Annotated in this window: 770 protein-coding genes, 10 tRNA genes, 2 pseudogenes and 1 riboswitch (2 of these 783 only partly in view); of the genes and pseudogenes, 412 read left to right on the top strand and 370 right to left on the bottom strand. The window is 58.0% G+C overall.

The features are described from left to right. Together GEI7407_RS17730 and GEI7407_RS17725 are read left to right on the top strand one after the other, a co-directional pair. Positions 1 to 2,645: the 3' portion of a response regulator gene (locus GEI7407_RS17730; RefSeq protein WP_015173589.1), read on the top strand. The gene continues 1,255 nt to the left of window position 1, outside the view; only the last 2,645 of its 3,900 coding nucleotides appear in the window; its start codon lies off the left edge, out of view; it ends in the stop codon at positions 2,643 to 2,645. A 22-nt stretch (positions 2,646 to 2,667) separates the two neighbouring features. Further along, complete coding sequence (locus GEI7407_RS17725; RefSeq protein ID WP_015173588.1) at positions 2,668 to 3,930, top strand: response regulator; 1,263 nt, start codon at positions 2,668 to 2,670, stop codon at positions 3,928 to 3,930. On the opposite strand, the gene GEI7407_RS17720 is transcribed toward GEI7407_RS17725, so the two are convergent. After that, the gene (locus GEI7407_RS17720; protein ID WP_015173587.1) at positions 3,927 to 5,399 is read right to left on the bottom strand and encodes a serine/threonine-protein kinase; all 1,473 of its coding nucleotides are present in this window, start codon (positions 5,397 to 5,399) and stop codon (positions 3,927 to 3,929) included. The two genes, GEI7407_RS17725 and GEI7407_RS17720, sit on opposite strands and share 4 nt — an antisense overlap. Positions 5,400 to 5,486: 87 nt before the next feature. Here GEI7407_RS17720 and GEI7407_RS21480 point away from each other — a divergent pair, with 87 nt between their 5' ends. Then, a complete protein-coding gene (locus tag GEI7407_RS21480; protein WP_190274153.1) occupies positions 5,487 to 5,627 on the top strand; it encodes a hypothetical protein in 141 nt (46 codons plus the stop codon). On the opposite strand, the gene GEI7407_RS17715 is transcribed toward GEI7407_RS21480, so the two are convergent. Beyond that, positions 5,624 to 7,759 carry a BamA/TamA family outer membrane protein gene (locus tag GEI7407_RS17715; RefSeq protein WP_015173586.1) on the bottom strand — a complete coding sequence of 712 codons (2,136 nt, stop codon included), beginning with the start codon at positions 7,757 to 7,759 and terminating at the stop codon, positions 5,624 to 5,626. The genes GEI7407_RS21480 and GEI7407_RS17715 overlap by 4 nt on opposite strands. Before the next feature lie 81 nt (positions 7,760 to 7,840). Here GEI7407_RS17715 and GEI7407_RS21190 point away from each other — a divergent pair, with 81 nt between their 5' ends. The 3 genes from GEI7407_RS21190 (at position 7,841) to GEI7407_RS17705 (ending at position 10,563) form a co-directional block, all read left to right on the top strand. Continuing rightward, complete coding sequence (locus GEI7407_RS21190) at positions 7,841 to 8,071, top strand: hypothetical protein (RefSeq protein WP_150109818.1); 231 nt, start codon at positions 7,841 to 7,843, stop codon at positions 8,069 to 8,071. 55 nt (positions 8,072 to 8,126) lie between these two features. Then, a tRNA-Leu gene (locus tag GEI7407_RS17710) sits at positions 8,127 to 8,208 on the top strand. A 1,284-nt stretch (positions 8,209 to 9,492) separates the two neighbouring features. Further along, the gene (locus GEI7407_RS17705) at positions 9,493 to 10,563 is read left to right on the top strand and encodes a RodZ family helix-turn-helix domain-containing protein (RefSeq protein WP_015173584.1); all 1,071 of its coding nucleotides are present in this window, start codon (positions 9,493 to 9,495) and stop codon (positions 10,561 to 10,563) included. A gap of 19 nt (positions 10,564 to 10,582) precedes the next feature. Here the strand turns inward: GEI7407_RS17705 and truB are convergent, their stop codons facing one another. After that, positions 10,583 to 11,488 carry a tRNA pseudouridine(55) synthase TruB gene (truB, locus tag GEI7407_RS17700; protein ID WP_015173583.1) on the bottom strand — a complete coding sequence of 302 codons (906 nt, stop codon included), beginning with the start codon at positions 11,486 to 11,488 and terminating at the stop codon, positions 10,583 to 10,585. Positions 11,489 to 11,714: 226 nt separating this feature from the next. On the opposite strand from truB, the gene GEI7407_RS17695 reads away from it, so the two are divergent. Next, the gene (locus GEI7407_RS17695; RefSeq protein WP_015173582.1) at positions 11,715 to 12,899 is read left to right on the top strand and encodes an acyltransferase; all 1,185 of its coding nucleotides are present in this window, start codon (positions 11,715 to 11,717) and stop codon (positions 12,897 to 12,899) included. A gap of 221 nt (positions 12,900 to 13,120) precedes the next feature. Next, positions 13,121 to 13,642 (top strand): hypothetical protein, encoded by a 522-nt coding sequence (locus tag GEI7407_RS17690; protein WP_015173581.1) that lies wholly within the window; start codon positions 13,121 to 13,123, stop codon positions 13,640 to 13,642. Positions 13,643 to 13,661: 19 nt separating this feature from the next. On the opposite strand, the gene lepB is transcribed toward GEI7407_RS17690, so the two are convergent. Then, complete coding sequence (lepB, locus tag GEI7407_RS17685; protein ID WP_041268519.1) at positions 13,662 to 14,711, bottom strand: signal peptidase I; 1,050 nt, start codon at positions 14,709 to 14,711, stop codon at positions 13,662 to 13,664. Between the two features lie 219 nt (positions 14,712 to 14,930). On the opposite strand from lepB, the gene GEI7407_RS17680 reads away from it, so the two are divergent. Then, positions 14,931 to 15,350: a hypothetical protein gene (locus GEI7407_RS17680; RefSeq protein ID WP_150109817.1), complete on the top strand. Its 420-nt coding sequence runs from the start codon at positions 14,931 to 14,933 to the stop codon at positions 15,348 to 15,350. 111 nt (positions 15,351 to 15,461) lie between these two features. On the opposite strand, the gene GEI7407_RS17675 is transcribed toward GEI7407_RS17680, so the two are convergent. The 6 genes from GEI7407_RS17675 to petB all read right to left on the bottom strand — a co-directional run bounded on the left by GEI7407_RS17675 (position 15,462) and on the right by petB (position 20,511). Beyond that, complete coding sequence (locus GEI7407_RS17675) at positions 15,462 to 15,842, bottom strand: hypothetical protein (RefSeq protein ID WP_015173578.1); 381 nt, start codon at positions 15,840 to 15,842, stop codon at positions 15,462 to 15,464. A 123-nt stretch (positions 15,843 to 15,965) separates the two neighbouring features. Next, positions 15,966 to 17,186, bottom strand: a complete 1,221-nt coding sequence (locus GEI7407_RS17670; protein ID WP_015173577.1) for a glycosyltransferase family 4 protein — start codon at positions 17,184 to 17,186, stop codon at positions 15,966 to 15,968. Between the two features lie 190 nt (positions 17,187 to 17,376). Next, a complete protein-coding gene (locus tag GEI7407_RS17665; RefSeq protein WP_015173576.1) occupies positions 17,377 to 18,378 on the bottom strand; it encodes a GDP-mannose 4,6-dehydratase in 1,002 nt (333 codons plus the stop codon). Positions 18,379 to 18,589: 211 nt separating this feature from the next. Beyond that, the gene (locus GEI7407_RS17660; RefSeq protein ID WP_015173575.1) at positions 18,590 to 19,030 is read right to left on the bottom strand and encodes an anti-sigma regulatory factor; all 441 of its coding nucleotides are present in this window, start codon (positions 19,028 to 19,030) and stop codon (positions 18,590 to 18,592) included. A 224-nt stretch (positions 19,031 to 19,254) separates the two neighbouring features. Further along, positions 19,255 to 19,737: a cytochrome b6-f complex subunit IV gene (gene petD / locus GEI7407_RS17655; protein WP_015173574.1), complete on the bottom strand. Its 483-nt coding sequence runs from the start codon at positions 19,735 to 19,737 to the stop codon at positions 19,255 to 19,257. A gap of 126 nt (positions 19,738 to 19,863) precedes the next feature. After that, positions 19,864 to 20,511, bottom strand: coding sequence for a cytochrome b6 (gene petB / locus GEI7407_RS17650; RefSeq protein ID WP_015173573.1), 648 nt, complete (start codon positions 20,509 to 20,511; stop codon positions 19,864 to 19,866). A gap of 433 nt (positions 20,512 to 20,944) precedes the next feature. Between petB and ctpA the strand changes: the two genes are divergently transcribed. The 3 genes from ctpA to GEI7407_RS19765 all read left to right on the top strand — a co-directional run bounded on the left by ctpA (position 20,945) and on the right by GEI7407_RS19765 (position 26,295). After that, positions 20,945 to 22,240, top strand: a complete 1,296-nt coding sequence (gene ctpA / locus GEI7407_RS17645; RefSeq protein WP_015173572.1) for a carboxyl-terminal processing protease CtpA — start codon at positions 20,945 to 20,947, stop codon at positions 22,238 to 22,240. 626 nt (positions 22,241 to 22,866) lie between these two features. After that, complete coding sequence (locus tag GEI7407_RS21185) at positions 22,867 to 23,181, top strand: hypothetical protein (protein WP_190274152.1); 315 nt, start codon at positions 22,867 to 22,869, stop codon at positions 23,179 to 23,181. Positions 23,182 to 23,349: 168 nt separating this feature from the next. Continuing rightward, positions 23,350 to 26,295 (top strand): GAF domain-containing sensor histidine kinase, encoded by a 2,946-nt coding sequence (locus GEI7407_RS19765; RefSeq protein ID WP_015173571.1) that lies wholly within the window; start codon positions 23,350 to 23,352, stop codon positions 26,293 to 26,295. On the opposite strand, the gene GEI7407_RS17635 is transcribed toward GEI7407_RS19765, so the two are convergent. Continuing rightward, positions 26,279 to 27,025: an MBL fold metallo-hydrolase gene (locus GEI7407_RS17635; RefSeq protein WP_223294449.1), complete on the bottom strand. Its 747-nt coding sequence runs from the start codon at positions 27,023 to 27,025 to the stop codon at positions 26,279 to 26,281. The genes GEI7407_RS19765 and GEI7407_RS17635 overlap by 17 nt on opposite strands. 145 nt (positions 27,026 to 27,170) lie before the next feature. Here GEI7407_RS17635 and GEI7407_RS17630 point away from each other — a divergent pair, with 145 nt between their 5' ends. Next, entirely contained in the window at positions 27,171 to 28,655 is a 1,485-nt protein-coding gene (locus GEI7407_RS17630) for a site-2 protease family protein (protein WP_015173569.1), read from the top strand. Between the two features lie 19 nt (positions 28,656 to 28,674). Continuing rightward, complete coding sequence (locus GEI7407_RS17625) at positions 28,675 to 29,286, top strand: hypothetical protein (RefSeq protein ID WP_015173568.1); 612 nt, start codon at positions 28,675 to 28,677, stop codon at positions 29,284 to 29,286. On the opposite strand, the gene thrC (GEI7407_RS17620) is transcribed toward GEI7407_RS17625, so the two are convergent. Then, positions 29,231 to 30,343: a threonine synthase gene (gene thrC / locus GEI7407_RS17620; protein WP_015173567.1), complete on the bottom strand. Its 1,113-nt coding sequence runs from the start codon at positions 30,341 to 30,343 to the stop codon at positions 29,231 to 29,233. The two genes, GEI7407_RS17625 and thrC (GEI7407_RS17620), sit on opposite strands and share 56 nt — an antisense overlap. Positions 30,344 to 30,767: 424 nt before the next feature. Between thrC (GEI7407_RS17620) and GEI7407_RS17615 the strand changes: the two genes are divergently transcribed. The 3 genes from GEI7407_RS17615 to GEI7407_RS17605 all read left to right on the top strand — a co-directional run bounded on the left by GEI7407_RS17615 (position 30,768) and on the right by GEI7407_RS17605 (position 32,617). Next, positions 30,768 to 31,028 carry a hypothetical protein gene (locus tag GEI7407_RS17615; protein ID WP_015173566.1) on the top strand — a complete coding sequence of 87 codons (261 nt, stop codon included), beginning with the start codon at positions 30,768 to 30,770 and terminating at the stop codon, positions 31,026 to 31,028. Positions 31,029 to 31,254: 226 nt separating this feature from the next. Then, complete coding sequence (locus tag GEI7407_RS17610; RefSeq protein ID WP_015173565.1) at positions 31,255 to 32,019, top strand: hypothetical protein; 765 nt, start codon at positions 31,255 to 31,257, stop codon at positions 32,017 to 32,019. Between the two features lie 67 nt (positions 32,020 to 32,086). Beyond that, positions 32,087 to 32,617 (top strand): hypothetical protein, encoded by a 531-nt coding sequence (locus tag GEI7407_RS17605; protein ID WP_015173564.1) that lies wholly within the window; start codon positions 32,087 to 32,089, stop codon positions 32,615 to 32,617. Here the strand turns inward: GEI7407_RS17605 and GEI7407_RS20810 are convergent. Further along, the gene (locus tag GEI7407_RS20810; RefSeq protein WP_015173563.1) at positions 32,614 to 33,483 is read right to left on the bottom strand and encodes an N-acetylmuramidase family protein; all 870 of its coding nucleotides are present in this window, start codon (positions 33,481 to 33,483) and stop codon (positions 32,614 to 32,616) included. The two genes, GEI7407_RS17605 and GEI7407_RS20810, sit on opposite strands and share 4 nt — an antisense overlap. A gap of 226 nt (positions 33,484 to 33,709) precedes the next feature. Here GEI7407_RS20810 and hisH point away from each other — a divergent pair, with 226 nt between their 5' ends. Both hisH and GEI7407_RS17590 read left to right on the top strand, forming a co-directional pair. Continuing rightward, positions 33,710 to 34,351 carry an imidazole glycerol phosphate synthase subunit HisH gene (gene hisH, locus GEI7407_RS17595; RefSeq protein ID WP_015173562.1) on the top strand — a complete coding sequence of 214 codons (642 nt, stop codon included), beginning with the start codon at positions 33,710 to 33,712 and terminating at the stop codon, positions 34,349 to 34,351. An 8-nt stretch (positions 34,352 to 34,359) separates the two neighbouring features. Beyond that, positions 34,360 to 35,181, top strand: coding sequence for an alpha/beta hydrolase (locus tag GEI7407_RS17590; RefSeq protein WP_015173561.1), 822 nt, complete (start codon positions 34,360 to 34,362; stop codon positions 35,179 to 35,181). A 56-nt stretch (positions 35,182 to 35,237) separates the two neighbouring features. On the opposite strand, the gene GEI7407_RS17585 is transcribed toward GEI7407_RS17590, so the two are convergent. After that, positions 35,238 to 36,650: an aspartate ammonia-lyase gene (locus GEI7407_RS17585; RefSeq protein WP_015173560.1), complete on the bottom strand. Its 1,413-nt coding sequence runs from the start codon at positions 36,648 to 36,650 to the stop codon at positions 35,238 to 35,240. Positions 36,651 to 37,177: 527 nt separating this feature from the next. On the opposite strand from GEI7407_RS17585, the gene argJ reads away from it, so the two are divergent. Continuing rightward, a complete protein-coding gene (argJ, locus tag GEI7407_RS17580) occupies positions 37,178 to 38,443 on the top strand; it encodes a bifunctional ornithine acetyltransferase/N-acetylglutamate synthase (RefSeq protein ID WP_015173559.1) in 1,266 nt (421 codons plus the stop codon). An 8-nt stretch (positions 38,444 to 38,451) separates the two neighbouring features. On the opposite strand, the gene GEI7407_RS17575 is transcribed toward argJ, so the two are convergent. Then, on the bottom strand, positions 38,452 to 40,179 hold the full coding sequence (locus GEI7407_RS17575) for a pentapeptide repeat-containing protein (RefSeq protein ID WP_015173558.1): 1,728 nt from the start codon (positions 40,177 to 40,179) through the stop codon (positions 38,452 to 38,454). Positions 40,180 to 40,458: 279 nt separating this feature from the next. Between GEI7407_RS17575 and sbcD the strand changes: the two genes are divergently transcribed. The 5 genes from sbcD (at position 40,459) to GEI7407_RS17550 (ending at position 46,743) form a co-directional block, all read left to right on the top strand. Beyond that, a complete protein-coding gene (sbcD, locus tag GEI7407_RS17570; protein ID WP_015173557.1) occupies positions 40,459 to 41,754 on the top strand; it encodes an exonuclease subunit SbcD in 1,296 nt (431 codons plus the stop codon). A gap of 78 nt (positions 41,755 to 41,832) precedes the next feature. Further along, positions 41,833 to 42,888: a YheT family hydrolase gene (locus GEI7407_RS17565; RefSeq protein ID WP_015173556.1), complete on the top strand. Its 1,056-nt coding sequence runs from the start codon at positions 41,833 to 41,835 to the stop codon at positions 42,886 to 42,888. A gap of 135 nt (positions 42,889 to 43,023) precedes the next feature. Next, positions 43,024 to 43,779, top strand: coding sequence for a response regulator transcription factor (locus GEI7407_RS17560; protein WP_015173555.1), 756 nt, complete (start codon positions 43,024 to 43,026; stop codon positions 43,777 to 43,779). Between the two features lie 412 nt (positions 43,780 to 44,191). Continuing rightward, positions 44,192 to 45,466 (top strand): hypothetical protein, encoded by a 1,275-nt coding sequence (locus GEI7407_RS17555; RefSeq protein WP_015173554.1) that lies wholly within the window; start codon positions 44,192 to 44,194, stop codon positions 45,464 to 45,466. 80 nt (positions 45,467 to 45,546) lie between these two features. After that, entirely contained in the window at positions 45,547 to 46,743 is a 1,197-nt protein-coding gene (locus GEI7407_RS17550; protein ID WP_015173553.1) for an HhoA/HhoB/HtrA family serine endopeptidase, read from the top strand. A 54-nt stretch (positions 46,744 to 46,797) separates the two neighbouring features. Here the strand turns inward: GEI7407_RS17550 and GEI7407_RS17545 are convergent, their stop codons facing one another. The 3 genes from GEI7407_RS17545 to GEI7407_RS17535 all read right to left on the bottom strand — a co-directional run bounded on the left by GEI7407_RS17545 (position 46,798) and on the right by GEI7407_RS17535 (position 48,649). After that, positions 46,798 to 47,145 carry a DUF760 domain-containing protein gene (locus GEI7407_RS17545; RefSeq protein WP_015173552.1) on the bottom strand — a complete coding sequence of 116 codons (348 nt, stop codon included), beginning with the start codon at positions 47,143 to 47,145 and terminating at the stop codon, positions 46,798 to 46,800. A gap of 152 nt (positions 47,146 to 47,297) precedes the next feature. Further along, positions 47,298 to 47,798, bottom strand: a complete 501-nt coding sequence (scpB, locus tag GEI7407_RS17540; protein WP_015173551.1) for an SMC-Scp complex subunit ScpB — start codon at positions 47,796 to 47,798, stop codon at positions 47,298 to 47,300. Continuing rightward, a complete protein-coding gene (locus GEI7407_RS17535) occupies positions 47,798 to 48,649 on the bottom strand; it encodes an ABC transporter ATP-binding protein (protein ID WP_015173550.1) in 852 nt (283 codons plus the stop codon). The genes scpB and GEI7407_RS17535 overlap by 1 nt, the downstream gene beginning before the upstream one ends. Before the next feature lie 447 nt (positions 48,650 to 49,096). Here GEI7407_RS17535 and GEI7407_RS17530 point away from each other — a divergent pair, with 447 nt between their 5' ends. Next, entirely contained in the window at positions 49,097 to 49,891 is a 795-nt protein-coding gene (locus GEI7407_RS17530; RefSeq protein WP_015173549.1) for a hypothetical protein, read from the top strand. A gap of 69 nt (positions 49,892 to 49,960) precedes the next feature. Here GEI7407_RS17530 and GEI7407_RS17525 read toward each other — a convergent pair whose 3' ends face one another. Both GEI7407_RS17525 and GEI7407_RS17520 read right to left on the bottom strand, forming a co-directional pair. Continuing rightward, a complete protein-coding gene (locus tag GEI7407_RS17525; RefSeq protein ID WP_015173548.1) occupies positions 49,961 to 50,374 on the bottom strand; it encodes a hypothetical protein in 414 nt (137 codons plus the stop codon). A gap of 513 nt (positions 50,375 to 50,887) precedes the next feature. Continuing rightward, positions 50,888 to 50,960, bottom strand: a tRNA-His gene (locus GEI7407_RS17520). Between the two features lie 136 nt (positions 50,961 to 51,096). Here GEI7407_RS17520 and GEI7407_RS17515 point away from each other — a divergent pair. The 15 genes from GEI7407_RS17515 to GEI7407_RS17445 all read left to right on the top strand — a co-directional run bounded on the left by GEI7407_RS17515 (position 51,097) and on the right by GEI7407_RS17445 (position 63,597). Continuing rightward, positions 51,097 to 51,507 carry a DUF4359 domain-containing protein gene (locus GEI7407_RS17515; protein ID WP_015173547.1) on the top strand — a complete coding sequence of 137 codons (411 nt, stop codon included), beginning with the start codon at positions 51,097 to 51,099 and terminating at the stop codon, positions 51,505 to 51,507. Positions 51,508 to 51,522: 15 nt separating this feature from the next. Next, entirely contained in the window at positions 51,523 to 52,992 is a 1,470-nt protein-coding gene (locus tag GEI7407_RS17510; protein ID WP_015173546.1) for a serine/threonine-protein kinase, read from the top strand. Positions 52,993 to 53,100: 108 nt separating this feature from the next. Further along, the gene (locus GEI7407_RS17505; RefSeq protein ID WP_015173545.1) at positions 53,101 to 53,871 is read left to right on the top strand and encodes a sirohydrochlorin chelatase; all 771 of its coding nucleotides are present in this window, start codon (positions 53,101 to 53,103) and stop codon (positions 53,869 to 53,871) included. A gap of 68 nt (positions 53,872 to 53,939) precedes the next feature. Next, positions 53,940 to 54,755, top strand: coding sequence for a uroporphyrinogen-III C-methyltransferase (gene cobA / locus GEI7407_RS17500; RefSeq protein ID WP_015173544.1), 816 nt, complete (start codon positions 53,940 to 53,942; stop codon positions 54,753 to 54,755). A 29-nt stretch (positions 54,756 to 54,784) separates the two neighbouring features. Further along, entirely contained in the window at positions 54,785 to 55,756 is a 972-nt protein-coding gene (locus GEI7407_RS17495; protein WP_015173543.1) for an RluA family pseudouridine synthase, read from the top strand. Positions 55,757 to 56,347: 591 nt separating this feature from the next. After that, positions 56,348 to 56,866: a phycocyanin subunit beta gene (locus GEI7407_RS17490; RefSeq protein WP_015173542.1), complete on the top strand. Its 519-nt coding sequence runs from the start codon at positions 56,348 to 56,350 to the stop codon at positions 56,864 to 56,866. A gap of 105 nt (positions 56,867 to 56,971) precedes the next feature. Then, on the top strand, positions 56,972 to 57,460 hold the full coding sequence (cpcA, locus tag GEI7407_RS17485) for a phycocyanin subunit alpha (RefSeq protein ID WP_015173541.1): 489 nt from the start codon (positions 56,972 to 56,974) through the stop codon (positions 57,458 to 57,460). 121 nt (positions 57,461 to 57,581) lie between these two features. Then, on the top strand, positions 57,582 to 58,457 hold the full coding sequence (locus GEI7407_RS17480; RefSeq protein ID WP_015173540.1) for a phycobilisome linker polypeptide: 876 nt from the start codon (positions 57,582 to 57,584) through the stop codon (positions 58,455 to 58,457). 111 nt (positions 58,458 to 58,568) lie between these two features. Further along, positions 58,569 to 58,799 (top strand): phycobilisome linker polypeptide, encoded by a 231-nt coding sequence (locus GEI7407_RS17475; protein ID WP_041268518.1) that lies wholly within the window; start codon positions 58,569 to 58,571, stop codon positions 58,797 to 58,799. A 106-nt stretch (positions 58,800 to 58,905) separates the two neighbouring features. Then, positions 58,906 to 59,241, top strand: coding sequence for a phycobilisome linker polypeptide (locus GEI7407_RS17470; protein ID WP_015173538.1), 336 nt, complete (start codon positions 58,906 to 58,908; stop codon positions 59,239 to 59,241). Positions 59,242 to 59,288: 47 nt separating this feature from the next. Continuing rightward, positions 59,289 to 60,128: a HEAT repeat domain-containing protein gene (locus GEI7407_RS17465; protein ID WP_015173537.1), complete on the top strand. Its 840-nt coding sequence runs from the start codon at positions 59,289 to 59,291 to the stop codon at positions 60,126 to 60,128. A 57-nt stretch (positions 60,129 to 60,185) separates the two neighbouring features. Further along, positions 60,186 to 60,875, top strand: coding sequence for a HEAT repeat domain-containing protein (locus tag GEI7407_RS17460; RefSeq protein WP_015173536.1), 690 nt, complete (start codon positions 60,186 to 60,188; stop codon positions 60,873 to 60,875). Between the two features lie 57 nt (positions 60,876 to 60,932). Then, positions 60,933 to 61,784, top strand: coding sequence for a phycobilisome rod-core linker polypeptide (locus tag GEI7407_RS17455; protein WP_015173535.1), 852 nt, complete (start codon positions 60,933 to 60,935; stop codon positions 61,782 to 61,784). Between the two features lie 117 nt (positions 61,785 to 61,901). Beyond that, positions 61,902 to 62,645 (top strand): phycobilisome rod-core linker polypeptide, encoded by a 744-nt coding sequence (locus GEI7407_RS17450; RefSeq protein ID WP_015173534.1) that lies wholly within the window; start codon positions 61,902 to 61,904, stop codon positions 62,643 to 62,645. 199 nt (positions 62,646 to 62,844) lie between these two features. Then, the gene (locus GEI7407_RS17445; RefSeq protein WP_015173533.1) at positions 62,845 to 63,597 is read left to right on the top strand and encodes a phycobilisome rod-core linker polypeptide; all 753 of its coding nucleotides are present in this window, start codon (positions 62,845 to 62,847) and stop codon (positions 63,595 to 63,597) included. 201 nt (positions 63,598 to 63,798) lie between these two features. On the opposite strand, the gene ylqF is transcribed toward GEI7407_RS17445, so the two are convergent. Together ylqF and GEI7407_RS17435 are read right to left on the bottom strand one after the other, a co-directional pair. Further along, on the bottom strand, positions 63,799 to 64,674 hold the full coding sequence (gene ylqF, locus GEI7407_RS17440; protein WP_015173532.1) for a ribosome biogenesis GTPase YlqF: 876 nt from the start codon (positions 64,672 to 64,674) through the stop codon (positions 63,799 to 63,801). A gap of 170 nt (positions 64,675 to 64,844) precedes the next feature. Then, the gene (locus tag GEI7407_RS17435) at positions 64,845 to 65,258 is read right to left on the bottom strand and encodes a universal stress protein (RefSeq protein ID WP_015173531.1); all 414 of its coding nucleotides are present in this window, start codon (positions 65,256 to 65,258) and stop codon (positions 64,845 to 64,847) included. A 170-nt stretch (positions 65,259 to 65,428) separates the two neighbouring features. Between GEI7407_RS17435 and GEI7407_RS17430 the strand changes: the two genes are divergently transcribed. Continuing rightward, entirely contained in the window at positions 65,429 to 66,634 is a 1,206-nt protein-coding gene (locus tag GEI7407_RS17430) for a phosphoglycerate kinase (RefSeq protein WP_015173530.1), read from the top strand. A 203-nt stretch (positions 66,635 to 66,837) separates the two neighbouring features. Here the strand turns inward: GEI7407_RS17430 and GEI7407_RS17425 are convergent, their stop codons facing one another. Further along, on the bottom strand, positions 66,838 to 68,133 hold the full coding sequence (locus GEI7407_RS17425) for a DUF3747 domain-containing protein (protein ID WP_015173529.1): 1,296 nt from the start codon (positions 68,131 to 68,133) through the stop codon (positions 66,838 to 66,840). 1,009 nt (positions 68,134 to 69,142) lie between these two features. Here GEI7407_RS17425 and GEI7407_RS17420 point away from each other — a divergent pair. Beyond that, complete coding sequence (locus GEI7407_RS17420; RefSeq protein ID WP_015173528.1) at positions 69,143 to 69,682, top strand: phycobiliprotein lyase; 540 nt, start codon at positions 69,143 to 69,145, stop codon at positions 69,680 to 69,682. Between the two features lie 563 nt (positions 69,683 to 70,245). After that, the gene (locus tag GEI7407_RS17415) at positions 70,246 to 71,568 is read left to right on the top strand and encodes a tetratricopeptide repeat protein (protein WP_150109815.1); all 1,323 of its coding nucleotides are present in this window, start codon (positions 70,246 to 70,248) and stop codon (positions 71,566 to 71,568) included. Positions 71,569 to 71,651: 83 nt separating this feature from the next. Here GEI7407_RS17415 and argH read toward each other — a convergent pair whose 3' ends face one another. From argH to GEI7407_RS17365, 10 genes are all read right to left on the bottom strand, one after another. Further along, complete coding sequence (gene argH, locus GEI7407_RS17410) at positions 71,652 to 73,070, bottom strand: argininosuccinate lyase (protein ID WP_015173526.1); 1,419 nt, start codon at positions 73,068 to 73,070, stop codon at positions 71,652 to 71,654. 150 nt (positions 73,071 to 73,220) lie between these two features. Next, positions 73,221 to 73,463, bottom strand: coding sequence for a hypothetical protein (locus GEI7407_RS17405; RefSeq protein ID WP_015173525.1), 243 nt, complete (start codon positions 73,461 to 73,463; stop codon positions 73,221 to 73,223). A 214-nt stretch (positions 73,464 to 73,677) separates the two neighbouring features. Beyond that, entirely contained in the window at positions 73,678 to 75,138 is a 1,461-nt protein-coding gene (locus tag GEI7407_RS17400; protein ID WP_015173524.1) for a PP2C family protein-serine/threonine phosphatase, read from the bottom strand. A gap of 543 nt (positions 75,139 to 75,681) precedes the next feature. Continuing rightward, positions 75,682 to 77,589 carry a signal recognition particle-docking protein FtsY gene (gene ftsY, locus GEI7407_RS17395; RefSeq protein WP_015173523.1) on the bottom strand — a complete coding sequence of 636 codons (1,908 nt, stop codon included), beginning with the start codon at positions 77,587 to 77,589 and terminating at the stop codon, positions 75,682 to 75,684. A 181-nt stretch (positions 77,590 to 77,770) separates the two neighbouring features. Beyond that, positions 77,771 to 78,397, bottom strand: coding sequence for a transcription antitermination factor NusB (gene nusB / locus GEI7407_RS17390; protein WP_015173522.1), 627 nt, complete (start codon positions 78,395 to 78,397; stop codon positions 77,771 to 77,773). A gap of 121 nt (positions 78,398 to 78,518) precedes the next feature. Continuing rightward, positions 78,519 to 79,274 (bottom strand): DUF502 domain-containing protein, encoded by a 756-nt coding sequence (locus tag GEI7407_RS17385; RefSeq protein ID WP_015173521.1) that lies wholly within the window; start codon positions 79,272 to 79,274, stop codon positions 78,519 to 78,521. Between the two features lie 268 nt (positions 79,275 to 79,542). Next, positions 79,543 to 80,457 (bottom strand): glycosyltransferase family 2 protein, encoded by a 915-nt coding sequence (locus tag GEI7407_RS17380; protein WP_015173520.1) that lies wholly within the window; start codon positions 80,455 to 80,457, stop codon positions 79,543 to 79,545. Between the two features lie 106 nt (positions 80,458 to 80,563). Then, entirely contained in the window at positions 80,564 to 81,334 is a 771-nt protein-coding gene (locus GEI7407_RS17375) for an HpsJ family protein (RefSeq protein ID WP_015173519.1), read from the bottom strand. A gap of 191 nt (positions 81,335 to 81,525) precedes the next feature. Beyond that, positions 81,526 to 82,257 (bottom strand): TIGR04283 family arsenosugar biosynthesis glycosyltransferase, encoded by a 732-nt coding sequence (locus GEI7407_RS17370; protein ID WP_015173518.1) that lies wholly within the window; start codon positions 82,255 to 82,257, stop codon positions 81,526 to 81,528. 19 nt (positions 82,258 to 82,276) lie between these two features. After that, positions 82,277 to 82,978, bottom strand: a complete 702-nt coding sequence (locus GEI7407_RS17365) for a TIGR04282 family arsenosugar biosynthesis glycosyltransferase (protein WP_190274151.1) — start codon at positions 82,976 to 82,978, stop codon at positions 82,277 to 82,279. 228 nt (positions 82,979 to 83,206) lie between these two features. Here GEI7407_RS17365 and pgl point away from each other — a divergent pair, with 228 nt between their 5' ends. The 10 genes from pgl (at position 83,207) to GEI7407_RS17310 (ending at position 91,773) form a co-directional block, all read left to right on the top strand. After that, positions 83,207 to 83,938 carry a 6-phosphogluconolactonase gene (gene pgl / locus GEI7407_RS17360; RefSeq protein WP_015173516.1) on the top strand — a complete coding sequence of 244 codons (732 nt, stop codon included), beginning with the start codon at positions 83,207 to 83,209 and terminating at the stop codon, positions 83,936 to 83,938. Positions 83,939 to 84,066: 128 nt separating this feature from the next. After that, the gene (locus GEI7407_RS17355) at positions 84,067 to 84,729 is read left to right on the top strand and encodes an FHA domain-containing protein (RefSeq protein ID WP_015173515.1); all 663 of its coding nucleotides are present in this window, start codon (positions 84,067 to 84,069) and stop codon (positions 84,727 to 84,729) included. Between the two features lie 490 nt (positions 84,730 to 85,219). Next, positions 85,220 to 85,654 (top strand): FHA domain-containing protein, encoded by a 435-nt coding sequence (locus GEI7407_RS17350; RefSeq protein WP_015173514.1) that lies wholly within the window; start codon positions 85,220 to 85,222, stop codon positions 85,652 to 85,654. Between the two features lie 168 nt (positions 85,655 to 85,822). Further along, positions 85,823 to 86,467 carry a hypothetical protein gene (locus tag GEI7407_RS17345; protein ID WP_015173513.1) on the top strand — a complete coding sequence of 215 codons (645 nt, stop codon included), beginning with the start codon at positions 85,823 to 85,825 and terminating at the stop codon, positions 86,465 to 86,467. Positions 86,468 to 86,484: 17 nt separating this feature from the next. Then, positions 86,485 to 87,816, top strand: a complete 1,332-nt coding sequence (locus GEI7407_RS17340; RefSeq protein WP_015173512.1) for a four-carbon acid sugar kinase family protein — start codon at positions 86,485 to 86,487, stop codon at positions 87,814 to 87,816. A gap of 123 nt (positions 87,817 to 87,939) precedes the next feature. Beyond that, positions 87,940 to 88,746 carry a septum site-determining protein MinC gene (gene minC, locus GEI7407_RS17335; RefSeq protein ID WP_015173511.1) on the top strand — a complete coding sequence of 269 codons (807 nt, stop codon included), beginning with the start codon at positions 87,940 to 87,942 and terminating at the stop codon, positions 88,744 to 88,746. 203 nt (positions 88,747 to 88,949) lie between these two features. After that, complete coding sequence (gene minD / locus GEI7407_RS17325; protein ID WP_015173510.1) at positions 88,950 to 89,756, top strand: septum site-determining protein MinD; 807 nt, start codon at positions 88,950 to 88,952, stop codon at positions 89,754 to 89,756. 164 nt (positions 89,757 to 89,920) lie between these two features. Next, on the top strand, positions 89,921 to 90,247 hold the full coding sequence (gene minE / locus GEI7407_RS17320; protein ID WP_015173509.1) for a cell division topological specificity factor MinE: 327 nt from the start codon (positions 89,921 to 89,923) through the stop codon (positions 90,245 to 90,247). 8 nt (positions 90,248 to 90,255) lie between these two features. Beyond that, positions 90,256 to 90,729 carry a ferredoxin gene (locus GEI7407_RS17315; RefSeq protein ID WP_015173508.1) on the top strand — a complete coding sequence of 158 codons (474 nt, stop codon included), beginning with the start codon at positions 90,256 to 90,258 and terminating at the stop codon, positions 90,727 to 90,729. 396 nt (positions 90,730 to 91,125) lie between these two features. Next, positions 91,126 to 91,773 carry a response regulator transcription factor gene (locus tag GEI7407_RS17310; RefSeq protein ID WP_015173507.1) on the top strand — a complete coding sequence of 216 codons (648 nt, stop codon included), beginning with the start codon at positions 91,126 to 91,128 and terminating at the stop codon, positions 91,771 to 91,773. Positions 91,774 to 91,869: 96 nt separating this feature from the next. On the opposite strand, the gene cysW is transcribed toward GEI7407_RS17310, so the two are convergent. Genes cysW through GEI7407_RS17295 form a run of 3 tightly spaced genes read right to left on the bottom strand, consistent with a single transcriptional unit; the run spans position 91,870 to position 94,702 of the window. Next, on the bottom strand, positions 91,870 to 92,760 hold the full coding sequence (gene cysW, locus GEI7407_RS17305) for a sulfate ABC transporter permease subunit CysW (protein WP_015173506.1): 891 nt from the start codon (positions 92,758 to 92,760) through the stop codon (positions 91,870 to 91,872). Beyond that, positions 92,753 to 93,595: a sulfate ABC transporter permease subunit CysT gene (gene cysT, locus GEI7407_RS17300; protein ID WP_041269197.1), complete on the bottom strand. Its 843-nt coding sequence runs from the start codon at positions 93,593 to 93,595 to the stop codon at positions 92,753 to 92,755. The genes cysW and cysT overlap by 8 nt, the downstream gene beginning before the upstream one ends. Positions 93,596 to 93,634: 39 nt before the next feature. Next, entirely contained in the window at positions 93,635 to 94,702 is a 1,068-nt protein-coding gene (locus tag GEI7407_RS17295) for a sulfate ABC transporter substrate-binding protein (protein WP_015173504.1), read from the bottom strand. A gap of 177 nt (positions 94,703 to 94,879) precedes the next feature. On the opposite strand from GEI7407_RS17295, the gene GEI7407_RS17290 reads away from it, so the two are divergent. From GEI7407_RS17290 to GEI7407_RS17260, 7 genes are all read left to right on the top strand, one after another. Next, positions 94,880 to 94,952, top strand: a tRNA-Thr gene (locus GEI7407_RS17290). A gap of 171 nt (positions 94,953 to 95,123) precedes the next feature. After that, the gene (xerC, locus tag GEI7407_RS17285) at positions 95,124 to 96,302 is read left to right on the top strand and encodes a tyrosine recombinase XerC (protein WP_015173503.1); all 1,179 of its coding nucleotides are present in this window, start codon (positions 95,124 to 95,126) and stop codon (positions 96,300 to 96,302) included. Positions 96,303 to 96,906: 604 nt separating this feature from the next. Then, positions 96,907 to 97,269, top strand: coding sequence for a hypothetical protein (locus GEI7407_RS17280; RefSeq protein WP_015173502.1), 363 nt, complete (start codon positions 96,907 to 96,909; stop codon positions 97,267 to 97,269). 332 nt (positions 97,270 to 97,601) lie between these two features. Continuing rightward, on the top strand, positions 97,602 to 100,001 hold the full coding sequence (locus GEI7407_RS19760) for a hypothetical protein (RefSeq protein ID WP_190274150.1): 2,400 nt from the start codon (positions 97,602 to 97,604) through the stop codon (positions 99,999 to 100,001). A 38-nt stretch (positions 100,002 to 100,039) separates the two neighbouring features. Continuing rightward, the gene (locus GEI7407_RS19755; RefSeq protein WP_015173500.1) at positions 100,040 to 101,044 is read left to right on the top strand and encodes a hypothetical protein; all 1,005 of its coding nucleotides are present in this window, start codon (positions 100,040 to 100,042) and stop codon (positions 101,042 to 101,044) included. A gap of 183 nt (positions 101,045 to 101,227) precedes the next feature. Continuing rightward, positions 101,228 to 101,929 carry a DUF433 domain-containing protein gene (locus GEI7407_RS17265; protein WP_015173499.1) on the top strand — a complete coding sequence of 234 codons (702 nt, stop codon included), beginning with the start codon at positions 101,228 to 101,230 and terminating at the stop codon, positions 101,927 to 101,929. Continuing rightward, a complete protein-coding gene (locus tag GEI7407_RS17260) occupies positions 101,926 to 102,372 on the top strand; it encodes a hypothetical protein (RefSeq protein ID WP_015173498.1) in 447 nt (148 codons plus the stop codon). The genes GEI7407_RS17265 and GEI7407_RS17260 overlap by 4 nt, the downstream gene beginning before the upstream one ends. A gap of 183 nt (positions 102,373 to 102,555) precedes the next feature. Here the strand turns inward: GEI7407_RS17260 and GEI7407_RS17255 are convergent, their stop codons facing one another. From GEI7407_RS17255 to hsdR, 4 genes are read right to left on the bottom strand one after another with little or no spacing between them, the layout of a single operon-like run. Further along, complete coding sequence (locus GEI7407_RS17255; RefSeq protein ID WP_015173497.1) at positions 102,556 to 103,728, bottom strand: Fic family protein; 1,173 nt, start codon at positions 103,726 to 103,728, stop codon at positions 102,556 to 102,558. A gap of 12 nt (positions 103,729 to 103,740) precedes the next feature. Beyond that, on the bottom strand, positions 103,741 to 104,931 hold the full coding sequence (locus tag GEI7407_RS20450; RefSeq protein WP_015173496.1) for a restriction endonuclease subunit S: 1,191 nt from the start codon (positions 104,929 to 104,931) through the stop codon (positions 103,741 to 103,743). Further along, positions 104,928 to 106,739: an N-6 DNA methylase gene (locus GEI7407_RS17245; RefSeq protein ID WP_015173495.1), complete on the bottom strand. Its 1,812-nt coding sequence runs from the start codon at positions 106,737 to 106,739 to the stop codon at positions 104,928 to 104,930. The genes GEI7407_RS20450 and GEI7407_RS17245 overlap by 4 nt, the downstream gene beginning before the upstream one ends. Before the next feature lie 24 nt (positions 106,740 to 106,763). Next, complete coding sequence (hsdR, locus tag GEI7407_RS17240) at positions 106,764 to 109,157, bottom strand: EcoAI/FtnUII family type I restriction enzme subunit R (RefSeq protein ID WP_015173494.1); 2,394 nt, start codon at positions 109,155 to 109,157, stop codon at positions 106,764 to 106,766. Between the two features lie 1,042 nt (positions 109,158 to 110,199). On the opposite strand from hsdR, the gene GEI7407_RS19750 reads away from it, so the two are divergent. Then, positions 110,200 to 110,871 (top strand): hypothetical protein, encoded by a 672-nt coding sequence (locus GEI7407_RS19750; protein ID WP_015173493.1) that lies wholly within the window; start codon positions 110,200 to 110,202, stop codon positions 110,869 to 110,871. Between the two features lie 46 nt (positions 110,872 to 110,917). Here GEI7407_RS19750 and GEI7407_RS17230 read toward each other — a convergent pair whose 3' ends face one another. The 3 genes from GEI7407_RS17230 to GEI7407_RS17220 form a co-directional block, all read right to left on the bottom strand. Continuing rightward, positions 110,918 to 111,970 (bottom strand): agmatinase family protein, encoded by a 1,053-nt coding sequence (locus GEI7407_RS17230; protein WP_015173492.1) that lies wholly within the window; start codon positions 111,968 to 111,970, stop codon positions 110,918 to 110,920. 13 nt (positions 111,971 to 111,983) lie between these two features. After that, positions 111,984 to 113,078 carry a redox-regulated ATPase YchF gene (gene ychF / locus GEI7407_RS17225; protein WP_015173491.1) on the bottom strand — a complete coding sequence of 365 codons (1,095 nt, stop codon included), beginning with the start codon at positions 113,076 to 113,078 and terminating at the stop codon, positions 111,984 to 111,986. A 171-nt stretch (positions 113,079 to 113,249) separates the two neighbouring features. Next, on the bottom strand, positions 113,250 to 113,819 hold the full coding sequence (locus GEI7407_RS17220; RefSeq protein WP_015173490.1) for a superoxide dismutase family protein: 570 nt from the start codon (positions 113,817 to 113,819) through the stop codon (positions 113,250 to 113,252). 205 nt (positions 113,820 to 114,024) lie between these two features. Between GEI7407_RS17220 and GEI7407_RS17215 the strand changes: the two genes are divergently transcribed. The 3 genes from GEI7407_RS17215 to GEI7407_RS17205 are packed head-to-tail and all read left to right on the top strand — an operon-like array spanning position 114,025 to position 118,077. Next, entirely contained in the window at positions 114,025 to 114,675 is a 651-nt protein-coding gene (locus GEI7407_RS17215) for a hypothetical protein (RefSeq protein WP_015173489.1), read from the top strand. 33 nt (positions 114,676 to 114,708) lie between these two features. Continuing rightward, positions 114,709 to 116,610, top strand: coding sequence for an AAA family ATPase (locus tag GEI7407_RS17210; RefSeq protein ID WP_015173488.1), 1,902 nt, complete (start codon positions 114,709 to 114,711; stop codon positions 116,608 to 116,610). Between the two features lie 15 nt (positions 116,611 to 116,625). After that, entirely contained in the window at positions 116,626 to 118,077 is a 1,452-nt protein-coding gene (locus GEI7407_RS17205; RefSeq protein WP_041268512.1) for a DUF1802 family protein, read from the top strand. 93 nt (positions 118,078 to 118,170) lie between these two features. Here the strand turns inward: GEI7407_RS17205 and GEI7407_RS20445 are convergent, their stop codons facing one another. Together GEI7407_RS20445 and GEI7407_RS17195 are read right to left on the bottom strand one after the other, a co-directional pair. Further along, positions 118,171 to 118,329 carry a YqaE/Pmp3 family membrane protein gene (locus GEI7407_RS20445; protein ID WP_015173486.1) on the bottom strand — a complete coding sequence of 53 codons (159 nt, stop codon included), beginning with the start codon at positions 118,327 to 118,329 and terminating at the stop codon, positions 118,171 to 118,173. Positions 118,330 to 118,613: 284 nt separating this feature from the next. Next, positions 118,614 to 120,992: a hypothetical protein gene (locus tag GEI7407_RS17195; RefSeq protein ID WP_015173485.1), complete on the bottom strand. Its 2,379-nt coding sequence runs from the start codon at positions 120,990 to 120,992 to the stop codon at positions 118,614 to 118,616. Positions 120,993 to 121,218: 226 nt separating this feature from the next. Between GEI7407_RS17195 and GEI7407_RS17190 the strand changes: the two genes are divergently transcribed. Continuing rightward, positions 121,219 to 121,611 carry a hypothetical protein gene (locus GEI7407_RS17190; protein WP_015173484.1) on the top strand — a complete coding sequence of 131 codons (393 nt, stop codon included), beginning with the start codon at positions 121,219 to 121,221 and terminating at the stop codon, positions 121,609 to 121,611. Positions 121,612 to 121,752: 141 nt separating this feature from the next. On the opposite strand, the gene GEI7407_RS21840 is transcribed toward GEI7407_RS17190, so the two are convergent. Continuing rightward, positions 121,753 to 121,887, bottom strand: a complete 135-nt coding sequence (locus GEI7407_RS21840; protein ID WP_255347589.1) for a hypothetical protein — start codon at positions 121,885 to 121,887, stop codon at positions 121,753 to 121,755. Between the two features lie 197 nt (positions 121,888 to 122,084). Between GEI7407_RS21840 and GEI7407_RS17180 the strand changes: the two genes are divergently transcribed. After that, entirely contained in the window at positions 122,085 to 123,194 is a 1,110-nt protein-coding gene (locus tag GEI7407_RS17180) for an S-(hydroxymethyl)glutathione dehydrogenase/class III alcohol dehydrogenase (protein WP_015173482.1), read from the top strand. Positions 123,195 to 123,213: 19 nt separating this feature from the next. On the opposite strand, the gene GEI7407_RS17175 is transcribed toward GEI7407_RS17180, so the two are convergent. After that, complete coding sequence (locus GEI7407_RS17175; protein ID WP_015173481.1) at positions 123,214 to 124,182, bottom strand: ParA family protein; 969 nt, start codon at positions 124,180 to 124,182, stop codon at positions 123,214 to 123,216. A gap of 364 nt (positions 124,183 to 124,546) precedes the next feature. Here GEI7407_RS17175 and fghA point away from each other — a divergent pair, with 364 nt between their 5' ends. Genes fghA through GEI7407_RS17160 form a run of 3 tightly spaced genes read left to right on the top strand, consistent with a single transcriptional unit; the run spans position 124,547 to position 126,520 of the window. Beyond that, positions 124,547 to 125,431, top strand: a complete 885-nt coding sequence (gene fghA, locus GEI7407_RS17170; RefSeq protein WP_015173480.1) for an S-formylglutathione hydrolase — start codon at positions 124,547 to 124,549, stop codon at positions 125,429 to 125,431. Beyond that, the gene (locus GEI7407_RS17165; protein WP_015173479.1) at positions 125,424 to 126,116 is read left to right on the top strand and encodes a glutathione S-transferase family protein; all 693 of its coding nucleotides are present in this window, start codon (positions 125,424 to 125,426) and stop codon (positions 126,114 to 126,116) included. The genes fghA and GEI7407_RS17165 overlap by 8 nt, the downstream gene beginning before the upstream one ends. Continuing rightward, positions 126,116 to 126,520 (top strand): PPC domain-containing DNA-binding protein, encoded by a 405-nt coding sequence (locus tag GEI7407_RS17160; RefSeq protein WP_015173478.1) that lies wholly within the window; start codon positions 126,116 to 126,118, stop codon positions 126,518 to 126,520. The genes GEI7407_RS17165 and GEI7407_RS17160 overlap by 1 nt, the downstream gene beginning before the upstream one ends. Here the strand turns inward: GEI7407_RS17160 and GEI7407_RS17155 are convergent. From GEI7407_RS17155 to GEI7407_RS17140, 5 genes are all read right to left on the bottom strand, one after another. Beyond that, positions 126,453 to 127,475 carry an RsmB/NOP family class I SAM-dependent RNA methyltransferase gene (locus GEI7407_RS17155; RefSeq protein WP_015173477.1) on the bottom strand — a complete coding sequence of 341 codons (1,023 nt, stop codon included), beginning with the start codon at positions 127,473 to 127,475 and terminating at the stop codon, positions 126,453 to 126,455. The two genes, GEI7407_RS17160 and GEI7407_RS17155, sit on opposite strands and share 68 nt — an antisense overlap. Continuing rightward, on the bottom strand, positions 127,423 to 128,496 hold the full coding sequence (gene mnmH, locus GEI7407_RS17150) for a tRNA 2-selenouridine(34) synthase MnmH (protein ID WP_015173476.1): 1,074 nt from the start codon (positions 128,494 to 128,496) through the stop codon (positions 127,423 to 127,425). Before mnmH ends, GEI7407_RS17155 begins: the two co-directional genes overlap by 53 nt. 35 nt (positions 128,497 to 128,531) lie before the next feature. Continuing rightward, positions 128,532 to 130,787 carry a selenide, water dikinase SelD gene (selD, locus tag GEI7407_RS17145; protein ID WP_015173475.1) on the bottom strand — a complete coding sequence of 752 codons (2,256 nt, stop codon included), beginning with the start codon at positions 130,785 to 130,787 and terminating at the stop codon, positions 128,532 to 128,534. An 87-nt stretch (positions 130,788 to 130,874) separates the two neighbouring features. Then, complete coding sequence (locus GEI7407_RS21180) at positions 130,875 to 131,897, bottom strand: SGNH/GDSL hydrolase family protein (RefSeq protein ID WP_015173474.1); 1,023 nt, start codon at positions 131,895 to 131,897, stop codon at positions 130,875 to 130,877. Next, the gene (locus tag GEI7407_RS17140) at positions 131,872 to 133,287 is read right to left on the bottom strand and encodes an MBOAT family protein (RefSeq protein ID WP_015173473.1); all 1,416 of its coding nucleotides are present in this window, start codon (positions 133,285 to 133,287) and stop codon (positions 131,872 to 131,874) included. Before GEI7407_RS17140 ends, GEI7407_RS21180 begins: the two co-directional genes overlap by 26 nt. A gap of 293 nt (positions 133,288 to 133,580) precedes the next feature. Here GEI7407_RS17140 and GEI7407_RS17135 point away from each other — a divergent pair, with 293 nt between their 5' ends. The 3 genes from GEI7407_RS17135 (at position 133,581) to frr (ending at position 135,463) form a co-directional block, all read left to right on the top strand. Continuing rightward, entirely contained in the window at positions 133,581 to 134,126 is a 546-nt protein-coding gene (locus tag GEI7407_RS17135; RefSeq protein ID WP_015173472.1) for a thioredoxin family protein, read from the top strand. A 73-nt stretch (positions 134,127 to 134,199) separates the two neighbouring features. Then, positions 134,200 to 134,928: a UMP kinase gene (gene pyrH / locus GEI7407_RS17130; protein ID WP_015173471.1), complete on the top strand. Its 729-nt coding sequence runs from the start codon at positions 134,200 to 134,202 to the stop codon at positions 134,926 to 134,928. Then, on the top strand, positions 134,915 to 135,463 hold the full coding sequence (gene frr / locus GEI7407_RS17125; protein WP_015173470.1) for a ribosome recycling factor: 549 nt from the start codon (positions 134,915 to 134,917) through the stop codon (positions 135,461 to 135,463). The genes pyrH and frr overlap by 14 nt, the downstream gene beginning before the upstream one ends. A 108-nt stretch (positions 135,464 to 135,571) precedes the next feature. On the opposite strand, the gene GEI7407_RS17120 is transcribed toward frr, so the two are convergent. Continuing rightward, entirely contained in the window at positions 135,572 to 135,757 is a 186-nt protein-coding gene (locus GEI7407_RS17120; protein WP_015173469.1) for a hypothetical protein, read from the bottom strand. A gap of 439 nt (positions 135,758 to 136,196) precedes the next feature. Here GEI7407_RS17120 and GEI7407_RS17115 point away from each other — a divergent pair, with 439 nt between their 5' ends. Further along, positions 136,197 to 137,327, top strand: a complete 1,131-nt coding sequence (locus GEI7407_RS17115) for a geranylgeranyl reductase family protein (RefSeq protein ID WP_015173468.1) — start codon at positions 136,197 to 136,199, stop codon at positions 137,325 to 137,327. A gap of 106 nt (positions 137,328 to 137,433) precedes the next feature. Here the strand turns inward: GEI7407_RS17115 and GEI7407_RS17110 are convergent, their stop codons facing one another. The 6 genes from GEI7407_RS17110 to GEI7407_RS21835 form a co-directional block, all read right to left on the bottom strand. Then, on the bottom strand, positions 137,434 to 138,201 hold the full coding sequence (locus GEI7407_RS17110) for a PEP-CTERM sorting domain-containing protein (protein WP_015173467.1): 768 nt from the start codon (positions 138,199 to 138,201) through the stop codon (positions 137,434 to 137,436). Positions 138,202 to 138,605: 404 nt separating this feature from the next. Then, positions 138,606 to 140,051: an FAD-binding domain-containing protein gene (locus GEI7407_RS17105; RefSeq protein WP_015173466.1), complete on the bottom strand. Its 1,446-nt coding sequence runs from the start codon at positions 140,049 to 140,051 to the stop codon at positions 138,606 to 138,608. 138 nt (positions 140,052 to 140,189) lie between these two features. Further along, positions 140,190 to 140,735 (bottom strand): NUDIX hydrolase, encoded by a 546-nt coding sequence (locus GEI7407_RS17100; RefSeq protein WP_015173465.1) that lies wholly within the window; start codon positions 140,733 to 140,735, stop codon positions 140,190 to 140,192. Positions 140,736 to 140,751: 16 nt separating this feature from the next. Continuing rightward, entirely contained in the window at positions 140,752 to 141,228 is a 477-nt protein-coding gene (folK, locus tag GEI7407_RS17095; RefSeq protein WP_015173464.1) for a 2-amino-4-hydroxy-6-hydroxymethyldihydropteridine diphosphokinase, read from the bottom strand. Further along, positions 141,219 to 141,437 carry a hypothetical protein gene (locus tag GEI7407_RS21175; protein ID WP_015173463.1) on the bottom strand — a complete coding sequence of 73 codons (219 nt, stop codon included), beginning with the start codon at positions 141,435 to 141,437 and terminating at the stop codon, positions 141,219 to 141,221. The genes folK and GEI7407_RS21175 overlap by 10 nt, the downstream gene beginning before the upstream one ends. Positions 141,438 to 141,455: 18 nt before the next feature. After that, positions 141,456 to 141,584, bottom strand: coding sequence for a hypothetical protein (locus tag GEI7407_RS21835; protein WP_255347588.1), 129 nt, complete (start codon positions 141,582 to 141,584; stop codon positions 141,456 to 141,458). Between GEI7407_RS21835 and GEI7407_RS17090 the strand changes: the two genes are divergently transcribed. From GEI7407_RS17090 to GEI7407_RS17075, 4 genes are all read left to right on the top strand, one after another. After that, the gene (locus GEI7407_RS17090; protein WP_015173462.1) at positions 141,583 to 142,767 is read left to right on the top strand and encodes a cysteine desulfurase family protein; all 1,185 of its coding nucleotides are present in this window, start codon (positions 141,583 to 141,585) and stop codon (positions 142,765 to 142,767) included. The two genes, GEI7407_RS21835 and GEI7407_RS17090, sit on opposite strands and share 2 nt — an antisense overlap. Before the next feature lie 781 nt (positions 142,768 to 143,548). Next, positions 143,549 to 144,724, top strand: coding sequence for a Re/Si-specific NAD(P)(+) transhydrogenase subunit alpha (locus GEI7407_RS17085; protein ID WP_015173461.1), 1,176 nt, complete (start codon positions 143,549 to 143,551; stop codon positions 144,722 to 144,724). Positions 144,725 to 144,727: 3 nt separating this feature from the next. Then, positions 144,728 to 145,021, top strand: a complete 294-nt coding sequence (locus tag GEI7407_RS17080) for an NAD(P) transhydrogenase subunit alpha (RefSeq protein WP_015173460.1) — start codon at positions 144,728 to 144,730, stop codon at positions 145,019 to 145,021. Then, on the top strand, positions 145,018 to 146,430 hold the full coding sequence (locus GEI7407_RS17075; protein ID WP_015173459.1) for an NAD(P)(+) transhydrogenase (Re/Si-specific) subunit beta: 1,413 nt from the start codon (positions 145,018 to 145,020) through the stop codon (positions 146,428 to 146,430). The genes GEI7407_RS17080 and GEI7407_RS17075 overlap by 4 nt, the downstream gene beginning before the upstream one ends. A 144-nt stretch (positions 146,431 to 146,574) precedes the next feature. On the opposite strand, the gene GEI7407_RS17070 is transcribed toward GEI7407_RS17075, so the two are convergent. Together GEI7407_RS17070 and GEI7407_RS17065 are read right to left on the bottom strand one after the other, a co-directional pair. Further along, complete coding sequence (locus GEI7407_RS17070; RefSeq protein ID WP_015173458.1) at positions 146,575 to 147,189, bottom strand: SRPBCC family protein; 615 nt, start codon at positions 147,187 to 147,189, stop codon at positions 146,575 to 146,577. Positions 147,190 to 147,248: 59 nt separating this feature from the next. After that, positions 147,249 to 149,288, bottom strand: coding sequence for an ATP-binding protein (locus GEI7407_RS17065; RefSeq protein ID WP_081587339.1), 2,040 nt, complete (start codon positions 149,286 to 149,288; stop codon positions 147,249 to 147,251). 340 nt (positions 149,289 to 149,628) lie between these two features. Here GEI7407_RS17065 and GEI7407_RS17060 point away from each other — a divergent pair, with 340 nt between their 5' ends. Then, complete coding sequence (locus tag GEI7407_RS17060) at positions 149,629 to 151,329, top strand: ATP-binding protein (RefSeq protein ID WP_015173456.1); 1,701 nt, start codon at positions 149,629 to 149,631, stop codon at positions 151,327 to 151,329. A gap of 209 nt (positions 151,330 to 151,538) precedes the next feature. Here the strand turns inward: GEI7407_RS17060 and GEI7407_RS17055 are convergent, their stop codons facing one another. After that, positions 151,539 to 151,856, bottom strand: coding sequence for an RNA-binding protein (locus tag GEI7407_RS17055; protein WP_015173455.1), 318 nt, complete (start codon positions 151,854 to 151,856; stop codon positions 151,539 to 151,541). A gap of 336 nt (positions 151,857 to 152,192) precedes the next feature. Here GEI7407_RS17055 and GEI7407_RS17050 point away from each other — a divergent pair, with 336 nt between their 5' ends. From GEI7407_RS17050 to GEI7407_RS17025, 6 genes are all read left to right on the top strand, one after another. Next, positions 152,193 to 153,350 (top strand): tetratricopeptide repeat protein, encoded by a 1,158-nt coding sequence (locus GEI7407_RS17050; protein WP_015173454.1) that lies wholly within the window; start codon positions 152,193 to 152,195, stop codon positions 153,348 to 153,350. Between the two features lie 69 nt (positions 153,351 to 153,419). Continuing rightward, positions 153,420 to 154,085 (top strand): hypothetical protein, encoded by a 666-nt coding sequence (locus GEI7407_RS19745; RefSeq protein WP_015173453.1) that lies wholly within the window; start codon positions 153,420 to 153,422, stop codon positions 154,083 to 154,085. Between the two features lie 175 nt (positions 154,086 to 154,260). Beyond that, entirely contained in the window at positions 154,261 to 155,214 is a 954-nt protein-coding gene (locus GEI7407_RS17040) for a glycerophosphodiester phosphodiesterase family protein (protein ID WP_071880925.1), read from the top strand. A 379-nt stretch (positions 155,215 to 155,593) separates the two neighbouring features. After that, the gene (locus tag GEI7407_RS17035; protein WP_015173451.1) at positions 155,594 to 157,930 is read left to right on the top strand and encodes a PP2C family serine/threonine-protein phosphatase; all 2,337 of its coding nucleotides are present in this window, start codon (positions 155,594 to 155,596) and stop codon (positions 157,928 to 157,930) included. Positions 157,931 to 157,976: 46 nt separating this feature from the next. Next, positions 157,977 to 159,656 (top strand): CHAT domain-containing protein, encoded by a 1,680-nt coding sequence (locus tag GEI7407_RS17030; RefSeq protein WP_015173450.1) that lies wholly within the window; start codon positions 157,977 to 157,979, stop codon positions 159,654 to 159,656. Positions 159,657 to 160,083: 427 nt separating this feature from the next. Next, positions 160,084 to 160,662: a hypothetical protein gene (locus tag GEI7407_RS17025; RefSeq protein WP_015173449.1), complete on the top strand. Its 579-nt coding sequence runs from the start codon at positions 160,084 to 160,086 to the stop codon at positions 160,660 to 160,662. Between the two features lie 17 nt (positions 160,663 to 160,679). Here GEI7407_RS17025 and GEI7407_RS17020 read toward each other — a convergent pair whose 3' ends face one another. The 5 genes from GEI7407_RS17020 to GEI7407_RS17000 all read right to left on the bottom strand — a co-directional run bounded on the left by GEI7407_RS17020 (position 160,680) and on the right by GEI7407_RS17000 (position 169,383). After that, the gene (locus tag GEI7407_RS17020; protein WP_015173448.1) at positions 160,680 to 161,315 is read right to left on the bottom strand and encodes a hypothetical protein; all 636 of its coding nucleotides are present in this window, start codon (positions 161,313 to 161,315) and stop codon (positions 160,680 to 160,682) included. A gap of 335 nt (positions 161,316 to 161,650) precedes the next feature. Beyond that, entirely contained in the window at positions 161,651 to 162,859 is a 1,209-nt protein-coding gene (locus tag GEI7407_RS17015; RefSeq protein WP_015173447.1) for a 4-hydroxy-3-methylbut-2-enyl diphosphate reductase, read from the bottom strand. 102 nt (positions 162,860 to 162,961) lie between these two features. Then, positions 162,962 to 163,840, bottom strand: a complete 879-nt coding sequence (locus tag GEI7407_RS17010) for a GDSL-type esterase/lipase family protein (protein WP_015173446.1) — start codon at positions 163,838 to 163,840, stop codon at positions 162,962 to 162,964. Between the two features lie 206 nt (positions 163,841 to 164,046). Then, the gene (locus tag GEI7407_RS17005) at positions 164,047 to 165,588 is read right to left on the bottom strand and encodes an ammonium transporter (RefSeq protein ID WP_015173445.1); all 1,542 of its coding nucleotides are present in this window, start codon (positions 165,586 to 165,588) and stop codon (positions 164,047 to 164,049) included. Between the two features lie 558 nt (positions 165,589 to 166,146). Further along, complete coding sequence (locus tag GEI7407_RS17000; protein ID WP_015173444.1) at positions 166,147 to 169,383, bottom strand: hypothetical protein; 3,237 nt, start codon at positions 169,381 to 169,383, stop codon at positions 166,147 to 166,149. Between the two features lie 667 nt (positions 169,384 to 170,050). On the opposite strand from GEI7407_RS17000, the gene GEI7407_RS16990 reads away from it, so the two are divergent. From GEI7407_RS16990 to GEI7407_RS21475, 17 genes are all read left to right on the top strand, one after another. After that, a complete protein-coding gene (locus tag GEI7407_RS16990) occupies positions 170,051 to 170,260 on the top strand; it encodes a hypothetical protein (protein WP_015173443.1) in 210 nt (69 codons plus the stop codon). Between the two features lie 287 nt (positions 170,261 to 170,547). Continuing rightward, the gene (ppc, locus tag GEI7407_RS16985) at positions 170,548 to 173,559 is read left to right on the top strand and encodes a phosphoenolpyruvate carboxylase (RefSeq protein WP_015173442.1); all 3,012 of its coding nucleotides are present in this window, start codon (positions 170,548 to 170,550) and stop codon (positions 173,557 to 173,559) included. 92 nt (positions 173,560 to 173,651) lie between these two features. Continuing rightward, a complete protein-coding gene (locus tag GEI7407_RS16980) occupies positions 173,652 to 173,921 on the top strand; it encodes a hypothetical protein (RefSeq protein WP_071880859.1) in 270 nt (89 codons plus the stop codon). 80 nt (positions 173,922 to 174,001) lie between these two features. Then, positions 174,002 to 175,072, top strand: a complete 1,071-nt coding sequence (locus GEI7407_RS16975) for a D-alanine--D-alanine ligase family protein (RefSeq protein ID WP_041269186.1) — start codon at positions 174,002 to 174,004, stop codon at positions 175,070 to 175,072. A 234-nt stretch (positions 175,073 to 175,306) separates the two neighbouring features. Further along, positions 175,307 to 176,008: a hypothetical protein gene (locus GEI7407_RS16970; protein WP_015173439.1), complete on the top strand. Its 702-nt coding sequence runs from the start codon at positions 175,307 to 175,309 to the stop codon at positions 176,006 to 176,008. A 9-nt stretch (positions 176,009 to 176,017) separates the two neighbouring features. Next, complete coding sequence (locus GEI7407_RS16965; protein WP_015173438.1) at positions 176,018 to 176,914, top strand: alpha/beta fold hydrolase; 897 nt, start codon at positions 176,018 to 176,020, stop codon at positions 176,912 to 176,914. 30 nt (positions 176,915 to 176,944) lie between these two features. Then, a complete protein-coding gene (locus tag GEI7407_RS16960) occupies positions 176,945 to 177,724 on the top strand; it encodes an SDR family oxidoreductase (RefSeq protein WP_015173437.1) in 780 nt (259 codons plus the stop codon). 219 nt (positions 177,725 to 177,943) lie between these two features. Continuing rightward, positions 177,944 to 178,477: a DUF2808 domain-containing protein gene (locus GEI7407_RS16955; protein ID WP_015173436.1), complete on the top strand. Its 534-nt coding sequence runs from the start codon at positions 177,944 to 177,946 to the stop codon at positions 178,475 to 178,477. 75 nt (positions 178,478 to 178,552) lie between these two features. Beyond that, entirely contained in the window at positions 178,553 to 178,690 is a 138-nt protein-coding gene (rpmH, locus tag GEI7407_RS20440; protein WP_015173435.1) for a 50S ribosomal protein L34, read from the top strand. Between the two features lie 183 nt (positions 178,691 to 178,873). Then, positions 178,874 to 179,284 (top strand): ribonuclease P protein component, encoded by a 411-nt coding sequence (gene rnpA / locus GEI7407_RS20435; protein ID WP_015173434.1) that lies wholly within the window; start codon positions 178,874 to 178,876, stop codon positions 179,282 to 179,284. Then, positions 179,274 to 179,672, top strand: a complete 399-nt coding sequence (locus GEI7407_RS16950) for a PH domain-containing protein (RefSeq protein WP_015173433.1) — start codon at positions 179,274 to 179,276, stop codon at positions 179,670 to 179,672. The genes rnpA and GEI7407_RS16950 overlap by 11 nt, the downstream gene beginning before the upstream one ends. Positions 179,673 to 179,860: 188 nt before the next feature. Then, positions 179,861 to 181,015, top strand: a complete 1,155-nt coding sequence (gene yidC / locus GEI7407_RS16945; RefSeq protein WP_015173432.1) for a membrane protein insertase YidC — start codon at positions 179,861 to 179,863, stop codon at positions 181,013 to 181,015. Positions 181,016 to 181,024: 9 nt separating this feature from the next. Continuing rightward, on the top strand, positions 181,025 to 181,525 hold the full coding sequence (locus tag GEI7407_RS16940; RefSeq protein WP_015173431.1) for a R3H domain-containing nucleic acid-binding protein: 501 nt from the start codon (positions 181,025 to 181,027) through the stop codon (positions 181,523 to 181,525). A gap of 15 nt (positions 181,526 to 181,540) precedes the next feature. Next, positions 181,541 to 182,044, top strand: a complete 504-nt coding sequence (locus GEI7407_RS16935) for a DUF177 domain-containing protein (RefSeq protein WP_015173430.1) — start codon at positions 181,541 to 181,543, stop codon at positions 182,042 to 182,044. 47 nt (positions 182,045 to 182,091) lie between these two features. Continuing rightward, positions 182,092 to 183,615: an AAA family ATPase gene (locus GEI7407_RS16930; RefSeq protein WP_015173429.1), complete on the top strand. Its 1,524-nt coding sequence runs from the start codon at positions 182,092 to 182,094 to the stop codon at positions 183,613 to 183,615. Positions 183,616 to 183,629: 14 nt separating this feature from the next. Then, positions 183,630 to 184,097 carry an SH3 domain-containing protein gene (locus GEI7407_RS16925; protein WP_015173428.1) on the top strand — a complete coding sequence of 156 codons (468 nt, stop codon included), beginning with the start codon at positions 183,630 to 183,632 and terminating at the stop codon, positions 184,095 to 184,097. Between the two features lie 180 nt (positions 184,098 to 184,277). After that, positions 184,278 to 184,448 carry a hypothetical protein gene (locus tag GEI7407_RS21475; RefSeq protein ID WP_015173427.1) on the top strand — a complete coding sequence of 57 codons (171 nt, stop codon included), beginning with the start codon at positions 184,278 to 184,280 and terminating at the stop codon, positions 184,446 to 184,448. A 226-nt stretch (positions 184,449 to 184,674) separates the two neighbouring features. Here the strand turns inward: GEI7407_RS21475 and GEI7407_RS16920 are convergent, their stop codons facing one another. The 3 genes from GEI7407_RS16920 to GEI7407_RS16910 form a co-directional block, all read right to left on the bottom strand. Further along, positions 184,675 to 185,130 (bottom strand): Fur family transcriptional regulator, encoded by a 456-nt coding sequence (locus GEI7407_RS16920; RefSeq protein WP_015173426.1) that lies wholly within the window; start codon positions 185,128 to 185,130, stop codon positions 184,675 to 184,677. Between the two features lie 336 nt (positions 185,131 to 185,466). Next, positions 185,467 to 186,711, bottom strand: a complete 1,245-nt coding sequence (gene sigC, locus GEI7407_RS16915) for an RNA polymerase sigma factor SigC (protein ID WP_015173425.1) — start codon at positions 186,709 to 186,711, stop codon at positions 185,467 to 185,469. Positions 186,712 to 187,413: 702 nt separating this feature from the next. Further along, the gene (locus tag GEI7407_RS16910; RefSeq protein WP_015173424.1) at positions 187,414 to 189,243 is read right to left on the bottom strand and encodes a mechanosensitive ion channel family protein; all 1,830 of its coding nucleotides are present in this window, start codon (positions 189,241 to 189,243) and stop codon (positions 187,414 to 187,416) included. A 184-nt stretch (positions 189,244 to 189,427) separates the two neighbouring features. Here GEI7407_RS16910 and ribD point away from each other — a divergent pair, with 184 nt between their 5' ends. Beyond that, positions 189,428 to 190,591 (top strand): bifunctional diaminohydroxyphosphoribosylaminopyrimidine deaminase/5-amino-6-(5-phosphoribosylamino)uracil reductase RibD, encoded by a 1,164-nt coding sequence (ribD, locus tag GEI7407_RS16905; RefSeq protein WP_015173423.1) that lies wholly within the window; start codon positions 189,428 to 189,430, stop codon positions 190,589 to 190,591. A 54-nt stretch (positions 190,592 to 190,645) separates the two neighbouring features. After that, positions 190,646 to 191,326 carry a hypothetical protein gene (locus tag GEI7407_RS16900; protein ID WP_015173422.1) on the top strand — a complete coding sequence of 227 codons (681 nt, stop codon included), beginning with the start codon at positions 190,646 to 190,648 and terminating at the stop codon, positions 191,324 to 191,326. Positions 191,327 to 191,381: 55 nt separating this feature from the next. Here the strand turns inward: GEI7407_RS16900 and GEI7407_RS16895 are convergent, their stop codons facing one another. From GEI7407_RS16895 to GEI7407_RS16875, 5 genes are all read right to left on the bottom strand, one after another. Further along, positions 191,382 to 192,131: an amino acid ABC transporter ATP-binding protein gene (locus tag GEI7407_RS16895; protein ID WP_015173421.1), complete on the bottom strand. Its 750-nt coding sequence runs from the start codon at positions 192,129 to 192,131 to the stop codon at positions 191,382 to 191,384. A 14-nt stretch (positions 192,132 to 192,145) separates the two neighbouring features. After that, positions 192,146 to 193,351 (bottom strand): amino acid ABC transporter permease, encoded by a 1,206-nt coding sequence (locus GEI7407_RS16890; protein ID WP_015173420.1) that lies wholly within the window; start codon positions 193,349 to 193,351, stop codon positions 192,146 to 192,148. Further along, positions 193,351 to 194,535: an amino acid ABC transporter permease gene (locus GEI7407_RS16885; RefSeq protein ID WP_015173419.1), complete on the bottom strand. Its 1,185-nt coding sequence runs from the start codon at positions 194,533 to 194,535 to the stop codon at positions 193,351 to 193,353. The genes GEI7407_RS16890 and GEI7407_RS16885 overlap by 1 nt, the downstream gene beginning before the upstream one ends. Before the next feature lie 25 nt (positions 194,536 to 194,560). Beyond that, positions 194,561 to 195,637: a transporter substrate-binding domain-containing protein gene (locus tag GEI7407_RS16880; RefSeq protein WP_015173418.1), complete on the bottom strand. Its 1,077-nt coding sequence runs from the start codon at positions 195,635 to 195,637 to the stop codon at positions 194,561 to 194,563. A 434-nt stretch (positions 195,638 to 196,071) separates the two neighbouring features. Then, the gene (locus GEI7407_RS16875; protein WP_015173417.1) at positions 196,072 to 196,296 is read right to left on the bottom strand and encodes a hypothetical protein; all 225 of its coding nucleotides are present in this window, start codon (positions 196,294 to 196,296) and stop codon (positions 196,072 to 196,074) included. Between the two features lie 460 nt (positions 196,297 to 196,756). Here GEI7407_RS16875 and GEI7407_RS16870 point away from each other — a divergent pair, with 460 nt between their 5' ends. The 6 genes from GEI7407_RS16870 (at position 196,757) to mdh (ending at position 201,273) form a co-directional block, all read left to right on the top strand. Then, positions 196,757 to 197,614 (top strand): hypothetical protein, encoded by an 858-nt coding sequence (locus GEI7407_RS16870; RefSeq protein WP_015173416.1) that lies wholly within the window; start codon positions 196,757 to 196,759, stop codon positions 197,612 to 197,614. Positions 197,615 to 197,868: 254 nt separating this feature from the next. Further along, positions 197,869 to 198,501 carry a DUF6391 domain-containing protein gene (locus GEI7407_RS16865; protein ID WP_015173415.1) on the top strand — a complete coding sequence of 211 codons (633 nt, stop codon included), beginning with the start codon at positions 197,869 to 197,871 and terminating at the stop codon, positions 198,499 to 198,501. A 162-nt stretch (positions 198,502 to 198,663) separates the two neighbouring features. Beyond that, positions 198,664 to 199,026 (top strand): photosystem I reaction center subunit IV, encoded by a 363-nt coding sequence (locus tag GEI7407_RS16860; protein ID WP_015173414.1) that lies wholly within the window; start codon positions 198,664 to 198,666, stop codon positions 199,024 to 199,026. Between the two features lie 3 nt (positions 199,027 to 199,029). Further along, the gene (locus GEI7407_RS16855) at positions 199,030 to 199,896 is read left to right on the top strand and encodes a DNA-formamidopyrimidine glycosylase (RefSeq protein ID WP_015173413.1); all 867 of its coding nucleotides are present in this window, start codon (positions 199,030 to 199,032) and stop codon (positions 199,894 to 199,896) included. A gap of 111 nt (positions 199,897 to 200,007) precedes the next feature. Beyond that, positions 200,008 to 200,229: an NAD(P)H-quinone oxidoreductase subunit O gene (locus tag GEI7407_RS16850; RefSeq protein WP_015173412.1), complete on the top strand. Its 222-nt coding sequence runs from the start codon at positions 200,008 to 200,010 to the stop codon at positions 200,227 to 200,229. A 51-nt stretch (positions 200,230 to 200,280) separates the two neighbouring features. Beyond that, the gene (gene mdh, locus GEI7407_RS16845) at positions 200,281 to 201,273 is read left to right on the top strand and encodes a malate dehydrogenase (RefSeq protein WP_015173411.1); all 993 of its coding nucleotides are present in this window, start codon (positions 200,281 to 200,283) and stop codon (positions 201,271 to 201,273) included. Here the strand turns inward: mdh and GEI7407_RS16840 are convergent. The 5 genes from GEI7407_RS16840 to GEI7407_RS16820 form a co-directional block, all read right to left on the bottom strand. Beyond that, positions 201,270 to 201,956, bottom strand: coding sequence for a J domain-containing protein (locus GEI7407_RS16840; protein ID WP_015173410.1), 687 nt, complete (start codon positions 201,954 to 201,956; stop codon positions 201,270 to 201,272). The two genes, mdh and GEI7407_RS16840, sit on opposite strands and share 4 nt — an antisense overlap. A gap of 98 nt (positions 201,957 to 202,054) precedes the next feature. Continuing rightward, positions 202,055 to 203,017 (bottom strand): cysteine synthase A, encoded by a 963-nt coding sequence (gene cysK, locus GEI7407_RS16835; protein WP_015173409.1) that lies wholly within the window; start codon positions 203,015 to 203,017, stop codon positions 202,055 to 202,057. Between the two features lie 17 nt (positions 203,018 to 203,034). Then, the gene (locus GEI7407_RS16830) at positions 203,035 to 203,472 is read right to left on the bottom strand and encodes an Rrf2 family transcriptional regulator (protein ID WP_041269184.1); all 438 of its coding nucleotides are present in this window, start codon (positions 203,470 to 203,472) and stop codon (positions 203,035 to 203,037) included. Positions 203,473 to 203,686: 214 nt separating this feature from the next. Beyond that, complete coding sequence (locus GEI7407_RS16825) at positions 203,687 to 205,339, bottom strand: iron uptake porin (protein WP_015173407.1); 1,653 nt, start codon at positions 205,337 to 205,339, stop codon at positions 203,687 to 203,689. Between the two features lie 159 nt (positions 205,340 to 205,498). Continuing rightward, the gene (locus GEI7407_RS16820; protein ID WP_223294447.1) at positions 205,499 to 207,556 is read right to left on the bottom strand and encodes a PAS domain S-box protein; all 2,058 of its coding nucleotides are present in this window, start codon (positions 207,554 to 207,556) and stop codon (positions 205,499 to 205,501) included. Positions 207,557 to 208,442: 886 nt separating this feature from the next. Here GEI7407_RS16820 and GEI7407_RS16815 point away from each other — a divergent pair. Both GEI7407_RS16815 and GEI7407_RS16810 read left to right on the top strand, forming a co-directional pair. Continuing rightward, positions 208,443 to 208,754 (top strand): hypothetical protein, encoded by a 312-nt coding sequence (locus tag GEI7407_RS16815; protein WP_015173405.1) that lies wholly within the window; start codon positions 208,443 to 208,445, stop codon positions 208,752 to 208,754. Between the two features lie 124 nt (positions 208,755 to 208,878). Further along, positions 208,879 to 210,606: a succinate dehydrogenase/fumarate reductase flavoprotein subunit gene (locus tag GEI7407_RS16810; RefSeq protein ID WP_015173404.1), complete on the top strand. Its 1,728-nt coding sequence runs from the start codon at positions 208,879 to 208,881 to the stop codon at positions 210,604 to 210,606. Positions 210,607 to 210,620: 14 nt separating this feature from the next. Here the strand turns inward: GEI7407_RS16810 and GEI7407_RS16805 are convergent, their stop codons facing one another. Then, on the bottom strand, positions 210,621 to 211,469 hold the full coding sequence (locus tag GEI7407_RS16805; RefSeq protein WP_015173403.1) for a peptidoglycan-binding protein: 849 nt from the start codon (positions 211,467 to 211,469) through the stop codon (positions 210,621 to 210,623). Positions 211,470 to 211,896: 427 nt separating this feature from the next. On the opposite strand from GEI7407_RS16805, the gene GEI7407_RS16800 reads away from it, so the two are divergent. Then, positions 211,897 to 212,514: a TMEM165/GDT1 family protein gene (locus GEI7407_RS16800; protein ID WP_015173402.1), complete on the top strand. Its 618-nt coding sequence runs from the start codon at positions 211,897 to 211,899 to the stop codon at positions 212,512 to 212,514. A gap of 104 nt (positions 212,515 to 212,618) precedes the next feature. Here GEI7407_RS16800 and GEI7407_RS16795 read toward each other — a convergent pair whose 3' ends face one another. Then, positions 212,619 to 213,494, bottom strand: a complete 876-nt coding sequence (locus tag GEI7407_RS16795; protein ID WP_015173401.1) for a lipopolysaccharide assembly protein LapB — start codon at positions 213,492 to 213,494, stop codon at positions 212,619 to 212,621. Between the two features lie 770 nt (positions 213,495 to 214,264). On the opposite strand from GEI7407_RS16795, the gene GEI7407_RS16790 reads away from it, so the two are divergent. Beyond that, positions 214,265 to 215,395 (top strand): hypothetical protein, encoded by a 1,131-nt coding sequence (locus GEI7407_RS16790; RefSeq protein WP_015173400.1) that lies wholly within the window; start codon positions 214,265 to 214,267, stop codon positions 215,393 to 215,395. A 113-nt stretch (positions 215,396 to 215,508) separates the two neighbouring features. Here GEI7407_RS16790 and GEI7407_RS16785 read toward each other — a convergent pair whose 3' ends face one another. Beyond that, on the bottom strand, positions 215,509 to 216,678 hold the full coding sequence (locus GEI7407_RS16785) for a homocysteine biosynthesis protein (RefSeq protein WP_015173399.1): 1,170 nt from the start codon (positions 216,676 to 216,678) through the stop codon (positions 215,509 to 215,511). A gap of 37 nt (positions 216,679 to 216,715) precedes the next feature. After that, the gene (locus GEI7407_RS16780; protein ID WP_015173398.1) at positions 216,716 to 216,901 is read right to left on the bottom strand and encodes a hypothetical protein; all 186 of its coding nucleotides are present in this window, start codon (positions 216,899 to 216,901) and stop codon (positions 216,716 to 216,718) included. A gap of 161 nt (positions 216,902 to 217,062) precedes the next feature. Here GEI7407_RS16780 and xth point away from each other — a divergent pair, with 161 nt between their 5' ends. After that, entirely contained in the window at positions 217,063 to 217,857 is a 795-nt protein-coding gene (gene xth, locus GEI7407_RS16775; RefSeq protein ID WP_015173397.1) for an exodeoxyribonuclease III, read from the top strand. A gap of 71 nt (positions 217,858 to 217,928) precedes the next feature. Next, complete coding sequence (locus tag GEI7407_RS16770; RefSeq protein ID WP_015173396.1) at positions 217,929 to 218,804, top strand: SDR family oxidoreductase; 876 nt, start codon at positions 217,929 to 217,931, stop codon at positions 218,802 to 218,804. Between the two features lie 6 nt (positions 218,805 to 218,810). On the opposite strand, the gene GEI7407_RS16765 is transcribed toward GEI7407_RS16770, so the two are convergent. Further along, entirely contained in the window at positions 218,811 to 219,587 is a 777-nt protein-coding gene (locus GEI7407_RS16765; protein WP_041269180.1) for a TIGR00297 family protein, read from the bottom strand. A gap of 102 nt (positions 219,588 to 219,689) precedes the next feature. Here GEI7407_RS16765 and GEI7407_RS16760 point away from each other — a divergent pair, with 102 nt between their 5' ends. Continuing rightward, entirely contained in the window at positions 219,690 to 220,127 is a 438-nt protein-coding gene (locus tag GEI7407_RS16760) for a VOC family protein (RefSeq protein ID WP_015173394.1), read from the top strand. Here GEI7407_RS16760 and GEI7407_RS16755 read toward each other — a convergent pair. Continuing rightward, positions 220,094 to 220,738, bottom strand: coding sequence for a triacylglycerol lipase (locus GEI7407_RS16755; protein WP_015173393.1), 645 nt, complete (start codon positions 220,736 to 220,738; stop codon positions 220,094 to 220,096). The genes GEI7407_RS16760 and GEI7407_RS16755 overlap by 34 nt on opposite strands. 484 nt (positions 220,739 to 221,222) lie before the next feature. On the opposite strand from GEI7407_RS16755, the gene GEI7407_RS16750 reads away from it, so the two are divergent. Continuing rightward, positions 221,223 to 221,693, top strand: a complete 471-nt coding sequence (locus GEI7407_RS16750; protein ID WP_015173392.1) for a hypothetical protein — start codon at positions 221,223 to 221,225, stop codon at positions 221,691 to 221,693. 115 nt (positions 221,694 to 221,808) lie between these two features. Here GEI7407_RS16750 and GEI7407_RS16745 read toward each other — a convergent pair whose 3' ends face one another. The 4 genes from GEI7407_RS16745 to GEI7407_RS16730 form a co-directional block, all read right to left on the bottom strand. Further along, positions 221,809 to 222,888 carry a tol-pal system YbgF family protein gene (locus GEI7407_RS16745; protein WP_015173391.1) on the bottom strand — a complete coding sequence of 360 codons (1,080 nt, stop codon included), beginning with the start codon at positions 222,886 to 222,888 and terminating at the stop codon, positions 221,809 to 221,811. A gap of 35 nt (positions 222,889 to 222,923) precedes the next feature. Continuing rightward, entirely contained in the window at positions 222,924 to 223,721 is a 798-nt protein-coding gene (locus GEI7407_RS16740; RefSeq protein WP_081587368.1) for a 16S rRNA (uracil(1498)-N(3))-methyltransferase, read from the bottom strand. 169 nt (positions 223,722 to 223,890) lie between these two features. Further along, positions 223,891 to 225,819: a sulfite reductase, ferredoxin dependent gene (gene sir, locus GEI7407_RS16735; protein ID WP_015173389.1), complete on the bottom strand. Its 1,929-nt coding sequence runs from the start codon at positions 225,817 to 225,819 to the stop codon at positions 223,891 to 223,893. Between the two features lie 454 nt (positions 225,820 to 226,273). Next, positions 226,274 to 226,798 carry an outer membrane beta-barrel protein gene (locus GEI7407_RS16730; RefSeq protein WP_015173388.1) on the bottom strand — a complete coding sequence of 175 codons (525 nt, stop codon included), beginning with the start codon at positions 226,796 to 226,798 and terminating at the stop codon, positions 226,274 to 226,276. 739 nt (positions 226,799 to 227,537) lie between these two features. On the opposite strand from GEI7407_RS16730, the gene GEI7407_RS16725 reads away from it, so the two are divergent. Further along, positions 227,538 to 227,801 carry a chlororespiratory reduction protein 7 gene (locus GEI7407_RS16725; RefSeq protein ID WP_015173387.1) on the top strand — a complete coding sequence of 88 codons (264 nt, stop codon included), beginning with the start codon at positions 227,538 to 227,540 and terminating at the stop codon, positions 227,799 to 227,801. A 33-nt stretch (positions 227,802 to 227,834) separates the two neighbouring features. On the opposite strand, the gene GEI7407_RS16720 is transcribed toward GEI7407_RS16725, so the two are convergent. Further along, positions 227,835 to 228,398 carry a DUF2854 domain-containing protein gene (locus tag GEI7407_RS16720; RefSeq protein WP_015173386.1) on the bottom strand — a complete coding sequence of 188 codons (564 nt, stop codon included), beginning with the start codon at positions 228,396 to 228,398 and terminating at the stop codon, positions 227,835 to 227,837. Positions 228,399 to 228,808: 410 nt separating this feature from the next. Here GEI7407_RS16720 and GEI7407_RS16715 point away from each other — a divergent pair, with 410 nt between their 5' ends. Together GEI7407_RS16715 and GEI7407_RS16710 are read left to right on the top strand one after the other, a co-directional pair. Then, entirely contained in the window at positions 228,809 to 229,066 is a 258-nt protein-coding gene (locus GEI7407_RS16715; protein ID WP_015173385.1) for a hypothetical protein, read from the top strand. A 106-nt stretch (positions 229,067 to 229,172) separates the two neighbouring features. Next, a complete protein-coding gene (locus GEI7407_RS16710) occupies positions 229,173 to 229,358 on the top strand; it encodes a hypothetical protein (protein WP_015173384.1) in 186 nt (61 codons plus the stop codon). Between the two features lie 145 nt (positions 229,359 to 229,503). On the opposite strand, the gene ppk1 is transcribed toward GEI7407_RS16710, so the two are convergent. From ppk1 to GEI7407_RS16695, 3 genes are all read right to left on the bottom strand, one after another. Then, positions 229,504 to 231,663, bottom strand: coding sequence for a polyphosphate kinase 1 (gene ppk1, locus GEI7407_RS16705; RefSeq protein WP_015173383.1), 2,160 nt, complete (start codon positions 231,661 to 231,663; stop codon positions 229,504 to 229,506). 145 nt (positions 231,664 to 231,808) lie between these two features. Further along, entirely contained in the window at positions 231,809 to 232,192 is a 384-nt protein-coding gene (locus GEI7407_RS16700; RefSeq protein ID WP_015173382.1) for a DUF4346 domain-containing protein, read from the bottom strand. Between the two features lie 97 nt (positions 232,193 to 232,289). Continuing rightward, positions 232,290 to 233,906 (bottom strand): succinic semialdehyde dehydrogenase, encoded by a 1,617-nt coding sequence (locus tag GEI7407_RS16695; protein ID WP_015173381.1) that lies wholly within the window; start codon positions 233,904 to 233,906, stop codon positions 232,290 to 232,292. Positions 233,907 to 234,122: 216 nt separating this feature from the next. On the opposite strand from GEI7407_RS16695, the gene mgsA reads away from it, so the two are divergent. Then, positions 234,123 to 235,388 carry a methylglyoxal synthase gene (mgsA, locus tag GEI7407_RS16690; protein ID WP_015173380.1) on the top strand — a complete coding sequence of 422 codons (1,266 nt, stop codon included), beginning with the start codon at positions 234,123 to 234,125 and terminating at the stop codon, positions 235,386 to 235,388. 348 nt (positions 235,389 to 235,736) lie between these two features. Then, a complete protein-coding gene (locus tag GEI7407_RS16685) occupies positions 235,737 to 236,210 on the top strand; it encodes a hypothetical protein (protein ID WP_015173379.1) in 474 nt (157 codons plus the stop codon). A 311-nt stretch (positions 236,211 to 236,521) separates the two neighbouring features. Here GEI7407_RS16685 and GEI7407_RS16680 read toward each other — a convergent pair whose 3' ends face one another. The 3 genes from GEI7407_RS16680 to GEI7407_RS16670 all read right to left on the bottom strand — a co-directional run bounded on the left by GEI7407_RS16680 (position 236,522) and on the right by GEI7407_RS16670 (position 240,058). Further along, entirely contained in the window at positions 236,522 to 237,568 is a 1,047-nt protein-coding gene (locus GEI7407_RS16680) for a tetratricopeptide repeat protein (protein ID WP_015173378.1), read from the bottom strand. A 90-nt stretch (positions 237,569 to 237,658) separates the two neighbouring features. Then, positions 237,659 to 238,333 carry an RNA polymerase sigma factor gene (locus GEI7407_RS16675; protein WP_015173377.1) on the bottom strand — a complete coding sequence of 225 codons (675 nt, stop codon included), beginning with the start codon at positions 238,331 to 238,333 and terminating at the stop codon, positions 237,659 to 237,661. A 153-nt stretch (positions 238,334 to 238,486) separates the two neighbouring features. Next, entirely contained in the window at positions 238,487 to 240,058 is a 1,572-nt protein-coding gene (locus GEI7407_RS16670; RefSeq protein ID WP_015173376.1) for a diguanylate cyclase, read from the bottom strand. Between the two features lie 502 nt (positions 240,059 to 240,560). On the opposite strand from GEI7407_RS16670, the gene GEI7407_RS16665 reads away from it, so the two are divergent. After that, positions 240,561 to 241,160 (top strand): hypothetical protein, encoded by a 600-nt coding sequence (locus GEI7407_RS16665; RefSeq protein ID WP_015173374.1) that lies wholly within the window; start codon positions 240,561 to 240,563, stop codon positions 241,158 to 241,160. Between the two features lie 219 nt (positions 241,161 to 241,379). On the opposite strand, the gene GEI7407_RS16660 is transcribed toward GEI7407_RS16665, so the two are convergent. From GEI7407_RS16660 to GEI7407_RS16605, 12 genes are all read right to left on the bottom strand, one after another. Beyond that, the gene (locus GEI7407_RS16660; protein ID WP_015173373.1) at positions 241,380 to 241,583 is read right to left on the bottom strand and encodes a hypothetical protein; all 204 of its coding nucleotides are present in this window, start codon (positions 241,581 to 241,583) and stop codon (positions 241,380 to 241,382) included. A 191-nt stretch (positions 241,584 to 241,774) separates the two neighbouring features. Beyond that, positions 241,775 to 242,149 carry a VOC family protein gene (locus GEI7407_RS16655; protein ID WP_015173372.1) on the bottom strand — a complete coding sequence of 125 codons (375 nt, stop codon included), beginning with the start codon at positions 242,147 to 242,149 and terminating at the stop codon, positions 241,775 to 241,777. A 467-nt stretch (positions 242,150 to 242,616) separates the two neighbouring features. After that, positions 242,617 to 242,793, bottom strand: a complete 177-nt coding sequence (locus GEI7407_RS16650; RefSeq protein ID WP_015173370.1) for an NblA/ycf18 family protein — start codon at positions 242,791 to 242,793, stop codon at positions 242,617 to 242,619. A gap of 44 nt (positions 242,794 to 242,837) precedes the next feature. Beyond that, a complete protein-coding gene (locus tag GEI7407_RS16645; protein ID WP_015173369.1) occupies positions 242,838 to 243,035 on the bottom strand; it encodes an NblA/ycf18 family protein in 198 nt (65 codons plus the stop codon). Positions 243,036 to 243,637: 602 nt separating this feature from the next. Further along, positions 243,638 to 244,372 (bottom strand): Stp1/IreP family PP2C-type Ser/Thr phosphatase, encoded by a 735-nt coding sequence (locus tag GEI7407_RS16640; protein ID WP_015173368.1) that lies wholly within the window; start codon positions 244,370 to 244,372, stop codon positions 243,638 to 243,640. A gap of 35 nt (positions 244,373 to 244,407) precedes the next feature. Continuing rightward, entirely contained in the window at positions 244,408 to 246,153 is a 1,746-nt protein-coding gene (locus tag GEI7407_RS16635) for an AarF/ABC1/UbiB kinase family protein (RefSeq protein ID WP_015173367.1), read from the bottom strand. Positions 246,154 to 246,221: 68 nt separating this feature from the next. After that, positions 246,222 to 246,548, bottom strand: a complete 327-nt coding sequence (locus GEI7407_RS16630; RefSeq protein WP_015173366.1) for a DUF6825 family protein — start codon at positions 246,546 to 246,548, stop codon at positions 246,222 to 246,224. Positions 246,549 to 246,638: 90 nt separating this feature from the next. Then, positions 246,639 to 247,526, bottom strand: coding sequence for a 4-hydroxybenzoate solanesyltransferase (locus tag GEI7407_RS16625; RefSeq protein ID WP_015173365.1), 888 nt, complete (start codon positions 247,524 to 247,526; stop codon positions 246,639 to 246,641). Positions 247,527 to 248,047: 521 nt separating this feature from the next. Beyond that, positions 248,048 to 248,527: a peptidoglycan-binding protein gene (locus GEI7407_RS16620; protein WP_015173364.1), complete on the bottom strand. Its 480-nt coding sequence runs from the start codon at positions 248,525 to 248,527 to the stop codon at positions 248,048 to 248,050. 291 nt (positions 248,528 to 248,818) lie between these two features. Then, on the bottom strand, positions 248,819 to 249,811 hold the full coding sequence (locus tag GEI7407_RS16615) for a pentapeptide repeat-containing protein (RefSeq protein WP_015173363.1): 993 nt from the start codon (positions 249,809 to 249,811) through the stop codon (positions 248,819 to 248,821). Positions 249,812 to 249,845: 34 nt separating this feature from the next. Then, a complete protein-coding gene (locus tag GEI7407_RS16610; RefSeq protein ID WP_015173362.1) occupies positions 249,846 to 251,207 on the bottom strand; it encodes a hypothetical protein in 1,362 nt (453 codons plus the stop codon). A 130-nt stretch (positions 251,208 to 251,337) separates the two neighbouring features. Beyond that, on the bottom strand, positions 251,338 to 253,404 hold the full coding sequence (locus GEI7407_RS16605; RefSeq protein ID WP_015173361.1) for a serine/threonine-protein kinase: 2,067 nt from the start codon (positions 253,402 to 253,404) through the stop codon (positions 251,338 to 251,340). A 460-nt stretch (positions 253,405 to 253,864) separates the two neighbouring features. Between GEI7407_RS16605 and GEI7407_RS16600 the strand changes: the two genes are divergently transcribed. From GEI7407_RS16600 to GEI7407_RS16590, 3 genes are read left to right on the top strand one after another with little or no spacing between them, the layout of a single operon-like run. After that, positions 253,865 to 254,743: a universal stress protein gene (locus GEI7407_RS16600; protein ID WP_015173360.1), complete on the top strand. Its 879-nt coding sequence runs from the start codon at positions 253,865 to 253,867 to the stop codon at positions 254,741 to 254,743. 57 nt (positions 254,744 to 254,800) lie between these two features. Next, the gene (locus GEI7407_RS16595) at positions 254,801 to 255,013 is read left to right on the top strand and encodes an RNA-binding S4 domain-containing protein (RefSeq protein ID WP_015173359.1); all 213 of its coding nucleotides are present in this window, start codon (positions 254,801 to 254,803) and stop codon (positions 255,011 to 255,013) included. Continuing rightward, positions 255,010 to 255,759 carry a class I SAM-dependent methyltransferase gene (locus tag GEI7407_RS16590; RefSeq protein WP_015173358.1) on the top strand — a complete coding sequence of 250 codons (750 nt, stop codon included), beginning with the start codon at positions 255,010 to 255,012 and terminating at the stop codon, positions 255,757 to 255,759. Before GEI7407_RS16595 ends, GEI7407_RS16590 begins: the two co-directional genes overlap by 4 nt. Positions 255,760 to 255,806: 47 nt before the next feature. Here GEI7407_RS16590 and GEI7407_RS16585 read toward each other — a convergent pair whose 3' ends face one another. Together GEI7407_RS16585 and rpsP are read right to left on the bottom strand one after the other, a co-directional pair. Further along, positions 255,807 to 256,199 (bottom strand): KH domain-containing protein, encoded by a 393-nt coding sequence (locus GEI7407_RS16585; protein ID WP_015173357.1) that lies wholly within the window; start codon positions 256,197 to 256,199, stop codon positions 255,807 to 255,809. Between the two features lie 13 nt (positions 256,200 to 256,212). Next, complete coding sequence (gene rpsP / locus GEI7407_RS16580; protein ID WP_015173356.1) at positions 256,213 to 256,461, bottom strand: 30S ribosomal protein S16; 249 nt, start codon at positions 256,459 to 256,461, stop codon at positions 256,213 to 256,215. Positions 256,462 to 256,896: 435 nt separating this feature from the next. Here rpsP and rpsU point away from each other — a divergent pair, with 435 nt between their 5' ends. Further along, positions 256,897 to 257,076 (top strand): 30S ribosomal protein S21, encoded by a 180-nt coding sequence (gene rpsU / locus GEI7407_RS20430; protein ID WP_015173355.1) that lies wholly within the window; start codon positions 256,897 to 256,899, stop codon positions 257,074 to 257,076. 174 nt (positions 257,077 to 257,250) lie between these two features. Beyond that, on the top strand, positions 257,251 to 258,765 hold the full coding sequence (locus tag GEI7407_RS16575) for a DUF697 domain-containing protein (RefSeq protein WP_015173354.1): 1,515 nt from the start codon (positions 257,251 to 257,253) through the stop codon (positions 258,763 to 258,765). On the opposite strand, the gene GEI7407_RS21470 is transcribed toward GEI7407_RS16575, so the two are convergent. Continuing rightward, the gene (locus GEI7407_RS21470; RefSeq protein WP_015173353.1) at positions 258,762 to 259,631 is read right to left on the bottom strand and encodes an SH3 domain-containing protein; all 870 of its coding nucleotides are present in this window, start codon (positions 259,629 to 259,631) and stop codon (positions 258,762 to 258,764) included. The two genes, GEI7407_RS16575 and GEI7407_RS21470, sit on opposite strands and share 4 nt — an antisense overlap. Positions 259,632 to 260,275: 644 nt before the next feature. On the opposite strand from GEI7407_RS21470, the gene GEI7407_RS21730 reads away from it, so the two are divergent. Both GEI7407_RS21730 and GEI7407_RS19740 read left to right on the top strand, forming a co-directional pair. Further along, on the top strand, positions 260,276 to 262,021 hold the full coding sequence (locus tag GEI7407_RS21730; RefSeq protein WP_015173352.1) for a DUF3747 domain-containing protein: 1,746 nt from the start codon (positions 260,276 to 260,278) through the stop codon (positions 262,019 to 262,021). 439 nt (positions 262,022 to 262,460) lie between these two features. Then, positions 262,461 to 263,585 carry a DUF2927 domain-containing protein gene (locus GEI7407_RS19740; RefSeq protein ID WP_051030799.1) on the top strand — a complete coding sequence of 375 codons (1,125 nt, stop codon included), beginning with the start codon at positions 262,461 to 262,463 and terminating at the stop codon, positions 263,583 to 263,585. 223 nt (positions 263,586 to 263,808) lie between these two features. On the opposite strand, the gene GEI7407_RS19735 is transcribed toward GEI7407_RS19740, so the two are convergent. The 5 genes from GEI7407_RS19735 to GEI7407_RS16530 form a co-directional block, all read right to left on the bottom strand. Beyond that, positions 263,809 to 264,636, bottom strand: a complete 828-nt coding sequence (locus GEI7407_RS19735) for a peptidoglycan-binding protein (RefSeq protein ID WP_015173350.1) — start codon at positions 264,634 to 264,636, stop codon at positions 263,809 to 263,811. A 619-nt stretch (positions 264,637 to 265,255) separates the two neighbouring features. Next, positions 265,256 to 266,191: a hypothetical protein gene (locus tag GEI7407_RS19730; RefSeq protein WP_015173349.1), complete on the bottom strand. Its 936-nt coding sequence runs from the start codon at positions 266,189 to 266,191 to the stop codon at positions 265,256 to 265,258. Positions 266,192 to 266,514: 323 nt separating this feature from the next. Beyond that, entirely contained in the window at positions 266,515 to 266,703 is a 189-nt protein-coding gene (locus GEI7407_RS16540; protein WP_015173348.1) for a hypothetical protein, read from the bottom strand. A gap of 506 nt (positions 266,704 to 267,209) precedes the next feature. After that, the gene (locus tag GEI7407_RS16535) at positions 267,210 to 267,794 is read right to left on the bottom strand and encodes a rhomboid family intramembrane serine protease (RefSeq protein ID WP_015173347.1); all 585 of its coding nucleotides are present in this window, start codon (positions 267,792 to 267,794) and stop codon (positions 267,210 to 267,212) included. Between the two features lie 34 nt (positions 267,795 to 267,828). Next, positions 267,829 to 268,245, bottom strand: coding sequence for a DoxX family protein (locus GEI7407_RS16530; protein ID WP_015173346.1), 417 nt, complete (start codon positions 268,243 to 268,245; stop codon positions 267,829 to 267,831). 326 nt (positions 268,246 to 268,571) lie between these two features. Here GEI7407_RS16530 and GEI7407_RS16520 point away from each other — a divergent pair, with 326 nt between their 5' ends. From GEI7407_RS16520 to GEI7407_RS16480, 8 genes are all read left to right on the top strand, one after another. Beyond that, positions 268,572 to 269,861 (top strand): NAD(P)/FAD-dependent oxidoreductase, encoded by a 1,290-nt coding sequence (locus GEI7407_RS16520; protein WP_015173345.1) that lies wholly within the window; start codon positions 268,572 to 268,574, stop codon positions 269,859 to 269,861. Positions 269,862 to 270,012: 151 nt separating this feature from the next. Then, complete coding sequence (locus tag GEI7407_RS16515; protein WP_015173344.1) at positions 270,013 to 270,462, top strand: hypothetical protein; 450 nt, start codon at positions 270,013 to 270,015, stop codon at positions 270,460 to 270,462. Further along, positions 270,459 to 270,842: a VOC family protein gene (locus GEI7407_RS16510; protein ID WP_015173343.1), complete on the top strand. Its 384-nt coding sequence runs from the start codon at positions 270,459 to 270,461 to the stop codon at positions 270,840 to 270,842. Before GEI7407_RS16515 ends, GEI7407_RS16510 begins: the two co-directional genes overlap by 4 nt. Positions 270,843 to 270,885: 43 nt before the next feature. After that, positions 270,886 to 271,467, top strand: a complete 582-nt coding sequence (locus tag GEI7407_RS21725; protein ID WP_015173342.1) for a hypothetical protein — start codon at positions 270,886 to 270,888, stop codon at positions 271,465 to 271,467. A 54-nt stretch (positions 271,468 to 271,521) separates the two neighbouring features. Beyond that, positions 271,522 to 271,791: a glutaredoxin family protein gene (locus GEI7407_RS16495; RefSeq protein WP_015173341.1), complete on the top strand. Its 270-nt coding sequence runs from the start codon at positions 271,522 to 271,524 to the stop codon at positions 271,789 to 271,791. Between the two features lie 82 nt (positions 271,792 to 271,873). Beyond that, on the top strand, positions 271,874 to 273,385 hold the full coding sequence (locus tag GEI7407_RS16490) for a UDP-N-acetylmuramoyl-L-alanyl-D-glutamate--2,6-diaminopimelate ligase (protein ID WP_015173340.1): 1,512 nt from the start codon (positions 271,874 to 271,876) through the stop codon (positions 273,383 to 273,385). A gap of 452 nt (positions 273,386 to 273,837) precedes the next feature. Next, positions 273,838 to 274,236: a zinc ribbon domain-containing protein gene (locus GEI7407_RS21940; RefSeq protein WP_051030797.1), complete on the top strand. Its 399-nt coding sequence runs from the start codon at positions 273,838 to 273,840 to the stop codon at positions 274,234 to 274,236. Positions 274,237 to 274,412: 176 nt separating this feature from the next. Next, positions 274,413 to 275,990 carry a DICT sensory domain-containing protein gene (locus GEI7407_RS16480; protein WP_015173339.1) on the top strand — a complete coding sequence of 526 codons (1,578 nt, stop codon included), beginning with the start codon at positions 274,413 to 274,415 and terminating at the stop codon, positions 275,988 to 275,990. A gap of 22 nt (positions 275,991 to 276,012) precedes the next feature. Here the strand turns inward: GEI7407_RS16480 and GEI7407_RS16475 are convergent, their stop codons facing one another. After that, complete coding sequence (locus tag GEI7407_RS16475) at positions 276,013 to 277,527, bottom strand: sensor histidine kinase KdpD (RefSeq protein ID WP_041268503.1); 1,515 nt, start codon at positions 277,525 to 277,527, stop codon at positions 276,013 to 276,015. A 260-nt stretch (positions 277,528 to 277,787) separates the two neighbouring features. Here GEI7407_RS16475 and GEI7407_RS16470 point away from each other — a divergent pair, with 260 nt between their 5' ends. The 4 genes from GEI7407_RS16470 (at position 277,788) to GEI7407_RS16455 (ending at position 282,353) form a co-directional block, all read left to right on the top strand. Continuing rightward, positions 277,788 to 279,191 carry a TldD/PmbA family protein gene (locus GEI7407_RS16470; protein WP_041268502.1) on the top strand — a complete coding sequence of 468 codons (1,404 nt, stop codon included), beginning with the start codon at positions 277,788 to 277,790 and terminating at the stop codon, positions 279,189 to 279,191. A gap of 28 nt (positions 279,192 to 279,219) precedes the next feature. Then, complete coding sequence (locus GEI7407_RS16465; protein ID WP_015173336.1) at positions 279,220 to 280,782, top strand: FAD-dependent oxidoreductase; 1,563 nt, start codon at positions 279,220 to 279,222, stop codon at positions 280,780 to 280,782. Positions 280,783 to 280,947: 165 nt separating this feature from the next. Continuing rightward, on the top strand, positions 280,948 to 281,493 hold the full coding sequence (locus GEI7407_RS16460; protein WP_015173335.1) for a cyclic nucleotide-binding domain-containing protein: 546 nt from the start codon (positions 280,948 to 280,950) through the stop codon (positions 281,491 to 281,493). A 29-nt stretch (positions 281,494 to 281,522) separates the two neighbouring features. Continuing rightward, entirely contained in the window at positions 281,523 to 282,353 is an 831-nt protein-coding gene (locus GEI7407_RS16455) for a SirB1 family protein (RefSeq protein ID WP_015173334.1), read from the top strand. Between the two features lie 59 nt (positions 282,354 to 282,412). Here the strand turns inward: GEI7407_RS16455 and GEI7407_RS16450 are convergent, their stop codons facing one another. Then, positions 282,413 to 282,871 (bottom strand): SRPBCC family protein, encoded by a 459-nt coding sequence (locus GEI7407_RS16450; RefSeq protein ID WP_015173333.1) that lies wholly within the window; start codon positions 282,869 to 282,871, stop codon positions 282,413 to 282,415. Positions 282,872 to 283,417: 546 nt separating this feature from the next. Here GEI7407_RS16450 and GEI7407_RS16445 point away from each other — a divergent pair. The 3 genes from GEI7407_RS16445 (at position 283,418) to pdxH (ending at position 286,874) form a co-directional block, all read left to right on the top strand. Beyond that, complete coding sequence (locus GEI7407_RS16445; RefSeq protein WP_041268501.1) at positions 283,418 to 285,160, top strand: mechanosensitive ion channel; 1,743 nt, start codon at positions 283,418 to 283,420, stop codon at positions 285,158 to 285,160. A 215-nt stretch (positions 285,161 to 285,375) separates the two neighbouring features. Beyond that, the gene (locus tag GEI7407_RS16440; RefSeq protein WP_150109812.1) at positions 285,376 to 286,071 is read left to right on the top strand and encodes a hypothetical protein; all 696 of its coding nucleotides are present in this window, start codon (positions 285,376 to 285,378) and stop codon (positions 286,069 to 286,071) included. Positions 286,072 to 286,229: 158 nt separating this feature from the next. Further along, positions 286,230 to 286,874: a pyridoxamine 5'-phosphate oxidase gene (pdxH, locus tag GEI7407_RS16435; RefSeq protein WP_015173330.1), complete on the top strand. Its 645-nt coding sequence runs from the start codon at positions 286,230 to 286,232 to the stop codon at positions 286,872 to 286,874. 37 nt (positions 286,875 to 286,911) lie between these two features. Here pdxH and nfi read toward each other — a convergent pair whose 3' ends face one another. From nfi to GEI7407_RS19725, 4 genes are all read right to left on the bottom strand, one after another. After that, positions 286,912 to 287,577 (bottom strand): deoxyribonuclease V, encoded by a 666-nt coding sequence (nfi, locus tag GEI7407_RS16430; protein WP_041269165.1) that lies wholly within the window; start codon positions 287,575 to 287,577, stop codon positions 286,912 to 286,914. 27 nt (positions 287,578 to 287,604) lie between these two features. Then, positions 287,605 to 287,910 carry a hypothetical protein gene (locus tag GEI7407_RS16425; RefSeq protein ID WP_015173328.1) on the bottom strand — a complete coding sequence of 102 codons (306 nt, stop codon included), beginning with the start codon at positions 287,908 to 287,910 and terminating at the stop codon, positions 287,605 to 287,607. Between the two features lie 402 nt (positions 287,911 to 288,312). Then, positions 288,313 to 288,915: a hypothetical protein gene (locus GEI7407_RS16420; RefSeq protein ID WP_015173327.1), complete on the bottom strand. Its 603-nt coding sequence runs from the start codon at positions 288,913 to 288,915 to the stop codon at positions 288,313 to 288,315. A 77-nt stretch (positions 288,916 to 288,992) separates the two neighbouring features. After that, positions 288,993 to 289,790: a hypothetical protein gene (locus tag GEI7407_RS19725; RefSeq protein ID WP_015173326.1), complete on the bottom strand. Its 798-nt coding sequence runs from the start codon at positions 289,788 to 289,790 to the stop codon at positions 288,993 to 288,995. A 303-nt stretch (positions 289,791 to 290,093) separates the two neighbouring features. Between GEI7407_RS19725 and GEI7407_RS16405 the strand changes: the two genes are divergently transcribed. Next, positions 290,094 to 292,295 carry an NACHT domain-containing NTPase gene (locus tag GEI7407_RS16405; RefSeq protein ID WP_015173325.1) on the top strand — a complete coding sequence of 734 codons (2,202 nt, stop codon included), beginning with the start codon at positions 290,094 to 290,096 and terminating at the stop codon, positions 292,293 to 292,295. A 137-nt stretch (positions 292,296 to 292,432) separates the two neighbouring features. Here the strand turns inward: GEI7407_RS16405 and GEI7407_RS16400 are convergent, their stop codons facing one another. Next, the gene (locus GEI7407_RS16400) at positions 292,433 to 292,933 is read right to left on the bottom strand and encodes an allophycocyanin subunit alpha-B (RefSeq protein ID WP_015173324.1); all 501 of its coding nucleotides are present in this window, start codon (positions 292,931 to 292,933) and stop codon (positions 292,433 to 292,435) included. Between the two features lie 512 nt (positions 292,934 to 293,445). Here GEI7407_RS16400 and rlmD point away from each other — a divergent pair. After that, positions 293,446 to 294,846, top strand: a complete 1,401-nt coding sequence (gene rlmD, locus GEI7407_RS16395) for a 23S rRNA (uracil(1939)-C(5))-methyltransferase RlmD (protein ID WP_015173323.1) — start codon at positions 293,446 to 293,448, stop codon at positions 294,844 to 294,846. After that, positions 294,810 to 295,655, top strand: a complete 846-nt coding sequence (modA, locus tag GEI7407_RS16390) for a molybdate ABC transporter substrate-binding protein (RefSeq protein WP_150109811.1) — start codon at positions 294,810 to 294,812, stop codon at positions 295,653 to 295,655. Before rlmD ends, modA begins: the two co-directional genes overlap by 37 nt. 12 nt (positions 295,656 to 295,667) lie before the next feature. Here the strand turns inward: modA and GEI7407_RS16385 are convergent, their stop codons facing one another. Continuing rightward, positions 295,668 to 297,020: a hemolysin family protein gene (locus GEI7407_RS16385; protein WP_015173321.1), complete on the bottom strand. Its 1,353-nt coding sequence runs from the start codon at positions 297,018 to 297,020 to the stop codon at positions 295,668 to 295,670. A 355-nt stretch (positions 297,021 to 297,375) separates the two neighbouring features. On the opposite strand from GEI7407_RS16385, the gene GEI7407_RS16380 reads away from it, so the two are divergent. Continuing rightward, a complete protein-coding gene (locus tag GEI7407_RS16380; protein ID WP_041269160.1) occupies positions 297,376 to 298,608 on the top strand; it encodes an RNA-guided endonuclease TnpB family protein in 1,233 nt (410 codons plus the stop codon). Positions 298,609 to 298,712: 104 nt separating this feature from the next. Here the strand turns inward: GEI7407_RS16380 and GEI7407_RS16375 are convergent, their stop codons facing one another. Next, positions 298,713 to 300,284, bottom strand: a complete 1,572-nt coding sequence (locus GEI7407_RS16375; RefSeq protein ID WP_015173319.1) for an MBOAT family protein — start codon at positions 300,282 to 300,284, stop codon at positions 298,713 to 298,715. Positions 300,285 to 300,557: 273 nt separating this feature from the next. Then, complete coding sequence (locus GEI7407_RS20785) at positions 300,558 to 300,863, bottom strand: Calvin cycle protein CP12 (protein WP_015173318.1); 306 nt, start codon at positions 300,861 to 300,863, stop codon at positions 300,558 to 300,560. 374 nt (positions 300,864 to 301,237) lie between these two features. On the opposite strand from GEI7407_RS20785, the gene hpsE (GEI7407_RS16365) reads away from it, so the two are divergent. The 13 genes from hpsE (GEI7407_RS16365) (at position 301,238) to GEI7407_RS16305 (ending at position 321,353) form a co-directional block, all read left to right on the top strand. Then, entirely contained in the window at positions 301,238 to 302,233 is a 996-nt protein-coding gene (gene hpsE / locus GEI7407_RS16365; RefSeq protein ID WP_015173317.1) for a hormogonium polysaccharide biosynthesis glycosyltransferase HpsE, read from the top strand. A 40-nt stretch (positions 302,234 to 302,273) separates the two neighbouring features. After that, positions 302,274 to 303,254, top strand: coding sequence for a hormogonium polysaccharide biosynthesis glycosyltransferase HpsE (gene hpsE / locus GEI7407_RS16360; RefSeq protein WP_015173316.1), 981 nt, complete (start codon positions 302,274 to 302,276; stop codon positions 303,252 to 303,254). Beyond that, on the top strand, positions 303,251 to 304,423 hold the full coding sequence (locus GEI7407_RS16355; RefSeq protein ID WP_015173315.1) for a glycosyltransferase family 4 protein: 1,173 nt from the start codon (positions 303,251 to 303,253) through the stop codon (positions 304,421 to 304,423). The genes hpsE (GEI7407_RS16360) and GEI7407_RS16355 overlap by 4 nt, the downstream gene beginning before the upstream one ends. Positions 304,424 to 304,445: 22 nt before the next feature. Further along, positions 304,446 to 305,528 (top strand): polysaccharide pyruvyl transferase family protein, encoded by a 1,083-nt coding sequence (locus tag GEI7407_RS16350; RefSeq protein WP_015173314.1) that lies wholly within the window; start codon positions 304,446 to 304,448, stop codon positions 305,526 to 305,528. Positions 305,529 to 305,587: 59 nt separating this feature from the next. Then, positions 305,588 to 306,793 carry a hypothetical protein gene (locus tag GEI7407_RS16345; RefSeq protein ID WP_015173313.1) on the top strand — a complete coding sequence of 402 codons (1,206 nt, stop codon included), beginning with the start codon at positions 305,588 to 305,590 and terminating at the stop codon, positions 306,791 to 306,793. A gap of 140 nt (positions 306,794 to 306,933) precedes the next feature. Beyond that, a complete protein-coding gene (htpG, locus tag GEI7407_RS16340; protein ID WP_015173312.1) occupies positions 306,934 to 308,925 on the top strand; it encodes a molecular chaperone HtpG in 1,992 nt (663 codons plus the stop codon). Positions 308,926 to 309,017: 92 nt separating this feature from the next. After that, positions 309,018 to 311,714 (top strand): O-antigen ligase family protein, encoded by a 2,697-nt coding sequence (locus tag GEI7407_RS16335; RefSeq protein ID WP_015173311.1) that lies wholly within the window; start codon positions 309,018 to 309,020, stop codon positions 311,712 to 311,714. 97 nt (positions 311,715 to 311,811) lie between these two features. Further along, entirely contained in the window at positions 311,812 to 312,048 is a 237-nt protein-coding gene (gene rpmB / locus GEI7407_RS16330; protein ID WP_015173310.1) for a 50S ribosomal protein L28, read from the top strand. Between the two features lie 687 nt (positions 312,049 to 312,735). Next, positions 312,736 to 318,108 (top strand): hormogonium polysaccharide biosynthesis protein HpsA, encoded by a 5,373-nt coding sequence (gene hpsA / locus GEI7407_RS16325; RefSeq protein ID WP_015173309.1) that lies wholly within the window; start codon positions 312,736 to 312,738, stop codon positions 318,106 to 318,108. A gap of 65 nt (positions 318,109 to 318,173) precedes the next feature. Beyond that, positions 318,174 to 318,860 (top strand): hormogonium polysaccharide secretion pseudopilin HpsB, encoded by a 687-nt coding sequence (gene hpsB, locus GEI7407_RS16320; RefSeq protein WP_015173308.1) that lies wholly within the window; start codon positions 318,174 to 318,176, stop codon positions 318,858 to 318,860. A 102-nt stretch (positions 318,861 to 318,962) separates the two neighbouring features. After that, positions 318,963 to 319,907 carry a hormogonium polysaccharide secretion pseudopilin HpsC gene (gene hpsC / locus GEI7407_RS16315; RefSeq protein WP_015173307.1) on the top strand — a complete coding sequence of 315 codons (945 nt, stop codon included), beginning with the start codon at positions 318,963 to 318,965 and terminating at the stop codon, positions 319,905 to 319,907. 39 nt (positions 319,908 to 319,946) lie between these two features. Next, positions 319,947 to 320,642 carry a prepilin-type N-terminal cleavage/methylation domain-containing protein gene (locus GEI7407_RS16310; protein WP_015173306.1) on the top strand — a complete coding sequence of 232 codons (696 nt, stop codon included), beginning with the start codon at positions 319,947 to 319,949 and terminating at the stop codon, positions 320,640 to 320,642. A 123-nt stretch (positions 320,643 to 320,765) separates the two neighbouring features. Beyond that, on the top strand, positions 320,766 to 321,353 hold the full coding sequence (locus GEI7407_RS16305) for a Tfp pilus assembly protein FimT/FimU (protein ID WP_015173305.1): 588 nt from the start codon (positions 320,766 to 320,768) through the stop codon (positions 321,351 to 321,353). Between the two features lie 27 nt (positions 321,354 to 321,380). On the opposite strand, the gene glgB is transcribed toward GEI7407_RS16305, so the two are convergent. Continuing rightward, positions 321,381 to 323,684, bottom strand: coding sequence for a 1,4-alpha-glucan branching protein GlgB (gene glgB, locus GEI7407_RS16300; protein ID WP_015173304.1), 2,304 nt, complete (start codon positions 323,682 to 323,684; stop codon positions 321,381 to 321,383). 258 nt (positions 323,685 to 323,942) lie between these two features. Continuing rightward, positions 323,943 to 324,230 carry a hypothetical protein gene (locus tag GEI7407_RS16295; protein WP_015173303.1) on the bottom strand — a complete coding sequence of 96 codons (288 nt, stop codon included), beginning with the start codon at positions 324,228 to 324,230 and terminating at the stop codon, positions 323,943 to 323,945. A gap of 1,061 nt (positions 324,231 to 325,291) precedes the next feature. Here GEI7407_RS16295 and GEI7407_RS16290 point away from each other — a divergent pair. Next, positions 325,292 to 327,328, top strand: a complete 2,037-nt coding sequence (locus GEI7407_RS16290) for a GAF domain-containing protein (protein ID WP_041268498.1) — start codon at positions 325,292 to 325,294, stop codon at positions 327,326 to 327,328. 17 nt (positions 327,329 to 327,345) lie between these two features. On the opposite strand, the gene argB is transcribed toward GEI7407_RS16290, so the two are convergent. Both argB and GEI7407_RS16280 read right to left on the bottom strand, forming a co-directional pair. Continuing rightward, a complete protein-coding gene (gene argB / locus GEI7407_RS16285) occupies positions 327,346 to 328,251 on the bottom strand; it encodes an acetylglutamate kinase (RefSeq protein ID WP_015173301.1) in 906 nt (301 codons plus the stop codon). A gap of 199 nt (positions 328,252 to 328,450) precedes the next feature. After that, positions 328,451 to 329,035 (bottom strand): shikimate kinase, encoded by a 585-nt coding sequence (locus tag GEI7407_RS16280; RefSeq protein ID WP_015173300.1) that lies wholly within the window; start codon positions 329,033 to 329,035, stop codon positions 328,451 to 328,453. A gap of 239 nt (positions 329,036 to 329,274) precedes the next feature. On the opposite strand from GEI7407_RS16280, the gene GEI7407_RS16275 reads away from it, so the two are divergent. From GEI7407_RS16275 to GEI7407_RS16210, 13 genes are all read left to right on the top strand, one after another. Next, the gene (locus GEI7407_RS16275; protein ID WP_396229536.1) at positions 329,275 to 329,736 is read left to right on the top strand and encodes a peroxiredoxin; all 462 of its coding nucleotides are present in this window, start codon (positions 329,275 to 329,277) and stop codon (positions 329,734 to 329,736) included. 551 nt (positions 329,737 to 330,287) lie between these two features. After that, entirely contained in the window at positions 330,288 to 331,697 is a 1,410-nt protein-coding gene (locus GEI7407_RS16265) for a cation:proton antiporter (RefSeq protein ID WP_015173298.1), read from the top strand. A 285-nt stretch (positions 331,698 to 331,982) separates the two neighbouring features. Further along, positions 331,983 to 332,339, top strand: coding sequence for an NADH-quinone oxidoreductase subunit K (locus tag GEI7407_RS16260; RefSeq protein WP_015173297.1), 357 nt, complete (start codon positions 331,983 to 331,985; stop codon positions 332,337 to 332,339). Then, a complete protein-coding gene (locus GEI7407_RS16255) occupies positions 332,336 to 333,769 on the top strand; it encodes a cation:proton antiporter (protein WP_015173296.1) in 1,434 nt (477 codons plus the stop codon). Before GEI7407_RS16260 ends, GEI7407_RS16255 begins: the two co-directional genes overlap by 4 nt. Beyond that, on the top strand, positions 333,766 to 334,155 hold the full coding sequence (locus GEI7407_RS16250; RefSeq protein ID WP_015173295.1) for a Na+/H+ antiporter subunit E: 390 nt from the start codon (positions 333,766 to 333,768) through the stop codon (positions 334,153 to 334,155). The genes GEI7407_RS16255 and GEI7407_RS16250 overlap by 4 nt, the downstream gene beginning before the upstream one ends. Continuing rightward, a complete protein-coding gene (locus tag GEI7407_RS16245) occupies positions 334,152 to 334,403 on the top strand; it encodes a hypothetical protein (protein WP_015173294.1) in 252 nt (83 codons plus the stop codon). Before GEI7407_RS16250 ends, GEI7407_RS16245 begins: the two co-directional genes overlap by 4 nt. After that, entirely contained in the window at positions 334,400 to 334,681 is a 282-nt protein-coding gene (locus GEI7407_RS16240) for a monovalent cation/H(+) antiporter subunit G (protein WP_015173293.1), read from the top strand. Before GEI7407_RS16245 ends, GEI7407_RS16240 begins: the two co-directional genes overlap by 4 nt. Further along, positions 334,668 to 335,249 (top strand): DUF4040 domain-containing protein, encoded by a 582-nt coding sequence (locus GEI7407_RS16235; protein WP_015173292.1) that lies wholly within the window; start codon positions 334,668 to 334,670, stop codon positions 335,247 to 335,249. Before GEI7407_RS16240 ends, GEI7407_RS16235 begins: the two co-directional genes overlap by 14 nt. A 12-nt stretch (positions 335,250 to 335,261) precedes the next feature. Further along, a complete protein-coding gene (locus GEI7407_RS16230; protein ID WP_015173291.1) occupies positions 335,262 to 335,924 on the top strand; it encodes a Na(+)/H(+) antiporter subunit B in 663 nt (220 codons plus the stop codon). Between the two features lie 206 nt (positions 335,925 to 336,130). Beyond that, positions 336,131 to 337,231 (top strand): hypothetical protein, encoded by a 1,101-nt coding sequence (locus GEI7407_RS16225; protein WP_150109808.1) that lies wholly within the window; start codon positions 336,131 to 336,133, stop codon positions 337,229 to 337,231. Continuing rightward, complete coding sequence (locus tag GEI7407_RS16220; RefSeq protein WP_041268496.1) at positions 337,228 to 337,614, top strand: hypothetical protein; 387 nt, start codon at positions 337,228 to 337,230, stop codon at positions 337,612 to 337,614. Before GEI7407_RS16225 ends, GEI7407_RS16220 begins: the two co-directional genes overlap by 4 nt. Positions 337,615 to 337,643: 29 nt before the next feature. Further along, on the top strand, positions 337,644 to 338,330 hold the full coding sequence (locus tag GEI7407_RS16215; RefSeq protein WP_015173288.1) for a GvpL/GvpF family gas vesicle protein: 687 nt from the start codon (positions 337,644 to 337,646) through the stop codon (positions 338,328 to 338,330). A gap of 82 nt (positions 338,331 to 338,412) precedes the next feature. Further along, entirely contained in the window at positions 338,413 to 339,840 is a 1,428-nt protein-coding gene (locus tag GEI7407_RS16210) for a phospholipase D-like domain-containing protein (RefSeq protein WP_015173287.1), read from the top strand. Here the strand turns inward: GEI7407_RS16210 and GEI7407_RS16205 are convergent. From GEI7407_RS16205 to GEI7407_RS16185, 5 genes are all read right to left on the bottom strand, one after another. After that, positions 339,826 to 340,281, bottom strand: coding sequence for an NUDIX hydrolase (locus tag GEI7407_RS16205; RefSeq protein ID WP_015173286.1), 456 nt, complete (start codon positions 340,279 to 340,281; stop codon positions 339,826 to 339,828). The genes GEI7407_RS16210 and GEI7407_RS16205 overlap by 15 nt on opposite strands. 18 nt (positions 340,282 to 340,299) lie before the next feature. After that, a complete protein-coding gene (locus GEI7407_RS16200) occupies positions 340,300 to 340,725 on the bottom strand; it encodes a hypothetical protein (protein WP_015173285.1) in 426 nt (141 codons plus the stop codon). A gap of 246 nt (positions 340,726 to 340,971) precedes the next feature. After that, positions 340,972 to 341,343, bottom strand: a complete 372-nt coding sequence (locus GEI7407_RS16195; RefSeq protein WP_015173284.1) for a hypothetical protein — start codon at positions 341,341 to 341,343, stop codon at positions 340,972 to 340,974. Between the two features lie 105 nt (positions 341,344 to 341,448). Beyond that, complete coding sequence (gene priA / locus GEI7407_RS16190; RefSeq protein WP_015173283.1) at positions 341,449 to 343,965, bottom strand: primosomal protein N'; 2,517 nt, start codon at positions 343,963 to 343,965, stop codon at positions 341,449 to 341,451. Between the two features lie 62 nt (positions 343,966 to 344,027). Next, the gene (locus GEI7407_RS16185; RefSeq protein WP_015173282.1) at positions 344,028 to 346,283 is read right to left on the bottom strand and encodes a GAF domain-containing protein; all 2,256 of its coding nucleotides are present in this window, start codon (positions 346,281 to 346,283) and stop codon (positions 344,028 to 344,030) included. A 650-nt stretch (positions 346,284 to 346,933) separates the two neighbouring features. Between GEI7407_RS16185 and ffh the strand changes: the two genes are divergently transcribed. Beyond that, positions 346,934 to 348,382 carry a signal recognition particle protein gene (gene ffh / locus GEI7407_RS16180; protein WP_015173281.1) on the top strand — a complete coding sequence of 483 codons (1,449 nt, stop codon included), beginning with the start codon at positions 346,934 to 346,936 and terminating at the stop codon, positions 348,380 to 348,382. A 90-nt stretch (positions 348,383 to 348,472) separates the two neighbouring features. Here the strand turns inward: ffh and GEI7407_RS16175 are convergent, their stop codons facing one another. Next, positions 348,473 to 349,828, bottom strand: a complete 1,356-nt coding sequence (locus tag GEI7407_RS16175) for a hypothetical protein (RefSeq protein ID WP_015173280.1) — start codon at positions 349,826 to 349,828, stop codon at positions 348,473 to 348,475. An 820-nt stretch (positions 349,829 to 350,648) separates the two neighbouring features. On the opposite strand from GEI7407_RS16175, the gene murF reads away from it, so the two are divergent. Then, positions 350,649 to 352,013 (top strand): UDP-N-acetylmuramoyl-tripeptide--D-alanyl-D-alanine ligase, encoded by a 1,365-nt coding sequence (gene murF / locus GEI7407_RS16170; protein WP_015173279.1) that lies wholly within the window; start codon positions 350,649 to 350,651, stop codon positions 352,011 to 352,013. On the opposite strand, the gene GEI7407_RS16165 is transcribed toward murF, so the two are convergent. Both GEI7407_RS16165 and GEI7407_RS16160 read right to left on the bottom strand, forming a co-directional pair. Then, on the bottom strand, positions 352,010 to 352,855 hold the full coding sequence (locus GEI7407_RS16165) for a M56 family metallopeptidase (protein WP_015173278.1): 846 nt from the start codon (positions 352,853 to 352,855) through the stop codon (positions 352,010 to 352,012). The genes murF and GEI7407_RS16165 overlap by 4 nt on opposite strands. Then, entirely contained in the window at positions 352,846 to 353,274 is a 429-nt protein-coding gene (locus tag GEI7407_RS16160) for a BlaI/MecI/CopY family transcriptional regulator (protein ID WP_015173277.1), read from the bottom strand. Before GEI7407_RS16160 ends, GEI7407_RS16165 begins: the two co-directional genes overlap by 10 nt. 202 nt (positions 353,275 to 353,476) lie before the next feature. Here GEI7407_RS16160 and petJ point away from each other — a divergent pair, with 202 nt between their 5' ends. The 5 genes from petJ (at position 353,477) to GEI7407_RS16135 (ending at position 357,380) form a co-directional block, all read left to right on the top strand. Further along, a complete protein-coding gene (gene petJ / locus GEI7407_RS16155; protein WP_015173276.1) occupies positions 353,477 to 353,809 on the top strand; it encodes a cytochrome c6 PetJ in 333 nt (110 codons plus the stop codon). Positions 353,810 to 354,023: 214 nt separating this feature from the next. After that, complete coding sequence (locus tag GEI7407_RS16150; protein WP_015173275.1) at positions 354,024 to 355,262, top strand: sulfite exporter TauE/SafE family protein; 1,239 nt, start codon at positions 354,024 to 354,026, stop codon at positions 355,260 to 355,262. After that, complete coding sequence (locus tag GEI7407_RS16145) at positions 355,228 to 355,863, top strand: hypothetical protein (protein WP_015173274.1); 636 nt, start codon at positions 355,228 to 355,230, stop codon at positions 355,861 to 355,863. The genes GEI7407_RS16150 and GEI7407_RS16145 overlap by 35 nt, the downstream gene beginning before the upstream one ends. A 125-nt stretch (positions 355,864 to 355,988) precedes the next feature. Continuing rightward, on the top strand, positions 355,989 to 357,182 hold the full coding sequence (locus GEI7407_RS16140; protein WP_015173273.1) for a M23 family metallopeptidase: 1,194 nt from the start codon (positions 355,989 to 355,991) through the stop codon (positions 357,180 to 357,182). Between the two features lie 125 nt (positions 357,183 to 357,307). Further along, positions 357,308 to 357,380 (top strand) — tRNA-Arg (locus GEI7407_RS16135). 139 nt (positions 357,381 to 357,519) lie between these two features. Here the strand turns inward: GEI7407_RS16135 and kaiC are convergent. The 3 genes from kaiC to GEI7407_RS16120 all read right to left on the bottom strand — a co-directional run bounded on the left by kaiC (position 357,520) and on the right by GEI7407_RS16120 (position 360,473). Continuing rightward, complete coding sequence (gene kaiC / locus GEI7407_RS16130) at positions 357,520 to 359,079, bottom strand: circadian clock protein KaiC (protein WP_015173272.1); 1,560 nt, start codon at positions 359,077 to 359,079, stop codon at positions 357,520 to 357,522. A 109-nt stretch (positions 359,080 to 359,188) separates the two neighbouring features. Next, positions 359,189 to 359,503, bottom strand: a complete 315-nt coding sequence (gene kaiB / locus GEI7407_RS16125; RefSeq protein ID WP_015173271.1) for a circadian clock protein KaiB — start codon at positions 359,501 to 359,503, stop codon at positions 359,189 to 359,191. 73 nt (positions 359,504 to 359,576) lie between these two features. Then, on the bottom strand, positions 359,577 to 360,473 hold the full coding sequence (locus tag GEI7407_RS16120; RefSeq protein ID WP_015173270.1) for a circadian clock protein KaiA: 897 nt from the start codon (positions 360,471 to 360,473) through the stop codon (positions 359,577 to 359,579). 591 nt (positions 360,474 to 361,064) lie between these two features. Between GEI7407_RS16120 and GEI7407_RS16115 the strand changes: the two genes are divergently transcribed. Further along, positions 361,065 to 364,133: an ATP-binding protein gene (locus GEI7407_RS16115; RefSeq protein WP_051030791.1), complete on the top strand. Its 3,069-nt coding sequence runs from the start codon at positions 361,065 to 361,067 to the stop codon at positions 364,131 to 364,133. Positions 364,134 to 364,153: 20 nt separating this feature from the next. On the opposite strand, the gene GEI7407_RS16110 is transcribed toward GEI7407_RS16115, so the two are convergent. Together GEI7407_RS16110 and ispD are read right to left on the bottom strand one after the other, a co-directional pair. After that, positions 364,154 to 365,413 (bottom strand): aspartate aminotransferase family protein, encoded by a 1,260-nt coding sequence (locus GEI7407_RS16110; protein ID WP_015173268.1) that lies wholly within the window; start codon positions 365,411 to 365,413, stop codon positions 364,154 to 364,156. Between the two features lie 146 nt (positions 365,414 to 365,559). Continuing rightward, positions 365,560 to 366,255: a 2-C-methyl-D-erythritol 4-phosphate cytidylyltransferase gene (gene ispD, locus GEI7407_RS16105; protein WP_015173267.1), complete on the bottom strand. Its 696-nt coding sequence runs from the start codon at positions 366,253 to 366,255 to the stop codon at positions 365,560 to 365,562. A 169-nt stretch (positions 366,256 to 366,424) separates the two neighbouring features. Here ispD and GEI7407_RS16100 point away from each other — a divergent pair, with 169 nt between their 5' ends. Continuing rightward, positions 366,425 to 367,384, top strand: coding sequence for a glycosyltransferase family 9 protein (locus tag GEI7407_RS16100; protein ID WP_015173266.1), 960 nt, complete (start codon positions 366,425 to 366,427; stop codon positions 367,382 to 367,384). Further along, positions 367,377 to 367,970, top strand: a complete 594-nt coding sequence (locus tag GEI7407_RS16095; protein WP_015173265.1) for an HAD-IIIA family hydrolase — start codon at positions 367,377 to 367,379, stop codon at positions 367,968 to 367,970. Before GEI7407_RS16100 ends, GEI7407_RS16095 begins: the two co-directional genes overlap by 8 nt. 112 nt (positions 367,971 to 368,082) lie before the next feature. On the opposite strand, the gene ftsH is transcribed toward GEI7407_RS16095, so the two are convergent. Then, positions 368,083 to 369,960: an ATP-dependent zinc metalloprotease FtsH gene (gene ftsH / locus GEI7407_RS16090; RefSeq protein ID WP_041268495.1), complete on the bottom strand. Its 1,878-nt coding sequence runs from the start codon at positions 369,958 to 369,960 to the stop codon at positions 368,083 to 368,085. A gap of 541 nt (positions 369,961 to 370,501) precedes the next feature. On the opposite strand from ftsH, the gene GEI7407_RS16085 reads away from it, so the two are divergent. Then, positions 370,502 to 371,053 (top strand): NADPH-dependent FMN reductase, encoded by a 552-nt coding sequence (locus tag GEI7407_RS16085; protein WP_015173263.1) that lies wholly within the window; start codon positions 370,502 to 370,504, stop codon positions 371,051 to 371,053. 164 nt (positions 371,054 to 371,217) lie between these two features. On the opposite strand, the gene GEI7407_RS16080 is transcribed toward GEI7407_RS16085, so the two are convergent. Together GEI7407_RS16080 and GEI7407_RS19715 are read right to left on the bottom strand one after the other, a co-directional pair. Beyond that, on the bottom strand, positions 371,218 to 372,405 hold the full coding sequence (locus GEI7407_RS16080; protein ID WP_015173262.1) for a ferrochelatase: 1,188 nt from the start codon (positions 372,403 to 372,405) through the stop codon (positions 371,218 to 371,220). Positions 372,406 to 372,778: 373 nt separating this feature from the next. Beyond that, entirely contained in the window at positions 372,779 to 374,896 is a 2,118-nt protein-coding gene (locus tag GEI7407_RS19715) for a diguanylate cyclase (protein ID WP_015173261.1), read from the bottom strand. Between the two features lie 323 nt (positions 374,897 to 375,219). Between GEI7407_RS19715 and GEI7407_RS16070 the strand changes: the two genes are divergently transcribed. From GEI7407_RS16070 to GEI7407_RS16045, 6 genes are all read left to right on the top strand, one after another. After that, on the top strand, positions 375,220 to 375,783 hold the full coding sequence (locus GEI7407_RS16070; protein ID WP_015173260.1) for a hypothetical protein: 564 nt from the start codon (positions 375,220 to 375,222) through the stop codon (positions 375,781 to 375,783). Positions 375,784 to 375,847: 64 nt separating this feature from the next. Beyond that, positions 375,848 to 377,188, top strand: a complete 1,341-nt coding sequence (locus tag GEI7407_RS16065; protein WP_015173259.1) for an MFS transporter — start codon at positions 375,848 to 375,850, stop codon at positions 377,186 to 377,188. 316 nt (positions 377,189 to 377,504) lie between these two features. Beyond that, positions 377,505 to 379,334, top strand: coding sequence for a biosynthetic-type acetolactate synthase large subunit (ilvB, locus tag GEI7407_RS16060; protein WP_015173258.1), 1,830 nt, complete (start codon positions 377,505 to 377,507; stop codon positions 379,332 to 379,334). 227 nt (positions 379,335 to 379,561) lie between these two features. Continuing rightward, positions 379,562 to 380,452: an Hpt domain-containing protein gene (locus GEI7407_RS16055; protein WP_015173257.1), complete on the top strand. Its 891-nt coding sequence runs from the start codon at positions 379,562 to 379,564 to the stop codon at positions 380,450 to 380,452. Between the two features lie 107 nt (positions 380,453 to 380,559). After that, entirely contained in the window at positions 380,560 to 381,084 is a 525-nt protein-coding gene (locus tag GEI7407_RS16050) for a DUF1499 domain-containing protein (RefSeq protein WP_015173256.1), read from the top strand. Between the two features lie 564 nt (positions 381,085 to 381,648). Next, positions 381,649 to 381,996 (top strand): hypothetical protein, encoded by a 348-nt coding sequence (locus tag GEI7407_RS16045; protein ID WP_015173254.1) that lies wholly within the window; start codon positions 381,649 to 381,651, stop codon positions 381,994 to 381,996. Here the strand turns inward: GEI7407_RS16045 and sfsA are convergent. Continuing rightward, positions 381,970 to 382,728, bottom strand: a complete 759-nt coding sequence (sfsA, locus tag GEI7407_RS16040) for a DNA/RNA nuclease SfsA (protein WP_015173253.1) — start codon at positions 382,726 to 382,728, stop codon at positions 381,970 to 381,972. The two genes, GEI7407_RS16045 and sfsA, sit on opposite strands and share 27 nt — an antisense overlap. A gap of 97 nt (positions 382,729 to 382,825) precedes the next feature. On the opposite strand from sfsA, the gene murJ reads away from it, so the two are divergent. Then, a complete protein-coding gene (gene murJ, locus GEI7407_RS16035; RefSeq protein ID WP_015173252.1) occupies positions 382,826 to 384,484 on the top strand; it encodes a murein biosynthesis integral membrane protein MurJ in 1,659 nt (552 codons plus the stop codon). A gap of 148 nt (positions 384,485 to 384,632) precedes the next feature. Here the strand turns inward: murJ and GEI7407_RS16030 are convergent, their stop codons facing one another. Beyond that, a complete protein-coding gene (locus GEI7407_RS16030) occupies positions 384,633 to 384,938 on the bottom strand; it encodes a DUF3181 family protein (protein WP_015173251.1) in 306 nt (101 codons plus the stop codon). A gap of 116 nt (positions 384,939 to 385,054) precedes the next feature. After that, complete coding sequence (locus GEI7407_RS16025; RefSeq protein ID WP_015173250.1) at positions 385,055 to 385,369, bottom strand: 2TM domain-containing protein; 315 nt, start codon at positions 385,367 to 385,369, stop codon at positions 385,055 to 385,057. A gap of 316 nt (positions 385,370 to 385,685) precedes the next feature. Between GEI7407_RS16025 and GEI7407_RS16020 the strand changes: the two genes are divergently transcribed. Continuing rightward, positions 385,686 to 386,216 carry a hypothetical protein gene (locus GEI7407_RS16020; protein ID WP_015173249.1) on the top strand — a complete coding sequence of 177 codons (531 nt, stop codon included), beginning with the start codon at positions 385,686 to 385,688 and terminating at the stop codon, positions 386,214 to 386,216. Between the two features lie 6 nt (positions 386,217 to 386,222). Here the strand turns inward: GEI7407_RS16020 and moaC are convergent, their stop codons facing one another. After that, on the bottom strand, positions 386,223 to 386,714 hold the full coding sequence (moaC, locus tag GEI7407_RS16015) for a cyclic pyranopterin monophosphate synthase MoaC (RefSeq protein WP_015173248.1): 492 nt from the start codon (positions 386,712 to 386,714) through the stop codon (positions 386,223 to 386,225). Positions 386,715 to 386,777: 63 nt separating this feature from the next. Between moaC and GEI7407_RS16010 the strand changes: the two genes are divergently transcribed. Beyond that, positions 386,778 to 386,851 (top strand) — tRNA-Arg (locus GEI7407_RS16010). A gap of 189 nt (positions 386,852 to 387,040) precedes the next feature. Here GEI7407_RS16010 and GEI7407_RS16005 read toward each other — a convergent pair. From GEI7407_RS16005 to GEI7407_RS15990, 4 genes are all read right to left on the bottom strand, one after another. Continuing rightward, on the bottom strand, positions 387,041 to 388,294 hold the full coding sequence (locus tag GEI7407_RS16005; RefSeq protein WP_015173247.1) for an MFS transporter: 1,254 nt from the start codon (positions 388,292 to 388,294) through the stop codon (positions 387,041 to 387,043). A gap of 417 nt (positions 388,295 to 388,711) precedes the next feature. Beyond that, complete coding sequence (locus tag GEI7407_RS16000; RefSeq protein ID WP_015173246.1) at positions 388,712 to 388,918, bottom strand: hypothetical protein; 207 nt, start codon at positions 388,916 to 388,918, stop codon at positions 388,712 to 388,714. Between the two features lie 171 nt (positions 388,919 to 389,089). Then, positions 389,090 to 389,857 (bottom strand): circadian clock KaiB family protein, encoded by a 768-nt coding sequence (locus GEI7407_RS15995; protein ID WP_015173245.1) that lies wholly within the window; start codon positions 389,855 to 389,857, stop codon positions 389,090 to 389,092. 302 nt (positions 389,858 to 390,159) lie between these two features. Next, the gene (locus tag GEI7407_RS15990; protein ID WP_051030877.1) at positions 390,160 to 391,530 is read right to left on the bottom strand and encodes a type IV pilus twitching motility protein PilT; all 1,371 of its coding nucleotides are present in this window, start codon (positions 391,528 to 391,530) and stop codon (positions 390,160 to 390,162) included. 595 nt (positions 391,531 to 392,125) lie between these two features. On the opposite strand from GEI7407_RS15990, the gene GEI7407_RS21830 reads away from it, so the two are divergent. From GEI7407_RS21830 to wecB, 3 genes are all read left to right on the top strand, one after another. Continuing rightward, positions 392,126 to 392,248: a hypothetical protein gene (locus GEI7407_RS21830; RefSeq protein ID WP_255347585.1), complete on the top strand. Its 123-nt coding sequence runs from the start codon at positions 392,126 to 392,128 to the stop codon at positions 392,246 to 392,248. A gap of 499 nt (positions 392,249 to 392,747) precedes the next feature. Next, a complete protein-coding gene (locus GEI7407_RS15985; RefSeq protein ID WP_015173243.1) occupies positions 392,748 to 393,122 on the top strand; it encodes a hypothetical protein in 375 nt (124 codons plus the stop codon). A 169-nt stretch (positions 393,123 to 393,291) separates the two neighbouring features. Beyond that, positions 393,292 to 394,404 (top strand): non-hydrolyzing UDP-N-acetylglucosamine 2-epimerase, encoded by a 1,113-nt coding sequence (gene wecB, locus GEI7407_RS15980; protein ID WP_015173242.1) that lies wholly within the window; start codon positions 393,292 to 393,294, stop codon positions 394,402 to 394,404. A 4-nt stretch (positions 394,405 to 394,408) separates the two neighbouring features. Here wecB and GEI7407_RS15975 read toward each other — a convergent pair whose 3' ends face one another. The 3 genes from GEI7407_RS15975 to GEI7407_RS15965 all read right to left on the bottom strand — a co-directional run bounded on the left by GEI7407_RS15975 (position 394,409) and on the right by GEI7407_RS15965 (position 396,186). Continuing rightward, the gene (locus GEI7407_RS15975) at positions 394,409 to 394,675 is read right to left on the bottom strand and encodes a hypothetical protein (RefSeq protein WP_015173241.1); all 267 of its coding nucleotides are present in this window, start codon (positions 394,673 to 394,675) and stop codon (positions 394,409 to 394,411) included. Between the two features lie 297 nt (positions 394,676 to 394,972). Next, positions 394,973 to 395,542, bottom strand: coding sequence for a hypothetical protein (locus GEI7407_RS15970; protein ID WP_015173240.1), 570 nt, complete (start codon positions 395,540 to 395,542; stop codon positions 394,973 to 394,975). A 113-nt stretch (positions 395,543 to 395,655) separates the two neighbouring features. Continuing rightward, positions 395,656 to 396,186: a TIGR00725 family protein gene (locus tag GEI7407_RS15965; RefSeq protein ID WP_015173239.1), complete on the bottom strand. Its 531-nt coding sequence runs from the start codon at positions 396,184 to 396,186 to the stop codon at positions 395,656 to 395,658. Positions 396,187 to 396,248: 62 nt separating this feature from the next. On the opposite strand from GEI7407_RS15965, the gene GEI7407_RS15960 reads away from it, so the two are divergent. After that, on the top strand, positions 396,249 to 397,232 hold the full coding sequence (locus GEI7407_RS15960; protein WP_015173238.1) for a glycosyltransferase family 2 protein: 984 nt from the start codon (positions 396,249 to 396,251) through the stop codon (positions 397,230 to 397,232). Between the two features lie 72 nt (positions 397,233 to 397,304). Next, positions 397,305 to 397,997, top strand: a complete 693-nt coding sequence (locus GEI7407_RS15955) for a response regulator transcription factor (RefSeq protein ID WP_015173237.1) — start codon at positions 397,305 to 397,307, stop codon at positions 397,995 to 397,997. A gap of 775 nt (positions 397,998 to 398,772) precedes the next feature. On the opposite strand, the gene GEI7407_RS15950 is transcribed toward GEI7407_RS15955, so the two are convergent. Continuing rightward, entirely contained in the window at positions 398,773 to 399,486 is a 714-nt protein-coding gene (locus GEI7407_RS15950; protein ID WP_015173236.1) for a PHP domain-containing protein, read from the bottom strand. Positions 399,487 to 399,726: 240 nt separating this feature from the next. Beyond that, the gene (locus GEI7407_RS21465) at positions 399,727 to 401,931 is read right to left on the bottom strand and encodes a DUF6130 family protein (protein ID WP_190274149.1); all 2,205 of its coding nucleotides are present in this window, start codon (positions 401,929 to 401,931) and stop codon (positions 399,727 to 399,729) included. A gap of 961 nt (positions 401,932 to 402,892) precedes the next feature. Between GEI7407_RS21465 and psaA the strand changes: the two genes are divergently transcribed. Continuing rightward, on the top strand, positions 402,893 to 405,148 hold the full coding sequence (psaA, locus tag GEI7407_RS15940) for a photosystem I core protein PsaA (RefSeq protein ID WP_015173234.1): 2,256 nt from the start codon (positions 402,893 to 402,895) through the stop codon (positions 405,146 to 405,148). A 26-nt stretch (positions 405,149 to 405,174) separates the two neighbouring features. Further along, on the top strand, positions 405,175 to 407,391 hold the full coding sequence (gene psaB / locus GEI7407_RS15935; RefSeq protein WP_015173233.1) for a photosystem I core protein PsaB: 2,217 nt from the start codon (positions 405,175 to 405,177) through the stop codon (positions 407,389 to 407,391). 96 nt (positions 407,392 to 407,487) lie between these two features. Here the strand turns inward: psaB and GEI7407_RS15930 are convergent, their stop codons facing one another. Next, positions 407,488 to 409,125, bottom strand: a complete 1,638-nt coding sequence (locus GEI7407_RS15930) for an FAD-dependent oxidoreductase (protein WP_015173232.1) — start codon at positions 409,123 to 409,125, stop codon at positions 407,488 to 407,490. A 287-nt stretch (positions 409,126 to 409,412) separates the two neighbouring features. Here GEI7407_RS15930 and GEI7407_RS15925 point away from each other — a divergent pair, with 287 nt between their 5' ends. Then, the gene (locus GEI7407_RS15925; protein ID WP_015173231.1) at positions 409,413 to 410,312 is read left to right on the top strand and encodes a HEAT repeat domain-containing protein; all 900 of its coding nucleotides are present in this window, start codon (positions 409,413 to 409,415) and stop codon (positions 410,310 to 410,312) included. 22 nt (positions 410,313 to 410,334) lie between these two features. Here the strand turns inward: GEI7407_RS15925 and GEI7407_RS15920 are convergent, their stop codons facing one another. Then, a complete protein-coding gene (locus GEI7407_RS15920; RefSeq protein WP_015173230.1) occupies positions 410,335 to 412,260 on the bottom strand; it encodes a GTPase family protein in 1,926 nt (641 codons plus the stop codon). A gap of 277 nt (positions 412,261 to 412,537) precedes the next feature. Between GEI7407_RS15920 and GEI7407_RS15915 the strand changes: the two genes are divergently transcribed. Continuing rightward, positions 412,538 to 414,157: a histidine kinase N-terminal 7TM domain-containing protein gene (locus GEI7407_RS15915; protein WP_015173229.1), complete on the top strand. Its 1,620-nt coding sequence runs from the start codon at positions 412,538 to 412,540 to the stop codon at positions 414,155 to 414,157. A 59-nt stretch (positions 414,158 to 414,216) separates the two neighbouring features. Next, positions 414,217 to 414,684, top strand: a complete 468-nt coding sequence (locus GEI7407_RS15910; RefSeq protein ID WP_015173228.1) for a GNAT family N-acetyltransferase — start codon at positions 414,217 to 414,219, stop codon at positions 414,682 to 414,684. 21 nt (positions 414,685 to 414,705) lie between these two features. On the opposite strand, the gene GEI7407_RS15905 is transcribed toward GEI7407_RS15910, so the two are convergent. Next, positions 414,706 to 415,068, bottom strand: coding sequence for a DUF1622 domain-containing protein (locus GEI7407_RS15905; protein ID WP_015173227.1), 363 nt, complete (start codon positions 415,066 to 415,068; stop codon positions 414,706 to 414,708). 169 nt (positions 415,069 to 415,237) lie between these two features. Between GEI7407_RS15905 and GEI7407_RS15900 the strand changes: the two genes are divergently transcribed. Continuing rightward, positions 415,238 to 416,524 (top strand): YcjF family protein, encoded by a 1,287-nt coding sequence (locus tag GEI7407_RS15900; protein WP_071880923.1) that lies wholly within the window; start codon positions 415,238 to 415,240, stop codon positions 416,522 to 416,524. Between the two features lie 189 nt (positions 416,525 to 416,713). Further along, on the top strand, positions 416,714 to 422,104 hold the full coding sequence (locus tag GEI7407_RS15895) for an ATP-binding sensor histidine kinase (RefSeq protein ID WP_015173225.1): 5,391 nt from the start codon (positions 416,714 to 416,716) through the stop codon (positions 422,102 to 422,104). 145 nt (positions 422,105 to 422,249) lie between these two features. Here GEI7407_RS15895 and GEI7407_RS15890 read toward each other — a convergent pair whose 3' ends face one another. Beyond that, on the bottom strand, positions 422,250 to 422,831 hold the full coding sequence (locus tag GEI7407_RS15890) for a hypothetical protein (RefSeq protein WP_015173224.1): 582 nt from the start codon (positions 422,829 to 422,831) through the stop codon (positions 422,250 to 422,252). Positions 422,832 to 423,139: 308 nt separating this feature from the next. Here GEI7407_RS15890 and ilvA point away from each other — a divergent pair, with 308 nt between their 5' ends. After that, complete coding sequence (gene ilvA, locus GEI7407_RS15885) at positions 423,140 to 424,654, top strand: threonine ammonia-lyase, biosynthetic (RefSeq protein ID WP_015173223.1); 1,515 nt, start codon at positions 423,140 to 423,142, stop codon at positions 424,652 to 424,654. A 9-nt stretch (positions 424,655 to 424,663) separates the two neighbouring features. Here the strand turns inward: ilvA and GEI7407_RS15880 are convergent, their stop codons facing one another. Continuing rightward, complete coding sequence (locus tag GEI7407_RS15880; protein ID WP_015173222.1) at positions 424,664 to 425,644, bottom strand: aldo/keto reductase; 981 nt, start codon at positions 425,642 to 425,644, stop codon at positions 424,664 to 424,666. Positions 425,645 to 425,884: 240 nt separating this feature from the next. Between GEI7407_RS15880 and GEI7407_RS15875 the strand changes: the two genes are divergently transcribed. Further along, the gene (locus GEI7407_RS15875; RefSeq protein ID WP_015173221.1) at positions 425,885 to 426,445 is read left to right on the top strand and encodes a sugar O-acetyltransferase; all 561 of its coding nucleotides are present in this window, start codon (positions 425,885 to 425,887) and stop codon (positions 426,443 to 426,445) included. 10 nt (positions 426,446 to 426,455) lie between these two features. Here GEI7407_RS15875 and GEI7407_RS15870 read toward each other — a convergent pair whose 3' ends face one another. The 5 genes from GEI7407_RS15870 to GEI7407_RS15850 form a co-directional block, all read right to left on the bottom strand. Continuing rightward, a complete protein-coding gene (locus tag GEI7407_RS15870) occupies positions 426,456 to 427,133 on the bottom strand; it encodes a VOC family protein (protein ID WP_015173220.1) in 678 nt (225 codons plus the stop codon). Positions 427,134 to 427,206: 73 nt separating this feature from the next. After that, positions 427,207 to 427,827, bottom strand: coding sequence for a hypothetical protein (locus tag GEI7407_RS15865; protein WP_015173219.1), 621 nt, complete (start codon positions 427,825 to 427,827; stop codon positions 427,207 to 427,209). A gap of 23 nt (positions 427,828 to 427,850) precedes the next feature. Further along, positions 427,851 to 428,978 (bottom strand): hypothetical protein, encoded by a 1,128-nt coding sequence (locus tag GEI7407_RS15860; protein WP_015173218.1) that lies wholly within the window; start codon positions 428,976 to 428,978, stop codon positions 427,851 to 427,853. A gap of 73 nt (positions 428,979 to 429,051) precedes the next feature. Continuing rightward, a complete protein-coding gene (locus tag GEI7407_RS15855) occupies positions 429,052 to 430,092 on the bottom strand; it encodes a DUF4268 domain-containing protein (RefSeq protein WP_015173217.1) in 1,041 nt (346 codons plus the stop codon). A gap of 432 nt (positions 430,093 to 430,524) precedes the next feature. Beyond that, positions 430,525 to 430,596: transfer RNA gene (locus GEI7407_RS15850), tRNA-Gly, on the bottom strand. Between the two features lie 292 nt (positions 430,597 to 430,888). Between GEI7407_RS15850 and GEI7407_RS15845 the strand changes: the two genes are divergently transcribed. From GEI7407_RS15845 to GEI7407_RS15835, 3 genes are all read left to right on the top strand, one after another. Next, a complete protein-coding gene (locus tag GEI7407_RS15845; RefSeq protein WP_015173216.1) occupies positions 430,889 to 431,737 on the top strand; it encodes an Npun_R2479 family HD domain-containing metalloprotein in 849 nt (282 codons plus the stop codon). A 32-nt stretch (positions 431,738 to 431,769) separates the two neighbouring features. After that, positions 431,770 to 432,891, top strand: a complete 1,122-nt coding sequence (locus GEI7407_RS15840) for an AI-2E family transporter (RefSeq protein WP_015173215.1) — start codon at positions 431,770 to 431,772, stop codon at positions 432,889 to 432,891. 68 nt (positions 432,892 to 432,959) lie between these two features. Beyond that, a complete protein-coding gene (locus tag GEI7407_RS15835; protein WP_015173214.1) occupies positions 432,960 to 434,027 on the top strand; it encodes an ABC transporter permease in 1,068 nt (355 codons plus the stop codon). Here the strand turns inward: GEI7407_RS15835 and tsaB are convergent. The 5 genes from tsaB to GEI7407_RS15810 all read right to left on the bottom strand — a co-directional run bounded on the left by tsaB (position 434,024) and on the right by GEI7407_RS15810 (position 437,991). Beyond that, positions 434,024 to 434,674, bottom strand: a complete 651-nt coding sequence (gene tsaB, locus GEI7407_RS15830; RefSeq protein WP_015173213.1) for a tRNA (adenosine(37)-N6)-threonylcarbamoyltransferase complex dimerization subunit type 1 TsaB — start codon at positions 434,672 to 434,674, stop codon at positions 434,024 to 434,026. The two genes, GEI7407_RS15835 and tsaB, sit on opposite strands and share 4 nt — an antisense overlap. A gap of 78 nt (positions 434,675 to 434,752) precedes the next feature. Beyond that, complete coding sequence (locus tag GEI7407_RS15825) at positions 434,753 to 435,688, bottom strand: NAD-dependent epimerase/dehydratase family protein (protein WP_015173212.1); 936 nt, start codon at positions 435,686 to 435,688, stop codon at positions 434,753 to 434,755. Positions 435,689 to 435,786: 98 nt separating this feature from the next. Next, positions 435,787 to 436,467, bottom strand: a complete 681-nt coding sequence (gene surE / locus GEI7407_RS15820; protein WP_015173211.1) for a 5'/3'-nucleotidase SurE — start codon at positions 436,465 to 436,467, stop codon at positions 435,787 to 435,789. Between the two features lie 104 nt (positions 436,468 to 436,571). Beyond that, on the bottom strand, positions 436,572 to 436,886 hold the full coding sequence (locus GEI7407_RS15815) for a hypothetical protein (protein ID WP_015173210.1): 315 nt from the start codon (positions 436,884 to 436,886) through the stop codon (positions 436,572 to 436,574). A gap of 37 nt (positions 436,887 to 436,923) precedes the next feature. Then, positions 436,924 to 437,991: an LOG family protein gene (locus tag GEI7407_RS15810; RefSeq protein ID WP_015173209.1), complete on the bottom strand. Its 1,068-nt coding sequence runs from the start codon at positions 437,989 to 437,991 to the stop codon at positions 436,924 to 436,926. A gap of 238 nt (positions 437,992 to 438,229) precedes the next feature. On the opposite strand from GEI7407_RS15810, the gene GEI7407_RS15805 reads away from it, so the two are divergent. Then, positions 438,230 to 438,865 carry a hypothetical protein gene (locus GEI7407_RS15805; protein ID WP_015173208.1) on the top strand — a complete coding sequence of 212 codons (636 nt, stop codon included), beginning with the start codon at positions 438,230 to 438,232 and terminating at the stop codon, positions 438,863 to 438,865. Here GEI7407_RS15805 and GEI7407_RS15800 read toward each other — a convergent pair. After that, positions 438,862 to 439,725 (bottom strand): shikimate dehydrogenase, encoded by an 864-nt coding sequence (locus tag GEI7407_RS15800; protein ID WP_015173207.1) that lies wholly within the window; start codon positions 439,723 to 439,725, stop codon positions 438,862 to 438,864. The two genes, GEI7407_RS15805 and GEI7407_RS15800, sit on opposite strands and share 4 nt — an antisense overlap. Positions 439,726 to 440,001: 276 nt before the next feature. On the opposite strand from GEI7407_RS15800, the gene GEI7407_RS19710 reads away from it, so the two are divergent. Together GEI7407_RS19710 and GEI7407_RS15790 are read left to right on the top strand one after the other, a co-directional pair. Then, on the top strand, positions 440,002 to 441,567 hold the full coding sequence (locus GEI7407_RS19710) for a serine/threonine-protein kinase (protein ID WP_015173206.1): 1,566 nt from the start codon (positions 440,002 to 440,004) through the stop codon (positions 441,565 to 441,567). A 129-nt stretch (positions 441,568 to 441,696) separates the two neighbouring features. After that, on the top strand, positions 441,697 to 442,317 hold the full coding sequence (locus GEI7407_RS15790; RefSeq protein WP_015173205.1) for a bifunctional 2-polyprenyl-6-hydroxyphenol methylase/3-demethylubiquinol 3-O-methyltransferase UbiG: 621 nt from the start codon (positions 441,697 to 441,699) through the stop codon (positions 442,315 to 442,317). A 160-nt stretch (positions 442,318 to 442,477) separates the two neighbouring features. Here GEI7407_RS15790 and psbA read toward each other — a convergent pair whose 3' ends face one another. Next, positions 442,478 to 443,560 carry a photosystem II q(b) protein gene (gene psbA, locus GEI7407_RS15785; RefSeq protein WP_015171126.1) on the bottom strand — a complete coding sequence of 361 codons (1,083 nt, stop codon included), beginning with the start codon at positions 443,558 to 443,560 and terminating at the stop codon, positions 442,478 to 442,480. 151 nt (positions 443,561 to 443,711) lie between these two features. Further along, positions 443,712 to 444,053: a histidine triad nucleotide-binding protein gene (locus tag GEI7407_RS15780; RefSeq protein WP_015173203.1), complete on the bottom strand. Its 342-nt coding sequence runs from the start codon at positions 444,051 to 444,053 to the stop codon at positions 443,712 to 443,714. Between the two features lie 207 nt (positions 444,054 to 444,260). Here GEI7407_RS15780 and GEI7407_RS15775 point away from each other — a divergent pair, with 207 nt between their 5' ends. The 4 genes from GEI7407_RS15775 to GEI7407_RS15760 all read left to right on the top strand — a co-directional run bounded on the left by GEI7407_RS15775 (position 444,261) and on the right by GEI7407_RS15760 (position 450,407). After that, complete coding sequence (locus tag GEI7407_RS15775) at positions 444,261 to 445,790, top strand: YifB family Mg chelatase-like AAA ATPase (protein ID WP_015173202.1); 1,530 nt, start codon at positions 444,261 to 444,263, stop codon at positions 445,788 to 445,790. Between the two features lie 130 nt (positions 445,791 to 445,920). Beyond that, entirely contained in the window at positions 445,921 to 446,934 is a 1,014-nt protein-coding gene (locus GEI7407_RS15770; protein WP_015173201.1) for a BMP family protein, read from the top strand. Positions 446,935 to 447,061: 127 nt separating this feature from the next. Beyond that, positions 447,062 to 449,854, top strand: coding sequence for a PAS domain S-box protein (locus GEI7407_RS15765; RefSeq protein ID WP_015173200.1), 2,793 nt, complete (start codon positions 447,062 to 447,064; stop codon positions 449,852 to 449,854). 115 nt (positions 449,855 to 449,969) lie between these two features. Continuing rightward, positions 449,970 to 450,407 carry a hypothetical protein gene (locus tag GEI7407_RS15760; RefSeq protein WP_015173199.1) on the top strand — a complete coding sequence of 146 codons (438 nt, stop codon included), beginning with the start codon at positions 449,970 to 449,972 and terminating at the stop codon, positions 450,405 to 450,407. 75 nt (positions 450,408 to 450,482) lie between these two features. Here GEI7407_RS15760 and GEI7407_RS15755 read toward each other — a convergent pair whose 3' ends face one another. The 3 genes from GEI7407_RS15755 to upp all read right to left on the bottom strand — a co-directional run bounded on the left by GEI7407_RS15755 (position 450,483) and on the right by upp (position 452,014). Next, entirely contained in the window at positions 450,483 to 450,770 is a 288-nt protein-coding gene (locus GEI7407_RS15755; protein WP_015173198.1) for a YggT family protein, read from the bottom strand. Between the two features lie 161 nt (positions 450,771 to 450,931). Then, positions 450,932 to 451,276 (bottom strand): hypothetical protein, encoded by a 345-nt coding sequence (locus GEI7407_RS15750; protein ID WP_015173197.1) that lies wholly within the window; start codon positions 451,274 to 451,276, stop codon positions 450,932 to 450,934. An 87-nt stretch (positions 451,277 to 451,363) separates the two neighbouring features. Further along, the gene (gene upp, locus GEI7407_RS15745) at positions 451,364 to 452,014 is read right to left on the bottom strand and encodes a uracil phosphoribosyltransferase (protein ID WP_015173196.1); all 651 of its coding nucleotides are present in this window, start codon (positions 452,012 to 452,014) and stop codon (positions 451,364 to 451,366) included. A gap of 661 nt (positions 452,015 to 452,675) precedes the next feature. Here upp and lexA point away from each other — a divergent pair. The 4 genes from lexA (at position 452,676) to GEI7407_RS15725 (ending at position 456,049) form a co-directional block, all read left to right on the top strand. Then, positions 452,676 to 453,287 (top strand): transcriptional repressor LexA, encoded by a 612-nt coding sequence (gene lexA, locus GEI7407_RS15740; protein WP_015173195.1) that lies wholly within the window; start codon positions 452,676 to 452,678, stop codon positions 453,285 to 453,287. Between the two features lie 87 nt (positions 453,288 to 453,374). Then, positions 453,375 to 455,183, top strand: a complete 1,809-nt coding sequence (locus GEI7407_RS15735; RefSeq protein WP_015173194.1) for a sodium:solute symporter family protein — start codon at positions 453,375 to 453,377, stop codon at positions 455,181 to 455,183. An 80-nt stretch (positions 455,184 to 455,263) separates the two neighbouring features. After that, positions 455,264 to 455,509, top strand: coding sequence for a hypothetical protein (locus GEI7407_RS15730; RefSeq protein ID WP_015173193.1), 246 nt, complete (start codon positions 455,264 to 455,266; stop codon positions 455,507 to 455,509). 45 nt (positions 455,510 to 455,554) lie between these two features. Beyond that, on the top strand, positions 455,555 to 456,049 hold the full coding sequence (locus GEI7407_RS15725; RefSeq protein WP_015173192.1) for an N-acetyltransferase: 495 nt from the start codon (positions 455,555 to 455,557) through the stop codon (positions 456,047 to 456,049). 12 nt (positions 456,050 to 456,061) lie between these two features. Here GEI7407_RS15725 and GEI7407_RS15720 read toward each other — a convergent pair whose 3' ends face one another. Further along, a complete protein-coding gene (locus GEI7407_RS15720; protein WP_015173191.1) occupies positions 456,062 to 457,540 on the bottom strand; it encodes an ankyrin repeat domain-containing protein in 1,479 nt (492 codons plus the stop codon). A 169-nt stretch (positions 457,541 to 457,709) separates the two neighbouring features. Here GEI7407_RS15720 and GEI7407_RS15715 point away from each other — a divergent pair, with 169 nt between their 5' ends. Next, entirely contained in the window at positions 457,710 to 458,174 is a 465-nt protein-coding gene (locus GEI7407_RS15715) for a DUF4079 domain-containing protein (RefSeq protein WP_015173190.1), read from the top strand. Positions 458,175 to 458,181: 7 nt separating this feature from the next. On the opposite strand, the gene GEI7407_RS15710 is transcribed toward GEI7407_RS15715, so the two are convergent. Further along, positions 458,182 to 459,414 (bottom strand): RNA-guided endonuclease TnpB family protein, encoded by a 1,233-nt coding sequence (locus tag GEI7407_RS15710; protein ID WP_015173189.1) that lies wholly within the window; start codon positions 459,412 to 459,414, stop codon positions 458,182 to 458,184. A gap of 362 nt (positions 459,415 to 459,776) precedes the next feature. Then, positions 459,777 to 460,490 carry a DUF1997 domain-containing protein gene (locus GEI7407_RS15705; protein WP_015173188.1) on the bottom strand — a complete coding sequence of 238 codons (714 nt, stop codon included), beginning with the start codon at positions 460,488 to 460,490 and terminating at the stop codon, positions 459,777 to 459,779. Between the two features lie 489 nt (positions 460,491 to 460,979). On the opposite strand from GEI7407_RS15705, the gene GEI7407_RS15700 reads away from it, so the two are divergent. Then, positions 460,980 to 461,639: an SDR family oxidoreductase gene (locus GEI7407_RS15700; protein WP_015173187.1), complete on the top strand. Its 660-nt coding sequence runs from the start codon at positions 460,980 to 460,982 to the stop codon at positions 461,637 to 461,639. Positions 461,640 to 461,687: 48 nt separating this feature from the next. Continuing rightward, positions 461,688 to 462,446 (top strand): glycoside hydrolase family protein, encoded by a 759-nt coding sequence (locus GEI7407_RS15695; RefSeq protein ID WP_015173186.1) that lies wholly within the window; start codon positions 461,688 to 461,690, stop codon positions 462,444 to 462,446. A gap of 111 nt (positions 462,447 to 462,557) precedes the next feature. On the opposite strand, the gene GEI7407_RS15690 is transcribed toward GEI7407_RS15695, so the two are convergent. The 8 genes from GEI7407_RS15690 to GEI7407_RS15655 all read right to left on the bottom strand — a co-directional run bounded on the left by GEI7407_RS15690 (position 462,558) and on the right by GEI7407_RS15655 (position 472,272). Further along, a complete protein-coding gene (locus GEI7407_RS15690) occupies positions 462,558 to 463,418 on the bottom strand; it encodes a DUF6816 family protein (RefSeq protein ID WP_015173185.1) in 861 nt (286 codons plus the stop codon). Between the two features lie 59 nt (positions 463,419 to 463,477). Next, on the bottom strand, positions 463,478 to 465,637 hold the full coding sequence (locus GEI7407_RS15685; RefSeq protein WP_015173184.1) for a tyrosine-protein kinase domain-containing protein: 2,160 nt from the start codon (positions 465,635 to 465,637) through the stop codon (positions 463,478 to 463,480). Positions 465,638 to 465,741: 104 nt separating this feature from the next. Further along, entirely contained in the window at positions 465,742 to 467,031 is a 1,290-nt protein-coding gene (locus GEI7407_RS15680; protein WP_015173183.1) for a polysaccharide biosynthesis/export family protein, read from the bottom strand. A 218-nt stretch (positions 467,032 to 467,249) separates the two neighbouring features. Next, a complete protein-coding gene (locus tag GEI7407_RS15675; RefSeq protein WP_015173182.1) occupies positions 467,250 to 467,984 on the bottom strand; it encodes a cyanoexosortase B system-associated protein in 735 nt (244 codons plus the stop codon). Then, positions 467,981 to 468,886 (bottom strand): cyanoexosortase B, encoded by a 906-nt coding sequence (gene crtB / locus GEI7407_RS15670; protein WP_015173181.1) that lies wholly within the window; start codon positions 468,884 to 468,886, stop codon positions 467,981 to 467,983. The genes GEI7407_RS15675 and crtB overlap by 4 nt, the downstream gene beginning before the upstream one ends. A 12-nt stretch (positions 468,887 to 468,898) precedes the next feature. Next, positions 468,899 to 470,065, bottom strand: coding sequence for a DegT/DnrJ/EryC1/StrS aminotransferase family protein (locus GEI7407_RS15665; RefSeq protein ID WP_015173180.1), 1,167 nt, complete (start codon positions 470,063 to 470,065; stop codon positions 468,899 to 468,901). A 342-nt stretch (positions 470,066 to 470,407) separates the two neighbouring features. Continuing rightward, positions 470,408 to 470,998: a hypothetical protein gene (locus tag GEI7407_RS15660; RefSeq protein ID WP_015173179.1), complete on the bottom strand. Its 591-nt coding sequence runs from the start codon at positions 470,996 to 470,998 to the stop codon at positions 470,408 to 470,410. Between the two features lie 242 nt (positions 470,999 to 471,240). After that, a complete protein-coding gene (locus GEI7407_RS15655; protein WP_041269137.1) occupies positions 471,241 to 472,272 on the bottom strand; it encodes a zinc-binding dehydrogenase in 1,032 nt (343 codons plus the stop codon). A gap of 117 nt (positions 472,273 to 472,389) precedes the next feature. Between GEI7407_RS15655 and psb28 the strand changes: the two genes are divergently transcribed. Continuing rightward, the gene (psb28, locus tag GEI7407_RS15650; protein WP_190274209.1) at positions 472,390 to 472,728 is read left to right on the top strand and encodes a photosystem II reaction center protein Psb28; all 339 of its coding nucleotides are present in this window, start codon (positions 472,390 to 472,392) and stop codon (positions 472,726 to 472,728) included. A gap of 118 nt (positions 472,729 to 472,846) precedes the next feature. Next, positions 472,847 to 473,350, top strand: a complete 504-nt coding sequence (locus GEI7407_RS15645) for a molybdenum cofactor biosynthesis protein B (protein ID WP_015173176.1) — start codon at positions 472,847 to 472,849, stop codon at positions 473,348 to 473,350. 6 nt (positions 473,351 to 473,356) lie between these two features. On the opposite strand, the gene GEI7407_RS15640 is transcribed toward GEI7407_RS15645, so the two are convergent. From GEI7407_RS15640 to GEI7407_RS15630, 3 genes are all read right to left on the bottom strand, one after another. Next, positions 473,357 to 473,788 carry an NUDIX hydrolase gene (locus tag GEI7407_RS15640; RefSeq protein ID WP_015173175.1) on the bottom strand — a complete coding sequence of 144 codons (432 nt, stop codon included), beginning with the start codon at positions 473,786 to 473,788 and terminating at the stop codon, positions 473,357 to 473,359. Between the two features lie 63 nt (positions 473,789 to 473,851). Beyond that, positions 473,852 to 474,301 (bottom strand): DUF3531 family protein, encoded by a 450-nt coding sequence (locus GEI7407_RS15635; RefSeq protein WP_015173174.1) that lies wholly within the window; start codon positions 474,299 to 474,301, stop codon positions 473,852 to 473,854. 140 nt (positions 474,302 to 474,441) lie between these two features. Beyond that, on the bottom strand, positions 474,442 to 475,368 hold the full coding sequence (locus GEI7407_RS15630; protein ID WP_015173173.1) for a Sll0314/Alr1548 family TPR repeat-containing protein: 927 nt from the start codon (positions 475,366 to 475,368) through the stop codon (positions 474,442 to 474,444). A 285-nt stretch (positions 475,369 to 475,653) separates the two neighbouring features. Here GEI7407_RS15630 and GEI7407_RS15625 point away from each other — a divergent pair, with 285 nt between their 5' ends. From GEI7407_RS15625 to GEI7407_RS15615, 3 genes are all read left to right on the top strand, one after another. After that, positions 475,654 to 476,337 carry an ABC transporter ATP-binding protein gene (locus GEI7407_RS15625; protein ID WP_015173172.1) on the top strand — a complete coding sequence of 228 codons (684 nt, stop codon included), beginning with the start codon at positions 475,654 to 475,656 and terminating at the stop codon, positions 476,335 to 476,337. Beyond that, the gene (gene rsmG, locus GEI7407_RS15620) at positions 476,334 to 477,101 is read left to right on the top strand and encodes a 16S rRNA (guanine(527)-N(7))-methyltransferase RsmG (RefSeq protein ID WP_015173171.1); all 768 of its coding nucleotides are present in this window, start codon (positions 476,334 to 476,336) and stop codon (positions 477,099 to 477,101) included. Before GEI7407_RS15625 ends, rsmG begins: the two co-directional genes overlap by 4 nt. 97 nt (positions 477,102 to 477,198) lie before the next feature. After that, a complete protein-coding gene (locus GEI7407_RS15615) occupies positions 477,199 to 478,167 on the top strand; it encodes a lysylphosphatidylglycerol synthase transmembrane domain-containing protein (RefSeq protein WP_015173170.1) in 969 nt (322 codons plus the stop codon). A gap of 4 nt (positions 478,168 to 478,171) precedes the next feature. Here the strand turns inward: GEI7407_RS15615 and GEI7407_RS15610 are convergent, their stop codons facing one another. Together GEI7407_RS15610 and rpiA are read right to left on the bottom strand one after the other, a co-directional pair. Continuing rightward, positions 478,172 to 479,353 (bottom strand): aldo/keto reductase, encoded by a 1,182-nt coding sequence (locus GEI7407_RS15610; protein ID WP_015173169.1) that lies wholly within the window; start codon positions 479,351 to 479,353, stop codon positions 478,172 to 478,174. 176 nt (positions 479,354 to 479,529) lie between these two features. Further along, a complete protein-coding gene (gene rpiA, locus GEI7407_RS15605; protein ID WP_015173168.1) occupies positions 479,530 to 480,237 on the bottom strand; it encodes a ribose-5-phosphate isomerase RpiA in 708 nt (235 codons plus the stop codon). Between the two features lie 762 nt (positions 480,238 to 480,999). Between rpiA and GEI7407_RS15600 the strand changes: the two genes are divergently transcribed. Beyond that, positions 481,000 to 482,184, top strand: coding sequence for an RtcB family protein (locus tag GEI7407_RS15600; protein ID WP_015173167.1), 1,185 nt, complete (start codon positions 481,000 to 481,002; stop codon positions 482,182 to 482,184). Positions 482,185 to 482,247: 63 nt separating this feature from the next. Here GEI7407_RS15600 and GEI7407_RS15595 read toward each other — a convergent pair whose 3' ends face one another. Together GEI7407_RS15595 and GEI7407_RS15590 are read right to left on the bottom strand one after the other, a co-directional pair. Beyond that, positions 482,248 to 482,766, bottom strand: coding sequence for a GNAT family N-acetyltransferase (locus GEI7407_RS15595; protein ID WP_015173166.1), 519 nt, complete (start codon positions 482,764 to 482,766; stop codon positions 482,248 to 482,250). Between the two features lie 16 nt (positions 482,767 to 482,782). After that, positions 482,783 to 483,916 (bottom strand): cob(I)yrinic acid a,c-diamide adenosyltransferase, encoded by a 1,134-nt coding sequence (locus GEI7407_RS15590; RefSeq protein ID WP_015173165.1) that lies wholly within the window; start codon positions 483,914 to 483,916, stop codon positions 482,783 to 482,785. 153 nt (positions 483,917 to 484,069) lie between these two features. Between GEI7407_RS15590 and fraC the strand changes: the two genes are divergently transcribed. The 3 genes from fraC to GEI7407_RS15575 are packed head-to-tail and all read left to right on the top strand — an operon-like array spanning position 484,070 to position 486,425. After that, positions 484,070 to 484,618 carry a filament integrity protein FraC gene (gene fraC, locus GEI7407_RS15585; RefSeq protein ID WP_015173164.1) on the top strand — a complete coding sequence of 183 codons (549 nt, stop codon included), beginning with the start codon at positions 484,070 to 484,072 and terminating at the stop codon, positions 484,616 to 484,618. A 26-nt stretch (positions 484,619 to 484,644) separates the two neighbouring features. Then, complete coding sequence (locus GEI7407_RS19705; protein WP_015173163.1) at positions 484,645 to 485,655, top strand: DUF5357 family protein; 1,011 nt, start codon at positions 484,645 to 484,647, stop codon at positions 485,653 to 485,655. Beyond that, complete coding sequence (locus GEI7407_RS15575; protein WP_015173162.1) at positions 485,652 to 486,425, top strand: ABC transporter permease; 774 nt, start codon at positions 485,652 to 485,654, stop codon at positions 486,423 to 486,425. The genes GEI7407_RS19705 and GEI7407_RS15575 overlap by 4 nt, the downstream gene beginning before the upstream one ends. Before the next feature lie 75 nt (positions 486,426 to 486,500). Here GEI7407_RS15575 and argF read toward each other — a convergent pair whose 3' ends face one another. Further along, on the bottom strand, positions 486,501 to 487,424 hold the full coding sequence (argF, locus tag GEI7407_RS15570) for an ornithine carbamoyltransferase (protein ID WP_015173161.1): 924 nt from the start codon (positions 487,422 to 487,424) through the stop codon (positions 486,501 to 486,503). Positions 487,425 to 487,655: 231 nt separating this feature from the next. On the opposite strand from argF, the gene GEI7407_RS19700 reads away from it, so the two are divergent. The 4 genes from GEI7407_RS19700 to GEI7407_RS15550 all read left to right on the top strand — a co-directional run bounded on the left by GEI7407_RS19700 (position 487,656) and on the right by GEI7407_RS15550 (position 492,670). Further along, entirely contained in the window at positions 487,656 to 490,007 is a 2,352-nt protein-coding gene (locus tag GEI7407_RS19700) for a PAS domain S-box protein (RefSeq protein WP_015173160.1), read from the top strand. A 198-nt stretch (positions 490,008 to 490,205) separates the two neighbouring features. Next, positions 490,206 to 490,496: a DUF2470 domain-containing protein gene (locus GEI7407_RS15560; RefSeq protein WP_015173158.1), complete on the top strand. Its 291-nt coding sequence runs from the start codon at positions 490,206 to 490,208 to the stop codon at positions 490,494 to 490,496. A gap of 64 nt (positions 490,497 to 490,560) precedes the next feature. Further along, a riboswitch (TPP riboswitch) is annotated at positions 490,561 to 490,661 on the top strand. A gap of 7 nt (positions 490,662 to 490,668) precedes the next feature. Further along, the gene (gene thiC, locus GEI7407_RS15555) at positions 490,669 to 492,048 is read left to right on the top strand and encodes a phosphomethylpyrimidine synthase (protein ID WP_041268492.1); all 1,380 of its coding nucleotides are present in this window, start codon (positions 490,669 to 490,671) and stop codon (positions 492,046 to 492,048) included. A gap of 154 nt (positions 492,049 to 492,202) precedes the next feature. Continuing rightward, complete coding sequence (locus tag GEI7407_RS15550; RefSeq protein WP_015173156.1) at positions 492,203 to 492,670, top strand: nuclear transport factor 2 family protein; 468 nt, start codon at positions 492,203 to 492,205, stop codon at positions 492,668 to 492,670. 11 nt (positions 492,671 to 492,681) lie between these two features. On the opposite strand, the gene pyrE is transcribed toward GEI7407_RS15550, so the two are convergent. After that, on the bottom strand, positions 492,682 to 493,260 hold the full coding sequence (pyrE, locus tag GEI7407_RS15545; protein WP_315863851.1) for an orotate phosphoribosyltransferase: 579 nt from the start codon (positions 493,258 to 493,260) through the stop codon (positions 492,682 to 492,684). Between the two features lie 359 nt (positions 493,261 to 493,619). On the opposite strand from pyrE, the gene GEI7407_RS15540 reads away from it, so the two are divergent. Further along, positions 493,620 to 493,982 (top strand): hypothetical protein, encoded by a 363-nt coding sequence (locus GEI7407_RS15540; protein ID WP_051030789.1) that lies wholly within the window; start codon positions 493,620 to 493,622, stop codon positions 493,980 to 493,982. 185 nt (positions 493,983 to 494,167) lie between these two features. Here the strand turns inward: GEI7407_RS15540 and GEI7407_RS15535 are convergent. Then, positions 494,168 to 494,240, bottom strand: a tRNA-Ile gene (locus GEI7407_RS15535). 191 nt (positions 494,241 to 494,431) lie between these two features. On the opposite strand from GEI7407_RS15535, the gene GEI7407_RS15530 reads away from it, so the two are divergent. Together GEI7407_RS15530 and GEI7407_RS15525 are read left to right on the top strand one after the other, a co-directional pair. Next, complete coding sequence (locus GEI7407_RS15530; protein WP_015173153.1) at positions 494,432 to 495,142, top strand: hypothetical protein; 711 nt, start codon at positions 494,432 to 494,434, stop codon at positions 495,140 to 495,142. A gap of 62 nt (positions 495,143 to 495,204) precedes the next feature. Continuing rightward, positions 495,205 to 496,773, top strand: a complete 1,569-nt coding sequence (locus tag GEI7407_RS15525; protein ID WP_015173152.1) for a hemolysin family protein — start codon at positions 495,205 to 495,207, stop codon at positions 496,771 to 496,773. On the opposite strand, the gene GEI7407_RS15520 is transcribed toward GEI7407_RS15525, so the two are convergent. The 3 genes from GEI7407_RS15520 to GEI7407_RS15510 form a co-directional block, all read right to left on the bottom strand. Beyond that, positions 496,770 to 497,732 (bottom strand): ankyrin repeat domain-containing protein, encoded by a 963-nt coding sequence (locus GEI7407_RS15520; protein ID WP_015173151.1) that lies wholly within the window; start codon positions 497,730 to 497,732, stop codon positions 496,770 to 496,772. The two genes, GEI7407_RS15525 and GEI7407_RS15520, sit on opposite strands and share 4 nt — an antisense overlap. A 186-nt stretch (positions 497,733 to 497,918) precedes the next feature. Then, positions 497,919 to 498,617: a 7-cyano-7-deazaguanine synthase QueC gene (gene queC / locus GEI7407_RS15515; protein ID WP_015173150.1), complete on the bottom strand. Its 699-nt coding sequence runs from the start codon at positions 498,615 to 498,617 to the stop codon at positions 497,919 to 497,921. After that, a complete protein-coding gene (locus tag GEI7407_RS15510; protein WP_015173149.1) occupies positions 498,614 to 500,026 on the bottom strand; it encodes a hypothetical protein in 1,413 nt (470 codons plus the stop codon). The genes queC (GEI7407_RS15515) and GEI7407_RS15510 overlap by 4 nt, the downstream gene beginning before the upstream one ends. A gap of 488 nt (positions 500,027 to 500,514) precedes the next feature. On the opposite strand from GEI7407_RS15510, the gene GEI7407_RS15505 reads away from it, so the two are divergent. Continuing rightward, positions 500,515 to 501,582 (top strand): Gfo/Idh/MocA family protein, encoded by a 1,068-nt coding sequence (locus tag GEI7407_RS15505; protein ID WP_041268491.1) that lies wholly within the window; start codon positions 500,515 to 500,517, stop codon positions 501,580 to 501,582. On the opposite strand, the gene GEI7407_RS15500 is transcribed toward GEI7407_RS15505, so the two are convergent. Next, positions 501,575 to 502,543 (bottom strand): SGNH/GDSL hydrolase family protein, encoded by a 969-nt coding sequence (locus tag GEI7407_RS15500; protein ID WP_015173147.1) that lies wholly within the window; start codon positions 502,541 to 502,543, stop codon positions 501,575 to 501,577. The genes GEI7407_RS15505 and GEI7407_RS15500 overlap by 8 nt on opposite strands. Before the next feature lie 512 nt (positions 502,544 to 503,055). Between GEI7407_RS15500 and GEI7407_RS15495 the strand changes: the two genes are divergently transcribed. The 4 genes from GEI7407_RS15495 to GEI7407_RS15480 all read left to right on the top strand — a co-directional run bounded on the left by GEI7407_RS15495 (position 503,056) and on the right by GEI7407_RS15480 (position 506,830). Further along, positions 503,056 to 504,870: an ABC transporter ATP-binding protein gene (locus GEI7407_RS15495; protein ID WP_015173145.1), complete on the top strand. Its 1,815-nt coding sequence runs from the start codon at positions 503,056 to 503,058 to the stop codon at positions 504,868 to 504,870. Positions 504,871 to 505,319: 449 nt separating this feature from the next. Further along, positions 505,320 to 506,513, top strand: coding sequence for a hemolysin family protein (locus GEI7407_RS15490; protein ID WP_015173144.1), 1,194 nt, complete (start codon positions 505,320 to 505,322; stop codon positions 506,511 to 506,513). A 140-nt stretch (positions 506,514 to 506,653) separates the two neighbouring features. Then, positions 506,654 to 506,738 (top strand) — tRNA-Tyr (locus tag GEI7407_RS15485). A gap of 20 nt (positions 506,739 to 506,758) precedes the next feature. Then, positions 506,759 to 506,830: transfer RNA gene (locus tag GEI7407_RS15480), tRNA-Thr, on the top strand. Between the two features lie 122 nt (positions 506,831 to 506,952). Here GEI7407_RS15480 and GEI7407_RS15475 read toward each other — a convergent pair. Continuing rightward, positions 506,953 to 507,147 carry a hypothetical protein gene (locus GEI7407_RS15475; protein WP_015173143.1) on the bottom strand — a complete coding sequence of 65 codons (195 nt, stop codon included), beginning with the start codon at positions 507,145 to 507,147 and terminating at the stop codon, positions 506,953 to 506,955. A 114-nt stretch (positions 507,148 to 507,261) separates the two neighbouring features. After that, positions 507,262 to 507,335 (bottom strand) — tRNA-Arg (locus GEI7407_RS15470). 407 nt (positions 507,336 to 507,742) lie between these two features. On the opposite strand from GEI7407_RS15470, the gene GEI7407_RS15465 reads away from it, so the two are divergent. The 3 genes from GEI7407_RS15465 to GEI7407_RS21460 all read left to right on the top strand — a co-directional run bounded on the left by GEI7407_RS15465 (position 507,743) and on the right by GEI7407_RS21460 (position 511,007). Further along, positions 507,743 to 508,411, top strand: a complete 669-nt coding sequence (locus GEI7407_RS15465; protein WP_015173142.1) for an Npun_F0813 family protein — start codon at positions 507,743 to 507,745, stop codon at positions 508,409 to 508,411. A gap of 137 nt (positions 508,412 to 508,548) precedes the next feature. Then, positions 508,549 to 509,577, top strand: a complete 1,029-nt coding sequence (locus tag GEI7407_RS15460; RefSeq protein ID WP_015173141.1) for a hypothetical protein — start codon at positions 508,549 to 508,551, stop codon at positions 509,575 to 509,577. Between the two features lie 275 nt (positions 509,578 to 509,852). Beyond that, the gene (locus GEI7407_RS21460; RefSeq protein WP_015173140.1) at positions 509,853 to 511,007 is read left to right on the top strand and encodes a helix-turn-helix domain-containing protein; all 1,155 of its coding nucleotides are present in this window, start codon (positions 509,853 to 509,855) and stop codon (positions 511,005 to 511,007) included. 72 nt (positions 511,008 to 511,079) lie between these two features. Here the strand turns inward: GEI7407_RS21460 and GEI7407_RS15450 are convergent, their stop codons facing one another. The 3 genes from GEI7407_RS15450 to rsmI form a co-directional block, all read right to left on the bottom strand. Then, on the bottom strand, positions 511,080 to 511,301 hold the full coding sequence (locus tag GEI7407_RS15450; protein ID WP_015173139.1) for a lipopolysaccharide assembly protein LapA domain-containing protein: 222 nt from the start codon (positions 511,299 to 511,301) through the stop codon (positions 511,080 to 511,082). A 119-nt stretch (positions 511,302 to 511,420) separates the two neighbouring features. Continuing rightward, positions 511,421 to 512,860 (bottom strand): phosphoglucomutase/phosphomannomutase family protein, encoded by a 1,440-nt coding sequence (locus GEI7407_RS15445; protein WP_015173138.1) that lies wholly within the window; start codon positions 512,858 to 512,860, stop codon positions 511,421 to 511,423. A 314-nt stretch (positions 512,861 to 513,174) separates the two neighbouring features. After that, positions 513,175 to 514,041 (bottom strand): 16S rRNA (cytidine(1402)-2'-O)-methyltransferase, encoded by an 867-nt coding sequence (gene rsmI, locus GEI7407_RS15440; protein WP_015173137.1) that lies wholly within the window; start codon positions 514,039 to 514,041, stop codon positions 513,175 to 513,177. A gap of 14 nt (positions 514,042 to 514,055) precedes the next feature. Between rsmI and GEI7407_RS15435 the strand changes: the two genes are divergently transcribed. Continuing rightward, a complete protein-coding gene (locus GEI7407_RS15435) occupies positions 514,056 to 514,943 on the top strand; it encodes a PfkB family carbohydrate kinase (RefSeq protein WP_015173136.1) in 888 nt (295 codons plus the stop codon). A 22-nt stretch (positions 514,944 to 514,965) separates the two neighbouring features. On the opposite strand, the gene GEI7407_RS15430 is transcribed toward GEI7407_RS15435, so the two are convergent. The 12 genes from GEI7407_RS15430 to GEI7407_RS15375 form a co-directional block, all read right to left on the bottom strand. After that, positions 514,966 to 516,594 (bottom strand): hypothetical protein, encoded by a 1,629-nt coding sequence (locus GEI7407_RS15430; RefSeq protein WP_015173135.1) that lies wholly within the window; start codon positions 516,592 to 516,594, stop codon positions 514,966 to 514,968. A gap of 80 nt (positions 516,595 to 516,674) precedes the next feature. Then, positions 516,675 to 518,540: a GtrA family protein gene (locus tag GEI7407_RS15425; RefSeq protein WP_015173134.1), complete on the bottom strand. Its 1,866-nt coding sequence runs from the start codon at positions 518,538 to 518,540 to the stop codon at positions 516,675 to 516,677. Between the two features lie 242 nt (positions 518,541 to 518,782). Continuing rightward, entirely contained in the window at positions 518,783 to 520,177 is a 1,395-nt protein-coding gene (locus GEI7407_RS15420; RefSeq protein ID WP_015173133.1) for a DUF2142 domain-containing protein, read from the bottom strand. 35 nt (positions 520,178 to 520,212) lie between these two features. Beyond that, positions 520,213 to 520,902, bottom strand: a complete 690-nt coding sequence (locus GEI7407_RS15415) for a glycosyltransferase family 2 protein (protein WP_015173132.1) — start codon at positions 520,900 to 520,902, stop codon at positions 520,213 to 520,215. Positions 520,903 to 520,905: 3 nt separating this feature from the next. Continuing rightward, positions 520,906 to 521,418, bottom strand: a complete 513-nt coding sequence (locus GEI7407_RS15410; RefSeq protein WP_315863828.1) for a class I SAM-dependent methyltransferase — start codon at positions 521,416 to 521,418, stop codon at positions 520,906 to 520,908. 299 nt (positions 521,419 to 521,717) lie between these two features. Further along, on the bottom strand, positions 521,718 to 523,112 hold the full coding sequence (locus GEI7407_RS15405; RefSeq protein WP_015173130.1) for an amidohydrolase family protein: 1,395 nt from the start codon (positions 523,110 to 523,112) through the stop codon (positions 521,718 to 521,720). 256 nt (positions 523,113 to 523,368) lie between these two features. Further along, complete coding sequence (locus GEI7407_RS15400) at positions 523,369 to 523,686, bottom strand: Mpo1-like protein (RefSeq protein ID WP_015173129.1); 318 nt, start codon at positions 523,684 to 523,686, stop codon at positions 523,369 to 523,371. A gap of 89 nt (positions 523,687 to 523,775) precedes the next feature. Continuing rightward, positions 523,776 to 524,279, bottom strand: a complete 504-nt coding sequence (locus GEI7407_RS15395) for a sterol desaturase family protein (RefSeq protein ID WP_041268490.1) — start codon at positions 524,277 to 524,279, stop codon at positions 523,776 to 523,778. Positions 524,280 to 524,410: 131 nt separating this feature from the next. Continuing rightward, positions 524,411 to 525,679 carry a hypothetical protein gene (locus GEI7407_RS15390; RefSeq protein ID WP_015173128.1) on the bottom strand — a complete coding sequence of 423 codons (1,269 nt, stop codon included), beginning with the start codon at positions 525,677 to 525,679 and terminating at the stop codon, positions 524,411 to 524,413. A gap of 175 nt (positions 525,680 to 525,854) precedes the next feature. Then, positions 525,855 to 526,742 carry a hypothetical protein gene (locus GEI7407_RS15385; protein ID WP_015173127.1) on the bottom strand — a complete coding sequence of 296 codons (888 nt, stop codon included), beginning with the start codon at positions 526,740 to 526,742 and terminating at the stop codon, positions 525,855 to 525,857. A 75-nt stretch (positions 526,743 to 526,817) separates the two neighbouring features. Beyond that, a complete protein-coding gene (locus GEI7407_RS15380) occupies positions 526,818 to 527,321 on the bottom strand; it encodes a hypothetical protein (RefSeq protein WP_015173126.1) in 504 nt (167 codons plus the stop codon). 201 nt (positions 527,322 to 527,522) lie between these two features. Further along, complete coding sequence (locus tag GEI7407_RS15375; RefSeq protein WP_015173125.1) at positions 527,523 to 528,176, bottom strand: methyltransferase domain-containing protein; 654 nt, start codon at positions 528,174 to 528,176, stop codon at positions 527,523 to 527,525. 180 nt (positions 528,177 to 528,356) lie between these two features. Between GEI7407_RS15375 and GEI7407_RS21720 the strand changes: the two genes are divergently transcribed. From GEI7407_RS21720 to GEI7407_RS15335, 8 genes are all read left to right on the top strand, one after another. Beyond that, positions 528,357 to 528,827: a GtrA family protein gene (locus GEI7407_RS21720; RefSeq protein WP_223294440.1), complete on the top strand. Its 471-nt coding sequence runs from the start codon at positions 528,357 to 528,359 to the stop codon at positions 528,825 to 528,827. Continuing rightward, positions 528,808 to 529,269, top strand: coding sequence for a cupin domain-containing protein (locus tag GEI7407_RS15365; RefSeq protein WP_015173123.1), 462 nt, complete (start codon positions 528,808 to 528,810; stop codon positions 529,267 to 529,269). The genes GEI7407_RS21720 and GEI7407_RS15365 overlap by 20 nt, the downstream gene beginning before the upstream one ends. Before the next feature lie 69 nt (positions 529,270 to 529,338). Continuing rightward, on the top strand, positions 529,339 to 531,270 hold the full coding sequence (gene mnmG, locus GEI7407_RS15360; RefSeq protein ID WP_015173122.1) for a tRNA uridine-5-carboxymethylaminomethyl(34) synthesis enzyme MnmG: 1,932 nt from the start codon (positions 529,339 to 529,341) through the stop codon (positions 531,268 to 531,270). 400 nt (positions 531,271 to 531,670) lie between these two features. After that, positions 531,671 to 532,729 carry a hypothetical protein gene (locus GEI7407_RS21455; RefSeq protein ID WP_015173121.1) on the top strand — a complete coding sequence of 353 codons (1,059 nt, stop codon included), beginning with the start codon at positions 531,671 to 531,673 and terminating at the stop codon, positions 532,727 to 532,729. A gap of 162 nt (positions 532,730 to 532,891) precedes the next feature. Further along, the gene (locus tag GEI7407_RS15350; protein WP_015173120.1) at positions 532,892 to 533,476 is read left to right on the top strand and encodes a TIGR04376 family protein; all 585 of its coding nucleotides are present in this window, start codon (positions 532,892 to 532,894) and stop codon (positions 533,474 to 533,476) included. A gap of 148 nt (positions 533,477 to 533,624) precedes the next feature. Continuing rightward, positions 533,625 to 535,595, top strand: a complete 1,971-nt coding sequence (acs, locus tag GEI7407_RS15345; protein WP_015173119.1) for an acetate--CoA ligase — start codon at positions 533,625 to 533,627, stop codon at positions 535,593 to 535,595. A gap of 196 nt (positions 535,596 to 535,791) precedes the next feature. Next, entirely contained in the window at positions 535,792 to 536,391 is a 600-nt protein-coding gene (locus GEI7407_RS15340; protein WP_015173118.1) for a DUF1517 domain-containing protein, read from the top strand. A gap of 125 nt (positions 536,392 to 536,516) precedes the next feature. After that, complete coding sequence (locus GEI7407_RS15335; RefSeq protein ID WP_015173117.1) at positions 536,517 to 537,614, top strand: hypothetical protein; 1,098 nt, start codon at positions 536,517 to 536,519, stop codon at positions 537,612 to 537,614. A gap of 60 nt (positions 537,615 to 537,674) precedes the next feature. Here GEI7407_RS15335 and GEI7407_RS21155 read toward each other — a convergent pair whose 3' ends face one another. From GEI7407_RS21155 to GEI7407_RS15325, 3 genes are all read right to left on the bottom strand, one after another. After that, a complete protein-coding gene (locus GEI7407_RS21155) occupies positions 537,675 to 537,950 on the bottom strand; it encodes a hypothetical protein (protein WP_015173116.1) in 276 nt (91 codons plus the stop codon). 371 nt (positions 537,951 to 538,321) lie between these two features. Next, on the bottom strand, positions 538,322 to 541,666 hold the full coding sequence (locus tag GEI7407_RS15330; RefSeq protein ID WP_190274148.1) for a CHASE domain-containing protein: 3,345 nt from the start codon (positions 541,664 to 541,666) through the stop codon (positions 538,322 to 538,324). A gap of 501 nt (positions 541,667 to 542,167) precedes the next feature. Beyond that, complete coding sequence (locus GEI7407_RS15325; protein WP_015173114.1) at positions 542,168 to 542,572, bottom strand: metal-sensitive transcriptional regulator; 405 nt, start codon at positions 542,570 to 542,572, stop codon at positions 542,168 to 542,170. Between the two features lie 355 nt (positions 542,573 to 542,927). Between GEI7407_RS15325 and GEI7407_RS15320 the strand changes: the two genes are divergently transcribed. Together GEI7407_RS15320 and GEI7407_RS15315 are read left to right on the top strand one after the other, a co-directional pair. Further along, positions 542,928 to 544,085 (top strand): HhoA/HhoB/HtrA family serine endopeptidase, encoded by a 1,158-nt coding sequence (locus tag GEI7407_RS15320; RefSeq protein WP_015173113.1) that lies wholly within the window; start codon positions 542,928 to 542,930, stop codon positions 544,083 to 544,085. 526 nt (positions 544,086 to 544,611) lie between these two features. Then, positions 544,612 to 546,300: a GH3 auxin-responsive promoter family protein gene (locus tag GEI7407_RS15315; protein ID WP_015173112.1), complete on the top strand. Its 1,689-nt coding sequence runs from the start codon at positions 544,612 to 544,614 to the stop codon at positions 546,298 to 546,300. 219 nt (positions 546,301 to 546,519) lie between these two features. Here GEI7407_RS15315 and GEI7407_RS15310 read toward each other — a convergent pair whose 3' ends face one another. Beyond that, positions 546,520 to 547,683 carry an MFS transporter gene (locus GEI7407_RS15310; protein WP_015173111.1) on the bottom strand — a complete coding sequence of 388 codons (1,164 nt, stop codon included), beginning with the start codon at positions 547,681 to 547,683 and terminating at the stop codon, positions 546,520 to 546,522. A 299-nt stretch (positions 547,684 to 547,982) separates the two neighbouring features. Between GEI7407_RS15310 and GEI7407_RS15305 the strand changes: the two genes are divergently transcribed. The 4 genes from GEI7407_RS15305 to GEI7407_RS15290 all read left to right on the top strand — a co-directional run bounded on the left by GEI7407_RS15305 (position 547,983) and on the right by GEI7407_RS15290 (position 552,780). Beyond that, complete coding sequence (locus GEI7407_RS15305) at positions 547,983 to 549,080, top strand: aromatic ring-hydroxylating dioxygenase subunit alpha (RefSeq protein ID WP_015173110.1); 1,098 nt, start codon at positions 547,983 to 547,985, stop codon at positions 549,078 to 549,080. Between the two features lie 189 nt (positions 549,081 to 549,269). Next, positions 549,270 to 550,550: an aminotransferase class I/II-fold pyridoxal phosphate-dependent enzyme gene (locus GEI7407_RS15300; RefSeq protein ID WP_015173109.1), complete on the top strand. Its 1,281-nt coding sequence runs from the start codon at positions 549,270 to 549,272 to the stop codon at positions 550,548 to 550,550. 66 nt (positions 550,551 to 550,616) lie between these two features. Then, positions 550,617 to 551,765, top strand: a complete 1,149-nt coding sequence (locus tag GEI7407_RS15295) for a hypothetical protein (protein WP_015173108.1) — start codon at positions 550,617 to 550,619, stop codon at positions 551,763 to 551,765. A 37-nt stretch (positions 551,766 to 551,802) separates the two neighbouring features. After that, positions 551,803 to 552,780 (top strand): NAD-dependent epimerase/dehydratase family protein, encoded by a 978-nt coding sequence (locus GEI7407_RS15290; protein WP_015173107.1) that lies wholly within the window; start codon positions 551,803 to 551,805, stop codon positions 552,778 to 552,780. Here GEI7407_RS15290 and GEI7407_RS15285 read toward each other — a convergent pair. After that, positions 552,777 to 553,445, bottom strand: coding sequence for a Fe2+-dependent dioxygenase (locus GEI7407_RS15285; protein WP_015173106.1), 669 nt, complete (start codon positions 553,443 to 553,445; stop codon positions 552,777 to 552,779). The two genes, GEI7407_RS15290 and GEI7407_RS15285, sit on opposite strands and share 4 nt — an antisense overlap. Before the next feature lie 131 nt (positions 553,446 to 553,576). Here GEI7407_RS15285 and GEI7407_RS15280 point away from each other — a divergent pair. Together GEI7407_RS15280 and GEI7407_RS21715 are read left to right on the top strand one after the other, a co-directional pair. Next, positions 553,577 to 554,749: pseudogene (locus tag GEI7407_RS15280) on the top strand (RNA-guided endonuclease InsQ/TnpB family protein). A gap of 441 nt (positions 554,750 to 555,190) precedes the next feature. Continuing rightward, positions 555,191 to 555,430, top strand: coding sequence for a hypothetical protein (locus tag GEI7407_RS21715; RefSeq protein WP_015173105.1), 240 nt, complete (start codon positions 555,191 to 555,193; stop codon positions 555,428 to 555,430). Positions 555,431 to 555,560: 130 nt separating this feature from the next. Here the strand turns inward: GEI7407_RS21715 and GEI7407_RS15270 are convergent, their stop codons facing one another. Then, the gene (locus tag GEI7407_RS15270; protein WP_015173104.1) at positions 555,561 to 555,887 is read right to left on the bottom strand and encodes a hypothetical protein; all 327 of its coding nucleotides are present in this window, start codon (positions 555,885 to 555,887) and stop codon (positions 555,561 to 555,563) included. 183 nt (positions 555,888 to 556,070) lie between these two features. On the opposite strand from GEI7407_RS15270, the gene GEI7407_RS15265 reads away from it, so the two are divergent. From GEI7407_RS15265 to GEI7407_RS15250, 4 genes are all read left to right on the top strand, one after another. Beyond that, positions 556,071 to 557,243 carry an RNA-guided endonuclease TnpB family protein gene (locus GEI7407_RS15265; protein WP_015173103.1) on the top strand — a complete coding sequence of 391 codons (1,173 nt, stop codon included), beginning with the start codon at positions 556,071 to 556,073 and terminating at the stop codon, positions 557,241 to 557,243. 256 nt (positions 557,244 to 557,499) lie between these two features. Then, on the top strand, positions 557,500 to 558,138 hold the full coding sequence (locus tag GEI7407_RS15260) for a peroxiredoxin (RefSeq protein WP_015173102.1): 639 nt from the start codon (positions 557,500 to 557,502) through the stop codon (positions 558,136 to 558,138). A gap of 178 nt (positions 558,139 to 558,316) precedes the next feature. Further along, the gene (locus GEI7407_RS15255) at positions 558,317 to 559,303 is read left to right on the top strand and encodes a cysteine synthase A (protein WP_015173101.1); all 987 of its coding nucleotides are present in this window, start codon (positions 558,317 to 558,319) and stop codon (positions 559,301 to 559,303) included. 138 nt (positions 559,304 to 559,441) lie between these two features. Further along, positions 559,442 to 560,446 carry an NAD(P)-dependent alcohol dehydrogenase gene (locus tag GEI7407_RS15250; RefSeq protein WP_015173100.1) on the top strand — a complete coding sequence of 335 codons (1,005 nt, stop codon included), beginning with the start codon at positions 559,442 to 559,444 and terminating at the stop codon, positions 560,444 to 560,446. Positions 560,447 to 560,479: 33 nt separating this feature from the next. Here the strand turns inward: GEI7407_RS15250 and GEI7407_RS15245 are convergent, their stop codons facing one another. After that, positions 560,480 to 561,532 (bottom strand): folate-binding protein YgfZ, encoded by a 1,053-nt coding sequence (locus tag GEI7407_RS15245; RefSeq protein WP_015173099.1) that lies wholly within the window; start codon positions 561,530 to 561,532, stop codon positions 560,480 to 560,482. 87 nt (positions 561,533 to 561,619) lie between these two features. Next, the gene (locus tag GEI7407_RS15240; RefSeq protein WP_015173098.1) at positions 561,620 to 562,120 is read right to left on the bottom strand and encodes a hypothetical protein; all 501 of its coding nucleotides are present in this window, start codon (positions 562,118 to 562,120) and stop codon (positions 561,620 to 561,622) included. A gap of 628 nt (positions 562,121 to 562,748) precedes the next feature. Here GEI7407_RS15240 and GEI7407_RS15235 point away from each other — a divergent pair. The 3 genes from GEI7407_RS15235 to GEI7407_RS15225 all read left to right on the top strand — a co-directional run bounded on the left by GEI7407_RS15235 (position 562,749) and on the right by GEI7407_RS15225 (position 566,061). After that, the gene (locus GEI7407_RS15235) at positions 562,749 to 563,987 is read left to right on the top strand and encodes an FtsX-like permease family protein (protein WP_015173097.1); all 1,239 of its coding nucleotides are present in this window, start codon (positions 562,749 to 562,751) and stop codon (positions 563,985 to 563,987) included. Between the two features lie 438 nt (positions 563,988 to 564,425). Then, the gene (locus GEI7407_RS15230) at positions 564,426 to 565,082 is read left to right on the top strand and encodes an ABC transporter ATP-binding protein (RefSeq protein ID WP_396229522.1); all 657 of its coding nucleotides are present in this window, start codon (positions 564,426 to 564,428) and stop codon (positions 565,080 to 565,082) included. Positions 565,083 to 565,221: 139 nt separating this feature from the next. Then, complete coding sequence (locus tag GEI7407_RS15225) at positions 565,222 to 566,061, top strand: hypothetical protein (RefSeq protein WP_015173094.1); 840 nt, start codon at positions 565,222 to 565,224, stop codon at positions 566,059 to 566,061. A 36-nt stretch (positions 566,062 to 566,097) separates the two neighbouring features. Here GEI7407_RS15225 and GEI7407_RS15220 read toward each other — a convergent pair whose 3' ends face one another. The 4 genes from GEI7407_RS15220 to rimO all read right to left on the bottom strand — a co-directional run bounded on the left by GEI7407_RS15220 (position 566,098) and on the right by rimO (position 571,650). Continuing rightward, on the bottom strand, positions 566,098 to 566,910 hold the full coding sequence (locus tag GEI7407_RS15220; RefSeq protein WP_015173093.1) for an inositol monophosphatase family protein: 813 nt from the start codon (positions 566,908 to 566,910) through the stop codon (positions 566,098 to 566,100). Further along, positions 566,910 to 568,355 carry a BCD family MFS transporter gene (locus GEI7407_RS15215; protein WP_015173092.1) on the bottom strand — a complete coding sequence of 482 codons (1,446 nt, stop codon included), beginning with the start codon at positions 568,353 to 568,355 and terminating at the stop codon, positions 566,910 to 566,912. Before GEI7407_RS15215 ends, GEI7407_RS15220 begins: the two co-directional genes overlap by 1 nt. Positions 568,356 to 568,628: 273 nt before the next feature. After that, the gene (locus GEI7407_RS15210; protein WP_015173091.1) at positions 568,629 to 570,053 is read right to left on the bottom strand and encodes a DEAD/DEAH box helicase; all 1,425 of its coding nucleotides are present in this window, start codon (positions 570,051 to 570,053) and stop codon (positions 568,629 to 568,631) included. 241 nt (positions 570,054 to 570,294) lie between these two features. Beyond that, the gene (gene rimO / locus GEI7407_RS15205; RefSeq protein WP_015173090.1) at positions 570,295 to 571,650 is read right to left on the bottom strand and encodes a 30S ribosomal protein S12 methylthiotransferase RimO; all 1,356 of its coding nucleotides are present in this window, start codon (positions 571,648 to 571,650) and stop codon (positions 570,295 to 570,297) included. Positions 571,651 to 572,141: 491 nt separating this feature from the next. Here rimO and btpA point away from each other — a divergent pair, with 491 nt between their 5' ends. The 4 genes from btpA to GEI7407_RS15185 all read left to right on the top strand — a co-directional run bounded on the left by btpA (position 572,142) and on the right by GEI7407_RS15185 (position 576,868). Further along, on the top strand, positions 572,142 to 572,999 hold the full coding sequence (btpA, locus tag GEI7407_RS15200) for a photosystem I biogenesis protein BtpA (protein WP_041268488.1): 858 nt from the start codon (positions 572,142 to 572,144) through the stop codon (positions 572,997 to 572,999). Between the two features lie 129 nt (positions 573,000 to 573,128). After that, complete coding sequence (locus GEI7407_RS15195; RefSeq protein WP_015173088.1) at positions 573,129 to 574,052, top strand: vitamin K epoxide reductase family protein; 924 nt, start codon at positions 573,129 to 573,131, stop codon at positions 574,050 to 574,052. Between the two features lie 253 nt (positions 574,053 to 574,305). Continuing rightward, a complete protein-coding gene (locus GEI7407_RS21450; protein ID WP_190274147.1) occupies positions 574,306 to 574,482 on the top strand; it encodes a hypothetical protein in 177 nt (58 codons plus the stop codon). Between the two features lie 187 nt (positions 574,483 to 574,669). Then, positions 574,670 to 576,868, top strand: coding sequence for a CHASE2 domain-containing protein (locus GEI7407_RS15185; protein ID WP_015173087.1), 2,199 nt, complete (start codon positions 574,670 to 574,672; stop codon positions 576,866 to 576,868). Here GEI7407_RS15185 and mfd read toward each other — a convergent pair. The 5 genes from mfd to GEI7407_RS15160 form a co-directional block, all read right to left on the bottom strand. Then, complete coding sequence (mfd, locus tag GEI7407_RS15180) at positions 576,860 to 580,339, bottom strand: transcription-repair coupling factor (RefSeq protein WP_015173086.1); 3,480 nt, start codon at positions 580,337 to 580,339, stop codon at positions 576,860 to 576,862. The two genes, GEI7407_RS15185 and mfd, sit on opposite strands and share 9 nt — an antisense overlap. A 220-nt stretch (positions 580,340 to 580,559) precedes the next feature. After that, positions 580,560 to 581,633 carry an acyl-CoA dehydrogenase family protein gene (locus GEI7407_RS15175; protein WP_015173085.1) on the bottom strand — a complete coding sequence of 358 codons (1,074 nt, stop codon included), beginning with the start codon at positions 581,631 to 581,633 and terminating at the stop codon, positions 580,560 to 580,562. Positions 581,634 to 581,648: 15 nt separating this feature from the next. Next, entirely contained in the window at positions 581,649 to 582,239 is a 591-nt protein-coding gene (gene hemJ / locus GEI7407_RS15170; protein WP_015173084.1) for a protoporphyrinogen oxidase HemJ, read from the bottom strand. Between the two features lie 207 nt (positions 582,240 to 582,446). Next, positions 582,447 to 582,647: a DUF2811 domain-containing protein gene (locus GEI7407_RS15165; protein WP_015173083.1), complete on the bottom strand. Its 201-nt coding sequence runs from the start codon at positions 582,645 to 582,647 to the stop codon at positions 582,447 to 582,449. Positions 582,648 to 583,185: 538 nt separating this feature from the next. Then, positions 583,186 to 584,715: a cryptochrome/photolyase family protein gene (locus GEI7407_RS15160; RefSeq protein ID WP_015173082.1), complete on the bottom strand. Its 1,530-nt coding sequence runs from the start codon at positions 584,713 to 584,715 to the stop codon at positions 583,186 to 583,188. Between the two features lie 329 nt (positions 584,716 to 585,044). Here GEI7407_RS15160 and GEI7407_RS15155 point away from each other — a divergent pair, with 329 nt between their 5' ends. Then, complete coding sequence (locus GEI7407_RS15155) at positions 585,045 to 585,521, top strand: hypothetical protein (RefSeq protein ID WP_015173081.1); 477 nt, start codon at positions 585,045 to 585,047, stop codon at positions 585,519 to 585,521. Here the strand turns inward: GEI7407_RS15155 and GEI7407_RS15150 are convergent. Genes GEI7407_RS15150 through rsmA form a run of 3 tightly spaced genes read right to left on the bottom strand, consistent with a single transcriptional unit; the run spans position 585,518 to position 587,653 of the window. Continuing rightward, on the bottom strand, positions 585,518 to 585,844 hold the full coding sequence (locus GEI7407_RS15150) for a DUF3082 domain-containing protein (RefSeq protein ID WP_015173080.1): 327 nt from the start codon (positions 585,842 to 585,844) through the stop codon (positions 585,518 to 585,520). The two genes, GEI7407_RS15155 and GEI7407_RS15150, sit on opposite strands and share 4 nt — an antisense overlap. Positions 585,845 to 585,890: 46 nt before the next feature. Beyond that, complete coding sequence (gene ispE, locus GEI7407_RS15145; RefSeq protein ID WP_015173079.1) at positions 585,891 to 586,838, bottom strand: 4-(cytidine 5'-diphospho)-2-C-methyl-D-erythritol kinase; 948 nt, start codon at positions 586,836 to 586,838, stop codon at positions 585,891 to 585,893. Continuing rightward, the gene (gene rsmA / locus GEI7407_RS15140; protein ID WP_015173078.1) at positions 586,820 to 587,653 is read right to left on the bottom strand and encodes a 16S rRNA (adenine(1518)-N(6)/adenine(1519)-N(6))-dimethyltransferase RsmA; all 834 of its coding nucleotides are present in this window, start codon (positions 587,651 to 587,653) and stop codon (positions 586,820 to 586,822) included. Before rsmA ends, ispE begins: the two co-directional genes overlap by 19 nt. Positions 587,654 to 587,893: 240 nt before the next feature. Between rsmA and GEI7407_RS15135 the strand changes: the two genes are divergently transcribed. From GEI7407_RS15135 to GEI7407_RS15120, 4 genes are all read left to right on the top strand, one after another. Next, positions 587,894 to 588,316, top strand: a complete 423-nt coding sequence (locus tag GEI7407_RS15135) for a hypothetical protein (protein ID WP_015173077.1) — start codon at positions 587,894 to 587,896, stop codon at positions 588,314 to 588,316. 33 nt (positions 588,317 to 588,349) lie between these two features. Further along, entirely contained in the window at positions 588,350 to 590,368 is a 2,019-nt protein-coding gene (recJ, locus tag GEI7407_RS15130; RefSeq protein ID WP_015173076.1) for a single-stranded-DNA-specific exonuclease RecJ, read from the top strand. A 263-nt stretch (positions 590,369 to 590,631) separates the two neighbouring features. Then, positions 590,632 to 591,324: a PEP-CTERM sorting domain-containing protein gene (locus tag GEI7407_RS15125; protein ID WP_015173075.1), complete on the top strand. Its 693-nt coding sequence runs from the start codon at positions 590,632 to 590,634 to the stop codon at positions 591,322 to 591,324. 304 nt (positions 591,325 to 591,628) lie between these two features. Next, the gene (locus tag GEI7407_RS15120) at positions 591,629 to 592,456 is read left to right on the top strand and encodes a DUF1194 domain-containing protein (RefSeq protein ID WP_015173074.1); all 828 of its coding nucleotides are present in this window, start codon (positions 591,629 to 591,631) and stop codon (positions 592,454 to 592,456) included. 10 nt (positions 592,457 to 592,466) lie between these two features. Here the strand turns inward: GEI7407_RS15120 and rfbB are convergent, their stop codons facing one another. From rfbB to tnpA (GEI7407_RS15070), 10 genes are all read right to left on the bottom strand, one after another. Next, entirely contained in the window at positions 592,467 to 593,543 is a 1,077-nt protein-coding gene (gene rfbB, locus GEI7407_RS15115; protein WP_015173073.1) for a dTDP-glucose 4,6-dehydratase, read from the bottom strand. After that, positions 593,540 to 594,577: a bifunctional heptose 7-phosphate kinase/heptose 1-phosphate adenyltransferase gene (locus GEI7407_RS15110; RefSeq protein ID WP_015173072.1), complete on the bottom strand. Its 1,038-nt coding sequence runs from the start codon at positions 594,575 to 594,577 to the stop codon at positions 593,540 to 593,542. The genes rfbB and GEI7407_RS15110 overlap by 4 nt, the downstream gene beginning before the upstream one ends. 83 nt (positions 594,578 to 594,660) lie before the next feature. Further along, positions 594,661 to 595,965, bottom strand: a complete 1,305-nt coding sequence (locus GEI7407_RS15105; protein ID WP_150109803.1) for a TonB family protein — start codon at positions 595,963 to 595,965, stop codon at positions 594,661 to 594,663. A 116-nt stretch (positions 595,966 to 596,081) separates the two neighbouring features. Beyond that, positions 596,082 to 596,876 (bottom strand): precorrin-2 C(20)-methyltransferase, encoded by a 795-nt coding sequence (locus tag GEI7407_RS15100; protein WP_051030786.1) that lies wholly within the window; start codon positions 596,874 to 596,876, stop codon positions 596,082 to 596,084. Between the two features lie 86 nt (positions 596,877 to 596,962). Next, positions 596,963 to 598,888 carry a sodium:proton antiporter gene (locus GEI7407_RS15095; RefSeq protein WP_015173069.1) on the bottom strand — a complete coding sequence of 642 codons (1,926 nt, stop codon included), beginning with the start codon at positions 598,886 to 598,888 and terminating at the stop codon, positions 596,963 to 596,965. Positions 598,889 to 599,220: 332 nt separating this feature from the next. Continuing rightward, complete coding sequence (locus GEI7407_RS15090; RefSeq protein WP_015173068.1) at positions 599,221 to 600,375, bottom strand: murein transglycosylase A; 1,155 nt, start codon at positions 600,373 to 600,375, stop codon at positions 599,221 to 599,223. A 20-nt stretch (positions 600,376 to 600,395) separates the two neighbouring features. Next, positions 600,396 to 600,650, bottom strand: coding sequence for a hypothetical protein (locus GEI7407_RS15085; RefSeq protein ID WP_015173067.1), 255 nt, complete (start codon positions 600,648 to 600,650; stop codon positions 600,396 to 600,398). A gap of 104 nt (positions 600,651 to 600,754) precedes the next feature. Continuing rightward, entirely contained in the window at positions 600,755 to 601,516 is a 762-nt protein-coding gene (locus tag GEI7407_RS15080; RefSeq protein WP_015173066.1) for a hypothetical protein, read from the bottom strand. A gap of 1,112 nt (positions 601,517 to 602,628) precedes the next feature. Beyond that, the gene (locus tag GEI7407_RS15075) at positions 602,629 to 602,892 is read right to left on the bottom strand and encodes a Mo-dependent nitrogenase C-terminal domain-containing protein (RefSeq protein ID WP_315863827.1); all 264 of its coding nucleotides are present in this window, start codon (positions 602,890 to 602,892) and stop codon (positions 602,629 to 602,631) included. A gap of 470 nt (positions 602,893 to 603,362) precedes the next feature. Next, positions 603,363 to 603,773, bottom strand: coding sequence for an IS200/IS605 family transposase (tnpA, locus tag GEI7407_RS15070; RefSeq protein WP_015173064.1), 411 nt, complete (start codon positions 603,771 to 603,773; stop codon positions 603,363 to 603,365). A gap of 28 nt (positions 603,774 to 603,801) precedes the next feature. Here tnpA (GEI7407_RS15070) and GEI7407_RS15065 point away from each other — a divergent pair, with 28 nt between their 5' ends. After that, positions 603,802 to 605,040 (top strand): RNA-guided endonuclease TnpB family protein, encoded by a 1,239-nt coding sequence (locus tag GEI7407_RS15065; RefSeq protein WP_015173063.1) that lies wholly within the window; start codon positions 603,802 to 603,804, stop codon positions 605,038 to 605,040. A 106-nt stretch (positions 605,041 to 605,146) separates the two neighbouring features. Beyond that, a complete protein-coding gene (locus tag GEI7407_RS15060) occupies positions 605,147 to 605,851 on the top strand; it encodes a M23 family metallopeptidase (protein ID WP_015173062.1) in 705 nt (234 codons plus the stop codon). On the opposite strand, the gene GEI7407_RS15055 is transcribed toward GEI7407_RS15060, so the two are convergent. Further along, positions 605,828 to 606,304 (bottom strand): CRR6 family NdhI maturation factor, encoded by a 477-nt coding sequence (locus GEI7407_RS15055; RefSeq protein ID WP_015173061.1) that lies wholly within the window; start codon positions 606,302 to 606,304, stop codon positions 605,828 to 605,830. The two genes, GEI7407_RS15060 and GEI7407_RS15055, sit on opposite strands and share 24 nt — an antisense overlap. A gap of 366 nt (positions 606,305 to 606,670) precedes the next feature. On the opposite strand from GEI7407_RS15055, the gene GEI7407_RS15050 reads away from it, so the two are divergent. Then, a complete protein-coding gene (locus GEI7407_RS15050) occupies positions 606,671 to 607,144 on the top strand; it encodes a Fur family transcriptional regulator (RefSeq protein ID WP_015173059.1) in 474 nt (157 codons plus the stop codon). Here the strand turns inward: GEI7407_RS15050 and GEI7407_RS15045 are convergent. The 4 genes from GEI7407_RS15045 to GEI7407_RS15030 form a co-directional block, all read right to left on the bottom strand. After that, positions 607,128 to 608,789, bottom strand: coding sequence for a YcjF family protein (locus GEI7407_RS15045; RefSeq protein ID WP_015173058.1), 1,662 nt, complete (start codon positions 608,787 to 608,789; stop codon positions 607,128 to 607,130). The genes GEI7407_RS15050 and GEI7407_RS15045 overlap by 17 nt on opposite strands. A gap of 458 nt (positions 608,790 to 609,247) precedes the next feature. After that, on the bottom strand, positions 609,248 to 609,544 hold the full coding sequence (locus tag GEI7407_RS15040; protein ID WP_015173057.1) for an RNA-binding protein: 297 nt from the start codon (positions 609,542 to 609,544) through the stop codon (positions 609,248 to 609,250). Between the two features lie 602 nt (positions 609,545 to 610,146). Then, on the bottom strand, positions 610,147 to 612,405 hold the full coding sequence (locus GEI7407_RS15035; RefSeq protein WP_015173056.1) for a PBP1A family penicillin-binding protein: 2,259 nt from the start codon (positions 612,403 to 612,405) through the stop codon (positions 610,147 to 610,149). Between the two features lie 233 nt (positions 612,406 to 612,638). Then, positions 612,639 to 613,070 carry a hypothetical protein gene (locus tag GEI7407_RS15030; protein WP_041269117.1) on the bottom strand — a complete coding sequence of 144 codons (432 nt, stop codon included), beginning with the start codon at positions 613,068 to 613,070 and terminating at the stop codon, positions 612,639 to 612,641. A gap of 139 nt (positions 613,071 to 613,209) precedes the next feature. On the opposite strand from GEI7407_RS15030, the gene GEI7407_RS15025 reads away from it, so the two are divergent. The 6 genes from GEI7407_RS15025 to GEI7407_RS15000 all read left to right on the top strand — a co-directional run bounded on the left by GEI7407_RS15025 (position 613,210) and on the right by GEI7407_RS15000 (position 619,249). Further along, on the top strand, positions 613,210 to 614,043 hold the full coding sequence (locus tag GEI7407_RS15025; RefSeq protein ID WP_015173054.1) for a hypothetical protein: 834 nt from the start codon (positions 613,210 to 613,212) through the stop codon (positions 614,041 to 614,043). Positions 614,044 to 614,226: 183 nt separating this feature from the next. Then, positions 614,227 to 615,051, top strand: a complete 825-nt coding sequence (locus tag GEI7407_RS15020; RefSeq protein ID WP_015173053.1) for an aminotransferase class IV — start codon at positions 614,227 to 614,229, stop codon at positions 615,049 to 615,051. Positions 615,052 to 615,244: 193 nt separating this feature from the next. After that, complete coding sequence (locus GEI7407_RS15015; RefSeq protein WP_015173052.1) at positions 615,245 to 615,646, top strand: ATP-dependent metallopeptidase FtsH/Yme1/Tma family protein; 402 nt, start codon at positions 615,245 to 615,247, stop codon at positions 615,644 to 615,646. Positions 615,647 to 615,884: 238 nt separating this feature from the next. Beyond that, positions 615,885 to 617,726, top strand: coding sequence for an ATP-dependent zinc metalloprotease FtsH3 (ftsH3, locus tag GEI7407_RS15010; protein WP_015173051.1), 1,842 nt, complete (start codon positions 615,885 to 615,887; stop codon positions 617,724 to 617,726). A gap of 120 nt (positions 617,727 to 617,846) precedes the next feature. Further along, the gene (locus tag GEI7407_RS15005) at positions 617,847 to 618,512 is read left to right on the top strand and encodes a bifunctional 4-hydroxy-2-oxoglutarate aldolase/2-dehydro-3-deoxy-phosphogluconate aldolase (RefSeq protein ID WP_015173050.1); all 666 of its coding nucleotides are present in this window, start codon (positions 617,847 to 617,849) and stop codon (positions 618,510 to 618,512) included. A 227-nt stretch (positions 618,513 to 618,739) separates the two neighbouring features. After that, on the top strand, positions 618,740 to 619,249 hold the full coding sequence (locus GEI7407_RS15000; protein WP_015173049.1) for a L,D-transpeptidase: 510 nt from the start codon (positions 618,740 to 618,742) through the stop codon (positions 619,247 to 619,249). Between the two features lie 35 nt (positions 619,250 to 619,284). Here the strand turns inward: GEI7407_RS15000 and GEI7407_RS14995 are convergent, their stop codons facing one another. Next, positions 619,285 to 620,883: an Hsp70 family protein gene (locus GEI7407_RS14995; protein ID WP_015173048.1), complete on the bottom strand. Its 1,599-nt coding sequence runs from the start codon at positions 620,881 to 620,883 to the stop codon at positions 619,285 to 619,287. A gap of 254 nt (positions 620,884 to 621,137) precedes the next feature. Between GEI7407_RS14995 and GEI7407_RS14990 the strand changes: the two genes are divergently transcribed. Then, the gene (locus GEI7407_RS14990; RefSeq protein WP_015173047.1) at positions 621,138 to 621,875 is read left to right on the top strand and encodes a TerC family protein; all 738 of its coding nucleotides are present in this window, start codon (positions 621,138 to 621,140) and stop codon (positions 621,873 to 621,875) included. Between the two features lie 124 nt (positions 621,876 to 621,999). Here the strand turns inward: GEI7407_RS14990 and ndk are convergent, their stop codons facing one another. Next, positions 622,000 to 622,449, bottom strand: coding sequence for a nucleoside-diphosphate kinase (gene ndk / locus GEI7407_RS14985; RefSeq protein ID WP_015173046.1), 450 nt, complete (start codon positions 622,447 to 622,449; stop codon positions 622,000 to 622,002). Between the two features lie 330 nt (positions 622,450 to 622,779). On the opposite strand from ndk, the gene speA reads away from it, so the two are divergent. Then, positions 622,780 to 624,696 carry a biosynthetic arginine decarboxylase gene (gene speA, locus GEI7407_RS14980; RefSeq protein ID WP_051030785.1) on the top strand — a complete coding sequence of 639 codons (1,917 nt, stop codon included), beginning with the start codon at positions 622,780 to 622,782 and terminating at the stop codon, positions 624,694 to 624,696. 19 nt (positions 624,697 to 624,715) lie between these two features. Here the strand turns inward: speA and crtL are convergent, their stop codons facing one another. From crtL to trpS, 3 genes are all read right to left on the bottom strand, one after another. Beyond that, positions 624,716 to 625,948, bottom strand: coding sequence for a lycopene beta cyclase (gene crtL / locus GEI7407_RS14975; RefSeq protein WP_015173044.1), 1,233 nt, complete (start codon positions 625,946 to 625,948; stop codon positions 624,716 to 624,718). A 185-nt stretch (positions 625,949 to 626,133) separates the two neighbouring features. Next, positions 626,134 to 627,048, bottom strand: coding sequence for a methylenetetrahydrofolate reductase (locus GEI7407_RS14970; protein ID WP_015173043.1), 915 nt, complete (start codon positions 627,046 to 627,048; stop codon positions 626,134 to 626,136). Positions 627,049 to 627,063: 15 nt separating this feature from the next. Further along, positions 627,064 to 628,077, bottom strand: a complete 1,014-nt coding sequence (gene trpS / locus GEI7407_RS14965; RefSeq protein WP_015173042.1) for a tryptophan--tRNA ligase — start codon at positions 628,075 to 628,077, stop codon at positions 627,064 to 627,066. Between the two features lie 187 nt (positions 628,078 to 628,264). On the opposite strand from trpS, the gene GEI7407_RS14960 reads away from it, so the two are divergent. Further along, on the top strand, positions 628,265 to 628,567 hold the full coding sequence (locus GEI7407_RS14960) for a hypothetical protein (protein ID WP_015173041.1): 303 nt from the start codon (positions 628,265 to 628,267) through the stop codon (positions 628,565 to 628,567). Between the two features lie 163 nt (positions 628,568 to 628,730). Next, the gene (locus tag GEI7407_RS14955; protein WP_015173040.1) at positions 628,731 to 629,459 is read left to right on the top strand and encodes a DUF429 domain-containing protein; all 729 of its coding nucleotides are present in this window, start codon (positions 628,731 to 628,733) and stop codon (positions 629,457 to 629,459) included. Here GEI7407_RS14955 and glgP read toward each other — a convergent pair. The 3 genes from glgP to GEI7407_RS21445 form a co-directional block, all read right to left on the bottom strand. Next, a complete protein-coding gene (glgP, locus tag GEI7407_RS14950) occupies positions 629,456 to 632,065 on the bottom strand; it encodes an alpha-glucan family phosphorylase (RefSeq protein ID WP_015173039.1) in 2,610 nt (869 codons plus the stop codon). The genes GEI7407_RS14955 and glgP overlap by 4 nt on opposite strands. A gap of 326 nt (positions 632,066 to 632,391) precedes the next feature. Further along, positions 632,392 to 632,841, bottom strand: a complete 450-nt coding sequence (locus GEI7407_RS14945) for a surface-adhesin E family protein (protein WP_015173038.1) — start codon at positions 632,839 to 632,841, stop codon at positions 632,392 to 632,394. Positions 632,842 to 632,883: 42 nt separating this feature from the next. After that, complete coding sequence (locus GEI7407_RS21445; RefSeq protein ID WP_015173037.1) at positions 632,884 to 633,762, bottom strand: hypothetical protein; 879 nt, start codon at positions 633,760 to 633,762, stop codon at positions 632,884 to 632,886. A 489-nt stretch (positions 633,763 to 634,251) separates the two neighbouring features. Between GEI7407_RS21445 and GEI7407_RS14935 the strand changes: the two genes are divergently transcribed. Further along, positions 634,252 to 634,599, top strand: a complete 348-nt coding sequence (locus GEI7407_RS14935) for a hypothetical protein (protein WP_015173036.1) — start codon at positions 634,252 to 634,254, stop codon at positions 634,597 to 634,599. 116 nt (positions 634,600 to 634,715) lie between these two features. On the opposite strand, the gene GEI7407_RS14930 is transcribed toward GEI7407_RS14935, so the two are convergent. Beyond that, on the bottom strand, positions 634,716 to 636,503 hold the full coding sequence (locus GEI7407_RS14930) for a TolC family protein (RefSeq protein WP_015173035.1): 1,788 nt from the start codon (positions 636,501 to 636,503) through the stop codon (positions 634,716 to 634,718). A 1,023-nt stretch (positions 636,504 to 637,526) separates the two neighbouring features. Between GEI7407_RS14930 and GEI7407_RS14925 the strand changes: the two genes are divergently transcribed. Further along, positions 637,527 to 637,727 carry a hypothetical protein gene (locus GEI7407_RS14925; RefSeq protein WP_041269113.1) on the top strand — a complete coding sequence of 67 codons (201 nt, stop codon included), beginning with the start codon at positions 637,527 to 637,529 and terminating at the stop codon, positions 637,725 to 637,727. Positions 637,728 to 637,739: 12 nt separating this feature from the next. Here GEI7407_RS14925 and GEI7407_RS14920 read toward each other — a convergent pair whose 3' ends face one another. Then, positions 637,740 to 639,110 carry a TIGR03279 family radical SAM protein gene (locus GEI7407_RS14920; protein ID WP_015173033.1) on the bottom strand — a complete coding sequence of 457 codons (1,371 nt, stop codon included), beginning with the start codon at positions 639,108 to 639,110 and terminating at the stop codon, positions 637,740 to 637,742. A gap of 187 nt (positions 639,111 to 639,297) precedes the next feature. Beyond that, positions 639,298 to 640,260 carry an undecaprenyl-diphosphate phosphatase gene (locus tag GEI7407_RS14915; protein ID WP_015173032.1) on the bottom strand — a complete coding sequence of 321 codons (963 nt, stop codon included), beginning with the start codon at positions 640,258 to 640,260 and terminating at the stop codon, positions 639,298 to 639,300. 355 nt (positions 640,261 to 640,615) lie between these two features. Between GEI7407_RS14915 and GEI7407_RS14910 the strand changes: the two genes are divergently transcribed. The 5 genes from GEI7407_RS14910 to psb32 all read left to right on the top strand — a co-directional run bounded on the left by GEI7407_RS14910 (position 640,616) and on the right by psb32 (position 646,657). Beyond that, positions 640,616 to 641,338, top strand: coding sequence for a DUF3120 domain-containing protein (locus tag GEI7407_RS14910; protein WP_071880852.1), 723 nt, complete (start codon positions 640,616 to 640,618; stop codon positions 641,336 to 641,338). A gap of 184 nt (positions 641,339 to 641,522) precedes the next feature. Further along, positions 641,523 to 642,533, top strand: a complete 1,011-nt coding sequence (locus GEI7407_RS14905) for an adenylate/guanylate cyclase domain-containing protein (RefSeq protein WP_015173030.1) — start codon at positions 641,523 to 641,525, stop codon at positions 642,531 to 642,533. A gap of 219 nt (positions 642,534 to 642,752) precedes the next feature. After that, the gene (gene psbU / locus GEI7407_RS14900; protein ID WP_015173029.1) at positions 642,753 to 643,190 is read left to right on the top strand and encodes a photosystem II complex extrinsic protein PsbU; all 438 of its coding nucleotides are present in this window, start codon (positions 642,753 to 642,755) and stop codon (positions 643,188 to 643,190) included. Positions 643,191 to 643,386: 196 nt separating this feature from the next. Beyond that, the gene (gene nadB / locus GEI7407_RS14895) at positions 643,387 to 645,084 is read left to right on the top strand and encodes an L-aspartate oxidase (protein ID WP_015173028.1); all 1,698 of its coding nucleotides are present in this window, start codon (positions 643,387 to 643,389) and stop codon (positions 645,082 to 645,084) included. An 838-nt stretch (positions 645,085 to 645,922) separates the two neighbouring features. After that, positions 645,923 to 646,657: a photosystem II repair protein Psb32 gene (psb32, locus tag GEI7407_RS14890; protein ID WP_015173027.1), complete on the top strand. Its 735-nt coding sequence runs from the start codon at positions 645,923 to 645,925 to the stop codon at positions 646,655 to 646,657. Between the two features lie 88 nt (positions 646,658 to 646,745). Here psb32 and GEI7407_RS14885 read toward each other — a convergent pair whose 3' ends face one another. Beyond that, positions 646,746 to 646,955 carry a hypothetical protein gene (locus GEI7407_RS14885; RefSeq protein WP_015173026.1) on the bottom strand — a complete coding sequence of 70 codons (210 nt, stop codon included), beginning with the start codon at positions 646,953 to 646,955 and terminating at the stop codon, positions 646,746 to 646,748. A gap of 131 nt (positions 646,956 to 647,086) precedes the next feature. Next, on the bottom strand, positions 647,087 to 647,695 hold the full coding sequence (locus GEI7407_RS14880) for a superoxide dismutase (RefSeq protein ID WP_015173025.1): 609 nt from the start codon (positions 647,693 to 647,695) through the stop codon (positions 647,087 to 647,089). A gap of 408 nt (positions 647,696 to 648,103) precedes the next feature. Between GEI7407_RS14880 and GEI7407_RS14875 the strand changes: the two genes are divergently transcribed. After that, positions 648,104 to 648,529 carry a hypothetical protein gene (locus tag GEI7407_RS14875; RefSeq protein ID WP_015173023.1) on the top strand — a complete coding sequence of 142 codons (426 nt, stop codon included), beginning with the start codon at positions 648,104 to 648,106 and terminating at the stop codon, positions 648,527 to 648,529. Between the two features lie 86 nt (positions 648,530 to 648,615). On the opposite strand, the gene crtH is transcribed toward GEI7407_RS14875, so the two are convergent. After that, positions 648,616 to 650,166, bottom strand: coding sequence for a carotenoid isomerase (gene crtH / locus GEI7407_RS14870; protein ID WP_015173022.1), 1,551 nt, complete (start codon positions 650,164 to 650,166; stop codon positions 648,616 to 648,618). Between the two features lie 350 nt (positions 650,167 to 650,516). Between crtH and GEI7407_RS19695 the strand changes: the two genes are divergently transcribed. From GEI7407_RS19695 to GEI7407_RS14845, 3 genes are all read left to right on the top strand, one after another. Further along, positions 650,517 to 655,037, top strand: coding sequence for a PAS domain S-box protein (locus GEI7407_RS19695; RefSeq protein ID WP_071880850.1), 4,521 nt, complete (start codon positions 650,517 to 650,519; stop codon positions 655,035 to 655,037). A 564-nt stretch (positions 655,038 to 655,601) separates the two neighbouring features. Further along, positions 655,602 to 659,630, top strand: a complete 4,029-nt coding sequence (locus GEI7407_RS19690; protein ID WP_015173020.1) for an adenylate/guanylate cyclase domain-containing protein — start codon at positions 655,602 to 655,604, stop codon at positions 659,628 to 659,630. A gap of 195 nt (positions 659,631 to 659,825) precedes the next feature. Continuing rightward, positions 659,826 to 660,551: a DUF3891 family protein gene (locus GEI7407_RS14845; protein ID WP_015173019.1), complete on the top strand. Its 726-nt coding sequence runs from the start codon at positions 659,826 to 659,828 to the stop codon at positions 660,549 to 660,551. 151 nt (positions 660,552 to 660,702) lie between these two features. Here GEI7407_RS14845 and dnaK read toward each other — a convergent pair whose 3' ends face one another. Both dnaK and GEI7407_RS14835 read right to left on the bottom strand, forming a co-directional pair. After that, positions 660,703 to 662,643: a molecular chaperone DnaK gene (gene dnaK, locus GEI7407_RS14840; protein WP_015173018.1), complete on the bottom strand. Its 1,941-nt coding sequence runs from the start codon at positions 662,641 to 662,643 to the stop codon at positions 660,703 to 660,705. Positions 662,644 to 662,862: 219 nt separating this feature from the next. Continuing rightward, on the bottom strand, positions 662,863 to 663,435 hold the full coding sequence (locus tag GEI7407_RS14835) for an Hsp20/alpha crystallin family protein (RefSeq protein ID WP_015173017.1): 573 nt from the start codon (positions 663,433 to 663,435) through the stop codon (positions 662,863 to 662,865). Positions 663,436 to 663,881: 446 nt separating this feature from the next. Between GEI7407_RS14835 and GEI7407_RS14830 the strand changes: the two genes are divergently transcribed. Then, on the top strand, positions 663,882 to 665,633 hold the full coding sequence (locus GEI7407_RS14830; RefSeq protein WP_015173016.1) for an iron uptake porin: 1,752 nt from the start codon (positions 663,882 to 663,884) through the stop codon (positions 665,631 to 665,633). 102 nt (positions 665,634 to 665,735) lie between these two features. Here GEI7407_RS14830 and GEI7407_RS14825 read toward each other — a convergent pair whose 3' ends face one another. Next, on the bottom strand, positions 665,736 to 666,350 hold the full coding sequence (locus GEI7407_RS14825; RefSeq protein ID WP_015173015.1) for a TetR/AcrR family transcriptional regulator: 615 nt from the start codon (positions 666,348 to 666,350) through the stop codon (positions 665,736 to 665,738). 322 nt (positions 666,351 to 666,672) lie between these two features. Here GEI7407_RS14825 and GEI7407_RS14820 point away from each other — a divergent pair, with 322 nt between their 5' ends. Continuing rightward, positions 666,673 to 667,737 (top strand): class I SAM-dependent methyltransferase, encoded by a 1,065-nt coding sequence (locus GEI7407_RS14820; protein ID WP_015173014.1) that lies wholly within the window; start codon positions 666,673 to 666,675, stop codon positions 667,735 to 667,737. A gap of 70 nt (positions 667,738 to 667,807) precedes the next feature. On the opposite strand, the gene tnpA (GEI7407_RS14815) is transcribed toward GEI7407_RS14820, so the two are convergent. Next, positions 667,808 to 668,218 carry an IS200/IS605 family transposase gene (tnpA, locus tag GEI7407_RS14815; protein WP_015173013.1) on the bottom strand — a complete coding sequence of 137 codons (411 nt, stop codon included), beginning with the start codon at positions 668,216 to 668,218 and terminating at the stop codon, positions 667,808 to 667,810. A gap of 28 nt (positions 668,219 to 668,246) precedes the next feature. On the opposite strand from tnpA (GEI7407_RS14815), the gene GEI7407_RS14810 reads away from it, so the two are divergent. Beyond that, positions 668,247 to 669,485: an RNA-guided endonuclease TnpB family protein gene (locus GEI7407_RS14810; RefSeq protein WP_015173012.1), complete on the top strand. Its 1,239-nt coding sequence runs from the start codon at positions 668,247 to 668,249 to the stop codon at positions 669,483 to 669,485. A gap of 195 nt (positions 669,486 to 669,680) precedes the next feature. Here the strand turns inward: GEI7407_RS14810 and GEI7407_RS14805 are convergent, their stop codons facing one another. From GEI7407_RS14805 to GEI7407_RS14760, 9 genes are all read right to left on the bottom strand, one after another. After that, entirely contained in the window at positions 669,681 to 669,923 is a 243-nt protein-coding gene (locus GEI7407_RS14805) for a hypothetical protein (RefSeq protein WP_015173011.1), read from the bottom strand. A gap of 348 nt (positions 669,924 to 670,271) precedes the next feature. Continuing rightward, positions 670,272 to 672,278: a transketolase gene (gene tkt / locus GEI7407_RS14800; protein ID WP_015173010.1), complete on the bottom strand. Its 2,007-nt coding sequence runs from the start codon at positions 672,276 to 672,278 to the stop codon at positions 670,272 to 670,274. Positions 672,279 to 672,497: 219 nt separating this feature from the next. Further along, on the bottom strand, positions 672,498 to 673,751 hold the full coding sequence (gene fabF, locus GEI7407_RS14795; protein WP_015173009.1) for a beta-ketoacyl-ACP synthase II: 1,254 nt from the start codon (positions 673,749 to 673,751) through the stop codon (positions 672,498 to 672,500). Between the two features lie 59 nt (positions 673,752 to 673,810). After that, the gene (acpP, locus tag GEI7407_RS14790; protein ID WP_015173008.1) at positions 673,811 to 674,062 is read right to left on the bottom strand and encodes an acyl carrier protein; all 252 of its coding nucleotides are present in this window, start codon (positions 674,060 to 674,062) and stop codon (positions 673,811 to 673,813) included. 215 nt (positions 674,063 to 674,277) lie between these two features. Beyond that, positions 674,278 to 674,751 carry a VOC family protein gene (locus tag GEI7407_RS14785; RefSeq protein WP_015173007.1) on the bottom strand — a complete coding sequence of 158 codons (474 nt, stop codon included), beginning with the start codon at positions 674,749 to 674,751 and terminating at the stop codon, positions 674,278 to 674,280. 13 nt (positions 674,752 to 674,764) lie between these two features. Then, positions 674,765 to 675,976, bottom strand: coding sequence for a M20 family metallopeptidase (locus tag GEI7407_RS14780; RefSeq protein WP_015173006.1), 1,212 nt, complete (start codon positions 675,974 to 675,976; stop codon positions 674,765 to 674,767). A gap of 156 nt (positions 675,977 to 676,132) precedes the next feature. Beyond that, the gene (bioD, locus tag GEI7407_RS14775; RefSeq protein ID WP_015173005.1) at positions 676,133 to 676,816 is read right to left on the bottom strand and encodes a dethiobiotin synthase; all 684 of its coding nucleotides are present in this window, start codon (positions 676,814 to 676,816) and stop codon (positions 676,133 to 676,135) included. Positions 676,817 to 676,899: 83 nt separating this feature from the next. Then, positions 676,900 to 678,891: a serine/threonine-protein kinase gene (locus GEI7407_RS14770; protein WP_015173004.1), complete on the bottom strand. Its 1,992-nt coding sequence runs from the start codon at positions 678,889 to 678,891 to the stop codon at positions 676,900 to 676,902. 287 nt (positions 678,892 to 679,178) lie between these two features. Further along, entirely contained in the window at positions 679,179 to 679,637 is a 459-nt protein-coding gene (locus GEI7407_RS14760; RefSeq protein ID WP_015173003.1) for a GatB/YqeY domain-containing protein, read from the bottom strand. A 449-nt stretch (positions 679,638 to 680,086) separates the two neighbouring features. Here GEI7407_RS14760 and GEI7407_RS14755 point away from each other — a divergent pair, with 449 nt between their 5' ends. From GEI7407_RS14755 to GEI7407_RS14740, 4 genes are all read left to right on the top strand, one after another. Continuing rightward, entirely contained in the window at positions 680,087 to 681,106 is a 1,020-nt protein-coding gene (locus GEI7407_RS14755) for a ribose-phosphate pyrophosphokinase (protein ID WP_015173002.1), read from the top strand. A 193-nt stretch (positions 681,107 to 681,299) separates the two neighbouring features. Further along, positions 681,300 to 683,207: an excinuclease ABC subunit UvrC gene (uvrC, locus tag GEI7407_RS14750; protein ID WP_015173001.1), complete on the top strand. Its 1,908-nt coding sequence runs from the start codon at positions 681,300 to 681,302 to the stop codon at positions 683,205 to 683,207. A gap of 13 nt (positions 683,208 to 683,220) precedes the next feature. Then, positions 683,221 to 684,423: a chromophore lyase CpcT/CpeT gene (locus GEI7407_RS19685; RefSeq protein ID WP_015173000.1), complete on the top strand. Its 1,203-nt coding sequence runs from the start codon at positions 683,221 to 683,223 to the stop codon at positions 684,421 to 684,423. Between the two features lie 309 nt (positions 684,424 to 684,732). After that, on the top strand, positions 684,733 to 685,164 hold the full coding sequence (locus tag GEI7407_RS14740; protein ID WP_015172999.1) for a response regulator: 432 nt from the start codon (positions 684,733 to 684,735) through the stop codon (positions 685,162 to 685,164). 86 nt (positions 685,165 to 685,250) lie between these two features. On the opposite strand, the gene GEI7407_RS14735 is transcribed toward GEI7407_RS14740, so the two are convergent. Together GEI7407_RS14735 and GEI7407_RS14730 are read right to left on the bottom strand one after the other, a co-directional pair. Next, on the bottom strand, positions 685,251 to 685,646 hold the full coding sequence (locus GEI7407_RS14735; protein ID WP_015172998.1) for a DUF2294 domain-containing protein: 396 nt from the start codon (positions 685,644 to 685,646) through the stop codon (positions 685,251 to 685,253). A 1,197-nt stretch (positions 685,647 to 686,843) separates the two neighbouring features. Further along, complete coding sequence (locus GEI7407_RS14730) at positions 686,844 to 687,743, bottom strand: CoB--CoM heterodisulfide reductase iron-sulfur subunit B family protein (RefSeq protein WP_015172996.1); 900 nt, start codon at positions 687,741 to 687,743, stop codon at positions 686,844 to 686,846. Between the two features lie 554 nt (positions 687,744 to 688,297). Between GEI7407_RS14730 and GEI7407_RS14725 the strand changes: the two genes are divergently transcribed. From GEI7407_RS14725 to GEI7407_RS14685, 9 genes are all read left to right on the top strand, one after another. Next, positions 688,298 to 688,975, top strand: coding sequence for a V4R domain-containing protein (locus GEI7407_RS14725; protein WP_015172995.1), 678 nt, complete (start codon positions 688,298 to 688,300; stop codon positions 688,973 to 688,975). 2 nt (positions 688,976 to 688,977) lie between these two features. Next, complete coding sequence (locus GEI7407_RS14720; RefSeq protein ID WP_015172994.1) at positions 688,978 to 689,289, top strand: hypothetical protein; 312 nt, start codon at positions 688,978 to 688,980, stop codon at positions 689,287 to 689,289. Between the two features lie 56 nt (positions 689,290 to 689,345). Next, positions 689,346 to 689,807, top strand: coding sequence for a hypothetical protein (locus tag GEI7407_RS14715; RefSeq protein WP_015172993.1), 462 nt, complete (start codon positions 689,346 to 689,348; stop codon positions 689,805 to 689,807). A 27-nt stretch (positions 689,808 to 689,834) separates the two neighbouring features. Beyond that, a complete protein-coding gene (locus GEI7407_RS14710; protein ID WP_015172992.1) occupies positions 689,835 to 690,497 on the top strand; it encodes a V4R domain-containing protein in 663 nt (220 codons plus the stop codon). Next, positions 690,482 to 692,341, top strand: coding sequence for a serine/threonine-protein kinase (locus GEI7407_RS14705; RefSeq protein WP_190274146.1), 1,860 nt, complete (start codon positions 690,482 to 690,484; stop codon positions 692,339 to 692,341). The genes GEI7407_RS14710 and GEI7407_RS14705 overlap by 16 nt, the downstream gene beginning before the upstream one ends. Before the next feature lie 24 nt (positions 692,342 to 692,365). After that, the gene (locus tag GEI7407_RS14700; protein ID WP_015172990.1) at positions 692,366 to 693,076 is read left to right on the top strand and encodes an NnrU family protein; all 711 of its coding nucleotides are present in this window, start codon (positions 692,366 to 692,368) and stop codon (positions 693,074 to 693,076) included. A 42-nt stretch (positions 693,077 to 693,118) separates the two neighbouring features. Next, positions 693,119 to 693,463 (top strand): co-chaperone YbbN, encoded by a 345-nt coding sequence (locus GEI7407_RS14695; protein WP_015172989.1) that lies wholly within the window; start codon positions 693,119 to 693,121, stop codon positions 693,461 to 693,463. Positions 693,464 to 694,001: 538 nt separating this feature from the next. Next, positions 694,002 to 696,074: an NAD(P)H-quinone oxidoreductase subunit 5 gene (locus GEI7407_RS14690; protein WP_015172988.1), complete on the top strand. Its 2,073-nt coding sequence runs from the start codon at positions 694,002 to 694,004 to the stop codon at positions 696,072 to 696,074. A 66-nt stretch (positions 696,075 to 696,140) separates the two neighbouring features. Then, positions 696,141 to 697,730 carry an NAD(P)H-quinone oxidoreductase subunit 4 gene (locus tag GEI7407_RS14685; protein ID WP_015172987.1) on the top strand — a complete coding sequence of 530 codons (1,590 nt, stop codon included), beginning with the start codon at positions 696,141 to 696,143 and terminating at the stop codon, positions 697,728 to 697,730. A 133-nt stretch (positions 697,731 to 697,863) separates the two neighbouring features. On the opposite strand, the gene GEI7407_RS14680 is transcribed toward GEI7407_RS14685, so the two are convergent. From GEI7407_RS14680 to GEI7407_RS14670, 3 genes are all read right to left on the bottom strand, one after another. Next, positions 697,864 to 698,331 (bottom strand): phycobilisome protein, encoded by a 468-nt coding sequence (locus GEI7407_RS14680; protein ID WP_223294437.1) that lies wholly within the window; start codon positions 698,329 to 698,331, stop codon positions 697,864 to 697,866. A gap of 169 nt (positions 698,332 to 698,500) precedes the next feature. Next, on the bottom strand, positions 698,501 to 698,983 hold the full coding sequence (locus GEI7407_RS14675; protein WP_015172985.1) for a 2Fe-2S iron-sulfur cluster-binding protein: 483 nt from the start codon (positions 698,981 to 698,983) through the stop codon (positions 698,501 to 698,503). A gap of 66 nt (positions 698,984 to 699,049) precedes the next feature. Further along, entirely contained in the window at positions 699,050 to 699,913 is an 864-nt protein-coding gene (locus tag GEI7407_RS14670) for a hypothetical protein (RefSeq protein ID WP_015172984.1), read from the bottom strand. Between the two features lie 209 nt (positions 699,914 to 700,122). Between GEI7407_RS14670 and GEI7407_RS14665 the strand changes: the two genes are divergently transcribed. Together GEI7407_RS14665 and GEI7407_RS14660 are read left to right on the top strand one after the other, a co-directional pair. Further along, entirely contained in the window at positions 700,123 to 701,190 is a 1,068-nt protein-coding gene (locus tag GEI7407_RS14665) for a LysR family transcriptional regulator (RefSeq protein WP_015172983.1), read from the top strand. 96 nt (positions 701,191 to 701,286) lie between these two features. Next, positions 701,287 to 702,759: a serine/threonine-protein kinase gene (locus tag GEI7407_RS14660; protein ID WP_015172982.1), complete on the top strand. Its 1,473-nt coding sequence runs from the start codon at positions 701,287 to 701,289 to the stop codon at positions 702,757 to 702,759. Positions 702,760 to 702,860: 101 nt separating this feature from the next. Here GEI7407_RS14660 and GEI7407_RS14655 read toward each other — a convergent pair whose 3' ends face one another. Beyond that, positions 702,861 to 703,553, bottom strand: a complete 693-nt coding sequence (locus tag GEI7407_RS14655) for a Crp/Fnr family transcriptional regulator (protein ID WP_015172981.1) — start codon at positions 703,551 to 703,553, stop codon at positions 702,861 to 702,863. An 811-nt stretch (positions 703,554 to 704,364) separates the two neighbouring features. Here GEI7407_RS14655 and GEI7407_RS21440 point away from each other — a divergent pair. Beyond that, entirely contained in the window at positions 704,365 to 704,784 is a 420-nt protein-coding gene (locus GEI7407_RS21440; RefSeq protein WP_190274145.1) for a DALR anticodon-binding domain-containing protein, read from the top strand. Between the two features lie 169 nt (positions 704,785 to 704,953). Here GEI7407_RS21440 and GEI7407_RS14645 read toward each other — a convergent pair whose 3' ends face one another. Continuing rightward, positions 704,954 to 705,778, bottom strand: coding sequence for a Cof-type HAD-IIB family hydrolase (locus GEI7407_RS14645; protein ID WP_015172979.1), 825 nt, complete (start codon positions 705,776 to 705,778; stop codon positions 704,954 to 704,956). Positions 705,779 to 706,519: 741 nt separating this feature from the next. Between GEI7407_RS14645 and GEI7407_RS14640 the strand changes: the two genes are divergently transcribed. Beyond that, complete coding sequence (locus GEI7407_RS14640; protein ID WP_051030781.1) at positions 706,520 to 707,395, top strand: cation diffusion facilitator family transporter; 876 nt, start codon at positions 706,520 to 706,522, stop codon at positions 707,393 to 707,395. A 32-nt stretch (positions 707,396 to 707,427) separates the two neighbouring features. Here the strand turns inward: GEI7407_RS14640 and GEI7407_RS14635 are convergent, their stop codons facing one another. Together GEI7407_RS14635 and GEI7407_RS14630 are read right to left on the bottom strand one after the other, a co-directional pair. Then, positions 707,428 to 709,152, bottom strand: a complete 1,725-nt coding sequence (locus tag GEI7407_RS14635) for a diflavin flavoprotein (RefSeq protein ID WP_015172977.1) — start codon at positions 709,150 to 709,152, stop codon at positions 707,428 to 707,430. 161 nt (positions 709,153 to 709,313) lie between these two features. Further along, complete coding sequence (locus tag GEI7407_RS14630) at positions 709,314 to 711,041, bottom strand: diflavin flavoprotein (protein ID WP_015172976.1); 1,728 nt, start codon at positions 711,039 to 711,041, stop codon at positions 709,314 to 709,316. A 106-nt stretch (positions 711,042 to 711,147) separates the two neighbouring features. Here GEI7407_RS14630 and GEI7407_RS14625 point away from each other — a divergent pair, with 106 nt between their 5' ends. Then, positions 711,148 to 711,978, top strand: coding sequence for a pantothenate kinase (locus GEI7407_RS14625; RefSeq protein WP_015172975.1), 831 nt, complete (start codon positions 711,148 to 711,150; stop codon positions 711,976 to 711,978). Here GEI7407_RS14625 and GEI7407_RS14620 read toward each other — a convergent pair. From GEI7407_RS14620 to pilM, 9 genes are all read right to left on the bottom strand, one after another. Next, on the bottom strand, positions 711,964 to 712,779 hold the full coding sequence (locus GEI7407_RS14620; protein ID WP_015172974.1) for an alpha/beta fold hydrolase: 816 nt from the start codon (positions 712,777 to 712,779) through the stop codon (positions 711,964 to 711,966). The two genes, GEI7407_RS14625 and GEI7407_RS14620, sit on opposite strands and share 15 nt — an antisense overlap. Before the next feature lie 404 nt (positions 712,780 to 713,183). Further along, positions 713,184 to 713,630, bottom strand: coding sequence for an NUDIX hydrolase (locus GEI7407_RS14615; protein ID WP_015172973.1), 447 nt, complete (start codon positions 713,628 to 713,630; stop codon positions 713,184 to 713,186). Positions 713,631 to 713,783: 153 nt separating this feature from the next. Beyond that, entirely contained in the window at positions 713,784 to 714,257 is a 474-nt protein-coding gene (gene bcp / locus GEI7407_RS14610; protein WP_015172972.1) for a thioredoxin-dependent thiol peroxidase, read from the bottom strand. Between the two features lie 50 nt (positions 714,258 to 714,307). Next, entirely contained in the window at positions 714,308 to 715,411 is a 1,104-nt protein-coding gene (gene cobD / locus GEI7407_RS14605; RefSeq protein ID WP_015172971.1) for a threonine-phosphate decarboxylase CobD, read from the bottom strand. 26 nt (positions 715,412 to 715,437) lie between these two features. After that, positions 715,438 to 715,719 (bottom strand): HU family DNA-binding protein, encoded by a 282-nt coding sequence (locus tag GEI7407_RS14600; RefSeq protein WP_015172970.1) that lies wholly within the window; start codon positions 715,717 to 715,719, stop codon positions 715,438 to 715,440. Positions 715,720 to 716,044: 325 nt separating this feature from the next. Further along, positions 716,045 to 718,468 (bottom strand): type IV pilus secretin family protein, encoded by a 2,424-nt coding sequence (locus GEI7407_RS14595; protein ID WP_015172969.1) that lies wholly within the window; start codon positions 718,466 to 718,468, stop codon positions 716,045 to 716,047. A 113-nt stretch (positions 718,469 to 718,581) separates the two neighbouring features. Beyond that, a complete protein-coding gene (locus GEI7407_RS14590) occupies positions 718,582 to 719,322 on the bottom strand; it encodes a hypothetical protein (protein ID WP_015172968.1) in 741 nt (246 codons plus the stop codon). A 2-nt stretch (positions 719,323 to 719,324) separates the two neighbouring features. After that, entirely contained in the window at positions 719,325 to 720,077 is a 753-nt protein-coding gene (locus GEI7407_RS14585) for a PilN domain-containing protein (protein ID WP_015172967.1), read from the bottom strand. Positions 720,078 to 720,084: 7 nt separating this feature from the next. Beyond that, positions 720,085 to 721,188 carry a type IV pilus assembly protein PilM gene (pilM, locus tag GEI7407_RS14580; protein WP_015172966.1) on the bottom strand — a complete coding sequence of 368 codons (1,104 nt, stop codon included), beginning with the start codon at positions 721,186 to 721,188 and terminating at the stop codon, positions 720,085 to 720,087. A gap of 549 nt (positions 721,189 to 721,737) precedes the next feature. On the opposite strand from pilM, the gene purT reads away from it, so the two are divergent. From purT to GEI7407_RS14560, 4 genes are all read left to right on the top strand, one after another. Further along, positions 721,738 to 722,973 carry a formate-dependent phosphoribosylglycinamide formyltransferase gene (gene purT / locus GEI7407_RS14575; protein ID WP_015172965.1) on the top strand — a complete coding sequence of 412 codons (1,236 nt, stop codon included), beginning with the start codon at positions 721,738 to 721,740 and terminating at the stop codon, positions 722,971 to 722,973. A gap of 107 nt (positions 722,974 to 723,080) precedes the next feature. After that, a complete protein-coding gene (locus tag GEI7407_RS14570) occupies positions 723,081 to 723,500 on the top strand; it encodes a peptidylprolyl isomerase (RefSeq protein WP_015172964.1) in 420 nt (139 codons plus the stop codon). Positions 723,501 to 723,908: 408 nt separating this feature from the next. Beyond that, positions 723,909 to 725,135, top strand: coding sequence for a transposase (locus GEI7407_RS14565; RefSeq protein WP_315863826.1), 1,227 nt, complete (start codon positions 723,909 to 723,911; stop codon positions 725,133 to 725,135). Between the two features lie 55 nt (positions 725,136 to 725,190). Beyond that, complete coding sequence (locus GEI7407_RS14560) at positions 725,191 to 726,489, top strand: sugar ABC transporter substrate-binding protein (RefSeq protein ID WP_015172962.1); 1,299 nt, start codon at positions 725,191 to 725,193, stop codon at positions 726,487 to 726,489. A gap of 69 nt (positions 726,490 to 726,558) precedes the next feature. On the opposite strand, the gene GEI7407_RS14555 is transcribed toward GEI7407_RS14560, so the two are convergent. Next, the gene (locus GEI7407_RS14555; protein WP_015172961.1) at positions 726,559 to 727,875 is read right to left on the bottom strand and encodes a folylpolyglutamate synthase/dihydrofolate synthase family protein; all 1,317 of its coding nucleotides are present in this window, start codon (positions 727,873 to 727,875) and stop codon (positions 726,559 to 726,561) included. 211 nt (positions 727,876 to 728,086) lie between these two features. Between GEI7407_RS14555 and GEI7407_RS14550 the strand changes: the two genes are divergently transcribed. The 3 genes from GEI7407_RS14550 (at position 728,087) to GEI7407_RS14540 (ending at position 729,476) form a co-directional block, all read left to right on the top strand. Continuing rightward, positions 728,087 to 728,605 carry a hypothetical protein gene (locus GEI7407_RS14550; RefSeq protein ID WP_015172960.1) on the top strand — a complete coding sequence of 173 codons (519 nt, stop codon included), beginning with the start codon at positions 728,087 to 728,089 and terminating at the stop codon, positions 728,603 to 728,605. Positions 728,606 to 728,731: 126 nt separating this feature from the next. Continuing rightward, the gene (locus GEI7407_RS14545) at positions 728,732 to 729,046 is read left to right on the top strand and encodes a hypothetical protein (RefSeq protein WP_150109802.1); all 315 of its coding nucleotides are present in this window, start codon (positions 728,732 to 728,734) and stop codon (positions 729,044 to 729,046) included. Between the two features lie 13 nt (positions 729,047 to 729,059). After that, the gene (locus GEI7407_RS14540) at positions 729,060 to 729,476 is read left to right on the top strand and encodes a secondary thiamine-phosphate synthase enzyme YjbQ (protein ID WP_015172958.1); all 417 of its coding nucleotides are present in this window, start codon (positions 729,060 to 729,062) and stop codon (positions 729,474 to 729,476) included. Here the strand turns inward: GEI7407_RS14540 and GEI7407_RS14535 are convergent. Continuing rightward, complete coding sequence (locus tag GEI7407_RS14535; protein WP_015172957.1) at positions 729,458 to 729,787, bottom strand: hypothetical protein; 330 nt, start codon at positions 729,785 to 729,787, stop codon at positions 729,458 to 729,460. The two genes, GEI7407_RS14540 and GEI7407_RS14535, sit on opposite strands and share 19 nt — an antisense overlap. A 399-nt stretch (positions 729,788 to 730,186) precedes the next feature. On the opposite strand from GEI7407_RS14535, the gene GEI7407_RS14530 reads away from it, so the two are divergent. Together GEI7407_RS14530 and GEI7407_RS14525 are read left to right on the top strand one after the other, a co-directional pair. Continuing rightward, on the top strand, positions 730,187 to 731,893 hold the full coding sequence (locus tag GEI7407_RS14530; protein ID WP_015172956.1) for an alpha/beta hydrolase: 1,707 nt from the start codon (positions 730,187 to 730,189) through the stop codon (positions 731,891 to 731,893). A 178-nt stretch (positions 731,894 to 732,071) separates the two neighbouring features. Then, positions 732,072 to 732,935: an SPFH domain-containing protein gene (locus GEI7407_RS14525; protein ID WP_015172955.1), complete on the top strand. Its 864-nt coding sequence runs from the start codon at positions 732,072 to 732,074 to the stop codon at positions 732,933 to 732,935. Positions 732,936 to 732,939: 4 nt separating this feature from the next. On the opposite strand, the gene folP is transcribed toward GEI7407_RS14525, so the two are convergent. From folP to GEI7407_RS14490, 7 genes are all read right to left on the bottom strand, one after another. Beyond that, complete coding sequence (gene folP / locus GEI7407_RS14520; protein WP_015172954.1) at positions 732,940 to 733,824, bottom strand: dihydropteroate synthase; 885 nt, start codon at positions 733,822 to 733,824, stop codon at positions 732,940 to 732,942. A gap of 177 nt (positions 733,825 to 734,001) precedes the next feature. Continuing rightward, positions 734,002 to 734,727: a triose-phosphate isomerase gene (gene tpiA / locus GEI7407_RS14515; protein WP_015172953.1), complete on the bottom strand. Its 726-nt coding sequence runs from the start codon at positions 734,725 to 734,727 to the stop codon at positions 734,002 to 734,004. A gap of 343 nt (positions 734,728 to 735,070) precedes the next feature. Next, complete coding sequence (locus tag GEI7407_RS14510) at positions 735,071 to 737,218, bottom strand: polyribonucleotide nucleotidyltransferase (RefSeq protein ID WP_015172952.1); 2,148 nt, start codon at positions 737,216 to 737,218, stop codon at positions 735,071 to 735,073. Positions 737,219 to 737,340: 122 nt separating this feature from the next. Next, positions 737,341 to 737,835, bottom strand: a complete 495-nt coding sequence (gene ruvC, locus GEI7407_RS14505) for a crossover junction endodeoxyribonuclease RuvC (RefSeq protein WP_015172951.1) — start codon at positions 737,833 to 737,835, stop codon at positions 737,341 to 737,343. A gap of 3 nt (positions 737,836 to 737,838) precedes the next feature. After that, the gene (gene bchI, locus GEI7407_RS14500) at positions 737,839 to 738,966 is read right to left on the bottom strand and encodes a magnesium chelatase ATPase subunit I (protein WP_015172950.1); all 1,128 of its coding nucleotides are present in this window, start codon (positions 738,964 to 738,966) and stop codon (positions 737,839 to 737,841) included. A 139-nt stretch (positions 738,967 to 739,105) separates the two neighbouring features. Further along, a complete protein-coding gene (locus tag GEI7407_RS21700) occupies positions 739,106 to 741,583 on the bottom strand; it encodes a CHASE2 domain-containing serine/threonine-protein kinase (RefSeq protein WP_015172949.1) in 2,478 nt (825 codons plus the stop codon). Between the two features lie 128 nt (positions 741,584 to 741,711). Continuing rightward, complete coding sequence (locus tag GEI7407_RS14490; RefSeq protein ID WP_015172948.1) at positions 741,712 to 744,162, bottom strand: EAL domain-containing protein; 2,451 nt, start codon at positions 744,160 to 744,162, stop codon at positions 741,712 to 741,714. An 811-nt stretch (positions 744,163 to 744,973) separates the two neighbouring features. Between GEI7407_RS14490 and GEI7407_RS20400 the strand changes: the two are divergent. Further along, positions 744,974 to 745,369 (top strand): annotated as a pseudogene (locus GEI7407_RS20400) (RNA-guided endonuclease InsQ/TnpB family protein); the annotation flags it as partial. A gap of 55 nt (positions 745,370 to 745,424) precedes the next feature. Then, complete coding sequence (gene dapB, locus GEI7407_RS14485; RefSeq protein WP_015172947.1) at positions 745,425 to 746,252, top strand: 4-hydroxy-tetrahydrodipicolinate reductase; 828 nt, start codon at positions 745,425 to 745,427, stop codon at positions 746,250 to 746,252. Positions 746,253 to 746,350: 98 nt separating this feature from the next. Here the strand turns inward: dapB and GEI7407_RS14480 are convergent, their stop codons facing one another. The 5 genes from GEI7407_RS14480 to rpsT all read right to left on the bottom strand — a co-directional run bounded on the left by GEI7407_RS14480 (position 746,351) and on the right by rpsT (position 757,388). Beyond that, positions 746,351 to 750,322, bottom strand: a complete 3,972-nt coding sequence (locus tag GEI7407_RS14480) for a DNA-directed RNA polymerase subunit beta' (RefSeq protein ID WP_015172946.1) — start codon at positions 750,320 to 750,322, stop codon at positions 746,351 to 746,353. A gap of 87 nt (positions 750,323 to 750,409) precedes the next feature. After that, entirely contained in the window at positions 750,410 to 752,302 is a 1,893-nt protein-coding gene (locus tag GEI7407_RS14475; RefSeq protein WP_015172945.1) for a DNA-directed RNA polymerase subunit gamma, read from the bottom strand. 199 nt (positions 752,303 to 752,501) lie between these two features. Next, the gene (rpoB, locus tag GEI7407_RS14470; protein WP_015172944.1) at positions 752,502 to 755,822 is read right to left on the bottom strand and encodes a DNA-directed RNA polymerase subunit beta; all 3,321 of its coding nucleotides are present in this window, start codon (positions 755,820 to 755,822) and stop codon (positions 752,502 to 752,504) included. Positions 755,823 to 756,184: 362 nt separating this feature from the next. After that, entirely contained in the window at positions 756,185 to 756,982 is a 798-nt protein-coding gene (locus GEI7407_RS14465) for a TatD family hydrolase (RefSeq protein ID WP_015172943.1), read from the bottom strand. A 100-nt stretch (positions 756,983 to 757,082) separates the two neighbouring features. Beyond that, positions 757,083 to 757,388: a 30S ribosomal protein S20 gene (gene rpsT, locus GEI7407_RS14460; RefSeq protein ID WP_015172942.1), complete on the bottom strand. Its 306-nt coding sequence runs from the start codon at positions 757,386 to 757,388 to the stop codon at positions 757,083 to 757,085. A gap of 215 nt (positions 757,389 to 757,603) precedes the next feature. Between rpsT and hisD the strand changes: the two genes are divergently transcribed. Then, positions 757,604 to 758,935, top strand: a complete 1,332-nt coding sequence (hisD, locus tag GEI7407_RS14455; RefSeq protein WP_015172941.1) for a histidinol dehydrogenase — start codon at positions 757,604 to 757,606, stop codon at positions 758,933 to 758,935. Between the two features lie 126 nt (positions 758,936 to 759,061). Then, complete coding sequence (locus tag GEI7407_RS14450) at positions 759,062 to 759,487, top strand: universal stress protein (RefSeq protein WP_015172940.1); 426 nt, start codon at positions 759,062 to 759,064, stop codon at positions 759,485 to 759,487. A 64-nt stretch (positions 759,488 to 759,551) separates the two neighbouring features. On the opposite strand, the gene GEI7407_RS14445 is transcribed toward GEI7407_RS14450, so the two are convergent. Further along, complete coding sequence (locus tag GEI7407_RS14445; protein ID WP_015172939.1) at positions 759,552 to 759,938, bottom strand: hypothetical protein; 387 nt, start codon at positions 759,936 to 759,938, stop codon at positions 759,552 to 759,554. 802 nt (positions 759,939 to 760,740) lie between these two features. On the opposite strand from GEI7407_RS14445, the gene hslO reads away from it, so the two are divergent. Then, positions 760,741 to 761,643, top strand: coding sequence for an Hsp33 family molecular chaperone HslO (hslO, locus tag GEI7407_RS14435; protein ID WP_015172937.1), 903 nt, complete (start codon positions 760,741 to 760,743; stop codon positions 761,641 to 761,643). 78 nt (positions 761,644 to 761,721) lie between these two features. Then, a complete protein-coding gene (locus GEI7407_RS14430; protein WP_150109801.1) occupies positions 761,722 to 763,821 on the top strand; it encodes a chromosome segregation ATPase in 2,100 nt (699 codons plus the stop codon). Here the strand turns inward: GEI7407_RS14430 and GEI7407_RS14425 are convergent. Then, positions 763,818 to 766,121 (bottom strand): tetratricopeptide repeat protein, encoded by a 2,304-nt coding sequence (locus GEI7407_RS14425; RefSeq protein ID WP_015172935.1) that lies wholly within the window; start codon positions 766,119 to 766,121, stop codon positions 763,818 to 763,820. The genes GEI7407_RS14430 and GEI7407_RS14425 overlap by 4 nt on opposite strands. 20 nt (positions 766,122 to 766,141) lie before the next feature. Then, positions 766,142 to 767,656, bottom strand: a complete 1,515-nt coding sequence (gene crtD, locus GEI7407_RS14420; protein WP_015172934.1) for a C-3',4' desaturase CrtD — start codon at positions 767,654 to 767,656, stop codon at positions 766,142 to 766,144. A gap of 403 nt (positions 767,657 to 768,059) precedes the next feature. Between crtD and GEI7407_RS14415 the strand changes: the two genes are divergently transcribed. Together GEI7407_RS14415 and GEI7407_RS14410 are read left to right on the top strand one after the other, a co-directional pair. Continuing rightward, positions 768,060 to 769,361 carry a pitrilysin family protein gene (locus GEI7407_RS14415; RefSeq protein ID WP_015172933.1) on the top strand — a complete coding sequence of 434 codons (1,302 nt, stop codon included), beginning with the start codon at positions 768,060 to 768,062 and terminating at the stop codon, positions 769,359 to 769,361. Positions 769,362 to 769,407: 46 nt separating this feature from the next. Then, positions 769,408 to 770,286, top strand: coding sequence for a fructosamine kinase family protein (locus tag GEI7407_RS14410; RefSeq protein WP_015172932.1), 879 nt, complete (start codon positions 769,408 to 769,410; stop codon positions 770,284 to 770,286). On the opposite strand, the gene GEI7407_RS14405 is transcribed toward GEI7407_RS14410, so the two are convergent. Continuing rightward, positions 770,283 to 770,834: a DUF3611 family protein gene (locus GEI7407_RS14405; protein ID WP_015172931.1), complete on the bottom strand. Its 552-nt coding sequence runs from the start codon at positions 770,832 to 770,834 to the stop codon at positions 770,283 to 770,285. The genes GEI7407_RS14410 and GEI7407_RS14405 overlap by 4 nt on opposite strands. A gap of 970 nt (positions 770,835 to 771,804) precedes the next feature. On the opposite strand from GEI7407_RS14405, the gene GEI7407_RS14395 reads away from it, so the two are divergent. After that, positions 771,805 to 772,152, top strand: a complete 348-nt coding sequence (locus GEI7407_RS14395; protein WP_041268478.1) for a PadR family transcriptional regulator — start codon at positions 771,805 to 771,807, stop codon at positions 772,150 to 772,152. A 647-nt stretch (positions 772,153 to 772,799) separates the two neighbouring features. Beyond that, the gene (locus GEI7407_RS14390; RefSeq protein ID WP_015172929.1) at positions 772,800 to 773,339 is read left to right on the top strand and encodes a cofactor assembly of complex C subunit B; all 540 of its coding nucleotides are present in this window, start codon (positions 772,800 to 772,802) and stop codon (positions 773,337 to 773,339) included. 438 nt (positions 773,340 to 773,777) lie between these two features. On the opposite strand, the gene GEI7407_RS14385 is transcribed toward GEI7407_RS14390, so the two are convergent. Continuing rightward, the gene (locus GEI7407_RS14385) at positions 773,778 to 774,101 is read right to left on the bottom strand and encodes a DUF3155 domain-containing protein (RefSeq protein WP_015172928.1); all 324 of its coding nucleotides are present in this window, start codon (positions 774,099 to 774,101) and stop codon (positions 773,778 to 773,780) included. Positions 774,102 to 774,553: 452 nt separating this feature from the next. On the opposite strand from GEI7407_RS14385, the gene GEI7407_RS21695 reads away from it, so the two are divergent. Both GEI7407_RS21695 and GEI7407_RS14375 read left to right on the top strand, forming a co-directional pair. Next, positions 774,554 to 774,811, top strand: coding sequence for a hypothetical protein (locus tag GEI7407_RS21695; protein WP_223294434.1), 258 nt, complete (start codon positions 774,554 to 774,556; stop codon positions 774,809 to 774,811). Positions 774,812 to 774,937: 126 nt separating this feature from the next. Beyond that, the gene (locus GEI7407_RS14375) at positions 774,938 to 776,362 is read left to right on the top strand and encodes a sensor histidine kinase KdpD (protein WP_015172926.1); all 1,425 of its coding nucleotides are present in this window, start codon (positions 774,938 to 774,940) and stop codon (positions 776,360 to 776,362) included. A 92-nt stretch (positions 776,363 to 776,454) separates the two neighbouring features. Here GEI7407_RS14375 and GEI7407_RS14370 read toward each other — a convergent pair whose 3' ends face one another. Beyond that, a complete protein-coding gene (locus GEI7407_RS14370) occupies positions 776,455 to 777,687 on the bottom strand; it encodes an S-layer homology domain-containing protein (protein WP_015172925.1) in 1,233 nt (410 codons plus the stop codon). A 1,201-nt stretch (positions 777,688 to 778,888) separates the two neighbouring features. On the opposite strand from GEI7407_RS14370, the gene GEI7407_RS21150 reads away from it, so the two are divergent. Continuing rightward, a complete protein-coding gene (locus GEI7407_RS21150) occupies positions 778,889 to 779,068 on the top strand; it encodes a hypothetical protein (protein ID WP_150109800.1) in 180 nt (59 codons plus the stop codon). Positions 779,069 to 779,165: 97 nt separating this feature from the next. Here the strand turns inward: GEI7407_RS21150 and GEI7407_RS14365 are convergent, their stop codons facing one another. Continuing rightward, a complete protein-coding gene (locus GEI7407_RS14365) occupies positions 779,166 to 779,834 on the bottom strand; it encodes a hypothetical protein (RefSeq protein WP_015172924.1) in 669 nt (222 codons plus the stop codon). 347 nt (positions 779,835 to 780,181) lie between these two features. Here GEI7407_RS14365 and groES point away from each other — a divergent pair, with 347 nt between their 5' ends. Together groES and groL are read left to right on the top strand one after the other, a co-directional pair. Further along, positions 780,182 to 780,493, top strand: coding sequence for a co-chaperone GroES (groES, locus tag GEI7407_RS14360; RefSeq protein WP_015172923.1), 312 nt, complete (start codon positions 780,182 to 780,184; stop codon positions 780,491 to 780,493). A 277-nt stretch (positions 780,494 to 780,770) separates the two neighbouring features. Beyond that, positions 780,771 to 782,408 (top strand): chaperonin GroEL, encoded by a 1,638-nt coding sequence (gene groL / locus GEI7407_RS14355; protein ID WP_015172922.1) that lies wholly within the window; start codon positions 780,771 to 780,773, stop codon positions 782,406 to 782,408. A 113-nt stretch (positions 782,409 to 782,521) separates the two neighbouring features. On the opposite strand, the gene GEI7407_RS14350 is transcribed toward groL, so the two are convergent. Further along, the gene (locus tag GEI7407_RS14350) at positions 782,522 to 782,695 is read right to left on the bottom strand and encodes a PCP reductase family protein (protein WP_015172921.1); all 174 of its coding nucleotides are present in this window, start codon (positions 782,693 to 782,695) and stop codon (positions 782,522 to 782,524) included. Positions 782,696 to 782,926: 231 nt separating this feature from the next. Here GEI7407_RS14350 and GEI7407_RS14345 point away from each other — a divergent pair, with 231 nt between their 5' ends. Then, a complete protein-coding gene (locus GEI7407_RS14345) occupies positions 782,927 to 784,030 on the top strand; it encodes a calcium/sodium antiporter (protein WP_041268477.1) in 1,104 nt (367 codons plus the stop codon). Positions 784,031 to 784,109: 79 nt separating this feature from the next. On the opposite strand, the gene GEI7407_RS14340 is transcribed toward GEI7407_RS14345, so the two are convergent. Then, positions 784,110 to 784,829: a hypothetical protein gene (locus tag GEI7407_RS14340; RefSeq protein ID WP_015172919.1), complete on the bottom strand. Its 720-nt coding sequence runs from the start codon at positions 784,827 to 784,829 to the stop codon at positions 784,110 to 784,112. Positions 784,830 to 784,956: 127 nt separating this feature from the next. Continuing rightward, the gene (gene acsF, locus GEI7407_RS14335; protein WP_015172918.1) at positions 784,957 to 786,033 is read right to left on the bottom strand and encodes a magnesium-protoporphyrin IX monomethyl ester (oxidative) cyclase; all 1,077 of its coding nucleotides are present in this window, start codon (positions 786,031 to 786,033) and stop codon (positions 784,957 to 784,959) included. Positions 786,034 to 786,495: 462 nt separating this feature from the next. Here acsF and GEI7407_RS14330 point away from each other — a divergent pair, with 462 nt between their 5' ends. Continuing rightward, positions 786,496 to 787,005 carry a TM2 domain-containing protein gene (locus tag GEI7407_RS14330; protein ID WP_015172917.1) on the top strand — a complete coding sequence of 170 codons (510 nt, stop codon included), beginning with the start codon at positions 786,496 to 786,498 and terminating at the stop codon, positions 787,003 to 787,005. Between the two features lie 59 nt (positions 787,006 to 787,064). On the opposite strand, the gene GEI7407_RS14325 is transcribed toward GEI7407_RS14330, so the two are convergent. From GEI7407_RS14325 to GEI7407_RS14265, 13 genes are all read right to left on the bottom strand, one after another. Continuing rightward, positions 787,065 to 789,017, bottom strand: a complete 1,953-nt coding sequence (locus GEI7407_RS14325) for a M48 family metalloprotease (protein WP_015172916.1) — start codon at positions 789,015 to 789,017, stop codon at positions 787,065 to 787,067. Positions 789,018 to 789,163: 146 nt separating this feature from the next. Further along, the gene (locus tag GEI7407_RS14320; RefSeq protein ID WP_223294433.1) at positions 789,164 to 789,871 is read right to left on the bottom strand and encodes a DUF2996 domain-containing protein; all 708 of its coding nucleotides are present in this window, start codon (positions 789,869 to 789,871) and stop codon (positions 789,164 to 789,166) included. Between the two features lie 126 nt (positions 789,872 to 789,997). Next, positions 789,998 to 790,273 (bottom strand): MoaD/ThiS family protein, encoded by a 276-nt coding sequence (locus tag GEI7407_RS14315; RefSeq protein WP_015172914.1) that lies wholly within the window; start codon positions 790,271 to 790,273, stop codon positions 789,998 to 790,000. Positions 790,274 to 790,333: 60 nt separating this feature from the next. Continuing rightward, on the bottom strand, positions 790,334 to 791,638 hold the full coding sequence (gene thrC, locus GEI7407_RS14310; RefSeq protein WP_015172913.1) for a threonine synthase: 1,305 nt from the start codon (positions 791,636 to 791,638) through the stop codon (positions 790,334 to 790,336). A 341-nt stretch (positions 791,639 to 791,979) separates the two neighbouring features. Then, positions 791,980 to 795,639: a calcium-binding protein gene (locus GEI7407_RS21145; protein ID WP_015172912.1), complete on the bottom strand. Its 3,660-nt coding sequence runs from the start codon at positions 795,637 to 795,639 to the stop codon at positions 791,980 to 791,982. Between the two features lie 338 nt (positions 795,640 to 795,977). Further along, positions 795,978 to 798,521, bottom strand: coding sequence for a calcium-binding protein (locus tag GEI7407_RS14300; RefSeq protein ID WP_015172911.1), 2,544 nt, complete (start codon positions 798,519 to 798,521; stop codon positions 795,978 to 795,980). A 397-nt stretch (positions 798,522 to 798,918) separates the two neighbouring features. Next, positions 798,919 to 799,179, bottom strand: a complete 261-nt coding sequence (locus GEI7407_RS14295; RefSeq protein WP_015172910.1) for a MoaD/ThiS family protein — start codon at positions 799,177 to 799,179, stop codon at positions 798,919 to 798,921. A 241-nt stretch (positions 799,180 to 799,420) separates the two neighbouring features. Beyond that, positions 799,421 to 801,139, bottom strand: coding sequence for a GGDEF domain-containing response regulator (locus tag GEI7407_RS14290; RefSeq protein WP_015172909.1), 1,719 nt, complete (start codon positions 801,137 to 801,139; stop codon positions 799,421 to 799,423). 650 nt (positions 801,140 to 801,789) lie between these two features. Further along, positions 801,790 to 803,526, bottom strand: a complete 1,737-nt coding sequence (locus GEI7407_RS14285; RefSeq protein ID WP_015172908.1) for an NAD+ synthase — start codon at positions 803,524 to 803,526, stop codon at positions 801,790 to 801,792. Positions 803,527 to 803,569: 43 nt separating this feature from the next. Then, entirely contained in the window at positions 803,570 to 804,316 is a 747-nt protein-coding gene (locus tag GEI7407_RS14280) for an NrtR DNA-binding winged helix domain-containing protein (protein ID WP_015172907.1), read from the bottom strand. Next, entirely contained in the window at positions 804,280 to 804,879 is a 600-nt protein-coding gene (locus GEI7407_RS14275; protein WP_015172906.1) for a nicotinate-nucleotide adenylyltransferase, read from the bottom strand. Before GEI7407_RS14275 ends, GEI7407_RS14280 begins: the two co-directional genes overlap by 37 nt. Positions 804,880 to 804,934: 55 nt before the next feature. After that, positions 804,935 to 806,302: a nicotinate phosphoribosyltransferase gene (locus GEI7407_RS14270; protein WP_015172905.1), complete on the bottom strand. Its 1,368-nt coding sequence runs from the start codon at positions 806,300 to 806,302 to the stop codon at positions 804,935 to 804,937. 383 nt (positions 806,303 to 806,685) lie between these two features. Next, on the bottom strand, positions 806,686 to 808,377 hold the full coding sequence (locus GEI7407_RS14265) for a metallophosphoesterase (protein ID WP_015172904.1): 1,692 nt from the start codon (positions 808,375 to 808,377) through the stop codon (positions 806,686 to 806,688). A gap of 696 nt (positions 808,378 to 809,073) precedes the next feature. Between GEI7407_RS14265 and GEI7407_RS14260 the strand changes: the two genes are divergently transcribed. The 3 genes from GEI7407_RS14260 to GEI7407_RS14255 all read left to right on the top strand — a co-directional run bounded on the left by GEI7407_RS14260 (position 809,074) and on the right by GEI7407_RS14255 (position 811,731). Next, on the top strand, positions 809,074 to 809,547 hold the full coding sequence (locus tag GEI7407_RS14260; RefSeq protein ID WP_015172903.1) for a pentapeptide repeat-containing protein: 474 nt from the start codon (positions 809,074 to 809,076) through the stop codon (positions 809,545 to 809,547). A gap of 163 nt (positions 809,548 to 809,710) precedes the next feature. Further along, positions 809,711 to 809,899, top strand: coding sequence for a hypothetical protein (locus GEI7407_RS21140; RefSeq protein WP_150109798.1), 189 nt, complete (start codon positions 809,711 to 809,713; stop codon positions 809,897 to 809,899). A 62-nt stretch (positions 809,900 to 809,961) separates the two neighbouring features. After that, positions 809,962 to 811,731 (top strand): bifunctional diguanylate cyclase/phosphodiesterase, encoded by a 1,770-nt coding sequence (locus GEI7407_RS14255; protein WP_015172902.1) that lies wholly within the window; start codon positions 809,962 to 809,964, stop codon positions 811,729 to 811,731. Positions 811,732 to 811,869: 138 nt separating this feature from the next. Here GEI7407_RS14255 and gndA read toward each other — a convergent pair whose 3' ends face one another. Beyond that, positions 811,870 to 813,279 (bottom strand): NADP-dependent phosphogluconate dehydrogenase, encoded by a 1,410-nt coding sequence (gene gndA, locus GEI7407_RS14250; protein WP_015172901.1) that lies wholly within the window; start codon positions 813,277 to 813,279, stop codon positions 811,870 to 811,872. Between the two features lie 365 nt (positions 813,280 to 813,644). On the opposite strand from gndA, the gene GEI7407_RS20395 reads away from it, so the two are divergent. Beyond that, complete coding sequence (locus tag GEI7407_RS20395; protein ID WP_015172900.1) at positions 813,645 to 814,973, top strand: Ycf66 family protein; 1,329 nt, start codon at positions 813,645 to 813,647, stop codon at positions 814,971 to 814,973. 599 nt (positions 814,974 to 815,572) lie between these two features. Continuing rightward, positions 815,573 to 818,452: an isoleucine--tRNA ligase gene (gene ileS / locus GEI7407_RS14240; protein WP_015172899.1), complete on the top strand. Its 2,880-nt coding sequence runs from the start codon at positions 815,573 to 815,575 to the stop codon at positions 818,450 to 818,452. A 66-nt stretch (positions 818,453 to 818,518) separates the two neighbouring features. Here ileS and GEI7407_RS14235 read toward each other — a convergent pair whose 3' ends face one another. Next, positions 818,519 to 818,812 (bottom strand): DUF4090 family protein, encoded by a 294-nt coding sequence (locus GEI7407_RS14235; RefSeq protein ID WP_015172898.1) that lies wholly within the window; start codon positions 818,810 to 818,812, stop codon positions 818,519 to 818,521. Positions 818,813 to 818,920: 108 nt separating this feature from the next. Between GEI7407_RS14235 and GEI7407_RS14230 the strand changes: the two genes are divergently transcribed. The 5 genes from GEI7407_RS14230 to GEI7407_RS14210 all read left to right on the top strand — a co-directional run bounded on the left by GEI7407_RS14230 (position 818,921) and on the right by GEI7407_RS14210 (position 823,777). After that, entirely contained in the window at positions 818,921 to 819,358 is a 438-nt protein-coding gene (locus GEI7407_RS14230) for an HHL1-like protein (RefSeq protein WP_015172897.1), read from the top strand. Between the two features lie 463 nt (positions 819,359 to 819,821). Further along, positions 819,822 to 821,231, top strand: coding sequence for an AAA family ATPase (locus tag GEI7407_RS14225; RefSeq protein ID WP_041269088.1), 1,410 nt, complete (start codon positions 819,822 to 819,824; stop codon positions 821,229 to 821,231). 4 nt (positions 821,232 to 821,235) lie between these two features. Beyond that, positions 821,236 to 821,955 carry a hypothetical protein gene (locus GEI7407_RS14220; protein WP_015172895.1) on the top strand — a complete coding sequence of 240 codons (720 nt, stop codon included), beginning with the start codon at positions 821,236 to 821,238 and terminating at the stop codon, positions 821,953 to 821,955. A gap of 82 nt (positions 821,956 to 822,037) precedes the next feature. Next, positions 822,038 to 822,901, top strand: coding sequence for an SDH family Clp fold serine proteinase (locus tag GEI7407_RS14215; RefSeq protein ID WP_015172894.1), 864 nt, complete (start codon positions 822,038 to 822,040; stop codon positions 822,899 to 822,901). 537 nt (positions 822,902 to 823,438) lie between these two features. Further along, entirely contained in the window at positions 823,439 to 823,777 is a 339-nt protein-coding gene (locus tag GEI7407_RS14210; RefSeq protein WP_015172893.1) for a hypothetical protein, read from the top strand. Between the two features lie 1,144 nt (positions 823,778 to 824,921). On the opposite strand, the gene mrdA is transcribed toward GEI7407_RS14210, so the two are convergent. Continuing rightward, positions 824,922 to 826,718 carry a penicillin-binding protein 2 gene (gene mrdA, locus GEI7407_RS14205; protein WP_015172891.1) on the bottom strand — a complete coding sequence of 599 codons (1,797 nt, stop codon included), beginning with the start codon at positions 826,716 to 826,718 and terminating at the stop codon, positions 824,922 to 824,924. A 932-nt stretch (positions 826,719 to 827,650) separates the two neighbouring features. Between mrdA and GEI7407_RS14200 the strand changes: the two genes are divergently transcribed. From GEI7407_RS14200 to GEI7407_RS14185, 4 genes are all read left to right on the top strand, one after another. Then, entirely contained in the window at positions 827,651 to 828,775 is a 1,125-nt protein-coding gene (locus tag GEI7407_RS14200; RefSeq protein WP_015172890.1) for an ABC transporter ATP-binding protein, read from the top strand. A gap of 45 nt (positions 828,776 to 828,820) precedes the next feature. Further along, entirely contained in the window at positions 828,821 to 829,951 is a 1,131-nt protein-coding gene (locus GEI7407_RS14195) for a PotD/PotF family extracellular solute-binding protein (RefSeq protein WP_015172889.1), read from the top strand. Between the two features lie 87 nt (positions 829,952 to 830,038). Then, entirely contained in the window at positions 830,039 to 830,902 is an 864-nt protein-coding gene (locus GEI7407_RS14190; protein ID WP_223294554.1) for an ABC transporter permease, read from the top strand. Positions 830,903 to 830,943: 41 nt separating this feature from the next. After that, complete coding sequence (locus GEI7407_RS14185) at positions 830,944 to 831,756, top strand: ABC transporter permease (RefSeq protein WP_015172887.1); 813 nt, start codon at positions 830,944 to 830,946, stop codon at positions 831,754 to 831,756. A 3-nt stretch (positions 831,757 to 831,759) separates the two neighbouring features. Here GEI7407_RS14185 and GEI7407_RS14180 read toward each other — a convergent pair whose 3' ends face one another. Both GEI7407_RS14180 and GEI7407_RS14175 read right to left on the bottom strand, forming a co-directional pair. Beyond that, on the bottom strand, positions 831,760 to 832,197 hold the full coding sequence (locus tag GEI7407_RS14180; RefSeq protein ID WP_041268476.1) for a DUF4079 domain-containing protein: 438 nt from the start codon (positions 832,195 to 832,197) through the stop codon (positions 831,760 to 831,762). A gap of 362 nt (positions 832,198 to 832,559) precedes the next feature. Beyond that, entirely contained in the window at positions 832,560 to 832,925 is a 366-nt protein-coding gene (locus GEI7407_RS14175; protein WP_015172885.1) for a DUF1830 domain-containing protein, read from the bottom strand. Positions 832,926 to 833,347: 422 nt separating this feature from the next. Between GEI7407_RS14175 and GEI7407_RS14170 the strand changes: the two genes are divergently transcribed. The 3 genes from GEI7407_RS14170 to GEI7407_RS14160 all read left to right on the top strand — a co-directional run bounded on the left by GEI7407_RS14170 (position 833,348) and on the right by GEI7407_RS14160 (position 837,138). Then, positions 833,348 to 834,916 (top strand): photosystem II high light acclimation radical SAM protein, encoded by a 1,569-nt coding sequence (locus GEI7407_RS14170; protein ID WP_041268475.1) that lies wholly within the window; start codon positions 833,348 to 833,350, stop codon positions 834,914 to 834,916. 151 nt (positions 834,917 to 835,067) lie between these two features. Then, the gene (locus GEI7407_RS14165; protein ID WP_015172883.1) at positions 835,068 to 836,507 is read left to right on the top strand and encodes a DICT sensory domain-containing protein; all 1,440 of its coding nucleotides are present in this window, start codon (positions 835,068 to 835,070) and stop codon (positions 836,505 to 836,507) included. Beyond that, the gene (locus GEI7407_RS14160; protein ID WP_015172882.1) at positions 836,497 to 837,138 is read left to right on the top strand and encodes a pentapeptide repeat-containing protein; all 642 of its coding nucleotides are present in this window, start codon (positions 836,497 to 836,499) and stop codon (positions 837,136 to 837,138) included. The genes GEI7407_RS14165 and GEI7407_RS14160 overlap by 11 nt, the downstream gene beginning before the upstream one ends. Before the next feature lie 25 nt (positions 837,139 to 837,163). Here the strand turns inward: GEI7407_RS14160 and GEI7407_RS14155 are convergent, their stop codons facing one another. Beyond that, a complete protein-coding gene (locus GEI7407_RS14155) occupies positions 837,164 to 838,000 on the bottom strand; it encodes a CPBP family intramembrane glutamic endopeptidase (protein ID WP_041268474.1) in 837 nt (278 codons plus the stop codon). 35 nt (positions 838,001 to 838,035) lie between these two features. Next, entirely contained in the window at positions 838,036 to 838,317 is a 282-nt protein-coding gene (gene clpS, locus GEI7407_RS14150; RefSeq protein WP_015172880.1) for an ATP-dependent Clp protease adapter ClpS, read from the bottom strand. Between the two features lie 342 nt (positions 838,318 to 838,659). Here clpS and GEI7407_RS14145 point away from each other — a divergent pair, with 342 nt between their 5' ends. Further along, the gene (locus GEI7407_RS14145; RefSeq protein ID WP_015172879.1) at positions 838,660 to 839,034 is read left to right on the top strand and encodes a hypothetical protein; all 375 of its coding nucleotides are present in this window, start codon (positions 838,660 to 838,662) and stop codon (positions 839,032 to 839,034) included. 100 nt (positions 839,035 to 839,134) lie between these two features. Here the strand turns inward: GEI7407_RS14145 and GEI7407_RS14140 are convergent, their stop codons facing one another. After that, positions 839,135 to 839,329: a hypothetical protein gene (locus GEI7407_RS14140; protein ID WP_015172878.1), complete on the bottom strand. Its 195-nt coding sequence runs from the start codon at positions 839,327 to 839,329 to the stop codon at positions 839,135 to 839,137. A gap of 353 nt (positions 839,330 to 839,682) precedes the next feature. Here GEI7407_RS14140 and GEI7407_RS14135 point away from each other — a divergent pair, with 353 nt between their 5' ends. From GEI7407_RS14135 to GEI7407_RS14120, 4 genes are all read left to right on the top strand, one after another. Continuing rightward, positions 839,683 to 840,078: an STAS domain-containing protein gene (locus GEI7407_RS14135; RefSeq protein ID WP_015172877.1), complete on the top strand. Its 396-nt coding sequence runs from the start codon at positions 839,683 to 839,685 to the stop codon at positions 840,076 to 840,078. A 206-nt stretch (positions 840,079 to 840,284) separates the two neighbouring features. Beyond that, complete coding sequence (locus GEI7407_RS14130) at positions 840,285 to 842,996, top strand: TIGR03960 family B12-binding radical SAM protein (RefSeq protein ID WP_015172876.1); 2,712 nt, start codon at positions 840,285 to 840,287, stop codon at positions 842,994 to 842,996. 690 nt (positions 842,997 to 843,686) lie between these two features. Further along, positions 843,687 to 845,765: an Rne/Rng family ribonuclease gene (locus GEI7407_RS14125; protein ID WP_015172875.1), complete on the top strand. Its 2,079-nt coding sequence runs from the start codon at positions 843,687 to 843,689 to the stop codon at positions 845,763 to 845,765. Positions 845,766 to 845,811: 46 nt separating this feature from the next. Continuing rightward, positions 845,812 to 846,525: a ribonuclease HII gene (locus tag GEI7407_RS14120; protein WP_015172874.1), complete on the top strand. Its 714-nt coding sequence runs from the start codon at positions 845,812 to 845,814 to the stop codon at positions 846,523 to 846,525. Here GEI7407_RS14120 and GEI7407_RS14115 read toward each other — a convergent pair. After that, a complete protein-coding gene (locus tag GEI7407_RS14115; protein WP_015172873.1) occupies positions 846,499 to 847,089 on the bottom strand; it encodes a DUF1997 domain-containing protein in 591 nt (196 codons plus the stop codon). The genes GEI7407_RS14120 and GEI7407_RS14115 overlap by 27 nt on opposite strands. A 196-nt stretch (positions 847,090 to 847,285) precedes the next feature. On the opposite strand from GEI7407_RS14115, the gene pheA reads away from it, so the two are divergent. Then, positions 847,286 to 848,137: a prephenate dehydratase gene (pheA, locus tag GEI7407_RS14110; RefSeq protein WP_015172872.1), complete on the top strand. Its 852-nt coding sequence runs from the start codon at positions 847,286 to 847,288 to the stop codon at positions 848,135 to 848,137. A gap of 98 nt (positions 848,138 to 848,235) precedes the next feature. On the opposite strand, the gene GEI7407_RS14105 is transcribed toward pheA, so the two are convergent. The 9 genes from GEI7407_RS14105 to GEI7407_RS14065 form a co-directional block, all read right to left on the bottom strand. Then, positions 848,236 to 848,886 carry an LON peptidase substrate-binding domain-containing protein gene (locus GEI7407_RS14105; RefSeq protein WP_015172871.1) on the bottom strand — a complete coding sequence of 217 codons (651 nt, stop codon included), beginning with the start codon at positions 848,884 to 848,886 and terminating at the stop codon, positions 848,236 to 848,238. 185 nt (positions 848,887 to 849,071) lie between these two features. Continuing rightward, positions 849,072 to 849,389: a 30S ribosomal protein S10 gene (gene rpsJ / locus GEI7407_RS14100; RefSeq protein WP_015172870.1), complete on the bottom strand. Its 318-nt coding sequence runs from the start codon at positions 849,387 to 849,389 to the stop codon at positions 849,072 to 849,074. Between the two features lie 193 nt (positions 849,390 to 849,582). Next, a complete protein-coding gene (gene tuf, locus GEI7407_RS14095; protein WP_015172869.1) occupies positions 849,583 to 850,812 on the bottom strand; it encodes an elongation factor Tu in 1,230 nt (409 codons plus the stop codon). A 23-nt stretch (positions 850,813 to 850,835) separates the two neighbouring features. Continuing rightward, positions 850,836 to 852,911, bottom strand: coding sequence for an elongation factor G (gene fusA, locus GEI7407_RS14090; RefSeq protein ID WP_015172868.1), 2,076 nt, complete (start codon positions 852,909 to 852,911; stop codon positions 850,836 to 850,838). 117 nt (positions 852,912 to 853,028) lie between these two features. Further along, complete coding sequence (rpsG, locus tag GEI7407_RS14085; protein ID WP_015172867.1) at positions 853,029 to 853,499, bottom strand: 30S ribosomal protein S7; 471 nt, start codon at positions 853,497 to 853,499, stop codon at positions 853,029 to 853,031. 253 nt (positions 853,500 to 853,752) lie between these two features. After that, the gene (rpsL, locus tag GEI7407_RS14080; RefSeq protein ID WP_015172866.1) at positions 853,753 to 854,127 is read right to left on the bottom strand and encodes a 30S ribosomal protein S12; all 375 of its coding nucleotides are present in this window, start codon (positions 854,125 to 854,127) and stop codon (positions 853,753 to 853,755) included. Between the two features lie 76 nt (positions 854,128 to 854,203). Further along, complete coding sequence (locus GEI7407_RS14075) at positions 854,204 to 854,557, bottom strand: iron-sulfur cluster assembly accessory protein (RefSeq protein WP_015172865.1); 354 nt, start codon at positions 854,555 to 854,557, stop codon at positions 854,204 to 854,206. A 279-nt stretch (positions 854,558 to 854,836) separates the two neighbouring features. Then, positions 854,837 to 855,238 carry a phosphomannose isomerase type II C-terminal cupin domain gene (locus GEI7407_RS14070; protein ID WP_223294553.1) on the bottom strand — a complete coding sequence of 134 codons (402 nt, stop codon included), beginning with the start codon at positions 855,236 to 855,238 and terminating at the stop codon, positions 854,837 to 854,839. A gap of 246 nt (positions 855,239 to 855,484) precedes the next feature. Further along, positions 855,485 to 857,437 (bottom strand): phosphodiester glycosidase family protein, encoded by a 1,953-nt coding sequence (locus tag GEI7407_RS14065; protein ID WP_015172863.1) that lies wholly within the window; start codon positions 857,435 to 857,437, stop codon positions 855,485 to 855,487. A gap of 810 nt (positions 857,438 to 858,247) precedes the next feature. On the opposite strand from GEI7407_RS14065, the gene gltB reads away from it, so the two are divergent. Beyond that, positions 858,248 to 862,900, top strand: coding sequence for a glutamate synthase large subunit (gene gltB, locus GEI7407_RS14060; RefSeq protein ID WP_041268472.1), 4,653 nt, complete (start codon positions 858,248 to 858,250; stop codon positions 862,898 to 862,900). Between the two features lie 123 nt (positions 862,901 to 863,023). On the opposite strand, the gene GEI7407_RS14055 is transcribed toward gltB, so the two are convergent. Next, positions 863,024 to 864,661: a bifunctional pantoate--beta-alanine ligase/(d)CMP kinase gene (locus tag GEI7407_RS14055; RefSeq protein ID WP_041269084.1), complete on the bottom strand. Its 1,638-nt coding sequence runs from the start codon at positions 864,659 to 864,661 to the stop codon at positions 863,024 to 863,026. 571 nt (positions 864,662 to 865,232) lie between these two features. Next, complete coding sequence (locus tag GEI7407_RS14050; protein WP_015172860.1) at positions 865,233 to 866,300, bottom strand: septal ring lytic transglycosylase RlpA family protein; 1,068 nt, start codon at positions 866,298 to 866,300, stop codon at positions 865,233 to 865,235. A gap of 567 nt (positions 866,301 to 866,867) precedes the next feature. Here GEI7407_RS14050 and purM point away from each other — a divergent pair. Beyond that, the gene (gene purM / locus GEI7407_RS14045) at positions 866,868 to 867,899 is read left to right on the top strand and encodes a phosphoribosylformylglycinamidine cyclo-ligase (RefSeq protein ID WP_015172859.1); all 1,032 of its coding nucleotides are present in this window, start codon (positions 866,868 to 866,870) and stop codon (positions 867,897 to 867,899) included. Positions 867,900 to 868,424: 525 nt separating this feature from the next. Here the strand turns inward: purM and GEI7407_RS20390 are convergent. Both GEI7407_RS20390 and GEI7407_RS14035 read right to left on the bottom strand, forming a co-directional pair. Continuing rightward, a complete protein-coding gene (locus GEI7407_RS20390; protein WP_071880845.1) occupies positions 868,425 to 868,697 on the bottom strand; it encodes a KGK domain-containing protein in 273 nt (90 codons plus the stop codon). 42 nt (positions 868,698 to 868,739) lie between these two features. Then, entirely contained in the window at positions 868,740 to 869,006 is a 267-nt protein-coding gene (locus tag GEI7407_RS14035) for a hypothetical protein (RefSeq protein ID WP_015172858.1), read from the bottom strand. A 546-nt stretch (positions 869,007 to 869,552) separates the two neighbouring features. On the opposite strand from GEI7407_RS14035, the gene GEI7407_RS20385 reads away from it, so the two are divergent. The 6 genes from GEI7407_RS20385 to GEI7407_RS14005 all read left to right on the top strand — a co-directional run bounded on the left by GEI7407_RS20385 (position 869,553) and on the right by GEI7407_RS14005 (position 876,209). Further along, positions 869,553 to 871,601 (top strand): Mu transposase C-terminal domain-containing protein, encoded by a 2,049-nt coding sequence (locus GEI7407_RS20385; RefSeq protein WP_190274143.1) that lies wholly within the window; start codon positions 869,553 to 869,555, stop codon positions 871,599 to 871,601. A gap of 932 nt (positions 871,602 to 872,533) precedes the next feature. Then, positions 872,534 to 873,463: a TniB family NTP-binding protein gene (locus GEI7407_RS20380; protein ID WP_015172856.1), complete on the top strand. Its 930-nt coding sequence runs from the start codon at positions 872,534 to 872,536 to the stop codon at positions 873,461 to 873,463. A 48-nt stretch (positions 873,464 to 873,511) separates the two neighbouring features. Further along, a complete protein-coding gene (locus tag GEI7407_RS21935; protein ID WP_015172855.1) occupies positions 873,512 to 874,039 on the top strand; it encodes a TniQ family protein in 528 nt (175 codons plus the stop codon). 182 nt (positions 874,040 to 874,221) lie between these two features. Next, positions 874,222 to 875,082 carry a Mu transposase C-terminal domain-containing protein gene (locus GEI7407_RS20370; RefSeq protein ID WP_190274142.1) on the top strand — a complete coding sequence of 287 codons (861 nt, stop codon included), beginning with the start codon at positions 874,222 to 874,224 and terminating at the stop codon, positions 875,080 to 875,082. Between the two features lie 91 nt (positions 875,083 to 875,173). Further along, positions 875,174 to 875,362, top strand: a complete 189-nt coding sequence (locus GEI7407_RS21430) for a hypothetical protein (protein ID WP_041268465.1) — start codon at positions 875,174 to 875,176, stop codon at positions 875,360 to 875,362. A gap of 343 nt (positions 875,363 to 875,705) precedes the next feature. Beyond that, entirely contained in the window at positions 875,706 to 876,209 is a 504-nt protein-coding gene (locus GEI7407_RS14005; protein ID WP_041268464.1) for a Mu transposase C-terminal domain-containing protein, read from the top strand. 30 nt (positions 876,210 to 876,239) lie between these two features. On the opposite strand, the gene GEI7407_RS14000 is transcribed toward GEI7407_RS14005, so the two are convergent. Next, positions 876,240 to 877,271, bottom strand: a complete 1,032-nt coding sequence (locus GEI7407_RS14000) for a tyrosine-type recombinase/integrase (RefSeq protein ID WP_015172853.1) — start codon at positions 877,269 to 877,271, stop codon at positions 876,240 to 876,242. A gap of 236 nt (positions 877,272 to 877,507) precedes the next feature. On the opposite strand from GEI7407_RS14000, the gene GEI7407_RS21425 reads away from it, so the two are divergent. From GEI7407_RS21425 to dpdD, 24 genes are all read left to right on the top strand, one after another. Next, positions 877,508 to 877,726 carry a hypothetical protein gene (locus GEI7407_RS21425; protein ID WP_041268463.1) on the top strand — a complete coding sequence of 73 codons (219 nt, stop codon included), beginning with the start codon at positions 877,508 to 877,510 and terminating at the stop codon, positions 877,724 to 877,726. Between the two features lie 217 nt (positions 877,727 to 877,943). Further along, positions 877,944 to 878,636: a hypothetical protein gene (locus tag GEI7407_RS13990; RefSeq protein WP_015172851.1), complete on the top strand. Its 693-nt coding sequence runs from the start codon at positions 877,944 to 877,946 to the stop codon at positions 878,634 to 878,636. Between the two features lie 318 nt (positions 878,637 to 878,954). Then, positions 878,955 to 879,344 (top strand): 6-carboxytetrahydropterin synthase, encoded by a 390-nt coding sequence (locus GEI7407_RS13985; protein ID WP_015172850.1) that lies wholly within the window; start codon positions 878,955 to 878,957, stop codon positions 879,342 to 879,344. 35 nt (positions 879,345 to 879,379) lie between these two features. After that, entirely contained in the window at positions 879,380 to 880,018 is a 639-nt protein-coding gene (locus GEI7407_RS20360) for a 7-carboxy-7-deazaguanine synthase QueE (RefSeq protein WP_223294432.1), read from the top strand. A gap of 14 nt (positions 880,019 to 880,032) precedes the next feature. Beyond that, positions 880,033 to 880,263 (top strand): hypothetical protein, encoded by a 231-nt coding sequence (locus GEI7407_RS13980; protein WP_041268462.1) that lies wholly within the window; start codon positions 880,033 to 880,035, stop codon positions 880,261 to 880,263. A gap of 24 nt (positions 880,264 to 880,287) precedes the next feature. After that, positions 880,288 to 881,010: a 7-cyano-7-deazaguanine synthase QueC gene (queC, locus tag GEI7407_RS13975; RefSeq protein ID WP_015172848.1), complete on the top strand. Its 723-nt coding sequence runs from the start codon at positions 880,288 to 880,290 to the stop codon at positions 881,008 to 881,010. Continuing rightward, positions 880,989 to 883,124 (top strand): tRNA-guanine transglycosylase DpdA, encoded by a 2,136-nt coding sequence (dpdA, locus tag GEI7407_RS13970; RefSeq protein WP_015172847.1) that lies wholly within the window; start codon positions 880,989 to 880,991, stop codon positions 883,122 to 883,124. The genes queC (GEI7407_RS13975) and dpdA overlap by 22 nt, the downstream gene beginning before the upstream one ends. A 136-nt stretch (positions 883,125 to 883,260) precedes the next feature. Continuing rightward, entirely contained in the window at positions 883,261 to 886,551 is a 3,291-nt protein-coding gene (gene dpdE, locus GEI7407_RS13965) for a protein DpdE (protein ID WP_015172846.1), read from the top strand. Next, positions 886,548 to 889,082 (top strand): protein DpdF, encoded by a 2,535-nt coding sequence (gene dpdF, locus GEI7407_RS20355; RefSeq protein ID WP_015172845.1) that lies wholly within the window; start codon positions 886,548 to 886,550, stop codon positions 889,080 to 889,082. Before dpdE ends, dpdF begins: the two co-directional genes overlap by 4 nt. After that, the gene (gene dpdG / locus GEI7407_RS13955) at positions 889,079 to 889,993 is read left to right on the top strand and encodes a protein DpdG (protein WP_015172844.1); all 915 of its coding nucleotides are present in this window, start codon (positions 889,079 to 889,081) and stop codon (positions 889,991 to 889,993) included. Before dpdF ends, dpdG begins: the two co-directional genes overlap by 4 nt. Beyond that, positions 889,990 to 893,088, top strand: coding sequence for a protein DpdH (dpdH, locus tag GEI7407_RS13950; RefSeq protein ID WP_015172843.1), 3,099 nt, complete (start codon positions 889,990 to 889,992; stop codon positions 893,086 to 893,088). Before dpdG ends, dpdH begins: the two co-directional genes overlap by 4 nt. Next, on the top strand, positions 893,079 to 893,780 hold the full coding sequence (locus GEI7407_RS13945; protein WP_015172842.1) for a hypothetical protein: 702 nt from the start codon (positions 893,079 to 893,081) through the stop codon (positions 893,778 to 893,780). Before dpdH ends, GEI7407_RS13945 begins: the two co-directional genes overlap by 10 nt. Before the next feature lie 20 nt (positions 893,781 to 893,800). Continuing rightward, entirely contained in the window at positions 893,801 to 898,369 is a 4,569-nt protein-coding gene (dpdJ, locus tag GEI7407_RS13940) for a protein DpdJ (RefSeq protein WP_015172841.1), read from the top strand. 276 nt (positions 898,370 to 898,645) lie between these two features. Next, on the top strand, positions 898,646 to 899,071 hold the full coding sequence (locus GEI7407_RS13935) for a DUF1304 domain-containing protein (protein WP_223294431.1): 426 nt from the start codon (positions 898,646 to 898,648) through the stop codon (positions 899,069 to 899,071). 80 nt (positions 899,072 to 899,151) lie between these two features. Next, the gene (locus GEI7407_RS13930) at positions 899,152 to 899,916 is read left to right on the top strand and encodes an alpha/beta fold hydrolase (RefSeq protein WP_015172838.1); all 765 of its coding nucleotides are present in this window, start codon (positions 899,152 to 899,154) and stop codon (positions 899,914 to 899,916) included. Between the two features lie 19 nt (positions 899,917 to 899,935). Continuing rightward, positions 899,936 to 900,493 carry a hypothetical protein gene (locus tag GEI7407_RS13925; RefSeq protein ID WP_015172837.1) on the top strand — a complete coding sequence of 186 codons (558 nt, stop codon included), beginning with the start codon at positions 899,936 to 899,938 and terminating at the stop codon, positions 900,491 to 900,493. Positions 900,494 to 900,641: 148 nt separating this feature from the next. Continuing rightward, positions 900,642 to 907,076, top strand: coding sequence for a hypothetical protein (locus GEI7407_RS13920; RefSeq protein ID WP_015172836.1), 6,435 nt, complete (start codon positions 900,642 to 900,644; stop codon positions 907,074 to 907,076). 18 nt (positions 907,077 to 907,094) lie between these two features. Next, positions 907,095 to 907,910 carry a hypothetical protein gene (locus tag GEI7407_RS21135; protein WP_015172835.1) on the top strand — a complete coding sequence of 272 codons (816 nt, stop codon included), beginning with the start codon at positions 907,095 to 907,097 and terminating at the stop codon, positions 907,908 to 907,910. A 45-nt stretch (positions 907,911 to 907,955) separates the two neighbouring features. Next, on the top strand, positions 907,956 to 909,188 hold the full coding sequence (locus GEI7407_RS13910; protein WP_015172834.1) for a radical SAM protein: 1,233 nt from the start codon (positions 907,956 to 907,958) through the stop codon (positions 909,186 to 909,188). A 58-nt stretch (positions 909,189 to 909,246) separates the two neighbouring features. Continuing rightward, positions 909,247 to 910,146 (top strand): hypothetical protein, encoded by a 900-nt coding sequence (locus GEI7407_RS21130; protein ID WP_015172833.1) that lies wholly within the window; start codon positions 909,247 to 909,249, stop codon positions 910,144 to 910,146. Between the two features lie 70 nt (positions 910,147 to 910,216). Beyond that, the gene (locus GEI7407_RS13905; protein WP_041268454.1) at positions 910,217 to 910,810 is read left to right on the top strand and encodes a hypothetical protein; all 594 of its coding nucleotides are present in this window, start codon (positions 910,217 to 910,219) and stop codon (positions 910,808 to 910,810) included. Positions 910,811 to 911,078: 268 nt separating this feature from the next. Further along, positions 911,079 to 911,489 carry a hypothetical protein gene (locus GEI7407_RS21125; RefSeq protein ID WP_150109797.1) on the top strand — a complete coding sequence of 137 codons (411 nt, stop codon included), beginning with the start codon at positions 911,079 to 911,081 and terminating at the stop codon, positions 911,487 to 911,489. Positions 911,490 to 911,585: 96 nt separating this feature from the next. Then, complete coding sequence (gene dpdK, locus GEI7407_RS13900; protein WP_015172832.1) at positions 911,586 to 912,101, top strand: phospholipase D-like domain-containing protein DpdK; 516 nt, start codon at positions 911,586 to 911,588, stop codon at positions 912,099 to 912,101. Then, positions 912,098 to 914,365 (top strand): protein DpdD, encoded by a 2,268-nt coding sequence (gene dpdD, locus GEI7407_RS13895; RefSeq protein WP_015172831.1) that lies wholly within the window; start codon positions 912,098 to 912,100, stop codon positions 914,363 to 914,365. The genes dpdK and dpdD overlap by 4 nt, the downstream gene beginning before the upstream one ends. A gap of 37 nt (positions 914,366 to 914,402) precedes the next feature. Here dpdD and GEI7407_RS20350 read toward each other — a convergent pair whose 3' ends face one another. Beyond that, a complete protein-coding gene (locus tag GEI7407_RS20350; protein WP_015172830.1) occupies positions 914,403 to 915,572 on the bottom strand; it encodes a PD-(D/E)XK nuclease family protein in 1,170 nt (389 codons plus the stop codon). A gap of 3 nt (positions 915,573 to 915,575) precedes the next feature. Next, positions 915,576 to 917,954, bottom strand: coding sequence for a UvrD-helicase domain-containing protein (locus tag GEI7407_RS20345; protein WP_015172829.1), 2,379 nt, complete (start codon positions 917,952 to 917,954; stop codon positions 915,576 to 915,578). A 432-nt stretch (positions 917,955 to 918,386) separates the two neighbouring features. Here GEI7407_RS20345 and GEI7407_RS20340 point away from each other — a divergent pair, with 432 nt between their 5' ends. After that, a complete protein-coding gene (locus GEI7407_RS20340; protein ID WP_015172828.1) occupies positions 918,387 to 919,256 on the top strand; it encodes a hypothetical protein in 870 nt (289 codons plus the stop codon). Here the strand turns inward: GEI7407_RS20340 and GEI7407_RS13885 are convergent. The 5 genes from GEI7407_RS13885 to GEI7407_RS13870 form a co-directional block, all read right to left on the bottom strand. Next, complete coding sequence (locus GEI7407_RS13885; RefSeq protein WP_015172827.1) at positions 919,212 to 920,303, bottom strand: DNA sulfur modification protein DndB; 1,092 nt, start codon at positions 920,301 to 920,303, stop codon at positions 919,212 to 919,214. The genes GEI7407_RS20340 and GEI7407_RS13885 overlap by 45 nt on opposite strands. A gap of 91 nt (positions 920,304 to 920,394) precedes the next feature. Next, a complete protein-coding gene (locus GEI7407_RS13880) occupies positions 920,395 to 920,613 on the bottom strand; it encodes a hypothetical protein (RefSeq protein ID WP_150109796.1) in 219 nt (72 codons plus the stop codon). A gap of 396 nt (positions 920,614 to 921,009) precedes the next feature. Then, positions 921,010 to 921,399 carry a hypothetical protein gene (locus GEI7407_RS21120; RefSeq protein ID WP_015172825.1) on the bottom strand — a complete coding sequence of 130 codons (390 nt, stop codon included), beginning with the start codon at positions 921,397 to 921,399 and terminating at the stop codon, positions 921,010 to 921,012. 45 nt (positions 921,400 to 921,444) lie between these two features. Continuing rightward, a complete protein-coding gene (locus tag GEI7407_RS21115; protein WP_150109795.1) occupies positions 921,445 to 921,846 on the bottom strand; it encodes a hypothetical protein in 402 nt (133 codons plus the stop codon). A gap of 32 nt (positions 921,847 to 921,878) precedes the next feature. Further along, positions 921,879 to 922,746, bottom strand: the end of a protein-coding gene (locus GEI7407_RS13870) for a DUF262 domain-containing protein (RefSeq protein WP_015172824.1). 950 nt of this gene lie beyond the right edge of the window; only the last 868 of its 1,818 coding nucleotides appear in the window; its start codon lies beyond the right edge, outside the window; the stop codon is at positions 921,879 to 921,881.

Here is a 922,746-nt window from a genome sequence, read left to right as displayed (position 1 = left end):
TGCGTGCCTTCCAGGGTGAGTCTGTTCGTGGTGCCGAAATGGTCATCGCCGCCGCTAACCAGCCCCTGCGCTACATCCTCGCCAACGGCGACCCCTTGTGCGACAGTGAAGGCCGCAAAATCGGTGCCGTCGGCGTCATGCACGACATCACCCAGCGCAAACTCGCCGAAATCGCCCTCCAGCGAGAACGCCAGCAGCTGCGCGCCATCATCTCCAGCGCCCCAGTGGCCATGGCCATGTTCGACACCGACATGCGCTACATCGCCTACAGCCAAAAGTGGCTCACAGACTATGGCCTAGAAGAAACTGACCTGATTGGCCGCAGCCACTACGACCTGTTTCCCCATCATCCCGACGCTTGGCTTGCCATTCATCAGCGCGCCCTCGCGGGCGAAATCATTCGCAGTAGCGAAGACACGATGATTTATCCCGATGGCTCGAAGCACTACACGCGCTGGGCCATTCATCCGTGGGAAGGACCAGAGGGCGCTATCGGCGGCATTATCCTGGCGGTCGACTGCATCGATGAACTGGTAAAGGCGCGCGAAGCTGCCTTCGAGCACGCCCGCCTCAAGTCTCAGTTCTTGGCCAACATGAGCCACGAGATTCGCACCCCCATGAATGGCGTGCTGGGCATGGCCGGCCTTTTGCGCAAAACGGACCTCACCCCCAAGCAGCAGGACTTTGTGCAGGCGATCTGCACCAGCGCCGAGCATCTGCTGGCCATCATCAATGACATCCTGGATTTCTCCAAGCTCGAAGCTGGGGAAATGCAGCTGGACAAGCTGGATTTTGATCTCGATGACTGCCTGGAAATGGTGGTTAATTTGCTGTCGACTCAGGCCGCCGAGAAGCGCCTGGAAATCGCCATTTTGGTGGACCAGGCGGTGCCTCGCCAGATCCAGGGCGATCCGGGCCGATTGCGCCAGGTCCTGCTCAACTTGATGAGCAACGCGATCAAGTTCACCTCCCAAGGGGATGTGGTCTTGCGGGTGAATCTGGAGGCTACCTGGCCCCAGCAGGCGGTTCTGCGCTTTAGCGTGACGGATACGGGGATCGGAATCTCACCGGAAGGTCAGCAGCGACTGTTTCAGTCCTTTTCCCAGGTGGATGCGTCCCTCACGCGCCCCTTTGAGGGGACCGGTCTGGGGCTGGCGATTTCTCAGCAGCTGGTGCAGCTGATGGGGGGAGAAATTGGGGTGGAAAGCGAGCTGGGCCAGGGGTCGACGTTCTGGTTCAGCGCGACCTTTGGTCGACCGGTGACGCTGCCCCCGGTGACGCGTCTGCCCCGGGGCCTGACGGATTTGCGGCTGCTGATTGCGGATGGAAGCGCGGTGGTCCGCCAGTCGATTCGCTACCTGACCCAGGCTTGGGGGATGGAGATCGGGGAGGTGGAGACGGGAGCGGAGGCGCTGCAAACGCTGCGGCAGGCGGTGGAGGCGGGAACTCCCTACGATGCGCTGATTGTGGATCATCAGCTGCTGGCGGGGGAGGGGGATTTGCTGGTGGAGACGATTCGCCAAGAGGAGGCGCTGGCGGAGACGAAGGTGGTGCTGATGACGTCGATCTATCAGCGCGATCGCGCGGAGCAGCTGCTATTGGAGGGCATTTCGAGCTTTTTGATCAAGCCGGTGCGGCCCTCGCGGCTGTTTGATAGTTTGCTGACGGCGGTGGCGCGCCGCATTACGGATGATTTGGCGGGGCAGCGCTGCGATGTGCCGGTGCCGGTGGTGTCGCCGGTGGCGGTGGAGCGATCGGACCTGAAGATTTTGCTGGTGGAGGACCACCCGATCAATCAGCAGGTGATTTTGCATCAGCTGGAGGAGTTTGGCTATAGCCCGGCGGTGGTGAGCCACGGCCAGGAGGCGCTGGAGTATCTGGAAAAAGAGACCTGCGATTTGATTTTGATGGACTGCCAGATGCCGGTCTTGGATGGCTACGCCACGACTCGGCTACTGCGGGAGCGGGAGGGAGATCAGCGCCGGATGGTGGTGATCGCGCTGACGGCTCACGCGATGCCGACGGACCGCGAAAAGTGTCTGGCGGCGGGGATGGATGACTATATCAGTAAGCCGGTGGACCAGGCGGATCTGGCGCGGCTGCTGCAGTACTGGGGGACTCGCGTTCGCCAGCGCGCTGCAAATAATCTGTGGATCGGTCCCTCGGAGGAGGTGTATCGGTCCAGAGGGGTGAAAACTCAGAATGGAGCCAATTCTCGGAAAGCGATCGCGCTGTCGGATCGCTCTGAGCCGCTGGAGGAGGCGCGATCGCCCGAGCTGCCAGAGGCAGCGCATCCAGAGGAGCCGACTGGGGTGATCAATCTCCAGCGGTTGCGATCGGTCTCCAAGGGACGAGCGGAGTTTGAGCGCAAGCTGCTGACGGCTTTTTTGGCGAAGTCTCTGGAGGAGCTGCCGCTGCTGCGCCAGGCGATCGCCGAGGCCAATTTTGAGCAGGTGGCGCAGTACGCCCACCGGATCAAGGGCTCGAGCGCCAATGTCGGAATGACGGAGCTGGCGGCGATCGCCCGCGACTTGGAGATCTGCGTGCGCGATCGCCAGAGTGCAGGCACGGCTGAGCTTCTGGCGCGCATCGAATCCCAGCTAGCAGCCCTAGAGTCTTGGATTCAAACCCATTTACCATCCTGAGCAGGAGCAACAACCCGTCGGTATGTCCAAAGTTTTAGTTGTCGATGATGACATCACCACTCAAATGATTTTGCAGAGCGCCCTCGAAGAAGATGGGCACTGCGTGCGAGTTGTGAGTGATGGACAAGAAGGTTTTGCCACCGCTCTGCAGTGGCAGCCCGATCTTGTGATCTCCGACTGGGTGATGCCGGAAATGGACGGGTTGTCTCTGTGCCATGCCCTAAAGTGCGAGCCTCAGCTCTCGGCGACGTTCTTTATCCTGCTCACGGCCCGCGAGCAGCTCGACGATCGCATTCAGGGCTTAGACGCCGGGGCGGACGACTTCTTGGCCAAACCGGTCGAAATTCAGGAGCTGCTGGCGCGGGTGCGGGCGGGCTTGCGCCTGAGCCAGGCCAACCAGCGGTTGAACCAAGCCCTTCAGGACTTGCAGCAAACCCAGGCCCGCCTGGTCCAAACCGAGAAAATGTCGAGCCTCGGGCAGATGGTGGCCGGCATCGCCCACGAAATCAACAATCCCATCACGTTTATCTTGGGCAATCTGCCCCACCTACGGGGCTACGTTGAAGACTTGATCGAGCTGCTGACTCTATATCAGGCCGAAGTTCCCCAGCCAGGGCCTCAGCTTCAGCGGAAGCTCCAGGACTTTGATCCGACCTTTGTGCAGCAAGACGCCGTGCGCTTGATGACCTCTATGCATTCCGGCGCGACTCGGGTGCAGGACATTGTGCAGTCGCTGCGTCGGTTTTCGCTCCTAGATGAAGCGGACCTCAAGCCCGTTAATCTCAATGACAGTATCGAAACGACGCTGCTGATGTTGCAGCATCGCTTTCAGGCCAATGGCCGCCCTGCGATCGCCCTCCATCGGGACTACAGCGCCCTACCCCTCGTCGAGTGCTACGCCAAAGATCTCAACCAGGTCTTTTTGAATGTGCTCACGAACGCCATTGACGCCTTGGAGGAGCGCTGCAAAAAGGACGCGAATTTCCGGGAGCCGCAAATCTGGATCTCGACCTCCCTGCGCGACAGCCCAAGGGGCGATCGCTACGCCACCCTCTGCATCGGCAACAATGGCCCGCTGCCCCCCCAGCAGGTCCAGGCCCACATGTTTGATCCCTTCTTCACCACCAAACCGGTGGGCCAAGGGGTGGGGATGGGGCTGGCCATCAGCTACCAAATCGTGGTCCAGCAGCACCAAGGCGTGATTCGCTGTCAGACCACGCCGCCCAGCACCACCGAGTTTGTGATCCAGATTCCCCTTGGCCAGGCTGCCACGTCAGCAGCCTAGACCGGCGGCTGGGGCTCAGCGGGAGGAGGTGCTGGCTCTACCGGTTCGGGATTGACTACCTCAGGGGGCACTGGTTCGGGCTCGGGCGGCACTGGCTCGACGGGCGGTTCGGGGCTGGGCTCGGGCGCAGGACTTTCCTCGACGGGCTCGGGGGACGGCGAAACCGTGGGCTCTGGACTGGGGGAGGCGGTTGGTTCGGGACTCGGTGAAGGAGACTCGCTGGGTTCCGGCGAAGGGGGTGAGGGCTCGGGCGGTACGCTGGGCTCAGGGCTTGGAGACTCGCTGGGCTCGGGCGGCGCCAAATCGATCGGCGGCGCGATCGACGGGCTGGGCTCGCTGCTGGGAGTCTCGGGGGCGGGTGAGGGCGAGGGTGCTGAGGGGCGATCGCGCTGAATCTGGAACGCGGCGATCGCCGATCCAATGATCACCGCCAGGGCAATCAGGCCAAACAGCGCCATGGGAAACGACGCCGGATCGCCCGTGCGGCGCGGCGCGGCAGGCGAGGGCGATCGCCGGGGCGGCGCAGCCGTGCGAGGCTTCGGTGCGGCGGCGCGGGTCGCTGCGGGCGATCGCGGCGGCGCTGGCCGGCGCGGCATCACCGGCACCGTGGCCGCCGTCTGAGTGCGGGTTTCCCCTTTCATCGCGCCCGCTGCCACGCCGGTCGCTGGCAGCAGCGCCAGCCACGCATCCATCGTGGGCGGGCGCTGGTCTACCTCCATCGCCATTCCCCGCAAGATCGCCTGCTCCAGGGCCGGGCTCAGCTGGGGATTGATGCTGCGGGGCATTGCCAGGGGCTGGCGATCGCGCAGGATCGACGCCACTGGCACTTGGGCCGTCACCAGCGCATACAGCGTCGCCGCCAGCCCATACACATCACTGGCAGGCGTATACTTCGCCTTCGTCAGATACTGCTCGATGGGCGCATAGCCCGCCGACACCATGCTCGTGTGCACCTGGGTCACATTGGGCGAAAACTCCCGCGCGATGCCAAAGTCAATCAGCACCACATCCTGAGTGCCCTCCCGCAAAATCACGTTTTGCGGCTTCACATCCCGATGGAGCAAGCCATTTTGGTGAACGGCCTGGAGCGCCGCCCCGATCTGGCGGCTGTAGTGGACTGCCAGCGCCTCGGGCAGCGGATTATTGGGAAAAACCAGCTTGTCGAGGGTGGGGCCTGGAATATAGTCCATCACCATGTAGGGCAGGCCGCCTTCGATAAAGAAGTCGCTCACCCGCACGATATTGGGATGGCTACAGGCCGCTAGGCGTCGCGCCTCGTCCTGAAACTTTTGTTCTGACGCCTGAAAATCAGGGTGGTTGTGCATCCCTTCATTGAGGGTTTTGATCACCACCCACTGACCCAAATAATGGTGGGTTGCCTTGTACGTCACGCCAAAGCCACCACGCCCGATTTCTTCCTGGAGCGTGTACTTGCCGTTTTGCAGGGTTTGACCGACCAAAGAGTTCATCGCGCACTCTCCCAGGACACGGGATGCCGGGACGAGCAGTCATGCCCGCGATCGCCCGCCATCGCAAAAGTTCTTCACAACAATACAATGCTACTGACTTCCACAGCGCCTGTAGATCGAGTAGCCAAAGCGGCGATCGCCCGCATCCTCAGAACTTCAGCGGCGACAGCCCCCGTTTCCCAAAAACTTGCTGACTCTTTGGGGATCAGCGAAACCATCCGCTCCTAGAACTTCTGGCCAATGCCCACGTGCAGACGGCCTTCCCCATCGTCATTGAAGCCGTAGTCCGCGCGGATCAGGCCCACCGGCGACTTCACCCGCACGCCGAAGCCGTAGCCAACGCCACTTCCCGGCTTGCCGCGCACCTCCGCCGGTTCTCCGGGCACCGTATCTCCCGAGCCCAAGTCGCTGGCAAAGTCCAGAAACACCACCGCCCCCACCGGATCAAACACCGGGAAGCGATACTCTGCGGAGCCCAGGATATAGCTGCGGCCGCTGCCCACATCCCCCGAGCCGTAGCCCCGCACCGAGTTTGTCCCGCCCAGGTTGAAGGCTTGGTAGGGCGGCAGATCGCCGAGGGTCGTTCCCCCCTGCAAGTTGAAGGCCAAGACCTCGCGATCGTCTTCGTCCCCCGAGTCCAGCCAGGTCACCGGCAAATAGTATGAGTAGTCGGCCCGGACGCGATTCATCAAAATATTGCCCTCACCCAGGGGGATCGACTGCTCCGTACTGAGGGTCAGCGCTGAGCCAGAGGTCGGGTTGCGCGGATTGTCGCGATCGTCACGGGAGGCCGAGAGAGAGACCGTCGTCAGATCGTCGATGCCGTTCTCGCTAAAGCTCAGGCGGTTGCCCAGCTCATCAAAGGGGGCCAGCTCGCCGTCCGAATCGCGAATGCTGGTGCGGGTGTAGTTGAGGCCCAGGGTGCCGCGCCAGCCGTCGCCAATGGGCTTAGTCAGGTTGACGCCGCCGCCGTAGCGACCCTCGCGGGGATCATCTCCATTGGGCAAATCCACCTCGTCGTTGAACGTGGAAGAAACCGTGCGGCGACGGAAGGCATTGACGCTGTAGCCCGGGCGATCGGGGTTGCTTTCTCGGTAGGGGCTAGAGAAGCGGCCGTCAAACTGAAAATCGCGGGTGCCAATCAAGACATTGGTGTTGAGCTGCTGGCCGGTGCCGCTCACGTTGCGATCGTTATAAGTAATGGTCCCGTAGACCCCCGTGTTGGAGTCATAGCCACCGCCGAAATTCACTGCCCGAGAAGGCGTTTCGGACACGTTGTAGGTAACGATGACGTTGCTGGCGTTGCCGTCGAGGGAGACATTGGCATCCGAGAAGAGCCCCAGCTCATAGAGTCGTCGCAGATCCTCTTGGGCAGCCTTCGTCCGGAAGACTTGGCCCGGCTGAAGCTGAATCTCGCGCCGAATAAATTCTTCGTCCGTCCGACCTTCCACCGGATCGCCATTTTCGTCTACGGGGCTGCCCTCCTCATCTACGAAGCGGAGGCGGACTTCGCCCACGACGCCCTCGGCCACCTCTAGGGTGACCACGCCGCTGGTGGAGGGCCGGACTGCCAAGACGCGAGCCAGGGTGTAGCCATTGTCGGCGTACCAGCGGCCGACGCCCTGGATCCCGCGCCGCAGCAGGGCCGGATCAACGGTTTGGCCGATTTGGGCCTGAAACTGCTGAGCGGCGATCGCATCCGTGAGGACCGTCGCCCCTTCGACTCGCACGCTTTGCACCGTGATCGGGTCCACCTGGAACACCACAATCAGCCCTTCATTGGTGTCGCGGCTGGACGCTTCGACCGAGCGAAAAAGACCAGTGTTGCGCAGGGCCTGGATATCCGCCTGGATCTGCTCCTGGCTCGTTTCGCCGCCGGGCCGCGTCTGCACCGTGTCCCGCACCAAAGACGCTAGCTCGCCCTCGGCGCCCACGACTTCGACGCTGACAGTCAGCAAGGCCAAATCAGTGCCGTCCGCTGCGGCCGCTTGTGCTGCCGCCGGTTCTGCTGCTGGTTCTGGCCGTGGAAAGGCGTTGGCGGGCGTTTGAGAAGTTTCGGCGGTGGTGGGGACTGTGGTTGTCGGGGTGTTTTGGGAAAGAGACGTCCCAGATTCAGGCGCTGCGCTTTGATAGGTGCCGTAGACCTGCGCAACGACGGTCGGAGCCGCAAATTCTTGCACGGCTAGGGTCTCGGGCTCGGCGATCGCCGTCGAAATTGCTGGCGAAATCGGTGATGGCGAGACAGCCTGAGCTGGGGCTGTATCCAAAGCCGCGAGCGTCGCAGGGCTGGCCTCCGCTGGCGTGGCCAAGCAGCCAGCAGCAGCGGTCATCGTCAAAAGAGCGGCGGTGGAAACGCGCATAGCGAGAGCCTCTAGAATACGCGGAGATGAGCCGCGATCGCGCCTGAGAAACGGTTTGAGTCGCGCCGGAGCAGTGCCTGAATGGAGCAGCAGGACCGTCCGATCGGCCTAAAAACAAAACGCGATCGCCCAAAAAGAGAGCAGCGACGGAAAGACAGCCTGACAGATGATTTTTCGGCAATCATAGCCGATTCGAGGCCCCGCCAATCGGCGATCGCCCGACTTTTCTCTATCAGTGTGCAAAACGCTGCGTTCCGTCCAGTTTCAAGCTTTTCTGACCGCAGCCTTTACAAAATGTTCCACAATTCCTGAAGCAAGGGTGTGTCGCGCCCGGAGAGCTTTGCTATGATGGTTTGGCTAATGACCTGCGGACGTGGCGGAATTGGTAGACGCGCTAGATTTAGGTTCTAGTGCCGCAAGGCGTGAAGGTTCAAGTCCTTTCGTCCGCATCTAAGTAATACAAAGCGAAAAAGGCATTCCTGAAGCGAGGGAATGCCTTTTTCGTTTGCAAGGGCTACTCAAACTGCTCACCGGCCTGCCAAAGCGCGATCGCGCCAGAAGTCTGGAGCGCAATCAGGGGGCAAACCGCAGCGAAATCAAGGCTGAGGCTGCTCCCTCTTTGGGTAGAGAAGCAGAGACTCACTTTGCCTCTTCAAACAGATGTCACTCTCCTGCGAAATCCGGCTCAATAAAGCTGAATCCTCGAACAAGCTGCTCTAGCGAGTCCAAGAAGCCGATGACGCGCGATCGCCGCGCTTCTCACCCGATTGAGCTGCTAACGAGCCCGCTCGTCAAGAAGCATTGCCCTCTGTGCCTTGCCGTTTCTGTCTAAATTGTCGTTCCAGTAGGTAACAGACTTGTTACCAAACCAGAGAATCTCTTGCCGCGCTTTGTTAAGGTTATATGACTCAAATCAAGCCAAACTTCACACTGGTTTTTAGTTCGTTTCATAGGGCGCGATCGCCCCAAAACCAGCCCAAACGCGAGATTTTTGACCGAATTGTGCCTGTCAGTTGAAAAGCGCGCTGGGAAGAATTTCGAAAGTTCCCGGATGCGAATAGATTTCAGCAATAAAAATTGTCAAGGGTTCCGTGATCCTGACTAACGCAACCCTCGAAGATTTTGGCAAATTAGAGTGAACAGACAACAGGCCAGAAAGTCTAATTGCTGAGGGATTGGTTGTCTGTAGCACTCGATACATTTCATTCCAAGCGTTCCACCCATGGATCCCAAACATAGCAGCCTCCGCTTTCCCCTCTGGAAGTATCTCAATCAGCCCCTTTTTGATAACTCCAGTCCTCTGATTATGAGTCCCAAACGTTTTTGGTCACTGTATCAAGTTCAGTTTCTAGAGCGATGCCTGGCGCGGGACTGCGAGTCCGAAAGCCGCCCTTACTGACAGGGCCTCGCTGGCAGGGCCACAGAGTTGCTCTTGCCTAAGTGGCTTGGTTTCTTGGGAGTATAGTCTCGTCTCGATGCACTGCAATCACGTTGATTCAAGCCGGCCTGCTGCCCAGCGGGCCGGCTTGGTTTTGGTAGCTGAGGCTGGGCGGGCCAAAGCCAGCGGTTGTCTAGATTGTCCGGAGAGGCAGGAAAGGCTCTGAATAGAGGGGGTAGGCCAATTTTCAGTCCGGAAGCTGGCTTGGTGGTGAGGTGGAGCCTGGGGACTGTTTCCGCCTGCCGCGATTCCTTTGCAAGTCCTGTTCAGTCGGTAGTGTGGAGGCCGTGCAATCGTGGTTTTGAAGCCTATTTATTCCTTGGATAGCGCAAGTAGCCCAGCCGTTGAGATTTCTCAAGAGTATTTGCAGTCACTGGTGGGCCAAATCGAGGCGGAGTTTCAGCAAAGCGATGTCTATGGGCGATCGCTGGCAGGTTTGCAAGTCTTGCTGGGAGAAGCGGCGGAAAGCGCCCAAGTTTTGGTCAAAACCGTGGGCCGAGAAGCCATTCGGCTGGCTTGTCGCTATCTGACCCAGTCGATGGCGATCGCCCAGACGAGTGCTCCGCCCGTCAGCGGCACCACTGCGGCAGCCGGTCGGCCTGTGCCGCCGCCTGCTCCCCCGCCATCGCCCCATCTGCTCCAGATCTCCGCGACGGCGCTGACGCCTGAGGTAGACACCACGGTGGACACCCAGGCCGAAGCTTTGGATCAGGATGTGCCCACGCCCTTCTTCCGGCCTGCTAACAAGCCGAAAAAACGGCTCAGCGCCGTCGAACAAGAACAACTGTTAGAAGCCAGCCGAGAAACAGCCCTCAAGGAAATTGGCCAAACCCTGCGCCAGGCTCGAGAGGCGGCCTCGCTCTCGGTCACGCAGCTCCACAATCAAACGCTGGTGCCGATGCATCTGATCAAGGCGCTGGAGGATGGCAACATGGGCCTGCTGCCGGAGGACGTGTATGTGCGCGGGTTTATCCGCCGCATCGGCAACGCCCTCAAACTCGATGGCGGCGTTCTGGCGGCTTCCCTGCCAGCTCCTGACCCAGTGAAGTCCGTTATTCCATCGTGGTATCACCCGGAAACAACTGGCCAAAACTCCAGCAGCGGTGGCATGGAAGGCCTGGGCTCGGCGCATCTGTACCTGGGGTATGCTGCCCTGATGGCGGGCGCAGTGGGCGGCCTATTCTGGATTTCTCAGCAGTCTGCGCCAGACACGTCGTCCCATCCGCTCAATGATCCGGTTACGCCTTCGGATCAATCTTCGTCCCTGAGCGACCCGGCCCCGATCAGTACGCCGGGACTCCAGTCTTCTCGGGGTGGTGTGTCGGTGGGCGGAGACATTGCTCCGCCGGAAGCGATGAATTTCTAGGCGATCGCCTGCTTCAGCCTCAGTTAAAAACCAGCTTGGGCACAAGCAGCGCTGGCTCAGCGTCGAGGGCGATCGCGGCAATGCCCAGGAACGTACCCGCTGGGTCCTGGATGCGCACGCTCGGAGCGGTGGCTATCCCAGGCTCGAGGTCTCCCAGCTCTGCTAGGGGCAGGCGACGACCGTTGAGCCACAGGGCCACGAGGGGCTCGGATAGCTGAATCGTCGGCAGGTGCCGCAAGGCGTCGTTGGGCTCGGTGAGCGGCAGGCGATCGCCCTCTAGGGCCGCTGCCAGCTCCTCCAGGCTCAGGCTGTCCTGGAGGCGAAACCCGCAGCTTGCGGTGCGCTGGAGCTGGGCTAGCGCCGCGCCGGTGCCTGCGGCGGCGCCCAGGTCTCGCGCGATCGAGCGAATATAGGTGCCGGGGCCGCAGGCGATCTCCAGATCCAGCTCGGGATACGCCTGCGATCGCCACTCCAGAACCCGAATATCGTAGACCTCGACCGTCCGTGCTGGGACCTCAAAGTCTTCGCCCGCCCGCGCGCGGTCATAGAGTCGCTTGCCGTCGACCTGGATGGCGCTGTAGCGGGGCGGAATTTGGTTAATGGTGCCCAAAAACTGCGTCAGGAGGGGGGCGATCGCCTCAAGCGTCAAGTCGGGCGCTGCCTGCTGGGAGAGCACATCGCCCTCTAGGTCATCGGTTGCTGTCGTCACCCCAAAGCGTACTGTTGCCCGGTAAGCCTTGTCCTCCGGCAAATATTGCAGCAGGCGCGTGGCTTTGCCCACCGCAATGGGCAGCACGCCCGTAGCTGCTGGGTCCAGGGTGCCCCCGTGGCCTACTCGCTTGGTGCGCAACAGCTTGCGGACCTTGGCCACGCAGTCATGGGATGTCCAGCCAGCTGGCTTGTTGAGATTGACGAAACCTTGCACAAATCCTCCTGCAACTTTCTCCTGTGGCGAAGGCTGCGCGCCGAAATCGGCTCCTCCGGTGCCAGGGCTCGAGAAATAGACGAAGCTTCAGTTTACTCTGGTGTCCGCTGCCTCAGCCGTGCTGCTTCTGCCCACAAAGTCTGTTTCGAAGATCTGCCTAACTGTAGAGCTAGTCTGCTTCATCGTGCCGTAAAATCTTCGTTCCTGTTGTGCCAAGCGATCGCCCATGACCTCCAACGCCCTCCTCTCGACGATCCAGGCTCCCCCAACAGCAGACATCCAAAAATACGCGTTCATTGACGCCCTGCGAGGTCTTGCCTGTCTAGGAGTGATTGCCATCCACATCCTGGATTATGTGGGCCCGACCTGGGAGCCTGTCCGGCTGGTTGCAGCCTTTGGCGACAAGGGGGTACAGCTTTTTTATCTCCTGAGCGCGTTCACGCTGTTTCTGTCCTATCAGCAGCGATCGCGCACAGACGATCGCCCCATTCTTTTCTTTTGGATCCGGCGTTTTTTTCGAATCGCGCCACTCTTTTATGCCGTCTTGATCGTTAATTTTCTTTGGCGCGGAATGAGTCCGAGAACCTGGGCCCCTGACGGCATTGGCTGGGATGATATTGGACTTGCCATCACGTTTCTGAATGCTTGGAAACCCGACGCCATTACCTCCGTTGTAGATGGTGGCTGGTCCATTGCGATTGAAATGAGTTTTTATTGCCTCATTCCCTTTCTTTTTTGCAAAATCACCAATCTCTCAAAGGCACTAAACTTTACCTGCTTGGCCTACATGGGCGGCTTGATTTTGAGCGAAATGGGCCTGGCGATCGCTATGCCCCAAGCAGATGAAAGATATCATCGACTTCTAGATCACTACTTCAATGTATTTTGGCTGCCTCGAGAACTGTTTGTTTTTGGATTGGGAATCTGCCTCTTTTTCCTATTCCAAAAGCTGTTGAGTGTACCGATTAGCCCGGGGCAAAAACGCCAATTTTCGCGATCGCTGCTTTGGATTGCCGCCATGCTAATGCTGGCAGCTATGCGGCGCTTTGGTGATGTGCTTTTGCTTTTTTCTCTCGCTTGGCTTGCCTTCACCTTCTCCCTGGCGCTTCAGTCCAGGATCTGGCTGGTCAATCCCCTCTTGATCCGGCTCGGCAAAGTCTCTTACAGCATCTATCTTCTGCACTTTTTGGTGCTGCGTCTCCTGGGACCGCAGCTAGCAGCCACGCCTTGGATTCAGCAAAATGCGGACCCTTTCTTTAGTACCCTCAAGATTCTTTTTGCTTTTTCCTTGACGACCGCTGTGACCTATCTTTTGGCTGAAATCACCTTTCACAGCATCGAGCAGCCCGGTCTGCGCTTGGGCAAGCAACTGATCGCCCGCCTGACCCGCAGCCCTCAGTCTGCCGCTTAGCAGGTATCAGCTAGGAAGCGCTCATTTCCTGCCGGAGAGTGTCAAAATAGATAACAATCTACGGGCAATAAATTGTCAATTTGATTGAATAGAGCCGTGGTTGTCGTTAAGTTGCACGGAGCAAGCCGCGATGAGCGTTCGTCGCAGCGGCAAGCTAGGCCGTGAACTGGGCAAACCCGGCCCGCAGGCTGAATTTCACAAACAGTGAGGAGTTGATAACGATGCGTCCCCAGAATCAGCGACTCGGTTTTAGCGCAGCCCTGGTCAGCAGCGTGGCCCTCGCTACGGGGTTGGTGCTAGGTGTCCAGGCTCCCAGTCACGCCCAGGCAGCCTACGGTAGCTATGTCGGCGTTGGCCCTTCGGTGGGCTTGACTGAGGGTGACGGCGTGGAGGAAGATCGAGAAATCGCTGGGGTGATCGCGCTGCGCTACCGCCTCCTGGAAGCGCCGGTGTCTCTGCGAACCCAGGCCATCATTGGGGACGGGACGGCGATCGTGCCGACGGTTTCCTACGATCTGCCCCTGAACTGGCAAACCACGGCCTATCTGGGCGCTGGCGTTGCCTTTGTCAGCGGCAATACTCCGGTGGGCAATCGCGATAGCTTTGCGCTGCAGCCGGGCATTGACTATGTGGTCCCCAACAGCAACACCGTGATTTTTGGAAATGCCATCATTGGCTTCAATGGCTTCCGGGAAGGGGGCAGCGCCGTCTCCCTTCAGGGTGGCGTGGGCCTCCGGTTCTAGGGAGCTGCGATCGCGACTGTCAGCGGTCCTCGGGCAGCAGCGATTGGCTCCGGTCGAGGGGCCAATAGATTTTGTAAGCTTGGCCGACAATGACGGATTGATTCATCGGCCCCCAGACATGGGAGTCGTAGCTGTTGTTGCGGTTGTCCCCCAGGACGAAGTATTGATCAGGGCCGAGGGTCACGGGGGCGAGACGATAGCGCGGTGCTTCGGTGAGGTAGGGTTCGTCGATCGCCTGGCCGTTGAGGTAGACTTGCCCTCCCTGCACCTCGATCGTTTGGCCCGGTGTGCCGATCACGCGTTTGACAAAGAAGGTTTCTGATTGATTGTTTCTGCTGCTCTGCGGGGCGCTGCTACGAGCTGCGCGGGGCGATCGAAACACAATGAGATCGCCCAGCTGAGGACGGTAGGCGGCGCTTTTGCGAACAAACATGCGATCGCCCACTTGCAGGGTCGGCTGCATGGATCCGCTCGGCACCACAAATCGCTCAAGCTGCGCATTCAGGGCCAGGGGCAAAGATGCCACGCCAAGGCGCACCACCAACAGCAAAATCACGATCGCTGTGATGAGAGTTTTGCTGCGAGAGCGGGGCGACGTGTTGACCTGATAGGCGCTACAGCAGGCGATCGCCGCAATGGTCGGCGGCACTGCGATCCAGAGCGCTGACTGACTGGCTATATTACTGGCAACAATCATCGCCACCATCAGCACCGCACCCAGCCCCAGCCGCTGGAGATAGAGGTGACCGAGGCCAGGCAGCACCTGGGACAAAAAGACAGCAAACCAGCGATCGCGCGATCGCGGAAAGGCGGGCGGCGCTCCTTCTGAGAGACAGTAGTACGCGTCCAGCAGACAGCTCGCGTAGACCACCACCGCCGCCCCCGCAAAAAACAGCCCCACCGCTGTATTTCCCTCTGCCGCAAAGACGCATCGCAGCGCCAGCAGCGCGCAGCCGAGCGTCCCCAGGAACCACGCCCCGGCCTTGGGATACTGGGCAGCGTAGATGTGGCCCAGCCCAGGCAGGCAGACTGAAAGATTCACGGCGATCCATGGGTTTGATTGGGACATGGCAGTGGGACGAGCTCTCTGAAAGCAGTCTAGCGAGAGACCCCTGCCCCAGTGGAACCGATCTCGCGTTTTGGCGGGTGATATGTGACACTCAGGGATCTGAACCCTGGGCTCCCCAAACCCCAAAGAGCGACCCTAGGATGAAATTAAGGACGAGAGTATTCCTAAATCTGCTTGATTTTGGGTCTCGTCAAGCTTTTTCGGCAATGGGGGAGGGTAATGATGAAATTCCGTCACGTGTGGACGATGGTTCCGGCCGCGATCGCCAGCTTAGCGATCGCCACGAGCGCAAAAGCTGAAACCCTCAACATTACAGAAAATTCCGCCAATCCGCTGGTTGTCGAAAGCACCGTCAGCGCCACGGAGAGCAGCCCGTGCGGCAGCATTGCGATCGCTCCTAGCCACGTTGTCACCCTAGCCGACGACTTTGACAACCTGCGCTTCACCGTTGAGGGCGAAGGGCAGCCGACCCTAATGATCCAAGAAGCCGGTGGCCGCACAACCTGCGTCCAAGCCGACGGCTTCTCGGGGGGTGTTGTCGAGGTGCCTGGCTTCTGGGCCAAGGGCTCCTACACCCTCTTCATCGGCAACCGCAGCCCGGGCCAGTACAGCTACAAGCTCTCTATCTCCCACCTTTAATCTTTCGCCGATTCATTTTTTGCCGACGCGACATCTAGGATGACCGCCCAGGCTGCTCACTTTCCGCTGGGTTCGCCCCAGCCCAGATGGGGAGCGCTGGGCGGGTCGATCCTAGTCTTCTAGCAGCTTGGTCGGCACCTCGATCGCTTCGACGTCCACCGTTCCGGGTGGCGTGGGGCGCTCGATGTGGCCGTGGGTGACCGTCAAGGCTTCGCCGCAGGAGGGACACTGCAGCGCTGCTTGGTTGAAGCCCGCCAGGGGATAGTTGCAGACGGGGCAGTTTTCCTGGACCAGATTGCGCTTGAGCCACCAGCGAAAGGCGAAAAACCCCACAATAGGCGCCAAAATCAGCAGGCCCATCAAGACGAAAAGGGACTTCACTAGCCAGCCAGCACCGATGGTGATGAGGAGCCAAATGAGGGCGATCGCGGTTAGGGAGCAGCCAAAATTGGACAAATTAAGTTGAAACGATTTGGGGCCGTCTAGGTTCACGCTCGCCTCCTCTGCGCATCCAAACGATCTGCAATCGATCGCTCGCAGGGGTCTATGGGGTTAGACGAGCGACCTATTTTCTATCCTACTCGCGATTGCCCGAGCGTTGCTTCCCCCGCGGGTCTAGGGGCGATCGCCCGACGACGCCGATCGGGAGGACACTGCCTCGATCGGTGATCGGTTCTTGGGGTCAGCTGCTGGCGGGATCGGCTCGAGCAGCCGCACCACGCAGCGCCGAAAGGCTTCTTTGCCAAAGACTTTGAGCGCTTCTTGGCGAAGCCACGGCCCATCACAGCGCCGATCCTGCCCCGCCAAGATTTCGCAGCAGGCAGCAGCGACGGCTTCCGGATCGCGATGGGGGACTGGCCAGCCCAGGCGGCCGTCCTGGAGCGGGTCGGCAGAGCCGTCATCATCGCCGGCCAGCACCGGCACTCCGCAGGCCAGTGCTTCGAGGTAAACAATGCCAAAGCCCTCCTGGGAGGGCATGACGTAGGCGTCAGCCAGGCGATAGTGGTCAACGAGGGCCTCGGTGGGCACAAATCCAGCAAAAATCACCCGGTCGGCAACGCCCATCTCGGCGGCCAAGCGAGCCAGACGCGGCTGATCGTCCCCGCGCCCGATCACCAAATACTTTACGTCGGGAAAGGCGCGCAGGATCGCGGGCAGCGCCCGGATCGTCACGTCAACGCCTTTGTAAATATCGCCGGACCACAGGCGAGCAACGGTCATCAGGACGCGCGCGTTGGCTAGGCCGTAGCGGGCCACCAGCTCGGCAGATTTGGGGCCGGGGGTAAAGAGAGCGCCATCGACGGCGCAGGGCACCATCCGAAACTGCGCTGGATCCAGGTGATTGGCGCGGCAGGCGCGATCGCGGCTGTAGCGGCTAATGGTCCACACGGTGTCTGCTTGCTGCAAGGCTTGCTGCGATCGCGGCGGGAGAGGCTCCCAGACTTCTTTGCCGTAGGTGAGGACCGTGTAGGGGGTGCCGGTGAGCTGACACAGCGATCGCACCAGCGGCGCCAGCTTGATGTGGCCGCAAAACACGCGCGCAGGGCGGCGCAGCAGCAGGACCCTCAGCAGGGCGATCGCCAGACGCCCTCGTCCCAACTGCGGCAAGGACGACTTGAGGTAGTGAAACCGAAACGCTGGGCTGGTAGCCCAGGGATTGGGGCAGTCGGGGCCGTCTCGCAGCAGCAAAACGTCAGCCTGAGATTGCTGCGAGCCCTCAGCCGTTACTGCCTCATCGTAGGCCCGCAAAATGTCTTTGACATAGGACTGAATGCCGCCCTCGCAGGAAAAAATTTCTAAGAAAACAAAGACATGTCGAACGGACGGTTGCGGCATGGGTTTCACCACGGTTTGCTTGTCTTCGCGCCGGTGACAGCTCAAGGGGCCGAGCCTGCGCCCGTGCCCGGTGACGTTGCTGTCATGATCGGTTCAGCAGACTGCTTCTAAGGTTCCCGGAAGAAACCCGGTTGATACCAGGTAAACGTTAGGACTTGGCCGAGGTAGGCGATCGCCCCGCCGCGATCGCCTACCTCGGCAGCTCCACGCTTCCGCTTTGCAGCCGCTCTATATCTTTCCTCACCATCTTCCCCAGCAGTTCCTCAAAAGTGAGGGTTGGCTGCCAGCCCAAATTTTGGTGAGCCTTGCGCGGATCGGCGACCAAGTGGAAATGCTCATCGGGCCGAAACAGCGCGGTATCGACGCTCACGTAGCGCTCCCAGTCGAGGTCGGCACACTGAAACGCCGTCGCCACCAAGTCGCGCACACTGTGCAGGTGCCCTGTCCCGATGACGTAGTCCTCAGGGGTCTCGGTTTGCAGCATGCGCCACATTGCCTCGACATGATCCCCTGCATAGCCCCAGTCGCGCTTGGCTTCTAGGTTGCCGATTGGTAGGCGATCGCGCAGTCCCAGCTTGATAGCCGCCACCGTCAGGGTCACCTTTCGGGTCACAAAATTTGGTGGCCGCAGCGGCGACTCATGGTTGTACAGGATGCCGCTGCAGGCAAACAAGCTGTAGCGCTGGCGGTGGTGGACCATGGTCCAGTGGGCGTGCACCTTGGCCGCAGCGTAGGGGTTCATGGGCCGAAACGGCGTGTTTTCGTCCTGGGGAGAGCGATCGACCGCCCCAAACATCTCCGAGCTGCTGGCCTGGTAGAAGCGCGTTTTTAGCCCCACCTGCCGCACGGCCGCCAGCAGCCGCGTTGCGGTACCCGTCACCAGGTCCAGCGTCCCCAGGGGATCGTCCCAGGAGCTCGGCACAAAGCTGGGGGCCGCCAAGTTGTAAATCTCGTCTGGGCGCAGCTGCTCCACGGCGGCCAGGAGGCCCGAAGCGTCCGTCAAATGGACAGGATAAATCTCAACGCGATCGGCGATATCGCCGAGTTTGGCAACGCTGGCCCGGCGCTCCGGCGGCACTAGGCCCACGACGCGATAGCCCTTCGAGAGCAGCAGCTGACTCAGATAGTAGCCATCCTGGCCGGTAATGCCTGTAATGAGCGCGGTCCGTCTCTCTGAATGGCTTTGCTCCACGGTGCCTCCTCCCTTGCTGCGCGATCGCCAGTTTCGCTAGTCTAGCCCACCGTCTCTGATTGCCTGCCCAGACTCGAGTCAGGGAGTGGCTAGACCGCGTCAACCTGGTTTGAGAGTGCCCCAATTTGGGCTCTCGTCACCGAATCGACGAAATTGCAGAAGATCTGGGCAAAGGCTTTGCCGCTCAGGGCGATCGCGCCCCGAAGACGCTTTAATCCGCTAGCTGCGCTTGCAGGCTGTATTTGACGATGACCAAGCAATTTCGGCGATCGCCCGTCCGCTCATAGGTCACGCGGTCAGCTAGGCGCCGCAGCAAAAACCAGCCGTATCCCCCTTCTCGTAGGGTTCCTGGCTCCGGCTCCGGCAGTAAATCTGGATTAAAGGGCTGGCCTTGGTCCCAGATGCGCAGCTCAATGCGATCGCCCCATGCACTCGCCTCGATCTCGATCGCCGTCTCTGGCGGCAAGCCATGATGGGCGTGGCGCACCGCGTTTGTGAACCCCTCCGCCAGCGCCAAATTTAGGGAATAAATCTGGTTTTCTGACCAGCTCTTGCCTGAAGCGTGATGCAGACAGAACTGCTCAAACCAGTTCTGGACCTTCGTCAAGACCGTCAGGTCACTGTTCACGGTGAGATGGTCGCGCTGCACCATGACTCGGCTTGGCCACTAGAGAAACAAAAAGTTTAAGACGCACAAGGGCGATCGCAGGTTCAGAGCAGCCAGAGCAGGGACCTCAAGAATGGTGCACCTCAGACATCCCAGCCCCATCGCGATTCTCCGACCCCCGACAGCCTGAACGCCCGCATACTCTCCGCCAAAACCTTAGCACAGCAGAGAAATATACAGGCGTTCAGAGTCAAGCTTGCCGAGGCGCTCTAGAACAGGCCCAAGGTCAGAGACTTGTCGATGGGGAACGTTGCACCCACACCCAGCCACAGGGTAACCACCGTACCAAACAGGAACAGCGTGGTTGCCACAGGGCGACGGAAGGGGTTTTGGAACTTGTTGACGCTCTCGATGAAGGGAATCAGCATCAGGCCCAGAGGAATCGAGGTCATGCCAGCGATACCGAGGAGCTTGTTAGGCAGAATCCGCAGAATTTGGAACGCGGGGTAGAGATACCACTCCGGCAAAATTTCCAGCGGCGTTGCGAAGGGATTCGCAGCCTCACCCACCAGCGCGGGGTCCAGCACGGCTAGGCTCACGCAGCAGGCAATGGTGCCCAGGATAACTACCGGGAAAACGTAAAGCAGGTCATTGGGCCAAGCAGGCTCACCGTAGTAGTTGTGGCCCATGCCCTTGGCAAGCTTGGCACGCAGTTGAGGATCGCTAAGATCCGGCTTTTTTAGAATTGACATGATTATGTGCTCTCTCTATGACTCTGTTAAGGCCAGCAGGGCGAGGCTAAACCAGCCTGCAAGCAACGAGTATCGAAGTCTTTGGCGTGCCAAAGGCCTTGGCCTTCGGCACAGCCCAAAGGCGACTTACAAGGGACCGGAAATGCCTTGCTTCCGGATCATCAGGAAGTGCAGCAGCATGAAGACTGCAATCAGCCAGGGCAGCACGAAGGTGTGCAGGCTGTAGAAACGGGTCAAGGTTGCTTGACCAACGCTATCGCCGCCTCGGATGAGTTCCACGATCAAGGAGCCCACAACAGGGATGGCCTCAGGAACGCCAGAGACGATCTTGACTGCCCAGTAACCGACTTGGTCCCAAGGCAGAGAGTAGCCCGTCACGCCGAAGGAGACGGTGATCACGGCGAGGATCACGCCGGTCACCCAGGTCAGCTCGCGGGGCTTTTTGAAGCCGCCGGTGAGGTACACCCGGAAGACGTGGAGGATCATCATCAGCACCATCATGCTGGCGGACCAGCGGTGGATGGAGCGAATCAGCCAGCCGAAGTTGACGTCGGTCATCAGATATTGCACTGATGAGAAGGCCTCAGCCACGGTCGGCTTATAGTAGAACGTCATTGCAAATCCAGTCGCAAACTGGATCAAAAAGCAAGTTAGCGTAATTCCGCCCAGGCAGTAGAAGATGTTGACGTGGGGAGGTACATACTTGCTGGTAACGTCTTCGGCGATCGCCTGGATCTCTAGACGTTCCTCAAACCAGTCGTACACGTTCGCCATAAAGCCGAAATTCCTAAAGATGTATTGCGTGTTGTCAAAGGTCTGGGGCGTCTGATTTCGACCCCGAGGCTAAACAGCGCTCGACTCAGGTCAACTGCTGACTTAGCAGTTTTAGGGCAGGCTTCTAATCTGGGGGATCAGAGGGAACCTTGCTCAAACCATTGTGCAGTTGCAGCCCCTGAACTAGGCATGACAACAATAACCCAGCTTCAGACACTTATTGAAATGTTACACTTCTGGCATCGCAAACTGGAAATCCCAGAGATTTTTGAAGGAATTTTTAACATAACCTCAGAGGCGCGATCGCCCTTGAGACGGGCGATTCTCGCTGCAAGACTGGGAATCTGGGGATGACCAGGGCGACCAAGTTTTGAGGGAGTCTGCTAGGTTAGGGGTCCCTCGATGGGCATCGATTGAAGCAATGGCACCGACTATGGGCAAACGCTTTTGGCTAGCTGGATTTTTAATTTTCTCGCAAATTATTTTTACATTTGTCATCTGGGTGGCTCCGGCCTATGCCCTGACGGATGAGCAAAAACTTTTTAACGAGGCGTGGCGGATTGTCAATCGCGCTTACGTCGACGAAACTTTTAATGACCAAAACTGGTGGATGATTCGCCAGAAGACGCTTCAGAAGCCGCTGCGATCGCGCGAGGAGACCTACACGGCGATTCAGTCGATGCTGGCATCTCTGGACGATCCGTTTACGCGCTTTTTGCGGCCGAGCCAGTACCGCAGTTTGCAGGTGAGTACGGCGGGGGAGCTGACGGGGATTGGCTTACAGATTGCTCTGGATGCTGAAACCGGAAGTCTTCAGGTGATCGCGCCCATTGAAGGGTCGCCAGCAGATAAAGCGGGAATTTTGCCGCGCGATCGCATCGTGAGCATTGACGGGACGCCCAGTGAGGCTCTGACGCTGGACGAGGCGGCGACTCGGATGCGCGGGCCAGCGGGCAGCAAGGTGGTGCTGACGATCGAGCGGGACGGAAAGTCGCCGCGATCGCTGACGATTGTGCGCGATCGCATCGAGCTCAATCCCGTGGTGGCCAAGCTCGATCGTACTTCGGCAGCGGTTCCTGTGGGCTACATTCGCCTCACCCAGTTCAACGCCAACGCCACCACCGAGCTGGCCGAAGCGGTGCGCGATCTGGAGCGCCAGGGAGCCCAGGAGTTTGTGCTGGACCTGCGCAACAACTCCGGCGGACTGCTCCAGGCCGGCATTGAAATTGCGCGGCTGTGGCTGGATGAGGGCACGATCGTCTATACGGTCAACCGCCAGAGCGTTTTGGATAGCTATGAGTCCACAGGGTCAGCGCTGACCCGAGCGCCGCTGGTGGTGCTGGTCAATCGCGGCACGGCGAGCGCCAGCGAAATTTTGGCGGGTGCGCTCCAGGACAATGGCCGGGCGCAGCTGGTGGGTGAAACAACCTTTGGTAAGGGGCTGATTCAGTCGCTGTTTGAGCTCTCGGACGGGTCGGGTCTGGCGGTGACGGTGGCGAAGTACGAGACGCCCAATCACCACGACATCAATAAGCTAGGCATTCAGCCGGATGTGCCGGTGGCCCTAGAGCAACTGGAGCGCGAGCAGGTGGCGACGTCGGATGACCCGCAGTACCAAGCGGCGATCGCCCTGCTGGATCAGGCCACAGTGCTGGCTGGCGCCCCTGATCAAGCTGCCTGGAGCAAGCAAACTGCGCCCAAGCGTCGCTTGCCTTTCCTGTCCCGCTGATCTGGTTGGGGGTCGGCCCTAGCCTCTGTCTAGAAGCTAGACTGGCCTCAACCCTAAAATGTGATTAATCCCTCAGGAGCTTGCGGGCGATCGCCCAAGGCTTCAATGCCCTACTGCCGATCCTTGGATTTCTCAGGGATGACGTTTCTGGATTCCTGGCTGATCTGGTTCTAGGGCGATTCCAGACTGAGTGGGTTGCCCGTGACATACTCCTACGCTGATACTGACGTATGCAGCGTAGGCTTCTCAGTGACCCCTGGTATCCCATCGGGCGTTTCCTGAGCTTTATTGACGATACGGGATGCCCCACCGCACCGGAACAATACAAAGAGTGTTGTTCTCTCCTTGGTACTGCTGGAATTTTACCTGCCCACAGATGCGACGACGAATCGTCTGTTTCTAGGCAGAACCCCATATTCCAGGTTGTTAAGGTTCAAGTTTCAGGGCGGCGATTAGCTCAAACCCTTACCCTGAGTGTATCAAACCCGTTTTGCATCATGAGAGATTTGCTCGTTTCCTCCCTCTCCCCTTCTCACGCCTGCGGCATAGGTCAGAGGAGTGTCGTTCGCTCGCTCGCATTCATCTCAACGCCAAATCAAAGATGATGGCGTGAGGCTTCTGCTGCTTTGGCTAAGATTTTGATCTTGGGTGTTAGGTCTCCCCTTCGTCTGGATCTTTCAGGTAAAACATTGGTGTCTCCTGTACCATGCCTCGTGTCTAATTCCTGGCGTTTTGGAGGTTTTCTGCATTCGCTTCCATGCTGCATCATTCCTGACCAATGCGCCAAAAATCGCCATATAGCCTTGTTTAAGCGCTACCAAGGCGATTTAGAGGATGCTTTTGTCAGCGCGCTTGCTGCTGCTAAATTTTGCACTGAGTTTATCTTGCTGTTTTGTCCGGTCAGCATGGGCATTCTTGTTGGCATAGCCCAATCTGTGTGAGATAGGTTCTACGGTCCTTTTTCGGAGAGTTTGGGGTTTATTTGACGGATTTTTGAGGGGCTTAGTTTGGTCCCTTGTTCGCTCGAGATTCAGCTTGTGTGGCAATCGCTGTCATGCCCCATCGAGGACCCACGCTGAGGTACAACCCACATCCTGCGGCCATCCCTTATGCTCCAATTTTCTGATCGCGGCAAATACTCAGCTCGCCCAGGAGCCCTCAAGGCCATCATTCAGTCCTTGGCCGCCCAGTTTTCTGTCTTGCCTGACACCCGCATGCTGTGGATCGCCTCGGACGATCCTGTGCTGGATTTACCGACGCTGTGTGACCAGATTCAAGTTTTTTCGCAGACGCAGTCGAGCGATCGCGCCAATAGTTATTTTGGGCTGCCTGCGGACGTCAGCGACATGCCGCTAGATACCTATGCGTTCTGTACGCATCTGTGTGAGCTGCCGCTCCAAGATTGGCGGACGGAGGCTCAGCCAGCGTCGCCCGTTCTGGTGGCGGTGGGGCTGAGCGATCGCCTGAATGTGGTGCTGCAAGCCTATCTTGCTGATCCTGAGAGTACGCCCCTGCGAGAGCGCGCCTACTGGCTGCATCTGTCCTTCGATCCTCAGATCTGCACTGAGGTGCAGCGATGGGTGGCCCAGCAGCTTGGCGCGACAGGTGAGCAAACGCTGCTGCCGCTGATGACTCAAAGCTTGCGGCACTGGCCCGCGACTGCCAATGACGCTGGTCTCCAAAGTGAGATGACGCTTCAGTGGCTCTCGGCTTTGAGCGATGCTGAGCACTTTTCTGAGCGCATCGAGGATGGGTTGCCGACGAGTGGCGAGTCGCTGAGCGAGGAAGAGAGCCTGCGCACGTTTCATCAGCGGCCCTGGCTCCAGCAAGAGCGCCTGCTCCAGGAGCTGCTTCATATTGACGGGGCCATTTTGGGGCCGCAGGTGATTATTCGGCGATCGGCGGAGGTGATTCGGGCGATTTTTGGGGTGAGCCGCTGCCAGATCGTGTTTTTCAGCGCAGAGGACTATCACGTTGGCTGGGGGGCGATCGCCCATGCCCCCGAGTTTCTGGCCTACAACAACTACCCAAGCTACCCCGACTGGCAAACGGTCCAAGGCATCATTCAGCGCCACCGCCAGGCCAGCACCTGGGTGACGGCGGAGCCCCTGCCGCGGCCCCTGCGCGATCGCCCCATTGACATCCCCCTCGCCAAAGCCGTCCTTTCCAGCTGGACCCAGCCCGACACCCAGGGCAAAAAAAAGTGGATCGCCGGTTTTTTGTCCATCGAGCAGTGGGACCGGCCCCGGATTTGGCAGCCAGAGGAAATGTACCTGCTGCATACCGCGATTCATCAAGTCGAGCAAGGCGCCTATCAGGCCCTGCTCTACCAGCAGGTCGAAGAGCGAGCCCAGCGCACTGCCCTGCTCAACCAGCTGATTGCTCAAATGCGGGCCTCCCTGGACCTAGACCAGATCTTTGAAACCGTTACCAGCGCTCTGGGGCAGCTCGTGATCATTGACCAGTGCTGCATCATCCAGTTCAACTCGGATCAGTGTTGGCAGCCCCTGGTTGAGTATCGCCTCACCGCCGATATTCCCTCGGCCCTGGGCCGCATCATTGCCGATAGCGAGAATCCCTATTCGCCCCAGCTTCGCCTCTTTGAAGCTGTGCAGGTCAGCGACACCCGCCACATCGACGATCCAGATGCGCGGGCCTTTGCCGAGCAGCACGGCAGCGCCTGGCTCGCGGTGCCGATCCACCGAGGCCAAGAGCTCTGGGGCTTCATTTCCTTTAGCCAATACAACTACCCGCGCTACTGGCACGAGTCAGAGGTCGAGTTTTTGACCATCGTCGCCGATCACCTGGCGATCGCCATTCACCAGGCCACCCTCTACCAGCAAATCCAGGACCAAAAGCAGACCCTCGAGCTCCAGGTAGCCCAGCGCACCGCCGAGCTAGAGAGCTTCTTTGACGCTCACCCCGACTACATCTTTGTCCTCGAGCGCAACACCCATCGCTTGCCCTTCTGCAACCACGCCTTCGCCCACAGCGTCGGCTTCGAGAATCGGCAGCAGGTCCAGGGCAAGTCCGTCCGCGACTGCCTCGCGCCCGCCAGCGCCGAGACCTTCTTGCAGCGCAACCAGCAGGTCTTCAACACCGGGCAGATCCTGCACGAACAAGAAGCCATCACCCTCAGCGACGGCGTTCACTACTTTGACACCTTCAAAGTCCCCTTGTGCAACCCCAACGGCGAAATCTACGCCCTCCTGGGCACCGCCCGGGACATCACAGAACTGATCAACACCCGCGAAGCCCTCGCAGAGCGCACGACTCAGCTCCAGGACGCCCTCACCGCAGCCCAGGCGGCCAGCCAAGCAAAGAGCGAGTTCTTGGCCACCATGAGCCACGAGCTGCGCACGCCGCTGACGTCGGTGATCGGCATGTCCTCGGCGCTGCTCAAGCAGTTTTTGGGCACCCTCAACCCCAAGCAGGCCGAGTATCTCCAGCTGATCCACAGCAGCGGCGCCCACCTGCTGAACCTCATCAACGACATTCTGGACTTGGCCAAAATCGAGGCGGGCAAGGCGTCTTTGCAGGTCAGCCAGTTCTCGCTGCGGCGCATTGCCGATGAGAGCATTGACTGGCTCTCAGAAAAAGCGCGCCGCCAAGAGGTGACGCTGCTCAAAGAATTTAATGATCTCCCCGATGAGGAGTTCTTTTGGGGCGATGAGCGGCGGGTGAAGCAGATTTTGCTGAACCTGCTGTCTAATGCTGTGAAGTTCACGCCGACGGGGGGGAAGATCTGGCTACGAATTATCTACGACGAGGGGCTGGCCCAGATCGAAGTCGAAGATACGGGAATCGGCATTCCAGACGACAAGCAGCACCTGCTGTTTGAGGCGTTTCAGCAAATTGACAGCTCTCTCAATCGCCAGCATGAGGGAACCGGCTTGGGCTTGGCTCTGACGCGCCAGCTGACGGAGATGCACGGGGGCACGATTCAGTTTCGCTCGGTGGTGGGGCAAGGAACGATTTTCATCGTGCGCTTGCCCAGCCAACGGCATCACGCCAAGACGGTGGCGGCGGGGGCTGACGCTATAGAAGAGGGATAGCGCCTTGGAGGGCGTCTAGGTCGATCGCGGCGAGTTTTTCGTAGGCGTGGTCGATGTAGCCTTGGCCGCGTAGGGAGCCGGTGCTGGCGCCAGGGCAGATGTAGCGCAGGGTCTCGGGGCTAAAGCGCGATCGCAGGCCGGCGGTGTTGCGGAGCTGCCGGGGCCAGTGAAAGGTCTTGGAGGTGCGCAGGGGGGCGGGGTTGCCGTCGCGATCGGGCAGCAGATGACGACCGGTAAAGAGGACGCCGCCGGGCTGGTAGTAGAGGCAGGCCGAGCCGGGGGAGTGGCCAGAGGTCCACAGAGCCTGCGCCGAGGGCGAAAGCTGGCACTCTCGGTGAAAGGTGGTGACGGTGATCTCGGGCAGCAGGTAGGCTTCTTGCTCTTGGATAAGGACGTCACACTGTAGCTGCTGCTGCCACTGGACGGTCTTGCCGAGGCCACCGCGATGGGTGATCAGAAACCAGCGCACCGCGTGCTCCTGCAAAAAGCGCTGGTTCACATCGTTCCACGCTGGGCAGTCGATGAGGATTCCTTCCCCGTTTTCTACAATGAAGTAAGCGGTCCCGCCCAAGGTGTCTCGATTGGGTGCAAAGGCGTAAATCGATCGGCCGTTGCCCAGGTGAGTGGAGTCCAGGATCAGACGAGGCGGTTTGGCAGTACTGCTGGGCTGAGCGTCGAGAGGCGTGGCCACAGGGGAGGCGACGCCGGATGGCTGGGAATCTGGATACACTGTTCTAGTTGGTAATGCTGGGCAAGACGGTGGTTTTGGCCAGACGAGAATTCTGGAGGCGGACGCTGGGTCGATGGGCCGAAGCGAGGTGCCGCTGATGGGAGATTATCCCCAGCGTTGGGGCGGATGAGTTGAGATAGAGTTCATGATTTTTTGGTTCTGGCTACTATTGTTGGGACTCATCACCTACTTCATTGTGCAACGAAGTGTTGCCAGTATGACGCGCACTCCGGTCTGGCTATTGTGGTTGGTCATGATGATGCCAGCGTTTATTTGGGCGCTGTGGGGACTGGCCTTCGGCCCGAGTCGGCCCATTCCGCTGGTGCTGATCGTGGGGCCGTTTGTGGCCTGTCCGCTGCTGTACTGGATGCTGCTGCAGTGGGGGCGACTGTCGCCGGAGGAGGCGCAGATGGCGCAGGAGGAGGCGATCGCGGCGGCCAAGCGACCGCCCCTGCGCCCCATCGAGAAAGAAGAGGAAGCCACGCTGCAAAACTGCTTTCCGTGGACGGTGTTTTATCTTCAAAACATTGAGTATCGCCCCCAGGCGGTGATCTGTCGCGGTCAGCTGCGCACCAATCCAGAAGCGGCCTACGCGACGGTGCGGGACAACGTGGTGTCGCACTTTGGCGATCGCTTCTTGGTGGTGTTTCAGGAAAGCTTGCAGGGAAAGCCGTTTTTTGCTCTGGTGCCCAATCCTCAAGCAATGGCTAGCCGCCTTAGCACTGAGCCCTTGGTGCGGCCGGGACTGGCTCTGGGCCTGCTCGGGGTGACCCTGCTGACGACAACCTGGGTGGGCATGGGCCTAAATCTGGGGGCCGCGTCGGAGCAGACGCTGACCCTCGAGCAGCTCCTGACTTCGCCAAATCTGTGGCTGCGGGGCCTGCCCTACGCGATCGCCCTGATGGGGATTCTGGGCATTCACGAGCTGGGCCACTACCTGGCTGCTCGTTTCTACAAAATTCGCACAACGCTGCCCTATTTCATTCCGGTGCCGCTCTTTTTGGGCACTTTTGGCGCGTTTATTCAGATTCGCTCCCCCGTGCCTAACCGCAAGGCCCTCTTTGACGTGGGGATCGCGGGGCCTTTGGCGGGGCTGGTGGTGACGCTGCCGGTGCTGCTGTGGGGCTTGGCCCATTCCACGGTGGTGACCCAGGTGCCCGAGGCCAGCATTCTCCAGTTTGATGCGCTCAACCCCCACTCGTCTCTGCTGCTCAGCGTGTTGAGCCACATTGCCCTGGGGGATAGCCTCACGGCGACGGCGGCCCTCAAGCTGCACCCAGTGGCGATCGCAGGGTACATTGGCTTGCTGGTCACTGCCCTAAATCTGATGCCCGTGGGTCAGCTCGATGGCGGCCACATCGTCCACGCCATGTTTGGTCAGCGCACCGGAGCCGCCATCGGCCAAGTTGCTCGGCTTTTGGTCTTGCTGCTGTCTTTTGTGCGGCCCGAGCTGCTGATGTGGGCGATTTTGCTCTTTTTCATTCCCGTGATTGACGAGCCAGCCCTCAACGACGTCAGCGAACTGGACGATCGCCGGGATCTTTGGGGACTGCTGGCGCTGGTGCTGCTGGTGATGATCGTGCTGCCAGCACCGAAGATGTTGATAGAACTGCTCAGCGCAATGACGTGAGGTTTGGGAGGTCAGGGCGATGAATCACGAAGTGAGCCAATGGCTGGCAGAAATCCAGTCTCTGAAGGTCCAGCTTGCCCAGGCGCTGCGGGAGCGAGAGGATGCTCAAGCGAGCGAGGGCAACTGGCGACAGCTCTACGAAACGGAGGCCAAACAGCGGCGCACAGAAGCGCGGATGTACGAGCGCAGCCTCGGTGAGCTAGAGGCCAAGGTGCGCCAGATGGAGGGCCGCCTGCCCCTCGATGAAGAGGGCGAGCAGGACCAGGAAGCGGCGATCGCCGCCGTGGTCCACAGCGAGCTCAGCCAGCTCCAAGATCCAGCGGCGATCGCCGCCAAGCTGCGCCAAGTCCTGCTCGAAAACACGCGTCTCCGCAGCGAGGTCCACCGCCTGAGCCAGCTCCTCCAGGCCGAGCAGGCCAGCCACGAGCAAACCCGGCGCAGCCTCACGACAGCCCTAGGCGACACCATCGACAGCCTCGCCCGAGAGCGGGCCAGCCGCAAACACGAACCGCCCACCCCCGAGGGGCAGGCGGCTCATGAAGGACTGTCTGATTTTGAAGATCAAAACCGAGAGTCTAGAAACCCATCGCCTGAGCTACCGCCCCTAGGTCAGGCGCAATTCCCTGCTTGAACTGGTTGCCGCTAAACTTGATTGCCGAGTCGGGGTCCTTCAGGCCATTGCCGGTCAGCACGCACACGATCGTCGCGCCCGTGGGCACCTGATCTTTGTGCTTGAGCAGGCCGGCCACTGAGGCCGCGCTGGCTGGCTCGCAGAAGACCCCTTCCTCGGAAGCCAGAATACGATAGGCCTCTAGGATCTCGTCGTCGGTTACCGCGTCAAACTGTCCCTGACTGGCATCCCGCACGGCGATCGCGCGATCGCGGTTGGCTGGGTTGCCGATGCGAATGGCCGTGGCCACCGTCTCGGGATGCTCCACCACCGAGCCCGCCACCAAGGGCGCTGAGCCCGCCGCCTGGAAGCCCATCATGCGGGGCAAGCGCGTGCAGCGATTTTCTTGGTGGTACTGGCAAAAGCCCATCCAGTAGGCCGTGATGTTGCCCGCGTTGCCCACCGGAATGCACAGCCAATCGGGTGCATCTCCCAGCACGTCCACCACCTCAAAGGCTGCCGTTTTCTGGCCTTCTAGACGATAGGGATTGACCGAGTTCACCAGCGTGATGGGATAGCTCTCGGCCATGCCGCGCACGATCTCCAGCGCCCGGTCAAAGTTGCCCTGGATCGCCAGAACCTCGGCTCCGTAGAGCAGCGCCTGGGCCAGTTTCCCCAGCGCCACGTAGCCATCGGGGATCAGTACAAAGGCGCGCAGGCCGCCCCGCCGGGCATAAGCCGCTGCCGCCGCCGACGTGTTGCCCGTGCTCGCACAGATGACAGCCTCAGCGCCTGCTTCCTTGGCCTTGGAAATCGCCATGGTCATCCCCCGGTCTTTGAAGCTGCCGGTGGGATTGAGGCCGTCGTATTTGACATACACCTTCACCTGGCGACCAATGCGATCGGCGATCGCAGGGGCAGGGATCAGCGGCGTGCTGCCTTCGAGCAGCGTGATCACGGGCGTCTGGTCGCTCACCGGCAAATAGGGACGATACGCTTCGATGAGTCCCGGCCAGTTTTGAGCCCGGAGCGGAGCACTGGAAGATTGGGAGTTGGCAGTTGACAGGCTTAGAGTCACAGTGGCGGCTAGGTTCAGTAAATAAGCGACAAGTGCATCTGAGGACCGTCAAAGCAGAAGCTCGCACACAATTGTTGAGGATCTCAGCGCTTTTGGCAGCTGGGACACTCTCTGCTTTCCCTCAGCGATCTCTAGATCGTATCAATTAGTTTACCCTCTCTGGGAGGTCCGGATTCAGGGGGTCCACGGGGGAAAGAGTGGTTCTAGGCCCATGGACCTGGTTTTGAGGCGATCGCCCGCATCTAGCCCGTGGGGGTGTGTCTTTCAAAAAGCGATCGCCGCCGGTATGCTAAACCCTCAATCTAGGGAGCAATTCGCCCGCACAAACCACTTCAAAAACCGCCACATCGCATACAATCCTCCCTGGGCAGCCCGCTAGAATAGCGAGGTAGCCTACGCTAAGTACAAATTACTACTTTCACCAATGGCTGATTACCTATCTCGTACCTCTGCCACCGCTACGGCTGTGCACGATGGGAATTCCAGCAGCGATGTGATCCCTGTCTCCTCCCCCGCTACAACCTCGGAGAAGGTCACCTCCCTCTATCGTGCCGATCAGCAAGCAGAGCTGTTGGACCTTCAGCACCAAGCTGACAACCTGCTAGAACAGCTCCGTACCCTCAAGCGCCAGCGCATCGCAAATACCGCCCTTGCCCCTATTCACTGCCAGGAATCTCTGGCGTGATCCCTTCGCCACCCATGCCGCTCGGGTATGGGTGGAAGTTCTCAACTTTTGAAAGCGAAATTTGGGAGAGCGCGATCGCCCGAAAGCCTCGCCCACTCAGGCCTTTTCCTCACCTCTAGCGATCAAGCTAGAAAATCTCCAATTTTCTTCTTGCCATATGGGCGATCAAGGGTGTTGCTTCCGGATCAAGAGGGGCTATCCTAAGGGGAAAATTTGGGGAGTGTCCATGAACCAACGTCAGTGGCTCTGCAGCGCCAGTGCTGTAATGCTGCTGCTTACGGCATGCAGCAGCGAACCGGAGGCCGAAACTCCGGCCCCGTCACCCGCCGCCCAAGCCCCGGCAGCACCCGCAGCGCCCACCGCTGCCCAGAAGAAGCCCGCGAATTTTTCACAGCCCATGGTTGCAACGGCCCAAGGCGGCGCGCCGGGTCTGCTCCAGTCCACCAATCCCACCGCCCGACTGCCCCAGGTGTCCGTCGGCCGCACCGATCCCTTCGCTATGGTGCCCACGACCCCAGTCGTCATCCCGGGTAAAGTCACTCCGCCTGCTGGCACCGCTGCGGGCCGGGTGCCCAAAATGCCGCCCGTTCCTGAGGCCCAGGACAAGCCCAAGGCAGGAACGCCGCTGCCGGCCATTTCGACCACCAGCGTGCCAAACCTGTCGCCTGGCGCAGCTAGCGCCCCCGTGAATGGCCTAACGGTGCCCGCAGCGCCAGTCAAGCCCGCCCTGCCCGAGTCGCCGACGAGCATCGCTAGCGCGGTAGAAGTCAGCGGTATCTTGGAGGCGAGCGGCAGAGTCAGCGCCATTGTGAAGGTGCCCAACGAAACCTCGAGCCGGTATGTCTCGGCTGGCGACTCGCTGGCTGATGGCAAAGTGCGGGTCAAGCGCATCGAAATGCGATCGGGCGGGGAGCCAGTCGTTATCCTAGAGCAGGGTGGTATTGAGGTGGTTCGGCCCGTGGGCAGCGATCGCACGATCGCTAGCCGCTAGCCCCTGACCTCGGTAGTGTCTTTGCACGGCTGCCCTTGGTTCGCAAGAGGTTTGCAGGAACACTCCCATGCCCAGAGACTTTGCGTCAGACGCACGCGATCTCCAAGGGCGATCGCCCGAAAAAGCGATCGCCCGTCCCCTAGATCTAAACGACACCTATCTGTGTCCCATGTGTCGTCATGGCGAGCTGTCTGCTCTCGCCCTCATGGAAGCCTACAGCTGTAACTTCTGCCGGCACATTTTCACGGCCAACCTCCGCGAGCAAACGCTTCAGGTGGCAGACAGCTCTCAGCGTCTAGCCTGGCGCTGGGATGGCCGCCAGTGGCGGAGCGCTCGTCAGGGACCTTGGGATACGACGATTTTGCTGTTTGGCGTAGGAATCACGCTGACGGTTTTGCCCACGGCGCTGGTGCTGCTGTCGGGCTACATGTTTCCGCCCCTGCCAGGGAGTCGGGGGGCGTGGCTACCCCTGGCCTGGGCAGGCCTGACATTTTGTTTTCATCTGGGACTGGTGGCCTGGCTGGTGGCCGAACACTGCCAGTTTCCCCTCTACGTCACGTCCAAGGTCCGGCTTCAGCAGTACTTCAGCCGCGCCTAGACAACAGGCGCTCCCAAGGCGATGTCTTCGGCCAAATAAGCGGAGTAGGCGCTGGCGAGCTTATGGTCGTAGGCCAGCGTGGCGTAGCTCGGCCCGTTGTAGTGATAAGCAAATCCGGCCCAGTCTCGATTGCGCAAGTACTTGCTGAGGCCCTGGTTTTCGATGAAGGCGACGAAGGCGCGCAGCTGATGGCCTTCGCTGCGCTGCATGTCGGTGACGTAGTCCTCGATGTTGGCGTAGCCGCACAGGGGATGGTTGAAGCCCATGATCTGAAACAGTCCCCAGCTAGCGGACTTCAGAGCAGATTTGGGAGAGAGGGCGATCGCGGCATTGAGGCGGCGCCATTCGGCCAGTCCTCCTTTGTAGAGGGAGCGGTCCCACTTGGCGCTGGACAGGTTGCTGTGAAGGTGATCGTAGCGGCTTTCGGTGAAGTGGCTAAACCAGGTGGCCTCAAACAAGATTTTGGGACGGCCATCGCTGAGGAAGCCAGCGCCGCTACTCTCGACTTGGACCACGGCTTTGATCACGGCGACCTCGACGCTCAGTCGTACGGCCACTTCGGCGTAGTCCTGCTCCTGGAGACGGCGGGGCGGCTGTCCCAGCGTGAAGGGATTGGGGAGGGACTTGGCTTCGATGAGGTGCTTGGCAGTCCAGCGATCGATGAAGTAGGGGCTCAGGCCGAAGGCTCGGTTGAAGGCTTGGAGACCGGAGGCGGTGCGGGGGCCGTAGATGCCATCAATGCTAGCGGGGGGCAAGAGCTCTAGGGCCGAAAGACGAATTTGGATTTGACGGACGAGGTGCGGATAGGAGGGGAGGCGATCCAGGTGGAGAGGCTGCCCTGAGGCGTAGATATCTTGGAGACGCATGGCCAACAATGACGATTTTCGTGGACTCACGAAATATCTACAGAGCAGCTGTGCGGGATCTCGGAGATCTCCGCAAAAATCCTGAGACCGGCCTCCGGGTGTCCCTATGCTAGAAGGTGACGAAGCCTTGGCAGGAGGCCTCTCGAGGAGCTGAGCGATCGAGCCCATAGGGCGATCGCGCTATAGTTTCAGAGGAAGATTGACTCAAAATATTCAGGACAAGGCCATGGCTGTGATCGCCGTGATTGACTACGACATGGGCAACCTTCACTCCGTCTGCAAGGGGCTGGAGAATGCGGGAGCAACGCCTGTTGTCACGGATTCTGCGAGCGAAATTGCCCGTGCAGAGGGGATTGTGCTGCCGGGGGTAGGAGCCTTTGATCCGGCGGTAGACCATTTGCGATCGCGGCAGCTCGAGGAGCCGATTCGGGCGGCGATCGCGAGCGGCAAGCCTTTCCTGGGGATCTGCCTGGGGCTCCAGATTTTGTTTGAGTCGAGCGAAGAGGGCCGGGAACCAGGCTTGGGCATTGTGCCCGGGACGGTGAAGCGCTTTCGGTCCGAGCCGGGAATGACCATTCCGCACATGGGCTGGAATCAGCTCCAGCTCACCCAGCCCGCGTCGCCCCTGTGGCAAGACCTGCCCGCAGATCCCTGGGTATATTTTGTGCACTCCTACTATGTGGAGCCGCGCGATCCGCAGGTGCGCGCCGCGACGGTGAGCCACGGCAACCAGACCGTGACGGCGGCGATCGCCCGCGACAACCTGATGGCCGTGCAGTTTCACCCCGAGAAGTCCTCGGACGCGGGCCTGAAGATCCTGGCCAACTTTGTGCAGATGGTTAGCCGCCAGCCGTCGCTGACCCGCTAAAAGGCTTTATGCTCCAGCATCCTGTGTGGTCCAAGCTGATTGGCCCTTTGACTTGGGGACGCTTGGGGCGATCGCTCCTGTTTATCTATGGGGCGATCGCGCTGTATGCCTTCTTTTTCTCCGACCGGCTGATCTTTCAGCCGCCGCCTGCCAGCTACGTCGCCAATGCCAACTTGATCAAGATTCCCAGTGCTGAGGGCGTGGCGATCGCGGCGACCTACCTGCGCAATCCCCAGGCCCGCTACACCCTGCTCTACAGCCACGGCAACGCGGAAGATCTGGGATACATTTACCCGATCCTGCAAGATCTCCAGGCGGCGGGCTTTTCGGTTTTTGCCTACGACTATCGGAGCTACGGCCTGAGCGAGGGCCGCGCCACCGAGGGCAACGCCTATCGGGACATTCGCGCGGCCTACCGCTACCTGACGGAAACCCTCAAGGTGCCGCCGGAGCAGATCATTTTGCACGGGCGATCGGTGGGCTCAGGGCCTAGCGTGGATTTGGCGCGCGAAGTTCCTGTGGCGGGCTTGATCCTTGAAAGCGCCTTTACCTCGGCCTTCGTGGTGATGACCCAGGTGCCGCTATTTCCCTTTGACAAGTTTTCGAATTTGGCGAAAATTCGTCGCGTCGAGTGTCCGGTGCTGGTGATTCACGGGACCGAGGACGAGCTGATCCCCCTGAGGCACGGCGAGCGGCTGCTGGCCAAGGCTCCCGGCCCGACGCAGTTTTTGTGGGTGGAGGGCGCTGGCCACAATGACTTGGTGGCGGTGGCGGGCGATCGCTACTGGAAAGCGATTCAGGCCTTCGCGGCGACCCTGCCGACTCCCTAGGACTGGGCGAGACGGGGCGATCGCTCTCTAAAAGGCGATCGCCCCAAATGCCTAAACTAGGCTTGATTCGGCGGCATTTGGCTCATTTCGGCCAGATTCAAGACTTCGGCTAATGTTGCCTCGTCCATTAGGCCCTTTTCGAGCACGATCTGGCGCAGAGACTTGCCGGTTTCCAGAGATTCCTTGGCGACGGCCGCAGCGTTGAGATAGCCAATGTGGGTGTTGAGGGCGGTCACCAGGGCCAGACTGCCCTCGGCGTAGGCCAAGCAGCGCTCCTCGCTGGCGGTGATGCCCTTGAGACAGCGCTCGGTCAGGGCGGCGATGGTGTTGCCCAAAATCTCGATGCTCTGAATCAAGTTGTAGGCGATCAGCGGCATCATCACGTTGAGCTCGAGCTGGCCAGCCTGGGCGGCAAGGGCGATCGCGGCGTCGTAGCCCATCACCTGGAAGCACACCATGGAGGTCATTTCCGCCATCACGGGGTTGTATTTCCCGGGCATGATGGACGAACCGGGCTGCACGGGCGGCAGCTGGATTTCTTTAAAGCCGGTTTTGGGGCCGGAGTCCATCAGACGCAGGTCATGGGAAATCTTGGCCAGGTCCTGGGCCAGGTTGCGCAGGGTGCCGGACACCGCCACAAAGGGCCCCATGCTCTGCATCGCGGCCATTAGGTGGGGGGCGGGCTTGAGGGGCTGGTCGATCAGCTCTCCCAGGATCTCAGCGACGCGAAAGCGGTACTGGGGATGGGTGTTGAGGCCGGTGCCCGCCGCGCTGCCGCCCAGACCCAGCAGGGTCAGGTCAGTGGCCGCCGTTTCGATGCGCACTAGGTGGTCCATCAGGATCTGAGCCCAGGCCCGGAAGGACTCGCCCAGGCGAACGGGCACGGCATCCTGGAGGTGGGTGCGGCCAGATTTAATGATGTTCTGGAATTCGTCGGCCTTGGCGTCGAGGGCGGTGATGGCCTCGGTAAGCGCCGGAATCAGGGTCCGCTCAAGGGCCAGCAGGCCGCCCACCCGGATCGCCGTGGGAATCACGTCGTTGGTGGACTGGCCGTAGTTCACGTGGTCGTTGGGGCTGACGCGCCCGTAGTTGCCCTTTTGGTCTCCCAGCAGCTCTAGCGCCCGGTTGGCCAAGACTTCGTTGACGTTCATGTGGTGGGAGGTGCCGGCCCCTGCCTGGTAAACGTCCACCACAAACTGCTCTCGCAGGCTGCCCGCCAGGACTTCGTCTGCGGCTTGGACGATCGCCTGGGCCATCTCCGCCGAAATGCAGCCGAGCTGTCCGTTGGCGATCGCCGCGGCTTTCTTGATCAGCACGCAGGCCTCGACGTAGGTCGGCAGCGGCTTGAGGCCACTGATGGGGAAGTTCTCGGTCGCCCGCAGCGTTTGAATGCCATAGTAGGCACTCTCAGGAATCTGCCGCTCTCCCATAGAGTCTTTTTCGATGCGGTAGGCGCTCGGCTCAGTCATGGCTTTCTCGTGAAGGAAATTCCCAGGGGCGTCCCGGCGGGACTTGGACGAATACCATCGAAGCACGATCTGGTTGACACGCCAAGGGCCTCAAAGCGCTTCGGAGGGCGATCGCGCTGCCTCTGGGTTTGGGCGCGATCGAGTGCTGTTCAGCTCCCAAAGGGCCAGCCCCCGGCCCTGCTGCGGTTGGGGGTTGCTCCGGCGATCTTCTATATCTTCGCAATTGACCCTTGGCTGGGCAGCGCTAGAACCTTTGGCCGGTGAGGGTTTGGGCCAAATGTTTGGATGTCTGAGAATCCAGATCTTTTGGCGGCGAACTTAAAAGTTAGATAAAGGGGGTATCACCCCTCACCCCCTCAATGGCATACTGTGATAAGTAGATGCACCCTGATGTAAGGGGAGGTTCGCTTTGGCGGGGCTCCCCTTTTCCTTTTGTGGGGGTTTGCGTCCCGGCTGCGCTGGCACAAGCGATCGCTCAAAGGCTGATATAATCCGCTCTCAAGCAATCTGACGGTGAAGGAGAAACCATGGCGGATTGGCAGGAAATTCCGGGGGGCGTGACGGCTCCCAAGGGGTACCAGGCAGCGGGCATCACGGCGGGACTCAAGCCTTCGGGAGCACCGGACTTGGCCTTGATCTATTCAGAAGTGGATGCGATCGCGGCGGGTGTCTTCACGACGAGCCAGGTTCGCGCTGCCTGTGTGGACTACTGCCGTCAGCGATTGCAAGCTAAGCTTAGCGCGCGAGCCATTTTGTGTAATGCCGGTCAGGCAAATGCAGGCACCGGCGAGCAGGGCTGGCGAGACGCCCTCGAAAGCGCCGAGCTGCTGGCCCAGGCCCTGAAGATTCCAGCAGACACGGTGCTGGTGGCTTCGACGGGGGTGATCGGCCAGCGCATCAAGATGGACGCGATGCGATCGGGCATTCCGGCGCTGGTCGAAGCGGCTTCTAGCACCGGATCGGACCAGGCTTCCCAGGCCATCATCACCACGGATCTGGTGACGAAGGCGATCGCCCTTGAGACCCACCTGCCGGTCCGCAGCACCGCTGCCAAGGAAAGCCGCCCCGTGCGCATCGGCGGCATCGCCAAGGGCTCGGGCATGATCCATCCCAACATGGCGACGATGCTCGCTTTTGTGACCTGCGACGCCTCGGTCGCGCCTCACCTGTGGCAGCAGATGGTCAGCCGAGCGGCGGAGCGCAGCTTTAACCAAATCACGGTGGACGGGGACACCAGCACCAATGATTCTCTGATTGCCTTGGCCAATGGCCAGTCCCGGACTCCGGCGATCACCGAGATGGGGCCGGAGGCGGAGCGCCTAGAGGCGATGCTGACGGCGGTGTGTATTCACCTGGCCAAGGCGATCGCCCGCGACGGCGAGGGCGCAACCTGCCTGGTCGAGGTCCAGGTGAGCGGCGCTCCGGACGATGTCTCGGCTCGCAAGGTGGCCCGCACCATTGCCGGATCGTCTCTGGTGAAGTCGGCGATTTTTGGCCGCGACCCAAACTGGGGCCGGATCGCGGCGGCGGCGGGCCGAGCCGATGTGCCCTTCGATCAAGACGAGCTGCAAATCAAGCTGGGTGACTTTTTGCTGATGGACCGGGGCCAGCCTCTGGCCTTTGACCGGGCGGCGGCCAGCGACTATCTCAAGCAGGCGGCCCAGGGGGTCTATCTGCAAGGAGATACCGTGGCGATCGCCGTCAAGATCGGTGCTGGACCCGGTCAGGGGACGGCTTGGGGCTGCGATCTCAGCTACGACTACGTGCGCATCAACGCCGAGTACACCACCTAGGAATCGCCCTAGGGGCTTGGGGCAGTCGTCGGCACGGTGCGGTTGGGAACTGTGCCTGGACCCTGGACCTGGTCGAGCAGCGCTTGGACGATGTCCTGCTGCTCGATGTTGCTTTGCCGCTCGTAGAGGGCGATCGCCTGCTGCCAGTCGGCGATTGCCTGGGGCATTTTCTTGAGCTGCTGGTAGGCCAAGCCCCGGTGGTGGTAAGCGGCGGCGTAGCTGGGGTCGCGGCTGAGGACGCGATCGTAGTCCTTGACTGCGTCCTCGTATTTTTCGCGATCGAAGCGGGCGAGGCCCCGGTAATAGTAGGCGTCCACCATGCCTTCATTCAGCTCGATAGCGCGATCGAGGTCTTTGGTCGCTTCTCGCGGGTCGCCCAGGCGCAGGCGGGCGCGACCCCGGTTAAAGAAGGCGTCGGCGTACCCGTCCGAGGAGTCAATGGCGCGGTGGCCGTCTTCGAGGGCGCCCTGGTAGTCTCCTTTTTCGAAGCGGGCGAGGCTGCGCACGTTGTAGGCCGCAGCGTACTTACCGTTGATGCGAATCGCCTGGGACGCATCGGCGATCACCTGCTCGTAGTTGCGCTGGGCGGCGTAGGCATAGGCCCGGTTGTTGTAGGCCTCGGCGTAGCTGGGGTCTGCCTCGATGGCGCGGCCATATTCGGCGATCGCCCCTTCTAGGTTGTTTTGGTAGCGATAGACCAGGCCGCGGTTGTTGTAGGCCGGGGCGTAGTTGCTGTTGATGGCGATCGCCCGCTCGTAGTCCGCCAGGGCTCCCGGATAGTCCCGCATGGCGCGCAGAGCGTTGCCCCGGCTGACGATCACGGCGACATTGTTGGGCTCCAGGCTCAAGGCGCGCTCGTAAAAGGCGATCGCCCCCCGCTGGTCCCCGCGCCGAAACAGGCTCTCGCCCCACCGGCTAAAGTCACTGGCCTCCGCCTGAAAATTCCCCGTGGGCACACTGCGAAAGTCCACGTCGGCCCCCCGCAGATCAGCGCCATTCAGGTTCGCCCCGTCAATGTTGGTGCCCCGCAGATTGGCCCCGCGCAGATTTGCGCCCGCCAGGTTTGCCCCGCTGAGGTCTGCATTGCTCAGATCGACGCCATTGAGATTGAAGTTACTCAGGTTGGCCCCCCGCAGGTTGACCCCGCTTAGGCGAGCCGATCGCAGCGTGTACTCCGACAAGTAAGCATTGCTCAGGTTGGCCCCTTCCAGGCGCGCCCCATTGAGAGAAATATTGCTCAGATTGGTGCGATCGAAGTTGGCCTGGAAAAGATTCGCGCCCCAAAAGTTGGCGCCGTCTAGGTCGCTGCCCGACAGGTCGGCATAGCTCAGATCGCTATTGCTCAAGTTGGCATAGCTCAAGTCGCTGTTGCTCAGGTCTGCCCCGTTGAGAATGGCGCTTTGAAAGTCCGCCCGCTCTAGGTCCGCCCGCTCCAGGTCGGCCCGCCGCAGGTTCGCGCTGCTAAAGTCGGTGCGTTGCAGGTCGGCGCTCTCGAAGTCGGCGTTCTCGAGGTTGCTGTTGCTCAGGTCAAAGCCGCTGAGGTTCGCCCGCCCATAGTCGCCGTTGCTGAGGTCGCAGCTGATGCAGCGTCGGGTTTCCAGGAGCTGCTTGCGGTGTTCGGGCTTTTCGGCCAGGGCTGCGTCTGTCCCGACCATGGGGGCCACAACCAGGGCAAGGGCCGCCAGCGATCGCCAAGGGCTGCCAGAGCGGCTATCAAAACGCTTGCGCTTGCTCATAACGATTCCAGTGCAGTAAACGACATAAATTCAAGGGCCAGAGAGGCGTTGGCTGAGAAAGGCCGCGTTTGAAAGACTCTCTGGGGCTCCATGGGGCTATGTCAAAAGATACAGACCCTCTCCGCTTTGATACAGATGAAACCCCAGATTCGTGCCAAGTCCTTGGGCTGGGGCGATGTAGAATCCCGCGATCGCCCGGTCGCGCGCTCGTTTCCTTTGCTAGCGTGGTAGGCGACATCCGCAGACCCCCGCTTGGGCCAGGCCCGAGGCTTCATCGCCATGATCAAAGTCCTCCATCTCTCCGATATTCATATGGGCAGCGGCTTTGCCCACGGCCGCATCAATCCCGAAACGGGCCTAAACACGCGCCTGGAAGACTTTGTCACGACCCTGCGCCTCTGTATCGATCGCGCCATCAAGGAACCCGTGGACCTGGTGCTGTTTGGCGGGGATGCCTTCCCGGATGCCACGCCGCCGCCCTACGTCCAAGAGGCCTTTGCCAGCCAGTTTCGCCGCCTAGTCGATGCCCAGATTCCCACGGTGCTGCTGGTGGGCAACCACGACCAGCACTCCCAGGGCCAGGGCGGCGCGAGCCTGTGCATTTATCGCACCCTGGGGGTGCCGGGCTTTGTGGTGGGCGATCGCCTCACGACCCATCGCCTCGAAACCCGCCAAGGCCCGGTTCAGGTGATCACCCTGCCCTGGGTGACCCGCTCGACCCTGCTGACCCGCCCCGAAACCGAAGGCATGTCCCTAGCCGACGTCAGCCAGCTTTTGATCGATCGGCTAGGCGTGGCCCTCGAAGGAGAAATTCGCCAGCTCGATCCGGCGGTGCCGACGGTTCTGCTTGCACACTTGATGACGGATACAGCGCGCTTTGGTGCCGAGCGATTTTTGGCGGTGGGCAAGGGTTTCACGATTCCTTTGGCGCTGCTGACGCGGCCCTGTTTTGACTATGTGGCCCTGGGTCATGTGCATCGCCATCAGGTGCTGTGCGAGTCGCCGCCGGTGGTCTATCCCGGCAGTCTGGAGCGGGTGGACTTTAGCGAAGAGGACGAAGAGAAGGGCTATGTGCTGGTGAACTTGGCGCGGGGCGAGACGACGATGGCGTTTTGTCCGGTGCCAGCGCGACCTTTTCGCACGCTCCGGGTCGATGTGTCCACCCAGGACGAGCCCCAGGAGGTCCTGCTCAAGGCGATCGCCAAAGCCCCGATCGCCGAGGCCGTGATTCGGCTGATTTACCAGGTCCGCTCCGAGCAGCTCGACCAAATCGACAACCAAGTCCTGCACCAAGCCCTCAAAGCGGCCCACAGCTATACCATTCAGCCCGAGCTGATCAGCCAGTTGGCCCGACCTCGGCTGCCCGAGCTGGCCGCCGAAGCCAGCCTAGATCCCCTGCGTGCCCTGCAAACCTACCTCACCAGCCGCGAAGATCTGCAAGATATCGAGGCTGACTTGCTGGAGGCGGCCCAGCAGCTGCTGGAGGTGACGGACGAGGAAGACGCGCTCACCGATGAGGCGATCGCCCCTTTGGCGGTTCGCTCTGACGGCAACACCCAGCTGCGCCTGCTCTAGGAAGGACTGCGGCCTGGGCGTTTTCTGCGGCGATCGCCCTTTGTCGTTAACAATAGAACCAGTCAGTCACAAAACTTCATGGAATCCTTCGCCTTTTCGCCGCCCTGGTTTTTGCGCAGCGGGCTGGCCATGACCCTGTACACCGCCCTGTGGAATGACCAGCACTGGGAGCCCCACACCCTCGAGCCCGAGCCGCCCTATCAGGAAGCCTACTTTACCGGTGCTGGCGACGTTCCGCTCTTTGGCTGGGTGGCCATCCCAGAGCATCCGAAGGCCACCATCGTCGGCACCTACGGCATCACCGGCACCCTCGAAAACCAGTGGTTTCTGCGGATTTTGGGCCGCAAGGCCTACGCCCAAGGCTTTGCCGTGGTCCTCTTTGACTGGCGCGCCCACGGCAAAAGCGCAGAGCTATCCCCGGTCTTGACCTCCGACGGCCTCTACGAAGGCGAAGACTTCGTGCGCATCGCCGCCCAGGCCAAGGCCCTGGGCTGTCCCGCGCCGCTGTGGTTTACCGGCTACTCCCTGGGCGGCCAGCTCGCCCTGTGGGGCGTCAAAGCGGCTCAGGTCATGGAGCCCCTGCCCGCCCTGGGCCTGGAGTCTGGGGATATTGGCGGCGGAGCGGTGATCTGCCCAAACCTCGACTCCAACCGCTCTTTGACCTATTTGGTTCGGCATCCCCTGGGCCGCTACCTCGAGCAGGCGATCGCCAAAGGACTCAAAAAACTGGCGTGGCAGCTCCATGATCAGCATCCCGGCCACTTCGATCCAGCAGCCATCGAGCGAGCCAACAGCATTCGGGGCTTCGATCACGAACTGGTCATTGAGCGACTAGGATTTGCATCGGTAGAGGAATACTACGACGCTTCTAGTCCTTTGCCCATCTTGCCCGTTTTAAACAAGTCAACCTTGATTTTGTATGCGGCAGATGATCCCCTATTTGATCCGTCCGTTGCAGCGGATCTAAAAGCTGCGTGCGCAGGCAATTCAGCAATTACCCTAGCCCTCACCCAATATGGCGGTCATGTGGGCTACTTCAGTAGCCGTCGCTGCCAGCAACAATATGGCGATCGCGATCCTTGGTGGGCCTGGAATCGAGTCCTTGACTGGATCCGCCCGAAAATAGGTTATTAAAAGTGATGAAGTGTCGTCTGCGGCTCACCGTCGCCTTCAAAAGATCTGCTTATAATCTGTACAGGATTCTTAGTATCCCTGTGATGGTTCTTAGCGAGCCGTAATAATAAACAGCTGTTTCATTCTTAATTAGTGATGCCTCGAATACTCGTCATCGATGATGACCCCGCCATTTCCGAATTGGTCGCAATCAACTTAGAAATGGCTGGCTACGAAGTGACTCAAGCCGAGGATGGCATCAAAGGTCAGGCCCTCGCCGTGCAGCTAGCGCCCGATCTGATCATGCTGGATCTCATGCTGCCCCGCGTGGACGGCTTTACGGTGTGCCAGCGGCTCCGACGCGATGAGCGTACCTCTGACATTCCCGTATTGATGCTGACGGCTCTCGGCCAAACCCAGGATAAGGTTGAAGGGTTCAATGCTGGGGCCGATGACTATCTCACCAAGCCCTTTGAAGTCGAAGAAATGCTGGCTCGGGTGCGGGCGCTGCTGCGTCGGACCGATCGCATTCCCCAAGCAGCCAAGCACAGCGAGATCCTCAACTATGGCCCGTTGACGCTGATTCCGGAGCGCTTTGAGGCTATCTGGTTTTCCCAAACGGTGAAGCTGACTCATTTGGAGTTTGAGCTGCTGCACTGCTTGCTCCAGCGCCACGGCCAAACGGTGTCGCCGAGTGAAATCCTCAAGGAGGTGTGGGGTTACGATCCGGATGATGATATCGAAACGATTCGGGTGCACATCCGCCACCTGCGCACAAAGCTAGAGCCCGATCCTCGCCATCCTCGCTATATCAAGACGGTCTATGGTGCCGGGTACTGCCTGGAGTTGCCCAATAGTGGCCAAACCTATGTGGAGACCGACGAAACGGCGAATGAGCAGGCGGCCAGCTAATCGCTGAAGCTAAGAGCATTGGAGCGACTCTCGAGCGAATTCGGGAAGGCTGGCGACGAAGGTCAGAGGCGATCGCTCCTGTGCTGGGACAGGGCTGCAAAACTGTCCACTCGGTCAGCGATCGCAAAAAGGGCGAGTGTTATATTGTCGGATGGCATCGTCAAGCCAACAGCTCTGACCGTTGTTCCAATGTCTGTTGCTGCTGACAAGTTCCCTTATATCCACCGTGCACCTGTGCGCCCCTGTTAGTCTTGGCGCTAACCTGTAGCATTGTCCAAAAAGCTCTACTGGGAGCTTTTGCCGGGGGTTAGTACGTCTAGGCGTCTTTTGTGATGATTTGGTCTAAAGCTTGCTGCGCGCACGTTCCCGCTCAGAAGCATGGGTGCTTAGGCACTCGCGGAGGTAATACCCGGTGATACCACACGACTATGGCCGCCCAACGAGTCCTGAGGAGCAGCTGTATAGCCACTGGATCGAGTTAGTGGCGCAAGAGTCTCCTCAGCAGATGATTGAGCGTTTTCGATGCCTGTTTGTAGAGGGCATCGGTTACCCCGATCGCGAGGTGTGGCACCTACTCTGCCAAATTGTGTCTTCGCCCTTGGCGGAGCAGCGCTTCCGCTTTGTGCTCAACCGCTGCTGCTATATCCTAATCAACCGCTGGCAAACCCAAATCCGCTTTCAACCGGCGATCGCAGACCTAGTCGATCTTTTTGAGCAGACTCCCACGAGCCAAATCCGCACAGCCATCACCAAGCGCCTGCGTGAGCTCATTCGGCAATTTATCAAAACAGAGCAGTATCTGGCCCTGCGCCGCCTCGCCCAGGTGCTCGTACAGCAAAATGCCGCGTCCCCAGAGAGCCTCAACACCCAGCCCCTCGGCATTTTGATTCCGCGCTATCCCTACCTTTATCGGCACTGCCTGCTGAGCGAGGACGAAGGCATCGAGCAGCGCCACGCTATTCAGCAAATCCAGACCCAGGCTCAGCGCAAGTTTGACGTTGATTTGTCGCGCTACATCACCTACCAGCAGCGGCGATCGCACGATCGCGCGAGCGGCCTACTTGTACCTCAGCCTGAGCGCATTATTCACTCCGTCACCAATCCCACGCTCCTGACAGACTACGAGCTCAACACTGCTCTGCGAGAGTTTATGGAGCCCGTGGCCCAAGGGCGAACCTGCCGGGACCTGGCCCAAAACTTTGTGGTCTACAGCAGCCAAGCCCGCAACTATCGGACCTTCAAAGACGATCTGTATGAGTATCTAACGGCCTCAGTGGATACAGACTACGGCAGTCACCAGTTCAACCAAAAACTGCGATCGCACCTCAGCGCTTGCTTAGCTCAGTCTGAGTTTGAGCCGCCCAACGAACTTTTGCGTGTTCGGACCGTGCGCCGCCTGCTCGACTTTTTGGTGGCCAGCCCTCAAAAGCCCCACCACCTAGTTTTCCTGGACCTGACGACCAACCTAGGAGCGACTGCAACGGTCAGCCTGCTGCTCAAGCTGCTGCTGATCTGCCGACAGGCTAAGCCCTATCTCGAGCGCCGCTTTTCGCTCCTGTTCAAGCATTACGAAACCTGTACGCATGCCACGGTAGAGTGGCTTGTCAAAACCCTCGAAAACCTGAATGTCGCCTTCAGTACTCACTTTAGCCCCAGCTTTGGTATGACTGGACGTTTCGTGTTTTGAAGACGACCCAAGCCACAAATTTTTTTGATTACATTGGAAAAGCGGTTCACTGCCGCAGCTATGGGTTAGGAAGTTAGACCATGAGCGTTTCGGCAAAGCAGTTAGGAATTTATTTGGCTCTGTTGGCGCTGGGGGGCGGTGCAGGACTGGTGGGAAGCCGCTACTGGAGCAGTCCGCAGCCAAGTGCTTCTGTGGTGCCGGTAGTGCTCAATCGGCGATCGCAGCAGGAGACGGCGGCTCGAGTGCCGGCCCAAGGGGGCAACCCCAACTTCATTGCCCAGGCGGTGGAGCGAGTAGGTCCAGCAGTGGTCCGCATCGACGCCTCGCGCACCGTCAGCAACAACCTGACCGGCGCTCTGCAAGATCCGCTGCTCAAGCGCTTTTTTGGTAATGCAATCCCGGAGCCTCAAGAACGCGTCGAGCGCGGCACGGGCTCTGGGTTTATTCTCTCAGAGGATGGCCGACTGATTACCAATGCCCACGTGGTCTCGGGCACAGATGTTGTCAAGGTGACGCTCAAGGACGGGCGGCAGCTGGACGGGCGGGTGGTCGGGACCGATCCGGTGACGGATGTGGCCGTGATCAAGATTTCGGCGTCGGATTTGCCGACGGTGTCCATTGGCCGGTCGAATAGTTTGATGCCAGGACAATGGGCGATCGCCATTGGCAATCCCCTGGGCCTCGACAATACCGTCACTGCTGGCATCATTAGCGCCATTGGCCGCTCGAGCTCCCAGGTGGGCGTGCCGGACAAGCGCGTGAGCTTCATTCAGACCGATGCGGCTATCAACCCCGGCAACTCCGGCGGCCCCCTCCTCAACGATCGCGGGGAAGTGGTCGGGATCAACACCGCGATTCGGGCCGACGCTCAGGGCCTGGGGTTTGCAATTCCTATTGAGACGGCACTGCGGATTGCCGATCAGCTGGTCACGAAGGGACGGGCAGAGCATCCCTTCTTGGGCATTCAGATGATGAGCTTGACCGCAGACCTGCGCAAAGACTTCAACGAAACGGGCGAGCTGCCGATCAATATTGCCCGTGATCAGGGCGTGCTGATTGTGCGGGTGCTTGAGGGTTCGCCGGCGGCCCAGGCGGATTTGCAGCCCGGAGACGTGATTGTGAAAGTCAATGGCAAGACGGTTAACAATGCCTCAGAGGTCCAGGTGATCGTCGAGTCTAGCGAAATTGGCAAAGATCTGAAGCTGGAGATCAATCGCGCTGGCCAGGCTGTGGCGATCGCAGTACGACCGGGTCAGTTTCCAGTAGAAGGCAACTGATGCGTAATCTTTTCTAGGGGGCTCGGGACTTCCTGTTCAGACACTCCTTGGAGCCTAAGCGTCATCCTTGCCGTCTTTGGACAAAGAGAACGAGCCCGTTAGGCTAGCTTCTAGCTGCATGCGCTGCTCCATTTGGCTCAGAAAATAGCCCGTCATCATGGCAGAGGCGAGTAGACCGGCCAGATTTTCTCGGTCGGTGGTGATTTGAACGTTGAAGTGCTCCGAGGGCAGCATCCCGACCAAACCCTGGACATTCTGAGAGATGATTTGCTTGATTTCTGGACTGGCAGAGCGCGCCACCCGAGCCAGCACCTCTGGAGACTGGTGCTGAAGATACTTCAGGAGGGGGTTGGCTTGGCCTTCTTCGCTGTGGGTACCGAGAAAGTCAGGGTTAAACACCATATAAGGTCTCTTAATCGCTCAGCTCATTTTCTACTCTAAACTATTGCTCTGCTCATCGACAGTGGTGGCTTTTGGGGAAAGCCGATGCTGCTTTGGAGAAAGAACCGAAGGTTAAGGGGAGATTAGTGGGGTAAGGGCGATCGCCTGAGGGCCTAGACACTTTCTGAAGACGCTTTGCTGACCAGCTTGGGCAGCTGCTCGATCTGAAAATATTGGTAAAACTTATCGGTGACCTGGAGCCAAAAGGAGCGCCCGTCCGACTGGCGACGCTTGCGCACGAAGCCCTGCTCGACGAGAGTCTGGACGTGCTGATAGGCGCCGGAGCCGCGCAGCTCAACTAGATCAGTTTGGCTGATGGGGCCGCGCAGGGCGATCGCCGCCAAAGTGCGCAGCGCCCCCACCCCTAAGTCCACCGGAACCAGGGTCTGGACCAGTTCGTGAAAGGCCTCTCGCAGCTGCAAGCTGTAGCCCTTGGGCGTTTCTACCACTTCTAGGGCGCTGTCGCGGTGGGCGTAGTCTGTGATCAAGGTGATCAGGCCTTCTTCGGCGCTCGAGCGATCGCACCCGGCAAACTGAGCAATCTCGGCCAGGGTCAGCGGCTGCCCCTTCAGATACAGAATCGCCTCGATTTTGGCTGCTAGTGACACTGCCATCAATCCAGTTTGTGCCCCGTCAGCTCAACAAAAATGTCTTCCAGATTGGACTCCCGAACCATCAGGCCGGTCTTGTCGGTCTGGGTGTCGAGGTAGTGGTTGGCCTCTGCCTTGGTCGGGAAGAACTGGTACTCCCAGCGATCGCCCGTTTGCTTGATCACGAGGCCCTCACCGTGCTTTTGGCGGAAATCCTGGAGCGTGCCCAGCTCGATCAGGCGGCCCCCATCCATGATACCGATGCGATCGCAGAGATACTCCACTTCCTCCATATAGTGAGTCGTCAAGAGCATCGTCATGCCCTGCTGATTGAGCTCCCGAATAATTTCCCAGATGCGGCGGCGCGTCTGGGGATCCAGCCCCACGGTTGGCTCATCGAGAAACAGAATTTTGGGCTCATGGAGCAGGGCGCGCGCGATTTGGAGCCGCCGCTTCATGCCGCCAGAGAGCGTCTTCACCAAGTCGTCTCGGCGATCGCTCAGCTCCACATACTCCAGCCACCGATTGATTTCTTGGCGGCGCTTGGGATTGGGAATGTGGTGGAGCCGGCCATGAAACTCCATGTTTTCCCACACCGACAGATCGCCGTCGACGCTGGTCTGCTGAAGCACGACCCCCAGAGACTGCTTGACCTGGCGCGCTTCCCGAACCACGTCGTAGCCTGCCACCTCGATGCGGCCCTTGCTCGGCCGAGTCAAGGTCGTCACCATCCGAATCGTGGTCGATTTCCCGGCACCATTGGGCCCCAGCAGCCCAAACATTTCCCCCGGCGCGATCGTAAAGGACAGATCGTTCACCACGGGGCGCTGATTGTAAGTCTTGCAAACGTTCTCAAGGACAACGGCGGCGGTCATAGGGTCGCGGGAGCACAAAAAGATTCAGTCTCTTAACTTACCGTCAAAACCTCTTCTCTGGCGTGCGATCGCTCCCTACACGTCCAGCGATGGATGACTCCGTAGGATTGCGGCCAAGGTTCTACGGAAAAAACGCATAAAGATTTGGTAAAGACACCAAGATTACGGAAAAAGGAGCGTTCACGCCCCTAGAGATTTTGATTTCAAGATCAAAAAACACCTGGAAAACATTTTCTGGCTTGAGGACTGCTGCTGGGCGGTCTGCTTCAAAGAGGCTTTAGAAACAGTTTGGCAACCTTGAATTAACCTAAGGTTAATCTCATTAACCCAGGCTTAATTCAAGCCTAGAGCAACCATAGCGCGCAGGTGATGAAAACCTGGTTTATCTCCGCGTGCAGCCCCTGAACACCTGCTTTCTGCTCTTTTGAACTGTTAAAAGGACAATCCATGCAGCCTACGATTGCCATTGCTCCCAAGACGATCGCGCGCGTGTTGTTGTGGGTCGTTGGTGTGATTATGTTGCTGAGCCTCTTGGGGCAAATCGCGAATCACGTTTTTGGCTACGGTCGCCTCATGGGGTATGTACCGCTGACGGATGTGAACGGAGAAGCCAATATTCCGGCGTGGTTTTCGTCAGCAATGCTGCTGACCTGCGGGGCACTGCTGGGGGCGATCGCGCTCCTCAATCGCACAAAGGGCGATCGCTTTACCCGGCACTGGGGTGCTTTGAGCCTGGTGTTTTGCCTGCTGTCCCTGGACGAAACGGCTGAGCTCCACGAGCGCCTGATTGCCCCCCTGCGGACCGGCCTAAACGCAACAGGTTTCCTTTATTCCACCTGGATTTTGGTTGGGGGCGCTCTAGTGGGCCTGTTGGCGCTGTCTTACTTCCGCTTTCTCAAGAATCTGCCGTCCCGCAGCCGCAATCTTTTCTTGATCTCGGCGGGGATCTACATCGGGGGCGCGATCGCTGTCGAGGCGCTTCACGGCTACTATCTCTATGCCCACGGCCGCGACCTCGGCTACGCCGTGATCGCCATGGTCGAAGAATCCATGGAAATGTTTGGCCTGATCGCCTTTATCTATACGCTGCTGACCCACTTGGCGTGGATGGGGGCTGGACAAATTCAGCTGGCGATCCAAGTGCCCCAGGCTGCGGGCGATCGCCCTGTTTCCGCCACTGAGGCTGCCTACCTGCCCGTCTCCCAGTCCCCGACCCAGCAGGGCCTCGACTCCCGTTCCTAGCGACCCACGGTCTCCGACCTTATCTCTTGCCCCATCAAGCCCTTCCCGGCCGGGAAGGGTTTTTGTTGCTCAGGCGAGGGTGCTCATCCATCCCACATCGACCGAGCAGCACAGCAGCAACTGCCGCAAGCCTTCGCGCACCTGGGCATAGCGCCAGCCGATCACCTCACCGCTCTCGTAGGGCGACTGCACCAAAAAAGGATCGCTCAGGCCAAAGGGAGCTTCCAAGCGATGGGAGCGAAAGCGAATTCGCCCATCCAAAAAACCCAGCCAGAAATCCGCTGCCGTAGGCAAAGGGTGAACCACGATTTCATACTCATCAAAGGCGGCAACCAGCCACTGGATAGCTTCTTGGAAGGTTTGACACTGCTTGAGCCAGGTGGCGACGTTGTAGGGCGTGACGATCTCCGGGGCATCGGGGTCAACGAGCTCCACCAGCGTGTCCCAGTCGAGATAGCCAAATTGGAGCTGAGCAGGGACCAAGGACGAAGCGGTCCAGAGAATATCTGCCAGGCCCTCGGTTGCAGTAGCAAATTGTTCCCAGCTGTCGTGTAAGACTCTCAGTGATTCTCTCAAGCGATTAAGCCGACGATCTGCCCATCGACTGTTCATACGATCGCCCCGACACCTCAATAGAAGCCATTGTTTACGAAGGGGGCGATCGCAATCAATTTTGGAATCATAGATTGCCTCTATCTCCCTTCTTCTGTGCCCGCTAGCCTCCTCAAAGGCTGTGCCAGCAAGACAGCCTACAAAACCAGTCTCAGCGTTTACTCGCCGTTGCCGCCCCAAAGCGCGGTTCTGGATCTAGGCCTGACCTGTGAGCAAGATCAACCATACCCTGTCTTGGCGGACGGAGTATCGTTTTTGACGATTGCTTGATGGTAGTCCTAGTACTTGAGAGAGCCTGCTGAGGCTTCTCATTGCTTGGTCGAAACCTGAGCTCTACGAAATTTAGAGCTTCCCAGGAAACACTAGCTTAGACTTGAAATCTAGGGCGAACGAGGGGACTCGAACCCCCGAATGGCGGAACCACAATCCGCTGCCTTAACCACTTGGCTACGCTCGCCATTAATGCGTCTTTGATTATAGCAACTGATCCCAGGATTTTCTACCCCCTAGGCGAGTTTTTTTGAATGGGGACCCAAAGTTAGGTCTTGTGGTTCTAGGGAGAGAGCTCTTAGGCTACCTTTAGCAATCTGTTGATGTTTATGAAACCCTTGAGAATTGCTCTATCCCTTGGTGCGCTGGCGATCGCGGGGGTGGGTGTGACGATGGCCGTGACGAATCCTTCGCCTGAGGAGTACGAAGCCTATGCCCTAGAGCAGCTTTCCACATACTTACGAGACGAAGGGTGTCCACAGATACCTGAGCTTTTTGGCCTAATGTCTCAGGACCGCTGTGTCGCTTTGATAGAGTCTAATCAGGGGGAGCTCCAAAAAATCATTGCTGAAAACACGATTCGTCAGAACTTTGTTGTATTCAGTCTTTATCGAACAGAGCTGTCGCTCAATCGATATTTGCCGTTTCTGCCTGGAGGGTTGGTGCCGTCCTACGAGTTTGAAACGGTCGGAGCTGTAGAAACTTTTTATACCTACTCTGCTCAAGAGCAGTAGCATCACTGATTTGTCGTGAGCATCTATTGCCTCAATCCCACCTGTCCCAAACCTCTCAACCCGGATGACGGCAAATTCTGCCAGGGTTGCGGGAAGCTGCTGGGATTGCGCGATCGCTATCGCCCGCTGCGTCCGCTGGGACAGGGGGGATTTGGGCGGACGTTTTTGGCGCTGGATCTAGATGTGCCGTCGCGGCCTCCTTGCGTGATCAAGCAGTTTGCGTTCCCGGAGCAAAACCGCTCGGCCTGGCAAAAGGCGATCGCGCTGTTTCGGCAAGAGGCGATCCGCCTAGATGACCTGGGCGGTCATCCCCAGATTCCCAAGCTGATGGCGTATTTCGAGCAGGATCAGCGGCTGTACTTGGTTCAGGAGTTTGTGGAGGGGCCGACGCTGCTGGAGGAGCTCGCGACGGAAGGGGTCTTCAGCGAGGAAAAGGTGTGGGCCGTTTTGAAGGATATGCTGCCGGTGCTGCAGTTTATTCATGAACGGAATATTATTCACCGGGATGTTAAACCCCAGAATGTAATTCGCCGCAACTCTGATGGCCGGCTGGTGCTGATTGATTTTGGGGTGGCGAAGCTGGTGTCGGAAACGGGGCTCTATCAGGTGGGCACGGTGATTGGCAGCCCGGAGTATATGGCGCCGGAGCAGCTGCGGGGCCAGTCGTTTCCGGCAAGTGATTTGTACTGTTTGGGGGCGATGTGCGCTCATCTGCTGACTCAGGTGCCGCCCCTTCAGATGATGGATCTAGAGAGCGATCGCTGGGTTTGGCGAGACTTCTTGCTGCCGGGTCAGCGGGTGAGTCACCACTTGGGCCAGGTGCTCGACAAGCTGCTCCAGAGCGCGGTGAGTCGGCGCTATCCCTCGGCGGTGGCGGTCCTGGAGGCGATCGCCCGCCCCCCGGCTGGCGTGGCTCCTGCGCCACCCCCTGCGCCAGCGATCGCGGCGGGCTTGGCTTTGGCGCCGCTGCCGCCTTCGGCTCCCTTGCCGCAGCGACTGGCGCAGTGGTTTGCGCGATCGGCGCCGGCTCGCCGCCAGTTTCCGCCTTTGGTGTCGGAGACGGGGGTGGACTATGGTCAGCTGGTGCAGCTGCTCTACGGGGGTCGCTGGCAGGCGGCGGATGAGGAAACCTGGCGGCTGATGTGCCAGTCCCTGGGGCAGCCAAAAACCTATTTGATGGCGGAGGATGTGAGTCAGCTGCCCTGCGAAGATTTGCAGCTCATGGATGCGCTGTGGCGCGAGGCAAGCGGCGATCGCTTTGGCTGGAGCATTCAGGTGCAGATTTATCGTCAGGAAGGCGAAGATTACGGCAATTTTTGTCGCCGGGTGGGCTGGCCTGCTCACCAAGGCAGCCTGGCTCTGTTTCGGTTTCAGTCGTCGGCTCCCCGGGGACACTTGCCTGCGCGCCAGTGGGTGGGTGGGCCGTACTGGTGGCGGCATATGGCTTGGCTGAGCGATCGCTGGACGGCTTGCGGACTAGGCTAGAAGAGGTGGGCGATCGCCCCGCGATGGCGTCCCCAAGATTTGCATCGAGCGATACAGATTTTCTTAAGCTTCGGCGATACTTTACAAATCTGCAAAGGCCCAGCATCTATGTTTGCCCCAACCCATTCTGCTTATCTGCTGGTGTCTCACGGCAGCCGCGATCCGCGTCCCCAGCAAGCCATGAATTCCCTGGCGGATCTGTTTCGCCAGTGCCTAGGGTCCCGAAACCACGTGTGGCGATCGCCGTTTTCGGCTGCGGCAGATCAGGTGGGGGTGATGACGGCTACCCTCGAACTCGGCCCACTGCCTCTGGCTCAGCAAATCGTGCAGGCTGGGGAGCAGGCTGCCCAGCAGGGGTATCGTCAGCTCCAGGTAGTGCCGCTGTTTTTGCTGCCGGGGACCCACGTGATGGACGACATTCCCCAAGAGGTGGCGATCGCCCAGACGCGTTTGGGCAGCTCCATTCAGGTGGTGTTGACGCCCCATTTGGGAGCCCATCCGGGGATGGTGCGCTGCGTGCGATCGCGCCTAGCCCGCTTTCCCCAGGCGGCGTGGATTTTGCTGGCCCACGGCAGTCGCCGCTCGGGAGCCAATGCACCTATCGAGACTCTCGCGACCCAGGTCGGGGCGATCGCGGCCTACTGGATGACGCCGCCCCAGCTTGAAGCCCAGGTGCAGCGTCTGATAGAAGCCGGACATTCGCGATTGGGCGTGGTGCCGTACTTTCTGTTTGAGGGGACGACCACTGACGCGATCGCCGACAAAGTTCAAGCCTTGGCGCAGCATTATCCAACCCTCGCCCTGCACCTAGCGGCTCCCCTGGGGCCAGATCCGGATCTGGCAGATTTACTGATGGATCTGGCCCTCGTTCCGGCCTAGGTTGACGAATCTAGACCGCGTCTCCCGTTTTGTCCCTGTGTTTTGCTGATTGCTCCTTCCTGGCCTCCATGACCGAATCTTCCGTCGAAACTCGTGCTGCTTTGGGCAAAGTCTATCTCGTGGGTGCAGGACCCGGCGATCCGGGCCTGATGACGGTGAAAGGCAAGACGCTGCTGGAGTGTGCCGACGTCGTTGTCTATGACGCGCTGGTGAGTCCGGCCATTTTGGCCATGGTCCATCCCGCTGCTGAGCTCATCGACGCCGGTAAGCGGCGCGGGCGCCACTCCCGCTTGCAAGAAGAAACCACCCGCTTGCTGATCGAGCAAGCCCAGCGCCACGCTGTGGTCGTTCGCCTGAAAGGAGGCGATCCCTTCATCTTTGGACGGGGCGGCGAGGAGATGGAAGATTTGGTAGCGGCTGGGGTGCCGGTCGAAGTGGTGCCGGGAATTACGGCGGGGATTGCTGCTTCGGCCTATGCCGGAATTCCCCTCACCCATCGCTCTCACAGCTCTTCGGTGACCTTTGTGACGGGGCACGAGTCGGCGGGCAAGTACCGGCCGGCGGTGAACTGGCAGGCGATCGCCCACGGCTCCGAAACCATCGTTGTCTACATGGGCATCCACAACCTGCCCTACATCGTCGCAGAGCTGCTCACGGCCCAGATGCCGCCCGAAACGCCCATCGCCCTGGTCCGCTGGGGCACGCGCCCCGAGCAAGAAGAGCTCATCGGCACCTTGGCCACCATCGTGTCCCAGGTCGAAGCCACCGGATTTAGCGCCCCGGCGATCGCCGTCATTGGCAGCGTCGTAGACCTCCACAGCACCCTTGCCCACTGCCGACCCCAGATTTTGCTGGGGGCTCCCGCCGAAGATTGGGTAGAGTAGAGAGTCTCCCGTTTGCTCTCTGGCTTGCCATGGTGCCCACCTCCCCAGACTTCGCTGCTGACTCGTCCGAAAACTTCCGGATTCTAGTCGTCGACGGCGTCAGCTCGACTCCGCGCCTCGACAGCTGGCTCGCCGAGCAGGTGCCCGATCTGTCGCGATCGCGCATCCAAAAGCTAATCGCCCAAGGCCAAGTCTCGGTCAACGGCGCAGTTTGCTCCAGCAAAAAAGCCGTCCTGCAAGCAGGCGATCGCATCGAAATCGTCATTCCGGCCCCAGAGCCCCTTGATTTGCAGCCCGAGGCCATTCCCCTCGACATCCTTTACGAAGACGACAGCCTGCTCATCCTCAACAAACCCGCCGGCATGGTCGTTCATCCCGCCCCGGGCCACAGCGAAGGCACCCTTGTCCACGCCCTCCTGGCCCACTGCGACTCCCTCGCCGGCATTGGCGGCGTTCAGCGCCCCGGCATCGTTCACCGCCTCGACAAAGAAACCACCGGCGCCTTGGTCATCGCCAAAACGGACCTCGCCTATCAGCACCTGCAAGCCCAGATCCAGGCCAAAACCGCCCGCCGCGAGTATCTGGCCGTGGTCTATGGCGCGCCGCGCGAAGAATCAGGCACCGTAGACCAGCCCATTGGCCGCCACCCCGTCGATCGCAAGAAAATGGCCATCCTGCCCATCGAGCAAGGAGGACGGCGGGCCGTCACTCACTGGCGCATCCGGGAACGTCTGGGCAACTACACCCTGATTGATTTCGAATTAGAGACCGGTCGCACGCACCAGATCCGGGTACACAGCACTTTTTTGGGGCATCCCATTGTCGGAGATCCGCTGTACGGCTCGGGCCGATCCGTCGGCGTCAACCTCCCGGGCCAAGCGCTCCACGCCTGGCGTCTGCGAATCCAGCATCCCCTTACAGAGCAATGGATTGAGGCGATCGCCCCCCTGCCAGACACCTTCACAACCCTCGTAGAAGTCCTGCGCCGACGCCAAGCTTAACCAAACTTAAATCTTCAAAATCTCAGCGAAAACTTAACACTTCTCAACAAACTCCCATGAAACCCTGGGGGAACTACGGATAAACCAACCACTGATTCCCGAACGGTTTTGGCAAAAATTAAAAGACTATTAACTTCATGTTTATTTTAGAAGATGGGTATAAATACTTCTGTAATTGTAACGAACTGTTGTTGATTTTTTCGCCTAAAACCCTTGCTGCACAAGGCTTTGAGTCTCCTGGCGTATCACCTTGATGCAACTTAACAACTTGTAACAAATAATCATCCGACAGCGTTGTATAAAAAACCTGGAGGGTACAAACAGCAGGCAAAGTTTAAGCAAGACATAGGTTTAAGGCTTTTTGCGGTCTCTCATACAAATCAGAAATTTTCTCAGATTTCTTAGATTTCTTAATCATTGCTCTCGTGACTTGCCCTCGGGGCTGGCAATGAGTAGAGAACAGAAAAAGTCAACGGTAGCCTATGGGTTGTGGCCTGAAGTTTACCTCCAAGCTTCTGAACAGCTTTCGCTGCTCAGGCAACAGCCTTCAACTCGAAGTCACGCACAACCAAGTAACTAGGAGAAGATTCCATGCTAGATGCATTCGCCAAGGTCGTCTCTCAGGCTGATGCAAAGGGTGAATTCCTGAGCGATGCTCAGTTCGATGCCCTGGCCAACATGGTCAAAGAAGGCAACAAGCGTCTGGATACCGTTAACCGCATCACCGGCAACGCTTCCAAGATCGTTGCTGACGCTGCTCGCGCACTCTTCGAAGAGCAGCCCCAACTGATCCAGCCCGGTGGCAACGCTTACACCAGCCGCCGCATGGCTGCTTGCCTCCGCGACATGGAAATCATCCTGCGCTACGTCACCTACGCCACCATGGCTGGCGACTCCAGCGTTCTGGATGATCGTTGCCTCAACGGCCTGCGCGAAACCTATCAAGCTCTGGGCGTCCCCGGTGGTTCTGTGGCTGCTGGCGTTCAGAAAATGAAGGAGGCTGCTATTGCTGTGGCTAACGATTCTGCCGGTATCACCCCTGGTGATTGCAGCGCCCTGATGTCGGAGCTGGCTGGCTACTTCGATCGCGCTGCTTCTGCGGTTGCATAGTTCTAACCCCCTCAATACTTCATGGATGGCGCGTTAGCGCTGGTCCATTAAAAGATTGCAGTTCAATAACTCGCAGAACAAACATTTTAGGGAGATAGTTCGACAATGAAGACCCCGATTACCGAAGCAATCGCTGCTGCTGATACCCAAGGTCGTTTCCTCAGCAACGCTGAGATGCACCAAGTGTTTGGTCGCTACGAGCGTGCCGCTGCTGCTATGGAAGCTGCTCGCGCTCTGACCAAGAACTCTCAGAAGCTGATCGACGGCGCTGCTCAGGCAGTCTATCAGAAGTTCCCCTACACCACTCAGCAACAAGGCGCCAACATGGCTGCTGATGCTCGTGGTAAGGCGAAGTGCGCTCGTGACATCGGTTACTACCTGCGCATCGTGACCTACTGCCTGGTTGCTGGCGGTACCGGTCCCCTCGACGAGTTCCTCCTCGCTGGTCTCGACGAGCTGAACCGTGCTTTCGACCTGTCTCCTAGCTGGTACGTTGAAGCTCTGCGCCACATCCGCGCTAACCATGGCGTCACCGGCCAAGCAGCTGTGGAAGCTAACGCTTACCTCGACTACGCTATCAACGCCCTGAGCTAAGCTCTTGTGCGCTGCCCGGAAGAATCAGTGAGTGTTGGCTTAATGGCTAGCAGTTACTAATTTTTCCGGGCATTGTTTTTAGGGGGAAACCCCGTTGGCAAGTTGTGTTGGGAGAGCAAACATGAGCGCTTTAATAGCATCCACGCTGGTGCAAGCCAGAAGCTTAGGCATCTCCTCCTTCGATGAGTCGGGCCGGGTTGAACTTCGCCCTGACTGGACCGAGGATGATCTCCAGGCTGTGTTCCGAGCCGCCTATCGCCAAGTGCTCGGCAATGACTATGTGATGGCCTTTGAGCGCTTGACGGCGGCTGAATCTCAGCTACGTCAAGGCAATATTACGGTGCGGGAATTTGTCCGCGCGATCGCGACGTCGGATCTGTACAAGCAGAAGTTCTTGTACAGCAACTCCAATACTCGCTTTATCGAGCTGAACTACAAGCATCTCTTGGGCCGGGCTCCCTATACCGAGGATGAGATCAATCACCATCTCAACCTCTACAACGAAAAAGGCTATGACGCGGAGATTAACTCCTACATCGATAGCCCCGAATATGAAAACAGTTTTGGTAACAACGTTGTTCCATACTACCGTGGATTTTCCGTCGATGCGGGGGTGAGAACAACCGGTTTTACGCGGATGTTCCGCCTGTATCGCGGCTATGCCAATAGCGATCGCGCTCAGGTTGCTGGCAAGAGCCCCCACCTGTTCCGCGAGCTGGCTCAAAACCGCGCTTCTTCTATTTTGAAGCCAGCTGGCGAGGGCGGCTGGAGCTACCGTACGAGCGGTGGCGATGTGACGCCGTCTAAGGCGCTCGGGGGGACTTGGGGCGAAAGCGGCCGTGTCTACTGCCTTGAGGTGGCTGGCATCCGCAATCCTGGCTATCCCAAGGTGCGTCGCAGCAATACGACGTACTTGGTGCCGGTTGAGCAGATGCTGCCGAAGATGCAGCAAATCCATCGGATGGGCGGTCGCATCGTGAGTGTTTCTCCGGCGTGATGTTCATCTGAAGCAGATGCGTTAGCCGTGGAGGTGTTTGCCATCATCCACGGCTATCTGCCGCTGTTTATCTATTGTTGTGTGTTGAAGTTTTCAAGGAGCGATCGCCGCATGTTTGGTCAAACAATGTTGGGCAGAGCGAACCTGAGCGACTCTGCAAACCGGATTTTTTCCATTGAAGTTGAGGGCCTGCGCCAGTCTGATGCGTCGGATCGCTTGAGCTACTCCATTCGCAATAGCGGCACGACTTCGATTCGGGTTCCCTACAGCCGTCTCAATGAAGAGATGCAGCGGATTAATCGTCTCGGCGGCAAGATTGTTGGCGTGAAAGCGGCTTCTTAGTCTTGCTGCTGCAAGGAGTGCAGACTCTAGAGGGAGGGTGCTTGTGCGCGTGCTTTCGAGAGTTTGCTGACGTGAGCCCATTGGACGTTAAGGAGTCATCAGGACGATGTTTGGTCAAACTGGTCTAGGCAGCAATACGAGCCTCAATAGCGCAGCCAGCCGGATGTTTCGGGTCGAGGTGCAGGGTCTGCGCCAAACCTATCAGTCGGACAAGCTTAGCTATCCGATCCGCCAGAGCGGCAGTGTGTTTATCTCGGTTCCCTACAGCCGGATGAACGAGGAAATGCAGCGAATCAACCGCTTGGGCGGCAAGATCGTGAGCATTCAGCCGCTGGTGGTGGCGGAGAGCGCGTCTCCGGCGAAGGAGGAGGCAACGGCGGCCAATCAGCCGGCAAAGACGAGCACGCGCAAGAGCTCTTCGTCGAAGTCTGCTAAGTCCTAAGGGGCTGGCAGGGGTATTTTGAGTTGTCATTTTCTTCTGAGAGGGTCATGACGGAGGCAAACTCTCCGCCGTCGAGTCCTTCGCTGGTGGATAGCAGCGGGGAGGCGTTGACGGTTGATCAAGCGATCGCAAATTTGAAGCATCCTGACCTCAGCTTGCGTTACTACGCGGCGTGGTGGCTTGGGAAGTTTTCGGAGGGGGATCCCCAGGTGGTGGATGCCCTCATTGCTGCGCTTGAGGATGAGGATGATCAAACGGAGCTCGGAGGATATCCGCTCCGGCGCAATGCGGCGAGGGCGCTGGGCAAGCTGGGCGATCGCCGAGCGGTGCTGCCTCTGGTTCGCTGCCTAGACTGCACGGATTTTTATGTGCAGGAGGCGGCGGCCCAATCCCTGGGAATGCTAGGCGATCCGGTCTGCGTGCCGGATCTGCTGCGCTTTCTTGAGGGGGGCGTGGCGGCGGCTTTGCAGGTGCCGGGTCGTCCCCACCTGGCGCGGCCAGTGGAGGGGGTGATTGAGGCGCTAGAGGCGCTGGATGCCCGGGATGCGGTGCCCTTGGTGCGGCCGTTTTTGGATCATCCGGTGGAGCGGGTGGCCTGTATGGCGGCGCGCGCGATGTATGCCCTGACGCAGGAAGCCCCCTATGGCGATCGCCTGGTGCAGGCGCTGGGGTGTGATGATGTCAAGCTGCGGCGAATCATTTTGATGGACCTTGGCACCAGTGGCTATTTGGCGGGGGCGGAGGCGATCGCGTCTGCCTCGGTGGAAAGTAGCTTCAAAATCATTGCGCTCAAAAGCTTGCTGGACAACCACTTCAAGCGTTCCCAGTCCGTTGTGCTTTCGGAGGCTGCCTGTCAGGTGATGGCGCTCATGGATGCCCTGCTCTAGGGGGCGTTCACGGCTTGCCAACCCCTTCGAACCCACCAGTGAGTTCTCGATAAGAAAATGACCGTGACCCATTCTGCCCAAACGATGGATCTGATTCAGGCGGTAGAACAAGCGGACTCGCCAGAGCGCTTGGTCGCCGCTGTTCGAGCGTTGGTGGCGTCCCAAGACGAGGCCAATATTCCGACGTTGATCAAGGTGCTGGGATACAACAACCCTGCGGCTGCGGTCTTGGCGGTGGATGGGCTAGTGGCTTGGGGCCAGCGGGCGATCGCTCCCACCCTTGAGCAGCTCGACGACTATAACTATGGCGCACGGGCCTATTCCTTTCGGGCGCTGTCGGCGATCGCCGATCCCCAGGCCCTCGATGCCCTGCTGAGCGCCGCCGCCACAGACTTTGCGCCGAGCGTCCGGCGGGCGGCCGCCAAAGGGCTCGGTCAGCTGCGATGGTCTTGTCTGTCTTCTCAAGAGCGCAGCGCTCGGCAGACCCAAACGCTGCAAGTGCTCGAGAGCTTGCTTCAGGATTCTGACTGGTCCATTCGCTACGCTGCCATTGTTGGTTTGCAGGGACTCATGATGCCTGAGGCGCAGCCCAGCGCCGATCTGCGCGAGCAAATTCAGGCGATGTTTGAGCGCTTGCTCGCCACCGATGGCGAGGGGGCCGTGAAAGCCCGTGTTTTGCTGGCTCAGCGCCAGCTCACAGCAGCCTGGGCTGCTGATCTGGATGCGGCGACTGTGGAGCAGGGCTAGATATCCCCTGTTTGCGATCGCCGATTGTGATGAACCTACCGAGTGATTTAAGTTCCTATGGCTATTCCCTTACTCAAAGTCACGCCCAAAACCCAAAACCAGCGGGTTGACGGCTACGAAATTCGCAACGAAGACGCGCCCGTTATGTATCGCTTGACCTCCAGCGCTTCTGCGGCGGACGTCGATCAAGTGATCTGGGCCGCCTACCGCCAGATCTTTGGCGAGCACATGATCCTGGAGAGCTATCGCCAGCGCGCCCTCGAATCCCAGCTGCGCAATCGCCTGATCTCCGTGCAAGAGTTTATTCGGGGCCTTGGCAAGTCCGATGTCTATCGCAGCCAAGTTGCGGAGCTCAACTCCAACTATCGCTTGGTGGATGTCACCTTCAAGCGGTTCCTCGGTCGGGCGACCTACGGTCAGGATGAGCAAATCGCCTGGTCCATCGTGATTGCGACGCGCGGCCTCCACGGCTTCATCGATGCGGTGATCGAGAGCGACGAGTATCAGCAAAACTTTGGCGGCACCATTGTTCCCTACCAGCGCCGCCGCTACGATGGCCGCCCCTTCAACCTGGTGACGCCGCGCTACAACGACTACTGGCGGGGCCGCATGATTGGCATTGCGGTGGGCGGTAGCGCCATGGCAACGGGCCGCTCCTACCAGAAGGGCGATCGCGATCTCAAGGTGGTGCGCCAGGGCATTCCGGCGACCTTCTTCAACATGACGCGCACCATCGTGGTGCCCGAGCGCAACTACCAGCGGGATGCTGATCGCGCCAGCGCGATCGCTCGCTCCGTCGAAATTCCCGACATGACCCGCGATATCCAAACGCCCCAGGTAGCGGTGGGTCGCACAGAAGTAGCGCTGCCTTATCGCTACATTCCGGCTCCGGCCAAGACCAAGGCCTAAGCCGCCTGAGCGATCGCCCTTGGCGAGGGGCCTGTGGGTCCCTGCGTTCCTAGGAGTGCTCTGGTCAGCGGCGATCGCCCCTTTGATGTTTCATGGACCCTTCATTGGCGAAAGTCTATGGCAATTCCCCTTCTTGACTACCGGCCCTCGACCCAAAATCAGCGCGTTGCTGGCTTTGAAATCCCCAGCGAGGAGTCTCCCCGGCCCTATCGCATCGAAAACGCCACCTCCGATGGCGAATTTCAGGCCTTGGTCTGGGCGGCCTATCGTCAGGTGTTCAGCGAGCATGAGACCCTGCGCAGCCACCGCCAGGTCACCCTGGAAACCCAGCTCAAGAACCGCTCCATCACGGTGCGGGACTTCATTCGGGGCTTGGCCAAATCCGACGTCTATCGCAAGCTAGTCGTCGAAACCAACTCCAACTATCGCATCGTCGAGCTGACCCTCAAGCGCTTGCTGGGCCGGGCTCCCTATAGCAAAGACGAAGAAATTTCTTGGTCGATCAAAATCGCCACCCACGGATTTGATGCCTTTATTGATGCCCTGATCAATAGCGGCGAATACCAAGAAAACTTTGGCGAAAACATCGTGCCGTTCCAGCGTCGGCGCTATAAAGATCGCCCCTTCAACCTGGTAACGCCGCGCTACGCCGACTACTGGCGCGATCGCCTCGAAGACCAGCGCTACAAGTGGGGCGACATCAACAACTTCCGGGCCATGGCTCGCGAAGTGCGCGTCACCCCCATGAATTTCGTGTCTGTGAACACCGCCAACATTCGCATTCCAGACATGACGCGCGATGCCCAAGTGACGGGAACTCCTGCCTCCATCAGCCCCTCGGCCAGCTTCCCCGTGCGCTAGGTCCATCGCCCTTGCCAAAGTTTGGGGCCTTGGGGAGTCAAATCGCCCATGGAAGGCAGTTCTGAGGGACAAGACACGGGATAATAGACCCAAAGCGCGTCAACTCAGCATCACCCCTGCGTCCATTGGTCTGTTTTGACCGCCAGTTTGTAGCTCCACTTTTTGACCATCTAGATAGTTACGGAAGGGAGATCTCAGCATGGCACTGCCCTTGCTTGCTTATAAACCATCAACTCAGAATCACCGGGTTTCCAGCTTCGGAAAACTCGATCAAAACGAAGATACGCCTTACATCTATCGGGTCGAAGATGTTTCTTCTGCCATGGAGATGAAGGCTCTTGTTTGGGCAGCCTACCGCCAAATTTTCAGCGAGCATGAAACGCTGCGCTTCAACCGTCAGGTGACCCTGGAAACCCAGCTCGCCAACGGTTCGATCTCGGTGCGCGACTTCATCCGCGGCCTGCTCAAGTCTGAGCGTTTCTACAAGCTGGTTGTGGGCGTCAACGATAACTACCGTTTGGTTGAGCTCTGCCTGCGCCGTGTCTTGGGACGCGATGCGTACAACCAAGAGGAGAAAATCTCTTGGTCCATCAAGATCGGCACCGCAGGCTTCCACGGCTTTGTGGATGCGCTGGTGGACAGCGAAGAATACAACCAGGCCTTTGGCGACTGGACGGTGCCTTACCAGCGTCGTCGGATGGAGGCTCGCCCCTTCAACCTGGTGACGCCTCGCTACGGCGTGGACTACCAGGAAGTGGCCGGTACGGCGAAGACCGACTGGCGGATCACCCTGGAGAAGTTCTACACCCGCAAGTTCCAGGACCGTCGTCTGGCCGAGGGCGATCCTCGCAAGTTCCGGGCTGTGGCAGCGGCGATCGCGCCCAAGGGCAACTACGCTCAGCGCTTCTCCGCCTTTGATGTGGACTATCTGAACAAGGTGCCTCGTCGATAGGTCCAGGCTGCGGACGATTTTTTGCCATTAAGGCAATTGGGGCCTAGATCTTGAAAACTCAATGGCGCTGGGGCGATCGCCCTTGGTGTGGTTGAGATTCAAGCGCTAGGCCCACTTTTGTGTCCAAAGACGCCCAATAGATCCCAAATTGCTGACGCCTTGTCTTAAAGCGCTGTATCAACGCGCCGATCTGCTAGTCCATCAGGGGTCTACTGCTGGCGGAACTTCGAGGGCGATCGCGCCCATCAGCCCCTTGCGAAAATCGTGCAGAACCTGCCGCGCCACGCGCTCGACATCGTTCTGGAATCGAGCCTGCTCCGCCACCCGCGCCAGATAATCTTCGCCAGTGCACGAGTTCGGATCAAGGCTGTAGCGCTCCTGTAAAGGCGACCCGCTCACAAACTTGGGCGCTGACTGCTGCAACTCCTTCAGCATCTCGATCAGGGCCGCTGCAACCCGCTGATTGTCGTAGGACGCCTCGCCAATGTCGTCGCAGATCGCCAGCTTGAGGGCTGCTGCTTGGTCATTGAGCCGCGAGGGCAGCACCCCCGGCGCGTCCAGCAACTCAATTTGATCGGAAATGCGCACCCAGCGCAGCTGCCGCGTCACCCCCGGTCGGCGGGCGCTTTCCACCACCCGCTTCTTGAGCAAGCGGTTGATCAGCGCCGACTTGCCCACATTGGGAAAGCCGATCACCACGGCCCGGATGGGCCGCGGCAACATTCCGCGATCGCGACGACGCTCATTGACGTGCGCCCCCACCTCCTGCACCGCTTGGGAGACTGCTTGGATTCCCTTGCCCTGCTGAGCATTCGTAAAACAAGGCACCTCCCCCGCCGCCGTGAACCAGTCCGTCCAGGCCTGCTGCGCCACCGGCGGAATCATATCCTCACGATTGAGCACCAGGACGCGCCCCTTTGAGCCGACCCACTGAGGAACCTGGGGGTGATGGGTCGAGAGCGGAATCCGCGCGTCGCGCACCTCCAGCACCACATCCACCCGCTTGAGCTGTTCGGTGAGGGCCTTTTCGGCCTTGGCAATGTGGCCGGGGTACCACTGAATCGGGGGGGAAGTCATGACGGTTACGAATGGGAGTAGAGAAGAAAGGCGGCGGTACTGAGATGCTGCGGCGTTCTGCCAAGCCTTGGAGTGACATCACCGCATCAAACCACAGAAGCTGAGCTCCAGGGCTCAGCAGAAGAGCCCACGCTGGCGTGCGGCTGGAGTCTCAGCGCAGTGGGAAGGGGTTACGGAACGATCAAAACAGGGCAGGGAGAGAGATTAATCACCCGGTTGGTGACGCTCTCCGCAGCGCCATCTTCGGTCAGGCCCAGTCCCCGACACCCCATCACGATCAAGTTGGCATTGAGCTCGTCGGCGACATCGCAGATCACAAACGCCGGTTTGCCCTGGCGCTCCAGGGCATCGGCCTGAATACCCTCCGCCGCAAAGTTGGCCTGCACGGCTTGCAAGAGAGCCGCGATCGCCTCAGCCGAAGTCGCAGCCTCGGGAGAGCCGACCTCAATCTCATCGGGGGGCGCTTCTACCACCGACAGCAGCACCAGCCGACTCTCGTAAGTTTTCACAATATGAGCAACGGTCGTCGCTGCTTCTTGAGACTCGCGACTCCCATCAATGGGAAACAAAACAGTCTTAAACATAGCGGCTTCTCCGGTACACAGACTCCGGTAGAATGTGGACGGCGCAGAGTATCAAAATTAAGGATTACTCTATTCGGCGGGCTTCTCTATCTCTGTCTAGAGCGTAGATCGGAGCTCCATACATCTGGCGAAAAGTAGACAAAAAGACGCAATTTCAGGAGGTTTACGCAATGCCCAAAAGAACTGTAGCAGACTTGTCCGCCTCAGACTTGACTGGAAAGCGCGTCTTGATGCGGGCCGACTTCAATGTCCCCCTCGATGATCAGGGCAACATCACCGACGATACCCGGATTCGGGCTGCGCTGCCAACCATCCAAGAGCTGACCTCCAAGGGGGCTAAGGTCGTTCTGTGCAGCCACTTTGGTCGTCCCAAGGGTAAGGTCAACGAGGGCATGCGTCTAACGCCAGTTGCGAAGCGTCTGTCGGAACTCCTCGGTCAAGAAGTCAAGAAAACCGATGACTGCATTGGCGAAGGAGCCGCAGCAACGGTGGCTGCCATGGAAAACGGCCAAGTCGTGCTCCTCGAAAATGTGCGCTTCCACGCTGAGGAAGAGGCCAATGATCCTGAATTTGCGAAGCAGCTTGCGTCTCTTGCTGACCTGTACGTCAACGATGCCTTCGGGACTGCCCACCGGGCCCACGCTTCGACGGAAGGGGTCACCCACTACCTGACGCCTTCGGTGGCGGGCTTCTTGATCGACAAGGAGCTGAAGTATCTCCAAGCGGCGATCGAAAATCCCCAGCGTCCTCTGGCCGCCATCGTGGGTGGTTCCAAGGTCTCCAGCAAGATCGGCGTGATCGAAACCCTGCTCGACAAGGTGGACAAGCTGCTGATTGGCGGCGGCATGATCTTCACCTTCTACAAGGCGCGCGGTCTGAGCGTCGGTAAGTCTCTGGTCGAGGAAGACAAGCTGGAACTGGCGAAGGCCCTCGAAGTCAAGGCGAAGGAGAAGGGCGTTGATCTGCTGCTGCCGACCGATGTGGTGGTGGCTGATAACTTCGCAGCTGACGCTGCGGCCCAAACCGTCAGCATCGAGAATATTCCCGATGGCTGGATGGGTCTGGATATCGGACCTGACTCTGTCGAGGTCTTCAAGCAGGCGCTGTCTGAGTGCCGCTCGGTGATCTGGAATGGTCCGATGGGCGTGTTCGAGTTCGATAAGTTTGCGGTGGGTACCGAGGCGATCGCCCGCACCCTGGCAGACCTCACCGGCACCGGCGTCACGACCATCATCGGCGGTGGCGACTCCGTGGCAGCGGTCGAGAAGGTCGGCGTGGCAGAAAAGATGAGCCACATTTCTACCGGTGGTGGCGCTAGCCTCGAGCTGCTCGAAGGCAAAGAACTGCCTGGTATCGCAGCGCTCAACGATGCCTAGGACGTGCTTGTCTAGCACGGGTCTAGCTGCACAAGCGAGATAAAAACGTGAAAGAGCGATCGCCCATTACAGGCGATCGCTCTTTCGCATTAGCGCCTAAATTTCCAGACAAAGAAAAGGGACGGTCTTTGATTGAAGACCGTCCCTGATGGCACTCAGGAGCAGGCGAAACCCGAATTCAACTAGTGAGCAGGTTGCTCACCCTACTTTTGCGCGCACTTCATGGTTCGCAGAGTGGCAGCCGCTGCGTAGTTGCGCTGGGCTGGCGTGTCCGGGAAGAAAGCGGTTCCCTTTTCATTGAAGGGAGAAGCAACCTCACAGTAAGCGCCCATTTCATCAATCAAAGAAGAAGCCCAGTGACCCTTGGTGTCCGAGAACAGGGACTTGTTCGCTTGGACCGAGGGAGCCTGAGGGCTGATTCCTTGGCTGGTCCGGGAAAATTCAGCGGCGCGGCGCATCACCGCCATCATCTCGGCGCGGGTCACGGCCTGAGCCGGCCGGAAGGAGCCGTCACCATAACCACTGACAATCTTGTTCGCTTTCGCAAACTGAATCTTGGCGGCGCTCCAGCGACCCACCTCAACATCGCCGTAGGGCTTGGTCACCGCTTGGGCGGGCAGCACGACTTTGGAGTTGGGCTGCTTGGCGAGGGCCTCGATCACCATCGACACCAGCTGCTCCCGGGTGAGGGTGCCGTTGGGGCGGAAGGTGTCGTCTTGGAATCCGGCCACAAAGCCAGTTTTGACGGCTTCCTCGATTTCGGCCCGATAGATGTCGTTGGCGATGTCGCGGAATGCGAGGGGCTGAGTAACCGGGGGCGTGATGGGCGGCGTCACCGGGGGCAGAGGCGTCGTCGGGGTGGTGGGATTGCTGGTGCCGGGGTTGGTGGTAGGCGTCGTTGGGTTCGGCGTGCTCGGCTGGCTGCCAGTGACCTGAGCCAGGGTGAGGTCGTTGGTCAGATAAACGTGACCGGTTGCTTTGTCGTTGTAGACGCGCTTGGTCAGGCGCCAACCAGAGTTGAGGTTGATCTTGGCAAAGCCGCTGGTCTTGCCGCCAGCCCGACCGATCTCAACCTGGGGAGCGCTGCGATCGCGGTCATTCACGCCCACCAGCACAATGTCATTGTTGCGGTGCACCATGCGCAGGCTGTAGGACAGCCCCAGGTCTTGGCCCGCCATCCGGATCGAGTAGCCGTTGCTGTCGGTGCTGCGGCCGCAGATGCCTGCGAAGTTGAAGGTCAGCAGCAGCGGATCGATCGTGGTGGGGCTGTTGCCGGACTCGCTCCAGCAGGCCTTGGCATCCGAAACCTGCTCCAAAATCAGCAGCTGGTGGGCTGTGCCCGTGGTGCCTCGGGGGGCTGCCACCACCGCGAACTTGTCTTGAGTAACTTCTCGTTGGCCAAAAGCAGCAGCGTTGACCGGAGCGATCGCCCCTACCGCACTCACAGCGCTTACAGCAGCGGTAGCCAGAGCAGCGAATTTGACGAAGGTAGTTTTCATGGTGGTGGCGTGTAGATGTGGACAGAGCGACAAAGCAGTGAATTGGCAGAGCGTGCTGTGAGCGCTTTGGTAAAGCTCCCTGACGAACGCTCAAACTAGGTCAAAACTGAGGACGAAACCGAAACCAGGGCAGGCGAAACCGAGCGGCCAAGGCCAAAAGCCTCAGGCAACAACCAAAACAAGCGGATTGAGAGAGTCGAAAGCTAAAACGATGTCGAAACGATAAAGAATCGAAACCGCGTTAATCGGAAATCAAAGGGCTGGGGAAATCTGAAGGATAAGGCACCAAACCGATCGAGGACAGATGCTGGAGGCGGGCGATCGCGATCTAGAAAGTTCGTCGAGCGGGCCAACCTCGCCCACTTCGCAACCTAGCCCAGGAGGATAATCACCAGCAAAAACGTAACAAGGGTCAGACCGGATTCGAGCCAGAGGTCAAGGCAGAAATTGGGTGACATTGGGTACCTCTCTCGGAACTAGGGGGGAATTAGAGTGGGAAGGTGGGCGGTCGAAACCGCTTTCCGTCGATAAGTTCATTGTGGGATGGGGCCTGGGGGAAAAGACTGGCGCTTGTTCGAGTTGTGCAACTGTCTCCCAATCGCTCAGCCAGCTATCCCCAACAGATCACCCGCTTTTCCTGATGACGGTTACTTTTGCGACGATCCGCTGCGGGAGATTGCTCAATGATGGGGCGGTGGTTCTTGGGGCGATCGCTCAACTGTCCACCCAACTGTCCACCTAACTGCCCTTCGATTGGTCATCTCCCACAGCCTCAAGGGCGTCAGACCTCGGTCTACAACCGGCGATCGCCCCTCCATCAAACCTCATGCCCATGCTTGACAAATGACGCCCAAGTTTCCTGAAAGTTCTGTGAATTGCAAGACTGTAATAGTTACCGGTATGATGGCTGTATTAAATCAAGAAAAGTAACGATAATTTGCGTTAATGTCTCTCATCTGATAGACAGGCGCGCACGAAAACTACGCTCCAAGAGAGAGGTACGCGCCCCGTGACAACCCTAGCTAATCTCACCCAAACCTCCGGAGAGTCCCTCATTGCCGAATTTTTTCGTCAATCAGAAGGACGGTGGCGCTCAGAGCGTCGCTACTACACCTTGCCCGAGGGCAATACCCAAGAAGTTGTCAGCCTGATTGAGATTGAGTTTTTGCCCCAGGGCCACGACGCCCTGCAAGAGCTCGCCCAGCGCCACGAGCTACCGGCAGATCAGGTCCTAGTGTGCGGCGCAAAAGTAATCTGGGAAAGCACTAACTCCGTATCTGGCCGGACCCAGTCCGAGGGCTCCACGATCTTTGGGGTGCGCGGCGAGATTTTGTACCGCGATCGCGGCTTTGCCACCCCCAAGCCCGTCACCGCCCAGTTCCAGTTCACCAATCCCCACACTCTCTGCCTGCGCACGGAGTACAGCGGCTCTGTCTTCGAAGAAGAGCTCAAGCTAGTGGGCCACAAATACCGCACGCGCCAAACCATTATTTCTCGAGCAGGCGAGCAGCAAATGATCGGCCAGTATCTAGAAAAGCGACTTGCCTAGAAGCCTAGATAGTCGCCCAGCTTTACTCGCTATTTTTTGAATAAACTCTGCAAAAACAGAAAAGCAGATCCTGAGGATCTGCTTTTCTGTTTTTGCAGAAGATTTTGCGGAGACAACCTAGACAAGCGAACTATCGGGCTCAAAGTCAAATGTCATGAATAGAGGCTTAAATCTGACAATTTTGATTGGAAATCGAGGAGTGGAACTGTAATAATGCTGAAAAATATGAGACGAAAATCGCCTCTTTTTCTAAGTGTATATACTTAAATTTTTATTAATGTTTTTCAACGATTGGCGGTGATTTTCATCACAACTGAGCGTGAGGCGTGGCAGTGGCCTGACGGGTTTTCTTCGTCACACTAAGGAAGGGCATTAGTGAGCGAAAGTCTGTGAAGTGCGAGGTGACTGCTCAGGGACTGGGACGGCCTGGGGAGTGGATGCAGAAGGGAGATTATTGTTGTTGCGGTGGTTACAGAGGGTGATGGGTGGCGATCGCGACTGCCTGTGGCCCCTGTGGGTCTTCGTTTTCTCGGTGGGGTTTTAATCGCGTGCTCCAGTGCAAGATGATCCTGAATCGTGACTCTCAAGCGTGGTACGGCCTGGGTAACGCTCTGTTTGAGGCAGGGCGCTACGAAGAGGCGATCGCTCGCTATGACAAAGCTCTCGAGATCCAGCCGACTTCGGCAGAGATTTGGGGCCGGCGCGGCGCGAGTTTGGGCCAGCTTCGACGCGATGATGAGGCGATCGCCAACTTTGACCGGGCGATCGCCCTCCAGCCTGACTTGGCGACGGCTTGGTATGGTCGCGGCTTGGTCCTAGAGCGCCAGGGTCAAGACGACGAGGCGCTCAAAAGCTTTGAGACCGCCCTGGAGCATCACCCGGAATACTACGAAGCGTGGACGTTTCGTAGCTATATGCTGCAAAAGCTGGGCCGCTATGAAGAAGTGGTGGCGGGCTACGAAACAGCGCTCAAACTCCAGCCGGGAGACTACAAAACTTGGTATAACCTGGGCAAGGCGCTGGTCCATCTCGATCGCCGGGAAGAGGCGATCGCCAGTTTAGACACGGCTTTGGCGCTGCATCCTCGCCACTATCGCGCGTGGTACAACCGGGGAGCGACGCTGGTGGAGCTGGGGCGGCCCGAAGAGGCGATCGCCAGCTTTGACCGAGCGATCGCCCTCAAGCCAGACTGCGACTATGCCTGGAAGCATCGCGGCCTAGCCTGGGAGCAGCTGGGCAACTACGCCGAAGCCGTGACGAGCTTTGAGCGGGCTTTGGCTGTCGCCCCCAAGGACTGTGACGCCTGGAAGCACTACAGCTACGCGCTCCAGCGGGTGGGCCGCTACGAAGAGGCGATCGCCAGCCTCGATCAGGTGGTCAGCCTGCAGCCCGACGACCCGCGCAACTGGTATCAGCGCGGCGTCAGTCTGGGCAAGCTCAACCGCTACGAAGAAGCCGTCGATAGCTACGATCGGGCGATCGCCCTCAACCCCCATGACCCCAAAAGCTGGTACAACCGGGGCGTTGCCCTAGAGCACATGGGCTGCCCAGAAGCCGCCCTGATGAACATCAATCGCTCCCTAGAGCTGCATCCCCGCAACCACTATGCTTGGCTGGTGCGGGGACTGCTGCTTTGGCAACTCCGCCAACCCGAAGAAGCCATGGCCAGCCTCGACGAATCCCTGCGCCTCCAGCCCAACAACCCCAGCGCCTGGTACAGCAAAGCGGCCTGGTGCATTGCCCAAAAGCAGCTCGGCCAGACCTTTTTGTATCTGCAAAAGGCCATCATGCTCAACCCCGGCATCTACCGGGCCATGGCCAAAATGGACACAGAATTTGAGCCCGTGCGCAATGACCCGCGCTTTGTGGCTCTGGTCAACCATTGATCTAGGAAGCTAGGAACCAGTGCGGCACGCCTGCGCGCTGAGTCTCAGGCGCAGGCGTATTTCTCACGCAAATCAGGCAGCGATCACGCCGTGGCCTCTGCTGCACCCAGGCGATCGTGGGCGCGGGCGATCGCCTGACGGACCTGCTCAAAGCCAGTGCCACCGTAGCTGTTGCGAGCAGCCACCACCTGCTTGGGCGCGATCGCCTCATAGATATCCGCCGCAAACTGCGGATGTAGCGCCTGCCACTCCTCCAGGCTCAGATCCTTGAGCAGCTTCCCTTGGCTGAGGCAGGTTTTCACCACCTTGCCCACCAGGTTGTAGGCCTCTCGGAAGGGCACCCCCTTGGCGGCCAGATAGTCTGCCACATCCGTCGCATTGGAAAAGTCCTCTGCCACCGCCGCTCCCAGCCGAGCAGGCTGAAACTCCAGACCCTGATCGAACAAGATGGTCATGGCTTCTAGGCAAGCCTCCACTGTTTTCACGCCGTCAAACAGGGCCTCTTTGTCTTCCTGGAGATCCTTGTTGTAGGCCAGGGGCAGGCCCTTCATCATCACTAGCAGCGCCTGCAAGTGCCCGAAAACGCGACCGGTTTTGCCGCGCACCAGTTCAGGCACGTCGGGGTTCTTCTTTTGGGGCATGATGCTGGAGCCGGTGGAGCAGCTGTCGCGGAGGGTGACAAAGCGAAACTCTTCCGACGCCCAGAAAATGACTTCTTCTGAGAGGCGGCTCAGGTGCACCATGATCAGGCTGGCCCCGCAGAGAAACTCGATGGCAAAATCGCGATCGCTCACCCCGTCGAGGCTGTTGCTGTAGACGCTGTCGAAGTGCAAAAGCTCGGCGCTGTAGTGACGATCGATGGGAAACGTCGTCCCCGCCAGCGCGCCGCAGCCCAGGGGCGACACGTTCACGCGCTTGGCCACATCACCTAGGCGCTCCCAGTCTCGCTGGAGCATCTCAAAGTAGGCCAGCAGGTGATGGGCCAAGCTGAGGGGCTGGGCACGCTGAAGGTGGGTATAGCCCGGAATCAAGGTCTCGACGTGCTGCTCAGCGAGACGCAGCAGCACCCCCTGCAAGGTCCGAATTCGCTGGCGAATGTGCCGAATATGGTCGCGCAGATACAGCCGGGTGTCCGTGCCGACCTGGTCATTGCGCGATCGCGCCGTGTGTAGTTTTTTGCCCACATCCCCGATCAGCTCCGTCAGGCGGCGCTCCACCGCAAAGTGCACATCCTCCGCCTCAACTCCCGGCTGAAACTGGCCCTGGCGGTATTCTTGCCGGACCTGCTCGAGGCCCTGGACCAGGGTTTCGCCTTCTTCGGGGGTGATGATGCCAGTGTGAGCGAGCATCCGGGCATGGGCTTGGGACCCCGTGATGTCGTACTCGATCAGCTCGATATCAAACCCGATGCTGGCATTGAACTGGGCGATCGCCGGATGGAGCGCCGACTCAAACCGCTGGCTCCACGTTGCAGATTGGGGAGAAGGAGATGCTGTGCTCAAAGTTTCGTTGTCCTAAACCGTTGCTGGATCAAGGCTACCCTAGCGATCGCCCCGCAAACCGACAAGCTCGCTCCCATCTGGGATAGCCATGACAATCGGCCCAAGAACGCGATCGCCCCTGACCTGGTGTCGTCACTTCCGTTCGCCGTCTTAGTACGCCGTCAAGCTCCGGAACATATAGCCCAGGACCATGCCGATGAGCAGCGCCCAAACCTGGCCGGATTCGATAAAATTCCGAAATCCCTTTTGCATGTCGGCCATAATATCCACCTGGATATTTTGAGCCAGCATCGTCCCGTCCAGAGACGCGTGCCAAATCCACCCTTGGGCCACGCTGTCCCACAGGCTGCCATCGAGGGCCCAACCCACCGAGCTCACCCAAAGATCGCTCATTTTCATCACTCCTTACTTTGGTTCACGCTTGCTGCTTGGCCGCCCGTCCGAACCCCAACCTTTGACACAGCGGCATTGTCAGTAGGAGTTTACAGCAATTTGCCGAGACCTTCACGGCAACCCGCCAAGAACCGCTTCAGCGCAGCCCGAGCCTCAAGTGGTCTGGAATTTGTGGGCTCATGCTGCGCTCCAAACAGGTGCCTTGGGGCGATCGCTAGGGGCTTTCCTCCCCAGACTCGCTGTCTTCTGTCTCCTCCGGCGCCTCCTCCACAGGGTCTTGGACCCGCAGAATAATCAGCGTCATATCGTCCCCGTTGCGGCGATCGGGCCCAATAAACTGCTGCACTTGGCCAAAGAGATAATCCAAGATCTCCTGGGGGTCGTGGTACTGACGGCAGGCCCACTGGAACGCCCGGCTCAGGTTTTCCTCATCAAAGCGATCGCCCCCCTGATTGGCCGCATCCGTGAAGCCATCGGTGTAGTACATCAGCGTATCGCCCGCCTGGAGCTGAATCTGCGCACTCTGATAGCGCGTATCAATGTCCAAGCCAATCAGCATCCCCAGCGTATCGAGGCGCCGCACCGTCTGGGTGGCCGCCTGCCACAGCAGCGGCGGATTGTGGGCCGCATTGCTGTAGGACAAGACCCGCGTGCGGGGGTCATACTCCGAATAAAAGAGCGTGACAAAGCGATTGGAGTTTTCCAGGTCCGTGTACATCACCTGGTTGAGATGCTGCAAAATGCGCGCCGGCGCGTGGCCGTTGAGCACCTCCGCCCGCAGCATCCCCCGCAGCATCGTCATAATCAGGCCAGCGGGCACGCCCTTGCCCATCACATCGCCGATGGCAATGCTCCAGCGGCCAAGCTCGCTGTTGCTCTGCTGGTTGGGGCGCATCTGGCCATAGCTCGCCGGGATGAAATCGTAGTAGTCGCCTCCCACCCGGCTGGCCGTCTGGCAGCGGGCCGCCAAGGAAATGCCGTGAATTTTGGGGCACTGGCGAGGCAGCAGCTGTAGCTGAATTTCAGCGCCGATTTCCAGCTCGCGATCGAGGCGTTCCCGCTTGCGCAGCTCCATCGACAGCTCGTCATTGTCGATCGCCACTGCTGTCTGGTCTGCCACCAGGCGCACAAGCTTCTGGCGCGTCTCTGTCCAGGCATAGCTGGGGTCGTGGCTAAAGACGTACAGGCGGCCCCGCTCGATGTTTTTCACCAAAATGGCGGTGCCGAACAGCTGGACCTGCGGCCCGAGATAGCGACTGACCTGGTGGTCCAGGGCTGCGGTGATCGGAGCGAGGGTCGTAGTGGTGCTGTGGGAGTCGGCGATTTGGCGCGTGGCGCTTTCGAGGGCCTGGCGAATACTCGAGCACTGATGACGGTTTTGGCAGTGCAGCCGCTCAAGACGAGGCGTCCCGTGTTTCAGCAGGATCAGGGCGCCGCCGTCTGCGTCGGTTACGCGGCTGGCAATCAGGGGAATGAGCTCTAGAAATTGATTGAGATTGTTGAAACTGCGCAGGGCAAAGCCCAGGGAGCTTAACAAGTCTTGGGTTTTGTTTTGCTCGCGGTGCAGGCGAGAGACCAGCTCCTTGAGGGCAAACACGGGCGTTCCATCGGGTGTGGAGCCACCAGACCTGTCAGAGGGTTGAGAAGGCTGTTTTGGAACAGGCACAGTCGTCATTCGAGCAAGAATAAGCAGGCCTTTTAAGCGAAAGCGTTGAAAATAGGTTTTTTAAACAGGCAAAAAGCCCAAAAACAGAGCGGGAATAGCTCTCGCAGGGTAAATCCGATGCGGTAAGAGAGCGCTCCCGCAGGGCGGGAATAGAGCCAAAATCCAGCGATCGCGACTAAAAAAGCCTCGTTCTACCAAAGGATTGGCATAGATTCTAGCGGATGCAAGGAACGTGGGAAGAAAACCTGTGAGCTTTTTGGGCAATTTGGCCGAAGTCCTTGAAACGGGTCAGGGCGATCGCCCTTTCCAGTTCTCAGAAGCTCGTCTCCATGCTGGACAGCGCTGCCGCAGAAAGGGTCTGGAGAGGGCGCTGAAGCCCTGGCAGTATCAACCTCCAAGGCTACGAGCAGGCCTTGTGCTGACAAGAATCTCGAAGGAAGTGGCTTGATTGTACACCCGAAGGGTCTGAAACGGCGGGTGATAAACCGAACCTCTCCGCAACAGGCACTGTTGGGAGAGGTTCGAGGGCCTGCACAGAAGGTAGGCCGGGAGTTAACCGTTGAGTAGGGCTTCGACAAATTCGTAGCTGGAGAAGGGCCGCAGGTCCTCGATGCCTTCGCCAGCACCGATAAACCGGATGGGCAACCCGAGCTGCTGGACGACGGCCAAGGCAATGCCCCCCTTGGCGGTGCCGTCTAGCTTGGTGAGGACAACGCCGCTGAGCTGGGCGGCTTCAGCGAAGACCTCTGCTTGGCGGAGGCCGTTCTGGCCGAGGGTGGCATCGAGAACCAAGAGCGATTCAATTTTGGCGTCGGGAGCCTTTTTATCGACAATGCGGCGGATTTTCGCGAGCTCCTCCATAAGGTTTTTCTTGTTTTGGAGGCGGCCGGCGGTGTCGACGAGCAGGAGCTCGATGTCGCGGGACTGGGCAGCAGCGATCGCGTCATAGACGACGGCGGCGGGGTCGGTGTTTTTGCCAGGGTTGGCGATGACCTCGACGCTGCTGCGATCGCCCCATACCTTCACCTGCTGGACGGCGGCGGCCCGGAAGGTGTCCGCCGCCGCGATCAGGCACTTGTAGTCGGACTTGCTGGCGAGGTGGGCCAGCTTGCCGATGGTGGTGGTTTTGCCCGCACCGTTGACGCCGGTCATCAGCCAGATGTTTAGGGTGTCCGGCTCGGGCGCAAAGGCGTAGTTGGCGGTGTTGTTGAGGGGGGTGTCGAGGAGTTCGCGCAGAATCTGCTTGAGGTAGGCGATCGCCTCTTCGGGCGGCAGGGTTTCCTCGCGCAGCTTGCTTTGCAAGGCGGTGATGATGTGGTCGGTTGCCTCATAGCCCACGTCGGCCTGGAGCAGCAGCGCCTCGATCTCCAGCACGGCGTCTTGGTTGAGCGGGCCTTGCCCCACAATGGCCTTGAGCTGGTTGATCAGGCCACGCCGAGTCTTGTCGAGACCTTGGCGCAGACGCTTGAGCCAGGTGATTTCTTCGATGGACACCTGGTCTGGGCGGCGACCCTGGGCCGCCAAAATTTCAGCTGACCACAGGAAGCCTTCGTCGAAGTCGATGGGCAGCACAAACTCTTCGGTCGCAGCGCTGCTCGGGGTGCTGACCTCTGGCTCGGGCTCCTCCATGGCGGTGGCTCGCAGGCGCTCCATCCGCTCCTGGCGATCGGCTTCGGCCTGGGCCCAGAAGGGAAGGGGAGCGGCCTCGACAACCTCTTCTGGGGCATCAGCGGGCGCTTCTGCCTCGGGGGTCGGGGGCTCTTCGGCGATCGCGGGCGCTGCGGGTTCAGCAGCGCTGGCTGCGACGACGGGTGGTTCGGGCTCGACTGCCTCCGGCTCGGCCTCCTCGGGGGCCGCTGGCTCAGCGGCCTCAGCGACGGGCTCGGGTTCAGGGACTTCTGGTTCGGCAGCTTCTGCCTCTGGGCGTTCGGTTTCGGGTTCTGGAGGCGCGATCGCCTCAGGGGCTGTCTCGGCTGCTACGGTCTCCGGCTCAGCTTCCGGCGCTGGGACTTCTGCTGCTGCGACCGGCTCGGCCTCTTCTGGCTCGATGACTTCTGGTTCGGGTTCAGGGACCTCTGGCTCGGCAACCGCTAACTCGGCGATCGCTGGTTCGGCGACCTCCGGTGCAGCCACTTCAGGCTCTGGTTCCGCGACTTCAGGCTCTGGCTCTGCCTCAGGCTCTGGCTCTGGAATAGGTTCAGGCTCAGCTTCTGCCACCGGTTCTTCTGGTGCTGCCGGTTCTTCCAGTTCGTCAGGTTCCTGGGTTTCCTGCTGCTTCTTGATATTCTGGTAAGCCGCCTTGGCCCACTCTAGATAGTCGTCGGCTGCTTGCGCTTCACCAGATTCCTCGCCTTCTGCCGCTGATTCCTCAGCAACCTCGGGCGCTTCTTCCTGCGTGGGTTGTTGCTCTTGAGCCTCTTCCGGGCGACTAAACTGGCGACGAAACCAATTGAATACCATAACTGTTTCCTAACACGACGAGCAGTCAGAACCCCTCACCTGACTCATGAACCGCCTGGCAGTGGGCAAGGCACCAGCGCCCAGAGTCCTGGCTGATGTAACAATTTCTTTCAACTCAAACCTACAGCAATTTGTCCTGCCATGAACCAAGGATTGCGGTCGGAGGTTTGGTTTTGGTGACCTATTTTGCGGCCTTGGTTTTCAGATAGTCCATCACTCGGCGCAGGACTCCGTTGATAAAGCGGCGGCCGTCATCGTCGCTGTAGCGTTTGGCGAGCTCCACGGCCTCGTCAATGGCGACCTGGGCGGGGGTGCCGAGATACATGATTTCGCTGACGGCGATGCGCAGGATATCCCGGTCGACCTTGGGCAAGCGCGAGAGCTGCCAGTTCACCATCGACTCGTTCAAGACCGTGTCGATTTCGGTGCGGTTGCTGGCGGTGGTCTGGGCGAGCTGGAGGGCGTAGGTGCGGACCTCGGTCTGGTTGGTCAGCTGGATCAGCTCCGGAAAATCGATGGCTTGACCAATCCGGTTGATGGCGACCTGGGTGAGCTCGATGGCTTCTTGCACCATCCGGCGAGCGCTGGCCAGGTCGGCAGCCCGAGTTTCGCTGGTCAGGAGGCGATCGCTGCCTCGCTGGAGCTCAGCGGAGGCCGTCTCGAGGGTGTCTTGGGCTTCGGCGGTGAGGGTCCGGACGGCCGATACCAAGAGATTTTGCAGTTGCTGTTTGTCTAGCTGCTCTGGCTTGGTCGGCATTTGGCTCATGCTCAGCAGCGCAAGTTCACGGGCGATTCGACGGGCTTGCATAGCGGCTCTCTTCAGTTGCGGAGGTTCAAACGTTAATAATCTTAACAAGCCTAGGATTCCCGAACCGATGGGGATATTTCGGGATCCCTAGGCTTGCTGAAGGTCAAAAAATGTGTTCGCTCTAGGCGGGCTCTTCTTCCTCGACGGTGATGGATTGGCCCTGGGGATTGACCAAGAGGGGCGTCATTTTGCGATCGCCGGTTACCCGGCTATTGATGCGATCGCTGACCCCTTCGGGCAGGTTCGCCAGCGTCGCCGGGGTGACGATCCCGCCGGAGATCACCACCTTGAAGGCGTCTTCGACCGGCATGCCCAGATCGATCGCGTCGCGAGCCGGCACAATAGCGTACCACCCCGTCGTCGGGTTGGGCGTCGTGGGAATAAACACGCTGAGCATCGGCTCTGGGAAAGCCGCCCCAAAGTCTCCGCCGACATTGCCCGTCACAAAGGCGATCGCCCACATCCCGCGTCGCGGGTACTCCACCAAAATCACCCGCCGAAACTTGCCGCTCGAATCTTTGAGCACTGTTTCCAGCAGCTGTTTGAGCGTTTTGTAGATCGAGCCTGCAAAGGGAATCGCCTGCAAGATCCGCTCGCCCAAATCCAGCAGCCATTGCCCGGCGATGTTGCGGGCCATCAGGCCAATGATCAGGATGCACATCAAGGGCACCGCTAGCCCCACCGCCAAGTTGATCAAGTTGATCACAAACGGATCGAGATCATTAATGGGGTTGAGCTGCTTGGGGACACGGGTCAAAAAATTGACGACCCAGTTTGCCACCGTGATGGTCAGCCAGATGGTTGTGGCTAGCGGAATAACCACAAGAAGACCTGCAATCAGATCGTTCTTTAAGTCCTGTTTGAAGCGTTGGAGCACAGGTAATCCACTCTCCTTATCACTGGCTAATCAAAGGGGGTCCCTCTGGACCGCAAAACCCGGGGAGCGCAAGACTCGGCCTACTACTAATAGTAGTAGAGCCCGTAAAGATTTGTTGCAATATCTCTGAAGACCTCTCACCTTGACCCACCTACCAGATTATCTCAGGGCGATAGATCTCATGCGCCTCCGTATCACAATTTACATTCTTGTGGCGATCGCGCTGACTTTTCAACCAAAAGTCCTCGCTTTTGATTGATCCCCCGGCCTATGGGGCGTTTATCTCCTGAGATGGGGCCGCTGAGGCCTCCGAAAGGCCTGTTTTTCTCGCGGTTGACTGGGGCATCCCCTGCTCATCGAGGGTGGGCACCGGCATGTGCTGAAGCTCCCAAACCTTGAGCACAATCAAGTACTCGTAAAATGCCTGAAGGGTGCACCAGGCAAAGCCTGCTCGCCCATCGAGGATGCCGCCCAGCAGAAAATACATGTAGAAAAAGCGCACCAGCGGCCGAAAGGGGAGGCGCAGGGACAGATCCTTGAGGGCGCGCCGCCGCTCTACCTCGGTTTTGCCCCGGAAAAGCTGCTGCCAGCTCACCTGCCCCTGCTCGAGCTGACGCAGCGTTTCGATCGCCTCGTCGCTGGAGTAGCGATTGTGCTTGTCGATCCAGCGGCTCATGCCCTTGCCGCTGGTGTAGTGGGGATAGGTTTCTTTGAGAAAATCGGTGGGGCCGTCGCAGATTTCCCGCTCGGTGTGGCCATAGTCGCCAAACCAAACCTTGCCGCGCTGGAGCAGCCGCAGCTGGTAGCGCGGATACTGGGTGCTGTGGCGGATCCAGCTGCCCATAAACATCACGCGCTCGGCGACGTAGTAGCCCACCGCCTGGGGGTTGGCGATCGCCTCAAGACACTCCTGGAAAAGCTCGGGCGTCATGCGCTCGTCGGCTTCGAGGATGTAAGCCCACTCGTGCTTGGCCTCGACGGTCTCGAGCATCCAGGTCCGCTGCTTGCCGTGGCTCTCGAAGGCGTGCTGAACAACGCGGACGGGGTAGCGCTGGGCGATCTCAACCGTGCGATCGCTGCTGAGGGAATCCACCACAATCACATCGTCGGACAGCAACGCTGACTCGATGCACGCTGCGATGTCGAGCTCTTCGTTGTAGGTCAGGATAAAAATTGAAAACATGACGATTTTTTTGCTTGAGAGGGAGCGGGCACGGGGCCTTGGAGATATCCTCAGCGTGCCCACCCAGCTTTCGGCAATCCCAGACCTGCTGAAATGCGCGATCGCCCTAGCGCGAACCGAAATTGCGCAGCCCTGTCCAGCCAATAAAGATGTAGCCAGCGGCCAGCAGCAAGCTGCTAATGCCTGTCCGCAGGCCCGACTTGATGGCCTGGTTGCGAGTTTGCTTTTCGGCGGCCAGCTTGCGCGTGCCAATCTCCGTCTTGATCCGAGTGCGAATCTCCTGGGACTGCTTGTCGAGGAACGCGTTCAGGGCCTGGGGATCGTTGCGGAACTGGCGCAGCAAAGACTGCTGCTCTTGGGGAATCTGGCCACTGTTGATGGCTTCATTGAGGCGCTGCTCGTCCTGGACCAGCTCCGTGATCTGGCTGCGCTGGCGCTCGACCTCTTGGCCCAGCCGCGAATCAATCTGGCCCTCAGCGGCCCGTGCTTCTTCGCTGATCTGCTCTAGGGATTGCTTGCTCTCGAGGCGGACGTTGTTAAGGTGCAGGGGGACCGCCAACAGATAAATCAGGCCCAGCAAGCTCGCGAACAGCAGCGTCCAAAATTCGACGGCTTGGCCTGCGCTTTGAGGAGGGGTAGCGCCGCTTGTCCGATCAATCCAGTCTGCAACGAAGATAAAAGAGATGCCGACTAGCGGAATCACGCCGCGATCAACCACCTGAGTAATGAAGTTGATCTGCCATTCTGGACTGAGGAAGTTAGCAGGAATGAGCAGGGTAATCAGGTCTAAAACAAAGGACACTACCAAGATAATGCCAACAACTTTGAGAGCCCGAGAGGCAAAGGGCGCGTAAGATCGGCTGCTAGTCGCTTTCATCGTAGTTTGACTGTGAGTTGGCCTAGAGAATTTTGTGTGGATGAGGAGTCTTCTCAAGCTTACTGGATTGATTAAAAGACTCCAGCCAAATTTCTAAAGACGTCCACAGTCATCGCAAACCCGTGAATGTCACAAAAGTTAGGGCGGGATGGCGATCGCTCAGCGCGAAATTCTGGGCCTCGATGTGGCGGCTAAGAGGAGACGCGCGATCGCCCCTGGCTGGGATGGCGGCTGGGGTGATACCACCGGTAGAGCCGCTCTGGCGAGACGCCGAGAGAGTAGAGGGTGAGCAAGGTCCAGTTGCGCAGGGTGCAGTAGAGGATGCCTTCGCGCTCCCAGCGGCGGGCCGAGACCCGGACGCGATCGCGCAAAAAGATCGGGCGATCGCCCCGGCCCTTGAGCGCTTCCATGAGGGCCACGTCTTCCATCAGGGGCTGTGGGGGGTAGCCGCCGACCTCCCAGAAGGTGCTGCGCCGCAAAAACAGGGCCTGATCGCCGTAGGGAATCCGGGTCAAGCGCGATCGCCAGGAAGCGCACCGAGCCAACATTCGCAGCGATCGCCGGGGGGAGTCAATGGCTAGGTCAAAGGCCCCCGCCACTCCGCGCCCCTGGCGAATGACCGCCAGCGCCTGGGCCAGACCCTGGGGCGGCAGCTCAGCATCGGCGTGCAAAAACAGCAGCACCTCCCCCTGGGCCGCTTGGGCGCCCGCATTCATCTGGCTGCCCCGGCCCTTTGGCGCGGTGATGCCCCGCACTGGCACCCCGCAGTCGGCGATGTGCTGGAGCGTGGAGCCGTCGCGATCGCCGTCCACCACAATCACTTCGAAGGTCAGGCCTCCCTGCTGAGCGGCCAGGCGCTCCAGGGCCGCCTGGATGGCGGGGCCTTCTTTCAGAACCGGAATGATCACGGATACATCGACCATAGTGGGCAACACAAGGAGGTTAGGGTCGACCCGGGAGGGCGGCCAAGGACATCAGGGCCAACAGATCCGGGTGAGCCTGTAAATACTGAACAGTGCGCAGATGGTCTTGGTCGTGGTTGCGCTGGTAGTAGGCCTGCAGGTCTTCGAGGGTGTCGATGTCTGACCAAAGGGGAAGCTGGTGAACCGTGCGATCGCAGCCCGCAAAGCGAGCCAGGGTCGTTTCAAGCACGGTGCTGGTGCTCCAAGCAATCTGCTCGAAGACCACCGTCGTGAAGTGCTGTACCGAAAAGCCCAGGGTATAGTACCCGCCGTCCTCGGTAGGCCCGAGGACCCCATGGCACCACTCCAGCGCGGCAAAGCCTTCTTGCAAGATGTCGAGGGGTAGATCGGGGCTGTCGCTCCCGACCACGAGCGATCGCCGGTAGCCCTGGCGAAACGCTATCTGAAAGGCTGCTGCCATTCGCTGGCCCAGATCCCCTTCGCTCTGGGGGTAGTAGCGCTCCTCAGGGCCGAGCCATGCCGCCACGTCGGCCCCCGCAGGCGCGTAAAACACCAGTCGATCCGCCGGTAGCTGGCGCAGGCGATCGAGCCAGTCCGCCACAAAGCAGCGATACAGCGCCGTGGCGTGGGTTTCGCCCACCGTGCGCGCCAGTCGAGACTTGACTGGGCTCGTCCCCGGCACTTTTACAAAGATCAAAATGCAGTCGCTCGAAATCGCCATAGACATCGAAGAAGAGACTCTCCCAGGCACATCTGGCAGGGCGATCGCCCGTTTCCATTCTCTCAGCTTCCTCGAAGCAGCCCCCAATCTCTACCGAGGGACACAAACCAAAATCACTCTGGAAAAGCTTCGGAAGGGGCAAAAACCCGCGCTACACTTGCGGCAACTCTGGCGCTGCGGACGAGCCCTCCGTCATTGCCAGACCGCCGTTATGGAGACCCGAATCCCATGAAGCCCTCCGTTGAAGTGCTGCCTGACAAGGCGGCGTTGATCGAGCGATCGCTGGTTGTGGTCGTCGAGCGCCTAGAATCCGCGATCGCGGCTCGGGGCCAATGCACCATCGCCCTCTCGGGGGGAGGCACGCCCCGACCCCTCTACGAGGCCCTCGCCCAGCAGCCTCTGCCCTGGGACAAGGTTCACGTCTTTTGGGGAGACGAGCGCTACGTGCCCGCCGACCACCCCGACAGCAACGAGGGGATGGCCCGCCAAGCCTGGCTCGATCACGTCCCTCTGCCCCCCGAAAACATTCATCCCATGCCGACGGACGAGGCCGACCCCGCCGTGGCCGCCGCCAAACATGCCGCCCAGCTGCAAGACTTTTTTGGGACGGCGCCGGGAGAATTTCCGCAATTTGATGTTATTTTGCTGGGAATTGGAGATGATGGCCATACAGCTTCTCTTTTCCCTCACACCCAGGCTCTTCAGGTGTGCGATCGCCTGGTGACGGTTGGTAATAAAGACGGTCAGCCCCGAATTACCTTTACAGTCCCGCTGCTCAACTGTGCTCGGTCTGTTGTATTTATGGTTGCGGGTGCGAGCAAGCAGGCGGCCTTGGACCATATTTTTGCCCCCACCGACGACGACAACCTCTATCCCGCTCGGCTAGTTCGCCCCCAGCAAGAGTGTCTGTGGCTGCTCGATAGCGCCGCTGGCGCAAAACTGTCACACGAGGTGGCCTAGAGCCTGGGCGATCGCGCCACAATCACGATGAATCCTGGTGGGCGATCGCCCGCGTTCCCTGTTATCCTCACTGCCCCACTTCCCTTCACACCGCGCTCCGCCGTGAGCGGCCTGATCCCATACCGACTATGATTGTCTGCCCAAACTGCAATCACCCCAACCCCGATGGTGCGGTTCAATGCGAAGCCTGCTATACGCCTTTGCCAGCCACCGAAGCCTGCCCCAACTGCGGCACCACCGTGCAGACGGACGCCCTCTTTTGTGGTCAGTGCGGCTTTAATCTCAAAGCGGCCCAGCCCCTTCCTGGGGCAGCGCCACCGCTGCCGCCTCTGCCAGATCTAGGGAGTGTGCCCCAGCCCGCCCTCGATCTGCCCGCTGAGCCGATCCTGCCCCCGGCCCCTCTGCCGATGATGGAGCCAGCTGCTGCGCGCGCGACAGAAGGCTCCCAGACCCAGCTTCAGCAAATCTCAGCTCGCCTGCTCCACATCCAGACCAACACGCAGATCGAGCTGCCTCTTCATCTCAGCGTGATTCACATCGGCAAGCCCAATGATCGGATTCCGCCGGATGTGGATGTGTCGGGTTTCCCCAGCTCAGACATCGTGTCCCGCATCCACGCCGACATTCGCTTGGAGGGAGACGCCTATTTTATTGAAGATGTGGGCAGCGCCAACGGCACCTATATCAATCATCAATCTCTGCTGCCCGGCAATCGCCATCGCCTGCGATCGGGCGATCGCATTTCCCTGGGCAAAGGCGATCTGGTGACGTTCCTGTTCCAAGCATCCTGAGCGCCCCGCCTGCCAAAACGGTGGTTGTGGAATACCCTGGGCCGACTGCGAGGGCGATCGCCTCTGATGGGAAGCGTTGCCCCGGATGCGGCCAGTTCTGAAGGGCCAGTCCTGCCTGCTAGGCACCCAAATCGTGAAGTTTAGGAATCACCATGGCTTTGGCTGGCTGTGGATGTCAAAATTAAACTCTTCGAGTATTCTGAAAGTCACCCCTAGTCGTCTTGCTTTTATAGCGTTTTGGCCGTGTGTATAGGGCTGACTCTCCACCCTAGCTCTCTCCGGATGAGCCAAGCTCAGGGGTTTCTGACGTCGTCCTTGTTTCTTGCGAAAATGCGATCGCTGCTGGTGGCAGGCTGAACTGGCTCCCTAGCCGAGCAGATGAAGGGGGCAGCTGCCGTTTTGCCTCGATTCTGTCGGGGAGCGCAGCAGGCTATGGTAGCTTTTTCCTGATCGTTATCTTTGACAACGATACTTATTGGCGCTCCCAAATGTGATTACGCTGACTCTTTTGCATCCGATTCAATCGATCCCAGTCCAGAGCTGGACCTTCGAGCATGAGCCTATAGTGCGGATTGGACGTGCGACCGATAACCATGTGGTTCTCTACAGTGCAGTGGTTTCGCGTCATCATGTCGAGCTGCGGGGCCAGGGGTCTCAGTGGGAAGTGGTCAACTTGGGCACCAACGGGACCTATTTAGACGGTAAACGGGTAGATCGGATGTCTGTGGTGGATGGGGCGATTATTCGGCTGGCGCGCTCGGGACCCAATATTCAGATTCGCTTGGGAGCGGGAGCCGATCAGGATGCAGGGCGGACCCTGGCGAGTACGCGCACGGTGTTGCAGCGCCTCAGCACCCGGGTGAGTGACGTGGCGATCGCCGAAACCGAGATCCGCTCAGCTCCCCCACCGCCCCCCGACGCCTAGCCCCCAAGAGGGCGAGATCGGAACTTTGCGCGAGAGCGATGAGTCTGGCCACTGAGGTCAACGGCATGGGCGGGTGCGCGGCGCAATCAGCAAATGCCCAGATCAACTCCCAGACAACAATTGCTATTTTGGAAAAACGGGCCATCCCAGAGTGAAGAGGGCTGTGCGGTGCGACCGGATATTCAGGGCTTAGAATTTACGCGCGGAGAGATCAGGCGGCTGAGCGGGGTCGGGCTAGACGCTGTGTATCGGCCTTCGACCTGGAAAAAGTTTGCGGCGGAGCTGGCCAAAACGGGTTTGATTGTGGTGCTGCTGACCCTGAGCTGCGGCCTCTTGAGCATAGTGATGCCAGAGCGATTGCTGCTGTTGGTGATCATCCACGGCTCGGTGGCGCTGGGTCTGCTCATTGACGATCTGCGCCGGATTGCTTTTAGCCGCCGCCATCGCCATCTGGCCAATCTCCTCGACGAAATCGCCCAGTTCAATGCGGTGGTGCGGGCGATCGATATTAATGATCAAATCGAAGCGGTGGGCAATCCGGGGGTGGCGATTCAAGATCGCGATCGCGTGATTGAGGCCCTTGATCTGACGCGCGAAGATATTGTGCGGGCGCTGCGAACGGAGCGAATTTTGCGCAAAAACGCCCAGTTTATTCGCCTCAATCCGGAGCTTTTTGCCAATAATCTCAAGACGCTGACGGCGCTCCAGGTGAGCGATCAGGCGAGTGAGCACGCTCGCTTGCTCAATGAGGCGCTGCAAATTGCCGTGGGAGTGCGCGAAGAGATGAGAAAATTACAGGGTCAGCGTCCCTAGAAAGCTTTGCTGGTGCCATGACCGAAACGCCCAAAATTATTGTCCTAGATGACGATCCAACCGGGTCGCAAACGGTGCACAGCTGTTTGCTGTTGACGCGCTGGGACGTGGAGACGCTGTGCCTGGGGCTGCGGGATGAGGCGCCGATTTTCTTTGTGCTGACCAATACGCGATCGCTGCCGCCCGAGCAGGCGGCGGCGGTGACCCGTGAGGTCTGCCACAACCTCAAGATCGCGATCGCCCAGGCAGGGGTACATGATTTTTTGGTGGTCAGCCGGTCTGACTCGACGCTGCGGGGCCACTACCCCATCGAAACTGATGTGATTGCCGAGGAGCTGGGGCCGTTTGATGCTCACTTCTTGGTGCCGGCCTTCTTTGAGGGAGGACGCTTTACGCGCGAGAGCGTCCACTATCTGATGGTGAAGGGCGTGCCGACGCCGGTCCACGAGACGGAGTTCGCGAAGGACTCGGTGTTTGGCTACCACCACAGCTATTTGCCGGACTATGTGGCCGAAAAGACCCAGGGACGGATTGCAGCAGCGGCCGTGGAGCGCTTTTTGTTGGCGGATGTGCGCTCCGATAGTCGCGATCGCCTCCGGCACCTGGCGAACAATCAGTGCGCGGCGGTAGACGCCGAAACCCAGGCCGATCTCGATCGCTTTGCGGCTGACGTGCTGGCGGTGGCCGCCGAAGGCAAGCGGTTTTTGTTTCGCAGCGCGGCCAGCCTGCTGACGGCCCTCGCGGCGCTGCCGCCCCAGCCCGTCGCCCCAGAGGCTATGGCGAAATACACCCGCCAAGGGGCACCGGGGGCGGTGATCGTGGGCTCCCACGTGCGCAAGAGCACCGAGCAGCTAGAGCATCTGCTCCAGGAGCCGGGAGTGGTCGGGATCGAAGTTGCGGTGGAGCGTCTGCGGGATGAGGGGACTCAGGCCCAGGCTGCTTTGCGCTCTGAGGCGATCGCCCAGGCCGAAGCAGCCCACGCAGCGGGCAAAACCCCGGTGATCTACACCAGTCGGCGGGAGCTCACCTTTGAGACGACCCAGGCTCGCCTCGACTTCGGGGCCAATGTTTCGGCATTACTGATGGAAATTGTCCGGGGGCTGCCGCCAACCCTTGGATTTTTGATCAGCAAGGGAGGCATCACCTCCAATGATGTGCTGAGTACGGGGCTGGCCTTGCGGACGGCCCGCCTGCTGGGCCAAGTCCTCGCTGGCTGCTCTCTGGTTCGCACCCCGACTGACCATCCCCGCTTCCCCGACTTGCCCGTGGTCCTCTTTCCCGGCAATGTGGGCGATGCAGACGGTTTGGCCACGGTGTATCGCCGCCTGAGCCAGCACTCCGAGGCCTAGGGTTCTCTTGCGGTTGGGAGTGGTCTTTGGCAGCGCCGCTACGCTAGGATCCCTGAGCGGGCGGCTTGCTGTCTGCCAGGACTCCCAATATATTTGATCCATCGCAAACCAGGCTTGATTTTCATGAGTGCCGACGCCCCCCAGCCCCCGGCTGTCACGCCCCTTCCTGAGTCGTCCTCGGATCCGGATCGCCATCGGCAAGTTCGCCTCAAGAGCGAGGGCGGTCGACTGTTGCTGACGCTGCCTGCGGAGGCAGCGTCTGAGACGACCCCCGCTCCCCTGCCAACGACCTGGACCGAACTGTGGCAGCAGCTCAAGCAGCGCCTGACGGGGGGCGATCGCTTTTGGCAGCCCAACACGACGGTGCACCTGATTGCCCGCGATCGCCTACTCGATAGCCGCCAGCTTCAGGCGATCGCCGACGCCCTCGCCGAAGTCCAGCTCCAGCTCAAGCGCGTCTACACCAGCCGTCGCCAGACCGCTGTGGCCGCCGCCACCGCAGGCTACTCCGTCGAACAGCAATCGGCGATCGCCCACCTGACCCAATCCCCTGACGACAGCGCCGCCAAAGTTCTCGACGAACCCCTCTATCTCCAAACCACCCTGCGATCGGGCGCCGAAGTGCGTCACCCTGGCACCGTTATCATCTGCGGCGACATCAACCCCGGCAGCTCCGTTGTGGCTGACGGTGACATCCTGATCTGGGGACGCCTGCGCGGCATCGCCCACGCCGGAGCCGCCGGCAACACCCGCTGCCGCATCATGGCCCTGCAAATGGAGCCCACCCAAATCCGCATCGCCGACTACGTCGCCCGCGCCCCCGAAAATCCTCCTGCCCAGTACTACCCCGAAGTCGCCTACGTCACCCCCGACGGCATCCGCATCGCCCAAGCGGCCGACTTTCTCAAGCAGCAGCAGCCGCGCGCCTAACCTCCCCAGCCCAGCTGCCCAGATTCCCCTGCGGCAGCCCCCTCCCAGACTCCTGCAACCCCGCTTGTCATCATTGCCCCACTCTCTCTCCCCAAGTCCTTGGTGGAATGCCCCAAGCGCTTTAAGATAACGGGAAAGCTTGCGTGGGCAGTGCACTCTACTAACCGCCAGTTCATCCATTTCATAAAATCCATCTTTCGTTCATGAGTCGCGTCATTGTAGTTACCTCTGGAAAAGGCGGGGTTGGCAAAACCACCTGCACCGCGAACCTTGGCATGGCGCTTGCCCAACAAGGTCGCAGAGTCATCGTGGTTGATGCAGATTTTGGTCTCCGCAACCTAGACCTGCTGCTGGGCCTAGAAAATCGAATCGTTTACACAGCGCTAGAGGTTCTGGCCGGAGAGTGCCGCCTAGAGCAAGCCATCGTCAAAGACAAGCGGCAAAATCGTCTTGCCCTGCTGCCTGCCGCCCAAAATCGCACCAAAGACGCCGTTCGCCCAGAGCAAATGAAGCAGCTCATCGCGGCGCTCACGGGCAAGTATGACTACATCCTGGTTGACTGCCCCGCCGGCATCGAGATGGGCTTCCAGAACGCCATCGTCGCGGCGCGAGAAGCCCTCGTGGTGACCACCCCCGAAATCTCTGCTGTGCGAGACGCCGATCGCGTCGTGGGCTTGCTAGAAGCCCAAGGCATCAAGCAGATGCGCCTGATCATCAACCGCATCCGACCGAACATGGTCCAGGTCAACGACATGATGTCGGTGGAGGACGTCCAAGAGATTTTGGCGATCCCCTTGATTGGCGTGATTCCTGACGATGAGCGGGTCATCGTCTCCACCAACCGCGGCGAGCCGCTGGTGCTGTCTGAGACACCGTCCATGGCTGGGACCGCCTTCGAAAATGTCGCCCGACGCCTGGAAGGGCAAAAAGTTGAGTTTTTGGACCTCAACGGGCCTGGGGACAGCTTCTTCTCTCGGATCAAACGGCTCCTGTCCACCAAAATTCTCTAAACCTTTCTAAACCTGATTGCCTAGCGATCGGGTGGAGAGGATGGGAAACTCTGGCCCATGGGATCAATGATTGCTTGATGCACGTGCGAAGGCTAATGTGTAGTCCGAGGCATCAGTCGAGTTGGCCTTCGCCCCCTTTCCTTTAGTTGCTTGCCGCAAGATCCATGCTTACTGAACTTCTAGAACGACTGTTTCCTCGGGTTACGGACACCAGCCGAGAAGAGGTAAAGCGGCGTCTGCGTCTGGTCTTGGCCCATGACCGCGCTGATCTAACTCCTTCGATGGTCGAATCGATGCGCCGAGAGATTCTGGAAGTGGTCTCGCGCTACGTCGAACTAGATGCGGATGGCCTAGAGTTCTCCCTCGAGAGCAGTCAGCGGATGACAGCGCTGATTGCGAACCTGCCCATTCGTCGGGTGCGCAATGACTCTTCAGAGGATGAAGCCGTGCCTGAGGCTGAGGACTCTCTCCCGGCCGAACCGAAGGTCTGAGGCGCCCCATGACTGAACCGGTCGCCAAGTCTTCTCCCGCCGAGTCTCTGCCCGCCTGCGTCGAAAAGCTCGGCCTCAATAAAATTCAGCGTCATCTCTTCATCTGTGCTGATCAGACGGTGCCGGTGTGCTGTGACAAGGCGCTGAGCATCGAGGCCTGGAACTACCTCAAGAAGCGGCTAAAGGAGCTAAAGCTGGACACGCCGACGGTGGATCGTCCTAGCTGTGTGTTTCGAACAAAGGCCAACTGTTTGCGAGTGTGCCAGCAAGGTCCAATTTTGGTGGTGTACCCGGACGGGGTGTGGTACCACAGCGCGACGCCAGAGGTGATCGAGCGAATTATCCAGGAGCATTTACTGGGCGATCGCGTGGTGGAGGAGTTTGCATTTCTTCATCGTCCTCTGCCGGTGCCAGTGCCTGAGACGCCTGAGACGCCTGAGACGGGCGATCGCCCCCCGGTCAACGACCAAACTGTTAGCTAGCAAGCTCGACAAGGGCACGCTAGAAAAGCAGTGCTGAGCGGTGGTTCTGTCCTCTAGACAGACGCAACTTCCGGATGCCGAAATCTTTGTACGATAGAGAAGCGAGGGTCTATCTGAGCGAGAGCTCTGAGATAAGACTTAACAGAATTTCGGCGCTTTGAGAGGATCTTGTCAGATCCTCAGAGGGAAAGACGTCTATAATATCTCGATAAATTCAGTACTGATTCTGCACTTCTACTACATTCCTCTGACACTGAATTCACGGTTGACACTAGCCTTGAAGAAATCGATGGAAAATGGCAGCAGAAGCCGCGGAGAAGTGCAATACTACTGAGCAGCGTAGCATCAAGCCTGCTGATAAATTTTGATAAATTCAGGCACGGCGAGTAGCACAGTATGAAGGAAACCAGCGTGGGAGATCACAAGCGACTTCTGCTCATCGATGACGACCCAAACTTGATCTTGCTTGTCAAGGATTACCTAGAGTTCCGCGGGTACGAAGTCATTACAGCCGAGAACGGTCGCGAGGCACTTGAGGTTCTTGAGCGGGACATCCCTGACATGATCATCTGTGATGTGATGATGCCAGAGATGGACGGGTATTCTCTGGTCAAGCATGTTCGAGAAGATGCCCGCACCAGTTGGATTCCGGTATTGTTTTTGTCGGCCAAGGGCCAGAGCCAGGATCGGGTCAAGGGCTTGAATACCGGAGCCGATGTCTACATGGTGAAGCCCTTTGAGCCTGAGGAATTGGTGGCTCAAGTGGAGTCTTCCCTCAAGCAGGCTTCGCGCCTGATCCAGCACCAAAATAAGGGCGGTGAGGCTGGACCCAAGATTCAGGTGCCCTTCGACGTAGAGCTGACGCCAACGGAACTGCGAGTGGTGCAGTACGTGGCGCGGGGCATGGCGAACCGCGAAATTGCCGAAGAGCTCAACGTCAGCCAGCGAACCATTGAAAGCCACGTCAGCAATATGCTGGGCAAGACCGGCCTCCACAACCGGACGGAGCTAGCGCGCTGGGCGATCGAAAACAGTATGGCCTAGGGGCCAGCTTGATGAGATGGGACTGGAAATGGGCGATCGCCCCTGGAGTGAGAGCACTCGGGCGATCGCTATTTTGTATGGATTTTGCAGGGCGGCCTACTCTTCAGAAACGTGGTTGATCTGGGTTTTGCGCTCCAGGATTTCCTTGAGAACCAGCGTCACGAGACCGAGGCAGGCCAGCAGGACCGCCGCAGAGAAGGCTGCCTGGGTTTGGTACTGCTTGTAGGCCTCTTCGACAAACAGCGGCAGGGTTTGGGTTTTGCTGATGATGTTGCCCGAGACCACTGCCACCGCCCCAAATTCACCCATGGCCCGAGCGTTGGTGAGGATCAGGCCGTAGAGCAAGCCCCAGCGCACGTTGGGCAAGGTAACGCGCCAAAAAATCTGCCAGTTGCTGGCCCCCAGGGTGCGGGCCGCTTCCTCTTGGTCGACGCCCACCTCTTCGAGCACCGGAATCACCTCGCGCGCCACAAAGGGCAGGGTTACGAAGGCGGTGGCCAGGACCATGCCGGGCAGAGCAAAGATGACCTTGAAGCCGGTCGCGCTCAGGAGCGGGCCAAACCAGCCGCTGCGCCCGTACAGCAGCACCAGCATCAGGCCCACCACCACCGGGGAGATGGCAAAAGGCAGGTCCAAGATGCTGATCACCAAAGCCCGACCCGGAAACTGGTGACGGGCGATCGCCCAGGCGGCGCACAGCCCAAAAATGGCATTCAGCGGCACCACGATAAAAGCAATAATCAGCGTCATCTGGACCGCCGCCACAAAGTCCGGCGCGGTCAGATTGCTGAAGAAAGGTCCAATCCCCTTGCTAAAAGCCTGCACAAAGACATTCAGGGCCGGGGCAAACAGGATCAAAAAGATGTAGAGCAGTGCTACCCCAATCAGGACGAGCCGCAGGCCCTGCTCTTTGTCGAGGAAGTTGCGGGGGCGATCGCTCCCTGGGTTGGGTTTCGTCGAGTTCATCGAGGGCGTTGCATTAGCCATAGCGTCGTCCCCAAGCCTGGAGTAGGTTAATCACAAACAGCAGCAGCAGCGAGATGATCAGCATCACGGTCCCGATCACGGTGGCCCCGGCGTAGTCATACTGCTCAAGGCGCTGGAAAATCAGCACCGGCGCAATCAAGTCCTGAAACGGCAGATTGGAAGCCACGATCACGATGGAGCCGTATTCGCCGACCGCCCGCGAGAAGCCCAGAGCCACCCCCGTCAGGATGGCGGGCAGCAGCGGCGGCAAAATCACCCGCCAAAAGGTCTCGCTGTGGGAAGCCCCCAAGCTCCAAGCCGCTTCCTCGATGTCTTTTTCCATTTCTCGCAGCACCGGCTGCACGGTCCGCACCACAAAGGGAAAAGAGATGAACAGCATCGCGATCGCGACCCCCAGCCGCGTGAAGGAGACCTGGATCCCCAGCGGTGCCAGGAGACTGCCGATCCAGCCCTTGTCGCTGTAGACCGTGGCGATCGTTAGGCCAGCGACGGCGGTGGGCAGCGCAAAGGGCAGGTCAACCGCCGCGTCAATCAGGCGCTTGAGGGGAAAGTCGTAGCGCACAAACACCCAGGCCACCAGGGTGCCAAAAACGCCGTTGATCAGGGCCGTGACCAGGGCCGTGACGAAGGTGACATCGTAGGCCGAGAGGGCGATCGGGCTAGCGGCGATCGCCCAAAAATCTTGGAAATTTACCTGGCTGGCCCGGAGCAGCAGCGCCGCAATGGGCAGCAGCAGCATCAGCGTCAGGTAGCCAATGGTGATCCGCCACGGCCAGGACAATCGCCCAAGCCACGATGAAGCACGAGAAGCGGCGGGAGGAGAAGAAACAGCCATGAAGGACCCCATGCGATCGCACAATAAAACGGGAAAGGGTTAGCGGCGGAGAGCGTCTTGGATTTGGTCAAAGACTGCGCCATCGGCAAAGAACTGGGCCTGGATTGTGTCCCAGTCGCCAAAATCTGCGGCCTCGTAGAGCGTCTCAATGGCGGGATACTGGGCCATGATGGCCGCATCTTGCCGCAGCCCCGGGTCAACAGGCCGAAATCCCACTTTGGCGAACTCTCGCTGAGCCTCGGGCGTGAAGAGATAGCGCACAAAGGCCTCAGCGACCTCACGATTGCCGTGCTTGTCGACATTTTGATCCACAACGGCGATTGGGTTGTCGATGGACACGTTGACCGAGGGGACCACGTAGGGCAGCGACGTTTCGAGCTGGTTGGCCAGAATAATCTCGTTTTCGTAGTTGATCATGGCGTCTCCCTGGCCCTGCTTGAGGAAAGCGGCGCTGGCTTCCCGAGCGTCCCGAGCCAGGATGGGCGCGTTGCCGTAGACCCGCTGCACGAACTGCTTAGCCTCAGATGGGCTTTTTTGGTCGGCGATCGCGGCTCCCCACAGCGCCAAGAAATTCCAGCGGGCGGCTCCCGACGTCTTGGGATCCGCCGTGATCAGCTGCACGCCGTCTCGGGTCAGATCTTCCCAGCGCTGAATATTCTTGGGGTTGCCCTCGCGCGTCACGATCACCGCGACGGACTGGCTGACCACGCTGTTGTTGGGTAGCTCTTGCTCCCATCCCGGCTCGATCAAGCCAGCTTTCTCGATCTTTTCGGTGTCGAGGGCGAGGGCCAAGTGCACCACGTCTGCATCGAGGCCATCGATGACCGCGCGGGTTTGGGAGCCGGACGCGCCATAGCTCCGGCGGACCCGCACAATTTGGTCATGGTCCCGTTGCCACTGCTCAACAAACTTTGGGATGATGGCTTCGTGGGCCGCTTTGGTCACGGCAAAGGACACGAGGGTCAGCTCCACCTCTTCAGGGGCCGCCGTGGCAGAGCCACCAGGAATCGGGGGACGACTGCAAGCAGCGATCGCCCAGGCCAGCCCCAATCCTGCTAGGAAGAGCGCCCCCCATCGCTTGGGGCCTCTGAGTCGCCACGGAAGCATGCCCTACGCTCCTTACCAATCCACGGTTAACCGATCGGAATACTGAGTTTAGAAACCCAAAGTATAGATGATACCGAGGGACTCTGCGCAACGCAAATCTTGCGGAAGGCGATCGCCCGCCCATTTCCTCAACGCGATCGCCTCTGCGGGGCACATTTTGCTATGATATTTTTCACTGCTGGTGTAGCTCAGTTGGTAGAGCAGCTGATTTGTAATCAGCCGGTCGCAAGTTCGAGTCTTGTCACCAGCTTTCAGTCAAAAGCCCCGAAACGGCGCGGTTTCCGGGCTTTTGCGTTTCTGGCTTCTAGTCCTGAACTAGTGCGTCAGAACTAAAAATCTTGCAAAGATTGGGGATTCTAGGGGCATTTTGGGTATCGTTTGGGTATCGTTTGGGTATCAGTTCACTTGAACTACGGGAACTATGCTCAGCAACGATAGAACGTCAACGGGTAAGAGTCCGAAAGGAACAGTTTCAGTTGAGAGTTTCCGGGGACGTTTAAGACTCCGATTTCGCTTCAATGGCCAGCGGTATGCGATGACTTTGGGTATTCCTGATACCCAAGCGTATCGGCGAATAGCTGAGGCAAGGGCAAGGCAGATTGAAGATGATATGGCTTTGCAGCTTGCCCACGGAGGAAGCTATTTTGATCCTTCGCTAGAAAAATACAAACCGGAGTCGTTTTTGTCAGTATCGGAGCCGGACATACAGCCTGAGGCTTCGATGAGTCTGTCTGAAATTTGGCAGTGCTATGTGGAGGCGAGAAAAGCGGGTAAGTCGCCTTCGACTCTGCGAATGTATGGTTGGGTTGCTAAGCATCTTGAGAACTGTCCGCACAAGTATCTGTCCGATGCTCAAGCAGTGTTTGATTGGCTGACAGCTAATGTTCCTGCTGGTACGGCTAGGCGGCTCATGATGCACCTTGCTGCATGCTGTAACTGGGCAAGAAAGTCTAGCTTGATTGGCTCCAATCCGTTTCAGAGTATGGCTGCTGAGATTAAGGTGAAAAAATCTGGCACCGAAGAAGAAGAGGTCAATCCTTTTAATCGTGAGGAGCGCGATCGGATCATTGCGGCATTTAAGGAGAATCGGTACTACCGTTGTTATGCCCCTTTGGTAGAGTTTCTCTTCTTTACGGGGTGCAGGCCATCAGAGGCGATCGCCCTCCAATGGAAGCATATTGGGCGTACAGCAATCACGTTTGACCAGGCAGTCGTTATTGGTGCAACCCATCGTCCAATCCTGAAGAAAGGGCTCAAAACGCAGAGTAAGCGAAAATTCCCGATCAATCCTCAACTCAACACTCTGCTCAAGGCAATTCAGCCGAGAACCGCTGATCCGGAAGCTTTGGTGTTTCCCAGTCCCAAAAATCGCTTCATTGACTGGCACAACTTTACAACCAGGGCATGGGTAACGATCCTCAGCGAACTGCCAGATATCGAGTATCGCAACCCCTACCAAACCCGCCACACTTTTTGTAGCCTTTGCCGCGAAGCCGATATTTCGAGTGTCCAGATTGCTAAGTGGGTTGGAAATTCTGCCCAGATGATCGATCGCGTATACGCAAAACCTACCGATTATGTTCAGGTGCCTGAGTTGTAAGCAAGATCTTTCAGAGTGTAAGTACGATCTTTCAGTCGGAAGTAAAGGTCAATTTCATTTGAACAAGCCCTTCTGACTTGACTCTAGACCAACCAGATCGGGCTCCTTTTCGTTTCGTGTGTACGATGTGAAAAAAAATAAGCCACTCCTTGTGTTGGCAAGATCTTTCAGTCGGAAGTAGAAGTCAATTTCATGTGAACAAGTGAACAAGCTCTTCTGACTTGACTCTAGACCAATCAGATCGGGCTCCTTTTCGTATCGTACACACGATGTGAAAGAATTTAAGCCACTTCTTAAACTACACATGATTGTTCTAACGGTAGTCGACTGAAGTTTCCGCAAAATGTGTCGGAAATACCCAAAAAAGTCGATCAATTTTGATCTCATTTCGAGTTTCAGCTGTTATCGTAGTCAGAAAGGTGTTCGCGTTTGAAATGTAATTCTTGTTCAATTTTTCGCAAACGTGAAAAACCCCTTGCAGATCCAGTTGCAGCTGGAATCTTACAAGGGGTTTACCTTTCGTCAACCTGCTGAGCGGCCTGGTTTTGCAGACGATCCGCTAGCAGATTCGTGGCCTACCGATCGGTAGGCTAATACTCAAATTATGAACGACAAGTGCAGTCCTGGAAAGGACTATGTGCTACGGTCTGTTGCGACTATTTCTCCCAGTACGTATCATCAAAGCCCGCTGCATTGCCTGCATCTGGTTGATAAGCACGAAGCGGCGTCTTTGTTGGGGATTAGTGCAGAGACCTTGAAAAAGTACCGGCTGCAAAAAGGGTCGACCCTGATTGAGGGGATCCATTACCACATTTGGAACAGCCGAGTGATTCGCTATAACGCGCTGCTGCTGGCTGATTGGGGTCTTCATCGCAATAATCCCGAAGCACATCGGAAAGCGATCGAAGCGTATCTAGCGACTCTGCCTTGCAACCAACCGAAGAAGCGGGGGCGAAAGGCGGGCTAATGTCTGAAAAGCAGCAAAAAGCGATCGCTCCTAGTAACAGTGGGGGCGATCGCTCTAATCAACATGATCATTTTTCCCATTCTAGCCATTCCTCGAAATATCAGCTTTCTGGGAAAAATAACCCCTGCCCGATTTGTGGACGGACCAAAGATGGGGATTGCCGATTGGGTGAGGGCGTTGTCCTTTGCCACACCTACGTAGAACAGGATGCTGAAGTTTCTGGCTATGTTTATCGGGGCTCCAAGGACATCTGGGGGCAGTATTTCCTGAGTGAGGACCGACCTAAGAAGTCGATTCGGCCCAGATCTAGGCGGGAGTTCACTTATAAAGATGTGGATGGCGCGCCTTTGCTGAGGGTGACCCGCAACGATAATGGCGAGGGTCAGAAGAAAATCTTCCAGTCGCACTGGAACGGGAATGCATGGGTTAAGGGGGTGCCCCCTGAAATCCGGTCAAAGCTGAGACTGTATCGGATTGAGGATCCCATTAATCAGGAGGCGATCGCCAAGGGCAAACCCATCCTCTGTTTGGAAGGTGAGGGTAAGGTCGATCTGGCCCTGAGCCTGGGGCTGCCTGCTACTTGCTCGATTGGTGGGGCCGGAAAGTGGCGTCAGTATGGTTACCCGAACTACTTGGAAGACTTGAAGGGGGCCAAGGTCGTGCTGTGCCCGGATCAAGACTTGCCAGGGATTCAGCATTGTCTGGAGGTTGAGCAGGATTTTCCGGAGGCTCAATGGCTGTATGCCTTTCCCAAGTCTCCTGTCTGGGATCGCTTGCCCAAAAATGGCGGGCTTGACCTAGTTGACTGGGTTGAGCGAGACCAGGTGACGGCTGAGCAGATTTTGGCGGCGATCGCTCCGAAACGCCCGATCCCCCTTCAAGCACCGGCTGGCCAGAAAAAAACGCGCACCCCGGAGCAAACTATTGCTCAGCGATTGCTTGAAATTGCTAAACAGGGGCACTACTTCCATACTCCGGACAACACAGCCTATGTGGATCTGGTCCTGGGAGACGTCCGCCAAACCTTGCCCGTTAGGGGGAAACGCTTTAAGCAGTGGCTGCAATACGAGCTCTTTACGCAGCACGGCAAGACGTCTGGGGCGGAGTCGTTGCAGCAGGTACTAGGGGTTTTGGAAGGGCAGGCAATCTATCAAGGAGATACCCAAGCGGTGCATTTGCGAGTGGCTGCCCACGGGGAAAAGCTCTATCTCGATCTAGGCCGAGATGACTGGCAAGCGGTTGAGATCGACGCTGCCGGATGGCGGCTCGTCTCGGACTATCCGGTCCGATTTCGCAGGACGGAGAACCTGCTTCCCTTGCCGGTGCCGGTCGTAGGAGGGAATCTGTCTGAGCTAAAAAATCTCCTCAACCTGGATGAGGAGGCTTGGGTGCTGCTGAGTACTTGGCTGCTGTTTAGCTTTTCCCCCAGCTATCCCCACCCGATTCTGGTCCTTTCGGGGGAGCAGGGTACAGGGAAAAGCTTTACGGCAAGGCTGCTAAAGTCATTTGTGGATCCGGGCAAAGCGCCTCTGATTCCCCATGTCTCAGATTTGCGGAATTTGGCCATTCAAGCGGAAAACCGGTGGATATTGGCCTACGACAACCTTTCCCACTTGAGCGCGGATCAGTCGGATGCCCTATGCCGAATCAGTACAGGGGGCGGTTTTACAACTCGTACGCTGTATGAGAACGGTGAGGAAACGGTGTTTGAGTTTATCCGTCCGCAGATCTTGACGAGCATTGATGATCTGATGAGTCGGGGGGATTTGCTAGAGCGATCGCTGCTGATCCAGCTGCCAGTGATTTCTGAGGAGGCTCGGCTGACGGAGGCGGAGCTAGAGGAGCGATTGGAGCGGGGACGGGGGCGCATTTTGGGGGCGCTGCTGACGACCCTGAGCCAAACTCTCAAGCAGCTGTCGGCGGTACAGGTGGAGCGATTGCCGAGAATGGCGGATTTTGCGCGGTTTGCGATCGCCGCTGAGACGGCGCTTGGCCTAGATCCTGGTACGTTTCTCCGGGTGTATGCCAGCAACCGCCAAGAAGCTAATGAGACAGCGTTGGAGGCAGATATCGTCGCGATCGCGCTTCTCCGGCTGATGGAGGCCAGAAGCACTTGGCGGGGAACTGCCAGTGAGCTGTTGACTGAGCTAGCGCAGTATGTGGATGAACCGAGCCGAAAGAGTCGGCTCTGGCCCCGTACTCCTACGGCGTTGGGCAAGGCGTTCAAGCGCTTGGAGCCTGGTCTGAGGGGGAAAGGGATCCATATCACGCGCTCTCGCGGTGGCAGTAGGCGATCGCTTCAGATAGACAAGGTGGCTTTGGCAACGTCACAACCGTCACAACTGTCAGAAGCCAGTGAGGACAGCGCTTCTGGGGATGACAGGTCTGAGGAGGCATCTGTCAGCCTGAAGGAGCCACCTGTCACGGGTGACGCTTCGAAGGTGCTATCGCCTGTGATGCTCCCACCTGTCACACGACGCGTCACACCACCTGTCACGGCCAAAATGGCCATTGGGCGAAGCTTTCAGGCTTTTGCTGACAAGAGTGACGCTTGTGACAGGAAAAAAGTCACTCATTCTAGCTGTGGAAGCTGGGTCTTCTCGAAGGCGCTTGATACTCAGGTCCAGCTGCTCAGCATCGGGCACCAAACGGCCAAAATCAAGGTGCCGGGGATGGGGGTCCGTGACGTCCAGATTGAGGATCTGGAAGTAGTAGACAACGGTACGGTTTAGCTAAGTCAGCGATCGCGGAGTTTTTGGGAGGTCATGGTATGGCTGCGAGCCCTGAGGTGTGTCGTATGAATGGGGCGAAATCGAAGGGACCGAGGACGGAGCGGGGGAGGGCGATCGCCTCCCGCAATGCCACCAAGCATGGCTTGCTGGCCCAAAAACCCCCGTTGCTGGCGGGGGAGGATCTAGCGACTTTTCAGGGGCTCCTACAGAGCTTGGTCGATGAGTATGAGCCTCAGGGGGCGATCGAGTGGCACTTGGTCCAGGCGATCGCGATGGGCATCCAGCGTCAGCATCGTCTGTGGGAGGCAGAGGCAGCTTTAGGCAATGCCCAGCTGATGCCCCCGGTCCGGCCTCCCTCTACTAACCAGCGCTATCCTGCGTCCCGACCTGCGGAGGTGAATGACACTTGGAGTCAGTATCATCCAACGAATCTGGCGACGGAAAAGCGGCTATTGCGCTGGTACCTGGATCGGCACGTTCTGGAGGATTATCCAGCCTATGGGTCCAAGTACTTCGCGGATGCTTGGCAGGACTGGCAAGGGGTCACCTGTGCTGATTTGAAGCAGTTGCAGAACGAGTACCCAATCAAGGGCATTCCCGGTAACCCAGACACCGGCTTCACCATAGCGGCTAGGGGCACCTACCATGAGCGGTCTCAGGCGTGGCTAGAGGGCTTGAAGCAGGAAAACCACCCCTATGCTGAGGCCTATTGCTATTTCCGGGGGCTGCATCTCGCACTACCCCCTGGGTCGAGGCGGTGCTGGAAGGATGGCCGCGATTCCTATCGGCTGCTCCTAGACCACTTTGGTCAGCGCTTAGAGCAGATTGAGCAAATTGAGCAGGAGATTCGGCAAGAGGGCGATCGCTACCAGCGGGATCTGGCGGAGTATCGAGCCCGGACAACAAGCGCCATCTCAGAGCAGGTTTTGCTGCTGAGCCGCTATGAGTCCCACATTGCCAAGCAGCTCAAGGAGGCGATCGCCCAGCTGCGATCGCTCCAACACCAACGAAAAACCAAGGATCCCATGGGTTCGTTTGGCTAATTGCCGTTTTGAGGATGGCGGAAAGTACGGCAAGCCCTCTCTACTAGGACTTCACAGACGATTGGTAGACTGCTGCAATTTACCCGGATAATTGAAGGTGCAGGAGAATTCACTATGATGCTAGTCGGCACATAGGGGAAGCGAAGCCATTTTCCTCTTGAATCCAATAGAGGAGGGCCAAGTATGAACAAGTTTTATGGTGGTTTGGATCCTAGAAATATCCCAACCTACTCAATTAGCGATGCAGCCCGATATCTGCGGATTCCGGTGGCTACTATTCGTTCTTGGACTGTAGGCCGCAAGTACCCCACGGTAGAGGGCAAAGCGTTTTTTTCACCATTGATTCCGATCGCCGACCGAAAGCCAAGGTTGCTGTCCTTTACTAACATGGTCGAAGTGCACGTTTTGCGGGCAATTCGTCAGCACCACAACATCGATCTAGGTAAAGTGCGTGCTGCCCTTGATTTCCTCGAGGATCAGGTACAAGTTTCTCACCCACTGGCCCATGAGGAGTTTCGTACCGACGGCGTGGATCTGTTTATCGAGCGCTACGGAGAACTCATCAACGCGTCAGCCGCGGGCCAAACGGAATTGAAAGATTCGCTCAAGACTCACCTTGAACGGATTGAACCGGATGATTCTGGTTTGGCCATCAAGCTTTACCCCTTTACTCGTTCCCAGGAAGAAAATAATCCTCGCATTGTTGTGATCGATCCGCGCGTTGCCTTTGGCCGTTTGGTAATCGAAGGGACTGGGATCCCGACCAGCATTTTGGCAGAGCGCTATCGGGCTGGGGACTCCATGGCCGATCTGGCTGAGGATTACCAATGCGATCGCGATTTCATCGAAGAAGCTATCCGGTGTGAGCTGCCTAACGCTGCATGACAGAGACGGAACCCAAACAAACAGTTTTTTTCATCGATCGCTGTCTGGGCTGTGTGACTGTAGCATCGGCGCTGCAAAAAGCAGGCATCACCGTAGCAATCCACGACGATCACTTTCCCCAAGGGGCCAGGGATGAGGAGTGGCTGCCCGAAGTCGGAAAACGAGGCTGGATCGTCCTGACCAAGGACAGCAGGATCGCTAGGCGTACATCGGAGCGATTGGCGGTTGCGAGTTCCAATATCCGAATGTTCGTGTTGACGTCCCAGAAGCTATCGGGGCAAGACATGATTGAGGCTTTTCGCAAAGCGTTTCCTGCCATGCGGGAGTTTGCCCGTGAGCACCCATCCCCCTTCATCGCCAAGGTCTATCAGGATGGCAAGGTCAAAGAGTGGAAAACCCATAACGACCTGCTGACCGAGCTAAATCAATACATAGGACTTTGACGGCAAATTAGTTGATGGCGCATGAGCTGAGGGATAACGCTGGGCACTGATCCCAGAGAAACGCGCATAAATGCGCGATCGCCGAAAGCTCGCTAAGTCGGGCGAGAAAAGCAAGTTGTACTCAAGTACAATTCACTTCGCGAGAATTGTACTTTTGTGTCTTAAAGTAAAATTTAAGTATTACTACTCACCAACGATTCTTAGGATTTCTGGCGCTACGAAGACGCGGTTGTAAGAAAAATCGTCAATTTGCTCTAAAATCCCTGCTTGAACAAGCTTCTCAACGTTGAGTTGAGCTGATTTGTAAGTGACCTCTAAAAGCTTCTGAGCTTGAGGAATCGTGATCAGGGGTGACTCGAAAAGGCTATCGGAAAGGCGAGGCAAAAGAGCTGAGGTACGAGCCTGGGAAAGCCGATCGCGCCATTCAATCTGTAGGTCTTGAAGTTTTTTGGCACGAATAAGGGCATCCCGCGATTGTTCAGTCACGCCTTGTAGAAAAAAGGAGAGCCAGTCAGACCAGTTACCTTTCTTGCTGACATCTAGCATCAAGTCATAGTACTGGCGGCGATTGCGCTCAAAGAAGGCACTGAGATACAGCAGGGGAATGGGTAGCAAGTTCCAGTTGAGGAGTAGAAGGGAAATGAGCAACCGCCCAATACGGCCATTACCATCGGAAAAGGGATGAATACTCTCAAACTGGTAGTGAATTAACCCAATGCGGATAAGGGGCGGGAAGTCACACTTCCCGTTTACATAAGTCTCAAAGGCGTTGAGGCAAGCGCTCATATCTGGCACCGGTGGGGGCACAAACCGTGCGTCTTGAATGCAGGCGCTGGATGAGCCAATCCAGTTTTGGGACTGTCGGAACTGACCAGGGGCTCGATTCTCACCTCGAACTCCTTTCAGCAACTTTTCATGCAGTTCACAGAGAAAACGCTTGCAAATGGGAAGAGTTGCCAACCGTTCAATGCCATATTCCAGAGCATTGACATAGTTCAGCACTTCTTGCATGTCGGCTTCTGGGGGCTGGGGACTGAGGCCAGGAAGGGAAAGCTGCCCGTTTTCGTAGGCATACAGGTTGGCGATTTCAGTTTGTGTGCCCTCAATTTTGGAAGATAAAACAGCCTCTCGACGAATAAAGGGACGAATCAGAAGGTTAGGGTTGGGCATGGTGCGCCCTAAGCCCGCTAACTCACCTAAAGCGCGATCGGCTTCGGAGAGAGAGCGCCAGATGATGTTGTCAAGTTGGGTATTGGGGGGTAGTGGGTTGGGCACAAAGGCATAGCAGGGGGAATCGCCTTGCTCAATGAGTACCAGTTTGCCCACTGGACTGTTTTCAAAGTCTTCTCTGTTCATGGCTTGCTTCCTCTATAACTCACCCTTAAAGGCTTTGTCCAGGAGCGCAGGTAAGAGAGCATCAAATTCTTTTAAGGCATCCTCTCGAAGTTTCTTAGCTTGATCTACTTTTGCCTGAATACTATCTAGATAATTAACAATTTTCTGTTGCTCATGTAGTGATGGAAGCAAAAATGGAAACTTTTTCAGATCCCCAATGTTGAGATGAGGAGATGCGGATCCAGTGCATCTAGGTTGAATCTGCTCTTCTTGTAGAAATGGAGAAAGAAGTTGGTATAGAAAGAACTTTGGTAAAACCTTGTCTTGATCTGGGCGCAGCATCATCACCCTTTGTCCAAGACTAAATCTCTGTCTCTCTTTAACGAGCGCTGTTTTACCAGTTCCGCCACCTTCCCGAACAAAAACTATGTCACCAATCGTAGGTTCACCTCTAACCGTTCGGCGTTGATATTCTTCTTCACTAGTTTTACGTGCTGTATCTAAGTTAAGATTTCCCCAGCCAACATCCGATGAGCGAATACAAGGAATTCCTTCGCTTGAATAAACTGGATTAGAGTGTAAATTATCAATAATGGCAATGCAAGCATCTTTTAAGCCAACTGATTCATATCCAGAATTTGGCTTAAAGAATTGCCCCATTGCTGCTTTGAGAAAAGCCTTTGTTTCCTCAATCGCACTCTTCCTTAACCCTCGTGTCTCTTCAATCTTGGCGGCTAGTTCCTCGATTCGGGCAACAATTCGCCGTTGTTCTGCGATCGGAGGTAACGGAATCATTGCATCATCGAATTGTTTTAGGTTTAGAGTACGGTTGCGTCCTGCCGAACCTGGCGACACTTTTCTAATAACCTCTAAGCCTTCTGGAGAATGAAAGAAAAGCTGTAAATATTCAACGCTGCATGAGTTGTCAATAGGAGTATAGGTAATAAACCGATGAGAGCCGATCATGCCTCTTTCTGCTTCTGCTGCAACTCCTACTGCGCCTTCCCATGCAAATACATTGCTAAAAACTAAATCTCCAGGATGAATTTCTAAGACTCGCTTATTGCCTAGCTCAGCCCCATAAACTGGAGTTTTATGGAATATGCCTTTACCAAAAGAACGCAGTCCAATTTCCTGATATTGCTTCAGTGGTTCTAACTGTATCCATCGCCGTTGAAGTTGCAGAATTTTTCTAATTCTGACTAAACTCCGATCGCTATTCATTGCTTTCTGGTCGCCAATACTTCTTTAATCTCAGCCATCAATTCCGCTACCCGCTGATCCTTCTTGGCGATATCTGCGAGCAGCTGCTCAGGGGGCAAGTGCTCAAACTCATTCTGACTATTGGGATTCTTCTGATCGAGGTTGTACACCGCCCAATAAATCCCATCTCCCTTGACCTGACTATCCTTAGCCAGTTCCCGCTTTTCTTGCTCTTGCGCTTGCAGAGACTTCCCCTCAGCCTTAAGCGTCTGTACCTGTGCCTTAAGCTCTTTTGCTTCCTTCGCGGGAGTAAAGTCTAAAATCTGCGCCTCCAGATTCTTGATTTTCTCCTCTAGTTGCTGAGCTGCTTGGCCCAAACTCTTGGCTGCTTCCTCCGCTGTCTTGGCTGCTTCCCAGTGGGATCGAGCCTCCTTGAGTGCTTTGTGATAGGCATCCCGAAACGGATATTTCCAGGCCTGCTCATTGGCTTCCCGGTTTTTCCACCAAGCCCGACAGCCGTCAAAGTCGCTGTCCTGGATGGGCTTGGTTTTGCTAAAGGTCTTGCGCCCTTCCGGCAACGGAATCTCGTAGTACCAAACATCTTCGGTGGGGCCAGAGCAGTCGAAAAATAGCAGGTTGGTGGGGATGCTGGTGTAGGGCGCGAAGGTGCCATTGGGCAACCGCACGATGGTGTGCAGGTTGTAGTTGTTGAGCAAGTCTTCTTTGATCCGGCCGCAGATGCCATCGCCAAACAGGACTCCATTGGGAAAGACCACGGCTGCCCGTCCCGGCTTGCGGGCATCTTTGCGCGATCGCCGCATGATCAGCTGCAAAAACAGCAAGGCTGTTTCTTTGGTTCTGCGCCCTGGCGGAAAGTTGTCCTGGATCGCGGCTTCTTCCTCACCCCCAAAGGGAGGATTGGTCAAGATGACATCTACCCAGTCACTCTCATCCATCTCGGCGATCGAAAAGCGCAAGCTGTTTTTGTCATCAATATTGGGATACTCGATCCCGTGCAGCAGCAGGTGCATGTTCGCGAGTAGAAAGGGGAGCGACTTCGCTTCACCACCCATGAGGCTGTTTTGCAAGACCTTCCAGTCCTTGGTGTTGCACCGAGGCTTCAGGTACTCATAAGCCTCGACCAGGAAGCCGCCAGTCCCACAAGCTGGATCCAGAATCATGTCCCCCAGCTGCGGGTCCGTGACCTCCACCATAAATTTGACGACAGGACGAGGCGTATAGAACTCCCCCGAGTCGCCAGCTGCGTCCCGCATTTCCTTCAGCATTCCCTCGTAGAAACGGCTGAGGATGTGGACTTCTTCGGTTTTGTCAAAGTGAATCTGATTGAGCAGATTCAGGACATCTCGCAGTAAGGCACCGCTGGTCATGCGGTTAGTAACATCCCGAAAGACCTTGGCGATCACATCGGCGCGTTCGCGTCCTGATTTGGATTGCAGCGATCGCAGGTAGGCCAGCAACCCCTGCACTTCCTGACCTGTGGGTAGGGTGACCGTGTCATTACTGATAAAATTTCGAAGCTGATCGCCGCTCATGCCCTCCTCATCGGCTGCCCAGTCCCGCCAACGGTAGGGAGCCGCGATCACGGGCTTGTAGGGCTGCCCGCACAGAGCTGCCTCTGCCTCTAGAAGTTTTTCTGAGTCGTCCAGCAACTTGAGAAAAAGGATCCAGGTGAGCTGGGGGAGGCGATCGAGTTCTCCGTTCAACCCCTTATCCGTCCGCATCTTGTCTCGCGCCGACTTGATGATGCTGGCTAGCTTTTGCTCAGTAGTGGCAGGTTTATCACTCCGCTTCCGGGTTCCCTTTGGCATGTCCCTCGATCAAATGAACTAGCTCTAAGCAGAATACAGGAGATTTTGGAGTTGTAGCATTGCCGCTTGCAACCGCTCTACCCCGCCAAACTTGTCAGCAATCTCCTGAAGGTTGTATCCCGGGAAATTGACCTTGAAGGTTGTTGGCACATCCAGCTCGCTCACGCCATGCTCGGCATACTTGTCTAGCAAAGTCTCCAAAATCACCCTGGCATCTTCACCGTAGCGAGTGAAAATGTCAGGACTGCGACGTTTTAGCTTCTCTGCTCGTTGCCGATAGGTCAAAGCAGGCTCATCAAAGGCAATGTGGCACAGCAGGTCCAAGGGATCAACATCAGGTAAGCCAGCAACTTCCTTCAGGTCTTCAAAGTTGATGCCTCGTTCTGCCAGTAGGTCGAGAATTTCTGACCTTTGCCCTGGGTCTACCCAACGCTGCTGTATTTCTACTGAGGAGCGATATAGCGTTCTGACCTCCTCCCGTGTAAAGTCCACTAGTCGGGATAGCTGAAGTTGCTGATCCTCGGTCAGGTCGTAGCGCCGTTCATCAACAATTTCTTCGGTGTCTCCATCTACATAGAACTTACGCGGTAGTTCGTCGTCTTCTTCGGAGGGTAGGCCATGCCAGCCATAGTTGGGATCTTCCTCATCCTGCTCAAAATCTTGGGTGTGCTCACTACTCGGAATTGTTTGCCCCTTATCATCAATCTCAGACTCTTGGATCAGGTCCGGTTCTCCATCAAACTCTTTATCGTCAAATAGGACCGTACTGTTGGTGTAATCCAGAATATTAAAGTAAGTTTTGCCCTTTTCTTCCTTGACGCGGGTGCCACGTCCGATGATTTGCTTGAAATCTGTCATGGAACGTATCACCCTTGCCAAAACCACGTTCTGACATAGGGGCACATCAACACCTGTTGTTAATAGCTTGGACGTTACCGCGATCACGTGGCTTGTATTCTGTACGTCCTTGAAGTCATAGAGCTTGGCTTTACCCAGTTCTTTGGCATCTGAGGTGATGCGGCTGATGTAGTCTGGGTTGTCTTTGGTGATATCAGCATTCAGATTATTGAGTGCTTTTACCATCTCTTTGACATGCTCTTCATCTACACAGAAAACGATGGTTTTGGCGTTGCGATTAGTGCGCTTCAAAAAATCTGTAATGTGTTGGGCGATCGCCCAAGTTCTCGACTTTCTGACCAGTTTCCGCTCGAAGTCTGGTGTTTGATATAGCTCTGTTGGAATAGTGCGGCCATAGCGATCCAGTTCTCCTTCAGCAGCTTGCCATCCATCCCTATCCGATCGAGTAGAAATGCGATACACCCGATAGGGGGCAAGAAATCCATCCTCGATCCCTTGCTTCAAGCTGTAGGTGTAGATGGGATTGCCAAAGTAAGCATAGGTGTCTACGTTGTCTTCCCGTTTGGGTGTTGCTGTCAAACCCAGCTGATAGGCAGGTTGAAAATAATTCAGAATTGCTCGCCAGTTACTTTCATCCCTGGCGCTGCCCCGATGACACTCATCCACAATAATCAGATCAAAATAGTTGGGACTATATTCGCGATACAAACCAGGGCGCATTGTGTCTTGGGCGATCGCCTGATAAGTAGCAAAATATAGCTCTCTTCCTTTTGTGGCACTACCTTGAATCTTTCGAATTTTGTCTTCACCAAAAGCCGCAAAATCCTTATTCCTTGGATCATCGACTAGTACATTTCGATCGGCTAAAAATAGGATACGAGGCGATCGGTGCTCTCCCGTTGCATTCCATCCAATACGAGACAATTTCCAGCAGATTTGAAAAGCAACACTTGTTTTTCCTGTTCCTGTAGCCATTGTGATCAACAGACGCTGTCGTCCCCTCAAAATCACTTCTACTGCTCTGTTGATCGCAATTCTCTGATAGTAACGAGGTTCCTTGCCATTGTTGGGATTGAACGGAGCTAGTAGTTTATCTGCGATTGCATCAAAAGGTTTTGAAAGACATTCTGCGATAAGTTCATCATTCAAGCCCTGGCTTTTTCTCAACCTTTGCCATAGCTCGTCAGGACTTGGAAATGAATCCATCACGTCTGACTGAAGACCTGTTGTAAAGTCGTGCTCTACAATCCCCTGACCATTGGTCGAATAGGCGAACTTTACACCTAAAATTTGTGCATAGTCCTTAGCTTGGTCAAGCCCGTCATTCGGATCTTTCCGTTTCTGCTTTGCTTCCACAATGGCTAAGGGAAAACTACCTGCGTAAAGCAACACGTAATCCGCAAACTTCTTGTGACCCCGTAATTGGTGTCGACTCTTTGGCTTCAGCTTTCCAGCGGTGAAATAGTACTGCTCAGTGTAGGTATGTTCTAGTCCGTCCCAGCCTGCCTTTTCCAGCTTTGGCACGACATAGTGACGACAAGTATTTGCTTCATTAGCCATTGTGAGCTTTCACCAACCTTTGAAACTGTGGCAAATTAATTTTCAAGAACGCAAAAAATATCTCATCACAGTGTACCCACAGGGCGAAAAGAAACCCGGTAGGTTATGTCAACTTCATGCAGTATTAGGATTCTTCGTGGCCTGAGACGTCTGCCGAGAGGCGATCGCGCAAGCCAATCAACTGGAAGGAGGGAGACTGCCCCCTTGCATACAGCAGCTGTCTAGACCCTGGAAGCGATGATATCGGCCCTGGCAGGACGCTAAGCTTGGTCGTCAACCCTACCCTGTTTTTGGGATGAGCTGGGTCTAGATGCTTAAGTCAGAAAAGGGCGATCGCGGACTCCCTCAGCAGTGAACTCGGACGATGAACCGGGATCCAAGTGTGAAGTTTTGATGAAGCAGCCCATTTTGGGTATCAAATGGGTATCGATTTTTGGAAAAAAGCCTGAAACCTAGACATGACAAGGAATTTAGGCTGATTTGTAATCAGCCGGTCGCAAGTTCGAGTCTTGTCACCAGCTTTCAGTCAAAAGCCCCGAAACCGCACGGTTTCGGGGCTTTTGCGTTTTGGGTCTAGAGGTGATGCTGCGAAAGAGGCAGAGCCGAGGTGTCTGAAAGCCGGAATTTGGGTATCACTGGATGCGGTCAGAAAATTTTTGGTCACACCGGAAAATTTGCTTGAAGCTGCTAGATGCAGGGCTATCTAAGATACCGCAGATTCTTAAAGACTAGAGCCACGCTAAAACTGATTTGTTTATCTCAGGTGTTACTAACAATGCATGTTTTTTCCAGAAATCCTGAGTTTTTCAAACGATGATTTTAAGAGAAATTTATTAACGCGGCTCCTGTGGAATTGCTTAAGTGAGAAATTTTGATTAAAGCACTGAAAAATAGATTGAAACGGGCTTTTGTTAGGATTGAAATGATGAGGAACGTGACAGTTTTTGAATTGGCTGGGGCTATATTTTCCGCGATCGCAGCAGGAAGGACTGTGGTTATTTCCTAGGTCCAGAAATAACCTTGTACCAACCCTGAGGTCCCCATGAATCAACAAATCGTGCGATCGCTCCTTGGTGTGGCCATCCTAGCAGGGGCGATCGGTGGAATCAGCATTGGGCTGCTGTCGCGGGCAGATGCCGATATGGCGCGATCGCGCGCTGAGTCACCCACAACGGTTGCTCAAGCGCCCGCAGCGCCCCAGGCCTCCAAGACGCCGTCAGTGAGCGACGCGCGGCCCCAGCGGCCAGCGGCCGACCGGACAACAGACAGAACTCCGTCGCCCACCCCCGAGGCAGATCAGGACAATATCTACGGCGAAGATGGTCCGGTGGCTGAGACGCCAGAGCCAGACATGGACAATATTTACGGTGAAGACGACTCCGCGCCCCAGTCACCAGAGCCGGATATGGACAACATCTACGGCGAAGATGGCCCGGTTGCAGAGACGCCGGAGCCGGACATGGACAACATTTATCACGAGGACGACAATCTGGCTGATGACGCTGACGTGTTTCCGCGCATGGCCAAGACGATTGGTCCCGCGAGTGAGGGCAGCAACTGTCGTCGTCGGCCCTGGGGCGAGGTGGTGACGGCCTTTGGTGGTGGATCGTTTGTCGAAATCACCGATCGCACCGTGGACGAAAAAGGCGACGCCTGGTTCTTGGTAGAGGGGGCGGGGTGCTGGCTGCACCAGTCCCGACTGGGGCTGCAATAGCCCAGACTCAGGCGCGCCGCCGCTCGCAGGAATGCGGCTGTGACAATTAGGCTTTGGTGTGAGACAGGCTCATGAGGTTGCAGAGCTTGTAAACCGCTCGGGCACCGACGTTGCCGTCCCATTCGTCGTTGCCCACTTCGCAAACGTCGAATCCGATAATCTGGCGATCGCTGTGCACCAGCTCCCGAAACAGGCAAAAGGCCTCCTCTAGCTCGAGGCCGCCGGGGACTGGAGTGCCGGTGTGGGGACAGAGCTTGGGGTCGAGGCCGTCCACATCGAAGCTGACGTAGACCTTTTGGGGTAGCTCAGCGACGATGTCTCGGCACAGGTCGCGCCAGGGGATGCCAGCGTAGCCCTTGGACTTGAGCAGGGGATCGTAGTAGCTGACGATGCGATCGCCGGACTGCTGCACTCGCTGCACTTCGTCGTGGCACACATCCCGAATCCCCACCTGAACCAGCTTGGAAATCTGGGGAATCTGGAGGGCATTGAACATGATCGAGGCGTGGGAGTACTGGAAGCCTTCGTAGGCGTCCCGCAGGTCGGCGTGGGCGTCGATGTGCAAAATCCCAAAGTCAGAATGGTGCTCGGCCAGGGCGCGCAGATAGCCCAGGGGCACGCTGTGATCGCCGCCGATCACTCCCACTCGCTTGCCGCCCGCGATCGCCCGTTTGGTTTCCCCATAGAGCCACTGATTCATCCCCTCGCAGGCTTGATTGATCTGCTGGAGGAGCTGTACCAGCGCGGGGTCGCTCTCGAGGGGCTGGCCCTGTTCGAGGTGGTCGATGATCCGGGCCGCCTGCTGACGGAGGGTGTCGCTCTGGTGGGCGATCGCCGCCGGAATCTCCTGCATAAAGATGCCGCTGCGCCAGCCCTCCGGATGGTCGAAATCGTACAGATCGAGCTGGCGCGAGGCCTCCAGGACCGCCCTGGGGCCTTGGGCCGTGCCTGCGCCGTAGGAAACCGTCACCTCCCAGGGCACCCCAAACACGATGGTTTGGGCGCTGTCGTAGTCAAAGGGCAGCCCGTAGAGATTGCCATTATCAACGCCGATACCGCTGGGGTCGTAGCTTTGGAGCCGATCGGTTGAGGTGCTCATGGGAGGCGGGACTCTAAACGTTGAACCGGAACAGCATGACGTCGCCTTCTTGCACGACGTACTCTTTGCCTTCGCTGCGCACGAGGCCCTTTTCTTTGGCCCCGGCCATTGCGCCACTGCTCACCAGGTCGCTGTAGGCGACGGTTTCCGCTCGGATAAAGCCGCGCTCAAAGTCGGTGTGGATGACGCCGGCGGCCTGGGGCGCGGTCATGCCAGCGTGGATGGTCCAGGCGCGCGTTTCCTTGGGGCCGGTGGTGAAGTAGGTGCGCAGGCCCAGCAGCTCGTAGGTCGCGCGGATTAGGGACTGGAGGCCGCCTTCGCTGACGCCGAGGGATTCGAGGAAGTCGGCGCGCTCTTCGATGGGGATTTCCACCAGCTCGGACTCGACCTGGGCCGATACGATGACGACTTGGGCGTTTTCTTGACCGGCGATCGCCCGCACCTGCTCCACCCACTCATTGCCGCTGGCGAGGTCATCTTCGGCGACGTTCGCAGCGTAAATGATCGGCTTACGGGTGAGCAGACCCAGGGCGCGGATCAGGGGCTCTTCTTCCTCGGGATGCAGCTCCACGTGGCGGGCCGCTTTGCCTTCGTTGAGGACGGCGGCGATCTTTTCGAGAATGGTCAGCTCGGTTTGGGCCTCTTTGCTGCTGCGGGCCTGCTTGCGGATGCGATCGATGCGGCGCTCCACTTGGCTGAGGTCGGCGAGGGCCAGCTCTAGGTTGATGACCTCGATGTCGCGGACCGGATCGACCGAGCCTGCCACGTGAATGATGTCGTCATCGTCAAAGCAGCGCACGACGTGGACGATAGCGTCTACTTCGCGGATATTGGCCAAAAACTGGTTTCCGAGGCCTTCCCCTTTGCTCGCGCCTTTGACCAGGCCGGCGATGTCCACAAACTCGACGCGGGTGGGGACGATCTGCTCGGAGGCGGAAATTTTGGCGAGGACTGCGAGCCGCTCATCGGGCACGGCGACGACGCCGACGTTGGGCTCGATGGTGCAGAAGGGGAAGTTGGCTGCTTGGGCTTTGGCGTTGGCAACCAGGGCATTGAACAGAGTTGATTTTCCGACGTTGGGCAGGCCAACAATTCCGGCTCTCAGCATGGTGGGCGAGGAGGTAAGCGTGGGATTGGGTGGGCGATCGCCCTTCGAGGCTGCGGCGCTGGGCCTGGGAGTCAGGCGAAACGGCCCGCAAAATCGGCGCGATCGCGGTTAGCACAAAGAGCATTATGAACTGGATCGCGATCTGCCTCCAGGGAAAAACGCGATCGCGCTCTAGGCTGCGTCGGGGCTGCTGATCACAATGGTGCCGCAGCCGATGCGATCGCCCGCATTGCCGACAGGCTGGCCAAAGTCGTCTTCATCAGCGTGAATAATCAGGGCGCGACCGGCGATCGCGTAGGGGCCAGAGCTGAGGGCCAGACCGGGCACGGTCACCTCATAGGTGGCCTCGCCTTTTTGGTTGACCTCGATGTTGCCCAGGTCGCCCGCGTGGGCATTCTGGAAGCCGTCCTTGGGCAAGTAGCCGTGCTTCACGCCGTCGGGGTTGTAGTGGCCGCCTGCGGCGGTGCCCCGCTTGGCGCAGCTCCCAAACTCGTGAATGTGAAAGCCGTGCTTGCCATCGGGCGCGTTGTCCAGGACAGCCCGAATTTCCAGGCCGCTGGCCGTTTCGCGAAACCAGGCTTCACCGGTCACATCGCCCGATTCGGAGGTGCCTTGAATAATGGCTTTGGCCACGACGGGAGCGGCGATCGCCGCCTGCCCCGAAAACAAGCCGCTTGCGCCGAAAAATCCGAGAATCAGGGCTGCGGTGAAAGCAAAGATGCGCTTGAAAATGATTTTCATCCTGAATTTCGCCAACGCTGCCCTTTTATTGTAGGAATTTCTGTCGGTGAGCGATCGCTTCCTGAATCAGAGTGCGATCGCTCAACTTTGTCAATTTAACTTAAATACAAACTTTTCTTTCTATCGCTGATAACCGGGCTACTGCTGCGGGAATTCTGGTTAGTGAACCTCGTTCCAAACCGTTATCTATCCAGGATTGATTTCTATGGCTCTGAAAGGCTCAGATGTTGATGCCAAGGTGCGTCTGCTGTTGGCGCTCTGGGAATTGGGCACGGCAAATCCCGAGGTAAAGCGCGGCGATCTGAATCGAAAAATTGTCAGAAAAGGTGAGAAATCTGGCGACTATCAAAAATTTATCGACGAACTAGAGAAAAAAAGCGCGATCGCCTTTGTTGATGTCCAGAAGCGCAAGCTCACGCCTCAACGCGACGTGGTTCGCGACGCGCTGCTGGCCAGTTTGCGCTCCAACTTCTCCTTTTCGGCCCAGGTCGGCAAAAACACGGCCAATACGCTGCTACAGCTGATCCGCGAAGCTGGCGCGAGCCCAGCGGCTGCCCAGACCCCGGTCGACGCGATCGCCTCCTACGACGCCTTCAAGCAGGCAGCTCTCGAAACCTACGATCGCCTCAACCGCGACTACAACCTAGAGGACCTCGTCCCCATCTACCGCCTCCGCCGCGAAATGGGCGATCGCGTCTCTCGCTCTGACTTCAACGAGTGGGTGCTCAAAATGCAAACCGAGGACCTCTTCCAGCTGGTGGGCGGAGAAATGCTCGACCTCACCCCGGACAAGGTCGAAGACTCCATCAGTACCAAGCTCAGCGGCCTAAGACTCTACGTGCAACGCCTCTACTAATCGCTCCTGTCAACCCTCTGCTTTTGGATAGTAATGAACGCTAATACCCTCTCGGCTGAGATGATTTGTGTCCTCAAATCTGCCAACCCTTTCAGTCGATCGCCAGTTGTCACCAATCAAGATGTCTGGGGCAAAGGATTTCCAGACTTACAGTCTCACAACGCCCACGCGTCTGACGCAGTTCTAAAAGCTATCGAAAACAGCAGAAATGGCCAATGCGCTAAAACTTCTATCGTGTTTTCGGCTGAACCAGGTGTTGGCAAAAGCCATGTAATCAGCCGCATTCACCATCAAATTCAAAAGCAGGGGGGGACAATCTTTGTTTATGCATCTTTTGGTAAATTCAGTGACTTAAGTCGAATTAAATATCAGTTTCAACAAATTCTCTCAGAGAGCTTGATGCAAACTGGTAGCGAGGAGGTCTCTCAATGGCAAGAATTAGCAGTTCTGCTCCTAAAGGATATTTGCAGAGTTAAATACCCTAAAGTTAAATTGCCAGAGACATATCCAAAGGTTTTCGAAATGTTTTCGAAAACAATACCAAAGAATCCATCTCTTTTGGATAACTTGGTTACGGCAGCAAGGCAGCTCGGTCTTCAGGGTCTTGATCCAGATATTATTCGCGCGATCCTTTTGACATTGTCAAATGATTGCTCCTACGCGATGAAGTGGCTTTCCGGTAAAGATCTAGCTGAGAAAATCGCTGATCGCCTAGTTTTGCCCAATCTTGATAGAGAGGAGAGAGAACAGCAAACCTTCGATGTAGTGCGTCAACTGATCGATTTTATTGGCCATTATCGAGAACTAGTTATTTGTTTTGATGAAATTGACGGTACAGGCTGTGATGATAGTGGATACTCCAAAGCTCAAATTGTAAGTCAGCTTGTAAAAGATCTCTTCGATAACTTGACTAAGGGCATCATTCTGACCGTCATGATGCCTGCAACTTGGAAAGAGCAAATCCTGGCCTTAAGTACAGGCTCTGGAATCGCCGATCGCGTTTCCTCTCATGGAGATATCATTCGTCTGAACTACCTAAATGAAAACTCTGTCGTTGATCTAGTCAAACTTTGGCTGCAAGAGTTTTATGCCGAGAAAGGTATCAATCCTCCTACCCCTCTTTTCCCTTTCGAAGAATCTCAACTCAGAGAGATTGGACAAGAGCGACCCACTGTTCGAAAAATGCTGAAATGGTGTCAGCAAAACTGGCATATTTCTCCTGATATCATTGTTGAACCTGATCCTTTGATAGAAAAAACAAAGGTTGAAGACATCTTCACTAAGTTGATAAATGACCAAAAAGTCGATCTGTTAGATGATGTTGATTTGTTAGATGAAGCTTTACGTTTTTCATTCTCAGAGCTTGTGAGTAAGACAATTGAAGGGGTGAAAATTACTGACGTCGAGAAAGTAGAGCCTGCTAAAGAAAACAACGGATACATCAACTTCAAGATTGTCGGAGAAGAAGAGGGACAAAAGATTGTCATTGGCATTTCAATCCGCCAAGAGTCTAGCTGGCAATCTGTAACAGCAGGTTTGAAAAGGCTGATAAATTATGAAAAGTTTGGCTTGACCCGAGGTTGTCTATTGCGATCGAAGGAAATTAATTCAAGCTGGTCTGCTTACGCTATTGTTCAAAAGCTTCGCTATGAATTAGGAGGTGAGTGGGTTTCGCTACAAGAGCAAGACTTAAAGCCCCTAGTGGCAGCCTGCTTGATTAGAAACTCAGCTGCTGAATACGAAGTGCTGCCAGAAGAACTAAAAGCGTTTCTTGAGCAGAATCAAACTCTTGAAAAGAATCCCTTGATTAAAGAAATTATGAGCAAGCCATCGGGTGAGTTGCCTGAGGGTTTATCACCGGATGAAATGCTTATCAGTTTCCCTAGCAGTGACGATTCGGATGAGTCTGATGACTCGGGTTTGACGTTTATCTAGTTAGTAGCATCCTAAATGCCTTCCATTGATTCAGCCCTGTGTCTACCACTATTGGAAATTTTTTCCCTTGCTCAGGGCCGTATAATCGTTGCTCTGCCTGGAATTTTTATTAGTCCAGGCAGATGCTTTGCGATTCATCCAGTTAGCCAAGAGATACCAGATTTCGACCAGGCAAATGGGTATCAGCCCGGTCTTTTGGCAATGGCGCAAAGCGCTGAATTCAAGAAGTTTCAGGCTGAGTCGGTGGGGCATTTGTGGGCGCAGTGTGATGCGTGCCAAGTGGTCGACCCTGCGGAGATTGGGGCTCACCAACTTTTTGCCTGGACTGCTTGGAACCAGACTGAATTTCAAGCCCGCCTGGCGAACCTAAAACCTGTTTTCTGGGCTTATTTACGCCTGTTTCGATCGCCAGATCGCTATGAAGTCAATGAAACAAAAAATGGAAAGTTCGTACCTCTAGCACATCCCATCAAAATCGACGAAAGCCAGAGCGTTTTATCTCAAGAGGCTTTTGCGGAGCGTTGCCAGCGTATCAAAGAGCGATCGCAACCAGACCACACGGCGATCGCAGGGATTCACGACGCTCTGATGACCACTCAATCAGTGGCCTCAGAAACAGATTCGCTAATTATCAAAATTCGTGATTTCCTGGGCTGGTCTCCGCTTGAGCAATCGCCAGCAAGCCCAGAAGAAAACTGGGCAGATCTCATCGTCGCGTTGGGCGATCGCAGCCTCGAAAATAAGCAGAAAAAAAGTAACTACCAGGCAGGTACTGACTTTGAAAATATTGTCCGACAGAGTCTAGATTTTTTGGGCTTCCGGCTCGATGAAGCCTATCGGGGTGGTGCTGGAGGACTGGATCTGTTCTGCTCTGCTCCCTATCCCATGGCGGTGGAGTGCAAATCTGGTAAAACCATTCCCGATCAAACGGCTGAAGAGCTTGATCGAATTGGTAAGCGCCACTTAGAGGGGCGATATTTAGAGGCTGTTCGGCTGATCATTGGGCCTGGTAAGCCAACAAAAAACCTAAAGCAATCAGCCCTTATTTCTAAGATTTCAATTATTCATCCCATGTCTCTACAGCAGTTGGTCAAGCTTCATCAAAACTATCCTGGCTCAGTCAACTTGGTTGAGCTAAAAAATAAATTGAATTTTGGCCAAAGCGATGAAGCAATTCAGGCCTATATTAATGAAATTCTAGAGCGGCTTCAATTGCGATCGCACATAGTTGCCTCTATCAAAGAACTAGAAAAATTCGAGAAAAAAGCCTTTCCAGCTTTAGAAGTAAAGGCCCATTACAACGCTGCCTTCGCGAGGGAAACAGGCCGCCCGTTAAACGATCAGCAAGTTTATGAGCTGTTGATTGAGCTTTCGTCGCCTCTGGCGGGATATGTGGGTCGAGAGGGCGATCGCTTTTATTTCCTGCGAGATCTCGTGATCGAACTCCCAGCAAAAGCCCCGCTCTAGCAATTAGAAAAAGCGGGGTAAAAGTAGTTCTGAAAATTTGAGGAAGCGTTTTAGAAATTGAGATGGTTCTCTATTTCTTATTGAGATGGTTCTCTATTTCTTAGCGATTACCCAAATAGCATGAACAATTCCGGGAATATAGCCAAACAGCGTCAGCAAAATGTTGATCCAGAACTGAGGGCCAATGCCGACCTGTAGAAAAACGCCCAGCGGCGGCAGGAAAATCGCGCAAATAATTCGAATAAGGTCCATTTTTAAAGCCTTGAGAGGTTTGCCACTATTTTCCCAAAAATCTTACATTTCAGCAGCTTTTGCTGCCTTCGTGTGACAGATCTTTGCAAGATTACTTCTAGGTGTTGAGCATTTACTCTTGGAGCTTGATATGTCGATCTCGACTGAGCCGTCTGGCGCTGTACCACACTATCCTTGCTATCCATCTGGTAAGACCTGCCTTTTTTGAGCGGTCCTATGGAACCTTAACTTTACCTACTGTTAATAACAAGTCATAGACTACTATCTAAGCACGTCACCTAATTCTACTTCTGCTTCTCTGCATCCTTGAAGGCCAATATCACCCGCTCTACTTGCCTTGGTGCTCCCATTTCCTTAAATATCTTAATTGCTTTATCACGATATTCCAGCCCTTTTGTGATTTTGCCCATGCCTTGATACGTTAAACCAAGCTGATAATAAGCTTCGCCCAAATCGCATTTGGCTCCAATAAACTCTAGAATTTGAATGGACTCTAAATGGCTATTGATGGCCTCTAAAAATTTTTGATTCTGACGATAAATTTCTGATAATCCAATTAAAGATTTTGCTTTGACTTGAGGATAAATATTTTCGTCGGCAAAGAAAATAGCATTTTGATAACCTTCTAGCGCCTTTTGGGTATATCCTAAATTTTTATAGGTTAAGCTTAGATATATAAATTTATATCCTGTGGCCCATTCTGATAAATTTGTTTCTTCTGCTTGAACCTTATTTAAAAAATATAATGATTTATCTTTAGCGCTGATGCATGAATTTAGAAATGCTAAGCAGAAGAAAGATGTCTCTGTATATCTCTCTTTGCGATAATTAAAATTATCCACAAGTGAAAGACATTTTTCAAAGTAATTTATGGCCTCTTCTAATTCCCATAAGTCTATCTTACATAAACCTATATTAATGAGAGAGGTCAGCTTTAATCCATAAGTTTTTAGCTCAATTTCATGTTCTAGACTTGATGAATTATTTAAATATATTTTAGCTATCTCTCCTGACATTTGATGATATTCTATTGCTTCATGGATGCTGCCTAGCATCCATGTTGAATCACCCAATATATTGTATATCTTGCTCTTATGATATCCAAAATTTATCTCTCCTTTTATTTTGTGAATTAAAGAATTTATTTGTTTTATTAATCCAAGCCTACACAAGGAAATGCCAAGAGGCGATCTTTTCGATAATTTATTATTTCTCTCAGTTGTGAGAACAATACATGCTTTCTCAAAATCGTTGATCTCAAGATAGTGATAATAAGCCTCAAGAGCAATTAATGCATCTTTTGTAGATTCAACTGACAAAATGCTTTTTGTCCAAAAATTTGATGCTCTACAGTTGACTTCCATCCATTCTTCTTTGGTTCTCAATCTTCTGATTGCTTCTGATCTAATCACTGGATGTAGCCAATACTCATAATTCTTCGTCTCAATCAAAGCACGAGATTGTAGATCTTGAAGCACTCTCTTTTTCTGTGACTCTTCTATGTCCCAGAGTAAATGGATAACAGCATCTATTGAGATGGTAGGTATATCTTGATAACGAAAGCATCCTAAGCGATAAAGTAATTTATATGTTTCTGGATAAATTTCTTGTAAGCGATTAAATTGTTCGGAAACTAAGTTTTCCAAAGTTGGATTAAGCAACAAATTGGCTTGATTAAGCTGCCAAAAATTTTCTAAATTGCCATCAAAGTCAATTTGAATGGCACTACTAAGAATTTGCATTGCTTTGGCATTGCCGCCATAGGCATGATGCATTTCCTTTAAAGCAGATGTATTGGTTTTAATATCACGACTGCTAAAAAACTCTTGCCATGTGGTTTCGTCGAGTCCTTCTAAGCGATAGTCTCTAATTTCGACAGATGGTTCACACAAGCGCTCGCGACTAGTAATCAGGGTGAGCGATCGCGCTCCTGGATCAGCCAACACCCGCAGTAGATCAACGTAAGGCCGACGATTTTCAATGAATCTGCCATTTTTATCGAGGGCAGGCTCCAAGTTGTCGATCAAAATGCCAATGCGCTGGTTTGGGGCACGCAGCTTTTGTCGTAGTCGCTCTAGATTGACCCCAAAGTCTCGTCCAGGCTCCTCTCCAAAATTTTGCTGAATCCAGCGCTCTACCTCGCTCTCTACGGAGTTAATGCTCTGGATTTCCTTCGCCATCCAGATTTCTAAAATTGTGTCGAAGCCATGGGTATTCAGATACTGCCAAGCCAGCGTTGTTTTTCCCACACCACCCGGCGCACAGATCGTAATGATTTTTGCCCCTTGGCTTGCTAATGAGGTGATTTGAGCGATCGCCCCTTCCCGTCCGACGAAATTGGGGTCTGTGCTCACAGACTCTTGAATGATGGATTTTGGCTCTTGAGCGGTTTTCCCTCCAGCCCAAGCACTATTTGCTGCATGCCGTCTCAGGACTGCTCGGAAGTTACTTTTTGTGACCTTCTCTCCAAAGCCCTCTGAGAGTAGCCGCCACAGCTCACAGCCAACTCTGCGCAAGTAGGCGTGGTCGTAACCTAGCTCTATGGCGATTTCCGGATACTTTAGCCCTTCCCAGCACTGCCGAAAAACCTGCTCTTGAATATCGTTTAGGTGCTTTTCGCCCAAAACAGAATCAACAAGCTGTATTGCTTCCTCATCAGTCATAGAGCACCAGAGTTAAATTCTCTCTTCAGCAGATGTGATTTTTTACACATTTAAGCACATCTTTGCCGAGCTGATACGAATACTGGTTCACACTTTTGGATGCTTTTTAAGTTATTTTCTATTACCAAAAGTTACAGGCTAATCTCATATTTTTTCTTCAGAAGCGCATGCAATAGCTTGCTGCTTCAACACAAATATCTAAACCTCGACCTAAAAAGGACTAATTATGAAGTGCCACGCTTCTTTCTCTCAAGCACTCAAAGCATCCTTGGCCGTTTCATTCTTCCTCTCAGCCCCATCTGCCTTTGCCCAAAACCTTGAAATTGCTCCTGTGATTGATCGCAACGAGCCAATTGTGGTAGATGGAACAGCCTTTCAGGTGATGGACTCATTGCCCATTACTGTGAATCGCCATCAGCTAGAAGGGTCAGCAATTCAATATAGCAAAGTGAGCACTGATGGTCGCTATAAATTGCTGACGATCCTGCCTACTATCACGCAAAGTCGAAAGGAGGCTCAAGAACCTACACCCCACCAACTCTATAGGCTGGGAGTTGCCCTAGATCAAGAAACAGGAGAAAAGATGAATGTGGCATTGCCAATTCGCTTTGAACCGTAACTAGATTCCTTTCTCAACTTATAAGCCTCTTCTCTCTGAAGAGGCTTTCCTCCCTTGTTCGGAGATGATTCTTATGCGTGAGGATTATAAGCCTGCCTTGAGAATAGCCTGGAAAGTGCTCCAGCTCTTTCTTCTCTTGTGCTATGGATTGGCGATCGCTCTGTTAATTTCTGCCTTGTTTGGTAGAGCTGATGCTTTAAATTTTTTGTTGCCTGCGATCGCATCAATTCTTTTGCGAATAGCTGCAATCGTCTTCTTCTTTTTGGCAACCGCCATTATTGTCGAATCTTTACGTTGACTCCAAAAAACAGAGAATTTTTTGACCCTTCTTGCTTGCCGTATCCGTCGGACTGATCGCAAATAAGAGGAAATAAGCTGTTACCAGCACTTTTAATAAAGCCTTTCGATGCTGCGATCGCCGTTGGGGCCGATAATTCTAACGGCCCTTGCCCTAGAAATGATTGAGAAACCCCATGGAAATCAGAGCCGCTGTCGCCTACGAACCCGGTAAACCCCTCACCATCGAGACCGTCCACCTCGAAGGCCCCAAAGAAGGCGAAGTCCTCGTCGAGCTCAAAGCCACCGGCGTCTGCCACACCGACGCCTACACCCTTTCGGGGGCAGATCCTGAGGGCCTCTTCCCCGCCATCCTCGGCCACGAAGGCGCAGGCGTCGTCGTCGAAGTCGGCCCCGGCGTCAAAAGCCTGAAACCTGGCGATCACGTCATTCCCCTCTACACCCCTGAGTGCCGCAACTGCGAATACTGCCTCAGCGGCAAAACCAACCTTTGCCAAGCCATCCGCACCACCCAGGGCAAAGGCCTGATGCCCGACGGCACCAGCCGCTTCTCCGTCGGCAAGCAAAAAATCCACCACTACATGGGCACCTCGACCTTTGCGAGCCACACGGTCCTGCCCGAAATCGCCCTCGCCAAAATCCGCGAAGACGCTCCCTTTGACAAAGTCTGCCTGATTGGCTGCGGCGTCACCACAGGCATCGGCGCCGTCATCAACACCGCTAAGGTCGAGCCCGGCGCCAACGTCGTCGTCTTCGGGCTGGGGGGCATCGGCCTGAACGTGATCCAGGCGGCCCGCATGGTGGGAGCCAACATGATCGTCGGCGTCGACCTCAACCCCGCCAAGCGGCCCCTAGCCGAAAAGTTTGGCATGACCCACTTCGTCAACCCCTCAGAGGTCGAAGGAGATCTCGTTCCTTACTTGGTCGACCTGACCAAGGGCGGCGCGGACTATAGCTTTGAGTGCATCGGCAACGTGAACGTGATGCGCCAGGCCCTCGAGTGCTGCCACAAGGGCTGGGGCGTCAGCGTGATCATCGGCGTCGCCGGAGCGGGCCAGGAAATCAGCACCCGGCCTTTCCAGCTGGTGACGGGCCGCGTCTGGAAGGGGACCGCCTTCGGGGGCGCCAAGGGCCGCACCGACGTGCCCAAAATCGTCGACTGGTACATGAACGGCAAGATCGACATCGACTCGCTGGTCACCCACACCATGCCCCTGGATCAAATCAACGACGCCTTTGACCTGATGCACCGGGGCGAGTCGATCCGCAGCGTGATCACGCTATAGGGCGTGGGGCGATCGGGTCTTATTCGAAGTCTTGGAAGTCCACTTTGGTGGGCGATCGCCGCTCTCCGGTTGCCGTTGCCATCTTCGCCAAGAACTCTTGGCCCAGCTTCGTAAAGGCCCGCGCCCCCGCCGACTGGGGATTGGAAATCACCACTGGCGTAAACCCATCCACCGCCTTGGACACGCTCACATCAACGGGAATTCGCGTCCCGAAGATCTTGTCTGTGGTGAACTCCTCCGTCACCCGCCGCATCACTTGCTGGTAGTAGCGCCCCGTGATCAGGTTCCCCGACAGCGTGAAAACGACTCCCAGCAGCTTGATCTTGATGGCGTGGCCGAGCTCCTGGTGGGCCTCGCGCAGCTTCTCGATGCGCCGCTCTAGGAGCTGGATCCCGATCAGCGACAGGGGCTCAGGCCGCGCCGGCAGCAGATAAAAATCGCTGCTCACCAGGGCGCTGCGGGTCAGCAAGTTGTAGCCCGGTGCACAGTCCAAAATGATGAAATCGTAGTCCTTGATCACGGGCTTGAGAATCTCGTGCAGCAACTGCTGCTCAAGGGTGTTCCAGGCCTGCTCGAAGTTGTCGTGGGCATCCCGAACAGTCTTGTGGTGGAGCGTCCGCGAAATCAAGAAGTCGTCATATAGGTCGATGTCGCCCGGTAGGAGATCAAGGCCCTTGACCGTGGCCACGTAGGGGTGGATGGTGTCATTGACCGTCAGGACTGAGCGGCTCTCGAGGGCGGGGCTCTGGGAAACTGGCGTCGGCTGCACCACCTCTTGGATCAGCTGCTTGAGGGTGCGGCGGCCCTTGCGCAGCTTCGAGAATTCTTGGGGAGGAATCATACTCAGCGTGGCGCTGATCTGGGTGTCCAAATCAACCACCAAAACGCGCTTGCCGTGATTCTTGGCAAGACAGGTAGCAAGGTTGACCGTGAGCGTGGTTTTGCCGACGCCGCCTTTCATGTTAACGGTGGCAATGATGTGTGCCATGCGTTTGCTTCCTTTGCTGAGCGATCGCGGTTGGGTCAGGGAGGGTTGGCGCCAGAGTCAACGACCAAAATTGGCGCTGCTCTGGTCCTGGATCAGTTTGACATACTCTCTGAGGGAAGAGCGTCAGGTTCTGCCACGCAGGAGCGGCGAGCGAAAACCCAGAAAACCCCTAAATCAGGGGGCCGACGGGTACCCAAAAGGGTTTCAAAGTCGCGCAATTGGCCAGATCTGCTGGTTGCAAGTTTGCCAGAGTTTGAGCCGGAGGGCGATCGCACTGGGGCCTCGATCTCCAAAAATCTGCCCCTAGGATTCTGTCACTACAATCAATAATCAGAGGTAAGGCAGTTGAGCTTCAGGTGAAACTATGACAACTTCGCTGCAATGCCTACAAGAGCATCTTTGTTTTGGCGGTCAGGTGGGCCTGTATCGCCACCGCTCCGAGGCCTGCGCTGGGGATATGCGCTTCGCGGTCTATGTGCCGCCCCAGGCGCAGCACGGGCCGGTGCCGGTGCTCTACTTTTTGTCGGGGCTGACCTGTACGGAGGAAAATTTCATCACCAAGGCGGGGGCCCAGCGCTGGGCGGCGCACTACGGCCTGATGCTGGTGGCCCCTGACACGAGCCCTCGGGATGCGGGTATTCCGGGAGAAGACGACGACTGGGACTTTGGCACGGGGGCAGGCTTCTACGTCGATGCGACGGAGTCGCCCTGGTCCGACCATTACCGCATGTACAGCTACGTGGTGGAGGAGCTGCCCCAGCTTGTGGCTCGCCACTTTCCGGTGAGCGATCGCGCGGGGATTTTTGGCCACTCCATGGGCGGTCACGGGGCGCTGGTGTGCGCCCTGCGCAATGGCGATCGCTACCAGTCGGTGTCGGCCTTTGCCCCCATCAGCGCGCCCATGCGCTGTCCCTGGGGCCAAAAAGCTTTTAGCCGCTACCTCGGCGACAACCCAGAGACCTGGAAGGCCTATGACGCCAGCGAGCTGGTGCGCGTGTCTCCCGTCCCGACCTCGATTTTGATTGACCAGGGCACGGCGGATTCGTTTCTAGAAACCCAGCTGATGCCGGAGGTGTTTGCGGAGGCCTGTACCCAGGCGGGGCAGCATTTCACGCTGCGCATGCAGGCGGGCTACGACCACGGCTACTATTTCATTTCCACCTTCATCGAGGACCATCTGCGCCACCACGCGGCGATTTTGTGTCCGGAGTCGGTGGGCCATCACAAACGGGAGGGGCACCATGGCTAAGGTCGAGATTTACAGCGCTCAGGTGTGTCCCTTTGCCCAGCGATCGCGCCTGACGCTGCTGGAAAAGGGGGTGGACTTTGAGGTGATCGAAATTGACCTCAACCACAAGCCGGACTGGTTTCAGTCGGTGTCGCCCTACCTCAAGGTGCCGGTGGTCAAGGTGGGCGACGATCGCGTGTGGGAGTCCTCCATCATCAACGAGTACCTGGAGGAAGTGTTTCCCGATCCGCCCCTGATGCCCCCGACGCCGGTCCAGCGGGCGATCGCCCGCATCTGGATTGACTTTGCCAATAACCAGTTCATTCCGGCTTTTTACAAGCTGCTCATGGCCCAAGAGGGCGATCGCCAGCGAGAGTGGGCGACGCAGCTGTCGGCGCACCTGCGCTTTTTGGAGTACGAGGGTCTGCGAAAAACCTCGGAAGGGCCGTTTTGGCTGGGCGATCGCGTAAGCCTGGTCGACCTCACCTACGCGCCGTGGTTCGAGCGCTGGTCTGCCCTGAGCCACTACCGGGGCATAAAAATTCCGGCGGAGTACACGCGGCTGCACCAGTGGTGGCAGGCGATGCAGGCCCGCCCCTCGATGCAGGCTACCCAGCAGCCCGCCGAGTATCACATTGCCGCCTACGAGAAGTACGCCAACGACACCGCCACGGGCATCACGGCCCAGGAGCTGCGGCGGACCTGATGGATACCTTAGCGCTGCGGCTGCACCCCGGCGATGACTTGCGAGGGGCTCTGGCGGATCTGGCTCTGGCCCAGGGCTGGGAGGCCGCGTGCATCGTGACGGCGGTGGGCAGCCTGGGGCAGGCGGCGCTGCGCTGGGCCGGCCAGTCGGAGACCACGCTGCTGACGGGGCCGTTTGAGATTCTCTCGCTGTCGGGCACGCTGTCGCGCCACGGCCTGCACCTGCACTGCGCGATCGCCGATGGTCAGGGCCGCACCTTTGGCGGTCATCTGCAGCCCGGCTGCCAGATTTACACAACCGCCGAAATCGTGATCGCCCTGCTGCCCCAGTACTGCTTTAGGCGGGAGATGGATCCGCAGACGGGCTACCTGGAGCTGGAGATTGGGCCGCGTGAATCCACTTAAGGGCGGGGTGGGCCAGAAACTCCGCCGGGATCGACGCGCGATCGCCGGTGTCGGTGTTGCGAAACAGCACCGCAAAGCCCCCCGCCCCTAGGCCTCCCTGGGGAAACATCCGGTAGCAGGGCAGGTCGCTGAGCCGGGACTGGTAGGCGGCCAGATGGTCGACGCTCTGGGCCTGAAACTGAGGAAAGCGGTCCCTCAGCCACTCGGCCACCCGCTCGTTTTCCTCCGGCGAAAAGGCGCAGGTCATGTAGGCCAGGTATCCGCCGGGCGCGACGGTTTGCGCGGCGTTGGCCAGGATGCGCTTTTGGCGATTGGCGTTCTTGTTGATGTTGACGGGGTGAAAGCAGCCGGGAGCCGTTTCTCCTTTGGCGAGCAGGGACTGGCCGCTGCACGGCGCGTCCACGATCGCCACGTCCATGGTTTGGGGCAGGCGGGCCGCCAGCACCTGGGTGTCGAGGCTGAGGACCACGCGGCGGCGATCGCCCGGATCGCTTACCCAGCAGCGCTTGAGGTTGCTCACCAGCATGCCCGTGCGCTTGCCGATCACCTCGTTGCTCAGCAGCAGCTGGGGGTCGAGGGCGCGGGCCGCAAACAGGCTCTTGCCGCCGGGGGCCGCGCACAGATCCAGCACCCGCTCCACCGGCCCCGGGATGCCCAGCAGCACCGACGCCTCAAACACCGACGAAAAATCCAGGCAGTAAAAATAGCCCGCCTGATGTAGGGGGTGGCGTCCGGGCTGGCTGCCGTGGGGCAGCCGATCGATCCAGGCGGGCTGCCAAGGCAAGGGCGGCACCGGCTCAAAGGGCGCGGGATCCGGGCGATCGCGCCCCCACAAGATGCAGGGGTGAAAGGGCTGTGGCTCGCTGAGGGCCTGCACAAAGGCGTCCTGGTCCGCCGAATCCTCAAACAGGCGACGGCTCAGTTTCAGCAGCAGATTGGACGGTGGGGTCGGCATGGGGAAAGCGGCGGGCAGCCTCGGCCATCAGGCGCTGGGCAGCGGCGAGGGCATCGAGGCCAGAGACATCAACAGAATGGCGCGCCACAGTGCGACGCTGCAAATCATACTGATAGGTCTTGTCGTAATAGTCCAGCACCAGGGCAATGGCGGGCGCGAGGTCTCCCTGGGCGATCGCCTCCACAGCTTCGCGGGTTTTTTCGCCCCCCAGCTTTTTGCGGATGCGCTCGGTGGCCTCGATCAGCTCGGTGCGATCGGCCTGGCCGTAGTCCTTGAGCAGTAGCTCGATGCGCTCAGGGCGCGATCGCTCGATTTGCAGCACCGAGGCCTGGTCCATCTGAGCAAATAGCTCCGCCGGAATGCGGCAGCGCCCCACCTGTCGGCTCTCCGCCTCGATCCACACGGGCCGCTGGGGGTCAAAGGCGAACCATTCCAGGGCCAGCAGATTTTCGTAGTGCTCGGTGGTGGGCTGGGGCGGCAGACCCAGACTGCCGTAGCTGCTGCCGCGATGGTGGGCCAGCCCTTCGAGATCCAGCATTTGAGCCCCCAGGCCCGCGATCGCCCGCAGCACATCGGTTTTGCCCGTGCCGGTCATGCCCCCCACGATGACGATGGGTCGCGGCCGGCTCAGCGTCTCCCGCACCCACTGCCGAAACCGCTTGTAGCCGCCCTCCAGCAGCGTCACCTGGAAGCCCGCTGTCTCCAGCAGCCACGCCAAGCTGCCGCTGCGCATTCCCCCGCGCCAGCAGTGCAGCCGCACCTGTTTCTCGGGAGCGAGCTCCTTGGCCCGCCGCACAAACTGCGCCATCTTCGGGCCGACCAACTCTAGGCCCAGCTCCACAGCGGCGTCGCGGCCTACCTGTTTGTAGCAGGTCCCCACCTGGGCGCGCTCCTCGTTGTCAAAGAGCGGAAAACTGAGGGCGCCGGGAATGTGGCCCTGGCCGTATTCGCCGGGGCTGCGGGCATCCAGAATTGGTCCCGGAGCGTGCAGAAAAGCGTCAAAATCAAGAATTTGCGGCATGGACAATAGCAAAAATGAGCGGGCGGTCCCTGCTTCTAATCTAGAACGAGGTGGATGGGGGCTTCGGCATCGGTGCGCGGGGTGACGTGGCCGATGAGGGCGCTGTCTCGGTAGCCCAGGGCCTGGAGCTGGGCCACGCAGTCCGCAGCGCGATCGCCCGGAACCCCTGCCAGGAGGCCGCCGGAGGTCTGGGGGTCAAAGAGAATCGGGTAGCGGGGATGGCCCACGGCCTCGGCCAGATTGGCGATCCAGTGGCGCGATCGCAGATTTTCGGGGTGGAGGGAGCTGAAAAGGCCCTGGGCCAGGGTCTCGGCGGCCCCCGGCAGCCAGGGCAGGGCGGCCAGATCGAGGGTCACGTCCACCGCCGAGGCCCGCACCATTTCCACCAGGTGCCCCAGCAAACCGAACCCCGTAATGTCAGTGCAGGCGATCGCCCCTGCTGCCTGGAGGCACTGGGCCGCTGCCTGGTTGGACTGGCGCATGGAGGCCAGGGCTGCTTCGATCCATTCTCCCTTGGCCTGGTAGCGCATGTCGGCGGCAAAAAGGGTGCCCGTACCCAGGGCCTTGGTCAAGATCAGGGCGTCCCCGGGAGCCAGGCCGCCTTTGCGCAGCAGGCGATCGCCCGCCACCAGCCCATTGCAGGCCAGCCCGAAGACCAGCTCCGGCCCTTCGGTGGTGTGGCCGCCCACCAGCGGCACAGATCCCAGGGCCTGGAGAGCGCCCGAGAGCAGCTGATAGAGGGTTTCTTCGATCTTGGCTTCGGTGCCGTAGGGGACGGTGACCATGGCCAAGACGCTCTGGGGCTCGGCGCCCATAGCGTAGAGGTCGCTGAGGCAGTGCTGGGTGGCGATCTGGCCAAACTGGAAGGGGTCGGCGACCAGGGCCCGGAAATAGTCCAGGGTGTGGACCATCAGGCGATCGCTGGGGACCGCGACCACCGCCGCATCGTCCGGCGCGTCCAGCCCGATCAGGATATCCAGGCGATCGCCCCCTGGGGGATGCTCCGCCCGAATCCGCGCCAGCACCCGCTCCAGGACCGAGCTGCCCACCTTGGACCCGCAGCCTGCGCAGCGCATGGGGCTCAGCGCCTCGGAGTTTTCTGCGGATGTCACCTCCATCACCGGCAGCTCGTTAAAGCGCTCCATGAACCGGCGATCGATGGCGTCTTTCCAGCGCCACAGCAGGGGCCAAGGCCCGACGCCCAGGGGACCGCGCACCGCGATCGCCTGCTCGTCTCCCGTGCCGATCAGCTTGAGAAATTGTTTCTGGGGTCGGTAGGGCTTCAGGGGCTCTCTTCGGAGCGATCGCCGCAGATTGTCGGCGAGGGGCTTGCCCTGGCGCACCGCAAACACTCCCGCCTTGGGGCGCGGGTGGTTCACCATCGTGGCGATATCCCCCGCCCCAAACACTCGCGGGTGAGAGATCGACTGGAGGCCGTCATTCACCGCCAAAAAGCCCCGCTCATCGGTGGCGAGGCCTGCGGCCCGAATCCAGGGCGCAGCCGACGCCTGGGTCACCCAAAAGGTGCGATCGCTGGGCACCTCCAGCCCCGAGGCGCAGCACACGCGATCGGGCTCCACCGCCGTCACCTGCTCCTGCAAATGAATCTGCACCCCGCGATCGCCCAGGATCCGGGTCAACTGGCGCGTCACCCAGGCATTCTCTCCGGGCAAGAGCGCCGCGCCCCGATGGATCAGGTGTAGGGTCAGGCGATCGGCTGGCTGCCCCGCCTGACAATAGATCGCCGTCAGCTGCCGGTGAATCGCCAAGGTCAGCTCCACGCCGCCCGCGCCGCCTCCCACCACCACGATGTGCCGGTCTTGCTCAGGCGCAGCGGCAACTTGGCTCCGCAGCGCGTCCCAGCCCGCGATCAGCGCCGGAATTGGCTTGGCGGCGATCGCATACTTGGCCGCTCCCGGCACCGCCGTCACCGTCGGCGTACTGCCGATATCCAGCGACAGCCAGTCAAAGGCCACCGGGGGATGCTGCGCGCACAGCACCCGCTGCTGCGCCAGATCCAGCCCCACCACCTCATCCACCCAAAACTGCACCCCAGCAAACTGGCACAGCCGCCGCAAGTCAATGTGGCACTCATCATAGCTATAGAGGCCCGCCACATACCCCGGCAGCATTCCCGAATAGGGCGTTTGGGGTGTCTGATTGATCACCGTCAGCCGCACCCCGGGCACCGGGTCCATCGCCCACTGGCGCAGCACGAGGGCATGACTGTGCCCCCCGCCGACGAGTACGAGGTCTTGGGTGATGCTTGAGTGTTTCAAATCGGGCCTCATATAAGAGGTAAGACTGCTCTCAAATAGGGATTTTTACTTTCAATCCAGTGTTCTTTGAATTGAGTTTTTAACTGGATAATTAAATTTTTAACCAAAACATGCTTGATGAGCTTTTGGCCAAAAAAAGCGATGCCCTTGAGCATTGAGATGGTCTTGATTAGCAAAATGGGACAACGACTGTCTAAAGTCTAAGTCCCTAAAATCAACGTATGGAATGTGATGTTTTTGAGCAAGTTCTTTATAGACCTCTTCGGATTCTCGAAAACGTTCCGGACTAATCTCTGCTTCATAGGCGAGATACTCTTCTGTTACGGGAGGGCGAACTAAACAAACATTGGCGCCTTTTTGTTTCAAGAAAATTAAAGTCTTTTCTAGACGTTGGGCTCCAATCGACTGATGAGATAAGGGTACGGGAGTTTGTTCTTTGACCCTAGCTAAGGTTCGTTCCAGACGAATTTCTGGTGGGATATCACCCCAGTGTTCTGCATTCATTTGTTTCATCCAATCTCTGAAACTGCTGCTTTGAACAGTTTCAGAGATTGAGGTATGGGTAACAGCATCCTTTAAAAAGAGCGGCATGCCAGGTGTTAGTCCGGGCTCTAAAACATAAAAAGGCCAAGGCAAAATCTGACGAGAAAAAGAATTTTTTGGCAAGCGCACAAAATCGCTTGTTTGTCTATCTTTTGCTAAAAGTTGAGGGCCTACCCCTAAGATAACTTCGTCGGGTTTTCGGTACCTAAACACGAATTGAATAACCCTTTCTTGCTCATAAAAACTAATGCCGCCAATACCTAAAGACGCAAAATCTTCGATTTTTGCTTGTCCGCCTACCTGAGAATCACCAATTACAATATTTTGAATGTTTTTGTCTAAATCTAGCACCCTACGTATGTAAGCTTGACTAGAGCAAGATCCTGGATTGTTTTTGCTAACTAACTTACAGTAATAATTCCCAGAATCTGTCATTTTTCGAGAGGCAAATTCTAGAAAATATAAATTAATTGCTGTGACTGTTGAAAAGAGCATTAGATAAATAATGCCTTTAGATGGTTTCAGATCTATAAATTGAATTCTTGATAAGAATCTAGAACTCAAAGTATATAAATTCATAAGGCTCCCCTTCTAAAACAAAAATAAGTGCAATCCCGTAAATGAAAGCTGTCAAAAGCGCAAATCGAATTTTTGGCTTCCATAGAGAATTAGATCCATCTAAGCCAAAAATTCTGGAACTGTTAGGGGCTATCCAACAAATTAAGATCCCCAAGATCACAAAAAGATACTGATTGGAATAAACAATGTCGAAATTTAACTTTGAAAAGAGTGCATTGTAGTAGTCGATAAACTGTAGGCCTGGAAGACGGAAGGGTATCCAAGCTAACGATACAGCGATAAAGGTTATGGCTGGACCTATCCAACTTATTGTCTGATTAAGCTTGGATGAGAGATACTCTTTTACTTGGTTGTTATAGCTGTGATTGATAACCAGTAATACTCCATGAATGCCTCCCCAAATAATAAAATTAAAGCCCGCTCCATGCCATAGTCCTCCTAGAAGCATCACGATCAAAAGATTGATATATTTTCGACTAATTCCTTTTCTACTTCCTCCCAACGGAAAGTAGATATAGTCTCTTAGGAAGTTGGAAAGCGTAATGTGCCACCTCCTCCAAAAGTCGATAATAGAGGAGGACTTATAGGGAGAATTAAAGTTTATAGGTAAAGAAAAGCCAAATATATGACCTAAGCCAATGGCCATATCTGTATACCCAGAAAAATCAAAATAAATCTGTAAAGTGTAAGCAAACATCCCCAACAGAAGGAAGTTAGTGCTCAAATCTGGATTTGACTGAGAAAATTGTTGAAATATCGGATCTGCTATGGCAGCATATCCATCAGCAAAGACGACCTTCTTAAAGAGGCCTAGAGTAAACAGGCTAACTCCTAGTGTTATGTTGTCAATTGTTACCTGAATTTTCTTGTCTTGAATATTTTCAAGAATCTCTTGCTCTTTAACAATGGGACCCGCAATCAATTGTGGAAAAAAGGTAACAAACAAAGAATATTCAAGAAAGTTACATCTTGTACTCTTTTGATTGTATGAGTCAACAATGTAAGCGATTTGCTGAAAAGTAAAAAAAGAGATTGCTAAAGGCAATTTAGTGTCTGGGAAATCTACTGATAGATTGGTGACTCCCGAAAAAATGTCCAAAAGAAAATTTCCATATTTGTAATACGCAAGAAGTCCTAAATTAAAAACTATTCCACCAATTAAGATCAGTCTTTGACGATTCTTGATTAGAAGATTTCCAATTAAATAGTTGACTAGTATCGAAAGTGCTAAAAGTGGCAAATATTGCGCGCCACCAAAGCTGTAAAAAATAAAAGAAAAAAATAGAAGAAAAGGAAGGATGAAAGATTTGGAAAATACTTGTACGATAGAGATTGCAATGATAACTGTCGGCAGGAAAAATAAAATAAACTCTGCGGATGAAAAAAGCATTGCGTTATGGAAGTAAAGTGCTTTCCTGTTTCTACAGGGAATGGTTAAATCTTATGAACTTGCCTTGCTGAATACAGCAATATGCCTAGATGTTGCTGAGGACTGGAATGTCTTTTGCTTAGTTTGTTTGCTCTTAATCCTTTCAGTCTGTTTATTGAAAAACCGTGAAGAAATTGATAAATCCGGAATTATTATCCCAACTTAGGAGTTTATGGTAAAGGCGATTCCTGTAGCGTTTGTCTGTAGCATCATTACATGATGTAAGTGTTTTGCGAGTCTGGTGAACAGAACGTATGGATAAGACTGGTACTCCCATCGGTAGCTATGCCCCTGATTTTGAGCTGCCGGGTGTTGATGAGACCGTACACCACCTGGCCCGCTACCTAGAACGGTTTCAGGCAGTGGGGGTTGTTTTCCTGGGCAACCACTGTTCTTGGGCGCAGGCCTATCTGCCGAGACTGCGGGCGATCCAGGAGCAGTTTCAGGACCAGTCCTTTACCCTGATCGGGATCAACGCCAATGATGCCAGCCAGTCGCCCGAAGACAGCTTCGAGCAGATGAAGGTGTTTGCCCGCGATCGCGCGCTGAATTTTCCCTACCTGCGGGACGTCACCCAGGACGTGGCCCGCTCCTTTGGCGTGGTCTACACGCCGGTGGCCTTTTTGCTCGATCACGAAGGCATCTTGCGCTACCGGGGGGCGATCGACGACAGCCCAACCCAGCCCGACCAGGTCCAGACGCCCTATTTCCAGCAGGCGATCGCCCAACTGCTGGCTAGATCGGCCATCTCGCCCGAGCAAACCGAGGCCAAGGGTGAACCGGTCAAGTGGCGCGCCTGAGAGCTATCCCAAGGGAGCAGTTTGGCTGCTATCGTAGGTTGGAAGTCATTACAGTCAAATCAAGACACATTGAATGGGGATAACATACCGTCGGGTCCTGCTAAAGCTAAGCGGTGAAGCGCTGATGGGGGAATTGTCCTACGGCATTGACCCCAGCATCGTCCAATCCATTGCCCAGGAAGTAGCAGAAGTTGCGGCAGCGGGGGTCCAGGTGGCGATCGTTGTGGGCGGCGGAAACATTTTCCGGGGCGTCAAGGGCGCTGCTGCCGGGATGGATCGGGCTACCGCTGACTACATTGGCATGATCGCCACGGTCATGAACGCCATGACGCTCCAAGACTCGCTGGAGCAAATCGGCGTGCCCACGCGGGTGCAGACGGCGATCGCCATGCAAGAAGTCGCCGAGCCCTACATTCGTCGTCGGGCGATTCGTCATCTCGAAAAAGGCCGCGTGGTCATCTTTGGTGCAGGGTCGGGCAATCCTTTCTTCACAACCGACACCACCGCCGCCCTCCGGGCTGCTGAAATCGACGCCAACGTGATCTTCAAGGCCACCAAAGTCGACGGCATCTACGACTCAGACCCCCACCAAAACCCAGACGCCAAGCGCTTTAAGAGTCTGACCTACAGCCACGTGTTGGCCCATGACCTGCGCGTGATGGACAGCACCGCGATCGCCCTTTGCAAAGACAACGACATCCCCATCGTCGTCTTTGACCTCTCCGTTTCCGGCAACATTCGTCGTGCCGTGATGGGAGAATCAATTGGAACCATTGTGGGAGGTTTCTGTGAAGTTAGCTGAAGTCGAAGTTCATATGCAAAAGGCGGTGGAGTCAACGCAACGCGCGTTCAACACCGTCCGCACCGGCCGCGCCAATGTATCCCTGCTCGATCGCGTGACGGTCGAGTACTACGGTACGGAAACGCCGCTCAAGTCCCTGGCCAACATCAACACGCCAGACGCGACCACCATCACCATTCAGCCCTACGACAAGGGCAGCTTGAATGTGATCGAGAAGGCCATCTCTCTGTCAGACATCGGCCTGACTCCCAACAACGACGGTTCGGTGATCCGGCTGAATATCCCCCCGCTGACCACCGATCGCCGCAAAGAGCTGGTCAAAATGGTCGCCAAAATGGCGGAAGAGGGCAAGGTCTCGGTCCGCAACATCCGGCGAGACGCCATCGACGCCATCCGCAAGCAAGAAAAGAGCAGCGAGGTCTCCGAAGACGAAGCGCGCGACCTGCAAGATCAAGTCCAGAAGCTGACGGACAAGTACTCGACCCGCATTGAAGAAATTTTGGCTGAGAAAGAGAAGGACATCATGACGGTCTAGGCGAGTGCACTAGGCCCAGATCAAATAAAAGGGGTGGCGATCGCCACCCCTTTTGCTTGAAGAGAGTTTCAAAAATAATGCGGTTAGCGGGGCCAGCGCTGTGTAGAACTAGGCAGGTTGCAGAGCGCCCACGCCGGCCAAAGAACGCGATCGCACAACGTAGGCCAAGTGAAGGGGATAGCCTTGGCGCGAATAGATCGCATCGATACACTTGAGCGCGGTCTCTCGGCGATTGTAAGTGCGGACAACCTTCTCGGTTCCATTGGCGTAGCGGACACAAACTTCCCAGACCATTGCCCTGACCCCTAAGTGCTAAACCAACTTGCTATTCCGGTGAAAACAATTCTTGGCTTACTTTGTGAAGCTTTCATGAATCATGCTAAAGGCTCAGTGAAAGCCTTGCACTCCGTGCAACTAACCAAATATTCGAGGCTAAGATGAACAAGGTTTTTGTGTTCTCGCTCAAAGTTGAGTAATTCTTGTTCGAAAGAAGGCTGTACTATTACGGATCTTTCTAGGAAAAAAAGCCTCAAACTGCTGAGAAATTCATGTTACTCAAGGCGCGATTCCTAGAAAACCCTGAGAAGTGATTCTCCTAGGACAGCCTAAGCCTCCGTATCTCTCAAGAAAAAATGTGCAGGTTCTGGGTTCACGAAAGCTTAAAAAAAGTGAGCTGAGATACGGAGGCTACACTAATTGCTAGAGCGTGTTCAGGAGTGAAATTCTGCATCCTATGTTTGATTGCGTTGTTGTCGGTGCTGGCCCCGCAGGTGGTGCAGCCGCGTATCACCTCGCTAAAGCAGGTCGCTCGGTTGTCATCGTGGAAAAAGACGCTTTGCCGCGCTATAAGCCGTGCGGCGGCGGGATTTCGCCTGCGATCGCCCAATGGTTTGACTTCGACTTTTCCCCTGTCATTTCTCGCAAAATTAGCAACGTCCGCTTTACCTGGAAGCTCGAAGACCCCGTTGATGTCGTTCTAAAAACTCCTGAACCCATGTGGATGGTTCAGCGGGACGTCTTTGACCACTTCCTGGTGCAGCAGGCCCAGCGCCAAGGGGCGGAACTGCGCGACCAAACCGAGGTCACCGGCATTCAGTTTGTGGGAGACCACTGGCAGATCAACACGGCCCAAGGCCCGATTGAGGCCCGCTACATCGTAGCTGCGGACGGTGCGCGCGGCCCCATGGCCAAGTGGCTCGGCTTCAAAGACCGCAAGCAGCGGCAGGCGGCGGCCATGGAGGCGACCTCGCCGACGCCCAGCGAGGATGCGGCGGTGCACTTCGAGTTTGGCCTGATCAAAAACGGCTGTATCTTCAATTTCCCCAAGGCCAACGGCTATTCCATCGGTCTGAGCACGTTTCTGGGCGGCGATCTGCGTGATCCTGCCGGGGCAATGACTGACTACGGCGCGCACTTTGGCATTACCCATTCGGGCAGCCAGCAGTATTTTTACCCATTGTGCATTTGGGATGGCAACCAGATCCTCCACACCCAGCATGCGGTCGTGGCGGGAGAGGCAGCTTCGATGGTGGATCCGTTTATCGCGGAGGGCGTGCGCCCAGCGATTTTCAGCGGCGTGAAGGCAGCAGCGGCGATTCATCAGGCCCTGGCCGGGGATCTCAATGCCCTAGAGAACTACACCAAGACGATCCACGAAGAGTGGGGCTCGGATATGGCCTGGGCTCAGCGCTTGGCGGGGGTGTTTTACCGCATTCCCAAGATCGGCTACAAGATCGGCGTCAAGCGGCCGTCGGCGCCGGAGCGCATGGGCAAGATCCTGTGCGGCGAGATGCGCTACTCCGACATTGCAGGACGCGCGATCAAGCGCCTGAGCGGCAGCCTGATTCCGGGGATGGGCGGGTGAGGCCCAGTTTCTAACATCTTGAAAAGGGCGATCGCCCGTCTTTGGCGTGAGGCCGGGGGCGGGCGATCGCTTTTTAAGTTTTCTCAAGGGACTTTGCTGCCGGGATCTAAGCGGCAGAGCGGCGGCGTCGCCGACTGACCCAGAGGCCACTTAGGGCCAGCAAGCCCGCGATCGCCCCCGGTTCGGGCACCGTTTCGACCGCGAAGGCCCCATTGTTGTCATCGTAGGCGCCGGGCGGTCCGCCAAAGCCGAAGCCGTCAGCCACGCCCAAGAACAGGCGCGTTGCGCCCGTCGGTGCGATGAACTTTTGGCGCAGGCCGTCGACAGTCTGCCCGTCCCCGATGAAGAAGACCTGACCGAGCTCGGGGGCGAGGCTGCTGAAGTTGGTGCCCAGGCCCCCGGGCGTGAAGTCCAGGCGGGCGGGTGCTGCGCCCGCTTGGGGATTGTCGTCATTCAAGAACAGGCCGACCAGGGGACCCTGGGGACCCAAGAAGCCGCTGATGCCGCCCAGGCTGTTCAGGTTGGTGCCGCTGGTGCCGTTGCCGTCGGGACCAAAGAAGCTGGCCGAGGGGGCGTTGTAGTAGTCCACGCCGCCGGTCACCGCAAAGGCAAAGGTTTGGCCCGCGATCGCCGTCAGCCACTGAGGAAAGGTCTCGGGCAAAAAGTCCGCATTGACGTAGCCGTGGCGCAGGAGGGGAAAGGACGGATCCGAGCTGCCCAAGGCCGGAATCGTCACGTCATCACGCCCCGCTAGGAAAATCGCGTCGGTGCCATTGACGCTCAGCGAAGCGGCGATCGCCCCGCCCGCGCTCATGCCCGTCACAAAAGTTGCCGTAGCCGCTAGGCCCAAAGCGCTCAAAGTCAGTCGGTGCATGGAAAACCTCTCTAAGAAATAGAAGCAGGATTCCCCCATGCCCTCAGCAGATAGGTCAAGGTTGGGAGTCGGTCAAAAGACCCAACGTCAGCAAAAAAATGGATTGAGGTGCTGCCCAAGGCGGCCTCCCCGCCCCCTTGCGGTCAAGGGTGTAGCACTCCTATGGCGTGCAGGGCTCTCACCTGCCGAAAACCGCTGGCAATGATGCGTCCTGAATTAACGGAACTGCTGCGGTATGGGAGTCAAACTAGAGGCTGCGATCGCGCGGTCAGGAGTTGCCGGCGGCGCAGCGTCTAAGGGTTTCTACAGGGGCATAAATGAGAGAGGAATAAAATCCTCATGAATCTTCATGAACTTCTCGTGAAGATTCTGCTGCTTGGCGGGGGCGATCGCCCTCCACTCCGCTATCCTTGGGCCTTTTGCTGCTTATAGAGGTCCTTGAATTTCTGCTGCTGGACCTTGTGGTCCACGATGGGAGCCGGATAGCCGCAGCGATCGCGCACCAAAGGCAAAATCTTGCCAGAGACCAGATCCGCCGCATCCAGGCTCTTGAGCTCGGGCAGCCACTGGCGAATGTAGACCGCATCGGGGTCATACTTCTGGGCCTGGCTGGCCGGGTTGAAAATGCGCAGGGGTTTGGGGTCCATCCCGCTGGAGGCGCTCCACTGCCAGCCGCCATTGTTGGCCGACAGATCGCCGTCCACCAGCTTTTGCATGAAATACTTCTCGCCCCAGCGCCAGTCAATGATCAGGTCCTTTACCAAAAAGCTCGCCACGATCATTCGGCAGCGATTGTGCATCCAGCCGATCTCATTGAGCTGGCGCATGGCCGCGTCCACGATTGGGTAGCCGGTTCGCCCTTCGCACCAGGCCTGAAACCGGTCCTCGCGGTTTTCCCAGGGAAAGTCCTGCCACTCGCGCCGATAAGGCCCCTCTGCCAGCCGCGGAAAGAAGTACATCGCGTGCTGATAAAACTCGCGCCAAGCTAGCTCCTGCTGCCAGGTGCGAATGTTGTTTGTGCTCTCTTCGCTGCGGCTGCGGCTGAGGGCTGCGTCGGCGGCCGCCCAGACGGTCCGGATGCCGATCGCGCCAAACTTGAGGGCGGCGCTGAGTTGAGACGTTCCGGGTTCGGCGGGGAAGTCTCGCTGATCGTCGTAGACCCAGAGGCCTTCCCGCGTGCTGCTCTCACAAAAGGCTTCGAGGCGATCGCGCGCTGCCGCTTCGCCGGGGGCCAGCACCAGGTCGCCGTCCCAGCCAAACCCCAGATCCTGGGCGCTCGGAAGGGCGATCGCCCCCGCTGCGGTGGCTGCTTCGCGCTCGGAGTCGCTCAGGCCCTGGACATCGCTCAGAGTCGGCAGCGGGGCTGCTTTGGGCTGCTTTTGCCAGTTTTTCCAAAAGGGCGTGTAGACCGTGTAGGGGTCTCCGGCATTGGTGCGGATCTCCCCCGGCGCGTGGAGCAGCTGATCCCAGCTCGTGTGCAGGCCGATGCCCCGCTCCTTGAGGGCGTGGCGCACTTGCTCGTCGCGCGCCTGGGCGTAGGGCTCCACATCCCAGTTCCAGAAGACGGCCTGGGCGCTGAGGGCAGCCGCCAGGGCTGGGATTGCCTGGACTGGGTTGCCTTTCAGGATTAGCAGCTCGCTGCCCGTCCGAGCATAGGCTTCCTGAAGTGCCGCCAGACAGCCCACCATGTAGGTGACGCGGGCCGGGGCGACGTCGTCGCGCTCTAGGATGCTGGGGTCGAGGCAAAAGACGCCCACCACTTTGGAGGTGTGCTCGCGGGCGGCGGCCAGGGCGACGTTGTCACTCAGCCGCAGGTCGCGCCGGTGCCAGAACAAAATCAGATCGGTCATGGGAATGGGGACAGCAACGGTTAGAAAGGAGTCGGGGTCGAGGCAGGGAGAAAAATTTGCCCTAATTGTCGAAAAGAATGCAGGGTGCTGAGGCAGGCTGGGGCCCGGGACGGAAGAGGCGATCGCCCCCCTGAGGAGCTAGATCAGGAACGGCCGCGCCAGCGTGAAGCTAGCAATGGACTTGGCGTCAATGGGCTCGCCCGCTAGGATGGCCTGCTCGAACTCCGCAGGCGACATCAGGACGGTCTCAATGTCTTCGTCCTCGTCTTGGTGGGGCGGCGCGTCCAGCTTTTCCAAGTCCTGGGCCAAAAAGGCGTAAATAATCTCGTCGGAGTAGCCCGGTGCCAGGATGAATTCGCCCAGCTTGCGCCACTGATGGGCCTTGTAGCCGGTTTCTTCCTCGATTTCTCGCCGGATCGTCAGGCCGGGGTCTTCGCCGACCTCGACCGTGCCCGCCGGGAACTCCAGGATGCGCTGCTCGACAGCAAAGCGGTACTGACGCACCAAGACCAGCTGACCTTCGGGGGTGACCGGGACCGCTAGGGCACCGCCGGGGTGACGCACGCATTCCCACTCGCCTTCGGCCCCGTTGGGCAGGCGCAGCCGGTTGACTTCGTAGCTAAATTTTCGGCCTTGGTAGAACAGTTTTTTTTGAAGGACCTGGGGGGGTTCTTGGCCTGCCATAGCGGGGTTTAGGGGTTCACAGTTGCTGCACACCTGAACAGTCTACCGCTTGCACCCAATCCGCGATCGCCCGTCCAGAGCGCGGCTCGACCCAGTCCGGGGCGATCGCCGCTAGGGGGACCAGCACAAAGGCCCGCTCGGTGAGGCGGGGGTGGGGCAGCTGGAGCCGCGGCGTATCCAGAATGCGATCGCCCATCAGCAGCAAATCTAGATCGAGGGTGCGCGCCCCCCAGCGAGTCGTGCGCACTCGGCCAAACTGGGCTTCGGTGGCCAGCAGGACGTCGAGCAGGGCCTCCGGTTCGAGGGTGGTTGCTAGGAGGGCGCAGCCGTTGAGGTAGTCGGGCTGAGGCGGGCCGACGGGGGCTGTGCGGTACCAGGGCGATCGCGCGGTGACCTGGATGTTGGGCATCGCGTCGAGACTTGCGAGAGCCGCTTCTAAAATTTGCTGGGACTCGCCCAGGTTGCTGCCCAGGGCAATGGCCGCTAGCTGCATGGCGGGCAGCTCAAGCCGTCCCCGCAGTCCTCATCGGTGGGGTAAGGCGTCCACTGGCAGGTGGGATCGTTATAGTCATCGAAGTCATCCCCCGACGCTTTGGGGTCGATGGCTTCTGGATCTTGAGAATTAGAGCTGGTGGGGGTGTTGGAGTCAGAAGGATGGAGCGTCATGAAGCGTCGCCGAAATAAAAGCAGTCTAAAGGCCATCGTGGCCTTTTTCCCAGCCTAGCGCTCCAAAATGGGCGATCGCCACTGACCCGAGTTAGATCCGGGCGATCGCCCCCGGCCCTCCAGACCGCTCCCCAAAGGCCCGGGGCACAATAGAAACAAGTCTTCCGGTTGCGCCTCTGCCATGCATCGCCCCATCTATCTGGACTGCCACGCCACCACGCCCCTGGACCCACGCGTCTTCGAGGCGATGCGCCCCTTTTTCCTGGAGCACTTCGGCAATCCGGCCAGCGTGACCCACGTCTATGGATGGGAGGCGGAGGCAGCGGTCCAGCGATCGCGGGAGGCGATCGCCCGCGCCATCAACGCCCAGCCCGAGGAAATCGTCTTCACCAGCGGCGCGACCGAGGCGAACAACCTGGCCATCAAGGGCGTCGCCGAGGCCTATTTTGCCAAGGGGCGTCACATCGTGACGGTCCAGACAGAGCACAGCGCCGTGCTCGATCCCTGCCGCTATCTGGCGACGCTGGGCTTCGAAGTCACGTTTTTGTCGGTGCAGCCCGACGGGCTGATCGACCTGGCAGACCTGGCGCGATCGCTGCGGCCTGACACGGTTTTGGTGTCGGTGATGGCGGCCAACAACGAAATCGGCGTCCTCCAGCCTCTGGCCGAGATCGGGGCGCTGTGCCGCGATCGCGGGGTGCTCTTTCATACGGACGCGGCCCAGGCGATCGCCAAAATCCCCTTCGACGTGCAGGCCCTCCACCTTGACCTGATGTCTCTAACTGCCCACAAAGCCTACGGCCCCAAGGGAATCGGCGCGCTCTACGTGCGGCGGCGCGATCCGCGAGTGACCCTGGCCCCCCAGCTCCACGGCGGCGGCCACGAGCGGGGCCGGCGATCGGGCACCCTGCCCACGCCCCAGATCGTGGGCTTGGCGGAGGCGATCGCCCTGGGCGTGGCCGACCTGAGCGCCGAGGCCCAGCGCATCACAGCCCTGCGGCAGCGCCTGTGGCAGCGCCTGGAGACCCTGCCCGGCCTCTGGCTCAACGGCCACCCCACCCAGCGCCTGCCCGGCAACCTCAACCTCAGCGTGGCGGACGTCGACGGCCAGGCCCTGCTGCTGGGGCTCCAGTCGACGGTGGCGGTGTCCTCGGGCTCGGCCTGCACCTCCGCCAAGATCGAGCCCTCCCATGTCCTCCGAGCCTTGGGGCGATCGCCCGAGCTGGCCTTTGCGTCGATCCGGTTTGGGATTGGCCGCTTCAACACCGAAGCCGAGATCGATCAGGTGGCCGAGGCGGCGATCGCCACCATTCAGGCCCTCCGCGATACCCCGGCGATCGCCCCCGTCGATGCTGTCCGTCCCTGAGCGATCGCCGGACGCTCCAGCAACAAAATCAGAATTTTGATAGATTTCCTCAGTTTTTCCTCGTTTATTCGTGATCCCAAAACTGGATCAACTGCGCGCAAAGAATTGCTGTCAGATGATGCTGAAAGAATGCCCGATGAGTAATTTTGTTGGCGCTAATTCAAAGCATTAAAGTCAACAAAAGTATTTCAAATGATTCAAAAAATTTTTGAATTCCTTAAGGTTCTTTAAATCAGCCCTTGAGATGTGCCGGATAGATCGAGAATTTTGGCCAGAGAATTGCTCAATCAGGCTCTTGAGTCCAAGATTGAAGCGTGAAAAAGCCTTCTATAGGGGGCTTTGCGGCTTGAATGTCAGCAGGTCCATGCGTTTAGCAAATCTTATAAAAATCTAAAGTAATTCCTCAGAAAATCTGTCAACATTGCCTGAGATTTATAAGACACGTTAAAAAACCGCGACTGAATACTTCGCTCCCTCTAGGATGCAAGCATAGTCTCAGGTTTTACCGAAATTTTGCGGAGCTATTTTCCCCAATTACCTGTGCTAAATTCTGGGTTTGAGTGTCGGGCCTGCTGATGACTTCTCAGCAAAATTCTCTGATAGGTTTGGCCTAGGCATCCGGCCCTCACCTCAACACAAGTTTCCAGAGGCCGGTTAGACCCTCAGTCGCTTCACTACTGCCGTCAGTCCCCCAGCGGGTGGTTTGGGGAGTCTGCGGGCCAAGGGGCGATCGCCCCGAATTTGCGAGTTTACTGTCATCCCTCATCACGAAGGAGCATTCATGAGAATAGCCGTTGCGAAAGAGATCGAAGCTGGCGAGCGGCGCGTGGCCTTGGTGCCAGACATCGCAGGCCGCTTGGTCAAGCAAGGCCTAGAAGTGTGGATCGAAGCGGGAGCCGGGGACTTGGCTTGCTTTTCGGACGCGGCTTATGAGGCGGTGGGCGCGACCATCATCCACGATACCCAGGCGCTGTGGCGAGAAGCCGATGTGGTTTTGAAGGTCAATCCGCCCCGCATCTGGGACGGTGGCGCGTCCGAGGCGGATGCGCTGCGGTCTGGTGCGACCCTGATCGGCTTTCTCAGCCCCTTGGCAAATCCGCTGCTGACCCAGCGCTTGGCAGAGCGCCAGGTGACGGCTTTTAGCATGGAGCTGATTCCCCGCACGAGCCGCGCCCAGAGCATGGACGCGCTGTCGTCCCAGGCGGGCGTCGCGGGCTACAAGGCGGCGCTGATCGCGGCGGCGGCCCTCCCCAAGTTTTTCCCGATGCTGACCACGGCGGCGGGAACGATCCGGCCTGCCAAGGTGTTTGTGATCGGGGCAGGAGTTGCCGGTTTGCAGGCGATCGCCACGGTTCGCCGTCTAGGCGCTGTGGTGGAGGCCTTCGACATTCGCCCGGCGGTCAAAGAAGAGGTCCAGAGCTTGGGCGCTCGGTTTGTCGAGGTGACGCTGCCGGAGGATACGGTGGCGGCGGGCGGCTACGCCAAGGAAATCTCGGAGGCCTCCAAGGAGCGATCGCGCGAGGTGATCGCTGAGCACGTTCGCCAGTCCGACGTGGTGATCACCACGGCCCAGGTGCCCGGTCGCCAGGCGCCGCTGCTGGTCACCGAGGACATGGTGGCCCAGATGCAGGCGGGCTCGGTGGTGGTGGACCTAGCGGCGGACCAGGGCGGTAACTGCGCCTACAGCGAGCCCGGTCAGGAGGTGGTGCGCCACGGGGTGACCATCATTGGTCCGACCAATCTCCCGGCCTCCATGGCGATTCACTCTAGCCAGATGTACGCCAAGAATATTTCGACCCTGCTGCTCCACCTGCTGAAGGACGGCGCGCTCAACCTCAACTTTGAGGACGACATTGTCGATAGCGCCTGCCTGACCCACCAAGGGGAGGTGCGCAATTCGCGGGTCAAGGAGGCGATCGCCCAATTGACGCCCCAAATGATGGAAAGGAGCTATTAAGTCATGACTGAGACGCTGCTAGCGGGTTTGTTTGTGTTTGTGCTGGCCTCCTTTGTGGGCTTTGAGGTGATCAACAAGGTGCCGCCCACCCTGCACACGCCCCTGATGTCGGGCGCCAACGCCATCTCAGGGATCGCGGTGATCGGTGCCATGTTGGTGGCCGGTCCCGATACCTGGAATCTCTCGGTGATCCTGGGTTTGATTGCGGTGGTCCTGGCCACGGTCAACGTGGTGGGGGGCTTCCTGGTGACCGATCGCATGCTGCAAATGTTTAAGAAGAAAGAGGCAAAGGCATGAGCGAGTTTCTCCCAACCGGGATTCAGATGAGCTACTTGGTGGCGGCATCGCTGTTTATTGTCGGCCTCAAGCAGTTGGGATCTCCGGCAACGGCCCGCCAAGGCAATGTGATCGCGTCGGTGGGGATGCTGGTGGCCATTGTTGCCACGCTCCTGGAGCGCGGTGTGCTCAACTACGGCATGATTTTGGTGGCGATCGCCCTGGGATCGGTGATTGGCGCGATCGCGGCCTACAAGGTGGAAATGACCGCCATGCCCCAAATGGTGGGCCTGCTCAATGGCTTTGGGGGCGCGGCCTCGGCTCTGGTGGCGATCGCTGAATTTTGGCGACTGCTGATCACTCCGGGCGCTGTTCCCCTCGACGCCACCATCACCATGATTCTCGGCGTCCTGATTGGCGGCATCACCCTCACCGGCAGCATGATCGCCTTCGCCAAGCTCCAGGGGATTATGCGCGGCTCTCCCATTACCTTCCCCCTCCAGCAGCCCTTCAACCTCTTTTTGCTGATTAGCTTCTTTGTGGGCAGCGGCTACCTGCTGGTCCACCCCGAGAGCCCGCAGGCCTTCTTGGGCATTGTTGCCATTGCCTCGGCCCTCGGCGTGCTGTTTGTGCTGCCCATTGGCGGTGCGGACATGCCCGTGGTGATCTCCCTGCTCAACTCCTTCTCGGGTCTGGCCGCCAGCGCTGCGGGCTTCGTCCTCAGCAACAATATGCTGATCATCGCTGGTGCTCTGGTCGGCGCGTCGGGCATCATCCTGACCCAGATCATGTGCAAAGCCATGAATCGCCCCATTACCAATGTGCTCTTTGGGGCCTTTGGGGGTGGCGGTGGCGCTGCGGCTGCGAGCGGTACCGGCAGCGCGGCCGCCGTCGACAAAACGGTCCATTCTCTGGGCGCCGAGGAAGGCGCGATGATGCTGGGCTATGCTCGCTCGGTGGCGATCATTCCGGGATACGGCATGGCCGTTGCCCAGGCTCAGCACTCGGTGCGAGAGCTGGCTTCTCAGCTAGAGCGCCTCGGCGTCGAGGTGAAGTACGCCATTCACCCGGTGGCGGGCCGGATGCCGGGTCACATGAACGTCTTGCTGGCGGAGGCCAATGTGCCCTACAACCAGCTCTACGACATGGACGACATCAACCCTGACTTTGATCGGGTGGATGTGGCGCTGGTGATCGGCGCGAACGACGTGGTGAACCCAGCGGCGCGCCACGACACCGCCAGCCCGATCTACGGCATGCCGATTCTCGAAGTCGATCGCGCCCGTCACACCATCGTGATCAAGCGCGGCATGAGCACCGGTTTTGCCGGAGTCGACAATGAGCTCTTCTACAAAGACCACACCATGATGATGTTTGGTGGGGCCAAGGACGTCGTGGACCAGCTCATTTCTGAGGTGAAACAGCTCTAGCGACTCTAGAGGCGATCGCCCGTCGCCTTGATAGTTGAACACCTCTCAAATCAAAAGCGCCCGCTGAGATTTCAATCCTAGCGGGCGCTTTTGCTTGCGAATGGGTCCAGTTCAGCCGGTGCGCATCAGCGCGATCGCCTGTCCCTAGCCCTGAAAGACCTTTTGGGCCTGCTGATAGATCGACACCAGATTAATCGCCAGATCTCGGCGAATTCGCGGCTCAATGATCGCAATGGGCATGGTGCGCTTGGGCCACACCAGCAGCTTGTAGCCCAGCAGGGTGCCTGCTTGCTGATCGGGGCCGGTGTGGGGATCGAGCAGCCACGCCCCCGAAAATCCTTTGAAGTCCCCTTCCACCAGGTTGAACCGGATCGCGTGGGGGTACTCCTCCGTCATGTCGAGCACCACCCGCGCCGAAAAGTTGAGGCGCATCAGGCGCTGGGTGCCCACCTGCTCGAGGCGAATGCCGCCCTCGGGATGGGGCACCAGTCGACTCGAAGCGAGGTTGGGAATAAAGTCCGCCAGGGACTCGTAGGCGGTCAAGATTTGCCAGAGCTGCTCAGGGGAGTAGGGCACAAACAGCTTGGCGCTCAGGCGGCGCTGTCGGCCCTCGGCAGGCTCGGTCTGAATCTCGACGGCGGCCAGCAGATCGGGGTCTAGGCCCGTGTCTTCTTCGGGGGCTGGGCGCGGATCGGCGAAGATGTCATCCTCCGGCGCGGCAGCCGTGAGATTGTCGGTGTCGAATTCGTTGGCTGACATGGACACCTATTACTCCTCAGTGCGTTGGAAGGGCGCTTTGGCTCAGTTGAGAGCGAATTTTAGAGCGAATTGCCGACGGTCTGGGGCAACGTTAGGGTAAAGCGGGTTTGCCAAGCGTCTGTCTCGGGCAGCGGCTGGCTCTCGACGGCGATCGCCCCGTTGATGTGATGCACTAAACACTTTACCAGGGCCAGTCCCAGGCCCGTGCCGGGAATGGCCTGATCGGTGACGCCGGGGCAGCGCCAGAACTTCTCAAAAATCAGCGATCGCTCGTTCTCGCCAATGCCGTGACCAACATTGGTGACGCTCAAAACGATATTTTGGCCGCCCCAGCAGGCTGGCTCTGCCTGAACATCCAGGGCGATAGTCGTGTGTTGCCGGGAGTACTTGCCCGCGTTGTTGAGCAGCTCCGTCAAAATGCGCAGCAGGCTATCGGGTTCCGTCTCGAGCTGGAGCGATCGCTCTGGCAAACTCAGCACCAGAGACAGCCCTTTCTCGGCCCACTGCCCCTCAAAGGCCTCCACCAGTGGTCCTAGGGTCTGCTTGAGGTCGAGGCGCTGTATCTGGATCGGCCGTCGCTGAGACTCCAAGTGCTGCAACGCCAGCAAATCATTGATCAAGTTGGTTTCCTGGTTGCACTGGGCCTCCAGGATATTTAGGTACTTGGTGCGGCGCTCCTCTGGCAGATCGGGCTGACGCAGCATCCGAATGGCCAGGCTCATGCTGGTCAAGGGTGTGCGCAGCTCGTGGTTCATCGTGCTGACGAACTCATCTTTGACCTGGTTGAGGTGGCGCAGCTGCTCGATCTGCTGGCGAGTCTTTTCGTAGAGCTTGGCCTGTACGGCAAGGCTGCGCTGGAGCTGAGCGGTCCGCTCCTCCACCAGCGCCTGGACCTGCCGCAGGGTCTGAGTTTGAATAATCGCGGTGCTGATGTGAGCGCCGACGAGCTCGACCAGGGTCAGCTCCTCCGGTTCCCAGAGGCGCGGCTGCCGGCTCTGGAGCACCACAAAGCCCAGGACCGTACCGGGGCCGCTCGTGCTGCTCGGCGAGCCCATCAAGGGCACCAAGATCAAGGCTGGCAGGGCGCTGAGGCGAAACAGGGGCGCGATGCTGTCGGCGGGAATCACATCGGTCAGGTCCGATGGATGGGCCACGACGATGGGCTGGGGCGCGAGCTCGAAGGCGTGCTGACAGAGCGAGCACTCAGACAGCCACAGCGACTGGCCAGTCATGGGCGCGTCGGAGCTCTCGTTGCACCAGCTGGCGGACTCGCACCACATCTCTTGCTCGAGCCATTCGCACACGAGGGTGGCTCGGGTGGCCGGCGCGCCGTCCCGGGGCGCCTGCTTGAAGAGGGGATCGGAGTAGCGCAGCAGCAAAATGAATCCCCGATCGAGCTGGAGCGATCGCGCCAGGCCATTGAGCGCTAGCCGCAAAATCCGATCGAAGTCCGACGAGTTGCGCACGGCCATCGTCAGCTGGTCGATCAGCGACTGATGCTGGGCCAGGGTAAAGACTTGGTGCTGTAGCTGCATCTGGGAGAGGGCGATCGCCCCTGCATCCGCCACCATTTGCAGCAGGACTCGCTCTTCTTCACCCCAGGGTGCATCCTGGGTGGTGGCCAGCACGATGGCCCCATTCACTTGGCCATGCAGACGCGTGACGACCGCCAGCAGCGATCGCACTGGATAGATCCCGGTGCTGGTGTGCAGCAGATCTTCCCCCGCATTCATCACCAGGGGACCGCCCCGGACAAACAGATCCTCTAGGGCCTCGGCTGCCAAGATTGGCGCTGTGTCCAGGGACAAGTGACTGTCTCGATCTGCCGTGGCGTGGAGATCGCTCTTGAGCCAGTGCCGCTCGACAATGGTGCATACATCCGCCCGAAAAGCAGCGCGAAGCAGCTCTGCAACCTGGTACAGAGCCGTTTTGGGATGGGCGGTTTGGGTTAAAATTCGCGTTACTTCCCAACAGAGCATTGCTCCCTGGGGCGCGCTGGAGGCGAGGTAGGCCGGTGCGCCAACGGGGGGCCTAGCAGCGGACCAAAGCGTAGGGGGCTCGGCCGCCAAAGTCTTAATGGCATGTTGCTTTGCATCCATCTCAGACAAGCGTTTCCTGTAATTTGACCGGCCAAACGAGGGCGCTGGAAAAATAAACTCTCACCTGGAACTCAGAGGCACCGAGAATAGAGAAAAATGCAGCGAAATAAAGGGCTGAAACTACCGCGCCTAGCTTGCTACAGCCTACACTGCGCACAATGGCGACAGAATCCGTAATTGTTCTACGATCGCCAGAGAGGTCGGACGGGCGCTACGGATTTCCCGTGCAAAATCGGGTTGTCAACAGGAAAATTGCATTTCCCAGGGCCAGAAGGGCGATCGCATCTTGACCCGGGCAACCTTGGGCGTCTGGCAGCGCTTCTCACAAGCAGGAACTTTGATGGCACAAACCCCCAACGGCATCGCTCCCTCGCCCCACGTGATTGGCACGGTCAAAGGGCCAGGAGACAGCAGCAACCAGTACGTTTTCATCACCGCAGACAACCGCCACGTCAAGGTGGGCGAGTTTGTGTACTACGAGGCGTCTCCGCCGGAAGACAGCCGCACAACGCTGCAAATTTTGGGCAAGATTTCGGCCCGCCGCCTGATCGATCACCTGCCCGATCGCATTTTTGCGGACACCGAAATCAGCCCGGAGGCGATCGCCGCGCTGATTGGCTTCACCTACGCCAACCCCGAAATCTACGAAGTCACCGTCGATGTGATTGGCCATTTTCATCCGGCCCTGGGCTTCATGAATCCGCGCCTCACGCCCAAGCCCGGCACCAAGGTTTATCTGGCCAGCGACGCCACGCTCCAGCGCATCCTCAACAAAAAGCAGCCCAGGGACATCGGCTCAGCCCACATCGGCTCGCTGCTGCTGCGGGAGGGCGGCGCGGTGTCCATCGCCCTCGATGTCAAAGAACTCGTCAGCACCCACATGGCTATTCTGGCGGGGACCGGCTCGGGCAAATCCTACACAGCCGGGGTGCTGATCGAAGAGCTGCTGTCCCCCTACAACCGGGCAGCCGTGCTGATTTTTGATCCCCACGGGGAGTACAACACCCTCGAAGATCTCCGGGGCCACGCGGCCTTTCAGGGAGACGACGGCTACGCGCCCCAGGTCAAGATCCTTTCTCCTGAGCATGTGCGCATCCGGATGTCTTCTTTGGACTACTACGATGTGCTGACCCTGCTGCCGGAAATGAGCGATCGCCAGCAGTCCATCCTCAACAAAGCCTTTGGTCTGGTGCAGCAGCACCGCCGGGGCGGCGAACACCGCTGGGACGCCCAGGATCTCATTGCGGCGGTGTACGAGGTCGATCGGCAAGTGGACGAAGAGGGCAACGAAAAAGCCGGTTCCTCGGCCCCGGCCCTCGAGTGGAAGCTCGATCGCCTCCAGCGATCGCCCTATTTTCACGCCTTCGAGCACCTGCCGCCCTCAGACCTCTTCACACCGGGCCAGGTCACCGTCCTGCAAATGAACGAAATTAGCCAGGAGGAGCAGCAGGTCATCTGCGCCGCCGTCTTGCGCCAGGCCTACCACGCCCGCATGAACACCCAAAAAGGCAACATCACCGTCGGGGATGAAAACTTCCTGCCCTATCCCGTCTTCATCTTGATCGAGGAGGCCCACCGCTTTGCGCCAGCCCACGAGCCCGCCCGCTGCAAAGGGGTGTTGCGCACCATCCTCAGCGAGGGCCGCAAATTCGGGCTGGGCATGGGCCTGATTACCCAGCGGCCCGGCAAGCTGGACTCCGATGTCTTGTCCCAGTGCATGAGCCAGTTCCTGATGCGCATCGTCAACCCCGTCGATCAGGAGAGCCTCAAGCACGGCGTGGAAGCGGCGGGCCGAGACCTGCTCCAGGAGCTGCCCTCCCTGACCAAAGGCCAGGTCATCGTGTCGGGGGCCTGCGTCAACACGCCGGTGCTCTGTCAGGTGCGCCAGCGCCACACCCGCCACGGCGGCAACACCCTCGACGCCCCCGATCTCTGGCAAAAGCACTTTCAGCAGCACCACGTGCGCGAGCGCGAAGTGCAGCAGGCTCCCGTGGTCGGCCGCAAGCGTCCCCAGACTGTCCGGGGCGTCACCATCGACTAGTGGCCCGCGGCCCCGATCCGGTGCCTCAAAGCAAGCCCTCGAATCGTGCAAACGCCCGCATAAACGCCAAAAGGCTTCCGAAAAACAACGGAAGCCTTTTGGGTATTGAGCCATGAGCTGCAAGGGTCAGACGGTGTCGCTATAAGCAATCACGGTCAAGGCGACCCTATATCTGCTGAGGCTGCCCGAAAATCGGTTGATTTTGGGACTTAGTAGTTGCGGGAGAAACCGCCGCTGCGACGGCCACCGCCGCCACCACCACCGCCAAAGGAACCACCGCGATCTTCGCGGGGCTTGGCTTTGTTGACCTTGAGGTCGCGGCCCATCCACTCAGCGCCATCAAGCGCCTCGATCGCAGCGTCTTCTTCGGCTTCTTCGCTCATTTCCACAAAACCAAAGCCGCGCATGCGGCCGGTTTCGCGATCGGTCGGGAGCTGGACGCGCTTAACAGAACCGTACTCTGCAAAAACGGCGCTCAAATCAGCTTCCGTGACCTTGTAGGAAAGGTTACCAACATAGATTGACATGAAATTTCTCCAAAATCAGAGGGGTGTAGAGAGTGAGATTTCGGAGAGAAGTCTGCCAATGCAAAACGTGAAAGACTCGTCAATACCAAAAACAAACACTGCAACCGAATACCTATTCTCGATCAACAGCCTAACATCATCTGAAGGAATTGCGAGCAATTGAATTGACATCCTCTCGGGGGCACAAGCTCCAGGGAGGATGCGACTGTGTTGCTTGGGTGGCGATCGTCTAGCGCCGGTCCTTATTTGGCAAGCGTTTGATGCTCTGGCAAGACTCCTCTAAATCTGTGAGTTTTGACCGATTTTATTTTCCCAGTTTGTTTTGGTTCGCTGACTATGATGCTGAAGTCACCTTCTCAGGGCCGGCGGGGACGAAAATTTGCGGTTCGGGCGTTGATGCTGACGGCGGTGCTGGCGGGGGCCTACTATGGGGTGCCGCTGATTCGGGACTACTGGCTGCTGTGGCAGTTGGAGACGGAGTACAGCGAGCTGCAAACCTTTGCGCAGAAAAAGGCAGAGCGATCGCAAGATCCGCAGTTCTTTCGCGATTGGGGGGATGGGGCGATCGCGTTTTGGCACCGATCGGGCAAGGGCATTCGCGTGGCGACGGAGCGCCAAGAGGCGGCCCTGGCGTGGACCTGGATGGCGCAGAAGCCAGAGGTCTTGGGGGAAGGGGTGGCGGCCTATCGGGAGGCGCTGCGCCTCGATCCGCAGATGCTGGGGGTGTATGGCGGTCTGTGCGATGGGCTGCTGCAGCAGGATGACATAGACGGGGCGATCGCAGCTTGTCGTCAGGCAGCGGCTGAGGAACCCCAGGAGGCGCTGCATTCTTTGCGCTTGGGCTTTGCCCTGAGCGGCGCAGGGCGCTGGTCGGAGGCGGAGGCGGTGGCCCGCGAGGCTCTGAGGCTGGCGCCCAAAAATGATGACGCCCACTACCTGCTGGGCAACGTTTTGCTGGCGCAGGACCAGGCAGTGGCAGCGGAGCAGGCCTACCGGCAGTCGATCGCCTTGGCGCCGGAGGCTAACTTGACCTATCTGGGGCTGGGGGACGCTTTGCTGGCCCAGAACAAAGTCGAGGAGGCGATCGCGGCCTATCGAAAGTCGATTGAGGCGGTGCCCCAGTATCCACCGGCCTACCAGAGCTTGGCGGCGGCTCTGGCGCGTCAGGGCGACCAAGACGGCGCGATCGCGGCCTATCGAGAGGCGATCGCGGCTTTTCCGTTTTATTCTGAGGCTTACGCGGATTTGGGGCAGCTTTTGGTCCAGAAAAACCAGCTAGAGGAGGCGATCGCCCTCTATCGGCAGGGGCTCGAACGCGATCCCCAGGCGGTGGAGATGCACTATCTCCTGGGAGAAGCCTTGGCGGCGCAGCAGCGCTGGCCAGAGGCGATCGCGGCCTACCAGCAAGCGCTCAAGCTCGATCCTCAGCACCCGTCAGCCCGCCAGCGCCTCCAGGCGGCCCAGCAGCGGGCGACTGCCGCTGAGTCACCCTAGATCGGGCTGGACGATTCCCAAATCAGCGCAACTCAAAACCCAATTAATAAAACACAAAAGGATAGACCTATGGCGATCGCTGTTTCGCCCAACTGGAGAAACTTCGGCTTGCAGTGGTTTGGGGCCTGCGTGGCCACAAAGCTGCTCCAGCTGATTTTTGATGGCTTTGCTGGCATGTTTGCCTCCATGGCGGGTCTGGATCGCCCGGCGTTTTTGTTGGCCCTGGTGGTTTTTCGGCTGATCGGTGCGGCCCTGGGCGGCTGGGTGCAGTGGCTGGTGCTGCGGCAGTGGCTCTTGGCCCTGCGGCCCTGGGTGCTGGCGACGAGTCTGGGCAGCGCGATCGCCTTGGTCGGGGTCAATGTGGTGTGGAGCCTCACCTTGGCCCCCTCGCCCGCTGGCATGATGGGGGCCTTTGTGCCGCCGGTGTCGGTGCTGCCGCAGTTTGTGTTTGAAGGCATCTACGGCCTGGTGCTGGGGGTTGCTCAGTGGCTGGCGCTGAAAACCAAGGTCTCCCAGGCGGGCTGGTGGATTCTGGCTAGCGCTGTCGGGTTTGTGCTGACCTCTGTGGGGACGGGCCGGCTGCAACAGATCTTCGGTCCCCTGGGCCTCGATGTGAGCCAGGGCGCGTGGAATCCCTTTTTCTGGGCGATCGCGGCAGTGAGCATTGCCCTCTATGCTGCGTTGACCGGCGGATTTTTGGTTTGGCGGCTGCGCCAGCGCCCGCCTCAGGTCTAGCGCCCCAGAAATTTTGGGATGAGTGCTTGCGGGCGATCGCCGGTTTGCGAACTTTTTTGCCGAGTGCGATCGTCCAAACATGCCCCTGAGGCGGAACCTGCCAGAATAGGGTTGGGAGTTGAGAACGTAAACTATGGCGTCAGTCTTTCAGTTTCGTGCTCCGTTACCGTCCAAATTGCGTACCAAGCCTGGTCCATCGCGTCTGCCTGAGATTCCTGCCCACTTCGACATTCAGGGTCATCGAGGCGCGCGCGGCCTGCGGCCCGAGAATACCTTGCCCTCCTTTGACCATGCGATCGCGCTGGGAGTGACGACCCTCGAGCTCGATACCGTGATTACCCGCGACGGGGTGGTGGTCGTCTGCCACAATCCCGTGCTCAGTCCACGCCTGTGCCTGAGCCCCCAGGGCAATCCCCTGCCGCGCCGTCCGCGCCTATTCATCAAAAACCTCACCCTGGCGGAGGTCCAGGCCTTCGACTGTGGTTCCCTCAATCCCCATCCAAGCCAGTTTCCCCAGCAAAAGCGCGTTCCTGGGGCCTGCATTCCCACCCTCCAAGAAGTGATTGAGCTGGCGGAGCGCCGCAACAGCAGCATTCGCTACAACATCGAGAGCAAGGTCAATCCCCTCCGACCGCGCGACACGCCGGGGCCCCGCGTCCACGCCGAAAAAATCGTGGCCCTCATTGAGCAAAATGACTTGGTGGAGCGGGCCAGCGTGCAGTCCTTTGACTGGCGGGTGCTGCGAGCCGTCAAGCAGCTCAACCCCCAGATCCAAACGGGGGCGCTGATTCGCTATACCCGCGGCCGTCCTGGCACCCTCAAGGCGGCTTTGGGGCGGCCGTCGCCGTTTTTGGCGGGGCTAAATTTCAGCCGTTTTCGAGGAAATGTAGCGGCTTTGCTGCAAGCGGCGGGATTTATTGACCGATATTCGCCCAACTACGAAACGCTGCTGCCCCATTCGCGCAATTTCTTGCAGCCGGTTCAGGAAATTCAGCAGGCGGGGTTTCCGGTGATTCCCTGGACGGTGAATGATGTGGCGACGATGGAGATGCTGCTGAGCTTGGGCGTCGATGGCATCATTACGGATTTTCCAGATGTGCTGCTGTCGCTGATCCAGCGGGCGGTCTAGGGGAAGCGGCTGAAGAAGTTGTCAGAGTAGGGCTAGAGGCAAACCAAGCCCGTCGCGATCGGGGCTGCTAGTGAGTGCAAAAAGCCCAGAAAAGTGGTCTTGTCGGGACTGGTGGGCTGACTGCGGGGATTTTGTTCACCGCTCGAGAGGCGACGGATGGTTGGCGTGAACTCGGGAATTTCTCTCTCGGTTGCCTAGCGATCGGGGAGAGAGGATGTCAAAATCCGAAGCAAGTTGGCGCGATCGCCGCTTAAAGACCGGTTAAATGAAAACAGGCTAGATGCCTTCAGGAACCCCTGATCATGTCGGAGGCGTCCTGAGTTCATTGTGTTGCCACTCACTGCCTTCGGGTCAATGCCCGAGCCGTTCTGGTTTTTCTATGCAAGACGCTGCGGCCCCCCTCTACTGCCCCAATCCTTTGTGCCAGTCCCCGAATGGGGAAAATCAACGCTTTTGTAAGAAGTGCCGCGCGCCGCTGACTCGGCGCTATCTGTGGGTGGTGGGGGCGAATTTATCGAGCGATCGCGCCGGAGAGCTGCTGGGAGGCCGCTACTGGCTCAAGCGCGCGGGCGTGCTCCTCGACACGCAGCCGGCGTTTTTGCCCCAGATGCCGGAGACGATCACGGCGGCGATGACGCCCTACCTCAAGCTCTCGCCCTACAAGCTGCATTTGCCCCAGCTCTACGGGGTGCTGCCGCTGGAGGGTCCAGAGGGCGCAGAGGCGCTGCTGCTAGAAAATGCGCCTTTTTATGATGAGGCGATCGCAGCGGAGCGGGGGGCCGGGACGCCGGACGACCTGCTGCCGACCCTCGATGAGGCTTGGGGGCGATCGACCGCCCTGCGCCAGCTCAACTGGCTCTGGCAAATGGCCCAGCTGTGGCAGCCCCTGAGCCTGGAAGGGGTGGCGGGCAGCTTGGTGGAGCCCTACCTGCTGCGGGTTGAGGGGCCGCTGGTGCGTCTGCTGGAGCTGCAGCTTGCGGAGGCGCCTGTGACCCTGGCCCAGCTGGGACAGTTTTGGCAGCGGTGGCTGTCGGATGCCCAGCCTGCGGTGAAGCCGTTTCTGGAGCGCCTGTGCCAGCAGCTGATCCACGGGGAAATCCGCAACGCTGAGATGCTGGTGGCTTTGCTGGACGAGGGCTTGACCAATTGCGGGCGATCGCAGCCGCGCCAGATTCAGATCGCGACCCGCAGCGATCAGGGGCCGACCCGCCAGCGCAACGAAGATGCCTGCTATCCGCCCGCTGGAACGGTGCTGACGGTGGAGCCAGGGACCCAGTCTTTAACGATCGTGTGTGACGGGATCGGCGGCCACGAGGGCGGTGATGTGGCGTCCAATTTGGCGATCGCAACGGTGCGCGATCGCGTGCAGCAAATCGACCTGACGGCGACCAGCGACCCTCAAGAGATCATTCACACGCTGGAAATGGCGGTGTACGCCGCCAACGATGCCCTGAGCGATCGCAACGACAGTGAGCATCGCCAAGAGCGGCAGCGCATGGGCACCACCCTGGTCATGACCCTGGCCCAGGCCCACACCCTCTATGTCACCCACGTGGGCGACAGCCGGGCGTACTGGATCACGCGCCAGGGCTGCCACCAGCTCACCGTCGACGATGACGTGGCGGCTCGGGAAGTGCGTATGGGCTACACGCCCCACCGAGCGGCCTTGCAGCAGGCTGGCTCGGGGTCCCTGGTCCAGGCCCTGGGCATGGCGTCTTCCAGCAGCCTGTATCCCACGGTCCAGCGCCTAGTGCTCGATGAAGATGGCGTCTTGCTGCTGTGCTCCGACGGTCTGTCGGACTACGATCGCGTCGAGCACTGCTGGACCAGCGAAATTTTGCCAATTCTGGAGGGTGCCCAGGATCTTTCGAAGGTGACTGAGCGCCTGATTGAGCTGGCCAACACGCTCAATGGGCACGACAACGTGACGGTGGCGCTGATCCATTACCAGGTGCAGTCAGAGGGGAAAGGGCGGACTACGGCAATTCCGGTACCGGTGGCTCAAAGTCCGCCTGCTCCGGCGACTGCTGGCACGGGGCGATCGCCCACCACCGAGGTCAAAACGCAGCTCATTGCGCCGCCTGCGCGATCGCCTCTGGGCCTCTGGAAGCTGCTGCTGCTTCTATTGCTCCTGGGCTTGGGCAGTGTCTTGGCCTGGCTGTTTTGGCCCCTTCTGCGATCGAGCCTCGGGCCGACCGCGACGCCACCCGTCGACCCGACCCAGACGCCGAGCCCCTCCGTCACGCCCGCCAGTCCGCCGACGGCCATCACCAGCTTCCGGCCCAGCCTGCTGTTCCGGGTTGACAAGACGATCGCTCCCGGCGCGGGGACGCCGCCGCCCACCCTGGAGCTGCAAAGTCAGCCAGGGGCGATCGCCGCTCCCACAACCGCTGCCCCAGACGCAGCGCCCCTGAGCGTGCCCGACGGCAGCCTGCTGCGCGTCCTCCGCCGCCAAGAGATCCAGGGCCAAGGGCTTTGGCTACAGCTAGAGCTGTGTCCAGCGCCAGCGCCGATCGCCAGCCCCGCTCCTGCGGCCTCGCCGCCGCCCCGGAGGACCGGTTGGATCGCCGAGCGGGCGATCGCCCCCTATGCCCGGTCTGTGACCGAGGACACCCCTTCCGATTGTGCGCCGCCAGGGCCGCAATCGGGTGAGTCTACGCCTGAGCCCTCCGTTCAGAATGGGGCATCAGAACTTCCTCAAGACTCGGTAGACTAATAACACGTCTGAAGTCCACTGCCCCGTCACCTGTTGATCGGCCTCAATGTCGCGGTCTGAACTTCCCTGTCTTACCCTTTCTATCGATCGCCTCACCGCATCGGAGAAGGACAAGCCTCACTTCGCCATCTGGGTTCTCAAGGCCCCCTTCCCAGGCGGCTACGTCCACCATGACCGGATTTGGCCCGATTCTCTCACCCAGGCCTGGCAAACCTGGCAATCGATGTTTTCCCTGCGAGGGCTGCCAGAGGTGCCGCCCGTGCCGCCTGACTTTGTGCCCAAGGCGATCGCTGACCTCAGCCTCGACAACGTGACCCCCAACGGTCAGGCAGCCACCTACAGCAGTCGATTGATGCAAATGTTGGGCATCCTCCTGTGGCAGTGGCTCTTTGATGGTCCCATCCAGAGCAGCCTTGATCAGGGCCAGGGCCTCGCCATCGGTCAGCGCAAGCCGCTGCGGCTGCGCCTAGAGGTGCGCGATCCGGACCTGATCGCCCTTCCCTGGGAAATCATGCAGCCCCAGACCGGCTGTCGCGCCATCTCCCTCAACCAGCAGCTTTTGTTTAGTCGCACCACTAGCGTGGTGGATCCCCTCTCGCCGCCCCTCCTGCAGCCGATCCTCAAAATTTTGCTGGTGCTCGGGGAAAACAGCGACCAGAGCCCCCACATGCTCAGCCTCGATCAGGAGGCCGAAACCCTAGCAAACGTCTTGGGAAACGCCAGCCAGACGGGCTCCCCCAGCAGCAGCGGCGTGCCCTCTGTGCCATGTCAGGTAGATACTCTGGTGCAGCCGACTCCGGCGGAGCTGACCCACAAGCTCGAATCTGGCGGCTACAACGTTTTCTTCTATGCGGGCCACGGGGTGCCAGCACCCGACGGCGGCCTGCTGTTTTTGCGATCGGGGGTGTCCCTGAATGGAACCGAACTGGCGCAGGTGCTCACGCGCTGCCGGGTGACCCTCGCGGTCTTTAATGCGTGCTGGGGTGCCCAGCCCGACCAAATGGCACCGCCCCCAGATGCTAGCCAGGGTGCTCGGGCTGCCCATCGGGCGATTCCGCGCAGCAGCCTGGCGGAGGTGCTGATCCACCACGGGGTGCCAGCGGTGCTGGGGATGCGAGACTCCATCGCCGATCAGGAGGCCCTGAGCTTTGTGCAGGTGTTTGCCCAGGCGCTAGCGGAGCGGCATCCGATCGATGAATCGGTGGCGATCGCCCGCCAGCACCTGCTAACCCTCTACAAGTTCAACCAGCCTGCCTGGACGCTGCCGGTCTTGTACATGCACCCTGAGTTTGACGGGGAGCTGCTCCGGCAAATGGAAGAAGGCATCACCGAGCTGCCCCACTCGCCCACCTGGATCGGAGTGCAGGCCCAAGCGGCGATCGCGGCTCTGCGCACGACGGACAGCTCCGCCCAGGTCTGGCCGATTCGGGGAGGCCTGATGCGAGTGGGCCGCCGCACCGAAAACGATCTCGTCATCCAAGAGCGCTGGGTCTCCCAGCGCCACGCCGAGATTTTTTGCCGAGAGCTGGGCACCAGCGCCCTCAATCCCACCTACTTTCTGCGGGACTTCTCGCGCTACGGCACCCTGGTCTCCAGTCCAGAGGGCTGGCAGCGCATTCACCAGCAAGAAGTTCCCCTCCACTCCGGCACGCGCCTGCGCTTTGGCAGCTCCCAAGGGCAAGAACTGGAATTTGTGGTGGAGCCACCTGAAGGGGCAGCCCACTAGCCAGCGTGCTGCGTCTGGGAAGCGGGGCGATCGCCCAAAAGAGTTTTTGGCCTCAGCATGTCCCTTGGGATAGAACCGCTCGGACAGCCAGAGCGTCTACACTGCCTGTGGGCAGCCTGCGCTCTTGCCTCAGGCAGATGCAAAAAATGGGAGTTGCTGTCCCTGGTTGAGGGACCGACGGGTGATCACCCCGCACGCCCGCGTCAGCATTTCCCGGCACACTCAGTCTAATAGCAGAGTTTGCTACGCGCTTTGGCGGATTTGATTTTTCCGAAATCCTCAAAGCTCGCTAAATCAAGGGTTTGAGACGCTTTTCTTGAAATTGAGAAAGTTCGCTCGATTTACGGAACGCTCTAAAACCCCTCTGTAGCTACCCAGTGCCAAGGTTGGTCCATTTGGTTGGTTAAGGTCTTCAGGAGTAGGTAAGATGACACTGCATTCACAACAATCCGAAGCTCGCATTCACAATCGCTCTCACGCCTGGCTGGATCTCGCCCAAGCGGTTTTGTACGCTGACATGCCCTACGTTTGGAATCCGGCGGAGGCTGCGGCAGAGGAATACTTTATGGAGGCCGAGGCTCAGCTAGACGCTGAGGGAATGGCTGCCCCAGAGTTGGCCCAGTATGCTCAAGCCTTTGAAGCGGCGGCCTTTGACCTGTTTGCTCAGCACGATCGCACCTCGCTGTGCGCCACGCTGGTTGAGAAGTTTGCCCAGCGGGTGCCCCAAGAGTTGCTCGACGGGATTGTCCGTCAGGCCCAGGCAATGGTGAAGAGCCAAATGTCGATCGCCGAGCGCCTGATTGCCTGCGTGCAAGATGCTTTGCCCCACTGGAGCGCAGACGACTTGCAAGTGCTGGCTCGTCCCTATGCCTTTGCGATGCGGGATCGGGACTATGTGTCTGAGACCCTCAATGCGACGGCAATATCCTGGGAACAGCTCTCTGAAATGGATCGCGCACGTCTCAGTCTGGCGATCGCCCGCTATGCTCTTGACGAGCTGAAGTAGGGACTTTTGCCCTTGCCTTAGTCGTAGAGCACCTGGAGCAGCGCCTCTGTCATAGGCATAGCCTCGATCTGCTCCACCAGATGGGTGTTCACGATGTCAAACTTGGCTCCTGCGCCCTCTAGATGATCGTCTAGGGCATTCAAGAAGCCTCGCGCAACCAAATCGTCACCAACTTGAATAAAGCCGATGCCGAGTTCCTCATCGTACTGAACCTGATGAGTTGCCTCGATGATGGTTTTCACAATGGCCATGCGATCGCCGGGCTCTCCGTCGATGAAGACCAAAATCATCTCGCCGTTGGGTTTAGCTTTCTGGGCTGCCTTGCGGCTGAAATAGTCGTCTAGCGCTTCCTGAAGCACTGACTGGAGATGGATGGTGTCGGGAGGATAGTTGGCGTTCAAAATCTCAGACAACTGATCAGCCTTGACCTGCTCGTACTTTTTGAACGGGCAGGTTTCTTTTGTGGGATCACAAGAGACAAAAAAGGTGACGCCGTCAGGGTCAAGATCTTGGCACTGCTGAACGAGGGCAGCAAGGGCGCTGTAGGCTTCTTGCCAGCGATCGCTAAAGCGAGGGGTGTGGGTGCTGTGGTTGACCGTGGTGCGAGCCAGGATGATGACGTAGTCGCGATTTTTGAGCAGGGAGGCAGCCATAGCGCAAGGAGTCTGGGGCTTTTAATATCTTCGGGGGTGTCCCTCCGGACAAGCAGCGGGTTTCAGAATTTGAAACGGAGTTGCTGATCGTCTTAAGGGGGCGTTGGTTCCATGGTTGCATAGGCCGATGGCCGGAATCTTGGCCTCGCTGAAGGGGCGATCGCCGCGCCCTGCAAGCCTTCCAAAAACAAACGCCCGAAGTTCTTCGGGCGTCTGGGAAAGCAGCGAAATTCAGGATTAATTCAGAATTGCAGCCAGGCTTCGAGAGCTAGAATCTGCGATCGCTCCCAAATCCGTGCACCCTCAGCAAGAACCGGCTCTCGGCCTGACCTTGCCTAGACAGCGGCTGCTGCCGCCTTGAGAGCAAATATTTTTTCGATCACCTCGGAGACCACCTTGTCGGGCGTAGATGCGCCAGAGGTCACCCCGACCACGATCGGGCCTTCGGGGAGCCAGGGCGTCGCAATTTCGAGGTCGCGCTCGAGGGGCTTGTGCTCTACCTGGTTGCCGGGGCCGATCCGCTCAGCGCTGTCGATGTGATAGGAGGGGATGTGACGCTCTACCGCGATTTCCTGAAGGTGGGTGGTATTGGAAGAGTTGTAGCCGCCGATGACGACCATCAGGTCGAGCTTTTCTTCGACCAGCTGGAGCATGGCGTCTTGGCGCTCCTGGGTGGCGTCGCAGATCGTGTTGAAGGACTGGAAGTGCTCGTTGAGGTTCTCGGGGCCGTACTTCTGCATCATGGTGCGCTCAAAGAGTTTGCCGACCTGTTCGGTCTCGCTCTTGAGCATGGTGGTTTGGTTGGCGATGCCGACGCGCTCGAGGTCGCGATCGGGGTCGAAGCCAGCGGAGCAGGACTTGGCGAACTTGGTCATGAAGGCGTCGCGATCGCCCCCGTGCAGAATGTAGTGGGTCACATACTGGGCCTCGGCCATGTTCAGCACGACCAGATACTTCCCGGCGAAAGAACTGGTGGCGATGGTTTCTTCGTGGTTGTATTTGCCGTGGATGATCGAGGTGTACTGCACTTTTTTGTGCTTCTCGACGCTGTTCCAGACCTTGGAAACCCAGGGGCAGGTGGTGTCGACGATGGTGCAGCCTTTGTCGTTGAGCACCTGCATTTCTTGGACGCTAGCGCCAAAGGCGGGCAGGATGACGACGTCCCCGGGAGCGACGATGGAAAAGTCTTTTTGGCCTTGCTCGACGGGAATGAAGCCCACTTCCATTTCCCGCAGGCGGTTGTTGACCGAGGGATTGTGGATGATTTCGTTGGTGATCCAGAGGCGCTCGGTGGGGAAGTGCTGGCGGGTTTCGTAGGCCATGGCGACGGCGCGCTCGACGCCCCAGCAAAATCCGAAGGCCTCGGCGAGGCGAATGGTGACCTCACCGCGTTGCAGTTGGTAGTGGTTGTCGCGGATTTCTTGAATCAGGTTGCTTTGGTACTCGGACTGGAGGACCGTTGCGACTTCTGCTTCGTGACCGAATCCTTTCCGGTGGTAGTTTTCCGATTTTTGGAGCGATCGCTTGAAGGCTTTTGTGTCCATAACGCTGGCTATTACTCGTACTGCAACGGGCAAAGTTCCCCTTGATCATACGATCCGGTTTGAGCGCCGCTGCGTTTGGGAGCGTGCTTCTTCTCGCTTGGGCTAGGGCTTGATCTGGCTGTAGAGCTGGAGGGCAGAGCGCCAGACCAGGTAGCCGTTGCGGTTTAGGTGGAGGCCGTCGGTGGTGAAGTCGTGGTGCAGATAGCCCGTTTCGTCGGCAAAGAGGGGGTAGAGATTGAGGTATTGGGCGCCTTCGTCGCGGGCGATCGCGGCCAAGGATTCGTTGAGATCTTGGATTTGCTCTAGGGGAATGGCCAACAGGCGATCGCGGCCTTCCCAGGTGGCCTTGGGGCCGCTGTGGGGCAGGACAGACTGCACGACGATGCGGCTGTCCGGGTGCGCCCACACCAGATAGCGGATCATGCCTCGGTAGTTGGCGGCGATCGCCTCATTGCTCACGCCCCGAATCAGATCATTGATGCCGATCATGACGAAAATCACCTCGGGATCTGTCTGATCCATCAGGTCGAGGCGATTGAGCAGGCCGCCAGAGGTCTCTCCCGAGATGCCTTGATTGAGCCAGGTGGTTTCTGTGGGCAGCAGCTCGCTGGGAAACCACAGGCTGAGGGAGTCCCCCAGCAAAATATTCAAGTGCTTGGGCGGCTGGGCGGCGATCGCCCGGGCCTCTCGGCCCAAAAGACCCACCCACTGCTCGTAGGATAGCTGGTGGCGCGGCCCCAGCTCAGGGCTCGGCGGTGGCGAGGTGAGGGTGGATGCTTTGGACGGCTGGGCCGCAGACGGCGTCGCGGGGCCACGGGCAGGCGGTGGCGTGGCCTGCCCCAGCGTCCAGGCCAGCAGTCCTAGCAGGCCCGCATTGCCCAAAATGGACCACCAGGCCCAGCGCGGAGCGCGCCGCCAGCGAGAAGCTTCTGGCGGTGTGGAGACAGCGGAGTTCGGGGCGCTGAGGCGGCGATCGCCCATAACCGAGTTCCCATGAAGTGAGTCAATACGCTTTCTATCAGAAATCTCACCAGAAAGCACAATTTTCACAAGGGCCTGTCCCACCCTGCCCCTTCTGCGTATCGTCAACACGCCAAAATGGTGGTGAGCACCGCTGAGAGCTCACCACCATTTCTGTCGTCAAGCGATCGCTCCCTAGGAGCGATCGCTCTCACAAACCCTAGAGTCTATTGGAACGGCGTTCCCACGCCGCCATGGCTAGAGACACTCGATCCAGAATTGAGCGTTGTGTCCTTCACAAAGCCAGCATAGGCTTCCATGCCGTGCTCGCCGATGTCTAGACCCATCATTTCCTCCTCGGCCGTCACCCGCAGACCCAAGAAAGACTTCAGCACCAGCCAGAAAATCGTGCTCAGGGCCACCGTGAAGCCGCCAATCGTCAGAATACCGAGAATCTGAGCAATCAGCTGAGTTGTGCCATTGCCTGTCAGCAAGCCAGCCTCCATGTCGAACAGGCCGACCGCCAGCGTCCCCCAGACCCCATTGACCAAGTGGACCGACGTGGCACCCACCGGGTCATCAATCTGGATGCTGTCAAAGAAGAAGACCGCGAAGACAACCATCACACCGCCGATCAGACCAATGATCACGGCACTGCCGTAGGAGACGCCTGCGCAGCCCGCCGTAATGGCAACCAAACCCGCCAAAATACCGTTGATCACCATGGACAGGTCAGGCTTGCCAGACACCGCCCAAGAGGTAATCGTTGCTGCAATACCGCCAGCCGCCGCCGCCAAACTAGTGGTTACGGCAATATAAGGAACCGCTTCATCCGCAGCCAGCTGAGAGCCAGCGTTAAAGCCGAACCAGCAGATCCACAGAATCAAGCAGCCCAGCGTAGCAATGCTCATGTTGTGGCCGGGAATCGCGCTCGGTGTCCCGTCTTCTTGGTACTTGCCTAAGCGGGGTCCCAGAATGGCTGCACCCATCAGCGCAGCCCAGCCGCCCACCGAGTGCACCACCGTCGAACCAGCGAAGTCCTTGAAAGCAACGCCACCGAGGAAACCAATGTCCGACAGCATGCCGCCGCCCCAGACCCAGTGACCGCTGATGGGGTAGGCAACGCCAATCAGCAGCAGGCTGAAAATGAGGAAGTCAACAAACTTGATTCGCTCTGCCACAGCACCGGAAACGATGGTCGCTGCGGTACCGGCGAACGCTGACTGGAACAGGAAAGAAAGCGCGATGGGCAGACCTGCCGGGAACGGGTTCAGGCCGTAGGTCGCGGGGTCGTTGCTGCTCAGGAAGAAGCCGCCCCAGCCGATGAAGCCATTGCCGTTGGCGCCGAACATCAGCGAAAACCCGAAGGCCCAGTAGGCAATGGTTGCCAAGGCGAAGACGATCAGGTTTTTGGTGAGAATGTTAACGGCGTTCTTCTGGCGACAAAAGCCCGTTTCGAGCATTGCGAAGCCAGCGTTCATGAAAATTACTAGGATGGAAGCGACCAGAACCCAAATGGCGTTGAGGTTTCCCTGGACGACTTCAGGCGTAAGGGGAGGGCTGTCTTGGGCTGAGGCTGCTAGGCTCCAAACGCCCACAATCAAAGCGATGAGGGGAATGGAAGCAACCCAGCTAAGAGTGAAGCGGGGAAGAATGTCACGGATGGTTGCCAGAAATTCGGCAACGTTGGGTAGGGAAGACGAGCTGGTTGTGGGCAGCCGTCTAGCTCCACTCCTCGCTCTCTTTGTTAGCGTCGGTCTAGACATCATCACTGAACGTTCCTTAGATACGCAAAACAGGACAGACACCTTGCCGTAAGGCCTGTATCTGATAGGCGAAGACTCAAGTCTTGCTGGATGGCTTCTTGGCTAAAAACTACGGGGTTGGCGGGCGATGCGACCCGCCAATTGCTCTTGTGTGAACCTGGCAGTCACCCTTGATCAACAGAGCGGTAGTTACTGCGGAAGCCTCTGAATGTTGAAAATCATGTCAAGTAGATTGCACCAATTCTCAATGGGTCAATTCTGTATCTGCGGATACACTTGATGTCTGGCATCTGCCTGGCGAAGGAAGTCGAGCGTTTCTGGAGTGCTTTGGGGTTACCGTATGGGGCCTGCTAGAGGCGATCGCAGGGAATCTTGGACGTGTCTAGAATTTCGATCGCTAAAGTTGAAAAATTTCAGACTGGATTTCGTGGTACAAGTGAACTATTGTTGTGTTGCCACTCCTTAGGCGTTGCCAGGGGCGATCGCCCCTGGCACTTTATTGACCTGGTGCTGGCACAGCAATGGGCCGATAGCTCAGAGGCGATCGCCCCGCCGGCTTTCCTAGGGCTCAGGTAGACTCTGCGCTCGGCTCCAGGGAATCAGCGGATCGTTCGCCAAAGCCTTAGACACCGCATAGGCGCCGTAGCGGTTCAGGTGGCTCGGGTCGGAGAAGAAATCATTGCGAGTGGGCCATAGCTGCCCGAAATCCCGGAAAATCAGCTTGCTTTCGGCATCGACGCGAATCATTTCCTGAATAAAAGCGGCTTCGGCATCCGATCGCACGGGATCGAGGTAATCCTCGGTTAGCGGAAGATTGATAAACGCTAGAGCAATGCCCTGCTGCTCAGTGAAGTCGATGAGAGACTGCAAGGCGTCCATCTGCTCACCAGCCAGCCGGAAAGCGTCGTAGTCGGTGTCGTAGCTACCGGACACCTTGGAGTACTTTTGGTAGTACGTGGCTGGGTTAAAGCGCTCAGACAGCGGCAAGAAGCCCTCAAAGTCGACCCGGCTTTGCAAAACGGGTGAACCCACGCCTTCGAAGGACTCGCTGCTGGCAAGATCGCTCAGGGGGGCTGAGGGGGCTTTGGGGGCTTTGGGGGAGAGGGACCCGAGAAGGCCATTCTTGAGCACCTGGCTCAGGCGATCGCGCTGAGCGTAGAGGCCGGAGCGATCGCCCAAAGCCTTCGTCATCTGCTGATTGATCGTTTGGTAGCGCTCAAAAATTGTTTGGGGCTTGGCAGGGGCCACTGGCGCCGAATCAGCCTCGTCCTCGGCAGTCTCCTGGGCGGCCGGATCAGCCTGCGCCTCAAACAAAGGCGGCAGCGTGCCCGCCTCAAAGGCTTTGTAAGCGTCCGAGGCCACAATGCCGTTGTAGGTGATGTCGAGGCGACCGCTGTTGAAAGCGCGGGCACCGTCTGCCCAAATGATCAGGCGCGGCAGGTATTTCGGCGGCAGCAGCTCCCGGATCATCAGGTCGACCACCTGGGCCGTAGCGCCATTGACCCCAAAGTTGAACACCGTCAGGCTGGGGTATCCCTGGTCGGCCAGCGCATTTTTGAGGGCGGAGGGGTCAACGCCGCGCAGAGCCCGCGAGCTGCCCACCACCAGCACATCGGGGGTGCCATAGTCCTGGACAAACTGCTGGTAGAGGGCCAGCTTTTCGTCCAGCTGACGGCTGTTGAAAGAAGGGCGATCGGAGCGGGCGATCGCGAGGGCCACAGAGGTGGCAGCGCTCGGCTTGAGGGGCTCAGCTTCGAGGGTGACAACGCCTTCGCTGTCGGTGGCCGGATCGTCAGCAACGGTGACGTCAGTGGTGCCCGGCCGCGTAAAGCCGTCGGACGAAAATGCATCGCTATCTTCAGTCAGATCACCGCTCTCTTTGCTCAGGGACAGCGACGGCATCAGCGCCTCAAGGGGCTGCGCGATTTCCTCGGGTGGATTGGCCAACGGCGCTGCTGGGGGGCTGAGGCTGGGAGCCGCTTCGGGGGGTTGGGAGATAACGCGAGACAGCACAAAGTCGCTTTGCACGACCAGCAAGACGCCAATGCAGCCCCAGATGAGCGCCAAGCCCTTGCCGTGGTAGCCCCCTTGGCGCGGGGTCTGGTCAGCGGGCAAGAAGAGCTGAGACCGAATCAGGCTCTGCTGCAAGCTGTGCCAAAGCTGCTGGGTGGCTTCGGTGACGCTGCTGGAGAGGTCTCCCTCGATGGGGGACTCCTGGATGGCCAGCTCTCCCGGATCGGCGATCAGGTCGCCCACGTGGGCCGAGGAAGCCGCAAATTCGGGAGTGGCCTCGGGCACCAGGCGGCGGCGGGGCACAAAGTCGAGGCCGTAGCTCCACAAGGGGCGTCGCTGACCGGCACGGCGTCCATAAATCCGCACGCCAGAAATTTTGGGCAGACGCAGCTGGCGCATGAAGCGGGCGATCGCGGGTCCGACCTGCTTTTGCTGGGGGCAAATCGGCGCGTCGGCCATGATGTGCAGCAGATCCCGCTTGCGCAGGATCTGGATCCGAAGACCGCCGGTTTCGAGCTGCCGGTCGAGGTTGGTATTCAGCAGGCGGGTCAGCAAAAAGGCGATCGCGGGCAGATCGCCGCCCTGGGCCAAGTCCAGGGTCGAATCAGCCAGGGCGGCATGCTCTTGGGCTGGCAAGTTCAGCCAGTCTACCCAGCTAGGAATCGTATCTGGCTCGGGGGCGGCTGTTTGGGATTCCTTAGGCGCGTGGGTCACGCCGTATATCGTGGCTGCGTGGATGCCCTGGGGCGCGAGGGAGGCCAGAACAGGCGCGATCGCCCCCACGCTCAGCGCTTGGGGCGGCGCAATCGGCGATCGCCCATTGGGCTGGGTCTGGGGTACACAAAACAGGTGCAGCGTTGTTTCATTGAGGGTGGCGGAGACCTGGGTTCCTACCGACGCGAGGGCCTGATTGAGCAAGCGGGCGATCGCCTGCACATCCCCCCACCGCGCCCAGCTGCGCAGCATCGTCTCCTGCGGCGTCAAATCGATCCGCAGCAGCCAGTCCGGCTTCGGCTCCCCCGTGACCTGGCTCACCACCAAGGCATCTTGGAAATCAGCCAGCTCTAGGTGCCGCAGCTGGCGAGCGATCGGCTCAGCCACCAGTATCGGGTCCGGGCTGTAAATCGACTCGCAGGTGATCGAGAGGCGCTGAGAGCGTGCCGGAGTGCCTTGATCCAGCGTTCCGGTGATCTCTTGGGTATGGGGCTCACAGGGAATCGCGCGGACGCTGACTTTGACGCTGACGCCCAAGCTGCTCAGGGTTTCGCTCAGGTAGGCCGCGATCGCCTCCGGTCGGCCTTGGCGCGCCCGCTGCTCATTGGACATCACCAGGGCCGAGCTCAAGCGCGATCGCGGAGACACCGTCGCATTGCGCGTGCCAGCGCTAGACACCTCCAGGCTTGCCGACCCTTCGGGTGGGGCGGGCTGAGGGGGCTGAAGCGTCGTGAGCTGCTCTAGATAGCGATCGAGCTGGCTGAGAATCACCACTTCACTCCAGGCCGGCGACTTTTGGCCGATCGCCCGACCGTAGAGGGACACCTGATAAATCGGCGGGTGATCCACTGGTAGCAAATCATTAATCGACGTCCGGCTCAGGGCCTGCACCAATCGCGCCAGCATCACCGCAGCGCTCGGACAGCGCAGCGCCTCACACAGGATGTGCAGTTGATTGCCGCGCAGTCGAAAGCTGACCCGGACTTCGTCGGCCTGATGGCCAACCGCATGGTAGACCCACCGGGCCAAGGGGGATTTGCTATCCAAGAGGGGACGAGAATCGGTTTTCACGGGCACTAGCCGCTAACGATGACGACGAATGGGAGCAGTCTCGGTCCCCTCGACGCTATCAATCTTGCTGAATCTGCGATCGCCGGCTTCAAAATCGGGGGAACTTCAGACTAGAGAATAGCAAGAAGTTTGCTGGGAAGCCCGTCAAATCTAGGGGACCCTCGCAAACCCTTGTATTCCGGGAGATTGCGGCGATCGCACCCCAGTCGGCGATCGCCTTGAACGGCTTCACAGCCCTGAGCCCCCGCGCCCAAGCATCCTCACCCGCTCCCCAGCCGCTGCCAGAGACATCCGAAAAACACTTGCAAAGGTTCATACTGCCTCTAGCGCTAGGGCTGAGCTCTGAGCCAGGAGCCGATTTCCCTCCTTTCTGACCCCTGCGATCTAGACTAGGCAGCAGGCCCGCTAGCGGTGAAACTGCCCTCGCGATCGCGCTCCAGTCGAGGGGAGAATGTCACAATTTAAACGACCTCCACTAGAGCAATCCGGAGACTTGACCCGCATCAGCGGCGATCGACTCCAGCACCGCCCAAAAAAGCGTTTACGCTAGATCCCCAAATCCCTTGACGCCCTGCTCAACGGTCCCTTTTTCGCCCATTCTTAGCCCGCTTTAGAGAGACCGCGTCCATTTTGCTCCTACGAAACTGACCAGTCGCTGGTACATTTAATGATGGCTCAACCAAAAGTTGCACAAGCTCTCTTCCTGAGTCTCACCACCGGCCCCCTCCTGTTGGCTGTCCTGACCAGTCGGACCCTCGCCAGCCTGATGCAGGAAATCGGCCAGGCAAGTGAAGAGATTTTTCGGGGCGATCGCCTCCCCATCCTCAACGTTCCTCCGACTTCTGTCTCCGAAGCAGCCGATCACCCTCCCTCGTAGAAGATCGAGCGCTCTCAGGCACTTCAGGCCTCGCAGGCGCTCGTAGACTGAGTGCCTGGGTTGCCAAGCCTTGGCGTCAGAGACAGACAAAAGCGCTGAGTCATTGGCCTGTCTTGCCGGTAGTCAATGTTGCCATCCGCAAGAAGCCTCACCCCATACAATGGTTGATTAATCTTGCTGGACTGGACCAAGTTCCCATGAGTTCGACCCTCCACTCATCCAACGGAGTTCCTCCTTCGGCCTCCGTCGACCACGCTCAACCTTCCACTTCTCCAGTCGCAGATTCTATGCTTGCTTCAGAAAACGCGGCGGTTCCGCTCAGTTCCAACTTGTTTTTGCGCCATCGGCTCAAGGTTGTCGAGGATCTGTGGGAGTTCGTACTCCAGCAGGAATGCGGTCAAGAGCTGGTGGATCTGCTCCAGCAACTGCGGGACCTCTGTTCACCCGAGGGTCAGGCCCCCAACTTCCAAGAAACCGAAGTCCTCAAGCTCGTCGAAAAGCTGGACCTCAACGACGCGATTCGAGCAGCGCGGGCCTTCGCGCTTTACTTCCAGCTCATCAACATCGTCGAGCAGCACTACGAGCAGCGCGGTCAGCAGCAGCAGTATCGCGCGGCCTACGACTCTCCCCAAGCCGAGGCCAGCGATCGCAAACCTCCCGTCATCGAAGAAACCGCCGACGATCTGGGCCATCTCAAAGCTGATTTCCTGGCCAAAAGCCTCGAAGAGAGCACCGCAGCTCGCCGGGAACTGACCACCTTCCACGGCCTGTTTCCCAAGCTGCGCAAGCTCAACGTCCCGCCCCAGCACATCCAAAATCTCCTCGATCAGCTCGATGTGCGGCTGGTCTTCACGGCGCACCCCACCGAAATCGTGCGCCACACCATCCGCGACAAGCAGCGCCGCATCGCCCACATCCTGCGCCAGCTCGACCAAGCCGAAGAAAGCAATCAGGCCCTAGGCGTCACGTCCTCCTGGGAAGTCGAATCTCTGCGGGACCAGCTGACCGAAGAAATCCGCCTGTGGTGGCGCACCGACGAGCTGCACCAGTTCAAGCCCACCGTTCTAGACGAAGTAGACTACACCCTTCACTACTTCCAAGAAGTCCTGTTTGACGTGATTCCCCAGCTGTATCACCGCTGTAAGCGCGCGGTCGAGACAGCGTTCCCCAGCCTAAATCCCCCCAGCTACGACTTCTGCAAGTTCGGCTCCTGGGTGGGCTCTGACCGCGACGGCAACCCCTCGGTCACCCCCAAGATTACCTGGCAAACGGCCTGCTACCAGCGCAACTTGGTCCTCGAGAAGTACATCCAGTCGGTGCGACGCCTGATCAACCTGCTGAGCCTGTCGCTGCACTGGAGCGATGTGCTGCCGGATCTGCTGGAGTCTCTGGAGCAAGACCAGGTCCAGATGCCCGAGGTCTACGATCAGCTGGCGATCCGCTACCGACAGGAGCCCTATCGCCTCAAGCTGTCCTATATCCTCAAGCGCCTAGAGAACACGCGCGATCGCAACTGGCGGCTATACAACTTTGACGAAAAAGATCAGGCAGTCCGCGAAGAGCTCAACCCAGCGACGTTTTATCGCTCGGGCGAAGAATTTCAGAATGAGCTGCGCCTGATCCACCACAACCTGCAAGAAACAGGCCTGAGCTGCCGCGACCTGGAAGATCTGCTGTGTCAGGTAGAGATCTACGGCTTCAACCTGGCCTACCTGGACATCCGTCAAGAGAGCTCTCGCCACTCTGACACCATCAACGAAATCGTCGGCTACTTGCAGATCCTGCCTCAGCCCTACAACGATCTCTCGGAGGCAGAGCGCACGGCGTGGCTCGCCAGCGAGCTGCAAACCCGGCGTCCCCTGATTCCGGCAGAGCTGCCCTTCTCGGAAAAGACCTGCGAAATCATCGAGACTTTTCGGATGGTGCGGCGATTGCAGCAGGAGTTTGGGCCGGCGATTTGCCAGACCTACGTCATCAGCATGAGCCACGAGGTGAGCGACCTGCTGGAGGTGCTGCTCCTGGCCAAAGAAGCGGGTCTGTACGATCCGGCGACGGGGTCGGGGACGCTCCAGGTAGTGCCCCTGTTTGAGACGGTGGAAGACTTGCAGCGCGCCCCGTCGGTGATGCGGGAGCTGTTTGAGCTGTCGCTGTACCGGTCCTACTTGGCGGGCGGCTACCAAGCCCAAGAAGGCAGCCCCTCGCCCCAAGAAGTGATGCTGGGCTATTCGGACAGCAACAAGGACTCGGGCTTCCTCAGCAGCAACTGGGAAATCCACAAGGCGCAAAAGGCGCTGCAGCAGCTGGCGGAGGAGTTCAGCGTTCGGCTGCGGATCTTCCACGGTCGAGGCGGCTCGGTGGGCCGAGGCGGCGGTCCGGCCTACGAGGCGATTTTGGCGCAACCGGGCCACAGCATCAATGGCCGCATCAAGATCACCGAGCAGGGCGAGGTGCTGGCGTCGAAGTATTCGCTGCCGGAGCTGGCGCTCTACAACCTGGAGACGGTGGCGACGGCAGTGATTCAGGCGAGCCTGCTGCGCAATGGCTTTGATGACATTCAGCCGTGGAACGAAATCATGGAGGAGCTGGCCCAGCGATCGCGCCGGCACTACCGTGCGCTCATTCACGAGCAGCCGGATTTCCTGGATTTCTTCCATCAGGTGACGCCCATCGAGGAAATCAGTCAGCTTCAGATCAGCTCTCGACCGTCGCGTCGGGGCGGCAAGCGTGACTTTAGCAGTCTGCGGGCCATTCCCTGGGTCTTTAGCTGGACCCAGAGCCGCTTCTTGCTGCCTTCCTGGTATGGGGTCGGCACGGCCCTGCGAGATTTCTTGCAGGAGGAGCCGGAGGAAAACCTCAAGCTGCTGCGCTACTTCTATTACAAGTGGCCGTTCTTCCGAATGGCGGTCTCGAAGGTGGAGATGACGCTGTCCAAGGTGGACTTGCAGATTGCCAACCACTACGTGCAGGAGCTCTCTCAGTCTGAAGACATAGAGCGCTTTGAGAAGGTGTTTAGCCAGATCTCGTCGGAGTATCATTTGACGCGCGAGATGGTGCTGACGATTACGGGCAATCAGCGCTTGCTCGATGGCGATCCGGATTTGCAGCGATCGGTGCAGTTGCGCAATGGCACGATCGTGCCGCTGGGCTTTTTGCAGGTGTCTTTGCTAAAGCGTCTGCGCCAGCACAAGGCCCAGTCGGCGTCGGGCTTCATCCGATCGCGCTATAGCCGCGGCGAGCTGCTGCGGGGGGCGCTGCTGACGATCAATGGTATTGCGGCGGGGATGCGCAATACGGGCTGAGGCAGGGGGCGGCGATCGCCCCAGAGAAAACTTACTTGCATCGCTCGGGGGCTCTGAGAGTGTCGAACCTACAGCGAACGCTGGTGTGCACTATGGCGGCCTGGGTCATGGCGGCAGCGGGTGCCTATCTGGGCAGCCAGACCAGCTGGGCGTGGCGATCGCGCGCTTGCGAACGCTGGGGCGCGGCGGCACGTTCAGCGTGCCAAGCCTGGGTAATGCCCGGCGCTGTGTGGCAGGGCTCGACGACAGGGCTCTGGAGCGGCGGAATTTTTGGGGCATTTTTGGCGGGGCTAGCGACTAGTCCTCATCGGCGATCGCCGGTGTCCCAGAAGGGCGATCGCCCGGACGCTTCCCAGGACTAGAGGCTGCTGCGGGCCACAGATAGGCTGGGACAGCGGTTGTGCTACGCTATTCCCCAATCTGTTGTCCTGAGAAGAGAATGATGGCAAAGCTGCGGGTCGGTCTACTGTTTGGTGGACGCTCTGGGGAGCACGAGGTCTCCATTGCTTCGGCACGGGCGATCGCCCAGGGATTTCGCAGCGCGGGCAACCTCGATCGCTACGACCTCCAGCCCTTTTACATCCAAAAGGATGGTGTTTGGCAAGGGCCAGCGATCGCCGAGCAGGTTTTGGCGGCGGGCAAGCCCCTGCCGGTCAACGACGACCTCACCCCAGAGGCGCGATCGCACCTCTGGCAGTTTCCGCCCGAAGCGGCCGAAATCCAGGTGTGGTTCCCGATTCTGCACGGCCCCAATGGGGAAGACGGCGCTGTGCAGGGCCTCCTGCGGCTGATGCAGGCGCCCTGCGTGGGCTCTAGCGTTTTGGCCTCCAGCGTCGGCATGGACAAGCTAGCCATGAAATCCGCCTTTGCCCAAGCCGGACTGCCCCAGGTGAAATACCTAGGGGTCGATCGCGCCCAAGTTTGGTCCAATCCCTGCATCTTTCCGAAACTTTGCGACGACATCGAGGTGGCCCTGGGCTACCCCTGCTTCGTCAAGCCTGCCAACCTGGGATCGTCGGTGGGAATTTCGAAGGTGCGCGATCGCGCCCAGCTAGAAGCCGCCCTAGACAGCGCCGCCAGCTACGATCGCCGCCTGATCGTCGAAGCGGGCGTCACGGCGCGCGAAGTCGAGTGCGCGGTCTTGGGGAACGACAACCCCAAAGCCTCGGTAGTGGGTGAAATCACCTATCAAAGCGACTTCTACGACTACGAAACCAAATACACCGACGGCCAAGCCGATCTCTTCATTCCGGCGCAGCTGCCAGAGGCGATCGCCCGCGAAATCCAAGAGCGGGCAATTCAGGCTTTCCGAGCCATCGACGCCGCTGGCCTTGCTCGCCTAGACTTCTTCTACGTCGAAGCGACCGGCGAAATTTTCCTCAACGAAGTCAACACGCTGCCGGGCTTCACCGCCACCAGTATGTATCCCAAACTCTGGGAGGCCAGCGGCGTTCCCTTTGAAGAGCTGCTGCACCAGCTGGTGCAATTGGCCCTCGAACGAGAATCGACCTAATGTCAGACCTCACGAAACTCTCCTTGGGAGTGGTGGTGAGTTCTGGCGGAAACACGTACAATCGAGGGCAAAACCCGCAGTTAAGTCGTTCGTCATATGAAAATGCTCTGTTTCTGGTCATGGCCCTAGGCCGGAAATCAGATTTTGAGGGTGCTCTCTCGAAAGCTGGCGATTTTTCGGATGAGTGACTTAGCGAAGACGGAGCCCATTACTCTGCCACCAAGAGCAAGCTCTATGGTTCCATCATCCAGTCAAGACAATCCAGCTTTTGCCTTGTGGGACTGGTCCCTCAAGCTAATTCAGCAACGACCGCTGCTGACCTGGGCGGCGGCCCTCTCTGTGGCCCTTGTCATGGGCGGGGCTGCTATGAATGCGCTGATTAGCCCTGGGCCTCAGCTCCCCGAATTTAAGCCGCAACCTGTGGCGGAGTCTCCCAAGCCGGGAGTGGCCTTGGTGAACTCCTCGCCCGCCGCGTCGAAGCCTTCCCCGGCTCCAGCGGCCAAGCCGTCGCAGGCGGCGAAACCCGATCCGAAAGCTGCGCCGCCGGCGCCAGAGTCGGAGTCTGGGATTCCGCTGTGGGTGTTTGGCGCGATCGCCCTAGGCTGTGCTGGCGGCTCGCTGATCGTCTCGCGGCTGCTGGTGTCGAGTCCGTCGGCCGCTCGTCGGCGCGGCCCCGCCCGGAAGACCAAGCCGGTGCTCAAGACGCAAGCGGCTCGCTCCCCCAAGCGTAAGGTGCGTCCTACCCAGGCGTCGGGACCGAAAGGCCGCCGTCGGGCGCCTCTGCGATCGCCCGCTCCCCAAAACATGGCCCCTGCATCGCAGCCCATGGTGACTGTGCTCGCTCCCGAAGAGAGTCATCCCCTTGACTGGGGCGAGACCAGCTTGGCCGAAGCGATGGACATTCGCAAGCGCCGCCCCATTTCATCCATTTTGTAGGCGATCGAGATGGTCGACCGGTTCCAGCCACCGGGCTTTGAATCTCGCTCCGTCAACACTTCCCTCGGGACGATGGTGTACTACACCGCATCTGGAGGGGAGAGCGATGCAGCGCCGCCGCTGGTGTTTCTCCACAGCGTGGGGGGCGGCTCTTCGGCGTACGAGTGGTCCAAAGTGTATCCAGCCTTTGCGGGACGCTACCGAGTCCTGGCACCGGACTTGGTGGGATGGGGCCAGTCGGCGCACCCGGTGCGGGACTATCAGGTGGCAGATTATCACCAGATGCTGGGCGAGCTTTTGGCGGCGGCGACCGCGACGCCAGCGGTGGTCGTGGCGTCGTCGCTGACAGCGGGGATGGTCATTCGTCTGGCCATCGAGCAGCCGACTTGGTTCCGGGCGCTGCTGCTGGTCTGCCCAACGGGCTTTGGCGACTTTGGTCTGGACTACCAGCGAGGCTTGGCAGCGCAGTTGGCGCGGGTGCCAGGGCTCGATCGCCTGCTGTACGCCGTAGGGGCCGCCAATGCAGAGGCGGTGCGAAATTTCATGGCGCAGTTTCTGTTTGCCCGCCGCGATCGCATTTCTGAAGAAATGGTCCAGGCCTACCTGGCTTCGGCGCTCCAGCCCAACGCGGAATATGCGGCCTTGGCGTCTTTGCGGGGCGATCTGTGCTTCGATCTGGCCCGCTATGTGGGGCAGCTGACGGTGCCGACGGCCGTCTTTTGGGGAGAAGAGGCGCGCTTTACGCCCTGCGAAACGGGCCGACGGCTGGCCACGCTCAATCCCCAGGCGGTGAAGTCTTTTGAGGCGATCGCTGAAACCGGCGTCTGGCCCCATCTCGAGCTGCCCGCCGTGATGATCGGCCTGCTAGAGCGATCGCTCCGTCAGCTGCTGGCGGACCCTCGCTAGGATGGGCATGGTGTCAAAGGATTATTTCCCATGGAAACGGCTTTAATCACAGGTGCATCCTCGGGGATCGGGGCGACCTTCGCAGAGGCGCTGGCTGCCCGAGGCATGAACCTGATTTTGGTGGCCCGCTCGGGCGATCGCCTCCAGACCCTGGCCCGCCGCCTCGAGCAAACCGCCGGAATTCAGGCGATCGCCATTTCCCAAGATCTTGCTGAGCCCAACGCCGCCAGCAGCCTCGCCCAAGCCATCGACGCCCAAGGAATGCAGGTCGACTGGCTGATCAACAATGCTGGTTTTGGGGACTACGGGCCTTTTGCCGAACGCGATCGCCAGCGGCAGCTGGATATGGTGCAGCTCAACGTTCTGTCTCTTGTGGACTTGACCCATCAGTTCTTGCCCGCGATGCGCGATCGCCGCTCCGGCACCATCATCAACGTCTCTTCGATCGCTGGCTTCCAGCCCCTCCCCTACCTGTCCGTCTACGCCGCCACCAAATCCTTCGTTCTCAGCTTCAGCGGCGCTCTCTGGGCTGAAAACAAGCCCTACGGTGTGCGCGTGCTCGCCCTGTGCCCCGGCCCGACCGAGACGCAATTTTTCGACGCAGCCAAATTTCCTGACTCCTTCCAGGCCGCTAACTCCAAACTGGCCACCCCCGAAGACGTGGTCCAAGCCGCTCTCAAAGGCCTCGAGGACGGCGTCTCCAACGTGGTTCCCGGCGCTTCCAACCAGTTTATTGTGAACGTACCGCGCTTTTTGCCGCGAGACTTCCTGCTCACCGCGGTAGAGCAGCGCTTCAAAGCCCCCGAATAGACACTCCCCCAGGCGCGATCGCTCCTAGTTTGAGCCCAGCGGAACCTTCTTGCGCGTTCTTCGGTCGAAAGGCCTGATGAAACGCGTTTTTCTCGCGGCAAGAGTGACTGACGCGCCTCAGCTCCCCTGAGCAAGCTCATTCATTCCTGCTAGAGTCATCAATAAGTAAAGTTTGCTAACGCAAGCCTTCGCCCGTCCCTTTTTCTAGTGACTTCGCCTATGTTTCCGACCCGAATCTCAACACGACGGTTTTTTGCAGCCGCCGCTGCCGCAAGCTGCGTGCTCGTGGGAATCACCGAAGTAAGCACCGCCAGCGGAATGCCTGGTCTCACCATCTTTAGTGGTGTTCGCTCAGAAAACCAGCTTCCCTGGCGGCAAGACTTTGGCGGAAACGCAGGCGGATGGGATCGCTATCGCCTCAGAATCCCCAGCAAAAAAATGGACTTGGCTGTCTCGCAATTTGTCATTGACTATCCCGACTACTTCGATGGCAAATTTGACCCCGACAAAATCGAAGTTCGGGTCAAAGGCAAGTCCCTGCCCCTCGATGAAGTCAGCTGGGACAAAGAAAACCACTTTATTTCTATCTACATGGCAGAGCCCGTGCCCGCTGGCAGCCGCGTAGAGCTGGTGCTCTCCAACGTCAAAAATCCCTCGTTCGGTGGCACCTTCTATTTCAACTGCGAAGTGCTGTCGCCGGGAGATGTACCCCTGCGCCGCTACAAGGGCACCTGGATCGTGGATGTCGGCTAAACCCATCCTGATAGTGCTAAAATTGTAGACTGTGAAAATTTTTCAACACAGTTTGGCGAGACTGGAGTATTTACTATGACTCAGCGGACCCTTGGCGGCACTTGCCGCAAGCGCAAGAGAACTTCTGGTTTCCGCGCTCGGATGCGCACCAAAAACGGTCAGAACGTGATCAAAGCGCGGCGTAACAAAGGCCGCGCTCGCCTCGCTGTCTAAAGGCGAGTGTGTGGGGTGAGTTGGGTTCACTCAATGCAAAGCTCCAAATCTCTGGAGAAGCAGGTGAACCCGATTTCCCAAAATTTTACGATTGCGCCATTTTTTAAGCGCTGAGCAAGGCTTGTAGGCTACGCCCAGCTATCCAAGAAAACCAAGCTGTTTCGTTTTTGCTTTCAGCAGCAGATGGCTTTGCCCAGTGCCAATCGGCTCAAACGCCGTCGAGACTTTCAAACGGTCTACAAAGCTGGAAGTCGCAAATCAACTCTTCATCTCACCCTCAGAGCACTGCCGTTTCAGACTACGTCGGGGACAAAAAAAGCAGAATCTCTGTCAAAAGGCCCTGAGATCTGGGTGGCAAAATCGCCAACCCGCATCGGTATTTCCATTAGCCAGAAAGTCAGTAAACGGGCCGTTATTCGCAATCGAATTAAGCGCCAAATTCGAGCTGCTTTCCGCCAGCTGCTGCCTAGGATTCAATGCGGGTGGTGGCTGGTTGTTGTTGTAAGACCCGAGGCGGTTCAGTGCGATTATGGTCAATTTCTGCGAGAATTAGAGCAGTTGTTGGCAGACGCTGAGGTACTCGATGGCCCTTAACGAAGAGGTTTATTACGAAGGCGGTCCTCACATTGGGGATTTAATTGTTAGTATCCTGCTGGGATTTACGGTTATTTGCATTCCGCTAACCATTGGTTCGATCGTTCGGGCCTTGTGGCTGCGCTACCGCATCACCGATCGCCGCATTTCTGTGACGGGTGGCTGGAAAGGGCGCGATCGCACGGACATCGTATACTCAGAAATCGCCAAGATTGTAACCGTGCCACGAGGCTTGGGCGCTTGGGGAGATATGGTCATTACCCTCCGCGATGGCAGCCGCCTAGAGCTGCGATCGATTCCCCGCTTTCGGGATATGTACGCCTACATGCAAGAGCGGCTTTCGCCCAGCGCCAAGGCTGTGAGCGGCGGTCTGGGTCAACAACCCTAGATTAATTGGGGCTGCCGGTACTTCTCTCACAACTTTTTAATTTGGAAACGGTGAGCAGCTCGGGCTAATTTCCTAGAGCTCTGGGTGCCCGAGGCTAGCGGGCGATCGCAAAATTTGCCTCTTTTTTCGCCGCCCACTCTTGCCCACCGTTGGCTAAAGTAGACTAGACCTAAAACTGCAGAGAGCGAATGGATTTCGGTATTGGGTTTCTCTCCAACAACGTCATGCTGCCGATCCTAGATTTTTTCTATGGGATCGTGCCTAGCTATGGTTTGGCCATTGTGGCTCTGACGCTGGTGATCCGATTTGCGCTCTATCCCCTGAGCGCCGGTTCGATTCGGAGCATGCGTCGAATGCGTGTGGCTCAGCCAGTCATGCAAAAGCGGGTTAAGGAAATTCAGGAGCGCTACAAGAGCGACCCCGCCAAGCAGCAAGAGGAAATGAGCAAAATCTACAAAGAGTTTGGCAACCCCTTGGCGGGCTGCTTCCCGATTTTGCTGCAAATGCCGGTCCTCTTCGCGCTCTTTGCGACGCTGCGGGGATCGCCGTTCTCTGATATTAACTACACGGTGAACTTGCAGATTCTGCCTCGAGAGCAGATTGAGCAAGTTGTCCCTCAGGTTTACGCTACTTCTCCCCAAAACATCTACGTGACGGACGGGGTGCACGCGCCTGTCGTGGCGCTGCTGCCCAGCGGCAACCGTTTGGTGGTCGGAGAGACCACTACTCTGGAGTTTCAGACCTCAGAAGGCAAGCCTCTGCCCCAGCTTCTTCAGGAATATCCTGAATACAACCTCAATCCCCGGTGGACAGTGACTCGCGGGGAAGAGCGAGTCGCTATTCGCGAAAATGGCACCCTAGAGGCGCTGCAACCGGGTGAGGTGACCCTTCAGGGATCGGTTCCAGGTTTGGCGGCCAACAAAGGCTTCCTTTTCATTGACGCTTTGGGTCGCGTGGGGGCGTTTGATGAGGATGGCAAGATTCACTGGGACATCATTGGCATGGTGCTGTTCTTCGGCATCAGCCTCTACGTGAACCAGCTGCTCTCGGGTCAGGGCCAATCCAATAATCCCCAGCAGGATACGGTCAACAAGATTACGCCGGTGATTTTCTCAGGGATGTTTTTGTTCTTCCCGCTGCCGGCCGGGGTCTTGATGTACATGGTGATTGCCAACATTTTCCAGACCCTCCAGACCTTTATTTTGTCTCGTGAGCCTCTGCCAGAGAATCTACAAAAGCTGGTGGATATGGAGGCCAAGACGGCCCCGGCAGCTGCGAAGTCAGAGGATGGAGGCCGCGATTCGCTGCCTTTCGAGCCGGGTCGCTCGAAGAAGAAGGCTTAGGAAATCGCCATGAATGAAAGTCAGAAGGATCGCGGGCAGCAGTGGCTAGAGGAACTCCTGAGCTTGATGGGGGTTCCAGCGCCGGTGACGGTGTCGTCTGCTCCGGAGGAGTCGGAGGAAGAAGGCTGCTGGCTGACGATTGATGGAGCGTCGTTGACCGAAGACCAAGCGCAGCTGCTGATTGGGTCTGACGGGACGGTCCTGGATGCGGTCCAGTATTTGGCCAATACGCTGCTGAACTTGGGCCGCGCTTCTGACGATCAAATGCCCTATACCGTAGAGCTGAATGGCTACCGGGCGGAGCGCCAGGCTGCCCTGAAGGCGATCGCCGATCAGGCTGCAAGCCAAGCTCGCGAAACGGGGGAGGAAGTCGAGCTGAAGTCGCTCTCTTCGGCCGAAAGACGCCAAGTCCACACCTTTTTGAAGGACTGTGAGGACTTGGAAACCTACAGCCGGGGGCGAGAGCCGGACCGCCGTTTGGTGATTCGCCCGCGATCCGTTGTTCAGTGATGAGGTCTTCGGGGCATGGACGCAGTGCATATTCCTCAGCTCAATCGTCTGCCAGACCAGACGGCATCGTTTGAGATCGCCGAGCATCTTCCAGGTCTGGAGACGCTGACGCCGGTCCAGGGCTCGGTCAAGGTCTCCCACCGAGGCACCTATTTGGAGGTTTCGGGTCAGGCACAGGCAATCATTACCCTGACTTGCCATCGCTGCCTGAACCAGTACAACCACCGCTTGCAGGTGGATGCGAATGAAATGATCTGGCTGCGATCGCAGTCGGATGTCGCAGGCACAGCGCCCCTCGAAGAAGAAATCGAATTTGAGGATCTCGTGGAGACGCTGTCGTCGCAGGGATATTTTCGCCCCGATCAGTGGCTTTATGAGCAGCTGTGCTTAATGATTCCACCTCATCAGCTGTGTGACGAGCAGTGTCAGGGCATTGCGCTGCAAGATGCTAGCTTGACGGAGGCGGTCGACAGCCGCTGGTCTGCGCTGGAGCGGCTCAAGCGCCAGATGTCGTCCTAGGGCTGTTTTGATCCAGCGGTGCAGTTGCTTCGATACCAGCAAGATCTATGAGTTTTCGGGACGAATTTGAACTGCTGCTGAGAGCCTGCTACCCGGTGATCTATGTGCCGACGCAGGAAGAGGAGCGGGTAGAAGCGGCGATCGCCCAATCTGCTAAGCAGCTGGGCGGACGGGCCGTTTATATCTGGGATTTCGTCGAAGGCTACCAGGGAAATCTCAACGATGCGGGATTTGGGCGTCGCAATCCGCTGCAGGCGCTGGAGCTCGTTGAGAAGCTGCCTGCCACCGCCCCCGCAATCTTTATTTTGCGAGACTTTCATCGCTTCCTCGAAGATGTGGCGATCGCCCGCAAGCTGCGCAACCTTGCGCGCCTGCTCAAGTCCCAGCCCAAAAACTTGGTCCTCCTCTCGCCCCAGCTCACGATTCCAGACGAGCTGACTGAGACCATTACGGTTCAAGAATTTCCGCTGCCCCAGGCGATCGAAATTCGCACCGAAATTGAGCGCCTCTTGGGGAGTTTGGGGCAGACGCTCCCCAGCCGCACCCTCGATGAGCTGGTGCGATCGTGTCAGGGGCTGTCCCTAGAGCGCATCCGGCGAGTTTTGGCGCGGGCGATCGCCACCCACAGCGAGATTCGCCCCGAAGACGTGGAGCTGATTCTCCAAGAAAAGCGTCAAACCATCCGCCAAACCCAGATTCTGGACTTTTATCCAGCCACAGAGCAAATTTCCGACATTGGCGGCTTAGACAATCTCAAAGACTGGCTGCTGCGGCGAGGTGGCGCCTTCTCGGAGCGAGCCCGCCAGTATGGTTTGCCCTATCCCCGAGGCCTGCTGCTGATCGGCATTCAGGGCACTGGCAAGTCTCTCACTGCCAAGGCGATCGCCCACCACTGGCACCTGCCCCTCCTACGCCTCGATGTCGGACGCTTGTTCGGCGGCCTGGTTGGTGAATCTGAGGCCCGCACTCGGCAAATGATTCAGGTGGCTGAGGCGCTCTCGCCCTGCATTCTCTGGATCGATGAAATTGACAAGGCCTTCGCCGGTCTCGAAGGAAAAGGCGACTCTGGAACTGCCAGCCGCGTTTTCGGCACCTTCATCACTTGGCTTGCTGAAAAAACTTCTCCGGTCTTCGTCGTCGCCACCGCGAATAATATTCAGTCCCTGCCCCCAGAGATGCTGCGCAAAGGGCGCTTTGACGAAATTTTCTTTGTTGGTCTACCCAGTCAAGAAGAGCGCCGCGCTATCTTCAACGTTCATCTGTCTCGTCTGCGGCCCCACAATCTCAAGACCTACGAAGTCGATCGCCTTGCCTATGAAACGCCTGACTTCTCAGGCGCCGAAATTGAGCAGGCCATCATCGAAGCCATGCACATCGGCTTTAGCCAAGACCGAGACTTTACCACAGATGATATTTTAGAAGCGGCCAGTCAGATTGTGCCCCTTGCTCAGACCGCCAAGGAGCAAATCCAGTTCTTGCAAGAATGGGCAGCGGCCGGAAAAGCCCGATTGGCCTCCAAGCACAGCAGCCTCAGCGATCGCATCCAGCGACAGCTTCAGGGGCCAGAATAAAAGAGTGCGAGCCCATGCGTCTAATCGTCAATCTATTCAAGTTTTTGCTCGGATTCCTGCTGGCGCTAGTCTTGCTAGGGCTTGGAGGGTATGCGGCTGCTCAGTATCTGATGCTAAAGTTCAACGCTTCTTTGCCAGAGCGGCCGATCTTTAGCGAAGAACAGCCCAAAGAGAGCTCCAAGCCAGCGAAGGCAACGGCGGCCAGTGCGCCCGCAGCTTCTCCTTCTCCCGCAGCCGCCTCGCCTTCTCCCTCGCCCAAGCCTCTGGAGCCTGGAGCCTACACCGCTCGGGTCACTTGGTCTGAAGGGCTGGTGCTGCGCGGCGCTCCTGGTATTGATGGAGAGCCCATCGGCGGCGTGGACTACAACGAGCAAGTCGTGGTGATCGAAGACAGTGCAGATAAGCAGTGGCAGCGAATTCGCATTGAAGGCAGCGATCGCGAAGGCTGGGTCAAAGCTGGCAACCTGTCTCGCGCAAACTGACGCTCTGTCGCCACAAAAGCCAATCGCGCCGCAGTAAACGGTCCGATTTCTTGTTAAGAAACATCGCCATCTTTAAAGCTTAGTATCGAAAAGCTTGCCCTGACCGCGTTCGGGTAAATGTGGGTGATAGCTTGATAAGAAGCAAAAATGCTTTATCAAGCAATATCAATCATCTGAGCCATGTACGGGAAAAATTCAGGTAAAGATTGGGTTGGTGCTGCAATTACGGCAGCGATCGGTGCAGGAGTGGTTACTTCCTTCGCTGTTAGCCAAGGACAAAACCCTTTTGTTGCCCTTGGTATTACTGGATTTGCCACAGTAATAGCTTTGGTTATTGATAGCTTGCTATAGCAAGGACTTCCGAAAAACTAACCGCTTCGATAGCGCGATCGCTCATGAAGTCATTGCACTGCGAAAGCGCGTCAGCTCCATTCAGAGCGTGAGAAAGTCTCATTGCTTAGGCGACTCTACAGGCCCTCGCTGGGATGCTCCGTCGGAATATTTCTTCTGGCCAAAAGCAACTGGGGTTTGCAAAAAATGAGGCGAAAAACCCCAGTTTTTGCTGACTTCTGACAAATTACATCGGCAGCAGCGCTCGCTGGCAAGCCGGACAAATCGCGTGAATGGTCAACTGGCAGTCCAGTAGGTGATAGCCTTCTTTGCGAGTCGTTTTGTTGCCAATTTTCAGCACTGAGTCACTTTTGAACTCAATGGTTTTGTTGCAGCGAACGCAGATTAGGTGATGGTGGTGATAGGGATAGGGCTGATTGAGCTCGTAGTGCTTGTGCCCCTCAGCTAACTCCAGTTCCCTGAGAATACCGAGCCGCGCCATGAGTTTCAGGGTGCGGTAAATGGTTGAGAGGCTAATACTCTCCCCTTCACTTTGCAAAAGATTGTAAAGATCTTCTGCGCTTAAGTGCTTACCTTTGGGCAAATTTTGAAACACATGAAGGATGGTTTCTCGCTGAGGAGTTAAGCGCCAGCCTCGCTCGTTCAGCTCTGCTTTAAGAGCACTGGTAGTGTAGGGTGACATATAGCATTCTCAGCAAAACCTCTTACTTGAGAATGATACACAATAAATCTAGCTTTTTTCAAGAAGGTATTCTTATTGAGACTAATTAGCAGTTTAAATGGCTGAAATCGCCTGTGAATTTGCAGACGATCGCAGAAAAGAACGTTTTTTGTAAGGAGCTGAAAATCTGGTTTTGGATGTTTTTAGGGTCAGCTTGAGTGTCATCGTGAATTAGAGGCGATCGCCTTTAATTAACAAGCCAAGTGTAAAAAAATATGTTTTAAGGCCTAGTTGAGAATGATCACCAACTAGGCCTTGATAGGTATTTGGGAGATGTCGCGAGGCAAAAGTAGTCTGCTAGCTTAGAGACTCCAAATAGTCGCGAATGCGGTTGCGACGCTTGGGCTGCCGGAGCTTTTGCAGGGCTTTTGCTTCGATTTGGCGGACGCGCTCTCGCGACAGATCCAGAGCCCGACCAATCTCGGCGAGGGAATAGGGATGGCCGTCGCCCAAGCCAAAGCGCATCTGAATGACGTCCCGCTCGCGGCTAGTCAGGTCTGCCAGAAGCTGCTGGAGGTCGCGACGCAGAGACTCCCGCATGAGGGTTTCTTCGGGCGTGACGTCGTCGGTTTCCAGCAGCTCGCCCAGCTCGGTGTCTTTCTCTTTGCCGACTTTGGTTTCGAGGGAAACGGAGCGCGGGACGCGCAGCAGGACTTCACGCACCTGGGGCGAGGTCATTTCCAGTTCCCGAGCAATGTCCTCAATGGTGGGCGTGCGGCCTTTTTCTTGAGAGATCTTGCGCTGGGCTTTCTTGATTTTGTTGAGCTTTTCGGTGATGTGGACCGGCAGGCGAATGGTGCGGCTCTGGGTGGCGATCGCCCGCGTGATGCCCTGGCGAATCCACCAGTAGGCGTAGGTGCTGAAGCGATAACCCTTGGTGGGATCAAATTTCTCTACGGCCCGCTCCAAGCCGAGGGTGCCTTCTTGAATCAGATCCAGCAGCTCAAGGCCGCGATTTTGGTACTTCTTGGCCACAGACACGACGAGGCGAAGATTCGCCTTGATCATGTGCTCTTTGGCGCGGATCCCTTCTCGCTGAATCTGCTCTAATTCTTGGATTGTCAGCCCAGTCAGCTCAGCCCAGCGCTGTTTGCCGCTGGCGAGGATGGGTTTGAGCTCAGTGACGTCAACGCCAGCGGCTTCGGCCCACCGCTCCAGAGAGGGACGGTGCCCCAAGTGAGACGTCAGCGTGTCTCGAGCTTCGATGATCTGGACGTAGCGCTGGATCGTGCCGCCTTCTGCCTGGGCGGCCTCATCTCGCAGCTCCAGCAGACGCATGTAGCGCTGTACTTGCTGAGCTTCGGAGACTTCCTCATCCCGCCCGAGCAATCGGACGCGACCAATCTCCTGGAGATACATCCGCACCAAATCGGTGGTGCGACGACCGGGACGCTTCTGCAAGCCATCGGGATGAACGAGCTCTTCTAGCTCATTAAGAGAAGTCCCAGCGGCTTCATCGAAGTCAGGCTCGTCTGGCGAAAAGCCTTCCGAACCAACCGGATCATCATATGCTGCGTTGGGGCTAAAGCTGCTTGCTTGCATAGTATCCTTTTCGGTTGCTCCAGGTGGTAGTGAGGCTCAATCTGGCTGTTTCCTACTGCTAGGATTCCCTTGACAAAAGACAAGCAAACACTTTGTTGGGTTCCTTTACAGAGTGATTTGATGAGGTGTCAAGAGGGCTTTACAGATGACTCCTGGATGAGCACAGAGCCTCTGGCAATCAGTATCTGAACGGAATTTTGTGAGACCGTTTCAGTGATTGAAACCTCGGGGTTTGTATGAACTGAAACGAGCACCCTGGTGAATACTGAGGTGGCGATCGCGCCGTAGGTATTGCTAGACTGCGATTACTATACGGAGCGGCCACGGTAGCTTGAGTGACCGTTGTCAGAGGGTAAGTTAATCTACATCACGCCTGACGCGGGTTCCTGATCACTTTCCCAGCAAAGCGTTGATTTTTCTATAAAAGTTTTAAAAATTTTGGTGAGCGATTTTCAAGTTTGAGAAAGCGCAGGTCCTGAAGCAAGGCTGAAAGCCCTGATGCGCTGCGGCTTTCTAGGGATTATTTGAAGACAGTTCAAAATTAAAAAATTAAAGATGTCTTAAGGTTTTGAAGGGGCAATTTGGGCTGAATTGTAAAGAATTTTGATTAAGAGCGGGTAAAGGGCGATCGCGCTTCAAATTGCGATCGCCCTTCAGCATGCAAATCCATTGACGCTCGGCCCTTGAGCCGAGTGATTCATGCTAGTTGAATGAATCTTGGGATTTGCTAGAAGCAGCACTGCTGCCATTGGCATGGTCGGGATCGACCATTGACTTGCGGCGATCCAAGCTCCAGAGCCACAGCGACTGTTGGGGAACCCCGATGGAGATTCCCGCTTGATCTAGAGCTTGCTTGAGGCGGCGGCGATATTCTCGGGCCACATTCCATTGTTCGAGGGGCTTGGTTTGAATCCAGAGCCGAATGGAGATGCCTTCATGGCTCAGGTTTTCGACCCCCAGGACTTGCAAGGGATCCAGAATGCGATCGCGCCAATCCGGATCGCGGCTCAAGCGCAGAGACACTTCGCGAATGATCTTCAGGGCCTGATCGGTGTCGACCCCGTAGGCTACGTTGATCACCAGATCGGCGCGGGACCAGTCCTTCGAGAGGTTGCGCACCACATCGATGGTGCCGTTGGGAATCGTGATGAGCTGGCCCTCAGAGTTGCGCAACTGGGTGATGCGCAGATTCATGTTTTCCACCAGACCCGCTTCGCTCTTGACGCTGATCACATCTCCCACGGCGTACTGGTCCTCAAGCAAAATCAAGAACCCGTTAATGGTGTCCTTGATCAGGCTTTGGGCGGCGAAGGAAACGGCAAGACCGATGATCCCGGCACCAGCGAGCAGCGGCGCGACGTTGAGTCCGAGGCTTGAGAGTCCAATCAGGGCGCCGATGACCAGCAGCACAAGGCCAGCAATGCTTTTGAGCACCCGTGAGAAGGTGGTGATGCGCAGGGCGATTCGCTGGGGATTGGTGGGGCTAAAAAAGCGACCATTGCCCACGGCCCAAAAGAAGCGATCGATAGCGACGGCGCTGATGCGGATAGCCACGTAGGTTCCCAACAGGGTCAGGATAATTGTGACCGGGATCTTGAGGCCAGAGACGATCTGCGGCTGGAGCCAGCGGACCTGGGGAAACAGCCCAAGCCCCAAAAAGAGACCGCCTCCCCATAAAACGATCTGGCCTGCCTGGAGCAAGCGCCGCTGAATCTCGATCAGATTGCGCTGCTGAAGGTGGGAGGCCTGATGCTGGGCGGCGGCCAGCATGGCGGCTTCGCGAGCGGCGGATGCTTCGGGGGTGCCGGTGGTGGGCTGGGTAACCACGGGCGGCGGCACGTCTGGGGTCTGGGCTTCGAGCCGATGGAGCTTGGCTCGGAGGTGACGCTGACGATAGGCAAAGCCTGCGCTGATCAGCACTAGGAGGACGCTGCCGATCGCTGCGATCGCCAGGCGTCGCTGGAAGGCTGCGGGCTGTCGCTCGGCGATCGCCCGTCTCAGCCCAAACTCAATGCGTTTAGCAAATTCTTCTGCTGTGCCCTGGAGGGTATTAGCGCCCTGGAGCTCTGCGTCCTGCTCCGTCACGGTCATGATCTCCTGGTCACCAAACTGAAGAACTGGTAGACCGTTGTCGGGGCTCTCGATCACGTCGATGGCGATGGGGGGCGGATTTTCGGCGCGGCTCAGGCGCTGCACGATGTCTCGCAGGCGTCCCTCGATGATGTTGGTGCGCCACTGAATGGGACTGGCTTCTCCTGGGCGATCGCTGGCGCTCGCTGCGACCCAAAAGAGCGTACGGCCGTCGAGTCGAATCCGCCCAGTATCAATTCGCTCGGCCGGTGTACTCGGCGGCAATATATTCTCAATATCTTGAAGATTAATGCCTGGAATACTGGGAATTTGGGCAGCGGCGGGTGATGTCAGCCGCGGAGCAAATCCAAAAAGTGTAAAGCCTACCAAGACCGCAAGGACAATGGACCACACTTTGGAGCGGCGATCGCCCTTGGGTGAGCGGTGGGTTGCAGGTGGCATAGGAAACCCCTGAAAAACAGCAAAGGTCGGCTCTGATCGGACCCTGGAATGTTTAGTGAGCCGAAGATTTATGAAGTTTTGTTTTCAGGATCACTATCCAGCAAACTATAGGAGGGACTCGTAACTCCTCGAATCTCTCGCAGGTAATAGGTATTTATTGGGTTTCTTCCCTCAAAACAGCGGTATGTCCCTAGACGATTGGTTTTTGCAGGTTCTCTGGTCCTCTTTGCCCGAGCTCACTCCAGCCGATGGGGCGAAGCTGGAGAGCGATCGCGCCTTGATGCGGCGCTGCATTGCCCTGGCCTGCCGCGCCCTCGGCCAAACGGCCCCCAATCCCCTCGTAGGATCGGTGATTGTCAAAGACGGGGAGATCGTGGGGGAAGGCTTCCACCCCCAGGCAGGGCAGCCCCATGCGGAGGTGTTTGCGCTGCGCGCGGCGGGCGATCGCGCCTTGGGCGCAACCCTCTACGTGAACCTAGAGCCCTGTAGCCACCACGGACGCACCCCGCCCTGCGCGGACGCCATCCTGGCGGCGGGCATCGCCAAAGTGGTCGTCGGCAGCCTAGACCCCAATCCCCAGGTGGCGGGGCAGGGCATCGCGCGGCTGCGGGCGGCGGGCCTCGAGGTCGTGGTGGGCGTCGAAGCGGCGGCCTGCCAGATCCTCAATGAAGCCTTTTTTCATCGCATCACCCACCGCCGGCCCTTCGGCATCTTGAAATACGCCATGACCCTCGATGGCAAGATCGCCGCGACGGGAGGACACAGCGCCTGGGTGACGTCCCCGGGGGCTCGGCGGGAGGTGCATCACCTGCGGGCCACCTGCGACGCGGTCATCGTCGGGGGCAACACGGTGCGGCGCGACAATCCCCACCTGACCAGCCATGACGTGAGCGATCGCCATCCCCTGCGCGTGGTGATGAGCCGCCGTCTGGATCTGCCCACGGAGGCGAACCTGTGGCGATCGCAGGTCGCCCCAACGGTGGTTTTTGGGGAAGTCGGGGCCAACGAGGTGGTGCACCAAGCCTTGGCGAAGCAAGGGGTCGAAGTGGTCCTCCTGGAGACCTGCACGCCGGAGGCGGTGATGGCGGATCTCTACCGTCGGGGGCTGCTGTCGGTGCTGTGGGAGTGCGGCGGCACTCTGGCTGCCCAGGCGATCGCCCAGGGCGCTGTCCAGAAAGTCTGGGCCTTCGTCGCTCCCAAGCTGATTGGGGGACCCGCCGCGCCGACCCCCGTGGGAGAACTGGGCCTGACCCAGATGACCGACGCGATCGCCCTAGATCCCGTGCGCGTGCGCTCTGTTGGGCCTGATTTATTGGTGGAAGGCTATCTTCCGGCAGCACCCCGTTGACGTGCTCTCCACAACTGATACAGTTGCGCTATCAATCTGGTGAAAAGCGCAGCGATGGGAGAGACCCTTGCACTGAGTTTGCTCGTGGGTAGCCTGGGTCTCCAGTCAGCGATCGCGGGGGGATGGCTGTACTGGCGACAGCTGGTGACGGGGAGACAGGAACGGGAGGAGGAAGAGAACTTGACCCGCTACGACTATGGAGAAGTGCCCGTTAATGAAGATCAAAAGCTCGAAAACCCAGCAGAAGCAGGGGTAAACTCGGCCCCAGCCAAAAGCGCCCCGGCCAGCGCAGGAATGGTCAACGGCGCCAAAGGTCAGCGAGATCCGCGTTTGGTCGGCTGGGAATTCAAGATTGTGCGGGCGAACCGCGACCTGTTTCGAGACAGTGCTGCCTTCCGCCAGCTTTGCAAAGAAGAGGCCGAAGCGGGCTGGATCTTGCTCGAAAAGCTGGACGATCGCCGGGTTCGCTTCAAGCGGCCTATCGCTCTGCGCGACATTATCCGCTCGGATTATCTCTCCTTTGACCCCTATCGCAGCACCTACGGACCGTCGGGTAGCTCTTGGGCCTGGCTAGGGGCGATCGCCGCTTTGACCGCCATTTTGCTGCCCGCCTATTTGGGCTACACCCTCGTTTCCACCACCCTCAAAAGGCCCGTTGCTCCGGCGGTGTCGCCGACTCCGGTGCTTCCTCAAGCCGCAGAGTCTGCGCCTGCCTCACCCCCAGAGCAGCCCTAGGGCCAGCGACGCCAACCCTGTCAGGACTGGCTGAGCAGCATCTTAAAGACTCTCGTTAAAGAATCTGGGAGAGAAACTGGCGCGTGCGCTCCTCGCGGGGGGCCTGAAAAAAGGTGGTGGGCGTCCCCTCTTCCACCAAGAGGCCCTGGTCCATCAGCACGATGCGATCGGCCACTTCCCGCGCAAAGCCGACCTCGTGGGTGACCACCACCATGGTCATGCCCGAATCCGCCAGCGATCGCATGACATCTAGGACCTCTCGTACCATCTCCGGGTCTAGGGCCGAGGTCGGCTCGTCAAACAGCATGATCTTGGGCTGCATGGCCAGGGCGCGGGCGATCGCCACTCGCTGCTGCTGGCCGCCGGAGAGCTGCCCCGGATACTTGTGGGCCTGCTCCAGGATGCCCACCCGCTCCAAAAGCTGCATGGCGACGGACTCCGCCTGGGCCTGGGGCCAGCGCCGCACCCGGCGCGGAGCCAGGGTGACATTCTGGAGCACGCTCAGGTGGGGAAACAGGTTGAATTGCTGAAACACCATCCCCACCTCGCGCCGGATGGCCTCAAGGCTGCCCATGTCGTGGGACAGCTCGATGCCGTCGATGACAATGCGGCCCCGCTGGTAAGCTTCGAGACCATTGAAGGTGCGGATAAAGGTTGACTTGCCAGAGCCCGATGGCCCCATGATCACCACGACTTCGCCTCGCTGGATCTGGAGGCTGACGCCCTTGAGCACGTGAAAGCGGTTGTTGTACCACTTGTGGACGTCTTGGGCGAGGATGATCGGCTCAGCGGGTTGAGAGGTCATGGCAGGGGAGAAGATCAGGGCTGATGTCCGGTCGAGAGGTGCTGCTCAAGGCGGCGGCTCGCCAGGGACAGGGCGTAGCAAAACAGCCAGTAAATCAGGCCAATAAAGAGATACACCTCGGCATATCGTCCCAGGAAATCGGGCTGGGCCAAAATCGAGCGGGCGGTGCCGGTCAGTTCCAATAGTCCCACAATCACCAGCAAAGACGTGTCCTTGAACAGGCCAATGAACTGACCGACGATGGCAGGAATCACGGCGCGCAGGGCCTGGGGCAGCACGATCAAGAGGGTCACCCAGACGGAGTTGAGGCCTAGGGCGCGGGCCGCTTCGACCTGGCCGCGCGGAATTGACTGGAGACCGCCGCGGACATTTTCGGCCAGGTAGGCGGCGCTAAAGAAGGTGAGACCGGCGATCGCCCGCAGCACGCGATCGAGGCGAATCCCCGACGGCAGCACCAGCAGCAGCATCAGCTGGGCGATGAACAAAATGCCAACCAAGGGCAGCCCGCGCACGATCTCGATATAAAGGATGCACATCCAGCGGACCACGGGAAGATCGCTCTGGCGCCCCAAGGCCAGCAGCACTCCCAGCGGAAACGACACCACGATGCTGACGACGGCGGTAAAGACGGTCAGCAGCAGACCATTCCACAGGTTGCTGTTGACCTCTCGCAGGCCCAGCCCGCCGCCGATCAGCCACAGCACCACCGGGAACGACAGCCCCCAGAGTCCCCCCAGCCAGGGTCTCAGGCGATCGCCCCAGTGGCTGAGGCCGATTCGCCAGCCCGCGACTCCCAGGGCGATCGCGCTTCCCAGACCTGCTTTGGCCAGCCAGTCCCAAGGCGCGGCGGCTAGGCCGATCAGCGCACTGCCGAGGGCGATCGCGCTTGGCGGGAGCGCTCGCTTGTCCAGTTTGATCTTGACGCTGCCTAGGGTCAGACCCAGCAGCCCCAGCACCAGATCCAAGACCAGCCACAGCCGCCACACCTGACCCGCAGGATAGCGCCCCACCGCAAACAGCTTTAGGTTGGCGCCGATCACGTCCCACTGCGCTTCGCCCCAGGCCCAGCCCAGCAGCCGGTAGGCCCCATAGCCCAGCAGCCAGCCGCTGAGCAGGGTCAGGGCGACGTTGTAACCATTGCTAAACAGGTTTTTGCGGGCCCAGGCCCAGGGCGTGAGACGGACGGTTGGCGGTGGCAAGTCCTGTGGCGTCATTGGCATCAGCGCTCCTTGATCTGCACCCAGCGGTTGAGGCCGTTCATGACCAAAGCGATGACCAAGCTGATCGATAGATAGGTCACCATGATCAGCGCCATCACCTCTACGGCCCGCCCCGTCTGGTTAAAGGTGGCCGAAGCCACGAAATACACGTCTGGATAGCCGATGGCGATCGCCAGACTCGTGTTTTTGGCCAAGTTTAGGTATTGGCTGGTCATCGGCGGGATCATCACCCGCAGCGCCTGGGGCAAGATCACCCGCCGCATCGTCAGTGCGGGCGACAGCCCCAGAGCCTGGGCGGCTTCCCACTGGCCCCGCGGCACTGCCTGGACGCCCGCCCGCACGATCTCCGCGATGAAAGACCCCGTATAGAACACCAGCCCCAAAAGCAGCGCCGAGAGCTCCGCAGATAGGTACAGCCCCCCGCTGCGGCCCGTAGCCGCGTCGAAAGTCGTCAAGCTAACAGCAAACGGCGGGCCTTGGGCGATCGCCCAGATCAGCAGCCCCCCGGCGATCGCCACCCCCAGGCCCCAGCGTCTGGGGTGGCCCGCTGGCCCGAGGCGCGATCGCCCATAGCCCACGCCCACCGCCAGCAAAAGGGCGATCGCCCCCAGGCCCAGCCAGATCGGCGTCCCCGCCACCGGCTCCAGCCAGGGCAGCGTCAGACCCTGCTTGCTCACCGAGATCCCGCCCCAAAACCGCCAGCGCTCCTCCGCCACCGGCGCGCTGAGAAACACCGCAAAGTACCAAAAAAATAGCTGTAGCAGCAGCGGCGTATTGCGAAAAATCTCCACATATACCAGCGCTAGCTTGCGGATCAACCAGTTGTCGGAGAGGCGTGCAATCCCCGCCACCCCGCCCACCACCGTCGTCAGGACGATGCCCAAGGCCATCACGCGCAGGGAGTTGAGCAGCCCCACCAGCAGCGCCCAAATGTAGGAATCCGAAGGCGTATAGGGAATCAGGGTTTCCCCAATGCCAAAGGACGCCTGATAGCGCAAAAACTCAAACCCCAGCTGGATTCGGAGCTGCTGAAGATTGAAAATCAGGTTGCTCCAGAGCGTTGCTCCCAGGGACACCACGGCAACCACGGCGATCGCCTGTCCCGCCACTCGCCAAAACCGCACGTCGCGCAACCAGCGGGCGATCGCCCCTGACCCCGAAGAAGCCTGATGGTTCGGTGACATCGTTTAGTCTTCCTCCCGACAGGCCCTAGCGTAGAGGCGGCGCATACATCAGCCCCCCCTGCTCCCACAGTTGATTGAGCCCCCGATCGAGATTCAGCGGCGTTTTGGGGCCGAGATTGCGATCGTACATTTCGCCGTAGTTGCCCACGTGTTTGACGATCCGGGCCGCAAAATCATTGGAGAGGCCCAAGCCCTGACCCAAATCCCCCTCCACGCCCAAAAATCGCTTAATTTCCGGATCATCGCCCGTTTTGAACTGTTCCCAGTTTTGGGACGTGATGCCCAGCTCCTCCGCTTCGATCAGGGCAAAGATGCTCCAGCGCACCACGTCTGCCCACTGGGAATCTCCGCCCGCCACCGCTGGGGCCAGCGGCTCCTTGGACAGGACCTCCGGCAACACGTAGTGGCTGTCTGGGTCCGGCAGAGCTGATTTCCGCGAGATTAGCTGAGAGCGATCGGAGGACACCCCCGCACATCGCCCCTCAACATAGGCCGCGTAGGCCGCATTAATGTCCTCAAACACAATGAGCTGGTAGTCAATGCCCCGCTTGCGCATTTGGTCTGCCAGATTTTGCTCATTGGTCGTGCCCGTCTGGGTGCAAACCGCCTTACCCCGCAGCGCCTCCAGCGTTTTGATGCCCGAAGCGGCCCGCACCATGATCCCCTGACCGTCATAGAAAACCGTCGGCGCAAAATCCAGGCCCACCGAGGCATCCCGGCTCAGAGTCCAGGTTGTGTTGCGGCTGAGAATATCAATTTCGCCGGTTTGCAGGGCCGTAAAGCGTTCCTTGGCGTTGAGATTGCGAAATTCGACCGCGTTGGGATCGTCAAAGAGCGCAGCGGCGATCGCCCGGCAGATGTCCACATCCAGCCCCGTATACTCGCCCTCGCGATTGACAAAACTAAAGCCCGGTAGCTCGCCGCTCACCCCGCACACCAGTTGTCCCCGGTCCAGCACCGTCGACAGGCGACTCACGCCGCCCACCAGATTCATCGGCCGGTTACTCCCCGTGGGGGCCGGTCTGCCGGCTCGCAGCCCACAGGCCGAAAGCGGCAGCGCCAAGCACATCACCGCCAAAATCAGAGAACCCCAGTGCCGCATAGCCCTTGCATCCTGAACGCCCAAGACTCCAGCGCCCCAACCGCGGCTCTTGCAAAGCGCGATCGCCCCTCGACCCTGTGGCCAAAGCTGGGGCCAGCGTGGTAGCTGTGTCTCATCATATCTGCTTCTTCCAGGTCTCCTGTCTTCTGGACTGCGCAAGGCCGCGCAAGGCCTTCTTGGCCCCACGCTAAAAAGCGAACTTCCAGAAGCCTGGAAATTCGCTTTTTGGTTCAGCTTCGGGTGAAGCTACTAAAGTTCAATGCCTTGACGAAACCCAAAACCGTTGGTGGCTCGATCGACCGGACCCAGGACAGAGGATAACCAGAAACGTCTAGACAAAAGCTTTGTTATGGATTGGCGGCGCGGTTTTGCTTTGTGAGGCGTGCAGCGCATTCTTGCCAAAGGTTGCCAGCAGTGGCCTGCTGGACCAACGCTTAGCGGTATACAACGAGGCGTTCGTGGGCAATATCTCGAATGAGCGTCAGGTGTGAGCGGATATAAGCCGTCAGCACATCGGTCTCGGCGTAGTCGAGCGGCTGCTCGTTACGAATTTGCCTCAACAACCACTGCACCAAGCTGGGGTCATCCAGCTTTATTAGCACATTGGCTTGGGTTGTCTCGACCAAAGACCAAAACTGGCGCAGCAAAGAGGGTGTCATAAGACCTCTTATCTAGCGACTTTTCACTTTCAACATAGCTGATCTCATTCCCCTCACTGGCAGACCATACAAGAAGACACAAGAGTTACAAAAACCGTAATGAAGTGATCCATAACTTGATTGAGATCAGTGTGTCTAAACCCTGGGGTTTGATGCGTTCCGAAATGTTCTGTATCTCTGCTTAAAATCCTTGACAAAAACTGACCTGATCCCGGCGATCGATCGCCCACTCTACCGACCCTAGCTCTCATTTCATTTCTCGCCTCAGCAGGGGTTTGGTATCCGGTTTTACCGTTACTTTGAAAAGTTCATCCGTAGAGCTCCCCGCGGCTGTCTTGCCCGCGCGATCGCCGTGACTTCATGACCCCCCTAAAAACGCGATCGCCTGTGACATTGGCAGCGCTCAAGGCTATCCTGAGAAGAATATTGGGCCGCGTTGGGGAGATTTGGGAGAATCAAGATGAAAAAGTTCACAACCTGGGCATTTGTAAGTGCAGTTGCCTTGACTTTGACGGGCTGTGGTGGTGGTGAAGAAGTTGCCGAAGAACCCGCTGCTCCGGCCCCCCAGGCTCAAGCTCCAGCGCCTGCGCCCGCACCAGCGGCTCAGCCCTTTAATCAGCCCACGGTTCCCCAAAGCGCTCCCGGCAGCGCCGCCCTCATCCAGTCCACAAACGTTTCGGAGCGGGTCCGCCAAGTTTCTTCTGGTCGCCAAGATCCCTTTGCGGTTGTCCAGGTTTCGCCGGTGATTGAGCGGCCGCAGCCCGCCGCCGGGGCCGGAGGCCAGGTAGCTAGCCGGCCCGCCAATGCCTCAGCCGGTGGTAGCGGTACGGCGGGTGCTGGTGGTACGGCAGGCCGCCCGGCGGGTGCTGCTGCGGGAGGAACGGCGTCCCGGCCTGGAGCTGCGGGCGGCACCAAGCCCGGTGGGTCAGCTCGCCCCGGCGGGGCAGGGGGTACTGCCGCCGGTGGCGCCGCTGGCGCGCGCCCTGCGACGCCGGCCAAGCCCCAGCCACCGGCGATCGCTGCTTTGCCGCCCTTGCCCCAGCCGACCCTCGCCCAAGCAGTTGAAATCACCGGTGTGCTAGAAGCCGCGGGCGCTTCTCAGGCGATCGTGCGCACCCCCGACGCTCCGTCTGGCCGCTATGTCAGCGTTGGTCAGCGCCTGATGGATGGTCAAGTGCTCGTCAAGCGCATCGAAATGCGAGGCTCTGAGCCCGTCGTTGTCCTGGAGCAAGATGGCGTAGAGGTAGCCAAACGGGTGGGCGAAAGCGCCACCCCGAGCACCCAGCAGGCAGCCGCTCCCGGACGCATTGCTGGCTAGGGCGATCGCCCCAAAGCGCCACCAGAGAGCGCCCAAGCGCTGGGGCTTGGGAATGTTTTCGGATTCCTTAAAGGATCGCTGAGAGACTGTCCGGCCAGGGGAGGCCAGCGCTAGAGTGGGAGGTAGGGCTTGGGTCACCCGTTTCTCGCTTCTCCCCAGGCTGCCCTGGGATTTGCTGGGATTTCGTTAATATCTGGGAAGCAGGATCTGCGATCGCCCAACGCTCTCAACACCTCTGTGACTGCGTGGTTGCTATGACGACTTCACCGACTTCCTCCAACGCTCCATCTTTTTGGGAAGACTGGGGTCTCGATCTGTCCCCCCAACCCGGCGGAGACAGCGATTTCTTGGCGCAATTCGGATATCTGCCCGGCCTCAAAGAGCTGCTCACCCTGCGTCAGGTCCACGCCCTCGAGCACGCGACGGTGTGGGTCCTCAGTGAAGCCGTCCGGGGAACCTCGGAAGAGGGGACCGAAGCAGATTTGCTCAGCGGCATGTCAACAGAGCAGGGCTTCTATCTCTATGGCCAGGTCAAAACCTTGCAGCTTCAGCGGGCCGTGCAGACAGCGCTCCAGCGCATCACGACGGGCGCTTGGAGTTTGGCGGTCCACCCCCGCTGCGGCACCAATCTATCGGTGGGGATGCTGCTGACGGCTGGGTTAACCATGGGATTTCATCTGCTGCTGCCGCGAGGGCCGATCACGCAGCTGCTGGGCCTGGGCCTAGCGACAACGGCGGCGGCCCAGCTAGCGCCAGACGTGGGGGCTCTGGCCCAGCGCTACATCACGACGGCGATCCCGTTTAACTTGGTGGTCGAAAGCATCACGCCTTTGCCCGCGCAGTCTGGCCGGCCGACGCATTTTGTGCGAGTGCGATGGGTGAATTGAGCTTGAGCAGGGCGATCGCGTCATAGTCGCGTCATAAAAATTAACATTTTGTTAGAAATAAAACTTAAAGCCGTAAACTCCCTGAGAGTCCGTGGAGAGTAGTACGCTGAAAAGCAGCTAGCTGCGTGAGTTAAAGCTTAATAACTTTAAGGAAAAGGACTCATGGTTCAACGCGGTTCAAAAGTTCGAATTCTCCGCAAAGAATCCTATTGGTTTCAAGATGTGGGTACGGTTGCCTCGGTAGATACCAGCGGCATCAAGTACTCGGTTATCGTGCGTTTTGATAAGGTCAACTACGCAGGGGTGAATACCAACAACTTTGCCCCCAACGAGGTGGTCGAAGTTGAAGCACCGAAGGCTAAGCCCAAGACGGGTGCTAGCGGCAAGCAAACGCCCGTCGCACCCGCTGCTCGCAAGACCGGTACGGGCGTGCCCAGCCAGACTCGTCCTGGCGCTCAGGCTGAAACCCCCGGTGGTAACAAGGGCGTAGAGGGTGACCCCAACCAGGGAACCGAAGCACGGTAGACAGTGCCAGAACTGCCTGAAGTCGAAACCGTTCGAACGGGTCTCAATCAATTGACCCTGCTTCAGCCAATACAGGGTGGAGATGTGTTGCTTCCGCGCACAGTCGCCCACCCTGTTTCTTCATGGGAATTTTTGACGGCGCTGGAAGGCACGCAGATTCAGGCGTGGTCTCGGCGCGGAAAGTATTTGCTAGCTAGCTTGGTGAAGGCTGGATCGGATCGTCCAGCGGGCTGGCTGGGAGTGCACTTGCGGATGACGGGGCAGCTGCTGTGGCTCGATCGCGAGGCGCCGCTGCAAAAGCACGCGCGGGTGCGGCTGTGGCTGGGGGGCGATCGCGAGCTGCGCTTTGTCGATCAGCGGACCTTTGGCCGCATGTGGTGGGTCCCGCCGGACTGTGCGCCCGAGCAGATCATCACCGGATTGCAGGGGCTGGGGCCGGAGCCCTTTGACGCGGCGTTTTCGGTGGACTACCTGATGACCCAGCTGAGGCTGCGGCGCGGGCCGATCAAGAGCGCCCTCCTCGATCAAGGGCTGGTGGCGGGGGTCGGCAATATCTATGCCGATGAGTCGCTGTTTCTCAGCCAGATCCATCCCCAAACGCCCTGTGCGGCTTTGACGCGATCGCAGGTTGAGCGGCTGCGGGAGGCGCTAATTGGCGTTCTCCAGGCCAGCATCGCGGTGGGTGGCACGACATTCAGCACGTTTCTCAATGTGCAGGGCGTGAACGGCAACTACAAAGGCGAGGCCTGGGTGTATGGGCGGACAGCAGCTCCCTGTCGTCACTGCGGCGCTTTGATTGAGCGGCTCAAGCTGGGGGGACGCTCGACGCACTTTTGCCCAGCGTGCCAGCCGGAGCGATCGCCCCGTTGAGTCTGCCGGCAACCCCACAGTAGATCTGCAAAGGAATTCCGCAAATCCGCTGCGGGCGGGCGATCGCCGCCGTACACTGGAGGGAGAAAATGACTTATCACTCCAGGCAACATGGCAAGCAAAGTGAAAAAAGGGTCTTTCGTGCGGGCAGTGCGCGAAACCCTCGAAAACAGCGTTGAAGCAAAGGCCAGCGATTCTCGGCTGCCTTCCTACCTGTTTGAGACCAAGGGCGAAATCCTGGAGCTTGACGGGGACTACGCCTTGGTCAAGTTCGGTCAGGTGCCCACGCCCAATATTTGGCTGCGGGTCGATCAGCTGGAGTCCTTCGAGTAGAGCCGCTGCGATCGCCCCTCTCCTTGTTTTTTCGCCCTAGGAGCCCTCACCATGTTTGCTGATGTGACCGCGTCTTTGGTTTGTCAGCCCACCCAGGTCACGGTGATTGGTGCTGGAAAAGTCGGCAGCACGCTCGCCCAGCGGATTGCCGAAAAAAATCTAGCCCATGTGGTCCTGCTGGATGTGGTGGAGGGCTTGCCCCAGGGCATCGCGCTGGATCTCATGGAGGCGCGGGGCGTCGAGCGCCACGATCGCCACATTGTCGGCACCAACAGCTACGCCGACACCGCCGGCTCGCAGATCGTGGTGATCACGGCGGGACGTCCTCGCCAGCCGGGGATGAGCCGCGATGACCTGCTCAAGGTAAACGCCAACATCGTGGCCCAAGCGGCTCGGCAGGCGATCGCCCATTCGCCCGACGCGGTGCTAATGGTGATTACCAATCCGCTGGACGTCATGACCTACGTGGCCTGGCAGGTGAGCGGTCTGCCAGCGCGGCGCGTCATCGGCATGGCGGGAGTTCTGGATGCCGCGCGCTTCCAAACCTTTATTGCCCTGGAACTGAACGTTTCCATCGCCGATGTCAACGCCATGGTCCTAGGCAGTCACGGGGACTCCATGGTGCCTCTGCCTCGCTTCTCCACCGTGAACGGCATTCCGATTACCGAACTCATGGACAGTGCCACCATCGATCGCCTGGTGGAGCGCACGCGCAACGGCGGCACAGAAATCGTCAAGCTGATGCAAACCGGGGGTGCCTACTACGCCCCTGCCTCGGCGGCAGCGCGTATGGTCGAGGCCATTTTGCAAAACCAAATGCGGCTTTTGCCAGCGGCGGCCCACCTCCAGGGGGAATACCAGCTACAAGATCTCTTTTTGGGCGTTCCTTGTCGACTGGGGTGTCGAGGCGTGGAGAGCATTCTGGAGCTGCATTTGAGCGATCGCGAGCTCCAGGGACTGCATGAGTCGGCCCAGCGGGTGCGCGACAGCATTCAGCAGGCGATCGCCCTTCTCCAGGCATCCTCCGACCTGCTGCCCTCCTAAACGAGATGTCTCACCGCGTACTGCGCCTCGTGCCGCAAGCGGTTCGCAATCCGAAACATCTCCTGCCCCGCATGGAGATAGTGCTCATCGTAGTTATAGGTGTAGCGCTCTAGCTCATCGAGCCCGTCACCCACCTGATTGAGGCAATAATACAAATTCGCTGCTGTGCCTGCGACGCTGGTGGGATTCGGCATACAGCGAAAAGACAAATGGGCCTGCTTGAGGAGTTGGCGACAGTCCTCCAGATACTCCTGAAACGCTTCCATCAGCTCGTCATCAAAGGGATCCGCCGACAGCTCATCAATCTGGTCGCTGAGCGCTTCGATAATCCGCCCCAAAAGGCGATTGACCGGCCCATAAACGCGCCGGAGCCAGGTATAAAGTTCGGCATCAGCATCCTGGCCGCTTTGGCGCTTTTGATAAATATTGCTGGCCGCCTTGGAGCGGGTGTGCCACCGGCTCTCGACCTTGGCTTGGAGCGTCTGGTCGTAGGTCTGGCGGCGATGCGGATCGCTGAGGGTCTCGTAGGCTGCGTTGATCTGCGTGATCCGCTCGTGATTGTCGATGTCAGGATTGCTGTCCGGATGGAACAGCTTGGCAAGGCGACGATAGGCCTGCTTGACCTCTGTCGGGCTGGCAGAGGCGTGAATGTCCAGGATTTCGTAGTAGTTTGGCTCTGACATAGGCTCATTTTAGCCCCAGAGCCTAGGGAATTTGGGGGGATTCCGCGAGACGAAAATCCCCCTGCGATCGCCCTTCGGTGGCGCGGTGAACCTGGTTTCTAGCTAGCGCTGCCAGAGAGCGTGAGCTCAGGATCCTGGAAAAGCGGCGTGCTCAGATAGCGCTCGCCAAAGCTGGGCTGGATCATCACAATTAGCTTGCCAGCATTTTCGGGGCGCTTACCCACCTGAATCGCGGCGTAAAGCGCTGCCCCGCTGGAGATGCCAGACAGCAACCCTTCTTCGCGGGCAAGGCGGCGTCCGTAGGCGATCGCCTCATCGTCGCTCACGCAGATCACCTCATCAATCAGATCCACCTTCAGGACCTGCGGCACAAAACCCGCTCCGATTCCCTGGATCTTGTGGGGACCCGGCCGCCCGCCAGACAATACCGGGCTGCTGGTCGGCTCCACGGCGATCGCCCGAAACTCCGGCTTGCGCTGCTTCAGCGCCTCTGCAACGCCAGTAATCGTGCCTCCGGTCCCAACGCCCGCAACAACGATGTCCACTTGGCCATCTGTATCCGCCCAAATCTCCTCCGCCGTCGTCTCCCGGTGAATCTGAGGATTGGCTGGATTGCGGAACTGCTGCAGCATATAGGCATAGGGCGTCGTATCCACGATCTGCTGGGCCCGCTGGATACAGCCGCTCATCCCCTCGATTCCCGGCGTCAGCTCCAGCTCCGCCCCATAGGCCCGCAGCATTGCCCGCCGCTCAGCGCTCATTGTTTCCGGCATCGTCAAGATCAGGCGGTAGCCCTTAGCTGCCGCCGCCATCGCCAGCGCAATGCCCGTATTGCCCGACGTCGGCTCCACCAGCACCGTCTTCCCCGGCTGGATCAGCCCTTCCCGCTCCGCCGCCAAAATCATATTGATGCCAATCCGATCCTTCACCGACGCGGACGGATTCATCCCTTCTAGCTTGACGACAATCGTCGCCCCACAGCCCTCAGCCTGGGGAATGCGATTGAGCTTTACAAGCGGCGTCCGACCAATCAACTCAGTGATGTTTTCAGCAATCCGCATGGCGTTCTTCTCAATGGCTAAATGTAGTACATAATATCGAGCTGTTGCCGAGTGTCCCGCTTCTCCGCCAGGTCCTGTAGCGTGTAGCCCTGAAGCACCGCATCAGCCGCTCGGCAAACCTCTTGCCAGACCTCCTGAACAACCATTCCTTCCGTTGTTTTCGTATGGGGATCTTTGTCAGAAGCCTTGGCATCCAGCCCTTCAATACAGCTCACAATCTCCATGAGCGTGATTTGCCACGGCTCGCGAGCCAGCAAATATCCCCCCTTGGCACCGCGCTGACTGCGCACGAGACCGCTGCGGCGGAGCGTCGCTAGCAGCTGCTCTAGATAGCGATCGGGAATGTTTTGTTGGGCAGCAATTTGGCGGATTTGGAGAGGCTCGCCACTGCTGTAATGAGCAGCTAGCTCAAGCAGGGCCAAAATAGCGTATTCACTCTTACAGGAAAGTTCCACGGGCAATCGAGGAATGCAACGAACAATCGTCTGGGGTCTTTTCCTAGTATACCCCGGTTCTCCACTGGGGTTTGCTGGTTTTCCCAAGGATTGCTGTTGGGTCCGCCACGAAAGGCTGGGATCACGCCCTCCCGTTGTTCCCATTGATCCCCCAAAAGAAACAGCCCCTTGTTGAAAGGGGCTGTAGGGATCTCAAACTGTGAGGTAACGAAACTTAGAACTTGAAGGTGGTCCGCAGGACGCCAACCCACACATCGTCATTGTCGTTGACGTGGTTGGGGTTGAAGACCACATAGGCACCCGGCGTGATCACGACGTTCTCGCCGACGGGGAAGCGGTACTGAAGCTCTGCAACGTAGGAGGTGTCGGGATCATCGTTGTTGTTGCCGTCCACGTAGGCTTTGGGAGGCATACCAAACATGAAGCCCAGCACGCTGCCTTCTTTGCCCAAGTCCAGCAGGCCCAGGTTGACAGCCCAGTTCCAGACGTCAGCGCTATCACCTTCTTGGGGACCCGACTGCGCTTCTGCCAGAACGAGACCGCCCCAGCCGCCGATGCTCACTTTGTTGCCGAGCTTGTAGTTGACGCTAGCGCCGAAGCGATCGGCAGTAGTTGCAACTTGGCCAAAGGGACGCTTAGCAATGTCGCTGCCGGTGCTGCCCGACAGGTTGGCAAAGGTTTCAGGATCATCCCCGTCGCCGCCCGCATAGTAAGAGTGGGCGTAGGTCAGAGCGAGGTCGAGGTTTTGACCCAGGCCGAAGTTCAGCTGAGCCAGGGCGCTGTAGTTGCCGTCGCCGATGAAGCCTTGCTCTTGGGCGGGGGACTCGCCGTCGCCGGTCATGTAGGCCACGTCGATGCCGATGTTGTCGCTGAAGTTGATGTTGGCGCCAACGATCTGCTCTTCACCAAGGCGATAGACGGCGGGGTTGCGGCGGAAGAAGCGGTTTAGAGCGCCGGTGCCGCTGCTTTCGAAGGTGGGGTTGTTGACGCTGACGAAGTCGTCGATTTCACCAACGGGGGCAACGAAGACGCGAGTCTTGTCGCCGAGGGGGAAGCGGTACCAGAGGCGATCGAGCTCGATGTCGTTGCCGTTGTCTGCTTCGTAGCCGCGACGAGCGCTCTCGGTGCCGGTGGCGTCAGAGAAGTCAGAGGCGTTGCCGGCTTCGAGACGGGTTCTCAGCAGGTCCCGGCCGTTGAAGCTGGTGTTGAGGGTGAGGCGGACGCGATCTTCGAAGACGATGTTGTCGTCGAGGTCGCCATCTGCACCTGCTGCTTCACCGCGCTGAACGGCTTTGTCATCGCCGAAGGGAGCGGCCAAGCTGAAGATGGCTTCACCCGCGAGCTTGGTGGTGGTGGAGAACTGGTTGGCTTCGAGCTCAGCGGTGCGAGCTTCGAGGGAGTCCACGCGGCCGCGCAGGGTGGCGAGCTCAGCAGCGAACTCTTCTTGCAGACGCTGCAGGGTGGCGAGGTCTTCGCGGGTAGCCAGGTCAGCGGTGCCAGCGGCGATCAGCTCGTTCACGCGGTCCAAGCAGGCGTTGAGACCAGCGGCGAACTCGTAGCGGGTCATGGCCCGGTTGCCGCGGTAGGTACCGTCGGGATAACCAGCGATACAGCCGTAGCGCTCGACGAGGGACTGAAGCGCTTGGAAGGCCCAGTCGGTCGGCTGAACGTCGGAGAGCTGAGAAACCGAGGTAACTTGATCCAGGGAGGTCGCGGGGGTCGCTTGGGCGAGCTCGGCGACGGACTGGACTTCCGTCAGGCTGGTTTGCGCCGAAACTTCGTTGGCGATCGCAGCGTTAGAGGCAACCAGGGCGTAACCCAGAACTGCCGGAGCTGCTAGCAAAGATTTCCAAAAAACTTGAGACATAATCACTCACTCTTCCTCACACCATACCCCTTCAGAGCAAGCCGACTCAGGCGATCGCTCTGAAAATAGGCTCATATCACCCTACCATCTAAAACCAAGGAAATTCATGTGTCTGGCAACACAGTTAGACCTCTAATTTCTGTCATTTTGGGTACAAAATCAGTGTGCTGGGCTATTTTTGGCGATCGCCGTCCGCAGAGCTGGCCGGGACAGGCTGCGCTGCGGACGGCTGGGTGCCGAGAGCGGGGCGCTCAAGGGGATTGTCACGATAAACTCACACCCTTCGCCAGGGTTGGAGCGCACGTCAATACTGCCGCCGTGATGCTCAACCACGATTTGATAACTGATGGCCAGACCCAAACCCGTGCCTTGCCCAACGGGCTTGGTGGTGAAAAAGGGGTTAAACAAGTTGGGACGAACCTTGGAGCAAATACCATCTCCGTTGTCGATGACGTGAATAATGACAGCGTCTGCTCCTTGGCGAGTTCGCAGCGAAATGGTGGGCGTATAGCTGCTGTTGGGGTTCGTGAATTTGGCGCTGAAAGCGATCGCGTCGATGGCATTGCTCAACAAATTCATGAAAACCTGATTGAGTTGGCCTGCATAGCAATCAACCTGAGGTAAGCTTCCGTAGTCTTTGACAATGTGAATTTCGCGATCGCCTTGAAACTCCACAAGGCGATGCTGCAAAAGCATCAGCGTACTGTCTAGACCTTCGTGAATGTCCACCGGCTTTTTCTCTGCTTCATCTAGGCGAGAAAAATGCCTCAAAGAAAGCACAATTTGGCGAATTCTTTCAGCCCCTCTGTGCATCGAGCCAACCAGCTTGGGCAGATCTTGCGTCAGAAAATCTAGATCCAAACGCTCAGTTTGTTCGCGAATCTCAGGCTTGGGACTGGGATAGTGGGTCTGATACAGTTCAAGACACTTTAACAAGTCTTGAATATAGCTCCAGCTATAGGTCAAATTGCCATGAATAAAACTCACAGGGTTATTGATTTCATGGGCAATTCCTGCCACTAATTGACCCAGGCTAGACATTTTCTCGCTTTGGATAAGCTGCATCTGAGTCGTTTGCAGATCTTGCAGAGCTGCCTCTAACGCCTGATTTTTAGTTCGCAGCTCCAATTCCCACTTTGCCCGAATTGCCTCGGCCTCTTTGCGATCGCTGATGTCGTTGAGCATGCCAAGGCGATAGCGAAACTTTCCTTGGCCATCGTGAATGAGGGCGACATTAAGATTCACCCAAATGGGCATTTGATTGCGGCGAAGATAGCGTTTTTCGAGCTGGTAGTTACACTGGCCCTGGGCGATCGCCTGTTTCAAAGCCGCCAAATCTTTAGGGTGATCTTCCGGATGGCAGATGTCTTCTAGGCCCATGGTTTTGAGCGCTTCTTCGCTGTATCCCAAAAGCTGGCAAAACTTGGGATTGACCTTGATAAACCGTTGAGTCTCTAAATCAAAAAGGGAAATTCCAATGGGGGCGTATTCAAAAATTGAGCGGAAACGCTCCTCGCTCTCTTGCAGATTTGACTTGAATCCTTCGGCCTCTGTGATGTCCTGAATGAGCGAAAGAATCGAGATTAAATTTCCATCGTCATCAACTAGGCAAGAGTTGTACCACTCGCAGGTAATAATGTCTTCTGTTTTCGTATAGTTTCGGTTTTTGACGGTGCTAGAAACCATCGTGCGATCGGTCATATGATTGATGACCTCTGCCACGCGATCGCTCTCATCCGGTGGAATAAACATCCACTCACTGGGATGGCGCTCTAGCACTTCATCCGCTTTCCAGCCAAACACCTCTTCTGCTCGCTTAGACCAGCGCTGGACCCGAGTCTCGCTGTTCCACTCCACCACTGCCAGCGGAGAATTGTCGACATGAAAATCGAGGCGTCGCAGGGCCTGCTGCAACGCAATTTCTGCCTGCTTGCGATCGCGAACTTCTTGGGCAAGTTGTGCATTAGCCTGCTCAAGCTGGGCCGGACTGGGCAGCGCCAAGGCCTGCGGGATCAGCGGAAAAAGCATCAGACCCGTATAGACAGAAATAAATGCCGTTGCGGCCTTCAAAGCACCAGACAGCCAGTAGACGGGGTACCACAGGGTCACAATCTCCATCAGATGATTGGTACCGCAGGCCACAATAAAAGCCCCGAACAACAGAAAAATCCCGTGAAAGGGAACATCTTGACGCTTTCGGACAAAATAAATCAGCATCAACGGGATGGAATAGTACGCCAGCGCGATCAGTAAATCAGCGCCGACATGCAAACCTACGAGCCCTGATTGCCAAAGATAGCAATGTCCATGGGGAATAAAGTTTCGATAATCTAGCAAAGGGCTCAAAAAGTTTGGCATGGTGTCCTAGGCATCGAGGCAGTGATGGGCCGACAGTGGTTCTATAGATGCAGCTGAATAAAATGAAAGAGTCTAAAGAACGAGTGGATCACAACCGGGAGCGATCGCCCCTAGACGAGGCTCTTCAGGCTGTCCATTCCAAAGCCGTTAAAAGATTAATAAGCTTAAAAACTCCTGACAAAATCATGCAGGAGGGCTGAAAAAGCCTAAATTGGAAATTCCAATCCTTATTTTAAAATGATCTGTGATTCCCTATACCTTTGCAAAGGATAAAAATAGCTGAACCAATCGTTCAAAAATCCAAAAAATGCCTAAGCAAAAGTTTAGCGATTTTTGCCTGACAAATAAGTAGATATTTATTCGGAACTAAATAAAATAATTTCTCGGACAATCTTCAAAATCTCAGAGAATTTGCTGAAAGCGAGATTCTTTAAAAACATACTGTACGGAGAAAACAAGAAGCATCAAGCTTTCTGATGGTTAGGATTTTCGAGTAAAAGTCAAAGTCGACTTTGATTTTTACCCCTTTCTTCGAAGCGAGAGGATCAATCGTCTGACCTTGGCTGGGAAAGTTTGGCGGCGATCGCCCATTTAGCCTAAGACGAACGATCTAGAGGCCAGCTTCCGCAGCGATCGCACCTAACTGTGAAGACCTGTTGCGAACCTTGCAAAAAGCTTTAGAAATCGTCCACAACTAAGACAACCCCCTAAGCTAGAAATCTGAAGGAATGTTGCGAGAACTCCCATGGATCAAATCAGTCGCTATCGGATTGTTTGTACCCTGTCCTTCGGGGATATCTACGGCCAAATCGTCGCTTGGCTCATCGTGATTTTTATTAGCCTTGCTTCGGCTATGGCTCTCATGGGCGCAAGTAAACCGGTCTACGCTCTAGCGACCGTTGGGTTGGTTCTAGTGCTATCCCTGCCTTTTTTGCTGTTTGCCTTTGTGACAACGCTGCTCAACCATATCGAAGTGAAAGCAATGGCACCGGGTGAAGACACCGCGACCAATGCCGGCACCATGGCGCCAGGACGTCCGGCCCAGGCTGCTAGCTGACGCCACCCACCAAGTTTGCCCCCTGGTAAGCTGCTGCCAAAGATGGCGGCCCGAAAATTCCCTGTCAAATTGGCGGGGAATTTTTGATCGAGCCGCAGTTCTCAACGAGTCGAGGGGAAAGTAGATGCTTGAGCACGACGTCCTGATAGTCGGCGGCGGTCTGGCGGGAACCCGAGCCGCCGTCGAAATTGCCCGCCTCAATCCCAGCCTGGATGTAGCGGTGGTCGCCAAAACCCACCCCATTCGATCCCACTCGGTGGCGGCCCAGGGAGGCATTGCCGCGACGCTGCAAAACGTCGACACAGACGATAGCTGGGAGGCCCATGCCTTTGACACAGTCAAGGGGTCGGACTACCTGGCGGATCAGGACGCTGTCGAAATCCTGACGCGCGAAGCGCCTCAGGTGGTGATCGATCTTGAGCATATGGGGGTGCTGTTTTCGCGGCTGCCCAGCGGCCGGATTGCCCAGCGGGCCTTTGGGGGGCACGCTTTCCGGCGCACCTGCTACGCCGCCGATAAGACGGGGCACGCAATTCTCCACGAGCTGGTGAATAACCTGGGCCGCCACGGTGTGCGCATCTATGACGAGTGGTATGTCCTGCGCTTGATCTACGAGGAGGGTCAGGCGAAGGGGGTGATCATGTTTGACCTGCGCGATAGCCAGTTGCAGGTGGTGCGGGCCAAGGCGGTGATGTTTGCGACGGGGGGGTATGGCCGCGTTTACAACACCACATCGAATGATTTTGCATCGACGGGGGATGGTCTGGCGCTGACGGCGATCGCCGGTTTGCCGCTCCAGGACATGGAATTTGTGCAGTTTCACCCGACGGGGCTCTACCCGGTGGGGGTGCTGATTTCGGAGGCGGTGCGCGGGGAAGGGGCCTACCTGATCAACAGTGAAGGCGATCGCTTCATGGCCAGCTACGCTGCTAGCAAGATGGAGCTGGCGCCGCGAGATATCACCTCTCGGGCGATCACGCGGGAGATCCGGGCCGGGCGAGGCATTCATCCCGATGGCACGGCGGGAGGCCCGTTTGTGTACCTGGATTTGCGCCACATGGGCCGCGAGAAGATCATGAGCCGGGTACCCTTTTGCTGGGAAGAAGCCCATCGGCTGCTGGGAATTGACGCGGTGTCTCAGCCGATCCCTGTGCGCCCCACGGTTCACTATTCGATGGGCGGCATTCCGGTGAATACCGATGGCCAGGTCCGCCGAGGCGCAGACGATCTGGTAGAGGGCTTCTTTGCGGCGGGGGAGACGGCCTGCGTGTCGGTCCATGGGGCCAACCGCCTGGGCAGCAACTCCCTGCTGGAGTGTGTGGTCTATGGTCGCCGGACGGGCGCGGCGATCGCCCGCTATGTGGAGACGCGCAAGCAGCCAGACCTCGATGAGCAGCGCTATCTCACCGAGGCCCAGAATCAGATTCGGGCACTGCTCGATCAGCCTGGCGATCTGCGTATTGCCCAGCTGCGTCAGCAATTTCAGGACTGCATGACCGATCACTGCGGCGTCTTTCGTAGCGAAGACCTGATGCAGGAAGGATTCGATCGACTCAAAGCGTTGCAGCAGACTTACCAGCGCGTGCGCCTTGACGATCGCGGCCGCATCTGGAACAGCGAACTGGTAGAGGCGCTGGAGTTGCGCAGCTTGATGGTGGTAGGCGAGGTGATTTTGGCGTCGGCGCTGCGGCGGCGAGAAAGCCGGGGCGCTCACTGTCGCGAGGACTACCCCGATCGCGATGACCAAAACTATCTCCGGCACACGCTGGCCTACTATTCACCGGCGGGCGTAGATCTGGATGATCGGCCCGTCACGCTGACTCGCTTCGAGCCTCAGGAGCGCAAGTACTGAGGCCGGGAGAGCGGCTAGCGGTAAACCACTCGGGCATCCAAACCGCGCGATCGCAGCCACTGAGAAATGCTTTCAGCTTCTTCGCGATTGGCGAAGGACCCCGCGTTGACAAAGCGCCCTTTCCCTGAGGGTTCGCTGAAGACACTCGTCGTCAGGTTGCCCCGCAACTCTCGCAGGCTGGTGCGCACGCGGCTGAGCGTGCCGGTGTTGGTATCAGGCACCACCACCACGTAGGCCGGATCGCGATCGCCCTGCAAACCCAGGGCAGACAGCGTTTCTTGGCCGATCACGCCATCTACTCGCAAACCGCGATCGCGCTGAAAGCGCTCTACAGCCCCTCGAGTTAGCGGTCCAGAGATGCCATCAATCGGCCCCTGGTAGTATCCCCGGTCTCGCAGCGATCGCTGCACCCGGAGCACCACATCACTGGCCTGACTAGCGGGAGCAGCCGCGCTGCTAAAGGAGCTGCTGTAAGAAACTGGGGGTGGTGGGCTGCTGCCGCCGCTTTCGTAAGTAAAACTATCGAGTAATTCCCGCGTGTCAGGCCCCACCACCCCATCATCAGGGAGGTTGTAGGCTTGCTGCAAAGACTGGACAGCCGCGACCGTATCCTCACCGTAGAAACCGTTCGCCGGACCACTAAAAAAATTCAGCTCCTGCAACTGGCGCTGCAAGGCTTCGACTTCGAACCCAGTGCTGCCTAACCGCAAAATCGACTGAGCGAAGGCGTGGGGAATCGGGGTGACCAGCAGTGCCAAAGCCGCAATCCAGGCCGACGATTGGTAGCGAAAGCAACGCCCCAAAAGAACAGAAGCAATTCCTCGATAGCGGGAGGATGACGGTGCAATCTGAACTGGGGTCATGGTTTCCTCGTGGAGTGTGCAGGACGGCGCACTGAGACTCAGTTTATCCCAAATTCTTGTGCTCACTAGAGAAATCCTCGAGGCTGAGCGGTCTCTGCCGCTGCGGAAAGAATTTCACAATGCTGAGTATCTATGCAGAAACACCGTTGAGCTTGGGGAGCTTGGTCTGTAGAATGTTTCGTGGTTATGAAGGGGAGTAGCTGCTGGTTTGCCACCCCAACCAGCGCATCTAAGTCAACATACTGGTGATGAACCTGGCTTAGATGGCAAGTTTTTGACCTGGGCAAAGTAATGCTTTGCCCCCATGAGAGAACTTGAAAGCGAGACCTTCACTGAGTTCACGGGATCTGTGAGCTTGGTGAAGCGTTTGTGCTTTCGTCAAGCTCGCAGATCTGCATTCCGTTTCTTTGCAGAGGAGCTTGACGAGATGCTGACCGCTTTCACGGCTGGTCTATTGCTGATTACGGTTTCCGAATTAGGAGACAAAACCTTTTTTATTGCGGCGCTGCTGGCGATGCGTCATTCCCGGCGGCTGACCTTTGTGGGAGTGCTGGCAGCGCTAGCGGCCATGACCGTGATTTCGGTGCTCTTTGGGCAGGCGGCGTCTTTGCTGCCCAAGGTGTATGTGGTGTACGCCGAAATTGCTCTGTTTACGCTGTTTGGCCTGAAGCTGCTCTACGACGCCAGCCGGATGTCTTCGGTACCGAACCCGGAGGAGATGGAGGAGGCGGCTGAGACAGTCAAGGCCCAGGAAGCAAAGCATGGCGTGGCGATCAATCCTCTGGCAGTGTGCCTGGAGGCGTTTTCCCTGACGTTTGTGGCGGAGTGGGGCGATCGCACGCAGTTTGCCACTATTGCGCTGGCCGCGTCGAATAATCCTGTGGGGGTGACCCTGGGGGCTGTGCTGGGCCACGGGATCTGCGCCGCGATCGCCGTTCTGTGCGGACGGGCGATCGCGGGCCGAATTTCAGAGCGCCTGCTGACCTTCATTGGCGGCGGGCTGTTCTTGCTATTTGGGGCGATCGCCACGGTCAAGCTGCCGTGACACAGCTGGCCAGCGGGGGCGCTGCTGGCCGATGCTGCCCCAGATCCCATGTCCCACTTTGGGCAGAAAATGCCATCCCAGTGCCCCTGTTCTAAAGGGATCGCTTATTCTGCGGGGGCCTCCGCGTCACTCGCGCCAGCCGGAGAGGCAGGTGCGCTGGGAGAAGGACTAGCGGCGTTCGCCGTCGCGATCTTTTTCACTTGGTCCTTGTACTGAGCGGGCGCTAGAGACTCGGCCTGGCTAAACAGGGGCTTCGCCTCATCGGCCTTGCCCTGGCGCTGGAGCACGATAGCCTTGGCGAGCACCGGCCGGAAATCCTGGGGGCTGCCCTTGATCGAGGCGTCGAGGGTCGTGATGGCTTCCTCAAAGCGGCTCTGCTGAGCGTAGACCTCTCCCAGGAGCAGCTGGACGGCGGGCACATTCACGCTGCCGGGCTTGACTTGGTTGACCTGGGGAGCGGAGTCGATCACGTCGGTGAGTAGGTTCACGGCGGCCTCGGGGCGCTCCTGCTGGGTCAGCAGATCCGAGAGTCCTTTCAGGGCGTTCATGTCGCCCGGGTTTTCTTCGAGCAGGTTCCGATAGGCCTGGGCCGCTCCCTCGCGATCGCCCAGATACTGCTTCGTTTGGGCCAGCAAAATGGTGTAGCTGGGCTGTCCTGGGTTCAGCTCGGCGAGGGTCTCTAGAGGCTCAACGGTGCCTTTGATGTCGCCCAGCGCAATGCGAGCGTCTACGAGGCCTCGCAGGGCGGTCTGGTTCTCGGGCTCTCGCTGGAGCACGAGCTCGTAGCCCCGGGCCGTGTTTTCTAGATCGGCTCGCTGCTGACCCGACGGCAGCGCTTGGGGCGACTGGGCCGCGTCAGGCGATCGCTGGCTTTCCAGGGCGCTCTCCACGATGGGCGCGATGGAGAAGCCCACGAGGACCACCACCACAAAAAACACCACAACATTGATCATCCAGCGATTGCTCTGTTTCTCGGTCACACGACTGCCTCAAACTCAACGATGTCCGCTTGGCCAGCAATTTGGGGCCTCAGCTCCCGAGGGAGCGATCGAAGCTCCCCTTGCCTAGACCCATTCTCACAAGGATTGGCATTTGAGGCACCTAGTTTGCGGTGCCGATAGCGCGGGGCGATCGCCGCTGGCCTCCTCTAGGCCCAGGGAACCCTGAACTTAAACATTTGTCACACTTGCGCCCAAGCCCCAGAGAGACCGTTATGGTGAATTGGAGTTCCTGTCAGGAATCTAGGCCTCAATATCCAGCCTGCTGCGTGCCCTGAAACCCTCACCAATTTCCCTGAAATATGTTCATGATTTTTAACAATTGCTTAGAAGCTATCTCAACAATTGACTCTTCTCTTGAGAAACTATCTATCAAATAAAAATTGCAGAAATCTTGCGGATTAGCCCGCGAAGTCATTGCATTCAGTAAAATAGGCGAACTGTATATAGAGTCTTAATGCCCAACCTAGCCGCAAGTCTTAATCGGACGTGTGACGGTTGGCAGCGAGGACGCCTCTGCCCAACCTCCAAACACTGGGAAACAGGGCATACGTGAGTAAATCCAAAGCTTTTTGGGAAAAGATTCAGCTTTTTTCCAAAGGGTATGGAAGTGTGTAGAGTACGATCAATCTGTCTCCCGTGTCGAACGCGAAGTTTTGCTATAGCGTGTCCTCCCAACAAACAATTTTGGCCAATCACGCGACGCTCCCTGTCCTTGGTAAGGGAGTGAGTCTCTGCTGCAAGGAGGTTCTATGACTCCCTCGCCCGATCCCGCTCCCAAGCCCCCGAAGCCACCCAGTCATTCCCAGAATTCGCCGGATCAGCCGCCTGCGCCTGCACCGACGGATGGATCTAGCGATCGTGAATCAACCATGACTCCTGACTTGACGCCGCCGACCCCCTCCCCCATTGCTGTGCCGCCCAAGCCGCCCCGGCCCGCGCCAGCGCCCCCTGCGGCGACCCCCGCAGCCGCCCAAACACCGACATCATCGGCTGCCCCCGCTCCGGAGCCCCAGGCTCCGGACACCGAAGCAGCCGATGAAACGGGCCGTCATGGACCGATTCCGCCGCCCAGTGAACCCATGCAGTATCGGGCGATCGGCCTGATCCGCGGGCGCTACATCCCGGCGGAGGAGCAGTTCACGCGGGGTGAGATGATCACCAGCGACGGTACGAAAATCGATGCGGTGCTGCTGGGTCGAGTGATGAGCCTGGTGCGCAAGCACATCAACCTGGAAGAGGAGCATCTGTGGGTGGTCTACCCCCGGACTCGCCCCAAAGACGATCTGCTGCACATCCAGATCGTCGGCGTCTGGGAGCCGGAAACCCTCAATCAAGACGAGTCAGAAGAAGGCTCTGAAGCCGATGCGGAGGCGATCGCAGAGACGCCTGCGCCTGTAGCTTCTAGCGATGTGGAAGCAGACTACTTCTCGATCCGGGGCGAAATTGTCTTCCAGTCTCCGGAGCGCGAGTCGCTGATTATCAAAATCCAGCAGGCTGCCCGTAAGGAAGCGGACAAGGCAAAGGCTTTCAAGCTGAACCTGTGCGGTACCCTGGATGCGAAAGCGATCGGCCAGTTTTGGGACCTGCAAGTCAGCCGCCAAGATCAGAACCTGGTGGTGACGGCGGGCAAGCTGATCGGGGTGGTGCCGCCGCGCAAGCGCGCTCCTGGCGAAAGCCGCGATCGCCGTCGGCCTCCCGGACGGGGGGGCGATCGCCCACGCTCCCAGATGCCCCGGGGCCGCAATCCCCGCATGGGCTACGGAGCTCCCGCGCGAGCGGGCGAAGGGTCCGAGCGTCCCCAGCGCCGCACCCCGCCCCCGGCCAAGCCCATTCGCCGCAACCGCTCCGAGGACAACCCTTCTTCTTCTGAGGAGTCCTAGGGCGATCGCCCTAGACACTTCGGGGCTCCAACTGAAGGCATCACGTAAACACCCCGGCCAGTCCTGCACTGCCGGGGTGTTCGCTATGGGGGATGCGCGCGAAGGCCGAGCGATCACTCGATGCCGATTTTGGAGCCGAGCAGGTCCTGGGGAACAAAGGTGCGATCGCGGGGGAGCGGGGCCACGGCCTTCGTCAGCTCAAAGGTCCCGGCCTCGATCCAGGCCTTGAGTTCCTGGGCCACCTGCCGCGAAAAGGCCAGGCTCGCCAGGGGCGCCACCCGCACCGTCTTGCCCTCGATGGTGAGGCGGCCTGACTTCAGCTGGGCGTAGCTCACCAGGCCAAAGGTGGGCCGGACCCGCCGCGGAATCGAGAAGTCCACAATGGGCGCAACCAAGTCCTTGTCCTGGACGGCGCACCGGGCCACCACCGTTTCATTGAGCACCGGCAGGGGGACACCGACCCCGATCATGAGCGAGGGTCCATAGCTTTTGAAATAGCAGCCCCGCACCCACTGGGCGCTCATCTGCTTGGCGTCGCCGATCAGGGCCAGGGTGGCCGCTGGGCCGATGGGGGTCTGGTTGGGCAGGCGCTTTTGCAGGGGGAAGTGCTGGGTGCCCTCCCAGGCGACGTAGCCGACCCCGCCCCCGAGGAAAATGCGCGTCCCAATGCCGACGAGATCGAGCTCTGGGTCATTGGAGAGGGGCGACAGACTGCCGGGGTTGGAGTAGACAGCGTTGCCGAGGCGCGGCTGGAGCGGTCCTAGATAGGTGTAAAGGGGGCGATCGCCGCCATTGACCCCCACGATGAAGTTTTGGTAGAGGTTGCGCGGATTGAACAGATAAAACTGGTTGATGCTGTCGCGGGTGATGGTGGTCTCAAAGGACGCCCGCGGATAGCAGTCGGTCACTTGGCCGATCGCCCGCAGCGCCACCGATCGCCCGCCGATCAGCGCCTCGATCACGTGGCCGCCGCCCCGCTCCTCTTCGCCGTCCTCCGTGGGCTGCGTAGCGCCCAGGTACAGATCCACCGCCCCAAAGCCGCTGTAGGCCGGGACGCCGTCCAGCCAGCACTGCCGAATCTTGATCGGGGGGTCGGTGTGGCCCAGATTGAGAATGGCGCCGGAGGACTCCATCGGCTCGAAGGTGCCTGTGGTGATCACGTCGACCTGCTGCGCGGCCTGGGTGACGCCGACCTCGGCCACGCGGGCCTTGAGCTCTTCGACCGTCCAAACGACGGCTTGCTGATGGCGAATTTTGTCGTTGATTTCGGCGATCGTCCGCATGGGATCTCCAGGGCTGCGTGGGATGGGGAGCAAAAGCTTAGGACGTCTGGCGGGCGCGCCAACCGAGGGCGATCGCCAGGCCCAGCGGCGGCACCAAAACGGCTCCTAGAGCAACAGGCGTGCTGGCCGAAACGGGCAGGAGCGGGCCACCATACTTGATCGCCACGGAGATCGCGGCGGACAGCAGCAAAATCTTGAAAATGGTGCTTGCGTGGCTCTTCATGGGCTGGAGCGAGGGGCCAGAAAAGGGACGGTACTCTACGTTATCGCACGGGAGCGGGCGCTTTGGGGGGAAGGGGCGATCGCTTGCAGACAGGCGATCGCCGTACAATAGGCACTCTGTCCCTGTCTGGGGCCTTTTCTTGTCGTGTCTTGCGCAGGTCTATGAAAGTCGCCACCTGGAATGTCAACTCGATCCGCACCCGCCTCGAGCACGTAGTGCAGTGGCTGCAGGCGAACCCGGTGGATGTGCTGTGCTTGCAGGAAACCAAAGTCGTCGATGAACAATTTCCGCGATCGCCCTTCACCGACTTGGGCTACCACCTCTACACCTTTGGCCAAAAGTCCTACAACGGCGTCGCCCTGATCAGCCGAGAACCCTTAGAGTCCGTGCAGCTCGGCTTCACGCCGGTCCTGGGCTCAGACACCGTGGGCGACCTCGATGACCAAAAGCGGGTGATTACCGGCGTGTGTCAGGGCGTGCGCGTGGTCAACCTCTACGTCCCCAATGGCTCCTCGGTCGGCAGCGAAAAGTACGAATATAAGCTGCGCTGGTTCAAGGTGCTGGGCCAATATCTCCAAGCGCTGCTCCAGGAGAACCCCAATCTCAGCCTCTGCGGCGACTTCAACATTGCCTTAGAAGACAAAGACATCTATGACCCGGTGGGCAAAGCCACCCACATCATGGCCTCAGATCCGGAGCGGGCCGCGCTGCGAGACATTTTGAGCCTGGGGCTGGCGGACGCGTTCCGCAAGTTCACGCCCGACGAGGGCCACTATAGCTGGTGGGACTACCGGGCGGCGGCTTTTCGGCGCAATCTGGGATGGCGCATTGACCACCACTACCTCACCCCCGATCTCTACGAGCGGGCGATCGTCTGCACCATTGACATCGAGCCTCGCAAGCTGACCCAGCCCAGCGATCATGCCCCCGTTATTGTGGAGTTTTCGCTAGGGTGAAGGCAGGCGTCCAGTGGTTCACTAGGACTGCTGGAGCCGCTGAGATGTCGACCTTACCCAGAGGGAAAACTATGTTTCTCGTGACGGGAGCAACCGGCGGTCTGGGACGCAGAATTGTGCGTCTGCTTAGGGAGCGCGATCAGTCTGTGCGAGCCTTCGTGCGCCTCACCTCACGCTATGGGGAGCTGGAGCACCGGGGGGCGTCCATTTTCATCGGGGATTTGCGCGAGGAGCGCGACATTCACAAAGCCTGTCAGGGCGTGCGCTACGTGATCAGCGCCCACGGCTCCGGCAGCGATCCCCAAAAGCTCGACTACCGGGCCAACATTGACCTGATCGATCAGGCCAAGGCGGCGGGAGCAGAGCACTTTGTGTTTATTTCGGTCCTGGGGGCCGATCGCGGCTACGAAGACGCGCCCACCTTCAAGGCCAAGCGCGAGGTGGAGCGGTATCTGCAAAACAGCGGCTTGCGCTACACGATCCTGCGCCCGTCGGGGTTTGCGTCCAATTTGCTGCCCCTGGCTGAGCGCTTTCGCCAGAGCGGGATCTATCTGCTGCTGGGGGATCCCAGTAGCCGCACGTCCATCATCAGCACCGACGATTTGGCGCGGATGGCGGTGGAGTCGGTGATCCAGGAGCAGGCCTACAACCAGGCGATCGCCGTTGGCGGTCCCGAAATTCTGCTGCGTTCGGAGATTCCCAAGATCTTCGGGCGCGTCTTTGGTCGAGATCCCATCGTGATTAATCCGCCGATGCCCCTCTTTGATGGTTTGCGGGGCGTGCTGGGTCTGGTGAATCCCAGTCAGCAGCGCAATCTGGGCACTTTGCGAACCTTGGTGACCAATGAGTTTTTCTGTACGCCGGAGGAGCGGGCCCGCCAAGAGGCGATTTTTGGCTTTGAGCCGGAGTCCCTGGAGCAGTTTCTGCGCCGCTATATGAGCATCTGAGGCGGCTTAGCCCAGATTGCGAAATACGAAGCCCAGGGCGATCGCTGCGACGGCGCCAATCAGCGTGTTGAGGATGTTCACCAGCTCGTTGGTCAGCCAAAGGATGCGCGTTTGCAGGGTGGCCCCGATGACGCTCTCGAGGTTGGTGGCGATGAAGGCGGCGATCGCGCATCCCAGGAGCCCCCAAGCCGAGATCAGGCCGACGCCCCAGCCCACCAGGGCGATCGCCACCGAAGCGACCACGCCCGCCAGCGTGCCCTCTAGGCTCACGGCGCCCTCGGTGCCGCGGGCCACCGGCTGCAAAGTCGTGATCAAAAAAGTGCGCTTGCCGTAGGCCTTGCCCACCTCGCTGGCGCAGGTGTCCGACAGCTTGGTGCTGAAGCTGGCCACGTAGCCCAGCAGCAACAGCGCGGCGAGTTGCGGATCACCTGCGCCCCAGCCCTGGCTCAGCCAAACCCCCAGAGCACACAGCGTTCCCACCAGAGCTGATCCCCAGACATTCTCGGGGCCGCGCGCGCCCGAGCGCTTTTCGGCGATGCCGGCGGCCTCTTTTTCGGCCATGCCGATGCGGGTGACCCCAGACCCTACCAAAAAGTAGAACATGACCACGGCATAGCCCGCCCAGCCCAGGGTGCCCCAGATCAAGACGCCCAGGATGTAGCCGTGCAGGAGACCGGCGGGGGTCAAAAGTTTCTTGGGAGCGACGAGGGCGATCGCCGCCAGGACGCCATTGAGCAAGGCCCCCACGAGCCAGGGATTGAGGCTGCTAAGGAAACTGATCATGGTCACTTCACCGGAGTCCACGGCCAAATCCTACAGCAATTTTTCTCAGATTGCCTGGGGGTGTAGTACGAAGGAAACAATCTAATCCCGAGGCCAAACACGATGAGTGCTGCTCTGTTTCACCTGGCTTTTCCCGTGGCCGATATTCCCCGGACCAAGGCGTTTTATGTAGAAGGTCTGGGCTGTGAACTGGGCCGGGAGTCGCCCAGCGCCGTGATTCTCAATCTCTACGGCCATCAGCTGGTGGCCCACGTGACCCGGGAGCCTTTGCCGCCGCAGCCGAGCATTTATCCGCGGCACTTTGGCTTGATTTTCACAGCAGAGGCGGACTGGGAAGCGCTGCTGGCGCGGGCTCAGCAAAAGAACCTGGAATTTTATCAAGAGCCCAAGCGCCGGTTTCCGGGCTTGCCCCTAGAGCACCGCACCTTTTTCCTAGAAGACCCGTTCCACAACCTGCTGGAATTTAAGTTTTACGCCCACGCCTCGGCGATCTTTGGCGATCGCGCCTACTCCGAGATCGGGGACGCGGTGGAGGCCTGAGCGGGCGATCGCCGCAGAGGCTCCGTCAGCGCTGCCGTGATCCGCTCGAGGCTGCGCCGGTCGTACAGCATCCACGGGTGTAGCCCCACGGGAACTTGATAGTCTTGGCCGATCCCGAGGCAGGAACTGCGGGCCGGCACGATCATCAGGTCCATGGGCGTCCACAGCGTGGTCACATTAATCCGGTCGAGGTGGTGAAGCTCGCGGTTTAGCTCCATCAGCAGGGGGCTGGTGGGGCGCATCTGCATACAGCCGGGGCGCTGGCTCAGGTAGGCCACCTGGGTGCCCCAGTGGGGCGACGAAATAGAGACAAAGCGCTGCACCCGCTCGAGGCCGCCCAGGCGCTGGAGATAGTAGCGGCTGACGATCCCGCCCATGCTGAAACCCACCAAATCAAAGCACTGGCGGGCTGTGAAAATGCTGTGTACAAAGGTGGCGAGCTGCTGACTGAGGTCTTCGAGGGGGCGATCGCCGTTGCTCGGAGACAGATCGAGGCTGTACACGCTCCACCCCTGGCGCGACAGGTGGCCCGAGAGCCGATCAAAGACCCGCGCCGTGTCATTGAGGCCGTGCACCAAAACCACTGGATTGCGATCGCTGATGGAGTTCATAATAAAAACTGAATTGAGAGTGAAAAGCGCACCCCAGGCCAGCCCCTCGACATGAAAGAGCGCTGGGCTTTGGCGCGATCCCCCAGGCAACGGCCCAAAATCGTGAGCTGATCTCTAGGAAGTCCTCATTTCAGCCTAAAGGGCATTGATCTCTCTGAGAAATCTCGTCAGACAGTATTCCGACTGGCTGACCTAATTTGTGAATAGGAATAAATACTGAGAGGAATATCTCAATTCTTAAACAAAATTGAAAGTCACGAATTTTTTACGAAAGTTGCGGAGCCTACAAAGAACTCAAAAAGCTTGAAAAATGGGCTTTTCAGGCTTTGATCGCGAGCTTATAAAATTTGTGAATAAGTATTAACTAATCTTGCGATCGCCCCCGCAAAACTTCATGATGATGTCTAGCGGTCAGCCCCAAACTCGTGCGTCAGGTGGGCCAAAAACCACAGTATTCTCAGCATTTTTAGAGGTAGTCATAGCGATGGACTTTATCAAGAAGCTGCTCGGCGGCATCCTAGGTTTTATCAAGGGCATCTTCGGTATTTTTAAGAAATCTGAATATTACTTAGAAGCAGAAGGATCTGATAGCGCGCCTGCTCTGGCTGAAAAAGCCGCGCCCGCTAAAGTCGAAGCCGAAAAAGCAGCGCCCGCGAAGGCCGAAGCTGCGCCTGCTGCCACTAGCCAGCCGATCCCGGAAACCAACCCTCCCAAGCCCGTCGAGCTGGTCCAGACCGCTTCGGGCGTGGTCGCAGAACCGGTCTCCAAAGGCGATCTCAAGGCCGATGGACGAGAAGCCAAAGTCGCCAAGCAGCCGGTTACGGTGGGCGCAGAGACCCTCAAGACCTTTGCTCCTGAGTTCTTGGCGTCGACTCGCTCCTTGGGCGATCGCCGTCGCCCCGGCCCCAGCATGAGCCCCTTCATGGGCATGGCTCGCCAGATGGGCAAGCGCTAAACTTTCCAGCCTTGATGCGCTGCTGCTCCGAGACTCTCCAAGCTTTCAGCAGCGCATTATCGTGAGTCCCTTGTGTGGGTGAATTGGGTTCTGGCGCGGCCTTTGGGTCGCGCTTTTATTGTTGGAATAAAAAGCCGCTGTACAGCTGAAACGCTGGGTCCCAAAGCGTCTCTTGTTTGCGAAACAAATCAATGTGAGACGGCAGCGCTTCCAAAATTTCGGCATGCTCAAAGCAGCTCTCGGCAAAGGCACGGAAATCAGCGGCCACGGGCGCGTGGGCCAGGTAGGGCTCGAGCACTTTTAGCAAATAATTCCAGCGTTGGCGATTGGTGCTGAAGTCTTGCTGAGAAGCTGTCTGGGAAAAGAGGCCGTCTTCTTGAAACTGATAGCTGTAGTCCCCAAAACGCAGAACGCAGCCGCGCCCCGGCAAGTGTAAATCACAAATTTGAGCATAATCTTGGGTCTGTTCTTTGCGCTGGAGCTTGCCCCAGGCCCCAATGTCGACCACTGACTCAAAGATGGGCAGCTGGCCCTCAACGCGCTGGGTGACTTCTGCCCACTGAAAGGCCATCAGCCCCAGCTGACCGGCTTCGTTTTGGCACTTGACGGTCGCCTGGGGGCCGATGCCCGTGAAGGCGACGACCCGAAAAACCCGCAAAGATTGCAGGCTCTCTAAAGCAATCCAGCGGGCCGGAATCCCCGCCGCTTGCAGCTCCTGGCCATAGAACCCGAGTTCGCCGATGGGGCCGCTGCGGTAGAGACGCCAGTTTCGGCTCGACAGCATCAGGCGAGCGCTGTAGGGGTCTATCTGGAAGATCCGAGCGAACTGCTGAGCGGCGGCCTGGCGCTGCTCGTTGCTGATGGGTCCTAAAAAGAGACAGCCGATGCTCGTGTCGGTGGGGGTGGCAGTGGCCTGGGCGATCGCCGCTTGGCGACGCGCTTTTTCCTGGGCTTCTAGGCGCTGGAGGCCTTGGCGCGCCTGGGTGATGACCTTGGGCAGGGTAGTGCTTTTGAGCAGGGTGCGATAGATTTTTTCCGCCGCGATCGCCTTCCCCGTGCCCTCTTGGACCCGCCCGACGTAGAGCTGGACCCAGGGATCGTCGGGGGACTGGGCATACAGAGATTTGAGGTGCTGGGCCGCCGTGCGGTAGTCTTGGCGCTCGAGGGCTGCGGCCACCTGCTCAAGGGGGGTCATCGCTTGGACTCCTGGGGTGCTCTAGGGCCATTGTCTCAGGGGTGGGAAGCGGAAGAAATGGGAAATGTGCCGTCGCTGGCGTCGCCCTCGGCGACAGGGGTCTCCGGAAAAGCACTGGTTTCCCACAGCGCTGCCATCAGGGCGATCGCCGCTAGGGGAGCTGTCACCGCCCGCAAGATTCGTGCGCCCAGGGACACGGGCTGGTAGCCAGCGGCGATCGCCGCCTCGATCTCTGCCTCGGTCCAGCCGCCCTCCGGCCCCACCGCCACGCACAGACTCGTTGCCTGGGGGCGATCGCCTACGAGCTGAGTCAGCAAGCTGGGAGCCTCGCCCCGAGCCGCGCACAGATAGCGGTGGGACGCCGAAATGGATGCGATCGCCTCCACAAAGGGGACGGGCGCGCCAATCGTGGGCACCTGCATCCGCTCCGACTGCTCCGCGGCTTCTTGGGCGATCTTCCGCCAGCGATCGAGCTTTTGGGGGCTGGGATTGAGCAGGGTGCGCTGGCTCAGGACCGGCTGAATATGGCTGACCCCCAGCTCGGTGGCTTGCCGCACCACCTCATCAAAGCCGCTGCCCTTGGGGAGGGCCGCCACGAGCATAATGGGGATCGGGACTTCCCGCGATCGCCCCACGGACTCTAGGAGCAGGGCCTCCGCTGTGCCCACCATCTGGGCGTTCCACCCCTGGCCCTGGCCGTCCAGCGCCACAAAGCGATCGCCCGCCTTCAGCCGCAAGACGCGCGTCAAATAGTGCTGCTGGTCTGCCGTGAGCTGGACCTGGGGGCCTGGCAGCTGGTCTGCGGCCAAAACAATACGCTGAAGCTGACTCACCTCGTTCCTATCCTTTGCACCGGTGCCCGCTGTGGCGCGTTTTCGCTCTCTCGGGGCGATCGCCAAAGCCACCGTCAGCATATCGAAAAAAAGGGACACCGCCTTGGCAGTGTCCCTGTATCAGTCAAGCTTGATTAGGCCTCAATCGCCAGAAAACTGGCCTATGACCCTAGCGATCGCGCAGATACGCTTCGATCGCCTCATTCACCAGCTCAGTCATCGGCTTACCCTGGGTCGTCGCCGCTTCCTTGAGACGCTCGTACGTGCTAGGCGCCAGGCTCACCCGGGGCCGAGACTTGCCATTGGTCGCCGCGGGTGCCGCCGGCGCGCTCTGGTAGGTCGCCGCGAACTGCCGCAGCGCATCGAAGCCCACCCGGTGGCAAAAATCACCGAAGCTCTCGGGCTGGGGTCGCTGCTGCTGTTCTTGCTTGAAGTAGACAAACAGCGGCTCCAGCGTTGCCTCCAGATCGTCCTCGGCCATCCGCTCAATGTAGGGGGCCGACAGGCGAGTCTGGTGGGGATCAGCCCCCAGCCAAACCTGGTAGCTGTTGGGCGCGCTGCCCACCAGACCCAGCTCCGCCAGATAAGGTCGGGCGCAGCCATTGGGGCAGCCCGTCATCCGCACCACAAAGTGCTCCTGCTCCAGGCCCACCTTCGCCAACACGGCCCGAATGCGCTCCAGAATGCTGGGCAGAATGCGCTCCGACTCTGTGATCGCCAGACCGCAGGTGGGAAGAGCGGGGCACGCCATCGAGTAGCGCACCAGCGGATCGATCTCCGTCTCCTTGAGAATGCCCGAGCGATCGAGAATCGCCTGGATTTCCCGCTGCTGCTGGGGCTCAATGTCGCACAGCAGTAGATTCTGGTTGGGCGTCAGGTAAATCGGGAGCTGATAGGTCTCGACAATCTTCCGCAGCGCCGTCTTCAGCTTGAAGGATCCTTCGTCCTTCACCCGGCCATTCTCGATAGACAGCCCAAAGAACAGCTTGCCGTCGCCCTGATCGTGCCAGCCCAAGTAGTCTTGGTACTCGAAGGGCGGCAGCGCTTTCAGCGGCTTGATTTTCTTGCCGAAGTAGCCCTCAACCTGCTGGCGGAATTTCTCAACGCCCCAGTCGTGGAGCAGGTACTTCATCCGGGAGTGGCGACGATTGGCGCGATCGCCATAGTCCCGCTGAGTCGCCACGATCGCCTTGATCAGGTCGTAGACATCTGCTTGATCCACATAGCCGATGGGATCAGCAATCCGAGCGAACGTCTCTTCCTTGTTGTGGGTGCGTCCCAAGCCGCCACCCGCGTAGACATTAAAGCCCTCCAGCTTGCCCTTCTTGTTGGTAATCACCACCAAGCTGACATCCTGGGAGAACAGGTCCACCGAGTTGTCCCCGGGCACCGTCACCGCACACTTAAACTTCCGGGGCATGTAGTGAGTGCCGTAGATCGGCTCCTCATTGGACGCGATCAGCGTGCCGTTGCCGTTGCGCTGACGAGCGGCCTTGACCTCCGGCGCCTCTTCCCCAGACAAGACCTTCTCACCGTCGAGCCAGATCTCGTAGTACGCACCCGTTTGGGGCGTCAGCAGATCGGCAACATTGTTCGCGTAGGTGCGAGCGTAGTCGTAGGCCACCTGATTTTTGAAGGGAGCGGGGGGCGCCATCACGTTGCGGTTGAGATCGCCGCACGCTCCCAGCGTAGAACCCATGTTTCGCACGATGGCTGCCATCACCGTCTTGAGGTTCTTTTTGAGAATCCCGTGAATCTGGAATCCCTGACGAGTTGTGGCCCGGAGGGTACCATTTCCGTATTCATCGGACAGCTTATCGAGCGTAAGATAGAGCTGGGCTGGAATAAAACCGCCCGGACTCCGAGTTCGCAGCATGAACTGGTAGTCCTTCTCCTGGCCCTTGACCCGGTTGTCCCGGTTGTCCTGCTGGTAAGACCCGTGAAACTTGAGAATCTGCACCCCATCTTCAGAAAAATGGGTGGTGTCTAGGAGAAGCTCTGAAGCGACAGGTTCCCGCAGGAAGTGACTGCGCTCTTTGATGCCTTCTACCTTCGACAGTTTTTGGGCAGGGGGAGTTTGGGTTGAAGACTTGGCCATTGTTGCTGCTGCGCAATAGGAACAGAGACTGCTAACGCACGTTCACAGCAATTTTCTTGGGCGCTTGACTCTCCCTTGGAAGCCTCAATTTTTGGGCTCTCCGAGCGAGAGATCCCAAAAATGAGCAGGGTGACGCCGCGAAAACTGCTGTCGATCCGGTCAAAGCGGTTTGAGACAGAGAAAACCCGATGAGGCATGGCATCCCAGAGCCTCAACAGGTCATGCATTCCCGGTAATCCAATCGGAATTATGGAGTATGTGTCTATTCTATCATCCCTGCCGGGGGTTCTCTAGGGCCTAGCTGGAATTGACGGCGATCGCCCCCCAAGGAGCAAAAAAACGCCCCCAGACCATGTCTGGAGGCGCTGTGTAGACCGTTCAGTTAGAGAGGGCTTGTGGAACTCAGGTGTCCTGACTCACCTCCCAAGGGTGTGAATCAGAGGAAAGACGACTCTTAGAAGCGATAGCCAGCACCTAGCTGGAAGCTCAGAGCATCTGCTTCGCTATCTTCGTAGGCGTTGATGCCCCACTTCGCGTCGCCGTACACCACGATGTCCTTGGTAACACCCGCCTCTACACCCGTGGTCAGGACCACAGAATCATCGTTGCCGAGGGGGCTCGGTTCACCATTGGCTTCCACGAAGGAGTAGCCGACACCGGCGTAAACGTTGGCGTTGTTGGTCACCGGGACGTCGTAGGAAATGATGGGCATGATGGCGCTGGTGTCATCGCTGAAGAGAATAGCGCCGCGGACGGAAACAGGAGCATTAGGAACTTCGAAACGACCTTGGATGTTGCCGCCGAGGTTGGCTGCATCTCCGTCTTGACCGCCGTTGGTGACACCGGCTGCAAGACCAGCACCAACATAATTTCTATCCATGCCTGCGGGCTTTGCGGAGGCGCTGCCAGCCAAGAATGCGGGAGCGATCAGAGCGGAAAGAAGAGAAAGGGCTGCGACGGATTTCAGAGAGAGTTTCATGGCTAATTCACACCGAAAATGAGAGGTTTGCTTCTGCGCGTTCGTGAGATTTAAGACCGTAAGGAGAGAGAGAAAGTTCCCGATTTTTGTTGGAGGATTAGCGAAGTCCAAGATGAGAAAGTGTGAGGAACTTTGAGAGGAATTTGTCCGGTTCTCCGAAGAGTTCTGAGAAGTCAAAAGCCTTTTGGAGATGGGTCTGCGGTCTTTGGCTGTTGAAAGTTCTGGGCCGTAGATTTGGGACTTTGGACTAGGAAGGAGGCAAGGGGTCTGTTCGGGAATCTTTGGTCTTTCTGCTCCTCGTCTGCTTCATGACTCTATTGTGTAGAAGGTGATGGAGAATTGGGTTTGAAAGTGGTCTCTTTCCAGACTGTCACACATTTGTTGATAGAGTCATGAACTACAAGGAAGACGGAAAACGTATTGAGTGTTGGGCGTTCGATGAATCTACAGTAGCGATTAGAAATAAGGCTTTGATTTACTAGGTTGCCAGTTTTGAAACTGTCCCGTTTTGTAATAGAAATCCAGCTAAAAATAGGGCCGAGGTCACCCGAAAAGGGGATGGCAAAGTCTGGCGCGTGAGCCAAAAGAAATGAATTCGAGGTCTGGGGTTAGGACTGTGGGGGGTCAGGCCAGGTTCCGCGGCGGGAGGGCGATCGCCCGGACTTGAGGATCTAGGGTGTTGTCAGGCGATCGCCCCTTGGTTCACAGTGGTATCAGCGCCCTTGGGAGGCAATGCCTAATGCCCGACTCGATCATGTTTCAAAATGACGATGCCTATGTTGTCCTGGAGACCAACCAGCCAGAGGTCATCCTGACGGAGGCTGAGCTGCTCGAAAAGCTGCGATCGGTGCTGGCGGCCCAGGGGGATGACCTGCCCCGCGAGCTGCGCAAGTACTCAACCCTCGACGAACAAGCCCGGCACCTCCTCGAAACCGCGTGCGACTTCGACTTGGGACCGGGCCAATTTCTGCAATGGTATGTGGTGCGGCTCGAGAAGGCCTAGCGGGCCTGGGAGACGCCTACGATGTGGCGATCGCTACGAGACGGCGATCGCCTCGGGTAGCGTAATGAGCGACACATGGACCTCGTCGGGACCGGCTGAGACGACCTCTGCTCGGATCCCAGGCCCAAAAAACTTGCCAATCCGCTCCTCCTTCTCCTGCCAGGTGCTCAGGGGGATGTGCTCAGAGTCGAATTCCAAAACCAGCGCATAGGCTCCGTCCACCACCTCTTCCCGTAGTCCCTTCAGCACCGGGCACTCCTCGTCTGAGGGACTGAGGCCCAGATTTTCCAGAGAGCTGTCGAGGTGCACCGGCTGGCCAAACCGGTAGCGCATTACATCTTTACGAAGCTGATTTTGAATTTTTGTGGCCTGCTGCTCTCGGAGCTTGAGGGCTTCGGCGGAGGGCTCTTGGGAGTAGGGAACCGGCTTGATTTCGGCAGCTTTGAGCGCTAGACCCCCCAGCAGCAGAGGGATTCCGTAGAAAAAACCAGCCAGATTTAAGGTGGCGTTGCCCGTGAAATAAGCAACAAAACCGGTAATGGTTAGAACACCCCCGACACTGAGGCCTAGGGTACCTAGAGAAGTTTGGCGTAACATGTTTATTAGGTATGGTGGCTGTTTGTCAGCAAATATCCATTATCGTCTTTTGTGAAGAGGACGGTGGATAAGGCAACGTTGCCAGGCTTGTGTATTGTCTCAGGTTGCATTGCAGCTGATGATTTGAGGGATGCAGCTCCACGGATGGTCGACGGATGCCTTGCGATCGCGCTGTTCCCCCAGCTTTGTCGCTAGGATTCGAGGCATCAATTTCCCTTCACGCTCTGACTTCTGGACTGTTCTGACCCAGTTTGACTGCCCCCGCCAGCGGGATTTATCGACTTAGCGCCAGCTCCATTGCCCCGGGAACATCCCTCTGAGGAGCGCTGTCCCAGCGATCGCCTCCGGGCCTCCATTGACGGTAATGGCTGCCTAGCCAACGATTCCAACGCTCATAGGATCTGCAACATATGATCAAGGACGAGAAACAGAGCGCTGTGGCCAAAAATGTTTTGCTAGAGCAAATTAATTCTCTCAAACGAGAAGATGAAATGCTCTACAACATCTTGGCGGTTGATGTTTGGGCATTGGCGAAGACCATGGACGAGTTTCAGCCCGGCTTCTGGACGGCCTTTATGAAAAACCGCGAAAAAGCCCTGAAGCGGTTCATCACTGAGGTGATGAAGAATAAGCCAACTGATCTCAAGCGCCCGCCGTTTCTGCGCTAGCGATAGGGAGGCGGCCTGAGAACCAGGGAGAAATCGAAGGGCGATCGCCCAGATTGTCTATCCTGGAACAAGGACCATTTCAGGCGCTTTTTAAAGAAATCAATCTATGGACACCCAGACCCTGCGCGAACGCATTACCCTCATCCAGTCCAAGCGGGAAGCTTTGTTGAGACTGCTAGAGCAGCCCAATCTTGGCACCCTGCGCATCGACGTCAACCAGGCCCTCGAAGAAATCGACGACCTGATGGAAGAGTTTGAGCGGACCTTTCCCGACCTAAAAAACGCAAGCTAAAGCGCGCTGGCTCCAGCTTTCGGGCGATCGCCCAATTGATCATGCCAAAATCCTCCGATCTCGAGCGTGCAGCTCTGAAAATCGGAGGATTTTGTTTTGGTTGGCTTTCGCCCTTGTCGGAGCGATCGCTCGATTCCCTAGTTCCTTAGGAGAGGGCCATCTCCATCAGCATGACCTGGGAGGCTTGCTCTGGGCAGTTTGCCCCCGGGTGGCGCTGGCTGTAGGAGCCGTCCGGGCGGAGTTCCCAGGCTTGGCGATTGTCCGCCAGCATCACCCCCAAAATCTCCTGAAGGTCTTTTTGGATGTCTGGGTCGCGAATGGGGACCACGGCCTCCACCCGCCGATCGAGATTGCGCGGCATCCAGTCTGCGCTGCCGATGTAGATTTCTTCCTCGCCGCCATTGTGGAAGTAGTAGACCCGCGAGTGCTCTAGAAAGCGGCCAATAATGCTGATCACCCGGATATTTTCGCTGACGTCCTTGATGCCGGGGCGCAGGCAGCAGATGCCGCGAATAATCAGGTCGATGCGCACGCCCGCCTGAGACGCTTCGTAGAGCGCCGCAATAATGGCCGGATCGACCAAGGCATTCATCTTGGCCACAATTCGGCCTTGGCGGCCCTGTTTCGCGTGCTCCGTTTCGCGCCGGATCAGCTCCAGCATCTTGTCGCGCAGGTTCACGGGGGCGACTAGGAGCTCGCGATAGGACTGCTGCCGCGAATAGCCCGTCAGGTAATTAAAGAGGTCCGTCAAATCGGCCCCTAGGTCCTCCCGGCAGCTCAGCAGGCCGAGATCGGTGTAGAGACGAGCGGTTTTGGGGTTGTAGTTGCCGGTGCCGATGTGGACATAGCGGCGAATCCGGCCTTCTTCGCGGCGGACGACCATGGTGGTTTTGGTATGGGTCTTGAGTCCTACCAGGCCATAAACCACGTGCACGCCGGCCCGCTCGAGCGCTCGCGCCCAGTTGATGTTGTTTTCTTCGTCAAAGCGGGCCTTAAGCTCGACTAGGACAGCGACCTGTTTGCCGTTCTCGGCAGCGGCAATCAGGGAGTTGACGATGGGCGAGTCCCCGGAGGTGCGGTACAGGGTCATCTTGATGGCCAGCACGTCGGGATCGTGGGCCGCGTGGGTGATGAAGCGCTGCACCGTAGCCGAAAAGGAGTGGTAGGGGTGGTGCAGCAGAACGTCTTGTCTGCGGATGATGCTGAAGAAGTCTTCGGTGTCGTCGAGATCTGAGGTTTCGGAGGGGCGATCGCTCAGGCGACGCAGGCGGGCTGGCACCACGGGAGACCAATGGGAATCCTTGAGCTCCGGGAGCGGCAGGGCCATAAACTGCATCAGATCGCCCAAGCCCAGGAGTCCCTCAACTTCATAGACGTCGCGGTCCTCGAGGGTCATTTCGCGCATCAGCACCTCGCGCACGGCTTCCGGCATGCTGGACTGGAGCTCCATCCGCACCACGGAGCCGCCGATCCGGCGCTTGCGCAGCTCTTGCTCGATCGCCAGCAGCAGGTCGTCTGCCTCGTCTTCTTCGACGTCCAGATCGGCGTTGCGCGTGATCCGGAAGGGATAGTACTCCTGAATATTCATGCCTGGAAACAAAAACTCCAGGTTGTGGGCGATCACCTGCTCGAGGGCGACGCCGGTCCAGATGCTGGGCTTGCCGCGCCGCCGCAGCCGCAGATCTTCGGGCAGCTCCACAAAGCGGGGCAGGACGCTGGGGACTTTGACCCGGGCGAAGTGCTCTTCTTCGGTTTGGGCGTCTTTGATGACGACGGCGAGGTTGAGGCTGAGGTTGGAGATGTAGGGGAAGGGGTGGCTCGGGTCGACGGCCAGGGGCGTGAGGACTGGGAAGATTTGCTCTTCGAAGTACTTTTGCAGGTAGACTCGCTGCTCTTGGTTGAGGTCGACGTACTCGAGCAGGTGAATGCCTTTGGAGGCGAGCTGGAGGCGCAGCGCCTGCTCAAAATGGCGGTGCTGCTGGGTGACCATGGGCCTCAAGGTGGCGCAGATGTCGTTGAGCTGCTGCTGGGGACTGCGGCCGTCGGGGGTACGCTTTTCGACCTTGGCCTCGACCTGCTGCTTGAGGCCGGCGACCCGCACCATGAAGACTTCGTCGAGGTTGGAGCTGAAGATGGCCATGAACTTGAGCCGCTCCAGCAGGGGAGTCCGGGGATCGATGGCCTCGTGCAAGACGCGGTTGTTGAATTGGAGCCAGCTCAGCTCGCGATTGAAGTAGTATTCGGGGCTGCGCAGGTCGAGATCTGGGTTTTTGGCGGGGGGAGTCGAGGTTTTTTTGGAGGCCATAGCAGGGAGAGTACCGGGGAAAAGCGTCCTAGGGGCGATCGCGCTCCGGGGGCTGGAGCGGCGGGGGCAAGGGGCGATCGCCGTTTTCAGACCCTAGCAGCGTCAGGCAAAGGGCTGGTTAAGGCAGATGATGCCCAATGAGTGCTCAATCTTGAATATATTCAGCGCCGCTGAGCAGGGCAATTTCGGCCCGGAGAAATTCGCGCCCGAGGTAGGCGGCGTGATCAAGACGCGTGATGGGGCAGTCTGAGTTTTTTTCAAACAGCTCGATGCAGAGCTCTTTGGCGGTCCTGCCGCGATAGATGGTGGTGTGGGTGCGCTCGACTTTGCCGCGCACCGGGATGGGCTTGCCGGTTTCGGGGTCGAGGGCGAGGCCTTTGTCGTCGATGACGTTGGTGAAGTGCTTGGCGCAAATCTGGCCGGCCTCGCGATCGAGGTAGATGAGGAGGTAGCCACCGGGATCGAGGGCAATGAAGCGTTTGGAGAGTTCGTTATCGAGCGCGGCGGCCGCCTCGGCGACTGGATTCATAGCGGTTTAGAGCGTTTGCCTTGGAAAACAACAAGGGTGAGCGATCGCCCACCCTGTCTCCAGTGTAGAAGTCCGAGTTGCGATTCGATCGCCCCGACTAGCGCAGGCCGGGGAGATGGCGCAGCAGGCGCAGAGCCAGGGTCATCAGGTGGGCGTACTGCTGGGGCGAGAGGCCGAAGCTAGGGGCGATCGCGACGCCGCGCTGAGTGGCGACGGTCTGGCTGCGGGTGTAGCGCAGCAGGCCCGTTTGGCCGTGGCGGACCCCCAGCCCCGACGCTTTGTGGCCGCCCAGGGGGGCCGCAACGGAGCCCCAGGTCGCGATGTAGCCCTCGTTGAGATTGACGGAGCCGCACTGAATCTGGCTGGCTAGCTGGCGACCCAGGCGGAGGTTGCGAGTCCACAGGCTGGCGTTGAGGCCGTAGGGCGAGGCGTTGGCGGCCCGAATCGCCTCTGCCGGATCGTCGAAGGGATAGAGGGCGACCACGGGACCAAAGACTTCGGTGTCGCTGAGGGCCATGGCAGGGGTGACCTGGCTCAGCAGGGTGGGCTCGTAGAAACAAGGCCCGAGATCGGGTCGGGGGCGACCGCCGCTCAGACACTGGGCACCTTGGGCGATCGCCGCTTCGACTAGGCGATGGACCTTGGCCTGGTGGGCTGGGGAAATCAGCGAGCCGATGGCGGGGCCGTAGTCCAGAGCCGCGCCCAAAGTGAGCTGCTGGGTGTGGGCCACCAGGGCCTCGACAAAGCGATCGTAGAGGGGACGCTGAATGTAGATGCGCTCGATGGACATGCAGAGCTGGCCAGCGTTGCCAAAGCAGGCGCGGGCCGCTCCCTCGACGGCGCGATCGAGGTCGGCATCGGCCAGGACAATCATGGGATTTTTGCCGCCGAGCTCCAGGGAGCACGGCAGCAGGCGATCGCCTGCCTGCTGCGCGATCGCCCGCCCGGTCTCGGAGCTGCCCGTGAAGCAAACAGAGTCAACGCTGTCTAGGATCGGTGTCCCCAGCTCGCTGCCGCGCCCCGTAACGATCTGGCACACATGGGGCGGCAGGCCTGCTTCTTCCAGCAGGGCGACGGCGGCGATCGCGCTAAAGGGCGTCTCGGTGGCGGGCTTGAGAATCACCGCGTTCCCGGCCATCAGGGCTGGCAGCGCGTCCGAAATAGCCATAGTCAGCGGATAGTTCCAGGGCGCGATGATGCCCACCACGCCCACGGGCTGGCGCACTTCGCGGGTGGCCGTGAAAAAAGGCAGCGCGCCCAAATGGGAGCGATCGCGCAAAAATTTCGGCCCGTGAATCCCGTAATAGCGGCTGTTGACGGCCACATCCAGCACTTCTTCAAAGGCGCTCAGGCGGGCCTTGCCGCTCTCGACTTGGACCAGATCCAGCAGAGTGTCTTGGCGATCGAGGGTCAGGCGGTGATAGTTCAGCAGGACGCGGCGGCGATCGCCCACGGGCCGGTCTGCCCACGCCTGCTGAGCCAGACGCGCTTGGCCCACGGCCAGGGCCACATCCTCCGAGGTGCAGGCCGGGACGCTGCCCAGGTGCTCCCCGGTCCAGGGCGCGCAAACCGCTATTTCACTGCGCGGATCGGCGGTGACAACGCGCTGGGCCAGGACGTCTAGCCAGGGACCGGAGCGCGATCGCCACTGGGCGACGGCGGCGGCTCCCGGCAGGCGATCGCTGGTCGACGAGGTGGGCGCTTCTAGGGTCATGGGGCGTCTCCGCAGGTGCACTTTTGCTCGCTCACGCTGGACCCTTCCTGACAAGACACAGAGGAAGGGCCACACCGAGGGTTAAGGCCATTGTGCCAGGGCGATCGCCCTCTGGGGATGCTGACTGGTAACGGCCCTACCCCTCGCGTCTAAACTTTTAAACAACGAGAATTCTTGACTCGCAAACCTCTCGGCCCTCCACGCTGCGGTATCGCCATGCCTACCATTGCCCTGATTGCCCACGATCGCAAGAAAGATGACATGGTTGCCTTCGCTAAGCGCCATGCTCCGCTGCTGGCTCGCTACAAAGTCGTTGCCACCGGCACCACCGGCCAGCGCATCCAGGAAGGCACGGGCCTAGCCGTAGACTGTCTGCTATCGGGGCCCATGGGAGGCGATGCGCAAATTGCTGCCTTGGTGGCCACGCGCAATGTCGTCGCCGTGGTTTTCTTCCTCGATCCGCTCTACGCCCAGCCCCACGAGCCGGACATTCGGGCGCTGCTGCGCATTTGCGAAGTCCACAACGTTCCCCTCGCCACCAACTTGGCCACTGCCGAAGCTGTGTTGTTCTCCCTGATCAAGGTCAAGATCGGCTACCTCATCTTCAATCCGGTGGCGGGCCAGGGCAACCCCAATCAGGAGCTGATGCAAATCCAGAAGCTCCTGGAGCCCCAGATCCAGCTAGAGGTCTGCATCACTGAGCCGGAGGTCGATCCGGCGGACTATGCGCAGCAGGCGATCGCCGCTCAGGCTGACTTGGTCATCGCTTCGGGAGGTGACGGCACGGTCTCGGCGGTGGCCGGAGCGCTGATCAACACCGGCATTCCCCTGGGCATCATTCCCCGCGGCACCGCCAACGCCTTTTCGGTGGCGCTGAATATTCCCACCAATGTTCAGGCCGCCTGCGAGCTGATTCTCTCGGGCACCACGCGGATCGTGGACGCGGCTCGCTGCAACGGGTTGCCGATGATTTTGCTGGCGGGCATTGGCTTTGAAGCAGAAACAGTCGATCGCGCCAATCGCGAGGTCAAAAACCGCCTGGGCACCCTCGCCTACATCCTGGCGGGCATTCAGCAGCTCAACGAACACGAGCTATTTACGACCTATATCGAGGTGGAGGGCGTCGTGAACGAGTTCGAGGCGGGGGCGGTCACCATTGCCAACGCGGCGCCGCCGACGTCGATTTTGGCCCAGGGCTCGGGAGAAGTCTTGGCCCACGACGGCTTGCTGGATGTCACCATTAGCACCTCCAATACCCGAATTCAGGCGGTGCAGGCGATGTTTAGCCTGCTGGGGGCGGGACTGGTGAAGGCAGCCCCCAACCGGCCCGACGTGGTTCACCTGCGGGCGCCTCGGCTGACGGTGACCACGACGCCGCCCCAAAAGGTGGTGGTAGATGGCGAAATTATTGGCACGACGCCGGTCGAGATCGAATGCATCCCCGACGGCCTAAAAGTGTTTGCGCCCTTGCCAGTGGCCTGATCAAGCACGGCGAAACGCGGGTTCCGCTGGGCTGTGGATGGGACGGGCGGCTGAAGCGGCAGGCCGGCGCAAGGCGATCGCTCCTTCGCGAGAGATACCTCGCAGATAGGAGGCGATCGCTGGCGAAATGCCTCTCTTTGCAGATGCCCCAGGGTGATAAGCAGCGCTAAGGTGGGTAGTAACGACGGAAAAAGATAAAACCGTCGGTTTTTCCAAAAATTTCAAAACTTTTATCCAAAATCTGGATAATACGGCCTTGGGATTTACCCAGTTTGGCTGAAGCTTAGTAACTCTGGCCTGAGTCGAGGAATCATCCTCGACGGCAGGTCTTGGTAGGAGGTAAAGAATATGCGCCTACAACCCCTTTTTCGTCAACGGTCCACGACGGCCTTTGCCAGCGGCCTTTTGGTGGCGATCGCCGCAGTGCCTGTCATCGCGGTAGCCCACGCCTTGACCCCCAGCCCGGGCCAAGCCTCGATACCGCTGCCCGAAACTCGGCAGGCCTCCAGCGCGGCGATCGCCCCGACAGACGAGCAGGTGAACCTCGTCTTGATTAATGAAACCGGCGCCACCGTGGTCTACCAGGCGGTGGGCGAGACAGATACCCGGCTGCTGGCCGGTGAATCATCGGTGACTCTGCGGGGCCTGGACGTGCCGACAACCCTGACCTTCCAGCGCCAGGACAGCGGTTTGTTGAGCGTGACCCTCGTACCAGCAGAAACCCGGTCCCAGCTCGAGGTGACCTTCGATGAGACGACGGACCTCGATCGCGACAAAAATGTTTTGACTGTGAATGAGGCAGGGCAAGTCTACCTCAACTAGCGCAGCCCTCTGGAGCGCCTTCAGTCCACTCCGGCGATCTCTGTCCCGGTTACCAGATTTGCTCTAGGGACTGGGCTGCTTGGGTTTCGCTTTGATGCTTCCTACCAACTGAGACTTGTCTTGCAACTCTCGACGGCCCTAGGTCGGACCTAGGAGCAAAGAACTGAAACTATTTTTTGGCCCACTGTCACTACAGCGCTGGAATGGGCCTCGGGAAACCGAACCATTCTTAACGAGGGAGCGATCGCGCGATCGCTCCCTCGTTTAGCTTTGGGGGGCATTTTTCCCAGGGTGCGAAGCGCGATCTGGGTCTACCGGCGAGCGCCTGCATTCACCGTGAGCAGGTTCAGCTCGCTGGCCATCAGGGCTTCTTCTTGGCTAAAGCCGAGAGTCCGCGCCAGGGGAATGGCCCGCTGATAAAAGCTAATCGCGGCGGCCGTGTTGCCCTGCTCTTGATAGAACTCCGCAAAGGTTTTGAGGGTGCGAAACTCTTGGCGCGAGTTTTCGAGGGCTCGCGAAAGCTCTAGGCGCTCCTCGAGTAGGTCAACAGCGCGACTGGTCGGCCCAAAGCGGCGGTAGGTTTCCACAAGGCCATCGATGGCGTGGTACTGGTTGCGGCGATCGCGGCTGACCCGCGCCAGGCGCAGGCCCACCCCGTAGGACCGGATGGTGTCCCGATACTGGCCGAGAGCCCGGTAGGCGTCGCCTAGATTGTTATAAGTCGTCGCTTCGCCCGAGGGATCGGCGGCTTGGCGACGCAGGGTCAGCGCCTCTTCGTAGAGCTTCACCGCTTGGGCGTGGTTGCCCAGCCCCGCCTCCACCAGACCCAGATTGCTCAGGGAGAGCCCCTCGCCTTCCAGGTGGCGAATGCTCTGGGCGATCTCCATGGCTTCTTGGAAGGCTGGCCGCGCTTCGCGCAGGTTGCCCCGCTGGAGCATGATCGTGCCGACGTTGTTCAGGCCGTACACTTGGCCCCGAAAGTCTTGGTTGTCGCGGGCGATCGCCAGTCGGCGTCGCAGCGCGTCTTCGGCTTCTTGGTACTTGCGCAGCTCGCCGTAGGCCAGACCAATGCGATCGTAGGTCCGCCCCAGCGCCTGGCCGTCGCCAATGGCGTGATACAGCTCCACAGCCTGCTGCCACACTTCGATGGCCTTGTCGAGGGAGCCCTTGTCTGCTTGCAGGACTCCGATCCGCACCAGACTGTCGGCGGTGTCTCGCACCTCGCCGCTGGTGCCGTTATTGTAGGCAGGCACATTGAGCTGATTGGTCAAGTCAGCGGCGATCGCTCTGGGACTCCCGCCACCTACCACCAGCGGCACCACGGCCAGCCACGCTGCGTATCGACTCCATTGGTTCATCCTGTTTCCTCCTGGGCCAACCCCTCCACACCCAATATTCCCGCAATGGGGCTACATCTGTCCTGCGGGTGCTGCGATCGCCAGGGGTAATTATTCCTGGGGCGGTGCAGCCGTCGAAAATTCCCAAGACGAGCCCTGCAAGCGATCGCCCGTCTCGTGCAAATAAATCTCGCGAATATCCGGCGGCAGCGCCGCTTCCAGCTGCTGGTAGCCTTCCTGGAGCCGTCCCCGCACCTCAGCCGGGGAAATGTGCTCACCCTCCGCTTGCAGGTAGGCAGAAATCCGCGTTTCGCTCCAGCGGAAGGTCTGGGCCATCACGATCATCAGCCGCATCACCGCAGGCAGCTGATCGAGGGCCTGCTCCACATAGCACCACAGGGGCGGCGGCGTTGCCTCTAGGGAATAGTGAATCGACTCCACCGGCGGCAGCTCGGCCCGATTAATGCAGATGGCCGTCAGATTGATCAGCCAGTTTTGCAAATTAAAATCCTCTGGCCGCACGCCCAGGGCCACAAAATCTAGCCCTCGCAGCTCATAGTAGATGTGCCGCCAAGTCGTCGCGAAGAGATAGTCGGCTTGGGCAGGCGATCGCGCCGTGTGGGAAATCAGGGAGTACACCACCGGGCTGTAGCGACAAAAAATCCCCGTGAAGTACTTGCCCTCTTCGGGATGACGCTGAAACAACGTCACGAGATCCTGGTCGCTGTGGCGAAACAGCGACTGGATCAAGGGATGGTTGCATTCGGGAAACTTGGGAATGTGCACAGGATTTCTGGTACTACCCAGGACAGGGAAGCGCAGACAGGCATGTCAGCAATCTTTAGCCCACTATATCCGCTCTCCCCGTGAATGAATATATTGGATCAATTTGGATCAATGGGGAACCCGCCAACTCTTCTGGCGCGGGAGGGCGATCGCCTAAGGGCTCGGGGACCACTGCTCAGGCAAGGCGATCGCCACCTCCACGCGATCGCGCCCGTTGGCCTTGGCCTGGTAGAGGGCCTGGTCCGCCGCACAGATCAGCGCCTCCGCCGTCATGCCGTGGAGCGGAAAAACCGCCACCCCTGCCGACAGCGTCACCACGCCCAAAGATTGCCCTTGGTACTGCATATTCAGATATTTGATGCCCCGCCGCAGCTTGTCTGCCCGCTGCCGCGCCACCTCCAGGGTCACCCCCGGCAAGATCAGCGTAAACTCTTCGCCGCCGTAGCGACAGGCCAAGTCCGACCCCCGCACAGCCCCTTTGACAAACAGACTAAAGTCCCGCAGCACCATATCCCCAGCGGGATGCCCAAAGGAGTCGTTGAAGCGCTTGAAGTGGTCGATGTCCAGCATCACTAGGGCCACGGACGTATTGCTCTGGCAGGCGCGCTGGAGCGTTTGGTGCAGCGCCTTGGTCATATAGCGACGGTTAAAAAGCCCCGTCAGCGGATCCTGGATGCTCTGCTGGTGCAGCTGCTCGCGCTGCTGCAGATTGGCCAGCCCCGTAGCCAGGTAGCCCGACGTCGTGAACGCCAGACGCTTCTGGTTGCGTATGCTGGCTTTATCCCAGGTAGAAAAAGTTACGCATAGCAGGCCAACCATTTCGCCGCGATGGAGCAGGGGAAAGCAGCCGTACTGGGCTGGCTGCTGGTGAGCGTGATCTCCCTCGCACACCAATGTTTCGCGCACCGACTCTTGGGCTCGGGTCCGGCTCTGGAGCCACTGCCAGTAGTCTGCGATCGCCCCCGACTCCGTGAAGATAGGTGGATCGCCCCACTGAGCGATCCAGTGGAGACTGCCATCGAGATTGACGATGGCGATCGCTCCTGACTCCTCCGGAAACAGCGGCGCAATAAAGCGCGCCAAGGTCTCCTGAGCCTCCTGCAACGACAGAAAATCGTGCAGCACCTGGCTCAACCGGCTCAGTAGCTGCCCTTGGCGGTTGCGCCGCTCCAGCAAATTCATCGCGGTTTGGAGCTGCTGATGCGCCTCTTGGAGATGATAAATCTGCTGCTGGCGCTGATCGAGATTGGCCTCTAGGGACGCAACCTGGTGCTGAAGCCGCAGCTGTAAGACAATCTGAGCTGCTACGAGCTCTAGAGCCTGAACTTGCTCGATCGTGAGCGTGTAGGGATGGGCATTGAACAGACAGAGCTGCCCGAGCAAGTCCCCCTCAGGACTCACCAGCGGCACCTCAGCCACAAACCACGGCTGGTTGAGCGCCTCCTCTGGCAAAGAGTAGCCCGCTGTATCAGCAGCCTGGATCGGGCGGGCCGCCATCGGTGCGATCGCCCCCCCTGCATCAGTCGGCGCTGCGGGAACTGCCGCCGACCGTCCGTCGGCAGCAGGTGGAAACTCAATGGTTGCGATCGCTGCTTGACATAGCTGAGTTGCCAAACGAGTCAGGGGTTCGAAGGGAGCCTGATCTCGCCGCTGAGTCACGCGCGAAGAATGGACTAAATCCAAGGCACGACGCTCGCGATCGGGGTTGGTAAATAAACCTTGCATCCGCCCACGAACCCCAACATCTAAATGGAGACGAGAGAGATAGAGAAAATGACATTGCAAGGACAGGGCATCAGACGCAGGAGTGATCGGCTCTGACCACTAGTCATTAGCAGCCCTTGCCTGGGTTCTGTGATGATCCCGAAAAAAATCGGTACCATTCCAAACTCCAGCCTACAAAATTCTGATTCCAATGTGTTGAAGACTACTCTTTTTGACACATTCCCTGCCCAGGAGGCTAGGCTTTCTAGCCTCCTGGGCTATCTGAAAGGCAAAGCATAATTTTCCCTATCTCTATTATCGAGATTCCCTAGCCCGCGTCATCACCCTTGGGGCTAGATTGTATTGCTCTATACAGAAGTAGCCCCCACCTAGGCGATCGCCCCCGAAACTTGAGAGCGATCGCCCCCGTCCAAAGGACCGAACCCGATTGGATACAATGAAGTTACCGTCTGCCTCACCCCGGTGATGCATTCCAGTCGCGTGCAGACCCCTCAGAGCCCCCATGGCCCTAGTCGTTCCATCTGTTGTGTCATCGATGAACTCGTTATTTATCGGCGCATTTTTACCGTCTCTTCCCCTCGACAGCCTGCTGTCCACCCAGGGCATCATGATTTTGCTGCTGGTGGCCTATGCCGGTGCCATGTGGATGTTTTTGACCAGCGCCCCCAAAGTCCACACGGTCATGGTGTCGGACCTCGAGGTCGCGCGACAATTTTATGAAGGCCTGCTGAACCTGCCCGTCGCTGACGTCCCCCTGCACTACTACTACAACTACGAGCAGACCCTCAGCGCTTCGGCCATGGACCCGCTCTACATTTCGCCCTCCCTCGGAGCGCCCGTCGCGACCGGCCTCAACACCAGCACCGACGGCCTGTGGTACCAGATCAAGAAAAACACGCAGCTTCACGTCATCTCCGGGGCGAGCATGGGCCAAAAGAGCCGCCAGCGCCACGTTTGCTTCGATCGCGACTGTCTGGAACTAGTTCTGATGCGGGTTCAAACCCGCGGCATCAAGCACAAAATTCGCCGGGAGCAGCCCCTAAACTTCTTGGTCAAAGACATCGACAACCGCGTGATCGAGTTGGCAGAAGTATCCAACTAGCGATCGCCCCCCGGATCAGGCAATTAGTCTTGACGCAGATTGCCCACAAATAAAAGGGCATCTCCTGCTAGGAGATGCCCTTTTGCATAAGCCAACAACACGAATGGAAAAACGCACAGTCGAGCCATCGGCATGAAGAGAAAGATGGCTCAGGAATCAAGAAATCGCAGAATAGTATCGCAAAAGCGAGTTTCGCGCCTTTCGCAGAAGCCAAAGAGCCTAGCTGAAGCTGGCGTGGCTGCGATCGTAGGTAGCGCCAAAGCTAGCGCTGGGCTTGCCCTGAATATGGGTCCAGTGCTGAGCCGCCTCATCAATCGGGATCCCCACTTCAACAGCGCTCCGACCCAGCAGGCATTGCTGACGATTCTTGATCATTTGATGATGACGCATCATGAGGGCGCGTGCTTGGTCTTGGGCAGACATAGTGGTGCTCCTTGCGGAAGCTGAAGGGTGATGTGAGGAATTCGTTTCCTATGGCTAATATACCAAAAATTTCTGTATTAAAAGTTACAAAATGACCCGATTTGCAAAGGCTTTGATAAAAACTTTGGGATCGCAAACCTGTTTGGACGTGCTGGAACCCCGGCCAGCTCCGCGAAACCGGGCGATCGCCCTCAAAGCGTCCCCGGAATCTCGCTAATTTCGATCACGTTGCCATCGGGATCCTGCGTGAAAAGAGCCGATCGCCCGGAGGCACTGCGCTGGCAAGGGTAGCCCTGATCTGTCAGCTCTGCCTGGATTGCCGCTAGGTCGCGCACCCCAAATGCAACATGAGGATTGCGACCCCACTGGTCGCGATTGTGGAGGGCTGGCGGCGCGGTGGTGTCCTGAATTAGGTGAATTTGGTGCGGACCGACCTGGTACCAAGCGCCGGGATACTTCAGGCCGCGATCGACTTTTTGCAGGCCGAGTACTTCGCCGTAGAAGCGCTCAGCCTGGGCAAGGTCGCGCACCAGCAAAGCCGTATGCAAACAAGCAACAATGTCCATCGCTATTTCCTAAGCCACGAGTAGCGTCGTCTTGCAGTCTAACGGGGTCGAGGGACTTATGGGATCGCTTGCTGAACAGTGGAGGCACCGCTGTCCCGGCAGAACGTAGCAAGGAAGATCGAAGGAATCCAAAAAATCAGAAATATCTTAGTGGGTCTAGAATTTAGACCGATGCTGGGGACTCATGGGCTGCTGGAGTCCGGAGCAATAGATTTTGGGAAAAACTTGAGGGCGATCGCGTCAACGAGCTGATCATCAGCCAAACTTGCAAGGAACATTGACCCAGCGATCAATCAAAAAGTTAAAGCTTGTCGTTAGAAATAGAGACGTCTTGAGAAGGTGAAACTCAGTCACCAAGGGCTTATCAAGCAGACTAGAGGTCGCGGAGTGGACGTCCCTGTACCCCCAGCTTCTTTCCCCGTTGGGAACAAAGCAAGAGATAGAGATCGCCGACTCGAACCGCGCCATTAGCTGGCAGAGCGACGCATCAAATCGCGGATTAAATTGTCCTTGAGCATGATGAGTCGAGAAACTTCTAGCAAGTTTTCTAACACCTGATCGTGGCTCATGCTTTGGGCATCAGTGCGGACGCGCTGCATTTCAAACTGTTGTTCGAGGCTGAGGTCGAAAGTGTTGTTATCCATGACGTTTGGCTCCTGTAGAGTCACTGGGATATGGGCAAATCTCGCTAAGCCGCAAATTCCTCGATGCTAGGAGGCGCTTTGCGAATCAAGCTTTTGATGATGTTTTCTTTCATCATCAGAAGACGGGTTGCTTGAACTAGAAGCTCTTGGGCTTGCTCGTAGCTCATACGCTGGGCCGACTCTTCCATGAGTCGCATTTGGAACTGCTGCTCGAGCGTGAGTTCAAAGGTGTTGGGGTCCATAGAAACCTCCCACAAGGGATTCAGAAATAGTAGGGTCCGGCTGTACTAGCAGGCCTGAAGGGGCTTTGCTAGGACGAAGGGGCTTGTACTAGCTGATTTCAACTAATAGACTTCAGATTTCCCAAAAAAGGGCCTGAAATTCCCCCTTACGTACCCTTTGTATGACGGGATCACCAATCTTTCGGTGTCCAGTATTACAAATAATAACAAAAGTTTGACAAAGTTCACCAAAAATGTTCTAGAGACTAAAGAAAAAATAAATATGTAGCTCTAGACTACATTTTTGGGACTTGCTAGCTATGGTAGCCACTGAGAGGCGATCGCGGCCCCGGTCCTGGGAGGGGATCACAGCGTTCCCGGAGGCAGAGTTTGGCTTTGCTGTCCTCTCTCTTGTGAGAGAGCCATGTCTGGAAATCAGCAACTTTGGGCCTTAGAGCAGCTTCAGCTTGGACCCTTTTTAGCAAGTTGTACTAAGTGAAAATGCTCAGTCTGAACGAAATCGCCGCGATCGCTCAGGGGCAGATCGCCCTCCGTTTGGCCGGACCTAGGCACAAAACGTGATTGCGCCGATGCTGAATAAAATTCAAAGACTTGGCGAAGCGTCAATCCGTGTACGCGGGATCAAACATAATCACGATGACGGTGATGTTATCCCGGCCACCGCGCTCCTTGGCTGCCTTCACGAGGGCGTCAGCGGCCATCTCGCTCGCGCGAATGGACTTGAGGTTGGAGGCGATCATGTGATCCGACAGCTCCTCTGTCAGGCCGTCGCTGCACAGCAGGAGGCGATCGCTCGGCTGACAGTCAAAGGCATGGATATCGATGTGCTCCATGTCTTCTCGGCCCAGGCACTGGGAGAGGACGTGGCGCATGGGGTGGGTGCGGGCCTGGTCGGCCGAAATGGAGCCGAGGCGCAGAGCGCGGGCGACCCAAGTGTGATCTTCGGTGAGCTGCTCGAGCTTGGCCCCCCGCAGTCGGTAGAGCCGCGAGTCGCCGATGTGAGCGCAAAACGGCTCTTCTCGCAGGGCCACGACCACGGCGGTTGTCCCCATGTCGGCCCGCTCAGGATGGGCTTGCTGATCCTGCAAAATGGCCTGATTTGCCTTGAGAAATGCCTGCTCTAGCAGAACAGGCGTGGAGTCCTCGGAGGTCCAGCGATCGATCAGATACTCTCTGATCGTGTCCGTGGCCAGCTGACTGGCCTCTTGGCCCCCTGCATGCCCCCCCATGCCGTCCGCCACGATAAAAAAGCGGCCTTCGGGGTCAACATAATATGCATCTTGATTGACCGACCGAAGGAGCCCCACGTCCGTGAGACCCGTGTATTGGCGTTTCATATCAGGCGATTCCAAGGCACATCAGCAGGAAAATCTTACTGGAACATGCGATCGTAGCGATCGATTCTCTTAAACATTCGGATCAAAAAGAAGGCGATCGCCCCTGCGGCCACCAGAGCCGCCCCGGCCAGCCATCCCTTGCCATGGACAAACAAAATCGTCGCCGACAGGATAAAGGTGCAAATCAACAGCATGTAGTTGATGCCCATCGTCACACTCGATAGGCGGCGCAGCGCCCGATCCGTCTCCGTGGACCGCACCCGCACCCGAATGTCTCCTTGCTCCAGCTTACCGAGGGTGTCCTCGATGCGCCGAGGGAGGTTTAGCGCCGTGCTGCTCACCTGGGCTGCCTGACGCCCGAGCTCATTAAATAGACTCGTGGTCTCTTGCTGATTTCCGCCTGCCATAAGCTGCATTGCAAAAGGTTTTGCAACCTCCATAAAGTTGAATTCGGGATCAAGGCCCTTGCCAACCCCTTCTAGGGTGGAGAAAGCCCGCATCACGAAGGTGAAAGTTGCTGGAAAGCGAAAGGGATTGTTGTAGGCGATCTCGTAGAGATCCTCGCTGATGGCGCTGACGGACTGGTTTTCAAAGGGCTGGTCCATGAAGTTGTCCAGCATGTACTGCACCGATCGGCGCACTGGACCGATGTCGTCCGTGGGGGCGATCGCCTCCAGCGCGATCAGCGAATCTACAACCCGGGCAGCGTCCTTTTGGGCAATGCCAAAGAACGTGTCCATCAGCTTCTCGCGGATATCAGTCCGCACTTGGCCCATCATGCCAAAGTCATAAAAAATCAGCGACCCTTCCTCCGGGCTGACCGCAATATTGCCCGGGTGAGGGTCTGCATGGAAAAAGCCGTCATTGAGCAGCTGCTGCAAGTAGGCCCGAGCGCCCAGCTGAGCCAGCAGCTTGCGATCGAGTCCGGCTGCTTCGAGGGCTTCGTAGTGACTGATCTTGATGCCGGGGAGGTACTCCAGCGTCAGAGTGCGGGGTGACGAGTAGCGCCAGTAAACCCGCGGCACCTTCACCCAAGACTCATTGCGAAAGTTGCGCCGGAAATGATCGGCGTTGCGCCCCTCGTTGAGATAGTCGATCTCCAGCCAGAGAATGCGGCAGCACTCCTCATAGATCCCCGTCCAGTCGCGGCCTCGGCCCCAGTCAGGGTGATTCTGGAAATACCGCGCGATTCCGCGCAGGATGTCGAGGTCGATGCTAAAGAGCTTTTTGAGGCCCGGACGCTGGACCTTGACCACCACCGTTTCGCCCGAGTGAAGCTGAGCTTTGTGCACCTGGCCCAGGCTGGCGGCAGCGATGGGAATCTGCTCAAAGTTCTGGAACAAGTTGCTAACGGGCTTGCCCAGGTCTTCCTCGATGATCCGCTGGACCTGCTCAAAGCTGAAGGCCGGTACTCGGTCCTGGAGCTTGGAGAGCTCTTCCACATACTCGATGGGGAAGATGTCGGCGCGGGTCGAAAAAAGCTGGCCCACCTTAATAAAGGTGGGGCCTAGATCCAAAAAGGTTTCTCGAACCCAAATGGCTTGGGCGCGTCGTCGAGCGGCTTTTTTGGCATCGGTCATGCCGCCGCGATAGCTCCAGGCTTTGTTGTTGAGCCACAGAGAGCCCAGAAAGAGCCAGACAAAAGTCCAGATATCGATGAAACGTCGCGGGCGCGAGTAGCGTTCCCGATTCCATCGATAGGATTTGTCCGTATGGACTTTGGCCTTACGGTGGGTGGATGGCTGGGGAGAGTTCGTCGAATCGGCGGAGAGAACAGACACGCAGGGCTCTGATAACGGCGGTTCGAGAGGGTGAAAAGGCAGGGCGATCGCGCCCCGGTAGCGGCTGGCTAGACTGAGCGGCTGCGATAGCGCTGAAGCTCGGCCCGCAGATGGGCGACCTCGGCTCGCAGATCGTCAATGGTCGCTTGCAGATCCGTCGGCTGGGAGCCGTAGGGGACGATGGTGGTCGTCGTGCGGCCCTGCATTGCGGCTTCCTCGGCGTGGCTAGCCCGCTCGAGGACGGACTCGGTGAACTGACGCAGGCGCTCGCGCTGCTCAGCATCAAATTTTCCCAGCTCGCTCAGCGCTTCGCTGACGCCTGCTTCGAGCTGCTCACCAACAGCTTCCGCTAGAGCTCGACCAACGAAAAAGGCATGAACTAGAGAATTACTCATGGGGGAAAGTCTTCGCGCGCATCCGTCAAGAATTATAACTTGCTCCTCAGAAACCCTGCGTCCGCGAAAGGGCAGAAGAACTAGGGCTTTCTAGAGTTGGATCAGGCCGCCGATCATGCCGCCCAGGAGGATAAATCCGATCCAAACGTTTTGGCGGAACATCTTGCCGTAGGCGATCGCCGGCAGATTGCGTCGCCGCAGCTGAAAGAAGTGCTTGAGCCAGCCGTAGGTAGCGGCGGCCAAGGTGAGCCAAAAGAGAGGATTGAGATCCATGACTAGGCCAAGGGCTGCCAAGCAAACCACCGTGCCAGCGTAGAAGGCGCCAATGGCGTCTGGGGCGCGATCGCCAAAAAAGATGGCGCTGGAGCGAACCCCAATGCGCAGGTCGTCTTCGCGATCGGCTAGGGCATAAACGGTGTCAAAGCCCAGGGTCCAAAGAATGGTGGCACCCCAGAGCAGCCAAGCAGCGGGCTCGAGTCGGGCGATCGCCGCGCTCCAGCTGATCAGCACTGCAAAGCCCCAGGCAATGGACAGCACCAGCTGGGGCACCGGAAACACCCGCTTGGCCAGGGGATAAAGCACGATCACCGGCACCGCGGCCACGCACAGCCAGAAACTCAGTGGATTGAGGTACTGCGCTAGGCCCCAGGCGCACAGCATCGAAACGAAGGCAATGACGATGCCCGTGCGAATCGACAGCGCTCGCGAAGCCAAAGGACGATTGCGAGTGCGCTGGACCCGCGGGTCAATGTCGCGATCCCACAGGTCGTTGATCACGCAGCCCGCGCCGCTGGTGGCGAGGGTCCCCAGCACAATCACGCCAATCAAAATCGCCGGTGGATTGTTTCGCGTGGCCAGCACCACGGCCCACAGGGCCGGGATCATCAAAATCAAGCGGCCAGCAGGCTTGTCCCACCGCAGCAGGCGAAACACAGTCAGCCAAAGGGGTTCAGGTTTTTGTTGCGGCTCTGTCAGCATGGAAGATCTCGAAGGGGCGCACCGAAGGGGACGGAGTCAGGAATCGCCCAATTCCCCTGTGAAGCAGTATAGAGCGCTGTCCAAAAACCTCATGAGAAGCGATGCCCGCAAGAGGCGATCGCCCGAAAGCAGAAAATTAACAGCAGGCACTTTAGAAAAATCGATTTTCCCGAAAAAATATCCTAAAAATTAAACCTAAGAAGTTAAATAATTCGAGTGCTTGAAGGCTCTAAATTAAATTTGAAATTCTAAAGAATCTCTAAGTAATTGATTGAGCGTTGAATTGAAATTCAATCCACAAGAATTATCAACGAAATTTATCCGATTTGAATAAATTCGAGACCTGAATTTTTACACAAGCAAAATTCAGGCTTAAGTCTAATTGTTGATTAGAACACACTTCTCCATAGAACAGCCCTAGAGGCTGTTTTTTTCTGAAGAATTTCCTATGAAAAAGGCCCCTTCCTGTGGAGGAGAAGGGGCCTTGAAGTCAGGACAATGGGTACGCCGTGTGTCAGGGATTAGTGGGGGATTTTGCTCAGAGCGTGCCAGGTGCGATCGCCCACCACGCCATCAGCCGTCAGCTTGGAGCGCTTTTGGAAAGCCTTGACCGCCGCTTCGGTGCGGGGGCCAAAGTCACCGTCCAGAGCGCTGCGATAGTCGCCAGTGGTGCTCAAGATCCGCTGCACCATCAAGACGGACTGGCCTTGGCTGCCGTTGCGCAGGACGGGCATCCCGACAGGAGCACCCGAGAACAGCGCTTGCCAGGTTTTGCTGCCAACGACGCCGTCTTCAATCAGGAATACGCGATGCTGGAAAGCTTTGACCGCAACCTCGACATCTGCATCAAAGATGCCGTCTTGATTGTTTTGAGGGTACAGGTTCCAGTGGCTGAGGAGACGCTGAAGCTCGGTCACGAGCTCGCCACGGGAGCCACGCTTTAGAATGGGTTTGTTGATAGCAGAAGTAGCGGAAGATTGGCGGTTAGAAGTGTTGGTCATGGGTCTAACTCGGTGAGTGAATGAGTGATTGATGTACCCAATCTATTGCCTTTGAAAAGCATCAACCATCACCTTTTTGGGTTATTTTCAAGAGAAAACAGAAACATCTAAAAACATCACCCAGTTGTATGATTTGAACTGCACAAATGGTTGATGTTTGGTTCAAAAAAACTGTGTGCTGCTTACATTCCCCTTATAGAGGAGCAGCACAAGTTTTGTCGCCCCCCACGCTTTGCGGTAGGGCGGTCACTGCGGAGAGCCGCGATCGCTCAGTTGGGTTGGTTTTGCAGTCTAGGCGTGGACCTTGCCGTCGGGTAGGACTGCCCGCTGAAGATTGGCGTCCATCAGGTTGGCGCTGCTCAGTTCTGCCCGGACCAAGAGGGCATCTGAGAGATTGGCGCGGGTCAAGTTCGTGCGGGCCAAATAGGCGCCGGTGAGATTGGCCTCTCGTAGATCGGCCTCGAAGAGGTCGGCGCGGCTCAGGTCTACATCCGTGAGCTTGGCCTGGGCAAAAATGGTTTGCTGAAGGCCGGCACCGGTGAGCCGAGCCTGGGGCAGCAGAGCGTTCTGGAGGTTCGCGCGAAACAGATTGGCCTGGGAAAGGTTGGCCCGCTCTAGCTTGGCATTGCGCAAACACGCGCCTTCCAAAATTGCTCCCTCTAGGCAGGCATCGCTGAGAAGCGCGCCGGTGAGGTTGGCGCCGCTAAGGTCGGCGCCGCTGAGGTCCGTTTCTCGGAGGCTGGCTTCGGTCAGGTTGGCTTCGCGCAGGTCCACGCGGGTGAGGTCGGCGCCGCTGAGGTTGACGCCTCGCAGGTCTGCTTTGTAGAGGATGCTGCCGCGTAAATTGGTGTGCTGGCTGCGCATTTCTTGCCGCAGGTTTGCGCCCCGCAGACAGGCGCCAGTGAGGTCGGCGCCGCTGAGGTTGGCGTTGCGGAGGTCAGCGTCCATCAGGTTAGCGTCGAGGAGGACCGCCAGGGACAGGTCCGCGCCTCGCAGATCCGCACCGCGCAGGCTGGCGCCGTGGAGGTCGGCGTCATGGAGGTTGGCGTCGACCAGGGTTGCTTGGGAGAGGTTGGCGCCGCTGAGACGAGCGCCCAGGAGGTTGGCCTGGCGGAGATTGGCGCGGTTGAGGTAGGCGAAGAAGAGATCGCTGCTGCGCAAATCAGCCTGGGAGAGGTTGATGCCGATCAGGTCGACGTTGGTCAGGTCCGCGTTGCTGAGGTTGCGGCCGCTGAAGTTGATTTGACCGGCTCGATATTGCTGAAGAAGCTCCTCGACTTTCATCTAGGTATCAGTGAGGGACAGAGTGAATAAAGGGTCAGGTGTGGGGAAAAAACTGGCAGGTGGCTTCGTTGTCGTCGCTGGCGGCGATCGCTCCTGAGCGCAGGTGGGTGATGTCATCAGCGGGAGCTGGCTGCGCTGCCAGGGCGCTGAGCTGCTCGGGATCAAGCTGAATCGAGGGGCGATCGCCGCTGGAATAGATTCTACGCACGGCTTGGAGCAGGGCGTTGGCGGTTTGCGGTCCCTCGAGGGCGGGGGGCAGGGTGGGGGCGATCGCTCGCAGCCTCTCTTCTAGGGCGCTAAAGGTCGAAAACCGCGTCAGCATCTGCTCTAGGAGCTGGTCCAAGAGCATTTGCCGCAGGGTATGGAAGTTTTCGGCATCAGCGGCGATCGCGCGTCCCTGGAGGAGCGCTGTCAGGAGCAGCTTGGCTTGCAGCGCATTTGTATACTGCATGACATCTTGCTTGACATCAAATAAGTTGTACTCCAGCGGCGGCGCTTTGGGGGCCTTGGGCGGGGTGGGTGTGATCGCTGACGGGGCGATCGCTGAGAGAGCAACGCCGGGAAGACTGGGACCGTCGATCGCCAATTCTCCCGTGGTTTCTGAAGCAAATTGGGCTGCTGGAGCAGGTGCCGGGCAATCAGCCGTCAAGTCCATCGTGTACTCTGCCTCGGCGGCAGACTGGGCCGGCGGACCGGGGGCTGGGCAATCAGCGGTCAAATCCAGCGTGTGCTCTGCTTCTGGGGTCTCCAGAATGGGGCTGGCCGCGACGGTTGCTGGCTCGGGGTACAGCGGCTTGAGATAGTCCACCAAGACGGTGGCAATGATGGCGTACTCCTCAGGCTTGTTGAGGGTGGCGACGATGCTGGTCAAGATCGCGTTCAGGTCGCTGAGGCGAGTGGCCAGACGGCGCAGCGTGCGCAGCAGCGTGGGTAGATGCAGCGCTGCGAGCAGGGTTGAGTCACTTTCCCAGCGGTTGGTGGTGGCACACAGCAGCAATTTTTTGAAGCGATCGCGGTAGGTGCTTTGGTCGAGCTGCTGGGCGATCGCCCCATATAGCGCGTCGGGAGGCAGGGGCCGCGTTTCCCAAAAGGCCGTCTCAGATCTCTGATAGAGCGGGTGAATCTGGCTCAGGACCAGATTGGCGATCAGCGTGTATTCCGCGGGTTTGTTGAGGGTGCTGACGACGGCGGTCAGCTCCGTCTCGACCTGATCTAGGGTGGAATAGCGCTCCAAGAGCTCGCCAAGCAAGGTCTCTAGGCTCAGAGACTCTAGTACTCGTCCATCGGCCGGCCACACCTGTCGCACTGTACAAAACAGCAGCTTCTTGATTCGGAGAGCATACTCGAGGGCTTCTAGATCGCGCCCGATCGCCGATCGCAAATCGACATCACCCATGATGAGCCTTTGGTCGAGGGAGGCACTGACAGTTCATGAGACACCGGCCAGCGGACAAACCAGATTGGCGGTGTACTTTTCTAGAGTGCCCACCAGAGCGCTTCCCTCAACAGACAGATTTTGGGGGAAGCTAGGAAGTTTTCTCGCGCGGCGCGGGGGGCGGCGTGGGCTCCAGCGTCGGGACAGCGTCCTCCACGATCAAGTTGAGCTGGTAGTCCACCGGATCTGGGCCGGTGCCCACCACCACAAATTCGTAATAGCCTGACTCAGGCAAGCTCCCGGACCAAGTGCGATCGCGGCTGTCTGCCAGCAGGGGAGTAGCCGTGCCGGTGGGCGTGTAGATCGAGAACAGCAGGCCCGACTCCGGCGCCTCTAGAGTGACGCGCATGAGCTGGCCTTTGCTTAAATTGGCGATGTAGGCCTTGCCTTCGCCGGGCTGTAGGGTATCGCGGGCGTAGCCGTTGACGGCGCCAGCGTCAAACTGGATCTTTTCGAGGGCCTGCCCGCTTTCGATGGCGGCCACCTGCTCCTCGGCGATCGCCCGCCAGATCTGCCCCACCGGCTGCTGCAAAAACGGCTCTCCTTCCTGATCCGGCAAGAGACGGAAAAAAGCAGCGTCGGTAAGGTCGTACAGAGCCCGGCTACTGAGATAGCGAGCATTCACCGCCGCCTTCCAGCGCTGGAGGTCGGCATCGGTATAGCGTCCGAGATTGCGGCGGGTTTGGGCGTCTAGATTGTTGGCTAGCCAGTCCAGCCACTCTGTGGCGATCGCGTCCCACTCCTCCCGCAGCCCTTCGTCCTCGGGCTTCGCCGTCAGGGGGCGATCGCGCCGATCGGGATAGCGCTCATAAAAGGTCTGATTGACCAGCCGCACATACCAGTTGAAGTCCACCCCCAAAGCTTGGCGACGCTCCCGCAGCGCCTCCTTGCGGGCCTGCTCCTCCGGTGAGTATTGGCTGGCGGGATCGGGCTCTTCGTCCGGAGTCGGCGTGGGCGACACCACCGTGGGCGAGGGATTTTCAGGCGTGTTGATGTTGCCGAGCCAGTACAGCGTCCCCCACCAGCCCAGCAGCCCTGCCACAACCATCAACCCTAGCCAGGGTAAACATCCCCACCAAGGCCTCGGCCTTTCAGGTGGGGGCGCTGTGACCAGAACTTCGGTGCTGGCTGGCTGGGGAGGAACGGGAGTCAGGGGGAGGGTCGCGCTGGTCGGCGTGACGGTAGGCGGGGGTGCGGCCAGAGACAGCGGCGGCACGGCGTCGGGATCTGTCCCCTTGAGCCCTTGGAGCACTGCCATTGCGGACGGGAAGCGATCGCCCGGCCGCGCGGCCAGCATCCGATCGAGAATCGCGCCCAGGCTGTAGCTCAGCTGGACCTCTCGGCGCCAGGTCCACTCCAGGGTCCGCAGATCGACCAGCATCTGAGGCTCTTTGCCCGTCAGCAGAACCAGCACGGTCACGGCGAGAGCATACAGGTCACTACTGGGAGACACGATGCCCTGCTGCATCTGCTCGGGGGGCGCGTAGCCAACCTTCCCCAGGCGCGTGGCGGTGTAGGCCGGACCCGGCGCAAACTCAGAGGCAACCGTGGCCGCGATCTGCTTGACGCCGCCAAAGTCGATCAGCACTGGTAGGCCATCGCTGGCCCGCTGGATCAAGTTGTCGGGGGCGATGTCTCGGTGAATCACGCCCCGCTGATGAATGTAGTCGAGGACCGGCAGGACCTGAATCAGGAGCTGGGTGATCTCGGCTTCACTGAAGGAGCGGCCCTGGAGACGGCGATCGCTCAAGAGCGCCTGATAGGTCAGGCCCTCGATGTAGTCCTGCACCAAAAACAGCCGCTTTTGGCCGTGGAGCTCGGCCCGAAAGGACTCGCGAAATCGGGGAATCTGGGGATGCTGAAGCTGGTAGAGGACGCCCGCCTCGCGCTCAAACAGCGACTCGGCTTTTTGGAGGGCCTGGGAGCCCTGGACTTGGGGCGCGAACTCCTTGAGCACGCAGAGTTCGCGAAACCGATGAATGTCTTCGGATAAGTAGGTCCGGCCGAAGCCGCCGTGGCCGATTTCTCGCAAGATTTGGTAGCGATCGCCCAAGACCTCCCCGCCGCTGCCATTGTTGGGAGTCAGCACCTCGCCGCAGAGCCGACAAAAGCGGCTGCCAGGAGGATTGTCGTGATTTTGACTGCAGTAGACCGACATGGGACCTCAACGCGAGACAGCGGAAGATGCAAGGGGCGATCGCGCCGTTTTCCCCTCTCCCCGCAGCGAGCTCAGCCCGGAAGATGGCAAGCGGTGCTTTGGCAAAACGCTCTGCTTTTCCAGATTATCGACTTTGTCTAGCCGATGGCAGGATGGAAACGCACTTCCCGTCTATGCTATTCGCTGCTCGGTGCTTCTAGTCCGGCGAACTGTGCGATCGCCCTCAAAGCCTTTGCGTTGCTCAATGGGAACGCGCCGCACCTAATGCCGATCCGGCCCCCAAACCAGCCTCTTTGGCTAGGAGTCAGTAGAATTTGCTTGGGAGACCCAAAAATATGGATACTCTCTGGTCCGATTGCGGTCTTGGGCCTCTGGCCATCTCCTAGGCCGGACCCGTCCCCCCTGAGCCTTGCCGTTTTCAGAACGGGTGAGGATGTCCACCTCGTCAGTCACGAGAACCATGTTCAAAACGTCCCTCATCTGCACGGATTTTTCTGATGGACTGCACCGCCTGGTGGAGTTTGTCCCGGATCTGGTCCACAGTGGCCTACAGCGCATTGTGTTTTTGCACTGCGTGCCGCTGCGCACCGAGGGTGAAATTCCCCGCGTAGACACGAGCCGGATCGAAAAAGCTCGCGATCGCCTCTCCCGCGCCCTCCAAAACGTGCCAGATGGGGTTGAGGTCCACATCGAGGTCGAAAGCGGCTCCGCGCCAGAGACGATCTTGCGGATGGTCGAGGCTTACAAGCCGGACGTGCTGATTTTGGGGACGCCGACCCGCACCCTGCTCAACGAGCGCCTGTTTGGCAGCACCACCATTGAGCTATCCCAGCGGACCGAGGTGCCTATCTTGAGCCTGCGGCCCCAGCTCATTTCGACCTACACCTGCGAAGAGCTGGCCCTGCGCTGCCGCCACCTGTTCCGCTATCTCCTGCTGCCCTACAACGGCACCAAGACCGCCGACTACCTGATCGATCGCTTCAAGCACTACTTGCAGCAGCGGCCCGCGGGCTCGATCGAGCGTTGCCGACTGCTGTGGATCGTCGAGACGGGCCGCCGGACTGACTTTGCCCTCGACAGCCAGCTAAAGGCTGCCCAAGACAAGCTGAATCAGGTCAAGGCGGACCTTGAGGGGCTAGACGTGATTGTCGAAACGGAGGTGCGCCAAGGCGAACCCATTCTCGCCATCATGGAAACGGCCCAGGTCCAAGACATTAGCGCGATCGCCGTTTCCTCGCGGCGCTCCAACTGGCTGGTGGATCTGTCGGGACCTAGCTTGGGCTGCGAAGTGCTGCGTCGCTGCTGGCACCCAGTACTCATCTTCTCGCCAGCCCGCTAGAATGAGGAGCCTGGGCGCGATCGCCCGCTGTTCCCTTCCGCCAAAACTTCTTTCTCCATGACCACCGAACCTCAAACCATCAAGCTCGATCAGTTCCTTAAGTGCATGGGCGTTGAGACCGGTGGTCAAGCCAAGCTGCTGATTCAGTCCGGAGATGTCAAAGTGAATGGCCAGCTTGAAACGCGGCGAGGCCGCAAGCTGGCTGCGGGCGATCGCGTCACGGTGATGGGCGAAACGTTTGTTGTCGATTTTGATGTGCTAAACCCATGAGTCAGCGTCGACTAAACCTGCGGGCGATCGCCCTGGGGCTGCTGCTGATCGGGAGCGTAGTGCTGGGGGCTGCCACCGGAGCCCTTGCAGACGCCGCCTCCCCCTACCAGCAGCGATCGCCCAGCCCCGACGGCATCGGCAAAGTCTATCTGGGCCGAGAAATCGCCCAGGTGATGGGCCACCCCGGCGCCTACTGGCTTGAGCGCCCCAGCCGCTCCCTCGAAGAGCGTCCGGCCCTAGCGATCCAGAGCCTCAACCTGCGGCCCTCGGACGTCGTGGCGGATATTGGCGCGGGGACCGGCTACTTCAGTCTGCGCATCGCGCCCCAAGTCCCCCAGGGCAAAGTCTGGGCAGTGGACATTCAGCCAGAGATGCTGGACCTGCTCGAAGCGGGAAAGCAAGCTCAAGGCGTGACCAATGTCGAAACCGTGCTGGGCACCGAAACCAACCCCAACCTGCCGCCGGAGAGCGTGGATCTGGCCCTGATGGTGGACGCGTACCACGAGTTTGAATATCCCCGCGAGATGATGACGGCGATCGCCGCCGCCCTCAAGCCCGGCGGACGAGTCGCCCTCATCGAGTACCGGGGCGAGAATCCCCTGATCTCGATCAAGCGCCTCCACAAAATGACCCAGCGTCAGGCGAAAAAGGAGCTGGCCGCTGTGGGCCTGACCTGGCTGGAGACCCAGGACGCTCTGCCCCAGCAGCACCTGATGATCTTCCAAAAACAAGCAGCAGCCCCCTAATCAGGAGCTGCTGCTCAAATACAATGCCCTAAAAAGCGGCCAACGCGTCACTGAGAATCGACCGATCGCCGGGTTGGCCGAGGCGGGCGATCGCCGTCGCGACGCTCCGGGCGTCCATGCGAAGCAGACCGAGGCGAATGCTCCCGCTCACCCTCGGGGCCGTGGGGAATGCCGCCGAACACATCTAGATGCACCGTTTGGCCCACTGCCTGAGCAGCCGCTGACAAAACCGTGCGAATCGCATAAATGTTTCGGCCACCGCGCCCAAAAGCACGCCCCTTTTCTGGCCCATCAACGGCAAGGCGAACCAGCGCTCGTGTCTGATTCGAAGAGACTTCGCAGTCCACCCGCAGCGAGTCAGCGCTATCGAGGAGAGGCTCCATCAAAAAACGAACCAGGCCTGCATAATCCGGATGTTTTGGAGAGGACTGGTTCGCCATGGCAGATTCAGTTTCAGGCCTTGACCTGTTCGAGGACATTTGCTTTCTCGAGGATGCGACGCACGGTGGGAGTCGGCTGTGCGCCGGTTTGCAGTCGCTTGACGATCGCCTCAACATCCAGTTGGGTTTCGTCGGTGCGGGGATTGTAGAAGCCCAGCTCTTCTAGGGGACGACCGTCGCGGCGAGAGGTGCTTTGGGTAGCCACAATCCGGTAGCTCGCTTCCCGCTTCTTTCCAAATCGCTTTAGGCGCAGTTTAATCATGCTTCGTTTGCGTGTTGAGTTGGCACTGAAAAACTTAAGAATTTGCCAGGACGCCGGGGCGTCTACCTGGCGGATGGCGCTGAATTAATAATCTTATCACCGATCGCGACCAAAAATGTGCAGGCCCTGGGGGAGGAGCGCGCGCTCAGGTGAAACGCCCCAGGTCTTTGTGATAGCCTAGATAAGGTGAGATGCAGAACCCGCTGCACGTACTGAGGGCAGCTTCCCTCAGAAATCCCTAGGGCTTTTCCCGGTGCAAGTCAGCTTTTGCCCGAGACGTTGAAGAGCGAAACAGGCGATAGCAACGCCTCGGAATTATTTAGGGTCTGGCACTTGAGACGAGCCGTTCGGTTGAGAACTGCGTGCTAGAGTCTCGGACATTTTGCATCTAAACTGCTTTAGTTCACTCACATCTATCAAGGAGGATGGTTACGTATGACCCAAGTGGTTCTCGGAGAAAACGAAGGTATTGAGTCCGCATTGCGTCGATTCAAGCGCCAAGTTTCTCGGGCAGGAATCTTGGCTGACGTGAAATGTCGTCGTCACTTCGAAACTCCCCACGAGAAGCGCAAGCGTAAGGCTGTGGCTGCACGTCGCAAGAGACGGTTCCGTTAAATCTCTGGCCTTTGGCTGGAAGCCGCTCGTGCACTGGGTCGGCGTTGCCAATGAAAGGATTCGTTGGCTCCTCAAGAAGAAATACGGTAGAAAGCAGGTCCTTGCTGGGGCCTGCTTTTTGCGTTGGGGCCTGCGGCGATCGCCTGGGTGTCCTAGGATCGAGATGGCTCAGCGATGGCGAGGAAGGAGGTTGTGGCATTGCCAGGGTCAAGAGGCTCGGAAACGGGAGGCGATCGCCTCAATGCAGCGGGACTGCCGGAGGATCTCGACGCAGGCCTGGAGCAGATCCTCACGGGATTTGACGATATCCAGGAGGAGCTGAACTATCGCGAGGCCCAGGAGGCGCTGCGAGATCTGGTGAGCCGCCTGGATTTGTCGCCGGAGGAGCGGGCGGGCCTAGAGGCCGAGATTGAGAACTTGGCCGCCATGCTCGACAAGCTGGAGAATTCGGTGATTCACATCGCGGCGTTTGGGATGGTGGGCCGCGGCAAGTCGTCGATTTTGAATGCGCTGCTGGGCGAGGCGCTGTTTGAGACGGGGCCGATCCACGGGGTGACCCAGGACATTCGGCGATCGCGCTGGACCCTGAGCCAGGAGTCGCTGCTGGAAAATGGCGATCGCAATTTGGTGCGGGTGGCGCTGCAAGGATTGGGCAACTCTCGCATTGAGCTCACGGACACCCCCGGCATCGACGAGGTCCACGGGGAGGAGCGCGAAGCCCTGGCTCGCCAGGTGGCTCACCAAGCCGACCTGCTGCTGTTTATCGTGGCCGGGGACATTACCAAGGTCGAGTACGCGGCGCTGTCGGAGCTGCGCAAAGCCAACAAACCGATCCTGCTGGTCTTTAACAAGATCGACCAGTATCCCGACGCCGATCGCCTGGCGATCTACCAAAAGATTCGCGATGAGCGGGTCAAGGAGCTGCTGTCGCCCGACGAGATCGTGATGGCGGCGGCGTCGCCGCTGGTGCCGGAGGCGGTGCGGCGACCGGATGGGGGGCTGACGGTGCAGCTGCGCTTGGGGCCGCCCCAGGTGGATGACCTCAAGCTGCGGATCTTGGAGATTTTGCATCGCGAAGGCAAGTCCTTGGTGGCCCTCAACACGATGCTCTACGCCGACACGGTGAATGAGCAGCTGCTGGCGCGCAAGCGGGCCATTCGCGATCGCAGCGCCAACCGGATCATCTGGAATGGGGTGATGGCCAAGGCCCTGGCGGTGGCGCTCAACCCGGTGACGGTGGTGGACATGCTGAGCGGCGTGGCCATCGATGTGGCGATGATTTTGACGCTGTCGCGCCTGTACGGCATTTCGATGACGGAGCAGGGGGCGATCGCCCTGTTGCAGCGAATTGCGCTGAGCATGGGCGGCATCACGGCCAGCGAGCTGCTGGCCAACCTGGGCCTGAGCTCCCTCAAGGGGGTGCTGGGCCTATCGGTCCCGGCGACGGGCGGCATGGCGATCGCCCCTTACCTGTCGGTGGCCCTGACCCAGGCCAGCGTGGCGGGGGTTTCCTCCTACGGCATCGGCCAAGTGGCCAAGACCTATTTGATCAACGGCGCGTCCTGGGGGCCGGATGGCCCCAAGGCCGTCGTGGAGCGGATTTTGAACTCGCTGGATGAGCGCTCCATCATGGCCCGGATTCGCGAGGAGCTCCAGGCCCGGATCACCCAGCGATCGCCCACGCCCTAGTACCCGCGCTCTCGCTGGATTCGCTGTCCCTGGGGCACGTTCAGCCACCGCTGGCCGCCGCGCTCGACCTCCACGGTGACCGGCCGATCGGCCCGGTAGATGTAGCGTGTGACCTGGTCGTTGCTGGTTTGCTCGACCGGGACCCCTTGCAGGACGGTGCGGTTGCTGCGCTTGTTGTAGAGGTTGAGCTGGAGGCCGCCATCGCGCCGGAAGATCCGCACGGCGTGGCCGTCCGTCTCGAAGGAAACGACGGTGGCTTCGCTGGCGGAGCGATCGCTGGCAGGGCGACTGCTCGGTTCGAGAACGGTGTAAAACTCCAGCACCCCGCCGTTGCGGCTGAGGCGGCAGAAGCCCTCTGCGTCTTCTACCGTCCGCCAAGTCATGCTGTAGCTGCCGTCGCCGCGCTGACTGCTGGCCCGCACCGTGATGTCTCGGGCGCTGAGGCGCGGATAGGCGTTGCGGACGCGATCGCGGCAGATCTCGAGGGCTTGCTCGGGGACCCCGTCTCGGGGGCGATCGCCGTTGTCGCGGCTGCTGGGCTCATTGCGGCTTTCTGCACGGCTGTCGCTGCCGTCTAGAAAGCGCACAAAATCCGCCCGGACCCAGCCTTCGGCGTTGCTGCTGCTGAAGCGGACGTAGTACCAGCGATCGCCGTTGGCATCGCGGATTTCGTCGAGGGTCTCGATGCGATCGCCCGCCAACCCGTAGTGGGGAGTGCTCGCCGAAACGGAAGGCCCGCTGCGCACGTTGATCTGGCTGCCGGGGTCCTGGGTGGTGAGGGCAGCCGGTCGCGCCAGCACCGAGAGGGGAAAACTGAGGGCCACAATCAGAGCAGAGACAGAGCTCGAAACAAAACGAAGTTTCATAGAAAAAAGCGAGGCTGACAGCAAACCATCCACCGGGCAGTCTTCTGTGGGGGGCTACCCGCAAGCTATCGCCATTTTCCCCTGGATCCTCTCCTTGGCAAGTCCTGCCACCGATGTTTCCGCTGCGCAAGCGTGAAAACGCGCAGGCTGATCGGCCTGTCCACAAATGATTGCGATCTGACTCAGTAGTTTGGGATAAACCTACATCATTCGCCTAGTCAAATCTCCGATCCGGATAACTAAAAAACAAATTTTTTCTGCTGCCAATCGGCTTTAAGAAAGGCTAAAACATCAAAGAAAGTAACTAAAAATAGCTCATAAAATTGTTCCTGGAAAGACGAAAAATAGCTCTATAAAATGCGGAATAAGGTGCCAGATGAAAAATTGGACTAGGGGGTGGTGAGGGCTGAGACCCTCTCCGAGGCGATCGCCAAAAGCGTCAATCTGCCTGAAATGGGGCTTTTGGAGGGCGATCGCCGCGAGGCATCAACTCTCCGATCTGTCACAGTTTCCAAAGCTGAATAAGTGTGCTTTTAATGGTTTCTTAGGGCTGCTTCAATACAGTTAAAGAGGTCACTGGGAGTCGGAACTATTCATCCCTCCTCTTCGACACCATCTACCACCAAGCTTTTGCAAAACCGAAGATGAAATCCGTCATTCGTCGCCTAGCTCTCATTGCCGCCACCGCTACCTCCGCCGCAGTGAATACCCTTGCTCCCGTGCCTCCTGCTGCTGCCGCTCAGTTTGGTCAGCAAGAGGTGGACCAAAACAAGTTCATCGCGATCGCTGCTCCCGCTGGTGCCACTTCTCACCAGCTGCTCATCCTAGAGCAAATCAGCCGCAGTCGAGCCTGCTGGAGCGAGAGCGGCAGCGCTCCTACGGTGGTAGATCCGCTTTTGCTCAAATTTGACTTCACCGGTATCTGCGGTCGCAGCACCGACAGCAACGGCTACTCGATCCGAGTCGCCGACCAAGATCTCGGTGTGCAGTACAGCCTGCGCCTGGTGAAGCAGGCCAATGACCTCAAGCTGATGGCGGTGTCCAACCGCGATCGCAGCACACCTCCCATCGAGATTGGCCGCACCCAGCCGATCGCCAACGGCTTTACCAAGATCGAGCTCAACCCGGGCTGGCGCCTCACCAAGCGCACCTACAACGGTCGTGCCCTCGGCCACATTTACCTCACCAACAATCAAGACCTGCCCACCCTGATCGCTGCTGCGGGTGGCTCCCAAGCTCAGCCAGCTCCGGCCCCAGTCACCCGGCCCGTGACGCCGAGCCAGCCTGTGCAGCAGCCCCCCGCGATCGTGGTGCCAGTTGGTTCCTCCACCGGCTCAGGTAGCACTTCTGGACGCCCCTTGCCGACTCCCCCGAGCGTAGTGACCACGCGGCCTGGCTCGTCCTCTTCCTCTGGCACAGGCGGCTACACTGTACCGACCGTTGAGCCCGACAGCCCCAGCACTGGTCGGCCTCCCATCACGACGCCCGCTCCGGTGACCCGACCCACCACGCCACCCCCGGTGTATCAAGGCACGCCTCCCTCGCCCACCGATCGCGCATCGTCTCTTGGCTTCAACTACCGCGTCATCGTGCCCGCTAGCTCTACGGCCCAGCAGCGACGGATCAAAACCCTGGTTCCGGGTGCCTTCCGGACGGTGATCAACGGCCAGGTTTATATGCAAACGGGCCTGTTCCGGACTCAGCCTGAGGCAGAATCCTTCAAGCAGTCCCTGGCTCGCCAAAGTCTCCAAGCCTCGGTCGTGTCCGTGGCGGCTACGACTCCCACCAACACGGCTCAAGCGCCTTCTAGCCCGAGCCCCACACCGAATTTACCCTCAGTGCCCAATGGCCGCATCGTGGCAGTGATTGATGCAGGTCATGGCGGCGGTGACCCCGGCGCGGTGGGCATCGGTGGCCTGATGGAAAAGGAAATCAACCTGTCGATTTCTCAGGAGGTGGCGCGACTGCTGGAGCAGCAGGGCGTGCAGGTGGTGATGACGCGGCGCGACGATCGGGAAATTGACCTAGCGCCTCGGGTCTCTGCGGCAGAGCGGGCGCGGGCAGATGTCTTTGTGAGCATTCACTCCAACTCGCTGAGCATGAGCCGCCCCGATGTGAATGGCATCGAGACCTACTACTACGACTCCGGTAAGAAGCTGGCGGAGTCCATCCACAGCAGCTTGCTCCAGAGCACCAACGCTCGCGATCGCGGCGTGCGCACCGCCAACTTCTACGTGATCAAAAACACGTCCATGCCAGCAGTGCTGGTGGAGGTCGGGTTTGTGACAGGCAAAGAGGACAGTGTACGTCTCTCGGATGCCAACTCTCGGAAGCAGATGGCAGCAGCGATCGCCCGTGGAATCTTGCAGTATGTCAAGCAAAACCCCTAGGAGAGACCTCTCTGAAAAATTTGCATAATCCCCGGCAGCTTTGCTTCGCTCTCACACACCGCAAAGCTGCCGCTTTTGCTGGCGTCGGGACGGGGGCTGCTCTCTGCCGATGTGATGCTCCCAGGGGTTAGCTGATGGGAATGCTGGATGAATGAGGTTTTTTAAAGGTTTGTTGATGGGTTTGGGGCGAGACCATTTTGCCAGCCAGGTCATTGGCTTGATAATTCAGATGTACTATTCAGTTAATTGAAATCTAAAATATTTTTTGTTTAAAGAATGAGGGCGCAGGCAGTTATAAAAAACTACAGCCTGTCCTGACCTAATTTCTGGTAGAACGAGTCGGTTTTGTCGATGTTGCTAGCGTAAGACATTGCTGAGCTGAGCACTCCGCGATGGTTTTTGCCCCCTCACGGTTTTAGGAGCGCCAAGAAAAATGCCTATGCAGTTTCCGGTTACAAAAGCGGTTCTTCGGTTGGCCAGCGTGGCAGCGATCGCGGCGATCGCAGGCAGTGCCCTCCCGGGGTGGGCGCGTCCGGCGGCCCTCACCGCTCGCTACGCCAACTCCGAAATCAATGTGCGCTCAGCGCCGACCACCCAGGCCGCCGCGCCGCGGGTCGGGCGAGTGGGCGATCGCGTCGAGGTCCTCGACCAGACGCGCGGGCGGGACGGCTACACCTGGTACTTGGTAAAGTCCGCCCAGAAGCGCTATCAGGGCTGGATTCGCGGTGACTTTGTGACCTTTGGGCCGGGGACGGCGAATCGGGCGATCGCCTCGGTGTCGCGCGGTCCCGCCGTGACCCCGCCTGCTTCAACGGTGGCTGCTCCGGTGGCTGCTCCGGTGGCTGCTCCCTCGACCCAGGCGATCGCCGCCGTCACGCTCCCGCCTGCGGCCCAGCCCTACAGCTCAGACGCCGTTCGCTACTTCACCGAGATCGCCCTCGGCTCCGAGTATGGCGACGCCAGCGGCATCGTCCGCAAGTGGCGAGAGCCCATGCGCATCAAGGTGCACGGCTCCCCCACCCAAGAAGATCTGCGCACCCTCAGCAGCGTGATGGGCGAGATCAACACTCTCCTGGGCACGACCCAGATGCGCCTGGATGACGCCAGCCCCAACGTCGACATTTACTTTGTACCGGAAGCGGAGTTTAGCCGCTACGAACCAAACTACCGCCCCCTCAACTACGGCTACGCCTGGACCTGGTGGAACAACGACACCATCGATCGCGCCCGCATCCTGATTTCCACCGTCGACATCAATCAGCAAGAGCGATCGCACCTGATCCGCGAAGAGCTGACCCAGTCCTTGGGGCTGCTGCGCGACTCCTTCCGCTACAGCGACAGCATCTTCTACCAAAACTGGACCGACACCACCCAGTTTTCGGCCCTCGATCGCCAACTGATCCAAATGCTGTATCGTCCGGACGTCCTGCCGGGCATGTCGAAAACAGACGTATTGAGCGTCTTTAATCAGGCTCTGCCCGCTCCCAGCGCTACTGCCTGCGGGGGCAGCGGAGCCCCAGCCCCGCTAAACGCCTCGCTGGGCGCAGCGGTCTGCCCACGCTAGGGACCTAGGCCGCAGCCAAGATCCCAGGGACAGTAGCAAAACGGAATTCGGCGTGCGGCATTCACCGTAGTCAAGGCTGGCCGAAGGCGCTAAAAAAAGATGGATTTGTGCGCCAACACAAATCCATCTTCGGCAGATATCATTCTGCAAATTTCACAGAATATTTTCTCTCTCGTGAGGAATCAGGAATGACCGTTCTTGATTCCTTTTTTATGGCCCGCCACTAGTACACCCAGGCGCCGGAAACCCAGCCGCCCTGGCTCAGCTCGTACCAGCCATTGGAGGTGCGGCTCGTGATCCCGACGCGGGAGCCATTGCTCAGAGCGCCGATAGCGGCGTAGCCGGTGCCCGGGCCAGAGCGAATGGTGAGGGCGCTGCCGTTGGTGCTGACGGTGATGCCGCTGGGGCTGCCGCCACCGGTGCCGCTGCCGCCGCCGGTACCGCTACCGCCGCCGCTGGAGGTCCACCAGCCTGCGATCCAGCCGCCGCTCGAGAGCTCGTACCAGCCGTTGGAGACGCGTCCGGTGATGCCGACGCGGGAGCCATTGCTGAGATAGCCGATGGTGCCGTAGCCGGTGCCCGGACCCGAGCGGATACTCAGCGCGCCGCCGTTGGTGCTGACGGTGACTGCGCCGCCGCCGCCGGTGCCGCTGCCGCTGCCACTGCAGGCAATGGAGGGGCTCAAGCCGAGAGCACCAGCGGTCGCCGGACCGACGACGCCATCGACGCTGAGGCCTTTGCGCTGCTGGAAGCGGATCACGGCGTACTCGGTGCCGCCGCCAAAGACGCCATCAACGGCGCCAGGGCTGTAGCCAGCGCTGGCTAGGGCGGACTGGACGGAGCTGACGGCGCTGCAAGCGTCGCCCCGACGAACGGCGGCTTGGGCCTCGGACCCGCTGCCCAGGATGGATAGGCTGACGGCGAGGCCGGCAACGCCCAGCCAGGCAGAGCTGGGAATGCTGATCTGAAGGGATTCGAGGGCCTTAAGCTGCTCATCGGTGAGGGGATACTCGTGGCCGATTGCAGCGTGCATCAAAGCGAGGTTTTCCATGGAAATCTATTTCTCCATTCACGTGGGGGGACTGAATCTCGGACCTAAGCGGTGTTGGGATAACTTAGGGATGGATTCAGGAAAGCGATCAGGTTTTCCGTAAAAATTCGGAATCTAAGTCACAATCTGAGCACTTAGTTCTTATTTTCTGAGCTGAAAGCGAAAAATTAAAGAGAAACGGATAAAAATTAAGAATTAAAACGCAAAAGGTGTGGAGGAATACGAGTTAACAAAAAACAATAAAATCGTTAAAAAATACTTGGCGATCGCCTGCTAAAGGGCGATCGCGCCCTCAGTACCGTTATTTCAGCACGAGAAAGTCTTGGCCAAACTTCAAGGCAGTCCGGGAATTCAAAGAGTTCAAATAAAGAAATAAAGTAAATCCTAAAAATTGCATGACCCATTTGGGCGATTTCAAATAAAAAAATAGATAGGAATTTCCTATTTCTAGTCTGTAATCCTCAGAAAATGACAGACGGCGAAGCAAGCAAGATTGCGCCAATTGAGAATTTCGAAGCAAAGCAATGGTCAGAGAAATCTGACATTAATCAGGCGATCGCCGCTGGGAGGGACTGTTGTGATCAAGGGCGATCGCCCATCGACTTCTATTGGCAAAAATCTATTGGCAAAAATCGACGGTCCAGGTTTGGGAGCCGCGTCCGGGCTGGCAGATCTGCTGGCGACCGGCCCAGGTCAAGCGCCAGCGAGACTCGCGGGCCGTGTCCACCGGCTCGAACTCGATCCGATAGCGGGCGTGGCGCACCGAGTCGTCGAGCAGGTAAAGCTGGGTCAGATAGACCACAAAGCGCCCGCTGCTCTCGGCCCGGAAACGGGCGATTTGCTCAAAGCGCCCCTCTGCCTCCTCGATGGGCATCCCCAGCGCTGCTAGGGCGATCGCTCGCGGGTCGCTGCCGGTCAGAGTGGCGCGCTCTGCTAGCTCGTCGAGGTCGACGGCCGCGTAGTCGATCCGCTCGCGGGAAAACGGCGCGTCGATGGGGTCCACCGCCGCATTTTGGGCGACGAGTTTGTCTTCGGTGACCGCAAAAAACTGCGTTGCCTGCTTGGGCTGGTTGAGGGTGATCTGGACCTGGCGATCGGCGATCGCCACAGTGCGGACCTGGCTGGCCGGATCGATGGCCTGGATATCAATGTTTTGCCAGGTGCCGTCAGCCCAGCGCATCAGGGCCAGGTAGTCCTGGGCGACGCCGCTGCGGGTCTGCTTGAGCACGACCACGGCTTCTTCCGCGCGATCGCCGTCTACATCGCCAAAGGCGATCGCATCACCAAGGCTCGTCACCCAGCCCGCAGGCGTGACGTGCTGCCCCGCAGTGAGCTGCACAGGACCGACCTCGGGCAGTACGTAGGTGGCATTTTGCAGTGCCTGGGCGCGATCGCACCAGGCCCGCTTTTCTGGGCTCCAGACCTCTCGCGTGCGGCAATTATAAGGAGGCTGGGCGCGAGAAGGCTCGGGGCTAGCGGACTGGGCATGCAGAGCACTGGCAAAACCTAAGCCCATGCTCAGCCCCAGCAGACCATATAAAAGAGACTGTCTCATTGGATTTAACGCGATTTACCACGATTGCTTGATACTCAAGATCCTTCAGGCAATGCCGATCAATTTCCGTCAAACTGCCTCCTAGATGACCAGATCGGGTGACTCCCTGGGAGTTTTTCAGCTAAAAATTGGCCTTTGTCAAAAGATGCCTGAGCAAGTGTGAGCCTTGTCACCAAAATACAGTGACTTGCCGAAAGAAAAGCAAAAAAAATCCTGCCAATTTGGCAGGATTGAGGGTCGAGGTTCAATGGAATTAAACTAAAGCTTGGATATAAAGTTTGAGATGAAGTGCGATCGCCTTTTTATGAGACCTAGGTGAAGTCTTACAGGCCGAAAGAGGGCATCATAACGACAACACCGATGGAGGTATGACGGCCTGAAAGCGAGACGTTGCAATCAAAAAGGTATTCGCTATAGTCTGCCAAATTATCAAGACCCATGCAGTTTAGGACGATCTCTGCAACCATCCAAGTCGCTGCTTTAAACCAAAACTTTTTAACTAGCGTATTCATAATTTGAGTCTCGGTGGGGCGATCGGTAGACACAAGCGGGGCGGTAGCGGGGGGCGGTCTCGGAGGACTACGCTGTATTCTTCAAGAGGGCGAATTTGAATTTCTTAAATCTAGGGCTTGCAAGAGCGAAAATTAAGAGAGAGATTGAAGCGAAAATCAAGGCTCTTTGCAAAACTTCTTACTGTAAGATGCCTAACTTCAGAGGCTGAATATAGGGGGAGAATACGGAATCCTTAAGAAAAGTTGAGAAGCCTCTCCGAAGAAACCACTGCCTGTGACCTAGGGGCGCACGTTTCAGTCGGCCTCTCTATTTTTCTAGAAAGACCGCAAAGGCCAGATAAACTGCTAGTCAATTTTTGGTGAAACTTGGAGCGGAAAAAGCGGCCCTAGCGAAAAAGCCAGCGAGCTTGGCAGGCAAGCGCTGGCTAGGGGAAAGCTCGGGAAGGTTCTGGCGATCGCAGCTCTACAACCCGAAGCCAAAAATCAGCGAGAAACGCCCAAGATTTTTAAGAACTGGACTTTGGCTGGGAGAGGAGCTTGGCGGCGACAACGCCGCCCAGAAAGCCGAAGAGGTGGCCTTCCCAGGAGATGCCGACGCGGGTAGGCAGCACGCCCCACAAAATCCCGCCGTACAGGAAGCCTGTAATAACCGATAAGAAAATGGCCGTAAAGCTGCGCTCGAAGTAGCCTCGGCCCAGCAGATAGCCCAAATAGCCAAAAACGACGCCGCTAGCGCCGATGTGTATCGAAAAGGGAGCGCCGATCAGCCAGGTGCCGAGGCCGCTGATCAGGGCGGCGACGACAGACACGATAAAGAAGTCGCTGGTTTCCCGGAGCATCACGAACCAGCCCAGCACCAGGAAAGGAACGGTGTTGCTGATCAGGTGAGGCAGACCGCCATGGAGAAAGGGCGCAAACAAAATGCCGCGCAGTCCGACCAAGGTGCGGGGGCGAATCCCGTAGGCGTCGAGGGCTCGCCGGAAGACTACGATATCGGCAATCTCCAGCGCCCAGGCGATCGCGACCAGCGTCAGCAGGATCTGGGCGTGGCTTTTGAGTTCACCCTGGATAGATGAGTTGTTGTTGCGCATGGCGGTGCCTCGCGGGAGGGGACTGAGAGAGCGGCTAGGGATGCTCAGCCTGGGCCTTTTTGAGGCTGGTATCGAGGCTGAGGGGACCGGAGCCATACTGGGTCATGATGAGCAGGCCGCCCAGGATGGCCAGGTTTTTCATGAACTGGATGTCTTGGCCAGCTTGGGAAAAATCGGTGTGAAAGAGCAGGGTGGCGGGAATCAAAAACAAGATGAGGGCGATCGCGCCCCACTGGGCCTTGTAACCAAGCAACACCGATAAACCGCCGCCAATCAGCAGAAGAATGGTGGGAATCAGCAGCAAATTGGGTAAAGGAATCCCAACGCTGGCCATGGCTTCGATGGTGCCGCCGGGGTCAGACATCTTGCCAATGGCGGATCGCAAGAAGATGGCCGACAGCAGTAGCCGACCGAGGAGGGTGATAAGGTTTCGCAGGGTGCTCTCTGGCATGATCTTTTCCTACTATGGCTTTTGCATTTGAGGGGCGTCGAGTCTTCGGTTCGGGAAACGAGCTGAGCGATCGCAGTTGCGAGAACCAAGGCAGTGCCTCGAAGACCAAGGCCGAAGTATGGATGGGACCCATGGGGGAAAGGGCGATCGCGGTTTTGGCGCGCCTCCGGAGACCAAAGTCTGTCCTTTGGACTGGATCAACCGCCTCGAAGATCTTCACAATAGTTAATGTTAGACAATTGCGAGCGGGACAATGGCTGACGGTCTCGGCTGACAGCTGATTGGCCTGCTCCCCGCGATCGCTGCCCTTTTATCCTCCACCTACCATGACTCAAGCTCCTCACACGATTTGCATTTTGGGTGCGGGTTTTGGCGGTCTGTATACGGCCCTCGCCTTGGCGCAGCAGCGCTGGCCCGGCCCCCGTCCCCAGATTGTGCTGGTGGAGCCAGGGACGCAGTTTCTGTTTTCGCCGCTGCTCTATGAGCTGCTCACGGGGGAGCTAGAGCCCTGGCAGATTGCGCCGTCGTTTCAGGCCCTTCTCGGCGAGACTCCCGTGACCTTCTGGCAGGGACGGGTGCAGGGGGTGGATTTGCCCTACCGGCAGGTGTGGCTGGAGGATGGCCGGGGCATCACCTATGACCAGCTGGTGCTGGCGGTGGGCCAGGGGACGGCTAGCGCGGGGGTGCCGGGAGCGGCAGAGTACGCCTACGGATTTCGGCGCCTGGAGGAGTGCGATCGCCTGCATCAGCGGCTGCTGGAGCTGGAGGCGGCGGGGCGATCGCCTGTGCGGGTGGCGATCGCCGGGGCCGGGCCGAGCGGCGTCGAGCTGGCGGGCAAGCTGGCCGATCGTCTGGGCGATCGCGGCCAGATTTTGCTGTTTGATCGGGGCGATCGCCTGCTCAAAGACTTTCCGGGGGCTCTCCAGCGGGCGGCGGCCCTGGCCCTGGCCCAGCGCCGGGTGCGGGTGAGCCTGCAAACTAGCATTTGCGAAGTGCGGCCCGATGCGGTGATCGTTGAGCGCCACGGCCAAACCCACGACATTCCGGTGGACCTGGTGGTGTGGACCGGCGGCAAGGCCAGCCACGACTGGGTGCAGGCCCTGCCCTGCGCGAAAAACGACCAGGGCCAGGTGCGCACGCGCCCGACGCTCCAGCTCCTCGACTATCCCGAGGTCTTTGCCCTGGGGGATGTGGCTGACATTGGCGTGTCGCCTCGAGAGCGGGTGCCCGACACGGCCCAGGCTGCCTACCAGCAAGCCCCGGTGGCGGCCCACAACCTGCGATCGCAAATCCAGGGGCGATCGCTGCGGGCCTTTCGCTTCCGGCCCCTGGGAGACATGATGACCGTCGGCTACCAAAGCGCCGTGGTCCATAGCTTTGGGCTGACCCTGACCGGCCGATTGGCGGCGGTGGTGCGGCAGTGGGCCTACCTGCTGCGGCTGCCCACGGCGCGCCATCGCGGGCAGGTGGCCTGGAGCTGGCTGAGCGCTCCTCTGGCCCGCCGCCAGCGGCCTGGGCGTCGGCGACACCCTTCAGGCCAGCGCCCGGGTCCCTTGCCACCCAAGGCCGCCCAGACCCGCTCTGCCCCCTACGCTTCTTCCCGCCGCGACCCCTAGGGGATGCCAAAAGCGTCCGAGTGCTCCGCTAAACTAACCAAAGAGTGACTGCGTTTCTAGCTGGCGATCGCCCCTGATGGGTTGCCTCTGGCTAGGGCAGCGGCCTCTCTGTGGTGGGGTATGTATTTGGGTTCTCGGGAGATGCTAGGCAATGTTTAACCTCATGACCTCCAACCGCGATAGCGACGGTTGGCAAAGCCAGCTTGACGCCTTTGTGCGTCGCTACGAAACAGAGCTGGCAGCGCTAGCGTGGGGTTTGGCTCAGACGCGGGACGCTGATTCCCAGGGGACCCTGGGAATCGATCTGCAGCCCCCCGCGCACTTTATGTTTTGTCCCAAAGCGGCTCTAGAAGACCTCAACCGCAAGGTCGACAACCAAATTCAGGAAATCTTGGGCTTTGTGGATGGCCACAATCCGGCTGAGGAAGTGATGTTTTTGGGGATTGGCGGGGCACCGACCTACGCCCTCAAGCTGGTGCAGTTCAAGCCGCAAACGCCGCCGCCCCAGTGTTTTGAGGAGCTTGATCAGTCGGTCGAGCAGCTGCTGACGATGCTAGAGCAGCAGCTCCAGGCCGAATTTGCGCCCTCTGACGCCGGATGAGTCTGGGCTGTAGCGAAGCTTTCGTGGCGATCGCGGCTCAGGACTGGCCGAGGGCGATCGCCTTTTACCAAGCGCTCCTGGATCAGCCGCCCCGGCCCTGCCTGGAGAATGTTTACGCCGAGTTTCACCTTCCGGGCCTGCGGCTGGGCATCTTTAAACCAGGAGCTCAGCACCGCGCCGAGTTTGCCCAGCCGGCCCAGAGCGCTTTTAGCCTGTGCCTGGAGGTGATGGACCTCGAAAGGGCGATCGCCCATCTCACCCAGCTGGGCCATCCACCGACCCAGCCCATTGTGGCCGCTTCCCACGGGCGCGAAGTCTACGCTTATGACCCCGAGGGAAACCGCCTGATCCTGCACCAGGGAACCCGGGCCGGTGCCTGAGAGTGTGCTCCTCCCCTTCACTTCCCACCCTGAATCTGCCGCCATGAGCCCTAACCTTGCTTCCTATCGCCTGCTTGAACACCGGAGCCAATACAAGCCCTGCCACGTCTGTGTCCCCGACCTGGAGGGTCGGCTGGCGGCTATCTGCTTAGACGATCGCTACTACAGCTTTTTTCGGACCGTAGCCGACGGCTCCAAGGCCCTTGAAGTCGCGGCCAAACTGGGGCGGCGGGGGGACGAAACCGTGATCACCAAAACCGCCAAAGGCTATGTGCTGTGGGTGCTGGAGCCGGACGCCTACCTAGACGGCGCAGAGGCGATCGCCCCCCAAGCCGAGACCCCTGCCCAGCCGACCCAAACCTCAACCCCCTGCAAAATCCTCGACTCCAAGAGCCAGTACCGCACCTGCCACATTCGCGTCCCGGACCTGCAGCAGCGTCTGGCGGCTCTGTGGGTCGACGGCAAGTACTACGCCCTCTTCAAGGTCGTGCCCACCGTCGACAAGGCCATGGAAATCACGGCTCGCTTTGGGCGGCGCGGCGACGAAACGGTCATTGCCAAAACCAAAAAAGGCTACTCGGTGTGGGTGCTGGAGCCGGAGGCCTACCCTGCCCCCACGCCCTAGCCGCCTGTTCTGAGGACACCTTTGAGGCCATCCCTGGGAAGAAGAGAAGCCACCATGCGACTGATTTTGTATAGCAAACCGGGCTGTCACCTGTGCGAAGGACTCCAGGAAAAGCTGGAGCAAGTCGAGACCCCCGCCCTGGAGCTAGAAATTCGAGACATCACCACCCGCGAGGACTGGTTTCAGCAATACCAGTACGAGGTGCCCGTTTTGTACTGGGCTGACGGGGCCGAAACGCCGATCCCCCGGCCGTCACCGCGGGCGACGGTGGCGCAGCTGGCGCAAATGCTACAGAAAGTGCTCACCCCTCCTCCGGCACAATAGGCCTCAAGTCTGCCAGCTAGCGTTTTGCGCAGGGGCGAGGCTAGACTGGCAGATCAAAAAGCCTAGGTGAGGAGCCACTGCTATGAAGTTGCGATCGCTATTAGCCGCGCTGCCGGGTCTCTCCCTGCCCGCTGAGCACAGCGCCCTAGAGGCTGATGTCACCGGAATCTGCACCAATTCCTTGGCTTGCCAGCCGGGAGACCTGTTTATCGGCATGCCGGGAACCCGCGTGGATGGCGGAGAATTTTGGGCGGGGGCGCTGGCGGCGGGGGCCGTGGCGGCCCTGGTCTCACCGGCGATCGCCCAGAGCCACGCAGCCAAGATCGGCGACGCCTGCGTGATTTCGGTGGACTCCATCGTAGATGCTTGCGCCCAGCTGGCGGCGGCCTTTTACGGCTATCCCGGCCAGACCCTCAAGCTGGTCGGCGTCACCGGCACCAACGGCAAAACCACCACCACTCACCTGATCGAATTTTTGCTAGCCCAGGCCGAGCGGCCCACGGCCCTGCTGGGAACCCTCTATGCCCGCTGGCCCGGCTTTGTCCAGACGGCCACCCACACGACCCCCTTTGCGGCGGACTTGCAGCGGCAGCTGGGTCTGGCGAAGCAGGCGGGCTGTGAGTTTGCGGTGATGGAGACGAGCTCCCACGCCCTAGACCAGGGCCGGGTCCAGGCCTGCGCTTTTGAGGTGGCGGTGTTTACCAACCTGACCCAGGACCACCTGGACTACCACAAAGATATGGAGGACTACTTCGAGGCGAAGGCGCGCCTGTTTAGTCCGACCTACCTGCGGGGACGGGCGATCGTCAATCAGGACGATCCCTACGGTCGTCGCCTGGTGGAGCGTCTGCCCCGGGAGCAGGTGTGGACCTACAGCACCCAGGACGCAAGCGCGGATCTGTGGACCAGCGACATTGCCTACGAGCTCGACGGCGTCAAGGGAATTCTGCACACGCCCGCGGGCGAGGTGGCTTTCCATCTGCCGCTGGTGGGCCAGTTTAATGTGGAGAACTGGCTGGCGGCGGCGGGAGCGGCGCTGCACCTGGGCCTCGATTTGGCGGCGATCGCCCAGGCGCTGCCGGGGTTTTCGGGCGTGCCGGGCCGCATGGAGCGGGTGCAGATCCAGCCCGACCAAGACATCAGCGTGGTGGTGGACTATGCCCACACCCCCGACAGCCTGGAGAACATGCTGCGGGCGGCACGGCCTTTCATTCCGGGCCGCATGATCTGCGTGTTTGGCTGCGGCGGCGATCGCGATCGCACCAAGCGCCCCCTGATGGGCCAGATCGCGGCGGCGCTAGCGGACGTGGTGTACGTCACCTCCGACAATCCGCGCACCGAAGACCCAGAGCGGATTTTGCAAGACGTGGTGGCGGGCATCCCCGCTGAGGCCAATCCCACGGTGATCGGCGATCGCGCTGAAGCGATTCGCGTGGCCATTTTGCAGGCTCAGCCGGGCGATGGCGTCCTGATCGCGGGCAAGGGCCACGAGGACTACCAGATCTTGGGCACCGAAAAAATCCACTTTGACGATCGCGAACAGGCCCGCGCGGCCCTCGAGCGTCGCCTCTCCGACGAGCTGGCCTCCGTGTAGAGCGCTATGGCAGGTTGCCGTTGTGACCAGCGGGGGTTCGGCTCTAGCGGATCACAACGGCGGCTAAAGCCGCTTTGGCAGTCGATCGCTGGCCGCTTCACCGGATCGACGGTGTGAAAAAGAACCCATCCTTGCTCAACGGATTTGCAGCGGTTTTGCCTAAATAGAGTACAAATTGAACTAAGCCGCGACAGTCCCCAACCCTCTTAAAGGGCAGGCAAGGATAGCGCGACTGTTGGAGCGAAATCAAGCAAGCCTCGAAGAAACACAGACGCAAGCGCCCCCAACAAAGCGAAGCGCATCAAAGCCTCTCGCCGATGGAAGCGTAAGCGCCAAAAGATCTTGAAGCTACAGCGCAAAGTCGCCCGACAGCGCGAGAACTGGATTCACCAACCAGCCACATCGTGAGCGGTAATAGGCTAGTGGCCAGTGAAAAGCTCAGCGTCAAAAACATGACCCGCAAAGGTAAAACCAAGACCTGCCAAAAAGCAGGGCTCAATCGCTCTATTTTGTCCGTGGGTTTTGGCATGATTGGTCAGTTCTTGGACTACAAGCTGGCTGAGGCTGGGAGATTCTACGTCGAGTCTCCCACTCAGCAGCTAAAGCCCTCTCAGCGCTGCGCGAAGTGCTGGGAACTGACCCCCAAGACCTTGTCTGACCGGGTGCATGTCTGCTCTAATCCTCACTGCAATCATGTTGAGGACCGAGATGTTAATGCCGCCCAAGTTAATTTGGCTTGGGCAAGGGGTAAGGAACTTGCCTCTTCAGTCGCAGAGCCGCCAAGCTCTACCGCGTGCGGAAGTATGCGGCAACTTGGGGCGAAGAAGCGACAGAAACCCCACGCCTCTTAGGGTGGGGTAGTTCATGCAGAACTGCCTGTTTTTGCCGTGGCCTGCGATCGCGGGTCTCATTTTTCTCAGGCAAAACCGCCCTCTCCGTGGTCATCGCTCCTAGCGCTAGCTGCGGCGGGCTAGTGATCTGGCCTGCAAAGCCGGAGTATTTTCGTTAATCGACCAAGGTTATGGCTATGGAGTTGCCCCCTACCCCCGATCAATCTCTGTACGAGCTGGCCTTCAGCCTAGAAGAAGCCGCTCCGCCGCTGCAAATTAGCCCTTCTACCCTCAAGTCCATGGTCGCCTCGGTCATGGACACCCTGATCGAGCACCAGATTCCGGCGACGGTGCTGGTCAAGCTCCCGCGCAAGGATGCCTGGCACAGCGAAATCGAGCAGTACACCCATCTGCTGGATGTGCCCCACGCGGTCTACTACCTGGAAAAGGAGCTAGAGAGCGAAGAAGTCGTCGGCGTGCCGGCGATCGCCCCCAATCCAGACCTAACGCTCCTGACGCCGCGCCCGGACCACTCCCCCCGCCTAGCGGTCCCTGTCGCCGCCGAGAGCGCCCTGCGCCGCGAGTACTTTTTGATCGTCTTGGCAGAGCGCTTTTGCGGCTGCGTCTTGGCCCATCGTCCGCGCTCCATGCAGGCGATCGCTGATCCCCTGGGCGGCCTGGGCGACTTTAGCGACTATGAAGCCGACGCCGCCCAGAGCCAGCGTAAGCAGCCCCTGCTGGCCCTGTGCTCCTTTGACCCGGCCCTGGTGAAAGTGGTCCTGGCGGGGTGTCAGGCGGCCTTTGCGGCGGTCCCAGCGATCGCCCTCGAAACCGGCCAGTCTGCGCCCGTGGCGATCGCCACCGAGCCGCTCCTGAGCCACTGGGATGAGGTCTTCCCGGTGCCTGCGGCCGTCGATCCCAACCTGCTCAACCTCTTCTTCGCCAAACAGGTGCGTCACCAAGAAGACCTGTGGCGGCGCATCGTCGCCTACCGGCGTCAGACCGACGCCATCGAGGCCCTCCAGCGCCAAAACGAAGAACTCCTCAACACCATCCGCCTCAAGGACGAGTTTCTCAACAACGTCAGTCAGGAGCTGCGCACGCCCCTGACCAACATGAAAACCGCCCTCACCCTGCTCAACTCTCCCAACCTCAAGCCCTCCCAGCGCCAGCGCTACATGCAGGTGCTCAACAAAGAATGCGATCACCAGGGCTCCCTGATCAGCGGCCTACTGGACCTGATTCGCCTGGATCAGCCAGCGACCCTCGCCACCGTCCAGCCCATGTGCCTGAGCGACGTCGTGCCGGGAGTGGTCAGCACCTACCAGCCCCTGGCCCAAGAAAAAGGCGTCATGCTGGCCTACACCGTGCCCGACAACCTGCCCCCTGTGTCCTGCCTGGCCACCTGGATGAAGCAGATCGTGATCAACCTGCTCCACAACGGCATCAAGTTCACGCCCCGGGGCGGCCAGGTCTGGGTACAGGCCAAGCTCCAGGGCGAGTATGTCCAGCTGGAGTTTCGCGATAGCGGCATTGGCATTCCCCCGAGCGAGATTCACAAGATCTTCGATCGCTTTTATCGGGGGCGGCAGGCCACAGAGGAAGGCACCGGCGGAGCGGGCCTAGGCCTGACGATCGTGCAGCAGCTTCTGCTGCGCTGCGGCGGCTCGATTTCGGTCAAGAGCCGACCCGGCGAAGGAACCACCTTCAATGTGCTGCTGCCGATCTACCACGGGGGAACCGACGTGGACCTGAGCCCGGAGCCCCTCGTTTAGTCTGGCCCGCTCCGGGTTCTCCCTAGACGGTGTAGACGCTCGGGTTGTGCTTCTCGAGGGGCAAGAACACGGTCAGCACTTCGCCCCGTCGGGGCCGCTGCCGCACGATCAGCTTGCCGCCGAGGGCATGGAAGAGGTTCTTGGTGACGGCCAGGTTGAGGCTGAGGCTGCCGGTTTCGGGCTGGAACATCAGGAGCTGGCCCAGGGACCGCAGATTGGCGGAGTGGGACTCGAGGGAGTCGAGCTCGGCGTCGCTGCACTCCTGGGACTGGAGCTGGAGCTTCAGCTGGCTGCCAGCCAGCCGGACCTGGACGTTGATGTGGCTACCGGCGGGCAGGTTGCGCGTAAAGCGCTCGATCAGGCCGGTGAGGGCCTGGTCCAGCATGGTGGGGTCGCTCACGACGGTGGGCATCTGGTTGGGCAGCAGGACGTCGAGGGTGAGGTTGCGACGACTGGCCTGCTTTTGCCAGCGGGGAATGCCCTGCTGGAAGACGTCGGCCAATGGCGTTGGGGCGAGGCCCAGGGGCGTCTGCTTGTTTTCGGCGACTTCTAGCTCGGCGGCTCGGAAGATCAAGTTAAAGCGATCGATCTGCTCGGTGCACTCGTGGTCGATGGTTTCTAGGCGCTTGAGGACCTCGGGCGGGAGGTCGCGGCGGCGCAGGAGCGATCGCGTGAAGGTGCGAATGGTGGCGAGGGGCGTGCGCACTTCGTGGGCGATCGCCTGCAACAGCTCCACATCGGGGCTCACGCAGTCTTCGGTGAGCTGCTCCAGGGACGGCTTGCTGCCGTTTTCGCTCGTCGCGGTACTGGCGGTGACGACCTCGGGGGCCTCCTCAGCCTGGTTGCGCTGATGGTGCAGCAGCTCGCGACTAAAGCGCGTCACCACGTGGTAGTGGGGCTCGGCCCAGGGCAAAGCGTGGCCCAGGGCGTCTAGGTGAGCGCCATGCTCTGGGTTGACCATCAGGGCGCGCGCCCGCAGCGTATTCCAGGCCCACTGGACGGTTTCGGGATTAAACGAAAACAAAAATCCTGGCTCTCCCAGGGGCGTTTCGCCCAGGAGCATGACCAGACTAAAGCTGGGAGTGTGGACCAGGCAAAACTGCTCCTCGTGCAGCGGATCGTCCGGCAGCAGCGGCAGCGTGGTCGGGGTTTGGGGCAGGTGCTCGGCGGAGCAGCCCTCGCTGGGCATCAGCTGACGGCGCATCCAGCGAGACAGATGGAGCGGCTCGCTCGAAAAGATGTAGGTGGGCAGCCTGCCAGCGATCGCCCCTGGCGGGAGCACCGCCGTCGGACCGCACAGCACCACCCCCGAGGCCGCTGTGTCCTCGGCCTGGGTGATCTGCTGAGCCAAAAGCTGCTCGAGAGCGGCGATCGCGCTTCGCCACTGCTGCTCGGCCTTGCGGCGCTGGCCATCCCGGCGATCGCGGCCACCAGGACCCGCCCCGGCTCCCGGAGCAACCGACTCGAGAAGCCCAACGCCTTCGGGTTCACGCTGGGCCAAAACTTCGCTGAGGGTTGGCAAAAACCATCTGTACACAGGCACTCACCCTGCTAGCTGCGTCAAAACGGACTCGCCTCACCTTCCCCATCTGGGTGCGATCGGGAAAGACGACGTTCTATATACGAAAGTAGCGGGATTTGTCGGGCGTGAATAGCTGTAGAACCGAACCAACAAGTCGCAATAGCCGTTGCCAGACGCCAGGGGGATTGAAGCTCCCCAAGCTGCATTGCTCCAAAAACACGGGTCCACCCGAAATTGGTAGCACAATGGAAGACAGTGTGCCCGATACGTGTCCTATGTCAATTGTCCTAGCTGATGCCCAAAACCTCCTGTCTGACCTCATCGCCAAATACCGCGATCGCGTGGACTATCTGGCGATCCGTCTAGAAGAATCTGACGGCACCGATATTCTGCTGCGCGGCGACAAGATCGAAACCCTCAGCGAGGGCGTTTCCATCGGCGGTCAGGTGCGCGCCTGCTACAAAGGCGGCTGGGGGTTTGCCAGCTTCAATGAGCTTGGCGGCCTCAAAGATCGGGTGGAAGACGCGATCTCGGCGGCCCGCATGGTCGGCGACGAAGAGACCCTGCTGGCACCCGTTGACCCGGTGCGGGACATTTGCCGCTTGGCGCTGACGGGCACCAATCCCCGGGAAGTCTCCCTGACCCAGAAAAAGGCGCTGTGCGATCGCTACGCTGAGATCCTCCGCTCCGTGGATCCGCGCATCACCACCATTTCGGTGCGCTACGGCGACAGCGCCCAGCGCATGATCCTAGCCACCTCCGACGGCACCCTGCTAGAGCAGTCCTGGGTCGATCTGGAAATGCGCTTCGCCGCCACGGCCCGCAACGGCGAAACGGTCCAAACCGGGCGCGAAACCATCGGATCGCGCCGCGCCTTCGAGGATTTGCTGGGTCTCGATGACCAGGTCCGCAGCGCGGCCCGCCGGGCTGTAGACGCCCTAGCGCTGCCGTCGGTCCAGGGCAACACCTACACCGTGGTGATCGACCCGATCCTGTCGGGCCTGTTCGTTCACGAAGCCTTTGGCCACCTGTCCGAAGCGGACATGGCCTACGAAAACCCGGATTTGCTGGAAGTGATGACCCTGGGGCGGCGCTTTGGGCCGCCGGAGCTTCAGATTTTTGATGGGGCGGCCCCAGAAGGGCATCGCGGCAGCTACGCCTACGACGACGAGGGGACCCCAGCGACGACCACCCAGCTGATCCAGGACGGCGTTTTGGTGGGTCGGCTGCACTCCCGCGAGACGGCGGGCAAGCTGGGCGAAGCCCCCACGGGCAACGCTCGCTGCCTCAACTACCACTACCCGCCCATCGTGCGCATGACCAACACCTGGATCGAGCGGGGCAAAACGCCGGTTGCGGACCTGATGACCGACATTACCGAGGGAGTCTACGCCCGCAACTGGATCGGGGGCATGACCAACGGCGAAATGTTCACCTTTACGGCGGGCGAGGCCTGGATGATCCGCAATGGCGAAGTGGCGGAGCCGGTGCGGGATGTGACGCTGTCAGGGAATGTGTTTCGGACGCTGGCGGATATCGAGGCGATCGGGGACGACTTCTTCTGGGATGAGTCCGGCGGCTGCGGCAAAGGCAGCCAGAGCGGCCTGCCTGTGGGTTGCGGCGGCCCGAGCCTGCGCATCCGCAATGTGGTGGTGGGCGGCGAAGCGCCGGAACTGTAGCGCGATCGCCCTTAGAAGATCTAGAACCATGACCCTAACAGAACAACTGCTGTCCCAACTGCCGGGTGATGCCCTGGGCGGCCTGCGCCAGGCTGACCAGCGCTGGCGATCGCTGCGGGAAGGGACGCTGCCGGTGCCCGAGGTGGTGACCGTGGACCCCCAGCCCGGAGAAGCGCCCGCCTGGGACGTCATCGTGGCCGGTGGTACCTTGGGCATTTTCCTGGGGGCGGCCCTGGCCCAGCGGGGCTGGCGGGTGGCCCTGATCGAGCGCAGCACCCTGCGGGGCCGAGACCAGGAGTGGAATATCTCGCGCCACGAGCTGCAGGTTTTGCTGGATCTGGAGCTGCTGACGCCGGAGGAGCTAGAGCAGGCGATCGCCACGGAATACAACCCGGCCCGAGTCAGTTTCCTGGGCGGGCCGGACCTGTGGGTCGAGAACGTCCTGAATGTGGGGGTGGATCCGGTCTTTTTGCTGGAGACGCTCAAGGCGCGCTTTTTGGCGGCGGGGGGACACCTGCTGGAGCAGACCCCTCTCCAGCGAGTGACGGTCCATCCCAATGGCGTGGCGGTGTCCACCGGAGAATCCGGTAGCGTCCTGACGGCGCGGCTGCTCCTCGACGGCATGGGCCACTTTTCGCCCATTGTGCAGCAGGCGCGCCAGGGCCAGAAGCCGGACGGGGTGTGCCTGGTGGTGGGTACCTGCGCCCAGGGCTATCCCGCGAATGAGACGGGGGATTTGCTGGTGTCCTTCACGCCCATTGCGGGCCAGTGCCAATACTTTTGGGAGGCGTTTCCGGCGCGCGATGGCCGCACGACCTACCTGTTTACCTATGTGGACGCCCACCCGGAGCGGCCCAGCCTGGAGGCGCTGTTTGAGGACTATTTCCGCCTCTTGCCGGAGTATCAGCAGGTGGACCTCGCGGCCCTGTCGATTCAGCGATCGCTGTTTGGCTTTTTTCCCTGCTACCGCCAGAGTCCCTTGCGATCGCCCTGGGACCGCATCTTGCAGATCGGCGACAGCAGCGGCAGCCAGTCCCCTCTGAGTTTTGGCGGCTTCGGCTCCCTGCTGCGCCATCTCCAGCGCCTCACCGACGGCATTGGCGAAGCCCTGACAGCGGACGTCCTCGATCGCCGGGGTTTGGCGCTGCTCCAGCCCTACCAGCCCAACCTGTCGGTGACCTGGCTGTTCCAGCGCACCATGAGCGTGGGCGTGCAGCAGCAGATCGCCCCCAACCAGATCAATCAGCTGTTGGTCAGCGTTTTTGACTCGATGGCGGCCCTGGGAGACCCCGTCCTCAAGCCGTTTCTGCAAGACGTGGTGCGCTTTCCGGCCCTGTCTTTGGCCCTGATGCGCACCTCCCTGACGGCGCCAGCGCGGGTCGTGGAGGTCATTCCTCAGGTGGGTCTGCCGTCCCTGCTGGACTGGATGAGCCACTATAGCCGCTTGGCGCTGTACACCGGCCTCTATCCGGTGGGCCGCGCCATCGAGCCCTGGACGCGATCGCTCTCGCCCGCGCAGCGCTACTATTACCATCGCTGGCTGCAGGCGTGGCAGTACGGCTCGGGGGCCGACTATTCCCCGCTGGCCTAGGGAGCGCGGGAGATTCCGCAACTTTGCTGCTCTCAAAGCGCTGGGCTTGGCTGTTACCTTGGAGATGGGGGAATAGCTGGGGATCGCTGATTTGGCCGAAACTGGCTGTTTTTGGGATTGGGGTGTATCGACTATTACGCTTAACTACAAAAGTCCAAGAGACCGATGAAAAAAGCCCTGTTTATCCTCGGGGAGCTAAACGATGCAGACGTGGACTGGATGCTGACCACGGGCCGCCGAGAAGAGCTGACGGCGGGCGAGAGCCTGATTCACAAGGGCCAGCCGATTAACGCGCTGTATATTTTGCTGGAAGGTCGGCTGGCGGTGGTGCTGGAGACGGCGGAGGGCGATCGCGAGCTTGCGGTGCTGACCAGCGGCGAGGTCGTCGGCGAAATTTCCTTTGTCGATTCGCGGCCCCCCTCAGCGACCGTCAAGGCGCTGGAGTCTTGTTTGGTATGGGCGATCCCCCGCGATCGCCTGCTGCAAAAGCTCGACCTCGACTTGGCCTTTGCGTCCCGCTTCTATCGCGCCCTGGCCATGTTCTTGTCCGATCGGCTGCGGGGCACCGTCACGCGGCTGGGCTATGGCAAAGACCCGCTGCCGGAGGTGCCCTTTGAGGAGCTGAGCCTCAACCCCCATTTCTTGGACTCCCTGGAGACGGCCCGCGCTCGCTTTGACTGGCTGCTGCGCCGGCTGCGGGCCAGTGAGTAGCCCCCACAGCGCTGAACCAGGAGAGCACCATGGTCGAGCATGAGCGATCGCGCCAATGCCTATTGGCCGAAATCAGTCAGCCTGAGGCCGACATCAATCTGGCCCGGGCCGCCCTCTACATTGCCCAAGAAACCTACCCCGGCCTGGACGTGGAGGCCTACCTGGGGCAGCTCGACGCCATGGCGGCGGCGATCGCCCCCCAGCTGCCTGCCGAGCGCTACCCCCTGCGCATCCTCAACGCCATTAGCCAGTTTCTCTACGGCGATCGCGGCTTTAGCGGCAACGCCCAGGACTACTACGACCCCCGCAACAGCTTCCTCAACGAAGTCCTCGATCGCCGCACCGGCATTCCCATCACCCTCGCCCTGGTCTACCTCGAAATCGCCAAGCGCCTCGACTTTCCCATGGTGGGCGTCGGCCTGCCGGGGCACTTTTTGCTGCGGCCCGTCGTGGACGACATGGAAGTATGGGTCGACGCCTTCTATCACGGCGAAGTGCTGTTTCGCGAAGACTGTCAGCAGCGCCTCAGCCAGGTCTATGGCCGACCAACGGTCCTGAAATCCGAGTTTTTGCAGCCGGTGAGCGCCCGACAGTTTCTCACCCGCATGCTCACCAACCTCAAGCTGATCCACCACCAGCGGGGCGATCTGCGATCTGCCCTGTCCATGGTCGATCGGATTCTCTTGGTGATGCCGGACGCCGACGCCGAATTGCGCGATCGCGGTGTCCTGTACTACCAGCTCCATCAGTGGACCCAGGCCGCGACGGATTTGGAAGCTTACCTGACGCGATCGCCCTTCGCCTCAGACGCCGACGCGGTGCGCCGCCTGCTCACCAAAATCGCCGAGCGATCGCCTTAATTGGCTGAATTATCTCGTTTATAGGGGTCAGACTCTCTCAGTCGCTTTTTAACGTCGTCCTAGTCTTGAAAGCGCTGATTTTCGGCCTCGGCCACTCGCTTGAGTCGCCGCAGTTGCGCCTGCATATCCGCCTGCGTCCACTTCGCTGCAAAAGCATTGAACCCAAACCGAACCAGGGGATTGGGAATCTCGAACTCGAAGCGATTGAGCAAGAGAGTTCCCTGGGGCTGGGGCTGACACTCCCAGCGATCGCGCCCCCGAAAAAAACCGCTAAACTCCCACACCACCAGCCCCGCTTCTCGCTCCGCGACCGTACTTTTGAGGGACGGCTCTAGCAGCGGAATCTGGATCACAAACCGGGTTTGGCTGCCCAGATCGGTGCTCCAGGGACCGATGGGATCGCAGCGCAGCGCTGGATTGAGCCATCGGTGCATCAAGTCGCGATCGGTGAAGCACTTCTCCACCACCGTGGCGCTGGCGCGAATCTGAATACTTTGCTCAAAAACTTGATAGCCCATAATGCCTAAAATTTACCCTCGGAAGATGCCTCATCAAAAACTGCGGCACCAGATCACCTTTTCTTAAGAATAAATTTAAGAATAAATGCCTAACTGTGCCAGAGAAACTGTAGTCTCGCTAGACTTCGTCTGACGATGCTGGACCCAATTAGATCCTACTTATTGTTAAAAAATCACTAAATACTCAGCTAATCGCCTTTGATTCTCTATAAAGATAGATGACACGTCTTCAGAAAGATAGGTATTGTTTGCGTGTCAAATCACTCCAGAGACAAACGACTTTCTGTTAATTTCTGGTGCGCTTGAGTGGGGCTAAGACTATACCCACCCACGGCGATCTCAGATTCTTTGCTGCACTCCTTCAGTCAACATAAATTCTGGGATCTTGCGCCAAATAGTGGGGTTAGGCGTCGCCTCACTCAAAAATGCGACTCCTCGCACGGGGAGAAGAAGCCTACGCTGTGCCGATCGTCGGCCAGCACAGGGATCACGCCACGAAAGGAATTTTGGCGTTTAGCCAATAAGTAAATTGACATTCAAAAGACCATGAATGAACTTTGGTCAGATACTTCATTAACTATGGGGTTTCCCCTATCGATCCATTTAGCTCAAAACGCTCCGGGCTTTATGGAAGGAGTGGCAACCTCACAGACGAGTCGATTTGTGCTGCAAATCGTTGCAGCCGTTGTCATTTTGTTGGTGGGCTGGATTTTGGCGGCCCTCATGGCCTCTGTGACTCGCAGCCTGCTCCGACGCACCAATGTTGATAATCGGGTGGCTTCCTGGCTGAGCGGACCTTCGACGGCAGCCCAGACAGCCCCCAAGATTGAAGACTGGATTGCTGGAGCGGTGTTTTGGGTGGTCATCACCTTTACGGTGGTGGCAGTGCTCCAGTCGCTGCAGCTGACAAGCGTTTCGGAGCCGCTCAATGTGTTCCTCAGCCAGATTTTGGGCTATGCGCCCAAGGTCGCGGGGGCGGCAGCACTGCTGGCTTTGGCTTGGTTTCTGGCGACCATTGCCAAGCTGGTCATTGAGCGGGCTCTTATGACCATTGGTCTAGATGAAAAGCTGGGGACTCACGTGACGTCTCCGCCGGAGAGTCCGGCGATGCCGATGGATTCTGCGGATCCCACGATGGCGAGGGCAGCACCGACGTCTGCGACGACGGCCCCGGCGGCTGATACGTACTCGCTGAGTGAGACCATCGCCAATGTGGTGTATTGGTTCATTTTCCTGCTGTTTTTGCCGTCGGTGCTGAGTACTCTGGAGCTCCAGGGGACGCTGCGCCCGGTGCAGGAGATGCTCAATGGCATTTTGGGCATTTTGCCCAATGTGTTTGCGGCGGTGCTGATTGGGTTTTCAGGCTGGCTGGTGGCCCAGGTGGTGCGCCGCATTGTGACCAATCTGCTGGCGGCGGCGGGGACCGATCGCATTGGCAATCGGGTCGGGCTGCGATCGACGGCGGGTTCTCAGTCGCTGTCGTGGATCATTGGCACGATCGTGTATGTGCTGGTGCTGATTCCGACGGCGATCGCGGCTTTGAATGCGCTGAGAATTGAGGCGATTTCGGCACCGGCGATCGCCATGCTGGACGACATTCTCGGCTCTCTGCCCAAGATCTTCACGGCGGCCATTATTTTGGTGGTGGCCTACGTGATTGGTCAGTTTGTCTCAGAACTGGTGTCTAGCATTCTGACGAGCCTCGGCTTCAATAATGTCTTTAACTGGCTGGGCCTGCGATCGCCCATGGCCCGGACGCCGGTGGAGCCGCCCGTCATGCCGTCAGATGCCGCGACGTCTACGCCGACGGTGACCTCGATCCAGCCGTCCGTGCCCCAGCGCACTCCCTCTGAGGTGGTGGGACTTGTGGCTCTCGTGGGCATCATGCTGTTCGCGGCGGTGGCTGCGGTCAATGTCCTGGAAATCGAAGCCCTCACAACGTTGATCACGGGCTTGGTGGTGGTGTCGGGCCGCGTCCTTTCGGGGATTGTGGTGTTCGCCATTGGCCTGTACCTGGCGAACCTGTCCTTTGGCCTGATCGCCAGCTCTGGTAGCTCCCAGGCCCGCATTTTGGCCCAGACGGCCCGCATTGCCGTGATTGCTTTGACGGGCGCCATGGCCCTCCAGCAGATGGGCATTGCGACCAATATTGTGAACTTGGCCTTTGGTCTGCTCTTGGGGGCGATCGCCGTTGCCATTGCTCTGGCCTTTGGTCTGGGAGGCCGCGACGTTGCTGCCGAGCAGCTCCGCGAGTGGCTCAATTCTTTCAAGCACGATCGCACTCCCTAGCGCCAAGTGGGTTTAACGAAAATTCAGCTGATCTGGGGGCGCGATCGCGCCCTTTTTTTGGTGATTTTGCTCTGCAAATCTCAGATGTCAAATGGGGGCGATCGCCGCCGTTTGAACGAATATTAAGCCGATACTTAAAGACAATCTTGCAGGAGATTCCATTTTCGCTGGCTCGTGCTAATCTTCCGGCATATGCCCCCATTCTTGGTGTGAGAATGACGATCAAAGCATTCAGGTCCCTTGCCACCGTCGGGCTATTTTCCAGCATGGTCGCGGCCCTGCCCGCCACCGCCAATCAACCTGCTCCCGCCGGTCCCCAGGCTTCCACTTCTGCTCCTATCGAACTGGCTCAGACCACAGCCCAGTGTCGACAACTCAGTCGTCTCGAGCGGGTTTACGGCAGTGCCGACCTCGCATCCGAGCGCGTTGCTGACTTGAATGCAGGTACGCGCGTCACCCTGGCGGGCCCTGTGAATGACCCGTCGTTTGGCTGGATTCGCATTAGCAATCCAAGCACGGGTTTCATCTTGGCAACCTTCTTGAAACCCTGTACCTCGACGCCGCCTGCGAATCCACCTGCGAATCCACCCGCCAATCCGCCTGCGAACCCGCCTGCAAATCCACCGACTGAGCAGCCGCCCCAGTCCCAAGCCTGCGGGATTGTGACCAGTCTGGAGGCCATGACCATCCGTACCAACCCCACCGCAGCCTCGGCGGCGAAGGGGCTGATCAGCCGTGGCCAAGGCTTCCGCATCACCGGCAATACCCAGACTCAGTCTGGAGCCGAAGGTGGACGGGTGTGGGCGCCGATCAATCGCTACGGCGTCACCGGCTGGCTCGCTGAGTCAGGACCGGGCGGCGTTGGGAGCAATTTCCGCCGCATTGAGTGCTCTGCGATCGGCCTCCCCTAGAAAATTGTTGGCTTTTCCGGTGTGCTGATTGATGCAAGCCCGGCGCTCAACCCCAGAACCTTGGGGCTTCGCCGGGTTTCTTGGTGTCTGGGAAAAGAACATACTGGAAATGGGCTGTGTTGATGGCCCAACCTCGTTTTTCCCTAGGAGAGTGCGCTATGAATACGGCGATCGCGGATTTGCGCCGAGAATACACCCGTCAGGGACTCCTCAAACAAGACGTAGACTCTGACCCGTTCCGCCAGTTTCACCGCTGGTTTGAGCAAGCCCTCGCGGCGGAGCTGCCAGAACCGAACGCCATGACCATCGCCAGTGCCACCCCCGATGGCCGCCCCTCGGCGCGCATGGTCCTGCTAAAAAACCTAGATGACCAGGGCTTTGTGTTTTACACCAACTACGAGAGCCACAAAGGCCAAGAGCTCTTGGCCAATCCCTGGGCGTCGCTGGTGTTTTGGTGGGCAGAGCTGGAGCGTCAGGTGCGCGTCGAGGGCCGAGTGGAGCAGGTGTCTGCCGCGGAGTCGGACGCCTACTTTCACAGCCGCCCCCGCAGTAGTCAGCTAGGAGCCTGGGCCTCCAACCAGAGCCGGATCGTGGACGATCGCGCAGATCTTGAGCAGCGCCTGGCCGAGCTAGAGGCTCAGTATGGCGAAGATCAGCCGATCCCCCGTCCTCCCCACTGGGGCGGCTTTCGGGTGGTGCCAGAAGTAATTGAGTTTTGGCAGGGACGCCCCAACCGTTTGCACGATCGCATCGTCTACCGCCACAAGGCCGGGGCCTGGACTCTGGCGCGCCTCGCTCCCTAAAGCCCAGGAAGCCCATAGCCCAGAAAGTTTAAAGGCTCTAAATCAAGCCAGACGCGTGTTTGTGAGCCTGGCGCGTTGTCTCTGGTAGGCGATATTTGGGCGTGCAGGCCATCACGTACTCGAGGGCTGTGGGCAGGCTGATCCGGTGACCCACCGAAATGTAGAGGGGCTTGGTCTTGGCGCGCGATCGCAGCACAGCGCCGATCACCTCGCCCCTGTCCACCAGAGGAACCCAAGCACCCCGCTCGTCCGGCACCTCAGGATGGGTGCCCACCAGACGGGATTTGCCCACGCCGATCGCCGGCAGGTCTGTCAGTACTCCCAAGTGGCACGCGATGCCTAGCCGGCGAGGATGGGCTTGACCCTGGCCATCGCACAGCAGCAGATCCGGCCACTGACGCACCTGCTCTAGAGCGTCGAGAACCGCCGGAATCTCCCGAAAAGACAAAAAGCCAGGAACGTAAGGAAAACTTGTGGGACGGCGGGCGATCGCCGTTTCGACTAGGCGTAGCTCTGGAAACTGTAGAACCGCGATCGCAGCTCGCGTAGTCGCTCCATTCTCTTCAAACCCAACATCAACCCCTGCAACATAGCGGATCGCCTCCAAGTGATCCTGCACGATGACCTTGTCGCGCAGAGACTCCTGAACTGCCTTGGCCTCAGCAAGCGACAGATCCCAAGGATGAGCGTGGTGAAGCGTCAGCACCGAGTTAATAGGCCGCCTGTGTGCTTAGGAATACAAACTTGCTTGCTCAGATACGGCTTCTTGGCCCATGGCGCCTGCTTGCTGGAGAGATTGCAGGCTGACCCAAACGCCGTAGCCCATCCGTGGACCTACCTCCGCGCAGGTCACGCAAACATCCAAAGCTTTTTGAGAAAGATCGCAGGCTAGCTCGTAGGCCTGCAAACGCTCTGTCATGCCGTAGGAGCGGACATGGCCATACAGGCGGCCGCCCAACCGCATCCCCTCATGAATGCCGTCATGCCAGAACTTGAAATGATTAACGGAGCTATCGGACACAACTTGAGGAAACATCGCGGGTTTAGGAAATCACGTAACAATACTTAACTTAATCCGTAGATCAATTGTTACACAACCACCCTACGGTTAGATGTTTCGAAAAATACGTTTCTGTCTGAAATTTCTTCCGCCAAATGGCTGAATTCTGGCCAACTGACGGTGACAAGGATCACGAGCATCGCTGATCTGGATCGCAATCCTTGTCTAGGTGAGTTGGGATACTACAGTTGACTCAACTTTAGCCGAGTCATCAACAGGGAACACACATTGCACCGGCAGGCTTCAAGCTGAAATCTGTCGGTTTTTCGTTTTTAAAGAGAGCTAACGCGACCTTTGGGGCGATCGCGCGCTTATCTCACCATTAAACGCGAGTTTTTGCGTTATGGTGAATGTTCTTTAAAATCTTCTAATGTCAGATTAGCGCATCGCCCCCATTGTGTTTTTCCAAGTGAGCTCCTTGCACAGGATCTCTAGCGCCCGCCGATCTGCTCCCGAAAACAGCTCGCTGTTGGCCAGGTCCATCAGCACCTGCTGGGCGAGGTGAGCGGCAAAGTTACCGCCATAGCGCAACAAAAGGCTGTAGTAGCGAAATTGCGGCTGACCCTGGGCGTTTACATGAAAGCGGTGAATTTCATCGGCGTCCATCGTGAGGACCGGGGTGTCCACGGGGACGACAGCGGGCGGGATACCCTGCCACCCGCAGATCTGGCCCGCTTCTTGCTCTAGCCGACCGATGAGCACCGTGCCCAGCAGGGTCCGGGTCTCATTAATCAAGTCGGGAGTAAAGAGTGGGTCTGGTTCGCTGGAGAGGCGCGGCCCCGTATTCAAAAACAGCGGATTGAAGAGCTGGGAGTTGTAGACGATGCCCACGGCCCAGTGGCGCTCGGGGCTTTCGAGCCGGACAAAGCTGCCAAAGCCGTAGTCATCTGGCTCGGGCGGATGGAGGACTGCCATGGGGTCGTCCACCTGCACGATGTAATCGCAGTGGGAGTTGGATTTGACAACTTTGCCGAGGCGCATGGGGATGTGTGGGGCGGAGAGGACGGGGCGCAGAGGGGGCGGGCGATCGCCCGCATCGTGGGGCTGCCCGCCAAAAACTAGCTGTCGGATGCTGACCGAATCGGGCCGTTGTAGTCAACGGTGATACTGGCGAAATCTTTGCTCACCCTCACCTCGCTCTCGGTGGAGTAGTCCGTTTCGCCTGGGCGTCCCCCCCGAAAGGTAAAGATCCAGGCGTCGCTGGTGTCTTGGACCGGGATGTCGCCGCTGATGCCGTGCATAGCAGGCTCTGCCCGATAGTTACCGAGGCCGCCGTTGGCGCGCTCAGCGGCTTGGCGAGCCAGGTTGCGGGCGCGCGCAAGACCGGGCGCGTTGGGGTTGACCAGGGTGAGCTGGTTGGGGCGCTCTGCAACGGGGCGATCGCCCTCGATGTTGCGAATTTCGCCATTGTAGTCGATGCGGGAGGTGCCGTCGTTTTGGTTCACAACGACGACGGTTTCGAGGGTCGGTTCTGCGCCTGGAGCACCGCCCAGAATCCGGAAGCTCCAGGTGCCGTCTCCGTTGTCAACGCAGGAAACTCCTTCGATGGGGCCGTACATGGCGGCTTCGGCCCGGTAGTTGCCGAGGCCGCCGTTGGTCCGTTCGGCGGCTTGGCGAGCGAGGTTTTTGGCGCGATTGAGGTTGGGGTTAATGCTGGTGAGGCCGTCACTGCCTACGATGGCTTCGGTGATGCAGGCGCGGGCCAAGGGGCGACTGGAGGGGGCACTTTCAGTAGCGGCAGGGGCCGGGTCGCTCGGCGCTGACAGATTGTCTTGGGCCGGAGCGGGTAGGGTGAGGCTGGCCCAGGCGAGCAAGCTAAGGAGGGGGAAGGAGGCAATCCGATAAGGGTTCAACATGATTGAAACTTTCAGGGCGTAATGAGGGTGGGCAACGGGGTGAACGACTGATGCAATAGACGTCTGACTGGGGGAGAGGGTGCCAAAAGGCGCTAAAGGTAGAAACCATGTCGGCGATCGCCCTTTCCAGACGGAACTCCAGGGGCGATCGCCCCTGGGAACGCTGTGATTGGATCCCGTTGCCTTTTTTCCTAGGATAGGCAAAGTTTTTGGCAGGGACCGGGGCCTGCTACCGGGATGGGGCAGGGCCTAGAAGGGGCGATCGCGTGCCCTAGAGGCGGCTGTTGTTGAGCTTTGGAACCAATGACTGGATTTGAGCGCATTGTGATTCAGGCGGCCAGTATGGGCTTGGCGAGCATCATGAATCGGGCCGTGTTTGAGGGAGGCGGGCGGCTCCTGCAATGGGTACGCAGCCTCGACGAGACGCCCGAGCGCATCTTGGCGCTGGCTGCGGAGCAGTATGTGCACAACTACGCAGGGCGCCACGGCCAGCTCAAGGTCTTGGGGATGCGCGAACCGGTGCCCCTCGAAACGATCTACACCACGGTGCAGTTTCTCGATCGGGCAGGTATGCGCTGGTACGACTCCATCGAGTCGCTGGAGCAGGCCTATCGGCGATCGGGGCGGCGAGGGTTTCAGCCCAAGGCTGCCTCGCGCCTGGATGGCATTACGGTGGCCAACGAGAAACCGTACCTGATGGTCCTCGGTGGTCCTGGTGCGGGCAAGTCCACGTTTCTGCGCAAGATTGGCCTCGAGGCCCTCAAGGGGGTCCAGGGAGCCTATCTGCACGAGTGTATTCCGGTGCTGCTGGAGCTGAAGAATTTTGCCAATGGCTGCGCGAACCTGGAGGAGGCGATCGCCCAGGAGTTCCAGATTTGCGGCTTCCCATCCTCCGAAGAGGCCACGCGCAAGCTGCTAGAGGCGGGCAAGCTGCTGCTGCTGTTTGACGGTCTCGACGAGGTGCCCACCAAAAACACTGACGAAGCCATCTGCCAAATCCAGGATTTTGTCGATCGCTACGACCAAAACCGCTTCATCATTTCCTGCCGCGTGGCGGCCTATCGCCACAATTTCCGCCGCTTTAGCGATGTGGCCATGGCGGATTTTGACTTGGCCCAGATTCAGCAATTTATCAACAACTGGTTTCACTCGGAGATGGACCGGGCCGCGGGCACAGCCCAAAAGTGCTGGGAGCTGCTCCACAAGCCGGAAAATGCGGCGGCGAAGGAGTTGGCCCATACGCCTTTGCTGCTGACGCTGCTGTGCCTGGTGTATGACCATTCCCAGAATTTCCCAACCAATCGCAGCAATCTCTACCGCAAGGCGCTGCGGATTTTGCTGGAGGAGTGGGCGGCCGAAAAGCGCATCATGCGGGAGGAGATCTACCAAGGCCTCAATACGGAGCTAGAGGAGATTTTGCTGGCGGAGATTGCCTACGAGGGATTTCAGGCCGATCGCCTGTTTTTCTCAAAACGAGAGATCGTCAGCCAAATCAAGGAATTTTTGACCAATAACCTGAATGCGCCGCGCCACCTGGACGGGGAGCGCATCCTGGACGCGATCGCCATTCAGCAGGGCATTTTGGTGGAGCGGGCGGAGGATGTCTTTTCGTTCTCGCACCTGACTTTGCAGGAATATCTGACGGCCCAGCACCTAGACGACCATCACCAAGGGGCAGCGCTGGTGCAGCGACACCTGACCGATGAGCGCTGGCAGGAAGTTTTTTTGCTGGTGGCGGGGCTGATGCGATCGGGGGCAGATGACCTGCTGGTGCGGATGGAGCGGCGCAGTCGGCGCTTTTTGCAGACGCCGCGCCTGCAGCAGCTGCTGATGTGGGCAGACGCCATGACCCAGGGCACGGGCGGCTCGATGCCGCCAGCGGCCAAGCGAGCGGCGCTGCTGTTTTTGGTGACGGTGCGCGATCGCGCGCTGGAGGTGGTCCGGGCCCTGGATGAAGACTTTGCGCGGGTGCTGGATCTGGTGCAGTCTCTGGATCTGCTGCGATCGCCCGCTGCGATCGCCCAAGTCGAGCTCGCCCGCGCCATGCACCAGGCCCGCACCCAAGACCTCACCTGTGTGCCCGACCGACCCCGCGCCCGCAATCGCCCGATCGCCCGCACCCCCCGCTCTTTGGCCCAGGCCCTGACCCGAGCCATGGCCCGCGAGTTCGAGCAGGCCCATCTCTGTCGCCACGTCAACTTCAAAGCCCTGATCGCCCGCCTGGAAGCCCTCAAGCTCAAAGAACCGCACCGCAGCCAGCCCTACGAAGCTCAGCAGTCCTACAGCGATCGCCTCTCGCAGCTCTGGCTCCAGGCCCTCTGTCTCGACCCGGACTGTGTCAACCTCACCGCCGCCGAGCTCGCCGCTCTCGACGCCTACCTCTACAGCCACTGCCTCATCGCGCGCTGCCAACAAGCCGCCGTGCGCGTCACTCCCCGCACCGGCCAGCTCATCGCCGCCCACCTAATTCGCTACGTTCCCCCCACCCGGCCCCCGGCCCCATAAAAGTTCCCCGCCTTCGGTGTGGGAATTGACTGCCTGAGGAGCCAAAACCTTCACCCAAGACGGGGAAGCTCAAAAACTCAATTGTCATGTTTGAACCCAGGCCGTAATGGCCAACGTAGTCTCCCGGTGGGGGAAGCCTACATCATGTAGGGTTGAGACATGCCTTGGATCAGAAAATCGAAGTAGGCGCTCGCTTCAGCGGCATCCTCGTCGGTCAGCAAGCCCAGGGCTGCTTTCTTGAGGCTGCGGATCGCATCGGCCATGCCCGTTACCGGCACGCCCAGAGAGTTGTACATTTCCCGTGCGCCGATCACACCAATTTTTTCAATGGGATCTTTGCTGCCCGAGAGCACCCCGTAGGTGATCAGGCGAAGATACCAGCCGTAGTCCCGCAGACAAAGCGCCCGTTCCCGCTGACCATAGGCGTTGCCGCCAGGCGCGATGTAGTCGGGGTGCTTTTGCCACAGTTGCTTGCTGGCTTCCTGGACAATCTTTTTCTCGTTCTCAGAAAGAATGCTGGCGATGCGCACGCGCTGATTGCCGGTTTGAAAAAAGTCTTTGATGCTATTCAGTTCGCCAGCGGTCGGGTAGCGCAGCTCGTCGTCGGCTTGCAAAATTACTTGGCTAACTACAGTCATAATATTGTGATGCCTCAGGTATCATCCTTTGACGCTCGTCCAACCATTCCGAAGACTGGCCGGAGCTTCCTGCTTCATTGCCTCACGCCCAGGTGTCAGGCAAGCCCAACAATCCCCAGCCAGAACGGCTCCACAGGCTGTTTCGTTTAATGTCCACGATGCGTCCCACCGCAGACTTGAGGCGAGAATTGACATTCTCTTGGCCAACACCAATTTACGTTGATTCTGGCGTTTTACCCCGCCAAGGTTCTTCCGGTGTTCCGAACTGTACCCATGGGTAATCAAGACTCTTACGAGTCCTTCAATCATACCGGATTGATCCCTCTGGATGCTCATTGCCTGATGGCCCCCGAATCGGCTGGAGGTGGGGGCCTTGGCGCAACCCCCAGGAGACTGTAGAGGGAAGACGGGGCTGACGTCGGCCAGAGATAAACTCTCCTTGGTATTTCGGTGGTCCCTGGGACGTGCGGGGCGTCCCAGCACCAGCATTCTTTATTCGGATTTCCTGCTTTATGACTTCTCAAGAGCTTCCGTCTGTTTCCCCTGAGGCTGATTCTTGGCAGCAAGGACAACTGGTCGAGCTGACGATCACAGACCTCAGTGACGATGGGGCTGGCGTGGGCCGGGTGGAGGGCCGCGTCGTGTTTGTGCCGGATACGGCGCCGGGCGATCGCGTCGAGGTGCGGCTGGTGCGCGTCAAGCGCCAGTACGCCGAGGCCAAGCTCCACCAGATTCTGGAGCCCTCACCCCAGCGCCAGCGCCCGCCCTGTATCGTGGCGGACAAGTGCGGCGGCTGCCAGTGGCAGCACATTGCCTATCCTCACCAGCTCGAGGCCAAGCGCAATCAAGTGATCCAGGCCCTAGAGCGCATTGGCGGCTTCGAGAATCCGCCCGTAGCGCCGATCCTCGCGCCTGCCACTGACCTCCACTACCGCAACAAGGTGACCTATCCCCTCGATCGCTCGGCCACTGGTCAGGTGCAGGCGGGCTACTATCGCAAGGGCAGCCACCGCTTGATCAACCTCAATCAGTGTCCGGTGCAGGATGAGCGCTTTGATCCGCTGCTGCGCGAAATCAAGGAAGACCTGCAAACCCAGGGCTGGTCTATCTATGACGAGGAGAAGCACCGGGGCAAGCTGCGGCATTTGTCGTTTCGGGTGGGGCGCCGGACGGGAGAGATTTTGCTGACGCTGGTGAGCCGGGAGGAGTCGATTCCGGGGCTGGCGGAGCAGGCGACCCAGTGGCTAGAGCGCTATCCCCAGATGGTGGGGGTCTGCCTGAATGTCAATTCCCAGCGCACGAATGCGATTTTTGGGCCGAAGACGGACTGCATTGCTGGTCAGGGTTTCTTGACGGAGACCTTTGCGGAGCTGCAATACCAGATTGGACCAACGACGTTTTTCCAGGTGTACACGGAGCAGGCGGAGGCGATGCTGGAGCAGATTGTCTCGACGCTCCAGCTCACGGGCCAAGAGATGCTGGTGGACGCCTACTGCGGCGTGGGGACGCTGACGCTGCCGCTGGCCCAGCGAGTGCGCCAGGTGGTGGGCCTGGAGGTTCATGAGGCCTCGGTGGAGCAGGCGCGGGCGAATGCGGCGCTGAACTGGCTCACCAATGCGACGTTTTTGGTGGGGTCGGTGGAGACGCTGCTGCCGTCCCTGGAGCAGACGCCGGATGTGGTGCTGCTGGATCCGCCGCGCAAAGGCTGCGATCGCCGGGTGATTGAGGCGCTGATCGCGATCGCCCCGGCGCGGATTGTGTACATGAGCTGCAAGCCTGCGACCCTGGCCCGCGATCTCAAGCTGCTGGCGGAGCAGGGCTATCGGCTGACGCGGGTGCAGCCAGCGGACTTTTTCCCCCAGACGTCCCATGTGGAGTGCGTGGCCTTCTTGGAGCGGGGCGATCGCCCATGAGTCAGGGGCTGTGCAGGGTCAGCCGACGACGATTGCTCTGGGGCGCGGCAGGCTGGGGGGCGATCGCCCTGGTCAGTGGCTGCCGCGATCGCCCGGTCCGCTCGGCTGGTATCACCCTAACTGTGGGGATCGCAGCCTCCTTGATCGATCTGTTTCGGGCGATCCAGCCCGTCTTCGAGGCTCAGGAGCCGACGGTCTCCCTGCGCTTCACCGTCGCTGCCTCCGGCCTGCTCCAGCGCCAAATCGAGCAGCGGGCGCCCATTGACGTGTTTGCTAGCGCCGGGGAGGCGCAGATGGATGCCCTCGCTGCCCAGAGCCTCCTGCTGCCCAACAGCCGCGCAGTCTTTGTCCAAAATCGCTTGGTGATTGTCCAGCCCGCTGGACAAGATCCCTGGATTCGGGCCTTAGAAGACTTGGGGCAGCCTCGGCTGCGCCGACTGGCCCTGGGCAACCCTGAGACGGTGCCAGCGGGGCGCTATGCCCGAGCTGCCCTAGAGTCTGCGGGCCTCTATCAGCCCCTGGCTCAAGCCCAAAAGCTAGTCTTCGCGGAAAATGTCCGGCAGGCTCTGACCTACGTGGAGCAGGGCAATGTCGATGCGGGTCTGGTGTACGCCACGGATGCTCGAGGGCGCGATCGCGCCCAGGTGGTCTACACGCTGCCTGCCGATGCGACGCCGCCCATTCGCTATCCCGTGGCGGTGGTGGCTGAGACGCCCTACCCGGCCGAGGCCCAGCGCTTCGTGGCTTTTCTTCTGAGCGAGGCGGGACAGGCGATCGCCCGCCGTTTTGGCTTTCTAGCTCCCCCGTAGCGGGCGATCGCCCTATTCGTCAGGTCGATCAGACGCCCGGTCCGAGGTTGTGACTTCCTCCGCGATCGGGTTTCGCGGCATCACCAGCACCTTGTCCACCCGGTTGCCGTCCATGTCCATCACCTCGAAGCGCAGCAGCCCCCATTCAAAATGGTCAGCCGCCACAGGAATTCGCCCCAGGTGCGTAATCACAAAGCCTCCCAGGGTGTGGTAGTTGCCCCGATGCTCTCCCGGCATTTCCTCTAGGTCAAACAGCGCCCGAAACTCATCAATGGGAATCATGCCGTCGATCAACCAAGAGCCGTCCTCCCGGCGCACGGCCTGGGGCGTTTCCTCCTCGTCCTTGGAGGGAATATCGCCAATGATCGCCTCTAGCAAGTCATTGAGAGTCACAATGCCCTGAATCACGCCGTACTCGTCCACGGCCATGGCAATGTGGACGCCGGACTGCTTGAACAGCTCCAGCACCTTGAGAGCGCGGGTGTTCTCGGGGACAAACAGGGGGCGGCGCAGCATCGTCGTCAGGTCCAGGGACTGGCCCGAGAGACTGCGGCTGAGCAAATCATTCACCGAAACCACGCCCAAGACATTGTCGAGCTCGTCCTGGCAAACCGGGAAGCGGCTGTGCATGCTCCCGGCGATCCGCTGGCGGTTGACTTCCCAAGAGTCGCTCAGATCCAGCCAGACAATTTCGGGACGGGGGGTCATCAAGGAGCTCACGCGGCGATCGCCCAGGCGAAACACCCGCTCCACCATCATCTGCTCGGCATACTCAAACATGCCCGCTTCGGTGCCCTGCTCCAGCAGCACCTTGATTTCTTCCTCGGTCACCAGCGGCTCGGAGGAAGGCTGGACGCCCAGCAGGCGCAGTACCAGGTCCGTCGAGGCGCTGAGCAAATGCACCACTGGGCCAGTGACCTTCGCCACCATGCCCATGGGCATGGCGACATTCGTGGCGACTCGCTCGGGGTCGTTGAGGGCGAGGCGCTTGGGGACCAGCTCCCCAATAATCAGCGAAAGATAGGTAATCAGCAGCACCACGAACCCGAAGGCCAAAGGCTGGCTGTAGCGGGCCAGTCCCGGAATCTGCGCGAGCAGCCCAGCCAGACGCGCCGAGAGCGTCGCGCCCCCGAAGGCACCGGCCAAGATCCCGATCAGCGTGATGCCCACCTGGACCGTTGACAAAAACTGGTTAGGCGAGTTGGCGAGGGCTAGGGCGGCCTGGGCTCGCTTGTTGCCTTGATTGGACCACTGCTGAAGTCGCGCCTTGCGGGCCGAGACGACGGCCATCTCCGACATGGCAAAGAGGCCGTTGGCAATCAACAGCGCGAGAATGACCAAAAGTTCAACGCTAATTGAGGACATTCTAGAAATCGCCGACTCCCCCGGCACGCTGCACGATCTGCGTTTCCTCGATTGTGGATCGAGGCTGGCTGAATGGACTTCTGCCTGCTGTACCAAAATATCAGGCGATTGCAGTGCTTGAGGTCCAAATACCAATCGTACTTAGCTAGTTCAGCCAGAAGCCTCACGTCCATAATCGCTGATTTGGCGTGAGATGAAGGCGCGTTCATAACGGAGCGATCGGTAAGCTATGTTTGACGCGAGAACCTACCAGCTCCGCCCTGAACCATCTCTTTCGCTTCAGACCAAAGGGTCTTGCTCCTCAACGCATCGCTTGAGAAGCGAGACCGCGCCCCTCCCCAAGCAGCTAGAAAACGTGAGAACCGCCTACCAGTACCGACTGCGCCCAACCTCCAGTCAAATCGCCTTCATGAGCGAATGGCTAGAGTTGCTACGCAGACAGTACAACTACCGTCTCGGTGAGCGGTTCTCTTGGTACGAGCAAAATCGCTGTGACATCAACGCCTGTCCGCTTATCTGTCATCTGCCAGAACGGCGAGAGAATCCCGACTTCTACTCTCAAAAACGAGACTTGGTAAACTCCAAGGCCTTGTTCCCGGAGTATCAGCAGATTCACTCCCAGGTCCTGCAAGACTGCATTGGCCGAGTCAAGAAAACCTTTGACCGCTGGCTCAAAGGAGACTGCAACGGCAAGCGAAGCGGTAGACCTCGCTTCAAAAGCTCTGGGCGCTACCGCTCCTTCACCTTTCCGCAGATCAAACAGGACTGCATTCAGGGCAAGCAGATCAACCTGCCCAAGATTGGCTGGGTGAAACTGATCCAGCATCGTCCTTTGCCCGAAGGCTTCAAAATCAAGACCGCGACCGTCAGTCAAAAAGTCGATGGCTGGTACGTGACGCTGAGCCTGGAAGACTCATCGGTCCCTGCCCTCACGCCTGACGTTCCCAGTCTTGAGAACACCATCGCGATTGACTTGGGATTGAAGACGTTCTTGGTGGACGACTCAGGGAAAGAAGAACCGATCCCCCAGCACTACCGCAAAGCTGAAAAGCGCCTGAAGCGATTGCAGCGTTCGCTGTCTCGCAAGAAAAAAGGCTCTAATCGCCGGAAAAAAGCGGTTAAACGCGTTGCCAAGGCCCACCTGAAAGTCTTGAATCAGCGCAAGGACTTTCACTACAAGACCGCAAACAAGCTTTTATCCAAGGGGAAGCACATAGCCCATGAAAAGCTGAACATTCGAGGCATTGCCAGAAGCAAGCTGGCGAAGTCAACTCATGATGCTGGTTGGGGCCAGTTCCTGCAAATTCTGGCAATCAAGGCTGAAAGAGCCGGGTTGCTAACGATTGCGGTGAATCCCAGCGGTACGTCTCAGAACTGCTCTGGTTGCGGGGTCAAGGTGCCTAAAATACTTCAGGACAGAATCCATACCTGTCCTGAGTGTGGGTTGACGATTGACCGTGACCACAATGTAGCGATCAACATCAAGTATTTGGCGGTAGGGCATTCCGTCAATAAAGCTCAGGAAACGCCCGATGGGTTGCCAGGGGTCACTGAGAAGCCGACACCGGATACGTCAGTATCGGTGTAGGAGTATGTCACCCTATCAGCATCCTTGCGCCGACGCCGGGGGAAGGGCGATCGCCCCCAGAGCCCACCCCAAGACCGGCCCCAAAACTGCCCCCAAAACTGCTCCTAAAACTGGAAATACAAAAATTCCGTCGGCTTGGCCAGCGACAAAATGCTGTAGGCTGCGAGGCCGCTCATCACCAGCGACCAGCCCAGGGTCGGCCGCCAGCGCAGGCGTCGCCAAACGCCCGACAGTCGCCCTTCGCCGGGTCGACTGGGGAAGTCCAGCGCAGGGCGGTACTTGGCCAGCCACTCCTGGGTATTGGGGAAGTACCAAGCCACGATTAGCAGCCCGCCAATCCAGGCGATCGCCGATCGCGAAGGCAGCTTCGTGGGGCCTTGGAGCCCCGCAAACTGGACCCCCCAAGCCTGCAAGAAGCCCAGCACCGGCTCAAAGCTGGCCGGCAGCGAAATGCCATTGCCGCCAAACATGGCCTTGAGGATCAGCAGCGCCGCCTCCAGGTTCGCCGCCCGGAACAGCACCCAGCCCACCACCACTGCCCCAAAAGTCAGCGCCCAGCCGCAGCCCTGGGCCACGGGATGGGGCCGCTTGAGATCCACGCCCAGCCTCTTGAGGAGCGATCGCCACCCATGGTTAATCACCAAGTAACTGCCGTGGAGGCCACCCCACAGCACAAAGGTCCAGCCCGCGCCGTGCCACAGGCCGCCCAGCAGCATGGTCACAAACAGGTTGAAATATCGCCGCAGTTCGCCCTTGCGGTTGCCGCCCAGGGGAATGTAGAGATAGTCCCGCAGAAACCGCGACAGCGTGATGTGCCAGCGCCGCCAAAAATCAATCATGCTGACGGCTTTGTAGGGAGAGTGAAAGTTGAGCGGCAGCCGAATGCCAAACAGCCGCGCTGCGCCCATAGCCATGTCGGAGTAGCCCGAAAAATCAAAATAAAGCTGCAAAGTGTAGGCCAGAGCACCGCACCACGCTTCCCCGAAGGCAGGGGTTCCTCCCTGGGCCGCCATATCAAAAACCGGCGTCGCGTAGACGGCCACGCTATCGGCAAAGATGACTTTCTTGAACAGACCCAGAGAAAAAATCGTTAGACCCACCGATAAGTTGTCATCTCGAAGCTGATAGATCGAGCGGTCCTGAAACTGGGGCATCACCTCGCGATGGTGAACAATGGGACCGGCAATCAGCTGCGGAAAGAAACTCACAAAAAGACAGTATTTAACAAAGTTGTATTCTTTGGTTTCTTGATTGTAGGCGTCAATCAAATAGGTGATTTGCTGGAAGGTGAAAAAGGAAATTCCCAGCGGCAAAATAATGGAGCCCAGGGTCCAGTCGCTGCCCAAAAGGGTGTTCACATTGCTGAGGAAAAAATTGGCGTATTTGTAATAGCCAATCAGGGCCAGGTTGACCACAATGCCAAAGCCCAGCAGCAGCTTGCGGCTAAATCCCAGCCAGTCGCGGTGGCTGAGGGTGGAGCCTACGAGGTAGTTGAAGCCGATGGAAAACGCGAACAGGGCTAGATAGGGCGGGTTCCACCAGGCATAGAATCCCAAAGAGGCGATCGCCAGCCACGCAAGGGCTGCTTCAGTCCAGTTGCGGCGTCCTAGCTGGGCAAACACCCACAGCGTCACCGGCAAAAATAACAGAATGAATTCGTAGGAGTTGAATAGCATGGCGTCGGCAGGGCGCACGTGTGCTAGAGCTTCGTTCCATCCTACGCACAGAGCCTGAGGGACGCTAGGGGATTCTCCGTATCTTCACGGACGAAACCTGAGTTTTGCTGTTCGCCCCAGGGGACATGAAGCTCAAGTCAAGGAGGAGGCTTGAACCCTCTGATTTGGCACCAGGTTTTAAAATGCGATCGCCTCCCGCAAGACGAGTGTGGGAGGCGAAGCAGAGAGCCGACGGTGAGGAGCGTTGCCAAAGATCGCCCAGGGATTTAGAGCCTAGACGTCGTACATCCGCGCTTCTGGCGCGTCGGGAAATTCTTGGCAGTAGGCTTCTAGGGGGCTAGCGGCTCTGAGGCGCTGGTGAGCGGCCTGGGCGAGCAGCTCTTCGACGGCTTCCCAGGCGATCGCCGCCTCGCTGGAATACAGACCGTAGTGGTCCGTCATAGCCCGCGCCTGTTCCCGAGCGGCCTGAATGCGCTCTGCGAGGGAAGCGGTGCTGCTGTAAGGCGCATTCCAGGGACGAGCCGCTTCGCGAGGGCTGAAGCGAGAAGCGTTGGGGGTGGAATGGGTAAAGTTAGACATGAAGCATTAAACTCCTTAGATCACTTCACAGCGGAAGCAAGATCTGTGCTAAGAGCGATAATTCCATCCTAGGTTTGGAAGCGGCCCAGGACGAGGAGAGAGAACCGAATCTCGGAGGGGTAGGAAGCCCTACGAGCCATCCGAAAAAGGCGATCGCGTGAGCCTTGCAGGTGAAGGGAATGCTGGGCTCTGATGGCCTTTGGAATAAGTGTTCCCAGACTAAGCATTAAAACTCACTTGCAAATCAACCAATCAACCATTTTTTTGGGTCTGGGAACGCCGATCGCGCGATCGCCCCTGAGCGCGTGGATTTCCGGAAGGAGCTGGGTACCATAGGGGAGATCTTCGCTGGGTGCTGTTTTTCTGAGCTGACCATGGCTTGTCCGCCTCTGCCTGACGCCCTGATGTTGCCGAATTCGTTCAACCTGACGGTGGCGATTTGTACCTATAACGGTGAGTCGCGCCTGCCGTTCGTCCTCGACGCGCTGCGGGGGCAAACGGGGGTTGAGGGTCTGCGCTGGGAAGTAATCGTCATCGATAACAACAGTCAAGACGCCACTCCGGCGATCGTGCAGCGCTATCAGCAAAACTGGCCGCATCAGGTGCCGCTGATCTACGTCCAGGAGACGCGCCAGGGACTGGCCTTTGCCCGCGATCGCGCCATTCAGGCTGCTCGCGGACAGTGGGTCGGGTTCCTCGATGACGATAACTGCCCCGATCCGGGCTGGGTGGCGGCGGCGGTGGCCTTTGGGCGCGATCGCCCCCAGCTGGGCGCCTTTGGCAGCCGCGTGCTGGGTGACTTTGAGGTACCCCCACCCCCCAACTTCGAGCGGATTCAGCCGTTCCTGGCCATCATCGATCGCGGCGAAGACCCCCTGCCCTATCTGCCCGATCGCAAAGTCCTGCCGCCTGGTGCCGGGCTGGTGGTGCGGCGCGAAGCCTGGCAGGCCCACGTACCGGAAACCCTCGTCCTGGCGGGCCGGGTCGGCGGCAGCATGCTGGCCGGAGAAGACCTAGAAGCGTTGCTGCACCTCCAGCGGGCCCAGTGGCAAATCTGGTACAACCCCGCCATGGTCGTGCACCACCGCATTCCCCGCAGTCGCCTGGAGGCCGACTATCTCAAAAAGCTCTTTTTTGGCATTGGCTTGAGCCGCTACCGGACGCGGATGCTGAGTTTCCCGGCTTGGCAGCGCCCCGGGGCTCTTGTGCTCTACGCCCTCAATGATGGCCGCAAGATCCTGCGTCACCTGCTGCGCCATCGCCGCCAGGTCCAGACCGATGTAGTGGCGGCCTGCGAAATGCAGCTTTACTGGGCGAGCTTGATTAGTCCGCTGTTTTTTTGGTTTCGGCGTCCGCCCTCGCTCTCCTAGGCGCGATCGCTCCCTATCCTTACCATGGTGAGATTTCTGCGTGGATTTTAGCGTTGCCATTTGCACCTATAACGGCGCGACTCGCATTCCCGAAGTCCTAGAGGCCCTTCAGGCCCAGACCCAGCTCGGGGCGATCGCCTGGGAAATCCTCGTCGTGGACAACAACAGCACCGACGACACCGCCGCCGTCGTCGCCCGCTATGCCCAGGCGTGGTCCCTCCCCCACAGCGAAATTCGCTATTGCTTCGAGGGGCGTCAGGGGGTGACCTATGCTCGCCAGCGGGCGGTGGCCGAGGCCCGCAGCGACCTGATCGGCTTTCTAGACGATGACAATCTCCCCGATCCGACCTGGGTGGCGGCGGCCCATGCCTTTGGCCAGAGCCATCCCCAGGCCGGGGCCTACGGGGCGATCGTCCGCGCCAAGCTGGACGCACCGCCGCCGGACTATTTTGAGCAGGCCAAAAACTTGATTGCTATCCAAGATCGCGGTCCGGAGCCCTTTTGCTATCAGCGCACGGCCAAACCTCGCCGAATCCCGATCGCCCCTGGGTCGGTGGTGCGCAAGCAGGCCTGGCAGCAGAGCCTGCCGCCGCGCCTGCTCCTCGGGGGCCGCGACGAGAAGCACCAGACCTTCCTGGGCTCCTGCGAAGACTTGGAAGTGTTGTACTACATCCAAAACGGCCCGTGGGAGGTGTGGCACAATCCAGCCATGGTGGTCTGGCACCACATTCCTCCCCATCGCTTCGAGGCGGCCTATCTGCGCAAGCTGGCCCGCACCTCGGGCTTGTCCAATCACGCCCTGCGCATTGCGCGCTGGCAGCAGCCGTGGCAGCGGGCCTTGATGCCGGTGCTGACCCTGGGCTACGGGGTCGTCGACGCCTACAAAGTCGCTGCTTTCTATCTCCAGTTTCGCGGTCAGCTGGCCGCGGACCCGGGCAAGGCCTGGGAAATGGAGGCCCGTCTGGGGCGGCTGCTCAGTCCGTGGATGTTTTGGGGCCGGCGGCGGGAGGAGGGCCAATGAGGATAGCCTGCGTGACGGTGTACGATGTCCAGCGCCCGGAGACCTGGCCGACGACGCAGCCGGGCCTGTGTCAGGCGGGCCAGCACATTACTCAGCAGCTGCTGGCGCGGGGGATGGCGGTGGACTTCATTGGCGGTCTGCGCAAGCGCCCTTCTCTGCGGACCAAGGTGAAGTGGAATCTTTATCGCCGCTGCTTTGGCAAGGATTACTATCGCTGGGCGGAGCCGGTGATCGTGCGGGACTATGGCCAGCAGGTGATGCGTCAGCTTCGCACTTCGGCGGCGGAGGTGGTGCTGTGTCCCGAAAATGTTGTGCCTGTGGCGGCGCTCAACGCCGATCGGCCAGTGGTTTTGTGGACGGATGCGCCCCTGGGCGCGCTGATTGATTTTTATCCTTACCTGAGCAATCTGTGCGGGGAGACGCGGCGAAATATTTTGGCGATGGAGCGGCGATCGCTCGAGGGCTGCGCGCGGGTGGTCTATACCTCGCAGTGGGCGGCTCAGCAGGCGATCGCCCTCTACCACCTGGACCCGGACAAAGTCAGCATGATTCCCTGGGGGGCCAATCTGGACTTTGCGCTGAGCCGCGCTGAAGTAGAGAGCTTGATCGAGCAGCGATCGCCCCAGCCTTGCCGGCTGCTGTTTTTGGGGGGAGATTGGCAGCGCAAGGGCGGCGAAGTGGCGCTGGCGGTGGCCGAGGCCCTCCGGCAGCGGGGCATCCCCACGGAGCTGTGGGTAGTCGGCGGGGTGCCGCGCGCCCGAGCGACCTGGCCGGACTGGGTGAAGATCCTGGGCTTTTTGGACAAATCCACGGTGTCCGGGCTGACCCAGCTGCGATCGGTGATTTCGGGAGCGCATTTTCTGATTTTGCCGACGACGGCGGACTGCTCGCCCCACGCGCTGGCGGAGGCCAATGCCCTGGGGGTGCCCTGCCTAACGACTCAGGTGGGGGGAATTCCGTCGATTATCACTGAGGGCCGCAATGGCCGCTGTTTTCCCTTGGATGCCCCTGCGGCGGACTATTGCGACTATATTCAGCCGCTGATGGAAAACCGCGATCGCTACCGAGCCTTGGCGCTGACTGCCTTTGAGGAATATCAGGCTCGCCTGAACTGGCGGACCATTTGCGCTGAGGCGGCTCAGCTACTCGAAGCCGTTGTTCGCCCTTGAGACAGGACCCAGCAAGATCATCATGAGTCTAACGACGCCCGCTGCTCTCAAGTCTGCCCTGCACGATGCGCTGGCGGCCCTGCCTGCCTTCGAGACCTGCGCGCTGCTGGACTATCCCAACTATCTCAACGTGGGCGATCACCTGATTGGGCTGGGCACGCTGCTCTATCTCACCCAAACTCGCGGTGCTCGAGTCTCCTACGTGGCCAATCCCAAGAATTTTTCGGAGGCTGATCTGGCGGCGCGGGTGGGGGAGGGGCCGATCCTGCTCCAGGGCGGCGGCAACTTTGGGGACATTTGGCCGGTGAATCAGGCGTTTCGAGAGCGCATCGTGGAGCGCTATCGCGATCGCCCGCTGATCTTGCTGCCCCAGACGCTGCACTTCCGAGAGCAGGCGGCGCTGGAGCGAGTGGCCAAGCAGTTTAACGCCCACCCAGATCTGACTTTGGTGCTGCGCGATCGCCGCAGTTACGCCACGGCGCAGCAGTACTTTGACGGCTGCAAGGTGCTGCTTGCGCCGGACATGGCGTTTCAGCTGGCAGGCCTCGTGACGCTGCCCTTTCCGCCGCGCCAGTCGCCCCTGCTCTACCACTGCCGCGACGACCGGGAGCTCAATGCGGATTTTGGCGAAGCTCTGGCCCAGGAGCGCGCCTGGGTAATGGCGGACTGGTCGGCGGGGCGCTGGTGGTATCGAGACACGGTGCCCCGACCGGAGGCGATTTACTGGCGGGTGCCGGGGCTGGTGCGGCTGGTGCGGGAGGGCTGGCAGCGGGGACTGGCGACGCCCGGTGAGTGGCTCTCGCGCCAGCAGTGGCACCGCTCAGGGGCGATCGCCCAGGCGAGTCAGCGCACCGATGGGGCCGTCCTGCGCGGCTCGTGGGACGTGGCCCACAGCGGCCTGTACCAGTTCAGCCGCTATCGCCGGGTGGTGACCAATCGCCTGCACGGCCACATTTTGTGTGTGCTGGCGGGGATTCCCCACGTTTTCTTGCCCAATGCCTATTTCAAGAACGAGGCGTTTTACGAGACCTGGACTTGTGACATTCCCTGGGGCCGGTTTGCGCGTTCGGCGGCGGATTTGCCCACTCTATTGATGGACCTGTGATGGACCTGCCCGAGCGTCGGGCTGAAAACCTGCTGTACCCTGCATGAGGAAGGCGTTTCATGGCTTCACGACAGCTGCACCTCTGGCCCGAGGCCCCGACCGTGACGGAGGATTTGCTAACGGCGATCGCGACTTTGGAGCTGTGGGACGGCAGCCGCCACTCCCTGTGGTACCGCTTCCCGGTGGCCCATCGGGAGGCCCTGACGACCCAGATGGACCCCTTTGTGATGGGGACGCTCTTTTTGGCGATGCGGCGGCGGGCGGACCTCCAGATCCACGGGACGGCGTCCCCGGTGCTGCTGCGCAACTTGACCGAGTTTCAGGCGGCCTGGTCGGAGTGGCGATCGCACTGGTACCAGCCGGTGGACTTGCAGGCCGATCGCGAGGCGGAGGCCGAAGCCGCCCAGTACCCCGGGGCGATCGCCACTTTCTCGGGCGGCGTGGATAGCTGCTTCACGGCGTTTCGCCACGCCAAGGGACTCTGCGGGCGATCGCAGCAGCCCCTGAAGGCGGGCGTGATGGTGCACGGCCTCGACATTGCTCTAGATCAAGAGGAAGCTTTTTGGCGAGCAGCGGCGCGATCGCAGGCCATGTTAGCCAGCCTGGGCCTAGACCTGATCCCCGTCCAGACGAATTTTCGAGCGCTCTTGGCGGGCCTCGGCCTGAACTGGGAGGACATTTTCGGCGCGGGTCTGGCCTCCTGTCTGGCCCTCTTCCAGGGCCGCTACACCACCGGCTTGATCCCCAGTTCGTTTCCCTATCGGGCGCTCTCCTTTCCCTACGGCTCCAACCCGGTGACCGATCCGCTGCTGTCGAGCCACGCCTTTCGCGTGGTTCACGATGGGGCCGTGGCGGCCCGACTGGAGAAGATGCGGGCGATCGCCCAGTGGCCCGACGCCCTGGCCAACCTGCGGGTCTGCTGGCAGGGCGCTCTGGCTGACCGCAACTGTGGCCGCTGCGAAAAGTGCATTCGCACGATCCTCAACTTTCGCATTTTGGGGGTGGGGCTGCCCCCGTGCTTTGAGGCCGACATCAGCGATCGCGCGATCGCCGAAACCCTGGTCGAGGCTGGCCCCTTGACCGAAATGGAGCGTGTCCTCGAAGCCGCCCAGGCCGCCCAAATCACCGAGTCCTGGGTCAGCGCCCTAGGGCAGTGTATCCGGCGCAGCCGCCGCCACGCTGCCTTGCAGCGATCGCGCACCTGGCTCAAGGACCACTTGCCCGATCCCCTGCTCCAGGCGGGCCGCCGACTGCGCCGCCCCTAGCGCCGCGCACCGCCGAAACCACGCCCAAGGTAGGGAAATCCGAATGCCTGAGGGTGGGGCAACCCCGACGCAAAACCGGGGCCAATGGCGCAAGATGAATCCTGAAGTGATCTGCGGCAACTCAACGCTGGATAAAACCTATGGCAACAATCCTGGAGCAGGGCAACATCACGATTCATACGGAAAATATTTTTCCGATTATCAAGAAGTCCCTCTACTCAGAGCACGAAATCTTCTTCCGGGAACTGGTGTCCAACGCAGTGGACGCCATTCAAAAGTTGCGGATGGTGGCCCACGCAGGTGAGTTCTCGGGCGACGCCGAGAACCCCGAAATCACCATCACCCTCGACAAAGACCAAAAGACCCTCGCCATCTCGGACAATGGCATCGGCATGACCGCCGACGAGGTCAAGCAATACATCAACCAGGTTGCCTTCTCCAGCGCTGAGGAATTTGTCGAAAAGTATCGCAAAACCGCTGACGACCAAATCATTGGCCACTTTGGCTTGGGCTTCTATTCCGCCTTCATGGTGGCTCGCCAGGTCGAGATCGATACCCTCTCCTACAAAGAAGGCGCTCAGGCCGTCCACTGGACCTGCGACGGGTCGCCGCGCTTTGAGCTGAGCGAGTCGGAGCGCACGGAGCGCGGCACCACGGTCACCCTGACCCTGATGGACGAAGAGGTGGAGTACCTCGAAGCGGGCCGGGTGCGCCAGCTAGTGAAGCGCTACTGCGACTTCATGCCGGTGCCGATCAAGCTCGACGGCGAGCAAATCAATCGCCAAAAGGCCCTGTGGCGGCAGTCTCCCCGCGATCTGACCACTGAGGACTATCTGGAGTTTTACCGCTATCTCTACCCCTTCCAGGAAGATCCCCTGCTGTGGGTGCACCTGAAGACGGACTACCCCTTCTTGCTCAACGGCATTTTGTATTTCCCCAAGCTGCAGCCCGATGTGGACGTGACGCGGGGCAATATCAAGCTGTTCTGCAATCAGGTCTTCGTGAGCGACAACTGCGAAGAGGTGATTCCCAAGTTCTTGCTGCCGATGCGGGGGGTGATCGACAGCCCGGACATCCCGCTGAATGTTTCCCGGAGCTATCTCCAGGGCGATCGCACGGTGCGCCGCATCGCAGACTTCATTGCCAAGAAGGTGGGCGATCGCCTCAAGGAGCTGTATCGCGACAACCGGACGGACTACATTCGCTGCTGGAAGGACATCGGCACCTTCGTCAAATTCGGCTCCCTCAACGACGACAAGTTCAAAAAACAAGTTGAGGACATCTTGATCTACCGGACCACGGCGGATCTGGCGTCCCAGACCGAAGCGCCGGCGGTGGAGGTGCAGTCCGAAGGGGATGACCTGTGGCAGTCGGTGGCCGAAGACGGCACGCCCAACAACACCCTGGACGGCCAGTCCTACACGACGCTGCAAGAGTATCTGGCCCGCACCAAGGACCGTCACGAGAATCGCGTGTACTATTGCAGCGATCCGGTGAGCCAGGCGACCTACGTTGACCTGCACAAGCAGCAGGGCCTTGAGGTGCTCTACCTGGATTCCTTCATTGACAGCCACTTTGTGACGTTCCTGGAGCGGGAGTACTCCGAAGTCAATTTCGCGCGGGTGGACGCGGACCTAGACGAAAATCTGCTGGACCGCGACCAGGCTTCTGAAATCGTCGATCCGGCGACCCAAAAAACGCGATCGCAGCGGATTCAGGACATCTTCCAGCACGCCCTCAATCGCCCGAAGGTGACCATCCGCACCGAAGCCCTGAAGTCGGACGATCCCCAGAAGACGCCCCCGGCCATGGTCCTGCTGCCCGAGGCGCTGCGCCGCCTGCGCGAGATGAACGCGCTGTTGCAGCAGCAGACGGTGGAGTTCCCCGAGGAGCACACCCTGGTGGTGAATACGGCTCACCCGCTGATTCAGCACCTGGAGGCGCTCCAGCAGGGCAGCGTCATCCAAGGGGAAGGCGCGTCGCCATCGGCGGAGCTGGCGGAGATGATTTGTCAGCACGTTTACGATTTGGCGCTGATGTCCCAGAAGGGCTTTGATGCCGATGGCATGAAGACCTTTGTGGAGCGATCGAATCAGGTGCTGACGCGGCTAACGGAGCGGGCAGCTCGCTAGGCGATCGCAACCTACAGGGACACTCCAAAAAGTCCCTGTAGGTTGCGGAGAGCGAGGGGGTACTCTGTAGGCGTAGCGTCTTGCGATCGCCCATGCCCTCGTTGACTTCCACTTTGCGTTCGTTTCGGCTGCGCTGGCCCCAAGTGCGCTGGCAGTGGTTCTTCTGGATTCTAGGAGGACTACTGCTAGCGCCTTTTACGTTTTGGCCCAACAGCTACGGCCTGATGGTGCGCTGGCCTTGGGTGATGGTGTGGCAGCTGGGCTTTTGGGCGATCGCCCTGGGCGTGACGCTGCGGCTTTGGCGGCTCAGGCAGCCCTTTCGCCTGCTGGGGCACCAGCTCGACTGGGGGGTGGCGCTGACGCTGCTGGCGCTGATTTTTTCGACGCTGTTTGCCAGTCAGCCAGAGCCGCCGGCCTGGTATCTGGTGATGGCGGGCAGCTACGGCGTGCTGCTCTACGCCCTGGTGAATGGGCTGGGCGGCGATCGCCCCCTGACGCCAGACGCTCCGCCGCCTCCGCCGGAGGCCCCTGAGGCGGTCGAGGCGGTCGAGGAGCCGCGACCCGAGGCAGCAGAGCCGCCGCCATTGGAGCCTTTGGCTGAGCCCGAGAGCGACCAGCGGCGCTGGTGGCTGTTTCGGGGAGTGGCAGCGCTGGGGGGCGTGACCAGTATCGTCAGCTTGGCGCTGTGGGGGCTGAATTTCGCGAATTTATCCGTTGCTGCTAACCCCTATCCCTTCGGGCATCCCGAGTTTGTGGCGGGCTATGGCCTGCTGGTGCTGCCCTGGGTGGGGGCGATCGCCCTGGGAGAGACGGGCCTGGGACGCTGGCTGGGCCTGGGCGGCACGGCGCTGATCTTGATCATGATCGGTACGACGGGGTCTTGGGCGGCGGGTCTGGTGCTGCTGGCGCTGCTGATCGGGGGAGCGATCGCCCTGGGCCAGCGCTATCGCAGCCTGGGCCTGAGCCGCTCGGCCTGGCTAGCCGGGATTCTGGCCTCGCTGGCGGCGATCGCGGCGGTCCTGCTGCACCCGCGCGTCCAGATCTGGACCCTGCTGCAATCCCAGAGCCCCCTGCGCCTGGAGCTGCTCCAGCGGGGCCTGCTGGTCCATGCGGCCTGGGACCTGTGGCGCGATCACCTGTGGTTTGGCGCGGGCCTGGGCAATACCATTCGCCTGTTTAATCTCTATCGCCCCATCGAGGCTGGCCCCACCCTGATTCAGGTGCAGCAGTTCCAGAGTTTGCCGATCCAGATCTTGGCGGAGCTGGGACTGGTGGGGGTCGTGGCGATCGCCCTGGGGGGCGTTCTTTTGGGGCGGCTGGTGTGGCGCTTGGCGGGACGCTTTCAGGGACGCGATCGCCTGATATTTTGGGCCTGCACCAAGAGCCTGCTGATCTACGGTTTGTTTAGCCTGAGCGACTTTCAACTCGAAAACATTGGCATCAGCCTGACCCTCACCGCCGCGATCGCCCTTTTGGTGAATCTGGCCCACACCCTGGAGCCGCCGCCGGTGGTGAGGGTGCCCCTGCTGCGTCGCTATCTGGGAGCTCTGGGCCTGATTCTCTTGGTCGAAGCCGCGATCGTCTGGCTGCCCGTGGACCGAGCCATGGGGCTGGGGCGACTGAGTTTCTTGGCTCTCCAGCAGGAGGACACGGCCACCTTTGAGCAGCTCGGCAGTGCGGCCACGGGCTTGACACCCTGGGATCCAACCTATGAGTTTCACCTGGGCACGCAGCTTGCTCGCTTGGCCAACACCGATGACCCGGCTCAGGCGGCTGTGCCCAATGCCGAGGCAGACCCAGCGCTGGCGCGCCAGCTGGCGGAGGCGCGGCTACACCTCGAGCAGGCGGTGGGCATCGCGCCCAGCGATCCGGTCTTTAACAAATACGCGGGGGCGCTGCTGCTGGAGGCCGACGCAGCGACGGCGGCCCGCTACCTGCGCCATGGGATCCAGCTGATTCCCCGATCGCCCTACCTCTACGGAATGCTGGGCACGGCCTACGTGTACCTCAACAATTCCGAGAACGCCATCAAGGCCTTTGCGGTGGAGGGCCTGATCAATCCTGCTTTCTTGACCAATCAGCTCTGGCAGCGAGAGCCCCTGAGTGCCCTGCTGCCCCGCGTGGCGGAGGCGACGATCAAGCTCTATGACCAGGCGATCGCCCAGGTGTCGCCCCAAACCCCCGGCGCGATCGCCCTCCAGCACAACCAAGCCGCCCTGCGCTGGTGGCTCTCGCCAGTGCTGCCAGCGGCGCTCAAATCTGCGGCTGACTCCTCCCAAGATCCGCTGCTGACCGTGCTGCGCCAGATCGATCAAGGCCAAACCGACGCGGCGATCGCCCAGCTCAAGTCGCCCCAAGCCCTGGGCGGCGATCGCGCCTCTAGTCTCCTGCTCCAGGCCTGGCTCGAGCCCGCCAACAGCGCCGTGGACCTGCTGCAACAGGCCAACCTCTACCCGCCCCTCGCTCGCGAGATCCGGCCCCTCCTCCAGAGCCTCAGCGATCGCCGCGATTTTCGGGACTGGCTGCGATCGCTCCACGGCTGGGTGCCCGCCGACCCCGACTGGATCGGCGTCTTCTCCTACCGCAACACCAACGGCCCGCTGCTCACGCGCCTGCCCCGCTCCCTGCCCGAAAATCTCCTGGTCACCCAGCTGGGCCTCTTTCGCCCGCTCCCCGTCGCGCCTGCCCTAGACCGGGCCATCGTCCAGGCCCAGCAGCAAACCCTCAACCTCCAGCGCCCCCGCCTCCGCCGCACCCTGGAAGCCGAGCCCACCCCCGCAGCCCCCTAGGGCTCTGGGCTTTGGCGATTAATTGGTCCTCAGGGCGTTCTTGTATACAATAGGAGGGTTGTACCCACATTGAGCAAGTAGGGGCTAGAGATCTCCCATGAGCCGCAAGTGCCAATTGACCGGCAAAAAGGCAAACAACGCCTACGCCATTTCTCACTCTCACCGTCGAACCAAGAAGCTGCAAGAAGTGAACCTGCAGTGGAAGCGTCTCTGGTGGGCCGAAGGCAACCGCTGGGTGCGTCTGCGTCTTTCGACCAAAGCCATCAAGACCCTCGAGCACAAAAGCCTCTCTGCCTTCGCCAAAGAAGCTGGCATCGACCTCAACAAATTCTAAACGGGCGATCGCGCCCTCGGGCCGACTCCCGATCCTGTCTTGGGTTACCAAGGCAGGATTTTTTTATGAAAATTTGCCAAATTTTTGCTTAACTTCACCCTCTAGGGGGATTTTGACGGGTCCCTGATCGTTTTGTTAGAACAGGTGGGTAAGATAATTGCGGCTAACTTCACACAAAGTTTATTAAAGTTTGCTTCTTAGGTGAAACAGCACCTCCGTATGTAGCGATTTATGCTGAGGTGCCTGAATCAACTAAGGGCAAAAAGCAATAAACAGCGGAAGTTTGGCGCTTTAATTGGAAGCTGCGATCGCCTATCCGGGCAATCCTACGGTGTTTGGAACGCCGCCTTTACGGGCGTATCCGAATAATTAAGGACGAGGCAATATTCGTATCTTCCAGGTGTTACTTTCTACACGATTCTTGCTAAGACAATGGAAACTTTCAATCTGTATTTTTTGAATTTTAGATAAAGACCTTTGAACTGCGCGATCGCCCCTTGAGATCGCAATGGACAATTGCTTCGACAGCGCCCCGACCAGCTGGAGTTTGATCCAGTTTTCGCGCTCTCATATGCTCCGTCCGGATCGGTCTGTGAGCCTCCGGTGGTGACTGTCAGCAACATTCATATCGTGTATTTCGGCCCGCCAAACAGTCTACCGTCCCTTCGCAGACACCCTAGAGCAGCCATGTCTAGCCGCCAGTTCCAAAACATCGTCCAAGCTTTCGTGAGCCAGCTCGAAAAAATCGCCGCCTCCGAGAAATCTCTCAGGCAGCAGCTTCACTGGCTTCTGCGATCGCAAATGCTCACAAACCAGGCCCGCAGCTCTGAAGCGGGCTTCGTGCTGCCGACGGTGGTCATGGTGACTTTGGTGGTGGTGCTGCTGACCACTGCCCTGGTGCTGCGCTCCTTCGATCGCTCCCGCAACGCCCGCAACTTCCGCGTCAACGAAACCGTCCTCAACGCCGCTGCTCCCGCCCTCGATCGGGCCCGCGCCAAAATTGACGCCCTCTTCCGCGATCCGACCCTGCCTCGCTCGACGCCTTCAGAACTGGCGCTCTACAGCGCCATGCAAAATGGCTACACCTTTGACGACGAAGCGCGCTTGACGTTGTCCTATGACAACGATGAAGACGGCACGATCGACGACGAAGCCAATCCACTGCTCAATAACGAGAAATTAAACACAGCCTGGAAGTTTCCTGTTGATACCGACAACAACGGGAAATACGACAGCTTTACGCTGTATGGGCTGTACTTCCGGACCCCCAGCCGCGATGCCAGCAACAACTTCACGCGCGAGCGCAAGCCTCTAGACGCCCGGACGCCTCCCATGGAAGATGGCTCCTTGCCGCCGGAGTGTTCGCAAGGCTCAGGTACAAGCGCAAGCTTGATTGGTGGCTCGGACTGGTACAAGTCCAACGCCACTTTGAAAAAAAGCTTCTTTGTTTACTCAGCAACGGTCCCGATCACGAACCTAGCTGATCTAGACGTCTCAGGTACTAACTCCAACTGGGCAGCTAATCAATTTGAACAGAGAACGGCAGCAGTCGGCAGCGGGTTTTCGGCTCTAGAGTATCAGCAAGATCGCGTCAGAGTTCCCCTGAGCAACAACGCTGTTTGGTTCGAAGACGACCTAGAAGTCGCAGACCCAGGCTCAAACTTCCGCCTCAATGGTCGAGTTGTCACAAACAGCAATTTGCTGGCAGCAGGTCGAAGTGACAGCGCAAGGGTCCTGTTCTATCAGGTCAGCAGCCCGAACTCTTGCTTTTATCAGAAAGAAAATAGCGAAATCATTGTCGCGGGCAATGTCGCGAATGGCAGCGCCCAATCAGCGGCAGATGCTCAAACCTCGAGTCAAGCGCGGACGGTGCTTCATCTCTATCGAGGGGCTGGGGTTGCGCCTGCGGGCGATACCGAATCAGCCCACCGAACCCCTGGTGCTGGCGTCAAAGTCATTAACACAGACAATAAAACCACAACGGCAGCGGGTGGCCAGACAGTCGCGTTTAACAGTCAGGCCTATGAGGCTCGCATTGGCTTGATGCTGGATACCGCGCTGGCAATCCACCGAACAAACCATCCGTCATACAACGCGACCACTAACCCTGAGCCTGCGCCGACAACTGCTAGTGTTACTAGTAATGCTGCTCGTGTCCCACAAGAGGTAGAAGAAGCGTTTGACAAGAGCTTGGCGGTAAACAGCGAGCGCCAATCGCCAAAAAAACCAGAAGATATCTTACGTGAAGAGTACGAACGATATTTTCGTCAGAGAACGCGCAAAGTTCCCTATGCAGACGTTGCTTTTGGTGCGGATGGCCTAGAAGGAAAAACGGCAGCGACTGTCTTTCCGGCGACGGGAGATGTCCGGCCACCGGTAGAGTGGATGTCGCCAGACTCTGCAAATACGGGCCTGACCCTCAAGACTGATGCAACCAATCCTTTGCTGTTCTTGCCTGCTCTAGATCCAGAGCAAGTGCGAGAAGACGGCAGAGAGACACGTACAGGCGATCGCATCATTGTTGGCAATGGTCTCCCCTATATCTGGACCAAGCTGACGACGACTGGCACCTTCAGCTCCTTTGCTGCCGAAAAAGAGCGTCAGCCCGTCTTTAAGGAGCAGACTGCCCAGACAACCCCCCTCTACTGGGACCTGGCTAATGGCTCCCCTGATACCGACGAACAGCGCTATCGCCAAAGCCAAATTGAAAATATCCCTGATCTTGGTGATACCGGTCGCAATGGCTTTTGGGAGCAAGCTGCGGCCAAGCTCCCAGACGTCGAAGGCTACGGCGGACTGCGAGTCATTACGGGCGCGGGCTTGTACTATCGCAGCGGCTCTGGCATTAGCCGCTTGAGTAGTGCGTCATTCCTCTCGCGTCCTCAGCTAGTTTCTGGTCTGACGAATCCTGATCCCCCGGAACTGGCTGGTAATGATGCCGCAGCTTACACCATTGTTTGGCCAGACTCGATGCCCATGAAAGGGGGTAAAGATGCCACTGGTACGCAGATCACTTTGCTGCCAGATTTTCGGATGCGGGCGACGGTCGTTTACCACTACACAACGAGCGCAGGTGCAGACCAAAAGCCGATCGCCTGTGTTAGTAGCTATCTAGATCCCACCGATGCGACATCAAAGCTGAACGGGCCTTATGGTGCGGGTGGGGCAGCGGCTGCCTTTAACGCTAACGCAAGTGGCAGATCCAACAACGGTGTCTCTTTTGCTGCGCCCTATGCGAGCTCCACTGACCGCCTCACCTATCTCCAGAGCAAGCCTGACTATAAGACAGAGCTCATTGCCCAGGCGCAAATGATGTTCCCCGACGGGCGCTTAGCAAACCCGGCCCTGCATGAAGCCCTTGCTAAGCTGGACACCTCCCTTGCTGTCAAGTCAAGTGCGACCTTCACCCTAGCTGATAAAGCTGCGATCGACGCTGCGCTGTGCGAGTTGCAGATCGCCGATGGCACACTGACGGCAAGCAACACGGTGATTCCCCATGGCGCGATCCGAGAACAAGCTTTCTTGGATGGTCGTCAGGTCAAAGCGCTCAACACCCAGACATCTGGTGACAAGCTGCGCGTCGCTGAGAAGCGCTCAGAACTGCGCACGACTTACGATCTGCCGTTGGAGCAGCGCCAGCCGCTCGAAATTCGAGTCACTGAGCTTGATCTAGAGCTTCTGCGCGGAAAGACAATCGGGTCTCAAGTTGGAACTGCGGGCGAAGCAGATGATGCTCAGGAGTTTCTCTTGCCCAACAGCGGCATCATCTATGCCACTCGGGAAGATGCGCTACCGGATGTGAGCTCGCTAGCGGGGGACAATCCTTCGGTAAGCTCTATTAGTTCCCAGGTAGCACTCACCAGCCCGACCGATTTCAAGCTAGATCCTAGTCGCCGACCGAATGGAATTCGCTTGATCAATGGCAGCGATTTGGCTCGTAAAGATACCTATCGAGTTGCGGAAAAGGGCCTAATCTTGGCTAGCAACCTGCCTGTCTATGTTAGGGGAGACTTTAACCTGCACAAGGATCCAGGTGGCAACACAGTTCGAGAAGAATTTGATCCTGCAACTGATGCTCTGGCAGCGAATTGGTCGAATTTCTACACGCGAGATGATCTAGATCCCAACTTTGCTTGTCGGGCAGGTCAAACAAATGACTGCGATGATGGAGATCAGTGGCGGCCCGCAACGATCATTACTGATGCCATTACGCTGTTGTCTGCCAACTTCTTGGACGGCTCCAGAGTCCAAGGAGACTACGACCTTCGCAACAACTCTGGTAACAGTGCAGCCGGTCGACGAGTGCAAAGTGGCCTGTATGCCAACAACTTTGTAACGACTTACCAATGGTGGTCAGGGAACTCGAGCACTGACACTGTGCCTACAAATGATGCTAAGGTCTCATACTTCATGAACGGCGTGACTCCGGTTCAGCGCCGCCATGATGTCCAAGCCTACGAGACTGAAATCTGTCGCAAGATCCCTGTCTCTGAGTGTGGTCCTATCGACTGGATTCGCTACGTTGATGGTACTGACCCGGTTGACACGGCTGAACCTTCGTTGCCGGGTGATGAGCGCTTCGCGCGTCGAGTTCGCTTCAAGCGCGATCTGGACTCTGGTGTCTATTACTATGATGCGCAAGGATATCCAGAGCCCTATCCCACAACGAAAAGACGAAACTCCTTGTGGTTTGTGACTCGAGATGCGAATGGCAATCGCACCTATGATGCGAACACCAACAATAAGCTCTACGTCAGTTTTGCGGCTGCCAATCAAGGCTTGCCATCCCTCGGGGGCCTGCGGGGCTTAGCTGCGGCGAATGACCGATTCCAGGCTACTTTCCCAACTAATGAGACTGCCTTGGATGACCCAATTACAACGTTGGGAACCAATGTACCTCAGGCAGTTAAAGATCAAATTGAAGCACTTTACGATGCTTTTGCTGCCCTGCCATCGACAGACACTATTAGTAGCCTCACTACTGGTACTAGAACTTTGGTTCATCCTGGCGGTGGTGTGAAGGTTTACTCCACGAGCAGCAATCTTCAGATTGGAGGGAATGGTAACAACCCACCTGCAGTTGAATTGACTTTGGAAGGGGATCCCTCATCAATTTTTGTCTTCAAAGTCGATGCTCAGTTTGCGCTGCAAGCTAATGCATCTATTAAGTTGGTAGGAGTTCCTGCGGACAATGTGTACTGGGTGGTCAGTGGCCAGGTTTCCCTGGGCGAAAATAGCGTGATGCGCGGCAACATCATCTCGAAAGCTGCCCTGAAAATTGGTACCTCTCAAGGTGGAGCAACCTTGTACGGGAGAGCATTTACTTCTGCTGCTAACAGCGACAGTAATTTCCTAAACGGCAACTCGTCGATTTATATCCCTGAAGGTGCACAGCCGATTGTTGAGCCTGTCTTGCAGATTTTCAACCCTACGGGTGACCCTGATGCAACGGCTGCGAATGCATTTGGTGGACTTCTGGAAGATCGCTGGCTCATACCTGCTGCGGAGACGACCTTCAATGCTGCCTTTGTTTCTGGAGATAGCCCATCCCATCCCAACGAAAGCAACGGTGGTCTGCTGAACTTTGTTCGCTTCCTAGAGGCATGGCCCAACGCTGCGAAGATCAGCGGCAGCTTTATCCAAAATCGCCGTAGCGCCTACGCAACTGGTCCCTTCCAGAGCGTGAGCACTCCGGCTACCATCAGCAACTCCCCATCTACGCTCTTCTTTACGCAGCTCACATCGAACCAGCCTCTGTACCTGTCCAATTTGACTGCATCAGATGGCTATACAGGGTTTAGATACCGAGGTGGTGGTGCCTTCTCGACAGCGCCGTACTATGAGCCTCCTACCAGAACTTGGGGCTTTGATGTTGCGCTGCTGACGCAGTCTCCTGACGTCTTTGCAAACCAGTTCACGATCGAGCCCAATACTCAACCCAATGAGTTCTACCGAGAAGTGGGACGAGATGATCCGTGGGTTGCGACTTTGCTCTGCGCGGAAAATGAAGCTGGAGGCAACGCTGTCAATGATAGCGAGCGACCTACCAGTTGCCCCTAGTGCCTCAGAGGGATTTCCTTAGTACACGCTAGAGCCATCAGTCTACTTGGAGCATCATCAGCCCTATGAGTGCAAAATCAACTAGTTCTCCTGCCTCTAAGAGTCAAGCTGGCTTCACGATTATTGAGTCGCTTGTCGCGATCGTTGTTGTGGCTATTTTGCTGAGCGCGATCGCGCCAGTGATTGTTTTCTCGGTGGCGACGCGTCTTCAGGCGCGTCGCACTGAGGTCGCTACTCAGGCCGCCCGAGCGTATATAGATAGCCTTCGCTCTGGTGACGTGGACGCTCCTCGTAGCATCGTGGCGACTACGGCAGACACGAGTTTTCCGTTGACTACTCCTGCCCATCTGAAGGATTCAAACTATGCAGCACCGACGGCGACAGGGACTTTGACCTGCACGGCCAATGACTACTGCACAGTCCCAGCTCCAGCCAGCGGCGGCAAAGAGCTTTTTTGCTTTGACGCCGATGACGATGGTTTCTGTACAACTACTAGTTTGATGGACATGATTGTCCAAGGATTCCGCTACAACCGGATCACAAACGATCCTGATAAGGGATATCAGCTGGGGGTGCGCGTCTACCGAGCCAGCGCCTTTAAAGACAGTGTGACCCTCAAAAAAACTGATACGCAGGCAACTTTCACGTCAGGAGTAGGTCGTCGAGATCTACCGCTGTTGGAAATGACGACTGAAATTGCGACTCGCGAAACGTCTTACAACGACATTTTCCGGCGTACGTCACAACCTTAGGACACAAGCTATCTTGCTTGAGCTGGGGGCTCATTTTGATCAGCCAGATTCTGTCAAGCTCTGGCGTCTTTATTACTGTTAGCTTGCTCTGAGGCCTAGAAGATGAAACTGATTTCTTGGATTTTTTGTCAAGCAATTAGGGGAAAGTCAAAGCGTGATTCTCAGCAGGGCTTTACTTTGCTAGAGCTCTTGGTTGCGATGATCTTGGCCAGCATTGTGATCGGTTCGCTTCTGACTTTTATGCTGAGCATTCTCAATACCGATCGCCGTGAGCAAGCTAAGTCTGCTTCGGAACAAGAAATTCAAGCAGCGCTCGAATATATTTCGCGGGATCTTCAGCAAGCGCTCTATGTTTATGACAGCAGTGCTCTAACAGCGAATCACAGCACTACTCCAGCCACTTCGGGTATCGCTGATCAGATTCCCCCCGTAAAAGCAGCGCCAGGTTGCAATACTACCGAGCATAACTGCACGCCAGTCTTAGCTTTTTGGAAGCGTAAGCTGATTGACGACGTGATTCCAACAGATGCTGATGACTGTGATGCTACTCCACCAGTTGAAGGCTGCGATGATGCATTTGTCTACTCTTTGGTGGTCTATTACAAAATCACAGATAAAGCAGGGACCCCTAGTACTTGGTCAAAGGCCGCTAGAGTCGGCAGATTCGAAATACATGATGTGGCCACGGATTTTAACGGTGTAGCTCTGACTGAACCAGCAAGGGCTTTGGCCAGTCCAGGATTCGCAAAATTCAACCCCAGAGAGGCTGATACGCTTCAAACAAGTATGAACTCTTGGGTCTCAGGACTGGCAACGGGCGCGCAGTATCCTGATGTGACTGTTCTTGTAGACTATATCGAGCAGACGCAAGCGGATTCTTTCCAGGCCTCAGTTGTTGCAAACAGCAACAACTCCCTGGTGGATGTTCAACTGCGTGGCAATGCACTCCAGCGCTTGCAGGCCAATGCTTCTTTTAACCCCAACAATTCAGCTTTCTTCCCTCGTGAGAAGATGCGAATTCAAGGACGTGGATTGATTGGTCAGTAGCAAACTTTGCTTTTTATAAATGTTTCATTGAGGTCGATCATGGACAGCTTGCAGTTTATCCGGTTTATCAATTGCTTTCGGAGCTCTAGATCGACCTCTTGTGCCTCTAAATCTTTGGACGTTGGTCATCGACTTCAATCTCCAATGCGCCAGCAATCAGGTTTCACGCTGCTAGAAGTTTTGGTTGTTGTGATTATGATTGGCATTCTGAGCGCGATCGCAGCTCCGAGCTGGTTGGCTTTTGTGAACCGTCAACGAGTGGCCTCTGTTAATGAAGAGGTGTTTAGCAATCTCCAAGAAGCACAAAGACGGGCCAAGCTAACTAAGCGAATTTATAACGTCAGCTTCCGAGTAGATACTGCGAATAAGCGTCCCCAAGTAGCGCTGTATCCAGCACAGACGACAAATATCACTAGTCTTTGGAAAAACCTTGGTTCATCACGAGAAATCCGCCCTGGGCAAGTGACGTTTTACACAAACCTTGATACTGCTGCGAACTCAGTAGATGACCTCGACTATGCCCCCAGTGCTGTCAAAACAGTTAGCTTTGATCCATTTGGAGCTTTGGCTGGGGATGCTGATATTGGATCAAACGGTATTGTGCTGGCTGTGGCGGTTCCGGATGGCCAAGACTACACAACACCGCTGAATGGCACTAAGCGCTGTGTCATCATTCGGACGATTTTGGGTTCAATGCAGTCTAGCAACGATCCAGCTATATGTAGTACGCCCTGAAGTTTGGGGATCAACTTAAGGCGGCATTTAAAAAATTTTGGCTAGGGTGATCGATTTTTTGACATAGAGGGAAAACTGATTTCAGGTGTAAATTTTGCACGCCAGTCGTCAGTTTTTTCCACTATGAAACAGGGGCATTTGGGTCCGTTGAAGCCTTCAACGGGCGGGTTTACCGTGCTCGAAATTTTGGTCGTTTTGATCATGATTGGCATTCTGAGCGCGATCGCGGCTCCTGCATGGCTGGCATTTGTCAATGGCCAGCGTCTTGCTACAAGCCAGGAAGCTCTCTATCGCGCGATGCAAAGTGCCCAAAGCAACGCCAAGCGCGACAAGCGTACCTGGCAAGTCAGTATTCGCGAAGTCACAGCCAGCGGCAAACCCACGGTGCAGTGGGCCGTTCATCCTCGGCAGCGGGGCGTTTTTATTCCCAGCGGTGTCCAGTGGAACGACCTGCCGCCCAATGTCGAAGTCTTCAAAGGCCCCAACAGCCGCAATGCCTACGAAACGACCCTCGACAGCCCTGGAGTCCGGACTCTAGAGGGGCCATGGCGCGTCCAGTTCAACTACCACGGCAACACCAACGGCCAGCTCGGGCAGATCACGCTGACCACAGGCGGTAAACTTCGCTGCGTCACCGTTTCGACCCTGATTGGCACACTGCGCCTCGGCAAAGAGAATGCCCGCCCTCGCGACGACAAGTTTTGCTACTAGCGCTGGGGCGGGCATGGGGGCGATCGCCTAGTTGTCAGTGCCAGGGGCGATCGCGCGGGCGGTTTTCTCGCGATTTAGCTTAAATACCAGCGTCGAGAGCGGTGGCAAGCACAGATCCAGCGAGTAAGGCCGGCTGTGGAACGACCACTCATCCGCCCACTTGCCGCCCAGATTCCCCATATTGCTGCCCCCAAACTCCCGCGAGTCGCTATTAAAGAGCTCCTCATAGAAGCCGTGCTCTGGCACGCCGATCCGATAGTGCGCGTGGGGCTGAGGCGTGAAGTTGCACACCACCACCAAAAACTCATCCGAATCCTTGGCCCGTCGAATAAATGACACCACGCTGTGGCGATTGTCGTTACAGTCGATCCACTCAAAGCCCTCTTGGGAAAAGTCCTGGGTGTAGATCGCCGATTCGCTGCGGTACAGCTCATTGAGCTTGGTGATGCAGTGCTTGAGGGTCTGGTGAGGGGCAAACTGCAGCAGGTGCCACTCTAGGTCTCCCCAGACATTCCACTCGCTCCACTGCCCAAACTCCATCCCCATAAACAGCGTCTTCTTGCCGGGGTGGAGGTACATGTAGCTGTAGAGGCAGCGGAGATTGGCAAATTTTTGCCACTCATCCCCGGGAATCTTGCCCGGCATGTTGCTCTTGCCGTGGACCACCTCGTCGTGGGAGAGCGCCAGCATAAAGTTTTCGCTGAAGGCGTACCAAATGCTGAAGGTGACGTTGTTTTGGTGGAACTGGCGGAACCAAGGGTCCATGCTGAAGTAGTCCAGCATGTCGTGCATCCAGCCCATATTCCACTTCAAGTTGAAGCCCAGGCCCCCGACATAGGTCGGCCAAGACACCATGGGCCACGCGGTAGACTCCTCGGCGATCGACAGAGCGCCGGGAAAATAGCTGAAAATGACGTGGTTGACCTGGCGCAGGAAATCCGCTGCCTCGATGTTTTCGCGACCGCCGTACTGGTTGGGCAGCCACTCGCCCGGCTCTCGGCAGTAGTCCAGATAGAGCATGGAGGCCACGGCGTCCACCCGAATGCCGTCGATGTGGTACTTGTCGAACCAGAACAGCGCGTTGGCCACCAGGAAGTTGCGCACTTCGTGGCGACCGTAGTTAAAGACCAGGGTGCCCCACTCCTTGTGCTCGCCCTTGCGGGGGTCGGCGTGCTCATAGAGGTGTGTACCGTCAAAGAAGGCGAGGCCGTGGCCATCCTTGGGGAAGTGGCCGGGCACCCAGTCCACGATCACGCCGATGCCGTTCTTGTGGCACTGGTCGACGAAATACATGAAGTCCTGAGGGGTGCCATAGCGCGAGGTGCATGCATAGTAGCCCGTCACTTGGTAGCCCCAGGAGCCGTCAAAGGGGTGCTCCGCGATCGGCAAAAGCTCGACGTGGGTAAAGCCCAGCTCTTTGACGTAGGGGATCAGGCGATCGGCAAGCTCGCGGTAGGTCAAAAAGCGCGCGCCCGGCTTGTAGTCTGAAACGATGACGACGGGCTCCGTCTCGCCATTGGGCAGGGTAGGAGGCGTCTCGGCGGAGGCGTGGAGCCAGGAGCCGAGGTGAACTTCGTAGACCGAGACGGGCTGAGTGAGGGGCTCGGTGTGGCGACGGGTTTCCATCCAGCTGCTGTCGCTCCACTGGTAGGAGTCGAGGTCCGCCACGATGGAGGCAGTTTTGGGCCGCGCTTCTTGCTGGAAGCCGTAGGGGTCGGATTTTTCGTAGATGTGGCCGTCGTTGTTTTTGATCTCGTACTTGTAGCGATCGCCCACCTTCAGCTCAGGCACAAACAGCTCCCAAATGCCCGCACCGCCACGGCGCATCTGGTGCTTGCGGCCATCCCACACATTGAAGTCGCCAATGACTGAGACATTGCGGGCGTGGGGCGCCCAAACCGCAAAATGGACGCCCTGCACACCCTCAACTTCGGTAGCATGAGCGCCCATCTTTTCGTAAATTCGGTGGTGATTGCCCTCGGCAAACAGATAGGTGTCAAGCTCTGTCAGCCACGGCGATCGAAAGGCATAGGCGTCATAGGTAACCCGCTCGTGCTCCCCCTCCTGGATCCGCAGCTGGTAGTTGCCCAGAGTCTCGACCTCCAGAATGCACTCAAAAAAGTGGGGGTGGTGGCTGACCTGCATGGGGTACTCTTTGCGCTGCTCTGGCAACAGCACCCAAGCCGCCTCTGCCGTCGGTAAATAGGCGCGCACCGCCCAGGCATTTTTGCCCTCGTGCTGAACGGGATGCGGGCCTAGCACTTCGAACGGATCGTGATGTTGGTTCCAGACAATCCGATCAATTTGCTCAGAGGCAACGGTAAGAGCCATAAAAAACCTGCCCAATCTCAACTTTAGCTATAGGAATTGAAAAAGCTAACGCGCGATCGCCCATACAAAGGCATCTCTGCGCTGCTGAACTTCAGAAATTTTGTATTCACCGTGGACTCGACTGAGAGTCCACCTCACACGCAGCTCTCTAAATCAAGTATTGTCGTAAAACTTAGCAAATCATTGAAGAAGTCTCAAACGCTTCTCCGGAGTGTTCCTCTACAGCGTACTGCCCTCTATCGCCTTTTCTAGAGTGGTTTAGAGCGGTGCAAAGGGGATTAGCGTTCTGATCAGCTTGCGAAATCGCAGTAAGAAAACGGTTTCGCGTAGCTGAGGCGACACCTCAGGCGGGCCTGATCCGTCCTCTAGCTGCTCCATCAGCTGAGCATACTCTGCTGCGGTCAGAGACGAACCGTCGAGAGGCGATCGCGCCTCAACGATCACTTCGGTCCGCAGCACCTCCTCCGGGATCTCCTCCGGCAGAGCCGTCGGCACCTCCATCACCAAGCCCGCGCTCAGCAGGCCGCCCCAGATTGCGGGTGTCATTGCTCTTTTCCTTCCTCCCTGTGCGTTCAGTGTATGGGTGCACTCGTGCATCCCTCTAGCTTCACCGTAGTCCACAGCACTGGCCTAGAGCCACCGCAACCTCCGCTCCTAGCAAGAAGGGGAGCAATCCAGCCAAAGCGTGAATGCGGAGCCCAGGCAAAGCCATGAGAAACCGCAAACCAGCGCTCTGGGAATTACTCCCCTGCTTAAACTGTCTTAGAAAGATAAATGATCCTCTAAGGCCGAATCCCTTACTAGTTAGCCGGAGAAGGTGCGGGAGATTCCGTCGCAGGAGCGTCAGCCGGAGACTCAGTCGGAGCTGTATCGCCGCCGCCGCAAGCCGTCACTAATGATGCAGTCACACCCAACAGCAAAGCCAGAGCCACAAATTTCTTAGTCATACACTCCTCTTCAGAAGTTGAAGTAGCGTTACCGATCAACAAGCATCACAGTACTGTATTTATCCCGTCCCTGCTACTACCCAAGTATGAGTTTCCCCAATCACTCCCGGGCAAATCTGCGGAGAAATTTCAAACTGAGCCGCAACCTTTGACACTGCTGAGGGCCGTATTTGCACGATAGCTTAGGGAGAATTGGTCCCTGAATTCGGGCATTTGTGGTTCTTAGATGGACTTTTTCTCACAGTCTAAAAGAACCCTGCGCAAAGGGGGATCGGGAAGCGTTGCGTAAGCTACTGAAAGCGACGAAATTTCTCGATACTTTTGGGAAGCTAGTCCTGGGTCTGAGTCAAAAACAGGGTCGTCACTGAAGTTGCGAGGAGCCTCGGTATCTCCCTGATGCGAAATGTCATAGGATTGTGAACCGAGGGCCACAAAAATAGGTGAATTTAACAGATTTGGCGCCTAAAGGGCTGAAGGTTGGTAAAAGGCGGCGTGAGTCGTTAACTCCAAGATGAATGCTGCTGTAAAAAGCGCTGGTGCGATGGGACTAGCTCGGTCTCATTGTTCCTTCACCGGGTGCACGTTCAAGATTGTTTCGCGATCGCGCGTCTCGCATCATCCCCAATGTCTGTATCCCTGCCGTCCCTACCCGTTAGAGAGTTGTCTGATAATTGGCTGCATAGCCCCCAAGAACAAAGCGCTCTGTTGCGGCGCATTGTCGATCGGATTCGCGGATCTCTAGAACTCAAGGTCGTCTTGCAGACGGCTGTTGATGAGATAGCAGCTCTACTGAATTTGCAACGCTGCTATTTTTTTTGGTGCTTTGAAGATACCCAGCGAGTGCAGGTGGTATGCGAGCAGCTGCTGGACGATGGGCGATCGCCGCTGCTGGGCTACTACGCGCTGGCGGATTTTGGGCTGTGGGCGGAGGCGATCGCCCGGGGGCAGCTGGTTGGGCAGCCCGGCACGCCAGAGAGCCGCTCCTGGGGCGCGAGCCCACTCCTGGGCGAGAGCCTAGCAGACTATCTGCTGGTGCCGGTCCGGGGCCAAGATAGCTCCCTGGGCTACCTGGTGTGCCTGCGGGAAAGCTCGGGCTGCTGGCTGCCGGGGGAGGTGGCGTTTTTGCAGGCGATCGCCCAGCAGCTCGAGATCGCCATCCAGCACGCCCAGCTCTACGAGCAGGTCCACAAGCAGGCCCAGCGCGAACGCATCGTCAACCAAATCACCAGCCAAACTCGCCAAAGCTTTGATCTCGAAACCATCTTGACCCAGGCCATTGGGCAGCTCCGGCAGGCCCTAGCGGTCGATCGCTGCATCGTGCACCTGGTGGAGCTGGAGGGGGAGCCGGATCTGTCGGTCAACGACGACGACAGCACTGCCCAAGACCCCGCTTTTCGCCGCAAGCACCTCTACGAATCCTGCCACCCAGACTTTCCGGCGTCAGTGGAGGACTTTGACACCCACGGCCCGATCACCCAGTGGGTGGTCCAGCACCGCCGCCGCGTGGTGATTGCCAATGTGGACCAAGACGAGCGCATTGGCCCCGACAACGAGGAATACTGCAAGGCCCAGATCCGCTCATCGCTGGTGGTGCCGGTGCAGACCCGCGAGGCGCTGTACGCCATCTTGTATCTCAATCAGTGCTCCCGCGTCCGGTTTTGGTCGATGAATGACCAAAAGCTGGCCCAGGCGGTGGCGGACCAGCTGGCGGTGTCGATTCAGCAGGCCTATCTCTACGCCCAAATTCGCCAGCAGGCGGCGGAAAGCGCAGCTCAGGCGGCTCACCTGAAAGCCACGCTGCAAGAGCTGCGCGCGACCCAGGCCCAGCTAATCCAGAGCGAAAAAATGTCTGGCCTGGGCCGAATGGTGGCGGGGCTGGCCCACGAGGTCAATAACCCCATCACGTTTATCTATGGCAATGTGCCCTATATCGATGCTTACCTTCAGGATTTGGTGCAGCTGGTCAAGGGATACCGGGAGGCCTGCCCGAATCCGCCGCTGGCGCTGCGAGCCCTGGAGGAAGAGGTGGACGTGGACTTTTTGGTGCGGGATTCGCAGCAGATTTTGACGTCGATTCGCATCGGGGCGGAGCGGATTCGCCAGATTATCTTGTCTCTGAGAAATTTTTCGCGCCTGGACGAATCCCACCGAAAGCTGGTGAATGTCCACGAGGGTCTAGAAAGCACGCTGTGCATTTTGCGCGATCGCCTGGAGCGCGTTGAGGTGGTGCGCCAGTACGGCGAGCTGCCCCGGGTGGAGTGCTACCCCAAGCAGCTCAACCAGGTGTTTATGAATCTGCTGATGAATGCCATCGAGGCCCTGGAGACGCAGCCGGGGCGATCGGGCCAGATTGACCTGCGGACGGAGCTGGTGATGTCCCCCGAGAGCCACCGCGCCCTGATCCGGATTGCGATCGCCGACAATGGCCCCGGGATTCCCCCCGACATCCAGCCCAAGATTTTTGACCCCTTCTTTACGACCAAGGAAATCGGTCAGGGGACGGGACTGGGCTTGGCGATCTGCTACCAGACGGTGGTCACCCAGCACCGGGGCAGCCTGACCATCCAGTCGCTGCCGGGGCAGGGAACCGAGGCGATCATTGAGCTGCCGGTGCGCTTGGTGCAGGCGATCGCCCCTCGCCAGATGGAGGCCCAGATCTGTTGTCCCGATGCCGCCGTCTCTGCCCAGATTTCCTAGGGGCGCTAGGCCCGGGCCTAGCGCTTGTAGTTGCTCATAAACTCCGACGCCACGAGCATGGAGCCGATCCCGGCATCGGTGAAAATCTCCAGCAGCAGCGAGTGGGGAATGCGACCGTCGAGAATGTGAGCCGCCTTGACTCCCTGGGCCAGCGATCGCACGCAGCACGTCACCTTGGGAATCATGCCCCCCGCCACAATGCCCGCATCGATCAGCTGGCGCGCCTGCTGAATGTCCAGCTTGGGAATCAGCGTGCCCGGATCTTTGTAGTCCCGCAGAATGCCCGCCGTATCCGTCAGCAAAATCAGCTTTTCGGCGCCCAGGGCCGCCGCGATCTCGCCAGCAACAGTGTCCGCATTGATGTTGTAGGCCTGGGACGTTTCATCGGCGGCCACGCTGGACACCACGGGAATGTAGCCGTTGCTGACCAGCGACTCCAGCAGCTTGATATTGACGCTGCTGACCTCGCCCACAAAGCCAATTCCCTCATCGCCCTGGGGACGAGCCGTGATCAGGTTGCCGTCCTTGCCGCACAGGCCCACGGCCTGACCGCCAGCCTGGTTGATCAAGGACACAATTTCCTTGTTGACCCGGCCCACCAGCACCATTTCCACCACATCCATCGTGGCGGCGTCGGTCACCCGCAGCCCGTTTTTGAACTGAGGCTCAATGTTGAGCTTGCCCAGCCAGCTATTGATCTCGGGGCCGCCGCCGTGGACGACGACGGGCCGCAGTCCCACGCAGGACAAAAACACGATGTCGCGGATGACTTTCTCTTTGAGAGCGCCATCTTTCATCGCTGCGCCGCCGTATTTGACCACGATGGTGCGGCCCGCGAACTGCTGAATATAGGGGAGTGCTTCGCTTAGGACGCGAACCCGCGTTGCCTCTGCCTGTTGAAAGTATTCATGTTCCGACAGCATGAAAAACCCAGATGAATGCGGTGGTGAAATCTTCCTGACGCTTCAATCAGCGATTGCAGCGCGGGCTCCTGAGCAGAAACCTGTTTGGGCAGGCGTCTCTTGCCCCGAGGGAGAACGCTGCAATTTTCTCACTTTTGGCGATTCGCCGCTAACCCCCTGACGGGTTTATGTCACGGTTCGGGGGGTGGGGCGCAGCGCGCTATTCGTGGCCGTTGGTGGAGGCGGCTTCCCCCAAGATCTGGGGGCCAGACCGCAGGATGGACGGCAGCTCTGTCAACAGGCGATCGCAAGTTTGCTCGGGCGTTTCCGTGGGCTGGGTGCTCAGGCGCAGATCGGCCTGGGCGTAGAGGCGCTCGCGCTGGGCCAAGAGGTCTGTGAGGGTCTGGAGGGGATCGGGCGTCTGGAGCAGGGGCCGGTCTCCATCTCGCCGAAGCCGCTCGTAGAGCGTGTCGACGGGCACGTCTAGCCACACCACGACGCCGTGGCGCAGGTAGCTCCAGTTAAATGGGGTCGTGACAATGCCGCCGCCGGTGGAGATGAGCAGATTTTTTTGGGCGCATAGCTGAGCGAGGACTTGGCTCTCCAGCTGGCGAAAGATGGCTTCCCCGGATTCGGCAAAAATTTGGCGAACGCTTTGTCCAGTGGCTTGCTCGATCAGGGCGTCGGTGTCAAAGAAGTGGTATCCCAGTCGAGAGGCGAGCAGTCTGCCGACGGTAGACTTGCCTGCGCCCATCATGCCAATGAGATAAAGGTTGACGCCTTTGAGAATGCTTGTCACGGCCATGGGTGTGTTTGTGTTTTCCACTCCTCATCCTACGGGACAGCGGCGCGCGATCGCCCCCGGCAAAAATGCAAGAATCGATCGCCATTGCTAACTTAACCAAAGACCCTTGGGTCTGCGATCGCCCGTTTTGCCGTCACGTTACAAAATCTATGATTTCCCGTCGCACGTTTGTTCAGTGGTTGTTGATTGGTGTTCTCAGTTTGCTCACCGGCTTCGGTCCTGCCTGGCCTGCTCAGGCCATGGGTGGGCCCCAGCCGCTCCTGGATCAGCCAGCGCCAACTTTTGCGCTGCCCACCAACACGGGAGATGGCACCCTTAGCCTGGCTGATTACCGGGGGCAGTGGGTGGTGCTGTACTTCTATCCGCGAGACTTTACGCCTGGGTGCACCCTGGAGGCTCGGCGCTTCCAGGAAGATCTGCCCCAGTACCTGGCCCGCAATGCCCAGATTTTGGGGGTGAGCATGGATGATGTGGATTCCCACGCTGAGTTTTGCGATTCAGAGGGGCTGAAGTTTCCGCTGCTGGCCGATACCGATGGCAGCGTGAGCAAGGCCTACGGTTCGTGGATGGGCTATGCGTCTTTGCGCCACACCTACCTCATCGATCCGGAGGGCATTTTGCGCGAGACCTTCTTGGGAGTGCGGCCCGCGATTCATAGCAAGGAAGTGCTGGCTCGCCTAGATGAGTTGCAAAAGGTCTAGAAAGCTAGGGCGATCGAGACCCAAATTGCCTCAAAAAAACGCTGCTTTTGGAAGTAAGTGAACCCTGCGATCGCCTTAAGCCAAAGCTAATCAAAAGCCTCTAGAAAATGCTGTCTGGAGGCTTTTTATTTTTCAAAGTTCTAAAAATAGATTACAGAAACAAATTACAGAAAAAATACAGAAACAAATTAAAAAGCCGATCAGCGTGCGGTGCGTGGCTGAAAAAGAATTGAGCGGGTGCAGGCGATCGCTGGATGCCCTTCGAGGGGCGATCGCCTCTTGGTGGCTGGGTGATAACACGGAGGATGTTGCTGAAGGTGGGCGATCGCTGAAAGCCTTGTTCCCCAAGGGTTTCTTCAAAAATCTCTCAAGGCGCGATCGCGCGCTTGGTCAGCAGGACGCTGTTTTTCATAAGTAAATTCTAGGATAAGCATCAGAAAAAAAGAGAAAATGGGTCTTTTAGATAGACTTAACTCAATGATAAGTTTTTATGGGTAAGGTCTGATAGGTTTCCGTAAATTCATAGGTTTTAATCAATGATTGGACCCAGTATGGTTTCTATCGGAGCCAAATTGGTATTCACCGGGCTCCCTTGGGCAGGCCATGACTTTCCGCTGTTGGCGACGGCCTCTGCTGAAAATGCTCCTATCGTTCTGTCGGGCGTCTTGCTGAGTCTGGTGATTGTTTATTTCGCCAGCAAGCTGGGCGGAGAAGTCTCCAAAGCGCTAGATTTTCCGCCGGTTTTAGGCGAATTAATTGGTGGGGTGCTCGTCGGGGCTTCGGCGCTGCACCTGCTGGTGTTTCCCGAAAGCGGCGCCCAGGCGACGGACTCTCTGCTGATGCCCGTGCTGCAGTGGGTGGGCGGCCTCAGCCCGGAAGCTGTGCAAGAAGTTTTTGCATCGCAAAGTGAGATTGTTTCTGTCCTGGCAGAATTGGGCGTCATTATTCTGCTGTTTGAAATTGGCTTAGAGTCGGACCTGCGAGAGCTGCAAAAGGTCGGCCCTCAGGCGGCGATCGTGGCTTGTGTCGGGGTGGTTGTCCCCTTTGCGGCCGGTACGGTCGGCCTGATGACGCTGTTTCATGTGTCAGCGATTCCGGCGATCTTTGCGGGGGCGGCCCTGACGGCAACCAGCATTGGGATCACGTCGAAAGTGCTGTCGGAACTGGGCCAGCTCAAGTCTCGCGAAGGGCAAATTATTGTCGGGGCGGCTGTGATCGATGATGTGTTGGGCATCATCGTGCTGGCGGTGGTTGCCAGTCTGGCCAAAACCGGCGAAGTGGACGTGATGAATGTGATTTATCTCATCATCAGCGCCACGGCGTTCTTATTAGGCGCAATTTTGCTGGGCAAGTTCTTCAATCAGGCTTTTGTGGCGATCGCAGACAAGCTGCAAACCCGTGGCAAGCTGGTGATTCCGGCCCTGAGCTTTGCCTTTTTGCTGGCGTTTTTAGCCAATGCGATCCACCTAGAGGCGATTTTGGGCGCTTTTGCGGCGGGTCTGGTCCTCGATGAAACCGATCGCCGCAAAGAACTCGATCAGCAAATCATTCCGATCGCGGATATTTTGGTGCCGATTTTCTTTGTGACGGTGGGCGCCAAGGCCGATCTGGGCGTGCTCAATCCGGCAGTGCCCGCCAACCGCGAAGGTCTGGTCATTGCGGCGTTTCTCATTGTTGTGGCCATCATCGGCAAGGTTGTCACGGGGTGGGCAGCCTTTGGCCAACCGGGCATTAACCGTCTGGCGATCGGGGTTGGCATGATTCCCCGGGGCGAAGTCGGCCTGGTGTTTGCCGGCATCGGCTCCGCCAGCGGCGTTCTGAGCAAGCCCCTGGAAGCTGCCATTATCGCGATGGTGATTTTGACAACTTTCCTCGCGCCCCCCTTCCTGCGGGTGGCCTTTGGTCAGTCTGGAGATGCTCAAGGGCTGGAAGAGCCTGCGGCACTTGAGAACGAAGCGTAAACCTGACCGTGGCTGCTTGACAGAGCGATCGCAAACCAAGCTCAAAGGCGATCGCTCTGCATTTCTCGACATTCAGTTGATTGCGCGATGCTTGTTGGGACTTCTCTTTTGATGAAGCCCATAGAAGTCTTCTGGCGGAGGCGTAGGCCTGAGTTTCTAACTTCTAGGCCTTGAATTGAACCTTTGGCTTGGCCCTTGGGCGTTCCCAAAATAATTTGTCGCTCTTGAAATTAGGCTAATCAATAAAAACACTTCTAAAAGCTATCAAATTAGGGCGAAATCTCAATGCTTTTAAATCTTGAAACTGTTCTAGAGGCTTTTGTATTTGCCACCATCCTGTTTGGATTTTTTGGAACCATTCTAAAAAAGAATTTGGTTATGAAAATCATTGCGATGGACGTGATGAGTACAGGGGTGATTGCCTATTACGTTCTAGTTGCTTCTCGCGGTGGTTTATTGACGCCCATTTTTTCTGAAGCTCCCAAAGGAAACTATGCTGATCCGGTTCCCCAAGCCGTCATTTTGACGGCGATCGTGATTGGTCTGTCGATTCAGGCTCTGATGCTGGTGGGCGTGATGAAGCTGTCGCGGGACAATCCCACCCTAGAAGTCCATGAAATCGAGCGGAATAATGCCCCATGAAGATGCTGACCATTCTCTGGATTGCCCTACCGTTTGTCTTGGGCTTTGTTGGATATCTGCTGCCCAAACTGGCTCGCTATCTGGCTCTGGGCGGGGCGATCGCGTCGACAGGCTATGCTCTGTTGCTTCTGACGCAGCCTCCCATTGCCCTGCAACTGCTCGATCGCTTTGGCGTCACGCTGTTCGCTGATGCTCTGAGCGGCTTCTTTGTTCTGACCAATGCGATCGTGACGGCCGCCGTGGTTTTTTATTGCTGGAACAGCGATAAAACGGCCTTCTTTTATTTGCAGATGATGGTTCTGCACGGCAGCGTTAATGCTGCGTTTGTCTGTGCTGATTTTATGAGCCTTTATGTGGCTCTAGAAGTGATTAGCATTGCAGCCTTTTTGCTGATTTCCTATCCGCGGAGCGATCGCTCTATCTGGGTTGGGCTGCGCTATCTGTTTACCAGCAATGTCGCCATGCTGTTTTACTTGATTGGCGTCATTTTGGTTTACCAAGCCACCCATTCTTTCGCCTTTGCAGGCTTAGCAGAGGCCCCGCCCGAGGCCCTCGCGCTAATTTTTTTAGGGTTACTGGTGAAGGGCGGCATCTTTGTGTCGGGGCTGTGGCTGCCGCTGACCCACTCCGAGTCAGAAACCCCTGTTTCTGCCCTGCTCTCGGGCGTAGTCGTCAAAGCAGGCGTTTTTCCGCTGGTTCGCTGCGCTTTGCTTGTCTCCGAAGTAGACCCGCTAATTCGGATCTTCGGAGTCAGCACCGCGCTATTAGGGGTTAGCTATGCGGTTTTTGAAAAAGACACCAAGCGAATGCTGGCATTTCACACTGTCTCGCAGCTTGGCTTTATTTTGGCTGCACCTATTGTGGGTGGTTTCTATGCGCTGACCCACGGTTTGGTAAAGTCGGCCCTATTTTTAATTGCGGGGATTTTGCCCAGCCGAAATTTCAAGGATTTGCACCAGCAGCCGATCTCCCGAACGATTTGGATCGCTCTGGCGATCGCCAGCTTTTCGATTTCGGGGTTCCCGCTGCTGTCTGGTTTTGGCGCTAAAGTCTTGACTACCAAGAACTTATTGCCTTGGCAGGTTATCGCCATGAATTTGGCGGCCCTGGGCACCGCGATCTCGTTTGCAAAATTCATCTTTTTGCCCCATCAGCCTTCAGAAAAACCCGAGAAGTTACAGCCAGGTTTCTGGGCAGCGATGGCCCTATTGCTGGGCGGATTGGTTGTGGCAAATGTTGTCTACTACGAAGCCTATACTGTCGCCAATATCATCAAACCCTTGCTGACCATTGGCTTAGGATGGCTGGCCTATTTCCTCATCTTTCGCCGGGTCACGATCAAGCTGCCGCGCATGCTTGAGCAACTGGATCACTTGATGGGCGTGATGAGTCTGATGCTAGTTCTACTCTTCTGGATGGTGATGGCATGATCGGCTCCCTCAATCTGATTTTGCGACTGGCGATCTGGTTTTTGCTGACCGCTAACCTGAGCTTGGCCAACATCTTGATGGGCCTGTGCGTGGCCCTGCTGCTGCCGCGCGCCCGCACAGCTCCCGGCGCTCTCAAAGATTGGCTGCAGATGCTAGGCAGGATTTTGATCGCCATTCCCCAGGCCTATCTAGAGGCCTTTGAACTGATCTTTCAGCCCCATGGTCAAGAAGTAATCGAAATTGAGCATATTCCACCCAGACGATCGCCCGGCCTCGTGTTTTTAGATATTTTCCTGATTACCTTTACGCCCAAAACCATTGTTGTGAAATGCCACCCAGAAGGCGGCTATGAAGTGCACCGGGTGCAGCGGAGGCGGCGGAAATGAATGGAATTTTGATTGCCATGATTCTCGCCCTGCTGATTCCAATCTTTGAGGCGTGGCGAAATCAGGATATCTGGCAAAAAATGCTGGCTTTCTCTAGTGTTGCCACCAAGACTTCCATGATGATTTTGGTGGTTTCGGTGCTCCGCGATGACTGGATGATCGGCGTGGTCGGCGTGATCATCCTGAGCGTTGGCAATGCGGGACTGATGCTGCTGGCACACCTGATCAAACGACTGAACAAACTATGATCAACCTTCTTAGCTACTTCTGCATTGGTGTGGGCATTTTTTTCTGGTTCTGGGGGACTGTGCCTTTGCTAGGAAAGCGATCGCTGCTGTTCAAGCTGCACAGCCTTTCGGTGGCCGATACCCTGGGCTCCATGAGCATTATTTTCGGTCTCCTGCTGAAGATTCCCAGTGAGTGGTCGCTGTTAGTTTTGGCCCTGATTTCTTTGGCAATTTGGAATACGGTTTTGGGCTACGTGTTGGCCTACTGTTCGACCAGTGGAGGAAATGGTGAACGATAGCTACCTCTACATGATTGTGGCTCTTTTGCCCTTGACGGCATTGATGCTGACGCTTCAGGTAAATCCTTATCATGCCTTGGTGATTCGCGGCATTTTGGGGGCGATCGCGGCTTTGGTGTATGTGGTGCTGGGGGCTGCGGACGTGGCGCTGACCGAGGCCCTCGTCGGCACGATGCTGGCTGTTTTGCTGAACGTGGTCGCAGTTCGCTCCTCCCTGGTGATGCGGGTTGGGGTTCTCCAAGAGACCTTGAGCGATGCTGAGGAGCAGCCCGAAAATAGTCCCTTCTATCAGCTCAAAAATACGCTGTCCAATGTCGCCAACCGATATCATTTGCGTCTGGAATTAGTGCCTTTTTCGGACCCTGAAGCGTTGCGCCAGGCCCTGGTTGAAAAAGAAATTCATGCGACCTGTCTGGAGCGATCGCAGGCAATCAATCTAGACGCTCAAATGCCTGAGGCGGAGCCTGAACCCTATCAAGTGATTACTCGTATTCGTCGTCTTTACGAGATTTTGCAGTCTGAACGATTGGCAGCGAGCAGCCTGACTTATATTCAGTTGGCCAACTGAGGCGAGAAAGCAATGAAGTGGCTTTATATTGCGGCAGGAATTGCGCTTTATTTGAAGTTTTTGCTGATGCCAAACCCGATGGCGGATGGGTCGGATTTGGCCATTGTTGAGGCCGTGGTGCAAGATAGCGGCGTGCCCAATGCCGTATCCGGGATTATTTTCAGAAATCGGCTTTATGACACGATTTTTGAAGTGATTGTTTTCACGATTGCCATTATGGGGGCTCATTTCCTGTTGGCCAATGAGCGGCCCTTTCCCCGCATTTACCAGTTCACCGATCAGCCTTCCATTGTCCTGGCTCAGCTAGGAGCGACGATTTCGGCAATTGTCGGGGTTGAGCTGGCGATCCGGGGCCACCTCAGCCCCGGGGGCGGGTTTGCGGCCGGGGTCGCGGGGGGAACGGCGATCGCCTTAGTGGCCATCACGTCGTCGTCGGAGTGGATGGAGTCCATTTACCGGCGCTGGCGCGCGGCGATCTGGGAGAAAATCTCGGTGCTGCTCTTTATTGCCCTAGCGGTGGTGACCTTAATGGGCTTTGAGCTGCCCCACGGCGAACTGGGAGCGCTGCTGAGCGGCGGCGTCATGCCTTTGCTGAATATTTTGGTGGCTATCAAGGTAGCCCTGGGTTCCTGGGCGGTGATTTTGGTGTTTATTCGCTATCGCGGCCTGCTGTAGACGCTGAAGGGAGGGCGCTCCCCGGGCGATCGCGGGCGATGATCTGAGCCAAGAATCTGGGCACTCTAGCTCCAGCGGCCCTGAAATCAGCGGGCTGTGAGGGCCAAAAGTCTCATGGCTGGAATGCCCTAAGATCAAGTCGTCGCTTCGCGATTTCCCAGGGGCCGCCCATGGATACTGACCCGCTTTTTGCATCACTGGACATCATGGATTTGGAAGAGGCCAGCGCTACAGCGCCTGCTTCCGAAGCGTTGACCCCTGAGATTCTTCAGCAAGGGATTGTGCGCTTTGTGCCGCCAGCGGCAATGCCCGTAGATGTCCTGCCTCTGAGTCCACCAGTGGTGGGCGCGATGCAGCGCCTGGTGGCGATCTTGACAGAGCTGCGATCGCCCGAGGGCGGGTGGCCAGCGGAGCTGCCCCAGACCCCCGACAACCTGGCGCCCTACGTCCTCGAAGAGGTCTATGAGTGCCTGGAAGCCTTGGTCCGCCAAACCCCAGAGCCACCAACCCCAGCGCCGCCTAGCCTCGACTACGGCGCCACGTCGTGGCCCCTGGGAGAGCTGGCGCTGAAGCTGCTCTGGTACGCTGCGCGGGGCTCCTACCGACTGATGCAGCTGCTGGGGGGCCTGCCAGCGCGGGTGTGCCAGCCGGGGGAGCCCTGGCAAACGGGAGTGGTGCGGCTGGTGGTGGTGCTGTCGGCCAAGGGGCCGGACGGACGCTGGGCTCTGGACCTGACCACCAGCCAAACGGTGCCTCCGCTGCTGCCCCACGAGTCGCTGATCCAGTTTGAGGCGGGGGCCGAGAGCACGTCTTTGTGGGTGGCGAGTCTGCGTCAGCAGCTCGTGCAGCAGATCTGTACGGCGACGCCGGAGGCGGCGGGGTTCTTGGACCCGTTCCCGGCGGAGTGGCTGATTCCGGGCCAGCGCTGGCAAAGCGGCGTGCTGCGGCTGCGCTTTGGGTTTGCGTTTACTCCAGAGGAAGACGCCGGCGATCGCCCGCTGGATCTGGACGACGCCCCTGAAGTTCCGGCGGCTGCGGTGGGGGTGCGATCCCTCGATCCCTTGATGCTCATGCCCTATGCGACCTCGGTCATTGAGCAAGAAGTGGCCAAGTTTTTGCCGGATCTGCGCCATTTAGAGGCAGAAGAAGCCGATCTGACCCAGGGCGACACCAATTTGGTGACCCAGCTAGTGGTGGCGGGCTGTGCCGTGCTCGATCGCTTCCAAACGGCGGCCCAGTCCTCGAGGGGCACCTCCAGGCTAGGCTGCCCCTCGAGGACTGGGTCTCGGGGCTACTGTGGCGGGTGACCAGCAGTGATTTTCGAGTGATGCAGGGGGTTGGCGGGGTGCCGGTGCGGGTGCTGCTGCCCGGAGCACCCTGGCAAGAAGGGCTGCTGCGCCTGCGCCTCCTGGGCCTGGTGGAGACGACCGAGCAGGAGTGGGTGCTGGACCTGGCGACGGGACAGGCGATCGCCGAGGAGGCGCTGCCCGACGACGCGATGATCGCCCAGGGGGACACGCTGGTGTCCGCGATCGCCTACCTGACAGAGCTGCAAGACCGGCTGCGATCGCGCGCGCCAGAGGTCGCAGCGCTCCTAGAGGGCGTGGCCGCTGAGATTCAGGCCGGAGACGCCGAGTGGCAAGAGGCCTGGGTGCGGCTCCATTTAGACTTAGAATTTGTCGCCAATTGAGCCACTGCGTGTGAGGGGGTGGTGCTTCCATGGCCTTGATGTATGTCTACGCCTTGCTGCCGACGCCGACGACGGCGCTGGCCCTGCCGCCGGGGTTTGCAAGTGCGGCGGTGCAGGTGATCAGCCAGGGGCCTCTGGCGGCGATCGCTGAGGCCATCGCGTCTGTGGAGGCGCTGCAGCAGGACGACGAGCACCTCATGCAGGCCGTGCTCAATCACGATCGGGTGATCCGATCGCTCTTTGCCCAAACCTCCCTGCTGCCGCTGCGTTTCGGCACCTGCCTGGCCAGCGAAGCGGCCCTGGCCCAGTACCTGATCGAGCACTCCCAAGAGCACCTGCGGACCTTGCAGCATCTGGCGGGCAAAGCGGAGTACTGCCTGAGCCTGACGCCCTTGGAGGCCTCCTCCGAACCGGCGATCGCCCCCGAAGACACCACCGGCAAGGCCTACTTTTTGGCCAAGAAGCAGCGCTATCAGGCCCAGGCCGATCGCCAGCGCCAGCAGGCCGCAGACAAAGATCACTTGCTGGAGGCGATCTCCCAGCGCTACGGCGACCTGCGCCAAGGCGAACCCAAAGCCGGGACGGAGCGGGTGTACTTGCTGGTGGACCGGGCCCAGGAGCCAGAACTCCAGCGCCAGCTCCAAGCGTGGCAAACCCAGACGCCTCACTGGTCCTTGCTTTTGGGTGAGGCGCTGCCGCCCTACCATTTTCTCTAGGGCGAGCGTTTGCCGGTCTGCCCGGGAACTCTGGAAGCGGTAAACGCCTAAGAGCATCAAGAGAAATTTAGGAGAGGCAGCGATGGCAAACCAGCGGCAAACCCAGCGGTGCTGGCCGGTGTGGGCGTGGATTGTGCTGTTGGCCCTGGGGGCGGGGGGCTGCGCCCCGAGCCAGCTCCAGGACTCGACCCCGCCTTCGCTGCCCCAGGATCTGCTGATCCAGGTGTATTTCAACCACGGCGAGGGCACCTACACCGATCCCTATCGCCAGCAGCCCCACCCTGGCACCGACCTCGAGGCCCAGATCGTCGAGGCGATCGCCGGGGCACAGTCCTCGGTAGAGCTAGCTGTGCAGGAGTTTCGGCTGCCCCGCATTGCCCAGGCCCTGCGCGATCGCCAGCGAGCGGGGGTGAAGGTGCGGGTGATTATCGAAAATACCTATCGCCAAGCCTGGAGCGGCCTGCCTGCGGCGGAGGTGGCGGCCCTAAGCGATCGAGAGCGCGATCGCTACGAAGAGGGCCTTCGCCTCATTGACGAAAACGGCGACGGGACTCTCAGCCCCGCCGAGATTCGCGATCGAGATGCGATCGCCCTGCTAGAGCAAGCGCGCATTCCCCTGATTGACGATCGCGAAGACGGCACGGCGGGCAGCGGCCTGATGCACCACAAGTTTGTGGTGGTTGATGGGCGGCACGTGATCGTCACCTCCGCCAACTTCACCCTGAGCGATGTTCACGGCGACTTGCGATCGCCCGACACCCAGGGCAACGCCAACAATTTGCTGAAAATTGACAGCCCCGAGCTAGCGGCTCTTTTTCAAGAGGAATTCAACCAGATGTGGGGCGACGGTCCCGGCGGCCAGCGCGACAGCCGGTTTGGCCTGAAAAAAACCCTGCGATCGCCGGAGACCGTTGTCTTGGGTTCCAGCGTTGTGCGCGTCCAGTTCTCGCCCACCAGCCCCACCTTGCCCTTTGGCCAAAGCACCAACGGTCTGATTGGCCGCACCCTCAACAGCGCCGCCGAGTCCGTTAACCTGGCCCTGTTTGTTTTCTCGGAGCAGGCCCTGGCCAACATTCTCGAGCAGCGCCACGATCGCGGGGCTCAGGTGCGCGCCCTGATCGACCCCAGCTTCGCCTTTCGGGACTACAGCGAGGGCCTCGACCTCTTGGGCGTCGCCCTCGCTCCCAAGAACTGCGACTACGAAGCCGACAACCGCCCCTGGCGCAACCCCGTGGCCACCGTAGGCACGCCGACCCTGCCTCGGGGAGACTTGCTGCACCACAAGTTCGCCGTCGTGGACCAGCGCATCGTCATCACCGGCTCCCACAACTGGAGCCCCGCCGGCAACCACACCAACGACGAAACCCTGCTGGTGGTCCAAAATCCCATCGTGGCGGCCCACTTTGAGCGGGAATTTGAGCGGCTGTACGAGACTGCTCGCCTGGGGCTCACGCCCCAGGTGCAAGAGCGCATCGACGAGCAGGCGCGCCGCTGCTCAGCCCAGGCGTGAGCCCTGGAGCAGGGCGGGATACTGCTGCACAAAGTCCAGCAGTATTTGCCGGTGGGGCTCGCCCAGGGGCCGCACCTGGCCCGCCACCGCCGAGTAGCCTTCGCCCCGCCGCACATCTTCGAGGGACAGCAGGCCTAAATCCCAGCCTTCGGTGAGGACCAGCTGGGCGATCGGCACGGTGAGGGGGCCGTGAAACACGTGGCGCACGACGGTGTCGCTGGCGTAGATCCGGAAGGGTTCGAGGACCTCGGGGGCGTAGCCGATCTCTTCGAGGAGCTCGCGGCGCACGGCGATCGCAGGGGGCTCATTGGCCTCGAGGTGACCACCAAAAAAGGCCCACTGGCCGGGATAGACAATGGTGGGCACGTTGTCGCGCAGCTGCATCAAAAAGCGATCGCCCTGGTAGAGAATGGCGATCGCGACTTCAGGCGGCCTTGGCATAGAAGCATCTCCGGAGCGTCAAAGGGCACGGCGGGCGTTTTTGGCGGGCGATCGCTGCAAAACTTGGGTTTCCTCGACAAATCGCTCGCCTAGCTCTTGGCCAGAGACCGGGATGCTCTGGTAGCGCACGGTGCCCTGGATCAGACGCTCTTCCCCTAGGTCCGGCAGCTCGCGGGTGGTGATCACCCAAATTCGGCCACTGCCGTCCTGGAGCTGGTAGGCATGGCCGGACAGCAGCGGCGCGCGATCGCTGACGGTGCCCTGGAGATAGACCGTGCTGGGGCGATCGCCGGTCTGGGCGATCGCCTGAATCTCGGTTACCTGGGCGCCATTGAGCAGCTGGTTGGCGCTAATGCCCGCCGAGTCCACCGGTCCGCAGGCTGCGGCGGCGACAATCACCAAAAATCCAGGGACGGCCCGCCTCAAAACTTGAAATCTGCACATAAGTTGGCTGCTCCCGCGTCGGAGTCTTCGAGGGCGATCCTAGCGGATTTCTCTAGGAGCTTCGGAGAGTCGGGGGACACTTTTGGCGGCGGCGTCAAGCCACAAAAAACTCCCAGCCAAGGACTGGGAGCGGCTTATCCGGAGACCACCAGGAGAACCCTATAGTTTTGATAGTTTCGTAGATGGCCCTGAGAAGGGGAGAAATCCAGTCTGTGCCGAGACTGGACGAGTGCCCATCGTCGGGGCCTAGCGGAGCGCCACCGTTTCAGCCTCATCGGCTGCGCGATCGGAGACGGTGACGATCTCGATTTCTAGATCGGCTTCGGGCCACACTGCTTCGTCTTCGGCAGCTTGGGCTTCAGACGTTGCGGGCCGCCCTTTTTTCGCGGCAGCCACGGCCAGCAAACCCAGAACGCCGCCAGTGGCGATGCCCCAGGGCGCGGCCTGGGAGGGAGACTGGAGAATCGATCCAGCGCCCGAGGAGCCGTTGAGGCCTTGGGCTGAGCCAGAGCCCGAAATGCCTTTGCTGTAGGGGCATTCGAAGGCAGTAGCGCCAGACGCGAGGGGAAGGGCGATCGCGGCGGATGCTAGGAAGGCAGTCCAGAGAAGGCGTCGCATAGGCCAAATCTTGGAGACAACTGCTGCCTATTGTGGCCCAGGAAAAGCCCAAAAACCGCTGTCTTGGTTACAATTTTTTGCCTGGATGAGAATTGCCGCCCTACGCTACAGGTTCAGAGGATCGACGTCCACCGTCACGCTGACGTGGCGAGGACAGAGCGATCGCAGCAGGGTGACATCGGGCAGCATTACGTCGTCCTGGAGTCCCAGCTTGAGCAGCAGGTGCCACCGGTAGCGCCGCGCCACCCGCAGCACCGGAGCGGGGGCCGGGCCGAGCAGATCGTAGGGTGCGTCGGGGGTGTCGAGGGCTTCGGCGATCGCCTCTGCGGCCTGCTGCACCGCCACCGGGTCCAAGCTGCTAAACCGCAGCAGCACCAGCCGACCATAGGGCGGGTAGTTCAGGGCTTCCCGCTCCGCCAGCTCGGCGTTGATGAATGAGTCAAATTCGTGGTTGGCCACGGCGGTGATCACTGGATGATCGGGGGTGTAGGTTTGCAGGATCACTCTTCCCGGATCCTCCCCTCGCCCCGATCGCCCCGCCACCTGCGTCAGCACCTGAAAGGCCCGCTCGCTGGCCCGATAGTCCGCCAGGTTCAGCAGCCCGTCAGCGGCCACGATGCCCACCAGGGTCACCTGGGGCAGATCCAGGCCCTTGGCCAGCATCTGGGTGCCCACCAGCAGATCGGCATCCCCCGCCGCAAACCGGCTGAGCAAGGCCCGGTGGGCCCCCTTGGTGCGGGTGGTGTCGCTATCGAAGCGCAGAACCCGCAGCTCGGGGAACAGCTGCGCCAGCTCCTGCACCACCCGCTGGGTGCCGCTGCCAAAGTTTTTCAGATAAGTGGAGCTGCACTCAGGGCAGCGAGTGGGATGGGGACAGCCGTAGTTGCAGTAGTGGCACCGCAGCAGGGGCGTGGCGTCGGCGTGGGTGTGGTGGTAGCTGAGGGAGACGTCACAGTTGGGGCACTCGATCACGTGGCCGCAGCTGCGGCAGGACACAAAGGTGCTGTGGCCCCGGCGGTGGATGAACAAAATTCCCTGCTGCTGGCGCTCCTGAATTTGCTGCAATGCCTGCTGGAGGCTGCGGCTAAAGATCGACCGGTTGCGCTCATGAAACTCTTGCCGCATGTCTATGACCCGAATCGGCGGCAGAGGGCGAGACTGGACTCGCTCAGGCAGCGATAGGTAGTACCGGGGCGGTTCGGGGGCCGATTCGGAGCGCGAATCCTGGGGCGATCGCAGCTGGAGCCAGGTTTCGAGGGACGGCGTCGCCGAACCCAAAATAATCGGGCAGTCCACCCCCTCGGCGCGCCAGGTGGCCACGGTGCGGGCGTGGTAGCAGGGGGCTGGCTGGTCCTGCTTGAAGCTGCTGTCGTGCTCCTCGTCCAGGATGATCAGGCCCAGGCGGGGCAGCGGAGCAAAGACCGCTGAACGGGTGCCGATAACCACCTGGGGCTCGCCGCTGAGCATTTGGCGCCAGGTGTCGTAGCGCTCGCCGTCGGAGAGGGCGCTGTGGTAGACGCAGACCCGGCCGCCGAAGCGGGCCCGAAAGCGATCGGTCAGCTGGGGCGTCAGGCCAATTTCGGGGACCAGCACCAGCACCGATTGGCCCTGGGCGAGGCGGGGAGCGATCGCCTGGAGATACACCTCGGTTTTGCCGGAGCCTGTGACGCCGTGGAGCAGTACCTGGGCGTAGCCCGCCAGAGGCGCGATCGCCCTTAGGGCTTCGGCTTGGGCCGGTGTCAGCTCCTTGGGCTGGTCCGCCTCCACCGCCACCCCGCGATCGCTGCGCAGCACCTCCCGCGGCTGCACCACCACCAGCCCCTTTTGGGCCAGGGCCTTCACAACCGACGAGCTGGCCTGACACAGCTGCAGCAGCTCCGTGAGCCACAGATCTCCGCCCTGGCGGCGCAGCACTTCCAGCACCTCCCGCTGGCGGGGGCTTAGCTCCTGGGCCTCGAAGTCTGCGATCAGGGTCACCGCCTGCTGGCGCTTGGGCTGGGACAGGGTGGGCGGCTCTAGATAGCTCTCGACCCAGCCCCGCTGCAGGAGATCCTTGAGGCCGCGGCTAGCGCCCTTGACCTTTTGCTGGAGGTACTGCCAAGAATAGTTGCCCTGCTTTTGCCCCCGCAGGCGGGCCAAGATGTCCTGGGCGGGGCCGCTGAGAAAGGCCTCAGCCTCCGCCGGCATCGCTTCAGGACAGAGCCGCAGCCGCCGCTGCGATCGCCCCAGCAGGCCCGGCGGCAGCGCCACCCGGATCACCGACATCAGCGGTGTGCAGTAGTAGTCGGCCACCCGCTGAAGCAGCGCCCAGTAGGTCGGCGGGAAAAAGCCCCGAGACACCACCTCTTCGACCTGCTTGAGGGGCTGGTCCTGTAGCTCGTCGGGCAGCGCCGTCAGCTCGCGAAGGGCGATCGCCCCCACCTGCTGCGATCCAAAGGGCACGCTGAGAATATCCCCCGCTGCCACCGTCAGCGTGTCGGGAACCCCGTATGTAAACAGGCCCTGGGCGCCAGGACAGTCGACCAGCACCTCCACCCAGCGGGCGATCGCCGGAGGCTCAGCCTCGCTCTCTGGTGCCCCAGCTTCCAGCCACGGCTGCAAAACGCCACCCCGATATTCCATGTCCCTTGCCTAGCGACGCCCGTTCCCAACCAACCATCCTGCCACGGCGGGTCCGGGGTGGCCTAGGGATTTGTCTCAGGGGCCACGGGCGGCAAGGTCAAATCGCGCGCTGGGTCTGGCAGCACCGCCACGCGAGCAAACCGCAGCCCGTCAACGCCCTGGAGCGGCTCTACTTCGCCCGTTTCGACCTTGCTTTCGACCCAGCCTTCGCGGGCCAGATAGCGCAGATACTGCTGATATTCTGAAAATTCCTCGTCTGTAGAGTAGACCAGGGTCAGCTTGCCGGGCTGGGTAATCCGGCTTTTGGTTGCGGTGTCGAGACCTTTATCGATGCGCTTTTTGACGATCTCGTAGCGCGTGTCGCGACTGCCTTTGACATCAAAGAGCTTTTCGGTTTTCTCATCGTTGAAAATGTCCACCGTCGAAGCCTGGACCAAGACCAGATGGGCGACCTGAAGCTTGGTGCTGCACGAGGACTGGAGGGCAAAGGCGGTCCGGGCACAGTCGCACATGGCCCGCAGCTGCTCGTAGCGGAGGCTGCGCAGATGGAAGGGGCTAAAGCTCGGGTCGATGGACACCCCCGCATAGATCATGTGGTCGATGCCGTCGGTGGCCTCGATATCGCAGTAGTGGCGGGTGATCTTTTGCATCTGCTCCTGCCAGCGATTCCAGGTGTCCCGCAGCTCGGTGTTGATCTGGTGGATCATCTGGTCGTAGCGGGCTCGGGCAACGTAGACGCAGCCGTGCTCTGGGTCGCAGGCATCCCGGTAGGTCTGGACGGCTTGGCGGGCCGCTTCGCCGCACTGGGCAAAGTAGTCGAAATAAATCTCCAGGCGATCGCTCAGGTAGCGAATGGCCGACACCTCCGAGTCCACGGTGACCTTTTCCTGGAGCTTTTGGAGATAGTCCAGTAGATCAAAGCGAATCTGCTCCCCGAGGGCGGTTTCCTGGCAGCCGCACACGGCGTCCACCACCGCCAGCCCCAGCTGGAACTGCTGGACCAGATCTTCTTGGATTACGCGGTTTCGTTCTTCGGAGGAGCCCCGAATGTCGGAGATTCCGTAGAGGGGATAGACGTTCTGGAAAATGATCGGCTCCGGCGGCAGCCCCCAGCTGCGCCGCTCGGCCTCTTGCAAAAAGCGCCACTCGACGGACGGATGAATGTTGGTGAAGCGGGTAAAGCGCTGCTGGATCGCTTGGCGCAGGGCCACGGTGAAGGGGACGACTAGGGCTTCGGCGCGCCGGCAGTCGAGGTGATTGAAGTGCTGCGGGCGATCGCTCGCTAGGCCCACCAGACCCACCAGCTGCCGCGAAATTTCGCCCACCTCGGTGGATTTCACCACCAGCGGGATCAGCAGCATCGATCGCACCCCCACCGCCAGCAGCTGCCGCTCGCCCTCGGTGTGCCCTTCCTGGGTCAGATCGGTGACGTTCCAGACCCGATTGGCCTCGGCGGCTTTCATAAAGCACGATCCCTGGAGGGCCTGAATCGGGTAGCTAGTGGCGTTAAATTCGTCGCCAGCGCTGCCCACGAGCAGCTGGGCTTGGCCCCGCTCGGCGCTGAGGATCACGCTGGTGGTCGCCCGAAACAGCGATCGCATCCACTGGTTGATCTGGGCGAATTTTTCGGGGCGCAGGACCGACTCGCGATCGATCAGGCGGTAGGTAATGCGGCGCATGGTCTCCGTCGTCGTGACGTCCATGCCCTCAAACAGCAGCAGCCCCTGGAAATGATACTGATCTAGCTTGATCCGGCGGGCCAACGCCTTGGTGGCCTCCGAATCCGTCATCAGCACCGCCACATCGGCCTTGGTGTAGCCCTGGACGCGGCTCCAAACTTCTGAATCGCGGGTATCTGGGGACTCGCGCACCGCCAAAGCGTTGGCCCGCAGCCAAAACTGACAAAAGCAGGACTCACTGCGCCCCTGAAGCGTGGCGGTTGCCGGTTCCTCGGGCGGCACCAGATCTTCGGCCAGGCCATAGTCCAGCACCAGCGCCCGCAGCAGTAGCTGCTGCCGCAGCAGCCGCGCCAGGAGACGCCCGCCCCCGCCCAAGACGCTGTCGAGACGAAGTCCCGCTGCCAGCACGTGCCCCGCCGGCTCCTCTGCCAGCCCCAGATACTGCTGGAGGCGAGGGTTGGCGAACTGGATCAGCATCGTTTCCGGGTCGATCGCAGCGAAAAACTGGCGACTGCTGCCGAGGAGCGTGGCCATCCAGTCTGAGTCAGTACTGGGGTGGGCGATCGCGTCCAGCACCGGCGCCGGCACCGGTGCAGCACTGAGTGCGGGAGCAGTCGGCTGGGAGGTTGACTGATGCATAACGACGTAGCGCCACCAACGAAAGGTCAAACACCATTGAGCTAAGCGGATAGTTGCGATCGCCGTCGGTCTGCCCCATCTGCCATGACAGCGTGTCGTGGTAGCGAGGGAAGCCTGTCCTCAGCGCCATCGGCATTCGGCGAACGGCCCCACGAGAAACAACACGTCACCGCAGCACTTTCCCGGTCAAATCCTCAAAGAGTTGAAAGGGTTATCCCGCAAGCCGTTGCGGCTGAAAATTTTGTTTTCGCGTTGTTCTCGAGTCTCTTGGTTCTTCGATCGCAGCCTGTTCTAATCTACTGATGTCTCTTGATGCACCCATTCACCCATTGGCCCAAAGGCCCTCGCGGCGGCATGGCCCGCTGGTCGGCCCAAACCGCCCTCAATGGGGCAAAACCATGCCCCGCGCCAATCCAGCAGAGTCCTGCCGAGCATTGACTGTCTCCATTATGCGGAAGCGATCGAGGGACGGAAAGCGTCTTGACTCCTTCCGGGGCGATCGCCCTGTGGGGAAAGCAAGCGAGATAAGATAAATAAATGTCAAAAAACGCGATCGCCAGTCACGCCCCAAAAGCGCGCCCATCGCCGCCTGCCGGTAAGCGCGATCGCCCCCAGTCCGTGCCCAGAGCCTGCCATCCCCAGACGAACGTATGTTTGAAGCCTTAGCCGACCGTCTTGAATCCGCCTGGACAAAGTTACGAGGCCAAGACAAAATCACCGAATCCAACGTCGAAGCGGCCATTCGGGAAGTCCGTCGCGCCTTGCTCGAAGCAGACGTGAACCTCCAGGTCGTCAAAGACTTCGTCGCCGAGGTCCAAGAAAAAGCCTTGGGAGCCGACGTGATCAAGGGCCTGCGCCCCGACCAGGTGTTTGTCAAAGTCGTCCATGACCAGCTCGTCGAAGTCATGGGCTCGGCCAACGCCCCCCTCGCCAGCCCCGACACACCGCCCGCCGTCGTCCTCATGGCAGGCCTCCAGGGAACCGGTAAAACCACCGCCACCGCCAAGCTAGCGCTGTACCTGCGCAAAGAAAACCGCAAAGCCCTGATGGTGGCCACCGACGTCTACCGGCCCGCCGCCGTCGACCAGCTCATCACCCTCGGCAAACAAATCGACGTTCCCGTTTTCGAGATGGGAACCCAGGCCAACCCCGTCGAAATTGCTCGGCGAGGCGTAGAGCGTGGGCGCGAGCTCGGCGTTGACGTCGTCCTCATCGACACCGCTGGCCGTCTCCAAATTGACCAGTCCATGATGGCTGAGCTGGCCCAGATCAAAGAAACGGTGCAGCCCCACGAGACCCTGCTGGTCGTGGACGCCATGACCGGCCAAGAGGCCGCCAACCTGACCCGCACCTTCCACGAGCAAATTGGCATTACCGGCGCCATCTTGACCAAGATGGACGGCGACGCCCGCGGTGGTGCAGCCCTCTCCGTACGGCGCATCTCTGGTCAGCCCATCAAGTTTGTGGGCGTCGGCGAAAAAGTCGAGGCCCTCCAGCCTTTCTACCCAGACCGCATGGCCTCGCGCATTCTGGGCATGGGCGACGTGCTGACCCTGGTCGAAAAGGCTCAAGAAGAGTTTGATCTGGCCGACGCCGAGAAGATGCAGGAGAAAATCCTGGAGGCCAAATTTGACTTCAATGACTTCCTGAAGCAGATGCGCTTCTTGAAGAACATGGGGTCCCTGGGCAGCGTGATCAAGCTCATCCCGGGCCTAAACAAAATCTCGAGCGAGCAGCTAGAGCAGGGCGAAAGCCAGCTCAAGCGGGCAGAGTCGATGATCAGCTCCATGACCAAAGCGGAGCGCCGCAATCCAGACTTGCTGTCCAGTTCGCCCAGCCGTCGCCAGCGCGTCGCCAAGGGCTCGGGCCATTCGGAGCGCGATGTGAGTAAGCTGGTGAGCGACTTCCAGCGGATGCGCGCCATGATGCAGCAGATGGGCCAGTACGGCGGTCTGCCGGGAATGCCAGGCATGGGAATGCCGGGTATGGGCGGTATGCCCGGGATGGGGACGGGGCGCCCTCAGCCGGGCTGGGGCAACCCTGGCGCTGCCAAGAAGAAAAAGAAAACCAACAAGCGCAAGGGCTTTGGAGACCTCTAGATATCTCCAGACTAACCAAGCTGCCTAGGTTTCTCTAGATCGCGATCGCCCCCAGGAATTCTGACGAGCATTCTTGGGGGCGATCGCCTTTTAACGGGCGCTTTGACCCACAAACGACAAATCCACCGCGCCAAAGTTGGTCACAAGGGCAACGTTTAGGTTCTCCAGCGCCTGCACGAGCCAGAGAACCGCGTCGTGGGTGCAGCTTTCGTAGTGATTAAACAAGATCGAAAAACGGCGCTCTAGATAGGGCTTGACCTTGCGGCAGATCAGCACCACCTTCAGCAAAATGCCCGTGGTTACCGTGGGGCCGATATTCGTAATCAGGTCAATGAACAGGAAGTGATTGGGATTGCGCTGGCCCTCTGCGACCAAGAAGTTGAGCAGGTTGCTGCAGGTGCGCACCATCAAGAAATCGTTCATCCGCTGGCCGTCGCTGTCTGGCAGCGTGTTCTTGAGATGGTTGCAGAGCTGGTGATTGAACTGCCGCTTGCCGTAGTCCCGGTCCACCGACGTTGTGATGTACTCGTACAGGTCGCTTTTGAAAGTATGGAAAGACTGGCCCTGGCTGGTGTGGGTCAAAAACTGATTGGCCAGATCCCGGTAGGTGTGGCCGTCTTTCACCTTGCCGACAAACTGCTTGATGGCGAAACCCAGTTCCTGATCCGAGAGCAGGGTGGGGTTGGTGACTGGGGTGAGGGCGCGGGGCGGCGTGCTGATTCGAGATTGCTGAGGCAGGATCAAAGAAGAAGATTTGCCTGCGGTTGCGATCGCCATTTTGGCTTCAGCGGCCTGGGAGCGCTTGATCTGCGATCGCCGGACGCGATAGGTCACATACTGGGACAAATCCAGCTCAAACTGCCGCTGAACCTGAGCCTGGATCTGCCGGACCGTCTGCTGGTGCTCGTAGGTGCTGTCTTCGCTGAGCAGGCAGTGCTCATATAGGTAGGGATAGCGCCGAATCAGCGTACCCAGCGGCAGCTGCTCTGCCTCAGCGCTGAGCTGGCTCTCCCGCATCACGTCCGCCAGCCGTCGCAGCGTCAGATACTGCTCGCTATTGCGAAACTGGTCCACCAAGTCCCGCAGCCGCCGCACATAAATCGGGTAGTGGGCCAGATGGCGGGGGGTCGGATTTGCAAAAAGCTCAATCAACGTCGGGATGGCACTTTGCTGGTGCGGGTGCATCTGCCATCGGTTGATCAGAATGTGACAGCAGCGATTGACGATGAAGCGGAACTGCTGCTCTGCATCGCGCGCGCTGGTGAGATGGCGGAGGGCTTCGAGGATGTCGCTCTCGGGATAGCCAATCCCGTCGATAAACAGCCGCTGAAAGCGATCGATCAGCTGGCTTGGAGACTCAACCTGCACCCGATCAAGCAGATGACTATAAATCCGCTGCTCATCGGTATTGGTCGGTCGGTGGTGGCAATCCGTCCAAGTAGACACGGTGTGAGTACTCCTCTTGACCTTCCCCTAATGTCGCTAGACGCTGAGTAAAAACGCGAGTTCCGCTTGTGATCTAAGAAACTGCTGGCGGACACCCCTACCCTCGCGAGATGCGCTGCTTTGGGGGGCGATAGATGGTCTGCCAAGATCACAAACTCAACGTCAAAAGCCTCTCAAAAAAGCCCCTTTATCCTAGGGGGATTATTTCTGAGGCAGTGCAAAGCAGGTAACAAATCCAATCAGTTGTTGATCTTCGAACCGGAAGTAGCCAGTAAAAAAGCAAACAGGGCTGGAAGGGACAAGCGTTCTGGGCAGGGCTGCTTAACGCGAAAAATTGCGCTTGGCAATCCGGCTATGTTTCCAAAGTTACACGCGTGACGATCGGGCAGGATAAAGATCCGGCGAAGAAAGCAAGAATCTCAGGAAGCGAGAATTAAAGAATTGATGAACCTGTGGCTCAGGGCCATCGCTTCCTCAAACCTGAGTATTGCGGATTAATGGGTTGTTCCGCAACGATCTCTTGTCAAATTTTAAGTAATTGTACTGTGATTTCTCTGAAAAAATAGTTGAAATCCAAAGGAAATCTAAAAGAAATCTAAAAGAAATCTAAAAATTAAAGCGCTCTGTGGTTGATTAAGCTAGTCGGAGACAGGGGCTGAGTGTAGCAAAGTTCAAAGGCGATCGCCCTTGAATTTGATCAAATTTGTCAGGATTCCATAACAAACTGCGTTAGGCGATCGCGACGAATTTCCTGCAGGCTTGCTCTGGGATGGGCGATCGCTCTTTAATGACTCCCGATCCCTTTTGAATTGAGCGGCCCATGGCTTTTCGAGCTTCCCTTGCCCAAATTGTGGCGATACTCCAGCCGTCGCAGGTGACTCTGCCGGAGCCTGAACGGTTGGCCGTGGCGACCGGCCTGTCGACGGATACGCGGCAAATCCAGGCGGGTCAAGTGTTTGTGGCCTTGCGAGGGGAGACCTTCGATGGTCATGCCTTTGTGGCCCAGGCGATCGCCCAAGGCGCGATCGCGGCGCTGGTGGCCGAGGATGCTGAGCTTCCGGCGGACCTGCCCCTGATCCGGGTGCCCGATACCCTGGTCGCCTACCAGGCCCTGGGGCACTGGTGGCGACAGCAGTTTGCGATTCCGGTGGTGGCGGTGACCGGCTCGGTGGGCAAGACGACCACCAAGGAGCTGATCGCGGCGGTCCTGGGCCAGCATGGGCCGGTCCTCAAGACCCAGGCCAACTACAACAACGAAATTGGCGTCCCCAAAACCCTGCTGGAGCTGGGGCCGGAGCACCAATTCGCCGTCATCGAGATGGGAATGCGCGGCCCTGGGGAAATCGCCCTGCTGTGCCAAATTGCCAGCCCGACGGTGGGGATGATTACCAATGTGGGGACGGCGCACATTGGGCGCTTGGGGTCCGAGGATGCGATCGCCCGCGCCAAGTGTGAGCTGCTGGCGGAAATGCCGGCTGAGAGCGTGGCGGTGCTCAATGGAGACAACGCGCGCCTGATGCGGACCGCAAACACGGTATGGTCGGGCCGGACCCTCAGCTACGGGCTAGAAAATGGAAATTTCCAGGGGACGGTCCTGCCAGATGGCTCGCTGCAAGTGGGCGATCGCCTTCTGCCCTTGCCCTTGTCCGGCGAGCACAATGCCCTGAACTACCTGGGGGCGATCGGCGTGGCGGAGGTGCTAGGGCTGGACTGGTCTGGCTTGCAGGCGGGTCTGGCGGTGGAGCTGCCGGGTGGCCGAGCCCAGCGCCATGAGCTCGCTCCGGACGTGGTGATCTTGGATGAAACCTACAACGCGGGCCTAGAGTCCATGCTGGCCTCGCTGCGCCTGCTGGCCCAGACCCCAGGAACCCGGCGACTGGCCGTCCTGGGCACGATGAAGGAACTGGGAGAGCGATCGCCCGAATTTCACCACCAGGTGGGCCAAGCGGTCCAAAATTTGGGCTTAGACGGGCTGCTGATTTTGGCAGATCCGCCAGAGGCTGCGGCCTTGGCCTCCGGGGCAGAGCCCCTGGTAGCAGAGCAGTTCGCCGATCATGCCGCGCTGGTGGCGCGCCTCCAGGCCCTAATCCAGCCGGGCGATCGCCTGCTGTTCAAGGCGTCTCGGGCCGTCGGCCTCGATCGCGTGGTGGCTGAGCTCATGGACCGCTGGCCTGCCCAGTCCTAGTGGTGAAACGGCACCGCCATCAAGGGCAGCAGCGCGAAGCCGAGCCACAGACCCACCTGCCAGAGGGACGTCTGCTGACGCTCCTCTGTGTTGGACAGCAGGGCTTCGATGCGCTCCTGGAGCCGATTGGGCGGGGCGGAGCAGCTAAAGGCTGCGCAGAGGTCCTCAGCGTAGTGAAGGGGGGCGCTGACCACCGCCAGCAGCGATTCTGCTAGGGCGAGGCGATCGACCTGCTGAGCGGCCCAGTGGTCGGCGCGCAGCTCCCGCAGCGCCAGCAGCTCCTGCCAGAGGGCCTCGGTGCGGGGTAGCCAGGCGGTCAGCCGCCGCAGCCAGCCCAGCCAAAAGAACCAGAACGTGTCGCGATAGTGGGCATGACCCGCTTCGTGGGTGAGAACGGCCTCCAGGTGCTCGGGGTCGAGCATGTCCAGCAGTCCCTGGCTGATCACCAGCTCAGAGCGCCAAAAACCAATCTGGGCGCTAAAGGGCAAATCAGTCTCCAGCAGACGACCTTGACGCGCTCCCAGGGCGATCGCCCGGTAGGTGCGCACCTGTCGCCAGCTCTGCCACGCGGTGGAGAGCTGGCTAAGACCGGCGATCGCCCCCCAGCCCATCAGCAGCCAGCTCAGCCCATAGCTCAGCCAGCCTCCCCAGCGGCCCACCATCGCCCCGTGAGGCCCCATCCAGAGCAGTGCGCAGGCCGTCGTCAGCAGCAGCACCGGCGGAAACAAGAAGCTGCCCAAGGCCCAGTGCCAGCGATCGCTCCACGACCCGACCCGAGGCCGCCAAAGCCCGTGAACCCCCAGGGCCAAGCCCCCCGCAAGTAGCAGCATAGTCAGGTGCATGGGCCATCCTCCCGGGCGCGCCGCAGCGTTTGCAGCTGGCGAGCGATCGCCTCAATTTGCTCCAAGCTTGCCTGGTCCAGGCTGTCTGCAAAAGCCGCCACGATGTCCGGATTGCTGACGGCCAAAAAGCGCTGGAGCTGCTCATGGGCCTTGAGAATCTGAGTTTCCTCTCGCGACAGCAGCGATCGCCACCGAAACGCCTTGTCTTGGCGATCGCAGGCCAGCCAGCGCTTCTCTGTCAGGCGCCGCAGCACCGTCATGACCGAGGCATAGGCCAGCTCGCGATCGGGGTCTGCCAGGAGGCGATCGTGAATTTCCTTGGCCGTCACCGATTCTGACTCCCAGATGATGTCGAGAATCTCGGCCTCCAGAGACCCTAGGGACAAATGTTTTGGGCGATGGTCGGGCAAAGGAGTCATAGGAATGCGCCAGTGTCAGCACGAGAAACGCGAAGCGCGGGCTAGCCAAGGCGATCGCGTCTTGGCTCAGCTTAGCGAGATTCTCGACCCAGGAAAATAGGGAATAACGTTACAATCTTTAACCTTTGACGCAGCGTCTTTTGACCTTGCCCCTGGGCAGCCGACACACTACGGAGGAGTTAAAAGTGCTTCCAAATCGCTCATGAAAAAGCTTTTCTCTGCGATCGCCCTCGTGATTGCGACGTCCCTTTGGTTGATGACTCAGCCTGTGCAGGCAGCGGACCTCAACAGCGGTGCCCAGGTGTTTGGGGCTAACTGCGCTGCCTGCCACATCGGCGGTGGCAACGTGGTCAACGCGGCCAAAACCCTCAAAAAAGCTGACCTAGAGCAGTACGGTATGGCCTCCACCGAAGCGATCCAGACCCAGGTCACCAACGGCAAAAACGCCATGCCCTCCTTCAAAGGACGGCTGACTGCCCAGCAGATCGAGGATGTGGCCGCCTACGTGCTGGCCCAGGCAGAGAAAGGCTGGTAATTCCTGACGCTTTAATTTGTCGGTTTTCTGGGCGATCGCCTCTGGACAGCATTGAGCGATCGCCCTTCCTTTTTTGGAGTCTGCCAGCGCGCCGCCGAACGTGAAACAATAAAGTTCTGTTGCGTTGCTCCCAGCGACTGGGTTTCTGCCAACGCCACCTCGACCTCGGATCGCTCTGCTGGCCTCACTGCCATTTGTTCAATGCGCCGTCCCCATGCTTGATGTTCTGCTCATGATGGCCCTGGGATTCCTGGGCAGCTTTGGTCACTGTGCAGGCATGTGTGGCCCTATTACCGTTGCCTTTTCCCTGTCTGAATCCAGCTCAGAGTCTTCTGACTCCCTAACTCAGCAGCTTTATTTCCACACCTGCCTGAATCTAGGGCGATTGCTGAGCTATGGCTTGGTCGGTCTAGCCATGGGCGGTCTGGGGTCGGTGCTGCTGGCTGGCGGGCAAATGGCTGGGGTCGGCAGCGACCTGCGCCGGGTGATGGCCCTGGTGACCGGGGGGCTGCTGGTGTGGGCCGGCTTGGCCCAGGTGAGCGCCGGACTTCTGCCCAAGCTGCCGCTGCTGCACCCGCTGACCCAGGGGAAGCTGCATCAGCGCCTCAGCAGCGCGATGGTCACCCTTTCCCTGCGCAAACAGTGGTGGACACCGGCTCTCTTGGGAATGGTGTGGGGCCTGATTCCCTGCGGTTTTCTCTACGCGGCCCAGATCAAGGCGGCGGAAACGGGAGAGAGCTGGTGGGGCGCGCTGATCATGCTGGCCTTTGGTCTGGGGACGCTGCCGACGATGCTGGGGGTCGGGATCTCGACGTCGCTGATGAGCCGCGATCGCCGCAGTCAGCTATTTCAGGCCGGGGGGTGGGTCACGCTGATGATCGGTCTGCTGACGATTTTGCGGACGGGTCAGATGGTGGACTACACCGGCCACGGGGCGCTGGTGTGCCTGGGGCTGGCTCTGGTGGCGCGGCCTCTGAGTCGCCTGTGGCCCGGGCTGCTGCGCTGCCGACGGTTGCTGGGGGTGGGGGGCTTTGTGCTGGCCCTGGTGCACGCGCTGCACATGCTAGAGCACGCCTGGGGCTGGAACTGGGAGGCGTGGGCGTTCTTGCCTCGCTGGCAGCAAGGGGCGATCGCCGCTGGCATTGGGGCGCTGGTGTGCCTTTTGCCGGGTGCTCTGACCAGCTCGGATGCCATGATCCGCCGTCTGGGGCCGGCCTGGCGGCGGCTGCACCTGCTAGCCCTGCCGGCCTGGGTGCTGGCGGCCCTGCACACGATTTTTTTGGGGTCTCACTACCTGGGCAATCTGACCTGGCAAGGCCCCGAACAAGCGCGATCGCTGGTCTTGGCGGCCCTGGTACTGGGAGTGCTGCTGGTGCGATCGCGCTGGATTTGGTCCCTGCTGTCCTTGGAAAAGTTTTATGGCGCGCCTCCTTCGGTTTCTGCTTCCAAATAGTCTGGCCCTGGGCCTAGGGGCGATCGCCGCGCTCCCCGGGCTGGCGCACACCGTGCGCACCGCCAACGACGTGGCCGCAACCTTTCACCTAGAGCCCGATCACAATCCCACCGCGGGCCAGCCTGCCCAGGTGTGGTTTCTGCTGACCCGGCGGGGCGGCGAGTCGATTCCTCTAGAGGCCTGTGATTGCGAGCTGGCGGTCTATCCGGAGCCGCGCGCCCTTGAGGCTGAGCCTTTGCTAGAGCCGCCGCTGGAGGCGATCGCCGCCGAGCGTTACGAAAATCTGCCCGGAGCAGAGGTTGTTTTCCCGCGGCCGGGCAGCTACACCCTAGAGCTGCGGGGCCAACCGAAGACAGAGGGCGACTTTCAGGCGTTTCAGTTTACCTATCCGGTGACCGTGGCCGTGGGCCAAGCGACGTCGGAGCCTCCGGAGGCAGTGGCAAATCAGACTGCTGAAGGGGCAAACGCGGCGATCGCGGAACCGGGCGATCGCAAGCTGCGGCAGTTCCCGATCGCCTGGACGGCGGCGGGAGCCGTCGCCGTGGTGATTGCTGGGGGCATTGCGCTCCTGGTGGTCAGCGATCGCCTCTCCAAACCCTAGAACTCGCCCCTGCCAAAATTGCGTCGCTGGCGGGGTTTTGCACTATCATCGACCTCAGTCAGCAGACCCAATCAGCCGAACCCGGCGCAGTTGCGGTCAGAGATAGGCGTGGGAGCGTCGTCGGTGTGAGCAAGCGTCAGCAAAAATGGCTCCAAAAATGGACCTGGGGACAACTCGTCGCTGGGCTGCTGAGTCTGTGGGTGCTGGGATGGGCGATCGCCCAGGTGCCCGCGCGGGCCAATGAAATTGATCAGCTGCGGCAGCAGCAGCAGCAAGTTGATCAGCAGCGATCGGCCATTCAGCAAGAGCGCGATCGCCTCCAGCAGGCCGAAGGCACCGCCAAGCAGCAGCTGGGGCAGCTCCAGCTCGATCTGAACACCACCAACTTGCAGCTCAAAGACAGTGACTACCGTCTGAAGCTGGCCCAAAAACAGCTCCAGGAGCTGCAAGAAGACTATCTGATCGCCGAAAAAGCCTACCGCCAAAAGCAAGCCGCCACCATCGGACGCCTGCGATTTTTGCAGCGTCAGCAGGGCGGCAATGGCTGGGCCGTGCTGCTGCAAAGCCGCGACCTGAGCGAATTTTTGGCCCGCCGTGAGCAGCTCAAGCGAGTTTACGCCGCTGACCGGCAGGGGCTCGAAGACTTCCAGGCCGAAACGGTCAAGATTCGCCAGCAGCGCCAAGCCCTCGAAGAGCAGCGCAACAACGTTGCCCTGCTCACCCAGCAGCTGCTCGCCCAAAAATCTGAAGTCCAAGCCAAGGCCCAGGCGCAGACCTTGCTGGTCGATCGCCTAACCAGCGATCGCGCAGCCCTAGAAGCCGCCGAAACGCAGCTAGCCCGCGACTCGAGCCGCCTGCGCGGCCTGATCCAGCAGCGGGTTGCCGCCGCCGCTCCCAAAGCCATCATCCGCAAGCCGGTGATTATTCGGGGGTCGGGGCTCATGGTCTACCCCAGCGCTGGCGAAATCACCAGCAACTTTGGCTGGCGCGTCCACCCCATTTTGGGCACCGATCGCTTCCATGCGGGGATTGACTTTGGTGTGGACTACGGCAGCCCGATTCAGGCCGCCGCCGATGGCGTGGTGATCATCGCGGAGTGGTACGGCGGCTACGGCAACACGGTGGTAATTGACCATGGCAACGGCATCACGAGCCTCTACGGCCACGCCAGCGAGCTCTATGTCCGGGAGGGCCAAGTCGTGAAAGCGGGAGAGGCGATCGCCGCTGTCGGGTCGACGGGCTTTTCCACCGGGCCGCACCTGCACTTCGAAGTTCGCGAAGAAGGCGAACCGGTTGACCCGTTCAACTACCTAGGGTGACCCTAGCTGCTGCCGCTCCGCCCCTTGGCCAAAAAACTCCTCAATTTCGCCGCGATGCCCTATGATGGAATTCCGCTGCGATTGAACCTGCCCGAGTCGGCAGTGCTATAATCAAGCGAGCGTGTGGGCATGTAGCTCAGTGGATAGAGCATCAGATTCCGGTTCTGAGGGTCGGGGGTTCGAATCCCTCCATGCTCGTTAAGTGCATCTCAAGTAAAACTCCCTGTTGAAAACCCGCTTCAACAGGGAGTTTTGCTATTGAGCCCTTGCCTAGAAGGGCGATCGCCCAAAACTTGGGTCAAACAGCGGGCGATCGCCCGCTGGTGACTAAGCGTCTCTAGCCTTCGTCGGAGCGGCCCTGGACGTTCTTGACGATGCGTGAGAGCTCCATCTTTTCGTCCACGGACACCCGAGTGGGAGAACCGCTGATAATCCGCTCGAAATTGCGGAAGGAATCCTTGATTTCGGGGCCCTTCTCGCTGATCGTGTACTCGCGAATGCCCTTGTCGTGCCAGGATCCGCGCATCTTGAATACGTTGATCGCCCGAGACATCTCGCCGCGAATCTCCACGTACTGGAGCATCAAGATCGTGTCTGTGATCGTCGAAATATGGGAGTCCGTGATTGAGTGGGACCCCATAAACTGGTCCGTCGTGTTGGTGAAGAAGCCCGTGATCTCCTCCTGCTTGGCGAAGCCCGTCACCCCGATCACGAACTGCCGGAAGCTGTTGTTGCTCACGCCGCGGGCGATCGCCGACAGCGAGTCGATCGCAATCCGCGACGGCTTAAACTCGGCAATCTCCGTCTTAATGATCTGCAAGTGATCTTCGAGGCCCGTTGACTCCGGATAGGCACACAGGATTCTCAGCAGGCCCTTGCGCTCCATCTCCTCAAAATCAATGCCCCACGAATAGGCATTGCGGAACAGCTGCGCCCGTGACTCCTCATAGGCAAACAGCATTGCCTTCTCGCCGTTGATACAGGCATTTTCCAAGAACTTGCTGACCAGCAGCGTCTTGCCTGTACCCGTTGCCCCCGTCGCCAAAATAATCGAATCTTTGAAGAAGCCGCCGCCGCACATCTCGTCCATCGTCTTCACGCCCGACGAGACGCGGACATTCGACGATCGCTGCGTCAGGCGCATCGCCCCCAGCGGGAAGATATTGATTCCCTCATTGGTAATCGTGAAGGGAAACTCACCCTTCATGTGGGTGGTGCCGCGCAGCTTGAGGATCTCCAGCGTTCGCCGCCGCCGCTCGCCCTCCAGCACGTTGCGCACGATCACCACATTGTCCGAGACAAACTCTTCCACCCCAAACCGAGCCACCGGACCGTATTCCTCGATCCGCTCGGTTGTCATCACCGTAGTTGCGCCAATCTGCTTCAGACGAGCCACCAGCCGGAAAATTTCTCGGCGCACCACCGAGGCAGCATCATACTGCTGAAAAACCGCCGTAATCGAGTCAATCGAAACGCGTTTTGCTTTGTATTTTCGAATCGCATATTGAATGCGTTCAATCAGCGCCGACAAATCAAAATTGCCCACCACATCCTGACCCTCAGGATCGGGGGAAGCATCCAGAATGAACAGCTTGCCATCATTGACTAAGCGCTGCAAATCCCAGCCAAAACTCTGGGCGTTTTTGATGATATCGCTGGGTGATTCTTCAAAGGTGACGAACACACCCGGCTCATCAAAGTGCACGATCCCGTTGTAGAGAAACTGCACTGCAAACAGAGTTTTTCCTGTGCCGGAAGTCCCGCTGACAAGGCTTGTCCGTCCGATTGGCAGGCCGCCATGGCTGATGTCGTCAAAGCCTTCGATAAGAGTACGAATTTTTTGAACACCAACGCGAACGGGTTCCTTCTGTTGCTCCGGCTGATTGCTGTCGCTCATCTTCCTACAGGTAAAATCTTTTTAGAATTCGGCTTGAAAGTTGAAGTCCATGAAAGACTGATTTTCATGGGTTTGCAACAGGAGAAATCAGGAATAGCTGCCAAGAACCTTAGATATCCGCTTCATCTTCCTGTAGTTCTTCATAAAGTAAATCGAGGCCAATCAAAACCCTATCTCGATCCGAGAGGTCGCCAATGATCTTGCGAACAGGCGGCGGCAGAATTTTGGCCAAGGTTGGCGTCGCAAGTATCTTATCTTCTTCGGCGAGCTGGGGATTTTTTAGCACGTCGATCACTTTCAGTGCGTACACTCCCTGAAATTCTTCTTCCAAGATATTCTTGAGGGTTTTTAGGGCGCGAACCGAGTTGGGAGTATTGCCCGCTACATAAAGTTTCAGAACATAGGTTTTTTTGAGAGAGCCCATAGGAGTTAAAGAAGAGAGTTCACATAAGGGGACAATATGAAAGAAATGTCTGATGGTTATATATCGAAGTTTTTTAGGACTCCCGGGGAATGGAGCGACGGTACATCTCGCACAGGTGAGCAATTGTATCAATCAGGGTCAAGCGATAGTCAAGTAGGATGTCCTCGCTGCGCCCCTCCAATTTTAGCTGCTTAGAAAATTCGTCCATGAGATCCATGTGGATTTCGACGATTTGTGTAACAGGAATATCTGAAAAGAAGGCGAGGTTTACGAATTCGTCAATTTTTTGATTGAGTTGGTCATCTTGAGAGAAGTAGCCCAAGATGATCTCCCGGTAGGTAAACCGCAGCTTGTCGAGCAGTTCTTGTTTTTCCTGCAGGGAGAGATGGCGAAGGAAGTATCGCGAGTCTCGCTTGTAGTACACACCGAGATATCCCAATCGCTCTTTGAGTTTTTCGGCGAGTCGATGCTGGGTGGACAGAAAGACAGGAGCCACTGCGCTGTTGGTGGGCTCGTGGGAGTTGAGGTCGGACGCCTGGTAGGTGGGAGAGAGCTTGAGAAACTGGCCGATCGCTTGGTCGATGTAGTGGAGGATCTGGTCGCCCTTGTCAAGGCCGATGCGAATCTCGGCGGCGTGGTAGAGATAGGTCGGCAGGGAGGTCAGAGGAAAAGGGAAGTCGATGGGTTCGTCGGGGTGACTTTCTTTCTTGGTGGAGTTTTTGGTGATGAAGATGACGCAGGGAAGGACAATGGCATTTTCGTAGAGCCATCCGTACAGGGAGCGAATTTCTGGACGATCTTCGAGCACTAAGCAATCAATTTGCTGCTTTTCGAGCAGGATGAAGTCTCGAAGATCGTCTGGAGTGTGATGAATGCTGGGGGTATGGGAGTCTCTGCTCAGATGGTTTTGGACAACCTGGGCTAGGGCGGGTGAGGGCAAAAAGGTGCAAATTGCGAGGGGAGAACTCAAGGCTGGGGTGAGGTGAGGGGGACAAAAATCACATTCCTAGTCATGATTATGGGCTAGTGACTTGAATCAAGCACTAGTTTTGATGCGGAATTTTAATAATTTTTTTAGGTTTTTCTGCGGATTTTGGGGATCGAGAGAAGAGTTGGGAATACTGAGGTCTCTGGAGGTTTCTCAAGATCAATCCGATGGGACAGAAGCTGCTTTGAATTAAAGATGAGAAATTTGGTGTTAGGCGACAAATATCAATAAATTTGTTGTAGGAAGCCTTGGATATTGCGGTCGGGGTAATAATGAGGCTGTGATGGTCGCGCGACGATTTTAGAGTTTTGGGTAGTGTGCTGTCCCGGAGCGTTGGGGCGTAGGTGATTTGGGCAAGGATGCAGGCTCAGGGGACTGAGGGCTGCTGGTGCTTTCACTGGGGTAATGGTGAGGCTTTTGGTTGCGCGATCGCCTTGAGATGTGACTGAGACTGGTGGATTTGCTCTTCCGTTAGGGGTTGCTTCGTTGATGTCAGCGCTCCGCCTTCGAGACTTTAGCAGAGTTGTGCCGTCTTGTGGCTACACCGAAAGGCTTTCGGCAGCTGTGGAGTTGATGCTGCGCGATCAGTCTGACTGCCTGGTGTTGCTGGATGAGCAGAGATTCCCGCTTGGGGTGATGAGGCTGCCGGATGTGCTGGCGATGATGGTGGACCAAGGGGGCGCGGACCTTTGGGTGGGGCTGCGAGAGCAGGGATCTGCGCTGGTGGGTCCGTGGCTGCGCGATCGCGGCAAGCTGCTGCCGGTGAGCGTGTTTTCGGCGGATTTGCTGGTGGAGGATGTGGGTCGACGCTTGCAGGCGGCGATGTCGCAGTTCTGGGTGGTGGTCCAGGGGGATGGCACCTATGGCGGGATGCTGGATCTCCACGCTTTGCTGAAGCACTGGGCGCCGAGCTCTCTGGGGGAGCCGCGGGAAACGCGAGAGGCTTTTGTTGGACGCGATCGCTTGCTGTTGGCGGGGGCGCGGCGATCGCCGTCGGCTGCCTGGGTGCTGCTGGAGGAACTGCTGGAGGCGCTGCCGATGCCTCTGATGCTCCAGGAGCAAACGGGGACGGTGCTGCTGCAAAACTGCGCGTGGCGATCGACGATTGGTCCGGTGCGCTGCCTCGAAGAGGAGATGCGATCGCCGTGGGAGTCGGTGGGCCATTGCCGCTTGGGGGTGAGCTATGGCCCTCAGGTGCACGGCTCTGGGAGCGGGGCGGGGACGCCGAAGGCGCGATCGTGGCAGTTTACGCGCATTGCGCTGTCGATTCCGCCAGATCTGCTGCCCATGCTGGGCGATCGCCCCTCGCAGCTCACGGATCCTACTCAGATCGATGGGATTGCAGGTTTGGCCCAAGATCCGCTGTGGTCTTGGGAGGCGCTGGCCCAGGGATTGACGTCGGTGGCGACGCTGGCCCGAGACGCTCAGACTCGGTCGCCCCTAGCCTGGCGATCGCCCTTGTGGCTGGTGGTGGCCCAGGATTTGACGGAGCATCAGCAGGTTACCCAGGAGCTGATTGCCAAAAATGCAGACCTGGCTCAGCTCAATCGCCTCAAAGATGAGTTTTTGGCCTGCATTAGCCATGAACTGCGGACGCCGCTGACGGCGGTGCTGGGCCTGTCGGGCCTGCTCAAGGAGCAGACCCTGGGCAATCTCAATGCGCGCCAGGTTCACTACACGCAGCTGATCTATCAGAGCGGCCGCCATCTGATGAATATCGTGAACGATATTCTGGACTTGACGCGGATCGAGACGGGCCAGCTGGAGCTCCAGCCGGAGCCTGTGGCGATCGCCACGGTGTGCGAGCGTGCCTATCAGCAAGCGCTACAGCTATGCTCGGCCAGTCCGCCCCAGGGCACGGGCGATCGCGCGACCGAAAAAGCGTCCACCCCTGCTTTGACCCCGCCGGCTTTGGCCACCTTTTCCCTGAGTATCGAGCCGGGGCTAGAGTTTTTGGTGGCTGACGAGATGCGGCTGCGCCAGATGCTGCTCAACCTGCTCTCCAATGCCTTCAAGTTCACCGATCCTCAGGGCCAAATCGGCCTTAGCGTGAGCCGCTGGGAAGGCTGGGTGGCCTTCACCGTGTGGGACCAAGGCATTGGCATTCCCGCTAATAAGCAGCACCTGATTTTTCAAAAATTCCAGCAGCTCGAAAACCCCTTGACGCGCCGCTTCGAGGGAATTGGTTTGGGGCTGGTGCTGACCCAGCGCTTGGCGAGGCTGCACGGCGGCGACATTACCTTTGTGTCCCGCGAAGGGGAGGGCAGCGAGTTTACGCTGCTGCTGCCGCCGAGTCCGCCCAAGCCAGCTCCCGAGGGGCTGGTGCGACCGACAATGGTGTTGCCGACCCTCCCCAATCGCCTGGTGCTGCTCGTAGAGGCGGTGCCTGCGGCGATCGAAGGCTTGCGCAGTCAGCTGCTGAACTTGGGCTACTGCGTGGCGATCGCCCGGGCGGGGACCGAAGCCGTCGAAAAAGTGCGGCGGCTTCAGCCCTGTGCGGTCCTGCTCAATCCGGTGCTGCCGATGCTGTCGGGCTGGGACGTGCTGACGCTGCTCAAGAGCGACGCCGACACGCAGCATATTCCCGTCATCGTGATGGCCGCGCCGGTCGAGCGAGATCAGGCTCGCCGCAGCCGAGCGGATGGCTTTTTGACGCTGCCCGCCGAGGTGGGCGCCCTAGAAACGCTGCTGCTGCGTACCCAGACCGCCGAGCCGCCGCTCTCAGAGCCTGGGACCAACTTGGTGATCCTGCGGCTCTGCCTGCGAGAAGACAGCCTGCTCAAGGCCCCCAGCGGACCGCCAGAGAGTCACTACGAGTCGGCGATCGCCGAAGACCTCAATCAGCTGCTCCATCTGTATCACTACCGATTGCTAGAGGCGGACGATCTCGACCAGGCTGAGCTTGTGGCGCGGGTCTGGCAGCCCCACGTGGTGCTCATTGACTGCCAAACTCAGGCGCCGGAGGCCTTGCTAAAGCTGATTCCGGACTATACGGTCTTGGCGGGTTTGCCTTTTGTCACTCTCGACGCCGAAACCACCCACATCCTCAGTCAGATGCCGAATTTGGCGGTGTATCCGTGCCTGCTGCCGGGGCAGGCTCCCCCCAATCAGGCTGTCGAAAAGCTGGAAGTGGCCTCGCTCTTTCAGGCGATCCAGATTGCGGCGGGCATGAACTGGCGGCCTCGCATCATGCTGCTGAGCAGCTTGGCCTTTGCGGATTTGTCGCCCGCGATCGAGGGCGATCGCCGCGATCGCTGGGGCGGCTGGCTGACCATGCTCATGCAGTACCTGCAAACGGCGGGCTTCCACGGCGTTGTGGGACAGTCCTGGAAAGATGTCCAGCATCAAATTCAGCACCACAGCGTCGATCTGCTGCTGGTGTCTTTGTGGGACTGCGAGTCTGAGCCCGCCATGCTCCAGACCCTGGCGGCCCTAGAGGCACTCCCCCAGCGCCCGCCGTTGGTGGTGCTCGATCGCCGGCTCCAGGGCACGCTGGTCACTCCCCAGCCCCAGAGCGAATTTGAGCAGCGGCTGGCCCGGATCGCCCGCGAAGTTCTGTCGCCCACGCTGTCGATGGGAGAACTGCTGGATCACATTCATCAGGCTCTGGCGGAAGCCAGAATTCCGCCAGAGCGCCTGTGAGAGGGCTGGAGGAGATCCCCCTAGAGAGCGGCGAGGGTGCGCTCCAGGATTTCTAGGGCCTGATCGATCTCGGCAGCCGTGACGATCAGCGGCGGCACGAAGCGCACCACCTTGGGACCGGCAGGCACCAGCAGCAGCCCTTCGGCGATCGCCCCTTTCACCACGTCCAGAGACGTCAGCTCGATATCACCCTTCAGCTCCAGGCCATTGATCAGGCCCCAGCCCCGCACTTCGGCGATCTGGTCGGGACGCTGAGCGGCGATCGCCCGCAAGCCCGCCCGGAGCTGCTCGCCCCGCGCCTGCACGTTGGCCAGCAGATTGTCTTGCTCGAGGGTGCGGCAAATGGACAGGGCCACCGCACACACAAAGGGATTGCCGCCAAAGGTGCTGGCGTGATCCCCCGGCTTGAAAACGTCGCAGAACGCCTTGCACAGGGTCGCGCCGATGGGAATCCCGCCGCCGAGGCCCTTGGCCGATGTGAAAATGTCCGGCTCGATGCCCAGGGCTTCGTAGCCCCAGTAGTGGCCGGTGCGGCCCATGCCCACCTGCACCTCATCGAGGATCAGCAAAATGCCCTTTTCGTCGCACAGCTGCCGGACCCGCTGAAAATATTCGCGATCGCCGGGCCGGACGCCGCCCTCGCCCTGGAGCGGCTCCAGGAGGATCGCCGCCACGCGCCGCTCCGCCTGATCAATCTGGGCGATCGCCGCCTCCAGCGCCCCAAAGTCGTTGTAGGGCACGTAGTGGAACCCAGGAACCAAGGGCGAAAAATTCTGCTGGTACTTCGGCTGGCCCGTCGCCGTGATCGTGGCCAGGGTCCGGCCGTGGAAGCTCGCGTTGGCCGTCAGGATCACCGGGTCCTGGATGCCCAGGACGGTGTGGGCGTACTTCCGGGCCAGCTTGATCGCCCCTTCATTGGCCTCGGCGCCGGAGTTGCAGAAAAAGACCCGGTCTGCGCAGGAGTGCTCGACCAGCCACTGGGCCAGCTCCCCCTGGGCGGGGATGTAGTAGAGATTGGAAACGTGGTGCAGGGTCTGAATTTGCTGGGTGACCGCCTCCACCATGGCGGGATGGGCGTGGCCCAGGGTACAGGTGGCAATCCCGGCGACAAAGTCCAGGTATTCGCGGCCCTCGCTGTCCCACACGCGGCTACCGGCGCCTCGCACGAGGGCCAGGGGGAAGCGACCGTAGGAGGTCATGACGAATTGGTCAAAGGCTTCCGTACTGAAGGGGGTGCCAGCGGCGTCGAGAGACGCGGGAACGAGGGTTTCTGGACTCACTGAATTAATACCTCTTGGGAAAAGAAATGCACAGATCAGCTTCCTGAGCCCAGGAAGGACTGACGCAGATTGGAAAATTTATTCACAATCTTAGGTCAGGTTTTCGGATAACAACCATTTAGGAAAAGGGAGTTGTCGGGAAATCCTCACGCAGGGGCGCTTTGGCTCCGCTGGCGCAAAATAAACTCGGCGATCGCCAAATCCACAGGAGTCGTGACCTTGAGGTTGGTTTCCTCGCCCTCGACAATGTGCACGGGCAGACCGCATTTTTCAAAGAGGGCCGCGTCGTCGGTGACGCTCCAGCCCAGGCGATCGCCCTCGTCGTGGCACTGGCGCAGGGTCTTCACCTCAAAGCCCTGGGGCGTCTGGGCCGCCCAGAGGTTGCTGCGATCGGGCGTGTCGATGATTTCTCGCTGGTCGCCGACGACTTTGATCGTGTCCTTGACCGGGACGGCGGCGATCAGGCCAGAGCACTCCAGCAGGGCCGCCGCGCACCGATCGAATAGCTCGGGAGTAGCCAGACAGCGAGCCCCGTCGTGAATCAGCACCCGCTCGGCGTCGGCGGGCAGCCCTTTGAGCCCGTTGTAGACCGACCCCTGGCGCGTGGTGCCGCCCTGGATCAGCGCTACCGGCTTGGTGAGGGCGATCGCCGCCAAAATGTCCTTGAAGTCGGGGTAGTCCTCGGGCTGGCCGATGATCCCGATCCAGCTAATGCTCTGGGAGGCTTCGGCGGCCAGGAGCGTCCAGCTCAGGATGGGTTTTCCCAAGAGGGTGAGCAGCAGTTTGTTGCGATCGCTCCCCATGCGCCGCCCCACGCCCGCCGCTGGAATTAATAGGTGCACGACAATCCCCCGTTTCTACGATCCACGATGCTTGGAGAGCCTGCTGGCCCAGAAGGCGAAAAATAACCGGGGCGATCGCCCGTTTAGGCCTCTATCTCCTGGGATTTGCCTGTTCTCTCGGTATACATTCCCTTAGAATAAGGGGTTGGAAAGCTGGATCAACCAAACCATGCGCATACTGGCCCTTGTTCCTGGCGGGATTGGCGACCAAATTCTGTTTTTCCCGACCCTTGATAGCCTCAAGCAGGCCTATCCTAAGGCAAAACTTGATGTCGTTGTAGAGCCCCGCGCAAAGGCTGCCTATCGGGTGTGTCCCTTTGTGAACGAAGAGATTGTCTTCGACTTTAAAGGCAGCAATAGCTTAGCGGACTGGGGAAACTTGCTGGGCGTCATCCGCGATCGCGAATATGATGCAGTGCTCTCCCTCGGTCGTAGTTGGGCCGTCGGAGTGCTGCTGTGGCTCACCGGTGTGCCGACGCGGGTAGGCTACGCAGGCAGTGCGGGGGCCTGGTGCCTCACCAACCCGGTGCCTCTGAAAACTGAGCAGTATGCTGCCAGCCAGTACCACGACTTGCTGAGCGGTCTGGGCATCAGTGGACCCTGTCCCGACCCCCGCATCAGCGTCCCCAAGCGAGATATCGAGTGGGCCGAAGCCGAGCAAAAGCGCCTCGGCATCCACGAAAGCGGCTATGTATTGATTCACCCCGGAGCGAGCGCCCTCTCGCGCCTCAAGGGCATCGAGAAGACCTACCCCGCTCAAAGCTGGAAGTCCATTATCCGAGACTTTCGTCAGCGCCAGCCGGGTCTGCCGGTGGTGCTGGTTCAGGGACCGGAGGATCGGGAAATCGTGGAGGCGATCGCCGCTGACGCCGACGTCAAAATCGCCACGCCCGACGACATTGGCAAGCTCGCGGCCCTAATCGCCGGAGCCAACCTGATGCTGTGCACCGACAGCGGCCCGATGCATCTAGCAGTGGCGGTCCAAACCTATACCATTGCGCTCTTTGGGCCGACGGACTCCACCAAGCTCCTGCCCACGAGCAGCAAGATCATTGCGCTCCAGTCGACGACCAACCGGGTCGCAGACATCACGCCCGACGACGTGCTCAAGCGGGTCTGGGGTGGCTAGACGGGCCGTTTTTCTCGATCGAGACGGCGTGCTCAATGTCGAGGCGGGCTACCTGCACCGAGTCGAAGATCTCCACTTGGTGCCGGGGGCGGCCCGCGCAGTACGCCAGCTCAACGATCGCGGCCTCTTTTGCTGCTTGGTTTCCAATCAGTCCGGGCCAGCGCGGGACTACTACCCCCAGTCCCACGTCGATCGCCTCCACGATCGCCTAAGAGATCTTCTTGTCCAGGAAGCTGCGGCTCACCTGGATGCGCTGTACTACTGCCCCACCCTGAGCCCCCCCGAGGGCGGAACGGCGACCGCGTTTACCTACTGGAGCACCTGGCGCAAACCCAATACGGGGATGCTCGTGGCGGCAGCCTGGGAGCACGACCTCGACCTGGGCCGCAGCTTTATGGTGGGGGACAAGGCGACGGATGTGGATCTGGCCCACAATGCAGGCTGTCGAGGCATCTTGGTCCAGACGGGCTACGGCGATCGCGTTCTTCAGGGCGACTATCAGCACGCTACCCGACCGGACCACATTGCGGCCGATTTGCCTGCTGCTGTGGCCTGGATCTTGACCCAGATCGCGGGCGATCGCTAAAGCGTCCCGGCTCAAAAATTCGCTAGGTCTCAAGCAAAACGCCTGCCGCTGACTCAGTCAGGGCAGGCGTTTTGCGTTTGCTCAAGTCGGGCAATCGAGGCTTTCGGGGGTGCTATCCCTTCGTGCTGGTGAGCTGCTTGGCCGGCAGCTCGGTGTAGCGGGCGACGATTTCCCGGAACTCTTCCCCTTCGATCAGCTCTTTGTCCAGCAGCGTTTCGACCAGCTGGTCAATCAGGGCGCGGTTGTCCCGCATGATGGTGCGGGCAATGTCGTAGCAGTGCAGGGCGATCGCGCGCACCTGCTGGTCGATCTTGGAGGCGACTTCTTCGGAGTACTCCGATCGCGTCATCAGGTCGCGGCCCAGGAAAACTTCGCTGTTGCCGCTTTCGAGGGCAAAGGGACCTAGATCTGACATGCCGTAGCGCGTCACCATTTCTCGGGCCAGGTTCGTCACGTACTCGATGTCCGAGGAGGCGCCCTGGGTCACTTCTTCGGCCCCAAAGACCACTTCCTCGATCGCCCGTCCGCCCAGAGCAACCGTGATGCGGTCCATGAGCCAGGAGCGGCTGTAGAGGCCGCTGTCGATGATGTCCTCGTTGGGAACCGGCTTGGCGAAGCCGCCGATGCCGCCCGAGCGGGGAATGATCGTGACTTTGTCGAGGATGTCGGATTTTTCGAGCAGCGTCATCAGCAGGGCGTGGCCGACCTCATGGTAGGCAATGATCCGCTTTTTCTTGCTGTCGAGGAGCGGCGTCAGAGATAGGCCGATGGTGACCCGATCGATGGCGTCGTCGACTTCTAGGGGCGTAATCGCGTCCTTGCGGCGGCGGGCGGTGAGGATGGCGGCTTCATTGAGCAAGTTAGCCAGCTCTGCCCCCGAGAAGCCGGGGGTGCGGCGGGCGATCGCCTCTAGGGACACATCCGACGACAGCTTTTTGTTGCGGGCGTGGACCTCCAGGATGCCCAAACGGCCCTGGTAGCCCGGCAGATCGACGATTACCTGGCGATCGAAGCGGCCCGGTCGCAGCAGCGCCGTGTCCAGCACGTCTGGCCGGTTGGTGGCCGCAATAATAATCACCCCGGCGTTCCCCTCGAAGCCGTCCATCTCCGTCAGCAGCTGGTTGAGGGTTTGCTCCCGCTCATCGTTTCCGCCGCCGATTCCCGCGCCCCGCTGGCGGCCCACCGCGTCAATTTCATCAATAAAGACAATGCAAGGGGCGCTTTCCTTGGCCTTCTTGAACAGGTCCCGCACGCGGGAAGCCCCGACCCCCACAAACATTTCTACAAATTCGGAGCCAGAAATGCTGAAGAAGGGCACTCCTGCCTCGCCAGCGATCGCCTTGGCCAGCAGGGTTTTGCCGGTGCCGGGAGGCCCCACCAGCAGCACGCCCCGAGGAATCTTGGCCCCGATCGCCGTAAACCGCTCGGGCTTCTTGAGGAAAGAAACGACCTCTTGCAGCTCTTCTTTGGCCTCTTCGATGCCCGCCACGTCGTCAAACATGACGCCGGTTTTCGCCTCCATCTGGAAGCGAGCCCGCGACTTGCCGAAGTTCATCGCCTGGTTGGAGGCATTGGTGGAGCGGCGCAGAATCATCATCAAACCGATGATCAGCAAAAAGACCAGCAGCAGGTTGGCGATCAGGCCCGCAACGGCGTTGCTGTCGGTGGACGGCTGAATGTCAAACTGCAAACTAGCGTTGTCGTTGGCGCGCCGCACTAGCTCGGGGTTTTGCTCAAAGACCGGCACGCTCAGGGGCGGCTCGCTGCTGCCCTGGCTTTTGAGACGCACTTTGGCAATCCGCTGAGTCGGATCGAGCTCAATGCTAGAGACTTCGCCGGCGTCGATTTTGCTCAGCAGCTCGCTGTAGGTGAGGCTTTCGCTTTCTTTTTGCGCAAACGCAGGCAACCCTGCCAGACTTCCCTGGAGTATGAGCCAACCGAGGGCGATCGCGCCGGTCGTGTTTGCACTGCGTCGAAACAGTTGGTTCATCCACCGCTTGGATTGGAAACGTTTGATCATGACTTGCCTATCGTTTGCCCGATAAATTCAGAGAGTTAGCAATCTCAGTCACTGCTCGCCAACGCTGCTTCGATCCTCCAACAAAAGAGGCGAAAAGCATTGCTGCAGGCATCCTAACAATCGACAACCCATCGGTGATGGGACCACCCTAGCGCTGAGCATACCGACGGTTCGCCAATCGGGGCCTTTTCACTAGAGTCGGTGGGGCCAAAAAGGCGGACCGGGTCAAGGCGAAAGAGGTTGGGTGACTGACCGCTACGAGCGACTGCTTCTAGTCTAGCTCTGGTGACTGGGATCGCCTTGAGGAAGGGGCGATCGCCCTTTGCCAAAACAGAGATTTTCTGCCGAGAAGACGCCTCTCACACACAACGCGGCCTGAGCGTCTCTACCGTGAGACAGAGTCTCCTTGACAGGCAAATTTACCGTTCGCTACATTGATCGTAGTCGAAATGACTTCGACTTGCTTCGGCTTTATGTTAAACGCTGCAATATCGCTAACCCAGGAGCCCCCATGGTCAAAATCGTTGCAATTGGCGGCAGTCTCCGCCCCGACTCCACCAGCTACAAACTCCTAGAGCGATCGCTCCAGCGAGTCTCTGCCCTCGGCGCGGAGGCAGAGCTGCTGGACCTGCGGCAGATGAACCTCCCGTTTTGCCATGGCGGCCAAGAGTACCCGGACCATCCCGACGTCGATCGTCTGCGCCAGACCGTCGCCAGCGCAGACGGCCTGATCCTGGCAACCCCCGAGTACCACGGCGGCGTCAGCGGCGTCCTGAAAAATGCCCTAGATCTAATGAGCTTCGAGCAGCTCTCTGGAAAAGTCGTGGGTCTGCTCAGCGTCTTGGGCGGCCAGTCCAACAGCAACTCCCTCAACGAGCTGCGCCTGATCATGCGCTGGGTCCACGCCTGGGTGATCCCAGAGCAGGTGGCGGTCGGCCAAGCCTGGCAGGCCTTTGGTGAAGACGGCAAACTCCTGGACCAAAAGCTCTCCGAGCGCCTGGATCAGTTTGCGCAAAGCCTGGTGGAATCTGCCCAGCGTTTCCAGTCAAACGTGAGTTCCTAGGGTCTCGCTGAATCCGCGCAAAAAGCCTCCTGCTCAATAGCAGGAGGCTTTTTGCTTCGGTCAAGAACGCGCATCCTCGGAAAAAGAGGAGAAGCTCACGCCGGACAGCCGAAGCGATCGGCGCTAGGAGTACGTCACAAACACGCGATCGCAACTAGCCAAAGCTAGTGATGATGGCCGTGACCGTCATGGTGATGGCCGTGATGGTGGTGACCATCGTGGTGATGGTGGTGGACTGCCTGGTGCGCGGCCAGCTCAGCCGCCCGCCCTGGCGCGACGCTCAGCGCCTGCTCGGCAAAGAGCGCCTCGATCTGAGGGTTGGCCCAGTCTGCCGCCATCTTCACAAACTCGGGATGCTCATTGACGCAGGGCATCTGCACATAGGTCACGTCGGGCCGCTTGCGCCGCAGAGCGTGAATAATGTGGTCCACGTCCAGGAGAGTCTCGTGGTTCTCGGTGGCAAACCCAATGGGCATAAAGACCAGCGCGGTCGCCCCCAGGGCCATCAGGTTTTTGGAAGCTTGGGTGACATCCGGCTGGGTCCAGTCGATCAGCGGCGTGTCGTGGTTGAGCCAGCCCACGGAGATCAGCGGGTACTTGTTGATCAGGCGCTCCCGGGTTCTTTCGAAGAGGGCCTGACTTTCGTCGATGCCCGACGTAAACCCTTTGGCCTTCATGGGACAGCCATGGTTCATCAAGATGATGCCGGTTTGAGAAGGCAGATGAGCTACCGCTAGGTCTGCTCGGACCTTCTCCTCGACCATGGCGGCCAGCAGATCAAGGTAAGCTGGCTCGTTATAAAAAGAGGGAATGTAGCGCTGACCCTTGACCCAGTGCTCGCTGCTGTCGCCGAGTTTGGCGAGGGCGGCGTTGACCTGCTCCACCGCGATGCCGCTGGTGAAGATGGAGTCAACGACCAGGAGCGGATAGATCAGCAGCTTGTCGAAGCCCTGGGCTTTGATCTCGCTGAGCACCTGCTCGGGCAGGAAGGGCGCGCAGAAGTTAAAGGCTTTGAAGACCTGAACGCGATCGCCCCAGCGCTCCTGGAGATGCTTTTCGATTCCGGCCCGCTGCTGCTCAAAGATGGCGTTGTGGGGGGAAATGAAGTTGCCGTGCTGGTGGTTCCACTCGTGCAGGTCAAACATGGCTAGCAGCTGGGCCAGCGGCGGATAGATCCAGGTGGGCACCGGCGCAAATTTGGCCGTTAGCAGATTGAGCGCCTGCTCGTTGTAGTTGGCGAAGTCCTCGTAGCTCTCGACCTCGCCGTAGCCCATGAGCAGGACGGCGACGCGATCGCTGCTGGCGGCGGGGGCGGGGACTGAGTGCAGATGTTTTTCGGGGGTGGCTACCACTGTTCGCTCCTTAATTCTGTCTGGGCAATGGTCGTACCCAAGCGGTGGGGCATCTTTCAGACTTGACTCGATTGACTTGAATGGACTGAAGACAGTCTGGATGAATTTGGGTGAGTGGCTTGGAGCAATCGGGCTGAGAGTCAGGGCCGCAAGGATGAGGGGCTGAAGCACAAAATCATCGCTGCGAGACATTTGCCGAGTTGGCAACCCGTCTCCTGAGGTGGCCCGATCCCAAGCAAAGCTTCTGGGTACGCAGGTGTGGCGAATCGAGGGACAAAAGTTGAGCTAGGAAAAGGCGTCAAGATGCCGCTTGTCCCCTAGGGTAGCATCCCCTTAGGGGGGATAGTTCGAGCGTGGCTGTTTCGCAATGGTTCTACAAACCTGCGTGGCTGCTGGCGGCGACAAAAACGCGATCGCGCCCGGCGGCTTTGGCTTTGTAGAGGGCGGTGTCGGCCGCCTGGATCACGGCCTCTCCGCTCTGGCCATGGATTGGAAAGACCGCAACCCCCAGAGAAAGGGTGATCGCGCCGAGGGCTTCAGCATTTTGCTGGAGGTTGAGATGCTTGATGCCTTCGCGCAGCTGCTCGGCGCGCTGCCGGGTATCCTCTGGAGAGGCTTCGGGCAAAATCAGCAAAAATTCTTCGCCGCCATAGCGACAGGCGATGTCCGTGGCGCGAATCTGCCCCTGCAAAAAAGCGCCCACTTCTCGCAAAACGGTGTCCCCCGCTTTGTGGCCGAAGGTGTCGTTGAAGCGCTTGAAATGGTCGATGTCCAGCAGGATGACCCCGAGGGTTTGCTGTTTGCGCTCGGCGCGCCGCACTTCTCGCTCCAGGGACTCTTCGAGGTAGCGCCGGTTGAACAGACCGGTCAGCGGGTCGCGGATGCTCTGGCGCTGCAGGCTCTGATAGAGGCGCAGATTGGCGAGGGCGAGGGAGACCTGGCGGGCGATGGTGACGGCTAGCTGCTGCTGGGTGCGGTTGAAGGTGCCGGTGGTGGGGGCGCTAAAGTGCAGAACGCCGATGATATCGCCTTGGGCAACGATGGGGATGCAGAAATAGGCTCCTGGAAGGGGATGGGTGAGGTGCTGGCAGATCAGCCCTTGGTGAATGTGCTCGACAAGGTGAGGCTGGCCGCGACGGAGGGCAACGCACTCCTGGAGGCCGAAAAGGGGCTGGCTGGCGATCGCGTCTCCCCAGGTGGCGACGGTCTCGACAATATTTCGGGAGTTGCTGATCAGGGACACGCCCCCCGAAAACTGGGGCAGCAGCAGCGGCATCAGCTGGCCAATCACCTTGCAGGCTTCCTCGAGGGTAATGCAGGCCTGCAGCAGGTCGCTGAGCTGGTTGAGCAGGGTCAGGTCTTCGTTGTACTGCTCGAGCTGGGCAACCCAGCCCTGGAGCTCGGCATTGGAGTCGTGGAGGACGCCTTCGACCGCCTTGCGATCGCTCACGTCCCGCAGGGTGATGGCCAAGCCATCCTCCATCGGCACCACCTGATGCTGGAGCCAGCGCACCTTCTCGGGGGCGATCGCCGCCTGGAAATCTTCTTGTAGGGGGACTTGGCGCTGCGCCGCCTGCAAAAGCTGCTCAAAGCTCTCGGCCTGCTCATAGATTGGCAGCATCCGCCGCAGCGGCTGACCCAGGGCCTGAGCCCGCGGCCGACCGATCATCTGCTCCGCCTTAGCATTGAGATCGCTCAAGACAAAATCTGCAACCTTGCCCTCTGGGTCCAAAACTGTCTCGACCACAAAAAGCGCATCCGGACTGGCCTCCACCGCCGCCCGAAACCGTGCCTCAGTGGCTCGGAGAGCCCCAGCAATGCGATCGCGCTGCCCGATGCCCCGATAGACCACCAAGCCTGCGGTCGGCATCAGCGCCAACGCCAGACCACTGCCAACCCAGATAACCCAGTGAGTGTTGCGAGCATTCACCTGGGCAATGCGCGTCTGTTCTGCCAGGGTCTGCTGCGCTTTGCGCTCCAAAATCCCCACCAAAAAGCGAATCTGATTCATATTCTGTTCGCCTTGTTTGCTCGCGATCAGCGCCTCAGCCGCCTTTTGGCCCTGAGTGCGCCGCGCATTCACCACCCTGCGCGAAAATCCAACGCGCTCATCAATCAGGGCCTGGAGCAGCATCAGCTCTTGTTGGTGCTCGCTGTCATAAGACAGCAGCTGGCGAAGGTGTTCGAGTTCCTCGTAGGTGCGCTTGATTCCGAGATCGTGGGGCTCCAAAAAGACCTCATCACCGGTAATGACATAGCCGCGCTGGCCGACCTGGATGTCTTTGATTTGGGACAGCAGGGTGGACAGTTCGTAGAGGACTTCATGCTGGTGGGAAAGAGACTCCGCAGTCCTCAAAAGTCGACTGACGCTCCACTCCGAGATCCCGCCGATGACCCCCAGCAGCAGCAAAGCGATTCCAAACCCCCCAACAACGACGGTTTCGAGCGATCGCTGAGGAGAGAGGGATGACAGTACGGGAGGCGTTTTCATGGGCAACCTCAAGACCTCGCTAGGGTCCTGCACAACAAAAGAACAAGGGGAAAAGCTCTTTAAAAAAATAGATTTGGAGCCTTTCAAGCGTTTCTGGATGGTCCCGAGGCTCCCCTGCTAAACAACTCGTCAATTTGGACCAAGTTGTGTGTGTCAATACTTCTTAAATAATTCTGAACGTATTTATAAAGTAGGTAACAGCAATCTGGCTGAAATTGCGTAATGGTCTAGCAGACAAAGACGAAGGTGACCGGCCGCAAAACCTGCGCTAGGGTGATGCAAAAACGGCGCTGGCATGGTCCAGTGAGAGCAGGAGCAAGGCTGTGCAAGTGTTGGTGTGTCCGGGAGTGCAGGATCTGAGCGCTACGCAGGCGTTTGTCGCGGCGCTGCGATCGCGCCTAGCGCCCGAGGATCAGCTGTGGTGTTTGGGGCCGGAGGTCTTGCCCTACTCGAGTGCCCACATTCTAGCGGCCCTTTCCCAGCGGTGTGATGCCCAAAAGCCGCTGCTGTGGCTTAGCTACAGTGCGGGGGTGGTGGGCAGTCTGGGCGCGGCGTGGGCCTGGCAGGCGATGGGGGGAACGGTGACGGCCTTTGTGGCTCTAGATGGCTGGGGAATGCCTTTGGGAGGTGCGTTTCCGATCCATCGCTTGAGTCATGATGACTTTACGCACTGGAGCTCGGCGCTGCTGGGCACAGGTTCCGAAAATTTCTATGCCGATCCGCCGGTTTCCCACGCCGATCTTTGGCGATCGCCCGCTGAGGTTCGGGGTTGGCAGGTCACGAGGGTGCCGGGTGGCGAAACGCGATCGCCCACTACCGCCCTGGAGTTTCTCGTGGTGCTGCGGCATCGCTACGAACCCGGGCGATCGCCCGGGGCGCCCCGGTGAGCCTGCTCTCCTGGCGATTGCCAACGACCGATTTGTTCCGCTGACCCTCAGCCCTTTACCGATCATGTTGTCCGACTCTCCCTCCGACGACCCACCCCATCATCCTGGCCTGCTGCGGCACAACCGCGCCTTTTTGTCCCTGTGGGCCAGCCAGGTCCTGTCCCAAGTAGCCGACAAAGTCTTTTTCGTGCTGCTGATCGTCCTGCTAGAGCGCTACAGCGACTCCGACCTCTCCAATTCTCTGCGCTCTCTGGTCATGGTGGCCTTCACCCTGCCCGCTGTTCTCTTCGGCTCCTCTGCTGGCATCTTCGTCGATCGCTGGACCAAGCGCACCATGCTCTTGACCTGCAACTTGGTCCGGGCCGGTTTGGTCATGCTCCTGCCGCTGCTGCCCGGCCAGTTTTGGGTGCTGCTGCTGATCGCCTTTGCGGTATCCACCGCGACCCAGTTCTTCGCGCCAGCGGAGCAGGCCGCCCTGCCGCTGCTGGTGCGGCCCGATCGCCTGATGACGGCCAATGCCCTGTTCGCGATCACCATGCTGGGCGCCATGATCGTGGGATTTGCCATCGGCGATCCCCTGCTGCGGGCCGCCGAAGTCCTTTCGGGAGGCCGGGGCCGCGAAATTCCGATTTGCCTGCTCTATCTGCTGGCCGCAGGCTGTATTGCGCAAATTCCGATCACGGAGGCTCACAAAGACGAAGTCCCTCTGACCGTCAACCCCTGGCGAGACCTCCGAACCGGGATTCGTTATCTAGACCAAAATCCGCTGATTAGCCGAGCCGTGCTGCAGCTAGCGGTGCTCTACTCCGTTTTGGCGGTGCTCATGGTGTTGGGCGTCAACCTGGCCCAGGCGGTGGGCCTCGAACCGCGCCAAGCCGGATTTTTGCTGGCGGCGACGGGGGTCGGGATGTTGCTGGGGGCGGCGCTGCTGGCTCGAGAGGGACAGCGGCTGCGCCATTGGCCGCTGTCCCTGATGGGGTTCTGGCTGGTCGCTGGGGTCCTGGGCTTATTTGCCCTGGTGCAGGAGCTGTGGCTGGGCCTCATCCTGAGCGTGGTGCTGGGCGTGGGCGGGTCCCTGATCTTGGTGCCGATGAAGACGCTGATTCAGCGGGAAACTCCCAAAAACATGCTGGGTAAGGTGCTGGGCTTCCAAAATAATGTGGTGAATATTGCCCTGAGTCTGCCCTTGGCGATCGCCGGTCCCCTCACCGACTGGCTGGGCCTGCGCGAGGTGCTGTGGGGACTGAGCGCTAGCGTGACCCTCCTGGGCGTCCGGGTCAGCCAAAAAAATCGCGATCGCCGCCAAGCAGCTGCGCGCCTCGAGAGCCTGCCCAGCGATCGCCCAGGTCAACAAAGCCTGAAACCAGTCGCTCGAAGCCTCGACACAGACCCAGAACAGAATTAAACTGTAATATTACAGAATTTAGACCAAAGCCCGCTGCCATCTCACAGCGGGATGTAGCGTCAGCACTTAAAGCAAGTGCCATCAATGCTTGATAGGGTTGATGAGGGAAATGCTTAGAACCAACAAGTTCGGCACTTTCCCGTGCGTCAAACTGAGTCAACAAAGGGTTGGGATCGCAACCCTGGGATGAGGAGAGGTCAGCGCAAAACCTGGCCCGCTTCTCTATCTAAGTCCCCAATTTCCTAGGCAGCAATCTAGGAAAATTGATCCAAATAACCATCCTGTTCGACGATTGCGTGAGGTCTCTCCCGTGCTGATGCAAAGTGTAGCGACTCGTCGTGTGACTGGGGCTTATGCTCTTTTGGACAGCCTCAAGCGTCACGGCGTCAAGCATATTTTCGGTTATCCTGGTGGCGCAATTCTGCCCATCTACGATGAGCTGTATCGCGTAGAGGCCGAGGGAAGCATCAAGCACATCCTGGTACGCCATGAGCAGGGAGCTGCCCACGCTGCGGATGGTTATGCACGGGCCACCGGCCAAGTCGGCGTTTGCTTTGGCACCTCTGGTCCCGGCGCGACCAACTTGGTCACCGGCATCGCCACGGCCCACATGGACTCGATCCCCCTAGTGGTGATCACGGGTCAGGTGCCCCGAACCGCGATCGGCAGCGACGCTTTCCAGGAAACCGATATTTTCGGGATCACCCTGCCCATCGTGAAGCACTCCTACGTGGTGCGCGATCCCCGCGATATGGCTCGCATCATCGCTGAAGCCTTCCACATTGCCAGCACGGGCCGCCCAGGGCCGGTGCTGGTGGACATCCCCAAGGATGTCGGTTTTGAAGAATTTGACTATGTGCCGGTGGAGCCGGGCTCTGTGCGTCTGCCGGGCTACAAGCCGACGGTGAAGGGCAATCCTCGCCAGGTCAACCAGGCTCTGAACCTGATTCAAGAAGCCTCGCGTCCGCTGCTCTATGTCGGTGGCGGGGCGATCGCTGCTAGTGCCCATGACGAAATCCGGGAGCTAGCCGAGCGCTTCCGCATTCCGGTCACCACGACCCTGATGGGCAAGGGCTCCTTTGACGAAAATCACGAGCTTGGCCTCGGCATGCTGGGCATGCACGGGACCGCCTACGCAAACTTTGCAGTCAGCGAATGCGACCTGCTGATTGCGGTGGGTGCGCGCTTCGATGACCGCGTAACCGGCAAGCTCGACGAGTTTGCGGCTCGAGCGAAGGTAATCCACATCGACATCGACCCCGCCGAGGTTGGCAAGAACCGATCGCCCGAAGTGCCGATTGTGGGGGATGTGCGCCAAGTGCTGACCGAGCTGCTGCGCCGCAGCCGAGAGCGCGGCGATACGCCCAATGCCCAGCAGACCCGCGAATGGCTTGAGCGGATCGATCGCTGGCGGCAAGACTACCCCCTCCAGGTGCCCCAGTATCCCGACGTCCTCTCGCCCCAGCAGGTGATCGTCGAGCTGGGCCGCCAAGCCCCCAATGCTTTCTTCACGACGGATGTGGGTCAGCACCAGATGTGGTCGGCCCAGTTCCTCAAGAATGGTCCCCGCCGCTGGATCTCCAGCGCTGGCCTGGGCACTATGGGCTTTGGTTTGCCGGCAGCCATGGGCGCGAAGGTGGCCTGCCCAGAGGAACAGGTGATCTGTGTGAGCGGCGATTCCAGCTTCCAGATGAACTTGCAGGAGCTGGGAACCCTGGCCCAGTACGGCATCAATGTGAAGACGGTCATCGTGAACAATGGCTGGCAGGGCATGGTGCGTCAGTGGCAGCAGGCGTTCCACGGCGAGCGCTACTCGTCTTCCAACATGGAAGTGGGGATGCCGGACTTTGTGGTGCTGGCGCAGGCCTACGGGATCAAGGGCCTGATCGTTGAGGATCCGGCGGACTTGACCGGAGCGATCGCCGAAATGCTCACCCACGACGGCCCTGTCTTGATGGATGTGCGCGTGCGCCGCGACGAGAACTGCTACCCAATGGTCGCCCCTGGCAAGAGCAACGCTCAAATGATCGGCTTGCCAGAGCGCAACCCGCTGGATGCCGCTGCTGAGCTGGTCTATTGCAGCAACTGCGGAGCCAAGAACATCTCCAGCAATAACTTCTGTCCGGAGTGCGGCACCAAACTCTAGGGCGATCGCGCTAAATTGATGTTTGATGGGAGGGTACCTTAAGGGTGATGAGCCGTTCAGGTACCCTTTGTGTATCCTGGATTTTTGTATCGGCCTGTTCCCGTTACAAAGATTTGAGGAACACTAAAACCGTTAGCGTTTGCCATTGTTTTCAGGCGGCGGTCCGTCGTCGCGTCTGTGAGGCAACCGTCCTGCGATTGATGCGATCTAGTGAGAGGAACACCGTCGTGGATCCCGCAAAGCAGCAAATTTTGGGCTACTTCATCGAAGAGGCCAAGGAGCACCTAGACACCATCGAAAAGGGATTGCTAGACCTTCAGGCTGTAATGGGTGACCCTGAACGCGTGAATGAACTGTTTCGGGCGGCGCACTCGGTGAAGGGGGGAGCGGCCATGCTGGGATTTGGCAGCATCCAAAAAACTTCCCACCGCCTCGAAGACAGCTTCAAAATCCTCAAAGAATATCCGGTTTCGGTCGACCAGCGTCTAGAATCGCTATTTCTCAAAAGCTTTGATACGCTGCGAGAGCTGATTGAGCGGCTCCAGGATCCCTATGGTCTGCGCGAGGAAGAGGCTGACCAGCTTGTGCAGGCGGCTGAGCCCAACTTTGAGGAGCTGCAAACCTATCTCAATACCCTAACTGGGGGCGTGGCGCCTACGGGCGGCGAGGGCGTGCTGCCGCCGAGCGACTTTGCGCCTCAGGTGGTTGAGGTGCTGCGAGAGATGCTGCGCCTGTTTCAGCAGACGCCGTCAGACGCGGTGCGCCAAGCGCTGGTGGGCCAGTGCGATCGCCTGCTAGAAATCGGTCAGGCTGTACCGGCCTGGCAAGCGGTGGTGCAGAGCGCCCAAACGGCCATCGGCAATCCCCGCCACTCTTTCCGGACCCTGGCCCCGGTGATCATCAAGGAGCTGAAGCAGTCCTGCGACATTATCGCGGTGGGTCGGGGCCAGGAAGTGATGCCGAGCCCGAGCCTCCAGCAGCTAGCCTCGATGAATGGCCATGGGGTGCCGGTGCTGGTCGTAAAGCGTGAGCCCAAGGCGGCAGCAGAAGCGCTGAAGCAGGCGTTTAGCAAAGCGCAGCTGGCAGAGCTCGTGACGCACCTAAAGCAAGCCCTCTAGGCCAGCAGATAGGGCGATCGCCCCTGGGCGGGGTAGCTGGGCAGACCAAAGGTCGGGGCCGAGTCCCGGCATAATGGGATGCGTAAACAAATGTAAACGCTATCCCCATGTTGAACCGTCTAAAAATTGTGCTGCCCGTAGTGCTGGTGGCGATCGCCTTGAGTGTGGCGCTGCTCGGGGCGATCGCGTCTCAGCGTGGCGAAAGCTTGTTCCACTTCGCGGGCACGCCGCCGACCACGCTGGGAGTCCAGGCAGGCCACTTAGCCGCGTGTCCTGGGACGCCTAACTGTGTTCAGAGCCAGCTTGACGACGCCCAGCATCAGATCGCGCCCCTGACCTACAGCACTGACGCTGAGGTCGCCTTCGCGCAGCTCCAGGCGGTGGTGGCCTCCCTGCCGCGCACCCGCATTGTGACCGCTGAGTTCCCCTATCTCTACGCTGAATCTACCAGCGCGCTGATGGGGTTTGTGGATGATGTGGAGTTCTATCTAGAGCCTGCATCCCAAACCATTCAAGTGCGATCGGCGTCTCGTCTCGGTGAATCTGATTTGGGCGTCAATCGCGATCGCGTTGAGACGATTCGATCTCAATTTGACGAAAAGCTGGCAACTTTGACGGCATCTCCGGCCTAACCGGAAAGATGGTTTTTAGCCTTTCTCCAGTAGCGGCCAAAAACATCCACAAAAAACCAGCAGTTCGTGCTTGATGATGCCAAACTGCTGCAAATCAGTTGATTGAAGAGAAGCTATGAGACGCTTCTGTTTCGTTGATCTAAAGCTGCTCAACTGCCGCTAAAAACCTAAAAGACGCTTCTAACTTTGGCGATCGAACTGTTGAGAAAACGGGCGATCGCCAAAGTTAGAGAACAAGAATTAAGTTACTGCTTGCTAAGGCTTCAATCAGCCTGATCGGATTGAAAATTGCAGGCATCAGTTGCCCAATTACGCCCAGCAATCAAGGCTCGAAACCCTAGTTGAAGCCAGCTGCGAAAAGCGCGATCGCGCTGACTAGGGCCAAAATCGTCAGCACTAGACCGGCGTTGGGGCTGCCTTTCCAGGAATAGTTCTTGTCGCTCATAGCGATGTCTCCACGACGGTTAGCTTTTTCCCATTGTTACATTTTTCATAATTTGCGGAGTTTGCGATCGCGGAAGTGTTGCGACGACTTAGCATGGCAATAGGTTTGGTGCTTCGTCTATGCTTAATTTCATTCATTGTCTGGGAGACTTCTCCCGCCAAAACTGCCTAGCGATCTGCGCAGCCCTTGTGCCCCTAAACCTGATTGGCACGTCCATCACCTTGGGGCTGCTGTGGTTCCGGCGATCGCCCTGGCAAATCATCTCGAATGCCAGTCTTGCCATGCTGCCAGCCGTGATCATGGTGCTGCACGTGTGGAGCTGGTTTGTGGTGGGCGTGGTGCGCATGCCGACCTTTGTGCTGCTGGGCCTCGCGGCGGTGTGCCTGGTGACCAATGGGGCCGCGATCGCCTTCAATCTGCCTCGGCGATCGCCCCAAAAGCTAGCCCACGGGCTGCCTCAGCTCTAGATCGGCTAGGCCCTGGAAGCGCACGCCTGCGGGGCTGACCTCAAACCGGCAGGGCAAGACCTCAACCCCAGCGGCGATCGCTTCCCGCAGCAGATCCCCGTAGACCGGATCCGCGCGATCGCCCGGCGAAAAAGCAGTGCAGTCGCCTCGGTTGATGAAGTACAGCATCACGGCTCGCTTTTCGGGCGGCAGCGCGCTCAGCTCCCGCAGATGCTTTTGGCCGCGCGTCGTGACCGTATCCGGAAAGAGGGCCAGCGGCCCCTGGACCCAGGTCGTACTTTTCACTTCGATATACACCGGCCGGGGGTCGCCCGTGCCATTTGGAGTCGCGTCGGGATATAGGACAAAGTCCACCCGACTTTTGCCGTCGAGGCCGTAGACGACTTCGCTGCGGACCTCGTGGTAGTCCTCCAGGGTCGGCAGCGCCTTTTGCAGCAGGGCCTGCTTGACGACTCGATTGGGCAAGGCGGTGTTGACGCCGACCCAGGTTGGGCCGTTGTCGTAGACTTCCACCATTTCCCAGGTATAGGCGAGGGCGCGCTTGGGGTTGGTGCTGCGGGAGACCATCACTGGATGGCCGGGCAGATAGAGGCCAGTCATGGGGCCTGTGTTGGGACAGTGAGCTGTGATCAGCTCGCCTGTCGCGAGCTCAATCTCCGCAAAAAATCGCTTGTAGCGGCGCACGAGGGTGCCGGCGAGGAGCGGAGGATAGGGATAGAGAAAGTCTGTCATGGTCAGTGTGCCTGTCCGGTGCCTGGGTGAACCCGAGCAGCGAGAGGGAGGCAATGCGGTTAAATAGGTGAAGCACTTTCGCCATTGTTAACCATTCGTGGCTGACGTAAAGAAAACTTCTCGCTCTCTGGCCAGTATTGCTGGCATCGTTGCGATCGCGACCCTCATCAGCAAGCTGTTTGGGCTGGTGCGGCAGCAGGCGATCGCGGCAGCCTTTGGCGTGGGGCCTGCCTTCGACGCTTACAACTACGCCTACGTCATCCCCGGCTTTCTGCTGATTTTGCTCGGCGGGATCAATGGCCCCTTTCACAGCGCGATGGTGAGCGTCCTGGCCAAGCGCGATCGCAAAGACGCCGCACCCCTGGTTGAAACCGTAACTACCCTCGTCGGGGTGCTGCTGCTGCTCGTGACCGCAGGCTTGGTGGTGTTTGCGGAGCCGCTGATCAATCTGGTGGCTCCCGGTCTCAATGTCAGCCCGGCGGAGGCTCAGCAGCTAGGCATGGGGGCCGCCGAGCTGCAAACCATTGTCCAAACCAAGGCGATCGCCATTCAGCAGCTCCGGATCATGGCCCCTATGGCCATCTTCGCGGGCCTAATTGGCATCGGTTTTGGCTCTCTGAGCGCCGCTGATCAGTACTGGCTCCCGTCGATCAGCCCCATTTTTTCGAGTCTGGCGGTGATCGTCGGCCTTGGGATCTTAGTGTTGCAGGTGGGCGGGGACTTGGGCGCGTCTCAGTACGCCATGCTGGGCGGCTTGGTGCTGGCCTGGGGAACGGTGGCTGGGGCGGTGTTGCAGTGGCTGGTGCAGCTGCCCGCTCAGTGGCGATCGGGGATGGGCGGCCTGCGGCTGCGCTTCAACTTGCGTCAGCCCGGCGTCCAAGAGGTCCTCAAAATCATGGGGCCGGCCACCTTTTCCTCGGGCATGTTGCAGATCAATGTCTGGACAGACCTATTTTTTGCCTCCTACATCCCCCAGGCGGCTTCGGCCCTCGGCTATGCGGGCCTGCTGGTCCAGACGCCCTTGGGCATCCTGTCCAACATGATTTTGGTCCCTTACCTGCCGATCTTTTCCCAGCTGGCGGCCCCAGAAAACTGGGACGAGCTGCGATCGCGCATTCGCCAAGCCCTGCTGCTCACCGCCGTGGCCATGCTGCCCCTGAGCGCCCTCATGATGACCCTGGCTCGCCCCATTGTGCGGGTGGTGTACGAGCGCGGCGCCTTTGACCTAGAGGCGTCGGCGGTGGTGACCTCGGTGCTGATGGCCTACGGCTTTGGGATGTTTGTCTATCTGGGCCGAGATGTCTTGGTGCGGGTGTTTTACGCCTTGGGCGATGGCGACACGCCGTTCCGAGTCAGCATCCTGAATATTTTTCTCAATGCCCTGCTGGACTTCTTGCTAGTGCGCTCCTTTGGGGCACCGGGCCTGGTGCTGGCGACGGTGGCGGTGAACCTGATTTCGATGGTGCTGTTTCTGTGGCTGCTGCACCGTCGCCTAGGCGGACTGCCGCTGATGGAATGGACGCTGCCGGTGGTGGCGCTGACGCTGAGCAGCATCGTGAGCGGGATTGCGGCCTGGTTTGTCCTGGATCTGTGTGAAACCTTTATTGGGACTGAAGGACTGCTAATCCAGCTGGTAGATTTGAGCATTGCAGGGGCGGTGGGCCTGGGCCTGTTTGGCCTGATTGCGCTCCAGCTGCGAATCCCGGAGGTTGAAATGTTTTCGAGTCGCTTGCGTCAGCGGTTTCTTCGCCGCTAGATAGCGCCAGAAAGGAAAAAGCAAACCCCCGAGACGGAAAGTACTCGGGGGTTTGTGTTAGCAGGATTTTGGGACAGGCTAGTGCTGAGTCTGGTGCCCAGAGGTTCATGGACGATCAAGCCCACCTAAGGGGCGATCGCCCCTTAGGCTAGAGCTTTTGCTGATACTCTTCCAGCAAGTCGATCAGGTTGACCTGGCACTGCATCGGCAGCAAATCCAGCAGGGAGACCTCGTGGCGACCGCCACCGACCTTGATAATGGTTTCCCGCAGGACCTTCAGCACTTTCTCCTCGCTGAGGGACTGCTCGGTCAGCATGGGATAAAACTGCTCAGCCAGGGGCGTGTGCAGGTGGGCATCGGTGAGGTAGAGATGCCACTTGGCGATGTCAATGTAGATTTGCTCGCCTATTTCGGCGGCGAGAGCTTCGATGGCTTCGGTCGTGCTGTAAGACATGAAGACGTTCCCTTCTGAAGCTGCGGTGGGCAATGACTCGACTCAGAGCGGCGGAGCCAAATCAAAAAACTGTCGCGGAGGCGATCGCTAGGGCCTGAGCAGGCCCTGCTACCAGGCTAGCTGGAGGGCGTGCCGGGGTCGTCTGTCTGAAGTTTGGCTTCCATCTCGGCAGCGCTGATGCCGTCGGGCGTCGCGCCAGAGTAATCGGCGATCGCGAATATGTAAACAGCGTGAGCCAGCAGCCCCAAAGCCCACACGCCGGTCATCGTGGGAACCCAGGTCCACTCAGCGGCCTCCAGGGTCCGAAAGAACCAGCTGCCAGAGTTGCTCACGGCGAAGATCGCCACGTGCAGCGCAAAGTTCATGCGGTCGTCGAGGCGACGGTAGGCAGGATCACGACGGTCGGGTTTGCGGGGCCAACGGGGCGGCATAAAACACCTTGTCCAAAATTGGTTCGAATGGAGTCAATCGAGAAGCAGTTTAGGGCGTGTTGTGGGCGGGGCGATCGCCCCTGCCAAAGAATCACGCATTTTTGCTGCTTTCTTCTTAAGGTAGCGCAGCCTGGGTCGCTCTTGAGGCGGCGATCGCCGGGTAGCTCCAGCACAAAAACCCGAGAAAAACCGAGCATTGGCTCCGGAGAGCGCGCTAGAAGCTGCATGGCCATCTGGACAGCAGGCACCTCCAGAAGTGTGGCGGTAGAATGGCAGAAAGTCACCCGCTTCCCCTCCAATCTTTTGGACTAAGCCTGTGAGCATTGCGCGATTTTGGCGACGAGCCAACCAAATCCAACGCAACCATCTGGCGATCGCCGTTTTGCCCGATGCGGCAACTGCTTTCCAGGTGTATCGTCTGCTCCAAATTCAGGGCGTCTCTCCGGAGCACCTGGCCCTTGTCGGCCAGGGGTTCTGTAGCCCCGAGAGCGTTGGTCTGCCTGACCCGATGCAGATTGCCCTGCGCAAGGCCTACCGAACGGCGATCGCCGGTGGCACCCTCGGCTCGACCATCAGCTTTGCGACCCTTCTGATTTTGCACCTGGGGACGGGCGTTGCTTTGACCAGCACGCTCCTGCTAGGCATTCCGGCAGTGGGGATTATGGGCGGTTTCGCTGGCGCCGTGATCGGGGCTCTAACTGGATTTCTCGGTGAAGGCAATGTCGTGGGCCTCTATCGTCACCACCTGCGCCAGGGCCGCTACCTGCTGATGGTAGAAGGCCCAGAGCGCGTGGTCCACCTGAGCCGCGACCTGCTGCGCCAGTACACCACCCTGCGCACCCACTAAGCGCGCTCAGGTTCCCTGGTAGTCCCCTGACTTGCCTCCCGACTTGTGCAGCAGCCGAATCCCCTCGATCTGCATCGACTTTTCGAGGGCTTTAGCCATGTCATAGAGGGTGAGGGCCGCCACCGACACCGCCGTCAGCGCCTCCATTTCTACCCCCGTTTCCCCTTTGGTCTTCACCTCCGCTTGGATTTGGTAGCCCGGTAGAGCCGGGTCGGGGGTGATGCGCACTTCGACCTTCTGGATCGGCAGCGGGTGGCACAGCGGAATCAAGTTCGCCGTCTGCTTGGCCGCCATGATGCCAGCAAGGCGAGCTGTGCCCAAGACATCTCCCTTGGGCGCGTTGCCCGCCTCGATGGCGGCCAGGGTCTCGGCCTGCATCCGCACCTGACCCGCGGCGATCGCCCGCCGCACCGTGACATTTTTGGCCGAAACATCGACCATATGAGCCTGACCAGAAGCGTCAAGATGGCTCAGGGACTGGGTTTCAGATTGATTCACAAAAAACTCGACGAAAATGGTTGTGTCTTTCAGTTTTCGTATGTTACTATGTAAATCCGTTGAGGGCTTGTAGCTCAGTGGACTAGAGCACGTGGCTACGGACCACGGTGTCGGGGGTTCGAATCCCTCCTAGCCCGTACGGAACCGAAAAGGGGAAAGCGTTTTGCTTTCCCCTTTTTTATTTTGTCCGTCGGTTCAGTCAGCGATTTTTGGGAGAACCCAAACCCTCAGCCCTCCGCAGGGGCTGCTGGTCGGGAGGTTCCAGATCGCTCTAGGCAATGTGCCCAGCATCTGCACCAGCAGCACCCCAGGGGCCTCGAAAAGGACTACCGCGACTCCACAGGCTTGTAGGCGTACAAATCCGCTCCTTGACCCGTCGCAAAGCGCAGGGAGTGGGACATGTTTTTGTTGCCGCGAGTCACGAAGACAAACAGGCTGGCAAAGGCCAAGGCAGCCGCGCAGGCAAACAGGCTTCGGTACTGCCACCCCACCTGCTCGGCCAAAATTCCCAAAATCGGTCCTGCGAGGGCGAGGCCCAAGTCAAAGCCCGCCATGCACAGCCCAAAAACGCGTCCGCGCTCCTGAGGCAAGGAGCGATCGGCCATCATGGCGGACACCATGGGAATCAGCATGCCAAATCCAGCGCCTTCGATCAGGCCGGCCAGCAGGAACAGGGTGGGGCTGGTGGCATACCAGAGCATCATCATGGCCAAGGAGTAGCACATGAGGCTGATGCTGATGAAGAGGCCGCGACCGTAGCGATCGGAGGCTCGACCGATCAGGACTCGGATGCTGAAGCTGGCGATCGCCGCCGCTGTGTAGAACAGGCCCGCGTTGAAATCAACCCCTGTTTCTTGGATAAAAAGAGGAACAAAGGTGCTAAGCGTGCCAAACGCGATGCCCACCAGCAGCAGCATGATGGTGGGTACTCGAATTCGGGGGCTGTTGAGGAGCTGCCAGAATTCTTCCTGGGGGGCGCTGCGATCGCTCCGGAGCGCCTCCGAGAGCGTGGGCTCGCCCACGCGGAGCGTACAGGCCAGACTCACCAGCGCCACCATAGACGCCACCGCAAACAGCAGCGGATAGCCTGCCTCTTCCTGCATAAATCCGCCCATGGCGGGTCCTAGGGCCACTCCAATGGGATTGACCAGGCTCATGTAGCCGATCACCTCGCCTCGGTTGTTGGGGGGCGCGATGTCGGTGACCAGGGCAATGAAGGCGGTGCCGAAGGCCGCAATGCTGATGCCGTGGAAAGCCCGAATCACCATCAACAGGGGAATGCTGTGAAACGCCAGGTAGCCCAAGGGGGCGATCGCCGCGCAGCTAGCCCCGATCAGCAGCACCAGCTTGCGGCTGCGCTGGTCAGCCAAGCGACCCAGCCAGGACCGCGAAAACAGCAGACCGATGGCAAAAGCGCCCATCACGATGCCGATGTCCTGTTTGCTGCCGCCGACATCTTGGACATACAGCGGCAGCGTCGGCAGCAAAGACGCCATGCTGGTCCAAAACAAAAGACCCGCGAGAAAAAGAACCAGTAAATTGCTCCGTAGCTCAGGAGCCAGATCGCGCAATGTTTTCAAACCCTTCTCCCTCAGAGCTTGCTCAGAGTATGTATCGGCAGGGTTAGGAATGCCTAAGCCATCGGTCAATCGAGAAGTGGGCGATCGCCGAAGCCCCGAATGATTACGCCAGGGCGATGCCTGCCGGGAAAGTCGTATTGTTCCTAACCGTTTTGTAGCATTTAATAATTTTTTACAAAACGACCATCTAGGTGAATTGTCCGCCACCAGGATGTATGAGGCGTCAAGGAGGCGGCCAACCCAGAGGGCGTCATGTGCTCATCGCGGGGCGATCGCACGCAAAAAGCGGGGTAGAGCTTACCCCGCTTTTTGAAATTTTCTATGAGAAATTGATTGAGATTAAGTTCGAGCAATTCGGTTGAGTTGTCTATCCAGATCACCTCTTGGAGGCCAAGCCGCCCAAGGGCGATCCGCCGCCTAGATTGCAGAGCGCTGACGGGACACGAACTTCTCAAAATTCGCTTGGGTCTGGTGCAACAGCTTCTCGCGGCTGTCCGCTGCGGTCGTAATCGAAGGCACTAAGTTGCGAGCTTGAAGGGCCATATGAAGCTGCAAATGCGCAACATACTCGCTAAAGTCTTCGCGTTCAGCATGGTGTGAAAACTGTTTAGCATCCCAGTTCAAGGTTTTATCCTCCCCTGACTCTGCGCGATTATCAACACGTTTGAAGCTATCACGGACTGTTGCGTTTCTTCTACCTTCGCAACGAAGTTTGACATAAGGCGATCGCGAACTAAGGGCGCAGACTTGAGCTGGCGGAGGGGGCAAAAGGCCTAAGGGTAAAGACTGCTGACTTTACAAGATGGACTGATTGGGAAAGTTCAGAAACTGCAAAATCCGCTCGGGATTGTCGAGGTCGCCCACCAGACGCCGCACCGGCTGGGGCCACACCCGCAAAAGGGTCGGCGTCGCCGAAATCTGGTCCTCTTCGGCCTGCTCAGGGTTCTTGAAGACGTCCACGACCTTGAGGGTGTAGGGATAGGGCAGGGCCTTTTCGAGGAGCTCGTGGAGGTTTTGCAGGGTGCGCGCTGTGTTGGCGCCGTGGCCGGAGACAAACAGCCGCAGCACGTAGCCCTCGGCTTCGTCGGCCTTGAGGGAAGGCTGGGCGATCGCCGAAGGGGCCGCGCTCCAGGACGACAGCACGCGGCTGTCGTTGCGACCTAGACAAATCATCAGGTCGTGGCACTCCCAGAGCTGGGGAAAGGCCGCTCGGTAGGAAGCCAGCACCATCGGGTTGCAGAGCTCTTCGGGGACGCGGACCACTTTCCAGGGCAGCGGATCGCTCTGGAAAATGACGTTCAAAATCGCCTGATAGCGAAAGACCAGGGGATAGGCGTCGGCGGCAGTCTGAATTTGTCCGCTGGCCGGATCGCGCCAGCGATCGACGGTGGCGGTGTAGCAGGGGACCAAAAAATGGGGCGGTTCAGGCAAGCCCAAGATTTCCTGCAGCGCTGCACAAAGGTGCAGGTGCCACCGATCCTGCTTTTCAGGATCAATGGCGTAGATCAAATCGCCACCAGGGGTGAAGAGGGCGATGCCTTTGTAAATCAAAGGCAGAGACACAAAAATTGGGAGGGGGAAAAACTGTGAGTTTGGGAAGCCGCCAGAGACGGCTGGTGGTGCGGCAAAGCTAAGAGATCTAGACGAAGCGCCAAAGGCCCCTTAGCGGGCGATCGCAGCGATCTGAAGAGGCAAAACGCGTTAAGGTTGCTGCGAAAACATGAGAAGACTGGATGGAGGAAAAAGCACTGTTGAATAAAACAATGCTTGCCTCACAATCTTAGCGAGGCAAGCGCCCTCCAGCGCGATCGCGCGCCAGATTTGTCGAGGATATGGGGAGACGCTTCTGGAATAGAAGCGCTGACCTAGACGCGACCTCGGAGGAACTGCGCCATTTCATTCGGGGTCGGCGACATCTCCAGTGCCGTTTCTTCTGTAATGCGGCCCGCTTCGTAGAGCTTGTAGAGCGACTGGTTCATGGTGCACATGCCGTCGAAGCCGCACTTGGGCATCAGGGCTGCAATCTCGTCGTACTTGCCCTCGCGAATGTAGTCCTTGATAGCGTCGGTGTTGATCAAGATGTCGTGGAAAGCCGCGCGCTTGCCATCGGTGGTGCGGCACAGACCCTGGGCAATCACCGCGACCAGAGACTCGGCGATCGCCACCCGCATCGGCCCCTGCTCATCCGGGTTGTACAAGTTCAAAATCCGCTCGATCGTCTTCACAGCGCTGTTGGTGTGCAGGGTTCCCATCACCAAGTGGCCCGTTTGCGCCGCCTTGAGCGCCGTTTCCACCGTCTCTCGGTCCCGCATCTCACCAATTAGGATGATGTCCGGATCTTCCCGCAGAGACGCCTTGAGCGCGTTTTGGAACTTCCGGGTGTGCATGCCCACCTCCCGGTGCTTGATCAGCGACTTGCGGCTGACATGGATAAATTCGATCGGGTCCTCGATGGTGATGATGTTCTTGGGCATCTCCTTGTTGATGTAGTCAATCATGGCTGCCATCGTCGTGGATTTACCCGAACCCGTCGGTCCCGTCACCAAGATCAGGCCCTTGTGGTAGTGACAGACATCTTTGAAGACCGGCGGCAGGTTAAGCTCCTCCATCGTCAAAATCCGCACCGGAATGAGTCGCAGCACCATCGCCGGACCGTGGAGCGAATCGAAGATATTGACCCGGACCCGGGAGAACTCGTACTGAGCAGCGCCGTCAAAGTCCAGCGTCTCCCGAAACTGCTGAATCTCATCGTCCCGCAGAATTTCGCCCAGCCAGCTATAGAAGGTCGCCTCGTCCGTGACGGGGTAGTTCGTCGTTTCGATTTCTCCCCGGTTTCGGTAGCGCGGGATTTCGCCGACCCCGGCGTGAATGTCCGAAAAGCCCTTGTCGAAGGCCTGCCGCACAATCTGGTGGAGCGTTGGCTGGCCCGCTGAGGGAGTGGGGGCCGACCGAGCAGCGCCCGCAGCGGGCGGAGCGACTGGGCGATGGCCAGCAGCAGCAGCGGCAGCCGGTGGTGGTGCGACGGGCGCGGTCGCCGTAGCGTTGCCCTGCATTCCGGTGGGGGGTGGTGGCGGAGCGGCCATGGTGGGCTGAGCGCTGGGCGGTGGCGCTGCGGGCATCCGCTGGGTGGTGCCATTCGCTGCGGTAGGTACCCCTGCCGCTCTCGGTGGTGGCGGCACTGGCGGAACGCGAACACTAGGAGGAGGTGTGATGGGTGGGCGCTGTGAGTCAGTCATAGACACCAAAATATAGAGAAGTGAACGATCGCTGAAAGCCAGGGCAGTCAAACCGGCTGGAGAGCCCCCGCTGGACTGGTCTGTCTCCAGAATTCCCAAAACCTAGGGGCGGGTATCAGCTTGCGGCTGCCCGAGCCGAATTTTGTTGAGGATGGTCGGCTTCGACTAGGGGCTGGGCGTGCTTCCCTGACGAGAAGGTTTGCAAAGCAGCAGAACTAGACCAAGACTGCCCTCGCGATCGCTACCTTCAGTCTCTATGCCCGATATTTCACCCAGGCAAAAAAACTGATATGCTAAAGGGCCAAATTTTTGCCTGTTTAAGTTGACCTGGTTTAAGACAAAAAATGTCAATCAGCATAAATGCCGCCTGAAGCGATAGAAACCTCTAACAAGTTCTGCCGATCTTGCTGCTAAAGGCTTTGAGAGTGCGTAGACAGAGCTCTCAAGATTGTGCAAATCAGAAATCTGCAAATGGTATAGAGTGCTACGACCGTAAAAAGAACTTTGAGTGAGGCGATCGCGCTGTGTACAGAAACTCCAGGACGCCTCCCCATGCTTTGTATCAATTGCTGCCTTTTGAAATCAGACGATTCAAATGTCTGAAGCAAAAAAACTAACTTCAAAATCAATCGAATCTCTTTTGGCTGATTCTAAAAACCACGATTTTTCAGATGTTTTGAAGCCTATTGCTTCGCAAAGAACGCTGGCGAAGCGGTAGGTATAAAGACTGGTTGTACCTTTCAGATTTCTAGCGCTCCAGAAACCTTGCCTGAGGAATCTTTAAGCTGAAATCAATGAAAAAGCAATGGGGATCGCCATAAACCAATTTATGAATGATCCGATCGCGCTATAAGGATTTCTGAGAGATTGAGGCAGTCTCCTTAAGAAGTATTAAAAAACCAGCGCAAAACTTGAAACATCCAGGGTGTGCGATCGCCGCTTCTGGGTTCAATTGAGGCTTAATGAAAGCTTCCTAACCCTGAAAGCCTTGAGTGCTATTGACTTGCGTCATGATTCCGAATTAATGAGCTCTTGAGAATCTTTGAACCAGCCAAGCTGAAATCTCAAAAAGTGCGATCGCACTGTAAATTTTGTTGAAACATTGATCAGCTTCATTGAATGTTTATATATACTGAGACACAACCAAGCAAAACTGCTGGTTCAAGGTAAAAGCATTTTCCAAACTGAATTACTACTTCATCCAAGGAGAGACAGGCATGGCTCTAAATGAAAGTCGCGGGCTTCATTCTTCCTATTCCGTCGTTGCAATCAAAAGTTTTCTACTCTGGTCTTTCACGCTCACGGTTTGCTTTTTGGTGATTGGTTTTCCAGTGGTCATCTTGATGGTGACGATTGGTGCGCTGCTAGCAATGGTCCTGCAAGCCGTTATCCCCATGAGCGCTGTGTTGCTGATTGCGGGCGGACTGATTGGCGCTAATGTTTTGCTGATCATGATGATTGCGGGCGTGCTAACGCTGCGCGGCATTCATCCCGCTGAAGTGAGCTGGCTCAAGTGGCTCCGGGGTGAAGCAGATCCGCTGCACACGTCGGTATACGCTGCTTGCCCACTAACCTGCGACCTTCATAAATAACCTTTGGTTCAGTTTGCCTGCCTCATGATGAATTGAGCTCTGTGCAATGGCTCTGCTGCCCGGCGATCGTCGGGCTTTTTTTGTGTTTAAAAGAGTAGCTTTAATGCTTGCTTGGCCCTTAACCGCTTGGCGATAAGATGGGAGCGATCGCCTCTTCCCTCGTTCAATCATGAGTCAGCCTCCTATTCGTGTTTGTATTACCCTGGGCACGCGACCCGAAGCTATCAAACTGGCTCCCGTGATTCAGGCGTTTCAGCAATCACCCAGCTTTGAGACCCAGGTGGTGCTGACGGGCCAGCACCAAGAGATGGTGGATCAAGTGATGCAGCTGTTTGCGCTCAAGGCCGATCACAACCTGGCCATCATGCAGCCCAAGCAGACCCTGACCTCGATTACCTGCCGCAGCCTGCAAGGGCTCGAAACCCTATATCAGCAGCTCCAGCCCCAGGTGGTGATCGTCCAGGGCGACACTACGACGGCTTTTGCGGCGGCGCTAGCAGCCTTTTACCAAAAGATTCCGGTCGGCCATGTCGAGGCTGGACTGCGCACCGACAATCTCTATAACCCCTATCCCGAAGAGGCCAACCGCCGCCTGATTTCGCAAATTACGCAGCTGCATTTTGCGCCGACGACGCTGTCGGTGGAGCACCTTCAGCAGTCCGGCGTGGTTGGGCAGATCCACCACACCGGCAACACGGTGATTGATGCGCTGCTGGCGGTGGCAGCGCGCCAGCCGCTGTGTGAGGTGCCGGGGCTGGCGTGGGACCCGTATCGGGTGATGCTGGCGACGGTCCATCGCCGCGAAAACTGGGGAGAACCGCTACAGGCGATCGCCGATGGATTTTTGCGAGTGCTCGACGCCTTTCCTGATACAGCGCTGCTGCTGCCCCTCCACCGCAATCCCGTGGTGCGCGAGCCGCTCCAGCAAATTTTGGGCAGTCATCCCCGCGTCTTTCTGACCGAGCCCCTGGACTACACCGCCTTGGTGGGAGCGATTCAGCGCTGCTATCTGCTGCTCACTGACTCTGGCGGTCTCCAGGAAGAAGCGCCTAGCCTGGGCAAGCCCGTCCTCGTGCTGCGGGAAACAACCGAACGCCCCGAAGCGGTCACCGCTGGCACGGCCCGCTTGATTGGCACGCAGCCAGACAGCATTTTTGGGGCAGCCCAGGAGCTGTTGTCCGACGCGATCGCCTACGAGCGCATGGCCACCGCCGTCAATCCCTTTGGAGACGGTCATGCGTCTGAGCGCATCGTCAAGATCGTTCAAGACTATCTGGGCTAGAAGGTCACGGCGTACTGTCCCCAGGTGACGGAGGCCGATCGAGCAGGTTCTCTTTGGATTGCTTTAGCTGATGCCAGAGCTCCTTGATCTCTTGATAAGTTTGCTCTGCTGAAATTTTGCCGTTGGTTTCGAGGGCACAAAGCGTCGAAACTCGCTGAGCAAACTCCTGGAGATTGGCGTTAAACGTCAGCTGCTCCGGGGTAAATTCGCCGTAGTAGCGCCCCAGAGGATAGAGAAACCGTTCTTTGTTGTTCTGAGGAAAGTCAGCCATAAGAACGCCGAGCTGAAGGATGACGAGGCAAGAGGGGAGGAAGCAATTATGTCTCCTCCCCTCACCATATCGACAAACGGCTAACATGCTCCGACCCAGGGGTTGATGGGCGCGGCCCAGACTCCCCAGAGGGATCTCTCGAGCCCTAGGACGAGCCCTAGACGGAATGGATGCAAGGCTCTGTGGCCCAGGCCTTGTAGCTAGAGCAAGGCTTTTCGGAAATCTCGGCAACGCCAGAACAAAAGAAAGCTGCGCAGGTACCTGCGCAGCTTTCTTTGAGCTGTCTAGATGTTGATTCTAGATATCGATTTCTTGTCCATTCGCTTTGAAAATAACCTCGTCTACGTCGTAGACGGGCTCAGTCAAGAGAGTCTCGCGAATGGCTTCGAGCAGGGCGTACTGATTGGCGCTGCTGAGGCTCTCGAGGGCGCGCGATCCTCGTGGACTTTCGACCTTGAAATCGATGGCCGCGTCGTGGGCGACGGGGTCAACATCAACTGCATAGCTTTGAATCCCGACGTCTTGCCCTTCGTAGGCTCCGACGATTTGGCTGACGGCTCCCTCAACGGGCTGATCAGCAGCTACCACGGCACTGTGGGCTTCGAGGCGCTGATCTTGACCCGTCGGAAGATAAATGACGGCAGAGGTGTAGTCTCGGGTGAGCGAGCTGTCGATTTCGGTGGCGGCGGCCTGGACCGGAATATCGACGGCGGTTTCAGCCGCAGCGGGCAGGCTGCTGCCGATCGCTAGGGTGGCGATCGCCGCTAGCGGGGCGCCCAGAGCAACCCAAGGACGACAAATCGATGCGAATGTAGCTCGAAAACCCGTATTTGTAGCAGTATTTTTAGCGCTGTATTTTGCTTGCATATTGCACCTCACAACCGATTATGTTTTTATGTTTAAAAAATCTGACTTAATGACATTATAGCGACCAAAGAATGCGATCGCTAATCTTTAGAAGAACTGTTCACAATTTATATCTAAACTCCTATGTCTTTAGATAGATTGCTAAAGGTTTGACTGGTCTGAAGTATCTGCCTGACTAGAGATATCGCCTCCTGAGGCGTTTGGCAGAGATGTAAATTTTGGCTAGAAATCTTCATTAAGAAATTCTTAAAATTGCCATTGTTTGTTAATACAATAACGGGGCGATCGCTCTTCAGCGCCAGGGCAACCTCTGACAAAGTCCCAAACCCAAACCCGCAGGCGATAATGACTCGGCTGGACAATACATTTAGGTTATTGCGGGCATTGCCGAGGTCCGTAAAGATGGCAATGTCCACAGCCTCAGAGACAGAATCATCGTCCGTCCCGGGCAAAATGCCCACGGTGAGGCCACCAGCGGCATGGGCACCTTGGTTTGCTGCCTCCATGACGCCGACCTTGCGGCCGCCGGTCAGCAGGACCCAGCCTGCCTCCGCGATGCGCCGGCCCAGCTCGTGGGCGTGGGTCACATCCTCGGGCTGGGCCGCTGAGCCAGGCCCCATGACGCCGATGAGGATTTTTCGCATAGGATGGCCTTGATAAACGATGGCGTGTCCGATGATGGGCGCGTGTTTCGTGGCAAAAGGCTATGACAACCCACGCCAGCTTCGCTAACTCCATGACTGAGCCGCTCGTTTCCGTAATCGTGCCGATCTATAACGGTGAAGCTGATTTGCCAGAGCTGCTGCGGTGTCTGGAGGCTCAGACCTATCCGCGCGATCGCGCCGAGTACTGGCTCGTGGACAACAACAGCCGCGATCGCACCCGAGAGCTGATCCAGGCTGCTTCCCGCGCTGCCGCCGATCAGGGCTGGACCCTCAACTATCTCTGTGAAGACCAAATCCAGAGCTCCTACGCCGCCCGCAACCGGGGAATCTGCGCGGCTAACGGGGACTGGCTGGCCTTTACCGACGCTGATTGCCGTCCCCAGCCCGACTGGCTCGAGCAGCTCGTCCAGCCCCTTGGAGATCCAGCAGTTGGCTTGTCGGTGGGCGAAATCACCGCCCTCCCCGGCTCCACGATCTGGGAGCGCCACGCCGAGCGCGAAGCGACCCTTTCGCAAAAGCACACCCTCGCGAACACCTTTTGTCCCTACGGCCAGACCGCCAACCTGGCCGTGAAGCGCCAAGCCCTCGAGCAGGTGGGACTGTTTCGGCCCTACCTCACGACGGGAGGAGATGCTGACCTGTGCTGGCGGGTGCAGCGCGAAGGCGGCTGGCAGCTTCGCTTTGTCGAGGCGGCGCAGGTCCAGCACCGTCACCGAGCCACCCTGGACGAGCTGCGCAGCCAGTGGCGCCGCTACGGCCGCTCTAGCCGATACCTCCACGACCTCCACGGAACGCCGCTGATGCGGGAGCCCTCCCCCCGAGAGTACCTGCGCCAGAGCGCCCGCTGGCTGCTCAAAGAGTCGCCCAAGACGCTCCTCAAGGCGATCGCCGGGCAAGCCACCCTCGCCGATCTGCTGGGCACGCCCATTGGCCTAATTTGTGTACAGGCCCGCACCGAGGGCCAGCGACAGGCGGTGCTACCGGCAGAGGCTCGCATGATCCCCCCTCTGGAGCCGCGTCCCTAGGCGACACCCTAGAGGCCGAGCCGCGGCACCCCTCAAAAGCGCTAAAGTTCTAGAAAAAGCAATCAAGACGAGATGGCAAAACAGTTACTGCTGGTGGATGACGAGCCCGGTTTACGGGAAGCGGTGCAGGCGTATTTAGAGGACAGCGGGTTTCAGGTCCAGACCGCGAGCAATGCCAAAGACGGCTGGGACATGCTCCAGCGATCGCAGCCTGATCTCGTCATCACCGACATCATGATGCCCCAGGTCGATGGCTATGAATTTTTGAAGCAGATGCGAGAGGACGTGCGCTTCAAGGCCCTACCCGTGGTCTTTTTGACCGCCCGTGGGATGACGGGCGATCGCATCCAAGGCTACCAAGCGGGCTGCGATGCCTACCTCTCCAAGCCCTTTGACCCGGACGAGCTGGTTGCCATCGTCGAGAACCTCCTGGAGCGCCGGGCTACCGCCACCGCCGCCAGCGACAGCGGGGAAACGCCCGATATTGCTGACATGGCGCGCCAAATTGCTGAAATCAAGGCCCTGCTCACCCAGCGCGGCGGCATCTCCCAGACTCCAGCTCCCATCCAAATTGACCTGACGCCCCGCGAGCAGAGCGTCCTAGACCTGGTGGCCGAGGGCCTGATGAACAAAGAAATCGCGCGCCGCCTAGAAACCAGCGTGCGCAATGTCGAAAAGTACGTCAGCCGCCTCTTTAGCAAAACCGGCACCAACAGCCGCACAGAACTGGTGCGCTACGCCCTAGAGCACGGCCTCACCAATTAATGGTTTTGGAATTAGTTGCTTCGAGCCGCCGCTCGGGCGGCTTCGAATCGCCATAAGCGTCTCCAGTCTGCTGGGCCGCTGTTACAGCGGCCTGATGGTTCCTGGCGATCGCCTCTGCAATGCCCTCAAAAATAGCCCTGGTCGCCAAACAAACTGCGAAAATTACCTATTTTCACAACTGCAGTAATCTTGAGTTTTGCTTGAGCCCCGTAGGGTTTTTCTCCAAACTTGTTTAGTTATCACCCTCGTGTCCGAGGCAGTTTTGAAATCATTCGTTACACAGAAGAACCCCAAAAAGCCGAAATTTCGTTGAAACTTTCAGGCTTTATTGACTTTCTTGAAATCTTAGCGGGACTCCGTGAAAACACTGCTAATGTCATAACACCCTTAAACCGTTAGCAATCGCTTACAAAACGCATGAATAATACAAAGCATTTGGGGCAGTCACTTTCCATGCTGGCGCTGCTGGCTGTCACTAGCTTCGGTCTCGTGGGCTTTCTTGCCTTGCAATAAGCTCTGGGCCTTGTATTCCAAGACAAAACACTAAATCATTTCCTCTTCCTAGAACCTTGCGTTTTTGGCGCAAAGTCAACCCTCAGAAAGCCATTCAATCTTGACCTCTGAACTCAATTCATCAACTGTTTTTGGACAGTATTTGGATGAATTTTCAGGGGTTTTTTCATTCCATATCTGCTAGAGAGCTCTAGCAGATATGGAATGGCTGAGGGAGTGAAAAAAGCGAAAGGGCCAACTTGAGCAAGGCCCCAAGGCTGCCCTAAAGGCGCTGCAAAATGCTGAGGCCGTGGGTATCCGTGCCGCAGGTCACCAAAAGCTGATGGCGATCGCTCAGGTGCAAGACCCGCGAGGTTTGATCAGGGCTGGGCCGCCAGGGCGTGGGATTGTTGTAGGCGTAGTAGGCCTCTACGCCGTCGATGCCGAGGGTCGCCGCTTCGGTGATCAGCTCTTCGGGCGATCGCCGGTAGCGGACGGGATGGGCAAGAACCGCGATTCCCCGCGCCTGGTGGATTGCTTGAATGATTTGCCCTGCTTCGGAGTCTTCTGCCTGGGGTGGCTGACGGCGCAGGTAGGGGCTCATGACCGGATGATCTGGGTCGAAGGCGTAGGCCAGGATGTGCACTTCGTTGTCGATCAGCCGACCGTTAATTTCCACGCCGACCCACAGTTCGGGTACTGGCTGGCTGGGGTGATTCCACTGCCAGTCCTCGAGCCAGCGCCGAGCGGCGTAGTAGCCACCGATGCTGTGGTGGTCGGTGATGGCGAGGCCTTTGAGCCCGATGTCGATGGCTTGCTGCATGAGCATCTCCGGCTGGAGCCGCCCATCGGAGTAAACCGTGTGCATGTGAAAGTTGTAGGAGCGTGGGCAGCTCTTGGCATCGACGGTTTCGAGGGTCCGTTTGAGCGCTCGAGCCCTGAGACTCTGTGAGGCCAGGGTTGTAGGCGTCGAGTTTGAAGCGGGATGAGCAGCCATGGCATCCAGTGGAGTAAAGCCAGGTTGATTCTAGCAAACCCTTTCTGGAAGGGTGGTTTGTGCCGAACGACTTCTGTCTCCGGAAATAGGCCGGCTGTGGTCGTCTGGCTCTGATTTTGGGCGAGGTGACTGTACAAGTGCAGAAAAAAGCCACAAAAAAGGGGCAATTTGCCCCTGGATGTTTTTGTGTCAGAAATTGTTGGACGATCCGAATTCCAGTGAATTTCTATTGCCCTTCTTTCACATCTCAGCCGCCTCGTCGTCGGATGCGTCTGGAGGCGCGACCTCGGCTTCAGGGGCGATCGCTTCTGGCTCTGGCGTTGGCTCCGGCTCCGCGCTGCGGCGATAGCGAGCAGGGACCGAGGTTTCGGCAGGAGCCGTGATCACTCGGATAGACTGGCCTTCCTTGAGGGCGTTGGCGGAGTCGGCGGCGGTGCTGGCACCCGGCAAGACGCTGGGCAACAAGCCGTCAAAGGGCGATCGCGGCAAGGCGATCGCGGGTTCAGAGGAAGACTCGGATTCTGCGGGTTCAGACGGTTCAGCTGCCGCAGGCTCGGGAGCCGAGGGCGTGCTGGACTCTGGGGCCTCAACGGACGGCGCAGCCTCTGGCAGCGCTGACGGCTCGGCTGGTTCAGCCTGTTTGAGCTGATCTAGGAAGCGCGGCGTGGATTTGGGCTCCGCTGACGGGCTGAGGGGCTGGCGCAGACGCTTCCAGAAAGGACTCGGGCGATCGCCCTCGGGCGCGGGCGCTGCTGCGGGGACTTCAGGTGCGGCTTCGTTTGCGCGATCGCCCGCCTCGCTAGCAGCCTCTGCGGGACGCTCGGCCGGTTCCGTGGCGGTGTCAGGGGCGTTCAGGCTGGCGGGCACCTCGGGCTCAGCAGCGGGTGCTGGCGCGGGAGTAGTGGGAGTAGATCGCTTAAAGAAATCAAAAACGCCTTTGCCCTTGGCCGCTGGCTTGGCCGGTTCAGGGGCGATCGCCTCGGGTTCTTCCTCAGGTGCCGGAGACGGCGCTGCCGCTTCTACGGGCTCAAGCTCTACGGCCTCCGGACTTTCCGGGGCTTCTAGGGCGTCCGGCACGGCGGGCGCAGGGCTGGGCTCCGCCGCTGGCGGTGCTGCCTCAATGGGCGATCGCCGGAAGCGGCTCCAGAAGCTTTGGGCTGGCCCTTGGCTCGGCAGGGCAGGCGCGGGCTCATCAACCTGCGTCTCAGGCAGCAACTCCACTGCCGCATCTGGTGCCGCATCTGGTGCTGGCTCAGGACTAGGCTCGATCGCGGGCTCGGCCGGTGCCGCCTCCGGTGACGGAGCAGCGGGGCTGGGCGTCACAGGGGCAGCAGGGCGTCGCCGGAAGCGATCAAACAAGCCCTGAGCTGGCGCTGTCTTGGGAGCCGGAATCACTGGCGTCTCTGCCGGTGGCTCTGGCAACGCCTCGGGGCTTGGGATCACCGCAGGGGCCGGACTCACCTCAGGGGCGATCGCCTCTGGCAGCTCCGGCTCAGGGCTGGGGATCACCTCTGGCAAGGGGGCGATCGCCGGTGGAGCCTCCACCGCTGGCTCCGGCCCCGGCACATAGTTTGGATCCACGATGCCCCGCGCCTCGCGCGCCATCAGATCCCCGCGCACCAAGCGCGACAGCGTATCGCTCCCGCCCGGCTGGTATTCCACCACCCGCGCCACACTATTAAACGTATTTTCGATCGGCTGACCCTTCTCATCGATCAGCTCCAGCTTCACCCAGTTCTTTCCCGGCTTCAGGCCCTTGAGATAAATCGGCTGCCAGCGATCGATCACGAAACTGTCGCCATTAACCGTGCAGCGAATTTGCCAGTCTCGAATCTCATTGGACGGATTATCCTGCGCCACAAAATGCAGCGGCGCATTAGTCAAATAAAAGTCCACCATCACGGGCTCTGCCCCGTAGCTGCCCTGGGGACGGCTGTAGGTCAGCAGCGGCACCTGGTCGTCTACTGGGCTATCCGCCGTTTTTGTAAAAACGTGGAAAGTCATCTGGGCATAGGCCCCTTCATTCTTGAAGCTCTCGTGCCACGGGCGAGACGCAAAAACCCGCAGCGTATGGCTCCCAGGGCTCAAATCCTTCAGAATGAGCGGCTCCGTCAGGTCATACACCGCTTGGTAGGGCTGATCGTCCAGAAAAACGTGGAGGTGAGGGCCTAGTCCCAGATCTGAATCTTTAAAGATAGGTAGATCTCGAACCTCAAACTTCACGGCCACCTGAGTATCCTCTAGCACCGCATCGGCCCGCGGGCTGACGATCTTGACCTGAGGCCGGTACTGATCGAGATCTGGGCGCAGCGCCTGAATGGTTGCTGGTGGAGACACCTCCGAAATCTGCTTGGAGCGCTGCACGCTCGAAGGTTTGCTGGTTTGTATATTGACGGGCGGCGGTGCCGCAGCGCCGCGATCGCTACAGCCCACAGCACTCAACACCAAAACTCCTGCCAATGCCGACGCCAGCCATTGTTTTGTGCGCCCTTGCTGCCAGTTGAAGCCAAACACGCCAATCCACTCCGACTAAAAGGACATGCGATCGCCACCGCCGCTCAACGAACCGAAGAACTTCCCCGATTCCCCGGACTTCTCAAACCTCGGTTGCCGAAAATCTCTCTATCTACCTCCTACCTCGACTCACCCCGATCTGAATCTATGGAGATCGCTAGACCCATTCCTTCTGTCTATCTACTCCATAAGATCTCACCGAGGGATCAAGATTTCCAGCCTTAGAGCCCTTCCTGTTCATAGCGACAGAAAACGCTCTACACCCGAGATCGACAGCCTCATGTGAACAGTAGCCATTCATACGGAACTATAGCGGAAAAGCTCAGCCTCTCCCCGACCTGCCTCCAGAGGCCCCCTTCCAGTTCAGTTCCTTAACTCCCTGAAACCCTTGCCCAGAGAGGCATTGACCGAGCGGCGATCGCATCCTTCCCCCATCCCCTATCAGGAAACTTCAACAAAAGTGATAAGCCCTTTATATGACTTAACTTGATGAACTTAATTGAAATTGCCTTGACTTTTGGGCCAGCGTTATAAAAGCCAAAACCTAGATAGATCAATGCTTTAGACAATTTGAATTATTGTTAACCGCGCCCAAAATGGCTCTAAAAGCAGACCTATAATGCTTCAGAAAGCACTCCCCGAGTAGCTCCGGCCCTTGTGCCAGCCTACTTTTGGCTCAGAAGCTACTCATCCTCTGACCCCAACCACCTATACAGACACCTAAATTCTGTTGCAGGAGGGGACTTGCAAACGCCCAAAGGCTTAGCCTGTCCCAGAGGTCTCTCTGATATAGCTCGAAACAACCACGATGCGCAGAGAGGAAAAAGGTTGCTTTGTGTAACCAATGGGGAGGAGAGTTCCTCGTTCCTTGTCTCGAGAGAGGAGAGTCTCAATGACGATTAGTCCCCCGGAGCGAGAGGCAAAGGTGAGGGTATCCGTCGACAAGGACCCGGTCCCAACTTCCTTCGAGAAGTGGGGTAAGCCCGGTCACTTCGACCGCACCCTGGCTAAAGGGCCCAAAACCACAACCTGGATTTGGAACCTTCATGCCGACGCTCACGACTTCGATAGCCACACAAGTGACCTCGAAGATATTTCTCGCAAAATCTTCAGCGCTCACTTTGGCCACTTAGCCATTATCTTTATCTGGCTGAGCGGCATGTACTTCCATGGCGCTCGCTTTTCTAACTACGAGGCTTGGCTGACCAACCCCACTGGCATCAAGCCCAGTGCACAGGTTGTTTGGCCCATCGTTGGTCAAGAGATCCTCAACGGTGATGTAGGCGGTGGTTTCCACGGCATCCAAATCACCTCCGGTCTCTTCCAGCTGTGGCGTGCCTCGGGTATCACCAACTCCACGCAGCTCTATGCAACTGCCATTGGCGCACTCGTCATGGCTGCCCTGATGCTGTTTGCGGGCTGGTTCCACTATCACAAACGGGCTCCCAAGCTTGAGTGGTTCCAAAACGTTGAGTCCATGCTCAACCACCACTTGGCTGGTCTGCTGGGTCTGGGCTGCCTCTCTTGGGCAGGTCACCAAATCCACGTTTCATTGCCCATTAACAAACTTCTGGATGCTGGGGTTGCTCCAAAAGACATCCCCCTGCCTCATGAATTTTTGCTCAACACCGACCTGATGGCAGAGCTGTACCCCAGCTTTGCAAAAGGGTTGACTCCCTTCTTTACCTTGGACTGGGGCGCTTACGCAGACTTCCTGACCTTCAAAGGTGGTCTGAATCCGGTGACCGGTGGTCTGTGGCTTTCTGACACGGCTCACCACCACCTGGCTCTGGCGGTCCTGTTCATCATCGCTGGCCACATGTACCGGACCAACTGGGGCATTGGGCACAGCATGAAGGAAATCCTCGAGGCTCACAAGGGTCCCTTTACTGGCGAAGGCCACAAAGGTCTCTACGAAGTCCTCACCACGTCTTGGCACGCTCAGCTGTCTGTGAACCTCGCAGTTCTGGGCTCCTTGACCATCCTGGTGGCGCATCACATGTACTCGATGCCCCCCTACCCCTACATTGCAACTGACTATCCGACCCAGCTGTCACTCTTCACCCATCACATCTGGATTGGTGGTTTCCTGATCGTTGGTGCAGGGGCTCACGCTGCCATCTTCATGGTGCGTGACTATGATCCAGCTCAAAACGTCAACAACCTGCTGGATCGGGTGATTCGTCATCGCGACGCGATTATTTCCCATCTGAACTGGGTGTGCATGTTCCTGGGCTTCCACAGCTTTGGTCTGTATATCCACAACGACACCATGCGTGCTCTGGGTCGCCCCCAAGACATGTTCTCGGATTCGGCGATTCAACTGCAGCCGGTGTTTGCGCAGTGGGTGCAAAACCTGCACACCCTCGCACCTGGCGCGACCGCTCCCAATGCTCTGGAGCCGGTTAGCTATGCCTTCGGTGGCGGTGTTGTCGCCGTTGCCGGCAAGGTAGCCATGATGCCGATTACCCTCGGGACGGCAGACTTCATGGTGCACCACATCCATGCCTTCACGATTCACGTGACGGTGCTGATTCTGCTGAAGGGCGTTCTCTTCGCTCGCAGCTCTCGCCTGGTTCCCGACAAGGGCAATCTGGGCTTCCGCTTCCCCTGCGACGGTCCGGGCCGGGGTGGTACCTGCCAGGTTTCTGGTTGGGACCATGTCTTCCTGGGTCTGTTCTGGATGTACAACTCCCTGTCGATTGTGATTTTCCACTTCAGCTGGAAGATGCAGTCTGACGTGTGGGGAACGGTGGGCGCCGATGGTTCGGTGTCTCACATCACGGGTGGCAACTTTGCTCAAAGCGCGCTCACCATCAACGGATGGCTGCGTGACTTCCTCTGGGCTCAGGCTTCCCAAGTAATCACTTCCTATGGTTCGGCGCTGTCTGCGTACGGTCTGCTGTTCCTGGGCGCTCACTTCGTTTGGGCCTTCAGCCTGATGTTCCTGTTCAGCGGCCGCGGCTACTGGCAAGAACTCATCGAGTCCATCGTTTGGGCTCACAACAAGCTGAAAGTCGCTCCTGCGATCCAACCTCGCGCTCTGAGCATTGTTCAGGGTCGGGCTGTCGGGGTAGCTCACTACCTCCTCGGGGGAATTGCCACCACGTGGGCATTCTTCCTGGCGCGGATCATTGCAGTAGGATGATGGCGAGGAGGACTTTGTAAGGACTTATGGCAACTAAATTTCCAAAGTTTAGCCAGGACCTCGCTCAAGACCCGACAACACGTCGGATTTGGTACGGGATTGCAACGGCCCACGACTTTGAAAGTCATGACGGGATGACGGAAGAAAATCTTTACCAAAAGATTTTCGCTTCCCACTTCGGTCACTTGGCGATCATTTTCCTCTGGACCTCCGGCAACCTGTTCCACGTCGCCTGGCAAGGTAATTTCGAGCAGTGGGTTAAAGATCCGCTGAATATCCGTCCCATCGCTCATGCGATCTGGGATCCCCATTTCGGCAAACCCGCGGTTGAAGCGTTCACTCAAGCGGGCGCTTCCAACCCTGTTAACATCGCTTATTCCGGTGTTTATCACTGGTGGTACACCATCGGGATGCGGCATAACAGCGACCTCTACACGGGTGCTGTTTTCCTCCTCATCCTGTCTGCAATCTTCTTGTTTGCAGGCTGGCTGCACCTCCAGCCCAAGTTCCGCCCCAGCCTTTCTTGGTTCAAGAATGCTGAGTCTCGCCTCAACCACCACCTCGCTGGTCTGTTTGGTGTGAGCTCTCTGGCTTGGACGGGTCACTTGGTGCACGTGGCGATTCCTGAGTCTCGTGGTCAGCATGTGGGCTGGGATAACTTCCTGTCCACGCCGCCGCACCCCGCCGGTCTTGGGCCTTTCTTCACGGGCAACTGGGGCGTGTATGCTCAGAACCCTGATACGGCGAACCATGTGTTTGGTTCTGCTGAGGGTGCTGGTACCGCTATCTTGACCTTCCTCGGTGGCTTCCATCCTCAGACGCAGTCTCTGTGGCTGACGGATATTGCTCACCACCACCTGGCGATCGCGGTGATCTTCATCATCGCGGGCCACATGTACCGCACCAACTTTGGTATCGGTCACAGCATTCGTGAAATCCTCAAGGCTCACCGTCCTCCCGAGGGCACTCCCTTTGGTGGTCTGCTGGGTAAGGGTCATGAGGGTCTCTACGACACGCTGAACAACTCTCTGCACTTCCAGCTGGCGCTGGCGCTGGCTTCTCTCGGTGTGGTCACCTCTCTGGTGGCTCAACACATGTACTCGCTGCCTCCCTACGCTTTCATGGCGAAGGACTACACCACGATGGCAGCGCTGTATACGCACCACCAGTACATTGCTGGTTTCATCATGGTGGGTGCTTTTGCCCACGGTGCGATCTTCCTGGTTCGTGACTACGATCCTGAAGCGAATAAGAACAACGTTTTGGATCGGGTTCTCCAGCACAAGGAAGCGATTATTTCTCACCTGAGCTGGGTGTCTCTGTTCCTCGGTTTCCATACCCTGGGTCTCTACGTCCACAACGACGTGGTGGTTGCCTTCGGTACGCCCGAGAAGCAGATCCTCATTGAGCCGGTGTTTGCTCAGTGGATCCAGTCCTCTCACGGTAAGGCTCTGTACGGCTTTGATGTGCTGCTCTCCAATGCTGGTAGCCTGCCTGCTAATGCTGGTGGTGCTTGGCTGCCCGGCTGGCTGGATGCCATCAATGCTGGTACCAACTCTCTGTTCTTGACCATTGGTCCTGGCGATTTCCTGGTTCACCACGCGATCGCTCTGGGTCTGCACACCACCACCCTCATCTTGGTGAAGGGTGCTTTGGATGCCCGTGGTTCCAAGCTGATGCCCGATAAGAAAGATTTCGGCTACAGCTTCCCCTGCGACGGTCCCGGCCGTGGCGGTACTTGCGACATCTCTGCGTGGGATTCTTTCTACCTCGCAATGTTCTGGATGCTCAATACCATTGGTTGGGTCACCTTCTACTGGCACTGGAAGCATCTGGGTGTTTGGCAGGGTAACGTTGCCCAGTTCAACGAGTCCTCGACTTATCTGATGGGCTGGCTGCGTGACTACCTGTGGCTGAACTCTTCTCAGCTGATCAACGGCTACAACCCCTACGGCATGAACAACCTGTCCGTCTGGGCTTGGATGTTCCTCTTCGGACACCTGGTTTGGGCAACGGGCTTCATGTTCCTGATCAGCTGGCGTGGTTACTGGCAAGAGCTCATTGAGACCCTGGTGTGGGCTCACGAGCGCACTCCTCTGGCAAACCTGGTTCGCTGGAAGGACAAGCCGGTTGCAATGTCCATCGTTCAAGGCCGCTTGGTTGGTCTGGCCCACTTCACGGTTGGCTACATCCTGACCTACGCTGCCTTCCTGATTGCCTCGACCGCCGGTAAGTTCGGCTGATTTGTCGGCTAACTGGGTCTGAGGACCTGTAAATAAGAAAATCCCCTGCCCACGCGGCGGGGGATTTTTGTGTTTTGGGGTGTGGGGGCGATCGCCCTAGAGAGCGCCAACTTTCAGCTTTTGCAGAATCTCGCTGGCGGCCTGGATCCCCGAGAGGGCCGCTCCTTCCATGAAGCCTTGCCACTCGTAGAAGGAGTTGGCGTGTTCACCGGCAAAGTGGAGATTGCCGATGGGCTTGCCTTCGTTGCCGGCGATCGTGGTGAACTGGCCGGGGGTGTAGCAGGTGTAGCTGCCAAGAGAAAGAGGGTTAGAGGGCCAGTGGGCCAGGTAAGACTGAATGAAGTTGCCGGTGCGATCGCGCCGAGCTGCGGCAAAGGCGCCGGGATACACGCGGTCCAAATCCCGCAGGAAGCGCGAGGCTTCGGTTTGGCTCTGGCGCGGATTGAGGGCGAGGCCGCGATCGCCACTGGCGTAGTCCGTCAAGATCGCGCGATCGAGGCTGGCGCGACTGGGGTTGGTTTCCCAGGTGGCCTGGTGATGGGGCAGATCGGAGTAAGACGAGCCGTTGCTGCTGAGGGCTGCCCAGGGGCGACTTTGGAAGCCAATCATTTGCTTGGCGTTGGTGCCGTACCCCAGTTCCTGAATGGCCTTGAGCTTCCAGGCGGGCAGCTCAAGGCTCGCGTCGAGCTCAACTTGGCGCAGCGTGGTAAAGGGAATCGCCATCACCACGGCATCAAAAACTTCGCTGGTGGATCTGCCCGTGTCTTGTTGGAAGGTGAGCTCTAGCTGACTGAGGCTGGTCTTGCGGATGCGCACGAGGCGCGCGCCGTGGCGAATCTGGTTGGGCAGGCGATCGCGCAGTCCCTGGACAATTTTGTCGTTGCCCTCGATCACGTGATAGCGCTCATCGCTGAAGACCCCAAAGGGCGTGAATTTTGAGCGGCGATCGGCATGAATGAATAGGAGAAAGTTGAGGGCGCTCTGGGCACTGGGCTCGAGGCCATACTCGGCGAGATAGGCTTCTTCGATGGCGGCCTTGGCCAGGGACCCAGCGCCGCGAGCGTCGAGATAGTCGCTCAGGCTGGTGTTGTCGAGCTGGGCATCGGCGGCATTAAACAAGTCTGCGGTGGGGGCGCCCGAGAGGGTGCGCAGGTCGTCCCGCATGGCGTCGACCAGCTGGCGAAACTCATCGACGATCGCGCTTTCGGGGTAGCGCTGCTGATTAAAAAAGTAGGTGACCTCGCCCGGTTCTTTGGATAGGTCCTCTAGGGTCAGGCCAAATTCCCGGGCGTAGCCCAGCATGGTTTTGTGCAGGTTGTCGATGAACTCGCCCCCTTGCTCGGCGACCTGCTGGGGAAAAAAGCCTCGCAGGGACGCGCACCGACCGCCGGGGCGATCGCTCGCCTCAAAGAGAGTCGCGCTGATGCCCTGTTTCTTGAGCTCGTAGCCACAGCTCAGCCCAGCCAGTCCGGCGCCGACGATACCGACTTTGATGCTGGGTTTCGGCTTGGGGGCGGCCCAAAGCTCGCCCTGGCGGCTGAGGCCCACGGCGCCCAGGGTGCTGCCCGCAGCGATCGCCAGAAAGTGGCGGCGACTGACCCGGCCTGCCCAGCGTTTTTGCAGGGCTCTATACAGGCGATCGCGCCCCTCATCCGTACCCAGACCCCGTTGCTCGCACAGCGCGGCCAGACCCAGCGCCCGCCGCAAAGCCTCAAAAGACGAACTGTGGCTCATAGGATAGTTAAATTTAATTACCACCGATGTCCTAGTGTTCCCGGGACCTGCATTGCGCCCAAAGCCCCGCCTGGGCCGCAATATTTCTTAATGGGCGATCGCCTGCTGCTCCGCTGCCGCGGCTGGCAGGACGAAACGCCCTTGAACCCGCGAATTGCGGGTGGACGCAGATCAGAGGGCGCGTGGCCAAATCCCATGCCCTGCCGCCAAAGCCTTCGCCCCGTGTCCCTGGGGGTCAAGATTAATTCGATAATAGTCAGGCATAAATTGAACTCCCAAGGATGCCTATGGAATTTGTTGCAGGACTAATTGTGGGAGCTGTGGTGGGGGCGGGCGTCGCCTACTGGCTTCTCCAGCAGCAGATGGCCCAACAAAAAAATGCCTATCAAGAACAGCTTCAGCAGCGCGTGGAGGAGCTAGAGCGATCCCACGAGGCGCGAATGCAGGAAGCCATTCGGGCCGTGCAAAAAAGCCAAGAACAGCAAATGCTCTTGGCGCAGCAGGAGCTGGATCAAGCCCGCGCTCGCCTCCAGTCTGCCGAGCCGCAGCCTGCGCCGGTTCCCGATCCCTGGGATGATGCACCTGCCGAAGCGGCGACTGCTCCGGCGGTGACGCCTGAGGCGGCTGCGCCTGAAGCGGCTCCCGAAGCGCCCGCTGAGCCAGTTGAGCCAGTAGCACCGGTGGTTCCTGCTGAGCCAGTGGAGCCGGTCCAGGCTGCTGAGCCGGTGGAGCCCGTTGTGGTGCCACCAGCGGTGGTGCCGCCAGTGACGCCTGTAGGCGGTGAAGAAGCTTTGTGTGAAAAAATTGGGCTGCTGGGCCGCTCCCGTCAGGGAGAAGCGATCGCCCAGATTACTCCCTACGCCCTCCATCGCCATCGCCAAGTCCGGGCTGCCACGGCCATGGCGGTGGGTCAGCTCGCCGAAGCCCACGGGGTGCGCCTCGAGCAGCGGGTGCTGCCGACCCTGGCCAAGCTGGTGCGAGACCCAGACGCCATGGTCCGCCAAGCCGCCGTCGAGGCGCTGGGCCAAATCCGCTCTGAGAAAGTGATCCCCCTGCTCCAGCTGGGACTGCGAGATGGGAATGTCCAGGTGACCCGAGCCGCGACGGTCGCCGTCAACCGCTTCAAAATGTATCGGGTGGGCCTGCCCCAGTCTCCCCAGCCTCAGCCCCCGAAGAAAAAAGCCTAGAGGGGGTGCGATCGCCCGCTGGCTAGGCCACCGAAGGGCGATCGCTACGCAAATAAAACTGAAACCGCTCCTGAAGCTGAGGAATCGTCAGATTCTGCGCCCAGTACTCCACCAGCGCGTGGCCAAAGGCCCAGGCATTTTTTTCGGGAGAGGCGGAATTTTCCAGCAGCAGAGGCCACAGAGCCAGCAGGTCAAAGGCCTTGGCGTCGCGGTTGAGAAGCGAAAACAGATCGTAGGCAAGCTGCAGCTTGCCGATCACTACAGGCAGCTGCTCCACCGGTATCTTTTCGGCCAGCACGTAGGCCAGCGCAGGGGAGCCGGTAGTCAGAGTCGACAGAAACTGCAGTACGGGACTTTTGAGAAAGTAGGCGAGGCCCTGGGTGGTGGCCATTTGAAAGGTATAGCGATCGATCAGCCGGGCGGCGGCGAGGCTGCGAGCGTCCAGGTCGCGCAGGAAACGCGCGAGCCGAACTTGCTGGGCCGGGGCGATCGCCTCTAGCAGCATCCGAGCCAGGGTATCCCCATTCCAGGCGGGGCGCTGGCTGGCGCGATCGCCCGTCACGATGGGCAAAACGCGATCGCACAGCTCCCCCAGCTTCTCTGCTCGGTAGAGAGTGGCCTCCCGAATGGCCTGCTCCTTGGGGCGATCGCCCCACTGCCAGTCGTAGGGCGGCGCCCACTCGCGGATGGGCCGCAGCCGATCCACCTGGCTCACCAGCACAAAGGTCGGCAGATCCGTCACCCGCTCCCGCAGGTCTCGCAGGAAATCTGCGTCCATCTGCAAGGCCGGATCGAGGGCCGGGGTGACTAGCAGCACCAGATCGGCTGTGGTGCCGTAGTCGAGCACCTGCTCCCGAAAAGCGGCCTGCTTGACCTGCTCATAGCCCGGCGTGTCCCACAGCGTCAGGGTTTCACCGGTTTCTTCTTGCCAGTGATAGCTCTCGATGGCGTCAGTGGTCGGCAGCACGTCCACCGCCGCCCGGTCCGCCTCAAAAAGCGTATTGATCAGGCTGCTTTTGCCAGCGCCGGTCCGACCGACCAGCAAGATATTCAGAGGCTTCTGGGCCACGGCTTCGCTGGGTTCAGCGATCGCCAAAATGTCTCGCAGCGCCTGGGTTTTGGCGACGGGTAGGGCTGGCTGACTGGGGACTGGCGCCGCCTCAGGAGCGATCGCGCCGCCGTAGAGAAGGATCGCCTGGCGACTGAGGTTGCGCAGCGCGCTTTCGCGGGTCATCTGACCCAAATTGATCAGCAGCGCCTGGGTGGCGCGATCGCTGGAGGGCTGACTGGCTTGCTTTGCCAGAGCGGCCGCCGGATTGAGCAGCCACTGAGCCCAGTTCCAGGCTTGCCAAGCTTTGCGGGCTGAGGGCTCTAGCTTGCGATAAACTTCATAGGCTTGATAGGCTTGTCCCACTGAAACCTGATTGAGAGCGGGCGTTAGCTTTTGCATCCACTGGTCCATGTCATCTACGGTGCCCCGCAGAAGGCCATAGGCTTGAGGAATATAGATGTTGAGCAGGGGATACTTGACTTCTGGGTGATAAAGGTGGGCGATCGCCACGATGAGATCTTGGCACCGCCGCCAAAAGGTTTGCCAATCTTCCCACGGGGGCGGATCGCTCTGGGAGGTCTGAAGGATCGTCTGCAACGCCGCCTCAGCCCGACGGCTTTTCTCCGCTTCGGATAGGCTATCACCCTCAATTTCTAGCGTTTCAGCGTCTATTTGTTCTTGCACTTGCGCCATGGCAGCTTCGACTTGGGCCACCAGGGGGCGAGTCCACCGAACCAATAGCCAGCGCCAGCCCACTAGGGTCAAAATGAAGACTCCCCAAATCCAATTCAGCCCCCAAACGTGAATTTGGCGTCCCGCTGCAACCACCATGAATGCTGCGATCGCCGCGATGGGCAGCACCAAGACAACCCATTGCCAAGCCTTGAAACGCGCCATACCTTTGCTTGCCCTCAAGGAACGCTGCCTATACTGCCCATTGTCGTTTGACCTTTCTTTTTTGAGCGTGAAGTTCCTCAACGTTCTAGATTGCGGGGCCGATCGCCCTCGAAAAATGTACCTGGGGCGCGTTGCCGAGGAAATCTCAGATGCGCTACGTCATCCCCTAGGTCTCCCGCAATTAATGGAATCTTGCGGAGAGGACGGTTGCGGCGCGCTGCGGTTGCTTCTGTTGAGATGAGCGTTGCAACGTAAATGCTTGTGTGTTCCCAGGTTCATGCCATTTCAGTACACGCTTTCGTTTTTTGCCCTCAGCCTGACGGCAGTTATTTCGGGTATGCTGGCTTACCAAGTTTGGCAGCGCCCTGCGGCTCCTGGCAGGACTTTTTTTGCGTCGATGATGGTTGCAGTCTCGGCCTATGCCCTGATTGCGGCCCTGGAGTCGGCGGCGATCGCCCGATCGATCAAAATTTTTTGGTCCACCCTGGAGTCCATCGGCTCCGGCAGCGTGATCGTTTGCTTTTTGCTCTTTGCCATGGCCTTCACAGCGCCCCGGCGGACCATATCCCCCTGTACCGTGGCGCTGCTGTGTGTGCCGCCCCTGTTTAACGTCGGCTTGGTGGCCACCAATGCTTGGCACGGGCTGGTTTGGACGGGCTTTTTGCCCAGTGCTCGCTCCAGCAATACCTGGGTGTACCTGCACGGTCCCGGCTTTACCTGGGTGATGATGTGCATCTATGCCTACGTGCTGGCGGGCTCTTTCTTGCTGGTGCGGGCGGCCTGGCGATCGCCCCCGCTCCACCGACAGCAAACGGGGTTTGTGCTGGCCGGGGCCGTGGTGCCCCTGCTCGGCAGCACAACCTATCTGCTGGGTCTTGCCCCTGGTAACTGGAACCTCACCCCGATCAGCTTCATGATCACGGGGCTGATCTACTGTGTGGGCGTCTTTCGCTTTCGGCTGTTTGATCTGGTGCCCGTGGCGCGGGATCTGCTGGTAGAGCAAATGCCGGACGGCGTGCTGCTCCTCGACACCAGCCATCGCATTCTCGATATCAATCCGGCGGCCCAAACCCTACTCGAGAGCGTCTCTCTGGAGGTGGGCCAGCAGGTTGAAGTGCTGCTGCTCGAGCGCTGGCCCGGAGTAGGAGGGCTGCTGCGCGAAACCTACCAGGAGCGTACCGAAATCGTCCTGGATGCCGAGAGCCACCGCTGCCTGGAGCTGCGCCTGTCTCTGCTGCGCGATCGCCGGGGACGGCTGACCGCACGGCTGCTGCTGCTGCGAGATATCACCCAGCGCTACCAGGTCGAGCGAGAGCTGCGCCGAGTCAACGAGCAGCTCCAAAGCCACCTCCTAGAAATCGAAGTTCTCCACGCGACGCTCCAGGAGCAGGCCATCCGGGACGGGTTGACTCAGGTATTCAACCGGCGCTACTTCGAAGAGACCCTGCCCCGCGAGCTGCACCGGGCCGCCCGAGGCGACTATCCGGTTTCGGTGATTTTGCTCGATATCGACTATTTCAAGCGCATTAACGACACCTTCGGCCACAAGGGAGGCGATCGCGTGCTCAAGGCTTTTGGGGAGCTGCTCCTGAGCGAAACCCGCTCAGGGGACATGGCCTGCCGCTACGGCGGTGAAGAATTTGCCCTGGCCTTTCCCGGCATGTCCCTCGAGGACGCCCAGCAGCGGGCCGAAAAAATCCGCGCCCGGTTTCAAGATCAGCGCATCGTCGTGGGCAAAGACGAAATCCGGGCGACCGTCTCAGGGGGCGTCGCAACCTATCCCTTCCACGGCAAAACCAGTGATGACCTCATGCAGTCAGCGGACAAAGCGCTCTATGCAGCCAAGGAAGAGGGCCGAAATCGCATCTGTCTGGCTCAGGACCGCCCCTCAACCTGAAAATCGGGCGAAATTGACCCTTTCACCCCTGTATCTTTGCCCGTAGCGTGGAGCCGACTATGGAATTGCGCCGATATCAAACCTCTGATGTGGCGGCCCTCGTGGCCATTTATCGAGACGCGGTCCTGGGAACGGGGGCCACGGCCTACAGTCCGCAGCAGGTGGCGGCCTGGGCGACCTTCCCGGCGGATCTGGCGGTCTTTGGTCACCAGCTGGCCCAGGGAATCACCCTCGTCGCCCTAGACGAAGGCCAGCCTGTGGCCTTTGGTCAGCTCCATCCGGTGGATCATGTGGCCTTTCTCTACACCGCTAGTCGCCAGGGCCGCCGGGGCTACGCGACCGCGATTTATCAGCAGCTGGAGGCTGCGGCCCGGCAGGCAGGCGCGCCTGTCCTCTCGACCGATGCGAGCCGCCTGTCGAAGCCCTTTTTTCTAAAAATGGGGTTTGAGGTCGTGGGGCGGGAGGAGGTGGAGCGTCAGGGGGTGCTGCTGGAGCGCTTCGGGATGCGCAAGACGCTGGGCCAGTAGTCCTGGACGGTGGACCAAGACCTAGAGCGTCTCTTGGCGGCTGTGGCGATCGCCTTCTTCCCAGGGCCAGCGACCATTGATCTCGACCTCCAGCGAGAAGCTCAGGAAAGTCCGGATCAAAACAATCATGCCCAGGCTGCCCAGACTCTCGAAGGTCGGGTCGATGGACACGGTGCCGATGATATCTGCGGCGACCAAAAACTCCAGGCCTAGCAAGATTGCCCGCCCCAGATTAGAGCGGTAGGCAGGATAGAGATCCTCAAAGCGCTCTCGACGCCAGAGGTGCCGCAGAAAGGAACTAGTGGCGATCGCCCCTCCTCCCAGCGTCACCAAAATTCCAATCACTTCAATGACTTTGGCGATCGTATGGGCCGCAAAATCCATGGCTGCTCCTTTTTGCTCTCTCCTGCCTCAAAAACACCCCATAGTCTAGCCCACGAACCACTGCCCGGCGGCCTCTAGAAATAAAGGGATACCTCGCACTGGCAAAAGGGTTTTCTACAATGGCGATGGAAGAGACTGTCCTGTGCCTGTTTCCCCGGTGCCCTCTGCCATGCCTGAGCCACTAACGCCCCCCGAACCCGAAAATATTCCCCCTTCTCCCCAGTCTGGCCCCAAATCAGATTGGTGGAATCTGGCCGCGCGCCGTCTCGGGAAGCTGCTGCCAGTGGATCAGGTGGCCCAGACCGTAACCAGTTGGTTTAGCGTCAGCGAGGAGCAGGTGGCTGAAATCCTCGATGCAGTTCGCAAGGAGCTGCCAACCACCGAGGCGCTGCTGATCGGCAAGCCCCAGGCTGGCAAAAGCTCCATCGTGCGCGCCCTGACCGGCGTCTCGGCGGACATCATTGGCCAAGGCTTTCGGCCCCACACCCAGCACACCGAGCGCTACGCCTATCCCACGGAGGAGCTGCCCCTGCTGATCTTCACCGACACGGTGGGCCTGGGGGATGTGGGACAGGATACCCAGACCCTGATTGATGAGCTGGTGGCCGACCTCGAGATCAATCGCCAGCGGGCGCGGGTTCTCCTTTTGACGGTCAAAATCACTGACTTCGCGACGGATACGCTGCGCAACATTGCGCAGCAACTGCGCCAGCGCTATCCCCAGATTCCTTGTTTGCTGGTGGTGACCTGTCTGCACGAACTGTATCCAGCGGGAACGGCGGATCATCCTGCCTATCCCCCAGAGTTTCCGGAGGTGCAGCGGGCCTTTGGGGCGTTGCAGGAGACCCTAGGGGAGCTGTGCGATCGCGCGGTGATGGTGGACTTCACCCTCGAAGAGGACGGCTACACGCCGGTGTTTTATGGTCTGGAAGCCCTGCGCGATCGCCTGGCGGAGCTGCTGCCCGAGGCAGAGGCGCGCACGATTCACCAGCTCCTCGACGGCTCGGCCAGTCGGCGCTTGGGCGATCTCTACCGGGATGTGGGCCGGCGCTACATGCTGGCTTTCTCGGTGATGGCGGCGACCCTGGCGGCGGTGCCCCTGCCCTTTGCGACGATGCCCGTGCTGACGGCGCTCCAGGTGTCGATGGTGGGGATGCTGGGCCAGCTCTATGGCCAGACTCTGACGCCGTCCCAGGCGGGGGGCGTGGTCAGCGCGATCGCCGGTGGATTTTTGGCCCAGGCCATTGGCCGCGAGCTGATCAAGTTCATCCCCGGCCTTGGCAGCGTGATCGCGGCGTCGTGGGCTGCGGCCTATACCTGGGCCTTAGGGGAGGGAGCCTGCGTGTATTTTGGGGACTTGATGGGAGGCAAAAAACCCGATCCTCAGAAGATTCAGGCGGTGATGCGAACGGCGTTTCAGGCAGCTCAAGATCGCTTTCGCAATACCGATCGCTGAGTTTGCGCTTCAAAATTCAACCCAAAGAGTCAGTATTGATACGGAAATAATTCACTAAAAATAGGTAGTCGGATTCTTTCATAGAATAAAATCTATCGATAATTATTAAGAATGTAAGCTCGGTCAATAATATGGGAACTCTGGAAGTACTGTTAGCCCAGCAGTCGTTCAGCACTACCCATTGGTCCCATGACACGAACTGTTCACGATGACGCCAGTCGCTTCCCGGTAATTCCTGGTTATGCCCTCCAGGAGCAACTTTACCTGGGCTCTAGAACCGTGGTCTATCGAGCCCTCGAGACAGCGCAGCAGCGCTCGGTCGTGCTCAAGCTGCTTCGACACGCCTATCCCACCTTCAGTGAGCTGGTTCAGTTTCGCAATCAGTACACCATCACCAAAAACCTCGCGATTGAGGGGATTATTCATCCCTTTACCCTCGAGCCTTGCCAAAATGGCTATGCCTTGGTGATGGAAGATTACAGCGGAATTTCCCTGCGCCAATATGCTCAGCAGCATCCTCTAGACACGTTAGAAATTCTCGAAATTGCTGTGCAGTTGGCCGATATTCTGCACGATTTACATCAAAGTCGAGTCATTCATAAAGATATTAAGCCTGCTAACATTTTGATTCACCCGATTAGCCATCAGGTGAAATTAATTGATTTCAGTATTGCTTCGCTGCTGCCAAAAGAAAATCAAGAAATTCAAAATCCGAATGTTTTAGAAGGAACTCTAGCCTATTTGGCTCCTGAACAAACAGGGCGCATGAATCGCGGAATTGACTACCGCACTGACTTTTATAGCCTGGGGATTACGCTATATGAGCTGCTGACAGGACAGCTACCGTTTCTGGTAGATGATCCTTTAGAGCTTGTTCACTGTCACATTGCCAAAACGCCTCCCTCACCTCACACCGTTAATCCCTCGGTGCCGCCCATAGTGTCGGCGATCGCCCTCAAGCTGATGTCAAAAAATGCGGAGGATCGCTATCAAAGTGCTCTGGGCCTCAAACATGATTTGGAGCAGTGTATCAGTCAGTATCGCGACAAAAAGGCGATCGCAGAATTTACGCTAGGTCAGCGAGATATTTGCGATCGCTTTTTGATTCCAGAGAGGCTGTATGGTCGCGAGCAGGAGGTCAAAACGCTGCTCCAGGCCTTTGAGCGCGTCGCGGAAGGCACCTCTGAAATGATGCTGGTTGCGGGCTTCTCCGGTATCGGAAAAACTGCCGTTGTCAATGAAGTTCATAAGCCGATCACTCGTCAGCATGGATACTTCATCAAAGGCAAATTTGATCAGTTCAACCGCAATATTCCCCTCTCGGCTTTTGTTCAGGCCCTGCGGGATTTAATTAATCAGCTTTTGTCTGAATCTGACTCTCAGCTTGCCCAGTGGCGCACTAAGATCCTTGAGGCTGTGGGCGATAGCGGCCAAGTCCTCATTGAGGTGATGCCAGAGCTAGAACAAATCATTGGCAAACAGCCGCCGGTCCCCGAACTTGCGGGCACAGCCGCCCAGATTCGCTTCAATCTTCTCTTCCAAACATTCATCGAAGTCTTCACTACGGCCGAGCATCCGCTGGTGGTCTTCTTAGATGATTTGCAGTGGTCCGATTCTGCCTCTTTGCAGTTGATCAAGCTGCTAATGGAAGACAAGCGATACCTGCTGCTGCTGGGAGCCTATCGAGACAATGAAGTATCACCGACTCATCCCTTCAGCTTGACGGTAGAGGAGCTGAAAAAAGCAGGGAAATCGGTTAATACAGTTACCCTAGCTTCTTTAGCCTTTGATGATACTAATCAGCTAGTCGCAGATACATTGCACTGCTCCTGTGAGCGATCGCAGCCTCTGACGAAATTCGTCGATCGAAAAACAAAAGGAAATCCTTTTTTCACGACTCAATTTCTCAAGGCACTGCATGAAGAAAATCATCTTTTCTTCAATCGCGATCGCGGCTATTGGGAGTGCGATATTTCCCAAATTAATGCCCTCGCCATCACAGAAGATGTGGTGGAATTCATGGCCCAGCAGCTACAAAAACTGCCCGCCGAAACCCAGCATGTTCTTAAACTGGCTGCCTGCATTGGCAATCAATTTGATTTAGAAACCTTGGCTATTGTTTCAGAGCAGTCCCAAGCCAATGTGGCAACGGCCCTTTGGAAGGCGCTGCAAGAAGGCCTAATCTTGCCCCAAAGCGAGGTCTACAAATTTTATTTGAGCCAAGGAGAAGCGGACTCAACGGCCCAAAGACCCGAAACGGTTGCCTATCGCTTTTTGCACGATCGCATCCAGCAGGCCGCTTATTTCCTCATTCCTGAACCGGAGAAAAAAGCTACCCACCATCGCATTGGCACCCTGCTACTGAGCAACTCTTCGGCCACTGAGCGCGAGGAACGACTGTTTGAAATCGTGACTCACCTCAATGCGGGCAGCAGCTTGATCACCCAGCCTGCTGAGCAGCAGGAACTTGCCCAGCTTAATCTAAGGGCAGGGCGCAAAGCCCAAACGGCGACGGCCTACGCAGCGGCGGTGCAGTACCTGACCCTAGGGAGAAGCTTGCTGGCTGCGGACGCTTGGAAAACGCAGTATGACCTAACCCTAAATCTCTATACAACTGCCGTCGAAGCTGAATATTTGAACATCAGTTTTCAGCAGGCGACAGAGCTAGCAGATATTGCTCTAAAAAATGCAAAAACTTTGCTCGATCGAGTAAAGGTCTATGAGCTGCAAATGCAGATCTGTATTGCTCAATTGCAGATGCTGCAAGCGATCGAAATTGGTCTAGACGTTCTAGAAAAACTAGAAATTACCTGGGTTGAACTGACGCCAGAAGATGGCTTGGTAATGAACTTGCCCGCTCTAGAAGAGCTAGATAGCCTACCCCAGATGACCGATGAAAAGATGCTGGCCGCAATGCAAATTCTGAAGATTTTGTGTGCGCCGGTCTTTATGGCCAAGCCTGAGATATTTCCGCCGCTAATTATGACCATGGTGCGCTTGTGCCTGGATCACGGCAACTCGGCCCTATCGGCTTTTGCCTATGGATTCTATGGGCTGCTGCTGTCCGGAACGGGTCAGCTTGAAGAGGGCTATCAGGCCGGAAAAATTGCCTTGAAATGGCTCGAAAAATTTGATGCCAAAGACCTGAAGGCAAAGGTTTATAACCTCTTTAATTCCAATATTCGCACCTGGAAAGAGCATAAGCGAAACAGCGTTGCGCCACTGCAAGAAGCAGTGCAAAGCGGCCTGGAAACAGGAGACATTGAGTGGGGCGGCTACTGCGCAGCCAATCTGTGTAGCTACCTGTTTTTCTCGGAGCCAACCCTCGAAGCCGCCGTCGAAAAACAAGGCCACTACATCGATCTTTGCATCAAAATTAAGCAGGAAATTCCCATCAATTTCTCTCAGGTATGGCGACAGCTAGGACTCAACCTGCAAGGACAAGGCGATGATCCGCTGCGCCTGATTGGCGAAAGCTTTGATGAGACAGAGGCACTGCCTCGCCTCATTGAGGCAAAAAGCGGCACGGTGCTCTATATGTTCTATGCTGCCAAGACGATTTTGCTGTATCACGCGGGAGAGTATCGTCAGGCAGTGGAGCAGGTAGAGTCAGCTCAAGCGTGGTCGGGAGCAGCCTTTGGTTTTATCCAGGTTGCTATTGTGAATTTCTACCATTCTTTGGCGCTGGTGGCTCAGCTGCCTCACGCATCCGATGAGGAGAAACAGCAGATCCTAACAAGCGTAGAAGCGAATCAGGAAATGCTGAAAAACTGGGCGCTCCATGCTCCTATGAATCATCAGCATAAGTATGATCTAATCGAGGCAGAAAAAGCTTGGCATTTGGGTCATATCTGGCAAGCAATGGAGCTCTATGATCAGGCGATTGTGGGTGCTCGAACGAATGCCTATGTTCAAGAAGAAGCCCTAGCCAATGAGTTAGCGGCCAAGTTTTATTTGGCTCTGGGAAAAGAGCGAGTGGCCGCAGGCTATTTGCAAGAAGCGTACTATAGCTATGCGCACTGGGGTGCCAAGTCGAAAAGCGAAGATCTAGAGCGCCACTACCCCAATCTTTTGCGCCCTATTTTGCAGCAGGCAGCACGAACTCTCAATCCTTTAGAAACTTTGGCGACCTTGGTGCCTCCGCCAAGATTTTCAGAGAAGACCTCGAGTTCTTCTGGTCGCTCGTCGAGCTCTAGCATTAATACCGTTCTAGATTTTGCGGCGATTTTGCGCGCTTCCCAAGCGATCTCTGGAACGATCCAGCTAGATCAGCTCCTCCATCAATTGACGCAGATCATTTTGCAAAATTCGGGGGGCGATCGCTGCGCGTTGATATTGCCGGATGATCAGGGCGTTTGGCAGATTCGGGCGATCGCCACGGCTGAGCAGTCAGAGCTGTGCCTAGAGCCTTTGGAAGGCAATTCGAAGCTGCCAGCTAAGCTAATTCAGTACGTCAAAAATACCCGCGAAGTGGTTGCCTTTGAGAACTGCGAAACAACCTTGCCAGTGATAGATGAATATCTAGATCAACGGCAGCCCAAAAGCATTTTGTGCTTGCCGATTATCAATCAGGGAACCTTGCTGGGCATTGTGTATCTGAAAAATCAAGTTACGACCGGCGTTTTCACCAAAGATCGGATCTTGATTCTCAATTTTCTGTGCGTTCAGGCGGCGATCGCCCTCGAAAATGCGCGGCTTTACCAGCAGTCCCAGACCTACGCCCATCGGCTAGAGCAATCGCAGCTTCAGATTGTTCAAAGCGAGAAAATGGCCTCTCTGGGGAACTTGGTGGCGGGCGTTGCTCACGAAATTAATAACCCCATCGGATTTCTCAATGGCAGCCTCAGCAATGCCAAAGACTACGTCACGGATCTGCTAGAGCACCTAGCGCTTTATCAGAAATCTGATGCGGCTGCTTTAGAAGAGATTCGAGATCACGCAGATGAGATTGATCTAGAGTACTTGATTGAAGATTTGCCGCGCCTTCTAGAGTCTATGGGGGAGGCGAACGATCGCATCAAATCTATCAGCACGAGTCTCCGGACGTTCTCTCGAGCCGATACCGAATATAAGGTCAATGCCAATCTTCATGAGGGGATTAATAGTGCTCTGCTGATTTTGAAATATCGCCTGAAAGGAAACGAGCATCGCCCAGCGATCGAGGTAACTCAGGAGTATGGTGACTTGCCCGCCGTGAAGTGTTTTCCAGGGCAGCTCAATCAGGTATTCATGAATATCCTAGCCAACGCGATCGACGTATTTGATGAAGCAGCTCAGCAAACAACCTTCGAAGAACTGCAAAAGCATCCCCAAACCATCACAATTCGGACGGACGTTTTGAGCGATCGAGATCTGGTAGAAATCCAGGTTCGCGACAATGGGAAGGGCATGCCTGAGACGATCAAAGCAAGGATTTTTGATCATCTCTTTACAACGAAAGAAGTGGGAAAAGGAACAGGCCTGGGGCTGGCGATCGCCCGTCAGATTGTGACCGAAACCCACGGCGGCAGCCTGGACGTGAAATCAGAACTTGGTCAAGGAACGGAGTTCTTGATTCGCTTGCCTATCTTCGAGGAATAGCTGTTCAAAACCCCCTCCTCAAGAATGCTGGGGAGGGGGTTAGTTGCGTAGAAAGCCCAAGCTATTTCTTCTAATAAGAAGCTTTCTAGAAGGGCGATTAGAAGCTGAAAGGCTTGCCTAAAGGGAGACTTTGACCTAGAGTTTTCTAGCCGCGATTGCGCTCTAAAAGCAGCATCATGACCAAACTGAGAACAATTTGGGTTTCTTCGGTTTCCGTTAGCTGATCGACTTGCTTGATCGTGAAAATACGCGACAGAAAAGCAGGGATTTTTTCGAGCCGCATGACGATGTTGCCGTCGGGGTGGGTCACGAGGTACACCGGATTGAAAACGTAGCCGGTGAGGAGGCCCACAATCGGAATCTCAGCAAAGAGGCTGTCAAAGATTTTGACCCAGGGATTTTCTTCGCTGATGTTGAAGACAACGCGATCGCCGTCATAGATGTCATAGCGAGCTTTCCACAGGGACTTCATGCCGTGGCGCTTGACTGCGCCAAAGGCGCGCCCATTGTCTAGGAAGTTGTATCGAGCCGAAAAGTCAATAATGCGATCGGCCTTGATTTCGTAGCGCAGCTGGGCGCGTTGCAGATCGCCAAAAACGCCGATGGCCTCTCGCAGCTTAAATAACTTCTGGCGAATGCAGAAAACAAGTTGACCGCTAGAGTCTTTGACGGTCATTTGGGGGGCCAGCGTCCACAGCTTAAAAGTCAATTCGAGAGGGTATTTCATCTCGGGCTCCGAAACTCTAAAAGCCCGAGTCTACTCGCTCATCTGAGAGATATCGTGAACCTCAACGAAGCCGCAATGAAATTTGATACAGCGTAATTTTCTAGGAAAAAATATTTTAAGAAAGGGCTAAATAGAGATCGAAACTGCCCTTTAAAAACCCAAGCAAGAATGCCTTTTGAAAGGGCGATCGCCTCGCAATGAGCTGTTAGCTAAGATCGCAAACTCTCTGAGGTTTTCCTCCTAAGGAGCGATCGCCCTTGGCGTAGAATTGAAGTCTATCCGCCCTTCCCTCTCAGTGCCCGACGCCCATGCTGTGTGACTACCTTGTTCAGATCCTGACGGCCCGCGTGTACGACGTCGCTCAGGAGTCTCCCCTCGAGCCCGCGCCCAATCTCTCGGCCCGCCTCAACAACAAGCTGCTGCTCAAGCGCGAGGACATGCAGTCGGTCTTTTCCTTCAAGCTGCGCGGGGCCTATAACAAAATCGCCAATCTATCGCCGGACCAGCTGGCCCAGGGCGTCATCGCGGCCTCTGCGGGCAACCATGCCCAGGGCGTGGCCCTCGGGGCGCAGCGGCTGGGGACTCGGGCCATCATCGTCATGCCCGTGACTACGCCCCAGGTCAAAGTCGACGCTGTCCGGGCGCGGGGCGGCGAGGTGATTCTCCACGGCGACACCTACGACGATGCCTACGCCTACGCGCGCCAGCTAGAGGCCGAAAAGAGCCTAACCTTTATTCATCCCTTCGATGATCCGCTGGTGATCGCCGGTCAGGGTACCATTGGCATGGAGATTTTGCGCCAGTGCCAGCAGCCGATTCACGCGATTTTTGTGGCGATCGGCGGGGGCGGCCTGATCGCGGGCATCGCAGCCTATGTGAAGCGCCTGCACCCAGAAATCAAAATCATCGGCGTGGAGCCGGTGGACGCCGACGCCATGAATCAGTCCCTGAAGGCGGGCCAGCGCGTAAAACTGTCCCAGGTGGGCCTGTTTGCCGATGGGGTCGCGGTGCGCGAGGTGGGCGAGGAGACGTTCCGCCTGTGCCAGCAGTACGTGGACGACATTATTTTGGTGGGGACGGACGACACCTGCGCCGCGATCAAGGACGTCTTTGAGGACACCCGGTCGATCCTGGAGCCAGCGGGCGCTCTGGCGGTGGCGGGGGCCAAGGCCTATGTCGAGCGCGAGCAGATCGAGGGCCAGACGCTGGTGGCGGTGGCCTGCGGCGCCAACATGAACTTCGATCGCCTACGCTTTGTGGCGGAGCGGGCCGAGTTTGGCGAGCGCCGTGAGGCGATCTTTGCGGTGACGATTCCTGAGACGCCGGGCAGCCTGCGCCGCTTCTGCGACTGCATGGGTCGCCGCAACCTGACGGAGTTCAACTACCGCATCGCCGATCAGCAGGAGGCCCACATTTTTGTGGGGGTTCAGATCGAAGATCGGGCAGACGCTGTGAGAATGGCTCAGACCTTCGAAAACTGCGGCTTCAAGACCCTCGATCTCACCGACGATGAGCTGACCAAGCTCCACTTGCGCCACATGGTCGGTGGGCGATCGCCCTTGGCCCACGACGAGCTGCTCTATCGCTTTGAGTTTCCTGAGCGTCCTGGTGCCCTGATGAAATTCGTCGGCTCCATGAGCCCCGACTGGAATATCAGCCTGTTCCACTACCGCAACAATGGCTCGGACTACGGCCGCATTGTGGTGGGTATCCAGGTGCCGCCCGATGAAATGCCGGACTGGCAAGCCTTCCTCGATACCCTGGGCTACCGGTACTGGGACGAAAACAAAAACCCGGCCTACAAGCTGTTTCTAGGCCAGTAGTCGATCGCCCTATCGGCTCTGGAAGATGTTTTGCACCATGGCCTTGTCCACCTGGGCGGCTGCCTCATCGAGGGCCGAAACTTCGCCGTCACCCAGGCTCCAGCCGAGGGCACCGATGTTTTGCTCCGCCTGGGCCAGGGACTTGGCTCCCGGAATGGGAATCGTCCCTTTGGCGATGCACCAGTTGAGGGCGACCTGGGCTATGGTTTTGTCGCGCTCAGCGGCGATCGCCCCCAGACAGTCCAGCAGCCCCTTGGCCCCCGGCAAAATCTGGCGGCACACCGCCCCCCGTAATCCCGACGGATACGGCCCCTCAGCCCCATACTTCCCGGTCAGCAGGCCCAGGGCGAGCGGGCTATAGGCAATCAGCCGAATCCCTAGCTCATCACACACCGCCTTGAGATCCAGCTCTGTCACCGGGTAGGTCGACAGCAGCGAATACTGCACTTGCAGCGTCACGATCGGCACCCCCCGCTCGGCAAAGCGCTGATGCACCTGGCGCAGACGCTTGGGGCCATAGTTGGACAGGCCCACACCCTGGACTAGGCCCTGCTCGTAGAGGTCCGCCAGCCCATCGAGGAGCGGCCACTCCTGCCAAGGGGCGTAGTTCGCCGTAGACCAGTGCATCTGCACTAGGTCCACCGGTCGCCCGAGCCGCCGAGACGACGCCTCGTAGGCGCGGATCATCGCCTTGCGGGTTAGCCGCCACGGGTAGGGGGCCAGCTTGGTGGCGAGGCATATCTCGGCGGCGTGGGGGCCTTGGTAACTTTGGGAAAACTGGCCCAGCAGCGACTCGCTGCGCCCGTTGAGCTTGCCGGTGCCGTAGGAGTCGCCGGTGTCAAACAGAGTGACGCCGCTGGCCACGCAGCGATCGAACACAGCCCGAAGCTGCTCGTCCATGGCCTCGGTGTAGCCCCACAGGAGGCGATTGCCCCAGGCCCAGGTGCCGCAGCCCATGGCTGGCAAAGAAATCGTGCGGGTCGTTTCCATGGCGGTGGTGAGTGGCCCTCCCGTGGCTCAAAAGGCTCTACAGCTTTTTACTGTATCGGGGCTTGGAGCTTCCGAAAAGCCAGGGACGCTTCGAAGGGCGATCGCCCGCCAGTTCGCTTTTCTTAGAATCGTTGTTTTGCTCAGCAAACCCTAAAAATTGCGGTGGATTTTTCGGGGACTTTGCCAATAGCGTTTAGCGTTGCCGGGAAACCCCCTGCGAAGCGCCACGAGGACGCCCCCATGACCACCGAACGGGAAAAAATGCTGGCCGGAGAGCTATACCTCGCCTCCGATCCGGAGCTCGTGCAGGCGCGGGCCTCGGCCCGGGATCTGCTGCGCCAGTACAACCAGACCTCCCAGGCGGAGCTGTCCCAGCGAGCCGAGATCCTAAAACAGCTGCTGGGAGCGGTGGGAGAGCAGGCCTGGATCGAGCCGCCCTTTTACTGCGACTACGGGAGCAACCTCTTTTTGGGGCGCGGCGTGTATCTAAATTTCAACTGCACCGTCCTGGACTGCAACACGGTGCACATCGGCGACAATGCCAAATTTGGCCCCTCGGTGCAGATTTACACGGCCTATCACCCTGTGGACGTCGCGGCGCGGCTGGCCGGGCCGGAGCTGGCCGCCCCCATTCGCATCGGCCAAAATAGCTGGATTGGCGGCGGCGTGATTGTGTGTCCCGGCGTGACCATCGGGGACAACACGACGATCGGCGCGGGCAGCGTGGTCACCAAAGATATTCCCGCCAATGTGGTGGCGGTGGGTAACCCCTGTCGGGTGCTCCGCTCCCTCGATTCGTGACCCCAACGCTTTACCAGGACAGGCACAGCGGCAAACTGGGCCGCAGATCGAGGCGCTGGCCCTGGCGTCCGCCGTCGATCTCGATTTCGGCCAGGGGAGCGGGGCCTCGCTGAAAGGTCGCGATGCCAGCGGCTTGCAGGGCGGCCAGGGTGGGAGAGAGGGGGCGATCGCCCGTCAGAGTGAGCCGCAGAGCAGTAATATTTTGCCAGCCGCTGGGGTGATCGAGGGGCTGGCGGCGATCGCCGATCGCAGTGTCGGGGCGCTGACCGAAGGGAATCAGAAACACCAGCGGCTCGTCGTCGAAGGTCTCAGCCGCCATCTCGATCGCGGCCATGGTCGGCGGCAGGTAGGGCGGGCGATAGGGCCAGGTAGCAAAGGGCAGACGAGCATCGCCCGCGAGGCCCTCGCGCCAGCGCAGACTGAGGCCAAAGGGCGAAAAGCCGGTCACTCCAGGGCGCGATCGCTCCCAGAGCTTTGTCGGGGCAATCACGTCGCTCTGGACCTCGGCGGCATCGTGGACCCACAAGAATTCCAGCATGCCGTTGTGAAAGAAAATGCGCCGGTTGGCGGTGCCTTGGCCGGGATGCACGTTGGGGCTGCCTTCGCGCAAGCCCAGCTCTAGCAACGCTTCGAGAGCTGGGGCTCCCGGTTCGGTAAACACAAATAAGTGATCAAACTCGAAATTCATGGCGGCTTTCCAGTGGCTCAAAAAGGCGATCGCGCTTTTGTGGAAAACAGCGTGGCCCTGAGCCTTTCCGCGATCAAGAGAGCCAGCGCTCCACCAGCAGGCTCGAAAGCTCCTCGCTGAGGATGCCGCCCGCGATCGCCCCCAGCACTGCCAGCCCCAAGAAACCCCCAATCCACCAGATCTCGGCTGAGCTGGGCATCTCTGCCAGTCCGGGCAGCGTCACCGCCTGGAAGCCCTGGAACAGCCACAGAAACCAAAGCGTTCCCCAGAGGCTGCCGCTGGCGATCGCCCCGAGGCCAGTCAGTCCGATCTGGAGCGCGATCGCCCCTGCCGAGAGCCCATCCGAAAGGGCGATCGCCCCCTGAAACGCGTCGCCATAGTGCACGGCCAGCGCCGCCCCCGCCACCAGCCCCAGCGCCTGGGGCACCAGCAAAAATCCTGCTACCCACGCCCCGAGGGTGCAGCCCCGCCGCGAAAACCACTGGGGCCGAAACTGCCGCAGCCACAGCAAACTGGGCGCAATCATCCCCACTGCCAGCAGCAGACCGCTGAGGATGCTCAGGCCCAGGGTCCACCCCCGCGCCCCCGGGCACAGGGCGATCGCCCCCAAGCTCGGCAACAGCGCGATCGCCCCGCCCCCCAACCACACCCAGCCCGCCTGCTTCCCAACCACGTCCCGCAACTCCTTGCGCATGACCCTGCCATCAGGCATTGCTGTTACACAGCGCTCTCTAGCATGACCGGATTGGGCGGCACGATGTAGATGAAATTTGCCTGTTCAACAGGAAGCTGCTTAGGTTTGAGGTTTTCCCATTGCTTCATCGAGACTTTGGCCTTGATCAGCAAATTCAGTTCATAAGCATAGGCCCCAAACCGATGGCTAGTTTCGATCGCGCTTTCCATCTCATCCACAACTTGAGGCAAACGTTCAAAGATGGCTTGCTTACCCTCATCGGGAATACCCCAGAATCCTTTCTTCACCTTCCACGGAGCAATAACAGCTGGGGGTAGCTCTCCCATCCATTTTTCGTAGTTGTTCCCGGCCTGAAATAAATCGTCCCGAAGTACCTCAAAAACACCACCTTCATTCAAGCCACTGTCAAAGCATTGGAAAACCCCGGTCAATCTTGACAGGTTGATCGAATCTTTTAGCTTAGGGTGAAGATAGATGGCAGGATTTTTGGTGAGAAGTACCTCAATGTATTGCTCTATATATTTTTGTATTTCGCTATTTGCTTCTTGGAATCGTCTTAATGCCGTGTCGCTTTCTCCAAGCTCTAGATAGCATCGAATCTCAGCGAGATAGGCAAAACATAGAGTCAATAGATACTTGTTACACAACAAACCCTTAGTTTCTAGCTCTTTCTTCAAGAGATCGGTGTAGATGTGTTCGGCTTCAAGAAAGCGATTGATTGCTTGTAGCGCGCTATTGTGACGATTGTTTTGATCGCTCATGGTGAAAGCGTTGCGTGCTAGATCCAGCGCTGCGCGGAAATTCGCATAGAAGCTCATATCAATCTTCTGGTCAATCGTTTCTAGGAGCTCTTTCACCCCTTGAATCTGGCTTTCTAGCTCTTTGACTTTGCTGTACAGTACCCCAAACCCAAGGACTGAAACGCCGAGGGTCAACATGCTGCCGACCCCAACCAGTGACATTGCGCTAGAGGTTCCACCGGCAGGTACGATCCCTTCTACGGCTTGGCCATTTGAAGAAAGTTCTCTCAACCACATCACTACTCGTCCAGAGCTATCCTGAATGACCCCTCCATTGCGAAAGAGCGTTTGATCGGCTAGTCCTTCGGCGATCTTGGCGGGGATGTCAAACGTTACATCAATTGCTGCCATGTAGGTTGCCTCGCAATAAATATGGAAAAGGTGGAAATCGTTGAGCTTAGATAGTGAGATTTACGCGCTGAGCTCACAACTCAGAGTCAATTGGCTTAGAAAGCATGGCTTCTAGGCTGAGTTGTTTGACTCGTTGAGAAAAAACTTTGTGCATTCTGTCGAGCTTCTCAATCAGCCACTGATGCTGTTGCTCCCAATCACTGCGATCGCTGATATCAACCGATTGGCGTACGAAAATCCGGCAAGCTTTTCGATCCAGTTGACTATCCCAAATTAGAGTTTCTCCAAAAGCGAGTTCGATCGCCTCTTTCTGTTGCTTTAATAAGTCAAAATAGCGCCTGGAATCTTCTGCGCTACCTTGGGAGATGCCCAGCTCTGCTCGGATTTCACCCTGATCAAAGCTTTGCTGCTCCGAGTTCCAGGTAGAAGCGATCGCCAACAAGAGAAATCCACTCCGCCCAATCGCGATATTCATCCAATGTTGAGGCAGTGGCTTTGTTGGCTTGATTCGGGTTTCCTGGGTGCGCGCATAGGTCTGAAAAGCAGTCCAATATTCGAGCTGGAGCTGTTTTGCTTTGGTCAAGTTGGACGCTTCAATGCTTTTTGCTGCTCCCGTGATAGTTTTACTCCAGTTGTTGGGACTAGAGACAATATTGAACTTGGGCGCGATCGCTGATTTTCCAATTTGCCAAAGCTCAATTTCTAGCCCAAAGAAGTTGAAATCTTCGTTGGTGATTTCGTTGAGCCAGTCGAGGGTGGCGCGGTGCTCTTCTGTGAAACGGGCTGCAACCCAAACAATCGTGACAGCGTGCAGACCAGCCGCATAGGTGAGAAGCTGGCCCAAGTGGCAGTGGTCAGTCCGCTCAAGCTGGTTTTCGATCAGGACCCAGGCCCCTGTGGCCGTGTCTTTGCAAAGGATATCGGCCCGAAACGGCCCCACTTCCTTCTCTCGGGCCTCGACTTCCAGCTCAAATCCGATGGTCTCGCCCAGGAGCGCAATGTTCTCAGGCTCCGCAAGCCACGGCGTAAAGTCCAGGTCTTCCCGTACCCAATACCGGCGAACATCAACCTTCTCCAGTCTGCCGAGAATGGGTTTATCGGGAGTGCTGACCATCACGCTACCTCTACAACAGTGGGCGATCGCCTCATGCAGGGCAATCAGCAATCTTGCGCTGCACAGCCGAAGCCATAACTTAATAGTTCCCTGAAAACAAAAAATATATAGAACCTGTACCAAGACACGATGCAGCCGGTTCTAGACTTCATTAGTGATAAATGCTCAAACGCTCTTCTGTAGCGAAAGCGAAGCTGCAAACGCCCATTGGAGCTGATGACTTGAACAGGGCCTTTGGAAGCTTTTTGGGGGATGAGTTGGAGTACATAACAATGTCTGCTAGTACATTTGTTTACACCCGAATTACACCCAAAAGCGGCTAAATATATCTGAGTAATCGTTAAAAAAAGAACAAAGACACCGGTTTAATGTGACAGCTCACAAGGTGAAAGCCCTTGAAATTCAATAATTTCAAGGGCTTTTTGCTCGAAAAGCGGGTAATCGGACTCGAACCGACGACATTCAGCTTGGGAAGCTGACGTTCTACCACTGAACTATACCCGCGCGGCCTAGAAGGCTCTGTTTATTATACGCAGAGTGCGGGCACTTTTGGAGAGGGGCGATCGCGCCTAGGTCTCCGAGCGGGCAGAGGGCGATCGCCCAGCGCCGATCCAGATCACTGGCCTCCTCTCTGAGCATCACCCCCGCAATCCTTCTTTGGCTTCATAGTGGCAAGTAAAGAACCCTACGAACAGAATTGCTCCAGGAATGCGTAAAAATGAGGGGGGTAAAACCCTGACGTCCCCTGTCCTCCACTTGTTTTTGACCTTTTTCGTCGCACAGGCGGGTAGCAAGCATGTATTTCAACGCGACTGAACTGCTCATCGATGACTTTGTCAACAAACTCAAAACCGGCTACCGACGCACCTACGGGGGCTGGAAGCCCGAATATGAAGACATCATCGGTTGGGTCGGCTCCATGGCCCTCGAAAACATTGCCAACAGCGATGCCCTCTATCACAACGTCGAGCACACCATCCTCGTGACGCTAGTGGGTCAAGAAATCTTGCGGGGCAAGCACATTCGCGAAGGGGGCGTCTCGCCCGAAGACTGGCTGCACTTCATTATTTCTCTGGTCTGCCACGACATCGGCTATGTCAAAGGCGTCTGCCGCCAAGACCACGACGGCAAATACGCCACCGGCAAAGGCGATGAAATGGTTGCCCTGCCTCCCGGCTCCTCAGACGCGGGCCTGACGCCCTACCACGTCGATCGGGCCAAACTGTTTGTCGATGAGCGCTTTGGCGGCCACAAGCTGATCGACGCCGAGCTGATCAAGCGCAACATCGAGCTGACTCGCTTCCCGGTGCCCGCCGCCGAAGATCACCAGGACACCGTCAACTATCCCGGCTTGATCCGCGCCTCGGACTTGATCGGCCAGCTCAGCGACCCGCGCTACCTCAAGAAAATCTGCGCCCTCTTCTACGAGTTTGAGGAGACCGGGGTGAACAAGGCCTTGGGCTATCGGCACCCAGAGGATCTGCGCAGGAACTATCCCAAGTTCTACTGGCACGGCGTGTTTCCCTACGTGAAGACGGCGGTGCAGTACCTGCTGTTGACCCAGCAGGGCAAGCAGATCGTGGCGAATCTCCACTCCAACGTGTTTGAGGTGGAGCACTCCGAGATCGCTTTCGGGTTGTCCTAGGAAAGGCTCTCGGGAGATCTCGACTGGATGCTATGAGCCAACTTTTTTCGCCTTTGCAGCGATCGCTGCTGACCTGGCTGCTGATTCTCTTGACGGGCTGGGCGACCCTCAATGCCCTCAGCTACGTGGGAGAGCTGATCAGCATTTTGGTGACAGCGGGGCTGATTGCTTTCTTGCTCAACTTCGCGGTGACGCGGCTGGAGCGGCTAATGTCTCGAGGGCTGGCGGCGACGCTGGTCTACCTGGGGGCGGGGCTGCTGGTGGTGATCTTGGGCCTGACCCTGGTGCCGCCGGTCTTTAGTCAGGGCCGCCAGCTGGTGGCCAACCTGCCGGTGCTGCTGGAGTCTGCTCAGGAGCAGCTGAGCGGGTTTCAGGTCTGGAGCGCAGATCACAACCTGCCCTTTGATGTGCGCCTGGTCGGGTCGCAGCTGCTGGGCCAGATCCAAACCCAGGCCCAGGCGATCGCCTCCAAGAGCCTCGGGCTGGTGGTCGGCACCTTTAACTGGGTGCTCGATCTGATTCTGATTTTGGTGATCTCGTTTTATATGCTGCTGGATGGCGATCGCCTCTGGCAGGGGCTGATTTCCCTCTTTTCGCCGCCGATCCGGAAGCACCTGACGGAGTCGCTCCAGCGCAACCTCCAGCGGTTTGTGTCGGGGCAGCTGCTGCTGGGGCTGTTTATGGCGGTGGTGCTGGCGGTGGCCTTTTGGCTGCTGCGGGTGCCGTTTTTCTTGTTCTTTGCGGTGTTTATCGGGGTGCTGGAGGTGATTCCCTTTATTGGGGCGACCCTAGGGATCGCTTCGGTGAGCATCATTGTGGCCTTCATTGACTGGTGGCTGGCCCTCCAGGTGCTGGGGGTGGCGATCGCCGTCCAGCAGGTCAAGGACAACCTGGTCGCGCCCCGGATCCTGGGCAACCTCACCGGCCTCAGCCCTGTAGTGATTTTCACGGCGCTGCTCATCGGAGCCCGGATCGGCGGCCTGCTGGGAGTAATCCTGGCGATTCCCCTGACCGGCGTCGTCAAGAGCTTTACAGAGATCGTCGCCGATCCCTCCCTGCCGCCCCAGACCGGCTCATTTTTTAATAACCCGCTGCTGGCAGCGACCGAAACAGTGGAAACGGCGGCGACGTCTGAGCCAGAGAGCGAGGCCTAGGGCGGGCGATCGCGATCTTCTGGGTCTCTGGTATGGTGGAATCCTAAAAACGAGAGCGCAGCGGCCCTATGAATGCGTGGCAAAAACTCAAGAAAAACCCCTTGGCCCAGATCGGGGCGGCAGTTCTGCTGCTGCTGTACCTGATGGTGCTGCTGGCAGAGTTTGTGATGCCCTACGACCCCTATGAGTCCCAGCTCGACGGGGCGCTGCTGCCGCCGACCGAAGTGTACTGGGTCAACACATCCGGACAGTTCATCGGTCCCCACGTTTACCCCACGACCCTGGGGCCGATGGACCTGGAAACGGGCGATCGCGAGCTCCTGGTCGATCGCAGCCAGCCTTCTCCCATTCGGCTCCTGGTCAAGGGCTCTTCTTACAAGCTTTTGGGCCTGATCCCGGGGGATCTTCATCTATTTGGCACCGTCGGCCCCGGCAAGTGGAACGTCTTGGGCACCGACGAGCAGGCCCGCGACCAGCTCAGCCGCCTGATCTACGGTGGCCGGATCAGCCTGACCATCGGCTTGGTGGGGATCTTGATTTCCTTCCCCCTGGGCCTGCTGATCGGCGGCATCTCGGGCTACTTTGGCGGCGTGACGGACTCGCTGCTGATGCGGGTGGTCGAAGTGCTGATGACCATCCCGTCGATTTATCTGTTGGTGGCGCTGGCGGCGGTGCTGCCCCCCGGCCTGACCAGCGCCCAGCGATTTTTGATGATCGTGGTGATCACTTCCTTTGTGAGCTGGACCGGCCTAGCGCGGGTGGTGCGGGGCCAGGTCCTCTCCCTCAAGGAGCGGGAATACGTCCAGGCGGCGCGGGCCTTGGGCGGCACCCCGATCTACATCATCGTGCGCCACATCCTGCCCCAGACGGCCACCTATGTGATCATCGCCGCTACCTTGTCGGTGCCGGGATTCATTGCCGCAGAGGCGGTGCTCAGCTTGATCGGCTTGGGTATCCAGCAGCCGGACCCCTCTTGGGGCAACATGCTCTCCCTGGCGACCAACGCGTCGATCTTGGTGCTCCAGCCGTGGCTGATCTGGCCGCCCCTGGTGCTGATCGTGGTGACGGTGCTTTCCTTTAACCTGCTGGGAGACGGCCTGCGGGACGCCCTCGATCCCCGCAGCCTCCAGCGCTAAACGACGTCTTTGACGGGGTGCTGGCCGTAGAAAGGCAGCGCCTCCGACCAATCGGGCCGCAGTCCCCGACGCCACTGCTGATGGGCGATCGCCAAAATGCCCGTCGCCGTTGCGCCCAGCTCGCCCTCGGCGCGCACCAGTCGGTGCGGCGTTGGCCAGTCGGCCAGTACGCGCTGCCACGTCTCGGGCTGGTAAATCTGGTCGGCCAGCTGACAAACGAGCTCATCGCCCACCCGCTGATAAATCGCGCCAAAGACTTCGCCCCGCTGGGCCGCCATTTCCACGGCGATCGCCGTCTGGGCGTCTGCGGGATTCGCGCAAGCGTGGCACCAGGCGATCGCCTCCAGGGACGACACCGCAAATAGCGGCACCTGGAGCTGCTGAGCCAGGGTGCGGGCGGTCACCACGCCGATCCGCGTGCCCGTGAAGCCCCCCGGCCCCTGCGCCACCGCCAAAAATGCCAAATCCGACCAGCCCTGGGGCGCCAAGAAGTCCACCAGGCAGGCGTGGAGCTCGTTAGCGAGCTGGCGGCCCAGACTCCAGGTTTGCAGGCGATCGCCCCCCCGAAAATCGCTCAGGGCCAGCCCCAGATCCGGGCTGCTGGTGTGGATGGCGAGGGCGTAGGATGACTCAGGCAAGGACGACACAGCGGTTCTCTCGTTGCGACAGGGGGAAACCGGGAGCCGCTCTAGCCCCCGGTCATCGGTTGGGAATTGGGGCTGCCCTTAGCGGGCGGCCACGATCTCCTCATCGGTGGAGAAGTCCACCTCGCGCTGATCTTGATGGGTGGCGAGGTAGTCTTGCTGGAAGGAATCACGCAGACCCCCCACCAGGTCAAACTCCGGCTGCCAGCCCAGCTCGTGCTTGGCCTTGTCGATGCTGGTGAAGAAGTGCTGCACCCGCATGGGGAAAGCCTTGCGCTTGCCGAAGTCGAAGGCCTTGGGGTCGTAGTGGACCAGGTCCAGCGTTCCGGGGTCTTTGCCCGCCGCCGCCGCGCAGGCCCGCGCCAGTCCATCAAAGGTGACCGCGCGATCGCCCGAAATATTGTAAATCTGGCCGATCGCCTGGGAATTGCCCAGAACGGCGGCCATGGCCTTGGCCAGGTCCTGGACGTGGCCGAGCTGGGTCAGGTGGGCTCCATTCCCCGGAATCGGCACCGGGCGATCGCGCACGATCCGATCAAAGAACCACGACTCCAGCGGGTTGTAGTTTTGGGGGCCGTAGATGTAGACCGGGCGAATCGAGGTGAAGGGAACGCCCTGGGTGGCCAAATAGTCTTCCGTCTCAAATTTGCCCCGGTGCCGGCTCTTGGGATCGACGGCGTCCCCTTCTACGTGGGGCATCTGGTCGGATTTTTGGTACACGCCCGCCGAGCTGACGTAGACAAAGTGCTGTAGACGGTCCTGGAAAATCTCCACCAGGGGCTGGGTGTCGCTCAGCTCGCGCCCGTTGTTGTCAAAGACGGCGTCGAAGCTTTCCCCGGCCAGCTTCTCTTTGAGCTGGCCGGCGTCGGTGCGATCGCCCTGGATTTGCTGCACGCCCGCCACGGGCGCAGGCTTGTTGCCCCGGTTAAACAGCACCACTTCGTGGCCTTGCTCTACCAAGATGCGGGTGAGGTAAACCCCGATAAACCGGGTACCCCCCATGATCAAAATGCGCATACAGTCGCTTTTCCTTCGCGTGACCCTCTACCTATTAGTACCAGTTATTAGGACCGCTATTGGGCGTTTCTCGGCGCTGGCGCGATCGCCCGGGCGCCTCACAGGCCGAGCTGGGTAACCGCGACGCGGCCCGAGAAGCACACATCGACGTCGGTGCCAGCGGTGCGGGGGCGATCGCCGTATTTCGCGCTGTAGAAAAATTGGTCTCCCTCGATCCGGTAGGCCACGGGCAGCGCATCCACCGACGCTTCACAAAAGACCACCTCCGGCAGGGGATCGTCGGCCTCCAAATAGGGCAAATTCACGTTCCAGAAGCGGCCGGGATCGGGCAGCTGCTCTAGGAGATCGGCCAGGACTGCGGCGGCAACCTGGCTGGTGCGCTGCCAGTCCACCGGGCGCTTGCCCTTGCGGTATTGGGAAATCGCGATGCCGGGGATGCCGTGAAACGCCGCCTCGCGCACAGCCGCCACGGTGCCCGACAGGTAGACGTCCACGCCCATATTGCCGCCCGCGTTGATGCCCGCCACCACGCAGGTGGCCTGGGGGCACAGGTGGCTCAGGGCGACCCGCGTGCAGTCGGCGGGGGTGCCCGCGATCGCGTATTCCTGGGGCGATCGCTGCTCGACGTGGATCGGCTGGTGGGTGGTGACCCGGTGGCCGCAGCCCGACCACTCGATCTTGGGCGCGGCAACCACCGCCGAGCGATCGCCCAGGGCCTGAATCAGAGCCTGGAGTCCCGGCGCATCAATCCCGTCATCATTGGTCAAAATCAAGCTCATAGCGCATCAGGAAATTTTGCAAGAAGCCGCTGCCCCTAGAGTGAATTGGAAGGAGCGAGAGGCAAGCAGTGTAAGGATTTTGCCACAGTCAGGGGCGATCGCCCCTAGGATTCGGCGTCGATTTCGTCGCCCCAGGTGGCCACGGGCCGCAGCACCTCCGGGATCGCCTGGCTGGGCGGAAACTCCAGCACCGTCTCCCGGTAGCCCAGGTAGCCCGACTCGGTGAAGCTCATCAGCAGCCGCTGCAGGGCCAGCCAGACCTCCGCCTCATATTCCCAGGCGTGGGGCGATCGCGCCCGTCCCGCGATGGACTTCAGTGCCCAAAAGAACGTGTTGCGGACCACCGAACCGCTTTTTTTGTACTGGGGCACATCCTCCGGATGAAGGTAGACGACCCCGTCTTCGACCCACGCCCGCATGGCTTTGTCCTGCTAGTGGCTGCGTTGGGCGATTGCCCTATTTTTGCTCCGGGTGCTTGGACTCCGGGGCCGGCGCGCCCATCTCATTGATCCGCGAAATCATTTGGTAAAGCCGCCCCAGATCGCGCTGGTTGAAATGAAACACCAGACGCGGCATGGGCTCGGTTTCATCGCCCAGTTCCTCCGGCAGCGCCTGACTCTTCTCGATGGAGCCGTGCACCACGACATCGCGAAACTCTTGGTTGAGCGTGTCGACGTGGTCCTCGGTCAGCTCGGACTTGAGGCGCAGTACCAGCTTTTCGCGCACGTAGCGGCTGGAGTGGTAGACCCGATAGAAGTTGGCGATCGCCGAGCAGGCCACATCCAGCCGATCGGTGATCGTGTAGATGCTCGGATCATCGGGGCTGATCAGGCCGCTGCTGAGCAGATTCTTGTGGATGTAGTCGTTCCAGTCGTGCCAGTAGGTGCCCCCCGGCCGATCGATCAGCACCAGGGGTGCGGGGCCGTACTTGCCGGTTTGGGTCAGCGTCAGGCACTCGAACGCCTCGTCCTGGGTGCCGAACCCGCCCGGAAACAGAGCGATCGCGTCGCTCTCTCGCAGCAAGAAGAGCTTGCGCGTGAAGAAATACTTGAAATAAATCAGCTTGTCGCTGCCCGCGATGTAAGGGTTGGCCTCCTGCTCAAAGGGCAGCCGGATATTTAGCCCGAAGGAGCGCCCCGGTCCGGCCCCTTCATTGCCTGCCTGCATGATGCCGCCCCCGGCCCCGGTCATCACCATGAAGCCCTGCTGGGACATGCACTGGGCAAAGTCCCGCGCCATGTAGTACTCGGGGTGCTCTGGCTGGATTCGCGCCGACCCGAAAATCGTCACTTTGCGGATGTGCCGATGGGCGTAGAAGCTCTCGAAGCCCTGCTCGAGATCTTCGAGGGAGGCAGCCAAAATCTTCCAATCCAGACGATCTCTTTCATCCTGCGCAATGCGCACCAGGGTGCTGAGGGCGCGGCGAATCAGCCCCGCGTGCTTCATGGTGGGCAGCTGCTGTAGCAGCTCCCCAATCTCAAGCTGCAAGGAATCCAAAGTGTCTGAGGAAGGAGAGGAAGTCATGCACGTCTCCAAACGGGCGGCATTCTATTGTAGCGAGAATCTCTGACCCAAAAACACAGCCCTCTCTGGGGTGCGGCGAAGCCAGCCGCGGCGATCGCCCGGGGTGAGGCTCCTGTCAGGCAAGAATTGCTAGAGTGAAGGGGATCGCTGCCGACGCAGCGCAAGGCGGCGATCGTGAGATGCCTGGTGGAGCCGCTGGGGCTCGCTGGGCTGTCTCCTCACCCGCTTTTCATCGCCTATGGCCAAGGTCGACCTGGAAACAACTCTGCAAACCCTGATCGCCCAGTGCGAGGCCCATGGCTGCCCGCTCTCAGCGGTGCAGCAGGATCTTTTGCGCCAGCTGCTGCAGCCGTTGTTTGGCCGTACGGCGACCTCCTCCGAGACAGAGGCTCCGGCAGACTCCCCCGCCAATCCCCTCGATGAGCTGACGCCGGAGGAGCGGCAGATTCTGCTGCAATTTATCCAGGCCCAGGAGGCCCAGGACCAGCTCTGGCAGGCGACTCTGCTCAATGACTGGCTGCACAACCGCCCCTCGGGGCCGGTGCAGTTTTTGCGCGATCGCTATGGCCTTCCTTGGCTCAATCGAATTACGGCGGACCACGTTGCGGCCTATGCGCCGACCGGGTCTGCGGGGGCTCCACCGCTGCGCGTGGGCGATCGCATCGAGGTCTCCAACAGCCTCTGGGAATGGGTGCAGGCCGATGGCCCCTGCACCCAAGAGTGGTTTTCCTGCACCATCGTCGGCCTGTCGGAAACCCGGGACGATGGCCGCACGTTCACGAGCTGTACGGTGCGCTTCGACAACGGAGCGGAGTACCAAATCCAGGGCATGTTTGACTGGAACCGCTACCACTGGCGATCGCCCAGCGCCTAGGTGCGCCCCAGGTGCCGGTGCAGGGCCTGACGCATCACCGCCACGGGAACCGGCTGCTCGAGCCAGATTTCCAGGCCCGCGGCCCCCTGACAGATCAGCATCTCTAGCCCGTCGATGGCGATCGCCCCTTGGGCCTCGGCCTGCTGCAAAAATTGCGTCGGGCTGGGCGTATAGATCAGGTCGTAGGCGATCGCCCTGGGCCGGATCTGGGCCGCCAGGGCGGCATCCAGCGGCGAAGCGTCGGGGTGGGGCGTCATGCCAATGGGCGTCGTATTCACAATCAGATCGGCCTCGGCCAGACAGTCGGCGAGCTGCTCCCAGGGACGCACCTGGAGATTGCCCGCCAGGGGAGAGCCCTGCCAGCTCTGCTGAAACTGGGCCAGCTTGTCCGCGCTGCGGCCCACCACGTAGGTGGTTTGGCAGCCTAGCTGCCCGCAGCCCGCCACCACGGCCCGCGCCGCGCCGCCATTGCCGAGGACCACTGCCGTGGTGCTGCGCCAGTCCCGCCCCAAGGCCTCCAGGGGCGCCAAAAATCCCGCGACGTCGGTGTTGGTGCCGCTCCAGCCCTGGGGGGTCCACCACACCGTATTCACCGCGCCGATCGCCTGGGCTAGATCCGACACCTCCGCCAGCATCGGCATGATCGCCTGTTTGTGGGGGATCGTCAGGTTGAAGCCCCGCACGCCCAGGGCCTCCAAGCCAGCGATCGCCTTGGGCAGATTGTCCGGGGCCACGGGCAAAGGAATATACACAAAATCAGCCCCCAAATGGGCGATCGCTGCATTGTGCATAATCGGAGAAAGGGAATGTTCTACTGGGTGGCCCATCACCCCCAGCAACCGAGTTGAACCAGTAATCATGGCGGTTGTGTGCTTGCTACAAGTTGAGTCTCTACCGCATTGTCTCGCGTTGCGTCCCGAGTGCTCCCAAAGGGCGATCGCCGCTCCCCCTGCCCCGCTTTTGAGACCCTCCGCTCCCGGCATCTCTGTACATGCCCCCCAGCACAAAGTCTTCCTTGCTACAGAACCTCCGCAAATCCTCCCGGGATTGAAGCAAAGTTGATAGCGTAGAATTTGTCCCCCAACAAGACTCTCTGAGAGTGCAGTTCCCGCTGACCCCCAAGATGTATCCTCATCATGCTGGACACCCTACTGGACGGGCGCTACAAGATCATCAAAACCCTGAGCAAAGGTGGCTTTGGCCAAACCTACATTGCTGAGGACACCCGCCGTCCGGGCTGCCCCCAATGCGTGGTCAAGCACCTCCGGCCAGCCAGCCAAGATACCCAATTTCTGCAAGTATCGCGGCGCCTCTTCACCAAAGAAGCTGAAATACTGGAGAAACTGGGTCAAAATCCTCAGATTCCCCAGCTTTTGGCTTACTTTGAGATCGAACGGGAATTTTATTTGGTACAGGAGCTCATTGTTGGGACGGCCCTGAGCGATGAGATTCCCCACAAGAGCCACCTCAGCGAGACTGCCGTTCGCAAGCTGTTGCAGGACGTGCTGACGACCCTGGTGTTTGTGCATGGCCATCAGGTGATCCACCGGGACATCAAGCCGAGCAACTTGATTCGCCGCTGGTCGGACGATCGCTACGTGCTGATCGACTTTGGCGCCGTCAAAGAAATCCAGGCCCCCCGCCAAGACAGCTCGGAACTCAGCCAAATTACGATAGGCATTGGTACCCATGGCTACATGCCGGCTGAGCAGATCGCGGGTCGCCCCCGCTTTAGCAGCGATCTCTACGCCCTGGGCATGGTAGCGATCCGGGCGTTGACCGGTATCGAGCCGACCCACCTCCCCGAAGACCCGACCACGGGGGAACTCAACTGGCACGCGTACACAGCGGTGAGTCCAGATCTGGTGCAAATCCTCAATCGCATGACCCTGCCCCACTTCAGTCAGCGCTACAGCTCGGCTCAGGAAGTGCTCCAAGATTTGCAGCGTATCGACGCCACGGTGCCGCCGGTTCCGCCCGCGGCGATCGCCCCCCGCGATCGAGTGCCCACGCCAGTCGACTTGCCCCGCACGGAGTTTCCGCCAACGGCCACGCCCCCCACGATCGCCCATGTGGACTCAGAGATCGTCCTGCCCCCCGGGCGATCGCTCTGGCTACGCGCGGGAGGCATGATGCTGGGCTTGGCGGCGATTTTCTCCGCTTTTCGCCTCAATCCTTCCAAAACCCTGCCCCAGCAGTCGCTGCAGCCGCCGCCTCTGACCTTAGACTACAGCCCAGCCCTCACGCGCCAAGACGTCGTCATTCCGTTTACCCAGATTTCCCTAGAACCTGCTAAAGCGCCGGGCTATGAGCGCTTTGCCAGCCTGAGCGTGCCCGACACGGACACCACACACCTTGCCTTTGGCAGTCAAATTCGGCGCTATGACGTCCACATCGCCAAGATGATAGAGCTGTCCCACTACTTTCACTGCATGGATCCCTACGCCAACGGTGTCGAAAAGGCGGTGGTGTGGGACTATCGGGCCGACAGCGGCCGGGTCAAAATGGGGGTTTTTCGGCTGCGCTGCACCCAGGTCAAAGAAACTGTCGCCATCTACGGGCTCGGCCCACCAGAGCCGACAGACGTGCGCCTCGGTGGCCAAAATCCCCAAAGCTTTGAAGTGCCGACCCTGACTTTGCAGGGCGACTGGAAAGTCAGCCACTTTCTCAACTTCGTGCAGACCCTCAAGCCGGAGCGGTAACTCTCCTGGGTGGGCGCTGATAGCGTGCGATCGCGCCTTTCTGTTGCGAAGCGTTACAGCTAGTCAGACAACCCACGCGAAATCTGCTGTCATGGTTGGAAAGTCACCCACAGCGCTCTCCAACTCTCCATGAAACTCTCGGCTCAAAGCGTCGAAAAACTCGAAAAATTTTTTGCTCGGCTTCAGTCGGAAACCTACCCTGAAAGCCCCAGCAACATCCATACCGCCATCACTGAGCAGATGATTGGCTTCTTTTTTCAGCACTACTCACTGCCGGCGTCCGCCAAAGTCTTGGACGTGGGCTGTGGTCAGGGGGTGGCGCTAGAGCGGTTTCAGGCACGGGGCTTCCGCCCGGTAGGCATCACCCTCAACGAGACGGACGTCCGAGTGTGCCAAGAAAAAGGCTTTGAAGTCTACCAGATGGACCAGTCTTTCCTAGACTTTGACGACGAACAGTTTGAGTTTATTTGGTGTCGGCACTGTCTAGAGCACAGTGTTTTTCCCTACTTTACGCTGAGTGAGCTTTCCCGCGTCCTGAAGCCCGGAGGCTATCTCTATGTAGAGGTTCCTGCGCCCGATACCGTCTGTCGCCATCAGTCCAACGGAAATCACTACAGCGTCTTGGGCAAGACCATGTGGCTGGAGCTGTTTCAGCGCTCTGGCTTCCGTAACCTGAACGTGCTGGACCTGACGTTTGAGGTGGTTGCTGGTCCTGATCTTTACTGGGCTTTTATCCAGCAAAAGTCCTAGGCAAAACTGAAGTTCTCAGCGGGCGATCGCCCTTTTCTAGGTGTCTTTCGCCAGCTTGCATACGAAAAAGGCCGTCCCCTTGGGGACGGCCTTTTCATTTATTCATCTCAGGTTGCTTATGGCCTCTACAGGTCTAGCAAGTCAGGAGATAAATCGGTGATTAACCGTGGATAGCGGGAGCAGAGAGAGCCACAGGAGCAGCCTCGCCAGCAGCCAGGTCAAGGGGGAAGTTGTGAGCGTTGCGCTCGTGCATCACTTCCATACCCAGGTTTGCACGGTTGAGCACGTCAGCCCAGGTGCCAATCACACGACCCTGAGAGTCGATGACGGACTGGTTGAAGTTGAAACCGTTCAGGTTGAACGCCATGGTGCTGATGCCCAGAGCGGTGAACCAGATGCCAACCACAGGCCATGCAGCCAGGAAGAAGTGCAGAGAACGGCTGTTGTTGAAAGAAGCGTATTGGAAGATGAGACGACCGAAGTAGCCGTGGGCTGCAACGATGTTGTAGGTCTCTTCTTCTTGACCGAACTTGTAACCAGCGTTCTGAGACTCGTTCTCGGTGGTTTCACGCACCAGAGAAGAGGTCACCAGAGAGCCGTGCATGGCGGAGAACAGCGAACCACCGAAGACACCAGCCACACCGAGCATGTGGAAGGGGTGCATCAGAATGTTGTGCTCAGCTTGGAACACGAACATGAAGTTGAAGGTGCCGCTGATGCCCAAAGGCATACCGTCAGAGAAGCTGCCTTGGCCGATCGGGTAGATCAGGAACACTGCGGTCGCAGCTGCAACAGGTGCAGAGTAGGCAACGCAGATCCAAGGACGCATGCCCAGGCGGTAGCTCAGTTCCCACTCACGACCCATGTAGCAGAAAACGCCAATGAGGAAGTGGAACACAACCAGCTGGTAAGGGCCGCCGTTGTACAGCCACTCATCGAGGGAAGCAGCTTCCCAGATGGGGTAGAAGTGCAGGCCGATAGCGTTGGAAGAAGGAACAACAGCACCAGAGATGATGTTGTTGCCGTACAGCAGGGAGCCAGCAACGGGCTCACGGATACCGTCGATGTCGACGGGGGGTGCTGCAACAAAAGCGATGATGAAGCAGACGGTAGCAGCCAGCAGGGTGGGGATCATCAGAACGCCGAACCAGCCCACATACAGGCGGTTGTCGGTGCTCGTGACCCACTCGCAAAAACGCTGCCACAGATTGGCGCTTTCGCGTCTCTGTAGAGTAGTCGTCATGTTGGAATGAGTGCTTGTTACTGCATTTAATGTCTGGGTGAGCGTTTGCTCTTTCCCATGTAACAACATTAATTCTTTTGTTGAGCTTTGTAAACCCTTTTGGTGGTTTTCTTTAATTTTGGCCGTCAGCAGCAACTGGGCTGAGGGCGGGCTAGCCTGGCGGCCACTGCATTTGGCGCCCGCCGAGGATGTGAAGATGAAGATGATAAACGGTTTGGCCACCGTCTTGACCGGTGTTAATCACGACCCGATAGCCGTTTTCGAGACCTTCTTGCTCTGCGACTCGCTTTACAGTCAGTAACAAATGGCCGAGGAGAGCGTGATTGTGAGATTCGGTGTCGGCCAGGGTGGGGATGGGGTCTTTGGGGATGACCAGGATGTGGACGGGCGCCTGGGGATTGATGTCTCGGAAGGCGAGGGCGAGGTTGTCTTCGTAGATGATGTCGGCGGGAATCTCGCGCCGGACGATTTTGCTAAAGAGGGTGTCACTCATGGGGAGCGCTTCCTGAAGGTGAAGGGTTTCCAAGGGGTGACCTTGGCTGCTGAGATTCTGCCATACTCCCGGTGAATGCAAAGGCGGGAAAAGTTTTGGGACTGAGCTTGCCTTTTGCTGTGTTGGCGAAATTTTGGCTGGTAGGGTTAACCCAGCGCCTCAATAGGGCACTCTATTAACCAAATTAAGCAGTCATAAAGCGGGGCCATGCTGGCGAGAGTTTGGAGTGCATCCCTAGTGGGCATCGATGCTGTCCGGGTGGGGGTTGAGGTGGATGTGTCCGGCGGCTTGCCTGCCATTGTGGTGGTTGGTTTGCCGGGTACGGAGGTCCAAGAATCGCGGGAGCGAGTGAAGGCGGCGCTCAAGAATGCGGGCTACGCGTTTCCGATGCGGCGCATTGTGGTGAACCTGACGCCAGCGGATCTGCGAAAGGAGGGTCCCTGTTTTGATTTGCCGATTAGCGTGGGGATTTTGGCGGCGTCGGATCAGGTGAGCGCGGATCTGCTGGGGGACTATTTGTTTCTGGGGGAGGTGTCTCTAGACGGCGGGCTGCGGCCGGTGGCGGGGGTGCTGCCGGTGGCGGCGGCGGCGCAGCAGATGGGAATTCGGGGCTTGGTGGTGCCGGCGGATAATGCGCGGGAGGCGTCGCTGGTGCGGGGCTTAGAGGTCTATGGCTTCCAGCATTTGAAAGAGGTGGCGGATTTTCTGAATGGGCCGCAGAAGTATGAGCCGGTGACGTTTGCGGGGATGGCGACGGAGCGGCGATCGCCCCCGACAGGCGCAGATCTGCGAGATGTGAAGGGCCAGGCCCATGCTCGGCGGGCGCTGGAGATTGCGGCGGCGGGGGGACACAATTTGATTTTTGTGGGGCCGCCGGGCAGTGGAAAGACCATGTTGGCGCGGCGGCTGCCCAGCATTTTGCCGCCTCTGAGTTTTGAAGAGGCGCTGGAGGTGACTCAGATTCACTCGGTGGCGGGGCTGCTGAAGGAGCGAGGGGCTTTGGTGAGCGATCGCCCGTTTCGGAGCCCCCACCATTCGGCGTCGGGGCCTTCCCTGGTGGGGGGTGGCAGCTATCCGCGACCGGGGGAGATTTCCCTGGCCCATCGGGGCATTTTGTTTCTAGATGAGCTGACGGAGTTCAAGCGGGATGTGCTGGAGTTTCTGCGCCAGCCCCTTGAGGATGGCTACGTGAGCATTTCCCGGACGCGGCAGTCGGTGGCATTTCCGGCCCAGTTTACGCTGGTGGCCAGCACCAATCCCTGTCCCTGCGGGTATTTTGGCGATTCGATCCAGGCCTGCACCTGCTCGCCGCGCCAGCGCGAAAACTATTGGGCCAAGCTGTCGGGGCCGCTGATGGACCGGATTGATTTGCAGGTGGCGGTCAATCGGCTCAAGCCGGAGGAGATCACGCGGCAACCGACAGGGGAGGAGTCTCAGAAGGTGGGCGATCGCGTGCAGGTGGCGCGCGATCGCGCTCGAAAACGCTACCAGGACGAGCCCCAGCTCCGCTCGAACGCAGAGCTGCAAAGCCGCCATTTGCGGCGGTGGTGCCCGCTCAATGATGCAGCCTGCACGCTGCTAGAAGGGGCGATCCGTAAGCTGGGGCTGTCTGCCCGGGCGACCGATCGCATTCTCAAGGTGTCCCGCACGATCGCCGATTTGGCCGGAGAAGATCACATTCAAACGCCCCATGTGGCCGAAGCGGTCCAGTACCGAACCATTGACCGAATGCAGTAGCGCTGCGGGGCTGCCTCGCACCCAAAGCGTTCCCGAATAGACCAGAACTGATCGTTGGCGTGGTGAAATTCCGTTTGAACTCTGTCCCGTTTTGCTGCTCACCCTCTCAGTTTCAGGAGTCTTCTCAGTGATGCGCATTCGACGCTTCTTGGTCTGCGGTTTACTGGCGCTGTTGAGTTTTGTGGGGGCGGTGAGCTGTAGTGGTCCGTCCCAGGAATCGGTCAATCCGACGAATACAGGTCTCAAGGTTGCTTTGATCACGTCGGGCGCTGCCAATGATCAAAGCTGGAGTGAGGCTGGCATTGGAGGTCTCAAGCTGATTGAGGAGCGCTATCAGGCCCAAACGAGCTATCAAGCCAGTGTGTCTAATGAGGCGGCAGAGGCGGTTTTGCGGCAGTACGCTAAGGACGGCTATGACTTTATCATTGCCCAGAGTGGTGGCTATGTGGCGGCGGCAGAAAAGGTGGCGGCGGAGTTTCCGCGCACCAAGTTTGCTGTGGTCAATACCTATCCAGGCAATAACAGTAATTTGGGGGCCGTGGCGTTTCGGTCCGGGGAGGTGGGCTATCTGACGGGCTATCTGGCGGCAATGAAGAGTCAAAGCAAAAAGGTGGGCTACATTGTGGGCGATCGCTATCCCATGTATGTCGAGGAAGAGGCTCTCTTTCGGCGGGGTGCGAAGGCCCAAAATCCAGAGATTGAGGTGTCATCGGTTTTCTTGGGGTCTTGGACGAATGGCCTGAAGTGCACTGAGGTGGCCCAAGAGATGGTCAGCAAGGGCGTCGATGTTTTGGCCCTCAATGCGGATGCGGCGGGAGCGACAGCGATGCAGGCGATCGCCCAGAAGTATCCTGAGGTCCGCTTTATCGGCTGGACCCAAGATCAGCACGCGATCGCGCCCGGTAAAGTGATCACCAGCGTGCTCCAAGACATCCCGGCCCTCGTTTTCAACGCTGCAACCCTCATGCAGCAAGGGCGCTGGGAAGGGAAGCTCTATAAATTTGGTCTCAAAGAGCAGATTTATAGTTTTGCGCCTCTTCGGGGCCTGACTCCCGAAGAAGAAGCCGCGTTTAATCAAGTCAAAGAGCAGGTCATTGTCGGCGAAATTGACGTTGCTCCAAAGGCTGCGGGGCAAGCTCAATAGCATTAAGTCTGAAAAGTGCGGCCTGAACACTGGCTGTTGTGCCCTGTTTGGGGTGAAAAGAGTTGGTCCTCGGCGCTCCGCCCGCCGTTGGGCAGCTGAGATAGATCCTTAATTGGCCGGTGGCACCATGCTCGACAAAAACGCAAATTTCCCTGGCTCCTTGGCTGCTCGCCCCTTCGCAAAACCGCGTCGCGGCTTCTGGTCGATCGCGAACCAGCTGCGGTTTAGTTTTTTGGCGCTGGTGCTGCTCAGCTTGCTGCCGACGGGTGGCGCTTTGATCTATTTGAGCTCTCAGGCCCAGCAGACGCTGTCCCAGGAGCTGCAGGCCCAGATCAGCCAAGGAGCAGCGGCGGAGGTCAACAACTACCTTGATGATCTCCAGCGCAAGGTGGCCTATCTGGCGCGGGTGCCGGGTCTGGCGGATTTGCCGCCGCCGGTGTTGCAAAGCTTGCTGAAAGGGCTGACTCGCCACAACGATGCCTACGAGGCGATCGCCATTTTGGATGAGGAAGGGCGAGTGGTGACGGCCATCTCCTCCTACATGCCAGTGATGTTTGGCTCGTGGGCCCATACGCCAGCCTTTGGGCGCGCGCTGCGCCAGCAGGAAGAGCACATTAGCCCCGTCGAAATTGACCCGGTGACCAAAACGCCCTACACGCTGATTGCGGTGCCCATTCGCGATCGCAAGGACCAGGTCAGCGGCGTGCTCATGGCCCAAATCAACCTCAATTTCCTCTGGTTTGTGATTTCCCAAACCCAGGTGGGCAAAACAGGCTACACCTACATCGTGGATGAGCGCAATAAAGTCATCGCGGAAAAAGGCCTGACGCCAGAAACCGCTGAGCTGAAGACGATCTCTGATTCGGCTTTGCTCAAGAGCGTGACTAGTCCTCTAGCCGACAATCGACTCCAGCGCTATCGCGGTCTGCGAGGGAAGCCGGTGTTTGGGGCGATCGCCCGCGTGCGCAGCGTCAACTGGAACGTGGTGGTGGAACTGCCCCTCACCGAGGCCTATGCCCCGGTACGGCGAATGCTGCGCCTGACGGTGAGCGCGCTGCTGCTGTTCAGCGCCCTGGCCGCAGCGGGCGGATTTGTGATCTCGCGGCGCATTGTGCGTCCCCTCCGCCAGCTGACTCACGCGGCTGCCCGCATTCGCGACGGCTACCTGGAGACCCAGGTGAGCATCCGTGGCGACAATGAACTGGGCCTGTTGGCGACCACGTTTAACACCATGACGTCTCAGCTGCGTGAGCTGGTGGAGGCGGTGGAGGTCGAGCGCAACTTTGTCTCGGCCATCCTGGAGACAGCGGGGGCGCTGGTGATGGTGCTGGATGCCCAGGGCCGCATTGTGCGCTTCAATCAGGCCTGTGAACGGGTGAGCGGCTACGCTTTTCAGGAGGTGGAGAACCGGCCGTTCTGGGACTACTGCCTGTCGGAGGGCGATCGCGCGGCGGTCGCCCAGCAGTTTGGGGCGCTCCAGGTGGGGCAGTTTCCCCGCCGCTACGAGGGCGTCTGGGTGACCAAATCGGGGGAATCGCGCTTTGTGACCTGGTCTGACGGTGTGCTGCTCGATGACGAGGGGGCGATCGCCTACGTGGTCAGCACCGGCATCGACATTACCGAGCGCAAGCAGGCCGAGTATGCGCTTGAGGAGAGCGAAGAGCGCCTCCAGGCCATCCTCGACAACTCTCCGGCGGTGATTTATCTCAAGGATCTCGACAACCAGTTTTTGCTGGTCAATCGCCAGTTTGAACGGCTCTTTGGGGTGCAGCGGTGGGCCGTCAAGGGGCAGCGAGACGCCGCCGTGCTGCCGGAGGCGATCGCCGCCAAGCTCCGCACCTACGACTCCCAGGTGATCACCTGGGGCCACCCCATCCAGGGCGAGCTCAGCCTCTGCCAAGGCGAAGATCTGCGCACCTATCTGGTCAGCCAGTTTCCGCTTTATGACGCCAGCGACGCGCTCTGCGCCCTGTGCAGCATTCTCACCGACATCAGCGATCGCAAGCAGGCCGAAGACGAAGTCCGCCAAGCCAAGGAAGCCGCAGAAGTCGCCCTACAGAACTTCCACAAAGCCCAAACCCAGCTGATTCAGGCCGAAAAAATGTCCAGCCTGGGCCAGCTCGTGGCTGGGATTGCCCACGAAATCAACAACCCCGTCAACTTCATCTACGGCAACCTGAGCCACGCTGACACCTACGCCGCCGACTTGCTCGATCTGATTGCCCTTTACCAGGAGCACTACCCTGAGCCTCATCCCGCCATCCGCGATCGCAGCGAAGACATCGACCTGCCCTTTCTCCTCGATGACCTGCCCAAAATCCTCACCTCCATGCGCATCGGTGCCGATCGCATCCGCCAAATTGTCCTGTCGCTGCGCAACTTCTCCCGCATTGACGAAGCCGACATGAAGGCCGTCGACATTCATGAAGGCATCGACAGCACCCTGCTCATTTTGCAAAGCCGCCTCAAACCCCAAGAAAATCGCCCCACCGTCAAAATTGTCCGGGAGTACGGCGCGCTGCCCCCGGTGGAGTGCTTCCCGGGCCAGCTCAACCAAGTCTTTATGAACCTGATTGCCAACGCTATCGATGCCCTCGAGAGCGTCAGCGATCCAAACGTCAACGCCACCCTCTACCAGCCCCGGCCCCAGATCTCCATCCGGACCCAGGCCAACTCCTCCGACAGCGTCAGCATCTGTATTGCTGACAATGGCCCCGGCATGTCTCCCCAGGTTCAAACCCAGCTTTTCAACCCCTTCTTCACCACCAAACCCGTCGGCAAAGGCACCGGTTTGGGCCTCTCCATCAGCTACCAAATTATTGTCGACAAGCACGGCGGCTCCCTCCGCTGTGTCTCGGAGGTGGGAACCGGCACCGAGTTTTGGATTGAGATTCCGGTGCATCAGCCCGAGACGCTCTAAAATTCTAATCACTGGGAGTGTGGCCCGATCGTGGGCGATCGCAGCAGGTGCGCGGGTCGTGAGGCGATCGCTCGCTCCTTTGGCAAGTTTTGAACGTTATGGTGAGAAACCGTTTATGCGACTGAAAGCTTTTGCGGCGCTGGTGGTGGCGGGAGTGCTGTGGCTTGCGACAGCAGTGTGGACGCCGCCCGCCTGGGCTCTGACGCCGATCGAACTGCGCGACATCACCTATGGGCCATGTCCGACAGAGGTGGGTGAAGGGGCTGTCACCAGCGGCGGTATGTCTCTCGATGCGAACTGCTTCTTGGTGACCGGCAAAGCCGTCAATAAATCAGGTAAAACCCTGGTCAATGCCGACATCTTTGGGCGGATTTATGACGCCAACAACAACCCCATTTTGCAAAATCGCACCCGCCTGGGCTCCATTGACGAAGTGCCTCCCGGCGAGAGCGATTTTGAGCTGAGAATCTCGGTGCCCGCCAACCAGCCGACGCCCTTGCAGCTGAAACAGTTCAAGGCTTCCGGCTTCACGGGGACGGTGCGACGCTATTAAACCAAAAGATTGTTTCTTTCAAAGAACGAGGGGAGCGATCGCGCTTCGACTCCCCTTGGGCTGGGCGATCGCTGCCTACAGCCCCGGTACGCCCTGAGGTCCGATGCTGCTTACCAAGCCTGCCAAGAATTGCAGCAAGAAAATCGCCAGCACCGGTGAAAGATCGAGTCCACCGAGGGGCGGAATGATCGACCGAAACAGGTTGAGATAGGGGTCCGTCAGCTGGCTCAGAATCGAGAAAGGTGGGTCAAACCAGTTCACATTCGGAAACCAAGTCAGCAGGACCCGAATAATCAACAAAATGAAATAGATATTGAGAAACGTCGCCAGCGTGCTAGTCAGCAGCGTCACTGAGGGATTCATAGCGTTTTTGATTCCTGCAAATGCGCTTGAGCGCTTGAGATAGATCGATCAAAACCGATCGCCCAAACTTGATTGTAGTCTACAGTGCTGTAGACACTCTGGCCCTCACCCTCAGAGGCGATCGCCCCTAGAGCCCGGCTGGCGTTTCAGATCCTGGCTACCTAGCGATCGCCCGCCACCGCCCGCTCATCTTCTCCATGACCATTAATGTGCTCAGTGCCCAGGCGCTGCCGCACATCGTCGATCGCCTCATTGAGCTGAGCGATCTTGTCCTCTAGACCGCGGCGAGCCATCTCAATGCTGCGCTCATCCGCCAGCGGCAGAGGAGCGCGCTTTTTCGCTTTCGCCGGCTTGCCCTCGGTCTCACTCCCTGCCAACAGCACATTCTCCGAATCCGCTTTTTCTAGGCTGCGGCTGGCCAGCAGCGCTCCCACCACGCCACCGACAACCCCGCCGACTAGCGTGCCCAAGAAAAAGCCAGTACCAAAATTGTCTCGCTGACTCATGGTTGATCCCGTCCGTATCCGGTTTGCAGTGTGATTGACTCGTCCTCCCAGCTCAGCGGCTGGAAGAGAACCTGTTCGGCGCAGCGCCTAGGTGCCAAAGGTGCGATCGCCCGCGTCCCCGAGCCCCGGCACAATAAAGCCTCGTTCATCCAAGCCTTCATCGATCGTGGCCGTGTAGATATTCAAGCTCGGATAGTGAGCGCTCAGCTTTTGCAGCGCCGGGGGAGCTGCCACCACCGACACAATCCGCACAAAACCCGGATCAATGCCTCGCCGGATCAGCTCCTCCATTACGATCATAATCGTGCCGCCCGTCGCCAGCATCGGCTCCGGAATCAAAACCCGCGTCTCCGGCGCAAATCGCTCCGGCAGCTTATTCAAGTAGCAGGTCGCCTCCAGGGTTTCCTCATCGCGAGCCAGCCCGATGTGGTACACCGACGCCAGCGGCAGCAGACTCTGGGCTCCATCTAGCAGCGCCAGACCCGCCCGCAAAATCGGCACCACCACCAAAGGCACCTCCGGATTGACCCAGGTTGCCGCGCAGGGAGCCAGCGGCGTCTGAACAGTTCCTTCCACGGTCGGCAGCCAGTCTCGGATAGCCTCGTAGGTCAGCCAGCGACCCAGCTCGGTCATCGCGCTGCGAAAGAGAACCGGTGGCGTTGATCCATCGCGGGCCACGGCCAGCCAATGACGAATCAGGGGATGAGGCGGAACGTAAACGCGAAGTTGAAGAGTCACGGTCGGGAACTGGCCAAATCTAAATGACGGTGTGAATCAAGCGGCGCTCTCTGACACTGAGGTCAAGAAGGCGGTCTAGGCTGCTCCTGGGGCACGGGGAAAACCCCCTAGCTTTTGGGGATAAGCAAGCCAAGTATTGCACTATTGGCGATTCGCCGCCAACCCCGCGCCGGATTTGGGCTAGGTCTGCCTGAGAAAAGCACTTTCTTGGTCTGCCTAGGCAAAATTATTGCGATCTTTTCTCATTAGAGTTGACAGTAATTTTCAATAAGCCTATATTGAATTCAGTGTTCTCCTCTCAAAAGGATCGGCAGGTGGGGGCAGTCGTGTGACTGGTCCCCAATTTCTTTTTAAAGCTATTTCTGAATCTAAATTTGCAGATCTTTCTCAATAGTTTTTTGCGCATGGGTCACCCTGGGTTAGAGGGTCGCTTCATGAGCCCTGCGAAGAACCTGGAAAGAAAGACGCGATTGGATGCTCAGGAGCAGACAAAGACAGGATTTATCAAGTCCTATAGACGCCTCTCAAACCTGGAGCGATCAGGACTCCCAGAGGCTTTTCGCTGAATGTTTATTGAGCTATGGTATAAATATTATTTAGTACAGACGTTCTCAAGATTCTACGTCTTCGAGATCTATATTTTATGAAACCCTCGGCAACCATGGAACCGTTGACCAAAGTCCAGCAAGAGCTTTTTGACTGGCTGGTCTTGTACATTCGGGAAAATCAGCATCCGCCGTCAATTCGTCAAATGATGCTGGCAATGGGGCTCAAGTCCCCAGCGCCTGTGCAAAGTCGCCTCAACCATTTGCGCACGAAGGGCTACATTGACTGGACGGAGGGGAAGGCCCGTACGATCCAAATTTTGCTGCCTCAGGGGGTGCCAATCAGAGGAGAGATCGCCGCCGGGGGGCTGATCGAACCCTGTACGGATACGGTGGAGCAGCTAGATTTGTCGGAGTTTCTGATGCAGCCGCAGTACTTTGCGCTGCGGGTGAATGGGGACAGCATGATCGAGGACCACATCGCTGAGGGAGATGTGGTGATTATGCGGCCGCCGGTGGAGCCTGACCTGGTGCGCGATGGGACGATCGTGGCGGCGCGGGTCGAGGGCCACGGGACGACCCTCAAGCGCCTGTACCGAGAGGGCGATCGCGTGACGCTGCAGCCAGCGAACTCTTTGTATCCGCCGATCGAGGTGTTGGCGGAGCAGGTGGATATCCAGGGGGTGCTGGTGGGGGTTTGGCGCGGCTATGAGCGCGGGGTGAAGTAGGGCTGGCAAGGGCGATCGCTGGCTGCGTGGGAGAGAACCCAACTGTGGGAAGATGGTCTGCAATTCCCAGACGTGTTCTGATCCCCCATGCAACTGGTTGACTGGCTAATTGTCCTTCTTTACTTTGTCCTGACGATGGTCCTGGGGCTGTACCTTGCCCGCAAGGCATCGGGCAGTCTGGCGGACTACTTTGTGTCTGGGCGATCGCTCCCGTGGTGGCTGGCAGGTACCAGCATGGCCGCGACGACCTTTTCGATTGATACGCCCCTGTATGTGGCCGGTGTGGTCGGCAATCGGGGGATTGCGGGCAATTGGGAATGGTGGAGCTTTGGCATTGCCCACGTGGTGATGATCTATGTCTTCGCGCGGCTGTGGCGGCGCTCTGAGGTCCTGACGGATGCTGAGCTGACGGAGCTGCGCTACGGCGGCAAGGCGGCGGCTGTGCTGCGGGGGACAAAGGCTTTTCTGTTTGCGGTGCCGATCAACTGCATTGGCATCGGCTACGCCATGCTCGCAATGGTCAAGGTGATCGATGCCTTGGAGCTGTGGCAGAGCCTGGGTGTCACGCCGGGAGATGGTCTCAAGCTGTGGAGCGTGATCGGGGTCAGCGCGATGGTGCTGGTCTACTCGGGCTTTTCGGGGCTCTGGGGCGTGGTGATTACGGACTTTTTTCAGTTTGTGCTGGCGCTGCTGGGAGCCTTTGTGGTGGCGGTGGTGGCGGTCAACCACCTGGGCGGAATGCGGCCTCTGATTGAGTCTGCGCAGCAGTACACGGCCCAAGATGTGCTGTCGTTTTTGCCGTTTCATCTCGATGCGGGGGGATTCCGCTGGAGCGAGGTGGCGGGCATTACGAGCAGCACTTTCTTTGCCTATGTGTTTATTCAGTGGTGGGCGTTTCGGCGCAGTGATGGCGGCGGCGAGTTTATCCAGCGACTGGTGGCGGCCAAAAATGAGAGCGAGGCGGAGAAGTCGGCCTGGCTATTTAATGTGCTCCACTACATGATCCGCACGTGGCCCTGGGTGGTGGTGGCACTGGCGGCGATCGCCATCTACCCTGACCTGGGCGATCGCGAGCTCGGCTATCCCAAGCTAATGCTCGACTTTTTGCCACCGGTGGTCCTGGGTCTGGTCGTTGCCTCGCTGCTGGCTGCTTTCATGAGCACGGTCTCCACCTTGATCAACTGGGGGGCCTCCTATCTCACCAACGACCTGTACTACCGCTTCATCAAGCCCGAGGCAACCCAGGGGGAACTGGTCCTAGCGGGCCGATTGGCCTCGGTGGTGGTGACGCTGCTGGGCGCGATGGCGGCGTTCTTCGCGGAGGACGTGACGACGGTTTTCCGGCTGGTGATTGCTATCGGGACGGGACCGGGGCTGGTGCTGATTTTGCGCTGGTTCTGGTGGCGCGTGAATGCGGCCGCTGAGCTGGCCTCCATGATTGGCGGCTTTGTGATCGGGGTTTTGACCTCGTCTTTGGGGAGCGTTTTCCCTGACTTTGGCACACGGCTGCTGGTGATTTCTGCGAGTACTGCGGTGATCTGGATTGCGGTGATGGCGCTGACGCCTCCCGAATCCGACGAAGTGCTCGATCGCTTCTATACAAAGGTGCGCCCCGGCGGCCCAGGATGGCGACGCCAGCAAGGACGCACAGGCTTGCCGCCGCTCCAGGATTTGGGAAGAGATCTCAAACGGGTGATGGCTGCGCTGCTGCTGCTTTTTGGGGCGATGTTCTCGCTGGGTGGCTTCTTGCTGCTACAACCCCTGACGGGCTGGCTCAACTTGGTGGCAGCCGTGATCGGCGGCGTCTGGCTGCGGCAAATTAATAAATCTCAGGCGCCGCCGCCTGCGCGCCCTGGCCTGGAAAGCGATGCACCCATCGACGAGTATTGGTTGTAGGATTAAAAAATGAGAGCGCTTTGCAAAAAGTAACCAGCGCTCTGATGTCGCCTCTTTAGCTGCTCCTGTCCCTTGCTACCATGACTTTTTTTCGCCAGGTCATCGCTCCGTTTCTGATTGTGTTGGTGTTTTTGGTGGCGTTGCTGGCCGTGAGTGCCCGCATCTTTTTGCCGAGTGATATGGCGGCTCCGGCCCCTATGGAGGAGATGGCTCCCGTAGAGGCTGCTCAGGCGCAGCCCAGCAAGATTTTGGCGGACCTGCCCCAGGAGCTGCGGGTGCTGGTGCAAGGCCTGCCGGAGGATCCGAGCCTGTCGGGACAGCTCTAGCGACGCAGACCTATTTCGCGGCGGGGCGGTGAGCCAGTGTTTGAGGTGCCAGGGTACGAGCTAAAGACGGGGTCAGGGCTCGATCGGGCGCTGCTGACAAAATTTATGGGCCAAACCTATCGGGAGTTTTTCCCGGTACCGGATTTGTCTGTCCTCCAGCGGACGGTGGAGCAGTATTTTTCTCCAGAAACGCCGCTGTGGTGGGTGGAGCCGCAGTCAGCGGATCCGCCGGAGCCGAGCTTGCTGCCGTCTGCGGTGCGGGAGCCGGTGGGCTGCCTGTGGATGGGCAACGCGGTGGATCAGGTGGAGGGCGATCGCCATGCCCATGTTTTTTTGCTGTATGTGGCGCCGGACCATCGCTGCCGGGGAATCGGCTCGGCGCTGATGCGCCATGCGGAGTCCTGGGCCCGAGAGCGAGGCGATCGCCGGTTGGGCCTGCAAGTGTTTGCGGACAATGCGATCGCCCTACATCTCTACGAATCCCTGGGCTTTCAGGTGCGCTCCCTGTGGATGCTCAAGACCCTCGAGCCAGAGCCCTAATCCCCTAAGCCGCTATTCTTGCGCTCCTGCCTGCCGCAGTCGCTGGGCCACGCTCCTAAAGCCATTGAACTCCGCGATCATCAGGGCGCTGTAGCCGCCCTGGTTGCGCTGATTGAGGTCGGCCTGGCCTTCGATCAGGGCTTCGATCGCGTCTAGGTGGCCCTGATGGGCGGCCCACATGAGCGCTGTGGCTCCAGACTCGTCTTGGGCAGAGGGATTGGCGCCGTGGGCAATGAGGGTCCGAACCATGTCGCCATCGCCCTGATCGGCGGCCCGCATGAGCAGGGTTTTGCCCGTTTTGGTCTGAATGTTCGGGTTGAGGCCGACCGCGAGCAAGACCCGAACAGTGTCGATGTGACCGTGGCCGACAGCGAGGGTGAGGGCGGTTTCCCCAAAGTTTTTGCTGCTGCTGTCGGCGCCGTAGCGCAGCAGGTGAGCTGCGATCGCGCTGTGGCCGTGGAGAGCCGCCACGAGGAGCGGCGTGTCGCCGAGGCGGTTGCGGTGCTGGGGGTCGGCTCCTCGCTCTAGCAAGAGCTGAACGGTGTCAGTGTGCCCCTCAACGACGGCCAGGTTCAGCGCTGTTTCGCTGTCTTGGTCCTGCGCTTGAAGATTTGCGCCGCGATCGAGCAGCTGCTGGGCGATCGCCGTGTATCCCCCGGCGGCCGCTGCCATCAGGGCCGTTTGGCCTTCGCCGTTGGCGTAGTTGGGGTCGGCTCCGTGGTTGAGGAGGGCCTGGGCGATGGCGCCGTGTCCTTGGTCAGCGGCCAAAATCAGGGCTGTGTCTCCGGCCCGATCGGCAGCGTTGACGCTGGCCCCGTTTCCCAGGAGGCAGGCTACCACGGCTTCATGGCCCGCTTCGGCGGCGGCTATGAGGGGCGATCGCCCTTCCACGTCCCCCTTGTTCACCGCTGCCCCGCGATCGATCAGGGCCTGAACCAGACCCAAGTGGCCCTGCTGGGCGGCCAACACCAGCGGCGGGTCTTCCTCGATGGCAGGCGGCAAATCCGCGCCCGCCTGCAAGAGCATTTGGGCGATCGCGCCGTGTCCCTGCCGCAGCGCCAGCATCAGCGCCGTATCACCGTCTTGGTCCACCGCATTCACCGCCGCCCCCGCCTCCAGCAGCATCTCCACAATCACCGCGCTGCCCCGCAGCGCAGCCGCCATCAGCGCCGTGCTGCCATCTTCATTACAGGCATTCACCGCTGCGCCCGCCTTCAGCAGCAGCGCCACCGTATCCACCTGCTGCCCCGCTGCCGCCAGCATGAGCGCCGTCACCCCAAAGCGCCCCTGAGCTCGATCAATCGCCGCGCCACCTGTCAGCAGGCGCTGCACAATTTCCCGGTAGCCCTTCTGGGCCGCGAACATCAGCGCCGTAGTTCCCGCGCTGTCCGTTTCATCGACGACGGCCCCTGCTGCTAGCAGCGCCTCCACCTGATGCAGATCCCCCGCCCGAGCTGCGCGAATTAGTCGCTCGTCCTTTGCCGCTGCCATGTTCTGGTCCTGAAACTGCGCCTGTTGCTTTCCTTCTATCCTCCGACGGAAATGCCTCGAGCCATGATTAGTTGCCTAAAATTTCGCGGAGAAACAATTTTTGATTCTCGTCCCCGGACTATACTAAGTTTTATAAAGCTTGACTCTATTCAGCCACTTTCGGAGACCTATGTTAGAGATTCCTGCCGCTCTCAAGCCGGTGATGACCTTCTTTCACCCGCTCTTGATGTGGGTGCTCTTGGCCGTGACCCTCTATGCTCTCTACCTCGGCATCCAGATCCGCCGAACCCGCTCCGCTGAAGGCGATCTCAAAAAAGAGCTGATCAAGGGCAAATTTAACCTCAAGCACCATGTTGTGGGCTCGATTTTGCTGGTCTTCATGGTGACGGGGACGCTGGGCGGCATGGCCGTGACCTATATCAACAACGGCAAGCTTTTCGTCGGGCCGCACCTGCTGGCAGGCCTGGGCATGACGGGGCTGATTGCGACGTCTGCGTCGCTGGTTCCCTTCATGCAAAAAGGCCAGGGCTGGGCGCGATACACCCACATCGTTCTCAATGGGGTGCTGGTGGGTCTGTTTGGCTGGCAGGCTGTGACGGGCATGCAGATTGTGCAGCGAATCCTCAACTCGTGACATACTCCTACACCGATACTGACGTATACGGTGTCGGCTTCTCAGTGACCCCTGGTAACCCATCGGGCGTTGCCTGAGCTTTATTGACGGAATGCCCTACCGCCAAATACTTGATATTGACCGCTGCATTGTGGTCACGGTCAATCGTCAGCCCACACTCAGGACAGGCATGAATCCTGTCCTGAAGTGTTTTTGGTACCTTGACCCCGCAACCAGAGCAGTTCTGAGACGTACCGTTGGGATTCACTTCAATCGTCAGCAACCCGGCTCTTTCAGCCTTGATTGCCAGAATTTGCAGGAACTGGCCCCAACCAGCATCATGAGTTGACTTTGCCAGCTTGCTCCTGGCAATACCTCGAATGTTTAGCTTTTCATGAGCAACATGATTTCCTTTGGATAAAAGCTTGTTTGCGACTTTGTGGTGAAAGTCCTTGCGCTGATTTGAGACTTTTAGGTGCGCCTTGGCAACTCGTTTAACCGCCTTCTTCCGGCGATTGGACCCTTTTTTCTTGCGTGACAGTGAACGCTGCAACCGCTTCAGACGCTTTTCAGCTTTTCGGTAGTGCTGGGGAATGGGTTCTTCTTGCCCTGCATCGTCTACCAAAAACGACTTCAAGCCCAAATCAATCCCCATCGTGTTCTCAATGCCGGTGGCATCGGGAGTGAGAGCTGGGACAGAGGAGTCTTCCAAGCTCAGAGTCACATACCAGCCATCAACTTTGTAGCTGACGGTGGCGGTCTTGACCTTGAAGCCTTCCGGTAAGGGTCGATGCTGAATCAGTTTCACCCAGCCAATCTTGGGGAGATTGATTTGTTTGCCCTGGATGCAGTCTTGCTTTGCTTGCGGGAAGGTGAAGGAGCGATAGCGGCCTGCTCCTTTGAAGCGAGGCTTGCCGCTTCGCTTGCCGTTGCAGTCTCCTTTGAGCCAGCGGTCAAAGGTCTTCTTCACCCGGCCAATGCAGTCTTGCAGCACTTGAGAGTGAATCTGCTGGTACTCCGGAAACAGAGCTTTGGAGTTCACCAGGTCTCGTTTCTGAGAGTAGAAGTCAGGATTCTCTCGAAGCTCTGGCAGATGACAAATTAAGGGACAGACATTGATGTCACAGCGGTTTTGTTCATACCAAGAGAACCGCTCACCGAGACGGTAGTTGTACTGTCTGCGCAAGAGTTCCAGCCATTCGCTCATCAAGGCGACTTGACTGGAAGTTGGACGCAATCGGTACTGGTAGGCGGTTCTCATTTGAGTATTTTACTGGGTGCGATTTTTCAGCATCCGTTCCCTGAGCTGGAGAGTAGGACTTTCTGACTTGGGGCAGAAGAGGGGGTTCATGACGGGGCTGGTCGGTTCTCGCGTCAAACATAGTTCACCGACCGTCCCGCCATAAACGCGCCTTCATCTCGCGCTAAATCAGAGATTATGGACGTGAGGCTTCTGGCTGAACTAGCTAACGGATCGCCTGCGCACCTCTCGATCCTGAACCCATAAATCGCTAAGGGCCTCCCAAGCTAGCTTGAGAGGCCCTTTTGCATAGATTGAGATAGCGGGTAAGGCGGGGCCAGAACTTGCCGGGTCAGCGTCGGGGGCTGCTGGCCAGACTCGCCCTAGAGGGCGTCGTGATGACCCCGAGCCCAGAGCGACTTTTTCTTGGCGGGCTGGGGCATGGCTAGGCCGAGGTTGCTGTGAAAGTCTTCTTGGACCTTGTGGGTGAGCCGGCGCGAAACTTGGCGCACGATCTGGCGCAGGAGGCGATCGCCCGTCGTCTGGATCAGGCCCTGGGGCAGCGCGTGAATGAACTTCGGGAAATGAATGGTCACTTCCAGGTCCAGGGTCCACTCGACATGGGTCATGGTGGCATCCACCTCGCCGGGGTGCTCTAGGAGAGACAGGGAAGCCTGGAAATCGACGTCGTAGCCGATGGGCGTGTAGTCAGGGACCGCAATGGTGCGAATGCGGTAAACCCCTTCTTCTTGGGGCAGCAAATCGAGACCAATTTTGGGCTCAATCTCGTAGCCAAAGGAGCCAAAGCGGCCAATCACCAGAGCGTAGCCATTTTCGCTGATGGGCTCGGCCTTCATGGGATGGGCGCAGCGACGAAACCATCCCGGATGCGCGTCAAGGTAGTCGCCAACGGTGCGAGCATCGGCCTGCATTTCCATGCAGCCGACAAAGTGATTCCGAAACCGGGTCGGCTCGGCGTGGGTAGAATGCTCCGAATGCTCAGTCACGGAAAAGTCAGGATTGGTCAAGCCTGTCATCGAATCCAGCAGCGCTTCGTGAACCTCGACGGGAGAATGGTGAATGGAGTGTGACTGCATACCCGCTTCTACGCGCTCCTTAGGTGTGAGATTAGAGTTCCCAGGGGGGCAAGCCAAATTGCGCAAGATTTGGCGTGGAGGATCCGGAGCCTGCTACGGGCGGGGACCAACCGTTGGGACAGTCATGCTTTTCAGCATAGCGGCTGAACCAAATGCCAAACCACGTGAACTATCAAAACTAAACTGGAGGCTGAGTTTCTGGAAAGGGGGGATCCGAGGGGCGATCGCGCCTTGGGAGGATTTTTGGCGTGATGTATTCTTCTCTAGCAAGTTTGGGCTGGGTTTGTACTGGGTATTTCCCCATATCTTTAGCGACGGGAGCGGGCGATCGCCGCTGTCTTAACCCCCTTGAACGGCATCACTCCTGAGCGCCAATTTTCCGCAAAGACTGCCAAAAGACAGAAAAATCAAGGAATTGGCAGTAGTACGATCAATGCTTTGAGCCCTTTTCATCTCAAGCACTGAATCTTAAAAAATAGGACAAAACCGATGAAAGTTTTGGTTGTGGGAGCTACCGGCGAAACGGGGCGGCGTGTGGTAGAAGAGCTGGTGCGTCGCCAGATCGCTGTTCGAGCCTTGGTGCGCAACCGCGAGCAAGCGACCAGCCTCTTGCCGCCCCAAGCCGAAATTGTGGTGGGCGATGTCCTCAAGCCGGACACTTTGACCGCTGCCCTAGACGGCATGACCGCCGTCATCTGCGCCACGGGCGCCAGACCGAGCCTGGATCCGACAGGCCCCTATCAGGTGGACTACGAGGGGACCAAAAACCTGGCGATCGCCGCTCAGCAGCACAATATTGAGCACCTGGTGCTGGTGTCTTCCCTCTGCGTCTCGCGCTTCTTTCATCCCCTCAACCTGTTTTGGCTGGTGCTCTGGTGGAAAAAGCAAGCCGAGGAATTTTTGCAGCGCAGCGGCCTGACCTACACCATTGTTCGCCCCGGCGGCCTCAAAAATGAGGACTCCGAAGCGTCGATCATAATGGAAAAAGCTGACACGCTTTTTGAAGGCAGTATCCCGCGAACCAAAGTTGCTCAAGTGTGCGTCGAGGCCCTCTTCCAGCCCGCTGCTCGCAACCAGATTGTCGAGATCGTGGCCCGACTGGAGGAACCCAGCAAGCCCTTGGCGGATCTGTTTGAAAGCGTGGCCTAAGCCTCCCCCAGGGACGCTCAGCCTCACTCCGCGATTGACACCCCCATCGTGCACTCTCCTCCGCCTGACTCCAACTCGCCCCTCGCGCCAACTCCTCGCCCAAGGCGGCCCAGAGGTCGTCGCCGTCGTGGACGCCTCGTACTCGTTGGTCTGTCCCTGCTGGCCGCCCTCTGGGTCGCGCGATCGCCCTGGACCGAGGTCCAGCGCCTGATCCAGGATCCGCGCTATCCGGGCCAGTGGGACTATGTCGCGCCCCTCGTCATGGAGGGCGGCGACCCCTACGTTCGGGCGCTGATGCGGACCATCTCCGCCAGCGAGGCCAACGATCTCGAGCCCTATTCGCTGCTCTACGGCGGCTACCGAATCGAGGATCTGCGCCAGCATCCGGATGAGTGCATCACCATCGTGGCGGGACCAAATGAGGGAGACTGCACGACTGCCGCTGGCCGCTATCAGTTCATCACCACGACGTGGGAAGACGTGGCGGCTCTCTACCATCCCCAGCAGGGGCAGCCCTTCCAGTTTTGGTCGGCTGACTTTAGCTTTGAGCCGGAGTATCAAGATCTGGTGGTCTATCGCTGGCTGAGCGATCCGGGGGCCTGGGGCATTGATATCCCAGAGCTGCTGCGCCAGGGGCGTCTGGACGAGGTCCTCCAGAACCTGTCGAGCACCTGGACGAGCCTGGGCTATGGCATCGAGACCAACTCGATGACGAGCTATTTGCCGACGATCTATGAAAAGGCGCTGCGAGAAGAGCTTCAGCGCGTTGGCCAGTCGGTAAATCTGAGGGGCGACGACGCTGGTTAATAAGAAAGTCCCCCAGCCGAAAGGCCGAGGGACGTTTATCAGGGTGCATCTAGAACCCCATATTCACGCTGGGGGACGGCTCCTCTGGAAAATCTGGAAAGGTAGCCAGATTTAAGGGACGCGATCGCCCACGGGCTGAAAGACGAGACGGTACCGATAGAGAGCGACGGGGCGATCGCCCGCCTCAAAGAACTGGGGATCCTGGGGCGAAAGATAGATCGCCGTGACTTGGTCGGCCTCGATGGGCGGGGTGTCTGGTCCCGGCGGATCGGCGTGACGGTAGGCCGTGGTGGTTTCGACCTCGTTGAAATAAAGCTGACCGGCAGTGCCAAAGCGCTGCTGGAAAATTTCGGTGGTGACGAAGGTGTCTGGATCGGGCGCTTCGGTGGCGCGGCGGCTGACGATGGACACCAGCTGGCGATCGCCAGCTAGACGAGTAATTTGGCGGTTAGGGTTCTCGGGATCTACGAGGACGGCGCGGGCCGCATCTCCGAGATAGGCGCGGGCCAGACTCAGCCCATTGAAGGCGCGATCGGCCACGATGATCGGCTCTGGGGTGCGGGTGGGCCAGGGCGATCGCGCGGCCTGAGCTTCGCCGAAGCGTACCCGAAACGTAATGGGCTGACCCAGCTGCTGCCGGTTGCCCTCAAAGCCCGGCGTGGTGATTTTGGGAGCGAGGGGGGCCGCTAGGTCCACCAGGGTGGTCGTGACGTCCCAGTCTCCGGCAATCCAGGCGGGGTAGCCCAGGTCGCCCACGGCGGCCTCGGTGGGGGGCTTGCTGCGCCAGTCTGGAAAGGCGGCCAGGCGATCGCTCAAAGGTCCGGCCCAGCTCGGCGCTGCCCACAGCCAGGCGATCGCGAGCCAAACCAGGCTCCAGACCATCTGCTGGTACCGGCGGCTTTTTGGGGGGGCGATCGCCTGGACCTCCTGTCCCCGTGTCTCCAGCCTCTGTTTTTTGCCTTTGCGCTCCATCACCCTCAACGCCCAGCAACGCTTTTCCTACCTTACAGGCAGGGGCGCGACTGTGCGGCCTAGCTTCGGGGCGCGGACCCCACCTCTTCGCGATCGCTGTGAGCCTCCAAGTCCTCCAAGGGCATCGCCTCTTCGTCCTCTGGCGGCAGGTCATGGGTCGGCAGCGGCAGCGTCACCGCCACATCCGCCCCCGCAATCACGCCGCCCAGGAGATTGAGATCGGATTCGACAAACTCATCAATGGCGGCTCCCATCAAGCTGTCCTGGGTATAGCCCGGACGCGTCACCAGCACGATGCCATCGGTAAAGGGCTCCAGCAGCAGGGCGTCGTTGCAGCGGCTGAGGGAGGGCGTGTCAATGACCACGAGGTCGAAGCGGCCCCGCACATCGTCGATCAGGCGGCGCATCTCGCTGGACTCCAGGATGGCCGCGGCCTGGCGCTGGGGACCGGGGCTGGGAATAACGTAGAGATTTTCTACCTCGGGGACCAGGCGAATGCAGTCGCCGATCTGGCCGTAGTAGCGCAGGGGCTCGATGGTGCTGTCTGGATCGGGAGCCACCTTGAGGGCCTTGGCCTCCGAGGGCGATCGCAGGTCCGCTTCAATAATCAGGGTGCGCTTGCCAGCGTGGGCGGAGGCGATCGCCAGGTTGTAGGCCGTGACGGTTTTGCCCTCACCATCGAGGGCGCTGGTAAATAGGACCAGCTTGGCCGGCGTCTCGCCCGCCCGCCGCAGGTTGCTGCGAAAGCGCTCATAAAACTCCAGATAGGGCGAGTCGAGGGCGATCGCCACCGGCAGCATGTCTGGCTCCTCGGCCTCCAGCAGCGGCAAAATGCCCAGCACCGTCACGTCGCGCTGGCGCAGCGCCTCGCGCACCTCCTCCAGGGTGTAGAAGCGGCCCTCCAGCACATTGAGCAAGAAAATCACGCCGCCCCCCACCAAGATGCCCACCACGCCCCCGATGAGCAGGGTAATCAGCGGATTGGATTCTGAGCGGTTTTCATTGGTGATCCGGGCGGGGCTAGCAATGCTCAGACTGCCCACCGCCTCCGCCTGGGCTGCCTGGGTATCGACGAGCTTCGCCTGAATCTGGTCATAGAGCGTGCGCTTCAGGGCCACCTGCTGCTCGAGGCGAGCCCGCTCTAGCTGCTTGTTGGGAATATTTTCTAGCTCCCGGCGGTACTGCTCCTCGAGGCCCCGGCTGGTAATCAGCTGCTGCTGGAGCGCCTCTCGCTCGCTTTGCAGCCCCACCAGCTGATTGGCCAGGGACTGGCGCGCCGGATCCAGGCTGCTGCTCTGGCGAATCTGGTCTCCAGCGGCCAGGGGAGCGGCTTGGCCATTGCCTGAAATCACCTCCAAGGCGCGATCGCGCAGCACCGCCTCGTAGGCCTCCCGCTGCTGCTGGAGCGCCACCATCTGGGGGTGCTCGGGGCGCAGGCTTTGGCCCAGCAGCTGCATCTGGGCTTCCGCCTGGTACAGCTTGGCCCGAGCATCCGCGATGATCGGGTCGGCGCTCAGGGCCGAAGAGGCGTAGGCCTGGTCCGGAGTCAGGCCCAGTTTGCCCTGGAGGTTGTTGATGCGGGCCTCCACGGCGTTGAGATTGATCTGGATTTGCTGCTGCTGCGATCGCATTCCCGTGATGTACTCCACCAAGGAGCCGCTTTGGGCCGCCAGCAGGGCCGGACCTTCCCGCCGGTCGTACTCCTGGAGCCGGTCCTCAGCCTCCCGCAGCTCCTGGGTCACCGACGGTAGCCGCCGATTGATCTCCTCCAAAATCGATCGCTGCCGCGCCGAATTCAGCATGCGGCTTTGCTCCACCATCCCCTCCATGAGCCGGTCGACCACCAGCGTGCTGCGCTGGGGATTGCCGTCGACATAGCGCAAGGTGAGGACATTGTCTTCTCGCTTGATCCGCACCGTCTTGGCGAGCTGAAGCGGCGACAAATCCAGCCGCTCCGCAATCACGCTGACGAGGCTGTCCGACAGCAGCACCTCCTCCGGAATCATCTGCGCCTGCTGCTGAATCTCAGTCCCCGTTTGCGAAAAGGTCACCGGCGGGGGGCTATAGACCAGCTTGCCCGACGCCTCATAGGTCGGCGGATCCGATGGCTGGAGCGCCACTGCCCCCGAAATGCCCACCACCACGACAAATCCCGCTAGTCCCAGCCACTTGTAACGGTCGAGAGCGATCAAATAGCGCTTAACAAAGGGGGGCGTCATGGTCGTGAATGTCCTCGGAGTTAGCGCGGTGGAGCCCAGCCAGTGGGCTTGGTGCCGCTGTATCGTCCATCAAAGCAAAAAGTGACGGTTGCTCAAGCAATTTGTCAATTATCATCATTGCCTGCGGGGCCGAAGAGGCTGCTTGCACTATTTTGCAGCTCGTCGAAGAAAAGCAAAAAGCCCAGGACATCTCTAAAGGGCTGGGTGAAGGTTCCTAGGGCGTAGGTGATGCGGGCGACCAGATTTCGACCGACGACGATCACGTCATTCTCCTGGAGCGGCACATTTTGGGAAATGTCGCCTGCCAGGGCCTTGCGCGCGTCCAGGGTGCGAGTAATTGCCTTGCCTTGCTCAGGGTCAAACCGCACTAGGGCGATTTTGCGCAGGTTGGCGTTGTCGGGGTTGGGGCCGATTGCCCCTAGGGCGTCGAGGAAGGTGCTGCCGTTGGGGAGGGTCAGGTTGCCGACGGCGCCGCCCCTAGGTCCAGCGTAGCTCAGGACTCGAATGCTGATCTGCTGCTTGGCCAGGGTCGATCGCGCCACCAAGAAGCGATCGTAGGTTTCGTCCTTACCCCCTTCGAGCTCGGGTACAAAGACCGAGTCGCCATCTTCTAAGCGCAGATCGGGCAGCGCGCTGCCGTCCTTGAGCGCGCTAAAGAGATCAATTTTTTGTTCAATGATCGAGCCGTCGACGAGGGTGCGACGAATAGCCACCTCCCGCAGGTCAGCGTTGGTCATGCTGCCGCCGGCCTGGAGCAGGGCCACTGAGACTCGGGGCACCGGCAGCGGATAGAAGCCGGGTTTGGCGACGGCGCCCAGGACCGTGACCTGGACGGGGCGCTGGGCCAGCAGGGCCACGGAAACCTGAGGCTCGATGATGTAGCGATCGAGGCTTTGGCGGATCAGGGCTTCGGCTTCGCCCAGGGTCAGTCCCTCCAGGGGGATCGCGTTCACCAGGGGCATGACGATGTTGCCCTCGGGGTTGATGGTGGTTTGCAGGCTCAGATCGGGAAACTGCTGGACGCTGACGGCGATCGCGTCTCCGGGACCGAGGCGATAGCGCTTGAATTTAATGGTTGGATCAGCATTGGGGCCGTCTAGGAGATCGGGCGGGGCGAAGCTGCCTGGATTGGTGGGCACCAGGAAGTTGTCTAGGGCACCGGAGGACGGATTGACCAGGCGATCGCCCGGATTGGGCGTCGTGGGCACGCCAGGAACGCTCAGGGTCGGATCGGGGGCCAACACCGGCACAGATTGGGCCTGGGCCCGGCCGGGCAGGGCGATCTGGAGGCCCCAGAGCAGGGCGGTCCCGGAGGAGGCGATCGCCCAGGAATAGAGGCTAGCAAGGGAGGCGGCCGCCAAGCGGCGAGCGGGGGCAAGCGGTGCAGGGGGCATAGCAAACGAAGGCGTCACAGCCAAAAACAAGAGGACTCGTGAAGGCCAAGGGCGATCGCACCCATCAACCTACCAGGGGGGAATCCTCGGCGTCCACTGGGAGCGACCGGGATATCGCGAAAACCTCAGCGGGACAGCTAGGGCAGAGCTCAGCCCTCCCCCAAGGAGCCAAAACTGAAGCGAGGCATGGGGAGATCTTATTTCTCTTTTCCAGCGCCTCAGCGCCTCGATCCGGAGGCCAGCGGTCCCGCCATTAGCTGAGCCTGGACCTGCTCGGCGAGGGCTTGGGCTGAGGCTTTGGACGGTTCCAGATCGGCCAAAGGTTCCATCGGCAAAAGCAGATTCACGGCGACCCAGCCCTGGCGGCGGGCCGCCGCTGGCGCCCCAAAGTCTCCCCGCAGCTGCGCGGCACGATCGGCCCAAAACCAGTGACTGACCTCAGGATGACCACCAGTAGGCCAGGCGTACCACTGCACCACTGCGTAGGTTTGCTGCTGGGTCCAGCCCCGAAAGATCCTCGCCGTGACGGCGGCCTGGGCCCCCGTGGTCGGCTCGGTGACGGTGAACTTGAGCCGGCCAAAGGAATCGGTTTGCCACTGGTAGGCGCCATTGATGTCGGTCCACTCCACCTGAGGTTTGGCGTCTTTGTCCATTTGGGGCAGCAGCATCAGCACCGCCGACGCTTCGCCCCGCTGGAGCACCTGAACCGACCACTTGCCGTCCCCTAGCTGGACCACCTGCTGCTCCACGCTCTGCCAGCCTGGCAGGGTGAGCCCGCTGCCGCGCAGCCCCTGCAACTGCCTTTGGGTGGGCACGCTGGGGACGCTCTGCCAGGACCAGCGCCCCTGGAGATAGCCCGAGGCTGTACCCACCACAGCCAGGGTCGCGAAAAAAGCCAGCATGGCCACTTTGGAGCCCTGGAAGCGCTGCCAAGAGGCCTGGAGAGACTTCATGGTGCGTTGTCTCCAGGGAGGGCTCCAGCCGTCTCTGGGGCGGGCTCTGGCCAGTAGCGCTCGATCACCTGCAAAAGCACAACAATCGCCCCCAGCATCAGAGTGGAGTACACATCACCGCCCCAGCCTTCGTGGAGCCAGTGAAAAGCCCCGTCTTGGCCTGTGCCGTGGAAGTAAGTCAGGAGCGTGTTGCGAATAATGTTGGCGGTGACGCTAATGGCGATCGCGCCGCTGAGCAGGGCGATCGTGTGGCGGCGAGAGGCGATCGCCCCGGTCCAGTACAGCAGCATCAGCCCGACGTACAGACTGGTAAACAGCATCTTCAGCCCGGCGCAGTAGGGGGCCACCTCCACAATCCGGCCCCCCACATAGAGATAAATCTCCCGCACCGTCACATCCAGCCCCATCTGAATCAAAATGAACCCCGCCGTCCCCGCGATGAAGGTTTGTAGGGGCAGCGTGTAAGGGGCTAGCAGATACGGCACGTCATTGGGCGTGGCCAGCAGCACGAGCAGCAGCGGAAACCACTGCAGCCGCAGGCCCGGCACTCCCTTGAGCCACAGGCAGATCCCCGCCAGCAGCACCGGCAGCGAAAGATTCACCAGGTCCGTGATCGAGCTGAGGTAAAAGGCGGCCCCCAGCCCCAGGAGCGCCGCCCCCAGGGGATGAGCGCGATCGCGCAGCTGGCCCCACGCCGCCCGCTGACTCCAGGCAATGTAGGCCGCGAAGGGCAGGCCAATCAGACCGTGACTAAAGTACTCGTGCTCAATGCCGATGGATTTGTTGAGCCAGCCGTCCACCCAGTGCCACAGCAGCGGAGCGTAGAGGGCCGTCAGGAGCGCGACCAGGCCCGCCCCCCAGAGAGGACCGTCACTGATCGGCAGTTTGCGCGCGATTCCCATGGTTTAAGTGGTTTAAGCAGGTATAACGGCAGGAGCATTGGCGGTCAAAAGCGCCTTGAGGCTGTCGACCACTAACTGAATTTGCCCAAATTCCAGGCCAGGATACATCGGTAGAGACACAATTTGCTCGCACAGGGCCTCCGCGCTGGGGAAGTCACCGGGATGATAGCCCAGTTTCTGGAAGGCGGGCTGCAAATGGCAGGGCAAGGGGTAGTGAATGCCGGTTAGGATGCCCAGCTGCTCGAGGCCGGTCTGGATCGCGGCGCGATCGAGGGAGCAAGCGGCGTCAACCTTCAGAACGTACAGGTGATAGACGTGGCCTGGGCCGCTGTCGTTTCGCATGGGCACGATGCCGTAGTCTTGCAGCGGGGCCAGCAGCTGATCGTAGTGCTGAGCTGCCTGGTTTCGGCTTTGATTCCAAGAGTGCAGGTGGGGCAGCTTGACTTGCAGCACTGCGGCCTGGAGCGTGTCAAGGCGGCTATTGGTGCCGTAGTCCGTATGGTAGTACTTGCGAGGGGCGCCGTAGTTGCGCAGCGATCGCAGGGTTTGGGCCACGCTGGCGTCCTGGGTTACCACCATGCCGCCGTCCCCAAAGGCCCCCAGATTTTTGCTGGGATAAAAGCTAAAGGCGGCCGCGATGCCGATAGATCCGGCGCGATAGCCTTCTCGCTCGGCTAGGTGCGCCTGGGCCGCATCTTCAAAAATCAAGACCTTGTGGGCTTGGGCAAAGTCCAAAAGCGATCGCGGAGACACCATCTGGCCGTAGAGGTGCACAGGCACAATGGCCCGCGTGTTGGGCGTGACGGCCCGCGCGGCGGCTTCCAGATCAATCAGAGCAGTGGCGCGATCGCAGTCCACCAGCACCGGCGTTGCCCCCGTGCGCATCACCCCGATCAGGGTAGCCACAAAGGTGTTGGCTGGAATCAAAACCTCGTCTCCCGGACCGATCCCGCAGGCCTGGAGCCCCAAGGCGATCGCATCGGTGCCGCAGCCGACGCCCACTCCGTAGCCGGTGCCGCAGGCCGCTGCAAAACTGGCCTCAAAATCGCTGACGGCCTGACCCAGGACGAAGTCGCCCCGCTGGACCACCGACTGGAGCGCAGCATCGAGCTCTGCCTGAATGGGGCCGTGCTGAAAGCTGAAATCAACAAACGGAACCTGAACGTTGGCGTAAGTCATGGCAGAGAGTCGCAAAGGCGGTGGATAGAGGCCGGGTCAATCCGTCAAAAGACCTACTCTAGTTATGGGCGACGAAGCGGTGTTTTCAGGGGGTGCTTCGGTGAAGAGTCTGTGAAAGCAGCCGCTGCCAGATGAACGGCCCTTGAATTTTCTGAGAGTAGGGTGGTCCTAGGGTACCCGAATTCCGCTTCAGCTCTCGCTTAGGGCATTTAGCCACGCTCAGGATCGGCGATCGCCCCTTGTCCGTACTCCCCCCATCCCCTAGGGCCTTGGAAGGGGACTGATGGGCCTCTTCGCCCCGGAAGTCTGAGAGGTCGGTGAGGGGCGATCGCCCCCAGATGCCTAGCGATTGCGCAGCTCCGTTTCCAGCTTGTCGAGGTCCTCGCGCAGAAACACCACCAGCTGCCCGGTATAGGACTGGCCCGTGCGCGCTGGCGCCGTTTCCACCCAGTACCCAAAGCGATCGCCCAGGCGCAGCTGGCCCTGGAGAGCTGCCTGGAGAGGCGTTTGGCGATTGCGAGCTTGGTCGACGGCCATGGGGCCGGGATAGCTGTAGACCACCTGCGCCCGCTCAAAGTCTTGATAAATATCGAGGCCGTAGATCGCCCGCAGGGACTCAGCGAGCCGCTCCTCGGTCACCCCGTTGATCATGTCAAACAGGGAAATGCGCTCGGTGCGCACGCGGCCCGAGTTGCCGATGGGAGACACCTTGCCGGGGGGCAGCACCGACGCCTGGAAGGTGAAGCGCTGGGCCGCCGTGTCGAATTTCCGGACGAGCAGGGTTTCGCCGCTGCTGGGGCGCAGGGTGGGGTTTCCCTGGATCCAGGCGGTGACCTCCTCGGTGAGCTGGCCCGGGAGCGCAGCGGCAGGACGGCTGCTGCTGAGCCAGAGAGCTCCCAAGCACCACATAGACCAGCGAAAGATGGGTTTCATTAGTGCTCCTCCTGTTGGGTTCGACCCCTTGGGGCAAGGATCACGGCGATCCGGGTGGGCTCAGGCAAACTTCGTGAGACGCCACGAGGTCCCCCGATCTCCGTGACGTGACGATTGCCGCAGGGAAAAGGGTCATTTAGATGCACTCAGTATGGGCGATCTGCCCCCCAAAACTATCAGGTTGTAGCCAATACAACACTGGCTGGGAGCGATACGGAGAGGGCTGGCGCGCCGACAGGCGTCTAGCGGCTGGGGGCGATCGCCACTTTGACCACCTCGCGCTGCTTCATGGCCTCAAACACCGCTGCCAGATCTTCGAGGGGCCGCTCCTCACTCACTAGTTTTTCGAAGGGAATCGTCCGGCTCGCCAACAGGGCCAGCGCCTCGCGCACATAGAAAGGCGTGTTGTGAAAAACGCCCTTGAGGGTGAGCTCGCTGTAGTGGAGCTGCTCGGTGTTGACGCTGATGGTGGTGTCGCGGGGGCAGCCGCCAAACAGGTTGATGGTGGCGCCGGGCCGGCCGCAGGCGATCGCTGTTTCCCAGACGCTGGGCACCCCCGTGGCCTCCACCACGATGTCCGCGCCCCAGCCCTCGGTCAGCTCCCGCACCAGGCCCGCAATGTCGGGCTGCTGATGGTAGTTGAAGGTGTGGGCCGCCCCAAAGGCTTGGCCGATGGCCAGACGGCGATCGCTGCCGCCAAAGAGCAGCACCTCCGCGCCCCGCTGCACCAGCGCCGCCACAAACATCAGCCCGATCGCCCCATCACCCAGCATCGCCACGCGATCGCCCGCCTTCACATTGGAGCGCGCGACCCCGTGCAGGACGCAGGCCAGGGGCTCCGTCATCGAGGCTAGCGCGTCCGGCAGGTCGTCCGGCGTCGGCAGCAGATTGTGCTGAACAATGGGAGCGGGAATCTTCAGATACTCGGCAAAAGTGCCGTTGTTGAACACCAGATCGGGGCACAGCGAGTACTCCTGCTTGCGGCAAAAGAAGCAGGTCATGCAGGGGGCGGAGTTGTTGGCAACCACGCGATCGCCCACTTGCCAGCCCGTGACTCCTGCCCCTAGGGCGACGATGCTTCCCGCCGCCTCATGGCCAAACAGGGTCGGCGGCTTCAGCATCCGGGCATGGCCTCCCCGCCGCCACACCTTGAGGTCAGTGCCGCAGGTGGTGGCAGCGCCCACCCGAATCACCACCTCACCCGGGCCTGGGGTGGGGTCTGCCACCGTTTCTAGGCGCAAATCTTCTTTCCCGTACAGTAAAGCTGCTAACACGTCCGTCTCTTCCTCAACTGCCGGCTGCAAAACGCCGTTTCTCGGCCCTTGCACCCTCTGAACAGCATATGATGGGAAAATAAGAAAAATTGCCAAATGTAAAAACAAACGCTCAGGATTATGGCTCAAATTCAATTTTCCCCAGGTGTGTCCGAAGCGGTGATCCCTGATGTGCGTCTGACGCGGGCTCGCGATGGTAGCAGCGGCACGGCGACCTTCTACTTCGAGCGCCCCCAGGCTCTCGTGGGTGAATCCAACGCAGAAATCACAGGCATGTATCTGGTGGATGAGGAAGGCCAGGTAATGACCCGCGAGGTGAAGGCGAAGTTTATCAATGGCCAGCCTGAAGCCCTAGAAGCGACCTACATCATGCGCTCCTCGGAGGAGTGGGATCGCTTTATGCGCTTCATGGAGCGCTACGCCGAAGAGCATGGCCTGGGCTTCAGCAAGTCCTAGGAGTGCGGGCTCTGGCCAGCACCCGCAAGATTCTTCCGTGAAAAAAGACCCAAACTGACAGCGGTTTCCCAGGGACTGGGGCCGCTGTTGTGCTGTATGGAGACAAGAGAGGGCAGCGATGGTGATTCCTCACCCCGATGGAGCAGCAAAGTCGGTAACCTATGCGGTGATCACCGTCAGCGATACGCGATCGCCCGAAACCGATCGCAGCGGACAGCTGATCCAGGAGCAGCTGGGAGCGGCGGGGCACACGCTGGCGGCGTATCACGTGCTCAAGGATGAGCCTGACTTGATTCGCCAGACGCTGGTGGCCCTGGGCGAGGACCCCAGCCTCGAAGCGGTGATCCTGAATGGCGGAACGGGCATTGCGCCGCGAGACACCACCTACGACGCGATCGCGGCGCTCCTGGACAAGACGCTGCCCGGCTTTGGGGAGCTGTTTCGGATGCTGAGCTACCCAGAGATCGGCTCGCGGGCCATGGCCTCACGGGCGATCGCCGGGGTCTATCGCGGCAAGCTGGTGTTTTCCCTGCCGGGGTCGAGCAACGCGGTGCGCCTCGCCCTGGAAAAGCTGATTTTGCCGGAGCTGGTGCACCTGGTCGGCCAGCTTCAGCAGCCCTGATGGGGGCTAGTCGATGTACTGGAGAAATCCCTCGGGGACAAGGCGCAGCTCTCCGGACCGGAAGCGCGCCAGCTCCACCCACAGGGCGTCTTTTTTGCGATCGCCCTCGGCAAAGGTGATCCGCCCCGCCTCGTAGAACTTGGGGTCCGCAAAGTCACAGCGGTAGAGCTGCAGCAGCTCGTGGCCCTGCTTGCCATTGAACTCAAAAATATTTTCCTGACAGCCCAGATACTCGATATTGGTGAGCTCGGCGCTGATCTCTTCCATAAATTCGCGCTGCAAGGCTTCGTAGCTGGTCTCCCCAAAGTCCACGCCGCCCCCGAGCGCCCGGTAAAAGGTGGAGTCCTTGACGGGGTCGTAGCCCTCGCCCACAAAAATGCGATCGCCCGATTGAATAATCCCCAGCGCCAAAACGCGAATCTGCTTCGATGTGCCCATGGTGGTGAAGGGTGAAAACGTGCAACGTCCAGAGAGTGCGCCTCGCGAGGGGCAAGGCGATCGCTAGTCTAAGGTGAAGGTGTCCAGTTCTTCGCGCCCCGGCACCGGCCAGTCGGCGTTTTCGCCGCCGACGATCAGCTCCTCGATCGCCACATAGTCTTGGCTGAGCTGCTTGAGGGAGTTGATCAGCACGTCCAGAGCGATCGCGTCGCTGGTGCCCAGATCAAACCAGCAGCGGCTCCACAGCCCCTCATACTCGAACGCGCCCATGTTGTGCATCAGCGCCATCATGGCCCCTTCGGCCCCTTCGCTGTCGTAGTCCATGTAGCTGATGTCGAGACCGGTGTCTTGGACCTGGAGGTTTTCGGCATTGAAGCCCCCGAGCTTGCCCAGGGTAAACCAAGCGTCGAAAACGGCCTCGACGTACTCCCGCTCAGCCTGGGCAGGAATGGTGCTAAACCGGAGCCAAATCCAGACATTGAAGGGATCGAATTCGCGGAACTGTACATCCATGGGCTGCGTGGCAAAATTGTCGGCTCAAACAACAATCAGGGGTAGGCAACCCCACCCCTGACCGATGAAAAATTTTGAATTCGCAATCAACGGGCGATCGCTGAATTCAGCATACCGCAGTCTTTTGCCGTTGCGCGCCGCTACTGATTGGCGATCGCCTGACACGATCGCTGGAGGTTTTTCACCCGGTTCTCGGCCCGGCACGCCTCCCACTTGATCTGCTTCACCACCGGCGGCAGCAGCTGCGCCTGCTTTTCCAGGGCTTTATTAAACCAGGCTAGGCTCTCGCCATCTTTGTCGCTGCGCACCAGGATTTGAGCCTTCAGGTAGTGCAGTTCCGGATTGTCCGGCGTCATTTCCAGGGCCTTTTCCACCGACTCCAGCGCCTCGGTTTGCTGGTCGAGGTCCCGCTGACCCAGAGCAATCCCGCGATAGGCCAGGTACTGCGGCCCCGCATACTTCTCCATACGCTCGATGGCTTCGCCAGGCTTGGCAAAAGGTAGGTACACCGCCACCATCAGGTCCATGTAGCCTTTGATCAGGTTCAGCTCTGGATCGTTTTCGTCGATCGCGGCTGCCTCGTCGAGGGCGTCAAACACCTGCTGGAGCTTGCTGAGGGCCTGGGGCGACCCCTTCACGGGCCCAGCGCCCGCCGGCGAGATCGCATAGGCCCCTTCCAAGAAGTGCCCCACCGCCACGTACAGGTTGCCCCGCAGGGGGTCGGTGGCCTTGAGCTTTTCGGCGATCTCCCGCGTATCGGTGGCGTAGCGCTTGAAGTTGTCCCAGTCGCTTTCCATGTAGGCTAGAGACGCCCGCAAGCTGTAGGGCAGAGGGTCGCTGGCCTCGGACTGGAGCGCTTTTTCGAGATAGGGCCTAGCGGCCACGTAGTCGCCCTGCCGGAAGACCGCATTAAATGCGGCCTCGGTCTGGTCGCCGATGGCGTGGGGATCGCTGGTGCGGAAGGGGTCCTTGGCGAAGGAGGGGGATGCCCAAAGGCCAGCGGCCATGACGGCAACGCTTGCCACGGCCAAGGTCAGGCGTTTGGGAGTTGCAAACCAATCCGTCATAGGAAGCCTCGAAGTAAGGTGTAAAGGGGAATACTGGACTGTGGCCAAAGCCGGGTACGCGGAGCCGAAAGCGGGGGATGTCTTGTCGTAACTGCTTGACGCGATCGCGCGGGGCAAGTTCCAGCGCTGGGTTCTGGCCCAGGGGACGCTGGGATGGCCAGCGGGTTTGCCACAATGGAAGCAAGTTGGCAGACCTGCGATCGGCACCCTTAGGGAGGCTAAAAGCACTTCTAAGCGGGGCCTGCTTCTATCGTGTATTTATCTCGCTGTGGCGTTGCGTAGCTGATGCTTTATCTTAAAAATCTTGTGTATCATCCACCGGCAGCGCCCACTGCCATCTTGAAGTCGATCAATCTGGAGCTAGCGCCGCAGCAATTGGGTTTGGTGGTGGGGCCGAGCGGGTCAGGCAAGAGCACGCTGCTGGAGATTCTCTCGGGTCTGGCCGAAAAAACGGGGGGCCAGATGTGCTGGCGGGAGCAAGAGCTGACGTCGCTGCACTTGCAGCAGCTGGGCGGCTTGGTGTTTCAGTTTCCGGAGCGGCACTTTTGCGGGGGCACGATCCTCGAGGAGCTGCGCCTGGGCCACCCGGAGATTCGCAGCGAACAGATTCACCAGGCTTTGGCAGAGGTGGGGCTCGATCACTTGCCGCTGAGCGCGTCGCCCCAGGCCCTCAGCGGGGGCCAGCAGCGCCGCTTGGCCCTGGCTGTGCAGCTGATCCGCCAGCCCCATCTGCTGCTGCTGGATGAGCCGACGGCGGGCCTGGACTGGTCCATGCGGCGGCAGCTGGTGAATTTGTTGGCCAAGCTCAAGCAGCACTGGAGTTTGCTGGTGGTGACCCATGATGCGGGGGATTTGGCGGCGATCGCCGATCGCTGCTGGACCCTCAACCATGGCGAGTTGGTGGCCGTTGAGCCCGCGACTTTCAGCCAGTCCGCTTCTGTCCAATCCACGTCGTTTACTGCGCTATGACTTTGAGTTCTTCGTCTGCGGGCACCCTCCCGACCCAGCTAGAGATTTGGCAAAAAACGCTGTCCTGGCAGCCGACTGAGGATCAGCTAGCCCAGTTTCAGCGGCTCTACGAGCACATCCTAGAGGCCAATCAGCAGCTCAACTTGACCCGGATTACGGAGCCGCTGGAGTTTTGGGAAAAGCATCTGTGGGACTCGCTGGCGGGGATCGCGTCGATGCTGCGCCTGGAGGCGCTGGCGGAGGAGACGGCGCTGCAGCCGATGCAGGGCATTGATATTGGTACGGGGGCGGGGTTTCCGGGGGTGCCAGTGGCGATCGCCCGTCCCCACTGGACAGTCACCCTGACCGACTCCACCCGCAAGAAAATCACCTACCTCGAGAAGCTGACGGCGGACCTAGGCCTGATGAATACTCGCACTGTGGTGGGCCGCGCTGAGACCCTGGGCCAAGAGAAACAACACCGCGATCGCTACGATTTGGCGATGATCCGGGCGGTGGGACCGGCCTCGGTCTGCGCAGAATACACCCTGCCCCTCCTGCGAGTGGGGGGCCTAGCGGTGCTCTACCGGGGCCAGTGGAGCGAAGAAGATACCAAGGCCCTCGAGCCCGCGGTCGAAACCCTGGGCGGTGAGGTGGCCTCGGTGGAGTCTTGGGCGACGCCCCTGACCGGGGGCGTGCGCAACTGCCTGTACCTGCGCAAAGTGGGGCCGACGCCGCGGGAGTTTCCGCGGCTGCCGGGCGTGCCGACCCAGCGTCCTTTGTAGGGACGCACAAACAAGCTAGATGCGGGGGCTTGACTTCTAGGCGATCGCTCTAGACGCTAGGAAGACTGGCTCTCTTTTGCCCTAGCCGCTGTGTTCTATGCCCAAACTCTCTGAACTGCTTAGTGCTGGCCGTCCCTGGCTGCGAGGAATGCTCGGCTTGGGAATTGGCGCTTTGTTTTTCTGGCTGTCGCTGCGCCAAACGAGCTGGCGCGAAGTGCAGGAAATTTTGGCGCAGACCAAGGGCAGCTGGCTGCTGGGGGCGATCGCCCTCTATGGGCTGGACTTGCTGGTGCGGGTGGTGCGCTGGCGACAAATCATGTCCTCCATCAAGCAGCTGTCGCTGCGGTCTGTGGGACTGGCCCTGATTGTGGGTTATGCCATGAACAGCATTTTGCCAGCTCGACTAGGGGAGCTGTTTCGGGCCAATTTTGCGGGGCAGCGCTACCAGATGTCGCGAACGGCGATCGCCGGTTCCATTGTCCTGGAGCGAGTCCTCGATGGTTTGGTGGTCGTTCTATGTCTGCTGCTGGGGCGTTTCTTTGCACCGGGTCAGCCTGTACTGAACCAGTTGACCATCGCGGGCTCGCTGCTGTTTGGGGTGCTCTTTTTGGGGTTGTGGTTGCTGAGCCGGGGCCGCGGCGAGAGCTTTCGCTTTCAGCTACCGCCCCCGGTCGTGCAGCGCCTCGAGCAGTTTCGCCGAGGCATTGGCAGCTTGCGCGGCCCCCTGTTTCGCCAAGCGGTCCTGCTGTCAGCGGTGATTTGGCTTTTGGAGGGGGCGGTGCTGTGGGCCGTGCTCCAGGCGGTGGATGTCGCCCTGAACTGGCAGCAAATGCTGCTGCTGGTGGGGGTGGTGAGCCTGAGCACCCTGTTGCCCTCTGCTCCTGGTTTTGTGGGGACTTACCAGTACGCCTACGTTTTGACCCTGGAGCTGTTTGATTATCCACCGGCTCAGGGCATTGCGGCGGCGACGGCAACCCAGATTTTCTTGATGGGCGGTGTGACCCTGATCGGGCTTGGCCTGTATCTGGGCGCTCGCTGGGGGCGGCTAGGGGTGGCGCAGGGCTAGGGGCCTAGGCCTGGGAGAGACGCTGGACGGCGGCACCCCCGAGCAGGCGATCGGCTTCAGCCAGGATGCCAGGAATCTCGGCGGCGAAGGGACTGTTGCGCAGACACGCGCGCAGATCGAGGTCGGCGACGCGCTTGGCCTGCTGGCCCGCGAACCAGTGACCGCCGTTGCCCAGCAGGTTGTAGCGCATTTTGCCGTACTCCACCATGTCGTAGGCGATTGCCAGATTGCGCAGCCACAGGATCGCGGGAATGTTCACGTTGCCCGGCGTTTCCTCGGGGCGCGGCAGACCGACTTGCCAGCGCTGGACCCAGTCGCGCCCAAGGGCTTGGACCATGGCGTCTTCGAGGCGGGCCAGGATGGGCGGCAGGATTTCCTGAGCCCGATCGAGCAGGGCGAGGGTCTTGAGGTGCTCGTCAAAGTCGCTGGGCCGTGCCGCCCCGATGCTGAGGGTGTGGATCTGCGGATGGCTGAGGCAAAACAGGTCATTAAAGACCATCGGGCTGAGGGGGGCGCACAGGTCCACGAGTTTTTGGGGCGGTTCGTAGAGCTGGCCGCCTTTGTTGGAGGGGCTGATAATGAAAACGCCCATGTCGCGCTGGGTGGCGGCTTGGACGGCGGGCCAGTTGATCTGGTTGATGTAGTACCAGTGGAGATTGACGTAGTCGAAGGCGTCGCTGGCGATCGCCCGCAGAATGATATCCCGGGGCGCGTGGGTCGAAAACCCGATAAAGCGCACCTTCCCCTGGGCCTGGAGGCGCTGTGCCACCTCCAGACAGCCGCCGGGGCGCAGCGCCTGGTTGAGCAGCTCCTCGTTGTTGACGCCGTGGATGCTCAGAAGGTCGACATAGTCGAGGCCGAGCAGGGACAGCGATCGCTCGCAGGTTTCCCGAAAGGCGATCGCGCTTTCGTCCGGCGACACTTTGGTTTGGACGATCAAGCGATCGCGCTCCAGCTTCGGCAAAATGCGGCCGAGCTGCATCTCAGAGGTGCCGTAGCCCCGTGCGGTTTCGATGTGGTTGATGCCTACCTCAAGCGATCGCCGGATCGTCGCCTCGAGGTTTTGCTGGTTGGCGGCCGGGATCTCGCTCATCGGCCGGTCTTTCCAGGAATGCTGGTAACGCATGCCGCCACAGGAGAACACGGGCATTTGCAGCTCAGTTCGCCCAAATCGTCGATATTGCATCATTTCGTAGGGTTTCGGGTTCAAGGCACGAAGCACCTTCTCAATGTAGCGAAATCGCGGCTTTTGGACGGGCGATCGCCCCGGCTGGCCCTGCGATCTGCGCCCAAAACCAAACGCGATCGCCCTTGAAACCAGGGGCGATCGCGCTCATGCCGCAAATACGGTTGTTCTCGGTCCTAGACTTCCCGCACCACCGGCTGACCGTCTTGAATGTCGCCCACCAGCACCACGTCGGCCAGACCCACAAACAGGCCATTGTCCAGGACGCCGGGGATATTGTTGATCGTCTTTTCCAGCGCCTCTGGGTCGTCGATGCTGTCGAACTTCACGTCAACGATCAGATTGCCCTGGTCGCTGACCACCGGACCGGCTTTCTTGACGCCCATCCGCAGCTGGGGCTTGCCGCCCAGCTTCTCGAGCATCCGCATCACCGGCGTCACTGCCATGGGCAGCACTTCCACCGGCAGCAGGAAGGTCGAGCCCAGCTTGTCCACCAGCTTGCCGCTGTCCACCACCACCACGAACTGCACCGCCAGCGCGTCCACGATCTTTTCGCGGGTGTGGGCTGCGCCGCCGCCCTTGATCAGGTTGCGCTGGGGGTCCACTTCGTCAGCGCCGTCGATGGCGATATCAATGCGATCGACTTCGTCCAGCGTCGTCAGGGGAATGCCGTATTCCTTGGCGAGTACCGTTGCCTGGAAGGATGTCGGGATACCTTTAATGTCTTTGAGGTCACCCGACTTGAGGCGATCGCCGATCGCCTGAATGGCGTAGGCCGTGGTCGATCCGGTGCCTAGGCCCACGATGCTCCCCGACTGCACCCGCGCCGCCGCTGCCTCGCCGACCTTCTGCTTCATCACCTTGATGGGGTCTTCTGCGGTCATGACACAATCCTCTATTCACCAACTGAGCACGTCGCCAAGTCTAAGATCAAGATGGCAGCAACTGATTTGATGGACTGACCCTAGCGTCTCCCTCAGCTCCGCTGCCCGGAGAGCGCCCCGCCCAGCAAGCCTCTCAACCATTGCCGTCGCCCTAGACCCTGCAACACAGCGAGCGACTGACTCTGGGGCCAGCCTGCTTCGCAGTGTTCAGTATATCGGCATTGGGTACGAGACACGGCGTCCTCTGTCTCGCCTAGAGCCCTCCCGGACCCAGACGAAAAAAATCGCAGCCTTGTGGTGGGGGCTGCGGCTGGTCCTTAGGAGTAGTCTTGCATTTCTGCTATGGCTCAAATCTAAGAAAGATCCGCAATTATGCGGGTGACGCAGCAGGGACTCCACGAGTGACCTTGACTGACCTTTGTGGTGATCGCCGTCACCGATGGTCGCCCAGCCTTGCCAGTGAGAGCGCTTGCGCGCCAGCTTTCCCAAGACCGCAACTTTGGATCTCCAAGGAGTATTGCGTGCTTTCCCCAGTCTTGCTTGGCACTAGAAGCACCTGACCGAAAGGCCCAGGCTGAGAGCCGCAATTGCTAGAGAGCGCGCTGCCTAAAAGAACTAGCAAGTTAGACAGGGAAGAGCTCAGCGTCTCAAGGGCGATCGCCCCTGTACTGCTCACGGAAACTTATCAATGCTTTCGGAAACGGCGATTTCCTTGTGTATTATATTTGTAGTATAACGTAGTGCATTGCGAGGCAACCCTTCATGCCCCACGAACCCCTCAACATCACCACGCCAGCGCCCGTCTTGTCCTGGGCGAGCCACGGACTGGGGCATGCGGAGACCCAGATGGCCAAAAACGTCGCCTCCCTGCCCTTTGTCTTCAAGCACGTGGCCCTCATGCCCGACGTCCACCTGGGCAAAGGGGCGCTGGTCGGCTCCGTGATCGCCACCCAAGATGCCATCATTCCGGCGGCTGTCGGCGTTGACATCGGCTGTGGCATGTGTGCCCTTCAGACGCCTTTTCGGGCCGACCAGCTCGAAAGCAAAACCCTCAAGAAAATTCGCCGTGAACTGGAGGCCGCCATTCCCGTTGGCTTTAGCGAAAACAAAGACATCGAGAAAGAGGTCTACAACTGGCGCGGCTGGTCCCAGTTCAAAGATCTCCATGGCGGCGTGCAGCACCTGGAAACCAAGGCCCTGCGCCAAATGGGCTCCCTAGGGGGCGGCAACCACTTCATCGAGCTGTGCCTCGACACCGAGGACCAGGTGTGGCTGATGCTGCACTCCGGCTCGCGCAACATCGGCAATATGCTGGCCCAAAACCACATCCGCACGGCCCGCGACCTCGCGAAGCTGGCGGAGCTCCGCTTGCCCGATCCAGACCTGGCCTACTTTGTGGCGGGGACGCCGGAGTTTGCGGCCTACTGGCGCGACTTGCAGTGGGCCCAGGACTACGCCCGCTACAACCGGGACGTGATGATGCGGCGGTTTCAGCGCATCGTCGAGACCCACCTGGCGGGCGGCAAGGCGACCAAGCCGCGCCTGATGGTGAACTGCCACCACAACTACGCAGAGCGCGAAACCCACTACGACCAAGAGGTCTACGTCACCCGCAAAGGAGCGGTGCGGGCGCGGTCGGAGGACTACGGCATCATTCCCGGCTCGATGGGGGCCAAGTCTTTTATCGTGCGGGGCAAGGGCAACCCCGAGAGCTACTGCTCTTGCAGCCATGGCGCTGGACGCCTGATGTCTCGCTCCAAGGCGAAGCAGCAGTTCACGGTGGACGACTTGGTGCGCCAAACCGAGGGCATCGAGTGCCGCAAGGACTCTGGCGTGATTGACGAGATTCCGGCAGCTTACAAGCCCATTGAAGAAGTGATGGCTCAGCAGGCGGATTTGGTCGAGGTTGTGGCGACGCTCAAGCAGGTGCTCTGCGTGAAGGGCTAGACGTCTGGTTGGCTCCAAACCCCTTTTCTCAAGTCTGGGAGAAGGGGTTTGGTGTGTTTGGGCTCACAAACCCTGGAAGGCGGCGGGGTACTGAACGAGGCCCCGGTACTCGTCCCGGTAGTGGGTCAGGCGCTGGATCCGGAAGACCTCCGGAGGGACGGGAAAGGGGGACTCGATGCCGTGATCGGTCGAGATCTCGAACCCGAATCGGCTGTAAAAGTCGGCGTGGCCGAGGACGACGATGAGCGGCGCGGCTTGGGCCTCGGCGGCGGCGATCGCCCCTTGGGTGAGGGCGCTGCCGATTCCTTGGCGCTGGTGGTCGGGGTGGACGGCCAGGGGCGCGAGACCCAGGACGGGCCAGGTCTCGGCCCCTACGAGGTCAATGCCGCTCAGCAAAACGTGGCCGACGATGGCGTCGCCGTCCACGGCGACCAGAGCAAGCTCGGGCCGATAGCGATCGCTCTCTCGAATCCGATCAATCAAGCGGGCTTCGTCCGCTCGACCAAAGGCGGCGGTCACCACAGCGGCGATCGCGGCGTAGTCCTCCGGCGTTTCGGGGCGAATCTGGCAGCTAGAAGTCATAAATGAGCCATTTTTGCTAGAAATCAACGCCGCGCTTGAGATCAATGCCCTTCTCGGCGTAGTGCTTGTGGCAAATCATCTCGGAGTGGATGCTGGCCAGATCAAAGTAGGCCGGCGGGTGCTTGCAGCGGCCGGTGATGATCACCTCGGTGTCTCGGGGCTTGCGCAGGAGGGCCTGAATGATCGGCTCCTGGGGCAGCAGCTCCAGATCGACGGTGGGGTTGAGCTCGTCGAGGATGATGGTTTTGTAGAGGCCAGAGGCGATCGCGGCTCGGGCGATTTCCCAGCCCCGCTCGGCCTCCACGTAGTCGAGCTCCTGCTGCTGGCCCCGCCAGACGATGGCGTCTCGGCCGCAGCGCTGGTGATCGACCAGGTTGGGATAGCTCTGCTGCAAAGCGGCGATCGCGGCGTCCTCGGTGTAGCCGCTGCCACCCTTGAGCCACTGCATGATCAGCACACGGTGGGACTTGTCCTGGCTGATGCCGCGGCCAATGGCCTGGAGGGCCTTGCCCAGGGCGCTGGTGGATTTGCCCTTGCCTGCCCCTGTGTAGATCTCGATGCCCTCCATGCCGTGGTCGATGGCGGTCTGGTGAAAATGGGGCCGCATCTCGGAGTGCAAATCCGCCACCTCCAGCAGCCTCGGCGGCGCGGCCCGGCCGGTGACGATGATTTCAAGGTCGGCGGGCTTGTTTTGCAGCACCTTGGCCACTTCCTCCACCGGCAGCAGCCCTAGGTCGAGCACCGGGTTCAGCTCGTCCATCACGACCACGGAGTACAGCCCAGAGGCGATCGCCCCCTTGGCCACATCCCAGCCCCGCTGCGCCTCCAAGCGGTCAAACTTGGTAATTTCCTCTGGCCCGAAATACTCGGCTCGACCGGTGCGCACCTGGTCGATCAGGTGGGGAAAGCCCTGCTGAAGTGCCTCAATGGCGGCGTCTTCGTCGTAGTTGCGCCCCGGCCCCTTCAAGAAGCGCAGCAGCAGCACGCGGGTGGGCTCCGCCGCCGCGATGCCCAGACCGATCGATCGCAGCACCACTCCCAAGGCCGCTTGGGATTTGCCCTTGCCCGCGCCGTCATAGACGTGGATCTGTCCTACGAGGCGCTCAGAGCGCACCTGGGCTGTGCGAATGCCAATGCCGGTTCGTACCATAGTTGTTAACTGCTGCGGTCCGTTCCAATTCTAATCCTCAGCCGCTGAGAGACTGGGAACACTACCCAGCGATTCGGTCGGCGACGCGGCCCCCAAAGCGCTGTAGACTACGCTCAACTAGGGGCGATCGCCCAATGTTTTAGACCTTGTTCCATGGCTTCCTCGGTCTTTCCCTTCCGCATGATGCTGTTTCAGGCGCTGCTGCTGGTGGTGGCGATCGCCGTCGAAACCCCGATCTTGCAGCGATCGCTCCAGATCTCCCCCAACCTCAGCGTCCAGTACGCCGCCATCACCAACCTGCTGTCGACTTTGTCGGGCTGGTTTGTCTTCTTCGCCATTCAGCCTGTGCTGCCCCCCAGCGTGACGCGCCAGCTGATCAGCTTCATCTTCTTTGATCAGTTCATCTTTGGCCAAAATCGAGACAGCATTTATCTGTGGCTCATCGTGGCCGCCTTTTTCATGTTCTTCGGCGCCCTCACGATCAAAATCCAGACCTACGACGCCCTGCAATTTATCCGCGAAGAAAAGCCCCCTGATGAATCCTTCGAAGAGGCGGCCTACCGCTATCGCCGGCCCCCCCTCCAGCTGCTGCCGTTCTCGATGGCCAAGCGCCGGACGACCGCCTTTTTGCGCGCCAATGCCCTCAGCTTTAGCGTCATTTCGCTGCTGCTGCTGCTGCGCAGCTTCGTCCTCGCTGATTAAATCTTTCCCTTGGATCTCGCTGACCCTTGAAACTGATCCTCGCCCTGCTCAAGCGACTGTTTCTCCCGCCGACCTGGGTGTCCTGGCAGACGCCGATTTTGCTGAGTCTGCTGGCGTGGGTGATGTCGCTGCCTGCTGGCCCTCTGGCCCGCGAGATCCTGGCGGTTGCTGCCTGGATCTTTTTGATCATCGGGGTGAGCTGGATCGCGGCGAGCCAAGAAAAACTGGCGATCGGGACGATTCCGCTGTGGCCCTGGCTGACCTCGGCGCTGATCTGTCTCTTTTTGTTTGGCAGCCAGTCGGATACGGTGCCGTCCTACGCGGTGGTGAGCTGGCCGATTATTTCCGCGATTATCTTTACGCTGCTGGCCTTTGTCGAGCGGGGGACCCGCTTCAAGATTCCCGACGCGGCGGTGCGTCAGCAGCTGATCATTTTGGTGCTCAGCCAGCTGCTGGTGAGCTGCTGGCTCCAGTTTTATTTTTTGCTGGGCACTTGGCTAGAGGCCTATCCCAGCCTGCTGGCAGACAGCTTTCGCCGCAGCGCTTTTGTGGTGTCGCTGGCGGAGGAGCTGCCGGAGCCGGAGGGAGGGGTGCTGCTGCTCAATCAGGCGGAGCGCGTGTTTCAGGAGCGGATGGAAAATCGCCCTTGGCCTGAGGTTGAGCGCTGGCTGGTGGATATTCGCAGCGATTCGACCGCCCTAGAAGCCTTTGAGGAGGCGGTGTTTCGGCCCCTCAATAGCCCCTTGAGTCCGTCCCGAGAGCGGGAACTGTGGCATCTGCGCCTGAATATTGTGGGCCAGGAAAGGTCCTATCAGATGCCCCTAGAGGCAGTGTGGCTGGGACCGACGTCGATGGCGGAGCAGGTGCGAGTTCTCCAGCGGACCTGCGAGGTCTCGCGGGTGCGGGAGCAGCAGGAGGGAGAAAGGCAGCCAGCTGGACAAACAGGGGGACAGCCGATTTTTGAGACGGTGGGTAACGTGGAGTGTGGCCCGGTGGTAGACTCATGGCGAACTCGCAGCGTGAGGGATGAAGGGTGAGTCTGAGCAGAGTCTTGGCGATCGCCTCGAATGTGTTTCGAGAGGTGATTCGCGATCGCGTCCTCTATCTAATCGGCTTTTATGCCTTGGTGATGGCTGTGGCCCTGCGCCTGCTGCCTGAGGTCGCGGTGACGGCTCAGGACAAGGTGATCTTGGACGTGGGCCTGGCGGCCAGCAGCCTGCTGGGGCTGCTGGTGGCGGTGTTTATCGGCACGGGCCTAGTCAGCAAGGAAATCGAGAAGCGCACGGTGCTGGTGCTGATCGCCAAACCTGTCAGCCGGATGGAGTTTATGCTGGGCAAGCACCTGGGGCTGTCAGCGGTGCTGGCAGTGCTGGTGGTGGCCATGACGGCGATTAATTTGGCGCTGCTGGAGGCGAGCCAGATCGAATATCCCTTGGTCAGCTTGCTGGTGTCGGCGGTCTATAGCTTCTTGGAGCTGATGCTGATCACGGCGGTGGCGATCGCCTTTGGCGTTTTCACCAGCTCGATTTTGGCCTCGCTGCTGACCCTGGGGGTTTACCTGATGGGGCACTCCAGCCGCGATCTGCTGGCCCTGGGGCGGCTCACCGAGAGCCCTGGCTTTCAGCAGGTCACCCAGGCCGCTTACTTGATCTTGCCCGACCTGTCGCGCTTGACCCTACGCAACGACGCGGTGTATGGCGTGCTGCCCGGCCCTGAGACCCTGGCCCTGAACGCGGTGTACGCCTTTGTCTACACGGCGCTGCTGCTGCTGATTGCGGGGGTGAGCTTCGCGCGGCGGGAGTTTTGAGCGATCGCCCGTTCCCAGGCTGTTGTCCCAACCTGGCGTCCCAAACGGGAGAAAAGGGCGGGCGATCGCCCGTCTCTAGACCGCGCCCAAGAGGCTGGCCAGCAGGGCTTTTTGGGCGTGCATGCGGTTTTCGGCCTGGTCCCACACCCGCGACTGCGGCCCTTCCAGGACGCCTTCGGTGATTTCTTCGTCGCGGTGGGCGGGTAAGCAGTGGAGCACGATGGCTTTGGAGTCAGCCTTGGCCAGCAAGTCTTCGTTGATTTGGTAGGGCTGGAAGATCGGCACCCGATTGGCGGCCTCGTCCTCCTGACCCATGCTGGCCCACACGTCGGTGTAGAGCACCTGGGCGCCCTGGACTGCAGCGACGGCGTCGGTGGTGACGGTGACCTCGGTGGCGTCGCCGGCGATCGCCTGGGCCTGGGCCACGATGGTCGGATCAGGGCGATAGTCAGGGGGCGTGGCTACGCGCACATTCACCCCGGCCAGGGCGCAGCCCAGCAGCAGGGAGTGGGCCACGTTGTTGCCGTCCCCCAGATAGGTCAGGGTCACCCCCGAGAGCTGACCAAAGGTCTCGCGCACCGTCAGCAAGTCCGCTAGGGCCTGGCAGGGATGAGCCAAGTCCGAAAGGGCATTGATCACCGGAATGTCGGCGTAGTCCGCGAAGGTTTGCAGGTCGGCCTGGGCGAAGGTGCGAATGGCGAGCACATCGAGGTAGCGGCTGAGGACACGGGCCGTGTCCGCGATGGGTTCGCCGCGGCTGACCTGGGTGACGTTGGGGTTGAGGTCGAGCACCTGGCCGCCCATCTGAGCAATGGCGACGGAGAAGCTGACCCGAGTGCGGGTTGAGTTTTTGTAAAACAGGAGGCCGAGCACCTTGCCCTCACACCGAGGATGGATAGCGCCAGCTTTCAGTTGGAAGGCCAGCTCCAATAGCTCTGCGACTTCGCCAGCGCTGAGATCGGCCAAGCTCAGAAGATCTCTCCCTTTCAATCCCGCCATATTTGTCCTCTTAATAAAGAATCGTTCCACTGCGTTGATGAATAAAAGAAGAGTTTATCGGCAATTGCCTAGGCGGCGCAGGCTTTGGTGAAAAACTGCGGCCGGGTTCAGAGGCGATCGCCCTCTGAACCCGGCGAGCCGACCGCCCAGCGATGAATGAAGCCACCTTGCGGGGAACACTAGGGCATCTACTTGACCCCTGAAGTTTTTTGCCCTCCATCGTCACGAACCATGGCAAATACTCTGCCGCCGTTTAATGTTCTCCCTTTACAGCGGTTTTTTGAGGCTGCCCAGGAGCTGTTTGTTGGGTTGGGTGAGGATGACTCGTTGCAGATGACCAATCCTGCCTGGGAGCGAATCCTGGGCTGGTCAGCGGAGGATCTGCGCGATCGCCCCTGGCTAGAAGGGATTCACCCTGAGGATCGCGATCTGTCCCGCGCAGCGCTCCAGGCCCTGGCTCCCGAGGCGCCCCAGCAGCAGTTTGAAAGCCGCTATCGCCACCGCGATGGCGGCTACTGCTGGCTGCACTGGTCGCTCTTTTGGGGAGAGGGGGGCGATCGCTACGGCATTGCCCAGGACGTCACCCGCCAAAGACGCCTCGAAAAGGCCCTCACCGATCTGCGCGATCGCCTGGAGACCGAAGTGGAGGAGCGCACGGCAGAGCTGTGCCAGGTGAACGCCATTTTGCGCCAGGAAATCCGCGATCGCCAGCGAGCCGACGCCGCCCTCCAGGAAAGCGAGCACCGCTTCCGCGTCATCTTCGAGAGCACGGCCATCGGCATCAGCATCGTTAGCCTGGACCGGCTCATCCTAGAAGCCAATCCCGCTTTTTGGCGCATGGTCGGCTACGAACCCGAGGAGCTGGTGGGCCATTCTTTCATGGAGATCACCCACCCGGACGATCGCGGCAACTTCCACCTCTTTCAGAGCCTCAAGGCGGGCGATCGCGACACCTACCAGCTCGAAAAGCGCTACATCTGCAAGGACGGCCGCGTCCTGTGGGTCAGCCTCACCGTCACCCTGGTCCGCAACCTCGACTACGAGCCTCAATTCGTGATCGTTGTGGTCAAAGATATCTCCAGTCAGCGCCAAACCGAGGAGCGGGTCCGCCTCCTCGAATCGGTGGTGGTCTATGCCAAAGACGCCATCTTGATTACCGAAGTGACCCCCCTCGATGCCCCCCACGGCCCCAAAATTATCTACACCAATCAGGCCTTCACCGCCATGACGGGCTACAGCGCCACCGAGGCGATCGGCCAGACGCCTCGGCTGCTCCAGGGATCCAAGACCGACCCCCGCGAGCTCCGCAAAATTCGCGTCGCCCTCGAAACCTGGCAGTCGGTCCACGTCGAGATGATCAACTACCGGCGGGATGGCTCCGAGTTTTGGGTCGAGATGGACATCATCCCCATCGCCAATGCCCAGGGCACCTTCACCCACTGGGTCGCCTTCCAGCGGGACATCAGCGATCGCAAGGCCGCCGAAACCGCCCTGCGTCTGACCCAGTTCTCTGTGGACAGGGCCGCCGACGCCGTTTTTTGGACGAACCCTGACGGTCGCTTCTTCTACGTCAACGAGGCTGCCTGTCGCCTGCTGGGCTACACCCGCCAAGAACTGCTGGGCATGAGCGTCAGCGACGTCGACCCCCACTGCGAGGCCGAGAAATGGCCAGAGTACTGGGCGAGCCTGAAGCTGTGCGGTTCTCGCACCGTCGAGTCCATCAACTGCACCAAACAGGGCCTGCTGTTTCCGGTCGAAGTCACCTCCAACTATCTCCAGTTCGGCGGTCAGGAGTACAAATGCGCCTTTGTGCGAGATATGACCCGCCGCAAGGAGCTCGAGCACAATCTCCAAGACGCCCTTTCCCGAGAAAAAGAGCTGAGCGAGCTCAAGTCCCGCTTTGTGGCGATGGTCTCCCACGAAATCCGCACGCCCCTGAGCACGATCTTGTTTTCGTCCCACATGCTGGAAAATCACTACGATCGCCTCACAGACGAGAAGAAAACCCGCTACTTCCAGCGAATCCAGAGCGCCATTAGCCACCTGAGCCAGCTGCTCAACGACGTTTTGACTATTAGCAAAGCCGAGGCCGGTCGCCTGGAGTTTCAGCCCGAGTTTGTAGATATAGTGGCGCTGTGTCAGGAGATCGTCGAAGACCTGCAAATCACCACCCACCCCACCCATCAAATTGAGTTTGTGACGATGGCTCAGGTCCAAGCCGTGTGGCTAGATGCCAAGCTGCTGCGCCATCTGCTGATGAATCTGCTGGTCAATGCCATCAAGTACTCGCCGGACGGCGGCTCGGTGCAGGTGCGCCTCGAGTGGAGCGAAACGGCGATCGCCCTGGCGGTGACGGACCAGGGCATCGGCATCCCAGAGGCCGACCAGTCCCGCCTGTTCTCGGCGTTTCATCGCGGCAGCAACGTCGGCGCGATTTCCGGCACGGGCTTGGGGCTCTCCATCGTCAAGCAGTGCGTGGACCTGCACAACGGCCGCATCGAAGTCGTCAGCGCCGAAGGGCAGGGGACGACCTTCACCGTATGGCTGCCGCGATCGCCCGTGCCGCCGCGCCCCGCCCCGTAGGCCCTGGCCACCCAACAAATTGCTGTACATTGAAAGCCATCAAGCCACGCCAGAGCCATGCTGAAAAAAGCCGGTGACGTGATCAACGTCCTTATCACCTTTGTGTTGGTTGCCTTTATCGCGACGAGCCTCTTTCGTCTGATAACCTTTTTGCTACAGGCCCACCCTATTGCGTAATTGACGAGGGAAAACTGTTTTATGGCTGACCCCCTTACCCCCGCTATTAGCGATCGCATCTGCAAGCACATGAACGACGACCATGCAGAGGCGATCGCCCTCTACGCCCGCGCTTTGGGACAGCAGCCCGAGGCCACGGCGGCCACCATGCTGCGCATCGACGCCCAGGGCATGGACCTCGAAGCCCAGGTCAACGGCGACACCGTCCCCCTGCGCATCGCCTTTGATCACGAGCTCGCCGACTCCGAGGACGCCCACCAGACCCTGATCGCCCTGGTCAAGCAGGCGCGAGCCAGCCTCACCAGCGCCTGATCCCCCTCGCCAAAAGATGCCCGCTTCCCCAACCGCCGCGCCCAACCCTCGGTGATACAATAAATCACCAAGCTAGGGGTGCCTGAGACCCATTCCAGGCTGAGATCACACCCTTAGAACCTGAGTCCGGGTCATGCCGGCGGAGGGAAGCTGTCTATCTGAGGAATTGAATATGCGTTCTGAGTGGATCGCCAAGCGTCGCGGCCAAGCAAACGTGACGCAGATGCATTATGCCCGTCAGGGCCTGATCACTGAGGAGATGACCTATGTCGCCCAGCGGGAAAACCTGCCCGCTGACCTGATCCGCGACGAAGTGGCTCGGGGCCGCCTGATCATCCCTGCCAACATCAACCACCCCAACCTGGAGCCGATGGCCATCGGTATCGCCTCCAAGTGCAAAGTCAACGCCAACCTCGGCGCCTCGCCCAACTCCTCGGACATCGAAACCGAGCTCGACAAGCTGCGGCTGGCGGTGAAGTACGGCGCTGACACCGTCATGGACCTGTCCACTGGTGGCGGCGACCTCGACACCATCCGGACAGCCATCATCAATGCCTCTCCGGTGCCCATCGGGACGGTGCCCATCTACCAGGCCGTCGAGAGCGTCCACGGTCGTATCGAGAACCTGACCGCCGATGACTTCCTGCACATCATCGAGAAGCACGCTCAGCAGGGGGTGGACTACATGACCATCCACGCGGGCCTGCTGATCGAGTACCTGCCCATGGTGCGCAGCCGGATCACCGGCATCGTGTCGCGCGGCGGCGGCATCATTGCCAAGTGGATGCTGCACCACCACAAGCAAAACCCCCTCTACACCCACTTTGACGACATCATCGAGATCTTCAAGAAGTATGATGTCTCCTTCAGCCTCGGTGACTCTCTGCGTCCGGGCTGCACCCACGATGCTTCTGACGAGGCGCAGCTCTCGGAGCTGAAGACCCTCGGTCAGCTGACCCGCCGCGCCTGGGAGCACGATGTCCAGGTGATGGTAGAAGGGCCTGGCCACGTGCCCATGGACCAAATTGAGTTCAACGTGCGCAAGCAGATGGAGGAGTGCTCCGAAGCGCCTTTCTATGTGCTGGGGCCGCTGGTGACGGACATCGCACCGGGCTACGACCACATCACCTCGGCGATCGGGGCGGCAATGGCGGGCTGGTACGGCACGGCGATGCTGTGCTACGTGACGCCCAAGGAGCACCTGGGCCTGCCCAACGCAGAGGACGTGCGCAATGGCTTGATCGCCTACAAGATCGCGGCCCACGCGGCGGACATTGCGCGTCACCGGCCGGGCGCGCGCGATCGCGATGATGAGCTGTCGCGGGCTCGCTACAACTTTGACTGGAATCGCCAGTTTGAGCTGTCCCTCGATCCGGAGCGGGCGCGGGAGTACCACGACGAGACCCTGCCAGCCGACATCTACAAGACCGCAGAATTCTGCTCGATGTGCGGTCCTAAGTTCTGCCCCATGCAGACCAAGGTGGACGAAGAAGCCCTGGTCGAGCTGGAGAAGTTCTTGGCCAAGGAGCAGGTTCCGGCGACTCAGGGCTAAAGGGCGATCGCCCTTTGAACCGGTTGCTGCGATCGGCTGAAGCATTTGGGCGATCGCAATAACCTGAAAAGAGAGCGGCCAAGATAGCCGCTCTCTTTTGATTGGCTGCTAGGTTTTGGTGAAAGCGCTTCAGGGTGCCGCAGGAAAAAGCAACGTGAGCAAATGGGCTTTCTGTCTGGCGATCGTTTTGGCGGTGGGGCTCCTCGTGGTAGGCATGGGGAGACCCCCTTTGGAGCTGCTGCCTGTGAATGCTGCTGAAGTGTCTGAACTGCGGGCGATCGCCGATCGCCAAGCCCGCGCCTGGTCCGCCAGCGACGTGGACGCGATCCTGGCCGACTTTGCGGAGGACGCCCGGTTTGTCGTGCCGGGACAGGTCGTCCAGGGCAAAGCCCAGATTCGAGACTTTGTCAGTCAGCATTTCGCTGACTACAGCCACATCGAGATTGCGATTCGGCGCGTGATCGGCCAGGGCAAGCAGGCCGCGATCGAATGGCAGTGGCAGGAGCAGCACCGCGCCACGGGCGATCGCAGCCAAGCCGACGACGCGATTATCTTTCAGCTAAAAAACGGCAAAATCGTCTACTGGCGGGAGTACATAGACACCCAGTCGCCTCCCGCCTAGCCGCGATCGCCCTAGGGGTGCAGCTCTTTCCAGTGTCGCTGCAAGTCTCCAATGGAGAACACCGCCTCAAAGGCAAGCCCCTTCTCGCGATAGAGCTCAGCCCCGCCCTGCTCACGATCGATCAGCGAAATGACCCGATCCACGGTGTAGCCCGCATCCCGCAAGCGATCCACCGCCTTGAGAGCTGACTGGCCCGTAGTCACCACGTCTTCGAGCACCACGACCGGGCTGCCCGCGGGCAGCGTCGGCCCCTCGATGTAGGCCTGGGTGCCGTGGCCCTTGGCCTCCTTGCGCACGATCAGCGCCGCAATTTCCTGCCCGGCGTAGGCCGCCGCGACGCTCACCGCCGTCACGATCGGGTCCGCGCCCAGGGTCAACCCCGCCACTGCCACCGTGTCTGCTGGCAGCATCGGCAGCAAGATCCGCCCCACGCCCACGCCGCCTTGCGGATGGAGGGTGACCTGTTTGCCATTGATATAGTAGGTGCTGCGCTGTCCCGACGAGAGCACGAAGTCTCCCTCGCGGTAGGCCACCTGACAAAACAGATCCAGCAGCTGCTGGCGAAGCTGATCAAGCGGAACCGTTGCCATCGCGAGAGCGGAAGAAGGCTGGGCAGAAGAATGCTCGGTCATAGTTTCGACGATGGAACCAACCGTTAAAAGTGCCCTCCTAATGTACCGGATTTGGCTCTCGAGTCATCGGGGGTCCTGACCTTGACATCTGGGCGTCCATGGGGCTGCCAACGCCCCAACCGCGCTACGAGCGATTGCCCTTTGAGGTCCGTAACGCTCGGTCAAAGTTTTTGCCAATCCCCAGTTTGACTGCCAAGATGGGGTAGGATTTATCGGAAAAATTTGTGAGGAGTATGGCTATGGGCGATCGCTTCAAGAGTCTTGCCGGTGTACTCGCGCTAACTGCTGCTTCTGTGGCCCTCGCCTCCACAAGCGCAATGGCCCAAACAGCGGAATCCTACGGCGTCTCGGACGACAACTACAGAACGATTCCTGAGACGGTTTACGACGCGCTCAACTCGGAGTCCGGTGATTTCTACGAAAATCGCTCCCTCGAGCGTCAAATCAACAGCATTCTGGGCCAGGGTACGATCCTGCGCAACTCCTACCCCGAGAACCAAATTGCCCGCGACAGCCTGCGTCTGCGAGCGGTCTACGATGAGGTGATGGCCGAGCAAACGGTCGGCGATCCGTTCATTCGCACGCCGGATCTGAACAGCCCCTTCGATACGTCTGTGCAGTCGCTGCCGGCTAGCCAAGCGGGCAGTCGCTTGGTGGGTAGCGAGCTGGTCTTCGAATAAGGCGCACTCTCGCTTTATGCAAGGTCTAAGTTCCCTGAGCAGGTAGCGCTGAAACTTCTATAGAGCTATCTGTTCGGGGTTTGGGGCGATCGCGCCTCGGGCTCACCGCCCCAAAGCTTTCTTGCTCCCCTCCCACTCACTTTTTACGGGGATTCGCGAAGTTCGTACCGAAATTTTTGATTAAATCCAGGGTGCAGGGGTCGAACCTGCCTGAGGCGAATTATGAGTTCGCTGCCTAAACCGCTCGGCCAACCCTGGTTGCTGGACATTAGTTTAGCCTGATTGCTTCCGGATAATCCACCGTCTGCGCTGCCAAACTGGGTGTTGCGGGCGCGAACTGGCCCGATCTGGCCACGCCCCTTGTGGCAGTTTGGTCTGGACTTTTGGCCGATCGCCGATAGGATATTAATCAAGTTTTGAGGGTGGCTCCTCGCTCACTTTTGACCCCCATGAACCAGCGAATTAGTCCCACGGTTGCCTTTACGCTTATCTTGCTGACCCTGATGTTGGGGTCTGGGGTCGTCAGCGCCGCTTGGGGATTTGCGCTCGGCCGGACAGCCCTCCAGGGTGTGAGACAGCCGGATGTGCGACCCAACAGCAAGCAAGTCGCCAAGACGCGCAGCAACAACGGGGAAGCGGTGTTTCTGATCAAGGAAACGGAAATTCTCAAGCGCGTCAAGGCCAAGATCGCCGGTCAAGAAGAGAATAAAGGCGCGCAAAAGCAGTCGAGCGTAGAGCGATCGCCGGTTGCCCAGGCCAAGCCCGTGGTTCAGCCGGTGAGCTACACGTCGACTACGGCGGATACCGCTGCGGCCAACCTGCCCCGCAAAGCCGAAGACGAGGGCATCGTGATGACCGTGGCCTCGGTGCGCCAGCAGGGCGAAACGCTGCTGATGGATGTGAGTCTCCAAAACCAGGGCGATCGCCCGATTGAGTTTCTCTATAGCTTTTTGGACGTGAAGGACGATCGCGGCCAAACCCTGATTGCGACGACGGAGGGGCTGCCGACGGAGCTCGCCCCCCAGAGCGGAATCTACAGCGGCGTGATTAGTGTGCCGACTGCCGTCCTCGAAAACTCGCGCCAAATTTCTCTGGCCCTAACAAACTATCCCGAACAGCAGCTCGCGCTAAAAATCTCAGGCATTCCAGTGGTACGGTAGGGATTCGGCGATCTGCGCGATCGCCCGTTGTTTTGTTCTTTATCGCCTCTGACGATTTGCCCATGGATGCCTCGGTGTTGGTTGCCGCCAGCGCGTCGATTTCCCTGAGTGGACAAGATGTAGCGCTGCGGCTGCTCTCGGTGCTGCTGCTGATTGCTATCAATGCTTTCTTTGTGGCGGCCGAATTCTCGATTGTGTCCGTGCGGCGATCGCGCATCAACCAGCTCGTGGCGGCGGGAGATCTCCAGGCCCGCACCGTCCAGCACCTTCAGCGGGGCATCGATCGCCTGCTGTCCACCACCCAATTTGGCATCACCCTCTCGAGCTTGGCCCTCGGCTGGATTGGCGAAAGCACCATGTCGGTGCTGGTGGCCGCCTGGATGCGTCAGTGGCCCCTCCCGCCAGCGACCGCCGACTCTCTCGCCCATGCTTTAGCCATCCCCGTCGCGTTCTTTGCGATCGCCTATCTGCAAATTGTCCTAGGCGAGCTGTGTCCCAAGTCCGTCGCTCTCCTCTACGCCGAAGAGCTGGCGCGCTTTTTGGGACCGGCCAGCCTCACGATTGCCCGCCTCTTCAACCCCTTTATCTGGGCGCTCAACCAGTCCACGCGCTGGCTGCTGCGACTGGTGGGGATCCAGTACACGGGCCAGGGCTGGTACAACCGCGTGACCCCCGAGGAGCTACAGCTGATTATCAGCACCTCCAGCGAGTCGACGGGGCTTGAGGCCGAGGAGCGCGAGCTGCTCAGCAATGTCTTTGCGTTTGGGGAAGTGACAGCGGTCGAGGTGATGGTGCCGCGCACCAGCGTGGTAGCAGTGCCCGAAAAAGCGACGTTTCAGACGCTGCTGGAGGAAATCGCCATCTCGGGCCACTCGCGTTATCCAGTGACCGGCGACTCCCTAGACGACATTCGCGGCATCATCTACTTCAAGGACTTGGCGGCTCCCTTGGCCCAGGGCGAAATTACGCCGGATACGCCGATTCAGCCCTGGATCAAGCCCGCTCGCTTTGTACCGGAGTACGTGCCCCTCAATGAGCTGCTGGCCCTGATGCAGCGATCGCGCCAGGTCATGGTGGTGGTGGTAGATGAGTTTGGCGGCACTGCCGGACTCATTAGTATTAAGGATCTGATTGCAGAGATCATCGGCGATGGCGGAGAGGCCGAGAATCCCGAGGAGCTGAGCTTCCAGATGCTCGATGAACAAACCTTCTTGGTGCAGGCCCAGCTGCACATCGAGGAAGTGAATGAGCTGCTGAGCCTGGATCTTCCCCTGATTGATGAATACCAAACCCTGGGCGGCTTCTTAATTTACGAGATGCAAAAAATCCCCATGGAAGGGGATTCTTTTCGCTATCACAATCTGGAGTTTACCCTCGTGTCGGCGGATGGCCCCCGCCTCCACCAAATCCGGGTCCACCGGATCGAGCTTGAGCCGACCAGCGCCTTTGAGGATGTGACGGACTTGCTCGATGAGATGCCCGCGGTCTCTGAGGGCAGCCCAGCCTCGGCGGAAGCGGCCGACGGCCTGCCCCCCGAGTTTCAAACCAGCGATCGCCCGGAAGCGTCCCTCGATCTGCCCCCGGAGTCGCCGCCCGAGCCAGCCCCCGACTCCCCCGAGCCAGAGCGCTAGCGGTGACCCAGGAGCTGGGCTATGCGCGATCGCCCGGATTTCTCGACAGATTCGAGGGTTTGGACGGCTTTTGCGAGCTGCTGGAGAGAGGTCTCCAGATCATCCGCGTAGGACTGCTCAGCCAAGATCTCCTCGTGGAGCGCTTCGAGCGTTAAGGGGCGTGGCGCTGCTTCGCTGGTTTCGCAGGGGTCGACCCAGCTAGCGGCGCTGTTGCCGTTTTCATCCATGGCTTGGGTATCGGCCCCCGCCGCAATGAGAATTTCGGCCACCTGGGCGCTACAGGCCTCCGCCGCCAAAATCAGCGGAGTGCGGCCTTGGGGGTCGCGGGCATTTAGATCCGCCCCGGCGGCGATCAGCCGCTGGGCAATGTCTGCGCGATCGTCGTAGGCGGCATACATCAGCGGCGTCCAGCCCTGGTCGGGGTCGGCCAGATTCACCTCGGCCCCAGCGGCCAACAAGGCATCAACAACGGCGGTATGGCCGCGATCGGTGGCGTAGTGCAAGGCAGTGCCGCCCTCCCAGACCATGCTGTCTGCAAGGGCTCCGGCGGCCAGCAGCCGCTGGACAATCTGGGGCTGATCGCTGCTGGTTGCCATCATGAGAGCGTCGCATTTGTCGGCGAGGCTGGGTCCGGGCTGGGCCCGCAGCAGCATTTCGAGGGCGGCGAGGTCGCCCCGCTGGGCCGCCAGGCCGAGGGGCGAGAGCTCGCCCGCGTCCAGGAGAGCCCCGGCTTGGAGGAGTGTTTGGATCAAGGCCAAGGCGCCCTTCTCGGCGGCGATTTCTAGAGCGGTCATGGCGCTGTCGGGGTGGAGGCTGTCGGGATCAAAGCCGCTGATCAGCAGCGATCGCACCTGCTCGAGGTTTTGGGTGGCGATCGCCGTCCACCACCGAGCGGTTATCTGCGCCAAATCTTCAGCCAAATTTTCAAGCGTTGTGGCTGGAACATGATCGAGGGGCATAGTCTTCTCTCCCAACACGTGCCCAAAGGTCAGCACCCTGCGTGACCTGGATTCTGTTCTAGAGAGTGCCCGAAAAATCCGCCAAATCGCTTAGAAAACCAGGGTTTTACATAATCTTTAGACAGGCCGGGAATCCACGGAGGGCGCGCCTAGAGGGCGATCGCCTCTGCACCGAGTTCGCCGCTGCTATCCCCGCAGATCCTCTGAATTTTCTGCATAGGCCACCGGATCTGGACGACCGAGCTCCGCAAAAGCCGCAAGGCGCAGCTGACACGCGTCACAGACCCCGCAGGCTTTTTCGCCCCCGTCATAGCAAGACCACGTCAGCTCCCACGGCACCCCCAGGCGATCGCCCAGCTCGATAATTTCGGTTTTGCGCAGGGTCAGCAGCGGCGTCACAATCTCGATCGGCTTGCCTTCGCGGCCCTGCTGAGTGCCCAGGCGAAACACTTCTTGCATCGCCTCAATAAAATCTGGCCGACAGTCGGGGTAGCCCGAGTAGTCCAGCGCATTGACGCCGATGTACACCCGCTCAGCCCCCAGCACCTCAGCGTAGGCCGACGCGAAGCTCAGGAAAATCATGTTGCGAGCCGGGACGTAGGTGATGGGCACCTCGGCGGCCATGCTTTCGAGGGAGCGGTGCTGGGGCAGGTCGAGGGCGTCATCGGTCAGGGCCGAGCCGCCCCACTGCCGCAGGTCAAACCGGATGACCTGGTGATCGGCGGCCCCGGCGGCCTGGGCGATCGCAGCAGCCGCTGCCAGCTCTCGCCGATGGCGCTGGCGGTAGTCAAAGGACAGCGCGTAGCAGTCGCAGCCGTCCGCTTTGGCCTGATAGATCACCGTGGAGGAGTCGAGTCCTCCCGAGAGTAAAATAACTGCTTTCATCTTGAAGAAGAATAGGTAGATGGGGAAGGAGCCGATGGGGCCTGGGCGATCGCCGCCTCGATGGTTTCCAGGGCAATGGGCTGCCCATCTCCGGGCACCTCCACCACGGTCATGTACCCCTGAAAATCCCGGCCACCCACGGCCTGGAGCGCCGCCAAAATCTTGGGCATGTCGGCCTGCTGGAGCTGGCCCACCTCGTCGTAGAGCTCCAGCGAAGACAAGCAGCCAATGGTGGGGTTCCAGCCGTAGCTCTCAGGGCTGCCTTGGCGCTGGCTAAAGAAATTGGGTGCTTCGCCGGACCCATGAATCCGAAAGAGCGATCGCCCCACCTTGCCTGCCCAGAAGCTCTGCTGGATCGGAAAGTGCGATCGCCAAGAGGGCGGCAGCAGCGCCAGATAGTCTTCTAGATCTCCCTTGAAAGGGCCTTTTTGACCCGGTAGAAAGGCCTTGGCTCCCGCTTCGAAGGGCACAAACAAGTTGACCAGCGGAAAATAGCCGTAGGCTCGAAAATATTCATCATCGGGCTGGGGAATCGTCCCCTCAATCCGATAGAGGCCCTGGGGCGTCTGGCCATGGAAAAAGTTCCAGTTCACGCCGTGGAGCGATCGCAGCATCAGCGGCACCGACCACAGCGCCTCTCCCTCCCGCACAAAGCGGCCCCGCTTATCCTTCAGCACAGCCCGGCACAGCACAGCCCGATCGCTCTGGCACACTACATATAGATGGGGCTGACCTGGAACGGCCTGCCAGGTCAGCAGGTCGGCCAGCGGCGGGGCGGGCTGCTCCGCCGCCGCCAGATCCGTCAGCGTTGTGCGCAGAAAGACATCCTCACTCCACTGGGGAAAGCGCGTCTGAATGCGATCGCGCCACTGAGAAATTTCTTCTGCCGAAGCGCCCCCCTTGGCCAGGGCCGACAGCGCCATGGCCACCCACATCGGGTCTTTGCTGCGATCGATCATCGCCTCAAACTGCCGACCGATCGCCCGGTAAAGCGTCGGATTGCCGATATAGAGCTGCGTGCCGACCTGCGTCGCCAGATCCACTGTTGCCTTCTGCGGGTCGGAGAGGCGGCGAGCATTCGCCAGAGCCAGGATGCTCGCGACGCCGGTCCCCACATAGTCCGCCTGGGGCTCCAGGACCGCCGTTGCCCAGAGGGTTTTGCGCCAGTGCGTGGCGTGGCGCTCCCCGACCGGATAGCGCCGCAGATCAAATCGCTCCGGCACAATCAATGCCTCTTGCTCTAGGCGCTGCTGCTGCCGCGCGTCCCCAGTGGCCTTGGGCTGAGGCGGCGGCAGAGAATTGGATGTCAGCGCCGTGACGCTCTGGCCGAGGGCTGGAGCTCCCAGCCAAAAACTAGCGATCAGGCTGCCCCAGGAGAGGGACGCCAGTAGCGTGCGAAAACAGGCCATGAGAGTGTGCCCTGGTAACAGCAAATTGCTTGCAGAAGCAAAATAATCGTTGCTGCGCACCTCAGTGCGCGATCGCAATTTTCGCACCCCCACATCCCCAGCGGAACACCCTTGACCATGCTCAGCAATGGCTGGACTGTCCGCCCCCAATGGACAGGCGAGAAAGTGACACAAGCTTTACAAAGCAGGTACTTGGCCGCCGCAAAATTTAAAGGAAGTCGTAATATGCGCCCTAAATTCGCATATATTGAAACAATTCAACCGTTCAAATTTAGGATTCTTTACGAATCCGGACGCTGTGATAGTATCTGCTTGATTTGATCCGGTTGATGGGCGCGGTTTTGCGCCAAAGCGCAGCGTTAATCAACCTATCAATAGACAAAGGACAGGCCAACTATCGACACGATTTCGGCAGCGGCCATTTACAACAAATTTTTGACAGGCAGCGTATCTCAGCGGTGGAGCAAGAAACAGGAGTGCAAGAGAGCATGACAGTTTTACCCTCAAACGTCCACCCACAGCGCGGACAATCAGCCCCCATTCGAGTTGGGGTGATTGGGGTTGGCAACATGGGGCAGCACCACACCCGTGTTCTGAGCATGCTAAAGGATGTTGAGCTCGTGGGCGTTGCGGATGTCAACGTTGAGCGCGGTCTTGATACGGCTAGCAAGTACCGAGTGCGCTTCTTCGAGGACTATCGGGAAATGCTCAATCACGTTGATGCTGTTTGCATTGCAGTGCCGACGCGGTTACACCACTCGGTGGGCATGGCCTGCTTGCAGGCAGGGGTGCATGTCCTGATCGAAAAGCCGATCGCCGCCAGCATTTCTGAGGCTGAGTCTTTGGTGAATGCTGCTGCTGAGGCCCAGGTGATTTTGCAGGTGGGGCACATCGAGCGCTTCAATCCAGCCTTCCAAGAACTCAGCAAGGTGCTGAAGACGGAAGAACTGCTGGCCCTCGAAGCTCACCGCATGAGTCCCTACTCCGATCGCGCCAATGACGTGTCGGTGGTGCTGGATCTGATGATCCATGACATCGACCTGCTGCTGGAGCTGGCAGGAGCGCCGGTGGTGCGCCTGACCGCTAGTGGCAGCCGCGCTTCGGATTCCGGATATCTGGACTACGTAACGGCGATCTTGGGCTTTGCCAATGGCATCGTGGCGACGCTGACGGCGAGTAAGGTCACCCACCGCAAGATTCGCAGCATTGTTGCTCACTGTCGCGGCTCGTTGACGGAGGCGGATTTCCTCAACAACGAGATCTTGATTCATCGGCAGACGACGGCCAACTGCATGACCGACTACGGCCAGGTGCTCTACCGCCAAGACGGCCTGATCGAAAAGGTCTACACGAGCAATATCGAGCCGCTCCATGCAGAGCTGGAGCACTTTGTTCACTGTGTCCGGGGCGGCAATCAGCCGTCGGTGGGCGGTGAGCAGGCTCTCAAGGCGCTGCGGCTGGCGAGCCTGATTGAGCAAATGGCGCTGGACGGCCAGGTGTGGTCGCAGCCTGATCTGCAAGTGGACCCGATGAATTCGTCGGTGATGCTCACTTAGCGAGTTGCGAAGTGAGGGGCTCTAGAACGGCCAGAATTTGCTGGCTGACGAGCTGATTGCCCCGAGGGCTCAGGTGGATGTGATCCCGATAGAGCTCTTCGGGGCGATCGCTCGCGTCAAAAATGTCTAAGAAATCAAGATAGAGAATCTGCTGTGCTTGGGCGAAGTCGCTGAGGCGCTGGCGGGCGGCGATTTCGTAGTCGCGGGGGCCGCCCTGGCTGGCGAGCTCTCGTTTGAGGGGGGTCATGGCCAAGACTAGGTGACTCTGGTTGGCTTTGATGTGCTGCTGAATTTGCTCAATCGCGGCTAGGTTCCGCCCCACGCGATCGCCCGTTTCGGCTTGCAGGGTCTGGAGCTCGGCGGGCAGGGGAGGGGCCTTGAGCAGGTAGCGCTTGAGCACTTCTTCGAGGGCCAGTCGGGGTTTGCGATCGGGATAGTTGCGATCGCGGCCTACCGGGAGCGGCGTCGGCTGGGTGGCGAAAAGGTCATCGGTGTTGATCAAGACAACCACAATTTGGGCTTCAAAGGTGCCGAAGCGCTGGAGATAGGCCCACTCGTTGCGCGGTCCCCAGGAGTTGGCGGAGGCGTTGAGCACCTCGACGGGGCGCTGGGCGAGGGCAGGCGATCGCCGCAGGAGATCCCCGAGCCGCTCAGAAATAATCTCAGGCTGATCGGTCCACCAGCCGCCGTTGGCGATCGAGTCTCCGAGCAGCAGCAGTCGCAGCGTGCCCGGCGATCGCTGGGGGCTGATTGCCGCTGCGCGCATGGAATACGCGTTGATCTCGATGCGATTGCCAAAGCGTCGGGTGCGCTGGCTGGGGGCCAGCAGGTAGCCGATTTGGGGATCTGCTTGGTAAATCAGGGGATTGCCAAAGCCAAAGCGGAGGCGCAAAAACACCTCCGCGAGGCCGAGCGCGACTACCAAAACGCCAGCAAACCCAAGCAAAACCTTCAAAACCATGACCTTGGCCTTGGGCGATCGCCCAATCCTGAGTAATTGCTAACAAAACTAACCTGATTCAGCGGTTGATTTTGGCCCATCGGTGGCTAGAATCGATGTGGATAAAAAATAACGTGCTTATTTATAAGCCATGCTTATAAATATCTTGAGCACTTTTCGAGCCCGCAAGGAGCAAACATCATGCCTTCAGATCTCGATCGTGGAATCATGAAATTCCGCGGCGCTGATAGCACCCCTGCCATTGCAGTTTCGTCAGTTGTGATTTTGGGCGCGATCGCTGCCCTCATTTGGTGGTCTCTCCAAGCCGCCTATTGTTTCGTCTAGGGCCTCCGGCCTCTCAGAGTAGCGCTTTGGCCTTTGCTTGAGCCATCTCTTCAAAGCAAGGCGCCTGCTAAGCGGAAAGCAACCCGCGTCGGCAGCGCCAAAGGAACCACAACTCCAGCCTGTAGCATGTATAATACAAGTGCTACAGGCTTGTTTTATGGGGCGATCGCCCCGGTCGCAAAGGACAGATGGCTAGTTTCCGAGATATCCTCCAGTACTACCGACACTACTGGCGATCGGCGCTGCTCAGCATAGGAGCCAGCAGCTTCTTCGAGATTGCGGATTTAGCAGTCCCCTACGCCATTGGTCAAATCCTCAATGTGCTGTCCCAGCAGCCCCTTGACCCCCTCGTCCAGGGAGCGATCGCCCCGCTGGTGTCCTTTTGGGGAATGTCGCCGCGCTCTGCTGGCCTGGGCCTGCTGCTGGGCCTGATCTGCTTGGTGACGATTGTTCGGGCGCCGATCCAGCCCTGGCTGGGGCTGTGGTTTCACTGGGCAATCCCGCTCAAAGCTCGCCGAGATCAGACCCAGCGCGTCGTCGAAAAAATTCTCAGCTTGCCCCTGGAGTTCTACGACGAAAATAACCCGGGCCGGATTGCTGGTCGGGTGGCGCGGGGGCTCGAAAACCACACCTGGTCCTATCCCGAGGTGGCAGGTCAGCTCGTGCCCAAGCTGGCTCGGGTGCTGGGAATTTTCGTGATTCTCTGGTTCATTGAGTGGCGAATTGCCCTGCTGCTGCTGGTGTCTTTTGTCGGGATTTTGGTGTTTGGATTGCGCAGTCTGCGCATTTTGATTCACCAAGAACGGCTGCTCGATCGCCATCAGGAAAACACCGAAAGCCGCACCTCAGAGATCATTACCAACATCAAAACCGTCAAAGCCTTTGCGACAGAAACGCGGGAGCGCGATCGCCAGAGTCGCCGCCTAGACCGGGAGCTGATGGTGGTGCTGGAGCGCATTCACCGGGGCTATGTGAATCTCAACACCTGGCAGAGCACCGTGATTCAAGCCTGCGTGTTTGCGGTGCTGGTGTTTGCGCTGGTGGAGACGATCCAGGGCCGCATTTCCCTGGGCCACTTTGTGACGACGCTGACGGTATCGAGCATGGCCTATGCGGAGCTCAACCCGATCAATACCCTGGCGGAAACCTTTGCGCGGCGGTACGCCTCGATGGTGCGCTTTCACGAGTTTATGCAGCGATCGCCCGGTCGCGACGCGATTACCTTTAGCCCTGAGCTGCCCACGGCCAACCCCTACCAGTTCACCGGCAAGCTAGAGTTTGACCACGTTTCCTTCGGCTATCAGCCGGACAAGCCAGTGCTCAAGGACATTAGCCTGTGTATCGAGCCTTGCCAGACGGTGGCGCTAGTGGGGCGATCGGGCTCAGGCAAATCAACCCTGGTCAAGCTGCTGTTTCGCTACTTTGAGCCGACTCGAGGCGCGATCCGCCTCGATGGTTTGGACATTCGCCGCTTGGAGGTCGATCGCTACCGTCGCCGCCTGGCCATCGTGCACCAAGAAGTCGACGTCTTCAACGGTACGCTGATGGACAACCTGACCTACGGCAATCCCAATGCGTCCCTGGAGCAGGTGCGGGAAGCCTGCCGAATTGCCCGCGTCGATGAGTTTCTCGATCAGCTGCCCAAGGGCTACAACACCGTGGTGGGCGAGCGGGGACTGCGGCTCTCGGGCGGGCAGCGCCAGCGACTGGGCATTGCCCGGGCGCTGATTGTCAATCCTGACGTGCTGGTGTTTGATGAGGCGACCTCGAGCCTGGACTATGAGTCGGAGCGATCGATCCAGTTAGCCATGCGATCGCTCCTCGGGACGCGCACCCTGCTGATCATCGCCCACCGCCTCAGCACCGTGCGGGAGGCTGACCAGATCATCGTCCTCGATCGCGGCGAAATTGTAGAAGTGGGCAATCACGAAGAACTGCTGCGCCACGGCGGCCTGTACCATCGCCTGCACGCCCTCCAGGAAACGGGTGAGCTTTGGGGCTGATCGGGCCAGCATTGCCAGTTGAAACGGCGCCTAAACCGGTTGCGAGCCCCGAGTCGAGAATCCTGCCCAGGGGTGACAGCGGCATCGGCGCGACCTTCGAGGCGCGAGGAGCGACCCTCCGACGACTCTGGCCATCAGTCGCCGCGAACCGCAAAAAATTACCGCCGCTTTCCCCCGGTGAGTGTGCCAACATACCGATAGCGGCTTGCGCTGCGATCGCCCCCGATCGCCCCCTCAAAGCAGGGAAAAGGCGCAAAATGCATCGTTCTGCGTCTTCCTTGCTGTGAATAGGCCTGAAGAACTTCTACCCATCCCAGCCCAGGGGCAGCTCCAAGCCGTCCCTGGGCTTGCGTTTGGAAGGATTCGACCGGACCAATGTCCAAGCGAGAGAGGCCAGAACTGGCGTCCTCGCTAACTTTCTCAACCAATACTGGGTTTGCTGGTTATCCGTGAGCTTTCTATCGATTCATCCTCTGCTGGCTGCCACCGAAATCCAGCCCTTGCTGGGCAGCGTCACCCTCGATCTGTTGATCTTGGTCCTCATGCTGGTTCTCTCGGCGTGCTTCTCCGGCTCCGAAACGGCCATCACCGCGATGGACAACCTCAAGCTGCGATCGCTGATCAAAGAGCAAGGCGACCCCAGCGGCACGTTTCGCCTAGTGCTCGAAAACCGCAGTCGCTTCATCACGACCCTTCTGGTGGGCAACAACCTCGTCAACAACTTCTCGGCCATCTTGACCAGCAACCTCTTTAGTCTCTGGCTGGGCAACCGAGGCATTGGCGTGGCTACCTTTGTCGTGACCATCTTGGTGCTCACCTTCGGCGAGATTGTCCCCAAATCTCTGGCCATCAACAACGTCATGCCCATTTTCATGGTCGTTGTGCAGCCGATTTATTGGTTCTCGCGCCTGCTGTCTTGGCTGGGCATCATCTACTTTTTCGAAACCATTGCCCAGGTTGCCATTCGCACCTTCCAGGGCAACGTGGTGCAGCAGGGCGAATCGGTCAAAGACCTCCAGCTAATGATCGAAATCCTCGGGGGTAAAGGCAAGCTAGACCTCGACAAGCACAAGCTGCTCAACAAAGCCCTCATGCTCGATCGCCTCAGCGTTCGGGAAATCGTCAAGCCCCGCATCGACATGCGCACCATTTCCCATGAGGCATCTCTGCAAGAGCTGGTCACCCTCTGCCTAGAAACCGGTTTCTCGCGGATTCCGGTGCAGGGGGAGTCCAAAGATCAAATCGTGGGCATTGTTCATCTAAAGCGCACCCTCCAGCAGCTGAGCGTCCTGCGCCAAGACGGCCTGGAGGACGGTCGGGTCGTGGATGCCATGGACCCACCAGTCTATGTTCCCGAAACCAAGCGAGTAGCGGACTTGCTGAAGGAAATGCTCCAGCAGCGCCTGCACATCGCCATTGTGGTGGACGAGTACGGAGGTACGGTGGGCTTGGTGACCCTCGAAGACCTCCTAGAAGAGCTGGTGGGTGAAATCTATGATGAGAGCGACTTTCCGGCCCGGATGGCCGCTCAGCAAGCGATGCGCCTAAAGGCGGCTCGTTCAGGTCGGGCGAACCGCTCGGGCCGCGGGGATGCCAATGCTGCTCGCCGGCGATCGCCCACCGCCGACTCTGACGCGCCCTAGCCGTGAGCCGCCGATCTGGGGATCGCTAAAACCGCCGATTGCCTCCTGATTCGCGGGATTCTCACCCAATTTCCCAAAACTTTTAAAAAACGTTTGACTTTCAAGTTGCCTGTGCTACTATTAGAACCCGTGGGACAAATGGGTCGGTGCCCGAGTGGTTAATGGGGGCGGACTGTAAATCCGCTGGCTACGCCTACGCTGGTTCGAATCCAGCCCGGCCCACCACGAACCAGGTAACTGGTTTTGCCCGTGTGGCTCAGTGGTAGAGCACACCCTTGGTAAGGGTGAGGTCACGAGTTCAATCCTCGTCACGGGCTCTTAAAGCAAAAGGGAGGATCCTAAATGGGTTCTCCCTTTTTTGTTGTGTATTGACGGTGGGTCGGGAGACTAGGCTAAGGGCGATCGCCGGAAAGAGCCAATCCGCTCGCCAACCTCTGATCTAGCTATTTCGTAGTCCCGTTATGATGCCAATCCCGATCGTGATCAGCACGAGGGCTACGATCACGTAGCCAGGGATCGCCGTCAGCAGCCCTGATCCCTTCAGCACAATCAGCACAGCTGTGACGACCAGCGCTAGGCCAAAAATTGAAAGCAAGATTTTGATGCCTGGCTGAGAGTTGGGCGAGCGACTCATGTGATGAGACTCCAAAAACTATCCGCATTTCAGCATCACAAAGACGCCTGCGCAATCCTCTCAAGACGCAGTTCAGTCGGCGAGAATCGACAAGAATCCAGAAAGTTTGTGAAACGCCCCAGGCAGGACTCGAACCTGCGACCGACTGCTTAGAAGGCAGTTGCTCTATCCAACTGAGCTACTGGAGCTAGAAAGAAGCTTAACTAGGTGCCAAAGAAAGGTTTGGCGGCCATGAACTCCTTATATCCTAGGGTACCTGCTTGGGTATCTCGTTGAGAACCGGTTGCCAGACTTGTTCCCTAATGCGATCGCAATCCTACCAAAATGCGCCCTGCATTTGTAGTCTCCGCTCAGAGGCCGCTAAATTTGACGAGGTCGCAATGTCTGTAAGGAAGAGTTGTTAAAACAAGTGTTTTTTCGCTTCAGGGGTACACTAAGAACCATTCAAATGTAGTTTTGGGTAGGATAGGGTGTTAATCGACGCGATTGCTGCTTTGCCGGACATTCGATTAACGACCGCGAGACGTCGTCTGCGCTGCGGGCAACTCTTTGAACGCCAGCCTTCCCGGCCCTGACAGGAGTCAATAGCAGTGTCATGTTTATTCTTAAGCCGCAGGATGTTGAAATCTCCAGCATTCAGCACCCCAGTCGAGATCAAAAGATTCCAATCCTCCAGTATCAGGGCCAAACCTTTCGCCTTATTAGCGTCTTCAATGCCAGCCAAGAGGACGAGGCCAGAGCCTTTTGGCGGGATCTGACGGACAATCGCGGTAAGGCGTGTGTTTTGCTCGAAGAGCCTCAGCGCTACAGCGTTTGGGGAAAGATTCGCCTCGAGCAGCTGGGCGCTGATTCTGGGGGATCGGAGGACGCTAAGGAGTCCTTTACCCAGGCGGCGATTTTGCTGCTGCAAGCGTTGCACATCGACATTGAGGATTTGCTGGGCAATCGGCAGGCGGCTGCGTTCCAGAAAGAAATTAGCAGTGTTTTTCAGCAATGGAAGTTTCCTCAGACAGAGTCGCCTGAGGCGATCAACTATCTGCTCACAATGGATCCTTTGGCGGGCGGACAGGTGCCGCCGTGGCAGGAGCACCACCTGAATACGCTGTTGCAGGAACTGCACCGCTTGGGAAAGGACTATTTTGGCAATTTGAGTTTTGTCGAGCGGGCGATGGATGCTTTGCAGGATCTGCCGGCGGGCGATCGCCAGCAGTTTCAGGGCTGGCTCAAGCAGTCGCCGCTCGGGCGTTTGTGGGGGGTTGGTTGAAGAAACGTTGATAAATATGCGTCAGGTTTCATCAATTGTGCGACGCTTAGGTACAATCTTGACGCTTGGGCGATCGCGCCTGCACCTGAGTCTAGGATTCATTCTTTGTTAATCGTTATTGTTATTGCATCTGTCCTATGAGTAGCTCCTCGGACAAATCATCTCCGTCCAAATCATTTTTGAGCACTCAAACGCTTATTCTTTCGGCGGTCGCCTGGGCTGTCTTTGCGCTCTTCTTCTTTTTATTGTTTAGTCGCTCGACGGGTTCTGGCGATCTCGATCGGCCGCTGTGGTACCTGATCAGCACCTACGTTCTCGAGCAAGGAGCTTTCTTGAGCGCCTCGCTGCTGTGTCTGCGCAACTGGCGCAGTTCCCAGGTGATCAGCGGCCGCAATGTGTGGCTGTCCATTGGACTGGGGATGCTCTTTTACTTCGTTGGCAACCTGTTCTTTGGCTACTGGGAACTGGTTTTGCGGCGGGAGCCCCTGGTTTCTTTGGGGGATGTGTTCTTTGTCCTGAGCTACGGCTTTTTGGCCTTCGGCATGATTTTGGCGGTGACCTCACGGCGCCTCAACCTGGAAAAATGGCAGTGGGCGACGGTCGGAGGCATTGCCGTGGTTGGTGTCTTGATTGCTTGGCTGCTGTCGTCTGCGGCACCGCCCGGTCTGACTCCGGAAGCAGCAACTCCCTCTCCGGCGGCTTCTGCCCAGCGCCCAGCGGCTTCTCCAAGCCCGCTGCCGGGCGGGGCGCAGCCCCAGGCAGCACCGCCAGTGAGCGGGGAGTCGGCAGAATCAGACGCTGAGGATGCCAATACGGCGGGCTGGGTGTTGACCACCGAAAAATATCTGGAGCCTCTGTCGGAGCCGCTCAAGCTGTTCTATATTGTGGCGGATATTGGTCTACTGATTGTGGCAACGACGCTGCTGCTGGCGTTTTGGGGAGGACGTTTCTCCCAGTCTTGGCGGCTGATTGCGGCGGCGGCCTTTTGCCTCTACATTGCGGATATCTGGCTGAACTATGCTCAGACGTTTTTGCCGGACTATCAAAGCGGCGGCCTGCTCGAGGTTTTCTGGGTGTTTAGCGGCGTCTTGTTTGGGGCAGGGGCGGTTTTGGAGTACGACGTGTCGAGCAAGGCGACGCGGCGAAGCAGCCGTCGTCGGGGCTAGAGGGTTGGGCTTTGGGCGGTCTTGGGGCTTGGCGATCGCCTGCTAAAGTTGCTCTGGGTAATCCCACGAACCCGGCCAAAGTGCAGTAGGATAAATACTCTAGCGCTTGCGGAGGCTTAAGCTTACTCCGATGGGTGAACTGCTTGCCTGTTTTAGGTAGAGGCAGTCTCTTGAGAGCGATCGCGGCCTTGGCTAAGTCTCATAGATGGCTAAAGGGCGATCGCGCGTTTGGGTAAACAAGTCTTTGCGGTTCTCGCTGTTTCGGTACTTGCGGCATGTCCTCTAGAAAGCTATCTGAACAAGATATTCAAGAATTGCTGGACCTGTATCGCCAGCCAGGAGAGACAACGTCTACCTTGGCCAGTCGCTACGGGGTCAGCAACTCAACGGTGAGCCGCATTCTCAAAAATAGTTTGCCGGAGACCGAATACGAGATCCTGGTGCAGCAAAAGCGCTCCTCGCGCTCTCAGCCGTCCGTAGAGGCTGAGCCGACGCCTGAGCCCCCGGCGATCGCCCCTGAGCCCGCAGCTTCCTCAAAACCCAAGCCTAGCCGGGGCCGCAAAGCTGCCAAGTCTGAGCCTGCGGAGGTTCCAGCGGAGCCTGAAGCTGCTCCCCCGTCTAAGGCGGAGACGCCGAAGCCCACCAAAAAGAAAGTGGCGCCTCCGACAGCCGACGCGGCGATCGCCTCAGAACCCGAGCCCGCCCCAGAAACTCCCGAAGCAGCATCCGCTGAAGACTCGAAAGTCTCCGAGTCGAGCGAGTCACGCCGCGTCCGCAAACGTTCCTCGCGCGGCCCTACGCGAAATTCGGCTCGCCAAGAGGATGAAGCTCAGCTCAAGCTAGAGTTGCCGAGCCTGAACGGTGCTCAGCCCAAACGCCAAGCGCCTGATCTCGAAGCTTCGCCGCAGCAAGCCCCGGAGGTCGATGCAGAGGAAGAAGATCTAGCCTACGTGCCGGACTCCCGCGAAGACCTCGACGATGAAGATGAGGACGAAGACGATCTCGATGATCTAGATGATCTCGATGATGACGACTTTGGGGATGAGGACGACGAAGACGACGAAGACGACGACGAGGAGAGCGGAGCACCCAAGCTGCGCCAGAAGGTCATCTCTACCGAGATCGTCAAGATTCTGCCTTTTGCAGAAGCGTCCTTGCCTAAGGTGTCCTATCTGGTCGTGGATCGCCTAGCGGAGCTGGTGGCGCGCCCCCTGCGAGAATTTGGTGATCTGGGCCAAATCCCGGAGGCAGAAGTTCAGGAAAAAACGCTGCCGATTTTTGATAATCACCGAGTGGCGCGGCGGTTCTCGAAGCGCAACCAGCGGGTGATCAAGGTGCCTGACAGCAACATGTTCCAAAAAGCGCTGCCTTACTTGCAGGCGAAGGGCATTACGCGGCTGCTGATCGATGGTCAGGTGTACGGCTTCTAGATTGCTGCTAAGCCAGTGAGCGCCCAGGAGTCCTGGGCTGCTCGCACAGGCCTGTGGGATAGACCTGCAAAATTATTCGCTAGAGCGGCTCAAGAAGGGACGAGCGATCGCCACTAGCATCATGCCGCCCGCTGCGCAGAAAGCGAGTACCAGCCCAAAGGGAATCTCGACGGTGCGGAAGATCAGGAACCGCAACGACACTGGGGTGACGTTCTGGATGGAAATCAGGGCGATCGCCACGACCCAAGCCGAGACGATCAGGGCTGTGAGCAGCGTGTTGAAGGTTTGCAGCATAGCAAGGGTGATCGAAAAGAAGGGGCTCAGGAGTTGCTAGCCCCAAATTTACCAAAAAACAAACATGGGCGGCTGCAAGCAGCCGCCGCCCATCTAATTTCAAAAGCGCGATCGCCGCTCTAGACCGTAGCGGGCTCGAGCTTCTGTATCATGGCCTCCATCGCCGCAGCGACTTTGGTTTCTTTCTCGGGGCTATTGGTTTCGAGGTACACCCGCATCAGCGGCTCCGTTCCGGAGGGACGCAGCAGCACCCAGCCGCCGTCTTCCAGATAGAGCTTGATGCCGTCCTTGCGACCGACTTCCTTCACCTTGATCCCGGCAACTTCGCTGGGAGGGTTGTTGATGCAGCTGTCGAGGACTGCTTTCTTGTGAGCGTCGTTGAGGTGCAGATCGAGGCGGGTGTTGTACAGCGGACCGCCGGCTTCCTTGATGGCTTCGTCGACGAGCTGCGTCAAGGGCTTGCCTTCGTAGGCGATCGCCTCTGCCACCAGCATATTGGCCAAAATGCCGTCTTTCTCGGGGATGTGGCCGATAATGCTCAGGCCGCCAGACTCCTCACCGCCGATGAGGACCTCGGTTTCCCGCATTTTTTCGCCCACGTACTTGAAGCCGACCGGCGTCTCGTACAGCGGCAGGCCGTACTGCGCAGCCATATTGTCGAGCAGGTGGGTCGTGGCGACGGTGCGCACGATCGCCCCAGACTTGCCGCGATTTTTCACCAGGTGACGGGCCAGCAACAGTAGCACCGTGTTGGGGGTCAGGACATTGCCCTGCTCATCGACTACGCCAAAGCGATCGCTGTCGCCATCCGTAGCGAGGCCCAGATCGGCCTGATCTTTTTTGACTGCGGCAACCAGGCCTTCGAGCTGCTCGCCCTTGGGCTCAGGCATCCCGCCGCCAAACAGCACGTCGCGGTAGGTGTTGAAGGACTCGACCTCGCAGCCGCAGTACTCGAGCACTTCGTCGAGGTAGCCGCGGGAGGTGGAAAAGAGCGCGTCATACTTGACCTTTAGCTTGGCTGCGCGAATCCGCTCGACATCGAGCAGGCTGTAGATAAATTGTAGATAAGCGGGTTTGGGATCAAAAGTGGTGATTTTATCGAGGTTCCGACCCGAGGGCACTTCATCGCTGGAGCGGGCAATGTTGGCCACGATGGTGTCGGTGATTTCTGGCGTGGCGGGGCCTGCGTAGTCCGGAATGTATTTGATGCCGCAGTAGGGCGCCGGGTTGTGGCTGGCGGTGAACATGAGGGCCCCGGCGGAGTTGAGATGCTTGGCGTTGTAGGCGATGACCGGGGTGGGGCAGTCCCGCTCAACAATTTTGACGGTCCAGCCAAGATCAACTAGTACTTCTGCTGCCGCGCGGGCAAACTCATCGGCGAGAAAGCGGGTGTCGTAGGATACGAGCACCGGACGATCTTTGCTGTAAGCCGTTTCTAAATAGCTTGCGATCGCCCGAGTGACTTTTCGCACGTTGGGGAACGTAAAGTCGTTGGCAATGATGCCACGCCATCCATCGGTACCGAATACGATTTCTGTTGAATTGCTGGCTGCACTCATCTGGGCGACTCTCTCTTGTTCACACTTTATCGTAGCAGCGCGGTCTTCATCCGAAATTCAGCGCTAGGGGGATTCTACCCCTTTCTTTAGGCTGAAAATGGACTGGGTGAGCGATTTTCGCGGTTGACTTATGCCTAGGGGCAAGGGTGCCAATATTTGAAGAATTTTGCGGCTTATGGGGCAAAATTTGGCAAAAGAAGGGTGAAGCAAGCTTGAGATCGTGGGGCGAAACTGGGCGATCGCCCCTTGTGTGAATTGCTTGGGAGTCACCTGTAAACCTTCGCCAATCTTCGCGTCTAGAAAGGATTGAGCGCTTAGAAAGACTCTTCGGGAGATTCAGGTAGGGCGAGGGCGAGCTGGTAGATGTGGCGGCGAGACAGGTCGGTGCGATCGGCGAGCTGGCGGCTGGCCTGGGAGCGCGAAAGGCCTTGGCTGATCATTTGCTGAAGCTCGAGCCTGAGGTCATCGTCGGACCACTGGGGCTCGCTGAGGGTAGCGCCCGCGACGATCAGGGTGTATTCGCCCTGGGGATTGCGCTGGGTGTGGTGGGCGATCGCCTCTGAAACGGTGCCCCGCCAAAATTCTTCGTGCAGCTTGGTCAGTTCGCGGGCCAAGACGATGGCGCGATCGCCCCCAAACACCGCCTCAAAGTCGTCCAGGGTTTGGCGCAGGCGGTGGGGAGATTCATAAAAAACCAGCGTTCGCGTTTCCCGTCCTAGCTGCGCTAGGCGATCGCGGCGGGGCGATCCCTTCGCGGGCAAAAATCCCTCAAAGCAAAACCGATCCGTCGGCAGTCCGGCGGCGCTCAGGGCGGTGACCACCGCGCTGGGGCCGGGAATGGGCACCACGGCTAACCCCGCTTCGGCGCAGGCCTTGACCAGTTCGTACCCCGGATCGGAGATGCCCGGCATCCCCGCATCGGTGACCAAGGCCACAGATTCCCCCTGGCCCAGACGCGAGACCAGCTCTGGGGTGCGGCTGCGGCTGTTGTGCTCGTGATAGCTCAGCTGAGGCGTCTTGATCTGGAAGTGGTGCAGCAGCTTGCCGGTGTGGCGCGTGTCTTCGGCGGCGATCACGGTCACGGTCTGCAAAATCCGCACCGCCCGAAAGGTCATGTCTTCCAGGTTGCCGATGGGGGTGCCCACCACGTAAAGTGTTCCCGATTTTGCTGCCGTTTCCATGGGCTTTTGCCGCTATGTCTCACCGTCCAAGCTACCACGGTCTGTTCGTGGGCCTGACGACCCTGGATCTGCTCTATGCGGCCGATCGCGCGCCCCAAGCCAACGAAAAATGCGTTGCCAAGGATGCGCTGATGGCGGCGGGCGGACCAGCAACCAATGCGGCGGTGGCGTTTCAGGCCCTGGGCGATCGCGCCACGCTCTTGAGCGTTGTGGGCCAGCATCCCGCTACCCAGCTCATTCGGGCTGACCTGGAGCCCTTAGGGGTGGCGATCGCCGATCTAGAGCCCCATCGCCTGGAACCACCCGCCATTTCCTCCATTGTGGTGACCGAGTCTACGGGCGATCGCGCCGTGATTTCCCTAAATGCCGCCAAGACGGCTGCAGACCCAGAGTTGGTCTTGCCCCAAGTCCTAGATGACGTTGACATCGTGCTAATTGACGGTCACCAGATGGCCGTGGGACGGGCGATCGCCCAAGCTGCGCGGCGGCGAGGGATTCCGGTCGTGATCGACGGCGGCAGCTGGAAGCCCGGCTTTGAAACCGTCTTGCCCCTGGCGACCCACGTGATTTGCTCAGCTAACTTTCGGCCGCCGACTGCTTCAGAGGACGTGCTGGACTACCTGGAGTCGCTCCAGATTCCGGCCGCTGCCATCACTCACGGCCCCGACCCGCTGGAGTTTAGCGATCGCGGTCAGCGGGGGGCGATCGCCATTCCCCCGATGCCGGTCGTTGATACCCTGGGGGCCGGAGACATTTTCCACGGTGCCTTTTGCCATGGCATTCTGCGTCATCCTTTTCCCGCAGCCCTCCAGTTCGCTGCGGCGGTGGCGTCTCACGCCTGCCAGTCCTTTGGGACGCGCCACTGGATTGGCACCCTGCCTCCCAGGAATCTAGAATCTTGACCGAAACCAACCTGAAAAACCACTATTGGGCCGAATTTTTCGCGGTTTCAAGCGGACAAATCTGGGTGAGCTTGGGCGATCGATAAAATCCATCAATTAACTGATAATTTTTAGCCAGAAACTCGTTAAGAGGGGCTAGATAAGTTTTCGGAGAATGACCCCAGATTTCAACCCCTTGATCGATAAAAACGAGTGCATTGGCCTCTGGATCTTGCAAAGCTTTCAAAACTTCCTTGAGGCCAAACTCTGCCACCCAGGGATACATATAGAAGTACCGCGACACGGTCGGCATCCGGGTCATGAAGTGAATAATCGGATCGCCGGGATAGTAGGCAAGCTGCGTTTCTGAATTGTTGCAGCTTAGCGCCCGTACTTCGAGGGCTCGCTGCTCATAGGGAAAGAAGTTTTCTAGATAAGAAAGGCCGTGGGGCTGAAGGTTGGTCAAAACGCCATGCCAGAACAGCAGCACAAGGCCCAAGCAGGCGATCGCCTTACTGCTTCGAGTAAATAAGAAGTCCTGAATTTTTTGGGCTGTCTGAGGCTGATGCAGCTTGTAAGGAAGCCAGTCGAAAATAAAAGGCGATCGCCAAATGCTAACAATAATCCAAATCCCAGAAAAAAGACCCAAAAGCGCGAAACTGGTTGCGTGCAGGCCTCCAGGAGTTCGCACTAACAGGGAAGCTGCAAAGCAATAGACAAACAGCGCAGATAGAACTTTGCGATCGATCAACAAGAGTAAAGCAAGCAGAATCACGTAGCCGCGATAGGCGAATCCGCCAACAACCTGGTGATCGGCGATTGTGAGACCCATGAAAATGGGTAAAGGCTTAAACCAGCCCCAGTCCACGGCAAACCAGTCAAAGGAAAAAATCCCTAGACCCGTGATAAGCAGCTGGAAAAACTCTGCAAATCGGTTGGGGTTCGCATAGAGATACTGACTGAGAATTTTGGAATTAAAATCTAGGTTTTGAATCCAGAAATCATCTAGGGTCTGGGTGGATAAAAGATAAATAATGTAGGGCAGCGCAACTGCTATAGAAACAATGATTAAGAATAAGAATCCTCTAATTTTGCAGCGACCTAGAAGTAAGAAAATGCACCCAATCAAGATTGGATAAATTGAAAGAGGTGATGCCAAAAAAGAAGCTGTAAAACAGAAGCCTAGAATGGCTAACTCAGTGCGTTGAACTTGACGCGATCGCAGAAAATCAAAAATAATCCAAAACGCCAGCAGCATGAAGAAGGCGCTAAAGTGCTGATAAAGCACCATGTTGCCAAAGTAAACGAGTCGAACCAGGGTCCAAATAATCGCTAAAATGCCGATCGCAATCGGCTTTCGCGTAAGCCATCCCAGGATCCCTAAAACGCTAATCTGAAAAGCTAAAACTGAGAACCTGACAGCAAAAATAGACGGCCCAAAAATGCGAAAAATAATTTCTGTCCAGTAGTGAGCGAAAGGAAAATGGTGACTGAAAATATCTCGAAAAAGAACCTTATCGTCTAATGCTAGAAATCCAGATGCTAAATTCTCGCCCTCATCGGCAAAAATGCCCCAGAAGACTTGAGTATATCCAATGCCAAGAGCAATAAAGAGCAAGGCAAAACCGACCCACCGGTGCCAAGACTGGCGGAAGGTGAAAATCTTATTCATGCTGTTTCGCGGAAAGTTTCTAACGCTAAAAGAAAGTTTTTTTAATCAAAATTGAATTGAGTGAGCTCAAAAAACGCTCGTCAAGAAGGGCGATTGGCAAAAGAATAAATCTGATGCCCGCTAAAGCTGAGAACCGCAATAAGCCCCGCAGAAATCAAGCGACTGATCGTCGGACTCCAGCTAAGCTCATTCATCATGATTTGCAGCAGTCCCAAGTTTGCCAACAGGCTATTAAGCGCCACTGCCGCAAAGACGAGATACTGAAAAAGGCTGTTTTTCCAATACACGCCAAAAACGTAGCGTCGGCTCAAGAAAAAGTTGAGGGTCAGGCCGCAGCAATAGCTAGTAAGCAACGCGAACACATACCAAACATCTAGCTTGATGAGGCTGACAAAGATGAAGACATCCACAAAGGTGGCGGCGCTGCCAGTGCCTAGATAACGGCCGAATCGCTGACCGGTTTGCAGGATGCGTTGTCGACGCGAAGCTTCACGGGCGATCGCCGCTGTGGTGGCGTCTTCTGCCCGCGCTTCCTCAACATATTCACTGTCAGAGTTGATCGACCAAAGATTATGCTTGCCTGGTTCAAGCACATTTTCAGCTGCCAGAATTCCCATCAGCAAACTATGGTCTTGGTTGTTGTACTTAAAGGAGCCATAGCGACCAACCAGCTGCAGATTTTGAAAGCTCTGAAGATAGGTTTGAAGAGTCTGCAAAGACTGCTTGTAGTCCCCGGCGTAGATTGGATAGGTTCTGGGCAGTCGCAAAACAAATCCGCCCGAAACCTTCTGATTGCCGAGCAGAGAAATCTTGCGCAAATCTTGAGCGGCCTGCTCGATCCAGCGATCGTCTGATTGAGTCCAGCCTGCTTCGTCAAAGTTGCACCAGTACTCGCAGCACAGCGGCGTTTGGTAGTCGTTGGGCAGCATGTCTGGGGACCAGTTGCGGAAGTTGGTGACTCGTCCTAGGCCCACGCTGCCATCATTGATGTACAGCCAGTTGTCGGGAAATAAGTCTGCCGCCTCGACAATGAGATAGACCAAAATCGTGTTGCGGAACTTGAGCGATCGCGCTGCATTCAAAACAGGTTCAGGCGGCAGCGGGTCCATCTGCTCTAGCAGCAGCGTGATGGGAATCGACGAAATCACGTGGCCACAGGGAGCCGTGGACTCCTCCTGAGTGGCGCGATCGCGCATCGTGACGTGGGTGATCTGGCCGTGCTGATGGTGGAGCTTGACTACCTCTGTATTGAGCAAAACCGTTTGTTGGCGCTGCTCTAGATCCTCCTGGATGCGATCGTAGAGCTGGCCAGACCCCAGGCGCGGATACTGAAATTGATCAATTAGGGTTTTGATTTTTCCATCGTTCCCTAAAAGAGCCGTCCGCATGGCTTTGCCCAACGACAGCGTTTTGATCCGCTGAGCCGCCCAGTCTGCGCTGATTTCTGTACAGGGAATCCCCCAGAGCTTCTCTGTGTAGGAATCAAAAAAGATTTCAAACAGCCGACGCCCAAATTGTCCAGAGACCCACTCAGCAAAATTTTGGGGATGGTGGTTTGGGAACAGCTTGGCTTTGGCGTAGGAGGCAATAATTCGGCTGCTCTCCCAAAAGCCCAAGGCAAAAATGGCCTCAGTTGCTTTCAACGGATAGTTAAAATATTTGTCTTCATAATAGATTCGCGTCAGCCGATCAACGGTGACCTGCTCATCTTGCAAAACCTCATCCCAAAGTGCCAAAACAGGCGCCAGCTTGGTGTAAAAGCGATGAGGTCCATAGTCCAATATAAACCCTTGATATTCCAAGCTTTTGGCCAGTCCTCCTACGCGCTGGTCTCGCTCTAAGACAACCGTAGATTGTCCTGCTTTTGAAAGCTGATAAGCAGCCGCAAGCCCTGCGGGACCTGCACCCAAGATGTATGTGGGGTTCGCAGAAGAGGAATTAAGCATGACCAAAGCGCTAATGTGACAAACTGAGCGAGGCTCAAGATTTTTCTATCGGTTGCTCGCTAAACTTTTGAGGCGGATCGTAAGAAGCGGTGTGGAAATTTTCCTCAAGGTAGCATAATGCCAAAGAATTACTGCATCCTCCCAAAGATAGATATAGCAAGAACCTAAAAGCTGAATTGAGCCTTGATTCTTGTATCGTTTGCCTAAATTTAGTGTGTCTTTGGGATGAGAAGCTGGTGGATCTAGTAGTACCTGTGAACTAAAATAGCAGCGGTCAATCCGCTAGAAAAAAGCAGGTAAAGGCTGATGAATAGAGAGAATTGTTTCTTGAGTTTGTTCAAAAATAGCCAGCGTTGGTTATAAAACAATAGAAATAATGCGGGTGAAAGGGGAATGAAATAGCGACCTTGAATTCCTTCAATGACTGTGCCGCCAACAGGAGCCCAAACAAGATAAATCGAGAGACACAAAAGGAGTCCATTTAACACAAACAGGGTGGCTAAACCTAGCTTTTTCCAGAGATGAATCTGAATTTTGCGATCGCCATCTCCCAGAGCCGCTCCGATCAAAACACCAAAGTAGGAGACGACAAAAGGAATGGGCAAAGGAACATCAACCCAGCCTAAATGACCAATAAATTGGTGTAGCCAAGTGTCTCCCAACAGATCCACGGTCTTTTTGACAACCTGAAAAAAGGCGATCGGATGGGCAAGAACGTAGGCAAGTTGACCGTCGGGGGATTGGCTCTCGGGCGGATGAAAGGGATTGAGCGGTACATAGAGCGGCTTGATCCAGCTTGCCCAGAGCAGACTGGTACCCACGCTAACGAGAAGCACAAGCCCAAACCAAAGCCAGTATCGCTGGGGGTTTTTGGCTTTGCTGATGGGAATAAGCAGCCAGAGAAATGCCAGCGGGACGTAGGCTTGTTTGGAGAGGGCCAGCAAGGTTGTCGTGAGGGCGATCGCCCCGACATCCCGGCGCGAGAGCGTTTCTGAGTCGCCGAAGGCGGTGCGCAGTACCAGGGCAACGAGAACGAAGGCCAAGCCATTGGTGATGGCGTCTGCTGAGAGCGAGGCCGCTAAAAAGAGCGACATGGGGGTCAGCAGCAGGAGCAGCATCACCCAGCGAAAGATGGGCGTGATTCTGAGAGCTGCGTAGCCGAGCGCGATCCAGGCAGCCAGGTTGAAGAGGCGTCCGACGTAGGTCAGAGCGAGGGGAGAGAGGCCCACCAGTTTGCCTAACCCTACCCCCACGGTTGCAGGAATGTAGGGAATTGGCGAGTAAAGGGCCATGGTGGACAGATGCATAAAGATGCGATCGCCCGTATCGCCTAAAGGCAGCTTTAGCGCGTCCCCCAACTGCGCGAGGCTCAGACGATTTTCGGGCTGGTGAGGGAGTCCCATAAAGGGCAGAGAAACTGTTTGGAGCGATCGCGGCAAAAGGCCACCGACCTGATTTCCCTCTTTGATTGCCATCACCTGCCCCTCAGACAGCTGATAAGCCCGATAGAAATGGAAAAACTCATCGGGTGCCTGAAAGGGCGGCGTGATGAAAATGTAGAGAACACCAAATAGGGCGGCAATCCACAAAAAGATGCGATCGGCCTGATTGAAAAGGGGCACCTTGAAGGCTTTCATGGCTGGCGTAAAGAGCCTAAAAAATGGAGTTTGCATTACCGAAAAAGGTTGTACTTCAGAATGCAAAAGATGGCTCGAAAACCGTCTTTCCAGCCAATTTTCTTGCCTTCCTTGTAGGTGCGTCCGTAATAGGAAATACCAACTTCGTAGATGCGGCAGTTGAGCTTCGAGACTTTGGCCGTGATTTCTGGCTCAAAGCCAAATCGATTTTCTTCAATCTTGATTGATTGAATAATTTCGCGACGAAATGCTTTGTAGCATGTCTCCATATCGGTGAGGTTGATATTGGTAAACATATTCGAAAGCATCGTCAAGAAACCGTTGCCGACTCGGTGCCAGTAGTACACCACGCGGTGGGGGCGACCCCCCATAAAACGAGAGCCAAAAACAACGTCGGCCTTGCCATTGAGAATCGGCTCTAGCAAGAGCGAATATTCTTGGGGGTCATACTCGAGGTCTGCATCTTGAACGATGACAACATCGCCGGTGGCCGCCGCAAATCCGCTGCGCAATGCCGCTCCCTTGCCCATGTTTCGCTCATGGTAAATCACTTGATGCACCTGAGAGGCAATGTGCGTTTTGATCAGGTCTCGAGTGCCATCGGTTGAATAGTCGTCAACAATAATAATTTCACAGTCCTTGACGGGGGATTCTCGAACTGCTTCTATGACCTGGCTGATAGTGCCCAATTCGTTAAAGCAGGGGATGATCACAGAAAGCCGCATAGGTTAACCGATCCTCTTTGCCACGGTGCAGAAGTTATTCATCCAGAGCTGAAAATACTGGTGATAAAAGTCGTCAAAACTCGCTTTCTCCACCAGGGAACGGTAAAGGCGATCGCGGTTGTAATAGCGCTTGTGATCGCGAATTTCGGCCTCGCTGACAATCTTGACTTTGTAGGCCAAAAACTCTAGAACTGGCTGAGCCCAAATCGAAGGAACCGTGAGCACTAGTGCGCCTCCCGGTTTCAAGACGCGCTGAATTTCTTGGAGAATGGATGATTCGTTTTCGATGTGCTCTAGGACCGCCAGCATCGTGACGACATCGAATTGGTTGTCCTCAAAGGGCAGCTGATCGTGCAGCCTGAGCTGGCGAGTGAAAATGTTGCCAAATTGTGCTTCTTTGACTTTGAAATCTACACCGAACCCTTCTTTGATGTGGTGAGAGATTGCTTTGAGAAAAGAGGCTGAGTGGCCACATCCGATATCAAGTAGCATGGACTGCGCTGGAATGTGGGGCATGACCCGGCGCAATCGCATTTTTCTGAGAACTGGCTCTAGAAAGGGCTCTTTGTACTTCATCCGTGGCTTGTCAAAATTAATGCAAACAATACTCACTGTCGTAAAGTCTTGTCAAGCCAATTTGCCAAAGGGCGATCGCCCCTCAATTTGGGGCGAATGTTGCCTATTCTGGATGCTTGGTGGCAGGCAAAAGAAAATCCACGGATCTAGAAATTACTTTTTCTTAGACCCGTGGATGCCTTAATTTTGATGCCCTAATTTAGGGCGGACTGTATCCGAGAGAACCTATTTGCCCTGAGTTATACAGCGGCTGCGGCTGCCTTGAGGGACTCGGGCAGGGAGTTGCGGAGGCGATCGCCGTACAGCGCCAGCGCGTTGCCGCCCAGCAGCAGGCTCAGGTAGTCGCGATCGTAATCGTTGAGCGTCGCTGCATCCTTCACGCAGTCGGTGAGGACGCCATCCCAGTGGCCATAGTCTCCCGAGAAGCAGGCAATATGCTTGCCGCACTCACCCAGGCCGGTGGGCATGTACATGGGGCCTGGATCATCCGACTCAAAAGAGGCGAAGATCTGGCCGCGCTTGAAATAATCCATCGGATCGCGGTGGCGCAGATCGTAGTGCTCGTAGAGGCTGGCGTCGTCGATCTTGCTCGGATCGTGCTCAGCGTTCCACAGCAGATCAAACAGGTTCTTCGCCTGGTTGATGATGTTGACTTTGTTCTTGGAACCGCGCTCCATCATCATGTTCTTGGTGTATTCCACCAGGGACGGACGGTAGGGGCTCTTGGGATCAAAGTCGCGAATCCGCTTCTCCCAGTGCTCGTGGAAAGCGTGGGCTAGATCGGGAATCCAGCCGCAGCCGCCTTCGAGGAAGCCGACGCGTAGATCCGGGAACTGCTCGAAGGCTCCGTCAAAGACCATGCGGGCCATGGCGAGCTGCTGCTGGTTGCGCTGCACGAAGATGTGGGTCAGCACAAAGGTCTCGGTGTGGTCGGAGATGCCGCCGACCATGTAGGAGCCGGGGCCACCGTGGATGCCGAGGGCGATGTCGAGATCCACCGCGGCTTGCAGGATGGGCCGGAAATCCGGATGGCTGATGACTTTGCAGGTGCGGATGTCGGGAAAGGCGTCAGGAGCCTTGGGGTGGGGAATGGGCATGTTGGGAGCGACGGCGACCCCGATCATGCCGAGCTCGTTGACGCAGCGGCGCATTTCTTTGACGGCTTCATCCACGTCTTGCAGCGGGATCACGCCGATGGGCTTGAGGCGATCGCCGTAAGGACGGCAGTCATCGGCGATGTAGTTGTTGTAGGCCTTGCACAGGGCGATCGCAAAATCTTTGTCGATAATGCTCGAAAAAATCAGGTTCAGGGTCCCGTAGATCACCTGAACGTCGACTCCCTCACGGTCCATGTGCTCGACCCGCAAGTGATTGAAGGTGGCACCCAGGGTCGTTTCAGGATGGAGGTTGCGGAAGCCGCCCTTGCCCAAGCCTTGGGGTTGGGGGAACATCCGGGTGAAATCTGCTTTGCCCGTGGCAGGGTTGTGGTCGATGAGGCGAGCGCGCTGATCGCCGAGGCTGTCGATCACCAAACCAATGCGATCGCGGTATTCCGGCTCCAGGTATTCCCGCAAAACGAGGGGATTCTCTAACTTGTGAGCATCCGCATCAATCACCAACAGACCTTGATACATGAAATCTCCTTCTCTAGACAGTAAATTCGCAACGAACTTCTAGACGATGGAAACAGACTCAAAATCCAAAAATTCTAGGCCTATTTCCGAAGGGACAAAGGGGGACGCTGGCTGTGGTCCTATCGATCCAAAGCGTGCTTCAAATCTCCCACAGGAAGCTTCCAGAAAATGCCGTGAATTACAGGCCGGATAATGATTTCCTGACCTAAACAGGCTGGAAGCGCAAAAACATCGCTCCGTCAGGCGATCTGAAGGGTTAGGAATGAATTTGACGGGTAGGCCGCTGCAAAAGCTGTCGCAACCCGAACCAATTTTCGAAGGACCAAGAAAGCGACGCCAAGATGGTGATGCCGGGGTACTTGCGAAAGGCGGGCTCATTTTTTTCGAAGACGGCGTGGCCCCCCAGGGCAAAAACCTGGGTGAGCACGAGGCAGATCAGCGTGAAGCGCCAATCGATGAATAGCAGCACGACTGCCGCGATCGCCAGGATATTGGTCAAATGGTGCAGCGCTTGGTTGATGGGGTGCTGATGCGAAGCAATGAAGTGGGCTTTTGCTTCTTGGAAGTAACTCACAACGGTATTCTCCTCACGCGAAACCCGTTTGAAGCGCAACTGCGCTTGTAGGCAAGATAGCGCATCTCTCCGAGAATTTCCTGAGACCTTTACCACCAGCGCAGTTGCAGGTAGCCGCGCTCTGGCTGCTGGGTTTCCTCGTCAGTCAGCCACTCCACGGGCTTGTAGGTGCCAAAAATGTGGTCCCACCAGTCCACGGCTAGGCCAAAGTTGTGGTGCCACATGCCGTACTTGTGGTGGACGTAGTGGACGGGCATCTTCATCCAGAAACACTTGGTGGGGTTTTCGTGCTGGAGCTGGTGGGCGTAGGCCGAAAAGGCCGAGTACACCAGGCCGCCGAGAAGCCAGCCGATGCCCGCTTCGGGGGAAATAAAGAACATCAGGCCCATCACCAGGATGCCGCCTTTGACGTAGTCGCGAAACTCCCACACCACGCCTTGGCCTTCGTTGCGGCGGTGGTGATCACGGTGGCGCTCCCCGATTTTGGGGGAGGCGTGCATGAGGCGATGGACCCAATACTCCAGGAGACTGGCGAGTAAGAAGGCGATCGCGAAACAGACAACACCGACGGCTACTTTTTCAATGGTCGACATCGCTTCTCCTTCCTCCAATGTTTCTATCTAGAACGCTGTATGGGGTTTGGGGGGCAGCGGTCTCAGGCGATCGCCGTCTATCCCCGCCGGACAAAAATCAATTCCATCGTATCGCGTGCTCCTAGGAGGTTCTAGGCAACCCAGATGCCCTGGAGAAAGCGCTGGAGCAGCAGGGCCTGGAGCACCAGGCTGAGGGTGGCGATCGCCTTCGCCGCCACGCCCCAAGTGGCTTTGGGAAAGCCTTTTCTGCCTGGAAATGCCCGAGGAACCTGGGTTCCCAGCTTCGCCACTGCCAGCACCAGCACCACATAAACGCAAAAGTTGTAGCGGCTCATGCTGATCAGATCGCGATTGATCAGGCCGCAAATCGAGATGTACAGCATCGCCCCGGCACAGAAGTACAGCCCCAGCCGCTGATGCCACAAACTGGGGGCGTGACGACGGGCGATCCAGCCCTCCCACGCCACCACCGCCCCCAGCAGGTACACCACCACCGGCACCGAAAACCGGCTCAAGGTGTCTGAGTCCAGCGTGGGCCAAAAGAGCTGATAAACCATGGGATTGAGCAGGGCGCCGTAGTCGGGTTGGATGTTCCAGCCGATCTGCTGGGTCTCCATGTACAGATTCCAGATGCCAAAGCGCCACTGGCAGAAGGCGAAAAAGCTGAGGCCGCCGAGGGCGGTGCAGGCCGCAATCAACAGCGATCGGCGAAAACGGCGATCGCCCCAGGTAAAGACCCGAAGGCTGGGCGTGGGCGATCGCTCCCAGACCTGAAGCACCGCATACAGCGCCAGAGGCAGACCCACAATGCGCGTCGCCGACATCAAGAAACCGTGGCCCGCCGCCGCCCAAAATGCCTTGGCTCCAGACCCGTCCCCCCAGTAAATCAGCCCCAGCAGCGTCATCAAAAAGAGCGACTCCGAGTAGCCCGCCACCAAAAAAAATGCTGTGGGATAGACAAAAACCGCTAGCACCGCCGCGATCGCGCCCCCTCTTGGGACCTCCCAGCGGCTCAGCAAGCGCAGGAAATAGGTCCAGAATCCCCAGCAAGCCAGCTGCGCCGTCACCAGCAGAGCCGCGCGGGTCGGCAGCCCCAGCACCCGCCCCAGCAGCCAGCTCAGGCCGGGATAGCCCGGAAAAAACGCCACATTCGAGACGCTGGCATTTTGGGGCGTCGGCGGAATTGAGCTGATGTAGCCCTGATCCACAATCGAGGCGTACCAGCCGCTATCCCACTGGTAGAGGCGATCGTAGGCGCTGCTCGGGTTCCACGTCCCGCTGAGCAAGTACACCCCCAGAAGCTGTAGCAGGGTCAGCAGCAACCCCCAGGCGATCGCCCGTCGCCAAGCCTGACCAGAGGAGAAGCGGCGAGCACCAGCAGTCAAAGAAACATCAGCCATGGGATGCAGCGATCCACACTTGGGGAAAGAAGGGACAAAGGCGAAAAAGCGGCCCTTCTGATGAGCGCGATTCGCTAGAGCAAGTTCCCACAAAAAAGGATGGACAAGGCATCCATCCTGGGGCAGAAATTTATCAATGGGGAAAAGTGGGCAGCCTGGACAAACCCAAGCCCGCTTAGATTTCGGCGACCGCGCGCTCGATCAGGCGGCGAGCCAGGGTCTGGGTGCCCGTGTGCTCGTAGTAGTTGGTCGACATATCCAGGAACGCTGCCAGGTAGTCCAGCTTGTCGTCGGCGACATCCACAAACTGCTGGAGATTGCCCGCCACCTTTTGGGGCGTGAGGTTGTGGGAGCTGACAAAGCTGCTCATCCAGCCCTGCACCGACTCAAAGCTTTCTTGAATAAAGCTGAGCTTGCCGGCCTTGTTGCCGCCGGGAATGATGTCATTGACGCTGTTGAAGGTCTGGTTGGACTCCAGGTCTGCGGGCTGCATACCGCCCAGGAGCGTCTGCACCTGGCGAATGAAGTCCGGCCCCAAGGGAATCAGGCCGTCAAAGCAAACCAGGGCCGCCATCCGCATCAGAGACTCGCCGCTGTAGTCGCCCAGGGACGCCACGAAGTCGCCGATGCTGTCGCCGGGGATGCCGTTGATTTGGCAGAAGGCAACCAGCTCGACCACCAGCTTGATGCACAGGTCGATGGTTTGGGCTTTGTCGGCTTTGGGGGTGAGCTTGTTGAGCATCCCCAGGAGGGCGATTTTCTCCCCGACTTTGTTGGCGAGGGCCGCAGCGCCCAGGGCTTTGTCCGTGCTGTCCACGGTCTGGTAGAGCCACATGGCTCGCTGATAGCCCTGGGATTTGTCGTTGTAGAGGTGGATGGCCCGTTCGCCGATCTGCTGGATCAGGGCTTCGTCGGTTTCGCCGGTGACGACGCGGATGGTGTTGGTGAAGCCGACGGTGTTTTGCCACTGACCGGGGATGATCGAGTCGAGGGAGCGCAGGGCAAAAACGGTGATGTTTTGGGTGGGCAGCTCGTCGACCAGTTCAAAAATGGATTTGCTCACAAATTCCTCTCAGGAAAACTAGGAAAACTCGATTTCAAAAGATGGCGATGGGCAGGGGGATCGGGGGCGATCGCCCTACTGGAGCCGCGACAGTCCTCGAAGGTCAAAGCGTTGCAGCCAGGCCTCGCGATCGCTCGCCGTAAAGGCCGGATCGCGCGAGAGGACCTTCACTTGGTAGCGATCGCCCACCAGCACAGCCGTCGCGGTGCTGCCTTGATCCACGGCGGGATAGCCACCGATGCGCTTCTGGCTGCTCTTAAATTTCTCGGCGGCGCTGGGCGTGCTGGTGGTGTCCGAGATCGCCAGCATGGCCATGTCCTTGCCGTCTTTCTTCAGCTTGGCCTCGGCAAAGCCTTTCTTCTCCTGGGTGTAGATTCGCTCGTAGCCGTCGCCCGGATCGGGGAAAAAGCGGTTAAAGCTGCTGCCCTGGGTGGCGTCTTCGGCCACGGCAGGGGTGGCGTTGCGCTGGGTGCTTTCTTGCTGAGCCTGATCCCAGCGCGAGGGAGCCTCGGCGCAGGCGCTCACCAGGAGCAGCAGCCCGAGGGCGAATGCGGCCAAAATGCTGCGCAGGTTTTTCATGGTGCGTATTCCTTCAAGGGATTGAATCTTGTTTCCCATTATCAAAAGCGCTATCCGGTCTCTCCTCCCCCCACACAAAGATTTAAGACCGCCCTTGCTCAGTAGGGCGGCGAGGGAGATGCTGGAGACGAGCGATCGCCGGATGCTCCTAGCCTAGGCGGGGGCGATCGCCCAGGCACGTCTCCAAAGGCAGAATTTCGGCTAAATCGCCGATTTTCGCTGGGCAATCACCGCATAAAAAGGATCGCCCCCCGGCACCCCGAGCCACTGCAAGAAGGCGGGCGCGGCCGACACGCGCTCGATCACCTCGGGCGCTGTGAAGCCGGGCACCGCCGCGAAATACTGCTTCACTAGCTCGACGCGATCGCCCTCAGCGCTGTCTCGCCAGATCTGGATCGCCTTCTGGTAAAACATCCGGTTAGAAAAACTCACGATCGCCACACCCCCTGGCTTCAGGACTCGGCAAATCTCCGTAAAAATCGCCTCGGGATACTGCAAATACTGCACGGACACCGTATTGAGCACCGCATCGACGCTCGCGTCCACCAGCGGCAGCTTGGGATTTTGGTTGAGATTTTGAACAAAAAAGTTGTCCAGGCAAGGGTTGCGGGCCAGTTCGGCTTGGTTGAGGCCGTGGCCTTCTACATGGGCAAAGTCCATCTCCTCGGGCAGATGGGACACCCAGCTACTCATCAAATCCAGCAGTCGCATCTCGGGCCGGAGCCGCTCTCGGTAGAGGTCCGTCAACTGCTGAATAAACCCTTCGTCCACGTGGGTGACAAACCGGGGCTGGGCATAAAAAGCCCCATCATCGGATTCATCCAGCTTGCTGCGCTGGCCAGGGTGAAGCAACATAAACCAGAAAATAACTGGGCTCAACAACTCCTCCAGCGTAAAAAACTTTCGGGGTTTCCGCCGCGCTGGGGGGATTGCAGCGTTTCTGACGGGCGATCGTTCCCAGAGCTGAACCGATACAATGGCGAAGATTCTTGTCCAAGCCTGTCGCCTGTGGGTCCCTTGCCTCCCAAGTCGCCTTTGTCTGATTCTCCGCCGACGTCTCCACCCCCCAAGGGCGATCGCCCGCTCCGGGCTGCTGTCCGGCAGTTTGGCGGCTACCTAGGAGCGGCGGGCTTTGCCACAGTGGTGGATGTGGGCCTTTTTTGGCTGCTGAACCGCGCAGGGCTGTGGTACGTTTTTGCCCTGCTGATCAGCTACAGCGTGGGCCTGACCACCAACTTTTTGCTCAGCCGCCGGTTTGTCTTTGGCGTGTACTGGCGCAACTGGTTTTTTCAGTATCTGGTGTTTAGCGTGGTGGCCCTCAACGGCCTGCTGGCCAATCTGGGGCTTTTGCAGCTCATGGTCCGCGAATTCCAGATCGACCCGACGCTGGCGCGCCTCCTGAGCGCAGGCGCGATCGCCGTTCTGAATTTTGTCGGTCACCGCATGTATTCCTTTGGGTCCACCCCCCGCCACTCTCCCCAAGGCCATGATCATCGACCCCAATGACGTCCCGACGGTTGCCCGTTCTGTCTATCCTGCGCCCTTCCTGCCCTTGGTGCAGGGCCGCCTAAAGCAGCGCCTCGGCCAAGCGGCCGGGCTCACCAACTTTGGCGTAAACCGGGTGACCCTGCTGCCGGGCGGCATCTCGGCGCTGCGCCACTGGCACGCCCGCCAAGACGAATTTATCTACGTGCTGTCGGGGGAGCTGACCCTGGTGACGGAGGCGGGCGAGCAGGTGCTGACTGCTGGCATGGCGGCGGCTTTCCCGGCAGGCGAGGCCAATGGCCACCAGTTGGTCAATCGGTCGACGGAGCCTGCCTGCTATCTGGAAGTGGGCGATCGCACCCCCGGTGACACCGTGACCTATCCCGATCACGACCTGCTGGCCCAGGATGGCCCCGGAGGCTGGATCTTTTCCCATCGAGATGGCCGTCCCTACGAGGACTAGCCAAGTCTCTCGGGCCGACCCGCTAAAATGGGAAGATCCTGGCCTTTTATTGCGCGATCGCCACCTTCCATGACTTCGTCTCCTCAGTTCATCGACGCCTTTGATGTCATCGTCGTTGGGGCGGGCCACGCTGGCTGCGAAGCGGCCCTGGCTTCGGCTCGCCTCGGCTGCCGGACCCTGCTGCTGACCCTCAACCTCGACAAGATCGCCTGGCAGCCCTGCAACCCAGCGGTGGGGGGACCTGCCAAATCCCAGCTCACCCATGAGGTCGATGCCCTGGGCGGCGAAATTGGCAAAGTGGCCGATCGCACCTACCTGCAAAAGCGCATCCTCAACTCCTCCCGGGGGCCAGCGGTGTGGGCCTTGCGCGCCCAGACTGACAAGCGAGAGTACGCCGCCATCATGAAGAGCATCGTCGAAAACCAGGAGAATCTGGTGATTCGCGAAGGCATGGCGACGGACCTGGTGCTTGGCCCCAACGAAGAAATTTTGGGCGTCCAAACCTATTTTGGGGTTGCCTTTCAGTGTCGGGCGGTGGTGCTGACCACGGGGACCTTCTTGGGGGGCTGCATCTGGGTGGGCGACAAGTCCATGCCCGCAGGCCGCGCTGGGGAATTTGCCGCCGTCGGCCTGACGGACACCCTCAATCGGCTGGGCTTCGAGACGGGCCGCCTAAAAACCGGCACCCCCGCCCGCGTCGATCGCCGCTCGGTGGACTACAGTCAAATGGAGCCCCAGCCGGGGGACGAAGAGGTCCGCTGGTTTAGCTTTGACCCGGAAGTGTGGGTAGAGCAGGAGCAGCTGCCCTGCCACCTGACGCGCACTACCGCCGAGACCCATCGCCTGATTCGCGAAAACCTCCACCTGTCGCCGGTCTACGGCGGCTGGGTCGACGCCAAGGGGCCGCGCTACTGCCCCAGCATCGAAGACAAGATTGTCCGCTTTGCCGAGAAGGAGAGCCACCAGATTTTCATTGAGCCGGAGGGCCGGACCACGCCGGAGCTCTACATTCAGGGGTTTTCGACGGGTCTGCCGGAGGGCCTGCAGCTGGCGATGCTGCGATCGCTCCCCGGCCTGGAAAACTGCGTAATGCTGCGGCCGGCCTACGCCGTAGAGTACGACTATTTGCCAGCCACCCAGTGCTATCCCACCCTGATGACCAAAACCGTGGAGGGGCTCTTTTGCGCTGGTCAAATCAACGGCACCACGGGCTACGAAGAAGCGGCGGCCCAGGGCCTGGTGGCGGGCATCAATGCGGCGCGGCTGGCGCGGGGCCAGGAAATGGTGATTTTCCCGCGGGAGCAGAGCTATCTGGGCACCTTGATTGACGATCTGTGCACAAAGGATCTGCGGGAGCCCTACCGCATGCTGACGAGCCGCTCGGAGTATCGTTTGCTACTGCGATCGGACAATGCGGATCAGCGCCTGACCCCCCTCGGACGAGACTTGGGCCTGATTGACGATCGCCGCTGGGCTCTCTATCAGCGCAAGCAAGAAAACATCGCCGCCGAGAAAGAGCGCCTGCACACGACGCGGGTGAAAGAGCACGAGCCGGTGGGTCAGGCGATCGCCGCCCAAACCCAGCAGGCGATCAAAGGCTCCATCACCCTGGCGGACCTGCTGCGGCGACCGGGCTTTCACTATGGGCAACTGGCGGAGCACGGCCTCGCCAACCCGGACCTCGATCGGGCCGAGCGCGAAGGGGCTGAAATTGACATCAAGTACTCCGGCTACATTCAGCGCCAGCAAAACCAAATTGAGCAGATCGCCCGCCAGTCCAACCGCAAGCTGCCGGAGGATCTGGACTACATGGCGATCGCGACTCTCTCCATGGAGGCCCGCGAAAAGCTCACCAAGGTGCGCCCCTTGACTGTGGGCCAGGCGGCCCGCATTGGCGGCGTCAACCCAGCTGACATGAATGCGCTGCTGGTCCACCTAGAGCTGCGATCGCGCGCCGAAAGCGCTGCTGCAGCCTCCTCGGACCCGGTCCCCTCAGCCTAGGGCCAGTCCCAAACCCAGTGAAGTTTGCGAACAAGGCCAAGATTTTTGCATCTTGGCCTTGTTCAGCTGCTAAATTTTAGGGAACCTTTTTTCGTGGCCCAGGAAAGGGGTGCTCTGACCCTTTTCGCTGCGACATGGGCTCAGGGAGGGGAAGGGCTGCAAAGGTGCTCCTCGTGCCTTTGATGCCCAAAAGTCCGCGGATGCGGCAACACTTTTGCTTTAATTGGGGCGAAATTTGCAAACTTTTGCGCGTCGGCGATCGCCGTCTGCCGCAAAAACTGCCAAAATTGCTCTCTATCGGGTGCGTCGTTGGGTGTCAGACCCAGTACAATAGCCGCCAAAGCCACAGGTTGCTTTTGGCAACTTGCCAGGTTGATTCAGCCACGACACAGTGAGCGCCATGTCCCAGGAACGTCGTACCAACAAAACTGCTCTGCAAGCGCCGGACGATCTGCCGCTGACCGAACATTGGTCTGCTGATGCCTATGCCGATCGCCTCATGAATGAGCTGTTTGAGGACGTGGAGCACACCCTAGACGGGACGCTGAATCTGCCGGATGAGCCGCTGCAGCCGGAGCCGCCAGCAACGCCTCTCAACGCGCCGCTGTTCAATTTTCCGTCCACGCTGATGTTTCGGCGGGAAGAGTCCAACCTAGAGACGGCACCGGGGGAGAGCCCCATCGCGTCGGCGGGCGATCGCGCGATCGCCGAGCGCCAAAAAGCGGCCCAGACCTCCAATCGTCTGCTCCTGCTGGCGGGCTGCACCTCCCTGGTCCTAGCGGCGGGGGTTTGGTTTGCCCTCAATCAAGAATCTGTACGCTCCTGGGGGCGATCGCTCACGGGCCAGTCGGCGGTGACCACCACGGCCACAGCGCCCGCTCCGCCCGCAGTCGCGCCCCTGACCAAGGCCGAAGCCGACGCTCAGTTTACGCAGTACATGCAGCGATCGCTCAAGCTGATCGAGTCTGAATCCGCCTCCAGCCCGTCGCAAAAGCCCGTCACGCCGCCGGGCCCAGTGCCTACCTTGCAGATTCCTGCGGCCAGCGCGCCCCTAGACGCAGCGGCGACCCGAGACCTGACCCAGGCCCTCAACCGCGTGGCCGCCCTCCTAGAGCGCACCGCCAACGCCCCCAATCGCCTGCTGCCGCCCACCATTCCCTATCCCGCCAACGCGCCTGCCCCTGCCCCGAGCGCGCCGGCTCCCAGTGGGCCGGTGGCGGCGGCTCCGGCGGTCCCTGCCCCGCCCGCGGTTCCTGCCGTTCCCCATACGCTGGTGGGTCTGCTCCAGCTCGGTGAGCGATCGGCGGCCCTCTTTGAGGTCAACGGCGTTACCCGCCGGGTCTACATCGGCGAAAGCATCGGCTCAAGCGGCTGGACTCTGGTGGAGGTCAACGGCCAAGACGCGGTGGTCCGCCGCAATGGTGAAGTGCGCTCGATCTACATCGGCCAGCAGTTCTAGGCGACTAGAGCCTAGGGTTGTCTAGGCAGGTCCGCTGCGGGGTCGATCGCCCCTAGGCTTTCGGTGGGCCTTAAAATCTGTGGTTATGGCATCGTGGGTAGTGGTAGGGGACCTCAGGGTCTCCCGATGCCGTGGGATGTTTCGCTGCCAGGAGTTCTGGGCATGGGCCTCTTTGACGAATTCAGCCAATTTCTCGAAACGCGTCTAGAAGAATTTTTGCGCAGCAATCCCCATTTGGAGCTTCAGGCTCTCGAGGAGCAGCTGCGGGAGCAGGAAGAGGACACGCTCAAGCTCGTCGCTGACTTTCAGCTCCAGCACAAGCGCCTAGAAGAGCAAATCTTGGAGACGGCGCAGGAGATTCAGCGCTGGCATATCCGCATTGAGAAGGCCAAGCAGGCCAACCGCTGGGATCTGGTGCAGCCTGCCCAGGAGCGGGAAGCGTCGCTGCTGCGGCAGGGCAATCAGCTCTGGGGCCAGATGCAGGGAGTGAATGCGCGAATCCAGAAGGCGCGTGAGCTGCAAAAGCAAATCCAGGCGCGGCGCCAAGAGGTTCGGGCCAAAGCGGTTGAGGCCGAGGCGGCGGCGCGGGCCGCCAGCAGCGCCCAGTCGGCTCCCTATGCGACGACGGGCTGGAATCAAGGGGCGAGTTCGAGCTTTTCGGGGGGGGCGGACCCGCTGGATGAGCAGTTTCGGCGCTGGGAAGCTCAGGCAGAGCTCGATGATCTCAAGCGCCAGATGGGCCGCTAGGACGCGGGGACACAACAAGCGCAAAGCGAAACCAGAAGAAGCGATCGCCGAAGCGCTCGCCAAGGCAGTATGGTTTTGGGAGAACCACTCTGGGCGTTGGGTGACGATCTGGAACCCTGGCGCTTCTCTTTTTATCAGTTGACGCACTATGTCAGAAGCCACCATCGAATCCATTCTTCAAGAAAAGCGATCGTTTCAGCCCCCGGCGGACTTTGCCAAGGCTGCCCATGTGCCCAGCTTTGAGGCTTATCAGCAGCTCTGCGAGGAAGCTAAGGCGGACCCGGCGGCCTTCTGGGCCAAGCTGGCTGAACAAGAGCTTGATTGGTTCCAGCCCTGGGATACGGTTCTCGACTGGCAGCCGCCTGCTGCCCGATGGTTTGACGGCGGCAAAATAAATATTTCTTACAACTGCCTCGATCGCCACCTGACGACCTGGCGGCGCAACAAGGCGGCGTTGATTTGGGAAGGGGAGCCGGGGGACTCGCGCACCTTGACCTATGCCCAGCTCCATCGCGAGGTTTGCCAGTTTGCCAATGTGCTGAAGCAGCTCGGCGTGCAGAAGGGCGATCGCGTTGGGATTTACATGCCGATGATTCCCGAAGCGGCGATCGCCATGTTGGCCTGCGCCCGCATTGGTGCGCCCCACAGCGTGGTCTTTGGAGGCTTCAGCGCCGAGGCCCTGCGCGATCGCCTGGTGGACGCCGACGCCAAGCTCGTGGTCACCGCCGACGGCGGCTGGCGCAAAGACGCCATTGTGCCCCTCAAGGACCAGGTGGACAAAGCCCTGGCTAACGACGCCGTTCCCAGCGTCCAAAACGTCTTGGTGGTCCGCCGCACCGAGCAAAAAGTCACCATGGAGCCGGGCCGCGACCACTGGTGGCACGACCTCCAGCAGGGAGCCTCTGCGGACTGCCCCGCCGAGCCCATGGACAGCGAAGACATGCTGTTTGTGCTCTACACCAGCGGCAGTACCGGCAAGCCCAAGGGGGTCGTCCACACCACCGCTGGCTACAACCTCTACACCCACATGACCACCAAGTGGATCTTTGATCTGCAAGACACCGACGTGTACTGGTGTACGGCGGATGTGGGCTGGATCACGGGGCACAGCTACATCGTCTACGGTCCCCTCTCCAACGGGGCCACCACGGTGATGTACGAGGGCGCGCCGCGCCCCTCCAATCCGGGCTGCTTCTGGGACGTCATCGAGAAATACGGCGTCACCGTTTTCTACACCGCGCCGACGGCCATCCGCGCCTTTATCAAGCAGGGCGAGCACCTGCCCAACGCCCGCAACCTCACCTCTCTGCGCCTGCTGGGCACTGTGGGCGAACCCATCAACCCCGAGGCCTGGATGTGGTACCACCGGGTGATCGGGGGCGGTCGCTGCCCCATCGTCGACACGTGGTGGCAGACCGAGACCGGCGGCATCATGATCACTGCCCTTCCCGGCGCGATCGCAACTAAGCCGGGCTCGGCGACCCTGCCCTTCCCGGGCATTCTGGCTGACATCGTCAACCTTGAGGGCAATCCGGTCGAAGGCAGCCAAGGCGGCTATCTGGTCGTCCGTCACCCCTGGCCGGGCATGATGCGGACGGTCTACGGCGATCCGGAGCGCTTCCGCCGCACCTACTGGGAGCACATCGCGCCCAAGGACGGCCAGTACCTCTACTTTGCAGGAGACGGCGCCCACCGCGATGACGACGGCTACTTCTGGGTGATGGGCCGCGTTGATGACGTGATCAACGTCGCCGGTCACCGCCTCGGCACGATGGAAATCGAGTCGGCGCTGGTGTCTCACCCCGCTGTGGCCGAAGCGGCGGTGGTCGGCAAGCCCGATGAGCTCAAGGGCAGCGACATCGTGGCCTTTGTGACGCTGGAGGGGACCCAGACCCCCAGCGAGGCGCTGACCAAGGAGCTCAAGCAGCACGTGGTCCAGGAAATCGGCGCGATCGCCCGTCCCGGCGAAATTCGCTTCACCGACGCCCTGCCCAAGACCCGCTCCGGCAAGATCATGCGTCGCTTGCTGCGATCGCTCGCCTCCGGGGAAGAAGTGTCTGGCGACACCTCCACCCTCGAAGATCGCGGCGTCCTCGACAAGCTGCGGGAAGGGGCCTAAAAAGCGGCCCGCTAGCCCAGCAACCTAACGATTTTTGAAGGCCCTTGGGGGGAGAGAAATTGGCGAAAGCCAGTTCCTCTCCCTTGTGTATTTTCTGGGCTATTTCAGGAACCCTGGGCTCAGCTCGTGTTTTCTCTGGTGAAGGGCGTTACCCTGGCTCTAGGGAGACGCTTCACCACCCACCGCTCGAGAGTTCATGAGCTCTATTCGCGATCGCTTCAATCAATTTCGAGGCCGCACCCGGTTTGTGGGTTGTCGCCTCATGGTTCAGCTAACCGGCCCCGGCATCACCCCAGTGTTTGAAGTCTTGCAGCGCTCCGGACAGCAGGCTCTCGACGCCGAAGGAGACCTCTACGTGTTGGGTCAAGGTTTAGTCGAGATTTGTCAGACCCTGCTCCAGCAAGATGCCTATTGGAGTGCCGCTGCCAATGAAGGCGATGTTTTCTGGGAAGAGAACGACGCCAGCCAGTACATCAACGACCTCTTTAGCGACTCGGCCCAGCGCTATCTCAGCGACGTTATTCCCCCCGCCGCTGACGGCAGTGACGATTTCTTTGCCCCCGTCACCCCCAATCTGGTCGTCATGCTCACCGCTGCCTACCGGGGCGAAGAGCCCGCGCTGGAGACCAGCCTCGCCAGCTTGGGAGCCTTGTCAGAAGGGCTGCGGGCCTTGATCAACTTGCACTACCAAGAGCAGCTGGAGGCGATCCAGGTTCACTGGTCTCCGGCGAGCCCCATCGACGCCCTAACCGATGAGCAGCTGTTGCTCAACTTTGCCGAACTGATTCCCCTGTAGAACGGCTGCGATTCTACGACTGAGTCTGTTGTGCCCCAGTGTTCTGGGCGGATTTGGCCTTCTGATACTGCACCTGGGTGAGGGCTTGGTCCGCTGTTTTTCTCCAAACCTAAGCTTTTTGACCTATGGTTTCTCCCACACCGCGATCAGTCCTTCGTCGATCGACCCCTTGGCTGCTCGGGACCGCGCTGATCTGGACGACCCTTGCCTGTGACAACTACTCGGCTCAGGTTGCTCCTCCCTCGCCGATTGCGAGCCCGATCGTGCGGACCATGGCTCCCCTGGCCGATGGTCAGTACCCCGTCCAGCAAGCGTCCTACAACGATGCCGATGGCCAGTACACGCTCTTTTTGCTGAACGCGAACCCAAGCCTGTACCGCACCCAAAACCTGCAAATGGCGCCGCTATCAGCCGCTGAGGCGCAAGCCGGCACCAAGTCCTATCTGAAGATGGCGGCGGGTCAGGCGGTGCTCCACCTGGCTGAGAACTTTCAGATCGACTACACCCACTTCGTGGCCCAAAACCAGACCAACCCCCAAACGGGCGAAAACGAAGTGGTGATGGTCCAGCAGGCTTCGACGCCTTGGTATCCCATGGAGCTGGAGTTTGAGACGACCTACATTGGCTATCCGCAGTACTATGTGCCACCGCCCTACACATCGGGCCGGGTGTTGCGGGGCTATGGCAGTACGGGCAAGACCTATCAACAGGCGGTGACGCAGTACGAGCAGCGCTACCAAACGGCACCCCCTGCGGCCCGCAAGACGCAGTTTCGGACGGCGGGGCAGATCAAGCCAACCCCTGCGGCCTCTGGCACGACGGCGCGCCCAAGCGGGACGTCTGCGGCGGTGAAGACAAGCCCGAGTCCTGCTAGTACATCCTCGGCTTCATCAACGACGCGCGCAACGCCAAGTCCGGCACCATCGACCTCCTCAACGACGCGCGCAACGCCGAGTCCGGCCCCGCGATCGCCCTCTTCCTCGACCGCTACGAAGTCTAGTGGTTCGGGCTATGGCGCCAGTCGTCTAGGGTCAGGCAGTTCTTCCTCGACGTCTGCTCCGAAGAAGTCATCGGGCTCATCGAGCAGCAGCTCAGTGTCCTCGCCCCGGCGATCGTCGGGCTCATCGAGTTTTGGCAGCAGCAGCAGTAGCAGCAGCTCGTCGCGGCGATCGAGCAGTTCATCGAGCAGTTCGTCGAGCCGCTCCTCGGGCCGTCGACGCTAGACCCGGGGTCGCGCTGAAGGCTGGCAGTCCGGCTGGCACGGGTCAGGGCGGGCTGCTTGCCTAGGCAGATTTCTGGAGGAGCGTTGCTTCTGGGGTCAGGTCAGCGGCAACGTTGACCCAGACCTTGTACTGCCGCAGCGAGACGCTGATGACGACCTGGAAGCCCTGGTAGGACAGCTCGCAGCCCCGGGCGTAGGACTTGGGGCGATCGCTCACGCTAAAGGTGTGAAGGAGTTTGTAGAGTCTGCCTTGATGACTCATTCCTTGGTAAACGTTGCTACCGTTGTAGAAATTGAAAGGCTGAAGCAACTGTTCGTGAATGAGGGATGGCAGCATGAGATTTAAGGGCGCACTCGAGGCAGGGTGACGATGGAAGGAACCGCAGAAGTCATGGAAAATGGTTGTGAGCCATAGAAAAATGGCTGCGTTAAGTCTTGCTGAAAAGTGCGATCGCCTTTTGGGATCGGCAGCTTTTCGATGTACTCAGAATACAAAAAGTAGACTCGGGTTGTGGAGTGTCTTTTTATACATTAGATAAAAAGGCATTACTTCTCTGCATCTTGCAATCTCTTGTTGGAGTCTTTAATAAAAGATTGCACAGCGTTACAGAGTTGGAAATCTTTCTTAAGCACCGAATTGGCGCGGGGCCAAACTGACCCTCTACAAGGGGCTGCGCTGAAAGCCCAGCTGACGGACGGCCCTGCCTCTCAGCTTTGGCTGTGGTTTTTGCGCCACTGCCGACACAGCTCTGCCACAACGGTGACCAATTCGCTGGGGTTGACGGGTTTGGCGACGTGCTGCTGAAAGCCCGCCTGGAGCGCTTGGGTCCGGTCTTCGGCGCGATCGTAGGCGGTGAGGGCGATCGCTGGAATGTTGCTGTGGCTAGAGTCTGAGGCTTTGAGCCAGTTGACTAGGCCGCGACCATTTTCCTCGGCACCGGTCATCTCGCTGATGATGGCGCTGGGCTGAAACGGCTCGATCAAGTCCAGGGCGACTGCGCAGTCAGCAACGGCTTTGACCTCAGCGCCCGCCTGCTCCAAAATCGTGGTCAGCAGTTCGCGAATATCGGGGTCGTTCTCAACTACCAGAATCCGGAAAGGCTGCAGCGGCTGGGCGATCGCCGGGGAGTCCTCGATGCCGAGATTGTCCGGGGTTGGGTCGCGATCGGGGCGCGCGAGGGGAAGCCGCACCGTGAACGTAGCGCCGCAGTTAGGCCCGGCGCTTTCGGCCTGGACAGTGCCGCCGTGGAGCTCGACGAGGTGCCGCACAATGGACAGGCCCAGACCCAGGCCGCTCTGAGAGCGGGTGATGGAGCTATCTGCTTGGCGGAATCGCTCAAAAATAAAGGGCAAAAATTCGGCGCTGATGCCTTGGCCCGTATCTCGGATATGGACGCAAACTTGACGGCGCTCGAGGGTGATGGCGATCCAAATTTGGCCGCCTTGGGGCGTGAACTTGACGGCGTTGGACAGCAGGTTCCACAAGATTTGCCGGAGGCGGTTGACGTCGCCGCGAACGGGCTCGGTCAGCGGGTCAAAATCCGTCAGAATCTCGATATTTTTGGCGTCGGCGGCGGGCCGGATGCTTTCGATGGCGGCCTCCACGACCGGGGTGATCATCAGCGGATAAAGGGTCAGGCTGAGCTTGCCGGTGATGATGCGCGAGACGTCGAGCAGGTCCTCAATCAGCTGGGTGAGCGATCGCGTGTTGCGGTGGATGGTCTCCAGGGCGCGACTGGTCATGGTTTCGTCCAGTCGGCGCGTGCGCAGCATCTGCGTCCATCCCTGAATGGCGTTGAGGGGGGTGCGCAGCTCGTGGGACAGCGTGGCCAAAAATTCGTCTTTCATCCGGTTGGTGGCCTCTGCCTCGGCGCGGGCGGCCTGCTCTTGGCGCAGGAGCTGCTCGCGGGAGCTCTCGACCTGCTTGCGCTCGGTGATGTCGATCATCAGTCCCCGCACCCGCCGGCGATCGCCATCTTGCAGCACGCTCACCGTGTCATAGACCCAGATCGTGCGATCGTCAGCCCCCACGATGCGGTATTCCAGCTCAAAGAAATCCTGAGTTTTGGCCTGGGTCGTGCAGCGCTCTAGAACCCACCCCCGATCTTCGCTGTGCAGATGATCCTGCCAAAAGCCGGGGATGTACCACGCCTCGGGCGCATAGCCCAAAATCTCAAGACTCTGGGGACCGACATAGCTAAACTGCTCCATGGTCACGTCCGACTCCCAGGGAATCGCCCGGACCTTCTCCGTCAGCTTGCGGAAGTGCTCTTCGCTCTGGCGCAGGGCTTCTTCTGCCTGGACGCGCTCGGTGATGTCCTCATGGACCAGCACGACCTGCTGGAGCTCCTGGGCCTCGTTCAGCACAGGGTAAGCGTAGATCTGGACCCAAGGTCGGGCGATGTCTCGCTCGGGCACATGGGGAAAAGCTTCGTGGGGGTCGTACTGCTGGGCGGGCAGGGCGATCGCCTCTCCCGCAAAAGCGCGCTCCAGATAGGGCAATACCCCGGTGCCCTCCAGAACCGGGTCTTGCAGCAGGCTGTAGCCTGCCAAATCTGAGAGCTTCAAGCCCCAAAGCTGCTCCCAGGCGTGGTTGACCTGGAGCGTCTCGCCGCTGGGCGACAGGATTTGCATTCCCAGGGGCGACTGCTCGATCACCGTCCGGAAACGGTGCTCTGAGGCCTGCAAAGACTGCTCCGCCAGCTTTTGGTTGCTCAGGTCGATCAAGAAGCTGACGCCGACGCCCTGGTCGATGCGGGCCGTACCCACCAAAACCGGCACCCGCTGGCCATCCTTGCGGATGTATTCCTTCTCGTAGGGAGGATGGCTGCCGATGGTGTTGAGGGCGGCGATCGCCTGCTGATCGAGATCGCGGTACTCCGGCGGCGTGATCGTCAGCCAGTTTACCCGCCCCGCCTGCACATCCTCCCGCGAATAGCCAGCAATCCGCAAAAAAGCGTCATTGGCCTCCAGAATGCGGCCATTCATTTCCTTGGTAATGATGCCAATGATATTGGCCTCGACCAAGCAGCGCAGGCGTGATTCGCTCTGCTCTAGGGCCGTTTGGGACTGTTGCAGCTCACTGGCCACCTTCTCCGCCAGCAGCCGCGCCTTGACCTGCGATCGCAGCACCCCGAACAAAATCAAGCTGCCCAGCACCCCGCTGATCGCCACATAGGTCGTGAAAATCCGCCCAGACGCAATATCCAGCTCAGGCCGCGGCTGAAAAACGAGCTGCCACTGGCGACCCGCCACCATGAGCGTTTCTGTCTTGCTGCGCTTGGCCCGCCCCTCATCCCACTCTTTTGAAGACTGATACAGCAGCGCCGCTTTGTTCTTGGCGTCCCCGTCGTAGATCCGAAAGTCCACATAGGACTGGCGATCGCTAAAGAGCCCCTGAAATAAATCCGTAGCGCGGAAAGGACTATACACAAACCCCCGCAGCGCCGCCCGCCGAGCCTCCACCGTCGCCGGGGTAATGCTGCGCTCATACACCGGCATGTACAGCAAAAAACCAGCCTGAGGGTTGCCGTCAATTTCCTGCATCAGCGTCACGATGCCCGACGCCCTCGGCTCCCCAAAATCTCGGGCCTGCTCCATCGCAAACCGCCGCGTCTTATCCGTGAACATGTCATAGCCCAAAGCCGCCCGATTGCGCTCATCGAGCGGCTCAAGGTACACAATGACGTGATACTCATCTCGCTCATAGGCGGGAGTAATGGCGAACGTGCTGGCGAGATCGCTGGCCAGCCCGCTGGCGAACTCGCTGCGCAGCCGACGCACCAGACCCTCTCGCTCAGCGGGCGCCACTCGCTGAGAAAATCCAATTCCCTGAATGCCTTCGTAATAGCGCCCCAGATCAAGCTGATTGATGTAAGCCTGAAAGCGCCTCAGACTGACGTCATTGCTGGCAGCAAAGAGACCGCTCGTGCCCCGCAGCAGCGCAATATAGGTATCCATGCGGGCTGAAATATCTCGCTTGGTCCGGCGGACATGACTCTCAAAGCGCAACTGCTCTCGGGCTTCGGTAACCCGTGCACTGTAGAGTGCCACCGTGAACGTCAAACTCAGAGCGGTTGCAAGAGCAAGATAGGGAATCCAGGTGCGACGAAACCAAATAGGGGGAGAAAAAAAATCTCGAGACATTCGACAACGCACGCGGAGCTAGAGAATGCGAAGCGGCTCGGATCCAGCATAGTAGAGTCGAGCGACGACAAGAATCTGTCCTGCGGCAGGGAGCCTCAAAAGGCACCGTGACGAAGGTGTTTCTTTCCCGACTTAGCACCTTCCGTGAGCTCTACGAGAGGACGGCTGCCTTTGTCAGGAAAGCGCAGGAAGCAGTTAGCGGTCCCTGGACTTGGAGGTTCGGCTGTGTCAGCTCTCAAGTAGGGTTCCTCTAGATCACGGCCTCGAGAGCATCCAATCGGGGCTTGAGGCGATCGAAGGTCTGCTCTGGAGCCCTGCGAGAAGCCAAATGGCACAGCGCTTTAGAGGACTGTACTTAGCTTGTCCGCTCCTAGTATGTCCTCTGTTATCGCTGGTAGCAAATGAAACTTAAGGTAGAAATCGATCCAAGGCGGATTTGAGCTCGGCGATTTCAACGTCGATGTTGCCCTCTTCGGCGGCCCGAGCGATGCACTCGGTGAGGTGCTCGTCTAGAATGAGGCGCGCTACGCGATCGAGGGCTCCTCGGACCGCAGCAATCTGGACCAAAACGTCGGGGCAAGGGCGACTCTCTTGCACCATGGTCTTGACGCCCCGGATATGCCCTTCGATCCGCGAGAGGCGGTTGATAACCAGCCGCAGAGACTCTTCGCTGTGGACGTGGGCATGGTGAAGGCCGCGATCGCCCGGTTCATCTGCCAGATGATCGGCTGGATCGTGGCTGTGGGATCGCTCACTCGGTTGGCGATCGCCGGAAGACAGCGGAGACGGGGAGTGGGCGTGGGATCGGGTCATGGGGTTGGTTAGAGCAGCGTCTGTCCATCCTACCCTAGACTGCTCAGGCCCATCGGTGGCAAAAGTAGCAGAGCCGGACCCCGGCCCACCAAGCCCCTGCCCCAGAAACTTCGCAGGAACTGCCAAAATAAGGGATAAGTCTTGGGCAAGATACCGTGCTTGGATCTGGGACCCAGCGAAAGAGCAATGGATTCTGCGGCTTCGCCCAGAGAATTTGGCGCTTGCCCACCCAGCGGAGAGCCGCTTAACCCGTCAGGAGCGATCTCTGAGGCAGCGCTTGCCTGTGAACGTGTGAAAGGATCAATGAAAGGTTGATGCTATGCGATTTCCAATCCAACGTCCCCAACCTGCTTGGATGAGACGGCTTGGTGCCTGTCTGGTCGTGAGTGCACTGTGTGTCTTGCTGACCTTGGCTGGGGGGCCTTGGGCCGGGGCCCAGGCGTCGCCCCTGGAGACAGAAAGTAGTCCGACGCCCATCAGCCGCAGCACTAGCTTTGTGGCCGCGGCCGTGAATCAAGTGGGGCCAGCGGTGGTCCGGCTAGATACCGAGCGGACGATTACCCGCAGTCTCGATCCGATGATGGACGATCCGTTTTTGCGGCAGTTCTTTGGCGATCGCTTTTTTTCCCAGATGCCGCGCGAAGAGCGCCTGCGGGGCCAGGGTTCGGGCTTCATCATCGATCGCACCGGCATTGTCTTGACCAACGCCCACGTCGTCGACAAAGCCGATCGCGTCACCGTCACCCTCAAGGACGGGCGCACCTTTGATGGTCAGGTGCGGGGCGTTGATGAAGTCACCGACCTGGCAGTGGTGAAGATCGAAACGAGCGCCTCCGATGCCCTGCCCATGGCCACCCTCGGCAACTCCGATCAGGTGCAGGTGGGAGACTGGGCGATCGCCGTCGGCAATCCCCTGGGCCTCGACAACACCGTCACCCTCGGCATCATCAGCACCCTCAAGCGCTCCAGCACCGAAGTCGGCATCGCTGACAAGCGCCTAGACTTTATCCAGACCGACGCCGCCATCAACCCCGGTAACTCCGGCGGCCCCCTGCTCAACGAACAAGGCGAAGTCATTGGCATCAACACCGCCATCCGGGCTGACGCCATGGGCATCGGGTTTGCCATTCCCATCAACAAAGCCAAGGAAATCTCGGCCAAACTGGTGCGGGGCGAAAAAGTCGTCCATCCCTACCTGGGCATCCAGATGACCACCCTGACTCCCCGCCTCGCCCGCGAGAACAACGAAAACCCCAACGCCATGGTGGCGCTGCCGGAGGTGAATGGCGTCCTGGTCATGAACGTGCTGCCCAACACGCCCGCCGCTAATGCTGGCCTGCGGCGCGGCGACGTCGTCGTACAGATCGAAGACCAAGGCATCGTCAGCGCCGATCAGCTCCAGCGCTTTGTGGAAAATAGCCGGGTGGGACAGCCCCTGAAGCTCAAAGTGCTGCGAGGCGATCGCCCCCAGCAGCTCACGGTCCGCACCGCCGAGCTCCAGCCTGCTGCCTGATCCCCTAAAAACAGCTCAGGGAGAATGTCAAGCATTCTCCCTGGCAGCTAAATCTTAGATAGTGGCTACAAAAAAATCCCAAAAAAAGAGCCTGGTCTTATAAGCCCCCTAGACCAGGCAGTCCACTCATCTGAAAGGATGCTTTATTTGACCAGAAGACCAAACGAACTTAGTTGCCCCCTAGTTGTTTGGCTTTATTCAAGCGCATTCTTCAGATTTGTCTATAGTTTCATCGAGACAAGCCGGAATTTCTTCAGAATATCCACGCAACTTTTATTTCTGGCCCCTAGGAGGGCTTCGCGCAGAAATCGGTGAAATCACGAACCAAGTTTGTGAGGTTCTTCATGGTTGGCGTCAATTTTCGATAGAACGTCCCCAAAACCGAGCAGAATCTTGGCCCTTGGGTTGGTCTGCACCGAACTTCTCGAACCCTCACCGCTGGGGTAAAAAGGTTGCAGATTGCTTGAACGGGCGATCGCGCTTTGACTGAAGCGATCGCCCCTATTTCGTCTTGACAAAACACCTTATGAACCGTTTCCTCTCCCCCTTTGTTTTGGCCATTGCGCGCCGCGCCAAAAATCGCCTCGTCGCCCAAACCCGCCAGCCCGAAGCTGCCCAAGAGCGCTTTTTGATGGAGCTGCTGCGCGTTCAGCAAACGACCGAGCTCGGGCGAAAGTTTGGTCTCAGCGACATCAAAACCATTGATCAGTTTCGCGAGCAGGTTCCCATCTGGCCCTACAGCACCTACCAGGCCTATACAGAGCGGGCCTTCAACGGTGAACCTAATGTCCTGACCGCAGACCCGATCGCCTACTTCAACCTGACGAGCGGCTCGACGGGGGTGCAAAAACTAATTCCCGTGACCAAGCGCTTTCAGAACTCCCTCAAGCGGGCAAATCTGGCGTCAATTGGTTTCTTGGCGGACGGCTTGGCGGCGCGGGGGCGATCCTTTGGCCGGGTGCTGACCACCAACTCGGTGCAGCTCCTCGGCCAGACGCCGACGGGCATCGACTACGGCCACGCCAGCGTGGGGGTGCTGCGCATGGGCAAGCTGCTCTACAGCCAGCTGTTTGCCCATCCCTTTGAGACGCTGCTGCCGGGGGACAGCGTGACGCGCCACTACGTGTGCCTGCTCTTTGCGCTGCGCGATCGCCAGATGCGCGGTCTGCTGGCCAACTTCCCCATGCTGGTCCTGCGGACCTGCGGCTACCTCGAAGAGTATGCGGACCAGCTGATTCGCGACATCGAAAAAGGCGAACTGGCGAGCTGGCTGGATCTGTCGCCCGAGCTGCGCCAGCAACTCGAAAAGCGCTGCGTACCAGACCCGGTCCGGGCCCAGGAGCTGCGAGTGGCGATCCAGCGCGATGGTCGGCTGACGCCGGTGGCTGCGTGGCCGCAGCTAGCCTTTGTTGGGACGGCGCGGGGCGGGACGTCGGACTTTTACTTTGAGCGCTTCCTGGCCTACTTTGGCGATACGCCGGTGTTTGGGGCGGTGTACTCGTCGGCGGAGGCGACCTTTAGCGTGTACCCCGATGTGGATACCGACGGCAGCGTCTTGGCCCTGGAGAGCGGCTTTTTTGAATTTATTGCGCCGGACCAGTGGGAGGAGGCCCATCCCAAGACGCTGCTGCCGACAGAGGTGCAGGTGGGAGGCTATTACCGCTTGCTGACGACGGCCTACAGCGGCTTCTACCGCTACGACATTGGGGACGTGGTGGAGGTGGTGGGCTTCTATGAAAAGACGCCGCTGATCGTGTTCCGCTATCGCCGGGGCGGCATGATTTCTTCGACGACGGAGAAAACGACGGAGTACCACATTACGCGGGTAATGCAGACGCTGCAGCAAGAGTTTGGGGTGGTGCTGGAAGATTTCTGCATTACGCTCTCGGAGGATGTGATTCCGGCGCACTATTTGATCAATGTGGAGCTGGCGGCGGGGGAAAGTCTGGCGGATCCCCAGGGCTTTTTGGACCGGTGCGATCGCCTCTTGCAGGCGGAAAACAAGTCCTACGCCCTCAAGCGTCCCAGTAACTTCGTGCCGCCACCCCGTTTGCGGATCTTGGCGCCGGGTAGCTTTGGGATTTTACGCCGCCGCCAGCTCGATCGCGGCATTCCAGACTCGCAGCTCAAGTTCCCGCACCTGAGCGAGGACCGGCAGTTCTTGGCGGGCCTGACGGTGCTGCAAGAGGTGCGCTTGCCCGGAGACGGCGGCTAGCAAGATAAGCAGGACCAGGGCTGCGATCGCTCCTAGGGCGATCGCGCGGGTCTAATTTTTTTGGGTCGGCGCGCTGAGCCAGTAGCGCAGCGGATGGCGACGGCGATCGGCGTCAAAATCGCTCTCAGAGGAAGCTGGATGCTTTCGAGACCGAGCCCGGGAGGCGCTGGAACTGTCCCAAGGCTATGGCAAATTCATACAACTGGCATCTCAGCCCTGCTAGCGCGGCTTAGGCACCGGGCGGATCAAGAGCTGGCAGCTGATACCTGCGATCGCCGCGATCGCCCCTGCGCCATAAAAGACGCCCTCAAGACCTCCCAAGGCCAGCGTCGGCCCGAGCAAAATCGGTGACAAAAATTGCCCCAAGAAGCTCGTGCCGGTGCCCGCGGCTAAAACCGTGGAGCGCTGATCTGGCGGGGATAAATCAGCCAAAATACTGTACAGATTGGGTAAAACCAGACCAAAACCGCCGCCAAAGGCGATCGCCGCGGGCAAAATCCCCGCTAGCGTGCTCAAAAAGGGAATCGTAACCAGGGTCAGGGCCATCAGGCCGAAGCCCAAAGCGATCGCCTTCGATGTCCCGATCTTCTGGGCTAGGCGTCGGGCGGCCAGCGCTGAAACCACCGCAGCACCAATCGCCCGGGCCGCCAGCACAATCCCGTTAATCTCAGGCCCTGCGCCGATCATCGCTTCTAGATAGAGGGGCGCATAGATGACTACTGCGTACATAGACACCGATGCCAGCGCCAGGGCGATCAGGATCTGGAGCACCGGCGGATCGCTCAAGGTAGCACCCATTCCTTTGGGAGTCGCTGGAGTCTTGGGCGATCGCGCCGACTGCCCATTGCGCAGCACACTCACCGCCACCAGCGCCAGCGGGATCGCCACCCCATACAGATAAAACGCATACCGCCAGCCCAAGGAACCCAGCAGCCCCCCCAGCAGCGGAAAGGCGATCCCCGCCACCGTCAGCGTGCTGGTGGCATAGCCCAGAGCCTGGGATCGCTCCGTTCCCTCATAGAGATTGCCCAGCATGCCCAGGCTGGCTGCCGCGATGCCCCCCGCCGCCGCTCCCAGCAGTGCCCGCGTCGCCAGCAGCGGCCAAAAGCTCTCCATACCGGCTCCGGCCACTCCCACCAGGCCATAGGCCACCAAAGACGGCACCAGAACCCGCAGCGGTCCCACCCGATCGGCCACCACCCCCAGCAGGGGGCTAAACAGCGCGATCGTCAGACAGTGAGCGCTGACCAAATTGCCGGCCAGCGTCGGTTCGATCTGAAGTTGCCGAATAATGTCTGGCAGGACCGGCGCTACGACTCCGCCTGCCATCGTCGTCATCGCGCCCGCCGCCAGCAGCACGCTTAGCTGAATGGTTTTCCCCATAATCCTTAAAATTGGCTGTTGCCACTATACCGAAGCCCCGCACTTCCCAAAGAACCGCCTCGCCCTAGATCCAGCCTAGGCGACCCACGGTCCCGATTGCCTCACCATTGCTCCACCTTGGTGATGCCAGGTTGGCAAGGGGCCAGATATCCTGGGAGCGGTGGAGAGACGCCGCAGGGGCGATCGCCCAACAAACTCAGCGTTCAACTGTAGGCTGGGCTAAAGCGCACGATTGCATCTGCGTGACCGCCCAGCCGCTGCGATCGTCCCCATCCCAGCCTTTCGTTAGGGGGAATTTTATGGAACTCGCAACTACCTTAAAGAGCCAGCAAGTCCGCAACTCGGTCCGAGACGCCGGCATCAATCCCAACCACTGGTACGCCGTCTCCTGGTCCGATCGCCTCAAGCCAGGGCAGGTCATCGCTGTCACCGTCTGGCAGCAGGCGATCGCCGTTTATCGGGACACCGAGGGCAACGTCCACGCCCTCGAAGACGCCTGCCCCCACAAGGGCGTCGCCCTGCACAAGGGCCTTGTCCTTGGCCAAAACCTCGCCTGCCGCTACCACGGCTGGGAATTTGACAGCCAGGGCGAATGCGCCAAAATTCCCTACCTGCCCCCCAGCCAAAAACTCCCCTGCGCCAAGGCCCGCAGCTACCCGATTTGCGATCGCTACAACCTTTTGTGGATCTTTCCCGGCGATCCCGCCCTTGCGGAGACCACCCCCGTCCCCCACATCGCCGAATTTGATCAGCCCGGCTACCTCATGGTGCCTGTCACCGGCCACTTCAAGGCTCACTTCTCCATCTGCAACGAAAACTCCATGGACGTCTTCCATGGCTTCCTGCACGAAAACCTCCAGGGCTGGTTTGATCCCCAGCTCGTGAAGCTCCGGGAAACCGACGGCTCTGTCATCGCCGACTACCAAGTCTCCTACAGAGGCAAGCTCGCCAAATTCCTCGGCCTCACCGACCAGGCCAAAGACACCACCACCAAAATCATCTCAGTCCAGTACCGCTATCCCCACTACTTCAGCAACCTCGAAAACGTTTCCTCTCTATACTTAATGCGCCTGCCGGTTAGCCCCACTGAGAGCCGCTCCTTTGCCTACTTCTTCTTGAAGGTGCGGCTGCCCCAGTGGCTGATCAACTCGGCCCGGCCCGCTTTGCAGCACATCCTAGAAAACTATGTCTTTATGAAGTTTCTGCGCCAGGACATCGAAATGATGGAAAGTGAGCAGCAGACTTACCTCAAGGAGCCTCAGCGGCGCTATGTGGAGATTAACCCGGCGATTATTGCGGTGCAGCGGCTGATTTTGCGGCAGTCGGAGCAGGCGATCGCCCCCGAGAGCGATCGATCGCCCGCTCGGAACAAGGACGCTGAAGTGTCGGTCTCCTAGGCCAGCACGGATGCAAGTTTCATCAATATTTGAGTGAGCCCTGGGCTGAGGTTCTGTCCCTGGGGGCGCAATCGGGATCCCGTACCATCGTTGTCTTAAATGGGGGTATCGGATACCTTGCTAGGAAAGTACATCTGCTGAGCCAGAGGGCATCGGTGATTTGAGAACTCAAGGTGAGGGGAGTTTACTGTGCAAGTTGTAAAAGAGTATGTCCAGCGCTGGTATGAGAGCGGTCTGGATCCCGACGAATATATCTGCCACGGACGCAACGGCAATTTGGTTGACATTGAACTGCCTCCCTCGGGTGAGCGGCGCAAGGTGCTGACGTTTTGCACCAATGATGTCCTGGGTCTGGTGCAGAACGACGCTGTCCGTCAGGCTGCGGTGGATTCGATCTGGCAGTATGGAACCTCGAATAGTTCCTGTTCGGTGCTGAGCGGGCGGATCGATCTCCATCGCCAGCTCGAAGATGAGATTTCTGCGTTCAAGCATTTGCCCCATACCCAGCTATTTCTCAATGCGTGGATGGCGTTTCAGGCTCTGATGGATGCCTTTTGCCATCTGGCGATCCCGGTGCCTGGTTTCCAAAACACGCGCGAGACGCTGATTCTGTCGGATGTGCTAAACCATGGCTGCATCGTGTCGGCGATCGCCAATGCCGGGACGCGATCGGGCAAGCTATTTGGCCACAGCCCGCGAGTACGGGTTCGCGCCTACCGCCACTGTGATATGGAAGACATGGCCCGCAAGCTGCGCCGCTATGCCCAGCCAGACGATCGCATCATGGTGATCTCCGACGCGGTCTTTTCCATGGACGGCGACGTGGCGCCCCTGCCCGACATGCTGGAGATCATGAGCCACTACGAAGGCAGCACGCTGGTGATGGATGAAGCCCACGCCAGCGGCGCCATCGGAGCGACGGGGCGTGGTATTTATGAGCACTTCAACTTGCTGCCCCAAGACGCCATCGATCGGGGCGTGATGCCGCTGATCATGACGACCTTCTCGAAGTTTGCTGCCTCAGCGGGAGCCGCGATCAGCACCCACGTGGCCGAGCTGAAGCCCCTGCTGAACGTCTCGCCTAGCTCGATCGGCACGATCTCCCTGCCACCGCCAACCACGGCGGCTGCCCTGGAGAGCATTCGCCAAGTCCGCCAGCATCCGGAGCTGGTGACCCAGCTGCAAGAGAACACGCGCTACTTGCGATCGCGCCTCACCGAGCAGGGCTTTGACGTCTGGGGCGAAACCAACGTGCTGCCGGTGATCTTGCCAGCAGACATTAACCCCAAGCTGTTTGCGCGCCGCCTCTTGGATGAGTACGGCATCTGGGTGTCCCCGATTTGGTTCATTGCCAAGCCCCGGATGCGGGTGACGGTGAACTCGCTCCACACCAAGGAGGAGATGGATCGCTTGGTGACGGCGATGACGGCAACGCGCGATCGCATGTACAAGCCGACGATCAGCGCCTAGGGTTGCTGGCTGCCCTCAAGGGGACGGAGCTTTGATCGAGCTGAGATATTAGAGAGCTGAAATGTCGTGGTGCAAACAACAGCGAAGTGTGAGATTCGGGCCGTCACAACGCCCCAAGACCAAGCGCTTTTCCTGGAGGTTCCAGACCGCGTTTATGCAAACGATCCGCACTGGGTCCCGCCCTTGCGCAGCTCAGTTGCCAAGCAGTTTGAGCCGAGCAATCCCTTCTTCTCCTATGGTCGGCTGCAGCAGTTTGTAGCGATCGCCCCTTACCAGGGCAAACCCCAAGCCGTAGGCCGAGTGGTGGCCGCCGTCAATGACCGTCTCATTGAACGCGAAGGCCTCCCCCTCGGCCTCTTTGGCTTTTTCGAGTGTATTGATGACTTTGAGATTGCCCAGGAGCTGCTAAATGCCGCCGGTCAGTGGCTCCGGGACCAGGGAATGACCCGTATCCGTGGACCCATTGATCTGTCGACGCACAATAACTGTCTATTCTTAGTCGAGGGCTTTGACTCGCCGCCCATGGTGATGATGCCCTACAACCCGGCCTACTATCCTGCGTTTATGGATCGCGACGGCTGGGAAAAAGCCAAAGACGCCTACGCCTATTTGCTCTCCTTGGAAGGCACCCTGTCGCCGGAGTTCGAGAAGGGCTATCGGATCGCCTGCAAGTCGGGGGTCAAGTTCCGGCCCCTAAGCCTGAAGGGAGACGCCTTTGAGGCGGACTGCCGCGCCCTGTATCAGCTCTTTACCAAGGCCTTCTCGAATAACTGGAGCTCGACGCCCCGCACCGAGGAAGAATTTCTCGAAGAGGCGCGATCGCTCCAGAGCCTGGTGGACCCCGACGTCTTCCACATCGCGGAGCTTGAGGGCGAAATGATTGGTTTCGTCATGGGGCTGCCCGACTACAACATCCCGCTCAAGCGCGTCAACGGTAAGCTCGACTGGATCGGCCTCCTCAAGTTTTTGTGGTTCCGCCGCAAAATCAATCAGGGCCGCGTGCTGACCATCTGCGCTCTGCCGGAGCACCGTCGCAAGCTGGTGCCCCTGGGGCTGATGCACCTGACCATGAAAGGGGCCCAAAAGCCGGGCAAGGCCTACAAGCAGGCCGAAATGTCCTGGATTTACGAAGACAATTTTCCGTCTCGGCGACTGGTGGAGGCTTCGGGCGGCCAGCGCTACAAGACCTATCGCATTTATGAAAAAGCGCTTTAGGGCGATCGCAACGGGTTAAAAACACAAACGTTTGTTTATGAAAGCACTGGTTACCGGCGCGAGCGGCTTTACGGGGTCTCACCTGGTCACAGCTTTGCTTCAGCGCGGCCATCAAGTCGTGGCCTACGTTCGCAAGTCGAGTTCCCTAGATCGGCTAACAGATCTGCCCGTGGAGTTTGCCTACGGTGAAATTGGCGATCGCTCAGCCCTCGGCGCAGCCATGCAGGGGGTCGAAGCGGTCTTTCATCTGGCTGCCTACGTCGAGCTTGGCATTGTGGATGCCGCCAAGATGGCTCAGGTCAATGTCGAAGGAACGCGGGCCGTTCTAGAAGCAGCCCAATCGGCGGGGGTGCAGCGGTTCGTCTATTGCAGCACCATCGGCGTCTACGGCGATACCCAGGGTCAGGTCATCGATGAAACCTACCAGCGGACCCAGCAAGGGTTTTCGTCCGCCTACGATCGCACCAAGTACGAAGCCCAGCGCCTCGTAGACGAGTTTGGCCAAAAGGGCCTCTCGACGGTGAGCGTCATGCCTTCGGGCATTTTTGGGCCAGATGATCCGCACTTCGGGCCGGTAATGCGCCAGTTTGCCAAGGGGGGACTCAAGCTGTGGGCCGGGGGCGATCGCGTCACTGGCATCGTCCACGTAGACGACCTAGTCGAAGCGATGCTCTTGGCCTACGAAAAGGCCCCCTCAGGCGCTCACTACATCATCTCGGCAGGGGAGCTGACCACCCGGGAGATGTTTGCCCTCTTGAGCCGAGAAACCGGCATCCCGGCCCCCAAGGAAGCGCCCGAGGCCCTGGTGCGCTTTGTGGGCAATGTCCTCGATCCGGTGGGGCGCTTGCTCTCGTGGCAGCCGCCCCTCAGCCGCGAGCGAGTGCACTACGTCTACGATCGCTGCGTGCGGGTCCGGGCCGACAAAGCGCGCCGCGAACTGGGCTGGCAGCCGCGGCCCATCGAGGAGGTCTTGCGAGAGGCCATGCACCACCACGTAGCCAGTGTCAAGGCCTAGGGCTCGGCCCACATCCGCAGCAGATTGGTGTGGCTCTTGGTGAGCAAGTCAAATTCGACGGTTTTGCCCTGACGCTCAAAGACGGCCCGGCGCACCGTGTCCAGCTCAAACAGGATCTCGCGCTGGGCCGGGTCGCGCACCAGGCTCTGGGTCCACCCCACAGCGGCTAGACGAATGCCGCTGGTGACTGGCTCGACGCGGTGCATGGTAGACGACGGATACACAATGGCCGATCCGGCGGGCAGCTTGAAAGGGCGATCGCCCCCCATCTCCTCGATCACTAGCTCCCCCCCTTCGTAGCTCTCCGGCGGACTCAAAAAGAGCGTCATAGAAACGTCGCTGCGTTGGGCGGGCGTGCCCATCAGGGCATTGTCGGTATGGCTGCCGTAGGACATGCCCGCCTCATAGCGACTAAACAGCAGCGAATGAATCCTCTTGGGCTGGACGGCAATTTGAAATAAGAAATTGCTCTGAAACGCCTCGCGCACCTCTTCTACCAAGGCTTTGTAGGTTTCGCTTTCGCGATCGAGCTGAGTATTGTTTTTGACGAGCTGAGCGTGCCAGCCGGCAGTGCGCTTGCCATCGATAAATTTGCCGTCGCTCAGGCGGTGGGTGAGCGCCTGCACTTCCTCAGGAGTCAGCAGATTGTCGATCGAAAAAATCATCAGAAACCTCCGAGAGACCCCGCCGTTTCAGGGCGAGGAGGGATAGGAGCGGCAATTGAGCGGGGCTCGATGCCCTCGAAATTGCCATTAGAGTCTGTAGTCTTTACAGCAGAAATGTTAGAACGTAAATCATGGAAAAAGCCTTCAGCTACCGGTTCTATCCCACCTTCGAGCAAGAAAATCTCTTGCGTCGGACACTGGGCTGTGTTCGGCTGGTCTACAACCGAGCCCTGGCAGAACGGACTGAAGCCTGGTACGAGCGACAAGAGAGAATCGGCTATGCCGAGACCTCTTCGAAGCTGACGGAGTGGAAAAAATAAGAAGACCTCCAGTTTCTCAATGAAGTAAGCAGCGTTCCTCTTCAGCAGGGACTGAGACATCTGCAAACGGCCTTCACGAACTTTTTTGCCGGTCGGACAAACTATCCGAAATTCAAGAAGAAGCGCAATGGTGGCAGTGCAGAGTTTACGAAGTCTGCTTTCAAGTGGAAGAACGGCAATGTGTTCTTGGCAAAGTCTGCTGAGCCATTGAACATTCGATGGTCCAGGCGGCTTCCAGAAGGGGCTGAGCCCTCGACGGTGACTGTGCGGTTGAACCCGTCTGGTCAGTGGTACATCAGCCTCCGCTTTGATGATTCTCGAGACTTGAAGCTGGAACCTTCTAACCAGTCGATTGGGGTGGACGCTGGGATTACCAGCTTGGTCGCCCTGAGTGACGGGGAAAAGGTCGCCAATCCCAAGCACTTTGACCGGCACTATCAGCGACTTCGCAGAGCCCAAAAGGCTCTGAGCCGCAAGCAAAAGGGCTCTTGTAATCGAGACAAAGCTCGACTCAAGGTCGCGCGGATTCACCAGCAGATTTTCAATTCCCGAAAAGACCATCTTCACAAGCTGACGACTCGACTGATTCGTGAAAATCAAACGATCGCGGTCGAGACGCTGGCGGTAAAAAATATGGTCAAGAACCCCAAGCTTTCCCGTGTCATCAGTGATGCGGGCTGGGGTGAGCTGATTCGCCAACTGGACTATAAGGCCCTGTGGTATGGGCGAGCGTTGGTGAAAATCGATCGCTGGTTCCCTAGCTCTAAGCGCTGTGGGAACTGCGGCCATGTCGTAGAGCGATTGCCGCTGAGCATTCGAGAGTGGGATTGTCCAAAGTGTGGCGGTCACCATGATCGGGATGTGAACGCGGCAAAAAACATCTTGGCGGTGGGACACACCGTGTCAGTCTGTGGAGCGACCGTAAGACCGGAGGGGAGCAAGTCCCGGAAGGCAGGTGCTAGGAAGCAGAAACCCAAACTGTGAGGTTTGGGAATCACCGTGGGTTTACCCCGGTGAGGATGTCAAAGTCGCTCAGGACGCTTGAAATAGAAGGCTGGGAGTGGATCTCGATAGAGGTGCAGGCGGGCGATCGCCGTCGCTGCCTAGCGCTATAACCAATGCGCTAGAGGGGATTTCAGGCCAATATTTGCCTAGACTCGCTCCGGCGTGGGATGAGCGATCGCCCCTGGCATTGCCAGAGACTGGCCAAAAAACCGCTCAACAATGGCTGGTGAGCGCTTCGTTCAAAGTAGGAATATGCGAATTTTCAGTTGTGCTCTAGAGTAAACATGGAGCACAAATCTTGAGATAAAACGTTACGCGCTGTCAAAAACTCTGCATTGACTTTACCTCAATGCTGTTTTTTACCGCGAAAACGCCGAAAGACGCTCTGATTAAACTGTGTGGTTAACGTGAGGAAACATCATGAAATCTAAATCCATTGCACTATTGATGGCGCTGGGCTTAGTCGCCCCCTTAGCCGCTTGCAGCACCACCGGCGAAGGCACCGATCCCGCTGCAACCGAGTCTCCTGCTATGGAGTCTCCCGCTGCAACCGAGTCTCCCGCTATGGAATCTCCTGCCGCAACCGAGTCTCCCGCTGCGACTGAGTCTCCTGCCGCAACCGAGTCTCCCGCCGCTGGTGGGGAAGGTGGCGAGGGCTAAGCCCAAAAGGCAGTCCTAGAGCCAGCGTCGGGAGAGCCGAGCCTTAGCTGCTTTCGCGTCTCCCGCTAGGCTTTTTGAGCGATCGCGCCCTCTGACGGCTTGCGATCGCTTTTTTATTGGGCTCTTGAGATCACCACCGGCGGCTTCGAGGCCCGAGGCGATCGCCCGCCAAATCCGCGATCGCATCCTCCCCCGCCACAAAATCCCCACACCCGATCGCCTCTTCCGTCAGCGCCGCCTGGGGCCGCACCGTACACTTCAGGCGATAGTCCGCCGTAAAAAATTGGCACCGCGTACAGGGAATCTGGTGCAACTGCTGCGATCGCCGCACCCCATCCCGCGTCGCCGTGAACACACTCCAAACCGCTAAAATCACAATCAGCCAGGCACTCACAAAGCAAATCGGCACCAAAAACGGCTGCACCGCTTCCACTATCGGGGCCAACAACCGAAACATAACGCTGCGCTCCAACAACAGCCATTGCCACTACTATATAAACTGGCTTCATCAGAAGCCTCCGAGAGACCCCGCCGTTTCAGGGCAGGGAGGGATAGGAGCGGCAATTGAGCGGGGCTCGATGCCCTCGACATTGCCATTAAAACAAGCAGGTTTCACAGCAGAAATGTTAGAACGTGAGATATGGAAAAAGCCTTCAGCTACCGGTTCTATCCCACCTTCGAGCAAGAGAATCTCTTGCGTCGGACACTGGGCTGTGTTCGGCTGGTCTACAACCGAGCCCTGGCAGAACGGACTGAAGCTTGGTATGAGCGACAAGAGAGAATCGGCTATGCCGAGACCTCTTCGAAGCTGACGGAGTGGAAAAAGCAAGAAGACCTCCAGTTTCTCAATGAAGTAAGCAGCGTTCCTCTTCAGCAGGGACTGAGACATCTGCAAACGGCTTTCACTAACTTCTTTACCGGTCGGACAAACTATCCGAACTTCAAGAAGAAGCGCAATGGTGGCAGTGCAGAGTTCACAAAGTCTGCTTTCAAATGGAAACAGGGTCAGGTGTTTCTGGCTAAAAGCCCAGAACCATTGAACATTCGATGGTCCAGGCGGATTCCCGAGGGGGCTGAGCCCTCCACGGTGACTGTACGACTGAACCCGTCTGGTCAGTGGTACATCAGCCTCCGCTTTGACGATCCTCGGAATCTCACACTGGAGGCTTCTAACCAGTCGATTGGGGTGGACGCTGGGATTACCAGCTTGGTCGCCCTGAGTGACGGGGAAAAGGTCGCCAATCCCAAGCACTTTGACCGGCATTACCGACGACTTCGCAGAGCCCAAAAGGCTCTGAGCCGCAAGCAAAAGGGCTCTCGTAATCGAGACAAAGCTCGACTCAAGGTAGCGCGGATTCACCAACAGATTTCTAATTCTCGGAAAGACCATCTTCACAAGCTGACGACTCGACTGATTCGTGAAAATCAAACGATCGCGGTCGAGACGCTGGCAGTGAAGAACATGGTCAAGAACCCCAAGCTTTCCCGTGTCATTAGCGATGCGGGCTGGGGTGAGCTGATTCGCCAACTGGACTATAAGGCCCTGTGGTATGGGCGAGAGTTGGTGAAGATCGATCGCTGGTTTCCCAGCTCTAAGCGCTGTGGGAACTGCGGCCATGTCGTAGAGCGATTGCCGCTGAGCATTCGAGAGTGGGATTGTCCGAAGTGTGGCAGTCACCATGATCGGGATGTGAACGCGGCAAAGAACATCTTGGCGGTGGGACACACCGTGTCAGTCTGTGGAGCGACCGTAAGACCGGAGGGGAGCAAGTCCCGGAAGGCAGGTGCTAGGAAGCAGAAACCCAAATCGTGAGGTTTGGGAATCACCGTGGGTTCACCCCGGTGAGGATGTCAACAAATGCATTACGCTGACTAATCATCCAGCCGGAACCTCTCCATCCCCCGCTACCCCTGCCTTCTCCGATCCGCCCCAGGGGAGATCTGCGATTCCCCTTTTCTGAGAGAAACGTGAATAAGATCTAAACTCCGCTCGGGAAACCGGGGTTTTGTGGCATTATGGACCTCAGAAAGTCTCCATTCTTGTCAGCACATCGAAAGGAAATCGAGCTATGACCCTTCGTCTCGGCGATACTGTTCCTAATTTCACGCAGCAATCGTCTGAAGGTGAGATCAACTTCTACGATTGGGCAGGGGATAGCTGGGTAGTGCTTTTTTCTCACCCCGCCGACTACACCCCCGTTTGCACCACTGAGCTCGGTGAAGTTGCTCGCCTCAAGCCTGAATTCGACAAGCGCAACGTCAAAACCATTGCTCTGAGCGTCGATGATACGGAGTCTCACACCGGCTGGATTTCCGACATCGAAGATACTCAGTCCGTCAAGCTGAACTACCCCATCCTGGCAGATCCCGATCGGAAGGTCTCTGACCTGTACGACATGATCCACCCCAATGCCAGCAACACCGTCACCGTGCGGACCGTCTTCATCATCGACCCCGAGAAGAAGCTCCGTCTCACCCTGACCTATCCCCCCAGCACCGGTCGTAACTTCGACGAAATCCTGCGGGTCATCGACTCCCTGCAACTGACCGATCACCACAGCGTCGCAACCCCCGCCAACTGGAAAGATGGCGACGACTGCGTGATCGTCCCCTCCCTCAAGGATCCTGAAGTCCTCAAGGAGAAGTTCCCCAAAGGCTATACCGAAGTTCGCTCCTACCTGCGCATGACGCCTCAGCCCAACAAGTAAGCAGGGCCTGGGTCAAGCAGCCTATAGAGTCCTAAGTTAGGGCTAAACAATCTCTCAAAAGGGCGTACAGCGTGCGCCCTTTTGCGTTCTTTAGCTCCGGCGCGATCGCCCGCAGGGAGCCGAGCATTTCCCCTTACGATGGGGAAAGTGACACACCAGCAGATCATCAACGCAAGTAATGGACATCAAAGACGGCTTTGTCGGAGCAGTTGGCAACACGCCCCTGATTCGCTTGGATAGCGTCAGCGAAGAAACCGGCTGCGAAATCCTAGGGAAAGCAGAATTCCTCAATCCCGGCGGCTCGGTGAAAGATCGGGCAGCGCTGTACATCATCGAAGATGCCGAAAAGCGCGGCGAACTCAAGCCCGGCGGCACCGTAGTCGAAGGCACTGCTGGCAATACCGGAATTGGCCTCGCCCACATCTGCAACGCCAAAGGCTACAAGTGCCTGATCATCATTCCTGAAACGCAGTCCCAGGAAAAAATCGACCTGCTGCGCACCTTGGGCGCTGAAGTCCGGACCGTGCCTGCCGTGCCCTACCGCGATCCCAACAACTACGTGAAGCTGTCGGGACGCCTAGCGGCGGAGATGGACAACGCCATTTGGGCCAACCAGTTTGACAACCTTGCTAACCGCCTGGCCCACTACGAGACCACAGGCCCCGAAATCTGGGCGCAGACCGACGGCCAAGTAGACGCCTGGGTGGCAGCGACGGGGACCGGCGGCACCTACGCTGGCGTCGCACTCTTTCTGAAAGAGAAAAATCCTAACGTGAAGTGCGTGGTGGCTGATCCCCTGGGGAGCGGTCTCTACAGCTATATCAAAACCGGGGAAATCCACCTCGAAGGCAGCTCGGTGACGGAGGGCATCGGCAATAGCCGGGTGACGGCCAATATGGAAGGCGTGCCGACGGACGATGCGATCCAAATCGACGATACGGAAGCCCTGCGGGTGATCTATCAGCTCCTGCACAAGGACGGCCTGTTTATGGGGGGCTCGGTGGGGATCAACGTGGCGGCGGCGGTGGCGCTGGCCAAGCAGATGGGGCCGGGACACCGGATTGTGACGGTGCTGTGTGACGGCGGCGCGCGCTATCAGTCGCGGCTGTTTAACGCGGAGTGGCTGGCCTCGAAGGGGCTGGCGATGCCGGCGATCGCCTCCTAGCGCCTGAGCGATCGCGAACCGGAGCATTGCGCGGTAGCCTGGGGCCAATCCTTGGATATATGCACAGAAATTCAGAGAAACGCCACAATGAGGGCAAGGCAACCGTGCCTTGATTCCCTTCATGGCGGAGTTTGATTGATGCAAATTCAGGCGATCGCGGCCCATGAGCAAGGAGCAATGCTCCGGCCCTACACCTTTGAAACCGAAAGTCTTGGCAGCTTTGGCTGCGTGATCAAAGTGCTGGCGTGCGGGATCTGCCACTCAGATCTCCACGTGATCGACAATGACTGGGGGACCAATCGCTATCCGATGGTGCCGGGGCACGAGGTGATCGGCGAAGTCACAGAACTGGGGCCAGAGGTGCGCCACCTCAAAATCGGCGATCGCGTCGGTGTGGGCTGGCAGGCCTCGTCCTGCATGGAGTGTCGCTACTGTCTGCGCGGCGACGAAAACCTCTGCGACGAAAACAAAGGCCTGATTACCGACTCCTATGGCGGCTTCGCAGACTATCTGCAAGTTGACGCCCGCTTTGCTTTCCGGATTCCGGACGGGATCAAAACAGAACATGCCGGTCCCCTGCTGTGCGGCGGCATCACCGTGTATTCGGGCCTGCGCAATGCAGGCATGACCTCCGGCCAGAATATCGGCATCATCGGCGTGGGCGGTCTGGGCCACATGGCGGTCCAGTTTGCTAGCAAGCTGGGTAACCGCGTGACGGTGTACACCACCTCCCCGGACAAAGCGGAGTTTGCGGCCAAGCTGGGAGCCCACGAAGCGCTGGTCGTCCCTCGCGAAGGGGCACTGCCCCAGCCCCAGCGGCCCCTGGATATCATTCTCAACACGGCCCCGGCTTCTCTCAATTGGCCGGACTATCTGGCCCATTTGGACGCTGACGGGACGCTGGCTTTTGTGGGAGTGCCAGCGGAGCCCCTCAACATCCCGATTTGGGCGCTGCTCGGCAAGCGCCGCCGCATTATGGCTTCGCCCATTGGCGGCCGGCCCAGCATCAATGAAATGCTGGACGTGAGCGATCGCTACGGCATCGAGCCCATTGTCGAAACCTTCAGCTTTGACCAGGTCAACGAGGCGCTGCAAAAGGTGCGGGACAACACGGTGCGCTACCGAGCGGTGCTGGTGCGCTAGACCCAAGGTCAAAAATCGGGCTGCCCCAGCAGACTAGCTAGAAACGCCGAGGGCGGCAGAGCGATCGCGCGTCACGAAGGGAATCTCTACCACTTCGGCGATCGCCTCTCCCGCCTGGGCCGTTAGGCCCGCTCCCCCGGCCTTCGTGCGCACATAGCCCAGGCCGATCGCGCCTTCTGAGGCTTCGGTCACGCTGGTTACCAGCCCAACTTTTTCGTCGTTGAGCAAGATCGGCGTCCCGGGCTCCACCGGCTGGCTCAGGCGCAGCCCCCAGAGCTGCTGCTTGACGCCCTTGTAGGTGTCGAGGCGGGCGATCGTCTCCTGGCCGATGTAGCACCCTTTATTAAAAGAGATCGTGTGCCACAGCCCTGCTTCCAGAGGATTGTAGTCTTCGGTGAGCTCGCAGTCGGGGGCCGGACGACCCTGCTCGATGCGCAGCTGCTCCCAGGCGCGATCGCCCATGGGTACAGCGCCCGCTGCCACGAGCCCTTGCCACAGCGCTGCGCGATCCTGGGCGGTGCAGATCAGGGTGTAGCCCGGCGCGGCGAGGCCGCTCCCCACTGCAACCCGGACTTCAGCCTTGCCCAGGGTGCCCGAGAGGTGCTGACCGTGGGGACCGTCCGGCACCGGCAGCCCGAGACCCGCCAGCAAAGCTTGGCTCTCAGGGCCGATCAGGCTGAGGACCGCGGTGTCAGAGGTGCAATCCTTTAGCGACACCTGGTCCATGGGGAAAATGTAGCGATCGAGCCAGGCCAAAATCTGCTGGTGGCGCTGAGGCGAAACCAGCACCAAAAAGTGAGTCTCGAGAACGTACACCGTGGCCAAGTCCAGCGTGCGGGCGGTCGAGGTGACAAAAACGGTGTCGCAGCCTTCGCCGCTCTGGAGGCGCTGAAAGTCGTTGGTGCTTTGATTGTGCAGATAGCGAACGCGATCGCCCCCGGCAATTTCGATGCGGCCCCAGTGACTGCGATCGCACACCGCCACCCCCTTCAAAGCTGCCTGGCGCGCCGCCGAATCGTTGCCGAAGCTTGCGGCGACAGGCGGCTCCCCCTGCAAGCTCGTCTCTGCTGCCTGCTGCATATCCATCTGACTCAACCTCTCCTTGTTCTTGGTTCTTGCATTCGCTACCGCGGCCTACCGCCATTGTCGCGCGATCGCGCGCCCCGCGGATACTCAAGCGCCTATCTCGGGCAATCCCGCGAAAATGCCCTCGATCAGCCCCCGAGTTTTCTCTTCGAGGCGATTCCAGTCCACATCGCTAGAATCTTCCTCCAGAAGCTGCGTATCGATGGTCACTGCCCCAGCCGCGTCCGCTGCATAGTTCACAAAGCAAACCTGATAGCAGAGGTCCCAAAGGTCTATCCGCACCTCTCGATCGCCCTTTTGCAGACGCAGGATGTGCCCCGGAAACGGCGCGGGCAAACCGGCGAGCTGCTCGTCGAGGGTCGCCGCCGTTTCGGGATCGGCGCTCTCGCGCTCTGCCCGCAGCTGCAAGACCCGATCGCGCAGCTCCTCTGGGGTGCCATCTGGCCACAGCAGCACCTCTTCGTAGGTCCCCCGCCAGTCCGTCTCGTCTAGCTGTTTGCGCAGGTTGTCAATGATGCGGATAAAGGCCGGCTGCATGAGGATTTCTGCCTGATGCCACGCGGTCAAATCCGCAAGCTTCGGTTTCATAGTCATAATCCCAGGGAGATCTGTCGCTCTACCATCAGCGATCGCCCCCTGATCCTACAGCGCTTTCCAAGCGCTCACTGCGCGATCGCTCCGCTGCCTGCCGTTCTGGAATCCGTAGAACCTCGCTTTATTCAGGAAACAATTTTTACCACAATTGTTTTAAGTCACGGGCATTTTGCAAAAATGCTGGCTTGCCAGACCCCCGCCGATGTTTCACCTGGGCGATCGCTTTGGGGAAACCGTTGCGCCACCTCTGAGCACTGGCTGCCCATTCCTCCCCTGTAACGCAGGCCCATCCTGCTTTGAATCCCCTGACGCGGTGAAGCGAAGTCGGCTCAACTTCGCTAGGGTAGGTTTAGAGCGATCGCCCGCGCCTGTTTGCCCACAAGCTTTGGCTGCCTTGGGGACACTCAGGCGACTGTCTGCGCCCCCCAGCCAACCAACGAAAAACCGACCAACCGAAAACGGACCGAAGGACAATAGCCCATCCCTCTAGCGCCTAACCTGCGATCGCCTGACGACAGCTCCAGAGAACCCCTTGGGACGATCTGACCACTGACACGACCACCCGCGCAGGAAAGCAGGCAAGTTCTCTACGCTATGGATAGGAATCTACCGCTTTCCCCCTATGGCCTCTATTGCCCGCAAAAATCTGCTAGAAGACATCCCGCGCTTTTTGGTGGCGCAGGCGGGCATCATGTTTGCGGTGAGTCTAGTCACGATTCAGCTTGGCATCCTCAAAGGCTTTACCCGCTCCACAGCCCTCATCGTTGACCACTCCACCGCAGATATCTGGGTTGCCTCCCAGGAGCTAGTCCACCTCGAGCTGACCATGCCGCTGCCCCTTACCCTAGCCAGCCAGGCCCAAGAGGTCGAAGGCGTGCAGCGCGTCGAAGTTGTCATCAACCAGGCTGCCCGCTGGCGAAACCAGAGCGGCAAAATCGCGCCCGTCCGCGTCATTGGCTTTGATCCCCAAGGCACCTTGTTCCGCCCCTGGAACCTCCAGGCTGGGTCCATCGCCACACTGCAACAGCCCTACCAAGTCCTGCTCGACCAGAGCAATTTCAGCTCCCTCGGGGTGCGCAATCAAGGCGACACCGCGCAAATCTCCTCTTTGCCCGCCACCGTCGCGGGCTGGGTCCAGGGCACCCAGTCCATCGCATCGAGTGCTTTTTTGTACACCTCTTTGGAAACGGCCAACGCCTACGCCACCGCAGGCCTACAGTCCGATGTGCAGTGCCGCCTAGAGGCCGACGGGTTGGCGTGCACGAGTTCCTTTAACCGCTCAGAGACTGCCCCAGCGGCTGCCCCGCCCAAGGCCCTGAGCGGCTCGGATGCCATCACCTATCTGCTGATCAAAGCGCGCCCTGGAGAAGACCTAGCGGCGCTTAAGCAGCGCCTCGATCGCGCCTTGCCGGGGACGCGGGCCTTTACCCGCCAAGAACTGTCGGAGCAGACGCGCATCTACTGGCGCGATCGCACAGGCATCGGCTTCATCCTAGGCCTGGGCGCCTCCGTGGGGGTGGTGGTGGGCATGGTGATCGTGGGCCAGATTCTCTATTCCTCGGTCTCCGACCACATCAAAGAGTTTGGAACTCTCAAAGCAATGGGGGCGTCAGACTGGACCATCTACCGCGTCATTGTCGAGCAGGCGCTGTGGATGGCTATCCTGGGATACTTTCCAAGCATTGCACTGTGCATGGGACTGGGCGCTTGGACCATGGCAACCCAGGGAATCACGATCCTAATCACTCCATCGATGGCGCTCATCCTCTTCGGAGTGACGGTCGGGATGTGTGCAAGCTCAGCGGTTTTTGCAATCCAAAAAGTGACTCGGGTTGATCCAGCCATCGTGTTCAAAGCATGATGACTCACGGATATCCCGTGCAATTGACTACGGAGGCTCTACCGAAAAATGACTATGCTAGAAGAAAACTTCCTCATTGCGGTGGCTGCCGAGACCCCCTAGCCCCAAGTTTCGGCAGCGTTTCCTGGCCGGGGCTAGACGGTCGCCTAGGCTGTCTCGTTCAAGAAAAACCAAGATGAATCTTCCCGGTAGTACTGAGTATCCGTATTGTCTCCTTGGCGTTGCGGATCTATCTCATAGCTGCCATGACCCGAGTAGATTTCGTCCTGCTTTGGTTTCGCCTCCTCCTTGTCCAAAGCGCTGTTATTTTTCCTCCCCCGCATGACTGTTTCTCAAGTTAAGTTTGCTCAATTTGCAGTTCCCCTGGATCAGGCTGTCTCTACCCATCGAAGCGTGAGCGGTGTTCATTCGGGTGCGATCTGCGCGCACAACATCGCGATGGTGTTTCAGGCTGGGGGTGAGCGTGTGCAAGCCCTCAAGGATATCGACCTGACGGTGCAGACTGGGGATATTCAGCTGCTAATGGGGCCTTCTGGTTCGGGCAAGACGACTCTGCTGTCAATTCTGGCAGGGCTGCTAACCCCAACGACTGGCTCGGTGCACCTCCTGGGCCAAGAGATCACGCGGATGTCGCGATCGCGCCTAGCTCGCTTCCGCCTGAAGAACATTGGCTTTATTTTTCAGGGGTTCAATCTTTTCCCGGCTCTGACGGCGATCGAGAATGTCGAGGTAGCCCTGCACATGAAGGGCATCCAAGGCCGCCAGGCGCGGGAGGAAGCCCGACATTTGCTGTCCCAGGTAGACCTGAGCCACCGAGTGGACTATATGCCACGGGATCTGTCCGGCGGCCAAAAGCAGCGGGTGGCGATCGCACGGGCCTTGGCGGGCAGTCCCCAGCTCATCATGGCGGACGAACCGACGGCGGCGCTGGATTCCCACAGCGGCCATGCGGTGATCGAGCTGCTGCGCAACCTGGCCAAGGACAGCGGGCGAACGGTGTTGATGGTGACCCACGATCCGCGAATTATCGACGTGGCGGACCAGGTGCTGTATCTGGAAGATGGCTTGCTCAAGACGCCGCCCCAAGCGGTCTAGCCTCCGCGCCCTGCTCGGCTTGAGGGACTGGCGGCTCCAGTGAGCGTTCTCCGAAATCTGGTTAAGGCTCTGTGTGGCTAATCCCAATGCCTGGAGAAATCCTGGGGCGATCGCTGTCCTCTATTTCGAGAACTTCACCATGACTTTTTCTGCCCGATCTCTGACGCGCTGGGTTCTGCTCTCCGGCGTGCTGCTCCTGCCAGCGTGCCAGAACCCCAATCCCTTGGCTTCGGGCGGGAGCCCCTCGCCGAGCCCCTCTGCGCCTGCGATCGCCTCTCCCAGCCCTTCGCCCACCGCGTCGCCTTCGGTTTCTGGGGAGTTTGTGCCCCAAACGCTGTGCTACACCGTCGACACGGCCAACACTTCTGGCCAGGCGCGGATTTCCATCGATCGCGATCGCACCGTGACCGGAGAAACCCGCGCCACGATCCAAAATCCTGAAGAAGGCTACTATTCCTCCTACACTCAGGAGCTGAGCGGCAAGCTAGGGGACAACAGCGACCTGATTCTCGACGTCACGACCCGGATCGAAAACGATGTCCAGCGGACTCAGGAAACCTGGCTCTTGACCGGCACCGTTCTCCAGGCGGAGCGCGTGACCTACGAGCCAGCGGACTGTGACGAACTCGCCGAATCTCCCGACGACGCGCCCCCCAGCGAAGCGCCTGCGGAGCCCCAGGCAGGGGGGACTCGTATCGAATTTGCGGCTGGCAGCACCTCCAGCCAGGTTCAGAACTCCGTGGTGCGCGGCACTCGAGACACTTACTTGCTGAATGCGGCGGCGGGGCAAACGATGCGCCTCAGCATTTCCTCGCTGGAAAATAATGCTGTTTTCGAAGTGATCGGCCCGGATGGCGCAGCCCTAGCTCAAGAAGAAGAGCAGCTGACCCTAGAGCTGCCGGCCAGCGGTGATTATCAAGTGATCGTGGGCGGTACGCGGGGGAATGCAACTTATACCCTGGACGTCGCCATTGAGTAACTGGCGGGGCTTGAGCAGGGGCGATCGCCCCTGGCCCTAGGGACGGGCGATCGCCGTCATTCGCTCTCGAAACAGTGGCACCAGCTCAGGCCGCGCGCTCACCAGCGTTGGATAGGGGCGGTGGCTATAATTTTGGCCCACCTTCAGCGGAAAAATGTCCTCCTCTTCTAGGGGAGTCCACACCGCCCCTGCTGCCTGGGCGATCGCCCACACCGCCGCGATGTCCCAGATCTTCGGCGTTGCCTCCACCGCTCCTAGGGCGATCCCCGCCCCCACAATCAGCAGATTGTAAGTCGCTACCCCCAGCATCCGAATCTTGCAGGGAAAATCGGGCGTGATCACCCCGGTGCTGCGAGCGCACACACTAAAAAAGTGGTTGCCGCTGGGTTCCTCTAAGCTGCTGTGAATGGGCTGATGATTGCAAAAAGCGCCCTCAGGCCCGGTCAAACCAGAGTCGCCATACCAGTAGCCGTAGAATGACTGCCGAATCGGCGGCAGGGCTACGTAGCCGAAAACCGGCGTTCCCCGATACAGCAGCCCCAGGGAAATGCCCCACAGCGGCACGCCCCGGGCAAAGTTGGTGGTGCCGTCAATGGGGTCAATGATCCAGCACCATTCCTGCTCCGGAAAGATGTGGGCCACTTCTTCGCTGAGGACCCCGTGCTCTGGAAACGCTGCCTGAATCGCCTCGCGCAGCGCCTGGTCAGCCCAGCGATCGGAGCCAGTGACCAGGCTGCCGTCGGCTTTTTCGTCGGCCTGGGCGCCCCCAAAGTCGGCCAAAAGGCGATCGCCCACCGTCTGTGTCGTGGTCTCTGCAAAGCGCAGCACCGAATCCCAAAAGTCCTGCATCAGTCTAGTTCGCTCTCCAAAACCGCTGCGATCGCCTGACGGGCATTTTCCCGAAACTCCTGCACATTGACGCGGCCCAGGAACCACACCGCCAGCAGCATCCCCACGGCCTGCACCCCAAACACAAGCCCGTAGGCCGTCATCAGGCTAGGGGTAAGCTGTTTGCCCAGGGTAAGCACAGTGCCGCCCGCCAAGGTCGACAGACCGCGAGCCATCGCTTGGGACAGTCCCCAGGCACCAATGAAGGTGCCCGCCGTTTCGGCGGCTGTCAGGTCGAGCATCATGCTGATCGCCCCCGTGGTGGTAATGCCAGAGGCCAGCCCAAAGACGAGCAGCGCCCCTTTCAGCATGGCGGGATTTTGAGTGAAGCCCGACAGAATAATCAAAATAAAGCAGCCTGACACCAGGATGCAGCCCAGAGTTGCGGTTTTCTGCTTCCCAATGCGCGGCACGATCCAAAATCCTGTGATGCTCAGCCCGACCAGCGTCCCCAATCCCCAAAAGGCGTTGAGCCGCGTGGTTTCGGCATAGCCCATCCCAAAAACCTGTCCTCCGTAAGGCTCCAAAACAGGCTCTTGCATAAATAGGCTAAGGGTCATGACCAGCAAGAAAGAAAAAAACAGCCCTGTCTGGCGACTAGCGGTGAGCACTCGTAAAGCTCGCCCTAGGGTGATTTTGTCTTCTCGGTCAATTAGCGTTGAGCGACGGGAGTAGCGAGAATACTTTTTCTCTAGACCGATTGTTGCCACGAAGGTCAGGCCTATCACAATCGCTGGCACGATCAAAAAGAGGGAATTGACCGAGCTCTGAAGCTGCTCAATGGGAGTATTGGCTTCAATTTGCTTCAGAAGCACACTGCTGACGATCGCCCCAACGATGATGCCTACCATGAGCATGGACCAGACGATGCCCACGAGTTTGGAGCGATTGTCTTCGTCCGAGACATCGACTAGGAGAGCGGCGAAGGGGGTTGAACTGGAGCTGAGGGCAAGACCATAGCCAGCAAAAATCAGTCCCAGCATGGCCGTCCAGCCCAACATGGCGCCGGACCATTCCCAGGTGCCGTTGGCTGCTGCGATCGCGCCTCCGAGCTGCCACGATCCCTGCACTGCCAGAAAAGCAATCACTGCGAAGGCGATCGCCCCCATCCAGACATAGCCGCTGCGGTGGAGGCCAAACAGCGGCTTGGCGTCGGACATCTGGCCAAACCAAATGCGCGCTGGCGCGACAAACTGGTGCATGGCCAAAACGCCTGCCGCCGCGATCGCCGGTACCGCTAGCCCGTCAATCAAGACTCGATTGAGCACGCCCAGGGTCAAGATCGACATGATGCCCAGGCCCATCTGAAACAGCCCCAAGCGCAGCATGACAACCCAAGTGACTCTAGGCAAATCCTCAAGAGGCCCTGGGGGTAAAGAAGTCGGTTTAGAGAATTCGCTGGTCATTGCCCACCTAGCGTCCTTTGCCAGTCAACAATAGCGCTTTCCGCCCGAAATACACGAGCGCCTCTTTTCATTAAAGAGGAAGGCTGGACCCCTTGAAAACCAAGCCGGGCACCCAAAGGGCAATCGGGGAAGGTGTCTCAGCAAAAAGCGCCCAAAAAAGAGCGAGAAATCACTCCTGTTTGGGCGCGGACTTAGGTTAGATGAGAAGGACAAAGCCGCTAATCAGCGGGTCTGTCCTTCTCTCGCCCGACGATCGCGTCAGGCCTTGGGTCTTTAGTCTTTGATGCTCGAAGCAGCGTTGCGGCTGCGGGGACCGCCGGTGCGATTTTGGCGCTTCGTGGGGCGAGGCTTGGGCATGTCGTTGGCTTCCGGTACGTCGTCGTAGGCGCGATCGGACTGAGCCCAGGCCGGCCGGGTCGCATCGTAGGCCATTTGCAGCGCCGCTGCGGCGATCGCCCGAGGCTCGTACTCTTCGCTCAGCTGAGCCACAATCGGCAAGAAGGAAGCCAAACGCTCACCCGTCAGGGTTTCCAGCACATTGGTCTTGAGCTGATCGAGCTGGCGTGCTTCGATCTGAGCGCGTGACGGAATCGATCGCACTTCCAGGGTCTGGCGCACGTGGCGCTCGATCGCCCGCAGCTTGCCCCGCTCATAGTTCTGAATCAGGGAAATTGCCGTACCCGTCTTGCCAGCCCGACCCGTCCGACCGATCCGGTGCACGTAGCTTTCGATGCTGTCGGGCAGGTCGTAGTTGATCACGTGGGTCAGGTGGTCTACATCGAGACCCCGAGCCGCGATGTCCGTTGCCACCACCCAGCGGATCTGATGCTGGCGGAACCGCAGCAGGAGACGCTCCCGCTGAGTCTGGCTCAGGTTGCCGTGGTACTCGTCCACGCTGTAGCCAGCGGCCTGGAGCTGACTGGTCAAGTCAGCCGCCGTTTGCTTGGTCCGCACAAAGATCAGCGCTGCCTCTGGCTCTTCCATCTCCATGATGGGTTGCAGAGCCCGGGCCTTGGACCAGCCGCGAGGCACCATGTAGGCGACCTGGTTGATGCGGCTCGGCGCAGCCTTGGGCTGCTTGATCGTGACATTGACGGGCGATCGCAAGAACTTGGTGACAAGCTCACGAATCGACGGCGCCATCGTCGCGGAGAAGAAAGTCGTCTGGCGATCGGCCGGAAGCTGGCTCAAGATCTTCTCGACGTCTTGGATGAAGCCCATGTTGAGCATCTCATCCGCCTCGTCCAGCACCAGCCAAGTCAGCTGATCCACCTTCAGGCAGCCCCGATTGAGCAAGTCCATCACCCGACCCGGCGTGCCCACTACAATGTGCACACCCCGGTCGAGGCGCTCGATCTGGCGCTCGATGGACTGGCCGCCGTACACCGCCAGCGTAAAGACGCGATCGCGTCCCCGCAGATCCCGAATGGACTGGCAAACCTGCACCGCCAGCTCCCGCGTTGGGGTCAAAACCAGCGCCTGCACAGCATTTTTCTTCAGGTCAATGGCTTCCAGCATCGGCAGAGAAAACGCGGCGGTTTTCCCGGTACCAGTTTGGGCCTGACCCACTACATCGCGTCCCGACAGCAGGTGGGGAATCGCTTCAACCTGAATGGGGGTTGGGGCTTCGAATCCGAGGGATTCTAGGTGGCGAGAACGAGCTTCCGAAATTCCCAAGCTATGGAAGGAAAGAGTCATCGAATCTCCTAGCTAACGTCGTTGTGTTGAGTTGTCGCCACCACTAGCCACAGTCAGTCCCTGCATGCCGTCAGGAAGTCAGTGCCCCATAGCAGCGTCAAAAATTTGCGCTTACAGTGCGTGAGAGACAAGCGCATTGGATGAATATCAGTGAGATGCGCTTGCATCTGCTAGTTGGACTGGTGATGTGTCTGCATGGGACCCAGTCCGATCGGGTTCTCAGAACCCAAACTTAGCCGTATCAGCGTGCTGCCAGTTGGGGCTGCTGTAAGCAGTCAGCCGCCGTTGCGATCGAACCATAGAGGTCATAGGCATCAGCATCTTCGATTCTGACCGGCACGAGGGACGCCAAAGTCGCATTCCCTCGGATGTAGATCAATCCATCCACTTCGGGGGCAAATCGAGCAGAACGCCCAATCAGCTCACCTGTTTCAGGATTCTCTTGCTCAATGAGCACATCCACAACCTTGCCAATTTCTGCCCGGTTTCGCTCTAGAGAGATAGGCTGCTGCAAAGACATCAGGGCATCTCGCCGCGCGTCCATGACAGATTGCTCAAGCGGGTTGGGCAGGTCGTAGGCCGGAGTTCCTTCTTCGGGGGAAAAAGTGAAGACTCCAACGTGGTCGAAGCGATGGCGATCGACGAAAGCCATCAGGTGCTCAAAGTGTTCATCGGTTTCTCCGGGGAAGCCCACGATAAAGGTGGTCCGGAGCACAGCGTCGGGCAACGATTCCCGCAGGCGCTCGATGATGCCGTCGTTGACGCGTCCCTGCCAGGGACGGTTCATTGCTCGCAGGATGTCGGGATGCGAGTGCTGAAGCGGCAAATCAAGATAGGGCAAGACGTTGGGAGTCTCCTTCATGGCCTGAATGACCTTAGGAGTGAGCCCGGTGGGATAGGCGTAGTGCATGCGAATCCAGGGCACGTCGACCTTGCCAAGGGCGCGCAGCAGCTCATCGAGCTTGGGTTCGCCGTACAGATCTAGGCCGTAGTTGGTGGTGATTTGCGAGATCAATATGATCTCTTGCACCCCTTCGGCGGCGAGCTGCTCGGCTTCGGCGACGATGGACTCGATGGAGCGCGATCGCTGGTTGCCCCGCAGGTGGGGGATGATGCAGAAGGCGCAGCGATAGTCGCAGCCTTCGGCAACCCGAAGATAGGCACTACCTTCAGCTGTAGTCCGATAGCGGGGAACGTTTTCGTCGGCGATGTACGTTGGATTGCTAGAAATTTGTTTAACGCGCTCTCCGGTTTCAGCGCGCTGGATGACATCGACGATTTTGTTGTAGTCGCCAGTTCCGACGACGGCGACGGCCTCGGGCAGTTCCTCGAGCAGCTGCTCTTGGAAGTGCTGGGCCATGCAGCCAGTGATAACGATGCGCTTGTTAGACTCTGCAAGCTCTACCAGGGTGCGCACCGACTCTTCGCGAGCTGCCTGAATGAAGCTACAGGTGTTAACTATAACGTAGTCTGCAAGTTCTTCGTTAGAATCGACTTCGTAACCGGCTTGAACCAGTAGTCCCAGCATGTGTTCGGTGTCGATGCGATTCTTTTCACAGCCAAGGTGAGAGACAGCAATTGTCGGTTTACTTCCCATGAAGCTCCAAAATCAGAAGGTGAAAGGCGTCAAACGGAGATAGAGCTCTGACGAGCCGCAGCGATCTTTCCGATGACGGTCTTTTTTCTGACTCGTGTAAACACAATCGGAAACGCCGCTTGGTGAGGCAGCTGCTGCCGATGGTTACCGTCAACTGCGATCGCACTCTGAAGTACCTTCGCCATCCTATCGCATAACGCGCAATCGCAACATAACTACACAAAAAAACTTTTGCCCGGGCTGCGCGGGGATCGCTGGGGAAGCCATCTGAGCATTATGGCGATCGCCTCTGCCAGACTTTTGCAGGACCATTTCTTGCTAAAGTACTCAGTATGCGGGCAGTTTGCTAAATCTTTCGGCAAAGCTGCCTGGTGGTCTCAACCAAAGCCCCAGTCCTGTGGAGCTAAGCTGTGGGTCCAAACCTCACAGCTCCGGCGACCCACTCAACCCAAAATCCTGGATCCAGACTAGAGAGTCCGAGTTGTAAGCGCGTGGACTTAAGACGTATTTTCAAAACCCCTAACCCGGTCATTGGCGTTGTGCATTTGGCCCCGCTCCCGACCTCTCCTCGATGGGGAGAAGATCTGAGAGTTGTGCTAGATCGCGCGGAGCGGGAGGCAACGGCCCTAGCCGCAGGGGGAGTCGATGGCATTATTGTTGAAAATTTTTTTGATGCGCCTTTTGCCAAGAGCCAGGTAGACCCGGCAGTGGTGAGCGCCATGAGCCTGATTGTGAGTCGGCTCATGCATATGGTGACGGTGCCGATCGGAATCAATGTTCTGCGCAATGATGCGCGCAGCGCCATGGCGATCGCAACCTGTGTGCGGGCTCACTTCATTCGCGTCAATGTGTTGACGGGAGTCATGGCTACCGATCAGGGCCTTATCGAGGGCCAAGCTCACGAGCTGCTGCGCTATCGGCGCGAGCTAGGCAGCGATGTCAAGATTTTTGCTGATGTGCTGGTCAAGCACGCTCGCCCTCTGGGTTCGCCCAACCTAACGACGGCGGTCCAAGAAACCATTGAGCGCGGCTTGGCCGACGGGGTGATTTTGTCGGGATGGGCGACGGGGCGGCCTCCCTCCCAAGAGGATCTGGAACTGGCAAAGGCTGCGGCAGGCAGCACGCCGGTGTTTATTGGCAGCGGCGCGAACTGGGAAAACATTGGCACGCTGATGCAGGCCGCCGATGGCGTCATTGTCTCGAGCTCCCTCAAGCGCCATGGCCGCATCGAGGAACCGATCGATCCGATTCGAGTCAGTCGGTTTGTAGAGGCGATGCGCCGCAGCTTGTCGAGCTCGGATGCTCGTCAGACGATGCCTTCGGCTAAGCTGCAATCTTCGGAGGTCTAGGGAAGGTGGGCGATCGCCTTCCAAGATCAGCGCCATGTTGCAGAATAAAGTCAGTCCACTGACTTCTGAATTTGACCGTTGAAGTGCTTGTTTGTGCTGTTGTTTGTGCTCCTGAATTTGTGAGGGCCTATGACCCGTCGTCGCGCTACACCCCCCTGGATTCATCGATGGTCGCGCCCGATTATGGGGGCGATCGCTGTTGCGGGTGCGATTGGCACCGGCTATCTGACGATTGTGAAGCTGACCGGCGGCACGGCGGCTTGCCCCACCGAAGGCTGTGAGCGGGTCCTCTCAAGCCCCTACGCCACCGTTTTTGGGTTGCCCCTGACCCTCTTTGGCTTCTTGGCTTACTTCAGCATGGCGGTTTTCGCCTTGGCCCCCCTGGCCATCAGCGAGACTGCTCGCAAAGAACTGCGCTCCCAGGTGGAAAACTGGACCTGGTGGCTGCTGTTCTTTGGTGCGACGTCCATGATGATCTTCAGCGGCTACTTGATGTATCTGCTGGCCTTCGAGATCAAAACGGTCTGTTTTTACTGCGTCGGCTCAGCCTTATTCTCGCTGGCGCTGTTTGTGTTGACCTTGTTGGGCCGGAGCTGGCCTGACCTGGGACAGCTGGCATTTACGGGGGTCATTGTGGGCATGGTGGCCCTGATCGGCACCCTCGGTCTGTATGCCAACGCCACGGGATCGGCGCCCAATGGCGGCGCAACGGTGGAGGCTGGGGCGCCCCCGCCAGCGACAACGACTTCTGGACCTGCTGAAATTGCCCTAGCGGAGCACCTGACCCAGATTGGTGCGAAGGAGTACGGGGCCTACTGGTGCCCGCACTGCTTCGATCAAAAGCAGCTCTTTGGCGCCGAGGCGTCCAAAAAGCTGAACTATGTTGAGTGCGACCCTGAGGGACAAAATTCCCAGACGTCAGCGTGTCAGGCAGCGGGCATCCAGGGCTACCCGACTTGGGAAATTAAGGGTGAGCTCTATTCTGGAACCCAAAGCCTGGAGACTTTGGCGGAGATCTCGGGCTACACGGGACCCCGAGACTTCAAAAACTAGCGGGATCTGAGGCGATCGCGCCCATACTCGCTGAAACGGTGTGGTTGTCAGAACCGCACCGTTTTTTGTTGCTCAGAAGCCCAAAAAGCGGCGATCGCCCGGTTTGAGATGAAATTCTCTTTCTGTGGGGGGATGCCAACTTGACCTTCCCTCGGGAGTGTGATCTAGATCCCTGCCCATAGGCTGGATAGGTCACGCAGTGCCTGGGGGCAGCGTGTCATAACAGAAACTATCCCCGCTGGATGTGACTGCTATGGCTTCGACATTCCCTACCCCCTGGTCTTTGTTGCTGCACGCGATCGCTGCCACGGCTGCCGTCACCTTGCTTGCCAGCGATCTGACGCAATGGGTGCCCGTGTCACCGATTCCTTCTGCAAATGGCAGTTTGGTCGCCCCCCTCGATTCGCGATCGCCCCTCTCCTCGCCGTAATCTTTTCGCCCACTTGCCCTCTCCTGGAGACCCTTGAGAACCATTGCCATCTTCAGGAGATCCCTTGGGTACCCTAAGAAAGCGAGGGTGCCAATTTCTGTTTGCTGAGGCCAATCAGCTTCGCCTGCTGAAGCCGCCACCAAACTTCCGTCGTCCTGACTCTCTCCCTTGACGCATCACTATCCAGATGGGCAAGCGTTTGAATAATCGTTGGCTAGAGTTTGCGCAGCCGCTCTGGAGCAAACGCCGAATTATTTTGACGGCCTTGGGGGCCTCCAGCTTTGTCATTGCCCTGCGGTTCGGGGGCCTGCTGCAGTCCTTTGAATGGTCTTTGCTGGACCAGTATTTTCGGCTGCGCCCTCAGCATGCGCCAGACTCCCGCGTTTTGATCGTCGAGATCAATGAAGCGGACCTGCGCTATGCCGAGCGGTGGCCCATTCCTGACGATACGATGGCAGCCCTCCTGCGACGCCTCGGCGAGCTACAGCCGCGAGTGATCGGTCTGGATATTTATCGAGATTTACCGGTGGAGCCGGGGCACGAAGAGATAAAAGCCGTTTTTCGCGAAGTGCCCAACATTATTGGCATTGAGCGCATTCAAGATCAGCAGAATTCAGGGGTCCTAGGCCCTCCCGGACTGGTGGCGACCAAGCAGGTGGGCTTCAATAATTTGTTTATTGACCCAGACGGGACGGTCCGCCGGATGCTGCTGTACTGGCGTACCGAGGACGGTGTGACTCACCGCAGCTTTGCGCTCAAGCTGGTGCAGGGCTATTTGGCGTCGGAGGATGTCTCGCTGCGGCCGGTGGAGGGCGATCGCGACGCGCTGCGGCTTGGCCAAGCGACGCTGCGCCGGTTTGGGCCAAATGACGGTGGCTACGTCCGCGCAGACAATGGCGGCTATCAGCTGCTGGCCAATTTCCAAAATCCTCGCCAAGGCTTTGAGCGGGTCAGTATGACGGCGGTGCTCAAGGGAGAGGTCAAACCTGAGCAGGTCCGCGATCGCGTTGTGCTGATCGGCTCGACGGCCATTAGTATTCGCGACTTTTTCTATACGCCCTACAGCGGGGGCGATCGCAACTCCGCCAAGCCCGTGGCCGGAGTCGAGCTTCACGCCAACTTTGTCAGCCAGCTCCTGAGCGCGGCCCTCCAGGGACGTCCCCTGATGCGCGTGATCCCTGACTGGCTAGAGTACCTCTGGATTTTTGCGTGGGCCTGTCTAGGCTCTAGTCTGTGCTGGCAGTTTCGCAAGCCCTGGCAATCTGCGGGGACCATTCTTTTGGCGATGCTCCTTCTGACCGGCACGGGGTTTGTCTTATTTTTGGTGGGCTGGTGGATTCCGGTGGTGCCGACGGGCTTGGCGCTGATGGGCTCGGCGGCGGGCATCACCAGCTACCTGGCCCACCTCGAAGAGGAGCTCAAGCGCTCCAAAGAGTTTTTGCAGGGGGTCATCAACACGATTCCGGACCCCATTTTTGTCAAAGATCAGTCTCATCGCTGGATTGTCCTCAATGAGGCCTTTTCGCGGTTTTTGGGACATCCTTTGAGCCTTTTGCTCGAGCGCAGCGATTATGAATTTTTTCCGCCGGATGAGGCTGCGGTTTTCCAGGCGCAAGACGACTGGGTCTTTAGCTGCGGTAAGGAGCAGGAAACCGAAGAGAAGTTCACCGATGTCCAGGGGGTAACCCACCTGATTGCCACCAAGCGATCGCTCCATCGGGACGCCGCTGGCAACGTTTTTTTGGTGGGGGTGATTCGAGATATCACCGAGCGCAAGCGCATGGAAGAGGAGCTCAAGCAGACGGCAGCGGAGCTGGTGCGCTCCAACGCTGAGCTGAAAACCTCAGAAAATCACCTGCGCTACCTGGCTCACCACGATGTCTTGACGGGCCTGCCCAATCGTCAGCTGTTTGTGGAGCGCCTAGAGCAGGCCCTCGACTGGGCCCGCAACAACCATCAGCTGGTAGCGCTGCTGTACCTCGACCTCGACGGCTTCAAAGAAATTAACGATACCGAAGGTCACGATGCGGGGGATCTGGTCCTAAAGACCGTCGCCCGCCGCCTCACGCGCTGTCTGCGAGGCAGTGACACCGTCGCTCGCCTAGGGGGAGATGAGTTCACGGTGATTTTGCCAGCGATCCCTGAGCGCCAAATCGCGGCGCGGGTCGCCGACAAGATCCTGTCAACCCTCTCGGAACCCCTGACGGTGAATGAAAAAGCGGTGGTGGTAACCACGAGTATCGGCATCAGCACGTTCCCGTCCAACGCCGAAGACATCGAGGTCCTGATCAAACACGCGGACATTGCCATGTACGAGGCCAAGGAAATTGGCAAGAACTGCTACAAGTTCTCCGAGGCGGTCCGCGCAGTCGAGAACCTAAGCTAGAGCCGGTTCGGGAATAGCGCCCTCCATGCGCTCGAGCCAATTAATCAGGCTTTCGAGCTGCTGGTCGGCTTTGAGAGCTCCCAGGCCGCGGACGGTGACTTTGCTGGAGGAATAGACAAAGCGGCTGTGGAGATGGCTAGGCAGGTTGCCGCGCAGCAGGTTCCACGCCGGTTCTTCCATGGGCGTTTCTAGGACGACGTGCTGGGTCCCCTCGGGCTTGATGCGAGTGAAGCCGAGCTTTTTGGCGATTTGCTTGAGGGTCATGACGCGCAGGAGCTGCTGGGTTGCGTGGGGCATGGGGCCGTAGCGATCGCTCCAGTCGGCGGCGATCTGGGTCAGCTCGTGGCGATCGCCCGCCGTAGCCACCGCTCGATAGGCGCTCATCTTCTGATCCAGGTCGGGAATGTAGTCAGCGGGAATAAAGGCCGTCAGATTGAGATCGATCTGGGTATCGTCCACCTGCGGGATTTCCTGACCCCGGATTTCGCGGATCGCCTCTTCCAGCATCTCCATATAGAGATCGAAGCCGATGGCGTCCATCTGACCCGACTGCTCAGCTCCCAGCAGATTGCCTACGCCCCGGATCTCCATATCGCGCACGGCTAGCTGATAGCCCGAGCCCAACTGGGTGAATTCCTGAATGGCGCGCAACCGCTTGCGGGCGTCCTCCGAGAGCTGGCTCTGCTGGGGGTAAAACATCCAGGCGTGGGCCTGAATGCCCGCTCGCCCCACCCGGCCGCGCAGTTGGTAAAGCTGGGAGAGGCCAAAGCGCTGGGCGTCCTCGATCAAAATCGTGTTGACCCGGGGAATATCCAGGCCGGACTCGATGATCGTGGTACACACCAAAATTTCGGCCTCGCCATTGCTGAAGGTGAGCATGGTCGCTTCTAGCTCGCCTTCTTGCATCTGGCCGTGGGCGATCGCAATCCGCGCGCTCGGCACCATTTCCCGCAGGCGGCCCGCCAGCTCCTCAATGCCGTCCACCCGCGGCACCACATAAAATACCTGCCCGCCCCGATCGATTTCCTGACAAATCGCGGTGCGCACCGTTTCCATATCCAGGGGCGCCAGGTGGGTCTTGATAGGGCGGCGCGAGGGCGGCGGCGTCGTGATCAGGCTCATTTCCCGCACCCCCGACAGGGCCATGTACAGGGTGCGAGGAATCGGCGTGGCGCTGAGGGTCAAAACATCTACCTGGGTTTTGAGGCTCTTGATTTTTTCCTTTTGATTCACCCCGAAGCGCTGCTCCTCGTCAATCACCAAGAGGCCCAGCTCCTTGAACTGCACCCCTTTGCCCAGGAGCTGGTGGGTGCCCACCACAATGTCCAGTTCGCCCGTCGCCAAGCGCTGCTGGATGTCGCGGCGTTCCTGGGCGGTGCGGAAGCGGTTCAGCAAGCCGATCTGGATTGGGTAAGGGGCAAAGCGCTCCTTGAGGGTGTGGTAGTGCTGCTGGGTGAGGATGGTGGTCGGGGCCAAAAAGGCCACCTGTTTGCCGGCGGTCACGGCCTTGAAGATGGCGCGGATGGCGACCTCGGTCTTGCCGAAGCCGACGTCCCCGCAGACGAGGCGGTCCATGGGGCGATCGCTCTCCATGTCGCGCTTGACGTCCTGGGTCGCCTTGAGCTGATCGGGGGTCGGCTGGTAGGGGAAGGAGTCCTCCATTTCTTCTTGCCAGGGCATATCCAGCGGGAAAGAAAATCCCTGCTGCTGGGCCCGCTGCGCGTAGAGCTGGAGCAAATCCACGGCCACTTTTTTGACGGCCTTGCGCACTTTGCTCTTGGTGCGCTCCCAGGCCTTGCCGGTCATCTTGTTCAGCTCGGGCTTGCCGCCGCCCGTCGCCCGAAATCGGGACAGGCTGCCCACCTGGTCCGCCGCCACCCGCAGCAGGCCGTCGGCGTACTGAAGCACCAGATATTCGCGGGTTTCGCCGTTGACCGTCAGGCTCTCGAGCTTCAGAAAGCGGCCAATGCCGTGGTTGCGGTGGACGACGTAGTCCCCGGGCTGCAGCTTGTTGGGGTCGACTTGCTTGGAGGCGGCGCGGCGGCGCTTGCGGACGTAGCTGGGGGTGGCGAGGGTGTGCTGACCAAAAAATTCGCGATCGGTGACGACCACCAGCCGGAAGGTCGGCAGAATGAAGCCCTCCAGCTCCGCCAAGCCCGAATACTTCACCGCGACGGGGGTGTGCTGGGTTTGCAGCTTGTCGATGGCGGGGTAGTCCCGCGGGTTGGGGACGAACTGGGCCGGGCAGTCGTGCTCTTGGAGCAGGGCGACCGAGCGCGATGGCTGGGCAGACACCAGCCAGACCGAAAAGCCGCGATCGCGCTCTTGGCGCAGGGTCTCGGCCAGCTTGGCGAACTGGTGCGCAATGGCGGGGACGGGACGGCTGGCCAAGTTGAGGCCCTGCTTTTCTTCGGCCAGCTCAGAGAGCATCAGGCGCGCAAAGGGCTCTGCGGCCTGGAGGGACGCCTCGGGCGATCGGTGAATGGGCCGCAGGCCGGACTGGCTGAGGCGCTGCCAGTGGTCTTCGACATGCTCAAACCAGCGATCGCCGTGGGCGCGGCACTGCTCCGGCTCATCGATGGCCACCAGCGTATCGCTGGGCAGGTAGTCCAGCAGCGAGGCGGGCGCGTCGAAGGCGATCCCCAGGAAGCGGCGGCTGCCTTCCAGACGCGCTTCGGTGTCGAACTGCTCCTGTTCGGTGGGGCTGAGCAGGCTGCTGAGGTCAAGGCTGCGATCGCCCAGGGCCTCGCTGACGATCGGGCTAAAGCCCGTGGGCGTCAAAATCAGCTGGGAGACGCGATCGAGCGATCGCTGGCTGCCCGGATCAAATTCGCGAATTTTCTCTAGCTCGTCGCCGAAGAGCTCCAGCCGCACCGGCAGCTCCGACGCGACGGGAAACACATCGATGATGTCCCCGCGCTGGCTCCACTGGCCTTCGGTTTCTACCATGGAGACCTTCTCGTAGCCCAGGCGGGCCAGGGTTTGGCCCAGACTGCGCAGGTTGAGCTCGTCGCCCTGGGTCAGGTGCAGGCAAAAGGGCGCAAAGGCTTCTCGGGGCGGTAAGTGGGGCTGGAGGGCGCGCTCCGTGGCGACGATCGCCAGGGGCGGCGCGGCTTTGTCGGCGATCGCCCGCAGCTTCACTAGGTCCGCTAGCACCTGCATCTGGCCCCAGGTCATCTCCGACTCGGGGTCAAAGGGCTCGTAGGGCGACGCCTCGGAGGTGGGATAAAAATGCACCGTTTGCCAGCCCATGGCCTCGAGCTGGGCGGTCCAGCGTCCGGCCTCTTCCAGGGTGGCCGTCACTACCAGGAGCGATCGCCCTTGGCTCTGGGCCAGGGCCGACGCCACCAAGCCCTTGGGCAGCCGAGCGATCCCGTTTAGGTGGAGCGCCTGCTGCTGCGTGAGCTTTTGGAGCAGTTCGCTGGTGAGGGGCGATCGCCCCAGAGCACGAACAATGGAAGAAAAGGCCATAGGGTTTGCCGGACTGACAGCGTGAGCAAAAAGAAGTTCAACCGGAGAAGGTCGCGCACTATTGACCCTGCACCGCTTTTCCCATCTTATCGAGCGCAGCCGAAGCCCTGGGATCTGGCATCGCCGGCCCTGAGACAAAATGGGCGCGGGATCTCCTCTCGTCGCAGCCGAATTCTAACCAAATTAGGCAAAATTGAGCAGCTTAGAGCAAGTAAGCGCATTACAGGGCCGCGTCCCCAGCCTGGGTCAGCCGCTGGAGCGTTGCCTCCCGGATCGCCGCCGTCTGGCCGGACACGCTAAAGACGATCGCCTCGCGATAAATTCTCTGGGCGTCGTGGCTCCGGTGATTGGCGGCTCCGCCCGCCGCCACGACGCCTGCCTGGGCGCAGCGGAATGCCAGCTCTGTGGCCCAGGCCCGCAGCCGCAGCTGATCTTCCCAAGGGCTGCTGCCGGTCTCGAGGGCGACGCGAATTGCCTGACAGCAGCGATCGCGCTCTTGGGCCAGAGCTTCGGCCACGGACGCCAAAGCGGCTTCGTCACGGCGCTGGGCCATCTTCACCACCTGATCAATGCCCGCCTGGGCGCACCCCAGGGCCAGCGAGGTCCCCTTGAGGGCGTTGCGCCGATCATTCTCGTGGATCCAGTCCCCCGGCTGGTGGCATACTACGCGAGCGGCGGGCACAAACCACTGGCGCAAGCTGGCTGAGACGGTCTGGGTCGATTGCAGGGCCGTGAGCAGCATCGGCCCCTGAAACGTCATTTCTCCGCTGGTGCTGCTGCGCAGTTCTCGAAACGGGATCAGCCCGAAAACCGAGTCTCCTGAGGGCAGCACCGCCGCCACCAGCCAGTCGTGAAAGCAGCCGTAGCCCGTGGCCCAGGGGACGCTGCCCGTGAACTCGTAGCCTCCCTCCACGGCGATCGCCTTGAGCGGCGGTTCGGGATGCCGCAGATGGGAAAAGCCGATCCCCAGCAGCCGCTGACCGGACGGGATCAGCGGTAAATAGGTCTCCTTGAGCCGATCGTTGGGGCTCTGGGCCAGCAGGGCCGCTGCGCTCTGGTGCTGGGTCTGCAAAAAAGCCAAGGCCCCCGAGTAGCGGGCGATCGCCGCTTGAAACTGCCAGTACTGCCACCCGTCGAGGCCGCCACCCCCCGCCGCCACCGGCACCCGCAGCGCCAGCCAGCCGCGATCGCCAAGACCCCGCAGCGCCCGCCAGAGGGCCGAAGGGTCTTGGTCTAGGACGATCCCTTGGGGGGCGATCGCCGTTTTTAGGTAGCTCTCAACCTCAGCCAGCAAAGCGCTAGGACATCTCTAGACAGATTCTGCGGGAGTTTGAGACGCGATCGCCTCGGCGCGACGCTTCTCCTCATTGCGGCGGCGAATCTTGGCGTAGAGCTGGATCGACGCCGCCATGGACACCACCAGCGCCACCATCACCCACACGCTAGCGCTGGTCGGGAAACTATTTTTGAACACGGCCAACATCACGATCGCCACCAGCAGCAGGGTCGGCGCCTCATTGAGCGCCCGCAGCTTCCCGCTGCTCAGGCGACAGGTCCCTTTTTCTAGCTGCTTGAGAATCCGGGCGCAGTAGTGGTGATAGCCCAGCAGCAGCACCACAAACCCCAGCTTCACGTGCAGCCACCAGTCGTGGAGCACTTCGGGTTCCGTCGTCAGCAGCCCGATCGCCATCGCCACCGCCACCAGCATCCCCGGCGTCGTGATGATGTTGTACAAGCGCTTCTCCATCAGGAGATACTGGCTCTGCAAAATGCCTCGCGCTGGCTCAGGCTGTTCTTCGGCCTCCACGTGGTAGATGAACAGGCGCACCAGGTAAAACAGGCCCGCAAACCACACCACCACACCGACAATGTGAAACGCCTTAAACCAGAAATAAGCCATATATTAAAAGCCTTTTGCCAGCTTAGAACTCAACCGCTTTTCACCATACCCCATCCCCCGAAGCTTGGGTTCACAGAACCCGCAAGTGTAACGCCCTCGTAACACACCCATCAAAAACCCCCGCCGAGTTTTCGGCGGGGGCAGGCTTTTCACAAGCGGGGGCTCAAGGCGCAGGCTCGGTCTTTCTCGCATCCTGCGCCATAGGCTCTAGGCCGCGTGCTTGAAGAGCGTGTCGAGATAGACCCGCGCAGCCCGGCGATCGCAGTCGCCGTTTTGCAGCAGGAACAGCGACAGCGCCGCCGTGAAAACGCGGTCCTGGTCCCAGTCGGGATGGGCTTCCAGATAGCCTTTGAGGGTTTCGTGCAACTCTTCGGGGATTTCGGCCAAGATGCTGACTGTAGCGTTCATAGGAACCTTTACTCCTTGGAACAACGGGATAACTTCGATCGCAACGCGAAAAATAGGAAAATTTGACAAGCCAAAACGACGCTCCGCGCTGTCTGCAATCCGCCGGGTGGGAATGTGTCGCAACAGGCACTGTCAACCCGTCTACCCAGCGTAGAAACGAGGGTCTAGCGAAGCGTTATGAATGTGTCGGTCGCACCATTGTGCGGTATCAGGGGGGAGGGTTGTCAATGCTGCGAAATGTTGCGATCGCCTTCCGATTAAAAAAAGGTTTACGAAAGAATCAGGGTTTCAGCCGCCGTTTATTTATCTTCGTTTACAACAATTTTCCTGGTTTTGAGCCGCCCCAAACTTTGATCGAAATCCCCAGGACAGGGCACAAACGCTGATGGCTTCGTGGCGGCCTGTGGAAAACCTCGGCCAACCTGTGGAAAAGATCCCCCTCTTCTGTGGAAAAGCTGTGGAATCTTTGGGGAAAACGCGCCGCGAAAACAAAGAATTGCAAAGTGTCCCCAAACTGACCCAAAAACTGGCTGATTGCTCAACTTTTGGCTTCTGGCGCGTGGCGATCGCGCCAAGCTTGGGCCAATGACTGGATTTCCTGGGCCTCCGCTTCGTCCATCCGCTTGAGATTTCCCAGGATCAGACTCATGCGGCCCTGGGACGCCAGCTTCTCCCGGTGACGCAGCAAAAAGTCCCAGTAGAAAAAATTAAACGGACAGGCTCCCTGACCCGTGCGCGCCTTGGCATTGTAGGTGCACTGGCCGCAATAGTCGCTCATGCGGCCCACATAGTTGGCAGAAGCGGCGTAGGGCTTGGACGCCAGCCGACCGCCATCCGCAAACAGACCCATGCCCAGCACGTTGGTCTGCATCACCCAGTCGTAGGCATCAATAAAAACCGCGTGAAACCACTGCTCCACCGCCTGGGGATCAAGGCCTGCGATCAAGGCAAAGTTTCCCAAGATCATCAGGCGCTGAATGTGATGGGCGTAGCCCGTGCGCGCCACCTGGTCGAGGGTCTGGCGCAGACAGTTGAGGTCCGTCTTCCCCGTCCAGAAAAACTCCGGGAGCGCGGCCCTGTGCCCGAACCAGTTGCTGTTGGCGTAGTCCGCGCCCAAGAAGCGGTAGAGCCCCCGCATGTACTCCCGCCAGCCCATCACCTGACGAATGAACCCTTCGACGTGATTGAGGGCTAGATTGCGCTGCTGGTGGGCCGTCTCGACTGCCTCGATCACCTCGCGAGGCTCGAGAAGCCCCAGATTGAGGTAGGGCGACAGCAGGCCGTGCCACAGGGTGTCCTGGCCGGTCACCATGGCATCCTGATAGGTCCCAAAATTTGGTAGCCGGTGCTCCACAAAGTCTTGCAGGACCTCCAGGGCCTGGTCCCGGGTCACGGCCCATCGAAACGGCTCTAGGTGGCCGTAGGCCGAGGCCGAATCTGCTGTCAGCGTACGGACTTGCGCTAGGACTTCCTGGGTGATGGCGTCAGGCTCAAACCACAGCGGGGCAGGGGGCTGTAGCCCTTGTTTGGGCGGTTTGCGGTTGTCCTTGTCGAAGTTCCACTGGCCCCCGGCTGGCTGGTCTCCGGTCATCAGGATGCCGAAGCGCTTGCGACCCTCCCGATAAAAGTCCTCCATGAGCAAGCGCTTGCGGCCGGTGGCCCAGGTGCGAAAGTCCTCCTCGGACCACAAAAAGTGGTTGTTGGGCCAGATCTTGAGATCGCAGGGCAGCTCCAGCGTTTCGAGCAGGTCCTGAAAGGGGCGATCGCACGGCGCCATGACCCACACCTCCCGCAGGTTGTGAGCCTGGATCCACTGGACCAGCGGCGTCTGGAAGTCAGGGGCCGTTTCGTAGGTCACAGGCCACTGCTGCTGCCGCAGCGTCTCGGCAAAGTGGCGCATGGCCGACCAGACCAGGACCAGCTTTTGGCGGTGGTAGGGGCGCGCCTGGGCGTGGTTGAGGGACTCGATCAGCAGGACGGGGGTGTCAGCCGCCTGGGAGCGCCGCTGAGCAAGGGCGCTCTGGTTGAGGGAGAGCTGGTCACCGAGAACCCAAATTCCAATGGTCATGGGGCAGGACGAAGCCGCAAAGGGCCGCTAGGCAAGGGGCTTCCTGATTTTAAAGGGTGTTGTTGGTCTGCTGAGGAAGCGTGTCCGTAATATTGCGTGTCCTCGCTGTAGTGATCAAGAGCGCTTTGTCCGGGAAAGCAACGGTACGATCGCGGAAATATCGCTGAAGTTTGACGGTGCTCGAGCTTTAAATAACTAGATCGCGGCTCCCGCATCAGGCCGCGTCTCGGGCGATCGCGCCCAGCGCCACAGCGTCTCCCAAGTGCTTTCTGGGTCCTCGCTGCGCCTAGTCCCCAGGCTCCTTAAATTCCTATTGAGGTTTTTTGACCATGATTCACCACATCTCGATTGCGGTCCGCGATCCCCAGCACGTTGCCGAGGTCTTGGCAGAGCTCTGGCAGGGCCAGGTGGCACCGTTTCCGCCCAATCCGGGCAGCTATGTAGTCCTGTCGCTCGATCGCCATGGCACCATGATCGAGGTCTATCCCTTCGGAACCGAAATGTTGCCTGGAGAGGATCAGGCTTCGTTCGTGACAGTGCCGTCTGCGTCGCCCTACTCGGCGACCCATGCGGCGGTGTCAGTGCCGGTGAGCCGTGAAGACATCGAGCGAATTGCGGCGCGCGAGGGCTGGCGGGCCTTGGCCTGTAACCGAGATGGCTTGTTCAGTCTGGTGGAGCTGTGGATCGAGAACCACCTGCTCATGGAGCTGCTGCCGCCGGACTGCGCCGAGGAGTATCTCCGGTTTATGCAGCCGGAGTCTCTGGCGGCCTTTTTCAACCGCGATCGCGAGCTGGCACCGGTCTAGGACTGGGAAGGGGGCTCTGGGCGCTGGCGGACCTTTTGGATGAAGGTCTGCACGCTCAGGGCCGTCAGCCCCAGGGCCGCAAAGCCAAAAATGCCGCTCCCGAGGGCGCACATGCCGATGACGAGGGTCCGCACCGCTGAGGCAATTCTCTGGGCGGTGTAGTTGTCTGAGTGGAGCGGGTGGCTGGCGAAATTCGCCGCGATGCCGCCGGTGACTTTGTACATCAAGAGGGCGATCGTGCCTGCAATCAAGGCGCTGGTCAGGCACTGCAACACGCCGGGGGGCGCATTGGTTTCGGGGGGCTGGGGAGAAAGGTTGCTCATAGCAAAACACCGAGAAATAAAAGGAAATCAGCGGGCGATCGCGCGGCTACTCGGTCACCTGGATGCCGTGGCTGCAAAAGCGCGTCACCCAAAGCTCGAGATCGGGGTCGGCGATCGCCTGACGCGTCGCCTCTCGCACCGCCTCCGCTGACGCTTCGGACGCCGTCAGCGCAAACACCGTCGGCCCCGAACCGGACATCATCGCTCCCAAGACTTCGGGGTGGCTCCCTAGGACCTCCCGCAGGTGCTGCACCTGGGGATGGGCCGGCAGCACCACCCGCTCCAGATCGTTATAGAGAAGCGGCCCGATCTGGGTGCTGTGGCCGCCCGCGATCGCCTTGACCAGGGGGCCAGAGTGGACCCTGTGCCAGCGCTCCTGGAGCGCCGCAGGCCCAGACACGTACTGGTCGCCAAACTCGCGGCGGTAGGTGCCGTAGGCCCAGGCGGTGGACACAGACAGGCTGCGATATTTCCCCAGCACGACGTACAGGGGCGCAGGATTGAGCAGCTCAGAGAGCTGCTCGCCCCGACCGGTCGCCAGAGCGGTGCCGCCCCCAATGCAAAAGGGCACATCGGAGCCCAGCTTGGCCCCCAGGTCTTGCAGCTCGATTTGGGTCAGGCCCAGATCCCACAGCAGATCGAGCCCCACGAGGACGGCGGCGGCGTTGCTGGAACCTCCCGCTAGGCCCGCAGCCACCGGAATGCGCTTGTCGATGGTGATTTCGACGCCGCCGCGCTGGGCCATGGCGTCAGGAAACTGCTGCACCATCAGCTCGGCGGCCCGATAGGCCAGGTTGGTGCGATCGGTGGGGACTTGGGGATGGTTGCAGCGCAGGCGAATTTCGTCGGTGCTCAGCGATCGCAGGTACACAAAGTCCGAGAGCTCGATGCCCTGGAGAATCATGGCCAGCTCGTGGTAGCCATCGGGGCGATCGCCAATGATTTCCAGATAGAGATTGACTTTGGCGGGAGCTTTTAGGGCGTAGGCGCGCATGGTGTCGTTAGCGAGTTACTGAGCATGACCCACTGCTCAACGCTGAGGTCTTCTGCGCGGGCCTGCGGGTTCACCTCTAATTTTTCCAGCAAGTGGGACAAGCGATCGCGGTCGATCACGCTTTTTAGGTTATTGCGCAGCATTTTGCGCTTGGTGGCAAAGCCGAGCTTGACCAGGGTTTCAAATTGTCGGGGATTGTCGACCACGGCGGGGAAGGGGCGGGGTCGCAGACACACCACCGCCGACTCCACCTTGGGCGGCGGGAAAAAGGCGTGGGGCGGCACCGCGCAGACCCATTCGCACTCGGCCAGGTACTGGACCCGGACCGACAGCGCCCCAAAGGCCCGCGATCCGGGCTTGGCGCACAGCCGGTCGGCCACTTCTTTTTGGATCAGCAGGACAATGCGCTCGAAGGGCTGGGGATTGGGTGCGCCGATGGTGCCCAGGAGGCGCTCGAGGATGGGGCCGGTGATGTAGTAGGGAATGTTGGCGACGACTTTGCGAGGATTCTGGAAGGCGGGAAAGTCATTGAGAATGGCCTGCCAGTTCAGCTCCAAAAAGTCGCCCTGGAGCAAAAGAAAATTGGGCCGGTTGCCTAGTTTTTGGGCGAGGGCGCGGCACAGATCGGTGTCAATCTCGATGGCCAGCAGGGCTTCGGCGGCTTCCAGAAGCGATCGCGTCAAGACCCCCTGCCCTGGCCCAATTTCCAAAACGCGATCGCCCGCGCTTAGATCGGCAGCGGCCACGATTCGCTGCAATACCTTTTCGCTGCGCAGCCAGTGCTGACCAAATCGTTTGCGGGGATGGGGTGCCATGGAACGGTTGAAAATCCTGGAAAACAGCGCCCTCAAAATTGGCGCCGGGTGTCTTTGCCATTGTCCCCCGGATGGCGATGGCGGAAAAGCCTACCTGGGGCGATCGCCCCTCAAAGCCCCAGAGCCGCATCAAAGGATAGATAAGTATCAAGCAGGCGAAAATTTTGGGGCAAATCGGGGTGTAATAGGAGGGCGAGATCCCGCATGCATCGATTGGCGTTCCTGAGGAGGATAGGGACCATGGCGAAACCCTGGCAAAAGGTACTGCTGGCAGTGGCACTGGTGGGGGGTGTCTGGGGCGTGAGCCCGGCGATCGCGGGGACCTGCGCCTCGAACTGCGGACCCAAGCCGCTGCAATTTATCCCCGGTCAGCAAGTAAAGTTACAAATCATCAATCGGACCGCCAGCATTATCGAAATTCAGAAGGTCTACGGCACGGACCCCGTGGCCCTGCGGCCGGGCCAGGAAATCACGATTGATCAGTGGGGCGGCACCGCACCCAATATTTCGCTGCTGTTTTGGGATGTGACGGGGCTCCCCCTCAAGGTCCTGACCCAAAAGCCCGATGACGGCACTCTGCGCCTCGAACTGCGCCCGGGCGGGCGGCCGCCGGGCGATCGCTCGGTATATATTCTCAACGATGGACGAGTAGCGGTGTACTAAGATTGGCGAGTCTTGTTGTGACGAAGCCAGCCTGTGATCGATTTGTCTGCTCCTACATCCGCCAGTCGCTCGTCCTTTCCGGCCCAGCGCTGGCACATCGCCCCCGCCCGACCCCCAGAGGCGGCTCAGATCGCCCAGGTGGCGGGCCTTTCGCCGATTCTGGGTCAGGTGCTGCTCAATCGCGGCATCGAGACCCCCGAGGCGGCGCGCAGCTTCCTCAACCCTGAGAAGCTGGTCTTGCCATCGCCGCTAGAGGAGTTTCCGGATTTGGCGGCGAGTGTCGAGCTGCTGGCCGAGGCGATCGCCCAGGGCCGCAAGATCGCGATTTGTGGCGACTACGACGCCGATGGCATGACCAGTACGGCCCTCTTGCTGCGATCGCTGCGGCAGCTCGGCGCCCGGGTGGACTACGCCATCCCCAGCCGCATGCAGGAAGGCTACGGCATCAACGAGCGCATCGTCGAAGAATTTCACCAAGAAGGGGTGGGCCTGGTGCTCACGGTCGATAACGGCATTGCCGCCGTCAAGCCGATCGCCCGCGCTCGGGAGCTGGGCCTCGATGTGATCATCACCGATCACCACGACTTGCCCCCCGAGCTACCCCCCGCGAACGCCATCTTGAACCCCAAGCTGCTGCCCACCACCTCGCCCTACTGGGGCGTGGCGGGCGTGGGCGTGGCCTATATTTTGGCGGTGTCCCTGGCCCAGCAGTCTGGGCAGCTCCAGGATTTGGTCAATCCTTTGCTGGAGCTGTTTACCCTGGGGACTATCGCGGACCTGGCGCCCCTCACCGGCGTCAATCGGCGCTGGGTCAAGCGGGGGCTGCGCTTGCTGCCCCAGTCTCGCATTCCGGGCATTCAGGCCCTGATCCAGGTGGCGGGCCTAGCGGCCAGCGACAACCAGTCCCTCAAGCCCGAGGACATCGGTTTTCGGCTGGGGCCACGGATCAATGCGGTGGGCCGCATCGGCGATCCCCAGACCGTGATCGAGATGCTGACCACCGATGAGTGGGAGGTGGCTCTAGAGCGGGCGACCCAGTGTGAGCACATTAACCAGCAGCGGCAGCAGCTCTGTAGCGAAATCGAGCAGGAGGCGATCGCCTGGTGCGAAACCGAAGGGCCTGACCTCAGCGAAACGCGCGTGCTCGTGGTGGTCCAGCCGGACTGGCACCACGGCGTGATCGGCATCGTGGCCTCCCGGCTGGTGGAGCGCTACGGCGTGCCGGTGTTCATTGGCACCTACGAAGACGAGGAGCGCCAGCACATTCGCGGCTCTGCCCGCAGCATTCCGGAGTTTCACGTCTTTGAGGCGCTGGAGTTTGCCAAAGATTTGCTGATCAAGCACGGAGGGCACCGAGCTGCTGGGGGCTTTTCTCTGGCGGCTGAGAATTTGGAAGCGCTGCAAGCGCGCCTGAGCCAGTTTGCTCACCAGTGCCTGGAGCCGGAGTACCTGAAGCCGCTGGTGACCGTGGATGCGGAGGCCCATTTGCAGGATCTCACAGCGGACCTCTACGCCGAAGTGGACGCTCTGCACCCGTGCGGTATGGAGAATCCCGATCCGGTGTTTTGGTCGGAGGCGGTGGAGGTGCTGGAGCAGCGCACGGTCGGCAAGGACCAGATCCACCTCAAGCTGACGCTCCGCCAGCGATCGCCCGATGGCCAAGCGGCAATGTTGCAGGCGATCGCCTGGCGCTGGGGCTGCTACTATCCGCTGCCGAGCTGCCTAGATGTGGCCTACCGCCTGCGCGAAAACGTCTGGAATGGCAACACCACCATTGAGCTGGAGCTGCTGGGGGTGCGGCTGCCTGCTGAGCGATCGCTGGTTTCCTTTGTCCACGGCGATCGCGACTATCGCTGTTTTCTCCAAAGGCGATCGCACCAGCAGTGGCTCACCATCGAGAACCCCGACGGCTCCTCCCTCACCATCCAGCAGGGACAGCGGATTGGGCGTTTGCGCAGCCCGACCGGCATCAGCAAAGACGTTAATGTGTCCCAGGCCCAGTGGTACACCCTGATCAAAGCGGCGGTGCAGGCGCTCCAGGCGTCGCCCTAAGGTTTGTAAATGGTCAAATTTGCGTATTTACCCGTAAAAATCGCTTTGGCTTAACAAAAAAATAACTAAAAACCTCTCCAAATACAGAAATCCACGGTTGTATTGATCGATTTTTAGGCGAGGCGGGTAGATTTAAAATGCAAGAACGTAAATTGCCCCTATCGATACCCGCGATCGCCCGGTTTAGCTCCAGAGGGCTCAAATTTCTAGGACTGCCGGCGCCTCGCTGACCGATTCTCGTTCACCCCAAGCATTTAGACTCCATGACTTTCAAGCGCAACTTGGCATCCCTTGGCCTAGTCGCTGGCAGCTTGCTGGCGATCGCCTCCCCAGGACAGGCGGCCTCCCTCACCTCGGACGTTTTTGGCAGCGGCGGCATTTCCTTCGATCAGGACACCACCCTTGCCTTTGACTTCCTTGAGTCTCGGGGCAAATACCGCTCGAACTTTGGCGTCTACGTCGAAGAAGGGGGCGATCGCTCCCTCGTCGAGACCCTCTTTTCGGAAGTCGGCGCGGGCTACGACCCCGGCAGCACCGACGCCAGCAACGACTGGCTGGGAACCTGCGGCGTCACCGTCCTCGACTGCGCCGCGAATTTCACCTTCCGGGCGGGCCAGACCTACTTTTTTGGCCTGACCGGCGCCAATGGCACCGTCTTCTCCGACGGCCTCTCGACGGTCTTCCGCTACGCCTCCGACGGCAGCTACACCTACAACACCCAAGGCCCTAACTGGATCCAAAACAATCCGGGCGTAACCCCCGATCGCAAGACGGTGGCCGTCGGCTCCCAAGAAGTCCTGGTGGCGATCAACGACTCCTACGAAGCGGATGTCGACGTCAACGACTTCATTGTGAAGGCCTCTCCCGTCGAGCGGGTGCCCGAACCCTCGGCCCTGGCGGGACTGGCGATCGCCGCCAGCGCTTGGGCGTTCTCCCGCCGCCGCGCCTTTTCCTAGCGTTGTCTGCAAGCAGGTGCTTCAGGAGGCTTCGGCCTCCTTTTTTTGTGCCGTTTTGTCTGGCTGTATCCTTGGTGAGCCTCAGCACCTGGACTTCTAAAAAGCTTCTCCAGGCTCACGCCCTTGAATGAGTAACAAACCTTTCGCAAGATTATTGCGAAAGGTTCGAGAAAATACGTAAATTTTGTGAGAATTTATGAAATAAATGCGCAATTATGCTTCTTTTTTAACCTACAACCCTTATTATTCTCCTTGAATTTACTGAGTTAAGCCTCGAAAAGCCTCCTCTAGTAAGGAAGATCACATGTTTCATCAACGGTCGCGCTTGGAAATCTTGCCGGGCTTGGTTGCGATCGCCGCCTGTGGCGTGACAATCGGTGCTCAGCGTCCTGCATCCGCAGCAACGCTTGTGCCCGTAAATGTCGAGCTTTCTTTGCTAGTGGATGTTTCTCCCAGCATCAACGGCGAAGAATATCAGCGACAAATGACAGGCTACGGGGATGCTTTCCGGCAGCTGTCTGCCGAGTTCGGTGCTGGCACCCTCGGGACTGTTGCCGTGAATTTGATTCAGTGGTCCGGCCCAGCCAATCAGCAGCAGTCGATTCCCTGGACCCTGCTGAATAGTCCAGAGAGCGCCCTCCAGTTCGCAGACGCTATTTTGGCCTTGCGCAGACCCACGGGCTTTTTTGGAACCGATCCCGGCGCTGCGATCGAGTTCGCGACGCCGTTGTTCAGCAGCAACGCCTACGATGGGCAGCGCTGGGTAATCGATGTTTCGGGAGACGGCGTTGGGGACACCAGAGGCGCGCGCTTGGCAAGAGATAATGCTCTAGCCGCAGGGGTCTCAGCCATTAATGGGCTGCCCATCGTGCCCCTGCCCACTCGGCCCAATCAGCCTCAATCGGGCCTAGAGAGGTGGTACCAAGACAATCTGCAAGGCGGGGAGGGATCTTTTATTTTGGCGGCCAGAGGCTTTGAGGATGTTGGGGTGGCCATGGAGCAAAAGCTTCGTCGAGAGCTGACCACCCTACCCCCTCAACCGCCCTCCGAGACAGTGCCCGAACCTTCCGTGCTGCTGGGACTGGGCCTGTTGGCGGGGGGTCTCGGTCTTCAGCGCCGCTCTCGGGCGTGAGTAGCGAGCCTCAGGCGGTTTCGCTGTAGACCTTGGCGTAGTAGGCCTGATACTCCGGCGACAGGAGGGGCTGCCACCACTCGCGGTGGCTGAGGTACCACTGGACCGTTTTCTGGAGACCTTCGCTGACCGTGACCTGGGGCTCCCAGCCCAGCTCGGTCCGGATCTTGGTGGCGTTGATGGCGTAGCGGCGATCGTGGCCGGGACGATCCTTCACGAAGGTGATCAGCTGACGGCTGGGCTTGATGGGAAGGTCGGGTGCCAGCTCATCCATCAGATCGCACAGCATTTCCACCAGCTCAAGGTTCTTGACCTCGTTGTTGCCGCCGACATTGTAGGTTTCCCCTGGCTGACCCCGCTGGATCACCACATCCAGCGCCTGACAGTGGTCCTCGACGTAGAGCCAGTCCCGGACGTTTTGGCCGTCGCCGTAGACCGGCAAAGCCTTGCCCATCAAGATGTTGATGCACATCAGGGGAATCAGCTTTTCGGGGAAGTGGTAGGGGCCGTAGTTGTTGGAGCAGTTGGTGATCAGGGTGGGCAGGCCGTAGGTGTGGAAGTAGGCTCGGGCCAGGTGATCGCTGCCAGCCTTGGAAGCGGAGTAGGGGCTGTTGGGGGCGTAGGGCGTGGTCTCGCTAAAGGCTGGGTCGGTGGGGCTGAGGCTGCCGTAAACTTCGTCGGTGGAGACGTGGAGAAAGCGAAAGTGCTCAGGCTGCTGCTGGGCCAGCCAGTGCTGCCGGAAGGCTTCGAGGAGGGTGAAGCTGCCGACGACATTGGTGCGAATGAAGGCGTCGGGACCGAGGATGGAGCGATCGACGTGGGACTCAGCAGCCAGGTGAGCGACGGTGTCGATGGCCTCTTCGCGCAACAGCTGATCGATCAAGGGGCGATCGCAAATGTCTCCCGCCACAAAGCGAAACTGGGGATGGCTCTCTAGGCTAGCCAGATTGGCCCGGTTGCCTGCGTAGGTGAGGGCATCGAGCACCACGACGCGATCGCCCGGATGCTGGCGACACCAGTGATGCACAAAGTTGGAGCCAATAAAGCCAGCGCCGCCCGTAATCAAAATGCGTCGAGATTGGGTCACGTCTGAGAACTCTCCTCAAGCAAGGTTTCTAGCGCCGCCTTCAGGGCGGCTGGGGTGGTGGTCGCGGTACCAAACTGCCGAACTACAATACTAGCGGCAAGGTTTCCCAGCACCGCCGCCTCCCAAAAAGACCCGCCCTGGCAGAGGGTGAGGGTAAGGGCGGCGGCCACCGTATCGCCAGCCCCCGTCACGTCAAAGACCTCGGTGCGGTTGAAGGCGGGAATGTGCTCTTCGCTGCCGTCGCGGCCAAACAGGGTCATTCCCTCTTCGCCCCGCGTGATCAAAATGTATTTTGCCTGGGTTTGCCGCAGCAGATCGCGACCGGCCTGGCTCAGCTGCTCAGGGGACTCGATGGCGTAGCCCACGGCCCGCTCGGCTTCGGGGAGGTTGGGCGTAAAGATGGTGGCCCCCGCGTAGCGCCCTAGGTTGACCTGGGTATCGACGATGACGCGGGAGTGGTGCAGCGTGGCCTCAATGATCAAAGGGGTGAGGGTGCCGTCGCCGTAGTCCGAGCACACCACTGCGTCTACGCTTTCTCGGTGCTGGTGAATGTAGTCCACGATCTGCGCCTGGAGAGCCGGTGCTGGCAGATCGTCAGATTTGCGATCGACGCGAACGATTTGCTGGGTGACGGACTGGCGGGCGTGGCCGGAGATGCGAGTTTTGGTGACGGTGGGGCGATCGCTCTCGACCAGGATGCCGCGGGTGTCGATGCGGGCCGCCTCAAAAATCTGCCGGAGCGATCGCCCTTGGGCGTCGTCCCCCACCAGACCCACGGCCTTGACCTGGGCTCCCAGCATCGCCAGGTTGTACACCGCGTTGGCGCCGCCGCCGGGCACCTGGCGCGTCTCCTCATGCCGCAAGATCAGCACCGGAGCCTCCCGAGATACGCGCTCCACCTGCCCAGTCAAGAACTCATCCACCGTCAGGTCCCCGACCACCAGCACCTGAGCCTGACCAAACCCGTCAAGCAGGTCCATGAGCCGGTCAGCGGCGTTTCTCAGTCGCGTCGAAAATGCTGCATCGATTCCCATGACTCCATTCGGGCGATCGCCCCGCCAATCTGCGGCTCCATTGTGCCCCATTTTGGGCCGCTTCTCAGAGCTTGCCCCAGCGCCTAGCCGTCGGCCTGGTCCTCAGCAGGAGCACCGGGGGTCGCCCCGGGCTGCTGAGCGCAGATCTCCTCCGAGTAGCGAAACTCGAAGGGCAGCAGAATTTGCTGATACTCGCCGGTACCCTCGAAGGGCATCTCCTTCACGTGGGCCAGGGCTGCGTCATTAAAGGCCTTGTAGCCGGAGGACTGCAAAATCATCAGCTGATCTTCGACAATTTTGCCTTCTGGATCGACCAAAACGCCCACGGCAGCGGCTCCCTCGGGCTTGGCGTAGCAGGCATCCGTCGGGTATAGGGACACGGCGGTTTCGACCCGATTCCAGCTAATATTTTTCTCTTCCTTGGCAGCGATCGCCTTCGCGCTGGCGTCCCACTGCTCGGTGCGGGCGGCGGCCTCAGACTGTTTGGTGCCCTCTGCCACGAAGGTGTAGCGATCGCGATACTCCTGCATTTTCTCTTGCTGATAGGCGATCGCCGCATCGGGGATCTTGTTCGGCAAAGCGCCTGCGGGCTCCTCGGGGGCTGGCGGGGGCGAGGCCTCAGGATCGCTGGTGCTGTCGGCCGGGGGCTGGGCAGGGGGGTCTTCGGGCTGCTGGGTTTCACCCTGGGGCTGCTGGGGCCCCGTTGCTTGCTCCGTTGGCTGGGTTGGCGGCTGGGGCTGCCCAGAACTCGGCGGCGTAGAATTCCCCAAGCCCGCAATCAGCTCCGGGTTCTTCAGAATTTCCGACGGATCGTAAATGGGCGGCTCAAAGGAAGGAGACAGATTGGGAATGAGGCGATTGGTGATAGGCCCTGGTGCCTGCACACTGCCAGACTGTCCATCTTGAGCCGAGCGGGCGGCAAGTTCTCGCATTCGGGCCTCTTGCTGGGCGATCGCCAGCTGCTCCTGCTGCGCCAGCTGTGACAAGATATCCGGCGTGTAGGTGTAGGTCGAGGTCGAAGAAGAGGTATCGGGAGAGTTCTGATAGAGGTCGGCCAGGCTGGTCTCTGATTGGAGACCGGGCATTTGGAGATTGGGCATGCTCAAGCCCGCCTGGTTGGGAAAAGCGGGCAAAATCGTGCTGGAGCTGCCCGGTAGGTCCCGCGCTGTGGCCGGCAGTCGCTGCTGCTCGGCGGGGGTCAAGGTCACGATGTCCACAGAGCGCTGCTCAATATCCGGCGTGCTCGACGACGAAGGAAGCATGGGCAGCACCGCCCACAGCAGGCCGTGGATGCTGACAGAGGCCAAAAAAGCTAAATAGCCAGGTTGTCTCAGAGGCTCGGACAGGGCTTTGGCGAAGGCATCGTAGGACATGGCGGACTGACGCAAATTCCACTCGGTGAAGCAACGGGACGATCGAGACGCGGGCGTAGGGCTGCTAAAATGGCCTGTTCCTCCGACCAGATTCTAGCGAGTTTCCCCAACAACGGTGACAGCTCGGGGGGCTAAAAAGTTGCCGCTGGGGCCGGCAGGGACGCAGGCGCTTCGGCCCGCACCTGAATCACCATCAACGAGAAATAGGGAAGCTGCAAATCGGGGCGATCGCCCAAATCTCGGTGAATGGTCTGGGTTGGCAGCGTGGCGCGCTCGATCACGTAGCTGCGCCCCAGCAGATCGCGCTCCTTCAGGCGCTGCCACACCTCCCGATACACCGAGCTAACTTTCATCAGGACGACCACATCGGCCCAGGCCAGCACAGCTTCGAGCTCATCCACGGTGTAGAGGGCGGGCAGGACCACCAGCCGCTGCGATCGCGTGGTCAGGGGCACGCCCAGCATGGCCGCCGCCGCGAGGGGAGAGCATACCCCTGGCACGGTCTGGATCGGTGCTTCGGGATGGGCCTCGTGCAGCGCCTGGGCCAGATAGGTGAACGTGCTGTAAAAGCTCACGTCTCCCTCAGAGACAAACACCACGTCTTGGCCCTGGCGCAGGTGCTCCCACACCGCCTCAGCGGCGGCGCGCCAGGCTGCCTCCAAAACCGCTAGGTCGTGGACATAGGGAAAATGCAGGGCAAGCTGAGTCTGCTCAGGACTGAGGTGCTCCTGGACAATTTGCTGGGCAACGCCTGCCTTGCCGCCGAGCCCCGCCGGAAACGCTACCACGGGCGATCGCTGGAGCAGTCTCCAGCCTTTCAGGGTGATCAGCTCAGGGTCGCCAGGACCCGCCCCCACGCCGTACAGCGTCCCGAGCCCCCCCTGGGGGGACGGGTCTGGAGAAATCTTGCCAATGACCTGCTCCATAGCCTCTGCTGCACCGTTCCGGTTGTCAATGTGCCTATTCATCTTAGAAGTGAAGGGCCGGTTCAGGACAAAAGCGTCTGCACTCCCTAGGCCAAGGACTGCTTGGCCGGTGCGGACGGCACGCCGCCATTGCTGGGAATCGGCACCTCTTCGACTTCCGGGAGCTTTTCGACGGTCAGAGGCCCTTGGCTGCCCCCCGAGAGCCGCTTGAGCAGCTTGGGCGTGGGATCGTGGAGCAGATAAATAATGCGATCGCCCGCCTTCCAGTCGTCGCCGACCGCCGCCACTTGCAGGTGACCGTCGCGCTCCACCAGCAGCGGCGTTAGCTCGGCTGCCCGGATCAGCGCCTGCAAGTGGGCCTGCTGGAACTCCAGCCCCGGCTCTCGCAGCAGGGTTTCTCCCAGCTTCACATCGCGATCGCTCAGGTACTGGTTCCAGGTCTTGAGCGTCACTTGAGGCCCAAAGGCCTGCTGCACGGTTTTGCCATTGCCCTGGCCGTTTTGCGCCTCGCTCGAGAAACAGGCCAGCACCCGAGGCGGCTTGAACTCCTCTGCTGCTCGCTGAGCCAGCACCAGATTCACTTCAGCATTGCTCGTCATCGCCAAGAAAGTGCCGACTGACGCTAGCCCCACCTCCTCTAGGACGTCTGTGTCTAGAGCGCTGCTCGCCACGGCCCGCAGATTTTCCTGTGTTGCCTTCTCGCAGGCCTCTGGGTCGGTGTCGATGATCACCACCGACTCCCCCCGCTCCTGAAACAGTCGCCCGATGAGCCGACTGAGAGGATTCGAGCCGACGATCACTGCCCCCGTCACCTCGGTTGAGGTGATGTGCAGCAGCTTAGCGGCCGAGGCCGCCGTCAGACCCTGGACAAACACCGTCAAAATGATCGTCAAAAACACCAGCGCCTTAATCGAGTCGCCCCCGTTAATGCCCCGCTCCGTCAGCAAAATCGCGAACAGCGAAGAAACTGAGGCAGAAACAATCCCTCGGGGAGAAATCCAGGCCAAAAAAGCCTTTTGACGCCAATTTAGGCCGCTATTCCAGGTGCAGATCCAGACGTTGATCGGTCGCACCACAAACATCAGCGCCAGCACCGCCAAAATACCGCCCCATCCCAGGGCAAACAAACTGGCGATCGACAAATCTGCCGACAGCAAAATAAATAGAACCGAGATGGCCAAGATGGTGAGCTGGCCCTTAAACCGTCTCAGCAGGCGCTCGTCAGGGACTGAGGAGGCCCGCACCACGATCCCTGAGACCACCGTCGCCATCAGGCCCGACTCGCTGCGGATGCTCTGGGCCAGCCCAAAAATTCCCCATAGCCCTGCCAGAGCAATCAGGTTGCGCTGATCCTCTGAGAGGAACGTCACGCGCTTGAGGATGAAGCCCAGCAGCCAGCCGCCCACAACGCCGATCGCGCCCCCAATGCTGAGGCGCACCACCAGGCCGCTGATCACAAACCAAGGGTCGGCGTCCCCGTTGAGAATGATGTCGAGCACGACCACCGCCAAGATGGCGCCGACGGGGTCGATCAGGACGCCTTCTCCCTCGATCAGCGCAGAAACTTGGCGATCGACGTTGACTTGCTTTAGCAGCGGGCCCGTGACCGTTGGACCTGTCACCACCACCAGCGACGCATACAGAAAGGCGATCGGCCAGGGAAACTCACTGAGCCAGTGGGCCGCCATGCCGCCCCCGATGAGCGTGACGAGGGTGCCGATAGTGACCAAATTGCGCAGGCTGCCTGAGACGCGACCAATGTCGCGCAACTCTAGGTTGAGCCCGCCCTCAAACAAAATCAGGGCCACGGAAAGAGCCACGATCACTTCGAGGCCGCCGCCCAGGAGGTTGGGATGCAGGATGCCAAGGCCATCCGGCCCCAGCAAAATCCCAAACATCAGCAGAAAAACGATGCTGGGGACTTTCAGGAAGCCAGCCATGACTTGGGCTGCTGTCCCTGCCAAAACGGCCAAAACTATTAGCAGGGTTGTATTAAAAGGAACTTCTTCCATAAGCAGGACTGGTGCAGGCCATCGGGGCTTGGGCTGGGCTGGATCAAACCGAAAAGTTCAAAAACAGTTGGCCCGGAGAGCGGCCCGGAAGCTGCCTCTCAGTGCGTTGGGAATGGGTTTTGAAAATCAGGTAAAGGGGCGATCGGACCCATCTTCGAGAAGAAGGCGATCGCGCGCTGGATTCTGCTCTGAGGAGCAAAAAACCATTCTACAACTCCACCTGGGTTTTCCCTAGTATTGGCCTTGGAAGAGGCCATGCTAGGGGTTCCTGCGATCGTAACGATCTTTTGCGAGTTTTGTGGATCAGTCCTCAGGGGGTTGTTTTACGCCCATTACTTGAGCAGCAGGTAGTAGAGTTGGCCGGTGCCGTTGATCAGACCCGCGCGATCGCCTGCCTGCTGACCCGTTCCCATGAAAATATCCACGCGCCCCGCCCCCTGGATGGCGCCACCCGTGTCTTGGTCGAGGACAAATCGGCTCACAGGTCCCTGCGCTGCCTCAGCGCCAGAAGCCGGCGGAATCTCGGTGTGAATCAGAGCCAGGGCGCCCGGCGGCATCAGAGACTTGTCTGTGGCGATCGAGCGCTCTGCGGTGACAGGGACGCTTAGGCTGCCGGTGGCCGGGGCGCCGTTGGTTTCTTTGAAAAAGACAAAGCGCCGGTTGCGCGGCAAATAGAAATTGAGCGCCGCCGGATTTTGCTGAAAATAGCTAATCAGGACCGGCAGCGTCAGGTCTTCGAGGCGGACCTTGCCGTCGTTGACCAGCTCTCGCCCGATGCTGCTGTAGGGGTAGTCGGTGCGGCCTGCGTAGCCCACGGTCATGGTGGTGCCGTCGGTCATCTGGAGGCGCGCCGAGCCCTGCACCTGGATCAAAAAGGCTTCGAGGCGATCGCGCAGCCACACGATTTCTAGCCCTTTGAGCCGGCCCTGGGCACCTTGCAGGCCATTGGGGCCCTCGAGCTGATATCGGGTGGGGTGAGGCTTGGGCCACTGGCCGAGATTGGGCGGCAGGCGATAGAGCGGGTAGCGAAAGGCCTCGGTGGGGACGCGGCTCGCAACGTAGGTCGGCTCAAAGTACCCCGTAAAGGCGACAGTCCCCTGGCCGTCTTTGCCCACGGATTCGTAGAGCACAAACTCACGCCGCACCGCCGCCTGGAGCTCTTGGGCAGAGCGGGTCGTGCGCAGCAGCTCCCGAAACCGCACGAGGCTTCGCTGGACGCGATCGCGCGTGACACCCGGCACGGGGTAGCGGGCATACGCCTCGGCGGCCTTGGGCGATCGCAAGTATGCCAAGCTGTGGTCGATCGCTGCGATCAGGGCAGCGCGATCGCCCGCCCCAGCCGAAGACCCCCAAAGCTGCTCATCTAGGCCCAGCGTCGCTGAAGCCTGGGGTGACGCCAGCGGCCGCAGCGGCAAATTGGCCGGTTGGGCGATCGCCGGCGCAACCATCCAGACCAAGCCCAACCCCGCACCAATTAGCATTCTCATAGCAACTCAACGCCAACGCTCTAGGAAAACCGTTCGACGCTAGAGCTGAAGACAGGTTCCACTCGGATCGCCAAAATCTTGGAAGGGCGCACCACCATGTACTCGCCCTGAATATTCTTGATCGGCACACTGACGAAGTCGCCGGACGTCGACTTCTGGGCTACCTCACTGGTGTACCACTTCTGAAAATCTTGAATCGTGGGAAAACGCACTTCTTCCCGGTGACCACCCTCTAGGAGCAGATGCACGGAAAATTCGGTAGGAGTTCTGGGCATCGAAACGTTTCCTTGCAGTTCGTCGAGATTATTATGGTCCGCCCGGCGCCGAAAATAACGGATGGCGCCAGATCCCAGGCGAAATTGGCCCCTTCTGGCAGCCCCTAGAGGCCAAAGCGCTGGAGCTGAGCCTGGATGAGCGAGGGCAAGGTCTTTTGTAGATCGGATTCCTTGCCAAAGACCACCCGGCTGTGGCTCGGCACATCAAAGGGGAACTGACCAGGCAGCTCGGGCCGCTCCATCTGGGCCAAAATCACCTGCTCAGGCCGCTTGCACTGAAGGGCATAGCCGACCTCTACGCACACCTTGGGGCTGGGAATGAGCTGGGGCGGCGTGCCGTCGATCCCAGTGATGGGGGTGCCGTCTCCCACAAAAAGCAGGCTTTGGCGAATTTTGCGCATGAGAGAGCTCTGGAGGCGCACTGGACTGTCGGTGAGGCGGTGGGACTCCTCCAGGCTCAGGGGCAGCCGCGATCGCTTGTTGACGGCTTCGATGGTCTTTTGCAGCACCGATCGCAGCGCCTGGCTCGAGGCCTCATACTCCGTCTGGTAGCACAGGAAAATCGTCGGCTCTAGGTGGGCCATCACCTCACGCTTGGTGAAATACATTTCGTGGCTGATCAGGTCCACGTTGGAGATGATGTAGCCGCCGCTGCCTTCGATGTAGAACTCGACCGTTTCCCCTTCGAGATAGCGCTGAAACCAGAGCGATCGCTTCACTTCGGCGGCATCTTCCAAAAAATCTGCCCGCAGCGCTGACTTTAGCAAACTGCTCTTGCTCAGCCGCAGATCGTGGGGGCGCTTTTCGAGATCCCGTACCGGTTCATATTCCTGGAGATACCAGGCTTTCAGGGCAATGATGGCCATGGCACTTGCCGTGATGGGATGGAACGTGAATCAAGCAGATACCACCATACCCCAATCCAGCAGGTCCAATCGCTTCTAACGATCGGCCAGCAAAAATCGAAAGACTTGGTGGGTCCTGAACCCAATCTTGGAATATTGATAAGGATAAATAGAAAATATTTTAGATTTGCTTATTCTGTCACTGGATGACAAAGCAAAAAACGTAATTTATTTAAAATGACAACAGCGCCCTTTTTGTCTACTTTCTAATTGATTTCCTCTCATGGATTCGCTTTGTTTGGAGATACTCGGATGAAAGACTCATGAATTGAGTTTCCCGATGCATTGCTCCCGCTGGTTTAGTTGAGGAAATATTTAGAGTTCGAGAAGGACGCTGTTGCTTTGGAACGAGACAGATTCGAATGGAACAGCTTTTTACCTCTTTGGTTTTAGTTTGAACTTGGCTGTTAAATCTGCCAGGGAAGCTTTGTAGCTTCAATTACTACTATAAGGCCTTTGAAGAAGAGATCAAGGGTCTGATACCAAAGTTTACTGTTTTGTAAGTGGGCGATCGCCCTCTAAAAATTTTTGCAAAATCAAGCCATAACGGGATCAAAAAACGCTAGATCTAAGATAGATCTCACAAGATGAAAGCCAATTGACCTAGAAATAGACTTTTTGAGAAGGGAAGAACTTCTTGAAAAGGGCATTTCTTGATGGAATTGACTGCCAAAAAATCTTAGTGAGTCTTGAATAGCTCAGAAAAATTGAATTTAGTTGATTCAAAAATCGAATTTTTTTGGCTTGATAACGCACTGACTTCGACTTGTTTCTAGGGCTAAAGCTTTGAGTGTCGCCTTCGCAAACTAGCTATTTTGAACGCTTTAAGCAATACAAAAGATAAGAAAAACCTCCTGGCTGTTGGTCAGGAGGTTTTGAGTTTGGAGGAATCAAACAATGGTGCCGACAGAACAGTCAAACTTCGAAGCAAAAGAGAAAAGCGATCGCGTTTAAACGCAGAGATTCATGGGGCGATCGCGACGAAATCAAAACGCTAAACAAAATATGGGTGGCTGACTCATAACCGATGAAGCGGGCAGTTTTGAGTCGATAAGCAAATGCGCAGGACCTATTTAGCAGTAGCTGGTGACGTCTTCGCCGCACTCGTCAGCGAGGTAGCAGAGCGCTCGAAATCGTAGGCTCACGACCTGTTCGTAGAGCGGATTGAGCTTGCACAGGGGCGGAATGTGGAGAATGCGGTGACCCCAGAGGGTAATGTCACGTTCAAAGGGGCACTGAGAGGGAATCTTTTCGCAAATGAGGCGAGCAACGGACGGATCGTGGATTTCGAAACGATCGATCCATCGCCGAAGAGGATGGAGTAAATCGAAAGACATTGCTGTAGCTTGGGGGGCTTGAGGGACGGGGGGCAGGTCGCTGGGGCGCTGAACCCAAACCCAACTGGAGAGGGCGAGGTCTTGAGGCGTGTAGTGAGAGTGGTTCATGAGCGCTGTCACCCCTTACTGCGACACTGCTATCCTGCCCGCTATTTTTGCGGCGGTATCAAGAAGATCCACGGAACTTTTCAGCAAATCCGTAGAGAATTTCAGGGTGATTACGGGATCTTCACAGAGCCGCTAAACTTCTGCTTTGGCAAACAAAGCTTGGGTGAAGGGAGGGCTGCCAAAGGGGCTCTAAACGGGACTTCAGCGGAACTTCGCTCAAGTTTCTGGAGTCTGCGAGTCAGGCTGGCGCAAGGGTGCTACAGGCGATCGCCCACAAAAACAGGTGAACTAAACCGCGACAGTCCCCAACCCTCTTAAGGGTGGGGAAGGATAGCGCGACTGTTGGAGCAAAGCGGAAACAGTCAATTAACCCCCGGTTGCCCATCAATGTACTGCTTGATTCGCTCCAACGGCGCGCCCCCCGCAGAAGAAACATAGTAAGAACTCGACCAAAAAACAGGCTTTGTGTAAAACCTTGCCAACCGCTCCGAGTGCTGTTTTCTGACAATGCGACTAGACGCCCCCTTCAGGCTCGCAACCAACTGAGAAATGTTGTTATCTGGATGCAAGTCAAGCAAAAGATGGACATGGTCAGGCTCCCCATTGATCTCAATCACCTTGCTTTTGTTAGCAACACAAACTCGCTGAAACACCTCAGTCATTGTTTGCAGCATTGAGTCATCAATCACCTTTTGCCGGTATTTGGTCACAAAAACCAGGTGTAGGTAAATAGAAAAAACAGAGTGAGATCCTTTTCTGTGGCTGGGTTGCATCAACCTATAGGCAAGCTATGCTGAGAGAATGCTAACACGTCGTATCACCTACCGGCTTTATCCCACCCGTCAGCAGGAGTCCACACTCCACTACTGGCGGAAACTGCACTGTGGGTTGTACAACGCCGCGTTAGCCAACCGCAAAACCCAGTATCAGAAGTTCAACCACGCCGTTGACTACTTTGAGCAGCAAAACAGCCTACCCGCCTTCAAAGAAGTGTGGCCAGAGTACAAAGAGCTAGGCTCCCATGCTCTCCAAGCCACCCTCAAGCGAGTCGACCTTGCCTTTCAGAGATTCTTCAAAAAACTGGGTGGATATCCCCGCTTCAAAGCGTCCCGCCGCTATGCAGGCTGGACCTATCCCTGCAAGTCCGGTTGGAAAGCCGAAACTAGTGGATTGCATGGTTCTCTCAACCTGAGCAACCTTGGCAGCCTGAAGATGCGGGGACAAGCTCGGACCTGGGGCAAACCCACCACCTGCACGATCTTCTGGCGACACGGCAAATGGTATGCCTCCATCACCGTGCAGTGTGAGCCAGCCCGGTCTACAGGAGAAGGTTCTGTTGGCATTGATCTGGGGTGCAAAGAAGCCATCACCCTATCCACGGGTGAGCAGATCAGCAAACCTGAGTTCATCCGGCAAGGGGACATCCAAGTCAAGCAAGCCTCAAAGAAACTCAGACGCAAGCGCGCTCCCAACCGAACGAAGCGCATCAAAGCCTCTCGCCGATGGACGCGTGAGCGTCAAAAAGTCTCGAAGCTACAGCGCAAAGTTGCCCGACAGCGCGAGAACTGGATTCACCAAGTCACCAGCCACATAGTGAGCCGTAATAGCCTAGTGGCCGGTGAAAAACTGAACGTCAAAAACATGACCCGCAAGGGCAAGTCCAAGACCCGTCAAAAAGCAGGGCTTAACCGCTCTATTTTGTCCGTGGGTTTTGGCATGATTGGTCAGTTCCTGGACTACAAGCTGGCTGAAGCCGGGGGATTCTATGTCGAGTCTCCCACTCAGCAGCTAAAGCCCTCTCAGCGCTGCGTAAAGTGCTGGGAACTGACCCCCAAGACCTTGTCTGACCGGGTGCATGTTTGCGCCAATCCTCACTGCAATCATGTTGAGGACCGAGATGTTAATGCCGCCCAAGTCAATCTGGCTTGGGCAAGGGGTAAGGAACTTGCCTCTTCAGTCGCAGAGTCGTCAAGCTCTACCGCGTGCGGAAGTATGCGGCAACTTGGGGCGAAGAAGCGACAGAAACCTCAGGCCTCTTAGGCCGGGGTAGTTCATGTATGATATCTGGCTAACGCGATCGCGCGACGCCTGGCGAAGGCGATCGCCGCTAACCCCACCACCGTAAACTTGCCCCTAAAACACTCGGATGGGAAAACAATCTTGGTCCACTGAGTCCAATTCAGCCTTTGCTGCTTTCTCTGTTTCCTCGGTTGCTCCCTGGCTGCGTCTGGGACTGGCAGGCGTGCTGGCAGGCGTGGCCCTCACCAGTTGGCTGCTAGTGGGCGATCGCCCCCAGCCCGTGCGCGCCCTAGAGCCCAGAGACACCCAGGCGGCCCTGCGAGGCGTCGACTTCTGGCAGGGAGCCTCCTTCCCCGTCGAAAACTTCCAGGAATACACCTCACCCTTTGGCTATCGTCAGTCGCCCACCGGCGGCTACAGCCAAGAATTTCACTATGGCCTAGATATGGCTGCTCCCATGGGCAGCTATGTCCGCAACTGGTGGTCTGGCAAAGTGGTCGAAGTGTCCGACGACAGCAACTGCGGCACCTCCGTCGTCGTCGAATCTGGCCAATGGCTGCACATCTACTGTCATATGCAGGGTCACGTCGAAAGCCGGAGCGGTGGCAAGTACCTCATCGATCGCGAAGGTGGCCTGCAAATTTGGGAAGGGCAGCAGGTGTCAGCGGGCGATCGCATCGGTCGAGTCGGCATGACCGGCCGCACCACCGGCCCCCATCTCCACTGGGGCCTGAAGTTTAGCGAAAACTGGGTCGATCCCGCCCTCGTCCTTCAGGCCATGTACACCGCCCAAGAGCAGCGGGCGGCCCTACCGACAAACCAGCGAAAATAAACCCTCATCCAAGTCATATCCCAGCATTTGGGCAAAACCCTGGAGCCGAGGCTGGGCCGAAATCCCTTGACTTGCCATCCAGTCCGCCAGCACAAAGATCTTGTGCATCAGGAAAATTTCCAGAGCCTCAGGATTGTACTGAATGCCTTCCGTCGGGCTGAACTGGTGGGGCACCAGCATTGCTGAGTAGCGACCTAGCTCCCCGGCCTTCCAGTCAAGAAGATAGGGCAGCCAGGGATAGCGACTATCTAGCCGCACAAACCACAGTCGCACTTCCGGGATTTCTGAGAGCTCGCGAGGGTCGGCCGAGTCCCGCGGAAAATCAATCGAGAACTGAAGCTGCTGCTCGTAGGCGCTGATGCCCTCAGCCAGGAGCGGCTGAAGCACGGCCTCAGCGGGACTCAGGTCGAGGGAGTAGAGAGCGTCGCTGGTCAGATGAATCTTGAGCGTCATGGCGATGGCCGAGCAAATGAGTGGTGCATCCTCTACTCCTACTATTGTCTGGGGTTTAACGCTAGGCTTTGCTGACGATTGGGCTAAGCCAAAGTTGTAGTGAGTCCGACCTAGCGTCTATCATAGAACTAGAGACTTTGTAAACGCGTTTCGGATACCCCAGACCCAAGGCGCAGACTGACACATTAGAACGGACGCATTAAAATCAACAACACGGGTTTGCTGTAGGCTGACCTGTGGGTTGCGACTATTCAGTGATGGATACATATCGACACTCCTGGTAACGACCTTCAGAGATTCGGGTGAATCGTGGAATCAGAAGCGGGAGTCTTTGACACAGGAGCAAGTGAGGCCAAGACGTTGACCATGCGACAAGAAGTGGTAGGTACCAAACCCATCCGATCCCTTGAGGATGCTCTCGATCGTTGCCAAACCCTGGGTATGCGGTTGAGCCGTCAGCGTCGCTATATCCTGGAGCTGCTGTGGCAGGCTCAGGAGCACCTGTCTGCCCGCGAAATCTACGATCGCCTCAATCTCCAGGGCAAAGGAATTGGCCACACGTCGGTGTACCAAAATCTGGAAGCGCTGTCGAATCAAGGGGTGATCGAGTGCATTGAGCGTTCGGAAGGCCGTCTGTATGGCAATATTAGCGATTCCCACAGCCACGTAAACTGCCTGGACACGCAGCAAATCCTGGATGTCTATGTGGATTTGCCGCCGGAACTGCTGCGCCAAATCGAGGAGCAGACCGGGGTCCGCATTACGGACTATCGCATTGATTTCTATGGCTATCGGGTGCCAGAGTCTGAAGAATCACGTCAGGCTATGACCAATCCTTAGGGGCCTGAGCAGGGGCAGACCAGTCGTCGTTCTCGAGGGCGATCGCCCCTTGTTCGTCCCACTCGTACTGCGCTGTTTTGCCGGTGCTGTCTGAAGCTGCGTCCTCTAGGACATCTTCTGCATCGGCATTTTCAGCAGTGCGGGATTGCTGAGTGAGAGGCTGCACGACGCGGGCGATCGCCTCCTGCAAAAACACCCTCAAAAACTCATCTCGGCGATTGAGCTGAAACTGGCGCTGCACCACTTCCGCCATGCCCCCATCGCCCCAGTCTTGATCTTGGCGAAAGTACTCAATGAAGCTCTTGCCCGCGATCCGCGTTAGGTAGGCTGCGCTCACGCCCTGGATCGCTCGCCCAAGCAGGAATGTCGCAATATTGGTTTGCAGAGCAGCCGTCACAAGCTGCAATGCTCCTTTGACGATGCCCAGACTGGCAAGAGTCTTGGCCAAAGACAAAGCGAGTTCTCGGCCGCGATCGAGATTCATTTCGCAGCCGTAGACTCGGCCAATCTCTACGACCATTTGAGCATTGACGGCGGCTGTGCCCAGCAGATCGACCACGGGCAGCGGCGTCACGGCCACCACACCCGCCCCAATCCACTGAAAGCGCTCCACCACCTGATCGGCCTGCCGGCGTCGCTGGGCATCGATGAGTTGGCGAGCTTCCTCTCCCAAGCGCTGGGATTGCAGCAGCAAGTTATCCGCCACGAGACTTTCGCCTTCTGAGCGCAAGATCTCGGCCATCCGCCGGATCAGCGGCATGATCTCTGGGTCAGGCTTGACTTGACCGCCGCCGGGCAGCATGGCCGCTTGAGGATCGGCGGCCACTGCGACGACGTCATCGGCGCTGATGGTCGTGCGCAGGCGGTAGCGCAGCCGCGCCAGGATGGTTTCGCGATCGCCCTCCGTGTACAGGTCGGTCTTGTTAAAGACCAGCAGCGATCGCTTGCCGACCTCCGCCAGCAGGCTCAGTGGCTCATACTCTGACTGGCGCAGGTCATTATCCACAACAAACAGCAAAAAATCCGCCTCTGCTGCCAGCTGCCGCGCCAGCTTTTCGCGCTCCGTGCCCGCAACCCCCGCCTCCAGAATGCCCGGAGTATCCGTAATCAAAATCTGGCGATCGAGCCCTGTGAGCTGAAGCTGGTAGGTTTGGCCCGCATCCGTTGTACCCATGGGTGCCCCGATCGCCCCCGCCATCCGGCCCAGCAAAGCATTGACAATCGACGTTTTGCCCGCCGACCCCGTCCCAAAGACCACCACGTGGATTTCGCGACGCCCCAGACTGGCTGCGATCTCCCGCGATCGCGCCAGCAGCGCCTGACGTGCCACCTCGTCCTGGATTTGCAGCGCCTGACGCCGAACCGTTTCAAGGGACACCTCCGCCGCTTGGGCCTTGTCGCGAGGTGCCTTGAGACGCTGGCGCTGAGAGGGTTTGGGCCGCCCAAACAGAAGAGCGTAGTACAAAAACGCCCATACCATCACCCCTAGCAGCGCAATGATCACCAGCAGCAACAGGCCACTCAGGAGCGGTGACACAAACGCTGCTTGCAGATAAAGCTGTCGCAACCCGCTGACAAGCCAAAGGACCAGCCCCAAAATCAGGCTGAGTCCAATCAAGATAGTAAGCAGACGGGGAAGAGACATGCAGTGATGCCTAGCGGTCAGTCATGGCGCCGTCAGTCAAGGGGCTTTGCTGACCTTAGAGGGTTCCAAATTAAAGAATGCAGAGCTTTCTGGAAAACCGCGCATTCCCTTCATTGTGCCTCAATTGTTTTGAGAACTTCGATGTCTCTGGGGAAGCAATCTGGCGCCGATCGAAGGCGATCGCTCTTCACTAGACGCCACAAACTGCATCCTCACAACGTGAGAATGGTTTGAGCAAACGCCATTCTGAAATGAACCGTCAGATGTGAAGTGATGGTCTCAGCGGTTCTAGATCAACGCAAAAGCAAAGCAAACAAAAAGCTCATCTTTAGCCACCCTTTGATCAAGGGTCAAAGGCTTTTGGAGGCTAAGCGCTTCGTTTCCACAGGTGTTAACCCCCACCTACCGTAAGGCTGGTGGGGGATTTCTGCGGATCGAGTTAAAGACTGCTGTGAAGCTTAGTACTGATTGCGAAAAGAACCGCCGCTCCGATTCCCGTTGGTCCGTCCTCCCTCGCGGGGACGAGCCTTGTTCACTTTCAGCTCTCTTCCCAACCACTCTGCGCCATCGAGCTCAGCGATCGCGGCGTCTTCTTCCGCTTCCGTAGCCATTTCAATAAAGGCAAAGCCTCTCTTTTTACCTGTCTCTCGGTCGACCGGTAGACTCACACGGTTCACCACACCGTACTCGGCGAAAACGTCCCGCAGGTCCTCTTCAGTTGCTTGAAAAGACAGGTTACCAACGTAAATCGTCACGATTCTCTCCAACCATTAATTCGAAACTAGTGCGGACGGGACAGGCGTGATCAACTAGCAGTGAACAAGCTGAATCACAGCAGCGTCCTGTTACCGAACTATACTTTGGGTGAGATCATAACTGATTTCTCAAAAAAAAGTTGTGATTTGTGAGACCAGGGACCAAAAGCAGGAATAATTGAGAGATCTGCGATCTTAAAAAGATTAAGAAAAAATAAAATTGCCAACGACGCGATCGCCCTTTTAAGCGCAAAATCGCTCGATGAATGGCTTTAAGTCACACCCCCAGATAACAGCAAGCATTTGACCTATACCACCTATTGAAATGCTCCATGGTGCTCATTGAAATCCACGCAGCGGAAACGCTATGGAGTGATTTATTGATGACTTTTAGAAATATCAATTCAGCGCGATATAGCAATAACTGCGAAGGCAATTAGTCAGCCCAAATTGCTAATCTTGGTAAGAATCAATCAGGTACTGCTAGAGCTTGTAGAAATATTTGGCGTTCTTCCAGGCTTTATCCCATCGCGACTCTCCGACTGCCTTGCCAGGAGTCGACATCACGACAGCCGCAACGAGTGGTGTAACCGCGCTGAGCCTTAATTCACAATCTGGCCCATGTAGTCTCCCCACAAGCTTGCAGCTTGGCCGCTGCTGCCGCCGGTCGGGGTGTTGTCATCGTTGCCGAGCCAAACGCCACTGACGAGATTTTGGCCCGGGAGATAGCCGATAAACCACAGGTCAACATTGTCGTTGGTGGTGCCGGTTTTGCCGGCGGCCGGGACGCCAATGCTGGCGCCGCGGCCTGTGCCGCTTTCGATGACGCCTTGGAGCATGTCGGTCATGGTGCTGGCGACGTTGGCATCCAGGACGGGATAGTCTGCCTCGGCGCTGTCCTCATAGCTGTAGATGACCCGACAGGTATCTAAATTATTTCGGTCTTCGCAGTCTCCGCTGTCGAGGATGCGCTTGATGGCGTGGGGAGAGTTGCGCAGGCCGCCGTTAGCCAAGACACCAAAAGCGCCGGTCATCTCCAAGAGGGTGGTTTCGCTCTGGCCCAAGACTAGGCCCGGCACTGCCTTGAGGGTGGACTCGATGCCCATACGCTGGGCTGTGCGCACAACCTGATCGAGACCAGCCTCGCGGGCGATGCGCAGGGCTACAGCGTTCTCGGACTGAGCAAGACCGCGATACATGTCGATGTTGCCGCCGCTGCGCTCACAGCCGCTGTAGGACTGGCCCTCCCAGTTTAGGGGGGCGCAGGAAAAGGTTTGCCAGGGAGAAATACCGGCGCTAAGGGCAGCGGTGTAAGCAAAAATTTTGAAGGTGGATCCAGGCTGACGAAGAGCTTGGGTGGCGCGGTTGAACTGGCTTTCGTTGAAGTCGACGCCGCCGGTGAGGGCGATGATTGCGCCGGTGCGGCTGTCAAGGGTGACGACGGCGCCTTGGGAAAAGCCGTAGGTGGCTCCGTCGCTTTCGATGCTGGACCGAAGCGAGCTTTCAGCCGTGGACTGAATCTTTGGGTCGAGGCCGGTCTCGATAATGAAGTTGCCTTCGCGCGCTAGCTGGGTCCCGAGAAGCTCTTCCAGCTCGCTGAAGACGTAGCTGTAAAAGTAGGGAGCGATCGTGCTTTCGAGGATTTCGCGGGCTTTGGGGTTGATGTCGATGCGCGATCGCCGGGCGCGGGTGGCTTCGTCCTGGCTGACCATGCCGAGGGTGACCATCCGGTTGAGAACGCGATCGCGCCGCTCGACGGCGGCTTGGTAGTCCCGAATAGGGTTGAAGCTGTTGGGAGCTGGCAAAATCCCCGCGAGAGTGGCGGCCTCAGAGAGCGTGAGATTGGCGGCGGACTTCCCGAAATAAAACTGGGCGGCATCCTCAAAACCGTTGTTGCCGTTGCCCAGGTAGACCCGGTTGAGGTAGGTCAGCAGCAGGTCGTCCTTGCTGTAGAAGGTTTCGAGCTTGAAGGCCACGACGGCTTCCCGCAGCTTGCGGCTGGCGGAGTCTTCGGTGCCGACGTACTCCCGGAAGAGGTTGCGGGCAAGCTGCTGGGTCAGGGTGCTGCCGCCTTCGCGGATGCCGCCGCCCTGGATGTTGACGACGAGGGCGCGCAGGGTGCCGATGGGGTCAACGCCGAGGTGCCAGTAGTAGCGGGAGTCCTCGGAGGCAACGACGGCCTGGGGAAGGAAGGCCGAGAAATCTGAGAGTTTTTCGAGCTCGACGTGGGCGCTGTTGAAGGGCGGCTGTAGGGGCACTTCGCGATCGCGCGAATAGACCACCACTGGCCCCTGAATGGAGACCGGCAGCGGCCGAATCGGGATCTTTTGCCACTCGAAGCCAACCCAGGCAACGGCGATCGCCGTCAATCCGCCAATACTGTACAGGCTGTAGCGAGCTGCCCGGACATACAGGGGGGGCGGATCAATGTACTGAATGCGGACAGCGGCTTCCAGCTCTGGTGGACCCAACGTCAAGATGTCGCCGTGACGCAGCTCGATTTTGTTAACGCGCCGCTTGCCTCGATAAATGCCATTGGTGGAGTCTTCGTCGCGCAGAATAAAGCCTGCATCGCGCTGCTGAGAGGTGCGGCTGAGGGAGAGATGCACCTGGCTGACAACGGGGTTGCGAATGACGATATCGCAGGACTTTGAGCTGCGTCCCAGCAGATAGCGATCGCCCAGCAAAGGGTACACCTCGGCCTTGTCTGCACCAGCTTCCTGGACCCAGAGCTCTGGTACGCGAGCGTTCGGCTTGAGCACCAGCTTAGAAAAGTCAATGCGAGCTTGAACCGTCTGGACGGCCTGGGTCAGGGTATTGAGGACTGTACGGGGAAGCTGGGGGGGCTGAGGCGGGCTCATCAGGAAATTGGGTTGGAAACCCCGTGCTTCTAGCACGGCTTTGCATTGATGCGCAGAACACGCAACCGTAGTAACGACAACGAGGCTGGGATCGCCGTCAAAGGCGATTCAGCCCCATTGTATCTAGAAGCCTTGGACTCCGTCTCTAGGCGTTGGCCACCTCAGCAGACTGCCACAGTGGCTAAACCCGGCAGCAAACTTCCTCAAACGCCCTCTGGTAATGCCTGAGGGATCTAGGGGGAGTTTTCTGCTGGCTGGGTTTTTGCTTTTTCGCGCATCTCTTTCAGCAAGACTGGGTAGTCCTGGTTTTGGGGATAAAGCCGGGCCAAGGTCTCTAGGGGGGCCACGGTGCCGCGATAGTCCTGGGCCTGGATGCGCAGATTGACCACCATTTCTAGGGCGGCTGGGTTTTCGGGCTCTCGCTTGAGGACCTGCTCGTAGCCGGCGATTTGCGCCTCCAAGGTGACCACGGGTGGGGCAACAGGCGCGGCGGCGGGCGACGGCGAGGCTGGGGTCTCAGCGGGTGGAGCGGGCCGGGACATCATGCCGACGAAGCTCTGGATGCTGCCGCCCAGAAAAGCGACAACCGACACGACCGTCAGGGCCTGGATCAGGCGGCGATTCTTCTGTTTTCGGGCTTCGGCGTATTCTTCGAAACTGCTCATGGCGTCGGGGTGGGGAAGGAGAATATCTGCGCAGCAGGGCTCTTTGATCCCTAAGATACCCATTCCACTCCCAAATGCGATCGCCCCTGACGGAGTGTGGCAGAGTACTAGATATCTGCTGCTCTTGCAAATCAACGCCATGGTGACTTCGAGCGTTTCGCAAAATTCTTCGGCACCTGGGCGGGGGCGATCGCTGCGCCAGGCTCTATCGGTGCTGGGCGGAATCGTTGCCTGTATCGGCGCGATCGCCGCTCTCCAGTATCCCCAGCTGCAGTCTTTGCTCCAGCGGGACCAGGCCCTGTCGCCCGAAGCTCTCCAGCGCGACCTCGAAGCCGAGCAGCTTCATCTCCAGGTCCTCAGCAAACTGCCTACCTTTGACTTTGACAACCTGATTGCTGACTGGGTGCTGCTGCGCTTTCTGCAATATTTTGGGGACGATGAGGTGCGCTTCGAGACTGGCTACGCCCTCAGTCCCGATTACTTCGATCTGATTTTGGCCCTTGATCCGCGCTTTCTGGAGGCCTATCGCTTCCTGTCCGTCAGTACCTCTTTGTATGCTGGGCTGCCCGATCGCTCGGTGGCCCTGATGAATCGCGCGCTGCCGTCCTTGACGCCGACGGTCCCCCCAGATTCTTTCTATGTGTGGCGCTACAAAGGCGTGGATGAGCTGCTGTTTTTGGGGGATGCGCAGGCGGCCCGCAAATCCTTTGAAACGGCGGCGGAATGGGCCAGTCAGTCCCCGGATGAGATGGGACCGGCGATCGCCGCTCAGTCTCGACAAACTGCTCAGTTCTTGGCCCGAAATCCCGCCAGCCGCGGGGCTCAAATTGCTTCCTGGATGACAGTATTGCCAAATGTCCAAGATCGCGGAATTCGTCGGCAAATTGTCCAGCGCATCGAGGCGCTGGGTGGGACACTGATCTACACCCCCGACGGCCAAGTACAAGGGGTGACGATTCAGCCCGAAAACTAGTCTGAGCGGCTGCCTGGCATCGGCGCGAAAGGGTGTCCCCTGGCGGTTTAAGATGGCTGAAGGCTTTTGTGACGATTGGAAACGCTGCGGTAAAAGCGCTGGCCGGGGTGAGAGCTGGCCGCATCCGATGCCATTGACTCCCAAAAGCGCCGTAAACTCCCAGGTATTCGGCAGCAACGTGCCATGTCCAGTCAACCTTTTTGGTATAACGGCTCGTTTCAAGAATCGGATCAGCTTTCGATCCCGGTTGACGAGCCCGGCTTGCTCTATGGTGCGACGATTTTCACGACGCTGCGCGTGTATGGCGCTTCCCTCGATCATCCTTTATCCAACTGGCTGGGGCACTGTCGTCGCCTGCGCGACAGCGCCCAGGCGCTCCAGTGGCGATCGCCCAACTGGGAGCAAATTCGCCAGGGCTGCGAGCGCCTCCTGGGCTTCTTTCCGGTCCTGCGAATCACGGTGTTCCCCGATGGTCGGGAGTGGATCACTGGGCGATCGCTGCCCGCCGATTTGCCCCTGCGTCAGCAGCAGGGTGTTGTTGCGTGGCTGTCCGACTCAGCCGACTTCCGGCGCAGCCTGCCCGAACACAAAACCGGCAACTATCTGGCTCCCTGGCGCGCCCTTCAGCTAGCGCGCGATCGCGGTGCCCAAGAAGCCATCTTGACCAACGGCAAAGGCCACTGGCTAGAAACGAGCACCGGCAACCTGTGGGGCTGGCGAGATGGCTACTGGTGGACCCCACCCCTGAGCGCCGGAATCTTGCCGGGACTGGTGCGATCGCAGTTAATTACGTGGCTCGTACGCCAGAATAAAACTGTGGGAAGTGCCCCGTGGTCAGAAGAACTCGTCGCTGAATTTGAGGCGATCGCCTACACCAACAGCGTCGTCGAAATTGTGCCCATCCACGCAATCTTGAGGGACTCAACCCCCCTTGCCTTCGACCCCAACCACGATGGACTCCAGGAGCTGCGGGACCTGTTTCAGCAAGCCCTCCTAGCAGAATCCTGAAAAGAGCGTGACATTAGTTTACAAAAAGTGACGAAGAGGCTGGATATAAAGGGAGAAATAAATGAGAGAACGCTTCATAATGATCTTCCGCACAGCCCTAGGCCTCAAAACCACCGCCCCCAGTGCATGAAAACATCGCGGACATTAAGCCAGTGGTCCTTTACTACAGACAGTCTCAGGAGAGCAACGCATTGTGAGTAGGCGATGGAAGAAAGCCGGACTATATGCGCTGTTAGCGGTGGTGATGGCTATTGTATCCGTTGCCTTTTGGAGCAACCAGCTTCAGGGCCGAGAGACCTGGGACTATAGCCAATTTATTCAGTCTGTTGAAGATAAAACCGTTGTGAAAGTCAGTATTAGCGACGATCGGTCCCGCGCCCTCGTCACTTCTTCCGACGGCAGCCAGGTTTGGGTGGATATCCCTCCCAACGACCCCAACCTCATCAACACCCTGGTCGATAATAATGTTGATATTGCGGTTCTACCCAAAAGCAATGAACGCTTTTTGCTCAAAGCAGCTGGGGGCCTTTCCCTGATAGGCATCTTTTTGGGGTGCGTCTTCTTCTTCTTGCGAGCCCTTCTGGCAGAATCCTGAAGATAAGTTAATATTAGTTAACAAAGAGATGCTGAGATTTCTTGCAAAAACGAGTGAAAGCAGCCCTTGACCTGGGACACAGCCCAAGAAGACCGCCTCCAGAGCGCATCTTTTTCAGGCTGGCCAGCCCCAAACCAATGGCCCTAACAGTCGCTTCAGGCATTGCGCGGAGTGAATCACGGCAAGAAATCTATATAGCGAGTCCTCACATATAAAGGTTCTAGGAGGATTACCCTCGGTGAATAAGCGATGGAGAAATGCAGGACTGTACGCTCTGTTGGCGATCGTTGTGATCGCCCTAGCGACTGCCTTCTTTGATAACCAGCCTCAAAGCCGTGAGACCTGGCGCTACAGTCAATTTATTCAATCGGTTGAAAATAACAAAGTAGAGAAAGTCAGTATTAGCGCCGATCGAACTCGCGCGCTGGTGACCTCCTTTGACGGCAGCAAGATCCTGGTCAACATCCCCCCCAATGACCCGGATCTGATCAACATTCTGACCGCTAACAACATCGATATTTCTGTCCTGCCCCAGAACGATGAAGGCTTCTGGGTGAAGGCTCTGGGCAGTCTCTTCTTCCCGATTTTGCTGTTGGTGGGTCTGTTCTTCCTGCTGCGGCGCGCCCAGGGCGGCCCGGGCAGTCAGGCCATGAACTTTGGCAAGTCCAAGGCCCGCGTGCAGATGGAGCCCCAAACCCAGGTGACCTTCGGCGATGTGGCAGGCATTGAGCAGGCCAAGCTAGAGCTCACCGAGGTTGTGGACTTCCTGAAGAACGCCGATCGCTTCACAGCGGTGGGTGCCAAGATTCCTAAGGGTGTGCTCCTCGTGGGTCCTCCGGGAACCGGTAAGACCCTGCTGGCCCGCGCGGTTGCAGGGGAGGCAGGCGTTCCCTTCTTCAGCATTTCCGGTTCTGAGTTTGTGGAAATGTTTGTCGGGGTTGGCGCATCTCGCGTGCGCGATCTGTTCGAGCAAGCCAAATCCAACGCTCCCTGTATCGTCTTTATCGACGAGATTGACGCCGTGGGTCGTCAGCGGGGCGCTGGCCTCGGCGGCGGCAACGATGAGCGAGAGCAGACCCTCAACCAGCTGCTGACCGAAATGGACGGCTTCGAGGGCAACACCGGCATCATCATCATCGCAGCGACCAACCGTCCTGACGTGCTGGATGCAGCGCTGATGCGTCCGGGTCGCTTTGACCGCCAGGTTGTGGTCGATCGCCCCGACTACCAGGGCCGTCTGGAAGTGCTGCGCGTCCACGCCCGTGGCAAGACCCTGGCGAAGGATGTGGATCTCGAGAAGATCGCTCGCCGGACCCCCGGATTCACGGGCGCAGACCTCTCGAACCTGCTCAATGAAGCAGCGATTTTGGCGGCTCGCCGAAACCTGACCGAAATCTCGATGGACGAGGTCAACGACGCGATCGATCGCGTTCTGGCGGGTCCTGAGAAGAAAGACCGCGTCATGAGCGAAAAGCGCAAGCAGCTTGTGGCTTATCACGAAGCGGGTCACGCACTGGTGGGCGCGCTGATGCCCGACTATGACCCCGTTCAGAAGATCAGCATCATTCCTCGCGGTCGCGCAGGCGGTCTGACTTGGTTCACGCCGAGCGAAGACCGGATGGATTCGGGCCTCTACTCCCGAGCCTATCTGCAAAACCAGATGGCGGTTGCTTTGGGTGGCCGCGTTGCCGAGGAAATCGTCTTCGGTGAAGAGGAAGTGACGACGGGCGCTTCCAATGACCTCCAGCAGGTGGCTCGCGTGGCTCGTCAGATGGTGACTCGCTTTGGCATGAGCGAGCGGCTGGGGCCGGTGGCGCTGGGCCGTCAGCAGGGCAACATGTTCCTGGGTCGCGATATCGCTGCGGAGCGAGACTTCTCAGAGGAGACCGCTTCGGCGATCGACGATGAGGTGCGCAACCTGGTGGATCAGGCATACCGCCGCGCCAAGAGCGTGCTGGTGGGCAACCGCAGCGTGCTGGATAACCTAGCGGATATGCTGGTGGAGCGCGAAACGGTGGATTCTGAAGAGCTGCAGCAGCTCTTGGCAGAAAGCGATGTGAAGATGGCCTCCATTGCCTAGCCACTGGGATAGGTCACACCGTCTAGCCTGAAGCGACGGAGTTATCTTTCACCAAAATTTGCCAAAATGCTTAGGGGCAGTCAGTACTGACTGCCCCTTTTTGCTTAGGTATCAGAGGCTATGGTGGGGGAATCTTGGCGGGCGGTATTGCGCCAGCAGCGGGCGATCGCGGTGATTCGGGCCGGCAGCTTGGCCGTGGGCGATCGCATGGCCCAGGCGGTGGCAGCGGGCGGTATGGGGCTGATCGAGGTGACCTGGAATAGCGATCGCGCGCCGGACTTGGTGGCCCGCCTGCGGGAAACCCTGCCCCACTGCTGGGTAGGTGCAGGTACTCTGCTGTCGCTGCAAGACCTGCAAACGGCGATCGCGGCGGGTGCCCAGTTTTGCTTCACGCCCCACGTGGCCCTGGACTTGCTCAGCTACGCCAGCGATCGCGGCGTGCCCCTGGTTCCCGGTGCCCTGTCGCCCACCGAGATCGTCACTGCTTGGCAGGCCGGCGCGCCCAGTGTCAAAGTCTTTCCGGCCCAGTCCCTCGGTGGCCCCAGCTACATTCGCGCCCTGGGCGGCCCCCTGGGCCAGATTGCCCTGATTCCCACGGGCGGCGTCACCCTCGAAAACGCGCCCCAGTTCATCGCGGCGGGGGCGATCGCCGTGGGTCTGGCGGGGGAGCTGTTTCCCTCGGCGGCGCTACAGACGGAAAACTGGGAGGCGATCGCGGCTCAGGCCCAAAAGCTCCGCCAGCTGCTCCAGCCTTGGCAAGAAGCAGCGACTTCTTTCCTTGCTTGACCGAAAAACCGGCCTGTGCGTCTGTATCTCAAAGGTATAGAGGGCGCACAGTTTCCCCGATTTTTGCGGGAATCCTAAAATTCTTTCCTCGGAAATAGGCCAAGACCTCGAAAAGGCTGCCAAGCTTCTAGAACATGGCTCCGCAGTCTTCGATGTCTCCCATTCCGGTTTGTGCGACCTCGGGGTGCAAGCCACCACTTTGGCATTGCAAAGAAAGAGGTCTAGAAATGCGCAGCACAACTCACCCTTATTCCCTTCTTCGGAGCTGCCGTTCGCTCCTGGCCGCTGTGGCCCTAGGCGCAGCTCTGGTGGGGGCCGCCCCTGCGATCGCCCACGAGCCGCCGACCTTGATTGCTACCCGCATGATGGAGCTCAAGCAGTCACCGGAGCGCTGGCTCGAGATCGATCTGTCCAGCCAGCGCCTGATCGCCTGGGAGGGCAGCAAGCCGGTCTATGCCGTCATCGTGTCTACGGGCAAAGCCAGCACGCCGACCCCGACCGGAACGTTTGCGATTCAGTCCATGCATCGCCTTACCTCCATGGAGGGCGATGACTACTATGTGCCGGACGTCCCCTTCGTGATGTACTACTCCGGTGGCTACGGCATTCACGGGGCCTATTGGCACCACAGCTTTGGCACGCCGGTCAGCCACGGCTGCACCAATGTCGCGGTGGACCACGCCGAGTGGCTGTTTGACTGGTCGTCTGTGGGAACGCCGGTGGTGGTTCACGAATAGGCGCGACGCTGGCCCCAGATTGCCAGCGCCAGCCACTAGCTCAGCTGAACGACGGCGCGATCGTCGATTAGGGTGTTGCTGGTGAGCAGGTCATTGACGGTGATGCGCAAAAAGCGCTGATCATCGACGCGAAACAGAACTTTGACGCGATCGCTGCCTGGGTGACCCGGCGGATCGAGCTGGGCAATGCTGCGGGCGCCCTCGCGATCGTTGAGGGGCTGCACCTGAGATTGGCCCTCGCCGAGAGTACGAGTAATCAGGCGATCGCCATCGAAAAACACCTGAGTGCCGCCCGTTGCGGTTCCCAATTCCCCCAAAATCAGCTCAATGCTGGGCTGATTGTCGGTAGAGGCGCCCAAAATCAGCTCGACGGGCTCGCTCATTGGATAGGGCTGACCGGCCTTGATCAAGGGGTGCCAGCTGTGGCTGTTTTGGCGGCGGTCCCAGTAGCGAATGCCGTAGCTGTGATACAAGAAGTCCTTGACTTCGACGCCCTGACTGAGCTGTAGGGCTCCCTGGGCGATCGCCTCAAAAGGCTTGTCGCAGCGCACCTTGGCAGCATCGAAATATTGCTGAACCCAGGTCTGCACCGCCGGGATTTGCACCGTACCGCCCACCAGCAGCACCGCGTCAATGTCCTCCACCCCAATGCCCTGGCGGCGCGCCTGCTGGAGCACCTGGGTCATGGCGTCGTCGAGGGCCTTAAAAAATCCCCGCTCTGCCAAGATCTCCTCGAAGCGATCGCGCTCTAGAGCCAGCTCATAGCTCTCGAAGGACGCCTCATCAAAAAACACCTCTACTGCCTTGGGCTGGGACGAAAGCTGGATTTTCAGGCGCTCGGCTAGGCGGGTGGTCAGGGGCGTCGCCGCCAGTCCCTGGGTCTGGGCAAAGTAGTCTACCAGCCAGTGGTCTAGGTCAGAGCCGCCGAGATTTTGGCCGGCCTTGGCCAGGACTCGGGCGGTTTTGGGTCGCTGAGCCGACTGCTCTGCCAGCAGCTTTTCGCCCCACTTGAGAATGAACCCCAGGGGCTTGGTCTGGCCTTGGCGACCCAGGTCGAGCTGCACCAGCGACAAATCGAGGGTGCCGCCGCCAAAGTCGATGACTAGCAGGGTTTCCTGGTCCGCCAGCCCGTAGCCCAAGGCGGCGGCGGTGGGTTCGTCCAGCATCCGCACCTGCTCCACGTCCAGAGACTGACAAACCCGGCCCAGCCAGTGCCGATAGGCCTCGAAGCTGTCTACTGGAACTGTCACAACAAGTGAGTCGAGGGGCAGCGGGACGGCCCGCACCGAGGCGATCGCCTCCTGCAAAAACCACGCTCCCACCTGCTCAAAATTGACCGTCTGGCCGTCGAGCTCCGGCAAAAATCCCTGAATATCCGAACCAATGCCCCGCTTGAAGCTGCGGAAAAATCGGGGGTCCTGGCTCAGATCGAGGGCGCGATCGCGCACCGCCTGCCCGACGACCACCTTAGCTTGGGCGGCGTCCTCCACGTAGACCAAGCTGGGAATCAGCGGTGGGTTGGTGCCCTGGCGCCAGCTGAGATGGGGGAGGCTGAGGGTTTCGGGCTGTTGGGTGGCAGGGTTCCAGCGGGCAATGACTGTGTTGCTGGTGCCAAAGTCAATGGCGATCGTCATCGTGGCTCTGCGTGAAGGCTGCAAACAACGGAAATGCTTCTAGCGGCCGCTTTGAGCAGGAAACAATCAAGGGGGCGATCGCTCTTTGGCAATGGCGCTACACCCCGGCGTTGGCAAACTTGAGCTAGCTCAGCCCGGAACGTCCGCGGCTTCTGCGTCCCGGTGAGGTTGGCGAATCCAACGACATCTTCGATAATAGGTCAAATGCCCGATGTTTCGTGCCTGGCAGATTGTCGGCAACCCCGTAATTATTAATGCTGGATCAAATACTCGATTTTGCCCCCAATGTGGGGCTAGATACCCTCTTGCTGCTGCCGGTGCTGATCGCTCTGGAAGCGGTTCTGTCCGCGGACAACGCCATTGCGCTGGCGGCGATCGCCCGGGGCCTAGAAGGGGCCAAAATGCAGCGAAACGCGTTGAATATTGGCCTAGTGATGGCCTTTGTGCTGCGAGTGGTGCTGATTTTGACGGCGACCTGGGTGACTCAGTATTGGCAGTTTGAGCTGCTGGGCGCTGCCTACCTGCTGTGGCTGGTCTACCAACACTTCACGTCGGATGAGGAAGCCGATCACCACCATCACGGGCCGCGCTTTGCGTCGCTTTGGCAAGCCATTCCCATTATTGCTATCACCGACCTGGCCTTTTCCCTCGACAGCGTGACGACGGCGATCGCCCTGTCCAAGGAAATCTGGCTGGTGATTTTGGGTGGTCTGATCGGCGTGATCACCCTGCGCTTTATGGCCGAGCTGTTTATCCGCTGGCTCAAGGAATACGAGAACCTGGAGGACGCAGGCTACGTGACCGTAGCGCTGGTGGGTCTGCGGCTCCTCCTGCGCGTGATCAATCCCGATCTGGTGCCCCCAGAGTGGCTCATGATCGGGGTGATCGGCCTGATCTTCTTCTGGGGCTTCTCCAAGCGCTCGGCGGAGCCGACCGAAGCGTCCGAGTCTCTCCCCGAGAAAAGCCTTTCGGAAACCTCTTCCCGCCAGTAACCAGGCACCCGCCTGAGGGGCGATCGCCCCTCGGACTTCTCACCACAGACCGAAAAAGCGCCAGATCCCGTCGGGATCTGGCGCTTCGACTGTCAGGGGCTCCAGCGGAGCCCCTAAACCAAGCTTATTCGTACAGCCAGTTAGAAATGCTGGGCTTCCAGTTCACCAGCTCCTCGTCCTTGAACCAGAGGGCGATTTCGCGCTGGGCGGTCTCGACTGCGTCGGAACCGTGGATCAGGTTGCGACCGATGCTGACGCCGAAGTCACCGCGGATGGTGCTGGGTTCAGCGGCCAGGGGATTGGTTGCGCCGATGAGTTTGCGAGCACCTGCGACGACGCCATCGCCTTCGAGGACCATCGCAACGACGGGGCCGGAGGTGATGAACTCGACCAAGCCACCGAAGAAGGGCTTCTCCCGGTGCACATCGTAGTGCTGCTCAGCCAGTTCACGGCTGACATTCACCATCTTGAGGCCGACGACCGTGAAGCCTTTGGTTTCGAACCGACGCACGATTTCACCGACCAAGCCACGCTGAACACCGTCGGGCTTAACTGCAACAAATGTCCGTTCCACGGGTTTACCTGCTCCTAGAAGTTCACGAGGGATATGCTCAACGTTCTATGCTCTCAGAAAAGGGGACGTCTCTGTAAAGATATTTTTCGAAAGATCGGGGCCGCTGATGGGGGACAGATGGGGGCGAGCAAAAGGGGTGAAACTTTGGCCAAAACCTGTGCTGGGGGATAGTCCGGATCTCGAAGGGGATACGCTAGACTGTCTACGCGATCGCATACCAGGAGAATCTTCAGCGGCATGGGTGGTCAATCCTCTCCTTCTTCCGAACAGCAGCAGCAACCGGTTACGCTCGAAAAGACTCGTCAGGAGACGCGATCGCCCCTACAGGCAATGCCCCTGGCCTCCACTGCGCCCCAAAAAGCCTGGACCATCGAAGACAGCGAAGAGCTCTATCGCATCCAGGGCTGGGGAGAGCCGTATTTTTCGATCAATGCAGCGGGCCATGTGACGGTGTCGCCCAAGGGCGATCGCGGTGGGTCACTGGATTTGTTTGAGCTGGTGGAGTCCCTCAAGCAGCGCAACCTGGACTTGCCCCTGCTGATTCGCTTTTCAGATATCCTCGAAGACCGCATCGAGCGCCTGAATGCCTGCTTTGCCCGGGCGATCGCTCGCTACAACTATCCCGGCTCCTACCGGGGCGTCTTCCCGGTCAAGTGCAACCAGCAGCGCCACCTGATCGAAGACCTGGTGCGCTTTGGTCGGCCCCACCAGTTCGGTCTAGAGGCTGGCTCCAAGCCCGAGCTGATGATCGCCCTGGCTACGCTGAATACGCCCGATGCGCTGCTGATCTGCAACGGCTACAAGGACCGCGAATACATCGAGACGGCCATCCTGGCGCGCCGGATGGGCCGCCCCTGCATCATCGTGCTAGAGCAGGTGGAAGAGGTGGGCCTGGCCATCGAAATCAGCCGCAAACTGGGAATCAAGCCGCTGCTGGGCGTGCGGGCTAAGCTGAACACGCGCGGGGTGGGCCGCTGGGGCACCTCGACGGGCGATCGCGCCAAGTTTGGCCTGACCATCCCCGAAATTATCCATGCGGTCGAGGAGTTGCAAGCGGCAGACATGCTGGATTCGCTCCAGCTGCTCCATTTCCACATCGGCTCTCAGATCTCGGCCATTGGCGTGATCAAGGACGCGATTCGCGAAGCCAGCCAGATCTACGTGGAGCTGGCGGCCCTGGGGGCCAACATGCAGTACCTCGACGTGGGCGGCGGTCTGGGGGTGGACTATGACGGCTCCAAGACCAACTTCCACGCCTCCAAGAACTACAACATGCAGAACTACGCCAACGACATCGTGGCGGAGGTGAAGGAGACCTGCGAAGAGCGAAATCTGCCGGTGCCGACGCTGGTGAGCGAGAGCGGACGGGCGATCGCCTCTCACCAGTCGGTTTTGGTGTTTGATGTGCTGGGGACCAACGATGCCCCCAGCGGGGATCCGGGGGCCATCGAGGAGAGCGAGCACCTGATCGTGCGCAACCTCTACGAGACCTACCTCGCGATCACCGAAGAAAACTACCAAGAGGCCTACCACGACGCCACCCAGTTCAAAGAGGAAGCCATTAGCCTTTTTGGCTTTGGCTACCTGAGCCTGCGGGAGCGAGCCCGGGCGGAGCGGCTCTACTGGGCCTGCTGCGAAAAGATTTTGAAGATCTGTCGGCAGCAGGAGTATGTGCCCGACGATCTGGAGGACCTCGAAAAAATCATGGCCTCCATCTACTACATCAACCTGTCGGTGTTTCAGTCAGCGCCGGACTCCTGGGCCATTGACCAGCTGTTTCCCATCTTGCCCATCCACCGCCTGGACGAGGAGCCGAACTGCCGGGGAACCCTGTCGGACCTGACCTGCGACAGCGACGGCAAAATCGACCAGTTTATCGATCTACGAGATGTGAAGTCAGTGCTAGAACTGCACCCGCTGCGATCGGGTGAGCCCTACTATCTGGGCATGTTCCTGGGCGGAGCCTACCAGGAAATCATGGGCAACCTCCACAACCTGTTTGGGGACACCAATACGGTGCACATCTGCCTGACGCCCAAGGGCTACCAGATCGAGCACGTGGTGAAGGGCGATCGCATTAATGAGGTGCTGGGATATGTCCAGTACGACCCCGAGGATCTGCTCGAGAGCATTCGCCGCCAAACGGAGCAGGCTCTGCAAGAAAAGCAAATTACCCTCCAGGAAGCCCAGCTCTTGATGCAAAACTACGAGCGCAGTCTGAGCAGCTACACCTACTTGACCTCGTGATGGCTGTTCGGTGCTGGGGTTAGCGGCCCAGCAGCGATCGCCACAGGAGATCGCCGTCGTGACCCACGGACTGCATCAGCCCCCAGCGAATGTCGTTGGGGGCCTGACCGAATAGGCCAAGCATGGCAACCAGCAGCTCGGGAATGGTCAGGGTATCGGCCAAAAAGCCGGACCAGTGAGCCTGGGGCATCTGAAAGAATGTCGCAAAAAAGCGCTGCAGCCGGGCCTCATCAAAGCGCATCAGGTTTTCGAGGCCGAAGAGGTAGAGATAGTGCTTGCGGACGCGATCGCTGGGCCACAGCGCTTTCCAGGCCGCCTGAGCAGTGCTGTGGGGAGAGGCGTTGGGCGTGTCGAGGGCCCGGGCGATCGCCTGGGCCAGACCCGGCGCCCGGCGCAGCATCGCCCCCACTAGGTACCCCGAAGCCGGATGCACCATGCTGGCCGCGCCGCCAAAGCCAGCCACCGGCTGCTGAAAGTCCGGCAAAGGCAAATTCATCGGAAACAGACAGTGCTCGACGTGGTGAATCTCAGTGACCTGCACACCGTGATGGGCCAAACGCTGGTAGAGCCGGTCCTTGAGCACGTCAAAGGATACCGCCGGACAGTAGGCCAGAGAGGTTTCTTCCACGAAGTAAACGTCATCGCCCAAGTCCATGGCGTAGAGGAAGGTAGGCGGCTGCGATCGCTCCTCGGCGGACAGATAGTCTGACCGGTAATCCATCAGCACAAACTGCTGAGGCGCCACCGGCGGCGACGAAAAGCGCCCAACAATCCCGTAGGCTGCCTGGTAGGCCACGCCCGCTGCCGGGGGCCGCCGTAGGAAGACCGGCTTGTGGCCGCTGGCGTCGACCACGATGCGGGCGGTCAGGGTTTCGCCGCTGTGGGTCGTCAGCTGGGAGTGATGGGGCAGGTGCTCCAACTGGGCCGCGCTGCCCCGATGCCAGGTCACCCCGCTGCGATCGCCCTGCCGGAGCCAGTGTTGCTGAAGCTTTTCTTTGTCAAACAGGCCGTAGGCCCGCTGCAGGGCGATCTCGCGATCGCCCTGGTAAGTGACGCAATTGGTCCAGCAGTGGCCCAGCAAATGGGTCAAGCCCAGCGCCTCTAGCTCATCTCGCCAGACCCCATAGGTATTGGGCCAAGGAGCAGCCGGATCCGTCGGGCTCAAGCCCTGGACCTTGAGGCCTGCCTCCCCTAGAGCCGCCGCGATAGACAGTCCTGCCGGACCGGACCCGATCACCAGAGCATCAAACACCGAACCTAAACCTCCCAATCTCTGTGTCAGGGACTCGCGCTAGCGATGAACCTGCGCGATCGCCCCTTCGCTGCCCCCCCATGCTTGGCTGCTCGAAGGTTAGGCCGTCCCTACCGCAATTGTCGCGGGTGGGTGATACCGCTTGTCAACGCTTCTGTCGCTGACTGGTGCAGAGGCGATCGCCCCTAGCGCACCGAATTCAAGACCGGCGGCTGGAGCGCCGTCACCCCCGCCAGATCGAGAATCTGCGGAATCAAGTCCTCGCGGCGCACCGCCATCAGGTGCACCCCTTGGCACAGCTCCTTGGCCAGCTGCACCTGCTCCGCCGCAATCCGGATGCCCTCTTGGAGCTGATCGTCTGCATTGGCCAGGCGATCGATCAGGTGCTGGGGAATCTGTACCCCCGGCACATTGCGGTTGATAAACTGGGCATTCTTGGCCGACTTCAGCAAGAAAATTCCCGCCAAAATCGGTTTGCCGCCTGCATTGCCCAGCTTGTCCATAAACATCCCCAGCCGATCAAAATCTGAGATCAGCTGACTCTGGAAAAACTCGGCCCCCGCCTCCAGCTTGCGCTCAAAGCGCCGCTGCAAGCCCGACCAGCTGGGGCATTGGGGGTCCACCGCTGCCCCGGCAAATAGATCCGTGGGCTCATCGGTCAGGGCCTTGCCGTTCCAGTCGCTGCCCTGGTTGAGCTTGCGAATGAGCGTCAGCAGCCGCACCGACTCCAGGTCAAATACCCCCTTGGCATCGGGGTGATCGCCCGCCTTCAGGGGGTCTCCGGTCAGCGCCAAAACGTTCCGGATGCCCAGGGCGTGAGCGCCCATCAGGTCTGCCTGGAGCGCAATGCGATTGCGATCGCGGCAGGCAAACTGGCACACCGGCTCAATCCCCTCCTGGACCAGCAGCGCCGAAGCGGCCAGGGGCGTCATCCGCAGCACCGCCCGGCTCCCATCTGTAATATTCACCGCGTGGACCCGCCCCTTGAGCAAGCGGGCCATTTCCAGCATCCGCTGCGGGTTGCCCCCCTTAGGCGGCGTGATTTCGGCGGTCACCAAAAATTCACCCGCATTCACTGCACTACGCAAACGATTCAACATCAAAGCTGCTCCAGCTTATGAGAGGGGCGGCAAGAAGCCCAGCGCTGCCCGAACTCGCGCCAGGGTAGCATTGGCGATTTCTGAGGCGCGGGCCTGACCGTCCCGCAGGACACTGTCGAGGTAGCCCGGATCGCCCATCACTTCGTTGTACTTTTCCTGAATGGGCCGCAAGGCCTCCACCGTGGTTTCGGTGAGCAGCGGCTTGAACTGTCCCCAGCCCATCTCGCGGCACTCCTCCGCCACTGCGTCCTTGGTTTGGTTGGACAAGATGGCGTAGAGCGTCAGCAGGTTGTTGCACTCGGGCCGCTCCGGGTTGTCAAACTCGAGGCCGCGCACGGGGTCGGTTTTGCAGCGCTTGATCTTCTGGCGCAGCGTATCCGGATCGTCTAGGAGGTTGATGCGGCTCTGCTCTGACGGATCGGATTTGGACATTTTGCGGGTGCCGTCGGTGAGGCTCATGATCCGGGCGCCCTCGGGCCGGATCAGGGGGTCGGGCACTTTGAGCACGGGAGCCTCTTCGCGACCAAACTGGTAGTTGAGGCGCATGGCGATGTCGCGGGTGAGTTCGAGGTGCTGCTTTTGGTCTTCGCCCACGGGCACTTTGTCCGCGTCGTAGAGCAGGATGTCCGCCGCCATGAGCACGGGATAGTCCAGCAGGCCGACGCCGACGTTTTCTCCCTGCTTGATGGCTTTTTCCTTGAACTGGATCATCCGCTCCAGCCAGTTGAGGGGGGTGATGCAGTTGAGCAGCCAGGTCAGCTCGGTGTGGGCGGGGACGTGGGACTGGACAAAAATCGTGGAGTGGTCTAGGTCGATGCCGCAAGCCAGGTACAGGGCAGCGACGGCTCGGGTGTTTTCGGCTAGGGTTTTGGGGTCGTGGGGAACGGTGATGGCGTGCAGGTCCACGACACAAAAGAAGTTTTCGTATTTCTGCTGGCCTTCTACCCAGTTCCGAATCGCTCCGAGATAGTTGCCTAGGTGCAAGTTGCCCGTTGGCTGAACGCCTGATAAAACCCGTTGCCTACCCATAGTGCTGCGGAAATTTGCTAAATCTCAAAAATAAAATGAAGGCCGAATTGGCCTGTCAGAGGGGATGGAGACTGTTGCGAGTCCCTTGAAGATATTAACTTCTATTGCGATCCGGTGAAATTAACGGATCCATCGAGCTGATAAATCCAGTATTGTAAACTTTGTTGTAAATTTCTATGTCAAAACAATGGTGCAAGCTGTTTCTCAAACCCTACTGACGGAATTGCAGGCTTGCCTGCGTTTAACTCAAGACGTTTCTAATCATTCTGAAGCAAATCAAGCGTTTGAGCAGGTGCGCGATCGCGTGGTGGCTCGAGATCCCCAGTCTGGCGAGCTGCTGGAGCTGCTCTGGAATGAGCTGCTGTCGGCGCGCCGCTCGACGGCCTTCTGGCAGGAACTGTGCGATGTGGAAAAGCAGCTGTCCCAGCGGATTGCTGAAAATCATTCCCAGCTGCGCCAAAACTATCTGCGCCTGATGCAGGAGCAGTAGGCTCGGGTTTGGGTGAAGCGATCGCCCGCTTTCCTGGGATATCTCGGCAAAGCTAGGGGCAAAGCAGCATCAAGGATGCAAAAACGTTGGGGATTGAAGGTTTCCTGGTTGAGGCTGGGGAGCCTTTTGTTTTGGCAGCGTCTGCGGGTGAGGGGAGAGCAGCGTGAAGTTTATTGGGGTTGATTTGGGCTGGCAGTCGCAGCCGAGCGGTCTGTGCGCGCTGGAGTGGACGGGCGATCGCCTCCAGCTGCGATCGCTGGCTCGCCTGGACACCCTAGAGGAGGTCCTCGCCTGGATCGATCGCCAGGTTGCCGACGGACCGGCGGGGGTGGCGGTGGATGCGCCGACCCTGATTCCCAACGCTACGGGGATGCGCTGGGCCGATCGCCTGACGCACCGCTATTTTGGCAAGTATCACGGGGGCGCTTATCCGGCCAACTTGGGCCACAGCTTCGCGGCGCGCACGGTGGGGTTTGGCCTGAGCCTGGAGGCGCAGGGCTTTGACCACGATCCGGAGGGCAAGCGGCCCGATCGCTTTCAGATCGAGGTGTTTCCCCACCCGGCCATGGTGTACCTGTTCAGCCTCGATCGCATTTTGAAGTACAAGAAAGGACGATTGGCGGAGCGCCAGCAAGCCTTGCAGCAACTCCGCCAACTGATTTTGCAGCATCTGCCGGAGCACGAGCCGAGCCTGCCGCTGGTAGCGGCAGATTTGCCCGAGGTCCCCAGCCGCGGCGCGGCGCTCAAGGCCCTTGAAGACCAGCTCGACGCCCTGGTGTGCGCCTACGTTGCGGCCCACTGGTGGTACTGGGGGCCGCAACGGAATCTGGTGCTGGGCGATCGCGCCCAGGGCTACATCGTCGTGCCGGGGTGCTGGCCAGCCCCTAGCTAGTGGGGCGCGGCCCAGAGGATCTGCCGGGGTTCGTAGACACTGCTGAGGTAGCGGTGCTTGGGCAGGACGCGTAGAGACAGCCCCTGGAGGCCGCTGCTGCCGTAGGTGACCGTGGCGGTGTAGATGGTGTGCTGGTTGGCATCTTTTCCTTGGCAGTCCATCACCAGCGGCACCCCGGCGAAGATTTCGCCGCCTTCGTTGACCGGGCCTTGATATAGCTCGACCTGGACATCGTCGGGAGTCAGGGCCGCCAGGTTGATCCGCGCTTTGACGGCGATCGCCTGATTGACCTCGACATCCGCATCCGCCGAAATATCAATGTCCTCGATCCGCATGTCGTACCAGTGATCGAGCAAGTTGTTTTGCCATTGGGCCAGCTCCTTGGCCGGGGCATATTCCTGGCTCGTCAGCGTCCAGTAGCGATCGCTCGTCGGGAAATATCCCTGGGTTGCGTAGTCGCGCACCATCCGCGCCGTGTTAAAGCGAGGGCAGTTGAGCCGAATCGCGTCCTTCATCTTGGCCGTCCAGCGCCGCGGCACATCCTCCGCATCCCGCTCATAAAACAGCGGCACCACTTCCTTCTCTAGCAGCTCGTAGAGCGCATTGGCCTCCACCTCATCCTGGTAGGCCGGATCGCTGTAGACCTCCCGGTAGCCAATCGGCCAGCCCGTGCGCACATAGTCCGCTTCATCCCACCAGCCGTCCAGCACGCTGAGATTGAGCAGGCCATTCATCGCCGCCTTCATGCCGCTGGTGCCCGACGCTTCGCGGGGGCGGCGAGGCGTGTTGAGCCAGACATCACAGCCCGCCACCATCAGGCGCGAAACCCGAATATCGTAGTTGGGGATAAACACAATGTTGTGCTGGACCCCTTCATCGCGAATAAAGTGAATGATCTCTTTGATCATTTCTTTGCCCGGAATGTCTTTGGGGTGCGCTTTCCCGGCGATCACGAACTGCACAGGTCGGCGATGGCCGCTTTCGCGCACCCCCGCCAAAATCCTCTTGATGCGCTCCACATCCCGCATAAACAGCGTGGCTCGCTTGTAGGTCGCAAAGCGCCGCGCAAAGCCAATGGTCAGCGCTGAAGGATCGAGCACATCAAGGGCATCCGCAATGGCCGTTGGCGAAGCGCCCTGCTCTCGCAGGCTCTTTTGCAGGCGATCGCGCACAAACACCACCAGCGCCGATCGGCAGCGCTCATGGTTGCGCCACAGCTCCTCATCCGGAATCGAGTACACCCGCTCCCACAGCGGATCATCTCCCGGCGCGCTCGCCCAATTGGGGCCCAGATAGCGGTCGTACAGCTCCTGCGTCGACTTCGCAACGCAGCTGCGCGCATGGACCCCATTGGTAATCGCCGTGATCGGCACCTCATCGAGGGGCAAATCAGACCACAGCGGCTGAAAAAGACTCCGCGAGACCGCGCCGTGGAGCTGGCTGACCCCATTGACGAACGTGGCCGTCTTGATCGCCAGCGTCGCCATGCTAAACGCCGACGCCAAATCACCGGTATTGTCCCGGCCCAGGGCGAGGAACTGCTCCCGAGACAGGCCAAACACCTCCGCATAGCGACCCACATAGTGCATCACCTTGTCCGGCGGGAACAGGTCGAAGCCCGCAGGCACCGGCGTGTGAGTCGTAAACATTTGGCTCGCCTTCACCACCTGCCGAGCTTCCGCGAAGCCCAGATTTTCGTCCTGGATCAGGTGGCGCATCCGCTCGAGGGACACAAAGGCGGAGTGCCCCTCGTTCATGTGGTACACCGTCGGATTGAGCCCCAGCGCCTTCAGCATCTGGAAGCCTCCAATGCCCAGCATCATCTCCTGGTGGATCCGCATGTCGATATCACCGCCATAGAGCTCGTCGGTGATGTCGTGGTCGTAGGGATTGTTGGGCTCGATGTTGGTGTCGAGGAGATACAGCGGCACCGTCCCCACCTGCAAGCGCCACACCCGGGCATAGACTTTGCGGCCTGGGTAGTCGACTTCGATGCGCATTTCGGAGCCATCGGCGTTGCGCTCCAGGATCAATGGCATGTTGTAGAAGTCATTGATGGGGTAGCGCTCTTGCTGCCAGCCGTCGGGGTTGAGGTACTGGGCAAAGTAGCCTTCTTGGTAGAGGAGGCCGACGCCCACCAAGGGCAGTCCGAGGTCGCTGGCGGATTTGAGGTGGTCACCGGCCAAAACGCCCAGGCCGCCCGAGTAAATGGGCATGCAGGTGGTCAAACCAAATTCGGCGGAGAAGTAGGCGTAGCACTCCTTGCCATGGCTTTTGCTGCTGCTGCGGGTCTCGAGGTTGGCGCCGCGATGTTTGCGATACCAGCTTTGCTCTTGGACATAATCATTGAGCTGCTGGGCGGCGCGGTCCATCTGGGCCAAGAAGCCTGCGTCTTCTGCGACTTCGCGCAGGCGCTCTTGGCTGATGGTGCCGAGCATGAGAACGGGGTTATGGTTGCTGGATTCCCAAAGGTCCCGGTCTAGGCGGTCGAACAGTTCGCGTGTCTCGGTATTCCAATCCCAGTGGAGATTGTAGGCGAGCTTACGCAGCGGTTCGAGGCGCGAGGGAAGGGAAGGGGCAACGTTGAATGTGCGAATTGGCTGCATAACTACACAGGACCTATGAATCCGGTTACAGGTATTGTCGATGCTTCCTGGAAAAGCACTGGTTTTCTTCTGAGTCTTTTTAGCTATTTTTCAAGAAGCTTTGTGTTTTGACTGTCCTTTGGGTATCAAGCCGGACCGTTGATGTCCGGTGTGGATTCTATATGGGATTTTGAAATTCGGGTTGCTTGATGGCGTGCCTGGACGGCTGGATCGGATGAGGGGGCGATCGTCTCAGATAGCTTGGGTGTTGGCCTTGAACTGCATCCAAAAAATATACAAAAAACGACAGTTGAGGGAACTGTCGTTTGGGGGACTGATGGGGGGTGTTAGGGCGCTGAGCTGGAGGAAGCTGGAGCGTTTGAGGGGGCGTTGTTGCAGGCAAACTGGGTTAGAGTGGCGGCGCTGCTGCCAGCGTTGGGCTTGCTGAGGGGGCCTTTGTCGTCGTAGTTAAAGCGCTCGATGACTTTTTTGTCTTTGTTGTAGGCGATGATCCGGCGGAGGCGCTGGATGCCGCTGGTGCAGTCGACGGAGCGATAGATGACGGCTCCGTGGACGGGCTGGTCGACGGTTTCTTCGAGGAAGGCGTTGTTGGGCTGGGGAAAGTCGCGATATTCCCAGAACCAGACGCTGCTGCCCCGGCGATCGAGGGAACTGGTGTCGATCATGAAGCGATCGCCGACGTCATTGCGGGTGATTTCGCGCCACTCAGCGGCGATCGCGGCGGGGGCTGCCGACAGCACGCAGCCCAGAACGGTGAGGGTCAAGAGCTTATTCATAGAGGTCTAATTCAGGGAGTCAAGTCAGGAACGACAACGAATTTATGGGGTCTTGCGATCGCTTTGGGTCGGCACGACAAAGGCGCGATCGCTCGTCGAGGAGCTTTCCGCGGGTGCGGCTGAGGAGGAGTTTTCCTGGGCGGGCTCTTCTGCGGGCTCGTCCGGCTCGGCCGCTGGCTCAGAGGGTTCTGAGTCTAGGGCTCCATCTAGCAAAGACGGAGCGCTGCCATTGTCTTCAGTCGACTCTTCGCTGGCGGCTTCTGGCGGCTGGCTTTGGTATTTCTCGACGTTTTGCAGGGCGCTCGTCGCGTAGGAGTCCCGGGGCCGCTCGTCGAGGGCCCGCTTGAAGTACACGGCGGCGGTGGCGTAGTCCCGCTCCTGGGTCGCTTTGTAGCCGGCCTGCATGTAGCGATCGTAGAGGGTGCGGCCTTGGGAAGCGGGAGCGGCGGCCTGAGCGGGGCGTGCTGGAGGGGTAGCCTGAGCGGGGCGCGCCGGAGGAGTGGCGGGCTGCGCCGCGCTTTGGCTGGGCCGAGCCCCCTGATAAAAGCGCAGAACCTGCTGGGTGTAGGTGGCAGTGTCGCCCTGGGCGTACTGGGTTGGGTCGCCGGTCATCCACCAGGCAGCAACGCGCCGCACGGCGATCGCCTCATCGTTGCCGCTGGCTTCATACTCGTCCTCGAGGGCATCTTTGACGATGCAGCTCACGATGGTGCGGGCTTTCTCGGCGTTGCGATCGAATTCGGCGGGCGTGATGGCGGGCTGTTGACAGAATTTGGCCCAGCGCGCGATGTTGTCACCCTTAACCTGCCAAGCGCTGTAGAGCTCATCATCGTTGCGGAGGGGCTGGGGAGCGGCCTGCCGCAGCGCCTCCACAAGGGCGTTGACTTGGCGAGGAGCGATCGCCTGACCGTGGGCGGGCATTGTACTCAGCCCAAGCCCGAGCCCAAGACCAATGATCAGTCTGCTGAGTAGTATTCGCATGAATCTCTAGTTGGGAATGTCAACCTGGAAGTGTCTTACGAGGGGCTGCACCCGTGATCGGGAGCGCTGTCGGCGCGCTCAGCCTCGGGGCAGCGATCGGCTAATAGTTAAAGGACGTTGCTGGTCAAAAAATGCTCCGCACTGGGTGCTTTTTTTTACTCCCATCGCAAGAGCACTCATTCGATTTTGGGGACGGCCCTGCATTGAAAAAGGGGCGATCGCCCGACCGACCACAGAACGCCTGCCTTGTTTGCAGTGTACAGCGCCCTCGCCAAAACTTCCGGAGCACTGCCAAGGCGCCTAATCCTCCAAAGTCTCTCCCAGAGAGGCTTAGACTTCCAGGCAACCCTGAATTCTCTCCAGGGAAAATGCTTGGATTCGGGCAGCTTCAAGGCATAATGCCAGCAAGCCCTATTCACTCAAAGACTTGTGAAGTACTTTTTCCTCTCAGAAGGCTGGACAATCGGGCGGGTGTGGGAGTTTGGTGGTTTGTGGAATGAGATCGCCTGGCGTCGCAAGCCAGATATTCAGCAGCTGACGCTGGGGATTGTCGATAATGGCGATCGCCTCTGGCTCTACTCGGTAGAAGACGCAGTGATCATGGTAGAAGTGACTCCCACGGCGTCTGCGCAGATTCCCCCTCACAGCACCATTGGCCAGGTTGTGCTCAAGCGATTGATCGACGCGGACCAAGTGCTCGATCGCCTGATGAACTCCGAGCAAGTGTTTGCCCAAACTGCGCGATCGCCTGACGAATCCCCCAACGTGTCTTCTTAAAACAGCCCAATTGCAAAAAAGGGGGGACGATCGTCCCCCCTTTTGTACTGCTTGATTACTGCTCGATTGTCGATGAAGCCGCCTAAGCAAAGACGTCTAGCAGCCTGGGCTAGGCCTCAGCGCAGCGAGCTACCAGGAGTCCCTGCTCCCAGACCCACCTGCGAAATTTCGGGCGGCAAATTGCTAATCGATCGCTGGAGCGACGCCAGAGCTCGGTTGTAGCCCAAGATAGCCTGAACCCGGTTTCCTTCGGCCCGCGTCAGCTCCGTTTCCGCGTCGATCACCTCAGTCTGGGTGCCGACCCCGGCCTGGAACCGCAAACGCGCGAGGCGCAGAGACTCCCGCGCCTGCTCTAGGGCTACCGAAGCGGTCTGGATATTTTCAAAGTTGGACTGCAAATCAAAATAGGACTGCTCGACTTGCAGGCGCACTTGATTGCGCTGATCGGCAAAATCGAGCTCCGCAATTTCCTTACCGATCTCTTGCTGACGCGCCCGAGCGCGCGAAGCGCCGCCATCGTAGAGGTTCCAGTTGAGCTGAGCGCCCAGAGCGTAGCCGTCGTCGATCCCGGCCCCATCATCAAAGATGTCCAGCACGTTGTAGCGGGCGAACACGCTCACCTGGGGGCGCACGGCGGCCAGGGCTGCCTCCCGCTGGGCGTCGTTCACTTCCCGATCGACCAGGCGCTGCTCGAGCTCTGCCCGGTTTTTGTAAGCCTGAATGATGCTCTCTTCGAGGGAAATTTCCCACAGACCGGCGATCTGCACCGGGTCTTGGGCGGCGATATTGACCTGCTGAGGCAAGCTGAGAATCTGAGCCAGCGTGCGGCGAGAGATGCGCTGGCGGCTGCGGGCCTGGGTCAGGTTTTGCTGCTCGTTCGCGAGCTGCACCTGGGCCTGGAGCACATCAAAGCGCGTCCGGACGCCCGCCCGCTCCAAAAGCCGAGCATCATCTAGCGTCCGCTCAGCGTTACGCACGGCTGATTCGGCGATGCGCACCTGCTCATCGGCTTCCTGCAAGTCGTAGTAGGCGTCTGTGACGTCAAAGCGCAGCTGCTCCTCGATGCGCTCTACTTCGAGCTCTTGGCGGCGCAGCTGGCGCTCGCTGGCCCGAATGGTGGCGGCGCGGCGGCCGGAGGTGTAGACGTCGTAGCTGAGCTCGACGCCGCTGCTGAGGGATGTCTGGGCGCCGCCGCTGGCGTCAAAGCCGCGATTGGGGCTGGCCGATTCTTGGTTGGTGAGCCCTGCTTGCAGGTTGACGTTGGGTTTCTCGGCGGCCTTTGCTTCCTCCACGACGGCGCGCGATCGCTCGAGCTCTAGGCGCGCTGCCTGCAAGGGGCGATTGTTGCGCCGAGACAGCTCGAGGGCTTCTTCGAGGGTAATAGGTTGGGTCCCGACGATGCGGACTTCATCTGCTTCGGTCGGGAACTGGAGCGGATTGGGGTTGGCCTCGAGGGCTTCGGGATAGCTGGGGCCGGCCTGAGGCGCACTGGGCTGGGCGGTGGGTGGTGGCGTTTGCGGCTGCTCGGGGGGCGTGCTGTCTGTGGTGCCCTCGGGTACGGCCGGAGGTGGAGTACTGGGAACCGGTGCATCATCCGCTGGCGTGGGAGGGGTTTGCGCGGGCGGCGTGCGGCCGGGTGTCTCTGGGTTGGGGGCGAGGGGCGGCAGGTCCTGCGAATTTTCGGGTTCGGCGGTTTGGGCGATCGCAGGCTTAGCAGAACGATTCGTCGAGCTGGCTGCCGGCGTCGATGTTTTGGCAGTCTCAGGCTGAACCTCGCTTTGGGGGGGCGAAGGGTTCTGGCGTTGGGCCGGTGGCAAAATCTCCTGAGAGGCGCCTGGCTTAACCGTACTGAGGGCGATCGCTGCGCCCATCCCCACAGTCATCAGGTGACGAAAGGTTCGCATAGGTGATTGGTTCAGTCTGGTGAGAGTTCAGAAGGTTTAGGGGTCCCAGAAATGCTCGGGGCAAGCAAGCCGCCATCTCGCAATCTTCGCGGGGGCAAATTCCGGTTAAATGTTCGAGGTTTTCTGCCCATGAACATGACAAAAAACATTCAATGTTACAGAACCGCAAAAATTGCTGTAAGCAGAATACTGTTTGTCCAGAGGCTTGGCAAATCAGGAAATAGCCTTGGGCGGCTCTGAGTGCTTTGCGAGGTGATCGCCAAAAAGGTGGCGCTTCCTCGCTAGAGAGCACCCATCTACCGGCGCGCGATCGCCTGCTGCCATCGAGAGCTTCATGGGAAATCGGGCAACAGCTTACCAAGCTTGCAGACGCAATAGCTTCCCCTGATCGGATTAGACCCCAGAATTTCGCTTCTTCGCCAGACAGGCTCCCAAAACTGTAGGTTCTGACGCTCCCTGCTGCGATCGCCAAGATGATGAAAGATTACAGCTTGCTCAAGATTCGCAAGATATCCTTTGAATTTCGCAACCTTTGCCTGCTAAGAAATTTTGGGTGATATAAGGTAAAGGTATCTGGGGACAGATGCTTTTCAACGCTTTTGAGCTAAGTTGAATCTTGTTGTAAGTCACGAGGGATGGCTTTGTTGAGGCTGGCGTGCCATCAGAAGCATTAGCACAGCGATCCGAGCAATCGTTGACAAGCCCCTCTCTCCCCAAACCACATCAGGCTTGAAATACCGCTTCAAAATGCATTCTGAGAGCTAGGCACAGCATCACGGCCATTCGTGTCGTGATCGACGCCGGCCTTCCTGCTCATCTGCAAGCTGAGTCTTTTGAACCAAGGCGCAGATGAATCAGGAAAATGCCGGTGTGTGGCAGTTTGTGCTCCCTCAGCCAGGCAGTCTGAAACGCATTGGTCTTAAGGAGACCGGAGCGTTCAGTGGTTCCCTGGTGCTCCTCAAATCGCTGAGAAGCCCGCCTCGGCCTGAAAACGAACGTTCAATCTTGAGAGATAAGGCTTCTATGGAATATTTACTCATGGATCTCCACCGTCGCTTTTTGGGGACGATGAACAGCAACCGCACCTTGAGTATCGGAGACACTTTCGAGGACTCCACGGCCAAGACCTATACGGTGGTGCGCATTGACCCCTCCCGAGAGCGCAATCGTCCCTCCCAGTCCCTTACCGTCGTTCGCCTCTCGGCTGCCCGTAAACAGGCATAGCGGATCTTTGGACTAGGACATGACGACAGAAGACTCCGTTGTTGCGCTAGACAGCGGCTTGAGGCAGGCATCAATTAGTCCCTCAATGCCGCTTACTGGCAAAACCGGGGCTTGGAGCTGGGCTGCGAGTTCGCCAACGGTCATGTCATCTAGGAATCGCTGGTCGCCATGCTTGAGCATCAGCGAGGGCAGCAAGACCCCGTCGCCCAGGTCCCGTTGCTGTAGGCCTGCGGCCAAATCTTGCCCGGTCAACAGTCCTGTTACCGTAATGCTTTGACCCCAGTAGTGACTGTTGAGCGCCACCATCTGAAATTGCAGACCCTCGATTTGGTTTAGGCGCTGCACGATGGGCTCGAAGGCGCGCTCGACTGCATTGCCAACCACCCAAGTCCAGCGGCGTGGTGGGGCGATCGCCGCGGGTAAATCCTGCGCCGCCTCCTCAAACTGTCGCAAAAACTGACGAATCGAGCCAACCCCATTGTCAATCTGCGGATAGTCCTCATAGTGAGACTCTAGGGGCAAGTCTCGTCCTGCAATCAAAAACCATTCATCGGCCAGCCAAACCACGTGGGTGCCGTTTTTCTGCTTCAGCTCTTGCTGGAGGGCCTGGACTTGGTCAATGACCTCCTGGGCCTTGGCTGGTGTCACCGGAATCAGCTCGTCTTCCTCGGGCCGAAAGCGCGTCAGCCCCACGGGGACCACGGCCACCGAAGCAACAGCTGGCATCTCGCCCTGATGAAAGCTGGCAAGATCCCGCAGGGTGCGGTCTAGGTGCTCGCCGTCATTGATGCCGGGACAAACCACGACTTGCGCATGGATCTGCAAGTCCCGCTCCTGAAACCACTGAAGCTGATCCAAAATCTGGCCTGCGCGAGGATTTTTGAGCAGGCGGGTGCGCACCTCAGGCTCCGTGGCATGGACCGAGACGTACAGCGGCGACAGGCGCATCTGCTCGATGCGCTGCCATTCGCGCGCGGTTAGATTGGTCAGGGTCAGATAGCTGCCATACAAGAAGCTCAGCCGGTAGTCATCGTCGCGCAAGTAAAGCGTTTCGCGCTTGCCCGGCGGCTGCTGGTCGATGAAGCAGAAGGGGCAGCGGTTGGTGCACTGAATCAGGCCGTCAAAAAGGGCGGTTTCGAATTCGAGCCCGAGGTCTTCGTCGTAGTCTTTTTCAATTTCGACGGTGTGGGTTTTGCCCTGGGCGTCGAGGACTTCGAGGGTGAGAAACTCGTCGGCGCAGAGAAACTGGTAGTCGATCAGGTCGCGGGGCCGCTGGTCGTTGATGCTGACCAGGCGATCGCCCGCTTCAAAGCCAATTTCCTCGGCAATAGACCCTGGCAAGACTCCGGTAATACGGGCGGGTTGAATCGAAAGCTCGCTCATAGCGGTCGCGGGAAGCACCGACGAAAAAGGACAGCCGAACCTGGGCACGCACCCAAAGGTCCATAGCCATTGTGGCATCTGCGCGTGGGGCCGGCGTCCGTGAAAGGGGTCGATGCGAATCTTTTTAATTGAATCCGAAAAGACTCAATTAAAAAGATTCAAGCAAACGTCAAATTAGCAGGGCGGCTCAAAGGGGAAGGGCTTTACCGGCGATCGCCGCCAGCAAGAAAGCGCCAAACCCGAGCCGATACCACACGAAAACCCAGGCATTTTGGGTTTGTAGATAGCGCAGTAGCCACGCGATCGAAGCGTAGGAAAAGAAAGCCGCCGACAAAACCCCGGCAATCAGGGGAAGAAGGCCGCCCTGGCTAAGATCAGTGGTCAGCAGCCCCGGCAACTCCGTCAAGCCTGCAATGGTAATCGCCGGAATGCCAAGCAAGAAAGAAAAGCGGGCCGCAGTGGCGCGATCGAGTCCCAAAAAGAGACCCGCCGTCAGGGTCGAGCCAGAGCGAGAGACCCCCGGTATCAGCGCCATGGCCTGAGCCAGGCCCATCAAAATGCCGTCCTGCGTCGTCAGGTCATTAAAACTGCGCTTGTGGTGGCTGAGGCGCTCTGCCAGACCCAGCAAGAGGGCCATCACAATGGACACGATCGCGATCGCCAGCGTACTGCGCAGCACCGTGTCATAAAACTCAGCAACCAAGAATTTGACGCACAGCCCCAAAAAAATGATGGGCAGAGAGCCGATGAGGATACCCAAGCTGAGGCGAAACTCCTGGGCCTCATAGTCCCGCGCGGCGATCGCCGTCGCCGTCCCCTTCACCAGCTGGGTCAGGTCCTGCCAGAAGTACCACAGCACAGCCCCGATGCTGCCAAGCTGAATGACCGCTGTAAAAGCAACCCCCGGATCTCCCCAGCCCAGCATCACCGGCACCACCTTGAGGTGAGCAGTGCTGCTGATCGGCAAGAACTCCGTTAGCCCCTGCACGATGCCCAAAATGATTGCCTGAAAAATGGTCACGGCCGGAGAGCCGATCGCTGCGGCTCCCTCTGCGGGATCGGCGATCGCCAGCCATCCTCCCCCGGGGGTATGCAAAACAGGCCAAAAACCGAGTAAGTCAGGGGTCCAGGAACTGAAAAAGTCAAGCATAGGGTTCTGATGATGGGTGTAAACAGCGCTCTGGTGCAATAAAGCCGGCTAGCTCAAATCCAGGACACTCGTGCAGACGCACAAAACGACTCGCGGTGCCATGGCAGACAAACGTGAAAACCTGAAACCCCTTAGAAAAACCGGCGGAAAGCCACAAAACTGTCTCTGCTATACAGTAATCGGTCTTGTAACAATTTTCCTTAACCCGATCACAACCTGAAAGCCTGCCGCCGTTGTCCTCGACTTTGGTCCTTCTTTCCCAAAACAGTCGGCGTCTAGAAGAAAAATCGCTACAATAAGCTCATCCCCCCAGGGGGGATAAGGCTATGTTATCTTGATGAAAAATAAGTAAATAATTGTTAACCGTACTTTGACGTTCTACTCACCGTCTAGCAACTCGCCCCCCGCCGCTCTCACCACGGTTTCCCGGTGGTGGACAGGGGTGCGACAGCGCAGCGTCCCGGTTATCGCTGCGATCTTTTTGGTTTCAGTGCCGGTCTTTGTGCAGGCGCCTTTGGTTCGTTTGCTGCCTTGGCTGAGTCTGGCAGTCACCGTGGGCTGGCTGGGGCTAGGCCTCGTTTTGATGTCTCGGACCCACAGCCGTTTCTGGGGCGATCTGCTGCTGGGCTTCACCTGGAGCTGGCTGACGGGGTCACTCTACTGGGGCTGGCTGCGCTGGGAGCCGCTTTTGCACTTGCCGGTCGAGGCGCTCATTTTGCCCCTGGCCCTCTGGGGACTGTTTCGCGGGCGAGGGCTTGTAGGAAACTGTTTCTACTTGGGGTCTTTGCTGGGCACCGCTATCACCGATTCCTATTTCTACGTCACCCATCTGCTGCCCCATTGGCGTCGCCTCATGCACGTGGAGCCGGAGCTGGCGATTTCGGTGTTTCAAGACGCGATCGCCCACATGAGAACCCCTTGGGGGGCTGGCTGGGCTTTGGCCTTGGCATCTTTGTTACTCATTTTGGGTTTGGTTCCCCTCAAGTCAGACCAGCCCCACTGGCTGGTATTCAGCGGCACAATTTTGGGTACCATCCTGGTGGATGGTTTATTTTGGCTGGTTGCCTCCTCCGCCTAGTGCTGGTGCCCAAAGCTCTGCTCGGCGGCCCATGATATCCTGACGCTTCCACCGGCGATCGTGGCTAAAAATTTCTTCTGAAAAAGAAGATTTATCAGCAGATTCCGGAAAACTTAACACTACCTTTGTGTAGATGTGTCAGGATGCATCATAGAAAAATATTCCCGTCGTTTCTGCCGCTGTAGTGACTTTTCAACCCACTCCGCATTTAATTCTGCGCACTGCATCTGGCGATCGCTATGTGCCTCTAGCCGGCAGTAACTGTTGGACGATTGGGCGTAGTGAAGATAACAACGTTGTCTTGCCAGATCGGTGGATTTCGCGCAACCATGCGATGCTGCAGTGCATGGAAACCGGAGAGTTTTATTTGATCGACCTCGGCAGCCGCAACGGTTCCTTCATCAACGGTCGCCGGGTTAGCATCCCTGTCACGCTACAAAATGGGGATCACTTGACCTTTGGCCAGACCGAGCTTGACTTTTACTGCCCGGTCCCCAATCTCCACGACACCGATCCGGGCATGGACTCGGACTCCCAGGAGTTCACCGCTACGGCAACGCTCCATGTTCGCCGCCTGATCTCGGTGCTCGTTATTGACATTCGCAACTTCACGGTGCTCACGCGGCAGATGGACGAAAAGGTCCTTTCGGAGCTGATTGGCACCTGGTTTCGCCATGCCGGCAATATCATTCGAGACCACGGTAGCTGGGTTGACAAGTACATCGGCGACGCGGTGATGGCTGTGTGGATCCATGGAGCCCAGGGCGTCAACCAGGGAGAAGCGCTGCGAATTTTTCGCGCCCTCAAGGCGCTCCACGACATCACCACAGAGCTGGCAAATCAGTACCCCTTGCCCTTTCCGCTGCGTATCGGGGCAGGGATCAACACGGGTTTTGCGATGGTTGGCAACACGGGCAGCGGCGATCGCCCCGACTACACGGCTCTCGGAGACACCGTCAACGCCGCCTTTCGCCTAGAGTCCGCCACCAAAGAAATCCAGCTAGACGTCGCCATCGGCGAGACCACCTACGAGTACGCCGCCAAGCTCATGGGGCCTGACCAAACCGTTTTCAAAGAGTACCGCGTCGATCTCAAGGGCTACGACAAACCCACCCTGACCTATGCCTGCTCCTTTGAAGCCCTGGGCAAATTTTTGGCAGCCCTGCCCCCAGAACCCAATCCCGAGCGCCGCTAGAATTCTCTTCTGAGGCCGATTCAGCTGGATGCTTTCCCAGAGTACGTCTGTGAGCTACCCTAGACTGTAGCCAGTTTGCGGTGCTTGTACAGGCCTCTAGCTGTCGCTGCCTTGCGTTCGCCGGAGATTGCTCTCCAACGGAGCCAGGTAGTTTGTGCCGCTGCACTTAATGCTGTGTATACAGGAATTCATTTTGCCTGAGTGGGAGGTATGCATACGATGAAACGTCTGGTTCCCGTGCTGACGATCGTAGCGTTGGTCGTTGGATGCTGGGGATGGCTGGGCAACGCTCAACAAGCCATGGCAGCAACGCTAAGCGGCTCGGTGCTGCGTCCGATGCCGGTCCTGATGGCCGCAGAGGCCAGCCGCCGAAATACGGTGGATGACAAGCTGCAAACAGCCTTTGGTCAAAAAATTGATCTCAACAACTCCAACATTCAGGCTTTCCGCGATTATCGGGGTCTCTATCCGACCCTGGCTCGGATTCTGATTACGAATGCTCCCTACGAAAGCGTAGAGGACATTTTTGAGATTGAAGGTTTGACGGATCGTCAAAAGGAAGTCCTGAAAGCCAACTTGGATAATTTTGCGGTGACGACGCCGGAAAACGCGTTCAACGAAGGTGGCGATCGCTTCAACAACGGCAACTACAAGTAAACAACCACCGACAATCGAAACTTGAATTTGGCGTTTGGTAAAGCTCAGGCTTCATCACCACAAGCAGTCCAAACTTAAACCATTCAAATCTGTCGGATCACGAAAGCTCTTTGTACAGTAAGTTTAGTTCTCAGTTCGCTGATGAACGACCTGCTGTATGAAGAGCAGTTTTTTTATCGCTTATTAGGACTCACCGTTGCAAGCGCCTGCCCTGAATCTTTCGGACCCCGCTACTCTCAATCGGTTTGATGTTGTTGTTGTTGGCTCCGGTGCGGCGGGACTGTACGCAGCCCTCTGCTTGCCGGCCCATCTGCAGGTGTGCCTGATCACCAAAGATCAGGTGTCGCTGTCAGCGAGTGACTGGGCCCAGGGAGGAATTGCGGCGGCGATGGACCCCCAGGATTCGCCGATGCTCCACGTGGAGGATACGCTGCGAGCGGGGGCGGGGCTGTGCGATCGCGCGGCGGTGGAGTTTTTGGCGACTCAGGCGCCAAGCTGTATCGAAAATTTGCAGGCCCTCGGGGTTGCGTTCGATCGCCATGGATCGTCGCTGTCGCTGACTTTGGAGGCGGCGCACTCCCGGCGGCGGGTACTCCACGCGGCGGACACCACGGGCCGAGCGGTGGTCAGCATTCTGGCGGAGCGGGTCCTCGAGCGCGACAACATTGTGGTGCTGTCCCAGGCCTTTGTGCTGGACCTGTGGCTCGACCCGACGCGATCGCGCTGCCAGGGCATTGTGCTGTTTTATGGGGGCGCCATTCACTGGCTGCCGGCGGGGGCGGTGATTTTGTCGACAGGCGGCGGCGGCCAAGTCTACGCCCAGACAACCAACCCGGCCATTAGCACCGGCGATGGCGTGGCCATTGCCTGGCGGGCAGGAGCGCTCCTGCGCGACCTTGAGTTTATGCAGTTTCACCCCACGTCCCTGACCAAGCCAGGCGCTCCGCACTTTTTGATCAGTGAGGCGGTGCGGGGTGAGGGCGCCCACCTGATCGATCACCAGGGCCATCGGTTTGCCTTCGACTACGATCCGGCGGGAGAATTGGCCCCCCGGGACGTGGTGAGCCGGGCGATTTTTCGCCATTTGCAGCGGACTGCTGCGGACCCTGCGACGGCGACGGTCTGGCTCGATCTCCAGGCGATCCCCGAAGAGACCATCTGTCGCCGCTTCCCCAATATTCTTCAGGTGTGTCGCCAGTGGGGAGTAGATCCTTTGCGGGAGCCGATTCCGGTGGCGCCAGCGGCCCACTACTGGATGGGCGGGGTGGTGACGGATCTGGCGAGTCGCAGCTCGATTCCAGGGCTGTACGCGGTGGGGGAGACGGCTAGTACGGGGGTGCATGGTGCCAACCGTCTGGCGAGCAATTCTCTGCTGGAGTGTCTTGTGTTTGGGACGCAGCTGGCCCAGCTGGAGGCGGTGCCCAAACAGGCGATCGCCCCTGAGCTCCCAACGGTCCTAGACCCAGCGGCCTGGGATGACTGGCAGGCCCAGAGTGACCAGATTCAAGAAGTGCGCGAAAAGCTGCCTCGCTTGATGTGGGACCGGGCGGGCATTTGTCGCGAGGCGGAAGCCCTAGCGGAGGCGATCGCCCAGGTCGAGCACTGGCAAAGGGCGATCGCCAAACTGCCCATTACCCAGGCAATACAGCACCTATCACCCGCCCAAACGGTCAAGGTTTCTTTCCCCGAAGCGGGGCCTTCGCTGCGGGTTTGGGGAGAGACGATCAATTTACTGACAATTGGTTGCCTGATTCTGAAGAGCGCTCACTTTAGAACCGAGAGCCGAGGCGGCCATTTCCGCCTAGACTATCCGACGCCCCAAGAATCCTGGCAGGCGCATACCCTGGTCCAAGGCAATCAATGGCAAAAAAGCGCGATCGCCTCTGCACCGTGATGGCGTCCTGCACGCTTTGAAGTCAGCAAAAAGCTCTAGAACCAGCGATTATTCACCTGGATCTAGAGCAAATGAGTCCTGAAATAATCCAAAATCTTCGTCTGAAACTAACCCCTCTGTCAGCCTCTCAAGCGCTTGACAGAAACGCTAAAGCTTTCGGGATGGCCCTCACGCCGCCTCTAATAGAGGAACTGTCTTGAAGCGAGTGCCGCCACTGTCACTGGTGGCCGGTCCTCCCTCCACGGGAGGAGTATACTCCGCTATGAGGGCTGAAGCCTCAGAAAAACCGTGAATAGGAACGAATCGCGCCTGTATTTCCATCGCACCCAGGGAAAGCGCTGGCGTTCCTACTAAAAAGGTTGCAATACTAGCTAGCTTGACTAACACGGCTGTGTTCCCAGGGCGAAATCTGGTTTCCTACAGTATATCCACTGAAATTCCAATTCGCTACCAGATTTGTGGTATGTACGGAAGCCTGCTGAATGCTTTATGAGTAAGCCCGTGCTTCCACTGAGTTCATTGCGACAAATTGCAATCTCAGCTTTTCTAACTACAGCGTGAACAACTTGAAATCCGCTCAATTAGGCGAAAAAGGCCTGAATTTGTGAAGTAAATCTGTATAGATATCGCGATCGCTGTAAAAAACTGAGTACTTTTTCGAGGATAGGCCTCGAAAACCGGATATTTCTAGACTCAAAATATAAAGACTCTGTAAGAAAATGCTCCTGTCCTCGAAAAGCCTAGAAATCAGTCAAGGGCGCGACTGGGCGATCGCGCGAAGAATCGACCGTATAGTATTTTGGAAAGATCACCGTTCTTCATACATCACTCATAAATCATGAAGCAGCTCCTCTCCTCCCGGTTTGCCTGGAGCCGCGCGCTCCAGCGATGCTGGTTAGCGATCGCCGCCATCGTTCTCACCAGTCAGCTCTTTGCTGCGCCAGCCCACGCAACCGGCGTTTACCAAATTCCGCCGCTGCCTGCCAAAAATGCGCCCTGGATTGTGGATCAGGCCGAGATCGTCAGCCGCGTCAACGAAAACAGCCTCAGCAGCGAACTCGACAAACTTGCGAAAGCAACCGGCAACGAAGTGCGCTTCGTGACGCTCCACCGCCTCGACTATGGCGAAACAGCCCAGAGCTTCGCAGACAAGCTTTTTGAAAAGTGGTTTCCCGACGCCCAGGCCCAGGCCAACCAAACGGTCATCGTCCTGGATGAAGTGACCAACAACGCCGGGATTCATGTCGGCAGCGAAGCCCAGGCGCTGCTGACCGCAGACATCGCTGAGAGCGTGGTCGGCGAAACCCTGCAAGCGCCCCTGCGCCAAGGCGATCGCTACAACCAAGCCCTGATCGACGTCAAAGATCGCTTAGTAGCAGTCCTCTCGGGCAACCCCGATCCGGGTCCTCCGGTGGTCCAAAACACCGTTCAGGTAGAAGGGACCTTTGCGAGTGCCGAAGAAACTGAAGAGCAAAAGGGCGTCTCGATGGTGTGGGTGATCGGCCTGCTGATTGCAGCGACCGTGATCCCCATGGCAACCTACTACCTATACGTCGCGGTGCAGGGCAGCTAGGCGATCGCCCGCACCCCAGACAAAAACTTTGAACTCCTTGGAATCCTGATACCCCGCCATTGGCGGGGTTTTTTGTGGCGCGATCGCCTCACCCAAAAACCTCATCTTCCCGGCCGACCCACCACTCTCCCAGATTCATCAGGTCTTGGTGGACATCCGCCAGCTGGCGCGCGTACTCCTCTGGCTCCATCGACGCCCGCTGCTCATTCAGCTTTTTGAGCCGCAACTGCACCAGCAGCCAAGGCTTGGAAATGGCATCCGTCGCCTCAATGTATTGCGCCAGCTCATCACTATTCATGGGGAGGCTCTCCTGAGCGCGATTGAATAAATCTTAACAATCTTTAAAAGTTAAAGGCCACGTCCTTCGACGTGGCCTTACAAAATTCAGCGCATAGCTAACTAACCGCCGAAATTTGGAGCTTCAAAAACCTACTTAGCCTTTGCGTACTGCTCGGCCACGAAGTCCCAGTTCACCAAGCTGTCGAGGAAGGTGTTGGCGTAGCTGGGGCGCAGGTTCTGGTAGTCCAGGTAGTAAGCGTGCTCCCACACATCCATGGTCAGCAGAGGCGTTTGGCCCTGGGCGATGGGGTTCACGGCGTCGGGGGTCTTGGTCACTTTCAAGGTGCCATTGTCGAGCACCAGCCACGCCCAGCCGCTGCCGAACTGAGAGCCGCCCGCAGCCTTAAACTCTTCCTTGAACTTCTCGAAGCTGCCAAAGTCAGCCTTGATCTTCTCAGCCAGCTCGCCCGTGGGCTCACCGCCGCCACCGGGCTTCATGCAGTACCAGTAGAAGGTGTGGTTCCAGGACTGAGCGGCGTTGTTGAAGAGACCGCTTTGGGCCTTGGCGGACGGGTCGTAGGAAGCCTTGATGACTTCTTCGATGGACTTGCTCTCGTTCTCTGTCCCTTGCACCATCTCGTTGTAGGTGCTCACATACTTGGCATGGTGCTTGCCATGGTGGAAGCTCAGGGTGTTAGCCGAGATGTGGGGTTCGAGGGCGTCCTGTGCGTAGGGCAGGTTGGGAAATTCGTAAGACATTGTGTTCTTGATCCTCTTGTTACTGCGTCAAAGCCCAAAATCGCGGTGAATTCACCTGCTTCGCCGAGTTAACGGGCGCTCGTGGGCCCAGCTTAACTAATGATAGGATTTTATATCAAAAGTCGGGGTCCCACTAGGCTTTTGAGTCTCTCCCAAGGTATAAATTGAGGGCAGAGTCTCTGGATATGCCGCAAATTTGTCGGCTGAGTCCGAAATCTGCCGCGCTCTATCCAGAGCGCGAGGTGTTCCAAGCGGGTTGTGAGGCCTAGGGCAACGATGGATCACGATTTCCAAATGTTTTTGCTGGGCGTGGGCCTGTTGATCGTGTACCTGTGCTGGTCTGCCCTGACGGAGATGGGAACTAAGCTTCCCTGGAAGAAGTAACGCCCTTTTTATTTCACTACACCTATGATTTCTGGCCCTGGCTTCTGGATCACATTTGCCTACTATTTCGCGAGCACCACGATCATTGGGGTGCTGATGGCGACTCAGGTGCTGGGAACGGAGTTTGGGAGCGCGCTGCCTTACCAACTGGGCTTGATCCTGGGTTTGGCGGGGGGTGCCCTGGGGGGCTATTTCAACCGCAGCCAGTCGATTTCGGGCACCTTCAAAAATCAAAAGCAGTTTTTGCGGGAGATGGAGACGGCGCTGACGACCCTGGGGTATGAGGCCCAGGGGGAGATCGAGGACTATCGAGTCTATGGGCGATCGCAGGTGCGGGGGCTGTTTTCGGGCAAGATTTACGTTCGTCTAGAGGGAAACGCGATCACCCTGATGGGGCGATCGACCAATCTCAAGCGCCTGCAAAAAGCCCTGCCCAGCTTCTCGCCCTAGACAGCAGATTTCCTGAAGCAGTACCCCAGAGGTGCTGCTTGCCAACGAGCGCAATTTTCTGTCCCAGAGCCCTAGAGCTGGGAGGCTCAGAAGCCCAGGTCGACAGCGATTCGGTGGGCGCAGGCAAAGCCAGAAAAGGCAACGGCGTTGAGGCCCTGGCCGGGAAAGGTGCTGTCGCCGACGCAGTAGAGACCCGGCACGGCAGTGCGGTTGAAGGGCATGCCGAGCAGTCCTAGGAGCTTGCGGCGGGGGATGGGGCCGTAGGTGCCGTCTTGGCGACCGAGGAAGCGGCGATGGGTGCGGGGGGTGCCGATTTCTTGGTAGTCGATGGCGGCGCGGAGACCGGGGAAGATACGCTCTAGGCGATCGATCAGCTTGGCGGCTTCGGCTTGCTTTTTGGCCTCGTACTGGCGCTGGGTGAGGCCCTGCCACTCGCTGAGCCAGCTGGGGGTGAAGGTATGAATAATGTGGCGATCGCGCGGGGCCAGGGACGGGTCAAGCAGGGTCGGAATGGACACGAAAATAGTGCCGCCGCTCTCCTCCATGGCGCTCCAGTCGTCCACCACGATGTGGTGGCAGTCGGCATCGGCAGGCAGCAAGTCGGCTTTGACCCCGAGGTGGAGGCTCAAGAAGCTGGGCGACGGGCGATAGCGCTGCCGCCACTTTTGCTCACTGGCGGGGGTCTTCTCGGGCGGCAGGAGCTTGCCGAAGGTGTCCCAGCGGGTCGCGTTGGAGACGATGCGGCGAGCCCGGAGGGTTTGGCCGGTGGCGAGCTCTACCCCAACGGCGCGATCGCCCTCCATCAGGATGCGCGTCACCCGAGCCCGATACTGGATGTGGCCGCCCGCATTGACGAGGCCCTCCGCCAGCTTTTGGCCGATCTGGCCGACGCCCCCCTTCGGGTAGTTGATGCCGCCGTAGTGGCGATCGGAGAAGACCATGCCAGCGTTGATCATGGGCGTACACTCGGCGGGCACCACGGACCAGCAGTAGCATTCGATGTCGATGAACCGCAGCAGATCTGGATCCTGGATATGGCGGCGGGCGATGTCCCCGACGTTCTGGGGCAGGTACTTCACGAGGCCCAAGCAGGCCAGGGGATGCTGAAAAAAGACGCGGGTCAGGTAGCGGGGCTCTTCGAGGGAGAGCAGGTCCATGGCGTTGAGGCAGTTGAACACGCGCCAGCACTCGTCATAGAACTTGCGAATGCCCTCTTTCTCGTGGGGAAAGCGATCGCTCAGCTCCTGGATAAACTGCTCGTAGTCCCGATGGACCCGCAGCTGCAAATCCTTGGGCAGGTGATAGTGAATTTGCACCGGATCCGGAATCGTCTCTATCTGGACGCCGACGGCGTCTAGGGCGCGGGTGAGGAGATTGGTGGTGCCGCGATCGCCAAAGCCAAAAATCATCGAGGCGCCCACGTCGAAGCGATAGCCGTTGCGCTCGAAGTAGCCCGCGCTGCCGCCCGGAATCAGGTAGCGCTCCAGCACCAAGACCTTGGCCCCTTTGGCCGCGAGCTGAGTCGCGGTCACCAGGCCGCCAATCCCAGAGCCAATGACAATCACATCCCACTGGGTGTCGGGGATGCTTTGGGGAAGGGGGGAAGGCTGGGAAACGGCGGACGTGACAGGGCTCATGGTCTGGACTCGGTTGTTAAGTTTTTCGAACCATCTCTTTTTGAGTGTACTCCGTGGGGTGTCCTCTCCGGCTGCGCAAAGGCGCGATCGCTTTTGGAAGGGAAAAGGGACGTGGAGTGACCCAATCCCTGGCCGGTGCTTCTAGCGGTATCACCCATTGCTAAAACGCGATCGCGCAAATCCGTGCTTTTACGGATCCAAAGTTTGCAAGAAAGGTGCCTCCAGAGAGAGGCAGCGATCGCGGCCTTGAAGTATAGTGCGAGGGATATTGCGATTCCCAAAAGGACAGCTTGCTCAGATCAAAGAGGGGCTTGGGGATGATGAGTTTTTGTTGATGGTGCGATGGGCCTGTGTTTGTGTTGCCGCCTAGCTGGAGTCTGAAGCTGCTCCCGTCCCGACGAGGATGGCTGGTGGCGATCGCCAGTTTGCTGGTGCTGCTGGGCGCCCACGGCCTGACGCTGCTGCACCAGACCGAGCCGGAGGTGGCGCTGTGGCATCCGACGGCGGGCGTGGCGATCGCCCTGACGCTGTGGTTTGGGCCGATGGAGGTGCTGCTGACCATGCTGGCGGCGGTGCTCATGGCGCCCTGGTGGGGCGGGGAGGGCTGGTCGCGCGGCCTTGGCATTCTCGACAGCCTAGAGCCGCTGACGGTTTGGCTGCTCTACCGACGGCTGTGGCGTGGCCCTATTTCCCTGGCTGGGGTGCCCAATTGGGTGGCTTTTTGGGTGAGCGGGCCGCTGGTGGCGGGCCTAGCGAGCGCGGCGGTGATCAATGGCTTGCTGGTGCTGACGGGCCGGATTTCGCTGCTGAGTCTGGGGCCGAGCGTGCTCCACAGCTGGCTGAGTAATGCCCTGGGCATCTTGGCGATCGCCCCGATCGCCCTGTGGAGCCTGACGCCCTGGCTACGGCGGCAGCGCTGGCTGCCCCGCGCGGCAGGCCCTGTGGAGCTGTGGCCCAAGCCCGCTGCGGCCTCCACTGAGATCCTGATTTTGTTTGGAGTCGTGGCGCTCCTGTGCGTTTTGACGGTGGGCCGAGCGGCGATCGCCGGACCGCTGTTTTACCAAGGATTGCTGCTGATCTTCTTCCCTCTGGTTTGGGCGGCGGTGCGCCTGGGACTAGTGGGCACGGCGGCGCTGGTTAGCTTCTCAATTGCGGTGTCCCTGTTTAGCTACCTGCTGTTTTACCCGCCCAATTTCTTGGCCCTGACCTTCCCGGTGGACGCAGGGGTTTTGTATGGGCACCGCTTGAGCCTGTTTTGCCAGGGCAGCGTCGCTCTGCTGCTCGCCATGGCGATCGCTCCCCGGCGATCGCCGGGGAGCGACGCCCCTGGCCTCGCCCAGACGGACCTCTTGCAGCTCAACAGATCCCTCGCCCAGGCCAACACCCGCCTGGCCCAGGTCAATCAGGCGCTGCAGCTCAGCGAAGAGCGCTTTCGGGCATCGATGGAAAATTTGCCCGACTGCTTTGCCATCTGCGTCACCCAGCGCGACGACCAGCAGCGAATTCAGTACTTCCAGATCGCCTATCTCAATGACGCTGCCAGCCAAGCCCTGGGGCCAAACCTGTGGCTCGGCCAAGACTTTTTGGCGGCGCTGGCGGACTACCCGGCGGACGAGCTGCGCCAAGCGTGCACCCAGGTCGTCGAAACCGGCGATCCGGTGAGCCGAGAAATTGTGGTGTCGGGGACCTCTCCCGATGCGCTGCCGATCGTGCGGGCGCTGGATATCCGCATTGCCAAGCTGTGGGATGGCTTTGTGGCCACGTGGCGGGATATCACGGCGCGCAAACGCTCAGAACTAGAGCTGTATCGCCGCCAGCAAGAGTTTAAGGCGCTGGTGGAGCAGTCGCCGGACGTGGTGGCCCGCATTGATCGGGAGGGGCGCTATCAGTATGTCAATCCGGCGATCGCCCGCGTGACGTCCTGGACCCCCGAAGACGTGATTGGGCGATCGCGCGCTGAGCTGCTCGGCCCGACAGAAGATTTTTCAACCTGGCAAACCCTGCTAGACAGCATCTTCACCACGGGCCAGGAGCAAACTCGCGAATTCTCAGCCGTTGGCCCAGACGGCGCCCTGCGCTATTTTCAGGCGCGCTTGGTGCCGGAGTTTAGTCAGGCAGGGGCCATTGTCTCGGTGCTGAGCATTGCCCGCGATATTACGAGCATGCGCGAGACCGAAGCCGCCCTCCGCCGCAGCGAGGCCCTTTCGCGAACGGTGCTCAAGAATTTGCCCAACGGTGCCGTTTTCTTATTTGATCAGGACCTGCGCTATACCCTGGTGGAAGGCGCGGGCTTGGTGGCGGTGAACCTGGTGCCCGAGGCCCTCGAAGGGCGGACGATCTGGGACGCTTTGCCGCCGGATGTCTGCGCTGTGATCGAGCCTTTCTACCGCCAGACCCTGGCTGGCCAAAGCGTCGTCACCGAAATGATGTTCCGGGAACACGTCTACCATGTCCACTCGATGCCGGTGCGCAATGAGGAGGGCGAGATCCTAGCGGGGCTAGTGATGACCCAGGACGTGACGGACCTCAAGCGGGCGCAGCTGTCGCTCCAAGAGAGCGAAGCGCGGCTGCGCCTGGCTCTGGAGGTGGCGAATCTGGGGACCTGGTACTATAGCGGCGCAGATGGCCGGGTCCAGTGGTCTCGCCGCTGCAAAGCCATGCTGGGCCTGGAGGCCTCTGAGACAACGGTGGGTCAAAACCCCTTCGAGGACTGTGTGCATCCGGAGGATGCCGACGAGCTCCAGGCGCAGATCGGAGCGGCGATCGCCCAGGGGACGAGCTGCGAAGCAGAGTTTCGCGTGGTGTGGCCCGATGGCGAAGTCCGCTGGGTCGCCGTGACCGGGCGATCGTTTCAAGAAGAGCCCGATCGCCCAGCCCACATGCTGGGGGTGGCCATGGACATCACGGCCCGCAAGGCGGCGGATGAGGCCCTGCGCCAGAGCGAGGCGCGCCTGCGACGCCTGGTCGAGTCCAACTTGATTGGCGTCATGTTTGTGGACATCGGCGGGCGGCTGCTGGATGCCAACGACGCTTTTTTGAACCTGATGGGCTACACGCGGGCCGAGCTGGAGGCGGGAGAGCTGAGCTGGCAGGCGATGACGCCGCCGGAGTATCAGCCGCGGGATCAGCAGGCGATCGCCGAAATTTTGACCACCGGGGTGGCGACGCCCTTTGAGAAAGAGTACCTGCATCGCGACGGCCACCGGGTGCCGGTGCTGCTGGGCGTGACGCAGCTCGATCGAGCCTGCACCGAGTGCGCCTGCTTTGTCCTGGATCTGACCGAGCGCCAGCGCTCAGAGGCTCAGCACCAGCAGCTGGTGGCCCTGGTGGAAAACAGCACTGACTTCATTGGTCTGGCGGACTTGGACGGCGCGCCGCTGTTTCTCAATCAGGCTGGCCGGCGCCTGGTGGGCCTCGATCGCCCGGGCGCCCTCGAGCAGATTCAGCATTTCCTGGCGTTTTTCCCCGAGAGCGATCGCTCCCTCGTCCAGGAAACCGTGCTGCCGTCCCTCGAAGCCATCGGCTACTGGCAAGGCGAAATGGAATTTCGCCATTTCCAGACCGGCCAGTCTATCCCGGTGCTCTACAACGTTTTTGTGGTCAAGCATCCCCACACCGGCCAGCCCGCGGCGATCGCCACCGTTTCCCGCGACATCACCGCCCAAAAGCGCCTCGAAGCCGAACGGGCTGACCTGCTGACCCGCGAGCAAACTGCCCGCCAACAGGCCGAGGCCGCGAGCCGCCTCAAGGATGAGTTTTTGGCCATCGTATCCCACGAGCTGCGATCGCCCCTCAACGCCATTTTGGGCTGGGCGCGACTGCTGCGCACCCGCCGCCTCGATACCGAAAAAGTCGATCGCGCCCTCGAAGTGATCGAGCGCAATGCCCAGGCCCAGAGTCAGCTGATCGAGGACCTCCTGGACATCTCCCGCGTGATCCGAGGGAAGCTGCGCCTCTACCTGCGGCCCACCAACCTGGCCCGTGCCCTTGAGGCGGCCCTGGACACGGTGCGCCCCACCGCCAGCGCCAAGCACCTCCAGCTCCTGATCCAAATCGCGCCCTCTGTCTTTGTCTCGGGAGACTTCGATCGCCTGCAGCAGGTCGCCTGGAACCTGCTGTCCAATGCCGTCAAGTTCACGCCGGAGGGCGGCCAGGTCACCGTCGTCCTCGTGTCCCAGGAAAGTCATGCTGAGTTTTCGGTCATGGACACTGGCCAAGGCATCGCGCCGGACTTTCTGCCCTACGTGTTTGAGCGGTTTCGGCAGGCGGACGACACCACGAGCCGCTCCCAGGGCGGCCTGGGGTTGGGGCTAGCGATCGTCCGCAATCTGGTGGAGCTGCACGGCGGCACCATCTCGGTGGAGAGCCCCGGCATCGGTTGCGGGGCCACCTTCCGGGTCCGCTTGCCCCTGCTCCAGAACTCCCAGCCTGCCCCCGAAGAAGACGCTGGCTCGGCGGCGGTGCTGGATGACTTGCAGCCCCTCCGGGGTCTGCGGGTGCTAGTGGTGGACGATGAGCCAGACACGCGAGAGTTTATGGCGGCGGTGCTGGAGCAGCAGGGCGCGACTGTGCTGACGGCGGCTTCGGCCCAGGAGGCGATCGCCCTGATCCACCGCGATCGCCCCGATGCGCTGCTCAGCGATGTGGGCATGCCTTTAGAAGACGGCTACTCGCTGATCCGGCGCATCCGAGCCCTGCCCGCCGATCGGGGAGGCGGCATCCCGGCAGCGGCGGTCACGGCCTATGCGCGGGAAGAAGATCGGCGGCAGGCGATCGCCGCCGGCTTCCAGCTCCACGTCGCCAAGCCCATCGAGCCGCGCAAACTGGTGGCGACGGTGGCCAAACTGGTGGGGCGCAGCAGCGTAACTTGATACCTCAAGACCCTCCAGCAGGCTGTTAGTGGGCTGCTACGTGGCTTTCAGGCTAGGCTCGGAAAATTTTGTGTCCAAAACTTCATATCCTTGTCACCTGCTTGTCATATGCCAATGTTTTGCTATAGATACTGTTAAGTTCCTCACTCCTCACACACCATTTGCCCCCGGCCCCTGGCTGGGGGTTTGCTTTTGTGGGGGCGATCGCCTAGGTACGTGCTTTTTAGCGGCTGTAGCTCCGCAATTTTTCTTAAAGGTTTTATTTTATCTGCGCTCCATTTTCATGGCGGGTGCTTAAAGATTTTCCTGAAAAGCCGGTTGAGCCCTTGGGGGAGAAGAATAACTGGCCCATATACTGTTAACTAACCACCGAGTCATGGAAAAACAGTTGCTCCGCAATTCCACGGATGGTTCGAGCCGGAAAGGTGGAAAGATCGTGAGCCCGAGCCGGCTGCGGGACTAAGGTGTGGCGTACTGGGGTCTTGAAATCAACAGGGGCGGAATGATGCAAGGAAGCTTGGGCGATTGCACCCTGGGTGTGAGTCAACGGGATGGTTTGCTGCTGTGAGTTTGCTGCCTCTCCCCTCTGCGAAAGCGCTGCCACCAACGCTTGCCCCCCAAAAGCGGCCCCGCCGATCGCGCAAGCCGTCGATTCGCCTGATTTTGGTGGTGCCCTTCCTGCTGCAAATTTCGGTGGTGGTGGGGCTGACGGGCTGGCTCTCGCTGCGCAATGGCAAACAGGCGGTTGATGACCTCGTATCGCAGCTCCAGGGCGAAGTGCTCTCGCGGGTCCGCCAGCACCTAGATGCCTATCTCGCCACGCCCGCGCAAATCAACCAGATCAACGCCGATGCCCTGGAGCTGGGGATGCTGGATCTTCAGGATCCGGCCAGCCTCGAAAAGTATTTTTGGCGGCAGATGCGAGCCTTTGACGTGGGCTACATCAGCTTTGGCTTTCCGGATGGGCAGTTTGTGGGGGTTGAGCGCTATTCCGACAATCGGCTGGTTGTCCAGGCGACGTCGGATCCGCTGGATGTGTCGAAGCTCTATGCCTACAGCACCAGCGATCGCGGCGATCGCCTGAACCTGCTGAGCATCGCGGAGGATTTTGACGCGCGGGCTGAGGCCTGGTATCAGGCACCGGTCCAGGCCAAAAAGCCGGTCTGGAGCCCTATTTACCAATGGACCGATCGCCCAGAGGTCCTATCGGTGGCGGCCAACTACCCGATTTATGGCGCGGCGGGGGAGTTGCAGGGGGTGCTGAGCGTTGACCACATGCTGTTTCAGGTCAGCCAGTACCTGCGCCGCATTCAGATGAGTCCGTCGGCGCGCATTTTTATTGTGGAGCGATCGGGGGCGCTGGTGGCGAGCTCTAGCTCGGAGCCTGCTTACCGTTTGGTGCGGGGCGAGGCGCAGCGTCTCCAGGCGATTCAGAGTAGCGATCCGGTGATTCAGTCGACGGCGGAGTACTTCCAGCAGCGCTACAACGGGCTGGGCCGCATCACGCAAGCCCAGAAGGTCGAGTTTCGCACGTCCCAGTCGGTGCGCCAGTATGTTCAGGTGCTGCCGTGGCGCGATCGCTACGGTCTCGACTGGCTGATCGTGGTGGCGGTGCCGGAGACGGACTTCATGGCCCGCATCGATCACAACACCCGCTCGACGATTTTGCTGTGCTTTGCGGCCTTGGGGGTGGCGACGGCCCTGGGAGTGGCGACGGCCCGCTGGATCAGCCAGCCGATTTTGCGGCTGAGTGAGGCCTCTCGGGCGATCGCCAATGGCAAGCTCGACCAAACCGTCACCGTCCAGCCCGTGGCTGAGCTAGAAGTCTTGGCCCATTCCTTCAACCAGATGGGAGAGCAGCTCCAGGCCTCCTTTGCCACCCTGGCTCTGGCCAACGAAGAGCTCGATCGCCGGGTCAAGCTGCGCACCCGCGAGCTGCAGGCGGCCCAGTCCGAAATGCAGGCGCTCTTTGCGGCCATGGAGGACGTGATTATCGTTCTAGATCGTGAGGGGCGATGCCTCAAAGTCGCTCCTACCAAGATCTTTAACCTCTTCCGGCGCGCCGAAGATCAGCTGGGCAAGCTGCTCCACGAGGTACTGCCCAAGGCATCCGCTGACCTGCAGCTCCGCTACACCCGCGAGGCCCTCGCCACCCAAGAAACCCTCAGCGTCGAGTACACCCTGCCGATCAACGGCCAGGAAGTGTGGTTTGCCGCTACGGTTTCGCCCTTGACCGAGGACTCGGTGATCTGGGTCTCACGAGATATTACTGGCCGCAAGCGGGCCGAAGAAGAGCTACAGCTGCTGCTGACCATTACCCAGGCGATCGACGCGGCGTCGGACTTTCACGATGCCCTGGGCATGGCGCTGCACCAGGTCTGCGAGACCACGGGCTGGGACGTGGGCGAGTCGTGGATTCCCAATGCTGACGGGACGGCGCTGACCTACGGGCCGATGTGGTGCCGACCGTCTCTCGATGCTGACGGGGCGACTCGCGAGGCCTTTGAGCAGTTCTGGCAGCAGGCGGCCCAGATGACCCCAGCGCCGGGCCAGGGGCTGGCGGGCCGGGTCTGGCAAAGCCGGCAGCCGGAGTGGATCTTGGAGGTGGCGGACGCGGCGAACGTGCTGCCCCAGCGAGCCCATGCAGCTCAGGCCGCAGGCCTGAATGCGGGCTTTGCGGTGCCCATCGTGACGCCCGAAACGCCGGGCAGCGCGGCGCGGGTGGCGGCGGTGCTGGTGTTCTTTATGCATCGGGCGCGCCAGCAGGATGAGCGGCTGGTGGAGCTGGTGTCGGCGGTGGCGGCGCAGCTGGGCGTGTCCCTCCAGCAAAAGCAGTCCGAGGCCGAGCTGCGGGGCCTGGTGGCCGCGATGACGGACCTGATTTTTGTCTATGACGCGGAGGGGCGCTGCCTCAAGGTGGCGCCGACCAATCCGGAGCTGCTGGTGAAGCCAGCGGCGGATCAGGTGGGCCGGACGGTGTTTGAGATTGTGCCGGCGGAGCTGGCGGCGCTGCAGCTGCGCTACATTCGCAAGGCGATCGCCGACCAAAAAACACTGAACGTAGAATATCAGCTCACGACCCAGGGAGCCGATCGCTGGTTCTTGGCCAGTGTCTCACCTCTGTCTCGTGAGACGGTGATCTGGGTGGCGCGGGATGTCACGCGGCTCAAGCTGTCTGAGCAGGCCCTGCGGGACAGCGAGGCCAAGTATCGCACCCTGATCGAGCAGATGCATGAGGGCCTGCTGATCGTGGACAACGAGGGGGTGATCCAGTTCGTCAACGATCGCGTGTGCGAGCTGCTGGACTATCCTCGGGAGGCGCTCCTGGGCCAAAATGAGCAGCGCTTTGTGGGGAGCGATCGCGATCGCCGCCTGCTGGCCGAGAAACGCCAGCTCCGCCGCCAAGAAATCAGCGACCAGTACGAAATCCAGTATCAGCGCCTCAACGGCACGCTGCTGTGGGTGCTGGCCAATGGCACGCCGGTCCACGATGCTAGCGGGGCCGTGATTGGCTCTATGGGCACCCTCACCGACATCACCGAGCGCAAGCGCGCTGAGACTGCCCTGCGCGCCGCCGAAGAAAAGTACCGCAGCATCTTCGAAAACGCCATCGAGGGCATCTTCCAAACCACGGCGGATGGTCGCTTTATCAGCGTCAACCAGGCCCTCGCTCACATCTATGGCTATGACTCCCCCGAGGAGATCATCCAGACTCTGACCAGTGTGGCAGAGCAGCTCTACGTCGATCCCCAGCGGCGGCAGGAGTTTGTTGCTATCCTCAATCAGCAAGATTCTCTTTCCAACTTCGAGTCCCAGATTTATCGGCGCGACGGCAGCGTGATCTGGATCTCCGAAAATGCCCGAGCCGTGCGCGATGGGACGGGGCAGCTCCTCTACTACGAGGGGGCGGTGGTCGACATTACGGAGCGCCGCATCTGGCAAGAGGCTCTGCGCTACCAGCAGGAAACCGCTGAGCGGCTGCTGCTGAATATTTTGCCGGAGCCGATCGCTGAGCGCCTCAAGCTGGACGAAAAAAACATCGCCGACAGCTTCGCCGAAGCGACGGTCCTGTTCGCAGACTTGGTGAACTTCACAGAGCTGTCGGCCCAGGTGTCGCCGACGGAGCTGGTATCGCTGCTCAACCACATCTTCTCGAACTTTGACCATCTCGCTGAGACCCACGGCCTAGAGAAGATCAAGACCATTGGGGACGCCTATATGGTGGTTGGCGGCTTGCCCTGCCCTCGCGAGGACCACGCAGAGGCGATCGCCCATATGGCCCTCGACATGATGACCAGTATTCGCGGCATGAAGACCCACAATGGCGAGCCCTTCCGCCTCCGGATCGGCATCAACACGGGGCCGGTCGTCGCGGGCGTCATTGGCAAGAAGAAATTTATCTATGACCTCTGGGGCGACACGGTGAATGTGGCGAGCCGCATGGAATCCCAGGGCGAGCCCGGCGGCATTCAGGTCACCACTGACACCTACGAGCGCCTGCGCGACGTCTATGAGTTTCGGCCTCGGGGAATGGTGCCCATCAAGGGCAAGGGCCACATGATGACCTACTGGCTGCTGGGCAAACGGTCCTAGCGGTTTGGCCGCGGCCCTGGGCAAATTTCTGAGCAAATTTCTCGATCAACCGCTTGATCAGGTTCTGGGCAAATCTGTCTAGCGGCAGGCATGGCGCCCTCGAGCGCCGGGGGCGGCTTCTTTCTGCGAGCCGATGGCGATCGCCCTAGAGCCGGTAATCCTGGGAACTGAACCCTGTCAACCGGTCAACGACCCATGATTGTGAACTTGCTCGAAGACGGCTGGGAAGTGATTTACCATCGCGCCCATGCCCTGCTGGCTGCCCAGATTGCCGGCCACTGGTGCCGCCAAAATGCCCCGACTCGCTTTTATGAGACGATCGCGGCGATTTCTCACCACGACGACTTGGAGCGTGAATTTGAGGAGCATCAGCTCACCGCTGCCGGAGCGCCTTTGGACTTCACCCTAGATGGCGAGAGCTCCATCGATGAGCTGCGGACCCACATCCAAAACGCCCGCTATCGCGGCCGCTGGGTCACGCTCTTGATTTCCAGGCACCTCTGTTTTCTTCATCAGGCCCGCGCCGGCACGTCGCCGGACTGGGACGCTTTCCTGGAGGAGCAGCGCCAGCAACAAGCGCAGTGGCGCAGCGCCCTGGGGGTGTCTGAGGAGGCAGCAGAGGAGGCCTACCAGTTTATGCGCTGGTGCGATCGCCTCTCGCTGATCTTGGCCCAGCGCCGGATTCCGGCCAGCCAGCGCGCTCTCGAAATCACCCGAGATCTGCAAGGCCAGCGCTACGATCTGCGCCAGATGGGCGATCGCCTCACCGTGGAGCCCTGGCCCTTCGAAGAGCCTGCCTTCACCGTAGACGTCGAAGCCACCTACCTGCCGCAGCTCCATTTCGAGGACAACGCAGCCCTCATTGCCGCTCTCCAGGAGGCGCCCATTCGAGTCCTAGAGTGGCACTTTGCCAAGGCCTAGCTGGCATTCCAAAGCACCAAAAAGCCCTGCCTGTGAATTTCACAAGCAGGGCTCACAAATTGCTTAGGTCGTATCTGGCGCTAGCCAGCGAGAGCGCTCAGCTCCCCCAAGTCTAGAGTCCGGGGAGGGAGTAGAGCCCCTCCCCACAAGACTACTTGGTTTCCGAGAACTCGGCGTCGATCACATCGTCACCGCCAGAGGTGCCGCCGCTAGAAGGGCCTGCATCTGCGCCCGGTGCACCCGTGCCGTCTCCACCCGCTGCGGCTGCTTGCTGGTAGAGGTTGCTGCTGATGCTGTAGAGCGCTTGTTGCAGCTCGGTCGTCAGGGTCTTCACGCGATCGAAGTCGATGGTCGAGAGCTCCTTCTTCTCGGCCTCGGTGCCAATTTCGGCCCGCAGGTCGGTGATCAGAGCCTTCACCTTAGACTTCTCAGCCTCAGGCACTTTGTCGCCCAGCTCCTCGATCTGCTTCTCGGCTTGGTAAGACAAGGAGTCAGCTTGGTTCTTGAGGTCGATCTTCTCGCGACGCTCACGGTCCGAAGACGCATTCTTCTCGGCTTCGTTGACCATGCGCTCCACTTCATCTTTCGGCAACGTCGAAGCGCCGGTGATGCTGATGGACTGCTCTTTGCCCGTGCCCTTATCTTTGGCGGTCACGTTGAGGATGCCGTTGGCGTCAATGTCGAAGGTCACTTCGATCTGTGGCACGCCACGGGGAGCCGGGGGAATACCGTCGAGACGGAAGGTTCCCAAGCTCTTGTTGTCGTTGGACATTTCCCGCTCACCTTGCAGGATGTGGATTTCCACATTGGTCTGGCCATCGACCGCCGTCGAGAAGACCTCGGACTTCTTGGTGGGGATGGTGGTGTTGCGAGGAATGATCTTGGTCATGACGCCGCCCAGGGTCTCAACGCCCAGAGACAGCGGGGTCACATCCAGCAGCAGAATGTCCTTCACTTCGCCTGCGAGGACGCCGCCCTGGATGGCTGCGCCAACGGCGACCACTTCGTCCGGGTTGACGCTCTGGTTGGGGTCTTTGCCCAGGACGCGCCGCACCAGCTCGTGGACTGCGGGAATCCGGGTCGAACCGCCCACTAGCACCACTTCGTCGATCTGGCTCTTGTCGAGCTTGGCATCACGCATCGCGTTCTCGACGGGGATGCGGCAGCGATCGATCAAGTCAGCGCACAGCTCTTCAAACTTCGCCCGGGTGAGGGTGGTCTCGAGGTGCTTGGGACCGTCTTGGGTTGCCGTGATGAAGGGCAGGTTGATTTCGGCTTGGGTGACGCTGGACAGCTCGATTTTGGCTTTCTCAGCGGCTTCGGTGAGGCGCTGGAGGGCTTGCTTGTCCTTGCGCAGGTCGATGCCTTCGGCCTTGCGGAATTCTTCGGCTAGGTAGTCAACGATCTTCTTGTCGAAGTCGTCGCCGCCCAGGTGGGTGTCACCAGAGGTAGCGAGCACTTCGAAGACGCCGTCGCCCACTTCTAGGATGGAGACGTCGAAGGTACCACCGCCCAAGTCAAAGACCAGGATGGTTTCGTTGCTCTTTTTGTCGAGACCGTAGGCCAGGGAGGCGGCGGTGGGCTCGTTGATGATCCGCAGGACCTCTAGGCCAGCGATGCGGCCAGCGTCTTTGGTGGCTTGGCGCTGGGAGTCGTTGAAGTAGGCCGGGACGGTGATGACCGCCTGGGTGACTTCTTCACCGAGGTACTTGCTGGCGTCTTCTTTGAGCTTGCGCAGGACTTCGGCGGAGATTTGCTCGGGGGCGTACTGCTCGCCTTTGTTGCTGCAATCGATTTTGACGTTTCCGTTCAGGTTGAGGACCTTGTAGGAAACTTCGGTGAGTTCGTTGGTGACTTCGTCGTAGCGTCGACCGATGAACCGCTTCACGGAATAGAAGGTGTTCTCGGGGTTCATGACGGCCTGGCGCTTAGCGATTTGGCCGACGAGGCGATCGCCGTTTTTCGCGTAGGCAACTACTGAGGGGGTCGTCCGAAACCCCTCCGCGTTAGCGATGACGGTCGGCTTGCCGCCTTCCATTACTGCGACGCAGGAGTTTGTTGTTCCTAGGTCAATTCCAACTACTTTTGCCATGGTGGTGTTTCGGCTCCATTCAATGCGACTATTTGGCTGTCACTCAGCCGGAATGTCTGAAAATTTTGAGGGGTTTCGTAGGACGGTTCAGCGCCTAGCTAACGGCGAGGCTGATCGAGTTCATCGCTAGCCAAACCACTGAATCTATATTGGGCAGGGTTTGTCTTCTCTTGAAGGGGGGGTTACCGAACCTCGGAGTGGGCGGTTCGGCGATCGCCCCTAGGTGCTGACGGCCCAAGGATCTTCGAGGCTGTCGGCGGAGGTAGGGACCTCGGAGGCTGGCAGCACTACGGGAATGGCCCCTGGGGGGCGATCGCCGGAATCAGGTTCGACCACGCCGTCATCGCGGGTGGCTGATTCGGTAATCTGCACCTTCACCATCGAGGGCCGTTGAGCGGCGTACTTCGGCAGCGTGAGGGTCAAAATGCCATTGCTCAGATCGGCCTCGATGTGGTCGGGCTCGATAGCGACAGGCAGCGCCACAATCCGCTGAAACGCGCCGTAGCGCAGCTCGGAGGTGATGGAGGTTCCGGGAGCTTGTTCGGGGGCGCAGCGACGACCGCTGATCAAGACGCGATCGCGGCTGGCCTGGATGTCGAGGTCTTCACCCGTGACGCCGGGGAGCTCTGCCCGCAGGATCAAGGCGTCGCTGGTGTGATGCAGCTCCAGAGCGGGCTGCCAGCTAGCGATTTGGGTTTTGGGCTGTCGGGCTCTGCGAAACGCCTCGACGGCGCGGCGAGAAGCTCCGATTTCGGGATAGAAAAGCGTTTCCCAAGGCAGTTGCGTCACCATCGGGTCACCTCGTGGGGGGAGAAGTTCAAAGGGCTCATTGATTTCAATGTTAGGCAGGACAAGGCTTTCGGACATTGGGGCAAACCGTAATCCGGCGGGAGTGTTTGCCGCCAGCTGTGGTCCCGGCTTGGGTGTCTAAGGACTGCTGAAGTGTCCAGATTACGAAGGCTTGTGCTCGTCGACTGTCCGGACCGGGGGCGATCGCCTGGGGTGTCCTGATGCGCTCGGCTGACCAATCCAAAGAAAAACTGCGATCGCCCTGAGACTGGCAAGACGGTCTGTAGAGTGGGAAAACCCAGCGCCTAGCAGCCCAAATTCACGGCTTCTTTAGGCAGGCTGGGGGAACCATATATTTTTGCCGAGGTTAGAGGGTTCTTCTTTGAGATCCCTGGGAGCCGGGGTAAAAAATAGACCAGCCATATTGGTGTGTTGAGGAGTCAATGAGGATGATGAACGCGAAGATTGTGCAGGTGACGGGACTGGGCCTGTCGATGGCGGGGGCGGCGCTAGCGGCTCCGGGGGCGATCGCCTGGGAGGTGTCTTCAGACCCCGCATCGCAACTCCCATCGGAGGTGGCTCCTGATATTGCTCAAACAGCAGAGGCGATCGCCCCGGGCCAGCTCCCCGAGTTTGCGCCCCGGCCTGCGGCTCCAGAGGCGATCGCCCAGTCTCTGCCCGCTGACCCCGTGGCCATGGATCAGGTCACCTCAGTTTCGCAACTGTCCGACGTGCAGCCGACAGACTGGGCCTTTCAGGCCTTGCAGTCCTTGGTCGAGCGCTACGGCTGCATCGCTGGCTACCCCGACGGGACCTATCGCGGCAACCGCGCCATGACCCGCTACGAGTTCGCCGCCGGTCTCAATGCCTGCCTCGATCGCGTAAATGAGCTCATTGCCGCCGGGACGGCCGACCTCGCCACCCGCGAAGACCTCGCCACCTTGCAGCGGCTCCAAGAAGAATTTGCGGCAGAGCTAGCGACCCTGCGGGGCCGCGTCGACTCCCTAGAGGCTCGCACCGCCGAGCTAGAGGCCAACCAGTTCTCCACCACCACCAAGCTGGTGGGCGAGGCGATCTTTGCCGCCAGCGGCGCTTTTGGCAGCGACCTGGCCGACGACAGCGAAGTTGTGTTCCAAGAGCGGATCCGTCTAGACCTTCAGTCCAGCTTCACCGGCCGGGACCTGCTGCATACGCGCCTAGCCGCCGGGAACGGAACGCCGTTTAGAATTGGCACTCTGACCTCGGTAGACGGAGCGAGCACCGCAGAGAGCACCCAGATTTTCAATCCCGGCGACACCGGGAACGGCGTAATCCTGGAATGGCTCTCTTACTCTTTCCCCCTCAGCGACAAGCTCCAGGTCTACATCGACGCGGCGGGGGGCACCCACGCGGACTACGCGCCGACCATCAACCCCTATCTCGAAGACTTTGACGGTGGGCGCTCCACCAGTTCCGCTTTTGGTCAGGAGAGCCCGATTTACCGCATTGGCGGTGGGGCCGGAGCCGCCATGACCTACCAGCTCAACGACTCGATCGGCTTTTCCCTGGGCTATCTGGCGGACAACGCGGCTAGCCCAGAGGGGGGTAGCGGCTTGTTTAATGGCGACTATGCAACTCTGGCGCAGTTGACCCTGACGCCGGGCGATCGCCTTCAGCTGGGCCTGACCTACGTCCACGGCTACCACCGCAGCAACAACCCGATTTTCGACATCGGCATTGGTACAGCCCTCACCGGCACCATCCCGGCCAACTTCCCCTCAGCCGAGCTCTCGCCGACGGTGAGCAACTCCTACGGTGTCCAGGCATCCTACCAGTTCAGCCCGAAGTTCGTGGTGAATGGCTTCTTTGGCCACACCGATGTCCGCATCGTCAAAGATCCCTTTGGCACCGGCATCCGGGACGGTGAGGTCTGGTACTACGGCCTGGGCCTAGCCTTTCCCGACCTGGGCAAAGAAGGCAATCTGGGCGGCATCGTCGTGGGGGTTCAGCCCTACTTGGGCGGCTATGACAACGGCCCAAGTCTTAGCAGCATCGGCATTGATAACAAAACGTCCCTGCACGTTGAGGGCTTCTATCGCTACCAGCTCAATGACAATATCTCCGTGACGCCGGGTGTGATCTGGCTGACGGACCCGGGCCAATTTACGGGCGATCGCGACGACGTGGTGATCGGCACCCTGCGCACCACCTTCAACTTCTAGATTCCTTCACTGGGGGATCCTTGGCTAAAGGCAGCCTCGCAAAGGGGCTGCCTTTGCGGCGATCGGCCTGGGAGGCAGAGGGGCGATCGCCTGTCCCAATCCCTAGCGATCGGGCAAAAACAGCAGCTCCAGATAATTGCGATAGTGGGCGAGTTGCTGACTGGGGTGCTGAGCTTCTTGGAGTACCCGCAACAGCACCAAAGACCCCTCGACTACCACCAGAAAACCATTGGCGAGGTCCGTCGCCGTTACCGGATAGCGCGGAGGATACTGGGCCATGATAGTTTCAAAGCGCTGACTCAAGTCCTGACGCCAATCTGCAAAGCCTTGAGCGGCGATCGCCCGAATTTCTTCGCTCAAGTCAGCCATCTGGTACACATAGGACGCCACCAAGCAGCCTGCCTGAGTGTCGGCCTGCTCCAGCACCTCTTGAAACAGCCCCAAAAATATCAACACTTGCTGGAGCGGATCGCGACTCAAGCGCTCAGCCCGCTGCACCAGCTCTTGCAACATCAGCGTCTCTTGGGCCAAATAGCGCTCAACCAAAGCTTCGGCCAGCGCTGACTTACTCTTGAAATGATAGAAAAAAGCCCCCTTTGTGATGCCTGCCTGGGCTAGCACCATATCAATGGAAGTGCCCGCTAGGCTGTGCTGTAGGACCAGCGTTTCCGCCGCATCCAAAATTCGCTGTCGCGTTGCTTGACCGTTTTTTGACATGTTTGAGGAAATTGTGACCGTCTGGGACTTGCCCGGAGAGAGGGACTTCCTATTTTACAGACTAGATAGTCTGTTTTTCTGGGCTAAAGCGCAGACATCTGAAATTCTGAATGAGCCTTAACGCAATCTAAGCGATTTGGATCAAGCGTCTTTAAATCAAGTGTTTCAATTCTTAACTGGCCACTAAAAGACCGATTTTTCAAAGAATTGGACCAATAGAAAGCCGCCTTGTTAATTTTGTCAGGTCAAAAAGCACAGCAATACTCTGGAATTTTTGGGAGAGTTTCGGTAGGACTAAAAACAAACCAGTTGGTACAAGAACATGACCTCCGTGTTGAATCTTGCCAAGTCCGAAGCGTTTGCTGAGCAGATGGTGGGCATTCTCAACAGTGGTGCCCTGGCGCTGATGATATCGATTGGCCATCGCACAGGTTTGTTTGATACCCTCGCTGAGCTTTCTCCGTCGACTAGCGCACACATTGCCTCTGCGGCCGGGCTCAATGAGCGCTACGTCCGTGAGTGGCTAGGGGCCATGGTAACGGGGCAAATTGTGGAGTACGATGCCTTGGCCAAAACCTACTATCTCCCGCCAGAGCACTCCGCCTGTCTGACGCGCTCTGCCAGTCCCAACAATTTGGCAGTGACGGCCCAGTTTATTCCGCTGCTGGCGACGGTGGAAGACCAAATCATTGATTGCTTTTATCGCGGGGGCGGTGTGCCCTACAGCTCCTATGGCCGCTTCCACCAAATCATGGCGGAGGATAGTGGCCAAACGGTGGTAGCAGCGCTAGAAGATCAGATTTTGCCTTTGGTGCCAGGGCTGAGAGCGGATTTGGAGCGAGGAATTGATGTGCTGGATCTTGGCTGTGGCCATGGCTATGCGCTGATGAAGCTGGCGCGACATTTCCCCCAAAGCCGTTTTCGGGGCTATGACTTTTCTCAAGACACGATCGCTGCTGCCCGGGCGGAGGCGGAGCGTCTAGGCCTGACAAATTTGGAGTTTCAGGTGCAAGATGCAGCCCTTCTAGGAGAGATAGAGCAATATGACTTCATTTGCACCTTCGATGCGATCCATGACCAGGCCCATCCAGATGCTGTGCTGCAAAATATCTATCGAGCTTTGCGTCCTACAGGGACATACCTGATGCAGGAGATTCGTGGGTCTAGTCACGTCCAGGGCAACCTAGATCACGCGATCGCACCTTTTCTGTACACCATCTCGTGTATGCACTGCATGTCTGTGTCGCTGTCGGCGGGTGGTATGGGCCTCGGTACCCTGTGGGGCCATGAACTTGCTATGGCGATGCTGCGGGATGCTGGGTTTACGGCAATGGAGGCCCACCAACTAGAGCACGACCTCGTTAACAGCTATTTCGTTGTGAACTAAACTGCGACAGTCCCCAACCCTCTTAAGGGTGGGGAAGGATAGCGCGACTGTTGGAGCAAAGCGGAAACAGTCAATTAACCCCCGGTTGCTCATCAATGTACTGCTTGATTCGCTCCAACGGCGCGCCCCCCGCAGAAGAAACATAGTAAGAACTCGACCAAAAAACAGGCTTTGTGTAAGAACTTGCTAGCCTCTCTGAGTGCTGTTTTCTGACAATACGACTAGACGCCCCCTTCAGGCTCGCAACCAACTGAGAAATGTTGTTATCTGGATGCAAGTCAAGCAAAAGATGGACATGGTCAGGCTCCCCATTAACCTCAATCACCTTGCTCTTGTTAGCAACACAAACTCGCTGAAACACCTCAGTCATTGTTTGCAGCATTGAGTCATCAATCACCTTTTGCCGGTATTTGGTCACAAAAACAAGGTGTAGGTAAATAGAAAAAACAGAGTGAGATCCTTTTCTGCGACTGGGTTGCATCAACCTATAGGCAAGCTATGCTGAGAGAATGCTAACACGTCGTATCACCTACCGGCTTTATCCCACCCGTCAGCAGGAGTCCAAACTCCACTACTGGCGGAAACTGCACTGTGGGCTGTACAACGCCGCGTTAGCCAACCGCAAAACCCAGTATCAGAAGTTCAACCACGCCGTTGACTACTTTGAGCAGCAAAACAGCCTACCCGCCTTCAAAGAAGTGTGGCCAGAGTACAAAGAGCTAGGCTCCCATGCTCTCCAAGCCACCCTCAAGCGAGTCGACTTTGCCTTTCAGAGATTCTTCAAGAAACTGGGTGGATATCCCCGATTCAAAGCGTCCCGCCGCTATGCAGGCTGGACCTATCCCTGCAAGTCCGGCTGGAAAGCCGAAACTAGTGGATTGCATGGTTCTCTCAACCTGAGCAACCTTGGCAGCCTGAAGATGCGGGGACAAGCTCGGACCTGGGGCAAACCCACCACCTGCACGATCTTCTGGCGACACGGCAAATGGTATGCCTCCATCACCGTGCAGTGTGAGCCAGCCCGGTCTACAGGAGAAGGTTCTGTTGGCATTGATCTGGGGTGCAAAGAAGCCATCACCCTATCCACGGGTGAGCAGATCAGCAAACCTGAGTTCATCCGGCAAGGGGACATCCAGGTCAAGCAAGCCTCGAAGAAACTCAGACGCAAGCGCGCTCCCAACCGAACGAAGCGGATCAAAGCTTCTCGCCGATGGACGCGTGAGCGTCAAAAAGTCTCGAAGCTACAGCGCAAAGTTGCCCGACAGCGCGAGAACTGGATTCACCAAGTCACCAGCCACATAGTGAGCCGTAATAGCCTAGTGGCCGGTGAAAAACTGAACGTCAAAAACATGACCCGCAAGGGCAAGTCCAAGACCCGTCAAAAAGCAGGGCTTAACCGCTCTATTTTGTCCGTGGGTTTTGGCATGATTGGTCAGTTCCTGGACTACAAGCTGGCTGAAGCCGGGGGATTCTATGTCGAGTCTCCCACTCAGCAGCTAAAGCCCTCTCAGCGCTGCGTAAAGTGCTGGGAACTGACCCCCAAGACCTTGTCTGACCGGGTGCATGTTTGCGCCAATCCTCACTGCAATCATGTTGAGGACCGAGATGTTAATGCCGCCCAAGTCAATCTGGCTTGGGCAAGGGGTAAGGAACTTGCCTCTTCAGTCGCAGAGTCGTCAAGCTCTACCGCGTGCGGAAGTATGCGGCAACTTGGGGCGAAGAAGCGACAGAAACCTCAGGCCTCTTAGGCTGGGGTAGTTCATAAAGGTATAGGCTGTGCCCAGAAGGTTTTGGTGCCTATGGTAAGACGGTGAAAAATCAGAGGTTCAGTTGAAGCAAGGAGCTCCCTGGTGGGGAGCCCCTCGCTTCAACTGAACCCGGGACAGACTCAACTGGGCACTCACGGCGGCACCCACCGCTCGATCGAGGCGCTCTCGGGAGGATCAGCCAACGGCGGCGATCGCCCCTAGGGGAATGTTCCGCTCGCGATAGTGCGGATCTTTCCAGCAGATCGGCAGGGCCTCACCCGATGGAAACATCAGTTCAGCTTTGATGAAAACAGCGGGGTCTTGGAGTTCTTCGCCAGCGTGAAACTGGCCCAAAATCGTGGTTTGGCAAGGGTCCCACAGATCTGGCAAGCTTAAAACCTCGACCAGATTTTTGGTCGGCTTGTGCTGCAAAAACATAGTATTGCTTCCTCCCAGTACAAACGCCGCGATCGCCGATCACAGGCACCGATCGCCCTTCGCCTGAATCTGAGTGAGAGGCGCGATCGCCCCATTCCCGCGCGGAATGTTTGGGCCGCCGCCTCTCATGCTTAAAGTTCCAAGTCCAGCAGGCCGATGCGTTTTCGATCCAACACCAAGAGCCCTCATCTTTAACTTGCCACACTTTTTCCCCGACGCTGGACCTCGTCGAGAAACTTTACCTTGCCTTGGGTTGGGGCTCGCGATCGCCAACAAAAACGCCACGACCGCGAGGTCGTGGCGTTTTATGCGCGAGTATTACTCGGGACGCGTCAAGAAATCAGCGCCCTAGCCCAGAACTTGCTTGGCGGTTGCCAGGACGTTCTCGACCGTGAAGCCAAACTTCTCAAGGCACACATTACCGGGCGCAGAGGCACCGAAGTGATCAATCCCGATCACAGCGCCTTCGCTACCCGTATAGCGGCACCAGCCGAAGGTCGAGCCAGCTTCCACAGCCACGCGCTTGGTCACGGCTTTGGGCAGCACAGACTCTTTGTACTCAGCGCTCTGCTCGTTAAACAGCTCACAGCAAGGCATCGAGACAACGCGCACCTTCTTGCCTTCGCCGCGCAGCTGCTTAGCTGCCTCCACGCACAGCTGCAGCTCGCTACCCGTACCGATCAAAATGATGTCCGGGGTTCCCTCGCTGTCAGAGATGATGTAAGCGCCCTTCGCGACACCCTCGAAGGAGGTCTCATCGTAGTTGGGCAGGTTCTGGCGAGAGAGGGCCAGCAGGGTCGGCCGCTTCCGGTTTTCCACAGCTACTTTGTAAGCCGCAGAGGTCTCGTTGCCGTCCGCAGGACGCATCACCAGCAGGTTGGGGATGACGCGCAGAGACGCAACGGTTTCAACCGGTTGGTGGGTAGGACCGTCTTCGCCCAGACCGATGGAGTCGTGGGTCATCACATAGATGACGCCCACTTGGGAGAGCGCCGACAGACGAATCGCTGCCCGCATGTAGTCTGCGAAGACCAGGAAGGTTGCGCAGTAGGGGATCAGACCCGGAGTGTGCAGGGCAAGGCCGTTGCAGATAGCACCCATGGCGTGCTCGCGCACCCCAAAGTGGATGTTGCGGTTTTCGTAGGCGCCCTTCTGGAAGTCGCCGCTCACCTTCAGCTCCGTCAGGTTGGAGTGGGTCAGGTCAGCAGAGCCGCCCAGCAGCTCGGTGAGGGTCGGAGCCAAAGCGTTCAGCGTGATTTCGGAGTGCTTCCGAGTGGCAACGCCTTTGTCTTGGCTGGTGTAGGTGGGCAGGGTCTTGTCCCAGCCCTCGGGCAGCTCGCCCGTCAGGATGCGATCGAAAACCTTGGCTTCTTCGGGATACTTCGTCCGGTAAGCAGCCAGAGCCTCTTGCCACTCAGCTTCATTGCTTGCGCCCCGCTCAACTGCCTTGCGGAAGTGGCCCAGAACATCGTCAGGGATGCTGAAGGGCTCATAGTTCCAGCCCAGGTTCTCACGGGTTGCCTTGACTTCGTCGCCGCCCAGCGCTGCGCCGTGAACCCCAGCCGTGTCGGCCTTGTTGGGGGAGCCATAGCCAATGGTGGTGGTGACCTTGATCATCGAAGGCTTGTCGGTGACGGCCTTCGCTTCTTCGATCGCCTTTTGGATTGCGGCGAGGTCGGTGTTGCCGTTCTCGACGTGCAGCACGTGCCAACCGTAGGCCTCAAAGCGCTTGGAAACGTCTTCGGTGAAGGCGACGTCGGTGGAGCCGTCGATGGAGATGTGGTTGTCGTCGTAGAGGGCGATCAATTTGCCGAGGCCGAGGTGACCGGCCAAGGAGCAAGCCTCACCCGAGATACCCTCCATGTTGCAGCCGTCACCCAGGATCACGTAGGTGTAGTGATCGACGATGGTGCTGTCGGGCTTGTTGAAGCGCGCAGCCAGGTGAGCTTCTGCCATGGCCAGACCCACAGCGTTGGCGATGCCTTGGCCGAGGGGGCCGGTGGTCACTTCAACGCCCAGGGTCTCGAAGTTCTCGGGGTGACCCGGGGTGCGCGAGCCCCACTGGCGGAAGCTCTTGATGTCGTCTAGCGTGACGCTGTCGTAACCGGTTAAGTGCAGCAGGGCGTACTGCAGCATGCAGCCATGACCCGCAGACAGCACAAAGCGATCGCGGTTGAACCAGGTTGGGTTCTTGGGATTGAACCGCATGAAGCGATCCCACAGCACGAAAGCCATCGGTGCTGCGCCCATGGGCAACCCCGGGTGGCCAGACTTTGCTTTCTCTACGGCATCAATGGCCAGAAAGCGAATTGCATTAATACAGAGTTCGTCGAGGGATTGGGTTGCGACAGCCATGATCTCTTCTACTGAACTACAGGGTTGGCACTGGATTCTCGGATGTAGGCAGCGTCCCTAGGTGCGCTCAAGGCTCCCAGTACGCATACAGTTCCCATCATCCCATTAGCCGGATCGACGGGCAAGCAAACAAAAGGGGGCTAGGTGCAGCTCTGTGACGCCCTAACCCCAGGCCGGATTGAGCCTTTTATAGCAGCATCAACCGTCGGCTTTTTAAGGTCACTGATATTTTTTGAAGGCGAGGGTGACGTTATGGCCGCCAAATCCAAAGGAATTGGACAGGGCCACATTCACGGTTTGGGCGCGGCTTTGGTGAGCGACATAGTCGAGGTCGCAGGCCGGATCGGGATCGGCAAGGTTGATGGTGGGAGGAACGCGATCGTTGGCGATCGCCATGACCGTTGCCACCGCCTCAATGCCGCCAGACCCTCCCAACAGGTGTCCTGTCATCGACTTCGTCGAGCTCACGGCTAGCTTGTAGGCGTGATCGCCCATAGCCTTCTTGATGGCTGCGGTTTCCGTAGAGTCGTTGGCTGGCGTGCTGGTGCCGTGAGCATTGACGTAGTCCACTTGCTCCGGCTGTAGGCCTGCATCCTTGAGGGCGAGCTCGATCGCTCGAGCCGCGCCGCTACCGCCGGGCACCGGCGAAGTGATGTGGTAGGCATCACAGGTCATGCCATAGCCCACCATCTCGGCATAAATCTTGGCGCCCCGGCTCAAGGCATGCTCTAGCTCTTCCAGCAGCAAAATTCCTGCACCCTCTCCCATCACGAAGCCGTCTCGGTCTTTGTCAAAAGGCCGGCAAGCGTGCTCTGGGTCGTCATTGCGCGTCGACAGGGCTCGTGCGGACGCAAAGCCTGCCACGGCGAGGGGCGTAATCGCTGCCTCGGTTCCACCGCAAATCATGGCCTGGGCATAGCCTCCCTGGACCATGCGAAAAGCGTCGCCAATGGCATTCGAGCCAGCAGCACAAGCCGTCACTGCGCAGGAGTTGGGTCCTTTGGCGCCGACATGAATCGCGGTCAAGCCCGCTGCCATGTTGGCAATCATCATCGGCACCATGAAGGGGCTACAGCGATCGGGACCTTTGCTGAGGTAGATCTCTTGCTGGTCTTCTAGGACCTTGATGCCACCCACACCGGTACCGATGATGATGCCCACCTGTTCCGCGTTGAGGTCGTTAATGACAAATTGCGCGTCTTCGATTGCCTGTTTACTGGCAGCGACCCCAAACTGGGCAAAGCGATCCATGCGCTTGGCCTCTTTGCGGTCCATGTACTCGTGTGGGTCAAACCCTTTGACTTCGCCGGCAATGCGGCAGGCATGACGGGACGGATCAAATAGAGTGATTGGCCCAATGCCATTGCGCCCACTGCAAAGACCATCCCAGTATTCCGAGAGGGTCTTACCAATGGGCGTGATTGCACCGAGCCCAGTAACAACAACGCGCTTTTTTGACTCTGAATTTGTCATGATCTCTAATTTTTCGGGCTTCTTAACCCAAAACGCAGAACGTTGGGGCAGAGAGCAGCTTAGGCAGAAGCCGCTGATTTTTCGCTGATGTAGTCAACGGCAGCTTGAACAGTGGCGATGCCTTCGGCGGCTTCGTCGGGGATTTCGATGTCGAACTCTTCCTCAAGCGCCATGACGAGTTCTACGGTGTCGAGAGAATCAGCTCCCAGATCGTTGGCGAAGTGAGACTCGGGCTTGACTTCGCTAGCCTCTACGCTCAGCTGGTCGGCAACGATTTTTTGAACGCGGCTAAAAATATCTTCTTGGCTCATAACGCTTCCTCGTTGGTGCGGCATCTGCAATCAGGTGATCTAGGCTCAGACCGGTTGAGGGTCAGACAAGATAAGCTAGCCTAGACGCAAGCAACCTTGCAAGGCTCTTAAAGATGCCTTGGTAGTTTGCATGGCTTTACACATTCTTATCATCTTATCTGAAAGCGCGATCGCCCCGGCAGAGAATCCTGTGGTCCCAATGGGGGCGATCGCTTTTAGGCAGGTTTGCTGCTGGGGTTCTCTAGGGGATCGCAGCGAATTTCGACGATGAAGCCGTCGGGGTCATAAAAATAGACGCCGCGGCCCGTGGGCCGGATGACAGGCCCGTGATCAAAGGCGATCGCGTTTTGCCGCAAGACAGCGACGGCCTGATCAAAGTGCTCCGGCGCGATGTCAAAGGCTAGGTGGCTCGTGCGCGTGAAAGCCTGGCCGGGGTCTGGGTGGGGCGGCTCGAGGTCCGGCTTCCAAAACAGGTCGATGATCGTCCCATCTGGGGTGACGAAGTTAGCGACTTTTCCTGCCGCGAAAAGCTCGGCCAGGGTGCTGGGCACTTCGTCGGCCTGGAGCTCCCGCAGCCCCAGAAGATTTCCGTAGAACTGGCGGGAGGCTTGCAGGTCTTTGACATTAAAGGCGATGTGGTGAACCCGGCGCAGCAGGCCAGGGACTAGGGTCGGCGCGGTGTTCTCCATGGGGATGCTCTCCTCAGCGACAAAAGGCCTCAACGCAGCGCGCAAAGATTTCAACGCCGACGCCCAGCACGGTCTCGTCAAAGTCAAACCGGGGATGATGGTGGGGGTAGGCGAGGTTTTGGCTGAGGTTGGCGGAGCCGAGAAAGAAGTAGCAGCCGGGGACTTCTTGCAGGAAAAAGGACATGTCTTCGCCCCCCATGGTTTGGCATTCGGGCACGATGCCAGCAGGGGTTTCGACGACGGCGCTGGCCACAGAGCGCACGAGGTCGGCGATCGCCGGGTCGTTGACCACGGGGGGATAGAGCTTCCAGTAGTCGAGGTCGTACTGGGCGCCAAAGCCTTGGCAGATGCCGGCGACAGTTTGCTCGATGCGGTCCTTGAAGAAGCCGTCGTACTGGGGGCTGAAGTAGCGCACGGTGCCGCTGAGGCGGGCGGTGTCGGCGATGACGTTCATGGCGGTGCCGGCGTGGAACTCGCCCACGGTGACCACGGCGGACTCGATGGGGTTGACGTTGCGCGCGACGATGGTTTGCAGGGCGTTGACGATCTGGGCGCTAACCACGATGGAGTCGACGGTTTGGTGGGGCAGAGCGCCATGGCCGCCTTTGCCGAGGATGGTGCAGCGAAAGAGCTCAACGGCGGCCATCAGCGGACCGCTGCGCACGCCGACGGTGCCCAGGGGCAGGTTATTCCAGATGTGCAGGCCGATGATGGCGTCGAGGCTGGGATTTTGGAGGGCGCCTGCCTCGATCATGGGCTTGGCGCCTCCGGGGCCTTCTTCGGCGGGTTGAAAGATCAGCTTGACGGTGCCCTGAAAGCGATCGCGGTGATGGGTCAGATAGTGGGCGAGGCCGAGGGCGATCGCGGTGTGGCCATCATGGCCGCAGGCGTGCATGACCCCGTCGTGCTGGGATCGGTAGGGCACCTCGTTGGCTTCTTGGATCGGTAGGGCATCCATGTCTGCCCGGATGCCGAGCACCGGACCCGGGCGATCGCCCTCGATCACCGCTACAACGCCGGTTTGCGCAATGCCGCTTTGGTGAGCAATTCCCCATTCTTGGAGCTTGCTGACCACAAAGGCCGCAGTTTGGACTTCGCGAAATCCCAGCTCAGGACGCTGGTGCAAGTGGCGCCGCCACTGGACAAGGGAGTCTTGGAGGGCCTGAATTTCAGGCCGGATAGCGGCGGGGTGAAAGGATTTGGCTTCGGCGGTGGTGGCAACCATGGAGAAAGATCCAGATACCGGGGGCAGCGATCGCAGACGGTGGGGATAAGCGGCTCTAGTCCCAGAACACCGCAGTGTTCCAAGACGTGACCCAGAAAAAACCTGAATTTATCGGTTAACTTAGCACGCCCTTCTGCGGCTCGCATGCCGTTGCGCCTAGGCTGGCAGCATTGGCAGCAGTCGCTCGAGATCCAGGGCGGCGGCGCTCTGCACCAGCTTCTCTCGGTCCTTCGGATCGGCCAGGAAGGGCAGACAGCCCAAAACCGGAATCCCCGTCAGCGATCGAATCATTTTCGCAGGCGCCCAGTTGGCGATTTCCTCCTTGGAGCAGGGGGTCGGGCAGTTCAAGACGATGCCCTTGAGGTGCAGGCGATTCTGGCGCGCCAAGGCAACGTTGGCCACTGCTTGGGCGATCGCCCCTAGCCGCACCGGCACCACCAGCACCGTCGGCAGCCGCCAGTCCCACGCCAGATCCGCCACCGTCGTTTCCCAAGTGATCGGCGAACCGAGGCCGCCCACCCCTTCCACTAGGACCCAGTCTCGGCTCTGCTGGAGCGCCTCAAAGGCTGCCCAGGCTTTTTCGAGCTTGATCTCAGCGCCTTCTTTGGCGGCGGCCAGCGGCGGTGCCAGCGGCGCCTCAAAGTGCAAAGGATTGACCTCTGCTAAGTCCAGCCCAAACAGCTCGTTGTACCATTCGCGATCGCCTTCTCCCGACTGGAGCGGCTTGAGAATCCCCAATCGCTCGGCCGGGAAATAGTGCTGCCAGTAAGCAGCCAGGGCCGTCGTCAAAATCGTTTTGCCCGCACCAGTATCGGTGCCCGAAATTAGAAGTGCGCTCAAAGTTATGCCTGAACGGAAAAACAAAACAGCCAGCGACTCAGCTCAGCGCCAAGCCAATATCCAGGACGACATATCGTCCCGACCTACGGACTAGGCGGGGACTCAGGGGCTGCAAGGCTAACCTCCAGTCTAAAGTCAGTCGCCTCGTCTGCCTGAACGTCCACCAGATATCCCCCGCTGGAGAGGACCTCGGCGCTCCACTCCAGAAGTCCAGCGGCGTCTTCGACCACTGTGCCATCGGGATAGCGAATGGTCAGAGAAACCGGGCCAGAAGCGACCCGCACATCCAGGATTTTGCCGGGTGGCCCCTCAATTCGGTAGCGCTGAATCCGCTGCGGAGTGGTGCGCCCAGTCAAGTTCAGGGTTTCCCCAGTCCCAAACAGATCGAGGACTTCTTCACTGTAAATCGGCTCGGGGGAGCTCGACGGGGAGGTTGGCGGCGGCGAAGTCGGGGGCGGCGAACTGGGAGTTGGCGAACTGGGGCTAGGCGAGGGCGGGGGACTTTCGAGGGACACCTCCAGCTGATAGTCGCTTTCGGCAAGTCCCTGGACCGTGCGCAGCCGCAGGGTGTACTCGCCCGTAAAGGGCAATTCACCCTGCCAGAGAGACACGCGATCGGAGCGATCGCCCACCAGCTGACGGTTGGGGCCCAAAACGCTCATCAGCACCCCCTCCCCCGACAAGTAGGCATTCAGCGTCTGGCCCTGTTCCCCCTCAACAATGTAGTCAACAGTCTCATTGGCTCGCAGGCTGTCGCTCTCGGTCACGGTTTCTGACGGTTTGAGGGTCAAGCGCTTGCTGTAAAGGACTGGCGTAGACGGGCTGGGTGACGTCGTGGGGCTTGCTGGGGTCGAGCTGGGGCTGAGGGGCGTCACCGAAACCTGGGGCGTTGTGGGCGAGGGAGTCGGGCTGGGCTGGCCCATCAAAAAGCTCACTGCGGCCCAAGACCCGAAGCCCGTCAGCAAGACCAAGCCCGTGCCAACGGCCGTCACCGCCAGGGGATCATCCCAAAACGAGCTCTCCTGAATCACCGGTGCTCCGCTCCGAGAACGCCGAGCGCCTCGGGTGATCTGGGTTTCGCTCTCTAGGGGACGACCGATCGCCTGGGTCGGCAGACTCGAAACTTGGGTTGGGGGAGGCGGCGGTGCTGGCGTTGGGGCGGCTGTAGAAGTGGACGCTGAGGCCGGCGGTGGGTACTGCTGGGGCGCAGAGGCGACTGGCGGCGGCGATCCCGCTGCTTGTGCCGATTGCAGCGCCTCGACCACCTCCCGCACCGACTGATAGCGATCGTCCGGTTTGTGGCTCAGCATTCGGTTGAGCACTTGGGCCAGGCGAGGACTGACTTCCGGGGCGTAGTTCTGCCAGTCCCAGGTCAACATGCGATCGTTGTAGAGCTCGCCCGCGTCGCGCCCCGTCAGCAGAACCACCGCCGTAACGGCCAGCGCGTAGAGATCGCTGCTGGGATAGGCTTGCCCCGTCTGGAGCTGCTCGCTGGGAGCGAAGCCTGCCTTGCCGACGGTGGTCGCTTGGTGCTGGGTGTCGGGCGACTGCATCCGCGTGACCGCTTCCTTCACCACGCCAAAGTCGATCAGCACCGGCAGGCGATCGCCCTCCCGCAAAATAATATTGTCTGGCGCGATGTCTCGGTGAATGATGCCCTTGCTGTGAATGTGGGCCAGCACCGGCAGCAGCTGCCGCAGGAGCTGCTCGATCTCTCCTTCCGAAAAGCGCTGTCCCTGAGCCCGCCGCTCCTCGAGGCAGTCCCGGTAGGTCTTGCCCTCCACATAGTCTTGCACCAAAAACAGCCGCTGATCCTGCTCAAAGGTGGCCCGAAACTGCGGCACCTGGGGATGCTGAATTTGGTACAAGATCGCCGCCTCCCGCTGAAAAAGCTCCTTGGCTTTCTCCAGGGCGTAGCCCGCCTGGGGCGGCATGAATTCCTTGAGCGCGCAGCGCTCATTAAAGCGGCCTTGATCCTCTGCTAGGTAGGTCCGGCCAAACCCTCCTTGGCCAAGCACCTGAAGCAGTCGATAGCGATTTTGCAGGATCGTTCCGGGCGGCAGCGGCGGTTGCATAGGAGCAATCAGCGAAAGATGAGCACAATGAGCAAAACGAAGGGCCGAGCGATCGCCCTAAAAGCAGGCTTCAATCGAAATGCCCCCGATTCCCAACATTACTGCATCGCCAGAAATGGCCGGGGCTTTCCCACCAAAACTTAGCGCGAGGAAAGCCCCCTTGCAGGCGCGATCGCCCTCAAATTCTGGCCATTGAGGCAAGATATTGCCTTCCCAAGGATCTAGGTGGGCAACCCAAGCCAAAATCGCCAAAATAAAGGTAAGCGGGTTTTGGCCGACTGATACCACTAGCCCTTGAGGGCCTCTTGCGTAAAGCGCTGTACCGTTTTTCCGTCAGCACGTCCTTTGAGTCGTTGCATCGCTGGACCCATGACTTTGCCCAGATCCTTGACCGATGTGGCCCCGACCTCTGCAATAATCGCCGCGATCGCCTCGCGGATTTCCTCGTCAGAAAGCTGCTGGGGGAGGTATTCTTCAATAATGGCTAACTCCTGCTGCTCAGTAGCGGCCAAGTCGTCGCGACCCGCTTGACGATACTGCTCGATTGCATCGCGTCGCTGCTTCGCTAGCTGAGTCAGGACCTCCATCTCTTGCTCTTCGGTGAGAGACTCCTGCCCTTGAGGACGAACGATAGTTTCTCTCTCAAGAATCAACTTCTTGATACTGCGGACTGTTTCTAGGCGAACTTTATCTTTCGCCTTCATTGCCGTCTTAATATCTTCACTAATTCGATCTTTCAAAGTCATTGTTGGCAACCCAAACGTGTATTTTTAGCTCTAGAAAGGAGTAGTTTGTCCCTGTTCAAAGTGGACAAGGCCGGACCCAAAAATTGACCTCAGCTCTCCTAAAATTCTTCGCTCCAATCAGCAGCAAAGAGCTATCGGCGCGATCGCAATCTTCAATCAGAAATTATACTTATTAACGAAAATTGCGAGAAACTTCCGACTGAAAAATGTCGTAAATCACTAGGTGTCTGCTTTACGGCGTCATCGCATTAGTGATTTTCTCCTAATAGTTATATCTTCTCCTAAGCCCCTGCCGAAGCCTTGAATAAGGGGCTTATTCTCCCTTGAAAAAATCTCCGGAAACACATCGGTCTCTTGGCTGACGTTCCTAGGCTTGTTGTCGAAAGATAACAAATAAAACTCGTAAAAACTCTAGGGGATGTTTCCAAGTTAGTAGTGATAATATTTCCATGAATGCGCTTCGAGGGTTTGTTGTGATCCGCTCTGCAACTTTGACGCCTCAGCCTGCTCTGACAACGGTTACCGAAAATAATCGCCTCAGGCTGTTTTGTGGTTCTGCCAACACTGTTCTTGCTCAGGAAGTGGCCCGCTATCTAGGCATGGACCTAGGACCGATGGTTCGCAAGCGGTTTGCTGACGGCGAACTCTACGTTCAAATTCAGGAATCGATTCGAGGTTGTGACGTCTATCTCATCCAGCCGACCTGCTTCCCGGTGAATGACAACCTCATGGAGCTGCTGATCATGATTGATGCCTGCCGCCGAGCCTCGGCGCGGCAGATCACCGCAGTGATTCCATACTATGGTTACGCTCGAGCCGATCGCAAGACGGCGGGGCGGGAGTCCATCACGGCCAAGCTGGTTGCCAACCTGATTACCCAGGCGGGGGCTAGCCGAATCTTGGCAATGGACCTGCACTCGGCTCAGATCCAGGGCTATTTTGATATTCCGTTTGATCACGTGTACGGCTCGCCGGTGATCTTGGATTATTTGGCGACCAAGCAGCTCTCTGATGTGGTGGTGGTGTCGCCGGACGTGGGCGGTGTGGCTCGTGCCCGCGCCTTTGCCAAGAAGCTCAACGACGCTCCCTTGGCCATCATTGATAAGCGCCGCCAGGCCCACAACGTGGCTGAGGTGATGAATGTGATCGGGGACGTCGAGGGCAAGACGGCGATCATGGTTGATGACATGATCGACACGGCTGGGACGATCTGTGAGGGTGCGCGCCTGCTGCGCCGAGAAGGGGCCAGCAAGGTGTACGCCTGCGCGACCCACGCGGTGTTTTCGCCGCCGGCGACGGAGCGCCTCTCGGAGGAGGGCCTGTTTGAAGAGGTCATCATCACCAATACGACGCCGGTCCCGGAAGATAAGCGCTTCAAGCAATTGACGATTTTGTCGGTGGCCAATCTGTTGGGCGAAACGATCTGGCGCATCCACGAGGATAGCTCGGTGAGCAGCATGTTCCGCTAGAGCTGACGCCACGGACAGTTGATTGATCTAAGGGACGCTTCGCAAGGGGCGTCCCTTTGGTTTGCCGAAGGGCGATCGCCCGCCACAAAGTTTTTTAAGATGGGAAGGGTGGCACCAGCCATCGCGCTGCGATGGGGAGGATCTGCCTGTTCCTGTTGTGTGGCGATCGCTGGCGATCGCGCCTGTACCTGCTGTGACCCAAGCTGCCCCAAACTGCCCGCTACTCAAAGATCCTGCGCGCCTCGAGGCCCGTCTGCAGGAGATTCCCCCAGAGCCGGGGGTGTACTTCATGCGCGACGGCGAAGACCGCATTCTCTACATCGGCAAGTCTAAAAAGCTGCGATCGCGCGTCCGCTCTTACTTTCGCGATCTCGAGAATCATAATCCCCGCATCGCCCTGATGGTGCGCCAGATTGCCGAAATTGAGTTCATTGTCACGGATACCGAGGCGGAAGCCCTGGCCCTTGAGGCTAACTTGATCAAGCAGCACCAGCCCCACTTCAATGTGCTGCTCAAGGATGACAAAAAGTATCCCTATCTCTGCATCACGTGGTCGGAGGACTATCCGCGGATTTTCATTACCCGGCGGCGATCGCTTCGGGGTGTCCGCGATCGCTTTTATGGCCCCTACGTCGACACCCATCTGCTGCGCAGCACGCTGCACCTGGTCAAGCGCATTTTTCCCCTGCGCCAGCGGCCCCAGCCCTTGTTCAAAGACCGCCCCTGCCTGAACTACGACATTGGCCGCTGTCCCGGGGTGTGTCAGGCTCTGGTCTCGCCCGAGGAGTACCGCAAGACGGTGCAAAAAGTGGCCATGATCTTCCAGGGGCGCACTCGGGAGCTGGTGGAGATTCTCCAGGGGCAGATGGAGCAGGCCGCTGAGACGCTCAACTTTGAGCTGGCGGCCCGGCGGCGAGATCAGATTCAGGCGCTGCAGTCCCTGGGCGCTGAGCAAAAGGTCGCTCTGCCGGACGACACGATTTCTCGAGATGCGATCGCCCTGATGGCGGACGATCAGCACGCCTGCGTCCAGCTCTTTCAGGTGCGGGCCGGTCGCCTGGTGGGCCGGTTGGGCTTCGTGGCCGACGCCCAGTCTGGGACGCCGGGGGCAATTTTGCAGCGGGTGCTGGAGGAGCACTATCAGACCGTCGACCCGGTGGAGATTCCGACGGAGCTCCTAGTCCAGCACGAGCTGCCCGAAGGGGACATGCTGGCGGAGTTTCTGAGCGAGCAGCGGGGGCGGCGGGTGTCGATCGGGGTGCCCCAGCGCCAAGGCAAGGCCGACCTAATCGAAATGGTCGAGCGCAACGCGGGCTACGAGCTGGCGCGCAATCAGCGCTTTGCGGAGCGCAATAATCAAGCAATGCAGGACCTGGCAGAAATCCTGGATCTGCCCGATCTGCCCCACCGCATCGAGGGCTACGACATTTCCCACGTCCAGGGCTCGGACGCGGTGGCCTCCCAGGTGGTGTTCGTGGACGGCCTGCCCGCCAAGCAGCACTATCGCCACTACAAAATCAAAAATCCGACGGTGCGATCGGGCCACTCCGACGACTTCGCCAGTATGGCGGAGGTGATTGGCCGCCGCTTTCGCCGCTACGCCCAGAACCCTGCTTTGCAGCGCATTGGCAATCCGGACTGGCCGGATCTGATCATGATTGACGGCGGCAAGGGGCAGCTGTCGGCAGTGGTGGCGGTGTTGCGAGAGCTCAATGTCTTGGAAGAGCTGCGGGTGGTCAGCCTGGCCAAGCAGCGCGAGGAAGTGTTTTTGCCGGGGGAGTCGCTGCCCCTGGTGACGGAGGCGGAGCAGCCGGGAGTACAGCTGTTGCGGCGGTTGCGGGATGAGGCGCACCGCTTTGCGGTCAGCTTTCACCGCCAGCAGCGCAGCGATCGCATGCGGCGATCGCGCCTCGACGACATTCCGGGCCTCGGCCACCATCGCCAAAAGCAGCTCCTCTCGACCTTTCGCTCCATTGACTATATCCGTCTGGCGACGCCAGCTCAGCTAGCAACGGTCCCAGGAATCGGGCCACGGCTGGCCCAGCAGATCTATGACTACTTCCACCCGGCAGCTGACGAGGTAGAATCGGCCCAAGATTAGTGGAGGAAGGGCCATGGGAAGACCCAACATTGGTGCCCTGGGGATGGCGATCGCCCTTCAGATGGGGGCGATCGCGCCGCCGAGCATCGCCCAAGCAGCGCCCCTCGAGGAGCAGGCCACAGAGGTCGCAGATCGTCTGGTTGGCACCCTCAGCACGGTCCATCAGGCCCTGACCAGTCGCCGCGTGGCGGATGTGCGCATGGTGACCTGTCCGGTGACCGTCACTGATGCCGCGCCCGCGCCGGGAGTCTCGTTTCTCTATCAGGAGCAGGCGATCGCCCTCAACCCTGAGCAGCCCTATCGCCAGCGATTTTTGCGCATTGCCCCGTACCCCGCCAGCCAGTCGGTCGAGTCGACGGCCTGGAAGCCCCCCGAACTGGCCCCCTGGGTCGGTCTCTGCCAAAAGCCCCTCGCCCAGCGCCAGGTGCGCCTCGCTGACCTCGGTTCGCCGCTGTGCCAGGTCTATCTCAAGCCTGCGGGCGATCGCTTTGTGGGGGCGACGCCTCCGGAGGGATGCCCCTCAAACTTCCGAGGGGCGACCCGCGTCACCAACCAGATTGTCCTCGAAGCCGATCGCATGGAAACCTGGGATCGCGGCTTTGACGCGGCGGGTCAGCAGGTCTGGGGGGCTCAAGACGAGTCCTACCAGTTCCGGCGTCTCGACCCAGCTAGTCGCGATGCAGAGGTAGACGCGATCGCCCGCCGACTGCATGGGGCCTTTGTGGCGCAGGGACAGCCAGAAGCCACCTACGAAGGCTGCGTTGTTCGCCCAGACGGCATTTCCTCCCTCTCCTCGCCCCTGCTGTTCCTCGAAAAACGCGAAGGCGATCGCCTCCAGTTCCAGCGCTTTGCCTGGTTCCAGCGCACCCAGACCGGCTCCCTCCAGGCCCTGCTCTATCCGCCCCAACCCGCTGCCGCAGTGAGTTGCCAAGGGCCGCAGCGTCCCTCCCTGGCTGCGATCAGCCCCGACGTCTTTTCGGTGTGTCTTTACAACTTTGTGCGTGAAGGAGATGCGTTTGTTGGCCGCCGCACCAACCCGTGCGCTCTCGACCCCGAAACAACCAGCCCTCTACCGGACACCCTCCGGATCTCCCTGACCGAAGACACTCTGGAGATCCTAGAGCAACCAACTAACTCCGAAGAAGGGCCAAATAGTGGCAATTTGGACCCTCAAAGGCCATACCAGGGGATAATCTATCGATTGCGTCAGCGATAAAGTTTAATCTTCAGACCGAAGGTGCTTGAAAATTGATGTACAAACCGATGCATACGCATCAGCTTCTACTGCACAACACAATTAGAATTCATGGGAACATACTGATTTTTTTAAAGTTTTAACCCTGTTTTGCAAAGCGGATGACATAATCTTCATATCCGCCTATGTCATTGTGAGTGAACGTGCTTGTTGAGCTGTAGTTAACAGCGAGCCAGTCCCCAGATGAGCGCCATCGAGCCGCTTCGGGAGTGCCTCATTGAGCGCTTTTAACCGTAGTGCCCCGCGAAAACTTCTGATAGGGACAAGGTAATGTACTTGGACTTACCGAATGATGAAGCTTGGGAGCAAGATTTTAGTCAGCCTCTCATTCTTTCGGTAGATGATGATGAGGACAACCTGATCCTAGCTTCCTGCGCTTTAGAGCTGTTTGGCTACCGAGTGATTAGCGCTGCGGATGGAGAAACGGCTTTGGCGCTGATCGATCGCTACCCGCCCAGCCTGATCTTGCTGGATATTGTCATGCCAGTGCTAGATGGGGAAGCGCTGCTCGATATTCTGAAAAAACATCCTAAGACGGCCAAGATTCCCATTATTGCGGTAACAGCTTTGGCGAGTCCAGACGATCGCGAAAAGCTGATTCAGCTCGGGTGTGATGATTACTTGAGTAAGCCCTATTTATTAGAAGATTTAGACCTGACGGTGCGCCGACATTTGCGCCTCCATCAGGTCTCAAATCGCTAGCTGAAATGACCTTGGCGATCGCCTAAATATCGCCTTGATTCAGCTTGAATTAAGCTCAACTTGAGCTTAGGTTGATTCAACCTAAGCTAAGCCTCACTGCGAGTCTCGGCCCGTGAGCTGCGCACGGCTGGGGCTTGTTTCAAAATGGCGATCGTGCCTGTGCGGCCGGTATCGATCCTGGCATCTGTGAGCAAATCAACAACTTGCTCACCCATGATTTCTTCGATGATGCTTTTGAGCTGGGGGCCCAAGACTGCATTGAGATCTGCGCGGACCTGCTCAGCGATCGCCTCCCGTCCTTTGTCAGCGAGCAGCTGCTCTGGCGGCGTAATTGAGTCTTCGAGAATCAGAACAACTTTGTCGTCAAAGATGCGACAAGTCACTTTGCTCGGTTGATGACCCAATTCTGTGCGGTAAAAAGCCTGAATTTTTTGAGAAAGATTTCGTTCGAGTTGCCCACGCGTAGGGAGGGAATTGTTCATACGAGACTTCGGCGGAGGGTGAGAAGAATGGGCATGGTGCAGGATATCTACGCAGTTGGGGTGGTCAGTAAGCTCAGCAAGGACGTGCATGAAGCCTCTGATAGCACCCAAGTACGTGCCTCCTGAGGCCGATAACAGTCCCATAAAGGTTTGGAGGGTCGTTGGGCCAGAGCCGAAACAACGCTCCAAAGCTACTGTGAAAGGGGTGCAACATTGGGAGGGGATTGACAGAGTCTCACACGGGTATGTGCGGGCTTCTCAGTGACCCCTGGTATCCCATCGGGCGTTTCCTGAGCTTTATTGACGACACGGGCTGTCCCTCCGCGCCGGAAGCATCCAAAAGATGTTCAACTCCGAGATACTGCTGGAATTTTACCCGTCCACAGAGGCGACGATGCATCGTTCTGCTGCTGAACGGAACCCCGTATTCCAGATTGTCAAGGTTCACTGTATGAGCTGCGATGAGCTTCGGTCGATGAACCCGTGCGGGGGTAACAGTATCTCTCAATCAGGGTTCTGGCGCGGCTTAAGTCAAGATCAGGTTGTCTGGACGAAAAAAGTAGCACATGTTAGAGCGTTGTAAGTACGGTCAGTGGCCAAGACGCTGCAAGAAGAGAACCCATGCGCCGTCTGTCGATCGCAGGGATGTTGAAGCCCTTGGATCGACCGCCGATCGGCCCTGCGCCAGCCTGAATATAGTGATGGTCTGAGGCTTCCGACGAGTTGGCTAAACTCTTATTTATCACAAGATTTTCCCGGACTGCGATCAAAGTCTTGCTTTTGGGCGGGGTTTGAGGGCGATCGCGTTCAATCTGCGCTTTTGCTTGAAGGAATGGCGCTGTTGTTTTAGGGCGCTCTGCTCACGTTGGGAAAACGTTTCGATACCTCTGTGCTGCTCAACTCCGTAAATATACGCTGAAAACTTGCGTTAATCGGAATGTTGAGCCCAAGCAGCGCGCCTTAAAAGCCTGCTATGAAAAATTTGTGCCCAGCGTAAACCGGCTTCGGGAGTATCGTTAAGAACTTATTAAAAGTACTGGCCATTTAGAAACTCTGCCGATAACGTGGGATGTCAAGAAGATACCTCCTAACTGCGTCTCTAGCCCCATCTGTGCGGACTTTTTGTGCCACCTGTGGGGCTTCTATGTTGGGAGGGGGGATGAGGGCGATCGCGCTGGACAGCCTTTGACCAGCGCCCTAGTGTCCCAAAGTTTTGAGTACGGGATGGGTCGAGACGATGTGGCGCGACAGACCCAAGACCTGGGGAGAAATGCCGAGGGCCAAGCCGATCAGCTGCGGCAGATGCAAAATGGGGAGTCCAAGGGATTTGCCGAGGACGGCGGCGACCTCGGGCTGACGAGAATCGAGGTTGAGGTGGCACAGTGGACAGGGGGTGACGATGCAGTGGGCTCCTGCTGCGATCGCTTCTTGGAGGTGATTGCCCGCCATCTTGAAGGCCTGGTCTGTGGCGTAGCTCGACAGCGGCCAGCCGCAGCACTGGGTGCGCCCTCGGTAGTAGACCGGCTCTGCCCCCAAGGCCCGAAACAGATTTTCTAGAGACTCCGGCGCGTAGGGATCATCGAAGGGCAGATGTTTTTGGGCCCGCAGGAGATAGCAGCCGTAGAAGGCGGCGCATTTGAGGCCTTTGAGGGGCTTCATGACGCGCGATCGCAGCTTGTCGAGTCCGTAGTCGCCCACCAGCGCCCACAGCAGATGCCGCACTTCGGTGCTGCCCTGGTAGGGCGAGCAGCCTTCTTGTTTCAGCATGCCGTTGACCCGCTCCACGTAGCCCGGATCAGAAACCTGGAGCTCTTTGAGGCGCTCGTCCACGTGGCCGAGCACCCCCTGGCAGGTGCTGCAGTGGGTCAGCAGCGGCAGGCGCAACTCCTCGGCCAGCGCAATATTGCGGGCATTGACGGTGTCTTCCAAAAACTGCGAGTCCTCTTTGAAGGTGCCTGAGCCGCAGCAAGAGGCTTTTTTGAGCTCTAGGAGCTCGATGCCGAGGGCCTGGGTGATGGCCTGGGTCGACTGGTAGAGCTCTCGGCAGGCGCCTTGGGCGACGCAGCCGGGAAAGTAGGCGTATTTCAGTGCAGCCATGGTGAGTTTGGGGAGTGAAGAGAGGCCGTAGAAGTCTCCACGGCTGGATCGTGGCGGGGCGAAAGCAGCGATGGGGCGCTAAAGGAGTCTTGAGCGGTGCCAGGTAGCTCTATGTTCGCTTGGGCCTAAAAGTTTTGGGTATCTCGTAATACTGATATTAGATAGTGGGCGATCGCCGCTGCGAAGAGCATCTTGCGTTCTGGGTTTCCTGCGTCTCTGCGTTAGATTCGCGATCGCCGGGGAACTATGAAGCATAGAGACGCCAAGTGCCCCGAGGACAGGACTTCACCAAGCTAAACATTGGTAACAACTGTTCAATGGCCCAAGGCCCTCCTGATTAGAATAAGGACGCAAAGCGGCTTGGATTGCCCACAGCCCTAGGCATCAGGTTTACAGCGATTTTTCGGGGAGAGTAGCGGTTAGCTCCGGTCCGGTTCTGTCCAGGGTCTCGGGGGTGATTCGCACCCCGGCAGTGGCTAGAGCGGGTCACCGCGATCGCGATTCCTCGACTGCTCAGTCCTCTCTCCAACACCCCATCGGTTGAGACGCCCATCATGGTGATTGCAAATCAATCTACCCCCCAGCGGAAATACCCCAAAAAGCACAACCACTACGGATTTCGGGATTTCTTTCACTTTGACCTGGAGCACGGCACCCTCACAGACTGGAACAACAGCCAGAACGTGCTCACCAGTGAGGACTTCATCATTGGTCTAGTCGAGGGGCTCGAAGAAGAAGTCGGCGATGCCTCGGCGGCCATCATGTACACCATTGGCTGCGAGTGGGGCCAGCGGGACGCCTTTTTCTTCGCCAAGTGGTTTGAGCAAGAGTTCGATCGCAGCATTCGTCAAACCAACTTGATGTTTCTCCTAGAGACCTGGTGGTGGCCCTTTACCTCCCAGGGCTGGGGGCGCTGGGAAGTCGATATGGGCGATCGCAAACAGGGATTTATGTTCATCAACCTGTTTGACTCCGCCGTTGCCCGCACCCTCGGCGATGTTGGCAAACCCGTGTGCTACATCTATGCCGGTCTCTTCGCTGGATTCTTCACAGAGCTGATCAAAAAGCAGCTCAGCTGCATCGAGATCCAGTGCTACTCCATGGGAGAAACCTACTGCAAATTCTTGCTCGGCGGGCAAGATCGCATCGACGCAGCCAACTTCTGGCTCAATGAAGGCGCCACCGCCCGCGACATCGAAAAACGGTTACGCGCCGGAGACCGGCTGGGGTAGATATGGTTGGGACGCTAGCAACAAAAAACGGAGGCACTCCGCGCACCGAAGCGTGGCTAACCGCCTCGGTCCAGGAATTCTTCCAGGGCATCAACTGGGACAATCAGTCCCAGCAGATCCAAGACATCAAGCAAGCCGTGCGCCACGGGGCCGTGACGTCGCTGGATCTGTCCCTGCCCGTGAGCCAGTTCCTCGGCGCGATTCCGTGGGATGGAGGCGCGATCGCCCCCCCATCGGCGATCGCAGATATCAGCTTCGACGACAGCTCTCCCGCCAGCAACCTCACCCTAGAAGACTTTTCCAGCCTCTTCTAGGGTGAGGTTGGGATTCTCGATCACCGTCGTTTTCTCATCTAACTGCCCAGGTTGTTATGCACAAGCAAATTGAAGCGCTCTTTGAAGACGCCGAAAGTCGCTATCTGATGCCGGAAGAGCTGAATGTCCTCAGTCAGTACGTGGACTCTGTGCCCAGCCGCCTGGATGTCTACCGCACCCTGCGCGATCACGAAATCCAGATCATGCAGCCCATTGCTGATCAGCTCCAGCGCGAATTTCCCCAAGTGCCCGTCGACAAACTCGAGCGCAGCATCAAAAACGGCTTGCTGGCCCTGCGCTACTGCGCGATGGCCATGCTGCTCAACGACGAATCTTTTCTCCAAGATCGCGTTCGCGGATGGCTCGATCAGACCAGCAAGGTCTACGATACCCACGCCATTGATACATCTCTCTATCGCCAACTGAGCCAGCAGCTCGATCAGCGTCTGCCGCCGCAACAGGCAGCGCTCATTCAGCCGCTCATCAAAGTGGTCCAAGATTTACTGGCTCAGTCCTGAGCTGCCCTATCTTACTGAAATTGTCCTATGATTTCTGTCGCCGATCTCCTTGTTGATAATCGAATTCCTGGCAATTACTTTGCGGCGGATGCCTATGTTCGCAGCGATCTAGAGCTCGGCCTCCTCGAAAACCGCCGGGGCGATCGCCTGCTGGCGATGCCAGAGACTCTTGTTAGGGCGATCTATGCGGGCCTCGATCGCGAAACCGGGATGGCCTCGCGTCTTGTGCTGTTCAACTGTGGCCGCTGGTGGGGCAAGAGCTTCTACAGTCGCTTTTGCGAGGAGCTCTCGAGCTACTACAACCAGGCAGTTGCGGATATGCCGATGATCGAGTTTTTGCAGTCGTTGCAGCAGTGCTGGGTGACCCACGGCTGGGGCAAGATCGACCTGGATCAGAGCTACCAAAAGAATGGATTTTTGGTGATCCAGATCTGGAATTCTCCCTTTGCGCGCCATGCGCTCGACAGCCCCCACCCGGTTTGCTACCTGGAGGCGGGGGTGCTGAGCACCTTCTTTAGTCAGCTGACGGGGCGCGAGCTTCACTGTGTGCAAACGACCTGTGAGTCCCAGGGCGCTGACTGCAATCGCTTTGTGCTGGGGCTAGAGCCGCGGGTGCGGCCAGCGGAGGCGCTGGTGGAGCAAAAGCAAGATCATGCCGTGATCATGCAAAGCCTGTGTGCCCAAGCGTAGCGGTGGTGTCCCATGGCGGCACTCAAGATCTGAAGCGCTCGAAGTACCGGCTGCTGGGACTCGTCGGCCAAGGTCAGTTTGGCCGGGTGTATTGTGCGATCCACCGCAAGACGGGGCGCCTGGTGGCGCTCAAAGAGCTCGATCGCCGGCGTTTCCCGACTCACAAGTTCTTGCGAGAGCTGCGGTTTCTGCTGAGCCTGCGCCACACGAATATTGTGACGTGTCAGGCGCTGGAGCATGTGCAGACTCGGCGCTACCTGGTGATGGACTATTGCGAGGGCGGGACGCTGCGGGATCTGATGCAGGAGGAGCGATCGCTGCAACCGGTCCACGTGGTGCGTCTGGTGCTGGATGTGCTGGCGGGTCTGGCCCACGCCCACGCTCAGGGCATTGTCCACTGTGACATCAAGCCTGAGAATGTTCTGCTGCGGGTGACGCCGACGGGCTGGCTGGCCCAGATTACGGATTTTGGGATCGCGCGGCTGAGCCAAGAAATCGCGACCCTGGAGGGCTCGAACAATACGGGATCGCCTGCCTACATGGCCCCAGAGCGCTTCTATGGCCAGTATTCTCCGGCGTCGGATCTCTATGCGGTGGGGGTGCTGCTGTTTGAGCTGCTGCTGGGACGGCGTCCGTTTTCGGGGCCGCCGTCGGATTTAATGTCGGCCCATCTCAATCAGTCGCTGGTGATTCCGCCGGAGATGCCGACAGAAATTGCGGCGGTGGTGCGGCGATCGCTCCAAAAGCTTCCCGGACGGCGCTTTCCGTCGGCGCTGGAGATGTCCCAGGCGCTCCAGGCAGCGGCGATCGCCGATGGCCTGATGGATCTAGAAGATCCTGGAAATTTGTTTCGGCCCCAGCCGGCGCGATCGCTCCAGCCCTTCCAGGCGGCTCAGGAGCAGGTGCAGTGGCTGCCAGTCCAGCAGATTGTGGTAGACCAGCCCCGCCTGGTGCCGTCCGGGCCAGCAACGCCCATTGGGGAGCGCATTTACTGGGCTACGGGGCCGATGCTCTCGGTCCAGCAGTTTCCCCAGGGCATCTGGTCTGAGGCGGGAGGCCGGACGCAGCAAATCAATGTGCCGGAGGTGGTGGAGGCGATCGCGCCCCAGGAACAAGGCATTTTGGCCTTGACCCAGCAGGCGGCCTACAGCATCAGCCGCGATCCGGCTCAAGGCTGGACCGTGAACCGGCGGGTGTGGCTAGAGCCCAAGGCCCTGACGGCCTGGGAAGCCCAGGGTCGCTGGTTGGCAATGGCCAGCCCCCGCCCCGACCAGAGCGCAGCGGACCTGACGATCTACGACGGCCCCAAGCTCAATCACCGCCATCATCTGGCCCTCAAGCGATCGCCCCAGCAGCTACTGGCGGTCGATCGTCATCACGGCATTGCGATGGCCACCAAGCGAGAGGGCGATCGCCCTGTGGGGACTACCTTTGAAGGCTTTAGTCGCCGCGGCCAGCATCTGGGCACCTTGTCGACGCCCCTCTTGATCGATCGCCTGGTCCTCACACCCAAGCCCTACCGCCTGATGGCAACGGAGCAAAACCAGCCCCAGTCTTTGGTGATTCTCGACCTCAAGCCCTTTCGCATTTTGCGTTTGTCCACTCCCTGGGTGCCGGCTTTCATGGCGGCGATGACGTGGGGCTACATTTTGGTGAGCCGGGCCGGGGAGATTTTGCTGCTGGATGAGGTGGGGCGTGAGGTGGGCTGGATTGCTGGACCGCCAAATCCAACGGCGATCGCCCCCATTCACCCCGCTGGCCTGATGCTTGCCACCGTCGAGGGCTCTCAGAGTATGCTGTACACCGTCGATCTGCGACAATTAGAGATCGACCTACTCTTCTAACCCTTTCCACGGAACTTCGGTGTCATGCTTGACTGGCTCACTCCCAGCCACTTTGTGATATTTGGCCTTTTAGTGGGGTTTGCGATCGCCCATAGCGGCCTAGCAGCCCTCCGTCCCTGGGGGGAGCAGCGCATTGGTCCTCGCCTTTACCGAATTCTCTTTGCCTTGGTGAGCCTTCCCCTGGCCCTGACGCTGATTATCTATTTCTTCAACCATCGCTATGACGGCCTGCAGCTCTGGAACCTCCAAGGCTTGCCGTGGATTCCGGCTGTCATCTGGAGTCTGTCTTTTCTGTCTTTCTTCTTTCTCTATCCGGCGACCTTCAATCTGCTCGAGATCGCCGCGATCGAAAAGCCCCAGGTGCGTCTCTACGAGACCGGCATTATCCGCATCACCCGTCATCCGCAAATGGTCGGCCAGATCATCTGGTGTGTGGCCCATACGCTGTGGTTGGGCACCTCCTTTATGGTGGTCACCTCGACGGGCCTGATCTTGCATCATTTGTTTAGCGTCTGGCACGGCGATCGCCGCCTCAAAGCGCGCTACGGCGAAGCCTTCGACGCGGCCAAAGCTCGCACCTCGGTGATTCCGTTCCTCGCCATCTGGCAAGGCCGTCAAACCCTAGAATTAAAGGAGTTTCTACGCCCCGCCTATCTGGGGGTGATTGCCTTCGTCGGCTTGATCTGGTGGGCCCATCCGTGGATGGTTCAGGTGACAAGCTACGTCCCCTGGTAGCATGATCCCAACCAGATACTGAATAATAAAATCTGAGGGATCATGGTGTTTTCAGTGTCTTCTATTAGCGAAAAAGATTTTAAGCAAGAAGTATTAGCCTCTCCGGTTCCCGTGCTAGTCCATTTTTGGGCGCCTTGGTGTGGTCTGTGTCGGTTCATCGATCCGCTTTTGCTGGCTTTTCAGGCTGAGTGGGCCGGTCAAGTTAAGCTGATCGGGATCAATGCCGACGAAAATCTGAAACTTGCGAACACCTATCGTCTAACCAATTTGCCCACCCTGTTGTTCTTTGAGAATGGCCGAGTGAGCCACCGCCTAGATGGCTTCAAGGGTCGGGATGACCTGCGTCGATTGCTTGAAAACCTGATGACAGAACGCATTTCTGCCTAGGCCAGAGCAGAGCCAGCTCTCAAGGGCGATCGCCTCTCCGGAAAGGCGATCGCCCTTTTTGTGTCTTTTGCGCCTCAAAGATCTCTATTTGAGTCTTTTTCAAGAAGCTAGCGATCCCCAAAACCCCCTACACTATCCCCTAGGGCTTTCGCGGGAGCCGATCGCTCGCCGCAACCCAAGCCCTCCCTGGAAACCTCCGGTGTCTGCCAATTCTCTTCACCCTGGCAGATAGCACGAACGGTCTCAAAGCAAAGAGAGCCTAGCAGCCTTTCAACTGCTTCGATTTCTGTTCAAAATAGAGATATGTTTCGATACTTAAAAAAAGCGCGAGTAAACACTCACTGTCTGATTGATGCCGCTAGACTATCGAAAGAAAAGGACTTTCGCTAGCTCAGCCTAAGATTTGAAGCTCAAAAATGCTCGGCATTCCTGACATTTCAGGATCGCCCCGTCAGAAGAGCAATCTCCAAGGGCTATGTGCCACAATGGTTAACGATTTTGCCCAAAATTTGAAGAACTCTAAATGTAGGCACGCGTGATGGAACTGTTATATCAGTACGCCTGGCTGATTCCCGTCCTGCCATTGGTTGGGGCCACGCTGCTCGGGATAGGCCTGATCTCCTTCAATGAGGCGACTAACCGTCTGCGTCAAGCCAGCGCTGGACTTGTAGTGTCCTTGATTGGCGCTGCAATGTTCATGTCCTTTGGTTTGCTGTGGAGTCAAGTACAGGGCCACGCTCCCTACGATCGCATGATCGAGTGGGCCGCAGCGGGTGACTTCCAGCTCACCATGGGCTATGCCATCGATCACCTGTCAGCCGTCATGCTGGTGATCGTGACCACCGTCGCTTTTTTGGTGATGATCTACACCGACGGCTACATGGCTCACGATCCCAGCTACGTGCGCTTCTATGCGTACTTGAGCCTATTCAGTTCCTCCATGCTCGGTCTGGTCGTCAGTCCAAACCTGGTGCAGATCTACATCTTCTGGGAACTGGTGGGGATGTGTTCGTACCTGCTCATTGGTTTTTGGTACGACCGCAAGGCGGCGGCAGATGCTTGCCAAAAGGCATTTGTGACCAACCGCGTAGGGGACTTTGGTCTTCTGCTCGGCATTCTGGCGCTCTACTGGGCGACGGGTAGTTTTGACTTCCCCGTTATCGGTGAGCGTCTTCAGGAACTGGTGAGCTCCGGTTCTCTGAGTGCGGGTTTGGCGACCCTCTTCGTGCTGCTGGTGTTTTTGGGACCCGTGGCGAAGTCGGCCCAGTTTCCCCTTCATGTCTGGCTGCCCGACGCCATGGAAGGTCCGACTCCCATTTCGGCCCTCATCCACGCTGCAACCATGGTGGCGGCCGGGATTTTCCTGGTGGCCCGTATGTTCCCGGTCATCGAGGGTTTCCAAACTGCGATGACGGTGATTGCCTGGACGGGAGCGTTTACGGCGTTTCTGGGGGCGTCGATCGCCATCACGCAAAACGACATCAAGAAAGGGCTCGCCTACTCGACGATGTCCCAGCTCGGCTACATGATGATGGCCATGGGGGCTGGGGCCTACAGTGCGGGTCTGTTTCACCTGATGACCCATGCCTATTTCAAGGCGATGCTCTTCTTGGGCTCGGGGTCGGTGATCCACGGGATGGAAGCTGTGGTCGGCCACAATCCGGTGCTGGCGCAGGACATGCGCCTGATGGGCGGATTGCGCAAGTATATGCCGGTGACGGCGACGACCTTTTTGATTGGGACGCTGGCGATTTCGGGAATTCCGCCCTTTGCGGGGTTCTGGTCAAAGGATGAGATTTTGAGCTCGGCCTTTGAGGTTCATCCGGGTCTTTGGCTTGTGGGCTGGCTGACGGCTGGGATCACGGCTTTCTACATGTTCCGCATGTACTTCATGACCTTTGAAGGTGGCTTCCGGGGGCTGCAGACGTCACTGCGCAAGTCTCTGCTGGCGGAGAATGCTCAGGCCAAGGGCTATGCTTTTGGGCCGGGGGCGATGAATCCCCAGGAGCTGATGGCGGAGCATGAGGCGGAGCACGGCGATCAGGATCATCACCACAGTGATTCTCCCCATGAGTCTCCCTGGACGATGACGCTGCCGCTGGTGGTGCTGGCGGTGCCGTCGATGCTGATTGGCCTTTTGGGAACGCCCTTTGGCAATTACTTTGAGGCGTTTGTGCATCCGCCGACGGAGGCGATCGCCCATGTCGCGGAGGCTGAGGCGGTGAACTGGACTGAGTTCCTGATCATGGCAGGCAACTCGGTGGGCATTGCGCTGATTGGGATTACTCTGGCGTCGCTGATGTATCTGCGCGGCAAGATCGATCCTGGCGCGATCGCCAACAAAATCAAGCCCCTCTACAACCTCTCCCGCAACAAGTGGTACCTCGATGAGATCAACGACGTTCTCTTTGTCAAAGGCAGCCGTCGCTTGGCCCGTCAGGTCCTAGAAGTTGACTCCAAAGTCGTAGATGGCTTGGTCAACCTTGCGGGCTTCGTCACCCTGGTGACCGGCGAAGGCCTGAAATACTTCGAAAACGGTCGCGCCCAGTTCTACGCCCTGATTGTGTTTGTTGCAGTCCTAGGCCTCGTGATCTTCTCGGGAATCGCCTAGACTGCCGGGGGGCGTCTTTAGGGCGCCCCTCCCCGTTTGTCTGTCCTAATTGCACTTCGATTGGACATGGATACTGCCACTTTTCCTTGGCTGACAACCATTATTCTGTTGCCAGTGGTCGCTTCACTGCTGATTCCGATCATCCCGGACAAAGATGGTCGGACAGTCCGCTGGTACGCCTTGATTGTCGGCCTGATTGATTTTGTCCTTCTTATTTATGCCTTCTATAGCCAATACGACTTTTCTAGCTCTGAGCTGCAGTTGTTTGAAAGCTATGCTTGGGTGCCTCAGATCGACCTGAACTGGTCGGTGGGAGCCGATGGCTTGTCGATGCCCCTGATTTTGCTGACGGGGTTTATCAGCACGCTGGCAATTTTGGCGTCGTGGCCGGTCACCCTCAAGCCCAAGCTCTTCTATTTCCTGATGCTGGCAATGTACGGCGGCCAAATCGCCGTCTTTGCGGTCCAGGATATGCTGCTGTTCTTCCTGGTATGGGAGCTGGAGCTGATTCCGGTTTACCTGCTGCTGTCGATTTGGGGCGGCAAGAAGCGCCTTTACGCGGCAACGAAGTTCATTTTGTACACGGCGGGCGGATCGCTCTTTATTTTGGTAGTGTCCCTGGCGATGGCGTTTTCGGGGGATACGGTGACCTTCGATATGCGATCGCTGGCTCTCAAGGACTATGCCCTGACCTTCCAGCTTTTGGCCTACGGCGGCTTCCTGATCGCCTATGCGGTCAAGCTGCCGATTTTCCCCCTCCACACTTGGTTGCCGGATGCCCACGGTGAGGCGACGGCCCCTGTGCACATGCTGCTGGCAGGCATTCTGCTGAAAATGGGTGGCTACGCGCTCTTCCGGATGAATGCCGGGATGCTGCCAGATGCCCACGCCTATTTTGCGCCGATCCTGGTGGTGCTGGGGGTGGTGAACATCGTCTATGCGGCGCTGACGTCCTTTGCCCAGCGCAACCTCAAGCGCAAGATCGCCTACTCGTCGATTTCCCACATGGGCTTTGTGCTGATTGGTCTAGGGTCCTACACCAACCTCGGCCTGAGCGGCGCTCTGCTGCAAATGGTGTCCCACGGTCTGATTGGGGCCAGCCTCTTCTTCTTGGTGGGGGCAACCTACGATCGCACCCATACCCTGATGCTGGATGAGATGGGCGGCGTAGGCCAGAAGATGCCGCGAATCTTCTCGATGTTTACGGCGTGCTCGCTGGCTTCTCTGGCGCTGCCAGGTATGAGCGGCTTTGTGGCTGAGCTGATGGTGTTTGTGGGCTTTGCTACCAGCGACGCCTACAGCACAGTGTTTAAGGTCTTCATTGTTTTCTTGGCGGCGGTGGGCGTGATTTTGACGCCGGTCTACCTGCTGTCGATGCTGCGGGAGATCTTCTACGGCCCCGAAAACAAGGAGCTGACCTCCCACGAGGTGCTGGTGGATGCGGAGCCGCGCGAGGTGTTTATCATTGCTTCGCTGCTGGTGCCCATCATCGGGATTGGCCTGTATCCGAAGGTGCTGACCCAGATGTATGACGCCACGACCACCCAGCTGACCTCTCGCCTGCGGGCTTCGGTGCCGACGCTGGTTGAGAAAGAGGCGACAGCAGCGCTGCCCGCGGTGGCCATGCAGGCCCAGTCTGCGCCGCTGCTGCGGTAGAGGCGTAGGCATCAGGGGGGCGATCGCTCCCCTGATGCCTCGTTTGTTTGATCAGCGTCCTGATGAATCAGTTGCTAAAGGCAGGCTCAGAGCCTGCCTTTAGGCTGTTTGGCGCGCGATCGCCCAAACGGGGCTAGGCGGCTTCGTCGCCCAGGACGCTGCGGTTGAGCTCCAGGATCGGGCAGAAGAGCGCGGCTTCTGTGCGGGGCAAGTGCTGCTGGGCAACCTCCTGCATCAGGCGGTAGGTGACATCACAGCTGCGCTGCGCCCCAAAGGCGCGCATGACGGTCTGCATCCAAAACAGCAGGCTCTCCTGCAAAAGCTCTGGGTCGTTGATCAGCATGGCCAGGGCTGAGTATCGGAGCACTCGCAGCGTGTCGCGTTTCCACTTGCCGGAGACATCTTGCTGACCGCTGCGGAGAAGGCGAGGATCCTGCGATCGCAGCTTGCGCTGCACCTGCTGAATCAGAATTGCCTCCGTCATCTGAATCCGCCGATAGGCGCTCAGCCGTTGCGGGAAAGTCTGGATATACTCCTCAAAAAACTTCAGTTCTTCATCGCTAGCGTAGCGCCCGTCCACTTCTTGACGGAGTCGTTCCATTTGACTCAACATGCCAATACATCTCCTAGGCACAAAGCCCTAGCCTGAAAATTCCCCCGGGTTGTCATCGCCAACCCTTAACTGATCTTTACAGATATTCATATTGAACCGAAGGTCGCAATGAAAGTTCGGCCAATCTGCTGAAAAGAAGGAACGATATGCCGAGACCCTAAGAGTCGCTCGTTTGAGAGAAATACTCGCCAACCTTGAAGCTGGTGTTTTCGAGCTGCTTGAGGACCGAGCGCGTAATCAGCTTGCCCGCCTCCACCAGCGTCTGACCAGTCACCGGGTGCAGCAGATTTTGCTCAGCTCGCCGACCAATCAGCGCCTCGATATCCTGGAGCGATCGCACGTACATACCCGGAGGCAGCTCCACCACAACCCCATTGCCCAAAATCCGAGACTGACAGGCAAGACGCGAGTTGGCTTTGCAGGAAGTAATGATTTCTAGCGTGCGCTGCTCCCGGCGATTCATCGGAGACAGGCACTCCATCCCGGTTTTGATGTAAACGTGGCACGTTGCGCACATCCCGCGCCCGCCACATTCTTTCAAAACATCTAGATCCTCAGAGAGCAAAACCGACAGCAAATTGCCATTGGTCTCGACTTCTGTCTCTTGTCCGATGGGCTCTAACTTAACAATTTTGACCATGGCTATCAGCAACTAATAGAAAAGAACGATCAGCTAAACAGAATTTAACGTTACCAGCCCGCTCTCCTAGTGCCCCAGCAAAAGCTGTCGCTCTGAATCCGTCAGGCCCGTCTGCTCGATCAAAGCCGGAAAGTCACGAATCACCCGAGAGCACCGCTCAATAAAGGCCTTGACCCATTCCCGCAGCCACTGAAATTCTTCCGGAGAGGTCGGCTGGCTGAGGCGCTGGGAATCGGGGCCAACAAAGCTAATCTGGCCAGTACGATCGATCTGGAAGTGGCCGGCCCATGCGGCGGCGGGCTGGCTCGCTTTCCAGTAGTTCACGATGACTGCGGTTCCCAGATACTGGGTGGTGAATTGGCTGAGGTGATTGAGGGCAATCAAAAACTCTTTGAGCAGAATAGTGTTATTGGCATTTTCGGTCGGTTCTGGGGAGGATGGCTCAGGTGCGGGGGGCTTGGTGCCGTTGGAAAAGTTGGTGGGAATGGCAGATGGGCTGAGCGGAATGTCGCTGGGACTATCACTACGCTGTTTCCAGTAGTTTTGGCCGGTGAGCGAAATGTTGCCTGCTAGGAGCCGGAAAGTCGCGATCGCAGTACTGACGTCTTCTTGGAGGGCGGTCTTGAGCTTGGCGATCGCCTGAAGATAGTCTCGATAGACCAACCCGTCGCGAGTGAGAACCAAGAGGATGATCCCTTGGTCTAACTTGTAGATATAGACTTGATGGCCAGTGAACTGAAACTCAAAAGACTCAAACCCCGCTGGCGTTGTATCCACAACCTGTCGGATTCCCTGGGCAAGCGCTTCTTTTTGCTGGAAGTTCAGGGTCTGGTCAACGCCGCAAAAGTAAGGCCGCGATCGCCCATCCATTAGGGCAACGCCTGCAATTCCTGGTAAATTCAGAAAATCCTGGACGACCTCCCGCTTCATAAGCTGTTCTAAACGTTAAATTGATAAATTGCAGCGCAGTTTATGAGACAGCCCAGGTTGAGCGCACCCATTGCCCCCGAGTCGAGCGCCCTGTTTTCCAAAGTTCACCAAAGTGCTTAGCTCCCGCCATATAAAGTCTCTATCTATCAAACTTTCCATCACATTGCTTGCTGCCGTTTGGCTTTTTTCTCCTTTCAGGTTTAGCAATTATGTCCGATCTTCCGTTTACCTTAGATCAATTACGAATCCTTAAGGCGATCGCGAGCGAAGGGAGCTTCAAGCGCGCTGCCGACAGCTTGTATGTCTCCCAGCCAGCTGTGAGTCTCCAAGTCCAGAACCTAGAGCGACAGCTAGACGTGCCGCTATTTGACCGCGGTGGGCGACGAGCACAACTGACCGAAGCCGGACATCTGCTGCTCAGCTATGGGGAAAAAATCCTCACCCTGTGCCAAGAAACCTGTCGCGCCATCGAAGATCTCCAAAACCTTCAAGGGGGCACGTTAATTGTAGGAGCCAGTCAGACGACCGGAACGTACTTGCTGCCACGCATGATCGGCCTGTTTCGGCAGCGCTACCCTGATGTTTCGGTTCAGCTCCACGTTCACTCGACCCGACGCACCTCCTGGAGTGTCGCCAACGGACAAATCGATCTGGCCATTATTGGTGGGGAAGTGCCGACGGAACTCCAAGATTCTTTAGAAATTATTCCCTACGCTGAAGACGAACTAGCACTTATCTTACCGGTCTTCCATCCTCTCGCGAATGTAGAAACAATTCATAAAGAGGATCTCTATAAACTTCAGTTCATTGCCCTCGATTCTCAATCGACGATTCGCAAGGTGATCGACCAAGTGCTGACCCGCTGCGGCATTGAGACCCGCCGCCTCAAGATCGAAATGGAGCTCAATTCGATTGAGGCGATCAAGAATGCTGTGCAGTCTGGCCTGGGCGCTGCGTTTGTTTCGATTTCGGCTATCGAGCGAGAGCTGCAAATGGGGGTGCTGTACCGAGCGAAGGTAGAGGAGGTGGTCGTCAAGCGGATGCTGTCGGTGATCTACAATCCCAACCGCTATCGCTCAAAGGCAGCTGAGGCCTTTAGCCAGGAGATTTTGCCGCTGTTTGCGACTCATCAAGCTTCGGCGGAGGGGGCTGATGAGGCAGGGGCAGAAGCTGCTACGGTAGAGGCGATATCTGCGCCGAATCATGGGGGCGCTGCGGCGACCAAAATGACGGCGGCGAAGCAGAGCTTTGGCGTGCAGCTCGAAGCAGATCATTAGCCAACCACTCAATGCTTGCCGATTAGAAGTCGATGGGGTGATTGACCGCGGGGCGATCGCCGAACATGTTGCTAAAACAGCACTGCAAGGGACGCTATGGAGCTTTACTGCACCCGGCCTGGGTGCCCTCGGCCCCGAAACCTATGCCCAGACCTCGATGATGCTACGACCCTAAAGACAGTCCCGCAAAAGTACTGCACAGCTTGTGGGATGCCGCTGCTGCTGCTGGGGCGCTATTTGCCGCAAAAACTGCTGGGGCGCGGGGGATTTGGGGCGGCCTATGGGGCGATCGATCGCTATACGCCGAGTCTGCGGCCTTGCGTGGTCAAGCAGTTTCAGCCGTCGGTGGATCTGTCGCCCGACCAATGGGCGATCGCCCAGTCCCTCTTTGAGCGAGAAGCAGAAGCCCTCGAGCAGCTCGGCAATGCCCACCCCCAAATTCCAGACCTGTTCGCCTTTTTCCCGCTGGTGGTGCCCGGTGGTCCCTCCGGCAACGCAGAATTCTTTTACCTGGTCCAAGAATTTATCGACGGCCAGACCATGGAAGAAGAGCTGGCTGCCCGGGGACCTTTTTCAGAAAAAGAAACCTTGGAAGTCCTGATCAGTATGCTGAAAGTGCTCAAATTCGTTCACGAGCACCACATTATTCACCGGGACATCAAGCTATCTAATATCATGCGCCACCGCAATGGCCTGCTGTATCTGCTGGACTTTGGGGCGGTCAAGCAGGTCACCAAGACAGCGGGCGGCACGCCCCAGCGCTCTACGGGAATCTATTCGGTGGGTTTCGCGCCGCCCGAGCAAGTTGCGGGTGGCCAGGTATACCCCTCGACGGATCTCTACGCCCTGGCGGTGACCTGCGTTACGCTGCTGACGGGGCGTGAGCCCCAAGAGCTCTACGATGCCTTCAACAACACCTGGAAATGGCGGTCCTACGCCTCAGTAAGTCCGCTCTTTGCCGATGTCCTAGACCGAATGCTGCTGCCCGTGCCCAAGGACCGCTTCCAGTCTGTGCATGAGGTGGCGGTGGCCTTGCGAGGTCCGCTGGGAGCGCCCGCTCCGGCTAGCCCGGCGACTTCGCCGCCGGTTCCTCCCGTCCAGGCGTCGGCAACGTCAGGGGCGATCGCCCCGCCGCCCGCCCCTCAGACCGCTGCCAAGCCCTCACCCCCGGCCAAAGCGCCCAAAACAACGAAAACCGATGCCCAAGCGCTGCTGTTTCATGCGGGGTTTCTGGGCTTCGAGGGGGCCTTGGTTGCTTCAGCGCTGCTCAGCACGCTGGGCCCTTCTGGCCTGAGTGCCGGAATTTTTGGCGGGATAGTCGGCATCCTGGCGATCGCCCAGATCCTCCGGCTGCTGCGGGGAATCTGGCTGATGGTAGTGGCCCTGCTGACCTTCGGCTTGGTCGCGGGGCTGCCTTGGCTGCTGGGCCGCGGCATACCGGCTGACTTGCAGCAGAGCGTGATCTGGCTGCTGGCGATCGCCGCTTGTTCTGCGATCGCCGTTGCCGCCATCGTCATCTTGTTCTACAGCCTGATCCGCCTACTGCGGCGGCGTCTCAGTCGTCCCTAGAGCAGTTCACAAAAAAAGCCACTGTTTGAAAATCAGTGGCTTTTTAAACTCTTTAAAACAGAGCCGCCAGCATCGGGTGCTCGATCAGCGGCGAGAGACTACTAGCGCCGCGGCACCGAATCCGCTGGCAGACAAATCAGATTGTCGTCCTGAATGCGAATCAAGCCCCGCTGCTTGAGCTTGCCCATCAGACGCGTCACCGTCACCCGCGTCGAGCCGATCGCGCTCCCAATCTGGGCATGGGTCAGCGACCACGGCAGGCAATAGCCCGTCTCACAAGGCTCTCCGTACTCCTCAATCAGCAGCGTCAAAAAGCCCAAAAGGCGATCGATCGTGCGCCGCTGTCCCAGCGTGCTGAGCCACAGCAGCTTCCGCTGGTGCTGGTAGCGAAAAGCATCGAGCACTTCCCGGCGAAAATGCGGCCAATTGTCGAGATCGTGCCAGTACATCCACAGCACCACCGTCTGATCAACGTGGGCATAGCTCTGGAGGGTGAAAGGCGACTGAGCCACAATCTCAAAAGGCTGGCCTGCTCCCACAAAGCCCAGAAAGGCTTCCTCAGGACTGATGTGGGGCAAACGGGACACCGAGCTGTTTTGGCTTGCGCTGACCTGGGCCGTGCTCACCAGCCTCACCGAGCCCCGCTGAACCAAGTACAAAAGACCTGGACGGGCAGGAATTCGCTCATCCTTACTGAACGTTCGACAGCGATAGTGCTCCTGGGACCAGTCAAGGATGCGTTGCCAAGTCAAGAAGGGGCGAGATGCCTCTATAGGAGAGGGTACAGAATGCATAAGATCTCAAGGAAGCTTTATCAGATGTTCAATGTACGTCGTTGAATGTCCCAAAGGATTTGGTGATTGCGACGCTCCAATCGTGACTTGTCTGTGAACCCCTCAAACCCTCAGGTCACAGAGCGGCTGATCAATCAGCGAATCGTCTGTGTGGTGATCTTTACAGCCATCTTAGCTAACAACTAGGGAGAATTGATGATCCAAACAGGGTCCCGATGCAGAATTTAACTGCGTGATTTCTGAAGGGATACATGTAGCCATTAATATGAATCTGGCTACGGAGAGAGTACCACTATCAAAAGATGGATTTGAGTTATTTGGATGAACAATTTAGACCACAACGATTACTGATGTGTTTTCGCTCAAAAGCTTGATTCTAGAGCAGCTCAAAATTTCTCTCGAAAAACTGAATCTAACGCTGGGGGCTCTCGGCGCTACCGATGAGTCGATTCTGGGGCGTGGCTTAAAACAAGTTGAGGATACAGCGGAGATCAAATATAGCTCCGCGATCGCCCTTCAGCAGGCTCGGTTTTTGGATCAACCGATTCCTGATATCGCCTCTCGAATTCAGTCGTTATTACAGGAGTCAAATACTAGCAGACTCGAAAAAATCCCAGAAGCTGGGAGCACCTGGATCTGGCAAGAAATTGAGATTTTTCTTGTCAATGAGACTTGGCTGTATTTTCGAGTAAAACCTCAGGGAGTTATCGCTTGGTTTCACTCGCAGACGCAGCAATGGGCTAATAAGTTCCCGCTGGAGCCTCCAGAAAGTGTTTTTTTGTCCGGACGAGCGGCGAGTTGGAGTGATGCCTTGAGCAAACATGACTTGTTCAGGTTGCAGTACAGCCATGCGCGCTGCTGCTCATTGCTGCGCCTGGGGGCCGATCTGGGCCTAGAGTGGCTGGCGGAGTCCCGGGGGGCGATCGCGCTTTGGGATGCCCAGGTTGTCTTGCAGCATCCGGCGGAGCGGGCCCTGGTGTGGCACCTGGTCCACCTGAGCGATCGCCTCGCCCTGGCCGAGTGGAAGCGCGCCCGAGATCTCACCCAGGCGGCGATCGCCCTCTCTGAGGCTTTTCTGGCCTTTTATGGAGCGGTGCGAATCGTTGAGGCAGTCCGGCACGATCAGCGGGCGATCGCAGAGGCCCGACTGGGTTTGGTCTGGCTGACCCAGCAGATCCTGCGCTACCTGCTCGAAATGCCCCTTGCTAGCGTGGCTCCCGACTCCCTCTGACCCTGGACTGCGGCGGCGTTGAGCAAAATTTACTTTCTAGGGGGTGACAATTCCCGAGTGCTTCCGCTATAGTTCTATCAGTGTGAGGAGCGAACCAGTAAGGGCACCGAGACGAAACACGGCCAGTCGTCGGTGCCCTTTCTGATTTTAAATTTCAGATTTTCGCGCCCTACAAAATAAATTCTTCGATCGCCGCCACGACGCCGTCCGCTTCAACGCTGGGTGCAACCCAGTCGGCGCAGGCCTTGACCGCCTCTGGCGCATCGCCCATTGCGACGCCAATCCCCGCATATTGCAGCATTTCCACATCATTGAAGTTGTCCCCGACCGTCATCACCTGCTCGGCTGAGAGCCCCAGGAGCTTTTCGGCGATGAAGGCGGCTGCGGTGCCTTTGTTGGCGGTGGGGTGTGTGGCCTCAAAGAAGCTGGCAACTGAGGAGGTGAGGTAGAGCTCAGCGGGCGTATAGCGCTGCTGGAGGCCGCCCAGGAGCGTCCCGATCATCTCGGTGTCTTTGCTCAGGGCCAGGATTTTGGTGGGCTGCTGGGGAAAGACGGTGCGCAGGTCCCCGACGACGACGGGCGTGATCTGGGAGCGCTCGGCGTAGAGTCGCGTTTCTGGGGTGAGCTCACGGACGTAGAGCTGATCGTTGATGTAGAAGTGGACGGAGAGGGCGTCTCGTAGAGGTGGCTCCTCGAAGTGATCGAGCAGCTGACCGGCGATCGCGCAGCTGACGGGCAGATGATGGTGGACGGTGCTGGTGCGGGGGTCCTGAATCCAAGCTCCCTGGTAGGCGGCAAGGGGCAGGACAGAGCCAACGGCCTCATAGAAGCGCAAGGCAGATTGGTACATGCGCCCGGTGGCGATGCCAACTTGGACCCCTTTGGCCTGGGCTGCCTGGATGGCTTTGAGCACCGGTTCGCGAATGGTGTTGGATTGGCCGGCGATGGTGCCGTCGATGTCGAGCAGCAGGAGCTGAATGTCAGTTTGGGCCATGGGAGTGGATGGAGGAAACGGCGAGGGGATAGAAGTATCGGGATGCGGGCTCGCGGACAGGGGCGATCGCCCTCAGCGAGGGGCGTGAGCCCTCACTCTGAGGGGGGACGGCCCGACGTAATTTAAGAGGGAATGAAAAGCCCTCGGCAATATGAGCGTAACAGCCCAGATGGCGAGCCTGCGATCGCCCCTGCGTGTGGCAATCAAAGTCTGATGTGTTCCCCGATCGGTGCTAAAGTCCGTAGGCTGTGGCCATGAGGTGCTATGAATTCGCTGAGATGCTGGCTCAGTCGACGGTACTGGTAAGCGTGGCAGAACGAAAAGACGCGATCGCCTGACAGCGTTAGTGTTTCGAGACGCTAGAACTAGTTGACATTACCCGTAGATTCCAGCCTAAACTCAACGTGATTTTTGGCGCATTGCAGGGCATCCCCCTAGAAGCGTGAGCCGTATCTCGTATCCGATCTGATAAAGGTGCGTCCCCAGGCGAAGCCGTGGGAACGGCTGTAGCGTGAACGACTGCGGGCGGCGAATCTGCGGGGCGGTTCCCTGGGATGAGGGCGCCCCAAGCGTGTCCGGCGCATTTCTGAGGGTTTGATTCCTTGTGCTCGTACAAACGTCTGCGCAGGGGCCTAGCGGGCCGACGGTGCAGGCTCAGACCAAATGAGTGGTGAATTTCTGTGGCAACTTGTCTAAGTGATGCTTGAGTCAAAGAGCCGTCGCCGCGCGAGTCAACGAGTATTGTTGGCGACCCTTTGGCTGACGATTTTGATGTTTGTGATTAAGGTGTGGATCGGCTGGGCGGCCCAGTCGCTGAGCTTGCTGGCGGAGTCCCTGCACAGCCTGCTGGGGGCGTTTGGCACGATCCTCACGCTGCTGGCGATCGCGGCACAGGGCGATCGCACGGAGCGCAGCGTCCACGGCCACGGCCTGCGCGAAAGTACTCTCGTGCTGGTGATGGCGGCAGTTCTGGGGTTTGGGGGCTTCAATCTCGCGGGCCTGGGCGTGCAGCAGCTCATGGCCCTCCAGCGCGGGACGACCTTTTTGCCGGTGCCCACCATCAACTCGCCGCTGATTCAGCTCATGGTGGTGGTTTGGGTTGTGGGCCTGTGCTCCGGCTTCTTTGAGCGCTATCAGGCGACGGTGCTCCAAGACGAAGCGCTCCAGCACAATGCCAGCTTTTCGATCCAGGCGGCTTGGCCGGGGGGGACAGTGCTGCTGGGGCTGATGGGAATTTGGCGAGGCTGGCACTGGCTGGATGGTTTCTTGGCGATCGCCTTTGTGATCAGCGCCATCTTGAGCTACTGGCAAATCTTGCGCTGGCAGTTGCCGCTGCTGGTCCGCCACGTGGCGATCGCGCCCGAGGCGATCGCCCAAACCCTCCGCCCGGTCCAGGGCGTGATCCACTGCTACCGCATTCGTTCGCGGGGCGTGGTGGGCCGCCAGGTCTGGATCGAGCTGCACGCGGTGATTCACCCCGAGTATGCCGGGGCGACTCGCTTGATTTTGGAGCGTATCGAGCAGGCGCTGCGCAGCGCCTACGGGCCGGTGGACGTGACGGTCTATCTAGAGAGCGATCGCCCGCCCCAGTCGGCCCGGACCGCCCGCGCTGGCTAAAGCCTGAGCGAGCCAGCGCGGCCTCAGAAGTCTTAGTAGTGAGTCCCGCTCTTGCGCTGGTGAACCGCCGTTTTGCCATTGGCGTCGAAGACCTGGCCCGCGTCGACCTTGGCGTAGACCACCCAGTGATCACCGCACTCCAGGCGGCTCTGGACCGAGCACTCCAGGTAAGCTAGGGCGTCCTTGAGAATGGGAGCGCCGTTGCTGGCAGTGTCTGTCTCCACTCCCTCAAAGCGATTTTCTCCGGGGCTAAAAGGCTTGAGAAAATGCTTCATCAGGCCCAAATGCTGGCCTTCAGCCAAGACATTCAGCACAAACCGCGTGCCTGGGTAGATCAGCGCTTCGATGGCGCGCTCCTTGGCGACGGCGACCGTCAGGCCCGGCGGGTTGAAGGTCGCCTGGGAGACCCAGGAGGCAAGCATGGCGCTGCTGACCTCGCCTTGCTGAGCGGTGACGATAGACAGAGAGCCGACGATGCGCCCGACCGCCTGCTCGACGTTGCTGGCAGGCTGGCGGGGGGCTTTGACTTTCTTGGCTTTTTTCAGCGCTTGGGCAAAGTCTGTGCCCGCTTCTTCGCAGAATTTGAGGGTTTTCTCGTCTGGCTTGAACTTCACCCGGATCGGCTCAAAGCCGAAGCTAAATCCCGCGTCCTTGAGCTTGTTTTCTAGCAGGTCAATGGCCTCGCCGCTCCAGCCAAAGGAGCCAAAGGCACCGGCTAGCTGGCTCTTGTTGGCGGTGGAGAGGATGATGCCCAGGGCGGTCTGGACGGGGGTGGGAGCGTGGCCGCCGAGGGTGGGAGAGCCGATGATAAATCCAGCGCTCTTCTCGATGGCGGCCTGAATTTCGGCGGGTTCGGCAAATTCGCAGTTGATGGACTCGACGCTGACGCCTGCCTTGGTCAGGCCGCGGGCGATCGCCTGGGCGAGGGTAGCGGTGTTGCCGTAGGCCGAGGCGTACAGGAGAGCGACGTGAATGTCCTGGGTGCTCTGCTGCTGGCTCCACTGGCGGTAAGCGTGGGTCAGCTCTGTGAGGCCGTCGCGGACCATGGGCCCGTGGACAGGGGCATAAAAGCGAATCGAGAGCTCGCTGAGGCGATCGAGATCGTTGAGAACCTGGCGCGCATTGGGCGCCATCAAGCAGTCGTAGTAGTAGCGGCGATCGTCGACAAAGATGCTCCAGCCTTCGTCAAAGACCTGGTCGCTGCACAGGTGAGCCCCAAAGAACTTGTGGCTGAAGAGGACCTCAGTTTTGGGGTCGTAGGTGCACAGGCCATCGGGCCAGCGCGGCGTGGGCACCGGAATAAACTGGAGAACGTGCCCTTGGCCGAGATCGAGGGTTTCTTCGCCCTTGACCACCATCAGGGGACTGGGGCAGTCGGGGAAGCTATTGCGCAGGGCGATCGCCCCGGGGTTGGAGCAGACAATGGTTGCCTGGGGGGCCTTTTCGATCAGGGCCTTGAGGGTGGCGACGCGATTGGGGTTGCTGTGGCCCAGCACGATGTAGCTCAGCGTTTTCAGGTCGAGGCGCTGCTCTAGGACGCTCAAGAAGGTGTCGGTGAAGGTTTCGCCGGGCGGGTCAATCAGGGCCAGGCGATCGCCCTGAATCAAGTAAGCATTGGCGGTGGTGCCGCGCTCGCGAGCGTACTCAATCTCAAAGCGGAGGCGACTCCAGCTGCGCGATCGCAGGGCAAAGGTGTCCGTGGCGATGGGGAAAACCTGAACGTCGCGTTGGCGAGTCTGGGAAGCAGAGAGAACCATGGGCGCACCAAAAAAATCGCTGAGCTGAGATAAAGGAAACTTTCGGCTTCAGAGCCGAAAGTCTAGGAGCAATAAAGCTTGCCGTCGGGCGGAGGCAGGCGATCGCTTCGAATAACCGGGCGATCGCCTCTAGAAATCACCGCCCTTGGGCCTGGGCAGAACTAGTAGTGGTTGCCCACTTTGCGGTGGTGAATTGCCGTCACGCCCTCCGGGTTGGAAACCCGGCCTGCCTGCACCGTGCTGTAGACCAGCCAGTGGTCGCTGCACTCCATTCGGCTGGCGACTTCACACTCCAGATAGGCCAGGGCATCGGTCAAAATAGGCGAGCCATTGTCAGCGGTTTGGGTCTTCACGCCCGCAAAGCGATCGGCCCCCGGCGGGAACCGCTTGAGGAAATGCTTCATCAGGCCCAGGTGCTTGCCCTCCTCCAGGACGTTCAGCACAAAGCGATCGCCCACCTGCATCAGCGACTCGATGGCTCGGTCCTTGGCTACAGCGATCGTGAAGCCCAAAGGCTTGAAGCTCGCCTGGGAAACCCAAGAGGCCAGCATGGCGCTGCTCAGGCCGCCCTTGCGCGCGGTGATGATGTAGAGACCGCCGCTGAGGCGTCCGAGGGCCTTGTCGAGGTCGGCATCCAGCGACTTCATCTGCTGAATGCTGCGATCGCGGTTGAGGAACTGGCCCAAGTCGGTCCCGGACTCTTCGCAGCGCTGATAAATCGACTCCTGGGGCGTTTCCTTGATCCGGATGGCCGGAAATGCCTCGGTGAGGCCCAGGTCGCGCAGCTGGTTGACCAGCGGATCGATGGGCTCATCGTCGCCGCCGTAGGACTCCACCAGGCCAAAGGACTGCTTGCTGTGAGCCGCCGCCAAAATGGTGCTCAAAGAGGCCTGCGACGTCTGGGTTTGGGCGCTGGCAACGGGGGGCAGGCTGATCACCAAGCCAGCCGAGCGGCCCACCAGCTCTTGGACTTCCTGGGGGTCTGCTGACTTGAGATCCATCATTTCTACGGCGACATCGGTTTTGGTGATGCCGCGGGCGATCGCCTGGGTAAGGCGATCGCTGTAGCCGTAGTCCGACACATAGAACACCGCCACCTGCGTTTCGGCTTTCGCCTTGGCCTGGCTCCAGGTGCGATAGCGACCCACCAGCTCCTCGACGTTGTGGTGCAGGATGGGGCCGTGGCCGTTGGCGATGGTCTGGATCGGGCCGAGGGGGTCCATCCGCTTGAGGGCCGAGAGGACCGAGCGGGCATTGGGCGCCATCAGGCACTCATAGTAAAAGCGATAGTCCGGCTCGATGCTGGCCAGATCTTCGTCAAAGGTCGCCTCGCTGCAATAGTGCAGACCAAAGGCATCGCAGGTGAAGAGGGTCTGGGTGCCGTGGTCGTAGGTGAAGGCGGTGTCCGGCCAGTGGAGATTGGGCGCGATCACAAATTCCAGCTCGTGGCCCTGGCCCAAATCGATGCGATCGCCGTTTTTGACGATCTGCCGCTCAAAGGGGCGGTGGACCAAATCTTCGAGGAACTGAATGGCCACCTTGGAGCCGACGACGGTGGCGTTGGGGGCCAGCTCCAGCACGTCTCGCACCAGGCCGCTGTGGTCCGGCTCGGTGTGGCTGATCACCAAGTAGTCAATCTTGGCCGGGTCAATCAGCCCCTGGAGAGTCTCGAGGTACAGCTCGCGAAACTTGGCGTGGGAGGTGTCGATCAGGGCGACCTTGTCGCTCTCGATCAGATAGGAGTTGTAGGTGGTGCCGTTCTGGAGGCCAAACTCAATGTCGAAGCGATCGCGGTCCCAGTCCAGGGACCGAATCGTCCGGGTCTGGGGAGCAATATCAGCCACCTGGATCGTCAGGCGACGCTGAGTCGCGTCGGTCAGTGCCACCATGCCTTGCCTCCTATTGTTTGACGCCTACGCTTCGCTGAGAATTGCGTAAAGATTTCTATCACCCATTATAAACTGGTAAGAATACCTATTGAGATAGATTATATTTATGTTAAGCAGAGCTAATGCTAATGGAAATTTAGCCAACAGCGATCGCCCGGATGTCTGCGCGTGGCTCGCGCTGATGATGGGCAATTCTCGTTTGCACTGGGCGCTCTTTCAGGCTAGCGCTCTCCAGCGCACTTGGGATACACCCCATGGCGATCTGGCCTCCTTAGGAGCAATCGCTCCTATCTTGGCAGCTGGCCAAATTCCCCCAGACTTTTTGCCCCAGGGCCTAGCGCTGCCGCCGGGACTGCCCCTGCGGGCGGCTTCGGTGGTGCCCGCCCAAATGGACCTGTGGCGTCACTACCCCGAATATGCCGCCATCACCCTGAATGATCTGCTGCTGCAAGGCTGCTACCCGACTCTCGGCATTGATCGGGCCTTGGCCCTCGTGGGCGTGGGCGATCGCCTGGGGTTTCCGGCGCTGGTCATCGACGCAGGAACGGCCCTGACCCTGACCGGCGCAGACGGCGATCGCCATCTGACGGGGGGCGCGATTTTGCCTGGACTGGGGCTCCAGTTTCGCAGTTTGGCCCACCAAACCGCGGCCCTGCCCCACACCCTGCTGCCAGACGCGCTGCCGCCGCGCTGGGCGACCCAGACAGCGGCCGCCATTCAGAGCGGCATTGTCTACACGGTGGTGGCGGGAGTGCGGGACTTTGTGGGCGACTGGCTCCAGCGCTACCCCACCAGCGCCCTGGCCCTCACCGGCGGCGACGGGGCTGCGCTCCATCGCTATCTCAAAGCGACCGATCCAGCACTGGGCGATCGCCTGCACTATGACCCCCAGTGGATTTTTTGGGGAATGGCCGCCGCCGTTCTAGGCAGAGCGTAGACAGTCCGCCACAAACTCGCGAATCTGCTGGGCCAGCGTCTCCGGCGCGTCCGTCAAAGCGTTGGGCGTTTCCAGCACGTGCAGCTTGCCCTGGGGCGATCGCTGGGCGTAGCCCTGACACAGGGCCGCAGCCACCGCCGTCTGCTCCGTTTGCAGGACCAGCATCGGCACCGGCAAAAACTCCAGCCGCTCCTGGAGCTGCTCAGCCCGAATTTCGGCGCTGCGCCGCCCAAACAGGAGCCGACAGGCCGTCGGAAATTCTCGCAGCTGCCGCCGCTTTTGGAGCAGTCCTTCGATGCGATCGCTCCAGCCCAGCCAGCGGCTCAGGGGCCGCAGCGCTTGCAGGATCCACAGCGCGACCGGCGGCTTGCCGGTGAGCCAGCGCTCCCAGCGCCAGCGACCGCCCATCCCTTCCAGGTCGATGCCTTCTGGCGTCGCCAAAATCAGCCCTCGCACCTGCTCAGGGTGGCGCAGAGCGTAGTTTGCTGCGACCCAGCCGCCCAGCCCATCGCCCACCAAAAAGACCTCGCGCAGCCGCAGCGTCTCGAGAAACTCGGCCAGACACTCCGTTTCGAGGGCGATGGAGTAATTGACCTCGGGATACTCGGAGTCGCCAAAGCCCAGCAGGTCGGGGCAAAAACAGTGATGGTTGCTTCCCAAAACTTCGATCAGCGGCAGCCACTGGCTACTGTCTTGCCAGCTGCCGTGCAAAAAGACCAGGGCCGTTCCTTGGCCAACCTCACGCCAAAACAGTTGTCCCTGGGAAAGCTTGATGCGGGCGTTGCGAACCGGTAGCGTCATTGGGCCAGTCCTGCCAAGCGAGCCGGGGCGATCGCGCCCTGGAGTCTCGGCATAAGACTCGCTGGGACATCAGAAATAAACAGTACAGAACAAAACGAGAACATAGCGGGCGGGGAGTAGTCCTAGACGCAATCAAACCCTACAGGCGGCACTCCCAAACCAAGCGTTGGGACTCCTACGCTCTGCGGCAAAGGGTGCTCTGAACCACTCTACCAAAGACCATCACCGCGCTCCTCTCAGAACTGAATTCTGGGGAAAATTCGCCAAATCCCGGAAGGCGATCGCCCCTTTCAGCCCAGTTCGCCGCCGCACGCTTGCAGACCCCTGCGAGCTCCCGAAAGCGCCCGAAGCGTTCTGAAGACTTGAGCGGCTGCTAGCACAGGATGGTCCTAATCGAGACGGCCCTAATCGAGCACCGTCCTGCCCGCGAAATAATCTTGCAGATGTTGCTCGCTGTCGTGGGACAGCGGCGGCGGCGGCAGATTATCGGGCTGGAACGCCCGAACCTTGCCCACCTCCAGGGTGTCTTGAGGCCGGATCGTCCCCCGAACCGATGCCTCAACTACCACACAGATCGAGTGAATGCGCGGGTCGCGATCGGGCGAAGAGTATACCCCGACTAGCCGCTGAATCTCGACTAGCTCCAGACCCGTTTCCTCCAGCAGCTCCCGCCGCACCGTGGTGGGGATGCTCTCACCCCAGTCCACAAAGCCGCCCGGCAAGGCCCACAGGCCATTGTCTCGCCGCTGGATCATGACGATCTGGCCGTCTGGCAGCCGTGGAATGATGCTGATGCCCGTGACTGGATGCCGGAAGAGAATGCCGAGCACTGTCTGAACAAACCGGCGCATCTGTTGCAATGCTTGCACGATAGCCACCACTTGAGAACAGAATTTGGCAATCAAGATCTCAGATACGCCTGCCTTTCACAACGGCTACCAAATGTACTGTCGCAACTTTGGCAGGCCCGAGAATCAGGGGGCGTTGTTCGATCGTTTCCCGTTTCAGGGCGTCTCGGATGCTGCGAGGCTGGCTAGGACTTCCTGGGCGTGGGGCTCAGGCTTGACCTTGCGATAAATCTGCTCGATGCGTCCGTCTGGCCCGATGACAAAGGTATTGCGGAAGATGCCCATGTACTCTTTGCCCATGAACTTTTTCAGGCCATAGCTTTCGTAGGCCGTGGCGACGGCGGCGTCGGTGTCGCACAGCAGCGCAAAGGGCAGCTGCTGCTTGGTTATGAATTTGGTGTGAGACTTGGCGTCGTCCATACTGACGCCGAGAACGACGGCGTTGGCTGCCACAAATTCGGCGTGGCGATCGCGAAAGCCGCAGGCTTCTTTGATGCACCCGGGAGTGTTGTCGCGGGGATAAAAGTAGAGAACGACGCGCTGACCACGCAGATCGCTAAGGCGAACGACGCGACCGTCGGCATCGGATAGAGCAAAATCGGGCGCAAGATCGCCGGGCTGGAGCGCCATAGCAGGAGTCTAAAACAAAGAGGTGGACATAGCGCGATCGCGCTGATGCTCTAGGGTAGCAGACAGTCGGCTAGGCTCTCCAGGAGGCGCTGATTTTCCTCGGAGGTGCGCACGGCGACCCGAAAGGCGCGATCGCCCAGCTCCGGAAAACTCACGCAATCTCGAACTAAGACTCGGTGCTTTTGCAGCAAAGCTTTCTGTAGCGCGGTCGCCGATGCTTCGGTTTTGACCAGCAAAAAATTAGCGCTGCCCGGATAAACGGTCAGCCCAGGCAGCACCGCCATGCCTGCTGTGAGCTGCTGCCGCGCTGGGGGCAGCCAGTCCCAGGTCTGCTGCTGAAAAGCTGTGTCCTGGAGGGCGGCTTCTGCGGCCGCAGCGGCCAGCGTGTTGACCGGCCACGGATCGCGCCACTTTTGCCACTGGGTGAGGCGATCGGGATGGCCGATGGCGTAGCCCAGACGCAGCCCCGGCAAGCTAAAAAACTTGGTGAGCGATCGCACGATGACCAGATTTTCGTGGGCCTGCACCAGCGAAATCAGGCTCTCCGGCGGATCCGCCCCCAGAAAGTCCATAAAGGCCTCATCGATCACCACCAGCTCACAGCGATCGAGCAGGGGCAGCAAATCCTCGCGCCGCAGCAGACAGCCCGTGGGGTTATGGGGGTTATTAATCAAGGCGCCAGCCGAGCCAACGCAACTCTCAATCGTGCGCGCCAGCTGGGTTTGGACCCAATGGGAAAAATCCGTTGTGCTGAGCTGAGCAAAGCTGGCGAGATCCAGGGGAAGGGCGATCGCCTCTCGACCAAACGCCGCCAGTGCCCGACCATAGTCTCCAAAAGCTGGCGTGAGCATCACCACGCTCTCCAAACTCGCTAGGGCTCGCCCCGCCAGCGTCAGCAGCTCCGCTGCCCCATTCCCCGGCAAAATCCAGTTTGCCGGTAGGCTATGCCACCGACCCAGCGCCTCTCGAAGCGTGCCGTAGGCTGGGTCAGGGTAGGCACTCAGGCTGCCCAAAGCGCCCTGAATCGCTGCGATCGCCGAAGCAGGCGGCCCCAGCGGATTGATACTCGCCGAAAAATCGAGAATTAAAGAAGGGGAACAGCCTGCCAGCAGAGCGGCCCAGACTAAGTTCCCCCCATGTACAGGCCGAATCAAATCTTGGCCTCACTTTGAAGAAGTCACTAGTTGTCGGGTGCGACCTTTTCCTTGAACAGCTTGCCCGCAGAAAAAGCAGGAACCTGGGTTGCGGGGATATCCATCTTGTCACCCGTCTTGGGATTGCGCCCCTCGCGCGCCTTGCGCTCGCGACGCTCAAACGACCCAAAACCCACTAGCGTTACCTTGTCCCCTTTCGAGACCGCCTCAACGATCGCCTCTAGAGCCGCCGTAATAACTGCATCGGCTTGCTTCTTAGTGACGCTTGCCTTCTCGGCTACTTCATCAATCAGTTCGCCTTTATTCATGTAAACCTCCTGATCACAGCTAGATCTTGAAAAGCCTAAGTCTCACTTGAGACTTGAGACCCATCGAGTCTGGAACAATCAGCGATCGCTGAAACTCCCGAAAACTCGAATTTTCAATGCCTTATTCTAAGGGTTCCTCGCCCAATCTGGATCGATGAAACCTTTAAGATATGTAGATCTCAGGACTTTTTTAGGTCTATCTACCTCCTGAGGGAAGATGTCCCCCACAAAAAACCCCTCTTCTGTGAAGAAAAGGGGCAGAACTGTTGATATTCAGGTAGGGCAAACCTTTCTCAATAGTTAGTCCAATTTGCGATTTGTGAGTCTAGCGAGACCCACGACGCAGAATATCTCGGGCCTCCGGGCCAGGCGTATACGTGTAGCCAAACGTTGCCCGCGAAGAATCATCAATGATCTGAGGTGTCACCAGCACCACCACCTCACTGCGGTCCTTCTGGCTCCGACGCTGGCGGAACAGCGAACCAATAATCGGCAAATCGCCCAAAATCGGCACCTTCGTTACCGTACTGCGGTCCTGCTCCTGGATAATTCCCGTCAAGATCAGCGTTTGGCCATCCCGCAGACGGACATTACCCGTCTCCAGGCGGCGGCGGTTGATCAGCTGACGCACCAAGTTGCCATCAGAGTCCGACACCGAAGCCCCAGGCGAGCTGACCTCCGGTGCCACCGACATCGTAATAAAGCCGTTGTCGTCGATCTGATCCACCGCCACATTCAGGATGACGCCGGCCTCACCGACCTCCGTCACAATCGTCTCAATCGGCGGTCCTTGATCCGGGAACGTGATTTCTCGCCGGTTCCCCGTGAACACTTCCTGCGTCAGGTTCACCTGGGCCTGGCTTCCCTCCTGCACAATCAGCGTCGGGTCCGTCAGGATCTTGGCGTTATCTGACAGGACCTGCGCCCGCAGCTGAATCAAGAAATCCCGTGGATAGGTAAAGAGCGAAGGCAGGCCCGCCTCGGCTGTCGGAATCGTTCCAGGCTGGAAAGTTGCGCCGGTAATATTGCCTTGGGCGTCGCGGGTAATGTTGGTTTGATCAAAAGACCCGCGCTCAATATCAGTAATACCAGCCGTAAATGGGTCATCCCGAGGAGCGGTCCGGCCAAAGAAGGTCGTTTGGCGTGGGCTGCTGGAGGTCACTGCCCCTTGGTCAATCACCCGGAAGCCTTCACCCGCATCGACGGTGATGCCCGTGTTGGGATCGATGAAGGTGGTTGCGTCCTCAAAGGGGTTTTGGATCGTGGGTCGTCCGGTCAGGCTATTGCGCGCTTCGGCTGAGCTGGGGGGGCGGAAGTCGCCGTAGCCTGCGGTCAGAGAGCCTTGGTCCACGCCGAAGAAGCTGTCGCCGATGCCAAAGGAAAAGCTTGCGCCGATGTTGTCGTCGTTTAGGAGGTCTACTTCAACGATTTTCACGTTGACGGCGACTTGACGATTGCGAACATCGAGCTGGGTCAAGTGGGCGGTGGCAACTTCAATCAGGTCTGGAGGGCCTAGCAGGGTAATGGAATTTGTGCGGCCGTCGGCTGTAACCTGCAACCCGCGCAGGATGCTGTAAGCCGCTCCTTCTGCATTGTTGGCGCCGTAGTCTTCCAGAATTTGCAGAGCGCCTTTGACCGGAACGCTGCGCTGCTGGGTGACGGTACGCGTGATTTGGCTGGTGCTGCTGCTGCCAGCTTGGCTGCCGCCGATGGTGGTGTTGCTGGTCAGGGTGCTGACGGTCTGGCTCTCGGGCATGCTGGCCTTGAGCTGATTGAGCCGCAGCGTCCGCATGACGAGGCCCCGAGCACCCGGCGGTAGGCTGGTGCCCACAAAGATGGTGCGTCCGACCCGGTTGGCCTCGAGGCCCGTGAGCCGCAGGACATAGTTAAAGACGTCTTGGACGGATTCGTTTTCGACGTCGAGGGAGACGGTGGGTCCTCCGTCGCCAGCTGCAGCGGCTGGTGCTGCGCCGTCAGCTGCGGGAGCGCCGCCATCTGCAAAGGCAACGTTCATCCCGGCGACGCGGGCCAAGAGAGACAGCACATCACGAGCGGGAGCGTCGCGTAGCAAAAGGCGCGGGACTCGCTCAGCGGTGCCGAGGTCAATGGCGTTGGGGCTGACGTTGATGTTGGAGACGGCGATGTCGCCGACTGGGGGGGCGACAGCTCGCGGCAAGAAGGGAGGAGCAACGCTGTTGGGCGGCAGACTGGCGGCTGGAGCGGTGGGCAGTCCAGCGGCGGGATCGGGAATTCCGGGGGCTGCTGGGCCGGGTGCCACGGGGACTTCTACGCTGCTGGGTGCTGGCTCGGGTGGCGCCTGGGCGGTTGTGGTGTCGCCGCCTGATTGGGCGACGCTAAAGGTGTAGCCTTGAGGGTCGCGCCGGGTAATTTGTCCGGCTGGAGTTCCATTCTCGCCAGCGACCACAACGCGAACACTGTTGGTGTCGAGAGGAACGATCTCGACGTAGGCGATTCCTGCGGCGGGGTTGTCGCGCCGGAATGTGGTTCCTTCGGGAATCCGAAGTTGGGTATTGATCATGTCGGCGACCCAGGTGTTACCGCGACTAACGGTGAAAACCTGGGGGCGATCGCCGCTTTGAGTTTCTAGGGCAACCTCTACGCCAGTGTTGCTGGGGGTCAGCTTGACCCCTGTAATCTGGGTGGGCGCAGCCAAAACGGGCTGTGCCGCAGCAACTACAATCGCTGCTGTACCGATAAGCGATCCGCCAAAGACGGGATGCAGCTTCACAATTCACTCCTCCCTTGTATCAACAGAACTCAATCACTCGTTATCAAAGTGCCCTAGAGTGCCCTGCACTCAACAAGCGATCGCCTGCAAGGGGCGATCGCGAGTTTAGGCATCTACTGGGCAGGCGCGGGCTGCGCTGCTGCCGCTTGCTCAGCCAGCTCCTCCTGAGACAGAGGCGTCAACACCTTTAGGTTCAAAGTGGTGTTGAGCTTGGGCTCCGGCTGGCTGATGACCCGACCCTGAGAATTCAAAACGATTTTCTGGGTCGCTGGATCAACCTGAGCCGTAAACTCAGGCGTCAAAATCACCGGCTGCAGCCGCTCAATGTTTCGCATGACGGACTGGAGCTGGTTAAAGCTGCCTTCCATCTGCAAGTTCACGTTGAGAGCCTTGAGCTTGCCCTGGACTCCTTCCCCAAAGCTAGGGTCTGTGACCACCTTGCTACCCCCACTCTCAGGCGAGAAGTTTTTGAGGGTTGCACGGCTGGCCTCCACTTGGCGATTGATGTCTAGGGCCAAAGTGTCGATCGCCGAGTCATCGCCAAACATGGCCATCACGCTGGCTTTTTCTTGTTGAGCCTGGGCGAGAGCTGCGTTGGCGTCCTCGATTTTTTTGATATTGGCCTGCTGCTGCTCGACCTGAATTTCCTTTTCTTCAACGCTGGCTTTGAGCTGCTGATACTCCTGCCAGGCGGGTTGAACAAGGTTGAAAAACAGATAGGCCGCTGCGCCAACTCCCAAAACCGCTAGGAGAACACCCCCCACATTAGGCGTGATTTCCATGCCAAAGACGACGGGATTACTCCCACCGCCTTCTAAATTCTCTTCGGGTATGAAATCTCCACTAACCGTCATGTCTAGATGACTCCTTTTTGTTGCAGCGTCCGGATGCGGGTCACTAAGCCCACAGCTCCCTTGCGCTCGAGTTCGCGCAGAATCTCATTGGCCGGCTTGGCGGTGGGTTTTGCTTCGATCTGGTATCCCACGACTTGGGGGAGCTTGACCGTGATGCCAGGAGCGCTGGCATTCTGGTTGCCTTGACCAATCTCAACTTGGGTTGGATTGTCTTGCAGGTTGCCAGAGTTTAGCAGAACGCCGTCGCTATCGAGGAATGGCGATTGCTGAAGCAGGAGCAAGAAGTCGTTGACGTCGTTGAACGAGCGCCCGTAGCCCGAGATTGTAATCTTGGCTTCCTCGCCGGTGCCGCTCTTCTGAATGGTTTGGACCTGAACCCCGGCAGGCGTGCGATCGCGAATATCCTGGAGCAGCGCCGAAACTGGCTTGATATCCTGGAAAACTCGCGCAAAAGCGTCTGCTTCTGCCGCTACCTGCTGGGCTTGTGCCTGAACGGCCTCTACCTGCTGGATTTGCTGCTGGATCTGGGCCAGTCTGGCATCGAGCTGAGCGCTCTCTTCGTTTAGGCGAGTGTTTTCGCCTTGCAGAAACATCTGGAGAGCAAAGACCATGCCTGGAAGCAGGAGTCCGGCGATCGCCCCCAAAATCAACGGCGTGCTGCCCTGACCGAGACTCACTTTCGTGGCTGGGCGGGCACTGGACTCCGGCCGATACTCTGGCCGGTCATTCAAAAAGTTAATGTCTAAACCGTACATGGATGAATCAGACCTCCCTTAGTCCCAATCCCAGCACCACTCCTAGCCCTGGGCGTTGCATAGGGGTTAGCTCCCCCTCGTACTCCAAAGACAGCGCATCCACCGGATCAATTTGACTTGCCGGCAAGCTGAGACGCTGCGTAAAGAACTCATCAATCTGCCCAATGCCACCGCCAGGCCCCGCTAGCAGCAGCTGAGCCACCTCCAAGTTTTCGTCCTGGTTCAAATAAAAATCAATCGATCGCCGGAGCTCATCCGCTAGCTCGCCCAGAACCCGCAGCATGGCCGCGGTGCCGGGATTTCCAGCGGCTGTTTTGCCGCCCACGCTGTCCATGGGATTGACAGGAATCGTCATCCCCTGAAGCAGCTCAGTGTTTCGAGAAGGCGGCAGGTTCATGGCGCGGCTGAGGGCGCTCTGAATCTGGTAGGTTCCGATGGGAACGGTGCGCGAAAACTGCGGCACCCCGTCTACAACAATGGAAATTTCTGTATTTTCAAACTCGATATCAACGATGGCGACGGCCTCTTGGGGCGCAAACTGCCGAAGCTGCTCACGAATGGTCCGAATCAGCGAAAAACTGCTGATTTCGAGCACATCCACCTGAATTCCAGCTTCTTGGAAGGTATTGAGATAGATATCGGTGACTTCTTTGCGGGTGGCGACGAGCAGGACGCGCACTTTCTCGATGCCGTCTTCATCCACAAAGAAGCCAAGTTTTTGGTAGTCAACGTCGGCTTCTTCGCGGGGAAAAGGGAGATAGAGTCCGGCCTCCTGGTTGAGAATCATCTCGCGCAGTTCGCGATCGTCTAGCTCTGCGGGGACGGGGATGATGCGGGTGACGGCTTCTCGGCCAGGGACCGCCGTGGCTGCGTTCCTCACCTTGATTTTGTTCTCTTCGAGGGTGCTCTGGAGCAGCTCGGCGATCGCAGGTGCGTTGATGATTTGTCCTTCCTGAAAAACGCCCTCGGGCATTTCGACGGAGGTCAGGGTAACGAGCTTGTAGCCCTGACCTTGCTTGCGGAGCCGTGCGATGTTGATTCGCTCGGGCGTCAGCTCGATGCCAATCCCTTTGTTTGATTTGGAGAATAAATTTTTGAGTGAGTTAACCACGGCTGCATCCGCTCGTTTTGAGAATAAAAAACTGAGGTTTTTGGATTGACAAGATCCCGGTGGACGTGATTGATGCTTGTGATGCTACCCAATTTAGTTCAGAATCGCCACTCTGGGGCAAAAGATACCAACCTTAAAAAAATGCGTGCATTCAGCTCTTTAATTCCCTTCAGATGGCAGGGATTTGCTGTTGCGATCGCCGCGAAATTTTATAGAAGTTACTATCGCCTTGGGCAGCAACGTCCAAGCTAAAGCGGCCACTGCAAAACACCAAGGCTGGAGCACTTGGAAGGGAGCTGGCCCTAAGGATAGAGACTGAGTCTTGGGTTGTCGTTGAAGGGATGTACCCCTCTTGCTGCCTTGAGTCCTAAGGATTCAGCAGAATCTTACACACAATTGTTGAAATTGGGTATAGGTTTCAAAAAAATAGAAAATTTACCGAGAGAAAGCTCTGGGCTGCTGCTGTAGAAGCGGACGGGGAGTTCTGATAATGTCTTGGGTCTGGTCCTGCTTGGGGACTGTTGTGAATATACAGGTGGTTTCCTGCGTATGAATTCTGGGCAATCGGGCTTGACGGAGCGGCTGGGCTGGGGAACGCCTCTGGCGACCAATGCGCTGAGGCTGCTGCTGCTGGGGTCGGGAGAGCTGGGCCGCGAGGTGGCGATCGAGGCGATGCGTCTGGGCCTGGAGGTGGTGGCGGCGGATGTCTACGAAAATGCGCCGGCGATGCAGGTGGCCCACCGGGCTGAGGTGCTGAATATGCAGGACCCGGCGGCCCTGCGATCGCTGGTGGAGCGGGTGCGGCCGGATCTGATCGTGCCGGAGGTGGAGGCGATCGCCACCGACATGCTCGTGGAGCTCGAAGCAGAAGGCTGGGCCGTGGTGCCGACGGCCAAGGCCACGCGCCTGACCATGAATCGCGAGGGCATTCGCCGCCTAGCCGCCGAGGAGCTCGGTCTCAAAACGTCGCCCTATCGCTTTGCCAGTACGGAGGCGGAGTACCGGGAGGCGATCGCCCATCTGGGGCTGCCCTGCGTGGTGAAGCCGGTGATGAGCTCCTCGGGCAAGGGGCAAAGCCTGGTGCGATCGGAGGCCGAAATCGGCCCGGCGTGGGAGTATGCTCGCTCGGGGGCGCGAGGCCTGGGCCAGCGGGTGATTGTGGAAGGCTTTGTTGAGTTTGATACGGAGATCACGCTGCTGACGGTGCGATCGCGAGAAGGCACCCATTTTTGTCCGCCCATTGGTCACATTCAAGTCGACGGAGATTACCGAGAGTCTTGGCAGCCCTGCCCGCTGTCGCCGGAGGCGCTCCGCCAGTCCGAGGCGATCGCCGCCAAAATCACGGAAGCCCTCGGGGGCTGGGGCATCTTTGGCGTGGAGCTGTTCATCCAAAATCAGCCGGACGGAGACGCCATCGTGTACTTCAGCGAAGTCAGCCCTCGCCCCCACGACACGGGCATGGTGACCCTGATTAGTCAGAATATGTCAGAGTTTGAGCTCCATGTGCGGGCGATCGCCGGTTTGCCCATCGGCACCATCGAGCTGATTCGCCCCGGCGCCTCCGCCGTCATCCTGGCCACCGAAAAAGGCGAAGCGCCCCGCTTTGAAGGGATCTCGGCTGCTCTGGCCGTCCCCACCACCAAGCTGCGTCTGTTCGGCAAGCCCCGCTGCCACAAGAACCGCCGCATGGGCGTCGCCGTCGCCCTCGGCGAGACCCCCGAGGAAGCGCGCGATCGCGCCCGCACCGCCGCTGCCGCCATCACCGTTCACCCATCCGACGCCTAAAACCGCTGGACTTTGCCGAAAGCTCTGTAAGCTGTAAACATTTCTAATTGGCAAGGTTGGCCGCTCAGAGATTTTTGGCCGCCAACCCATCACACCGAGGAGACACCATGACCCGCGCCATTATGGAAACGGATAAGGGCACCATCAACCTGGAGCTGTTTGACCAGGACGCCCCCAACACCGTCAAAAACTTTGTCGATCTGTCAGAAAAAGGCTTCTACGACGGCCTAAACTTCCACCGCGTCATCCCCAACTTTGTGATCCAGGGCGGCTGCCCCAACGGCGACGGTCGCGGCGGCCCCGGCTACACCATCAAGTGCGAAATCAACTCCAACAAGCACGTTGCAGGCTCTCTGTCCATGGCCCACGCGGGTCGCGACACCGGCGGCAGCCAGTTCTTCATTTGCCACTCGCCCCAGGCTCACCTAGACGGCGTCCACACGGTTTTCGGTAAGACTGACGACATGGATGTGGTCAACGCGATTCGGCCCGGCGACAAGATCAAGTCCGTCACGATCGTCCACTAAGGGCGATCGCCCCCAAAAGGCCGCTCCGGCAGCCTAAACTCCTCCAGCTCCAAGAAAGCCTTTGGGCCTTGGAGCTGGACCCTGGAACCGGTCACAACCGGCGCAAGTCAGCTTAACCGCTAGGAGCCCCGCACTGTACCCGAAGGGTCGGTGTCGGGAGGAATAGCGGGGGCGTCGATGGGGTTCAACGCCCCATCGACGCCCAGACTTCTAATGTATTGGCGCAAAACGTCGGTTTGATTGCGCTCCGTGAGTTTGCAATATCGGTCTAAGTGCTGCTTTTCAACATCCGATATTCTAAGGCTTATTTGTTTCATGGGTAGCAATTGCATTTATATTTACTACAATTGTGGCGTGAAATTAGCCTACCAGTACAAGCTATTGCCGACCTACGAGCAACGATGTCGCATGGATAAGTGGCTCGATATGTTGCGCTGTCAACACAACTACCTGCTGGCAGATCGCTTTGACTGGTGGGAGATGAATCGGTGTCCTGTTAACGCCTGCCCTTTGGTGTGCAGTATCGCCGAACCCAGAAAAAAGCCCGAATACTACAGTCAAAAACGCTCCCTGGTCTCGCTTAAGCAGGAGCGGGAATGGTACTCCGACATTCATGCTGATGTCTTGCAGGACATGGTGAAGCGGGTAGACCTCGCATTTGCTCGGTTCATCAAAGGCGACAAGAACGGCAAACGGAGCGGTAAGCCTAGATTTAAGGGGAAGAATCGCTATCGCACCTTTGCCTACCAGCGGGTCAAGCCAGATTGCATCCAGGGCAATCAAGTCACACTGCCAAAACTAGGTGAAGTTAAGTTCATTCAACATCGGCCTGTGCCAGAAGGATTTGTGATTAAGCGAGCCCTGGTAACGAAGAAAGCAGATGGTTGGTATGTCACCCTAACCCTCGAAGACAAGTCTGTGCCAGAGCAGCCAGTGGTTGAGGTTGAGCCGACTGAGGCAAACAGTATCGGTGTAGATGCTGGACTGGAATACTTCATCGCTTGCTCGGATGGCACCACGAAACAGCCCCCCAAGTTTTACCGCCAATCTGAAGACAAATTAGTTAAGCTCCAGGCTAAGCGAGATGCCAGGGGGAAAGGTTCTAAGTCACGCCGTAAGCTGAATGAGCGTATCGCTAAATTGCATCAACGCATTGCGAGGCAGCGTAAGCAGTGGCACTTTGAAACGGCTCAAGAGCTAATCGACAAGGCCGATGTCATTTTGGTTGAAGATCTGAAAATTTCCAATATGTCCCGACGCAATAAGCCGAAACAGGGGGAGGACGGAACGTTCCTGCCCAACGGTCAATCGGCCAAGTCTGGGCTGAATAAAAGTTTTGCTGATGCTGGGATAGCTGGGTTCCTGAACGAAATCCTTCCGTACAAAGCTGCAAAAGCTGGGCGGCTGGTCGTGAAAGTCAACCCCGCTGGCACGTCCCAGCATTGTGCAAATTGTCTGAACCGAGTACCGAAAGAGTTGTCTGACCGCTGGCATGAATGCCCTCATTGTGGTGCGTCCATGCCGCGTGATGTTAACTCTGGGATACTTATCAAAAAAGTGGGGTTGGGCATTCGCCTCACTATAAAACGCGAATCTGGGGCAACCCGGAGGAGAAGCCCACGCCGTACCGCCTAAGCGGTCGGCGTCGGGAGTATGTCACGAACCTTCGCAAGCAAAGAATAGGATTGTGATGAGAGGCTGGAAACGGTTTGGCATTTTTGCCCTGGTGGGGTTGCTCCTGAGCTGGATCGTCAGCTGCAGTAGTCCACGACCCACGTCCCAAGCAGCAGGCGGCACCCAGACGGTCGAGTTCTGGACCATGCAGCTCAAGGCTGGCTACGAAGACTACTTCAATCAGCTGATTGCCGAATTTGAGAGCCAGAACCCCGGCATCCAGGTGAAGTGGGTTGACGTCCCTTGGGCCTCGATGGAGAGCAAAATCCTGACGGCAGTGTCCGCCAAGACGGCCCCAGACGTCGTGAATCTCAATCCCAACTTTGCGTCCCAGCTGGCGGGCCAAAATGCCTGGATGATTCTCGATGACAAAATGTCCCAGGCCGATCGAGATCTGTATTTGCCCAAGATTTGGCAGGCCAGCACCCTCGACAATAAAAGCTTCGCGATTCCCTGGTACCTGACGACCCGGGTGACCATTTACAACACCGATCTTCTGAAGCAGGCAGGCATCGAGCAGCCGCCCGCGACCTACGCCGAGCTGGCCAATGTCGCCAAGCAAGTCCGGGAGAAAACCGGCAAATACGCTTTCTTCATCACCTTTGTGCCCGAGGACTCGGGGGAAGTGCTGGAGTCTCTGGTCCAGATGGGCGTGCGGCTCGTCGATGACCAGGGCAAGGCCGCCTTTAATACGCCCGAAGGCAAGCAGGCCTTCCAGTACTGGGTGGACCTCTATCAGCAGGGGCTGCTGCCCAAGGAAGTGCTGACCCAGGGCCATCGCCGGGCGATCGAGCTGTACCAGTCGGGCGAGACGGCGGTCTTGGCGTCCGGAGCGGAGTTCTTGGGGGCGATCGCCAAGAATGCGCCTTCTATTGCCCAGGTTTCCGCCTCCGCACCCCAGATCAGCGGGGAGACCGGCAAGAAAAATGTGGCGGTGATGAACCTGGTGATTCCGCGCGACACGGACCAGCCGGAGGCAGCGCTGAAGTTTGCCCTCTTTGTGACCAATGACCAACACCAGCTCAGCTTTGCCAAGGCGGCTAACGTGCTGCCGTCTACCCAGGGCGCTCTGAACGACGCGTATTTCAAGACGGCTCCGGACAACGCCTCGTCCGTCGAGAAAGCCCGCATCGTCAGCGCTAGCCAGCTCAAGGACGCAGAAGTTCTAATCCCGACGATGAAAGGGATGAAGCAGCTGCAAAAGATCGTGTACAGCAACTTGCAGTCGGCGATGCTGAAGCAAAAGTCGGTGGATCAGGCGATCGCCGATGCCGCCAAAGAGTGGGACGCTCAGGCTGCCACGGTGGGCACCTAGCCTGACCCTCAATCCCCCAACTGGGAAATTTCAAAAGCCCCGAGCCGACGCTCGGGGCTTTTGGCGGATCTAGGCGGGGGGCGTGAGATCCGCAATGTCGGCGGCGTGCTCGCCCAGGAAGTGGCCGATCAGATAGAGCGAACCGCACAAAACCTGCAAATCGTCGGGCCTTTCTCGGTGGCTGGTGGCGGCGGTGAGGCCGTCAATCAGGCCCGTGAAGGTCTGGCAGTGGGCGATCGCCGGACAGATGCCCTGGGCCAAAATCGCCAAGTCCACGACGTCGGCGCTGCTGTGGTCCGGCACCGGCACCAGATACAGACGATCGCCCGGTCGCAGCAGCGCCCGAAAAATCTCGCTGTGATCCTTGGTCGACAGCATCCCCATCACCCAGGTCACGGGGCGGCCCTGGCGCACCGGGGGCAGGCTCTCGACGTAGTGGCGCAGGGCGTGGGCCGCTGCCCCGTTGTGGGCACCGTCGATCAGCAGGGACTGGCCCTGCCACCGGATCCACTGCAAGCGCCCGGGCCAGCGCGTGGCCGCCATGCCTCTTTGCAGGGCCTCTGCCGAAATCTGCCAGCCCTGCTGACGCAGCTGCTCGATGGCGGCGATCGCCAAGGCCGAGTTGGTGAGCTGCATATCGCCCGCCAGGGCCAGCGGATATTCCAGGTCGCCCAGCCGAGCCCGACCCGGCGCGATCGCCTCTGCCGGTGTCACCCAGGTCAAGGGCGCGCCGACCTTGGTGGCCTGGGCCTCGATGACTGCCTGGGCCTCGGGCACCTGGGGCGAGATCACCCCTGGACACCCCGCCTTGAGAATGCCCGCCTTCTCGAAGGCAATGTGGCTGAGGGTGGGGCCTAGGCGCTGCCAGTGCTCCAGGCTCAGCGGTGTAATAATGCTAACGAGAGGGCGATCGCACACATTCGTGGCGTCCAGGCGGCCTCCCAGCCCCACCTCGATCACCGCCACATCCACAGCCTGCTCGGCAAAAAATAGCCAGGCCGCCGCCGTAATCACTTCAAACTGCGTCGGCGTCGGGCTCGCTGGATCGATGGCCGCCTGCACCTGGCACAGCGCGTCGTAGAGCGCCTCCGGGGCGATCGCCTGACCATCTAGACAAATTCGCTCGCACCAGTGCACCAAGTGGGGCGACGTATAGCGCCCGACCCGATACCCCGCAGCCCCCAGGACCGAGGACACATAGGCGCACACCGAACCCTTACCATTGGTGCCCGCCACGTGCACAATGGGCACTCGGTGATGGGGATTGCCCAGGCGCTCGAGCAGCCGCACAATGCGATCGAGCCCCAGGTCTACCCCAAACCGTTCAAAGCTTTGTAACAGCGACTCGATGGCCGAAAGAGTTTGCTCAGAAGACGGTGCAACCACAGCGACGAAATCTAGACGATAAATAAGAAAGCAGGTCCAGACGAGGGCAAGAAGCAGGTTCGTGGCCTCGCTAAAACAGCCTCCCCGTCATTTTCTCCTGAATGCGTCCTCCCTTGAGCCGCCATTCTTCCCAAGCTGTCTCAACTCTGCGGATGAGCGCCTTGGGCAAGGGCTCACCACGGTTCCCCCCCCGCCCCTTCCTTGGTGATCTATGACCTCTCCTCATCCGCTTCCAGATGCCTCGGAGCCTGATTCTCAAGCACTTTCCCTGACCACCCTCGAACTGGCAGCCCAGGATGTGCGCCTTGTCCTGGCCGAACAAAAGGATCAGGGGCACAGCCTGACCACCAAGCTCAATATTCTGTTCGTGGCCAACGGCGCCCTGCTGACCAGCCTGACCATTTCCCGACTGGTCTTCGAGCCGAGTCTGTTTAGCGTGGCAGAAACGGTCGGATTTTCGATTAGTTTTACGCTGCTAATCAACGCCTTTTTGCCGCGCCAAGTGGCCGTAAGCCCCAACTTGGAGGATCGCCGCCTGCTGGAAAAGTACCTCCGCCTCTCCCCCCAGGACTACCAGCTACAGATGCTGGTCAATTTGGCGGAGACCTATAATACGAACAAGCAGAGGCTTGATGATGTTTCCCAGTCCCTGGCCTATGCTGCCTATACGACTTGGGGGATTGCGGTCGTTATTTTGCTGCACATTCTGGCCGCTTATTTCGTTCTGTAGCGCCTGCGGGGCTACGAGCGGCCAGGGTGCATCAGGAAGCGCCCACCCGCCAAGAACTGTCTCGGGCAGGCTGAATGCATGAGATCTCATGACCTAAACTCGTCTGATTCCACCCAGGAGTTGCGCTTGCCAGAGCCTGACCCTGCGAATATTACGGTTCTGACCAAGAATCTGCCCAATAATCCGATTCTGCCGTGGAACCACTTTGATTCGCCGTGGCTGGAGCAAGAAGCCGAGACGCTGGAGCCGGAAGCGCCGGAAGCTTCAGAGGAGTTGGCAGAAAATCTCTCTGAAGCGGAGGGAGTGGCTGCGGAGGACGCTGGCTCGGAGGCGATCGCCTCTAGTGAATCTGCCCCCCAATCAGCCCCAGACCCAGAAACCTCTGCGGCGGTCGCCGACCCAGAGCCGACAGCCCGTGAGGGCGATCGCGCCGATTCCTAAGCAAAGATTTTGGATGAAACAGTATCAGCAGCGCCTTCGACTGTCCACGAGCGGCCAGTCTCTGGTCAAAATCACCTCAAAAATTGAGGCCGTTGTGGCTGAATCAGGGATTCAGCAGGGCCTGTGCACGCTCTTTCTGCGCCACACGTCGGCGAGCTTGATTATTCAAGAAAATGCAGACCCTGATGTATTGGTGGACTTAGAAAACTTTTTGGCCAAGCTGGTCCCAGAGGGCAATCACTACGTTCACAGCACCGAGGGACCGGATGACATGCCCGCCCATATTCGAACGGCCTTGACCCATACGTCAGAGCAGATCCCGGTGGCTCAGGGACGCTTGGTGCTGGGGACTTGGCAAGGCGTGTACCTGTGGGAGCATCGTCGCCACCGTCAGTCGCGGGAACTGGTGGTTCACATCATCGGCGAGTGAGGCTGGGCTGGACTCGGCTGGGGCTGCGTCGGCGGCTCCATGAGCCGCTGAACATTGACAACCAGATAGAGGGTCGCTGCCCCAAACAGCAAAATCGTCGAGAAGCGCAGGAGCCGATCCAAGGCGCGATCGCAGGCTTGAGCGCGATCGGGGCCTGGGGCTGATGCTTCGACACCCGTGTTTGCCCTGGGCGCGATCGCCGCTGGCGTCTCTGACGCGTCGGCGCCCTCCCCCACGACACCGCCGCAAGGCATCACAACCAAGGTGTCGAAGTTGTCGAGGTAAGGGGCGATCGCCGGGGAATAAGTCATGGTGGGTGGACCTTCTGAGGCAGAAAGGGAGACGAAGGAATCGGGATCTGAGATCATAAAAATGGACTCCGAGGCATCTTGGAGATTCGGCAAAAGCCAGGGTTCCGGTGTGGTAGCTAGACCCTGGCTTTTGCGTGAGTAAGGCGAGATTAGGTTTGGAATGTACTCAGTATCGGCGACGCGTGGGCGTTCTCCCGTGACGGAGTGGGGGCCGAGCCGGTGATACCAAAGGGCCTTTGGCGTGATGGCGATACCCCCAAAAGGCTGATAAAGCTCATGATTAGGGGTGATCGGGATCAGTGATTTGCGGATTGGGCCGCTCTCTGACCCCAGGGAACAACGCTTCTAAAATTGCTTCATAGAGCAGGTCTCACGTGCTCAGAGGAGGGGAGAAAGCCGATGCTAGGGCCGATATCCGGTAAACAGCGCCACCCGCGAGACGGGCGATCGCCTGCTCAGAAAAAAGTTGCCTGGACTCATCGTTTTGGGCTGGCAGGGGTTGCCAGCGGCCTGCTGGTCCTGGGGGCTGGCGCCATGACTCCCAGCCCCGCAGCTGAGCAAATCGTGGTGCGGGTTGGCCCTTTGCAGCAGGTGGTGCGGGTGGCCGACCTTGAGCGCTTTGCCAAGACGGGCGAGGTGCCGACCAGTCTCAAGCCCTTTAGCTCCTTTCTGACTGGGGAAGTGCGCACGGCCCTCAATCAGCGCCTGAATCTCGATCCGCTGCTGGGCGACAAGATTTTGTCGGGGATCAAAGGCTCCGAAGCGGACCGGCGACTGCGGCGACTGCTGGATCTGGTGGTGCCGGGACTGCAGCCAGAGCAGCTTCAGGTGGCGATCGCCCTGGCCGCGCGCCAGGCCGACGGCCTCAGCGCCCTGGATCTGATCAAGAGCTACCCCGAGGACACGCTCACCGTAGATGTCAGCGCGGCGATCGCCGCTGTGAGCGAATTCAACGTGCCCTACTGGCAGAGTCAGGCCCTCAGTGCCCTCCTCAAAGAAGAGCTGACGGTGAAAGACACCCCCATTGCTTCTGATCTGGACCCTGCGTCTCCAGGCTCCCAATCTGTTCAGCAGCGCACCCTGACCTTGCAGGATGCTGAGCGCGATCGCACGATTCCGGTCGACCTGTACTGGGCCGAAGAAACCCAGGGCCCCCTGGTGGTGATGTCCCACGGCCTCGGCTCTGACAAAACCTTTTTGGCCTACTTGGCTCAGCACCTCGCCTCCCACGGCTTCACGGTGGCGGCCCTCGAGCACCCCGGCAGTAATGCCGCTGCCATCAACGGCGCCTCTCTGGGGCGCTTGCTCCAGGGGCAGGTCGAAGGACTGATGGCCCCTCAAGAATTTATCGAGCGGCCCCGCGATGTCAGCTTCCTGCTCGATCAGCTCGAAACGATCAATCGCCAGGCCGGAGCCCTCCAAAACAAGATCAACACCGACCAGGTAACGGTGATCGGCCATTCCTTCGGTGGCTACACGGCCCTGGCCCTGGCGGGCGCGAAGCTGGACTTGGGGGCGCTGCGGCAGACCTGCGCAGAAACGAGCGGCACCCTCGGCCAAGATTTGTCGGGGCTGCTGCAGTGCATTGCGGCGCGGCTCCCGGATGGCGAGTATGACCTCCAAGACGATCGCGTGCAGCAGGCGATCGCCCTGAACCCCTCCGTCGGCCAGATTTTTGGAAAGACGGGGCTCAGCCGCGTGACGACGCCGACCCTGATTCTGACCAGTACCGATGACGCCTTTACCCCGGCCCTGACCCAGCAGCTGCGGCCCTTCCAGGCGCTGCCCGAGCCCAAGTACTTGCTGGTGGCGGTGGGCGCGACGCACCTGAGCGTGGGGGATCCGACGAACGCTGCTTTGCAGACGCCCCTGTTTGCCAAGGAGCGGCGCGGCCCCGAGATGGAGGCCCTGCGCCAGAGCGTGCGGGGTCTGAGTCTTGCCTTTGTGCAGCAGCAGACGTCTCAGGCGAAGCGCTATGAGCCCTTTTTGACCCCGGCCTATGCCCAGTCCCTCTCGACGGCCGAAGTGCCGCTGCGCCTGGGCACGGAGCTGTCGGCGACCCTGACGGAGTGGCTCGACCTGGCCTCTCTGGGCGATCGCCCCTAAAAGGCCCTTAAAAAGCCCCAATGAAGCGCGATTGGCCGAGCTTTTCGGCCAGAAGTGCCATCAAGGAGGCGAGACAGGACTAGACTGGGTACAGCTTGGCGTGCGCTCTGCGGCGAGGGGTTCCTCTGGCCAATTTGCGCGGCCCCAAGCGGTGCGATCGCCTTCTAGGAGAGCATTTGTGATTTACATTGCTGTTCTCTGTCTGCTGATTCTCGGCTACATCGTCGGCTCAGTCACCATCATTAATGAAGGCTACCAGGCCCTGGTAGAGCGCTTGGGACGCTACAAGCGGACCCTCAAACCGGGGCTGAATTTCATCGTGCCGATCTTGGACACGATTGTGTGGGAAGCGACAACCCGAGAGCAGGTGCTGGACGTGCCGCCCCAGAAGGCCATCACCAAAGACAACGTTTCCCTGGAAGCGGACGCGGTGATTTTCTGGAAAATCCTCGATCTAGAAAGCGCCTACTACAAGGTTGATGACATCGAGCGGGCGATCGCGGACTTGGCCCTGACGATGCTCCGATCTTCGATCGGTCAGATGGAGCTAGAAGCCACCTACGCCTCGCGGGCAGAGATTAACCGCGAACTGCTGGCCCAGCTGGCGGTCTCCACTCGCAAGTGGGGCGTGGAGGTGACGCGAGTGGAGGTCAAAGACATTAAGCCGGCTAAAACCGTGCTCGACTCCCTCGAAAAGGAGCGGGCCGCCGTGAGTGAAAAGCGGGCCGCCATCCTCGAAGCGGAGGGCAAAAAGCAGGCGGCCATTTCGGAGGCGGAGGGCACCGTCGAGGCGCTGCGCCTGATCGCCCGCGCCCTGGAAAACCACGGCAATAGCCGGGAAGTCCTGCAATACCTGGTGGCTCAGCGCTATGTGGATGGCAACTACCGCCTGAGCGAGAGCCCCAACTCCAAGATTCTCTTTATGGATCCGAAGGCGCTCAATGAGGCCCTCGAAGAGCTGCTGCGCGATCCGGCCCGGGGGGGCGGCGGCGGCACCAATCCGCCCCCCGGCGGCGCGGGTGGCAACGGCTCAAGCGTGTGAGGCGCTAGGCCGCTGGGTGGGGCGATCGCCAGAGGGCATCGGCTACCCGGCACACATCCCGCATGGCGGCGACGTCGTGGACCCGCAGGATATCTGCTCCGCCAGCGATCGCCGCGCAGCAGGCGGCGGCAGTGCCCCAGACCCGCTGCTGGGGGTCGGGCTGCTGCAAAATGTGACCAATGAAGCTTTTGCGAGACGGCCCGATCAGCACCGGGCAGCCTAGGGACCGGAATGCTGAGGTCTGGCGCAGGATTTCTAAATTCTGCTCGAAGGTTTTGGCAAAGCCGATGCCTGGATCCACCACGATGCGGCTCTGGGGAATCCCAGCACCAAGAGCAGCCTGAACGCGATCGCCCAGAAACTGACAAATTTCCCCGATCAAGTCGTCGTAGTGGGTGAGCTGCTGCATGGTTTTGGGCGTGCCCCGCAGGTGCATCACCATCAGGGGCGCTTCGATCTCGGCCACGACCGCTAGCATCGCCGGATCGAAGGTGCCCCCCGAAACGTCATTGACGATGTCGGCGCCCGCGGCGATCGCCGCCCGAGCCACCGTCGCCCGCGTCGTATCCACCGAAATCGGAATCGAGGACTCCTGGCGCACCTTCTCGATCACCGGCAGGATGCGATTAAGCTCTTCGTCCAGCGACACTACCTCGGCATTGGGCCGCGTCGACTGGCCGCCCAAATCCAGAATGTCCGCCCCGTCAGCGATCATCTGGCGCGCGTGCTGGGTCGCCAGCTCGACGGAGTGATACTGTCCCCCGTCGCTGAAGCTGTCCGGCGTCACGTTCAGGACGCCCATCAGGTAGGTTCGCTGACCCCAGGTAAAGGTATGGTCGCGAAAACGCCAGGGAGAAAATGCCCCCTGGCTTGAAGAAGCCTCATCCATGGCCGCTAATATACTCTGGATTTATAAAAAATAAAAAGCGTGCCCAAAGCCCGGATCTCAGGGAAAGCTCTAGGACAGCGCCGCAAAGCGGGGCAAGAACTGAGCGATCGCCCCTTTCTGCCCCGCTCTGGTGACTCTGCGGGGCGATCGCCCCGCAAAGCCGATTTTCAGCAGCGCCTACTGGAAGTTGACGATGCGGGCAAAGCCCTCAGGCTGCAGGCTAGCGCCGCCTACCAAGGCCCCGTCGATCTCGGGCTGAGCCATGATCTCGTCGATGTTGTCCGGCTTCACAGAGCCGCCGTACTGGATCGAAACCTGGGGATTCTTGAGCTGACTACGGATCAGGCCGATGACCCGGTTGGCCTCGCTGGACTCGCAGGTGTCCCCGGTGCCGATCGCCCAAATGGGTTCGTAGGCGATTACCAGCTGCTGCTGATCCACCCCGACCAAATCTTGCTCGATCTGGCGCGAGATCACGGCCTCCGTTTCGCCAGCGTCCCGCTGCTGCTTCGTCTCGCCCACGCACAAAATGGGAATGAGGCCATGCTTTTGAGCGGCCTTGAGGCGGAGGTTGACCGTCTCGTCAGTTTCGCCAAAGTACTGACGGCGCTCGCTGTGGCCCACGACGACGTAGCGCACGCCCAGCTCGGTGAGCATGGCGCCGGAGATCTCCCCCGTGTAGGCACCCTGGTCTTCCCAGTGAATGTTTTGGGCACCGACGCGAATCAGGCTGCCGTGCAGGCTCTTGGAAAGAGCGCTAAGGGCGGTGAAGGGCGCACACAGCACAACTTCTCGGTCGTCAGATGTCTCTGTCAGATGAGGCAGCAGAGCTTGCAAGAACTCCAGGGACTCGGCCTGGGTCTTATGCATTTTCCAGTTACCAGCGATAACAATTTTCCGCACAGGTGATCCCAGTCAATCTTTTAGAACGCTACAAACTGCATCTCCATCGCTGACCTAGTCCGAGGCGATCGCCCGCTGAGCCGATAGGGCCTCGGTGGACGCGTATCCCAGCAATTTCCATCGCCAAAGATGCAAGGCAAGATTTGGTGTCAGCCACCGGAAAATTGCTGTTGATGCACCCTACAGTCTAAAGCCTTAGGGGGACATCCGTAGAGGTCAATCTGGCGAGGGCGGGCGGGGCGATCGCCCAAAAACGGGCAAAGCCCGGGCAAACCGGGCTTAACAGTTGCTATACAGCGATCAATGACTGCGCAATCCTAAAGCGCAGTCCCAAGGCGCTGGCTTAGGAGTTGGTCGCTTCGCGAGCCGCATTGGCTTCGTCAGGATGGATGCCCAAGCGCGTCAGGTTGATCCGACCCTTGTTATCAATTTCGCGGACCTTGACGATCACCTCGTCGCCCACCGCTACTTCATCTTCGACGCGGCCCACGCGATAGTCCGCCAGCTGCGAAATGTGGATCATGCCTTCCTTACCGGGCAAGAATTCCACAAAAGCGCCGATGGGAATAATCCGCGTGACGCGACCGACATAGACATCGCCCGCGTTCAGCTTGCGGGTCATGCCCTGAATGATTTGCAGGGCTTGCTTGGCCTTCTGGCTGTCCACCGCAGACACCGTGACGATGCCGCTGTCCTCAATGTCGATCTTGGCTCCCGTTGCTTCGGTGATGCCCTTGATCGTCTTGCCGCCCGGTCCGATCACCAAACCGATCAGGTCGGGGTCGATCTTGATGGTGAGCAGGCGCGGCGCAAAGGGCGACAGCTCGGCGCTGGGGGTATCGATGCTCTCGAGCATCTTGCCCAGGATGTGCATCCGCGCGGCGTAGGCTTGCTTGATGGCGTCAGCCACCACGCTCACCGGCAGACCGTTGATCTTCATGTCCATCTGGAGCGCCGTGATACCGGCATCGGTACCGGCCACTTTGAAGTCCATGTCACCCAAGAAGTCTTCGATGCCCTGGATGTCGGTGAGGATGCGCACCTCATCGCCTTCCTTGATCAGGCCCATGGCCGCGCCGCTGACGGGCTTGGTGATGGGGACGCCGGCGTGCATCAGCGCCAGGGTGGAGCCGCACACGGAGCCCATGGAGGTGGAACCGTTGGAAGACAGCACCTCAGAGACCACCCGAATCACGTAGGGGAACTCTTCTTGCTTGGGCAGGACCGGCAGAATGGCCCGCTCGGCGAGGGCACCGTGACCGATTTCTCGGCGACCGGGCGATCGCATGGGGCGAGTCTCGCCGACCGAGTAGGGCGGCATGTTGTAGTGGTGCAGATAGCGCTTCTGCTCGTCGGGGTGCAGATCGTCGAGCTCCTGGGCATCGCCGGGGGTCCCGAGGGTCACGACCGACAGGACCTGGGTGAGGCCCCGCTGGAAGAGGGCGCTGCCGTGGACCCGCTGGGGCAGGACGCCAACGCGGCTGCTGATGGGGCGCACCTGATCGAGCTTGCGGCCATCGACGCGGACGCCGTCCTCGACGATCTGGCGACGCATCAGCTCTTTGGTCACGCTCTTGAAGACATTGCCCAGGGTTTTGGGGCTTTCGGCGACGACGGCTTGGACCGGACTGCCGTCTGGCAGCTCGGCGATCGCCGCAGCGACGCTCTCTTTGATCGTGTCGAGCTCTGCATCGCGGCTGGGCTTATCAAGCTCAAACTTGCGCAGAACGGCTTTGATGCCGTCGGTGGCGCGATCGCGAATGAAATTCTCCAGAGTCGGGTCGACCTCCGGCGGGGCGACCTGGATCAGCTCGATGCCGAGCTCCTTCATCAGGTCGCGCTGGGCCTGAATCAGGTCGCGCACCGCCTCATAGCCAAAGTCGATCGCCTCGATGATGTCCTGCTCGGGCAGCTGATTAGCGCCGGCCTCCACCATGATCACGCCTTCGGGGGAGCCTGCCACGACTAGGTCGAGGTCACCATTCTCGATTTCGCTGTAGGTCGGATTGATGATGAAGTCATCGCCCACTAAGCCGACGCGCACGGCTGCCATGGGGCCATTGAAGGGAATTTGGGCCAGGATGGTGGCGATCGAAGCACCCGTCACGGCTAGAACATCGGGCGGGACCCGCTCATCCATCGACATCGTGGTCGCAACCACCTGAATGTCTTCGCGCAGCCACTGAGGGAACAGGGGCCGCATCGGGCGGTCAATCAACCGGCAAATCAGGGTTGCTCGCTCCGGAGGACGTCCCTCCCGGCGCAGAAATCCGCCCGGAATCCGGCCACCGGCGTACATTCTCTCTTCGTAATCCACCAGCAGCGGCAAGAAATCAATGCCTTCTCGTGCCCCAGCGCGCGTAGCTGTGACCAAAACCGAGGTATCCCCAGATTCAATCAGGACTGAGCCGCCTGCTTGGGGGGCCAACAGGCCTACTTTGAGCCGAATATCCCGACCATCGAAGGATATCGACTTATCAACCTCTTCCATGTAATGCTTGTTCCTTACATTTTTCACATTCTCTCTGGCAATCGTAGCACTGATGAACTGGGCCTGCTAAGCATACAATCGCAGGTTGTCAAGGGGAGGGGGGAATATTTCTCCCCAGGGACTCAGCTTTGCTGAAACCAGGCGGCCAGAGCGACTGCGAGGGCATCGGCGGCGTCGTCCGGCCTAGGAATTTCACTCAGCGACAGCTCTCGAGCGACAGCGGCCTGGACTTCGCGCTTTTCGGCGTTGCCGTAGCCGGTGATGGCCTGCTTGATCTGGGCGGGGGTGAACTCGATCAGGGGCACCTGGTGCTGGGCGAGGACCAGCAGAATGACGCCGCGCGCCTGGGCGACGGGAATGGTGTTTCCCATGCGATAGAAGAAAAACTTTTCGATGGCGACGAGGTCGGGCTGCCACCGATCGAGCAGGGTGTGGAGGTCTTCGTAGATGGTGTTGAGGCGCAGGCCGATGTCGGTGTTGGCGGGGGTCTGGATCACGCCAAAATCAAGGGGTTCAGGGAGGCTGTCGCCCTGGCGCGATCGCGATCGCGGGCACAGTACCACCCCAAACCCCAAGATAGCCAGCCCTGGATCGAGACCCAGGATGCGTTGTTTCACGCGTTAGCGAGCGCTCAGTTGGCCAACGCCATTGGTTGCGCTGTTGTTTGCCTCCGGATCGGGGAGCCCAAACACGCGGCAGAAGATCTTCTCGACCTTGTAGCCGGAGTCGATGGACTCGAGGGGATCCTTGCGCAGACGGTGACGCAGGCACAGGGCGATGATGCGCTGGATGTCGTTAACGGTGACTTCGGTGCGGCCCTCGAAGGCGGCCAGAGCTTTGGCGGCGCGGTTGGTGACGATGTCGCCTCGCAGACCGTCAACGTCGAGCTCGGCGCACACTTGGGAGATCTGCACTTTCATGTTGTGGGCGATCGTCACAGAGGGAAGGCGATCGCGGGCGCTGACCAGCTTTTGCTGGATCTCGTCCTGCTGAGCTTGGTACTTCTCCAGGAAGCTCGGAGGATCTTGGTCAAACTCCGATCGCTGTTCGACGATCTGGACGCGCAGGTTCGGCTCTTTCACCGTGCGGATCTCGGCGTGCATGCCGAAGCGATCGAGCAGCTGGGGACGCAGTTCGCCCTCCTCGGGGTTGCCCGAGCCGACGAGGACAAAGCGGGCGGGGTGGCGAATGGAGATGCCTTCCCGCTCCACGGTGTTCCAGCCGGAAGCGGCGGAGTCGAGCAGCACGTCGACCAGGTGGTCGTCGAGCAGGTTGACTTCGTCCACGTAGAGAATGCCGCGGTTGGCCTTGGCAAGCAGCCCCGGTTCAAAGGCTTTGACGCCTTCGGCGAGGGCTTTTTCGATGTCGATGGTGCCGCAGACGCGGTCCTCGGTAGCACCGAGGGGCAGGTCGACCATCAGGACTTTTTTGCGAGCGACGGGGAGCTCGGTGCCGTTCTCGACGCGGGCGCGCACGTCATCGCTCATCAGTTCTGGGTCGCGCGGATCGCTGTTGAAGGGGTCATCGGCGACGACTTCAATCTCGGGCAGCAGGTCCGCGAGGGCGCGGATGGTGGTGGATTTACCCGTGCCGCGATCGCCCATAATCATCACCCCGCCAATTTTGGGATCGATGACATTTAGCATCAGCGCCAACTTCATCTCCTCTTGGCCCACGATGGCGCTAAAGGGAAAGATGGGGCGGCGGGTTGCTTTGGCTGAGGTGCTGGCTGGGACAGTAGAACTCACGGGGATTACCTAAAACCTATGAATTTCTAGGGACTTCCATCATTCTGCCATACAGACTTCCCGGAAATTGATCGGGATGCCGTCTGAGGGGATTTTCCCGCTGCTAGCGATGGGTGTGAAAGTGGCGCGATCGCGCTGGTTAGCGATCGCGCAGACTGCTGACCGGTGGGCGGCGATCGCCCGTCGCCAGCTGCCGAAAATCGCGCAGAGCCGCACTGGCCGAGGGATAGCGATCGTTAAAGTGATAAGCCACCATGCGATCGAGGACGTCTCCCACCTCGTCGCTGACCTTGGCCAAGTGCTGCCAGCGGACGCTGCCGGTGTCGGGGTCCACCGGCAAGCGCCAGGGCGAAATGCCCGTCAGCGCCTGCACGCCGATCATGCCAGCGGCGTACAGGTCGCTCGTGACATTGGGATGGCCAGCTAGCTGCTCCGGCGGCGCGTAGCCCCGCGTCCCGATGGCGACGGTTTCCTCGTCGGCTTGCCCGTCTAGGGTCCCAGAGGGCTGGATCTGCTTGACCGCCCCAAAGTCAATCAGGATCAGGCGTCCATCGCGATCGCGCCGCATCAGGTTGTTGGGCTTGATGTCGCGGTGAATCACGTGATGGTCGTGGACAAACACCAAAATTTCCAGCAGGTCCGCGAGCAGCTTGATCACGCTCTCCTCACTCTGGCGCTGGTCCATGGGCAGCTCTTCGCCGATCGGGTGGCCCGGCACAAAGTCCTGCACCAGAAAAAACTCCTGATTTTCTTCGAAATAGGCCAAAAGTTGAGGAATTTGGTCGTGATGGCCGAGAACTTCTAGAATTTCGGCTTCGGTATTGAACAGGCGGCGAGCAACCTGCAAGAACCGGGTGTCTTGGCGGGCTGGCATCAGCCGCTTGATCACGCACTCCGGCTCGCGCGGTCGCTGGGTGTCGATGGCGCGGTAGGTAATGCCGAAGCCGCCCGAGCCGAGGGTGCTCTGGATGCGGTAGCGCCCGCCGATCAGGCTGGACCGATGGGCGCTGCTGGGAGGGCGATCGCCCACGGGAGCAGGCAGGGGAGGAAGGGCCGTATTGGAGCCAATGTCTGTCGTGGCCAGGTTCGGATCGCTCGAGGTCTCCGCCACCGTGGGAAACTGCTCTGGCTGGCCCTGATAGACCACGGTGCTCGCTTCATTGACGCTGCTGGAGCCCTGATAGACCACAGTGCTCGCCTCGTCTGACTCGCCGGTGTCGCCCGTGGGCTGATAGAGCGCCGTTGTTTCGCCAATCGCGGACGGAAGGCTAGGAGCGGTGGGACTTTCCTTCAGGATGCTGTGGAGCAGGGCGATGGTCCGCTCTTGGTCCTGCACGCGGGCCAGCATAGCCTGCCGGACCTGCTGGGCCTGATAGTTCAGGTACAGCAAAACCCCGGCACTCGTGGCGATCGCCCCCAGCAAGGGCGGCACCAGCGGCACCCAGCCCAGATTGAGAAACAAAACATAGCAAGTGCCGAACAGACTGCCAACGGCGATCGCCACCGCCGCCCCCCAGGCCAGCGGGTGACGAAACCGCCACGCCAGCGCCCCTGCGAGCAACGCCCATCCCCATGTCCAAAGCCCCTCTGCCCACTGGGGCAGTCCCCAAAACAGCGACTCCTCCCCTTCCGCGAGCCGCAGAAGATGGCTGACCATCTGAGCGTGGAGCGTCACCCCGGGCATGAGGTACGCCTCTTTGCGCGCCGCGCTGTAAGGCGTCGCAAACAAATCCTTGGCGCTCGGAGCCACCGTCCCCAGGAGGACCACCTTGCCCCGGACCCACTCCTCTTGGACCTCGCCCCGCAGGAGCTGGCTCAAACTCACCTGCCGACTCACCCGATCAAAAGAGTGGTAGTCCAGTAGCAGCTGATAGCCGCGCGTATCGAGATTGTGGTAGCCCCCCGCTCGCCGGGTCAAGGGCTCCAAGATCGCCTCTCCCAAGAAAATCCTTCGCAGGTTCGGCGGCTGGTTGCGCGGCTGGACGCCCTCTGCGGCCAGATAGGCGATCGCCAGTCGCCACGCGAGGGAATAGTACACCTGATTGTCGACCGTGCCGATCAGCAAGCTGCGCCGCACCGTGCCGTCCACGTCCACCACGTAGTCATTGAAGCCCACGCGCTCGGGAGGGACGCCCGGTGGCGGCGCCACCCCCGCCGAAGTCGCGTCTCCTAGCTTGGTAATGGCAATCACATTGGGAGCTGCCAGCGCCTTCAAAAGGCGATCGCGCCCCGGCGGCTGCGGCGTCGAGCGGTAAATGTCCACGCCAATGGCCCGGGGGCGATCGCGCTGCAAAATCTCCAGCGCCTCCGCCACCGTTTGGTCAGACAGCGGCCACTCCTGACGCTGCTCGATGTCCTCCTCCGTAATCCCGACCACCAGCAGTCGCGGATCGCTCTCTCCCGTGGGACGCAGCTGCACCAGGCGATCGAACGCTTGCAGTTCAGCCACCTCCAGCCAGCCCAGCTCTTGCCCGACCAAAAGGCCGCCCGTCACCACCACACTGGTCAGCAAAACGGGATGTCCAACCCGGCGGCGCCAGCGCTGCCAGTCGCCCAAAGACTTCGCCGGAGGCGTCCAGCCCCGCAGATCCTGAAAAAACCGGCGCAATCGTCTCATGGTTTCACTGCACGCTCTTTCCCGCTCAACTTCAACGGCAGCCCCCGCAGGCTTGCCCTTTTCCAGGCCCAGCGCAGCCCCAAGGTGCTCTGGCTCTGGCCATCAAATGAGCGAAATCCTCCGCTTGCTCACCACGTTGGCATCCGCCGCAAAAGATCCTCCGCCTCCTCCACCACCAGCGCGGGCGCAAAGAAGTAGCCTTGGCCATACTCGCAGCCAAGAGCCCGTAGATGGGCCAGTTGATCAGCCGTCTCGATTCCTTCTGCAATGATATCCATGCCCAGGTTGTGTCCCAACAAAATGATGGTGCGAGCAATCTCTGCATTTTCACTGGCATCCGTCATGTGGCTCACAAAGGAGCGATCGATCTTGAGGGTGTTGGTGGGGAACCGGTGCAGATAGCTCAGCGAGGAGTAGCCTGTGCCAAAGTCGTCGATGCTGAGCTGGAGATGCAGACCCCGCAGCCGCTGGAGCAGCGTGATCGTAGACTCCACATCATCCATGACGACGCTCTCTGTAATCTCTAGTTTCAGGCTGGAGGGCTCCAGACACGTCTGGGTCAGCACCGTCTGGATGTGATCGACCAGCTCGGGCTGGGAAAGCTGGCGGCCGGAGAGATTGACGCTGACGCTGAGGGGCGGCGACTGGGGAAAGAGGCTCTGCCACTGACAGATTTGGTTGCAGGCCTGATCGAGGGTCCACTGACCGATGGGAATGATCAGCCCGGTTTCTTCGGCCACCGGAATAAATTCTCCCGGCGAGACTAGGCCCCGGTGGGGATGCTGCCAGCGCAGAAGAGCTTCGAAACCAGCGATTTTGCCGCTTTTGAGACACACGAACGGCTGATAGCGCAGGTGAAATTCGTTGCGCTCGAGGGCTCGCCGCAGGTCGGTTTCCAGCTGGAGCCGGGTGACGGCTTGCTGGCGCATCCCTTTGGCAAAGATTTCGTGGCGGGCTTTGCCGAGGGACTTGGCGCGATACATGGCGGTGTGGGCGTCGCGGAGCAGCTCTTCGGGGCGGTGCTCGTAGCCGCTCTGGTTGAAGGCGATGCCGACGCTGACCGTGGTGAAGATTTCGTGCTCGTCCACGATAAAGGACTGGGTCAGCTCTTGCTGCACCTGGTGGGTGACCTGCATGGCGGTGCTGAGGTCATCGACGGCTTCGAGCAAGATGGCGAATTCGTCGCCGCCGACGCGGGCGAGGCGATCTCCCGGTCGCAGACAGGCCCGCAACCGCTGGGCGATTGACACCAGCAGTCGATCGCCCACCGTGTGGCCCAGGCTTTCGTTGATCGTCTTGAAGCGGTCTAGCCCCAAGAACAGCACGATAAACAAATAGTCGGGCTGGTGGTGGGTGCGGGCGATCGCCCGCTGCAGAAGCTTGCTAAACATGGCCCGGTTGGGCAGCCCCGTCAGGTCATCGTGAAAGGCGCTGTAGACTGCCCGCTGGGTGACCACCGTTGCACTGGTGACCACCAGCGCGATCGCCGCCGGCACCAGCGGGATCCAGCCCGCCTGGGTATAGGCCAAAAAACACAGCCCAAATAGCCCGCTCAGGGCGATCGCCTCCCCCACCCCCAGCAGCGCCGGATGATAGACCCGCCAGGCCAAAACCCCCCCGATCAGCGACCAGCCCAAAATCCACAGCACCTCCCCCCCATCACCCCAAAACCAAATCAGCCGCTGATCATCCAGCACCGCCCCCAAGATCTGGCTCACCATTTGAGCCTGAATCAAAATCCCCGCCGTCAAATGCTCCGGCCGCGAAGCAGACCGGTAGGGCGTCGCAAACAAATCCTTCGTGCTGCGAGCCGTCGCCCCAATCAGCACCACCTTCCCCTTCACCCAGTCCGGATCCACCTCGCCCTGGAGCACCTGGGTCAGCGTCACCTGCCGCGCGATACTCGTCGACGACCGGTAATGCATCAAAATTTGGTAGCCCCGCGCATCCAAATCTTGGTAGCCCCCCGCCGTCGGCGACAGCGGCTCAAACACCCGATTCCTGAGCCGCATCACCGAGCGATCGCGGGCACTGCTGGCCGGCTCAATCCCCTGAAGCGCCAAATATCTCAGCGCCAGCCGCAGCGAAAAACTGTGCAGCACCTTCCCCTGATCCGACGCAAACAGCAGGTTTCGGCGAATCACCCCATCCGGGTCGAGCACCACATCATTGAAGCCCACCAGCGTCTCAGAAACGCCCCGAGGAGCCGGTACTCCTCCACCTTCCGGCGTCCCAATATTGGTAATTGTGACCACATCAGACTGCCGGAGATAGCTCAGCAGCTCCTGCGTCCCCGGCGGCTGAGGCACATCTCGATAAATATCCAGCCCGACCACCGCCGGCTCCATCGCCTCCAGCTTTTGCAGAAGCCGCAGCATTGACCGATCCGAAATCGGCCAGCTCTGTTGCGCCTGGATATCCGTCTCAGAGATCGCCACAATTAGCAGCCGCGGGTCTGGATTTGCATTCGGCTGTAGCCGCACTATCCAGTCAAACGCCGCCAGCTCAAGCGCCTGCAAGCCGCCTACCTGCCTGACACCCAAAACTAGCCCCGTCATGATCAAGCTAGTCAGCAGCATTGAGCGGCTCAATGTAGGGCCTGTGAGCCTCAAAGTGCCTTGTCGAAGCTGCCGACGGAGCGCCGAAAAAGAGTTGAGATACAAGTGCCGAGAGAACTTAGCGAGCACAGAAATCTAGAGAAGACCAGGATTTGAACACGGGGACATCAACACAAAGTCAAAACAAGACAACAGGGATGGAGGTGTGAATGCTGCTCTAAGAGCGACAGCGCTTCAAGCCATTGCAAATCCTAGTGGACTGCAAAAACACCCTGAGTCTTTCTGGTGAGCAAACAATACCAGATGCCTGGTTCCCTATACGGAAAAGCATCCACTCTTCTGCGAAAGCAAGGGCAACAGAGACCGCACCCGCGCTTCCTTCGTTGCCCTAGGGGTGAAATGTTTTTCCGCAAGTTGATTCGCTAGCAGATTGATTAGCGATCGACAAACTTAGGGTTTAAGAAATTCTCAACAAGGATGGAGTGAGGGCTGAGTGAGTGAGGCAGACCCATGAATGACTCAAGCAGTAGATGCACTGGTGAACGATAAACCGAAGACTCAACAGTTAAGACGCTAACCCTGGACAGAAATCTGCCGTTCTCTAATACTTTGTCAAGCCTAACTCAAGCCATCAGGAACGTCCTGAAATTATGCGGAGCCTCAGCGGCAAGCGCAGAATTGGGGATCACGGCTTTGGGGCCGCGCTCCGTCTCCCTTGCGGACTAGAGTAGATGGCCCAAAGCCTCTGGCTAACTGGAGGTCGTGTCCGTGGGAGTTGCAGAGTGCCTGCCCAAGCAGGTCCGCTAGAGACGGTCTGTCATGCCCTCTGAGCCTTGTATCCCAGGGAAAGCATGTCGCCCATGAAAAGCTGAATATTCGAGGCATTGCCAGGAGCAAACTGGCAAAGTCAACTCACGATGCTGGCTAGGGCCAGTTCCTGCAAATCTTGGCAGTCAAGGCTGAAAGAGCCGGGTTGTTGACGGTTGCAGTGAATCCCAGCGGCACGTCTCAGGACTGCTCTGGCTGCGGAGTCAAAGTTCCCAAGACACTTGAGGACAGGATTCATGCCTGTCCTGAGTGCGGGCTGACGATAGACCGTGACCACAATGCAGCGGTCAACATCAAGTCTTTGGCGGTAGGGCATTTCATCAATAAAGCTCAGGAAACGCCCGATGGGTTATCAGGGGTCACTGAGCAGCCTACACCGTATATGTCAGTGTCGGTGTAGGAGTATGTCACGTGTCCTAGAATGCCCTTATTGCGACAAAAGTAGATCTTTAAGTATGGCGACTCAACTGCAAATTCCGGTCGTGGTCAATGGGGCAGCCGGTAAGATGGGCCGTGAGGTGGTGAAAGCTGTAGCCAGTGCACCGGATATGACCTTGTTAGGTGCTGTAGATCTATCGCCAGAATGCCAGGGGAAGGACGCAGGGGAAGTGGCGGGGTGTGGTCCTCTAGAGGTGCCAATCACGCAGGATCTGGAGGCGACGCTGGCGTTTGCGGCTCAGCAGCGCGATCCGGCGGTCTTGGTGGATTTTACCCATCCTAAATCGGTATATGAGAACATTCGGGCGGCGATCGCCTACGGTGTGCGGCCCGTGGTGGGCACCACGGGTCTGAGCCCTGAGCAAATTCAGGAGCTAGCCGAGTTTGCAGACAAAGCCAGCATGGGATGCGCCCTCATTCCCAACTTCTCCATTGGGATGGTCCTATTGCAGCAGGCTGCGATTCAGGCCTCCAAGCACTACGATCACGTAGAAATTATCGAGCTGCACCACAATCAAAAAGCCGATGCGCCCAGCGGCACCGCCGTCAAAACGGCGGAGCTGCTCGCAGAAATGGGCAAAACCTTTAACCCTCCTCTGGTCGAAGAGACCGAGAAGATGAAAGGGGCTCGAGGGGCCGAGGCTGGGGAAGGCATTCGCATTCACAGCATTCGCTTGCCGGGGCTGATCGCGCACCAAGAGGTGATTTTTGGGTCGCCGGGGGAGACCTACATCCTGCGTCACGACACCTCCGATCGCGCGTGCTACATGCCGGGCGTGCTGCTGACCGTCCGCAAAGTCCTGCAGCTCAAGTCCTTGGTCTACGGCCTAGAGAAGCTGCTCTAGGGTGATCGCCCCTTTCTGGGTCAGCAAAAATATCCCCCTCTGACCCTTAGGTTAGAGGGGGATTCTGGTTATCGAGGCGACGACCTCAAGGCGATCGCTTACTCGTCCTCTTCGTCCATCGCGTCGTAGGACTCTCCGTCATCCAGGATGGGCGATGGCAAATCATCTCGCAGACGAGATTCAAAGCCATAACCCATCCGGTCTTCGAAGCCCGGCTCCAGACCGTAGCTACGAGCGGTGCGATCGTCAAGCACGACATTTTGGAAATCAACATCCTCATCGAGAATGCTGCTGCCGTCATAGGACAGATCGACGTCCGTGCTCGAAACCTCCTCGTAGGCATTGAAGCCCGTACCCGCCGGAATCAGACGACCGATGATCACGTTTTCCTTCAGACCTCGCAGCCAGTCGGACTTGCCTTCGATCGCGGCTTCCGTCAGGACGCGAGTCGTTTCCTGGAAGCTCGCTGCCGAAATAAAGCTGTCCGTGTTCAGCGATGCCTTGGTGATGCCCAGCAGGACCGGCGTGTACTCAGCCGGCGCGCCACCCGTGATCGACATGGCTTCGTTGACTTGCTCCACCTGGTAGAGCTCGACCAGCTCACCCGGCAGCATCGTCGTATCACCGCCATCGTCGATCCGAGCCTTGGACGTCATCTGACGCACGATCACTTCGATGTGCTTGTCAGAGATATCGATGCCCTGAGACTGGTACACCGACTGCACTTCGTTCACCAGGAACGTCTGAACCGCCTCGAGGCTGATCAGCGCCGCTTCGTGAACGCCCTTGCTTTCCCGATGGAATCGGAAGAGGCTCTCGAGAATTTCGTGGGGGTTCGCAGGGCCATCCGTGAGACGCTCCGCGACGTTGACCCGCTGGCCATCGGACACAATGACGTTTTGGCCAGAGCCGATGGGGTACTCGGTGATGACGCCGTCATCCTCGATGATCTTGATCTCGACAGCTTCGTCTTCGTTGAAGACCACCTGAGCATTACCCGGGCGAACTGCCAAGACACAGGCCTCTTTCGGTTTGCGGGCTTCCAGCAGCTCCTCAATTCTCGGGAGACCCTGAATGATGTCGCCCGTCTTGGCCCGCTCAAACACCAGCAGCACCAGATTGTCGCCCCGCTGAACCAGGCTGCCGTCATCGACGTGCAGGACGGCACCGGGAGAGACGCGATAGGGACGTGCAATGCGCAGCACAATTTCACTATCGGTCACCCCCACAACCTGGCCTGACTCTTCAGCGACGAGACCCGGCGCTAGGGTTGAGCCAGCAACGATGAGATCGCCGGGCTTGACGGTGACTTTCTTGCCCTCGGTGTTGATGGAGAAGCGATCGGCGCTGCGAACCACCAGCACACGACGAATGGCTTCGCTGCCTTCGCGAATACCGCGTACTTCACCTGCTTCCTTACACTGGATCTCGGTGCGGGCAACGACTGCACCGGCTGCGATCTGGTCGCCGTCTTGGACAAGGAGACGGGTGTGAGTGCTGCCTTGAGTGGGATCAGCGGCGACGTCACGGCGAATCACGAGGGATTCCAAGATCACGAGCTGGAGGCGCAGGACCTCGGAATCTTCCTCATCGGGAATGAGCTCGATGTCGGCGGCCAGAGGCTGGGGCCCTTCTTGATCGATTTCAAGAATGAGTTGGGTTCTCAGCAGCTCTAGACCCTCGACCGATTTGACGCGCTCGCCGTCTTTGTACGGAATCCGCTGGATAGCGCGCAGACGGATGGAGCGGCCAGCGTCCTCGGGGCCTTCGGCAACCGTGGACTCTTGGCTCGGGACGGCGGGGTCGTCGGGGACGTGGAACTCGGTGACAGGACGCAGCAGGACGGCGGGGCCTTCGGGGGTTTCCACATACTCGATGTAGCGAAGTTCGGTGGCGGTGACGCCGGGCAGAACTTCTTGACCCGCGTTGGCGAGACTACCGTCTTGGCTGATCATTTCATCTGGATGATCCACCATGTGCAGATCGCCGGGCTTGATGACGATCTCGCGCAGAATGTCGTTTTTCTGCGTGACTTCTACGACGCCGCTGCTCTGGCAGAAGATGTCTTTGACAACCTCGGTGCCGGCTTCGACGTACTGGCCGTCTTCCACCATGAGCAGGGAGATGTCTTTGTTGACTTCGTGGGCTTCTTCCGGAATCCAGAGGATGGTGCCGCCCTGGATCACTTCGTAGCCTTGCTTGGCTTTGCCTTTTTTGGAGACTTCGACGCCGGAGAATTTGATGATGCCGCCGGTGTTGGTGCGGTAGCGATCGTCGATGAGCTCGGCAACGACTTGGTTACTCAGGACTTTGGTGCCGGGAGCGGCTTTGAGGGAGAAGCGCTGACCGTTGCTGGTCTCGATCAGGTAGTGCTCGCGGCCTTGGTAGCTTTCGGCGCGAACTTGCGCTTGGTCGAGCAGGACGGAGGCGGTGATGATCTCGACTTCGCGGCCGCCTTTACCCTCGTTTTCTTGGGGAAGACGTACGAGACCGCCGTGCTCGGTGACGAGTTTGGTTTCGGCGAGAACGTCGTTGTCGCCAACGCGATCGCCGTTTTTGACCGTCGGTTCTGCGCCCGGCAGCAGGTTGTACACCTCACCCGAGAGAACCCAGATCAGGCCGCCTCGCTGAGCGATGCGGGTGGTGTTGCCCTGACGGTCTTTCTTTTCTTCCGGCTGGACCTGGTCAAAGCGCACTTCGCCAGCGAGGTCGGAGGCCACGTCTTTGGTCGCTTTCTCGGTGGATTTGCGACCGCGACCACCCAGCAAGACTTCGGCCAGCATCTGGTCTTTGATGACGCGATCGCCGTCTTGGGTGTAGAGGGTCGAACTCTGGGGAATGCTGATGGTTTCCTTGCGGTTGTTCTCGCCCTCGAGGATTACCTCGATGTTGCTCTCGATCACCAGCGCGTCGTCGCCGTGACGGGTCCGGAAGGCGCGAGCCCGCAGTCGTTTGGGGTGACGAATCACGCCGTCGAAGGGAGCGCGCACCAGACGAGCCATTTCTCCGGTGAAGACGCCGCCCGTGTGGAAGGTCCGCATCGTCAGCTGGGTACCCGGCTCACCAATGGACTGAGCCGCAATGATCCCCACGGCTTCTCCGAGATCCACAAAGTGGGCGTGGGCCAAGCTCCAGCCGTAGCAGTGCTGACACACCGAGCGAGTGGCCTCGCAGGTGAGGGGCGATCGCACCACCACACTGGCAACCCCAGAGCGATCGATCAACCGCGCCAAGTCTTCAGAAATATCTTGGTTGCGCGTCGCGATCACCTCGCCCGTTTCAGGATGCACAACATCCCGAGCCAAGACTCGACCCAGCAGGCGATCGCCCAGCGGGATCAGCACGCGATCGCCATCCGTCATCGGCCGGATTGTAATGCCGCGCTCCGTTCCGCAGTCGATCTCTCGAATAATCACATCCTGAGACACATCCACCAGACGGCGCGTCAGATAACCCGAGTCCGCCGTCCGCAGCGCCGTGTCTACCAGACCCTTACGAGCGCCGTAAGACGAAATAATGTACTCCGTAACCGTCAGACCCTCTCGGAAATTGGTCTTAATCGGAATATCAATAATTTCCCCTTGCGGATCCGCCATCAGGCCCCGCATGCCCACCAGCTGGCGAACCTGGGAAATATTACCCCGCGCTCCCGAGAACGCCATCATGTACACCGAATTCAGCGGGTCGTTCGAGCGGAAATAGCGAACCACCTCATCCTTGAGCTCTTCACTGGTGCCATTCCAGGTGTCAATCACCTTCTGGAATCGCTCCACCTCCGTAATCTCGCCGCGAGAGTAGCGCTCCTCCGTTGCCCGAATCTTCTGCTCCGCAGACTCCAGCAATTGACGCTTACTGGGAGGGACCTTCAAATCATCAACGCTGATCGACACCCCCGCCCGCGTCGCATACTGGAAGCCCAAGCCCTTGAGCTCGTCAGCCACCTGCGCCGTACGAGCCGTCCCGTAATGGGTAAACGCCCACGCGATCAGCTTCTTGAGCTGTCCCTTATCAACGACTCGGTTGCGAAAAACCACCTGCTCGGGCTTCTGACCAGAATTTTGCTGTGCCATCGTTAACCTTGCGCCTCTTCCCTATACTGCTGCGTTCTGACCCAGTCCGAGCTGCCACTTCGAGCGAAGGGCAGCTCCAGTCGACTCCTAGACTGCCAGAACGTCCTGAATGGTCTTGTTGAAGATAATGCGACCCGGTGTGGTCCAGACATACTGGGAAATCACTTCCCCATTCTCATCCTCCCGAACCCGCCGCAGAGGAATGCCCGACTTCACACCCTTGTACAGCTTGACTCTCGTGCCGTCAGCGGCCTCCTCGATCTCCGGCTCACCTTCTGCCTCATCCGCATCAACGGCGCCGTCAAAGCGCACCCAAATATAGGCGTGCAGATCTACCTGCTGCTGCTCAAAAGCCACAATGGCGTCCTCAAGGTTGGCAAAGTAGCGTCCAGAGCCCTTCATGCTAGTAGGGTTGTGAGCCGTCAAGTAATAGCAGCCCAACACCATGTCCTGACTCGGCGTCACAATCGGCCGCCCCGTTGCAGGCGAAAGAATGTTGTTGGACGCCAGCATCAGCAGTCGAGCTTCTGCCTGGGACTCCAGAGAGAGCGGCACGTGCACCGCCATCTGGTCTCCGTCGAAGTCCGCGTTGAACGCAGGACACACCAGCGGGTGCAGCTGAATTGCGCGCCCCTCCACCAAGATCGGCTCAAAGGCTTGGATGCCCAAGCGGTGCAGCGTCGGGGCTCGGTTTAGCAGGACAGGGTGACCATCGATCACCTCTTCCAGCACATCCCAAACGCTAGAATCACCCCGCTGGATCAGCTTTTTCGCCGCCTTGATGTTGTTCACTAGGCCCTGACGAATCAGCCGATGAATCACAAAAGGCTGGAAGAGCTCGATCGCCATCTCCCGCGGCAAACCGCACTGATGAATCCGAAGCTTCGGACCCACCACGATGACCGAACGACCAGAGTAGTCAACCCGCTTACCCAGGAGGTTTTGGCGGAAACGGCCCTGCTTACCTTCAATGATGTCCGAGAGCGACTTCAGAGGGCGGTTGTTGGCGCCCACCACCGTCCGGCCCCGGCGACCGTTGTCAATCAGGGCATCCACGGCCTCCTGTAGCATCCGCTTCTCGTTGCGGACAATAATTTCAGGCGCCAGGATTTCCTGCAGACGCGCCAAACGGTTGTTGCGGTTGATGACGCGCCGATAGAGGTCATTCAGGTCAGAGGTCGCGAAGCGGCCCCCGTCTAGCTGGACCATAGGCCGCAGGTCGGGCGGAATCACCGGAATGTAGGACAGCACCATCCAGTCCGGCTGAGCGCCCGTCGCGATGAAGTTGTCAATCACCCGCAGGCGCTTGATCAGCTTGGCGCGCTTTTGGCCCTTGGAGGTGGCGATTTCTTCCCGGAGCTTTTCTGCCTCTTCTTCCAGCTGAATGTCTTGCAGCAGGCGCTCCAGCGCTTCTGCCCCGATACCAACTTCGACTCCCACCAGCTGAGAGTCTTCGCTGTAGAGCTGATCTTCAATCTCGAGCCACTGGTCTTCGGTCAGCAGCTGTTTGTAGGCAAGGTTGTCAGCATTGCCAGGATTCAACACCACATAGGCGTTGAAATAAACAATTTGCTCGACATCGCGCAGCGGCATGTCCAGCAAGATCGCCATGTAGCTGGGAATTCCCTTGAGGTACCAAACGTGGGCTACGGGAGCAGCCAGCTTGATATACCCCATGCGGTGACGCCGAACGCGGGATTCTGTAACCTCGACACCGCAGCGCTCGCAAACGATGCCCCGGTGACGCACCCGCTTATATTTTCCGCAGTGGCATTCCCAGTCTTTTGCGGGTCCAAAGATCCGCTCACAGAAAAGACCGTCCATTTCCGGCTTGAGAGTCCGGTAGTTGATGGTTTCAGGTTTGGTAACCTCTCCCACTAGCTGACCGTTGGGCAGGGTTCGCTCGCCCCACTGCCGAATTCGATCCGGCGATGCCAGACCAATTTTGACGTAATCAAACCGCTGTTCTAGCTTCGGCATCACTTACAGCCTTTCCTTATGTCTACTGGCTTGCTTCGTTCTGAAATTATGAGCGCTACGTCTCAAAGGAGGGTTGAGCGAGCTCTGAGGGGGTGAAGATGGCCCGGCTCAACGCTTGAGTTGTCAGGAAAGTTTCAAGTGGGTGAGGAAGCAGCGACTTCGAGCTTTTGAAGGCTGACTTCCCCACCCTGGGACGGCTCTAGTCTTCCTCTTCGATCATTTCCTCACGGGAGATGGACTCATAGGTTGGTCGAGAGGGAGCTCGCCGACTGTTAACGTCTGCCATCAAATCGACTTCTTCATCGAGGCTAGTGCCGTCATCCTTGGTGTCAATTTTGTGGACTGCTACATCCAAGCAGAGGGATTGCAGCTCTCGCATCAAGACCTTGAAGGACTCGGGGGTGCCGGGACGAGGAATGGCTTTGCCCTTGACGATCGCGTTGAGGGCTTCGTTTCGACCTTGCATGTCGTCGGATTTGACAGTCAGCAGTTCTTGCAAGGTATAGGCGGCCCCGAAGGCTTCGAGGGCCCACACTTCCATTTCTCCAAAGCGCTGACCCCCTTGCTGGGCTTTGCCGCCCAGGGGTTGCTGGGTGACCAAGGAGTAGGGACCGGTGGAACGGGCGTGGATCTTGTCGTCGACCAAGTGCACCAGCTTCAGCATGTAGGCTTTGCCGACGGTGACAGGGCGATCGAACGGTTCGCCGGTCCGACCATCGTAGACCTGGATTTTGCCCGGATCTTGAGGGTTATAGAGCCAATCCCAGTTGTACTGGCTGTCGGTTTGTTGGCGGTGGTCCTGGGCTTCTTGGAGCTTGCCATGCACGGTTTCTCTGGAGGTTTCAGGGCCGTGCATTTCGTCAAAGGGCGTGATCTTGAAGCGGACGTCGAGGTGTTCGCCAGCCCAGCCCAGCAGGCATTCAAAGACCTGACCAACGTTCATCCGCGAAGGCACACCGAGGGGGTTGAGCACGATGTCAACGGGCGTGCCGTCGGGAAGATAGGGCATATCTTCGATGGGCAAGATACGGGAGATGATGCCTTTGTTGCCGTGACGGCCGGCCATCTTGTCGCCCACCTGGATCTTGCGTTTCTGGGCAACGTAGACGCGCACCACCATGTTGGCGCCCGGCGGCAGCTCGTCGCCTTGCTCTCGGGTGAAGACCCGCACGTCTACGACGCGGCCTTTCTCCCCGTTGGGCACGCGCAGGGAGTTGTCTCGGACGTCGCGAGCTTTTTCGCCGAAGATCGCGCGCAGCAGTTTTTCTTCGGGGGGCTGGTCTGACTCTCCCTTGGGCGTGACTTTACCGACGAGGATGTCGCCGGCTTCGACCCAGGCACCAATCCGAATAATGCCGGTCTCATCGAGCTGCCGCAGAGCGTCTTCACCCACGTTCGGAATTTCGCGAGTGATTTCCTCGGGGCCAAGCTTGGTTTGGCGAGCCTCAATCTCGTATTTTTCGATGTGAATTGAGGTGTAGACGTCGTCATGGACGAGGCGCTCGCTGATGAGAATCGCGTCCTCGTAGTTGTACCCTTCCCAGGGCATGTAAGTGACGAGGATGTTTTGGCCTAGGGCCAGTTCGCCCCCTTCGGTGGCCGAACCGTCTGCCAGGATCTGACCTGCTCTCACGCGATCGCCCACAAACACGATCGGACGCTGATTTAGGCAGGTGTCTTGGTTAGACCGCTGATACTTTTGGATCTGGTAGTCGTGCTCTCGATTGTTCTCATCGCGAACGCGGATCCGGCGAGCGTCAACGTAGGTGACTTCTCCGTCGGTGCGGCTCACGATCACCATGCCAGAGTCTCGGGCAGCCTGGGCTTCTAGGCCCGTGCCGACCAAAGGACGCTCAGGCCGCAGCAGAGGAACCGCCTGCCGCTGCATGTTCGAGCCCATGAGCGCTCGGTTTGCGTCGTCGTGCTCAAGGAACGGAATCAGCGACGTTGCAACAGAAATAATCTGAACCGGCGACACGGCGACGTAGTCCACCTCGTTGGTGGTGGTCGTCGTGAAGTCCTGGCGGTAGCGGACAGGGACCGTTTCGCCCTGGATGTAGCCTTCCTCGTCCATCGGGATGTCGCCAGGGGCAACCCGCAGATCGTCCTCTTCGTCCGCCGTCATGTACATGGGCGCCTGATCTTTCAGGACGCGGCCGTTCTCGACCCGGCTAAAGGGGGTCTCGATAAAGCCATAGGCGTTGACGCGGGCGTGGGTGGCCAGAGAGCCGATCAGACCCGCGTTGGGGCCTTCAGGGGTCTCGATGGGGCAGATACGTCCGTAGTGAGACGGGTGAATATCGCGGACAGCGAAGCCAGCGCGCTCACGGGTTAGACCGCCCGGTCCAAGGGCGCTCAGGCGTCGCTTGTGCGTCAGCTCGGCCAGAGGATTGGTTTGGTCCATGAACTGAGACAGCTGGGAGGAACCAAAGAATTCCTTGATGGCTGCCACCAGCGGTTTGGGGTTGACCAGGGATGCGGGGGTCAGGGAGTCGGCATCGGAAACTGTCATCCGCTCACGAATGATGCGCTCTAGGCGGTTGAGGCCGACGCGCACTTGGTTTTGGAGCAGCTCACCCACGGAGCGGACCCGACGATTACCCAGGTGGTCAATGTCGTCGATAGATCCGATGTCAAACTCCAGGTTAATGAGATAGTCGATCGCCGCCAAGATGTCTTGGGGGGTCAGGACGCGAGTTCCTTCCGGAACGCTCAGGCGCAGCTTGCGGTTGATCTTGTAGCGACCCACTTTGCCTAGGTCGTAGCGCTTGGGATCGAAGAAACGAGACTCTAGAAGCTGAGCGCCGCCCGAGACGGTCGGAGGTTCGCCGGGGCGCAGCTTGCGATAGAGCTCCATGAGAGCTTCATCTTCGCTGTACTGCCCTTCTTTCTCAATGGTTTTTTGGAAGTATTCTGGGTGACGGAGGGCGTCAAAAATCTCGTTGTCGCTGAGGCCGAGGGCTTTGAGGAGAACCTGAGCCGAGAGCTTGCGGGTCTTGTCGATGCGAACCCAGACAAGATCGTTTTTGTCGGTCTCAAATTTTAGCCAGGCGCCCCGGTTGGGGATCAAGCTCGCGTTGTAGGTCCGGCGACCGTTTTTGTCGATCTCGGACTTGTAGTAGACGCCAGGGCTCCGGACGATCTGGTTGACAATGACTCGCTCAGCACCGTTGATGATGAAGGTACCGCGCTCGGTCATCAGCGGAAGATCGCCGATGAAGACTTCTTGTTCTTTGATCTCGCCGGTTTCTTTGTTGATCAGGCGAGTCGGAACGTACATCTGGACGGCGTAGGTGCTGTCGCGCCGCTTGGCTTCATCTACATCGTATTTGGGACTTTTGAGCTTATAGTCCTTACCAATGAAGTGAAGTTCTAGCTTGCCGGTGTAGTCCGTAATCGGGGAAAAACTGTCAAGTTCCTCGATGAGCCCTTCTTCCAGGAACCAGCGGAAACTAGCCCGCTGAATCTCAACTAAGTCTGGCAGAGTGAAAGCGGGTAGAGTATTAAGTTGATCAGTCATGCGTCTCCTCAAACGGGTCACGCCCAGCGCGAGTCCCAGATATTACACTACGTACGTGAAAATGTCAATAGAAAAAGTCTAGGTCCTACGTGAGAAGACCCAGACCCGTAGCTATTCAGATTAACGAGTCGCTATTGCAAAAGAACGGTATCGCTTGGCCTGAAAGGGTGGCTGGTCAGTGAATAGATAGCGATCGCCTAATGCGCAGAATGTTTGAACCAAAGGCCAAAGGGGGTAGGCGTCGACGGGCGGCTGTTCATTGTTCATTATGACGCAATCGCGCTAGAGTGGGCCGATTTGCTTTGGGGCGAGCTCGGAGAAGACGTCAATGCCGATGGGGAAAAACTGACCACCACGAGGCATTATTGAGTGACCGCAACAGGCAGCTTGAAAAGACACCGGGCGTTTTGGCTGGTTTGAGCCGCGATCGCCTCGAGGGATGTCTCTCGTAGCTGAGCGACTTGGGCGGCGACGTGACGAACGAAGGCCGGCTCGTTGCGCTTGCCCCGTTGGGGCACGGGCGCCAAGAACGGACAGTCAGTTTCGACCAGAAGGCGATCGCCCGGAACCAGGCGAGCAGAGTCTTGAATCTGCGTTGCTTTCTTGAAGGTCACGGTGCCGCTAAAGCTGATGTAGAGTCCCAGGTCTAGAAACCATTGTGTTTCTTCGGGAGTTCCACCCCAGCAGTGCATGACGCCCTTGACTGGACCTTGCTGCTGCCAAAACTCTTGCAAAATTTGAGCCATCTCTGCGGCGGCGTCGCGACAGTGAATGATGACTGGCAAGTCGAGCTGGTGGGCGATCGCGAGCTGCGCCCTAAAAGCAGCAACTTGCCGATCGCGGTCGTCAGCTTTGTAGAAGTCCAGTCCCGTTTCGCCAATGGCCACAACCTTGGCATCAGACTGGGCCAGTCGGCAGATTTCTTCGCCCATATCAGCGGTCCACTGATCCACATCCAGCGGATGTAGCCCCACGGCAAAAAAGACCTCGGGAAACCGGTGGGCCAAAGCCTGAATGCTCTGAAATTCAGACGGCTCAACACACGAATGAATCAGGTGTTCAACACCTGATTCTATCCATCGTTGTCGCACAGCCTCTATATCTTCTTTGAAGGTGTCAAAGTTGATATGAACGTGCGTATCAATGAGCGAAGTCGTCATTACTGCCGCGATTAACCTGATGTACGGGAACAGTGAACTGTCGAAGATAAGTTCTCAGAGAACCAGCAAGACAGCCTCACTGTCGTCGAAACTAAAGAGCTCAGGATGCAGCTGCCGCAGGAGCCGTATGGTGCTTGAGAACCTTGGCTAGGCGAGACTTCTTCCGGGCACCGGTGTTGGTGTGGAAGACGCCACGCTTGACGGCCTTGTCGATTTTGCTGAAGGCTTCAGCTTGGCGCTCATGGACCACCTTCAGTTGATCTTGACTCGGATTGGCCGCGTACTCGTCAACGGCGCTCAGATACTTCTTCGTGAGAGTCTTCACAGCCGATTTGTACGACTTGTTGCGAAGACGATTGCGCTCGGCAATTTGAACCCGTTTGATTGCAGACTTGATGTTTGCCACAGTCAGCCCCGAAAATGCGTCTACAGAGATTAACTATACAAAATGCTAGACGTATTATCATAGCATCCGCTCGCAAGATAGGGCGATCGCCTGGAAAATAAAAATCCGAGCTAAGCTAGAGAGACGAGTATAGGTCTGCGTAGCGGTTCTCGCTATGGTTAACTGAGAAGACCCATATCCCTAGCCGGTTCCCTCACGATTGGCGTATCAATTCCATGCTGCGAATTATTACTCAGCGAACTGAGGCACAGAATGAGCTTCGGCGCATCTGTGAGCGTACCCACGATGACCAAGTGGTTCACAAAGAAGCCACGGTCCGAGAAGTCCTTCAATCCATCAAGCGCCAAGGCGACAAGGCTCTTCTGCATTACACGGCCGAGTTTGACCAACAGCATCTCAAGCCAGAAGAACTCAGAGTCAGTGGCTCGGAGCTAGATGCTGCCTATCAGCAGGTGCCCAAAGAGCTTCTAGACGCCATCCGTCTTGCCTGTCGCCAGGTGGAGGACTTCCATCGCCAGCGTACGCCCAAAAGCTGGGTGCAGTTTGGTCAAGATGAAATTGTCCTGGGGAAGCGCTACACGCCCGTCGATCGCGCAGGACTGTATGTACCGGGTGGCCGGGCCTCCTATCCCAGCACAGTCATTATGAATGCTGTACCGGCGAAGGTGGCTGGGGTGCCGCGCATTGTGATGGTGACGCCGCCGGGTCCTGATAAAACAATCAATCCGGCAGTGCTGGTGGCGGCTCAAGAGGCAGGCGTCCAAGAGATTTATCGGGTTGGGGGGGCTCAGGCTGTTGGCGCTTTGGCCTATGGCACCGAAACGGTGCCCAAGGTGGACGTGATCACGGGGCCTGGCAATATCTATGTCACCTTGGCCAAAAAGCTAGTCTATGGGACGGTCGGGATTGATTCCCTGGCGGGGCCTTCGGAGGTGCTGATTATTGCGGATACGGCAGCGGATCCGGTGCACGTCGCGGCGGACCTCCTGGCCCAGGCGGAGCATGATCCGATGGCGGCAGCGGTGCTGATTACGACCCATCATGGCCTGGCAGAGGCGGTGGTGGCGGAGGTGGACCGGCAGCTGGCCAATCATCCTCGCCGCACGCTCACCGAGAAGGCGATCGCCCACTATGGGGTAGTAATTGTTGTTGAATCCCTCGAAGAGGCAGCAGAGCTGTCCAATGAGTTTGCGCCAGAGCACCTAGAGCTCGAAGTGGCTGAACCGTGGGATTTGCTAGAGCACATTCGCCATGCTGGCGCGATTTTCCTAGGTTGCTCGACGCCTGAGGCGGTCGGCGACTACCTAGCTGGCCCCAACCACACCCTGCCAACGTCTGGCTCTGCGCGCTATGCCTCTGCTTTGAGTGTCGAAACTTTTATGAAGCACTCCAGCATCATTCACTATTCTCCAGCAGCTCTACAGAACGTAGCTGGGGCGGTCGAGGCCCTGGCGATCGCCGAAGGACTGCCGTCTCATGCCGACTCAGTCCGGCTGCGCACGCAAAATAGCTCCCTCAAGGCGCGAACTTCAGAAAACGAGTCTTGAGAACCCTGCGTGACCCGGTAAGTTATCTGTATCCCCTGGCACTTGTTGCTTGTGTCGTAGCGCCTTGCCGCTAATCCGCCGCAAGCAGTCCAGGGGTACATGTTCTCTCATGGGGAGTGACTGTCTGTGCCCAAAACGATTCTCGTAGCCCTTGATGACTCTGATTTGTCAGATCAAGTTGTGCAAATGGTCTTGGAACTGCCGCTGACAAAGGATTCCAAGGTGGTTCTGTCCCATGTCGTTGCCAGAACAGAGGCGGACCAAGATGTGGTGGCAGACCGCCCCCACGACGCCCAAGACCTGTCCTATCGGCAGCTTGAAAAGCGTTTGCAGGCTTACCAGGGCCAGTTTTCTTGTGTAACGGAACTCGAGATCGCCCTGGGAGATCCGGCAGAAGAAATCATTCGGCTGTCAAATATTTATCAAGCGGACCTGATCGCCATTGGCAGTCGAGGCTTGACGGGACTAAATCGGATCTTGCAAGGCTCCGTCAGTAGCCAGGTCGTTGCGGATGCCCCCTGCTCTGTGCTGGTCGTCAAGCCTCGCTCTTGAGGCAATGAGCCAACAAAACCGGCGTTTAAGCGAGTGCTAAAGGCGATGGCTGAAGATCAAGTCTTTACGAAGCTGAAGCTGTCAAGAACTGCTTTAGCCTAGCCAGGCTGAGGGTTTGACCCAGATTGAGCGGCAAGGCCGAGATGCCCTCAAGGCGAGACTGGACCCAGCCTTCTCCCCAATGCCATTCATGAAAGCCGTCGATACCCTGACTAAGCAGCATGCGTAGATGGTGCTCGTCCGCCGCCTCGACGTAGTGCTGAATGGCGATCGGCCCGATCCAGCTGGTAAAGCGCGTCCCGGGCTGGAGCTTGTCGGGCAGATTGGCGCTAAATTGCTGCGGCCAGAGCCACTGGCGAAATTCTTCGGGACACAGGAGGCTGGCGCGAAGGTTGGCTTCTGAAGCGTTGAGTTCGATGCGCAGATGGCTTTGTTGAAACGTCCCTAGCATGGGGCGATCGCAAGTAAGTGGACAAATTTCCCTCTAGTTTGACATCCTCACCGGGTAAACCCACAGTGATTCCCAAGTCTCACGACTTGGGTTTTCTGCTTCCGAGCAACTGCCTCTACTCTCCAAAAAGTTTGACGGCCTTACGCTTGTGCTCCGCAGACTAACCCCGCATGTCCCACGGTTCTTGTTGGTCGAATTCAGAGAATTCTATGTTGCTTGTTGATTCGGGGGATGTGCTGACCCATTATCCCGCTTTCTTTTCCCAGTCTACCGATTTTGCTGCGTCGCCAGAGCTAACTGGACTTCGCTCGTATGGGCTATCTGACCCATCGTCTGGGGTGGGTTAGTGATCAGGCAAATTGTGACATACTCCTACGCTGATACTGACGTATGCAGCGTAGGCTTCTCAGTGACCCCTGGTATCCCATCGGGCGTTTCTTGAGCTTTATTTTGAGTCCACGGAATGCCCTACCGCAGACTTTGAACAAGTACCAAAGTATGTTCAACCTCGGCACTGTCAAAGTTTTACGCATCCACAGAAACACGAATTCGCTCACTTTCCCTTCCCGCGTCTGGGGCATGGGTCAGGGGAGCGTCGTCATCTCACGCCAAACCAAGGATGATGGCGTGAGGCTTCTGCTGCTTTAGCTAACGCATCAAGTCGCCCTAGAAGGGCGGAGTTTCGGACCTAGGAGGTTTCGATGAGAGCACTGGAAACTCTGCGGTCTGTCCTTTGGGAAGGAAAACCGCACCTCTAGAATAGAGATAGCGGAGATATGAAGAAATGTAAGGTAAAGGGTTCATGGCAGACCAGTTGATTCGGGCGACCGCAGCAGACGGCGGGATTCGGGCAGTGGGGGTGGTGACGACCCGCTTGACAGAAGAGGCTAGGAAGCGTCACCAGCTGTCCTACGTGGCAACAGCTGCTTTGGGGCGGACGATGGCGGCAGGGCTCTTGCTGGCCTCGAGCATGAAAAGTAATGAATCCCGAGTCAATATTCGGGTGAAGGGCAATGGCCCTCTAGGTGGCGTCTTGGTGGATGCAGGCCTCGACGGCACGGTCCGGGGCTATGTGGATAATCCAGACGTGGAGCTGCCGCCCAATCAGCGAGGCAAGCTCGATGTTGGGGGTGCTGTCGGCTCTGATGGCTACCTCTACGTGGTGCGAGACGTTGGCTATGGCTACCCCTATTCCAGCACTGTGGAACTCATCTCGGGTGAAATCGGTGATGACGTGAGCCATTACCTGGTGAATTCTGAGCAGACGCCGTCGGCTTTGCTGTTGGGGGTGTTTGTGGGGTCGGAAGGGGTGACGGCGTCGGGCGGCCTGCTGTTGCAGGTGATGCCGAAGGCGGCTCGCGATGAAGCGCTGGTGGCAACCCTAGAGTCTCGGGTGGGCTCTTTGTCTGGATTTACGCCGCTGCTGAAGGCGGGGAAGTCGCTGCCCGAAATTCTGGAGGATTTGCTGGGTGACATGAGTTTGACGCTCTTGCCAGAGACGCGAATGCTGCGCTTCCACTGCGGCTGTTCTTTTGACCGGATGATCGGCGCTCTCAAGATGCTGGGCGAGGCGGAGCTGCAAGACATGCTGGAGCAGGATCGCGGGGCGGAGGCGACGTGCCATTTTTGCGCGGAGGTTTACCGCGCGACGGAAGCAGATCTAGAGCGCTTGCTGTCGGATTTGCGCACTGAGTCTCAGTCTTGAGGCGGGATGGGGTGAGCCTTTGGCGGAGGGAAAGGAAGCGGGAGACATTTGGCTTTCTCTGAGAGGGGGCGGTAGGATATGGCAACTCCTGTCGGCGGGCGATCGCCCGACGCGCGGCACGGTTGTTATGGTGTGGCTATGACCAAGAATCCCAGACTGCCCGATCGTTGGCCTCCAGATTCCCGTCCCCGCGCTGTGGGAGCGACTGGCCGAGGGCCTCGTCGCCCGCCGAACGCAGGAAATTCTGCCCAACCTCCCAGGCCGTCACGGGCGTCCAATCCAGCCGAGCCACCAACGGCTGGGGTGAATGGCTCTCCGTCGGCGACCGGCGCGACGGCTGTGACTCGCCGGCCCCGTCGACTCGGCTGGTCGGCCGTGGCGATCGCCGCAATCTTGACGACCGGCGGCGTGGGTCTGCTGGCGGCGGCGCTGATGCTGCGCTTGCCTGCCCTGCCCAACTGCCCGTCGATTTTTTGGCCCACGGCGTCAGCTTCGATGCGGCTGTACTGTGCCCAGCTCGCTGCCAATAAGCAGACGGTGCGGGACTTTTTGGAGGCGATCGCCCTGGTCAAGGATTTGCCTGCCAACCACCCGCTGCGCCCAGAAATCGATCGCCACATCGAAGAGTGGGCCCAAGGCATTCTGGACTTAGGAGAGGTTTCGTTCCAGGAGGGTAAGCTGTCAGAAGCCATTTCTACGGCTCGGCGAGTCCCGGAGGACACGACAGCGGCTGGGTTGGTGCAGGAGCGCATTCAGCAGTGGCAAAAAACCTGGTCAGATGCGGAAGAAATTTATCAAAACGCTGAGGACTTCCTGCGCCAAGAGAAGTGGGGCGAAGCGTTTCGGGAAGCGGTGCGGCTGCTCTCGGTGGGCAATCGCTACTGGGAAACCACGAAGTACAACGAGCTGAACCAGAAAATCCAGACGGCGCGCCAGGACGGCAGCAAGCTGTCGGAGGCGCGGCGCTTGGCAGATGCGGGCGGTGTTGAGAATTTGCTCAAGGCCATCAAGCTAGCGGAGTCTATCGGCGAGAAAAGCTACATTTACCGGGAGGCGCGCTCGGAAATCAAGAAGTTTGGCCGGCAGATGCTGGACTTGGCGGAAGCGCAGCTAGAGGACAAAAATTCGACAGAGGCCCTCTCGATCGCCCGCCGAATTCCGGCGAGTGCGGAGCTGCAAGGGGAAGTTGAGGACTTTACCAGTTTGGCGGGGGCCTACGGGCGCGCCTGGGAAGGGACGATCGCCGGACTTCAGGACGCGATCGTGCAGGCTCAGCGCATTGGACCCCAGCGCCCCCTCCATGGTCGAGCACAGTCGCTGATTACGCGCTGGCAGCTCGAAATTGAGGATGTGGCCCGTCTCGACAAGGCGGAGGATTTGGCGCTGACGGGGACCGTGGGAGCGCTCTCTTCGGCGATCGCCGAGGTGTCGCTGATTCCCCAGGGGAACCCCCGCTGGCAGGAGGCCCAGGAGCAAATCAGCCGCTGGACCAGTCAAATTCAAACCCAGGAAGACCAGCCCTACCTGGATCGGGCAGAGCAAGTCGCCTTTGCAGGGGATGTGGAGTCGCTGCAAGCGGCGATCAATGAAGCGTCGCAAATCCAGTCAGGGCGGGCGCTCTACGACGAAGCCCAGACAAAAATTCAAACGTGGCGATCGCAGATTCAGCAGACGCAAGATCGCCCGATCCTCGATGAGGCGCGGCGAGCGGCCCAGCGAGGCGACATCAACCAGGCGATCTCGGTGGCGTCGCAAATCCAGTCGGGTCGAGCTCTCTACGACGAAGCCCAAGGAGATATCGCCACCTGGCGAGCCCAGATTCAGGGCGAGCAAAGCATGGCGGAGGCGCGGCGTCTGGCCATCTCGCCCGCGACCCCAAGCTCTCTGGCGGCGGCCATTCGGGCCGCAGAGCGCGTCCCTGCCAACAGCCAATCGCGCGCTGAGGCAGATGCGGCGATCGCCGACTGGAGCCAGCAAATTCTCACCCTGGCCAACGATCGCGCCTCCTATGACCTGCCGGGGGCGATCGCCATTGCCCAGCAGGTGCCCTCTGGCACGCCGGCCTACGCCTCAGCCCAAAGCCAAATCGAGACCTGGCAGAGTGCAGTCAGTGAACCGCCGCCGCCGTCTGCGTCCCCTGAGACGCCTGCGGAACCACCAGTGCCGGTGGGTCCCTAGGAGACTCCGCCTGGGCGAGTGCGACCCACCGCCTGCTCAAAAAAGGTTTCTAGGGCCTGTACACAGGCGCGATCGCCGTAGAGCCGGTCGTGAGTGGCAATGATGCGCTCTCGCACCTGCTGGCGCAGAGTTGGCTCTTGGCCGAGGCGAACGGCCACCTGGACGTACTCAGCTTCGCTGGCGGCGATCGTGTCGGTCACGCCCAGCATGCGCAGAATTCCGTAGGCGTGGCGTCCCCGCATGAAAGCACCCGGACGCGTGACCACCGGCAGCCCGCAGGCGATCGCCTCCAGCGTTGTATTGCCCCCCGACCAGTCGAGTGTGTCCAAAAAAATGTCCGATCGCTGGTTCAGGCTCAAATAGCTCACGTGGCCTAGCCGGGGCACCATCACACAAAAATCTTCGCTGCGCAGACCAACGGCCCCAAAGGCCCGCTGTAAGCGCGCCTGGAAAAGCTGATTGACGGCGGCAGCGGAGTGCTCCAAAAAGGCAAACTGGGCCTGGGGCACCTGCTGGGCGATCGCCGCGAAAATCCAGTCGTACTGCGGCAAATACTTGAACAGCGACTGACAGGAAAGGTAGACCACCGCGTCATCGCGCAGGCCGAAGTCTGCCCGCGTCTTGTTAAGGGCTGGAATGCTGGGCTTTTCATAGGAAAAGCCAATATTGGGCAGCAACACTAGCTGCTCGCAGTAATGCTCCTCGGCATTCTCCGGCTCCATCAGCTCGCAGGAGAGAAAATAGTCTATGTTCGGCAGGCCTGAGGTGATGGGATGGCCCCAGGTAACGGCCTGGACCGGTGCCAGGCGCAGCCCCGCGATCGCGTTTACCTTCGGGTGCATGCCGATGTCGAGAAACACCAGCACGTGGAGCTGATCGGCCAAGACCTGTTGGGCGATCGCCGCTAAGTTATTGGGCAGCTGACGAAAAGAGTCGCTGTGCCGCTGAAACTCCGCCGTGATTTCGTCCTGGGCCGAGTTGATGGAGTAGCAGTACACCTCGAACCGCTGGCGATCGCAGTGACGCAGCCAGCCAATCGAGAGTTTGCCGACGGTTTGGCGGCGCATGCAGTCCGACAAGTACCCAATGCGCAGCTTGCCCGTGGCTGGCGGGACCGGTCGCGGCTGCATCCAGTCCGGAAAATTGGCGCTGAGTACCCGATGCACCAGCTTTCCATAGGCCGCCTGCAAGCCCCGATCGTTGTAGCCCTGATAGCCCAGATAAAAGTTAGCGTGGCGCTCGATCGCCTCCAGGGCGCTCTGGCGCTCCTGGGCTGTGTCCAAAGAGATTTGGCCCAGCGTCTCGAGTCCCTGGAGAAAGCGCTGGCGCGTCCGGGGAATTTCCTCAGGCTGCCGGTACAGGATCGGCAGCAGCAGCTTATCGGCCAGCTGCGCCGCCAAAGAGTCGGGCAGCGCCTGCACCGCTTCTTGGCCAGCAGTCGCCGCCGCCTCGTTCAGGCCAGAGTCCCGCAGAAACAAGACCCGATTGTAGTGGAGGCGCGCCGCCTGGGGCAGGTGCTGCACCGCAGCCCGGTAAACCGCGATCGTCTCCTCCTGCCGTCCGAGGGCCTGGAGACTGTTGATCAGCGCCCGGTAAGCCTGCTCCAGAACATCGGCGGCGATGCCCGCGCCCGGCGTCTCCAGAAAGCGCTGAAAGTGGGTGACTGAAACTGGATGGTCGCTGCGCCGATAGGCTGCGAAGCCGAGGCACAAGTCGGCCCGCATCTGGTTCACGGCGGCCCGCTGCTGATAGGCCTGGCCCAGATCCTCCAGAATTTCGGCATCATTGCTGCGCAGGGTATGGGCGTTTTCTAGGGCGGCGATCGCCTCATCCAGTTGCCCTTGCTGGCCCAGCACCTGTCCCAAATGGTGATACACCGTTGGGTTTTGGGGCTGGAGAGCGCTGGCCTGGCGCAACACCGCTTCCGCCTCGTCCGTTTCTCCCTGAGCCATCAACAGCTCAGCCAGTGGGAGGTAGGGCTCAAAAAAGCTGGCATCAAGGGCGATCGCATTGCGATAGGCCCGCAGCGCTTGGTCCGGGTCCTGAATGGCCCCCAGCAAGCGGCCCATGCGGTTGTGATAGGGCGCATGGCGCGGTTGGAGGCTCACTGCCTTTGCCATGGCCTTGGCCGCGTCCGTCGGACGTCCCATCGCCTCATAGACCCGACTCAGGCCGTGCCAAAGCGGATCGTCTTGGTCGTTGACCTGGAGCGCGCTGCGATAGGCTTGCTCCGCTTCCAAGAAGCGTTGGTTTTCGTGCAGGGCAAGAGCGGCTTGGCAGAGGGAGGAAAAATCCGGCATAACGGCGCAGAATGGCTTCCCTAAGAGTCTGCCTCAATTTGCCGCGCGACCGTCAAGGCCGAGTAGCTCACGCCCGCAGTTCCCTCGCCCGGATGGGTCGAGTCGCCCACCAGCCAAAGCTTTTTCAGTGGCGTTCGGTTGGCGAAGCCGAAGGGACCAAAACTTGACACGCGCTGGCCCAATCCGCCAACGATGCCCATCTCCCGAGCGGTGTAGCGCTGAAAGGTGCGGGGTGTCGCTGCCTCAACGTGGACGAGAGTGTCAGCGTTGAGCTGGAAATACTGGCCCAGACGGGCGATCGCCGTTTCGGTGTACTGCTGCTTGAGGGCGTCATAGCGATCGCCCCCTTGCCAGGCCCGCACATCCGTAAACGAAGAAGCGGTAATCGTGGCCATGCCAGCAGGAGCCCGCCCGTCGCCGGGTTTGCTCACCGATACAAACAGAGAATTGTTTTCGCCGATCGGCCCCTCGTAGTCGTACAAAAATTGCAGATGGGGCGGACAGTCCCCAGGCAGAGCAGCTTCCTTGACCCCCAGATAGACCACGAAGGCACCGGAGGGATCGGGCGCTTTTTCGACGCGGCGCCGGTAGCCGGTCGGCGCCGCCTCGCCCAGGAGCCGCACAAGGTCCTGCACTGTGACGTTGGCGACCACGTGATCTGCGGTCTCAAGCCAGCGATCGCCGGTCTTCTGGTTGTGGACCTGCACCCCCACCGCGCGGCCATCCTGGACCACAATGCTCTCCACCGTGTGCCGCATTCGGAGCGCGCCGCCAAATTTCTCCAGACCTTCCACCAGGCGATCGCTCAGGGCCTGCATGCTTCCCTGGAGGTGAAACAGTCCCTGGGGCGCCTGGGACACGGCCAGCGCCGTAGCCGCATAGAGCAGCGCCGTTCCGTCGGCGTCCACCTGGGAATACAGCTTGAGCTGCAAATCCAAAAAGGTTTTGAGGCGCTGGTCGGCGCCCAGGCCGTAGGCCCGCAGCACCTCTCCCACCGTCGAAAAGGTGTGGGGCAGCGTGATCAGGGTGCCAGGCCGCACGGCCCGAACAAGCTGCCAAAGATCCCAGAGACTGCGGGGCGGCAGGACCGGATCGCGTCCCTGAAAGGCCCAGCTAGCCCGAAAAAGCTGCTGCAGCAGCTGCCAAAACGTCTCGCTGCCGGGAAACTGCCGCGATCGCTCCTGTTGCCAGCGCTCTGGGTCGCGCCACACGGAGATGGGGCGACTCTCTCCCGGCAAAAACACCGCGCAGGCGGGATCGCAGGGGGTGGCCGCAGGCGGCTCGATGGCGAGCTCTCGAAAAATGCGCTCGTGGATGCCGCCGGGCTCGAGGCCAGCCACCTGGGTCGCTCCGACGTCGAAGGTGAAGCCGCGCCGCTGAAACGTCGAAGCGCAGCCTCCCGGTACCAGGGCCTGGTCAAAAATCACCACTGAGTAGCCCCGCCGGGCCAGCAACGCGCCTGCTGTGAGTCCTCCGATTCCACCCCCAACGACGACGACTTTGGGGGACTGGGCCGGGGTTGGCTGCTCGGACATAGCATTACATTTCTTAACAATCTTCTTTCATTATCGTCCTACGGGGCGAGGTCTGAAGAGGCCCAAGGCTTCCTTTTCCTAGGGTGCGGGCGAGAAAGGCGGCCTGGCCGTTGCGCGAAGGAACGGCGATCGCAAAGCCGCAGCGCGAAAACTTCTGAATCCCAAGCATTCTGGGCATTCTTGGGGTACGTTTGAGGTTGACTGGCCCACCGCTAGCGGCAACCCTCGAAGGCAACTGATCGCAGCGCCTGCGGGTGTTGACCTCGATCGCTTCTAAGACGGCTGCTGGCGTGAAGGCGATCGCCAAGATCCCAGCCTCTCTGAAGGCCGCCAGGCCGCTCAGGGGCCGACGTCGCTGGCTGAAATAACTAAGATAGATTAAGAACGGCTCACCGGAAGATTCATGACCTCAACCCTCCTCAAGTCTGCTTCGGCCCCTCGTCTCAACGCTCCGACCATCCATCGCCTCAGCAATGGGATGGTGATTGTGGCAGAGCAAATGCCGGTAGAAGCCGTGAACTTGAGCCTGTGGCTGAACGTTGGCTCTGCGGTGGAGTCCAACGACATCAACGGCATGGCTCACTTTCTAGAGCACATGATCTTCAAAGGGACGGCTCGGCTCGAAAGTGGCGAGTTTGAGCGCCGCATCGAAGAGCAAGGGGCGGTGACGAATGCTGCAACCAGCCAGGACTACACCCACTACTACATCACCACGGCGCCTCAGCACTTTGCCGAGCTGACGCCGCTCCAGCTTGAGGTGGTGCTCAACGCCAGCATTCCGGATGAGGCCTTTGAGCGGGAGCGATCGGTGGTCCTAGAAGAAATTCGCCGCTCTGAGGATAATCCGCGCCGCCGGACTTTCCAGCACCTGATGGAGCTGTCCTTCGAGCATTTGCCCTATCGTCGGTCGGTTCTGGGACCCAGCGCCGTGATTGAGGGCCTGAAGCCCCAGCAAATGCGAGATTTTCATCAAGGCTGGTATCAGCCGGAGTCGATGACGGCGGTGGCGGTGGGCAACCTGCCGGTCGAGCAGATGATCGAGGTAATTGAGCGGGGACTGGCGGGGACGCGCTTCGCGGACTCCGAGGCGCGATCGCCCCTGCCCCACCGCTCGACCCATGCGCCTGAGACGCCCTTTAGTGGCATTGTCCGCCAGGAAGTGGTCGACGATACCCTGCAGCAGGCCCGCTTGGTGATGGCTTGGCGGGTGCCGGGGCTGGCAGACTTGGAAGACACGTACGCTCTGGACGTTCTGGCGTCGGTGCTGGGCCACGGCCGCACCTCGCGCCTGGTGCGAGACCTGCGAGAAGAGCGCGGGCTGGTCTCTGGCATTCACGCGACGAATATGACCAGCGCCTTGCAGGGCCTGTTCTACGTGTCGGCTCAGATGCCGGTGGAGAATGTGGCGGCCGTCGAAGCGGCGATCGCCCAGCACATTCGCGATATCAATGAAGCCCTGGTCAAAACCCAGGAGATTGCGCGGGTCTGCACCCAGGTCGCCAACCGGTTTGTCTTTGGCAGCGAAACGCCGAGCGATCGCGCTGGACTCTACGGCTATTACCAGACCCTGCTGGGCGATCTGACCCCGGTGCTGACCTACCCGACCTGCATTCAGAGCCTGCGACCGGCCGATTTGCAAAAAGCAGCCCAGCGCTACCTAGACCCCGAGGCCTACGGCATCGTGATTCAGCGACCCGCAGCCTAGATGGTAGGCTGTGGAAATTGTCGTATTGGAATCAGCTGGGTCTCCTATGTGGGATGCGATCGCCGCTCAAATCTCCCAGGCCACGGGCCAAACCTTCGTCCTCCAAGACCGACGAAGCGTGGGGGGCGGCAGCATTAACCAAGCCTATGCCGTCACCGATGGCCGCGCGACCTACTTTGTGAAGGTCAATCAGGCCAACCAGCTGGCGATGTTCGAGGCGGAGGCCCACGCCCTCAAAGCGATCTACGAGACCCACACCATCGGAGTCCCCAGGCCGCTGCTCTGGAACATTGCCGGAAATGCGGCGTTTTTGGTGACCACGTGGATCGAGTTTGGGGGGAGCCGCGACGCCCAGGCTTGGGCGCGGATGGGCGAGCAGCTGGCTGCCCTGCACCGGGTCCACAGCTCCCAAGGATTTGGCTGGCACCACAACAACACCATTGGCTCGACCCCCCAGCTCAACCCCTGGACGCCCGACTGGCAGACCTTTTGGGCGGAGCAACGCCTCGGCTATCAGTTTCGCTTGGCTAAGCGGCGGGGCGGCCACTTCCCGCAGCAGGATGCCCTGATCGCGGCCCTGCCGGCGCTGCTCGAAGGCCACAATCCGCTGCCGTCGATGGTTCATGGGGATCTGTGGTCGGGAAATGCGGCGATCGCCCGCACCGGTGACCCGATCATCCTGGACCCGGCAATTTACTTCGGCGATCGCGAAGTAGACCTGGCTATGACCGAGCTATTTGGCGGCTTCCCGGCAGCTTTCTACGAGGGCTATCGAGCTGCCTATCCCCTGGAGCCGGGCTACGAGCGCCGCAAAGTGCTCTACAACCTGTACCACGTCATCAATCACTTCAACCTGTTTGGCGGCAGCTACGAGGGCCAGGCCAACCGCATGATCGACCAGCTCCTGCGCTGGGCTGATGCCTAGCGATTCACCCGATTAAAGAGCCAAAGAGAGCCGACGATACCGGCAAAGTGGGCCAGGATCGTGTTGGTGTTGGCTTGCACCACAAATAGATCCACCGACTGCACAAAACGAGAAGGGTCGTAAACCGTCAGGCCCTGGGGCTGGGAGAGCGATCGCGCCAAGATGCTGCCCACGATCGCCTGGGCTCCCAAAATCGTGATCAGCATACCGACCAGATTGATAATCAAGCCGAGGCGCAAAATTGTCGTTGTGCTGGCTTTGCTGGGGCGAGCGCTGGCATCCGGCGATCGCAGCCCCCGCGCAATCCGAGTGTAGCGAAACGCCCAGTAAACCCCTGCACCCAAGACTGCAATTCCCCCTAGCGCGAAGAGAATGCCCGCACCCGTCCCGGCACTATTGGTTTGGGTGCCGATGCTGCGGCTAGCCGTGGCAAAAATCAAAACTAGGGTTGCCACAACGCCCAGAACTAGCTGCATCCAAAAGCTGATCCAGCCAGCAATGCGAAATTGAAACGCAATCTGTTTCAGTGTGGGGGGAAGGTCGGCCATAGACTCTCACAAAACCTACTGCTTCGACACCGCCGAAAAGCACCTAAAAGCATAGTTCTCCCTGATTCTGCTGGCAAGGGTCGCTCCAGGTGAGGCTTGCCGTCCACCGGCTAAACCGATCTACTGCTGTAACAATGACAACTGGCGATGAGCCTCGACGGATAGTTTCTATTGTGAACCGTCCTTCTAGGAAACGCCTGAACTGACAGTCATTGTTTGCCTTCAATCCGACAAGCTTCGCGCCTTTGATTTCCTGATGATTTGACTAGGGCAGACCAAAAAGTTAAAAAATCCTAACTCAAGGGCGATCGCCGGATTAAACTGTTTATTCTCGCCAGAGACTAACCTGCTGAGGTTGTTCTGACAAGGCTTTCGGCCCTAGGCGCTCTCTGTCCGAAAGCTATTTGTGCCGAACAACCGCTCCGAAAGCTATTAAAAGATCCCGCCAGTCTCCGGATCTGAAATCCGTCATTGCTACCTTGCGAATTCTAGCTCAGCCTACTAATGGACCGCTCAGAAATACTGCTCCCCTCTCGAGAGGTCTGTGCAAGGGATGCTGGAAAAACGTTATGGAAGTTTAGTGAGCGAATCCAAATTTTAATATCTAGAATTAAAATAGCTAGAGTTGATGAACATCTAGTGTTCCTGAGTGCCAATCTTGGCAAATCATCGACTCCACTTCAGGGCCATCAAGGACTCCTGTAAGAACCGCCGAAGCTCCCGGTAGATTCGGTTTTGAGCGAATAAGCCCCTAAGTGTGAGTGTTCTGAGCAGTGTTGGCTCGTTAGCACGATCAAAACAAAAGTGCTCTGGTCTCACGCTTGTTCCTTCAGCTTTCCCTAACGCTGATATGAACACCATCAGGGTGCAGGCGATCGCCCCCTTTCCGTCCCAAGCGGAAACTTCGCCCGGCATTGCGCTTGATGGGAACTGACAGTGGAGTATTCGTACTATGACTCGGCCTGCAACCATGAAATTCGAAGACATTTACCAATTTTTCCGCGATCCGCCACCTCTGTATCTCAATAAAGAGCTGGCAGTCTGCTACGTTTTGTCGGTCTTGCTCCAAGGCGATTCCTACGGAACCGAGCTCATTCAAAAGCTCGAAACGGAGTATCCAGCCTACCGCCTGTCTGATACCGTGCTCTACGGTGCCCTGAAATTCTTAGAGGACGAAAAAACCATCGCAGGGTACTGGAAAAAAGTGGAAGGGCGAGGCCGCCCGCGCCGCATGTATCAAGTTCGGCCCGAGCACGATGCAAAAGCGCGATCGCTTGCTGAGCTGTGGCAAACCTACACTGCCCAGCGAAAGTCGTAGTGCCCCAGTGAATGCCTAGCCCCGTTGGGTCCGGCTGACCCAACAGGTTGCGCTCTCGCTACCTGCGACGGGGATTCTTAGCGCATAACCGAAGCCGATGGAAGTGACATCAAGCGTTAGTGGCTCTGGCTGCTAACGCTTGCTACGCTTTAGCTAAAGCAGCAGAAGCCTCACGCCATCATCCTTGGCTTGGCGTGAGATAATGACGCTCCCCTGACCTATGCCACAGGCGCGGGAAGGGGGAGGAAACGAGCAAATCTTTCATGGCACAAAGTAGGGGTGATATAGTCAGGGCAAGGGTTTGAGCTAATCGCCGCCCTAAAATCTGAACCACGACAACTCAAAGTATGGGGTTGCATCCAGTAATAGCGAATTCCTGTTTCTGTGGATGCGTAAAACTTTGACAGTACCGAGGTTGAACATACATTGGTCCTTGTTCAAAGTCTGCGGTAGGGCATTCCGTGGACTCAAAATAAAGCTCAGGATACGCCCGATGCAATAGCAGGGGTCACTGAGAAGCCTACGCTGTATACGTCAGTATCAGCGTAGGAGTATGTCACGGGGTTAAAATGGCTGCTCATGCCAGCAAACCGCCTGCACTCAAACCCCAAATCTTGCACGCTGCCCTGCGAATTGCCGAAAGACCTATGGATTTTGCGACTTTGCCGTCTACCCTGTTTTTGACCGTTTTACTCTCGATTGGTCTATTTTTCTTTATCCGCGCTTCGGTGAAGGACCGCACCCAATCTGTTGCTTTGGCCTCAGAGCAGCCGGAAGAAGTGCTCATGCCCCAGCTGCGCCAGTATTTTGCCCAGCGGGCCTATCAAGTGACATCTGTGGACAAACAGAAAAACCAGGTCACCTTCGAGGGATTCGTGCGTCCAAGCCGCTTCCTGGCAGGTTTTCTCACGCTGCTAGCTGCCTTAGGCATGCTCTGCTTGGCGTTGGTGCTGTCGATGGTGCTGCCCCAGGTTGGCTTGCTGTCCCTAGGACTGGTGGCCTTAGCGCCCCTGGCGGGCTGGTTTTACTGGCAGCGGGCTGGGCGGCCTGAGCAGGTTTCTCTGCGGCTCCAGGCCGGAGGAGATGCGGCGTCGACTGGGCGCGGCGGAAGCATACTGTCTGTGACGGCTCACCGCGACGAGCTGCTGGCTCTCCAAGAAGCACTGTCCCTCGAACCCCAGGACTAGAAAGGCGATCGCGCTCTAGGGCGATCGCCCAAAACATTGGCTAAACCTGGGCGATCGCCAACGAAAAATTCCACCAATCAATATTCAAAAACTTAAAAAAAAAAATCTTAGAAATCGCTGCTTAGAAGTATTTTTAGGGCTGACTCCAGACAAAGTCAGCAAGTATGAAATGGATGCAAAATCCCCCAGGGAAAACGGCCCAGGGCCAGCTTGGGTTTGTAGCTGAAAAGTCGAAAACGGAGAAGCACCCTGAGGGATATTGAAAGGAGGCTGTTAAAGCAATACCCCCCACTCCAGCAACTTGGAATGGGGGGCGTTGCTTGAAGTGAACGTGTCTTTGGCTAGGGCTACCGCTTTCCCAAACATGACGCAATCACGTTGAAAAGCAAATTTCAGACGTAGCCCAAGCAAGGACACTCAAGACCAGATATCGGCAGGTTAGCGGCTCGAAGAAGTAGCGTAGAGCTCTTCCTCTTCTTCCTCATCTTCTGCAGTTTTGAGGCTGGGAAACAGAAAATGATTTTCTTCGACGTATTGAGCTCCGAATAGGCCCTTCTCAGCCCAGAAGTACCGATCCGTGGTATGCTCGTTCCGCTTGACTAGCAGGAGGGCGGGCGGAGCGATTCCTTCGGCGTGAATGAACTTCCGAGCAGCGGTAACGGGCTTGTCTTCCCCGCTCTCGATACTATACTGTGGTACCTGCTCTAGAATTCTACGCCCTTCTAGGCGTCGACGGCTCTTGCGCTTGCGTCTCCTAGCCAACCTCCTTACCTCCCATTTCCAAGAATGTGTGTAGTGTTAGCTACAAAAACCGTCGAAAGTATATCTGCTTGGGTTCAAAATTTCAACTTCTTTTAATCTAAAGTCACACATTTTCAGAAAGACTTGAAAGCTGTTTGTGGCAAGGGATTGGTCGATTAAAAAGAAATTCTTCCCTCAAAAAACACTTTATAAAAAGATCAAAAAATTTAATTCTCTTCAAGTTTTTATGAGATTTGACGAAGGATTGTGGCAAAAAGGCTAAACGGATTGCCGTTCAGTCCCTGATTTACAAGGAAGCCAGAGTCCATTTGGGTCTGTCTGCCCAGATGACCATCCACGCCATCCGGCGAGTTTGCGCCAACCGGAAGACAGCCAAGCAAAAAGGGAGGCCTGTCAAAAGGTTTGCTCCCACCCATGACGCCCGGACTTTCACCTGCAAAGAGCCTGGCTGGATGGTCAGCCTCATCATGCTGAAGGGACGAGAAAAGCTCAGGCTGCATATCGGCAACGACCAAAAGTATCTCCTCCAGGCCCAAAATCCCAAATCAGCCACCCTGGTCAAACGTAAAGATGGCAGGTTCTATCTGCAAATTCAGCTAGAATCTGAGCCCTCTGAGATTTCAAAAACCGATGAGGTGCTGGGCGTAGACCTGGGACGAACAGACATCGCCTGCACCTCTGAAAGCCCCGTCCCTCTTGGGGCGGCGTAGTTTACAGTTAATTACAGAGGGCGATCGCGCCCAGATGTTGCTACTTGGCGATGCTGACGGCTGCCTAGAGCTTGCGATCGCTTTTTTCTGAGTCAAGCTAGCCCCACGTTGACGGCCTCTGGATTCATGCTCTTGCCCGTTAGCACAGAATTTGTGTCTCTTTGTCGGTCTCAGATTGCGCTGCTGACCCAGGGATTGGGCGCGTCTTTGAGCGTGGTGTACCTGACTGAGGACTTTGCGGAGGGAACAGAGCCCAACTTGGTGCCGGTCGTGGCCTATCCCGAAACGCTGTTGCGTGACGGCCTAACCCCTGCCCTTTCGCCGATTCCGTTTGAGGATGCGCGGCCCGCTCTGCCCCGGATCGATGACGCGGAGCTGACGCTGGAGGATCTGGGTGCTCAGACCTTAAGAGATGGAGACCCATCGGCTGCGAAAGACCCTGTGCTGGAGGTGCCCGGTCAGGTGGTGCTGCCCTTGATGCGCGAAAATGTGCTGCTGGGCTTGCTGGTGACGGCTCGGGAAGATCGGCCCTGGAGCCTTCAGGAGCAGAGCCAGATTGAGCTGGTGGCAAAAACGCTGGCGGCTGGGTGCGTGCTCGATCGGCGATCGCACTGGTTCCAAAGTCACTACCATCAGCAGCAGGATGTGCAGCGCCAGCAGCATGAAACCCTCGATACGCTGGTGCACCAGTTTCGCAATCCCCTGACGGCGCTCCGCACCTTTGGGAAGCTGCTGCTGCGGCGACTGGGGATGGGAGATCCCAATCGAGACGTGGCGTCGAGCATTGTGCGGGAGAGCGATCGCCTACAAGAGCTGCTGGTGCAAATTGGCCAGACCCTCCAGCCAACGCCGGGAACAGCGTTGCCCAGGACGATCGCCCCCAGCCCCGACCCAGAGGCCCTAGACGTGGTGGCTCAGCGGACAGAGCAGCAGGAGGCCCCTCAGCCTCAGCTCCTGCCATCGACCGGCTGGCTTTCGGCAGCCGATGTGCGCCCTTGCGAAATCTTGGAGGTCCTGGAGCCGCTGCTGATGTCGACCCAGGCGATCGCCCAAGAGCGCCAAATCACCCTGCATATTGTCCTGCCCGACGTTATTCAGCCCGTGCTGGCAAATCCTCAGGCCCTGCGGGAGGTGCTCAGCAACCTTTTGGACAACGCCCTCAAGTACACCCCTCCAGGCGGAAGAGTGCAGCTTGAGGTGGGAGCAACGCGCAGCACCGAAACGGGCCTACAGCAGGCGATCGCCATCACCGATACCGGGCCTGGGATTCCTTTGGCGGACCAGGGACGTCTTTTTGAGCGGCACTATCGCGGCGTGCAGGCCCAAGGCTCGATTCCCGGTAGCGGGCTGGGGCTGGCGATTGTGAAAGAGCTCATCGAGCAGATGCAGGGCAGCGTCGAGCTGCATAGCCCGGCGATCGCCTCCCTATGGCTGACCGAAGCCGACGCATCCGAGCTTCCTGACGCCAATGGAGCTGAAGGAGACCCGGCGATCGCCTCTCCCGGCACCACCCTCCAGATTTGGTTACCCATCGCGCCCCTGCCCTCCTAATAGAAAACCCCCTGCAAAAGCCTTGCAGGGGGTTGGTTAGGCGATGACTACTCCTCACAGCCTTCCACGAGGCTGCTAGTAGACGCGTAAGCTTACTTATTGGGCAAGCGCAGATCAGAGTTCAGGCGCAGATCCAGATCGGTATCCGGGTTGACCACGATCAGGTCAATGCGATCGCGTCCCAGGAACAGACCAATCAGCGTACCGATCGCCGTGCCACCCAGCACTTCTTCCGTAGCGATCGCCCGGTCACCCGTCACTGCCGCCACAGCCGCAGCCGCAGCAGAACCCAGAGCCGCACCCTCCAGCAAATCACCCACACTCGCGCCCTTACGGATCGTCTCAGTCTCAGTGATCACAGCCGAAGACGCATTGATCGCCAAGCGGCTACCATCGGTCAGCACCAGCTCTTGAGCCACGAACTGAGAACCGCCATTGGAGGGACGCAGCTCACCCACAATCTCGCTGTTCGCCGGAATCAGGACATTGCCTTGGCGATCCACAATGTTTTGATCCACGGTCAGCGTCAGCGGTGCCGTCTCATCCTTCGTTACCAGGATCTTGTCCTTGGTGTACTTCACAGGAATCGTCGTGCCCGACGGAATAACGGTCTGAGCTTGAGCCGGCGGCTGACCCACAATGTAAGGCGAGTTAATCGCTTGGGCCTGGCCAGAGCTCACCAAAGCCTGGTAAATGAACGCAGCAACCTCAGCGCGAGTCGCGTTCCGGTTGGGGTTCAGCATGTCCAGCGACGGGTAGTTCACAACAATGCGGCGCTCCGTAGCGGCTGCCACACTGCTGCGAGCATAGTCCGGAATGCCAGATGCATCATCATAGATGCCCAGGACATTGCTAACCGAGCCGCTGGCGGTGTAGTTCAGGCCATTGGCCAAGGAAACCAGTACCTGAACCCGAGGAATATTTTGGTTGGGGTTGAAGACGTTCCCGGGATAACCAGCCAAGAAACCCGTGGTATAAGCCTCTTGAATAGCGGTGAAGGCCCAATAGTTCGAAGGAACGTCAACAAAGTTAATAGCGTTCCGAATTCGGGACTTCGGGAAAGCCTTTCGGACCATAGCGGCAAACTGAGCCCGCGTAACCGGATCATTGGGGCGGAAAGTGCCATCGGGGAAACCAGCAATGATATCCCGAGATGCCAGAGCGCGGATAAAGTCAGAGGCCCAGTACGCCGATGAAACGTCGCTGAAGCTAACATTTTGAGCTGCTGCCGGTGCAGGCGCAATCATCGGAGCGACGGCTCCCGATGCGATACCCAGAGCGAGAAAAACTGCGGTGCCAGATTGCCAACGAGTGATGTGACCCATAGAGGCGCGTTCTCCAGAAAACGATTGAGTGATTAGCTGACTAAATAGACCCTAGAATGAATGAAAGGTTCCTACGTCAATCTATATGTAGATAGTGCGGCCTTTCAGGCAAGAAAACCAAAAATTTTCAAATTCTTTCAGGTAATTTGCTTTACCTTTGTCCATCTTGCCTAAAACTCTCAGACGCTGAACCAAAAGATTTGTTGCTTAAAAAGTAAACAATTCACCCTAATGGTGATCTGTCCTCCCCCAATCAGGTGAACTTTGAAAAATCTCCTGATTGGGCACTGTTGAAGCGGAGGAAGGGACAGAAGAAGATTGCTCTAGAGGCGATCGCTCTCGGGTCGGTCTGAAGGAAAAATAATTAAGTATAAATACTTATTTTTTCAAAGTGTTTCAGTTGCCTTGTGGGTGCAAACTATCTTTGGACTTAGTCCCATGGATAAAAAATTTCAGGGCGTCTCTCCAGCTTGATGGAACAATCGAAGCGCGATCGCCAAAGCCCACCCTTCTGCCATACCCAAGCCCTGAGGGGTGCCTCTAGTCCAGTACGATCCTGGCTGGGATATTGAAGCCAAAAAAAAGGCCGTAGGGAGGCTACGACCAGAGACCAAATGGGGTTTTGGAGCGTAGGATGACAGAGCGGAAGCTCGTTTGGGCGAAACTTCTACCCATCCTTTCGCTGACGTTCATTATTGTAAAAATTTTTGTTTTCTAGCGTCCTCCTCCAGTTGGATCACCCAGTAGAAGGAAGATAGAAATACGTGAGCTAAAAGGCTGAAATGAGCGCCCCCAAAGCCGATGAGGCGATCGTGCTCACACTGGGTATGGCCAGCTCAAGAAGCTGTTGCAGTCGGAAAAAGCACCGAAGCAGGCTGCGCGTCTCTCGCACCCAATTGGATACCCGCTTGGGTGATTTTCACGCGTTCTTGATGATTACTCACGAAATTAGCAGATACTGCTCTGAAGTCAGAAACCACGAAGTGGCTTTTGGACGAGGCGATCGCCCGCAGCGACCTTGATTGGCATTAACGGTTGTTGCAGCCATTAGGCAGCTTCAAAAACTAGTTAATAGTACCTATAGTGGGTCGCTCTTCTTGTTAGGGTTTCTGTAAAAATCTCATTTTCGTACAGCCTGGGAAATTGGAATGTGAAGCTGTATGAACTATAATTTCGCTAATCTGCGTAAGGATTTGTTACCGTGAAGAAAAACTTGGGAAGTATCTTATCGATTGCGGGCGCTGTTATCTTTTTTGGCAGCGGTTTTAGCGTTCTTGCCGGTTTGTTGGCTCTAGAAGCAGTGCCTGCTAGTCTGATGGGTTCGGCACTGATGATGGAAGTAGTAGGCCTTAGCCTTGCAGAGAAAAGTAAAGATAGCTGATGGCGATCGCCCATAACAGCGTCGAAGTTGCCCCCCAGCGCTCCGAGAGGCAACCTCAAGACGAATCCGTTCCAAGATTTGGGACGCTTCAAAACAGCTAACGCGACGAAAAATCAGATTCCAGGGTCAGCTCTAGGTCCGTTTCAGGATTGATCACCACGACTTCAGCTTCATCTTCGCCCAAGATCAAGCCTCCTAGAGCGCCCAACCCCGCCCCAATCAAGACTTCTCCCAGATCAAGGTCGCCCAAAATCTCTGACAAGACAGCGGCCGCAGCAGCTCCGATAGCAGCCCCTTTCAGGATTTGGTCGGCATCACGGCCTTTTTTGATGGTTTCCGTCTCTGTGATGACTTCGGAGGTCGCCTCGAAATCCTGGGTGCGATCGCTGCCGCGCAGCATGATGGATTGCGCGACAAACTGGGTGCCCCCATCCACGGGTCGTAGCTCACCCATGACCTTGCTGCCCTCGGGGATCACCAGCACGCCCTGCTCTGAGCGGACGGCCTCTGCCACCGTGAGCGTTACGGGAGCCGTTTCCTGGGGCGTCACAACAATCTTTTCGGCCTCGTCATAGCGAACGGCCAGGGTGGTTCCAGCGGCCAGAACGAGATCCGCTGGCTGAGCAAACAGATCGGGCGTGCGCTGGGTCTGGGCAGAAGCTGCGCTAACCGCCAAAAACGGCGCTGCCCCGGCGGCGATGAGGCTCAGGCTCAAAGCCAAACTAGTACCCGATTGCCAAGCATGGCGCACAGTCAAAGAGTTCATTGGCAACCCCCTTCATCCCCGTAGATATAGCACTCATCTTAGACTCCTTCGGAGGGGCCAAAGTTCCGCTGCTCGCGCCCTGTCTGCCTTGCGATCGCCCTAGGGTCTGCGGCTCAGATCTTCCCCCGCAGGGCCGAAATTGTGGCCGTTTATCGTCCTCAGTTCGGGAAACCGTACTAAGGCGCGAGTTGCGATCGTCAGTGGGCTCCGCTAAATTAGCACTCAGGAGTTGAGAGTGCTAAATCAACCCCGCAAGTTTGAACGAGTCTGCCAGCGCAGACAATCAGTGTCTCAACTGACTTCACAGTAATTGATCGTTCTCGTCTAAATTATTCGGAGAATTTTTTATGGCAGCTGTATCTCTGAGCGTTTCCACGGTGAAGCCTCTCGGCGATCGCGTGTTCGTCAAGGTTGCTGCTTCTGAAGAGAAGACCGCTGGTGGTATCCTCCTGCCCGAAACGGCCAAGGAAAAGCCCCAAGTCGGCGAAGTGATGCAAGTCGGCCCCGGCAAGCGCAACGACGACGGCTCTCGCCAAGAGCTCGAAGTGAAAGTCGGCGACAAAGTGCTGTACTCCAAGTACGCTGGCACCGACATCAAGCTCGGTGGCGAAGAGTTCGTTCTGCTGTCTGAAAAAGACATCCTCGCTGTCGTCGCCTAGATCCCCTAGGACCCTAACCCTATCCCAGTCTGCGGTAGAACATCCCGTGGACTCAAAGCAACGCTCAGGCTGCCTGCCAGACTGTTGGCAGCTCTGAGAAGCCCATTCGCCCGGACCCAAAACTCGGCGATGGCATGTTCCTCGGCAACCCTCGTCGAGCAGCAGGCTCAACACCTGACCTCCTCAATGCAGGGCTAGCAAGTGCCGAAAGAGATTCGACCTTTCGAACCTATTTCCCAAATCTACAACGCATTTTTAGGACAGGGACTCTGAGACTATGGCTAAGCGCATCATTTATAACGAAAACGCCCGTCGTGCTCTGGAGCGCGGTATCGACATCCTGGCTGAAGCAGTCGCCGTGACCCTTGGCCCCAAAGGCCGTAACGTCGTCCTCGAGAAGAAGTTCGGTGCACCCCAGATCGTCAACGACGGTGTCACCATCGCCAAGGAAATCGAGCTCGAAGATCACGTTGAGAACACCGGCGTCTCTCTGATTCGCCAAGCTGCTTCCAAGACCAACGACGCTGCTGGTGACGGTACCACCACGGCAACCGTCCTGGCTCACGCCATGGTGAAGGAAGGCCTGCGCAACGTTGCTGCTGGCGCTAATGCCATCGCCCTCAAGCGCGGTATCGAGAAGGCAACGGCTTTCATCGTTGAGAAAATCGCTGAGCACGCTCGCCCCGTCGAGGACTCCAAGGCGATCGCCCAAGTGGGCTCCATCTCTGCCGGCAACGACGAAGAAGTCGGCCAGATGATCGCTGAAGCGATGGACAAAGTGGGTCGCGAAGGCGTGATCTCCCTAGAAGAAGGCAAGTCCATGACCACCGAACTGGAGGTCACCGAGGGCATGCGCTTTGAGAAGGGCTACATCTCTCCCTACTTCGCCACCGACACCGAGCGCATGGAAGCAGTGCTCGACGAGCCCTTCATCTTGATCACCGACAAGAAGATCGCGCTGGTTCAAGACCTCGTTCCCGTACTGGAGCAAGTGGCTCGCGCCGGTCGTCCTCTGCTGATCATCGCTGAGGACATCGAGAAAGAAGCCCTGGCAACCCTGGTGGTCAACCGCCTGCGGGGTGTGCTGAACGTCGCTGCTGTCAAGGCTCCTGGCTTTGGCGATCGCCGTAAGGCCATGCTCGAGGACATCGCCGTCCTGACCGGTGGTCAGCTGATCACCGAAGACGCTGGTCTGAAGCTCGACAACACCAAGATCGACATGTTGGGCAAGGCTCGCCGCATCACGATCACCAAGGACAACACCACCATCGTCGCCGAAGGCAACGAAGAGGCAGTGAAGGCCCGCTGTGAGCAAATCCGCCGTCAAATGGACGAGACCGAGTCCTCCTACGACAAAGAGAAGCTCCAAGAGCGTCTGGCCAAGCTGGCCGGTGGCGTTGCTGTGGTCAAAGTGGGCGCTGCAACCGAGACCGAAATGAAGGACCGCAAGCTCCGCCTGGAAGACGCCATCAACGCAACCAAGGCAGCTGTGGAAGAGGGCATCGTCCCTGGCGGCGGTACCACCCTGGCTCACCTGGCTCCCCAGGTCGAAGAGTGGGCAAATGCCAACTTGGTCAACGAAGAGCTCACCGGCGCTCTCATCGTGGCTCGCGCCCTGACCGCTCCTCTGAAGCGCATCGCTGAAAACGCTGGCCAAAACGGCGCTGTGATCGCTGAGCGCGTGAAGGAACTGTCCTTTGACAGCGGCTACAACGCAGCGAACGGCGACTTCGTGAACATGTTCGAAGCGGGTATCGTGGACCCTGCGAAGGTGACCCGTTCTGCTACCCAGAACGCAGCTTCCATCGCGGCTATGGTGCTGACCACCGAGTGCATCGTGGTCGACAAGCCTGAGCCGAAGGATAACGCAGCTGCTGGCGCTGGCGCTGGCATGGGCGGCGACTTCGACTACTAAGTCAATGAACTTGGCTGCTCCTCATGGAGCAGCCAAGGAATTTCTAGAAAAGGGGGCTCGCTACGGCGGCCCCTTTTTTTGTGGTTTTAAATTTGGTCTGATTCTGGAATGAGCTAATTGGAGCCAAATTTTTGCTTTGCCTGGTCGTAGACTTCGGCTGTGATCTCGGTGATGCCGGCATCTTGGGCAAATTTCTCAATCTTTTTGCGGGCAGCGGGACGCACGAAGAAGGGAATTTCTTTCAGGCGGGCTTCGGCTTCAGGGGTCCACTGACAGGCGTCACTCATAGGTTGATGGTAATGGGCTCAGGAAACAGCGTATTTTCCTGACCATACGGCGATCGCGCTTTTCTGGCAAGGCAGGGGCGATCGCGGGCAGACACCTAGCGCAAAGCGAGGCATTCGTGGGAGTTTGGTTGTGGGACATTCTCGCCTAGCACGCAGGTTTCTTGGAGGCCGATGGATGATCTTTGGTAGAAGTGAGAGAAGGACGGCTTGGGTTTTATCAGCGTTGAAAGCATGAATATTACGGTTTTTGCCCTGTTATTGGTTGGCCTTGTGCTGTTGGTGGTAGGAGCTGAGGCGCTAGTGCGGGGTGCATCTCGCATTGCGGCGGTGCTGGGCATCTCGCCTTTGGTGATTGGCTTGACCATTGTGGCCTACGGAACGAGCTCGCCGGAGCTGGCAGTCAATATCCAATCGAGTTTGGCGGGACAGTCTGACATTGCCATCGGCAACGTGGTGGGCAGCAACATTTTCAATGTGCTGTTTATCTTGGGGGTTTCGGCGTTGGTGTCGCCGCTGTTGGTGGCTCAGCAGCTCATTCGGCTGGATGTGCCGATCATGATCGGGGTTTCGTGCCTAATGCTGCTGTTTAGTCTGGATGGCAATATCGGCACTTCAGACGGCGTGATTCTCTTCTTGGGGGCTGTGAGCTACACTGCCTTTTTGATTTATCAGAGCCGCCAAGAGAAGGATGCGGCTGTGCAGGATGAGTACGCCAAAGAATATGGCGCGCAACCAACGCGATCGCTGAGTACGTGGCTGGTAAATCTGGCGCTGGTGGTGGGCGGCCTGGGATTGCTGCTGGCAGGCTCGCGTCTGCTGGTGGACAGTGCCATCGTGATTGCTCAGGCGATCGGCGTTAGTGAGCTGGTGATCGGTCTGACGATCGTGGCGGCAGGGACGTCTTTGCCAGAGCTGGCAACGTCGGTGATTGCCAGTATGCGCGGCGAGCGCGATATTGCGGTTGGCAATGTCGTGGGCAGCAATATCTTCAATATTCTGGCGATTATTGGGCTGTCTAGCATTATTTCACCCGATGGCATTCCCGTGCTGCCTGCGGCGCTGCGGTTTGATATCCCGATCATGATTGCGGTGGCGATCGCCTGCTTGCCGATTTTCTTCACCGGCAATCTTATTTCCCGTCGAGAAGGTATCTTTTTTCTGGCCTACTACGGTGTGTACACGCTCTACCTGATTTTGCGATCGACTGAGCATGACGCGCTGCCGATTTTCAGCACGGTGATGCTGGCCTTTGTGCTGCCGCTGACCGCCATTACCTTGGCGATTGTGACGATGCGGGCTCTGCGCAAGCGCCGTGAGCGCCGCGAGGGCCTCTAAGGGCGATCGCCCCTCCCGAACCTGGCTAAGGAGAAGGTTGATAGAAGCAGCTCCAATGGTTTGGAGCTGCTTTTGTCGTTTAAGGCGTCCACTCGAGGACAATGCCGACTCGGCTGTCCTTGGCTTCGCGAGAGTTCTGTTTCTGGATGTCCGTGGCGAGGCGCAGTCGAGAGGTGAGAGCGTAGCCCACTGACAAAGTAGTGAGGCCGACCTCTTCGCTGCCGCCGGGATTCACCCAGGTCTGGGCGAGGGATAAGTCAGCCGCTCCGGTGCGGGAGAGGGCGAGCTGGAGCTTGAGGCCCAAATTTAGGCCGTCGGTGCTGTAGTCTTCGGTCTGGAGAAACCGATAGCCGACCACGGGGGCTAGATTGACGTAGCTGCCGAGGGGCCGCACGTAATACCGCAGGTCGACCCCCGCGGCTTGGCGATCGCCCTCAAAGCTGCCGTGATAATCCCCGCTGACAGTCAACCCGCTGCGACCAATAAAAACATCCTCCACGCCCACATTCCAGCCGCCCTGCTGGTTGGTGGAGGGAAACTGGGAGTAGCCAAGGCGCAGGCGAGTGCGAAAACTGGGGTCGTGGCGGATATCTGACATCACGTCCGGCACCTCCTGGCTCCAGCGCTGCAAAACCGGACTCTCCTCGAGGACTTTGGGATCGAGATCTAGGCGCTCTGCGGCTGAAGGCGGGTCTGCTGGCGCGTCCTGGGCGATCGCTTCAGACCCCAGGGCGACCCCCAGTCCGAGGGCGATCGCCGCGCCCCATCCCTGCCAGCCCGCTCCAAATCCCGATCCCATATGCTTTTCGTCCCCAGACTCACCACACTGCGCTCACTACCATAGCCCACATCCCCACCCAACCCCCAAAAAAAGCGGCCCTGCAATCTTGCAGGGCCGCTTTCAGATGAAGACTGAGTGCCTTCCTTTATCGAACGGTGCCAACCAAACTCGCTTGGTTGATGGGCTTCATCAGGTACAGCTTCACCATGTGGCCCGCAATGCCCAAGATCAAAGGCAGCTTTTGCAGAAGCTTCACCGGCGCAGGCGCCTGGGACTCAGAGATCGCCGCCAGCTTGGTGTTGAGAGCTGCGCTCTGGTCGAGGCGCTCGATGAACTCTGGATTCTCAACATCCAGAATCACCGGGAAGACGCGACCAGCGGTGTCGTTGGTCTTCTTGATCACCTCGATGTCGTAGTCGCGAGCGTTGAGGCCGATCGCTTCATAGAAGCCAGAGCGCTGAAGGTCATTGAGATACATCGTCGCAAAGACCGACAGCAGGAAGAAACGGCACCACAGCCGCGCCTTCCAGTCATTGAGGAACTGGGGCTGAGCCTGCATGATGGCGTCGAAGAAATCGCCATGGCGGTTCTCGTCTTGGCACCAGTTCTCAAAGAAGCGGAAGATTGGGTAAATCCGGTCTTCGGGATGGGCTTCCAGGTGGCGGTAAATCGTGATGTAGCGCCAGTAGCCGATCTTCTCAGACAGGTAAGTCGCGTAGAAGATGAACTTCGGCTTGAAGAAGGTGTACTTCCGGCTCTTGGTCAAAAACCCGAGGTCAAGGGAGAGCTTGAAGTCCGACATGGCTTTGTTGAGGAAGCCAGCGTGACGAGCCTCGTCCCGCGACATGAGGTTAAAGCACTCAGCCAGCAGCGGGCTTTTGTTTTTGAGGCGACGCCCAAGTTCCTTGTAGAGCAAGAAGCCCGAGAATTCAGCGGTGCAGGAACGCTCCAAGAATTCAACAAAGAGGCGGCGCTTTTCACCATCGATGTGATCCCAGGACTGCTCGAACTCGGCATCCCGCACAAAGTGATGACGGTTGTAGTCAGCGCGAAACTCTTCCAGGATCGCTCTTAGCTCGTCTTCGTTGACGGAGATATCCATTTTCTCCATCTCATCGAAGTCGGTGGTATAGAACCGAGGCGTGAGGATGGTCTCCTTGGCAGGGACTTTAATCCCCGGTCTTATCTCATCGAAGCCAGGCTTTTTCAGGGAATCTACCATGGGTCCTTTTGCTCTTTGTTATGACGCTACGCCTCAAACGGGGCGCTACACAGGGGAAAGCACGGGGGCGTGCAGAAAACGCTCTTGTTCATTTTCATTTTAAGAACGCTTTCGCCGGGAACACACCCTAGCGATGAACCGTGCCCTAGGCGATGCCCAGACGCGATCGCTGCGTTTTTCTATCTCCCATAGTCTACCAATGGCAGTAGGAGCGAGGGACAGCGATCGCGTTAAGAGTTGCAACATCGCTTCAACTTTTATGACAGTTTTGCCTAGCCGCAGGCAACCCTTTGGGAGTTGTAGAGAACAGGCGGTCAAAAACCCGCTCGATCTCGCGCCCATCTCGCGATTGAGTGCTCCTCTATTTTCCCTGACCCGTGGAAAGCAGATCAAGGCAATCTCCCTAGAATCAAGGCAGAATGGGCGTATAGCGGAAGCCGCCGATCAAAAGTGTAAAGAGCTATGAGCAGCATTCCCCAACCCACCAGCCCAGACAACAGCACCCGCGTCACCGCGTCTTACCTGCTGTGGCTGCTGTGCCTATGTGGCATTAATGGTGCCCACCGAATATATAACGGCAAGATCGCGACAGGTTTGCTGTGGCTGTGTACCTTCGGCTTTTTTGGGATTGGCCAGCTGATTGACTTGATGCTGATTCCGGGGATGGCAGAGGATTATCGCCTGAAGCTAATGGCGCGCAGCGGCTATATGACGCTGGGCGTGCCGGTCCAGCAGCCAGTCGTGGCCTCCCAAACGGTGACGCCGCCCACCCGAGAGCAGCTCATGGTCAAGCTGCTCAAGGCTGCTCAAGCCAATGGCGGCCAGATATCGGTGACTCAGGGCGTCATGGCGACGGAGCTCGGCTTCAAGGAAGTCGAATCCTTGCTCAAGGAGATGGTCAAGTCCGGCTATGTCAACTCTGAGAACGATCCCCGCACTGGCATTGTGAAGTACCACTTCGAAGAGCTGTAGAGGTCCGAAGCGACCCTGTTTCGGATGGGAGAGTCTCGCCTGTGCGCGATGCTGCCAGCTCAGGGATTGCGGGTTTCGCCCTCTTCTGTGGGCGGCTCGGTCTCGCTGGGAGCGCTGGTTTCTGGGGCTTGATTGGTTTGCTCTTGGGCGTCGTTTTCGGTTTTCTTTTGCCGAGCCGCCAAGATTTCTTGGGCTTTGGCCTGCATTTTGAGGTGTCGCTCGACGCCTTCGTAGGCGTAGCGGTTGTAGCCGTTCTCCTGGATGAGCTGCTCGAGGTAGCGGACGCGATCGCGGCTGACCGGGTGGCTCGACAGCCAGGGGAAGGGGGTGCCTTTTTCTTGGGTGGCCAGGGACACCATCAAGTTGCGCATGCCGTCGGCGGCGTAGCCTGTGGAGGCCAGCATCCGAGTACCCAGAATGTCGGCTTGGCGCTCCATGTCGCGGCTGTAGTCTAGGACGATCAGGTTCGCAATGGTGCCGCCGAGGGGCAGGTACTGGACGATGTTGGCAGTGAGGTTGCCGCTGGTCACGAGCTGGAAGCCGTGGGACAGGACCGCGTGGGACATTTCGTGGGCCATGAGACCGGCCAGCTCGGCTTCAGAGCGCGTTTCGGCGATCGCCCCCAGATTGACAAAGATCTTGCCGCCGGGCAGCGCAAAGGCGTTTAGGCCTTCGTCCATCACCACATAAAACTCGTACTCAAAGTCCTTGCGCCCTGCCACCTGGGCAAAGCGCTGGCCGAGCTCGCTGATGTAGGCGACGATTTCAGGGTCATCAACCAGCTCGACTTGTCGCTTGATCGACTCGGAGGCCCGCTCGCCGACCCCCGACTCGCCCTGGAGCATGAGGGCGGTGGACTCGATGGCCGAAATGGGGCCAAACAGGCTGCCGGTCAGGGCATAGCCCAGGGCGCCGGTGACCACGTTGGCGATGGTGTTGCCGGTGAGCTCTCGCTTTAGCCACGACCGAAACTTTTGGAGATTGTCGTCGGCGACCTCTTCGAAAGCAGCGGCTTCAGGATGGGTGGGGTTGAGCAGCGCAAACTGCCGTGCTGCTAGGGAGGCGTCGAGCCATTTTTTCTGAGATGCCAGCAGGGCGATTTTGGCTTTTAGCAGGTCGGGTTGGTCTGGATAGAGGGCCGTTGCGCGCTCCAAGACGGCCAAGGCCTCCTCTGGGCGATCGCGGGACTCGAGCACCTCGGCGTAGAGCAGCTGGCCCGGCACAAAGGCCGGAGACTCCTCAACCAGCAGACTCAGCGGGATCATCGTGGCGTCGGCGAGCCCTTTTTCGTAGCCAGCTTGGGCCTCGCGCCAGTAGACGCGCCCTGCGGGCGACAGCGCCTCCGGATCGGTGATGGCTTCGGTCCGGGTGCTGGCCTCCTGCTCGTTTTCAAAAGGCGGTTTGGCGGCCCGATAGCGCTTTTCGGCTTCGGCGATTTGGCCGCCGAGATAGAGGCGATCGCCCTCAATGAGCATCTGCTGACGGACCAGGGCCTGGGGGTCGAGATCATCGAGATCTTCGAGATTGTCAGCGCTGCTGTCGGTGGGTTGAGAGCCCTCGACGGAATTCTCGGACGCGTCGCCAGCGGGCGGTTCTGCGGAAACGGGCGGTTCTGTGGGGTCCGCAGACGCAGCGGGCTGGTCGGCGGGCGCGGCTTCGGGCAGGGGCTCCGGACTGGGAGGAGCTTCGGGTAAGTCTTCCGGTACGGCGTCCTGGGCGATCGCCGGTTCCGGGCTAGCTGCCGTCGCTGGCTCTTCTAATGTTGTCCCTTCTAAAGAGTTGGGCTCTGCTGCGGGGGCAGGCAACTCCTCTACAACGGGTTCGCTGGGGTCTGCTAGCGTCTCTGTCGGCACCACAACCGCTGTGGGGTCCGGTTCCGGCGCGGGCTCTGCTGTCGAGATAGTCGGATCGAGCGGACTTTCTTTCTGGGCGATCGCCCCTGGGGCTGCCAGCAGCGCGCTCAAGAGAACCCCACTCCCCAACACCCAACGGACCAACAACGTTGATTTCATGGTTTCCACCCGCAAGGAATCTGTGACAGCAGTCGCCCTATGGCTTTTTCAGAAGACAGTGACTGAAATTTCGGAATTTGGCTCCCAAACGGTCCAACTTCGCGGCGCTCCAGCCCCCGTCTCCCGAAAATTCCCTGAATCTGGCCCTAGTTTCGTGCTAGCCACTTCTGGGCGTTTAGGCGCTGCGCCGTGTAGAGGACGAGCAGATCGAGGGTGACTTTGCGCTCGTCTCCCATAAAGTGCTCCAGGGTGCTGGGGTGGGAGCTGTTGTCTGCGCAGAAGAAAAACTTAGGCCCGTTGATGTCCTCTTTGATAAAGGCAATCCCAAAGAGACGCTGACCACCGGCAAACCGGCCGCGCACTTGCCAGCAGGTTTCTCCAGCGCTGGGCAGGGTCTCTTGGCTAAAGGTCAGCTCGAGATCACCAATGCCAGTGGCGGCGATCGCCTTTTGCAGCGCTGGCAGATACTCCTGCTGAATGAACTCCGCAAAGGGCTTGTCTTCGGGGGCGGGGGGTTTTTCCTTTTTGGCTTTGGGAGCCGCTTGCTCACCTTGTTGGGCAGCACCAGACGTTTCTGCTTGGGCCTGGGCTTCGGCGTTTTCTGGGGTTTCCCCGGCTTTGGCGGGGGCAGCTTTTCCGTTTGCCTTGCGATTCTCGTCTGCCATTGCTTCGGTTTGTCCTCGAATAATTCGGCTTGCAGCAGTATGTCCGGTCTGAAGTCCCTGTTGACCGGGCGGGAGATGCCCGCTACGAGACGCTAGAGCGTCGTCTGACTGGCTAAACGCGCGGCGGGCGATCGCCACGATCGCTGGGGATTCAGCCTTTGATAACCAGTCTACCTGTACCCAGACCACGGGATCTCAGCGTCCGCTTCAATGCCTCCGGCCAATGGGCCACTCGGGGGGCGATCGCCATACAAAAAAAGCCTGGCCAACGGCCAGGCAAAATAGCATTGTGTGACACCCAAACTTTTTGAGCGGTTAGCCTCCTGCCACCGCAGGAACGATGCTAACTTCGTCGCCATCCTTGAGCGGCGTTTCCGTCCCTTCCAGGAAGCGAATATCTTCGCTATTGACGTAGAAGTTCAGGAAACGGCGGGGCTTGCCCTCCTCATCGCAGAGGCGCGCTTTGATGCCAGGGCAAGACTGCTCCAGCGCTTCTAGCAGTTCTGCAACGCTAGCGCCACCACACTCTAGGGTGGCCTGGTTATTGGTGAATTTTTGCAGCGGGGTCGGGATAAGAACTTTAACGGCCATGGTTTATCAGAAATTCAGTCGCAATTGAAAGGGTAAAAACGGTGTGTCCAGAGAGCCAAGTTACACCAAAACTTGCTGCCACTCCAGGCGATCGAGGGTTTGAGCTCGCTCCAGCGCCCGCTCAAAGCTCTCGAGCTTCGGCTCGATGGTCAGCGGCTCGCCCACATAGCCCTGGACCGCTTCTTGGGTCTTGAGGCCATTGCCCGTGATGTAGACCACGGTGGTTTCGTCGGGGCTGATTTTGCCAGCTTCCACCAGCTTCTTGAGGGTTGCGATGGTGGTGCCGCCTGCCGTCTCGGTGAAGATACCCTCGGTCTCGGCCAAGAGCTTCATGCCCTCGATGATCTCGGCGTCGGTCACAGACTCGATGTTGCCGTTGGTCTTTTGGGCGATGTCCACTGCGTAGACGCCGTCTGCGGGGTTGCCGATGGCGATCGACTTTGCGATAGTGTTGGGCTTCACCGGCTTGATGAAGTCGCGGCCTTCCTGGAAGGCTTGGGCGATCGGCGAGCAGCCCTCGGCCTGAGCACCGCTAAAGCGCACGTGCTTGTCCTCGACCAGACCGACCTCCACAAATTCCCGGAAGCCCTTGTAGATCTTGGTGAACAGAGAGCCCGAAGCGAGGGGCGCCACGATGTGGTCGGGCAGTTCCCAGCCGAGCTGCTCAGCGACTTCGTAGCCCAGGGTCTTGGAGCCCTCGGAGTAGTAGGGGCGCAGGTTGATGTTGACGAAGCCCCATCCGTGGGTGTTGGCGACTTCGGAGCACAGGCGGTTCACCTGGTCGTAGTTGCCCTCGACGGCCATGACGGTGGGACCGTAGATCACGGTGCCCAGGACCTTACCGGCTTCGAGGTCGGCGGGAATGAAGACGCAGCACTCTAGGCCTGCGTGGGCTGCGATCGCCGCTGTAGAGTTGGCGAGGTTGCCCGTGCTAGCGCAGGAAACCGTGCTGAAACCCAGTTCCCGAGCTCGGGTCAGGGCCACGGAGACCACCCGATCCTTGAAGCTCAAGGTGGGCATGTTGACCGCGTCGTTCTTGATGTAAAGCTTTTTGAGACCCAACCGGCGCGCGAGGCGATTGGCTTGGAGCAGGGGCGTCATGCCGGTGCCCACGTCGATGGGAGTGTCGGTCTCGACGGGCAGAAATGCACGGTAGCGCCAGATGGAGTTGGGGCCGGCTTGGATGCTTTCGCGGCTGACGAGGCTACGAATGGCGTTGTAGTCGTAAGCGACTTCCAAGGGACCGAAACACTGCTCACAAACGTGAATTGCCTGGGGCTCATACTCAGCGCCGCACTCTTTGCACTTGAGGCCGGAGAAGGTAGCGGTCCGGGTTTGAGCTTGACGATCGGCTGTTTGGGTCATGTCACAAATGCTCCTGAAGCGGGGAGAAAAAGCGGTCTTGGGTCCAATGCTTAGCGGATGGTAGCACGGGCAAATCGGGCCGTCAAATAAACCCGATTTTTTTAGTCGGGATTTATTGATTCAAATCGCTCCAATCGCTGAAACCCTTGCTGGCAGGCGATCGCAGCCTTTGGTTTCCTCGGGAGAATTTTGACTTTGGGGGCCGATCAGCTCCTGGCTGTGTCCTGCGCCTCAAAATTTCTTAAAAAATTCCGCTGATTTTCTCGTAGAAAAAAGGCGATCGCCAACGCGATCGCCCGAAAACTCCCTTGAACTGAGGATTTCGCGATAGGGGAGAAACCCTAGACGTAGACGAACTGGTTGCTGTTGGTTAGATCAAGGTTGGTGATGCTGACATTGTCCAAGATGGCGACCAGCTCGTCGTTGGAGCCGCGCTCTAGGTAGAGGCCAGTGCCGGGGCCTAGGGTCTTGAGGGTGTAGTCGGTGGCGACGCCTTGGAGCTGGATCTTGTCGGTGCCGCTGAACTCGAAGTCGGCAACGATCGCGTAGTCGGTGTCCGTGGTGTCGAACTCATCGGCGCTGCTGCCGTCGTCGTAGTACTTCACGCCGATGTTGCCGAGGTAAAAGCGATCGCTGCCCGCGCCGCCGGTGAGCCGATCCAGTTCACCGACTCCTGCGCCGGTTTCGTCGGCTCCCTGGAGCGAATCGTCTCCGCTGCCGCCGGTGAGCCAGTCGTTATCCAAGCCGCCGAAGAGGAAGTCCTGGCCGTCGCCGCCGTCGAGGGTGTCGCGACCCGCGAAGCCGCGAAGCGTGTTGTCGCGGAGGTTGCCTGTGATGCTGTTGTTGAGGGCGTTGCCGCTGCCGAGGGTGGCGGTGGTGCCGATGAGAATGAGATTTTCGACGTTGCTGCTCAGGCTGTGGTTGACGGTCGATCGCACGGTATCGTTGCCTGCATCAGCGGCCTCGACCACTACATCGCCATCGTTGTCGAGGTAGTAGAGGTCGTCGCCCGCGCCACCGATCAGGGAGTCAGCGCCCAGACCGCCATCGAGGGTGTCATTGCCCAGGCCGCCGTTGAGGGTGTCGTTGCCAGCGAGGCCAAACAGAGAGTCATTGCCGCCGAGGCCTTGCAGGGTGTTGTTGAGGGCGTTGCCGACGATGCGGTTACTAAGGTCGTTGCCGTTGCCGAGGGTGGCGATCGCCCCGGTGAGCTCCAGATTCTCGACGTTGCTGCCCAGGGTGTAGTTGATGCTGGCGCGCACGGTGTCCGTTGTGCCTTGGCCCAGGGCTTCGACCACGCGATCGCCCACATCATCCACGATGTAGAGGTCGTTGTCGGCGCCGCCGATCAGGGTGTCGCTGCCGAGGCCGCCACTCAGCGTGTCGTTGCCGATGCTGCCCTCTAGGATGTCGTTGCCGCTGTCACCAAAGAGGATGTCGGCGCCGTCATAGCCCCGCAGGGTGTTGTTGAAGGCGTTGCCGGTGATGATGTTGTTGAGGGCGTTGCCGTTGCCGACGGTGGCGGTGCCGTGGAGCTGTAGATTTTCGACGTGGGTTTCGAGGGTGTAGTTGATGAAGGCGCGGACGGTGTCGGTGCCGCCGTCTAGGAGCTCCAAAACGCGATCGCCTACGGTATCAACAAAGTAAAAGTCGTTGCCCAGGCCGCCAAACATCGTATCGATGCCCAGGCCGCCGTCGAGGGTATCGTTGCCAGCGAGGGCTCGGAGGGTGTCATTGCCGCCGAGGCCCCGCAGGGTGTTGTTGAGGTCACTGCCGGTGATGCTGTTGTTGAGGGTGTTGCCGCTGCCGAGGGCGGCGGTGCCGTAGAGAACGAGGTTCTCGACATTGGCTGCGAGGACATGGTTGATCGAGGCGCGGACGGTGTCGGTGCCGCTGTTGAGGCTCTCTACAACGCGATCGCCCACGTTGTCGACGTAGTAGAGATCGTTGCCGAGGCCGCCGTACAGGATGTCTGTGCCGAGGCCCCCATCGATGAAGTCGTTGCCGCCTTCGCCAAAGATGGTGTCGTTGCCGACGAACCCGCGCAGGGTGTTGTTGAGGGCGTTGCCGACGATGCGGTTGTTGAGGGTGTTGCCGTCGCCGATGATGGCGGAGCCATAGAGGACGAGGTTTTCGAGGTGGTTGCCCAGGGCGTAGTTGAGGTAGGCGTAGACGGTATCGGTGCCTGCGTTGGCGGATTCTAGGGGGCGATCGCCCAGGTTATCCACGACATAGATGTCGTTGCCGAGGCCGCCGTACATCGTGTCTGCGCCGAGTCCGCCGTCGATGAAGTCGTTGCCTCCCAGAGCCGAAAACCAGTCGTTCCCGGCCAGGCCGCGCAGGGTGTTGTTGCCGTTGTGGCCAAAGATGTAGTTGTTGAGGGCGTTGCCGGTCCCGACCAGGGCCGTATCCAAGAGCGTCAGATTTTCGACGTTGTCGGCGAGGGCATAGTTAATGGAGGAGCGGACGGTGTCGGTGCCGCTGCCGATGGCCTCGATCACGCGATCGCCCGCATTGTCGACAGTGTAGGTGTCATTGCCCAGCCCCCCGTCCATGAAATCAGCGCCCAGCCCCCCATTCAAGGCGTCGTCGCCAGCTAGGCCGTAGAGGAGGTCGTTGCCCGCGAGGCCAGAGAGGATATTGTTGAGGGCGTTGCCGGTGATCCGGTTGTTGAGATCATTGCCCAGACCATTGCTGGCGGGGGCATACAGCTCGAGGTTCTCGACGTTGGCTTCGAGGGTGTAGTTGATGAAGGCGCGGACGGTGTCCGTGCCCTGGCCGAGGCCCTCAAAAACGCGATCGCCCACGTTGTCAACAATGTAGAAGTCGTCCCCAACGCCGCCGTACATCGAGTCTGCGCCGACACCCCCGTCTAGGACGTCGTTGCCGTCCAGCGCGACCAGGATGTCGTTGCCTCCTAATCCCGATAGGCGATTGTTCGTGGCGTTGCCGTTGAGGAGGTTGTTGAGGCTGTTGCCCTGGGCGATCGCGGCGGTGCCAACCAGCAGGAGATTTTCCAGGTGGTCGCCGAGGGTGTAGTTGACGAAGGCGCGGACGGTGTCGGTGCCCTGGCCGAGGCCCTCAAAAACGCGATCGCCCGCATTGTCAACGATGTAGGAGTCATTGCCGAGGCCGCCATACATCGAGTCTGCGCCGACGCCGCCATTGAGAATGTCGTTACCGGCTAGGCCTTGCAGCACGTTGTTGGCGCTGTTGCCGATGATGATGTTGTTGAGGTCGTTGCCGATGCCGCTGGTGGCCGTGCTGTAGAGCTCCAGGTGCTCGACGTTGCTGGTGAGGCTGTAGTTGACGAGGGACCGGACGGTGTCGGTGCCCTGGCCCGGGTTCTCAAAGACGCCGTCCCCCACGTTGTCAACGATGTACACATCGTCGCCAACGCCGCCGTACATCGAGTCTGCGCCGACGCCCCCGTCGAGGACGTCGTTGCCTTCGAGGCCCAGCAGGAAGTCATTGCCGGCTTGGCCATAGAAGACGTTGTTGAGGTTGTTGCCCAGGAGGACGTTGCTGAGGCTGTTGCCAATCCCCAGCGTTGCCGCACCGAGCAGGGTCAGGTTTTCGAGGTGGTCGCCGAGGGTGTAGTTGATGCTGGCGCGGACGGTGTCGGTGCCTGCATTGGCGGCTTCTAGGGGGCGATCGCCCGCGTTCTCCACGACGTAGGTGTCGTTGCCGAGGCCGCCATACATCGTATCGGCGCCGGTGCCCCCGTCTAGCCAGTCGTTGCCGTCCCAGCCGTCGAGCAGGTCATTTTCGGAGCCCCCGGACAGCGCGTCGTTGCCCGAGCCGCCGCTCAGATAGTCAGCGCCAAAGCTGCCGTAGAGCGTGTCATCCCCGGACCCTCCGTACAGATCATCGTTGTCGCCGTCGCCGTAGAGGACGTCATTTCCGCCGAGCCCGTACAGCAGATCGTTGCCGCCAAAGCCCTCCAGGATGTCGTTGTTGTTGGTTCCAAACAGAGTGTCATTTCCAAATGTGCCGGCCATCAGGTGTTTTCCTTGGGCGATTTGCGAATATACACAGCAGCAAGACAGAGATCTCGGTTGACCCGGCGATCGCCAGAACGAAGCATTTGGGGGTGACCCCGCCGAGATTTGCTGGATGGGAATTCACGAAAATTCCGCTGGGTTACGCAAAAAGATAGGCGGCTGGAGTCGTCCTTGGGACAATTCGCAATCTAAAGTTTTAATATCCCGATCCAAAGAAAAATCAATGAAAAAGGGCTAGCCCTTGGGAGGAATAGCCCTTGCAGTGAGAGGGTTAAAGGTGCCGTGTGCCTGAGATCAATCGGTGAACGCGATCGCCGCTTGAGAAGGGGACGAAACTAGACGTAGACGAACTGGTTAGCGTTATTGAGGTTGAGGTTCGCAACGCTCACGTTTTCGACGATGCCGATCAGCTCGTCGTTGAGGCCACGCTCGATGTAGATGCCGGTGCCCGTGCCGATGGCGCCCAAGGTGTACTGGGTGTTGGAGCCTTGGAGCTGGATCTTGTCGGTGCCGTTGAACTCGAAGTCGGTGATGATGGCGTAGTCGCTGCCCACGGCGCCGCCGTCGTAGTACTTCTTGCCGACGGTGCCGAGCTCGAAGCGATCGCTGCCGCCGCCACCAGTTAGGCGATCGAGCTCGCCCACGCCCGGCGCTGCTTCTGCGGCGTTGACGCCTCGCAGGGTGTCGTTGCCCAGGCCGCCGGTGAGGCTGTCGCTGCCTTCCCCACCTACCAGGAAGTTGCTGGCGCTGTTGCCGGTGATGCTGTTGTTGAGCGTGTTGCCGATGCCGTAGTAGGCAGTGCCGGTCAGAATCAGGTTCTCAACATGAACGCCCAGGCTGTGGCTGATGCTGGAGACAACGGTGTCGGTGCCTTGGCCTGCGTACTCAATGGTGCGATCGCCCACGTTATCGACATAGTAGACATCATTGCCGAGGCCGCCGTACATAGTGTCGACGCCCACGCCTCCGTCCATGACGTCGTTGCCGCCGAGGCCATACATCAGGTCGTCGCCAGCATAACCCCGCAGGGTGTTGTTGAGGGCATTGCCGGTGATGCGGTTGCTGAGGGCGTTGCCGTTACCGACGACCGCGGCGCCGTAGAGCTCGAGGTTCTCAACGTTGGCTTCGAGGGTGTGGCTGATGGTGGCACGGACGGTGTCGGTGCCTTGGCCAGCGTACTCAATGGTGCGATCGCCCACGTTATCGACGTAGTAAATGTCATTGCCGAGGCCACCGTACATGGTGTCTGCGCCCGCCGCACCATTGATGAAGTTGCTGACGCTGTTACCAACGATGACGTTGTTGAGGGTGTTGCCGGTGCCGCTGATGGCAGTACCGGTCAAGGTCAGGTTCTCGACGTTGACTTCGAGGGTGTGATTGACGCTGGAGATGACTCGGTCGACGCCTTGGCCGGCGTACTCAATGGTGCGATCGCCCATGCTATCGACGTAGTAGAGATCATTTCCAATGCCGCCGTACATGGTGTCGATGCCGGTGCCTCCATCCATGACGTCGTTGCCGCCGAGGCCGTACATCAGGTCGTTGCCAACATAACCTCGCAGGGTGTTGCTGAGACCATTGCCGGTGATGCGGTTGCTGAGGGCGTTGCCGTTGCCGACGATGGCGGTGCCGTAGAGCTCGAGGTTCTCGATGTTGGCCTCGAGGGTGTGGCTGATGGTGGAGCGAACGGTGTCGATGCCCTGGCCTACGTACTCAATGGTGCGATCGCCCACGTTATCGACGTAGTAAATGTCATTTCCAATGCCACCGTACATGGTGTCTGCGCCCGCCGCCCCATTAATGAAGTTGCTGGTGCTGTTGCCGACGATGATGTTGTTGAGGGTGTTGCCGATGCCGTAGTAGGCGGAGCCCGTCAGGGTCAGATTCTCGACGTTGACTTCGAGGGTGTGGCTGATGCTGGCGATGGTGCGATCGGTGCCCTGGCCCGCGTACTCAATGGTGCGATCGCCCACGGTGTCGACGTAATAGACATCGTTGTTGAGGCCGCCGTACATCGTATCGACGCCCACGCCGCCGTCCATGATGTCATTGCCGCCGAGGCCGAACATCACGTCGTTGCCCGCCAAGCCGCGCAGGACATTGCTAGAAGCGTTGCCGGTGATGCGGTTGTTGAGGGCGTTGCCGGTGCCGTTGACCGCGGTGCCGTAGAGCTCAAGGTTCTCGACATTATCCGTCAGAGAGTAGCCAATGGTAGAGCGAACCGTGTCAGTCCCCTGATTCAAAAATTCAAAAACGCGATCGCCAACGTTATCAACATAGTAGATGTCATTTTCGGTGCCGCCGTACATAGTGTCTGCACCGGTACCGCCATCGATAAAATCGTTTCCGCCAAAGCCATAAATTAGGTCATTGCCCTCATAACCCCGCAGGGTATTGCTAACAGCATTACCCAAAATAACGTTGTTGAGGCTATTACCATTGCCAGTGATCGCGGCGCCTAGCAGGGTCAAATTTTCGAGGTTGCTGCCCAGGGTATAGCTAATCGATGAGCGGACCGTATCTATCCCCTGATTAAGGAACTCAAAAACGCGATCGCCGACGTTATCAACCACATAAGTATCGTTGCCGACGCCGCCGTACATGGTGTCTGCTTCGGTGCCACCATCTAGATAATCGTTGCCCTCATCTCCATACAAAATATCCAGGCCACTGCCGCCATAGAGGCTATCGTTGCCTGAAATTCCGTTATAAACCAGCAGTGAATTATAGGGAGAAAAGGGAGGACGGCGATCGCCATAAATGACGTCATTGCCAGCTAGGCCAAACAGGCTATCGCTGCCCCCTCGGCCATAAATAAAATCGGTAAAACTAGTGCCAAGGCGAGTGTCATTACCGATTGTTCCAACAATAGTAGCCATTTGGTCTCTCCTTCTGGTCGTAGGTCTCGCAAGAAATGCGCAGCAAAACCTTTGGCATCACCGATTACGAAAGGGGTTAACGCAAGAAGCTTTTGCGCTATTTCGTAACCGTATGTCCTAAGGGATTACCTGGATGAGGGATTCACCTAGGCCGAAATCATTTGCGGAAAAACTCTGAATTTTCTTGCGGATTCTTTTTGATTAACCCTGAAAAGAATTGATTTACCTAGAAATCAAGTACGGAGAATTCAAGAGATAGTTTGTGAAGCTTTTAAATAAATTCGTAAAGTTGAGATTAAAAATATTTTTAACTCAAGAATAATAACTAAAAACGAAGGATCAAAAGCCCAGTGATTAGGCTTCCTAAAGTTCCGAGGGCGATCGCGGGCACAGGCCTCTAGCCGCCGCTAACAGGGGGAATCAGGACGACTTCGTCGCCAGCTTGCAGCGGCGTGTCTGCGTCCACAAACTGGTAGTTGATGCCAAATCGGGTCACGTCGCGCCACTGGGCCAGCTCGGGGTGGGCCTGCAACAGGCGATCGCGCACCGCAGCCACTGGCGTGCCAGCGGGAAACTCGAGGGTTAGCTCAGGAACGCCGTAGGCTTCCTGGTAAGCAGCGAAGAGTTTGACCGTGACTTGAATGATTTCTTGGGACATGGTGACTGAGAAAGGGGCGATCGCAAGATGAGCGGCCGGTGGCTGGCCAGAAGGATGAGGCTCTGGCTTGGCTTTCCAATTGTCCTATGTCTGGTGCTGGGCGATCGCGCCTAAAATCTCTTTTGTGGGCGCCGCTCGATGGCCCCTAGAGGTTCTTCAAAATTTCTTCTAAAAATTTTTACCTAACGTTTGGGGCTGCCCAACGTTGCGTCTTGGTTTTGCGATTTGGCTAATCTCGGTCTCACGACGCTTCGTGCATCAGGTGCATTTTCCGAAAAGCGGTCTCAAACTGCTCGGCTGACAGGGGCTTGCTGACCAGGTAGCCCTGCATTTCATCGCAGTGATGCTGATGCAGAAAGGCGCGCTCTGCCTCCGTTTCCACCCCTTCGGCGACCACCCGCAAATCCAGACCGTGGGCCATCTGAATAATGGCGATCGCGATCGCGCTGTTCTTGCTGTCAGACGCAATGCCCCGGACAAAGCACCGGTCGATCTTGAGGCAGTGAAACGAAAACTCTTTGAGATAGTTCAAAGACGAATAGCCCGTCCCAAAATCATCGATCGAAATCTGGAGGCCCAGGTCCGTGAGCTGATTGAGCTTAGCCAGCGTCGCCTCCACATCCTGCACAATGATGCTTTCGGTCAGCTCCAGCTCCAGATACTCCGGTGCGATGTCGGCTTGGCGAATAATGTGGTCAATACGCTGGCACAGGCCCGCTTCGCTGAGCTGGCGTCCCGAGAGATTGACCGCTAGCTGCAGCGGCGGGTATCCAGCATCCTGCCAGCGCCTGGCCTGCTGACACACCGTTTGGAGCACCCACTCGCCAATGGGGACGATCAGGCCATTTGCCTCGGCCAGCGGAATAAACTGGGTGGGCGAAACAAAGCCGTAGTCCGGATGGGGCCAGCGCAGCAGAGCCTCTGCTCCCACGACCTGGCCGGTCCGCAGATTCACCCTCGGCTGGTAATACACCTCGAACTGGTCGCGCTCGAGGGCGTAGCGCAGATCCGTTTCCAGCATGAAGTCACTAAAGGATCGAGCATTCATCCCCGGCTGGTAAATCTCCCAGCCGTCGCCGCCCCGCTGCTTGACCTGATTCATGGCGGCGTTGGCGCACTGGATGAGGTTGTCGAGCTGAGCGCCGTGCTGGGAGTAAAACGCGATACCGATGCTGCTGGTGATGAAGAGTTCGCGGTTGCCGATGAAAAAAGGTTTGGCGGTGGCATCGACTAGGTCTTTGGCGAGGGCTTCGGTGCTGGGGCGATCGCGCTGTAGCAAGATAGCGAACTTGTCGGCGGTGAGGTGCCCCAGGATGGCGCTGCTTTCGAGGTGGGAGGCGAGGCGATCGCCCACGGCCTTGATGAGCAGATCGCCGCAGCTGTGGCCCAGCGTTTCATTGATGCGGCTCAGGCGATCGAGCCCAATCACCATAATCCCGATTCGCTGGTCGCAGAGGGGTGAAGCAACTTGCTCAAAGTGTTCCTGTAGCAAGAGCCGATTGGGGAGGTTAGTCAGGCTATCGTAGTAGACCAGGTGATTGAGCCGCTCCTCCGCCTGCCGTAGCTGCGTGCCATAGCGCTCGGCCAGCATCTCCTGCTTGCGGAGCCGAACGGCGATCGCCCGGAGAAGCTCTTTGGGTGTGCAGGGTTTGGTCAGGTAGTCATCGGCACCCAGCTCCATACCCAGGCGCAGATCCGCCATGTCAGCCTTGGCCGTCATAAAAATGAACGGAATCGTGGCGGTCGAAGCGTTGCGCCGCAAGACTTCAAGTACGCCATAGCCATCTAGGTGCGGCATGATCACATCGCAAAGGATCAGGTCCGGCGACTCCTGAAAGGCAATCTGGACGCCCATTTGCCCATTCGCTGCACCCAGAACGTCAAACCCCTCTGCTTCTAGGAGCTCTAGAACGTTGTCTCGAACGTCCTGTTCATCTTCGATCACGAGAATTTTGGTCATAAGGCTAACCTAATAGTCCGATCGCCGCCCATAAGGCATAGGGGCATTGCGCGGAGAGGGCGTTTCACGTGGGGCCTAAAAATTAGGTGGACAGGACGAACACAAAGGCTTCATTTTCAAGAAAAGCATCAGGGCAGTCCGCGCCGCTGCGATGCTTTTGGGGGGCTGAGGATGGCTGAGCGATCGCCCCGCTTTTGGCAAACGAACCGGATAGTACAGACCCGATGGCGAAGACTGTCCTTGATAGGCCCGAATGGAGTAAGCCCTGACTAAGTGCAGTTTAAAAAGGGGATCAAGACCATAATCTGAGCTTTTCAGTTGTTCAATGTATCTAAAACAACAGAGTATCGCTGATTAAAAGGTGTCAATAGAAAATTGCCCATAAGGGCGCTGCAAAAAACGTCAAAAAATCCTCAGAGCGTTTGGGTAGGCAGCAAGATCCCCAGCGCAGAGGACAGCCTGCGCAAGGCGATCGCCGCTCAAAGACAAAGTGAAAAGCGGGGCTTCTGTCGCTCATCATGACCCATTCCAAAAGCCCATTCAATTGCCAACTTTACGGATAAAACTGAAGCCTGACATCGGCAAACCCTCGCAGATTCCGCAGAAAACCTACGCCGGTAAGGAAATCTCAGGGATTCTTCAACTTGTCTTTATTTTTTTCGAATGGTTGCCATAGGCCAGCGCCCTGCCACCGGCATTCGCCAGCCTGTTCCAAAGGCGCGATCGGTGATTTTCAGGCCCGGCGGCGCTTGTCGGCGCTTGAATTCGGCGCGCGATACCAGCTGTAGAACGCGCTGCACAGTGGCTGCGTCGTGGCCTGCGCCAATGATGTCGTCGATTCCTTGATGCTGATGGATGAGGCGATGGAGGATGTCATCGAGGATCTCGTAGTCAGGCAGCGAGTCTTGGTCCCGCTGGTCGGGCTTGAGCTCGGCGCTGGGCGCTTTGGTGAGGACGCGGCTGGGGATCACGTCGCCGAGGGGCGTTGAGCTGTTGCCGAGGCACCGCTGGACGGTGTTGCGCCAGTAGCACAGGGAGTAAACGCGGGTCTTGGGGACGTCGGCGATCGCCGCTAGGCCGCCATTCATATCGCCGTACAGGGTGCAGTAGCCCACGGCCATTTCGGATTTGTTGCCGGTGGAGAGCAGCAGGTGGCCAAACTTGTTGGCGATCGCCATTAGCAGGTTGCCGCGAATCCGCGACTGGATGTTTTCCTCCGTGATATCCGGCGGGCGATCGCCAAACAGCGGCGCTAGAACCTGGTCATAGTCGCTCATCAGCGGCGCGATGGGCAGCATCTGAGTGGGGATGCCGAGGCGCTGGGCCAGATCGAGGGCGTCGGCAATGGATGCTTCGGAGGTGTAGGGCGACGGCATCAGCACGCCGAGGACATTCTGGGGACCGAGGGCTTCGGCGGCGATCGCCGCCACCAGGGTCGAATCGATACCGCCGCTCAGGCCGATCACCACGTTTGAAAAGCCGCACTTGCGGGCGTAGTCGCCCACCCCCAGCACTAGCGCCGACCAGATTTCCTCGTCCTCCGTCTCCGGCAAAGGGGCGATCGCCCCCGGCTTCCAGTCGTGCTGGTCGCGATCGTAGGCCAGGATTTGCAAATCCGCCCCAAAGCTCCGGGCGCGGCACACGACGTCTCCCTGCCGATTCACCGCCACGCTGTTGCCATCAAAAATCAAATCATCATTGCCGCCCACCTGATTGACATACACCACTGGCTGGCGATACCGACAGGCGCTGTGGCGCAGCATGGCCTCGCGCAGGCGCTGCTTGCCCACCGTGTAGGGCGACGCCGACAGATTCACGATCAAGTCCACCGACTGCTGAGCCAGGTCCGCGATCGGGTTGACCGGGTAGCTGCGCCGCCCCCAAAACTCCTCATCATTCCACAGGTCCTCGCAGATCGTGACCCCAATGCGCAAATCACCCAGCTGGAAAAAGTTGCTCTGCAAGCCCGGCTCAAAGTAGCGCTGCTCATCGAAAACGTCATAGGTCGGCAGCAGCCGCTTGTGAAAATACGTCTGAACCGTCCCTCCGTGCAGCAGGGCCATGCTGTTGAAGACCGGCTTGCCGCCCTTGTCCTGGGCGCGGGGATTGGGTCGAGCTGTGCCCACCAGCACCGTGATCTCCGGGGGCAGCTCAGCGGCCAGCGCCTCCAGAGCCTCGTCCATCCGCGCCAAAAACCCCGGATTCATCAGCAAATCTCGCGGCGGATACCCGCACAAAGACAGCTCCGGCGTCAGCAGCAGCCGGGCACCCTGGGCCGCTGCTGCCCGGGCCGCCGCCAAAATCTGGGCCTGATTGCCGTCGAGGTCGCCAATGGTGGGGTTGAGTTGCGCAATGCCAATCAAAAGCGGTGCAGAGGCAGCGTTCATTGTGGGTGAGGGAGGGGGGTGAAGAAACAGGGCGATCTAGAGGCTAGATAAACACCAGGGGCTTGTCTTTGAGCGGCGCAAAGGCCTCCGGATCAAAGCGGTAGAGGCTGGCGGGCCGGCCCGCGCCTCGCGTCACCTTCGAGCCTGTATCCGCCAAAAAGCCCAGCTTGAGAAGGCGAGCGCGAAAATTGGAGTAGTCCGAGAAATTTTCGCCCAAAACCGTGGTGTACAGCTGGTAGAGGTCGCCCAGGGTAAACTGCTCCGGCAGCACCTCAAAGGCGACGGGGCTGTATTCTAGCTTGTTGCGCAGGCGCTCGTAGCCGTATTCCAAGATGCGGTTGTGGTCAAAGGCAAGCTGGGGCACCTGGGCCAGGGGATACCAGGCGATGCCGCTGACCCCGTCGGCGATCAGCTCCGCCTCATCAAAGCGGACCAAGGCAAAGTAGCTCACCGACAGGTAGCGCACGCCATAGCTGTCGCTGCTTTCTCGCGGATCTCGACCCGGCCCCCCGAAGGTGTAGAGCTGCTCTAGGTACAGGCTCTGGACCCGAATTTTTTCCGACAGGACGCGGTAGGCGGCGGCTTCAAGGGTTTCGCCCTGGCGCACGAGGGTGCCGGGCAAGCTCCAGAAGCCGCCGTAGGGCTCGTCTTGGCGCATGACCAGCAGCACCAGCAGCCGATTTTGGGCGGTGTCCACCGAGAAGATGACGTTGTCCACGCCCACCTTGAAGTCTGCAAGGGCTGGTTTGCTGATCAAGCTTGCCGTCTGTTTGGAGCCGCGTTCTGACATGCGTAGAGTTGTTCGCGATGAATATAGTCTTCGACAGGGGCCGTGAGGATGGCCTGGTCTCCGCCTTCTCGGTAGGCGCTGGAGGAGACATTGGGGACGCTCAGATCGGCGATCGCCACCCGAGCCCCCAGGCGGCGCAGCTGCTCGATGTCCTGAGGCTGGAGGGTGTAGCCCGGTCGGGGAACCACCAAAAGGCTCACTTGCTCGAACAGCTCGTCGATGCGGTACCAGCGGGGCAGCTGGCTCACGAGGTCCGCCCCGATCACCAGCGTGAACTCGGCAGCGCTGCCCCAGCGGCGGCGCGCGTGCTCAACGGTGGTCAGGGTGCGGGGGTGGCTGAGGTCGGCGTAGTAGTGGATGTTGGTGCAGGGCGGCTCGATGTCATCGATGAGCAGCTGGAGCATGGCGGCTCGGTGCTGGAGGGGCGTCTGGTGGGACTTGAATGGGTTGTCCGAGGCCCAGACGGCGACTTGGTCGAAGGTGCGGGCGAGCCAGCGCAGGATGGCCTGGTGACCGGCGGTGGGGGGGTCGGCACTGGTACCAAAAAGGGCGACGTGGACCATAGTTCAGGGAGGGTTTTGCCAGAAAAGAGGGACGAAAATTAATGAAGCGATATTGCTAAGTGTAGGACGGTTGCCGGTGGTGTTGGGTGCGCTGGGTCAGGGTTTGGAGCGGTTCCGAAATCTCGACGGTAGCGGTGGCCGGGGCGGTGATTTGGCGCAGGCTCTGGGGCAGGCGATCGACGCTCTCGGCGGTGCGGCGGGCGATCGCCTCTAGGGAGTCGTGGGGGCCGAGGCGCTGGCCACCAACCATCACGGGCTCTAGCAGGGGCTGCTCAGCGGCGGCGGGGAGCTCGGTGCTCAGGCCCAGGCGATCGCCCTGCCACTGGCCGGCTTCGTCGTAGCGCCGGAAGATCTGCTTGCGGCCAGGGTAGGTGAGCTTCTGGCGCGACTCCTTCATGACCGGAATGCCGTCAATTTCCACCAGCTTGTAGACGCCATTCACCGGCTGCCCGGTCACCAGGCGGGTGCCCACGCCGTAGCCGTCGATGGCGGCGCCGTGCTGACGCAGCCGCTGAATCTCCCACTCGTCCAGGTCGCCGCTGACGAAAATCTGGGTATCGGGCAGGAGCGATCGCACGGTTTGGGACAGGCTGACCAAGTCCCCAGAGTCGAGGCGGACCCCGTTGACCACGGTTCTTCCTTGGCGCTGCTGCTGGGCGAGGCGCTGGGCCGCCTCCACGGTGTCGTAGGTGTCGATGAGCAAAGTAGCGCCCGGAAAGTAGCGATGAAAAGCCTCAAAAGCAGCGTCCTCACCGGACTCTAGAGCCCCGATCGCCATGACCAGAGAATGGGCCATGGTGCCGCTGGGTTTGTGGCCCAGTTTCAGGGCTGCCAAAACATTGGACGTGGCGTCTAGGCCAGCGGCGATCGCCGCTCGCGCCGCCCACAGCGCCGCTTGGGGACCAAAGGCCCGCCGCGACCCAAACTCCAGCAGCGCCGCCTCGGGGCCTGCCACATCCCGCAGGCGCGCCGCGCGGGTGGCCACCAGGGTTTGATAGTTCAGCGTACACAGCAGGTAGGTTTCCACCAGCTGGGCCTGCCAGAGGGGCGCCTCAATGCGCAGCATGGGCTCATTGGCAAAGACCACGCTCCCCTCGGGCACCGCCCACACATCCCCGCTAAAGCGGGCCGCTCGGAGCTGCTCCCAAAAGGCTGCTGGCGCCTGCTCAAAAATGCCGGTGGCCTGCAAGGCCGCGATCTGCTCCTCGCCAAACTGGAGCTGCTGCAAATATTCCAGCGCCTGGGTCAGGCCCATAGCCACCAGATAGCCATAGTTCTCGGGCAGCTGCCGCGTAAACAGCTCAAAGCTGGCCCGCCGCTGGTCGAGCCCTTCGCCCACGTAGCAGGCGCTCATGGTGAGCTCGTAGAGGTCCGTCAACAGACCGTAATTTTCGGGAGTCAGCGTCAATTCGGGATCTAACATGGAAGCCTCGCCAAATGACAGAGCGTGCGGGACACCCAGAGGAATCGAACGGGGTCGATCCACTGTGAGAAGGGAGCTTCGAAGCGATCGCTCCGGTGATGGTTCTTCTCGATAGCTCAATTATAGTGCTTTTTACCAAAATTAAGCTAGAGGTTTTTCGTAAAAAACCAAATTAATCGCGGCAGTTTTTAAGATTTTCCGGCGATCGCCCGTTTTTCAGCCCTTTCGAGCCAAGTGATTAATGGTTTATCAAGCCAAAATGCTGTGACTAATCCTAGCGCGATCGCCGCCTGCTGCCGACCGACTCCAGGTCCAGTGCTGTGATCAAACCACGGGAGCATTGGCCCGTCTGCTCAGCCCAAACCCTTTGAAGGCGCTCGGCCCTAGGGCGCAGGGCGTCCCAGGGAAAACGCATCAAACTTGATCACCGGGCTGTCTGGCCGCAGCGTGTCGAAGCGATAGCTGCTGATTGTCCCTGTCGCCGTCTCGAAGACGCTGAAAACCGTGATGTGGTTGCTGGCGATGTAGGGCTGGGGCTGGCCCTGGGCGTCGAGCAGTGGCGCGATCGTGGGCATCACGGGCGCGAGGCCGTTGGGGTTGCCGGTGGCCGCGTAGGAGACGCTGTGATCCGTCGGTACCGGGCGTCGCAGGTCGCCCACATAGGCCCCGTAGGAGTTACCGACATTGGACGTTTCGAGGAAGTGCAAGCCGCGATCGCTCCTAAAGCGGTTCCACAGGTGGGAGTGCCCGTAAAACACCAGATCGGTTCCTGCCTCCTCCAGCAGCGGCACCAAATCCCGAATCAAGTAGTCCCGCTCGGGCGGGTATTCGTAGCGGATCGCCGTCAGCGCGCCATCGGTGGCGTACTGCCGGACGGCGACGGGGTCGGTGAAGGGCGGCACCGAGTTTTCGCCCAGGGAATGGGGCGGATGGTGCAGCATGACGACCCTGTAGCGGGCCTGCTGAAACTCTGGGCTGGCGAGCTCGGTCTGGAGCCAGCGGTACTGGGGGCTGCCTGCGCTGATCGGCTCAAAGATATGCTGGCCGTGGCCCCACTGCTGCGGGTTCTCGAGGTCCTGGGTGCGCTCCTGGTAGCGGCCTCGGATGGTGGGCTCGCGGCTGGGCGATCGCCAAATTTGGGTCACGTAGAGCACCACCAAGCGCACACTGCCAAAGGTGACGGCGTAGTAGCGCTGGTCCCCGGAGGGGCTGCGGGGCAGCGTAAAAATTTCCTCGTAGGTTTTGGTGTTAAACGACTGATTTTCAAGCCAGCGATCGCGCTCTGCCGGATCGGCGAAATCCATCGGCTCTGCCTGGGCAGCAGCGATCGCCCGGGGCACCGGATCGGCAAACTGGCTATTCAGGCTGCGATCGCCGCTAAAGCGCCCCATCACCTCGTGGTTGCCGATCGCCGCGTAGAGCGGCGCCGACTGGATCAGCGCTCCGCCCCGATAGGTCACCGCGCGATCGCCCTCCCCCACGGAGTAGTGCGCGCGCCCCTGCAAAACCGGAAAAAAAGCGTTGCCCCGCCGGTCGTCAAACCACTCCGAAGCCCGATCCGGCACATTCACCAAATCCCCCGCAAACCACACCGCGTCCACGGGGCCAACCGTTTCCACTACCTTCTGCGCGTTGGCCGCCGTCATCGGCTTGAGCTGGTGGTCAGACGTGAGCAAAATCTTGAGCGGCGCCTCTGGCCGAGGCAGCGGCCCCAAAGCAAACACCTCGCTACGGGCCGTCTGGCCATCTTGGTGGACGCTGACCACGCGATAGGGTACCCGCTCCCCCGCCCTCAGGCCCGTAATGGTCGCCTCATGCCGCCAGATCGCTCGAGGCACCGGCTGCCCGTTGAGAGGCAGGGTCAGGTTTTGGACAGAAATCTGAGAATTTTGGTCTTCGCGGGTGCGGCTGAGGCGGCGGGTGTGAGCGATCGCAACCTGCCCGAGATCGGGACCGTAGTGGACTTCGTGGCGCTCGCCCTCAAACTCTGTGAACCACACCACCCGCACACCATCGGCGGTCGGCAGCTGCAAAAATGGGTCGCTCAAAAGCTCCGGAGACGGCTGAGGTGGCATAGAAGAAACCGCAGATGCGAAAAACAGCGTGCCGAGAAAAATCAATCCCAACAAAATTGCTGATTGATCTTGCCGCGATCGCTGCCCCAAAAGCCGCTTCATGCGTTGCCCAATAAGGGTTCTAGCGCCAGCACATTAGCGCCAAGGGCGGCCTGATGCCCATCACTTTCCGAAATCCTGCACCCTATCTAGCCAAATGAGCATCAGGCGAATGTCACTTGTTTCTTTAAAATAGAAGCAGACAGACTCAATCACTGCCCCAGCGCTCCCACCGGAGTCTGGGGTTTTCTTGTGCCGACAAGTTGGCTCTCAGAGCGCTTTTCAGCGTGCTGGTCGCTCCATTAAGCCACGAAAGGACCCCAAAGACAAGTCCTTTTTTGAGAATCTCACCTCACCTTTTTGAGGCGCTGAGTTGGGCCTCTTGGGCAGCCCTGCCGTGCGATCGCACCCCCTGCCACTCCTGCTGATGGCTGGCGGTGGCATCCTTACCCTACTAAGGATGCCCCTCAATGTCCGTCCTATGCCTCAGCGCAAACAAAATCAATCAAACAAAGATCAGGTCGAGAAAACTTTGCGCCGACTCGGCTTTTCCCACAATCTCCCCAGCAGGTTTCCAAAACTTAAGAAACTGAGGAAACTACTGCCAAGTGCGGGCATCCTAGTACACAGAGGTCACGCCCAAAATTGGCAATTCCTATGAAACCCTTTCCCTTGTTTGTTGCCCTTGCGGTGGCGCTGGTGGCTGCTGGTTGCGAAAACGATCGGGTGAAGCAACTGCTCTCCACCAAGCAGTGCCGAGACTGCAAGCTCGTCAAGGTGGACTTGAGCAGTGCCGACTTAGCAAAGGCTGACCTCAGCGGAGCCGATCTGACGGGAGCGAACCTGACCGGTGCCGACCTCAGCGGGGCTGACCTGACCGGGGCGATCTTGAGCGGCGCAAATCTCAAGCGGGCCAAGCTGCGGGATGCCACGCTGCGAGAGGCCTATTTCTTCCAAGCGCGATTTGAGGGGGCCGACCTGGAAGGGGCCAAAATGGACCGGACCATTTTGCCGAACGGCAGCGTTAGCCAAGTGACGACGATTTCGAGCAAGACGCCAGAAACAAAGCCGTCAGATCCGAAACTGCTGTGGCAAATGGCCTCGGGCCAACAAGAAGAAGACAAAAAATAGGGGCCAGCGGGCTGCATCGATCATTGCTGGCGGCGATCGCCCCTTGGTTGGCTCGGAGTCTGGACTCCGGTCGGGCGGCGGCGGTGCGCTGTGTCACAGATCATCGTCAAAGATCTTGGAATTCGGTAGGGTTGGTTGTCCGAAGAACCCAGCGATCGCCTTGATGTTGACACAGTGTGCTGACTGCGGCAGCGGGCGCTGCTCCGGAGCCAAAGTCACGGCGATCGCGTCGCAGACGCCTTCGTTGCAGGATGCGCCGCTGCTGAGCTTCCATCTCAAAAACTGGGCCAGTGCGGAGCACAGCGAAGGAAAAGGCGGCTCAAAAATCGCGGATTTTTGGGAAAGCGCTTGAGGGTTTGAGGCAATCTCACAGGGATCAAGGGTGAACTACCGCTCTGAATCGAGGCTGGGGTAATGGAGAGTGCAAATCGACAGGAGCACCAAGACTGCTCTGAGTCCGCGCTGATGCCGCTTCAGCAGGTGCTCGATCGGACTCGGGAGGCGATCGCCTGGATCGATCGCGCGGGGATGCTGCGGGGGAGTAATGCCGCCTTTCGGGATTTGCTGCCTGGGGCGATCGCCCCCGAGGGCCAGCGCCTCCAGGAGCTGTTGCCCCTGAGCCGCTTCGGCCAGCCCCTGCTCGACGATCACCCGGTGGCTCTAGCGCTCAACGGCTGCAGCGCCGGCTGCGATCGCTACGAATGGCAGCGGGCAGACGGCCTGCGCTGCCTCGAAATCGAGTGGTCGCCGCTGCCTGGAGAATCAGATCTCGTGCTCGTCATCGTGCGGGACTGGACGGAGCAGATGCGGCTGCGGGCGCGGCTCGACACCCTCGAAGCGAGGCTCCACTACGACGCGCGCCATGACCCCCTGACAGGGCTGCCCAATCGTCGCCATCTGCTAGAGATTTTGCACCGCGTTTGTGGGCTGCTGCGAACCGCTGAGAGGCAGACGATCGCCCTGCTAGTGCTGGATGTCGATCGCTTTCGGGTGATCAATGACAGCCTGGGCTATGGCCTGGGAGACGATCTGCTGCGGGCGATCGCCCAGCGCCTGATCGACAGCGTCCAGCCCCACGACGTGGTGGCGCGCCTGGGCGGCGATGAGTTTGGTCTGCTGCTCACTGAGGTCGCGGATGTGGCCGACGCCACGAACGCTGCGACCCAGGTTCTGCAAGCGCTGGCCCAGCCCCTGCGCCTGGGTGAGCATGAGCTGTTTGTGACGGCCAGCGTGGGCATCGTCATGGTCCGCCCCGACTATCACAATCTCGAAGAAATCGTCCGCGACGCGGGCCTAGCGATGCGCCGCGCCAAGCAGGCTGGGCGATCGCGCTATGTCGTGTTTGAGCCCAGCCTCCACGTGCGGGCGATCGCCCAGCTGCACCTCGAAACCGACCTGCGACGCGCCCTCGACCAGGAGGAGCTGTTTTTGCAGTATCAGCCCATCGTCACCCTGGGCAACGAGTATCTGGTCGGCTTCGAGGCCCTAGTGCGCTGGCGCCATCCCCAGCACGGCCTGATCTCGCCCGCCGAATTTATTCCGCTGGCCGAAGAAACTGGCCTGATCATCCCCATCGGTCAGTGGGTCCTGCGCGAAGCCTGCCAGCAGCTGCGCCGCTGGCAAGACCAGTTTCCCGAGTCCCAGCTCCTGATGAGCGTGAATCTCTCGGGCCGCCAGTTTTCTCAGCAGGACCTGCTGGAGCAAATCGAAGCCATTTTGCAAGAAACCCAGCTTGACGCCAGCAGCCTCAAGCTCGAAATTACCGAGAGCGTGCTGATGGACAACGCCGAATCGGCGGCCCTCCTGCTGCGCAAGCTCCAAGAGCGCGGCATCAAGCTCTCTATTGATGATTTTGGCACCGGCTACTCGTCCCTGAGCTACCTGCACCAGCTGCCCATCGACACCCTCAAAATCGATCGCTCCTTTGTCAAAAGCATCGACAGCGACGGCGAAAAGCTGGAGCTGGTGCGCACCATTGTCACCCTGGCCTGGCACCTGGGCATGGACATCATCGCTGAGGGCGTCGAAACCCCCAAGCAGCTCGCTCAGCTGCGATCGCTCAACTGCGAAGCCGCCCAGGGCTACCTGTTCTCCGCGCCCCTCGATGCGGCCATAGCCCAAGACTTCATCGAAGAGCGCCACCAGGCCCACCGCACCGTCTCCAAAACCCAAACGCGCCGCTAATCCCGCTCCCTGCCCTAGCCCTAAAAAATCCCCTCGCTGATACCAGCAAGGGGGAAAGCTAGGGAGTTTGTCGGGAGGAAAATCTCAGTTGCAGCTTCTAGAAGCTTCTCTAGGGCGATCGCCTCACCCTAGAACCGCCTAGAACCACTCCGCGTGGAACGTGCCAGGCTTGTCCGTGCGCTCGAAGGTATGCGCCCCGAAGTAGTCGCGCTGGGCCTGGGTGAGATTTTGGGGCAGGCGATCGCGGCGATAGCTGTCGAAATAGTCCAGAGACGCGCTGAAGGCCGGCACCGGAATCCCTAGCCGCGCCGCCACCGCCAACACCTCGCGCCAAGCTTCCTGGCGATCGAGAATCGTCTGGCGAAACTCCGGCGCGAGCAGCAGATTCGGCAGTGCCGGATCGTCCTTGAAAGCTGCCTTGATCTTGTCTAGGAAGCCAGCCCGGATGATGCAGCCGCCCTTCCAGATCCGAGCAATCTCGCTCAGGTTCAGGTCGTAGCCGAATTCCTGAGACGCCTTGCCCATCAGCGCCATGCCTTGGGCATAGGAGCAAATCTTGGAGCAGTAGAGGGCGTCGCGCACTTTGTCCACAAAGCCTGACATGTCGCCGTCGTACTTGCCCGTCGGCCCTGACAGCACTTTGGAGGCGGCCACCCGCTCGCCCTTGATCGCCGACATGATTCGCGCATTCACCGCCGCCGTGATCGTGGGGATCGACACGCCCAGCTCGAGGGCGCTCTGGACGGTCCAGCGGCCGGTGCCCTTTTGGCCCGCCTGGTCTAGGATCACGTCCACCAGCGGCAGCTGGGTGTCGGGATCAATGTGGTTAAAGATATTGGCCGTAATCTCGATCAAGAAGGAGTTCAGCTCGTCGGTCTGGTTCCATTCGCCAAAGACCCGATGAAGCTGGGTGTGATCCAGGCCCGCCGCATTCTTGAGCAGGTCGTAGGCTTCGGCGATCAGCTGCATGTCGCCATACTCGATGCCGTTGTGGACCATCTTGACGTAGTGGCCGGCGCCCTTGGGACCGATGTAGGTGACGCAGGGGCCGTCGTCGACCTGGGCCGCGATTTTCCGGACGATGGGCTCGATGGTTTCGTAGGCGCCTCGGCTGCCGCCGGGCATCAGGCTGGGGCCGTTGAGGGCTCCCTCTTCGCCGCCGCTGACTCCCATGCCGATGAACTGAAGCTGGGCGGCTTCGAGGTCGGCTACGCGCCGGTCGGTGTCTTCGTAGAGGGAGTTGCCGCCATCGATGATCATGTCGCCGGGCTCAAGAAGGGGCTTGAGCTGGTCGATAACGGCGTCGACGGGCTTGCCAGCCTTCACCATGATCAGGATGCGCCGAGGCCGCTCTAGGGAGCTGACGAACTCTTCGATGGAGTAGGTGGGTTTGATGTTTTTGCCTTGCGCCCGATTCGCCATGAAGGCTTCTGTCTTTTCGCTCGTGCGGTTGTACACTGCCACCGAGAAGCCGTTGCGCTCTACGTTCAGCGCCAGGTTTTCTCCCATGACAGCGAGACCGATGAGACCAAAGCTCTGCTGTGCCATAACGTCTTTGCTAATTCTGCGTGGGCTGGGAACCGTGAAGTCACCTACAGGTTAGCTCGATCCCCCAAAGTTGATTTGGAAGAAGAAATTAATTCCCGAGGATTCCTGAATTTTTGGCAAGTATTTGCTCTGAAGAATTCAGGGGTTTTGTAACGAAACTGCTATGAATCCTCAAAAATATTCACGTTTTGGCTGGATGCGGGGTGGGCGATCGCACCTTGGAAGCTTGGGGTCTTCTGGGGCCTTCTGGGGCTTCGCGGAGGGCGATCGCAGCGAAAATTGTTGAAAAGACAGCGCTCAGAGGGCCGGGATTCGATTTCAATAGAAGAGTTGGAAGTTTTCAAACGCGAGAGGGAGTCTGGACGATGCTTGCATATCTCCTGGCGTTGGCTGTGGGTTTAGGCAGCTTCGCGCTCTACATGGCCGCTTTCTTCTTTCCAGAGGTTCATCGCAAAAATGACTTTATCTGGAGTGGAGTGGGGCTGTTTTATGCCTTGGTGCTGTGGGCCTGCGCTGGCCAGATTCGGGGAGCGCTGCTGCTGGGCGAGATGGCGGGAGTCGCGCTGCTCGGCTGGCTGGCCTGGCAGACCTTCTGGCTGCGCCGGGGCCTAGTGCCGGAGGAAAGCCAGACGCCCCTGCCGGCGGATTGGTCGGCTGCCACGTTCTTGGATCAGGCGCGATCGCAAATTGACAGCCTCCTGGCCAAAACCCCGATTGGGCCTCAGCTAGGCTCCCAGTCCTCCGGTCGCCCGTCGACCACGCCGACCCTCGACGTCCAGGCGGTCCGGCCCGAGCCTGCTGCGTCGGTGCCGCCCGCTGAGGCCACGCGAGAAGCCGAGGTGCCGGACGCAGAGCCCGCATCCCCGGCGGCAGCGCCGGCTGAGCCTGCCTCAGTGCCCCAGCCGTCGGTGGCTCCCTCCTCCTCGTCTCAGCCAGCCAGCGCGATCGCCGGTGACCTGGTGACCCGCCTCAAGGGTCAGCTGCAAGGCCTCATCGCGTCCGTCACTCGCAAAAAGCCCAGTCGGCCGATGCTGACGCTCCACCGCGACGAACCGGCCGCTGCTGGGTCCGCTCCAGGGATCGCTGAGCCGATCGCCGCTGAGGCTGACGATGACGCCGATTCTTGGGATGACGATCTGGAGACGCCACCGGCGATCGCAACGGACACCCACGACGACGAAACCCTGCTGCTCGAAACGCCCCCTAGCTTCGCGCGCTCTGCGCCGCCCGAGCCCGAGACGCCGATCGAAGGAGCCGAAGCTGCCGAGGCAGTCGTGCCCGAAGTGGTCCCGGTGGTGACGGACCTGCCCGAAGGGGCCGAAACGCCTGAAGCCTTTGAGCCTGCTCCAGACGCGATCGCCGAGCCGCCCATCGACGAGTCTTCCTTCGATGCGCCTCCCGCCGAGCCCCCTGCGGCCCTCGACCCTGAAGCCGAGACCTACGAGCCGACGCCGACCCTCGAAGCCATCGAAACCGAGGTCTCTCCGGTGCCTCAGGTTCCTGTTGAAACCTGGACCCCGGAGCCCGAAGCCATCGAAGCCGAGGTTCGCGCTGACGAGAGCGCATCCGAACCGGAAGAATTCGCTACAGACGCGGACGATCCGCGTCTCAAGCGGCCCAACCCTCCCGATCCCTCCATCGTCGAGGCCGCTCGCCGCAAAGAAGAAGAGGAAAAAGAAAGCGGCCTAGAGTAGGCCCAGCAGCTCGCTCTAGAAACCGACAGATACAAGGTGACATACTCCTACGCTGATACTGACGTATGCAGCGTAGGCTTCTCAGTGACCCCTGGTATCCCATCGGGCGTTTCCTGAGCTTTATTGACGATACGGGATGCCCCACCGCACCGGAACAATACAAAGAGTGTTGTTCTCTCCTTTGTACTGCTGGAATTTTACCTGCCCACAGATGCGACGACGAATCGTCTGTTTCTAGGCAGAACCCCCTATTCCAGGTTGTCAAGGTTCAAGTTTCAGGGCGGCGATTAGCTCAAACCCTTAGCCTGATTATCTCACCCGTTTTGTATCATGAGAGATTTGCTCGTTTCCTCCATCTCCCCTCCTCGCGCCTGCGGCATAGGTCAGAGGAGTGTCGTTCGCTCGCTCGCATTCATCTCAACGCCAAATCAAAGATGATGGCGTGAGGCTTCTGCTGCTTTAGCTAAACAGGGGGGCGATCGCCCCCCTGCTTGCTATGGGCAGCCCAAACTCCTTCGCCAAACCCGCCAAACTTGAAGCTGGGGGAGTCTGTAACGGATAATGGGGCGAGGACACTCGACCCCCATTGGCATTTGGCTGTGACAGAAGCAAAGAGCTACAAAGACACGGTTAACCTTCCCAAAACCAAATTCGACATGCGGGCCAACGCCGTCAAGCGTGAGCCCGAGCTGCAAAAGTTTTGGGCAGATCACGAGATTTATGAAACCCTGTCGCAGAACAATCCAGGTGCGCCGTTTATTCTCCACGACGGCCCCCCCTATGCCAATGGCTCCCTGCACATTGGGCACGCTCTCAACAAGATTCTCAAAGACATCATCAACAAGTACCAGCTGCTCCAGGGGCGCAAGATCTCCTACGTCCCCGGCTGGGACTGCCACGGGCTGCCCATTGAGCTGAAAGTCCTTCAGGCCATGAGCAGCGAAGAGCGCCAGGGCCTGACTCCCATCACCCTGCGCGAAAAGGCGAAGAAATTTGCGCTCAAGACCGTCGAAGAGCAGCGCAAAAGCTTCAAGCGCTACGGCGTCTGGGGCGACTGGGATCATCCCTACCTCACCCTCTCGCCCGAGTATGAGGCGGCTCAGCTTGGCGTGTTTGGCCAGATGGTCCTGAAAGGGCACATCTACCGCGGCCGCAAGCCGGTGCACTGGAGCCCCAGCTCCAAAACCGCGCTGGCAGAGGCCGAGCTGGAATACCCCGAAGGCCACACCTCCCGCAGCTTGTTTGCGGCTTTTCCGATGACGGGGCTGGCCCCAGCGGTCCAAGAAGACCTCGGCGAGTACCTGCCGGAGCTGGGGGTGGCCATCTGGACCACGACGCCCTGGACCATCCCCGCCAACCTGGCGGTCAGCGTGAACCCGGACCTGAAGTACGCCGTGGTTGAGGCCGACTTGCCCCAGGTCAACCGCAAATATCTGATCGTGGCGGCGGATCTGGTCGAGCGCCTGTCCGAGACCTTTGGCAAGGCGCTGACGGTGAAGGCGGTGGTGCCCGGTAAGGCCTTGGAGCACAGCACCTATCGCCATCCGCTGTTCGATCGCGAGAGTCCCGTCGTGATCGGCGGCGACTATGTGACCACCGAGTCGGGGACGGGCCTGGTCCACACGGCGCCGGGCCACGGCCAAGAAGACTACATGGTGGGTCAGCGCTACGGGCTGCCGATCTTTTCGCCCGTGGATGACAACGGCCACTTCACGGAGGAGGCGGGGCCTTTTGCGGGCCAAAACGTCCTGGGTGAGGGCAACGGGGCCGTGGTCGAGGCGCTGAAGGCGGCGGGTTCGCTGCTGAAAGAGGAGCCCTACGTTCACAAATATCCCTACGACTGGCGGACCAAGAAGCCGACGATTTTCCGGGCGACGGAGCAGTGGTTTGCGTCGGTGGACGGCTTCCGGGAAGATGCGCTGAAGGCGATCGCCCAGGTGAAGTGGATCCCGGCCCAGGGCGAAAACCGCATCACCTCCATGGTCAGCGAACGATCGGACTGGTGTATCTCGCGCCAGCGCAGCTGGGGGGTGCCCATTCCGGTGTTCTATGACCAGGAGACCGGTGACGCCCTGATGACAGCAGAGACGATCGCCCATGTCCAGGCCATCGTGGCTGACCAGGGCTCCGACGCCTGGTGGAAGCTGTCGGTGGAGGAACTGCTGCCCGAACAGCACCGCGCGGAGGCCCATCGCTACCGCAAGGGAACCGACACCATGGACGTGTGGTTTGACTCTGGATCGTCCTGGGCGGCAGTGGTCCAGCAGCGCGAGGGGCTAACCTATCCGGCGGACCTGTACCTCGAGGGCTCGGACCAGCATCGGGGCTGGTTCCAGTCCAGCTTGCTGACGAGCGTGGCGGTCAACGGCATCGCTCCCTACAAGACGGTCTTGACCCACGGCTTCACGCTGGACGAGCAGGGCCGCAAGATGAGCAAATCCGTCGGGAACGTGGTTGACCCGGCAGTGGTGATCGAAGGGGGCAAAAACCAGAAAGAAGACCCCCCCTACGGCGCGGATGTGCTGCGGCTGTGGGTGTCGTCGGTGGACTACTCCTCGGATGTCCCCCTGGGCAAGAACATCCTCAAGCAGCTGGCCGATGTGTATCGCAAGATCCGCAACACGGCTCGCTTCTTGCTGGGCAATCTGCACGATTTTGAGCCAGCTCAGCACGCGGTGCCCTACGACGAGCTGCCTGAGCTTGATCGCTACATGCTGCACCGGATGACGGAGGTGTTTGCGGAGGTGAAGGACGCCTTTGAGACCTTCCAGTTCTTCCGCTTCTTCCAGACGGTGCAAAATTTCTGCGTGGTGGACCTGTCGAACTTCTACCTCGACATCGCTAAAGATCGGCTGTACATCAGCGCTCCGGACGCCTTCCGCCGCCGCAGCTGTCAGACGGTGCTGGCCCAGGCGATCGAGTGCTTGGCGCGGGCGATCGCCCCGGTGCTGTGCCACATGGCCGAAGATATCTGGCAGTCGCTGCCCTACACCACCCCTTACAAGTCTGTGTTTCAGGCAGGCTGGGTGCACCTAGACGATCGCTGGCAGCAGCCCGAGATCGCCCAGCGCTGGCAGGAGCTGCGCCGCATCCGCACCGAGGTCAACAAGGTCATGGAAACGGCGCGGGCCGAGAAGATGATTGGCTCCTCCCTGGAGGCGAAGGTGCTGCTGTACGTGGCAGACGAGTCGCTGCGGCAAACCCTGACGGCCCTCAACCCGGCCAGCAGCCTGGCGGCCAACGGCGTCGATGAGCTGCGCTATCTCTTCCTGGCTTCCCAGGTGGAGCTCTTGGAGACGCCTGGGCCGCTGGCGGAGCTGAAGTACCAGTCTCAGTCCGATGCCCTGGGCGTGGGTGTGGTGAACGCCGACGGCGAAAAGTGCGATCGCTGCTGGAACTACTCGACCCAGGTGGGCGTTTCGTCAGAAGATCCCACGATCTGCGATCGCTGCGTAGAAGCCCTGGCTGGCAACTTCTAGGGTTGCTGCCCTGACTACAACCCCAAAATCAAAGCCCCCGCTCCTGAAAGGCGGGGGCTTTTGTTTTTATTTGCCGCCGTAGTAGAAGGCGATTTCTTTGTCTTTTAGCGGTGCGAAGTCAGCGGCTAGGAGCTTTTGGTTGAGCTCCTCTTGGGGCAGGTGCTTGGCGCCGATGCGGACAATCCGCGATCGCATGGTGTTGCTCACACCGCTGCGCTGGCGACCCGCCTCAAAGCCCATGACCTCGTTATAGAGCTCGAGCTTGGCGGCTGGAATGGGGGTACCGTCGAGGTCTAGACCCTGGGCGATCGCCGCGTCAACGGCGTCAGCGCCGAGGGAAGATTTGTTTTCAGCAGACATCACAATGGCTCCGAAGAGAACGAAGTCATCCTACCGAAAAACAAAGTCTGAAAATCCAGTAAACTTTTGTTAATGACGTTGCTGCATAACGTTTAGGAGACACCAAACATGGCATCCAATCTCGGCTTTGGTACCCCCAAGCATGCTCAGAAAAAGGAAAAGGTGGCAAAAAGCGCCGAAAAGCGGCAAGCCGCCGCTTCCCAGTACGACAAAATGAAGTCCGACGGTATGCCAGAGTTTGTGGTCTTTGTACGGGTTCGAGGCAAGAAAAACTGGTTCCCGGTGGGCTCCATTGCCGTTGGCCGCAGCAACCAAATCAATCAGGCGATCTTCGCGAACGAAGACGAGCTCCTCAAGGGTGCCTTCCGCCTGTCGCCCCACCTGCGCAAGCACACAGACGACTTGGAATACGGCTACCGCCTCAAGGAGTTTCCGGATGAGCCGGTGCAGCTGGCCGAAAAGCCCGCCCCCGGCGCAGCGGGCGCTCTCCAGTCCGTCTTCTCACAGGTGCGCGATCGCTTCACCTCCCTGCTAAAGCGCGACTAAACCCACATCCTCAAGGCTGATGTCTGGCCTGTGCTTGCTCCGTCCCAGAGACCCCAGGCCAGACGTCACCCCATCCGAGCCTCCAAAATTTTTGAGAGCTGAGCGGCGGGCCTCCCTGGAACCGAGCCCACGTCCTAGCCCAATCACCCTCTGACCTGCCAGCCTGCCCACTCGCTTCAGCGGCATGGCTTCTGTCAGCGGCAAATCTTCCGTCAATCTTCAGTGTGCACAAAGAGGGGTATCGCCCTTGAGTCAAGGACGATATCCCTCTTTGTCGTTTCTCCAAAAGCGCTGGGGCCTGCTTCAGGCGTGTCTAAACGCCAGTCTTTTTAACTTCTGGTCCTCCAAGGATTCATATCTGATTGCGCCCAGGTGTTAAGAGTTTTCCTTTGATGGGAACTTTAGAAAGAGTCCTGACACTCAGCCAGGACCCCATTGGGATAATTGACGCGATCTGATGAGTATCTCTTTTGATCCAGAGCAGTGTCGAAACGAAAGCGAGGTTGAAAGCAAATTTATTGTTCAATACCTGTTGCCAACCCTCGGCTACACGCCGGATACCTGGTATCAGGAAGTTGCCTTTGGCAGTATTCGTCTCGACTTCTTGGCTTTCGCGACTCAGGTACTACCTTTTGTAGTGGATTCTGTTGGGGTACTGAGCCTCGTGATCGAGGCCAAAAGCCCTCAGCAAAATCTCGACAAGCATTCCCAAAGACTCAAGCGATATTTGGTCAGTCTCAATGCTCGCTATGGTCTTTTAACCAATGGTCGAGAAATCCGAATTTTTACTCGAACTGAAACAGATTTGCACTTAGTCTTTCAGTGCCGAGGCAGAGAGATTGAATCACACATTGATCAGATTCGCGCATTGATTGGTCGCGAAACGCTGGCGCATCTACATGCAGGCACGGTTGGGCCGCGGGATCTTGATCCGTTGGCGACGACTGATAGGGGCGATCGCCCTGAACCAGTGTCAAAAGACTGGACGCTGGAGGCTGAAGAACGAGGAGAAACTGTGAAAGTTATCGCGATTTATCACAACAAAGGCGGCGTCGGAAAAACCACGATTTCTGTGAACCTAGCCTCTGCTTTTCGCAAGCTTGGCAAAAAGGTTTTGCTCATTGATCTCGACTCTCAAGCAAATACTACCTTTGCTGCGGGATTGATTAAATTTCAGTTTGATGAAGATGACGACTTAAAAGATAAAAATGTTCGCCATGTCTTAGAGTCTGGAGACGCCTATTCCATTGGTGATGTGGCTCGCCGATCGCACTTTTTCAACACGCCCGAAATTGATGTAATTCCGGCCCACGTTTCCCTCATTGATGTCCAAGACACCCTAAATCGCCTCTCCTCCGGCAAAACTCGACTTCTATCAAAGCTCAAGCAAGTCGAATCAACCTATGACATTGTGATTATTGACACCCCGCCTTCTCGGGACTTTTATGCCCAGGTGGCGCTGATTGCGGCTGACTACCTGATTATTCCGTCGGACCTCAAGCCTTTTGCCAATCAAGGTCTCAATAATGTCCGAACTTTTGTTCAAGAAGCCAATGAGTTTCGAGAAATGATTGGCAAAGATTCGCTTCAAATTTTAGGCGTTTTGCCGTCGAAGATTGCAACGAATTCTCGCTTTCTGGAATATGTTTTTCCCAAGCAGCGCCAAACTATTGTAGATCGCTACCAGTTTCCGCTCATGGAAAGCGTGATTTATGACCGTGTTGCGCTGTCTCACTGCATGGACAAAATGATTGTGGTTGGCGATTTACAGATTCCGGATCCAAAGTCGGTACTAGAGTTTGCGCCGGACTCCCCGTCAGCGGAGGAGTTTCAGCTGCTGGCCAAGGAAGTTGCTGAAAAAATGGGGATGTAGGCGAATGATTCGTTTTGAGCTCGTGGATGTCAAAGATATTTCTTCAAGTGTGCCGCGATCGCACTTTTCTGAAGCGACGATTGATCAGCTTGCTGAGCTGATTTTGGCCTGCGGTGGCCTAGTAAAACCCCTGGTGCTTAAGCGAACCGGCTTAGAAAGCTTTGAAATCCTTGAAGGTCATCTGGAGTATTATGCGGCGGCAAAAGCAAAACAAAAAGACTCCCGAAAGGGAGAGACGGTCAATGCTTTTGTCCTGGCGGCGAAACATGAGTCTGAGATTCTCAGCCAGCTAGAACTTTTGGGGCGATCGCCCGCCGGTTCTGCTGCACCAGAGGCGATCGCCCAGCCTCAAGCGCCTGCTGCCAACCTAGAGCACCGAATCACCAACCTAGAAACTCACTTAACCCAAGAGCTGGCAGCTTTACGAGAAAACTTTTTGCAGCAAAATCAACAGCTGGTAGAGCGAATGTTGGGTGTTGAAAACTCTCTGCCAAAGCCAATCAAGCCGCTAGAAGTCTTCAATAATCCTCAGTCCCCTGATTTTGTCTTGATGCTCCAGCAGGCCAACGTGAAAGGCAAAGCAGCGGAGAAAATCCACAAACACGCGATCGCCGAGCGCAAGAAAAGCGAATTCAAATCCCTCAAAGATCTGAAAGCCCGCTTCAAAGGCCATGGCCTCGGCGCAGATACTCTGCTAGCAATCGTAGATGCCTGCGGAGGATAGAGCCCCTCGGGCCGTAGACAGCTTGCCTGGGGCGATCGCAGTGAAATAATGGTCAAAAAAACAGGCTTTATAGTCTAAATGCATGAATTTCCACTTCTTTGACCTTTTTTGGATTTTTTTGGTTCTAAGCTCTCTTCAGCCGCTAATTCAGCGTCGGGCCTTAGAGCGCCGTCGAGTCCAGTGCATTCGCGAGTTTGAGCAGCAGCGCAACAGCCGCGCAATCTTGCTGATCCATCGTCAAGAATCGATCAGCCTGCTGGGTATTCCGGTCTCCCGCTTTATCAGCATCGAGGACTCAGAGCAGGTGCTGCGCGCGATTCGCCTGACCCCGCCGGACGTCCCCATCGACTTGATTTTGCATACACCGGGTGGATTGGTATTAGCCACAGAGCAGATTGCCCGGGCCCTGCTGCGTCATTCTGCTAAGGTCACCGTCTTTGTGCCTCACTACGCCATGAGCGGCGGTACGATGCTGGCCCTTGCCGCCGATGAGATTGTCATGGATGAAAATGCGGTTTTGGGACCAGTGGATCCGCAGCTCGGCAACTTCCCGGCGGCCAGCGTGCTGCGGGTCATTGAGCAAAAGCCCGTCAGCGCCGTCGAGGATCAAACGTTAATCATGGCGGACCTGTCGCGCAAGGCGATTAATCAAGTTCAGCGCTTCGTGCGAACGCTGCTCGAGGACGACATGCCGCGCCAAAAGATTTCGCCAGAGAAGATCGACGAGATTGTTGAGGCCCTGACGACCGGTCGTGTGACCCACGACTACCCAATCCCGGTGGAGGAGGCGACAGCGCTAGGGCTGCCAGTGACGGCCGGCTTACCCAAAATTATCTATGCCCTGATGGACCTCTATCCGCAGCCCCAAAACAATCGTCCGACGGTGCAGTACATTCCGCTGCCCTATGAATCTCGCCCCATGATGCCGCCGGAGAAAAAAAGTTAAAAGTGGTTTTGCTGCCTTGAGTGTAGCCGTAGGCTGGTGTACGGCCGGTTGGGAATCCTGAGCAGCCTCAGTCATCAAGAAGTGTGGACCATGCCCAAAATGACTTGCATTAACTGCATAAGAGCAATGCAGTCAGCGGCGATCGCTTCTGCCAAACCCCTACAACGGTAAAAATTGCTGCAACACTTAATGGCGATCGCCGTCAAATTTGGCCGTCATTCTCCTGAAAAATGCTGATATCGCCCAATAGTGTCCGGATATATCCTGAAATCATGGACTGCCTAGAATTCCATAGAAACTTATGTAGATTTGGTAAGAGTTGGTCCAATCTAGCAAGTGACATTAAGTAATCTCTCTGTAATTAAAAGCTTGAAAATGTCAGAAAAAGTTTGCTTTTTAGGGCTTTTTAACTAATTGAAAGCTTTCCAAGATGGAAAATACAAGTAACTAGCATTTATGATGCACAAGAAATTCTAGGAATCGAGTCTTTGGGGTAGGTCTCCGACAATTGTGCGGTCGCTTTGCTGCAGATTCTAGATGAAAACGGAAGAACTGCATCGGCTGGAAGAGCTAACTCTCTTTCCAGAAAATTTTAGGGTCTTGGAGTCCATGACTGTTCAGGAAGCACTTGAGATTGTAGATAACCTGTTGAAAAGCAATGAATCGCGAGGCTTGACCGATATTCAGGAAGTGATCTTCCGCCATGCTTGGGACGGCCATTCCTACCTGGAGATTGCCCATGCTTCTGGTTATGACGCTGGCTATATCCGGGATGTAGGAGCGCGTCTTTGGCGATCGCTTTCCCTGGCCCTAGGAGAAAAGGTTAGCAAGAACAATTTCCGGGCAGCCTTGCGCCGCTACCAGCAGAGTCAGTAGCGTCCAGACTCGCTTGCGTTTGGCAGCGCAGCGAACATCGATACCCTGAGACAGAAAATCTCTCAACGAACTCAAAATAGTCCTTTGAGAAGCAGCAAAGAGGAAGCAAAACTTTGCTACCCAGTGGAGTGATTCAAGGTCGCAGTAAAAAACTTTGACAGCAGCCGATGGTCATCCCTTGATCGCCAAGATCAAGGGAGGCATAGCCTGGGGACTAGCTGACTGTTGAAGGATTATCCGAAGATAGAGCGCCACTCACGACATAGTCTAAAACAGGCAGCTGCTTGAGGTTGGCTGACAGCTGAGCGATCGTACAAGCACTCTCGTAAGACAAGCAGCTACAAATGACGCGAACATCCTGGATATCGCGGCAACCGGGGTGAAGTTCGATCGCGTCTTTGGTCTCGTAAACAGTGAAAAAAGACGCAAATGACTGGCTCATACAGATTGCTGCTGCGACCCTGCTGAACAGAACAGGATGGATAAAGAGAAGGGCAATAGTTGCCACTTTATAGAAGAGTTATTCAGTCTAGTTTAGTGGCTTTAAGGAGCCTAGATATGTACCAGTAGGTAGACGCTTCTTCTAGGTTGGCACAGGCTAGCACTTCTCTCCAAATCTCCATTTTAGCTAAAGCAGCAGAAGCCTCACGCCATCATCCTTGGCTTGGCGTGAGATGAATGCGAGTGAGATGACGACGCTCCCCTGACCTATGCCCCAGGCGCGGGAAGGGAAGGGGGAGGAAACGAGCAAATCTTTCATGGCACAAAGTAGGTGTGATATAGTCAGGGCAAGGGTTTGAGCTAATCGCCGCCCTAAAATCTGAACCACGACAACTCAAAGTACGCGGTTGCATCCAGTAATAGCGAATTCCTGTTTCTGTGGATGCGTAAAACTTTGACAGTACCGAGGTTGAACATACTTTGGTACTTGTTCAAAGTCTGCGGTAGGGCATTCCGTGGACTCAAAGTAAAGCTCAGGATACGCCCGATGCAATAGCAGGGGTCACTGAGAAGCCTACGCTGTATGCGTCAGTATCAGCGTAGGAGTATGTCACGAAAGCAAAATGAAACCTGCGCACCCTGAGTCACAGCCAAAAAGTTTGCAGCCAAACCCTCTGTCCTCGGTCTCGCGACTCCCCAAAGCCTATTGTCCTTGTTGGCGACGCTTCGGATTGTTGAAATAGGCTTCCAGAACTTGGCGCACCTTGGGAGCCGCAAAGGCGCCCCCGCCGCTGCCCGAGTTTTCCCCAAACGCCACTACCACGATCTCAGGTTTGTCCAGCGGTGCGTAGGCTCCAAACCAGGTGTGAGACGGTCTGGGCGGGTCTTCAGCCGTGCCGGACTTGCCCGCCACCAGTGGCAGATTGGAAACGTTGAGGGCTTCCCCGGTGCCTCCGTCCACAACATCCCGCAGGCCTTGGCGAATCACGTCTAGGGTTTCAGGCTCCAGATCCAGGGACTGACGCCAGTTCCGCGAGGCCTCATTGTCTTTGAGAACATGGGGTTTGACGAGGTAGCCGCCGTTGGCTGGAACGGCGAACATGACCGCTACTTGCAGCGGCGTCGACTGCAAGAAGCCTTGACCGATCGACATGTTGATCGAGTCGCCCAAGAACCAGCCTTCATTGAGCTCTTTGCGCTTCCAGGCATCGTCAGGCACCAGACCCGCTGCCTCCTCATTGGACAGCTCGATGCCCGTTTTGCGCCCAAAGCCAAAGCGCCGGGTCCACTCGATCAGCGTGGGGCCTTGGATGCCCATGGCGATCTGGTAGAAGAACGTGTCGCTGCTCCACTTCAGGGCGCCTGCAAAGCCTTGGGGGCCAAAGCCTGCCCGGTTCCAGTCCCAAAACTGAATGCCGCCTGCCTGGATGTAGGGATAGGTCGGCAGCACGGTGTCGGCAGAATACTTGCCAGACTCGATCGCCGCCGCCGTCGTGACGATCTTGAAGGTGCTGGCTGGCGGAAAGCCCTGCAGCGCGCGGTTGACAAAGGGCGTGTCCTCGCTTTGGAGACGCTGCCACTGCTCCTCGGAAATGCGCGTTGAGAACAGGTTCGGATCGTAGGTAGGGCGGCTGACCATTGCCAACACGGCCCCATTGTTGGGATCAATGGCCACGATCGCCCCTTGGGTATCCCCTAGGGCAGCCTCAGCGGCCTTTTGCAAGTCCACATCCAGGGTCAGACGCACGTCGCCGCCAGCCCGGGTGGGTTTTTCGCCCAAGATCCGCACCACTTGGCCGGTGCCGTCGACCTCCACCTGCTGACCGCCCCATTCTCCCCGCAGCCGGTCCTCAAAGGCTGCCTCAACGCCCATCTGACCAATCACGTCCCCTAGGCGATAGCCTTCGTCGCGGCGGCGATCGAGCTCCTCGTCGCTCATCTCGCCGGTGTAGCCCAAGACGTGAGCGGCCAGATCGCCGTTGGGGTAGTAGCGGACGGCTTCTGCGTCGACCTCAACGCCTGCTAGCTCATGGCTAAACTCTTCGATGGCGGTTACCTGGGCGGGGCTGATGCCTCGGGCAACGCGCACCAAGAAGGGAGAGTTGTAGCCTGCCTGGTCAAGGCGCTTCTGGATTTCGGCCTCGGGAACTTTGATGATGGTGGACAGCCGCTTGAGGGTCTGGGACCGATTTTTTTCGTTGAGGGCGATCGGCCATAGGAAGACAGAGTAGGAGAGGCGACTGCCTGCGAGTTCTTTGCCGTTGCGATCGAGGATGCGGCCGCGCTCGGGCTGCTTGGGAATCAGGCGAATGCGGTTGTTGTCAGCGAGCTGGCGATTGCGAGGCCCTTCGATGAGCTGGAGGTAGGCGAGACGGGCGGCCAGCCCTCCGGCGAACAGCAGGCTTACCATCAGCATGACAATCAGGGATTGAAAGCGCTGTCCGACGGTGCGGGGATTGGCCGTTGGCTGCTTGCTGAGAGGAGGTCTGGTGAGGGTCATAGGTGCGCAGGGTGAGGGAACACGAGGGTTGGAGTCCGCAGCGAAAAGGCTGCGATCGCCTATCTAGGGGGACTCCTACGATCAAGGTGTAGGGGATTTGGCGCGACTAGCGAAAGAAACGGAAGGAAAGGCGGTCTGGCCTCTTTCTCGCACCCTGGACAGCGTCTTGTTCAGGGGATTCCTTCAATAACCAAAACGAATTTTTATTTTTCGTTCCTAATTTTCGTTCTTCAAAGCTGATCAACTAGGCGAAGTCCAAATTTTACCCTTGGTGACTCGAGGTTGCTAGTTCATCGGCCAAGACCACCCCCTAGCGGGCCTTGGGAAATAATGCTGCTCTAGCGCTGCGAGTGTCTTCTATCTAAGGAGGTCAAAGAAGCTAGGGAAAGGGTACCAAGAGACAACGACGCTAGAAAGCGTCCGCACACGATGCTCTCTCAGAAAAAGGACAGACTTTGCCGGAAGTTCTGTCATTCAGTTTACAGAGCTTCAAGCAAAGCCCACCACTTTTGGGCGTGGGATGTGGTGAAGCGACTGACGCTACACGCCACTCGGTATTTTGATTTCCAGGGAAAATTTCGAGGTTCGTTGATAGTCACAGCATGAAGTGAGCCGCGCTAAAAATTGCGATGCCCTGAGCCCGCAGTCTGCAGGGGACAGCACTGAATCCAGCACTTAATAATGATTTATTGCTGGTATATATGAATTTCGGGGTTTTCTAAGGGAAACTTATGGACGAGTGCGCGATCGCCAGCAGTGCGCTAACGCAGAGCTGCGCAGTCCAGATCACGGGTGCCACCTCCATTGCTTGAGCGAAATTCTCGGCCCACAATGTGAGGCATTAATCTGACATCAACGATTCAGCAAAAGCGCGCGGTCACTTCGGGGCCAGCGCTCCGTGTCTCAGGGAATCATGGCGGGGGATCATCACTATGTCTCAGACTGCCACACAGAATCAGCGTCTTAGTACAGCAGACTCGCTGCTAGATGTTGAGCTGCGTAAAGTCTTCAAGATCTTTCATGGCGAAACAGCGGTTTGCGGCATTGACCTCGCGGTCCAGCGCGGAGAATTCTTCAGTATTTTGGGGCCGTCCGGCTGCGGCAAGACAACCACCCTGCGCCTGATTGCAGGCTTTGAGATGCCTTCGGCGGGCGAGGTGCTGATTTGTCAGCAGTCCATGATCAATACGCCTGCCTACCGGCGCCCTGTCAATACGGTCTTTCAGAGCTACGCCCTGTTTAATCACCTGACGGTCCAAGAAAACATTGCCTTTGGGTTGCGGATCAAAAAGTGTCGCCGCGGAGAAATTCGCCTGCGGGTCCAGGAGGCTCTGCGCCTGGTCAAGATGGAAGCCTACGCAGGCCGCTATCCTTCCCAGCTATCGGGGGGCCAGCAGCAGCGGGTGGCTTTGGCGCGGGCGCTGGTCAATCGTCCGGCGGTGGTCCTGCTGGATGAGCCCCTAGCCGCTCTAGACTTCAAGCTGCGCAAGGAGATGCAGGTGGAGCTGTCGAATTTGCAGCGCCAGCTGGGGGTGACGTTCATCATGGTGACCCACGATCAGGAGGAGGCCCTGAGCCTGTCCGATCGCATCGCGGTGATGAATGAGGGACGTATCGAGCAGATCGGCTCTCCCACGGAAATTTACGAGCGCCCTCAAACGCCGTTTGTGGCGGATTTTATTGGAGATACGAATTTGCTGAAGGGCCGAGTGGCGACGGTGGACAGCACGCTGCTCCAGGTGGAGACAGAGACGGGGCTGCAGGTTGCTGCGTCTCCTGGTGAGCTAGAGGCCAAGGGGGTGGCGCTGCCTGTGATGGTCAGTGTGCGCCCCGAGAAAATTCAGATTAGTCCCTATTCGCCCAATGCCCAAGCCAATTGCTTTGAGGGGCGTCTGAAGCATGTGATGTATTTGGGGACCCATGTGCAGTGTTTGGTGGAGCTCCAATCGGGCGATCGCCTGACGATCCTGCAGCCCAACAACAGCAGTTTGCCGGCCTATGACAGCACCGTCTATGTCTACTGGGCCGCATCGGACTGCCTGGTGCTGGCTGCCTGACGCCCCTTAAACGCCCCTTCATTGATGGTTTAGAGGAAAAAGAGCGTGCCTCCAACAAGACCGCGACCGAATCGGCCCCCTCGCCTGCCTTCGAGTCGTCGTCAATTTTTGCGAACTTCAGCGGCAGCGCTGTCAGCGGCGGCGCTCTCGGGCTGTGGCTGGACGTTGGCGAATGTCCGCACGCAGGCGGTTCCCCAGGGAGAGAGCGATCGCCTGCATATCTTCACTTGGTCGAGCTACACCGACCAAGCCCTCCTCAACGCCTTCCGCGAGCAAACCGGCATTGAGGTGATTGCGGATGTGTACGACTCTAATGAGGCGATGCTGGCCAAGCTCCAGGCGGGCGGAGGCGCGGCCTACAGCATTATTTACCCGTCCGACTATATGGTGCGGCGCATGCTCGAGCTGGGGCTGCTGCGAGAGCTGGAGACCTCGCGCCTGAGCGGCCTGACGGAGCTGTTCGAGCAGTTCCAAGATCCCCGCTATGACCCCGGCAATCGCCACAGCGTGCCGATGAGCTGGGGAACCACCGGACTGGTCTACAACCGTCGCAAGCTGCAAACGGTGCCGGAGGACTGGCGCTATCTCTGGGACAATCAGCCCATGCTTTCCCGGCGGATCACCCTCCTCAATGACATGCGGGAGGTGATGGGGGCGACGCTGCGAATGCTGGGGTACTCCTACAATGCGGAGGATCCCGCCCAGCTAGAGGCGGCCTACGAGGAGCTCGTGAAGCTCAAACCGGCGATCGCCTCCTTTACCTCCGACGCATGGCGCAGCCAAATCATTACCGGAGACTTGCTGATCGCCATGAGCTACTCTAGCGACGCTCAGCTCGTCACCGAAGAGAACCCAGACCTGGAGTACCTAATTCCCCAGAGCGGTTCTTCTCTGTGGGTCGACACCATGGTGATCCCCAAGTCTGCGCCCAATGTCGAGGCCGCCTACGCCTGGCTCAATTTCATGATGCAGCCCAGCGTGCTAGTCGATTTGTGCCAGCGCCTAGGCTTCACGCCGCCGAGTCGCGCTGCGGCCGATCTGCTACCGACCGAGCTACGCAACGATCCGGGGCTATTTCCCCCGGATCAGGTCCTGGCCCGCTGTGAAGGCATCGCGCCGGTGAGCGGAGCGATCGAGCTTTATGAGCGCTACTGGAACCGCCTCACCAGCGGCTAGTGGTCAACCCCAGTTTTCTCTACCCGGCTTCAAACCTCTGTGTCTAGACTTCTGCACCCCCCCGATTCCCAATCTGAGCCGGAGGCGATCGCTCCCCCCGAGCGGCGCTGGCCTGAATGGCTTGGCCCGGTGGCGCTCCTGGGGCCATCCGGTTTGTGGCTGCTGCTGCTGCTGGTGCTGCCGACCCTGGTGATCTTTGAGCTGAGCTTGGTGCCCGGAATTCGCCCCGGCCAGGTGGTGAACCCCTCGGGCCTCGAGAACTATCTCCAGATTTTTCAGCCGGTCTATCTGAACGTGATCAAGCGGTCCCTCGACTTTGCGGCGGTCACGACCTTGGTGTGTCTGGTTTTCGGCTTTCCGGTGGCCTACTGGATCGCCTTGGTGGTGCCCAAGCGGTGGCGCAACCTGCTGCTGCTGGCGTTTATCCTGCCCCTGTGGACCTCTTCGCTGCTGCGCAGCTATGCCTGGATCACCATTTTGCGCCCCACAGGCCTCCTCAACAGTGTTTTGGCGGCCCTGAGCCTGCCGCCGCTGGACCTGCTCAATCAAACGGGCGCGGTTTACATCGGCATGAGCTACAGCTTTTTGCCCTACATGGTGCTGATTCTCTACGCATCTCTGGAGAAGCTAGATCGGCGGCTTCTGGAGGCGGCGTCGGATCTGGGAGCCGCGCCGATCACGGCCTTTTGGCGCATAACGATTCCCCAGACTTGGCCCGGCATTACGGCGGGCTGCTTGCTGGTGTTTATCGCGAGCTTGGGCGACTTTGTGGATCCGGAGCTGCTGGGGGGAGCGTCGAGCATGACCCTTGCGCGCCTGATCTATAACCAGTTTCTGGGGGCGACGCAGAATTGGGGCTTTGGCTCGTCCCTCAGTATGGTGATTATTTTGGTCATCAGTTTGGCGGTGGCGCTGCTGGTGAAATACGGGGACCCAACGCCCCGCCGCTAGGGCGCGATCGCCCGTTCTCTGACGTATTGGCACAGACGGTTATGAACGCAGCTTGGTTACTAGAGGTCTGTCGGCGATCGTGGCTTTGGGTCATGGCGGGACTGCTGTTTTTGTTTATGTACCTGCCCATCGGCGTGCTGTCTGTCTACAGCGTCAACCGATCGCCCTACAGTGCGGCTTGGGAAGGATTCACCCTCCAGTGGTACCAGCAGCTCTTTCGGGATGCGCGCATCTTGACGGCGCTGCAAAATAGCCTGGTGGTGGCGATCTGTGCGGTGGGTATCTCGGCAGTCCTTGGCACCCTGATGGCCGTGGGCCTATCCCGCTACGACTTCTGGGGCAAGACGCTCTATCGCGGCCTTTCCTATCTGCCGCTGATCATTCCAGATATTGCCATTGCGGTGGCGACCCTGATTTTTTTGGCGGTGGCGGCCATTCCCCTGAGTCTTTGGACGATTGTGGCGGCCCACGTGGTGTTTTGCCTGTCCTACGTGGCGATCGTCGTCTCGACGCGCTTTTCCAAGCTCGATCCGCACCTCGAAGAAGCGGCCCTCGATTTGGGGGCGACGCCGACGGAGGCGCTGATCCAGGTGCTGCTGCCGGAGCTGATGCCGGCCATTGTTTCGGGCTGCTTGCTGGCCTTTGTGCTGAGTCTCGATGACTTTTTGATTGCCAGCTTCACGTCGGGGAGCGGCGCGACGACGCTGCCTCTGGAGATTTTTAGCCGCATCCGCACGGGGGTCAAGCCAGACGTGAATGCCCTGAGCGTGATTTTGATTATGGCGTCGGGGCTGGTGGCGTCGGTGGGTGAGGTGATCCGCTATCGCGGGGAGCAGCGGCGATCGCGCCGCTAGGACCTAGGGCAGATACTTCTGGACAACCTCCCAGCCGCTCCAGGACACGGCGGCCAAGCCCACGAACAAAATCGCGTTGAGGGTCAAGTGAAGCGATCGCGCCCAGGGCCGCCGGGGGCCGATCTGGGTGGCGCTCCAGGCCGAGACGCCTACCAAGGCAACCACCGCCAGGCCGGCGGGCAGGTGCCACGAGTGGCCCAGGCTGCCGTAGTGCCCGAGGGTGCCAACGATGCCGATGGCCAGCAGCAAAAGTACCAGAGCCACCAGCACGCCGCCGATCCAGAAGTGCAGCGATCGCAGCCAGCTCGGTCGGGGCTCTTGCTGGGTGCGGGTCCAAAAAATCCAGCCCCCCGTGCCTGCCAGGAGTAGGTAGGCCAGCAGCGAAAAGCCCATAGACCAGGCAGCAATTTTCCAAAGCCAGAGAAAAGAAGGTAAATCCACGAAGTTGCAGGCTAAATGTCCTGTTGCGTGTCTTCAGGATACTCCCGGTTTTTGGGAGCGTAAGCCACAAAAAAGGCGATCGCCTGTTCCGGGCCTTACCTCAACAGCGGAAGAAATCAACGTGTAGAGGAGGCCGGGGGCGATCGCCTGGAGGGGAGAACTCTGTCTAGGGGCGATCGCACCGGAGTCTAAAAGCCTGGAGCGTTAAGGACTCAGCAGTGCAATCGGTCTATCCAAAAATCTCTAAAGCTGCAACGGTCTCAGACAAACGGCTCACTGAAATGGTTTATTAAGGGTTCAAACTAAAGCAGAATACCGACACAGAAGGCATCAATACTTTTGATGAAAAAAGCATTGATTGCTTAGGAATCTGCCGCCGCAAACGCAGCTTGACGAGAGGGCGATGGGCTTCTAGGCGGCGTGGTCATGGTTGGCGTCTTTTTTGCACTTTCCTCCCCCACCTCCCCGTTCGGGTCCTCAATTTGGAGCCGGGTGCAGGGAATCGTATCTGACAAAATCGCGCTGGCCATCATGCCTGTGTGAATTTCGAGCTGAGCATCGGGCAGCGCCTCGAACAAAAGGCGCTGCCCTGGAAACACCACCCGCTCGAAATACCAGTTGGGAATGTTGGTAATGCGGGCGATTTGGATTTTGCTGGTGGCATTCACGTAGCAGCAGAGCACCGGATTGGAGCGATCGGGAGGCAGCGGATCAAGAATCTGAGCCATAGCAGTTGAGGAGCCGTGGGCAATTGTCAAGTACATCCGGAAACCTAACACCAGCCGATCCCCGTGCGCTGTAAATCCGACTACCAACCGCTAGCCCCTGCCCCCTTGCCGCTCTGGCTCTGCCGCAAAACTCTAGGCCCAAAAGGCGACGAATCCCTCCAGGCCTTGCGCTGACAGGCCCCACGGCCCAAAAATTCTCTGACGATCCGGCAGATTACAAATTTTGAATCCTGGCCGCCATGCAGCAAGGAAAAGTCGGTGGTATCGTGAACTTATATAACAGTGGCTCTCAGGAAAAAGGAATTCTCCTGTTCGCGCACCCCACTGACCCCTGCCCAGAGAGGGGGATTCGCCTTCTTGTTGAACGCGATCGCCCCCGCAGATACAGGCCCCTTCTGACGTCCCGATTCCAGAGTCTACCCATGGAGAATCGCATCCTCTACGTCCGCCTGCCGTGCAACCCCATCTTTCCGATTGGGGTTGTCTACCTGGCAGACCACGTCCACAAGCTGTTTCCCGATGTCGAGCAGTCCATTCTAGACCTGGGTACCGTTCCTCCCCTGGATTTTGCCAAGGCCCTCGATCGCCACATCGACCAGTTCAAGCCAGACTTGCTGGTCTTCTCCTGGCGCGACATCCAGATCTACGCTCCTGTGGGTGGCCGGGGCGGCAATCCGCTGCAAAACGCCTTTGAGTTTTACTACGCCCGCAACCCCTTTATCAAACTGCGGGGCGCCCTCGGCGGCCTCAAGGTCACCACGGCCTACTACACCGAGCTGTGGCGCAACCTAGGCCTGATCAAGCGCGGTATGAAGCGAGCCCAGCGCTACAACCCCCAGGCTCGCTCAGTGGTGGGCGGCGGTGCCGTCAGTGTGTTCTATGAGCAGCTCGGGGACAAGCTGCCAGCGGGCACGATTGTTTCGGTGGGGGAAGGGGAAACCCTGCTCGAAAAACTGCTCCGGGGCCAAGAGTTTCGCAGCGAGCGCTGCTATGTGGCTGGCGAAGACAAACCCCGCGATCGCCTGATTCACGAGCCCCCCAGCCCCCTGGAAAAAACCGCCTGCAACTACGACTACATCGAAGCCGTCTGGCCAGAGTTTCAGTACTATCTCCAGGACAGCGACTTCTACATCGGCGTCCAAACCAAGCGCGGCTGCCCTCACAACTGCTGCTACTGCGTCTACACCGTCATTGAAGGCAAGCAGGTCCGCATTAACCCCGCCGACGAGGTGGTCAAGGAAATGCGGCAGCTCTACGATCGCGGCGTGCGCAACTTCTGGTTCACCGATGCCCAGTTCATCCCGGCGCGCCGCTACATGGACGACGCCAGCGAGCTGCTCGAGAAGATCCAGGCCTCCGGGATGACCGACATCCACTGGGCGGCCTACATTCGCGCCGACAACCTCAACCCGGAACTGTGCGACCTCATGGTCAAGACCGGGATGAACTACTTCGAAATCGGCATCACCAGCGGCTCCCAGGAGCTGGTGCGCAAGATGCGCATGGGCTACAACCTGCGCACGGTGCTCGAAAACTGCCGCGACCTCAAGGCGTCGGGTTTCAACGACCTAGTGTCGGTGAACTACTCCTTCAACGTCATCGATGAGCGCCCCGAGACGATTCGTCAGACCGTGGCTTATCACCGGGAGCTGGAGCGAATTTTTGGTGCGGACAAGGTGGAGCCAGCGATCTTCTTCATTGGCCTGCAGCCCCACACGCACCTCGAAGAGTATGCGTTCAAAAACGACATCCTCAAGCCTGGCTACGATCCAATGAGCCTGATGCCCTGGACGGCCAAAAAGCTCCTGTGGAATCCAGAGCCGATGGGGGCATTCTTTGGAGAGGTGTGCCTCCAGGCCTGGCAGCGTAACCCCGATGATTTTGGGCGCGAGGTGATGGCGATTTTGGAGCGGCGCTTGGGAACGACGGATCTCGAGACGGCTCTGAGCGCTCCGCTACCGGAGAAGCAGACGGCGATCGCGAGTCGTTAGGGTCTTTCTTGATGCTCCTGGGCGGGCGAAAAGGAAGGTGTTTTCACGGGATAAAAGTCGCAAAACTCAACCTTTGTGGGAAGCCCTTGGGGAGAGTTTTGCCTTAGATTGGGCGAAGGATCGGCTGTAGTGCGTGGATTGTAATTAAACAATGTTGGAAGGCTCTATTCTCCAGCGGCTGGCGTTGGCTCGGGAAACTGGCCCAAAAAATCAGGCACCTTTTAGCTACGGTGTCTACTACAAAAACACGCTGGTGGCGCTGTGTCACGCGCTCGAAGACAGCATTTTGCAAGCTAAGACGGCTCCGCTGGTGATTACGGCTTTCCAGCAGGGGAAGTGGTATCTCCAAGAGGCCGATCGCTACGGCGATCTGGCTGAGCGATCGCACCAAGTGGTGATCATGGCCGCTCCAGACACGGGGTTTGCGGACCATCCCACGAGCCAGCGCCCAAATGTGGCCCTGGTGCCCCTAGAGACGACCGATCCGGTGGCCCAGGAATGGCACTTGATGATTTACTCGCCTACCTACACGGCGATGGTGCTGTGCCAGGAGCTATCTGAGGCAGACTACGGCCCCGAAGGCTTGCCGACAGAGGACCGAGAGCGCAAGTTCTATGGCTTTTGGACCTTTGAGCCGGCGCTGGTGGCCCAGACGATGGAGCTGGCGATCGCCCACATCGGCCGCTACGACCCAGAGCTAGAAGCCCATTTGGCCAGTCAGCTCCAGACCATCAAAGCTGCGGCGGCCCAGACCCAGGAGACCGAAGACTTTGGCGCGATCGTGGCGCGGGTCGTTGACTACTTGCACGCCTACCAGCAAGACCTCTCGCTCCAGATGCGGGAGCTGGCGTCGTCCCACCGGAGCGCCCTCGATCACAACCTGGTCTCCAATGAAGTCCAGGCCTTCTTGCGGATGGCCCAGCTCGTAGACCAGGCGGATGCCGCCAATCCCATGGCGGCGGCAGAGGTCGGGGCGATCGCCGAAATGATGGGCCAGCTCCTCGATTTGCCCGCTTGGCGCCTCAAGCATTTGCGTTTGGCAGGCCTGCTCCACCGCATTGCGCCGCTGCAAGGCATGGACAGCCTGCTGGTGGCTACGGGCGAAGAGACAGAAGCGGCACCCTGCTGTCCTCTGGTGCCTGGGGCCCAGATTCTGCGCACCATGCCCCGCCTGCGAGTGGTGGCCGAAATCATTACCCATCAAACCGAGTGGTGGCAGGGCCAGGGTCAGCCGGCGGGCCTGGCTGGAGAAGAGATTCCCATTGAGTCGCGCATCCTGGGACTGGTTGCCCACTTCCAGCAGCGAGTTGTGGCGCACCGCGCCCAGCAGCAGGCTGCTGAGGCCGCGGCAGAGAGCCCGTTTGCCCTGGCCCTAGCCGACTGCCGCGCCCAGCAGGGAGAGCGCTGGGACCCCAAGCTGGTCGAGACTCTAGCCCTGCTGGCCCACGGCTTCCAGCAAGGTCTGGGCCTCTCAACCTCGCCGCCCAGACTGACCTCGAGCTTCTGGCTGCTCGATGCCGACGCCAAGCAAGAGGCGATCGCCGGTCAAACTGCGAATTTCTACACCACAGGTCAACGTTATGAATCTTGAGGCCATTCGCGCAGGGAACGTCAAGCACATTGGTGGTGTGGATCTCAGCGATGAGGACTTCTCGAACGCTGACTTGCGGGGCACGGACTGGTCCGGCGCGGTCCTGACCGGCGCAAATTTCAGCTATGCCAAGCTGGAGCGATCGCGCCTGGATGGCGCCAACCTGATGGGGGCGCAGCTCGTGGCGGCAGACCTGCGAGCCAATCTCTGGGGCGCCAACCTCATGCAAGCGGACCTAACCGGCGCTGATTTGCGGGGCAGCAACCTGCGCGGCGCCAACTTGATGGGGGCCAAGCTCAGCCAGGTTTCCCTGGCCGGCGCGTTTCTCAATGGCGCTAACCTCATGGGCGTCAACCTGCAAGGCGTGGATCTGCGGGGTGTGGATCTGCGCGGTGCCAACCTCAGCGGTGCGAACTTGCGCGGCGTCGACCTCAGCCAAGCGGACCTCCAGGGAGCTTTGCTCAACGAGGCAAATCTTGAAGAAGCGAACCTGCACGGTGCCAACCTTGCCGGGGCGACCCTGACCGGCGCGAATCTGCTGTGCGCCGACCTAGACGATGCTAATCTCAGCGGCGTCAGCGTGACGGGTGCTTGCTTGATTGGCACTCGCCTAGCTGCTACCAAGCGCTGAGGGGCGCTGATCGCCGCGTTACACGCTACTTCGCTGCGGTACTCTTGGCGCTCTGGCGCTGCAAAACAGCGGCGATCGCCCCCAAAAACATCAGGCCCATCAGTCCTGCCAGCGGATTACGGTCAATTCCCGTCACCCACACGGGAACCTGCTGCGTATAGGTGAGCAGCTTGCCCACATCGGCCACGTAGTACCCCCACACCAAACCTGCATGGAGCCCAATTGACAGCCCCAGGCGGCCTTGGCGCGATCGCCGCGCCCAGACAAGCGTCAAGCCCAGCAGCACCAACCCTGGAAACGCAGGCCACGTTCGCAAAATTTCGTTTAGGGGCTTGAGGAAGTGCAAGACCCCAAAAGCCACGCTATTGGCCCAAAGGGCCGTATTGGGCTGATAGTCCCAGCTCAGCTCCTCGAGCAGCCACCCGCGAAACACCAGCTCCTCCGCCGTGGCGATCGCCGATGCAGAAATCAGCCCCTCGATCACCAGCCGCAGCCAAGGCAAACTCGGCTCCTGCCAGCGAAGCCAGCCAAGCCATCCTTCCAGACCCAGCAGCATCGCTAGACTAACCGCACCTAGGCCCAGCCCTAGCAAGTACTCGACTCCATTCTGGCGGCTCCAGCCCAAGCCATAGCGCCGAAATCCCGCGCGACTGCCGTAGACCCACCGGCCCCACAGCCCTAGCCACACCAGAAACTCGACAAACAACAGTCCCATGGTGGCAATCGTGACCTGATTGTCATCTTGCCCCAGGAGGTAGATCGGGGCTGCCAGGGGCAACCATGCCCCCAGCAAAACCCCCAAAAAAGCCGCAATTCGAATCGGTGCTGGCCGGTCCGCCAGCACCGCAAAGCGAGATTTCAAAGTCGTTTTACCCCAGCTTTATCCCCAGGCGATCGCTACTCATCTGGCTCGATTGAGCTGCTCAAGCCGTGATTCTTCAGGGTCTCGGAATAAAACTCTGCATGCTCCTGCGCGCACGTAATGACTAGCGCAAGCCCATTTGTATGCGCCTCCATCATGATGCTGACCGCTTGGGGTTGCGTGAGGCTTGCCACGGTTTGCAGCAAGACTTGCACAACGTATTCCATCGGATTGAAATCGTCGTTGTGCAGCAAAACCCGGTATCGGGGCGCGTGTTTGCGGGCCGTTGAACGCTGTTCAATGGTCTCGACAGACACGATAAATCTCCTCTTTATTCAGATAACTAATGAAGATTGAAGCAATTCCCAGGCTCTGGGAAAACACTCTCCCATCCTACAGCGCTTTTTCCGGAACCCGCACCTGAGTTCCCTGGAATTTCCCATGACCGTCCCATGGAGGGGCCATGCTGCAACGTTGGGTCGGTGGCTCATGGGCGATCGCCGCGTCACGCTCCCAAAGTCCCATGAAAACCAGCAGGCCGAAAGCCCACCAAGAATGTCAAAATCAAATTCAGATAACTTGCGATCGCAAGGGCTGTGAGGCAATGCCTAAACTGCCCCAGCCTCCCTCTGTGCTTGGACTGCTGCGCGTTGACTGCTATGGACTTTCAATCGGGTCAGATTGTTTGCTTGGAGCACCAGCAAGACCAACTGTATGGCGAAGTGGTTCAAATGGTTCCCGAGCGCCAAATCTGCTGGGTGCGGCCGCTGCTGCTGGCCGTTGCCTCCTCTGCTGCCTCCCTGGCCTCGCCCTATGCAGATCCGCTAGAGGGCCGCACGCTTCATGACTTGCGTCAGAGCGCAGACCTGCTATGGCCTGCCCAGCTTTTTCGCCCTGCCCTAGATACTGAGCTATTGCCGCTGTTGGGTGCTCTTGTGGATCCTGCTCCTAGCAATCCCGCTGCTCGACAGCAGCTTCAGGGGTTTGTCCAGCGCATCTGGCACGCTCACTCAGGGCTGTTTGCCGCTTCGTAAAAACGGTTGCCCAACAAAACCAGCGCTCTCTCGCCCAAGCGAGTTGCGCTCAGCAAGCCGCTCTACCAGCAGCCCGGAACATAGTTAAAGGCTAAAAATCTTAAAGGTTGGGAACGAGCTTGATGCGTCCTGCATCCATCTCGGACATCAGCAGCTCCAGCGCTTCGTAGTCAACGTCGGAGATGTATCCAAGACGGGTCAGCTCATAGTTAATCTCGTTCTCGATCTCTGGTGTCAACCGCCGGATATGAAGAGCCTTTTCGACTAGGCGACGAATGGGAGCGGGGGCATGCATAGGGGCTCAAAAACTGCAACTACCTCACATCTTCGGCTAAATCAAGGGGCTTCCCTGTGATAGCAGTCTTGATGCAATCGTGATCTGAGTCACGATTAACGAATGTCTAATCAGAATAAACCCGTAACACGAAAATAAATATAATTCTCAGTCTCCGCAATTATGCTGAAAAATGCACTTGTGTATCTCAATAAACATTACTTGTGAGTGGGAGTGTGCTGCGAAATGCAGACCGTAGTCAGTAATACAGTCCCGTACAAATACTTACGAAAAACTTTACAGAAGCAGCGAAAACGGATAAAGATTTAGCAAAAAGAATCCTAGCCAGTGGCCATGTCCAAGAAGCGAGGTTTATGGTCGAAGACATCTTGCCTCTGCTGTTCGCGAATCCTTTATCCTCGAGAATGTCACTCATGCAAAACGTTCTAATTCGTCCTGATGTCGCTCTGCTCTCCCCTGTGGGACATATCAATGCTTCTAACGCAGAGGCTTTCAAGCAAGAGCTGACCGCTGTGGTTTCGACTGGGGATTGGGATGCTGTACTGGTGGATATGGCGCAAGTGGAGTCGTTAGACAGCGCTGGCTTGATGGCTTTGGTGGCTAGTCTGAGCTTGGCGAATACGCTCAATCGTCGTTTTGCGCTGTGCTCTGTTTCGCCGTCTATCCGCATTATTTTTGAGCTGACTCAGCTCGATCGCGCCTTTGCGATGTTTGAGAGCGTGGCTGCGTTTGAAGCAACGCTGCCGTAGCTGAGTGACTCGCGATCAGACCTCATTGACTCGTCATTTTGTCGGTGAAGAAAATTCCGATCAGGACAGATGGTGGTCTGGGAAACGCCTAGCGGCTGGATCTGGGGGAATTGGGAAGAGAAGGAAAGAGAGCGGCTATCTTGGGTCTGCTCCTGATAGCCTATGATCTATGACCCCGTGATCACGTTTAGGAAGAGAGTGCAGCTGTGGCCGTTACCGTTGAAGAGTTGCTCACGCCTGAAATCCTGCGCCCTGCGCGCTATCTGGGAAATGAGTTAGGAGCGATTCATAAATCTTGGGAGACTGCCGCAGTCCGCTGGGTGCTGAGCTATCCAGAAGTCTACGAACTGGGTGCATCGAATCTTGGGCACATTATCTTGTACAACGTGCTCAATGCTCAGCCGCGTCAGCTGTGCGATCGCACTTATCTACCGGCGGCAGATCTTTCGGAGCGTCTGCGATCGACCCAAACGCCTTTGTTCGCGGTGGAGTCTCGGCGATCGCTCACGCATTTTGACATTTTGGGTTTCAATCTCAGCTACGAGCTGGGAGCGACGAATATTCTGGAGATGCTGTCTCTGGCTGGGATCCCCCTGACGTGGCGCGATCGCGCGGCGGAGGATACCTGGAATGTGGATCAGGGCAGCTATCCCCTGATCTTTGCCGGGGGACAAACGGCCACGTCTAACCCCGAGCCCTATGCAGATTTCTTCGACTTTATTGCTCTCGGGGATGGCGAGGAACTGCTGCCCGAAATTGGGCTGGTCATCGAGGAAGGCAAGGTAGCAGGGCTGAGCCGGACTGAGCTGCTGCTAGACCTTGCCCAGGTGCCGGGGGTGTATGTGCCGCAGTTCTATGACATGGCGCCCGATGGCTCGGTCCACCCCAACCGGCCCGGAGTCCCAGCACGGGTTTTGCGGCGGGTGTCTACGCCGATCCCGGCCTACTCCATCGGCTTGGTGCCGTTTGTCCAGACCATCCACGATCGCCTGACGGTGGAGATTCGGCGGGGCTGTACCCGCGGCTGTCGGTTCTGCCAGCCGGGGATGCTGACTCGCCCTGCCCGGGACGTGGCCCCAGAGTCGGTGGTAGACGCCATCGAGAAGGGAATGCGGGCGACGGGCTACAACGAGTTTTCGCTGCTGTCCCTAAGCTGCTCTGACTATCTGGCGCTGCCGGCGGTGGGTCTGGAGGTCAAGAACCGCCTCAAAAATGAGAACGTTTCGCTGTCTTTGCCGAGCCAGCGAGTCGATCGCTTTGATGAAAATATTGCCAATATCCTGGGAGGAACGCGGAATACGGGGATTACCTTTGCCCCGGAGGCCGGAACCCAGCGAATGCGGGACATTATCAACAAGGGGCTGACCAATGAAGAGCTCTTGCGGGGCGTGAAAACGGCCTATGAGCAGGGCTGGAACAAGATCAAGCTCTACTTCATGATCGGTCTGCCGGGCGAGATGGATGAAGATGTGTTGGGAATTGCGGAAACGGTCCGCTGGCTCCAGCGAGAGTGCTTCAATCCGGGCCGCAAGCGTCTGAACTTCAACTTGACCATTTCCAATTTCACACCCAAGCCCCACACGCCCTTTCAGTGGCACTCGGTGTCCACGGCGGAGTTTACGCGCAAGCAAAACCTGCTGCGAGACGCTTTTCGCACTATTCGCGGCCTGAAAGTAAATTTCACGGATGTGCGAATTTCGGCCATGGAGGATTTTGTGGGTCGGGGCGATCGCCGTCTGGCCTCTGTGGTGCGGCGGGCTTGGGAACTGGGTGCCGGGATGGATTCTTGGTGGGAGAGCCTGGAGCGGGCCTTTGGGGCTTGGACCCAGGCGATCGCCGAAGCGGACCTCACCTGGAAGTATCGCCAGGTAGAGCAGGGCGAGTGGAACCTGATGGAGGAGCAGCAGCGCGCATCGGCCCTAGAGCCGATCGCCGATGAGCGCCTGTCTGCCCCGCTGCCGTGGGACCACCTGGACACCGGCATCGAGAAAAGCTGGTTACAAGAGGATCTCAAGCGTGCCCTAGAGGCGGCGGTGGTGCCGGACTGCTCCTTTGAGGGCTGCTCTCACTGCGGCGTGTGCGGCGTGGACTTTGGGCACAACGTGGTGGTGCCGCCGCCGGCGATCCCCGCGTTTGAAGGACATTTTGCCCCCGACCAGACGCGTGCCCAGCGCCTGCGCGTGACCTTTGGCAAGCGGGGTGACATGACGCTGGTGAGCCATCTAGATTTGATGCGCCTGTTCGATCGCTCGATTCGGCGGGCGTCACTGCCCATCGCCTTTACCGGCGGATTCCACCCGAGCCCCCGCATTTCGGTCGCCAACGCGCTGTCCCTGGGCCTCTCGAGTGACGGTGAACTGGTGGACTTTGAGCTGACTCGGCCGATGGATCCGGAGGTGTTTCGGCAACAGCTGGTGGCCCAGCTGCCCGCAGATATTCCGATTCACTGTGTGGAAGTGGTGCCACTGGGTGCCCCAGCGGCGACTCAGTCTCTGGAGTTTGCAGAGTACTTCTTGGCGCTACAAGCCGAGGACGGATCCGAGCCGTTGGCGTCGGCGGACATACCAACGCAGGCTCACTGGCAGCAGTGGTGCGAGGGGGTTTTGGCGGCCCCTTCGATTGAAATCGAGCAAAAAACGAAGTCTGGCAAGCTCAAGCAGGTAAATCTGCGCGATCGCCTGTACGAACTGGCGTGGTGCGCGCCGGAGCAGCTGAGCGAGTCGGTACGGACGGCCCTCCAGGTGACACCCGAAACGACGGTCTTTCGCTACGTGGGAAGCTGTCGCAACGATGGTACGCTGCTGCGGCCCGAAAACCTGGTCTACATGCTGGAGGCGATCGCCGCTCGCCCCTTGCAGCTGATCCGGGCACACCGCGCTGAGCTGCGCCTGGGAGACCCTGCTGAGCAGCCGATCTAGATCGCGCTCTCAAGGGCGATCGCCCTAGTTTGTGACCGGTGCATCCCAACCAACAGAAGTTAGGCCCCTTCCTCGCGCAAAAGATCTAGGCCCATCTCACAGGAAATTCTGTAGATGTGGTACATTGACATCTAAAGTCTCTGCGCCGAGTGCAGGGGCACTTCCACCTTCAAACCCTAACGGTCTCGCGGGAACCTGCCTGAATCGAAATCTAGGGCCAACCTAAATTCTATTCAGCCAAAAAATTGTTAGTCCCCCATCAGCTGATAGGCCCTAACAATTGCAAAACCCATAAAGCCAGGGCTCTTGAGTGGACCAGAGCTGTGCCCTCCAAAAGCGTCTGAGACGATAAGCTTTTTGGGGTGATATTTTTCAGATTAAGAAGCGGTAGATATTGAGGCGCTTCTCAGGGGTTGAGCCCTTGCATATGTCAGGGTTTCAATATCCGATCAGCCCCTAAGGAGCTTCTTCCAAACGGCTCAAACATCCCGTGGGATTACCTCCTCGGTCCTCACTGCAATACCTGGATATCTCTGGATTGTCACATTTCCCCTCATCTGTGGTCAGTGGGCAATCTGTGACTTCCCCCTAAGGTTTGACCCTCCGCGTCGTAGAAATCTCACATTTGCCAGCCTAGGTTGCACAACAGTTCTCTGTGCCCTCGATGCTGCCAGTCTTTGAGGAAATTGAATGCCGAAACAAATTGTGATTGCTGAGCAGCATCGTGTTGCTGCTGTGTTTTCAGAAGATCAGATTCAAGAGCTGATTGTTGCCAAGGGCACCCACCAGATTAGTGATATCTACCTTGGGGTGGTCGAAAATGTTCTGCCTGGTATTGATGCGGCCTTCGTCAATATTGGGGATGCTGAGCGCAATGGCTTTATCCATGTGAGCGATCTGGGACCGCTGCGCCTGAAGCGGTCTGCGGGAGCAATCACAGAGCTGCTGACGCCCCAGCAAAAAGTGCTGGTCCAGGTCATGAAGGAGCCGACGGGCAATAAGGGGCCTCGCCTGACAGGCAACATTACGATGCCCGGGCGCTATCTGGTCCTGATGCCTTTTGGCCGAGGCGTTAACCTGTCCCGCCGCATTCGCAATGAAAATGAGCGCAATCGCCTGCGAGCTCTGGCGATTTTGGTCAAGCCTGCGGGAATGGGCTTGCTGGTGCGCACCGAGGCGGAGGGGATGGCTGAGGAAGCCATCATTGAGGATCTAGAGTTTTTGCAGCGTCAGTGGGAGACGGTGCAGCAGGAGGCGAGCTCGACTCGGGCTCCGGCGCTGCTGAACCGAGATGATGACTTTATTCAGCGGGTTCTGCGCGACGTCTACAGTGCGGATGTCAATCGCATTGTGGTGGACTCTAGTACGGGCGTGAAGCGGGTTAAGCAGCATCTGACGAACTGGGGTGGGGGTAAGTCTCCCCAGGGGGTGCTGATCGACCATCATCGCGATCGCACGCCGCTGCTGGAGTACTTCCGGGTGAATGCTGCGATTCGAGAGGCTCTCAAGCCCCGGGTAGACCTGCCATCGGGGGGCTACATTATCATTGAGCCGACCGAGGCGCTGACGGTTATTGACGTTAACTCGGGCTCCTTTACGCGCTCGGCGACGGCCCGAGAAACGGTCTTGTGGACGAACTGCGAGGCGGCGACGGAGATCGCTCGTCAACTGCGGCTGCGCAACGTGGCTGGCGTGATTATTGTCGACTTTATCGACATGGACTCCCGCCGCGATCAGCTTCAGGTGCTGGAGCATTTTAATAAGGCGCTGAAGGCCGATAAGGCCCGCCCCCAAATCGCCCAGCTGTCGGAGCTGGGCTTGGTTGAGCTGACGCGGAAACGCCAAGGCCAGAATATCTATGAGCTGTTTGGGCGGCGCTGCCCGACTTGCGACGGCCTAGGTCACCTGGTGCACTTGATCGGAGATGCCGATACCAAGGCTGAGAGCCTGGGCGATCGCTCCAGCAGCGAATCTCGTTTTCCCCAGCGCTCTGATTCCTACGGCAGCCGGACGGTCAATCGCAAGAGTATCCGGCCTGTGATTGCGCCGGAAGTGGTTGATGAGCCGGATCTGTCTGAGGATGAAGATTTCTTGGCGGAGATGCCAGAAACTGAGGCGCAGGAGTATGAGCAGCCTCCAGAGCAGCCGAGCTCCAATGGTAGCCGTCGCCGTCGCCGTCGCCGCCCGGAAGGGGGCACTGACAGGCGAGAAGAAGCTCCCAAAGGAGTGAGCGATCGCGCCTCGAATCCTGTGAGCGAACCTGACGAGGAGCCTGGGGATCAGGAGGCTGCTACGCCTCGGCCGGAGCGCGCTGAGCGGACGCTAGAGCGAAGCGATCGCAGTGAGCGCCCCGAACGGAGCGATCGCCCAGAGCGCAGCCGAGGCCGCCGCGGCAGTGCCGAACCCTCAGCCCCACCAGAGCAAGTCACTGTCAAAATGACTGCCGAAGAGCAAGACGTTTATGCTCTGATGGGAATTTCTCCGTTGATTTTGGCGCCTCAAGAAGTCAAAAACCCCAAGACAGCGGTTGTCTCTGTTGTGCTGCCTGGTGAAGAAGGCACAACAGCCGAACCGGTGACGCTGTTGTCCTTCGAGGCGGAGGAGCCCGAAGCAGAATCGTCAGAATCACCCGCTGAAGAGCCCGAAGTGGTTGCGGTTGTTAGCAGCGATCGCCCCGTGAAGGCAGCCCGCAGCAGCGCCCCCGAAAATCGCCGCCGTCGCCGCCGTCGCTCTTCAGCGGCTGAGTCAGGCAACGAAAGCGACAGCTAAGCGCGCAGCGATGCTGGTCTAGAAGAGCGCCAAGCGACCAATCACTATGGTCAAACGCCGACAGCCGCCGCCATCTGAGTCAGGGACGCTGCTACCAGTCTCCCTGACCTCCGCCTGGGTTGATCAAGACTACGGCGATCGCCTGCTCGTAGGACTCGATGAGGTCGGGCGGGGTGCTCTCTTTGGGCCAGTCGTGGCTGCTGCTGTCGTGTTGCCTCCCGACAGCTACGCGCTTTTGAGCACCCTCGGCGTGACCGACAGCAAACAGCTCTCCGCTACCCAGCGATCGCGCCTATTCGCCCAAATTCAGCAGGTCTCCCTTGATTGCCAAATCGGCCTAGCCTCAGTCGGGGAAATTGATCGTCTCAACATTCTCCAGGCGAGTTTGCTGGCGATGCGCCGAGCTTTCCTCAAGCTCAGCGTAGCGCCTACCTTCTGCCTCGTGGACGGTAACCAGCGCATCCCCCATCTCGCGGTAGAGCAGCAAACCCTTGTGCAAGGCGATCGCCGCTCTCTGGCGATCGCCGCCGCCAGCATCATCGCCAAAGTCTGGCGGGACGACCTGATCATTCGCCTAGCAAAGCGCTATCCAAACTACGGTCTAGACCGCCACAAAGGCTACGGCACCCTAACTCATCGCCAAGCCCTACAGCAGCACGGTCTGACCCCCCAGCATCGCCGCTCCTTCGCGCCCTGCCAAATCTTGCCAGCAAGCACCAGCGACCAACTCCCCCTAAATTTGTTCTGTGAACCCCAATAGTGGCGTGCTAGACGCTCGAAGCTGCTCGTTGGCTGCTTGAGTTTGTACCCAATGGCGATAGTCAAGCAGCAGCTGATGCATCAGGCGCTGCTTAACCGTCAGCAAAACACTCTTCAAAAGTCCATTGCCCGTTGCTTCCAGCAAGGGCCGCGGCGTAAACTGCAGCGCTGGCGGCATCTCAACACTCACGGCCAAATCCGCCCGCCCCTCCAGATACGCTGCTTGTTCCCGCTGCTTCAACCGCAGCTCGCCCACTAGCTCCAACGAAAATCGCTGGTTGATGTATTCAATCCCGCGAATTTCACAACCTGTGGACTGGAGATAAATAACATTGCGACGGCTAGACCAAACGCGCATATCTACCGTTGGTTGCAGGCTCAGCATCATAAAGCTGAGAGGTTTCATCTTCAGCCGAAAGTGCTCCCCACTCAAAATCTCGACTCGGCTTGGATCAACCAGCGCTTGGACTAGGCGCTGAGGTTGACGCAAATAATGCTCAATAGAAATAGGCTGCTCAGGTACAGCCAATTCAACAGATTGAGAGGCGGCGAATCGAGTGAGCATAGGAAAACTGGAAAATAGCAGTCTGCTTGTAATAAAATTTTACGATTTATCTCAGAAGGTCTGAGTCTATCTCATGCAGTATAAATGCTGTGGAGCCCTTTTCAGACATAACAAAAAAGCAGCTGGAAAATCTGCCAACAACATCTCTGATTTCTGAGAAATTAGTGAATAATGATTCCCACTAACTTGTAATCCTATGAGTTTCTCGATCGCTCATCTCGGACCGACGGGCACCTATACAGAAACAGCCGCACTTTTATTGGCAAATTGGCTGAATAAAAAGCAAGAAACCTTACCTCTGCTGTGCCCCTACCCCAGTATTGCTCAAACTTTACAAGCGGTTGCTCAGGGCAAAGCTAATCTGGCCGTTGTTCCTGTTGAAAATTCGATTGAGGGCAGTGTCACCATGACCCTCGATACTTTGTGGCAGCTAGACAATCTGCGTATTCAGCAGGCAATTGACTTGCCGATAGTTCACGCATTTCTGTCTCACTCAAAGACCCTCAGTACGATTCAAACGGTATACTCCCATCCCCAGGCTCTAGCCCAGTGCCAAGGCTGGCTTGAAAAACACTTGCCGCAGGTTCAGCTGATCCCAACGCGCTCCACAACTGAAGCGCTGCAATCTCTGGGTGACGATGAAACCGTCGGCGCGATCTCTTCTCAGCGAGCAGCAGAACTCTACAATCTACCGGTTATTGCTTGCCCAATTAATGACTATCCAGACAACTGCACCCGTTTTTGGATTCTCGGCTTGAACGAATCTCCGGGTGGGAGCCATACTTCCTTGGCCTTTAGTGTCAGGGCTAATATTCCTGGTGCTCTTGTGCAGCCGCTCCAGATTTTCGCCGACCGAGATATTAATCTCAGCAGAATCGAGTCAAGGCCTACTAAGCGATCGCTTGGAGACTATCTCTTTTTCATGGACTTAGAAGGAGATGCCAACCATGAGACGCTGCAAACAGCCTTGCAGCTTTTGAAGGCTCATACAGAGACACTCAAAATCTTCGGCAGCTATGCAGTCTTCCCTGCAAAATCGATGGCTTAAAAAGGAGTTTGCTGCTCAGGTTTGGCATATTCACAAATCCAGGCATGATAGTCCTCTCAAAAATTTCAGAGAGTACCTTTTTTCTGAGTCTCGATGGCTCAATTTGGGTCGGGAAACGTATCTTTTAAAACTGTTCTTGCTGCTAGGTGATTGCGGGTAGAGGTCAAAATTTCTGCTTCCCTCTCTAGGCGAGCTTTTGTATCCTGCATTTCCAGAAGAGTCTGTTGCTCAGAAGCAACTCCATATAGATTGCTGGCAATCCAATACGAAAGCTCGATCGGAGAATCTGGAATATTTTCCGGCAGCTCAATTTCCTGAGAGGTGAGTTTGCCCGAAAGACGCACAACATCTCGCAAGAGCTGATCGACTTCATGAGTGAGTGGTCTCAAGTCATCGTCTGTCGGAGCGTCTTCGATCCATTCCACCAGGCCAACTCGATAAGGCTTTTCACGGGTGTACTCAATAACTCGAAAACGCTGCTGCCCCAAAGTCCGAATCTTCATTCGGTCATCTGGAAGGCGTTGATACTGAACAATTTCTGCACAGCAGCCAATAGGAGCAGCTTGACCTTGCACAGGGTCCCACATCAGTACACCAAATCGGCGATCGCTCTCGAGGATCGTGTTCATCATGATCCTGTAGCGGAACTCAAAAATATGTAAAGGAAGCGGCCTGCCAGGAAAAAGCACAACCTCTGGCAGAGGAAATAAGGGCAACTCACGAACAGCGATCGAAGATGAAGACGCCATGTATCAGTGATGTAAACAAGCTTGCAGCTTTCTTTACTCTAGCCCATTCCTCTACCAGAATCGGGTCTTTGGGCAAAAACCTTGGTACACTTCCCAAGACTGCTTTAAAGCTTAAAAGCACCGCGTTTTGAATAAACACGGTGCTTTTTCTGCAAAGGAATTAATAAAGTGACGGGCGATCGACTTTAGAGTTTTACTTCAATATCAACGCCAGCAGGCAGATCAAGCTTCATCAAAGCGTCAATTGTCTTGGAAGAAGGTTGATAAATATCGATAATGCGCCGGTGTGTCCGAGTTTCAAAGTGCTCGCGGGAGTCTTTGTCCACGTGGGGCGATCGCAAGACGCAGTAGATACGACGCTTTGTGGGCAAAGGAATAGGGCCAATTGCTGTAGCGTTGGTGCGATTGGCAGTGTCCACAATCTTCTCACAAGAAGTATCAAGCAAGTGACGGTCAAACGCTTTCAGACGAATCCGAATCTTTTGCTGCTGAATAGTTGCCATGGAATTTTATTTCGGTTGTTTAGGTTCAGAAGAAGGAATACTGACCTTGAATACAGGGCGAGACGCCCGCTATAAGGCAGCGTTGAGGCAATAGGCTCAACGCTGCCTTACAAAAACAATCTGAAGGCTGGCAATCTCTACAAAGCAGAGGCCTCAATCAGAATTGAGGTATCCTCTGCCTGTCTTCAAGATGCTACTGCAGAATCTTAGAAACAACGCCTGCACCCACGGTGCGGCCACCCTCGCGGATAGCGAAGCGCATTCCTTGCTCAATAGCGATCGGGTTGATCAGCTCAACCGTCATCTTCACACGGTCACCAGGCATGACCATTTCAACATCGGTGCCATCATCAGCCGTGAAAGCTGCGATGGTACCAGTCACGTCGGTAGTCCGCACATAGAACTGAGGACGATAGCCCGAGAAGAAAGGCGTGTGACGACCACCCTCTTCCTTCTTGAGAATGTAAACCTCAGACTCGAACTTGGTGTGAGGGGTGATAGAGCCGGGCTTGGCGATCACCATGCCGCGCTCAATGTCAGCTTTTTGGATACCACGCAGCAGAACGCCCACGTTGTCGCCAGCCATACCCTCGTCCAGAACCTTCTGGAACATCTCAACACCCGTTACCGTGGTGCTGCGGGTATCGCGAATACCAACAAGCTCAACAGTCTCACCGACTTTGACCTTTCCACGCTCAATTCTGCCGGTTGCAACCGTACCACGACCGGTGATGGAGAAGACGTCCTCCACAGCCATCAAGAAAGGCTTATCAACCGCACGCTCAGGCGTAGGAATGTAGCGGTCGACCTCATCCATCAGAGACAGAATCTTGTCAACCCACTGGTTTTCACCCTTAGCGATCTTGGGGTTTTCGGTGAGCGCTTCCAGAGCCAGAAGCGCAGAGCCAGAGACGATGGGAATATCATCGCCAGGGAAGTCATAGGAGCTCAGCAACTCGCGAATTTCCAGCTCAACCAGCTCGAGCAGTTCTTCATCATCGACTTGGTCTTGCTTGTTCATGAAGACCACGATGTTGGGAACGCCAACCTGCTTCGCCAGCAAGATGTGCTCACGGGTTTGGGGCATGGGACCATCAGCTGCAGACACAACCAGGATGGCACCGTCCATCTGAGCGGCACCCGTGATCATGTTCTTCACATAGTCAGCGTGGCCTGGGCAGTCCACGTGAGCATAGTGACGGCTCTCGGTTTGGTATTCCACGTGAGCCGTGTTGATCGTAATACCCCGAGCTTTCTCCTCGGGAGCAGCGTCGATCTCGTCGTACTTACGAGCCTTTGCACCACCAGCGGCCGCGAGGGTCATGGTGATAGCAGCCGTTAGGGTCGTCTTGCCGTGGTCCACGTGACCGATGGTGCCGATGTTAACGTGAGGCTTAGTCCGTTCAAACTTTGCGCGTGCCATGAGTTATCTATTCCTCTTCCTGACTATGCGTTCCCTTTGCTTTTGGCGATGATTGCTTCAGCCACGTTCCGAGGAACTTCATCGTAGTGGCTGAATTCCATCGAGAATATACCGCGACCTTGAGTCTTTGACCGAATGTCGGTGGCATATCCAAACATTTCTGCCAAGGGGACTTTTGCAGACACCTTAGCAATACTGTCCTCAGAGCCCATGCCCTCAATCTGACCCCGTCGAGAGTTGAGGTCACCCATGACATCTCCGAGGAAGTCTTCAGGAACTTCGACTTCCACTTTCATCATGGGTTCAAGCAGCACAGGTTGAGCCTTCATCACAGCCTCTTTGATTGCCATAGAGCCAGCAATCTTAAAGGCCATTTCAGAGGAGTCAACGTCGTGGTAGGAGCCATCTACCATCGTTACTTTGACATCGATGACGGGGTAGCCTGCAAGAATACCAGATTCGCAAGCTTCTTTCATACCCTGTTCCGCCGGGCCAACGTATTCCCTAGGAACAGTACCGCCAACAATCTTGGAGACGAACTCAAAGCCAGAACCAGTGTCACCAGGCTCAAGCTCGATGACTACGTGGCCATACTGGCCCTTACCGCCACTCTGCCGGACAAATTTTCCCTCTGCCCGAACTGATTTGCGAATGGTTTCACGGTAGGCAACCTGAGGTGCACCGATGTTGGCTTCAACCTTGAATTCTCGCATCATCCGGTCGACGAGAATTTCTAGGTGAAGCTCGCCCATTCCAGCAATTACAGTCTGGTTGGTTTCCTGGTCGATGCTGACTCGGAAGGTGGGATCTTCCTCAGACAAAGATTGGAGTGCCTTGGACAGCTTCTCCATGTCCTGCTTTGTCTTGGGCTCGACTGCGACTGAAATAACAGGCTCAGGGATGAACAAAGACTCGAGAATGACAGGAGAATCTTCGTCGGTGATGGTGTCACCGGTGAAGGTGTCTTTCAATCCCAAGGCTGCGCCTAGATCACCCGCCCGTAGTTCGTCGACTTCAATACGATCATCGGCTTTCAGGACGATCAGGCGAGAGATGCGCTCTTTCTTGCCCTTGGTCGAGTTGTAGACGTAGCTGCCTTTTTTCAGGATGCCAGAGTAAACCCGAACAAAGGTCAGACGGCCATAGGGATCAGCCATGATCTTGAAGGCCAGAGCTGACATGGGTTCGCTGTCATCAGAATGACGAACTATAGATTCGCCGTTGGGCAGGATGCCCTGGATAGGAGGAACCTCAGTAGGAGAGGGTAGGTAATCTACTACCGCATCCAACATTAGCTGGACTCCCTTGTTCTTGAAAGCTGAGCCACACAGCATGGGAACAAGAGTGCCGGCAATGACGCCTTTGCGAATGGCGTACCGAATTTCCTCTTCTGTCAGCTCTTCCCCTTCCAGATACTTCTCGGTTAGGGCATCGTCTGTCTCGGCGACAGATTCGATGAGCTTGAGGCGATACTCTTCGGCCAGTTCACGAATATCTTCCGGAATGTCAACATCTTCGATGTCAGTTCCGATGTCGTTGGTGTAGATCTTGGCGCGCATCCGCACGAGATCTACGATGCCGCGAAATTCGCTTTCTGCACCGATGGGGATTTGAATGGGAACTGCGTTAGCGCGAAGGCGATCGCGAATTTGCCCATAAACCTTGAAGAAGTTCGCGCCCGTACGGTCCATCTTGTTGACGAACACTAGGCGAGGAACTCTGTACCGGTCAGCTTGACGCCAGACGGTTTCAGATTGGGGCTGCACACCGCCTACAGAGCAGAAGACTGCAATCACGCCATCGAGTACACGCATTGAGCGTTCTACTTCGATGGTGAAGTCTACATGTCCAGGCGTATCAATGATATTGATTTGGTGGTCTTTCCACTGGGTGCTGATAGCAGCAGCAGTAATGGTGATACCCCGTTCCCGCTCCTGTTCCATCCAGTCGGTGACGGCTGTGCCCTCGTGGACTTCACCAATTTTGTGGACAACGCCGGAGTAGAACAAAATCCGCTCCGTCGTCGTCGTTTTGCCCGCATCAATGTGCGCGGCGATACCTATATTCCTTACTTTCTCAAGCGGGGTGGTGCGTGCCACAGCTAACTCCTTCGTCTCTGTCGCGGATGTGCACTTTATGGCTTTGTTAAGATTCTATACTTTTATTGAAAACTGCATCGCACACAACTGAATTGTTTAGGGATGCAGTTTCCAAAATTAGTAGCGATAGTGCGCAAACGCTTTGTTTGCTTCAGCCATTTTGTGGGTTTCTTCGCGCTTACGGATGGCGCTACCGGTTTCGTTGGCTGCGTCCATGAGCTCGTTGGCAAGGCGCAAGGACATAGCGCGACCGGGACGCTGACGAGCGTATTGAATGAGCCAGCGCAGAGCGAGGGCAATTCCTCGGTCTGTGCGGACTTCCATGGGAACCTGGTAGGTCGCACCGCCAACCCGGCGAGCTTTAACTTCTACGAGAGGGGTTGCGTTGCGTACAGCCCGCTCAAATACTTCTAGGGGATCGGAGCCAACACGATCTTCAATGACCTTGAAGGCGTCATAGACGATCCGTCGTGCAGTGGATTTTTTGCCGCTGTGCATGATGCGACGGATCATCATGCTCACGAGTCGGCTGTTATAGGTTGGATCTGGGGGAACCGAGCGTTTTTGGATAACACCGCGACGAGACATAGCTGAGCCTTAAACTGAATAAACCTGTAAGTCGATGTACATGATAAAACTGAACCTGCTTTAGGCTCAGTCTGCCACACCCTCAGTGGCCCGAATATTGTAGCAGCGCTAATTTGCTGATGCTCTGGAAGCTATCGAAAACTCCTAGGCAAAAGGCTAATAAACTAGCCCTTGGGGCTTGATGCTTGTCTGTTGAGACTGTCGCGAGGATCCAATGCGCTTGAGAACCTTGCTGTCACCAAGCCTTAACAATTTAAGCTTTTGGCCGCTTGGCGCCGTACTTAGAACGACCTTGACGGCGGTCTTTCACGCCTGCGGTGTCTAGGGTGCCACGAATGATGTGGTAGCGTACGCCCGGCAGATCTTTGACCCGGCCTCCCCGAATCATCACAACGGAGTGTTCTTGGAGGTTGTGGCCGATACCGGGAATGTAGGCGGTAACCTCAAAACCGGAGGTTAGACGGACCCGCGCGACTTTACGCAGGGCTGAGTTAGGCTTCTTGGGGGTGGTGGTGTAAACCCGAGTGCAAACTCCTCGGCGTTGCGGACAGCTCTTCAAGGCTGGCGACTTAGTCTTCTTCTTGGCCTTTTGGCGCTCGCTACGAATTAGCTGCTGAATGGTGGGCATGAGCTGTGGCGTGTAAGGTCTTCAACCGTTCCAACTTTCAACAAATTCTAATCATACTGAGCTTTGAGGAGTATTGTCAAACTGGCGACGAGTCTAGGCTGCTGCTGACGCTAAAGGAGTGGCCACAGCCGCAGGTGCTGGCGGCTGCGGGGTTGTGAAAGCGGAAGCCGCCGCCCATGAGGTCTTCGGAGTAGTCGAGACTCAGGTCGCCCAGATAGGGAGCGGTGTCTGCGGCGATCGCGATGGTGAGGTCTTCTGAGGTGGTGAGCTGGTCACTGGGGTTGGGCTCGGTAATGAATTCAAGCGTGTAGGACCAGTCAGAGCAGCCTCCAGATTGCATGCCAATGCGAAGAACGCGAGCGTTTTCGCTGGTTTGCTGAGATTTCAAACGCCGAATTTCGTTGGCTGCTGCTTTGCTCAAATGAACCATGGGGAAATCAGAAGGTCGGAGGATGAGCGAATGGTCGGAGCGATCGCCTGTTTGCTGGAGACAGCTGATGGACCTCTGCTGACTGCGAAGCAGACGGAAAAAGCGATGTTCTTTAGTTTATAGGCTGAGGGGTGATCGCCAAAAAGCTTGTCAACCCAACAAAGCCCCGCTGGGAAGGCGAGGCTTTGGAGAGACGCTATTAGGTTTTAGAGATGGCTTGGCTGGGGCGGCTAACCAGAGGCCACTTGGCGATCAGGCCTACAAGGCGCGAGTTCTGATTCAGCTTTCGGCGCGGGCATAGTCGTCTTGGAAGCGAACGATGTCATCCTCGCCGAGATATTCGCCGTTTTGGACTTCGATCAGCACGAGGGAGATCACGCCTGGGTTTTCGAGGCGATGGCTGGTACAAGGCGGGACGTAGGTGGACTGGTTGCTCGACAGCAGCAGTTCGCGATCGCCGCAGACGACCTTGGCGGTGCCTGAAACCACGATCCAATGCTCACTCCGATGATGATGCATTTGGAGGCTCAGACGGTGACCGGGTTTGACCTCGATACGCTTAATTTTGTAGCCCCTGCCTTCCTCTAGGACCGTAAAGGAACCCCAAGGGCGAAGTTCGGTTGCTGCTACGCCTTTGGGTGCTCCAGGAGCTGGGAGCGCAAGGCCGGGGACGTGAGCAATTTCTTGGGGTTGAGCCACGGGTTTCTCCTTGAAAATAGCCCTAGGTGAACGGTTTTAAGGCGAGGGACTTGGCGGTCTGAAGAATCCCCAAGGCCTCGCATAGGGGGGTCTGAGGCCTACCATAACAAACTGATCTGGGCCGATGTCATCTGTAATCTCGCTGCGATGGGAAATCTACACTAACTCTTTAAGCAATGTGGGCACTCCGTAAAAGGAGTTCAAAGCTGAGGCCTCTGGCGGAGGGTCTTAGGGGGTCCAGAAAAGACCCAAGCCGTTGTGAACGCGGGCCGCGCTCTGGGGAGGTTTGTTGAGTAGTTGCCCGCCCAAGTAAAGCGTGGTGGAGCTGCCTCCGTCGAGGTTCAGGGCGTTGACGGCTCCCAAATTTCGCATGATCTGGGCCATTTCTGGCAGTGTAGGGCCTGCGGTTTCACCGCCGCTGTGGGTGGCAACGATGAGTAGCGTGCCGTTGGCGGTCTGACCCAGGGCGCTCCGAGCGGCGGCCCCTTGAGTAAAGTTGGCGTTGAACTGCTCGCCGGCTGCGTTCAGGACGATTTGAGAGTTCTGGATCAGCAGGGGGCCGCCGCCCATAATGTTCGGGTATTGACCAAAGCTGCTGGGATTGGTGGCGTTGGTGAGGGTAAGGGTGGTGCCCGCAGGAAGAGCGGCGGCGCCAGTGCGGTTGGAGCGCGCGACGAGGAGATACCCGTTGGCCGGAATGGTGACGGTGCCGCTGCCTGCTTTGCCCGTGGTTTGTTGACGCAGGACGCGATCGCCTTCGACAAAAATCAAGATCTCGTTGTCGCTGAGGGGGGTGTAGGGGCCCCAGGTGGGCGTGTAGCGCGCAAAACCTGCCTGGATGTAGCCGCTGTTGAGCGTGGTGATGGGGAAGCGCTGACCGCTGCCGGTGCTCAAGACTTCCTGAAGGCTGAGGCGGCCCATCTGGATGTTGCCTTGGCTATCCCAGGCGATCGCCCCGCGATTGAGAATCGGACCCGAGAGCCAGCGTCCCTCTTGGCGAATAGCCCCTAGGGGCAGCTTGTTGTTGCGATTAAAAAAGCCGCCGTTGATGGCCGCGATTGCCCGTGATTGCTGTGCAAGACGCAGCAGCGGCTCAATGCCCGCGATCGTGCTGGCGCTGCTGGTGATCGGCTGAAGACTCAGGCCGCGCTGGCGCAGGTCCACCTCAAGCCAGACAACGGGATGGGAACGGCGGCCGCTAGAGACCATTTGCTGACGCCAGCGAACGCCGGGAGCCCAAGCGATGCTGCGGTTGGGCAGTGCGTCGCGACGCACGTCAATCACGATGCGGTTGGGGTTGGCCAGGGTGAAAAATTGATAGGCGGAGTCCGCTGGTAGTCTCAGCTGCAAGAGGGTCTGGCGACCGTTGGGCTTGATGCTGGTGATGCTGCGGAAGCGGCGATTGTTGGCGGGAGTGGCGGAGGGTTTGGTGCCAGAAGAGGGGGCAGCGCTCATTTTGGCGATCGCGGGTCCCAGGGCAGGGGCGATCGCCGCATCGAGGCTCAGGGTCAGCACTTGGGCCTGTTCTTGCATCTCAAAGGGGATCGGTCCATCGACGTCCAGCACAATGCGATCGCCCCAGCTGTGGCGGCCTTCTCGCACATTGATCACCTGGGCCGTGGGTGTCTGGATTTGGAGCGTGTCGCCGTTGACGCTTGTGGTCCAGCCCAGGCTCCGAGCAAAGTCCGTGATGTCCAGATACCGATGCTGGCCCGTGAGCCGCGTCGGCAGCGCAACTCCGCCCTGGGCAAACCACTGAACAGGCTGCTGGCTGAGGCTGTCTGTGTTGAGCAGGTCGATTCCCAGCACCTTCGGCAAATCGCTATCGCTAATCGCAATCCGGGGCTGAGCCGAATTGCCGCTGGCGGCCCACTGGCCCCAAGCCGCGCTCGTGCTGCGGCCATTGATCGAAATTCGTCGGCCCTCCTGGAGGGGTTGGGCTGCGCTGCTAGAGGGTGTCTGGGCGATCGCCTTTGCCACGCCGGTCCAGGTGGGCGTAACGGTCTCGCGCGCCGCAGGGACTGCCGCTATATCCGGCTTGGGTAAGGCTGCTGCCAGCCCGAGCAAAGCCAAGCTGCCTAGCAGTAGCCAGCGCAAATGCCGCGATCGCCCTGCCACCGCTGAGCGCGGCTTCAGTGAACCTTGATCATCTCTCCCAGAATTCGTCCGACGATATCCCATGAAAACCTCTCACAGCGGAGCGTAAGGCGTGGCCGTTATGACCCCCGTCAGACATTATTTGTGTCTGCCTTTCAGGACAAAGTTCTTTTCTTCACCAAACGATACAGGCCAGTTTCCCGAAAATCGCTGGGAGCCCTGATTAGCAGCGCCAAACTATCAAGGAATAATGACCTAGCTCCCCTAGCGATCGCCCGAATTTGCCATAATTTGTATAGCTATCAACGCCCGCTTCCCCTCGCTGGAGCTTGTAGCGCCCATCACGCAACGTCGAAAGGTCTAGCTGCTTTCTCCCGCAATCCCTACCGAAGTTGCCTTGGGGATCAAAAAGCCGCTAGCGGAACAACCGTTTTCGCCGTGAGTGAGTCCGAAACCGAAGTATCTTCTATAATACTTCTACTCAATCCGCAGCCTTGAGCAACGAAACTTCGGTCCAGCTGTTGAGAGGCGGTTCGCAGCCCTGTCAGAGACCCTACGGTTGAAACAGCTTGCCACCAGCAACTTCCTTGCGGCTGCCTGCATTGCTGAGAGAATTTCAATCAGTTCCAGGCTTGCAACAATCTTCTGTCAATACATTCAGGCGCTCTGGGCTTGCGCAGCCACCCTCAAGCCTCATCGTCCTTTTGAGACAGAAAAATAGCTAACCATGCAGCGCTTAGCTTCTAGGCGCTGCATTGCTGCCGCGGCAAAGCTCTTCCGCGCTGATTTTCGAACCAAAGGCTTGTGGTGTGGTCGCAGCGCCTCACCAAGGCCGAGATAGCAGCTAGTCAGTCACCTCCGGTCTTGAATATGAACCAAGTCAACCCTCCTATCATGGAAAATCTGAGCGCACATCAATCTCTCCAGCAGAGTCCCGAACCCCAGCAAGGGTATGCAGGTCAGCGCTGGCTGGTAGAAGAACGGGACGCCTGTGGAGTCGGTTTCTTGGCTGACCAGCAGGGTCGGGCTAGCCATGAACTGGTGGAAAAAGCGCTGGGTGCTTTGACCTGCTTGGAGCACCGAGGAGGCTGCAGCGCAGACCAAGATTCTGGAGACGGGGCCGGCATCATGACCGCGGTGCCCTGGCGCCTGCTAGAAAGCTGGTGTGCAGCTCAGGGGATCACCATGCCTCCCGTTGAGCAGGTGGCTGTGGGGATGGCTTTCTTGCCTCAAGATGCTGAGCTCGCTGCGATCGCCCGCCAAGCCGTCGAGCAGAGCTGCGCTACCTCGGGCCTGACCGTGCTCGGCTGGCGTGAGGTGCCGGTTCGCCCCGAGATTTTGGGTGTGCAGGCTCGAGAAAATCAGCCGAAGATCGAACAAATTTTGGTGCAATCCCCCACGCTTCAAGGGGATGCCCTCGAGCGCGAGCTCTTCTTGATTCGCCGCCGCGTCGGCAAGGCTCTGGGAGAGCAGGCCGCCCAAATTCAGCAAGACTTTTACTTCTGCTCGTTCTCAAACCGCACCATTGTCTATAAGGGCATGGTGCGATCGGCGGTTCTAGGTGAGTTCTACACCGACCTCCAAGACGCTGCCTACGAGAGTCCGTTTGCGGTTTACCATCGCCGCTTTAGCACCAACACCTTCCCCCGCTGGCCCCTGGCCCAGCCGATGCGCTTCCTGGGTCACAACGGCGAGATCAACACGCTGCTTGGCAACATCAACTGGATGATGGCGCGGGAGGCGGATCTGGCGCACCCCATCTGGGGCGATCGCCTCGATGAGCTCAAGCCCACCGTCAATCCCGAAAACAGCGACTCTGCGACCCTGGATAACGTGCTGGAGCTGCTGGTTCAGTCTGGCCGTAGCCCCCTCGAGGCCCTCATGGTGATGGTGCCGGAGGCCTACCAAAACCAGCCCGATCTCAACGAGCATCCCGAGATCGTCGACTTTTATGAGTACTACAGCGGTTTGCAGGAGCCCTGGGACGGCCCGGCGCTGCTGGTGTTCTGCAACGGCAAGCATGTCGGCGCGACCCTCGATCGCAACGGCTTGCGCCCTGCCCGCTACAGCATCACGCGGGATGGCTACATCGCAGTGTCTTCGGAAGCTGGGGTAGTGGACCTGCCCGAAACGGAAATCATTGAAAAAGGCCGCCTAGGCCCAGGTCAAATGATTGCGTTCAATCTGGAGACCCGCGAAATCCTCAAGAACTGGGACATCAAGAAGCAGGTTGCAGCTCAGTACCCCTACGGCACTTGGCTGAAGGAAAACCGCTTCGTCCTCAGCCCCCAATCCTTTGGGGAAAACTGCTTGCAGGACGCCTCGACGCTGCTGACGCAGCAAACCGCCTTTGGCTACACGGCTGAAGATGTCGAGATGATCATCGAGGCGATGGCCAGCCAAGGGAAGGAGCCGACCTTCTGTATGGGCGATGACATTCCCCTGGCGGTGCTCTCGGACAAACCCCGCCTGCTCTACGACTACTTCAAGCAGCGCTTTGCTCAGGTGACGAACCCGCCCATCGATCCGCTGCGGGAAAGCCTGGTGATGTCCCTGAGCATGCAGCTCGGCGGACGTCACAACCTGCTGGCGACCTCGGCGGAGGGGGCTCGCTTGATCAAGCTGGAGTCGCCCGTGCTGAACGAGGCTGAGCTAGAGGCCATTCGCCGGTCGGATTTTGCGACAGAGACGCTGTCGACGCTGTTTGCGATCGCCGATGGTCCTGAGGGATTGCAGCGAGCCGTCACCGCGCTGTGCCAGAAGGCAGCTGAAGCGGTGCGCAGCGGCAAGCAGGTGCTGGTCCTGAGCGATCGCGCCGATGCAGCCGGTCAAGCGGGCCTAAGCGCTGGCTACAGCTATATCCCGCCTCTGCTGGCCGTGGGCGCTGTGCACCACCACCTGATTCGCCAGGGCCTGCGCATGAAGGCCTCCATCGTCAGCGATACGGCCCAGTGCTGGAGCACCCACCACTTCGCGTGCCTGATCGGCTACGGCGCGAGCGCTGTCTGCCCCTACCTCACCCTGGAAACCATCCGCCACTGGTGGTCTGACTCCAAGACCCAAAAGCTGATGGAGCGCGGCAAGCTAGAGGCGATTTCCTTGACCGGCGCCCAAGACAACTACCGCAAAGCGGTGGAGCTGGGCTTGCTGAAGATTCTGTCCAAGATGGGCATTTCGCTGCTGTCGAGCTACCACGGGGCGCAAATTTTTGAGGCCATCGGTATCGGCGGCGACCTGCTGCACCTAGGCTTCTACGGCACAGCCTCTCGTCTGGGCGGCCTCAGCGTTCAGGAACTCGCGCAGGAAGTTCTGTCCTTCCACCAGCGGGCCTTCCCAGAGCTGACGGCCAAGAAGCTCGAGAACTTTGGCTTTGTCCAGTACAAGCCCGGTGGTGAGTACCACATGCACAGCCCGGAAGTGGTCAAGTCTCTGCACAAAGCCGTGGCAGACAAGCAGTACGACCACTATGAGGTCTACCAAAACCACCTGGCCAACCGACCGGCAACGGCGCTGCGAGATTTGCTGGACTTCCAGAGCGATCGCCCCTCGATCCCCCTCGAAGAGGTGGAGTCGGTGGCTGACATCGCGAAGCGCTTCTGCACCGGCGGTATGTCCCTAGGGGCTCTCTCCCGAGAAGCTCACGAAACCCTGGCGATCGCCATGAACCGGATCGGCGGCAAGTCCAACTCCGGTGAGGGCGGCGAAGACCCTGTGCGCTTCAAGGTGCTCTCGGACGTAGATGCCGAAGGTAACTCCCCCGTGCTGCCCCACCTGCGGGGCCTCAAGAACGGCGACACCGCTAGCTCATCCATCAAGCAGGTCGCCTCGGGCCGCTTTGGCGTCACGCCCGAATACCTGATGAGCGCCAAGCAGATCGAAATTAAAATGGCCCAGGGTGCGAAACCCGGTGAAGGCGGCCAGCTGCCCGGCAAGAAAGTCAGCCCCTACATTGCCATGCTGCGGCGATCGAAGCCCGGCGTGACGCTGATTTCGCCGCCGCCCCACCACGACATCTACTCCATCGAAGACTTGGCCCAGCTGATCTTTGATCTGCACCAGATCAACCCCCTGGCTCAGGTGTCCGTCAAGCTCGTTGCTGAAGTCGGGATCGGCACGGTGGCCGCTGGCGTCGCCAAGGCCAACGCCGACATTATCCAAATCTCGGGTCACGACGGCGGCACGGGTGCCTCGCCCCTCAGCTCCATCAAGCACGCCGGCGGCCCTTGGGAACTGGGTCTGACCGAGGTGCACCGCGTCCTGATGGAAAACAGCCTGCGCGATCGCGTGGTGCTGCGCGTTGACGGTGGTCTCAAGTCCGGCTGGGATGTCCTCATTGGCGCACTGATGGGCGCTGAGGAATTCGGCTTCGGCTCCATCGCCATGATCGCCGAAGGCTGTATCATGGCCCGAATCTGCCACACCAACAACTGCCCGGTGGGCGTCACGAGCCAGCGGGAAGACCTGCGCAAGCGCTTCCGGGGCATCCCGGAGAACGTCGTGAACTTCTTCTACTTCGTGGCAGAAGAGGTCCGCTCGCTCCTGGCGCGTCTGGGCTACCGCTCCCTCGATGAAGTGATCGGCCGGGCTGATCTGCTGAAGGTGAAGGACAATCTGACCCTGAGCAAGACCCAGTCTCTCAACCTCGACTGTATCACCCAGCTGCCCGATACCCGCAGCGATCGCGCTTGGCTCAACCATGGCGGCGTCCACAGCAACGGTCCGGTCCTCGATGACCAGCTCCTAGCAGACCCCGCCATTCAGGCGGCAGTGCGCGACCAAGGCAGCGTGCAAAAGTCGCTGACGGCGGTCAACACCGATCGCACCATCGGCGCGCGTCTCGCTGGGGCGATCGCCAAGCAGTACGGCGACTCTGGCTTCGAAGGCCATATCCAGCTCGACTTCCAGGGCTCTGTGGGCCAGAGCTTTGGGGCCTTCAACCTGCCGGGCATGACCCTGAAGCTCGAAGGGGAAGCCAACGACTACGTCGGTAAAGGCATGCACGGCGGCGAAATCATCATCAAGCCCGCTAGCGCCGCCACCTACGACCCGTCTCTAAACGTCATCGTCGGCAACACCTGCCTCTACGGCGCCACCGGTGGCGTCCTGTTCGCCAACGGCCAGGCCGGCGAGCGCTTTGCAGTGCGCAACTCCAAGGGCCAAGCCGTGATCGAAGGGGCCGGAGACCACTGCTGCGAATATATGACGGGTGGCATTGTGGTTGTTCTGGGCCGCTCAGGTCGTAACGTGGGTGCTGGCATGACCGGTGGTCTAGCCTACTTCCTCGATGAAGATGGCTCCTTCCCCACGAAGGTCAACCCAGAAATCGTGAAAGTGCAGCGGGTTATCACGGCGGCTGGTGAAGAACAGCTGAAGTCCCTGATCCAGGCTCACGCCGAGCGCACCGGCAGCCCGAAAGCGAAGGCGATTTTGGCGGACTGGAGCAGCTACCTGCCCAAGTTCTGGCAGGTGGTGCCGCCGTCAGAGGCAGAAACCCCCGAAGCCAATCCCAATCCTTCGGAGACCAAAGTGCTGACGTCGGTGCAGTAAGCGCCTAAAGCCGAGGGGCCAAGCTGCCCCTCAAGCGATCGCTTTTATCAAAGTCATCAAACGAAAAAACCGGGGAAAAACTTCCCCGGTTTTTATTTGGCAAAATGCAGCGTTGGGCTTTGATCAGACCTGGACGCATCTTTCTTGATACAGCCCGACAATCTGATTGACCACGTCGGCAATGGTGAGACCGTCGGTCTGGATCTCGATGGCGTCGGGCGCTTTGATCAAGGGAGCAGACTCTCGCGTGCTGTCTTTGTAGTCGCGCTCGTAGATGGCGCGCTCGAGCTCGTCGAGATCGATATCGCCGTGGCCCTGATTTTTGAGGTCAATTTGGCGGCGTCGGGCGCGCTCCTGTACGGACGCAGTCAGGAAGATTTTGAGTTCGGCATCGGGAAAAACGTGGGTGCCAATGTCTCGGCCTTCAGCGACGAGTCCGCCATGGAGACCGTAGGCCCGCTGCTGCTCCATGAGGCCTTGGCGCACGGCGGGCTGGGCGGCGATCGCGGATACCTGCGCAGTGACCTGGGGGCTGCGGATGGCGGTAGTCACGTCTTCGCCATTGATAAAGACTCGCTGGCCTGCGATCGCCCCTGAGGTTGCGTCTGCCTCCCCGAGCCGGAACTCGATCTGGCAGCGATACACCATCTCTGCAATCGCCGGTTCGTCGTCGATCGCCGTTTCGGTCGTGAGCGCCAGCCAGGTGACCGCCCGGTACATGGCCCCTGTATCCAGATAGGTCAGCCCAAGCGCATCCGCCACGCGCCGCGTCACCGTTGACTTGCCTGCGCCGGCCGGACCGTCGATCGCCACGATGGGCTGACGATTGCGAAGCACCACATTATCAATCAGCCGCGTATTTCCTAAGCGCGCGGCGATCGCCAGTAACCCAGAATCTTGCACAGTATCCAAAGACTTGAGAATAACAGGATCAACCAACTCAATGTATTCCAGTTCGACCGCAGGAACCGTCGCAATTTCACGCTTGACGGCGGTCAAAATTGCTTCGCGCCCGTAAGTGCCCTGACGAACGACCTGCACCGCCGCCTGGAGCGCCCGATACAGGACTGCCGCGTCGTCTCGCTCCTGGGGGCTGAGGTATTGATTGCGGGAGCTGAGGGCCAAGCCGCTACTCTCGCGCACGATCGGGCAAACCACCACCTCCACCGGCTGATTCAGGTCATGAACCATCCGGCGAAGAATGGCCACCTGCTGAGCATCTTTCTGGCCAAAATAGGCCCGCGTTGGCTGCACCAAGTTAAAAAGCTTGGTGACCACCGTGGTCACGCCGTGAAAATGGCCCGGGCGCGATCGCCCGCAGAGGACCTGCGTCATGTCTGCCGGTGGCAGGACCTGAGTCCTGCCCACCAGCATCTGCGTTGAGCTCACGCGATCGCCATACAGCTCCTCGACCGTCGGCGCAAAAATGACATCGACCCCCGCCTCGCGGCACAGGGCCATATCTTGCTCCAGCGTCCGTGGATAGCGCGCGAAATCCTCGCTGGGGCCGAACTGAAGCGGGTTTACAAAAATGCTGACAACCACCAGATCGTTGTCTTGGCGCGATCGCTGAATGAGGCTCAAGTGACCGGCATGGAGGGCTCCCATTGTCGGCACCAAACCAATCGTTCGCTGGGGAAAAGTGTCCCGGCCGGGACCAGAAAAATTCCGTTGCGTCTGCGAAGAATCAGTCGACTCCGGTTGCAACCGATATTGATCTAGGTAGCAACGCAAAGCTGCAACCGTACTAAACAGTCGCACCACAACCCCCACTCACTTCATGACGCCGTGTAAACCCATATCATTATCAGCCGTCTCAGCGCTGTAGTGCACATCGCCTCCCCAGCAATTTTGGCCAACTTCCCTTTCAATGCTATCGGCGATCGCGCGGTCTAGCCGTCACCCGACACGGCTTACCCAAATCCGCCAGCAAAAACAGCGGGCGATCGCGCTAGATGGCCCGCTGCCAGACAACAATCAATTAAAAGAGGCATCCTAGACATCTTCTAGAAAGCTCAAGCTTTTTCCCTGCTAGACTTCACTCCTGTCTAAAGGAAGAGTCTGATTTATTCCGGAAGAGAGATACACCTCTCTGAATAACGTGCGCTATGAGCGAGTCAGTAAGTGGTAAATCCTCTGGGACGCCCATCTCGCAAGCGATTGCCCTGGGACACTGCAAAAACTGTCTACGGATAGGGGCTAGCCTCAAACAAGCTGTGGTTTAGTCATGAAGACGGCGAAAGGGGCTGCTTCGCCGGATGATGCACCCAGGAGTCGCAAGCGACTAAACCTCAGCAAAGCATCTGTGTCCTTGGGCATCTCAAAAATCTTGCTAACGTGCCGACGTAGCAGATTGACCATCGATAACATCTAGCTGGACAGGAGCGACCCCGGTTTGCATCATGCCAACCATTTGGGCGGCACCCGCCGACAAATCAATAACTCGTCCGCCACTGTAGGGTCCACGGTCGTTAATGCGCACAACGACCGAGCGACCATTGTCGAGATTCGTAACGCGCACCATCGTGCCGAACGGCAGCGATCGGTGGGCAGCGGTCAATGCATTCTGATTAAAAACTTCGCCACTTGCACTCTGATTACCATGGAACCCGGGGCCGTACCAGGAGGCCAGACCGGTCAATCGGAGGCGAACAGGACCGAGGGCAACGGTCGTAGGAGCAGGAGCTGGCTTGCCGGAAATGTCTTGAACGGGGGGCGCGTTTCCAAGCAAGCGACGGAGACGGTTGGTAATCTGGATCGCGTCTCGGTCTGGATCTTTCGTCGTATCAGGGAGCTGTGTCTCGCGATCGATGGGGAGCAGCTCATCCTCCCCAACTTTAATGACAGCTAACTTGCGGCTGGCGTCCCAGCGAACATTGATGGCCGTCGCGTCAAAGTTGTTGCGGTGAAGTTGGTTAATCTGGGCGGCAGCTTCAGTAGCTCGCCATACAGGATCGTTTGGATTAGCTGCAACTTCAGAAGAATTGAGCTCTTTGTTGCCAGAAAACACTGGCTCGGTAGATGCGACTTTGACACTGTCTGCCGAAGACTGGGTTTGGCCCGAGACTTCTAGCGTTGCTGTTTGGTCGCTGAGAAAGGTAACGACGGGAATGTCCCGAACGTAGACAGTTGCGGCCTGCTTTCCATTGAGCGTGTGCGCCTGGATTTTGGCAACAGCTGCCGTGTTTTCACCGGAAATCGCATCGGACAGGGAAGTACCAACCTTAACCACAGACTCTGCCAGCTTTTCGGCTTCCTCAGTGGCTTCCGTGTGAGCAGATGGGTTGGACTTAGAGGCCTGCTCGAGCGCTTTGACTGGCTCTAGGTGACCCACGCATAGCGGGCCGAACGCTGTTACCAGCAAGGCGGTGGTGAAACCGCTCCAAAGTTTTCGATTCATATGTCCACGATGAAGGGCATTGGGGAAAAGAGCTTGAGCGGAGGTGAAAGCGCTGTGCATCAGCCAGCCGCTCTCTCTAACTCGTACTCGTTCCGGTTTTGCCTTTTGGTCTGGAACTGCAACAGATTAACACGAACTTTTTGCTCCCGGGATCAGGGTATCGCTGAAACCGTTCGCAACTTTATCGAAACTTTACATGAGAAAAATGTCAAAATATTGCGAAATGTTTCTCTCCTATTGCGTTTGCGGGTCTTGAGCGCTCCGGGAAAACTTCACGAAAGATTTACAGTCATTTTGCTTGAAATCCCCATAAGTGACTGTAAGAGATCTTTCCCTCAGGTGTCCTAAAGAACAACAGCAATAAGCAATTGCGATCGCCCAACCGGGATTTTTTGCGCTTTTCGGCAGAAAACGCAGACTGACGTCTCTATACCAGTGCGAAAGGACACAAGCTAGATGCGATCGCTCTTTGCAAAGATCGTTCCGGCAATTTCAACCTCTCCATGAGGGGGAGGAGAGCAGTAGAATAATCCGGCAATCATTGCCTGACGAGGATTAGTAATTCTTATGGATTACCGGGAAGCGGGAGTGGACGTGGAGGCGGGGCGCGCCTTTGTGGAGCGCATCCGATCGATGGTCGAAAAGACCTACCGTCCAGAGGTCATGGGAAGCTTGGGGGGATTTGGCGGTGCGTTTCAGCTCCCCAGCGGCTATCGAGAACCGGTTTTGGTGTCGGGAACCGATGGCGTGGGCACCAAGCTCAAGATCGCTCAAACGGTCAATTGCCATGACACCATTGGAATCGATCTGGTGGCAATGTGTGTAAATGATGTTCTGACCTGCGGGGCAGAGCCGCTGTTTTTCCTGGATTATCTGGCGACAGGAAAACTTGATCCGGAGCAGCTGGCCCAGGTTGTCTCGGGGGTAGCTAAGGGGTGTGAGCTGGCGAACTGTGCGCTCTTGGGTGGGGAAACGGCGGAGATGCCCGATTTCTACCCGCCCGGAGAATATGATGTGGCGGGCTTTTGTGTGGGCATCGCTGAAAAGAGTGCGCTGCTGAATAGCTCGCAGGTGTGTGTGGGAGATGTGGCGATCGGCATTGCCAGTACGGGCGTGCACAGCAATGGCTATAGTCTCGTGCGCAAGATTGTGCGCGATCGCGGCTTTGATTGGGGCGATCGCCCCTCGGATCTGGGCGGTGCCAGCCTAGGCGAGGTCTTTTTGACGCCAACCCAAATCTATGTCAAGCCCATCCTCGCCTTGCGGCAGTCTGGCCTCCCCATTCACGGCATGGCTCACATCACGGGAGGCGGCCTGCCGGAGAATTTGCCCCGCTGTTTGGCAGACGATCAAACAGTTGAAATCGATGTCCAGGCTTGGCCTGTGTTGCCGGTTTTTGAATGGCTTGCAAAAACGGGTGAAGTCGCTCCAGCTGAAATGTTCAACACCTTCAATATGGGCATCGGTTTTGTCTTGATCGTGCCACCCGATGCCGCCGAAGCCGTAATTCAGCACTGCACACAGTCAGGTCTGCTGGCCTATCAAATCGGTAAAGTCGTACCTGGCAACAAGCAGCTTTTGGGTTTGCCCGAAGCTTAATTTTACGCTTCTAGCACCTCTCACACTCCTGAAAAGGTGAGCCTAAAAACTCACCTTTTTCGTATTTTTAAAATTACTATTTGTACACTCATAAATATCAAGTATTAGTTTTGAAAATAGTCTCAATAGCTAAAGAAATAACCTAAAAATAAGAGAGGCTATGATGCATAAGCCATAGCCTCTCTTAATGTCTAGCTGCTTAATTAAATCTGATCGCTAGCTTGATCGCTTTGCTCTTGTGGCAGCTCACCAGGTACAAACTTGATCTTGATGTGAAGTTTTCCTGACCGCCAATGCATTCCAGGCCGGAGAACCTCGCAGGGCAATCCATCATCTGACAAAAAATTGCCAGCTGAGCCACCTAGCTCAGCATTTGCACCTTTTTGAATTTGAGATATTAGCCAGTCAGATCTAAAAAGCTTAGTGTACATGCCAACCTCGGAGTTGACCGCGATTACTGCATCTAATGGAAAGTGTTCTGACATTGAAAAAGCTCAAAATATCTACTTTTCGACTTTCAGTCCGTTACTGTTCGCTCGATGCCTGAGGTAACTCATCCGGCACAAACTCAACCCGTACCTGGATATACCCTGTTTCCCAAAATTGGCCTGGTTCAAGCACTTTGCATGGTATTCCTTCCGCAAGAAGACGCTCGCCTATGGGGCTGGCTGACGAAATTCTGTAATCACAACTACTACGGATTTTTTCTAGAAACCACTCGTTGGTAAAGAACCGCTCGTGCATTGGAACATCATCGTTCACTGCGATTACTGCATCTACTGGCAATTCTTCTGACATGGAAAAAGACCAAAAATGACAACTTTTTGACGTTGCAGTCTATTACTGCTCGGTTTGCTCTTGAGGTAGCTCACCCGGCACAAACTCAACCCTCACCCGGATATACCCCGTTCTCCATTCCTGCCTTGGTGCAAGTATCTTGCACGGCATACCGACCCTTGCCAGTTCTTTGGCCCGGGGAGAGTCAACGCGGCTAATCAGGCCAGACTCAATCGCTTTTAGCAAGGCTTCGCTTTCCCATAGTTTGGGTGGCGACGAACCCTGTCGTTCCACTGAAATGATCGAATTCTCCGGCAATTGTTCTGACATGGGAGAAATTGAAATGACTACTCCCAGTTATCCCGAATTTGCCCGATATGGCTCACGAATCTTGGCATTACCCAGTATTTTTGTGCTGGCAGAGCCTAAAACTAAGTCTGTTGGATGTCTGCGAGAAGCGTAGTTCGTCGAATTTTCGAGCACGAAGGTGCTGAAGCAGATTTCCGGTCTTTTCTGTCGAGCGTCTGTCAGCGGGCATTGCAAATCGCTGCGGTGAAGTCCAGGTGCTCTGAACACCCGCCTGATTTAGGCAGAAATTCTTGTACAAGTACGAATTATTTGTCGCTTTTTCACACAATAATGTCGCGATGAAAATTTCTGCAATTCTTACAGGTAAACGGTTTTAGGCTTTTCGAGCTTACTTGTGGCAAATCTGTATACGTGTCACACATTAGTTGTCGTTTTCCAGAAACACGTTTTTTCAGGGGCTACCCATATTTCACGAAATAGTTGTCTTTTTCCGAAACGGATTTTACTATGTAGTACAAGCGAACTTATGTGGACAGAGATATGTGCTCCACATTTCTCGTCTATCCGTTGCAACGTAGAAAAAGTGTATTAATCAGACTTGAGAGAAATATTGTGGCTAATAATACATCGTTGGAAGCAGATTCAGATGTAACGCAAAATTCTTCAGAACTGAACCAGGATGAACTGCTTGAAAAGGACCTGGATGATTCTGACGAAGCAGACAATGCCACTAAAGCCACTTATTCCTCCAAGAAAAAGAAGGAACCCAAAGAAAAAGATATGAAGCTCAGGCTCAAATTGATCCGAGCTATATGCGCTGCTAGGGATGAGGATACCCGTAAACAAAGGAAAAAAGAAGCTGCTAAGCAGCTTGGTTTAAGTGACCGATCGATTCAAAGGGAAATCAACAAATATTTAGAGAAAAACTCAGAAGCCTTCGCCTCTAACTCAAGAGCTGATAAGGGTACTCCTCGAATCGATAAACTATACCCAATTCCTGAAAAGTTTCGTTTGGAGGAAAAATATCAGGACTTTAAATGGTCGAGTTACATCATCGACACTTACATCAATCGAAACAAAGGCTCGCAGAGAATGAATCAATACCAAGTCTTTGTAAGGGTGCAGAAATTAGCCAGATTAGAATTTGGTCTTCAAGATGGGCAATACCCAAGCAAGATGGCTGTCTACCGCATCTTAGAGCCTTTGATTAATCAGGAGAATAAAACGGTAAGACATGCAGGACAGTCTCCACATCAACATCATGTCAAAACTCGTTGTGGACAAAGTATTCCTGTGAGATGGAGCCAAGATGTTTGGCAAGTTGATAGCACGAGAGCAGATGTTTTATTAGTAGATAAGGATGGTGTTGAAATAGGGTGTCCCGTGTTGACAATCATCTTGGATACCTACTCTGGATGTGTGGTTGGGTTCCATCTTGGATTCTTGGGTCCTGGGTCTAAAGAAGTCGCTCTTGCACTACGCCACGCAATTCTGCCTAAGAACTATGGCCCAGATTACAACCTCGAAAATGAATGGGGGATACAGGGAAAACCTTGTGTTCTTTTTACGGATGGAGGTTCAGAGCACGACTGTGAACATATTTCACAGGTTTCAGAGAAACTGGGTTTTGTTCATTACCTTCGTCTCCGCCCCTCAGATGGAGGCGGAATTGAACGGATCTTTAAAACTCTAAACACTGAGTTTTTCTCTCAAATACCAGGGTATAAAGGCTCCAATGTTAAAGACCGCCCTAAAGATGCGGAAAAGGAGGCTTGCCTAACCCTTACCGACCTTGAAATGCTTCTAGTTAAGTATCTCGTTGATAATTACAACCGGAGGCAACATCCAAAGGTAAAAACTCAAACACGCTATCAACGTTGGCAAGCCACACAAGAAGACATTCTAGAATTTGTCGATGAGAGAGAACTAGATATTTGCTTAATGAAAGAAGCTCATCGTAGGGTTCAGAAATATGGAGATGTTTACTTCAAGAACCTTATATACCGTGGTGATTGCTTAAGTTCCTATGCTGGTGAATACGTGACTCTCCGTTATGATCCCAGAGATGTTACTACAATGTTTGCTTACAGCTATGAGTCAGAGGACAGGTTAGGTAAATTTATAGCTCGCATACATCCTCGTGATTTAGAGTGTGAGCGTCTTTCGTTAGATGAACTTGAAGTAATTAACGCAGGGTTGAGGGAGGACGGAAAAGCTGTTACGAATCAAACTGTCTTGTCTGTTTTAAGAGAAATTGACTATCGTGATTCTCGTGTTGCAGAAATCCAAAAATTAAGCAGGAAGCAGCGTAGGAGATCTGAACATGATGATTTCCATGAAGTACCAGCAGACAGTATTCTTCAAGATGAAGAACTACCAACTTCAGAAGTTTCACTACCTAGTGATGATGGTAGTGAAACTTCTGACCCTAGTACCTCTGGAGATAGTTCGGGTTCAGAAGCAAGTAGCTCAGAAGGAATGGAGGAGGAAAGTTCAGAGTTGAATACTAGGAGTTCTGGTAGTGCAGAAGATAAGGAGACAGTAGTATCTGAGGGTGATATTGAAATACCTGAGGTAGAAGTTTATGATTGGGATGAGATGATACAGGATTTCTAGGAGCTTTGTCCTTAAATTTCGACCATTCTTGCATTCAGAGTTTCTGGAATGGAGGAAATAGTCTCTTATCCGCCTCTGGAATCAAAATTTCTATTTAATGCTTGGAATGTTCTGCGTCTCCAGTAACCTGTTGAGGAATGTAAGGTAACTTCAGGTGCCCAAGAGCAATTTGGATTGGAAGTTGGATTAAGCAGAGACAATTATTGAAATCTCCAGCGATCGCCAATCACATTAAACTTTGCCTACTGACGAGTCGTTCAACAACACGAATACCAGCGATCGTCATTCTACTTCTCGATGTGCAGCATTTTATATTTGTAATTGAGTGCAAGGGACTGATTGATAGGCAAAACTGCTGAAATTCAGTCGCTTCGTTCATCCTCTGCTGATTTCCAGTTCAGGACTAATAGAAGTTAGTAAAACGGACTGAATTCTGATCAAATGCATTCGGCAGTTGGGAAGTGGGTTCGACACAGACACCGAGACACGGAGACATGGGGATTTCAGGCAACGTTCTTGCTCTCTGCGTCCCCCCTTTTCCTTATCTCCGCATCATCTGCTCAATCTCCACCAATCTTCAAAATGTGTCCTCAATGACACTTTGATCCAGTCCTCTTTAGGAGGACTTCAGCGATTAGCGCGTCTTTAGTTGTGGGGCGAATGGGATCGGCGAAAGATTTGTCAATCCGCCAAGATACTGCCTCTTGTTAAGTGGAAAGATGGTGCAGGAAAACCTCTTCAAAACCTTGCAAGCACTAGGATACCGAACCTTCGCTTATTCTCCTAACTAGCTTTATTAAGTTTTTTTACACATTGAATATTCTTTACCACAAACAATAGTACCTGAGTACCATTATTTTTCAAGCTTTAGATACTACCTGCCTAACTGCCCAGTTTTACACGAACCTTTTGCCAACCTACCCAGAAATTTTATGACAACCAAAAACGCTGAAGTACCAGCTACAGATGCGGAAACAGATGCAGAAACAGATGCAGGAATGACAGCTACAAACGCTGTGAAAGTCGCAGAAAAATTAGGATCAGTCAAGCAACTGTCGCCAGAGAAACAGGCTGAAATCAAGCGGTTGCGTAAGAAATTTTATGTGCCACTTACCTCCGTCACCAATCTCCATGATTGGCTAGATACTCGACGTTTGGCGGGGGAATCTGGAATTGTCGAAGGTAATTCTGGAGTTGGCAAAACAATGGGTTGCATGGCATATAAGCTTCGTGTTCCAGTACAACCTCAATCCGGTAAACAACGACACATGCCCGTTGTCTATTGGGAAGTAACTCCTAATTGTGGTCCAAAGCAATGTCATAAAGGATTGCTGCAGGTTATGGGCAATCGCGCATTGCAAGGTTCAACAGACGACTTACGAGAACGATTGCTCGAAACACTTGAATTACGCCGCACCGAAACACTGATTTTAGATGAGGCAAATCGCTTTAAGTATGAAACTTTAGCTGAACTTAGCTACATCTACAACACCGAGGATCTCGAACTGTCCATTATTCTCGTAGGTACTAATAGATTGACTACCCTCATCTCTAGAGATGAACAAGTGGATGGCAGATTTGAATTTCGCTACCATTTTGACAAAATGAGCGCTACAGAGTTTGCAAAAACGGTAGCAATTTGGGAAAAACAGGTATTGAAACTTCCAGAACCATCAGGATTGACATCAAAAGAATTGATTAAACTTCTGATTCAGTCTACCAACTATAGTCTGCGCGCACTTGATGCCATTCTGAGGAGTGCTGCGATTGAGGCTGTAATTCAAGGTTCACCCAAAATTACTAAGGACATACTTAAGCTGGCAATAGCAAATCATAAACAAGCAGGTAAGAAAAGAAAATAGTTGTTCCATTGAATGGTCACAAGCAAATAATCGACCTGGATTTAAGCGATGCCTAAACCCAAATTAGAACAACCTCAACTTCAACTAGAATACGTTGAACCTTTAGAGGGTGAGAGTTTGCCCAGTTACTTTCATCGATTTCGATATGGGAAAGGAAACAGGCTCTCGACACCAAGTTGGCTAACTCAGGAGGCAGGTATTGGACCAGTACTTGCAAGATGGGAAAGGTTCCAATACAACCCTTACCCAAATCGAAAAGAACTGAAAGCTGTAGGTTCTTTAATTGGAATCAGTCCCAAGAGGTTAGCTGAAATGTTACCTCCTGAAAGTGAAGAAGTTGTTCAAAACACAATTCGCTTTTGTGCAGCTTGTTACCTCAAACATCCATGCCATCAGATGAAATGGCAGCTTCGATCAACGGAAGGGTGCGATCAGCATCAGCTTCGACTGCTTTCAAAATGTCCTGGAACAGGGTGCCGAAAAAAGTTTTCTATACAGTCTATTTTGACAAATGATTTTTGTGAGAAGTGTGGGATGCCTTACAAGCGAATGGTTAAGTACCAGAAGGCATATTAGTCAATGGTTGTGTCTTTTATCACTTGTATGAGTAGGGCAAAGTTTTGTTGCCTCATCGGTAAAACTTTTGCCAGTTGACAACTCACTTTTTCCTAAAAAAATGTGCATTATAGTTCAAATGTACTATCATGCAATCAGCAAAATGCTACTGGACTTTATATTCAATGGAGACAAAACTATTCATGACCAATGAAACCAATGTGTGTGTTACCCATAGCAATCAATTGTGGGTAATCAATCGTTCGAAACTAAGTGTTCCTGTCAAGGTTGCTAACGACCAAGTCTGTAATCCCTTTCTCGATGTAGTTGGTGACTTGTACTCAGGGTGCATTGCGGGCTATCAACTCAATGTAAGCTCTGATGCTTCAATTCTCACAGTGTTGCGCCATGCGATGCTACCAAAGAAACCTCAGGTGCAGTATGAAACTTGTTGTGATTGGGAGATTCATGGTATTCCTGAAGGCATCGTTATTGATATGGCGAGTGATCTTGATCCCTCTGCTCTTGATCAAATCACTCATCATTTAGGATGCCAGTTCCACCAGCGTGTATCTCCTCCTGAGGGCGGCTCAGTAGAGCGTTTCTTTCTGACAGCCAATCACGACTGCTTTGCATTGTTACCTGGATTCAATGAGATTCCTCAACAACCTCCAGCTAACCGCGAAGTGTATTTGGAGTTGCAACAACTGGAGCAGATTGTAGGGCATTACATCGTAGATAACTACAATCAACGACCTTACCCGAAGGCACCAAATCAAACTCGATCGCAGCGTTGGAAGGAGGGCTTAATCAATCAACCCGCTGGTCCTTCTGAACAAACTTTAGATGATTTGTTTATTCCTCCGTCTCAACGTCGTGTCCAAAAGTTTGGGCAACTGACCTTCCGCAATCTTGTGTATCGTAGTGAGCAACTACTAACTCGTGTAGGGGAGCTTGTTGTTGTCCGCCACAATCCTACTGACATGTCAACTATTAGTGTCTATCAGCAGAACAATGGTCAAGAGGTATTTCTAGGACACGCCTTCGCAGTTCCAATGTCTTAACTAAGCTTAGCAATGAAATCTGGTTTATCCATAACAGTTCTACTAATTATGGATAAACCAGTTGTACACAACACACTCATTTGATTTCACAATGAACACAAACAACAGCAACGAAGGTGAGAAAAATCACGATAGCCAAATCGTCGAGATTGATGGCTCTGGCATCGACATTCATATTATCAACAAGCAGGGGAATCCAGAACGTCCTTGGTTAACCACCGTTACTGATGTCTATTCTCGGAAAATCATTGCTTACTATTTGTCCTTCAAGAATAAGTAAGTTTTAGACATGAGCATTATGTCTAAAAGGACTTTGTAAGATGATGATAACTGGTTGATTAGAGCAATTGCATTGATCGCCTAATTTCAAGGAAGTAGCGGTAATTTCGCCGCCAGTTGTTAGCCGTAGCCATTCATCTCTTTTCAATATGTATTGTGAGCTTTGCAATGCAACCAGGTATAGCATTCAAGTTCTGATGATATACGGTGCAGTGCTTTCACAAGAATTGATGCATACCCTCTAGTAGGTATGGAACATCTACACAGTTAATAACAACTGATAGTGAGTCTACTTTTGATTCACCTTTACTGGAAGTGAGTTCAGTTAAGTCAGGAATGGCATTATGGAGCTAAAAATGAGATTTTTTGATGATGACAGGTTTAATCTTAAGAATGTTGATTGGAAATTGCTTTCAAAACTACCTGGATATTTAAGCAAAAAACGCCAGAACCAATCTGAATCATCCCCTCAAAATTTAAGAACCTTCACTCCAGAGGAATTGAACCAACAGCTTCAGCGTTTTATCACAGATTACTGGGAAAAGGAATCAAGTCTGAAGACGACTGAGCAAGGGCAATCTCAACGATGGGAGCCAAGTTCTCGGAAGCAATCTATAGGGCTGAACGAAACCTCTGATTTGTATCGACTACCAGTTCGTACTCGTACGCTCTTTAAACATCGACTGCTGGTACTCAACCATCAACATTATAGGGGAGAGGACAAGCTAGAAAACTACATCGGAAACCTGGTTAATGTTCGGTTTGATCCCAACGATTCTTCTGTTGTCTATGTGTTTATTCAGGAGGGCGATCGCGAGATTTTTGTAGGGAACGCATTTCTCGTCTAAAGGTCACTGCTATGCTGAATTGGCGTTGAGCTACTCGTTTAATCCATGATGGATCGCCCCGTCAGGATGTTCTTCACCAAAGACCTCGTAAAACTGGTTCTCTGCCTCAATCTCTAGTGCCCGTCGAGTGTATCGCTCAAAGCTTGCCTCAGATTTGTGCCGCATTAATTGTCGTGCCAATGTGCTGTCCATCTTTTTCAGCACTAACTTTGTTCCAAACGTATGCCGTAAACGATGAGGATGAAAGTCCTCAACCCCTGCTGTCTGTGCCAGATCCTTCATGATTTTGTAAATTCCCCAATAGCTCAGTCGCTGCCCTTTGCTGTTATTAGAAGTTGAGAGAAATAGCGGAGAATTGGGAGTAACTGGTAATCCCTGCCGTAAACGCCATCCTAAATAAGCATCCAGGGATCTTCGAGCAGGCTGAAGCAGAGGAACAGCGCCCACACTGTCTGCTTTTGCGCGTCGAATAAGCAGTCTCACTCCGTCATAATCTTCAATGTTAAGTGCCGCAATCTCAGAAGCCCTGAGTCCGTGTTCCAGCACCGCCAAGAGTGCTGTGTCTCTCGCTTCTGTCTCTCCCCGGTTTTCCAGAGCTTCCTGTAAAGCTCGGACTTCAGAAGCTTTCAGTTCTTTAGAGAACAACGGCTCCAGTTTGGGCTTCTCAATTACAAGGGTCGGATTCTTACTGATGTAATCCCAACTGCTCAACCATTTGAAAAAACTTTGCAGTGCCGCCAGAGCACGTTTACTTGAAGCCGCCTTTAAAGGCTTCCCTGCTCCTGGATTGTCAGTCGTTGTGTCTTGCGATCGCCCCTCTTTGAGAAATGCCTTAAAGCGATCGACATCTTGAGCAGTAATCGCGTGCCAAGGTTTCTCTGTCCAATTAGCGAACCGCCGCAACTCCCGCTCGTAAGCCTTCCGAGTGTTTGGCGCAAACTCTCGGCTCTGCAAAAACTCCTCTACACGCTGCCATCGGAGATCAACAGGAGTAGCGGGGACAGGAGAAGCTTCGAGAGCCGTTTTGTCGTAGAAGTAGAATTTTGGCTCAGCTTCAGCCATCGTGTTGATCCCGTTGTTGAAATAGAGCAGCGCTGGAAGGCTCAATTTGCGGTAGCCAGCTCAGATTTTCTTGATTCTACTCCAAATAACTATAATTATCTGTACTACACAAAAACTAACGCTACAAACCTGTACTTCAGCGTTCAAGCGGATGCCACGCCCTACCCAGGCAAAATGTCTGCACTGTAGCCAGCTTTCAGTCGCCCAGGCTCAACAACTTCACGGTGAGTCGGGTGATGATTGCTGGAACCCTAAGCGCTGTCACCGACGGCGATCGCACTACCGTCATCGAATTGAAAGTAATGCCAAACGACGGAGGAAGCGATCGCCGTCTCAACGTCAGGAACCAACGGTTTCGGAAACAGATAAAATCGCTGTTCCAGTTGAGTTTCCAGAGATCGGGCTACTTTACCTTTACCGAGAAGCAAGGAAGGACGCCCACCTTCATGCAGTAGCCGTGACGGTGTGGAGAGGGTCAGACAAACTGGCAGAAACTGAGCCAATCCATTGCATGGGTATGACCAATGGGCAGGTGAAGTCCTACCTACAAAAGGTTTTGGTAACGTTGAAGGAGCGATACGGCATCACGGAGTTTGAGCCACCGATCCGTCTAGAACCTTGTGAGTGCCCGATCGCACCCTGTCCTTTAAAGGCAAAGTAAGGAATTTCCCTATGTTTGCTCAGGCAGAAATAGCGATCCGACAATTGTTCGAGCAAGCATTAGTTGAGCCAGAACAGGCTAACTTGAATCAACTGTGGCAAAATGTGGAACCCGTTCTGCGACAGATGTCGAAAATCGACCAGCTGAGGTTAGGTGGATGGGCGATCGCCCAGTTAGCGGATCTACATCACCAAAGAGCAATGCGGTGGTTGAGTGATTGGGAGGAGACAGATGTTGAGGCAGAACCGCTCATTGCAGAGGATTGGCTAAACGAACTGATACAGCAGACCATGCATCTTGACCTGTCTGAACTGACACGTCAACCAAAGCCGTGTCAACACAAGCGATCCTCTCAAGAGGTTGCAGAAGCTTCAATTGCGGGGGAAGGGGAGAAGGGTGGATTGCGGGCTTGTGTGGATCCTGACGACGAATTCATACAGGTGCAAGAGATGTTGGCGATCGCCCACGACGAGGACGTATCTGCCTGGATAGAGGCAATTTCCCGAGAGCTAGGTGAATGGGTCCAATCATCCACGTTAAAAGTGACATTTTCCCAACTCTGTCAGAGACTACAGCGGCATGACCCACAGATGACGCTTGTCAAAGTATGGTTAGCCTTGCTGCTAGGTGATTATGAATTGGAGCAACAGGGAGACTTTTATCTATCTGAAATATGGATTTCAAGATCTCTCAGCACCTTCTAAACCTTGGAGAAAGTTTCCGCGCGGTGGAGCACATGACCAGCTTGGGAGGAGAAATACCTGCTTTTTCCTTCAAACCTAAATTTTTAGATTCAACTTGCCATTTGGCAAGTCAAGAGAAACTTTTATAGGACAAATGAACTAATATAGAACTCATCTCATACTCTGATCCGTGCAGGAGAAGACTGAGAGGGCACATCTAGAATATTCGTTAACACTGATTCTATATTTAGGGTGAAGTGATATAAATTTAAGACCTGTGCCGCTAGATATGGAATGGATCTAAGATCCACTGGTTTATAAGCGATCGGATAGCTCCCCATGCCCAAGTGGAAACTGACGACTGAATTTACCTTCGATGCTGCCCACTACATTCGAGACTATGACGGTCCTTGTGGGCGGATGCACGGGCATACCTACCGGGTACGCATTGAAGCAACTTCTAGCCAGCTTCATACCTCCGAATACTGTCCTCATCCCGTTATGGTAGCGGACTTCCGCACGCTTCGCTGGGCAAAGCAAGACTTGCTCAAAGGGGGGCTTGACCACTCTGTTTTGAACGAAGTCCTCCCTGAAGGCTATGAAACGACTGCTGAGATGATTGCTCAATACATCCATGAAAAGACGAAAAAGCAATTGCCCTCAGATGTAAAGCTCAAGGTCGCCGTGTCTGAAACCCCCAATTCCTGGGCTGAGTACGAAGACGACTAGGAGTAACCCTTGCGACATCTACGAATTAGCACATTGTGACAAGCCTGATCCCCACGACCTCAACCGCTAAAACAGCCTCGGCAGTCTTGCCAGTGGTGGAAACCTTCCACTCCGTTCAAGGTGAGGGAGCGTGGACAGGTACAAATGCTTTCTTTATTCGCTTGGCAGGCTGCGACGTGGGTTGCCCCTGGTGTGATACCAAACATTCGTGGAATGCCCATCGCCATCCCCAACGCCATACGACTGACCTGATTGCAGAAGCTAAAGCAGCAAATCCGGCGATCGTTGTGATCACAGGTGGCGAACCCTTGTTGCATGACCTCTCCTGCCTCAGTTCTGGTTTGAGAAACGCAGGGTTGCGAGTGCATCTGGAAACTTCCGGCGCACACCCCTTTAGTGGCAGTTTTGACTGGGTCACATTCTCTCCTAAGCCCTCTAAACCTCCTCATGCAAGTATTTATTCTCAGGTCAGTGAATTGAAGGTTGTCGTTGCCAACCGCTCTGATTTGATATGGGCGGAGGAGCACGGTGCCAGAATTCCAACTCATGCGGTTAAGTTGCTCCAACCGGAATGGGGCACGCCTGATAGCTACTCGCTAATCTTCGAGTACGTTCTCAGCCATTCCGAATGGCGGATTAGCTTACAAACTCATAAGTTCACCAACATTCGATAGAGAGGTGAAAGCTAGTGGCTCAAATTGAACTATCCCCCCGCGAACTTTCCATCATCCTTGCATCCCTGGAATATTGGGCTGACAACCACGAGGATGACGATCCTTATGACCAAATGAGCGAGGACATGGAGCAAGAAACCTTCGGAGAAAGCGGACAACCTCGCAGTGATGAGATCGGGCACCTTTGCCGTAAACTTTACCAATTTGAAAGTGACGTAAAACCCATCTGGCGATCGCCAAGCTAATGACCCCTTACCATGAGGTGAACCATGAATGCTCCCAAAGCTATTGTTTTATTGTCTGGTGGTCTGGATTCATCGACCTCTGCTGCTCAGGCGATCGCTGATGGTTACGAGTTGATTGCTCTATCGCTCCATTACGGACAAAGGCACGATCGCGAACTCATTGCTGCTAAGCGGGTCGCTGAACATTTGGGGATCAAGGAACACTTTGTGGTGGATGTGAATTTGGCGCAGTGGGGCGGTTCTGCCTTGACTGACCAGGCTGTGGATGTGCCGACTGACGGTGTGAAGCCTGGTGTGATTCCCATTACTTATGTGCCGGGGCGGAATACGGTCTTTTTGGCGATCGCTCTATCCCTGGCTGAAGCCAAAGGAGCCGAAGCAATTTATTTGGGAATCAATGCCGTAGACTATTCTGGCTATCCTGATTGCCGACCGGAGTACCTAGAAGCTGTCCAGCATCTTGCAACCCTCTCCTCCAAGACTGGATTAGAAGGGCATGCCCCTAAGCTTGTGGCTCCACTGGTTATGGATTCCAAAGTAGATATCGTGCATCGTGCGTTACAACTAGGTGTTCCGATTCACCTCACCTGGTCTTGCTATCAAGGCGAGGATGAACCCTGTGGGTTGTGCGACTCTTGCCGGATTCGCGATCGTGCCCTGATTGACGCAGGTAGACCCGATCTGGCAACGTTAGTAGGGCGAGAATTGTACGAACAGGAGAACCGATGCGCTACCCCCGTGTCTTAATCATTACATCGTGTACCGGGGAAAAGCGATTTAAGCCAGAGAATCAACTCACTCAGGAAGATTTTACGCACGCTGCTCGACTCCGCAAAAGAGAAAAGCAGCTTTCTGAGTTTATGGCTCCGGCAGGAGAAATGTATACGGGGATGCAGCATACCCAATTGATGGAGGGTGTGCGAACTCTACGGAAGACTTTAGAGAAGCCTGAAATTGATGTATTTATCATCTCAGCAGGTTATGGATTGATTCCTGAAGATCGTGTAATTGCACCCTACGAAGTCACTTTCAACACAATGAAAGGGCATGAGATAGATGACTGGGCAAAACGATTAAAGATACATCAATCACTTGAAAAAATAATTTCTGACTATGATTTGATTTTTGTTCTACTAGGTGAAAAGTATTTAAGAGCAATCTCATTACCGCTCACCCTTTACGAGGAGCAAACTTGGATTTTCTTAGCTCCAGGGAGTTGCTCTAACTTAATTAAGACATCAGATCCTCAAGCATTTGTCTTGCCTCTCACGAACGCTGAGGCAAAGAAGTACGGTTTTGGTTCAGTAGGGTTAAAGGGTTTTTTATTCAAACAATTTGCTTTAGTTGCGGCAGAGCAACCTGATCTATTTGAACAAATTCACCAAGATCCCTGTCGTTTTCAGGAAATTATTGATAGAACGACTCAACTTGAACTTGATTTAGGTCTACCTCAATTAGTAATAAGCAGCAAGCCTAAGCAAGTCACCACGAAAAAAAACAAAGGTGAATTCATTCCCATCCCCGATTTACCGTCTGCCCCGAATGTTCACTTGGGTATGCAGTACTTTATTCCTGAATGGGATGATCGGGTTGATCCTGAGTACAATTTCTTAACAGATTCCTTTGGATCTAATCGGCATGACTCCTATGCTGATGACGTTTACGCCCATGAAATCTTCTTTCCATCCCCTAACTATGATGGGGTTTTAGTCTCTAAAGCTGTCATAGATGAAAGTCAAACGAAGAGAAATAGAGTCGAAGAACTAGGGGTTCATAAATTTGTTCGTTTCCCTGGAAAGATCATGGGGGATTGCGGTGCATTTAGCTATATCAAAGAGGATCTTCCTCCTTACAATACAGATGAAATTTTAGATTACTATGAACGCCTTGGTTTTGATTTTGGGGTCAGTATTGATCACCTTATTGTTGGTCCATTTGCGGTTCCAGGCATTCGAGATCTTCGATACAAACTAACACTTGAAAATGCAGCAGAGTTTCTAGGAAAACACCAGGAACGAGGCTATCAATTTACTCCAATCGGCGTGGCACAGGGTTGGGATCCTGAATCTTATGCAGCAGCGGTACAAGAATTGATTCAAATGGGATATGACTATATTGCTCTAGGAGGATTGGCGCGTGCCCAAAACTCCGAAATTCTGCCCATTCTTGAAGCAATACACCCACGCCTTCAATCCCATGTGCGAATGCACCTATTTGGTGTTGCTCGAATCGATACAATCCCTGCCTTTCGGCACTTGGGAGTGACGAGCTGTGATTCGGCAAGCCCGTTACGGCAGGCTTGGTTAGGGGTAACAGCAAATTATCATACGATGACGGGGAAACGCTACGCAGCGATCCGAGTGCCGCCTGTTGCAAATAATGGTTTGCGGGTTAAAAAGCTAGTAGCTGCTGGAGTCGCTGATTTGCCAACGCTTCACAAGCTAGAGCAAGATGCTCTCAAAGCATTGCGCGAGTTCGACAGGAATAAACTTGGAGTCGAGGCAACTCTTGAAGCTGTGCTAGCCTACGATGAACTGGTTGAACTGCCACGAGATGGCAAAGTTGATCTAGATGCTCAGGCGAAGCGACGAGCTACACATGAGACTCTATACCGGGAAGTTTTAGAGGAAAAGCCCTGGAAAGTTTGCGATTGCGCGATTTGCCAGGATGTTGGAATTGAAGTAGTAATTTTTAGAAATAATAATCGCAATCGCAGGCGTGGGTTTCATAATACCTATGTCTTTTACAAACGGTTTCAATCGTTGCTAAAGCATCTCACCACTCCTACTGCTCAAGCAGAAGATGAATTGGCGGAAAGAGAATTTTCTGGCAATTTGAAACAACTCCTAGCCCAACCCTAAATAGCCACTTCAGGAGAAATTGGTCATACTAGGTAAACGGCTGTAGCAATAGTGATCGGTGTGAGTATGTCTTCTATGGAAGGGAATACTAGTTTGGCTGCATCTATATAGCCTGACTCAGCTTAAACCTAGGATCATGCAACCAGGTATTCTAGTTCGCTCACGTCTTAATAGTCTAGGAACTGGGAGGCTTCAGGATATTTCTTATTCTGATGCTCAGATTGAATATTTTGTATCAGTAGGGGAGCGAATCCAGCAATCCGTTCCGATCAGCTCACTGGAACGAGTTATTCTTCAACGGCACACCCGCTGCTACCTCTGGTCTGAGGAGAGAGAGTCATGGCTGATTGGAAGGATTTACAAGTGGCATGACGACGATCGCCGCTACGAAATTGACTTGCCAGATGGGAAGTTCTGCTACGCCGTTGAACAAGACATCCATGTCCGTTGTAATCGCCCAATTGATGACCCAACGGAAGTACTTATCTTAAGAGGGCATGAAACCCCTTTCTTCTACGATCGCCGCTCTAATTTCTTTCGGTGCTTAATTGAGCAGCGGGCTGTTAGTCGTGGTATGCCAGGATTGCTCTCTGCTAGCATCGAGCTTTATCCTCATCAGGTCGAAGTTGTTCGTCGCGTGCTGGAAGACTCTATTCAGCGGTATCTTCTAGCCGATGAAGTTGGTTTGGGCAAGACGATTGAGGCAGGGGTCATATTACGGCAGTACCTGTTGGATAACCCAACGGGACGAGTGCTGGTAATTGCTCCGAAGCCTTTGCTGAAGCAGTGGCAACAGGAACTCGAAGCCAAGTTTTATCTCTCCGAAGAGATTGACTGGTTGACGATTGAGGACATCCGCTCTACTCATATTCAATTCCAACCTGATTTTCTGGTTCTGGATGAAGCTCAGCATATTGCAGGAATGGCAGTTTCACCGGACTCAGCACAGCGAGAATGTTTTGAATTTTGTAGAAAATTAGCCCACCAAGCAAAGCAAGTTCTACTACTTTCAGCTACCCCCGCGCTAAACCATGAACAGGCTTTTCTGGCGATGCTGCACTTGCTCGACCCCATGACTTACCGCCTTGAAGATCTGGACGGTTTCAAAGAGCGAGTACGATTACGTCAGGACATCGGGCGGGTATTGCTGTCCTTCAAAGAGGATGCTTCAAGTTTCGTTCTTAAGATGACTTTGAGTAAGCTCAAAAATCTCTTCAACTCTGATGAGCGCTTATCTTTACTGTTGAATCAACTAGAAACCATCCTGCAAGCTCTACAGGTTGATTCTGAAGAACAAAGTAGGGTAATTCGTTCCATTCGTACTCATATTAGTGATACTTACCGTCTACATCGACGAATGCTGCGGAATCGCCGTGAGAGTTTGGAGGATGTACTGCTTGACCAATCGGGTGTGATTCCTAGAGTTGAATATGACGAAGATGAGCGATCGCTCATTGTCCACGAGTATTTGGATGAGTGGCGTGTTCGCGCCTTGGGAATGAAGAATGACCCTGATTATCAGGACTGGCAGCAGCTCAGAGCCGTCTTTCTTTTACTTTTTCGTGCTAGCGGGACAGAGCTTGGTCTTTTGCAGGAGTTGATTTCTGCTCGTCTAAGTGGTGGTGTTTCTCCAACGCTGATTCAGGATTTTGGTGAAGAAGCGGAGTTGTTTCTCAAAACGCCTCTCTTTCCTGGTGAAAGTAATATTCTACAAACTCTGTTAGACAACTTACAGCAGCAACCTGAGTTTGGCGATCGCATTGACCAATTACAAGTGGTGCTGACAACGTTAAGAACGAAAAATGGTGATCGCCCGTTCAAAGCAGTTGTTTTCACCAGTTTTAGTTATACCTGTCAAAAGATTGTGGCTCCGTTGAAAGAGGCTTTTGGACAAGAGGCGATCGCAACTTACCAAGTAGGACAATCGATTGATGAGGTTGAAGCTAATACAACCCAATTTCTAGAAAGTCCTCGATGCTTTGTTCTGGTGTGTGATGCCTCTGGAGAAGAGGGGCACAACTTACAGTTTGCTGACTGGATGATTCATTTTGACTTGCCTTGGTCACCCAATCGTTTAGAGCAGCGCCACGGTCGAATGAATCGCATTGGGCGGCGACAATTAATGAATTACGTTGTATTTGCGGGAGCGGACGTAGGAGATAGTCTGCACGATGCCTGGTTTCAAGTCTTGAAAGACGGCTTCAAGATCTTTCAAGAGTCTATCGCCAGTCTTCAGTTTTATGTGGATCGCAAGTTACCTGATCTGGCTGAGGCATTATTTGAATCTGGTGCCTATGGGTTAAAGCAATCCATTGCGATCGTTCATGATGAGATTCACAGAGAAAAGGTCAGTATTGACGAGCAAAATGCTTTAGACGAAATTGATGCGCTGGAAGAAAGTGCTGCTCAGTATTTCCAGGAACTTGAGGATTATGACTCTCAGCATCGAAAGCTTAAGCAAGCGGTGGAAGGCTGGGTTTATGAAGCATTGCAGTTCAAGCGAGAATTCCAGGATGGACAGGATCAGAACTCTGATGACATCTTTGCTTACCGACCTAGCCTGAAAGGTCGTCGAGAAACACTGGTTCCAGTCAAAGATCTCTACAGCTTGTTCTCAAGCAGTTTTGCTGAAACAGGAACGTACAATCGACGAAAGGCTCTTCAACAGCCTGGAGTATCTGTTTACCGCATTGGGCATCCTCTTCTGGATGCACTAGCTCATTTCGTCCGTTGGGATGACCGGGGGCAAGCATTTGCCCTTTGGCGGCATGAGGAAAGTTGGCCATCGAGTGAAGGCGCAGAGTGGGTAGGCTTTCGGTTCGATTATGTTGTAGAAACAAACCTGTCTAAATTAGATGAAGTCTTGCAAAGTCATGGTTGGCCCCAGTCGAATAGAACAGCGCTGATTCGTCGAACTGATGCTCTCTTCCCACCTTCAGTAGAAACTTTGGTGATGACTACGGGAATGCAACCAGTCACAGATCCAAAGTTATTAGAGATTCTTCAACGTCCGTACTCACAACACAGAGAACCAACACGAGACTACAACCTGGCAAAGGATCGGTCATTCGTTTTAGATGAATTTATTAGTCAAGATGACTGGGAGTATTTCTGTCGAGGCACTCGAAGCCGATCTGAAAAACTTCTTCGAGAGCGGCAGCAGTTCCGCGATCGCTGTCAGCGGTATGCAACCCAGGCAAAGCGCAAGTTGGGCGATCGAGTGGAGCAACTCCGCCTTCGTCTAGAGCGTCAAGCCCAAGCTCACTCAGATTCTCTACTGGCTCAAGAATATGAACTGGAGAAAGCACTAAGTCAAATCTTCGTTCAAGGGATTCTTACTCCTGCGATTCGTCTTGATTCTGTCGGGTTCTACATTGTCTCTGGACGACTGCCGAAATTACCCAATGGGGAGGCACGACCCCAATGAGTTTCCAAACCATTCAAGATGCTCTGAATATCTTTGTTGCAATGGAAGGGACTGATGATGTCGCTGAAGCCTGTCAGCGTCGCCTGCTAAAAGCATTGCAAGCATCAAGTTCCCATACACCAGCACCAGGAGATCTAACCGCGCTCGTCCGTCACGTTTTGAGGCGAGAAGCTGAGCAACAAGGTGGGAACTCTCCGATCCTAAAGGTTCCTCGCAATGCACCCTTTCCTAAATCTCGGCAGATTTGGGAATTGAGTAGTATGGACATTCTAGATGAACAACCAGAGTATTTTCTCTTGAGTGCCCGCCCCTGGATACCTGATTGGTTGCCAGAAGCCGAAGAGCAATCTCCTGAAGTGCCTCTATTTCAGGAAGTGGTGCGCCGAAATTATCAACCTGAAGGGGGCGACCCCTTTCTAGCTGAATTAGGTTTCAATACTTATCAGAGTACAGGACAACGAGAGGCAATTCGCTCAATTCTCACCGCGCCAGCACAATCAACTCTGGTGATTAATCTGCCCACTGGCTCTGGCAAGAGTCTCTGTGCCCATCTACCAGCATGGTTAAAGTCAAAACCAGTTGGTGTTACAGTGGTCGTCGTCCCAACCGTAGCGTTAGCCATTGATCAAGAGCGAGCCTTTCAAGAAAAAACTGGGATTAATTTTGCAACCGCCTATTACAGTGATGCTTCTGTTGATGGACAAGAGCGCCGCGAGGAAATCCGCGATCGCATCCGACAAGGGACTCAACCGATTGTATTTACATCCCCAGAGGGCTTAATTGAGTCTTTAGCATTCAGTGTTTATGAAGCAGTACGGCAGGGGTTTCTTCGATATTTGGTCATTGACGAAGCTCACATTGTAGAGCAATGGGGAGATGAGTTCCGTCCTGAATTTCAGGAATTGGCAGGCTTGCGAAAAGACTTATTGCGAGTTGCCCAACAGCAAGGAGTAGCAGTATTTCCAACGCTGCTCCTTACTGCAACAGTCACTGAATCCTGTCTAGACACCCTGGAGACGCTCTTCGGTCAACCAGGACCATTCCAGTTAGTTTCATCAGTCCAACTGCGCCCGGAACCAACCTTTTGGTTTGCCTATTGCGTCAATGAGGCAGAAAGGAAACAACGCTTAATTGAAGCACTGCATCATCTTCCTCGCCCCCTGATTCTTTACGGTAGCAAGGTCGCGGATGTAGACCAGTGGCATCGAGAGTTAAAAGCAGCAGGCTTCAATCGCTGCGCCAAGATGACTGGTAAATCCAACCAACAAGAGCGTTTACAGCTCTTACAGGACTGGCGAGAGCAACGAATTGATATTGTTGTTGCTACCTCTGCCTTTGGGTTAGGAGTCGATTTGCCAGACGTTCGTGCAGTTGTGCATTTGTGTGTACCAGAAACAATCGACCGCTTCTATCAAGAGGTCGGACGCGGTGGTCGAGATGGAAAAGCAACCCTCTCCTTAACGCTTTATACTCGGTCAGATTTTGACGTTGCTTCTGCTTTAAGTGAAATAACCTACATTACAAGCGATCGCGGCAGAATGCGCTGGCAAGCGATGTTCGATAAGCAGATAACTTTACCAGATGGGCGGTTTCAAGTTCCAATCGATGTCCGGCCTTCCTACAACCTTGACCTCGACTCAACCAGTGTAAGGAACCAAGACTGGAATATCCGAACACTTACCTTGATGAGCCGGGCTAATTTGATTGAGATTGATGCAGAAGCGCCTCCGCAACGGGCACTTTTCGATTCTGATGAGGCTTTTAGCGATGCGATCGCACGACATCGGAATTTACGAACGATTCAAATTCGCAATGACTATCATCTGGTACCAGAAACCTGGCAAGAGCGAGTAGAACCTGCTCGTAATCAGCGTCAGCAGTGGGCTAGTCGGAGTCTGAATTTGATGCGAGAGGCGCTGCAATCCAAGCGTTGCATTTCTGAGATTTTTGCAGAGGCATACAAAATTCCCGCTCGTTCCACCCCACCACGTCGTCGTGTTCATGTTGAACGATCCTGTGGTGGTTGCCCGTTTTGTCGCCAACAGAAGATTGTTCCTTTTTCAGGAGTGATGCCAGTTCCCCTTCCAGTATGGCAAGAAGCGCGATTTCAGCTGGGTGAAGTGCTTTTGGAGCTTTTAGCAGGAGAGTCAATACTCGCTATTTTTTATGAGGCAACAGAGAGCAGACAGGGAGCGCGCGATCGCAACAAACTTCTCCAACGGTTAATTCGTGAAGGTATTCTCAACGTCGTGGCTCCTCCTTCAATGCATACAGTTTTTAGCAAATTATTGGTTTTTCTGTTTGAAGATTATCAGCCATTGCAAATGCCGAAAGTTCCCACATTGATTTATCACCTCCAGGGCAAGGCTTTACCTTCTCACTATTACCAGCCATTTAAATCAGGTATTCCTCTCATTATGTTCCTGCCTGAAGATATTCCTGACCCCAATGCTAAACACCGAAAGTTGCAGGATATTTGGACTGGACGTAGTTTTCGCCTAAATTTGCTTTGTGGAGAATTAGGGTTATGAGTGTTTTGAAGAATGTGGAAGCTACACCAAGTAGAATTCGAGGTGTATTTAGATACCTGCTAAATACTAGAGGACAAAGGGAGAAGAAATCTTCTTTGGAGAGGATTCTTTCTCCAGATTATTTTGTCAAAGACAAACCTGAGAAAGATAGATATTCCATGGCTCGCGCTGCAATCAACGAAGGAATAAAATCAGGGCTATTCATTTCAGACAATGAGGATATCGCTCTTCATCCAAACTTGCCCGTTAAAGCCAAGAATCCTCAGTTCGGTGATGAGTTTCTTCCAACCGTTCTCAGCCAACTTTTCTTTAATTTAGATAATTATGAGAATCATGATCTAGCCATTCTTTGCGCCTGGTATCTTCATCAGGATATATTTGAAGCGCCTACCGATTCAGAAAGTATGGTGGAGTCTTTCAGTGAACAAGTAGGTGCAATCCAGATATCGGGACTAAGTGATGGTGAAACATACAAATTGAATGACGAGCGTCTTCGGCAGTTTGAGTACTGGTTCTGCTTCCTGAACTTCGGCTGGAGACATTCAGTTTTAGGAAAGAAGGCTATTGTTCCAGATCCTACAAACTATCTAAGAAAAGTTCTCAAGGATGTATTCAAGCAAAAGAATTCTGAGCTAATCCCCGTTAATGAATTCATTTTGAATCTAGGCAGGTATTGTCCTGTTTTTGAATCTGGAGCTTTTCGGGACGAAATTGAGCAAAAAGTTGGACAACGTGAGCATAACTATCTCTCAAGTGTCACATCCGTTTCACTTCGTCGTATAGAAGAAGAAGGGCTAATAAAGTTAGACAAGCTTTCAGATACAGCAGTATGGGTATTTCTAGATGGCTCTGATAGTCGAATCTCTCATATCACCTGGTTAGGAGACAATCTCCATGGAGAGCAGCAATGACTTTCAGTAAGTATGTATGCTGGCATCCAGATATGGTTCGTAAAGTAATGGATGTAGAAGCCACTCAACCAGAAGATCACATCTTTTTGGCGACCCATCACCCAATTAAGATGTATCGCCAACCTCTAACCGAAGCTCAATCTAAAGTGCCATATGATGAGGAGAAGTTTCTGAAGGATTTTCTGGAAACCCCAGATTTTGCTTTTGTTCCAGTGTTGGGAACTTCGGGTACAGGAAAATCTCATTTGATCCGATGGTTGAATACCCGAATCCGCAGTATTCGCCAAGAGCCTCATTATCGAGTGCTGTTGATTCCTAAGGTCGGCACTAACCTAAGAGACATTATTGAACGTATCTTAACTGGACTTGAGGGATCTGAATTTGACGAGTATCGGAACCGCCTTCGGCAAGCTACCAATACACTTAGTGAAGCTGAAGCTCGTGAACAGCTTTTGGCTAATCTAGCGATTGCGGTTGGACCAAGTGGAAAACATGACCGTAATCGACTTTCCTTTACCCAGAATGGTTTAATTGATTCGTTGCCAGCACTGCTTTTTGATCCTTATTTCCGAGAACATTGGTTAAGAGAAGAAGGCATCATTCACAAACTCATAATACATGTACTAGGGCATCGTGACTCCGTTGAAATTGTGGAGGAAAGAAGACAATTTTCTGTGGAGGATTTACCTCGCGACATTCGAGATATCGATAAAGCAAGCGCAGCCGCACGGTCCTTCTACGCACTCCTTGTTGGTGATGATGAAGTTCAACAAGCATCTGTAGATTGGCTGAATGAGCACCTGGATGAGGCAGTTGCCAAAGTCCTGAATCTGGGGCGAGAAGATTTACAGCAACTGATGTTAGACGTGCGCCGAGCTTTAGCCCGTCAGGGAGTTGAGCTAATTCTACTCATTGAAGACTTTGCCAAGTTACAGGGAATTGATCGAGAAGTTTTGGAAGCTGTTTTAGCTCGTCCACAGCAGATTGAAGGGGTGGCTCTATGTCCAATGCGGACAGCCCTCGCTTGTACCACTGGTTATTTCCAGGGCTTGATTGATACAGTCCGAACACGGACTGACTTTAGCGTGAATTTGGATATCGAAGCGGTCGGTGATCAGTCTCTGGTTACTCAAGCAGATGTTCAGCAGTTGGCAGTGCGGTACTTGAATGCAGTTCGGTTGGGCAACCAAGAAATCCAGACATGGATGGAAGATGCAGAAGAGGAAACAGGTGAGCCTCGGAATCCAATTCCTAGTGCCTGCATGGATTGTGACTATCGGACTCCATGTCATAACGGGTTTGGGCAAGTGGATGGTATGGGGCTATACCCTTTCAGTGCTAAAGCCATTGAGCGGATGCGCGATCGAGCCAATCCAGGCGTTTTCAATCCCCGAATTCTGATTAAAGATGTTCTGCGCTATACACTTGAGTATCATGGTTCCGACCTTAAGCTAGGTCGTTTTCCTTCTCCGCTTCTGCTGGATCATTTTAGAGGCAGTACACTCAGTGCGATGCTAATTCGAGAAATTGAGAGCAGAGATACTGCTGAAAATGCTCGTCGCCGTGAAGCCCTACTGAATCTCTGGACTGATGGCAATAAGCTCCATGACCTTGCCCCTGAAATTCATACAGCGTTTGATCTTCCAGCCTTAGGAATTCAACAGCAGGAAATTTCCACTCCAATTTCTCTACCTACTACAAGCACTGCAACACGCGCAAAAGAGACTACAGCAACTTCTACGAACGTTGCTAAACTACCAATACTTGACCAGACAGATTCAGTTACTCTACCTACGGGTTTGGAGGAACAACTCCAAGCACTTGATCAATGGCGAAATGGCACACAACTACCGCAAAATGTAGCAGATGATTTACGACGTAGGCTCTTTCCAGCCATTGAGGCAATGATTGATTGGGACGCAGAATTGCTTCTGCGTAATCAGTTCAGTGACAAACTGTTTAAGCAACGTAATATTAATTTTCGCAATGCAGCAACGTCCTCACAGGTCAGAGATGTTGAACTGCTACTTCCCTTAGTGCCTGATGATCTCGGAGATACAGCGATCGCTCTTCAAGCTATTCTGCTTTACAACCACTATAAGCATTGGAAGTTTCCTGATGGCTCAACCTTCTTCCGGATCTATGCGAGGAAACTGGAGGAATGGAGCAATTTCGTCTTAAATGAAATTCCAAAATGTACAACTCGAACCCGGCAAGCTTGGGATCCTGTACCCGCAGTAGTTGAGCTGCTGGCGATCGCTGGTCGGATGGCGGGTCGTCCTACGGACAACCTGGAGGATCGCATTAATGCTGTTTTTACTGATCTGGAAAAAGTTGAGATTAGCAGCCGAGCCAATTATTGGCAGAAGCTGTTTAATACCTTGAAAAAGAATCAACCCAAACTACAAGAAATCTTGCAAGCAAGGATTCCTTGTACAAAAGGAGGGAGGGCTGTACTTCAAATGATTGATGCAGCACAATTAGTCTCTCCATTAAAGGCAGTTGCTGATGAATGGAAACCTCAGGTTGATGTTTCAGATTCCAGCACAGACCAGCCATTTAAGGCGATTGGTGACACCCGGAGGGCAATCGATGAGCTTTTGGAGCAAGCTGTTCGGGAAGAGCGCGACCGCCAACTCAATGTTTACCAGCAACTTATTAATGAGCTAGGTGAAGACTTTTCACAAAAAGAAGTAGTTGCGTCCCTTACTAAAACAATTGACCAGGTTAGAGGAGCAGGCATTCCTGGTATTTCTAATCGTGATGCCTTAATGGAAGCGATGAAAAATTTTGAGAATGCAAGGCTGAAGGGTTATCTGGATTTGATGAAAAAGATTCAGAACACTGAAGAGATAGGGCTTCTTTTCCAATACTTGAGTAGCGCAAGTGAGCGTCCTGTTGAAATCATTTCCAGGTTCCTGAACCTTGCGAGACAAGCGGTAGACAAATCGACGGAATCGACCCAAAAAAGTTTGGCTGACTTAAGAAGTACTGGAGCAGGGGATTTGGAAGCCAGTTATATTGGGATTGAGCGATCGCTCCTGGAACTTCAGCAACTAGCGCATGAAATTAAAGGAGAATCACCATGCTCGTAGACGATTGTCAACAGTTGAGCCAGTTAGCTACGCATGTTGTTTCACTTAGAAAAAATGCAACAGATCTGAAGAATTTTCGCGATCGTCAGGACAAAATTGAGTCAGTAGTTAACGAACTACGTCCACTGGTAATAGCTTTGAGGGCTTTTCGTGAGAGAGGACTAGTTGATTTTGATTGCAGTCAGAAGGTTGATCTATTACTGGCAGAAGTCACAACTACAATTACGGAATTCCAGAAGGAGCGGGAATGGCTGACTGAGAAATTCAGACTCAATACTTTTCAAATTAAAGTCACAGCTCTGAGAGGTGAATTAGAAAGCCACTTGAAGCAGACTTGGATAGGATACAAAAACCAGCGCGTACCTAGTACTAATGAAGAATTGCTGGGACTTCTGGCAAAAATTGAAACCTTTAAACCAACTGTTCAGACAATTCGGCGTATCCTAAACCAATTAAAGGCTATTGGTTTTCCTAAAGATACACAGCAATTTGAGCAGATTGATCAAGCGATCGATAATCTCTCAGTTGCCTGGAACAGCCTTAAATCTAACGAAGTTCCTACAACTGTATTGAATTTTTTGAGGGCAGCAGCAACACATGGAGCAACTATCGATCTTCTTACGCCTGAAGTTCAAAATTGGTTGAATGAACATGGCATTAGCCGCTTCTTCTATATTCGACTCTCTGACTAAATTTGTTACACCGTGTTGTTATGAATGCTCAACTCAATCTGCTAGTTCTTGAATTCCTCAATCAATTGGAGAGCCGCGAAGTTAAGTTGCTGGCTTGGGGAGTAGTCGATGGTGGCTTTAGCAAAGGTGAGGTCGAGAAACTTGCAGAAGAAGCCATTCAGAACTTAGATGTTGATGTTGACCCTTGGGACTTGCTTGATGAGATGCAGGAGCGAAAGCTTCTGTTTGATTTTAATTGGAGAGGAAGACGGCTTTACCGAACTCGTATGGCTGAGAGTGTGCGGTTATTTGCGCGGCTAAGGCAGCTTTTTCCGAACCGTGATTGGCAAACTTCACCCACGCTGGTTGCGGACTACCGTTTTTCCTTACGACAGCGAGTTTACCCAAAGCGAGAAATTCAACCGGAAATAGTAGTCGAACAATTGGAAGCGGAGAAGCTACTAACATCCGTAAGGCGTACTGCATTGGAAGCTTTGCTGCGATCGCCCAACCGCACCTTAGAACTTGCCGACTTTCAGTTGCGAGCTACTGCTCGGATGCTCCGTGACCTAAACAGTACCAAAAGTCGCGGCATGATTGTCTGCGCCGGCACAGGGACGGGAAAGACTCTAGCCTTTTATTTGCCTGCCCTCACTCACATTGCTGAGCTGATTAAGAAAACAACTTTTTGGACAAAGGCGATCGCCATTTACCCCCGTAATGAACTGCTCAAAGACCAGTTCTCTGAAACCTATGTTGAAGCCCGTCGTCTTGATGCCGCACTCACTGCTCAAGGTCAACGTAAGATTCTGATTGGCGCTTTCTTTGGCTTAACGCCTAGACGAGCCAATGTAGAGGATTATGCCCTAAAGAACGATTGGAAAGCTGAGCGAGGCGGTTTTACCTGCCCCTATATTCGATGTCCTCGGTGTAGTGGTGCTCTAAGTTGGAGGCGAAGCGACTTAGAAGAAGGGAAAGAGCAGTTAACGTGCCTGGAGCCAACTTGTGGTGCAGTGATTCGTGAGGATGAGATTGTGCTGACGCGCGATCGCATGATTCAAACTCCTCCCGATCTACTCTTCACGACCACAGAGATGCTCAATCGCTCACTTGGCGATTCTCGATATGGTCATATCTTTGGAATCAATACGGCTAAACCTCCTCACTTGATGCTGTTGGATGAGGTTCATACCTATGTCGGGATTCATGGGGCACAAGTTGCTTACCTGCTCAGGCGATGGCAACAACTGATTGGTAAACGAGTTCAATTCACAGGGTTGTCAGCCACACTTCGGAGTGCAGCCGAATTCTTCACGCAACTCGTTGGATTAGACCCCGGATCGGTCGAAGAAATTTCTCCCAGTGACGATGTACAGCCAGAGGGGATGGAATACCTGTTAGCTCTGAGAGGCGATCCGGTTTCAGGAACGAGTTTACTCTCTACCAGTATTCAGACCGCTATGCTGCTGCAACGGGTGCTAGATCCCTCAAATAGCATACCAAGCAACGGTGCGTATGGTTCCCGTGTATTTGCCTTTACGGATGACCTGGATGTCACTAACCGTCTCTTTCACAACCTGCTCGATGCTGAGGGACTCAATAGCTTCGGTCGTCCTATGGCTAGACGCCAACCCTTAGCAAGCCTTCGTACTCATGATGCAACTGATGCAGCGCAGCGTCTGCTAACGGGTCAGTCCTGGCTCCTGTGCGAAGAAATTGGGCATACACTTCAGAACCCGCTTCGTGTTACTCGAACGAGTTCCCAGGATACGGGGGTTGATGCAACTGCAAACCTCATTGTTGCCACGTCCTCGTTGGAGGTTGGCTTCAATGATCCAAACGTTGGAGCGGTTATCCAGCACAAAGCTCCACGAGATATGGCATCTTTTCTACAGCGTAAGGGACGAGCTGGGCGTAGCAGAGCCATGCGCCCCTGGACGGTTGTCGTGTTGTCTGATTATGGGCGCGATCGCATTGCTTATCAAAGCTACGATTTACTGTTTGATCCCACCCTTGAAGAACGATTACTGCCTATCGCCAACCGCTATGTGATTCGGATTCAAGCGGCATTTGCTTGTATGGACTGGATTGCACAGCAGATGCAAGGCGCTCCCCAAGGGAGTATCTGGAAAGACTTTTCTAAGCCTTCTTCCTTCTCACCGCAGCAACAGCGTCAGCAGCAAGCTAAAACGATTATTCAATCTATCCTTGAAGACGAAAAACAGCAGCAAGCCCTAGAAAGCTACCTTCAGTCTGCACTCAAAATTTCTTTGGGAGAGACACAAGCCATTCTGTGGGAACCCCCAAGGGCACTAATGACAGCGGTTCTACCCACCCTCCTCCGGCGACTAGAGGCAAATTGGCAACGGCTCCCATTGCCAGGGGAACCGGAGTTGGACTATCACACAGATGAACCATTGCCTGACTTTGTACCTGCGAGCCTCTTTAGCGACTTATTACTGCCTGAAGTTCGCATTGTTACACCCCCTGCCACACAGCAAACTACGGAAGCTGATGAATACTATTTACCGATCCTTCAGGCTCTCAAAGCTTTTGCGCCTGGACGTGTTTCCCGGCGCTTTGGAGTGCAACGCAGTCAGATTAGCCATTGGATTGCATCACCTGAGTTGATCGCTGGACATCAGGTTTTAGCAATTGACCAATACTGTGCTGAGTTCGAGGAAGCTGGCACATTTCAAATTTGGCAGCAGGAAGGAGTTGCAAATATTCGCTGTATTCGTCCCTGGACGCTGAGGGTTGCTCAGATTCCATCGGAAGTCAGTGATAAATCGAATGCACAATTGGAATGGCATACACAGATTGTTCCACCATCTAGCGGTAGTTCATTGGACTTGCCTCAAGGATCGCTGTGGTTAGAGATTGTTTCTGAGCTTTGTAGCTTTACTCATAACCAGCAAAATCCTTTAGAAGTAAGACGTTTTGCTCTGGGTTCTCAAGCAAATCTACGAGTCAAGCGCAATCGTCAGGTTCAAGAATTAGAAACATCGATTCAGTTTATTGAGGCTGAGAGTGGCAGACCCGCAGGAGTTGGATTTGCTCAAACGGTGGATGGTTTGGTATGCCGTTATCGGATTCCGGAGGGTTTTACGATTAGCCCCTATGATGCCAATCGTGCTAAAGTCTACTCATTCCGCAGTTCTTACTTCAAGCATCGTATTCTGCATGATCCTCGCTTGGATGGAATTGCTAATATCTTCCAGCGGGGATGGTTGCACCAGATCTATTTATCAATGCTGGTCGCCCGTGCCCTAGAAAGAGACATTCCCTTGCCTGAAGCTTTCGCAACGCTGCAAGCAGATGGGGTAGGGCAAGCAATGATCGCAGTTCTAGACGGGATTTTTCAGACCCTTGCCGTTGAAGAACAAAATGACGAGGAGTTTGGAGGTGACTTAGGTGAAGATGAGGAACAACCAGATCCTCACTTGCCTCCTGGCCGTCAACCCACCCATGAAAGACTGCGGGAGTTGTGTAACACACTCCTCATTCAAGAGGTTTTGAATGATTTAGCACCAATTCTGTGGAATCCACCCGATGCCATGTGGGATGAGTGGGCAAAACAGCGGCGATTTAGTGCAACGCTGGGTGGTGCTTTATTAGAAGCCTGTCGCCAACTTTGTCCCCAGTTTGATTCGGGAGATTTGCTGCTGGATCTTGACCCTGGTCCGCGATCGCCTGATAGCCCTGCCAAACCTGAAGGCATTGAAGAAATCTGGTTGACCGAGGCAAGTCCAGGTGGCAGTGGTGTAATTGAGGAGATCTTGCAACGCTATGCAGCAGACCCAGCAGGCTTTTTCAGATTAGTCGAAAGTGCGCTGGAGCCTTCGGATTTTGAAATCATTGATTCAGAGTTAACCAATCTATTGGAGTTAACGGACTCAGATGACTCGATCTGTGAGGCTCTCGCTCAGGTTCGAGGTGCAGAGTCCTATCAATCTTTGGCGATCGCCAGTGAAAATCTGAGACGTACTTTGTCACATCGGGGTATCCTCGTCACGCCTACTGTCATGACAGCCATTCATGCTCGCGTCTTGACTCCAGGCAGTAATGTTGAGACCGATCGCCAGTTGCTGAATTTGATTCGTGATTGGCAAGCACAAGAAGACCGTTTAGGCATCGAGATTGACGCACGAGTGTTTGCTTACATCGCTAGCACCCAAAGCCGTTTTACGGATGCACTGCCGCCAGAAACGAGGAATAACCCTTATGCCAGCTTTCAGGTGCTCTACGGTCGTTTGTGGCTCCGAGGCAGCTTAATTCGTAATCGAGCTATCTCGTTCTATAACCCCTTTGCGATCGTGCCAGAAGCCGATCGAGAAATCCTGCTAGATGTGCTGCAACCCTCAGAAAACGTGGTGAAGTTGGAGGAATCTAATTGGCGTGAGCAGGTTGATCAGGGATTAAAGACCGTAGGTGCTGTTTCCTTAATGGCAAAGTTGACTGATCGACAAGCCTTAAAGCGAGCTGCCTTGCAGTTAATGACTGAGCCAGTAGACGTTGGGTTTCTCAATGTATACCCTGTTGTCGAGGGCTTCCGCAGAACTGTACAGGGATATATTGTGAGGTTACGAATTCGGGAGGCAGTGCAATGACCTGTTACCTGTGCTCCGCTTTAATTCTGAGCATGCCACATAGGTTGCTTTTCATACCTCTGCAAGATGTTTACGAATTAATGTATTTCTTCTGGTGTCAGAAGATTAAGATTTACCATTTACACTTAATAAATATTACCAGCTATATCAGGAAAAATACTTAAATTTTTTCCTGATCAGAACTTGTGTGGTTAGAACAGTTATAGACGAAACCATTACGCAAACAATCAAGAGGACGGAGGTTTCGACCTCTCGATTGTTTGCGTTTGCTAAAACGTGACATTAAAAGAAGAGATGAAATTTCTGAGCAACCCTAGATTTTGGATAAGCTTTTGCCTAGCTTGGACTGTGGCTGCACATCTACTCTTCCTCATAGCCGAGATGTTTCTATGGACAACCCCTCTTGTTCAAGAGAAATTGCTAGGCGGCTTCTCTATAGAACAAAAGGCTGAAATTCTTGCTCGTAACATAGGGCTTTACAACGGCTTCCTTAGTGCTGGTGCGCTTTGGGGATTGTTGGCTATGAATCCCCAAATTCCGACAATGAAGCCAGATGTATTCATTCTGTTGTGTGCATTTATTGCTGGCGTTTTTGGCAGCATCAGTCTTGGGCGACCAACAGCCTTTGTACTTCAGTCGCTTCCTGCCATTATTGCTCTTCTTCTAATTTGGTTAGACAGCCGCAAGAAAATCATTGAATGACGACAAAGCTAAATAACGGGCTGCCTGAAAATATCTCCTGACCTTCAGTTAAATTTTTATTCCCTTAGATTAAGAGATTCATGCCACAGATTACCGTTGGTAACCTAAGTGTTAATTATGAAACAAGGGGCAGTGGTCATCCTTTACTGATGATCATGGGTTTGAGCTTTAGCCTCCTAGACTGGGGGGATGAGTTGCCTGACGAACTTGCTAAACACTATCAGGTGATTCTCTATGACAATCGAGATGCTGGACGGACAACAACTTCCTTAGTGAAGGATTATACGATCGCTGATTTGGCAGATGATGCAGCAGGTTTATTGGACGAATTGGGAATAAAACATGCTCACGTCTTTGGTGTGAGCATGGGTGGCATGACTGCTCAACATTTTGCTTTGAGACATGGAGGAAAACTCAATAAGCTAGTGTTAGGTTGCACAATGGCAGGTGGTAGCTGTAGCACTCCGGCTAATCTCTCAAGTCTCGCCGGAGGAACCCTTCTGGATCTTCTGTTTACACAATCATATCTAGCAGATGCCAGTAACAAGAAAAAAGCACAGGACTTTTTGGCGAAGACATCTCCCTATCACAGCAAACAGGAAGGTTTGTATCGGCAGTTAAAGGCGATTTATTCACATGATACCTGCAATAGTCTGAAGACCATTAAGGCTCCTACGTTGATCATTACTGGTGATAGCGATGTAGTAATACCGCCTGAAAACAGCAATGTTTTGGAGCAAGCAATTCCGGGTGCAAAGCTTGAAGTACTTAAAGATGGGAATCATGGGTTCCCGTTTAGTCATGCGATCGAAACGGCAAGCATATTGATCAATTTCTTAAGTTAATTATTTAGGGAATGCACAAATGAGTAACTTGGATGAGGGAGTGTATTGGTGCGCCCGCGATCTTGATGGTTCTCCTATTGGGAATCATCATTTCATTCTGCTGGTTTGCCCTGATGCAACTGTTCTATTTAGTGGTAAACCACCTGTTCAAGAAGACACACCTGAGGGCATGGTCTACTTCTATACTGTTGGGGCTTTTAAGGGTTCTCCTGGAATACCTGATTTGCTGAAAGCAATCGTCAACCAAGACACAGATGTTAAAGCTGTTCGTGAGTATGTCGATCCAGGCGAGCATACTAGCCCGCTCAAGCCAGATTTAGATTTAGAGCCTCACAAGGTTAACCCCCCATCGGGTTCTTTAAGTAGCTTTAGAAAGTTGGTAATTCAATTAACTACTAATTTTGAGTCTAAAGGTAATATTCGCTACTCTCTAATTGATGAGAACTGCGCGGCATGGATTAACACGCTGTTTAAAATTGCTGGAGTCAGTGAAGCCGATCGCGAAAAAGCAGGAGAGTTTTTTGGCATAGATTGGGGCGAGGAAGATCTCATTCCAGAAGAGTTCTTTAAATCTTGAAATAACCTAGCGCCTTTATTCATACACAATCCAGTACTTCAATAGAGCCAGTTCAGATTTACAAGAAGCTGAGATAGCTCTCGAAAAAGAGACAATTTGAAATCTTCTAAAGCTAGTCTATTAGTCACTTCCTCACAAGGACCGAACTATGGAATCAGTAAATGTTTTCGCCGAAGCCGTCAGAAAAGGAAGCAGCAGTTCACAAGAAGAAGTGAAGCGAGACTTAGCTTCTTTGTTGAGATCATCAAAATTGAGTAATGCTGACAGCTTTGTAAGTGAAGTTGAAGCACTACTAAGCGGTGATACTCCAGCACTGGCTTGGTTAGACGAAATCAAGATTCTGTCTCAGTCATCTCCTCTACCTAAGTTTGGACCTGTGCTGGCTACGGAAGCGGGATCCGCGGAGCGACTTGCTTTAGGTGTGAGACTTCGAAGCTCATTGGAAACTAAGAGTGATGCTAAAGACTTTGTTGAAGAATCTAATACTGATTTGCTGAACATATTTGATATTGCCAAGCAAATTCAAGATTATTTAAGTGATGCTTCAGGCAATACTAATTCAAAGCAACGTCTGTGGGTAAGAGAATTTACACCTGCTTTTCTACAGGAGATTCTGAATAACCAATCTGTTTCACGAGAATTAACTGTTGCTGCAACTGGAGGGGATCTTTCGACAGAGTGGGAGGAAGTAGAAAGTTGGGTGGTTAGCTGGGCTGATTTTCGGAAGAAATCGCCTAACACAAATCCGGGAGGTGATGGTTTTTTTGAGCCTCAACATGCTAACTACCAACCTGCGGCGATTCATCCTCTAGTTCTAAGAATCTTAAGAAAAACCTTCCTAAGCCAACTGAACGCAGGAGTAACCCAAGAGACTCAAGATTTTTGTCAATGGTTAACTGATCATGTATTTGATAGAGAATTGTTAGACGCTATCAAACTAGAGTCAATTTTTGCTTCTGGCTCGCTAATTCTTGCATTAGCACAACAGCAAGGTGTGGTTATTCAAGAAGATAGACAAATCAGTGTCCCAACAACAGTTTCCTTTTGGGGAGACCTAAGCGAAAGAGTTCTCAAAACTGTTGTTAATAACAGCCAACAGTTAGATGATGTTCCGTCTTTTTGGAAAAATACACAGGTTGAAATTCGTCAGCTTCTTTACTCCTGCCCGGAATGGCATTCTACTCCTCTAATCAACAATTTAAGAAGTCGGGCAGCAAGACTATTGGAAGAGGAATTGGAAGTTTTTAAGACAGTGATTCTACAAGAGAGCTCAAAGCTTACTGACGATAAGTTTAAACCAGAGGTAGAGCTATCTTCTCAAAATGCCTTACCGGAGCTTCGCCCTGGGAAACCTATTGGTACCATTACGCCTGAGAGGGAGGAATATTTTAAGAAACTGGACAATCTTAACAATCAAATTGCTGATATTAGTAATTTTGATTTAGTTGTTCAAGAGATTGCTAATAAGACGCTTCAAATAAGAACTGCTTTCAAACAACGTTTAGTGAGCCCCCTGGCCGAACCTGCGCTTCTAGTCTTAAGTGCTTCCAGTTTTGAACAATCCGACCGCCTTAATTTGGCTTTAGTTACCTATCTGAGGCAACAAATTTCCCAGTTTTCCTTGGATTCTAAACTAATTCGCTCTGGCAGCCTAATCCAAGAAACCCTTGCAAATCAACCCGCCTGGATAGACATAATAAACCAAACGGCCACAACGAATGAGCAAGTATTATCTAATTGGTTAAAGCTAGATATTTGGGATGGCCTACGGGGACGACTTGCCCGCGCGTCCGTTAACGAGGGCGATCTCATCGTCACTCAATATTTAAGTCAGCAGCTACCCGATTGGCTCCAGAACGACACCACCGAGCCCCCTGCAGGTCTCGATCTAAATGCAATTCGACCAATTTTGGCAGAATTAGTGCATCTGGGAGTAAGCTTGCAGCTTGACACTTATGGCGTATTTGCTACTCGTCTAGAGAATCTCATAAATCGCAGCGATCTTGATGCTGCACTCAAAGCCTTACTTGCTGCCGTACGGTTAGAGTTGGGATTAACTGCACTTGCCGTTGGAGCTATCCCTAGCCAAGCCTTTAAGCAATTTGAATCACCGAGCGAGGTACTCTTTGAGCAATTTGCGGGTTGGATTCAGCTTTCAATAGAATCCAGTAATGTTTGGGAATCCCGTGCTGGCATGAATGCGCTCATCCTATTGGCGCGCATGGCTGAAGGAACAGGAGATTTACTACTTGTTAAAAGTGCGATCAAGACGGCTATGCCGTTGGGTTCGCGTGCTTCCCGTTTAGTATCCGAATCTGTTAACCAATTATTGAGTACAGGAGGTAATAGTAAGGGAAGTGGTTTACCTTTAGCTTTTGCTGCTTTTGACTTGGCAAGACATGCACGAGAAGTTAATCTATCTATTGCTCCGCAAGTTACTAAGGGTTTTGCTCCTATTTGGGCACCACAACCTATCCCAGACTTTATTGATCAGCTCACAAATCAGCTAGGCACAGCAACTCGTACTGCACTTCAGAAAATAGTTGCGGACGGTGGGATTGGTCTCAAAGTTCTTCTTCTGTCTTTGCTTCAAATAAAGCTAGATGAGTTGGATTTAGAGCGCCAGTTGATTGTGCAACCTCTACGTCGAAATACTTCACCTCAAGAAGCCAAGCTCAGGCACAATCTAATACTTAGACAGATAGATGATTTGCAAAAAGCAGTACGGTTCGTTTTCTGTCGAGAACAACTCTTGCTTAACGAGCTACCTGAAGCGTCAAGTGAAATTAAACCTTGGTGGCAAACCCGCTATTGGCTAGCTTCATCATCCAATTCTCCAGAAATTGGACAATTAAACCTTATCGGAGTGGTTGGTCCTACATTAGTATCAACTCTTGAAGGAGGGAATATTCCCTCCGATATTCAGACTCTTATAGGAGGGCTATCTGGACAAGCAACGGTTCGTCCTGTATTGAAGGGACAACGCTGGTTAATCGTTGATCCACAGCTTAAGGAAAGCGATAAGACTTATCAAGTAGAACAAGACTCAGAGGCAGTTAATCTAAACGTTTATCAAGTTGATGCTTCCTTTCTGTTAATTAACTGGATAGCATCTTATCCAAATAATGTTGAGGTAAGTTTGCTCAGTTTAGCTGCTAGTTTGTCAGCGACCGTTCCTGCAGTGTCTGAAGATAATCCACAGGATATTGATGGGCGGTATGAAGGGGAATTCCCTGATCTAAGTTGGAAGAATGCTACAAATAACTTAAAAAATGCAGTTGACAACCTTAAAGATTATGAAGATAAATATGGAGCTGCCCTACAAAAACAGATTGATGGGAATGTTGCTGATGAAATTGTCAGCTTACTTAAGCAACCTCTATTGCTTAATACAGCCGATTATCGAGAACAAATGATGGCGGCGATCGCTGAGGTTCGGGAAGCCGAGGCAGATTTAGAAGTAGCAGAGTTTGAGTCTTTAGCTACTCAGTTTGAAGTTCTTGCTAATGAAATGCTTTATGAAGCAGCTGATATTGAAGTTCAGCGGCAGGATGCTCTTGTAGAGATCAGTAAATTAGACGAGGGAATTGCTAAGTTAGAAAGAGATGCTGAGGAAATTAGTAAACGTCAAGTCAACAACAGCGTAGACATTGCGAAAAGAGATGTTGATATAGCCAAAAATACTCGGGAGAAAGCTCTTAAAGAATCAGAGAAAGTCAAAATAGCTAGAAAAGCTATCCTCAGAGAAATTGATTTATTGAAGAGTCTACTTGAAAAGCCGACTAAAATCACTATCGATGGTGATGAAATAACTGCCAATGGACAGATTGGGGCAATGGCTTATAAGGTAGAAGCAACCTTGTTTAAGCAGTTGAACACGAACTTAGAAACAGCCAGATCAGAACTCCAGAGAGCCAAAGATGCAGAAGCAGAACGAAAGAAGAAAGAGAAACGCCGTAAGCTTGTCGGCGGTATCTGTCGTTTTGTTGGAGCCGTAATAGGAACTATATATGGGGGGCCTGCAGGGGCAGCATTGGGTGCGGAAATAGGAGGTGCGATCGGTGAACTAGCAAACGGTGTAATTGAGAATAAAGCTCCAGAAGAAATTTTGGTCGGTCTGATTGATAATGGCTTTGCTATTGCACAGGCTGCTGGAGTTGATCTCGAAAAAGAATTAAATACATTAGGAGCAAAAGGAGCAACGCAGCTTAATCAGTTCTTCGATCAATTGGATTCTAACTTAGGTCCGATACTTGATAATTTACCGAAAATTTTAGATGAACAACTGTTTAAGGATGCGATCGTTATTCTCGATCTTCCAGAGGTTCCTGTTCTAACTCAGCTTTTAGAGGACTCGTATAGGGACCTCCAGAAAGATATTCCGAACTTGGGGAGATTAGGAACAACGCTTAAGGCAATCCAGTACGATAGTCCTCGCCAATTTCTTAATCAACTCAGCGACAACTTATTTAAGAACACCAAAAATAATGTAGAGGAAATTAAAGCGCTTAGTAAGGCGATCGGCAAGAAAGTAGAAGATTTACAAACTGAGGAAGGACTTCGAGAGGCTGCTGAACGTTTTGCGAAGCTAGTCGTTACCAGCGTAGGACAAGAAGCAGTTAATTTCCGCCAGGATGCAATTTCCACCTGGATTCGTAATAAACGAGACAACCAGCAATGGTGGAATAATGTTGTACAGAAAGAAGCAGAGACCTTAGTCAAGGAGTTGTTTCCTGATAGTCAAAGCCAAGCAGAAGTGTTGGCAAATTTAGAGTCTTCCCTGATCAACCCAGAAATTATTCGAGGTGAACTTCAGAAGTATCTTGACCCGTGGCAGCAAGAGCTAGACAGGCGAATTAGTGACATTACTGCGGTCAAAGACACATCTTCCCCTAAATCTGCTGTTGATGCTGCCCAGCAGAGCGTAACATATCTTGAAACTTGTATCGATAAATTCAAACAGAGTTTACTACCTTGGCTGAAAGGAGAAGATAATACGCAGCGCACCCAGTTGCTACTTGATTTGAACAAACTACAGACCGACAAACTCCCTACAAATAATATTGATCTCGAAATACGTGGAATTGACGAGACTAATGCATTGCTAAGTGAAGCCAATGCCAAAGCGGCTCTCGATAACATGGTGGAGGAATTAGAGCGTGTAGGGTTACTTTATAAAGCTGCAGATTTGAAAGTATCGAAAGCCACTCTACTAAATAAAGTGGCTGATCTAGCCAAACTGAGAGAAATAAAAGTTAAAGATGCTCGATTGAATTCCCTCAAAGCTTCGGAGAAACGGCACCAAGCTGCTCAAGCTAAAGTGAAATCAGCACAATTCAATTTAGAAGCTAAGAGAGCTTTATCCCAAGCGGCAGCACGTCGAGGGGTTGAAGCTAGCCGGATTCGAGGTACGTTAAGTCAACCCGCACTACGATTGCCTAATTTAGCTGCAGGTACAGCTAGTCGTCTGCGCGAAGACTATGTGGAGCAACTCCAGTATGCTTTCAAAGCTTATCGAGAATTGCTCAGATACTACTATGCCGCGTTTAGCGTTGTAGATCCTTCACGTCAAAGAATACCTGTTCTACCAAGAGAGGGTTCTTGGTTCGATAATTTTACAAACTGGAGCCAGATTATTGGGCAAGAATTTAGTTCACCTAGCGACCCCTCTCAAGCCTCAGACAACTTTGAGTGGGATTTAACTCCTCAACAAATCAAATCTTTATTCACCCCTGAAGGATTTAGGCTAGTCATTGCGCCTCATGTAGAAGAGAGACCAGTATTATTTAGTGTTCCCCAAGAGTGGCAGATTTACCTGGATCAACTCGACCGCCTTAATAGGAATATTCAGGATGATGAGAAGAGTTTGATTGAGCAGTTGTGGAGACCTGGATTCAATCAGCTATGGATTCAAGAGTTTCGCAAGAACGGCATTTCTATTTCAGAACAAGTTTCTATTAAAGCTGAAGATTCCACAAACTGGCGAATTGAAGATTTAGAAACAGAGCCAATAGAAATTACTTTTCTTCCTGACGGCACTACACTTCCAGTAAGATGGAACATCAGGAGATCTATTAGTTATTCTGTGACCAAAGAAGCTGGTAAATTGTTTGTCACCCTAAGACCTTCGCCAGAAGATGTAGGTCAATCTGATTTCGGAGATCGCCACTTTAAGAGTATCAATGCACCTGAAGCAAGAACTGGTCGCATCGCTGCAATTTTCTTAACTGGTAAAATTAGGGGTAGCGGACAGTTCTTAAAGGAAACCGACTATCCAATTGAGGTGACTCATCTAGGAGATATTTGGACAACTGATTTAGTTGATAGAATCAAAGTTCAACTGAGAAAGCAGCGAACTTTGCAGGATCAGAGGGATTTCTTTATTCCGCTTGGAACCAACTTAGTAAGTCATTTAAATGATCAAAAAGCCTTTTTTACTGGACAAGGCGACCCAGACATTTTTGGAGTGCAGGGAAATCCCCTTTCAGGAACGACTGTAATCAAACTCAAACCAAAAGGCGGATCCGCTCCACCACCATTTGAAAGTCTGAAGTTACAAGTTTTATATACTTTTTGGACGTAAAGATAGGAGAACAAGCAAATGGCACCACTAACACTTGATCAGCTAACGGATTTGGTGAAAGCCTTACAGGACAGAGTGAGTACACTTGAGACAGAAGTTAAGCAATATCAGCAAGATATTCTTGAGCTTGAACAACAGTTGTCTCAGTCAATTACAACTCAAAAGCTAATTGTGCAAGGCGATGCTCAAATTTCTGGACGAAATGTTTTAGCAGATGGGCAAAAGCTTGACGCTCACGACCAATCACTCAATACTCATGACCAACGGCTCAGTACTCACGACCAATCACTCAATACTCATGACCAACGGCTCAGTACTCACGACCAATCACTCAATACTCACGACCAACGGCTCAGTACTCACGACCAATCACTTAGTTCACTGCAACAAGGACAACTCTCTGGGCTTGATGTGGCTGAGCAATTTTCAGCCACAATTCGAGCAGCTGATTTCCGATTAGGGCATTCCAGTCGTCGGGGTAGTCCTGGCAGAGCTTTGGTCGATGCTGGCAGTAGCTTGGGTATTAATTGGGGTAGTGATTGGGGCGAAACCTTAATTAACAGTAAGTTGAGAGTTAATGGAGATATCGACTTTGGCTCTACAATCCGGACTTCAGGGCGTATGCATATTACTGGAGATGAACTGCTCTACCTCTTAAACAAGAATGGGGTAATTATTGGAAAAGAATGGGGTGGAAATGGTGATTTAGTAGTTCAAGGAAACTTAGTCGTTGGAGGAAATATTACTTATGCAGGTAGCCTCCGGGATTCCAATCCGCCACCACCACCGCCACCACCACCGCCACCACCAGTTTTTCGAGACAGCAGCCTCTGAAATGGTCTTGACAGTAGTGGTAGTAGAGATATAGGTACATGAGCAATGACAATAGAATTGCGACCACTTGGGGTAAAGTGTAATCTTCACTGCTCCTACTGTTATCAAAATCCTCAAAGGGATGCTGGTAATGTTGCTCGTTCTTATGACCTTGAAGAGATAAGACTAGCTTTGGAAAGAGAGGCTAAACCTTTTAGCTTATTTGGTGGAGAGGCGTTACTAATTCCTAAGAAAGATCTAAAGAAGCTGTGGTCATGGGGACTAGAGAGATACGGAAGAAACGGTATTCAGACCAATGGAATATTAATTGATGACGAGCACATTAGCCTATTTAAGCAATACCAAGTTGGGGTCGGTATCTCCATTGATGGACCTGGAGAACTGAATGATTTGCGTTGGGCCGGTACATTAGACCGAACCCGTCAAACTACCGCTAAGACAGAAAAAGCAATTGAGAAGCTTTGCCAGGAAGGACTTGCGCCAGGTTTAATTGTTACCCTTCATCGTGTTAATGCTACTCAAGACAAGTTGCCAATTATGAATGAGTGGTTTAAATATCTAGAGCAACTTGGAATTACTTCAGCACGTCTACATATCCTTGAAGTAGAGAATGAGTTCATTCAGCATGAATATGCTCTCAGTACTGAAGAAAATATTCAGGCGTTCCTTAATTTTGAACAGTTAGAAAAAGAACTTATCACTCTTAAATTCGACATATTTCAAGATATGCGAAATATGTTGCTGGGTAAAGATGAATATTCAACCTGTAACTGGAATGCGTGCGATCCCTATACTACTAGAGCCGTAAGGGGGATAGAAGGCAATGGTCAAAGCAGCAATTGTGGACGAACTAACAAGGATGGCATTGACTTTACTAAATCCGATATCGAGGGTTTCGAGCGTTATCTAGCCTTGTACTATACACCACAACAGTATGGCGGTTGCAAGGACTGTCGCTTTTTCCTCATGTGCAAAGGAGATTGTCCCGGCACTGCAATGGATGGGGATTGGCGGAACCGCACAAGAGACTGTGAAGTTTGGCAAGCCCTATATCAAACGTTTGAGCAAGAGTTGCTTAAACAAGGGTTAAATCCAATTTCACTTAGCTCTGATCGCAAGCAATTAGAAAAAATCATTCTTGACGGTTGGATAGAGGGACGGAACATAAATATTGCTCGTGCATTGTTGTTGTTTGAGCAAGGATTAAACAGAGCAATTATGGACTACAAAAATACTCCCAAGCATGTTCCTCATCAAGATACTTTTGCTGTTTACTAATTTAGATAACATTACTAGCGCGAATCAAATTACTGATTATAAAGATAGTTAAAAATGTATGGAGCGTCTAGATTTTATTCTTCCTGATTTTGTAAGAGTGTCTTGGGTGAGCGATCGCGCCAAGGCAGTTTGGCAACCTAGATTTAGATTAATTACAGAAGCTTGGGTAGAAATAGAATGGCTTTCTGTAGTAGCAGGTATGCGTTCCTTTTGCCTACAAGAAGTCACTCCAGAACAACTTCCTCATAAGGCTAGAACATGGATTAAACACGGATTGGCTGGCCTTCCACTAGAAATTCAAGGACAGTCTAATTATCCCTACGCCAGCACTCCTGTACGCCCAAGATTAATGGGACCTTTTAATTTTCTTACCGTGGTTGGTTCCCCTGAAAAGATATTGGCATTTCAACAATCTTTTGATTCGGGAGATGATTCAGCAGTAGGTCAATTACTTGGGGTTCCCGACTGTTGCAATAGGTTCTTTCAAAAAAAATGGGTAGAAGAGAAGTTTATAGACACGACTTGGTCAATGGCTTTACATACTCAAACAGATGTAGAGAAGAGTAAGACGAGTATAGAAATTAAAAATGCTTTAGAGGCAAACATACTCTGGAGATGGATGGGTATTCGTGCAGTTCCTCACTTACCTTGTAGTTTTGACTGTCAATCAACCAGATCCTTTGCTAAAACGCTCTTAGCTATAGGAAGGGATGCTGGATACAATTCTGAGATGGAGTGGCTTCTAGAAATTCTTGACTGGCCCGTGGAATGGTCAGCCCTTCACGGAATTGCTGAAGTTAAAACTCCTATATTAAAACTTTCAACTCGAACAGATGCTACAGCGGAGAAATATGTATTGAGACTTAAGAGCAAAAGCTTTCCTGAAGAAGGAGCACAGGGTCTGCATTTTCCTTACTATTCACCTACACGAGAACAAAACAAATCATGTCACCATTAACACTTGATCAGTTGTCAGACTTAGTAGAAGCCCTACAAAAAGATTTGGGAGATACTAAAAAAAGGTAGGTTTGCTTGAAGCAGAAGTTAGGCAATATCAACAAGATATCCTTGAGCTTGAGCAGCAATTAGCTCAATCAATTACAACCCAAAAATTGGTTGTCTTAGACGATGCTCAAATTGTCAATCACAATGTTGATCAAATCTTCTCCACTTTTGAACAAAGGCTGAATTTACACGATGCTAATCTTATGACTCATGATGCAAACATATCTACTGCCCAAGCCACCGCTAGTGATGCAGTAAATAGAGCTAACAATGCCCAAGCTACTGCTGATAACGCCCAAGCTACTGCTAATGATGCGGTAAATAGAGCTAACAACGCCCAAGCTACTGCCAATAATGGAGTAGGAAAAGCTGATGCGGCTCAAACTACCGCTAATAGTGGAGTAAGAAAGGCTGATGCGGCTCAAACTACCGCTAATCAAGCTTTAAAGTTGGCCCAAACAGTTGATGCTAGAACTATCAACATCAGTTCAGATGGCAAAGGCAAAGCCCCAAGAATTGATGCAGGCAATAAATATTTGGCAATTCAGGCCGACGGAAATATTGTTGTGTATCAAGATGGTGGAGGAGCACTTTGGGCGACACACACCTTCAGATAGTCTTCCGCTCATTTTTCCTATGAATGCTAAATTTGATGAAGCAAAACAAAGAGTCATAGAACTGTGTCCGAGAGTATAACCAATAGACAGAACTCGATGGACTTGAGAACGAGAGTACGAACAGAAAGCTTGGGAGAAATCATTTGGCTGGGACTTCATTGCTGTCATTAATCTTCTGTTGAAGACACAGAAACAGTTTTATAGAGGACTGATTACTTACGTGGGAATTAGTTGGTAGGCTCAACCTAATAAAAAAGGCGAATTTTCAGTGTTTAGAATTTCCGTTTCTTTAGATGGTGGAGATGTTATAGTAGCTGCGCTACTGCTCGCTCTTAGCACGTTTCAAGAAGATGCACTCGTAGCCTCGTTTGAGGAAATATTCTTAACTTTTTCCTCTGAAGAAGCAGCTAAAAAATTTATCGATGAGCAAGTCGTTAAGCTTGGATGCCACAACTCGTCTCAAAACTCAGCAGATGTTGTTCTGCGACCTGACTTTGCCGGCAGCGAAAACGCCAGTAGAGCTATTTTTCATGCTATCAATGACTATAAAGATAGTCTAAAGTCCATTAATAGATTTAATCTAGTATTTCCTTCAGAAGAAACCAAGAATGGCTTCATTGAAAACGTTGGTGGCTATATCAAAACCCGTTTCAGCTCAAACGCACTTCATATTGAGTAGGAGCTATTGTCACTTGCGAGCAGGAAATAGGATAGTGAGGTGTATCTGTCTGCTGAAGCAGATATGCTTGTATTAAGATGCTCAAACAAGTAATGCATGTCTGCACGTTACATTCACTCTCGGCTCACTGCACGCCAAGTACCAGACTTGCTTCAGGCTATTCTGGTTGCAGAATTGATCGCTCCTAGTCAACATCTGTGGCTAGTGTCTCCCTGGATTTCAGACATTCCAGTCATTGATAATACGGCTAACACATTTCAAGCATTAGAGCCGTCCTGGTATCGCTCCAAGATTCGTCTCTCCCAAGTTCTTGCTTCTTTAACCAAGCAGGGAAGTATGGTTTGTGTGGCTACTCGCCCTGACCCACATAACAATAGCTTTCTAGAAACATTAAAAACCAAGGCTGACCTGGACTACTTGAGTCTTCATAAGGCAGAAGAGCTGCACTCCAAGGGAATTTTGTCAGATTCCTTTTACTTGGCTGGTTCCATGAACTTTACTTTCAATGGGATTACAGTCAACCAAGAAACACTGAGCTATGAAACTGACCCAACAGCGATCGCAGAACAAAAGCTGAATTTCAGAGCGCGTTGGGGAGGCAGGGTGTCATGAGTGCAAAAGCCAGTTTAGAGATTCGTGAGTTTTTAGAACAGTTTTTTGGTGAGGGTAACCGACTGACGCTGGAACGGGCACAAGCAAATCCTTTTCTCCAACCCTGGATTGCCCGATTAAAGAAAGGATTTCCTTCTGTACTCCCTTGCGCTCGGGAAGCAGGGACAGATTGGTATGGCATTGCCTTTACTGAGCAGCAATTTCGTGGCTTGCGAGAGGAACTTACTGCCTTTATTGGTCCAACTTGGTCAACCTTTCGAGGACAAAGAGCCTCCCTTGAACTCAGTGACCCCGTTGAAGCAGCGGTACAGGAAATAACCCAAGGAAATGCCTTTAAGTTTCAAGGGAAACGTGATCAATCCAATAATTCAACGGAAATCCGAAGTGCTTTGACCAGAATGCTCAAGGTTCTCAATCGCAAAACCAGTGGTAGCTATGAAGCACCACGAGCGACAGGGCGAGTTCTGCGAGATTTCTATACGGCATTACAGGTGGGCGATCGCTCTACTGCTGAGAAGGAACTTCAATACCTCCGCAATCAAAATCGTCTGGATACCCTGAATCTGCTGTTTCTTCGGGTACAGATGCTGGCGGAACTCCAGGCATGGAACGAGTTGTTACGCCTGCCCGAGTTGCCCGATTTATTGCAAGTTCGTCGTCCCTTTGCTGTTACCCAAGCTGTTATTCAAGCAATTTACCAATGCGAGTTAAGCCGCTTTGAAATTACGATTGCAACTCGCAGCGCTGCTGCCTATTTTCAGGAAGCTATCCTGCCCAAGTATGGAATCCTCTTCACTAACCGAGCTGGTAGCAGAGTTGCAGAGGTTGTGAAGTCTTTCATGCTTTTGGCAGTGGGAGGCGAACCTCCTAACCCAGCTTTGCGAGACGAACTGTTAACCGTTCCAGGATTGTCTGAAGCCGATCAGCGATGTATGCAGAGCTTGGCAAGGCTTCTGCCAGACACCACACCGCCTGTACCCCAATCCGAGCCTTTAGAAGAGGCGATACAAGCAGCAGAAGTTGGGAACTACGATCGCGTTCTAGCCCTTCTTCAGGAACACCCATCCTCTCAACAGTCTGTCAGGCTACTACTGGAGGCAGCTTACGAACTGCAAACCCTAGAAGCAGAGTGGGTTGCTCTACAAGCGTTTGATCAACTCTCTAATGAGGAGCAGGATGCAATTCAAGCAAGCCGGAGGAACCGAACATTCCTTGAGTCGCTGATTGGTAAAGCCCAAACTGACACAAATGCCACAGCGGATTCTGTACCCACAAATTGGTTAGAGTGGTTATCAATCCTAGACCAGAATTCAGCGTGGGAGCGAGCAGCCTATAGTGCAAGACAAGGGGCACAGGAATGGTATGTGGCACACTTGTTGGATGAACCAGGAGCGATCGCCCAATTCTTGTCGTTGCAAAATTCGATAGTGGCAAAGGCCCCAGAAACCCTTCAAGACGCTTTTCCCCATTTACTTAGCTCGTTTCAAAAAGACCCAAATTTTCCTCGTCGCGAATTTCTACCCCTCTATACCGCCATTTTAGATACCCTTGTCTTTGGCATTGTTCCAACTGGAGCAGGAGACCAGCACTTAACTCTTTTCAATGAGCTAGTCACTATCTTGTTGGCGCTAGGCGTTGATACCCAGCAGTACACCAACCTGCTTGATTACGCTCTGGATTTATGGGACTGCTATCAAGCACCCAGCACAGTTGATTGGGGACTAGACACCGTCAATATTTTTATCCTACATCCCTGTCCAGATCGAGATAGGCGATCGCAGCTTCTGTTCAAGGTTGCAGAGAGCCTGCGAGACTTTGCTAATCGGATTGATGAGGTTCAGTGGAGTATTTTCCACTCTCTTGCCAAGGATTTGAAGCTAGAGGCATCTTTTTCTGATTTGCTCGTTCAAAAGAGTGAGACGGAAGAAGCGGACCAGACCTCACAGAATATTTTCCAGAAATTGAAGAATAAAGCTGTCTTAATATATACCCTTACTGAACCAGTTGCCCAACGAGTGAAGAGCTTCCTGGAGAATACTTGTGAGGGTATTACAGTTCATCTAAGCCATGACAAGGGAGGGAGCGATCGACTGCGTCAATGGGTACAGAATGATGATTTAGTAGTAATGGTGACTGCAAGCTCTAAACATGCAGCAACTGGATTCATTGAGCAACACTGCTCTGAGGAGCGGCTACTACGTGTCAATAGTAAAGGCAGTGCCAGTTTACTACGTGAACTGCAGAATTGGCTGGGGGATGGATGAATTGAAACGGTTAAGCCTGATTATCTGAAGACTTAGATTATGGAGCGGAGGGTGTACCCGGTTCGTAATCTTCACCCGTACCTGCTGGTCGAGGGCAAAAATGTCGGAAATCACAAGCAGCGCAAGTGTCATCATCCTCGCACTGGGGAGACCAAGCATGTAAAATGTTGCCAACGTAAGCTTCTTCAACAATATCCTCTTCAGCGCGACGAACAACTTCATCAAAAGCAGTCAATGCTGCCTGCGTACTCCCATCTGTTATGGGAATAACTCGAATAGCACGTCGCAATCTAAATTCCTGGGATAGTTGGTCTGTATCATTCCCTGGTCTCCACATCCGTACGAGTTGCTCATCTCTTGATCCAGGATCTGGAACAACATCCGTTGTCCCCTCAGCGATACCTTTTTTGAGACCTTGCATCTCTTTGTCGCCAGGTGTAAGTTCATTGATATAGATTAAAATCCCGGCAGCAACAGGTAATGCATCTGGTTGACGGCTCCTAAGCCAAGCATAAGTCTGAACCTGCCAATCACCCTGTTCCCAGTAGGGTTCTGTAGAATTAGGACGTCTTGCTCCTTTATAGTCAACAATCACCTCATATTCACCAGACAGAGTCGGACAAGCTTCTTCTACACATCTGGAAATCAAGTTGTTGTCAGCAGCCTCACCAAGTGTGACATGGGTTAATACATCTATGACTCCGTGAACTTCATAATTCGAGCATCTCAATGATCGCCCGGAACTTGGAACTGCCCTTGTACCTATAACTTTCTTTTCTGCTGCCGCAATTAGGGGAAATAAGTGTGGTCCCAACTGGTTGATAGCCATTGCAACACGCTGATAACCCGAATTGCGAGCATTTTCGCTTCGGGCTTCTTTCCCCTGTTGCTTCAACGCTGACTCAACTCTATCAGCAAACTTGCCAATATCATGTAGATCCCAGTCCGGTGGAACCTCCCTCCATTCCCGTTGAGTACAGGGCCATGGAAATGGGTAGTTCCCATGATCATCCTCCCAAAATCTAAATGCTAATTCTAGAGTTCCATGAAGAAACTCCCCAAACCACTGCTGAACAGGACGAGAAGGCGGCAGCGCACTTCCATTGTGATACCTATACTGCAAGCGACACCGCAGATACGACAGTAAATCACCTGTCATGGAATAGCTAGGCACAATGTGATCTGGTCGCTTAATCTCTAGTTCCATAATTCAAATCAAAAGTAATGGAGGCTCAACTTGTATAGGGCGTCTACGCCCTGCAAAAGGTTGTCGCCACGGCCAGGTTCCATCGCGATTCCAGCCTAGTGCTACATTTGGGATCGAACCACTAAACTGTGCGCCTCGACCATAGGTTAAACACGACTCACAGCCAACCAAAATAAGCACAGACTGAGGACGGCTATAAGCAACATAGTAAAGGCGCACTAAATCATCAAACGACCGATCAAGGGGATCCCTTCCTCCTCTTAGGGGAGAGGCTAAGTGAGCTTCAACATCATCCTCCATAACTACAACATTAGATGAGTTTTGTGGAAATCTGCGGAATGCCTGTTTATGATGATTTCGAGTGAAGTGACTTCCTACATCAACAATTACCAGTGGAAATTCTAATCCTTTTGATTGGTGAATAGTCATTAATTGGAGGTAGTTACGCGGAACACTAGGCATAATATCTTCATCGACATCTACCTCATCTTCAGCAATTGGCAGGAGGGCATCTCGAATAAAACTCTGGCGGCTCAATCGACAGTGCGAGCCATTTTGCAGGATTTTCATTCCGTAAGGCGAGGCTATTCCAGCACTCGATACTGTTCTTGTAATTGCTTCAAGCCAAACTTGATGCTCAGGGTCATTTTGAAAACTAGGCATCCATGCGATTAGCTTGAATATCAACTCCAATACTGGCCAGTCGGGAGGGAAATCAGGATTTATATTTCCACGGGATACGCGCTGCCACGTCTGCACAAAATTGCCAAGACCGCCGTTATCTGAAGGATACGGATTTTGAGCAATCAACGTGTTAGCTCTATTTTTCCATTCATTTAAGAAGAAACGAGCCTCATTTGTTGGAAATACTTGGTCTACCAAATCTCCATCTGGGTCAAGACAAAGGAGGAGAAGTCCTAAAATTTGCTGAACACTTGTAATAGTTCTAAGTGCTCTACCACGAGGGTTAAAAATTTGGAGACCCTCATCTAGCATCCCATCTCTAAAAAGACCAGCAAATCTAGTTTCAGTTTCACCAATTCTTTGTTGTCTGTTGTACTTGTACTTTGCTTCTTCAACGCTATGAGCTAGTAGGACACAGTCACCCAAATCCCCTTCAGGAGTTACATTCAGTTCATACCTTTCTTCGCCTCTGCTTATGGTAAGACTACGCTCAGTGAATAACTGGCTTAACCAAGATGCTAATGATACTGCTAGGTCGTTTGGATTTGCCCGAAATAATCCAAGAACTGGCATTCCTCCTGAACCTCTTTGAGAAATAACTTCTGGTTTAGGAGGCGAAATTCTTGCAGAATTGAAATTTGGATCCCCAGTGATATGTCTGTTGTAGAAATCGACTATCTCATCAAATGAGCGGTAGTTAGCAACCATGTCAATTCGTCTCGTCTGCCGACCTGTTGCATCACTACATCTTTCTCCAAACTGCGTAAAGAGTTCAACAGAACCGCCGCGAAATCTATACATTGACTGGTCGTCATCACCAACCATCGTGACCACAGGAGCTGAAGCTGAGATAATTTCAAAGTAAATTGCTTCTTGTAAAGGGTTGGTGTCTTGATACTCGTCTATCAGAAGAGCTTGGATATCACTACTCCATTCACATAAGGTTACATTTCTCAGCCTTTGTAAAAGCTCAAGTTCTAAGAAGGCAAAATCAAATAAGTTCGTTTCTCGAAGACGAGTTTGATATGCTGTGAGAATATCAACTATATATTGATGAGCAGAACTGTCACCACTAAAACTTTGTAGATTCACCAGATCTTGTACAAGGCGCTCACACAAAGTTTTTGCAACAGATAAGGCTTCACCACGGTTACGAGGTGGATCTCCTTCAAAAGTGTACCGAGAGAAAAGTTCATCTAACTCATTCTGATGCATATCATAAACGGATCTAAAGGAGAACCGCTTAAGTAGAAGCTTTGAAGTGGCCCCTTCCGCAACAACTGGTGCAAGCTCTCCAGGAAGGCGATTTTCTGTTAAAGCTTGTTGTGCAATGCTATCTAAGGTGTCAATCCGACATCGGTTGAGATCAAGCTGATGAATGCGCTCTTGAAAATGAGGATTAGCTGACAAAGCGTTTAGGAAGGCATTACCCCAGTCAAGCCAGCGAGTTCGAAGCTCTTTCGCTGCTTTTTTAGTGAATGTCGTAATAAGTATATGTTCTGGCAGAATGTCATCCACTAAAACATGGCGCAATGCACGTAGTACTAGAACCGTTGTTTTACCAGATCCTGGTCCAGCCACAAGCATAAGAACATCGTTGCTTTCATGACCGACTCCGTCATGTTGTGCTGAGTTTCCCTCTAGGTCACGATTAAGGGTTTCACGAATAAGATTTTTGTAGGCTTCGAAGGAAATCACAAATCAAGCCACACCACTAAATTACGCACGAGACAAGTCCGCACAAAGCTTTGTGCCCATCCTTAATCTTATGTGAAAGAAGAAAAGCCACTAGCTTACTTGACGAAAGTCAATTTATTGTAAGGAACCTACAAACCTGGAAAAACTTACTATCTAAAACTTATCAATTGGCAACTTTTAAGTTTCTCCCATCATGTATACTTCCAAGGAATCGCAGAAGTATCTTGTGATTCTTAGCACAGCTCAAAATACGTTCAAATCATACTTATAGTTGTGTCTGTAATTTCAACTGAGCAATATTAAGAAAACATCCTTAGAATTGAGAATAATGCATCAATTCTTTGAGAATTAAAAAAGTATTTCATAATAATAAAAGTTCTTTCCTAAATAATAAAAACGGCTAAAAGCTGAATACTATTCGCACTTAATTGTATGGAAAAAAACTTTCTACCTGTCTTTGCTGTCAATCGACTCAATCTTCTAAGAAAGCTGCAAAGGATTAAAGGCGATTTTGGTATTTTGGCAACTTTCATCGAGTCTGATAATTTTCTTGGTTTGCTTCGATCCCAAGGTAAGCCATATTTCATTGACAGTGGTGTGTTTGAGAATAAGGGAAAACCGTGGTACTACCAAGTTGATTGTGCATTTATCGGAAATAGATGGGTTCGTGAATTTAAGTTGGCTAATCATCAACAGTTTCAGCAGCAGTTCAAAACCTTTTTCGATCGCTGTGATCGGTTTGAACCAGATTATGTGTTTGCCCCTGATGTAATTCGAGAGCCTTTATTATCGTTACATCTTGCTCGAATTGCATGGCAAGAGTATTCATCGAAGCCTAGACCCTACCAGCTAATTGGGGTTGTTCAAGTTGGAGAAAGTTTGTACAACTGGCAAGACAATTTTCAGCCTCATCTGGAGGCATTGTTGCCACATTATTACTCTCCAAAGAGCTTCCTAGTGGCTCTGATCAGTGAGTATAAAGAAATTGGCTACCAAAAAATTGCTTTAGGAGGTCTGCTCAGAGCCGAAAGTACAATGCCAATGGGATTAAAGTTTGGTTTGTCTAACGAACAGTTAGATGAACTTTTAACTTGGAGCAGACCTGACTTTGTTCTGGGTGGACTCGCATTGTCAAGATTGGAGGTTCTTAGAAAGCACCGAGTCTGGGCGGATTCGACCAATTGGCTTTGGTGGGATGCCCGTTATGACCAACAAAGATTTGGCGATCGTGATGCTTTACAAGAAGTCTTTGCGACCTCAGACAACACAAGCAGTGGGAACGACCCCTACGAACTCGCGTAATACCCTATGACAAGCATCTACAGTGGTCCGTGTGTTTTGAATGATGGGGTCACCTTTAGCTCCGACTTGCGTTACCCCCCGTTCTCGCCAGAAGGGGTCTTCCCGATGCCAGTTGATCTCCCGTAGCCTGGACAATCGCTTCATCAAGTTCTCATCAGGAACCCCCTCTACATACAAATCGCGTGCCACTAGCCCCAGAGCCTGGATCACAACGGCTGTCACTGTTAAAGTCTCCTGTCTTTGGCGATCGCGCTCCTTCTTACTAACCACCTTCCAGGGATCGTCTGGTAGCGTGCAACCAACGGCCGCCCAAAATGTCATAGCCCAATCAGCACGAGCTTCCAAATCCTTCTTTGACTTCAGATTTGGAAACATATGTTGGGTGGCAGTAACCAAAGTTGAAAACGTCATCAGTTTAGGATTGTGCTTCCCAAGCCCGTTTTCAACCATTTCCACATTGTTATGAAACTGTGGCACCCGCTCCAACAGCTTTTTCGCAATCAGCACCAATGGCGATCGCTGATCAAAAGTGTGAGCCAAAGATACGCTCGGACGCTGAACCAGCAGGTTTTGATCCCGGAATGCTTGTCGCTCTTGTTCCAGAGGTAACCCAGCGTAGATCAAAGCTCCCAACTCTAACTGAGCCAGAGCAGCCTCCTTGATTGGATCATCTTCTACATTTTTGAGCGCCTGACGAATTCCAAAACAACGGTGTTGCCCATCGGTCAGTCGCAAGCTTACGGAATGATAGGGCAGCACGATGCTACCATCCCGATAGATCGGTCGCGGTTGGACGTTAAGACAGATGGCTGGGAAGAAGGTACTGCCATCTTCATAGGTTTCCAGGATATACTGGGCGATCGTCTTTACCCTGACTGGATTGGGTTTGCGTTGGGCAAAGTCTGGTAATTCTGGATCATTTGGAACGTAGAGGCAGCCGACGTCTAATAATCGGGCAATGTCACCAAATAGCAAACTAGCAACATAGCTCTGATGTTCACTCAACAACCCACGATGCACAGGTACAGCCCGGAGGACAAGCTCCATAAAAATTCTCCTAGTGAGAGTGTATTCAAGGTGTGGACAGTGAAGAGGTGATTTCTCGCTTCTAAAAAACTTGTACCGTTTAGAGGCGTATTTAGAGGCGGGTGTAACCCACCCCAATCACATGCTGATACCGAACTCCCTGCTCGTCCTCCACCAACCACTCTGACCAATGCCCAGTAGAGTGAAACTCAATTGGCATCGCTGCTCCACGATCGTCTGCCACCTGATCAACAGCATCCTCTTTGCTTGCAGCTTCGATTTTTACAGGTCTGTAATAGGTTTCCTTGATGAAAACGTAGTAAGTACCCACAACTAACTCTCCAGTAAATGTGTAGTTAGCCATGCTGGAAGCAAACCGCTATTCCATTGCATGGATGGGAGAATATAGGTGTTCTATTTCAGTACGCTTAATATTTTTGCGATCAAGTCATCAAGGCTATTCCAATCCCACTGCACAAGGAGTAGGAGCTTGATTACCACGCAGTTGTTTATCCTAAAAATTCTGAAAACTATAATTCCGATAATTCTTGAAAACCATTGTTTGACTAATCCTGGAAAACCTGTAGGAACAGGAGAGAAAACAATCCAGATTTTTCTGGAACCGATCCCCCTTACCTCTCGAACCTGCTCCCACAAACTTGTTGGGAATTTGTGGAAGCCTCAGAATGCCTATATTGCATATTTCCAGGAATATTTCCAGGAATTACTAAAGTTGGCTGCGATCGGGAGTTGAATACTCATCGTGATTGATTTCAAGAAATTCGTTTCGAGGTAGGTACAACTGGTTGAGCACACAATCGTAACGACCTTCTGCTTCCAAGGTTTTCAAATCTTGGAAATATTCCAGGCAATTAGCGTCTGAAGGGACGCTACCATCAGCAAACGATTCTTCCAATACTCTGAATGTAGTAGCGCACAGTCGTTTCTGCTCCAGCATCCACAGATTCAATAGACAACTTTGGATTTTCAATGCTTTGCCATAGGGCAAGATACCTTGAAACAACAAGAACTTATTGATTCCAAGTAATCTCGCCAGGAATAGAGAGCTAACTAAATATCGTTTGCAGGGTAATAGGAGTGAGCGTTTTTTGAACATGAGTCGTACAAAGCCTTGGGGTAATTCAACAGTAGGAACGGTCTGCTAACTTCGTTTACCCAAATAAGGATGAATCCCACGAGTTTTAGCAAACTGCTGAGCGCGTTCAGATTCCAACCGAACCAGTCGAGCAATGTGTCCAACTAACTCCAGCGCCACCAGTATTTGCTGGGCTAACTCTGCCTGATACAGTTTCTCTGCCAGTTCACAGCACTGATATCGCAGTTCCTGAATAGAGGAGGATTGCGATATCGTTTGGTTTTGTGGTGGTATCAATGGCACATCTGCCGCGATCGCGCTTTTCAGCAATAAGTACAGGAAATTTGTTGCATCCTTTGCAAATCGTACTGTTTCAGGCAAATACCAGTTTGGCGGTTTGTCGCTGTCCCTGATCCGTAATGCCCGTTCCACTAATGCAAGTCGGTAATCTTCCAGAGATTGAGACATAAGGGCTATCCCAGTTATGGGTCATAGGAAAATCAAGCACTTGCCCGTTTGGAAGTTGGGTTGGCAGCAATTTCCATCAGCCCACCTGTTGATGTCTTGCCCATTGCACGATTCACCAAATCCATCAAAGCGTAGGCACGTTTGCTCAAGAAGGATTCAAAGTCGTCTGCTCTCAGAGTTTCTGGTTCAATCAAGTGAGATCTGAGGATTTCGTCCATCCGTCGCCGACTGATTCCTTCTGCTTCTAATACCCGCAAGTACTGGCTTGGAGCCTTTCCACCAATTTTCTGATTTGATAATCGGGACAGGGGTGTCAGGTTCACCAGGCTGTTGTACCGGTCTTTATCAATCCCCTGCTTCTTGCAGTACGCCACAGGAAAAATGTGGTGGCTGTCGATTGGGTCGTTGAACAGATTAATCTCGGCTAATGCCTCACCAGCGGCAAAATCGATCGCCCCATTTTTCCGTAGCAAAGCATTGATAGCTTTATAAACTGCTCCATGCCGCCGCCGCACAAGCAAGAGCCGTTCAGCCTGCAAATGTGCCATTTGAACCGTGTTTGGTAGTTCTCCACCCCCATTTAACCAGATAGGAACTTCTACCATATCCCGTGAGGCACGGCGTTCATGCCAGGAGGTATATAGAGCCGCACAGCTTCCGCACCAGAACCACTGCTCCAGCTTCGCCCGCACCCGATCCTGCGGATAACCTACAACCGCCAAGATTGCCGCAAGAGCAACCAACTGAATTTGGTATGGCAAATTCTCAGCCGTTTGGATTTTTTGCCCATACAAAAATCGTGCTGCTTCCTCGTAGCCTGCAACGACTTGATCAGCGTACTTCTGATAGTCTGCCAGCGACAGATCCAACACTTCCTCTCGGCTACAAGCGACTGCGGGT

The organism is Geitlerinema sp. PCC 7407, assembly GCF_000317045.1.
Classification (GTDB): domain Bacteria; phylum Cyanobacteriota; class Cyanobacteriia; order PCC-7407; family PCC-7407; genus PCC-7407.
The sequence above is the reverse complement of the archived record's forward strand: the minus strand, read 5'-3'. Positions and strand labels throughout refer to the sequence as shown.

Bases quoted from the DNA above. Each gene is read 5' to 3' on its own strand.
- GEI7407_RS16425 (WP_015173328.1), bottom strand. From the start codon at position 287,910: ATGTTTCCTCAAGTTGTGTCCGATAGCTCCGTTAATCATTTCAAGTTC.
- GEI7407_RS14350 (WP_015172921.1), bottom strand. From the start codon at position 782,695: ATGAGTGACGCCTGTCAGTGGACCCCTGAAGCCGAAGCCCGCCTGAAA.
- GEI7407_RS17180 (WP_015173482.1), top strand. From the start codon at position 122,085: ATGGAAATCAGAGCCGCTGTCGCCTACGAACCCGGTAAACCCCTCACC.
- GEI7407_RS14425 (WP_015172935.1), bottom strand. From the start codon at position 766,121: ATGCCGGATTTTTCCTCCCTCTGCCAAGCCGCTCTTGCCCTGCACGAA.
- GEI7407_RS17475 (WP_041268518.1), top strand. From the start codon at position 58,569: ATGTTTGGTCAAACAATGTTGGGCAGAGCGAACCTGAGCGACTCTGCA.
- GEI7407_RS20390 (WP_071880845.1), bottom strand. From the start codon at position 868,697: ATGTCAGAAGAATTGCCAGTAGATGCAGTAATCGCAGTGAACGATGAT.
- hemJ (WP_015173084.1), bottom strand. From the start codon at position 582,239: ATGGCTTATTTCTGGTTTAAGGCGTTTCACATTGTCGGTGTGGTGGTG.
- GEI7407_RS17055 (WP_015173455.1), bottom strand. From the start codon at position 151,856: ATGTCAATCTATGTTGGTAACCTTTCCTACAAGGTCACGGAAGCTGAT.
- cysW (WP_015173506.1), bottom strand. From the start codon at position 92,760: ATGGCTAATGCAACGCCCTCGATGAACTCGACGAAACCCAACCCAGGG.
- dpdH (WP_015172843.1), top strand. From the start codon at position 889,990: ATGACTTTCAGTAAGTATGTATGCTGGCATCCAGATATGGTTCGTAAA.
- GEI7407_RS16065 (WP_015173259.1), top strand. From the start codon at position 375,848: ATGTTGTCCGACTCTCCCTCCGACGACCCACCCCATCATCCTGGCCTG.
- GEI7407_RS17025 (WP_015173449.1), top strand. From the start codon at position 160,084: ATGACACTGCATTCACAACAATCCGAAGCTCGCATTCACAATCGCTCT.
- GEI7407_RS16860 (WP_015173414.1), top strand. From the start codon at position 198,664: ATGGTTCAACGCGGTTCAAAAGTTCGAATTCTCCGCAAAGAATCCTAT.
- GEI7407_RS14375 (WP_015172926.1), top strand. From the start codon at position 774,938: ATGCTCTTGCCCGTTAGCACAGAATTTGTGTCTCTTTGTCGGTCTCAG.
- pheA (WP_015172872.1), top strand. From the start codon at position 847,286: ATGAGTTTCTCGATCGCTCATCTCGGACCGACGGGCACCTATACAGAA.
- GEI7407_RS16235 (WP_015173292.1), top strand. From the start codon at position 334,668: ATGGTGAACGATAGCTACCTCTACATGATTGTGGCTCTTTTGCCCTTG.
- GEI7407_RS20810 (WP_015173563.1), bottom strand. From the start codon at position 33,483: ATGCGTCTCCAAGATATCTACGCCTCAGGGCAGCCTCTCCACCTGGAT.
- GEI7407_RS15430 (WP_015173135.1), bottom strand. From the start codon at position 516,594: ATGAATAAGATTTTCACCTTCCGCCAGTCTTGGCACCGGTGGGTCGGT.
- GEI7407_RS17515 (WP_015173547.1), top strand. From the start codon at position 51,097: ATGTTTATGAAACCCTTGAGAATTGCTCTATCCCTTGGTGCGCTGGCG.
- hpsC (WP_015173307.1), top strand. From the start codon at position 318,963: ATGAAACTGATTTCTTGGATTTTTTGTCAAGCAATTAGGGGAAAGTCA.
- GEI7407_RS16150 (WP_015173275.1), top strand. From the start codon at position 354,024: ATGCTTGATGTTCTGCTCATGATGGCCCTGGGATTCCTGGGCAGCTTT.
- GEI7407_RS15805 (WP_015173208.1), top strand. From the start codon at position 438,230: ATGGCCAAGGTCGACCTGGAAACAACTCTGCAAACCCTGATCGCCCAG.
- GEI7407_RS20350 (WP_015172830.1), bottom strand. From the start codon at position 915,572: ATGGAACTAGAGATTAAGCGACCAGATCACATTGTGCCTAGCTATTCC.
- GEI7407_RS14710 (WP_015172992.1), top strand. From the start codon at position 689,835: ATGATTTCTGTCGCCGATCTCCTTGTTGATAATCGAATTCCTGGCAAT.
- gltB (WP_041268472.1), top strand. From the start codon at position 858,248: ATGGAAAATCTGAGCGCACATCAATCTCTCCAGCAGAGTCCCGAACCC.
- GEI7407_RS16310 (WP_015173306.1), top strand. From the start codon at position 319,947: ATGGACAGCTTGCAGTTTATCCGGTTTATCAATTGCTTTCGGAGCTCT.
- hslO (WP_015172937.1), top strand. From the start codon at position 760,741: ATGGCAGACCAGTTGATTCGGGCGACCGCAGCAGACGGCGGGATTCGG.
- GEI7407_RS17695 (WP_015173582.1), top strand. From the start codon at position 11,715: ATGACCTCCAACGCCCTCCTCTCGACGATCCAGGCTCCCCCAACAGCA.
- GEI7407_RS15910 (WP_015173228.1), top strand. From the start codon at position 414,217: ATGGAATTGCGCCGATATCAAACCTCTGATGTGGCGGCCCTCGTGGCC.
- GEI7407_RS16990 (WP_015173443.1), top strand. From the start codon at position 170,051: ATGATGGCTCAACCAAAAGTTGCACAAGCTCTCTTCCTGAGTCTCACC.
- GEI7407_RS15080 (WP_015173066.1), bottom strand. From the start codon at position 601,516: ATGGCCATCATTGCCCTGAAAGCCTGGTATCTCCAGGAATATGAACCG.
- GEI7407_RS17560 (WP_015173555.1), top strand. From the start codon at position 43,024: ATGCCTCGAATACTCGTCATCGATGATGACCCCGCCATTTCCGAATTG.
- GEI7407_RS16455 (WP_015173334.1), top strand. From the start codon at position 281,523: ATGGTCGAGCATGAGCGATCGCGCCAATGCCTATTGGCCGAAATCAGT.
- glgP (WP_015173039.1), bottom strand. From the start codon at position 632,065: ATGCAGCCAATTCGCACATTCAACGTTGCCCCTTCCCTTCCCTCGCGC.
- GEI7407_RS15420 (WP_015173133.1), bottom strand. From the start codon at position 520,177: ATGAAAGCCTTCAAGGTGCCCCTTTTCAATCAGGCCGATCGCATCTTT.
- ilvA (WP_015173223.1), top strand. From the start codon at position 423,140: ATGCTGTGTGACTACCTTGTTCAGATCCTGACGGCCCGCGTGTACGAC.
- tuf (WP_015172869.1), bottom strand. From the start codon at position 850,812: ATGGCACGCGCAAAGTTTGAACGGACTAAGCCTCACGTTAACATCGGC.
- GEI7407_RS14725 (WP_015172995.1), top strand. From the start codon at position 688,298: ATGGTGATTGCAAATCAATCTACCCCCCAGCGGAAATACCCCAAAAAG.
- hsdR (WP_015173494.1), bottom strand. From the start codon at position 109,157: ATGGCTAATGAAGCAAATACTTGTCGTCACTATGTCGTGCCAAAGCTG.
- GEI7407_RS16940 (WP_015173431.1), top strand. From the start codon at position 181,025: ATGAATGAAAGTCAGAAGGATCGCGGGCAGCAGTGGCTAGAGGAACTC.
- GEI7407_RS17050 (WP_015173454.1), top strand. From the start codon at position 152,193: ATGATGCTGAAGTCACCTTCTCAGGGCCGGCGGGGACGAAAATTTGCG.
- GEI7407_RS14685 (WP_015172987.1), top strand. From the start codon at position 696,141: ATGGATACTGCCACTTTTCCTTGGCTGACAACCATTATTCTGTTGCCA.
- GEI7407_RS16385 (WP_015173321.1), bottom strand. From the start codon at position 297,020: ATGTCCTCAATTAGCGTTGAACTTTTGGTCATTCTCGCGCTGTTGATT.
- GEI7407_RS15125 (WP_015173075.1), top strand. From the start codon at position 590,632: ATGACTTTCAAGCGCAACTTGGCATCCCTTGGCCTAGTCGCTGGCAGC.
- hisH (WP_015173562.1), top strand. From the start codon at position 33,710: ATGGCTGTGATCGCCGTGATTGACTACGACATGGGCAACCTTCACTCC.
- rpiA (WP_015173168.1), bottom strand. From the start codon at position 480,237: ATGACCGCAGAAGACCCCATCAAGGTGATGAAGCAGAAGGTCGGCGAG.
- kaiB (WP_015173271.1), bottom strand. From the start codon at position 359,503: ATGGGCTCTCTCAAAAAAACCTATGTTCTGAAACTTTATGTAGCGGGC.
- GEI7407_RS16720 (WP_015173386.1), bottom strand. From the start codon at position 228,398: ATGTTACGCCAAACTTCTCTAGGTACCCTAGGCCTCAGTGTCGGGGGT.
- GEI7407_RS13945 (WP_015172842.1), top strand. From the start codon at position 893,079: ATGCTCGTAGACGATTGTCAACAGTTGAGCCAGTTAGCTACGCATGTT.
- GEI7407_RS17115 (WP_015173468.1), top strand. From the start codon at position 136,197: ATGTTTGATTGCGTTGTTGTCGGTGCTGGCCCCGCAGGTGGTGCAGCC.
- GEI7407_RS15310 (WP_015173111.1), bottom strand. From the start codon at position 547,683: ATGGGGAAAACCATTCAGCTAAGCGTGCTGCTGGCGGCGGGCGCGATG.
- GEI7407_RS16925 (WP_015173428.1), top strand. From the start codon at position 183,630: ATGCGTCTAATCGTCAATCTATTCAAGTTTTTGCTCGGATTCCTGCTG.
- GEI7407_RS14185 (WP_015172887.1), top strand. From the start codon at position 830,944: ATGAACGCAGCTTGGTTACTAGAGGTCTGTCGGCGATCGTGGCTTTGG.
- GEI7407_RS20380 (WP_015172856.1), top strand. From the start codon at position 872,534: ATGACAACCAAAAACGCTGAAGTACCAGCTACAGATGCGGAAACAGAT.
- kaiC (WP_015173272.1), bottom strand. From the start codon at position 359,079: ATGAGCGACAGCAATCAGCCGGAGCAACAGAAGGAACCCGTTCGCGTT.
- GEI7407_RS15660 (WP_015173179.1), bottom strand. From the start codon at position 470,998: ATGAAACCCATCTTTCGCTGGTCTATGTGGTGCTTGGGAGCTCTCTGG.
- GEI7407_RS15985 (WP_015173243.1), top strand. From the start codon at position 392,748: ATGGCTCTAAATGAAAGTCGCGGGCTTCATTCTTCCTATTCCGTCGTT.
- GEI7407_RS13990 (WP_015172851.1), top strand. From the start codon at position 877,944: ATGTTTGCTCAGGCAGAAATAGCGATCCGACAATTGTTCGAGCAAGCA.
- GEI7407_RS15890 (WP_015173224.1), bottom strand. From the start codon at position 422,831: ATGAAATACCCTCTCGAATTGACTTTTAAGCTGTGGACGCTGGCCCCC.
- GEI7407_RS15365 (WP_015173123.1), top strand. From the start codon at position 528,808: ATGATCATCGACCCCAATGACGTCCCGACGGTTGCCCGTTCTGTCTAT.
- GEI7407_RS15255 (WP_015173101.1), top strand. From the start codon at position 558,317: ATGGACATCAAAGACGGCTTTGTCGGAGCAGTTGGCAACACGCCCCTG.
- GEI7407_RS16695 (WP_015173381.1), bottom strand. From the start codon at position 233,906: ATGACCCTAGAAGCGCCCACCTCGTCGACCAGCGATCGCCTGCCGGGA.
- GEI7407_RS14970 (WP_015173043.1), bottom strand. From the start codon at position 627,048: ATGTTGAATCGTTTGCGTAGTGCAGTGAATGCGGGTGAATTTTTGGTG.
- GEI7407_RS17605 (WP_015173564.1), top strand. From the start codon at position 32,087: ATGCCCAGAGACTTTGCGTCAGACGCACGCGATCTCCAAGGGCGATCG.
- GEI7407_RS17245 (WP_015173495.1), bottom strand. From the start codon at position 106,739: ATGCCAAAGGGAACCCGGAAGCGGAGTGATAAACCTGCCACTACTGAG.
- GEI7407_RS17405 (WP_015173525.1), bottom strand. From the start codon at position 73,463: ATGAGCGATCTTTGGGTGAGCTCGGTGGGTTGGGCCCTCGATGGCAGC.
- GEI7407_RS16260 (WP_015173297.1), top strand. From the start codon at position 331,983: ATGCTTTTAAATCTTGAAACTGTTCTAGAGGCTTTTGTATTTGCCACC.
- GEI7407_RS14630 (WP_015172976.1), bottom strand. From the start codon at position 711,041: ATGGTGGCACTGACCGACGCGACTCAGCGTCGCCTGACGATCCAGGTG.
- GEI7407_RS17195 (WP_015173485.1), bottom strand. From the start codon at position 120,992: ATGACTGATGAGGAAGCAATACAGCTTGTTGATTCTGTTTTGGGCGAA.
- psaB (WP_015173233.1), top strand. From the start codon at position 405,175: ATGGCAACTAAATTTCCAAAGTTTAGCCAGGACCTCGCTCAAGACCCG.
- ppk1 (WP_015173383.1), bottom strand. From the start codon at position 231,663: ATGGCCTCCAAAAAAACCTCGACTCCCCCCGCCAAAAACCCAGATCTC.
- GEI7407_RS14715 (WP_015172993.1), top strand. From the start codon at position 689,346: ATGCACAAGCAAATTGAAGCGCTCTTTGAAGACGCCGAAAGTCGCTAT.
- pgl (WP_015173516.1), top strand. From the start codon at position 83,207: ATGAAGCCCTCCGTTGAAGTGCTGCCTGACAAGGCGGCGTTGATCGAG.
- GEI7407_RS16625 (WP_015173365.1), bottom strand. From the start codon at position 247,526: ATGCTGACAGAGCCGCAACAAAAACCTGAACCCCTTTGGCTGACTGTG.
- GEI7407_RS14215 (WP_015172894.1), top strand. From the start codon at position 822,038: ATGAATTTCCACTTCTTTGACCTTTTTTGGATTTTTTTGGTTCTAAGC.
- GEI7407_RS17415 (WP_150109815.1), top strand. From the start codon at position 70,246: ATGATCCTGAATCGTGACTCTCAAGCGTGGTACGGCCTGGGTAACGCT.
- rpsP (WP_015173356.1), bottom strand. From the start codon at position 256,461: ATGATTAAACTGCGCCTAAAGCGATTTGGAAAGAAGCGGGAAGCGAGC.
- GEI7407_RS17470 (WP_015173538.1), top strand. From the start codon at position 58,906: ATGTTTGGTCAAACTGGTCTAGGCAGCAATACGAGCCTCAATAGCGCA.
- GEI7407_RS17260 (WP_015173498.1), top strand. From the start codon at position 101,926: ATGACAGAGACGGAACCCAAACAAACAGTTTTTTTCATCGATCGCTGT.
- GEI7407_RS13920 (WP_015172836.1), top strand. From the start codon at position 900,642: ATGGAATCAGTAAATGTTTTCGCCGAAGCCGTCAGAAAAGGAAGCAGC.
- rsmA (WP_015173078.1), bottom strand. From the start codon at position 587,653: ATGGCACCCCATCCCCGCAAACGATTTGGTCAGCACTGGCTGCGCAGC.
- GEI7407_RS17530 (WP_015173549.1), top strand. From the start codon at position 49,097: ATGCAGCCTACGATTGCCATTGCTCCCAAGACGATCGCGCGCGTGTTG.
- dpdD (WP_015172831.1), top strand. From the start codon at position 912,098: ATGAGTGCAAAAGCCAGTTTAGAGATTCGTGAGTTTTTAGAACAGTTT.
- GEI7407_RS17480 (WP_015173540.1), top strand. From the start codon at position 57,582: ATGAGCGCTTTAATAGCATCCACGCTGGTGCAAGCCAGAAGCTTAGGC.
- GEI7407_RS17400 (WP_015173524.1), bottom strand. From the start codon at position 75,138: ATGACGACTGTGCCTGTTCCAAAACAGCCTTCTCAACCCTCTGACAGG.
- GEI7407_RS16645 (WP_015173369.1), bottom strand. From the start codon at position 243,035: ATGGACCCCAACACCTTTGAACTCACGCTCGAGCAGCAGTTCCAAATG.
- ftsY (WP_015173523.1), bottom strand. From the start codon at position 77,589: ATGGTATTCAATTGGTTTCGTCGCCAGTTTAGTCGCCCGGAAGAGGCT.
- rpoB (WP_015172944.1), bottom strand. From the start codon at position 755,822: ATGACTGATCAACTTAATACTCTACCCGCTTTCACTCTGCCAGACTTA.
- GEI7407_RS14535 (WP_015172957.1), bottom strand. From the start codon at position 729,787: ATGACTTATTCCCCGGCGATCGCCCCTTACCTCGACAACTTCGACACC.
- GEI7407_RS15690 (WP_015173185.1), bottom strand. From the start codon at position 463,418: ATGGAGCGCAAAGGCAAAAAACAGAGGCTGGAGACACGGGGACAGGAG.
- GEI7407_RS21450 (WP_190274147.1), top strand. From the start codon at position 574,306: ATGGCTTCGACATTCCCTACCCCCTGGTCTTTGTTGCTGCACGCGATC.
- GEI7407_RS20445 (WP_015173486.1), bottom strand. From the start codon at position 118,329: ATGGACCTTATTCGAATTATTTGCGCGATTTTCCTGCCGCCGCTGGGC.
- GEI7407_RS19685 (WP_015173000.1), top strand. From the start codon at position 683,221: ATGGGAAGACCCAACATTGGTGCCCTGGGGATGGCGATCGCCCTTCAG.
- GEI7407_RS14445 (WP_015172939.1), bottom strand. From the start codon at position 759,938: ATGCTAGGGACGTTTCAACAAAGCCATCTGCGCATCGAACTCAACGCT.
- GEI7407_RS15025 (WP_015173054.1), top strand. From the start codon at position 613,210: ATGGTGACTTCGAGCGTTTCGCAAAATTCTTCGGCACCTGGGCGGGGG.
- yidC (WP_015173432.1), top strand. From the start codon at position 179,861: ATGGATTTCGGTATTGGGTTTCTCTCCAACAACGTCATGCTGCCGATC.
- GEI7407_RS17370 (WP_015173518.1), bottom strand. From the start codon at position 82,257: ATGGTCGATGTATCCGTGATCATTCCGGTTCTGAAAGAAGGCCCCGCC.
- tnpA (WP_015173064.1), bottom strand. From the start codon at position 603,773: ATGCAACCCAGCCACAGAAAAGGATCTCACTCTGTTTTTTCTATTTAC.
- GEI7407_RS15530 (WP_015173153.1), top strand. From the start codon at position 494,432: ATGAACCAGCGAATTAGTCCCACGGTTGCCTTTACGCTTATCTTGCTG.
- GEI7407_RS13985 (WP_015172850.1), top strand. From the start codon at position 878,955: ATGCCCAAGTGGAAACTGACGACTGAATTTACCTTCGATGCTGCCCAC.
- bcp (WP_015172972.1), bottom strand. From the start codon at position 714,257: ATGGCGCTCCAGCCCGGCGATCTTGCGCCCGATTTTGCTCTATCCGAT.
- GEI7407_RS17575 (WP_015173558.1), bottom strand. From the start codon at position 40,179: ATGAGCAAGCGCAAGCGTTTTGATAGCCGCTCTGGCAGCCCTTGGCGA.
- rpsU (WP_015173355.1), top strand. From the start codon at position 256,897: ATGACCCAAGTGGTTCTCGGAGAAAACGAAGGTATTGAGTCCGCATTG.
- GEI7407_RS16590 (WP_015173358.1), top strand. From the start codon at position 255,010: ATGAGTCAGCGTCGACTAAACCTGCGGGCGATCGCCCTGGGGCTGCTG.
- GEI7407_RS17110 (WP_015173467.1), bottom strand. From the start codon at position 138,201: ATGCACCGACTGACTTTGAGCGCTTTGGGCCTAGCGGCTACGGCAACT.
- GEI7407_RS16165 (WP_015173278.1), bottom strand. From the start codon at position 352,855: ATGCACCTGACTATGCTGCTACTTGCGGGGGGCTTGGCCCTGGGGGTT.
- GEI7407_RS16295 (WP_015173303.1), bottom strand. From the start codon at position 324,230: ATGACACCCGCAATCTGGGGCGGCCTGCTGAGCGCGGGCTTGGTGATG.
- GEI7407_RS17445 (WP_015173533.1), top strand. From the start codon at position 62,845: ATGGCACTGCCCTTGCTTGCTTATAAACCATCAACTCAGAATCACCGG.
- GEI7407_RS15165 (WP_015173083.1), bottom strand. From the start codon at position 582,647: ATGAACGCTACAGTCAGCATCTTGGCCGAAATCCCCGAAGAGTTGCAC.
- dpdG (WP_015172844.1), top strand. From the start codon at position 889,079: ATGAGTGTTTTGAAGAATGTGGAAGCTACACCAAGTAGAATTCGAGGT.
- GEI7407_RS15075 (WP_315863827.1), bottom strand. From the start codon at position 602,892: ATGTCTTTCGATTTACTCCATCCTCTTCGGCGATGGATCGATCGTTTC.
- GEI7407_RS16760 (WP_015173394.1), top strand. From the start codon at position 219,690: ATGAGTGCTGCTCTGTTTCACCTGGCTTTTCCCGTGGCCGATATTCCC.
- GEI7407_RS15875 (WP_015173221.1), top strand. From the start codon at position 425,885: ATGACCACCGAACGGGAAAAAATGCTGGCCGGAGAGCTATACCTCGCC.
- GEI7407_RS16540 (WP_015173348.1), bottom strand. From the start codon at position 266,703: ATGAATACGCTAGTTAAAAAGTTTTGGTTTAAAGCAGCGACTTGGATG.
- GEI7407_RS17505 (WP_015173545.1), top strand. From the start codon at position 53,101: ATGTTTGCCCCAACCCATTCTGCTTATCTGCTGGTGTCTCACGGCAGC.
- GEI7407_RS16895 (WP_015173421.1), bottom strand. From the start codon at position 192,131: ATGACCTCTCAACCCGCTGAGCCGATCATCCTCGCCCAAGACGTCCAC.
- GEI7407_RS14125 (WP_015172875.1), top strand. From the start codon at position 843,687: ATGCCGAAACAAATTGTGATTGCTGAGCAGCATCGTGTTGCTGCTGTG.
- crtB (WP_015173181.1), bottom strand. From the start codon at position 468,886: ATGGGAATCGCGCGCAAACTGCCGATCAGTGACGGTCCTCTCTGGGGG.
- GEI7407_RS14075 (WP_015172865.1), bottom strand. From the start codon at position 854,557: ATGGTTCATTTGAGCAAAGCAGCAGCCAACGAAATTCGGCGTTTGAAA.
- GEI7407_RS14035 (WP_015172858.1), bottom strand. From the start codon at position 869,006: ATGTCAGAACAATTGCCGGAGAATTCGATCATTTCAGTGGAACGACAG.
- GEI7407_RS17190 (WP_015173484.1), top strand. From the start codon at position 121,219: ATGAAGTGCCACGCTTCTTTCTCTCAAGCACTCAAAGCATCCTTGGCC.
- GEI7407_RS15435 (WP_015173136.1), top strand. From the start codon at position 514,056: ATGTCTCACCGTCCAAGCTACCACGGTCTGTTCGTGGGCCTGACGACC.
- GEI7407_RS15855 (WP_015173217.1), bottom strand. From the start codon at position 430,092: ATGGTCAGCACTCCCGATAAACCCATTCTCGGCAGACTGGAGAAGGTT.
- GEI7407_RS15960 (WP_015173238.1), top strand. From the start codon at position 396,249: ATGACAACCCACGCCAGCTTCGCTAACTCCATGACTGAGCCGCTCGTT.
- GEI7407_RS15505 (WP_041268491.1), top strand. From the start codon at position 500,515: ATGACAGTTTTACCCTCAAACGTCCACCCACAGCGCGGACAATCAGCC.
- GEI7407_RS15750 (WP_015173197.1), bottom strand. From the start codon at position 451,276: ATGAGTCAGCGAGACAATTTTGGTACTGGCTTTTTCTTGGGCACGCTA.
- GEI7407_RS17075 (WP_015173459.1), top strand. From the start codon at position 145,018: ATGAGCGAGTTTCTCCCAACCGGGATTCAGATGAGCTACTTGGTGGCG.
- GEI7407_RS17660 (WP_015173575.1), bottom strand. From the start codon at position 19,030: ATGGTGCAGCGCGACCATCTCACCGTGAACAGTGACCTGACGGTCTTG.
- GEI7407_RS14760 (WP_015173003.1), bottom strand. From the start codon at position 679,637: ATGACTTTGAAAGATCGAATTAGTGAAGATATTAAGACGGCAATGAAG.
- GEI7407_RS17220 (WP_015173490.1), bottom strand. From the start codon at position 113,819: ATGAAAATCATTTTCAAGCGCATCTTTGCTTTCACCGCAGCCCTGATT.
- GEI7407_RS14475 (WP_015172945.1), bottom strand. From the start codon at position 752,302: ATGCCGAAGCTAGAACAGCGGTTTGATTACGTCAAAATTGGTCTGGCA.
- GEI7407_RS16805 (WP_015173403.1), bottom strand. From the start codon at position 211,469: ATGACCCCAGTTCAGATTGCACCGTCATCCTCCCGCTATCGAGGAATT.
- GEI7407_RS15350 (WP_015173120.1), top strand. From the start codon at position 532,892: ATGGGCCTCTTTGACGAATTCAGCCAATTTCTCGAAACGCGTCTAGAA.
- sbcD (WP_015173557.1), top strand. From the start codon at position 40,459: ATGATCAAAGTCCTCCATCTCTCCGATATTCATATGGGCAGCGGCTTT.
- GEI7407_RS14295 (WP_015172910.1), bottom strand. From the start codon at position 799,179: ATGTCCCAAGAAATCATTCAAGTCACGGTCAAACTCTTCGCTGCTTAC.
- ylqF (WP_015173532.1), bottom strand. From the start codon at position 64,674: ATGACTTCCCCCCCGATTCAGTGGTACCCCGGCCACATTGCCAAGGCC.
- GEI7407_RS14690 (WP_015172988.1), top strand. From the start codon at position 694,002: ATGGAACTGTTATATCAGTACGCCTGGCTGATTCCCGTCCTGCCATTG.
- GEI7407_RS16280 (WP_015173300.1), bottom strand. From the start codon at position 329,035: ATGGCCGTGACAAGCATTCTCAAAGGCGTCAACCTTTATCTCATTGGC.
- GEI7407_RS16450 (WP_015173333.1), bottom strand. From the start codon at position 282,871: ATGGGCTATCAAGTTTTTGAGCAAAGTATTCAGATTCGCGCCAGCGCC.
- GEI7407_RS21835 (WP_255347588.1), bottom strand. From the start codon at position 141,584: ATGGCAGAGGCGCAACCGGAAGACTTGTTTCTATTGTGCCCCGGGCCT.
- GEI7407_RS15090 (WP_015173068.1), bottom strand. From the start codon at position 600,375: ATGAGAATGCTAATTGGTGCGGGGTTGGGCTTGGTCTGGATGGTTGCG.
- GEI7407_RS17135 (WP_015173472.1), top strand. From the start codon at position 133,581: ATGGATAAGACTGGTACTCCCATCGGTAGCTATGCCCCTGATTTTGAG.
- GEI7407_RS16465 (WP_015173336.1), top strand. From the start codon at position 279,220: ATGACCCTAACAGAACAACTGCTGTCCCAACTGCCGGGTGATGCCCTG.
- GEI7407_RS17010 (WP_015173446.1), bottom strand. From the start codon at position 163,840: ATGGGCGATCGCCGCCTCAGCGCCCCGAACTCCGCTGTCTCCACACCG.
- GEI7407_RS15055 (WP_015173061.1), bottom strand. From the start codon at position 606,304: ATGACGCTCAAGATTCATCTGACCAGCGACGCTCTCTACTCCCTCGAC.
- GEI7407_RS14615 (WP_015172973.1), bottom strand. From the start codon at position 713,630: ATGCGCCGGTTTGTTCAGACAGTGCTCGGCATTCTCTTCCGGCATCCA.
- GEI7407_RS14810 (WP_015173012.1), top strand. From the start codon at position 668,247: ATGCTAACACGTCGTATCACCTACCGGCTTTATCCCACCCGTCAGCAG.
- GEI7407_RS14170 (WP_041268475.1), top strand. From the start codon at position 833,348: ATGGAGAATCGCATCCTCTACGTCCGCCTGCCGTGCAACCCCATCTTT.
- wecB (WP_015173242.1), top strand. From the start codon at position 393,292: ATGAGTCAGCCTCCTATTCGTGTTTGTATTACCCTGGGCACGCGACCC.
- GEI7407_RS16980 (WP_071880859.1), top strand. From the start codon at position 173,652: ATGGCGGCCTGGGTCATGGCGGCAGCGGGTGCCTATCTGGGCAGCCAG.
- GEI7407_RS17255 (WP_015173497.1), bottom strand. From the start codon at position 103,728: ATGAACAGAGAAGACTTTGAAAACAGTCCAGTGGGCAAACTGGTACTC.
- GEI7407_RS16145 (WP_015173274.1), top strand. From the start codon at position 355,228: ATGGCGCGCCTCCTTCGGTTTCTGCTTCCAAATAGTCTGGCCCTGGGC.
- GEI7407_RS21155 (WP_015173116.1), bottom strand. From the start codon at position 537,950: ATGCTGCCATCCCTCATTCACGAACAGTTGCTTCAGCCTTTCAATTTC.
- GEI7407_RS14140 (WP_015172878.1), bottom strand. From the start codon at position 839,329: ATGCATGCCCCCGCTCCCATTCGTCGCCTAGTCGAAAAGGCTCTTCAT.
- GEI7407_RS16490 (WP_015173340.1), top strand. From the start codon at position 271,874: ATGAAGTTGCGATCGCTATTAGCCGCGCTGCCGGGTCTCTCCCTGCCC.
- psbA (WP_015171126.1), bottom strand. From the start codon at position 443,560: ATGACGACTACTCTACAGAGACGCGAAAGCGCCAATCTGTGGCAGCGT.
- GEI7407_RS17085 (WP_015173461.1), top strand. From the start codon at position 143,549: ATGAGAATAGCCGTTGCGAAAGAGATCGAAGCTGGCGAGCGGCGCGTG.
- GEI7407_RS15060 (WP_015173062.1), top strand. From the start codon at position 605,147: ATGGGAAAACAATCTTGGTCCACTGAGTCCAATTCAGCCTTTGCTGCT.
- GEI7407_RS15475 (WP_015173143.1), bottom strand. From the start codon at position 507,147: ATGAGTCGCTCGCCCAACTCTCAGCCAGGCATCAAAATCTTGCTTTCA.
- GEI7407_RS17455 (WP_015173535.1), top strand. From the start codon at position 60,933: ATGGCTATTCCCTTACTCAAAGTCACGCCCAAAACCCAAAACCAGCGG.
- GEI7407_RS16900 (WP_015173422.1), top strand. From the start codon at position 190,646: ATGGGAGAGACCCTTGCACTGAGTTTGCTCGTGGGTAGCCTGGGTCTC.
- GEI7407_RS15860 (WP_015173218.1), bottom strand. From the start codon at position 428,978: ATGGCAGCAATTGATGTAACGTTTGACATCCCCGCCAAGATCGCCGAA.
- GEI7407_RS15240 (WP_015173098.1), bottom strand. From the start codon at position 562,120: ATGAAACCGAAGCTTGCGGATTTGACCGCGTGGCATCAGGCAGAAATC.
- GEI7407_RS21830 (WP_255347585.1), top strand. From the start codon at position 392,126: ATGTCTGAAGCAAAAAAACTAACTTCAAAATCAATCGAATCTCTTTTG.
- argJ (WP_015173559.1), top strand. From the start codon at position 37,178: ATGGCGGATTGGCAGGAAATTCCGGGGGGCGTGACGGCTCCCAAGGGG.
- xerC (WP_015173503.1), top strand. From the start codon at position 95,124: ATGCTCAGCAACGATAGAACGTCAACGGGTAAGAGTCCGAAAGGAACA.
- GEI7407_RS15640 (WP_015173175.1), bottom strand. From the start codon at position 473,788: ATGGGCACATCGAAGCAGATTCGCGTTTTGGCGCTGGGGATTATTCAA.
- GEI7407_RS15030 (WP_041269117.1), bottom strand. From the start codon at position 613,070: ATGAGCAGTTTCGAAGAATACGCCGAAGCCCGAAAACAGAAGAATCGC.
- GEI7407_RS15525 (WP_015173152.1), top strand. From the start codon at position 495,205: ATGGATGCCTCGGTGTTGGTTGCCGCCAGCGCGTCGATTTCCCTGAGT.
- GEI7407_RS19730 (WP_015173349.1), bottom strand. From the start codon at position 266,191: ATGAGACAGTCTCTTTTATATGGTCTGCTGGGGCTGAGCATGGGCTTA.
- GEI7407_RS16115 (WP_051030791.1), top strand. From the start codon at position 361,065: ATGCTGCGCGATCAGTCTGACTGCCTGGTGTTGCTGGATGAGCAGAGA.
- GEI7407_RS15815 (WP_015173210.1), bottom strand. From the start codon at position 436,886: ATGCGGGCGTGGGTCGAAGACGGGGTCGTCTACCTTCATCCGGAGGAT.
- GEI7407_RS13925 (WP_015172837.1), top strand. From the start codon at position 899,936: ATGAGTAACTTGGATGAGGGAGTGTATTGGTGCGCCCGCGATCTTGAT.
- GEI7407_RS16345 (WP_015173313.1), top strand. From the start codon at position 305,588: ATGGCTTCACGACAGCTGCACCTCTGGCCCGAGGCCCCGACCGTGACG.
- GEI7407_RS17165 (WP_015173479.1), top strand. From the start codon at position 125,424: ATGGCTAAGGTCGAGATTTACAGCGCTCAGGTGTGTCCCTTTGCCCAG.
- GEI7407_RS16660 (WP_015173373.1), bottom strand. From the start codon at position 241,583: ATGTCTGCCCAAGACCAAGCACGCGCCCTCATGATGCGTCATCATCAA.
- GEI7407_RS14255 (WP_015172902.1), top strand. From the start codon at position 809,962: ATGGAGAGTGCAAATCGACAGGAGCACCAAGACTGCTCTGAGTCCGCG.
- GEI7407_RS15975 (WP_015173241.1), bottom strand. From the start codon at position 394,675: ATGGCTGACTTTCCTCAGAACAACAAAGAACGGTTTCTCTATCCTCTG.
- GEI7407_RS17215 (WP_015173489.1), top strand. From the start codon at position 114,025: ATGGCTCTGAAAGGCTCAGATGTTGATGCCAAGGTGCGTCTGCTGTTG.
- ispE (WP_015173079.1), bottom strand. From the start codon at position 586,838: ATGCGCGCCTACGCCCTAAAAGCTCCCGCCAAAGTCAATCTCTATCTG.
- GEI7407_RS15930 (WP_015173232.1), bottom strand. From the start codon at position 409,125: ATGAGCCACAGTTCGTCTTTTGAGGCTTTGCGGCGGGCGCTGGGTCTG.
- GEI7407_RS17060 (WP_015173456.1), top strand. From the start codon at position 149,629: ATGGCACAAACCCCCAACGGCATCGCTCCCTCGCCCCACGTGATTGGC.
- GEI7407_RS15895 (WP_015173225.1), top strand. From the start codon at position 416,714: ATGACACGAACTGTTCACGATGACGCCAGTCGCTTCCCGGTAATTCCT.
- GEI7407_RS15925 (WP_015173231.1), top strand. From the start codon at position 409,413: ATGGAATTTGTTGCAGGACTAATTGTGGGAGCTGTGGTGGGGGCGGGC.
- GEI7407_RS16790 (WP_015173400.1), top strand. From the start codon at position 214,265: ATGACTCCCTCGCCCGATCCCGCTCCCAAGCCCCCGAAGCCACCCAGT.
- sfsA (WP_015173253.1), bottom strand. From the start codon at position 382,728: ATGACAGACTTTCTCTATCCCTATCCTCCGCTCCTCGCCGGCACCCTC.
- GEI7407_RS15230 (WP_396229522.1), top strand. From the start codon at position 564,426: ATGGTGTTTCAGGCTGGGGGTGAGCGTGTGCAAGCCCTCAAGGATATC.
- dnaK (WP_015173018.1), bottom strand. From the start codon at position 662,643: ATGGCAAAAGTAGTTGGAATTGACCTAGGAACAACAAACTCCTGCGTC.
- GEI7407_RS15825 (WP_015173212.1), bottom strand. From the start codon at position 435,688: ATGCGCATTTTGATCATGGGGGGTACCCGGTTTATCGGGGTTTACCTC.
- GEI7407_RS14175 (WP_015172885.1), bottom strand. From the start codon at position 832,925: ATGGCTCAGATTCTTGATCCGCTGCCTCCCGATCGCTCCAATCCGGTG.
- selD (WP_015173475.1), bottom strand. From the start codon at position 130,787: ATGAGGCCCGATTTGAAACACTCAAGCATCACCCAAGACCTCGTACTC.
- GEI7407_RS15500 (WP_015173147.1), bottom strand. From the start codon at position 502,543: ATGGTTTTGAAGGTTTTGCTTGGGTTTGCTGGCGTTTTGGTAGTCGCG.
- GEI7407_RS16245 (WP_015173294.1), top strand. From the start codon at position 334,152: ATGAATGGAATTTTGATTGCCATGATTCTCGCCCTGCTGATTCCAATC.
- GEI7407_RS15380 (WP_015173126.1), bottom strand. From the start codon at position 527,321: ATGAAAAACCTGCGCAGCATTTTGGCCGCATTCGCCCTCGGGCTGCTG.
- acs (WP_015173119.1), top strand. From the start codon at position 533,625: ATGTCAGAAGCCACCATCGAATCCATTCTTCAAGAAAAGCGATCGTTT.
- GEI7407_RS14410 (WP_015172932.1), top strand. From the start codon at position 769,408: ATGTGGGATGCGATCGCCGCTCAAATCTCCCAGGCCACGGGCCAAACC.
- GEI7407_RS19765 (WP_015173571.1), top strand. From the start codon at position 23,350: ATGCTCCAATTTTCTGATCGCGGCAAATACTCAGCTCGCCCAGGAGCC.
- GEI7407_RS21480 (WP_190274153.1), top strand. From the start codon at position 5,487: ATGCTACTGACTTCCACAGCGCCTGTAGATCGAGTAGCCAAAGCGGCG.
- GEI7407_RS15150 (WP_015173080.1), bottom strand. From the start codon at position 585,844: ATGAGCAACCTTTCTCCCCAGCCCCCCGAAACCAATGCGCCCCCCGGC.
- lepB (WP_041268519.1), bottom strand. From the start codon at position 14,711: ATGTCCCAATCAAACCCATGGATCGCCGTGAATCTTTCAGTCTGCCTG.
- GEI7407_RS17465 (WP_015173537.1), top strand. From the start codon at position 59,289: ATGACGGAGGCAAACTCTCCGCCGTCGAGTCCTTCGCTGGTGGATAGC.
- GEI7407_RS14395 (WP_041268478.1), top strand. From the start codon at position 771,805: ATGAAATTCGAAGACATTTACCAATTTTTCCGCGATCCGCCACCTCTG.
- GEI7407_RS17310 (WP_015173507.1), top strand. From the start codon at position 91,126: ATGAAGGAAACCAGCGTGGGAGATCACAAGCGACTTCTGCTCATCGAT.
- GEI7407_RS14280 (WP_015172907.1), bottom strand. From the start codon at position 804,316: ATGTCAGAACGCGGCTCCAAACAGACGGCAAGCTTGATCAGCAAACCA.
- GEI7407_RS16605 (WP_015173361.1), bottom strand. From the start codon at position 253,404: ATGTCGGTCTACTGCAGTCAAAATCACGACAATCCTCCTGGCAGCCGC.
- ffh (WP_015173281.1), top strand. From the start codon at position 346,934: ATGTTTGAAGCCTTAGCCGACCGTCTTGAATCCGCCTGGACAAAGTTA.
- GEI7407_RS15065 (WP_015173063.1), top strand. From the start codon at position 603,802: ATGCTAACACGTCGTATCACCTACCGGCTTTATCCCACCCGTCAGCAG.
- GEI7407_RS17295 (WP_015173504.1), bottom strand. From the start codon at position 94,702: ATGCTTCCGTGGCGACTCAGAGGCCCCAAGCGATGGGGGGCGCTCTTC.
- cysK (WP_015173409.1), bottom strand. From the start codon at position 203,017: ATGCGGATTGCTGAAAACATCACTGAGTTGATTGGTCGGACGCCGCTT.
- GEI7407_RS14570 (WP_015172964.1), top strand. From the start codon at position 723,081: ATGACCCGCGCCATTATGGAAACGGATAAGGGCACCATCAACCTGGAG.
- rpsL (WP_015172866.1), bottom strand. From the start codon at position 854,127: ATGCCCACCATTCAGCAGCTAATTCGTAGCGAGCGCCAAAAGGCCAAG.
- sir (WP_015173389.1), bottom strand. From the start codon at position 225,819: ATGGCCAAGTCTTCAACCCAAACTCCCCCTGCCCAAAAACTGTCGAAG.
- GEI7407_RS15225 (WP_015173094.1), top strand. From the start codon at position 565,222: ATGACTTTTTCTGCCCGATCTCTGACGCGCTGGGTTCTGCTCTCCGGC.
- GEI7407_RS15395 (WP_041268490.1), bottom strand. From the start codon at position 524,279: ATGTCGACCATTGAAAAAGTAGCCGTCGGTGTTGTCTGTTTCGCGATC.
- GEI7407_RS15445 (WP_015173138.1), bottom strand. From the start codon at position 512,860: ATGAGTGCAGCCAGCAATTCAACAGAAATCGTATTCGGTACCGATGGA.
- dpdJ (WP_015172841.1), top strand. From the start codon at position 893,801: ATGAATGCTCAACTCAATCTGCTAGTTCTTGAATTCCTCAATCAATTG.
- GEI7407_RS19755 (WP_015173500.1), top strand. From the start codon at position 100,040: ATGGCTGCGAGCCCTGAGGTGTGTCGTATGAATGGGGCGAAATCGAAG.
- GEI7407_RS14065 (WP_015172863.1), bottom strand. From the start codon at position 857,437: ATGGGATATCGTCGGACGAATTCTGGGAGAGATGATCAAGGTTCACTG.
- rpmB (WP_015173310.1), top strand. From the start codon at position 311,812: ATGAGCCGCAAGTGCCAATTGACCGGCAAAAAGGCAAACAACGCCTAC.
- ftsH (WP_041268495.1), bottom strand. From the start codon at position 369,960: ATGAACCAACTGTTTCGACGCAGTGCAAACACGACCGGCGCGATCGCC.
- GEI7407_RS14050 (WP_015172860.1), bottom strand. From the start codon at position 866,300: ATGAATCGAAAACTTTGGAGCGGTTTCACCACCGCCTTGCTGGTAACA.
- GEI7407_RS15120 (WP_015173074.1), top strand. From the start codon at position 591,629: ATGTTTCATCAACGGTCGCGCTTGGAAATCTTGCCGGGCTTGGTTGCG.
- GEI7407_RS17550 (WP_015173553.1), top strand. From the start codon at position 45,547: ATGAGCGTTTCGGCAAAGCAGTTAGGAATTTATTTGGCTCTGTTGGCG.
- GEI7407_RS16875 (WP_015173417.1), bottom strand. From the start codon at position 196,296: ATGACACCCTCTTTGCTGCGCCAGTTTTGGTCTTTGGTCGAGACAACC.
- GEI7407_RS16200 (WP_015173285.1), bottom strand. From the start codon at position 340,725: ATGTGCAGATTTCAAGTTTTGAGGCGGGCCGTCCCTGGATTTTTGGTG.
- GEI7407_RS16890 (WP_015173420.1), bottom strand. From the start codon at position 193,351: ATGCCAATGACGCCACAGGACTTGCCACCGCCAACCGTCCGTCTCACG.
- GEI7407_RS21460 (WP_015173140.1), top strand. From the start codon at position 509,853: ATGTCCTCTAGAAAGCTATCTGAACAAGATATTCAAGAATTGCTGGAC.
- GEI7407_RS17280 (WP_015173502.1), top strand. From the start codon at position 96,907: ATGAACGACAAGTGCAGTCCTGGAAAGGACTATGTGCTACGGTCTGTT.
- GEI7407_RS17490 (WP_015173542.1), top strand. From the start codon at position 56,348: ATGCTAGATGCATTCGCCAAGGTCGTCTCTCAGGCTGATGCAAAGGGT.
- dpdK (WP_015172832.1), top strand. From the start codon at position 911,586: ATGTCTGCACGTTACATTCACTCTCGGCTCACTGCACGCCAAGTACCA.
- minE (WP_015173509.1), top strand. From the start codon at position 89,921: ATGCTTACTGAACTTCTAGAACGACTGTTTCCTCGGGTTACGGACACC.
- GEI7407_RS17720 (WP_015173587.1), bottom strand. From the start codon at position 5,399: ATGAACTCTTTGGTCGGTCAAACCCTGCAAAACGGCAAGTACACGCTC.
- GEI7407_RS16810 (WP_015173404.1), top strand. From the start codon at position 208,879: ATGCTTGAGCACGACGTCCTGATAGTCGGCGGCGGTCTGGCGGGAACC.
- GEI7407_RS16750 (WP_015173392.1), top strand. From the start codon at position 221,223: ATGGACTTTATCAAGAAGCTGCTCGGCGGCATCCTAGGTTTTATCAAG.
- GEI7407_RS15215 (WP_015173092.1), bottom strand. From the start codon at position 568,355: ATGACCAGCGAATTCTCTAAACCGACTTCTTTACCCCCAGGGCCTCTT.
- GEI7407_RS16600 (WP_015173360.1), top strand. From the start codon at position 253,865: ATGTTCAAAACGTCCCTCATCTGCACGGATTTTTCTGATGGACTGCAC.
- GEI7407_RS14780 (WP_015173006.1), bottom strand. From the start codon at position 675,976: ATGGTTGCCACCACCGCCGAAGCCAAATCCTTTCACCCCGCCGCTATC.
- GEI7407_RS14820 (WP_015173014.1), top strand. From the start codon at position 666,673: ATGACCTCCGTGTTGAATCTTGCCAAGTCCGAAGCGTTTGCTGAGCAG.
- pdxH (WP_015173330.1), top strand. From the start codon at position 286,230: ATGAATACGGCGATCGCGGATTTGCGCCGAGAATACACCCGTCAGGGA.
- GEI7407_RS15415 (WP_015173132.1), bottom strand. From the start codon at position 520,902: ATGCGGCTTTCTGTGATCATCCCCTGCTTTAACGAATTGGGCACTATC.
- GEI7407_RS16205 (WP_015173286.1), bottom strand. From the start codon at position 340,281: ATGCCAAGGCCGCCTGAAGTCGCGATCGCCATTCTCTACCAGGGCGAT.
- GEI7407_RS15900 (WP_071880923.1), top strand. From the start codon at position 415,238: ATGCCTGAGCCACTAACGCCCCCCGAACCCGAAAATATTCCCCCTTCT.
- GEI7407_RS21175 (WP_015173463.1), bottom strand. From the start codon at position 141,437: ATGGCCTTTAGACTGCTTTTATTTCGGCGACGCTTCATGACGCTCCAT.
- GEI7407_RS14740 (WP_015172999.1), top strand. From the start codon at position 684,733: ATGTACTTGGACTTACCGAATGATGAAGCTTGGGAGCAAGATTTTAGT.
- rnpA (WP_015173434.1), top strand. From the start codon at position 178,874: ATGGCTTTGCCCAGTGCCAATCGGCTCAAACGCCGTCGAGACTTTCAA.
- lexA (WP_015173195.1), top strand. From the start codon at position 452,676: ATGGAACCGTTGACCAAAGTCCAGCAAGAGCTTTTTGACTGGCTGGTC.
- rsmG (WP_015173171.1), top strand. From the start codon at position 476,334: ATGACTTTGAGTTCTTCGTCTGCGGGCACCCTCCCGACCCAGCTAGAG.
- sigC (WP_015173425.1), bottom strand. From the start codon at position 186,711: ATGCAAGCAAGCAGCTTTAGCCCCAACGCAGCATATGATGATCCGGTT.
- GEI7407_RS14550 (WP_015172960.1), top strand. From the start codon at position 728,087: ATGACCTCTCCTCATCCGCTTCCAGATGCCTCGGAGCCTGATTCTCAA.
- GEI7407_RS19750 (WP_015173493.1), top strand. From the start codon at position 110,200: ATGAATCAACAAATCGTGCGATCGCTCCTTGGTGTGGCCATCCTAGCA.
- GEI7407_RS15195 (WP_015173088.1), top strand. From the start codon at position 573,129: ATGACCCGTCGTCGCGCTACACCCCCCTGGATTCATCGATGGTCGCGC.
- GEI7407_RS14370 (WP_015172925.1), bottom strand. From the start codon at position 777,687: ATGGGTCACATCACTCGTTGGCAATCTGGCACCGCAGTTTTTCTCGCT.
- GEI7407_RS16510 (WP_015173343.1), top strand. From the start codon at position 270,459: ATGAGTCTGGGCTGTAGCGAAGCTTTCGTGGCGATCGCGGCTCAGGAC.
- GEI7407_RS19735 (WP_015173350.1), bottom strand. From the start codon at position 264,636: ATGGAAAACCTCGCTTTGATGCACGCTGCAATCGGCCACGAGTATCCC.
- GEI7407_RS14340 (WP_015172919.1), bottom strand. From the start codon at position 784,829: ATGGGATCGGGATTTGGAGCGGGCTGGCAGGGATGGGGCGCGGCGATC.
- GEI7407_RS17005 (WP_015173445.1), bottom strand. From the start codon at position 165,588: ATGATGTCTAGACCGACGCTAACAAAGAGAGCGAGGAGTGGAGCTAGA.
- GEI7407_RS15510 (WP_015173149.1), bottom strand. From the start codon at position 500,026: ATGGCCTGTTTTCGCACGCTACTGGCGTCCCTCTCCTGGGGCAGCCTG.
- GEI7407_RS16820 (WP_223294447.1), bottom strand. From the start codon at position 207,556: ATGCTGATTTATTTTGTCCGAAAGCGTCAAGATGTTCCCTTTCACGGG.
- GEI7407_RS17495 (WP_015173543.1), top strand. From the start codon at position 54,785: ATGGTGCCCACCTCCCCAGACTTCGCTGCTGACTCGTCCGAAAACTTC.
- GEI7407_RS16850 (WP_015173412.1), top strand. From the start codon at position 200,008: ATGGCAAGCAAAGTGAAAAAAGGGTCTTTCGTGCGGGCAGTGCGCGAA.
- GEI7407_RS14915 (WP_015173032.1), bottom strand. From the start codon at position 640,260: ATGCTTGACTTTTTCAGTTCCTGGACCCCTGACTTACTCGGTTTTTGG.
- GEI7407_RS16405 (WP_015173325.1), top strand. From the start codon at position 290,094: ATGACTGGATTTGAGCGCATTGTGATTCAGGCGGCCAGTATGGGCTTG.
- GEI7407_RS14845 (WP_015173019.1), top strand. From the start codon at position 659,826: ATGATTGTGAACTTGCTCGAAGACGGCTGGGAAGTGATTTACCATCGC.
- GEI7407_RS13885 (WP_015172827.1), bottom strand. From the start codon at position 920,303: ATGGAGCTTGTCCTCCGGGCTGTACCTGTGCATCGTGGGTTGTTGAGT.
- GEI7407_RS14730 (WP_015172996.1), bottom strand. From the start codon at position 687,743: ATGGCTGCACTGAAATACGCCTACTTTCCCGGCTGCGTCGCCCAAGGC.
- xth (WP_015173397.1), top strand. From the start codon at position 217,063: ATGAAAGTCGCCACCTGGAATGTCAACTCGATCCGCACCCGCCTCGAG.
- GEI7407_RS15465 (WP_015173142.1), top strand. From the start codon at position 507,743: ATGTTTATTCTTAAGCCGCAGGATGTTGAAATCTCCAGCATTCAGCAC.
- GEI7407_RS16770 (WP_015173396.1), top strand. From the start codon at position 217,929: ATGTTTCTCGTGACGGGAGCAACCGGCGGTCTGGGACGCAGAATTGTG.
- cobA (WP_015173544.1), top strand. From the start codon at position 53,940: ATGACCGAATCTTCCGTCGAAACTCGTGCTGCTTTGGGCAAAGTCTAT.
- GEI7407_RS15755 (WP_015173198.1), bottom strand. From the start codon at position 450,770: ATGAATCCCTCAGTGACGCTGCTGACTAGCACGCTGGCGACGTTTCTC.
- GEI7407_RS16045 (WP_015173254.1), top strand. From the start codon at position 381,649: ATGCTTAATTTCATTCATTGTCTGGGAGACTTCTCCCGCCAAAACTGC.
- GEI7407_RS16960 (WP_015173437.1), top strand. From the start codon at position 176,945: ATGGAAACGGCTTTAATCACAGGTGCATCCTCGGGGATCGGGGCGACC.
- GEI7407_RS17425 (WP_015173529.1), bottom strand. From the start codon at position 68,133: ATGAAAACTACCTTCGTCAAATTCGCTGCTCTGGCTACCGCTGCTGTA.
- GEI7407_RS17065 (WP_081587339.1), bottom strand. From the start codon at position 149,288: ATGGATGCAAAGCAACATGCCATTAAGACTTTGGCGGCCGAGCCCCCT.
- GEI7407_RS16870 (WP_015173416.1), top strand. From the start codon at position 196,757: ATGAAAAAGTTCACAACCTGGGCATTTGTAAGTGCAGTTGCCTTGACT.
- GEI7407_RS15290 (WP_015173107.1), top strand. From the start codon at position 551,803: ATGAAAGCACTGGTTACCGGCGCGAGCGGCTTTACGGGGTCTCACCTG.
- ribD (WP_015173423.1), top strand. From the start codon at position 189,428: ATGTCCCTAGACGATTGGTTTTTGCAGGTTCTCTGGTCCTCTTTGCCC.
- hpsA (WP_015173309.1), top strand. From the start codon at position 312,736: ATGTCTAGCCGCCAGTTCCAAAACATCGTCCAAGCTTTCGTGAGCCAG.
- mrdA (WP_015172891.1), bottom strand. From the start codon at position 826,718: ATGACCCTCACCAGACCTCCTCTCAGCAAGCAGCCAACGGCCAATCCC.
- psbU (WP_015173029.1), top strand. From the start codon at position 642,753: ATGAAACGTCTGGTTCCCGTGCTGACGATCGTAGCGTTGGTCGTTGGA.
- GEI7407_RS15920 (WP_015173230.1), bottom strand. From the start codon at position 412,260: ATGGCGCGTTTCAAGGCTTGGCAATGGGTTGTCTTGGTGCTGCCCATC.
- GEI7407_RS15955 (WP_015173237.1), top strand. From the start codon at position 397,305: ATGGCAAAACAGTTACTGCTGGTGGATGACGAGCCCGGTTTACGGGAA.
- murF (WP_015173279.1), top strand. From the start codon at position 350,649: ATGGCTTTTCGAGCTTCCCTTGCCCAAATTGTGGCGATACTCCAGCCG.
- GEI7407_RS21715 (WP_015173105.1), top strand. From the start codon at position 555,191: ATGAAATCTAAATCCATTGCACTATTGATGGCGCTGGGCTTAGTCGCC.
- GEI7407_RS16470 (WP_041268502.1), top strand. From the start codon at position 277,788: ATGTCAATTGTCCTAGCTGATGCCCAAAACCTCCTGTCTGACCTCATC.
- GEI7407_RS15915 (WP_015173229.1), top strand. From the start codon at position 412,538: ATGCCATTTCAGTACACGCTTTCGTTTTTTGCCCTCAGCCTGACGGCA.
- nusB (WP_015173522.1), bottom strand. From the start codon at position 78,397: ATGCAAGCCCGTCGAATCGCCCGTGAACTTGCGCTGCTGAGCATGAGC.
- GEI7407_RS15990 (WP_051030877.1), bottom strand. From the start codon at position 391,530: ATGACTGACTCACAGCGCCCACCCATCACACCTCCTCCTAGTGTTCGC.
- GEI7407_RS16520 (WP_015173345.1), top strand. From the start codon at position 268,572: ATGACTCAAGCTCCTCACACGATTTGCATTTTGGGTGCGGGTTTTGGC.
- groL (WP_015172922.1), top strand. From the start codon at position 780,771: ATGGCTAAGCGCATCATTTATAACGAAAACGCCCGTCGTGCTCTGGAG.
- GEI7407_RS17265 (WP_015173499.1), top strand. From the start codon at position 101,228: ATGAACAAGTTTTATGGTGGTTTGGATCCTAGAAATATCCCAACCTAC.
- GEI7407_RS17535 (WP_015173550.1), bottom strand. From the start codon at position 48,649: ATGACCGCCGCCGTTGTCCTTGAGAACGTTTGCAAGACTTACAATCAG.
- GEI7407_RS15035 (WP_015173056.1), bottom strand. From the start codon at position 612,405: ATGAGCCCGCCTCAGCCCCCCCAGCTTCCCCGTACAGTCCTCAATACC.
- hisD (WP_015172941.1), top strand. From the start codon at position 757,604: ATGCTGCGAATTATTACTCAGCGAACTGAGGCACAGAATGAGCTTCGG.
- fghA (WP_015173480.1), top strand. From the start codon at position 124,547: ATGACAACTTCGCTGCAATGCCTACAAGAGCATCTTTGTTTTGGCGGT.
- GEI7407_RS14835 (WP_015173017.1), bottom strand. From the start codon at position 663,435: ATGGTGACGCAACTGCCTTGGGAAACGCTTTTCTATCCCGAAATCGGA.
- GEI7407_RS17610 (WP_015173565.1), top strand. From the start codon at position 31,255: ATGAACCAACGTCAGTGGCTCTGCAGCGCCAGTGCTGTAATGCTGCTG.
- mdh (WP_015173411.1), top strand. From the start codon at position 200,281: ATGTTTGCTGATGTGACCGCGTCTTTGGTTTGTCAGCCCACCCAGGTC.
- ctpA (WP_015173572.1), top strand. From the start codon at position 20,945: ATGGGCAAACGCTTTTGGCTAGCTGGATTTTTAATTTTCTCGCAAATT.
- GEI7407_RS15710 (WP_015173189.1), bottom strand. From the start codon at position 459,414: ATGAGAACCGCCTACCAGTACCGATTGCGTCCAACTTCCAGTCAAGTC.
- petD (WP_015173574.1), bottom strand. From the start codon at position 19,737: ATGTCAATTCTAAAAAAGCCGGATCTTAGCGATCCTCAACTGCGTGCC.
- GEI7407_RS14560 (WP_015172962.1), top strand. From the start codon at position 725,191: ATGAGAGGCTGGAAACGGTTTGGCATTTTTGCCCTGGTGGGGTTGCTC.
- GEI7407_RS14600 (WP_015172970.1), bottom strand. From the start codon at position 715,719: ATGAATAAAGGCGAACTGATTGATGAAGTAGCCGAGAAGGCAAGCGTC.
- petB (WP_015173573.1), bottom strand. From the start codon at position 20,511: ATGGCGAACGTGTACGACTGGTTTGAGGAACGTCTAGAGATCCAGGCG.
- GEI7407_RS20370 (WP_190274142.1), top strand. From the start codon at position 874,222: ATGACCAATGAAACCAATGTGTGTGTTACCCATAGCAATCAATTGTGG.
- GEI7407_RS14540 (WP_015172958.1), top strand. From the start codon at position 729,060: ATGAAACAGTATCAGCAGCGCCTTCGACTGTCCACGAGCGGCCAGTCT.
- GEI7407_RS17450 (WP_015173534.1), top strand. From the start codon at position 61,902: ATGGCAATTCCCCTTCTTGACTACCGGCCCTCGACCCAAAATCAGCGC.
- GEI7407_RS16965 (WP_015173438.1), top strand. From the start codon at position 176,018: ATGGTCGACCGGTTCCAGCCACCGGGCTTTGAATCTCGCTCCGTCAAC.
- GEI7407_RS16085 (WP_015173263.1), top strand. From the start codon at position 370,502: ATGGTCAAAATCGTTGCAATTGGCGGCAGTCTCCGCCCCGACTCCACC.
- GEI7407_RS16685 (WP_015173379.1), top strand. From the start codon at position 235,737: ATGCGCCTACAACCCCTTTTTCGTCAACGGTCCACGACGGCCTTTGCC.
- GEI7407_RS16765 (WP_041269180.1), bottom strand. From the start codon at position 219,587: ATGATCAGTTTCCTTAGCAGCCTCAATCCCTGGCTCGTGGGGGCCTTG.
- GEI7407_RS15610 (WP_015173169.1), bottom strand. From the start codon at position 479,353: ATGCAATATCGACGATTTGGGCGAACTGAGCTGCAAATGCCCGTGTTC.
- GEI7407_RS16100 (WP_015173266.1), top strand. From the start codon at position 366,425: ATGCGCATACTGGCCCTTGTTCCTGGCGGGATTGGCGACCAAATTCTG.
- cpcA (WP_015173541.1), top strand. From the start codon at position 56,972: ATGAAGACCCCGATTACCGAAGCAATCGCTGCTGCTGATACCCAAGGT.
- GEI7407_RS13910 (WP_015172834.1), top strand. From the start codon at position 907,956: ATGACAATAGAATTGCGACCACTTGGGGTAAAGTGTAATCTTCACTGC.
- GEI7407_RS19700 (WP_015173160.1), top strand. From the start codon at position 487,656: ATGGCAAATACTCTGCCGCCGTTTAATGTTCTCCCTTTACAGCGGTTT.
- GEI7407_RS14275 (WP_015172906.1), bottom strand. From the start codon at position 804,879: ATGGTCCACGTCGCCCTTTTTGGTACCAGTGCCGACCCCCCCACCGCC.
- GEI7407_RS15730 (WP_015173193.1), top strand. From the start codon at position 455,264: ATGACTTTTTTTCGCCAGGTCATCGCTCCGTTTCTGATTGTGTTGGTG.
- GEI7407_RS14115 (WP_015172873.1), bottom strand. From the start codon at position 847,089: ATGCTCACTCGATTCGCCGCCTCTCAATCTGTTGAATTGGCTGTACCT.
- GEI7407_RS17140 (WP_015173473.1), bottom strand. From the start codon at position 133,287: ATGCTTTTTTCATCCGCAGAGTTTATTTTATTTTTCCTGCCGACAGTT.
- GEI7407_RS16515 (WP_015173344.1), top strand. From the start codon at position 270,013: ATGTTTAACCTCATGACCTCCAACCGCGATAGCGACGGTTGGCAAAGC.
- GEI7407_RS21140 (WP_150109798.1), top strand. From the start codon at position 809,711: ATGTTGACACAGTGTGCTGACTGCGGCAGCGGGCGCTGCTCCGGAGCC.
- GEI7407_RS15720 (WP_015173191.1), bottom strand. From the start codon at position 457,540: ATGGCAGCGGCAAAGGACGAGCGACTAATTCGCGCAGCTCGGGCGGGG.
- GEI7407_RS16440 (WP_150109812.1), top strand. From the start codon at position 285,376: ATGACGATCAAAGCATTCAGGTCCCTTGCCACCGTCGGGCTATTTTCC.
- GEI7407_RS14885 (WP_015173026.1), bottom strand. From the start codon at position 646,955: ATGAATAGTGATGAGCTGGCGCAATACATTGAGGCGACGGATGCCATT.
- GEI7407_RS14990 (WP_015173047.1), top strand. From the start codon at position 621,138: ATGCTGGATCAAATACTCGATTTTGCCCCCAATGTGGGGCTAGATACC.
- thrC (WP_015172913.1), bottom strand. From the start codon at position 791,638: ATGACCCAAACAGCCGATCGTCAAGCTCAAACCCGGACCGCTACCTTC.
- GEI7407_RS14480 (WP_015172946.1), bottom strand. From the start codon at position 750,322: ATGGCACAGCAAAATTCTGGTCAGAAGCCCGAGCAGGTGGTTTTTCGC.
- GEI7407_RS17160 (WP_015173478.1), top strand. From the start codon at position 126,116: ATGGATACCTTAGCGCTGCGGCTGCACCCCGGCGATGACTTGCGAGGG.
- GEI7407_RS15685 (WP_015173184.1), bottom strand. From the start codon at position 465,637: ATGACGCCCCCCTTTGTTAAGCGCTATTTGATCGCTCTCGACCGTTAC.
- GEI7407_RS17430 (WP_015173530.1), top strand. From the start codon at position 65,429: ATGCCCAAAAGAACTGTAGCAGACTTGTCCGCCTCAGACTTGACTGGA.
- psaA (WP_015173234.1), top strand. From the start codon at position 402,893: ATGACGATTAGTCCCCCGGAGCGAGAGGCAAAGGTGAGGGTATCCGTC.
- GEI7407_RS17625 (WP_015173568.1), top strand. From the start codon at position 28,675: ATGAATCACGAAGTGAGCCAATGGCTGGCAGAAATCCAGTCTCTGAAG.
- GEI7407_RS16955 (WP_015173436.1), top strand. From the start codon at position 177,944: ATGTTTCCGACCCGAATCTCAACACGACGGTTTTTTGCAGCCGCCGCT.
- scpB (WP_015173551.1), bottom strand. From the start codon at position 47,798: ATGGCAGTGTCACTAGCAGCCAAAATCGAGGCGATTCTGTATCTGAAG.
- GEI7407_RS17670 (WP_015173577.1), bottom strand. From the start codon at position 17,186: ATGCCGCAACCGTCCGTTCGACATGTCTTTGTTTTCTTAGAAATTTTT.
- ychF (WP_015173491.1), bottom strand. From the start codon at position 113,078: ATGCTGAGAGCCGGAATTGTTGGCCTGCCCAACGTCGGAAAATCAACT.
- GEI7407_RS15210 (WP_015173091.1), bottom strand. From the start codon at position 570,053: ATGACTCTTTCCTTCCATAGCTTGGGAATTTCGGAAGCTCGTTCTCGC.
- thiC (WP_041268492.1), top strand. From the start codon at position 490,669: ATGCGTTCTGAGTGGATCGCCAAGCGTCGCGGCCAAGCAAACGTGACG.
- GEI7407_RS21445 (WP_015173037.1), bottom strand. From the start codon at position 633,762: ATGCCCGCCCACGGTCAGGCGATCGCTCCTCGCCAAGTCAACGCCCTT.
- hpsE (WP_015173317.1), top strand. From the start codon at position 301,238: ATGGCTTGTCCGCCTCTGCCTGACGCCCTGATGTTGCCGAATTCGTTC.
- GEI7407_RS16585 (WP_015173357.1), bottom strand. From the start codon at position 256,199: ATGGCGAACCAGTCCTCTCCAAAACATCCGGATTATGCAGGCCTGGTT.
- GEI7407_RS14920 (WP_015173033.1), bottom strand. From the start codon at position 639,110: ATGAGCGAGCTTTCGATTCAACCCGCCCGTATTACCGGAGTCTTGCCA.
- GEI7407_RS16335 (WP_015173311.1), top strand. From the start codon at position 309,018: ATGCCCTCGTTGACTTCCACTTTGCGTTCGTTTCGGCTGCGCTGGCCC.
- GEI7407_RS14675 (WP_015172985.1), bottom strand. From the start codon at position 698,983: ATGGTCAAAATTGTTAAGTTAGAGCCCATCGGACAAGAGACAGAAGTC.
- GEI7407_RS21470 (WP_015173353.1), bottom strand. From the start codon at position 259,631: ATGAAACTTCGTTTTGTTTCGAGCTCTGTCTCTGCTCTGATTGTGGCC.
- rimO (WP_015173090.1), bottom strand. From the start codon at position 571,650: ATGGGAAGTAAACCGACAATTGCTGTCTCTCACCTTGGCTGTGAAAAG.
- GEI7407_RS17380 (WP_015173520.1), bottom strand. From the start codon at position 80,457: ATGTTTTCAATTTTTATCCTGACCTACAACGAAGAGCTCGACATCGCA.
- GEI7407_RS21430 (WP_041268465.1), top strand. From the start codon at position 875,174: ATGAACACAAACAACAGCAACGAAGGTGAGAAAAATCACGATAGCCAA.
- crtH (WP_015173022.1), bottom strand. From the start codon at position 650,166: ATGAGCCCTGTCACGTCCGCCGTTTCCCAGCCTTCCCCCCTTCCCCAA.
- GEI7407_RS17585 (WP_015173560.1), bottom strand. From the start codon at position 36,650: ATGACTGAGCCGAGCGCCTACCGCATCGAAAAAGACTCTATGGGAGAG.
- mfd (WP_015173086.1), bottom strand. From the start codon at position 580,339: ATGGCCTTTTCTTCCATTGTTCGTGCTCTGGGGCGATCGCCCCTCACC.
- GEI7407_RS21730 (WP_015173352.1), top strand. From the start codon at position 260,276: ATGAAATCCGTCATTCGTCGCCTAGCTCTCATTGCCGCCACCGCTACC.
- GEI7407_RS16840 (WP_015173410.1), bottom strand. From the start codon at position 201,956: ATGTCAGAGCCAAACTACTACGAAATCCTGGACATTCACGCCTCTGCC.
- GEI7407_RS17355 (WP_015173515.1), top strand. From the start codon at position 84,067: ATGATTGTCTGCCCAAACTGCAATCACCCCAACCCCGATGGTGCGGTT.
- GEI7407_RS21115 (WP_150109795.1), bottom strand. From the start codon at position 921,846: ATGTCTCAATCTCTGGAAGATTACCGACTTGCATTAGTGGAACGGGCA.
- GEI7407_RS14655 (WP_015172981.1), bottom strand. From the start codon at position 703,553: ATGCATTCTGTACCCTCTCCTATAGAGGCATCTCGCCCCTTCTTGACT.
- rpmH (WP_015173435.1), top strand. From the start codon at position 178,553: ATGACTCAGCGGACCCTTGGCGGCACTTGCCGCAAGCGCAAGAGAACT.
- GEI7407_RS15155 (WP_015173081.1), top strand. From the start codon at position 585,045: ATGATTCACCACATCTCGATTGCGGTCCGCGATCCCCAGCACGTTGCC.
- queC (WP_015173150.1), bottom strand. From the start codon at position 498,617: ATGAAAGCAGTTATTTTACTCTCGGGAGGACTCGACTCCTCCACGGTG.
- dpdE (WP_015172846.1), top strand. From the start codon at position 883,261: ATGCAACCAGGTATTCTAGTTCGCTCACGTCTTAATAGTCTAGGAACT.
- GEI7407_RS17210 (WP_015173488.1), top strand. From the start codon at position 114,709: ATGAACGCTAATACCCTCTCGGCTGAGATGATTTGTGTCCTCAAATCT.
- GEI7407_RS15800 (WP_015173207.1), bottom strand. From the start codon at position 439,725: ATGATTACTGGTTCAACTCGGTTGCTGGGGGTGATGGGCCACCCAGTA.
- GEI7407_RS14565 (WP_315863826.1), top strand. From the start codon at position 723,909: ATGGATAAGTGGCTCGATATGTTGCGCTGTCAACACAACTACCTGCTG.
- ppc (WP_015173442.1), top strand. From the start codon at position 170,548: ATGCTTGCTTCAGAAAACGCGGCGGTTCCGCTCAGTTCCAACTTGTTT.
- GEI7407_RS15320 (WP_015173113.1), top strand. From the start codon at position 542,928: ATGAGACGGCTTGGTGCCTGTCTGGTCGTGAGTGCACTGTGTGTCTTG.
- GEI7407_RS17205 (WP_041268512.1), top strand. From the start codon at position 116,626: ATGCCTTCCATTGATTCAGCCCTGTGTCTACCACTATTGGAAATTTTT.
- GEI7407_RS15450 (WP_015173139.1), bottom strand. From the start codon at position 511,301: ATGCTGCAAACCTTCAACACGCTGCTCACAGCCCTGATCGTCTCGGCT.
- GEI7407_RS13930 (WP_015172838.1), top strand. From the start codon at position 899,152: ATGCCACAGATTACCGTTGGTAACCTAAGTGTTAATTATGAAACAAGG.
- GEI7407_RS15220 (WP_015173093.1), bottom strand. From the start codon at position 566,910: ATGCAGGACTTTTGGGATTCGGTGCTGCGCTTTGCAGAGACCACGACA.
- GEI7407_RS16210 (WP_015173287.1), top strand. From the start codon at position 338,413: ATGGCAAACCAGCGGCAAACCCAGCGGTGCTGGCCGGTGTGGGCGTGG.
- GEI7407_RS15870 (WP_015173220.1), bottom strand. From the start codon at position 427,133: ATGAATTTCGAGTTTGATCACTTATTTGTGTTTACCGAACCGGGAGCC.
- GEI7407_RS14585 (WP_015172967.1), bottom strand. From the start codon at position 720,077: ATGTACGGTTTAGACATTAACTTTTTGAATGACCGGCCAGAGTATCGG.
- GEI7407_RS15095 (WP_015173069.1), bottom strand. From the start codon at position 598,888: ATGGAAGAAGTTCCTTTTAATACAACCCTGCTAATAGTTTTGGCCGTT.
- GEI7407_RS16825 (WP_015173407.1), bottom strand. From the start codon at position 205,339: ATGTCTCAAGTTTTTTGGAAATCTTTGCTAGCAGCTCCGGCAGTTCTG.
- tkt (WP_015173010.1), bottom strand. From the start codon at position 672,278: ATGGCTGTCGCAACCCAATCCCTCGACGAACTCTGTATTAATGCAATT.
- GEI7407_RS15715 (WP_015173190.1), top strand. From the start codon at position 457,710: ATGTTAGAGATTCCTGCCGCTCTCAAGCCGGTGATGACCTTCTTTCAC.
- GEI7407_RS17630 (WP_015173569.1), top strand. From the start codon at position 27,171: ATGATTTTTTGGTTCTGGCTACTATTGTTGGGACTCATCACCTACTTC.
- GEI7407_RS17365 (WP_190274151.1), bottom strand. From the start codon at position 82,978: ATGGCGATTTCGAGCGACTGCATTTTGATCTTTGTAAAAGTGCCGGGG.
- GEI7407_RS16215 (WP_015173288.1), top strand. From the start codon at position 337,644: ATGGCCTTGATGTATGTCTACGCCTTGCTGCCGACGCCGACGACGGCG.
- GEI7407_RS16025 (WP_015173250.1), bottom strand. From the start codon at position 385,369: ATGCCGCCCCGTTGGCCCCGCAAACCCGACCGTCGTGATCCTGCCTAC.
- GEI7407_RS14625 (WP_015172975.1), top strand. From the start codon at position 711,148: ATGTTAAGCAGAGCTAATGCTAATGGAAATTTAGCCAACAGCGATCGC.
- GEI7407_RS21130 (WP_015172833.1), top strand. From the start codon at position 909,247: ATGGAGCGTCTAGATTTTATTCTTCCTGATTTTGTAAGAGTGTCTTGG.
- priA (WP_015173283.1), bottom strand. From the start codon at position 343,965: ATGGAATATCGGGGTGGCGTTTTGCAGCCGTGGCTGGAAGCTGGGGCA.
- GEI7407_RS15315 (WP_015173112.1), top strand. From the start codon at position 544,612: ATGAACCGTTTCCTCTCCCCCTTTGTTTTGGCCATTGCGCGCCGCGCC.
- GEI7407_RS16665 (WP_015173374.1), top strand. From the start codon at position 240,561: ATGGCCCTAGTCGTTCCATCTGTTGTGTCATCGATGAACTCGTTATTT.
- GEI7407_RS15100 (WP_051030786.1), bottom strand. From the start codon at position 596,876: ATGGAGCAGGTCATTGGCAAGATTTCTCCAGACCCGTCCCCCCAGGGG.
- GEI7407_RS14000 (WP_015172853.1), bottom strand. From the start codon at position 877,271: ATGGCTGAAGCTGAGCCAAAATTCTACTTCTACGACAAAACGGCTCTC.
- GEI7407_RS20450 (WP_015173496.1), bottom strand. From the start codon at position 104,931: ATGAATAGCGATCGGAGTTTAGTCAGAATTAGAAAAATTCTGCAACTT.
- GEI7407_RS15775 (WP_015173202.1), top strand. From the start codon at position 444,261: ATGCTGGCGAGAGTTTGGAGTGCATCCCTAGTGGGCATCGATGCTGTC.
- tnpA (WP_015173013.1), bottom strand. From the start codon at position 668,218: ATGCAACCCAGTCGCAGAAAAGGATCTCACTCTGTTTTTTCTATTTAC.
- GEI7407_RS16920 (WP_015173426.1), bottom strand. From the start codon at position 185,130: ATGTCACCCTACACTACCAGTGCTCTTAAAGCAGAGCTGAACGAGCGA.
- GEI7407_RS21940 (WP_051030797.1), top strand. From the start codon at position 273,838: ATGACCCGCAAAGGTAAAACCAAGACCTGCCAAAAAGCAGGGCTCAAT.
- GEI7407_RS21190 (WP_150109818.1), top strand. From the start codon at position 7,841: ATGGAGCAGCAGGACCGTCCGATCGGCCTAAAAACAAAACGCGATCGC.
- GEI7407_RS14645 (WP_015172979.1), bottom strand. From the start codon at position 705,778: ATGGCCCAAACTGACATTCAGCTCCTGCTGCTCGACATCGACGGCACC.
- GEI7407_RS16935 (WP_015173430.1), top strand. From the start codon at position 181,541: ATGGACGCAGTGCATATTCCTCAGCTCAATCGTCTGCCAGACCAGACG.
- GEI7407_RS14390 (WP_015172929.1), top strand. From the start codon at position 772,800: ATGGATTTTGCGACTTTGCCGTCTACCCTGTTTTTGACCGTTTTACTC.
- GEI7407_RS17035 (WP_015173451.1), top strand. From the start codon at position 155,594: ATGCAAGACGCTGCGGCCCCCCTCTACTGCCCCAATCCTTTGTGCCAG.
- GEI7407_RS15625 (WP_015173172.1), top strand. From the start codon at position 475,654: ATGCTTTATCTTAAAAATCTTGTGTATCATCCACCGGCAGCGCCCACT.
- GEI7407_RS14235 (WP_015172898.1), bottom strand. From the start codon at position 818,812: ATGTCTGCTGAAAACAAATCTTCCCTCGGCGCTGACGCCGTTGACGCG.
- GEI7407_RS16715 (WP_015173385.1), top strand. From the start codon at position 228,809: ATGATCAAGGACGAGAAACAGAGCGCTGTGGCCAAAAATGTTTTGCTA.
- GEI7407_RS14930 (WP_015173035.1), bottom strand. From the start codon at position 636,503: ATGCGAACCTTTCGTCACCTGATGACTGTGGGGATGGGCGCAGCGATC.
- queC (WP_015172848.1), top strand. From the start codon at position 880,288: ATGAATGCTCCCAAAGCTATTGTTTTATTGTCTGGTGGTCTGGATTCA.
- GEI7407_RS15045 (WP_015173058.1), bottom strand. From the start codon at position 608,789: ATGTCTCTTCCCCGTCTGCTTACTATCTTGATTGGACTCAGCCTGATT.
- GEI7407_RS15285 (WP_015173106.1), bottom strand. From the start codon at position 553,445: ATGATTTTTTCGATCGACAATCTGCTGACTCCTGAGGAAGTGCAGGCG.
- GEI7407_RS21700 (WP_015172949.1), bottom strand. From the start codon at position 741,583: ATGAGACGATTGCGCCGGTTTTTTCAGGATCTGCGGGGCTGGACGCCT.
- GEI7407_RS16050 (WP_015173256.1), top strand. From the start codon at position 380,560: ATGTTGAACCGTCTAAAAATTGTGCTGCCCGTAGTGCTGGTGGCGATC.
- rpsJ (WP_015172870.1), bottom strand. From the start codon at position 849,389: ATGGCAACTATTCAGCAGCAAAAGATTCGGATTCGTCTGAAAGCGTTT.
- folK (WP_015173464.1), bottom strand. From the start codon at position 141,228: ATGCAGCTAGCGGCCATTGCCCTGGGCAGCAACCTGGGCGAGTCCCAG.
- GEI7407_RS19710 (WP_015173206.1), top strand. From the start codon at position 440,002: ATGCTGGACACCCTACTGGACGGGCGCTACAAGATCATCAAAACCCTG.
- GEI7407_RS15340 (WP_015173118.1), top strand. From the start codon at position 535,792: ATGAGCTCTATTCGCGATCGCTTCAATCAATTTCGAGGCCGCACCCGG.
- GEI7407_RS16265 (WP_015173298.1), top strand. From the start codon at position 330,288: ATGGTTTCTATCGGAGCCAAATTGGTATTCACCGGGCTCCCTTGGGCA.
- GEI7407_RS14405 (WP_015172931.1), bottom strand. From the start codon at position 770,834: ATGGCCGACCTTCCCCCCACACTGAAACAGATTGCGTTTCAATTTCGC.
- GEI7407_RS16250 (WP_015173295.1), top strand. From the start codon at position 333,766: ATGATCGGCTCCCTCAATCTGATTTTGCGACTGGCGATCTGGTTTTTG.
- GEI7407_RS14345 (WP_041268477.1), top strand. From the start codon at position 782,927: ATGAATATTACGGTTTTTGCCCTGTTATTGGTTGGCCTTGTGCTGTTG.
- GEI7407_RS14365 (WP_015172924.1), bottom strand. From the start codon at position 779,834: ATGAACTCTTTGACTGTGCGCCATGCTTGGCAATCGGGTACTAGTTTG.
- GEI7407_RS14285 (WP_015172908.1), bottom strand. From the start codon at position 803,526: ATGAACGCTGCCTCTGCACCGCTTTTGATTGGCATTGCGCAACTCAAC.
- GEI7407_RS20340 (WP_015172828.1), top strand. From the start codon at position 918,387: ATGGAAAAAAACTTTCTACCTGTCTTTGCTGTCAATCGACTCAATCTT.
- purT (WP_015172965.1), top strand. From the start codon at position 721,738: ATGAATTCTGGGCAATCGGGCTTGACGGAGCGGCTGGGCTGGGGAACG.
- GEI7407_RS14700 (WP_015172990.1), top strand. From the start codon at position 692,366: ATGCTTGACTGGCTCACTCCCAGCCACTTTGTGATATTTGGCCTTTTA.
- GEI7407_RS15005 (WP_015173050.1), top strand. From the start codon at position 617,847: ATGGTGGGGGAATCTTGGCGGGCGGTATTGCGCCAGCAGCGGGCGATC.
- GEI7407_RS15000 (WP_015173049.1), top strand. From the start codon at position 618,740: ATGCGCAGCACAACTCACCCTTATTCCCTTCTTCGGAGCTGCCGTTCG.
- GEI7407_RS15865 (WP_015173219.1), bottom strand. From the start codon at position 427,827: ATGCGCAAGGAGTTGCGGGACGTGGTTGGGAAGCAGGCGGGCTGGGTG.
- GEI7407_RS14680 (WP_223294437.1), bottom strand. From the start codon at position 698,331: ATGGAACGACTCCGTCAAGAAGTGGACGGGCGCTACGCTAGCGATGAA.
- GEI7407_RS16535 (WP_015173347.1), bottom strand. From the start codon at position 267,794: ATGCGCAACAACAACTCATCTATCCAGGGTGAACTCAAAAGCCACGCC.
- GEI7407_RS14945 (WP_015173038.1), bottom strand. From the start codon at position 632,841: ATGAATAAGCTCTTGACCCTCACCGTTCTGGGCTGCGTGCTGTCGGCA.
- GEI7407_RS14325 (WP_015172916.1), bottom strand. From the start codon at position 789,017: ATGAAATCAACGTTGTTGGTCCGTTGGGTGTTGGGGAGTGGGGTTCTC.
- GEI7407_RS16680 (WP_015173378.1), bottom strand. From the start codon at position 237,568: ATGAACCAATGGAGTCGATACGCAGCGTGGCTGGCCGTGGTGCCGCTG.
- GEI7407_RS17100 (WP_015173465.1), bottom strand. From the start codon at position 140,735: ATGGCAGGCCAAGAACCCCCCCAGGTCCTTCAAAAAAAACTGTTCTAC.
- GEI7407_RS16400 (WP_015173324.1), bottom strand. From the start codon at position 292,933: ATGACTGTAGTTAGCCAAGTAATTTTGCAAGCCGACGACGAGCTGCGC.
- GEI7407_RS15335 (WP_015173117.1), top strand. From the start codon at position 536,517: ATGGTTTCTCCCACACCGCGATCAGTCCTTCGTCGATCGACCCCTTGG.
- GEI7407_RS15495 (WP_015173145.1), top strand. From the start codon at position 503,056: ATGGCTAGTTTCCGAGATATCCTCCAGTACTACCGACACTACTGGCGA.
- GEI7407_RS15630 (WP_015173173.1), bottom strand. From the start codon at position 475,368: ATGACGGATTGGTTTGCAACTCCCAAACGCCTGACCTTGGCCGTGGCA.
- GEI7407_RS15665 (WP_015173180.1), bottom strand. From the start codon at position 470,065: ATGACTTACGCCAACGTTCAGGTTCCGTTTGTTGATTTCAGCTTTCAG.
- GEI7407_RS15325 (WP_015173114.1), bottom strand. From the start codon at position 542,572: ATGACCCGATCCCACGCCCACTCCCCGTCTCCGCTGTCTTCCGGCGAT.
- GEI7407_RS15460 (WP_015173141.1), top strand. From the start codon at position 508,549: ATGAGTAGCTCCTCGGACAAATCATCTCCGTCCAAATCATTTTTGAGC.
- GEI7407_RS16655 (WP_015173372.1), bottom strand. From the start codon at position 242,149: ATGGACATTGTTGCTTGTTTGCATACGGCTTTGCTGGTGCGCGACCTT.
- GEI7407_RS14825 (WP_015173015.1), bottom strand. From the start codon at position 666,350: ATGTCAAAAAACGGTCAAGCAACGCGACAGCGAATTTTGGATGCGGCG.
- GEI7407_RS17315 (WP_015173508.1), top strand. From the start codon at position 90,256: ATGACTGAACCGGTCGCCAAGTCTTCTCCCGCCGAGTCTCTGCCCGCC.
- GEI7407_RS15410 (WP_315863828.1), bottom strand. From the start codon at position 521,418: ATGCCCCACATTCCAGCGCAGTCCATGCTACTTGATATCGGATGTGGC.
- GEI7407_RS16800 (WP_015173402.1), top strand. From the start codon at position 211,897: ATGCTGACCGCTTTCACGGCTGGTCTATTGCTGATTACGGTTTCCGAA.
- GEI7407_RS15250 (WP_015173100.1), top strand. From the start codon at position 559,442: ATGCAAATTCAGGCGATCGCGGCCCATGAGCAAGGAGCAATGCTCCGG.
- acpP (WP_015173008.1), bottom strand. From the start codon at position 674,062: ATGAGCCAAGAAGATATTTTTAGCCGCGTTCAAAAAATCGTTGCCGAC.
- GEI7407_RS15020 (WP_015173053.1), top strand. From the start codon at position 614,227: ATGTCCAGTCAACCTTTTTGGTATAACGGCTCGTTTCAAGAATCGGAT.
- GEI7407_RS15185 (WP_015173087.1), top strand. From the start codon at position 574,670: ATGGGCAAGCGTTTGAATAATCGTTGGCTAGAGTTTGCGCAGCCGCTC.
- GEI7407_RS17070 (WP_015173458.1), bottom strand. From the start codon at position 147,189: ATGTCAGCCAACGAATTCGACACCGACAATCTCACGGCTGCCGCGCCG.
- GEI7407_RS14635 (WP_015172977.1), bottom strand. From the start codon at position 709,152: ATGGTTCTCTCTGCTTCCCAGACTCGCCAACGCGACGTTCAGGTTTTC.
- GEI7407_RS15680 (WP_015173183.1), bottom strand. From the start codon at position 467,031: ATGCCCCCTGCACCGCTTGCCCCCGCTCGCCGCTTGGCGGCCGCCTCC.
- GEI7407_RS15135 (WP_015173077.1), top strand. From the start codon at position 587,894: ATGGCGAAACCCTGGCAAAAGGTACTGCTGGCAGTGGCACTGGTGGGG.
- GEI7407_RS14135 (WP_015172877.1), top strand. From the start codon at position 839,683: ATGGTCGAAGACATCTTGCCTCTGCTGTTCGCGAATCCTTTATCCTCG.
- mnmG (WP_015173122.1), top strand. From the start codon at position 529,339: ATGACTTCGTCTCCTCAGTTCATCGACGCCTTTGATGTCATCGTCGTT.
- argB (WP_015173301.1), bottom strand. From the start codon at position 328,251: ATGCTGTCGGAACATGAATACTTTCAACAGGCAGAGGCAACGCGGGTT.
- GEI7407_RS16710 (WP_015173384.1), top strand. From the start codon at position 229,173: ATGGACACCCAGACCCTGCGCGAACGCATTACCCTCATCCAGTCCAAG.
- GEI7407_RS17120 (WP_015173469.1), bottom strand. From the start codon at position 135,757: ATGGTCTGGGAAGTTTGTGTCCGCTACGCCAATGGAACCGAGAAGGTT.
- pyrE (WP_315863851.1), bottom strand. From the start codon at position 493,260: ATGGCAACGGTTCCGCTTGATCAGCTTCGCCAGCAGCTGCTGGATCTG.
- GEI7407_RS16780 (WP_015173398.1), bottom strand. From the start codon at position 216,901: ATGAAGAGCCACGCAAGCACCATTTTCAAGATTTTGCTGCTGTCCGCC.
- GEI7407_RS16480 (WP_015173339.1), top strand. From the start codon at position 274,413: ATGGAGTTGCCCCCTACCCCCGATCAATCTCTGTACGAGCTGGCCTTC.
- GEI7407_RS15705 (WP_015173188.1), bottom strand. From the start codon at position 460,490: ATGCAGTCACACTCCATTCACCATTCTCCCGTCGAGGTTCACGAAGCG.
- GEI7407_RS15405 (WP_015173130.1), bottom strand. From the start codon at position 523,112: ATGTATCAAGGTCTGTTGGTGATTGATGCGGATGCTCACAAGTTAGAG.
- GEI7407_RS16350 (WP_015173314.1), top strand. From the start codon at position 304,446: ATGAGTCTAACGACGCCCGCTGCTCTCAAGTCTGCCCTGCACGATGCG.
- GEI7407_RS17680 (WP_150109817.1), top strand. From the start codon at position 14,931: ATGATGAAATTCCGTCACGTGTGGACGATGGTTCCGGCCGCGATCGCC.
- GEI7407_RS16930 (WP_015173429.1), top strand. From the start codon at position 182,092: ATGAGTTTTCGGGACGAATTTGAACTGCTGCTGAGAGCCTGCTACCCG.
- GEI7407_RS16575 (WP_015173354.1), top strand. From the start codon at position 257,251: ATGGCGAGGAAGGAGGTTGTGGCATTGCCAGGGTCAAGAGGCTCGGAA.
- GEI7407_RS16730 (WP_015173388.1), bottom strand. From the start codon at position 226,798: ATGAAACTCTCTCTGAAATCCGTCGCAGCCCTTTCTCTTCTTTCCGCT.
- GEI7407_RS16030 (WP_015173251.1), bottom strand. From the start codon at position 384,938: ATGTCTTACAGCACGACCGAAGCCATCGAAGCTCTCGCCGCCGAAATA.
- GEI7407_RS14875 (WP_015173023.1), top strand. From the start codon at position 648,104: ATGATTTCTGGCCCTGGCTTCTGGATCACATTTGCCTACTATTTCGCG.
- GEI7407_RS17690 (WP_015173581.1), top strand. From the start codon at position 13,121: ATGCGTCCCCAGAATCAGCGACTCGGTTTTAGCGCAGCCCTGGTCAGC.
- ilvB (WP_015173258.1), top strand. From the start codon at position 377,505: ATGCAAAGTGTAGCGACTCGTCGTGTGACTGGGGCTTATGCTCTTTTG.
- GEI7407_RS17715 (WP_015173586.1), bottom strand. From the start codon at position 7,759: ATGCGCGTTTCCACCGCCGCTCTTTTGACGATGACCGCTGCTGCTGGC.
- GEI7407_RS16640 (WP_015173368.1), bottom strand. From the start codon at position 244,372: ATGAAACGCCAATACACGGGTCTCACGGACGTGGGGCTCCTTCGGTCG.
- GEI7407_RS15735 (WP_015173194.1), top strand. From the start codon at position 453,375: ATGCAACTGGTTGACTGGCTAATTGTCCTTCTTTACTTTGTCCTGACG.
- GEI7407_RS14590 (WP_015172968.1), bottom strand. From the start codon at position 719,322: ATGACGGTTAGTGGAGATTTCATACCCGAAGAGAATTTAGAAGGCGGT.
- GEI7407_RS21145 (WP_015172912.1), bottom strand. From the start codon at position 795,639: ATGGCCGGCACATTTGGAAATGACACTCTGTTTGGAACCAACAACAAC.
- groES (WP_015172923.1), top strand. From the start codon at position 780,182: ATGGCAGCTGTATCTCTGAGCGTTTCCACGGTGAAGCCTCTCGGCGAT.
- GEI7407_RS16725 (WP_015173387.1), top strand. From the start codon at position 227,538: ATGCCCGACTCGATCATGTTTCAAAATGACGATGCCTATGTTGTCCTG.
- GEI7407_RS14510 (WP_015172952.1), bottom strand. From the start codon at position 737,218: ATGGAAGAGGTTGATAAGTCGATATCCTTCGATGGTCGGGATATTCGG.
- GEI7407_RS15375 (WP_015173125.1), bottom strand. From the start codon at position 528,176: ATGTTGCTTCACCCTGGCCAGCGCAGCAAGCTGGATGAATCCGATGAT.
- GEI7407_RS15390 (WP_015173128.1), bottom strand. From the start codon at position 525,679: ATGGCTGATGTTTCTTTGACTGCTGGTGCTCGCCGCTTCTCCTCTGGT.
- GEI7407_RS15270 (WP_015173104.1), bottom strand. From the start codon at position 555,887: ATGTTTCGGTTGTTGGCCCCGATAGTGGAAGCGGTGCAGCCGTTTTTG.
- trpS (WP_015173042.1), bottom strand. From the start codon at position 628,077: ATGGGTAGGCAACGGGTTTTATCAGGCGTTCAGCCAACGGGCAACTTG.
- GEI7407_RS16650 (WP_015173370.1), bottom strand. From the start codon at position 242,793: ATGGATAACAACACTTTCGACCTCAGCCTCGAACAACAGTTTGAAATG.
- GEI7407_RS15635 (WP_015173174.1), bottom strand. From the start codon at position 474,301: ATGGATGTACAGTTCCGCGAATTCGATCCCTTCAATGTCTGGATTTGG.
- GEI7407_RS16910 (WP_015173424.1), bottom strand. From the start codon at position 189,243: ATGCCACCTGCAACCCACCGCTCACCCAAGGGCGATCGCCGCTCCAAA.
- GEI7407_RS14270 (WP_015172905.1), bottom strand. From the start codon at position 806,302: ATGTTAGATCCCGAATTGACGCTGACTCCCGAAAATTACGGTCTGTTG.
- GEI7407_RS14230 (WP_015172897.1), top strand. From the start codon at position 818,921: ATGGCATCCAATCTCGGCTTTGGTACCCCCAAGCATGCTCAGAAAAAG.
- pyrH (WP_015173471.1), top strand. From the start codon at position 134,200: ATGGGGATAACATACCGTCGGGTCCTGCTAAAGCTAAGCGGTGAAGCG.
- GEI7407_RS16670 (WP_015173376.1), bottom strand. From the start codon at position 240,058: ATGCAAGGTTTATTTACCAACCCCGATCGCGAGCGTCGTGCCTTGGAT.
- minC (WP_015173511.1), top strand. From the start codon at position 87,940: ATGAGTGCCGACGCCCCCCAGCCCCCGGCTGTCACGCCCCTTCCTGAG.
- GEI7407_RS15235 (WP_015173097.1), top strand. From the start codon at position 562,749: ATGGCCTCTATTGCCCGCAAAAATCTGCTAGAAGACATCCCGCGCTTT.
- GEI7407_RS17725 (WP_015173588.1), top strand. From the start codon at position 2,668: ATGTCCAAAGTTTTAGTTGTCGATGATGACATCACCACTCAAATGATT.
- GEI7407_RS14530 (WP_015172956.1), top strand. From the start codon at position 730,187: ATGCTAGGGCCGATATCCGGTAAACAGCGCCACCCGCGAGACGGGCGA.
- folP (WP_015172954.1), bottom strand. From the start codon at position 733,824: ATGGATGAGGCTTCTTCAAGCCAGGGGGCATTTTCTCCCTGGCGTTTT.
- GEI7407_RS17435 (WP_015173531.1), bottom strand. From the start codon at position 65,258: ATGTTTAAGACTGTTTTGTTTCCCATTGATGGGAGTCGCGAGTCTCAA.
- GEI7407_RS14960 (WP_015173041.1), top strand. From the start codon at position 628,265: ATGGTGCAAGCTGTTTCTCAAACCCTACTGACGGAATTGCAGGCTTGC.
- GEI7407_RS14805 (WP_015173011.1), bottom strand. From the start codon at position 669,923: ATGTTTTTGCAGCACAAGCCGACCAAAAATCTGGTCGAGGTTTTAAGC.
- GEI7407_RS16595 (WP_015173359.1), top strand. From the start codon at position 254,801: ATGACCACCGAACCTCAAACCATCAAGCTCGATCAGTTCCTTAAGTGC.
- GEI7407_RS16445 (WP_041268501.1), top strand. From the start codon at position 283,418: ATGAATGAACTTTGGTCAGATACTTCATTAACTATGGGGTTTCCCCTA.
- GEI7407_RS17090 (WP_015173462.1), top strand. From the start codon at position 141,583: ATGCATCGCCCCATCTATCTGGACTGCCACGCCACCACGCCCCTGGAC.
- GEI7407_RS16815 (WP_015173405.1), top strand. From the start codon at position 208,443: ATGGATCAAATCAGTCGCTATCGGATTGTTTGTACCCTGTCCTTCGGG.
- dapB (WP_015172947.1), top strand. From the start codon at position 745,425: ATGGCGACTCAACTGCAAATTCCGGTCGTGGTCAATGGGGCAGCCGGT.
- GEI7407_RS15765 (WP_015173200.1), top strand. From the start codon at position 447,062: ATGCTCGACAAAAACGCAAATTTCCCTGGCTCCTTGGCTGCTCGCCCC.
- GEI7407_RS20785 (WP_015173318.1), bottom strand. From the start codon at position 300,863: ATGTCTAACTTTACCCATTCCACCCCCAACGCTTCTCGCTTCAGCCCT.
- GEI7407_RS17460 (WP_015173536.1), top strand. From the start codon at position 60,186: ATGACCGTGACCCATTCTGCCCAAACGATGGATCTGATTCAGGCGGTA.
- rpsG (WP_015172867.1), bottom strand. From the start codon at position 853,499: ATGTCTCGTCGCGGTGTTATCCAAAAACGCTCGGTTCCCCCAGATCCA.
- GEI7407_RS16160 (WP_015173277.1), bottom strand. From the start codon at position 353,274: ATGACTCCTTTGCCCGACCATCGCCCAAAACATTTGTCCCTAGGGTCT.
- GEI7407_RS17230 (WP_015173492.1), bottom strand. From the start codon at position 111,970: ATGAGCACCTCAACCGATCGGCTCCAAAGCTACGACCCCAGCGGTATC.
- GEI7407_RS14770 (WP_015173004.1), bottom strand. From the start codon at position 678,891: ATGCAACCGCCGCTGCCGCCCGGAACGATCCTGCAAAATCGCTATCGA.
- GEI7407_RS16230 (WP_015173291.1), top strand. From the start codon at position 335,262: ATGAAGTGGCTTTATATTGCGGCAGGAATTGCGCTTTATTTGAAGTTT.
- GEI7407_RS21475 (WP_015173427.1), top strand. From the start codon at position 184,278: ATGTACGGGAAAAATTCAGGTAAAGATTGGGTTGGTGCTGCAATTACG.
- GEI7407_RS14880 (WP_015173025.1), bottom strand. From the start codon at position 647,695: ATGTCTTACGAATTTCCCAACCTGCCCTACGCACAGGACGCCCTCGAA.
- GEI7407_RS15050 (WP_015173059.1), top strand. From the start codon at position 606,671: ATGCGACAAGAAGTGGTAGGTACCAAACCCATCCGATCCCTTGAGGAT.
- GEI7407_RS16975 (WP_041269186.1), top strand. From the start codon at position 174,002: ATGGCAAAGCTGCGGGTCGGTCTACTGTTTGGTGGACGCTCTGGGGAG.
- GEI7407_RS21725 (WP_015173342.1), top strand. From the start codon at position 270,886: ATGAGCCCTAACCTTGCTTCCTATCGCCTGCTTGAACACCGGAGCCAA.
- GEI7407_RS19745 (WP_015173453.1), top strand. From the start codon at position 153,420: ATGGCGATCGCTGTTTCGCCCAACTGGAGAAACTTCGGCTTGCAGTGG.
- GEI7407_RS15560 (WP_015173158.1), top strand. From the start codon at position 490,206: ATGGCTGACCCCCTTACCCCCGCTATTAGCGATCGCATCTGCAAGCAC.
- GEI7407_RS17080 (WP_015173460.1), top strand. From the start codon at position 144,728: ATGACTGAGACGCTGCTAGCGGGTTTGTTTGTGTTTGTGCTGGCCTCC.
- htpG (WP_015173312.1), top strand. From the start codon at position 306,934: ATGGCAACAATCCTGGAGCAGGGCAACATCACGATTCATACGGAAAAT.
- GEI7407_RS16885 (WP_015173419.1), bottom strand. From the start codon at position 194,535: ATGTCACCGAACCATCAGGCTTCTTCGGGGTCAGGGGCGATCGCCCGC.
- GEI7407_RS14670 (WP_015172984.1), bottom strand. From the start codon at position 699,913: ATGAAGCGGGAGGTCGTCCAGGATTTTCTGAATTTACCAGGAATTGCA.
- GEI7407_RS21455 (WP_015173121.1), top strand. From the start codon at position 531,671: ATGTCCCAGGAACGTCGTACCAACAAAACTGCTCTGCAAGCGCCGGAC.
- GEI7407_RS19715 (WP_015173261.1), bottom strand. From the start codon at position 374,896: ATGAAAACGCCTCCCGTACTGTCATCCCTCTCTCCTCAGCGATCGCTC.
- GEI7407_RS15880 (WP_015173222.1), bottom strand. From the start codon at position 425,644: ATGGAAACGACCCGCACGATTTCTTTGCCAGCCATGGGCTGCGGCACC.
- GEI7407_RS14200 (WP_015172890.1), top strand. From the start codon at position 827,651: ATGTCTCAGACTGCCACACAGAATCAGCGTCTTAGTACAGCAGACTCG.
- cysT (WP_041269197.1), bottom strand. From the start codon at position 93,595: ATGGCTGTTTCTTCTCCTCCCGCCGCTTCTCGTGCTTCATCGTGGCTT.
- GEI7407_RS15675 (WP_015173182.1), bottom strand. From the start codon at position 467,984: ATGAAGTCTCTCCAGGCCTCTTGGCAGCGCTTCCAGGGCTCCAAAGTG.
- GEI7407_RS16880 (WP_015173418.1), bottom strand. From the start codon at position 195,637: ATGCGGCACTGGGGTTCTCTGATTTTGGCGGTGATGTGCTTGGCGCTG.
- GEI7407_RS15260 (WP_015173102.1), top strand. From the start codon at position 557,500: ATGACCCTTCGTCTCGGCGATACTGTTCCTAATTTCACGCAGCAATCG.
- hpsB (WP_015173308.1), top strand. From the start codon at position 318,174: ATGAGTGCAAAATCAACTAGTTCTCCTGCCTCTAAGAGTCAAGCTGGC.
- GEI7407_RS15600 (WP_015173167.1), top strand. From the start codon at position 481,000: ATGCCCCACGAACCCCTCAACATCACCACGCCAGCGCCCGTCTTGTCC.
- glgB (WP_015173304.1), bottom strand. From the start codon at position 323,684: ATGGCTCTTACCGTTGCCTCTGAGCAAATTGATCGGATTGTCTGGAAC.
- GEI7407_RS15425 (WP_015173134.1), bottom strand. From the start codon at position 518,540: ATGCTTAATTCCTCTTCTGCGAACCCCACATACATCTTGGGTGCAGGT.
- GEI7407_RS14995 (WP_015173048.1), bottom strand. From the start codon at position 620,883: ATGACGATCGCCATTGACTTTGGCACCAGCAACACAGTCATTGCCCGC.
- GEI7407_RS17615 (WP_015173566.1), top strand. From the start codon at position 30,768: ATGGCTGATTACCTATCTCGTACCTCTGCCACCGCTACGGCTGTGCAC.
- GEI7407_RS17340 (WP_015173512.1), top strand. From the start codon at position 86,485: ATGACCGAAACGCCCAAAATTATTGTCCTAGATGACGATCCAACCGGG.
- mnmH (WP_015173476.1), bottom strand. From the start codon at position 128,496: ATGCCGCAAATTCTTGATTTTGACGCTTTTCTGCACGCTCCGGGACCA.
- petJ (WP_015173276.1), top strand. From the start codon at position 353,477: ATGAAAAAGCTTTTCTCTGCGATCGCCCTCGTGATTGCGACGTCCCTT.
- GEI7407_RS16495 (WP_015173341.1), top strand. From the start codon at position 271,522: ATGCGACTGATTTTGTATAGCAAACCGGGCTGTCACCTGTGCGAAGGA.
- GEI7407_RS14160 (WP_015172882.1), top strand. From the start codon at position 836,497: ATGAATCTTGAGGCCATTCGCGCAGGGAACGTCAAGCACATTGGTGGT.
- GEI7407_RS14165 (WP_015172883.1), top strand. From the start codon at position 835,068: ATGTTGGAAGGCTCTATTCTCCAGCGGCTGGCGTTGGCTCGGGAAACT.
- GEI7407_RS17565 (WP_015173556.1), top strand. From the start codon at position 41,833: ATGGAATCCTTCGCCTTTTCGCCGCCCTGGTTTTTGCGCAGCGGGCTG.
- GEI7407_RS14120 (WP_015172874.1), top strand. From the start codon at position 845,812: ATGGTCAAACGCCGACAGCCGCCGCCATCTGAGTCAGGGACGCTGCTA.
- GEI7407_RS14220 (WP_015172895.1), top strand. From the start codon at position 821,236: ATGATTCGTTTTGAGCTCGTGGATGTCAAAGATATTTCTTCAAGTGTG.
- GEI7407_RS14330 (WP_015172917.1), top strand. From the start codon at position 786,496: ATGAGCAGCATTCCCCAACCCACCAGCCCAGACAACAGCACCCGCGTC.
- GEI7407_RS16970 (WP_015173439.1), top strand. From the start codon at position 175,307: ATGGTTCCATCATCCAGTCAAGACAATCCAGCTTTTGCCTTGTGGGAC.
- GEI7407_RS15590 (WP_015173165.1), bottom strand. From the start codon at position 483,916: ATGGTACGAACCGGCATTGGCATTCGCACAGCCCAGGTGCGCTCTGAG.
- GEI7407_RS15810 (WP_015173209.1), bottom strand. From the start codon at position 437,991: ATGACTTCCTCTCCTTCCTCAGACACTTTGGATTCCTTGCAGCTTGAG.
- GEI7407_RS15950 (WP_015173236.1), bottom strand. From the start codon at position 399,486: ATGGCTGCTCATCCCGCTTCAAACTCGACGCCTACAACCCTGGCCTCA.
- GEI7407_RS15110 (WP_015173072.1), bottom strand. From the start codon at position 594,577: ATGGGAATCGATGCAGCATTTTCGACGCGACTGAGAAACGCCGCTGAC.
- GEI7407_RS16255 (WP_015173296.1), top strand. From the start codon at position 332,336: ATGAAGATGCTGACCATTCTCTGGATTGCCCTACCGTTTGTCTTGGGC.
- GEI7407_RS16375 (WP_015173319.1), bottom strand. From the start codon at position 300,284: ATGCTATTCAACTCCTACGAATTCATTCTGTTATTTTTGCCGGTGACG.
- GEI7407_RS14620 (WP_015172974.1), bottom strand. From the start codon at position 712,779: ATGACGCTACCGGTTCGCAACGCCCGCATCAAGCTTTCCCAGGGACAA.
- rsmI (WP_015173137.1), bottom strand. From the start codon at position 514,041: ATGGAAACGGCAGCAAAATCGGGAACACTTTACGTGGTGGGCACCCCC.
- GEI7407_RS17105 (WP_015173466.1), bottom strand. From the start codon at position 140,051: ATGACCGATCTGATTTTGTTCTGGCACCGGCGCGACCTGCGGCTGAGT.
- GEI7407_RS14755 (WP_015173002.1), top strand. From the start codon at position 680,087: ATGAATGCGCTTCGAGGGTTTGTTGTGATCCGCTCTGCAACTTTGACG.
- GEI7407_RS14830 (WP_015173016.1), top strand. From the start codon at position 663,882: ATGATGAACGCGAAGATTGTGCAGGTGACGGGACTGGGCCTGTCGATG.
- GEI7407_RS19740 (WP_051030799.1), top strand. From the start codon at position 262,461: ATGCAGTTTCCGGTTACAAAAGCGGTTCTTCGGTTGGCCAGCGTGGCA.
- GEI7407_RS15265 (WP_015173103.1), top strand. From the start codon at position 556,071: ATGGAAAAAGCCTTCAGCTACCGGTTCTATCCCACCTTCGAGCAAGAG.
- GEI7407_RS19725 (WP_015173326.1), bottom strand. From the start codon at position 289,790: ATGTTGAACCCTTATCGGATTGCCTCCTTCCCCCTCCTTAGCTTGCTC.
- GEI7407_RS21180 (WP_015173474.1), bottom strand. From the start codon at position 131,897: ATGAATTTATATACTTTGAGTTCTAGATTCTTATCAAGAATTCAATTT.
- surE (WP_015173211.1), bottom strand. From the start codon at position 436,467: ATGAGCTTGATTTTGACCAATGATGACGGGATTGATGCGCCGGGACTC.
- GEI7407_RS21425 (WP_041268463.1), top strand. From the start codon at position 877,508: ATGATTGCTGGAACCCTAAGCGCTGTCACCGACGGCGATCGCACTACC.
- GEI7407_RS15520 (WP_015173151.1), bottom strand. From the start codon at position 497,732: ATGCCCCTCGATCATGTTCCAGCCACAACGCTTGAAAATTTGGCTGAA.
- GEI7407_RS14735 (WP_015172998.1), bottom strand. From the start codon at position 685,646: ATGAACAATTCCCTCCCTACGCGTGGGCAACTCGAACGAAATCTTTCT.
- GEI7407_RS14720 (WP_015172994.1), top strand. From the start codon at position 688,978: ATGGTTGGGACGCTAGCAACAAAAAACGGAGGCACTCCGCGCACCGAA.
- GEI7407_RS14105 (WP_015172871.1), bottom strand. From the start codon at position 848,886: ATGGCGTCTTCATCTTCGATCGCTGTTCGTGAGTTGCCCTTATTTCCT.
- GEI7407_RS16185 (WP_015173282.1), bottom strand. From the start codon at position 346,283: ATGCATCAGTCAACCTCCCAGCCGACTGCTCCCGCACTCAGTGCTGCA.
- GEI7407_RS15615 (WP_015173170.1), top strand. From the start codon at position 477,199: ATGCCCAAACTCTCTGAACTGCTTAGTGCTGGCCGTCCCTGGCTGCGA.
- GEI7407_RS14660 (WP_015172982.1), top strand. From the start codon at position 701,287: ATGGAGCTTTACTGCACCCGGCCTGGGTGCCCTCGGCCCCGAAACCTA.
- GEI7407_RS16785 (WP_015173399.1), bottom strand. From the start codon at position 216,678: ATGCGGACGATCGCCGAAATCAACGACAAAATTCGCCATCAGCAAGCC.
- GEI7407_RS14005 (WP_041268464.1), top strand. From the start codon at position 875,706: ATGGAGCTAAAAATGAGATTTTTTGATGATGACAGGTTTAATCTTAAG.
- GEI7407_RS17030 (WP_015173450.1), top strand. From the start codon at position 157,977: ATGTCGCGGTCTGAACTTCCCTGTCTTACCCTTTCTATCGATCGCCTC.
- GEI7407_RS21135 (WP_015172835.1), top strand. From the start codon at position 907,095: ATGGCACCACTAACACTTGATCAGCTAACGGATTTGGTGAAAGCCTTA.
- crtD (WP_015172934.1), bottom strand. From the start codon at position 767,656: ATGTCCGAGCAGCCAACCCCGGCCCAGTCCCCCAAAGTCGTCGTCGTT.
- GEI7407_RS16355 (WP_015173315.1), top strand. From the start codon at position 303,251: ATGAGGATAGCCTGCGTGACGGTGTACGATGTCCAGCGCCCGGAGACC.
- rlmD (WP_015173323.1), top strand. From the start codon at position 293,446: ATGACTTCTCAAGAGCTTCCGTCTGTTTCCCCTGAGGCTGATTCTTGG.
- GEI7407_RS14490 (WP_015172948.1), bottom strand. From the start codon at position 744,162: ATGCTGCTGACTAGCTTGATCATGACGGGGCTAGTTTTGGGTGTCAGG.
- GEI7407_RS20395 (WP_015172900.1), top strand. From the start codon at position 813,645: ATGCTTGCATATCTCCTGGCGTTGGCTGTGGGTTTAGGCAGCTTCGCG.
- GEI7407_RS15700 (WP_015173187.1), top strand. From the start codon at position 460,980: ATGAAAGTTTTGGTTGTGGGAGCTACCGGCGAAACGGGGCGGCGTGTG.
- GEI7407_RS17020 (WP_015173448.1), bottom strand. From the start codon at position 161,315: ATGGCTGCCTCCCTGCTCAAAAATCGCGACTACGTCATCATCCTGGCT.
- GEI7407_RS17375 (WP_015173519.1), bottom strand. From the start codon at position 81,334: ATGAAAGCGACTAGCAGCCGATCTTACGCGCCCTTTGCCTCTCGGGCT.
- dpdA (WP_015172847.1), top strand. From the start codon at position 880,989: ATGCGCTACCCCCGTGTCTTAATCATTACATCGTGTACCGGGGAAAAG.
- GEI7407_RS15970 (WP_015173240.1), bottom strand. From the start codon at position 395,542: ATGCAAGCAAAATACAGCGCTAAAAATACTGCTACAAATACGGGTTTT.
- GEI7407_RS17175 (WP_015173481.1), bottom strand. From the start codon at position 124,182: ATGGCACACATCATTGCCACCGTTAACATGAAAGGCGGCGTCGGCAAA.
- fraC (WP_015173164.1), top strand. From the start codon at position 484,070: ATGGCTTCCTCGGTCTTTCCCTTCCGCATGATGCTGTTTCAGGCGCTG.
- GEI7407_RS16305 (WP_015173305.1), top strand. From the start codon at position 320,766: ATGAAACAGGGGCATTTGGGTCCGTTGAAGCCTTCAACGGGCGGGTTT.
- GEI7407_RS17545 (WP_015173552.1), bottom strand. From the start codon at position 47,145: ATGGTGTTTAACCCTGACTTTCTCGGTACCCACAGCGAAGAAGGCCAA.
- GEI7407_RS15905 (WP_015173227.1), bottom strand. From the start codon at position 415,068: ATGGATTTTGCGGCCCATACGATCGCCAAAGTCATTGAAGTGATTGGA.
- GEI7407_RS15160 (WP_015173082.1), bottom strand. From the start codon at position 584,715: ATGACCATTGGAATTTGGGTTCTCGGTGACCAGCTCTCCCTCAACCAG.
- GEI7407_RS16615 (WP_015173363.1), bottom strand. From the start codon at position 249,811: ATGAAAGTCGAGGAGCTTCTTCAGCAATATCGAGCCGGTCAAATCAAC.
- GEI7407_RS15305 (WP_015173110.1), top strand. From the start codon at position 547,983: ATGGAACTCGCAACTACCTTAAAGAGCCAGCAAGTCCGCAACTCGGTC.
- GEI7407_RS16420 (WP_015173327.1), bottom strand. From the start codon at position 288,915: ATGCGCCTCGGCAAAGTTGTCAAATCCAACTCCCACTGCGATTACATC.
- GEI7407_RS21695 (WP_223294434.1), top strand. From the start codon at position 774,554: ATGGTCAGCCTCATCATGCTGAAGGGACGAGAAAAGCTCAGGCTGCAT.
- GEI7407_RS15540 (WP_051030789.1), top strand. From the start codon at position 493,620: ATGGCCCAAACAGCGGAATCCTACGGCGTCTCGGACGACAACTACAGA.
- GEI7407_RS16275 (WP_396229536.1), top strand. From the start codon at position 329,275: ATGGGTGGGCCCCAGCCGCTCCTGGATCAGCCAGCGCCAACTTTTGCG.
- GEI7407_RS16755 (WP_015173393.1), bottom strand. From the start codon at position 220,738: ATGAACTCCATCAGCGATCGCAATCCAGTGGTTTTGGTGCACGGCCTC.
- argF (WP_015173161.1), bottom strand. From the start codon at position 487,424: ATGGCGGGATTGAAAGGGAGAGATCTTCTGAGCTTGGCCGATCTCAGC.
- GEI7407_RS14925 (WP_041269113.1), top strand. From the start codon at position 637,527: ATGGAATATTTACTCATGGATCTCCACCGTCGCTTTTTGGGGACGATG.
- GEI7407_RS14290 (WP_015172909.1), bottom strand. From the start codon at position 801,139: ATGACCAAAATTCTCGTGATCGAAGATGAACAGGACGTTCGAGACAAC.
- dpdF (WP_015172845.1), top strand. From the start codon at position 886,548: ATGAGTTTCCAAACCATTCAAGATGCTCTGAATATCTTTGTTGCAATG.
- GEI7407_RS14415 (WP_015172933.1), top strand. From the start codon at position 768,060: ATGACCTCAACCCTCCTCAAGTCTGCTTCGGCCCCTCGTCTCAACGCT.
- GEI7407_RS14665 (WP_015172983.1), top strand. From the start codon at position 700,123: ATGTCCGATCTTCCGTTTACCTTAGATCAATTACGAATCCTTAAGGCG.
- GEI7407_RS14265 (WP_015172904.1), bottom strand. From the start codon at position 808,377: ATGCCACCTCAGCCGTCTCCGGAGCTTTTGAGCGACCCATTTTTGCAG.
- GEI7407_RS14430 (WP_150109801.1), top strand. From the start codon at position 761,722: ATGGCAACTCCTGTCGGCGGGCGATCGCCCGACGCGCGGCACGGTTGT.
- acsF (WP_015172918.1), bottom strand. From the start codon at position 786,033: ATGGTAGATTCCCTGAAAAAGCCTGGCTTCGATGAGATAAGACCGGGG.
- GEI7407_RS14260 (WP_015172903.1), top strand. From the start codon at position 809,074: ATGAAACCCTTTCCCTTGTTTGTTGCCCTTGCGGTGGCGCTGGTGGCT.
- GEI7407_RS16630 (WP_015173366.1), bottom strand. From the start codon at position 246,548: ATGAGTAATTCTCTAGTTCATGCCTTTTTCGTTGGTCGAGCTCTAGCG.
- GEI7407_RS16225 (WP_150109808.1), top strand. From the start codon at position 336,131: ATGGATTTGGAAGAGGCCAGCGCTACAGCGCCTGCTTCCGAAGCGTTG.
- GEI7407_RS16950 (WP_015173433.1), top strand. From the start codon at position 179,274: ATGGCCCTTAACGAAGAGGTTTATTACGAAGGCGGTCCTCACATTGGG.
- GEI7407_RS15760 (WP_015173199.1), top strand. From the start codon at position 449,970: ATGCGACTGAAAGCTTTTGCGGCGCTGGTGGTGGCGGGAGTGCTGTGG.
- GEI7407_RS15840 (WP_015173215.1), top strand. From the start codon at position 431,770: ATGAGCCAACTTTTTTCGCCTTTGCAGCGATCGCTGCTGACCTGGCTG.
- GEI7407_RS16745 (WP_015173391.1), bottom strand. From the start codon at position 222,888: ATGACCCCCCTTGAGCAGGTGGCCGCAGCCCTCGAGCGCCAAGACTAC.
- GEI7407_RS15835 (WP_015173214.1), top strand. From the start codon at position 432,960: ATGAATGCGTGGCAAAAACTCAAGAAAAACCCCTTGGCCCAGATCGGG.
- GEI7407_RS14695 (WP_015172989.1), top strand. From the start codon at position 693,119: ATGGTGTTTTCAGTGTCTTCTATTAGCGAAAAAGATTTTAAGCAAGAA.
- speA (WP_051030785.1), top strand. From the start codon at position 622,780: ATGCCCCTGGCCTCCACTGCGCCCCAAAAAGCCTGGACCATCGAAGAC.
- GEI7407_RS14300 (WP_015172911.1), bottom strand. From the start codon at position 798,521: ATGGCTACTATTGTTGGAACAATCGGTAATGACACTCGCCTTGGCACT.
- GEI7407_RS14145 (WP_015172879.1), top strand. From the start codon at position 838,660: ATGGACTTTCAATCGGGTCAGATTGTTTGCTTGGAGCACCAGCAAGAC.
- GEI7407_RS14465 (WP_015172943.1), bottom strand. From the start codon at position 756,982: ATGACGACTTCGCTCATTGATACGCACGTTCATATCAACTTTGACACC.
- GEI7407_RS14785 (WP_015173007.1), bottom strand. From the start codon at position 674,751: ATGGAGAACACCGCGCCGACCCTAGTCCCTGGCCTGCTGCGCCGGGTT.
- GEI7407_RS15790 (WP_015173205.1), top strand. From the start codon at position 441,697: ATGAAACTCTCGGCTCAAAGCGTCGAAAAACTCGAAAAATTTTTTGCT.
- GEI7407_RS17015 (WP_015173447.1), bottom strand. From the start codon at position 162,859: ATGGACACAAAAGCCTTCAAGCGATCGCTCCAAAAATCGGAAAACTAC.
- fabF (WP_015173009.1), bottom strand. From the start codon at position 673,751: ATGACAAATTCAGAGTCAAAAAAGCGCGTTGTTGTTACTGGGCTCGGT.
- GEI7407_RS15965 (WP_015173239.1), bottom strand. From the start codon at position 396,186: ATGCGAAAAATCCTCATCGGCGTCATGGGGCCTGGCTCAGCGGCCCAG.
- GEI7407_RS15845 (WP_015173216.1), top strand. From the start codon at position 430,889: ATGTATTTCAACGCGACTGAACTGCTCATCGATGACTTTGTCAACAAA.
- GEI7407_RS15595 (WP_015173166.1), bottom strand. From the start codon at position 482,766: ATGACTTCTAGCTGCCAGATTCGCCCCGAAACGCCGGAGGACTACGCC.
- GEI7407_RS16240 (WP_015173293.1), top strand. From the start codon at position 334,400: ATGATCAACCTTCTTAGCTACTTCTGCATTGGTGTGGGCATTTTTTTC.
- GEI7407_RS15645 (WP_015173176.1), top strand. From the start codon at position 472,847: ATGGTGATTCCTCACCCCGATGGAGCAGCAAAGTCGGTAACCTATGCG.
- GEI7407_RS16865 (WP_015173415.1), top strand. From the start codon at position 197,869: ATGACGACTTCACCGACTTCCTCCAACGCTCCATCTTTTTGGGAAGAC.
- GEI7407_RS17155 (WP_015173477.1), bottom strand. From the start codon at position 127,475: ATGCCGACCCCACCGTCCAATCTGCTGCTGAAACTGAGCCGTCGCCTG.
- GEI7407_RS16700 (WP_015173382.1), bottom strand. From the start codon at position 232,192: ATGAATCCAGTCGCCGAGGCGGCCGCCGCGCTCGATAACGAACTCTCC.
- GEI7407_RS21120 (WP_015172825.1), bottom strand. From the start codon at position 921,399: ATGTTCAAAAAACGCTCACTCCTATTACCCTGCAAACGATATTTAGTT.
- psb32 (WP_015173027.1), top strand. From the start codon at position 645,923: ATGAAGCAGCTCCTCTCCTCCCGGTTTGCCTGGAGCCGCGCGCTCCAG.
- GEI7407_RS16460 (WP_015173335.1), top strand. From the start codon at position 280,948: ATGAAAAAAGCCCTGTTTATCCTCGGGGAGCTAAACGATGCAGACGTG.
- GEI7407_RS14315 (WP_015172914.1), bottom strand. From the start codon at position 790,273: ATGGCCGTTAAAGTTCTTATCCCGACCCCGCTGCAAAAATTCACCAAT.
- mgsA (WP_015173380.1), top strand. From the start codon at position 234,123: ATGCCTACCATTGCCCTGATTGCCCACGATCGCAAGAAAGATGACATG.
- GEI7407_RS16530 (WP_015173346.1), bottom strand. From the start codon at position 268,245: ATGCCAGAGAGCACCCTGCGAAACCTTATCACCCTCCTCGGTCGGCTA.
- GEI7407_RS15780 (WP_015173203.1), bottom strand. From the start codon at position 444,053: ATGAGTGACACCCTCTTTAGCAAAATCGTCCGGCGCGAGATTCCCGCC.
- purM (WP_015172859.1), top strand. From the start codon at position 866,868: ATGGATTACCGGGAAGCGGGAGTGGACGTGGAGGCGGGGCGCGCCTTT.
- GEI7407_RS15770 (WP_015173201.1), top strand. From the start codon at position 445,921: ATGCGCATTCGACGCTTCTTGGTCTGCGGTTTACTGGCGCTGTTGAGT.
- GEI7407_RS15245 (WP_015173099.1), bottom strand. From the start codon at position 561,532: ATGGATATGCAGCAGGCAGCAGAGACGAGCTTGCAGGGGGAGCCGCCT.
- GEI7407_RS16195 (WP_015173284.1), bottom strand. From the start codon at position 341,343: ATGCGACGCCTTCTCTGGACTGCCTTCCTAGCATCCGCCGCGATCGCC.
- GEI7407_RS17590 (WP_015173561.1), top strand. From the start codon at position 34,360: ATGCTCCAGCATCCTGTGTGGTCCAAGCTGATTGGCCCTTTGACTTGG.
- minD (WP_015173510.1), top strand. From the start codon at position 88,950: ATGAGTCGCGTCATTGTAGTTACCTCTGGAAAAGGCGGGGTTGGCAAA.
- GEI7407_RS21935 (WP_015172855.1), top strand. From the start codon at position 873,512: ATGCCTAAACCCAAATTAGAACAACCTCAACTTCAACTAGAATACGTT.
- GEI7407_RS15085 (WP_015173067.1), bottom strand. From the start codon at position 600,650: ATGCCCAGAACTCCTACCGAATTTTCCGTGCATCTGCTCCTAGAGGGT.
- GEI7407_RS14210 (WP_015172893.1), top strand. From the start codon at position 823,439: ATGAAAACGGAAGAACTGCATCGGCTGGAAGAGCTAACTCTCTTTCCA.
- GEI7407_RS21840 (WP_255347589.1), bottom strand. From the start codon at position 121,887: ATGGCGGTTGCCAAAAAGAAGAAGACGATTGCAGCTATTCGCAAAAGA.
- GEI7407_RS16620 (WP_015173364.1), bottom strand. From the start codon at position 248,527: ATGACCAACACTTCTAACCGCCAATCTTCCGCTACTTCTGCTATCAAC.
- gndA (WP_015172901.1), bottom strand. From the start codon at position 813,279: ATGGCACAGCAGAGCTTTGGTCTCATCGGTCTCGCTGTCATGGGAGAA.
- GEI7407_RS16610 (WP_015173362.1), bottom strand. From the start codon at position 251,207: ATGGGTGATGTCGATTTGCGATCGGCGATCGGGCGCGATCTAGAAGCC.